Source organism: Pseudooceanicola profundus (assembly GCF_054919315.1).
On record NZ_CM142898.1, the window covers coordinates 113,101 to 1,017,655 of the forward strand.

General features: G+C 67.5%; 825 protein-coding genes, 8 tRNA genes, 2 other RNA genes, 2 pseudogenes and 1 riboswitch (2 of these 838 running past the window's edge). Of the genes and pseudogenes, 390 read left to right on the top strand and 447 right to left on the bottom strand.

Annotated features, from left to right (window positions below; genetic code table 11):
• The 3 genes from glmS to ACX9MO_RS00550 all read left to right on the top strand — a co-directional run.
• Window positions 1-371, top strand: partial view of a glutamine--fructose-6-phosphate transaminase (isomerizing) gene (gene glmS / locus ACX9MO_RS00540; RefSeq protein ID WP_462213167.1) — the final stretch only. Its footprint begins 1,453 nt before the window's first position; only the last 371 of its 1,824 coding nucleotides appear in the window; the start codon falls outside the window, past its left edge; its stop codon occupies window positions 369-371.
• Between the two features lie 79 nt (window positions 372-450).
• A complete protein-coding gene (locus ACX9MO_RS00545; RefSeq protein WP_462213168.1) occupies window positions 451-1,008 on the top strand; it encodes a pyridoxamine 5'-phosphate oxidase family protein in 558 nt (185 codons plus the stop codon).
• A complete protein-coding gene (locus ACX9MO_RS00550; protein WP_462213169.1) occupies window positions 1,005-1,694 on the top strand; it encodes a DNA alkylation repair protein in 690 nt (229 codons plus the stop codon). The genes ACX9MO_RS00545 and ACX9MO_RS00550 overlap by 4 nt, the downstream gene beginning before the upstream one ends.
• A 166-nt stretch (window positions 1,695-1,860) precedes the next feature.
• Here ACX9MO_RS00550 and ACX9MO_RS00555 read toward each other — a convergent pair whose 3' ends face one another.
• Window positions 1,861-2,304, bottom strand: a complete 444-nt coding sequence (locus ACX9MO_RS00555; RefSeq protein ID WP_462213170.1) for a hypothetical protein — start codon at window positions 2,302-2,304, stop codon at window positions 1,861-1,863.
• An 83-nt stretch (window positions 2,305-2,387) separates the two neighbouring features.
• Here ACX9MO_RS00555 and moaA point away from each other — a divergent pair, with 83 nt between their 5' ends.
• The 3 genes from moaA to ACX9MO_RS00570 are packed head-to-tail and all read left to right on the top strand — an operon-like array spanning window position 2,388 to window position 5,784.
• On the top strand, window positions 2,388-3,395 hold the full coding sequence (moaA, locus tag ACX9MO_RS00560) for a GTP 3',8-cyclase MoaA (RefSeq protein ID WP_462213171.1): 1,008 nt from the start codon (window positions 2,388-2,390) through the stop codon (window positions 3,393-3,395).
• Between the two features lie 8 nt (window positions 3,396-3,403).
• Window positions 3,404-4,708 (top strand): 3-deoxy-D-manno-octulosonic acid transferase, encoded by a 1,305-nt coding sequence (locus tag ACX9MO_RS00565; protein ID WP_462213172.1) that lies wholly within the window; start codon window positions 3,404-3,406, stop codon window positions 4,706-4,708.
• Window positions 4,705-5,784: a glycosyltransferase family 4 protein gene (locus ACX9MO_RS00570; protein WP_462213173.1), complete on the top strand. Its 1,080-nt coding sequence runs from the start codon at window positions 4,705-4,707 to the stop codon at window positions 5,782-5,784. The genes ACX9MO_RS00565 and ACX9MO_RS00570 overlap by 4 nt, the downstream gene beginning before the upstream one ends.
• 260 nt (window positions 5,785-6,044) lie before the next feature.
• On the opposite strand, the gene ACX9MO_RS00575 is transcribed toward ACX9MO_RS00570, so the two are convergent.
• From ACX9MO_RS00575 to ACX9MO_RS00585, 3 genes are all read right to left on the bottom strand, one after another.
• A complete protein-coding gene (locus tag ACX9MO_RS00575) occupies window positions 6,045-7,211 on the bottom strand; it encodes a M20 aminoacylase family protein (RefSeq protein WP_462213174.1) in 1,167 nt (388 codons plus the stop codon).
• Between the two features lie 4 nt (window positions 7,212-7,215).
• On the bottom strand, window positions 7,216-8,430 hold the full coding sequence (gene argE, locus ACX9MO_RS00580) for an acetylornithine deacetylase (RefSeq protein WP_462213175.1): 1,215 nt from the start codon (window positions 8,428-8,430) through the stop codon (window positions 7,216-7,218).
• A 445-nt stretch (window positions 8,431-8,875) separates the two neighbouring features.
• A complete protein-coding gene (locus ACX9MO_RS00585; RefSeq protein ID WP_462213176.1) occupies window positions 8,876-10,690 on the bottom strand; it encodes an ABC transporter ATP-binding protein in 1,815 nt (604 codons plus the stop codon).
• A gap of 269 nt (window positions 10,691-10,959) precedes the next feature.
• Here ACX9MO_RS00585 and ACX9MO_RS00590 point away from each other — a divergent pair, with 269 nt between their 5' ends.
• From ACX9MO_RS00590 to ACX9MO_RS00630, 9 genes are all read left to right on the top strand, one after another.
• Window positions 10,960-12,663: a peptide ABC transporter substrate-binding protein gene (locus ACX9MO_RS00590; protein ID WP_462213177.1), complete on the top strand. Its 1,704-nt coding sequence runs from the start codon at window positions 10,960-10,962 to the stop codon at window positions 12,661-12,663.
• Between the two features lie 104 nt (window positions 12,664-12,767).
• Window positions 12,768-13,775 carry an ABC transporter permease gene (locus tag ACX9MO_RS00595; RefSeq protein WP_222490376.1) on the top strand — a complete coding sequence of 336 codons (1,008 nt, stop codon included), beginning with the start codon at window positions 12,768-12,770 and terminating at the stop codon, window positions 13,773-13,775.
• The gene (locus tag ACX9MO_RS00600) at window positions 13,768-14,841 is read left to right on the top strand and encodes an ABC transporter permease (protein ID WP_462213178.1); all 1,074 of its coding nucleotides are present in this window, start codon (window positions 13,768-13,770) and stop codon (window positions 14,839-14,841) included. The genes ACX9MO_RS00595 and ACX9MO_RS00600 overlap by 8 nt, the downstream gene beginning before the upstream one ends.
• 204 nt (window positions 14,842-15,045) lie before the next feature.
• A complete protein-coding gene (locus tag ACX9MO_RS00605; RefSeq protein WP_462213179.1) occupies window positions 15,046-16,098 on the top strand; it encodes a YeeE/YedE thiosulfate transporter family protein in 1,053 nt (350 codons plus the stop codon).
• 180 nt (window positions 16,099-16,278) lie between these two features.
• On the top strand, window positions 16,279-16,704 hold the full coding sequence (locus tag ACX9MO_RS00610) for an EF-hand domain-containing protein (protein WP_462213180.1): 426 nt from the start codon (window positions 16,279-16,281) through the stop codon (window positions 16,702-16,704).
• A 90-nt stretch (window positions 16,705-16,794) separates the two neighbouring features.
• A complete protein-coding gene (locus tag ACX9MO_RS00615) occupies window positions 16,795-17,094 on the top strand; it encodes a hypothetical protein (RefSeq protein ID WP_462213181.1) in 300 nt (99 codons plus the stop codon).
• Between the two features lie 132 nt (window positions 17,095-17,226).
• Window positions 17,227-17,814: an RNA polymerase sigma factor gene (locus ACX9MO_RS00620; protein ID WP_462213182.1), complete on the top strand. Its 588-nt coding sequence runs from the start codon at window positions 17,227-17,229 to the stop codon at window positions 17,812-17,814.
• 293 nt (window positions 17,815-18,107) lie between these two features.
• Entirely contained in the window at window positions 18,108-18,347 is a 240-nt protein-coding gene (locus ACX9MO_RS00625) for a hypothetical protein (RefSeq protein ID WP_462213183.1), read from the top strand.
• A complete protein-coding gene (locus ACX9MO_RS00630) occupies window positions 18,344-18,808 on the top strand; it encodes a hypothetical protein (RefSeq protein WP_462213184.1) in 465 nt (154 codons plus the stop codon). The genes ACX9MO_RS00625 and ACX9MO_RS00630 overlap by 4 nt, the downstream gene beginning before the upstream one ends.
• Window positions 18,809-19,101: 293 nt before the next feature.
• On the opposite strand, the gene ACX9MO_RS00635 is transcribed toward ACX9MO_RS00630, so the two are convergent.
• From ACX9MO_RS00635 to ACX9MO_RS00665, 7 genes are all read right to left on the bottom strand, one after another.
• Window positions 19,102-20,391: a DUF3422 family protein gene (locus ACX9MO_RS00635; protein WP_462213185.1), complete on the bottom strand. Its 1,290-nt coding sequence runs from the start codon at window positions 20,389-20,391 to the stop codon at window positions 19,102-19,104.
• Window positions 20,392-20,812: 421 nt separating this feature from the next.
• A complete protein-coding gene (locus ACX9MO_RS00640) occupies window positions 20,813-22,234 on the bottom strand; it encodes an NAD(P)(+) transhydrogenase (Re/Si-specific) subunit beta (RefSeq protein WP_222490385.1) in 1,422 nt (473 codons plus the stop codon).
• Between the two features lie 13 nt (window positions 22,235-22,247).
• Window positions 22,248-23,822, bottom strand: coding sequence for a Re/Si-specific NAD(P)(+) transhydrogenase subunit alpha (locus tag ACX9MO_RS00645; RefSeq protein ID WP_462213186.1), 1,575 nt, complete (start codon window positions 23,820-23,822; stop codon window positions 22,248-22,250).
• A gap of 125 nt (window positions 23,823-23,947) precedes the next feature.
• The gene (locus ACX9MO_RS00650) at window positions 23,948-24,400 is read right to left on the bottom strand and encodes a methyltransferase family protein (protein ID WP_462213187.1); all 453 of its coding nucleotides are present in this window, start codon (window positions 24,398-24,400) and stop codon (window positions 23,948-23,950) included.
• Window positions 24,401-24,639: 239 nt separating this feature from the next.
• On the bottom strand, window positions 24,640-25,884 hold the full coding sequence (locus tag ACX9MO_RS00655; protein ID WP_462213188.1) for an aminotransferase-like domain-containing protein: 1,245 nt from the start codon (window positions 25,882-25,884) through the stop codon (window positions 24,640-24,642).
• Window positions 25,885-26,109: 225 nt separating this feature from the next.
• Entirely contained in the window at window positions 26,110-26,889 is a 780-nt protein-coding gene (locus ACX9MO_RS00660) for a gamma-glutamyl-gamma-aminobutyrate hydrolase family protein (protein WP_222490389.1), read from the bottom strand.
• Window positions 26,890-27,353: 464 nt separating this feature from the next.
• A complete protein-coding gene (locus ACX9MO_RS00665; RefSeq protein WP_462213189.1) occupies window positions 27,354-29,507 on the bottom strand; it encodes a malate synthase G in 2,154 nt (717 codons plus the stop codon).
• A gap of 340 nt (window positions 29,508-29,847) precedes the next feature.
• Between ACX9MO_RS00665 and pepN the strand changes: the two genes are divergently transcribed.
• The 4 genes from pepN (at window position 29,848) to ACX9MO_RS00685 (ending at window position 36,631) form a co-directional block, all read left to right on the top strand.
• Window positions 29,848-32,400 carry an aminopeptidase N gene (gene pepN / locus ACX9MO_RS00670; RefSeq protein ID WP_462213190.1) on the top strand — a complete coding sequence of 851 codons (2,553 nt, stop codon included), beginning with the start codon at window positions 29,848-29,850 and terminating at the stop codon, window positions 32,398-32,400.
• Between the two features lie 251 nt (window positions 32,401-32,651).
• On the top strand, window positions 32,652-33,959 hold the full coding sequence (locus tag ACX9MO_RS00675; RefSeq protein WP_222490392.1) for a hypothetical protein: 1,308 nt from the start codon (window positions 32,652-32,654) through the stop codon (window positions 33,957-33,959).
• A gap of 402 nt (window positions 33,960-34,361) precedes the next feature.
• On the top strand, window positions 34,362-35,873 hold the full coding sequence (gene gatB, locus ACX9MO_RS00680; protein WP_222490393.1) for an Asp-tRNA(Asn)/Glu-tRNA(Gln) amidotransferase subunit GatB: 1,512 nt from the start codon (window positions 34,362-34,364) through the stop codon (window positions 35,871-35,873).
• 287 nt (window positions 35,874-36,160) lie between these two features.
• Entirely contained in the window at window positions 36,161-36,631 is a 471-nt protein-coding gene (locus ACX9MO_RS00685; protein WP_462213191.1) for a thioesterase family protein, read from the top strand.
• Between the two features lie 253 nt (window positions 36,632-36,884).
• On the opposite strand, the gene ACX9MO_RS00690 is transcribed toward ACX9MO_RS00685, so the two are convergent.
• Entirely contained in the window at window positions 36,885-37,517 is a 633-nt protein-coding gene (locus ACX9MO_RS00690) for a J domain-containing protein (protein WP_222490395.1), read from the bottom strand.
• Between the two features lie 73 nt (window positions 37,518-37,590).
• Here ACX9MO_RS00690 and ACX9MO_RS00695 point away from each other — a divergent pair, with 73 nt between their 5' ends.
• Window positions 37,591-37,848, top strand: coding sequence for a BolA family protein (locus tag ACX9MO_RS00695; RefSeq protein WP_222490396.1), 258 nt, complete (start codon window positions 37,591-37,593; stop codon window positions 37,846-37,848).
• 63 nt (window positions 37,849-37,911) lie between these two features.
• Here ACX9MO_RS00695 and ACX9MO_RS00700 read toward each other — a convergent pair whose 3' ends face one another.
• From ACX9MO_RS00700 to ACX9MO_RS00715, 4 genes are all read right to left on the bottom strand, one after another.
• A complete protein-coding gene (locus ACX9MO_RS00700) occupies window positions 37,912-38,634 on the bottom strand; it encodes a DUF4177 domain-containing protein (RefSeq protein ID WP_462213192.1) in 723 nt (240 codons plus the stop codon).
• Window positions 38,635-38,730: 96 nt separating this feature from the next.
• Complete coding sequence (locus ACX9MO_RS00705; protein ID WP_222490398.1) at window positions 38,731-38,976, bottom strand: hypothetical protein; 246 nt, start codon at window positions 38,974-38,976, stop codon at window positions 38,731-38,733.
• A gap of 114 nt (window positions 38,977-39,090) precedes the next feature.
• On the bottom strand, window positions 39,091-39,813 hold the full coding sequence (locus ACX9MO_RS00710; protein ID WP_462213193.1) for an anti-sigma factor: 723 nt from the start codon (window positions 39,811-39,813) through the stop codon (window positions 39,091-39,093).
• Window positions 39,798-40,355 (bottom strand): sigma-70 family RNA polymerase sigma factor, encoded by a 558-nt coding sequence (locus tag ACX9MO_RS00715; RefSeq protein ID WP_261397953.1) that lies wholly within the window; start codon window positions 40,353-40,355, stop codon window positions 39,798-39,800. Before ACX9MO_RS00715 ends, ACX9MO_RS00710 begins: the two co-directional genes overlap by 16 nt.
• 180 nt (window positions 40,356-40,535) lie before the next feature.
• On the opposite strand from ACX9MO_RS00715, the gene cobS (ACX9MO_RS00720) reads away from it, so the two are divergent.
• The 6 genes from cobS (ACX9MO_RS00720) to ACX9MO_RS00745 all read left to right on the top strand — a co-directional run bounded on the left by cobS (ACX9MO_RS00720) (window position 40,536) and on the right by ACX9MO_RS00745 (window position 47,045).
• Window positions 40,536-41,519: a cobaltochelatase subunit CobS gene (gene cobS, locus ACX9MO_RS00720; RefSeq protein ID WP_222490400.1), complete on the top strand. Its 984-nt coding sequence runs from the start codon at window positions 40,536-40,538 to the stop codon at window positions 41,517-41,519.
• A gap of 22 nt (window positions 41,520-41,541) precedes the next feature.
• Complete coding sequence (locus tag ACX9MO_RS00725; RefSeq protein ID WP_222490401.1) at window positions 41,542-42,222, top strand: aspartate/glutamate racemase family protein; 681 nt, start codon at window positions 41,542-41,544, stop codon at window positions 42,220-42,222.
• A complete protein-coding gene (locus tag ACX9MO_RS00730) occupies window positions 42,222-42,629 on the top strand; it encodes a hypothetical protein (RefSeq protein ID WP_462213194.1) in 408 nt (135 codons plus the stop codon). The genes ACX9MO_RS00725 and ACX9MO_RS00730 overlap by 1 nt, the downstream gene beginning before the upstream one ends.
• A gap of 88 nt (window positions 42,630-42,717) precedes the next feature.
• Window positions 42,718-44,598: a cobaltochelatase subunit CobT gene (gene cobT / locus ACX9MO_RS00735; RefSeq protein ID WP_222490403.1), complete on the top strand. Its 1,881-nt coding sequence runs from the start codon at window positions 42,718-42,720 to the stop codon at window positions 44,596-44,598.
• A gap of 193 nt (window positions 44,599-44,791) precedes the next feature.
• The gene (locus tag ACX9MO_RS00740; protein ID WP_462214488.1) at window positions 44,792-46,597 is read left to right on the top strand and encodes an aminopeptidase P family protein; all 1,806 of its coding nucleotides are present in this window, start codon (window positions 44,792-44,794) and stop codon (window positions 46,595-46,597) included.
• Between the two features lie 106 nt (window positions 46,598-46,703).
• Window positions 46,704-47,045, top strand: a complete 342-nt coding sequence (locus ACX9MO_RS00745; RefSeq protein ID WP_462213195.1) for a DUF427 domain-containing protein — start codon at window positions 46,704-46,706, stop codon at window positions 47,043-47,045.
• Window positions 47,046-47,436: 391 nt separating this feature from the next.
• Here ACX9MO_RS00745 and ACX9MO_RS00750 read toward each other — a convergent pair whose 3' ends face one another.
• The gene (locus ACX9MO_RS00750) at window positions 47,437-49,113 is read right to left on the bottom strand and encodes a chloride channel protein (RefSeq protein WP_462213196.1); all 1,677 of its coding nucleotides are present in this window, start codon (window positions 49,111-49,113) and stop codon (window positions 47,437-47,439) included.
• A gap of 106 nt (window positions 49,114-49,219) precedes the next feature.
• On the opposite strand from ACX9MO_RS00750, the gene ACX9MO_RS00755 reads away from it, so the two are divergent.
• Both ACX9MO_RS00755 and ACX9MO_RS00760 read left to right on the top strand, forming a co-directional pair.
• Window positions 49,220-50,599: an FAD-binding oxidoreductase gene (locus tag ACX9MO_RS00755; protein ID WP_222490406.1), complete on the top strand. Its 1,380-nt coding sequence runs from the start codon at window positions 49,220-49,222 to the stop codon at window positions 50,597-50,599.
• 511 nt (window positions 50,600-51,110) lie between these two features.
• A complete protein-coding gene (locus ACX9MO_RS00760) occupies window positions 51,111-52,847 on the top strand; it encodes a bifunctional helix-turn-helix transcriptional regulator/alpha/beta hydrolase (protein ID WP_462213197.1) in 1,737 nt (578 codons plus the stop codon).
• 214 nt (window positions 52,848-53,061) lie between these two features.
• Here ACX9MO_RS00760 and recN read toward each other — a convergent pair whose 3' ends face one another.
• From recN to ACX9MO_RS00805, 9 genes are all read right to left on the bottom strand, one after another.
• Entirely contained in the window at window positions 53,062-54,708 is a 1,647-nt protein-coding gene (gene recN / locus ACX9MO_RS00765) for a DNA repair protein RecN (RefSeq protein ID WP_222490408.1), read from the bottom strand.
• Window positions 54,709-54,766: 58 nt separating this feature from the next.
• Window positions 54,767-55,624 (bottom strand): outer membrane protein assembly factor BamD, encoded by an 858-nt coding sequence (locus ACX9MO_RS00770; protein ID WP_222490409.1) that lies wholly within the window; start codon window positions 55,622-55,624, stop codon window positions 54,767-54,769.
• A gap of 272 nt (window positions 55,625-55,896) precedes the next feature.
• Entirely contained in the window at window positions 55,897-56,817 is a 921-nt protein-coding gene (gene lpxC, locus ACX9MO_RS00775) for a UDP-3-O-acyl-N-acetylglucosamine deacetylase (RefSeq protein ID WP_462213198.1), read from the bottom strand.
• 334 nt (window positions 56,818-57,151) lie between these two features.
• Window positions 57,152-58,816, bottom strand: coding sequence for a cell division protein FtsZ (gene ftsZ / locus ACX9MO_RS00780; protein WP_462213199.1), 1,665 nt, complete (start codon window positions 58,814-58,816; stop codon window positions 57,152-57,154).
• A 174-nt stretch (window positions 58,817-58,990) separates the two neighbouring features.
• Window positions 58,991-60,325: a cell division protein FtsA gene (ftsA, locus tag ACX9MO_RS00785; protein WP_222490412.1), complete on the bottom strand. Its 1,335-nt coding sequence runs from the start codon at window positions 60,323-60,325 to the stop codon at window positions 58,991-58,993.
• Entirely contained in the window at window positions 60,325-61,203 is an 879-nt protein-coding gene (locus tag ACX9MO_RS00790; RefSeq protein ID WP_462213200.1) for a cell division protein FtsQ/DivIB, read from the bottom strand. Before ACX9MO_RS00790 ends, ftsA begins: the two co-directional genes overlap by 1 nt.
• Window positions 61,204-61,451: 248 nt before the next feature.
• Window positions 61,452-62,396, bottom strand: coding sequence for a UDP-N-acetylmuramate dehydrogenase (murB, locus tag ACX9MO_RS00795; protein WP_222490414.1), 945 nt, complete (start codon window positions 62,394-62,396; stop codon window positions 61,452-61,454).
• Between the two features lie 67 nt (window positions 62,397-62,463).
• Window positions 62,464-62,703, bottom strand: a complete 240-nt coding sequence (locus ACX9MO_RS00800; RefSeq protein WP_462213201.1) for a DUF2484 family protein — start codon at window positions 62,701-62,703, stop codon at window positions 62,464-62,466.
• Window positions 62,700-62,939: a DUF2484 family protein gene (locus ACX9MO_RS00805; protein WP_462213202.1), complete on the bottom strand. Its 240-nt coding sequence runs from the start codon at window positions 62,937-62,939 to the stop codon at window positions 62,700-62,702. The genes ACX9MO_RS00800 and ACX9MO_RS00805 overlap by 4 nt, the downstream gene beginning before the upstream one ends.
• Window positions 62,940-63,140: 201 nt before the next feature.
• Here ACX9MO_RS00805 and ACX9MO_RS00810 point away from each other — a divergent pair, with 201 nt between their 5' ends.
• The gene (locus tag ACX9MO_RS00810) at window positions 63,141-63,428 is read left to right on the top strand and encodes an SH3 domain-containing protein (protein WP_462213203.1); all 288 of its coding nucleotides are present in this window, start codon (window positions 63,141-63,143) and stop codon (window positions 63,426-63,428) included.
• Between the two features lie 51 nt (window positions 63,429-63,479).
• On the opposite strand, the gene murC is transcribed toward ACX9MO_RS00810, so the two are convergent.
• From murC to ftsW, 3 genes are read right to left on the bottom strand one after another with little or no spacing between them, the layout of a single operon-like run.
• Complete coding sequence (gene murC / locus ACX9MO_RS00815; RefSeq protein WP_222490418.1) at window positions 63,480-64,889, bottom strand: UDP-N-acetylmuramate--L-alanine ligase; 1,410 nt, start codon at window positions 64,887-64,889, stop codon at window positions 63,480-63,482.
• Complete coding sequence (locus tag ACX9MO_RS00820) at window positions 64,886-66,004, bottom strand: UDP-N-acetylglucosamine--N-acetylmuramyl-(pentapeptide) pyrophosphoryl-undecaprenol N-acetylglucosamine transferase (RefSeq protein WP_222490419.1); 1,119 nt, start codon at window positions 66,002-66,004, stop codon at window positions 64,886-64,888. The genes murC and ACX9MO_RS00820 overlap by 4 nt, the downstream gene beginning before the upstream one ends.
• A complete protein-coding gene (ftsW, locus tag ACX9MO_RS00825; protein ID WP_222490420.1) occupies window positions 66,001-67,167 on the bottom strand; it encodes a putative lipid II flippase FtsW in 1,167 nt (388 codons plus the stop codon). The genes ACX9MO_RS00820 and ftsW overlap by 4 nt, the downstream gene beginning before the upstream one ends.
• A 525-nt stretch (window positions 67,168-67,692) precedes the next feature.
• On the opposite strand from ftsW, the gene ACX9MO_RS00830 reads away from it, so the two are divergent.
• On the top strand, window positions 67,693-68,904 hold the full coding sequence (locus ACX9MO_RS00830) for a BaiN/RdsA family NAD(P)/FAD-dependent oxidoreductase (RefSeq protein WP_462213204.1): 1,212 nt from the start codon (window positions 67,693-67,695) through the stop codon (window positions 68,902-68,904).
• A gap of 35 nt (window positions 68,905-68,939) precedes the next feature.
• On the opposite strand, the gene ACX9MO_RS00835 is transcribed toward ACX9MO_RS00830, so the two are convergent.
• The 5 genes from ACX9MO_RS00835 to ACX9MO_RS00855 all read right to left on the bottom strand — a co-directional run bounded on the left by ACX9MO_RS00835 (window position 68,940) and on the right by ACX9MO_RS00855 (window position 73,596).
• Window positions 68,940-69,722: a hypothetical protein gene (locus tag ACX9MO_RS00835; protein WP_462213205.1), complete on the bottom strand. Its 783-nt coding sequence runs from the start codon at window positions 69,720-69,722 to the stop codon at window positions 68,940-68,942.
• Window positions 69,723-69,942: 220 nt separating this feature from the next.
• Window positions 69,943-71,313, bottom strand: coding sequence for a glutamate--cysteine ligase (locus ACX9MO_RS00840; RefSeq protein ID WP_462213206.1), 1,371 nt, complete (start codon window positions 71,311-71,313; stop codon window positions 69,943-69,945).
• A 59-nt stretch (window positions 71,314-71,372) separates the two neighbouring features.
• Window positions 71,373-71,993: a hypothetical protein gene (locus ACX9MO_RS00845; RefSeq protein ID WP_462213207.1), complete on the bottom strand. Its 621-nt coding sequence runs from the start codon at window positions 71,991-71,993 to the stop codon at window positions 71,373-71,375.
• Window positions 71,990-72,844 (bottom strand): GNAT family N-acetyltransferase, encoded by an 855-nt coding sequence (locus ACX9MO_RS00850; RefSeq protein WP_462213208.1) that lies wholly within the window; start codon window positions 72,842-72,844, stop codon window positions 71,990-71,992. Before ACX9MO_RS00850 ends, ACX9MO_RS00845 begins: the two co-directional genes overlap by 4 nt.
• Window positions 72,841-73,596, bottom strand: coding sequence for a 16S rRNA (uracil(1498)-N(3))-methyltransferase (locus ACX9MO_RS00855; RefSeq protein ID WP_462213209.1), 756 nt, complete (start codon window positions 73,594-73,596; stop codon window positions 72,841-72,843). Before ACX9MO_RS00855 ends, ACX9MO_RS00850 begins: the two co-directional genes overlap by 4 nt.
• Window positions 73,597-73,607: 11 nt before the next feature.
• On the opposite strand from ACX9MO_RS00855, the gene ubiA reads away from it, so the two are divergent.
• The 3 genes from ubiA (at window position 73,608) to ACX9MO_RS00870 (ending at window position 77,137) form a co-directional block, all read left to right on the top strand.
• A complete protein-coding gene (ubiA, locus tag ACX9MO_RS00860; RefSeq protein WP_462213210.1) occupies window positions 73,608-74,585 on the top strand; it encodes a 4-hydroxybenzoate octaprenyltransferase in 978 nt (325 codons plus the stop codon).
• 63 nt (window positions 74,586-74,648) lie between these two features.
• The gene (locus ACX9MO_RS00865) at window positions 74,649-76,811 is read left to right on the top strand and encodes an OmpA family protein (protein WP_462213211.1); all 2,163 of its coding nucleotides are present in this window, start codon (window positions 74,649-74,651) and stop codon (window positions 76,809-76,811) included.
• Window positions 76,808-77,137 carry a hypothetical protein gene (locus ACX9MO_RS00870; RefSeq protein ID WP_222490429.1) on the top strand — a complete coding sequence of 110 codons (330 nt, stop codon included), beginning with the start codon at window positions 76,808-76,810 and terminating at the stop codon, window positions 77,135-77,137. Before ACX9MO_RS00865 ends, ACX9MO_RS00870 begins: the two co-directional genes overlap by 4 nt.
• 354 nt (window positions 77,138-77,491) lie before the next feature.
• Here the strand turns inward: ACX9MO_RS00870 and ACX9MO_RS00875 are convergent, their stop codons facing one another.
• The 11 genes from ACX9MO_RS00875 to ACX9MO_RS00925 all read right to left on the bottom strand — a co-directional run bounded on the left by ACX9MO_RS00875 (window position 77,492) and on the right by ACX9MO_RS00925 (window position 86,526).
• Window positions 77,492-77,935, bottom strand: a complete 444-nt coding sequence (locus tag ACX9MO_RS00875) for a molybdenum cofactor biosynthesis protein MoaE (RefSeq protein ID WP_462213212.1) — start codon at window positions 77,933-77,935, stop codon at window positions 77,492-77,494.
• Window positions 77,936-77,939: 4 nt separating this feature from the next.
• Complete coding sequence (gene moaD, locus ACX9MO_RS00880) at window positions 77,940-78,185, bottom strand: molybdopterin converting factor subunit 1 (protein WP_462213213.1); 246 nt, start codon at window positions 78,183-78,185, stop codon at window positions 77,940-77,942.
• Between the two features lie 2 nt (window positions 78,186-78,187).
• On the bottom strand, window positions 78,188-78,784 hold the full coding sequence (gene pgsA, locus ACX9MO_RS00885; protein WP_222490432.1) for a CDP-diacylglycerol--glycerol-3-phosphate 3-phosphatidyltransferase: 597 nt from the start codon (window positions 78,782-78,784) through the stop codon (window positions 78,188-78,190).
• Between the two features lie 178 nt (window positions 78,785-78,962).
• Window positions 78,963-80,864: an excinuclease ABC subunit UvrC gene (gene uvrC / locus ACX9MO_RS00890; RefSeq protein WP_462213214.1), complete on the bottom strand. Its 1,902-nt coding sequence runs from the start codon at window positions 80,862-80,864 to the stop codon at window positions 78,963-78,965.
• Window positions 80,865-81,174: 310 nt separating this feature from the next.
• Window positions 81,175-81,954, bottom strand: coding sequence for an SDR family oxidoreductase (locus ACX9MO_RS00895; RefSeq protein ID WP_462213215.1), 780 nt, complete (start codon window positions 81,952-81,954; stop codon window positions 81,175-81,177).
• 20 nt (window positions 81,955-81,974) lie between these two features.
• On the bottom strand, window positions 81,975-82,922 hold the full coding sequence (locus ACX9MO_RS00900; RefSeq protein ID WP_222490435.1) for a calcium/sodium antiporter: 948 nt from the start codon (window positions 82,920-82,922) through the stop codon (window positions 81,975-81,977).
• 8 nt (window positions 82,923-82,930) lie between these two features.
• Window positions 82,931-83,113 carry a hypothetical protein gene (locus tag ACX9MO_RS00905; RefSeq protein ID WP_222490436.1) on the bottom strand — a complete coding sequence of 61 codons (183 nt, stop codon included), beginning with the start codon at window positions 83,111-83,113 and terminating at the stop codon, window positions 82,931-82,933.
• A gap of 3 nt (window positions 83,114-83,116) precedes the next feature.
• On the bottom strand, window positions 83,117-83,914 hold the full coding sequence (locus tag ACX9MO_RS00910; RefSeq protein WP_462213216.1) for a S49 family peptidase: 798 nt from the start codon (window positions 83,912-83,914) through the stop codon (window positions 83,117-83,119).
• A gap of 165 nt (window positions 83,915-84,079) precedes the next feature.
• Window positions 84,080-84,841 (bottom strand): ABC transporter permease, encoded by a 762-nt coding sequence (locus tag ACX9MO_RS00915; RefSeq protein WP_462213217.1) that lies wholly within the window; start codon window positions 84,839-84,841, stop codon window positions 84,080-84,082.
• Complete coding sequence (locus ACX9MO_RS00920) at window positions 84,838-85,767, bottom strand: ABC transporter ATP-binding protein (protein WP_462213218.1); 930 nt, start codon at window positions 85,765-85,767, stop codon at window positions 84,838-84,840. The genes ACX9MO_RS00915 and ACX9MO_RS00920 overlap by 4 nt, the downstream gene beginning before the upstream one ends.
• Window positions 85,768-86,022: 255 nt before the next feature.
• A complete protein-coding gene (locus tag ACX9MO_RS00925) occupies window positions 86,023-86,526 on the bottom strand; it encodes a CoxG family protein (protein WP_222490440.1) in 504 nt (167 codons plus the stop codon).
• Window positions 86,527-86,862: 336 nt separating this feature from the next.
• Between ACX9MO_RS00925 and ACX9MO_RS00930 the strand changes: the two genes are divergently transcribed.
• Entirely contained in the window at window positions 86,863-87,300 is a 438-nt protein-coding gene (locus tag ACX9MO_RS00930; RefSeq protein WP_462213219.1) for a hypothetical protein, read from the top strand.
• Window positions 87,301-87,309: 9 nt separating this feature from the next.
• Here the strand turns inward: ACX9MO_RS00930 and ACX9MO_RS00935 are convergent, their stop codons facing one another.
• Entirely contained in the window at window positions 87,310-88,149 is an 840-nt protein-coding gene (locus ACX9MO_RS00935; RefSeq protein ID WP_462213220.1) for a metallophosphoesterase family protein, read from the bottom strand.
• Entirely contained in the window at window positions 88,146-89,162 is a 1,017-nt protein-coding gene (locus tag ACX9MO_RS00940) for a diacylglycerol/lipid kinase family protein (protein ID WP_462213221.1), read from the bottom strand. The genes ACX9MO_RS00935 and ACX9MO_RS00940 overlap by 4 nt, the downstream gene beginning before the upstream one ends.
• 459 nt (window positions 89,163-89,621) lie before the next feature.
• Between ACX9MO_RS00940 and ACX9MO_RS00945 the strand changes: the two genes are divergently transcribed.
• Window positions 89,622-90,683 (top strand): DUF475 domain-containing protein, encoded by a 1,062-nt coding sequence (locus tag ACX9MO_RS00945; protein ID WP_462213222.1) that lies wholly within the window; start codon window positions 89,622-89,624, stop codon window positions 90,681-90,683.
• Window positions 90,684-90,841: 158 nt separating this feature from the next.
• On the opposite strand, the gene ACX9MO_RS00950 is transcribed toward ACX9MO_RS00945, so the two are convergent.
• Complete coding sequence (locus ACX9MO_RS00950; protein WP_222490445.1) at window positions 90,842-92,377, bottom strand: acetolactate synthase large subunit; 1,536 nt, start codon at window positions 92,375-92,377, stop codon at window positions 90,842-90,844.
• 415 nt (window positions 92,378-92,792) lie between these two features.
• Between ACX9MO_RS00950 and ACX9MO_RS00955 the strand changes: the two genes are divergently transcribed.
• From ACX9MO_RS00955 to ACX9MO_RS00980, 6 genes are all read left to right on the top strand, one after another.
• The gene (locus ACX9MO_RS00955; protein ID WP_462213223.1) at window positions 92,793-93,230 is read left to right on the top strand and encodes an NUDIX hydrolase; all 438 of its coding nucleotides are present in this window, start codon (window positions 92,793-92,795) and stop codon (window positions 93,228-93,230) included.
• Between the two features lie 173 nt (window positions 93,231-93,403).
• Entirely contained in the window at window positions 93,404-93,835 is a 432-nt protein-coding gene (locus tag ACX9MO_RS00960) for a DUF1178 family protein (RefSeq protein ID WP_462213224.1), read from the top strand.
• 25 nt (window positions 93,836-93,860) lie between these two features.
• Window positions 93,861-94,505, top strand: a complete 645-nt coding sequence (locus ACX9MO_RS00965) for an SDR family NAD(P)-dependent oxidoreductase (protein WP_462213225.1) — start codon at window positions 93,861-93,863, stop codon at window positions 94,503-94,505.
• An 84-nt stretch (window positions 94,506-94,589) separates the two neighbouring features.
• Window positions 94,590-95,825: an aspartate kinase gene (locus tag ACX9MO_RS00970; protein WP_462213226.1), complete on the top strand. Its 1,236-nt coding sequence runs from the start codon at window positions 94,590-94,592 to the stop codon at window positions 95,823-95,825.
• Between the two features lie 179 nt (window positions 95,826-96,004).
• Complete coding sequence (ptsP, locus tag ACX9MO_RS00975) at window positions 96,005-98,251, top strand: phosphoenolpyruvate--protein phosphotransferase (protein ID WP_222490450.1); 2,247 nt, start codon at window positions 96,005-96,007, stop codon at window positions 98,249-98,251.
• A 217-nt stretch (window positions 98,252-98,468) separates the two neighbouring features.
• Window positions 98,469-99,278, top strand: a complete 810-nt coding sequence (locus tag ACX9MO_RS00980) for an isocitrate lyase/PEP mutase family protein (protein WP_222490451.1) — start codon at window positions 98,469-98,471, stop codon at window positions 99,276-99,278.
• Between the two features lie 128 nt (window positions 99,279-99,406).
• Here the strand turns inward: ACX9MO_RS00980 and ACX9MO_RS00985 are convergent, their stop codons facing one another.
• Both ACX9MO_RS00985 and ACX9MO_RS00990 read right to left on the bottom strand, forming a co-directional pair.
• Entirely contained in the window at window positions 99,407-100,243 is an 837-nt protein-coding gene (locus ACX9MO_RS00985; protein WP_462213227.1) for a GNAT family N-acetyltransferase, read from the bottom strand.
• Window positions 100,240-100,926: a GntR family transcriptional regulator gene (locus ACX9MO_RS00990; RefSeq protein ID WP_222490453.1), complete on the bottom strand. Its 687-nt coding sequence runs from the start codon at window positions 100,924-100,926 to the stop codon at window positions 100,240-100,242. Before ACX9MO_RS00990 ends, ACX9MO_RS00985 begins: the two co-directional genes overlap by 4 nt.
• Before the next feature lie 262 nt (window positions 100,927-101,188).
• Here ACX9MO_RS00990 and ACX9MO_RS00995 point away from each other — a divergent pair, with 262 nt between their 5' ends.
• From ACX9MO_RS00995 to ACX9MO_RS01015, 5 genes are all read left to right on the top strand, one after another.
• A complete protein-coding gene (locus tag ACX9MO_RS00995) occupies window positions 101,189-102,175 on the top strand; it encodes an ABC transporter ATP-binding protein (RefSeq protein ID WP_222490454.1) in 987 nt (328 codons plus the stop codon).
• 32 nt (window positions 102,176-102,207) lie between these two features.
• Entirely contained in the window at window positions 102,208-103,473 is a 1,266-nt protein-coding gene (locus ACX9MO_RS01000) for an ABC transporter substrate-binding protein (protein ID WP_222490455.1), read from the top strand.
• Between the two features lie 234 nt (window positions 103,474-103,707).
• Window positions 103,708-104,622, top strand: coding sequence for an ABC transporter permease (locus ACX9MO_RS01005; protein WP_462213228.1), 915 nt, complete (start codon window positions 103,708-103,710; stop codon window positions 104,620-104,622).
• Window position 104,623: 1 nt separating this feature from the next.
• Entirely contained in the window at window positions 104,624-105,460 is an 837-nt protein-coding gene (locus ACX9MO_RS01010) for an ABC transporter permease (protein WP_222490457.1), read from the top strand.
• The gene (locus ACX9MO_RS01015) at window positions 105,460-106,107 is read left to right on the top strand and encodes an aspartate/glutamate racemase family protein (RefSeq protein WP_462213229.1); all 648 of its coding nucleotides are present in this window, start codon (window positions 105,460-105,462) and stop codon (window positions 106,105-106,107) included. Before ACX9MO_RS01010 ends, ACX9MO_RS01015 begins: the two co-directional genes overlap by 1 nt.
• Before the next feature lie 378 nt (window positions 106,108-106,485).
• Here the strand turns inward: ACX9MO_RS01015 and ACX9MO_RS01020 are convergent, their stop codons facing one another.
• Window positions 106,486-107,040, bottom strand: a complete 555-nt coding sequence (locus ACX9MO_RS01020; protein ID WP_222490459.1) for a peptidylprolyl isomerase — start codon at window positions 107,038-107,040, stop codon at window positions 106,486-106,488.
• Window positions 107,033-107,539 carry a peptidylprolyl isomerase gene (locus tag ACX9MO_RS01025; protein ID WP_222490460.1) on the bottom strand — a complete coding sequence of 169 codons (507 nt, stop codon included), beginning with the start codon at window positions 107,537-107,539 and terminating at the stop codon, window positions 107,033-107,035. The genes ACX9MO_RS01020 and ACX9MO_RS01025 overlap by 8 nt, the downstream gene beginning before the upstream one ends.
• A 132-nt stretch (window positions 107,540-107,671) precedes the next feature.
• Here ACX9MO_RS01025 and ACX9MO_RS01030 point away from each other — a divergent pair, with 132 nt between their 5' ends.
• The 6 genes from ACX9MO_RS01030 (at window position 107,672) to ACX9MO_RS01055 (ending at window position 114,732) form a co-directional block, all read left to right on the top strand.
• The gene (locus ACX9MO_RS01030; RefSeq protein ID WP_462213230.1) at window positions 107,672-108,856 is read left to right on the top strand and encodes a phosphoglycerate kinase; all 1,185 of its coding nucleotides are present in this window, start codon (window positions 107,672-107,674) and stop codon (window positions 108,854-108,856) included.
• 142 nt (window positions 108,857-108,998) lie between these two features.
• Window positions 108,999-109,892: a fructose bisphosphate aldolase gene (locus tag ACX9MO_RS01035; RefSeq protein WP_462213231.1), complete on the top strand. Its 894-nt coding sequence runs from the start codon at window positions 108,999-109,001 to the stop codon at window positions 109,890-109,892.
• A gap of 296 nt (window positions 109,893-110,188) precedes the next feature.
• Window positions 110,189-110,488, top strand: coding sequence for an FtsB family cell division protein (locus ACX9MO_RS01040; RefSeq protein WP_222490463.1), 300 nt, complete (start codon window positions 110,189-110,191; stop codon window positions 110,486-110,488).
• A 515-nt stretch (window positions 110,489-111,003) separates the two neighbouring features.
• The gene (gene pdhA / locus ACX9MO_RS01045) at window positions 111,004-112,017 is read left to right on the top strand and encodes a pyruvate dehydrogenase (acetyl-transferring) E1 component subunit alpha (protein ID WP_222490464.1); all 1,014 of its coding nucleotides are present in this window, start codon (window positions 111,004-111,006) and stop codon (window positions 112,015-112,017) included.
• A 16-nt stretch (window positions 112,018-112,033) separates the two neighbouring features.
• The gene (locus tag ACX9MO_RS01050; protein ID WP_462213232.1) at window positions 112,034-113,410 is read left to right on the top strand and encodes a pyruvate dehydrogenase complex E1 component subunit beta; all 1,377 of its coding nucleotides are present in this window, start codon (window positions 112,034-112,036) and stop codon (window positions 113,408-113,410) included.
• A gap of 11 nt (window positions 113,411-113,421) precedes the next feature.
• On the top strand, window positions 113,422-114,732 hold the full coding sequence (locus ACX9MO_RS01055; RefSeq protein WP_462213233.1) for a pyruvate dehydrogenase complex dihydrolipoamide acetyltransferase: 1,311 nt from the start codon (window positions 113,422-113,424) through the stop codon (window positions 114,730-114,732).
• Window positions 114,733-115,076: 344 nt separating this feature from the next.
• Here the strand turns inward: ACX9MO_RS01055 and cysE are convergent, their stop codons facing one another.
• The 8 genes from cysE to fabD form a co-directional block, all read right to left on the bottom strand.
• On the bottom strand, window positions 115,077-115,880 hold the full coding sequence (gene cysE / locus ACX9MO_RS01060) for a serine O-acetyltransferase (RefSeq protein ID WP_222490467.1): 804 nt from the start codon (window positions 115,878-115,880) through the stop codon (window positions 115,077-115,079).
• 148 nt (window positions 115,881-116,028) lie between these two features.
• The gene (locus ACX9MO_RS01065) at window positions 116,029-117,567 is read right to left on the bottom strand and encodes a phage tail protein (RefSeq protein ID WP_462213234.1); all 1,539 of its coding nucleotides are present in this window, start codon (window positions 117,565-117,567) and stop codon (window positions 116,029-116,031) included.
• Window positions 117,552-118,190, bottom strand: coding sequence for a baseplate megatron protein TIM-barrel domain-containing protein (locus ACX9MO_RS01070; protein ID WP_462213235.1), 639 nt, complete (start codon window positions 118,188-118,190; stop codon window positions 117,552-117,554). The genes ACX9MO_RS01065 and ACX9MO_RS01070 overlap by 16 nt, the downstream gene beginning before the upstream one ends.
• A 269-nt stretch (window positions 118,191-118,459) precedes the next feature.
• Window positions 118,460-119,626, bottom strand: coding sequence for an endolytic transglycosylase MltG (gene mltG / locus ACX9MO_RS01075; protein WP_222490484.1), 1,167 nt, complete (start codon window positions 119,624-119,626; stop codon window positions 118,460-118,462).
• On the bottom strand, window positions 119,626-120,885 hold the full coding sequence (fabF, locus tag ACX9MO_RS01080) for a beta-ketoacyl-ACP synthase II (protein ID WP_222490485.1): 1,260 nt from the start codon (window positions 120,883-120,885) through the stop codon (window positions 119,626-119,628). Before fabF ends, mltG begins: the two co-directional genes overlap by 1 nt.
• Before the next feature lie 280 nt (window positions 120,886-121,165).
• The gene (locus ACX9MO_RS01085) at window positions 121,166-121,399 is read right to left on the bottom strand and encodes an acyl carrier protein (protein ID WP_222490486.1); all 234 of its coding nucleotides are present in this window, start codon (window positions 121,397-121,399) and stop codon (window positions 121,166-121,168) included.
• A 414-nt stretch (window positions 121,400-121,813) separates the two neighbouring features.
• Window positions 121,814-122,551, bottom strand: coding sequence for a 3-oxoacyl-[acyl-carrier-protein] reductase (fabG, locus tag ACX9MO_RS01090; protein WP_462213236.1), 738 nt, complete (start codon window positions 122,549-122,551; stop codon window positions 121,814-121,816).
• A 191-nt stretch (window positions 122,552-122,742) separates the two neighbouring features.
• Window positions 122,743-123,684 (bottom strand): ACP S-malonyltransferase, encoded by a 942-nt coding sequence (gene fabD, locus ACX9MO_RS01095; protein WP_462213237.1) that lies wholly within the window; start codon window positions 123,682-123,684, stop codon window positions 122,743-122,745.
• A gap of 161 nt (window positions 123,685-123,845) precedes the next feature.
• Here fabD and ACX9MO_RS01100 point away from each other — a divergent pair, with 161 nt between their 5' ends.
• Window positions 123,846-125,072 carry a cytochrome b/b6 domain-containing protein gene (locus tag ACX9MO_RS01100; RefSeq protein WP_462213238.1) on the top strand — a complete coding sequence of 409 codons (1,227 nt, stop codon included), beginning with the start codon at window positions 123,846-123,848 and terminating at the stop codon, window positions 125,070-125,072.
• A 547-nt stretch (window positions 125,073-125,619) separates the two neighbouring features.
• Here the strand turns inward: ACX9MO_RS01100 and ACX9MO_RS01105 are convergent.
• The gene (locus ACX9MO_RS01105; RefSeq protein ID WP_462213239.1) at window positions 125,620-126,219 is read right to left on the bottom strand and encodes a YceI family protein; all 600 of its coding nucleotides are present in this window, start codon (window positions 126,217-126,219) and stop codon (window positions 125,620-125,622) included.
• A gap of 141 nt (window positions 126,220-126,360) precedes the next feature.
• Window positions 126,361-126,591, bottom strand: coding sequence for a hypothetical protein (locus ACX9MO_RS01110; RefSeq protein ID WP_222490491.1), 231 nt, complete (start codon window positions 126,589-126,591; stop codon window positions 126,361-126,363).
• A gap of 297 nt (window positions 126,592-126,888) precedes the next feature.
• Here ACX9MO_RS01110 and rpsF point away from each other — a divergent pair, with 297 nt between their 5' ends.
• From rpsF to rplI, 3 genes are read left to right on the top strand one after another with little or no spacing between them, the layout of a single operon-like run.
• Window positions 126,889-127,245 carry a 30S ribosomal protein S6 gene (gene rpsF, locus ACX9MO_RS01115; protein ID WP_222490600.1) on the top strand — a complete coding sequence of 119 codons (357 nt, stop codon included), beginning with the start codon at window positions 126,889-126,891 and terminating at the stop codon, window positions 127,243-127,245.
• 28 nt (window positions 127,246-127,273) lie between these two features.
• Window positions 127,274-127,501, top strand: a complete 228-nt coding sequence (gene rpsR, locus ACX9MO_RS01120) for a 30S ribosomal protein S18 (RefSeq protein WP_058310770.1) — start codon at window positions 127,274-127,276, stop codon at window positions 127,499-127,501.
• Between the two features lie 12 nt (window positions 127,502-127,513).
• Window positions 127,514-128,113, top strand: coding sequence for a 50S ribosomal protein L9 (rplI, locus tag ACX9MO_RS01125; protein ID WP_462213240.1), 600 nt, complete (start codon window positions 127,514-127,516; stop codon window positions 128,111-128,113).
• A 583-nt stretch (window positions 128,114-128,696) separates the two neighbouring features.
• On the opposite strand, the gene tig is transcribed toward rplI, so the two are convergent.
• Both tig and ACX9MO_RS01135 read right to left on the bottom strand, forming a co-directional pair.
• Window positions 128,697-130,025, bottom strand: a complete 1,329-nt coding sequence (tig, locus tag ACX9MO_RS01130; protein WP_462213241.1) for a trigger factor — start codon at window positions 130,023-130,025, stop codon at window positions 128,697-128,699.
• 367 nt (window positions 130,026-130,392) lie between these two features.
• A complete protein-coding gene (locus ACX9MO_RS01135) occupies window positions 130,393-131,259 on the bottom strand; it encodes a type IV pili methyl-accepting chemotaxis transducer N-terminal domain-containing protein (protein ID WP_462213242.1) in 867 nt (288 codons plus the stop codon).
• A 333-nt stretch (window positions 131,260-131,592) separates the two neighbouring features.
• On the opposite strand from ACX9MO_RS01135, the gene ACX9MO_RS01140 reads away from it, so the two are divergent.
• On the top strand, window positions 131,593-133,008 hold the full coding sequence (locus ACX9MO_RS01140; protein ID WP_222494750.1) for a M20 family metallopeptidase: 1,416 nt from the start codon (window positions 131,593-131,595) through the stop codon (window positions 133,006-133,008).
• Window positions 133,009-133,478: 470 nt separating this feature from the next.
• Here the strand turns inward: ACX9MO_RS01140 and ACX9MO_RS01145 are convergent, their stop codons facing one another.
• The 8 genes from ACX9MO_RS01145 to ACX9MO_RS01180 form a co-directional block, all read right to left on the bottom strand.
• Window positions 133,479-134,393 carry a LysR family transcriptional regulator gene (locus ACX9MO_RS01145; protein WP_462213243.1) on the bottom strand — a complete coding sequence of 305 codons (915 nt, stop codon included), beginning with the start codon at window positions 134,391-134,393 and terminating at the stop codon, window positions 133,479-133,481.
• The gene (locus tag ACX9MO_RS01150) at window positions 134,390-135,022 is read right to left on the bottom strand and encodes an aspartate/glutamate racemase family protein (protein WP_462213244.1); all 633 of its coding nucleotides are present in this window, start codon (window positions 135,020-135,022) and stop codon (window positions 134,390-134,392) included. The genes ACX9MO_RS01145 and ACX9MO_RS01150 overlap by 4 nt, the downstream gene beginning before the upstream one ends.
• Window positions 135,019-136,473, bottom strand: a complete 1,455-nt coding sequence (gene hydA, locus ACX9MO_RS01155) for a dihydropyrimidinase (RefSeq protein WP_222494754.1) — start codon at window positions 136,471-136,473, stop codon at window positions 135,019-135,021. The genes ACX9MO_RS01150 and hydA overlap by 4 nt, the downstream gene beginning before the upstream one ends.
• Window positions 136,470-137,399, bottom strand: coding sequence for an N-carbamoyl-D-amino-acid hydrolase (locus ACX9MO_RS01160; protein ID WP_222494755.1), 930 nt, complete (start codon window positions 137,397-137,399; stop codon window positions 136,470-136,472). The genes hydA and ACX9MO_RS01160 overlap by 4 nt, the downstream gene beginning before the upstream one ends.
• Window positions 137,400-137,420: 21 nt before the next feature.
• On the bottom strand, window positions 137,421-138,089 hold the full coding sequence (locus ACX9MO_RS01165; RefSeq protein WP_462213245.1) for an amino acid ABC transporter permease: 669 nt from the start codon (window positions 138,087-138,089) through the stop codon (window positions 137,421-137,423).
• Between the two features lie 10 nt (window positions 138,090-138,099).
• Window positions 138,100-138,768, bottom strand: coding sequence for an amino acid ABC transporter permease (locus ACX9MO_RS01170; protein ID WP_222494757.1), 669 nt, complete (start codon window positions 138,766-138,768; stop codon window positions 138,100-138,102).
• Window positions 138,768-139,520 (bottom strand): amino acid ABC transporter ATP-binding protein, encoded by a 753-nt coding sequence (locus ACX9MO_RS01175; protein ID WP_462214489.1) that lies wholly within the window; start codon window positions 139,518-139,520, stop codon window positions 138,768-138,770. The genes ACX9MO_RS01170 and ACX9MO_RS01175 overlap by 1 nt, the downstream gene beginning before the upstream one ends.
• Before the next feature lie 134 nt (window positions 139,521-139,654).
• Complete coding sequence (locus ACX9MO_RS01180; protein ID WP_462213246.1) at window positions 139,655-140,515, bottom strand: transporter substrate-binding domain-containing protein; 861 nt, start codon at window positions 140,513-140,515, stop codon at window positions 139,655-139,657.
• A 363-nt stretch (window positions 140,516-140,878) separates the two neighbouring features.
• Here ACX9MO_RS01180 and ACX9MO_RS01185 point away from each other — a divergent pair, with 363 nt between their 5' ends.
• Together ACX9MO_RS01185 and ACX9MO_RS01190 are read left to right on the top strand one after the other, a co-directional pair.
• On the top strand, window positions 140,879-141,292 hold the full coding sequence (locus ACX9MO_RS01185) for a VOC family protein (protein WP_222494759.1): 414 nt from the start codon (window positions 140,879-140,881) through the stop codon (window positions 141,290-141,292).
• A 331-nt stretch (window positions 141,293-141,623) separates the two neighbouring features.
• Window positions 141,624-142,373 (top strand): SDR family oxidoreductase, encoded by a 750-nt coding sequence (locus ACX9MO_RS01190; protein WP_222494761.1) that lies wholly within the window; start codon window positions 141,624-141,626, stop codon window positions 142,371-142,373.
• A 208-nt stretch (window positions 142,374-142,581) separates the two neighbouring features.
• On the opposite strand, the gene ACX9MO_RS01195 is transcribed toward ACX9MO_RS01190, so the two are convergent.
• Window positions 142,582-142,665 (bottom strand) — tRNA-Leu (locus tag ACX9MO_RS01195).
• Between the two features lie 301 nt (window positions 142,666-142,966).
• Here ACX9MO_RS01195 and ACX9MO_RS01200 point away from each other — a divergent pair.
• Window positions 142,967-143,479: a Hint domain-containing protein gene (locus ACX9MO_RS01200; RefSeq protein WP_462213247.1), complete on the top strand. Its 513-nt coding sequence runs from the start codon at window positions 142,967-142,969 to the stop codon at window positions 143,477-143,479.
• 350 nt (window positions 143,480-143,829) lie between these two features.
• On the opposite strand, the gene ACX9MO_RS01205 is transcribed toward ACX9MO_RS01200, so the two are convergent.
• Window positions 143,830-145,359, bottom strand: a complete 1,530-nt coding sequence (locus tag ACX9MO_RS01205) for an NAD(P)H-hydrate dehydratase (protein ID WP_462213248.1) — start codon at window positions 145,357-145,359, stop codon at window positions 143,830-143,832.
• A gap of 151 nt (window positions 145,360-145,510) precedes the next feature.
• On the opposite strand from ACX9MO_RS01205, the gene ACX9MO_RS01210 reads away from it, so the two are divergent.
• From ACX9MO_RS01210 to ACX9MO_RS01220, 3 genes are all read left to right on the top strand, one after another.
• On the top strand, window positions 145,511-145,849 hold the full coding sequence (locus ACX9MO_RS01210; protein WP_222494766.1) for a P-II family nitrogen regulator: 339 nt from the start codon (window positions 145,511-145,513) through the stop codon (window positions 145,847-145,849).
• A 33-nt stretch (window positions 145,850-145,882) separates the two neighbouring features.
• Window positions 145,883-147,289, top strand: a complete 1,407-nt coding sequence (gene glnA, locus ACX9MO_RS01215) for a type I glutamate--ammonia ligase (protein WP_222494768.1) — start codon at window positions 145,883-145,885, stop codon at window positions 147,287-147,289.
• 619 nt (window positions 147,290-147,908) lie between these two features.
• Window positions 147,909-148,967 (top strand): hypothetical protein, encoded by a 1,059-nt coding sequence (locus ACX9MO_RS01220; RefSeq protein WP_462213249.1) that lies wholly within the window; start codon window positions 147,909-147,911, stop codon window positions 148,965-148,967.
• 241 nt (window positions 148,968-149,208) lie between these two features.
• On the opposite strand, the gene ACX9MO_RS01225 is transcribed toward ACX9MO_RS01220, so the two are convergent.
• Both ACX9MO_RS01225 and ACX9MO_RS01230 read right to left on the bottom strand, forming a co-directional pair.
• Window positions 149,209-149,961 (bottom strand): heme-dependent oxidative N-demethylase family protein, encoded by a 753-nt coding sequence (locus ACX9MO_RS01225; RefSeq protein ID WP_462213250.1) that lies wholly within the window; start codon window positions 149,959-149,961, stop codon window positions 149,209-149,211.
• Between the two features lie 381 nt (window positions 149,962-150,342).
• Window positions 150,343-150,753 (bottom strand): DUF6314 family protein, encoded by a 411-nt coding sequence (locus tag ACX9MO_RS01230; RefSeq protein ID WP_462213251.1) that lies wholly within the window; start codon window positions 150,751-150,753, stop codon window positions 150,343-150,345.
• A 73-nt stretch (window positions 150,754-150,826) separates the two neighbouring features.
• Here ACX9MO_RS01230 and purB point away from each other — a divergent pair, with 73 nt between their 5' ends.
• From purB to ACX9MO_RS01250, 4 genes are all read left to right on the top strand, one after another.
• A complete protein-coding gene (purB, locus tag ACX9MO_RS01235) occupies window positions 150,827-152,134 on the top strand; it encodes an adenylosuccinate lyase (protein ID WP_462213252.1) in 1,308 nt (435 codons plus the stop codon).
• A 266-nt stretch (window positions 152,135-152,400) separates the two neighbouring features.
• A complete protein-coding gene (locus ACX9MO_RS01240) occupies window positions 152,401-152,562 on the top strand; it encodes a hypothetical protein (protein WP_222494779.1) in 162 nt (53 codons plus the stop codon).
• Between the two features lie 68 nt (window positions 152,563-152,630).
• A complete protein-coding gene (locus ACX9MO_RS01245; protein WP_462213253.1) occupies window positions 152,631-153,686 on the top strand; it encodes a flagellar motor switch protein FliG in 1,056 nt (351 codons plus the stop codon).
• Window positions 153,687-154,331: 645 nt separating this feature from the next.
• Window positions 154,332-155,258: a lysophospholipid acyltransferase family protein gene (locus tag ACX9MO_RS01250; RefSeq protein ID WP_462213254.1), complete on the top strand. Its 927-nt coding sequence runs from the start codon at window positions 154,332-154,334 to the stop codon at window positions 155,256-155,258.
• A gap of 125 nt (window positions 155,259-155,383) precedes the next feature.
• On the opposite strand, the gene ACX9MO_RS01255 is transcribed toward ACX9MO_RS01250, so the two are convergent.
• Entirely contained in the window at window positions 155,384-156,277 is an 894-nt protein-coding gene (locus ACX9MO_RS01255; protein WP_462213255.1) for a DUF1223 domain-containing protein, read from the bottom strand.
• Between the two features lie 440 nt (window positions 156,278-156,717).
• Here ACX9MO_RS01255 and acnA point away from each other — a divergent pair, with 440 nt between their 5' ends.
• Together acnA and ACX9MO_RS01265 are read left to right on the top strand one after the other, a co-directional pair.
• The gene (gene acnA / locus ACX9MO_RS01260; protein WP_462213256.1) at window positions 156,718-159,462 is read left to right on the top strand and encodes an aconitate hydratase AcnA; all 2,745 of its coding nucleotides are present in this window, start codon (window positions 156,718-156,720) and stop codon (window positions 159,460-159,462) included.
• Window positions 159,463-159,941: 479 nt separating this feature from the next.
• The gene (locus tag ACX9MO_RS01265; RefSeq protein WP_462213257.1) at window positions 159,942-160,682 is read left to right on the top strand and encodes a DUF4396 domain-containing protein; all 741 of its coding nucleotides are present in this window, start codon (window positions 159,942-159,944) and stop codon (window positions 160,680-160,682) included.
• A 103-nt stretch (window positions 160,683-160,785) separates the two neighbouring features.
• Here ACX9MO_RS01265 and ACX9MO_RS01270 read toward each other — a convergent pair whose 3' ends face one another.
• From ACX9MO_RS01270 to yajC, 10 genes are read right to left on the bottom strand one after another with little or no spacing between them, the layout of a single operon-like run.
• Window positions 160,786-161,322 (bottom strand): DsbE family thiol:disulfide interchange protein, encoded by a 537-nt coding sequence (locus ACX9MO_RS01270; RefSeq protein ID WP_462213258.1) that lies wholly within the window; start codon window positions 161,320-161,322, stop codon window positions 160,786-160,788.
• Window positions 161,319-161,483 (bottom strand): heme exporter protein CcmD, encoded by a 165-nt coding sequence (gene ccmD, locus ACX9MO_RS01275; RefSeq protein ID WP_222494787.1) that lies wholly within the window; start codon window positions 161,481-161,483, stop codon window positions 161,319-161,321. Before ccmD ends, ACX9MO_RS01270 begins: the two co-directional genes overlap by 4 nt.
• Window positions 161,480-162,211, bottom strand: a complete 732-nt coding sequence (locus ACX9MO_RS01280) for a heme ABC transporter permease (RefSeq protein WP_222494789.1) — start codon at window positions 162,209-162,211, stop codon at window positions 161,480-161,482. Before ACX9MO_RS01280 ends, ccmD begins: the two co-directional genes overlap by 4 nt.
• Before the next feature lie 41 nt (window positions 162,212-162,252).
• Window positions 162,253-162,909 carry a heme exporter protein CcmB gene (gene ccmB / locus ACX9MO_RS01285; protein WP_222494791.1) on the bottom strand — a complete coding sequence of 219 codons (657 nt, stop codon included), beginning with the start codon at window positions 162,907-162,909 and terminating at the stop codon, window positions 162,253-162,255.
• Entirely contained in the window at window positions 162,906-163,526 is a 621-nt protein-coding gene (ccmA, locus tag ACX9MO_RS01290) for a heme ABC exporter ATP-binding protein CcmA (RefSeq protein ID WP_462213259.1), read from the bottom strand. The genes ccmB and ccmA overlap by 4 nt, the downstream gene beginning before the upstream one ends.
• 50 nt (window positions 163,527-163,576) lie before the next feature.
• Complete coding sequence (locus ACX9MO_RS01295) at window positions 163,577-163,930, bottom strand: Mth938-like domain-containing protein (protein WP_462213260.1); 354 nt, start codon at window positions 163,928-163,930, stop codon at window positions 163,577-163,579.
• Window positions 163,931-163,940: 10 nt separating this feature from the next.
• Window positions 163,941-164,705, bottom strand: coding sequence for a TSUP family transporter (locus ACX9MO_RS01300; RefSeq protein WP_462213261.1), 765 nt, complete (start codon window positions 164,703-164,705; stop codon window positions 163,941-163,943).
• Entirely contained in the window at window positions 164,698-165,669 is a 972-nt protein-coding gene (gene secF / locus ACX9MO_RS01305; RefSeq protein WP_222494799.1) for a protein translocase subunit SecF, read from the bottom strand. Before secF ends, ACX9MO_RS01300 begins: the two co-directional genes overlap by 8 nt.
• A 1-nt stretch (window position 165,670) precedes the next feature.
• Window positions 165,671-167,305: a protein translocase subunit SecD gene (gene secD, locus ACX9MO_RS01310; RefSeq protein WP_462213262.1), complete on the bottom strand. Its 1,635-nt coding sequence runs from the start codon at window positions 167,303-167,305 to the stop codon at window positions 165,671-165,673.
• A gap of 27 nt (window positions 167,306-167,332) precedes the next feature.
• Complete coding sequence (yajC, locus tag ACX9MO_RS01315; protein WP_222494801.1) at window positions 167,333-167,620, bottom strand: preprotein translocase subunit YajC; 288 nt, start codon at window positions 167,618-167,620, stop codon at window positions 167,333-167,335.
• 343 nt (window positions 167,621-167,963) lie between these two features.
• Here yajC and serS point away from each other — a divergent pair, with 343 nt between their 5' ends.
• Both serS and ACX9MO_RS01325 read left to right on the top strand, forming a co-directional pair.
• Window positions 167,964-169,256 carry a serine--tRNA ligase gene (serS, locus tag ACX9MO_RS01320; protein ID WP_462213263.1) on the top strand — a complete coding sequence of 431 codons (1,293 nt, stop codon included), beginning with the start codon at window positions 167,964-167,966 and terminating at the stop codon, window positions 169,254-169,256.
• A 292-nt stretch (window positions 169,257-169,548) separates the two neighbouring features.
• Window positions 169,549-170,256, top strand: coding sequence for a TspO/MBR family protein (locus tag ACX9MO_RS01325; protein ID WP_462213264.1), 708 nt, complete (start codon window positions 169,549-169,551; stop codon window positions 170,254-170,256).
• 3 nt (window positions 170,257-170,259) lie between these two features.
• Here ACX9MO_RS01325 and der read toward each other — a convergent pair whose 3' ends face one another.
• The 3 genes from der to ACX9MO_RS01340 form a co-directional block, all read right to left on the bottom strand.
• A complete protein-coding gene (der, locus tag ACX9MO_RS01330; protein ID WP_222494804.1) occupies window positions 170,260-171,744 on the bottom strand; it encodes a ribosome biogenesis GTPase Der in 1,485 nt (494 codons plus the stop codon).
• Between the two features lie 67 nt (window positions 171,745-171,811).
• On the bottom strand, window positions 171,812-173,194 hold the full coding sequence (locus tag ACX9MO_RS01335) for an outer membrane protein assembly factor BamB family protein (RefSeq protein ID WP_462213265.1): 1,383 nt from the start codon (window positions 173,192-173,194) through the stop codon (window positions 171,812-171,814).
• Between the two features lie 20 nt (window positions 173,195-173,214).
• Window positions 173,215-173,886, bottom strand: coding sequence for a tetratricopeptide repeat protein (locus ACX9MO_RS01340; RefSeq protein WP_222494805.1), 672 nt, complete (start codon window positions 173,884-173,886; stop codon window positions 173,215-173,217).
• Between the two features lie 353 nt (window positions 173,887-174,239).
• Here ACX9MO_RS01340 and ACX9MO_RS01345 point away from each other — a divergent pair, with 353 nt between their 5' ends.
• Entirely contained in the window at window positions 174,240-175,523 is a 1,284-nt protein-coding gene (locus tag ACX9MO_RS01345) for an efflux RND transporter periplasmic adaptor subunit (protein WP_462213266.1), read from the top strand.
• Window positions 175,520-179,092: an efflux RND transporter permease subunit gene (locus ACX9MO_RS01350; RefSeq protein WP_462213267.1), complete on the top strand. Its 3,573-nt coding sequence runs from the start codon at window positions 175,520-175,522 to the stop codon at window positions 179,090-179,092. The genes ACX9MO_RS01345 and ACX9MO_RS01350 overlap by 4 nt, the downstream gene beginning before the upstream one ends.
• A gap of 298 nt (window positions 179,093-179,390) precedes the next feature.
• On the opposite strand, the gene phnE (ACX9MO_RS01355) is transcribed toward ACX9MO_RS01350, so the two are convergent.
• From phnE (ACX9MO_RS01355) to ectA, 8 genes are all read right to left on the bottom strand, one after another.
• Window positions 179,391-180,704 (bottom strand): phosphonate ABC transporter, permease protein PhnE, encoded by a 1,314-nt coding sequence (gene phnE / locus ACX9MO_RS01355; protein WP_462213268.1) that lies wholly within the window; start codon window positions 180,702-180,704, stop codon window positions 179,391-179,393.
• Window positions 180,701-181,591 carry a phosphonate ABC transporter, permease protein PhnE gene (gene phnE / locus ACX9MO_RS01360; protein WP_222494820.1) on the bottom strand — a complete coding sequence of 297 codons (891 nt, stop codon included), beginning with the start codon at window positions 181,589-181,591 and terminating at the stop codon, window positions 180,701-180,703. Before phnE (ACX9MO_RS01360) ends, phnE (ACX9MO_RS01355) begins: the two co-directional genes overlap by 4 nt.
• 59 nt (window positions 181,592-181,650) lie before the next feature.
• The gene (gene phnD / locus ACX9MO_RS01365) at window positions 181,651-182,550 is read right to left on the bottom strand and encodes a phosphonate ABC transporter substrate-binding protein (RefSeq protein ID WP_462213269.1); all 900 of its coding nucleotides are present in this window, start codon (window positions 182,548-182,550) and stop codon (window positions 181,651-181,653) included.
• Between the two features lie 58 nt (window positions 182,551-182,608).
• The gene (gene phnC, locus ACX9MO_RS01370; protein ID WP_222494932.1) at window positions 182,609-183,427 is read right to left on the bottom strand and encodes a phosphonate ABC transporter ATP-binding protein; all 819 of its coding nucleotides are present in this window, start codon (window positions 183,425-183,427) and stop codon (window positions 182,609-182,611) included.
• Window positions 183,428-183,728: 301 nt separating this feature from the next.
• Complete coding sequence (locus tag ACX9MO_RS01375) at window positions 183,729-185,123, bottom strand: aspartate kinase (protein WP_462213270.1); 1,395 nt, start codon at window positions 185,121-185,123, stop codon at window positions 183,729-183,731.
• A 118-nt stretch (window positions 185,124-185,241) separates the two neighbouring features.
• Window positions 185,242-185,643, bottom strand: a complete 402-nt coding sequence (locus ACX9MO_RS01380) for an ectoine synthase (protein ID WP_222494826.1) — start codon at window positions 185,641-185,643, stop codon at window positions 185,242-185,244.
• Between the two features lie 6 nt (window positions 185,644-185,649).
• Window positions 185,650-186,936, bottom strand: a complete 1,287-nt coding sequence (gene ectB, locus ACX9MO_RS01385; protein WP_462213271.1) for a diaminobutyrate--2-oxoglutarate transaminase — start codon at window positions 186,934-186,936, stop codon at window positions 185,650-185,652.
• A 104-nt stretch (window positions 186,937-187,040) separates the two neighbouring features.
• On the bottom strand, window positions 187,041-187,571 hold the full coding sequence (ectA, locus tag ACX9MO_RS01390) for a diaminobutyrate acetyltransferase (RefSeq protein ID WP_462213272.1): 531 nt from the start codon (window positions 187,569-187,571) through the stop codon (window positions 187,041-187,043).
• Between the two features lie 248 nt (window positions 187,572-187,819).
• On the opposite strand from ectA, the gene ACX9MO_RS01395 reads away from it, so the two are divergent.
• From ACX9MO_RS01395 to ACX9MO_RS01405, 3 genes are all read left to right on the top strand, one after another.
• Window positions 187,820-188,296 (top strand): MarR family winged helix-turn-helix transcriptional regulator, encoded by a 477-nt coding sequence (locus ACX9MO_RS01395; RefSeq protein ID WP_222494836.1) that lies wholly within the window; start codon window positions 187,820-187,822, stop codon window positions 188,294-188,296.
• A 451-nt stretch (window positions 188,297-188,747) separates the two neighbouring features.
• Complete coding sequence (locus tag ACX9MO_RS01400; RefSeq protein ID WP_462213273.1) at window positions 188,748-190,298, top strand: PAS domain S-box protein; 1,551 nt, start codon at window positions 188,748-188,750, stop codon at window positions 190,296-190,298.
• Window positions 190,295-190,726 (top strand): response regulator, encoded by a 432-nt coding sequence (locus ACX9MO_RS01405; RefSeq protein ID WP_462213274.1) that lies wholly within the window; start codon window positions 190,295-190,297, stop codon window positions 190,724-190,726. Before ACX9MO_RS01400 ends, ACX9MO_RS01405 begins: the two co-directional genes overlap by 4 nt.
• 292 nt (window positions 190,727-191,018) lie before the next feature.
• On the opposite strand, the gene ACX9MO_RS01410 is transcribed toward ACX9MO_RS01405, so the two are convergent.
• Together ACX9MO_RS01410 and ACX9MO_RS01415 are read right to left on the bottom strand one after the other, a co-directional pair.
• The gene (locus ACX9MO_RS01410; RefSeq protein ID WP_462213275.1) at window positions 191,019-191,663 is read right to left on the bottom strand and encodes a response regulator; all 645 of its coding nucleotides are present in this window, start codon (window positions 191,661-191,663) and stop codon (window positions 191,019-191,021) included.
• Window positions 191,660-192,343, bottom strand: a complete 684-nt coding sequence (locus tag ACX9MO_RS01415) for a response regulator (protein WP_462213276.1) — start codon at window positions 192,341-192,343, stop codon at window positions 191,660-191,662. The genes ACX9MO_RS01410 and ACX9MO_RS01415 overlap by 4 nt, the downstream gene beginning before the upstream one ends.
• Before the next feature lie 360 nt (window positions 192,344-192,703).
• On the opposite strand from ACX9MO_RS01415, the gene ACX9MO_RS01420 reads away from it, so the two are divergent.
• The 3 genes from ACX9MO_RS01420 (at window position 192,704) to hisH (ending at window position 195,100) form a co-directional block, all read left to right on the top strand.
• Complete coding sequence (locus tag ACX9MO_RS01420) at window positions 192,704-193,600, top strand: sensor histidine kinase (protein WP_462213277.1); 897 nt, start codon at window positions 192,704-192,706, stop codon at window positions 193,598-193,600.
• Between the two features lie 270 nt (window positions 193,601-193,870).
• On the top strand, window positions 193,871-194,458 hold the full coding sequence (gene hisB / locus ACX9MO_RS01425) for an imidazoleglycerol-phosphate dehydratase HisB (protein ID WP_222494843.1): 588 nt from the start codon (window positions 193,871-193,873) through the stop codon (window positions 194,456-194,458).
• A 3-nt stretch (window positions 194,459-194,461) separates the two neighbouring features.
• Entirely contained in the window at window positions 194,462-195,100 is a 639-nt protein-coding gene (gene hisH / locus ACX9MO_RS01430; protein WP_462213278.1) for an imidazole glycerol phosphate synthase subunit HisH, read from the top strand.
• Between the two features lie 242 nt (window positions 195,101-195,342).
• Here hisH and ACX9MO_RS01435 read toward each other — a convergent pair whose 3' ends face one another.
• Window positions 195,343-195,726, bottom strand: a complete 384-nt coding sequence (locus ACX9MO_RS01435; protein ID WP_222494845.1) for a DUF2147 domain-containing protein — start codon at window positions 195,724-195,726, stop codon at window positions 195,343-195,345.
• Window positions 195,727-195,873: 147 nt separating this feature from the next.
• On the opposite strand from ACX9MO_RS01435, the gene hisA reads away from it, so the two are divergent.
• Window positions 195,874-196,596, top strand: coding sequence for a 1-(5-phosphoribosyl)-5-[(5-phosphoribosylamino)methylideneamino]imidazole-4-carboxamide isomerase (hisA, locus tag ACX9MO_RS01440; protein WP_462214490.1), 723 nt, complete (start codon window positions 195,874-195,876; stop codon window positions 196,594-196,596).
• A 341-nt stretch (window positions 196,597-196,937) separates the two neighbouring features.
• On the opposite strand, the gene ACX9MO_RS01445 is transcribed toward hisA, so the two are convergent.
• Window positions 196,938-197,333 (bottom strand): hypothetical protein, encoded by a 396-nt coding sequence (locus tag ACX9MO_RS01445; protein WP_462213279.1) that lies wholly within the window; start codon window positions 197,331-197,333, stop codon window positions 196,938-196,940.
• A gap of 266 nt (window positions 197,334-197,599) precedes the next feature.
• Here ACX9MO_RS01445 and ACX9MO_RS01450 point away from each other — a divergent pair, with 266 nt between their 5' ends.
• The 3 genes from ACX9MO_RS01450 to ACX9MO_RS01460 are packed head-to-tail and all read left to right on the top strand — an operon-like array spanning window position 197,600 to window position 199,231.
• Window positions 197,600-198,097, top strand: a complete 498-nt coding sequence (locus tag ACX9MO_RS01450) for a DUF2867 domain-containing protein (protein ID WP_462213280.1) — start codon at window positions 197,600-197,602, stop codon at window positions 198,095-198,097.
• A 58-nt stretch (window positions 198,098-198,155) separates the two neighbouring features.
• On the top strand, window positions 198,156-198,917 hold the full coding sequence (hisF, locus tag ACX9MO_RS01455) for an imidazole glycerol phosphate synthase subunit HisF (protein WP_222494864.1): 762 nt from the start codon (window positions 198,156-198,158) through the stop codon (window positions 198,915-198,917).
• Entirely contained in the window at window positions 198,914-199,231 is a 318-nt protein-coding gene (locus ACX9MO_RS01460) for a phosphoribosyl-ATP diphosphatase (RefSeq protein WP_462213281.1), read from the top strand. Before hisF ends, ACX9MO_RS01460 begins: the two co-directional genes overlap by 4 nt.
• Before the next feature lie 68 nt (window positions 199,232-199,299).
• Here ACX9MO_RS01460 and ACX9MO_RS01465 read toward each other — a convergent pair whose 3' ends face one another.
• Both ACX9MO_RS01465 and rlmB read right to left on the bottom strand, forming a co-directional pair.
• Complete coding sequence (locus tag ACX9MO_RS01465) at window positions 199,300-199,773, bottom strand: CoA-binding protein (protein ID WP_222494868.1); 474 nt, start codon at window positions 199,771-199,773, stop codon at window positions 199,300-199,302.
• Window positions 199,774-200,359: 586 nt separating this feature from the next.
• Window positions 200,360-201,136: a 23S rRNA (guanosine(2251)-2'-O)-methyltransferase RlmB gene (gene rlmB / locus ACX9MO_RS01470; RefSeq protein WP_462213282.1), complete on the bottom strand. Its 777-nt coding sequence runs from the start codon at window positions 201,134-201,136 to the stop codon at window positions 200,360-200,362.
• 199 nt (window positions 201,137-201,335) lie between these two features.
• Here rlmB and ACX9MO_RS01475 point away from each other — a divergent pair.
• The 5 genes from ACX9MO_RS01475 to ACX9MO_RS01495 all read left to right on the top strand — a co-directional run bounded on the left by ACX9MO_RS01475 (window position 201,336) and on the right by ACX9MO_RS01495 (window position 212,468).
• Window positions 201,336-201,419 (top strand) — tRNA-Tyr (locus ACX9MO_RS01475).
• 744 nt (window positions 201,420-202,163) lie between these two features.
• A complete protein-coding gene (locus ACX9MO_RS01480) occupies window positions 202,164-203,639 on the top strand; it encodes a hypothetical protein (protein WP_462213283.1) in 1,476 nt (491 codons plus the stop codon).
• 691 nt (window positions 203,640-204,330) lie between these two features.
• Entirely contained in the window at window positions 204,331-206,391 is a 2,061-nt protein-coding gene (locus tag ACX9MO_RS01485) for a calcium-binding protein (protein ID WP_462213284.1), read from the top strand.
• 578 nt (window positions 206,392-206,969) lie between these two features.
• Window positions 206,970-208,814: a calcium-binding protein gene (locus tag ACX9MO_RS01490; RefSeq protein ID WP_462213285.1), complete on the top strand. Its 1,845-nt coding sequence runs from the start codon at window positions 206,970-206,972 to the stop codon at window positions 208,812-208,814.
• Window positions 208,815-209,108: 294 nt separating this feature from the next.
• The gene (locus ACX9MO_RS01495; RefSeq protein WP_462213286.1) at window positions 209,109-212,468 is read left to right on the top strand and encodes a hypothetical protein; all 3,360 of its coding nucleotides are present in this window, start codon (window positions 209,109-209,111) and stop codon (window positions 212,466-212,468) included.
• Window positions 212,469-212,681: 213 nt separating this feature from the next.
• Here the strand turns inward: ACX9MO_RS01495 and ACX9MO_RS01500 are convergent, their stop codons facing one another.
• Complete coding sequence (locus tag ACX9MO_RS01500) at window positions 212,682-213,161, bottom strand: hypothetical protein (protein ID WP_462213287.1); 480 nt, start codon at window positions 213,159-213,161, stop codon at window positions 212,682-212,684.
• A 148-nt stretch (window positions 213,162-213,309) separates the two neighbouring features.
• Between ACX9MO_RS01500 and ACX9MO_RS01505 the strand changes: the two genes are divergently transcribed.
• The 4 genes from ACX9MO_RS01505 (at window position 213,310) to ACX9MO_RS01520 (ending at window position 221,688) form a co-directional block, all read left to right on the top strand.
• Window positions 213,310-214,329, top strand: a complete 1,020-nt coding sequence (locus tag ACX9MO_RS01505) for a glycosyltransferase family A protein (RefSeq protein WP_462213288.1) — start codon at window positions 213,310-213,312, stop codon at window positions 214,327-214,329.
• Between the two features lie 476 nt (window positions 214,330-214,805).
• Window positions 214,806-216,086 (top strand): O-acetylhomoserine aminocarboxypropyltransferase/cysteine synthase family protein, encoded by a 1,281-nt coding sequence (locus tag ACX9MO_RS01510; protein ID WP_462213289.1) that lies wholly within the window; start codon window positions 214,806-214,808, stop codon window positions 216,084-216,086.
• A 242-nt stretch (window positions 216,087-216,328) separates the two neighbouring features.
• The gene (locus tag ACX9MO_RS01515; RefSeq protein WP_462213290.1) at window positions 216,329-219,217 is read left to right on the top strand and encodes a hypothetical protein; all 2,889 of its coding nucleotides are present in this window, start codon (window positions 216,329-216,331) and stop codon (window positions 219,215-219,217) included.
• A 590-nt stretch (window positions 219,218-219,807) separates the two neighbouring features.
• Window positions 219,808-221,688 (top strand): monovalent cation:proton antiporter-2 (CPA2) family protein, encoded by a 1,881-nt coding sequence (locus ACX9MO_RS01520; RefSeq protein WP_462213291.1) that lies wholly within the window; start codon window positions 219,808-219,810, stop codon window positions 221,686-221,688.
• A gap of 159 nt (window positions 221,689-221,847) precedes the next feature.
• Here ACX9MO_RS01520 and cobT (ACX9MO_RS01525) read toward each other — a convergent pair whose 3' ends face one another.
• Window positions 221,848-222,858 (bottom strand): nicotinate-nucleotide--dimethylbenzimidazole phosphoribosyltransferase, encoded by a 1,011-nt coding sequence (gene cobT / locus ACX9MO_RS01525; protein WP_462213292.1) that lies wholly within the window; start codon window positions 222,856-222,858, stop codon window positions 221,848-221,850.
• A gap of 66 nt (window positions 222,859-222,924) precedes the next feature.
• Between cobT (ACX9MO_RS01525) and cobS (ACX9MO_RS01530) the strand changes: the two genes are divergently transcribed.
• A complete protein-coding gene (cobS, locus tag ACX9MO_RS01530) occupies window positions 222,925-223,692 on the top strand; it encodes an adenosylcobinamide-GDP ribazoletransferase (RefSeq protein WP_462213293.1) in 768 nt (255 codons plus the stop codon).
• A 65-nt stretch (window positions 223,693-223,757) separates the two neighbouring features.
• Here cobS (ACX9MO_RS01530) and ACX9MO_RS01535 read toward each other — a convergent pair whose 3' ends face one another.
• The 5 genes from ACX9MO_RS01535 to ACX9MO_RS01555 form a co-directional block, all read right to left on the bottom strand.
• Window positions 223,758-224,267 (bottom strand): CarD family transcriptional regulator, encoded by a 510-nt coding sequence (locus ACX9MO_RS01535; RefSeq protein ID WP_222494911.1) that lies wholly within the window; start codon window positions 224,265-224,267, stop codon window positions 223,758-223,760.
• 354 nt (window positions 224,268-224,621) lie between these two features.
• Window positions 224,622-224,960 (bottom strand): ferredoxin FdxA, encoded by a 339-nt coding sequence (fdxA, locus tag ACX9MO_RS01540; protein WP_222494913.1) that lies wholly within the window; start codon window positions 224,958-224,960, stop codon window positions 224,622-224,624.
• 51 nt (window positions 224,961-225,011) lie between these two features.
• The gene (locus tag ACX9MO_RS01545; protein WP_462213294.1) at window positions 225,012-225,371 is read right to left on the bottom strand and encodes an RNA-binding S4 domain-containing protein; all 360 of its coding nucleotides are present in this window, start codon (window positions 225,369-225,371) and stop codon (window positions 225,012-225,014) included.
• A gap of 41 nt (window positions 225,372-225,412) precedes the next feature.
• Window positions 225,413-228,361, bottom strand: a complete 2,949-nt coding sequence (locus ACX9MO_RS01550) for a helicase-related protein (protein WP_462213295.1) — start codon at window positions 228,359-228,361, stop codon at window positions 225,413-225,415.
• Window positions 228,362-228,391: 30 nt separating this feature from the next.
• On the bottom strand, window positions 228,392-228,940 hold the full coding sequence (locus ACX9MO_RS01555) for a tetratricopeptide repeat protein (RefSeq protein WP_315900545.1): 549 nt from the start codon (window positions 228,938-228,940) through the stop codon (window positions 228,392-228,394).
• 107 nt (window positions 228,941-229,047) lie between these two features.
• Between ACX9MO_RS01555 and ACX9MO_RS01560 the strand changes: the two genes are divergently transcribed.
• From ACX9MO_RS01560 to ACX9MO_RS01570, 3 genes are all read left to right on the top strand, one after another.
• The gene (locus ACX9MO_RS01560) at window positions 229,048-229,338 is read left to right on the top strand and encodes an SCP2 sterol-binding domain-containing protein (protein ID WP_222494922.1); all 291 of its coding nucleotides are present in this window, start codon (window positions 229,048-229,050) and stop codon (window positions 229,336-229,338) included.
• 18 nt (window positions 229,339-229,356) lie between these two features.
• A complete protein-coding gene (locus tag ACX9MO_RS01565; RefSeq protein ID WP_462213296.1) occupies window positions 229,357-230,316 on the top strand; it encodes an alpha/beta hydrolase in 960 nt (319 codons plus the stop codon).
• Between the two features lie 736 nt (window positions 230,317-231,052).
• Complete coding sequence (locus ACX9MO_RS01570) at window positions 231,053-232,873, top strand: M3 family oligoendopeptidase (RefSeq protein ID WP_462213297.1); 1,821 nt, start codon at window positions 231,053-231,055, stop codon at window positions 232,871-232,873.
• Between the two features lie 328 nt (window positions 232,874-233,201).
• Here ACX9MO_RS01570 and rpoH read toward each other — a convergent pair whose 3' ends face one another.
• Together rpoH and ACX9MO_RS01580 are read right to left on the bottom strand one after the other, a co-directional pair.
• On the bottom strand, window positions 233,202-234,098 hold the full coding sequence (gene rpoH, locus ACX9MO_RS01575; protein WP_462213298.1) for an RNA polymerase sigma factor RpoH: 897 nt from the start codon (window positions 234,096-234,098) through the stop codon (window positions 233,202-233,204).
• Window positions 234,099-234,262: 164 nt separating this feature from the next.
• Window positions 234,263-235,297, bottom strand: a complete 1,035-nt coding sequence (locus ACX9MO_RS01580) for an RluA family pseudouridine synthase (protein ID WP_462213299.1) — start codon at window positions 235,295-235,297, stop codon at window positions 234,263-234,265.
• On the opposite strand from ACX9MO_RS01580, the gene ACX9MO_RS01585 reads away from it, so the two are divergent.
• From ACX9MO_RS01585 to ACX9MO_RS01600, 4 genes are all read left to right on the top strand, one after another.
• Window positions 235,296-235,619 (top strand): DUF6476 family protein, encoded by a 324-nt coding sequence (locus ACX9MO_RS01585; protein ID WP_462213300.1) that lies wholly within the window; start codon window positions 235,296-235,298, stop codon window positions 235,617-235,619. The genes ACX9MO_RS01580 and ACX9MO_RS01585 overlap by 2 nt on opposite strands.
• Window positions 235,620-235,981: 362 nt before the next feature.
• On the top strand, window positions 235,982-236,971 hold the full coding sequence (locus tag ACX9MO_RS01590) for an ABC transporter substrate-binding protein (protein ID WP_462213301.1): 990 nt from the start codon (window positions 235,982-235,984) through the stop codon (window positions 236,969-236,971).
• Window positions 236,972-237,077: 106 nt separating this feature from the next.
• On the top strand, window positions 237,078-238,124 hold the full coding sequence (locus tag ACX9MO_RS01595) for an ABC transporter permease (RefSeq protein ID WP_222492844.1): 1,047 nt from the start codon (window positions 237,078-237,080) through the stop codon (window positions 238,122-238,124).
• A gap of 10 nt (window positions 238,125-238,134) precedes the next feature.
• The gene (locus tag ACX9MO_RS01600; protein WP_462213302.1) at window positions 238,135-239,190 is read left to right on the top strand and encodes a quaternary amine ABC transporter ATP-binding protein; all 1,056 of its coding nucleotides are present in this window, start codon (window positions 238,135-238,137) and stop codon (window positions 239,188-239,190) included.
• 245 nt (window positions 239,191-239,435) lie between these two features.
• Here the strand turns inward: ACX9MO_RS01600 and ACX9MO_RS01605 are convergent, their stop codons facing one another.
• The 6 genes from ACX9MO_RS01605 to ACX9MO_RS01630 all read right to left on the bottom strand — a co-directional run bounded on the left by ACX9MO_RS01605 (window position 239,436) and on the right by ACX9MO_RS01630 (window position 246,196).
• Window positions 239,436-240,611 carry an iron-containing alcohol dehydrogenase gene (locus ACX9MO_RS01605; RefSeq protein WP_462213303.1) on the bottom strand — a complete coding sequence of 392 codons (1,176 nt, stop codon included), beginning with the start codon at window positions 240,609-240,611 and terminating at the stop codon, window positions 239,436-239,438.
• A 172-nt stretch (window positions 240,612-240,783) separates the two neighbouring features.
• A complete protein-coding gene (locus ACX9MO_RS01610; RefSeq protein ID WP_462213304.1) occupies window positions 240,784-241,626 on the bottom strand; it encodes an ABC transporter permease in 843 nt (280 codons plus the stop codon).
• On the bottom strand, window positions 241,623-242,486 hold the full coding sequence (locus ACX9MO_RS01615) for an ABC transporter permease (protein WP_222492836.1): 864 nt from the start codon (window positions 242,484-242,486) through the stop codon (window positions 241,623-241,625). The genes ACX9MO_RS01610 and ACX9MO_RS01615 overlap by 4 nt, the downstream gene beginning before the upstream one ends.
• Before the next feature lie 9 nt (window positions 242,487-242,495).
• Entirely contained in the window at window positions 242,496-243,590 is a 1,095-nt protein-coding gene (locus tag ACX9MO_RS01620) for an ABC transporter ATP-binding protein (protein ID WP_462213305.1), read from the bottom strand.
• Between the two features lie 73 nt (window positions 243,591-243,663).
• Window positions 243,664-244,773, bottom strand: coding sequence for an ABC transporter substrate-binding protein (locus ACX9MO_RS01625; RefSeq protein ID WP_462213306.1), 1,110 nt, complete (start codon window positions 244,771-244,773; stop codon window positions 243,664-243,666).
• 79 nt (window positions 244,774-244,852) lie between these two features.
• Window positions 244,853-246,196: a glutamine synthetase family protein gene (locus tag ACX9MO_RS01630; protein WP_462213307.1), complete on the bottom strand. Its 1,344-nt coding sequence runs from the start codon at window positions 246,194-246,196 to the stop codon at window positions 244,853-244,855.
• A 106-nt stretch (window positions 246,197-246,302) separates the two neighbouring features.
• Between ACX9MO_RS01630 and ACX9MO_RS01635 the strand changes: the two genes are divergently transcribed.
• Window positions 246,303-247,085, top strand: coding sequence for a helix-turn-helix transcriptional regulator (locus ACX9MO_RS01635; RefSeq protein WP_462213308.1), 783 nt, complete (start codon window positions 246,303-246,305; stop codon window positions 247,083-247,085).
• Between the two features lie 108 nt (window positions 247,086-247,193).
• On the opposite strand, the gene katG is transcribed toward ACX9MO_RS01635, so the two are convergent.
• Both katG and ACX9MO_RS01645 read right to left on the bottom strand, forming a co-directional pair.
• Window positions 247,194-249,368: a catalase/peroxidase HPI gene (gene katG / locus ACX9MO_RS01640; RefSeq protein ID WP_462213309.1), complete on the bottom strand. Its 2,175-nt coding sequence runs from the start codon at window positions 249,366-249,368 to the stop codon at window positions 247,194-247,196.
• A gap of 404 nt (window positions 249,369-249,772) precedes the next feature.
• Window positions 249,773-249,849, bottom strand: a tRNA-His gene (locus tag ACX9MO_RS01645).
• Between the two features lie 686 nt (window positions 249,850-250,535).
• Between ACX9MO_RS01645 and ACX9MO_RS01650 the strand changes: the two genes are divergently transcribed.
• Window positions 250,536-250,742, top strand: coding sequence for a DUF6324 family protein (locus ACX9MO_RS01650; RefSeq protein ID WP_462213310.1), 207 nt, complete (start codon window positions 250,536-250,538; stop codon window positions 250,740-250,742).
• 1 nt (window position 250,743) lies between these two features.
• Here ACX9MO_RS01650 and ACX9MO_RS01655 read toward each other — a convergent pair whose 3' ends face one another.
• Window positions 250,744-251,208: an MmcB family DNA repair protein gene (locus ACX9MO_RS01655; protein ID WP_462213311.1), complete on the bottom strand. Its 465-nt coding sequence runs from the start codon at window positions 251,206-251,208 to the stop codon at window positions 250,744-250,746.
• 364 nt (window positions 251,209-251,572) lie between these two features.
• Here ACX9MO_RS01655 and ACX9MO_RS01660 point away from each other — a divergent pair, with 364 nt between their 5' ends.
• Window positions 251,573-252,397 carry a delta-class carbonic anhydrase gene (locus ACX9MO_RS01660; RefSeq protein ID WP_462213312.1) on the top strand — a complete coding sequence of 275 codons (825 nt, stop codon included), beginning with the start codon at window positions 251,573-251,575 and terminating at the stop codon, window positions 252,395-252,397.
• 24 nt (window positions 252,398-252,421) lie between these two features.
• On the opposite strand, the gene ACX9MO_RS01665 is transcribed toward ACX9MO_RS01660, so the two are convergent.
• The 7 genes from ACX9MO_RS01665 to ACX9MO_RS01695 form a co-directional block, all read right to left on the bottom strand.
• Window positions 252,422-252,727, bottom strand: a complete 306-nt coding sequence (locus ACX9MO_RS01665; protein WP_462213313.1) for a hypothetical protein — start codon at window positions 252,725-252,727, stop codon at window positions 252,422-252,424.
• Window positions 252,728-252,835: 108 nt separating this feature from the next.
• Window positions 252,836-253,315: a transcription antitermination factor NusB gene (gene nusB, locus ACX9MO_RS01670; protein WP_462213314.1), complete on the bottom strand. Its 480-nt coding sequence runs from the start codon at window positions 253,313-253,315 to the stop codon at window positions 252,836-252,838.
• Window positions 253,316-253,327: 12 nt separating this feature from the next.
• Window positions 253,328-253,867, bottom strand: coding sequence for a 6,7-dimethyl-8-ribityllumazine synthase (locus ACX9MO_RS01675; protein WP_222492816.1), 540 nt, complete (start codon window positions 253,865-253,867; stop codon window positions 253,328-253,330).
• Between the two features lies 1 nt (window position 253,868).
• Window positions 253,869-255,005: a 3,4-dihydroxy-2-butanone-4-phosphate synthase gene (gene ribB / locus ACX9MO_RS01680; protein WP_222492814.1), complete on the bottom strand. Its 1,137-nt coding sequence runs from the start codon at window positions 255,003-255,005 to the stop codon at window positions 253,869-253,871.
• 174 nt (window positions 255,006-255,179) lie between these two features.
• Window positions 255,180-256,148: an MBL fold metallo-hydrolase gene (locus ACX9MO_RS01685; protein WP_462213315.1), complete on the bottom strand. Its 969-nt coding sequence runs from the start codon at window positions 256,146-256,148 to the stop codon at window positions 255,180-255,182.
• 68 nt (window positions 256,149-256,216) lie between these two features.
• Window positions 256,217-256,798: a hypothetical protein gene (locus tag ACX9MO_RS01690; RefSeq protein WP_462213316.1), complete on the bottom strand. Its 582-nt coding sequence runs from the start codon at window positions 256,796-256,798 to the stop codon at window positions 256,217-256,219.
• Entirely contained in the window at window positions 256,786-257,376 is a 591-nt protein-coding gene (locus ACX9MO_RS01695) for a riboflavin synthase (protein WP_462213317.1), read from the bottom strand. The genes ACX9MO_RS01690 and ACX9MO_RS01695 overlap by 13 nt, the downstream gene beginning before the upstream one ends.
• Before the next feature lie 211 nt (window positions 257,377-257,587).
• Between ACX9MO_RS01695 and ACX9MO_RS01700 the strand changes: the two genes are divergently transcribed.
• The 3 genes from ACX9MO_RS01700 to ACX9MO_RS01710 all read left to right on the top strand — a co-directional run bounded on the left by ACX9MO_RS01700 (window position 257,588) and on the right by ACX9MO_RS01710 (window position 262,163).
• On the top strand, window positions 257,588-258,892 hold the full coding sequence (locus tag ACX9MO_RS01700; RefSeq protein WP_462213318.1) for a capsule biosynthesis protein: 1,305 nt from the start codon (window positions 257,588-257,590) through the stop codon (window positions 258,890-258,892).
• A gap of 95 nt (window positions 258,893-258,987) precedes the next feature.
• Window positions 258,988-260,118, top strand: a complete 1,131-nt coding sequence (locus tag ACX9MO_RS01705) for a polysaccharide biosynthesis/export family protein (RefSeq protein WP_462213319.1) — start codon at window positions 258,988-258,990, stop codon at window positions 260,116-260,118.
• Between the two features lie 8 nt (window positions 260,119-260,126).
• Window positions 260,127-262,163, top strand: a complete 2,037-nt coding sequence (locus ACX9MO_RS01710; RefSeq protein WP_462213320.1) for a capsular polysaccharide biosynthesis protein — start codon at window positions 260,127-260,129, stop codon at window positions 262,161-262,163.
• A gap of 201 nt (window positions 262,164-262,364) precedes the next feature.
• Here the strand turns inward: ACX9MO_RS01710 and ribD are convergent, their stop codons facing one another.
• The 7 genes from ribD to ACX9MO_RS01745 all read right to left on the bottom strand — a co-directional run bounded on the left by ribD (window position 262,365) and on the right by ACX9MO_RS01745 (window position 270,222).
• Window positions 262,365-263,435, bottom strand: coding sequence for a bifunctional diaminohydroxyphosphoribosylaminopyrimidine deaminase/5-amino-6-(5-phosphoribosylamino)uracil reductase RibD (gene ribD / locus ACX9MO_RS01715; RefSeq protein WP_462214491.1), 1,071 nt, complete (start codon window positions 263,433-263,435; stop codon window positions 262,365-262,367).
• Window positions 263,436-263,475: 40 nt separating this feature from the next.
• Complete coding sequence (nrdR, locus tag ACX9MO_RS01720) at window positions 263,476-263,961, bottom strand: transcriptional regulator NrdR (RefSeq protein WP_222492798.1); 486 nt, start codon at window positions 263,959-263,961, stop codon at window positions 263,476-263,478.
• 104 nt (window positions 263,962-264,065) lie between these two features.
• The gene (locus ACX9MO_RS01725) at window positions 264,066-264,488 is read right to left on the bottom strand and encodes a secondary thiamine-phosphate synthase enzyme YjbQ (RefSeq protein ID WP_462213321.1); all 423 of its coding nucleotides are present in this window, start codon (window positions 264,486-264,488) and stop codon (window positions 264,066-264,068) included.
• 269 nt (window positions 264,489-264,757) lie between these two features.
• Entirely contained in the window at window positions 264,758-265,042 is a 285-nt protein-coding gene (locus ACX9MO_RS01730) for a hypothetical protein (RefSeq protein WP_462213322.1), read from the bottom strand.
• A gap of 374 nt (window positions 265,043-265,416) precedes the next feature.
• Window positions 265,417-267,396, bottom strand: coding sequence for an RNA polymerase sigma factor RpoD (gene rpoD / locus ACX9MO_RS01735; RefSeq protein WP_222492792.1), 1,980 nt, complete (start codon window positions 267,394-267,396; stop codon window positions 265,417-265,419).
• Between the two features lie 113 nt (window positions 267,397-267,509).
• Window positions 267,510-269,564, bottom strand: a complete 2,055-nt coding sequence (gene dnaG, locus ACX9MO_RS01740) for a DNA primase (RefSeq protein WP_462213323.1) — start codon at window positions 269,562-269,564, stop codon at window positions 267,510-267,512.
• Between the two features lie 64 nt (window positions 269,565-269,628).
• On the bottom strand, window positions 269,629-270,222 hold the full coding sequence (locus ACX9MO_RS01745) for a TetR/AcrR family transcriptional regulator (RefSeq protein ID WP_222492788.1): 594 nt from the start codon (window positions 270,220-270,222) through the stop codon (window positions 269,629-269,631).
• 110 nt (window positions 270,223-270,332) lie between these two features.
• Here ACX9MO_RS01745 and ACX9MO_RS01750 point away from each other — a divergent pair, with 110 nt between their 5' ends.
• The 8 genes from ACX9MO_RS01750 to minE all read left to right on the top strand — a co-directional run bounded on the left by ACX9MO_RS01750 (window position 270,333) and on the right by minE (window position 276,791).
• A complete protein-coding gene (locus tag ACX9MO_RS01750; RefSeq protein ID WP_462213324.1) occupies window positions 270,333-270,611 on the top strand; it encodes a hypothetical protein in 279 nt (92 codons plus the stop codon).
• A gap of 177 nt (window positions 270,612-270,788) precedes the next feature.
• A complete protein-coding gene (locus ACX9MO_RS01755; protein ID WP_462213325.1) occupies window positions 270,789-272,084 on the top strand; it encodes a homoserine dehydrogenase in 1,296 nt (431 codons plus the stop codon).
• A gap of 8 nt (window positions 272,085-272,092) precedes the next feature.
• Window positions 272,093-273,841 (top strand): single-stranded-DNA-specific exonuclease RecJ, encoded by a 1,749-nt coding sequence (recJ, locus tag ACX9MO_RS01760; protein WP_462213326.1) that lies wholly within the window; start codon window positions 272,093-272,095, stop codon window positions 273,839-273,841.
• A gap of 144 nt (window positions 273,842-273,985) precedes the next feature.
• Window positions 273,986-274,060 (top strand) — tRNA-Glu (locus ACX9MO_RS01765).
• Window positions 274,061-274,517: 457 nt separating this feature from the next.
• Window positions 274,518-274,592 (top strand) — tRNA-Glu (locus ACX9MO_RS01770).
• Window positions 274,593-274,906: 314 nt separating this feature from the next.
• The gene (minC, locus tag ACX9MO_RS01775; protein WP_462213327.1) at window positions 274,907-275,686 is read left to right on the top strand and encodes a septum site-determining protein MinC; all 780 of its coding nucleotides are present in this window, start codon (window positions 274,907-274,909) and stop codon (window positions 275,684-275,686) included.
• Complete coding sequence (gene minD, locus ACX9MO_RS01780; protein ID WP_222492780.1) at window positions 275,683-276,513, top strand: septum site-determining protein MinD; 831 nt, start codon at window positions 275,683-275,685, stop codon at window positions 276,511-276,513. The genes minC and minD overlap by 4 nt, the downstream gene beginning before the upstream one ends.
• A complete protein-coding gene (minE, locus tag ACX9MO_RS01785) occupies window positions 276,510-276,791 on the top strand; it encodes a cell division topological specificity factor MinE (RefSeq protein WP_462213328.1) in 282 nt (93 codons plus the stop codon). Before minD ends, minE begins: the two co-directional genes overlap by 4 nt.
• A gap of 643 nt (window positions 276,792-277,434) precedes the next feature.
• On the opposite strand, the gene ACX9MO_RS01790 is transcribed toward minE, so the two are convergent.
• A complete protein-coding gene (locus tag ACX9MO_RS01790; RefSeq protein ID WP_222492776.1) occupies window positions 277,435-277,677 on the bottom strand; it encodes an accessory factor UbiK family protein in 243 nt (80 codons plus the stop codon).
• A 107-nt stretch (window positions 277,678-277,784) separates the two neighbouring features.
• Between ACX9MO_RS01790 and lgt the strand changes: the two genes are divergently transcribed.
• The 5 genes from lgt (at window position 277,785) to ACX9MO_RS01815 (ending at window position 282,010) form a co-directional block, all read left to right on the top strand.
• Window positions 277,785-278,708, top strand: coding sequence for a prolipoprotein diacylglyceryl transferase (gene lgt, locus ACX9MO_RS01795; protein ID WP_462213329.1), 924 nt, complete (start codon window positions 277,785-277,787; stop codon window positions 278,706-278,708).
• Window positions 278,705-279,778: a class I SAM-dependent methyltransferase gene (locus ACX9MO_RS01800; RefSeq protein WP_462213330.1), complete on the top strand. Its 1,074-nt coding sequence runs from the start codon at window positions 278,705-278,707 to the stop codon at window positions 279,776-279,778. The genes lgt and ACX9MO_RS01800 overlap by 4 nt, the downstream gene beginning before the upstream one ends.
• Window positions 279,775-280,530 carry a peptidoglycan editing factor PgeF gene (gene pgeF, locus ACX9MO_RS01805; RefSeq protein ID WP_462213331.1) on the top strand — a complete coding sequence of 252 codons (756 nt, stop codon included), beginning with the start codon at window positions 279,775-279,777 and terminating at the stop codon, window positions 280,528-280,530. The genes ACX9MO_RS01800 and pgeF overlap by 4 nt, the downstream gene beginning before the upstream one ends.
• A 229-nt stretch (window positions 280,531-280,759) precedes the next feature.
• Window positions 280,760-280,897: a hypothetical protein gene (locus ACX9MO_RS01810; protein ID WP_222492770.1), complete on the top strand. Its 138-nt coding sequence runs from the start codon at window positions 280,760-280,762 to the stop codon at window positions 280,895-280,897.
• Between the two features lie 351 nt (window positions 280,898-281,248).
• A complete protein-coding gene (locus tag ACX9MO_RS01815; protein WP_222492768.1) occupies window positions 281,249-282,010 on the top strand; it encodes a Hint domain-containing protein in 762 nt (253 codons plus the stop codon).
• A gap of 24 nt (window positions 282,011-282,034) precedes the next feature.
• Here ACX9MO_RS01815 and ACX9MO_RS01820 read toward each other — a convergent pair whose 3' ends face one another.
• Window positions 282,035-282,535: an Lrp/AsnC family transcriptional regulator gene (locus ACX9MO_RS01820; protein ID WP_222492766.1), complete on the bottom strand. Its 501-nt coding sequence runs from the start codon at window positions 282,533-282,535 to the stop codon at window positions 282,035-282,037.
• Between the two features lie 298 nt (window positions 282,536-282,833).
• On the opposite strand from ACX9MO_RS01820, the gene trxB reads away from it, so the two are divergent.
• Window positions 282,834-283,835, top strand: coding sequence for a thioredoxin-disulfide reductase (gene trxB / locus ACX9MO_RS01825; RefSeq protein ID WP_222492764.1), 1,002 nt, complete (start codon window positions 282,834-282,836; stop codon window positions 283,833-283,835).
• Between the two features lie 263 nt (window positions 283,836-284,098).
• On the opposite strand, the gene ACX9MO_RS01830 is transcribed toward trxB, so the two are convergent.
• On the bottom strand, window positions 284,099-284,323 hold the full coding sequence (locus tag ACX9MO_RS01830; RefSeq protein WP_222492762.1) for a DUF1150 family protein: 225 nt from the start codon (window positions 284,321-284,323) through the stop codon (window positions 284,099-284,101).
• A 3-nt stretch (window positions 284,324-284,326) separates the two neighbouring features.
• On the bottom strand, window positions 284,327-284,740 hold the full coding sequence (locus ACX9MO_RS01835; RefSeq protein WP_222492760.1) for an Hsp20 family protein: 414 nt from the start codon (window positions 284,738-284,740) through the stop codon (window positions 284,327-284,329).
• Window positions 284,741-284,907: 167 nt separating this feature from the next.
• Between ACX9MO_RS01835 and ACX9MO_RS01840 the strand changes: the two genes are divergently transcribed.
• Window positions 284,908-285,132 (top strand): YdcH family protein, encoded by a 225-nt coding sequence (locus tag ACX9MO_RS01840; protein WP_222492758.1) that lies wholly within the window; start codon window positions 284,908-284,910, stop codon window positions 285,130-285,132.
• Between the two features lie 235 nt (window positions 285,133-285,367).
• A complete protein-coding gene (locus tag ACX9MO_RS01845; RefSeq protein WP_409996981.1) occupies window positions 285,368-286,342 on the top strand; it encodes an NAD(P)H-dependent flavin oxidoreductase in 975 nt (324 codons plus the stop codon).
• 4 nt (window positions 286,343-286,346) lie between these two features.
• On the opposite strand, the gene ACX9MO_RS01850 is transcribed toward ACX9MO_RS01845, so the two are convergent.
• On the bottom strand, window positions 286,347-288,023 hold the full coding sequence (locus ACX9MO_RS01850; RefSeq protein WP_462213332.1) for an AMP-binding protein: 1,677 nt from the start codon (window positions 288,021-288,023) through the stop codon (window positions 286,347-286,349).
• A gap of 690 nt (window positions 288,024-288,713) precedes the next feature.
• Here ACX9MO_RS01850 and purE point away from each other — a divergent pair.
• From purE to ACX9MO_RS01875, 5 genes are all read left to right on the top strand, one after another.
• Window positions 288,714-289,202 (top strand): 5-(carboxyamino)imidazole ribonucleotide mutase, encoded by a 489-nt coding sequence (gene purE / locus ACX9MO_RS01855; protein WP_462213333.1) that lies wholly within the window; start codon window positions 288,714-288,716, stop codon window positions 289,200-289,202.
• The gene (locus tag ACX9MO_RS01860) at window positions 289,195-290,271 is read left to right on the top strand and encodes a 5-(carboxyamino)imidazole ribonucleotide synthase (protein ID WP_462213334.1); all 1,077 of its coding nucleotides are present in this window, start codon (window positions 289,195-289,197) and stop codon (window positions 290,269-290,271) included. The genes purE and ACX9MO_RS01860 overlap by 8 nt, the downstream gene beginning before the upstream one ends.
• Before the next feature lie 441 nt (window positions 290,272-290,712).
• A complete protein-coding gene (locus ACX9MO_RS01865) occupies window positions 290,713-291,900 on the top strand; it encodes an acetylornithine transaminase (protein WP_462213335.1) in 1,188 nt (395 codons plus the stop codon).
• Between the two features lie 62 nt (window positions 291,901-291,962).
• Window positions 291,963-292,889 (top strand): ornithine carbamoyltransferase, encoded by a 927-nt coding sequence (gene argF, locus ACX9MO_RS01870; protein ID WP_222492722.1) that lies wholly within the window; start codon window positions 291,963-291,965, stop codon window positions 292,887-292,889.
• 218 nt (window positions 292,890-293,107) lie between these two features.
• Complete coding sequence (locus tag ACX9MO_RS01875; protein ID WP_462213336.1) at window positions 293,108-293,767, top strand: DUF2161 domain-containing phosphodiesterase; 660 nt, start codon at window positions 293,108-293,110, stop codon at window positions 293,765-293,767.
• Between the two features lie 65 nt (window positions 293,768-293,832).
• Here the strand turns inward: ACX9MO_RS01875 and ACX9MO_RS01880 are convergent, their stop codons facing one another.
• A complete protein-coding gene (locus ACX9MO_RS01880; protein ID WP_462213337.1) occupies window positions 293,833-294,744 on the bottom strand; it encodes a LysR family transcriptional regulator in 912 nt (303 codons plus the stop codon).
• 108 nt (window positions 294,745-294,852) lie between these two features.
• Between ACX9MO_RS01880 and ilvD the strand changes: the two genes are divergently transcribed.
• Window positions 294,853-296,715, top strand: a complete 1,863-nt coding sequence (ilvD, locus tag ACX9MO_RS01885) for a dihydroxy-acid dehydratase (RefSeq protein WP_462213338.1) — start codon at window positions 294,853-294,855, stop codon at window positions 296,713-296,715.
• A gap of 94 nt (window positions 296,716-296,809) precedes the next feature.
• Here ilvD and ACX9MO_RS01890 read toward each other — a convergent pair whose 3' ends face one another.
• On the bottom strand, window positions 296,810-297,595 hold the full coding sequence (locus ACX9MO_RS01890) for an EcsC family protein (RefSeq protein WP_222493057.1): 786 nt from the start codon (window positions 297,593-297,595) through the stop codon (window positions 296,810-296,812).
• A 128-nt stretch (window positions 297,596-297,723) separates the two neighbouring features.
• On the bottom strand, window positions 297,724-298,209 hold the full coding sequence (locus ACX9MO_RS01895) for a GNAT family N-acetyltransferase (protein WP_462213339.1): 486 nt from the start codon (window positions 298,207-298,209) through the stop codon (window positions 297,724-297,726).
• 82 nt (window positions 298,210-298,291) lie between these two features.
• Here ACX9MO_RS01895 and ACX9MO_RS01900 point away from each other — a divergent pair, with 82 nt between their 5' ends.
• From ACX9MO_RS01900 to ACX9MO_RS01910, 3 genes are all read left to right on the top strand, one after another.
• A complete protein-coding gene (locus ACX9MO_RS01900; RefSeq protein WP_462213340.1) occupies window positions 298,292-298,876 on the top strand; it encodes a flavin reductase family protein in 585 nt (194 codons plus the stop codon).
• 110 nt (window positions 298,877-298,986) lie between these two features.
• Window positions 298,987-299,856, top strand: coding sequence for an S-methyl-5'-thioadenosine phosphorylase (locus ACX9MO_RS01905; protein ID WP_462213341.1), 870 nt, complete (start codon window positions 298,987-298,989; stop codon window positions 299,854-299,856).
• Complete coding sequence (locus ACX9MO_RS01910; protein WP_462213342.1) at window positions 299,856-300,386, top strand: adenine phosphoribosyltransferase; 531 nt, start codon at window positions 299,856-299,858, stop codon at window positions 300,384-300,386. The genes ACX9MO_RS01905 and ACX9MO_RS01910 overlap by 1 nt, the downstream gene beginning before the upstream one ends.
• Window positions 300,387-300,401: 15 nt before the next feature.
• Here the strand turns inward: ACX9MO_RS01910 and ACX9MO_RS01915 are convergent, their stop codons facing one another.
• A complete protein-coding gene (locus ACX9MO_RS01915) occupies window positions 300,402-301,319 on the bottom strand; it encodes a LysR family transcriptional regulator (RefSeq protein ID WP_462213343.1) in 918 nt (305 codons plus the stop codon).
• A gap of 153 nt (window positions 301,320-301,472) precedes the next feature.
• Between ACX9MO_RS01915 and chvE the strand changes: the two genes are divergently transcribed.
• The 10 genes from chvE (at window position 301,473) to ACX9MO_RS01965 (ending at window position 312,613) form a co-directional block, all read left to right on the top strand.
• On the top strand, window positions 301,473-302,528 hold the full coding sequence (gene chvE / locus ACX9MO_RS01920; RefSeq protein ID WP_462213344.1) for a multiple monosaccharide ABC transporter substrate-binding protein: 1,056 nt from the start codon (window positions 301,473-301,475) through the stop codon (window positions 302,526-302,528).
• Between the two features lie 107 nt (window positions 302,529-302,635).
• Entirely contained in the window at window positions 302,636-304,156 is a 1,521-nt protein-coding gene (gene mmsA / locus ACX9MO_RS01925) for a multiple monosaccharide ABC transporter ATP-binding protein (RefSeq protein WP_222492703.1), read from the top strand.
• Between the two features lie 12 nt (window positions 304,157-304,168).
• Window positions 304,169-305,398 carry a multiple monosaccharide ABC transporter permease gene (gene mmsB, locus ACX9MO_RS01930; RefSeq protein WP_462213345.1) on the top strand — a complete coding sequence of 410 codons (1,230 nt, stop codon included), beginning with the start codon at window positions 304,169-304,171 and terminating at the stop codon, window positions 305,396-305,398.
• 3 nt (window positions 305,399-305,401) lie between these two features.
• Entirely contained in the window at window positions 305,402-307,144 is a 1,743-nt protein-coding gene (araD, locus tag ACX9MO_RS01935; protein ID WP_222492699.1) for an L-arabinonate dehydratase, read from the top strand.
• A complete protein-coding gene (locus ACX9MO_RS01940) occupies window positions 307,144-308,067 on the top strand; it encodes a Gfo/Idh/MocA family protein (RefSeq protein WP_462213346.1) in 924 nt (307 codons plus the stop codon). The genes araD and ACX9MO_RS01940 overlap by 1 nt, the downstream gene beginning before the upstream one ends.
• The gene (locus ACX9MO_RS01945; RefSeq protein ID WP_462213347.1) at window positions 308,061-309,014 is read left to right on the top strand and encodes an aldose epimerase family protein; all 954 of its coding nucleotides are present in this window, start codon (window positions 308,061-308,063) and stop codon (window positions 309,012-309,014) included. Before ACX9MO_RS01940 ends, ACX9MO_RS01945 begins: the two co-directional genes overlap by 7 nt.
• A 10-nt stretch (window positions 309,015-309,024) precedes the next feature.
• Window positions 309,025-309,942 (top strand): dihydrodipicolinate synthase family protein, encoded by a 918-nt coding sequence (locus ACX9MO_RS01950; RefSeq protein ID WP_462213348.1) that lies wholly within the window; start codon window positions 309,025-309,027, stop codon window positions 309,940-309,942.
• Window positions 309,943-309,973: 31 nt separating this feature from the next.
• Window positions 309,974-310,888, top strand: a complete 915-nt coding sequence (locus ACX9MO_RS01955) for a 2-dehydro-3-deoxygalactonokinase (RefSeq protein ID WP_462213349.1) — start codon at window positions 309,974-309,976, stop codon at window positions 310,886-310,888.
• Window positions 310,885-311,490 (top strand): 2-dehydro-3-deoxy-6-phosphogalactonate aldolase, encoded by a 606-nt coding sequence (locus ACX9MO_RS01960; RefSeq protein ID WP_462213350.1) that lies wholly within the window; start codon window positions 310,885-310,887, stop codon window positions 311,488-311,490. Before ACX9MO_RS01955 ends, ACX9MO_RS01960 begins: the two co-directional genes overlap by 4 nt.
• 238 nt (window positions 311,491-311,728) lie before the next feature.
• The gene (locus ACX9MO_RS01965) at window positions 311,729-312,613 is read left to right on the top strand and encodes an SMP-30/gluconolactonase/LRE family protein (protein WP_462213351.1); all 885 of its coding nucleotides are present in this window, start codon (window positions 311,729-311,731) and stop codon (window positions 312,611-312,613) included.
• A 157-nt stretch (window positions 312,614-312,770) separates the two neighbouring features.
• On the opposite strand, the gene preA is transcribed toward ACX9MO_RS01965, so the two are convergent.
• Window positions 312,771-314,075, bottom strand: a complete 1,305-nt coding sequence (gene preA / locus ACX9MO_RS01970) for an NAD-dependent dihydropyrimidine dehydrogenase subunit PreA (protein WP_222492687.1) — start codon at window positions 314,073-314,075, stop codon at window positions 312,771-312,773.
• 70 nt (window positions 314,076-314,145) lie between these two features.
• Window positions 314,146-315,480, bottom strand: coding sequence for an NAD(P)-dependent oxidoreductase (locus ACX9MO_RS01975; protein ID WP_462213352.1), 1,335 nt, complete (start codon window positions 315,478-315,480; stop codon window positions 314,146-314,148).
• 220 nt (window positions 315,481-315,700) lie between these two features.
• On the opposite strand from ACX9MO_RS01975, the gene ACX9MO_RS01980 reads away from it, so the two are divergent.
• Entirely contained in the window at window positions 315,701-316,924 is a 1,224-nt protein-coding gene (locus ACX9MO_RS01980) for an alpha-D-ribose 1-methylphosphonate 5-triphosphate diphosphatase (RefSeq protein WP_462213353.1), read from the top strand.
• 127 nt (window positions 316,925-317,051) lie between these two features.
• Here ACX9MO_RS01980 and ACX9MO_RS01985 read toward each other — a convergent pair whose 3' ends face one another.
• Both ACX9MO_RS01985 and ACX9MO_RS01990 read right to left on the bottom strand, forming a co-directional pair.
• On the bottom strand, window positions 317,052-317,369 hold the full coding sequence (locus ACX9MO_RS01985; RefSeq protein ID WP_222492683.1) for an H-NS histone family protein: 318 nt from the start codon (window positions 317,367-317,369) through the stop codon (window positions 317,052-317,054).
• A 425-nt stretch (window positions 317,370-317,794) separates the two neighbouring features.
• A complete protein-coding gene (locus tag ACX9MO_RS01990) occupies window positions 317,795-319,969 on the bottom strand; it encodes an anthranilate synthase component I (protein WP_222492682.1) in 2,175 nt (724 codons plus the stop codon).
• A 373-nt stretch (window positions 319,970-320,342) separates the two neighbouring features.
• Here ACX9MO_RS01990 and ACX9MO_RS01995 point away from each other — a divergent pair, with 373 nt between their 5' ends.
• Window positions 320,343-321,386 (top strand): ketopantoate reductase family protein, encoded by a 1,044-nt coding sequence (locus ACX9MO_RS01995; RefSeq protein WP_462213354.1) that lies wholly within the window; start codon window positions 320,343-320,345, stop codon window positions 321,384-321,386.
• Window positions 321,387-321,636: 250 nt separating this feature from the next.
• On the opposite strand, the gene ACX9MO_RS02000 is transcribed toward ACX9MO_RS01995, so the two are convergent.
• Genes ACX9MO_RS02000 through ACX9MO_RS02020 form a run of 5 tightly spaced genes read right to left on the bottom strand, consistent with a single transcriptional unit; the run spans window position 321,637 to window position 328,126 of the window.
• On the bottom strand, window positions 321,637-322,218 hold the full coding sequence (locus ACX9MO_RS02000) for an amino acid synthesis family protein (protein ID WP_222492680.1): 582 nt from the start codon (window positions 322,216-322,218) through the stop codon (window positions 321,637-321,639).
• Window positions 322,211-323,044, bottom strand: coding sequence for a UPF0280 family protein (locus tag ACX9MO_RS02005; RefSeq protein WP_462213355.1), 834 nt, complete (start codon window positions 323,042-323,044; stop codon window positions 322,211-322,213). Before ACX9MO_RS02005 ends, ACX9MO_RS02000 begins: the two co-directional genes overlap by 8 nt.
• Window positions 323,041-324,555, bottom strand: coding sequence for a 6-hydroxynicotinate reductase (locus tag ACX9MO_RS02010; RefSeq protein ID WP_462213356.1), 1,515 nt, complete (start codon window positions 324,553-324,555; stop codon window positions 323,041-323,043). Before ACX9MO_RS02010 ends, ACX9MO_RS02005 begins: the two co-directional genes overlap by 4 nt.
• A complete protein-coding gene (locus tag ACX9MO_RS02015; RefSeq protein WP_462213357.1) occupies window positions 324,552-327,305 on the bottom strand; it encodes a molybdopterin-dependent oxidoreductase in 2,754 nt (917 codons plus the stop codon). Before ACX9MO_RS02015 ends, ACX9MO_RS02010 begins: the two co-directional genes overlap by 4 nt.
• Window positions 327,302-328,126, bottom strand: coding sequence for an FAD binding domain-containing protein (locus ACX9MO_RS02020; RefSeq protein ID WP_462213358.1), 825 nt, complete (start codon window positions 328,124-328,126; stop codon window positions 327,302-327,304). Before ACX9MO_RS02020 ends, ACX9MO_RS02015 begins: the two co-directional genes overlap by 4 nt.
• Window positions 328,127-328,241: 115 nt before the next feature.
• Between ACX9MO_RS02020 and ACX9MO_RS02025 the strand changes: the two genes are divergently transcribed.
• Window positions 328,242-328,670 carry a MarR family winged helix-turn-helix transcriptional regulator gene (locus ACX9MO_RS02025; protein WP_462213359.1) on the top strand — a complete coding sequence of 143 codons (429 nt, stop codon included), beginning with the start codon at window positions 328,242-328,244 and terminating at the stop codon, window positions 328,668-328,670.
• Between the two features lie 318 nt (window positions 328,671-328,988).
• On the opposite strand, the gene ACX9MO_RS02030 is transcribed toward ACX9MO_RS02025, so the two are convergent.
• The 6 genes from ACX9MO_RS02030 to ACX9MO_RS02055 all read right to left on the bottom strand — a co-directional run bounded on the left by ACX9MO_RS02030 (window position 328,989) and on the right by ACX9MO_RS02055 (window position 335,381).
• Window positions 328,989-329,684, bottom strand: a complete 696-nt coding sequence (locus ACX9MO_RS02030) for an ABC transporter ATP-binding protein (protein ID WP_462213360.1) — start codon at window positions 329,682-329,684, stop codon at window positions 328,989-328,991.
• On the bottom strand, window positions 329,684-330,412 hold the full coding sequence (locus ACX9MO_RS02035; protein ID WP_462213361.1) for an ABC transporter ATP-binding protein: 729 nt from the start codon (window positions 330,410-330,412) through the stop codon (window positions 329,684-329,686). The genes ACX9MO_RS02030 and ACX9MO_RS02035 overlap by 1 nt, the downstream gene beginning before the upstream one ends.
• Window positions 330,409-331,350: a branched-chain amino acid ABC transporter permease gene (locus ACX9MO_RS02040; protein ID WP_462213362.1), complete on the bottom strand. Its 942-nt coding sequence runs from the start codon at window positions 331,348-331,350 to the stop codon at window positions 330,409-330,411. Before ACX9MO_RS02040 ends, ACX9MO_RS02035 begins: the two co-directional genes overlap by 4 nt.
• Window positions 331,347-332,273 carry a branched-chain amino acid ABC transporter permease gene (locus ACX9MO_RS02045; RefSeq protein ID WP_462213363.1) on the bottom strand — a complete coding sequence of 309 codons (927 nt, stop codon included), beginning with the start codon at window positions 332,271-332,273 and terminating at the stop codon, window positions 331,347-331,349. Before ACX9MO_RS02045 ends, ACX9MO_RS02040 begins: the two co-directional genes overlap by 4 nt.
• Window positions 332,274-332,523: 250 nt before the next feature.
• Entirely contained in the window at window positions 332,524-333,837 is a 1,314-nt protein-coding gene (locus ACX9MO_RS02050; protein WP_462213364.1) for an ABC transporter substrate-binding protein, read from the bottom strand.
• A 185-nt stretch (window positions 333,838-334,022) separates the two neighbouring features.
• A complete protein-coding gene (locus tag ACX9MO_RS02055; protein ID WP_462213365.1) occupies window positions 334,023-335,381 on the bottom strand; it encodes a hypothetical protein in 1,359 nt (452 codons plus the stop codon).
• Window positions 335,382-335,504: 123 nt separating this feature from the next.
• On the opposite strand from ACX9MO_RS02055, the gene ACX9MO_RS02060 reads away from it, so the two are divergent.
• The gene (locus ACX9MO_RS02060) at window positions 335,505-337,577 is read left to right on the top strand and encodes a hydantoinase/oxoprolinase family protein (protein ID WP_462213366.1); all 2,073 of its coding nucleotides are present in this window, start codon (window positions 335,505-335,507) and stop codon (window positions 337,575-337,577) included.
• Window positions 337,574-339,310, top strand: coding sequence for a hydantoinase B/oxoprolinase family protein (locus ACX9MO_RS02065; protein WP_462213367.1), 1,737 nt, complete (start codon window positions 337,574-337,576; stop codon window positions 339,308-339,310). The genes ACX9MO_RS02060 and ACX9MO_RS02065 overlap by 4 nt, the downstream gene beginning before the upstream one ends.
• A 277-nt stretch (window positions 339,311-339,587) precedes the next feature.
• On the opposite strand, the gene ACX9MO_RS02070 is transcribed toward ACX9MO_RS02065, so the two are convergent.
• Both ACX9MO_RS02070 and ACX9MO_RS02075 read right to left on the bottom strand, forming a co-directional pair.
• Window positions 339,588-341,888: a xanthine dehydrogenase family protein molybdopterin-binding subunit gene (locus ACX9MO_RS02070; RefSeq protein ID WP_462213368.1), complete on the bottom strand. Its 2,301-nt coding sequence runs from the start codon at window positions 341,886-341,888 to the stop codon at window positions 339,588-339,590.
• Between the two features lie 271 nt (window positions 341,889-342,159).
• Window positions 342,160-342,465 carry a phasin family protein gene (locus ACX9MO_RS02075; protein WP_222492652.1) on the bottom strand — a complete coding sequence of 102 codons (306 nt, stop codon included), beginning with the start codon at window positions 342,463-342,465 and terminating at the stop codon, window positions 342,160-342,162.
• Window positions 342,466-342,876: 411 nt separating this feature from the next.
• Between ACX9MO_RS02075 and ACX9MO_RS02080 the strand changes: the two genes are divergently transcribed.
• Genes ACX9MO_RS02080 through ACX9MO_RS02090 form a run of 3 tightly spaced genes read left to right on the top strand, consistent with a single transcriptional unit; the run spans window position 342,877 to window position 346,115 of the window.
• Window positions 342,877-344,268 (top strand): bifunctional enoyl-CoA hydratase/phosphate acetyltransferase, encoded by a 1,392-nt coding sequence (locus tag ACX9MO_RS02080; protein WP_462213369.1) that lies wholly within the window; start codon window positions 342,877-342,879, stop codon window positions 344,266-344,268.
• Entirely contained in the window at window positions 344,265-345,428 is a 1,164-nt protein-coding gene (locus ACX9MO_RS02085; RefSeq protein WP_222492649.1) for an acetate/propionate family kinase, read from the top strand. The genes ACX9MO_RS02080 and ACX9MO_RS02085 overlap by 4 nt, the downstream gene beginning before the upstream one ends.
• Before the next feature lie 57 nt (window positions 345,429-345,485).
• Entirely contained in the window at window positions 345,486-346,115 is a 630-nt protein-coding gene (locus ACX9MO_RS02090; RefSeq protein WP_222492647.1) for a TetR/AcrR family transcriptional regulator, read from the top strand.
• A gap of 42 nt (window positions 346,116-346,157) precedes the next feature.
• Here the strand turns inward: ACX9MO_RS02090 and ACX9MO_RS02095 are convergent, their stop codons facing one another.
• The 7 genes from ACX9MO_RS02095 to ACX9MO_RS02125 form a co-directional block, all read right to left on the bottom strand.
• Window positions 346,158-347,303, bottom strand: a complete 1,146-nt coding sequence (locus ACX9MO_RS02095; protein ID WP_462213370.1) for an iron-containing alcohol dehydrogenase — start codon at window positions 347,301-347,303, stop codon at window positions 346,158-346,160.
• Window positions 347,300-348,688, bottom strand: coding sequence for an aldehyde dehydrogenase family protein (locus ACX9MO_RS02100; RefSeq protein ID WP_222492643.1), 1,389 nt, complete (start codon window positions 348,686-348,688; stop codon window positions 347,300-347,302). The genes ACX9MO_RS02095 and ACX9MO_RS02100 overlap by 4 nt, the downstream gene beginning before the upstream one ends.
• 21 nt (window positions 348,689-348,709) lie before the next feature.
• Entirely contained in the window at window positions 348,710-350,074 is a 1,365-nt protein-coding gene (locus ACX9MO_RS02105) for a glutamine synthetase family protein (RefSeq protein ID WP_462213371.1), read from the bottom strand.
• An 87-nt stretch (window positions 350,075-350,161) separates the two neighbouring features.
• The gene (locus tag ACX9MO_RS02110) at window positions 350,162-351,196 is read right to left on the bottom strand and encodes a TRAP transporter substrate-binding protein (protein ID WP_222493053.1); all 1,035 of its coding nucleotides are present in this window, start codon (window positions 351,194-351,196) and stop codon (window positions 350,162-350,164) included.
• 97 nt (window positions 351,197-351,293) lie between these two features.
• Window positions 351,294-352,628, bottom strand: a complete 1,335-nt coding sequence (locus tag ACX9MO_RS02115) for a TRAP transporter large permease (RefSeq protein ID WP_222492639.1) — start codon at window positions 352,626-352,628, stop codon at window positions 351,294-351,296.
• Complete coding sequence (locus ACX9MO_RS02120; protein WP_222492637.1) at window positions 352,625-353,179, bottom strand: TRAP transporter small permease subunit; 555 nt, start codon at window positions 353,177-353,179, stop codon at window positions 352,625-352,627. Before ACX9MO_RS02120 ends, ACX9MO_RS02115 begins: the two co-directional genes overlap by 4 nt.
• A gap of 45 nt (window positions 353,180-353,224) precedes the next feature.
• Entirely contained in the window at window positions 353,225-353,980 is a 756-nt protein-coding gene (locus tag ACX9MO_RS02125) for a DeoR/GlpR family DNA-binding transcription regulator (protein WP_462213372.1), read from the bottom strand.
• Between the two features lie 197 nt (window positions 353,981-354,177).
• Here ACX9MO_RS02125 and ACX9MO_RS02130 point away from each other — a divergent pair, with 197 nt between their 5' ends.
• The 3 genes from ACX9MO_RS02130 to ACX9MO_RS02140 all read left to right on the top strand — a co-directional run bounded on the left by ACX9MO_RS02130 (window position 354,178) and on the right by ACX9MO_RS02140 (window position 358,384).
• Window positions 354,178-355,572 (top strand): FAD-dependent oxidoreductase, encoded by a 1,395-nt coding sequence (locus ACX9MO_RS02130; protein WP_462213373.1) that lies wholly within the window; start codon window positions 354,178-354,180, stop codon window positions 355,570-355,572.
• 179 nt (window positions 355,573-355,751) lie between these two features.
• On the top strand, window positions 355,752-356,954 hold the full coding sequence (locus ACX9MO_RS02135) for an FAD-dependent oxidoreductase (protein ID WP_462213374.1): 1,203 nt from the start codon (window positions 355,752-355,754) through the stop codon (window positions 356,952-356,954).
• Window positions 356,951-358,384 (top strand): FGGY family carbohydrate kinase, encoded by a 1,434-nt coding sequence (locus ACX9MO_RS02140; protein WP_462213375.1) that lies wholly within the window; start codon window positions 356,951-356,953, stop codon window positions 358,382-358,384. The genes ACX9MO_RS02135 and ACX9MO_RS02140 overlap by 4 nt, the downstream gene beginning before the upstream one ends.
• A 79-nt stretch (window positions 358,385-358,463) precedes the next feature.
• On the opposite strand, the gene ACX9MO_RS02145 is transcribed toward ACX9MO_RS02140, so the two are convergent.
• Window positions 358,464-359,303 (bottom strand): fumarylacetoacetate hydrolase family protein, encoded by an 840-nt coding sequence (locus tag ACX9MO_RS02145; protein ID WP_462213376.1) that lies wholly within the window; start codon window positions 359,301-359,303, stop codon window positions 358,464-358,466.
• 342 nt (window positions 359,304-359,645) lie between these two features.
• Window positions 359,646-363,083 carry a bifunctional proline dehydrogenase/L-glutamate gamma-semialdehyde dehydrogenase PutA gene (gene putA / locus ACX9MO_RS02150; protein WP_462213377.1) on the bottom strand — a complete coding sequence of 1,146 codons (3,438 nt, stop codon included), beginning with the start codon at window positions 363,081-363,083 and terminating at the stop codon, window positions 359,646-359,648.
• A 110-nt stretch (window positions 363,084-363,193) separates the two neighbouring features.
• On the opposite strand from putA, the gene ACX9MO_RS02155 reads away from it, so the two are divergent.
• Complete coding sequence (locus tag ACX9MO_RS02155) at window positions 363,194-363,685, top strand: Lrp/AsnC family transcriptional regulator (RefSeq protein ID WP_462213378.1); 492 nt, start codon at window positions 363,194-363,196, stop codon at window positions 363,683-363,685.
• A gap of 310 nt (window positions 363,686-363,995) precedes the next feature.
• The gene (locus tag ACX9MO_RS02160; RefSeq protein ID WP_462213379.1) at window positions 363,996-365,861 is read left to right on the top strand and encodes an ABC transporter ATP-binding protein; all 1,866 of its coding nucleotides are present in this window, start codon (window positions 363,996-363,998) and stop codon (window positions 365,859-365,861) included.
• A 129-nt stretch (window positions 365,862-365,990) separates the two neighbouring features.
• On the opposite strand, the gene ACX9MO_RS02165 is transcribed toward ACX9MO_RS02160, so the two are convergent.
• Both ACX9MO_RS02165 and ACX9MO_RS02170 read right to left on the bottom strand, forming a co-directional pair.
• On the bottom strand, window positions 365,991-366,725 hold the full coding sequence (locus ACX9MO_RS02165; RefSeq protein ID WP_462213380.1) for a COG3904 family protein: 735 nt from the start codon (window positions 366,723-366,725) through the stop codon (window positions 365,991-365,993).
• Complete coding sequence (locus ACX9MO_RS02170; protein ID WP_462213381.1) at window positions 366,722-368,101, bottom strand: hypothetical protein; 1,380 nt, start codon at window positions 368,099-368,101, stop codon at window positions 366,722-366,724. Before ACX9MO_RS02170 ends, ACX9MO_RS02165 begins: the two co-directional genes overlap by 4 nt.
• Window positions 368,102-368,486: 385 nt before the next feature.
• Here ACX9MO_RS02170 and ACX9MO_RS02175 point away from each other — a divergent pair, with 385 nt between their 5' ends.
• The 4 genes from ACX9MO_RS02175 to ACX9MO_RS02190 all read left to right on the top strand — a co-directional run bounded on the left by ACX9MO_RS02175 (window position 368,487) and on the right by ACX9MO_RS02190 (window position 373,112).
• Window positions 368,487-369,479 (top strand): GAF domain-containing protein, encoded by a 993-nt coding sequence (locus ACX9MO_RS02175; protein ID WP_315900501.1) that lies wholly within the window; start codon window positions 368,487-368,489, stop codon window positions 369,477-369,479.
• Between the two features lie 181 nt (window positions 369,480-369,660).
• Complete coding sequence (gene adh, locus ACX9MO_RS02180) at window positions 369,661-371,184, top strand: aldehyde dehydrogenase (protein WP_462213382.1); 1,524 nt, start codon at window positions 369,661-369,663, stop codon at window positions 371,182-371,184.
• A gap of 283 nt (window positions 371,185-371,467) precedes the next feature.
• Window positions 371,468-371,833, top strand: coding sequence for a DUF779 domain-containing protein (locus tag ACX9MO_RS02185; RefSeq protein ID WP_222492622.1), 366 nt, complete (start codon window positions 371,468-371,470; stop codon window positions 371,831-371,833).
• Window positions 371,834-372,086: 253 nt separating this feature from the next.
• Window positions 372,087-373,112: a hypothetical protein gene (locus tag ACX9MO_RS02190; protein ID WP_222492620.1), complete on the top strand. Its 1,026-nt coding sequence runs from the start codon at window positions 372,087-372,089 to the stop codon at window positions 373,110-373,112.
• A 106-nt stretch (window positions 373,113-373,218) separates the two neighbouring features.
• On the opposite strand, the gene ACX9MO_RS02195 is transcribed toward ACX9MO_RS02190, so the two are convergent.
• From ACX9MO_RS02195 to ACX9MO_RS02220, 6 genes are all read right to left on the bottom strand, one after another.
• Entirely contained in the window at window positions 373,219-374,859 is a 1,641-nt protein-coding gene (locus ACX9MO_RS02195) for an SPOR domain-containing protein (protein WP_462213383.1), read from the bottom strand.
• 78 nt (window positions 374,860-374,937) lie between these two features.
• Entirely contained in the window at window positions 374,938-375,570 is a 633-nt protein-coding gene (gene upp, locus ACX9MO_RS02200) for a uracil phosphoribosyltransferase (RefSeq protein WP_222492616.1), read from the bottom strand.
• Window positions 375,567-376,547, bottom strand: a complete 981-nt coding sequence (locus ACX9MO_RS02205) for an adenosine deaminase (protein ID WP_462213384.1) — start codon at window positions 376,545-376,547, stop codon at window positions 375,567-375,569. The genes upp and ACX9MO_RS02205 overlap by 4 nt, the downstream gene beginning before the upstream one ends.
• A 56-nt stretch (window positions 376,548-376,603) precedes the next feature.
• Entirely contained in the window at window positions 376,604-377,815 is a 1,212-nt protein-coding gene (locus ACX9MO_RS02210; protein ID WP_462213385.1) for a phosphopentomutase, read from the bottom strand.
• Complete coding sequence (locus ACX9MO_RS02215) at window positions 377,815-379,119, bottom strand: thymidine phosphorylase (RefSeq protein ID WP_462213386.1); 1,305 nt, start codon at window positions 379,117-379,119, stop codon at window positions 377,815-377,817. The genes ACX9MO_RS02210 and ACX9MO_RS02215 overlap by 1 nt, the downstream gene beginning before the upstream one ends.
• Before the next feature lie 4 nt (window positions 379,120-379,123).
• Window positions 379,124-379,516, bottom strand: coding sequence for a cytidine deaminase (locus ACX9MO_RS02220; RefSeq protein WP_462213387.1), 393 nt, complete (start codon window positions 379,514-379,516; stop codon window positions 379,124-379,126).
• 286 nt (window positions 379,517-379,802) lie between these two features.
• Here ACX9MO_RS02220 and ACX9MO_RS02225 point away from each other — a divergent pair, with 286 nt between their 5' ends.
• The 4 genes from ACX9MO_RS02225 (at window position 379,803) to prpE (ending at window position 387,187) form a co-directional block, all read left to right on the top strand.
• On the top strand, window positions 379,803-382,094 hold the full coding sequence (locus ACX9MO_RS02225; protein ID WP_222492606.1) for an NADP-dependent malic enzyme: 2,292 nt from the start codon (window positions 379,803-379,805) through the stop codon (window positions 382,092-382,094).
• Window positions 382,095-382,673: 579 nt separating this feature from the next.
• Window positions 382,674-384,068, top strand: a complete 1,395-nt coding sequence (gene rimK / locus ACX9MO_RS02230; protein WP_462213388.1) for a 30S ribosomal protein S6--L-glutamate ligase — start codon at window positions 382,674-382,676, stop codon at window positions 384,066-384,068.
• A gap of 237 nt (window positions 384,069-384,305) precedes the next feature.
• Window positions 384,306-385,076 carry a bestrophin-like domain gene (locus ACX9MO_RS02235; RefSeq protein WP_462213389.1) on the top strand — a complete coding sequence of 257 codons (771 nt, stop codon included), beginning with the start codon at window positions 384,306-384,308 and terminating at the stop codon, window positions 385,074-385,076.
• 200 nt (window positions 385,077-385,276) lie between these two features.
• Window positions 385,277-387,187 carry a propionate-CoA ligase PrpE gene (gene prpE, locus ACX9MO_RS02240; RefSeq protein ID WP_462213390.1) on the top strand — a complete coding sequence of 637 codons (1,911 nt, stop codon included), beginning with the start codon at window positions 385,277-385,279 and terminating at the stop codon, window positions 387,185-387,187.
• 551 nt (window positions 387,188-387,738) lie between these two features.
• Here prpE and ACX9MO_RS02245 read toward each other — a convergent pair.
• The 3 genes from ACX9MO_RS02245 to ACX9MO_RS02255 form a co-directional block, all read right to left on the bottom strand.
• The gene (locus ACX9MO_RS02245; protein WP_222492598.1) at window positions 387,739-387,936 is read right to left on the bottom strand and encodes a CsbD family protein; all 198 of its coding nucleotides are present in this window, start codon (window positions 387,934-387,936) and stop codon (window positions 387,739-387,741) included.
• A gap of 95 nt (window positions 387,937-388,031) precedes the next feature.
• A complete protein-coding gene (locus ACX9MO_RS02250; RefSeq protein ID WP_462213391.1) occupies window positions 388,032-388,511 on the bottom strand; it encodes a GNAT family N-acetyltransferase in 480 nt (159 codons plus the stop codon).
• Window positions 388,508-389,269, bottom strand: coding sequence for an NAD kinase (locus ACX9MO_RS02255; RefSeq protein WP_222492594.1), 762 nt, complete (start codon window positions 389,267-389,269; stop codon window positions 388,508-388,510). Before ACX9MO_RS02255 ends, ACX9MO_RS02250 begins: the two co-directional genes overlap by 4 nt.
• 174 nt (window positions 389,270-389,443) lie before the next feature.
• On the opposite strand from ACX9MO_RS02255, the gene glyA reads away from it, so the two are divergent.
• Window positions 389,444-390,727 (top strand): serine hydroxymethyltransferase, encoded by a 1,284-nt coding sequence (gene glyA, locus ACX9MO_RS02260; protein ID WP_222492592.1) that lies wholly within the window; start codon window positions 389,444-389,446, stop codon window positions 390,725-390,727.
• A gap of 37 nt (window positions 390,728-390,764) precedes the next feature.
• On the top strand, window positions 390,765-391,658 hold the full coding sequence (locus ACX9MO_RS02265; protein WP_462213392.1) for a DUF817 domain-containing protein: 894 nt from the start codon (window positions 390,765-390,767) through the stop codon (window positions 391,656-391,658).
• Here ACX9MO_RS02265 and ACX9MO_RS02270 read toward each other — a convergent pair.
• Window positions 391,597-391,971 (bottom strand): hypothetical protein, encoded by a 375-nt coding sequence (locus ACX9MO_RS02270; RefSeq protein WP_462213393.1) that lies wholly within the window; start codon window positions 391,969-391,971, stop codon window positions 391,597-391,599. The genes ACX9MO_RS02265 and ACX9MO_RS02270 overlap by 62 nt on opposite strands.
• A 162-nt stretch (window positions 391,972-392,133) precedes the next feature.
• On the opposite strand from ACX9MO_RS02270, the gene ACX9MO_RS02275 reads away from it, so the two are divergent.
• The gene (locus tag ACX9MO_RS02275; protein ID WP_462213394.1) at window positions 392,134-392,892 is read left to right on the top strand and encodes an alpha/beta fold hydrolase; all 759 of its coding nucleotides are present in this window, start codon (window positions 392,134-392,136) and stop codon (window positions 392,890-392,892) included.
• 4 nt (window positions 392,893-392,896) lie between these two features.
• On the opposite strand, the gene ACX9MO_RS02280 is transcribed toward ACX9MO_RS02275, so the two are convergent.
• Window positions 392,897-393,076, bottom strand: a complete 180-nt coding sequence (locus ACX9MO_RS02280; RefSeq protein WP_462213395.1) for a CTP synthetase — start codon at window positions 393,074-393,076, stop codon at window positions 392,897-392,899.
• Between the two features lie 105 nt (window positions 393,077-393,181).
• Entirely contained in the window at window positions 393,182-394,657 is a 1,476-nt protein-coding gene (locus ACX9MO_RS02285) for an amidase (RefSeq protein ID WP_462213396.1), read from the bottom strand.
• Window positions 394,658-395,027: 370 nt separating this feature from the next.
• Here ACX9MO_RS02285 and ACX9MO_RS02290 point away from each other — a divergent pair, with 370 nt between their 5' ends.
• The 13 genes from ACX9MO_RS02290 (at window position 395,028) to ACX9MO_RS02350 (ending at window position 411,541) form a co-directional block, all read left to right on the top strand.
• Window positions 395,028-396,164: a M20/M25/M40 family metallo-hydrolase gene (locus ACX9MO_RS02290; protein WP_462213397.1), complete on the top strand. Its 1,137-nt coding sequence runs from the start codon at window positions 395,028-395,030 to the stop codon at window positions 396,162-396,164.
• Window positions 396,165-396,223: 59 nt separating this feature from the next.
• Window positions 396,224-397,285: a phosphotransferase gene (locus ACX9MO_RS02295; RefSeq protein ID WP_462213398.1), complete on the top strand. Its 1,062-nt coding sequence runs from the start codon at window positions 396,224-396,226 to the stop codon at window positions 397,283-397,285.
• Between the two features lie 24 nt (window positions 397,286-397,309).
• Complete coding sequence (locus ACX9MO_RS02300) at window positions 397,310-398,662, top strand: aspartate aminotransferase family protein (protein ID WP_462213399.1); 1,353 nt, start codon at window positions 397,310-397,312, stop codon at window positions 398,660-398,662.
• Between the two features lie 248 nt (window positions 398,663-398,910).
• Window positions 398,911-400,194, top strand: coding sequence for an ArgE/DapE family deacylase (locus ACX9MO_RS02305; protein WP_222492577.1), 1,284 nt, complete (start codon window positions 398,911-398,913; stop codon window positions 400,192-400,194).
• Between the two features lie 318 nt (window positions 400,195-400,512).
• Window positions 400,513-402,102, top strand: coding sequence for an ABC transporter substrate-binding protein (locus ACX9MO_RS02310; protein ID WP_462213400.1), 1,590 nt, complete (start codon window positions 400,513-400,515; stop codon window positions 402,100-402,102).
• Window positions 402,103-402,108: 6 nt separating this feature from the next.
• Window positions 402,109-403,050 carry an ABC transporter permease gene (locus tag ACX9MO_RS02315; RefSeq protein WP_462213401.1) on the top strand — a complete coding sequence of 314 codons (942 nt, stop codon included), beginning with the start codon at window positions 402,109-402,111 and terminating at the stop codon, window positions 403,048-403,050.
• A 93-nt stretch (window positions 403,051-403,143) separates the two neighbouring features.
• Window positions 403,144-404,061, top strand: a complete 918-nt coding sequence (locus ACX9MO_RS02320; RefSeq protein WP_462213402.1) for an ABC transporter permease — start codon at window positions 403,144-403,146, stop codon at window positions 404,059-404,061.
• A gap of 20 nt (window positions 404,062-404,081) precedes the next feature.
• Complete coding sequence (locus ACX9MO_RS02325) at window positions 404,082-405,725, top strand: ABC transporter ATP-binding protein (protein ID WP_222492573.1); 1,644 nt, start codon at window positions 404,082-404,084, stop codon at window positions 405,723-405,725.
• Window positions 405,726-405,762: 37 nt separating this feature from the next.
• A complete protein-coding gene (locus ACX9MO_RS02330; protein WP_462213403.1) occupies window positions 405,763-407,286 on the top strand; it encodes a M81 family metallopeptidase in 1,524 nt (507 codons plus the stop codon).
• A gap of 11 nt (window positions 407,287-407,297) precedes the next feature.
• Complete coding sequence (locus ACX9MO_RS02335; protein WP_462213404.1) at window positions 407,298-408,692, top strand: amidase family protein; 1,395 nt, start codon at window positions 407,298-407,300, stop codon at window positions 408,690-408,692.
• 27 nt (window positions 408,693-408,719) lie between these two features.
• On the top strand, window positions 408,720-410,138 hold the full coding sequence (locus ACX9MO_RS02340; RefSeq protein WP_462213405.1) for an amidase family protein: 1,419 nt from the start codon (window positions 408,720-408,722) through the stop codon (window positions 410,136-410,138).
• A 121-nt stretch (window positions 410,139-410,259) separates the two neighbouring features.
• Window positions 410,260-410,946 (top strand): GntR family transcriptional regulator, encoded by a 687-nt coding sequence (locus ACX9MO_RS02345; protein ID WP_222492565.1) that lies wholly within the window; start codon window positions 410,260-410,262, stop codon window positions 410,944-410,946.
• Between the two features lie 244 nt (window positions 410,947-411,190).
• Window positions 411,191-411,541: a hypothetical protein gene (locus tag ACX9MO_RS02350; RefSeq protein ID WP_462213406.1), complete on the top strand. Its 351-nt coding sequence runs from the start codon at window positions 411,191-411,193 to the stop codon at window positions 411,539-411,541.
• A 6-nt stretch (window positions 411,542-411,547) separates the two neighbouring features.
• Here ACX9MO_RS02350 and ACX9MO_RS02355 read toward each other — a convergent pair whose 3' ends face one another.
• The 3 genes from ACX9MO_RS02355 to ACX9MO_RS02365 form a co-directional block, all read right to left on the bottom strand.
• Complete coding sequence (locus tag ACX9MO_RS02355) at window positions 411,548-412,294, bottom strand: DUF1353 domain-containing protein (protein ID WP_462213407.1); 747 nt, start codon at window positions 412,292-412,294, stop codon at window positions 411,548-411,550.
• A gap of 298 nt (window positions 412,295-412,592) precedes the next feature.
• Window positions 412,593-414,392, bottom strand: a complete 1,800-nt coding sequence (lepA, locus tag ACX9MO_RS02360; protein WP_222492559.1) for a translation elongation factor 4 — start codon at window positions 414,390-414,392, stop codon at window positions 412,593-412,595.
• A 558-nt stretch (window positions 414,393-414,950) separates the two neighbouring features.
• Window positions 414,951-416,237, bottom strand: coding sequence for an NAD(P)/FAD-dependent oxidoreductase (locus ACX9MO_RS02365; RefSeq protein ID WP_462213408.1), 1,287 nt, complete (start codon window positions 416,235-416,237; stop codon window positions 414,951-414,953).
• A gap of 376 nt (window positions 416,238-416,613) precedes the next feature.
• Between ACX9MO_RS02365 and ACX9MO_RS02370 the strand changes: the two genes are divergently transcribed.
• From ACX9MO_RS02370 to ACX9MO_RS02385, 4 genes are all read left to right on the top strand, one after another.
• Window positions 416,614-417,378, top strand: coding sequence for an MBL fold metallo-hydrolase (locus tag ACX9MO_RS02370; protein WP_222492555.1), 765 nt, complete (start codon window positions 416,614-416,616; stop codon window positions 417,376-417,378).
• Window positions 417,379-417,589: 211 nt separating this feature from the next.
• Complete coding sequence (gene rpmB, locus ACX9MO_RS02375; RefSeq protein ID WP_222492553.1) at window positions 417,590-417,877, top strand: 50S ribosomal protein L28; 288 nt, start codon at window positions 417,590-417,592, stop codon at window positions 417,875-417,877.
• 154 nt (window positions 417,878-418,031) lie between these two features.
• On the top strand, window positions 418,032-418,373 hold the full coding sequence (locus ACX9MO_RS02380) for a hypothetical protein (RefSeq protein ID WP_462213409.1): 342 nt from the start codon (window positions 418,032-418,034) through the stop codon (window positions 418,371-418,373).
• 53 nt (window positions 418,374-418,426) lie between these two features.
• Window positions 418,427-418,897, top strand: a complete 471-nt coding sequence (locus ACX9MO_RS02385) for a copper chaperone PCu(A)C (protein WP_462213410.1) — start codon at window positions 418,427-418,429, stop codon at window positions 418,895-418,897.
• 45 nt (window positions 418,898-418,942) lie between these two features.
• Here ACX9MO_RS02385 and ACX9MO_RS02390 read toward each other — a convergent pair whose 3' ends face one another.
• On the bottom strand, window positions 418,943-419,629 hold the full coding sequence (locus tag ACX9MO_RS02390; RefSeq protein ID WP_462213411.1) for an NAD-dependent deacylase: 687 nt from the start codon (window positions 419,627-419,629) through the stop codon (window positions 418,943-418,945).
• Window positions 419,630-419,670: 41 nt separating this feature from the next.
• Here ACX9MO_RS02390 and ACX9MO_RS02395 point away from each other — a divergent pair, with 41 nt between their 5' ends.
• Complete coding sequence (locus ACX9MO_RS02395; RefSeq protein ID WP_462213412.1) at window positions 419,671-420,126, top strand: low molecular weight protein-tyrosine-phosphatase; 456 nt, start codon at window positions 419,671-419,673, stop codon at window positions 420,124-420,126.
• 148 nt (window positions 420,127-420,274) lie between these two features.
• Here the strand turns inward: ACX9MO_RS02395 and ACX9MO_RS02400 are convergent, their stop codons facing one another.
• The 3 genes from ACX9MO_RS02400 to ACX9MO_RS02410 form a co-directional block, all read right to left on the bottom strand.
• A complete protein-coding gene (locus ACX9MO_RS02400) occupies window positions 420,275-420,586 on the bottom strand; it encodes a hypothetical protein (protein ID WP_222492544.1) in 312 nt (103 codons plus the stop codon).
• 185 nt (window positions 420,587-420,771) lie between these two features.
• A complete protein-coding gene (locus ACX9MO_RS02405; protein WP_222492542.1) occupies window positions 420,772-421,587 on the bottom strand; it encodes an SseB family protein in 816 nt (271 codons plus the stop codon).
• On the bottom strand, window positions 421,584-422,192 hold the full coding sequence (locus ACX9MO_RS02410; RefSeq protein WP_462213413.1) for a uracil-DNA glycosylase family protein: 609 nt from the start codon (window positions 422,190-422,192) through the stop codon (window positions 421,584-421,586). The genes ACX9MO_RS02405 and ACX9MO_RS02410 overlap by 4 nt, the downstream gene beginning before the upstream one ends.
• A gap of 261 nt (window positions 422,193-422,453) precedes the next feature.
• On the opposite strand from ACX9MO_RS02410, the gene ACX9MO_RS02415 reads away from it, so the two are divergent.
• The 4 genes from ACX9MO_RS02415 (at window position 422,454) to ACX9MO_RS02430 (ending at window position 427,597) form a co-directional block, all read left to right on the top strand.
• Complete coding sequence (locus ACX9MO_RS02415) at window positions 422,454-423,113, top strand: ABC transporter ATP-binding protein (protein WP_222492537.1); 660 nt, start codon at window positions 422,454-422,456, stop codon at window positions 423,111-423,113.
• A gap of 679 nt (window positions 423,114-423,792) precedes the next feature.
• Window positions 423,793-425,241: a capsule biosynthesis protein gene (locus ACX9MO_RS02420; RefSeq protein WP_462214492.1), complete on the top strand. Its 1,449-nt coding sequence runs from the start codon at window positions 423,793-423,795 to the stop codon at window positions 425,239-425,241.
• A gap of 1 nt (window position 425,242) precedes the next feature.
• Entirely contained in the window at window positions 425,243-426,076 is an 834-nt protein-coding gene (kdsA, locus tag ACX9MO_RS02425; protein ID WP_462213414.1) for a 3-deoxy-8-phosphooctulonate synthase, read from the top strand.
• Window positions 426,077-426,100: 24 nt separating this feature from the next.
• The gene (locus tag ACX9MO_RS02430; RefSeq protein WP_462213415.1) at window positions 426,101-427,597 is read left to right on the top strand and encodes a phosphomannomutase/phosphoglucomutase; all 1,497 of its coding nucleotides are present in this window, start codon (window positions 426,101-426,103) and stop codon (window positions 427,595-427,597) included.
• Window positions 427,598-428,102: 505 nt separating this feature from the next.
• Here the strand turns inward: ACX9MO_RS02430 and ACX9MO_RS02435 are convergent.
• The 6 genes from ACX9MO_RS02435 to ACX9MO_RS02460 form a co-directional block, all read right to left on the bottom strand.
• Window positions 428,103-429,410, bottom strand: coding sequence for a short-chain fatty acid transporter (locus ACX9MO_RS02435; RefSeq protein ID WP_462213416.1), 1,308 nt, complete (start codon window positions 429,408-429,410; stop codon window positions 428,103-428,105).
• 194 nt (window positions 429,411-429,604) lie between these two features.
• Complete coding sequence (locus ACX9MO_RS02440) at window positions 429,605-431,629, bottom strand: M3 family metallopeptidase (RefSeq protein WP_462213417.1); 2,025 nt, start codon at window positions 431,627-431,629, stop codon at window positions 429,605-429,607.
• Window positions 431,630-431,651: 22 nt separating this feature from the next.
• Window positions 431,652-432,728 carry a HesA/MoeB/ThiF family protein gene (locus ACX9MO_RS02445; protein ID WP_462213418.1) on the bottom strand — a complete coding sequence of 359 codons (1,077 nt, stop codon included), beginning with the start codon at window positions 432,726-432,728 and terminating at the stop codon, window positions 431,652-431,654.
• 10 nt (window positions 432,729-432,738) lie between these two features.
• Window positions 432,739-433,215, bottom strand: a complete 477-nt coding sequence (gene dut, locus ACX9MO_RS02450; RefSeq protein ID WP_462213419.1) for a dUTP diphosphatase — start codon at window positions 433,213-433,215, stop codon at window positions 432,739-432,741.
• On the bottom strand, window positions 433,212-434,414 hold the full coding sequence (coaBC, locus tag ACX9MO_RS02455) for a bifunctional phosphopantothenoylcysteine decarboxylase/phosphopantothenate--cysteine ligase CoaBC (RefSeq protein ID WP_462213420.1): 1,203 nt from the start codon (window positions 434,412-434,414) through the stop codon (window positions 433,212-433,214). Before coaBC ends, dut begins: the two co-directional genes overlap by 4 nt.
• 196 nt (window positions 434,415-434,610) lie before the next feature.
• The gene (locus ACX9MO_RS02460; protein WP_222492521.1) at window positions 434,611-435,489 is read right to left on the bottom strand and encodes an RNA polymerase factor sigma-32; all 879 of its coding nucleotides are present in this window, start codon (window positions 435,487-435,489) and stop codon (window positions 434,611-434,613) included.
• A gap of 100 nt (window positions 435,490-435,589) precedes the next feature.
• Between ACX9MO_RS02460 and cobU the strand changes: the two genes are divergently transcribed.
• The 4 genes from cobU (at window position 435,590) to ACX9MO_RS02480 (ending at window position 439,426) form a co-directional block, all read left to right on the top strand.
• On the top strand, window positions 435,590-436,117 hold the full coding sequence (gene cobU, locus ACX9MO_RS02465; protein ID WP_462213421.1) for a bifunctional adenosylcobinamide kinase/adenosylcobinamide-phosphate guanylyltransferase: 528 nt from the start codon (window positions 435,590-435,592) through the stop codon (window positions 436,115-436,117).
• Entirely contained in the window at window positions 436,105-436,677 is a 573-nt protein-coding gene (locus tag ACX9MO_RS02470) for a histidine phosphatase family protein (RefSeq protein ID WP_462213422.1), read from the top strand. Before cobU ends, ACX9MO_RS02470 begins: the two co-directional genes overlap by 13 nt.
• A 240-nt stretch (window positions 436,678-436,917) precedes the next feature.
• Entirely contained in the window at window positions 436,918-437,793 is an 876-nt protein-coding gene (locus ACX9MO_RS02475; protein ID WP_462213423.1) for a glutathione S-transferase, read from the top strand.
• Between the two features lie 118 nt (window positions 437,794-437,911).
• On the top strand, window positions 437,912-439,426 hold the full coding sequence (locus ACX9MO_RS02480; RefSeq protein ID WP_222492513.1) for a YifB family Mg chelatase-like AAA ATPase: 1,515 nt from the start codon (window positions 437,912-437,914) through the stop codon (window positions 439,424-439,426).
• A gap of 206 nt (window positions 439,427-439,632) precedes the next feature.
• Here ACX9MO_RS02480 and gshB read toward each other — a convergent pair whose 3' ends face one another.
• From gshB to rsmI, 3 genes are all read right to left on the bottom strand, one after another.
• Window positions 439,633-440,568: a glutathione synthase gene (gshB, locus tag ACX9MO_RS02485; RefSeq protein WP_462213424.1), complete on the bottom strand. Its 936-nt coding sequence runs from the start codon at window positions 440,566-440,568 to the stop codon at window positions 439,633-439,635.
• Window positions 440,569-440,805: 237 nt separating this feature from the next.
• Window positions 440,806-441,222 (bottom strand): YraN family protein, encoded by a 417-nt coding sequence (locus ACX9MO_RS02490; RefSeq protein WP_462213425.1) that lies wholly within the window; start codon window positions 441,220-441,222, stop codon window positions 440,806-440,808.
• A 33-nt stretch (window positions 441,223-441,255) separates the two neighbouring features.
• Window positions 441,256-442,143, bottom strand: coding sequence for a 16S rRNA (cytidine(1402)-2'-O)-methyltransferase (gene rsmI / locus ACX9MO_RS02495; RefSeq protein WP_462213426.1), 888 nt, complete (start codon window positions 442,141-442,143; stop codon window positions 441,256-441,258).
• Between the two features lie 88 nt (window positions 442,144-442,231).
• Between rsmI and ACX9MO_RS02500 the strand changes: the two genes are divergently transcribed.
• From ACX9MO_RS02500 to ACX9MO_RS02515, 4 genes are all read left to right on the top strand, one after another.
• A complete protein-coding gene (locus ACX9MO_RS02500; RefSeq protein WP_462213427.1) occupies window positions 442,232-443,410 on the top strand; it encodes a penicillin-binding protein activator in 1,179 nt (392 codons plus the stop codon).
• Between the two features lie 23 nt (window positions 443,411-443,433).
• On the top strand, window positions 443,434-446,196 hold the full coding sequence (locus ACX9MO_RS02505; RefSeq protein ID WP_462213428.1) for a [protein-PII] uridylyltransferase: 2,763 nt from the start codon (window positions 443,434-443,436) through the stop codon (window positions 446,194-446,196).
• A complete protein-coding gene (gene murJ, locus ACX9MO_RS02510) occupies window positions 446,193-447,731 on the top strand; it encodes a murein biosynthesis integral membrane protein MurJ (protein WP_462213429.1) in 1,539 nt (512 codons plus the stop codon). The genes ACX9MO_RS02505 and murJ overlap by 4 nt, the downstream gene beginning before the upstream one ends.
• Window positions 447,732-447,805: 74 nt before the next feature.
• Window positions 447,806-449,452, top strand: coding sequence for a phospholipase D family protein (locus ACX9MO_RS02515; protein WP_462213430.1), 1,647 nt, complete (start codon window positions 447,806-447,808; stop codon window positions 449,450-449,452).
• A gap of 27 nt (window positions 449,453-449,479) precedes the next feature.
• On the opposite strand, the gene ACX9MO_RS02520 is transcribed toward ACX9MO_RS02515, so the two are convergent.
• Window positions 449,480-450,217 (bottom strand): rhomboid family intramembrane serine protease, encoded by a 738-nt coding sequence (locus ACX9MO_RS02520; RefSeq protein ID WP_462213431.1) that lies wholly within the window; start codon window positions 450,215-450,217, stop codon window positions 449,480-449,482.
• A 59-nt stretch (window positions 450,218-450,276) separates the two neighbouring features.
• Here ACX9MO_RS02520 and trpS point away from each other — a divergent pair, with 59 nt between their 5' ends.
• The 3 genes from trpS to ACX9MO_RS02535 all read left to right on the top strand — a co-directional run bounded on the left by trpS (window position 450,277) and on the right by ACX9MO_RS02535 (window position 455,578).
• A complete protein-coding gene (trpS, locus tag ACX9MO_RS02525) occupies window positions 450,277-451,302 on the top strand; it encodes a tryptophan--tRNA ligase (protein ID WP_462213432.1) in 1,026 nt (341 codons plus the stop codon).
• A 132-nt stretch (window positions 451,303-451,434) separates the two neighbouring features.
• The gene (gene carB, locus ACX9MO_RS02530) at window positions 451,435-454,704 is read left to right on the top strand and encodes a carbamoyl-phosphate synthase large subunit (protein WP_462213433.1); all 3,270 of its coding nucleotides are present in this window, start codon (window positions 451,435-451,437) and stop codon (window positions 454,702-454,704) included.
• Between the two features lie 283 nt (window positions 454,705-454,987).
• On the top strand, window positions 454,988-455,578 hold the full coding sequence (locus tag ACX9MO_RS02535) for a thymidine kinase (RefSeq protein WP_462213434.1): 591 nt from the start codon (window positions 454,988-454,990) through the stop codon (window positions 455,576-455,578).
• Window positions 455,579-455,780: 202 nt separating this feature from the next.
• On the opposite strand, the gene ACX9MO_RS02540 is transcribed toward ACX9MO_RS02535, so the two are convergent.
• The 5 genes from ACX9MO_RS02540 to cysG form a co-directional block, all read right to left on the bottom strand.
• The gene (locus ACX9MO_RS02540; protein WP_462213435.1) at window positions 455,781-456,737 is read right to left on the bottom strand and encodes a 2-hydroxyacid dehydrogenase; all 957 of its coding nucleotides are present in this window, start codon (window positions 456,735-456,737) and stop codon (window positions 455,781-455,783) included.
• Window positions 456,734-457,072 (bottom strand): tRNA-binding protein, encoded by a 339-nt coding sequence (locus ACX9MO_RS02545; RefSeq protein WP_222492489.1) that lies wholly within the window; start codon window positions 457,070-457,072, stop codon window positions 456,734-456,736. The genes ACX9MO_RS02540 and ACX9MO_RS02545 overlap by 4 nt, the downstream gene beginning before the upstream one ends.
• Window positions 457,065-457,880 carry a pyrroline-5-carboxylate reductase gene (gene proC, locus ACX9MO_RS02550; RefSeq protein WP_462213436.1) on the bottom strand — a complete coding sequence of 272 codons (816 nt, stop codon included), beginning with the start codon at window positions 457,878-457,880 and terminating at the stop codon, window positions 457,065-457,067. The genes ACX9MO_RS02545 and proC overlap by 8 nt, the downstream gene beginning before the upstream one ends.
• A gap of 87 nt (window positions 457,881-457,967) precedes the next feature.
• Complete coding sequence (locus ACX9MO_RS02555) at window positions 457,968-458,468, bottom strand: type III secretion system chaperone family protein (protein ID WP_462213437.1); 501 nt, start codon at window positions 458,466-458,468, stop codon at window positions 457,968-457,970.
• Between the two features lie 366 nt (window positions 458,469-458,834).
• On the bottom strand, window positions 458,835-460,220 hold the full coding sequence (cysG, locus tag ACX9MO_RS02560; RefSeq protein ID WP_462213438.1) for a siroheme synthase CysG: 1,386 nt from the start codon (window positions 460,218-460,220) through the stop codon (window positions 458,835-458,837).
• Between the two features lie 416 nt (window positions 460,221-460,636).
• On the opposite strand from cysG, the gene ACX9MO_RS02565 reads away from it, so the two are divergent.
• The 14 genes from ACX9MO_RS02565 (at window position 460,637) to ACX9MO_RS02630 (ending at window position 479,019) form a co-directional block, all read left to right on the top strand.
• Window positions 460,637-461,719, top strand: a complete 1,083-nt coding sequence (locus ACX9MO_RS02565; RefSeq protein ID WP_462213439.1) for a siderophore-interacting protein — start codon at window positions 460,637-460,639, stop codon at window positions 461,717-461,719.
• A gap of 80 nt (window positions 461,720-461,799) precedes the next feature.
• Window positions 461,800-463,887 carry a TonB-dependent siderophore receptor gene (locus ACX9MO_RS02570; RefSeq protein ID WP_462213440.1) on the top strand — a complete coding sequence of 696 codons (2,088 nt, stop codon included), beginning with the start codon at window positions 461,800-461,802 and terminating at the stop codon, window positions 463,885-463,887.
• 62 nt (window positions 463,888-463,949) lie between these two features.
• Entirely contained in the window at window positions 463,950-464,930 is a 981-nt protein-coding gene (locus ACX9MO_RS02575) for an ABC transporter substrate-binding protein (RefSeq protein WP_462213441.1), read from the top strand.
• Window positions 464,927-465,988 carry a FecCD family ABC transporter permease gene (locus ACX9MO_RS02580; protein ID WP_462213442.1) on the top strand — a complete coding sequence of 354 codons (1,062 nt, stop codon included), beginning with the start codon at window positions 464,927-464,929 and terminating at the stop codon, window positions 465,986-465,988. Before ACX9MO_RS02575 ends, ACX9MO_RS02580 begins: the two co-directional genes overlap by 4 nt.
• Window positions 465,985-467,028, top strand: a complete 1,044-nt coding sequence (locus tag ACX9MO_RS02585; protein WP_462213443.1) for a FecCD family ABC transporter permease — start codon at window positions 465,985-465,987, stop codon at window positions 467,026-467,028. The genes ACX9MO_RS02580 and ACX9MO_RS02585 overlap by 4 nt, the downstream gene beginning before the upstream one ends.
• 5 nt (window positions 467,029-467,033) lie before the next feature.
• Window positions 467,034-467,816 (top strand): ABC transporter ATP-binding protein, encoded by a 783-nt coding sequence (locus tag ACX9MO_RS02590; protein ID WP_462214493.1) that lies wholly within the window; start codon window positions 467,034-467,036, stop codon window positions 467,814-467,816.
• A 104-nt stretch (window positions 467,817-467,920) separates the two neighbouring features.
• Entirely contained in the window at window positions 467,921-470,125 is a 2,205-nt protein-coding gene (locus tag ACX9MO_RS02595; protein ID WP_462213444.1) for an NADP-dependent isocitrate dehydrogenase, read from the top strand.
• Between the two features lie 779 nt (window positions 470,126-470,904).
• Window positions 470,905-471,999, top strand: a complete 1,095-nt coding sequence (gene cyoA / locus ACX9MO_RS02600; RefSeq protein WP_462213445.1) for a ubiquinol oxidase subunit II — start codon at window positions 470,905-470,907, stop codon at window positions 471,997-471,999.
• On the top strand, window positions 471,989-473,983 hold the full coding sequence (cyoB, locus tag ACX9MO_RS02605; protein WP_462213446.1) for a cytochrome o ubiquinol oxidase subunit I: 1,995 nt from the start codon (window positions 471,989-471,991) through the stop codon (window positions 473,981-473,983). Before cyoA ends, cyoB begins: the two co-directional genes overlap by 11 nt.
• The gene (gene cyoC, locus ACX9MO_RS02610) at window positions 473,980-474,609 is read left to right on the top strand and encodes a cytochrome o ubiquinol oxidase subunit III (protein WP_222492469.1); all 630 of its coding nucleotides are present in this window, start codon (window positions 473,980-473,982) and stop codon (window positions 474,607-474,609) included. The genes cyoB and cyoC overlap by 4 nt, the downstream gene beginning before the upstream one ends.
• On the top strand, window positions 474,609-475,037 hold the full coding sequence (gene cyoD / locus ACX9MO_RS02615) for a cytochrome o ubiquinol oxidase subunit IV (protein WP_222492467.1): 429 nt from the start codon (window positions 474,609-474,611) through the stop codon (window positions 475,035-475,037). The genes cyoC and cyoD overlap by 1 nt, the downstream gene beginning before the upstream one ends.
• 5 nt (window positions 475,038-475,042) lie before the next feature.
• Complete coding sequence (locus ACX9MO_RS02620) at window positions 475,043-475,792, top strand: SURF1 family protein (RefSeq protein ID WP_462213447.1); 750 nt, start codon at window positions 475,043-475,045, stop codon at window positions 475,790-475,792.
• A gap of 89 nt (window positions 475,793-475,881) precedes the next feature.
• Window positions 475,882-477,036: a sigma-54-dependent transcriptional regulator gene (locus tag ACX9MO_RS02625; protein ID WP_462213448.1), complete on the top strand. Its 1,155-nt coding sequence runs from the start codon at window positions 475,882-475,884 to the stop codon at window positions 477,034-477,036.
• A gap of 60 nt (window positions 477,037-477,096) precedes the next feature.
• A complete protein-coding gene (locus tag ACX9MO_RS02630) occupies window positions 477,097-479,019 on the top strand; it encodes a cache domain-containing protein (protein ID WP_462214494.1) in 1,923 nt (640 codons plus the stop codon).
• 81 nt (window positions 479,020-479,100) lie between these two features.
• On the opposite strand, the gene cynS is transcribed toward ACX9MO_RS02630, so the two are convergent.
• The 13 genes from cynS to ACX9MO_RS02695 form a co-directional block, all read right to left on the bottom strand.
• Entirely contained in the window at window positions 479,101-479,568 is a 468-nt protein-coding gene (gene cynS / locus ACX9MO_RS02635; protein WP_462213449.1) for a cyanase, read from the bottom strand.
• A 30-nt stretch (window positions 479,569-479,598) separates the two neighbouring features.
• A complete protein-coding gene (locus ACX9MO_RS02640) occupies window positions 479,599-481,323 on the bottom strand; it encodes a protein kinase domain-containing protein (RefSeq protein WP_462213450.1) in 1,725 nt (574 codons plus the stop codon).
• Between the two features lie 57 nt (window positions 481,324-481,380).
• A complete protein-coding gene (locus ACX9MO_RS02645; RefSeq protein WP_222492459.1) occupies window positions 481,381-482,220 on the bottom strand; it encodes a formate/nitrite transporter family protein in 840 nt (279 codons plus the stop codon).
• A gap of 36 nt (window positions 482,221-482,256) precedes the next feature.
• On the bottom strand, window positions 482,257-482,634 hold the full coding sequence (gene nirD / locus ACX9MO_RS02650; RefSeq protein WP_462213451.1) for a nitrite reductase small subunit NirD: 378 nt from the start codon (window positions 482,632-482,634) through the stop codon (window positions 482,257-482,259).
• A complete protein-coding gene (gene nirB, locus ACX9MO_RS02655) occupies window positions 482,631-485,099 on the bottom strand; it encodes a nitrite reductase large subunit NirB (protein ID WP_462213452.1) in 2,469 nt (822 codons plus the stop codon). The genes nirD and nirB overlap by 4 nt, the downstream gene beginning before the upstream one ends.
• 522 nt (window positions 485,100-485,621) lie before the next feature.
• The gene (locus tag ACX9MO_RS02660; RefSeq protein ID WP_462213453.1) at window positions 485,622-486,107 is read right to left on the bottom strand and encodes an RrF2 family transcriptional regulator; all 486 of its coding nucleotides are present in this window, start codon (window positions 486,105-486,107) and stop codon (window positions 485,622-485,624) included.
• A gap of 138 nt (window positions 486,108-486,245) precedes the next feature.
• Window positions 486,246-488,093 (bottom strand): adenine deaminase, encoded by a 1,848-nt coding sequence (locus ACX9MO_RS02665; protein ID WP_462213454.1) that lies wholly within the window; start codon window positions 488,091-488,093, stop codon window positions 486,246-486,248.
• On the bottom strand, window positions 488,087-488,986 hold the full coding sequence (locus ACX9MO_RS02670; RefSeq protein WP_462213455.1) for a nucleoside hydrolase: 900 nt from the start codon (window positions 488,984-488,986) through the stop codon (window positions 488,087-488,089). The genes ACX9MO_RS02665 and ACX9MO_RS02670 overlap by 7 nt, the downstream gene beginning before the upstream one ends.
• Before the next feature lie 9 nt (window positions 488,987-488,995).
• Complete coding sequence (locus tag ACX9MO_RS02675; RefSeq protein WP_462213456.1) at window positions 488,996-490,315, bottom strand: amidohydrolase family protein; 1,320 nt, start codon at window positions 490,313-490,315, stop codon at window positions 488,996-488,998.
• Window positions 490,312-491,373, bottom strand: coding sequence for an ABC transporter ATP-binding protein (locus ACX9MO_RS02680; protein ID WP_462213457.1), 1,062 nt, complete (start codon window positions 491,371-491,373; stop codon window positions 490,312-490,314). The genes ACX9MO_RS02675 and ACX9MO_RS02680 overlap by 4 nt, the downstream gene beginning before the upstream one ends.
• 13 nt (window positions 491,374-491,386) lie before the next feature.
• Window positions 491,387-492,175, bottom strand: a complete 789-nt coding sequence (locus ACX9MO_RS02685; protein ID WP_462213458.1) for an ABC transporter permease — start codon at window positions 492,173-492,175, stop codon at window positions 491,387-491,389.
• 4 nt (window positions 492,176-492,179) lie between these two features.
• On the bottom strand, window positions 492,180-493,007 hold the full coding sequence (locus ACX9MO_RS02690; RefSeq protein WP_462213459.1) for an ABC transporter permease: 828 nt from the start codon (window positions 493,005-493,007) through the stop codon (window positions 492,180-492,182).
• Window positions 493,008-493,098: 91 nt separating this feature from the next.
• Window positions 493,099-494,115: an ABC transporter substrate-binding protein gene (locus ACX9MO_RS02695; RefSeq protein WP_462213460.1), complete on the bottom strand. Its 1,017-nt coding sequence runs from the start codon at window positions 494,113-494,115 to the stop codon at window positions 493,099-493,101.
• 397 nt (window positions 494,116-494,512) lie between these two features.
• Between ACX9MO_RS02695 and ACX9MO_RS02700 the strand changes: the two genes are divergently transcribed.
• From ACX9MO_RS02700 to hypE, 20 genes are all read left to right on the top strand, one after another.
• Window positions 494,513-495,934, top strand: coding sequence for a sensor histidine kinase (locus tag ACX9MO_RS02700; RefSeq protein ID WP_462213461.1), 1,422 nt, complete (start codon window positions 494,513-494,515; stop codon window positions 495,932-495,934).
• The gene (locus ACX9MO_RS02705; protein ID WP_462213462.1) at window positions 495,931-496,923 is read left to right on the top strand and encodes an NADH-quinone oxidoreductase subunit B family protein; all 993 of its coding nucleotides are present in this window, start codon (window positions 495,931-495,933) and stop codon (window positions 496,921-496,923) included. The genes ACX9MO_RS02700 and ACX9MO_RS02705 overlap by 4 nt, the downstream gene beginning before the upstream one ends.
• Window positions 496,920-498,350, top strand: a complete 1,431-nt coding sequence (locus ACX9MO_RS02710) for a nickel-dependent hydrogenase large subunit (protein ID WP_462213463.1) — start codon at window positions 496,920-496,922, stop codon at window positions 498,348-498,350. Before ACX9MO_RS02705 ends, ACX9MO_RS02710 begins: the two co-directional genes overlap by 4 nt.
• A gap of 11 nt (window positions 498,351-498,361) precedes the next feature.
• The gene (gene hypF / locus ACX9MO_RS02715; RefSeq protein ID WP_462213464.1) at window positions 498,362-501,004 is read left to right on the top strand and encodes a carbamoyltransferase HypF; all 2,643 of its coding nucleotides are present in this window, start codon (window positions 498,362-498,364) and stop codon (window positions 501,002-501,004) included.
• A gap of 201 nt (window positions 501,005-501,205) precedes the next feature.
• The gene (locus ACX9MO_RS02720) at window positions 501,206-502,303 is read left to right on the top strand and encodes a hydrogenase small subunit (RefSeq protein ID WP_462213465.1); all 1,098 of its coding nucleotides are present in this window, start codon (window positions 501,206-501,208) and stop codon (window positions 502,301-502,303) included.
• 3 nt (window positions 502,304-502,306) lie between these two features.
• Window positions 502,307-504,100, top strand: a complete 1,794-nt coding sequence (locus ACX9MO_RS02725) for a nickel-dependent hydrogenase large subunit (RefSeq protein WP_462213466.1) — start codon at window positions 502,307-502,309, stop codon at window positions 504,098-504,100.
• Window positions 504,101-504,114: 14 nt separating this feature from the next.
• Complete coding sequence (locus ACX9MO_RS02730) at window positions 504,115-504,312, top strand: hypothetical protein (RefSeq protein WP_462213467.1); 198 nt, start codon at window positions 504,115-504,117, stop codon at window positions 504,310-504,312.
• Complete coding sequence (gene cybH / locus ACX9MO_RS02735; protein ID WP_462213468.1) at window positions 504,309-505,052, top strand: Ni/Fe-hydrogenase, b-type cytochrome subunit; 744 nt, start codon at window positions 504,309-504,311, stop codon at window positions 505,050-505,052. Before ACX9MO_RS02730 ends, cybH begins: the two co-directional genes overlap by 4 nt.
• 626 nt (window positions 505,053-505,678) lie before the next feature.
• A complete protein-coding gene (locus ACX9MO_RS02740; RefSeq protein ID WP_462213469.1) occupies window positions 505,679-506,287 on the top strand; it encodes a HyaD/HybD family hydrogenase maturation endopeptidase in 609 nt (202 codons plus the stop codon).
• Window positions 506,288-506,291: 4 nt separating this feature from the next.
• Complete coding sequence (locus ACX9MO_RS02745; protein ID WP_462213470.1) at window positions 506,292-506,612, top strand: HypC/HybG/HupF family hydrogenase formation chaperone; 321 nt, start codon at window positions 506,292-506,294, stop codon at window positions 506,610-506,612.
• 10 nt (window positions 506,613-506,622) lie between these two features.
• Window positions 506,623-507,027: a thioredoxin domain-containing protein gene (locus ACX9MO_RS02750; RefSeq protein ID WP_462213471.1), complete on the top strand. Its 405-nt coding sequence runs from the start codon at window positions 506,623-506,625 to the stop codon at window positions 507,025-507,027.
• A 1-nt stretch (window position 507,028) separates the two neighbouring features.
• A complete protein-coding gene (locus ACX9MO_RS02755; protein WP_462213472.1) occupies window positions 507,029-507,847 on the top strand; it encodes a hydrogenase expression/formation protein in 819 nt (272 codons plus the stop codon).
• A 32-nt stretch (window positions 507,848-507,879) separates the two neighbouring features.
• The gene (hybE, locus tag ACX9MO_RS02760; protein WP_462214495.1) at window positions 507,880-508,725 is read left to right on the top strand and encodes a [NiFe]-hydrogenase assembly chaperone HybE; all 846 of its coding nucleotides are present in this window, start codon (window positions 507,880-507,882) and stop codon (window positions 508,723-508,725) included.
• Between the two features lie 110 nt (window positions 508,726-508,835).
• Complete coding sequence (locus ACX9MO_RS02765; protein ID WP_462213473.1) at window positions 508,836-509,627, top strand: hydrogenase expression/formation protein HupK; 792 nt, start codon at window positions 508,836-508,838, stop codon at window positions 509,625-509,627.
• Window positions 509,620-509,961, top strand: a complete 342-nt coding sequence (gene hypA / locus ACX9MO_RS02770; RefSeq protein WP_462213474.1) for a hydrogenase maturation nickel metallochaperone HypA — start codon at window positions 509,620-509,622, stop codon at window positions 509,959-509,961. Before ACX9MO_RS02765 ends, hypA begins: the two co-directional genes overlap by 8 nt.
• Window positions 509,961-510,881 (top strand): hydrogenase nickel incorporation protein HypB, encoded by a 921-nt coding sequence (hypB, locus tag ACX9MO_RS02775; RefSeq protein ID WP_462213475.1) that lies wholly within the window; start codon window positions 509,961-509,963, stop codon window positions 510,879-510,881. The genes hypA and hypB overlap by 1 nt, the downstream gene beginning before the upstream one ends.
• Window positions 510,881-512,353, top strand: a complete 1,473-nt coding sequence (locus ACX9MO_RS02780) for a sigma-54-dependent transcriptional regulator (protein WP_222492420.1) — start codon at window positions 510,881-510,883, stop codon at window positions 512,351-512,353. Before hypB ends, ACX9MO_RS02780 begins: the two co-directional genes overlap by 1 nt.
• 2 nt (window positions 512,354-512,355) lie before the next feature.
• On the top strand, window positions 512,356-512,646 hold the full coding sequence (gene hypC / locus ACX9MO_RS02785; RefSeq protein ID WP_462213476.1) for a HypC/HybG/HupF family hydrogenase formation chaperone: 291 nt from the start codon (window positions 512,356-512,358) through the stop codon (window positions 512,644-512,646).
• Window positions 512,647-512,648: 2 nt separating this feature from the next.
• Complete coding sequence (gene hypD, locus ACX9MO_RS02790; RefSeq protein ID WP_462213477.1) at window positions 512,649-513,800, top strand: hydrogenase formation protein HypD; 1,152 nt, start codon at window positions 512,649-512,651, stop codon at window positions 513,798-513,800.
• Window positions 513,797-514,840: a hydrogenase expression/formation protein HypE gene (hypE, locus tag ACX9MO_RS02795; protein ID WP_462213478.1), complete on the top strand. Its 1,044-nt coding sequence runs from the start codon at window positions 513,797-513,799 to the stop codon at window positions 514,838-514,840. Before hypD ends, hypE begins: the two co-directional genes overlap by 4 nt.
• Window positions 514,841-514,952: 112 nt before the next feature.
• Here the strand turns inward: hypE and ACX9MO_RS02800 are convergent, their stop codons facing one another.
• Complete coding sequence (locus ACX9MO_RS02800; protein WP_462213479.1) at window positions 514,953-516,668, bottom strand: ABC transporter permease; 1,716 nt, start codon at window positions 516,666-516,668, stop codon at window positions 514,953-514,955.
• A gap of 84 nt (window positions 516,669-516,752) precedes the next feature.
• Between ACX9MO_RS02800 and ACX9MO_RS02805 the strand changes: the two genes are divergently transcribed.
• Window positions 516,753-517,628 (top strand): hypothetical protein, encoded by an 876-nt coding sequence (locus ACX9MO_RS02805; protein ID WP_462213480.1) that lies wholly within the window; start codon window positions 516,753-516,755, stop codon window positions 517,626-517,628.
• Window positions 517,629-517,971: 343 nt separating this feature from the next.
• On the opposite strand, the gene ACX9MO_RS02810 is transcribed toward ACX9MO_RS02805, so the two are convergent.
• Complete coding sequence (locus ACX9MO_RS02810; protein WP_222492409.1) at window positions 517,972-518,232, bottom strand: DUF2312 domain-containing protein; 261 nt, start codon at window positions 518,230-518,232, stop codon at window positions 517,972-517,974.
• A gap of 157 nt (window positions 518,233-518,389) precedes the next feature.
• Here ACX9MO_RS02810 and ACX9MO_RS02815 point away from each other — a divergent pair, with 157 nt between their 5' ends.
• Complete coding sequence (locus tag ACX9MO_RS02815) at window positions 518,390-518,605, top strand: hypothetical protein (RefSeq protein ID WP_222492407.1); 216 nt, start codon at window positions 518,390-518,392, stop codon at window positions 518,603-518,605.
• 97 nt (window positions 518,606-518,702) lie between these two features.
• Here ACX9MO_RS02815 and ACX9MO_RS02820 read toward each other — a convergent pair whose 3' ends face one another.
• Both ACX9MO_RS02820 and ACX9MO_RS02825 read right to left on the bottom strand, forming a co-directional pair.
• A complete protein-coding gene (locus tag ACX9MO_RS02820) occupies window positions 518,703-520,733 on the bottom strand; it encodes an enoyl-CoA hydratase-related protein (RefSeq protein ID WP_462213481.1) in 2,031 nt (676 codons plus the stop codon).
• Between the two features lie 213 nt (window positions 520,734-520,946).
• A complete protein-coding gene (locus tag ACX9MO_RS02825) occupies window positions 520,947-521,162 on the bottom strand; it encodes a hypothetical protein (RefSeq protein ID WP_222492403.1) in 216 nt (71 codons plus the stop codon).
• A 334-nt stretch (window positions 521,163-521,496) separates the two neighbouring features.
• Here ACX9MO_RS02825 and ACX9MO_RS02830 point away from each other — a divergent pair, with 334 nt between their 5' ends.
• From ACX9MO_RS02830 to ACX9MO_RS02845, 4 genes are all read left to right on the top strand, one after another.
• Complete coding sequence (locus ACX9MO_RS02830) at window positions 521,497-522,360, top strand: MBL fold metallo-hydrolase (protein WP_222492401.1); 864 nt, start codon at window positions 521,497-521,499, stop codon at window positions 522,358-522,360.
• Between the two features lie 78 nt (window positions 522,361-522,438).
• A complete protein-coding gene (locus ACX9MO_RS02835) occupies window positions 522,439-522,864 on the top strand; it encodes a YeeE/YedE family protein (protein ID WP_462213482.1) in 426 nt (141 codons plus the stop codon).
• Entirely contained in the window at window positions 522,864-523,298 is a 435-nt protein-coding gene (locus tag ACX9MO_RS02840) for a DUF6691 family protein (RefSeq protein WP_222492397.1), read from the top strand. The genes ACX9MO_RS02835 and ACX9MO_RS02840 overlap by 1 nt, the downstream gene beginning before the upstream one ends.
• A gap of 10 nt (window positions 523,299-523,308) precedes the next feature.
• The gene (locus ACX9MO_RS02845; RefSeq protein WP_222492395.1) at window positions 523,309-523,728 is read left to right on the top strand and encodes a protein tyrosine phosphatase family protein; all 420 of its coding nucleotides are present in this window, start codon (window positions 523,309-523,311) and stop codon (window positions 523,726-523,728) included.
• Between the two features lie 247 nt (window positions 523,729-523,975).
• Here ACX9MO_RS02845 and ACX9MO_RS02850 read toward each other — a convergent pair whose 3' ends face one another.
• The 4 genes from ACX9MO_RS02850 to ACX9MO_RS02865 all read right to left on the bottom strand — a co-directional run bounded on the left by ACX9MO_RS02850 (window position 523,976) and on the right by ACX9MO_RS02865 (window position 528,815).
• Window positions 523,976-525,112 carry a FliM/FliN family flagellar motor switch protein gene (locus ACX9MO_RS02850; RefSeq protein ID WP_462213483.1) on the bottom strand — a complete coding sequence of 379 codons (1,137 nt, stop codon included), beginning with the start codon at window positions 525,110-525,112 and terminating at the stop codon, window positions 523,976-523,978.
• A gap of 72 nt (window positions 525,113-525,184) precedes the next feature.
• Window positions 525,185-527,866 (bottom strand): ATP-binding protein, encoded by a 2,682-nt coding sequence (locus tag ACX9MO_RS02855; RefSeq protein ID WP_462213484.1) that lies wholly within the window; start codon window positions 527,864-527,866, stop codon window positions 525,185-525,187.
• A complete protein-coding gene (locus ACX9MO_RS02860; protein WP_462213485.1) occupies window positions 527,867-528,394 on the bottom strand; it encodes a hypothetical protein in 528 nt (175 codons plus the stop codon).
• Between the two features lie 52 nt (window positions 528,395-528,446).
• Window positions 528,447-528,815 carry a response regulator transcription factor gene (locus ACX9MO_RS02865; RefSeq protein ID WP_222492390.1) on the bottom strand — a complete coding sequence of 123 codons (369 nt, stop codon included), beginning with the start codon at window positions 528,813-528,815 and terminating at the stop codon, window positions 528,447-528,449.
• Window positions 528,816-529,210: 395 nt separating this feature from the next.
• Here ACX9MO_RS02865 and ACX9MO_RS02870 point away from each other — a divergent pair, with 395 nt between their 5' ends.
• On the top strand, window positions 529,211-530,125 hold the full coding sequence (locus ACX9MO_RS02870) for a hypothetical protein (protein WP_222492389.1): 915 nt from the start codon (window positions 529,211-529,213) through the stop codon (window positions 530,123-530,125).
• 46 nt (window positions 530,126-530,171) lie between these two features.
• Here ACX9MO_RS02870 and ACX9MO_RS02875 read toward each other — a convergent pair whose 3' ends face one another.
• Complete coding sequence (locus ACX9MO_RS02875; protein ID WP_222492388.1) at window positions 530,172-531,491, bottom strand: helix-turn-helix transcriptional regulator; 1,320 nt, start codon at window positions 531,489-531,491, stop codon at window positions 530,172-530,174.
• Window positions 531,492-531,702: 211 nt separating this feature from the next.
• Here ACX9MO_RS02875 and ACX9MO_RS02880 point away from each other — a divergent pair, with 211 nt between their 5' ends.
• From ACX9MO_RS02880 to aat, 10 genes are all read left to right on the top strand, one after another.
• Entirely contained in the window at window positions 531,703-533,049 is a 1,347-nt protein-coding gene (locus ACX9MO_RS02880; RefSeq protein ID WP_462213486.1) for a substrate-binding protein, read from the top strand.
• Between the two features lie 137 nt (window positions 533,050-533,186).
• Window positions 533,187-534,218, top strand: coding sequence for a branched-chain amino acid ABC transporter permease (locus tag ACX9MO_RS02885; protein ID WP_222492386.1), 1,032 nt, complete (start codon window positions 533,187-533,189; stop codon window positions 534,216-534,218).
• 3 nt (window positions 534,219-534,221) lie between these two features.
• The gene (locus ACX9MO_RS02890; RefSeq protein ID WP_222492385.1) at window positions 534,222-535,424 is read left to right on the top strand and encodes a branched-chain amino acid ABC transporter permease; all 1,203 of its coding nucleotides are present in this window, start codon (window positions 534,222-534,224) and stop codon (window positions 535,422-535,424) included.
• A gap of 12 nt (window positions 535,425-535,436) precedes the next feature.
• Window positions 535,437-536,201 (top strand): ABC transporter ATP-binding protein, encoded by a 765-nt coding sequence (locus ACX9MO_RS02895; RefSeq protein ID WP_222492383.1) that lies wholly within the window; start codon window positions 535,437-535,439, stop codon window positions 536,199-536,201.
• Window positions 536,202-536,260: 59 nt separating this feature from the next.
• Window positions 536,261-537,016: an ABC transporter ATP-binding protein gene (locus ACX9MO_RS02900; RefSeq protein WP_222492381.1), complete on the top strand. Its 756-nt coding sequence runs from the start codon at window positions 536,261-536,263 to the stop codon at window positions 537,014-537,016.
• An 87-nt stretch (window positions 537,017-537,103) separates the two neighbouring features.
• A complete protein-coding gene (gene acs, locus ACX9MO_RS02905; RefSeq protein ID WP_222492379.1) occupies window positions 537,104-539,050 on the top strand; it encodes an acetate--CoA ligase in 1,947 nt (648 codons plus the stop codon).
• Window positions 539,051-539,405: 355 nt separating this feature from the next.
• Window positions 539,406-540,206: a PRC-barrel domain-containing protein gene (locus tag ACX9MO_RS02910; RefSeq protein WP_462213487.1), complete on the top strand. Its 801-nt coding sequence runs from the start codon at window positions 539,406-539,408 to the stop codon at window positions 540,204-540,206.
• A gap of 223 nt (window positions 540,207-540,429) precedes the next feature.
• Window positions 540,430-540,924: an acetyl-CoA carboxylase biotin carboxyl carrier protein gene (gene accB, locus ACX9MO_RS02915; protein WP_222492374.1), complete on the top strand. Its 495-nt coding sequence runs from the start codon at window positions 540,430-540,432 to the stop codon at window positions 540,922-540,924.
• Between the two features lie 11 nt (window positions 540,925-540,935).
• The gene (gene accC, locus ACX9MO_RS02920) at window positions 540,936-542,288 is read left to right on the top strand and encodes an acetyl-CoA carboxylase biotin carboxylase subunit (protein ID WP_462213488.1); all 1,353 of its coding nucleotides are present in this window, start codon (window positions 540,936-540,938) and stop codon (window positions 542,286-542,288) included.
• A 135-nt stretch (window positions 542,289-542,423) separates the two neighbouring features.
• A complete protein-coding gene (gene aat / locus ACX9MO_RS02925; RefSeq protein WP_462213489.1) occupies window positions 542,424-543,068 on the top strand; it encodes a leucyl/phenylalanyl-tRNA--protein transferase in 645 nt (214 codons plus the stop codon).
• Here the strand turns inward: aat and ACX9MO_RS02930 are convergent.
• From ACX9MO_RS02930 to ACX9MO_RS02995, 14 genes are all read right to left on the bottom strand, one after another.
• Entirely contained in the window at window positions 543,032-543,406 is a 375-nt protein-coding gene (locus tag ACX9MO_RS02930) for a DUF2155 domain-containing protein (RefSeq protein ID WP_462213490.1), read from the bottom strand. The genes aat and ACX9MO_RS02930 overlap by 37 nt on opposite strands.
• Complete coding sequence (gene mlaD, locus ACX9MO_RS02935) at window positions 543,403-543,858, bottom strand: outer membrane lipid asymmetry maintenance protein MlaD (protein WP_462213491.1); 456 nt, start codon at window positions 543,856-543,858, stop codon at window positions 543,403-543,405. The genes ACX9MO_RS02930 and mlaD overlap by 4 nt, the downstream gene beginning before the upstream one ends.
• Before the next feature lie 10 nt (window positions 543,859-543,868).
• Window positions 543,869-544,252: an NADH:ubiquinone oxidoreductase subunit NDUFA12 gene (locus tag ACX9MO_RS02940; RefSeq protein ID WP_222492365.1), complete on the bottom strand. Its 384-nt coding sequence runs from the start codon at window positions 544,250-544,252 to the stop codon at window positions 543,869-543,871.
• Window positions 544,253-544,516: 264 nt separating this feature from the next.
• Window positions 544,517-545,779, bottom strand: coding sequence for an ATP-dependent Clp protease ATP-binding subunit ClpX (clpX, locus tag ACX9MO_RS02945; RefSeq protein WP_222492363.1), 1,263 nt, complete (start codon window positions 545,777-545,779; stop codon window positions 544,517-544,519).
• A 143-nt stretch (window positions 545,780-545,922) separates the two neighbouring features.
• Window positions 545,923-546,558, bottom strand: a complete 636-nt coding sequence (locus tag ACX9MO_RS02950; RefSeq protein WP_222492361.1) for an ATP-dependent Clp protease proteolytic subunit — start codon at window positions 546,556-546,558, stop codon at window positions 545,923-545,925.
• A gap of 319 nt (window positions 546,559-546,877) precedes the next feature.
• Window positions 546,878-547,948 carry a c-type cytochrome gene (locus tag ACX9MO_RS02955; protein WP_462213492.1) on the bottom strand — a complete coding sequence of 357 codons (1,071 nt, stop codon included), beginning with the start codon at window positions 547,946-547,948 and terminating at the stop codon, window positions 546,878-546,880.
• Window positions 547,932-549,206 carry a sulfite dehydrogenase gene (soxC, locus tag ACX9MO_RS02960; RefSeq protein WP_222492357.1) on the bottom strand — a complete coding sequence of 425 codons (1,275 nt, stop codon included), beginning with the start codon at window positions 549,204-549,206 and terminating at the stop codon, window positions 547,932-547,934. The genes ACX9MO_RS02955 and soxC overlap by 17 nt, the downstream gene beginning before the upstream one ends.
• A gap of 119 nt (window positions 549,207-549,325) precedes the next feature.
• The gene (gene soxB, locus ACX9MO_RS02965) at window positions 549,326-551,023 is read right to left on the bottom strand and encodes a thiosulfohydrolase SoxB (RefSeq protein ID WP_462213493.1); all 1,698 of its coding nucleotides are present in this window, start codon (window positions 551,021-551,023) and stop codon (window positions 549,326-549,328) included.
• Between the two features lie 119 nt (window positions 551,024-551,142).
• Window positions 551,143-552,015: a sulfur oxidation c-type cytochrome SoxA gene (gene soxA, locus ACX9MO_RS02970; protein ID WP_462213494.1), complete on the bottom strand. Its 873-nt coding sequence runs from the start codon at window positions 552,013-552,015 to the stop codon at window positions 551,143-551,145.
• Between the two features lie 31 nt (window positions 552,016-552,046).
• A complete protein-coding gene (soxZ, locus tag ACX9MO_RS02975) occupies window positions 552,047-552,376 on the bottom strand; it encodes a thiosulfate oxidation carrier complex protein SoxZ (RefSeq protein WP_222492351.1) in 330 nt (109 codons plus the stop codon).
• Between the two features lie 23 nt (window positions 552,377-552,399).
• Window positions 552,400-552,816 (bottom strand): thiosulfate oxidation carrier protein SoxY, encoded by a 417-nt coding sequence (gene soxY, locus ACX9MO_RS02980; protein WP_462213495.1) that lies wholly within the window; start codon window positions 552,814-552,816, stop codon window positions 552,400-552,402.
• A gap of 31 nt (window positions 552,817-552,847) precedes the next feature.
• Complete coding sequence (gene soxX, locus ACX9MO_RS02985; RefSeq protein ID WP_222492347.1) at window positions 552,848-553,330, bottom strand: sulfur oxidation c-type cytochrome SoxX; 483 nt, start codon at window positions 553,328-553,330, stop codon at window positions 552,848-552,850.
• Window positions 553,331-553,453: 123 nt separating this feature from the next.
• Window positions 553,454-554,023, bottom strand: coding sequence for a SoxW family protein (locus ACX9MO_RS02990; protein ID WP_462213496.1), 570 nt, complete (start codon window positions 554,021-554,023; stop codon window positions 553,454-553,456).
• A gap of 46 nt (window positions 554,024-554,069) precedes the next feature.
• Window positions 554,070-554,807 carry a cytochrome c biogenesis CcdA family protein gene (locus ACX9MO_RS02995; RefSeq protein ID WP_222492345.1) on the bottom strand — a complete coding sequence of 246 codons (738 nt, stop codon included), beginning with the start codon at window positions 554,805-554,807 and terminating at the stop codon, window positions 554,070-554,072.
• Window positions 554,808-555,004: 197 nt separating this feature from the next.
• Here ACX9MO_RS02995 and ACX9MO_RS03000 point away from each other — a divergent pair, with 197 nt between their 5' ends.
• From ACX9MO_RS03000 to ACX9MO_RS03015, 4 genes are all read left to right on the top strand, one after another.
• Entirely contained in the window at window positions 555,005-555,391 is a 387-nt protein-coding gene (locus tag ACX9MO_RS03000; protein ID WP_462213497.1) for a thioredoxin family protein, read from the top strand.
• 145 nt (window positions 555,392-555,536) lie between these two features.
• Window positions 555,537-555,824: an ArsR/SmtB family transcription factor gene (locus tag ACX9MO_RS03005; protein WP_224819885.1), complete on the top strand. Its 288-nt coding sequence runs from the start codon at window positions 555,537-555,539 to the stop codon at window positions 555,822-555,824.
• Window positions 555,825-555,922: 98 nt separating this feature from the next.
• Window positions 555,923-556,987 (top strand): YeeE/YedE family protein, encoded by a 1,065-nt coding sequence (locus ACX9MO_RS03010; RefSeq protein ID WP_222492343.1) that lies wholly within the window; start codon window positions 555,923-555,925, stop codon window positions 556,985-556,987.
• A 131-nt stretch (window positions 556,988-557,118) separates the two neighbouring features.
• Complete coding sequence (locus ACX9MO_RS03015) at window positions 557,119-557,811, top strand: DUF1045 domain-containing protein (protein WP_462213498.1); 693 nt, start codon at window positions 557,119-557,121, stop codon at window positions 557,809-557,811.
• 25 nt (window positions 557,812-557,836) lie between these two features.
• On the opposite strand, the gene ACX9MO_RS03020 is transcribed toward ACX9MO_RS03015, so the two are convergent.
• Complete coding sequence (locus ACX9MO_RS03020; protein ID WP_222492341.1) at window positions 557,837-558,727, bottom strand: acyl-CoA thioesterase; 891 nt, start codon at window positions 558,725-558,727, stop codon at window positions 557,837-557,839.
• A gap of 159 nt (window positions 558,728-558,886) precedes the next feature.
• Between ACX9MO_RS03020 and ACX9MO_RS03025 the strand changes: the two genes are divergently transcribed.
• Window positions 558,887-559,069: a DUF3008 family protein gene (locus ACX9MO_RS03025; protein ID WP_462213499.1), complete on the top strand. Its 183-nt coding sequence runs from the start codon at window positions 558,887-558,889 to the stop codon at window positions 559,067-559,069.
• A gap of 9 nt (window positions 559,070-559,078) precedes the next feature.
• Here the strand turns inward: ACX9MO_RS03025 and ACX9MO_RS03030 are convergent, their stop codons facing one another.
• The 4 genes from ACX9MO_RS03030 to lipB all read right to left on the bottom strand — a co-directional run bounded on the left by ACX9MO_RS03030 (window position 559,079) and on the right by lipB (window position 562,878).
• The gene (locus ACX9MO_RS03030) at window positions 559,079-559,573 is read right to left on the bottom strand and encodes a DUF2244 domain-containing protein (protein ID WP_462213500.1); all 495 of its coding nucleotides are present in this window, start codon (window positions 559,571-559,573) and stop codon (window positions 559,079-559,081) included.
• A 94-nt stretch (window positions 559,574-559,667) separates the two neighbouring features.
• Window positions 559,668-561,341, bottom strand: coding sequence for a cytochrome c oxidase subunit I (ctaD, locus tag ACX9MO_RS03035; protein WP_462213501.1), 1,674 nt, complete (start codon window positions 561,339-561,341; stop codon window positions 559,668-559,670).
• A 290-nt stretch (window positions 561,342-561,631) separates the two neighbouring features.
• Complete coding sequence (locus ACX9MO_RS03040) at window positions 561,632-562,033, bottom strand: c-type cytochrome (protein WP_462213502.1); 402 nt, start codon at window positions 562,031-562,033, stop codon at window positions 561,632-561,634.
• A gap of 170 nt (window positions 562,034-562,203) precedes the next feature.
• Window positions 562,204-562,878: a lipoyl(octanoyl) transferase LipB gene (gene lipB / locus ACX9MO_RS03045; protein ID WP_462213503.1), complete on the bottom strand. Its 675-nt coding sequence runs from the start codon at window positions 562,876-562,878 to the stop codon at window positions 562,204-562,206.
• A gap of 114 nt (window positions 562,879-562,992) precedes the next feature.
• Between lipB and ACX9MO_RS03050 the strand changes: the two genes are divergently transcribed.
• The 8 genes from ACX9MO_RS03050 (at window position 562,993) to ACX9MO_RS03085 (ending at window position 571,177) form a co-directional block, all read left to right on the top strand.
• Window positions 562,993-564,693 (top strand): peptidoglycan-binding domain-containing protein, encoded by a 1,701-nt coding sequence (locus ACX9MO_RS03050; RefSeq protein WP_462213504.1) that lies wholly within the window; start codon window positions 562,993-562,995, stop codon window positions 564,691-564,693.
• Window positions 564,694-564,886: 193 nt separating this feature from the next.
• Window positions 564,887-564,973, top strand: a tRNA-Leu gene (locus ACX9MO_RS03055).
• 421 nt (window positions 564,974-565,394) lie between these two features.
• Entirely contained in the window at window positions 565,395-566,882 is a 1,488-nt protein-coding gene (locus ACX9MO_RS03060) for an alkaline phosphatase (protein ID WP_462213505.1), read from the top strand.
• Window positions 566,883-566,984: 102 nt separating this feature from the next.
• Complete coding sequence (locus ACX9MO_RS03065; RefSeq protein WP_462213506.1) at window positions 566,985-567,404, top strand: hypothetical protein; 420 nt, start codon at window positions 566,985-566,987, stop codon at window positions 567,402-567,404.
• A 2-nt stretch (window positions 567,405-567,406) separates the two neighbouring features.
• Window positions 567,407-568,123 carry an ABC transporter ATP-binding protein gene (locus ACX9MO_RS03070; RefSeq protein WP_462213507.1) on the top strand — a complete coding sequence of 239 codons (717 nt, stop codon included), beginning with the start codon at window positions 567,407-567,409 and terminating at the stop codon, window positions 568,121-568,123.
• A complete protein-coding gene (locus ACX9MO_RS03075) occupies window positions 568,120-569,433 on the top strand; it encodes an ABC transporter permease (RefSeq protein WP_462213508.1) in 1,314 nt (437 codons plus the stop codon). The genes ACX9MO_RS03070 and ACX9MO_RS03075 overlap by 4 nt, the downstream gene beginning before the upstream one ends.
• A gap of 138 nt (window positions 569,434-569,571) precedes the next feature.
• Window positions 569,572-570,399: a formate/nitrite transporter family protein gene (locus tag ACX9MO_RS03080; protein ID WP_462213509.1), complete on the top strand. Its 828-nt coding sequence runs from the start codon at window positions 569,572-569,574 to the stop codon at window positions 570,397-570,399.
• Between the two features lie 139 nt (window positions 570,400-570,538).
• On the top strand, window positions 570,539-571,177 hold the full coding sequence (locus tag ACX9MO_RS03085) for a glutathione S-transferase family protein (protein ID WP_462213510.1): 639 nt from the start codon (window positions 570,539-570,541) through the stop codon (window positions 571,175-571,177).
• 66 nt (window positions 571,178-571,243) lie between these two features.
• Here ACX9MO_RS03085 and ACX9MO_RS03090 read toward each other — a convergent pair whose 3' ends face one another.
• Both ACX9MO_RS03090 and ACX9MO_RS03095 read right to left on the bottom strand, forming a co-directional pair.
• On the bottom strand, window positions 571,244-574,129 hold the full coding sequence (locus tag ACX9MO_RS03090) for an FAD-binding and (Fe-S)-binding domain-containing protein (RefSeq protein WP_462213511.1): 2,886 nt from the start codon (window positions 574,127-574,129) through the stop codon (window positions 571,244-571,246).
• 327 nt (window positions 574,130-574,456) lie between these two features.
• Window positions 574,457-575,356 carry a LysR family transcriptional regulator gene (locus ACX9MO_RS03095; protein WP_462213512.1) on the bottom strand — a complete coding sequence of 300 codons (900 nt, stop codon included), beginning with the start codon at window positions 575,354-575,356 and terminating at the stop codon, window positions 574,457-574,459.
• A 116-nt stretch (window positions 575,357-575,472) separates the two neighbouring features.
• Between ACX9MO_RS03095 and ACX9MO_RS03100 the strand changes: the two genes are divergently transcribed.
• Both ACX9MO_RS03100 and ACX9MO_RS03105 read left to right on the top strand, forming a co-directional pair.
• On the top strand, window positions 575,473-576,612 hold the full coding sequence (locus tag ACX9MO_RS03100; RefSeq protein ID WP_462213513.1) for an alanine racemase: 1,140 nt from the start codon (window positions 575,473-575,475) through the stop codon (window positions 576,610-576,612).
• A gap of 10 nt (window positions 576,613-576,622) precedes the next feature.
• On the top strand, window positions 576,623-577,540 hold the full coding sequence (locus tag ACX9MO_RS03105; protein ID WP_462213514.1) for an ornithine cyclodeaminase family protein: 918 nt from the start codon (window positions 576,623-576,625) through the stop codon (window positions 577,538-577,540).
• A 153-nt stretch (window positions 577,541-577,693) separates the two neighbouring features.
• On the opposite strand, the gene ACX9MO_RS03110 is transcribed toward ACX9MO_RS03105, so the two are convergent.
• Window positions 577,694-578,527 carry an alpha/beta hydrolase gene (locus tag ACX9MO_RS03110; RefSeq protein WP_462213515.1) on the bottom strand — a complete coding sequence of 278 codons (834 nt, stop codon included), beginning with the start codon at window positions 578,525-578,527 and terminating at the stop codon, window positions 577,694-577,696.
• A gap of 20 nt (window positions 578,528-578,547) precedes the next feature.
• Window positions 578,548-580,650 (bottom strand): TonB-dependent siderophore receptor, encoded by a 2,103-nt coding sequence (locus ACX9MO_RS03115; RefSeq protein ID WP_462213516.1) that lies wholly within the window; start codon window positions 580,648-580,650, stop codon window positions 578,548-578,550.
• A gap of 128 nt (window positions 580,651-580,778) precedes the next feature.
• On the opposite strand from ACX9MO_RS03115, the gene ACX9MO_RS03120 reads away from it, so the two are divergent.
• Window positions 580,779-581,732, top strand: a complete 954-nt coding sequence (locus tag ACX9MO_RS03120) for a helix-turn-helix transcriptional regulator (protein ID WP_462213517.1) — start codon at window positions 580,779-580,781, stop codon at window positions 581,730-581,732.
• A 16-nt stretch (window positions 581,733-581,748) separates the two neighbouring features.
• Here ACX9MO_RS03120 and ACX9MO_RS03125 read toward each other — a convergent pair whose 3' ends face one another.
• The gene (locus ACX9MO_RS03125; protein WP_222492303.1) at window positions 581,749-582,513 is read right to left on the bottom strand and encodes a DeoR/GlpR family DNA-binding transcription regulator; all 765 of its coding nucleotides are present in this window, start codon (window positions 582,511-582,513) and stop codon (window positions 581,749-581,751) included.
• 235 nt (window positions 582,514-582,748) lie between these two features.
• On the opposite strand from ACX9MO_RS03125, the gene glpD reads away from it, so the two are divergent.
• The 17 genes from glpD to ACX9MO_RS03210 all read left to right on the top strand — a co-directional run bounded on the left by glpD (window position 582,749) and on the right by ACX9MO_RS03210 (window position 602,045).
• Window positions 582,749-584,368, top strand: coding sequence for a glycerol-3-phosphate dehydrogenase (gene glpD / locus ACX9MO_RS03130; RefSeq protein WP_462213518.1), 1,620 nt, complete (start codon window positions 582,749-582,751; stop codon window positions 584,366-584,368).
• Between the two features lie 35 nt (window positions 584,369-584,403).
• Window positions 584,404-585,492 carry an ABC transporter ATP-binding protein gene (locus ACX9MO_RS03135; protein WP_462213519.1) on the top strand — a complete coding sequence of 363 codons (1,089 nt, stop codon included), beginning with the start codon at window positions 584,404-584,406 and terminating at the stop codon, window positions 585,490-585,492.
• Window positions 585,493-585,504: 12 nt separating this feature from the next.
• Window positions 585,505-586,584, top strand: a complete 1,080-nt coding sequence (locus tag ACX9MO_RS03140; RefSeq protein WP_462213520.1) for an ABC transporter ATP-binding protein — start codon at window positions 585,505-585,507, stop codon at window positions 586,582-586,584.
• Window positions 586,581-587,450, top strand: a complete 870-nt coding sequence (locus ACX9MO_RS03145) for a carbohydrate ABC transporter permease (RefSeq protein ID WP_462213521.1) — start codon at window positions 586,581-586,583, stop codon at window positions 587,448-587,450. The genes ACX9MO_RS03140 and ACX9MO_RS03145 overlap by 4 nt, the downstream gene beginning before the upstream one ends.
• A gap of 1 nt (window position 587,451) precedes the next feature.
• On the top strand, window positions 587,452-588,303 hold the full coding sequence (locus ACX9MO_RS03150; RefSeq protein ID WP_462213522.1) for a carbohydrate ABC transporter permease: 852 nt from the start codon (window positions 587,452-587,454) through the stop codon (window positions 588,301-588,303).
• Window positions 588,304-588,372: 69 nt separating this feature from the next.
• Window positions 588,373-588,669 carry a GIY-YIG nuclease family protein gene (locus tag ACX9MO_RS03155; protein ID WP_462213523.1) on the top strand — a complete coding sequence of 99 codons (297 nt, stop codon included), beginning with the start codon at window positions 588,373-588,375 and terminating at the stop codon, window positions 588,667-588,669.
• A gap of 88 nt (window positions 588,670-588,757) precedes the next feature.
• On the top strand, window positions 588,758-589,030 hold the full coding sequence (locus tag ACX9MO_RS03160; protein ID WP_222492289.1) for a DUF2160 domain-containing protein: 273 nt from the start codon (window positions 588,758-588,760) through the stop codon (window positions 589,028-589,030).
• A 98-nt stretch (window positions 589,031-589,128) separates the two neighbouring features.
• Window positions 589,129-590,829 carry an ABC transporter substrate-binding protein gene (locus ACX9MO_RS03165; RefSeq protein WP_222492287.1) on the top strand — a complete coding sequence of 567 codons (1,701 nt, stop codon included), beginning with the start codon at window positions 589,129-589,131 and terminating at the stop codon, window positions 590,827-590,829.
• Window positions 590,830-590,964: 135 nt separating this feature from the next.
• The gene (glpK, locus tag ACX9MO_RS03170; RefSeq protein WP_222492285.1) at window positions 590,965-592,467 is read left to right on the top strand and encodes a glycerol kinase GlpK; all 1,503 of its coding nucleotides are present in this window, start codon (window positions 590,965-590,967) and stop codon (window positions 592,465-592,467) included.
• A complete protein-coding gene (locus ACX9MO_RS03175) occupies window positions 592,464-593,591 on the top strand; it encodes an iron-containing alcohol dehydrogenase (protein WP_462213524.1) in 1,128 nt (375 codons plus the stop codon). The genes glpK and ACX9MO_RS03175 overlap by 4 nt, the downstream gene beginning before the upstream one ends.
• Before the next feature lie 138 nt (window positions 593,592-593,729).
• The gene (locus ACX9MO_RS03180) at window positions 593,730-594,758 is read left to right on the top strand and encodes a sodium:calcium antiporter (RefSeq protein WP_462213525.1); all 1,029 of its coding nucleotides are present in this window, start codon (window positions 593,730-593,732) and stop codon (window positions 594,756-594,758) included.
• A gap of 214 nt (window positions 594,759-594,972) precedes the next feature.
• Window positions 594,973-596,493 carry a M81 family metallopeptidase gene (locus ACX9MO_RS03185; protein ID WP_462213526.1) on the top strand — a complete coding sequence of 507 codons (1,521 nt, stop codon included), beginning with the start codon at window positions 594,973-594,975 and terminating at the stop codon, window positions 596,491-596,493.
• Window positions 596,493-597,461 carry a D-2-hydroxyacid dehydrogenase gene (locus tag ACX9MO_RS03190; RefSeq protein WP_222492278.1) on the top strand — a complete coding sequence of 323 codons (969 nt, stop codon included), beginning with the start codon at window positions 596,493-596,495 and terminating at the stop codon, window positions 597,459-597,461. The genes ACX9MO_RS03185 and ACX9MO_RS03190 overlap by 1 nt, the downstream gene beginning before the upstream one ends.
• Entirely contained in the window at window positions 597,451-598,869 is a 1,419-nt protein-coding gene (locus ACX9MO_RS03195; protein ID WP_462213527.1) for a hypothetical protein, read from the top strand. Before ACX9MO_RS03190 ends, ACX9MO_RS03195 begins: the two co-directional genes overlap by 11 nt.
• A 77-nt stretch (window positions 598,870-598,946) precedes the next feature.
• The gene (gene mnmH / locus ACX9MO_RS03200; protein WP_462214496.1) at window positions 598,947-600,014 is read left to right on the top strand and encodes a tRNA 2-selenouridine(34) synthase MnmH; all 1,068 of its coding nucleotides are present in this window, start codon (window positions 598,947-598,949) and stop codon (window positions 600,012-600,014) included.
• On the top strand, window positions 600,011-601,066 hold the full coding sequence (selD, locus tag ACX9MO_RS03205) for a selenide, water dikinase SelD (protein ID WP_462213528.1): 1,056 nt from the start codon (window positions 600,011-600,013) through the stop codon (window positions 601,064-601,066). Before mnmH ends, selD begins: the two co-directional genes overlap by 4 nt.
• 130 nt (window positions 601,067-601,196) lie before the next feature.
• On the top strand, window positions 601,197-602,045 hold the full coding sequence (locus ACX9MO_RS03210; RefSeq protein WP_462213529.1) for a glycosyltransferase family 8 protein: 849 nt from the start codon (window positions 601,197-601,199) through the stop codon (window positions 602,043-602,045).
• Window positions 602,046-602,131: 86 nt separating this feature from the next.
• Here the strand turns inward: ACX9MO_RS03210 and ACX9MO_RS03215 are convergent, their stop codons facing one another.
• The 3 genes from ACX9MO_RS03215 to ACX9MO_RS03225 form a co-directional block, all read right to left on the bottom strand.
• Window positions 602,132-603,670 carry a tripartite tricarboxylate transporter permease gene (locus tag ACX9MO_RS03215; RefSeq protein WP_462213530.1) on the bottom strand — a complete coding sequence of 513 codons (1,539 nt, stop codon included), beginning with the start codon at window positions 603,668-603,670 and terminating at the stop codon, window positions 602,132-602,134.
• 10 nt (window positions 603,671-603,680) lie between these two features.
• Window positions 603,681-604,112: a tripartite tricarboxylate transporter TctB family protein gene (locus tag ACX9MO_RS03220; RefSeq protein ID WP_462213531.1), complete on the bottom strand. Its 432-nt coding sequence runs from the start codon at window positions 604,110-604,112 to the stop codon at window positions 603,681-603,683.
• Between the two features lie 93 nt (window positions 604,113-604,205).
• A complete protein-coding gene (locus ACX9MO_RS03225; protein WP_222492266.1) occupies window positions 604,206-605,195 on the bottom strand; it encodes a Bug family tripartite tricarboxylate transporter substrate binding protein in 990 nt (329 codons plus the stop codon).
• A 388-nt stretch (window positions 605,196-605,583) separates the two neighbouring features.
• Here ACX9MO_RS03225 and ACX9MO_RS03230 point away from each other — a divergent pair, with 388 nt between their 5' ends.
• From ACX9MO_RS03230 to ACX9MO_RS03245, 4 genes are all read left to right on the top strand, one after another.
• Window positions 605,584-606,255: a response regulator transcription factor gene (locus ACX9MO_RS03230; RefSeq protein ID WP_462213532.1), complete on the top strand. Its 672-nt coding sequence runs from the start codon at window positions 605,584-605,586 to the stop codon at window positions 606,253-606,255.
• Complete coding sequence (locus ACX9MO_RS03235; RefSeq protein ID WP_462213533.1) at window positions 606,248-607,753, top strand: sensor histidine kinase; 1,506 nt, start codon at window positions 606,248-606,250, stop codon at window positions 607,751-607,753. The genes ACX9MO_RS03230 and ACX9MO_RS03235 overlap by 8 nt, the downstream gene beginning before the upstream one ends.
• Entirely contained in the window at window positions 607,750-608,913 is a 1,164-nt protein-coding gene (locus ACX9MO_RS03240; RefSeq protein ID WP_462213534.1) for an ABC transporter substrate-binding protein, read from the top strand. Before ACX9MO_RS03235 ends, ACX9MO_RS03240 begins: the two co-directional genes overlap by 4 nt.
• A 207-nt stretch (window positions 608,914-609,120) precedes the next feature.
• On the top strand, window positions 609,121-609,549 hold the full coding sequence (locus tag ACX9MO_RS03245) for an FKBP-type peptidyl-prolyl cis-trans isomerase (RefSeq protein WP_222492258.1): 429 nt from the start codon (window positions 609,121-609,123) through the stop codon (window positions 609,547-609,549).
• 309 nt (window positions 609,550-609,858) lie between these two features.
• Here the strand turns inward: ACX9MO_RS03245 and ACX9MO_RS03250 are convergent, their stop codons facing one another.
• Window positions 609,859-611,148, bottom strand: a complete 1,290-nt coding sequence (locus ACX9MO_RS03250; RefSeq protein ID WP_462213535.1) for an aspartate aminotransferase family protein — start codon at window positions 611,146-611,148, stop codon at window positions 609,859-609,861.
• A 155-nt stretch (window positions 611,149-611,303) separates the two neighbouring features.
• On the opposite strand from ACX9MO_RS03250, the gene ACX9MO_RS03255 reads away from it, so the two are divergent.
• The gene (locus ACX9MO_RS03255; RefSeq protein ID WP_462213536.1) at window positions 611,304-611,780 is read left to right on the top strand and encodes an Lrp/AsnC family transcriptional regulator; all 477 of its coding nucleotides are present in this window, start codon (window positions 611,304-611,306) and stop codon (window positions 611,778-611,780) included.
• Between the two features lie 218 nt (window positions 611,781-611,998).
• On the opposite strand, the gene ACX9MO_RS03260 is transcribed toward ACX9MO_RS03255, so the two are convergent.
• Together ACX9MO_RS03260 and ACX9MO_RS03265 are read right to left on the bottom strand one after the other, a co-directional pair.
• Window positions 611,999-612,075 (bottom strand) — tRNA-Arg (locus ACX9MO_RS03260).
• A gap of 323 nt (window positions 612,076-612,398) precedes the next feature.
• Window positions 612,399-613,804, bottom strand: a pseudogene (locus ACX9MO_RS03265) (sensor histidine kinase).
• Window positions 613,805-614,070: 266 nt separating this feature from the next.
• Between ACX9MO_RS03265 and rpmH the strand changes: the two are divergent.
• The 8 genes from rpmH to yihA all read left to right on the top strand — a co-directional run bounded on the left by rpmH (window position 614,071) and on the right by yihA (window position 621,688).
• Window positions 614,071-614,205 carry a 50S ribosomal protein L34 gene (rpmH, locus tag ACX9MO_RS03270; protein WP_005980833.1) on the top strand — a complete coding sequence of 45 codons (135 nt, stop codon included), beginning with the start codon at window positions 614,071-614,073 and terminating at the stop codon, window positions 614,203-614,205.
• 20 nt (window positions 614,206-614,225) lie between these two features.
• Window positions 614,226-614,786: a ribonuclease P protein component gene (rnpA, locus tag ACX9MO_RS03275; RefSeq protein ID WP_462213537.1), complete on the top strand. Its 561-nt coding sequence runs from the start codon at window positions 614,226-614,228 to the stop codon at window positions 614,784-614,786.
• Window positions 614,787-614,857: 71 nt separating this feature from the next.
• Entirely contained in the window at window positions 614,858-615,079 is a 222-nt protein-coding gene (gene yidD / locus ACX9MO_RS03280; protein ID WP_222493020.1) for a membrane protein insertion efficiency factor YidD, read from the top strand.
• Between the two features lie 165 nt (window positions 615,080-615,244).
• Window positions 615,245-616,111 carry a tRNA 2-thiocytidine(32) synthetase TtcA gene (gene ttcA, locus ACX9MO_RS03285; protein ID WP_462213538.1) on the top strand — a complete coding sequence of 289 codons (867 nt, stop codon included), beginning with the start codon at window positions 615,245-615,247 and terminating at the stop codon, window positions 616,109-616,111.
• Window positions 616,112-616,177: 66 nt separating this feature from the next.
• The gene (locus ACX9MO_RS03290) at window positions 616,178-617,716 is read left to right on the top strand and encodes a putative bifunctional diguanylate cyclase/phosphodiesterase (protein ID WP_462213539.1); all 1,539 of its coding nucleotides are present in this window, start codon (window positions 616,178-616,180) and stop codon (window positions 617,714-617,716) included.
• A gap of 701 nt (window positions 617,717-618,417) precedes the next feature.
• Window positions 618,418-620,298: a membrane protein insertase YidC gene (gene yidC, locus ACX9MO_RS03295; protein ID WP_462213540.1), complete on the top strand. Its 1,881-nt coding sequence runs from the start codon at window positions 618,418-618,420 to the stop codon at window positions 620,296-620,298.
• Window positions 620,298-621,035, top strand: coding sequence for an MOSC domain-containing protein (locus ACX9MO_RS03300; protein WP_462213541.1), 738 nt, complete (start codon window positions 620,298-620,300; stop codon window positions 621,033-621,035). The genes yidC and ACX9MO_RS03300 overlap by 1 nt, the downstream gene beginning before the upstream one ends.
• Complete coding sequence (gene yihA, locus ACX9MO_RS03305) at window positions 621,032-621,688, top strand: ribosome biogenesis GTP-binding protein YihA/YsxC (protein ID WP_222492242.1); 657 nt, start codon at window positions 621,032-621,034, stop codon at window positions 621,686-621,688. The genes ACX9MO_RS03300 and yihA overlap by 4 nt, the downstream gene beginning before the upstream one ends.
• A gap of 69 nt (window positions 621,689-621,757) precedes the next feature.
• Here the strand turns inward: yihA and ACX9MO_RS03310 are convergent, their stop codons facing one another.
• Together ACX9MO_RS03310 and ACX9MO_RS03315 are read right to left on the bottom strand one after the other, a co-directional pair.
• Entirely contained in the window at window positions 621,758-622,279 is a 522-nt protein-coding gene (locus ACX9MO_RS03310; RefSeq protein ID WP_462213542.1) for an outer membrane protein, read from the bottom strand.
• A gap of 259 nt (window positions 622,280-622,538) precedes the next feature.
• A complete protein-coding gene (locus ACX9MO_RS03315) occupies window positions 622,539-623,117 on the bottom strand; it encodes an outer membrane protein (protein WP_462213543.1) in 579 nt (192 codons plus the stop codon).
• A gap of 523 nt (window positions 623,118-623,640) precedes the next feature.
• Here ACX9MO_RS03315 and argB point away from each other — a divergent pair.
• The 3 genes from argB to ACX9MO_RS03330 are packed head-to-tail and all read left to right on the top strand — an operon-like array spanning window position 623,641 to window position 625,685.
• Window positions 623,641-624,504, top strand: coding sequence for an acetylglutamate kinase (argB, locus tag ACX9MO_RS03320; protein ID WP_222492236.1), 864 nt, complete (start codon window positions 623,641-623,643; stop codon window positions 624,502-624,504).
• A 4-nt stretch (window positions 624,505-624,508) separates the two neighbouring features.
• Window positions 624,509-625,162: a ferredoxin gene (locus ACX9MO_RS03325; RefSeq protein ID WP_462213544.1), complete on the top strand. Its 654-nt coding sequence runs from the start codon at window positions 624,509-624,511 to the stop codon at window positions 625,160-625,162.
• A gap of 10 nt (window positions 625,163-625,172) precedes the next feature.
• Window positions 625,173-625,685, top strand: coding sequence for a SixA phosphatase family protein (locus tag ACX9MO_RS03330; RefSeq protein WP_222492232.1), 513 nt, complete (start codon window positions 625,173-625,175; stop codon window positions 625,683-625,685).
• A gap of 322 nt (window positions 625,686-626,007) precedes the next feature.
• Here ACX9MO_RS03330 and ACX9MO_RS03335 read toward each other — a convergent pair whose 3' ends face one another.
• The 52 genes from ACX9MO_RS03335 to rplJ all read right to left on the bottom strand — a co-directional run bounded on the left by ACX9MO_RS03335 (window position 626,008) and on the right by rplJ (window position 673,356).
• Window positions 626,008-626,799, bottom strand: a complete 792-nt coding sequence (locus ACX9MO_RS03335) for an amino acid ABC transporter ATP-binding protein (RefSeq protein ID WP_462213545.1) — start codon at window positions 626,797-626,799, stop codon at window positions 626,008-626,010.
• 12 nt (window positions 626,800-626,811) lie between these two features.
• Window positions 626,812-628,128, bottom strand: coding sequence for an amino acid ABC transporter permease (locus ACX9MO_RS03340; protein WP_462213546.1), 1,317 nt, complete (start codon window positions 628,126-628,128; stop codon window positions 626,812-626,814).
• A 1-nt stretch (window position 628,129) separates the two neighbouring features.
• Complete coding sequence (locus ACX9MO_RS03345) at window positions 628,130-629,386, bottom strand: amino acid ABC transporter permease (protein ID WP_462213547.1); 1,257 nt, start codon at window positions 629,384-629,386, stop codon at window positions 628,130-628,132.
• 143 nt (window positions 629,387-629,529) lie between these two features.
• The gene (locus ACX9MO_RS03350) at window positions 629,530-630,549 is read right to left on the bottom strand and encodes an amino acid ABC transporter substrate-binding protein (RefSeq protein ID WP_222492226.1); all 1,020 of its coding nucleotides are present in this window, start codon (window positions 630,547-630,549) and stop codon (window positions 629,530-629,532) included.
• A 225-nt stretch (window positions 630,550-630,774) separates the two neighbouring features.
• Window positions 630,775-631,488 carry an ATP12 family chaperone protein gene (locus ACX9MO_RS03355; RefSeq protein ID WP_462213548.1) on the bottom strand — a complete coding sequence of 238 codons (714 nt, stop codon included), beginning with the start codon at window positions 631,486-631,488 and terminating at the stop codon, window positions 630,775-630,777.
• A complete protein-coding gene (locus ACX9MO_RS03360; RefSeq protein WP_222492222.1) occupies window positions 631,485-632,168 on the bottom strand; it encodes an HAD family hydrolase in 684 nt (227 codons plus the stop codon). Before ACX9MO_RS03360 ends, ACX9MO_RS03355 begins: the two co-directional genes overlap by 4 nt.
• Window positions 632,168-633,223: an RluA family pseudouridine synthase gene (locus ACX9MO_RS03365; protein ID WP_462213549.1), complete on the bottom strand. Its 1,056-nt coding sequence runs from the start codon at window positions 633,221-633,223 to the stop codon at window positions 632,168-632,170. The genes ACX9MO_RS03360 and ACX9MO_RS03365 overlap by 1 nt, the downstream gene beginning before the upstream one ends.
• The gene (crcB, locus tag ACX9MO_RS03370) at window positions 633,220-633,597 is read right to left on the bottom strand and encodes a fluoride efflux transporter CrcB (protein WP_462213550.1); all 378 of its coding nucleotides are present in this window, start codon (window positions 633,595-633,597) and stop codon (window positions 633,220-633,222) included. The genes ACX9MO_RS03365 and crcB overlap by 4 nt, the downstream gene beginning before the upstream one ends.
• Window positions 633,598-633,708: 111 nt before the next feature.
• Window positions 633,709-635,052: a replication-associated recombination protein A gene (locus ACX9MO_RS03375; protein WP_462213551.1), complete on the bottom strand. Its 1,344-nt coding sequence runs from the start codon at window positions 635,050-635,052 to the stop codon at window positions 633,709-633,711.
• 17 nt (window positions 635,053-635,069) lie between these two features.
• Window positions 635,070-636,464 (bottom strand): trypsin-like peptidase domain-containing protein, encoded by a 1,395-nt coding sequence (locus ACX9MO_RS03380; RefSeq protein ID WP_462213552.1) that lies wholly within the window; start codon window positions 636,462-636,464, stop codon window positions 635,070-635,072.
• Between the two features lie 327 nt (window positions 636,465-636,791).
• Window positions 636,792-637,211 carry a 50S ribosomal protein L17 gene (gene rplQ / locus ACX9MO_RS03385; protein WP_222492211.1) on the bottom strand — a complete coding sequence of 140 codons (420 nt, stop codon included), beginning with the start codon at window positions 637,209-637,211 and terminating at the stop codon, window positions 636,792-636,794.
• A gap of 120 nt (window positions 637,212-637,331) precedes the next feature.
• Window positions 637,332-638,348 (bottom strand): DNA-directed RNA polymerase subunit alpha, encoded by a 1,017-nt coding sequence (locus ACX9MO_RS03390; protein ID WP_222492210.1) that lies wholly within the window; start codon window positions 638,346-638,348, stop codon window positions 637,332-637,334.
• Between the two features lie 112 nt (window positions 638,349-638,460).
• The gene (rpsK, locus tag ACX9MO_RS03395; protein WP_136636924.1) at window positions 638,461-638,853 is read right to left on the bottom strand and encodes a 30S ribosomal protein S11; all 393 of its coding nucleotides are present in this window, start codon (window positions 638,851-638,853) and stop codon (window positions 638,461-638,463) included.
• 15 nt (window positions 638,854-638,868) lie between these two features.
• Window positions 638,869-639,237, bottom strand: coding sequence for a 30S ribosomal protein S13 (gene rpsM / locus ACX9MO_RS03400; protein WP_222492209.1), 369 nt, complete (start codon window positions 639,235-639,237; stop codon window positions 638,869-638,871).
• Between the two features lie 243 nt (window positions 639,238-639,480).
• Window positions 639,481-640,056, bottom strand: a complete 576-nt coding sequence (locus ACX9MO_RS03405) for an adenylate kinase (RefSeq protein WP_462213553.1) — start codon at window positions 640,054-640,056, stop codon at window positions 639,481-639,483.
• On the bottom strand, window positions 640,053-641,429 hold the full coding sequence (secY, locus tag ACX9MO_RS03410) for a preprotein translocase subunit SecY (protein ID WP_462213554.1): 1,377 nt from the start codon (window positions 641,427-641,429) through the stop codon (window positions 640,053-640,055). The genes ACX9MO_RS03405 and secY overlap by 4 nt, the downstream gene beginning before the upstream one ends.
• 110 nt (window positions 641,430-641,539) lie before the next feature.
• On the bottom strand, window positions 641,540-642,013 hold the full coding sequence (rplO, locus tag ACX9MO_RS03415) for a 50S ribosomal protein L15 (protein ID WP_222492206.1): 474 nt from the start codon (window positions 642,011-642,013) through the stop codon (window positions 641,540-641,542).
• A 247-nt stretch (window positions 642,014-642,260) separates the two neighbouring features.
• The gene (locus ACX9MO_RS03420; RefSeq protein WP_462213555.1) at window positions 642,261-643,019 is read right to left on the bottom strand and encodes a gamma-glutamylcyclotransferase; all 759 of its coding nucleotides are present in this window, start codon (window positions 643,017-643,019) and stop codon (window positions 642,261-642,263) included.
• Between the two features lie 21 nt (window positions 643,020-643,040).
• A complete protein-coding gene (locus tag ACX9MO_RS03425; protein WP_462213556.1) occupies window positions 643,041-644,069 on the bottom strand; it encodes an Atu2307/SP_0267 family LLM class monooxygenase in 1,029 nt (342 codons plus the stop codon).
• Between the two features lie 159 nt (window positions 644,070-644,228).
• Complete coding sequence (rpmD, locus tag ACX9MO_RS03430; protein WP_222492200.1) at window positions 644,229-644,417, bottom strand: 50S ribosomal protein L30; 189 nt, start codon at window positions 644,415-644,417, stop codon at window positions 644,229-644,231.
• 12 nt (window positions 644,418-644,429) lie between these two features.
• Window positions 644,430-645,005: a 30S ribosomal protein S5 gene (gene rpsE, locus ACX9MO_RS03435; protein ID WP_222492198.1), complete on the bottom strand. Its 576-nt coding sequence runs from the start codon at window positions 645,003-645,005 to the stop codon at window positions 644,430-644,432.
• 173 nt (window positions 645,006-645,178) lie between these two features.
• On the bottom strand, window positions 645,179-645,538 hold the full coding sequence (gene rplR, locus ACX9MO_RS03440; RefSeq protein ID WP_222492196.1) for a 50S ribosomal protein L18: 360 nt from the start codon (window positions 645,536-645,538) through the stop codon (window positions 645,179-645,181).
• Between the two features lie 11 nt (window positions 645,539-645,549).
• Window positions 645,550-646,083, bottom strand: coding sequence for a 50S ribosomal protein L6 (rplF, locus tag ACX9MO_RS03445; protein WP_222492194.1), 534 nt, complete (start codon window positions 646,081-646,083; stop codon window positions 645,550-645,552).
• 10 nt (window positions 646,084-646,093) lie between these two features.
• On the bottom strand, window positions 646,094-646,486 hold the full coding sequence (gene rpsH / locus ACX9MO_RS03450; protein WP_222492192.1) for a 30S ribosomal protein S8: 393 nt from the start codon (window positions 646,484-646,486) through the stop codon (window positions 646,094-646,096).
• Between the two features lie 12 nt (window positions 646,487-646,498).
• The gene (gene rpsN, locus ACX9MO_RS03455; RefSeq protein ID WP_222492190.1) at window positions 646,499-646,804 is read right to left on the bottom strand and encodes a 30S ribosomal protein S14; all 306 of its coding nucleotides are present in this window, start codon (window positions 646,802-646,804) and stop codon (window positions 646,499-646,501) included.
• 17 nt (window positions 646,805-646,821) lie between these two features.
• Complete coding sequence (gene rplE / locus ACX9MO_RS03460; protein WP_222492188.1) at window positions 646,822-647,385, bottom strand: 50S ribosomal protein L5; 564 nt, start codon at window positions 647,383-647,385, stop codon at window positions 646,822-646,824.
• Window positions 647,378-647,689, bottom strand: coding sequence for a 50S ribosomal protein L24 (rplX, locus tag ACX9MO_RS03465; RefSeq protein WP_222492186.1), 312 nt, complete (start codon window positions 647,687-647,689; stop codon window positions 647,378-647,380). The genes rplE and rplX overlap by 8 nt, the downstream gene beginning before the upstream one ends.
• Window positions 647,689-648,057, bottom strand: a complete 369-nt coding sequence (gene rplN, locus ACX9MO_RS03470) for a 50S ribosomal protein L14 (protein WP_005621870.1) — start codon at window positions 648,055-648,057, stop codon at window positions 647,689-647,691. The genes rplX and rplN overlap by 1 nt, the downstream gene beginning before the upstream one ends.
• 82 nt (window positions 648,058-648,139) lie before the next feature.
• Complete coding sequence (gene rpsQ / locus ACX9MO_RS03475; protein ID WP_222492184.1) at window positions 648,140-648,370, bottom strand: 30S ribosomal protein S17; 231 nt, start codon at window positions 648,368-648,370, stop codon at window positions 648,140-648,142.
• An 11-nt stretch (window positions 648,371-648,381) separates the two neighbouring features.
• Window positions 648,382-648,582 (bottom strand): 50S ribosomal protein L29, encoded by a 201-nt coding sequence (gene rpmC, locus ACX9MO_RS03480; protein ID WP_222492182.1) that lies wholly within the window; start codon window positions 648,580-648,582, stop codon window positions 648,382-648,384.
• 127 nt (window positions 648,583-648,709) lie between these two features.
• Complete coding sequence (locus tag ACX9MO_RS03485) at window positions 648,710-649,453, bottom strand: prephenate dehydrogenase/arogenate dehydrogenase family protein (RefSeq protein WP_462213557.1); 744 nt, start codon at window positions 649,451-649,453, stop codon at window positions 648,710-648,712.
• A gap of 620 nt (window positions 649,454-650,073) precedes the next feature.
• Window positions 650,074-650,547 carry an acyl-CoA thioesterase gene (locus ACX9MO_RS03490; protein WP_222492178.1) on the bottom strand — a complete coding sequence of 158 codons (474 nt, stop codon included), beginning with the start codon at window positions 650,545-650,547 and terminating at the stop codon, window positions 650,074-650,076.
• A 39-nt stretch (window positions 650,548-650,586) separates the two neighbouring features.
• Window positions 650,587-651,207, bottom strand: coding sequence for a 2OG-Fe(II) oxygenase family protein (locus tag ACX9MO_RS03495; RefSeq protein WP_462213558.1), 621 nt, complete (start codon window positions 651,205-651,207; stop codon window positions 650,587-650,589).
• A gap of 163 nt (window positions 651,208-651,370) precedes the next feature.
• A complete protein-coding gene (gene rplP / locus ACX9MO_RS03500; protein ID WP_222492174.1) occupies window positions 651,371-651,784 on the bottom strand; it encodes a 50S ribosomal protein L16 in 414 nt (137 codons plus the stop codon).
• 12 nt (window positions 651,785-651,796) lie between these two features.
• Complete coding sequence (rpsC, locus tag ACX9MO_RS03505) at window positions 651,797-652,504, bottom strand: 30S ribosomal protein S3 (protein WP_222492172.1); 708 nt, start codon at window positions 652,502-652,504, stop codon at window positions 651,797-651,799.
• A complete protein-coding gene (rplV, locus tag ACX9MO_RS03510) occupies window positions 652,504-652,884 on the bottom strand; it encodes a 50S ribosomal protein L22 (protein WP_222492170.1) in 381 nt (126 codons plus the stop codon). Before rplV ends, rpsC begins: the two co-directional genes overlap by 1 nt.
• A 3-nt stretch (window positions 652,885-652,887) precedes the next feature.
• Complete coding sequence (gene rpsS, locus ACX9MO_RS03515; RefSeq protein ID WP_222492168.1) at window positions 652,888-653,166, bottom strand: 30S ribosomal protein S19; 279 nt, start codon at window positions 653,164-653,166, stop codon at window positions 652,888-652,890.
• A 3-nt stretch (window positions 653,167-653,169) separates the two neighbouring features.
• The gene (gene rplB, locus ACX9MO_RS03520) at window positions 653,170-654,009 is read right to left on the bottom strand and encodes a 50S ribosomal protein L2 (protein ID WP_222492166.1); all 840 of its coding nucleotides are present in this window, start codon (window positions 654,007-654,009) and stop codon (window positions 653,170-653,172) included.
• A 434-nt stretch (window positions 654,010-654,443) separates the two neighbouring features.
• Window positions 654,444-654,740, bottom strand: a complete 297-nt coding sequence (locus tag ACX9MO_RS03525) for a 50S ribosomal protein L23 (RefSeq protein ID WP_222492164.1) — start codon at window positions 654,738-654,740, stop codon at window positions 654,444-654,446.
• Window positions 654,737-655,354 (bottom strand): 50S ribosomal protein L4, encoded by a 618-nt coding sequence (rplD, locus tag ACX9MO_RS03530; RefSeq protein ID WP_222492162.1) that lies wholly within the window; start codon window positions 655,352-655,354, stop codon window positions 654,737-654,739. Before rplD ends, ACX9MO_RS03525 begins: the two co-directional genes overlap by 4 nt.
• Entirely contained in the window at window positions 655,351-656,193 is an 843-nt protein-coding gene (gene rplC / locus ACX9MO_RS03535; protein WP_222492160.1) for a 50S ribosomal protein L3, read from the bottom strand. Before rplC ends, rplD begins: the two co-directional genes overlap by 4 nt.
• Before the next feature lie 14 nt (window positions 656,194-656,207).
• The gene (gene rpsJ / locus ACX9MO_RS03540; RefSeq protein WP_222492158.1) at window positions 656,208-656,516 is read right to left on the bottom strand and encodes a 30S ribosomal protein S10; all 309 of its coding nucleotides are present in this window, start codon (window positions 656,514-656,516) and stop codon (window positions 656,208-656,210) included.
• 166 nt (window positions 656,517-656,682) lie between these two features.
• Window positions 656,683-657,858: an elongation factor Tu gene (gene tuf / locus ACX9MO_RS03545; RefSeq protein ID WP_222492156.1), complete on the bottom strand. Its 1,176-nt coding sequence runs from the start codon at window positions 657,856-657,858 to the stop codon at window positions 656,683-656,685.
• Window positions 657,859-657,941: 83 nt separating this feature from the next.
• Window positions 657,942-660,065: an elongation factor G gene (fusA, locus tag ACX9MO_RS03550; protein ID WP_222492154.1), complete on the bottom strand. Its 2,124-nt coding sequence runs from the start codon at window positions 660,063-660,065 to the stop codon at window positions 657,942-657,944.
• A gap of 21 nt (window positions 660,066-660,086) precedes the next feature.
• Window positions 660,087-660,557, bottom strand: a complete 471-nt coding sequence (rpsG, locus tag ACX9MO_RS03555) for a 30S ribosomal protein S7 (protein WP_222492152.1) — start codon at window positions 660,555-660,557, stop codon at window positions 660,087-660,089.
• A gap of 12 nt (window positions 660,558-660,569) precedes the next feature.
• The gene (gene rpsL / locus ACX9MO_RS03560) at window positions 660,570-660,941 is read right to left on the bottom strand and encodes a 30S ribosomal protein S12 (RefSeq protein WP_222492150.1); all 372 of its coding nucleotides are present in this window, start codon (window positions 660,939-660,941) and stop codon (window positions 660,570-660,572) included.
• A gap of 354 nt (window positions 660,942-661,295) precedes the next feature.
• Window positions 661,296-662,126, bottom strand: a complete 831-nt coding sequence (locus ACX9MO_RS03565) for a glycosyltransferase (RefSeq protein WP_462213559.1) — start codon at window positions 662,124-662,126, stop codon at window positions 661,296-661,298.
• Entirely contained in the window at window positions 662,123-663,046 is a 924-nt protein-coding gene (locus tag ACX9MO_RS03570) for a DMT family transporter (protein ID WP_462213560.1), read from the bottom strand. Before ACX9MO_RS03570 ends, ACX9MO_RS03565 begins: the two co-directional genes overlap by 4 nt.
• A 601-nt stretch (window positions 663,047-663,647) precedes the next feature.
• Complete coding sequence (rpoC, locus tag ACX9MO_RS03575; protein WP_222492145.1) at window positions 663,648-667,874, bottom strand: DNA-directed RNA polymerase subunit beta'; 4,227 nt, start codon at window positions 667,872-667,874, stop codon at window positions 663,648-663,650.
• Window positions 667,875-667,948: 74 nt separating this feature from the next.
• On the bottom strand, window positions 667,949-672,085 hold the full coding sequence (rpoB, locus tag ACX9MO_RS03580) for a DNA-directed RNA polymerase subunit beta (RefSeq protein WP_222492143.1): 4,137 nt from the start codon (window positions 672,083-672,085) through the stop codon (window positions 667,949-667,951).
• A 306-nt stretch (window positions 672,086-672,391) separates the two neighbouring features.
• Window positions 672,392-672,772, bottom strand: a complete 381-nt coding sequence (gene rplL, locus ACX9MO_RS03585; protein ID WP_222492141.1) for a 50S ribosomal protein L7/L12 — start codon at window positions 672,770-672,772, stop codon at window positions 672,392-672,394.
• Window positions 672,773-672,843: 71 nt separating this feature from the next.
• Complete coding sequence (gene rplJ, locus ACX9MO_RS03590; protein ID WP_222492139.1) at window positions 672,844-673,356, bottom strand: 50S ribosomal protein L10; 513 nt, start codon at window positions 673,354-673,356, stop codon at window positions 672,844-672,846.
• Window positions 673,357-673,795: 439 nt separating this feature from the next.
• Here rplJ and ACX9MO_RS03595 point away from each other — a divergent pair, with 439 nt between their 5' ends.
• Window positions 673,796-674,560, top strand: coding sequence for a YkgJ family cysteine cluster protein (locus ACX9MO_RS03595; RefSeq protein WP_462213561.1), 765 nt, complete (start codon window positions 673,796-673,798; stop codon window positions 674,558-674,560).
• A gap of 156 nt (window positions 674,561-674,716) precedes the next feature.
• Here ACX9MO_RS03595 and rplA read toward each other — a convergent pair whose 3' ends face one another.
• The 8 genes from rplA to ACX9MO_RS03635 form a co-directional block, all read right to left on the bottom strand.
• The gene (rplA, locus tag ACX9MO_RS03600; RefSeq protein WP_222492135.1) at window positions 674,717-675,415 is read right to left on the bottom strand and encodes a 50S ribosomal protein L1; all 699 of its coding nucleotides are present in this window, start codon (window positions 675,413-675,415) and stop codon (window positions 674,717-674,719) included.
• The gene (gene rplK / locus ACX9MO_RS03605) at window positions 675,415-675,840 is read right to left on the bottom strand and encodes a 50S ribosomal protein L11 (protein ID WP_222492133.1); all 426 of its coding nucleotides are present in this window, start codon (window positions 675,838-675,840) and stop codon (window positions 675,415-675,417) included. Before rplK ends, rplA begins: the two co-directional genes overlap by 1 nt.
• A 150-nt stretch (window positions 675,841-675,990) precedes the next feature.
• Window positions 675,991-676,524, bottom strand: a complete 534-nt coding sequence (nusG, locus tag ACX9MO_RS03610; protein WP_222492131.1) for a transcription termination/antitermination protein NusG — start codon at window positions 676,522-676,524, stop codon at window positions 675,991-675,993.
• A gap of 247 nt (window positions 676,525-676,771) precedes the next feature.
• Complete coding sequence (gene secE / locus ACX9MO_RS03615; protein WP_222492129.1) at window positions 676,772-676,963, bottom strand: preprotein translocase subunit SecE; 192 nt, start codon at window positions 676,961-676,963, stop codon at window positions 676,772-676,774.
• A 168-nt stretch (window positions 676,964-677,131) separates the two neighbouring features.
• Window positions 677,132-677,207 (bottom strand) — tRNA-Trp (locus tag ACX9MO_RS03620).
• A 99-nt stretch (window positions 677,208-677,306) separates the two neighbouring features.
• Window positions 677,307-678,278, bottom strand: a complete 972-nt coding sequence (locus tag ACX9MO_RS03625) for a zinc transporter ZntB (protein ID WP_462213562.1) — start codon at window positions 678,276-678,278, stop codon at window positions 677,307-677,309.
• A 197-nt stretch (window positions 678,279-678,475) separates the two neighbouring features.
• On the bottom strand, window positions 678,476-679,651 hold the full coding sequence (tuf, locus tag ACX9MO_RS03630; RefSeq protein ID WP_222492125.1) for an elongation factor Tu: 1,176 nt from the start codon (window positions 679,649-679,651) through the stop codon (window positions 678,476-678,478).
• Between the two features lie 163 nt (window positions 679,652-679,814).
• A complete protein-coding gene (locus ACX9MO_RS03635) occupies window positions 679,815-680,567 on the bottom strand; it encodes a hypothetical protein (protein ID WP_462213563.1) in 753 nt (250 codons plus the stop codon).
• Window positions 680,568-680,792: 225 nt separating this feature from the next.
• Between ACX9MO_RS03635 and ACX9MO_RS03640 the strand changes: the two genes are divergently transcribed.
• On the top strand, window positions 680,793-682,124 hold the full coding sequence (locus tag ACX9MO_RS03640) for a cytochrome P450 (protein ID WP_462213564.1): 1,332 nt from the start codon (window positions 680,793-680,795) through the stop codon (window positions 682,122-682,124).
• 172 nt (window positions 682,125-682,296) lie between these two features.
• On the opposite strand, the gene trmB is transcribed toward ACX9MO_RS03640, so the two are convergent.
• The 10 genes from trmB to miaB all read right to left on the bottom strand — a co-directional run bounded on the left by trmB (window position 682,297) and on the right by miaB (window position 692,229).
• Window positions 682,297-683,016, bottom strand: a complete 720-nt coding sequence (gene trmB / locus ACX9MO_RS03645; protein ID WP_462213565.1) for a tRNA (guanine(46)-N(7))-methyltransferase TrmB — start codon at window positions 683,014-683,016, stop codon at window positions 682,297-682,299.
• A 360-nt stretch (window positions 683,017-683,376) separates the two neighbouring features.
• On the bottom strand, window positions 683,377-684,558 hold the full coding sequence (metK, locus tag ACX9MO_RS03650) for a methionine adenosyltransferase (protein WP_462213566.1): 1,182 nt from the start codon (window positions 684,556-684,558) through the stop codon (window positions 683,377-683,379).
• Between the two features lie 8 nt (window positions 684,559-684,566).
• Window positions 684,567-684,615, bottom strand: a riboswitch (SAM-SAH riboswitch).
• 10 nt (window positions 684,616-684,625) lie between these two features.
• Window positions 684,626-686,260 (bottom strand): apolipoprotein N-acyltransferase, encoded by a 1,635-nt coding sequence (lnt, locus tag ACX9MO_RS03655; RefSeq protein ID WP_462213567.1) that lies wholly within the window; start codon window positions 686,258-686,260, stop codon window positions 684,626-684,628.
• A gap of 201 nt (window positions 686,261-686,461) precedes the next feature.
• Window positions 686,462-687,382 (bottom strand): hemolysin family protein, encoded by a 921-nt coding sequence (locus ACX9MO_RS03660; RefSeq protein ID WP_222492114.1) that lies wholly within the window; start codon window positions 687,380-687,382, stop codon window positions 686,462-686,464.
• 26 nt (window positions 687,383-687,408) lie between these two features.
• Window positions 687,409-687,924, bottom strand: a complete 516-nt coding sequence (ybeY, locus tag ACX9MO_RS03665) for an rRNA maturation RNase YbeY (RefSeq protein ID WP_462213568.1) — start codon at window positions 687,922-687,924, stop codon at window positions 687,409-687,411.
• Window positions 687,925-687,997: 73 nt separating this feature from the next.
• Window positions 687,998-689,002 carry a PhoH family protein gene (locus ACX9MO_RS03670; RefSeq protein WP_222492110.1) on the bottom strand — a complete coding sequence of 335 codons (1,005 nt, stop codon included), beginning with the start codon at window positions 689,000-689,002 and terminating at the stop codon, window positions 687,998-688,000.
• Between the two features lie 161 nt (window positions 689,003-689,163).
• Window positions 689,164-689,469, bottom strand: coding sequence for a hypothetical protein (locus tag ACX9MO_RS03675; RefSeq protein ID WP_222492108.1), 306 nt, complete (start codon window positions 689,467-689,469; stop codon window positions 689,164-689,166).
• A gap of 12 nt (window positions 689,470-689,481) precedes the next feature.
• Window positions 689,482-690,042, bottom strand: coding sequence for an OmpA family protein (locus tag ACX9MO_RS03680; RefSeq protein WP_222492106.1), 561 nt, complete (start codon window positions 690,040-690,042; stop codon window positions 689,482-689,484).
• A 255-nt stretch (window positions 690,043-690,297) separates the two neighbouring features.
• Entirely contained in the window at window positions 690,298-690,645 is a 348-nt protein-coding gene (locus ACX9MO_RS03685) for a hypothetical protein (RefSeq protein ID WP_462213569.1), read from the bottom strand.
• A 258-nt stretch (window positions 690,646-690,903) separates the two neighbouring features.
• The gene (gene miaB / locus ACX9MO_RS03690; protein WP_462213570.1) at window positions 690,904-692,229 is read right to left on the bottom strand and encodes a tRNA (N6-isopentenyl adenosine(37)-C2)-methylthiotransferase MiaB; all 1,326 of its coding nucleotides are present in this window, start codon (window positions 692,227-692,229) and stop codon (window positions 690,904-690,906) included.
• 125 nt (window positions 692,230-692,354) lie between these two features.
• On the opposite strand from miaB, the gene ACX9MO_RS03695 reads away from it, so the two are divergent.
• Window positions 692,355-693,239 carry a hypothetical protein gene (locus ACX9MO_RS03695; RefSeq protein ID WP_462213571.1) on the top strand — a complete coding sequence of 295 codons (885 nt, stop codon included), beginning with the start codon at window positions 692,355-692,357 and terminating at the stop codon, window positions 693,237-693,239.
• Between the two features lie 92 nt (window positions 693,240-693,331).
• On the opposite strand, the gene ACX9MO_RS03700 is transcribed toward ACX9MO_RS03695, so the two are convergent.
• The 4 genes from ACX9MO_RS03700 to fabA all read right to left on the bottom strand — a co-directional run bounded on the left by ACX9MO_RS03700 (window position 693,332) and on the right by fabA (window position 696,945).
• On the bottom strand, window positions 693,332-694,012 hold the full coding sequence (locus tag ACX9MO_RS03700; protein ID WP_462213572.1) for an FAD-binding oxidoreductase: 681 nt from the start codon (window positions 694,010-694,012) through the stop codon (window positions 693,332-693,334).
• 340 nt (window positions 694,013-694,352) lie between these two features.
• Window positions 694,353-695,141 carry an enoyl-ACP reductase FabI gene (locus tag ACX9MO_RS03705; RefSeq protein WP_462213573.1) on the bottom strand — a complete coding sequence of 263 codons (789 nt, stop codon included), beginning with the start codon at window positions 695,139-695,141 and terminating at the stop codon, window positions 694,353-694,355.
• Between the two features lie 6 nt (window positions 695,142-695,147).
• A complete protein-coding gene (fabB, locus tag ACX9MO_RS03710) occupies window positions 695,148-696,377 on the bottom strand; it encodes a beta-ketoacyl-ACP synthase I (RefSeq protein ID WP_462213574.1) in 1,230 nt (409 codons plus the stop codon).
• A 55-nt stretch (window positions 696,378-696,432) separates the two neighbouring features.
• Entirely contained in the window at window positions 696,433-696,945 is a 513-nt protein-coding gene (fabA, locus tag ACX9MO_RS03715; RefSeq protein WP_462213575.1) for a bifunctional 3-hydroxydecanoyl-ACP dehydratase/trans-2-decenoyl-ACP isomerase, read from the bottom strand.
• 176 nt (window positions 696,946-697,121) lie between these two features.
• On the opposite strand from fabA, the gene irr reads away from it, so the two are divergent.
• On the top strand, window positions 697,122-697,538 hold the full coding sequence (gene irr / locus ACX9MO_RS03720; protein ID WP_222492092.1) for a Fur family transcriptional regulator Irr: 417 nt from the start codon (window positions 697,122-697,124) through the stop codon (window positions 697,536-697,538).
• Window positions 697,539-697,646: 108 nt separating this feature from the next.
• Here the strand turns inward: irr and ACX9MO_RS03725 are convergent, their stop codons facing one another.
• Window positions 697,647-698,252 carry a hypothetical protein gene (locus tag ACX9MO_RS03725; RefSeq protein ID WP_222492090.1) on the bottom strand — a complete coding sequence of 202 codons (606 nt, stop codon included), beginning with the start codon at window positions 698,250-698,252 and terminating at the stop codon, window positions 697,647-697,649.
• 229 nt (window positions 698,253-698,481) lie between these two features.
• Here ACX9MO_RS03725 and ACX9MO_RS03730 point away from each other — a divergent pair, with 229 nt between their 5' ends.
• The 5 genes from ACX9MO_RS03730 to ACX9MO_RS03750 all read left to right on the top strand — a co-directional run bounded on the left by ACX9MO_RS03730 (window position 698,482) and on the right by ACX9MO_RS03750 (window position 701,771).
• Entirely contained in the window at window positions 698,482-699,168 is a 687-nt protein-coding gene (locus ACX9MO_RS03730; RefSeq protein WP_462213576.1) for a haloacid dehalogenase type II, read from the top strand.
• Complete coding sequence (locus ACX9MO_RS03735) at window positions 699,168-699,989, top strand: alpha/beta fold hydrolase (protein ID WP_462213577.1); 822 nt, start codon at window positions 699,168-699,170, stop codon at window positions 699,987-699,989. The genes ACX9MO_RS03730 and ACX9MO_RS03735 overlap by 1 nt, the downstream gene beginning before the upstream one ends.
• Complete coding sequence (locus tag ACX9MO_RS03740; RefSeq protein ID WP_462213578.1) at window positions 699,986-700,951, top strand: threonine ammonia-lyase; 966 nt, start codon at window positions 699,986-699,988, stop codon at window positions 700,949-700,951. The genes ACX9MO_RS03735 and ACX9MO_RS03740 overlap by 4 nt, the downstream gene beginning before the upstream one ends.
• Before the next feature lie 270 nt (window positions 700,952-701,221).
• The gene (locus ACX9MO_RS03745) at window positions 701,222-701,383 is read left to right on the top strand and encodes a hypothetical protein (protein ID WP_222492082.1); all 162 of its coding nucleotides are present in this window, start codon (window positions 701,222-701,224) and stop codon (window positions 701,381-701,383) included.
• Between the two features lie 181 nt (window positions 701,384-701,564).
• Complete coding sequence (locus ACX9MO_RS03750) at window positions 701,565-701,771, top strand: cold-shock protein (protein WP_222492080.1); 207 nt, start codon at window positions 701,565-701,567, stop codon at window positions 701,769-701,771.
• Between the two features lie 177 nt (window positions 701,772-701,948).
• On the opposite strand, the gene ACX9MO_RS03755 is transcribed toward ACX9MO_RS03750, so the two are convergent.
• Window positions 701,949-702,749 (bottom strand): arylesterase, encoded by an 801-nt coding sequence (locus tag ACX9MO_RS03755; protein WP_462213579.1) that lies wholly within the window; start codon window positions 702,747-702,749, stop codon window positions 701,949-701,951.
• On the opposite strand from ACX9MO_RS03755, the gene ACX9MO_RS03760 reads away from it, so the two are divergent.
• Both ACX9MO_RS03760 and ACX9MO_RS03765 read left to right on the top strand, forming a co-directional pair.
• Window positions 702,667-703,356 carry an ABC transporter ATP-binding protein gene (locus ACX9MO_RS03760; protein ID WP_222492076.1) on the top strand — a complete coding sequence of 230 codons (690 nt, stop codon included), beginning with the start codon at window positions 702,667-702,669 and terminating at the stop codon, window positions 703,354-703,356. The two genes, ACX9MO_RS03755 and ACX9MO_RS03760, sit on opposite strands and share 83 nt — an antisense overlap.
• Window positions 703,353-705,926, top strand: a complete 2,574-nt coding sequence (locus tag ACX9MO_RS03765) for an ABC transporter permease (RefSeq protein WP_462213580.1) — start codon at window positions 703,353-703,355, stop codon at window positions 705,924-705,926. Before ACX9MO_RS03760 ends, ACX9MO_RS03765 begins: the two co-directional genes overlap by 4 nt.
• Before the next feature lie 67 nt (window positions 705,927-705,993).
• Here ACX9MO_RS03765 and ACX9MO_RS03770 read toward each other — a convergent pair whose 3' ends face one another.
• From ACX9MO_RS03770 to ACX9MO_RS03780, 3 genes are all read right to left on the bottom strand, one after another.
• Window positions 705,994-706,752, bottom strand: a complete 759-nt coding sequence (locus tag ACX9MO_RS03770) for an alpha/beta fold hydrolase (protein WP_462213581.1) — start codon at window positions 706,750-706,752, stop codon at window positions 705,994-705,996.
• 72 nt (window positions 706,753-706,824) lie between these two features.
• Window positions 706,825-707,580, bottom strand: coding sequence for an alpha/beta fold hydrolase (locus ACX9MO_RS03775; RefSeq protein ID WP_462213582.1), 756 nt, complete (start codon window positions 707,578-707,580; stop codon window positions 706,825-706,827).
• 65 nt (window positions 707,581-707,645) lie between these two features.
• On the bottom strand, window positions 707,646-708,926 hold the full coding sequence (locus tag ACX9MO_RS03780; protein WP_462213583.1) for an MFS transporter: 1,281 nt from the start codon (window positions 708,924-708,926) through the stop codon (window positions 707,646-707,648).
• Between the two features lie 151 nt (window positions 708,927-709,077).
• On the opposite strand from ACX9MO_RS03780, the gene thrS reads away from it, so the two are divergent.
• On the top strand, window positions 709,078-711,024 hold the full coding sequence (thrS, locus tag ACX9MO_RS03785) for a threonine--tRNA ligase (protein WP_462213584.1): 1,947 nt from the start codon (window positions 709,078-709,080) through the stop codon (window positions 711,022-711,024).
• An 85-nt stretch (window positions 711,025-711,109) separates the two neighbouring features.
• On the opposite strand, the gene ACX9MO_RS03790 is transcribed toward thrS, so the two are convergent.
• Together ACX9MO_RS03790 and ACX9MO_RS03795 are read right to left on the bottom strand one after the other, a co-directional pair.
• Window positions 711,110-711,763 (bottom strand): NrsF family protein, encoded by a 654-nt coding sequence (locus ACX9MO_RS03790; RefSeq protein ID WP_462213585.1) that lies wholly within the window; start codon window positions 711,761-711,763, stop codon window positions 711,110-711,112.
• Window positions 711,756-712,289 (bottom strand): sigma-70 family RNA polymerase sigma factor, encoded by a 534-nt coding sequence (locus tag ACX9MO_RS03795; protein WP_222492064.1) that lies wholly within the window; start codon window positions 712,287-712,289, stop codon window positions 711,756-711,758. Before ACX9MO_RS03795 ends, ACX9MO_RS03790 begins: the two co-directional genes overlap by 8 nt.
• Window positions 712,290-712,461: 172 nt before the next feature.
• On the opposite strand from ACX9MO_RS03795, the gene ACX9MO_RS03800 reads away from it, so the two are divergent.
• From ACX9MO_RS03800 to ACX9MO_RS03815, 4 genes are all read left to right on the top strand, one after another.
• Window positions 712,462-712,770, top strand: a complete 309-nt coding sequence (locus tag ACX9MO_RS03800) for a BufA1 family periplasmic bufferin-type metallophore (protein ID WP_222492062.1) — start codon at window positions 712,462-712,464, stop codon at window positions 712,768-712,770.
• Between the two features lie 107 nt (window positions 712,771-712,877).
• Window positions 712,878-713,780 (top strand): MNIO family bufferin maturase, encoded by a 903-nt coding sequence (gene bufB / locus ACX9MO_RS03805; protein WP_462213586.1) that lies wholly within the window; start codon window positions 712,878-712,880, stop codon window positions 713,778-713,780.
• Window positions 713,777-714,544 carry an HvfC/BufC family peptide modification chaperone gene (locus tag ACX9MO_RS03810; RefSeq protein ID WP_462213587.1) on the top strand — a complete coding sequence of 256 codons (768 nt, stop codon included), beginning with the start codon at window positions 713,777-713,779 and terminating at the stop codon, window positions 714,542-714,544. Before bufB ends, ACX9MO_RS03810 begins: the two co-directional genes overlap by 4 nt.
• A complete protein-coding gene (locus ACX9MO_RS03815) occupies window positions 714,541-715,113 on the top strand; it encodes a DoxX family protein (RefSeq protein WP_462213588.1) in 573 nt (190 codons plus the stop codon). The genes ACX9MO_RS03810 and ACX9MO_RS03815 overlap by 4 nt, the downstream gene beginning before the upstream one ends.
• Here ACX9MO_RS03815 and ACX9MO_RS03820 read toward each other — a convergent pair.
• Window positions 715,064-715,432 (bottom strand): hypothetical protein, encoded by a 369-nt coding sequence (locus ACX9MO_RS03820; RefSeq protein WP_222492054.1) that lies wholly within the window; start codon window positions 715,430-715,432, stop codon window positions 715,064-715,066. The two genes, ACX9MO_RS03815 and ACX9MO_RS03820, sit on opposite strands and share 50 nt — an antisense overlap.
• A gap of 34 nt (window positions 715,433-715,466) precedes the next feature.
• Complete coding sequence (locus ACX9MO_RS03825; RefSeq protein WP_222492052.1) at window positions 715,467-715,784, bottom strand: arsenate reductase family protein; 318 nt, start codon at window positions 715,782-715,784, stop codon at window positions 715,467-715,469.
• A gap of 211 nt (window positions 715,785-715,995) precedes the next feature.
• Here ACX9MO_RS03825 and ACX9MO_RS03830 point away from each other — a divergent pair, with 211 nt between their 5' ends.
• A complete protein-coding gene (locus ACX9MO_RS03830) occupies window positions 715,996-716,202 on the top strand; it encodes a cold-shock protein (RefSeq protein WP_222492050.1) in 207 nt (68 codons plus the stop codon).
• A 72-nt stretch (window positions 716,203-716,274) separates the two neighbouring features.
• On the opposite strand, the gene ACX9MO_RS03835 is transcribed toward ACX9MO_RS03830, so the two are convergent.
• The 4 genes from ACX9MO_RS03835 to thyX form a co-directional block, all read right to left on the bottom strand.
• On the bottom strand, window positions 716,275-716,613 hold the full coding sequence (locus tag ACX9MO_RS03835; RefSeq protein WP_462213589.1) for a hypothetical protein: 339 nt from the start codon (window positions 716,611-716,613) through the stop codon (window positions 716,275-716,277).
• A gap of 143 nt (window positions 716,614-716,756) precedes the next feature.
• Complete coding sequence (locus ACX9MO_RS03840; RefSeq protein ID WP_462213590.1) at window positions 716,757-717,041, bottom strand: hypothetical protein; 285 nt, start codon at window positions 717,039-717,041, stop codon at window positions 716,757-716,759.
• Between the two features lie 84 nt (window positions 717,042-717,125).
• Complete coding sequence (locus ACX9MO_RS03845; protein ID WP_222493008.1) at window positions 717,126-717,524, bottom strand: DUF2177 family protein; 399 nt, start codon at window positions 717,522-717,524, stop codon at window positions 717,126-717,128.
• Between the two features lie 181 nt (window positions 717,525-717,705).
• Entirely contained in the window at window positions 717,706-718,611 is a 906-nt protein-coding gene (gene thyX, locus ACX9MO_RS03850) for an FAD-dependent thymidylate synthase (RefSeq protein ID WP_462213591.1), read from the bottom strand.
• A gap of 212 nt (window positions 718,612-718,823) precedes the next feature.
• Here thyX and ACX9MO_RS03855 point away from each other — a divergent pair, with 212 nt between their 5' ends.
• The 5 genes from ACX9MO_RS03855 (at window position 718,824) to ACX9MO_RS03875 (ending at window position 723,445) form a co-directional block, all read left to right on the top strand.
• Entirely contained in the window at window positions 718,824-719,915 is a 1,092-nt protein-coding gene (locus tag ACX9MO_RS03855; RefSeq protein ID WP_462213592.1) for a hypothetical protein, read from the top strand.
• Entirely contained in the window at window positions 719,912-721,375 is a 1,464-nt protein-coding gene (locus tag ACX9MO_RS03860; protein WP_462213593.1) for a hypothetical protein, read from the top strand. Before ACX9MO_RS03855 ends, ACX9MO_RS03860 begins: the two co-directional genes overlap by 4 nt.
• 143 nt (window positions 721,376-721,518) lie before the next feature.
• A complete protein-coding gene (locus ACX9MO_RS03865) occupies window positions 721,519-721,947 on the top strand; it encodes a VOC family protein (protein ID WP_222492041.1) in 429 nt (142 codons plus the stop codon).
• Window positions 721,948-722,012: 65 nt separating this feature from the next.
• Entirely contained in the window at window positions 722,013-722,690 is a 678-nt protein-coding gene (locus ACX9MO_RS03870) for a DUF1194 domain-containing protein (protein ID WP_462214497.1), read from the top strand.
• A 35-nt stretch (window positions 722,691-722,725) separates the two neighbouring features.
• On the top strand, window positions 722,726-723,445 hold the full coding sequence (locus ACX9MO_RS03875) for a DUF1194 domain-containing protein (RefSeq protein ID WP_462213594.1): 720 nt from the start codon (window positions 722,726-722,728) through the stop codon (window positions 723,443-723,445).
• 72 nt (window positions 723,446-723,517) lie between these two features.
• Here the strand turns inward: ACX9MO_RS03875 and ACX9MO_RS03880 are convergent, their stop codons facing one another.
• The 3 genes from ACX9MO_RS03880 to ACX9MO_RS03890 form a co-directional block, all read right to left on the bottom strand.
• The gene (locus ACX9MO_RS03880) at window positions 723,518-724,012 is read right to left on the bottom strand and encodes a MarR family winged helix-turn-helix transcriptional regulator (protein WP_409996984.1); all 495 of its coding nucleotides are present in this window, start codon (window positions 724,010-724,012) and stop codon (window positions 723,518-723,520) included.
• Between the two features lie 104 nt (window positions 724,013-724,116).
• Window positions 724,117-724,401 carry an FAD assembly factor SdhE gene (locus ACX9MO_RS03885; protein WP_462213595.1) on the bottom strand — a complete coding sequence of 95 codons (285 nt, stop codon included), beginning with the start codon at window positions 724,399-724,401 and terminating at the stop codon, window positions 724,117-724,119.
• Window positions 724,398-724,796: a helix-turn-helix domain-containing protein gene (locus ACX9MO_RS03890; RefSeq protein ID WP_462214498.1), complete on the bottom strand. Its 399-nt coding sequence runs from the start codon at window positions 724,794-724,796 to the stop codon at window positions 724,398-724,400. Before ACX9MO_RS03890 ends, ACX9MO_RS03885 begins: the two co-directional genes overlap by 4 nt.
• A gap of 87 nt (window positions 724,797-724,883) precedes the next feature.
• Here ACX9MO_RS03890 and ACX9MO_RS03895 point away from each other — a divergent pair, with 87 nt between their 5' ends.
• From ACX9MO_RS03895 to parE, 6 genes are all read left to right on the top strand, one after another.
• Complete coding sequence (locus ACX9MO_RS03895) at window positions 724,884-726,086, top strand: pyridoxal phosphate-dependent aminotransferase (protein ID WP_462213596.1); 1,203 nt, start codon at window positions 724,884-724,886, stop codon at window positions 726,084-726,086.
• Between the two features lies 1 nt (window position 726,087).
• The gene (locus tag ACX9MO_RS03900; RefSeq protein WP_222492030.1) at window positions 726,088-726,501 is read left to right on the top strand and encodes a hypothetical protein; all 414 of its coding nucleotides are present in this window, start codon (window positions 726,088-726,090) and stop codon (window positions 726,499-726,501) included.
• A 407-nt stretch (window positions 726,502-726,908) separates the two neighbouring features.
• Window positions 726,909-727,559 (top strand): DUF1007 family protein, encoded by a 651-nt coding sequence (locus ACX9MO_RS03905; protein ID WP_222492028.1) that lies wholly within the window; start codon window positions 726,909-726,911, stop codon window positions 727,557-727,559.
• Window positions 727,556-728,680: a nickel/cobalt transporter gene (locus tag ACX9MO_RS03910; RefSeq protein ID WP_462213597.1), complete on the top strand. Its 1,125-nt coding sequence runs from the start codon at window positions 727,556-727,558 to the stop codon at window positions 728,678-728,680. Before ACX9MO_RS03905 ends, ACX9MO_RS03910 begins: the two co-directional genes overlap by 4 nt.
• A 300-nt stretch (window positions 728,681-728,980) precedes the next feature.
• The gene (locus tag ACX9MO_RS03915; protein ID WP_462213598.1) at window positions 728,981-730,348 is read left to right on the top strand and encodes an MATE family efflux transporter; all 1,368 of its coding nucleotides are present in this window, start codon (window positions 728,981-728,983) and stop codon (window positions 730,346-730,348) included.
• Between the two features lie 150 nt (window positions 730,349-730,498).
• Window positions 730,499-732,457 (top strand): DNA topoisomerase IV subunit B, encoded by a 1,959-nt coding sequence (parE, locus tag ACX9MO_RS03920; protein WP_222492023.1) that lies wholly within the window; start codon window positions 730,499-730,501, stop codon window positions 732,455-732,457.
• A gap of 129 nt (window positions 732,458-732,586) precedes the next feature.
• Here the strand turns inward: parE and ACX9MO_RS03925 are convergent, their stop codons facing one another.
• Together ACX9MO_RS03925 and ACX9MO_RS03930 are read right to left on the bottom strand one after the other, a co-directional pair.
• The gene (locus ACX9MO_RS03925) at window positions 732,587-733,768 is read right to left on the bottom strand and encodes a pyridoxal phosphate-dependent aminotransferase (RefSeq protein ID WP_462213599.1); all 1,182 of its coding nucleotides are present in this window, start codon (window positions 733,766-733,768) and stop codon (window positions 732,587-732,589) included.
• 178 nt (window positions 733,769-733,946) lie between these two features.
• Window positions 733,947-734,258, bottom strand: coding sequence for an ETC complex I subunit (locus ACX9MO_RS03930; protein WP_462213600.1), 312 nt, complete (start codon window positions 734,256-734,258; stop codon window positions 733,947-733,949).
• 354 nt (window positions 734,259-734,612) lie between these two features.
• On the opposite strand from ACX9MO_RS03930, the gene uvrB reads away from it, so the two are divergent.
• The 4 genes from uvrB to ACX9MO_RS03950 all read left to right on the top strand — a co-directional run bounded on the left by uvrB (window position 734,613) and on the right by ACX9MO_RS03950 (window position 739,092).
• A complete protein-coding gene (uvrB, locus tag ACX9MO_RS03935; RefSeq protein ID WP_462213601.1) occupies window positions 734,613-736,790 on the top strand; it encodes an excinuclease ABC subunit UvrB in 2,178 nt (725 codons plus the stop codon).
• 267 nt (window positions 736,791-737,057) lie between these two features.
• Window positions 737,058-737,759, top strand: a complete 702-nt coding sequence (locus ACX9MO_RS03940) for a response regulator transcription factor (protein ID WP_462213602.1) — start codon at window positions 737,058-737,060, stop codon at window positions 737,757-737,759.
• 121 nt (window positions 737,760-737,880) lie between these two features.
• On the top strand, window positions 737,881-738,540 hold the full coding sequence (locus tag ACX9MO_RS03945) for a hypothetical protein (RefSeq protein WP_462213603.1): 660 nt from the start codon (window positions 737,881-737,883) through the stop codon (window positions 738,538-738,540).
• Between the two features lie 72 nt (window positions 738,541-738,612).
• Window positions 738,613-739,092, top strand: coding sequence for a HugZ family pyridoxamine 5'-phosphate oxidase (locus ACX9MO_RS03950; RefSeq protein WP_462213604.1), 480 nt, complete (start codon window positions 738,613-738,615; stop codon window positions 739,090-739,092).
• A gap of 1 nt (window position 739,093) precedes the next feature.
• Here ACX9MO_RS03950 and ACX9MO_RS03955 read toward each other — a convergent pair whose 3' ends face one another.
• The 4 genes from ACX9MO_RS03955 to ACX9MO_RS03970 all read right to left on the bottom strand — a co-directional run bounded on the left by ACX9MO_RS03955 (window position 739,094) and on the right by ACX9MO_RS03970 (window position 744,474).
• Entirely contained in the window at window positions 739,094-741,385 is a 2,292-nt protein-coding gene (locus tag ACX9MO_RS03955; protein WP_462213605.1) for a glycosyl hydrolase family 28-related protein, read from the bottom strand.
• 150 nt (window positions 741,386-741,535) lie between these two features.
• The gene (locus ACX9MO_RS03960; RefSeq protein ID WP_462213606.1) at window positions 741,536-741,943 is read right to left on the bottom strand and encodes a DUF4864 domain-containing protein; all 408 of its coding nucleotides are present in this window, start codon (window positions 741,941-741,943) and stop codon (window positions 741,536-741,538) included.
• 125 nt (window positions 741,944-742,068) lie between these two features.
• Window positions 742,069-742,482 carry a DUF7282 domain-containing protein gene (locus ACX9MO_RS03965; RefSeq protein WP_222492005.1) on the bottom strand — a complete coding sequence of 138 codons (414 nt, stop codon included), beginning with the start codon at window positions 742,480-742,482 and terminating at the stop codon, window positions 742,069-742,071.
• A 405-nt stretch (window positions 742,483-742,887) separates the two neighbouring features.
• The gene (locus ACX9MO_RS03970) at window positions 742,888-744,474 is read right to left on the bottom strand and encodes a lysine--tRNA ligase (RefSeq protein ID WP_462213607.1); all 1,587 of its coding nucleotides are present in this window, start codon (window positions 744,472-744,474) and stop codon (window positions 742,888-742,890) included.
• 113 nt (window positions 744,475-744,587) lie between these two features.
• Here ACX9MO_RS03970 and ACX9MO_RS03975 point away from each other — a divergent pair, with 113 nt between their 5' ends.
• Both ACX9MO_RS03975 and ACX9MO_RS03980 read left to right on the top strand, forming a co-directional pair.
• Window positions 744,588-745,013 (top strand): tellurite resistance TerB family protein, encoded by a 426-nt coding sequence (locus ACX9MO_RS03975; protein ID WP_222492001.1) that lies wholly within the window; start codon window positions 744,588-744,590, stop codon window positions 745,011-745,013.
• A gap of 125 nt (window positions 745,014-745,138) precedes the next feature.
• Window positions 745,139-745,309, top strand: coding sequence for a hypothetical protein (locus ACX9MO_RS03980; protein WP_222491999.1), 171 nt, complete (start codon window positions 745,139-745,141; stop codon window positions 745,307-745,309).
• A gap of 6 nt (window positions 745,310-745,315) precedes the next feature.
• Here the strand turns inward: ACX9MO_RS03980 and dacB are convergent, their stop codons facing one another.
• The 7 genes from dacB to leuC all read right to left on the bottom strand — a co-directional run bounded on the left by dacB (window position 745,316) and on the right by leuC (window position 752,568).
• Window positions 745,316-746,815, bottom strand: coding sequence for a D-alanyl-D-alanine carboxypeptidase/D-alanyl-D-alanine endopeptidase (gene dacB / locus ACX9MO_RS03985; RefSeq protein ID WP_222491997.1), 1,500 nt, complete (start codon window positions 746,813-746,815; stop codon window positions 745,316-745,318).
• A 58-nt stretch (window positions 746,816-746,873) separates the two neighbouring features.
• Complete coding sequence (locus ACX9MO_RS03990; protein WP_222491995.1) at window positions 746,874-747,488, bottom strand: nicotinate-nucleotide adenylyltransferase; 615 nt, start codon at window positions 747,486-747,488, stop codon at window positions 746,874-746,876.
• A gap of 67 nt (window positions 747,489-747,555) precedes the next feature.
• On the bottom strand, window positions 747,556-748,569 hold the full coding sequence (locus ACX9MO_RS03995; protein ID WP_462213608.1) for an endonuclease/exonuclease/phosphatase family protein: 1,014 nt from the start codon (window positions 748,567-748,569) through the stop codon (window positions 747,556-747,558).
• Between the two features lie 152 nt (window positions 748,570-748,721).
• Complete coding sequence (locus ACX9MO_RS04000) at window positions 748,722-749,561, bottom strand: hypothetical protein (protein ID WP_462213609.1); 840 nt, start codon at window positions 749,559-749,561, stop codon at window positions 748,722-748,724.
• Window positions 749,562-749,906: 345 nt separating this feature from the next.
• Complete coding sequence (leuD, locus tag ACX9MO_RS04005) at window positions 749,907-750,512, bottom strand: 3-isopropylmalate dehydratase small subunit (protein ID WP_222491991.1); 606 nt, start codon at window positions 750,510-750,512, stop codon at window positions 749,907-749,909.
• Window positions 750,513-750,607: 95 nt separating this feature from the next.
• Window positions 750,608-751,120, bottom strand: coding sequence for an HdeD family acid-resistance protein (locus ACX9MO_RS04010; RefSeq protein WP_222491989.1), 513 nt, complete (start codon window positions 751,118-751,120; stop codon window positions 750,608-750,610).
• Window positions 751,121-751,161: 41 nt separating this feature from the next.
• Entirely contained in the window at window positions 751,162-752,568 is a 1,407-nt protein-coding gene (gene leuC, locus ACX9MO_RS04015; RefSeq protein ID WP_462213610.1) for a 3-isopropylmalate dehydratase large subunit, read from the bottom strand.
• Between the two features lie 293 nt (window positions 752,569-752,861).
• On the opposite strand from leuC, the gene ACX9MO_RS04020 reads away from it, so the two are divergent.
• The 6 genes from ACX9MO_RS04020 (at window position 752,862) to ACX9MO_RS04045 (ending at window position 759,486) form a co-directional block, all read left to right on the top strand.
• Window positions 752,862-754,202, top strand: coding sequence for a mechanosensitive ion channel family protein (locus ACX9MO_RS04020; protein WP_462213611.1), 1,341 nt, complete (start codon window positions 752,862-752,864; stop codon window positions 754,200-754,202).
• A gap of 217 nt (window positions 754,203-754,419) precedes the next feature.
• Entirely contained in the window at window positions 754,420-754,809 is a 390-nt protein-coding gene (gene rsfS / locus ACX9MO_RS04025; RefSeq protein ID WP_318246174.1) for a ribosome silencing factor, read from the top strand.
• Window positions 754,810-754,815: 6 nt separating this feature from the next.
• A complete protein-coding gene (gene rlmH / locus ACX9MO_RS04030; RefSeq protein WP_462213612.1) occupies window positions 754,816-755,286 on the top strand; it encodes a 23S rRNA (pseudouridine(1915)-N(3))-methyltransferase RlmH in 471 nt (156 codons plus the stop codon).
• A gap of 173 nt (window positions 755,287-755,459) precedes the next feature.
• Window positions 755,460-756,977, top strand: a complete 1,518-nt coding sequence (gene gpmI / locus ACX9MO_RS04035; protein ID WP_462213613.1) for a 2,3-bisphosphoglycerate-independent phosphoglycerate mutase — start codon at window positions 755,460-755,462, stop codon at window positions 756,975-756,977.
• Entirely contained in the window at window positions 756,974-758,143 is a 1,170-nt protein-coding gene (locus ACX9MO_RS04040; RefSeq protein WP_462213614.1) for a murein hydrolase activator EnvC family protein, read from the top strand. The genes gpmI and ACX9MO_RS04040 overlap by 4 nt, the downstream gene beginning before the upstream one ends.
• Complete coding sequence (locus ACX9MO_RS04045; protein WP_222491975.1) at window positions 758,140-759,486, top strand: S41 family peptidase; 1,347 nt, start codon at window positions 758,140-758,142, stop codon at window positions 759,484-759,486. Before ACX9MO_RS04040 ends, ACX9MO_RS04045 begins: the two co-directional genes overlap by 4 nt.
• A gap of 167 nt (window positions 759,487-759,653) precedes the next feature.
• Here ACX9MO_RS04045 and ACX9MO_RS04050 read toward each other — a convergent pair whose 3' ends face one another.
• On the bottom strand, window positions 759,654-760,877 hold the full coding sequence (locus ACX9MO_RS04050) for an acyl-CoA dehydrogenase (RefSeq protein WP_222491973.1): 1,224 nt from the start codon (window positions 760,875-760,877) through the stop codon (window positions 759,654-759,656).
• 108 nt (window positions 760,878-760,985) lie between these two features.
• Between ACX9MO_RS04050 and ACX9MO_RS04055 the strand changes: the two genes are divergently transcribed.
• The 5 genes from ACX9MO_RS04055 to ACX9MO_RS04075 all read left to right on the top strand — a co-directional run bounded on the left by ACX9MO_RS04055 (window position 760,986) and on the right by ACX9MO_RS04075 (window position 770,741).
• Window positions 760,986-761,885: a LysR substrate-binding domain-containing protein gene (locus ACX9MO_RS04055; protein ID WP_462213615.1), complete on the top strand. Its 900-nt coding sequence runs from the start codon at window positions 760,986-760,988 to the stop codon at window positions 761,883-761,885.
• A 139-nt stretch (window positions 761,886-762,024) separates the two neighbouring features.
• A complete protein-coding gene (locus tag ACX9MO_RS04060) occupies window positions 762,025-763,656 on the top strand; it encodes a S8 family peptidase (protein ID WP_462213616.1) in 1,632 nt (543 codons plus the stop codon).
• 3 nt (window positions 763,657-763,659) lie between these two features.
• Window positions 763,660-765,438, top strand: coding sequence for a S1 family peptidase (locus ACX9MO_RS04065; protein WP_462213617.1), 1,779 nt, complete (start codon window positions 763,660-763,662; stop codon window positions 765,436-765,438).
• The gene (locus ACX9MO_RS04070) at window positions 765,435-768,695 is read left to right on the top strand and encodes an AAA family ATPase (protein WP_462213618.1); all 3,261 of its coding nucleotides are present in this window, start codon (window positions 765,435-765,437) and stop codon (window positions 768,693-768,695) included. The genes ACX9MO_RS04065 and ACX9MO_RS04070 overlap by 4 nt, the downstream gene beginning before the upstream one ends.
• Window positions 768,696-768,746: 51 nt before the next feature.
• Window positions 768,747-770,741: a DNA/RNA non-specific endonuclease gene (locus ACX9MO_RS04075; RefSeq protein WP_462213619.1), complete on the top strand. Its 1,995-nt coding sequence runs from the start codon at window positions 768,747-768,749 to the stop codon at window positions 770,739-770,741.
• Window positions 770,742-770,893: 152 nt separating this feature from the next.
• Here ACX9MO_RS04075 and ACX9MO_RS04080 read toward each other — a convergent pair whose 3' ends face one another.
• From ACX9MO_RS04080 to ACX9MO_RS04115, 8 genes and pseudogenes are all read right to left on the bottom strand, one after another.
• Complete coding sequence (locus tag ACX9MO_RS04080) at window positions 770,894-771,880, bottom strand: glycosyl transferase family protein (RefSeq protein ID WP_462213620.1); 987 nt, start codon at window positions 771,878-771,880, stop codon at window positions 770,894-770,896.
• Entirely contained in the window at window positions 771,877-774,522 is a 2,646-nt protein-coding gene (locus tag ACX9MO_RS04085; RefSeq protein WP_462213621.1) for a nitrate reductase, read from the bottom strand. Before ACX9MO_RS04085 ends, ACX9MO_RS04080 begins: the two co-directional genes overlap by 4 nt.
• Before the next feature lie 70 nt (window positions 774,523-774,592).
• Window positions 774,593-775,885, bottom strand: a pseudogene (locus tag ACX9MO_RS04090) (NAD(P)/FAD-dependent oxidoreductase); the annotation flags it as partial.
• Window positions 775,886-776,132: 247 nt separating this feature from the next.
• Complete coding sequence (locus ACX9MO_RS04095) at window positions 776,133-777,833, bottom strand: ABC transporter ATP-binding protein (RefSeq protein WP_462213622.1); 1,701 nt, start codon at window positions 777,831-777,833, stop codon at window positions 776,133-776,135.
• 5 nt (window positions 777,834-777,838) lie between these two features.
• Window positions 777,839-778,930: an ABC transporter permease gene (locus tag ACX9MO_RS04100; RefSeq protein WP_462213623.1), complete on the bottom strand. Its 1,092-nt coding sequence runs from the start codon at window positions 778,928-778,930 to the stop codon at window positions 777,839-777,841.
• A 107-nt stretch (window positions 778,931-779,037) separates the two neighbouring features.
• On the bottom strand, window positions 779,038-780,402 hold the full coding sequence (locus tag ACX9MO_RS04105) for a CmpA/NrtA family ABC transporter substrate-binding protein (RefSeq protein ID WP_462213624.1): 1,365 nt from the start codon (window positions 780,400-780,402) through the stop codon (window positions 779,038-779,040).
• Window positions 780,403-780,706: 304 nt separating this feature from the next.
• On the bottom strand, window positions 780,707-781,882 hold the full coding sequence (locus tag ACX9MO_RS04110; protein WP_222491949.1) for a CmpA/NrtA family ABC transporter substrate-binding protein: 1,176 nt from the start codon (window positions 781,880-781,882) through the stop codon (window positions 780,707-780,709).
• Window positions 781,879-782,463, bottom strand: a complete 585-nt coding sequence (locus tag ACX9MO_RS04115) for an ANTAR domain-containing response regulator (protein ID WP_222491947.1) — start codon at window positions 782,461-782,463, stop codon at window positions 781,879-781,881. Before ACX9MO_RS04115 ends, ACX9MO_RS04110 begins: the two co-directional genes overlap by 4 nt.
• Before the next feature lie 168 nt (window positions 782,464-782,631).
• Between ACX9MO_RS04115 and ACX9MO_RS04120 the strand changes: the two genes are divergently transcribed.
• Window positions 782,632-783,132 (top strand): RNA pyrophosphohydrolase, encoded by a 501-nt coding sequence (locus tag ACX9MO_RS04120; RefSeq protein WP_222491945.1) that lies wholly within the window; start codon window positions 782,632-782,634, stop codon window positions 783,130-783,132.
• Window positions 783,132-783,623, top strand: a complete 492-nt coding sequence (locus tag ACX9MO_RS04125) for a hypothetical protein (RefSeq protein WP_462213625.1) — start codon at window positions 783,132-783,134, stop codon at window positions 783,621-783,623. The genes ACX9MO_RS04120 and ACX9MO_RS04125 overlap by 1 nt, the downstream gene beginning before the upstream one ends.
• 73 nt (window positions 783,624-783,696) lie before the next feature.
• Here ACX9MO_RS04125 and hemC read toward each other — a convergent pair whose 3' ends face one another.
• Window positions 783,697-784,644, bottom strand: coding sequence for a hydroxymethylbilane synthase (hemC, locus tag ACX9MO_RS04130; RefSeq protein WP_462213626.1), 948 nt, complete (start codon window positions 784,642-784,644; stop codon window positions 783,697-783,699).
• A 366-nt stretch (window positions 784,645-785,010) separates the two neighbouring features.
• On the opposite strand from hemC, the gene hemE reads away from it, so the two are divergent.
• The gene (hemE, locus tag ACX9MO_RS04135; RefSeq protein ID WP_462213627.1) at window positions 785,011-786,045 is read left to right on the top strand and encodes a uroporphyrinogen decarboxylase; all 1,035 of its coding nucleotides are present in this window, start codon (window positions 785,011-785,013) and stop codon (window positions 786,043-786,045) included.
• A 6-nt stretch (window positions 786,046-786,051) separates the two neighbouring features.
• Here hemE and ACX9MO_RS04140 read toward each other — a convergent pair whose 3' ends face one another.
• Window positions 786,052-786,879: a YihY/virulence factor BrkB family protein gene (locus tag ACX9MO_RS04140; protein WP_462213628.1), complete on the bottom strand. Its 828-nt coding sequence runs from the start codon at window positions 786,877-786,879 to the stop codon at window positions 786,052-786,054.
• A 128-nt stretch (window positions 786,880-787,007) separates the two neighbouring features.
• A complete protein-coding gene (locus ACX9MO_RS04145; protein WP_222491935.1) occupies window positions 787,008-787,199 on the bottom strand; it encodes a PLDc N-terminal domain-containing protein in 192 nt (63 codons plus the stop codon).
• Between the two features lie 829 nt (window positions 787,200-788,028).
• Between ACX9MO_RS04145 and ACX9MO_RS04150 the strand changes: the two genes are divergently transcribed.
• A complete protein-coding gene (locus ACX9MO_RS04150) occupies window positions 788,029-788,199 on the top strand; it encodes a DUF1328 domain-containing protein (RefSeq protein ID WP_222491933.1) in 171 nt (56 codons plus the stop codon).
• Window positions 788,200-788,453: 254 nt separating this feature from the next.
• Here ACX9MO_RS04150 and ACX9MO_RS04155 read toward each other — a convergent pair whose 3' ends face one another.
• A complete protein-coding gene (locus tag ACX9MO_RS04155; protein WP_222491931.1) occupies window positions 788,454-789,266 on the bottom strand; it encodes a response regulator in 813 nt (270 codons plus the stop codon).
• A gap of 100 nt (window positions 789,267-789,366) precedes the next feature.
• Between ACX9MO_RS04155 and ACX9MO_RS04160 the strand changes: the two genes are divergently transcribed.
• Genes ACX9MO_RS04160 through ACX9MO_RS04170 form a run of 3 tightly spaced genes read left to right on the top strand, consistent with a single transcriptional unit; the run spans window position 789,367 to window position 791,853 of the window.
• Complete coding sequence (locus ACX9MO_RS04160) at window positions 789,367-789,525, top strand: NepR family anti-sigma factor (protein WP_222491929.1); 159 nt, start codon at window positions 789,367-789,369, stop codon at window positions 789,523-789,525.
• Entirely contained in the window at window positions 789,522-790,079 is a 558-nt protein-coding gene (locus ACX9MO_RS04165) for an RNA polymerase sigma factor (protein WP_222491927.1), read from the top strand. The genes ACX9MO_RS04160 and ACX9MO_RS04165 overlap by 4 nt, the downstream gene beginning before the upstream one ends.
• Window positions 790,080-790,089: 10 nt before the next feature.
• A complete protein-coding gene (locus ACX9MO_RS04170; protein ID WP_462213629.1) occupies window positions 790,090-791,853 on the top strand; it encodes a sensor histidine kinase in 1,764 nt (587 codons plus the stop codon).
• Between the two features lie 123 nt (window positions 791,854-791,976).
• Here ACX9MO_RS04170 and hemF read toward each other — a convergent pair whose 3' ends face one another.
• From hemF to clpS, 4 genes are all read right to left on the bottom strand, one after another.
• Window positions 791,977-792,867 carry an oxygen-dependent coproporphyrinogen oxidase gene (gene hemF / locus ACX9MO_RS04175; protein WP_222491923.1) on the bottom strand — a complete coding sequence of 297 codons (891 nt, stop codon included), beginning with the start codon at window positions 792,865-792,867 and terminating at the stop codon, window positions 791,977-791,979.
• A gap of 339 nt (window positions 792,868-793,206) precedes the next feature.
• Window positions 793,207-794,007 (bottom strand): SDR family NAD(P)-dependent oxidoreductase, encoded by an 801-nt coding sequence (locus tag ACX9MO_RS04180; protein ID WP_222491921.1) that lies wholly within the window; start codon window positions 794,005-794,007, stop codon window positions 793,207-793,209.
• 26 nt (window positions 794,008-794,033) lie between these two features.
• Window positions 794,034-795,035, bottom strand: a complete 1,002-nt coding sequence (locus ACX9MO_RS04185) for a class I SAM-dependent methyltransferase (protein ID WP_462213630.1) — start codon at window positions 795,033-795,035, stop codon at window positions 794,034-794,036.
• Window positions 795,036-795,045: 10 nt separating this feature from the next.
• The gene (gene clpS / locus ACX9MO_RS04190; protein ID WP_222491917.1) at window positions 795,046-795,366 is read right to left on the bottom strand and encodes an ATP-dependent Clp protease adapter ClpS; all 321 of its coding nucleotides are present in this window, start codon (window positions 795,364-795,366) and stop codon (window positions 795,046-795,048) included.
• A gap of 119 nt (window positions 795,367-795,485) precedes the next feature.
• Here clpS and ACX9MO_RS04195 point away from each other — a divergent pair, with 119 nt between their 5' ends.
• The 4 genes from ACX9MO_RS04195 (at window position 795,486) to ACX9MO_RS04210 (ending at window position 800,401) form a co-directional block, all read left to right on the top strand.
• Window positions 795,486-796,187, top strand: a complete 702-nt coding sequence (locus tag ACX9MO_RS04195) for an HAD family hydrolase (RefSeq protein ID WP_462213631.1) — start codon at window positions 795,486-795,488, stop codon at window positions 796,185-796,187.
• A gap of 437 nt (window positions 796,188-796,624) precedes the next feature.
• A complete protein-coding gene (locus ACX9MO_RS04200) occupies window positions 796,625-797,941 on the top strand; it encodes a D-alanyl-D-alanine carboxypeptidase family protein (protein WP_462213632.1) in 1,317 nt (438 codons plus the stop codon).
• Window positions 797,942-798,197: 256 nt separating this feature from the next.
• The gene (locus tag ACX9MO_RS04205; RefSeq protein WP_462213633.1) at window positions 798,198-798,872 is read left to right on the top strand and encodes an SDR family NAD(P)-dependent oxidoreductase; all 675 of its coding nucleotides are present in this window, start codon (window positions 798,198-798,200) and stop codon (window positions 798,870-798,872) included.
• Complete coding sequence (locus ACX9MO_RS04210) at window positions 798,866-800,401, top strand: cryptochrome/photolyase family protein (protein ID WP_462213634.1); 1,536 nt, start codon at window positions 798,866-798,868, stop codon at window positions 800,399-800,401. The genes ACX9MO_RS04205 and ACX9MO_RS04210 overlap by 7 nt, the downstream gene beginning before the upstream one ends.
• A gap of 91 nt (window positions 800,402-800,492) precedes the next feature.
• On the opposite strand, the gene ACX9MO_RS04215 is transcribed toward ACX9MO_RS04210, so the two are convergent.
• From ACX9MO_RS04215 to ccoN, 10 genes are all read right to left on the bottom strand, one after another.
• Window positions 800,493-802,784 (bottom strand): arginine/lysine/ornithine decarboxylase, encoded by a 2,292-nt coding sequence (locus ACX9MO_RS04215; protein WP_222491907.1) that lies wholly within the window; start codon window positions 802,782-802,784, stop codon window positions 800,493-800,495.
• 126 nt (window positions 802,785-802,910) lie between these two features.
• Window positions 802,911-803,069, bottom strand: coding sequence for a cbb3-type cytochrome oxidase assembly protein CcoS (gene ccoS / locus ACX9MO_RS04220; protein ID WP_222491905.1), 159 nt, complete (start codon window positions 803,067-803,069; stop codon window positions 802,911-802,913).
• Window positions 803,070-803,073: 4 nt separating this feature from the next.
• Window positions 803,074-805,263 carry a heavy metal translocating P-type ATPase gene (locus ACX9MO_RS04225; RefSeq protein ID WP_462213635.1) on the bottom strand — a complete coding sequence of 730 codons (2,190 nt, stop codon included), beginning with the start codon at window positions 805,261-805,263 and terminating at the stop codon, window positions 803,074-803,076.
• Between the two features lie 4 nt (window positions 805,264-805,267).
• Window positions 805,268-805,747, bottom strand: coding sequence for a FixH family protein (locus ACX9MO_RS04230; RefSeq protein ID WP_222491901.1), 480 nt, complete (start codon window positions 805,745-805,747; stop codon window positions 805,268-805,270).
• A 1-nt stretch (window position 805,748) separates the two neighbouring features.
• On the bottom strand, window positions 805,749-807,185 hold the full coding sequence (gene ccoG / locus ACX9MO_RS04235) for a cytochrome c oxidase accessory protein CcoG (protein ID WP_462213636.1): 1,437 nt from the start codon (window positions 807,183-807,185) through the stop codon (window positions 805,749-805,751).
• 114 nt (window positions 807,186-807,299) lie between these two features.
• Complete coding sequence (locus tag ACX9MO_RS04240; RefSeq protein WP_462213637.1) at window positions 807,300-808,223, bottom strand: LysR family transcriptional regulator; 924 nt, start codon at window positions 808,221-808,223, stop codon at window positions 807,300-807,302.
• Between the two features lie 511 nt (window positions 808,224-808,734).
• A complete protein-coding gene (gene ccoP / locus ACX9MO_RS04245) occupies window positions 808,735-809,595 on the bottom strand; it encodes a cytochrome-c oxidase, cbb3-type subunit III (protein WP_462213638.1) in 861 nt (286 codons plus the stop codon).
• A 1-nt stretch (window position 809,596) separates the two neighbouring features.
• Window positions 809,597-809,791 (bottom strand): cbb3-type cytochrome c oxidase subunit 3, encoded by a 195-nt coding sequence (locus tag ACX9MO_RS04250; RefSeq protein ID WP_462213639.1) that lies wholly within the window; start codon window positions 809,789-809,791, stop codon window positions 809,597-809,599.
• Window positions 809,792-809,803: 12 nt separating this feature from the next.
• On the bottom strand, window positions 809,804-810,529 hold the full coding sequence (gene ccoO / locus ACX9MO_RS04255) for a cytochrome-c oxidase, cbb3-type subunit II (RefSeq protein WP_222491890.1): 726 nt from the start codon (window positions 810,527-810,529) through the stop codon (window positions 809,804-809,806).
• Between the two features lie 12 nt (window positions 810,530-810,541).
• Entirely contained in the window at window positions 810,542-812,146 is a 1,605-nt protein-coding gene (gene ccoN / locus ACX9MO_RS04260; protein ID WP_222491888.1) for a cytochrome-c oxidase, cbb3-type subunit I, read from the bottom strand.
• 214 nt (window positions 812,147-812,360) lie between these two features.
• Here ccoN and ACX9MO_RS04265 point away from each other — a divergent pair, with 214 nt between their 5' ends.
• A complete protein-coding gene (locus ACX9MO_RS04265) occupies window positions 812,361-813,200 on the top strand; it encodes a universal stress protein (protein ID WP_222491886.1) in 840 nt (279 codons plus the stop codon).
• 160 nt (window positions 813,201-813,360) lie between these two features.
• Window positions 813,361-813,837, top strand: a complete 477-nt coding sequence (locus ACX9MO_RS04270; RefSeq protein WP_462213640.1) for a GNAT family N-acetyltransferase — start codon at window positions 813,361-813,363, stop codon at window positions 813,835-813,837.
• 75 nt (window positions 813,838-813,912) lie between these two features.
• Here the strand turns inward: ACX9MO_RS04270 and fnrL are convergent, their stop codons facing one another.
• A complete protein-coding gene (fnrL, locus tag ACX9MO_RS04275; protein ID WP_222491882.1) occupies window positions 813,913-814,659 on the bottom strand; it encodes a transcriptional regulator FnrL in 747 nt (248 codons plus the stop codon).
• Window positions 814,660-814,725: 66 nt separating this feature from the next.
• Here fnrL and hemN point away from each other — a divergent pair, with 66 nt between their 5' ends.
• Entirely contained in the window at window positions 814,726-816,081 is a 1,356-nt protein-coding gene (gene hemN, locus ACX9MO_RS04280) for an oxygen-independent coproporphyrinogen III oxidase (protein WP_462213641.1), read from the top strand.
• Window positions 816,082-816,179: 98 nt separating this feature from the next.
• On the opposite strand, the gene ACX9MO_RS04285 is transcribed toward hemN, so the two are convergent.
• From ACX9MO_RS04285 to ACX9MO_RS04305, 5 genes are all read right to left on the bottom strand, one after another.
• Entirely contained in the window at window positions 816,180-817,763 is a 1,584-nt protein-coding gene (locus ACX9MO_RS04285) for an ABC transporter ATP-binding protein (RefSeq protein ID WP_222491878.1), read from the bottom strand.
• Window positions 817,760-818,866, bottom strand: a complete 1,107-nt coding sequence (locus ACX9MO_RS04290) for an ABC transporter permease (RefSeq protein WP_222491876.1) — start codon at window positions 818,864-818,866, stop codon at window positions 817,760-817,762. Before ACX9MO_RS04290 ends, ACX9MO_RS04285 begins: the two co-directional genes overlap by 4 nt.
• A gap of 3 nt (window positions 818,867-818,869) precedes the next feature.
• The gene (locus ACX9MO_RS04295; protein ID WP_222491874.1) at window positions 818,870-819,958 is read right to left on the bottom strand and encodes a microcin C ABC transporter permease YejB; all 1,089 of its coding nucleotides are present in this window, start codon (window positions 819,956-819,958) and stop codon (window positions 818,870-818,872) included.
• A 9-nt stretch (window positions 819,959-819,967) separates the two neighbouring features.
• On the bottom strand, window positions 819,968-821,932 hold the full coding sequence (locus ACX9MO_RS04300) for an extracellular solute-binding protein (RefSeq protein WP_462213642.1): 1,965 nt from the start codon (window positions 821,930-821,932) through the stop codon (window positions 819,968-819,970).
• A 262-nt stretch (window positions 821,933-822,194) separates the two neighbouring features.
• The gene (locus ACX9MO_RS04305; RefSeq protein ID WP_222491870.1) at window positions 822,195-822,704 is read right to left on the bottom strand and encodes a c-type cytochrome; all 510 of its coding nucleotides are present in this window, start codon (window positions 822,702-822,704) and stop codon (window positions 822,195-822,197) included.
• A 142-nt stretch (window positions 822,705-822,846) separates the two neighbouring features.
• On the opposite strand from ACX9MO_RS04305, the gene ACX9MO_RS04310 reads away from it, so the two are divergent.
• Window positions 822,847-823,680 carry a prephenate dehydratase gene (locus ACX9MO_RS04310; RefSeq protein WP_222491868.1) on the top strand — a complete coding sequence of 278 codons (834 nt, stop codon included), beginning with the start codon at window positions 822,847-822,849 and terminating at the stop codon, window positions 823,678-823,680.
• A 109-nt stretch (window positions 823,681-823,789) separates the two neighbouring features.
• Here the strand turns inward: ACX9MO_RS04310 and ACX9MO_RS04315 are convergent, their stop codons facing one another.
• Complete coding sequence (locus ACX9MO_RS04315; RefSeq protein WP_222491866.1) at window positions 823,790-824,266, bottom strand: SRPBCC family protein; 477 nt, start codon at window positions 824,264-824,266, stop codon at window positions 823,790-823,792.
• A gap of 42 nt (window positions 824,267-824,308) precedes the next feature.
• Window positions 824,309-825,253 carry an NAD(+) diphosphatase gene (gene nudC, locus ACX9MO_RS04320; RefSeq protein WP_462213643.1) on the bottom strand — a complete coding sequence of 315 codons (945 nt, stop codon included), beginning with the start codon at window positions 825,251-825,253 and terminating at the stop codon, window positions 824,309-824,311.
• Window positions 825,254-825,490: 237 nt separating this feature from the next.
• Between nudC and ACX9MO_RS04325 the strand changes: the two genes are divergently transcribed.
• A complete protein-coding gene (locus ACX9MO_RS04325) occupies window positions 825,491-827,416 on the top strand; it encodes a bifunctional 2',3'-cyclic-nucleotide 2'-phosphodiesterase/3'-nucleotidase (RefSeq protein WP_462213644.1) in 1,926 nt (641 codons plus the stop codon).
• Window positions 827,417-827,533: 117 nt separating this feature from the next.
• Window positions 827,534-827,630: signal recognition particle sRNA small type (ffs, locus tag ACX9MO_RS04330), an RNA gene on the top strand.
• 541 nt (window positions 827,631-828,171) lie between these two features.
• Here the strand turns inward: ffs and ACX9MO_RS04335 are convergent.
• Together ACX9MO_RS04335 and rocF are read right to left on the bottom strand one after the other, a co-directional pair.
• Entirely contained in the window at window positions 828,172-829,221 is a 1,050-nt protein-coding gene (locus tag ACX9MO_RS04335) for an ornithine cyclodeaminase (protein WP_462213645.1), read from the bottom strand.
• Window positions 829,221-830,150: an arginase gene (gene rocF / locus ACX9MO_RS04340; RefSeq protein ID WP_462214420.1), complete on the bottom strand. Its 930-nt coding sequence runs from the start codon at window positions 830,148-830,150 to the stop codon at window positions 829,221-829,223. Before rocF ends, ACX9MO_RS04335 begins: the two co-directional genes overlap by 1 nt.
• A 43-nt stretch (window positions 830,151-830,193) precedes the next feature.
• Between rocF and ACX9MO_RS04345 the strand changes: the two genes are divergently transcribed.
• The 5 genes from ACX9MO_RS04345 (at window position 830,194) to ACX9MO_RS04365 (ending at window position 832,515) form a co-directional block, all read left to right on the top strand.
• Window positions 830,194-830,733, top strand: a complete 540-nt coding sequence (locus ACX9MO_RS04345) for an Lrp/AsnC family transcriptional regulator (protein ID WP_462213646.1) — start codon at window positions 830,194-830,196, stop codon at window positions 830,731-830,733.
• Between the two features lie 571 nt (window positions 830,734-831,304).
• Entirely contained in the window at window positions 831,305-831,511 is a 207-nt protein-coding gene (locus ACX9MO_RS04350) for a cold-shock protein (RefSeq protein WP_462214421.1), read from the top strand.
• 8 nt (window positions 831,512-831,519) lie between these two features.
• Complete coding sequence (locus ACX9MO_RS04355; protein WP_462213647.1) at window positions 831,520-831,747, top strand: hypothetical protein; 228 nt, start codon at window positions 831,520-831,522, stop codon at window positions 831,745-831,747.
• Window positions 831,748-831,881: 134 nt separating this feature from the next.
• On the top strand, window positions 831,882-832,052 hold the full coding sequence (locus ACX9MO_RS04360; protein ID WP_462213648.1) for a hypothetical protein: 171 nt from the start codon (window positions 831,882-831,884) through the stop codon (window positions 832,050-832,052).
• A gap of 220 nt (window positions 832,053-832,272) precedes the next feature.
• Entirely contained in the window at window positions 832,273-832,515 is a 243-nt protein-coding gene (locus ACX9MO_RS04365) for a DUF982 domain-containing protein (protein ID WP_462213649.1), read from the top strand.
• 83 nt (window positions 832,516-832,598) lie between these two features.
• On the opposite strand, the gene ACX9MO_RS04370 is transcribed toward ACX9MO_RS04365, so the two are convergent.
• The 5 genes from ACX9MO_RS04370 to ACX9MO_RS04390 are packed head-to-tail and all read right to left on the bottom strand — an operon-like array spanning window position 832,599 to window position 839,422.
• Window positions 832,599-834,260 carry a hydantoinase B/oxoprolinase family protein gene (locus ACX9MO_RS04370; protein WP_462213650.1) on the bottom strand — a complete coding sequence of 554 codons (1,662 nt, stop codon included), beginning with the start codon at window positions 834,258-834,260 and terminating at the stop codon, window positions 832,599-832,601.
• Window positions 834,257-836,320 carry a hydantoinase/oxoprolinase family protein gene (locus tag ACX9MO_RS04375; protein WP_462213651.1) on the bottom strand — a complete coding sequence of 688 codons (2,064 nt, stop codon included), beginning with the start codon at window positions 836,318-836,320 and terminating at the stop codon, window positions 834,257-834,259. The genes ACX9MO_RS04370 and ACX9MO_RS04375 overlap by 4 nt, the downstream gene beginning before the upstream one ends.
• Before the next feature lie 47 nt (window positions 836,321-836,367).
• Complete coding sequence (locus tag ACX9MO_RS04380; protein WP_462213652.1) at window positions 836,368-837,732, bottom strand: TRAP transporter large permease; 1,365 nt, start codon at window positions 837,730-837,732, stop codon at window positions 836,368-836,370.
• Window positions 837,729-838,370 (bottom strand): TRAP transporter small permease subunit, encoded by a 642-nt coding sequence (locus tag ACX9MO_RS04385; RefSeq protein WP_462213653.1) that lies wholly within the window; start codon window positions 838,368-838,370, stop codon window positions 837,729-837,731. The genes ACX9MO_RS04380 and ACX9MO_RS04385 overlap by 4 nt, the downstream gene beginning before the upstream one ends.
• Entirely contained in the window at window positions 838,367-839,422 is a 1,056-nt protein-coding gene (locus ACX9MO_RS04390) for a TRAP transporter substrate-binding protein (protein ID WP_462213654.1), read from the bottom strand. Before ACX9MO_RS04390 ends, ACX9MO_RS04385 begins: the two co-directional genes overlap by 4 nt.
• Before the next feature lie 541 nt (window positions 839,423-839,963).
• Between ACX9MO_RS04390 and ACX9MO_RS04395 the strand changes: the two genes are divergently transcribed.
• Window positions 839,964-841,244, top strand: coding sequence for an amidase (locus ACX9MO_RS04395; RefSeq protein WP_462213655.1), 1,281 nt, complete (start codon window positions 839,964-839,966; stop codon window positions 841,242-841,244).
• A gap of 314 nt (window positions 841,245-841,558) precedes the next feature.
• Here the strand turns inward: ACX9MO_RS04395 and ACX9MO_RS04400 are convergent, their stop codons facing one another.
• The 9 genes from ACX9MO_RS04400 to ACX9MO_RS04440 form a co-directional block, all read right to left on the bottom strand.
• Entirely contained in the window at window positions 841,559-841,687 is a 129-nt protein-coding gene (locus ACX9MO_RS04400; protein WP_462213656.1) for an ATP-binding protein, read from the bottom strand.
• 184 nt (window positions 841,688-841,871) lie between these two features.
• Window positions 841,872-843,263: a multicopper oxidase family protein gene (locus ACX9MO_RS04405; protein ID WP_462213657.1), complete on the bottom strand. Its 1,392-nt coding sequence runs from the start codon at window positions 843,261-843,263 to the stop codon at window positions 841,872-841,874.
• A gap of 1 nt (window position 843,264) precedes the next feature.
• Window positions 843,265-843,714 (bottom strand): c-type cytochrome, encoded by a 450-nt coding sequence (locus tag ACX9MO_RS04410; protein WP_462213658.1) that lies wholly within the window; start codon window positions 843,712-843,714, stop codon window positions 843,265-843,267.
• Window positions 843,715-843,795: 81 nt separating this feature from the next.
• The gene (locus ACX9MO_RS04415) at window positions 843,796-844,113 is read right to left on the bottom strand and encodes a hypothetical protein (protein WP_462213659.1); all 318 of its coding nucleotides are present in this window, start codon (window positions 844,111-844,113) and stop codon (window positions 843,796-843,798) included.
• 215 nt (window positions 844,114-844,328) lie between these two features.
• Window positions 844,329-846,782 (bottom strand): heavy metal translocating P-type ATPase, encoded by a 2,454-nt coding sequence (locus ACX9MO_RS04420; RefSeq protein WP_462213660.1) that lies wholly within the window; start codon window positions 846,780-846,782, stop codon window positions 844,329-844,331.
• A 676-nt stretch (window positions 846,783-847,458) separates the two neighbouring features.
• Window positions 847,459-848,088: a DUF3299 domain-containing protein gene (locus ACX9MO_RS04425; RefSeq protein ID WP_462213661.1), complete on the bottom strand. Its 630-nt coding sequence runs from the start codon at window positions 848,086-848,088 to the stop codon at window positions 847,459-847,461.
• A 52-nt stretch (window positions 848,089-848,140) separates the two neighbouring features.
• Window positions 848,141-849,772, bottom strand: coding sequence for an ABC transporter permease (locus tag ACX9MO_RS04430; protein ID WP_462213662.1), 1,632 nt, complete (start codon window positions 849,770-849,772; stop codon window positions 848,141-848,143).
• Window positions 849,769-850,458, bottom strand: coding sequence for an ATP-binding cassette domain-containing protein (locus ACX9MO_RS04435; RefSeq protein WP_462213663.1), 690 nt, complete (start codon window positions 850,456-850,458; stop codon window positions 849,769-849,771). The genes ACX9MO_RS04430 and ACX9MO_RS04435 overlap by 4 nt, the downstream gene beginning before the upstream one ends.
• A gap of 188 nt (window positions 850,459-850,646) precedes the next feature.
• Window positions 850,647-850,991: a hypothetical protein gene (locus ACX9MO_RS04440; RefSeq protein WP_462213664.1), complete on the bottom strand. Its 345-nt coding sequence runs from the start codon at window positions 850,989-850,991 to the stop codon at window positions 850,647-850,649.
• Window positions 850,992-851,095: 104 nt separating this feature from the next.
• Between ACX9MO_RS04440 and ACX9MO_RS04445 the strand changes: the two genes are divergently transcribed.
• Window positions 851,096-852,910, top strand: a complete 1,815-nt coding sequence (locus ACX9MO_RS04445; RefSeq protein WP_462213665.1) for a DNA polymerase III subunit gamma/tau — start codon at window positions 851,096-851,098, stop codon at window positions 852,908-852,910.
• Window positions 852,911-853,189: 279 nt separating this feature from the next.
• Here the strand turns inward: ACX9MO_RS04445 and ACX9MO_RS04450 are convergent, their stop codons facing one another.
• The 4 genes from ACX9MO_RS04450 to ACX9MO_RS04465 form a co-directional block, all read right to left on the bottom strand.
• Window positions 853,190-853,687, bottom strand: a complete 498-nt coding sequence (locus ACX9MO_RS04450; RefSeq protein WP_222491850.1) for a CAP domain-containing protein — start codon at window positions 853,685-853,687, stop codon at window positions 853,190-853,192.
• 164 nt (window positions 853,688-853,851) lie between these two features.
• Window positions 853,852-855,186: an 8-oxoguanine deaminase gene (locus tag ACX9MO_RS04455; protein WP_222491848.1), complete on the bottom strand. Its 1,335-nt coding sequence runs from the start codon at window positions 855,184-855,186 to the stop codon at window positions 853,852-853,854.
• Between the two features lie 246 nt (window positions 855,187-855,432).
• On the bottom strand, window positions 855,433-856,236 hold the full coding sequence (gene hisN / locus ACX9MO_RS04460; RefSeq protein WP_462213666.1) for a histidinol-phosphatase: 804 nt from the start codon (window positions 856,234-856,236) through the stop codon (window positions 855,433-855,435).
• Window positions 856,237-856,291: 55 nt separating this feature from the next.
• Window positions 856,292-856,660 (bottom strand): helix-turn-helix domain-containing protein, encoded by a 369-nt coding sequence (locus tag ACX9MO_RS04465; protein WP_222491844.1) that lies wholly within the window; start codon window positions 856,658-856,660, stop codon window positions 856,292-856,294.
• 328 nt (window positions 856,661-856,988) lie between these two features.
• On the opposite strand from ACX9MO_RS04465, the gene ACX9MO_RS04470 reads away from it, so the two are divergent.
• Entirely contained in the window at window positions 856,989-857,948 is a 960-nt protein-coding gene (locus tag ACX9MO_RS04470) for an NADPH:quinone oxidoreductase family protein (protein ID WP_462213667.1), read from the top strand.
• Window position 857,949: 1 nt separating this feature from the next.
• Here ACX9MO_RS04470 and ACX9MO_RS04475 read toward each other — a convergent pair whose 3' ends face one another.
• On the bottom strand, window positions 857,950-858,801 hold the full coding sequence (locus tag ACX9MO_RS04475; RefSeq protein WP_462213668.1) for a LysR family transcriptional regulator: 852 nt from the start codon (window positions 858,799-858,801) through the stop codon (window positions 857,950-857,952).
• 127 nt (window positions 858,802-858,928) lie between these two features.
• Here ACX9MO_RS04475 and ACX9MO_RS04480 point away from each other — a divergent pair, with 127 nt between their 5' ends.
• On the top strand, window positions 858,929-859,147 hold the full coding sequence (locus ACX9MO_RS04480; RefSeq protein WP_222491839.1) for a DUF1127 domain-containing protein: 219 nt from the start codon (window positions 858,929-858,931) through the stop codon (window positions 859,145-859,147).
• A 277-nt stretch (window positions 859,148-859,424) separates the two neighbouring features.
• Window positions 859,425-860,162, top strand: a complete 738-nt coding sequence (locus ACX9MO_RS04485) for a Bax inhibitor-1/YccA family protein (RefSeq protein ID WP_222491837.1) — start codon at window positions 859,425-859,427, stop codon at window positions 860,160-860,162.
• A gap of 118 nt (window positions 860,163-860,280) precedes the next feature.
• Here the strand turns inward: ACX9MO_RS04485 and ACX9MO_RS04490 are convergent, their stop codons facing one another.
• The 5 genes from ACX9MO_RS04490 to rnpB form a co-directional block, all read right to left on the bottom strand.
• Window positions 860,281-860,511 (bottom strand): DUF2798 domain-containing protein, encoded by a 231-nt coding sequence (locus ACX9MO_RS04490; protein ID WP_222491835.1) that lies wholly within the window; start codon window positions 860,509-860,511, stop codon window positions 860,281-860,283.
• 305 nt (window positions 860,512-860,816) lie between these two features.
• Entirely contained in the window at window positions 860,817-861,326 is a 510-nt protein-coding gene (locus ACX9MO_RS04495) for a GNAT family N-acetyltransferase (protein WP_222491833.1), read from the bottom strand.
• A gap of 104 nt (window positions 861,327-861,430) precedes the next feature.
• Window positions 861,431-861,598, bottom strand: a complete 168-nt coding sequence (rpmG, locus tag ACX9MO_RS04500; protein ID WP_008885060.1) for a 50S ribosomal protein L33 — start codon at window positions 861,596-861,598, stop codon at window positions 861,431-861,433.
• Between the two features lie 235 nt (window positions 861,599-861,833).
• On the bottom strand, window positions 861,834-862,625 hold the full coding sequence (locus ACX9MO_RS04505; protein ID WP_462213669.1) for a PRC-barrel domain-containing protein: 792 nt from the start codon (window positions 862,623-862,625) through the stop codon (window positions 861,834-861,836).
• 239 nt (window positions 862,626-862,864) lie between these two features.
• An RNA gene (rnpB, locus tag ACX9MO_RS04510) (RNase P RNA component class A) lies at window positions 862,865-863,283 on the bottom strand.
• A 196-nt stretch (window positions 863,284-863,479) separates the two neighbouring features.
• Between rnpB and ACX9MO_RS04515 the strand changes: the two genes are divergently transcribed.
• The 10 genes from ACX9MO_RS04515 (at window position 863,480) to ACX9MO_RS04560 (ending at window position 872,358) form a co-directional block, all read left to right on the top strand.
• The gene (locus tag ACX9MO_RS04515) at window positions 863,480-863,935 is read left to right on the top strand and encodes a universal stress protein (protein WP_222491829.1); all 456 of its coding nucleotides are present in this window, start codon (window positions 863,480-863,482) and stop codon (window positions 863,933-863,935) included.
• Window positions 863,936-864,036: 101 nt separating this feature from the next.
• Window positions 864,037-864,600, top strand: coding sequence for a NifU family protein (locus ACX9MO_RS04520; protein ID WP_222491827.1), 564 nt, complete (start codon window positions 864,037-864,039; stop codon window positions 864,598-864,600).
• Between the two features lie 9 nt (window positions 864,601-864,609).
• Window positions 864,610-865,188: a tRNA (adenosine(37)-N6)-threonylcarbamoyltransferase complex dimerization subunit type 1 TsaB gene (gene tsaB / locus ACX9MO_RS04525; RefSeq protein ID WP_462213670.1), complete on the top strand. Its 579-nt coding sequence runs from the start codon at window positions 864,610-864,612 to the stop codon at window positions 865,186-865,188.
• Window positions 865,189-865,213: 25 nt separating this feature from the next.
• Entirely contained in the window at window positions 865,214-865,630 is a 417-nt protein-coding gene (locus ACX9MO_RS04530; protein WP_462213671.1) for a GNAT family N-acetyltransferase, read from the top strand.
• Window positions 865,631-865,789: 159 nt separating this feature from the next.
• Window positions 865,790-866,779, top strand: a complete 990-nt coding sequence (locus ACX9MO_RS04535) for a BMP family lipoprotein (protein WP_222491821.1) — start codon at window positions 865,790-865,792, stop codon at window positions 866,777-866,779.
• Window positions 866,780-866,783: 4 nt separating this feature from the next.
• Window positions 866,784-868,421: an ABC transporter ATP-binding protein gene (locus ACX9MO_RS04540; protein WP_462213672.1), complete on the top strand. Its 1,638-nt coding sequence runs from the start codon at window positions 866,784-866,786 to the stop codon at window positions 868,419-868,421.
• A gap of 106 nt (window positions 868,422-868,527) precedes the next feature.
• Window positions 868,528-869,625 carry an ABC transporter permease gene (locus ACX9MO_RS04545; RefSeq protein WP_462213673.1) on the top strand — a complete coding sequence of 366 codons (1,098 nt, stop codon included), beginning with the start codon at window positions 868,528-868,530 and terminating at the stop codon, window positions 869,623-869,625.
• A 3-nt stretch (window positions 869,626-869,628) separates the two neighbouring features.
• Window positions 869,629-870,594 carry an ABC transporter permease gene (locus ACX9MO_RS04550; RefSeq protein WP_462213674.1) on the top strand — a complete coding sequence of 322 codons (966 nt, stop codon included), beginning with the start codon at window positions 869,629-869,631 and terminating at the stop codon, window positions 870,592-870,594.
• An 89-nt stretch (window positions 870,595-870,683) separates the two neighbouring features.
• Window positions 870,684-871,592, top strand: coding sequence for a sulfite exporter TauE/SafE family protein (locus ACX9MO_RS04555; RefSeq protein WP_222491813.1), 909 nt, complete (start codon window positions 870,684-870,686; stop codon window positions 871,590-871,592).
• A 1-nt stretch (window position 871,593) separates the two neighbouring features.
• Window positions 871,594-872,358, top strand: coding sequence for a TIGR02186 family protein (locus tag ACX9MO_RS04560; RefSeq protein WP_462213675.1), 765 nt, complete (start codon window positions 871,594-871,596; stop codon window positions 872,356-872,358).
• A gap of 55 nt (window positions 872,359-872,413) precedes the next feature.
• Here ACX9MO_RS04560 and ACX9MO_RS04565 read toward each other — a convergent pair whose 3' ends face one another.
• The 7 genes from ACX9MO_RS04565 to ACX9MO_RS04595 form a co-directional block, all read right to left on the bottom strand.
• Window positions 872,414-873,283, bottom strand: a complete 870-nt coding sequence (locus ACX9MO_RS04565; RefSeq protein WP_315900480.1) for a lysophospholipid acyltransferase family protein — start codon at window positions 873,281-873,283, stop codon at window positions 872,414-872,416.
• Between the two features lie 87 nt (window positions 873,284-873,370).
• Window positions 873,371-873,649, bottom strand: a complete 279-nt coding sequence (locus ACX9MO_RS04570) for an HPr family phosphocarrier protein (RefSeq protein ID WP_222491808.1) — start codon at window positions 873,647-873,649, stop codon at window positions 873,371-873,373.
• A gap of 5 nt (window positions 873,650-873,654) precedes the next feature.
• Window positions 873,655-874,047 carry a PTS sugar transporter subunit IIA gene (locus ACX9MO_RS04575; protein WP_462213676.1) on the bottom strand — a complete coding sequence of 131 codons (393 nt, stop codon included), beginning with the start codon at window positions 874,045-874,047 and terminating at the stop codon, window positions 873,655-873,657.
• A gap of 31 nt (window positions 874,048-874,078) precedes the next feature.
• Entirely contained in the window at window positions 874,079-875,011 is a 933-nt protein-coding gene (rapZ, locus tag ACX9MO_RS04580) for an RNase adapter RapZ (protein ID WP_462213677.1), read from the bottom strand.
• A gap of 31 nt (window positions 875,012-875,042) precedes the next feature.
• The gene (locus tag ACX9MO_RS04585) at window positions 875,043-875,489 is read right to left on the bottom strand and encodes an HPr kinase/phosphorylase (RefSeq protein WP_462213678.1); all 447 of its coding nucleotides are present in this window, start codon (window positions 875,487-875,489) and stop codon (window positions 875,043-875,045) included.
• Between the two features lie 3 nt (window positions 875,490-875,492).
• Complete coding sequence (locus tag ACX9MO_RS04590) at window positions 875,493-877,205, bottom strand: sensor N-terminal transmembrane domain-containing protein (protein WP_462213679.1); 1,713 nt, start codon at window positions 877,203-877,205, stop codon at window positions 875,493-875,495.
• On the bottom strand, window positions 877,205-877,906 hold the full coding sequence (locus ACX9MO_RS04595) for a response regulator transcription factor (protein WP_222491800.1): 702 nt from the start codon (window positions 877,904-877,906) through the stop codon (window positions 877,205-877,207). Before ACX9MO_RS04595 ends, ACX9MO_RS04590 begins: the two co-directional genes overlap by 1 nt.
• 363 nt (window positions 877,907-878,269) lie before the next feature.
• Between ACX9MO_RS04595 and ACX9MO_RS04600 the strand changes: the two genes are divergently transcribed.
• On the top strand, window positions 878,270-879,868 hold the full coding sequence (locus ACX9MO_RS04600) for a phosphoenolpyruvate carboxykinase (protein WP_222491798.1): 1,599 nt from the start codon (window positions 878,270-878,272) through the stop codon (window positions 879,866-879,868).
• Window positions 879,868-880,422 (top strand): DUF3859 domain-containing protein, encoded by a 555-nt coding sequence (locus ACX9MO_RS04605; RefSeq protein WP_462213680.1) that lies wholly within the window; start codon window positions 879,868-879,870, stop codon window positions 880,420-880,422. The genes ACX9MO_RS04600 and ACX9MO_RS04605 overlap by 1 nt, the downstream gene beginning before the upstream one ends.
• A 22-nt stretch (window positions 880,423-880,444) precedes the next feature.
• Here ACX9MO_RS04605 and ACX9MO_RS04610 read toward each other — a convergent pair whose 3' ends face one another.
• Window positions 880,445-881,215, bottom strand: coding sequence for a sulfite exporter TauE/SafE family protein (locus tag ACX9MO_RS04610; protein ID WP_462213681.1), 771 nt, complete (start codon window positions 881,213-881,215; stop codon window positions 880,445-880,447).
• 146 nt (window positions 881,216-881,361) lie between these two features.
• On the opposite strand from ACX9MO_RS04610, the gene ACX9MO_RS04615 reads away from it, so the two are divergent.
• The 3 genes from ACX9MO_RS04615 (at window position 881,362) to rimO (ending at window position 885,585) form a co-directional block, all read left to right on the top strand.
• A complete protein-coding gene (locus ACX9MO_RS04615; RefSeq protein ID WP_462213682.1) occupies window positions 881,362-883,050 on the top strand; it encodes an acyl-CoA dehydrogenase family protein in 1,689 nt (562 codons plus the stop codon).
• A 192-nt stretch (window positions 883,051-883,242) separates the two neighbouring features.
• Window positions 883,243-883,851: a GcrA family cell cycle regulator gene (locus tag ACX9MO_RS04620; RefSeq protein ID WP_222491790.1), complete on the top strand. Its 609-nt coding sequence runs from the start codon at window positions 883,243-883,245 to the stop codon at window positions 883,849-883,851.
• 348 nt (window positions 883,852-884,199) lie between these two features.
• Window positions 884,200-885,585 (top strand): 30S ribosomal protein S12 methylthiotransferase RimO, encoded by a 1,386-nt coding sequence (rimO, locus tag ACX9MO_RS04625; protein ID WP_462213683.1) that lies wholly within the window; start codon window positions 884,200-884,202, stop codon window positions 885,583-885,585.
• Window positions 885,586-885,990: 405 nt separating this feature from the next.
• On the opposite strand, the gene ACX9MO_RS04630 is transcribed toward rimO, so the two are convergent.
• From ACX9MO_RS04630 to ACX9MO_RS04640, 3 genes are all read right to left on the bottom strand, one after another.
• Window positions 885,991-886,242, bottom strand: a complete 252-nt coding sequence (locus ACX9MO_RS04630) for a DUF6455 family protein (protein ID WP_222491786.1) — start codon at window positions 886,240-886,242, stop codon at window positions 885,991-885,993.
• The gene (locus ACX9MO_RS04635) at window positions 886,236-886,529 is read right to left on the bottom strand and encodes a DUF6455 family protein (protein WP_462213684.1); all 294 of its coding nucleotides are present in this window, start codon (window positions 886,527-886,529) and stop codon (window positions 886,236-886,238) included. The genes ACX9MO_RS04630 and ACX9MO_RS04635 overlap by 7 nt, the downstream gene beginning before the upstream one ends.
• Before the next feature lie 99 nt (window positions 886,530-886,628).
• Window positions 886,629-887,369: a M48 family metalloprotease gene (locus tag ACX9MO_RS04640; RefSeq protein ID WP_462213685.1), complete on the bottom strand. Its 741-nt coding sequence runs from the start codon at window positions 887,367-887,369 to the stop codon at window positions 886,629-886,631.
• Window positions 887,370-887,864: 495 nt separating this feature from the next.
• Here ACX9MO_RS04640 and ACX9MO_RS04645 point away from each other — a divergent pair, with 495 nt between their 5' ends.
• Window positions 887,865-888,986 carry a 5-methyltetrahydropteroyltriglutamate--homocysteine S-methyltransferase gene (locus tag ACX9MO_RS04645; protein ID WP_315900479.1) on the top strand — a complete coding sequence of 374 codons (1,122 nt, stop codon included), beginning with the start codon at window positions 887,865-887,867 and terminating at the stop codon, window positions 888,984-888,986.
• A gap of 61 nt (window positions 888,987-889,047) precedes the next feature.
• On the opposite strand, the gene ACX9MO_RS04650 is transcribed toward ACX9MO_RS04645, so the two are convergent.
• Complete coding sequence (locus ACX9MO_RS04650; protein ID WP_462213686.1) at window positions 889,048-889,365, bottom strand: DMT family transporter; 318 nt, start codon at window positions 889,363-889,365, stop codon at window positions 889,048-889,050.
• Window positions 889,366-889,484: 119 nt separating this feature from the next.
• Window positions 889,485-889,979, bottom strand: a complete 495-nt coding sequence (locus tag ACX9MO_RS04655) for an Lrp/AsnC family transcriptional regulator (RefSeq protein WP_462213687.1) — start codon at window positions 889,977-889,979, stop codon at window positions 889,485-889,487.
• 125 nt (window positions 889,980-890,104) lie between these two features.
• Between ACX9MO_RS04655 and ACX9MO_RS04660 the strand changes: the two genes are divergently transcribed.
• Window positions 890,105-891,037, top strand: a complete 933-nt coding sequence (locus ACX9MO_RS04660) for a DMT family transporter (RefSeq protein WP_462213688.1) — start codon at window positions 890,105-890,107, stop codon at window positions 891,035-891,037.
• Between the two features lie 56 nt (window positions 891,038-891,093).
• Here the strand turns inward: ACX9MO_RS04660 and ACX9MO_RS04665 are convergent, their stop codons facing one another.
• The 8 genes from ACX9MO_RS04665 to ACX9MO_RS04700 all read right to left on the bottom strand — a co-directional run bounded on the left by ACX9MO_RS04665 (window position 891,094) and on the right by ACX9MO_RS04700 (window position 898,682).
• Entirely contained in the window at window positions 891,094-892,599 is a 1,506-nt protein-coding gene (locus ACX9MO_RS04665; RefSeq protein ID WP_462213689.1) for an aldehyde dehydrogenase family protein, read from the bottom strand.
• Window positions 892,600-892,709: 110 nt separating this feature from the next.
• Complete coding sequence (locus ACX9MO_RS04670) at window positions 892,710-893,054, bottom strand: cupin domain-containing protein (protein ID WP_222491770.1); 345 nt, start codon at window positions 893,052-893,054, stop codon at window positions 892,710-892,712.
• A 4-nt stretch (window positions 893,055-893,058) separates the two neighbouring features.
• Window positions 893,059-893,418, bottom strand: a complete 360-nt coding sequence (locus ACX9MO_RS04675) for a cupin domain-containing protein (protein WP_462213690.1) — start codon at window positions 893,416-893,418, stop codon at window positions 893,059-893,061.
• Complete coding sequence (locus ACX9MO_RS04680) at window positions 893,415-894,701, bottom strand: nucleotide disphospho-sugar-binding domain-containing protein (protein WP_462213691.1); 1,287 nt, start codon at window positions 894,699-894,701, stop codon at window positions 893,415-893,417. Before ACX9MO_RS04680 ends, ACX9MO_RS04675 begins: the two co-directional genes overlap by 4 nt.
• A gap of 102 nt (window positions 894,702-894,803) precedes the next feature.
• On the bottom strand, window positions 894,804-895,859 hold the full coding sequence (locus ACX9MO_RS04685; protein WP_462213692.1) for an ABC transporter ATP-binding protein: 1,056 nt from the start codon (window positions 895,857-895,859) through the stop codon (window positions 894,804-894,806).
• Complete coding sequence (locus tag ACX9MO_RS04690) at window positions 895,856-896,647, bottom strand: ABC transporter permease (protein ID WP_222491762.1); 792 nt, start codon at window positions 896,645-896,647, stop codon at window positions 895,856-895,858. Before ACX9MO_RS04690 ends, ACX9MO_RS04685 begins: the two co-directional genes overlap by 4 nt.
• Window positions 896,640-897,494, bottom strand: coding sequence for an ABC transporter permease (locus ACX9MO_RS04695; protein WP_462213693.1), 855 nt, complete (start codon window positions 897,492-897,494; stop codon window positions 896,640-896,642). The genes ACX9MO_RS04690 and ACX9MO_RS04695 overlap by 8 nt, the downstream gene beginning before the upstream one ends.
• A 132-nt stretch (window positions 897,495-897,626) precedes the next feature.
• Window positions 897,627-898,682: a polyamine ABC transporter substrate-binding protein gene (locus ACX9MO_RS04700; protein ID WP_462213694.1), complete on the bottom strand. Its 1,056-nt coding sequence runs from the start codon at window positions 898,680-898,682 to the stop codon at window positions 897,627-897,629.
• 189 nt (window positions 898,683-898,871) lie between these two features.
• Between ACX9MO_RS04700 and ACX9MO_RS04705 the strand changes: the two genes are divergently transcribed.
• Both ACX9MO_RS04705 and ACX9MO_RS04710 read left to right on the top strand, forming a co-directional pair.
• Window positions 898,872-899,801 carry a GntR family transcriptional regulator gene (locus ACX9MO_RS04705; protein ID WP_462213695.1) on the top strand — a complete coding sequence of 310 codons (930 nt, stop codon included), beginning with the start codon at window positions 898,872-898,874 and terminating at the stop codon, window positions 899,799-899,801.
• Window positions 899,798-901,102 (top strand): nucleotide disphospho-sugar-binding domain-containing protein, encoded by a 1,305-nt coding sequence (locus ACX9MO_RS04710; protein WP_462213696.1) that lies wholly within the window; start codon window positions 899,798-899,800, stop codon window positions 901,100-901,102. Before ACX9MO_RS04705 ends, ACX9MO_RS04710 begins: the two co-directional genes overlap by 4 nt.
• A gap of 57 nt (window positions 901,103-901,159) precedes the next feature.
• On the opposite strand, the gene ACX9MO_RS04715 is transcribed toward ACX9MO_RS04710, so the two are convergent.
• Window positions 901,160-903,505, bottom strand: coding sequence for a Tex family protein (locus ACX9MO_RS04715; RefSeq protein ID WP_462213697.1), 2,346 nt, complete (start codon window positions 903,503-903,505; stop codon window positions 901,160-901,162).
• Between the two features lie 272 nt (window positions 903,506-903,777).
• Between ACX9MO_RS04715 and ACX9MO_RS04720 the strand changes: the two genes are divergently transcribed.
• Window positions 903,778-904,555 carry the 5' portion of an acetyl-CoA hydrolase/transferase family protein gene (locus ACX9MO_RS04720; protein WP_462213698.1) on the top strand. Its footprint extends 740 nt past the window's final position, so the window shows 778 of its 1,518 coding nt (coding positions 1-778); it begins with the start codon at window positions 903,778-903,780; the stop codon falls past the right edge of the window.

Consider the following 904,555-nt stretch of genomic DNA (forward strand, 5'->3'; position numbering starts at 1 on the left):
AGGAGCTCAGCTACATCCACGCCGAGGCCTATGCCAGCGGCGAGCTCAAGCATGGGCCCATTGCGCTGATCGACAGCCACCTGCCGGTGGTCGTCATGGCGCCGCGCGACGCGCTCTTCGACAAGACGATCTCGAACATGCAGGAGGTCATGGCGCGGGCCGGCAAGGTGCTGCTGATCTCCGATGCCGCCGGCATCGCCGAGGCCGGGGATGGCGTCTGGCAAAGCGTCGAGATGCCCACCGTCGCGCCGGAACTGGCCCCGATCCTCTATGCCCTGCCCGCGCAGCTGCTGGCCTATCACACCGCCGTTGCCAAGGGCACGGATGTTGACCAGCCGCGCAATCTGGCGAAATCTGTCACGGTCGAATAATCGGGCGAACAACCGGGCGCGCAGCGGGGCGCCCGGCGGCCCGCGCCCCTGCTCCCACGGACCCTGACCGGAGGCTTCCATGGCCAAACAGTTCACAGAGATCGAGGACGCCCACCGCGCCTTCATCGAGGATCAGCATATCTTCTTCACCGGCACCGCCGGGGCGGAGGGCTATGTCAATGTCTCGCCCAAGGGCATGGACAGCCTGCGCGTGCTGGGGCCGAACCGCATCCTGTGGCGCAACCTCACCGGCTCGGGCAACGAGACGGCGGGCCATCTGGCGCAGGTGAACCGCATCACGCTGATGTGGTGCTCCTTCACCAAGCGCCCGCTGATCCTGCGCTGCTACGGCACCGCGCGGGTGATCCACCGCAACGATCCCGACTGGGCGGCGCTGAACGCGAACTTCCCCGAGGAACGCGGTGCGCGGCAGATCTATGACGTGGCGGTCGAGATGGTGCAGACCTCCTGCGGTTATTCGATCCCCTTCTTCGACTATGTCGAGGAGCGCGACACGCTGCACAAATGGGCCGAGACCAAGGGCGATGACGGCCTGCGGGACTATTGGCTCGAGAAGAACACCCGCACCCTGAACGGCGCGGAGACCGGTATCGCGGAAGGCAATATCCCCACATGACCCTGCCCGGAACGGCTGAAGAGGCCCTGGCCCTGCTCGAACCCCACGCGGAACCGGGCAAGGCCGAGGAGATGCTGGCCTATCATAAGGTGCCGCGCCGCTATCTGGGCGTCGCGAACCCGGTGATCAACGACATGACGACCGAGTGGCGCCGCGCCCTGACGCTGGAGCAGCGGCTTTCGCTGGCCGAGGCGCTCTGGGACACGGATGTGCACGAGGGGCGGCTGGCCGCGGCCAAGCTGCTGACCCAGGCCCGGATCCGCCCCGACGCGGCCGTCTGGGCGCTGATCTGCCGCTGGGTGCCGGATGTCGACGGCTGGGCCGTGGCCGATCACGCCTGCATCGCCGGGCAGAAGCGCATCATGGCCGATCTCACGCGCCTCGACGAGGTCGAGGGCTGGACGGTCTCGGACCACATGTGGAGCCGCCGTGCCGCCCTCGTCATCACCCTGCCGCTGGCCAAGCTGAACCACCCAGATGCGGCGCAGGCCGCAGCCCGTGAACGGGCGCTCGGCTGGGCGGCAGGCTACGTGGCGGACCGGGAGTGGTTCATCCAGAAGGCCGTGGGCTGGTGGCTGCGTGATCTCTCCAAGCACGACGCAGACCGCGTCCGCGCCTTCCTCGCAGAACACGGCGCCCAGATGAAGGGGTTCGCCCGCAAGGAGGCCTCGAAATACCTCGCCTGATCAGGGGGCTGCACCGCGAAGCTCACGTGCACCGCCCGACCGGACGAAAGACCTCTCCGCCCGCGAGGAAGAGTTTTCGAAAACTCTTCCCAAAAATCTTCGAAGATTTTTGGTGCCCGGCCGCGTCGCCGGTCATCCTCTCGGCCGCAGCGACAGGTGAGAGCGCCTAGCGCGTCGCGACCTCAAGCGTCGGCAGCCCCGTCAGCGGCGCCCCGATCGCCTGCATGGCAGACAGCGAGATCCGCGAGCCCGCGCCCGGCTCCCCCGCAATCGGGATCAGCGTCACATCGGCGGTCTTGCCCTCGTAGGTGATCCGTCCCGGCGTCTCGGCCTTCACCAGCGGCGTCTTCAGCCACATCCCCGCCTCGCCCGGCGCGCCTAGAGAGGCCACGGTGCGGCCCAGCGATCCGGCCGCGGGCGCAATGGCCTCGGCCCCGGGGAGATCGGCGTCAGCCTCCTCCTCGACCGTGGGTTCGGCGCCCTCCTCCACGGGCATCTGCCCCTCCGCCATCTCGGCGGGGGCCGTGCCCGAAGACGGGCCGGTTTGCTCCGGCATCGCCGCGCAGGCGGCCAGAAGAAGCGGGCTCAGGATCAGCAGACGTGTCATCATGGCGCAAAGTTAGCACGCCCGGCACCCGCGGCAATGCGGAAACAGCCCTTGCCCCGGCCCGTCGGCGGACTTACCTTCCGCCCATGAACACGCCCCTCATCGATCCCTTCCAGCGCGCGATCACCTACCTGCGCGTCTCGGTCACCGACCGCTGCGATTTCCGCTGCGTCTACTGCATGTCCGAGAACATGACCTTCCTGCCCAAGAAGGAGCTCCTCACGCTGGAGGAGCTGGACCGCATGTGTTCCACCTTCATCCGCATGGGCGTGAAGAAGCTGCGGATCACCGGGGGCGAGCCGCTGGTGCGCCGCGATATCATGACCTTCTTCAACGGCATGTCGCGGCACCTCGAGGCGGGCGATCTCGAAGAATTGACCCTGACGACCAATGGCTCGCAGCTGGCCCGCTTCGCCAAGGAGCTCTACGCCGCGGGCGTGCGCCGGGTGAATGTCTCGCTCGACACGCTGGACGAGGAGAAGTTCGCCAAGGTGACCCGCTGGGGCCGCCTGCCGCAGGTGATGCGCGGGCTCGACGCCGCGCAGGAGGCGGGCCTCAAGGTCAAGCTGAACGCCGTGGCGCTCAAGGGCTTCAACGAGGATGAGCTCTTCACCCTGACCGAGTTCTGCCGCGACCGTGGCATGGACCTGACCTGGATCGAGGTCATGCCCATGGGGGACCTCGGCAACGAGGACCGGCTGGACCAGTACTGGCCCCTCACCGACCTGCGCCGCCAGCTGGCCGAGCGGTACACGCTGACCGAACTGACCGAGCGCACCGGCGGCCCCGCCCGCTACGTGCGCCTCGAGGAGACCGGCCAGAAGATCGGCTTCATCACCCCGCTGACGCATAATTTCTGCGAAAGCTGCAACCGCGTGCGGATGACCTGCACGGGCGAGCTTTTCATGTGTCTCGGGCAGGAAGACATGGCCGACCTGCGCCCGGCGCTTCGCAACCATCCCGGCGATGACGCGCCGCTGGAGGCCGCGATCCACCGCGCCATCGGGCTGAAGCCCAAGGGCCACGATTTCGACTATTCGCGCCAGCGGCCCGACGGCCAGATGTCGCGGCACATGAGCCACACAGGGGGCTGACGACGCCCATGCGCCCCGCCGCGCTGCCGCCGCTCTACCATCTCTATTCCACCGCCGCCCGCCTCCTCGCCCCCGTGCTCCGCCGTCGCCTGACGGAGAAGCACCTGCGCGAGGGTGGCGATCCCGCACGCGTCGGCGAACGCTTCGGCCGCGCCACCCTGCCCCGGCCCGAGGGCCCGCTGCTCTGGGTCCACGCCGTCTCGGTCGGCGAAACGGTTTCGGCCCTGCCCCTGATCGAGGCGGCGCTGGCCGAAGACCCGACGCTCCATGCCCTGCTGACCACCACCACGATCACCTCGGCCCAGATCGCCGCCGACCGCCTGCCCACCCGCGCGCAGCACCAGTTTGCGCCCATCGACGTGCCACAGGTCTTTGCCCGCTTTCTCGCCCACTGGCGCCCCGACATCGCCGTGCTGACCGAGAGCGAGATCTGGCCCGGCCAGATCGCCACCCTGCGCCGCCGCGGCATCCCGCTGGCGATGGTGAACGCGCGGCTCTCGGCCTCCAGCGCGCGCGGCTGGCAACGGTTCGCGCCCCGCCTTGCCCGGGCGCTCTTCTCCCGCGTGGCGCTGATCCTCGCGCAGGACGCGGGCACCAAGACCCGGATGGAGGCCCTCGGCGCCGATCCCGCCCGGATCGAGGTCACCGGCTCGCTCAAGACGGCCGCCGCCCCGCTCAAGGTCGACCCCGCGGCGCTCACCGCGCTCACCACGGCCATCGGCCCGCGCCCGCTCTGGGTCGCGGCCTCGACCCATCCGGGCGAGGAGGAGATCCTCCTCGACACCCACAAGACCCTGCTGGCCGATCACCCGCAGGCGCTGCTCCTCCTCGCCCCGCGCCATCCCGACCGGGCGCAGGAGGTGGCCGCGCTGATCAGCGCCCATGGCCTCAGCTATTCCACCCGGTCCGCAGACGGGCTGCCCGGCCCGCGCGATCAGGTCTTCCTCGCCGACACGCTTGGCGAGATGGGCCTGTGGTTCTCTGCGGCACCGGTGGCCTTCATGGGCGGCTCGCTCCTCGACAACATCGGCGGCCACAACCCGGTGGAGCCGGCGCAGGCGGGCTGCGCCATCCTCTCCGGCCCCCATGTTGCCAATGCCGAGGAGCTTTACGCCGCGCTGACCGCGGCCGGCGGTGCGCAGCTTGTCGCGCCAGAGCCCCCCGCGCTTGCCGCCGCCCTCGCCCCCCTGCTAGACGGAACCACGGAGATGGGCGCCCGGGCCCGCGACTGGGTCCGCACCGCCGCGGCCCGTCCGCAGGAAATCGCCCGCCGCATCCGCGCCCTCGCGCCGCAGAAGGACCCGCAGCCATGACCGAGACGCCCGAAGTTTTCGTCACCAACTACAACACGCGGTTCACCGGCGTCTCTTCCACCGCCGCGCGCATGGCGCTGACCCACCTGAAGCGCTACCGCCTCGCCCTCGTGGGCCACCCGCTGCCGCTCAAGGGCCTGCCCGCGCCGATCACCCCGGCCGAGGCGCGCCGCCTCAGCAAGACGCCCCCCGCAGGCCGCCCCTTCGCCATCTGGCACGTGCGCCGCGACCCCGAGATGATCTCGGCCCTCTGGGCCCGCGACGTGCTGCGCCTGCCGATCAAGACGGTCTTCACCTCCGCCGCGCGGCACCGGCACTCCGCCTTCCCCCGCTGGCTGATCTCGCGCATGGACGCCGTTGTCGCCACCTCGGAGGAAGCCGCCAGCTTCTTCCCCGCCGTGGCCGCCACCCTGTCCCACGGCGTCGATCTTGAGCAGTTCAAGCCGGTCCCGGACCGCGCCGCCGCCTGGGCCGCGCTGCCCTATGGCGGCAAGAAGGGCGTCGCCATCATCGGCCGCGTCCGCCCCGAGAAGGGCACCGACATCTTCGTCGATGCCATGATCAAGGTCTGCCAGCAGGACCCCGACGTCACCGCCCTCGTCATGGGCATGGCCAAACCCTCGGAAGAGGCCTTCCTCAAGGACCTCAAGGACCGTGTCGCCAAGGCAGGCCTCACCGAGCGCATCCTCTTCCCCGGCTTCGTCAGCCACGAGGACCAGCTCGCCCTGATGCCAGCCCTCTCCCTCGTGGTGAACGTGGCGCGCTACGAACCCTTCGGCGTCGTGCCGGTCGAGGGCATGGCGGCGGGCACCCCCTTCGTCTGCTCCGACACCGGCTACTACCGCCAGTTCTCCGCCGGAGAGACCACGGGCCGCATCGTGCCCCCCGGCGACGTCGAGGCGGCAGCCGAGGCCGTGGCCAGCCTCCTCGCCGATCCCGCGAAGATCGAGGAGATGGGCGCCAGGGGCCGCGCCCTGGCCGCAGCCGAACATTCGATCCAGCGCGAAGCCGACGGCGTGGCCGAGATCTACGAACGCCTCTGGGCCGGAGAGAACCTGGCCGTCCACCGCGGCTGACCAGCCCGGCCCAATCCCCCTTCCAAGACCCCGGTCCCCCGGCCCCCCTTCATCTTTCCCCAAGTACTCCGGGGGAATTGGCCGCAGGCCAATGGGGGCAGCGCCCCCTGACCGCAAAAGAAAAGCGCGCCACGGTCCCCGCAGCGCGCCCAAAATTCTTCGAAGAATTTTGCCAAGAATTTTCGAAAATGACCTTCGAAAAGACTAGGACGCGGCACCGGCAGGTCCCGCGCCCTTTCAGTATTTGAGCCGGGCCCCGATCAGGCCGCCGGCATCCGCTCCTCGATGATGCCCGCCCACCAGGAACAGCCTGCCGGGATCGCTTCATCGTTGAAGTTGTAGTTCGGGTTGTGCACGTCCGCGCTGTCCCCATTGCCCACGAGGATATAGGCCCCGGGGCGCTCCTCCAGCATGTAGGCGAAGTCCTCGCCGCCCATGGTGATCGGCGCATTGGCCTCGCAGCTGCCCGCGACCTTCTCGGCCACAGAGGCGGCGAAGGCGGTCTGCTCCTCGCTGTTCACCATCGCCGGATAGCCCGGCAGCCACTTGATCTGCGCCTCGGCGTCGAAGGTGGCGGCGGCGCCGTTGGCGATCGCCTTCAGCCGGGTCTCGGCCAGGGCGCGCGCGGCCTTGGTCATGGTGCGGATCGTGCCGCGCAGGGTCACGGCGGCCGGGATCACGTTGAACGCCTTCGACGAGCTCTCGATCGAGGTGACGGAGACCACGATCTCGTCCACCGGGTCCGCGTTGCGGCTGGCGATGCTCTGCAGCGCGCTCACCATGTGGGCGGAGGCGACGACGGGATCGACGGTCTGGTGCGGCTTGGCTCCGTGGCCGCCGCGCCCGACGACCTTGATCTCGAACTGGTCGGTGGCTGCGAAGAAGGCACCGGGACGGATCGCGAACTGGCCCAGGGGCACGCCCGGCCAGTTGTGCATGCCATAGACTTCCTGGATGCCGAATGTCTCCATCATCCCGTCTTCGCACATCTCGCGGCCACCGCCGCCGCCTTCCTCTGCGGGCTGGAAGATCACGATGGCGGTGCCGTCGAAGTTGCGGGTCTCGGCCAGGTACTTGGCCGCGCCGAGCAGCATGGCGGTGTGGCCGTCATGGCCGCAGGCATGCATCGCCCCCGGCGTCTTGGAGGCATAGTCGAGCCCGGTCTCCTCGTGGATCGGCAGCGCGTCCATGTCGGCGCGCAGGCCGATGACCTTGCCGGAGGTGTTGGTCTTGCCGCGGATCACGCCCACGACGCCGGTGCGCCCGATGCCGGTGACGACCTCGTCGCAGCCGAAGGCCTTCAGCTTCTCCTCCACCAGCGCCGAGGTGCGGTGGGTTTCGAAGAGGATCTCGGGGTTCTCGTGCAGGTCACGGCGCCATTCGGTGATCTCGGGCAGAAGCTCGGCAAAACGGTTCTTCACTGGCATGGTCTTATCCTTCCGAAAGGCTGTCCAGCAGGCGCTCCATGAAGGCATGGCCCGCGTTGAACTGGTCGATGGTGATGAATTCGTCGGGCTGGTGGGCCTGCGCGATATCGCCCGGCCCGCAGACCACGGCCGAGAAGCCGTGGCGCTGGAAGTAGCCCGCCTCGGTGCCGTAGCTGACCACGTGGGTGCCGTTGTCGCCGGTGATCCGGCGCACGAAGGCCTCTGCCTCGCCCGCGTCCTCGGGCACGAGGCCGGGGCCGCCGAACTTCTTGGTCAGGGTGATGCCCGCGTCCGGGTGGATCGCCTTCATGCCGGCCTCGACCTCGGCCACCTTGGCGCGGAAGGCGGTCTCCCACTGCTCGTGGGTGTCGCCGGGCACGATCCGGAATGAGAGCACGAAGTGGCAGTCCTTGGCGGTGATGTTATGCGCCGTGCCGCCCTCGATTGTGCCGACATGGACGTTGGTCCAGGCGGGATCGAAGGGGGCCGCCTTGGGCCCCGGGGTGGCGGCCGCCGAGGCCGCGTTCATCTCGTTGGCCCATTCGATGATCTTGGCCGCTTCCATGATCGCGCTGACGCCCTTGTGGGACATGGAGGAATGCACCTCGTAGCCGCGCATGTGGACGTCGAAGGCCAGCCCGCCCTTGTGGCCGGTGACGGCCTGCATCATCGTCGGTTCGCCGATGATCGCGGCGGAGGCCTTGGGGAACTTGCCCGCGGCATCCTTGATCAGCGGATCGGCCCCCAGCAGGCCCACTTCCTCGTCATAGGTCAGGGCCACCTGCAGCGGGCGCGCGATCCCGCGGTGCTGCGCCTCGACCACCGCCCAGATGGCAAGCGCGTCGAAGCTCTTCATGTCGGCGCAGCCGCGGCCGTAGTACTTGCCGTCCCGGGTCTCGACCGTGAAGGGGTCTGACGACCAGTCCTGTCCGTCCACCGGCACCACGTCGGTATGGCCTGAAAGCACGAGGCCGCCCTCTTCCATCGGTCCCGCATGGGCCCAGAGCCCGGCCTTGGGCTGATCGGGATGCAGGTGCCGGTACGTGGGGACACCGTTTTGCTTGAGGTAGTCCTCGACCCAGTCGATCAGCGGCAGGTTGCTGTCCCGGCTGACGGTGGGAAAAGACACGAGCTTTTCCATGATCTCGTAGGGGGTGAGCCTGTCACCGGAGGCGGCGGTCATCGGGGCATCGGGGTTGGCTGTGGATTGGGCACTCATGGGGCCTTGGGCTTTCTTTCTGTCGGCGCGCCGGGGCGCGCAGCCACCGCGATTCCCGCAGGCGGCGTGATCCGGGGATCGTCTCACCTTTTGCGCGAGGTTCAAGAGCGGGCGGAGAAAAGGCCGCGGTTCTTGGCACGGGGCTGCGGGATGCCGTGGGGGAATGAGGCAATGGCGCGATGTTGATGCCTCCCCCACAAGGTCACCGCACAGGGCGGCGCTGACCCGCGGGGTGGCGCATAAGCGCCGGTTGCCATTGGTGCGCCATTGGTCCGAGCACCAATGGCGACGGGGGGCGGGTCGGCGCTGCCCGGCCTTTCGGCCGGGCGGGTGGGAGATGGAAATTGCAGCGCGGATTCGATCTCTCGACCCGAGCGCGCCATCCGGACCGTACACGGCAGGACCACACCACCGAACGCCAAAAAAACAGGCGCCCTGCTCGGCCTCAATACCCGCTGTCGGTCGTCAGGATGAAGTGATCCTCGCCCACCTGCTCGTAGGCCGAGGGCTGCGCGACATAGTCCATGTCGTGGATCGGCGAGGGGATCGGCTTGAACTTCAGCTCGCTGTCGGCCTTGCGGTTGTGCGGGTCGGCCACCGGAACCGCCTGCATCAGCGCCTTGGTATAGGGGTGCCGCGGGTCCTCGAAGACCGCCTGCCGCGAGCCGATCTCGACGATGCGGCCAAGGTACATGACCCCCACCCGGTGCGAGACCCGTTCGACCACCGCCATGTCGTGGCTGATGAAAAGGAACGAGAGCCCCAGTTCGGCCTGCAGCTCCATCATCAGGTTCAGCACCTGCGCCTGCACCGACACGTCGAGCGCCGAGACCGCCTCGTCCGCGACGATCAGCTTGGGGTTCAGGGCGCGGGCAATCGCGACCCGCTGCCGCTGACCGCCGGACAGTTCATGGGGATACCGCCGCAGGAAGCTCTTCGGCAGTTCCACCCGCTCGAAGAGCATCTCCACCCGCTCGCGCAGCTTGGCGCCCGAGGCGGTGCCGTAGTTCCGCATCGGCTCGGCCACCTGATCCATCAGCGTCATCTGGGGATTGAGCGAGGCGAACGGGTCCTGGAACACCATCTGCATGTCGAGCCGCGCCTTGCGCAGCGCGCCCTGATCCAGCGCCATGATGTCGGTGCCGTCGAGGTTGATCTGCCCGGAGTCCGGCTCCACCAGCCGCAGGATCGAGCGCCCGCAGGTGGATTTCCCGCAGCCGGATTCGCCCACGAGGCTCAGCGTCTGGCCCCGCATCAGGTCGAAGGACACGTCCTCGACCGCGTGGACCTGCGCCACGGTGCGGCGGAAGAAGCCACCCTTCACCGGAAACCGCGTGGTCAGGTTCTTGACCGAGAGCAGCACCTCGTCGGTGCCGGGGATCGGCTTGATCTCACCCTGGTCGCGGCCCAGCAGGCGCATCGGCTCGGGCGCGGCCTTGCCGGTCATCTCGCCCAGCTTGGGCACGGCCGCCAGCAGGGCCTTGGTATAGGGGTGCTGCGGGTTTTCGAAGATCTGGGCGACGGGCCCCTCTTCGACCTTGTTGCCGCGGAACATGACCACCACGCGGTCGGCCATCTGGGCGACCACGGCCATGTCATGGGTGATGAACATCACCGCGGTGCCGGTCTCGCGCTTCAGGCGGTTCATCAGGGCGAGGATCTCGGCCTGGATCGTCACGTCGAGCGCGGTTGTCGGCTCGTCCGCGATCAGCAGGCGCGGCTCGCAGGCAAGCGCCATGGCGATCACCACCCGCTGACGCATCCCGCCGGACAGCTCATGCGGATACTGCTTCAGGCGGCGCTCCGGCTCGGGGATGCGGACCTGCTTGAGAAGCTCCAGCGCGCGGGCCGTGGCGGCCTCCTTGCTCAGCCCCTTGTGCAGGCGCAGGCCCTCGGTCAGCTGCCGGCCCACGGTGAACACCGGGTTCAGCGCGGTCATCGGCTCCTGGAAGATCATCCCGATCTCGTTGCCGCGGATCGTGCGCATCAGCGACTGGTCCGCCTTGGCGAGGTCCAGCTCCTTGCCGTCCTTGCGGTCGAAGATCAGCCGCCCGCCGGCGATCTCGCCGCCGCCGAACTCCACCAGCCGCATCAGCGACAGCGACGACACCGACTTGCCGGAGCCGGATTCGCCCACGATGCAGACGGTTTCGCCGGGATTGACGGAGAAGGATACGTCCTCGACGCCCGCGACGGGGCCGTCCTTGGTCTGAAACTCCACGCGGAGGTTCTCGATCCGGGCGATCGGCTGGTCGAGCATCTGGGGCACCCTTTCTGGTGAGAGATTGTGCAGAGGCTACAGACAGGCAAACGCTCCTGTCAAACCTGTGTGACCGCTCCCTCTGCGTCAGCTTTCAGCGAGGCTTGCAATTTGAGCGTATCCAGTTTTGCATGATCGCAACCGTGGGGCGGATCCAAGGGGATTTGCGGGAAACTATCAGATGGGGGGCGCCGTCCACGGACCAACGCCCCCTGTTGTACTTGGTGCCGGACCAGAAAGAGCCCGGACCATCCAACTAGGAGAGAGAGATGCGTACGAAATCCCTATTGCTGGGCGCAGCTGCAGCCTTCGCGATGGCCCCGGCGGCCATGGCGGAGCGTGGCGCGGACGGCCATGTCAACGTGATCTACTGGCAGGCGCCGTCGATCCTGAACCCCTACCTCTCGGGGGGCACCAAGGACATCGAATCGTCCTCCGTCGTGATCGAGCCCCTGGGCCGCTACGACCAGGACGGCAACCTCGTCCCCTACCTCGCCACCGAGATCCCGACGCTGGAAAACGGCGGCGTCTCCGAGGACCTGACCTCGATCACCTGGAAGCTGAAGGAGGGCCTGCTCTGGTCCGACGGCACCCCGGTGACCTCGAAGGACGTGGTCTTCACCGCTGAATACTGCATGCATCCCGATGGGGGCTGTGCCCAGCTGGCCAAGTTCAACAACGTGGCCAGCGTCGAGGCGATCGACGACCTGACCGTGAAGGTCACCTTCGAGAACGCCCAGCCGAACCCCTATGGCCCCTTTATGGGCGGCCAGTCGCCGATCCTCCAGGCCGCGCAGTTCGCCGACTGCCTCGGCGCCGCGGCGCCCCAGTGCACCGAGGCCAACTTCGGCCCGATCGGCACCGGCCCCTTCAAGGTCGATGAATTCCGTCCCAACGACGTGATCTCGCTCTCGGCCAACCCGAACTACCGCGATCCGGCGAAACCCGCCTTCGCCACCATGACCTTCAAGGGCGGCGGCGACGCGGCAGCGGCCGGTCGTGCGGTTCTGGAAACCGGCGAATTCGACTACGCCTGGAACCTCCAGCTGGCCCCCGAGGTCATCGCCGAGATGGAATCCGCCGGCAAGGGCAAGACCGTGGTCGGTTTCGGCACGCTGGTCGAACGGATCGAGATGAACCTGACGAACCCCTCGTCGGACCTCCCGCCCGAGACCCGCGCCACCGTGGCTGAACCGCACCCGATCCTGACGGACTTCAAGGTCCGCAAGGCGCTCTCCATGGCGATCGACCGCGAGTTGCTGACCGAGCTCGGCTACGGCCAGGCCGGCCGCGCGACCTGCAACCTCGTGCCCTCGCCCGAGATGTACGCCTCGGAAACCAACACCGAGTGCCTGACCCAGGACATCGAAGGCGCCAAGGCGCTGCTCGACGAGGCCGGCTGGACCGTGGGCTCCGGCGGCATCCGCGAGAAGGATGGCATGAAGCTGAGCCTGCTGTTCCAGACCTCGACCAACGCCGTGCGTCAGGACTTCCAGGCCCTGATCAAGCAGTGGTGGGGCGAGATCGGCGTCGAGACCGAGCTGCGCAACGTCTCCGGTTCGGTCTTCTTCGGTGGTGACCCGGGTTCGCCCGACACCTTCCAGAAGTTCTATGCCGACGTGGAAATGTACGCGAACAACTTCGACGGCACCGACCCGCAGTCCTATCTGTCGATGTATGAATGCGGCAACGAGCCCAAGCCCTCGAGCCAGTGGCAGGGTGAGAACATCAACCGCTTCTGCAACGAAGAGTATGATGCCCTGCTCAAGGAACTCGCCCAGACCGGCGAACTCGAGAAGCGCGGCGAACTTGCCAAGAAGCTGAACGACATCATCACCAAGGAAACCATGACCATCGTTCCGCTGGTGGACCGTGGCCGTGTCTCCGCCCATTCCAACACCCTGGGCGGCGTGGTGCTGAACACCTGGGACAGCGAACTGTGGAACGTCGCTGACTGGTACCGGATCAAGTAATCCACTGATCCCCGGGGGCGCGTTCGCCGCGCCCCCTTTCCGCCGCCGCGGGCCTCTTCCGTGCCCCCGCAGCGACCTTTCCTCAGGATCACGGACCCGCCCAGATGCTGACCTATACGATCCGCCGGCTTGTGCTGGCCGTTCCCACCCTCCTCTTCATTTCCGTCGTGATCTTCCTGCTGCTGCAGCTCGCGCCGGGCGATCCCATGGCACAGGTGCCGCTGACCGTCCCGCCCGAGGTGAAGCAGAAGATGCGCGAGGCCCTCGGCCTCGGCGACTCCATCTACGTCCAGTTCTGGAAGTGGCTGGTCCAGTTCTTCTGGGTCGAACCGCAGGTGCTGATCGACAACATCTTCGGCACCCACTTCGCCGACGGCAAGCTGCGGGTGCTCTCGTGGCAGACCCGCTCGCCCGTGATGGACATCGTGGTGCAGCGCCTGCCCCAGACGCTCTGGGTCGTGGGCATGTCCTACGTCGTGGGCGTGCTGATCGCCCTGCCCATCGGGATCTACTCGGCCTACCGGCAGTACTCGGTCTTCGACCAGCTGGGGACCTTCATCTCGATGGTGGGCTTCTCGGTGCCGACCTTCTTCACCGGCGTGCTGCTGATCGTGGTCTTCTCGGTCGGGCTCGGCTGGTTCCCCTCGATCTACGACACCACGCTTCAGGTGAACGACTGGGCCAGCTTCAAGCTCCAGATCCGCCAGATGGTGCTGCCGGTCTTCGTGCTGGCGCTCTACAACGCCGCCCAGATCAGCCGCTTCATGCGCGCCTCGATGCTGGACAACCTGAACCAGGACTACGTCCGCACCGCCCGCGCCAAGGGCCTGGGCGAGCGTGTCGTGGTCCTCGTGCACGTGCTGCGCAACTCGCTGATCCCCGTGGTCACCGTGATCGCGCTCGGCGTGCCGCAGGTCTTCGGCGGGGCCATCATCACCGAGCAGGTCTTCAAGGTGAACGGCCTCGGCCAGCTTCTGATCACCGCGATCGAAGCCAACGACCTGCCCATGGTGCAGACGCTCACCTTCATCTTTGCCGTGCTGATCGTGCTCTTCAACCTTGTCGCGGATGTGCTCTATGGCATCCTCGACCCGAGGATCCGCTATGACTGACGACACCCGGAAACAGGCTTCCGAGACGCCCCCCGGCCCCGACGCAACGCCCGAGGCGACCCCCGCCCCCTACGCGGCCTCCCTCGCCGCCGCAGGCCCGATGCCCTCGGCCCCGCCGCGCAGCCAGTGGTTCGACGTCTGGCGGCAGTTCACCCACCACAAGGGCGCGATGCTGGGCGGTATCGTGTTCATCCTGATGGTGCTGACGGTCTTCGTCGGCCCGCTCTTCTGGACCGTGGACCCGACCTTCATCGACATCCGGGCCCGGAACTCGCAGGCCATCACCTCCTGCATCCTGACCTTCGGCCAGATGTTCTCCTGCTTCGCCGATCCGTCGAGCGTGGGGATCAAGGCCAGCTGGGCGCATCCGCTGGGCGCGGACCAGCTGGGCCGGGACACGCTGGCGCGGATGATGGCGGGCGGGCAGACCTCGCTCTCGGTCGGCATCGCGGCCATGGTGCTGTCGCTGATCCTCGGCTCGCTCTTCGGCGTGCTGGCAGGCTACTTCCGCAAGCTGGACGGCCCGCTGATGCGGATGACCGACCTCTTCCTCGCCCTACCCCTGCTGCCGCTGCTCCTCGTGATGGTGCTGCTCTTCCGCGAACCGCTCTCGGCCGCCTTCGGCCCCGAGACGGGCATCTTCATCCTGATCGTGGTCGCCATCGGCATCACCTCGTGGATGCCCGCGGCGCGGATCGTGCGCGGCGACGTGCTGGCCCTGAAAGAGCGCGAGTTCGTCCTCGCGGCCCGCTCCATCGGGACCACGAACACCAAGATGATCAGCCGGCACATCCTGCCCAACGTCATCTCGCCGATCATGGTCTCGGCCACGCTGGGGATCGCCAATGCGATCATCACCGAAAGCGCGCTCTCCTTCCTCGGGCTCGGCTTCCCGCCGGACTTCCCGACTTGGGGCCGGCTGCTCTTCGACAGCATCGACTACATGCAGCAGAACCCCGAGCGGGTGATTCTGCCCGGCGTCGCCATTTCGCTGACGGTCCTGTCGGTGAACTACCTCGGCGACGGGCTGCGTGACGCGCTCGACCCGCGCCTGCGCGGACGCTGAAGAAAAGACCCTTCGTCCGGGCCCGCCGCCGTGGGCCCGGACATCCGTTCCGCCGGATGCGCGGAATTTGAACACCCTCCCCCCTCCAGCAGCGCAATCGGAACAGAGGTCTACCCCTGAGCCGGATTCACGCATTCACATAGCTTGATCTGAGCGTTTCTTCCCCGCTATCTGGAACAAATTCCCTACCCTCGGGAGAGTCCCATGTTTGAATCCCTCGGTTTCGAGACCCTGACCCCGCAGCAGGCCGCCGTCTGGTTCGGCCTCGGCCTCGGCCTGCTCTTCGGCGTGCTGGCCCAGTTGTCCGCCTTCTGCTTCCGCCGCGCCCTCGTGGGCGAGGATCGCCGTCAGGCCGCAGGCGTCTGGTTCGCGGCCCTCGCCGTGGCCGTCGCGGGCACGCAGGCTGCACAGGCGGCGGGCTGGATCAGCTTCGCCGATCACCGCTACCTCGCGGGGGACCTGCCCGTGGCCGCCGTCCTGCTGGGCGGGCTGATGTTCGGCGCAGGCATGGTGCTGACCCGGGGCTGCGTGTCCCGTCTGATGGTGCTCACCGGCTCCGGCAACCTGCGCGCGCTGCTCGTCCTCGCCGTCTTCGCCGTGGTGGCCCATGCCGCGCTCAAGGGCGTTCTCGCCCCGCTGCGGGTGGCCATCGGCGGCCTCACGGTCTCCCTCGGCGAGGCGGCGGCGCTGTCGAACTGGGTCGGCGGCCCGTGGATCTGGACCGCCGTCATCGTGGCCTCTGCCGCGCTGATCGTCGCCCGCTCGGGCGCCCGGCCCGGTACCATCGCGCTTGGCGCGTTGATCGGCCTGCTGGTCCCGCTCGGCTGGGTCGGCACCGGCTTCGTGCTTTTCGACGAGTTCGACCCGATCGTCATGGAAAGCCTCTCCTTCATCTCGCCCTCCTCCGAGGCGCTCTTCTGGACCATCGCATCCAGCGCGGTGCCCGCGGGCTTCGGTGTCGGGCTGATCGGCGGGGTGCTCTCGGGTGCGCTGATCGCCGCCCTCGTCTCGGGCCGGTTCCAGTGGCAGAGCTTCGAGAGCCCGCGCCAGACCGGCCGCTACCTCGCCGGTGCCGCGCTGATGGGCGCAGGCGGCGTGCTGGCGGGCGGCTGCACCATCGGGGCGGGCCTCTCGGGCGTGCCGACGCTGGGCCTCTCGGCGATCCTCGCCCTCGGTGCCATCGCCGCGGGCGGGCTGACCATGAACACGCTCCTGTCGCGCAGCCCGTCCGGCGCCCGGCTGGCGCCCGCGGAATAACCACCACTCAAGACGAACCACTCACGACGCACGACGCACGGCGCCCCTCCGGGGGCGCCGTTTTCTTTTGCTGCCGTCTCAACGCCTTGAGCCGCCCCGCGCAAGAAAGGGCAGACCCCGCGTAGGACAAGCCGCCCGGCTTCGTATGCCCTTGTGAAAACGGCAACGACGGAGCAACAGATGACACACTCCCTCCTCCTCACCGGGCCCCTGCTGGTCCTTCTGGCGGCTCCCGCGCTCGCCCAATCTGGCGCCCGGCAGGCCGCGGCCTTCGGCAAGGCCGATGCCAATGGCGACGGGGTGATCTCGCGCGCCGAGCTGATGGCCCGAAAGGGCGCCATGTTCGACCGCGCCGACCGCAACGGCGACGGGCTGATCGATCAGGCCGAGGCCAACCGCCTGCGCCAGATGGCAAAGCGGGCCGCCGTGGCCGCCGAGGCGAACGCCGGGCTCTCCATCGCCGCCATGGACGTGAACGGCGACGGGCTCCTCAGCCGCAGCGAGTTCACCTCCTACCTGCCGATGTTCGACGTGGCCGACGCCAATGGCGACAGCGTCCTCGACCAGGGCGAAATGACCCGCATGCGCAGCGCGATCCAGAACTGATCGCTCCGCAGACCCCGGCGGCCCCGCAACGCTGCCGTCCGTCCCTACCAAAAGCCCCCCCCCACCCCAGTCCCCAGAAGGAGACCGACCATGACCCGCAACTTTGCCCCCGCCCTGCTGACCGCCCTGACCCTGACCGCCCTCGCGGCGCCCGCGCAGGCCCAGAGCTTCAGCCTGCAGACCGGCCGCGGCACCACCGTGGACAGCACCCGCGACTGCATCCGCGGCTCGGGCAGCGCGACCTGCCAGAAGGACACCACTGTGACCTCGCCCGACGGCACGTCGCGCACCGCCTCGCGCAACCGCGTGACCACCGAGGACGGCACCACGACCACGCGCAACGGCTTTGCCGGGCAGACCGTCAACAAGACCCGCAACGTGACCCGCTGAGGCTGCGTGGCGAAGAGGCACCCGGTGCGGGCGATGGGGCGCGCACCGGTGGCCGGGGCCGCGTCCGCGGGACAGACAACCTGCGGGCGCGGTACCCTCGAACGGGACGGCGGAACAAGGAAAGAGGCCAAGGTGGATCAACCCCTGCGCGCGACGGACGAGGCCGGGCTGCTTGCCCGGGTCGCGGACGGGGATGAAGCGGCGCTCAACGCCCTCATCCTGCGGCACGGCCGGGGCATCCGGCTGCTGGCCGCGCGCTACCTCGACGACATGCAGCTGGCGGAGGACATCGCGCAGGAGACTTTCCTGCGGGTCTGGCGCCATGCCGGTCGCTACGATCCGAACCGGGGCGCTGTCAGCACCTGGATCTACCGGATCGCGACCAACCTGTGCACCGACCGGCACCGCCGGCGGCGCTTTGCCCGGGCCCTCGGCCTGGAACCGGGTCCGGAGGAGAGCCCGGACGACCTGACCGCGGGGCCCTGGGCCGATGCGGAGCAAACCCTCGCGGGGCGGCAGCAACTGGCCCGCGTGCGGGAGGCCATGACCGACCTGCCCGAGAGACAGCGCATGGCGCTGCTGCTCTCGGCGGTGGCGGGCATGGACAACCCGGCAATCGCCGCCGCGATGGGGACCAGTCGCGGCTCGGTGGAACAACTGCTCGTCCGGGCGCGCAGAACCCTGCGGGACCGGACCCACTCGGGGGAGATACGAGAATGACTGACACCACTCACGACCCGATCACACACCTCTCGCCCGGGGACCGCGCGCGCCTTGCCGCGGCATTCGGGCCCGATCCCGCCCTCTGGCCCGCCCCCTGGGCGCAGCTTGCGGCGGGAACCGATGACCCGGTGCTCCTGGCGGCAATTTCAGCCGACCTGCCCCTTCCCCCACTCACGGAAGAGCACCGGCTGGCGCAGGCGACCCTCGCCCGCGTCCGGCAGGACCGTCGCCGCCATGGTGCGCTTGGGGCTCCGCTTCGGGACCTCCGCCTCCCCGACTGGAGGCTCCCGGTGCCCACACCCGCCATGGCGGGGACGGTCCTTGCCCTCGCCCTCGTGGCGACGCCGATGCTGATCGCCAAGTATCCCAGCCCGGCGCGGGGCCGCGACATGGCGATGGCGGGCCTCGCCCTCGGCGACCCCCTGGGCTTCGATCCGGTGCTCAGCTTCGTGCTGCGCCTCGGTGCCCCCCCACCGGCGGCCAAACTGCCGCCCAAACTCCCTGCCCCCGCCCGGAGGGCCCTGCCATGACCCCACCACCGACCACGCGCCCCACAAAACGGCATAGCGGCTGGCGCCTGACCTTCTGGGCCGTGCTGGTGCTCTCGCTCTTCCTCAACGCGATCACCCTTGGCGTGCTCTGGCGGTTCAACACGATCCGCACCACGCTCAACGGCGACAGCGGGGGGCTCTCGATGATGTCTCAGGACCTGCGCAGCGGCGTCATCTTCGCCATGCGCGCCCGGCGCGGCGACTTCACCGCGGGGTTCGAACGCATCGGTTCGGCCCGGCGCGCCATGTTCGAGGCCGCCAGCGCCCGCCCTTACAACCGGGAGGCCGTCATTGCCGCCATGGAGGAGGTCCGGCAGGCCACCACGCAGATGCAGGAGATGGGGCAGCACCTGCTGCTCGAGACCTTCGACGCCGCCGCCGGCGCCACACCGACCCCTGCGACCCCTGAGGCCCCCACGGCCCCCGCCAGCGGCAACTGACGCCTGCCTTCCCGGGACCCGGGACGCGACACCCCGAAGGGGCGCCACAGGTTCCGGCGTCCCGGCCACAGGCCCGGGGATCGACCTTCCCCCGATCCCCGGCCACGGATCACGGGCCGATGGATCACGGGCCAACAGATCTCGGGCCACCAGATCACGGGTCGCAGGATCAAAGGCCGCAAGATCATTGGCCACGGCACGATCGCCCGTCGTTCCACGGGCCACCAGATCACCGGGGCCATGTCCCACCCGCCCCGGTGTGCCCTCAGGCCGTCTCCCCGCGGCCCGGGCAGTCAGCCGCCATGCGCATCACCCCCGCCATGGCGGCTGCGAATCCCCCGCACCACCATCCAGACCGCCAGCACCACCGGCGGCACGGCCAGCGCCGTCAGCATCCCCTTGGAGAGGCCGATGACCTCGGCCAGCGGATAGGCGAGATAGCCCACCAGCGACACCGCGTAGTAGCTGATCGCCACGACCGAGAGCCCCTCGACCGTGCGCTGCAACTGCAGCTGCAGGTCCGCACGCCGGTCCATCGAGGCAAGCAGCGCCTGGTTCTGGCCCTGCCGCTCCACGTCGACCCGGGTGCGCAGCAACTCGCCCGCCCGCATCGCCCGGTCCGCCATCCCCGCCAGCCGACGCTCCGAGGCGGCGACCGTGCGCATCGCCGGATCGAACCTGCGGCGCATGAACTCGCCCAGCATCTGCCGGCCCTCGTAGCGCTCCTCGCGCAGCATGGCGATCCGCTCGGTCACGATGGCCTCGTAGGCCCGGGTCGCGGCAAAGCGGAAGGCGGCACGGGCGGCCATGTCCTCGAGCTCGGCCGAGATCTCCAGCAGCCCCCCCAGCGTGGCCTCGGCGCTCCGCTCGGTGCTGCGCATGTCGGCCATCAGCTCGGTCAGCTTGCGGTCCAGCTCGTCCAGCCGCGGGCCCATCTCGCGGGCGCAGGCCAGACCCAGCATCGACATGCTCTTGTAGGTCTCAAGCTCGCAGAGCCGCTGCAGGATGCGCCCCACGCGCTGCGGCCCGGTCTCCGGCGCCACCTGGATCAGGAACCGCATGTGCCCGGCCGGGTCGATGCGGAAATCGCCCGCCACCACGGCGGCGCCCTCCATGACCCGGGCCGAGGCTAGGCTCTCGGGCACGAAATGCGCCGCCAGCGCCGCGCCCAGAACGGCATCCTCCGCCAGCGGCTCGATCCGGATCACGGCCGAGGTCGCCCGCACCCCCGGTGCCGCCTCCAGCCAGTCCGCCGGGAAGACCTCGAACTCCGCCGGATCGAAGGCCCGCGCGGTCAGGCCCGGGGCGAAGGCGGTGAAGGTGACGAACTCGGTATGGCTCTCCCACTTGAGCACATGGCGACCCACCTGCCCCGACCAATGGGTCGCGTCGGGTGCGGGATGATCCGCGCCATGACGGTCCAGCAGCGCCAGCAGATGGGCACGCTCCGCCGCGCGGTCGCGGGGCTGGCCCGGATGCGGCGCGATGGCCAGGTAGACGGCCGAGGACGGCACGTCGAGGGCCGGAAACGGCCGGGCGTGCAATTCGTTGGCCAGCGGATAGCGCAGCGGGTGATCCTGCATCGGGAACTCCTCTTTAAGGTCAGGCCAGCTAGCCCGGGGACACCCTAGCACAGAAGGCGGTGAAATGTCGAAATTTCAAACCCTTAATGGAATACCATCGCATACGGGGCTTCATCTTTCCCGAAATACCTCCGGGGGGCGCGCGCGCCGCGCGCGGGGGGCAGCGCCCCCCGGCCCCGCTCTCTTCCTCGCACCGCCCGGCCAGGCGACCGAACCGTGCCTCCCTGCCCGGATTTTTCCAAAAAATCCGGACCGGAAAATGCGCATTTTCCGGACACCGCCCGAGAGGTCCCGGGACCTCTCCCCGCCCGCCGATAATTCTTCGAAGAATTTTCGAGAATTCTTGGACCCACCCGCCGCGCGCGAAACGCAAAGGGCCCCGCCGTCGCCGGCGGGGCCCCTCGATGCCGTCTCGTTCGGATCAGCTGATCTTGTTCAGCAGATCGCCCACGGACTGTTTCGCGTCACCGTAGTACATCCGCGTGTTGTCCTTGTAGAACAGCGGGTTCTCGATGCCGGAGTAGCCCGTGCCCTGGCCCCGCTTGGAGACGAAGACCTGCTTCGCCTTCCAGACCTCCAGCACCGGCATGCCGGCGATGGGGGAGTTCGGGTCGTCCTGCGCGGCCGGGTTCACGATGTCGTTCGAGCCGATGACGATGACGACGTCCGTGTCCGGGAAGTCCTCGTTGATCTCGTCCATCTCCAGCACGATGTCGTAAGGCACCTTGGCCTCGGCCAGCAGCACGTTCATGTGCCCCGGCAGACGGCCGGCAACGGGGTGGATCGCGAAACGCACCTCCTTGCCCTTGGCCCGCAGACGGCGGGTCAGCTCGGCCACGTTCTGCTGGGCCTGTGCCACCGCCATGCCGTAACCCGGAACGATGATCACGCTGTCGGCCTCTTCGAGCGCCGAGGCCACGCCGTCGACGTCGATGGAGACCTGTTCGCCTTCCACTTCCATCGCCGGGCCCGCCGTGCCGCCGAAGCCGCCGAGGATCACCGAGATGAAGGACCGGTTCATCGCCTTGCACATGATGTACGACAGGATGGCACCGGAGGAGCCCACCAGCGCACCCACCACGATCAGCAGGTCATTGGAGAGCGAGAAGCCGATCGCCGCCGCCGCCCAGCCGGAGTAGCTGTTCAGCATCGAGACCACCACCGGCATGTCCGCACCGCCGATGCCCATGATCAGGTGGTACCCGATGAAGAGCGCGCAGAGCGTCATGATGATGAGCGGGAAGAACCCGCCGGTCGTGCAGTACCAGAACAGGCAGATCACCGAGAGACCCGCCGCGCTTGCGTTCAGCAGGTGCCCGCCGGGCAGTTTCTGGGCCTTGGAGGTCACCTTGCCGGCCAGCTTGCCATAGGCGATCACCGAGCCGGTGAAGGTCACCGCGCCGATGAAGATGCCGAGGAACAGCTCGACCTGCAGGATGCCCAGTTCGACCGGGCTCTTGTGGGCCACCAGCTCCGCGAAGGTGCCGACCGCCTCCTTGCCGTTGGCGATCGCGCGCATGGTGAAATGCGCGTTGAAGCCCACGAAGACCGCGGCGAGACCGACCAGCGAGTGCATGGCGGCGACCAGCTGCGGCATCTCGGTCATCTCGACCTTCTTGGCCACATACCAGCCGATGATCCCGCCACCCGCGATCAGGATGACCGAGAGAAGCCACAGGCCCGAACCGGGCCCGATGAGCGTGGCGAAGACCGCCAGTGCCATGCCGGCGATGCCGTACCAGACGGCCCGCTTGGCGCTTTCCTGACCCGACAGACCGCCGAGCGAAAGGATGAAGAGAACAGCCGCGACCACATAGGCCGCCGTCGTGAATCCGAAATCCATGATCCCCTACCCCTTACGATTTCTGGAACATGGCGAGCATGCGCCGGGTGACGAGGAAACCGCCGAAGATGTTGATCCCGGCCATGAAGACCGAGAGCGCCGCCAGCAGGATCACGATGAACGACCCCGAGCCGATCTGCATCAGCGCGCCGAGGATGATGATCGAGGAGATCGCGTTGGTGACGGCCATCAGCGGCGTGTGCAGCGAGTGCGAGACGTTCCAGATCACCTGGAAGCCCACGAAGACCGACAGCACGAAGACGATGAAGTGCTGCATGAAGCTGGCAGGCGCAATCAGGCCCACCCCCAGCAGGAGCACGGCACCGACCGCCAGCAGGGTCACCTGCTGCTTGGTCTGCGCCTTGAAGGCAGCCACTTCCGCGGCGCGCTTCTCTTCCGGCGTCGGTTCCTTGACCTTTTCCTTCGGCTTCTGCGCCGCGATCGCCTTCACCTTGGGCGGCGGCGGCGGGAAGGTCACCGCGCCCTCGTGGGTCACGGTGGCACCGCGGATCACGTCATCGTCCATGTTGTGGTTGACCACACCGTCCTTCTCGGGCGTGAGGTCGGTCATCATGTGACGGATGTTGGTGGCGTAAAGCGTCGAGGACTGGGTCGCCATCCGGCTGGGGAAGTCCGTGTAACCGACGATGGTCACACCGTTTTCCGTGATCAGCTTCTCGTCGGGCTGGGTCAGCTCGCAGTTGCCGCCACGCTCGGCCGCAAGGTCGACGATGACCGAGCCGGGCTTCATCAGCTCGACCATGTCCTTCGTCCAGAGCACCGGCGCGGCCCGGTTCGGGATCAGCGCGGTGGTGATGACGATGTCGACGTCGGGGGCCAGTTCGCGGAACTTCTTCAGCTGCGCTTCGCGGAACTCAGGGCTCGACGGGGCGGCATAGCCGCCGGTGGCCGCGCCATCGGTCTGCGCTTCCTCGAAGTCGAGGTAGACGAATTCCGCGCCCATGGATTCGATCTGTTCGGCCACTTCGGGCCGCACGTCGAAGGCCAGCGTGATCGCGCCGAGCGAGGTCGAGGTGCCGATGGCGGCAAGACCCGCCACACCGGCGCCGACGACCAGCACCTTCGCCGGGGGCACCTTGCCCGCCGCCGTCACCTGACCGGTGAAGAAGCGGCCGAAGTTGTTGCCCGCCTCGATGACAGCGCGGTAGCCCGCGATGTTCGCCATGGAGGAGAGGGCATCCATTTTCTGGGCGCGCGAAATCCGCGGCACCATGTCCATGGCAATGACCGTGGCCCCGGTCTCCTTGCAGCTTTCCAGCAGCGCCTCGTTGCTCCCCGGATAGAAGAAGCTGATCAGCGTCTTCTCGGGGGTCAGCAGGGCGACCTCCTCGTCACTGGGCGGACGCACCTTGGCGATCACGTCCGCTGCCGCGTACAGCGCCTGCGCGTCGGGCACGAGGGTCACCCCGGCCGCTTCATAGGCGGAGTCTAGGAAGCCGGCTTTCTCGCCAGCCCCACTCTCAAGGAGGCATTCGTGGCCCAGCTTCTGAAGCTGGAGGGCGGAGTCCGGGGTCATGGCGACCCGGTTCTCACCCGCGAACACTTCCTTTGGCGTTCCGATTTTCACGGCAGAAATCTCCCTTCTGAACACCTTCTGTCGTCGTCCGGACGTTTTCCGGACGCTCATTTGAACGAGTGCGCAATAAAATTGCGCGCATCAGGAAACGGGGATGCCTGTTCTCATCCCCGCTGTCAAACCCAACGACGAGTCTTTTGACAGTAGCGTGCATAATCAACACGGAATTGCCTGCGGAGGCGATTTTCTTCGGCGATGATATAGCGACGCTCCAATATCCACATCAGCAGCGGGATAAGGGGCAGTGACAGCACCGCATCCCACCTGAGGAGCAGACCGGTCAGAATCATGACATCGCCGAGGTAGATGGGATTGCGGGTGCGGGAGAAGATCCCGCTGGTGACCAGCTGGCTGGCCGTGGCGTGCGGCATGGGCGTTGTCCGCTGGCGCCGCATCTCGTAGAGCGCGAGCACCATCAGCAGCACGCCGCCGCCCACCAGCAACCCGCCGAGGAAATCCGCGAAGACCCCGCCGAGGTGCAGCCCGGCCGAGAAATGACGCGCCTGAAGCCAGCCGATCACCGCGAAGGCCAGCAGCCAGAGTTGGGGCAGATCGAACGTCTTGCGCATGGCAGCCTCCCGTGTGGTCCCACAAGAGCTACCGCATCGGCGCCCACCCCCGCCAGAGGGCAGCGCACCGCCGCGTCAATCCGCCATGCGCGTGCGGGCATCAGACACGGGACGTGAGGCCCGTGGCGTAAGACCGGCCCCGCACCCTGAGCTGCAACCGCGCCCGCTGGCTCGCGCCCCCGGGACAGCCATCGGGCAGCCGTGCCGTCAGGCCGGGCACCGGGCCCAGCCCGAGGGTCTCACTCCGCGAGCGCTGCCGCCGGGGCCCGCGTCTCCATCGCCTGCCGGATCAGGCGGCCGAGGCGCGCGATGCCCGCGTCCATCTTCTCCTTCTCATGCAGCGTGAAGCACAGACGCAGGGTGTTTGCATGGCCCCCGTCGGCGTAGAAGGCGCTGCCCGGCACGAAGGCCACGCGTTCGCTCTCCAGCGAGGTCGCCAGAAGGGCGGCGGCGTCCAGCCCCTTCGGCAGTTCCATCCAGACGAACATGCCGCCCTCGGGCCGGGTATAGGTCACGCCCTCGGGCATCTCGCGGTCCAGCGCCTCCAGCATCAGGCGGCGCCGGCGGCCATAGACCTCGCGCAGACCGGCCACGTGGGCGTCGAAATCCTGCTCCGCAACCCGCAGCGTCGCGATCTGGTTCAGCGTGGCGCTGTGCAGGTCGGCGGCCTGCTTCAGCAGCACCATCCGGTCGATCACGTCGCGCGCGGCCACCACCCAGGCCACCCGCAGCCCCGGCGCCAGCACCTTGGAGAAGGAGCCGGAATAGATCGTGCGGCAGGCATTCACGTCGCCTTTCTGCGCGATCTCCATGGCCATCAGCGTCGGGATCACCTCGCCCTCGTAGCGCAGCGCCTGATAGGCACCGTCCTCGATGATCGCGCAGTCCAGGTCCTCGGCCAGGGCCAGCAGCCGTTCGCGCCCCGTCAGGTCCAGCGTCTCGCCGGTGGGGTTGGCGAAGTCAGGCGAGAGATAGGCGAATTTCACCTTGCCGCCCGCCGCCTCTGCCGCCGCGCGGTAGTCCTCCGCCCCGCGGTTGCCGTTCAGCGACAGCTGGTCATAGGTCGGCTCGTAGGCGTTGAACGCCCCGAGCGCGCCGAGGTAGGTGGGCCAGGTCACCAGCGCCGTATCGCCCGGGTTGATCAGCAGCTTGCCGAGGTAGTCGAGCGCCTGCTGCGACCCCGAGGTGATCATCACGTTCTCCTCGGTGCAGGCGATGCCGATCCGGCCCATCTCCTTGGCGATCCAGCGCCGCAGCGGGCGGAAACCTTCGGAGACCGAGTATTGCAGCGCGACCGAGGCCTCGGACCCGCCGAGGATATCCGACATCGCCTTGCCGAACTTCTCCGCCGGGAAGAGTGCCGGGTCGGGGATGCCGCCGGCAAAGGAAATGATGTCGGGCTGGTCCAGCAGCTTCAGCAGTTCCCGGATCTCGGAAGCCTTCATGCGGCCCGTGCGGCCGGCCAGAACGTGGGTCCAGTCCATCCTCTATTCCTTCTCGTGCAGCGATGTCCTTGCGGTGCGGCGCGCCCTGTTGCGCGGAGCCCCCGGCTTGATTTCCAAATATTACCGGAAGAAGCCGCTCCCCGCACATAAATGTCGCCCGAAGAAAGGTCAAGAGAGCAGACCTTTCTCGAATCTGCATGGCCGCAATGCGACAGGCGCCCACCGGGGTGGACGCCTGCTGGAAACCGGTGACGCTGGGGCGGATCAGGCGGAGCGGAGCACGCCCCGGCCGGATTTCTGCGCCGACCATTCGGTGGCCGCGCGGCCGAAGGCCTCGAAGAGCGGGCGCGACACGGGATCGTTGGCCGCGTCGTATTCCGGGTGCCACTGCACCGCGAGGGTGAAGCCGGTGGCGCCGTCCACGTATGCGGCCTCGGGCGTGCCGTCGGGCGCCGTGCCCTCGACCTTGAAGCGGCGGCCGGGCTGGGTGACGCCCTGCCCGTGCAGCGTGTTGGTCATCACCTCCGGCGCGCCCATCAGGCGGTGGAAGACGCCGCCTTCCTTGAAGGTCACCTTGTGGCGCAGGGCGAATTTCTCCTCGATGGTGCCATCCGGGGGCATCCGGTGGTTCAGCCGCCCGGGCAGGTCGCGGATCTCGGGATGCAGGGTCGAGCCCATGGCCACCGCCACCTCCTGGAAGCCGCGGCAAATGCCGAGGAAGGGCTGGCCGCGTTCCACGCAGGCCCGTACCAGCGGCAGGGTGATCGCATCGCGCGCCCGGTCGAAGGTGCCATGGGCCTCGGTCTCGTCCTCGCCGTATTCCGAGGGGTGGACGTTGGGCCGCCCGCCGGTGAGGACGAAGCCGTCGAAGGTGTTGAGCAACTCCTCGACCGATACGTACCGCGGATCGGCGGGGATCAGCAGCGGCATGCAGCGCGAGACGTTGGCGACCGCCTCGGTGTTCATGATGCCGCCGGAATGGGTCCGGTAGGAATTGTCGATGACATTCTTGTTGGTGATGATGCCGACGATGGGTCGCGTCATGAGGGTCTCCGCATTCTGCGGGCCAGACTACGCCCGCCGCGCTGCGGAATAAACCGCCCAGCCTGTGCAATGATGCAGGATCGGACATGTTGCCCGCGCATTGGGCACTCCCGCAAAGCCGCAGGCCCCGCCCAATCCTTGGGCAGCCCCTGGACGGCCAAGTCTCCCCCGCTTCATCTTTCCAAAAATACTCACTGCCCCGCTCTCACCCCGCGCACCGCCCGCCCCTGCCCACACCGGCCCACAATGGCCCACACTGGCCTCACCGAGCGCCCGAGCCCCCCTTTCATCTTTCCGCAAATACTCACTGCTCGACGCCCAACCCGCGCGCCGCCCGACCCGACACGCCCCGGCATCAGCCATCGCCCATGGGCCCGACGTCCTCCGCACCTGCAATGGAAAGGCGGCCCCCAACGGAAAAGGGCGGACCTGCCGGCCCGCCCCTCCCTGTCTCTCCCGGCGCCTCAGCCCTTGCGCTGCAGCCGCCGCCGGTGCAGCACCGGCTCGGTATAGCCCGAAGGCTGGATGCGGCCGCGGAACACCAGGTCGCAGGCCGCCTGGAAGGCGACGCCGTCATAGTCCGGCGCCATGGGGGCATAGGGCGGATCGCCCGCGTTCTGCCGGTCCACCACCGCGGCCATCTTGCGCATCGCGGCCATCACCTGCCCTTCGCTGACGACCTCGTGGTGCAGCCAGTTGGCCAGCGCCTGAGACGAGATCCGGCAGGTCGCCCGGTCCTCCATCAGGCCCACGTCATGGATGTCGGGCACCTTGGAACACCCCACACCCTGGTCGATCCAGCGCACCACGTAGCCGAGGATGCCCTGCGCGTTGTTCTCGATCTCGCGGGTCAGTTCCTCTTCGCTGAGGTTGCGGCCGCGCATGACGGGCACGGTCAGCAGCGCCTCCAGCGTGCCGCGCGGGCCACCACGGGCGATCTCCTCCTGCCGGGCCAGCACGTCGATGACGTGGTAGTGGGTCGCGTGCAGCGTGGCGGCGGTGGGCGACGGCACCCAGGCGCAGTTCGCGCCCGCCTGCGGATGGCCCACCTTGGCCGAGAGCATCTCTTCCATCAGGTCGGGCATGGCCCACATGCCCTTGCCGATCTGGGCCCGCCCCCGCAGTCCGCAGGCGAGGCCGATGTCGACGTTCCGATCCTCGTAGGAGGCGATCCACGCGGTGGACTTCATCTCGCCCTTGGGCAGGAAGGGGCCGGCCTCCATCCCGGTGTGGATCTCGTCCCCCGTCCGGTCGAGGAAGCCGGTGTTGATGAAGGCGACCCGGTCCTTGGCGGCGCGGATGCATTCCTTGAGGTTGACCGAGGTGCGGCGTTCCTCGTCCATGATGCCCAGCTTGACGGTGTTCGCGGGCAGGCCCAACAGGGCCTCGACCTTGGTAAAGACCGCATCGGCAAAGGCCACTTCCTCGGGCCCGTGCATCTTGGGCTTCACCACGTAGACCGAGCCCTCGACCGAGTTCCGCGCCCCGCCCGACTTGGCAAGGTCGTGGATCGCGATCACGGTGGTGACCATGGCATCCATCAGCCCCTCGAAGACCTCCTTGCCCTCGGCGTCCAGCACCGCGGGGTTGGTCATCAGGTGGCCGACATTGCGCACCAGCATGAGGGCGCGGCCCTTGACGCGCAGTTCCTCCCCGTCGGGCCGGGTGAAGAGCATGTCGGGCGCCAGCTTGCGGGTAAAGGTGCTGCCCGCCTTCTCCACGCTCTCGGTCAGGTCGCCGCGCATCAGGCCCAGCCAGTTGCCATAGGCCTGCACCTTGTCGGCCGCATCGACGCAGGCGACGCTGTCCTCGCAGTCCATGATGGCCGAGACGGCGCTTTCCAGCCGCACGTCCGAGATGCCGGCCGGGTCCTGACGGCCCACGTCGGTGGAACTGTCGACCCGAACCTCGATCAGCAGGCCATTGGCCCGCAGCAACACCTGCAGCGGCACCCGCCCGCCTTCCAGATAGCCGACAAAGGCCGCCGGATCGGCCAGCCCGGTCTCGTCGCCATTGCGCACCAGCACCAGCTGCCCGTCGCGCACCGCCAGCCCCGTCACATCGGCCCAGCTGCCCTGTGCCAGCGGCACGGCGCGGTCCAGATGCGCCTTGGCCCATGCGATGACACGCGCCCCCCGCGCGGGGTCATAGCCCCCGCCATGGGGCAGATCGCCAAGCGCATCGGTGCCGTAGAGCGCATCATAGAGAGAGCCCCACCGCGCGTTGGCCGCGTTCAGGGCGTAGCGCGCATTCGTGATCGGCACCACCAGCTGCGGCCCGGGAATATGCGCGATCTCGGGATCGGTGTTCTGGGTTCCGATGGTGAAATCCGGCCCCTCCTCCACGAGGTACCCGATCTCGCGCAGGAAGGCCTCGTCCGCCGCCGGGTCCATGGGCTGGCCGGCGCGGGAGATATAGTAGGCGTCGATCTTCTGCTGCAGCACATCGCGCTTTTGCAGCAGCGCCCGGTTCTGGCCGGTGAACTCCCCCAGCAGGGCCGCGAAGCCATCCCAGAAGGCCGTGGCCTCCACCCCCGTTCCGGGCAGCGCCCGCTCTCCGATAAAGTCGTAAAGCTCGCGCGCGACCTGAAGGCCTGCCACCGACACCCGTTCCGCCATGATCCCTCCTCACAGGTCAAATCCCGCGCATGGTAGACCGCCGCGCCGCTGCGCCGCAATTGCCGATCCGCATGGCCTTGGGGCAGCCGGGGCCGCCCTACCCGGAATTTTCGAAAATTCCGCTCCGTTTTCTGCGAAGAAAACGGAAAGCGCCGCCCGCGCCCCGTTAGAACCACTCTCTCAGGGCGGGACGCCAACACCCCACGGATCAGGGTCTTCAGGGAAAATTTCCTAATACACCCGTGCAAGGCGGTTGCCCTCCCGGCGTCCGGCCTTGCAATTCCCGGTCCCGTGCCACAGCTATTTGGCAAAGACGCATTCCCCGAGACGGAGCAGACAGATGAAAGACATGGCAGGCCCCACGATCTACCTCTCGGAGTACGCCCCGCCCGCCTACCTCGTGGATGAGGTCCACCTGACCTTCCGCCTTGACCCGAACGCCACCCGCGTCCTCTCCCGCATCCGCTTCCGCCGGAACCCCGAGGCGACGGACACGACCTTCTTCCTGCACGGCGAACAGCTGACCCTGCTCTCGGCGGCCATCGACGGCCAGCCGGTCAGCCCGGAGCTCAGCGACGAGGGCCTCACCTGCGCGGTGCCCGACGCCCCCTTCACATGGGAGGCCGAGGTCGAGATCGCGCCCGCACGGAACTTCGCCCTCGAAGGGCTCTACATGTCGAACGGCATGTACTGCACCCAATGCGAGGCCGAGGGCTTCCGCAAGATCACCTATTACCCGGACCGTCCCGATGTGATGGCCACCTTCACCGTGCGGATCGAGGGCGATGAGCCGGTGAAACTCTCCAACGGCAACCCCGGCGCCTCCGGCGAGGGCTTTGCCGAATGGCACGACCCCTGGCCCAAGCCCGCCTATCTCTTCGCCCTCGTGGCCGGGGACCTCGTGAACCATCCCGACCAGTTCACCACCAAATCCGGCAAGGATGTGGAGCTGAACATCTGGGTCCGCCCCGGGGACGAGGGCAAATGCGCCTTCGGCATGGAGGCACTGAAGAAGTCCATGACATGGGACGAAGAGGTCTATGGCCGGGAATACGACCTCGACATCTTCAACATCGTCGCGGTGGATGACTTCAACATGGGCGCGATGGAGAACAAGGGGCTGAACATCTTCAACTCCTCCTGCGTCCTCGCCTCGCCCGAGACCTCGACCGATGGCAACTTCGAACGGATCGAGGCGATCATCGCGCATGAGTATTTCCACAACTGGACCGGCAACCGGATCACCTGCCGCGACTGGTTCCAGCTGTGCCTCAAGGAAGGGCTGACCGTCTACCGCGACAGCCAGTTCACCGCCGACATGCGCTCCGAGCCGGTCAAACGCATCTCCGACGTGATCACCCTGCGCGCGCGCCAGTTCCGCGAGGACAACGGCCCGCTGGCCCATAACGTGCGCCCCGAGAGCTTCCAGGAGATCAACAACTTCTACACCGCCACGGTCTACGAAAAGGGCGCCGAGGTCATCGGCATGCTCAAGGAGCTTGTGGGGGACGAGGCCTATGACAAGGCGCTCGACCTCTACTTTACCCGGCACGACGGGCAGGCCTGCACCATCGAGGACTGGCTGACGGTCTTTGAGGAGACCACGGGCCGGGACCTGAGCCAGTTCAAACGCTGGTATTCGCAGGCTGGCACCCCGCGCCTGAAGGTGCGCGAGGTGTGGGAGGACGGCACCTACACGCTCCACTTCAGCCAGATGACCCCGCCGACGCCCGGCCAGCCCGACAAGCTGCCGCAGGTGCTGCCGATCGCCGTGGGCCTGCTGGGCCCGAACGGGGACGAGGTGCAGGAAACGACGCTGCTGGAGATGACCGAGGCCGAGCAGAGTTTTGCCTTCCCCGGCCTTGCGGCGAAACCCGTGCCCTCGATCCTGCGCGGCTTCTCCGCCCCCGTGATCCTCGAGCGCGAGACCACGAACGCCGAACGCGCCTTCCTGCTGGCCCATGACACCGATCCCTTTAACAAGTGGGAAGCTGGGCGGATGCTGGCCAAGGACGGGCTGCTGCGCATGATCACCGATGGCGCGGCGCCCGATGCCGCCTACCTCGGCGCGCTGCAGGCAACGCTGTCGGACGACAGCCTCGATCCCGCCTTCCGCGCCCTCGTGCTGGCCCTGCCCTCGGAAGAGGACCTCGCCCAGACCCTCTTCGATGCGGGCGTGACCCCGGACCCGGACGCGATCCACGCCGCGCGCGAACGGCTGCTCGAGGCCATGGCGGAAGAGCTGGAGCCGCTGCTGACCCGGCTCTACCACGACCACCAAGTGCCCGGCGCCTATTCCCCCGACGCCGGCCCCTCCGCCGCCCGCGCGCTCGCCAACGGGGCGCTCGCCCTGCTGTCGCGCCGCGACGGGGGCGCGCTTGCCGCGCAGCAATACGCCGGGGCCGACAACATGACCCAGCAGCTGGCCGCGCTGACCTGCCTGCTGATCGCGGGCAAGGGGGCGGCGGAGGTGCAGGCCTTCTATGACCAATGGCAAGCCGACCGGCTGGTGATCGACAAGTGGTTCGCGCTCCAGATCGCCTATGCCGCGCCGGGCGAGGCCGCCAAGGTGACGGGTATGCTGACCCAGCACCCCGACTTCACCATGAAGAACCCCAACCGCTTCCGCGCCACGCTCGGGGCGCTCGCGGGCAATCCGGCGGGCTTCCATGCGAAGGACGGGGCCGGCTACCGGCTGCTGGCGGACTGGCTGCTCCAGCTCGACCCGCTGAACCCGCAGACCACGGCGCGGATGTGTTCCGCCTTCGAGACATGGAAGCGCTACGACGCCGATCGGCAGGACCTGATCCGCGCCGAGCTTGAGCGGATTGCCGCCAAACCCGGGCTTTCCCGTGACACATCGGAGATGGTTGGCCGCATTCTTGCCGCTTGACCGTAAAGCGCGCGTTAACCCGCACAGCCTACTCCCCCGCACGGAGCAGATCCGCGCGGGGGCGTTTTCGTTTCATGACAGCGCCTTACGTGGACGCCCGTCAACAAATCAGTCAGTCAACCCCGGGCTGTTTCCGCCCCGGAAACCGGCCTCTCGGCCCCGGTAAATCCCCTCAATCGGCCACAAGTCGTCACGTTTCGGCCCGAAACCGGCATCACAGATATGGCACCTAACAGCCGGAGCCCCACAAGATGCACAAGTTCACGCGCCTGAGCACCTTCCTGTCCTCGGCCTTCCGTCGCGACGCCGTCGCGCCCGAGGCCTTCGCGGATATCGCTCTGCCGCCGCTGGCACGTGTTGCGGGCGAAACGCTCACCGGCGACACCTGCGAACAGCTCGAGCTTCCCAGCTGCGACGAGACCGAGGAAGAGCGCCTGCGCGCGGAATACACCGCCCGTGGCCAGTTCCTCGCCCGTCAGGACTGCTGGGCCGACCTCGACGTGCAGATCCGCAATGCCGACGCCTCGCGCCGGGCCACGCCGGGGGGCACCAGCCTCGCCGGGCTGCTGGCCCGCGGCGCACGCAAGGACGCGGTGCAATCGGCGCTCACGGATATCGCCAACGGCCAGCCCCTGCGCCGCGGCGGGATCGACGCGCTGGAGGACCTCGTGGAGGACCATCCGGGCTGCTGGGGCGTGGCCCTCGTGGTGGCCCGCGCCCATATGGACATCGGCTGGGGCTACCTCGGACGCCCGATGGGCGGCCGCCCGCAGGATGGCCGGCAGGCCGACAGCGCCCAGTTCGACCACCACGTGGCCCGCGCCGCCGCGCTGCTGGAACCCTATTGCGCGCTTGAACTCGACAGCCCCGAGCTGGCCGCCGCCGCCTGCGACCTCGCCCTGGCCGAGGCCGCGCCGGGCGCGCAGAGCGCCGACATGCTGATGGATGCCTACGAGGACGTCATCGACCTCGACCCGCACAACCCGGCACATCCCCGCGCCATGGGTCCGCTGCTGCTGCCGCGCTGGTTCGGCAGCTACGAACGCCTCGACCAGCAGGCCCGCGACACCGCCAAGCGCACCGCAGACATCTGGGAGGACGGCGGCTATGCCGCGGTCTGGACCGAGGCGCTTGCCACCGACCCGGAGGCCGCCGCCCACGTCGACGTGGCGCTCTTCATCGAGGGGCTGCACGACATCCTGGACCAGCGCCCGGACCAGCACACCGCCAACCGCTTCGCCGCCTTCGCGGCCCTGACCATGGCGCCCGGTGCCGCCCCCGGCGACATCTCCCGCGCGGCCCGCGACAACCGCGCCACGATCCACGCCGCCGCGGGCTGGATCCTGCGCCACCACCTGCGCGAGTTGCACCCGATCGTCTGGGCGGATGCCGCCCTGCCGCTGAGCGACACACGGCCCACGCCCTCGCGCTCGGCCCGGATCACCCAGGGCACCCTGCTCGCCCGCCGCGCCATCTCGGCCCAGTTCGCGCGCGAGATCGCCGCCGGCCAGCGGATCACCTTCTCGCCCCTCGGGTTGAACCTGCAGCCGATGGCCTGACCCCGCTTCATCTTTGCCCCAATACTCCGGGGGAATTGGCCCCCCGGGGGCCAAGGGGGCAGAGCCCCCCGGAATTTTCGAAAATTCCGGTCCGGAAAATGTGCATTTTCCGGTCAGCGCCCGGTTTGACCGAAGCGCGGCCCTCCCGGCTGGGCCGGGAAAATTCTTCGAAGAATTTCCCCAAGAATTTTCGAAAATTCTTGGGCACGGGAGGACGACGCGCGCCCCTTCGCCGCCTGTCCGGACCGCAAGCCCAGAGGGGGCCGTCTGCCCCCCGGGCGCGCTGCGCCCGTCCCCCGAGGATACTTGCGAACAGTGGATGAGTGGGGCCGGAGCCCTTGCCCCGGGGCGGGGAGCGGCGTAGAACCCGAGCCGACGAATTTTCAGCCCGAGAGGACGCCCATGCTGGATCTGACCTACGAGACCCCCAAGCCCAAGGTGATCGCCGGGGCCAAGGATGACTGGGAACTGGTCATCGGCATGGAGGTCCATGCGCAGGTCGCCTCCAACGCCAAGCTCTTCTCCGGCGCCTCGACCAGGTTCGGCGCCGAGCCCAATTCCAACGTGGCCTTCGTGGACGCGGCCATGCCCGGCATGCTGCCGGTGATCAACGAGTTCTGCGTGGCGCAGGCGGTGCGCACCGGGCTGGGCCTCAAGGCGGAGATCAACCTGCGCTCGGCCTTCGACCGCAAGAACTACTTCTACCCGGACCTGCCGCAGGGCTACCAGATTTCGCAGCTCTACCACCCGATCGTGGGCGAGGGCGAGATCCTCGTGGACATGGGCCCGGGCGTGGCGCGGCTCGTGCGGATCGAGCGGATCCACCTCGAGCAGGACGCGGGCAAGTCGATCCATGACATGGATCCCAACATGTCCTTCGTGGACCTGAACCGCACCGGCGTGGCGCTGATGGAGATCGTCAGCCGCCCCGACATCCGCGGCCCCGAGGAGGCGGCCGCCTATATCGCGAAGCTGCGCCAGATCCTGCGCTACCTCGGCACCTGCGACGGCAACATGCAGAACGGCAACCTGCGGGCGGACGTCAACGTCTCGGTCTGCCGTCCCGGCCAGTACGAGAAGTACCAGGCGACGCAGGACTTCTCGCACCTCGGCACCCGCTGCGAGATCAAGAACATGAACTCCATGCGCTTCATCCAGCAGGCGATCGACTACGAGGCGCGGCGCCAGATCCAGATCCTCGAATCCGGGGGCGAGATCGTGCAGGAGACCCGGCTCTACGATCCGGACAAGGGCGAGACGCGCTCCATGCGCTCGAAGGAAGAGGCGCATGACTACCGCTACTTCCCCGATCCCGACCTGCTGCCGCTGGAAATCGAACAGGGCTGGGTGGACGATATCGCCGCCTCCCTGCCCGAGCTGCCCGACGAGAAGAAGGCCCGTTTCGTCAAGGACTTCGGCCTGAGCGAATACGATGCCTCCGTGCTGACCGCCGAGGCCGAGAACGCCGCCTTCTTCGAGAAGGTCGCCGAGGGCCGTGACGGCAAGCTGGCGGCCAACTGGGTGATCAACGAGCTCTTCGGCCGCCTGAAGAAGGACGACAAGGACATCGGCGACAGCCCGATCGGCCCCGAGCGCCTCGGCCAGATCGTCGGCCTGATCACCAAGGGCGACATCTCGGGCAAGATCGCCAAGGATGTCTTCGAGATCGCCTATACCTCGGACCGCGACCCGGAAGAGATCGTCGAGACCGAAGGGATGAAACAGGTCACTGACACCGGCGCCATCGAGGCCGCCGTGGACGAGGTGATCGCCGCCAACCCGGCGCAGGTCGAGAAGGCCAAGGCCAACCCGAAACTGGCGGGCTGGTTCGTGGGGCAGGTCATGAAGGCCACCGGCGGCAAGGCCAATCCCAAGGCGGTGAACGACCTCGTGGCGGCCAAGCTGGGGCTCTGAGCCCGGCACGGATGAGACAGGCAGAGGGCGGGGATATCCCCGCCCTTTTGCGTTTCAAGGGCGCGGTTCCCCATGAGGGGCGACGCCCGCCGCGCGCGATCAGTGCCTGAGCCTGAGCCTGAGCCTGAGCCTGAGCCTGAGCCTGAGAACAGGGCACCGACCAGACAGGCCCCTACAACGGTCCTGCCTCACGAATTGCTTGCTCGGAGGCTCCGGCAAAGTCCAGCCTCGCCCTCCCCTTGCCCTGACCGCCCCCTCTGCTAGGCTCCGGCCCGAAAGGAGACCTCATGGCGCATAGCTTCACCTCTCAGCCGATGACCCTCAAACCCGAGTGGATCGACTACAACGGCCACCTCAACATGGCCTACTACGGTCGGCTCTTCGATGACGGCGTGGAGGAATACTTCACAAAGGTGGGCATCGGCGAGGACTACGCCCGCAGCAGCGGGCACACCACCTATTCCGCCGAGTTCCGCATCCGCTACCTGCGTGAGCTGCCGCCGGACGCGGTGGTGCGCGTGACCTTCCGCATTCTCGACCTCGGCCCCAAGAGCCTGCATTACGCACAGGAGATCCTCCACGAGGACGGCTGGGTCAGCGCCACGGGCGAGGGCATCAGCCTGCATATCGACCAGTCCGGCCCCCGCGTCGCCGCCTACCCCGAGGAGGTCGCCGCGCGGCTTGCTGCCGAAGCCGAGACCCATGCGGCGGAGCCCGTGCCCGAGTGGGTCGGCGCGCCGATGAAAATCCGCAAGTGAGCCGAAGGGGTCCGGAAGACCGGACCCCGCTTCAGGCCGTACCCGCGGCCGCCGGAGCCTTCCGGCCTGATCCGCAGCCCCCGCCGCGGGACCCACACGAAGAAGGGCAGAGGATCGCTCCCCTGCCCTTCATCTTTCCCCAAATACTCACCTCCCGACCGTCAGGCCGGGCGCCCGGTCCCTTGAAGGCCCGTCGATTGAAGGCCCGTCGCTTGAAGCACCGTCCCCTGAAGTCTGGTCCCCATAAGCCCCGTCACTTGAAGTTCCGGCTGTCCTTGATCTGGTCCCAGGCCCACATGACTTCCTGCAACTGCTCCTCTTGAGAGCGGTCGCCGCCGTTCATGTCGGGGTGCAGCACCTTGATCAGCGACTTGTAGGCCTTGCGGACCTCGGCCTTGGTCCAGTGGTCCTTGCCTTCGAGGATCTCCAGCGCGCGCCGTTCGGTCGGCGGCAGCCGGCGACCGGCGGTCGCGCCGCCGTTGCGGCCCGGGTTGCGGGTCGCGTTGTCCCCCAGCACCTGGTGCGGGTCCTCGATCCCCAGCCGGGCCCAGGCCCGCGCCTCGGGGTCGCCGAGCGGCTTGGTGGTGCGTTCCCAGACCTTGTCCTTGGACATCTGGGCGTTCATCTCCGCTTCGGTCGTGCCGTCGAAGAAGTTCCACTTGAGGTTGTACTCGCGGATGTGCTCCTTGCAGAACCAGTAGTATTCATCCAGCACGTCGGGCGCCTTTGGCGCGCGGTAGACGCCCGGTTCCTCACAGCCCTCATGTTCGCAGACGCGCGTCGAGGTCTCCGAGGCACCGGACATTCCGCGCCGACCGCGCGTGTTCTTTTTCTTCTTTGCCGACGAGACGGACATGTCGAACCCAAAGGGGTCATTCTTGGCCATGCGATCACCTTTCCGAGTCAGGCGATGCAGTTTAGACTGATCACCACGAGATTGAAGAGGCTGGAGAGAAAAATTGAGCGTGACGGCAGAGATCCGCGAAAAACTTGAACAGGCCTTCGGGCCGGAACTGCTGGAGGTCGTGGACGACAGCGAACGCCACCGCGGGCACGCCGGGTATCAGGAGGGCGGCGAGAGCCATTTCATCGTGACGATGCGTGCGCCGGCCTTCGCGGGCCAGTCCCGCATTGCCCGCCACCGCGCCGTGCATGGCGCGCTCGGCCCGGATCTTCTGGGCCGCATCCACGCGCTGAACCTGCATCTGGACGCCTGAGGACACCTGAACGGCGCCCGGCCCTCTTGCAGGCGCCGGGCGTCGTCCCGGCAACCGGAGCGATCACTCCTTGGAACTGTCCGGTGTTTCGCTCCGGCCCATGACCTGCGCCGCACGGCGGCGCAGCATGTCCGAGAAGCCCGCATCGAGCGTATCCGTGTCCTCGACCCCATTGTCGCGGTCCAGGGCTGCCGGTGCGCTGCGCGAGGCTCCGCCGAGGGCGGGCGACGGGCCGCCGGGCCCACCTGCGGGCCCCAGCTTGCCGGAGGCGGCAGCGCGATCCCCGCTCGGCGCGGGATTCGTGATCCCTTTCGCCGTGTCGGGCAACTCGGGGCGCGTCTCAGTCTCGGTCGGCTCGTCTGCACCGGTCTGTGGCGCAACGCTCTCCGATTCCGCGGTCGCGGGCACATCGGAGGCGGGCGGCGTGTCCGACTGCTCCTGTGCGACCTCGGGCCGTGCGGCAGGAGTTTCGGACGGTGTCGTGGGGGCCACGAGGATCGGCTTCGGCGCGCCGGTCTCCAGCAGCTCGGGCTGGAAGGGCGCCGCATCCGCAGGGCGCGGGCGCCGGAAGACGAGGACATTGCGGTAGGTCGTGGTGGTCGAGGTGAAGCCGGAGCGCTCCTCGCTCGGCAGCGTCTCGGCCCGGAGGTATTCCCAGCCCTCCGCTGCCATGTCGTTCATCACCTGCTCGAGGGCATGGGCGAAGCGGCTCTCGGGGGTCTTGACCCCCTTCGCCTTCTGGCCGCGGACGGGCGCGGGCACCACCTTGTATTCGAAACGCGTCATGGGACTCCTATGCGCCGGATGGACCCATGGCGCAAGGGGCGTCCGGGCCTGCGCAACGTGCCGGGGCTGATCCCTGCCGACGCGTCGCCGAAACGCTCACTTGGGGGCGGTACTCTGCATGGCAGCCAGCGGCGACGGAAGAAGCCGGTTCCCCCCGGCCTGTGCCTGTCCGTCCTGAAGCCAGCTTCCGACGATCGCGACAGCGGTCATCGTGATGACAAGACCGGCCGTCAGATAGCGTCTGTTCGAATTGGTGAACATGAACATAGTGAGTTGGTCTTTATTCTTGTTGCCCGAGCACACCGCAAAATGCGGCACTGCAGCATAATCTAGATCGGTCATAGCCGCGTGGCCAGCGTCAGACAAGACAAAATGCAGCACTGGCGGAAAGTTGCTGGGGTTTCTTCGCGGGATCCATACGCGACCGGACGACAGCCACAGGGGGTCAGAGCGGGATCAGAGCCGCTCTGCCACCCCGGTTGCCAGCACGTCGCCGGTGGGCGCCCCGGTGGGCGAGCCGCCCGCGGGTTCATCCGACACGGCCAGAACGGCGCCCGGCAGCGCCTCGGCCAGGTCCGACGGAAGCGTCAGGTCGAGGCGATCCGCCCCGTCCGGCCAGACGACGACGGACACCGGCGCAGCGGAGCCGGCGATCAGCCAGACCTCGAGCGAGCGCCCGGCCGCGGCGGACCCGTTGAGCCGCTCCAGTTGCAGCACACCTGCGCCCTGGTCGAAGCCCGCGCGGAAATGCACCGGCGTGTCGATGCGACCGATCTCGGCCATGATCTCCACACCCGCGGGCGTCTGTACGCCGCGCTGCGGGCCCAGCAGGTCGAAGCTCACCGCGACCCAGAGCACCGTGGCCGCAACGGCTGCGCCCCCCATCATCTGCGGCAGTCCCAGGCGACGCCAGAAGGGCCGCGTGTCATCGGGGAAGATCCGGTCCGAGATCGCGTGCCAGACCCGGGCGGGCGGCGTCACCTCGGGCATGTCCCGGGTCAGGCCGCTGAGTTGCTCGGACCAGTCGGCCACCTCGGCACGCAGGACGGCATCGGTGCGCAGGCTGCGCTCCACCGCGGTGACCTGCGCAGGCGCCAGCAGCCCCAGCACGTATTCCGCCGCCAGCATGTGGTCTTCCTCGCCGTTTTCGTCCCGCTCGCCGCTCATCGCGTCAGGCACTCCCGCAATTTCATCAGGCTGCGCCGCAGCCAGGTCCGCATCGTGTTCACCGGCACGCTGTAACGTGCAGCCAGCTCGGCATAGGTTTCGCCCAGAAGATAGGCACGCTGCACCGCCTCGGCGCGCTGCCGCTCAAGTTCACCCAGACAGCGCATCAGCGCCGCCCGCTCCGAGGAGGCCAGCACCGCGGCCTCGGGCCCCGGGGCGCCATCCGGCACCGTATCCGCATCCTCGAGAGGCGCGCTGCCGGAGCGGCGCTTGCGCAGGCGGTCGATGGCGTGGTTGCGCGCGATGGTGATCAGCCAGGTCATGGGGCTGTAGCCGACCACGCGGTAGCGGTCCGCGTTGCACCAGATCTTGACGTAAATCTCCTGCAAGGCGTCCTCGGCTTCCTGCTCTTTCGACAAGACACGCAAGCAGATGCCAAAAAGTTTCGCGGAGGTGAGCTGATAAAGTCGTCCGAAGGCCGCGCGGTCCCCCATTGCGGTCCGCGCGAGGAGCTCTTCGAGTTCCTCCAGCGCCGCGGCCCCTGCCCGTTCCATCGTTGCCATGTAGCCCCCCGACTGCCCCACCTGCCCGCCGTTTCGGCGGCGCCCTTCCCGCGCCTGGGATCGGGCATGTCCTTTTTGCCCTTTCCCTTGTCTGGCGCTTCGATATGTTGCAAGGCGGACGGGCCCAGCGGGCCCCTCGCCCCCATATTTCGACAGAAGGACAGGCACACCATGGCCGACGGAACCATCGATATCAATGCAAAGCCGACCGAAGAAATCTCGGTCCGCGAAGTTTTCGGCATCGATACGGACATGGTCGTGAAAGGCTTCGAAGAACGCACCGACCGCGTTCCCGAAATCGACCCGACCTACAAGTTCGACCCCGATACCACCCTCGCCATCCTCGCCGGTTTCTCGCACAACCGCCGCGTCATGGTGCAGGGCTACCACGGTACGGGCAAATCGACCCACATCGAACAGGTCGCGGCCCGGCTGAACTGGCCCTGCGTCCGCGTCAACCTCGACAGCCACATCTCCCGGATCGACCTGATCGGCAAGGATGCGATCAAGCTGAAGGACGGCGTGCAGGTCACCGAGTTCCACGAGGGCATCCTGCCCTGGGCCCTGCGCAACCCCACCGCCATCGTCTTCGACGAATACGATGCGGGCCGCGCCGACGTGATGTTCGTGATCCAGCGGGTTCTGGAAACCGACGGCAAGCTGACCCTTCTGGACCAGAACGAGGTCATCACGCCGAACAAGTACTTCCGCCTGTTCGCCACCTCGAACACCGTGGGCCTCGGTGATACCACCGGCCTCTACCACGGCACCCAGCAGATCAACCAGGCCCAGATGGACCGCTGGTCACTCGTCGCCACGCTGAACTACCTCAGCCATGACGCCGAGGCCGCGATCGTCCTGTCGAAGGCGCCGCATTACAACAACGAGAAGGGCCGCAAGACCGTCGCGCAGATGGTGACGCTGGCCGGCCTGACCCGGACCGCCTTCATGAACGGCGATCTCTCGACCGTGATGTCGCCCCGGACCGTGATCACCTGGGCCCAGAACGCCGAGATCTTCCGCAACGTGGGCTATGCCTTCCGCCTGACCTTCCTCAACAAGTGCGACGAGCTCGAACGCCAGACCGTGGCCGAGTTCTTCCAGCGCTGCTTCGACGAGGAACTGCCGGAAAGCGCCGCCTCGATCGCAAGCTGATCCCGAGGGGGAGGACCGCGCCATGCATATCGGCCTGATCGGCGGTATCGGTGTCGCGGCCTCCCTCGTCTACTACGACAAGCTCGCGCGGCGCGTGGCCGAAACCGGCCAGCCGCTCGAGATGACCCTCGTTCACGGCGACATCCGCCAGCTGATCGAGAACAACCTCGCGTGGCGCCCCGACGCGCAGGCCGAGGCCTTCCGCATCCTCATCGACCGTCTTCAGGCCGCGGGCGCCGACTGCGCCACGCTGACCTCGCTCGGCGCGCATTTCTGCTACCCCGAGACCGCGGCCCTGTCCTCCCTGCCCCTCGTCAGCGCCATCGCGCCGCTGGACGATCACTTCGCCGGGCTGGGGCTGAAGAAGGTGGGGCTGCTCGGCACGGCCAATACCATGCGCACCCGTCTCTTCGGCCAGATGACACGGGTTCAGCCGCTCGCGCCCGCCGGGGACCTGGACGCGCTCGGCATGCTCTACCAGTCGGTCGCCGTGGCCGGGACCTGCACCGGGACGCAACGGCAGGCCTTCTTCGACGCAGGCCGCGAGATGGTCGAGGAGCAGGGCGCCGAGGCGGTGATCCTCGCGGGTACCGACCTGAACCTCGCCTTCGACGGGCGCGACCCCGGCTACCCGGTCTACGATGCGCTCGACGTCCACGTGGCGCTGCTGGCCGATCTGGCGACGGGCCGCGCCAGCCTGTGATGCGCCAACCTGTCGTGCGCCGGCCTGTCGTGAACCGGGCGGCCATCGCGCCGCCCCTCGTGAAAGCCCTGCCGACATCCGCCCTGCTCGCCCTCCTGCTCGCCCAGCCGATCAGCGTGCAGGCCCAGCCGATCCCCGCGGACCCGAACGCCAGGTGTGCCGCCTTCTACCGGGCCCTGACCCGCTTCGACGGCGCCACGCCTGCCTTTTCCCTGCCCCGGGAGGAGGCCCAGCGACTCGCGCGCCTCTTTGCCACCCGCACGCAGGCCCCGGACCGCAGCCTCACGCAGCGCCAGCTGGCGATCGAGCGTGACCTGCGCCGGCTCTCCGGCGCGACCGAGGGCCCCGTCTTCGAACGCCTCGACCGCATCGCGGGTGACTGCGCCGCGCGGCTGACGCGGGAGTGAGCGCCCCGCCCCGGGGACGCCCGCGAAAATTCCGCCCACTGCGCGCATCCTCTTGCCGCCGCCCCGGCGGAGTGCTTTACCTCTCCCCATGAGCAAGCCCACCGACAACCCCGCAGATCCGTTCAAGAAGGCGCTCGCCGAGGCCACCAAGGTCATGGCTGATGATCCGGAGCTGACGGTGAACTATTCGGTCGACCCCTCGGGGAAGACCACCGACACGATCCGCCTGCCCCAGGTCAGCCGCCGCATGACCAAGGACGAGGTCCTGCAGGCCCGCGGCGCGGCCGATGCACTCGCGCTGCACCACCGGTACCATGATGCGGCGACCCATACGAAATACGCCCCCCCGGGCCAGATGGCGCGTGACCTCTACGAGTCGATGGAAACCGCCCGCTGCGAGGCCATGGGCGCCCGCGACATGCCCGGCACCGCCAAGAACATCGACGCCAAGATCGGCGCCGAGGCGCGGCGCATGGGCTACGACCAGATCAAGCAGGCCGCCGACGCGCCCCTGCCCGTGGCCGCGGGCTACCTGATCCGCCACCTCGCCACCGGGCGCGAGATGCCCGAAGGCGCGCAGAACGTCATGGAACTGTGGCGCCCCTTCATCGAGGAACAGGCCGGCGCGACGCTCGAAGACCTGCAGCAGATGCTCTCGGACCAGCAGGCCTTCGCCCGCTTCGCCCGCCGCATCATCGAGGACCTCGGCTATGGCGACCAGCTGGGCGAGGACCCGGACGGCACCGATGACGAGGCCGCGGACGAGGCCGAGGACCAGGGCGGCAACGACGACGAGGAACCGGATAGCACCGGCCAGGACGAGGACCAGGATCCCGAGAGCGAGGCCGCCCCGGAGCAGAGCCAGGAGGAGCAGCAGGACAGCTCCGAGGCGCAGGTCTCCATGGACGACATGGCCGACGAGGAGATGTCCGAAGAGGCAGAGATGCCCGAGGGCGAGGCCCCGCTGGAGCCCCCCGCGCCGCAGCCGGTCTCGGATGCCGATCCGAACTACACCGTGTATGACAACAGCTTCGACGAGGAAGTCCTCGCCGAGGAACTGGCCGATCCGGAAGAGCTGGAGCGCCTGCGCGCCTACCTCGACCAGCAGCTCGACCCGCTGAAGGGCGCCGTGTCACGCCTCGCCAACAAGCTGCAACGCCGGCTTCAGGCGCAGCAGAACCGCTCGTGGGAATTCGACCGCGAGGAAGGCATCCTCGACGCCGGTCGCCTGGCGCGCGTTGTGGCGAACCCGACCACGCCGCTCTCCTTCAAGATCGAGAAGGACACCGAGTTCCGCGATACCGTGGTGACGCTGCTGCTCGACAACTCCGGCTCGATGCGCGGCCGCCCGATCTCGATCGCCGCGATCTGTGCCGACGTGCTGGCCCGGACGCTGGAACGCTGCAACGTGAAGGTCGAGATCCTCGGCTTCACCACGCGCGCGTGGAAAGGCGGGCAGAGCCGCGAGAAATGGCTTCAGGACGGCCGTCCGCAACAGCCCGGCCGCCTGAACGACCTGCGCCACATCGTCTACAAGAGCGCGGATTCGCCCTGGCGCCGCGCCCGTCCGAACCTCGGGCTGATGATGAAGGAAGGCCTCCTGAAGGAGAACATCGACGGCGAGGCCCTCGAATGGGCGCACCGCCGGATGGTGGGCCGCCGCGAAGTGCGCAAGATCCTCATGGTGATCTCCGACGGGGCGCCGGTGGACGATTCGACCCTGTCGGTGAACCCGGCCAACTTCCTCGAGAAGCACCTGCGCGACGTGATCGCCATGATCGAGAAGCGCAAGGCCGTGGAACTGCTGGCCATCGGCATCGGCCACGACGTGACCCGCTACTACGACCGCGCGGTGACCATCACCGACGTGGACCAGCTGGCCGGCGCGATGACCGAACAGCTCGCAGGGCTCTTCGACAGCGATCCCCGTGCCCGGGCCCGGGTCATGGGCATGCGCAAGGTCAGCTGACCGCCCGCCCGGCCGAGGCCCCGGGGCGCTGCCCCGGACCCCGGGATATGTCCGGCAAGAGAATGACGGCACCCTGCAGTCTCTTGCTCCCAAGTATCCCCGTCGGAGGCCCGTCCCCGTGCCCTGCACGGGGACCAACAAGGACGTGCGCCGCAGGCGCGCAATTCGGAAAGGCACCGCCATGGCCCGCGACATGTTCCAGAGCTTCGACAGCCCCTCCTCGCCCGAACAGGGACCGCCCCGGCTGGCGGCGCTGCGGGCAGAACTGGCGCGGCAGGGGCTGACCGGCTTCATCGTGCCGCGCGCCGATGCCCACCAGGGCGAATACGTGGCGCCACATGACGAGCGGCTGGCCTGGCTGACGGGCTTCACCGGCTCGGCCGGGTTCTGCATCGTGCTGCCCGAGGCGGCGGGCGTCTTCATCGACGGGCGCTACCGGGTGCAGGTGAAGGAGCAGGTGGCGGCGGGCGTCTTCACCCCCGTGCACTGGCCCGAGACCCGCCCCGCCGACTGGCTGTGCGAGACCGCGACTGGCGAGGCCGTGATCGGCTTCGACCCCTGGCTCCATGCCGTGGACGAGATCGCCCGGCTGGAGGCCGGCCTTGCGGGCAGCGGCATCACCTTGAGGCCCGTGGCGAACCCGGTGGATGCGATCTGGGACGACCAGCCCGCCCCGCCGATGGCGCCGATCACTCCCTACCCGCTGGAGTTCGCGGGCGAGCCCGCTGCCGACAAGGCCGTGCGCCTTGGCCACTCGATTGCCGCGCAGGGAGCCAGGGCCGCCGTGCTGACCCTGCCCGACTCGATCGCCTGGCTGCTCAACATCCGGGGCACCGACATCGCCCGCAACCCGGTGCCGCATTGCTTTGCCGTGCTCCATGCAGAGGGCCAGGTGGACCTGATCACCGCGCCCGGGAAATGCGACGCGGCGCTGCGGGAGCATCTGGGCGCAACGGTGACGCTTCTCGACACAGCCGACTTCGGGACGCGGCTCGACAGCCTCGACGGCCCCGTGCTCCTCGACCGGGGCAGCGCGCCGGTCTGGGTGCGCGACCGGTTGCAGGCGGCGGGCGCGTCGGTGATCCTCGGCGAAGATCCCTGCAAGCTGCCCAAGGCCTGCAAGAACGCGACCGAGATCGCGGGCACCCGCGAGGCCCATCTGCGCGATGCCGCCGCCATGTGCCGCTTCCTCGCGTGGTTCGAAGCCGCCGAGCAACCCGCCCTCAGCGAGATCGACCTCGTCACCGCGCTGGAAGGGTTCCGGCGCGACACCAACATGCTGCTCGAGATCTCCTTCGACACGATCGCCGGCGCCGGGCCCCATGGCGCCCTGCCCCACTACCGGGTCAGCGAGGAAAGCAACCGCCAGCTGGCCGAGGGCGACCTGATCGTCGTGGACAGCGGCGGCCAGTACCTCGACGGCACCACGGACATCACCCGGACCCTCGTGGTGGGCGCGGCAGGCGCCGAAGAGAAGGCCTGTTTCACCCGCGTCCTCAAGGGCATGATCGCCATGAGCCGGGCGCGCTTCCCGCGCGGCATCGCGGGCCAGCATCTCGATGCGCTCGCCCGCTACCCGCTCTGGCTGGCCGGGCTGGATTACGACCACGGCACCGGCCATGGCGTCGGCACCTACCTTTGCGTGCATGAGGGACCGCAGCGGCTCTCGCGGGTCAGCGACGTGGCCCTGCGGGAGGGGATGATCCTCTCCAACGAACCGGGCTACTACCGCGAGGGTGCCTTCGGCATCCGGATCGAGAACCTTCTGGTGGTGCGCAAGGGCGCAGATCTGGCCGGGGCGGACGATCGCGACATGCTCGATTTCGAGACCATCACCTGGGTGCCCATCGAGCGGCGGCTGATCGACCTTGCGCTGCTCGACGCGGAGGAGCGGGCCTGGGTCGATGGCTACCACCGGCTCTGCCGCGACAAACTGGCTCCCCGGGTGGACGCGGAGACCGCTTTGTGGTTGTCTGCCGCCACGGCCCCGCTCGGGTGATCCGGGCGCGCCGTCAGGCCGCCTGACCGCATCCGCGCCGTGCCACTGTCAAGACACTGTTACGTTGAGGGGTCACCACGGGACCGGCCGCGGAGGATTTATGGACATGAGCGATATCACCATCATCAAGGCGGACGGCATCTGGTCCGTGCGCGCGGGCGGCGCCGTCCTGGCGGAAAGCCGCGAGGCCCTGGCGCTTTACGAAGGCGAGCTGCCCATGGTCGTCTATTTCCCGCGGGAGGATATTGCCATGGCCTTCCTCGAGGCGACGGATCACGTCACCACCTGCCCCAAGAAGGGCGCGGCGGTGCATTACACGATCCACACCAAGAGCGGCGAGATCGAGAATGCGGCCTGGTCCTACGAGGCGCCCGAGGAGGGTGTGGCGCGGATCGCGGGCCACGTGGCCTTCTACGGGTCGGAATTCGTGACCGTCGAGCAGATCTGATCCGGTCTGACAGGCGCGCCTTCGGGCGGTGGAGGGGCCTTGCGGGGCCCCTTTTGTTTTGGTTGGGGCGCTTTGGGAGGGCGCGAGCTGCGGGCGGTTCTCTTCCACCATTGATGTGATCACGAAGGGCAGCGCCGTCCCGCGGGGTGGCGCAATAGCGCCGGTTGCCATTGGTGCGCCATCGGTCCGAGCACCAATGGCGACGGGGGCGGGACGGCGCTGCCCGGCCCGAGGCCGGGCGGGGCATCCCTTGGAGGTTGCGTCCAAGGCCTTGGGCCGATCGTGCATCAAGGACCAGGCCCGTTTCGCCAAGCGGCAAGGTCGTAGGGGGCTGTCTGCCCCCCGGCCCTGCGGGCCGTCCCACGAGGATATTTCGGAACAGTGGATGGGATCAGCTGTGCTCTTCCGCCGCCGTGGCGGCGAGGGCGCGGTTGTAGGCCTTGAGCGCATCGACGTGGAACAGCGCCCCGATCAGTTCGGGCGGCTGGTCCGCCCCGCGCAGCTGCACCACCGGCAGGAAGGCAGCACCAGTGCGGTCGAAGACCGGCAGGGCGGTCTCCAGCGTGGCGGCGGCGTCGAGGTAGGTACCGGCCTCGATCATCTTCCAGCAGGGCTCGGCCGGGGCGGCGCCGGGTGTGCCGTCCGGGCGCATCACGCCCTGCGCGCGGAACATGGCGAGGAGATAGGCCTGCGGGCCGGCGGCGAGGTGGATGTTGCGCCGTTCCAGCTGGGTAAGGAAGAAGGAGCGGTCCACCATCCGCGTGCCGAGCGCGGTGGAGATCGAGACCGTGACCATCACGGCGAGACCGGTGGCCCAGTCCCCCGTCAGCTCGAAGATGATCAGCGTGGTGGAGATCGGCGCCCCCAGAACCGCCGCGGCGACGCCGCCCATGCCCGCGAGGGCATAGAGCGTGGCGGAGCCGGAGTTCTCGGGGAAGATGCCGGTGGCGATGATGCCGAAGGCCAGCCCCGTGAGCCCGCCCACCATGAGCGAGGGCGAGAAGACCCCGCCGCCCATGCGCCCCCCCAGCGTGATTGCCACGGCGACCACCTTGAGCACGGCAAACAGCATCGCCTCCGACAGCAGCAGCTTGCCGGTGATCGCCGCCGCCGTGGTGCCATAGCCCACGCCGATGATATGCGGAAAGAAGATCGCCAGCGCCCCCAGCAGCAACCCGGCACAGGCCGGGCGCAGCCAGCGGGGCATCCGGGTGGCGCGCTGCACGAAGTTGGCGAAATCCTCGGCCCAGAAGACCGAGAGCATCAGCACCCCCGCCACCACGCCGCAGACCGCGCCGAGCAGCAGGAAGGCGGGCAGTTCTTCGTAGAATTGCAGGATCGATTCCGGCGGCAGCGAGAATTCCGCCACGCCGCCGTATTCCAGCCGGTTGATCACCGTGCCCGCGACCGAGGCGATGACGATGGGCGCGAAGGCATGGATGGCGAAGTGGCGCAGCACCACCTCCAGCGCGAAGAGCGCCCCCGCGATCGGCGCGTTGAACGAGGCCGAGACCGCCGCCGCCACGGCGCAGCCCAGCATGTCGCGCGCGGTGATGCCCGAGAAATGCATCCGGTCGTTGACCCATGTGGCCATGGTCGCGGCAAGGTGCACCACCGGCCCCTCGCGTCCGGAGGACCCCCCGGTGCCCAACGTCAGCAGCGAGGCCACGGCGGAGGCAAGGCCCGCCTTCACCTCGACCCGGCCGTCGTTCATGGCAGTGCCCTGGATCACGTCGGCGACCGAACGGGCGCGCCCGTCAGGCGTGAACCGGTCGAGGATCAGCCCCACCACCAGACCGCCCACCACCGGCAGGAGCAGCACCCAGTACCACGGCAGCTGCGAGGCCGCGCGGTAGATCATCTCGTGCTCCTGCGCGTGGTAGAGCCAGTGCTGAAGCTCCTCGATCCCCTTGCGGAAGCCGAGCGCCGCGAGGCCCGAGGCAATCCCGATGCAGAGCGCGATCAGCCAGAACAGGAACTGCCCAGGGCCCCGCATCCGCACCACGGTCCAGCCGCTGCGACAGGTCGCATAGGCCTGATCCATCACCCGCGTGAGAGGCTCGCGCATTCTCGTCCCGTATCTCTTCCGTTTCCGTCACATCCGCGGGCTGCCGGCCTTCCGGTTTCCCGCGCCATGGAATAGGGTCCGCACGCTGACCGATCAGGGGACCCCGATGGCAATTGAAGATGCATTGACCGAACTCTCTGGCTTTCTAGGCCAAGCCCTCAGCCGCTCCAAGTCCGATCTGGACAATCACGGGCGGTCCGAGAGCCATTTCCCGGAAACGCCTCCAGATGCGGTGGCCTATCCCGAGACGGTCGAGCAGGTGCAGGAGATCATGCGGATCTGCTCGCGCCACCGCTGCCCGGTGGTGGGCTACGGTGCGGGCACCTCGCTGGAGGCGCAGGCGCAGGCGACGCAGGGCGGCCTCGTGGTGGATTTCAGCCGGATGAACCGCATCCTCGAGGTCAACGATGCCGACATGGACGTGCGCGTGCAGCCCGGCGTGACCCGCGAGGCGCTGAACGAGGACCTGCGGGCCACCGGGCTCTTCTTCCCGATCGACCCGGGCGCCAATGCCTCTCTGGGCGGCATGGCCGCGACGCGGGCCAGCGGCACCACCGCCGTGCGCTATGGCACGATGCGCAACAACGTGCTCGGGATGCAGGTCGTGCTTGCCGATGGCCGGGTCATCCGCACCGGCAGCCGGGCGCGGAAATCCTCTGCCGGCTATGACATGACCGGGCTCTTCGTGGGCTCCGAGGGCACGCTGGGGCTGATCACCGAGCTGACGCTGCGGCTCTATGGCCAGCCCGAGGCCACCGCCGCCGCGGTCTGCGCCTTCCCGCGGATCGAGGACGCGGTGGAGACGGTGATCGACACCATCCAGCTGGGCATTCCCATGGCGCGGATCGAGTTCATCGACACCGAGACCGTGCAGGCCGTGAACGCCTACTCCGGCACCACCCTGCCCCCGATGCCGCACCTGATGGTGGAATTCCACGGCTCCGACGCGGGCGCCAAGGAGCAGGCCGAGACCTTCGGCGAGATCGTCGCGGACCATGGCGGCACAGGCTTCGAATGGGCCACCCGCCCCGAGGATCGCAAGGCGCTCTGGCACATGCGGCACACCGCCTACTGGGCGATCCTCGCGGCGCGGCCCGGCGCGCGGGCCATCGTGACCGACATCTGCGTGCCGATCTCGCGCCTCGCGGAGGCGGTGAACGCCACCCGCAGCGATCTGGAGGCCGCGGGCGTCGACGGACCGATCCTCGGCCACGTGGGCGACGGCAACTTCCACGCCATCCTGCTGCACGATCCCGCGGACGCCGAGGAGACCGCCAAGGTCAAGGCCGCCTCGGAGCGGCTGGTGGAGCTGGCGCTGAGCTTCGGCGGCACGATCTCGGGCGAACATGGCGTGGGCGTGGGCAAGCTGGGCTACATGGACCGCGAGCACGGCGAGACATGGGCCGCCATGGGGGCGGTCAAGACCGCGCTCGATCCGCTCAACATCCTGAACCCCGGCAAGCTGGTGCCCCAGCCCGCCGAGTGACCGATCACGCCCGGGCGCAGAGGACGCGCCGGGCGACGGCATGCCAATGGGGCGGCCCTGCGACGGCATGGGCCGCCCCATTTTTCGGGCCCGGGCCGCACGGGACGCGAAAAGCATCGCGGCCTGTCGCCTTCTGGTCTATGCTACCCGCGGAGAGAGGAGAGGCGCAGCTGCCCCCACCCCGGCAGATGTGCCCGGGATGGGTACCACGCGGCAGCGCCGAGAGGACGCCCACCCCATGCCGCAGATCGCGACACCGACACGGACGACCGACACAGATCCGGAAACAGAGGCCGAGAGACGGCCTGACGGTCGCCCCGAGAGACGCCTCGAGACGGGCGCCGAGCCAGGCACCGATACAGGCACCGATACAGGCACGTCACCGCTCGGTGACGGGGGATGCCTCTCGGGCTGCGAAACGCCCTCCCATTCAGGCCCGGAGCATGGACCGGACGCGACAGCACGCAGCGGCTCCGACAGTGCGGCGGACGGCCACAGGCTGCAGGACGAGGTGCTGGACCGGCTCTATGCGGTGGCCGAGGACCCGGCGCTCTACGACAGGGTGCTGGAACCCTGGCACCAGCTCGTGGCGCCGCTGCAGGCACAGGCGCCGGACTGGACCTGTATCACCGTCCCCGGCCCCGACTTCGCGGCACATTTCGCCCGGCTGACCCGCCTGCTTGGCAGTGACAGGGTGCAGCGTCGCCCGCGCGAGGACCAGCAGGCGCTGTCGCGGATCACCATCTCCATCGCCTTCACGCTGGATGCGGCGCTGCGGGTGACCGCCGTCAACGCCGCGGCTGCGGCGGCAACCCCGGTCACCGTGGGCAGTGCCCTGCGCGATCTGCCGATCCTGCCCGAGGACCGCCGCGCCCTCGCGACGCTGATCCGTGGGCTCTTCACCGATCCCGACCCGGGCGCCGCGACCCTGCGCATCCGGCATCCGCGCAGCTTCACGCCCATCCTGCTGAACCTCCGTCCCGTCTTCCCCGATCCCGAGCGACTGCCCACCGGCGCGCCGCTGCGGCCGGACTACGTGCTGGTGGTCTCCTCGCTGCTCCGCTGGCCGGACAGCCATGCCGAGATGCTGCAGAATGCCTTTGGCATGACGCCCGCCGAATACGCGGTGATGCGGGCCCTCGCCGCCGGGCATTCCGTGAACGAGATCGCCGAGATGCGCGGCCGCTCGGTCCAGACCGTCCGGGCGCAGGTCAAGGCGCTGCTCCAGAAGACCGAGACCCGCAGCCAGCCGGAACTGGTGCGCCTGATGCTCTCGACGGTCGAAACCGCGCCGCCGCAGGACGCGTCCCAGCCTGCCCCGCGGATCAGCCGCGGCATCCACCAGTTGGAGGACCGCCCCTTCCGGACCCTGCCGCTGCCCGGCGGGCGGCAGATCGAATACCTCGAGTTCGGCGATCCCGCCGGCCGGCCCGTGCTCTACAGTCCCGGGCTGGTGACACTCTGCCGCTGGCCCGCGCGCGCCGAACGGGCCGCCGCCGAGCGGGGCCTGCGGGTGATCGTTCCGCTGCGGCCCCGGATCGGCGGCAGCAGCCCCCTGCCCCCCGGGACACCGCGCGGCCCGGGCGTGGCCCATGACCTGCTTGCGCTGCTCGACCGGCTGGACCTGCCGCAGGTCACGCTCATGGCACAGAACCATGACCTCTTCTTTGCCTGCATGCTGCAGGACGCCGCGCCGCGCCGGCTGGAGCAGGTCATCGGCCTCGGCTCCGTCATGCCGCTGTGCTGTGCCATCCAGTACGCCCGCATGTCCCGCTGGCCCCGCTTCATGCAGAGCGGTGCGCGCTATACGCCGGACCTGTTGCGCGACATGGCCCGGGGCACCTTTGCCATGTCGCATTGCATCGGCAAGCTGCAGGCCCTGCGCCTGATCTACGCCAGTTCGCCCGACGACCTGCGCGTGCTGCGTGAGCCCGAGACGCAGGAGGCCGTCCTCGTGGGCACCGAGGCCACGCTCTCCCACGAGAGCGCCGCGACCGAGGCCTATATCGACGATCTGACCACCATCCATCGCACCGACTGGGGCCCCTCGCTGCGCCGCCTGATCGCAGCGGTGCCGGTGACCTTCGTGCATGGGGATCACGATCCCTCCATGCACCCCGACACGGTTCGCGACCGGGCCGCCGCCTTCCCCGGGGCCACTTACCTGCAGCTGCGCGACGCGGGTCAGATGCTGTTCTTCACCCGCTGGCGTGAAATCCTGCCACTGCTGGACAAGAAACGCGCCTGACGTGACGCGATTTCGCGTCGTATACCCCGATTGGGGTATGCTTCAGACCGCCGGAATGTTTATTATCATATTGGTAACGAGTTGTTCTGGTGTGTCGGTCTGGGCAGAGACCGCCCCCCCGGGCGTCTTTCTGCCCGGGCCACTTCAGACCGGACGACAGCTGATTGACCGCACCCGGAAGACGCAGCGAATTCCCTGAAAACCCGTAAACAGATCAGGCCAGCAGGCTCTGCGCGGCGGCCCGCGCCTCTGCGGTGATCCGGTCGCCGGAAATCATGCGCGCGATCTCGTCCACCCGCGCCTCCGAATCGAGCGGCACGACGGAGGAGAGCGTCTGCCCCTCGCTGACCTTCTTCTCGACCCGCCAGTGGTGCGCGCCCAAGGCCGCCACCTGCGGCGAATGGGTCACCACCAGCACCTGCCCGCTGGCAGAGAGCGCCGCGAGCCTGCGGCCCACCGCATCCGCCGTGGCGCCACCCACCCCACGGTCGATCTCGTCGAAGATCATCGTGGCAGAGCGATCGGGCGCGGCCAGACAGACCTTCAGCGCCAGCAGGAAGCGCGACAGCTCCCCGCCGGAGGCGATCTTGGCAATCGGACCGGCGGGTGCGCCGGGGTTGGTGGCCACCATGAAGGCAGCCTCGTCGCGCCCCTCGGGCCCGGCCGGCCCTTCGGTCAGCTCGGTTACGAAGCGGGCACGCTCCATCTTCAGCGGCGCCAGTTCGGCCTCGACGGCGGCGTCCAGCTTGCCCGCGGCCTCGGCCCGGGCCTTCGAAAGCGCAGCCGCCGCCGTGTCGTAAACCGCCTCTGCCTCGGCCAGATCCCGGCGCAGCCCCTCGATGTCATCAGCGCCGCGATCCAGTGCCGAGAGCTTGCCGCGCAGGTCCTCGGCGAAGGCGGCCAGATCATCGGGCGCCACCCCATGCTTGCGCGCCAGCCCACGGATCTCGAAGAGCCGCTCCTCGGTGCGCTCGAGGTCGATGGGATCGAAATCCAGCGCCTCGAGGCAACGCTCCACCCCGTCGGCGGCATCGGCCAGTTCGGCCATCGCCCGGCCAAGGGCGGCCAGCGGTTCGTCGAGGCGGCCCTCGACCCGGTCGGAAGCCCCTTCCAGCCAGCGGAGCGCATCGCCCATGGCGCCTTCGGCCCCGTCGTTGCTGAGCGCCTGATGCGCCCGCGACACGTCCTCGCGGACCCGTTCCGCGCCCTGCATGGTGCGGCGGCGGGCGTCGAGCTCCGCCTCCTCGCCGGGCTGCGGGTCGAGCTTGTCGAGCTCGCCGACGGCATGGCGCAGGAAGTCTTCCTCGGCCTTCACCTCGTCCAGCGCCCGCTGCGCCGTCTCCAGTGCCCGGCGCGCCTGCGACAGCCCGCGCCACGCAGCCCGCACGTCCGAGCGCAGCACGCCGGTGGCGGCGAATTCGTCGAGCAGGGCAAGGTGGCCGCGCGGGTTCAGAAGCCCACGGTCGTCGTGCTGGCCATGCAGTTCCACAAGCGTCTCGGAGAGGGCGCGCAGCACCTCGCCACTGGCGCGGCGGTCGTTGATCCACGCGGTCTTGCGCCCGTCGGACCGGTTCACCCGGCGCAGGATCAGCTCCTCCCCCGCGGGCAGCCCGGCCTCTTCCAGCACGGCGCGGCCCGGATGGTCGGCAGGCAGGTCGAAAACGGCGGTCACCTCGCCCTGTTCGGCGCCCTGCCGCACGAGGTCCGCGCGGCCGCGCCAGCCGAGGACGAACCCGAGACTGTCGAGAAGGATGGACTTGCCGGCCCCGGTCTCGCCGGTGAGCACGTTCAGACCGGGCTGGAAGTCGAGTTCCAGCCGGTCGATGATCAGCATGTCACGGATCTCAAGACCGCGCAGCATCCGTGGTCTTACTCCTCAAAGGCCAGCGGCAGCGCCCGGGGGCGCCGCGCCCCGTTGGTTACAGCCATTCGCCACGCAGCATCTGGCGATAGACCTGCGCCAGCCAGCTGTCGCCAATGACCTCGGGCTTCAGGCCCTTGCCGGTCAGCAGGTTGTAGCTGTCCTGATACCAGGTCGTGGACTGGAAGTTGTAGCCAAGGATCGCCCCCGCGGTCTGCGCCTCGTTGACGAGACCGAGCGAAAGATAGGCTTCCACCAGCCGGTGCAGCGCCTCTGCGGTGTGGGTGGTGGTCTGGAAGTCCTCCACCACCACGCGGAAGCGGTTCACCGCCGCGGCGTAATGCTGCTTCTTCAGGTAATAGCGCCCGATCTCCATTTCCTTCGCCGCGAGGTGGTCGAAGGCGAGGTCGAACTTCAGGATCGAGGAGCGGGCATAATCGCTGTCGGGATACTTCTCGATCACCGCGCGCAGCGCCTGGAGCGCCTGGAACGTCAGGCCCTGGTCGCGGCCGACGTCGTCGATCTGGTCATAATAGGACAGCGCCAGCAGGTACTGGGCATAGGGCGCGTCTTCTTCGGTCGGGTAGAAATCGAGGTAGCGCTGCGCAGCGGAGCGGCTTTCCTCGTAGTTCTTGCCCTGATGCTGGGCGAAGGCCTGCATGATCAGCGCGCGCTTGGCCCATTCCGAGTAGGGATAGAGCCGCTCGACCTCGCCGAAGAAGGCGGCCGCGTCGCCGTAGCGGTTGCGGTCCATCTCGAACTCGCCACGCTCGTAGATCTGTTCGGCGGTGTAGGTCTCCAGCGGCAGCGAGTCCACGGTGCCGCCGCCATTGCCGCAGCCCGCCAGGACTGCCGCAAGGAGGAGCGGCCCTGCCAGCTTCATCACGCCGCGGCCTTTGGAACCGACGCCTGTCATGCTTGCTCTCACCCTCTTGCCGTCCTTGTCATCGAGCCGGGCCGTGGCATGGCCCCGCCTTTCATTCGGGTCTAGCACAGAAAAATTCCGGTGCAAAACGCCTATGGAGTATCCTGCACCGGCGGTCTCGGCAAGGCGGAAAGGGCCTTGGGAGGTGCTGGCGCCATGATCGGCGGAATCCCTGCATCTGCCCGCGCTGAATGCAGAAAACCGGCCCACAAAGGCCGGTTTTGCCGATTTCCCTGTCGCCCCGGGGCGCTGTCACGAATGCGTCAGGCGACGGCGGGGATTTCGTCCATGTGCACGCCCGCACCGGGCAGCTGCGCCATCTGGTCAGCGGTGCAGGTCACCATCCGCAGCGCGCCCGGCTCAGCGAAGGCGGCGCGCAGCAGGGTGTTGGTCAGGCTGTGGCCCGCGCGGTAGCCGGTGTAGCGGCCCAGCAGGGGGGCGCCTGCCATGAAGAGATCGCCAAGCGCGTCGAGCATCTTGTGACGCACGGCCTCGTCCGCGTGGCGCAGGCCGCCGGGGCTGAGGATACGGTCGCCATCCACCACCACGGCGTTGTCCAGTGTCCCACCGAGGGCGAGGCCCTGTGCGCGCATCGCGTCCACGTCCGACTGGCGGCAGAAGGTGCGGGCATCGCAGAGTTCGCGCACGAAGGTGCCGTTCGACATGGTCAGAAGCTTGTCCTGCACGCCGATCGCCGCGTCGGGGAAGTCGATGTGGAAGGAAATCTCCAGCGCCTTGCCCGGCTCGAGGCGGGCCCAGGCTTCACCGTTGCGGACCTCGACTGTCTTGAGAACCTCGTAGGCGCGCACCGGAGCTGCCTGACGTTGCAGGCCACGGGCGAGGATGCCGCGCACGAAGGGCGCGGAGGAGCCGTCGAGGATCGGAACCTCGGGGCCGTCGACCTCCACGAGGGCGTTGGTCACGCCGCAGCCGGCAAGGGCCGCCATCACGTGTTCCACGGTCGAGAGAGAGGCCCCTGCCCCGTTCACGATCTTGGTGCACAGCGGGGTCCGCTCCACCACGTCCCAACGGGCGGGGATCAGCGCGTCGCCCACGGCAATATCCGTCCGGCGGAACCAGATGCCATGATGGGCCGCCGCGGGGCGGATGGTCAGACGGACGGGAGCGCCGGAATGCAGACCGACACCCGTGAAGCGGACCGGAGCTTTGATCGTCGTTTGCAAGGGTCTACCCTTTCGGTTCGGGACCGGCGGACATCCTGCCCTGCCGGGGCCGCAAACCTGTCGCTTTCTCACGTTCTGGACGGATAAAGCGCGCTGAAGGTAACGGCCTGTTCATATTCGCTGTTCACTAGGTAAGGCGCGAGGGGCGGACCCTCAACTCACTCTTTGCAACGGTTTGCAACATAGCGGCCGGGGCATGGCGGAACCCTGCGCATCCGTCTGGGCACCCCAGGCAACCCGTTGATACCAAAAGAAAAGGCCGCCCCACGGGGGCGGCCTCTCGATCTCTTCTGACGTAACGTCCGGGGCGTTTTGTGACCCCGGTTTGTCACATTCAGTTCGCCTGGCGACGCAGGAACGCGGGGATCTCGATGCGCTCCTGATCGGGGTCGTGACGCTCTTCCGGCTCGGCTTCGTGGGCGCGCAGGCTGGGCTGTGCGCGGGTCTGAGCCTGCGGCTTGGGCGCCGGCTGGCGGGCCGGAGCAGCGGGCTGCTCGTTGTGGCCGGTCATCCGGTTGATCAGGTTGTTGAGGCCGAACCCGCTGCGGCGTTCACCCTGCGGTGCGGCCGGAGCGGCGGCGCGGGGCTGGGGTGCCGGGGCCTGCGCGGGACGCGCGGGGGCCTTGGAGACCGCGTGGTGCAGGCGGGCGAGCGCCTCGGGAGAGGGCTGGCCCGCGGGACGCGGACGGGGCGCGACGAAGTTTTCCGCCTCGGGCTCTTCGTAGTGGACCGGCGCCTGCTGCACGGGCTGCGGGCGGTAGGCCGGCTCGGGCAGGTGATCCTGTGCGGCCGCGCGGGGCGCCGGACGGGGCTCTTCCGCCTGACGCTCGAAGCTGTCGAAGAACGAGGGCTCTTCATCCGCTTCGGGCTCGTATTCCTCTTCGACGCGGGCCACCGGGGCGGCTACCTGTGCGACGGGCTGCGGTGCGGGGGCCGGAGCGGCGTCCTGCACGACCTCGGCCTCGATGGCCTCGGGCTGGCGCAGCGGCTCTGCCAGCTTGCGGCGCGGGACGGGGATGTCCTGCACGTTCTCGGAGGCGTCGATGCCGGTGGCCACGACCGAAACGCGCATCCGCCCGTCCATGGTGGTGTCCAGCGTCGAGCCGACGATGATGTTCGCGTCCGGGTCCACTTCCTCGCGGATGCGGTTCGCGGCTTCGTCCAGTTCGAACAGCGTCAGGTCGTTGCCGCCCGTGATGTTGATGAGAACGCCCTTCGCGCCGCGCAGGCTGATCTCGTCCAGCAGCGGGTTCGCTATGGCTTGCTCGGCCGCCTTGGTGGCGCGTTCGTCGCCCTCGCCCTCGCCGGTGCCCATCATCGCCTTGCCCATCTCGTCCATGACCGACCGGACGTCGGCAAAGTCGAGGTTGATCAGGCCGGGGCGCACCATGAGGTCCGAGATGCCCTTGACGCCCTGGTAGAGGACGTTGTCCGCCATCGAGAAGGCCTCGGTGAAGGTCGTCTTCTCGTTCGCGAGGCGGAACAGGTTCTGGTTCGGAATGATGATCAGCGTGTCGACGACCTTCTGCAGGACCTCGACGCCCTCTTCCGCCTGGCGCATCCGCTTGGCGCCTTCGAACTGGAAGGGCTTGGTCACGACGCCGACGGTCAGGACACCCAGTTCACGGGCGGCCTGCGCGATGATCGGGGCTGCGCCGGTGCCGGTGCCACCGCCCATGCCGGCGGTGATGAAGCACATGTGCGCGCCGGCGAGATGATCGACGATCTGTTCGATGCTCTCTTCGGCAGCGGCTGCGCCGACGGTCGCGCGGGCGCCTGCCCCCAGACCTTCGGTGATCTTCACGCCCAGCTGAACGCGGGCTTCGGCGCGGCTCTGTTGCAGGGCCTGCGCGTCCGTGTTGGCCACCACGAAGTCCACACCGTCGAGCGCCTTCTCGATCATGTTGTTGACCGCGTTGCCGCCCGCGCCACCGACACCGAAAACGGTAATCCGGGGCTTCAGCTCTTCGTGACCGGGCATCGTAAGGTTGAGTGTCATCGCTCTGTCCGCCTGATGTTGCCCCCAGATTCCCGGGGATTGTTCTGCCTAATCAGGAATAATCCTAACAACCTGTTGCAGTGACGTCACGCGAAAAAACAAAATCCCCCACAAAATATGGCCGCGAGTCCGTGCAGACTCGCGGGATTTTGCCGATTATTCCAGATATGGGGTTTACCAGTTCTCTTTGAACCAGCGGACGGCCCGTTTCAGCGACCGCGCGGGGTAGCGATCGTGGGGCAAATCGAAGTCCCACCACTCGTCCTGCGGGTGCGCCGCAAAGAGGCACATCCCTACGGCAGAGGCGAATCCCGGTCCCGTGGCGGCCTGCGGCAGGCCGTGGACGCGCAGCGGACGGCCCAGGCGGACCTGCTGACCGAGGATTCGGCTGGCCAGCCCGTCGAGGCCGGGGATCTGGCTGGCGCCACCGGTCAGCACGATCTGCTGGCTCGGCAGGTGGTCGAAGCCCGCGGCGTCAAGGCGGTAGCGCACCTCTTCGAGGATCTCCTCGACGCGGGGGCGCATGATGCCGATCAGCTCGGCCCGGGTGACGGTGCGGCGGTCATGTTCCCAGTCGCCGGTCTCGCCGCCGATCTCGATCTGCTCGCGGTCGTCCATGCCGGTGGCGATGACGCCGCCGTAGAAGGTTTTCAGCCGTTCGGCATTGGCCTGCGGGATTTGCAGCGCCATCGAGATGTCGCCGGTCACGTGATCGCCGCCCATGCGCACCGCGTCGGCATAGATCATGTGTTTCTTCATGAAGATCGAGATGCCGGTGGCCCCGCCCCCCATGTCGATGCAGGCCGCACCCAGTTCCTGTTCGTCCTCCACCAGCGAGGCGATGCCGGTGACATAGGCCGAGGAAGCGATGCCCGCGAGTTCGAGGTCGCAGCGGTGGATGCAATGCACGAGGTTCTGCACCGCCGCCGCATCCACGGTCAGCATGTGCATGTCGGTCGCCAGACGGTTGCCGATCTGGCCGCGCGGGTCGGAGAGGCCCGAGCGGTGGTCGAGGGCGAAGTTCACCGGCTGCGCGTGGATCACCTCGCGCCCGCCGCCGAAGTCCGGCACCTCGCAGGCGGCCAGCACGCGGCTGACGTCCTGCTCGCTCACCATCTGCCCGGCCAGCTCAACTTCCCCGGCGAGGCCATAGCTGCGCGGGCCTGCGCCCGAAAAACAGGCAATCACGTGGTCGACGCGGACCTTGGCCATCTTCTGGGCGGCCTGGATCGCTGTGCGGATCGCCTTTTCGGCCTCCTGCATCGCCTCCACCTCGCCGAAGCGCACCCCGCGCGAACGGGTCGTGGCGGCACCGATCACCCGGAAACCCGCCTGCCCGGCCAGCGAGCCGACGCCATCCCCGGTGGTCACCCGCTCTGCATTGTCGAAGCGCAGCACCAGACAGGCGATCTTGGAGCTGCCCACGTCGAGGATCGCAACCACCCCGCGCTGCATCGCAGCGCGCCGCATGTTGCGCATCGCGCGCTGGCTCTCATAAAGATCCATCATCACTGTCCGGCCTCCACCAACATGTCCTTGCTCAGCCACCAATGGGCAACGGCGTCCTGGTTCATTCGGATCGTCGGGCGGGCGGCAAGCCGCATGTCCACCGACGACATATCCCGTGCGAAAAGCTGCTGCGCCTCGTCGAGCGCGATCACCCGCTCCAGCGCCTGCACCGGCTTGGTGACCGGCAGCAGCACCCGCTGTCCGCGGTCGAGGACCAAGTCCCAGCGGCGCTCGCCGATCCGCACCAGACCGCGCAGGCGATCCTTCAGCGGGGCGGCGGCAGAAAGGATGCGCAGGGCTTCGGGCACCGCGTCACGGGCGCCCTCCCCCGCGATCAGCGGCAGGTCCTCGCGGGTGGCGCGGGTCGAGACCCCGCCCACCACCACGCCTTCGCGGTCCACCAGGTCCAGCCCGTCGCGAGAGCGCCACAGCACGACAGGCTGGCGCTCGATCACGTTGATCTGGAGGATGTTGCCCGCGCGGATGAAGAGGCTCACGTCCTTCACCGCCGGAAGTTCGAGGATCGTCCGCTGGAGCGTATCGAGGTCGATGTCGAAGGAGGTCATCGGGAAGTCGAGCTGCGCGACCTCGCGGATGTCGGCTTCCACGTTGGCCGAGGCGCCTTCGACGGCCATCAGCTTGACCATGAACTCGGGGCGCATCTCGAACTTATTGCGCAGCTCATGCACCGCCAGCAGCACCTGGTCGCGGCGATCCTGATCGCCGAGATAGGCCGAGGTCGCGCCGAGCGTGACGAGGAAAGGAACGCCCGCGCGCAGGAAGAGGCGCACCGCCGGCGTCAGCATCAGCCGTTCGAGGCGGTAGGCCCAAAGGGAGGGTGCGGGATCGTGACGGGTGGACCGGGTCAGCGGTGCCATGCGGCCCTCCGCGCATCAGGGGCAGACCCTTGGGCGCGGACGGACAGGATGCAGGCCGCTGCGCGGTGCATCCCCTTATCCCGATTGGCGTCGATCGCGCGAGTTGCAGCGCGCCACGCAATGCGTGCGCCTGACTCGTTCACTGCCGCCACGTCGGGGTTTGTCCTGCTCGACGAACCCAAATCCGTGCCTCAAGTCCTCGGGCCATTTTCGGCCCTTGTTGATTTTTCTTATCGTACTGCCTGCGGTCAGTCGCCGGGTCTGTCGCCCTTGGCTTCACCTATCCGCATGATTTCCCACTCTAGCTGCAAACCGCTGGTTTGGAAAACCCTTTTTCGCACTTCCTCCCCCAGCTCTTCCAGATCCGAGGCGGTCGCTGCCCCCGTATTGATCAGGAAGTTGGAGTGTTTCTCGCTCATCTGCGCGCCGCCGATCATGGCCCCGCGCATGCCGGCGTCGTCGATCAGTTTCCACGCCTTGAGGTCATGCACATCGTCCGCCCGCCCGGTCGAGGAAAAGCCCGCCGGGTTGCGGAAGGTGGAGCCCGCAGTGCGGTCCTTGGTGGGCTGGGTCGCGTCGCGCTTGGCCAGCTGCTCGTCCATCCGCGCGGCCAGTTCCGCCGGGTCGCCCGCAGGCCCTTCCAGCAGAACCTCGGTCAGCACCCAGCCCTCGGGCAGCGCGCTCTGACGGTACTGGAAGGCAAGGTCTTCGCCGCTCAGCGTCACGACCTCGCCCGCCCGCGTCACGGCGCGGGCCGAGACGAAGGCGTCCTTCGTATAGGTGCCGTAGCAGCCCGCGTTCATCCGGACCGCGCCGCCGATGGCGCCGGGGATGGTGCGCAGGAAGGTCAGGTCCACGCCCGCCTCCGCCGCGCGCCGGGCCACGTGGGCATCCAGTGCGGCCGCCCCGGCCGTCACCCGGGTGCCGTCAGCCACGATACCGTTGAACCCGCGGCCCAGCCGGATCACCACGCCACGCAGTCCGCCGTCGCGCACGATCAGGTTGCTGCCCACCCCCATGGGAAAGACGGGCACCTCGGGGTCGAGCTGGCGCAGGAAATCGGCAAGGTCGTCCTCGTCCGCAGGCTGGAACAGCCAGTCCGCCGGGCCGCCCACCCGCAGCCACGTCAGGTCCGCCATGGCACGGTCGGCACTCAGCCGGCCTCGGGTCTCGATCTGGTCTGGACGGGCCATGGTCTCTCCTGCGGCTTGGGGATCGCAGGGCTAGGTAGCGCCCTGCCCCCGCCATGGCAAGCCGAGCCTAGAGTGCCGTCAGCCAGCGGAAGAGATGGATCACCGGCCAGCGGAAGACCGAGAGCCCGCAGACAAGGACCACCAGCCCCCAGACCCAGCCGTCGCGCAGCAGCACCCAGAGCAGCAGCGGCACGCAGACCGCCATCAGCGCATAGGCCCGGGTCCAGTGATTGTCGCGCGAGGGGATCATCCCCGCCACCGCCGCCGCCAGCACCCAGAGGCAGGCCGCCACCATCGCCGGGCTCATTCCACCGATCCCCTGCGGCTCATCAGGTAGAAGAGCGGCCGCCGAAAGACCGAGAGCACGGCGATCAGTGCCACCAGCGCCATGCCCACCCCATGAGCCCGCCCGATCAGGACTAGGATCGCGAGGGCGCCAAGGATCAGCCCCAGCCCCGGCCAGCGTTGCAGCCGCATCGGCAGCAGCGCCACGAGCGCGGCGGCCAGCACCCAGAAACAGGCCAGTATCCAAGGAAGGCTCATGCGGGACCTCATGCTCGTTCGGCAAACTCTCCGCCTGCCGGGCCTGTCTGGCAAGCGCCCGATCCCGCTGCGCATGACTTTTCAGCAGGCAGGGACGCAAAAGCACCAGACCGCCCGCGCCGCCCCTCGGTCCGGCAGGCGCCTCATGCTAGGCTCCCCCCATTGCCGACCCGATCCGATTTCACACAGAGAGGTTTCCCGATGCGCGTCATTCAGACCCTTGCCGCCGCCCTGTTTCTTGCCGCGCCGGCGCAGGCCTATGCCCCCGATGTCTTTGCCGTCTGCCACCTCGATCCGAACGGCGACAACTTCCTTGCCCTGCGCAGCGGTCCGGGATCGAGCCACCCGATGCAGGCCAAGCTGGGCCCCGGCACCAAGGTCTGGGACTGGGAGCGGCGCGGCAAGTGGTACAAGGTGTCGGTCGGCGGAGTGAACGGACCCGAGGGCTGGGTCTACGCCGACTATCTCTGCCTGATCGAGGACCATTGAAAAAGGGGCCCCGCGGGCCCCTCCTCCTTTGCCGGACGACGCCCTGATGCGTTACTCCACCGGTTCCTCGGCCAGCCGTTTCGGCAGGTTGTTGGCCCAGGTCGAAATCGTGCCGGCGCCGAGGCAGACCACCATGTCGCCGGGCCGGGCCTGTTCGCGCACGAGCCGCACGAGGTCATCCTCGCCGGTCACCGCGCGGGCATGGCGATGGCCATGGGCGATCAGCCCGTGCACGAGGTCCTCGCGGGTCGCGCCGGGGATCGGGTCCTCGCCCGCGGCATAGACCTCGCCGATGGCGACCACGTCGGCCTCGTTGAAACAGGCGCAGAAGTCATCGAAGAGCGAATGCAGCCGGGAGTAGCGGTGCGGTTGGTGGACCGCGATGACACGCCCCTCGGTCGCCTGGCGGGCGGCCTTCAGCACCGCGGCGATCTCCACCGGGTGGTGGCCGTAGTCGTCGATCACCGTGACGCCGTTCACCTCGCCCACCTTGGTGAAGCGCCGGTTCACACCGCCGAAGGCCGCAAGGGCCGCGCGGATCTCCTCGCCCTTCATGCCGAGGTGCCGGGCCACGGCCACGGCCGAGAGCGCGTTCGAGACGTTGTGATCGCCGGGCATCGGCAGGGTGCAGCCCTCGATCTTCATGTCCTCGGCCTGCAGCAGGATGTCGAAATGGGCGATGCCCTTCTCGTAGTGCAGGTTGGTCGCGCGGACATCGGCCTGCGCGTTGAAACCATAGGTGGTCACGCGGCGGTCGGTGATCTTGCCCACCAGCGCCTGCACCTCCGGATGATCGGTGCAGCAGACGGCAAGCCCGTAGAAGGGAATGTTCGATACGAAGTCGAGGAAGCCCTTGCGCAGCCCCTCGATGGTGCCCCAGTGCTCCATATGCTCGGGGTCGATGTTCGTCACGATGGCGATCGTGGCCGGCAGGCGGTTGAAGGTGCCGTCGCTCTCGTCGGCCTCCACCACCATCCATTCGCCCAGACCCACCCGCGCGTTGGAGCCATAGGCGTGGATGATCCCGCCGTTCACCACCGTGGGGTCGAATTTGCCCGCGTCCAGCAGCGTCGCCACCATGGTGGTGGTCGTCGTCTTGCCGTGGGTGCCCGCGACGGCGATGTTGGATTTCAGGCGCATCAGCTCGGCCAGCATCTCGGCCCGGCGCACAACGGGCAGCCCGCGGCGGCGTGCCTCGTCCAGCTCGGGGTTGCCCGGCTTGATGGCGGAGGAAATCACGACGACCTGCGCCTCCTCGAGGTTCTCGGCCCGTTGGCCCTCGAAGACATGGGCGCCGAGGTCCTTCAGCCGGTCGGTGATCTTGGAGGCCTTCAGATCGCTGCCCTGCACCACGTAGCCGTGGTTCAGCAGGACCTCCGCGATGCCGGACATGCCGATGCCGCCGATGCCCACGAAATGGATGGGGCCCACGTCTCCGGGAAGTTTCGTCGCTGCGTTCACGTCGTCTCCTTTTCCGTCAGTTCGCCCGCCGCCAGCGCTGCAACCATGTCGGCCAGCGTCTCCGCCGCCTCGGGCTTGCCGAGGGAGAGCGCGGCCCGCGCCATCTGCAGTGCGCCCTCGGGGCTGTCCAGTACCAGTGCGATCTGGTCCGCAAGGGTGCCCGCGTCAAGTTTGCTCTCGGGCAGGAGGATCGCCGCGCCGGCCTCGACCATGCCCTTGGCATTGGCGGTCTGCTCGTCCCGGATCGCCGCGGCCAGCGGCACGAGGATCGCCGGGCGGCCGATCACGGTCAGGTCCGCCACGGTCGAGGCCCCCGCGCGGGTGACCACCAGCTGGGCCTCGCTCATGCGGCGCGGCACATCGTCGAAGAAGGGTTTCACCTCGGCGCTGATGCCGGCCTCGGTGTAGAACTCGGCCACGCGGGCCATGTCCTCGGGGCGGGCCTGATGGGCCACGCGCACGTGCTGGCGCAGGTGGTCGGGCAGCAGCGAGATCGCCTCCGGCACCCGGTCGGAGAGGATGCGCGCGCCCTGCGAGCCGCCCATGACGAGCAGCGAGAGCGGGTAGTCCCCGGGCGGAATGTATCCGGCACCGGCCCGTTCACGGATCGCCGCGCGCACCGGGTTGCCGACGTGGTAGCCCTGCACGCCCTCGGGCAGTTCGGTCGGCCAGGTGCCGCAGGCCACCGCCGCGACGCGCTTGGCAAAGAGCTGGTTCACGCGCCCCAGCACGCCGTTCTGTTCATGGATCATCCGCGGCAGGCCGAGGATCGTGGCCGCCGCCACCGCCGGGATCGCCGGGTAGCCGCCGAAGCCCACCACCGCGGCCGGCTTCTCCCGCTGCATGCGCAGCACGGCCGAGGAGATGCCCCCCGCGATCCGGAAGGGCACCAGTGCCTTGGCCGCCACCCCGCCGCGCGCGAAGGTGGCCGAGGCCACCTCCTCCACCGCGACCGCCTCGGGGAAGCCGCCGGTGTAGCGCGCGCCGCGTGCGTCGGTCGAGAGCCGCACCCGCCAGCCGCGGGCCAGCATTTCCTCCGCGAGGGCCTGCGCCGGGAACATGTGCCCGCCGGTGCCCCCCGCCGCGATGATCAGCAGCGGTGCCGTCTCACTCATCGCGTGCGCCCCGCGAGGATATCGCCGATCTCGCCCTGGGGCCGCGACCGGGTGAAGGCCAGCAGCATGCCGACCGCGACACCGCTCGCGATGACGGAAGAGCCGCCGTAGCTGACGAAGGGCAGCGTCATGCCCTTGGCGGGCAGCAGCCGCACGGCCACGCCCATGTTGATCATCGCCTGCACGGCGAACATGGCGGCAAGACCGGTGCCGGCCAGCCGGATGAAGGGATCGCGTTCGCGCATCAGCCGCAACAGCGACCGCACCACGACCGAGGTGTAGAGCGCGATGATCACCAGCACGAGGATCAGCCCGTATTCCTCTGCCGCCACCGCGATGATGAAGTCGGTATGGGCATCGGGCAGCGACCACTTGACCGAGCCCTCGCCGACGCCGACGCCGAAGAAACCGCCCTCGCGGATCGCGTCGGTGGCATAGCCCAGCTGGGTGCGCGGATCGACATCGGGGCTCAGGAAGCCGTCAATCCGGCGCGCGAAGTGTTCCGAGTTGTGGTAGGCGAAAGTGCCCGCGGCGACCACGGCGCCCGCCATGCCCACCAGCAGGGTCAGCGGCGCACCGGCCACGAAATACATGACGCCCCAGCCGAAGAGGATCAGCGCCGACTGGCCGAAGTCCGGCTGCATCGCCAGCATGAAGACGATGACCACGGTCAGCCCGAAGGACCAGAGCCGCCCCGGCGGGCCGTTGATCTCCTGGGCCGCGGCCATCATCCAGGCGCAGGTCACCACGAAGACGGGTTTCAGGAATTCCGAGGGCTGCACCGAGGCGAAGCCCAGCGAGTACCACCGCACCGCGCCCTTGCCGAAGTCGGTCCCGAAGACCGGCAGGAAGAGCAGCGCGAGGAAACAACCCGCAAAGCCCAGCACCGCGAGGCGGCGCACCAGCTGCGGCGGCATCATCGAGGTGACCATCATCGCCACCATCGCCATCGCCCCGAAGAGCGCCTGCCGCTGCACGTAGTGGAACGGCTGGAAGCCGTTCTTCTCCGCCAGCGGGGGCGAGGCGGCGAAGCCCAGCAAGAGCCCCACGCCAAAGAGCATGAGGATGCAGGACATGGTCCACTTGTCGACCGTCCGCCACCATTTAGGGAGTATCGGTTCGCCTTCCCGCACGGGGAGCGCACCATAGACCATTTCCGTCATGGGTAAATCTGCCGCTTCTGCCTCTGATCCGCCCCTTTTCGGGGTCTGATAGGCAAGTCTAGCCTTTTTCCCCCTCTCGCGCCAGACAGAATGCCACGCCCCGGCGCCCCTCCGCCCGGCCCCGCCCCGCTCCGCCGCCCGCCTCTCATCCCGCTCCTGCGCCCGCCCCCTCGCGCGCGCGCCGCCCCGCCTTTCATCTTTCCCCAAATACCTCCGGGGGAGTCCGTGCACTGCACGGACGGGGGCAGCGCCCCCTTGCCTCCCTCTCCTGCCCACAGGCCATACCGCAGCGCCGGCGCCCCCTCCCCGCTGCCCGGAATTTTCAAAAATTCCGGACCGGAAAATTCGAATTTTCCGGCTGCCGCGCACCCTCCTCCGCACTGCGCAGGGCAGACAAACTCCCCCGCCCCCCCGCGCATCAAAAATTCTTCGAAGAATTTCGCCAAGAATTTTCGAAAATTCTTGGGTGTCCCCCGCCCCCGTCCCCCCTTGCCAAACCCGGGCCAAGGCGGCATCCCCGCGGCCATGGATTATGACGTGATCATCCTTGGCGCCGGGGCGGCCGGCCTGATGTGCGCGGCCCACTGCGGGGGCCGGGTGCTGGTGGTGGACCATGCCCGAAAGGCGGGCGAGAAGATCCGCATCTCCGGCGGCGGGCGCTGCAACTTCACCAACACCGGCACGGAGCCTGCCAACTTCCTCTCCGCCAATCCGCATTTCGCCAAATCCGCGCTGAAGCGCTACACGCCGTGGGATTTCGTCTCCCTCGTCTCGGAGCATGGCATCGACTGGCACGAGAAGACCCTCGGCCAGCTCTTCTGCGACGACAGCGCGCGCCAGATCGTCTCGCTGCTGACCGGCATGGTCGAGGAGGCGGGCGGCACGCTGACGCTCGACACGCGGATCGAGGGTGTCACCGCGCAGGACGGAGACGGGGACGGGGCCTTCGCCGTCACGCTCAATCGCGACACGCGGCCCTGGACGGTGCGGGCGCCGCGGCTCGTGGTCGCCACCGGCGGCAAGTCGATCCCCAAGATGGGCGCCACCGGCCTCGCCTATGACATCGCGCGCCAGTTCGGCCACGCCATCGTCGAGACCCATCCTGGACTCGTGCCCTTCACCTTCCCGCCCGAAACCTTCAGCGCCCTCGCCGGCCTCTCCCTGCCGGTGCGCGCCACCGCCGGGGGCACCAGCTTCGAGGAAGCGCTGCTCTTCACCCACCGCGGCCTCTCGGGCCCCGCGATCCTTCAGGTCTCCTCCTACTGGACGCCCGGCGCAGAGATCGAGATCGACCTCCTGCCCGGCCTCGACCCGCTGGAGCGGCTGCGCGCTGCACGCCAGCAGGCCGGGCGCCGCGCCATCACCACCGTGCTGGCCGAGATGATGCCCGCCCGCCTTGCGCAGGCGGTGCCGAGCCTGATCGCGCCGGACCTCGACCTGGACGGCAACCTCGCCGATCACAATGACGCCAGCCTCGGTGCACTCTGTGACCGGCTGACCCGCTGGCGGGTGAAGCCCACGGGGACCGAGGGCTATCGCACCGCAGAGGTCACCCTGGGCGGCGTGGACACCGCAGGCCTCTCCTCCAAGACGATGGAATCCACCCTGCACCCGGGGCTGCATTTCATCGGCGAATGCGTGGATGTGACCGGCTGGCTGGGGGGCTACAACTTCCAGTGGGCCTGGGCCTCGGCCATGGCCTGCGCCACGGCGATCCGGGCCGCGCAACAGGCCTAAGCGGCAGGCCTAAGCGACAGCCCTAGGAGACAGGCCTAGGGTGCCTTCGGCATGCCGCCATCGTTGCCCACGCCGCCAGTCCCGACACCGCGGCCCTCGGCCAGCAGGGCGTCATACCAGCTGCGGTCGGTCTCGTATCCCAGCCCGATGAGCACATCGTGCAGGACGGGAAACCTGGTGAACTGGTCGATGATCCGGGCCCGATGCTCGGGCTGCGCCCATTTCCGGGCGGGCCCTGCCTCCAGCGCGCGTACGCCGTTCAGCGGGCCCTGCAGGTGGGCCGGTATCTCGGCCGTGTGGAAATCGGCGAAGCTGCCCTCGAAGCGCAGCCCCAGCTGCGCGGCCAAGGCCTGCTGCACGCTGTCGGGATCGGCCACGAGGTCCTCGTACTTCAGGTAGAAGATGCCGCGCGGAAAAGCGCCCGACCGCGCCACCTGCATGATCGCGCGCTGGATCTGCAACAGCCCCGGCGCGGTGAAGGTCGGCACCTTGCCCGGCTGGATGAAATAGCACAGGTCGGCGGCCATGAAGTAATCATCCGGCACGGCCCGGTGGCGGCTGATCAGGATATCGCGCGGATCGCGCAGCATGACGATCAGATCCAGCTGCTTCCCCCGCCTGTTGGCCTGCAGGATCCTGGCCGTGTCGAAGATGTCGTAGGGTCGCTTGCTGCACTGGTTGCCCGGCAGGTGCAGCAGATGCGCCGTGGGCATCTCGGCCTCGAAGAGACCGAAGTCCCTCAGGCAATGGCGCATCATGGTGTAGAACAGCGTGCTGCCTGCCCGGCCATGGCCGGAAATGATCAGATGACGTTCCACGCGCGACCCGAGGCCCCCTATTTCGGGGGAGTGTCCCGCGTTCACGCTTCGCGGTCAAGGGGCACCTCCCGGCACAACCTCCGGGAGATGCCTTCACGTGGTGAGGCACGTGCTCGCGCATCGGATCAGGCACGTGGTCAGGCAGCGGGTCGGCCCCCTTCAACGGCCGAGGTCTCAGCCGGCCAATCGCCGGCCGGACACCCGCCTGCCAACCCGTCGCTCAGTAGGAATACTCGGCGTAGATCCGGTCCAGATCGCCGTTCCACTCGCCCTTGTACTTGGCCAGCAGTTCGTCCGCAGGGGTCTGGCCCGAAGCGATGCTTTCCTTCAGCGCGTTGAGGAAATGGGTCTCGTCGGGGATCAGCCCGCCCGCGCCCTCTGCCGCGCGCGCCTTCAGGCCCGCCTCTGCGATGTCCAGCACCTCGCGGGCGAGGTCATGCATCTTGATGCCGTTGACCGTGCCGCCGAGGGCCTGATCGCCGGCCGCCACGCGCATCGCCTCGCGGGTCGGGGCGTCCCAGCCCTTCACGAGGTCCCACGCCGCATCCAGCGCGCCCTGATCGTACATCAGCCCGACCCAGAAGGCCGGCAGCGCGCAAAGACGCCGCCACGGGCCGCCATCGGCGCCGCGCATCTCGATGAACTTCTTTACCCGCGCCTCGGGGAAGAGCGTGGTCAGGTGGTCGGCCCAGTCCGACAGCGTCGGCTTCTCGCCCGGCAGCGCGGGCAGTTCGCCCTTGAGGAAGTCGCGGAACGACTGGCCGAGCGCGTCGATGTACTTGCCGTCGCGGTAGACGAAGTACATCGGCACATCGAGGGCATATTGCACGTAGGACTCGAAGCCGAAGCCCTCGTCGAAGACGAAGGGCAGCATCCCCGTCCGGGCGGCATCCATGTGACGCCAGACCCACGACCGGTAGGAACGCATGCCGTTGGGCTTGCCCTCGAAGAAGGGCGAATTGGCAAAGAGCGCGGTGGCGACCGGCTGCAGCGCAAGGGCCACGCGCATCTTCTGCACCATGTCCGCCTCGGTCGAGAAGTCGAGGTTCACCTGCACGGTGCAGGTGCGGCGCATCATCGTGGTGCCGGTGGTGCCGACGCGGCTCTGGTAGGCATCCATGAGCTTGTAGCGGCCCTTGGGCATCAGGGGCATCTCGTCATGGGTCCACTGGGGCGCGGCGCCCAGACCGATGAAGCCCACGCCGATCTCGTCCGAGATGCTCTTCACCTCGCGCAGGTGCTGGTTCACCTCGTCACAGGTCTGGTGAATGTTGCACAGCGGTGCGCCCGACAGTTCCAGCGCCCCGCCGGGCTCGAGGCTGACGTTGGCGCCGTCCTTGGTCAGGCCGATCAGATAACCGCTTTCGCGGACCTCGTTCCAGCCATAGCGGTCGCGCAGGCCTTCCAGCACGGCCTTGATGGAGCGTTCGCCATCATAGGGAATGGGTTTCAGGCTGTCCTTGCAGTAGCCGAACTTCTCGTGCTCGGTGCCGATCCGCCAGTCTTCCTTGGGCTTGCAGCCCTCGGCCATGTAGTCTGCCAGCTGTTCATGACGCTCGATCGGGCCGCCGCCGGATTGGGGGATGGACATGGAGTACTCCGGTCTGTCGCTTTCTTGGAGGTCAGGAGTGAGCGCAAACGCGGGCGGTGTCAATGCAACCGGCGGAGCGGTTTCTCCCAGATCACGTCACCCTTTGCCGGGCCGCCCGATGCCGCGCCACCCTGCACAAGGGTCAGGCCCGCGCGGGACGATCCGGAGGAAGCGCCCTGCGACGAGCCCTGCCCCGGCGTGGTGCCCGCTGTCGCATCATGCGCCCGCATCTTCGCCAGCAACTCGCGCGTGGGCAGGCCGGGCAGCGCCGCGAAGACATCGAAGAGCGCCTCGGCCCCTTCCGCCCCCAGCGGGATATGCAGGTCCTCCGCGCCGGGCTGGCTGAGCACCCAGTGGGCCGAGGGCCCCTGCCCGGTCAGCGCCAGCCGGTCGAGTTCCGACAGGGCCACGATGCCGCCGGTGAGCGGGCCGAAATAGGCAATCTGCCCCTCGTCGACCTGCACCACGCCGGGCCCCTGCCGGGCAGAGCGGAACCGCGCCCGCTGCACGCCCGCCGCCGCAAAGCCAAGTCCCGCCAGCACCAGCACGACGCCCACCCATTTCAGCACGCCGAAGGTGGTCAGCGCCCACCACAGGCCGAGCGCCGCCACCGCCAGCCCGATGGCCACTTCGCGCCAGCGGTTCAGGGCCGCGCGCGCCTCGGGTCGGATGAAACTCACGTGGGCCTCGCCAGACGACACATCGTATAGGTGCCGATCCGGCTGAAGCCGATGGCGCGATAGGCGGCGGTCGCGGTGTCACTGGCCGCGAAGAGCACCGCTTCCTCGGCACCGGTCTCGTCGCGCAGGGCGGCGAGGTGCAGCGCCACCGCCGCCCGGGCAAGGCCCTCGCCGCGCCGCGCGGGCGGGGTGAAGACCCCGCCGACCTGCACCGTGTTCCCGGCCCGTGCGTTGATGCCCGTCATCGCCAGCGGCGTATCGCCCTGCATCAGCAGCACGTGGCTGCCGGTCTCCAGCATGGCGTCCACGTCCACCACGGCGCGTTCTGCGGCGACCGACGGCGAGGTGCCGTGCACATAGGCGTTGTACTGGCTGCGCCAGTCGATCAGCAGGTCGCGGCGGCTGGCATCGGCGGGCACGAGGAGCAGGCCCGCGACCTCGGGCATGACCAGATCGCTCAGCGGCAGGAGGAAATGCGGCTCGTCGCGCAGCAGGCCCATGGGATGGTGCCGCAGGTCGAGCGTGTCGAGCACGGAATGCACCGCCCCGGCCTCGCCCAGAATCCATTCGTAGGACCGCATGGAGAGCGGCGCAGTCACGGCGTCGAGCAGCGGATCGCCCGCCGCCAGCACCGGCAGCATCCAGCCATCGCGCGTCATCCCGAGGAAGGCCACGACCTCGCCGTCCTCGTAGCGGACCCAGGCCGACATGGCGCGGCTGTGGCCCGACTGGGTGGCCAGCCCGTGGGTTTCGAGGTTCGCCAGCGGGAACATGGCGCAGGCCGTCTGGCCGCGCAGGTAGTCGAGGACCGCGGGCAGATCGTCGGCGCGGACCGGGGTCATGTCACTCATGCGCACTCCCCGCTCCGCTCTCCGCCCCAATCGCCAAGCGCCTGCTGCCAGAGCGTCAGCGCGGCCACCGCCGCGGTATCCGCCCGCAGTATGCGCGGGCCGAGCGCGACACGATGCGCGAAGGGCAGACCGCGCAGCCGGCTGCGTTCCGCCTCGGAGAAGCCACCCTCCGGCCCGATCAGGATCGCCCACGGGCCCGGCGTGAGGGTCGAGAGCGGCGCGCCGCCCGGTTCCTCGGCCAGGGCCTCGTCGCAGAACATCAGCTGCCGGCCCTCGGGCCAGTCCGCCAGCAGCCGGTCGAGCTTGTGCAGGTCCGCGACCTCGGGGACGTAGGTGCCGCCGCATTGCTCCGCCGCCTCGACCGCATGGGCCTGCAACCGGTCCTGCCGGATACGCTCGGAATTGGTGAAATCGGTCTGCACCGGCACGATCCGCGCCGCCCCCATCTCCGCCGCCTTCTCGACGATGAAGTCGGTGCGCGCCTTCTTGATCGGCGCGAAGAGCAGCCAGAGGTCGGGCGGCATCTGCAACGGTTTCGACCGGGACCGGCAGGTCAGCTCTCCGCCGCGCTTGCCGGCCTGCGTCACCTGCGCCTGCCATTCGCCGTCGCGCCCGTTGAAGAGCGCGACCGCATCGCCATCGCCGAGGCGCATGACCCCGAAGAGGTAATGCGCCTGGTCCCGCTCCAAAGGAACGGTTTGCCCCGCCCCCAGCGGGTGATCTACATAGAGCCTGATTTTCGCCGTATCCATGGACCCTTCTTATGACCCGAAATGCCCAAGCGCCAGAGCAACACGCCCCCGACGGACAGGTGGCCGACGCGGTCAAGGGCAACTGGGTCGACCGGCTCGCACCGGCGGCCACGCGGCCCTACCTGCGGCTGTCGCGCGCCGACCGGCCGGTGGGCACATGGCTGCTGCTGATCCCCTGCTGGTGGGGCCTGGGCCTTGCCATGCTGGCGAACGGCCAAGCGGGCTGGCACGACCTGTGGATCTTCATCGGCTGCGCCATCGGCGCCTTCCTGATGCGAGGCGCGGGCTGCACCTGGAACGACATCACCGACCGCAAGTTCGATGCCGCCGTGGCGCGGACGAAATCCCGGCCGATCCCCTCGGGGCAGGTCACCGTCAAGGGCGCGGCGCTCTGGATGGTGGCGCAGGCGCTGATCGCCTTCTGCATCCTGCTGACCTTCGGCCCACTGGCCATCGTGCTGGGGATCATCTCGCTGGGGCCGGTCTGCATCTACCCCTTCGCCAAGCGCTTCACCTGGTGGCCGCAGGTCTTCCTCGGCCTCGCCTTCAACTGGGGCGCCATCCTCGCCTGGGCCGCGCACAGCAACACGCTCTCATGGCCGCCCTTCGCACTCTATCTCTGCGGCATCGCCTGGACGATCTTCTACGACACGATCTATGCCCACCAGGACAAGGAAGACGACGCGCTGATCGGGGTGAAGTCCACCGCGCGGCTCTTCGCGGGCAACACGGCCCGCGTCCTGCGTCAATTCCTTGTGATTTCGGTCTCGCTGATGGCATTGGCCGTGATCGGGGCGATGATCGACCGGGCCAATCCGCTGGCCCTGTTCGTCGCGCTTGCCGGTCCCTGGGCCCTTGGCTGGCATATGGTTTGGCAGCTTCGTCAACTGGATATCGACGACGGCGACAAGTGCCTCGCGCTCTTCCGGTCGAACCGGAACGCGGGCCTTCTGGTCCTGCCGTTTTTCGCCGTCGCCTTCCTGCTCTGATTTACAGGCCCGCCCCCGCGTCTTAAAACGCGCGCACTGCAATTATCGGGATACCCGCCAGACATGCGCCTGTCCTCGCTCGCGATCGTCAGCTCGGCCTTCACCTCGGCCGCCGTCCTCAGCCTCGTCGCCGCCGCCTTCTCGGCCGGCGCAGTGGAGGACCGCACCGAGATCGACGTCCGCCACACGCTCGACACGCACCAGATGGACTGGGCCGAGGTGCAGGCCGACGGGCTGCGGGTGAACCTCTCGGGCCTCGCCCCCAGCGAGGCGGCGCGCTTCAACGCGATCACCGTCACCGGGCAGGTGGTAGACGCGGCCCGGGTCATCGACCTGATGCAGGTGCAGGCCGCCGAGGCGATCCAGCCCCCCGACTTCTCGGTCGAGATCCTGCGCAACGAGGACACGCTCTCGCTGATCGGGCTGATCCCCGCCGCCACCAACCGCGACCGCCTGACCGAGACGCTCGGCGATATCGACGGCATCGGCAGTATCACCGACCTGCTGGAAACCGCGCGCTACCCCGTCCCCGGCGGCTGGATCGAGGCGGTGACCTTCGCCATCGAGGCGCTGAACGAACTGCCGCGCTCCAAGATCTCCGTGGCGCCGAACCACGTCCGCATCGACGCGGCCGTCGAAAGCACCGCAGCCAAGAACGACCTGCAGCGCCGGCTGGAACGCGCCCTGCCCGACGGGGTCGACCTGTCGCTGACGCTGACCGCGCCGCGCCCCGTCATCGCACCCTTCACCGTGCGCTTCCTCGTGGACGACAGCGGCGCCCGGTTCGACGCCTGCTCCGCCGACAACGCCGAGGATATCGCCATGATCGAGGAGGCCGCCCGCGCCGCCGGCCTCGAAGGGGCCATGCGCTGCCGGATCGGCCTCGGCATGCCCTCCCCCGACTGGGCGCAGGCGGTCTCCACCGGGATCGCCGGGCTGACGGAACTGGGCGGCGGGGCGATCACCTTCACCGATGCCGATATCTCCCTCGTGGCAGCCGAAGGCACGGCGCAGGGGCTCTTCGACCGGGTCGTGGGTGAGCTGGAGAACGACCTGCCGGACCTCTACGCGCTGCATGCCACCCTGCCCGTCGCGCCAAGCGAGGACGAAGAGGAAGGCCCGCCCGAATTCACCGCCACGCTGAGCCCCGAGGGCATGGTGCAGCTGCGCGGCCGCATTTCCGACGAACTGTCGCGCAACGCGACCCAGAGCTACGCCCAGTCCCGATTCGGGGCGAGCGCGGTCTACACCGCCGCACGTCTCGACGAGGACCTGCCCGACGGTTGGACGATCCGCGTGCTGGCCGCGCTGGAGGCGCTCTCCAAGCTCTCCAACGGCGTCGTCACCGTGACCCCCGATGACCTCGTCATCGCGGGCGACACCGGCAACGAGAACGCCCAGGCCGAGATCGCGCAGCTGCTGGCCACCCAGCTGGGCGATGGCGCCAGCTACGACATCTCCGTCGTCTACCAGGAGGAGCTGGACCCGATCGCCTCCCTGCCCACGCCCGAGGAATGCCTGCGGGAACTGCGTGGCATCCAGGAGGTCGCCAAGATCAACTTCGAGCCCGGCTCGGCCACGATCTCAGCCGACTCCATGGGCGCCATGGACGACATCGCCGAGGTGCTGAAGGCCTGCGGGGACATCCCGCTGGAGATCAGCGGCCACACCGACAGCCAGGGCCGCGAGGAAATGAACCAGGCCCTGAGCCAGGAACGCGCCACCGCCGTGCTGAACGAGCTGCGGATGCGCCGGGTGCTGACCTCGGGCTACACCGCCGTGGGCTATGGCGAGAGCCAGCCCATCGCCGACAACGGCACCGAGGAAGGCCGCGAGGTGAACCGCCGGATCGAGTTCCGCCTGCTCGCCCCGGAAGTGCCCGAGGAAATCACCGATGCCGCCCTGGAGACCACCGGTGAAGTGGCCGAGAGCGCAGCGGAAGCGCTCGCCACGGACGACGAGGGCAGCGGCGACGCGGACTTCGACACCACCGAGGGCGCGCCGATGCACGACCTGACAGAGGCCGTCGAGGTCGAGGGGTCGGGCGACGAGAGCGGGGACGCGATCAGTGACGAGGCCCTCGACACCACCGGCGAGGTGGCCTCCGAAAGCGGCGATGACGCGGAGGTGAACGGCGCTGACGCGGATTCCGGCCTTGATCCCGAGGGGGAAACGGGCGCAGAAGAGGCCACGGAAGAACAGACCGAGGCCGGCGCCACCCAATGAACAAGACCGAATTCGTCATTGCCCTAGCGATCATCCTCTTCGTGGCCTTCTGCTTCGGGTGGTTCGCCTATTGGCTGATCCACCGCTTCACCCGGGTGTCCAAGTCGGACATGGGGGAGCTGGAGAAGATGGCGCAGGAGCTGCACGAGGCGGAAGAGACCCGCGATCAGGCGATCACCTACCTGCAGCAGCGCGAGGCCGAGCTGACCAACCAGCTGAGCCAGACCGAGGCCGAACTTGCCGCCGCCATGGACGGCCTGCGCGAGGCCCGGCACGAGGCCGAGGAACTGCGCAGCTACATCGACAAGCACCACGCCGCCCAGTGAGCTGGCCAGTGATCTGGTAGGCGATTGATCCGGTCGAAGCCCGATCGGGCGCCGTTGATCCGGAGCATTGGCTTGGCTCCCAAAGGCGGCCCGGTCATCTGGCGCCGCCCTGATCCACAGAGAGACCAAGACGAGAGCGGCCCCGCGGGGCCGTTTTTTTTTTCGCGTGCGGGCCACGTCTGAAACGCGCCGCGGCCTGCGGGTTTGACCTGCGCGGGAGGCACTTGGAGTTCAGCTGGGCGCCAAGGGACACGACTGCACGTGGAAGGAGCGCCCCTCGCCCCCGGCGCTGCCCGGAATTTTCAAAAATTCCGGACCGTTTTCTTCGAAGAAAACGGGCAGAACGTCACCCGCTCACCAGCGGTCGAGGTCAGCCTCGTCCTGCGCCTTGGCGGCGACCCAATCCGCGCCCTCGGTCGTGATTTCCTTCTTCCAGAAGGGCGCACGGGATTTCAGGTAGTCCATCAGGTAATCCGCCGCCTCGAAGGCCGCACGGCGGTGCGGGGCGGCGGTGGCCACCATCATGATCTGCGCCCCCGGCGCGAGCGCCCCGTAGCGGTGGATCACCAGCACGTCCGACAACGCCCACCGGTCCATCGCCTGCGCGGCGAAATCGGTCAGCGCCTTCTCGGTCATGCCGGGGTAGTGCTCGATCTCCATGGCGGTCAGACCGCCGCCCGGCAGGTCGCGCACCACGCCGGTGAAGCTGACCACGCCGCCCGCCCCCTCGGCGCCCGCCGAGAAACGATTCAGTTCGGCACCGGCATCGAAGGCCTCGGCCTGCACGCGGATCTCCATGGGCTCAGCCCCCGGTCATCGGCGGGAAGAAGGCCACCTCGCGCACACCGGAGAGCGGCGCATCAAACTCGGAGAGTTCCTGGTCGAGGGCCACCCGCAGGGCCGACAGATCGGCGAAGGCCGCCGCATAGCCCGCATCCCGGGCGCTGAGTTCGGCCACGAGATCGCGCACCGTCTCGGCCCCGGTCTCGACCCGCTCGCGAGGGACGCCGATCCGCTCGCGCAGCCAGGCGAAGTAGAGGATGTCCATGCTCAGCCCTCCAGGTAGGGTTTGGCCTTGGCGAAGTAATCCCAGCCGGTGATCGCGGTCAGTGCCGCCGCGACCCAGATCAGGATGCCGCCGCCCACCGCCGTCAACTCGTTCGGCGCATCGGCCCAGATCGAGCCGGTCCGCTCGGTCAGCGCCCAGAAGGCCCCGTTGGCCAGCAGCAGCGCGATGGCGACCATCTGGCTCGCCGTCTTCCACTTCGCCAGCGGCGTGACCTTCAGCACGCCCGCCACGTCGCCGAGGTATTCCCGCAGCCCCGAGACGAAGACCTCGCGGAAGAGGATCACCGCCGCGGGCAGGATGATCCAGGGCGCGATCGGCGAATAGCGCGCCAACACCATCAGCGCGACCACGACCATCGCCTTGTCGGCGATCGGGTCCAGCATGGTGCCGAGCTTGCTGACCTGCTTCCACTTGCGCGCGAGATGCCCGTCGAACCAGTCCGTGGCCGAGGCGGCCCCGAAGACCACCAGGGCGATGATATCCGCAGCCGGGCGGGGCACCGCCAGGTAGATGATGGCGATGGCCGGCGCCGCGATCAGGCGCAGGATGGTGAGGATATTGGGAACGGTCAGGGTCATGAGGACTATCTAGGGCTTTCGGGGCGGGTTGGAAAGCGGGGTTGATGCGGGAGCATCGCGGAGCGGGGCGGGCCTGCTGTGAAGATGGCACCGGGGGCCAGCCCCCGGACCCCCGGGATACTTGGGAACAGTGGATGACAGGGCGCGCGGAGAGACAGAAATGGGGTCTGGGCGGGGGTCAGCCGGTGCCGTGGAAGTGATCGTAGATGGTTTCCGCCAGCGTGTCCGAGATGCCGTCCACGGCCTTGAGATCGGCGAGGTTGGCGCGGGTGACCGCCTTGGCGGAGCCGAAATGCGCCAGCAGGGCGCGCTTGCGGGTGGCGCCGACGCCGGGGACCTCGTCCAACGGATTGGCGAGTTGCGACTTGGCGCGCTTGGCCCGGTGGGTGCCGATGGCGAAACGGTGCGCCTCGTCCCGCAGGCGCTGGATGAAGTAGAGGACCGGATCGTTCATCTGCAGCGCGAAGGGGCGCGTGCCGGGGCGGTGGAATTCCTCCTTGCCGTGGTCCCGGTCGACGCCCTTGGCCACGCCGACCATGGGGATGTCAGGCAGGCCCAGCTGGTCGAGGATTTCCTGCACCGCTGAGACCTGCCCTGCCCCGCCGTCGATCAGCAGCAGGTCGGGCCATGTGCCCTTGCTGCGGTCGGGATCATCCTTCAGCAGGCGCGAGAGGCGGCGCGTCAGCACCTCCTTCATCATGCCGAAGTCATCGCCGGGCGTCAGGTCGTCGCCCCGGATGTTGAACTTGCGGTACTGGTTCTTCATCAGCCCCTCGGGGCCGGCCACGATCATCGCCCCCACGGCATTGGTGCCCTGGATGTGGGAGTTGTCGTAGACCTCGATCCGCTCCGGCGGGGCGTCGAGGGAGAAGGCCTCGGCCACGCCGCGCAGGAGTTTCGCCTGCGTCGCGCTTTCGGCCATCCGGCGGGCGAGGCTTTCGCGGGCGTTGCGGGCGGCGCTTTCAACCAGTTCCGCCTTCTCGCCCCGTTGCGGCACCGAAAGCTCGACCTTGCGGCCCGCCTTTTCCGAGAGCGCCTCGGCCAGCAGATCGCTGTCCTCCACCGGGTGGGACAGCAGGATCAGTCGCGGCGGCTCCTTGCCGTCGTAGAACTGGCCGAGGAAGGCCTGCAGCACCTCCGCCGCCTCGATGTCGGGGCCGACGCGGGGGTAGAAATCGCGGTTGCCCCAGTTCTGGTTCGCCCGGATGAAGAAGACCTGCACGCAGGCCTGCCCGCCCTCCATGTGGAGCGCCACCACGTCGGCCTCGGTCGTGGCACGCGGGTTGATGCCCTGCGCCGACTGGACCTGCGTCAGCGCGCGGATACGGTCGCGCAGCGCGGCGGCGCGTTCGAACTCCATCGCCTCGGAGGCCTCGGCCATCTGGCTGGCCAGTTCCTCCTGCACCTTGGTCGAGCGGCCCGAGAGGAAGCGTTCCGCGTCGCGCACCGTGGCGGCATATTCCTCCTGCGAGATCAGCCCGACGCAGGGGCCGGAACAGCGCTTGATCTGGTAGAGCAGGCAGGGCCGCGTCCGCGAGGAGAACATGCTGTCGGAGCAATTCCGCAGCAGGAAGACCTTCTGCAGCTGGTTCAGCGTCCGGTTCACCGCATCGGCCGAGGCGAAGGGCCCGTAATAGGCCCCCTTCTCCTTCTTCGCGCCGCGGTGCTTGCGGATCTGGGGGAAGTCCGTCTCCTTCGAGACGAGGATATTGGGGAAGGTTTTGTCGTCGCGCAGCAGCACGTTGTAATGCGGCTTGAGCTGCTTGATGAGGTTCTGCTCCAGCAGCAGGGCCTCGGTCTCGGTCCGCGTCGTGAGAAACATCATCGAGGCGGTCTGGCGGATCATCCGGGCGATCCGGCCGGAGTGCCCCGAGGGCCGCGCATAGTTCGAGACCCGCGCCTTCAGGTTGCGCGCCTTGCCGACGTAGAGCACGCGGCTCTCCGCATCCAGCATCCGGTAGACCCCGGGCGAGCTGTCGAGCGTCCGGAGGTAGGACTGGATCAGCGCGTGGCCGGTGAGTCGCGCCTCGGGCGCCTCATCGGTCCGGTCCGCGGGGATATCGGAGTTACCTTGGGTCATGACTCAGCTGGCTGTGATTCCCGCCCGTGTCTGCAAATTCGGCGCGTCCAAGGCAAGGCAGAACAAATCCACGGATCTTGTGGATAAGTCTGAAGACAACTTTCTTGGACGTGCGAAATTCCCTTGAAACATTGGCGGTTCCTTATTTTGCGATCTTTTTAGGCAACTTTATAACCATCTGATTTCAATGGAAACTTTTTTGGCCACTCGGCAAGGGACTGAATTTATTGAAGTTTTAGTGACACCTTGGTAACGGCCCCGTGACCGGTGTACAACTTCCGCAGCGTCGCCTGAAAAGGCCTGCTTGATCTCAGTCGAAACCGGTGATGTCGGGCGTCTTCCAGGCGAGGTGCTGGCCGCCGTCGGTGCACAGCAATTGCCCCGTAACGCCCGGTGCGTCGAGGAAATATCCGAGCGCCCCGGTGATGTCGGAGGGATTCGATCCGCGGGTGAGAATCGTGTTCGCCCTCTGCTGGGCATAGCTCTCGTCGCTCTGGCCGGCGGCTTGCAACGTCGGGCCCGGGCCGATGGCATTCACCCTTATGCGGGGCGCCAGCCCCATGGCGGCGGTCTGGGTGAAGGCCCAGAGCCCCATCTTGGCGATCGTGTAGCTGGTGAACTCGGGCGTCAGCTTGCGCACCCGCTGGTCCAGCATGTTCACCACGAGGCCCCGGGCGACCGGCTCGCCGCGTTCGTCGCTGACGGGATCGGGACATTGCGCGGCAAAGGCCTGCGTCAGCAGCACCGGCGCGCGCAGGTTGCTGTCGATGTTGCGGGCCCAGCCCTGCCCCGTCACCTTGCCGATGCGGTCGTATTCGAAGAGCGAGGCGTTGTTCACCAGCACCGTCAGTGGGCCGTCCAGCCCCTCGACGGCACGCGGCACCAGCGCCTCGACCGCCTCCAGCTCCAGCAGGTCGGCCTGCAGGGGGACGGCCTTGCGGCCCATGGCGCGGATCTCGGCGGCCAGCTCTTCGGCGGCCTCCTGCGACCCGGCATAGTGGATCGCCACGTCGAACCCGCGCCCCGCCAGGTGCAGGGCCATCGCCCGCCCGAGCCGTTTGGCCCCTCCGGTCACCAGAGCCTTCGTCATTCGGTCTTCCCTCGCCTCGTTCAGAACAGGATGAGGCTAACGTAGACCAGATAGAGCGCGGTCAACACCACACCCCACAACCGGGTGATATCGACCTTCATCAGCGCGAAGGGCACCAGCAGCAGCGAGGCCCCCAGCATGACCCAGAGGTCGAAGCTGCGCATGCTGTCTTCCACGGGGATGTTGCCCACCATGGCACCGATGCCCATGATCCCCAGCAGGTTGAACATGTTCGAGCCGATGACGTTGCCCATGGCCACGTCGGCCTGCCTGCGCAGCGCGGCCATGACGGTGGTCGCCAGTTCCGGCAGCGAGGTGCCCACGGCCACCAGCGTCAGGCCGATCACCGTCTCGCTGATGCCGAAGCTGCGCGCGATGATCGAGGCATTGTCCACCAGAAGGTTCGCCCCCAGCGGCAGCCCGATCAGCCCCGCCACGAGGAAAACGGCGATCTTCCAGCCCTTCATGCCCGGGTCGGCCCCTTCGAGGTCCTCTTCGTCGACCGCCGCTTCGGAGGCGGCGCGCGCCTTGCGGCCGGCGATATACTGGTCGACCAGCGTGGCGATCAGCGCCAGCAGCATCACCAGCCCGTGCCAGAAGACCAGCTCCCCGGTCAGGCAGAAGCCGATGAAGACCACTGTCGCGGCCAGCATCATGTAATAGCTGCGCCGGGTGTCGAAATGGCTGCTGTGCATCGTGGCCAGCATCGCGGGCACCCCCAGCACCAGCAGGATATTCGCCGTGTTGGAGCCCACGACGTTGCCGAGCGCGAGGCCCGGCTTGCCATGGATGACGGCGTCGATCACCACCAGAAGCTCGGGCGCGGAGGTGCCGAAGGCAACGACGGTCAGCGAGACGATCAGCGCGGGTATCCCCAGCCGCAGCGCGAGGTTCACCGCCCCCTTGACCAGGGCGTCACCGGCAAACACCAGCAGGGCCAGTCCGACCCCACAGAGAATCCAAGGCATGTCAGCCCCTATTTCTGGCCGCAGTTGCAGGGGCCCTTACCGATCCGGTAGGCCCCGCAGCGCGGACATTTCTTCGTGGAAAGCCTCGCCTGCCGCCCCTTGCCCGGGCCGATCCCGGGAAAGCGCAGCTTGCCGAACATGGCCATGACACCCATGGCGACGAGAAAGAGGACAACAACCTTGAGGATCATGACTCAGAGACCGAAGCGCGCGTAGGCCGCGCGTTCCTCGATGCCCATGATCGCGTCCCCCAGCACCGAGGCGCCGATGCGCCGCAGCCAGGATTTCTTCACCCCGTAGCTGCGGAAGCGGACCTTGTCGCCGAACCGCTCCTTCAGCACCGGCACCATGTGCCCGATGCCGTCGATCAGCCCCAGTTCCCGCGCGCGGGACCCCAGCCAGACCTCGCCGGTGAAGAGGTCCTTGTCCTGCTTCAGCTTGGGCCCGCGCCGTTCGGTCACCTGCGCGATGAAATTGCCGTGTATCTGCTCCAGCAGGCGCTGCAGCTTCTCGACATCCTCGGGGTTCTCGGGGCGGAACGGGTCCAGCATGGATTTCGACTGGCCGGCGGTATAGACGCGCCGCTCCACGCCCTGACGGGCCAGCAGCACATGGGCGCCGAAGCCCGCGGAAATCACCCCGATGGAGCCCACGATGGAGGAGCTGTCGGCATAGATCTCATCGGCGGCAGTGGCGAGCCAGTAGCCGCCCGAGGCGGCGACGTCCTCGACGAAGGCGATGACGGGCACCTCCTTCTCCTGCGCGAGGCGCCGGATGCGGGCCGCGATCAGGGCGCTTTGCACCGGCGAACCGCCGGGCGAGGAGATGGCCAGCGCCACGGCTTTCGGCTTGCCGCGCCGGAAGGCCTTTTCGATGACGGGCGCGAGGCCCGCGTCGTTCAGTCCGCCCCGCGGCCCGTCGGCAATGAGGCCCGACAGGCGCACCACGGCGACCGTGGGACGATCCTTGAGAAAGGGAATCCAGCTTTTCATGCCTCTCGAAATAGAGAGCGCACCCGGAGCAAACAAGGGGACGGCAGAGACGGGGCGGCGAAAAACGCAAACCTGTCCCCGCCCGGCCATTTTCCCGCGGCCAATGCCTGTCCGGGGGGCAGCGGGGCCGACGTTCGGCCCCGCCCCTTTTTCAGCGACCCGGCGTCACGAGCGCAGCCGCCAGCCGGTGCGGAAGATCCAGCCGATCACGCCCAGTGCCAGCGCCGTAAAGCCGCAGATCGCCAGCAGCGACAGCCCCACCGGCACGTCCGCCGTGCCGAAGAAGGACCAGCGGAAGCCCGAGATCAGGTAGACCACCGGGTTGAACAGGGTGATCTTCTGCCAGATCTCCGGCAGCATCGAGAGCGAGTAGAACGAGCCCCCGAGGAAGATCAGCGGCATGACGATCAGCATCGGGATCAGCTGCAACTGCTCGAAGGACTTCGCCCAGATGCCGATGATGAACCCGAAGAGAGAGAAGCTGATCCCCGTCAGCAGCAGGAAGGCCACCATCGCCAGCGGATGCGCGATCGAAATGTCGACGAAGAGCGTCGAGGTCCCGAGGATCACCACCCCGATGAAGAGCGCCTTGGTCGCCGCCGCGCCCACGTAGCCCGCCACCACTTCGAGGAAGTTCACCGGCGCGGTCAGCACCTCGTAGAACGTCCCCGTGAAGCGCGGGAAGTAGATCGCGAAGGCCGCATTGTTCAGCGCCTGCTGGATCACCGCCAGCATGATCAGGCCCGGCACGATGAAGGCGCCGTAGCTGACGCCTTCCACGCTTTCGATCCGGCTGCCGATGGCCGTGCCGAATACCACGAAGTAGAGCGAGGTGGAGATCACCGGCGAGAGGAAGCTCTGCAGGATGGTGCGGAAGAAACGCGCCATCTCGTAACGGTAGATGGCACCGATTGCATAGAGGTTCATGCCGCGTCCTCCCCGACCAGATCGACAAAGATCTCCTCGAGCGAGGACTGGTGGGTCGAAAGATCGGCCAGCCCCACGCCCGCGTCCGCCAGGGCCGCCAGCAGCCGGGTGATCCCCGTCCGCTCGGCCTGGCTGTCGTAGGTGTAGACCAGCGCGTGGCCGTCCTCGGCCAGCTCCAGATCGAAGCCGGAGAGCGCGGCGGGCACCTCGCTCAGCGGGCTCCGCAGCTGCACGGTCAGCTTCTTGCGGCCCAGCCGTTTCATCAGCGCGGCCTTTTCCTCGACCAGCAGAAGCTCGCCCCTCTGGATCACGCCGATCCGGTCGGCCATGGCCTCCGCCTCTTCGAGGTAGTGGGTGGTCAGGATGATGGTCACGCCGCTGGCCTTGAGCTCTTCGACCGTGTCCCACATCCCCTTGCGCAGCGCCACGTCCACACCCGCCGTCGGCTCGTCGAGGAAGAGCACCCGGGGTTCGTGGACCAGTGCCTTGGCGATCAGGACCCGGCGCTTCATGCCGCCTGACAGCGCCTTGGTCGGCGTGTCGCGCTTGTCCCAGAGCGAGAGCTGACGCAGGATCTTCTCGACGAGGGCATCATCACGCCGCTTGCCGAAAAGACCGCGCGTCAGCCGCACGGTGTTGATGACCTTCTCGAAGGGCTCCAGCGCGATTTCCTGCGGCACGAGGCCGATCATCTCGCGCGCGGCGCGGTAGTCCTTCAGGATGTCGTGCCCGCCCACGGAGGCAGAGCCGCCGGTGGGCAGGGTGATGCCGCAGAGGGTGGAGATCAGCGTGGTCTTGCCCGCGCCATTGGGGCCGAGGAGCGCCAGGATCTCGCCCTCCTTGATGTCGAGCGTGACGCCCTTGAGCGCCTCGAACCCGCCGTCATATGTCTTGCGCAGATCCTTGATCTGCAGGATCGGAGCCATGTCCCGTCCCCTTCTTGTCGTGCGTGAGGGTAGGCAGGGCATGTAATATCCAAAAGGCCGCACGCCATGGGTGCGGCCCCTTCAAAATTGCACAGAACCGTGGCGGCTCCCTGCGCTCATGTGCGCAAGATCGGAGGCGCAAACGCGCGGTCCCGGTTCACGCCGGGCCACGACACCCACCATGTCGCGGGCCGTTCGGGCGGCGAGAGGCAAAGCTCCCCGCTCAGCCCCTGCCGGGCCTTCGCCCAGCGCGGTTCAGCCGCGCAGGCGCTTGAGCCAGCCCTTCTTCTCCGCCTCGGGCGGCTCGTCACCTTCGGCCGGGCCCTCCAACACTTCCTGGAAGCGGGTGAAGAACTGGTCCGCCATCTTGCGGGCAAAGCCGTCGATGATCCGGCTGCCCAGCTGGGCCAGCTTGCCGCCCACCTTGGCGTCCACGTCGTAGGTCAGCAGCGTGCCCTCTTCGTGGTCCGCCAGCGTCACCTTGGCGCCGCCCTTGGCAAAGCCCGCGGCCCCGCCCTTGCCCTCGCCGGACATGGTCAGGCTCTCGCCCTCGACCATGTCGGACAGGACCACGGTGCCCTTGAAGTTGGCCTTCACCGGGCCGACCTTCTGGGTCACCGCCGCCTCGAACCCCTCTTCGGGGGAGCCGGAGACCTCGGTCGCGCCGGGCACGCATTCCTTGAGCACCTCGGGGCTGAGCAGCGCGGCCCAGACCGTCATCCGGTCGGCCTTGATCACCTTCTGGTCGTTCATTTCCATGGGCGTCGTCCTTTCGCGTTTGGCCCGGAAGGTAGCCGAGCCGCCCGCCAAGGGGAAGAGAGCCGCGGCTCTGGCCCATGCGGGAGCCGGCGGCTGGCCCTGTCCGCGCCCCTCCGCGCCCGTCCGACGGGCAGCCCGGAGGGCACTTGGCACGGCCCCCGACGGGCCTGTCCACGGCCCCACGCTTGACAGGCTGACGCGTCTGGGGCCCAATCTCCCTGTTTCCAAAGACCTGTTTTCCGGGCCCGGCCTGCGCCGGTGCCGCACCGGGCCGCCCCATGAGGCCGCCCCTATTTCACCGAACCCTCTCCGGGTTCGTCTTTTGAGGAGGAAACCATGCGATCCCATTGCCCCTGCCCCGGCCTCGGCGTCCTTGCCGTGCTGGCCCTGCCCCTTGCCGCGTCCCTCGCGCCGCCCGCCAACGCCCAGATGACCGCAGAGGTGCAGTTCGCCCCCGGCAACTACGGCACGATGCTGGAAGGCACGATCACCGGCCACGCCTACATGGATTACCATCTCGGCGCGAAGGCCGGTCAGACCCTCTTTGTCGAGCTTGATGCCGCGGAGACCAATGGCCATGGCAGTGTCTATTTCAACATCCTGCCGCCCGGCAGCGAGGGCTACGCGATCTTCAACAGTTCCATGAGCGCCGACAACACAGGGTCGGTGGAGTTGCCGGAAACGGGGACCTATACGATCCGCGTCTACCTCATGGGCAACGACCGGGACGCGGACAAGACCGTCAGTTTCCGCGCGGATGTCTCGATACAATAGAGATCAGCCTCATTCCGCTGCGGCCTGCGCAGGAGGCGCCCCGGCACCTGCCGGGTCCAGCCGCTCCCAGCCCTCCGCGCCGCGCTGCCACGCCTGCGGCGGCGCGGGAAAGAACCCGGGCGCTTCTCCGCGCTCGGCATCCCATTGGGTGATGCGCAGCACCTCGCCGTCGCAGTCGATCTGGTTGAAGGTATTGCCCTGTCCGTCCCGCAGCCGGGTGGAGAGCCCCGTTCCCGCCTGCACGAAGAGCAGCCCCGGCACGGTGCGGAACGGCTCTGCCCCCGCCCGGTGCAGGTGCCCCGAGAGGACGAGATCGGCCCCGGCCTCGGACAGGGCCTCCAGCGCGGCGGAGGCGCCGCGCATCAGACGCTTGTCCACGCCGGGGGCATGTTCCAGCGGGTGGTGCAGCACGGCGACGCGCAGCCTGTCGCCCGCGCCCTCCATCCGGGTGGCCAGACGGCGCAACCGCCCGGTGCCCACCTTGCCGGACTGCCATGCAAAACGGTTCACCGTGTTCACCCCGGCCACCAGCATCTCCGTGTCCTCGAAGACAGGTTCCAGATCGCGGTTGATGAAATGCTTGTACCGGTAGAACGGCCGCAGGAACCGCAGGAAAAGATTGTCGAGCGGCGTGTCGTGGTTGCCCGGCACGCAGAGCACGGGCCCCGGCACCCGGTCGAGGAAGGCACGGGCCTGCGCGAACTGACGCCGCCGCGCCCGCTGGGTGAAATCGCCCGAGATCACCGTCAGGTCCGGCTTCAGCCGCGTGACCGCCTCGATCAGGGGCGTCTCAAGCGCCGCGTCCACGCGGCCATAGTGCAGGTCGGAAAGGTGGATGATACGCCTCATGTGTCCCCTTCGGCGGTTTCGGGAAGCAGGATCGTCAGCGGTGCGTCGCACATGCAGAAATCGAAGGGGCTGGGGTCGCGGGACTTCTCCCCGTCGAAGGCCACCAGCGTGCGGTCCCTCTTGGTATGCACCAGCAGTTTCCCGGCCGCGAGGAAATCGTAATCCCGCCCGCGCTGCGCGGTACGCGTCACCAGCCGGAAGGCGATGCGGAAGAGATCGGCCCGGCTTTCGCCCCGGCCGATCAGCACCGCGAACTTGTCGTCGCTGATCGCGCTGTCCCCCTCCAGACCGAAGCGCTCCAGCTGATAGGCCGAACGCGAGACGAAGAGCAGCGGCGTGCGGCGGGTGAAGGTCTCGCCATCCGCCTCGATGGTCAGGTGCATCGGGTGCTGGAACTGCCAGAAGGTCCGTGCCACGGACCAATGCGCCATGATCCGGCGACGGCCCCAGCGCTTGTAGACCGTTTCGCGCTCCTTCAGCACGGCCGGGTAAATCCCGAGGCTGGCGTTGTTCAGGAAGACACGCCCGTTCACCTGCCCCACGCGGATCGCATGGGGGCGCGCGTCGAGCAGCACGCGGGCGGCCTCGTCAGGTTCCTCCGGCAGGCCGAGACCCCGGGTGAAGTAGTTGAACGTCCCCAGCGGCAGCACGGCGAAGGCCGCCTCGCGTCCCACCATCTGGCCGGCCACGGCCATGGCGGTGCCGTCTCCTCCCGCGGCGATGACCGTACGGGCGCCATCCGCGATCACGCTGTCGACCAGCGCGCCCATGTCCTGATCCGGCGACCAGCGGTAGAGCCGGGCCTCGCCTGTGCCGGCGGCGTCCTCCAGCACGGCCATGACGCGGTCGATGGCCTGCTGATCACGGGCATTGGTGCCGGACTTGGCATTGGCGATCACGGCAAAGGGCCCCTCGGCACGGGAAGCGGGGGCGGGATCGGTGACGGATTCCGGGACGGGCTGGCTGGACGGCTGGCTGTCGTGGGAGGTGTCGAGCGATTGGTCGAGCGACATGGAGACAGGACCTCTGCGGTTGCGGTTCCCTTCCCAACGCGCGATTGCCGCGAAAGGTTGCGCGCCCCGTTGCGATTGCAGTGGTGCCCCGTGTTGCGGCCCTTGTCCTGCTCCGCGTAGCGGCCCTCGCCATGCTGCCTGTCATATGGCCTTCCACTGGTAGCAAGAGCCCCGCGCCGCAGTCGCGGGGTTGCGCACCACACAGGCCCATCATGCCCCGGCGGGCCCCTGCCCCACCTCGACTTCCGGCCCGCGCTGCGATATCCAGAGCGCGATCCCCACGGGCCCCAAGCGCCCGCCCGGATCGGGTGACCGGGCCCCTCTGGCAAGCGTCTGCGGCACGCTTGTGATGTCGGCACTCCCCGTTTGTCAGCCGCAGAGACAGGCGACCCATGCTCCTGAACACCACGGACATGTCCCCGCGCGCGCGCGGTCCCCTCGCCCCATCGGAGAGGTAACATGCCCCCATCCACACACCAGAAATCCGCCCTGATGCAGTACTTCTTCTGGGCCATCGTCGTGACCATCGCGGGCCTTGCGCTTGGCGCGGGCCTCGGCTGGATCTACACCGAGAGCGTCGCCGGGATGCTCTCCTTCCTCTTCATCGTCGCCGTTCTGGCGGTGCTGGAGATCTCGCTCTCCTTCGACAATGCCATCGTGAATGCCAACAAGCTCAAGGACATGCGCCCCGAGTGGCAGCATCGCTTCCTGACCTGGGGCATCCTGATCGCGGTCTTCGGGATGCGCATCGTCTTCCCGCTGCTGATCGTCGTCATCGCGGCCAAGATCGGCCCGATCGAGGCGATCCGCCTTGCGGCCACGGAACCGGCCGAGTACAGCCGCATCATGCAGGAGGCGCATCTGCCGATCGCCGCCTTCGGGGGCACCTTCCTGATGATGGTGGCCCTCAACTACTTCTTCGATCAGGACAAGGACATCCACTGGCTCGGCTGGATCGAGACACGGATGGCGCGCTCCGCCGCCGTGAAGGGCATCGAGGTGGGCATCGTCCTGCTGCTGGCGCTGATCTTCTCGCACCTGCAGGCGGGCAACGACGGGCGCGTCTTCATCGAGGCGGCGATTCTCGGCCTCGTGACCTTCCTCGCGGTGGAGGTTCTGGGCGGGCTCATCGACAGCCGCCAGGCCGCCACCTCGGCCGCCGCGCGTGGTGGTCTCGGGGCCTTCCTCTACCTCGAGGTGCTGGATGCCTCCTTCAGCTTCGACGGGGTGATCGGGGCCTTCGCGCTCAGCCAGAACATGTTCGTCATCGCGATCGGCCTCGGCATCGGGGCGATGTACGTGCGCTCCATGACGATCATGCTGGTGGAAAAGGGCACGCTGGCGGAATACCGGTTCCTCGAACACGGCGCCTTCTACGCGATCCTGATCCTCTCGGTGATCATGTACCTGCAATCGCTGATCCATATCCCCGAGGTAATCACCGGCCTTGGCGGCGCGGCCCTGATCGGCGTCTCGCTCTGGTCCTCGATCCGCTGGAACCGGCGCGAGGCGATGGCCTGACAGAGGCTAAAGACGGGCGGCCGCGCTGAACGCGGACGAGATAGGCGGCCCCGACGGGCCGCCCCGGACAAACGGAAACAGGCGGCCCCCAAAAGGTCGCCTGTCTGCATTTCGGTCCCTGGCGACCGGGCGCCGAGGCCCGGACGTCGCGCCCCGGATCAGATCATCACTTCGATGACGTGGGGCCCGTCCTCGGCGTTCACCGCCTCGAAAACCTTGGCAAAGCTCTCCATGTCCTCGACCCGGGTCGCCGGCACGCCGAAGCCCTTGGCGATCGACGGCCAGTCGATCGAGGGCCGGTCCAGCGTCAGCATGTCGGTGGCGGTCTTGCCCTGGGTCGCGCCCACGGCCTTCAGCTCCCCCTCGAGGATCGCGTAGCGCTGGTTCGACAGCACCACGGTGGTGACATTCAACGCCTCGCGCGCCTGGGTCCAGAGCCCCTGCACCGTGTAGAGCCCCGAGCCATCCGCCTGGATGTCCACCACCCGGCGATCCGGGCAGGCCACGGCGGCGCCGGTGGCCATGGGGATGCCGTCGCCGATCGCGCCGCCGGTCAGTTGCAGGTAGTCATGGGGCTTGGCATGGGCCAGCGCCGGATAGACGGCGCGGCCGAAGCTGACACCCTCGTCCACGAGGATCGCGTTCTCCGGCAGAAGCTGCGCCACGCCGGCGGCGAAGGCCTCGGCGGTGATCGCCCCCGAGATCGGGCCATAGTCCGGCGCGGCGGGCAGCGGCAGCGCAGCCCCGACGCCCAGGGCCTCGGCCAGCACGTCAAGCGCATGGAGGTCGTCCATGCCGGGACGGGTGACCGTGTGGATCACCGTGTCCGCGCGGTAGGGCACGCCGGGCTTGCCGGGATAGGCGAAGAACTGCACCGGGGCCTTGGCGCCGATCAGGATGATCTGGTCGAACTGGGCCATCATCTCCAGCGCGGGATCGATGGCATAGGGCACCTTGGCCGGCATCAGCCGTCCCTGCCCCAGTTGCACCCGCTTGACCTGCGTCGGCGCCATCACCACCGCCCCGGTGGCCTGTGCGATACGGCTGGCAAGCTCCAGCGGCGCCTCGCGCAGGGCGGCCCCCGCCAGCATCAGCGCGGTGCGCCGCCCGTTGCGCAGCATACGCTCGGCCACCTCCAGCGCCTTGGCATCGGCCTGCGGACGGGGCCCGCGCGGCAGCGCCGGGGCGACCACGCCGCCCTCGTCCCAGCAGGTGTCAGAGGGCAGGATCAGGCTGGCCACGCCCGGCCCCTCGATGGCGGCACGCAGGCCCTCCATCGCGTCGGCCGCCACGCGGTCGGCGCTGGTGGCCCGGCGCGTCCAGACCGACACGCCCTGCGCAAAGGCCATCGTGTCGGCGGTCAGCGGCGGATCGAGCGGCGCCTGATGGGTGGCCTGATCGCCGATCAGGTTCAGCACCGGGGCATGGGCGCGGCGCGCGTTGTGCAGGTTCGCCAGCCCGTTGGCGAGGCCCGGGCCGCAGTGCAGCAGCGTCGCCGCGGGTTTGTCGGTCATCCGGGCATAGCCGTCGGCGGCCCCGGTCACGACCCCTTCGAACAGGCCCAGCACACAGCGCATCCCCGGCACGTGGTCGAGGGCGGCCACGAAGTGCATCTCGCTGGTTCCGGGGTTGGCAAAACAGGTATCCACACCAGCATCGAGCAGGCTGCGGACAAGGCTTTCGGCACCGTTCATCGTCGCGTCCATTTGTCGGGCGGAGGCGCTGCGGCCCCATGCCGACGCGCCCCGCGATGGCGCAAGAGTGCAGGCCGCGCGCGGATTGTCCAGTCCATTTCGGAGGTGGAAATACAATCCGCAGATTTACCTATCTCCCTGATCCCGAACCGATCCCTGCGCCGCAGCCTCAAGCAGCGCCACGCGCCCCCCCCCACCCCGGTCCCCACCGCGAGCCGCGCCCGATAAAGCGGCACAGCCCCGCCCCGCGCCCCGCCTCGAAGCGCGACGTCATGCGGTTGTCATTGACCCACGCCACCCTCGGGCGAATAACGAACCGGCAGAGCAGCGACGGGAGGACCCCGGCAGGGCAAGTTTTGCAGGCCGGGGGAGGGTTTTGGTGAGTTTTCAGGGCAAGAGATCCACGCATGCGGCCATGACTGCGGCCGACAGGCCGGATTCGCGCACGCAATATGCCGCGCTCTGCTACCGCACCCACAAGTCGACGCCCGAGATCCTGCTGATCACCAGCCGCACAACGCGGCGCTGGATCGTCCCCAAGGGCTGGCCGATGCCGGACCGCACCCCGGCCGAGGCCGCCCTGCGGGAGGCCTACGAGGAAGCCGGCGTGCGCGGGACCGTCTCCAACCGCTGCGTTGGTGTCTTTTCATACATGAAAAACATCAGTGAAGGGATCGATATTCCCTGTGTCGCGATGGTCTTTCCGGTGCAGGTCAAGACGCTCACCGCGCGTTTCCCCGAACGCAAGCAGCGCCGGCGCGAATGGTTCAGCCGCAAGAAGGCCGCCGCCCTCGTGCAGGAGCCGGAACTGGCCGACCTGCTGCGCAACTTCGACCCGCGCAAGCTGCGCTGACCCACCGGCGGACCTTCAGGCAAACTGTCAGGCAGACTGTCAGGCAGACCGGCAGCCAGACCGGCGGGCAAAGGCCCCGCGCAGGCGCCTGAGCCCGCTCCCCTCCGCTTGAATTCTCCCGCGCCGCCGCTATTTACTGTCATGGAAGTGTCATCCCCTCACATGGCCCGCAGATGATCCAGTTCGCATTGAAATGTGACAACGACCACCGCTTCGACAGCTGGTTCCAGTCTGCCGACGCCTTCGACAAGCTGCGCGCCTCCGGCATGCTCACCTGCGAGATCTGCGGCTCCGCCCACGTGGAGAAGGCCATGATGGCCCCGCGCCTCGGCGCGACCCACGACACGGAGACCGCGAAGGCCCGCCCCCTCTCCTTCCCCGCCAGCGAGGCCGAAACCGCCCTCGCCGAACTGCGCCGCAAGGTCGAGGAAAACTCCGACTACGTGGGCCGCGATTTCGCCCGCGAGGCGTGGCGGATGCATGCGGGCGACGCGCCCGAACGTGCGATCCACGGCGAGGCCAAGCCGGAAGAGGCCCGCAAGCTGCTGGAAGAAGGGGTGCCGATCGCGCCCCTGCCCTTCCTGCCGGGTCGCAAGACCAACTGACACCCCCACACCAGAGGAAGACAGCATGCAGATTGTCCTGACCGGCGCGAGCCGCGGCATCGGTGCCGCCCTGCGCGAGATCTACGAGGCGCGTGGCGACAGCGTGACGGGCACGTCGCGCGCGGGCGGTGACGGGCTGATGGCGCTCGATGCGACCGACCCGACCCAGATCAAGGCCATGGCCGATGCGCTTCAGGGCAAGCCCATCGACCTGCTGATCTGCAACGCGGGTGTCTACCTCGACAAGGGCCAGCCGCTGGACACGGGCTTCCCGGCGGACATGTGGGCGCAGGAATTCGCCACCAATGTCACCGGCCCGTTCCAGTGCATCCAGGCCCTGCTGCCCAACCTGCGCGCCGCGGGCGGCAAGGTCGCGGTGATCTCCTCCGCCATGGGCTCTCAGGAGCGCGCGCCGGGCGGCTCCTACATCTACCGCGCCTCCAAGGCCGCCGTTTTGAACGTGGTGCGCAACCTCGCCGCCGACCTGGCCCCGGAGGGAATCGCCCTTGGCGCCTACCACCCAGGCTGGGTGCGCACCGACATGGGCGGCAGCGGGGCCGATATCGACGTCGCGACCTCCGCCAAGGGGCTGGTTCAGCGCTTCGATGCGCTCTCACCCGCGACCTCGGGCTGCTTCGAGACCTACGAGGGTACGAAAATCCCCTTCTGAGGGGGTTTCACGCAACATTCGCCATCTTGCCCTTGACGCGCGGGGCGCGTAAACCGCGCCCCAAACAAAGGTCAGGGACAGATCATGCCCACGCTCGTGATGAAATTCGGCGGCACCTCCGTCGCCACGCTGGACCGTATCCGCCGCGCTGCAAAACGCGTGGGCGTCGAAGTTGCCAAGGGCTATGACGTCATCGTCATCGTCTCGGCCATGGCCGGCAAGACAAACGAGCTTGTGGGCTGGGTCGGCGAAACCTCGCCCTTCTACGACGCGCGCGAATACGATGCCGTCGTCTCCTCCGGCGAGAACGTGACCGCCGGCCTGATGGCGCTGATCCTTCAGGAAATGGATGTGCCCGCCCGCAGCTGGCAGGGCTGGCAGGTGCCGCTGAAGACGAACAGCGCCCATTCCCAGGCCCGGATCGAAGAGATCCCGACCGAGAACATCAACGCCAAGTTTGCCGAAGGCATGAAGGTGGCCGTGGTCGCGGGCTTCCAGGGGATTTCCCCCGAGGGCCGGATCACCACGCTGGGCCGGGGCGGCTCGGACACCACGGCCGTGGCCTTCGCCGCCGCCTTCGACGCCGAGCGCTGCGACATCTATACGGACGTGGACGGGGTCTATACCACCGACCCCCGCGTCAGCCCCAAGGCGCGCAAACTGGAAAAGATCGCCTTCGAGGAGATGCTGGAACTGGCATCGCTCGGGGCCAAGGTTCTGCAGACCCGCTCGGTCGAGCTGGCGATGCGGTATGGTGTGAAGCTGCGGGTTCTCTCCAGCTTCGAAGAAAATGACGAAACTGCGGGCACGCTGGTCTGTGCCGAGGAGGATATCATGGAATCCAATGTCGTCTCCGGCATCGCCTTCTCGCGCGATGAGAGCAAGATGACCCTGATCTCGGTGAAGGACAAACCGGGCATCGCCGCCGCGATCTTCGGCCCCCTCTCCGACGCCGGCGTGAACGTCGACATGATCATCCAGAACATCGCCGAGGAAGGCCTGACCGACATGACCTTCTCCTGCCCCACCGATCAGGTGAAACGGGCCGAGAAGGCGCTGAACGGCGCCAAGGAAGCCGGCGTTCTGGAGTTCGAGGAACTGGTTGCCGATACCGAGGTCGCCAAGGTCTCGGCCGTGGGCATCGGCATGCGCTCGCAGTCGGGCGTGGCCGCCAAGATGTTCAAGACGCTCTCGGACGAAGGCATCAACATCAAGGTCATCGCCACCTCCGAGATCAAGATCTCGGTGCTGATCGACCGCAAGTACATGGAGCTCGCCGTTCAGGCGCTCCACGACGCCTTCGAGCTGGAAAAGGCCTGATTTCAGGCCCCTGAACGCCAGTCTTCATGCAGCGGCGCGGACGGGAAACCGTCCGCCTGCCCCCACGTCGTGACAGTCCGACGTGTCTTTTCACATGTTTCCGACATGTTATTCATTTCTATCAGCCACCGGTTGTGTTTTAGTCTGCGGTGGCAACGAGGGTTAAGGAAGCTCAGACAATGAGCGAGAATTTCCAGACCGACAGCCGGCGTATGCTTGGCCGTCTGCGCGAGGTCATGGCCGAGGACGCCCATGGTCAGGCCCGGCTGGATCGCATTACACGGCTGATCGCTTCGGAAATGCAGACCCAGGTCTGCTCCGTCTACCTGTTCCGCGACGCCGAAACCCTCGAACTCTGCGCCACCGAGGGCCTCAAGGCCGAGGCCGTGCACCAGACAAGGATGCGCCTTGGCGAGGGTCTCGTTGGCCGTGTTGCCCGTGCCGGCCACGTGGTGAACACCGCCGATGCCCCGACCGAGGCGGGTTTCCGCTACATGCCCGAAACCGGGGAGGAGATTTACTCCTCCTTCGCCGGTGTGCCGATCCAGCGGCTGGGGGAAAAGCTGGGCGTGCTGGTGGTGCAGTCCAAGACCGCGCGCAAGTTCTCCGACGACGAGATCTATGCCCTCGAAGTGGTGGCCATGGTTCTGGCCGAAATGGCCGAACTGGGGGCCTTCGTCGGCGAAGGCGCCGCCCTCTCCGCCCGGCACACCAAGCACGTGGTCTTCCGCGGCGCCACCGGTCAGGAAGGCACCGCCGAGGGTCATGTCTGGCTGCATGAACCCCGCGTGGTGATCACCAACCCGATCGCCGATGACCCCGTCCGCGAGAACGAGAAGCTGCGCACCGCGGTGGAACAGCTCCGCGTCGGCGTGGATGCGATGCTGGCCGATGCCGCCGATGGCGACGGCGAACAGCTGGAGGTGCTCGAAGCCTACCGGATGTTCGCCAACTCCAAGGGCTGGATGCGCCGGATGGAGGAAGACATCGGACGGGGCCTCTCGGCCGAGGCCGCCGTGGAAAAGGAGCAATCCGCCGCCCGCGCCCGCATGTCCACCGTGACCGACCAGTACCTGCGCGACCGGCTGCACGATCTCGACGACCTGTCGAACCGGCTGCTGCGCATCCTGACGGGTCAGGGCCGGGAAACCGGGGCCGAGATGCCCGCGGACCCGATCCTCGTGGCGCGCAACATCGGCCCGGCGGAACTGCTGGACTACGGCCGCTCCCTGCGCGGCGTGGTGCTGGAGGAAGGCTCCGTCGGCTCGCACGCGGCCATCGTGGCCCGGGCGCTTGCCATTCCCCTGATCATCCACGCCGAGCGGATCACGACCGAGGCGCTCAACGGCGATCACATGCTGCTGGACGGGGATAACGGCGTGGCCCACCTGCGCCCCGAGGAAACCGTCGTCACCGCCTTCCGCGACAAGATCGCGATGCAGGCGCAGGCGCAGGAACGCTATGCCTCGATCCGCGACACGCCTGCCGTCACGCTCTGCGGCGAACGGATCACCCTGACGATGAACGCGGGCCTCATGGCCGACCTGCCCTCGCTCGAGGGCTCCGGCGCCGAGGGCGTGGGCCTCTTCCGGACCGAGTTGCAGTTCCTGATCCGCAACCAGATGCCGCGCCGGTCCGAGCTCTCCGCGCTCTATGCCCGGGTCTTGGACGCCGCCGAAGGCAAGCGCGTCGTCTTCCGCACGCTCGACATCGGGTCGGACAAGGTGCTGTCCTACATGAAGCCCAATGACGAGCCGAACCCCGCGCTCGGCTGGCGGGCGATCCGCGTGGGCCTCGACAAGCCGGGCGTCATGCGGATGCAGTTGCAGGCGCTGATCCGCGCGGCCCATGGCCGCCCGCTGACGGTGATGTTCCCCTTCGTCGCCCAGTACGAGGAATACAAGGCCGCCCGGGCCGAAATGGACAAGGCGCTGGAGCGCGAGCGCATCCTCGGCCATCCCCTGCCCGAGACGCTGGAAGTGGGCGCCATGCTGGAGACGCCCTCCCTCGCCTTCGCGCCGCAGAAGTTCTTCCAGGAGGTCGGCTTCCTCTCCATCGGGGGCAACGACCTCAAGCAGTTCTTCTTTGCCGCCGACCGCGAGAACGAGCGCGTGCGCCGACGCTATGACACGCTCAACGTCTCCTTCCTGACCTTCCTCGAAGGCATCGTCGCCCGCTGCGAGGAGACCGGCACGCCGCTCAGCTTCTGCGGCGAGGATGCGGGCCGGCCGATCGAGGCGCTCTGCCTCGTGGCCATGGGCCTGCGGGCGCTCTCCATGCGCCCGGCCTCCATCGGGCCGGTGAAGCACCTGCTGCTGCGCACCGACATCAAGGCCCTGCGCAAGGTCATCGACGAGGCTCGCGTGAGCGGCGCGCAATCGGTGCGCCCGGCGGTGATGGACTTCCTGCGCGGCGGCGGGAACTGAGGCCCGGCGCGCGCCGCGCGTCCGCCCCGGCGCTTCGGCCTCAAGGCCCGCGCCATCGGCGGGACCCCGCCCCGATCGGGCAGATTTAGGGGCCTCAGATCAGGCACACGCCATTTATGGGGAGGGTCAGCCCCTTGGCCGCGTGTCTTTTTCCTTGCCCCCGGCGGTTCCAGCCGTGATCCTGCGGCCAAGACGCACGACCCGAAAGGATGTCCCCATGCATGATCCCGGCACCGCCTTCCGCGCCCTGCACCAGCCCGGAAGCCCCTTCGTCCTCGCCAATGCCTGGGACGTGGGCAGCGCCAAGGTGCTGGCCGCCCTCGGGGCGCAGGCGCTCGGCACCTCCTCCGCGGGCTATGCCTTCACCCTCGGCAAGCCCGATGGCACCCTGACCCGGGACGAGGCCCTCGCCCACGCGCAATCCATCGTCGAGGCCACCGCGTTGCCAGTCTCCGCCGATCTCGAGAACGGCTATGGCGACGATCCCGAAACCGTGGCCGAGACCGTCCGCATGGCGGGCGAGATCGGGCTCGCCGGTGTCTCGATCGAGGACACTGTCCTGCCCGGCGCCACGGCCTATGACTTCGACCTCGCGGTCGAGCGTATCCGCGCCGCCGTCGCCGCCGCCCGGTCTCTGAAGCGCGATTTCGTTCTGGTGGCGCGCGCCGACGGGATCATGCTGCATGGCTACGACATCGAGGAGGCCCTGCGCCGGCTCAAGGCCTTCGAGGCGGCAGGCGCCGATTGCCTCTATGCCCCCCTGCCCGAGAGCTTCGAGGATCTGGAGCGGATCGTGTCCGAGACGGTCACCCCGGTGAACGCCCTCGCCACCGGCTCCTTCGCCTCCTACACGCAGGAGGATTTCGCCCGGATCGGGGTCGCGCGGATCTCGCTCGGCTCCTCGCTGGCGCGGGTCACGCAGCGTGCACTGATCGACGCGGTGGAGGAGATCTTCGACGATGGCAGCTTCTCGCGGCTGAAGAAATCCGTGCCGGGAGAGCTGATAGACAAGATGCTCGGCGACTGACGCCCGCACGCGGCATGAAAGATAAGGGGCGCCAGTGAGCGCCCCTTGGTCTTTCTCGCCCACCGGCCCGGTTTGGGCCTGCCAAGTTAGGACCTGCCAAGTTTGGACCTGTCCGGGGCGGCAGGGCCCTACCCCAGTTCCATCGTCGTGATCGCCTGAAGCATCGGCCCGGCCTGCGGCGCGGGCCCACGGTACATCCGGGCGGTGGCAAAGGTCGCCTCGAAGCCGAGCGCGATGAGGGCCTCGGCCAGCGGCGCATTCGCCTCCGGCAGGTCGATGACCACAGGCGTCGCGGGATGATCCGCCAGCGCCGCCCGGACCAGCCGCAGCGCGGCCTCTGCATCCGGGGCGATGACGGGACCGATCTTGGCCCCCTGACGGCAGCGGCGCAGGGTGGCGAAACCGGTGATCCGCCCGCGCTCTTCCATGACGTAGCTCTGACGGCTGGCGCTCTTGGCCATCCACGCCAGCAGGAAGGCGGGCCTTGCATAGCCATTGGCGGCGAGGTCCAGCCGTGCCACGGCGGGGGCGTCGGCCACCACAAGCGGGCGCACCTGCGCATCCGCCCGGCCATCCAGCCGCCCCTCGTAGCGGGTGGTGGAGCCTGCGAGGGCAAAGCCCGACTTGGCGTAGTTCTCCTGCTGCGCCGCGACCCCGTCGAGGCCCACGGTGCGCCCGCCCGCGTGTTCCAGCGCATGGGTCCAGAGCGCGTAACCGATGCCCCTGCCCCGATAGTCCGGGTGACAGAGGTAGAGGCCGAGGAAGGCCATCGTCTCGGAATGCACCACCACGGAGATCGCGGCGACGGGGATGCCCCGGATCTCGGCCACGAAGAAGCCCTGCGGATCGGCGGCGTGAAAGGCGGTGGCGTCATCGGCCCCGGGGTTCCAGCCCTCCTCGGCGGCCCAGTCCAGCATCAGGGCGACCTCGGCGGCAGAGGCGGTGCGATAGAGCGGTGTGCTCATTGGCCGAGCGCCTCGCGCAGGGTGCCCGGGAAGGAGGCGCGGTTGCGCAGGTCGAGAGAGGTCACGAGGTCGAGCAGGTGGCTTTTCATCAGGTCTTCCGCCATGTCGGCGTCTCCGGTCTCGAAGGCGCTCATCAGCGCGTGGTGGGCATGGCTCTCGCACAGCGCGGCACGGCGCTGCCAGTAAAGCGCGATGATCAGCGCCGAGCGCGAGACCAGCTCCGAGATGAAGGCCTCGATCGTCGCCTGATCTGCGATCCGGGCGATCTCTACATGGAATTGGCCCGAGAGATAGACCGCGCGGCCACTTTCTCCGGCGTGGACCGCCGCGTGCTCGGCCTCGATATGGGCCCGGAGCAGCGCCAGCCCCTCGGGGGTCATCCGCTCGCAGGCGGAGCGCGCGGTGCGCGGCTCCAGCAGGGCGCGGGCCTCGAAGACCTCGCGCGCCTCGCGCACGGTGGGCTGCGCGACGAAGGCACCGCGGTTGCGCTTCAGCTCGACCAGATGGCGATGCGAAAGGCCCTGCAACGCGGCGCGCACGATGGTCCGGCTGATGCCATAGACCTCGGCCAGCTCGTCCTCGCCCAGCTTGCTGCCCGGCGGCAGCCGGTGCTCGTGGATCGCCCGCTCGATCTCGGCGGCGACATACTCCGCGGTGCCGGGCGTCAACAGCATGTCGTTCATCTCTCTTCTCCGATCCGGGGTGATTCTGCGCCCTGCGACCGGGATGGGCAAGGCGCGGCGCCGTCGCAAGAGGATCCGAAACAGGATTGTATACGAAAATGTGCGAGAAAATGTTCACGAGCGCGCCACGGCCGCTCAAACAAACGGCAGATGAGAAATCTGCCCCCGGGCCACGTCGAATCTTCTGACCTCGCGGCGGATCCCGCGACAAGCTGGATGCAGGCAAACGATGGTCCCCGCTGCGGGGCCGGCAGGAGGGACGATGCGCACGGGATATGATCTGGAACTGGTCCACCTGACGAAACGCTATGGCGACACCATCGCGGTGCGCGACCTGAACCACGTCTTCCACCCGGGCAGCTACGTCTGCCTGCTGGGGCCCTCGGGCTGCGGCAAATCCTCGACCCTGCGGATGATCGCGGGGCATGAGACGGTCAGCGAGGGCTCCATCGTGCTGGACGGGCAGGATGTCTCGACGCTCTCGCCCGCGCAGCGCGGCACGGCGATGATGTTCCAGAACTACGCGCTCTTCCCGCATCTCAACGTGCGCGACAACGTGGCCTTCTCGCTGCGCATGAAGGGCGTGGACAAGGCGACCCGCCACGCCAAGGCGAACGAGCTTCTGGCACTGGTGCAGATGACGGCCTATGCCGACCGGCTGCCGGCGCAGCTCTCGGGCGGGCAACAGCAGCGCGTCGCCCTCGCCCGGGCGCTGATCACCCAGCCCAAGGTCCTGCTGCTGGACGAGCCGCTCTCGGCGCTCGATCCCTTCCTGCGGATCCAGATGCGGGCCGAGCTGAAGCGCATCCAGCGCGAGCTGGGGATCATCTTCATCCACGTCACCCACGGACAGGACGAGGCCCTCGCCCTCGCCGACGAGGTCGTGGTAATGAACAACGCCGTCATCGAACAATCCGGCCCCCCGCGCGAGGTCTGGGGCGCGCCCCGGACCGAGTTCGTGGCCCGCTTCATGGGCGGCCACAACGTCATCACGCTGGAGGGCGGCAAGGTCGCGCTGCGCGCCGATGACGTGAAGCTGGCCGAGGCTGCGGGCACGCCCGGCCTGCCCGCCACCGTCACCTCCGTGGAATACCAGGGCGCGACGGTCGCGCTCTCGGCCCGGACGGCGGCGGGCGAAGAGGTTTTCGCCATCCTCCCCGAGGAGGGCTTCTTCAAGACACCAAAATCCCCCGGCGATGCGGTCACGCTCGCCTGGGACGAGGGGCGGCTGCACCGCCTCCAAGCCTGACCAACACGATCAACCGACACGGGAGACCCAAAATGTCGAAGATGAGATACAGCCGCCGCAGCGTCCTGAAGAGCGGGATCGCCGCCACCGCCGCCTCGGCCCTGCCCGCCCCCATGGTCTGGGCGCAGGAGATCAAGGACATCACCCTGCGCCAGTTCGGCACCGGCGTGTCGAACCTCAACGAGGTCGGCCAGAAGGTGAAGGAAGACCTCGGCTTCACGCTGGAGATGACCGCGCTCGACAGTGACAGCGTGACCCAGCGGGCCGCGACCCAGCCCGACAGCTTCGACATCGCCGATATCGAGTACTGGATCTGCAAGAAGGTCTGGCCGACCGGCAACCTGCAGGCGATGGATACCTCGAAGATCGCGAACTACGACAAGATCGTCGGCATCTTCAAGGATGGCAAGCTGACGCCCGAGTCGGTCATCGCGCAGGGCACCGCGCCCCATACCGTCGGCTTCGTCGAGGGCCCGGACAGCACCACCTTCGCCACTGAGGAAACCCAGTGGATGACCCTGATCCCGACGATCTACAACGCCGATACCCTCGGCATCCGCCCCGACCTGATCAAGCGCCCGATCGACACCTGGGCCGAGCTGCTGAACCCCGAGTTCAAGGGCAAGGCCTCGATCCTCGACATCTCCTCGATCGGGATCATGGACATGGCCATGGTCTGCGAGGCCATGGGCGAGATCGCCTATGGCGACAAGGGCAACATGACCAAGGAAGAGATCGACAAGACCTTCGCGATCTTCACCGAGGCCAAGCGCGCCGGCCAGTTCCGCGCCTTCTGGAAGACCTTCGACGAGAGCGTCAACCTGATGGCCTCGGGCGAGGTGGTGATCCAGTCCATGTGGTCGCCCGCCATCACCGCGGTGAAATCGCGCGGCATCCCCTGCGTCTACCAGCCGCTGAAGGAAGGCTACCGCTCCTGGGGCGGCGGCATCGGCCTGTCGAAGTCGCTCACCGGCATGGAGCTGGACGCGGCCTACGAATACATCAACTGGTACCTCTCGGGCTGGGTCGGCGGCTTCCTGATGCGCCAGGGCTACTACTCGGCCGTGCCGGAGACCTCCAAGGAGTTCATGACGGCCAACGAATGGGGCTACTGGTTCGAGGGCAAGGAAGCGGTCGAGCCGATCTCCAACCCCTTCGGCGATGTCATGGCCCAGGCCGGCGAGACCCGCGACGGCGGCTCCTTCTACGAGCGCATGGGCTCGGTCGCCTGCTGGAACGCCGTCATGGACGAGAACCAGTACATGGTCCGCAAGTGGAACGAGTTCATCGCCTCGTGAGGCGGGGCGCGTCGCCCGTGGTGGCGCGCGAGAGAGGCTTTGCGCCGGGCCTTGCGGCCCGTCGCCCGGCGGGGGGCTCACGCCCCCCGCACCCCCCGTCTGCGGAGGTTCCGAACGCCTGTGCGCCCCTGAGGGTCCGGTGGGCGGCGCGGGCGGGGATGTGAGTATTTTTGGAAAGATGAAAGCCGGTGTCGAGACTTCAGGTCCGTGGTCCGGGAGGCAGGAGAGGCGGGAATGAGCGATCTGGCAGGCGATGTGCAGCCGGTGGAGAAACGGCCCGCGAAACGGGCGGGCCGACGGCTGGGGCCGGATGTACTGGGGTGGCTGCAGGCGGCGCCGCTGACGCTGGTGCTGGTCTGCTTCCTGCTGGCGCCGATCGCGATGATCGTGGCCGTCTCCTTCTGGGGGGCGACGGAATTCTCGATCTACCCGGCGTTCCAGTTCGACAATTATGCCTTCCTCTTCGGCTCAGATGTCACCTACCGGGTGTTCTTCGCCACCTTCAAATACGCGCTGATCACATGGGCCTTCACCCTCGCGATCGGCTTTACCGTGGCCTATTTCCTGGCCTTCCACGTGCGCAGCCAGCCGATCCAGATCGCGCTCTTCCTGCTGTGCACGATCCCGTTCTGGACCTCGAACATCATCCGCATGATCTCGTGGATCCCCTTCCTGGGGCGCAACGGCATCGCCAACTCGGCGCTGATCTCCTGGGGCGTGATCGACGAGCCGCTGGAATGGCTGCTCTATTCCGACTTCTCGGTGATCCTCGCCTTCGTGCATCTCTACACGCTCTTCATGGTGGTCCCGATCTTCAACACGATGATGCGGATCGACAAATCCCTGCTGGAGGCGGCGCGGGACAATGGCGCAAGCGGGTTCCAGACCCTGCTGCATGTGATCCTGCCCCTGACCAAGCCCGGCATCATGATCGGTACGATCTTCGTGATCACGCTGGTGATGGGCGATTTCATCACCGTGCGCTTCATGTCGGGCTCGCAGCGGGCCAACGTGGGGCGGCTGATCTCCAACGACATCTCGCTGCTGCAATACCCTTCAGCCGCCGCCACCGCCGTGGTGCTGCTCTGCACCGTTCTGCTGGTGATCGGCATCCTGCTGCGCTTCGTGAACATCCGGAAGGAGCTCTGAGATGGAAAAGCGTCCCTTGAGTTTCTACGTCCTCGCCGGTTTCTTCGCGCTCTTCGTGCTCTTCCTCTACGGGCCCACGCTGACCATCGGCATCCTCAGCTTCCAGGGCCCGCAGGGCGGGCTGACCTTCCCGATGAACGGCGTCTCGCTGCACTGGTTCCGCGACCTCTTCGAGGAGCAGGCGGTGGGCGACATCTGGGGGGCCTTCCGGCGCTCGCTGGCGCTTGGCCTCATGGTCATGGTCACGACGGTCGTCGTCTCGGTCATGGCGGGGCTGGCGTTCCGCAAGCGGTTCCTCGGCTCGGGGCTGCTGTTCTACATCGCGATCACCTCGCTGGTGATCCCCTCGATCCTGATCTCGCTCGGCGTCGGGCTGATCTTCAACCAGCTGGGGCTGAAGGTGCATTGGGCGACCTCGGGCTTCGGTTCGCAGCTGACGTGGACCCTGCCCTTCGGCCTGCTGATCATGTTCGCGGTCTTCAACCGGTTCGACAAATCCTACGAGGAAGCCGCCCGCGACCAGGGCGCGACCGCCTGGCAGACCATCTACCACGTGGTGCTGCCGATCATCGCGCCCTCGCTGATCGGGGTGGCGCTCTTCGGCTTCACGCTCAGCTATGACGAATTCGCCCGCACCCTGCTGACGGCGGGCAGCTACAACACGCTGCCGCTGGAGGTCTTCGGGATGACCACCAACGTGACCTCGCCGGTGATCTATGCGCTCGGCACGCTGACGACGCTGTTCTCGCTGATGATCATCGCGGTCTTCCTCTTCACGGTCTGGGTGATGGGCAAGCGGCGCGCGCGCGCAGGTTCGGACGCGGGCAAGGGCGTGTGATGCGGCTGCTCTACATTAATCCGAACGCCACCGCCTCGATGACCGACGGCATCGTGGCGGCGGCCCGCGCCGCCCTGCCCGGGGTCGAGATCACGGGCGAGACCAACACCGACGGGCCGCCCGCCATCGAGGGCCCCGAGGACGGCGACCGCGCGGTGCCCGGCGTCCTCGCCCGGGTGGCCGCGGCCGAGGCCGACGCGGTGGTGATCGCCTGTTTCGACGACACCGGGCTGGCCGAGGCGCAGGCCCTCGCCGCCGTGCCGGTGCTGGGGATCGGACAGGCGAGCTACCTCATGGCGACGCTCTTGGGGCAGCGGTTCTCGGTCGTGACCTCGCTGGCGGTATCGCTGCCGGTGATCCGGGAGAATATCGAGACGCTGGGCTTTGCGGGCAACTGCGCCTCGGTGCGCGCGAGCGGCCTGCCGGTGCTGGTGATCGACGAGGGATCGGAGGAGACCCGCGCGCGGCTGGCGGAAGAGATCACGCGGGCGCGGGACGAGGACGGCGCGGGTGTCGTCGTGCTGGGCTGTGCGGGGATGGCGCCGTTGCGGGCGGACCTGGAGGCACGCAGCGGCGTGACGCTGATCGACGGCGTGGCGGCCTCGGCCCATCTGGCGGTGGCGGCGGCGGGGTTTCGGGCGGGGTGACAGGCGCTTGGGTCTTGCACCTGCGGACTTAGTGAGTGAACGCGACCGCCAAACACCTATCCAGGTAGAGACAAGGGCAGCGCCGTCCCGCGGGGTGGCGCATAAGCGCCGGTCGCCATTGGAGCGCCATTGGTCCGAGCGCCAATGGCAACGGGGGGCGGGTCGGCGCTGCCCGGCCTCTCGGCCGGGCGGGTGGTTGATGGACGAGCCAGCGAGACGGGGCGCTGCGGCAGGTTCGGGCGCATCAGAGCATCAGAGCATCAGAGCATCAGAGCATCAGGCTTCACCGTCAAAAGCACTACCGCCCCAAGCCGCTCCCCCAACGAAAACGCGCCGCCCCTTTCGGAGCGGCGCGTGTCCTGTCCAACCGGCAACGGATCACTCCGTCACGGTGACTTTCACCATCCGGTCCGGCGCGCCGATCACGGCACCGTTGCGGCCTTCGCCGCGCTTGATCGCGTCGACCACGTCCATGCCCGAGGTCACCTTGCCCACCACCGTGTAGCCGCCGTTGAGATGCGGCGCGGGGGCGAACATGATGAAGAACTGCGAGTTCGCGCTGTCCGGGTCCTGCGAGCGGGCCATGCCCACCACACCACGGTCGAAGTTCTCGTCCGAGAATTCGGCCTTCAGGTCGGGCAGGTCGGAGCCGCCCATGCCGGCGCGGCGCATGTCGCCGCCCTCGTGGGCGAATTCCACGTCACCGGTCTGAGCCATGAAGCCCTCGATCACGCGGTGGAAGTAGACGCCGTCGTACTTGCCCTCTTCCGCCAGCGTGGTGATCCGCTTCACGTGCTCGGGTGCGACGTCCTCGAAGAGGTCCACATGCACCGTGCCGTTGGCCTCGCCGCCGATCTCGATGTCGAGACCGGTGGCCAGGGCCGGACCGGCAGCCAGCAGCGCGGCAAGCGTTGCGGCGGCCAGCTTACGCATCTGCCGCGACCTTGACGCTGATCATGCGGTCGGGGCTCGCGGGCGGCTCGCCACGGGTGATCGCATCCACGTGCTCCATGCCCGAGACGACGCGGCCATAGACCGTGTACTGCCCGTTCAGGAAGTGGTTGTCCTTGAAGTTGATGAAGAACTGCGAGTTGGCCGAGTTCGGGTTCGCCGAACGGGCCGCGCCGAGGGTGCCGCGGTCGTGGGGCAGCTTGGAGAATTCTGCCGGCAGGTCGGGCAGCTCGGAGCCGCCGGTGCCTGCCATGCGCAGGTTGAAATCGTTTTCCATGTTGCCGTTGGCCACGTCGCCGGTCTGGGCCATGAAGCCGTCGATCACGCGGTGGAAGGCCACGTTGTCATAGGCACCGGAGCGCGCCAGTTCCTTCATGCGCTCGGCGTGTTTCGGCGCCACGTCGGGCAGCAGTTCGATGGTGACGGTACCGCCCTTGAGTTCCATCAGGATGGTGTTTTCGGGATCCTTGATCTCGGCCATGGCAGAGCCTCCTTTTCTGGCTTTGTCGTGATGCATAAGGCGCATGAGGCCAATTGCCAAGCGGCGCCCTGTTGACGATGGCGGGAGGAGCGGCGATGTATCGCCCGACCGACATCAGGAGGACGGAAACCGATGGGTTGGAAAACGCTGGATGACATGGATCTTGCCGGCAAGCGCGTACTGGTACGGGTGGACATCAACGTCCCCGTCGAGAACGGCAAGGTAACGGACACCACGCGGATCGACCGCATCGCTCCCACCGTGAAGGATATCCTCGAGAAGGGCGGCAAGCCGATCCTTCTGGCGCACTTCGGGCGCCCCAAGGGCAAGGTCGTGCTCGACATGTCGCTGCGGGTCACCCTGCCCGCGCTGGAGGCCGCCCTCGGCACCAAGGTCGCCTTCGACGAGACGCTGGACGCCGCCGAGGCCCAGACCGACGAACAGCGCGAGGCCAAGGTCATCCTGCTGGAGAACATCCGCTTCCACCCGGGCGAGGAGAAGAACGACCCCGCCTTCGCCAAACGCCTCGCCGGTCTCGGCGACGTCTACGTGAACGACGCCTTCTCGGCCGCGCACCGCGCCCATGCCTCGACCGAGGCGCTCGCCAAGCTGCTGCCCTGCTGTGCCGGTCGCCTGATGCAGGCCGAACTCGAAGCGCTGCAAGCCGCGCTCGGCAAGCCCGAGCGCCCCGTGGTCGCCGTCGTGGGCGGGGCCAAGGTCTCCACCAAGCTGGAACTGTTGGGCAACCTCGTCGAGAAGGTGGACTACCTGATCATTGGCGGCGGCATGGCGAACACCTTCCTCGCCGCCGAGGGCATCGACGTCGGCAAATCGCTGGCCGAGCTCGAGATGACCGAGACCGCCAAGCAGATCCGCCTCAAGGCGCAGGATCTCGGCTGCCGCCTCGTGCTGCCCGCCGACGTGGTCGTGGCGCGTGAATTCAAGGCCAATGCCGAGAACGAGACCGTGCCCGCGACCCAGTGCCCCTCCGATGCGATGATCCTCGACGCGGGCCCCGACGCGGTGACCCGTATCAAGGGCATCTTCGAGGAGGCCAGGACGCTGATCTGGAACGGCCCGCTCGGCGCCTTCGAGATCGCGCCCTTCGACACCGCGACCAACGCCGCCGCCACGGCAGCCGCCGCGCTGACCCGCGCGGGCAAGCTGATCTCGGTTGCCGGCGGGGGCGACACCGTCGCCGCGCTCAACACCTCCGGGGCGGCAGGCGATTTCACCTATATCTCGACCGCGGGCGGCGCCTTCCTGGAATGGATGGAAGGCAAGACCCTGCCCGGCGTTGCGGCGCTGGAAGGCTGACGAGCAGGCGAACGGGCGCGGTTTCGCGCGGCCCCCGCAAGGCGTTAGCGCCACCAGAATTGCAAGCACGCCCCCGCTTCCTTAGAAGCGGGGGCGAGGCCCCGAAGGGGGGCATTTATCCATAAATCAGGGCGATCATTCCATGACGACAGACAAGCAGGCCGAGCTGATCGGCAAGGGCCAGGGATTTATCGCGGCGCTTGACCAGAGCGGCGGTTCGACCCCCAAGGCGCTGAAACTCTACGGGATCGAGGAAGACGCCTATTCCTCCGAGGACGAGATGTTCGGCCTGATCCACGACATGCGCGCGCGGATCATCAAGTCGCCCGCCTTCACCGGCGACAAGGTCGTGGGCGCGATCCTCTTCGAGCGCACCATGGACGGCGAGATCGACGGCATCCCCACCGCCCAGTACCTGTGGGAAAAGCGCGGCGTGGTGCCCTTCCTGAAGGTCGACAAGGGTCTGGCCGACAGCGAGAACGGCGTGAAGGTCATGAAGCCCATGCCCGAGCTGGACGCCCTGCTCGACAAGGCCGTGTCCAAGGGCATCTTCGGCACCAAGATGCGCTCGGTCATCGACGCCGCCTCGCCCGAGGGCGTGAAGGCCGTCGTGGCGCAGCAGTTCGAGGTCGGCAAGCAGATCCTCGCCAAGGGCCTCTGCCCGATCATCGAGCCCGAGGTGACCATCTCCATCGCCGACAAGGCCGCCGCCGAGGACCTGCTGCTGGCCGAGATCACCGCCCAGCTGGACGCCCTGCCCGAGGGCACCAAGGTCATGCTCAAGCTGACGCTGCCCGAGACCGCGAACCACTACAAGTCGCTGGTGGATCACCCCGCCGTGCTGACCGTCGTGGCCCTGTCGGGCGGCTATTCCCGCGAGGAAGCCAACACCCGCCTGTCGCAGAACACCGGCATGATCGCCTCCTTCTCGCGCGCGCTGACCGAAGGCCTCTCGGCCCAGCAGTCCGACGCCGCGTTCGACGCGACCCTCGCCGAGACGATCGACAGCATCTACAAGGCCTCGATCGCCGGCTGATCCGGCCCGGCACAGACTGCGAGAGGGGCGGTCCTGCGGGGCCGCCCTTTTCCGTTGCCGGGGCCTGTGCCGGCACGGTCCCCCGCGTTCGGCCTCTTCGCCCCCCTCTTGTCCGGTGCCACTCCGGTAACGGGCGTCAGGGGATGCCTGCCACCGGTCGCGGGCCCGGCGGGTCCTCCCCGCCACAGCGCCCGCGGGATCGTGACATCACGATGAACACGGGGGATTCCCATTTCGAATCACTTGCGCTATTCTCTGCTCTGACCGCCCGTCAGAGGCGGAGATGAGGCAGACCGATGACCACCCGCAAACGCCCCGCCTTTGGCGGTCTGATCTACGTATCGATCGCGCTGAGCCTCGGGCTCTACTTCACCTTTGCCGCCGTGCAGGGGGACTACGGGCTGCTGCGCCGCGCCGAGGTGCAGGCCCAGAAGGATGCGCTGACCGCCCGCCTGGACGAGCTGAACGTCGAAGTGGCGCGGATGGAGAACCTGACCCATCGCCTGTCGGACGATTACCTCGACCTCGACCTGCTCGACGAACAGGCCCGCGACGTGCTCGGCATGCTGCGCAGCGACGAGATCGTGATCCGCTGAGGCGGCGCCTTTTCGGCCCCCCTCCACGTCCCCAACGCAGACAGACCTGACCGGCCCGCGCCTGCAGGCGTCCGGCCCTGAAGCCGTGCGTCAGCGCCCCCCCTGCACGCTCTCCATCTCCCACGCAGGGCAGCGCCGTCCCGCGGGGTGGCGCATAAGCGCCGCCCCATGGGGGCGGGACGGCGCTGCCCGGCCTCTCGGCCGGGCGGGTGCTCGATGGAGACCGCCACGCTACGTCCCTTCCTCGCGGTCTGGTGCGCGGCGACGCGACTCCCACTCCCCGGCCCCCGACACCTCTCCCCGAACACACCCCCCGCGATCACACCCGGAATTTTCAAAAATTCCGGTCCGGAAAATTCGAATTTTCCGGTAAGCTCCGCGATGCTGCGCACAATTCCCGACCGCTTTTCCGCCGGCAGCCGCCCCGCGTCAATTTCGCTCTCGCAAGCCGCGCCCGAATGCTGTAGTAGATAGTTTAACGCTAAACTATCCACTTCGGGAGGGGTTGTACGGCCATGGCGGCACGCAGGACCACCAAGAAGCCGAACGTATCGGCGGATGAACTCAAGCAATATTACCGCGACATGCTGCTGATCCGGCGCTTCGAAGAGAAGGCCGGGCAGCTTTACGGCATGGGCCTGATCGGTGGCTTCTGCCACCTCTACATCGGGCAGGAAGCGGTCGTCGTCGGGCTGGAAGCCGCGACGAAAGAGGGTGACAAACGGATCACCTCCTACCGCGACCACGGCCACATGCTGGCCTGCGGGATGGACCCCAACGGCGTCATGGCCGAGCTCACGGGCCGCGAAGGCGGATACTCGAAGGGCAAGGGCGGCTCGATGCACATGTTCTCGAAAGAGAAGCATTTCTACGGCGGCCACGGCATCGTGGGCGCGCAGGTGCCGCTCGGCGCCGGCCTCGCCTTCGCCGACAAGTACCTCGGCAACGACAACGTCACCTTCACCTACTTCGGTGACGGCGCGGCGAACCAGGGCCAGGTCTACGAGACCTTCAACATGGCCTCCCTCTGGAAGCTCCCGGTCATCTTCGTGATCGAGAACAACCAGTACGCCATGGGCACCTCGCAGAAGCGCTCGACCTCCACGGACGAGATCTTCACCCGCGGCGCGCCCTTCGGCATCCCCGGCGAACTGGTCGACGGCATGGACGTGCTGGCGGTCAAGGAAGCCAGCGAGAAGGCCCTCGCCCACTGCCGTGCCGGCAACGGTCCCTACATCCTCGAGGTGAAGACCTACCGCTACCGCGGCCACTCCATGTCGGACCCGGCGAAATACCGGACCCGCGAGGAAGTGCAGAAGATGCGCGAAGAGAAGGATCCGATCGAGCATGTCCGCGACCTGCTGATCTCGGGCGGCCATGCGAGCGAGGACGACCTCAAGTCCATCGACAAGGAAATCAAGGACATCGTGAACGCGTCCGCCGATTTCGCCAAGGAAAGCCCCGAGCCGTCGCTCGACGAACTCTGGACCGACATCTACGCCGATGTTGCGCCGCAGGACGAAGCCTGAGGGGGAGAGAGACAAGATGCCTACCGAAATTCTGATGCCCGCCCTCTCTCCGACCATGGAGGAAGGCACGCTCGCGAAATGGCTGGTCAAGGAGGGCGACACCGTCTCCTCCGGTGACATCCTCGCCGAGATCGAGACCGACAAGGCGACGATGGAATTCGAAGCCGTGGACGAAGGCGTGATCGGCAAGATCATCGTGGCCGAAGGCACCGAGGGCGTGAAGGTGAACGCCCCCATCGCCGTGCTGCTGGAAGAGGGCGAAAGCGCCGATGACATCGGTGATGTCTCAGCCGCCCCCGCCGCCAGCGCCGCGGCCCCCGCCGAGGAGGCGAAAGCCCCCGCCAAGGCGGCCGAGCCCGCCCCGGACGCGCCCAAGTCCAACGCCTCGCCCGACTGGCCGGCGGATGCGCCGATGAAGACCCAGACGGTCCGCGAAGCGCTGCGCGACGCCATGGCCGAAGAGATGCGCCGCGACGAGAACGTCTATCTCATGGGCGAGGAAGTCGCCGAGTACCAGGGCGCCTACAAGGTGTCCCAGGGCCTGCTCGACGAATTCGGCGCCAAGCGGATCATCGACACGCCGATCACCGAACACGGCTTTGCCGGGATCGCGGTCGGCGCGGCCTTCGGCGGGCTCAAGCCCATCGTCGAGTTCATGACCTTCAACTTCGCCATGCAGGCGATTGACCAGATCATCAACTCCGCCGCCAAGACGCTCTACATGTCCGGTGGCCAGATGGGCGCGCCCATGGTCTTCCGCGGTCCGAACGGTGCCGCCGCCCGCGTGGGCGCGCAGCACAGCCAGGACTACGCGGCATGGTACGCGATGATCCCCGGCCTCAAGGTCGTGATGCCCTACTCGGCAGCCGACTACAAAGGCCTGATGAAGACCGCCATCCGCGATCCCAACCCGGTGATCTTCCTGGAGAACGAGATCCTCTACGGCCGCTCCTTCGAGGTGCCGGACATCGAGGATCTGGCGATCCCCTTCGGCAAGGCCCGCGTCTGGCGCGAAGGCACCGACGTGACCATCGTCTCCTTCGGCATCGGCATGCAATACGCGCTCGAAGCCGCGGACAAGCTGGCGGAAGAGGACATCTCGGCGGAAGTGATCGACCTGCGCACCCTGCGCCCGATCGACTACGACACCGTGCTGGCCTCGGTCATGAAGACCAACCGCTGCGTCACGGTCGAAGAAGGCTTCCCCGTCGGCTCGATCGGCAACCACCTGTCCGCAACGATCATGGAACGCGCCTTCGACTACCTCGATGCGCCGGTGATCAACTGCACGGGCAAGGACGTGCCGATGCCCTACGCGGCCAACCTCGAAAAGCTGGCGCTGGTGACCACAGATGAGGTCATCGCGGCGGTGAAAAAAGTCACCTATCGGTAAGGAGCGGAGCGATGCCCACAGAAATCCTGATGCCCGCCCTCTCCCCCACGATGGAGGGAGGCACGCTGGCGAAATGGCTGGTCAAGGAGGGCGACACCGTCTCCTCCGGTGACCTGCTGGCCGAGATCGAGACCGACAAGGCGACGATGGAATTCGAAGCCGTGGACGAAGGCGTGATCGGCAAGATCCTGATCGCCGAGGGCACCGAGGGCGTGAAGGTGAACACGCCCATCGCCGTGCTGCTGGAAGAGGGCGAGAGCGCCGATGACATCGGCGATGTCTCGGCCCCTGCCCCGGCCGCAGCCCCGGCAGCAGCCCAGTCGGACGAGGCCCCCAAGGCCGAAGCCGCCGCGTCTGCCGCCCCCGCGCCGGCCGCGCCGCAAACCACCGACGGCACGCGTATCTTCGCCTCGCCGCTGGCCCGTCGCATCGCAGCGGACAAGGGTCTGGACCTGACCCAGATCAGTGGCACCGGCCCCCATGGCCGGATCGTGAAGGCCGACGTGGAGAAAGCCACCGCCGCGCCCAAGGCCGCCGAGGCCCCGAAAGCCGCGGCTGCGGCGCCTGCCGCTGCGGCTGCCGCCCCGGCCGGCCCCTCGACCGATGCCGTGCTCAAGATGTACGAGGGTCGCACCTTCACCGAGGTCAAGCTGGACGGGATGCGCAAGACCATCGCCGGCCGCCTGACCGAGGCCAAGCAGACGATCCCGCACTTCTACCTGCGCCGCGACATCAAGCTCGACGCGCTGATGAAGTTCCGGGCCCAGCTGAACAAGCAGCTGGAAGGCCGCGGTGTGAAGCTGTCGGTCAACGACTTCATCATCAAGGCCTGCGCCCTTGCGCTGCAATCGGTGCCGAAGGCGAATGCCGTCTGGGCCGGCGACCGCGTGCTGGAGCTGAAACCCTCCGACGTGGCCGTGGCCGTGGCGATCGAAGGCGGGCTCTTCACGCCGGTGTTGAAGGACGCGGACATGAAGTCGCTCTCGGCGCTTTCGGCCGAGATGAAGGACCTCGCCACCCGGGCCCGCGACCGCAAGCTGGCGCCGCATGAGTACCAGGGCGGTTCCTTCGCGATCTCCAACCTCGGCATGTTCGGCATCGACAACTTCGACGCCGTGATCAACCCGCCCCATGGCGCGATCCTCGCGGTCGGCTCGGGCGTGAAGAAGCCGGTGGTGAACGACGCAGGCGAGATCGACGTGGCCACCGTCATGTCGGTGACGCTCTCGGTCGATCACCGGGTGATCGACGGCGCGCTTGGCGCGGAGCTGCTGAAGGCCATCGTCGAGAACCTCGAGAACCCGATGGTGATGCTGGCCTGAGGCCCGCTCGCCCGGTGCGCCAACCCGATTGGCGGGCCGGGTCTGACCTGCCGGGTCTGACCTGAATGACGCGCCCCCTGACGGGGGCGCGATTTCTTTGTGCGGCACCGCGACCTGCGGTCCCGGCGCACGGTCAGACAGCGCGTGGGTGAGGATGGGACGGGAAAGTGGGGGCGCTGCCCCCTTGGCCTGCGGCCAATTCCCCCGGAGTATTTCTCGAAAGATGAAGTGGAGCGGCGCAATATGCAGGTCCGGTCCGACATCCCTGTTGGCGGCACCCGCAGTGCCGCCTGACTCGGGGTGTCGTGGAGCGGCGGGGTGACCCGACCGTCTTGCCCCGACGGTCAGCCGCGCAGGATCTGATCCATGCTCATGGACGGCTGGGCGCAGCCCGCCTCGCCCACGATCTTGGCCGGAACGCCGGCCACGGTCGTGCAGGGCGGGACCTCGTGCAGCACGACGGAGCCCGCCGCGATGCGCGAGCAATGGCCCACCTTGATATTGCCGAGCACCTTGGCGCCTGCGCCGATGAGGACGCCATCGCCGATCTTGGGGTGACGGTCTTCCTCTTCCTTGCCGGTCCCGCCGAGGGTCACCGAATGCAGCATTGAGACATTGTCGCCCACCACCGCCGTCTCGCCCACCACGATGGCATGGGCGTGGTCCATCATGATCCCCTTGCCGATCCGGGCGTTGGGGTGAATGTCGATGGCGAAGAGCTCGGACAGGCGCATCTGGAAGAAATAGGCCAGATCGCGGCGGCCCTGCTGCCAGAGCCAGTGCGACACCCGGTGCGCCTGAAGCGCGAAGAAGCCCTTGAAGTAGAGCACCGGCTGCAGGAACCGGTGGCAGGCCGCGTCGCGGTCATAGACCGCCGCGATGTCGGCCCGGGCGGCATTGGCGAGTTCGGGCTCTGAGGCATAGGCTTCGTCGCAGATCTCGCGCAGGATCTGCTCCGACATCTCGTGCGAGGCCAGCTTGGCCGAGATGCGATAGGCCAGGGCCCGTTCCAGCGAGGGATGGTGCAGCACGGAGGAATGGATCAGCCCACCCAGCAGGGGTTCGTCCCGGATCGCCTCTTCGGCCTCGCGGGTGATACGGGCCCAGACCGGGTCCAGCTCTGCCAGTTTGGCGCGTGTTTCAGGCATCGGGACCTCTCCTTTGCGTCTGAGTGTAGCAGATAAGCCCGGGAGGCGAAAACGCAATGGGGTGATCGGGGGGATCACGCGGGGTGATCGCCCCGGCACGCGACAGGGAGAGGCTCCGAGTGGCGCCCGGGCGCGGGAGAGGCACGCATCAGGCCGCAAAGACCAGCCGCGCCACCGCCCCCGCGCCGAAACGGGCCGAGACCTGGGCCACCTCAAGCGCCGCCAGCCCGGTCAGGCCGTCGGCGGCACGGTCCGCGGCGCCGTAGGTCCAACCGGGCGCGGTGGTGATCACCTCGCGCCGGATCGCGCCGCCCTGCACCACGCGGACAAGATAGCTCTCGCTCTCCTCCCCCAGCGGCACCTCGATCCCGTCCCAGCTGTCGCCGTCGATCCGCGTGCGCCGCACCCAGTGGAAGCCGAGGTCGCCGCCGCTCTCGTCCACGGCCAGGTGACAGGGCGCATAGGGCCGCAGGCCGATCCCGTCGAAGGCCCATGTCTCGTGCCGGTAGGACGGGTCCGACACCGCCCGCTGCGCCGGCCCGATGCGGTAGTGCCGCGCCATCCGCCGCTGCGCCAGCGCCAGATCGATCTGCTGGGCCGCGCCGTTCATCAGCACCACGTAGGAGCCTTCGGGCCAGGCCTCCGGCATCGCCACATCCGTGCCGAACTGCCCGCGCAGCCGGTGCGAGAGGAGATAGGTGTTCTCGCCCGTCAACACGGCATCGCGGAACTGGAACAGCTCCCATCCGCCCGGGGTGCCGTCCCCGATCGCCATGAGGTTGCCGCCCGACAGGAGCGCCGCGTCACTGATCGAGGAAAGCCCGCCGGAGGTGAGCCGGACCGAGAGCCCCGCGCCCCGGTCGATCCGCCCCACCGGCCCGGCCTCAAGCGCCGTCTGCGTCACCCCGACCGTCGCCCGCAACGCGAGCGTCCGGTTCAGCGTATAGTCGCTGTCCTGATCCGAAGCATGGAGCGCCACCGACCCGGGCCAGGGCACCGAGGTCACCGCCAGATGCGGCGCATGGGGCACCTCCTCGCCGCGCATCAGCGGCAGGTCGAGGAAGAGCGGGAAGACCGGCACCGGCGGCACGAACTGCGACAGCGCCACGCTGTCCTCGTCCATGTCGACTGGGCGATAGGTCTCGGGCTCGATCCGCACCGCCTCCGCCAGCAGCGCACCCGCCCGCTCCACCCGGTCGAGCCGGAAGAGCCCCCGCTCCCCCACCCGCAGCACGTCGCCCGGGCCGAGGTCGCCCCGCGAGGGCGGCAGGGCCAGCCGCAGGCTGTCGCGCGCCAGCCGCGCCTCGCTCAGCCAGCGCTCCGCCACCTGCCGGCCAAGGCCGCGGCTCAGCACCATCGGAAGCTCCGAGGCGGAGACCGCGCCGGTGTCCTCGCCCGGCAACACCGCCTCCTCGGCGATCACGGCGTAGTCGGCCTCGCCCTGCAGGAAACGCACCCGCACCCGGCCGGTCAGTTCCGCCTCCGGCGCGCGGGTCTCCTCCAGCGTGCCCTCGATCTCGGGGTGCAGGGCTAGGGCCTCTTCTGTCACCTCGCCGTCCACGCGGCCATCGCGCATCCGGAAGACCAGCCGCCCGTCACGCTCCACCGCGTCGAAGCCGAAGCGCAGCATCAGCGGTTGCAGCGCCGCCCGCCCCGGCATCACCCGGTCCTCTAAATAGCCCGCCACGTAGCCATGCAGCCATGCAGCCCACTGACATCATAGTCCGCCACCCCCGCGCCCTCGCAGATCTCGGCCACGACCGAGGCCAGGTCGCGCCCGGCGGCGCGGCCCGTGATCCAATGCCCGCGCGCGTAGTTCTCGCCATCCGCCCAGGTGTCGAGCGCGGCGGGAAAAAACGGAAACGGCCGCGCGTCCCAAGCCCAGACATAGGCGTGGTCCAGGTCCAGCATCGGACCGCCATAGACCTCGGAGTGCGGGTTGTTCGCGCCCCAGTGCGACAGCACCGCCGTCAGGTACTGCAACTGGATCAGGTCATCGCGCCGCCCGGTCGAATGGCGCGGCAACGCGCTTTCTGACGACTTCGGGTCGAGGAACTTGTTCGGCTCGTTGGTCCCCTTGTCCACGGCGGCACAGCCCAGCTCGGTGAAGCGCACCGGCTTCATGCCCGGCTGCCAGCCCGTGGGCACCGCCTGCCGTTCCCCGCCGATCCGCTCGTAATGCAGATGGTCCCACCAGCCCCGGATATCCTTGGTGCGATAGACCCAATGCTCGCCATATGCGCCGTCCTCGATCGGGGTCCCGCACGCTTCCGACGTCGCCTGTACGCACCCGGTCCCCGAGTACCTCAAGATCCGCCTTCATTGCGAGAAGCTGCGCTTCGATCGAGGCCATCACCTCGTCGAGCCGCAGCCCCTCCTCTTCGGAAGGTCTGTTCGACATCTGCTCATGCCTTTCTTTTGTGGGACCTCCGCAGAGAGCATGAAAAAACGGCCCACAGGGTCGCCCCCGGGCCGTTTCACATCATGTCCAGCATGGCACAACCTATAGGAGAGACCGTGCGCTGTGTCAAGAAATCAAGTCTTGCCAGAGGGTTAACGCACCCTCCGGCAAGACCTTGTTAGTTTCCGCTCGGCTGCGTCGCGCGGTCTGCCTCGATCTGCCGCCACTTGGCGACATTGGCGTTATGCTCTTCCAGCGTCCGCGAGAAGGCATGGCCACCTGACCCATCCGCCACGAAGAAGCGGAAGTCGGTCTCGGGCGGGTTCACCGCCGCCTCGATGCTGGCGGCACCGGGGTTGGCGATGGGCGTCGGCGGCAGGCCAGTGATCACGTAGGTGTTGTAGGGCGTCTCCGCACGCAGTTCGCTCTGCCGGATGCCCCGGCCCAGAACACCCTCGCCCATGGTGATGCCATAGATCACGGTCGGGTCCGTCTGCAGGCGCATGCCCTCGCGCAGGCGGTTGACGAAGACGCTGGCCACTGTGCCGCGCTCGTCCGGAACGCCGGTTTCCTTCTCGATGATCGACGCCAGCACCAGCGCCTCTTCAGGCGTGTCGAAGGGCAGATCGTCGGCGCGGCTCTCCCATGCGGCGGCAAGGATCGTCTGCTGACGCTCCTGCATCCGGACCAGCAGGTCGAACCGGTCGTCGCCCTTGCGGATCTCGTAGCTGAAGGGCGCAAGCGTCCCTTCCGCAGGCACCGCCGACACCTCGCCCGTCATCGGCGAGAAGCGTTTCAGTGACTCCACCACCTGCCACGACGTCACGCCCTCGGCCACAAGAACGCGGTAGCGCATGCCGGTGTCCTGCATGGCGGTCGCGATCTCGGCGGGTTGCTCATCCGTGCCGGGCACGAACTCGGCGCGTTCGACATAGGTCGCCGTCGCCGGGTCCAGCTCGCGCAGTTCCACGGTCGAACGGGTCACACCGATCCGATAGACGATCTCGCTGCCGCAGGTGTTGGCCCCGCCCCGGGTCACGATGTCGACGATGGACTCCATCGACGCCGCGGCCGGCACGAGGAAGCTCCCGGCCTTCAACTCGTCCGTCTTGTCGGAGTAATCCGCCCCGATCCGGAAGATGGCGCCGCTCGACACGGCGCCGCGCTCTTCCAGGTCACGGGACAGCGTGGACATGTTGCCGCCCGAGGGCACCCGGACGCAGATTGCCTCCGCCAGCGGACCGGCGTCAGAATATTGCGATTTGCCCCACAGGACGATGCCCCCCAGAAGGAAGCTCGCCACGATCAGCAGGGTCAGGGCATTGGAGGCGACAGCCTTCCACATCAGCGGACTTTCCCGAACACGAGGCTCGCGTTGGTCCCGCCAAAGCCGAAGCTGTTGGACAGGACGATGTTGATTTCCCGCTCGCGCTTGACGTTCGGCGCGAGGTCCAGCGGCGTTTCCACGGCCGGGTTGTCGAGGTTGATCGTCGGCGGCGCGACCTGATCCCGCATCGCGAGGATCGAGAAGATCGCCTCGATCGCGCCCGCCGCGCCCAGCAGGTGGCCGGTGGCGGACTTGGTCGAGGACATGGTCGCGGTCTTGGCGGCCTCGCCCAGCAGACGCTCCACCGCGGCCAGTTCGATCACGTCCGCCATGGTCGAGGTGCCATGGGCGTTGATGTAATCCACCTGGTCCGGGGTGATGCCCGCGCGTTTCAGCGCAGCGGTCATCGAGCGGAAGGCCCCGTCGCCATCCTCGGCGGGCGCGGTGATGTGATAGGCATCGCCCGACATCCCGTAGCCAAGGTATTCGCCGTAGATCTTGGCGCCCCGTGCCACCGCGTGCTCGTATTCCTCCAGCACCACGATGCCCGCGCCCTCGCCCATGACGAAACCATCGCGGTCCGCGTCATAGGGCCGGCTGGCCGCCTTGGGATCATCCTTGCGCTTGGTGGAGAGCGCCTTGCAGGCATTGAAGCCCGCGATCCCGATCTCGCTGATCGAGGCCTCGGCCCCGCCCGCGATCATCACGTCGGCATCGCCCCACTGGATCAGACGGGCCGCGTCGCCGATGGCATGCGCGCCGGTCGAACAGGCGGTCACGACAGAGTGGTTCGGGCCCTTGAAGCCGTAGCGGATCGAGACCTGCCCGGAGGTCAGGTTGATCAGCGCGCCGGGGATGAAGAAGGGCGACACCCGCCGGGGGCCGCGTTCCTTGATCAGGACGGCGGTCTCGGCGATGGAGTTCAGGCCGCCGATGCCGGAGCCGATCAGAACGCCGGTGCGGCAGCGCGCCTCCTCGTCCTCGGGCATCCAGCCGCTGTCCTTGACCGCCTGGTCGGCGGCCGCCATGCCGTACAGGATGAAGTCGTCGACCTTGCGGCGCTCCTTCGGCTCCATCCAGTCATCGGCATTGAACGTGCCATCGGTGCCGTCACCATGCGGCACTTCGCAGGCATAGTCCGTCGCCAGATGGCTGGCATCGAAACGGGTGATGGTTCCCGCCCCCGATTGACCGGCCAGCAGGCGTGCCCAGCTTTCCTCGACCCCGCAGGCCAGCGGCGTCACCAGCCCCAGACCCGTTACAACCACACGACGCATGTGTTTGCCCCTTCGCTTCTTGTCGCGACGCTCTTACCCCGCCTGCCCCCATAGGGGCAAGAGCGGCCGCCGCCCGTCCAGATCACGCGGAGGTCAGAAGGCGGTCCTCCGCCCGTCTCCGCAGCTCAGTCTTGCCGGTTCAGCGCCCGACCCGGCCGTGTCACCACGGCCCCGTCGCCGCGCCGGTCCCGCTTGGAAACCGCCCCTCCCAATAGCAAACGGCCCTCGCCCGGGTGGGGCAAGGGCCGCTCGGCACCGGAAGGTGCGCGAAATCTCTCGATCAGACAGCTTCGCTGATGAATTTCACGGCGTCGCCGAAGGTCTGGATCGTCTCGGCAGCATCGTCGGGGATCTCGATCCCGAACTCTTCTTCGAAGGCCATGACCAGCTCGACGGTGTCGAGGCTGTCTGCGCCGAGGTCGTCGATGAACGAAGCGTTCTCGGTCACCTTGTCCTCTTCAACGCCCAGATGCTCGACGACGATCTTCTTCACGCGGTCTGCGACATCGCTCATTTTCATTTCCTCACGTGTGTTGAGCCCGGAGGCCCGTTTCTTGCCCTCGCCCCCTGGGGGGCCGCGATTTTCTGCCCTTGCGGGCGATTCCGACCCTGCAGGATGCAGGACACCGGCCGGCGCAACAGGTCGCCCCCGGCAAAATCTGCGCCGCCTATAGCACATGCGTGAAGAGAGGCAAACGCTTTCGAAACATGGGGGCCACCGCCCCGGCGGCAAGCCTGCCCCCCTTTGAGCATGGGCGCAAGCGGCTGAAAAGCGGCGGAAAAGAAAACCTGCGCCAAATCCGCTTTCACCCCGCCCAAAAAGCCGGGGGCGCCCCCTGGAACGCCCCCGGCGCATCCGTCCGGATGCCTGCTGTCCCGGTCGCCCGGCGGCCTGCGGCGGGGCGATTCCCGCCCCGCCGACACGGGATCAGAGCATCGCCATGCCGCCGTTCACGTGCAGCGTCGTGCCCGTGACATAGCCCGCCTCGGGGCTGGCAAGATACAGCACCGCCGCGGCGATCTCCTCGGGCTGGCCCATGCGGCCCGCGGGGATCTGGCCGTCGATCTTGGCCTTCTGCTCGTCGTTCAGCTTGTCGGTCATCGCGGTGGCGATGAAGCCCGGCGCCACGGCGTTGGCCGTGATCCCGCGCGACGCGACCTCGTAGGCGATCGACTTGGTCATGCCCACCATGCCCGCCTTGGCGGCGGCATAGTTCACCTGCCCGGGGTTGCCGGTGGCCCCCACGATGGAGGAGATGTTGATGATCCGGCCCCAGCGGGACTTCATCATCGGGCGCATCACGCCCCGGCACAGCCGCATGGCCGAGGTCAGGTTCACATCCAGCACGCTCTGCCAGTCCTCGTCGCTCATGCGCATGAAGATCTGGTCGCGCGTGATGCCCGCGTTGTTCACGAGGATATCGAGCGAGCCCATGGCCGCGATGGCGGCATTCGGCAGCGCCTCCACCGCCTCCACGTCACCAAGGTTGCAGGGCAGCACATGGGCGCGCTCACCCAGTTCCGCCGCCAACTCCTGCAGCGGCGCCTCGCGGGTGCCGGACAGGCCCACCGTGGCCCCCGCCCCGTGCAGCGCCTTGGCAATCGCCCCGCCGATCCCGCCCGAAGCGCCCGTGATCAGCGCCGCCTTACCCGTCAGATCAAACATCTCATGTCTCCCGGTCGAAGGGCCCGCGGCCCCTCTGCTCGTTCCAGGGGGCACGCCCCCCGATCTCAAAACCGAAGCACGCTCCGGCCCATTTCCCGACCGGTCTCCCGATCATCCACTGTTCTCAAATATCCTGCGGGGGTCCGGGGGCGCAAAGCCCCCGGCGCTCCCACGCGGACCAAAGGCCGCGGTCAGCCCCTCAGCGCCTCGACGGCCTTGGCCACGTCTTCGGGCGTGCCGACGGCGGTGCAGGAGATCTCCTTGGCGATCCGCCGCACCATGCCCGACAGCGCCTTGCCCGCGCCGATTTCCCAGATCTCGCTCACGCCTTCGCCGGCCATGTAGGCCACGCTCTCGCGCCAGCGGACCGAGCCGGTCACCTGCTCCACCAGCAGCGCGCGGATCTCGGCCGGATCGGTCTCGGCAGCGGCGCGCACGTTGGCCACCACCGGCACGGCCGGCGCGTTCAGCGTGACACCGGCGAGGGCCTCGGCCATCACCTCGGCGGCAGGCGCCATCAGCGCGCAGTGGAAGGGCGCGGAGACCGGCAGCATCACGGCGCGTTTCGCGCCCTTGCCCTTGGCGATCTCCACCGCGCGCTCCACGGCCGCCTTGTGGCCCGAAACCACGACCTGCCCCGGATCATTGTCGTTCGCCGCCTGGCAGACCTCGCCCTGTGCGGCCTCCTCGGCCACCGCCTGCGCGGTGGCGAAGTCGAGCCCCAGCAGCGCCGCCATGGCGCCCACGCCCACCGGCACGGCCTCCTGCATGGCGCGGCCGCGGGTGCGCAGCAGGCGCGCGGCATCGGCGATCGACAGGGCCCCGGCGGCGGCAAGCGCGGAGTATTCACCCAGCGAATGGCCCGCGACGAAGGCGGCATCGGTGATCGTCACGCCCTCGGCCTCCAGCGCGCGCATCGCTGCCAGCGAGGTCGCCATCAGCGCGGGCTGCGCGTTCTGGGTCAGGGTCAGGGTCTCGGCCTCGCCCTCCCAGATCAGGGACGACAGGCTCTCGCCGAGCGCCTCGTCCACTTCGTCGAAGACAGCCCTGGCGGCCGGGTAGGCATCGGCAAGCGCCTTGCCCATTCCGATGGTCTGGGCGCCTTGCCCCGGAAACACGAATGCACGGCTCATGAGCCCCTCCATTTCTGGTTTTGCGGGGGCATACCCTGCCCCTCCCCACGTTGCAACTCTTCGCGCATTCCCGCACAGGTACCGTGCGGGTGCAGCGATTTCTCTTTCTGCAGGGCAGCATATCTTGGGGCGGCCTTATCCTTGCCCGGAGCACCCCGACGATGCCCCTCGCCAATACGACCGACCGCTACGGCGGCGTCACCAAGACCTTTCACTGGCTGACCGCCCTGCTGATCCTGAGCGCCTTCCCGCTGGGGTTCCTCGGCGCGAACACCTCGCACCAGATTGCACAGGCCAGCGGTGCCGAACAGGCCGCCCTGCTGGAGCGCGCCGCCACGATCTTCTCGCTGCACAAGACCCTCGGCGTGCTGGCCTTCCTGACCGCCGCGCTGCGGCTCGTCTGGGCCGTGATCCAGCCCCACCCCGGCCTGCTGCACGGCGACCGCAAGGCCGAGGCCCTCGCCGCGTCCACCGCCCACTGGCTGCTCTATGCCACGATGCTGCTGACCCCTCTGGCGGGCTGGCTGCACCATTCGGCCACCTCGGGCTTCGCGCCGATCCTCTGGCCCTTCGGTCAGGCGCTGCCCTTCGTGCCGCAGAGCGAGAGCCTCGCCCATCTCTTCGGCGCGGCGCATGAACTTCTGCAATGGGTCCTTCTGGGCACCATCGCGGCCCATGTCGCCGGTGCGCTGAAGCACCACATCATCGACCGCGACGACACCCTGCGCCGGATGCTGCCGCGCCGCCGCGTGGCCGCCCAGGCCTCGGCCCGCCAGCCGGGCCATGCAGCGCCCGCGCTTGCCGCCCTCGCGATCCTCGTCGTGGCCTTCGGCATCGGTGCAGCCAATGGCAGCTTCGCCGCCCGTGGCGTGCCCGAGGGCGCGGAGACAGCCTCTGCCCCGCAGGCAGGTGCAGGCAACTGGCAGGTGCAGGAGGGCTCCATCGGCCTGACCGTCGTGCAGTTCGGCCAGAGCGTCGGCGGCACCTTCGGCAATTTCACCGCCGACATCACCTTCGATGACACGGTGAGCGAGGGCGAAAGCGGCCATGTCCGCGTCGCGATCCCGATCCCCTCGCTGACCCTCGGCTCGGTCACGCCGCAGGCGCTTGCCGCCGATTACTTCGATGCCGAGGCCCATCCTGAAGCGGTCTACGAAGGCACGCTCTTCACCACCGCCGAGGGCCACGAGGCGCGCGGCACCCTGACCCTCAAGGGTATCGAACAGCCGGTCGACTTCCCCTTCGACCTCAGCATCGAGGGCGATCAGGCCACCATGGCCGCCAGCTTCACGCTGCACCGCAAGGACTTCGGCATCGGCGCGGCCGTGCCCGGCTCCACCGTGGCCGAGGATGTGGAGGTATCCCTCGACCTCACTGCCACGCGCTGATCTTCGTTCCGACCTGATGCGAAACGCCCCCGCCCCACCGGCGGGGGCGTTTTCGTCTGCGCCATCCGGTTGACCGCGGCGCGGGCCGCAGCCAGCCTGCCGCCGTGCAGGCGCGCCTCCCCGCAGTTGCCGTGGCAGGCCCTGCGGAGCCGTTAGAGGGTGATGGGCTCATCGGCGGTCACGGCGGGGTCGGCCCGCTGCTCCACTGCGGGCTGCCAGGGATGCGCATCGACCGGCGGTACGATCAGGGACCGGACCGCGGCGGATTGCGGTCCGGCCTGGGGTCCGGCGGCAGGCCCACGGCAGGCCACCGTCAGGCTGGCGGACGATGGACCCCCTGCCTGCGACCTGACCTGACCCGACCGGGCCCGCGCATGTCAGGCCAGAGCCCCCCGCCAAAGCCCCCTTTCAGCCCCCCGCGCATGGCCAGCCCCGGCGAGCCGACCCGGATCGCGGCTCCCTCGTCCGGCGGAGGACGCCCCCCCTGCAAGACACGAAAAAGGCCGCCGGTTGCCCGGCGGCCTTCTCTGTCCCGAGGGAGACAGGATCACTCGGCAGCGGCAGCCGCTTCGAGCGAGATTTCGACCTGCACTTCGTCGCTGACCATCGGCGCGTAGAGGTCGACACCGAAGTCGGACCGCAGCAGCGTGGTGGTGGCGAAGAAGCCGAGCGCGGGCGCGTTGGTCATCGGGTTCGGCTGGTCGTTGGTCAGGGTGGTGTCCAGCACGACCGGCTTGGTGATGCCGTTCAGGGTCAGGTCGCCGGTGATCAGCGCGGTGTTGTCGCCGGTCACTTCGATCGAGGTCGACTTGAAGGTGACGGTCTTGTCCTTGTCTTCGCCGCCGAAGAAATCGGGCGACATGAAGTGGGCCAGACGCTCGTCCCAGCCGGTGATCATGCTGTCGACGGGGAAGGACACTTCCACGGAGGAGTCGGCCGGCGCCTCGGCGTCGTAGACGATGCTGCCGTCGAAGCCCGAGTACATGCCCCAGGTGGTCGAGTAGCCGAAGTGGTTGTAGTGGAAGATCAGCTGGCTGTGGCTTGCGTCGAAGGCGTAGTCGACGGGCTCTGCAACGGCGGGCGCGGCCACGGCAAGGCCGGTGATGAGGCCAAGGGCAAGGCCGGTCTTCTGAAGGATCGTGGTCATGTCTGTCCTCGTATCGGTCATGGCGGCTGCCGGAATGGCAGTGCCTTCGGGACTAGACATCGCCGCAGCGCGGCACGTTCTCAATTCCACAGAAACCCACAGGATCTGTGAACCTGTGAACAGTGGCGCGCGCCCGACCGCTCAGTCGCGCGGCGCGCCCCATTCGATCAGCGTGACCCCGCCCAGCAGAAACAGGCCGATGAGCAGCCCGCCCAGCAGGAGAGAGCCGCCCGGCGCGGCGCCCGCAAGGCAGGCAATGGCAAGGCCGAAGCCCGCCACGATCATCGCGCCGCCGAACAGAAAGCTGATGCAACGGACAAGGAAACCGGGAACCGGCAGGTCCTCGTGGCGGTCACGGGGCATGTAGGCCATGGGGCGAACTCCTGTTATCTCTCGCCCCTCCACCCTCGCGCCGCAAGCCGGCAACAATAGGTTGCGAAATTGGAAACACGCGGGCAGCCTGCCGTATTCCCGCCCCGGTTGTGGCAAGACTGCCCCGGTCCGGCGCCGCCCCAGGGCTTGCGCCGAAAGGGTTGCGCGGGCGGCCATTCCGGCGTAAGGACCGCGGGTCTTCCGCATGTCTAGCTGAACCGCGCGGACTCTCGTGGCAGGGTCGTGGAAGACATCAGACCCGCCTATGAAACGCGCCTTGATAGAAATGGAGTGCACATGCCGCTGTACGAGCATGTATTCATCTCGCGCCAGGATCTTTCCAACGCGCAAGCCGAAGGCCTGATCGAGCACTTTGGCGCCGTCCTGTCCGACAACGGCGGGAAACTCGTGGATCACGAGTACTGGGGCGTCAAGACGATGGCCTACAAGATCAACAAGAACCGCAAGGGCCACTACGCCTTCCTGCGCTCGGACGCCCCCGCGACCGCCGTGCAGGAAATGGAACGCCTGATGCGTCTGCATGACGACGTGATGCGCGTCCTGACCATCAAGGTCGACGAGCACGCAGAGGGCCCCTCGGTCCAGATGCAGAAGCGCGAAGACCGCGACGACCGCCGTCGCGAGCGTCGTTGATCGCAGCTTGAGGAAAGGACACTAAATCATGGCCGCAAAACCGTTTTTCCGCCGCCGCAAGGTCTGCCCCTTCTCGGGCGACAACGCACCCAAGATCGACTACAAGGACACCCGTCTCCTGCAGCGCTACGTTTCCGAGCGCGGCAAGATCGTCCCGTCCCGCATCACCGCCGTTTCGGCGAAGAAGCAGCGTGAACTGGCCCGCGCCATCAAGCGCGCCCGCTTCCTCGCCCTGCTGCCCTACGCCGTGAAGTAAGGAGAACGCACAATGGACGTTATTCTTCTCGAACGCGTGGCCAAGCTCGGCCAGATGGGCGACGTCGTCTCCGTCAAGCCCGGCTACGCCCGCAACTACCTGCTGCTGCAAGGCAAGGCGCTGACCGCCTCGAAAGAGAACATCGCCTCCTTCGAAGCCCAGAAAGCGCAGCTCGAAGCCCGCAACCTGGAAACCAAGAAAGAAGCCGAAGCCCTGGGCGAGAAGCTCGACGGCCAGGTCTTCGTGGTGATTCGCTCCGCATCGGACGGCGGCAACCTCTACGGCTCCGTCACGCCCCGTGACGCGGCCATGGTCGCCACCGAGGCCGGCTTCTCGGTCGACCGCAAGCAGGTCATCATCCCGATGCCGATCAAGGACCTCGGTCTGCACCCGGTCAACGTGACCCTGCACCCCGAAGTCGAAGCGGTCATCACCCTGAACGTCGCACGTTCGCCCGAAGAGGCCGAACTGCAGGCGTCGGGCAAGTCGATCCAGGAACTGGCTGCCGAAGAAGAAGCCGCCGCAGAGTACGAGATCTCGGAACTCTTCGACGACATCGGCTCGGCTGCGTCGGACGACGACGAAGGCTCTGCACGGGAAGACGAAGCGTAAGCTTCCCTCCCCTGTCGCAAGACATAGAACGCCGCGCGATCTTCGCGCGGCGTTTTTCGTTTGTGGGGATGGAGGCGGCCCTGCTGCCTGCTGCCTGCTGCCTGCTGCCTGCTGCCTGCTGCCTGCTGCCTGCTGCCTGCTGCCTGCTGCCTGCTGCCTGCTGCCTGCTGCCTGCTGCCTGCTGCCTGCTGCCTGCTGCCTGCTGCCTGCTGCCTGCTGCCTGCTGCCTGCTGCCTGCTGCCTGCTGAAAAATCTGCGCGATGCCCCGCAGATGTAAAGCCGGTCTTCACGCGCGCGTAGGCTCCCACCAGCCCCTCCGGATTGCGCGCCGGGCAGCGCCGAACCGAGGGGTGGCGCGAGAGTGCCGCCCCGTGGGGGTGGTTCGGCGCTGCCCGGCCTCGCGGCCGGGCGGGACATTTCGGGGGACGAGCGTCACCTTGAGCAGAGCACAAACGGGAGCGATCGCATCTCTTCCGACCACCGCGCAACGTCTCCGCCCCGGCAACAGGCACCGTCCCTGCCCCGACAAACGAAAAAGGGCCGCTCAAAAGAGCGGCCCTTAATCCTGCATCCCGATCCGGGATTATTCTTCGTCGAGCTCTTCGACAGCCTTGGTCAGGTCGTCCTTGCTGACTTCCTTTTCCGAGACTTCGGCCAGCTCGAAGACATAGTCCACGACCTTGTCTTCGAAGATCGGCGCGCGCAGCTGCTGCTGCATCTGTGCGTTCTGCTGGATGAACTCGAAGAACTGACGTTCCTGGCCCGGGTACTGACGCGCCTGGTTCATGATCGCCTGGGTCATCTCGGCGTCGGTCACCTGGACCTCGGCTTTCTGGCCCAGCTCGGCCAGCAGCAGGCCCAGCTTCACGCGGCGCTCGGCGAGCTTGTTGTGCTCGTCGGTCGGCTCGATCTTGTCATGGCTGTGGTCGTGCACGTCGGGGTTTTCCTCGTGCCACAGCTGGTGCGCGATCTGGCCGGCTTCGGCTTCCACCAGGCTCGGCGGCAGCTCGAAGGAGACCTTCTCGTCCAGCGCGTCCAGCAGGCCACGCTTCATGACCGCGCGGGCGGCACCGGCGTATTCGGCTTCCAGACGCTCACGGATCTGGCCTTTCAGCGCGTCGAGGTCCTCGGCGCCGTATTTCTTGGCCAGCTCGTCGTCGATCTCTGCATCCTTGGCCGCTTTCACGTCCTTGATGGTGCATTCGAAGACGGCTTCCTTGCCGGCGAGATGCGCGGCCTGGTATTCCTCGGGGAAGGTCACGGTCACGTCCTTGGACTCGCCCGCCTTCACGCCCACCAGCTGCTCTTCGAAGCCGGGGATGAACTGGCCCGAGCCGAGCACCAGCGGGTAGTCTTCCGCCGCGCCGCCCTCGAAGGCTTCGCCGTCGACCTTGCCCAGGAAGTCGAAGACCACCTGGTCACCGTCTTCCGCCGCGCCGTCCTTGGTCTCGAAGTCCTTCACGTTCTCCGCGAGGTTCTTCAGGGCTTCGTCGACAGCCGCGTCGTCGGCCTTCACGACCATCTTCTCGAGGGTGATCGACTTCAGCTCGACCTCGGGGATCTCGGGGAGCTTCTCGTAGGACATGTCGACGACGACGTCGTTGCCCTCGTTCCAGTTCTCACCGTCCTGCATCTTCACTTCCGGCTGCAGCGCGGGGCGGTCGCCGGAGGTTTCGAAATGCTCGGACATGGCACCGTCGATGACTTCCTGCATCGCTTCGCCGAGGAGGCGCGGGCCGAACTGCTTTTTCAGCAGGGCCAGCGGCACCTTGCCCTTGCGGAAGCCCTTCATCTCGATTTCGGGCTGCGCCTCGGTCAGTTTGTCCTGCACCTTTGCTTCGAGCTCGGCGGCGGTCACGGTGATCTGGTACCCCCGTTTGAGGCCTTCGTTCAGGGTCTCGGTGACCTGCATCGTTGTCGTCCTTCTGTCTCAGGCTATCAAGCAACGCACCGCCCGCGGGCGGTGGTAAAATCAGTCGCTCTTCTATGAGGCGGCCCGCGCTCATGCAAGGTGAAAAGACCTGATTTCACGGGCCGTGGCCCCGGAATGCGCCATTCCCCGCCCCTTCACGGGACGGTGACGCCCCGTGTCTTCCCCACGCCGTCTCTCAGAAGATGGAAAACGCCGCCCCAGGGCCCCGGCGCAGCCTCAGCCCCAAGCGCCGCCCAATCTTTGCGCGGTCACCGCGTGATCCGGTCGGATCGCAGGGTCGTGGCGAGGCGCCAACCGCACAGCGGCACAGCGGCACAGCGGCACAGCGGCACAGACGGGATGCTGCTCAGATCGACTCGTACATCCAGACGGCGCTGTTCATCTCCTTGAGCAGCGCCTCCGTGTCGGAGAGAAATCCGCTCAGCTCCGCCCGTTCGGGCACACCGCCGGCGGCAACGCGATCCAGTTCGGGCTTCACCCGTGCCCAGATCGAACCCACGCCCTCCAGCTGGGCCATCAGCTCCCAGGTGGGCGGCAGCAGGATGTTCTGCGCCGGATCGCCCTGGATCAGCGCCGTCAGGGCCGCGTCGAAACTGGCCACCGTCTGACCAAGGTCACCGCGCGACTCCGGGGCGCCGGGCAGCTCGGTGAAGCAGTACTCCTTCAGCGCCTTCTGGCTCAGCATCCGCTGGCGCCCCGCAACGTTGATCGCATGGGCCAGGTCAGGGTGGATCAGCCCCGCGCCATAGGCCTTGTCCATGAGGCCCACGGCCTTGTTCATCGCCACCAGCACCTCGCCCGCGCCCTGCACGAAGGCGCCCACCTGCCCGGCATCGCCGGCCAGCAGCGCCTCCGCCGCGGCGCGATACGCCAGCCAGAGCGTGCCGACATGGTCTAGCTGCGCGGCGATCTCCGGGTTTACCTCGGCCTCGAGCTTGAGCTCCGCATCGCCGTGGCGCAGACCTGCCAGCACCTTGTCAAACTCGAGGATCGCCGTGCGCGCCTGATGCGCCTGCAGTTCCGCCGAGGCCCCGATGCGGTTCAGGCACACCGACTTGGCGATGCGCTGTGACAGCATCCGCTGCCGCCCGGCGATGTTGATCTTGTACTTGGCAAGCTCCGCCGCGCTGCCCTCCGCCGCCGACAGCGGCGCGGGGACCAAGAGCCAGAGTGCGAGAGCACAGAGCGCGGCGATGACAGGGAATCGGGGCATGGCAGGTTTCCTCAGCTGGACGGCTCCTGCCTAGAGCGAAGGGGTTAAGAACCCCGCAACATGGCCCGGACCGGCCCCGACAGGATCACTCGGACACGCCTGCCTTGCGCATGGCGACGGTCGCACGGCCCCGTTGCCGGCGCGCTTTCCGCGTCCATGGGGCCCGCGGGCCCCGTGCAGCTCGGACCGCTTCGCCAATCTGCCCAGCGGACAGGCGACGCCGCGCCAGTTGCGGCGAATTACGTGCACAAGGCATGGAATTGCCCGGCCCGCTGCGGCAAAGAGGGCGCGGGCCATCAGGCCAGACCATCCAGTGTTCACGGGGACCCGAACATGCAGAATACCGATCCGATCTGGGACATCGTCGACAGCCGCCGCGCCGCCTATACCGGCCTTGCCGACCGCGTCTTCGACATGCCCGAGATCGCCTATGACGAATACCGCTCGGTCGAGGAGCATCGCCGGCAGCTCGAGGCCGAGGGCTTCAAGGTGACGATGGGCGTCGCGGGCATTCCCACCGCCGTGATGGGCGAGGCGGGCGAAAGCGGCCCGGTGATCGCGATCCTCGGCGAATTCGACGCCCTGCCCGGCCTCAGCCAGGAAGCGGGCGCCACCAGCCACACCCCCCTGCCGGGCGACGGCATGGGCCACGGCTGCGGTCACAACCTGCTGGGCTCCGCCGCGCTGATGGCCGCGGCCTCGGTCAAGGAGTGGCTGGAGGCCGAAGGCATCGAGGCGCGGGTGCGCTACTACGGCTGCCCGGCGGAAGAAGGCGGCGCGGCCAAGACCTACATGGTGCGCGCGGGCCTCTTCGACGACGTGGACGCTGCAATCACCTGGCACCCGGCCCCCTTCATCGGCGTGGACCGGCCCACCTCGCTGGCGAACACTCGGATCGACTTCACCTTCACCGGCAAGGCGGCCCATGCGGCGGCCTCGCCGCACCTCGGGCGCTCGGCGCTGGACGCGGTGGAGCTGATGAACGTCGGCATCAACTACATGCGCGAACACATGCCCGACGGCTGCCGCGTGCATTACGCCTACCTCGACGCGGGCGGCATCGCGCCCAACGTGGTGCCCGCCAAGGCGACCGTGCGCCAGCTGGTGCGCGCCCCGCAGCTGCCCGAGATGTTCGACCTGCTCGACCGGGTCCGCAAGATCGCCGACGGCGCGGCGCTGATGACCGGTACCACGGTGGAGGCCAAGGTCTTCTCCGGCGTGTCGAACCTGCTGGGCAACCGCCCGCTGGAGGAGCTGCTGCAAGCCAACCTCGACCGTCTGGGCGCGCCCGATTTCGACGCCGAGGACCGCGCCTTCGCCGAGGAGATCCGCGCGACGCTCTCGGCCGAGGATATCGCCTCGACCCTGAACGGCGTGGGCCTGCCGACCGATCCGGACATGGCACTGTGCGATTTCGTGGTGCCGCTGGACACGCCGTCAGGGCGCGGCGGGGCCGGGTCGACCGACGTGGGCGATGTCAGCTGGGCGGTGCCGACGGCGCAATGCTGGATGGCGACCTGCGCCATGGGCACGGCCTTCCACAGCTGGCAGCTGACGGCGCAGGGCAAGTCGCCGCTGGCGCACAAGGGCATGGTGCAGGCAGCAAAGGCCATGGCCGCCACGGCGCGCGACCTGATCCGCGAGCCGCAGCTGCTGGCGGCCGCAAAGGCGGTGCACGAGCAGAAGCTGGCGCGGACACCCTACCGCTGCCCGCTGCCGGACGACGTGATGCCGCCCGTGAAGGGCTGAGCTGCGCGAGTGGAAACGCCCCGGCTATTGGCCGAGGCGTTTTTCATTCCGAGCCCTATCCCATGGCTGGCGGCTACCCCGTGGCAGCGGGGGCAGTTCAGCGACCCTGCCCCCCTCCGAGACAATGCGGACGAAACGCGAAGGGCAGCGCCGACCCGCGGGGAGGCGCATAAGCGCCGGTTGCCATTGGTGCGCCATTGGTCCGAGCACCGATGGCGACGGGGGGCGGGTCGGCGCTGCCCGGCCTGAGGCCGGGCGGAACACGGTAGAGGGGGCAGCGCGACGGTGTCCGATAGAGGCGACACCTTCACCTTGCCGCGAAGCACTGCTTACTGGAGCCTCAGGAAGATCAGCGAAGGTCAGTTAGTCCTAACGAAATATGTCGTCAGGATAGATGCCCCCCTCGCCGCCGCGGCGGAGTATACGCCTTGCGAAGTAGTGAAAGCACCGCACCAGGACAGCCCGCGCCCTCACCGGCTCCGGTTCAACTGCCGCCGCAACTCTTCCATGAAACTCAGCAGCAGTCCCGAATGCGGCACGCCCTTGCGGGTCAGCATGGAGGCGCTCACCTCCAGCGTCGGCATGAACGGCCGCGACACCAGCCCGCGGTCGAGGTAGGGCTCGGCCGAATAGGGGTCCGTCACTGTCACGCCCATGCCATCCGCCACGAGCGCCGAGGCGGTCTGGCAGTAGCGCACCTCGATCCCCGGGCGATACTGCCCGCCGCCCTGCGCAAAGCCCTTGGCCACCAGCCGCCCCAGCTGCGAGGCCTGGTCGATACCAACGATCTGGCGCCCGGTCAGCGCCTCGGCGGTGACGAAGGCGCCCTCGGCCAGCGGATCGTCTTCCGGCATCAGCACGACCATCTGACTGCGCTGGATGATCTCCGAGTTCACGGTCTCCAGCCGCTCGGCGTTCAGCACGAGGCCGATGTCCGCCTGCCCGGTCTGGATCGCATCCAGCACGTTCTCCAGCCGCCGCACGTCGTAGCTGATCGTGACCTCGGGCCGGGCTACATGGAAGGCCTGCAACGCCCGCGGCCCCAGCGAATAGCCGAGCGGCGGTGTCGCCATGACGCGCAGGCGTCCGACACGGCCTGACCGGATGTCCCGCGCCCGGGTCGAGAAGGAGCGCAGGATGCCGAAGAGCGGGCGGATTTCCTCGAAGAGATCGTTGGCCTCGCCCGTGGGCGTCAGCCTGCGGCCCGTCCGCTCGAAGAGCGAGAAGCCAAGCTGGTTTTCCAGCTGTCGCAGCCCGGCGGAGACCGCGGGCTGCGAGATGCCGAGGAACTCGGCGGTTTCCACCGTGGTGGTGCAGCGCATCATGGCCGCGAAGATCTCCAGCAGCCGCAGGGAGACCTCGGGCAGATCCGCCGCGCGCGTCATCCAAGCACCGCGCCGAGCGCCATGGCGGCCCCCGCCATGACCGGGTCGATGACGGCGACGCCCGTGTCACGCTCAAGGCGCGCCCGGATCGGGGCCATGCCGGCACAGCCCAGTACGATCGCACCCGCCCCCATGTCGCGCAGCCGCGCGGCAGTCTCGCGCACCTCGGCATAGACCATCTCATCCCGACCCGAGGCTTCGGCAGAAACACCGGAGAGCGGCAGTTCACCGGCCAGACGGGATTCGACGCCCATCATGCGGATCTTGCGGCGGTGACGGCCGATGGAATTCGGCCCCAGGGCGATGATCCCGAAGAGATCGGCCCGCGCCATGGCGGTCAGGATGCCCGCCTCCTGGATGCCGATCACGGGCCGGTCCGTCAGCGCACGCGCCATGTCGAGGCCCGGGTCCGAGAAACAGGCCGTGACATAGGCGGCGGCGGGCGTCGTCTTGACCATCTCGGCCAGTCCGACACCGGCGCGCGCCACGTCCTCGTCCGTCGCGATGGTGGCCGGAGAGGTCGGCAGGTCGCAGCAGTCGAAGTGATCCCCCAGCGGCGCGAGCGCCTCGGCGATCCCCCGCGTCACCGCGGAGGAGCTGTTGGGGTTGATGACGAGGATACGGCTCATCGCAGGACCGTGCCGAAATTCTGCGCCGGGTCGAATTCCGGCGCCTGATAGCCCGGCTTGCCGCGCAGATCGACGGGCGCGCGCCCGAAGAACCGGCCCTGCCCTTCCTCGGCCTTCAACTCGCCATGGGCGACGATGGTGCGGCCGCGGTTCATCACGACTTCCGGCACGCCGGTCAGCTCCATCCCCTCGAAGGGGGTGTAGTCCATGTTGTCGTGCTGGTCGGCCTGAACGACGGTGCGCGTCACCTCGGGGTTCCAGATCGCGATGTCGGCATCCATGCCGGGCGCGATGCGGCCCTTGGTGGTGCAGCCGAAGGTCTTGGCCGCGTTGGTCGAGGACAGCGCCACGAACTGCTCGGGCGTGATCCGGCCCTTCACCACCCCTTCGGAGAAGAGGTACGGCAGACGTGCGGCGATCCCCGGCATCCCGTTCGAGATCTTGGGATAGGGCGCGTCGGCACCGTTCAGGAACTTGCCGGTCTCGTCGAAGCGGTAGGGCGCATGGTCGGAGGAGACGCTTTCAAACGTGCCCTGCGCGATGTGGTGCCACAGGATTTCCTGCGTGTCGGCCCCGCGCAGCGGCGGCGAGCAGATGAACTTGGCGCCCTCCATGCCCTCGCGGTCGAGGTCGTCGCGGGTCAGCGCGAGGTACTGCGGGCAGGTCTCTGCAAAGAGCTTGGCACCGTTGAACTTCTCGCGGCGCACGATCTCGGCGCCTGCCTCGGTCGAGACGTGGACGATGAAGAGCGGCGCATCGACCAGCTTGGCCAGCTGGATCGCGCGGTTGATCGCCTCTTCCTCGGCCAGCTGCGGACGGCTGATGGCGTGGTACTTCGGCGCGGTCAGGCCCTTGTCGGCCAGCCGCTTGTTCATCCACTTCACCATGTCGTTGTTTTCGGCATGGACCATGGTGATGGCGCCGTGGTGGCGCGCCACCTCGAGGATGTCGAGCATCCCGCCGTCGCCAAGGTTCATCAGGTCGTAGGTCATGAAGACCTTGAACGAGGTGATGCCACGGGCGAAGGCGCGCGGCAGCTCGTCCGTCAGGACCGCCTCGGTCGGGTCCGAGATGATGAGGTGGTAGGAATAGTCGATCACCGACCGGGCGCCGCGGGCGTCGTAGGTCTTGATCACGTCATCCACCGACTGGCCGCGCTGCTGCGCCGCGAAGGGGATGAAGGAGGAGTTGCCGCCGAAGGCCGCCGAGATGGAGCCGGACAGGTAATCATCGGCGGTCATGACGCCGGAGGAGCTTTCCTGCGCGATATGGGCATGGGCCTCGATCCCGCCGGGCATGACGAGCCGCCCGCCCGCGTCGATCCGCTCATCCCCGCCATCGAGGCTCTCGGCAACGGCCGCGATGCGGCCGTCCTTGATCCCGAGATCCCCCTTGAACTGTCCGTCGGCGGTAACGATCGTCCCGCCGTGGATCACCGTGTCAAAAGTCATTCCGAAGGTTCCTCTACGCCGGTTTGCGAAACGATCCGGCCATAGTGTTCGGTACGGCGGTGCGCGGCGAAGTTGAAGACCGTCGACTTGCCAAAGGCGCATTTGTCGAAATCTGCCTCAGCAACAAGCAGTTCGTCGCCTTCGCCTTCGGCCTTTGCGATCACGAACCCATCGGGGTCGACGATGATCGAGCCGCCGATCATGTGGTTGCCGTCCTCGGTGCCGCATTTGGCGACGGCCATGGCATAGGTCGAGTTCTGGTAGGCGCCGGCGCAGACCGACAGCTCGTGGTGGTAGAGCCGTTTGGCCAGACCTTCATCCGCGGACAGGTTGTTCTGCGAGGGCGTGTTGTAGCCGATCGAGACCAGCTGCACCCCTTGCAGGCCCAGCACGCGCCAGCTTTCGGGCCAGCGACGGTCGTTGCAGATCGCCATGCCCATGATCACGCCCTGGTTGCGCACCACGTTGAAGCCGGTGTCGCCGGGCAGGAAGTAGCGCTTCTCAAGGTGCTGGTGGCTGCGCTCTTCCTCGAACTCGGCGTGGCCCGGCAGGTGCGTCTTGCGGTACTTCAGCACCACTTCGCCCTCGGGAGAGACGATGATCGAGGTGTTGAAGTGCTCGCCTTCCGGCGTCAGCTCGCAGTAGCCGAAGGTGAAGCCCATGCCGTATTCCTTCGCCTTGTCGAAGAGCGGCTGGACGGCGGCGTTGGGCATTTCCTTCTCGAACCAGTGATCGAACTCGGCCCGGTCCTCGACGTAGAAGCGCGGGAAGAAGGTGGTCAGGGTCATTTCCGGGTAGGCCAGGAACTTGACGCCCTTGGCCGCCGCCTCGTCCATCAGCGCGATCATGCGCGCGACGACGTCTTCGCGGGTCTCTGCCTTCTGGATGCCACCGATCTGGGCGGCGCCGATCATCATTTTCGTCATGGAAGGTGTCCTTTCGGGGGATCAGTTCACGGCCAGGCCACGCTGGTAGCGGGCAATCACGCGCACCAGCGGCCAAAGCACGAGGAGATACATGCCGGCTGCGAGAACCAGCGGCGAGGCATTGTAGGTGACGGAGCGTGCCAGGTTGGCGGAGTAGAGCAGCTCCGACAGCGACACGACCGAGGCGAGCGAGGTGAGTTTCACCACCTCGACGGTGTTCGACAGCAGGTCCGGCAGCACGTTGCGCACGGCCTGCGGCAGCACCACGTAGGTCAGGGTCTGCGCCTGCGACAGGCCGGTGGCCCGCGCGGCCTCGGTCTGACCCTTGGGCACCGCGTTGATGCCCGCCCGGAACACCTCGGCGAAGTAGGAGGAGTTGTTCAGGAAGAAGGCGATGACCACCGCCATGAAGGGCGTCAGCCGGACGCCCGCGAAAGGCAGGCCCGAATAGACGAAGACCAGCAGGACCAGCGGCGGCAGCGCGCGGAAGAGGTCGATATAGGCGATCGCGCTCCAGCGCAGCGCCTTGTTGGGCGAGAGCGCCGCGAGCGCCAGCATCAGCCCGCCCACGAGACCGCAGACGATGACCACGGCGCAGAGCTTCAGGGTCATCACCGCGCCCTTGAGCAGCAGCGGGAAGGCCTGCGCCATGATGTCGAAGTTGAAGAAGGTCTGGATGAAGGTGTCCATGATGCCCCCCTCAGGTCGCGAAGTGGTAGCGCCGTTCGATCTTGTGCGATGCGATCACGGCGGGAATGAAGATGATGAGATAGGCGATGGCCGCCATGGTCAGCGGCGTGGCCGAGCCCGAGAAGCTCTGCGCCGAGGAGGAGACCGAAAGGATTTCCTTCACCCCGATGACAGAGCCGAGCGCGGTCAGCTTGGTGGTCGCCAGCACGCGGTTCACCAGCGGCGGGATGCCCCGGCGCGCGGCCTGCGGGAAGGCAATGTAGAAGAGCGTCTGCGCCTTCGAAAGGCCCGTCGCCCGGCCCGCTTCCCACTGGCCCGCGGGAATGGCGGTCAGCCCGCCCCAGAAGATCTCCTCGGAAAACGCGGTCAGCACCAGCGACAGGACGATGTAGACCACCATCCAGCCCGAGATGTTCAGCCCCAGCGAGGGCATCCCGAAGAAGAGGATCAGGATCAGCACCAGCGGCGGCAGGGCGCGCATGATGTCGGCGAAGACGATGATGAAGAAGTTCACCAGTTTCAGCCCGGCCACCCGCAGGCAGGCCAGTGCCGCGCCGCACAGGATGCCGGTGACGATCGTCGCCACCGCAAGGCCCAGCGTCACGCCCATGGCGTGGATCAGGTCCGGCATGTAGTCCGCCATGACCTTGGTGTTGAAGAAGGTCTCGATGAACCGCATCAGACGGCCTCCGCCCCGGCGTCCTCGTGCGAGACGCGGCTGAGGAAGGTTTTCAGGCGGTCGGACTTGGGATTGCCGAAGATCTCCTCCGGGGCCCCCTGCTCCACCACGTAGCCGCCATCCATGAAGATCACGCGGTCGGCGGCTTCGCGGGCGAACTGCATCTCGTGGCTGACGACGAGCATGGTCATGCCCTTGTCGCGCAGGTCCTTCATCACCTTGAGCACCGAGCCGACCAGTTCCGGGTCCAGCGCCGAGGTGGGTTCGTCGAAGAGCATCACGCCAGGGTCGAGCGCGAGCGCGCGGGCAATCGCCACCCGCTGCTGCTGACCGCCCGAAAGCTCGGCGGGCATGGCGTCGGCCTTGTGCTTCAGCCCGACCTGGTCGAGCATTTCCAGCGCGCGGGCCTCGGCCTCGGGCTTGGCGCGTTTCAGCGCCTTGATCTGGGCCAGCATCACGTTCTTCAGCACGGACATGTGCGGATAGAGGTGGAAGCCCTGGAACACCATGCCGACCTTGAGGCGCATGCGGTCGAGGTCACGGCGCGGAATGTCGGTGATCCGCTCGCCCTCGATGAAGATCGCGCCGGAGGTGGGTTCCTCCAGCCGGTTGCAGCAGCGCAGCATCGTGGACTTGCCCGAGCCCGAGGGCCCGATCACGAAGACCAGTTCGCCTTCCTGCACCTTGAGGTCGATGCTTTTCAGCACCTCGACCTCTCCGAAGCTTTTCTCGAGCCCCGTGATTTCGAGCATGGTGCGCGGTTGGGTCATCGCTGTTGCCTTTTCTTGAGGAGGGATATGGGCGGCGGGGGCCCGGAAGAGGGAGAACAGGGGCCCCCGCCTGCTGCGAGAAGAGAGGGGAGATCAGACCTCGCAGCGAAGAGAGATCAGAACTCGCAGGTGATCTCGTGTTCGGTGGCGTCGTAGCCGTCGAAGCCCGGGGTGCCGTAGCCGGCGGTGGGCGTGATGATCGTCGCGCCTTCGGCCGGGGTCACGCCGAACCATTTCTCGGACAGTGCGGTAAGGGTGCCGTCGGTCTTGAGGCATTCCAGCACGCTGTCGACGAGGTCACGGGTGGCGGCGTCATCCTTGCGGAAGGGCAGACCCCAGACGAGGCCCGTGGGGTATTCGAAGGACAGCTCGATCTGCGGGTTCTTCTGGACGGCCCATGCGGAAACGGTGGCGCCGGCCATGTTGGCGTCGGCACGGCCCGAGGTCACGGCCTGGATCGCGTCGGTGTTCGTGCCGAAGGACACGACGGTGAAGCTGAACTCGTCAGCCTTGTCGGTCAGGAAGCGCTCGTAGACCGAGCCCTTGTTCACGGCCAGCGTCTTGCCCTTGAAGTCCTCGAGGGAGGTGAAGCCCGCCGCTTCCGAGCCCTTGGGCACGACGAAGCGGAAGTTGGTGTCCATGAAGCCTTCGGTGAAGAGCAGGTTGGCAGCGCGCTCCTCGGTCACGGTGGTCGGCGCGACGAGGAAGTCGTAGGTGCCAGCCTGCAGAGCGGGGATCAGGCCCGAGAATTGAGCGGCGGTGACATCGACCGGCACGCCCAGCTTTTCGGCGATCGCGGCAGCGAGATCGACGTTGAAGCCTTCGACGCCGCCCGACATGGTCGGCATGGCGTGGGGGGCGAAGGTGCCGTCGAGCGCGACCTTGTAGCCCTCGGGCTTGATTTCGGCCAGCTCGGCGGAGGCGGCCCCGGCAAGCGCCACGGTGGCGGCGGAGGCGAGGAGAAGATGCTTCATCATGGGTCATAATCCTGTTGGTTGCGTCTGACGGCACACCTTCTGGGGCGTGTCCTGCCCCCAGAAGACATCTGAAGCGCCCGTTTTCCAGTATAGATCAGGATTATTATACAACTATCAGTATAACCCCTCATTATATATGATGACAACATGACATCCCGGTCGAACGCGACGGATTTCGCTAGAACCCTGATAACAAAGGTGGAAAACAGAGCCTTGGGAGGTGCTGGAGCCCTGATTCCGGTGCCCTCTCCCACCCCTGCCCGCGACGGCTGCTCTCTTTACCGCTCAGCAACTGTGCGCAAGGAAGAGGCAGACGCCCCGTCAACCCGGGCCCTCCGCGGGGGGCCAACGAAAGGACAGACCATGCAATCGCTCTTCCACCTCGCCATCCATGTGAAAGATCTCGACGAGACTCGCGCCTTCTACGGCGACGTGCTCGGCTGCGAGGAAGGCCGCTCGACCGACACATGGGTCGACTTCGACTTCTTCGGGCACCAGCTCTCCTTCCACCTTGGCGAGCCCTTCCCCACCACCCGCACCGGCAAGGTCGGCGACCACATGGTGATGATGCCCCACATGGGCGCCGTGCTGCGCCTCGATGACTGGCTGGCCCTCGCCGACCGCCTGCAGGAAAAAGGCATCGCCTTCGACATCCCCCCCGTCGTCCGCTTCGAGGGCGAGCCCGGTGAGCAGCGCACGATGTTCTTCTTCGATCCCTCGGGCAACCCGATCGAGATCAAGGGCTTTGCCGACTTCGAAGGCCTCTTCGCCAAGTGAGCGACGGCGGCGCACATGGGGACCCCGGAAGGGTCATGATCGCCGCAAAGACGCCCCACACCAAGGGCCTGCAATGACAGGAGGCCGCCGCTCCCCGGGGACGGCGGCCTTTTCATGCGCCCCGGCGGCTTGCGCCCGGGCCCGACGGCGGGCTTCGGCGTCCCCCTTGGCCGGCCCCCTGCCGTGACGCTTCAGCTTGTCCGCCGGCCCCGCACCGGGCATGACCGTGCGGGGCCGAACCGGCGCGAGACCACGACGACGCACCGCCGCGCCCCCTACGACCGTCCGCCCCCAGAGGGCCGGCACAGCAGTTGATATGAGGAGATCACAGATGGATTACGGACTGACGGGCAAACGCGCCCTCGTGCTCGGGGCCAGCCGCGGCCTTGGCGGCGCCTCGGCGACCATGCTCGCGGCGGAGGGCGCCGAGGTGCTCGCCGCCTCGCGCTCGGGCACCGCGTCGGGCGCGGGCGTCACCGGCGTCGCGCTCGACCTCTCCGACGAGGGGTCGGTGGCCGCGATGGAGGCCCGGCTGGCGGCAGAGCCGGTCGATATCCTCGTGCTGAACTCCGGCGGGCCCAAGGCCGGCCCCGCGCGCGGCCAGTCCGCCGCCGCGTGGCGCGCGGCCTTCGAGCAGATGGCCGTGGCGCTCTTCCGCCTGACCGACGCCGCCCTGCCCGGGATGGAGGCCGCGGGCTGGGGCCGGATCGTCACCATCGGCTCCTCCGGCATGCAGGCGCCGATCCCGGGGCTGGCGCTGTCCAACGGAGTGCGCGGCGCGGTGGCGGGCTGGTCCAAGACGCTGGCCTCTGAGGTCGCGCCGATGGGGATCACCGTGAACCTCGTCCTGCCGGGCCGCATCGCCACCGACCGTGTGGCCGAGCTGGACGGCGTGCGCGCCAAGGCCAGCGGCAAGGACGTCGCCGAAATCCGCGCGGCCTCGCAGGCAACGATTCCCGCCGGGCGCTATGGCACCCCCGAGGAATTCGCCGCCGCGGTGACTTTCCTTTGCTCGGCCCAGGCAGGCTACATCACCGGCACGGCCCTGCGCGTCGATGGGGGCATGCTGCGCAGCCAGTGAGGTCCATGTGGGGTGGGCCGGGGTCTGAACGCCCGGCCTGCCCTGCACGATCAGTCGGGCTTGGGAGACAAGGGACGGTCCATCGCGGCCGCCCTGCCCCACAGGGGCGCCCGCGGCCGTCACGGTGCTTCAAGGCGCGCCCGGACACCCCGGGACCGGGCCACCAACGGCCCTGAACACCTGAAATCAAAGAATTTTCCTGAAAGCTTGGTGCGGGTGAAGGGACTCGAACCCCCACGCCAAAGGCGCCAGAACCTAAATCTGGTGCGTCTACCAATTCCGCCACACCCGCATGCGCCTGCTCCGGCGCTCGCGCTGTCTATCAAAGCGCCACGGCGGAGGCGAGAGGAAATCGCATCGCCCGGCCCGACGCGCGTTTCCGTTCCAGCATCAATCCCTTGTTAACCTGCGCTCTGTATCCCTGAGGCGCAGCCGGATGTGGCGCCCGTGTGGCGCAAAACCGGCGAGAACGCGGGGGACTGGCTGGCCTCCCCACCCGAAAGGGGGCTCTGCCCCCGGAATTTCTGGAATTGCGCCCATTTCTGCCGTATTCTGACGGCAATAATGAGGCAGTGAAAACACGGGAAGAGCGCATGAAACCGAAAACGGTGCAGCGCGCGGATGGCCAGCAGGCCGTCCCTGGCGTCGACGAGTCGCAGGAGGTTGGCGAGCCCGCCGGCCTGATCGCGGGAACCACGGTCCTGACAATGGATGGCGAACTGCCGGTCGAGTTTCTCTCGCCCGGGGATCGGATCATCAGCCGGGACTACGGCATGGCGGTCATCACCTCGATGCGGGTTCGCAAGGTGACGGCCCGTGCGGTAAAGATCACGGCCGGATCGCTGGGCCACACCCGCCCCGAGGAAGACACGCTGATGCCCGCGGGCCAGAAACTGCTGGTGCGCGACTGGCGGGCCGAGACGCTCTATGGCACGCGGCAGGCAGCGATTCCCGCGGCCCGGCTGGTGGACGGACATTATGTCGTGGACGCCGGCGAGACCGAGATGCGCCTCTATGAACTCCGCTTCGAGCGCGAACAGACGATCTATGCTGGCGGCATGGAGATCGTGGCCGTCTCGGAAGCCATGGCAGAGGCCCTTCGCTGATCTGAGCCCGCCCGTGACCTGAAGCGTGGGCCTGCTCGGAGGCACAGGTATGAACGGTGGCGCCTGTCAACTACCGAAGGCGCGCGTCTCGTCTGAGCCCCGCGCCTGATCTGGATAAAACGCCAAACCGACATCCACGTCTGATCGGACCTCCACATCCAATCGGCTGCCGGCCCCGGATCGGAGGAAACCTTTCGGTCCGAAGCTGGCCGGTTCACCTGACACACGGCGCTTCCTGAAACATGGCGCCTGCCGAGGCCCGATAGATGCGCCTCGCACATCTCCGACGCATTCGCGGGTCAACGGTCTGGATGTTTCCAGGCCAGATCGGGGATGAGGCGCAGACCCGATCAGGCCCCCGATGCCAGCCCTTTCAAAACGCCGGGCAGCGCCTCCGGCAGGTCCTCCGCAATCAGCCCCGGGCCAAGCGCGCGGGCGCATTCCACATGGAGCCAGGCGGCGGTGGTCGCAGCGGCCTCCGGCGCGAACCCTCGTGCAAGAAGGCCCAGTGACAGGCCGGCCAGCACGTCACCGGACCCCGCCGTGGCAAGATCGGGGGCGGCCCGGTCGTAGCAGGCATCGCTGACCCAGGCCCCACCCTCCGGCGTTGCGATCACGGTCGCCGCGCCCTTCAGCAGAACGACCGCACCGCACCGCGCCGCCGCCTGCTCCGCCGCGTCCCGGGCAGAGAAGGCGGGCCCCGAGGCCGCGGCCCCGGTCAGCGAACCGGCGAGATCGGGAAACAACCGCCGAAATTCCCCCAGGTGCGGCGTCAGGAGGCAGCCACGGTGCAGCCGCCCCATCAGCGCCGGATCGCCCGCCAGCAAGGTCAGCGCATCGGCGTCCAGCACCAGCGGCCCGCCCCAGTCAAGCGCGGCGGCCAGCAGCCCCGCCTCCCGCGCCCCGAGGCCGAGGCCGGGGCCAAGCCCGAGCGCCGTGATCCGCCGGTCCTCCAGCATCTCGCGCAGCGCCGTGCCATCCTTCAGCGCACGCAGCATCACCGCATCGAGCCGGGCGGCATTCTCGATCAGAGCGGCCGGCGGCGGACAGAGCGTGACCAGCCCGGCCCCCACCCGCAGTGCAGCACGGGCCGCCATCCGGGCCGCGCCGCCGCGCCCGACACCACCGGCGAGCATCAGCGCGTGACCGTGATCGAACTTGGCACCGCTGCGCTTGGGCAGCCGCGCCGCATCCGGCCGCGCGGGGATCAGCGCGCCCGGCACCTCCTGCTCCGGCAGACCGATATCCGCCACCACGAGGGTCCCGCAACAGGCCGGCCCCTCGCCGAGGTAGTGGCCCTGCTTCGCGGCGTGAAAGCTCACCGTCAGATCGGCCCGGACCGCGCGGCCCAGCACGCGCCCACTGTCGGCGCAGAGGCCCGACGGGATATCCACCGCGACCACCCGGGGCGCACCTGCGGGCATAAGCGCCGCCGCTGCACCGTCCACGGGCCGGGTCAGCCCGGTGCCGAAGAGCGCGTCGACCACGAGATCGGGCGGCTCGCCCTGCCCCTCTTCTTCCGCGAGCCGAGTCGCCGCCCGAGTCGCGCCGAGGGGCTGCCAGAGCGCCGCCATCCGCACCGCATCCGATGGCAGCCGGGCCCCGTCGCCCAGCAGGACAAGCTCAACCCGCCAGCCGCGTTCGGCCAGACGTCGGGCGATGACGAAGCCGTCGCCGCCGTTGTTGCCCGGCCCGCAGAGCACCCGCGCAGACCATGCGCCCCGGGCCAATTCCGGCCAGTGGGCCAGCACCGCATCGACCGTCGCACGGCCCGCCCGCTCCATCAGCCGCGCGCCCGTCACCCGCCCGGCATTGATCTCTGCCTGCTCCACCCGGCGCATCTGTTCTGCCGTCAGGAGTCCCCCGGACAAACCGTTCATAACCCGCTCATTTTTTAGACATCGACGCCCATAAATCGGGCTGCAAATTTTCGCGTCACACTCTCTTGTCGCCGCCTCCACATTAGTCAATTGTGACCGTGGGACGAAAGTGGTCTGACGACCTCCGGTGGACATGTGAGGAGCTCCAGCCATGAAAAAGATCGAAGCGATCATCAAGCCGTTCAAGCTGGATGAAGTCAAAGAGGCTCTGCAGGACGTCGGTGTGCAGGGTCTGTCCGTGATCGAGGTCAAGGGCTTTGGCCGCCAGAAGGGGCACACCGAACTCTACCGCGGCGCCGAATATGTCGTGGACTTCCTCCCCAAGGTCAAGATCGAGGTCGTGCTGGACGACGACCAGGTCGATGGCGCCATCGAAGCGATCGTGGATGCCGCCAAGACCGAGAAAATCGGCGATGGCAAAATCTTCGTCAGCACCGTCGAACAGGCCATCCGTATCCGCACCGGTGAATCCGGCTCGGACGCACTGTAAGAAATTCTTCTCTAAAACGAAGGGATCAAGGGAATGAGCAAGGACGCAGTTCTCAAGCTTATCAAGGATGAGGACGTCGAATACGTCGACATCCGCTTTACCGACCCGCGCGGCAAGCTGCAGCACGTGACGGTTGTGGCGGACCTGGTCGACGAGGACTTCCTCGACGAAGGCTTCATGTTCGACGGGTCGTCGATCGCTGGCTGGAAGTCGATCGAAGCTTCCGACATGAAGCTGATGCCCGACACCGAAAGCGTGTACGTGGACCCCTTCTATGCGGAAAAGACCATCTGCATCCATTGCTCGATCGTCGAGCCCGACACCAACGAAGCCTACGAGCGCGACCCGCGGTCGACCGCTCAGAAAGCCGAAGCCTACCTGAAGTCCTCGGGCATCGGTGACGCGGCCTTCATGGGCCCGGAAGCTGAATTCTTCCTCTTCGACAACGTCAAATACGCCGTGTCGATGAACAAGGTCGCCTTCGAAGTCGACGCGCTCGACGCCTCGTGGAACACCGACACCTCCTACGAGATGGGCAACACCGGCCACCGTCCCGGCATCAAGGGCGGCTACTTCCCGGTCAACCCCGTGGACGACGGCCAGGACATCCGTGCCGAAATGCTCTCGACCATGAAGCGCATGGGCATGAAGGTCGACAAGCACCACCACGAAGTGGCGTCCTGCCAGCACGAGCTGGGCCTGATCTTCGACAGCCTGACCAAGCAGGCCGACGAACTTCAGAAGTACAAGTACGTCATCCACAACGTGGCCCAGGCCTACGGCAAGTCGGCAACCTTCATGCCGAAGCCGATCAAGGGCGACAACGGCACCGGCATGCACGTGAACATGTCGATCTGGAAAGACGGCAAGCCGCTCTTCGCAGGTGACAAGTACGCCGACCTCTCGGACGAAGCGCTGTACTACATCGGCGGTATCCTGAAGCACGCGAAAGCGCTGAACGCCTTCACGAACCCCGGCACCAACTCCTACAAGCGCCTGATCCCCGGCTTCGAAGCCCCCGTTCTGCGCGCCTACTCGGCACGCAACCGGTCTGGCTGCGTCCGTATTCCGTGGACCGAGTCGCCCAAGGCGAAACGTGTGGAAGCCCGCTTCCCCGATCCTTCCGCAAACCCCTACCTCTGCTTCGCAGCCCTGCTCATGGCCGGCCTCGACGGGATCAAGAACAAGATCCACCCCGGCGAAGCCATGGACAAGAACCTGTACGACCTGCCGCCCGAAGAGCTGGCCGACATCCCGACCGTCTGCGGCTCGCTGCGTGAGGCACTCGACGAACTGCAGAAGGACATGGACTTCCTGCTGGCCGGCGACGTGTTCACCAAGGACCAGATCGAAGGCTACATCGCCCTCAAGATGGAAGAGCTGGAAATGTACGAGCACACGCCGCACCCCGTGGAATACGCTCTCTACTACTCCTGCTGATCCGCTTCACGGCGATCAACGGATCGGGGCGCCCATCGGGCGCCCCTTTTCGTTTCCGGACGGTGCCACGCGCCTGCCCTGCCCCGTAGCCTCCGTCCCGGCGCATCCAGGACAGGGCCACGCGACTGCAACGGACACAGATTCGCCATGCAGTGGTAAGCCCGTGGCCACCCGAGGCACATTTGCGGATGAAACACTGACACAATGCTGTTTCACCCTGTATTCACCCCCCTTCGAATCGAGAAATATGTTTCCCTGAGGAGGCGTATCTGAAGTCGTGGCGGGCGATTGTTTCCTGACGCCACGTTAATAATGTGGAAAACCGGCGGTGCATGACGCTTAAACGCTGCAAACGGGCCGCCTATTTTGTGGCGACCTGACGCGGTATAGCATCACAACCTCAGGCAAATAAAAGGCAATTAAGGCGGCTCTGCCTTATTTGATCGAAGCGACCCCACGTCAAACCGAAATTATTGGCGGGGAGAGGCGCAAATCTGGCGAAAGGCCTTCCTCTCGCCCCATTTCGGTCAAAATCCCTAAAATTCTGGCCAAAATATTCCGTTTTCTCCCGACAAATATGGGTCATCAAAAATAAAGGTTCGGGAAAATGCCCTACAACATGATCAAGCACCAAGCGGGCCTCATCTTCACCGATGAAACCTCTGTGATGGTCAGTGACCTGGCCGAGCCCGTGCAGACGACATTGGAAGCCTTCGGTCAGGACGCCGTCGCGCCCGTCGAGTTCGACGAGACTGGCCTGCGCCTGCAGGGCCGCAGCCTCAATGTCGAGCTCCGGGTCTACGACGCACCGCAAAACGACGCAGAAGCCCAGAAGCTGATGCCCGCCGCCGAGGTTCGCACCCTCGACAAGGATACCCGCGACGCGGTCGCGCACCCCTCCTGCTGGATCCAGGTGACGATCTCCGCTCATACCTCCGACGACATGATGCACCCCGAGACGCCCAAGGCCGTCCTCGCCGAGGTCCTGCACATGATCGTTGCCGAAACCGGCGCACAATACGTGCAGTGGCTGGACCGCGACGTGGTCCTCAGCGCCAAGCGTTTCCAGTCCGCCTTCACCCCGATCTGCTACCAGCGTCAAGCTGCGTCGCTGCAGGCTGCACAGGCCTCGCTGCACGCCGGCGCTGCGGCGGTGGCACAGGCACCGGCCATGGGGGCCGCCATTGCAATGGATGATGGCCGTGCCGTGCCCCGTCGGGTGCGTCCGACCGCGCACAACCGCGCCCGGGACGTCTTCCCCGCGATCAACTCGACCGAGAAGGCGCTGGACACCCGCCTGTCGGCGATGCGCGAGAAGACCGATCCGGACATGTCGCGCCTGCTGAACACCAGCAACTGGGGCCTGCACCAGCGTCAGCTGGACGCCCAGGACCCGTCGCTGGAAACGCTGGCCGCCGTATTCCGCGAGGACCTGGAGCCCGAGGACGGGATCGAGGCCGCCCGCGGTCCGCTGGATGCACGTCTCGCCGCATGGGCGCTGAACGGCGCCGTGGCGGTCTTCTCGCCGCCGATCGCCGCCGCGCTCTTCACCTACAACATCCTGCGCAAGGAAGACTTCCGCCTGAACGCCCAGGCCCTCGGCCTGACCGGTCTCTTCGCCGGGCTCGGGATGTCCTCCACCGCGGTTGCAGACACGCTCTCGATGCTGCCCTTCTGACCTGAATGTCCCTTCCGGGCCAGAGGCCCGCAGCACCGAAAACCCCGGCCCGTCCCTGACGACGGACCGGGGTTTTGCATTTCAGGGGGCGCTTCAGGATTTCGCGTGTCTGGATTTTGCGTTTCGAGATTTTGCCTTTCGGGGCAAGGCCGTGCGCGCGCAAGCTGACGTGACCGACGCGGGGCCCGTGCCCCGGATCAGCCTGCGTCCGTTCGTGGCCGTGGCCCTGTCAGAGGACCTCTCAGAGGACCTCGGCCTCGCGGCGCAGGATATAGGTGTGGATCCCGAAGACCACGGCCCGGGTTTCCGGCAGGCGACGCATGGTCTGGCGTTCCGACCGGATATAGGTCTGCGGCGCCTTCGAGTAGCTGGCGTAGTCCTTCCGGGTCTCGCTCTGCGGCTGGTAAAGCGCGGGGTTGCCATGATGCAGGTAGTTGTAGCGCCAGAGCGGCCTACCCACCTGCACCCCGTCGAAGAGGCGTTGCACCCGCTTGGCGATATTCTCGTCATAGGCCGCCACGGGACGGTGGATGCGGATCATCGGGTGCAGGAATTTCTCCGCCAGCGTCCAGCTGGCCGGGAAACAGAGCACCGCACCGGTGAGGACATGCTCCTCCTCCCCCGGGGCCTTCTCCAGCAGGCAGAAATCCTCCTGCACCAGACGGCCCAGCGTCCCCATGGGGTCGTCCCGGTCGAGGGCCACCTTCCCCCCGTCGGGGCGGGTGATCACCCCACCCGCGCGGCTGTAACCGGAATCTGTCGCCAGGAATGCCAGCACCGTCTCCAGCAGCTCCGCCGCCGCCGGGCGCGCCCGGTCGGAGAGCCTCACCACGTCCTCGCGCCGGGTGGACAGCAACGCTTCCCGCAGCGCCATCTGCCCGGCGAAGGCCTCGTCCCGCAGCAGCCACTGCGCCTCGTCCAGCGGACGGGTGCCGGGCAGCCGGTGGGCCGGGTCGATCTCGTAGGGAAGTCGGGTCTGGAGAATCTCTTGCATGCCCCTGATTAGGCTGCGCCCGGCCCCGCCGCCTACGGGAAAAACGCCGCATCCCCGCCGCGACGTGGCGGCGCGGAGACCGTGGCGCGGAATTCGGCAGTGCGCGGAGAGGCCGTGGGGGCTCGGCCCGCGACATGCGCCTGGTGCTGGCGGGCCCTGTACCGGCGGTCCCTGTCCTGACGCGCCTGTCCCGTTGAAACTTGTATCGTGGGGCCCTTTGCTGAGGCGCCCTCTTCTGACGGGTCGACGCGCCCTGCGGCAGACGGGACTGACCCGGTGGCCGCGCCGATCCGGCGGCCCGCTCTCAGAACTCTGGCGCTGCGCTCTGCCGTCCCGGCGCATAACGGCGACAGGCCTTACTCCGAAGCCCCGGCCTCCCCCTCACATCGGGCTGTAGAGGCTTTCCATCCAGTAGCCTTTACGGGGGCCGGTCACGCGCCATTCCGCGCGCCAATAGGGCCAGCCGGTGAAATCGTAGACCACTTCGTAGCGGTCGGGATCGCAATAATGCGTGGCCTCGGCCCAGCCTCCGGCCGGGTCGAAGTCATGGAATGCGCGCCCGTCGGCAAAACGCACGGCAATCCCGCGCCCGCCCGTGCCCCAGAGATAGCGCCGCTCGGCCTTCAGGGGGGGCTGCTGCCCCAGCTGCATCGTGCCGCTCTCGTCGACGATCAGCCCGGGGCCCTCCGGGCGGAAGCTCGCCTGCCCCGCGAACCGCCCATCCGGGCCCACCGCGTTCTCGATCCGCCGCTCCAGACGCCAGTGCCCCTCGAAGTCCGCCAGCCCGCGCATTCCTGCCTTCCCTTGCTCAAAACTGCACCCGGCGTTAAAGACCGCGCGAACCCGTGTAAAGGAGCGTCCGCCGATGATCCCCCGCTATTCCCGTCCCGACATGGTCGCCATTTGGGAACCCGCCACCAAGTTCCGCATCTGGTACGAGATCGAGGCCCATGCCTGCGATGCCATGGCCGAGCTGGGAGTGATCCCCAAGGAGAACGCAGACGCCGTCTGGAAGGCCAAGGACGTCGAGTTCGACGTGGCCCGCATCGACGAGATCGAGGCCATCACCAAGCACGACGTCATCGCCTTCCTGACCCACCTGGCCGAGCACGTCGGCTCGGAAGAGGCGCGCTTCGTCCACCAAGGCATGACCTCCTCGGACGTGCTGGACACCTGCCTGAACGTGCAGCTGGTCCGCGCCGCGGACATCCTGCTGGCCGACATGGACAAGGTGCTGGCCGCGCTGAAGACCCGCGCCTTCGAGCACAAGATGACCGTGCGCGTCGGCCGCTCCCACGGCATCCACGCAGAGCCCACCACCATGGGCCTGACCTTTGCCCGCTTCTACGCCGAGATGGACCGCAACAAGGCCCGTCTGCAGGCCGCCCGCGCGGAAATCGCCACCGGCGCGATCTCGGGCGCTGTCGGCACCTTCGCCAACATCGACCCGCGCGTGGAAGAGCATGTCTGCGCCCAGCTGGGCCTCGAGCCCGAGCCGATCAGCACGCAGGTGATCCCCCGCGACCGCCATGCGATGTTCTTTGCCACCCTCGGCGTGATCGCCTCCTCGATCGAGAACGTGGCGATCGAGATCCGCCACATGCAGCGCACCGAGGTTCTGGAAGGTGCCGAGTTCTTCTCGATGGGCCAGAAGGGCTCCTCGGCGATGCCGCACAAGAAGAACCCCGTTCTGACCGAGAACTTGACCGGCCTGGCCCGCCTCGTGCGCATGGCCGTGATCCCGGCGATGGAGAACGTGGCGCTGTGGCATGAGCGCGACATCTCGCACTCCTCCGTCGAGCGCGGCATCGGCCCGGATGCGACGATCACGCTGGACTTCGCCCTGAACCGTCTGGCGGGCGTGGTCGAGAAGATGCTGATCTTCCCCGAGAACATGCTCGACAACATGAACAAGTTCCCCGGCCTCGTGATGTCGCAGCGTGTGCTGCTGGCCCTGACGCAGGCCGGCGTGTCGCGCGAGGACGCCTATTCCATGGTGCAGCGCAACGCCCTGAAAGTCTGGGAAGAGCGCCTCGATTTCCGCGAACTGCTGCTGGCAGACGAGGAGGTCGTGAAGGCGCTCGGCGTCGAGCAGATCAACGAGAAGTTCGACATGGGCTACCATACCAAGCACGTGGACACGATCTTCCAGCGGGTCTTCGGCGAAAGCTGAACCCTCTGATATCTGACGATCGGGGGCGGTTGCGCAGGCAGCCGCCCCTTTTTCATGGGCATCGCCCCCGGCGGCTGCCCGGGACGTTTCGATGGCTGCGGGAGGGGCGCTGCCCCTCTTGTGCGCTGCGCGCACAATTCACCCCGGAGGTATTTCGGGAAAGATGAAGGCGGGGCGCGCGCGGACCGGGGCAGGCAGGACGCGAAGGGGCTGAAATTGACGCTGGGTCATGCTAGGGTTGGAGCATCAACCAGAGGAGATGCGCCATGACGACCCGAGTGATCCTTGCCGCCTTCCTGACACTTGTCAGTGGCGGCGCCGCCTTCGCGACCTGCCCCTACGAACATGAACGCCAGGCGCAGAGCTGCGCCGAGGGCTATGTCTGGGATGGCTCCCAGGGGGCCTGCATCCGGCAGGTGACCGGCTGAATTCAGCTTTTGTTCATGCCCTTTGCCCTATGCTCCCCCGGACGGACGAGAGCGAGTATGAGGCAGGCATGGGCACTCTGGCACCGATGGGCGGTTTCGGCGGGCACTCTACCCCCGCTGGCCTGACACGCCGTCAGAAGGCGGCTGTCATCGTGCGGCTGCTGCTCACCGAAGGGGCGGACCTGCCCCTCACGGACCTGCCGGAGGACATGCAGGCCGACCTGACCCGGCTCATGGGCACCATGCGGCACGTGGACCGCGAGACGCTGACCGGCGTGATCGAGGAATTCGCCGGGGAGTTGGAGGGGCTGGGCCTGACCTTTCCGCGCGGGGTCGCGGATGCGCTGTCGGCCCTCGATGGCCGCATCAGCGCCCATACCGCCGCGCGCCTGCGCAAGGAGGCGGGTGTGCGCCAGACCGGCGATCCCTGGGAGCGGCTGCGCGCGCTGGAGGCCAAGGCCCTGCTCCCGATCCTGCAGGACGAGAGCACCGAGGTGGCGGCGGTCATGCTTTCGAAACTCGACACGTCGAAGGCGGCAGCCCTGCTGGGCATGTTGCCGGGCGCGCGGGCGCGTCGGATCACCTACGCGGTCTCGCAGACCACGGGCATCACGCCCGAGGCCGTCGACCGGATCGGCCTGTCGCTTGCCACGCAGATCGACCAGCAGCCGGGCCGCGTCTTCGAGAAGGGCCCGGTGGAGCGCATCGGGGCCATTCTCAACCAGTCCACGGCGGCCACCCGGGACGAGGTCCTGGGCGGGCTCGAGGAGGAAGACGCCGACTTCGCCGAACAGGTGCGCAAGGCGATCTTCACCTTCCTGAACATCCCCAAGCGGATCGCCGCCCGCGACGTGCCCAAGGTGGTACGCGGTGTCGATCAACTGGCGCTCGTCACCGCTCTGGCCGCGGCGACAGGCAATGCGGAGGCGGAAGCCGCGGCAGAGTTCATCCTCGGCAACATGTCTGCGCGCATGGCCGAACAGCTGCGGGAAGAGGCAAAGGACCTCGGCAAGGTGAAGCCCCGGGATGCGGAAGAGGCCATGAAGGCCGTCGTGGCGGTGATCCGCGAGCTGGAAGCTGCGGGGGAGATCCTGTTGCTGGCCGATGAGGAGGAGGAAGCCTAGGCAACGATATGCGCCGTGAGGGTCGTCCGGAGGCACACCGCGGTGGATCAAGGTACGACGAAGCGGATCGGGCCTCCGTGAACCGGCATCGGCGGGTACGTGAGATGACAGGCAGCGGCCTCCATGCCCCTTTACCGCATGGCCCTCCCGGGGCCCTTTCGCTGCGTGGCCCACGGCGCGGCCAGCCCGCAGCACAGCATGCAGATGCAGATCAGCGGCTCTTCCGAGCGACGCCGCAGGCGCCAGCCGGGCCGAACGACTGCTCAGGTCGGCGGCTGGCTGCGATGTCGCGGCGGCGCAAGTCGGCGGCGGCGTTCGGCATTGCGACCGCGCAAGTCGGCTGCGGCGTTCGATGCCGCCGCCGCGCAGCCTCGCTGCGGGTTACCGCGGCGCAGGTGGGCGGCGGCGTTCTATTTCGCGGCCGTGCAGGCCGGCGGCAGGATGCGGCCGTGCAGGTCGGTGGCGGATTGCGGCCGCGCAGGTGAGCGGCAGCGTTCAATGCCGCGGCCCCGCAGGTCGGCGACAGGGTGCGACGTCGCGGCCGCGATGCTTGTTCTCGCAGGGGTGCAGGTCTATGTCAGGCGCAGCCTGCGCCGGCCCCCCGCCGGCCACAGGCGCCCTGTCGCACGAGAAACGGATCGCACCATGGCTGCCAAACGACTGACACCGCTGCAGAAAGCCGGCCAGTTCATGGTCAACCTTCCGCTCGAGGGGCTGATCGGCCTGACGAAGCTCCTGCCCTACGAGACCCGCGTGCCGCTGGTCGGCTGGTGCGTGAGCCGCATCGTCGCGCCCCTGGCCGGCTACGACCGGCGCATCCGCGAGAACCTTGCCCTCGTCTGGCCTGACCTGCCGGAAGCCGAGATCAAGCGGCTGCAGCGCGAGGTGCCGGACAATGCGGGGCGCACGCTGGCGGAGCTCTATTCGACCGATGAGTTCAAGGCGCGCCTGGCCAAGCTGCCGCTGGAAGGCGACGGCGTGCAGCAGATGCTCGAGGCCCAGAAGGCCGGCCGTCCGATCATCATGGTCGGCGGACATTTCGGCAATTACGACGCCATGCGCGGGCTGCTGATCCAGCGCTACGACAGGGTCGGCGCGCTCTACCGGCCGCAGAACAACATCTACTTCAACCGGCATTACGCCGCGATGATGAACGCCATGGCGCAACCGCTCTTCCCGCGCGGGCGCCGGGGGCTTGCGGAGATGGTGAAGTTCCTGCGTGGCGGGAACATGGTGGGCCTGCTGATCGACCAGTACGTCAGCAACGGCACCGATCTGACCTTCTTCGGCCACAAGGCCCGCACCACCCTGTCGGCGGCGGAGATGGCGCTGAAATACGATGCGCTGATGATCCCCTTCCACGCGGTGCGCCAGCCCGACGGGCTGAGTTTCCAGATGATCGTGGAAACGCCGATCCCCCATTCCGATGCCGTCACCATGAGCCAAGAGTTCAACGACCGGATGGAGGCGATGGTGCGCAAGTATCCCGGGCAGTGGCTCTGGATTCACCGGCGCTGGAAAGTGAAGCCCGAGAAGGGCGCGAAGACCGACAACGCGACCGAAAAGGCCTGAGCAGGAGGCGCGGCGGCCTCGCCTTTCGCCTGACGCGCTGACGGTCCGGGGGCTCTCCGCAGAAGCGCCGCGATCTGCTCAGCCCGCCGTCCGCGCCCGGTCCAAGCGGAGCCGCGCGGCCCGCCTCAGCGCAGCCGCGCGGCGGCGACGATCTGGCCCGGGCCGGCTTTCTGCATCAGCACGACCACGGGCGCTTCGCCTTCCAGCGGCAGGGTCTCGTCCAGCGTCGAGGCGCCGTCCCATTCGCCAACCACCTTCCACTCGGTGACGATGTTGGAATAGGTCAGCGTCTTGCCCGCGTTCTCGCCGCGTTTCACCTTCACCGACTGCTGGGGCACGTAGCGTACCAGCACGACCTCCACGGGGCCGAGCGGCTTGCCGTCCACGGGCCGGGCCTGCAGCCGCAGGGTGGTGCCGTCCTGCCGGGCGATCCGCAGGCTGGCCATGTAGGGCGTATTGCGGTGGGCGCGGATCAGGTCCGCGACATCCATCGGGTGATTGCCCATCACCTCGTCCACACCGCCGATGATCATCTGCGGCGTATAGACCGCGCGGCGCCCGGCCTCGCGGGCGTAGGACTTCTGGCGGCGGGTGAAGGCGTGGCTGCCGAAGGTGTCTTCCCAGCCGATGTAATCCCAGTAGTCCACGTGCAGCGCGAGGGCGATCACGTCATCACGCTCGGACAGCATGGTCAGGAAACTGTCGGCAGGCGGGCAGTAGGAGCAGCCCTGCGAGGTGAAGAGCTCCACCACCACCGGCTTGTCACCGGGCTGGGACAGGCCGGAGCCCGCCCCGTCACCGAGTTGCGACATCGCCCCGTCGGAGCCCGCGGGCGCCCCCTGCTGCGTCCCGGCCGCACTGCGGTCGGACGCCGTGGCCGAAGCGGTGCCGCCCAGCGACTGGCTGCCTGCGCCGCCCTGCCCATCCGGGCCCGATTGCGCATGAGCTGCGCCCGCGGCACAGGCCAGCAGTCCGGACATGATCAGGCCGATCGCGGCCTCACGGCGCCACAGTAGCATGCGACAGGAACTCCCCAGTTCTACCCACCCGTGCATACCTAGAGGCCCTTGGGAGCGCCAATCAAGGTTTCGAGAAGAGCCGGTGACCCTGCTGTGGCCCGCAGGCGCCACTTTCCCGGCACGGTTGCGCGGGGCGCCCCGCGATTCGAGAGGTGCGCCCCCCTCCCCCGGTTTTCTCAAACTGCCCGGGAAACCGGCAGAGCGCCTGTCGGCGCGGGCGTCGTGCGACATCGTCTCCCCTGCCGTGCGCCTCGGCGCCTCCCCGCCGAGGCGCGAAACCCTGTCTGGCCGGGCTCCGCCCCGCAAAGCCCGCCCAAAGCGGCCAGATACTGTGTGCAATGGTATACATTTTTGGCCAAACCCCTTGATCGTACCCCGGTCTTGGGGCAGAAGCAGCCCTAGCAACACCCCTTGTTTCATTCCTGAGAGGGAGGCCATCCATGCCCATCGTCGTCGGAAACGATACCGCCAAGACGCGCAAGACGCTGTCTGTCGGCGGCAAGTCCTTTTCCTATTACTCGATCCCCGCGGCCGAAGCGGCCGGTCTGGGCGAGTTCTCGAAACTTCCCGCGGCCCTCAAGGTAGTGCTGGAAAACATGCTCCGCTTCGAAGACGGCAAGACCGTCTCGGTGGACGACATCAAGGCCTTCTCGGACTGGGGCAAGAACGGCGGTCAGAACCCGCAGGAGATCGCCTACCGTCCCGCCCGCGTGCTGATGCAGGACTTCACCGGCGTGCCCGCCGTGGTCGACCTCGCCGCCATGCGCGACGGCATCCTGGGCCTCGGCGGCGACGCCAAGAAGATCAACCCGCTGGTGCCCGTCGACCTCGTGATCGACCACTCGGTGATGATCGACGAATTCGGCAACCCGCGCGCGTTCCAGATGAACGTCGACCGCGAGTACGAGCGCAACATGGAGCGCTACCAGTTCCTGAAGTGGGGCCAGACCGCCTTCGAGAACTTCCGCGTCGTGCCCCCGGGGACCGGCATCTGCCACCAGGTGAACCTCGAGTACCTCGCCCAGACCGTCTGGACCGACACGGACCAGAACGGTGAGGAAGTCGCCTACCCCGACACCCTCGTCGGCACCGACAGCCACACCACCATGGTGAACGGCGCGGCCGTTCTCGGCTGGGGCGTGGGCGGTATCGAGGCAGAGGCCGCGATGCTGGGTCAGCCGATCTCGATGCTGATCCCCGAAGTCGTCGGCTTCAAGCTGACCGGCGCGATGGTCGAAGGCACCACCGGCACCGACCTCGTGCTGAAGGTTGTGGAAATGCTCCGCAAGCACGGCGTGGTCGGCAAGTTCGTCGAATTCTACGGCGAAGGCCTCGACAACCTGCCGCTGGCACAGCGCGCCACGATCGCCAACATGGCGCCCGAATACGGCGCAACCTGTGGCTTCTTCCCGATCGACGCGGAAACCCTGCGCTACCTCGAGCAGACCGGCCGCGACAAGGACCGGATCGCCCTCGTGGAAGCCTACGCCAAGGAGAACGGCTTCTGGCGTGACGCGGACTACAGCCCGATCTACTCCTCGACCCTGCATCTGGACATGAACACCATCGTGCCCGCGATCTCGGGTCCGAAGCGTCCGCAGGACTACCTTGCCCTCGACACCGCAGCCGGCGCCTTCAAGAAGGTCGTGGCCGAGTTCCGTGGCACCGACGTCTCCGACGAAGCGCAGGAAATGGCAGATGAGGGCCCCGCCCCCACCCTGACCAAGCCGCTGATCAAGTCGGCGCCTGTCGCCGGTGAAGAGTACCAGTTGAACGACGGCTCGGTCGTGATCGCCTCGATCACCTCCTGCACCAACACGTCGAACCCCTACGTGCTGATCGGCGCAGGCCTCGTGGCCCGCAAGGCCCGTGCACTCGGCCTGAACCGCAAGCCCTGGGTGAAAACCTCGCTGGCACCGGGCTCGCAGGTCGTGACCGAGTACCTCGAGGCCGCAGGCCTGCAGGAAGACCTCGACGCCGTGGGCTTCAACCTCGTCGGCTACGGCTGCACCACCTGCATCGGCAACTCCGGTCCGCTGCAGCCCGAGATCTCCAAGGCGATCAACGAGAACGACCTGATCGCGACCTCGGTCCTGTCGGGCAACCGGAACTTCGAAGGCCGTATCAGCCCCGATGTCCGCGCCAACTACCTCGCCTCGCCGCCGCTGGTCGTGGCCTATGCGCTGGCCGGTGACATGAACATCGACATCGCGAACGACCCGATCGCCCAGACGGCGGACGGCAAGGACGTCTTCCTGAAGGACATCTGGCCGACCGACGCCGAGATCGCCGAACTGGTCGAGAAGGTCGTCACCCGCGAGGCCTTCCTGTCCAAGTATGCCGACGTCTTCAAAGGCGACGAGAAGTGGCAGGGCGTGGAAGTCTCGGGTGGTGAAACCTACGACTGGCCGGCCTCCTCGACCTACATCCAGAACCCGCCCTACTTCCAAGGCATGGGCAAGGATGCGGGCACGATCTCGAACATCGAGGGCGCCAAGGTTCTGGCCATCCTCGGCGACATGATCACCACCGACCACATCTCGCCCGCCGGGTCCTTCAAGGACACCACCCCGGCCGGCAAGTACCTGCTGGAGCGCCAAGTTCCGGTGCGCGAGTTCAACTCCTACGGCTCGCGTCGCGGCAACCACGAAGTCATGATGCGCGGCACCTTCGCCAACATCCGCATCAAGAACGAGATGCTGGACGGCGTCGAGGGCGGCTACACGCTGGCCCCGAACGGCGAACAGAGCTCGATCTACGACGCCTCGATGGAATACCAGGAAGCCGGCACCCCGCTGGTGATCTTCGCCGGCGAGCAGTACGGCGCGGGCTCGTCCCGTGACTGGGCCGCGAAGGGCACCGCCCTGCTGGGCGTGAAGGCCGTGATCGCCGAGAGCTTCGAGCGGATCCACCGTTCCAACCTCGTCGGCATGGGCGTCATTCCCTTCGAGTTCACCGGCGGTGACACCCGCAAGTCGCTGGGCCTGAAAGGGGACGAGACCGTCGCCATCGCCGGCCTCGACACGATCAAGCCGCTGCAGGAAGTGCCCTGCACCATCACCATGGGCGACGGCTCGGTGAAGGAGATCACGATCAAGTGCCGGATCGATACGGCGATCGAGATCGAATACATCGAACACGGCGGCGTGCTGCACTACGTGCTGCGCAACCTCGCGGCCTCCTGATCCGTCAGGACCTGTGACAGAGATTGGAAAGGGTCCCTTCGGGGGCCCTTTTCGTTTGTCCGGTTCCCGGGGCCGGGTCCGAGGACCGGGGCGGAGCGTTGCCATGGCGGCGGGCGGGGGACCGAGGCCCGCAGGGGACCGCGGGGGACCGCAGAGGCGCCCTGCGGGCCCCTCGACGGGCGCGCCTGCGGCGGGCGGGGCTGGGGGACGCTGTCCCCCCGGGGCCATGCGGCCCCTCCCCCCTGGAGTATTTTGGGAAAGATGAAGCGGGTGTGGCGGTGGTACGGGGCTTCCGCCGGGGACGGCAGGCGCCGCCGTAGACCCGGGTGGGCCGGGTCCGGGATCGCGGGGCGCGCGCGGGGACTTTATCTGCCTCTCAAACGGGCAAGGCGGCGAGGGAGAAGCCTTCGCCGCCGGTATGCGCATTTGGGCGGGAACCTGCCGGGCGCCCCGCCGTTGGCCCTGCAGGAGGTACAGCCATGAATGAATTTCTCGCCCCGGCTCTCGGCCCTGTCCTGAGCGTCGTCTCCAGCCCCTGGTTTCTGGCCGCCTGGCTGGTGCTGATGCTGCCATCTCTGGTCATCGTGATCCGGGACCTTGCGACGAAGAACGCCCATCTCATGTCCCTGATGAAGGTCGTCTGGGGGCTGACGGTGCTCTACTCCGGGCCGCTCGGCCTGCTGATCTACTGGCGCACGGGGCGCAAGGAGATCCCCGATGACCGGCCGTGGCGCCGGGCCTTCCGGTCCGTGGCGCATTGCTATTCCGGCTGTGGGCTGGGGGAGATCATCGGCGTGCTGATCGCCGTGGGCCTGCTTGCCGCCGGAAACATCGTGACGGCGATCGTGACCTTCGCCCTCGCCTATACCATCGGCTTCGCGCTCAGCTTCGGGCCGCTGCTTCAGGACGGCGTGGCGCCATGGCAGGCGGTGAAGGATACCTTCCGGGCCGAGACGCCCTCGATCCTCGTGATGGAGATCGTCGCGATCTCCGTGGACCTGATGCTGGCGGGCAATGCGGGCATGGGCGAGGTGATCTTCTGGTCCTCGCTGATCGTCTCGCTGACGCTGGGGCTGCTGGCCGCTTACCCGGTGAACCTCGCGCTGATCAAGGCGGGGGTGAAGGAAGGCATGATGGACCCGCGGATGACGGATCATTCCCACCACGCCGAGGCGGAGGCCGATCCGATGCATCCGCGCTATCACCCCGGTCACGCCTGAAGAGGGGCGTGAACTGGTGCCCGATACAGGGTCTGAGACGGGACCTTCAAATGGGGCCTATCGGCGGGATCAGGGATCGGGCCGGCGCGCGGCCCGGTCTGGTTCAGTTGCCGCGGGCCTTCTCGATGGCGGGACGGATCGTGTCCTCGATCACCCGCTGGGTGATCGGCCCCGCGAAACGGGTGACAATGGTGCCCTCGCCGTCGATGACATAGGTCTCGGGCACGCCGTAGAGGCCCCAGTTGATCGCCATGCGGCCCTGCGGGTCGGCCCCGACTGCGGCATAGGGATTGCCGAGGTCCTCGAGGAAGCCGAGCGCCTTGTCGGGCTGGTCCTTGTAGTTCACGCCGAGGATCGTCACCCCCTCCTGCGCGAGCGCGGTGAGGTTGGGGTGTTCCACCCGGCAGGGCGCGCACCAGCTGGCCCAGTAGTTCACCAGCGTCACCTCGCCCGCGCGCAGGTCCTCATCCCCGAAGCCCGGCAGGGCGCCGAGGCTGTCCAGCACCACCGGCGGGGCCGTGCGGCCCGCAAGCGCGGTCGGCAGCTGGTCCGGATCGTCGCGCTGCATCCCGATGTAGAACATGGCGGCCAGCCCGGCAAAGATCACCGGGGGCAGCAGCATCAGCGGTTTGACCTTCATTGCGGGGCCCCTTCGGTGCGGCGGGCTTCGACGGCGGCAAGCTGGGCCTTCACCCGGCGCGCACGCCACAGGGAGGCCGCAACCAGCACCACGATCAGCCCCAGCGACGCGCCATAGGCCGAGAGCACGGCGCCCGCGTATTTTCCAAGTTCAGGCATCATCCCAGACGCTCCCGTGCCAGAAGGGCCCGCATCCGGCGGGCGCGGATCTCGGTCCGGGTCCGCAGCAGGACCAAGGCGAGGAAGAGCAGGATGAACCCCGCCATGCAGACCAGCAGCGGATACCAGAAGATGTCCGCGATGTTCTCCTTCTTGTCCATGGAGAGCGTCGCGCCCTGATGCAGGCCCTGGTTCCAGAAGTTCACCGCGTAGCGCGAGAGCAGCGCAAAGACCGACCCCACGAGACAGAGCACCGAGGTCAGGTCGGCGGCGGTGTCGTCATTCTCGATCGCGGCCCAGAGGGCCATGTAGCCGAGGTAGAACAGGAAAAGGATCAGGAAGGAGGTCAGCCGCGGGTCCCAGGCCCACCAGGTGCCCCACATCGGCTGGCCCCAGATCGCCCCGGTGATCAGCGCGATGACCGTCATCGTGGCCCCCACGGGCGCTGCGGCGCGGGCCGCAAGGGCGCTGACGTGGTGGCGCCGCACGATCCAGATCAGCGAGGCCGCCAGCATCATCAGCCAGCCGTTGATCGCCATCAGCGCCGAGGGCACGTGGAGGTAGATGATCTTGACGGTGGAGCCCTGCCGGTAATCCTCGGGCGTGAAGAAGAAGCCCCAGACCAGCCCGACCACCAGACAGAGCACGGCCGCCGCGGTCACCCACGGCAGCACTACGTCGGTCGTGCGGATGAACTTCCGCGGGTTGGCGTATTCCCAGATCGAGGCCATGGTCTTCCCTTAGCTTTGCCCCCCTCAGGGAGCCAATCACATTAGCGCAGGTTTACCCGCAATACCGCAGCGGAGGCGAAAGGCAACAGGGCGATACTGCCGCAGGTGATCCCCGCGAGCAGCAGCAGCGGTGCCTCGACCGCCAGCCCCTGCGCGCCGCGCCGGGCCACCTCCGCGCCGAAGATCAGCGTCGGCACGTAGAGCGGCAGCACCAGCAGCGACAGCAGAAGCCCGCCGCGTTTCAGCCCCACGGTCAGCGCCGCGCCGAAGGTGCCCAGCACCGACAGCGCGGGCGTGCCGATGGCCAGCGACAGGACCAGCCAGAGGTAGCCCTCCCCCGGCAGCGACATCAGCAGGCCGAAGAGCGGCGCGGCCAGCACCAGCGGCAGGCCGGTGGTCAGCCAGTGGGCGAGCGCCTTGAGCGTGACGATCGCCTCCATCGGCAGCGGCGCGGTCGCCATGAGGTCGAGCGTGCCGTCCTCCCAGTCGAGCGCGAAGATCCGGTCGAGCGAGAGCAGGCAGGCCAGCAGCGCCCCCAGCCACAGGATGCCCGGCGCGATCCGCGCCAGCAGCCCGGTTTCCGGCCCCACGGCGAAGGGCACCAGCACCGTGACGATCAGGAAGAAGGCCAGCCCGAGGCCGAAGCCCCCGCCCGCGCGCAGCGCCAGCTTCAGATCGCGGATCAACAGGGCGATCACAGGAAGGCCTCGTCGAAATCATCCTCGCCGCGCAGGGGGGCGCGGGCCTTGAAGGGGGTCACGTCCAGCACCTGCGCGTCGAGCCCGAGGTCGATATGCGTGGCGATCAACGCCATGCCCCCGCCCGCAAGGTGCCGCTGCACCGCCTGCGCGAAGAGCGCGACCGACGCCACGTCGAGCGAGACGGTCGGTTCGTCCAGCACCCAGATCGACCGCCCCGTCACCATCAGCCGCGCCAGCCCGAGGCGCCGCTTCTGCCCGGCGGAGAGCCCGCCCGCGGGCCGGTCCGTCAGCTTGGTCAGGTCGAAACCTTCCAGCGCCGGAGTGATGTCGCCGGTGCCATAGATCGCGGCCCAGAAGCGGAGGTTCTCCTCGACGCTCAGGGTGGCCTTGATCCCGTCGGCATGGGCGGCATAGGCGATCAGCTCGCGGTCCGCCGAGATCGCGCCCGCCAGCGGCGGTTGCAGCCCCGCGATGGTGCGCAGCAGGGTCGTCTTGCCGATGCCGTTGGGCCCGCGCAGGATCAGCGCCTCCCCCGCCGCGAGGGAGAAGCTCAGCCCCCTCAGAACGGGGATGCCGCCACGGGCGATGGCAAGGTCTTTGATCGTCAGGGACATGCAGGTTGATTAGACGAAAGCGCGCGGTCGCAAAAGCGGTTAAGCGCCGCTCAGACCGGCAGCAATGCCGCAGCCACCCGACGCGCCTCGGAGAGGAGGACGTTGAAGGTGCGGCAGGCGGAGGGGCTGCTCATGGTCTCGACGCCGAGGCCCGCGGCGCGCAGCTCGGTCACGAGGTCGGCGGGCGCATGGGCGATATCCGCCCCCATGCCGAGGAAGATCACGTCCACCTGCCCGGCGAGGTCCAGCAGCGCCTGCCGGTCGTCGAAGCCGGTCCAGGTCTCCACGCTGTCGGCGGTGACGAGGCAGGGGCCGTGGACGACCTCCCCGCCCACGCGGAAGAAACCGGGGCCGTAGCCGTCGATCGGGCGGGCCTTGCCATAGTCGATTTCGTTCAGACGCATCTGGGTCTCCTCATTCGAAGATCGGCAGGCCGACAACGGCGGCGAGCGCGATGGTGGTATAGGCGATCCCCCGGAAGAGCGTCTCCCGCCCGGGACGGAACAGGGCCTGCCCGGCAAGCGAGCCGAGCACGAAGGGCACCGCCAGCACGGCCGAGAGCCAGAGCGCCTGCGCCGTGACCAGATCGTTGATCCAGAGCATCGCGATGATACCCACGTCGATCAGGCCGAGGAAGAGGATCGTGTTGGCCCGCACGGAGGCCGCAGCCGCCGCACCGGCGAGGTAGAACAGGATGACCGGCGGACCGGCCAGCCCGGTGGAACCGCCCAGCAGACCGGCGGCCAGGCCGAGCGCCACCAGAAGGCCCCTGCCCTGCGGCCCGGTGTAACGCCAGCCCGAGATGAGCGCCAGCAGCGTCAGCGCCACGATCCCGCAGACCGCCCACCGCAGCAACGCCTCGTCCACCACGTTCAGCAGCCAGATGCCCGGCGTCATGGCGGCCACGGCGGCCACGCCCATCAGCAGCACGGCGCGCTTGTCCGCGTCGCGCAGGGCGCGCGGCACCAGCGAGGGGACGGTCGTCAGGTCGGTGAAGGACAGCACCACGATGGCCACGGGCAGTGGCAGCAGGTGGGTGGCGATGGGCATGAAGATCAGCGCGGTCCCGAAACCGGCGAAGCCGCGGACAAGGCCCGCGGCTCCCATTGCCAGGATCAGCCAGATGAGGCCCGGGCTGGCCAATGCGTCGGCCAGCCCGGAAGAGATCGTGTCAGGCATCGATGTCGGCGAACTTGTTGCCGGTGTTCTTGGGGCCGGACTTGCTCCAGTCCCGCTTCACGCCGAGGCGCAGCAGCATGGCCGAGGCCACGAAGATCGAGGAATAGGTCCCGACGATCACGCCCCAGGTCATCGCGAAGACGAAGCCCCGGATCACGTCGCCGCCCAGCACCAGCAGGGCGATCAGCGCGATCAGCGTGGTGCCCGAGGTCATCAGGGTCCGGCTCAGCGTCTCGTTGATCGAGAGGTTGAGCACGTCCTTCAGGGGCATCTGCTTGTACTTGCGCAGGTTCTCCCGCACCCGGTCGAAGACGACCACGGTGTCGTTGAGCGAGTAACCCACGATGGTCAGCAGCGCCGCGATGATCGCGAGGTCAAAGCGGATGCCCACCTCCGAGAAGATGCCGATGGTCAGGGCCACGTCGTGCACGAGCGCGATCACCGCACCCACGGCGAACTGCCATTCGAAGCGCAGCCAGATGTAGACCAGCACCGCCGCGATAGCGAGGACCACGGCGATGGCCGCGGTCTTGATCAGCTCGCCCGAGACCTTGGGCCCGACGCTCTCGACCGAGATGAAGCGGATGTCCGGCACGGCGGCGGTCATCGCGGTCTCGACCTCGGTGATCAGCTCCTGCGAGACGGAGGAGGTCTCGTCCTGCGCCTGAATGCGGATCATCGCCACGTTCTGCTCGGGACCGAAGGTCGGGTCGAAGATCTCGGTGATGGTGACATCGCCCAGGTCCAGCGCCGCCACCGCATCGCGGTAGGCCGCGATATCCACCGGCTGGGCGCTTTCGGTCCGGATCGTGGTGCCGCCGCGGAAGTCGATGCCGAAGTTCAGGCCACGGATCGAGACCGACACCAGGGCCAGCACGATCATGACGGCCGAGATACCCAGCCAAAGCTTGGACCGGTTGAAGAAGTCGAACTTCGTATCGTCAGGGATCAGCTTCAGGCGCATCTCACACCTCCAGGGTCTTGGGACGGCGCCGCTGGAACCAGATCACGATCAGCAGGCGGGTCAGGTAAATCGCGGTGAAGACCGAGGTGATGATCCCAAGGCCCAGCGTGATGGCGAAGCCGCGCACGGGGCCAGAGCCCACGGCGTAGAGGATCACGGCGGTGATGAAGGTGGTGATGTTCGCGTCGATGATCGCGGACAGCGCCTTCTGGTAGCCCAGTTCGATGGCACGCGCCGGCCCCTTGGCCGTCTTCAGCTCCTCGCGGATACGTTCGAAGACCAGCACGTTGGCGTCCACCGCCATACCGATCGTCAGCACGATACCGGCGATGCCCGGCAGGGTCAGCGTGGCCCCCAGCAGCGACAGCAGGCCGAAGATCAGAACCACGTTGGCCATCAGCGCCACGTTGGCGAAGATGCCGAAGAGCCCGTAGGAGGCGACCATGAAGGCCAGCACGGCAATGAAGGCGACGGTGGTCGCGATCTTCCCCGCCTCGATGCTGTCGGCGCCCAGTTCCGGGCCGATGGTCCGCTCTTCGAGGAAGTCGAGACCGGCCGGCAGCGCACCTGCGCGCAGCAGCACGGCGAGGTTGGTGCTCTCCTCGACGGAGAAGTTGCCGGTGATGATCCCCGAGCCGCCGGGAATATGCGACTGGATCACCGGGGCGCTGATCACCTCGCCGTCGAGCACGATGGCGAAGGGGTTGCCGATGTTGTTGGCGGTGTAGTCGCCGAACTTGCGCGCACCGGAGGTGTTGAACCGGAAGGAAACCGCGGGCCGCCCGTTCTGGTCGAAGGAGGGCTGTGCGTCCACTAGTTCCTCGCCGGTGACGACGGGGGCGGTTTCCAGCACGTAGTAGACGCCCTCTTCGTCCAGCGAGGGCAGCACTTCGTTGCCCGCACCCGGCGCTGCGTCGGCGCTGGAGGTCCGGCTGATCACCGGCTGGAAGGTCAGCTGGGCGGTGGTGCCGATGATGTCCTTGAGTTCCGCGGCCGAGCCGACGCCCGGCACCTGGATCAGGATGCGGTCGGTGCCCTGACGCTGGATCGTGGGTTCGCGGGTGCCGACCTCGTCGATCCGGCGGCGGATGATCTCGAGCGACTGGCGCACGGTGCGGTCGTCGGTGGCCAGCTTCTCTGCCTCCGAGAGCTGCACGGTGATCACGTCGCCCTGTGCGGAGACCGTGATATCGGTGGCGCCGGCGCCGGTCAGGCTGGTGACCGGGCGGGCCAGCTCCTCGATGAGCTGCACGGCGCGTTGCACGCCGCCCGCCTCACCGATGCGGATCTGCAGGACCGACGGGTCCGAGCTCTCTTGCAGGCGGATGGTGCCGACCTCTGCGCGGGCATCGCGCAGGCGGTCGCGAATCTCGGGCCACATGCTCTGCATGCGGGTGGCATAGACGTCCTGCACGCGGACTTCAGCCAGCAGGTGCGCCCCGCCCCGGAGGTCGAGGCCGAGGTTCACCAGGTTCGAAGGCAGGAAGGAGGGCCAGCCCTCCCCCTCGCCCGTCGCGGCCACGCTGTCGTTGTAAGTTTCAACGCGATTGTAGAAGGCGTTCGGCAGCGCCAGCAGGAGGCCTGCCACGACCACCAGCCAGATGGCCACCTTCTTCCAAAGCTCGATTTGCAGCATCGGCCGCTCCGGGGATTATTTCAGGGATCAGGATTCGGTCGGTTCGGTCTTCGACACGACGGCCGCGAGGGTCGTCTTGACCACGCGGACGTTCACGCCCGGTGCGATCTCGACCTCGATGTCGCCATCGTCACGGACCTTCGAAACCTTGCCCTTGATCCCGCCCTGGGTGACGACCTGATCACCGCGGCGCACGGCGTTGACCATCGCCTGGTGCTCCTTCATCTTCTTCTGCTGCGGGCGGATCAGCAGGAAATACATGATCGCGAAGATCAGAATGAGCGGGAGAAACTGGGCGATTGCGCCACCATCCATGGGAATTGTCCTTGTTCTTTTGAGTATCGTTGAAGGGCAAAGGCCCGGCGTCCAAGTCGCCGGGAACCTATGGGGCAGCCGCGTTATTTGCAAGGCGCGAAACGCCTCCCTGCCCCGGCGCTCCTGCCGCGCCCCATGCACCTTACCGTGAACGCGCTGCGGCCCGCCACTGTCGGTCTGCCCGGGTGCCCGGCCCGTCCGTCTTGCACCGTCCTCTCCCCGGTCGTCCCGCCGGTCCTGTGCCCGCCTGACACCACCCGCCCGGCCGGCCGCCCCCGCCCGGTTCCCCCTCGCGCGAAAATCCCGCATAAGGCGCTCACGAATCTTCATGAGGGAGACGATCATGCACGACATCCGCGCGATCCGCGAAAATCCAACCGCTTTTGATGCCGCCCTGGCCCTGCGGGGCGCCGCGCCTCTGTCGTCGTCGATCCTCTCGCTCGACGATGAGCGCCGGGCCAAGATCCACGCCGCCGAATCCGCGCAGGCCGAGCAGAACAAGGCCTCCAAGGAAGTCGGCGCCGCCAAGGGCCGCGGCGACGAGGCCGAGTTCGAACGCCTGCGCGCCCTCGTGGCCGACAAGAAGGCGGAGGTTGCGGCGATGAATGCCGAGGCCAAGGAGCTCGACGCGAAGCTGACCGACATGCTCATGGGCATCCCGAACGCGCCCTTCGCGGACGTGCCGCAGGGCGCGGACGAGGACGACAACGTCGAGATCCGCCGCTGGGGCACGCCCCGAACCTTCGCCTTCACGCCCAAGGAGCACTACGAGCTGGCCGGCGTGAAACCGGGCATGGACTTCGAGACCGCGGCCAAGCTTTCGGGCGCGCGTTTCGTCGTGCTGAGCGCGGGCGTCGCCCGTATCCACCGGGCGCTTGCGCAGTTCATGATCGACACCCACGTCGAGGACCATGGCCTGAACGAGACCTGGACCCCGGTTCTGGTGCGCGACGAGATGATGCTGGGCACCGGCCAGCTGCCGAAGTTCGGCGAGGACAGCTACCAGACCCGCGAGGGCTGGTGGCTGGTGCCGACGGCAGAGGTCACGCTGACCAACATCGTCCACGGCGAGACGGTCGAGGAAGGCACCCTGCCCCGGCGCTACGTGGCCCACACCCAGTGCTTCCGCTCGGAAGCGGGCAGCGCGGGCCGCGACACCGCGGGCATGCTGCGCCAGCACCAGTTCGAGAAGGTCGAGATGGTCTCGATCACCCATCCGGACACCTCGCTGGACGAGCACGAGCGCATGACCAAATGCGCCGAGGCGATCCTCGAGAAGCTGGAACTGCCCTACCGCACCGTGGTGCTCTGCACCGGCGACATGGGCTTCGGCGCGCGCAAGACCCACGACATCGAGGTCTGGCTGCCCGGTCAGGACACCTACCGCGAGATCTCCTCGGTCTCGGTCTGCGGGGATTTCCAGGCCCGCCGCATGAATGCCCGCTTCAAGCCCGCCGAGGGCGGCAAGCCGGAGTTCGTGCACACGCTGAACGGCTCGGGCCTCGCCGTGGGCCGCGCGCTGATCGCCGTGCTGGAGAACGGCCAGCAGGAGGACGGCTCGGTCGTGCTGCCTGCGGTGCTGCACCCCTACCTGCGCGGCAAGACCACGCTGAGCGCCGAGGGCGTACTGGTCTGATCCGGCACATTGCGGCAGGTTTGCAAGACAAGCGGCGTCCTTCGGGGCGCCGTTTTCCTTTGGGCGCTTCCCACTCGGTCCCAGATCAGACCCAGACGCAGACCCTGGCCCGTGGACCACGCCGACATCGCCCCACGCGACCAGGAATTTTCAAGAATTCTTGGGAAAATTCTTCGAAAAGTTCTCCGGGAAACCGGGACAGCGGTGCGGGGACGGCAAGGCGGGCGCTTTGCTCATGGCCGGTATTCCTTTTGAGAGTGAACCACTTGGCCGTCTGGGACATTTCACGGACATGATGAAGATGAATGCGATTTTCGTGCTCGCCGCGGCCTTGGCCTTTGCTGCCTCGCCGCTTGTCAGTACCGGGTTCAACGGCTTCTCGCCGGACCAGTTTCCCGTGCCCCAAACCGATCCGCCGCTGCAACCGGCGGGCTGGGCCTTCTCGATCTGGGGGGTGATCTATCTCTGGCTCATCGTCTCGGGCGGTTACGGCCTGCTGAAACGCGACACCGATCCCCGATGGAACCGGACCCGCGCGCCGCTCATCGCCAGCCTCGTGGTCGGTGCGGCGTGGATCCCCGTCGCGAACCTCTCGCCGATCTGGGCCACGGTGCTGATCTGGATCATGTGGGGCACCGCCGTGCTGGCCCTGCTGCGTGCCCCCCGGGTCGATCCATGGTGGCTGGAGGTGCCGCTGGGGCTCTACGCCGGCTGGCTCACCGCCGCCTCCTGCGTGGCGACCGCCGTGCTGGCCACGGGCTATGGCGCCGCGCCGGTCACGCCGATCCACGTGGCCTTCCTCTGGCTGGCAATCGTGCTGGGTCTGGCGGTGCTGCGGCTGCGACCGCGCAGCTGGGGCTACGCCGCGGCGCTGGTCTGGGCACTGATCGGGGTGCTGGCCTCGAACATCCAACCGCTGAACACGGTGATGCTGATCGCCACCGGTCTGGCATTGGTGGCCGTGGGCCTCACCGCCGCCCGGCAGGCGACGGCGCGGTAAGCCTCACTTCTTCTTGTCGAGGTGCTTCTTCAGGGCGCCGGCGTTCTTCTCGCGCCGGCCCTTGTAGGGGTTCTTGTTCCCCTGCCCGCGCATGGTCAGCCGGATCGGCGTGCCGGGCATGTCGAAGTCCGCCCGCAGCCCGTTCACGAGGTAACGCGAATAGCTTTCGGGGATCTTGTCGGGATGCGAACACATCACGACGAACCCCGGCGGCCGGGTCTTCGCCTGCGTCATGTAGCGCAGCTTGATGCGGCGGCCCTGCGGTGCGGGCGGCGGGTGCTGCTCCAGCATGCCGATCAGCCAGCGATTAAGCTTCGCGGTGGAGACGCGGCGGTTCCAGGTCTCATGGGCGCGCAGGATCGCATCATGCAGCCGGTCGAGGCCGCGGCCGGTCTTGGCCGAAACGGTGACCAGCGGCGCGCCGCGCAGCTGCGGCAGGAGGCGCTCGAAGCTCTCCTTCAGGTCGCGCAGCTTCTCCTGCTTGTACTCTTCCACGTCCCACTTGTTCACCGCGATGATGACCGCGCGGCCTTCCCGCTCGGCCAGGTCCGCGATGCGCAGGTCCTGCTGTTCGAAGGGAATGGCCGCATCCAGAAGTACCACCACGACCTCGGCGAATTTCACCGCGCGCAGACCGTCCGAGACCGAGAGCTTCTCGACCTTGTCCTGCACCTTGGCCTTCTTGCGCATGCCGGCGGTGTCGAAGATCCGCATCGGCGTGCCATCCCAGTCGATCCGCAGGGAGATGGCATCGCGGGTGATCCCGGCCTCGGGGCCGGTCAGCAGGCGGTCCTCGCCGAGGATGCGGTTGATCAGCGTGGACTTGCCCGCGTTCGGACGGCCCACAACGGCAACCTGCAGCGGACGGAATTCGGACGGACGCCAGCTCTCGTCGTTCTCCAGCTCCTCGCCTTCGGCTTCGGTCAGGTCCTCGGGCAGCGAGACCTCGATCACCGGCGCTTCGGCGGCGGCGGCACTGACCTTCTCGGCGAATTCATCGGCGATCGGCATTAGGGCCGAATAGAGCTCGCTCATGCCCTCGCCGTGTTCGGCGGACAGGCGCAGCGGCTCGCCAAGACCGAGGTTCCAGGCCTCCAGCACGCCGGCGTCGGCGGCAGCCCCCTCGCCCTTGTTCGCGGCGAGGATCACGCGGTCGGCGCGCTTGCGCAGGATCTCGGCAAAGATCTCGTCCGTGGGCGTCACGCCGGTGCGGGCGTCGATCATGAAGAGACAGACATCGGCCATGTCCACGGCGCGTTCGGTCAGGCGCCGCATGCGGCCCTGAAGCGAGTCGTCGGTGGCGTCTTCCAGACCCGCGGTATCGATCACGGTGAAGTGGATATCCCCCAGCTTCGCCTCGCCTTCGCGCAGGTCGCGCGTCACGCCCGGCTGGTCATCGACCAGGGCCAGGCGCTTGCCCACGAGACGGTTGAACAGCGTGGACTTGCCCACGTTGGGCCGGCCCACGATGGCGAGCGAAAAAGACATCTGTCACTCCAAAGACGGATCAAGCCGCCCCGTTACACGATTTGTCCGCGCGGGGAAAGCGTCAAGCTCAGCGATAGGCGTAGAGCGTGCCGTCCGACCCCACGACATAGAGCGTGTTGCCCGCCACCACGGGGGCCGAGGTGGCACCGCCGGGGACCTCGACCTGACCGGTCAGGGTGCCGCTGGCGGGATCGAAGAAGTAGACGTAGCCCTCGTTCGACGACACGACGAGACGCCCGCCGGCGAGGATCGGCCCGTAGTAGGCAAAGACCTCTTTCTGCTTCTTCGGCTTGTCCTTGACGAAGAACCGCAGCGGCTGCGCCCAGATGCGGGAGCCGTCGCTGGCGTCGAGCCGGACCAGTTCGTTCCGGTCGGAGAGCAGGAAGACCGAGCCGCCCGCAACCCAGGCGGGCGAGATCGGGCCTTCCTCGGTGCTCCAGAGCCGGGCGCCGCTGGCGAGGTTCAGGGCGACCATCCGCCCCGAGGAGGAGCCGACGTAGACCGTATCGCCGACGATCACCGGATCGCCGGTGATGTCATCGACGTTGGCGCGGGCATAGCCCTCGCGGCGGCCATTGACGATCGTGTCCCAGACACGCATGCCGCCGCCCTTGTAGGCGCCCTGCACTTCGCCCGAGCCGAAGCCGAAGACGGCATATTGATCGGTCACGGCGGGGGCCGGGCCGCCCACGATGTTGTTGATGTCCGGCGCCGCGGACAGCTGCCAGCGGATGCGGCCCGTGTCGGCCTCCACCGCCCAGGCGAGGTTGTCCCCCGAGGTCACGTAGACGACACCGTCGTGATAGGTCGGCGTGCCCGAGCCGGTGGCGTTCAGCCGCTGGGTCCAGAGCTCGTTGCCGGTGGCCGGATCCAGCGCGGTCAGCATCCCGAAGGCCGAGGAGACGTAGACACGCCCGCCGCCGGTGGCCAGACCGCCGCCCGAGGCATCGCCGTCGCTGTCGCGCGGCGGCACGAGGTCATGGGACCAGAGCACCTGTCCGCCGGTCGAGACGGCGGTCACGGTCGCTACGGCGTCGAGCGTGAAGACGCGGCCATCGGCGACCACGGGATCGGCGGTAATGCGGAACTTGCGGCTGTCGCCCTCGCCGATCGGCGCGCTCCAGGCCAGTTGCGGCGCGGGGCTCAGGGCGGCGTTCGACACGCGGGTCGCGGGCGTCGTGTGGCGCTGCGGCCAGTTGGCGTTGCCCTGCACCGCGGGCAGCGAGATCGGGCGGGATTCGTTCGCCGTCTCGACCGGCAGGTCGCCGGGCGCGGGGTTCTGCAGGACCGAACGCGGGTCTTCCCGCGTGCCGGTCAGGATCACTTCCGGTTCGGAACAGGCGGCGGTGAGGGCCAGCAGGCCGCTGAGCCCCGCGCCCAGCATCAAGCGTCCGCGGAGGCCGCGCGCGCGGCCGGTCTCGGTCCAGGTGTTGGACGTATCCTGCATCATGGCTGCCCGGCCCTCTGTCTTTACCCGTTGTCGGTCTCGGAAGCCGAAGCCGGCTCCCCAAGCGCCACAATCAACTGTGTGACGCGGCGACGCAAGCCTGAGCTTACTTCTGCATCCGATTGAATTGCCCGCAATTCCTCGATCGCGGCGGCGGTGTCGCCCTCCTCGATATAGGTCAGGGCGATCTGCTCCTGAGCCAGCAGGCGGAAGTCCGCGGCCCCGCCCTGCAGCGCCTCGTAACCGGCGCGGCGGTCGGCAGGCGACATCGTGCCGGCCTGCAGGCCGAGCGCCTTGAAGGCGGCCACGCGGCGGTAGACCATCGGCAGGTCCTGCTCGTCCGCGAGGGCTTCGAGGGCATCGGCAGCGGCGGCGGTATCGCCGGCCTCTGCGGCCTCGGAGGCTTTCAGGAAGGCGCGCAGGGCACGGCCGCCGGCGCTGTCCACCACCACGGCGTCAAGCGCGGCCACGCGGGACTCGGGCGTGTCCTGATCCAGCGCCGCCAGCAGCGCCTCGCCAAGATCCTGCGCCTGCCGCGTCTGCGTCGCGCGGCTGTACTCACGCCAGGCGGCACCGCCCACGATGACAAGGACGATCAGGATCGCGATCCAGCCATAGCGCTTGAGCAGCGCAAAAAGGCGGTCACGGCGAACCTCTTCGGTCACCTCGTCGATGAAGCTGTCAGTGTCGCTCACGTCTTCCCCCTGAACCGGATCGACCCCTCTTATCGCGTCACTTGGGGCGTGCCAAGGGGCCGGGTCCGCGCGGGCGGGGATCGGGCGGCGCGCCCTCACAAACGTGAACCGCCAGAAGTGGACAGCATTGACCGCACAGGCCGGTCACGCCTCCTACGCGCAACCGCCGCGACCCATTGGCGCAGCGCGACATTTCGGGCCGATATCCGCCGTCCGCGCACGGTTGCGCCGCGCTGCGGAAGCCCCTATTCTGAACCGGACAGTTCAGAAACTTCCGGGCCCCTCTTGCAATGCGACGGGGCCGTCCCATCTGGGCTGAAACATTACGCGCGCAGCAACAGGGTCATTTCGGTATGCGTTTGTTCCCCCTGCTGACGGCCGTTGCCGTCACGGTCTTTCTCTACCTGCTCGTGATCGAGCGCGACGCCCTGATGGCCTTCGCGCGCGGCGAGGGCCTCGAGGAGGCCGTCGCGGTGGCCCAGGCCGAGGACACCCCGGCCATGAGCCCCGAAAGCCTTGCCGCCTCCGCCGAAAAGACGCAGGAGGCCGCGCCGGTCCGCGTCGTTGCCACCCATTCCACCGCGCGGGAGATCGACAGCGCCGTCATCGTGCGCGGCCAGACCAAGGCCGCCCGCGAGGTCGACCTGATGGCCGAGACCACGGGCCGCGTCATCTCCGAGCCGCTGCGCAAGGGCACCATGGTCGAGGACGGCGCGGCGCTCTGCCAGCTCGACCCCGGCACCCGTCAGGCCACGCTGGCTCAGGCACAGGCCTCCCTGGCCGAGGCCGAGGCCGCCCGCCCCACCGCCACCGCCCGGGTGGCGGAGGCAGAGGCCGCCCTCGACGAGGCCCAGATCACCTTCACGGTCCGGGACCGGCTGAAGGGTGACGGCTTCTCCTCCGACACGCAGCTCGCCTCCGCCCGGGCCGCGGTGCGCGCCGCCGAGGCCTCGGTCGCCTCCGCCAAGTCAGGGCTGACCAGCGCCGATGCCGCCGTCGAGGCTGCGCAGGCCTCCGTCGCCTCGGCGCAGAACGAGATCACCAAGCTGACGATCACCGCGCCCTTCGGCGGCCTGCTGGAAAGCGACACCGCCGAACTGGGCACGCTCCTGCAAAGCGGCAGCCTCTGCGCCACGGTCACGCAGCTCGACCCGGTCAAGCTGGTGGCCTACGTGCCCGAGCTTCAGGTGGACCGCGTCAAGATGGGCGCCATGGCCGCGGGCCGGCTTGCCTCCGGCGGCGCACAGGTGACTGGCCAGGTGACCTATATCGCCCGCTCCGCCGACCCCGAGACCCGCACCTTCCAGGTCGAAGTGACGGTCGCGAACCCCGACCTTGCGATCCGCGACGGTCAGACGGTGGAAATGTCGATCTCCGCCGAAGGCGTTCTGGCGCATCTGCTGCCGCAATCGGTGCTCACCCTGAACGATGACGGCGTCCTCGGCGTGCGCGTGGTGGATGGCGACAGCAAGGCGGCCTTCGTACCCGTCACCCTGATGCGCGACACGGCCACAGGCGTCTGGCTCACCGGCCTGCCGGAGCAGGCGGACGTGATCGTCATCGGGCAGGACTTCGTCATCGCGGGCGTGCCGGTGGCGGCCACCTTCGCGCCGCCCGCAGAGGGAGCAGGCCAGTGAACGGGATCGTCGCGGCGGCGGCCAACCGCGCCCGCATGATCCTCGCCTTCATCGCGCTGTCGCTGATCGCGGGCGGCTTCACCTATGCCAACCTCCCCAAGGAGGGCGAGCCCGATATCGAGATCCCCGCGCTCTACGTCTCGGTCCAGTTCCCCGGCATCTCCGCCGCCGACAGCGAACGGCTGCTGGTCAAGCCCATGGAGACGGAGCTTTCCGATCTCGACGGGCTCGACAAGATGACCGCCACCGCTGCCGAAGGCTATGCCGGGGTCGCGCTGGAATTCGAGTTCGGCTGGGACAAGACCAAGACCATGGCCGACGTGCGCGACGCCATGCAGACGGCGGAAAGCAAGTTTCCCGAAGGCGCCGACAAGTACACGATCAGCGAGATCAACTTCTCCGAGTTCCCGATCCTCATCGTGGACCTGACGGGCGACGTGCCCGAACGCACCATGAACCGCGTGGCGCAGGACCTGCAAGACCGGATCGAGGGGCTTGATTCCGTGCTGGAAGCCGGCATCGCCGGGCAGCGCGACGAGATGGTCGAGGTGGTGATCGACCCGCTGCGGCTGGAATCCTACAACGTCACCGCGGCCGAGCTGATCAACGTGGTGACCAACAACAACCAGCTGATCGCCGCGGGCGAGGTCGACAGCGCGGGCGGCACCTTCGCGGTGAAGATCCCCGGCTCGTTCCAGGAACCGCGCGACATCTATGCCCTGCCGGTCAAGATCAACGGCGACCGCGTCGTGACCCTCGGCGATCTGGCCGAGATCCGCCTCACCTTCGAGGACCGCACCGGCACCGCGCGCTTCAACGGCCAGACCACGGTCGCGCTGCAGGTGGTCAAGCGCAAGGGCTTCAACCTGATCGACACTGTGGCCGCAGTGAAGGAGGTCGTGGCCGAGGCCCGCGCGGACTGGCCCGAGGGGCTGCAATCCGCGATCCACATGGGCACCTCCAACGACCAGAGCCGCGTGGTCGCCTCCATGGTGCAGCAGCTCGAAGGTTCGGTCCTGACCGCCATCGCGCTTGTCATGATCGTCATCCTCGCCGCCCTCGGCCCCCGGCCCGCGCTGCTGGTGGGCTTCGCGATTCCCACCTCCTTCCTGCTCTGCTTCGTTCTGCTGGCCGCCATGGGGATCACGATCTCCAACATCGTCATGTTCGGCCTGATCCTCGCCGTGGGGATGCTGGTCGATGGCGCCATCGTCATCGTCGAATACGCCGACCGGCGGATCAGCGAGGGCACCGGGCCGATGCACGCCTACGTGGAGGCGGCGCAGCGGATGTTCTGGCCGGTGATCTCCTCCACCGCCACGACGCTCTGCGCCTTCCTGCCGATGCTGTTCTGGCCCGGCGTCCCGGGCGAGTTCATGGGCATGCTGCCGGTCACGCTGATCTTCGTGCTCTCCGCCTCGCTGGTGGTGGCGCTGATCTACCTGCCGGTCATGGGCGGCGTCACGGGCCGCATCGCCCGCACCTTCGAGCGCTCGGCCAGGCGGCTGACGGCCGCCCTGCCGTGGTGGGCCCGCGCGGCGCTGGTGCCGGTGGCGATGTACGCGATGTTCGTGGGCGCCATGTGGGCGGTGAACCCCGCCTACCTCACCGGCAGCGCCCTGCTGCCCGGGATGGCGGCCCCCCTGCCCGGCCTGATCCTCTTCTGCCTTGCTGCCGTCGCCGCCTCGATCACCGTGACGGCCGCGAAACTACCCCTGCGCCGGGGCGGCAAGCTCCGCGTCGGCCGCCGCCGCACTGCCTTCGGCTGGGTCATCAAGGCGCTGACCGGCAACCCGGTGATGCCGCTGGTGACCATCGGCACGGTGATCGCCTTCGTCATGGCCACGTTCATCTTCTTCGGCCAGAACAACAAGGGCGTCGAATTCTTCACCGAGAGCGAGCCGGAACAGGCCATCGTCTACGTCCGCGCCCGCGGCAACCTCAGCCTCGACCAGAAGGATGCGCTGATGCACGCGGTGGAGGACATCGTCCTGCAACATCCCGGCGTGCTCAATGCCTTCTCCTTCGCGGGCGACGGCGGGCTCAACACCAACACCGGCGGGGCCGAGGCGCCGCTGGACACCATCGGGCAGATCCAGCTGGAAATCGTCCCCTGGGAAGACCGCAAGGGCCTGCCCGAGCTTGACGGCGACGTGGTCATCGCCGATCTGAACCGCGCCCTCGCCGAGGTGCCGGGGATCCGGGTCGAGATCCTCTCCGCCTCCATGGGCCCGGCCTCCGCCAAGCCGGTCCACCTGCAGATCCGCGGCGACGACTGGGACGCCCTCGTCGCCGCCACCGAGAAGGTGCGCGCGAAGTTCGACGCGACCGAGGGCCTCGACCTTGTAGAGGACAGCCTGCCCCTGCCCGGCATCGACTGGCAGATCGACGTGGACGTGGAGAAGGCCGGCCGCTACGGCGCCGACGTGGCCACCGTCGGCGCCATGGTGCAGCTCGTCACCCGGGGCATCCTGCTCGACACGATGTCGGTCGACAGCTCCGACGAGGAGATCGACATCCGCGTCCGCCTGCCCGCCGAGGACCGCGTGCTCTCGACCCTCGACAATCTCAAGGTCCGCACCTCCGACGGGCTCGTGCCGCTCTCCAACTTCATCACCCGCAAGCCGGTGGAGAAACTGGCCCAGATCAAGCGCGTCGACCAGACCCGCTACTTCGACGTGAAGGCCGCGGTCCTGCCCGGCCTCACCACCGAGGGCCCCGAGGGCAAGCCCCAACCGATCACCGCCACCGAGCGGATCGAGACGCTCCAGCGCTGGCTCGACACCGAGGCCGACCTGCCCCCCGGGATCGAGACGGTCTGGACCGGCGACCAGGAGGACCAGGCGGAAAGCCAGCAGTTCCTCATGTCCGCCTTCTCCGCCGCGCTCGCGCTGATGTTCATCATCCTGCTGGCGCAGTTCAACTCCTTCTACAATTCCGTGCTGGTGCTCCTCGCCGTGGTGCTCTCCACCGCGGGCGTTCTGATCGGCATGCTGGTGATGGATCAGGCCTTCTCGATCATCATGACCGGGACCGGGATCGTGGCCCTGGCGGGCATCGTGGTGAACAACAACATCGTGCTGATCGACACCTACCAGGAATACTCCCAGTACATGCCCCGGATCGAGGCCATCATCCGCACGGCGGAGGACCGCATCCGCCCGGTGCTGCTGACCACGATCACCACCATGGCGGGCCTCGCGCCGATGATGTTCGGCCTCTCGCTCGACTTCTTCGGCGGCGGCTATTCCATCGACAGCCCCACCGCGCTCTGGTGGAAGCAGCTCGCCACGGCGGTGGTCTTCGGTCTCGGCATAGCGACGGTGCTGACCCTCGTCTTCACGCCTGCGATGCTGGCGCTGCGGGTCTGGGCCTCGACCTATGTCAACCTGCTGGCCACCCTCCTCGCGCGGCTCTCCTTCGGCCGCACCAGCCAGGCCGCGCGCGACTGGGCCCTGCGCCGCGCCGCCCGCCGCCTGAAGGCCCCGGAAATCCTCTGGGACGCCGGCCCCGACCACCAGATCGAGGTCCTCCCCTCCAACAAGCCCGGCCTGCGCGCCGCCGAATAACCGCCAATCCCCGCCAATTTCCCCTCGGCGCCACCCTTTCATTTTCGTTTCCCAAATATCCTCGGGGGTGAATTGCAGGCGCAGCCTGCAAGAGGGGGCAGACAGCCCCCTCCAAAATTCCTCCAGGAATTTTGGGAAGAATTTTCAGAATTCTCCCAGCCACCCCGCAGAGACCACGCAACACGACGGGCGCCCAACCTCCCCACCCTGCCCGTTTTCTGCAAAGAAAACGGACCGGAAAATCTCCATTTTCCGGCCCGGTCTCAGGGATCAGCAAAGGGTCAGAGAGATGCTGCGCTCAGCGCTCGCCCCCGATCAGCTTGCGGCGCAGCCAGCCCGAGAACCAGTCCATCGCGAAGACCAGCAGGATCACGAGGATGATGTAATAGGTCACCTCCTCCCAATCCTTCTGGGTGATCATCGCCTGGGTCAGCATCAGGCCGATGCCGCCACCGGTGATCGCGCCGATGATGGTGGCCGACCGGGTATTGCTCTCGAAGAAGTAGAGCACCTGGCTCAGCAGCACCGGCGTCACCTGCGGGATCACCCCGAAGCGGTAGCGCAGCAGCGGCTTGGCCCCGGTCGACTGCACGCCCTCGATCTGCTTGCCGTCCACGTTCTCCAGCGCCTCCGAGAACATCTTGCCGAAGCTGCCGGTGTCGGTCAGCAGGATCGCCAGCGCCCCGGTCATCGGCCCGGGCCCGAAGGCCCGCGACAGCACGATCGTCCAGATCAGCGCATCGGTGCCGCGCAGGAAGTCGAAGATCCGCCGGAAGGTGAAGCGCACCGCCATCAGGGGCGCGAAGTTGCGCGCCGCGAGGAAGGCCAGCGGCAGCGCCACGATGGCCGCCCCGAAGGTGCCCAGGAAGGCCATCAGCACGGTTTCCACCAGCGCCCAGGCCACGTCCCCGTGCCGCCACATGGCGTTGTTCCAGAAATCGTGCCAGATCGCCCCCGCCTCGCCCGAAAGCGCATGGGACAGCAGCTCGCCCGGGCCCATCCCGTGATAGGGGCTGTCGAGGGTGAAGAAGAAGAGCTCCCACCCCAGCGAGTAGCGGAAGACCTCGGTCCGGTTGCGGGTGATCGTCACGCGGCCCGCATCGGTGGTGATCGTCACCCGGTTCTTCGAGGCATTGATCCACTCCGGCAGGTCGCCGTCCGGGAAGGTCGCGTTCACGCCGCCATTGCCGGGCTGCGCGCTCACCGTGCCATAGCCCGGGATCTCGTAGGAAACGCCCTCGGCCGTGTAATGCACAAGGTGCCCGCCGCCGAGGTCGGTGATCGTGTCATCGCCCGCGACCGTCACCCAGTCCGGTTGGGTGCCCGGGGCGTATTCGCCCTTGCGCTCGCCCTCGATGGCAAAGGTCACTTCGCCCGAGCGGTTGTCGCGGGTCACATGGGTCTTGTAGCTGTAGCTGTCGCGGATCAGCGTGGCCCCGTTCTCGAGGCTCGCACCCTGCAGCAGCGCAGGCACGTTGAAGGCGAAAAGCGCGTAGACGAGGTAGGCAAGCAGCACCAGCGGCATCGCGATGGCCACCATGCGCTTGCGGCGGAACAGCGCCTCGGCGCGGGTCTTCAGCCCGTCCATCGGCATATCGGCAGCGAGGGTCATGCCAGCATCTCCTTCTTGCGGCCGTGGGTCAGCAGGTCGCGGGCATAGGACGAGACCTGGTCCACCACGACGATGGTGAGGAACAGCAGCAGGAAGATCGCCGCCGCCTCGTCATAGCGCCCGATGCCCCAGCCGATGGCGTTCTTGAGCTCGTAGCCGATGCCGCCCGCGCCCACGAAGCCGAGGATGGCGGAGGCACGGATGTTGATCTCGAAGCGCAGCAGCGCATAGCTGAGGTAGTTCGGCGCCACCTGCGGCACGACGCCGAGGAACATGCGCTGCGACCAGTTGGCGCCCACGGAGGCGAGCCCCTCGACCGGCTTGAGCGAGGCGTTCTCGTTCACCTCGGAGAAGAGCTTGCCGAGGGCGCCGACCGTGTGGAAGGCAATGGCGATCATCGCGGGCACCGGCCCGCCGCCGAGGACGAAGATCAGCACCAGCGCGATGACGATCTCGGGCACGGCGCGCATCACGTCCATGATCCGGCGGAACACCGGGATCAGGCGCGGCCAGCGGGCCATGCCGCGGGTCGCCAGCATCGACAGGACGATCCCGCCAAGCGCGCCCAGCAGGGTGGCGGCGGCGGCGATGTTGATCGTCTCCATCAGCGCGGGGAAGAATTTCACGAGGTTCGCGGGCATCCGGTCGATCTTCTCGACCGTCTCGGCGATGACGCCGGCGGGGAAGTCGAAGATGCGGTGCAGGCCATCCCAGAAGCCACCGGCATTCCGGCTGTCGGCGGTGATGAAGCCCCCGGCCATGAGCGCCACGAAGACCGCCAGCAGCATCCCGCTGTAGAGGCGTTTGCGACGGGTCTGGGCAAGATAGCGTTCGCGGATCTCCGCGGGGCTTGCGTCTTCGATGGAGGCGGCGGTCTGGTCGGCCATGGGGTATCCCTGAATAAAGAAGGGCCCGCGCGGACGCGGACCCCTCGAAGCGGTCAGGATCAGTTGATCTTCGACTGGCGGGCAGCGACGATCGACTTGTAGGTCTCGTGGGTGACGGGGATGAAGTCCTTCGCGTCGCCTGCGGCCACGCCGTAGGCGCAATCGGCGTCTTCTTCCCAGAGGTTCGCGGTCAGCTCGGTCACGGTGTCCTTGACCGACTGCGGCAGGGCCTTGCGCAGGACGAAAGGACCCTCGGGGATCACGTTCGACTGCCAGATCTGCACCAGGTCGTTCATGTCGACGAGGCCCGCGTCCACGGCCTTGCGCAGCGCGCCGGAGTTGAAGCCGTCTTCCCATTCGCCCTGGCCGTCGGCCCAGGTCACGCCCGCGTCCACGTCACCGTTGTTCACGGCAACGATGGTCTGCTCGTGGCCGCCGGTGAAGACGACGTCGCCGAAGAACTGGCCCGGTTCCATCGGGAAGCCGGCGTCGGCGATCTCGATCGAGGGGATCAGGTAGCCGGAGGTCGAGTTCGGGTCACCGAAGCCGAACTTCTTGCCCTTCAGGTCGTCCAGCGAGGTCACGCCGCTGTCGGCACGGGCGAAGCCGATCGAGTAGTAGCCGATGGAGCCGTCTTCGTTCTGCTTGACCAGCACGGGCTCGACCGCTTCCGGATCGGCAATGTAGGTGCCGGCATAGGAGGAGGCGCCCATCCAGGCCGCGTCGATGGTGCCGCCGAGGAGGCCCTGCATCACGCCGTTGTAGTCGGCGGGGGTGAAGACCTTCACCTCGACGCCGAGCGCATCGGCGATCTTGTCGGCAAAGCACTGGTTCGAGGCCAGGCGGTCCTGGGCGTTCTCGCCGCCGAGGATGCCAAGGCGGAATTCGGTGATGTCCTGTGCGGAAACGGCGCCGGCCAGGGTGGTGCTGGCCAGGGCGGCCGCGATCAGTTTTTTCATCGGTTGGTCTCCCAGATTGAAAAACCCCGCCGCGACAGGCGACGGGGGCAGATGAAACTCAGGCAGGAACGCGCGCGGTGGCCTTGGCGGACGGCCGGTCGAGCGCGCCGATTTCGGTGGAGGTGGCAGCCTCGCTGAACGACGCATCGGCGCCGTAGATGTCGCGGGCCGCGCCGGTGGTCAGCTGTTCGGGCAGGCCGTCGAAGACGATGCGCCCGTCGCGCATGCCGATCACCCGGTCGCAGTAACGGCGCGCGGTGTCGAGCGTGTGCAGGTTCGCGATGACCATGCGGCCGTCTTCCTCGTGGATGCGGCGCAGGGCCTCCATCACCACCTGCGCGTTCATCGGGTCGAGGCTGGCGATGGGTTCATCGGCGAGGATGATCTGCGGGTCCTGCATCAGGGCGCGGGCGATGGCCACGCGCTGCTGCTGGCCGCCCGAGAGTGCCTCGGCCCGCTTGGGCGCATGCTGCGCGATGCCGAGCCGTTCGAGGATGTCGATGGCGCGGTGGATGTCCGAGGCGGGGTAGAGGTTGAAGAGCGCGGCCAGCGTGGAATGACGGTTGAGCGTGCCATGCAGCACGTTCGAGACCACGTCCATCCGGGGCACGAGGTTGAACTGCTGGAAGATCATCGCGCAGTGCGCCTGCCAGCGGCGCATGTCGCCGCCCTTGAGCGCGGTGACGTCGAGGCCGTTGAAGGTGATCGTGCCCGAGGAATGGGGCGTCAGCCGGTTCAGCATCCGCAGCAGGGTCGACTTGCCCGCCCCCGAACGCCCGATGATGCCGATCATCATCGGCCGGTCCACGTGAATGGTGGCCCGGTCCACAGCAGTGTTGGCCCCGAAGGTCTTGGTCAGGTTGTCGATCCGCAGCACGTCTTGTCCCCACATCTTTCACGGGGGGTGCTATTGGCGCCCGGAGTCGGAAATGTATCGGTTTGGCGAAAGTTTTGTAACGCGCCCCGGGACGGGCCGCTTTCCGTTAGGGCAGCCGCCCCGCCCTGCCCCCGGCGCCTTGTTTGATGGCACTTTCGTGACAGAAGCCCGGCGGAAAGCGCGTAGCGTGAAGGGCCCCGTTCCATCGGAACGGGGCCCTTGCTCCCTGAGGACCGCCCTGAGAGAGCCGGACGGCCCGCTCAGGAATATGTGTCTTGCGACAGGGGTCTGGCAGGTCCGCTCAGGCGGCGGCCTTGACCTCTTTTTCGGTCTCTTTCTCCACCGGCACCACCGCGTCATGCAGCGCGCCGACCGTGGCATCCAGCGCATCGCGCGGCACCACGAACTGCACATCGACCGAGCGGGTCGTCTGGTGCACGGCCAGCACCTCGATGCCTGCCGTCTCCAGCGCGTCCAGACCACGGGTCAGGACCTTCAGCCCCCGCAGGTCGCGCCCGATGATCGAGGCGATCGACAGCGACTGCACCGAAAGCTCGGCCGAGGGGTAGATCTCGGCCAGGTCCCGCTCCACCCGGCGCATCGCCTTGAGCGAGGCGTCGACGTAGTGCGTGATCGTGTTGGCGTTCGAGGACTTCGAGACGATCCGCACCTTGTGGCGCTTGAGCACCTCCAACGTGGCCGCGTCGTAGCCTTTCACGCCCACCATGTCCTGCTCGAAGAGTTCGAGCGCATAGACCGGCAGACCGCAGACGATCTCGGCCGCGGGCGTCTCCGCCTTCTGGTCGTCGATCAGAGTGCCCGGGTCCTCCGGCTCGAAGGCGTTGGTCACGCGCAGCGGCACCTCGGCCTGACGCAGGGTCTTGGCCGCCTTGGGGTGGATCGCCTCCATCCCCATGTTCGACAGCTGGTCCGCCACGTCGTAGTTGGTGTGGCCCAGCTTGCGCACATGGCCCCCCACGAGGTTCGGATCCGCCGAAGAAAGGTGGAACTCCTTGTGGATGATCGCCTCGCGCGCCTTGGTCTGCGCGGCGATGCGGCTGAAGGTGACCTCGGAATAGCCGCGGTCGTATTCCTTCATCAGCCCCTCGGTACACTGGGCATAGCCGGTGACGATGGGCATCTCCTTCGAGGTATCCACCCCGTCGAGCGCCGTGGCGATCCGTTCCTCCAGCGTCAGCTCGCGCTCATCGCGCCAGCCGGAGAGGTCCACGAACCGCGCATCGACGTTGTGACGACGCAGCAGCAGCGTGGTGACGAAGGCCGAGTGGCTCTCCCCCAGCCCCGACAGCAGCTCGCGGATCAGGGCCATGTGTTCCGACAGGCGGAAGTGCCCGTAGGAGCAGAGGCGCTGCAGGTCGATGAGGCAGTTGCGCGCCCCTTCGATCCGGTCGCGGACGAAATCATCGGCATCCGACAGGTCGGCGGGATGATTCAGGATCTCGCGGTGCGCGGCGTTCATGGCCTCGGTGACGCGGTTGAGCGCGTCCATCCAGCCATGATCGTTCTCGGCGTTGGAGAACAGCGCATAGACCCCGGGCTCGCCGGTCTTCTTGTGCTCGAGCAGCAGGTTCGTGATGCCTCCGAAGGCAGAGACGACGAAGATGCGCTCGTAAAGGTCGGCCCCCTCCCGGCCCCCGATGAAGAGGCTGTCCACGAGTTCGTTGACCCGGGACATGGAGGTGCCACCGATTTTTTCGACGGTATGCTGTGCGTGTGTCACTGTCGTTCCGCCGGGGCTTTCCCCCGGCGGCCTTCCATTGGTCCGTTTCGTGATGAAGCCGTTCCGGATGGGATCAGGCGACTTCCTCTTCCGCCGGCGCGTAGGAGCCATCGGCCTGATGGACCTCGGTGCCGGTCACGGGCGGGTTGAAGCAGCAGGCCATGACGAGTTCTTCCTCGGCCCGCAGCACGTGCTTGTCGTGCTCGTTCAGGGCGTACATGACGCCGGGCTTGATCTCGTGGGTCTCGCCGGTGGCAAGGTCGGTGATCGAGCCCTTGCCCTGCATGCAGTAGACGCTTTCGAAGTGGTTCTTGTAGTGGAACGTGTGCTCCGAACCGGCCTCGAGGAAGGTGATGTGGAACGAGAAGCCCATGCCGTCGTCGGCCAGCAGCATGCGGACCGATGTCCACTTGGCGTCCGACACGACGCGGTCTTTTTCTTCGGCAGTGATCTTGTTGAAGTCGCGAACGATCATGGTGTGTTACTCCGCAGCAATCTTGTGTTTGGTCTGGGCGGCGGCAGCCTGGAGGAGGATCTTCAGACCCTCCCGGAAGGTTTCCACCGGCGTGGTCAGCGGCGCGAGGACCTTGACGACCTCGTCATGGGCGCCCGAGGTCTCGATGATGAGACCGTTGCGGAACGCCTCGGCGCAGATGTCGCCTGCCAGCTCGCCCGAGCCGACGTCGACACCCATCATCATGCCGCGACCCTTGACCTTGGAGCCGGGGATCTCCTTGGCCAGTTCGTGCATGGCCTCGGACAGGATCGCCGACTTGGTTTGAATCTCCTTCTGGAAGGCGTCGTCCTTCCAGAACTTCTCCAGCGCGACGCGGGCGGTCACGAAGGCATGGGTGTTGCCCCGGAAGGTGCCGTTGTGCTCGGCCGGCTTCCAGATGTCATGCTCCGGCTTCACCAGCAGCGCGGCAAAGGGCAGGCCCATGCCGGACAGCGATTTCGCCATCGGGATCAGGTCCGGCTCTACGTCCATCTCCTCGAAGGAGAAGAAGGTGCCGGTCCGGCCCACGCCGGCCTGGATGTCGTCGAGGATCAGCAGCGCGCCGTGCTTCTTGGCCAGCTTCGCCACGCCCTCGATGAACTCCTTGGAGGCGGCGTTCAGACCGCCCTCGCCCTGCACCGGCTCCATCAGGAAGGCAGCAGGCGCGTCGATGCCGGAGGACGGGTTCTCAAGCATCTGCTCGATGAGCGAGAGCGAGTCCACCTCGTCGCCGAAGGCACCCTCGTAGGGCATCCGGGTCACGCCGGACAGGTCCATGCCTGCGCCACCGCGCTTGCCGGCATTGGCGGTCGCGGCGAGCGCGCCCAGCGTCATGCCGTGGAAGCCGTTGGTGAAGGCGATCACGTTGGTGCGGCCGGTCACCTTGCGGGCAAGCTTCATGGCGGCCTCGACAGCGTTGGTGCCGGTCGGGCCCACCATCATGATCTTGTGGTCCATGCCGCGCGGCTTCAGGATCACGTTCTCGAAGGTTTCGAGGAACGCGGCCTTGGTCTGCGTGTACATGTCCAGGCCATGGGCGATGCCGTCGTTGCTGATGTGTTCGATCAGCGCGGCCTTCATGTCCGGGTCATTATGGCCGTAGTTCAGCGAGGAACAGCCGGCCAGGAAATCGATGTAGGTGTTGCCCGCGGCGTCCTTCATCTCCGAGCCGCTGGCCGAGGTGAAGACGGTGTCGAAGCTGCGGCAGTAGGAGCGCGCCTCAGACTCGCGTCGGGCAAATACTTTCTTCTCAACTGACATGTCAGTTGCCATGGGTTCTCTCCGGTTCTCTCTCAGGGAAGGGGACGACGGTGATGTCGTGGGGCGGCCGGGCCTGCGCCTCTGGCCGCCTCTGGGACCGCAAACGCGGGCAGCGATCAGGCCGCCTGCTGGTCCGCAATGGCCATGTCGATCGTGACCATGTGTTCGGTCGCGTGCTGGCCGTGGAAGTGGTCGTCCCGCGTGAAATGGGGTTCATCGTCAAGCTCCGCGCCGCGCTTCTCGGCGAAACGGCGGAACAGGCCCCAGCTCGCGTTGTTGTCGGCGGTGATCGTTGTCTGCATCTTGGTAACGCCGTCGCAGGCATCCCGTTCCATCAGAGCATTCAACATTCGACCGCCGAGACCGTGGCCACGGGCCTTTTCGGAGACGGCGACCTGCCAGACGAACACAGTGTCCGGTGCATCGGGCTTCACATAGCCCGAGATCCAGCCCACGACGTCGCCGTTCAGTTCGGCAACGACACAGGTGTCGCGGAAGTGGTCCGCCTGGATGAGGTTGCAGTACATCGAGTTCTCATCGAGCGGCTTGCACTCACGCACCAGCTCCCAGATGGCCGCGCCATCGGTTCCTTCAGGTTTACGCAGCACGGGCTTTTCGCCCCCGCGGATGGTCTTCAGTGTCTGCACGGTCCTCATCGCCTCCGTTTTGTTTCGTGTGGCTAAATATATTTCGGCCGAGATTTATTTCAACCCTCTAAGTACTTTTCTTCCAAATGGGCCAATACACCATATTTTTAAGGCAGAAAGCGATGTATCCCGCGGGAAATATCACTTCGCATGGCAAAGTTACTTCAGGGTTCCCCTGCCCCGAAGTGCTTGCAAGAGCGGACCAAGACTGTATCCATGTCAGAACCCTATCCGACAGACCGACACCTATGGACCGCACTGACATCAGCCTGATCGCCCTGCGCCGCATCCTGCGCGCGACCGAGCTTTACGGACGGCAGCTTGCCCGTGACGCCGGCATGACCGCCCCGCAGCTGCGGGTGCTTCAGATCGTGGCCGAGACCGGACAGGCGACGCCCAAGACGCTTTCGACCCGCATGGGGGTGACGCAGGCCACGATGACCGCGCTGATCGACAAGCTGGTGGCCCGGGGCATGGTCGAGCGGCAGCGCTCGCAGACCGACCGCCGGCAAACCAACGTCGTGCTCTCCGAAGCCGGGCGGCAGGCGCTGGAGGCCGCGCCCGATCCGCTGCAGCAGCGCTACGTCAAGCAGTTCGAGGCCCTCGCCGACTGGGAGCAGGCGATGATCGTCGCCACGCTGGAGCGGGTGGCAGGGATGCTCGACGCCGACGGCATCGACGCCGCCCCGGTGCTGGACGTCGGCGAAATCGGCAAGACGATGTAAACTGTCCCGGCGCGGTACGCCTGCCGGATCCCCGCATGGCGGTCCGGGGACAGAAACCGGGCCTGTCGGCCGTCGCGCCCTCGGGCGAGGGCCCGCCCCTCGCGGGCCGAGGCATGTTTACCGCGTTTTAAGCTCCCCGATCCTAGGCTGCGATCAGGAGGGCGCGTCATGGCATGGTCACAGGGTCAACAAGGGGAACGACGGGCGCAGCGGTACAGTCGCCGCCGGGCAAGTGCATGCCCCGACGCCAGACGTCCGGGCCCCGTCCGGCCCGGCCTCCCATGCGGCACCCTCTGCGCGCTGGAAACACCTGGGGACAGCCCATCGCCCGGATCGCCCCGGCCCATCGCGACGGCCCTGACAGGCGTCGTCTGCTCGCCTGACAGCACGCCCTCCTTGCAACCGCTCTCGTCCCTCCCCCGGACACCTGACCCCGCAGAGGCTCCGTATCATGCAGACGCCTGAAATCGGGCCGTCAGCACCAGTCGCAGGCCGCCCCCCGCCGCGTCCCTCCTCCGCTCCGACAGAGGCCGCGCAGGCCCCGACGCTCGCGCAGTACCGTCTCGCATTGGACCTGTCGCCGATACCGTTGCTCCTGTGCCGCCCCGACGGCGAGATTGCCATGGCGAACTCCCATATGACCTCGCTCTTCGGTTACCCCACCCACGGGCTGGACGGGCAGCGCATCGAAATCCTCGTTCCGGATGCCGCGCGCAGCCAGCACCCGCAGCAGCGCGCCGCCTTCCTCTACCGCCCGGCCAAGCGACGCATGGGCGCCGGTCGCGACCTCTTCGCGGTCAAGGCGGACGGCAGCCTCTTCCCGGTCGAGATCGGACTTGAGCCGCTGCGCCTCGAAGGTGAGACCTGGGTCCTGGCGACCGTGCTCGACATATCCGAACGCAAGGCCGGGGAGCGCCGCCTGCGCGACGCGCTCGACAGCTCCGCAAGCGCCATGCTGATGGTCGACGAGACAGGGCGGCTCATTCTGGTGAACCGGGCGGCCTGCACCCTTGCTGGCGCCACCGAAGACGAGATGCTCGGTCGCACGGTGGAGACCTTCCTGCCCCCCGCGCTCCGCAAGGCACACGCGGTGTTCCGGAACTCCTTCGCGGCGGCGGCAGAGGCCCGCACCATGGGCGCCAATCGCGACCTGGTCTTCCTGCGGCCGGACGGGCGCGAGGTCCCCGTCGAAATCGGCCTGACGCCCATTGCCGGCCAGCCCGGCACGCAGGTGATGGCGACGATCGTCGACATCACCGACCGGCTGGCGCACGACGCCGCGATCACCGAACGCAACACCGCCCTGAGCGAGCTGAACGCCGAGCTCGCACAATTCGCCTATTCGGCAAGCCACGACCTAAAGGCTCCGCTTTCAACGATCGCAGGCTTGCTGGAACTCGCTCTCGAAGACCTGTCCGCCGGCGCGGAAGAGGAGTGCCGCCGGGCGATCTCCGAGGCCCTGAAGTCTGCCCGGCGCAATGCCGCGAAGGTTGAGGCCGTGCTCGCCCTCGCCCGGGCAGGCCAGACGGAAGGCGCCCCCGGCGACGTCGAACTCGAACGGGCGGCCCGCGACATCTGGCAGGACCTCACGGCCAGCCAGGCCGAACCGCCTGTGCTCACGATCCAGAGCCTCGGCTCCGAAACCTTTCATACCCATCCGCAGGCCCTGCTCACCATCCTCGAGAACCTGCTGTCCAATGCCTGCCGCTTCCGGGACCCTGCAAAGCCGGATCATTGGGTCAACCTGCGCATCGAGACCTCGGAGGACAGGTTGAACATGATCATTTCGGACAACGGGCCCGGCATCGCGCCCGAGGACCTGCCGCACATATTCTCGATGTTCAAAAGGTTCGCAGCAGATGCGGGCCACGGCCTGGGGCTCGCCATCGTCCACAAGCACCTGCGCCGGCTCGGCGGTCAGATCGACGTGGAAAGCAGCCCCGAAGGCACGGACTTCCACCTCACCATCCCCGCCGCCCCCTCCACCGAGGTCCGGCCGTGATCCCCGCGATCATCGTAGACGATGTTCTTGCGGATCGCTACATCGTGCGCAGGCGGCTGACGAAGAGTGGCCTCTTCTGCCCGGTCGGCGAGGCACAGGACGGCACGACCTTCCTGGACACATACCTGCCCCAGCCCGGCCTTTCGACCTTGCCGGAAGGCGATGCGCCCTGCCTCCTCCTCGTGGATATCAACATGCCAGGCCTCAACGGCTTCGAGATGATCGAGGAGATGGGGCGCAGACTGCGTGAGGTGGCGCACCCTGATCCGCTGGTCGTGATGATGTTCACATCCTCCGACAACCCGTCCGACAAGGCCCGCGCCGCGCAACAACCCCTCATCTGTCGCTACTTCGTAAAACCCATGACCGATGCGGCGGTGACGCAAATCCTGGAAGACTATGCCGCGCGGGGCTATCAACACAGTTGACGCAGCCACGTCCAACGCGCTCTCCGAGGGGCAGCCGCGACGCTCATCACGACAGCAGGTCCTGCCTTCCCGCAGGCGCACAATTGGCCATGGCATGATCTTCAAGCCTGACTGCGCGGACCGGGATGCCTGGAAAGCCGACCGTGGCTGCACGTCTTGGACGCTCCAAGCCACGCCGTCGCCAGCGAGTGCCGCAGCTGCCAACGCCAAGGACTGCCAAAGAGCGACTACCTGAGCGGATGTCGCGCCCCTGCTTAGACCTACTGCATGGGCGTGCAGGTGCCGGCCGTTCTCAGGGGAGGTCCCCCCCGGACAGATGCTCCTCGTCCAGCATGTCCCGCGCCGCCAGCAGCAACCCCTCGATCTGGATCAACCTGTCGCGCCGCTCTTCCTCCGGCACCGCGCTGTCCGTCAGGCGACTCGACCGCATCATGCGGAGAGCGCGCGTCAGGGCCTGCGCAATGTCGCGTCGCACGCGCTCCGGCGGTCCTGCCCTGTCGGGCATGGCAGCCCCCCGGGCCCGAGCGAGGCGCCCCGCCTCTGTCACGCCACGGGCAAGCTCTGCCTCACCGAGCTCATACTTCGCGACGAACCGCATGCCTGCCGGGGCCTGATCGGACACGCCGCTGACCAGCACGCGCACGATCCTGCGGTCGAGGCCGGCGAGGAACTCACTCCCGCGCCCGTCGGGCAGGAGATCATCGCAGATTACCAGGTCGACAGGCCCCTCCGAAAGGCGTCGTGCTGCGCTCTCGAGCGTGTCGCATTCGGTAACAGCCGCGTCGGGGAGCATACGCCGGAGCGCGCGACGCACAACGACGCGGTCCACGCGGCTATCGTCGATCAAGAGCGCGCGCACGCAGGGGCCTGCGGAAAGGCCGTCGGTGCCGGCACTTTCGGCGTCGAGCCCAGAGGGTGCCCAGCCCGACTGCGTCATTGTGGGCGGAAGATGAAGGTCGGGGTCTCTTCGGTCAGCAACTCCTCCCAATGGGCCTCTCCGTTTGCAGCCGGGATGACCCCATGCGCCGCAAGCGTCCGGATCAACAGGCCTTCGTCCTGTCCCTCGCGAGACGCGGCGATTTCCTCGCGCAGCACCTCGCAGATGATCGAGATCATGTTGTCACGCGGCACCGGTGCCGACGGTCTGCCCCCCGGCTCTCTGAGGGCGCGCAGGATGATCTCCTTCACCCCCCCGGGTTCGAGCCCGGATTTCGAGATATAGTCGAGGCACCCATTGCGAATGGCCGCCACGGCTACGTCATAGCGGGCGTCGTTCGTGATCATCACCGCGGGCGTATCGCCATTCAGGCCGCTGGCCCGCAGTATTTCGGTCGCTTCCAGACCGTCTCCCTCGGGCAGAAGATAGTCGATGAAGACCAGATCATAGGTCCGCTCCGCCAGGGCACTGCGAAAGTCCTCCAGCGTTCCGGCGGTGGTGACACGGATCGGCAGGTGCGTCCTGTCGAAGGACCGCTCCAGAGCCAATGCATCGAATTCGGAATCGTCCAGCACGAGGATATCGATCGGCTTCGCAGAGCTGCCAGGCCGATCGAGCCGAGCCGCGATCCCCGGCGGCGCGGGCTCCCCTCCCTGAGACTGCGGCGACTGATGCGACATCCGGGTCCTCCTCTCCTCCTCATCCGACGATGGCAACCTTGCGCCGGAAGGGTGACCGCCAGATTAATGCCGCCCTTTGAGGATCATCGAAGTTTACTCAAGATTTCACGACATCTGCTCCGGCCCCGGCCTTCGTTCGCTCTCCATTAACCTGCAAGGGATAGCTTCCTCATTACGGCCCACCACGATGCCGTCACTCACGAGAGGCGCGCGGTCAAAGATTGGGTGCAGGCCGCGGCAAGAACGCCGTTCAGCAGGCGCACGCGATCCCGACGTGGGAGCATGGCGCCATTCGACGCCAAATCGGCGCATCCCCCGCGCGCGGAGAGGGCAAGTCGGAGACTAGGAGGAGAGTTGAAGATGACACAGGCGCAGACGCAGGAAATCGGCCTCTCTCCTCTCCCCGCGCCGGAGACACAGGGCGCGCCCGACAGGCCCATTGCGGCCCCCACCGCGCCGCCGCGCGAACGACAGGGGGCCGGACCATCCGGGGCATCTGCCAGCGAGGACCCGGCCGAAACATTCATCTATCACGTTACCCATGATCTCCGAGCCTGCTTCCGCGCCATGAAAGTCATCCCGGAGTGGTTCTGCGAGGACCTCGAGAAGTCTGCCCCCGAGGCGTTGACGCTGGTGCGCCCGCATCTCGACATGCTCGCCACGCAGGCGCGCCGCGGCGATACGATCCTTCTGGACCTGAGGGAGTATTCCCGGGTCGGGCGCCTGTCCGATCCTGCGACATCCCTGACCCTCGCGGCCCTGCTTGAGGAGGCGATCACCCTCGCCGAGGTCCCGGCGACCTTCAACGTGGAACCTTGGCTGGAGGCGCCCCGGGTTCATGGACCGCGCAACGACCTGCTGCGCCTGTTCAAGGCATTGCTGGAAAATGCGGTGCGCCATCATGATCGCGACAGTGGACAAATCTGGGTCATCAGCGAGCCGGACGGGGCGAGGGTTTCCCTGCAGGTGATGGACGATGGGCCCGGCATCCCGGAGAGGTTTCACGAAAGAGTCTTTCAGCTGCTGACCACCCTCAAACCCCGTGACACCTGCGAGGGCAGCGGGGTCGGGCTGGCCCTCGCACGCAAGATCGTGGAGCAATCAGGGGGAACGATCAGCCTCGTCGGCACCGGTTCCCGGCGGGGGTGTTGCTTCACCTTCTCGCTTCCCGCAGGAGAGGCCGTCGCGGACACCAGCGAAAATGACAAGGCGTCAGCAACCGAATGGTACGGGGTCCACCCGGGACCGGACTATTGACCCCACGCCGGCCCCCTCCCCCTCGACGTGGCGCGTGGCTTCAGTCCGTGGTCTGGATTGGCGCGTCTACCGAGGGGCTCCTGGCGGGACCTGAAGACCCCATGGCGAGCCAGTCGACGCCCGTCGCCATGCTGCCGCCCGATGCGCGTCGGGGGCAATCCCCCTCGCCCGCCCCAGACACCTTGAGAGCAACGGGGCTCCTCTCCGCTCACCGCTTGGCCTCCGCAGCGGCACCGCCTATAAGGGCGGCGTCACCAGACAGAGGCGAAGATGCGCAGCGCAGAGATTACCCGAGACACCGCAGAGACGAAAATCCGCGTGCGGATCAACCTGGACGGCACGGGGTCCTACGACAACCGTACCGGGATCGGGTTCTTCGACCACATGCTCGACCAACTGGCGCGGCATTCGCTGATCGACATGGAGATCACCTGCGAGGGCGATCTGCACATCGACGATCACCATTCGGTCGAAGACACGGGCATCGCGCTTGGCCAGGCCCTTGCCAAGGCGCTTGGGGACAAGCGCGGGATCAAGCGCTATGGCGCCTGCCTGTTGCCGATGGACGACGCGCTGGTGCGCGCCGCACTCGACCTCTCCGCGCGGCCCTACCTCGTGTGGAACGTCGACCTGCCGACGCCGAAGATCGGCACCTTCGACACCGAACTGGTGCGCGAGTTCTTCCAGGCCTTTTCGACCCATGGCGGGATCACCCTGCACGTGGACCAGCTCCACGGGCTCAACAGCCACCATATCGCCGAGGCCGCCTTCAAGGCCGTGGCCCGCGCCCTGCGCGAGGCAGTGGAGACCGATCCGCGCAAATCCGATGCCGTGCCCTCCACCAAGGGGACGCTCTGACCGATGCTGACTGTCCTGATCGACTACGAGAGCGGCAACCTGCACTCGGCCGAAAAAGCGTTTCAACGCATGGCCGCGGAAACCGGTGGGGGCGAGGTGCTCGTCTCTTCGCGGGCCGAGGACGTGGCCCGGGCGGATCGGCTCGTCCTGCCGGGCGACGGCGCCTTCCCGGCCTGCTGCCAGGCCCTCAAGGGCCGCGAGAACCTGTACGGCGCCCTGCGCGAGGCCGTGGAGCAGAAAGGCCGCCCCTTCCTTGGCATCTGTGTCGGCATGCAGCTGATGGCAGAGCTTGGGCGCGAATATGCGACCACCGCCGGGCTCGGCTGGATCGCGGGCGAGGTGGTGAAAATCACCCCCGCCGACAGCACCCTGAAGGTGCCGCACATGGGCTGGAACGACCTGATCGTGGACCAGGCGCACCCGGTGCTGAACGGGATCGAGACCGGCCAGCACGCCTATTTCGTGCACTCCTACCAGATGCAGGTGCGCCGGGACGAGGAGCTCTTGGCCCACGTGGACTACGGCGGCGACGTCACCGCCATCGTGGCGCGCGACAACATGGTCGGCACCCAGTTCCACCCGGAAAAGAGCCAGGCCACCGGGCTTCGGCTGATTGCCAACTTCCTGAAGTGGAACCCGTGAGCGGCGCTGTTCAGGCGTGAAAATCCGGAAAGGGCGCCACGGAGGCGCCCTTTTTATTGGTGCGAGCCATCGCCCAAGGTCGGCTTACCCCCCATCCAAGACCTGAGACCTGAGACCTGAGACCTGAGACCTGAGACCTGAGACCTGAGACCTGAGACCTGAGACCTGAGACCTGAGACCTGAGACCTGAGACCTGAGACCTTAGGGACCGCGCCTTGGCAGAAAGGCCAAGACCTGAAGACCTATTTCACCCGCGTCCAGGTCTGCTTCTTGCAGATCGGCCCGAAACAGCCCGAGACGGCGAGCGTCTCGCCATTCAGCACCATCTTGGACCGATAGACCTTGTCGGTGGACGGCTGCCAGATCTTGCCGTCGCCGTAGGCCCCGCCCCCCTTCGCGGCCATGTCCCAGACCAGCTGGCGGCCGATATTCTCGCTCTTGTATTCGCCGCCGGACCGGAAGGTCCGGGCGATGGTGCCGCAGATCTGGCCGCCGCAGGGCGCCATCTTCACGATGGCATAGGCCCCGTCATCGACCTGCGTCTGCCACATCCCTTCCACCGGATCGGCCATGGCGGCCCCGGTCGACAGCACAAGCGCCGCCAGGGCGGTTTTCAGGTAAGTCATGCGCTCCTCCCTTGCATGTGCCGCGATCCTTGCGCGGCGCCCAAGCGTCGGGCAAGCCCTGCGTGGGTCGCGTTGCAAATCCCGTCACGTCATGCGAAACCGCGCGCGCGGCCGGATGGGCCCGCTGGCCAGAAGAAAGGGATGCAGATGATCCTCTACCCCGCGATCGACCTGAAGGACGGCAACGCCGTACGGCTCTACAAGGGCGACATGGAGCAGGCGACGGTCTTCAACGACGACCCTGCAGCGCAGGCGCGCGCCTTCGTCGAGGCCGGCTGCGAGTGGCTGCACCTTGTCGATCTGAACGGCGCCTTTGCCGGTGCGCCTGTGAACGCAGCCCCGGTCGAAGCGATCCTGCGCGAGTGCAAGGTGCCCGCACAGCTGGGCGGCGGCATCCGCGACATGAAGACCATCGAGACCTGGCTCGACAAGGGGCTGGCACGGGTCATCCTGGGCACCGTGGCGGTTGAAAATCCCGCGCTCGTGCGCGAGGCGGCAGGCGCCTTCCCCGGCAAGGTGGCCGTGGGGATCGATGCCCGAAACGGCCGCGTGGCGACCCGGGGCTGGGCCGAGGAGACCGATGTCATGGTCACCGACCTGGCCAGAAGCTTCGAGGACGCCGGGGTGGCTGCGATCATCTACACCGATATCAACCGCGACGGCGCGATGCAGGGCCCGAATATCGAGGCGACAGCCGCGCTCGCCGACGCGGTGTCGATCCCGGTGATCGCCTCGGGCGGCGTCTCGTCGATCGCCGACCTGCAGGCGCTGAAGGACTGCGGCGCCGCGCTGAACGGTGCGATTTCGGGCCGCGCGCTTTATGACGGGGCCATCGACCTCGCCGAAGCGCTTGCAGTGCTGAAGGGCTGAGGCCCGCGAACGTGGCGGGCTGACAGGCGACGGCGTGACGCCGCGCCGGTTGCCCCGGACCAGTTGCATGAGACACAAAGAGGCGCCTCATCGGGCGCCTCTTTTGCTTTCGCTTCGCGGACGTGGGGCCGATGCCGAACTTTGCAAACGTCCAGGCAGAGGTTTGCAAAGTCATATCCGGGGCGGGATCGGACCGTGGGCGTCCCAACCCGCGCGGATGATCGACCTGCCCAGTCCAGTTCGCCAGCTGCCCAGTCCACTTCGGCACGCCGCGTCATCCGCCCTTCTGGTAAGAAACGCCGGGCGCTGACCCGTGCGACAATAGCCGCCGGCTCAGTTGGTCAGGCCGCTTCACGTGCGATGGCGACGAGGGCGCTTTCCATCTGTGCGGCGCAGACGTCCGGGTTTGCCCGGTAATTGTCGGCCTCGATCTCGCCGTAGCGCAGCCAGATCTCGCCGCTTTCATCCTCGTAGACCAGCACCCGCAGGGGCACCTTCTCCTCCGCCCCCGGAGGCACGAAGATCAGCAGCTGCGCCCGGGCGAGGGACTGTGCTCCCCAGACGGCGCCCTCTTCATGGTCGACCCGGGCGGAGACCGGAACGCCAATCTCGCGCAGGATATCTTCGAGCAGGTCGGTCGTGGCCGTGACGCTCCGGTCCGACCTCACGCGTTCGAGGGCGGACAGTTCGGGGTTGGCCATGACGGCCAGGAGGGAGCTTGCCAGTATCTGTTTCATGACGTGTCTCCTTTGCGCCTCAACACGTTGAGACGCACGTCGGTTCCCGCGAAGGTCCTGTCTGGCAAGGCTCCGCCGGTCTTGGCCGAGCTGCGCAGGGCCACCTGCGGGCGGCGTGACGCGACGCGGCGGCCCCCGCGATGCCGGGGGTTGGCGGCGGCGACCGGCGGTCCGGCGGGGCGACCGCCCCTGCGGCATCGCAGCCTCTTGTCCCGCGCGGTACCCCCGCTGATCCTCTGCCCGCACACCGCCCGAGGAGCCGCCCCATGACCCTGTCCTGCGCCGCCCTGCGCCACGTCGAAGTGGTCCCCCTGCCCGCCCGCAGCCAGCTCTGGTCCCATGTCCGTCCCGGCGACTTCATCGACGGCTACGCGGTGACCAGCCCCCTGCCCCTGGACCGGGCCCTCGAAACGGCCCTCGCAATGCCCGGCTGGGCGCAGCACCTGCTTGCCCTGCGCAACCTGCTCATGCGTCCCTTCGGCCTGCGCAGCGCCGCGCCGGACGCCGGGGGCAGCCTGCCCTTCCCGATCACCTACCGCGACGCGGGCAAACCCGGCGACGACACCGGGGGCGAGGTCCTGGTGGGCTTCGACGACAGCCACCTCAACTTCCGCATCGCCCTGCTGCGCGAGGGCGACCGGCTCCACATGGCGACATGGGTGCACCGCAACAACCTGCTTGGGCGACTCTATCTTGCGGCGGTGATGCCGTTTCACAGGCTGATCGTCCGCGATGCCCTCGCCCGGGTGGCCGCCACCCGCTGAGGTGATTGCCCTTCCCGCGGCAAGCGCCTAGAGAGAGGCAACGCGACGAAGGACGACCATGCTCAAAACCCGGATCATTCCCTGCCTCGACGTGGCCGATGGCCGCGTGGTGAAAGGCGTGAACTTCGTGGACCTGCGCGATGCGGGCGACCCCGTGGATGCGGCCCGCGCCTATGACGCGGCGGGTGCAGACGAGATCTGCTTCCTCGACATCCACGCCACCCACGAGAACCGCGGCACCATGTTCGACGTGGTCACCCGCACCGCCGAGAGCTGCTATGTGCCGCTCACCGTGGGCGGGGGCGTGCGGACCGTGCAGGACGTGCGCAACCTGCTGCTGGCAGGGGCCGACAAGGTCAGCTTCAACTCCGCCGCCGTGGCGAACCCGAATGTCGTGGCCGAGGCCGCGGATCATTTCGGCGCGCAATGCATCGTCGTGGCCATCGACGCCAAGACCGTGGCGCCGGGCCGGTGGGAGATCTTCACCCACGGCGGCCGCAAGCCCACGGGCATCAACGCCGTCGAGTTTGCCCGCACCGTGGCCGAGAAGGGCGCCGGGGAAATCCTGCTGACCTCGATGGACCGCGACGGCACCCGGGCGGGCTTCAACATCCCGCTGACGCGGGCGATTTCCGATGCGGTCTCGATCCCGGTGATCGCCTCGGGCGGCGTCGGCACCCTGGACCACCTGGTCGAGGGGATCACCGAGGGCCACGCCTCTGCGGTGCTGGCGGCCTCGATCTTCCACTTCGGCGATTACACCATCGCCGAGGCCAAGGCGCACATGGCCGCGGCCGGCATCCCCATGAGGCTGTCATGAGCGTTCTGGACGAATTGTTCGCCACGATCGAAAGCCGCAAGGGCGCGGACCCGGAGAGTTCCTGGACCGCCAAGCTCTTTGCCAAGGGCCCCGAGAAATGCGCCGAGAAGTTCGGCGAGGAGGCCATCGAGGCCATCATCGAGGCCACCAAGGGCGACAAGGCCCGGCTGACCAGCGAGGCGGCGGACGTGCTCTATCACCTGCTGGTGATGCTGGCCGCGCGCGACGTGACGCTGGACGATGTCTATGGCGAACTGGCGCGGCGCGAGGGCACCTCGGGCATCGCGGAGAAGGCAGCGCGCCCGAAGGGCTGAGCCACTGTCCTGCCGGTGGCCCCGGGTCACCGGACGATCGGCGCCCCGGCGCGGTCTCTTGCGGCGCCCTACAGTTTCGAGGAAATCACGCCGGTCGCGAAGCCGCCGAGCCGAAGCTCGCCAAAGAGCCGCTGATACTCGATCTTGGGACAGCGGTTCATGATCACCGTCTTGCCCGCCGCCCGGGCGAGCGCCGCGGCCTCAGTGTTCTCGACCCCGATCTGCATCCAGACGGTCTTGAGGCTTGGCAACAACTCCAGAGCCTCCTCGACGATGGGCAGCACGTGTTCCGACCGGCGAAAGATGTCGAGCATGTCCACCGGCTCGTCGATATCCGCAATCGAGGCGCGGATACGTTCGCCGAAGATCTCTGTCCCCGCATGGCCGGGGTTCACCGGGATCACCTTGAAGCCCTTCAGCTTCAGGTACCGCGCCACGTAGTAGCTGGGCCGCACCGCATTGGTGGAGACGCCCACAACGGCAACGGACTTCGTCGCGGTGAGAATCGCCTTCAGTTCTGCATCGGAATAAATCTCGCTCATGGCGCCACGCTAGCCCCCTGCCCGCCGGCTGGGAAGCGCAAAGCCTGCAGCCCCGCAGCCGACAGCCGCGCAGAGGGGCGTTGCACAGGCGGCAGGCCCGCACTCGGACGCTCGAGGGCCAAGCCGCTGGGATGTGAGGCGTTTCTGCCCGCCCCCGGGGCGCGGACAAAAAAAGGCCCGGGGTCGATACCCCGGGCACAGTCACGGAACGAGGGACAGTGAAAGGAAACGCTGGGGTTCCGCACCAACGTCTCGTGATGTTACATATGGGGCACATGCGCCGATAAAAGGGGCGATCATGGAAACGTGAACAGGATGTAACGGTTGACAGCGTTTTCGGGCGTTTCATCGGCTGAGACGGCGATTTGCCCCTGGACGCCCACGGCCTGCCCTGTCGTCTGGCCTGCCACGCCGACGCACCGGCAGGCACCGCGATGTCTGGTTTGTCTGCCCTGTCAAGGACGGCATATCGCGATGAAATGGGCGCCCGGCCCCGGCCCGTCAACCGGGCCGGTGTCCCTGCCCGATCACGAAGCGGACCTCTACGCCGCCCGACCTGCGGGCGGTCACACGTCCCCTGGCCGCCTCAGCCCTTGGCCGCGTAGAGCGCCACGGCGGCTGCGTTGGACACGTTGAGCGACCCGAAGCTGCCGGCGAATTCGATCTTCACGAGCGCATCGCAGGTCTCGCGGGTCTTTTGGCGCAGGCCCGGCCCTTCGGCCCCCAGCACCAGCGCGACGGGACGGTCGCGATGGCCCTCGACCGCCTGCTCGATGGTCTGGTCCGCCTCGCCGTCCAGACCCAGCAGGAGGTAGCCCATCTTGCGCAGCTCCTCCATCGCGTCGGAGAGGTTCCGCACCCGCAGGTAGGGCTGCCGTTCCAGCGCGCCGCTGGCGGTCTTGGCCAGCGCCCCGGTCTCGGGCGCGGAATGGTGGCGCGGGGCCACCACGGCCACGGCGCCGAAGACCTCGGCCGAGCGCAGGATCGCGCCAACGTTGTGCGGATCGGTCACCCGGTCCAGCATCACCACGCGCGGCGGGCGTTCACCGTCCCCCAGGCAGCGGTCGGTCAGCGTACCCCAGTCGAGCGGCTTGACCTCCAGCGCTGCCCCCTGGTGGACGGACTGCGGATCGATGGGCGCGCTGAACTTGCGCGGATCCACGACCTCGGGCTCGATCCCGGCCTTGGCGATCGCCTCGGCCAGCTTGTCGGCGGCATTCTTGGTGACGATCAGGCGCAGCTTCTCGCGGGCGGGGTTTTCCAGCGCGTCGCGCACCGCATGCAGGCCGAACAGCCAGACAGTCTCTGCCGCGGCGGCCTTGCGGCCCTGCTCCTTTTCGATGACCCACTTGGGCTTTTTCATCGCGCCGATCTTTCCTGTTCCGGGCGGTTTCCGCGCCCTCTGCACTGTCTCATGTCTGTGACATTGCCCGCCCGCAGGCGCAAGTCGCTTGCCGTTGGGACCGGCACCGAAAAAGTCGGGATTTTCCTGTTGACGCCCCCCGAGCGCGCTTGTAATCACCCCCTCACATCAGCGGCGCGCTACGGCGGCTGACGGATGTGGGCGACGAGCTGCAAGGTGCGGCAGCGGACTGTAACTCCGCCGGGGAGACCCATGCCTGGTTCGATTCCAGGGTCGCCCACCACTCTCCCCTTAAAGCTATTGATTTTACTCAGTAATTTTAAGATAAGAGTGGAGTTCCCACATTCGACCCCACATCTCAATAGTGATCAAAAGCGCCTAGAGCGCACACATGTTGACACATCGCGCACCGCTTCTGGCCGAAAACAAGGTGTCCGCTCCGGGCCTTCCACGCCCAGATTTCTTGTCCAGGGCTGTCGCCCTGGACAAGAAATCTGTTCCCTCCAGCACCCTGACAATGCAGTCACCGGCCTGCATTGCCTCCCCTCCTGCATCGGGGCCGGGCTTGTCGGTGCCCGGAACCTTTCCCTTCTCTTGACCCCGTCAATCTCGCTGGCGCTACTCGCGCCAATTCCCCACCCCCTACGTGGCAGGGAACCGGCCCGATCATCTGGCGAGCCTGTCGGCGTCAACACCATCTTTTCCGCCCCCAAAGTCAGCCCCCCGATCAAGGGCTTTGCGAAATCCGCATGCGTGTTGGTCTTGGCAGCACCTTCCAAGAGCCGAACGAACCCTCTGGCAATCTCGGCCCTGAGCCGACATTCGTGCTAGTCGCGGCGAACCACCGTATCAGCGCTCTTCGGCTAATGGCTGCAGAGGGCACTTTTGGCGAATGCGCTGCTTGTTCAGAAAATGCTCGTTTCAGGACGAGAAGCGCTTGGCCAATCTCAATCTTTAGGGTTGTGTTTTGAGTATTCTCGGCTTTCCTTCTCGAATATTGATGCCGCAGTCGATGATTTTTCCGGAGATGGAACATATGATCAGTGTCGCTGAAGGACTGCAAGTTCTTGCTCCCGACGCCCTTCCGATCTTGGCGGAACTTGATTCCCGCGATGCCAGTCTCTGGCTTTTGCCCGCCTTTGCCGAAGCGGCAGGCCCAGAAGCGACCGCTAGGGTGTTGAGCCTGCCCTGGGAATTCGTTCTTAGTGAGACCGCATCGGAGGGCCTGCTCAAGGCTATTGATGCTTTGGACAGTGCGATCGAGACTCCGCTCGTTCGTCGGAGAGGGCTGGTGCATGTCATTGATGTCCCGCCCTCAAGCACCGTGCTGCCGACCCGGAGCCTTCCGATCTTCTTGCTCAACGGTCGCACCGAAGCCGAGAAGACAGGATTTGCCGCTCGGGCGCGCCGGATAGAAATGATCATGGAGTTGCAGCAGCGCGGTGTCCGGAGCCTCGTGGTGCTCGGCGGACCCGATCTGACGCTGCCAGTTGAATTGGGACAACTTTGGCAAGACGGATTCCAGTGCGCCCTGACGATCGTCAGCGATGATCCCAAAGCTCGTCAGAAGATAGTTGAATGGCAGGCAGACGCGGGGGCGCGGCGGGTAACGCTGCTGCCAGCCCCAGCGGCGTTGCTGTCGGAAGCCCTGCATAGACGCTATACGGAGCGCGCCGACGACCGGCTCATCATCCGTATTCGGGATGCCCAAGGGGGCCGACACCGCGTCGACCTGTCGGGACGCGATGACCCCGAGTATCCGATACTGGGCAATTACGAACTGCTCTCCGAGGCTCATCTGGAATACGTGACGCCAGAGGGGCTGACTTCGGAGGAAATCAACGGGTTCTTCCAGGATCCGTCGGCCTCGTGGCGACCCTATGCTGCGCAAATGCCGTGGTCTCGGGACGATGGCGCCAGGAACACCGTAACAAAGGCGCTGCGGCAACTCGACCGTAACGGACCGGAGGCCAGTCGGATGTTCTACATCCGGGCGGAATCCGGAGCAGGGGCGACCACGTTCATCCGTGACCTTGCCTTCGGTGCGGCCATGGACGGTTATCCGACGCTGATAGCTACTCAAGCCCCCTTTGCACCCAGCGGACACGCCGTAGCGAATTTCATCACCTCCTGTTTGAACGGTATCGCTTCGGCTGAAATCGGAAAGGGCCTGCGCCAGTACGAGGCACCTTGGCTGATCGTGTTCGATCGGTCGCAGTGGGCTGAGGCGCAGAACAGCAGTTGCGCAGGATTAGATTGGGAGATCGAGGATTTCTTATCGGAGGACTTGATTCGAGAGTTCTGCAATGCCCATCCAAGGGCTCTCGTCCGAAAACAAGAGATGGCGGGCCGCGTGCATTACGAGTTCTCAAGGGCTGGCAAGGGGCAATTGCAGGGGTATGTCGCAGAGGAGGCACTCGTTGATGACGTGATCGAACTCATACGTTTGATCTGTGCATTACGAGACTATCTGGGCCTGGAGCACGAAAAGATGTGTCCTTAGCCGAGCTCGTCCGTTCCGGAAGCCTGCGCAGCAGACTTCTGGGCACAGTGTAGCAAACGGCCGCTCTCCGCCCTACGCGCCATCGCAGATCGCCATCCTACTCCAGACGTGAGCAGTGTCTATCAGCCATTTGGACCGCCATTCCCTGCCCTTCCGGCTAATCGCGGCCGACCTGCGTGGTCCAGAGGCAGAAGACGTTGATCAACATTCGCTAGCTCAGGCACAATCGGTTACGCCTTCGCCGACCAATCCCCTCCAAAGACGTAAGAACGGCCGGCGCTAAGCCTAAGCTTCGGCTTTCCAGACCGTGGGTCCAGGACAGCCGTGCACCAGTGGTGCAGACACAAGAGCTCTATCCAACATCTCTGGGAACCGACCGGAGCTTCCTCCATGCCCTCCGAACGCAAACCCATTAAGCCAGAGGAAGAACTACCTACGAACGACAAAACTATCGCAAGAAAAAATCAACCTAGCCGCGAAAATCCATCGAAGGGCACACTTAAAAAAATATGAACTGCCCACGCAATGGGCTCACCTCGAAAACATTTCAGACGAAATCCACTTCAACGCCGTTCACGTTGACTAGATGCCAGAATCAGACATATTTTTTTCTCAGAAATATTACGAATATCACATTTCAACCAGCACCCCATGTCATCGACTTCACCAACCTTTCCGAAGGAATAGTGCAATGACTTCAATTACTGGATCACAGTACGATAATTACATTGACGGCACAGAATTCGACGATTCAATTTCAGGCCTCGAGGGAAACGATACCATTAACGGCTTCGGCGGATATGATCTCATCGAAGGTGGCCACGGCGATGACAGCCTTGACGGCGGAGACGGTTCCGACACGATCTATGGAAACGCAGGCTCTGAAAATGGTTGGCTGATCGAAGATGCGCCCGACGGACAAGATCTGATTTACGGTGGGTCCGGCAACGACCTGATCTACGGAAATCAGAACAATGATACGATTTACGGGAACTCAGGGAACGATACGCTCTACGGCGGGCGTCAGAATGATATCATAATAGGCGGAGAAGGCGATGACTTCATGGATGGCGATGAGGAGAATGATCTCTTTATCATAGATGACTACAACCCCGGAAACGATACCATATTCGGCGACTCCGGCGATGACACACTGCGCGTGGTGTCAGGTTCATTCGAAACACTTCTCCTAGGGGCCTCCGCTTCCGTTGAAACATTGGATATGAACGGCGGGGACGTCAATGGAACCGATGCAGCCGATCAATTCGATCTGAGCGGTGTTGAGAGCTATCCAAACGGCAACTCCTTCTACCTTCAGGGCCACAACGACTCTTTTGTCGGGGCGAATGTTGCGGAATACATAGACGCAGGAGACGGTCGGGATACGGTCATTGCGGGTGGCGGCGACGACACGCTTTTGGGCGGAAACGGTGATGACTCGCTCGACGGCGGTGACGGCGATGACCTGTTCATCATCGAGAATTACGAGCCAGGCAACGACACGATAGCCGGGGGTGCGGGGGAAGACACCCTGAGCTTAAGAACTGGAAACCTCGAAGAACTCATACTCGACGAGGCGTCGTCGATCGAAATCGTTGAGATCAGAGGCGACCAAGTATGGGGAACGGATGGCGCCGATCGTTTCGATCTGAGCGGAGTCGTGAGGTACTCCAATGGCAACGCCTTCTCGATGGGCGACAACAACGACTCCTTCTTGGGCTCGAATGTTGCGGAATATGTTGACGCTGGCTCGGGAAACGACACCGTCGTTGCAGGAGCCGGGAATGACACGCTTTTGGGCGGAAACGGTGATGACTCGCTCGACGGCGGTGACGGCGATGACCTGTTCATCATCGACGCTAACGAGCCAGGCAACGATACAATGGCCGGGGGGGCGGGCGAAGACACCGTGAACTACAGACACGGCAACCTCGAAGAACTCATTCTTGACGAAGCGTCATCGATCGAGGTCATCGACATGGGCGGCGGGCAAATCACGGGAACCAGCGCGGCAGACGTCTTCGATGTGAGCGGCGTCACAAGCTATGTGTATGGGAACAGCTTTTCTCTTCAGGAACACCATGACAACTTTACCGGATCGGCCGAGGCCGAGTGGGTCGATGGCGGCAGCGGGAACGATACCCTGAATGGAGGCGACGGCGCCGACACTCTTTCAGGCGGCGAGGGCGACGATGTGATCATCGGTGGAGCCACTGAGGCCGACCTTCGAGACGAGATCTATGGAGGGGAAGGCAACGACAGCATCGATGGTGGGTTTGGCAACGACGAAATCCGCGGAGACCAGGGCGACGATACGATCACGGGTGGAGCCGGTGTCGATACCATCGTCGGCGGGGACGGAGATGACCTTCTGACAGGACAGACATGGTCCGACGTCATTCTTGGAGGGGACGGGGCCGATTTCATAAACGGCGGCTTCGGTCATGACCGATTGAATGGCGGGGGAGGCGCTGACACCTTCTTCCATATCGGTGTCGAAGGGCATGGGTCCGATTGGATCCAGGATTTTTCGGTGGACGAAGGAGATATTCTGCAATTCGGTGGCGCGGCAACTCTCGACGACTTCCAGGTCAACTTCACTGAGACCGCGAATGCAGGAGATGCCGGTGTCGAGGAGGCATTCGTCATCTTCCGGCCAACCGGACAAATCCTCTGGGCCCTTGTTGACGGAGCTGCCGAAGCTGAAATCAACATCATGATCGGTGGCACGATCCAGGATCTTCTTGCGTAGCCGACCAATCTTTTCTCACAGGACCGCTTATGAACATCGGAGCGCTCTGAATTGGCGCATAGGGCGCCCGCTCGGGATAGAGCTGGCGCCCTTTCAGATATCGCACCGCCTTGCATCAGGCCGAGGCACAAAATAGCCGTTCGCGCACAGATCGATGGTTCTGCCAAACCAAGGCTCCAGCCCTTGCCCGTAGCGGCTACCCGGCAAAGGCGACGAACGCGGAAGGAACGTCCGAGCCTCGTCGAGATCATGTCCCACGGACTGCGGGTGGCAGGAGGCCAAAGCTATGGTATCCCCCCAATGTCCTGCCACCCAGTCCTAACCTGCGCCACTGCTGCCATGTTCTGCCTATGTGACGCGAACCTGTCGCGAGGCTAAGAAATCTACTCCACCTCACGGCCAACCGTCTCTTCCCCTCTCGCGCCCCGCCCGAGTTTTGAGAATGCGCCGGCTCGTGGTATCCTCGGGCGCAGGCGGCACCAGATAACCGCAGTTCCCTCTTCGACAGCTACATCGCCGCCGGAAATGACCAGGGGTCTCCCACTGCCGGGTATGTATTGTCATCGAGGAGGCGTGACATGACAGCCTATTCCGCCCCGATCGGTACGCCGATCCTTGTGAACACCCTGACCGCCGCCGACCAGCAGGAACCGCAGGCCGTGGCGCTTGCCGGTGGCGGCTATGCGGTGATGTGGCATTCCGGAGACTCCGGCATCCCGGTCACCCTGCGCGGTGCGATCTTCGACAGCAGCGACCAGATCCAGGGCACCGAGTTCGAGGTCATGGATGATCTGCAATCGGCGCAGACACCCTTCTCCCTGATCGCCACCGGCGGCGGCATGACGGCGGTCGAAGGCGCGCGCAGTTCTTCCCCGTTCAGCCTCTTCATCGAGGCCCAGAGCGTCACCGGCACCGGGGTCCTGTCCGGAGAGGGAGAGATCCTCAGTACCCTGACCAGCGTGCACCGCAATCCCGATGCCGCGGCGCTTGGCGGCGGGGCCATGGTCACGGTCTGGGAAAGCCTCGCCATCGAAGGCACGTTTGCCACGATGGGCATCGCGGGGCGGATCGTCGGCGGCCCCGGTGCCGGTGAGACGGAATTCCTCGTCAACACCACGACGGACGGGGCTCAGGACACGCCGCAGGTCGCGGCGCTGACGGGCGGCGGCTTCGTCGTGGTGTGGAACGGGCCGGCGGGGGTCTACGCCCAGCGCTTCACCGACGGTGGGGCCCCCCTTGGCGGCGAGGTCCGCATCGACACCGCCACGGACCGCACGGCCGCGGGCCAGGTCCAGGTGGCAGGCCTTGCGGGCGGCGGCTTCATGGCGGTCTGGACCCAGGCCGTGGGCGGCGACACCCGGATCTTCGGCCAGGCCTTCGACGCGACCGGTGCCCCGGTCGGCGGCGAGATCGCGGTCAGCACCACCACGGTGCACGAGGCCTCCACGCCGCAGATCACGGCCCTGCAGGACGGCGGGGCGCTGATCGGCTGGTCGTCGCATGGCTTTGTCGGGGGCGTGCACCCACCGGGGTTCTACCTCCAGCGGGTCGCGGCGGACGGCAGCCTGCAGGGCAGCGAGACAGTGCTGTTCGACAGCGGGGGCGTCTCCTCGTCCGACCTGTCGCTGACCACCCTGCCCGGGAACGAGGTGCTTGCGACATGGACCGCGCAGCTCCCCGGCGGCGACGGCCTCGACATCTACGCGCAGCACGTGATCTCGGCGGGCAACATCGTCGGGACAGACCTCGCCGACCTTCTGCTGGGGGCCCACGGTGACGATCTCATCCGCGGCCTCGCGGGGAATGACACGCTGCGAGGCGAGGACGGGTCCGACACGCTGATCGGAGATGCCGGCAACGATGTCCTCATCGGCGGCGCCACCGCCGCAGACCTGCGCGACGTGATCTATGGCGGCGCGGGCCATGACAGCATCGACGGCGGTTACGGCAATGACGAATTGCGCGGCGACGGCGGCAACGACACGATCGTCGGGGGCTACGGCGCCGACACGGTGATCGGCGGGGACGGCGATGACGCCCTGACCGGCCAGACCTGGTCCGATGCGATCTTCGGCGGTGCGGGCAACGACTTCATCAACGGGGGCTTCGGCCATGACCGGGTGAATGGGGGTATCGGGGCGGATCGCTTCTACCACCTCGGCGTCGAAGGGCATGGGTCCGACTGGATCCAGGACTTCTCGAACGCGGAGGGCGACGTGCTGGTCTATGGCGGCGCGGGCGCTTCTGTCGACGACTTCCAGGTGAACTTCACCGAAACGGCGACTGCCGGAGCAGCGGGGACCGCCGAGGCCTTCGTCATATTTCGACCGACCGGACAGATCCTCTGGGCGCTCGTGGACGGCGGGGCGCAGGACGGCCTCATGATCAATATCGCGGGATCGGAGTTCGACCTGCTTGCCTGAGGGCGCCGCCCGGGCCGTGCACCGGGGGCATCCTGACGCGACGGGGCCGCCCTGCCCGACGTCCCCGGCCAACGTCTCCTCGTCGCGGCCCCGGGCTGCGGTGTCCCGCACCGCGTCGGAGCGGGCCCGCGCCGCGCGGCAGGCCCGCAGGCGCCGCAAGCCGGGTTAACAGGACGGCGACCCGCGTGCTACGCTTTGACCACTGAGTCTCCGAGCCGATCTTTTTCCCGGCAACCTGCATTTTTACCCGCCGGTTGGCTCTCATTTTTCTATTTGATTTCAAGAGGTCGTCAGATGGCTGATCCCAGCGAATATACCACCGTATCCGACAATTCCCTCCTGCCCTTCGGTCAGAACCTCATCGCGCAAGGCGATGACAACTCGGTCGAGTTCGATATCAGCGCCGTTTTCGAGACCGGCTTTCTCTTTGGCAACCGCACCTTCGACTCGCTGTTCCTGAGCACGAATGGCGGCGTGAGCTTCGTCAGCCCGACGATCAATTTCGCGGGGGTCTTCGATAACACCGACTTCATCATTGCCCCCTTCTATGATGACCTCGACAACCGGACCCTGCCGCCGGGGGCCGATCCGGGGATCTACTTCGACATCAACACCGACAGGGATTCCATCGTCGCCACGTGGGTTGGAGTCGGCATTTTCTCCAACAACGTGACGGCGCCGAACACCTTCCAGCTCGAAATCGTCGATCTGGGAGATGGCGATGCTGAGGTCATCTACCGCTACAGCGACATGGGCAATTCCCGTTTCAACAGCTTTCAAATGGGCCTCGTCGCGGACGGGGCGCCCCGCATCTTCCTGCGCGGCGGAACCGCCGGCGATGAACTGGGCCTCGCGGCCGACATGGATGAACTGGTCGGCAACACGGGGGTCGAAGGCGTCTGGCAGTTCCGGATCATCGACGGGCAACTGCAGATCGACGACCTGGAAGGGGACGTGCTGAACGGCAACGGAAACCCCAACACGATCATCGGGACGGACCGCAACGACGTCATCTCGGGCGGCGGCGGCAACGATACGATCTTCGGCAGGCTCGGCATCGACCGGCTGAGCGGCGATGACGGGGACGACTCGATCGATGGCGAAGGCGACGACGACATCCTTCACGGCAACCTCGGCAACGACACGCTGCTCGGCTCGTCCGGGAACGACACGCTCTTCGGGGACGAGGGCGATGATAGTCTCGAGGGCGGCACGGGCACCAACGAGCTGGACGGCGGGGCCGGCGCGGACGACCTTGTCGGCACCGGCGGCACCGCCTACGCCGCCTATGGCAGTTCGACCTCGGGGCTGACGATCAGCCTGGGGACCCCCGGATCGAACACCGGCGACGCTGCGGGAGACACCTACACGGATATCATCGGGGTCATCGGGTCCGACTTCGCCGATGACATCGCGGGCGATGCCGGCGACAACATCCTGCGCGGCGCCGGCGGAAACGACGTAATCGAAGGCGGCACCGGCGGGGATCAGCTCTTCGGTGACGACGGGGCGGACACCCTGCTGGGCGGCGACGGCGATGACGTGCTGACCGGCGGCGGCGGCGGCGACGTCATGATCGGCGGCAGTGGCAACGACGTTGCCAGCTACGCCGAAGCGGTCGATGGCCTTACCGCCAGCCTTCAGGACGCGGCCAGCAACACCGGCGAGGCGGCCGGGGACAGCTACACTGGCATTGAGAACCTGACCGGCGGGATCGGCGACGACCTGATCACGGGCTCGGGCGGATTGAACCGCCTGCGGGGCCTCGAAGGCGACGACACGCTGATCGGCCTTGCAGGGGACGACCGGCTCTGGGGCCACCAGGGCGACGACATCCTGAACGGCGGACTGGGGGCTGACTTCCTCAGCGGCGACGCCGGTTTCGACCTGGCAACCTACGCGACGGCGACCGAGGGCGTTCTCGCCAGCCTCAGCGCACCGGCGACCAACACCGGGGAAGCGACCGGGGACACCTACAGCAGCATCGAGGGCCTGATCGGCACCGACTTCGACGATACCCTTGCCGGCAACGCGGACGCCAACCTGCTGCGCGGCCTCGGGGGCGACAACTCCCTCATCGGTGCCGACGGGGACGACACGCTGGTCAGCGGTGCCGGAGCGGACACGATGATCGGTGGCAACGGCAGCGATACTGCGGATTACAGCACCAGCGCCGCGGGCGTAGCCGCGGACCTCGACACGCCAACGTCGAACGCGGGCGAGGCGCGCGGGGACAGCTATTCCTCGATCGAGAACCTGACCGGGTCCGAGGCCGGGGATTCGCTGGCCGGGACCAGCGGGGCCAACGTGCTGCTCGGCCTTGGCGGGAATGACACCATCTTCGCGCGCGGCGGGGCGGACACGATCGACGGAGGCGACGGCACGGACACGGCCTCCTACGAGTCCACCGGCTTCGTCGTGATCGACCTCGAGGACGACAGCCTGAACCGCGGCGCCGCGGACGGGGCGACCTTCACGGGGATCGAGAACCTGATCGGCTCCGAAGCCTCGGACGACCTCTTCGGGGACGACGGGGCCAACGTCCTGTCGGGCCTCGGCAACGTCGACCACATCGAGGGACGCGGCGGCAATGACACGCTGGAAGGCGGGGCCGGCAACGACCTGCTCGATGGCGGCGACGGGGATGACCTGATGTCCGGCGACGACGGCGACGATACCCTGCTCGGCGGCCTCGGCTCGGACGATCTCGGCGGCGGCCTCGGCAGCGACAGCCTCGTCGGCGGCGCGGGGGATGACTCCCTCGGCGGGGACGAGGGCAACGACTTCCTCGACGGCGGCGACGGGGACGACAACCTCGCCGGGGGCGATGGCGATGATCTCATCCTGCTCGGGCTCGGGGACGACCAGGCCGGCGGCGGCAACGGCAACGACACCATCGAAGTGGACGCGGCCGATGCCACGGACATCAACCGCGTGTGGGCCGGCGCCGGGAACGACAGCGTCACCGGCAACATCTCGGCCGATGCCCTGTCCGGCCTCGACGGGAACGACACGCTCATCGGCGCTGCGGGGAATGACACCCTCAACGGCGGCGATGGCTCCGACATCCTGAACGGCGGCGACGGGGACGATTCCATCATCGGCGGGGACACGGCGGCTGACCTTCGTGACAACGTCTTCGGTGGCGCGGGCAACGACTTCATCGACGGCGGGGCGGGCAACGACGATCTGCGCGGCGATGCCGGCAATGACGAGATCATCGGCGGCGCAGGTGTCGACACGGTCATCGGCGGCACCGGGAACGATACGCTCACCGGGCAGACCTTCTCGGACGTGATCCTCGGCGGGGACGGCGACGACTTCATCAACGGGGGCTTCGGCCATGACCGGGTGAACGGCGGGACCGGCGCGGACCGGTTCTTCCACGTCGGTGTCGAAGGGCACGGATCGGACTGGATCCAGGACTTCGACACGGCCGAGGGCGATGTGCTCGTCTATGGCGGTGCCGGGGCCACGCTCGACGATTTCCAGGTGAACTTCACCGAAACGGCGAGCGCAGGGGTGGCCGGCGTCGAAGAGGCCTTCGTGATCTTCCGGCCCACGGGCCAGATCCTCTGGGCCCTCGTCGACGGGGCGGCCCAGACCGACCTCACGATCCAGATCAACGGGACCGAGTTCTCGCTCCTCGGCTGATCCCATAGGGCCAGAACGGGAAAACGGCGGCAGCGCAAAGCTGCCGCCGTTTTCATCTGCCCTGCCCGAAGGCGGAAACACGGAGAGGGACGGCCGGCTGTCCCTGAGAGAGGGCGACGCCACCGACTCCACCTTCTCCCGATGCGACCGCCCCTTCCGATGACGTCAGGCCGCCAGGCGCCGGGGCCGACCGTCTGGCCCTGCCCCGGCCCCTCATGGCATCAGGATGTCCTGACGCTGAAAGCTGGTCACGATCCGGCTGAGATCGTCGAGCACCAGTTCCACCGTCGCCGTCTGGACCGATCCCAGCGGGAAGGCGATCAGCGGCAGGCCGCCGGTTTCGGTGAAGGCATTGGGCGAGGCCGTGCCCTCGTGGCAGGGCGGCATCTCCCAGCGGGACATGGGACCGCCGTTGATCGAGATGTGGAAGCCCGCCAGCCCGCAGCGCCAACTGAGCACCTGCGTGCCATAGAGGTAGTCCTGCCCGTTCACCTCGTTCAGCGCCAGCCATGACCTGCGGGTCACGAGAAGCAGCTGCTTGATTTCGCCCGCGGTCGTGAATTTGCCCGTGGGCACCTGCGGTTCCGCCCCGTAGCCATAGGCCGCGGCCTGCTCCGGGGTGAGGTAGACATCGCCGTCCTGCGCAACGGCAGGCAGCGGGAAAAGGAAAGCGGCGGCAAGGAGATGTCGCATGAAAGGCACCTTTTGAAATCGGGGGCGCCCCGTGGCGCCGGAAAGATATTTCGTTCAATCAATGGCCTCCTTATACTCGGATGCACCCCGGCCAATCCAGCGTTTCGATCCGACGCATCCCGGCCATGGCGCAAGACCGGAGGCCCGATTGCCCAGCCCTGACCGCCCTGCCCCGCACGCCGCCGGGGGTGACTTCACGCTCTTCTGCATCGGACAGGCCGGGCGGCTGCAATACGAGGCGCTGCTCCTCGTGGCCTCTCTGCGGGCCCATGCGCCCGGGTTCACCGGCCGCGTGGTGGTGGCCGAGCCGCAGCCCGGCCCGCTCTGGGAGGCGGACCCGCGCATGGATGACCGTGGCGTCCGGGAGGCGCTGGAGGAGATGGGCGCCGAGATCCTCCCCTTCGAGAGCCGCCACTTCGGCGCGACCTATCCGAACGGCAACAAGATCGAGGCGCTGCTGGCCCTGCCGGAGGGGGAGCCCTTCCTCTTTCTCGACAGTGACACGCTGGTGCTGGACGAGCTTGCGCAGGTGCCCTTCGATTTCGACCGTCCAAGCGCCTCGCTGAAGCGCGAGGGCACATGGCCCGAGATCGAGCTCTACGGCCCCGGCTACTCCGCGATCTGGAAATCGCTCTACGACCGGTTCGGGCTGGACTTCGAGAGCTCCCTCGACCTGGGCCAGCCGGACGAGTTCTGGCGGCGCTACCTCTATTTCAACGCGGGCTATTTCTTCTATCGCTGTCCCCGGGTCTTCGGTCAGCGGTTCCTCGACATGGCGCTCACGATCCGCGATGACCCGCCGGAGCAATTGCTGGGCCAGGCGCTCTATCCCTGGCTTGACCAGATCGCCCTGCCGCTGGTGATCCACGCGCTCGGCGGCGGGCGCGATGTGCTGCCCGAGGGGCTGATGGACGGGCGCGTGACCTGCCACTACCGGCTGCTGCCGCTGCTCTACGCGCTGGAGAGCGCCGGGACGGTGGCGAAGCTGGAGCATCTGGCGCAGGACAACCAACTGAAGAAGCTTCTGAAAAACCACGAGGCGTTCAAGAGGGTGATCTACCAGGGCAAGGGAGAGAAGGCCCGGCGGCTGTTTGACCGGGACGAAGGGCCACTGCGAAGCGTGCAGATCCGGAAGCGGCTGAAGCGGCACAACCTCTGGCTGCGGTGAGCGGCGTGCTGCGCGAAGTCTGAGTGCGGCTTGCTCTTCGGTTGGAGTGCGGAAGGCCCGCGCATCCTTCCGTTGGAAATCGAAGTCCCTCGGTTTCAGACGCTGCCCCTTTGCCACGCCTTCCGGCCCGTCGGGAGGGCAGCGCCGTCCCGCGGGGGGCGCAATAGCGCCGCCCCATTGGGGGTGGGTCGGCGTTGCCCGGCCTCACGGCCGAGTGGGACATTCAAAGGGACACGGCTCCAATGGACAGCCTCGCTGTTTCTGTCCAGCCATGCCGCGGCGGACCTCAGCGCCCAGCGTCATCCGGCCAGACGAAGCACTCCGCCGGGTCTGCTCCCTGGCACGTCTTGCCCCCCCCGTCCCGACAGCGCGCCTCAACCAGCCCATCTCCCCTCGCCCCAACCCCACCGTTGTGACGCGTTCCCCGATGTCCTATCCCTAAGACGCGCATGCGCATATTTTGAGGGAGGTTCTTCATGTCTTACGGTTTCGACACCTTGCAGATCCACGCTGGCGCCCGGCCCGATCCGGCGACCGGCGCGCGGCAGACGCCGATCTACCAGACCACGGCCTATGTCTTCCGCGACGCGGATCACGCGGCGGCGCTGTTCAATCTTCAGGAAGTGGGCAACATCTACTCCCGCCTCACCAACCCCACCGTCAGCGTGCTGGCCGAGAGGGTCGCCACGCTGGAGGGCGGCGTCGGCGCGGTCTGCTGTTCCTCGGGCCATGCGGCGCAGATCCTCGCGCTCTTCCCGCTCATGGGGCCGGGACGCAATGTCGTGGCCTCGACCCGGCTCTACGGTGGCACGGTCACCCAGTTCAGCCAGACCATCAAGCGCTTCGGCTGGTCCGCCAAGTTCGTGGATTTCGACGATCTGGACGCGGTAAAGGCCGCGATCGACGATGACACCCGCGCGGTGTTCTGCGAATCCGTCGCCAACCCGGGCGGCTACATCACCGATCTGGACGCCGTCGCCGAAGTGGCGGACGAGGCCGGCCTGCCGATGATCGTCGACAACACCTCGGCCACGCCCTACCTCTGCCGCCCGATCGATCACGGCGCGACGCTGGTGGTGCATTCGGCCACCAAGTACCTGACCGGCAACGGCACGGTGACCGGCGGTGTCGTGGTGGATTCGGGTCGTTTCGACTGGTCCGCCTCGGACAAGTTCCCCTCGCTCTCGGCTCCGGAACCCGCCTACCACGGCCTGAAGTTCCACGAGACCTTCGGCCCGCTGGCCTATACCTTCCACGGCATCGCCATCGGCCTGCGCGACCTCGGCATGACGATGAACCCGCAGGGCGCGCATTACACGCTCATGGGGATCGAGACGCTCTCGCTGCGCATGGCGCGCCACGTGGAGAACGCCGTAAAGGTCGCCACGTGGCTGGAGACCGATCCCCGCGTCACCACAGTGACCTATGCCGGGCTGCCCTCCTCGCCCTACCACGACCGGGTGGCGCGGATCTGTCCCAAGGGCGCGGGCGGGCTTTTCACCTTCGGCGTGAAGGGCGGCTACGACGCCTGCGTCAAGCTGGTGGACAACCTCGAGATCTTCTCTCATGTGGCCAACCTCGGCGATACCCGGTCGCTGATCATCCATCCCGCCTCCACCACGCACCGGCAGTTGACTGCAGAGCAGCAGAAGGCGGCTTCGGCCGGACCGGAAGTGGTGCGCGTCTCCATCGGGATCGAGGATGCGGACGACCTGATCGCCGATCTCGACCAGGCGCTCGCCAAGGCCACCGCCTGACGCGATACGGGGCGCCTGCCCCCGCGGGGATGCTGCGACGCGGCATCTTCCGCCGGGGGCAAGCGCTTCTCCTGACGGGAAAACCTCGGATCAGAAATGCGGCAGCGCGGGTGGCGGCTGTTCGCCCTCGCCCCCTTGCTGGCGGGTGTTTTACTTTTCCTTGAACCTCCCGTGTATTAAGCTTTCGCACGATGGCGGCCCCCTGCGGGGCCGTATGTGGTAACTGGTTCGGGACCCCCTGCATGAAACCGAATTTCGCGCTGTCCCTCTCTGCCGATGGCATCCGCCTGATGCAGCGGTCCTCGCCCGGATGGCTGCTGGTCGGCGACGTGTCGCTGGACGAGGCGGACCTTGACGCGGCCTTCGGACAGCTGCGCCGCGATGCCGCCCTGCTAGAACCCGATCAGCAGGTCTGCAAGCTGCTGCTGCCCAATGACCAGATCCGCTACCTCACGATCCAGACCGCCCCGGCCTCCGAAAGCGCGCGGCGCGAGGCGGTGGAAGCCGCGCTCGACGGGGCGACGCCTTACGACCTGCACGAGTTGGTCTATGACTACGTGATTGCCGGCGGCGAGACCCATATCGCCGCCGTCGCCCGCGACACGCTGGACGAAGCCGAGGATTTCGCGCAGCAATACGGCTTCGACGCGCTGCGCTTCACGGCCATCCCGCCCGAGGGCGCCTACCGCGGGGAGCCCGACTTCGGCCTGACCCGCACCGCACCGCGGCTTCTCCCCGCCGGAGAGACCGCCGAGGTCGACGCGCTGCCGGTCCGCGTGCTGGGACAGGCACGCCTTGAGGCGGAAGCCACGGCGCAAGGGGCCTCCGTATCGGAGGCGGCCAGTGTCGCGACGCCTGCCACGACGCCGGACGCCGCTGCGCAGGATGACACGTCGCATGACGACGCATCGAACGCGCCGTCCGCCCCCGCTGCGGCGGTCGCCACGCCCCTGCCCGAGACGACGGGTGCCGAGTCCGCCGAGGTCGAGGCCCCCGCCTTCACCTCGCGCCGCACCGCACCGGCAGAGGCTCAGCCCGCGGCCGAGACAGGCAAGGCCGAGGGCACCAAGGACCTCTTCGACACCCTCGATGCCGAGGACAGCATAGCGCCCAAGCTCGACCTTGCCGCCGCGCACCGCGAGGCCGGGGCGAGCGAAGCGCCGCTTGCCGCACCCGACACCGCTGCCGAGGCGGGTCTCCCCGTGCCGGAGCACAGCCCGGCCCCCGACGCCCGCGCCGTGAAGGCCGCCGTCAAGGCGCCGAGCGCCGATGAGAGCCGCGCCGCCTCGATCGCCTCTCTGCGGCCCGAGAAGGCCGCCGAGCCCAGCGATACGCCACGCGATGACGACGCGCCGGAGCGCCCGCGCGGCCTCCTTGCCCGGCTCGGCCTCGGCCGCGCCCAGCGTGCCGAGAGCGCGCCTGCGGAGACGCCAATGGTCCCGGAGGCCCCCCCGGAAGCACCGGCGCGGACGCCCAATCCGGCGCTCGAGGCCCTCGCGGCCTCCCAGCGCGACCGCCACGGCGACAATCCGGGCCGCGCGCCCTCCGGCGAGGACCGGCAGACCTCCGTCGCGCCGCCGGTCTCTGCACCGCGCCCCGGCGCCGCCTCCGGCGCACCTACCGTCTCGCCCTCCGCCCCGATCACCGCGCCGGCTGCTGCGGCCTCGGCCAGCCTGGGCTCTGCCACGCGCCAGTCGCCCCGCGACGAGGCCGACCGGATGACCGTCTTCGGCGCCCGCGCCGGCGGCACCGCGGCCCACCGCCCACGCTACATGGGTCTGTTCCTGACCGTTGTCCTCCTGCTGCTGATGGCCGGTGTCGCGGCCTGGGCCGGCATCTTCTCGGACAGCGCCCTCTCGGCCCTCTTCCGCCGCAACGAGGCACCGGCCGCCGTCGCCGCCACGGAGGCCCCCGCGCAGACCGCAGCCCTTGCCCCCACGGCGCCCCCCTCCGCGGACCTCTCCGCCCCGGCAGAGGACGAGACGGAGGCGCCCCGCGCCCGCGAACTCGCCGCCCTGCCGACCCCGGAAGAACAGGCCGAATCCGAGGAGCCCGTCGCCACCGCCCCCGACCTCGCCGCCCTGACCGGCGCCCTGCGGGAGCAACCGCCGACGATCCGTGCCGTGCCGCGCGATCCGGCCCCGCAGGCGCAGTTGCAGGCCCAGGACAGCGCCGCGGCCACCGCGACCTATGCCGCAACCGGCATCTGGCCGCAGGCCCCCGACAAGGCGACGCCGCCCCCGGCGCCGACGCTCTCGGACCTTTACGTCGCCTCGATCGACGCGGGCGTGCCCAACCTCGACGCGATCGCGCTGCCCCTGCCCGAAGGGATCGACGCGGACCAGCGCCCGGCCACGCCCCTGAACCCGCCCCCCGCCGGCACGCAGTTCGTGCTCGACGACCGCGGGCTCGTGGTGGCCACCCCGGACGGGGCGCTGACCCCGGCAGGCGGGCGCGTCTATGCCGGCGCCCCGTCACTGCTGCCGCCCGCGCGTCCGGCAGAGACCCAGATTGCCGCCCTCGTGCCCGGCGTCCCGCGCACCATCGGCGGCGTCAACCTTGACGCCTTCCGCCCCCGCGTCCGGCCCGACGGCCTGCAGGAGCGGAACGAGCGCAGCGAGTTGGGCGGCTTCACCCGCAACGAACTGGCCGGCTTCCGGCCCCGGGTCCGCCCCGCCCTGCCCGAGCCGCGGCAGGAGACCGAGGAGAACGCGCCGGGCACCGAGTTCGCCGTCGGCGCCTCGCTCTTCCCGCGCGCCCGCCCGCAGGACTTCTCCACGCGCGTGGCGGCGGCCCAGCAGGCCCCGGCCACGCCGCAGGTCAGCGCCGCGGCTGCAGCCGCCACCGCCGCTCCGGTGCGCACCGCCGCCCCCTCGATCCCGTCGAGCGCCTCCGTCACCCGGCAGGCAACGCTGAAGAACGTGATGCGGCTGAACCAGATCAACCTGATCGGCGTCTACGGCCAGCCCTCGGACCGCCGGGCGCTGATCCGGCTGTCGAACGGGCGCTACCGCAAGGTGCAGGTCGGCGATTCCATCGACGGCGGCCGGGTCGCCGCCATCGGCGACAGCGAGTTGCGCTACGTGAAGCGCGGCCGAGACGTGATCCTGCGGATGCCCACCGAGGGGTGATCTGCGCCGTCATTGCCGGGACAGAGACCCTCGGAGGCCCATGGAGGCCTGCCCGGCAAGCCTGACCGGACCTAAGCCTGATCCGAACGCATGGCCCGAGGCGGACAGGACGCAGGCAAGCGGGCCCTCCGGTGCCCGCGTTTGTGGCTCCGCGGCTCACAGCGAGACCGGACCGGCCAGCGTATCGAACGGATCGCGCGGATCGCGGACCAAGCCGCCGGGACGGGGATCGGTCCGCTGCGGCGCAGGGGGATCACCCGGCCTTCCGAAGGACCTGCGGTTCGCCACGCCATCAAACCCCTTCGGTCCCGCGCCCCGCGCAGCGTCTGTGCGCCGCATGCGGCGACCGGCCCGCGATTAGCACTGGAATTCCGCCCGCCCCTGCGAAACACTCGGTAGGCGGAATTTTCACGCCGAACGCACGATGTTTTTCATGTCCCGTACTCGCAGGCGCGACGGAGCCGATTATATGACGATCCCGACACATAGACGATAGCGGCGCCCTACCGCCCCCATGGCGGGCGGCTCCTGCCCGTTCCCTCCCCTGCAATCCCCACGCACCTCCGGCGCTCGACCCTCAAGGACCCCCGATGGAAGGCTTTCTCTACCAGGCATCAATCTACCTGCTGGCCACGGTGATCGCCGTGCCGATCGCCGCGCGCATGGGGCTCGGCTCGGTGCTGGGCTACCTTGCGGCGGGCATCGTCATCGGCCCCGTGCTGGGCCTCGTGGCGACGGATTCCGAGGGGCTCCAGCATTTCGCCGAATTCGGCGTGGTGATGATGCTCTTCCTGATCGGGCTGGAGCTGGAACCCCGGGCGCTCTGGGACATGCGGCACCGGCTCATCGGCCTTGGAGGGCTGCAGGTGGTGGTGACCACGCTGGCGGTGACCGGGACGCTGCTGGCGCTGAACTATTCCCTCAATCACGCCCTCGCGATCGGGCTGATCGTGGCGCTCTCCTCCACGGCCATCGTGCTGCAGACCCTGTCCGAGAAGGGGCTTATGCAGACCGGGGGCGGGCGATCCGCCTTCTCGGTGCTGCTGACGCAGGATATCGCGGTGATCCCGATGCTGGCCTTGATGCCCCTGCTGGCCATGGGCGCCCCCTCGACGGTTGCCCAACCGGACGGTTCGCTCGAGGCGCTGTCCCACGCGGAGGGCGTCCCGCACGAAGCCATGTCGCTGGTGGCCGGCCTGCCCGGCTGGGGCGTGACGCTGGTGACGCTGGCCGCCGTCGCGGCGGTGATCCTCGCAGGCGTCTACCTGACGCGGCCGCTCTTCCGCTTCATCCACCTCGCGCGGCTGCGCGAGATGTACACCGCCTTCTCCTTGCTCATCGTGATCGGCATCGCCTTCGTGATGAACCTCGTCGGCCTGTCGCCCGCGCTTGGCACCTTCCTCGCCGGCGTGGTGCTGGCCAACAGCGAATTCCGGCACGAGCTGGAAAGCGATATCGAGCCCTTCAAGGGGCTGTTGCTCGGGCTGTTCTTCATCACCGTCGGCTCCGGCATCAACTTCTCGGTGCTCTTCGGGGATCCGCTGGTCATCGTGGGCTTCGCCCTGGGGCTGATGGCGCTGAAGGGGGTGATCCTCTATGCCCTCGGCCGCATCTTCCGGATGCGCGGCCGCGACCTGTGGCTCTTCACGCTGTCGCTGGCACAGGCGGGGGAATTCGGCTTCGTGCTCGTCTCCTTCTCGCGCCAGCAATCGGTGCTGCCCGATGCCATCGCGGAAAGGGTCCTCCTTGTGATCGCCCTGACCATGCTGCTTACGCCGCTCTTCTTCATCCTCTACGAGAAGATCTCGACCCGCCTGAACGACGGGCGCGAGCCGCTGGAGGCCGATAAGATCGACGACGAGGGGCCGGTGATCATCGCGGGCATCGGGCGTTTCGGACAGATCGTGAACCGGCTGGTCGAAAGCTCGGGCTTCAAGACCGTGGTGCTGGATCACGACATGGAGACGATCGAGGTCATGCGCCGCTTCGGCTTCAAGGGCTACTTCGGCGATCCGACCCGCCCCGACCTGCTGCACGCCGCGGGGCTCGACAAAGCCCGGGTGCTGGTGGCCGCAATGGACAGCCCCGAGGCGACCACGCGGCTTGTCACGTACGCCCGCAAGGCGCGGCCCGATCTGCACATCATCGCCCGCGCCTATGACCGGACCCACACCTATCAGCTCTACCGTGCAGGCGCCGACGACATCGTGCGCGAACTCTTCGACAGCTCCCTGCGGGCCGGACGCTACGTGCTGGAGCAGATCGGCCTGAGCGAATACGAGGCGGCGGAAGCCGAGGCGACCTTCTACCACCACGACCGGAAGGCAATCCGGGAGCTGGCGGAGCTCTGGGATCCGAACGTGCCGACGACCAAGAACAACGAGTATATCGACCGCTCGCGCGAGCTGGACAAGGACCTCGAGTCCGCGCTTCTGGCCCAGCTTGCGGCCCGGGATCGGGACGTGGCCTGAGAGCGGCACAAGCAAGTTCTGAGGAACAAGCGAGCGGCGCGAGGCCGACTGGCAGAGATCGGCCTCAGGGCGCGGCGCGACGACAGGCAGCCCAAGGCCGTGCGGCCCGGGTCGGCGGCGTGGCTCGCCGCTGCCGCGCCGGGCGTGTCGTGACGCCGGTCAGCCCGCGCTCACCCCCGCCTCGCCGAAGGTCGCCATGCCCGACAGGCAGGCCACCGCCCCGCGCAGGATGTTCGCCGCCAGTGCCGCGCCGGTGCCCTCCCCCAGACGCATCTGCATCGAGAGCAGCGGTGTCTTGCCAAGCTGCGCCAGAAGCGCGCCATGCCCGGCCTCCGCGCTCACATGTCCTGCGACCGCGTGGTCGAGCGCCGTGGGGGACACCGCCCGCAGGCAGGCCGCTGCCGCACAGCAGATGAACCCGTCGAGGATCACCGGGATGCCTTCGACCCGCGCCCGCGCCATGGCGCCCGCCATGGCCGCGATCTCGCGCCCGCCGAGGCAACGCAGCACCTCCAGCCCGTCGCGGTCGCCGTGCAGGGCCACGCCGCGGGCCACCACGTCGGCCTTGATCGCGAGCCCGGCATCATCGACGCCGGTCCCGCGGCCGACCCACTCCTCGGCCGCGCCGCCGAAGAGCGCGCAGGCGATGGCCGCCGCCGGGGTCGTGTTGCCGATGCCCATCTCGCCGGTGATCAGCAGGTCGGCCGTCGCATCCACCGCCTCCCAGCCGATCCGCAGAACCTCCAGCACCTCGGCCTCGGACATGGCGGGGGCCGCGGTGAAATCCTGCGTCGGATGGTCGAGCTCGATGGCATGCACCGACATCCGCGCCCCGGCCACGCCGGCCAACTGGTTGATCGCGGCGCCGCCGGCCTCGAAATTGGCGACCATCTGCACCGTCACCTCTGCCGGGAAGGCCGAGACGCCCTGCGCCACGACGCCGTGATTCCCGGCAAAGACCAGCACCTGCGGCGCCTCCAGCACGGGCCGCGCCCGGCCCTGCCAGCCCGCGTACCAGATTGCGAGGTCTTCGAGACGGCCAAGCGCGCCGGGCGGTTTCGTCAACTGGCCATTGCGGGCGGCGGCCCCGGTCAGCGCGTCCTCGTCCGGACCGGGCGCGGCGCGCAGCGCCTCGCGAAGCGATTGAAGATCCCCCGGAAACTGCGTCATCACTTGCCTCCCGCACGTAAACACTCCAGCGTGTCTAGCGGACAGCGGCGGAGGAGCAACCGGGAAGTGAAGAATACCGTATCGCCCGACTGGCGCGACATTCCGGCGGCGCTGGCGCTGCTGACCCGCCTGCCCCTGCCCGCCTCCCTTGCCCGACACTTCGACCGGGGTGCGCAGGCGGCATGGGCCTACCCGCTGGCCGGTGTCGCGGTCGCGCTCGTCGGCACGCTCGCGGCAGTGCCGCTCCTCGCCTTCGGCCTGCCGGCCGGGGCCGCAGCCCTCACCTCTCTGGCGGCCATGGTCCTCGTCACCGGGGCGCTGCACGAGGATGGGCTGGCCGATGCCGTCGACGGCTTCTGGGGCGGCTGGACCCGCGAGCGACGGCTGGAGATCATGCGCGACAGCCGGATCGGCAGCTACGGGGTGATCGCGCTGGTGCTGTCGCTGCTGGCGCGGTGGTTCGCGCTGACCTCGATCTGGGCCCTGCCCGGGCTGCTGCAGGCGATCGGGGCGCTGATCACCGCGGCCGCGCTCAGCCGGGCGGTGATGCCGGTGCTCATGGCCACCCTGCCCCATGCCCGCAGCGACGGCCTGTCGCGGCAGGTGGGCCGCGCGCCCTCCCACGCGGCCTGGCTCGCCGTGCTGCTGGCGCTGGTGATCGCGGTGATCTGCTCCGGCGCGGAGGCGCTTGGCGCCGTCATCGTCGCGCTGCTGGCCGGGGTTGCCGTCAGGTGGCTGGCCCGCAGCAAGATCGGCGGCCAGACCGGCGACATCCTCGGCGCCGGGCAGCAACTGGCCGAGGTGGCCGTGCTCTTCGCGCTGATCCCGACCTGAGGACAGCCCATGAAAAAACCGCGCTCCGAAGAGCGCGGTTTTCGCAAATCTCGTAACGGGCCGGATCAGGCCGCGCGCGACACCAGCACGTCGTCCACCTTCTTGGCGGCGGCCACTTCGTCGCCACCGGTCACGGCGGCCACTTCGCGGGTCAGGCGCTCGAGCGCGGCTTCATAGAGCTGACGCTCGGAGTAGGACTGCTCGCGCTGATCGTCGTTGCGGTGCAGGTCGCGCACCACTTCGGCGATGGCGATCAGGTCACCGGAGTTGATCTTCTGTTCGTACTCCTGGGCACGACGCGACCACATGGCGCGCTTCACCTTGGCCTTGCCCTTCAGGGTCGTCATGGCCTTGGACACCACATCGGGGCTCGAGAGCGAGCGCATGCCGATTTCGGTGGCCTTGTTGGTGGGGACCCGCAGGGTCATCTTGTCCTTTTCGAAGGAGATGACGAACATCTCCAAGGGGATCCCGGCGATTTCCTGGCTTTCGATCGAGATGATCTGACCGACGCCATGGGCCGGATACACAACATAGTCGTTCGGGCGGAATTCGGATTTTTTCATTTTGCTCATGCAATCCTTCCTCATGAAACATGCCCGTCTCCGCGGCCCCCAACCCGATGGGGTACCACGGCCTTTCAAGACAACAGGTCAGCCGACGCCACGGCTGTGGCCTCGTCTCACCGATATGATCTGTCAGGTTTATAACCCGCGACGGCAGCTGACGCGGGGTGATCTACAGGCAGGCTTCCTCATTTGCGAAGACTACCCTACCACAAAAAACGCCGTCTCGGAAGAGGATCGGCGCTGCGGTGCAGGAGAGACCGGGCGGAACATGGCCCAATCCCCTGTCATTTCGAAGAAAATCCTGGTTGTTTGCGCGCTAACGGATCGTGCCGCATCTGCGCGATACGGCTGATTCGAGGTTCAGCCGCCCTCGCCCGGGGTCTCGGAGAAGTATTTCTCCAGTTTGCCCGACTCACCGTCACGCTCTTCGTAGCCCGGCAGCGGGTCCTTCTTGGTCACGAGGACCGGCCAGAGCTCGGCGTACTTGCGGTTGAACTCGACCCATTTCTCCATGTCCGGCTCGGTGTCCGGGCGGATCGCGTCAGCCGGGCACTCGGGCTCGCAGACGCCGCAGTCGATGCATTCGTCCGGGTGGATGACCAGCATGTTCTCGCCTTCGTAGAAGCAGTCCACGGGACAGACTTCCACGCAATCGGTGTATTTGCAGGCGATGCAGTTGTCGTTGACGATATAGGTCATTTCAGTCCTCGGACGTCGTTCTCAGAGGGGGGAGTACCGCGCGTGCCGGGATCATTCAAGCGTCCGGAGGCGATCAAGATCGAGTTTCCTGCGCTCGCGCTTGGTGGGGCGAGAATTGCCCTCGATTCGGGCTATGGGCGGAACCTCCTCCTTCGGCTGGGGCGGTTCCAGATCGGTGTAGAGCGCCTGCGCCTCGCTGGCCGGACCGCGCCGGGTGCCGAGCGCCTCGATCCGGATGACCCGGACCTGCCCGCCATAGGCGAAGGTCAGAACGTCCCCCGGCCCCACCGCATGGGCGGATTTCGAGACCTTCTGGGAATTCACGCGGACATGACCGCCGCCGACAAGCTCGGCAGAAATCGAGCGGCTCTTCACGAAACGCGCCTGCCAGAGCCATTTGTCGAGGCGCATCCGGGGCCGTGCGGCCCCGGACGAGGATGTGTCGGACCCGCTCAGTTCTTGTCCTTCAGCCCCATGAGGGCTGCGGCGAAGGGGTTGTCCGGATCGATCGGCTTTTCCTTGCGGGGCGGACGGGCCTCGTAGGTCTTGGGACCCGCGTCGCGCGGCTTGCCCTTGCCCTTGGCGCCGCGGGGCCCCTTGTCGCCACGGGGGCCACGATCACCACGACCTTCGCCACGGTTTTCGCCGCGGGGCTTGCCACGGTTGCCGCCGTCACGGCCCTCGCGGGCGCCCTGCCCCTGCTGGCCGCCACGGCGCGGGCCGCGGTTGGCCTGCCGGTTGCGGCCCCAGGTGAAGGTGTAGAACACCTCGATCTCGGGCGTGGCATCGGCCTCGGCGGCATCGCCTTCAGCTGCGGCGGGCGCCTCGGCCGTTTCGGCCGGTGTCTCCTCCGCCACGGGCTCTGCCGGGGTCTCGGCGAATTCAGCCGGAGCCTCGGTCGTCTCGACGGGCGCCTCGGAAGCCTCTGCCGCTGCCCCCTCTGCGGGGGCCTCGGTGGTTTCAGCCGCTGCCGGGGTCTCGGCCGTCTCGGCGGCGGCCTCTGCGGGCGTCTCCGGGGCGGGCTTCTGCTTCTCGCGCTCGCCCTTCTCGGCCTTGTAGCCCAGACCCTGCATCAGGTCGGCGAACTGCTCCAGCGTCATGCCGGTGATCGAGAGCATGTCGGCGGTGGCCTCGAAGCCCCCGCGGCTGTCCTGACCGCGCAGCAGGTCGGCGAGACGTTCCAGCATGTCGATGCGGATCGCGCGCTCCCCGGCGGCACGGTAGCCGGCCATGGTGTAGTAGCCCTCGGGCGCGTCGGCGGCGGCGGGAATGGTCACCAGACCCGGCGGCGGCGCTTCAGGAAACTCCTGCAAGCCCTTGGAAAGAGACCACAGAACCAGCCGCAGCCGGGTCGGCTTGGGCTTCAGGATCAGCGGCATGAAGACGGTGAACTGGCCAAAGCGCAGCCCGTGCTTGCGCAGCGCGCCCCGGGCATTCTGGTCCAGCGACTTGACCTCGTCGGCCACCTCGCCGCGCGGCAGGACGCCGAGGCCCTCGACCATGCGGAAGGCAAAGCCACGCGCCAGACCGGTCAGGGTCTCGTCCCGCTGCAGGTTCAGCAGCGGCTCGAAGAGCGCGGCCACCTGGCGGTCGATGAAGTGCTGCAGACGGCGTTCCACCTTCTGCGCCACGTCCGGGCCCGCTTCGTCGTCGACGAAGACCTGAACGGTGGGCTTCATCGGTTCGGACCCGGCCACCAGCTTGCCGACGGCCTGGTCGCCCCACATGAGGCCACCCTGTTCGGTGAAGTCGATCTCGGTATCGGGCGCGTTGTAGAACCGGTCTGCGCGCAGGTGGAAGTGCGGCACGAGCGCCTGCACCGAGGCCTGACGCAGCGTCTTGGCCTCCTGACCTGTCGCATCCTTGTCCTGCCGGAACCGGAAACCTTCGAGACGGCCGACGAATTCGCCCTCTACCGTCACTTCACCCTTGTCATTCACTTCGGCCAAGAGGGCCTCCTTCTGCTTGAGCCGCCGGAGCAGGACTGACGTCCGGCGGTCCACAAATCTCTGCGTCAGGCGCGCGTGCAGCGCGTCCGACAGGCGGTCTTCTACAGCGCGCGTTTCCTCGCGCCAATGACTTTCGTCCGAAACCCACCCGCTACGCTGCGCGACATAGGTCCATGTGCGAATATAAGCCAGCCGTTTCGACAATGCATCAATATCGCCGTCAATACGGTCAATTCGGCGGATCTGCCGCGCCATCCAGTCATCGGGGATGCGCCCGCTTTCATGGAGGAATTCATAGATCCGCCCCAGAAGGCTTGCGTGCTCGGCATGGCTGATACCGCGGAAATCGGGGATCCGGCACACATCCCAGAGCAATTTCAAGGCATTGGGAGAGGACGCGCGGGCCATGACCTCGGCTTCGCGGGACAGATTCTTGAGCACGGCGAGGTCATCTGCCTCGCGCGCCTTCATCAGCAACTCGTGCTTCGGGCCTTCCTCCAGCGAGGCGATCAGCCGGTCCAGCGATCCGAAGTTGAGGCTCGGGTTCCGCCACAGGAGTTTGCGCACCGGCGCGAAGCGATGCTCCATGATCGCCTCGGCCACCTCCTCATCGAGGGGCGGCGCCTCGCCGGTGACCCCGAAGGAGCCATCCTGCATCCCCCGCCCGGCCCGGCCGGCGATCTGTGCCAGCTCGTGCGGGAAGAGATGCCGCATCCGGCGGCCGTCGAACTTCGACACCGAGGAGAAGGCGACGTGGTTGATATCGAGGTTGAGCCCCATGCCGATGGCATCCGTGGCCACGAGGTAATCCACGTCGCCGTTCTGGTAGAGCTCCACCTGCGCATTGCGCGTCCGGGGGCTGAGCGCGCCCATGACGACCGCCGCGCCGCCTTTCTGGCGCCGGAGCAGCTCCGCGATGGCATAGACATTCTCGACCGAAAACCCGACGATCGCGCTGCGTGCAGGCATCCGGCTTATCTTTTTCGAACCTGCGTAGCTCAGATGGCTCATCCGCTCGCGGCGCAGGAATTGCGCCTGCGGGACCAGCTGCGCGATGGTCGGGCGCATGGTGTCGGAGCCGAGGAAGAGCGTCTCATGGGTGCCGCGCGCCCTCAGCAGACGGTCGGTGAAGACATGCCCGCGCTCCGGATCGGCGCAGAGCTGGATCTCGTCGATGGCGAGAAAGTCGGGCCCCATGCCCTCGGGCATCGCCTCCACCGTACAGACCCAGTACTGGGTCCGAGGCGGCACGATCCGCTCCTCGCCCGTCACCAGCGCCACGACCGAGGGGCCGCGCGCCTTCACGATCCGGTCATAGACCTCGCGGGCGAGCAGCCGCAGGGGCAGCCCGATGACGCCGGTGCGATAGCCCAGCATCCTCTCGATTGCGTAGTGAGTCTTGCCCGTGTTGGTCGGGCCAAGGACCGCGGTGATCCGCCCTTGTTCGGCCATCGCTGAATGCGTCCGTTCGTTTCGCCTGGATCAGATCTCGGTGCCGTTGACCGGAATGTCCAGACGCTGGATGCCTTCTTCGGCAGGTTCATGTGTCGGATACAGTTCCAGCACGCGCTCGTAGAGGCCATAAGCCTCCTCGACCGCGCCGGTCTGCTCGGCGATCACGGCCAGTCCGAAGATCGCTTCGAAGTGATCCGGGTTCAGGGCCAGCGTATGCTCCAGCGAGTCGACCGCAAGGCCCAGTTCGCCCTCGGCATAATAGGCCTGCGCGCGGCCGTGCCAGCCTTCGGCGAACTCCGGTGCATGGTCGGTCAGGGCCGAGAAATGCCCGATCGCCTCGTCGAGGTCCTGCGTCTCCAGCGCGTCGCGGCCACGTTGCAGCAACAGGTCCATGGAGGGCGAGCCGGTGCGGCTCCACTCCAGTCCCAGCTCGCGGGCGATCCGCTTGGCATCGGTCGGGTCGGCGTCGTGCAAGTCCTGAAGGAGCTGCTCGGACGATTCGGCCCCGGCGGTCTGGGCGACTGCCGCACCGGAAAGACCCGGCGTAACAGCCCCCGCGGCCAGAAATGCCGCCACGATATAATTGAGATGTGATGTTGACGCGCTCATAACAGGTCTAAATGTAGCGTGCTCTGAGCCGATTGGGACCCCCCTTTCAGAGCAAATTTTAAGGAGGAAACAGGATGAGCGATGTGATCACCGCGGCCGTGGCGGCCCTGAACGAGCGGCTCGACGGCAGTGGCATCGACGGGATCGCGAAGTTCGTGATCGAGGACGAAGGCGCGATCATCGTCGATGGCGACGGCGCCCGCGCCGGGGATGACGAGGCCGACGTGACACTCACCGCCACCCGCGAGACCTTCGAGGCGATCATCGGCGGCGAGATGAACCCGACCACGGCCTTCATGACCGGCAAGCTCTCGGTCGACGGTGACATGGGCAAGGCCATGGCGCTCGGCTCGGCCCTCGCCTGAGGATAAAGGCCTGAAGACATGGAAAAAGCCCCCTTCTACGACGAGATAGCAGAAGGCCCCGCCAGCGGGCGGGCCTACTGGGTCAAGGCGTCCGACGGGGTGCGCATCCGGGTCGGCCTCTGGTCGCCGGAGGGGGCGCGGGGCACTGTCCTGCTCTTCCCCGGCCGCACCGAGTACATCGAGAAATACGGCCGCGCCGCCGTCGATCTGGCCGCGCGCGGCTATGCGACGCTGACAATCGACTGGCGCGGTCAGGGCCTCGCGGACCGGCTCTCGGGCGACCGGAGCCTCGGCCACATCGGCCATTTCACGGATTATCAGAAAGACGTGGCCGCTGCGCTGGATGTCGCCGAGGCCGAAGGGCTGCCGAAGCCCTACTACCTGATTGCCCATTCCATGGGCGGTGCCATCGGGCTGCGCGCCCTGATGGAGGGGGCCCCGGTCGAGGCCGCCATGTTCACCGCGCCCATGTGGGGCATCCGGCTGGCAGCCGCCACCCGCCCCGCCGCCTGGGCGGTGGCCTGGGGCAGCGTGCGGCTGGGGTTGGGGCATGTCTTCGCGCCGGGCACCACGGGCGCGACTTACGTTCTGACCTGCCCCTTCGAGGAGAACAAGCTCACCACCGACCGGGAGATGTGGGACTACATGTTCCACCAGGCCCGGCTCCATCCGGAGATGTCGCTGGGCGGGCCCAGCCTGCACTGGCTGCACGAATCCCTGCGCGAGATGCAGGTCCTCGGCCGCCGGGCCGCGCCGGATGTGCCCTGCGTGACCTTCCTCGGCACCGACGAGGAGATCGTCGATCCCGCGCGGATCGTCAGCCGCATGGGACAATGGCCCGGCGGACGGCTGGAGATGGTCGAGAGCGGCCGCCACGAGGTGATGATGGAAACGCCCGAGGTCCGCGCCCGGGTCTTCGACACCGCGGCGGAGCTTTTCGTGCCCCGCGCCCGCAGCCAGCCCGCCGACAGCGCCTGAGAGCCTGAAAGTCTGAAAGTCTGAAAAACTGCGGCCTCGCAGGCGTCGCGCGACCTGTGCCGGGCTGGCTGGGTCTTGAGCGCCCCCACCGCCCCACTTGCCCTGTCTTGCTGCTTCCTGCTGCCTGCTGCCTGCTGCCTGCTGCCTGCTGCCTGCTGCCTGCTGCCTGCTGCCTGCTGCCTGCTGCCTGCTGCCTGCTGCCTGCTGCCTGCTGCCTGCTGCCTGCTGCCTGCTGCCTGCTGCCTGCTGCCTGCTGCCTGCTGCCTGCTGCCTGCTGAAAAATCTGCGCGATGCCCCGCAGATGTAAAGCCGGTCTTCGCGCGCGCGGTCTTCACGCGCGCGTCGGCTCCCACCTGCTCCTCCGGAGCGCGCGCCGGGCAGCGCCGAACCGAGGGGTGGCGCGAGAGCGCCGCCCCGTGGGGGCGGTTCGGCGCTGCCCGGCCGCGCGGCCGGGCGGGACATTTCGGGGGAATAGAGCAAGGGAAACGAGGGCTGCGCGCGGCGCGCGTCAGGGGCGACCTGGATAAAGGACCAGGAAGGTGTTCCTCCATCAGCGCAGCCCCCTGCCCGCATCCGGTTCACTCCCTCCCCCCTGCCGGGACACCGCGCCGGAGCGCGCCGTCCTGCCCCGCTCGGGCGGGAGAGCGCCGCCTGCCTGTGCGGCAGGCAGCCGAGAGGACTTGAGACCCCCTGCCCCGGGGCCTATGTCTTGAGCAGCACAAGTACAGGAGACGTCATGATCCCGCTGCCTTTCCCCGTGTCCGATGCCAATGCCAGCCAGGGCGGCAAGGGTCTTGGCGACCTGCCCGAATGGGACCTGACCGATCTCTACGCCGCGCCCGATGCGCCGGAGCTCAAGCGCGACCTCGACTGGTTGGAGCAGGCCTGCCTCTCCTTCGCCGAGGACTACGAGGGCAAGCTGGGCGAACTCGACGCCGAGGGCTTCCTGAACTGCGTGAAGCGCAACGAGCGCATCCAGTCCGTCTCGGGCCGGATCATGTCCTATGCCGGGCTGCGCTACTACCAGCTGACGACCGATGGCCAGCGGGCCAAGTTCATGTCCGACATGCAGGACCGGCTGACCAACTTCACCACCCCGCTGGTCTTCTTCACGCTGGAGCTGAACCGGCTGCCGGATGATTTCCTCGACGGGCTCTTTGCCGCGAATGCCGATCTCGCGCGCTACAAGCCGGTGTTCGACCGGATCCGCTCCATGAAGCCCTATCAGCTCTCCGACGAGCTGGAGAAGTTCCTCCATGACCTCGGCGTCGTGGGCGACGCCTGGGAGAAGCTCTTTGACGAGACCATCGCCGGGCTGACCTTCATGGTGGACGGCGAGGAGCTGAACATCGAGGGCACGCTGAACCTGCTGACCGAGCAGGACCGCAGCCAGCGCGAGGCCGCGGCCCGCGAGCTGGCCGCCGTCTTCTCCGAGAACATCCGCACCTTCGCCCGCGTGCACAACACGCAGGCCAAGGAGAAGGAGGTCATCGACCGCTGGCGCGGCATGCCCACGGCCCAGACCGGGCGGCACCTGTCGAACCATGTCGAGCCGGAAGTGGTCGAGGCGCTGCGCAACGCGGTGGTCGCGGCCTATCCGAAGCTGTCGCACCGCTACTACGAGCTGAAGCGCAAGTGGCTGGGCCTCGACCGGATGCAGGTCTGGGACCGCAACGCCCCGCTGCCCTCGGAAGAGACCCGCACCATCGACTGGGCGCAGGCCCGCGAGACGGTGATGAATGCCTATGACGCTTTCGATCCGCGCATGGCCGAGATCGCCAAGCCGTTCTTCGACAAGGGCTGGATCGACGCGGCCGTGAAACCCGGCAAGGCGCCGGGCGCCTTCGCCCACCCCACCGTGACCGACGTGCACCCCTACGTGATGCTGAACTACCTCGGCAAGCCGCGGGACGTGATGACACTGGCGCACGAGCTGGGCCACGGGGTGCACCAGGTGCTGGCCGCGGGCCAAGGCGAGATGCTCTCCTCCACGCCGCTGACGCTGGCCGAGACGGCTTCGGTCTTCGGCGAGATGCTGACCTTCCGCCGGCTGCTCGACAATGCCGTCGATGACAAGGAGCGCAAGACGCTGCTGGCCGGCAAGGTGGAGGACATGATCAACACGGTCGTGCGCCAGATCGCCTTCTACGACTTCGAGTGCAAGCTGCACGAGGCGCGCCGCGGCGGGGAGCTGACCCCCGACGACATCAACGCGCTGTGGATGTCCGTGCAGGCCGAGAGCCTCGGGCCGGCCTTCGACTTCATGGAGGGCTACGAGACCTTCTGGGCCTATATCCCGCACTTCATCCATTCGCCTTTCTACGTCTATGCCTATGCCTTCGGCGACGGGCTGGTGAATGCGCTCTACGCGGTCTACCGGGACCAGCCCGAGGGCTTCCAGGAGAAGTACTTCGACATGCTGAAAGCCGGCGGGTCGAAGCACCACAAGGAGCTGCTGGCGCCCTTCGGTCTGGATGCCACGGACCCGGCCTTCTGGGACAAGGGCCTGTCGATGATCTCGGGCATGATCGACGAGCTCGAGGCGATGGAAGACTGAGGCCCCCCTGCCGAGACATGAGGAAGGCCCGGTCGCGCTGCGGCCGGGCCTTTTTGCTGCGCCACGTCTGGCAACGCGGTGTCTTGATGCGCGGTGATGGGGCGGGGTTCCGTTCGACCGGCGCGATACGTCTGCGGGTGGGCGCGTAAGAATTTTAAGGAAAATTCTTCTCAAAATTCTTGCTTCAGGAATTTTGGTGGCGACGCCTCGGCGGTGGCGCCTGTGACGGGGTCATGAAAAAGGGGGGCTGTCTGCCCCCCCTTGGCCCCGTTGGGGCCAAGCCCCCCCGAGGATATTTCCGAACAGTGGATGGGGGCCACCCCGCGCTTTACACGGCGGGGAGCATGCCCTTGTCGGAGGCCAGTTCGCGCATACGCTTTTGCAGCTTCTCGAAGGCGCGGACCTCGATCTGGCGGATGCGCTCGCGGCTGACGTCGTATTGCGAGGAGAGGTCCTCCAGCGTGACCGTCTCGTCCGAGAGGCGCCGCTGGGTAAGGATGTCCTTCTCGCGGTCGTTGAGCACCGACATGGCCTCCACCAGAAGCTCGCGGCGGGCGGTCATCTCGTCGCGTTCCTCGTAGTCGGTGGCCTGGTCGGCATCCTCGTCCTCGAGCCAGTCCTGCCATTGCATCGTGCTGTCGGCGTCGGAGCCGACGGTGGCGTTCAGCGAGGCATCGCCGCCGGACATACGGCGGTTCATCGAGGTGACTTCATCCTCGGTCACGCCAAGGTCGTTGGCGATCTGCTTGACGTGTTCCGGGCGCAGGTCGCCCTCCTCCAGCGCGCCGATGCGGGCCTTCGCCTTGCGCAGGTTGAAGAAGAGCTTCTTCTGCGCCGAGGTCGTGCCCAGTTTCACGAGGCTCCAGGAGCGCAGGATGTATTCCTGGATCGAGGCGCGGATCCACCACATCGCGTAGGTCGCGAGGCGGAAGCCCTTCTCGGGGTCGAAGCGTTTCACCGCCTGCATCAGGCCGACGTTGGCCTCGGAGATCACCTCGGCCTGGGGCAGGCCATAGCCGCGGTAGCCCATGGCGATCTTGGCCGCGAGACGCAGGTGGGAGGTCACCAGGCGGTGCGCCGCCTGCGTGTCCTGATCTTCGACCCAGCGTTTCGCCAGCATGTATTCTTCTTCGGGCTCCAGGAGGGGAAACTTGCGGATCTCCTGAAGGTAGCGGTTCATCCCGCCTTCCGGCGTCGGGGCCGGCAGATTGGCGTAGTTGCTCATGTCCCGTTCTCTCTCGTCTCTGCGCCCCATGTAAGAGGCTTTAACATCCAGATAGGGTGCCTGTGACGCCGGTTCAAGCGCCGTGGGTTACCTATGCTTAACGCACGAGATACCGGGATCTGACGCAAAAAAGCGCGATGTTACCGCTGACTCACGTCGATGTGTCAGGCCGGTGAACTGCGCAACGCCTCCAGTAGGCGGGACATGTCGGCAGGCAGAGGGGCGCTGAAGCGGAGCATTTCCCCGGTAACGGGGTGTTCGAAGCCCAGCACGGCCGCGTGCAGGGCCTGACGCGGGAAAGCGTTCACCGCGGCAATCGCGGGCTCGCTCACGGCGCGGGGCGAGAGTTTGCGGCTGCCGCCGTAGACCGGATCGCCCACGAGGGCGTGGCCGACATGGGCCATGTGGACGCGAATCTGGTGCGTGCGGCCGGTTTCCAGCCGGCATTCCAGCAGCGCGAGCGCAGGCGGTGTGCCGAAGGTCTCCTCGACCCGGGCGCGGGTGACGGCGTGGCGGCCGGTGTTGAAGAAGACCGCCTGTTTCTGCCGGTCGTGCCGGTGGCGGGCAAGCTGGGTGGTGATCTTGAGCACCCCGCCCTGCTCGAAGGAGGTACCGCGAATTCCGCGCAGCCGGGGATCGGCCGCGTCGGGCGCCCCGTAGCAGATCGCCTGGTAGGCGCGTTCGGCGCTGTGGGCCTCGAACTGGGCGGCAAGCCCGTGGTGGGCGCGGTCGCTCTTGGCCACCACCAGCAGGCCGGAGGTGTCCTTGTCGATCCGGTGCACGATGCCGGGCCGCTTCTCGCCGCCGATGCCGGAGAGCGTGTCGCCGCAATGGGCGAGGAGCGCGTTCACCAGCGTGCCGTTGGGCGAGCCGGGCGCGGGATGGACGACCATGCCCGCGGGCTTGTTGACCACGATGACGTCTTCGTCCTCGTAGGTGATGTCGAGCGGGATCGCCTCCGGGGCGACCAGCGTGTCGTGGAGTACGGGTATCGTGATCTCGATGACCTCCCCTTCGGCGACTTTCGTTTTCGGATCGCTGAGGACCTCGTCCCCGCGGCTCACGGCGCCTTCCGCGATCAGCTTTGCCAGCCGGGTCCGGGAGAGCGAGGCGCTCTCTGGCACATCCCGCGAAAGCGCCTTATCAAGACGGGGCGGCGGGTCCGCGGCAATGGTGATGACAAGGCGGTCAAGGTCCATGGAGGACAATCCTCAGCAGCAAGAGATGAACGAACCCGCGAACCTTCGGTTCCTGCGGCGCCTCGTGACGGCGCTCACCGGGACTATGATCGTGGGCCTCATAATCCTCATTGCGCTGATTGTCATCCGTTTCTGGTCCACCCCGCCCGCCGGCCCCGCCCTGCCGGTGCTGCCGGAAGCGATTTCCCTGCCCGAGGGCGCGACGGCGCAGGCGGTCACCTTTGGCGCGGGTTGGGTTGCCGTGGTGACGGACGACCAGCAGATCCTCGTCTACGACGCGACAAGCGGAGCCCTGCGCGGCAGCCTCGACCTGACCGACTGAACCGGGGACCGGGCCCACGGATCAGGCCCACGGATCGGGCCCAGCCCGGTCGGTCTCCCGCGTTTCGCCCGATCCCGCTTACATCGTGATCCGCACCTAGCGTGACACCCCGCGCCGACAAGGCAGCGCCCTGTGCGGCCCTGCGGGAGACCCGCGCGACTCTGTGCACTGACGCATCACCTTGTTACCAAAATGTCACGTGATCCGGTTGCATCCACCCGGCGCGACTGTTAGCAACTGCTTCGATGATGAAAGCAAAGCCCCCGACGTCGCGCGCCGAAAGCGCTTGAATTGACTGAGACGCCCGTGTCTCCCCCCTTTGCCATCCAGATGAATACTTTCCCATATCGAAGGAGTTTCCCATGCGTAAGACGACGCTTGTCACATCGGCTGTTGCCGCGACCCTGATGATGCCGCTGGCCGCCCAGGCACAGGATGGCGACACCGGCACCTGCGGCGAGGTCTCGATCGCGCAGATGGGCTGGGCCGCTGCCGAAGTGACCACCAACATCGCCAAGTTCCTGCTGGAACAGGGCTATGGCTGCGACGTGTCGCTGGTGCAGTCCGACACGGTGCCCGCGATCACCTCGGTCGCCGAGAACGGTGAGCCCGACGTGGTGACGAACCTCTGGCTGAACTCCGCCGGCGACGCCTACAACCGCCTCGAAGAAGGCGGCACCATCAAGCGCCTCACCTCCGTGCTGGAGCCCGGCGGCGTCGAAGGCTGGTGGATCCCCACCGCGCTGGCCGAGGAACACCCCGAGCTGACCACCATCGAGGGCATCATGGCGAACCCCGAACTGGTCGGGAACCGCTTCAACAACTGCCCCGACGGCTGGGGCTGCCGCGTGGTGTCCGACAACCTCGTGCGCGCACTCGACCTCGAAGACAGCGGCATCGAGGTCTTCAACCACGGTTCGGGCGAGACGCTGGCAACCTCCATGGGCGCCGCCGTCACCGATGGCGAACCCTGGTTCGGTTACTACTGGGGCCCGACCGTGCCGATGGGCAAATACGACATGACCCGCGTCGACCTCGGCGGCTACGACGAGGCGGCCTTCGCGCCGCTGCAGAACGCCGACACCCCGGACCCGCAGGTCTCGGACTTCCCGGCCGCGCCGATCCTGACCTCGGTCACCACCGCCTTCGCGGAGGAGAACCCGGCCGTGACCGAGTTCTTCACCAACATGACCTTCGAGACATCGATGATGTCGGGCCTGCTGGCGTGGCAGGACGAGAACAACGCCTCGGCCGAGGAAGTGGCCGTGCACTTCATCAGCGAGAACCCGGGCATCTGGTCCGATTGGATCAACGACGCCGCGCGGGAAAACCTCGCGCAGCTGATCCAGTAACAGCACCTTTCCGAGGCGCCCTGCGCCCTTCCGGACGGGGCCGGTCGACCGGCCCCGTTCTTTTCGTTTCACAACAAGGGCGGGCCCATCGGGGTCCGACAACTTCATGGCAACCTATGACGGCCTCTTCGACACGCTGGGCCTGAGGGAGTGGTGCGACGGCGGCGCCAGCGACGGCCCGATGTCCATGGCCGACCTGCTGGCCAAGACCAAGGGCGGCGATGCTGCCGCGTCCTCCTCCACCCCGCTCCGCGACCTCCCCTTCCCCTCCCTCGACGCGCTGCACGACGCCTGCGGCGCGATCCCCCAGACCCGCGACCTGACGCAGGGGCTGGAGGCGGGCTTCCTCGCGATCCGCGATGCGCTGCGCATCGTCGTGGACCCGCTGACCCAGCCGCTCAGCTGGATGCTGCGCGAAATGCTCTGGGTCATGACCGCGACACCCTGGTGGATCATGGTGCCGATCCTGCTGCTGATCACATGGGCCGTGGCCCGGTCGTGGAAGATCGTGGGCTTCGTCGCCCTCGTCATCGGGCTGCTGGCCTTCGTCGATCACTACGACGTGGCGATGCAGACCCTCGCGATCATCTTCGTCTGCGCCTTCATCTGCGTCCTCTTCGGGGTGCCCATCGGGATTGCCATGTCGCGCAGCGACCGGATGCAGAACATCGTGACGCCGATCCTCGACATGCTGCAGACGCTGCCCCCCTTCGTCTACCTAATCCCGCTGATCTTCCTCTTCTCGGTGACCGAGCCCAAGCTCTACGGCATCGCGGTGATCCTCTATGCCATTGTGCCCGTGGTGCGGCTGACCAACCTCGGCATCCGGCTGGTGGACAAGGACGTGATCGAGGCGGCGGACGCCTTCGGCATGACCAACCGGCAGAAGCTCTTCGGAGTGCAGATCCCGCTGGCGCTGCCCAACATCATGGCCGGCGTGAACCAGACGATCATGATGAGCCTCGCCATGGTGGTGATCGCCTCGATGGTCTCGGCCCCCGGGCTCGGCATCCTCGTGCTGCGCGGCATCCGCAACCTCGAACTGGGCGTGGGCCTCGTCGCGGGCTTCGGCATCGTGGTGCTGGCGATCGCGCTCGACCGCGTGACCAAGGCATCGCTGGCCCGGATCGACGCCAGCCAGGCCAACCGCTGAGGAGACAGACATGAGCGATACCATCAAGGTCTCCATCCGCAACCTCTACAAGATCTTCGGCGACGACCCGCAGGGGGCGCTCGCCAAGGTCCGCGAGGGGATGACCAAGGCCGACCTGCTGGAGCAGGAGAACCACGTCCTCGGGCTGAACGACATCAACGTCGACATGAAGGAGGGCCAGATCACCGTGATCATGGGCCTCTCCGGCTCGGGCAAATCCACGCTGATCCGGCACCTGAACCGGCTGATCGAGCCCACGGCGGGCGAGGTCCTCGTGAACGGCGAGGACATCCTCGCCTACAGCGAGGCACAGTTGCGCCAGCTGCGCCGGGTGAACATGTCGATGGTGTTCCAGAAGTTCGCCCTCCTGCCCCACCGCACGGTGCTGGAGAACGCGGGCATGGCGCTCGCGACGCAGGGCATCTCGCGCGAGGACTACGAGAGCGAGGCGCGCAAGTGGCTCGACCGGGTCGGGCTGGCCGGTCAGGACGACCAGTATCCGCACCAGTTGTCGGGCGGGATGCAGCAGCGCGTGGGCATTGCCCGGGCGCTCGCCTCGAACTCCGACATCATGCTGATGGACGAGGCCTTCTCGGCGCTCGATCCGCTGATCCGCACCGACATGCAGGACCTGCTGCTGGAGTTGCAGGCCGAGCTGCACAAGACCATCGTCTTCATCACCCACGACCTCGACGAGGCGCTGAAGCTGGCGGATCACCTCGTGATCCTGAAGGACGGCGCCGTCGTGCAGCAGGGCGAACCGCAGAAGATCCTGCTGGCCCCGGCCGATCCCTACATCGAGGACTTCGTGGCCGACATCAACCGCGCCCGCGTACTGCGTGTCCGCTCGGTCATGGAACCCGGTGAGGGCGGGCCCTCTGCGGGCGACGTGGCGCCCAACGACAACCTCGAAAGCCTCATCGCCCGGTCGGAAGGCGCGGTGGATCGCAGCTTCCGCGTGGTGAAGGACGGGGCAGTGATCGGCCATATCACCATGGCCGACGTGATGCGCGCCCTCGTGCCGCGCCGCTCCAGCGACGAGAGTGCGCAGAACAAGGCTGCCTGAGCCCTGCACCTGACCCGAACCGAAGGACGCCGGACCCTGCGGGGCCCGGCGTTTTCATGTCCGGTGGCGACCGATGCTGGTCCGCGCAGGCAACGCCGCACGGTGGCGGGCAGATGACAGAGGCAGCCGGGCCCCGTCACGCCCCGTCACGCCTTGGCGCAGCTGGCCCCCTTCCTCGGTGACGCCGGGCGACTGGGGCCTGCGCCATCAGAGTGACGCCCTGCCCCGTTGACCCACCGGCGCCCTTACCGGGCCGCGGCGAGGATCTCGCGCAGGCCCGCCTCCGTCAGCGTCACCGGGTTGCCGCCCGCACAGGGGTCGCGCAGGGCGTCGCGGATCAGCGCGGGTTCGTCCTCCGCCGCGATCTCCAGCCCCATGCCGCCAAGCGTCGCGGGCATGCCGATGCCCTGCGAGAGCCCTTCCAGCCATGCCAGAACCGCCGCACCGGGCTCTGCGCCCTCCAGCTCCAGCCAATGGGCCAGCGTCCGCATCTGCGGCGCCACGGCGGGCAGGTTGAAGCGCAGCACATGGGGCATCAGCACGGCGTTCAGCATCCCGTGATGCGCATCGTAGCGCGCCCCCAGCGGGTGGGCGAGCGCATGAACCGCCCCCAGCCCCTTCTGCAGCGCGGTGCAGGCCATGGCGGAGGCCACCAGCATGTTGGCGCGCGCCTCCATGTTCGCGGGCTCTGCCACCGCCGCGGGCAGCGCGTCGCGGATCATCTTCAGCGCGGTCAGCGCCAGCCCATCGGCCATCGGGTGCCAGCCCGGCGCACAGAGCGCTTCCATCGCGTGGGAGAGCGCATCCATCCCCGTGGCCGCCGTCAGCCCGGCCGGCAGGCCCACCGTCACCTCGGGGTCGAGGATCACGAGGCCGGGCAGCATCGCGGGATGGAAGATGATCGCCTTGCGGTGTTCCACCGGGTCGGTGATCACCGAGGAGCGCCCGAATTCCGAGCCGGTCCCGGCGGTCGTGGGCACGGCCACCACGGGCAGCATTCCGCCCGTGTCGACGCGGCGCCAGTTGTCGCCGATATCCTCGAAGTCCATGATCGGGCGGTCCTGCCCCACCATCATCGCCACCGCCTTGGCCGCATCCATGGCCGAGCCGCCGCCCATGGCGATGACCCCGTCATACCCCCCCGCCGTCAGCGCCGCGACGCCCGCCGCCACGTTGTCGCTGGTGGGGTTGGGCTGCACGTCGCTGAAGAGCCCGTGGGGCAGCCCGGCCGCCTCCAGCGCGGCCTGCGCATGGGCAATGATCCCCGCGCCGGCAAGGCCGCGGTCGGTGATCAGCAGCGGCTTGGTCACGCCCAGTTCGGCAAGCGCCGCGGGCAGTTCGGCAAGCCGTCCGGCACCGAACCAGACGAGGGTCGGGAAGCTCCAGCGGCTCTGGAGCGTGGTCCAGTCGAGATCGCTCATGGGATGTCTCCGTTGATAGGGCACGCCGGCGCGGCCCGGGATCGGGGAAGGCCCGCAGGGGCCGGTATCAGGGGAAGGCCAGCCCCGCCGGGGCTGGCGGTCGCCTCAGCCGCCCTTCAGGGGGCTGAGGGTCAGGCTTTGCCAGCCCCGCCGGGGCTGGTTGGCAGTGGGCTCAGCCCGCCTCGGCCGCCGCGCGGGCCAGCGCCCGCTTGCGGTCGGCGCGGCGGCGCAGCCGGTCCACGGCGAAGATCAGCACCAGCGCCGGGACGAAGGTCAGCGTGGCCAGTGCCGGGTAGATTGGCGAGGAGCCGACGGCGATCCCGCTGAAGACAAAGGTCGGCAGGGTCCGGGCCGAGCCCGAGAGGCTGTAGGTGATGTAGAAATTGCCCCAGGACAGCAGGAAGGCGAAGGTCGCCGCCGAGAAGATGCCGGGCCAGAGCAGCGGCAGCGTGACCTCGCGCAGGATCTGCCAGCGGGTCGCGCCCGCGTCCTCGGCGGCATAATCGAGCGTGTCGTCGTAGCCCTGCATCTGGACCGAGATGATCACGATGCAGAAGGGCACGATATAGACCACGTGGCCGATCACCGCCGACCAGAGGCCGGGCGACATGTTCAGCCAGCCCGCCAGCACCGAGAACCACAGCAGCATGACCACCCCCAGCAACAGCTGCGGGAAGAGCAGCGGCGCGAAGGTCAGCACCCGGAAGCCCCACTGGAAGCGGAAGCGGTAGCGGCTCCAGGCGAAGGCCCCGGCGAGGCCCAGAACCGTGGCAAAGAGCGTCGCGAGCACGGCCAGGACCGCCGAGTTGCCAAGCGCCGACCAGAAGCTGCGATCCGCCAGAAGCTCGCCATACCAGCGCAGGCTGAAGCCCGGGATCGGCCACGACAGGAACCGGCTTTCGGTGAAGGAGAACAGGATCAGCGTGGCGATGGGGATGTAGAAGAACACCAGCACCGCCGCGACCGAACCGTAGAGCACGATATCCGCGAGGCGTTTTTCGAGACGGTCATTCATGCCTTGGACCTCCGCATCCGGATCGCGGCGAGGCCACCCGCCGCCGCCAGCACCAGCGCGCCGATCACGATCAGCACGATGGTCAGCGCCGCCCCGAGGGGCCAGTTCACGCGGGTCTCGAAGCTCTGCCGGATCAGCTCCGCCGCCATGGGAGAGGTCCCGCCGCCCATCACCTTGGGCTCGAGGAAGACCCCGAGCGCGAGCACGAAGACCAGCACCGCGCCCGCGAGGATGCCGGGCCTTGCCAGCGGCAGCGTCACCTCGAAGAACGTGCGCAGGCGCGTCGCCCCGGCATCGTAGGAGGCCAGCACGAGGTCCCGGTCGATCCGCGCCATGGACAGCGCCGTGGTGAAGATCGTGTAGGGCAGCAGGTTGTAAACCATGCCGATCATCGTCGCCGTAGGTGAAAACAGCACATCCACCGCACCGGGACCGAAGCCCAGGCCCGCCAGCATTCCGTTCAGCACGCCCGAGCGGTCAAGGAACAGCACCCAGCCGAAGGTCTTCAGCACCGCATCCGTGAGGAAGGCAAAGACCATGAGCAGCGTGATATGGTGCGACCACTTGCTGAGCCGGTTGATCATCGCATAGGCGATCGGCACCGCCAGCACCGTGGTCAGCGCGGTGCAGACCAGCGCCATGACCAGCGTCCGCCACATGATCCGCCAGTAATGCCATTGGCCGAAGACGTCGCGCCAGATGTCGAGGTCCCATGTCCAGACCAGCCGGTAATACTGCGTCCCCTGGAAGGACAGCAGCGCGGTCATCCCCAGCGGGATCACGAAGAAGGCCGCGAAGATCACCAGCAGCGGCAGGGTCGAGAGTTGCAGCGCGCCATCGCGCCAGGACTTGTCCTGCATCGCCATGGCTCAGGGCCTCACCGCGAAGATGTCCGAAAGCGTCAGGCCGAGGCGCACCGCATCGCCGGCCTGCGCGGGCAGGACGGAGGTGCCCGGCAGGTCCATGACGATCTCGGCGCCGCCGCCGTTGGGGGCCACGCGATACTGGATCGAGGCCCCGCGGATGAAGAACTCCGCCACCTCGCCCTCGATCGTGGCCTCGGCGGTTTCACCGGGCGCCAGCAGGCGGAGCATCTCGGGGCGGATCATGAGAAGCGCCTCGCCCCCCTGCTCCAGCCCCGGCGCCAGCTGGCCGGGCGCCAGCATCGGTGCGGCGCAGTCGAGGGCATCGCAGTCGAACCGCAGCCCCGCGCCCTCGGGCGTCAGCCGGGCGGGCAGCAGGTTGGTGTCCCCGATGAAACCGGCGACAAAGGCATCGGCGGGGCGATAGTAGATCTCGGCCGGCGCCCCCAGCTGGACGATCTGGCCCGCGCGCATCACGCAGATCCGGTCGGCCAGCATCATCGCCTCCTCGAGGTCGTGGGTGACGTGGACGAAGCTGGTGCCCACGTGGCGGTGCAGGTGCTTCAGCTCCGCCTGAAGGGATTTCTTGAGCTTCGCGTCGAGCGCCGACATCGGCTCGTCCAGCAGCAGGACCGGCGGCTGCGACACCATCGACCGGGCCAGCGCCACGCGCTGCTGCTCACCGCCCGACAACTCGTGCGGGAAGCGCGTGAGATAGCTTTCCTTCAGCCGCATCAGCTCGATCATGCGGCGCACGGCGGCGTCGATCTCGGCTGCCGGGCGCTTGGCCAGCTTGAGCGGGAAGCCGATGTTCTCGGCCACGGTCTTGTGCGGGAAGAGCGCGAGTTTCTGGAACACCATCCGCGTCGGCCGGGCCGAGGCCGGCACGCCCGCCATGTCGCGCCCGTCGATCGTCAGGCTCCCGCCCGAGAGGTCCTCGAAGCCTGCGAGGATCTTGAGCAGCGAGGTCTTGCCGCAGCCCGAAGGCCCCACGAGGGCGAGGAATTCGCCATTGGCGACGCTCAGCGAGATGTCGGTCAGCGCGCGGTAGTCGCCGTAGTATTTCTGGATTCCGGTCGCTTCGATGATCGGGGATGGCACGTGCGGTCGTCCTGTCAGAAGGGGGTGGAAGGGGCCCGGTCGGGCCCCTTCTCCGTGAGGGGTAAAGAGGGGCTCAGCGGGCGGCGGCCAGCTCCTGCTGCCAGATTTCCAGCATGTCGTCGATGTTGGGCGCCACGTCGTGGAACATCGACTTGTCCCAGGCCTCCCACATGTAATCCATCTGGAGCACGTCCTTCTGCTCGTCCGAGAAGAGCTCTTCCGTCGCCTGCGAGGGCACGAGGTTGCAGGTCGCCTCGGTCCAGGCCAGTTCCACGGCCACCTCCGGCGAGGTCATGTGCTTGAGCAGCGCCTTGGCCTTCTCGGCGTCGGCCGGATCCTTCACGATGCCGCTGGCCTCCATCCAGATGATGCCCTGGTTCAGGCCGTCCTTCGGTTCGGGCACGATGGACTGGATGTGCTTCTGTCCGTCCTTGCGCAGCGCCGAGGTGCAGTAGGTGCCACCGCCGATCAGGGTGCGGAAGGAGCCGTCCATGAGGCCCTTCTGCGCGACCGACAGGTCGGCCACCACGGCGCGGGTGTTCTTGAACAGCGCCCGCAGCACCAGCCGGATCTCGTTCAGCTCGGCCTGGTCGAGTTCCTTGTAGGGGTTGATCCCCGCGTGCAGCGCCATCGGCATGATCGGCCAGTCGCCCCAGTCGAGGACACAGATCTTGTCCTTGTAGGCCGGGTCGAAGCAGGGATCGTAGCTGCGCCAGGTGTCGAGGTCGTCGTACTGGGTGTTCACCGTCGGGCCGACCCAGCCCCAGCGGGTCGGCAGGCCCGTGGTCTGGCCGTCGAACTGCAGCGGGCCAAAGGGCGCGCGGAACTGCTCGTAGAAGCTGTCATAGACATCCGCGAACTCGGCATCGTCGATGAACTCGGCGATCCCGGCCGGCCCCATGCGCTGCACCCAGGGGCTGTCGGTCGAGACGACGTCGAAATCACGCCACGCGCCGGCGGCCAGCTTGGCGAACCCGCCCGGGCTGTCGGTGATCAGGTCGATGGAGAGGTTGACGTCCTGCGCGGCCTCGAAGGGCTCGATGATCGAGGGTTTGTCGTAGCCTTCCCAGCACATGTATTGCATCGAGGTGGCGGCCCGGGCCCGGCGCGGCATCATCCCCGCAGCGGCCATGCCGGTGGCGCCCATGCCCTGCAGGAAGGCCCGGCGGTTGGGTGAGAACATGCTCAGTCCATTGGTCTTTTTCATGATTTACTCCCAGTTGGTTGTTGCCGCCCCCGGTTGCGCGGGGGCGATTGTTCACTCACACCACTTCGAGGTACCGCTCGCGCTCCCATGCGGAGACATGGCGCAGGTAGGTCTCGTATTCGTGCCTCCGTGCGTCGGCGAAGCCCTCGACGAAGACATCGCCGAAGATCGCCCGCGCCCGGTCACTGGCGCGCAGACGGCGGGCCGCCTCGCCAAGGTCCATCGGCAGTGCAGCGCCTTCCGCCGCCCCCTCCGCATGGAGATCGCCCTCGGAGGGCGCGCCCGGCTCGATCCGGTTCTCGATCCCCCAGAGCCCGGCCCCGAGGCACATGGCCAGTGCCGCGTGGGGGTTCGTATCGGCCGAGGGAACGCGGAATTCGACCCGCGTGGCCGAGGGGCTGTCGTTCATCACCCGCGCCGCCACGGTGCGGTTCTGGATGCCCCAGCTGGCATGGGTCGGCGCCCACATGCCGGGCACCATGCGGCGATAGGCGTTCACCGTCTGCGCGCAGAGCGCCAGCAACTCGGGCATCAGGGTGACGAGGCCCCCGATGAAATGCCGCGCGGTGTCCGAGAGCCGGTCCGGGTCATTCAGGTCCGAGAAGACGGGCCGGCCCTCCGCGTCGCGCAGCGAGACATGCAGATGCCCCGACTGGCCCGAGAGCGTCTCCTTCAGCTTGGACATGAAGCAGGCGGTCAGCCCGTTGCGGCGGAAATAGCTCTTGGCGAAGTTCTTGAAGAGCGCCGCGTCATCGGCGGCCTTCACGCCCTCCGCATGGGTCAGCGGCACCTCGAGGCAACCCGGCCCCAGTTCGGTATGAAGCGCGTCCATCCCGATGCCGAGCGCGCGGGTCATCTCCTCCAGCCCGCTCAGCAGCGGCTGCTCGGTGGCCAGCGTTTCCAGCGAATAGGTCCGGTTCGCGAGGGCGTAGTGCTTGGGATCGGCAAAGCCCCCGGCGCGGAGCGTGGCGGCATCCTCGTCCAGCAGGAAAAACTCGAACTCGAAGGCGGAATGAACCGAGAAGCCCATCGCCTGCGCCTTCTCCAGCTGCCGCAGCAACTGGTTCCGGGCCGAGCGTTCGCCGAAGGCGGCGCTGTAATCCGCGATGCACACCGCCTCCTGCCCCTCGAAGGGCCAGGCCCGGACGGTCTCGGGGAAGAGACACCCCTCCACATCGCGGTAGGCCCCGCCGCCGAAGGTCTCCTCGGCGATATCCCAGTTGTAGAGCACGTCGCAGAAGGGATAGCCGCCCGCCAGCAGCTTCTCGGCCTTGGCGCGCTCCACGCGTTTCACGCGCAGTTGGCCGTCCGGGTCGAAGATCCCGATGTGCACATGGGTCGCGCCGATCCGGTCGAGCGTTTCCTTGAAGGCGTCCAGCCCTGCGGCATCCGATTGCATCTTGTCGTCGTTCCGTATTTTCTGGGTCGGCCACAGCTTAGGCAATCGCCGCCTGACAAAAATAACCCCAGAGGGGTATGGCTGCGGCACGGGTGGGACGGACGACATGAGTGACTGGAACAGATATCTGGCAGAGGCCATCTCGCAGGTCGGGGCCGAGGGGTTCGCCCCGGCGCTGGACCGTGCCTGCGAGACACTCTTTCCCTATGAAATCTCCATGTGTTTCGCCTACGAGGGGGCGCGTACGCCGGTGCCCCTGTGGCACAACATGGCCGCGCAGACGGCGCAGGTGGTGGTGACGGATTACTGCGTCGGCCCCTACCTGCTGGACCCGATCTATGCCGAGATCGAGGCCGGGCGCCGCAGCGGCACCGTGGCCCTGCGCCAACTGGCCCCGGACATGTTCTTCCAGTCGGAATACTATTCGACGCATTACAATCGGACCGGCATCCGGGACGAGATCGGTGTCTTCGCCGCCATCGGGCCGGGGCGCGTGGCCGTGCTCAGCTTCACCCGTCAGCGCGGTGCGCCGCTCTTCTCGGCCCGGGCCAAGACCCGCCTGGCCGAGGTCGCCCCGGTGATCGAGGCGCTGATGATCGCCCATTGGGGCACCGACCAGCGCGGCGCCGCGCCCGAGCCCCCTGCCCCCAGCACCACGCCGCCGCTGCAGGTCCTGCTCGACCGGCTGGCGCAGGGGGTGCTGACCGCACGCGAGACCGAGGTGATCGCCATGGTGCTGCGGGGCTATTCCTCCGCCGCCATCGCCGCCACGCTCGACATCAGCGACGAGACGGTGAAGGTCCACCGCAAGAACGCCTATCGCAAGCTCGGCATCTCGTCGCAGGCACAGCTCTTCTCGCTCTTCGTGGCGGCATTGGAGCCCGCCTGATCACCGCCCGGACCGCGGCTCTGCCCTGCTGCCTGACCCACCCGCCGGACACGAAAAACCCCGCGCAACCAAAGGGCTGCGCGGGGCGAAATCTCAGGGACGGATCGCTCAGGCGATGTCGAAGCGGTCCGCGTTCATCACCTTGGTCCAGGCCGCCACGAAGGCCTTGAGGAAGGCGGGCATGCCGTCATCCTGCGCATAGACTTCCGCGTAGGCCCGCAGGATCGAGTTCGAGCCGAACACGAGGTCCGCACGGGTGGCGGTGTAGGCCACGGCACCCGACTTGCGGTCGCGGATGTCGTAGACGCCGTTGCCCTTCGGCTCCCAAGCATAGACCATGTCCGTCAGGGTGACGAAGAAGTCATTGGTCAGCGCGCCTTCGGTCTGGGTGAAGACGCCATGCTTGGTCCCGCCGTGGTTGGTGCCCATGACACGCATCCCGCCGACCAGCACGGTCATCTCGTTCGCGGTCAGGCCCAGCAGCTGCGCCCGGTCGAGGAGCATTTCCTCGGCGGAGACGACGTAGTCCTGCTTCTGCCAGTTGCGGAAGCCATCGGCCACCGGCTCCAGCGCGTCGAAGCTGTCGGCATCGGTCATCTCTTCGGTCGCGTCACCGCGGCCCGGGGCGAAGGGCACCGTGATATCGTGACCGGCTGCCTTGGCCGCCATCTCGACACCGACGTTGCCCGCCAGCACGATGGTATCGGCGAGCGAGGCGCCTGCCGCAGAGGCCAGCGGCTCCAGCACGTTCAGCACGCGGGCCAGACGCTCGGGCTCGTTGCCGGCCCAGTCCTTCTGGGGCGCCAGACGGATGCGGGCACCATTGGCCCCGCCGCGCATGTCCGAGCCACGGAAGGTCCGCGCGCTGTCCCATGCGGTCGAGACGAGGTCAGCGACGCCGAGGCCCGAGGCCGCGATCTGCGACTTGAGCCCGCCGATGTCGTAGTTCACCGGGCCGGCGGGGATCGGATCCTGCCAGATCAGGTCTTCCTGCGGCACGTCGGGGCCGACGTAACGCGCTTTCGGGCCCATGTCGCGGTGGGTCAGCTTGAACCAGGCGCGGGCGAAGGTCTCGTTGAAATACGCCGGATCGGCCATGAACTTCTGGCAGATCGCGTTGTAGATCGGGTCCACCTTCATGGCCATGTCGGCGTCGGTCATGATCGGCATCTTCTTGATCGAGGGGTCCTCGACGTCGACCGGCATGTCCTCGCCCTTGATGTCCACCGGCTCCCACTGCCAGGCACCCGCGGGGGATTTCTTCAGCTCCCACTCGTGGCCGAAGAGCATCTCGAACCAGCCCATGTCCCACTGGGTGGGGTTCTTGGTCCAGGCGCCTTCGATGCCGGACACCACCGTGTCGCGGCCGATGCCGCGGCCCTTGGTGTTCATCCAGCCGATGCCCTGGTACTCTACGTCCGCCGCTTCCGGATCGGCCGAGAGGTCGGCCGCATCGCCGTTGCCGTGGCATTTGCCGATGGTGTGGCCCCCGGCGGTCAGCGCCGCGGTTTCCTCGTCGTCCATCGCCATCCGGGCAAAGGTCTCGCGGACCTGCGCCGCGGTCTTCATCGGATCGGGCTGGCCGTTCACCCCTTCCGGGTTCACGTAGATCAGGCCCATCTGGACGGCGGCCAGCGGGTTCTCCATGGTCTCGGGCTTGGAGACATCGCCATAGCGGCTGTCGGACGGCGCGAGCCATTCCTTTTCAGCGCCCCAGTAGACGTCCTTCTCGGGGTGCCAGATGTCCTCGCGGCCGAAGGCGAAGCCGAAGGTCTTCAGGCCCGCGACCTCGTAGGCGATCGTGCCCGAGAGGATCATCAGGTCAGCCCAGGAGACGGCATTGCCGTATTTCTTCTTGATCGGCCAGAGCAGACGGCGGCCCTTGTCGGTGTTCACGTTGTCGGGCCAGGAGTTCAGCGGCGCGAAGCGCTGGTTGCCGGTGCCGCCGCCACCGCGGCCATCGGCCAGACGGTAGGAGCCGGCGGCGTGCCATGCGACACGCGCGAACATGCCCACGTAGGAGCCCCAGTCCGCGGGCCACCACTCCTGGCTTTCCTTCATGAGCTGGCGCAGATCGTCCTTCAGCGCCTCGACGTCGAGCGTCTTCAGCGCGTCACGATAGTTGAAGTCCGCGCCGAGCGGCTTCGTCTTCGTGTCATGCTGGTGCAGGATGTCGAGGTTCAGTGCATTGGGCCACCAGCTGGTGACCGAGGTCTTGGTCGAGGTCTGACCGCCGTGCATGACGGGGCATTTGCCGCCTGCGGGAATATCGTTGCCGTCCATGGTTTCCTCCGGAATTGCTACCTGTGCTCCGGACGGGTCACTGGCCCGCCGGATATCCCATCGCCCTCATCCCGTGCGCAGGAGATCACGCTCGCCGGGGCTTGGGCCCTCTCTACCCGGGGGCGACGATAAACCAAAATCGCATTTTATTCACGTATCAATAAGATGAAACTATCACTCGAGCCCACGCCAAGTCCCCGCAGGCGAAACCGCAAAAAAGCCCTGCACAGGCAGGGCTTACGGGGCGGGGTGACAGGTGGCGCGCGCAGACACCGACAGGGGGTTCACCCTGGATACGCCGAGACGGTTCGGCGCAGGCAGTCCGGCGCACGATCAAGCGCCGCAAACGGACAGTCCGACGAGAATCGGTGCATCCGGAACGCGCGTTTTTGAGAAGGGGGAAATGGTACCGCCTTCCCGGTTTGAACGGGAGACCTCTGGATCCACAATCCAGCGCTCTAACCAACTGAGCTAAGGCGGCACTGCGGGGCGAGATACAGCCCTCTCGCCTCGATTGCAAGAGCGTGTGTCGGAAAAATCTCGGCTTCCCCGACGGACACTTCGAGCGCCAGCCGCCGGCTTCCCATCCTGCCGCCGTCCCGTCCGGGCCGGCAAAAGAAAACCCGCGCAATCCGACAAGGAAAGCGCGGGCCCGTTTGGCTTTGAACCTTGCGTCGGCCGAGAGAGGCGACGCGATCATAGACCGTGCCCCCTCCCCGGCTTTCGTACCACCGTCCCGCCGCTGACGCGGGAGGGTGAGGCCTCTGCCTGCCTCCTCAAAACACAAATGGAGGCGAACTTGTTAACCATCTCAGGATGTTTCCGAAATGCGGCAAAATTATGTCAACAGGTCTGGAACCATCCTCAGGTTTTGATTTTAAGAAGTATTACGTCAAGAGTCACGCAAGATTATATGTGTTCAAAGTCAACTACTTACGCACCCCCCTTTTTCGGAGGGGCGGGCCCTGCGTTTGCTTGTATACACATGACCACCCGTCGCGACGCTTCCAGTAACGCCGCGGGGCGGCAGTCTTTTTTCCACTTCCGGTGCAGCGCGACGCGCCGGGGAAACCGCAGCGCACCAGCAGCCCGCGGACCCCGAAACTGCCGGATCTTGCAACTTTTCGCTGTCCGCGATAGCCAGTCGCATTCAGTCAGGAGAGCGTCATGGGCATCGACACAGAACGCGACATCGAAGCGAATCTTCAGATCGGTCCGACCGACCAGGGCATGGTCCGCATCTTTATCGAAGCGGGTGGCACCGAGATCCCGATGGATTTCGATCCCGACGAGGCGCTGGAGATCGCTGAAGAGATCCGCGCTGCCGCCGCAGCCGCCGAGAAGCTTGCCAGCAAGGGCAAGAAGAAGCGCTGAGCTAGCGCGACACGCCGCCCTGCGGATCCCGCAGGGACTGCAGGCGGCGCGCCGTGTCGCGGGCGAACTTCAGCGTCAGCGCCTTGCGGCGCGCGCCGGCCAGCTTGTCCTCCAGCGCCATGCGGACAACCTCCCCGCCATAGGCATCCGCGATGATCAGCCCGGTTTCCTCCGGCAGGATCTCGACCGGGAACTCTCCGTCCACTGCCCAGAAGAAACGGTCGCACCATTGCAGGTAGCCCTGCCACTTCGCGTCCGACATGTAGTCGGCGCGGGAGGACTTGCATTCCACCACCCAGATCTCGCCCTTCGGACCCACGGCCATGACGTCGACACGACGGCCCCGCTCGGGCACGAATTCCTCGAGACAGGCAAAGTCATAGCCAGCCAGAAGGCGGCAGACGCCCCGCGCGATCAGCTGGCCGGGCTGCGGCGGTACGGAGGGAAGCAATGCGTCAGTACTCATCCGCCCATCATATGAACATAAGGTGAACAGAGGCAAGAGCGCAGCAGACACCTCTGCGCGAGCGACATGTGCACGACGGATTGCACCTCCCCCCTTGTCGCCCCCCTGTCAGAGGCCTATGTGGGGTCTTGGCGGGTGCTGCCCTTCTCGTGAACGGTTACATTCCGGTGGCCTTAAGCAAATCCGAGGGAGCTGGCTCTGTCCGAGCCCTGGTTCGGTTACCTGGCGCCCACCTGTATGAACAGGTCCTCGGGAATGCGTCAACCAAACGGTCGCGTGCGGGCCCGCCACTTTTCCATCCGCGTTCACGGTTCCGAAAGGACCGCTGCGGCATCCTCTCATGGATGCATGACAGGAGCGCAGGATGCCCTTTTCTCAGGCCCCATATTCCCCGCGCGCTTTGGTTCTGCGGGCCATCGCAAGTCTTGCGATGGCCTGCGGCCTCGCGCTGCCCATGCAGGCCGCCGATCTCTGCACCGGTTATGGCCCGCAGGCCCCGCGCGACATCGCCCTGCGCGCCGGGATCAACGCGCGGCACTTTTCCATGGCGCCCCCCGCCACGGATATGAACCTGTGCAATATCCACCTGCATGTGCAGGCGGAGCATTCCGGGCCGGGCTTCTCCCTCCCGGCTGGTGACGGCCCCCATGGCGGGTTTCGCTGCAACGACAGCGCCTACATGACTGCGGCGGAACAGGCGGACCCCACCGGCGGCGAGGGCCCCCTTCATGGCGTCGTGCCCGGGGACACGATCGAGGTGCACTGGGTCCACACGAGTTGCGATGTCCGCCCCGGCGAGGGCCTGGGCGCCTGTTCGAGTGACAGCTGCGCCAACCCCGAGTTGCGCGTGGAATCGCAGGTGTTCCTCGTGGTGAACAATGCCGACGCGCTGCAGATGTCGGATTTCGACTACCCCGGCGAGGCCGACGACCGTGGCCTGCACCAGCCCCGCGCGCTGCCCGAAGGCACCGGGGCACCTGTCGTGTTCCTCGGCTCAACCACCGGCCCCAAGTATTCGGAGGCCGCCTGCTCCCCCCTCCAGGTCACCTGGAGTGTCCGGCCGCAATGCGCCCGGATCGACATCACGTCCCTGCACGACTGGGCGGAGAGCAACGTCTTCAAGGAGGATCACGCTCATGGCGTGCGGGGCCTTGTTCGCGCGCCAGCGCTGTTATCCGCAATAGAGTGACCGGCCATAGGCGGCCGCCTCGCCTCAGCGGCGGGCCTTGGCCTCGGCGCGCACAGCTGCAGGTGTGTGGAACGTCACCGGCGCCCGGCTGCCGCCGCGCGGGGCGTCATCTTCGCGCAGGCGCATCACGGCGATGGCGAACTGGACCCCGGCAAAGACGATCCCGTTGGAAAACCACAGCAGGAATACCGCGAGCAGGCCGGAGGAACTGTTGCGGACAAGGTGACCCAGGTTGGCCACGTTGAAACCGATCAGCGCCGCCACGAAAAGCGCGGCAACGGCGAAGCCGATGAGGACATGGGTGATGTACAGACGGATGAGCTTGGGCATGACACGACTCCTGTCTCTGGAGACAAGAATACATTCAAGTGCCGATATATCAAGCCGCAGCCCTCCCCCGCGACCAAATGCGCAGGCGGAGGGCGATGCGCGAGGCGGTCAGAACGCCTCGGGCTTGGCCTCGCGGGCCATGTGATCCAGCACGGCGTTGACGAACTTCGGCTCCTTGCCTTCCGGGTAGAAGGCGCGGGCCACGTCGACGAACTCCACGATCACGACGCGCGGCGGGGCTTCGCCCTCGACGAACTCGGCCCCCGCGGCACGGAAAAGCGCGCGCAGGGTCGGGTCGATACGGGCGATCGGCCATTTGGCCACCAGTGCACGGTCGGTCATCTGGTCAATCTTTGCCTGATGGTTCACCGCGTCGCGCACCAGCTTGCGGAACAGCGACAGGTCGCCCTCCGCCATCTCGTCGCCATCGTAGACGGCGCCGAACCGGAAGTCCTCGAACTCCCGGCAGACCGCTTCGATCGTCTGGCCGGAGCGTTCCATCTGGAACAGGGCCTGCACGGCATAAAGCCGCGAGGCGCTGCGCATCTTGCGCTTCTGGTTGCCGGAGAGGGCGGGTCCTTCGGTCATGGTGTTCGCTTTTCAGGCCGTGGTGATGCCGCTGGCGATCTGGACCTCGTCCGAGGGACGAAATCCGACGCCTTCGCGCGGAGCGCCCCATTTGCGCGAAAGCGCCAGCAAATGCAAGGCCGCAGCGGCCGCACCGCCACCTTTATTCTGATCGGCCACGCGCGCGCGGACAAGCGCCTGCTCGCGGGTCTCGACCGTGAGGATGCCGTTGCCGATGCAGAGCCCCTGCAGACCCAGCAGCGTCAGACCGCGGGAACTGTCGTTGCAGACCGTTTCGTAGTGGGTCGTCTCGCCCCGGATGACACAGCCGAGCGCCACGAAGGCATCGTAGTTCGACATCCGCGCGGCCATGGCGATGGCAGTCGGGATCTCCAGCGCGCCGGGCACCTCGATCAGGTCGTGGGTCGCGCCCCAGCCCTCGATCTCGGCGCGGGCGCCGGCGATCAGTTCGTCCGCGATGTCCTTGTAATAGGGCGAGACGACAATCAGCGCCTTGGCAGGCTTGTCGAAGCTGCCGCGCGGCAGGATGTAATGCTGTTCGGCTGCGGCCATGTCACTTGTCTCCACTGATCCGGCGGGTGCCGGCGATATCGAGCCCGTAGGCATCCAGCCCCACGACCGAGGGCGTGCCGTGGTTGGTCAGCAGGGTCATGGCGCTGATCCCGAGCGAGGTGAGGATCTGCGCCCCCAGCCCGTATTGCCGCAGCACCTGCGGCGACACCCCGGCGTCGGCGTTCAGCTTCATATGGGTGTCGCGAAGCAGCACGAGAACCCCCCGGCCCTCCTCGGCGATGATCTTCATCGCGTCGCGGAATTCATCCGCGCGCCCCGACGGGCCGAGGCCCGCGACATCCTTGAGCGGGTCGAGCGCATGCATGCGCACCAGCACCGGCTCGGGCCCCGAGACATCGCCCTTGATCAGCACGATGTGTTCGGCGCCCTCGATGGCATCGGTGTAAACGCGCAGGGTCCATGTGCCGCCGAACTCGGCCTCGATCTCCTCCTCGCGGGTGACCTGCACGAGGTTGTCGTGACGGCGGCGGTATTTGATCAGGTCCGAAATCGTGCCGATCTTGAGGTTGTGACGCTGCGCGAAGGCCACCAGTTCCGGCAGGCGGGACATGGTGCCGTCCTCGTTCATGATCTCGCAGATCACGCCCGAGGGGTTGAGCCCGGCCAGGCGGCTGACGTCCACTGCGGCCTCGGTATGGCCAGCGCGGACCAGCACGCCGCCCTCGCGGGCGCGCAGGGGGAAGACATGGCCCGGCGTCGCGATGTCCGAGGCGGTCTTGCCCGCGTCGATGGCCACGGCGACGGTGCGCGCGCGGTCATGGGCCGAGATCCCGGTGGAGACGCCCTCGCGCGCCTCGATGGAGACGGTGAAGTTCGTCTCGTGGCGCGAGGAATTGTGCGAAGCCATCAGAGGCAGGTTCAGCTCGTCCACCCGCTTGCCAGTGAGCGAGAGGCAGATCAGCCCGCGCCCGTGGGTCGCCATGAAGTTGATCGCCTCGGGCGTCGCCATCTGCGCGGGAATGACGAGGTCGCCCTCGTTCTCGCGGTCCTCGTGGTCGACGAGGATGAACATCCGGCCATTGCGGGCGTCCTCGAGGATCTCCTCGATCGAGGAGATGGCGTCACGCCAGTCCCGTTCGACAGGGCCGGCGTCTTCGTAGGGTTGGGTGCTGGACATGGGTCACCTCGGCAAAACTTTCGGTGGCCTTACCGCAGACCGGCAGCGAAGGCTAGGCCGGCGGTCGGGCCGGGACGCACAGGTCCTGCGCAGCCCTGGCCCTTTCCCTAGCCCTGCCGCGGCAGCGGGGCCAGCCGTCCCGCGACCCTTGGCAGGCGCGAAACGGCGCCCCGGTCAGTCGAACTGCCAGAGCGCGGGGACGAAACGGTAGGCCGCGCCCTCCTCGACCACATGGCCCACCCCCGGGAAGGGGAAGTGATAGCCCAGGACCGTGCTGCGCTCTGCCGACACCTTGGCCAGCAGGCGCTGCCGGGTCTCCACCGCCAGCGGCCCGTCGGTGTCGGTGGTGTTGAACCACTCCGGCCGGGCGAAGTTCAGCCAGGCATGGGTCATGGCGTCCCCAAGGGCATAGAGCACGTCATCGCCGCTCTGCACCCGGACCGACATGTGCCCGGGCGTGTGCCCCGGCGTGGCGATCATCGTGACGCCGGGTACGACCTCGTGCCCCGCCTCCGCCAGCGTCCAGTCCACCCCCTCGGTCTGGAGCGAGTTGATCGCGCCGACGACGAACTGCTGTTCCTGCGGCTCCACCCGGTCCACGAGGCCGTCGTCGAGCCAGTAGGCATGTTCCGCCGCGCCGATGGTATAGGCCGCCCCGGGGAAGAGCGCCTCGTCGAATTCGTCGCGCAGGCCCCAGATGTGATCCGGATGGGCATGGGTGATGATCACATGGGTGATATCCTCCAGCCCCAGCCCGAGGGCATCGAGGTTCGCCACCAGCCGCCCGGCTGTGTCGAAGAATCGGTGGCCCGAGCCGACATCCACCAGCACCCGGGCGTCGCCGGTTTCGATCAGCAGGTGGTTGGTGTGGGAATAGCTCTGCTCCGGCGACAGGAAGTAGCGCGCCAGGAAGGCCTGTACCTCTGTCGGGTCGGCATTCACCCCCAGCGTGGAGGCCGGGATCCGGAAATAGCCGTCCGAGACGACGGTGAGCCGCATCTCTCCGAGGGTGAAGCGGAAATGCGCGGGGTTCTCGCCCGCGGGCGGTCCGAGCTCGGCCCGCAGGGGGCGGGACAGCCCGAGGGCGGGGGCGGCAGCGGCCAGCTTGAGCAGGTCGCGGCGGGTGGGGCGCAGCAGCGGCATGGGGATCTCCTCTCTCCTGCCGCGCAGCTTAGGGCGCGCCGCGCATCCCGTAAACAGATGCGAATATGTCAGCGCGTTTCCGGACCGAAATATCCCGCGCCCTCGAGATAGCCCGCCAGCCGCCCGGCCGAGGCCCAGGTCTCCTCCAGCGCGGTCTCCCCGATCAGCAGCACGGCGGGCCCCGGCAGGCGCGGATGGGCGGCGGCGATCATGTCGCGGGTCTCGGTCCAGCCGTGGAAGAGCCCCGGCGCGCGGGCGGCCTGCGCCAGCGGTTCGGGCGCGGTCACGGCAAGCGGCGGATGGATCAGCCCGCTGAGCAGGCAGTGCCGCACCGCCTCCAGCGCCGCGCGCCGGTCCTCGGGCAGCGCGCCCTCGCGGAAGAGCCGCAGCGCGTTGGAGGTGAAGAGCAGCGCCGCCACGTCGCGCCCGGAGACCGCGCGGACCGAAGCATAGGTCTTGTAGGGCAGCCCCAGCTCCTGCGCCCGGGCGATCCGCATCCGGACGATCGGCAGCGGCAGCTTGGCCTCGGGCCGCGAGGCACGGGCCCTGGTCCAGCAATGGACACGCCACGCCCGCCCGGCCTCCATGCTGGGGCCGTTGTTGTGCCCGGCCCCCGGCGGCGGAGGCGGCGTCTCTCTCAGTCCTGCCATTCCTGAAGCCGGGCCACGTAGCGGGCCATGGTGTCGATCTCGATATTGACCGCGTCGCCAACCTGCACGTCGTCCCAGTTGGTGACCGAGCGGGTGTGCGGGATCATGGTGATGGCGAAGCGGCGGCCCGACACCTCGTTCACCGTGAGCGAGACCCCGTTGAGCGCGACGGAGCCCTTGGCGGCAATGAACCGCGCCAGTTCCTCCGGTGCCTCGAAGAGCATCCGGATGGAGCCCCCCACCGGCGTCATCTCCACCACCCGCGCCGTGCCGTCCACGTGCCCGGCGACGATATGGCCGCCCAGTTCGTCCCCCACCCGCAGGGGGCGTTCGAGGTTGATCCGCCGGCCCGTTTGCCAGCCGCCGACGGTGGTGCGCGCCTGCGTCTCCTCCGAGGCCTCGACCGCGAACCAGTCGGGGCCGGTCTCCACCACGATCAGCCAGACCCCGTCGCAGGCCAGAGAGGCCCCGGGCGGCAGGGTGGCCGTGTCATAGGCCGTGCGGATCTTCAGCCGCAGCCCCGGGGCATCGCTGCGCTCCACGAGGGTGCCGATATCGGTGACGAGGCCGGTGAACATGGGCTTTCTCCTTCGTTTTCCTGCCTAGCCAAGGACTTGCTCCGCCACAAGGCCCCCGTCGATCCGCCGGTCGGGTCCGGCGCGCGGTGCGGCAACGGGCGGCCGCCCTGTCCCGCGCCGGGACGCGGCAACAATACGCCCCGGATCGCCTTATTTTTGCCGAAGAAGAAAGCTAGTGACAGGCTGAGACAACAAGTGATTTCCTGTATCCATGCCCCAGCAATCCCCCCCTGTCCCGGCGTCGAACCGGGTCTTCCTCTTCCTGCAGGGGCCGCACGGGCCCTTCTTCAACCGGCTGGCCCGCATGCTGCGACGCGCCGGGACGCAGGTCTGGCGGGTGGGGTTCAACGCGGGCGATCAGGCCTTCTGGCGCGACCGGGCCAGCTACATTCCCTACCAGGGCAGCGCCGAGGACTGGCCCGATACCTTCGCAAAGCTGGCACAGCAGAAGCAGGTCACCGACATCGTGCTTTACGGTGACACGCGGTCGATCCACGCCGAGGCGGTGAAACGCGCGCGCGCCATGGGCCTTCAGGTCCATGTCTTCGAGGAAGGCTACATGCGACCCTACTGGGTCACCTATGAGCGCGGCGGCTCCAACGGGCACTCGCGGCTGATGCGCATGAGCGTCGAGGAGATGCGCCGCGATCTGGAGATGTCCGACATGGACACGCCCCTGCCGCCCGCGAAATGGGGCGACATGCGGCATCACATCTTCTACGGCGCGCTCTACCACTGGTTCGTGATGTTCCGGAACGGGCGCTATGCCAGCTTCCGTCCCCACCGGGCCCTGACGGTGACGCAGGAGTTCCGGCTCTACATCCGACGCCTGCTGACCCTGCCGTTCACGGCGCTGGAACGCTGGATCGCCACGTGGCGCATCCGCACCGGCGGCTTCCCCTATCACCTCGCCCTGCTGCAACTGGAACACGACAGCTCGTTCCAGATGCATTCGCCCTTCTCCACCATGACCGAGTTCCTCGAGGTGGTGATCAAGGGCTTTGCCGAGGGCGCACCGCTGCATCATCACCTCGTCTTCAAGGCGCATCCGCTGGAGGACGGTCGGGTGAACCTGCGCGCCGATGTCCGGCGGCTGACCGCGCAATACGGCCTCAAGGGCCGTGTCCACTACGTGCGCGGCGGCAAGCTGGCGCAGCTGCTGGCGGATGCGCGCACCGCGGTCACCGTGAACTCCACTGCGGCGCAGCAGGTCCTGTTCAGGGGCATTCCGATCAAGGTCTTCGGCGATGCGGTCTATGCCAAGCCGGAGTTCGTCTCGACCCAGCCGCTGCCCGAATTCTTTGCCCAGCCGGGCCGCCCGGACCGCAAGGCCTATCAGGATTATCGGCGCTATCTGCTTGAAACCAGCCAGATTCCCGGCGGCTTCTACTCGGCCCGCGCGCGCCGGCAACTGCTGCGCCTCGTGGTGGACATGATGCTGGCCCCCGAAGACCCCTATGATGCCCTGAAGTCGGGCACCGCGGCACCTCGGCAACAATTGCGGCTCGTGAACTGATCCCCACAAAAGACGGGACTGGTTTTTAAGACTGGATTCCGCTAGTTTACGAGCAAAACTTGAGGCAAATAATAATAGGTCGAGGAGACCGAGCAGTGAAACCCCTTGCAAACCGCTGGGCGAGATCCGTCGCCCTTTTGGCCATTGTGGGCCTCGTCGCCGCTTGTGGCCTGCCCCGCACCGGTCCGACAAAGAAGCAACTTTTCTCCGGGTCCGTCCAGCGTGAGGGCGATGCCTTCGTCGTCTCCGTGAACGATCGCGTGACCCGTGCCACCGCCGTCGTGCCCGCGCTCGGCTTCTCGGACAGCTTCGTGAACGCCGGTCAGGTCGGCTCCGACACGATCCAGCCCGGCGATACGCTGGGCCTGACGATCTGGGAAAACGTCGATGACGGCCTGCTGGCCGACGAGGGCCTGAACTCCACCGCGCTCGAAGAGGTGCAGGTCGACGGTCAGGGCTTCATCTTCGTGCCCTATGCCGGGCGCGTCAAAGCCTCGGGCAACACGCCCGAAGCGGTCCGCCGGCTGATCACCACCAAGCTCGAAGAGCAGACCCCGGACCCGCAGGTGCAGGTGCGCCGGCTCGCAGGCGACGGCTCCACCGTCAGCCTCGTCGGCTCCATCGGCGCGCAGGGTGTCTACCCGATCGAGCGCCCCACCCGCACGCTCTCCTCGATGATTGCCCGCGCCGGCGGCATCACCATCGAGCCCGAGATCGCCCAGATCAGCGTGATGCGCGGCGGCCAGAAATCCACCGTCTGGTTCCAGGACCTCTACAAGAGCCCCCGCTTCGACATCGCCCTGCGCGGCGGTGACCGGATCCTGATCGAGGAAGACACCCGCTCCTTCACCGCGCTTGGCGCCACCGGCCAGCAGGCCCGCGTGCCCTTCGAGAGCCAGAACCTCTCGGGCCTCGAGGCGATCGCGCAGGTCGGCGGGCTGATGGCAGCCTGGGCCGATCCCACCGGCGTCTTCGTGCTGCGCAACGAACCGGCCGAGATCGCGAACCAGGTGCTGGGCCGCAACGACCTCGTGGGGGAACAGCGCATGGTCTACGTCCTCGACCTGACGCGCCCCAACGGGATGTTCATGGCCCGCGACTTCGTGATCCGCGACGGCGATACGCTCTATGTGACCGAGGCACCCTTCGCCCAGTGGAACAAGACGATCTCGATGCTGACCGGGTCGCTGACCACCATCAACACGATCGACTCCATCGCCAACTAAGGCGCGGAATGATCGAGCATATCCATGATGATGCCGCCGGCGGGTCCTCCCGCCGGCGGCTGCATTTCTATACCGCCGGTTTCCTGCGCCAGCGGCGCCTGCGGCGCATCCTGACACTGGCAGGCTATGACCTGACGCTGGGCCGCCCCGCCCGCCGGATGGGGCCGGACGACCTGATCGCGGTCTGGGGCCGGGCCGCCTATGCCCACCGGGGAGAAGCCGTGGCCGAGGCAAGCGGCGCATCGCTTCTCAGGATCGAGGATGCCTTCCTGCGCTCGCTCCAGCCCGGGCGCGCCGGGGAACCACCGCTTGGCCTGCTGATCGACCGGCGGGGCGCCTATTTCGATGCGGCACAGCCTTCGGACCTCGAGGTGCTGCTGGCGAGCCATCCGCTGGATGACACCGCGCTCCTGAACCGCGCCCGTGGCGGCATCGCCCGGCTGCGCGAGGCCCATCTGACCAAGTATTCCGCCGTCGATCCCGAGGCGCCCCTGCCCGCGCCGGGCTATGTCCTCGTCATCGACCAGACCCGCGGCGATGCCTCCGTCACCCATGGCGGGGCGGATGCGAACACCTTCCGCGAGATGCTGTATTACGCGCAGGAGGAAAACCCCGGCGCGCCGGTGCTGATCAAGACCCACCCGGAGACCGCGCAGGACCACCGGCCCGGCTATTTCACCGATCAGGATGCCAGCGAGCGCGTCACGCTCTTCTCCGATCCGGTCAGCCCCTGGGCGCTACTGGAGGGGGCCGTGGCAGTCTATGTCGTGACCTCGCAGCTTGGCTTCGAGGCGATCCTCGCGGGCCACCGCCCGCGCGTCTACGGCCAGCCCTTCTACGCCGGTTGGGGCCTGACCGAGGACCGCCACCCCCTGCCCCTGCGCGCGCCGCGCCGGGGCCGCAGCCTGACCGCGGCACAGCTCTTTGCCGGGGCGATGATCCTCTACCCCACGTGGTACGATCCCGCCCGCGACCGGCTGGCCACGTTCGAAGAGGCGCTCGGACAGTTCGAGGCGCAGGTCCGGGCCTGGCGGGAGGACCGCCACGGCTGGGTCGCCCGGGGGATGCGGCTCTGGAAGCGGCCGTTCCTGCAGGACTTCTTCGGGGGGCAGCGCCGGGTGCGCTTCTCCGAACGGGACGCCGCGCCGCCCGCCCGCACCATGGTCTGGGCCGGCAAGGCCACCGAGGGCAGCGACGCCTGGCGGCTGGAGGATGGCTTCCTGCGCTCGCGCGGGCTGGGGGCGGAACTGGTGCCGCCGCTGTCGCTCGCGCTCGACGACCTCGGGATCTACTACGATCCGACGCGCGAGAGCCGCCTCGAACGGATGATCGCCGCCCGCGCCCGCCTGCGCCCCGATCAGCAGCTGCGGGCCGAGGCCCTGACCCGTGCCCTCGTGGCGCGCGGGCTGACCAAGTACAACCTGCCCGGCGACGATGCCGCGCTGCCCGAGGGGTACCGCATCCTCGTGCCCGGACAGGTGGAGGACGATGCCTCGATCCGCCTCGGCGCGGGCGAGGTCCGCACGAACCTTGCGCTCCTGCAGGCCGCGCGCGCGGCCAACCCGGAGGCGGTGATCCTCTACCGCCCGCATCCGGACGTCACCGCCGGGCTGCGGCCCGGCGCGGTGCCGCCCGAGGATGTCATGGCGCTGGCCGACGCCGAGGTCGCGCAGCACGACATGGCGCAGTTGCTGGAGGCAGTGGACGAGGTCTGGACCATCACCTCCCTCACCGGCTTCGAGGCGCTGCTGCGCGGGCGGAGGGTGACCGTGCTCGGCGCGCCCTTCTATGCCGGATGGGGCCTGACCCGCGACCTCGGGCCGCTACCGGAACGGCGGCAGGCCCATGTGACACTCGCAGGCCTCGTCCACGCGGCGCTGATCGACTACCCGCGCTACCGTGATCCGGTCAGCGGGCTGCCCTGCGCGGTGGAACTGGCGCTGGAGCGGCTGGCGGAGGGCGCGATCGGGCGACGCGGGCCGGGGCTGCGGCTGCTGGCGAAGGCGCAGGGGCTGCTGGCGAGCCGGGCGTCGCTCTGGCGGTGAGGGAAGAGGGGGCTGTCTGCCCCCCGGCCCTGCGGGCCGTCCCCCGAGGATATTTGGGAACAGTGGATGAGGGGGCTGCGGTTCGGTGACGGACCTTCGGCGCGGGAGCGCCGAGGGAGCGCGGGGGCTGGCGAAGCCTCCAGAGGCTGCCCGTGGCGGTGATCCGGGGCCTTGAACCGGCAATATCTCGTCAGGTGGTCCCTAACAGGTGGCGCGGTGCCAGCGGTGCATCACGTCACCGCCAAGGGGGCGGGTTTCGCGCAGGGTGAAGCGCGGGGCCTCGGCGAGGCGGTCGATGCCGAGCGCACCGAGACCGGGGCGGCCTTCGGCGCCAAGCGCTACGCCGGCGGAGAAGACGATGAGTTCATCGACCAGATCCGCCTGCAACAGCGAGGCGGCGAGCGCCCCGCCACCTTCGCAGAAGACCCGCGTGAGGCCGGCGCCGCCGAGCGCCTGCAGCACCGCGGCGGGATCGAGCTGACGGTCGCGCAAAGCGCAGGAAAAGAGCCGGGCCCCCAGCCCCTGCCATGTCCGCACCAGCGTCGCATCGGCATCGGCGCCGTGGCAGAGCCAGACCGGCACTTCGGTTGCGGTGCGTGCCAGTTGTCCCAGCAGCGGCAGGTCGAGACGGCGCGAGACCACGACGCGGACCGGCTGGCGGGTCACCCCCATGCCCCGCACGGTGAGCGCGGGATCGTCTGCGCGCGCCGTGCCGGCCCCCACCATGACCGCGTCGTGGCGATGGCGCAGCAGGTGGACGTGGCGGCGGGCCTCGGGCCCCGTGATCCACCGGCTTTCACCGCTGGCCGTGGCAATCCGCCCGTCGAGGGAGAGCGCCAGTTTCAGCGTGACGAGGGGGCGGCCCTGTTCGGTGCGCAGGAAGAAGCCCGCGTGATCATGCAGCGCCTCCTGCGCGAGCAGCCCGGTTGAGACCTCGATCCCGGCCTTGCGCAACAGGGCAAAGCCCTGACCGGAGACGCGGGCATCGCTGTCCTCCAGCGGGGCCACGACACGGGCCACGCCCGCCGCGATCAGCGCCTCGGCGCAGGGCGGCGTCTTGCCATGATGGGCACAGGGTTCGAGGGAAACATAGGCCGTGGCGCCGCGCGCAGCGTTGCCCGCCTGTGCGAGCGCCATGGGTTCCGCATGGGGGCGCCCGCCCGGTTGCGTCCAGCCGCGCCCCACGACGCGGCCGTCCTTGACCAGCACGCAGCCGACCGCCGGGTTCGGCCAGGTCTGCCCGCGTCCGCGACGGCCCAGCGAGAGGGCCATCGCGAGGAAGCGGCGGTCGTCAGTCTCGCTCACGCCCGGCTCACGTCTCGTCGCCGGGTTTGTCTTCGGGCAGGACTGGGGGACGCAGTTCGCTCACGAAGCGATCGAAGTCGTCGGCAGCCTGGAAGTTCTTGTAAACACTCGCGAAGCGCACGTAGGCCACGGTGTCGATCCGGGCCAGGGCCTCCATCACGATCTCGCCGATCACCTTGGAGGGGATATCCGTCTCGCCCATGCTTTCCAGACGGCGCACGATGCCGCTGATCATTTGGTCGATCCGCTCCGGCTCCACCGGGCGTTTCTGCATCGAGATCCGGATCGAACGCTCCAGCTTGTCGCGGTCGAAATCCTCGCGCCGTCCATTGGACTTGATCACGACGAGATCGCGCAGTTGCACGCGTTCATAAGTGGTGAACCGCCCGCCGCAGGCCGGGCAGAACCGCCGGCGCCGGATGGCCGCGTGATCTTCCGCCGGGCGGGAATCCTTCACCTGGGTATCAATATTGCCGCAAAACGGACAGCGCATCAGCCGGTCCCCTTTTCACTTCCGCCTCGTCACGTTGTGGGGTTATGCCCCAACTTATCCACAGCGACTATAGGACAGCCACGAAGCCTTGGGTAGTGCCGAATTCAGTGGCCTAGATGTGCTGCGACCTGACGGGCATGGGGCGCACGCCGATGCTCGAAGAGATAGAGGCCCTGCCATGTGCCGAGGCTCAGCCGCCCGGCGCGGACCGGGATCGAGAGGCTGACCGGCAGGAGCGCCGCCTTGATATGGGCGGGCATGTCGTCCGGCCCCTCGTAGGTGTGGGTCAGATAGGACATCGCGGGATGATCGGAGGGCGGCACGAGGCGGTGGAAGAACTCGGTCAGATCGGTGCGCACTTCCGGGTCGGCGTTCTCCTGGATCAGGAGCGAGGCGGAGGTATGGCGGACGAAGAGCGTCAGCAGCCCTTCGTCCGGATCGATCCCGCCGACCCAGTCGGCGACCTGTCGGGTGAACTCGTAAAGGCCGGGGCCGCGGGTCGGGATCGTGAAGGTGGTGTGGGGCATGCTGCCTGCCTTGGGAACTCGGCTTTGGAACTCAGGGGGACTGTCGGGGCCCGGAACGGGGCGACGATCAACAGAAGCCTAGCCCGGCCCCTCCCCCGCGGGCAAGCAGCCGACCCGGGCCACTCATCCGGTCGCCGGGGCGAAGTCACCCGGGCCAACACAGGCGCAGCCATTCATGTGGCTGCGTCAGCTCTCGGATAACGATGGCATGGTAAGCTCGGCTCAAAGAACCCGGCGCGGAGAACTCGGCGCCGAGACGTTGGCGAAGATCACTTCGCCACGCAGCGCACGGGCGGCGCGGGCGGCATGTCCGAGGACATCTGCAGGGCGGCGCTGCCGTCAACCGGCGGCTGGAAGACATTCGCGATCGTAAGCACGCAGCGCCCGAGGTCCTCGGGGGCGACCTCGATCAGCACCGGTTCGGAGGGATCATAGTATTCCGACGGCGAGACGAGATCATTGTGAGACCCGTCAATTACGGAATAGGCCGCATAGGCGGCGGAAGCAGTCGCCGCGACGGCGACGAATGTGAGAGAAATGATGGCCTTGCGCATAATCGCACCCTTCGTTCTTCGATAAAATAACGTCCCGATGGCGAAAACGTTCCAAGGCCATGAGACGAGAAAAGGGATAACAAGGTCTTTCGCCCGGACGCCAGTCAGGGATTCCGGACCCTGACGTCGCGATGCGGTGCAAGATCAGCGCAGGACGCCGGCCCAAAGGCACGCAGTGTCGCGGCCGACCCGCGCCAAACGGCACCCCAGCGCGCCGCGCCCTGCTATGCGGAGCGCTCGTGGGCGTTGCCCGCTTCGGGCGGGCGACGCGGCGGTGGGCACAGGCAATGCGACACGGGCAAAGCACCCCCGGCAAAGCAAAAGGCGCGCGGGGGGCCGCGCGCCTTTCAAATCTCTGCCGTTGACCGGCGGGTTTACTGGTCGAGGAACGACCGCAGCTTGCGCGAGCGGCTCGGGTGCTTGAGCTTGCGCAGCGCCTTGGCCTCGATCTGACGGATACGTTCGCGGGTGACCGAGAACTGCTGGCCGACTTCCTCGAGCGTATGGTCGGTGTTCATGCCGATGCCGAAACGCATCCGCAGAACCCGTTCCTCGCGCGGCGTAAGCGAGGCCAGAACGCGCGTCGTGGTCTCCTTCAGGTTTTCCTGAATGGCGCTGTCCAGCGGCAGGATCGCGTTCTTGTCCTCGATGAAATCGCCCAGTTGGCTGTCTTCCTCGTCGCCGATGGGCGTTTCGAGGGAGATCGGCTCCTTGGCGATCTTCATCACCTTGCGGACCTTCTCGAGCGGCATCTGCAGCTTCTCGGCCAGTTCCTCCGGGGTCGGCTCGCGGCCAATCTCGTGCAGCATCTGGCGGCCCGTACGGACCAGCTTGTTGATCGTCTCGATCATGTGGACCGGGATGCGGATCGTGCGCGCCTGGTCCGCGATGGACCGGGTGATCGCCTGACGGATCCACCAGGTCGCGTAGGTCGAGAACTTGTAGCCGCGGCGATACTCGAACTTGTCCACGGCCTTCATCAGGCCGATGTTGCCTTCCTGAATGAGATCAAGGAATTGCAGGCCGCGGTTCGTGTACTTCTTGGCGATGGAGATCACGAGACGCAGGTTCGCCTCGACCATTTCCTTCTTGGCCTGACGGGCCTCCTTCTCGCCCTTCTGCACCTGCTGGACGATGCGGCGGAATTCCGAGATGTCGAGACCGACGTAGGTGCCGACCTGCGCCATGTCGTTGCGCAGTTCCTCGACCTTGTCGGCGGAGCGTTCGAAGAACATCTGCCAGCCGCGACCGGCCTTCTCCGACATGCGGTCCATCCAGTTCGGGTCCAGCTCGTGACCGCGATACTCGTCGATGAACTCGCGCCGGTTGATGCGGGCCTGGTCGGCCAGCTTCACCATGGCGCTATCGATCTGCATGATCCGGCGGTTGATGCCATAGAGCTGGTCGATCAGTGCCTCGATCCGGTTGTTGTGCAGGTGAAGCTCGTTCACCAGCTTCACGATCTCGGAGCGCAGCGTCTGGTACTCGGCCTCTTCCTCGGCGGAGAAGGAGCCGTCCTCGTTCAGCGTGGCGCTGATCCGGCTGTCCTGGATCTCCGACAGGGTGGCGTAATCGGAGGCGATGCGGTCCAGCGTTTCGAGCACGCGCGGCTTCAGCGCGGCCTCCATCGCGGCCAGCGACATGTTCGCCTGATCGTCCTCGTCATCCTCGTCGTCGGAGGAAATCGGGTTGCCGTCCGCGTCGAGCTCCTGCCCCTTGGTGCGCTCGGAGTTGGGCGCGGTGGAGACGTTGGCCGCGTCCACGACCGGCTCCTCTTCGTCGCCCAGCTGATCGCCGAAGGTGGTTTCGAGGTCGATCACGTCGCGCAGCAGAATGTCTTCGGAGAGAAGTTCGTCGCGCCAGATGGTGATCGCCTGGAAGGTCAGCGGGCTTTCGCAGAGCCCCGCGATCATCGTGTTGCGACCGGCCTCGATCCGCTTGGCGATGGCGATCTCGCCCTCGCGCGACAGCAGTTCGACGGAGCCCATCTCGCGCAGGTACATTCGCACCGGGTCATCGGTCCGGTCGAGCTTCTCCTGCGTGCCAGAGGACAGCGCCACATCGCGGTTCGAGTTGGTCTCGACCACGGCGGTGGACTTCTGTTCCTCTTCCTCGACCTCGTCGTCCTCGATGATGTTGATGCCCATTTCGGAGAGCATCGACATCACGTCCTCGATCTGTTCCGAGGAGACCTGATCGGGCGGGAGAACCTGGTTCAGCTGGTCATAGGTGATGAAGCCACGCTCGCGCGCTTCCGCAATCATCTTCTTGACCTGTGCCTGGCTCATATCGAGCGAGACTTCCTGCTCCTGGTCTTCCTGCTGGGTCTCTTCGGTATTGTCCTTGGCGGCCATGCGGTGCTCCTAAAAGCGGGCTCGGGATGATTCGATGATCCGAATCAATAACGCGAATCCGCGATTCGCACACCCGTTTACCCCGTTTTCTTTATATTTGCGTCACCAAGTCATCACTTGCGCGTCTTGGTGAAGCGAATCGTTTCCATCAGCGCATCCAGCGCACTGCGTTCTTCCCGGTTGATTCGGGCGCCATTCGCACCCAGGTCGTACTCGGCCTTGTCCTCCTGCATGGAGCGAGCCGCACGATTTTGCGCCTGTGCAGCCTCGCCCAGACGATAGGTCAGGGTCTCGTCCGCAGGGCCGTCGAATTCTTCCAGCGCCTCTTCTATTTCGCCACGCAGCCCATGCTGGGCGGACAGCTTGGCCAGTTCCTCGGCCACCGTCATGCGGGCGATCTCCACATCCCCGCGGCGGCGCACCGGGGGCGTAAGCGCCACATGGGGATTGGACAAGAAGGAATCAACCGCGTGGGCGCCCATTTCATAGGCGATCGCCTCCTGCAGGGCCTCCGATCCGTTGCCCGCATGGGTCAGGATCAGGCGGCGCAGGGCGGCGTGATGGGGGTCTGAACAGCTCATCCGCTCGACCTGCATGTCGAACTCCAGCACCAGCTCCGGCGTCAGGATCAGCGCGGCGAGGATCACCGCCTCGCGCAGGCGCTCCTGCACGCTGTCGTCGTCCATTGCCAGCGGCGAGGCCTTGGTCGAGGCGGTGGGCGGCAGCGCCACGTTGCGCCCGCCCGGCGACCACGGCTTGCGCGACCCGCGTTTGCCGGAGAAGCCACCGCCTCCGTTGAAGCCACCGCCGTTGAACCCGCCCCCGTTGAACCCACCGCCAAAGCCCCCCTCCCCGCGGCCGTGGCCGTCGCGGCGGCGCTTGAAGAGATCCTGGCGCAGGTCGAAGATCGCATCCCCGTAATGGCGGCGCAGCGAGGTGTCCTTGATCTGCTGCAGCTTCAGCCGCAGCGTCTTGTCGAGCGCGGCACGCCGTTCCGGGCTGTCGAAGGTCTTGCCCTCGACTTCGCGCTGCCAGAGCAGGTTGACCATCGGCAGGGCGCCTTCCAGCACCTTCTGCATGGCCTCGGCGCCCTCGGCCTTGATCAGGTCGTCGGGGTCCTTGCCTTCGGGCATCAGGGCAAAGCGCAGGGCACGGCCCGCCTCCAGCAGCGGCAGGGCAAGGTCGATCACCCTGAACGCGGCACGGAAGCCCGCGGCGTCGCCGTCCAGAGCGACGACCGGCTCCGACGACATCTGCCAGAGCATCTGGAGCTGGTGTTCCGTCACCGCCGTCCCCAGCGGCGCCACGGCCCCGCCGAAGCCCGCCTCCACCAGCGCGATCACGTCCATGTAGCCTTCGGCCACGATGACCGGCTGGCCCTTGCCCGCAGCGGCCCGTGCGGGCCCGTGGTTGTACAGCGAGCGGCTCTTGTCGAAGAGCGGCGTTTCCGGCGAATTCAGGTACTTGGCGCGGGCATTCGGGTCCATCGCGCGACCACCGAAGGCGATGCAGCGGCCCCGGGCATCGCGGATCGGGAACATGATCCGGTCGCGGAACCGGTCATAGGGCGCGGCATTGCGGCCCGGCTCGTCCGGCTTGGCGCAGATGCCGGCCTCGACGATCAGATCGGGGGAAATCCCCTTGGCGGTGAGATGCTGGAAGGCGCCTTGCCGGGCATTGGGCGCAAAGCCGATCTCGTGCCGTTGCAGCGCCTCGCCGCGCAGCCCGCGGCGTTCGAGGTAGGCGCGCGCCTCGGTGGCGGCCCCGGTGGAGAGCTGCATCCGGTAATATTGGACCGCGGCTTCCATGACCTCGACCAGCTGGCTGCGCTTGTCAGCCTTCTTCTGCGCCTGGGGATCCCGTTCGGGCATCTGGAGACCGGCCTCGCGGGCGAGGATCTCCACCGCCTCCATGAAGCCGGTATTCTCGGTCTCGCGCACGAAGGAGATCGCGTCGCCCTTGGCGTGGCAGCCGAAGCAGTAGTAGAAGCCCTTCTGGTCATCCACATGGAAAGACGCGGATTTTTCATGGTGGAAGGGGCACGGCGCCCACCAGTCGCCCTTGGCCTGGTTAGATTTCCGTTGATCCCACATGACCTTGCGGCCCACGACCTGGCTCAGGCTCAGGCGGGTGCGCAGTTCATCAAGGAATCCGGGTGGCAGGCTCATACAGGGAATATCGGTCCGGGGGCGGGGTCTGTCCAGAGCCGCGCGAGATCTCGCTTGGGTCCGGTCAGGGCCGCCCGCCTACAGCGCCGAGCACGAGGGCGCAATAGATCTCTTCCAGTTCGGCCAGCGTCAGCTTGCCGCCGGGCCGATACCAGGTGGTGACACCGGTCAGCATGGCGATCAGCGCCCGGGTGCTGACCCGCGCATCGGTGATCTGGAAGGCCTCTGCCGCCTGCCCCGCACACAGGATCGCCTCCAGATGCGCCTCGTAGCGGGCCCGCATCGCCTCCAGCGTGGCGAAGTTCTCCTCGGTCAGGTTGCGCAACTCCATGTAGGAGATGAAGACCTCGTCGGGCCGGGCGGAGTGGAAGCGCAGGTGGAACCGGGTGAAGCCCTCCAGCGCCGCCACCGGATCGGCGGGGCGCGGCTCGGCCTCCAGCGCGGCCAGCAGCTCCTCCATGTGGACCGTCAGCAGGTCCATCAGCAGGGACTGCTTGTCGCTGACGTAATTGTAGAGCCCGCCGACCTGCATCCCCACTTCCGCCGCGATCTGGCGCATGGAAACGGCAGCATAGCCCTGACGGGCAAAGAGCGTCAGGGCCGCGGCGCGGACGCGCGGGCCGGTCTGGGCGGCGAAGGAACCTTGGGTGCGGGCCATGCCGCCCTTTCTACCTGCCCCCCCGGCGCGTTCAAGCGGGTATCCGGCGCGCGGCCGCCCGGCGCCTCTGCGCGCTTGCAAGCGGACGGGGCTTGGGGCAATGAACAGACATGCGCCGCGCTGACCGCCCCTCCCCCCGTCTCCTGCCTGCCCTCGTGGCGGGCTGCCTGCTGACGGCGGGCTGTGCCGAGATCCCCGCGCTGGAGGGCACGATCAGCCCCGAGGCCGCCGCCGCCCCCTACCCGAAGGTGCTGCCGGTCGAGCGTATCCTCGACGGCGCCGCCGCCGCGCAGACCGCAACGCCCGAGACACAGGCCCAGCTGGAGGCCCGCGCCGCCGGACTGCGCGCCCGGGCGGACCGCCTGCGCAACCGGACCATGGCCGAATAAACATCCGATCGGCGTTCCAGATCCGGCCTCCGCTCTGTCGCCGATCCGGCCCTGATCCAGTCCTGATCCCGCGCTTTGAGGGCAACGCCCCCTGCGCCGTCCTCAAAGCCGCGTTGCACGCCGCCCCCGAACCGATTATCCCCGGCGAAACCGCACTCTGAACATCGGGAGAACAGCATGAGCCAGACCGCCGCACCGCTCCGCCTCGGGATCGCCGGCCTCGGCACCGTGGGCGTTGGCGTCGTCCGCATTATCCGCCGGCAGGCCGCCATGCTGACCGCCCGCACGGGCCGCGAGATCGTCATCACCGCCGTCTCCGCCCGCACCCGCGACAAGGACCGTGGCGTCTCCCTCGCGGGTTACGCCTGGGAAGACGATCCCGTGAAGCTCGCCACGCGCGACGACGTCGACATTTTCGTCGAGCTCATGGGCGGCGCCGACGGCCCCGCCAAGGCCGCGACCGAGGCCGCCCTGAAGGCCGGCAAGGACGTGGTCACCGCGAACAAGGCGATGCTGGCCGTGAACGGTCAGGCCCTGGCCGAGCTGGCCGAGGCCGAAGGCCGCGTGATCCGCTACGAGGCCGCCGTCGCCGGTGGTATCCCCGTCGTGAAATCGCTGCTCGAAGGGCTGGCCGGGAACGAGATCACCCGCGTCATGGGCGTCATGAACGGCACCTGCAACTACATCCTGACCCGGATGGAAAGCGCGGGCCTGCCCTACGAGGACGTCTTCGAGGAGGCCCGCCAGCTGGGCTACCTGGAGGCCGATCCCGAGCTTGACGTGGGCGGCATCGACGCGGGCCACAAGCTGGCGATCCTCGCCTCGGTCGCCTATGGCACGCAGGTTGCCTTTGACGACATGGAGTTGGAAGGCATCGGCGAGATCACCATCGACGACATCCGTCAGGCCGCCGACATGGGCTATCGCATCAAGCTGCTGGGGGTGAGCCGCAAGACCGGCCGCGGGCTGGAACAGCGCATGGCGCCCTGCCTCGTGCCCGCCTCCTCGCCGCTGGGGCAGCTGGAAGGCGGCACCAACATGGTGGTGCTGGAAGGCGACGCCGTGGGCCAGATCGTCCTGCGCGGCGCCGGCGCCGGCGAGGGGCCGACCGCCTCGGCCGTGCTGTCCGACATCTGCGACATCGCGCGCGGCTTCCGCCTGCCGGTCTTCGGCCAGCCCGCGACCTCGCTGGAGGCCGCCACGCCCGCACGCTCGGTTTCGGCCGCGCCCTACTACCTGCGCATGATGCTGCAGGACAAACCCGGCGCGCTCGCCAAGGTGGCCACCGCGCTTGGCAGCGAGGGCATCTCGATCCACCGGCTGCGCCAGTACGATCATGACAACGCCTGCGCCCCGGTGCTGATCGTGACCCACAAGTGCCTGCGCAACGATCTCGACCGCGCGATCGAGGCGATGCAGGCCACCGGCGTGGTGGTCTCGGGCCCGGTCACCCTGCGGATCGAACAGGTCTGAGGCCCGGTTTGTCGGATTTCCTCGGCATCTCCGCCTCGCTCACGGGCCGCCGCTGGGTCGGCCCGGGGGCCGAGGTGGACCGCATGGCCGAGGCGATGGAGCAGGTCACCGCCCTGCCCCGCCCGCTGTGCCAGGTGCTGGCGCGGCGCGGCGTGCCGCCCGAGGAGGCCGCAGCCTTCCTCGAGCCCAGGCTGGGCACCCTGCTGCCCGATCCCCGGTCGCTGCGCGACATGGAAAAGGCCGCCGCGCGCTTCCTCGCTGCCGTGAAGAAGCGCCAGCGGATCGCGGTCTTTGCCGATTACGACGTGGACGGCGGCACCTCGGCCGCGCTGCTGATCGACTGGCTGCGCCAGATGGGCCGCGAGGCCACGCTCTATATCCCCGACCGGATCGACGAGGGCTATGGCCCCAACGTGCCCGCCATGCAGGAGCTTGGCCGCCGCCATGACCTGATCGTCTGCGTCGACTGTGGCACGCTATCCCACGAGCCGGTGGCGGCGGCGGGCTGTGACGTGGTCATCCTCGACCACCACCTCGGCGGCGAGACCCTGCCCGACTGCGTGGCCTGCGTGAACCCGAACCGGCAGGACGAGGACGGGGCGCTCGCGCATCTCTGCGCCGCCGCCGTGGTCTTCCTCATGCTGGTGGAGGCCAACCGCCAGATGCGCGACGAGGGCGCAAAGGGCCCCGACCTGATGGCGATGCTCGACCTCGTGGCGCTTGGCACCGTGGCCGACGTGGCGCCGCTGATCGGCGTGAACCGGGCGCTGGTGCGGCAGGGCCTGAAGGTCATGGCGCGGCGCGACCGCGTGGGGCTGGCGGCGCTGGCCGACGTGGCCAAGATGAACGCCATGCCCAATTCCTATCACCTTGGCTTCCTGCTGGGGCCGCGGGTCAACGCGGGCGGGCGGATCGGCAAGGCCGACATCGGCGCACGGCTGCTGGCCACCACCGACCCGCACGAGGCCGCGGCCCTGGCCGAACGGCTGGACCAGCTCAACCGCGAGCGGCGCGAGATCGAGAACCGCGTCCGCGACGTGGCCATGGAACAGGCCGAGGAACGCGGCCTCGACGCGCCGCTGGTCTGGGCGGCGGGCGAAGGCTGGCACCCCGGCGTCGTCGGCATCGTCGCCTCGCGGCTCAAGGAGGCCACCAACCGCCCCGCCGTGGTGATCGGCCTCGACGGGGACGAGGGCAAGGGCTCGGGCCGTTCCATCGCCGGTGTGGACCTTGGCGCCTCGATCCAGAAGCTGGCCGCCGAGGGGCTGCTGATCAAGGGCGGCGGGCACAAGATGGCCGCGGGCCTGACCGTGGCCCGTGACCAGCTGGAGCCCGCCATGGCGCGCTTGGCCGAGCTTCTGGCGAAACAGGGCGCAGGCGAGGCAGGCCCGGCCGACCTGCGCGTCGACGCCCTGCTGATGCCCGGCGCCGCCACCGTGGAACTGGTGCAGCAGCTGGAACAGGCGGGCCCCTATGGACAGGGTGCCCCGGCGCCGCGCTTTGCCTTCCCGGACGTGAAGATCAGCTTTGCCAAGCGGGTGGGCGAGAGCCACCTGAAGATCGGATTCGGCGACGGCATGGGCGCGCGGCTCGACGCGATCTGCTTCGGCGCCTTCGATGGACCGCTGGGGCCGGCACTGGAAGGGCACAACGGGCGGCGATTCCACCTCGCCGGGAAGATCGAGATCAACGATTGGGGCGGGCGGCAGTCGGTTCAGATGCGCCTCGACGATGCAGCCCCGGCCTCCGAGGGCTGACAGCCTTCGTAAACAACTGGATTTCCTTGGATTTTCGGCGCCGCTCGCGTTGCCGCTAGGTCGTGGGGAATTTTCTGCGAAAACCGCATTCTCCCCCTTGCGCCGGATCGCGGCTTTGCCTAAACACCGCCCCACACCAAGAGTGGCCCGTTCGTCTATCGGTTAGGACGCCAGGTTTTCAACCTGGAAAGAGGGGTTCGATTCCCCTACGGGCTGCCACTTTTCCCCGACATGATCTGAATTTGCGCACCGGCGGCGAGCCTTCGTTCTGCCCTCTGATCCGCTCTTACCCGCAGGGTCACGGGGACGTCCCCGCTCGGTCTGCCCCCGGCCCCGCCTTTCATCCGATCCTCCTGCAACCCTGCGCACCCGCGTGCGGGCCATGGGTCACCTTGAGCGAGACACCGGATCACGCGGCACATCGTTCGGGCCTGCGCCCCACCACCTGAAGCGCCTGACTCGCGGCTCCTCCAAGGCGGGCGGATCGGCCCTGACCGCAATGGTCCCCGTCTATGCGTCCGGGGGCGAGACCCCGACGTCACGCACCGCCAGACGACCCCGTCCGAGCGCGTCCGCCATGTCCTTGCGTCACCGGGATGCGAAATTTCAATCCCGCCGCATCTTCCCTCTTGCGCATGTCTGCCGGCTCTCATAGAAGACCGCTCACGCCAAGAGCGGCCCGTTCGTCTATCGGTTAGGACGCCAGGTTTTCAACCTGGAAAGAGGGGTTCGATTCCCCTACGGGCTGCCATTGGTGTTCCCCAGACATTGCCAGATGCCCGCGGTTCAGCCGTCTCCGCCGCCCGTCGCGTCGTCCCGAAACGCAGGCAGTCCGCGCCGTTACGCGCGGCGTTCCGGCGGCGCCCCGCGCATGACCACGCGTGAAGAAGCGCCTTTCTGCCGAGCCGATGGCTTGACGATCACATCTGTTGGACGGAGACCCGCGCGGGCGCGTAATGGCGCACGACCGGGGGATGCGACTCCCCCGCGCAAGGGCCAAGAGGCCGATACCAACGGGCGGAGCCAATCCGCCGGAGACGACCGAGCAGGAGCAACAGTGAACAGGTGTTTCAGACCGACGCCCGTCAGGGCGGCGCCGTGACCGACGTCAGACCCTTCCAGATCCGGGGGCGGTTCCTGACCGCCGTCTCGCTACAGCCCGCCGGCGGGCTGCCCGACGCGGCCTTCTGGGACGCGCTCGACGAGAAGCTGCGCCAGACCCCCCATTTCTTCGAAAACGCCCCGCTGGTGCTCGACATGGGCAAGGCGCCCGAGATCGCCAGCAACGCCGATTTCCGTGCCATCCTGCGTGAATTGCGACAGCGCCGCCTGTCGGCCTTCGGGGTGTTCAACGCCACCGACGAACAGGTCGCGGCCGCCGAGGCGGCGGGGCTCATCCGCATCTCGCTGGGGCGCGACGCCCCCCTGCCCTCGCGCGACCGGCGCAGCCCGGCAGGGCGCGATCCCAAGCGGCTTCTGCCGCCCGACAACCTCGTGATCGAACGCCCGGTGCGCTCGGGGCAGACGGTGATGGCGGATCGCGGCGACCTGATCGTGATCGGGCCGGTCAGCTCGGGTGCCGAGTTGATCGCGGCGGGCAACATCCATGTCTATGGCCGCCTGCGCGGGCGCGCCATGGCCGGGGTCCACGGGGACCAGAACGCGCGAATCTTCTGCCACGACCTCGATGCGGAACTGCTGGCGATCGCCGGTCTCTACCGCACCAGCGACAACATTGGGGATGCGCTGCGCCATTGCAGCGTGATGGTCCGGCTGGAGGGCGAAAGCCTCCACGTCGAGCCGGTGGGCGGAACGGACACGGATACAGCTAGGAGCAAACGGTGAAAGAGGAACGCGGAAACAGCAAGGTGATCGTGATCACCTCGGGCAAGGGCGGGGTCGGCAAGACCACCTCGGCCGGGGCGATCAGTGCAGCGCTCGCGAAACGGGGCCACAAGACCGTGGTCATCGACTTCGACGTCGGCCTGCGGAACCTCGACATGATCATGGGCTGCGAGCGCCGGGTGGTCTTCGACTTCATCAACGTGATCCAGGGCGACGCCAAGCTGAAGCAGGCGCTGATCCGGGACAAGCGGCTCGACAACCTGTCGATCCTGCCCACGTCGCAGACCCGCGACAAGGACGCGCTGACGCAGGAAGGCGTGAAGAAGGTGCTCGACGAGCTGCGCGAGGACTTCGACTACATCATCTGCGACAGCCCGGCAGGCATCGAGCGCGGCGCGCATCTGGCGATGTATTACGCCGACGAGGCCGTGATCGTGACCAACCCCGAGGTCTCCTCCGTGCGTGACAGCGACCGGGTGCTGGGGCTGCTCAACAGCAAGACCGCCAAGGCCGAGAACGGCGAAGGCATCAAGGCGCAGGTCCTGCTGACCCGCTACGACGCCACCCGGGTCGAGAACGGCGAGATGATGACCGTGGAGGACGTGCTCGACATTCTCGCGGTGCCGCTTCTCGGCATCGTGCCGGAGAGCCAGGCCGTCCTGCGGGCGTCGAACCTCGGCGTGCCCGTCGTGCTGGACGAGCCCTCCGCCGCCAGCCGCGCCTACGAGAGCGCGGTGGCCCGTCTCGATGGCGAGGAACTCGAGATCAAGATCGAGAGCGAGCGCAAGCCGGGCTTCATCGGGCGGCTGTTCGGGCGGGCGACATGAAGACGTTCGGCCTGATCCCCTGGCCGCGCAAGGCCAACTCCGCCCGCGCCGCGAAGGAACGGCTGCAAATCCTTCTGGCCCATGAACGTTCGGGCGGCAGTTCGCCCGACTACCTGCCGGCGTTGCAGCGCGACATCCTCGAGGTGATCCGCCGCCACATGGAGATCGACAGCGACGCGGTCGAGATCCGGATGGAGAAAGGCGAGGACGTGTCGAGCCTCGAAATAAATATAGAGGTGCCCGCGAAACCGGCGCCGAAGAAGGCCGCGAAGTCGTAAGACCGCGGTCGTCTCGAGATAAGGAAGAGGCCCCTGACGGGGCCTTTTTCATGGGCCTCGCTTGCGGGCGTTGCTCATGGGCGCGGGGCGCAGAAGATCATGGAGGCGCCTCCGCCAGCCGACAGGGCGCCGCTGGCCCGGGGGCGCTGGTCCCGATCCCGTTTCTGGCACCGTTGGGCCCTTCGGCACGAGCGACGTCGCCCCCCCCCAAGCCCCGCCAACTCCCGCCGCTTCGCCCTCACCGCCTGCCACGAAGCCGCGCATCGCCGGCGCGCGCGGAGGCGATCCGGAGCTTTCTGGCGAGCACTTTATGTCAGCTAAGCTCGTCCCTCCCTCACAAGGTACCGCCAAGCCTCACCAGATCGCCGCCGCGAGGGGGCGCGCCGGCGATGCGCGGCGGCCTGCGGCCTTGTCCCGCGCGGGTGGTGGTCGTCGGCCCTGTGGAGGGCCTGCGAACACCGGCGGCATCCGTCGCCTTAGCAGCAGATCAAGCAGGCGGCTGACGGGCGCGGGAGTGGAAGTGCGTATGGTCAAAGCCCAAAGCCCAAGCACAACAGACGGGCCGCAACCGGCAACCGCCCCCAGAAAAGCAAAAAGGCCCCCAACCGGGGGCCTTCGTCACGCATAGCGAAAAGCCGATCGCTCAGCCCTTCGTCTCCAGCGCGTCGAGCCGGGCCTTGAGCGCGGCGTTCTCCTCGCGGGCCTTCAGCGCCATGGCCTTCACGGCGTCGAATTCCTCGCGCGTCACCAGATCGCGATCCGCCAGCCAGCGGTCGATCATCGAGTTGAACGCGGTCTCGGCCTCGTCCTTGGCCCCCTGAGCCACGCCCATGGCGTTGGTCATCAGTTGCGACATGTCGTCAAAGAATTTCGAGCGGGTCTGCATGGGTCTCTCCGGCGTTACCTTTGCCCCCTATATGGGCCGGGCGTGCCGCGCTCACAAGGATGAAAGCCCCCGTTGACTTCACGCGGGGCCGAGTGAAAGAAGACCGCATGATGCTGCCCTCTCTTCAGGCGTTCGCCCTGCCCTTCCCCGACATCTCGCCCGAGATCTTCTCGATCTCCCTCGGTGGGTTCGAGTTCGCCCTCAGGTGGTACGCCATGGCCTACCTCGTGGGCATCCTGCTGGGCTGGGCCCTGCTGCGCGATGCCATCGCCCGCGCGAGGCTCTGGCCCGCGGAGACGGCGCCCCTGACCCGCGCTCAGCTGGAGGAACTGCTGACCTGGCTGATCCTCGGCATCGTGGTGGGCGGGCGGCTCGGCTTCGTGCTCTTCTATCAGCCGGCCTATTACCTGACCCACCCGCTGGAAATCCTGCGCATCTGGCAGGGCGGCATGGCGTTCCACGGCGGGTTCCTCGGCGTGGTGATCGCCACGGCGATCTTCTGCCGCCGCCATAGGATCCCGATGCTCTCCATGGCGGACGGTCTGGCACTCGCCGCACCGCTGGGTCTGATGCTGGGCCGGATCGCGAATTTCATCAACGGCGAGCTCTGGGGCCGCCCGACCGATGCGCCCTGGGGCGTGATCTTCCCCGGCGCGGCCGCGCAGGACTGCGCAGGCCCCGTGGGGATCGTGGACGGGCTCTGCGCCCGCCACCCCTCGCAACTCTACGAGGCCGCGCTCGAAGGGCTGGTGCTGGCGCTGATCCTGATCCTCGCGGCCTACCGCATGCGCGCCCTGAAACGGCCCGGGCTGACCCTCGGCCTCTTTGTCGGCGGCTATGGCGTGGCGCGCTTCATCGTCGAGTTCTTCCGCCTCGCCGACCAGCAGTTCATCACCGCCGACAACCCCTATGGCCACGTGCTGCGGATCACCGAGACGATCGGGCTGACCATGGGCCAACTGCTCTCGCTGCCGATGGTGCTGATCGGGGCGGGGTTCGTGCTCTATGCCCTGACGCGGCCCGCGAAATGACGGCGCTGAAGGACCATATCCTCGCCCGGATCGCGGCGGAGGGGCCGATGCGGCTCTCCGATTACATGGCCGAATGCCTGCTCCACCCGCAGCATGGCTACTACACCACCCGCGACCCTCTGGGCACGGCGGGGGATTTCACCACCGCCCCCGAGATCAGCCAGATGTTCGGCGAGCTGCTGGGGCTGGCGCTGGCGCAATGCTGGGTCGATCAGGGGATGCCCGCGCCCTTTTGCCTTGCCGAACTGGGCCCGGGACGCGGCACGCTGATGGCAGACCTGCTGCGCGCGACCCGCGCCGTCCCGGGCTTCCACGAGGCGCTGCGCCTCCATCTCGTCGAGGCCTCCCCCGCCCTGCGCGACCAGCAGGCCAGCCGCCTGAAAGGCGCGCAGGCGACCTGGGTCGAGCGGGTCGAGGACCTGCCCGACCTGCCGCTCTTCCTGATCGCGAACGAGTTCTTCGACGCGCTGCCGATCCGCCAGTACCGCCGCGCGGGCGATGGCTGGCGCGAGGTCCATGTCGGCGCCGAGGGCGACCGGCTGGTGCCGGGCCTCGCCCCCGCGGGCCCCGGCCCCGAGGGCCGCGACGAAGACACAAGGGATGGCGATCTGGTCGAGACCTGCCCCGCCGGTGCCCTCATCGCGGGCCAGATCGGCGCGCGGATCGCGGCCCGTGGCGGCGCGGCACTGATCGTGGATTACGGCGATTGGCGCTCCCTCGGCGATACGCTTCAGGCCCTGCGCCAGCACGAGAGCACCGATCCCTTCGCGGCCCCCGGCAACGCCGACCTGACGGCCCATGTCGACTTCGAGCCGCTGGCCCGCGCCGCCGCCCCTGCCGCCCATACGCTGTTGACCACGCAGGGCGTCTTCCTCGAACGTCTGGGGATCACCGCCCGCGCGCAGGCACTTGCCGAGCGGTTGAGCGGAGTTCAACGCGTCAGCCATATTGCCGCACATCGCCGCTTGACCCACCCGGATGAAATGGGAACGTTGTTCAAAGTGATGGCTCTCTTCCCGAAAGGGGCACAACCGCCCCCGGGGCTGGAGCCAGCAGGAGCACAGGCATGACCCTCGAAATCCTGACCTCCCCGATTCTGCAGCCGGTGCAGCATGGGTTCTTCACCCGCAAGGGCGGGGCCTCCTCCGGCATCTTCGCGGGGCTGAACTGCGGCACCGGCTCCTCCGACCAGTCGGAGATCGTCTGCATCAACCGCGCCCGGGTGGCCGCCGCCATGGATGCCCCGATCGAAGCCCTCGCGGGCGTGCATCAGATCCATTCCGCCGAAACCGTCATCATCGAGGCCCCCTCGGCGGAGAAGCCCAGAGCCGATGCCCTTGTCACCGCCACCCCCGGCGTGGTGCTGACGATCCTGACCGCGGACTGCCAGCCCGTGCTGTTGGCCGATGCAGAGGCCGGCGTGATCGGCGCGGCCCATGCGGGCTGGCGCGGGGCGCTCGGCGGGGTGCTGACCTCGGTCGTCGATGCCATGGTCGCCCTCGGCGCCGAGCGCGGACGGATCAGGGCCGCCATCGGCCCCACCATCAGCCAGAAGGCCTATGAGGTCGGGCCGGAATTCCTCGAGGATTTCATGGCCGAAGACCCAGAGTACATGCGCTTCTTCATCAACGGCGAGGGCGACCGCTACCTCTTCGACCTGCCCGCCTTCGGCCTGCACTGCCTGCGCACTGCGGGGGTGGGCGAGGCGGAGTGGATTCGCCACTGCACCTATTCCGACCCGGATCGCTTCTTCTCCTACCGGCGCACGACGCACCGGAAGGAGGCCGATTATGGCCGCCTGATCTCCACGATCCGGCTCTGATCCCCCGCAGCCCCCCGGCAGGGGCCTGCAACGGGCCGTCTCCTGCCCCAAGACAGCTGCCCCATTCGGCCCCATTCCGGCCCCCCTGCCCCATTCCCGCCGCCAGCGGGTCGAATTAAATCCCCGGTAATCCTCCTTTTCGGCCCCAAGGGCGCCTCCTTTGGCCGTCATTCCTGTTCCACCGGCGCCGACAGACGCGCCGTAGGGTAGACATTTTGGAGGCTGGATCATGAAGAGCCAGAAGCGTTGGATGAAATCGGTGATCGCTGAAGCGAAGAAGGACGCGCCCGCGCTGCCCTTCAGCCGCGAGAACCGCAAGACCGTGGCCCTGCGCCGCAAGACCACGCTGAAGAAGGCCGCCGCCTGACAGCTGACCAGCGGCGCGCGGCCAGATTGCGACGCAATTGTGGCCGCGCCCGAGCCGCCCGTCCGGCCAACCGGATCGCAGCCCCGCGCAGACGGTTGTCTGTGACGGGGCCATGACAGGGAGGCGGCATTGATTCGGCCCAATAGTGGCCGAATTGTGGCGCATTGCAGTAGAACCCCGGAACAATCCCCGGTTGCGCCGCATGGGAATTTCCCCAACCTGCACAATTGCCACGACTTTTTGACAACGTGTCGAAATTGCGGCTATTTCTCGACGAAAGCGAAACAGATGTCCGTCTGTTGCTGCTGGTGGGGGCCAGCGCATTCGTGACTGCCGAGAAATGGTTCTGTCATGTCGATTCCTTTTGCCGCGCCCTTTGGCGCGACCGCCCCTGTGCTGCCCATGCCCAGCCGTCCCCGGCTGATCACCCGCCGCTACGAGATCGAAAGTCTCGACCGCGAGGGCAACACCGTCTTCAAGGACCTCATCGCCCCGGCGAATGCGCGGTTTGAATCCGCCTTCAACGGCTTTGCCCGCGGCACGCTGATCGCCACGCCCACCGGGCGCCGCGCGATCGAGGACCTGCGCCCCGGCGATCTGGTGGAGACCGAGGAATTCGGCCCGCAGCCCGTGCAGTGGATCGGCCACATGACGCTGGAGCCGGGCATGCCCCTGCCCGACCCGGCGCAGGCCCGCCTGTCCCGCCTGCCGCTCGACAGCCACGGCGTCGGCCGCCCCTCGGTCGACCTGCTGGTGGGCCCCGGTGCGCGGATGCTGCATCGTCCCTCCGTCCTCAACGGCGATGGCGGGGCCGCGCAGGTCTATACGCCCGTGTCGCAGATGACCGATGGCGAAACCGTGGTGGAGATCGCGCCGCTGCATCCGGTGGACATGTACCACCTCTGCCTGCCGAAACACGCGACGATCCGCGCCGGCGGCCTGCGCTTCGAAAGCTTCCACCCCGGCTACGGGATCGAAAGCACCATGGGGCCCAACGCGCTTGCGCTGTTCCTTGCCCTCTTCCCGCATATCAGCGATCCGTCGGAATTCGGCCTGCTGGCCCATCCCCGGATGAGCCGCGCCCAGCTTGAGGCGCTGGAGGACGCGGCCTGACGTCCTCCGGTCGCGGCGGCGCCGTCAGGCGCTGCGGCTGAGGCGCTCCTCGAGCACGTCGAAAGGAACGCCGGGTTCGTCCTTGGCGCAGCGGATCACCAGCGAGGTCTTCACGCTGGCCACGTTCGGCGCAGAGGTCAGCTGTTCGGTCAGGAAGCTCTGGAAGGTGCTCAGGTCGGGAGCGACGCACTTCAGGATGAAATCCACCTCGCCGTTGAGCATGTGGCACTCGCGGACCAGCGACCAGCCGCGGCAGCGCTCCTCGAAGGCGTTCAGGTCGGCCTCGGCCTGGCTCTGCAGCCCGACGCTGGCGAAGACCTGCACCTCGAAGCCCAGTTCACGGGCGTCGACATTGGCGTGGTAGCCCTTGATGAACCCGGCCTCTTCCAGCGTGCGGACACGCCGCAGGCAGGGCGGCGCGGAAATGCCCACCCGTTTCGCCAGTTCGACGTTGGTCATGCGCCCGTCGGCCTGCAGTTCATCAAGGATCTTGCGGTCGATCGGGTCTAGGCGTGCGCCTGCCATCAGTCACTCTCCAGTTTGCGGTTCTTTTATCATTCCGCCGTGCGGACGCAATATTATTTCAAGGCTCGGCAATTTCAAGACAGGCTGACTGCCGTTTTGCGAAGTTTCGGTTACATGTGATGCAAATTTCAGCGTTCACACCCGGCGCCAGCCCTGCCCGACGCCGCCCTCCCGGGCCCCTTGGACGGGGGCGGAGGCAAAACGCGCACGGAACGGGGGCAGCGCTCGGCGGGTTGCACCGTCCAGACGCGGCGCCTAGATAGAAAGCCGCTGCAGCAACCGCAACAGAGGAATTTCCATGGCCGGCCAGAAACACACCCGCGTCCTCATCATCGGCTCCGGCCCCGCCGGCTACACCGCCGGCGTCTATGCCAGCCGCGCGATGCTGAACCCCGTCCTCGTGCAGGGCATCGAGCCCGGCGGCCAGCTGACCACCACCACCGAGGTGGAAAACTGGCCCGGCGACACCGAGGTGCAGGGCCCCGACCTGATGGTCCGCATGGAGAGCCACGCCCGCGAGATGGGCTGCGAGATCATCGGCGACATCATCAACGACCTCGACCTGTCGAAACGTCCCTTCACCGCCACCGCCGACAGCGGCACGGTCTTCACCGCCGATGCGGTGATCCTCGCCACCGGCGCGCGCGCCAAGTGGCTGGGGCTCGACTCCGAGGAGGCCTACAAGGGCTTCGGCGTCTCCGCCTGCGCCACCTGTGACGGCTTCTTCTACCGCGGTCAGGAGATCGTGGTCATCGGCGGCGGCAACACCGCCGTGGAAGAGGCACTGTTCCTGACCAACTTCGCCTCCAAGGTCACGCTGATCCACCGCCGCGACGAACTGCGCGCCGAGCGGATCCTGATCGATCGCCTGATGAAGAACCCCAAGATCGAGCCGCTCTGGCATCACGTGCTGGAAGAGGTCGTGGGCGAGAACGACCCTAAGGGCGTCACCGCCGTGAAGGTCAAGCACGTCGACACCGGCGAGATCAGCGAGATCCCCTGCAAGGGCGTCTTCGTCGCCATCGGCCACGCGCCGGCCTCGGAACTGGTGAAGGACCAGCTGGAGCTGCACCACGGCGGCTACGTCAAGGTGAAGCCCGGCTCAACCGAGACCTCGGTGCCCGGCGTCTTCGCCGCGGGCGACCTGACCGACCACAAGTACCGCCAGGCCGTGACCTCCGCCGGAATGGGCTGCATGGCCGCGCTGGACGCAGAACGCTTCCTCGCGGAGGCGGGCCTCGCAGAGGGCGACACCACGCTGCCCCTCGGCCACGGCGCCCCGGAGAACGAGGGCGTCTGAGCCCCTCCCCCCGCTGAAAACGAAAAGATCGCGCCAGGGGCCTGGCGCGATCTTTTTCATTTGTGGGCATGAACGGTCCGGTTCCACGGGTCCGGACGCAGGTCACGGGCGGCATGTCGCGCCGCTCGGCACGACGCCCCCGGTCTCACCGGGACACCCAAGATTTTTCGAAGAATCCTGCCAAAAATCTTCGAAGATTTTTGTCTCGCAGCTGTCGCGGCGCGCCGGCGGAGAGGGTCCGGCGGCGCGCTCACAAGGCGTGTTCAGTGAACCGTCACCGGCTCCAGGTCATTCTGCCGGGCGAGGATAAAGGCCAGTTCGCGGTCCTTCACCAGCGCCAGCCGCTCGCCGTCCTCGGAGTGCACGGCATAGAGCCGGTCCAGACCCACGGCCTGCTCCCGCACTTCCTTGGGCAGGTCCGACACCTCGACCGAACGGATGTAGACGATCCGCTCGCCCTCGTTTTCCAGCGTCACTTGATCATTCATGGCTTACCCCTTTCTGATCCCGATCCGTTGCACCACTTTCTCCGGTTCCATCCGGCTCAGGTCGATGTGCAGCAGGCCGTTTTCCATCACGGCCTCCCCCACCTCGACCCCTTCGGCCAGGACGAAGGAGCGTTGGAACTGTCGCGCCGCGATCCCGCGATGCAGGTAGATACGGCCGTCCGTTTCGTCCGACTGACGCCCGCGGATGACCAGTTGCCGGTCTTCCAGCGTGATCGCCAGATCGTCTTCGGAAAAGCCGGCGACGGCCAGCGTGATCCGGTAGGAGGTTTCCGAGGTCTGCTCGATATTGAAGGGCGGATAGCCCTCGTTGCCGGATTTCGCGTTGCGTTCCAGCAGGCGTTCAAGCTGTTCGAACCCCAGAAGATAGGGATGGGATCCCAAGGTCATCTTCGACATCGACACGTCCTTGCCTGATAAGCGACAGTCAGTTGCGGGCCCCGTTGCGGCGACCCGTTAAGGAAAATATGGGGCGATGTGTGCGGTCGTGCAAGTCCCTGTCAGGTTTGCCTGCGTCGGGGAAACCGCTATCGTGACCTCTCACGGGGCCGGACGGGAATCACCGCATGAACGCGCAGAACGACATTTCCATGAAGACCGACGATGTCCTGCGCGTCGAACTGGAGGTGTTCCGCCAGCGTCACAGGGACCTCGACGATGCCATTGCCGCGCTTCAGCAACGGCCCACGGCGGATCAGCTGACCTTGCAGCGGCTCAAGAAGCAGAAGCTTCAGCTCAAGGACATGATCGCCCTGATCGAAGACCGCCTGACCCCCGACATCATCGCCTGATCCCGCCCGCGCGTCATCAATCGTGTTTGACGGCCCCCGTTCCGGGATCGTGACCCTCTTTTCATGGCCCCGTTTCAACGCCCCCTTCCACCGATTGAAACGCTGCGGCCTTGCGCCCCCTCCCGGCCTGCGAAAAGCTGTGCCCGCCCGCGCTGTGACGCAGCGGCGGACATGACAGATCCGCGCCCATTTGGCAGGAACATGTCAGACCGATAAGGAGGATATCGTCTTGTCCATGCCGGAGATTTTCCGACACCTGCGCCTGCCGCTGATCGGCAGCCCGCTGTTCATCATCTCGAACCCCGATCTCGTCATCGCCCAGTGCAAGGCCGGCATCGTCGGGGCCTTCCCGGCGCTGAACGCGCGCGAGGCGGCGGGCGAGCCGATCCAGCTGGAACTCTGGCTGCAACGCATCACCGAGGAGCTGGACCGCCACAACCAGGCGAACCCGGACAGCCCCGCTGCGCCCTACGCCGTGAACCAGATCGTCCACCGCTCCAACGCGAGGCTGGAGCGGGATGTTGAGATCTGCGCGAAATACAAGGTGCCGGTCTGGATCACCTCACTGGGCGCGCGCGAGGAAGTGAACGCGGCGGCCCATTCCTGCGGCGGTCTGGTGCTCCATGACGTGATCAACAACCGCTTCGCGAAGAAGGCGATCGAGAAGGGCGCCGACGGGCTGATCGCCGTGGCCGCGGGCGCAGGTGGCCATGCCGGGGCGCTCTCTCCCTTCGCCCTCGTGCAGGAGATCCGCGACTGGTTCGAGGGGCCCGTCTTCCTCTCCGGTGCCGTGGCACGCGGCGACGCGATCCTCGCGGCGCAGGCCATGGGGGCCGATGGCGCCTATGCGGGCTCGGCCTTCATCGCCACCGAGGAGGCCAATGCCGAGGCCGCCTACAAGCAGATGATCGTGGACTGCGGCGCGGACGACATCGTCTATTCAGACCTCTTCACCGGGGTGCTGGGGAACTACCTCGCGCCCTCCATCGCCAAGGCGGGCCTCGACCCGGCGGCGCTGGAACGCTCCGATCCCTCGGCCATGAACTTCGGTTCCGGCTCGTCCAAGCCGAAGAGCTGGAAGGAAATCTGGGGCTCGGGACAGGGCATCGGCGCGATCCACGACGTGGTGCCCGCGGCAGACCGTGTCGCCCAGTTCGCCCGCGAATACGAGGCCGCCAAGGCGCGCCTCAAGGCGCTCCCCGGCTGGTGAGCCCTCAGGAGGCGGCCCGCGCCGCCTCCTCTTCCGCCCGCAGCGCGCGGCGATCCCCCTTGCCCACCTTGGTGCGCGGCAGATCGCTGCGGAAGGCGAGCGCGCGCGGGATCTCGTGCCGTCCCAGCCGCGCGGCGAGGAAGGCCTGCAAATCCTCCAGCGTGAAAGGCTCCGCCCCCGGACGCAGCACCACGAAGGCCTTGGCGCTTTCGCCCCGGTAGGCATCGGGAATGCCGATCACCATGGCCTCGGCCACGTCGGGGTGCTCGTGGATCGCCTTCTCGATCATCAGCGGATAGACGTTGAAGCCGCCCGACAGGATCAGGTCCTTCTTGCGGTCCACGAGGAAGACGAGGCCCTCCTCGTCGATGTAGCCGATGTCCCCGGTCAGGAACCACTCGCCCACATGGGTCGTGCCCGCCAGATCGGCGCGGTTCCAGTAGCCGGCGGTGACATTGGGCCCGCGCACCGCGATCTCCCCGGTTTCGCCCTGCGGCAGTTCCCGCCCCGGCTGGTCGGGATCGAAGATGCAGAGGTCCAGCCCCGGCACCGGGATCCCGATGGAGGCGCATTTCTCTCCCGGCTGCGAGGCCGGCACCTGGGTTCCCGCCGCGCAGGTCTCGGTCATGCCCCAGCCGCCGCGCAGCCGCAGGCCGGTCGCCTGCCGCACCCGTTCATAGACCTCCGGCGCCAGCGGGGCCCCGCCCGAGGCCGCGTATTCCAGCGAGCTGAGATCCCGGCTGCCGAGGTCCGGCTGGCGCAGCAGCGCGATCCAGGCGGTCGGCACACCGCTCATGACGTTGATCCGGTTGCGCTCGATCTCCTCCAGGCAGGCCGCCGGATCGAAGCGCTGCCGCAGGTAGAGCGTGCCGCCTTCCAGCGTGCGTTTCATCATCGAGGACACGAGGCCCATGATGTGGAAGAGCGGCGCATAGATCAGCGCGGCCGACCCCGGTCGCGAGGAGGGCTCCGCCTGCGATCCGTGGCAATACATCTGCGCCGCGGCCCCGATGTTGCCATGGGTCAGCACCGCCGCCTTGGGCACGCCCGTCGTACCGCCGGTGTATTGCAGCAGCGCAATGTCGGAGGGCGCCATCGGACGCGGGGCGCGGGGTTCGGTCTCTGCCTCCAGCCGCGCGGCGAGGTCCAGCGCGCCCTCCGGCCACGGGCAGTCGCGCCCGGCGGCAGAGACTGCATCGGGCAACAGCGCCACCTGCACGCCGTCTGGCACCGCGCCCGCGAGAGCGCCCGTGAACTCCGGCGTCGTCAGCGAGATCACCAGCCGCGCGCCGCTGTCCTCCAGTTTCTTAGCAATCTCGGCGGGGGCGTCCAACGGCGACAGATGCACCACCACGGCCCCCAGCGAGAGCGTTCCGAAGAAGAAGATCGGGTGCCAGAGGCAGTTCGGCAGGTGCAGCGCCACGCGGTCCCCCGCCCCGATGCCCAGCCCGGCCAGCACCGCCGCCGCGCGGCCGACCGCCTCGCGGGTCTCGCCATAGGTCATCCGGTCGCCGTGGTAGTCGAGGAAGAGCGCGCCCGCATGGGCCTCGAAGGCCTCGGCCACCAGCCGGTTGATGCAGACGGCCCGCGGGCGATAGAGCGGGTCCACCCCCTCCGGGTAATGCCGCCACCATGGGCGCGGCGTGGCCTCCGGTGCGATCCGCTCTGCGCTCCCGCTCACAGTACCATCTCGGGAACCATCATGCGCGGCGCGGGCAGCCATGGCTGCCGCACCCCCGTCAGGGCTCTTCATCGTGCTCTCCTCCCTTGCGAAATCCCGACATGCGGAACTTATTTTCGCACACTCGCCGCCAAGCTAGGCCCGCCGTCCCCGCCCGTCAATCCCGCCCCTTAACTGCGCTCCGTGCCCCGCGACGCTCCGCCTCTTCATCTTTCCGCAAATACTCCGGGGGAGTCGCAAGGCGACGGGGGCAGCGCCCCCTTCCACCGCCGAAATTTGCACTTTCCTAGGTGACTGGAGGCAAGGACTCACCAGGCCGCCCCGCAGCGCCAAGGGGGGCACTGCAAACAACGGTTAGACTGGGCCCCCTTGCACCGCCGCTATTTGAACTGAAGCGGGAGGCTCAACTCTGGTGGCGTCCCAAGCCCCGACGTCGCGCAGGCGGGGGCACTGCAATTGGCAGTGGGTCTGGGCCCCCTTCCGCCCTCGCCACGCGCCCCAGGCTCAGACCTCCTGCGCTGACATCCCCCACGCTATCGGCAGCCAAGACCTCTCCCAAATCCCGGCCCTTGCAGCCCGACACGCCGTGGCAGCGCCGCCCCGGGGCAAGCCCCATCCGCCCCTTCCCAATTGCATGCGCCGCCCCATTGACTATAAGGCCGAAATCGGCAGGACCGGCGGGAGACAGCTATGACCGACATCAAGGTAGGCATCATCATGGGCAGCCAGTCCGACTGGCCCACGATGAAGGAAGCCGCAACCATTCTCGACGAGCTCGGGATCGCCTACGAGGCCAGGATCGTCTCGGCGCATCGGACGCCGGACCGGCTCTGGACCTACGGCAAGGAAGCGGCGGGCCGTGGCCTGCACGTGATCATCGCGGGCGCCGGTGGTGCGGCGCATCTGCCGGGCATGATGGCCTCCAAGACCCGCGTGCCGGTGATCGGCGTGCCGGTGCAGACCCGGGCGCTCTCGGGCGTCGACAGCCTCTATTCCATCGTCCAGATGCCCAAGGGCTTCCCCGTCGCCACCATGGCGATCGGCGCGGCGGGCGCGGCCAACGCGGGCCTCATGGCAGCGGGCATCCTCGCCATCAGCGATCCCGCCCTGGCCGAACGTCTCGACGCCTGGCGCGAGGCGCTCTCCGCCTCGATCCCCGAGGAGCCCGCAGATGACTGATTTCCCGCTCACCGCAGGGGCCACCATCGGCATTCTCGGCGGCGGCCAGCTGGGCCGGATGCTCTCGGTCGCGGCCAGCCGCCTGGGTCTCAGGACCCATATCTACGAGCCCGGCGCCAACCCGCCCGCAGCCGACGTGGCCCATGCGGTGACCCGCGCGGCCTACGAGGACATCAACGCGCTGACCGCCTTTGCGGAGTCGGTCGACGTGGTGACCTACGAGTTCGAGAACATCCCCACCTCCGCCCTCGACCTGCTGGAGGCGCTGGTGCCGATCCGTCCGGGCCGCGAGGCGCTGCGCGTCAGCCAGGACCGGATGACGGAGAAGGATTTCCTCACCTCGCTCGGCCTGCAAACCGCGCCCTATGCCGCCGTCGACGATGCCGAGAGCCTCGCCACCGCGCTGGAGCAGATCGGCGCGCCTGCGATCCTCAAGACCCGGCGCTTCGGCTATGACGGCAAGGGCCAGGCCCGGCTGCAGGTAACCGAGGACGGCGCGGCCGCGCTGGACGAGATGAACGGCGCCCCCGCGGTGCTGGAAGGCTTCGTCACCTTCAGCCGCGAGGTCTCGGTCATCGGGGCGCGCAGCGCCGACGGGTCAGTCGCCTGTTTCGATCCCGGTGAGAACGTGCACCGCGAGGGCATCCTGCGCACCACCAACGTGCCAGCCATGCTCTCGGCCGCGCAGCGCACCGATGCGGTGCTGATGGCGGGCAAGATCCTGAACGCGCTCGACTACGTCGGCGTCATGGGGGTCGAGCTCTTCGTCACGCCCGAGGGGCTGGTGGTGAACGAGATCGCCCCGCGCGTCCACAACTCCGGCCACTGGACCCAGAACGGCTGTGCCGTGGACCAGTTCGAGCAGCACATCCGCGCCGTCGCGGGCTGGCCGCTCGGCGACGGGACGCGCCATGCGGATGTCGAGATGGAGAACCTGATCGGCGACGACATGGACCGCGTGCCCGACCTGCTGCGCGAAACCAACACCGCGCTGCATCTCTACGGCAAGGCCGAGACCCGCGCGGGCCGCAAGATGGGCCATGTGAACCACATCCGCCCGAAAAGCTGACCTTCCGCCGCATCGCGCGCCCCGCGCGGTGCGGCCCCCCTCCCGGCCGGGCACAGCGCCCGCCGCGAGGCCCGGAAAATTCTTCGGAGAATTTTCCCAAGAATTCTCGAAAATTCTTGGCCGCCCCTGCCCCGTCAGCCTCCGCCTGATGGTTGACGCCTGTGGCCGCGATGCCATGACCCGGCGCACGATCGGACCATGGCGCGATCCCTCTTCCCCGGCGTCGCGTTTCGGTCTATACGCGCCCCATGATCGCACTGGCACGCCATATCTCCCGACGCCGACGCCGCTGAATTTCAGCGGTGCGTCGCTGCGTGCCCGCCCGATCCCTGCGCCGCTTTCGGCGCGCCTGCATCAAAGCTCCCCCGATAACATTGACTTGCCCCGAAGGCTCATGCTCTCAAGGCGCATGAATTCCGGGCCCCCTACGAGGATAGTGACATGATCCCCTCCGTTCTGCCGACCTATATCCGCGCGCCGCTTCACTTCGTGAAGGGCGAAGGCGCATGGCTGATCGAGGAGGACGGCCGCCGTTTCCTCGACCTCGGCTCCGGCATCGCCGTGAACGCGCTCGGCCATGCCCACCCGGCCCTTGTCACCGCGCTGACCGAGCAGGCCCAGAAGGTCTGGCACCTCTCGAACCTCTACGAGATCCCCCAGCAGGAGGCGCTCGCCGCAGCCCTCGTGGATGCGACCTTCGCCGATACCGTCTTCTTCACCAACTCGGGCACCGAGGCGGCGGAACTGGCGGTGAAGATGGCGCGGAAATACTGGTACGAGAAGGGCCAGCCCCAGAAGACCACGATCCTGACCTTCACCGGTGCCTTCCACGGCCGCTCCTCCGCCGCGATCGCCGCGGTGGGGACCGAGAAGATGGTCAAGGGCTTCGGCCCGCTCCTGCCCGGGTTCAAGCAGATCCCCTGGGGCGACTGGGACGCGCTCGACGCGGCCATCGACGAGACCACCGGCGCGATCATGATCGAACCGATCCAGGGCGAGGGCGGCATCCGTCCCCTGCCCGACGCGGACCTCAAGATGCTGCGGAAGCTCTGCGACGACAAGGAGCTGCTGCTGGTGCTGGACGAGGTGCAATGCGGCATGGGCCGGACCGGCAAGCTCTTCGCCCATGAATGGGCGGGCGTGACCCCCGACATCATGATGGTCGCCAAGGGCATCGGCGGCGGCTTCCCCCTCGGCGCCGTGCTGGCCACCGAAGAGGCCGCGCAGGGCATGGTCGCGGGCACCCATGGCTCGACCTATGGCGGCAACCCGCTGGGCTGCGCCGTGGGCCTCGAGGTGATGAAGCATGTCTCGGACGAGGCCTTCCTCGCCAATGTGAACCGCATCGGCGGCCAGCTGCGGCAGGGTCTCGAAGGGCTGATCGCCGCCCATCCCGACGTCTTCGAGGAGGTCCGCGGCAGCGGCCTCATGCTCGGCCTCAAGTGCAAGCCCGCCGTGGGCGAAGTGGTGAAGGCCGGCTACGACAACCTCGTGATCACCGTGCCCGCGGGCGACAACGTGCTGCGCCTGCTGCCGCCGCTCAACCTGAGCGAGGAGGAGGCCGCCGAGGCGATCAAGCGTCTCGACGCCGCCGCCACCGAGATCGCAAGCCAGATCACGGCCGGGTAACCCCGGCCCCCGGGCAGGCGGCCGGCACGCGACCGGCCCCGCCCCACCAAAAGGACAGAAAAATGAACCATTTCCTCGACATCCACACCACCACTGCCGAAGACCTGCGGACCATGATCGACCAGGGCCGCGCCATGAAGGACGCCCGTCAGGGCCGCCCGCGCGGCGCCCCCGATGACGAGCAGCCGCTCGCGGGCCACATGGTCGCACTGATCTTCGAGAAGCCCTCGACCCGGACCCGCGTCTCCTTCGACGTGGGCACGCGCCAGATGGGCGGGCAGACCATGGTGCTGTCGGGGCAGGACATGCAGCTGGGCCATGGCGAAACCATCGCCGACACCGCCCGGGTGCTGTCGCGCTACGTCGACCTGATCATGATCCGGACCTTCGACGAAAGCGTCGTGCAGGAGATGGCGGAATATGCCTCCGTCCCCGTGATCAACGGCCTGACCGACCGGTCGCACCCCTGCCAGATCATGGCCGACGTCATGACCTACGAGGAGCACCGCGGCCCGATCAAGGGCAAGAAGGTGGTCTGGACCGGCGATGGCAACAACGTCTTCACCTCCTTCCTCCACGCGGCGCAGCAGTTCGAATTCGAGCTGGTCTTCTCCGGCCCGCAGCAGCTGGACCCGGACCGCGAATATGTCTCCATGGCCCGCGAGGCCGGCGTGGACTTCACCATCCAGCGCGACCCCTGGAAGGCCGTGGACGGCGCCGACCTGATCGTGGCCGACACCTGGGTCTCGATGCATGACGCCCAGTCGACCCGCGAGCGGCGCCACAACCTGCTGCGCGCCTATCAGGTGAACGACGCGCTGATGCAGGCGGCCAAACCCGATGCGCTCTTCATGCACTGCCTGCCCGCGCACCGGAACGAGGAGGTCACCTCCTCTGTCATGGACGGCCCTCAGTCGGTGATCTTCGACGAGGCCGAGAACCGGCTTCACGCCCAGAAGGCCGTGATGCGCTGGTGCCTCGGGGTGTAAACGCCAAGACGCGGGCCGCGACCTGCCCGCCCTGAAGACGCGCCCCCGCAAGCGATTGCGGGGGCCTTTGCGTTGCTGCGCCCGCCCCGTCATGCCGACGGCCGCATCGACAGCACGCGCCGCGGCACAGCGGCACGCTACGCCCAATCCCGCGGCCTGCGCCCGGCCCCGTCCCAAACCCTCTTCTCGCCCCCGTCCCGCTCCGCTACACCGGTGCCATGAGCGCCTCCCGTCCCCGCGAAACCGATCTCTACGCCCCCGTGAAGGCCTTCCTCGAAGGTCAGGGCTACGAGGTGAAGGCCGAGGTCGAGGGCGTCGACATCATGGCCCTGCGCGATGGCGATCCCGATCCGGTCATCGTCGAGCTGAAGACCGGCTTCACCCTCGCGCTGCTGCATCAGGGCATTGACCGCCAGCGGCTCAGCGACTGGGTCTATCTCGCCGTCCCCGGCACCACCGGGCGCAAGGCGCTCGCCCGACAGGTCGGCCTCTGCCGCCGCCTCGGCCTCGGGCTGCTGACGGTGCGTCTGAAGGATGGCCACGTGACGCCGCAATGCGATCCCGGCCCGTTCACGCCGCGCAAGGTGAAACCGCGCCAGACCCGCCTGCTGCGGGAATTCGCCCGGCGCGAGGGCGATCCCAACACCGGCGGCTCTACCCGCACCCGGCTCGTCACCGCCTACCGGCAGGATGCGATCCGCGTGGCCGCGCATCTGGCCAAACACGGGCCCTCGCGCGGGGCCGAGATCGCGAAGGCCACCGGCGTCACCAAGGCCACCACCATGCTGCGCGACGACCACTACGGCTGGTTCGAACGGGTCGCGCGCGGCGTCTATGCCCTCACCCCGCGCGGCGCCGCCGAGCACACCACGGCCTGACCTCCGCGACAACGGCTTCATCTTTCCAGAAATACTCAATACCCCCGCGCCGCACAGCGCGGCGGTCAGACGGCAGCCCCACCCTCCGCCACGAGCGCGAGGAAGTTCCGCAACGTGGGCGCCGCGTCCTCCCGCCGCCAGGCGATAGCGGTTTCCAGAAACGGCGCCTCCCCTGCCAGATCGCGGTAGGCGACCCCGGCGCGGGCCAGGTTGCGCAGCGACTGGGGCACCAGCGCGATGCCCATCCCGGCAGAGACGAGGCTGATGATCGTCTGCATCTGGATCGCGTGCTGCGCCACCTGCGGGCGTACGCCCTGCGCGGTGTAGAAGCCCGTCACGAGGTCATGGAAGAGCGGCGCGGCCCGGCGCGGGAAGACGATCAGCGGCTTGTCCACCACGGCCTCCGGCGGCAGCGGGCCCCTGCCCGGCGGCAGCCGGCCAGAGGCGCACCAGCTTTCCGGCACGGCGGCCACCAGCGGCTCCACCAGCAGGCGGCGATAGGCCAGCACCTCGGGCAACGGATCGTCGCCATGGGGGATCAGGATCCCGGCCTGCCCCCGCCCCTGCGCCAGTGCCGCGATCTGCATGTCGCTGGTCATCTCGGTCAGCGACAGCTCCACCCCCGGAAACCGCGCCCGGAACCCCTGCACCAACGCCGGCAGGACGGAATAATCGGCGGTCGAGACGAAGGAGAGCTCCAACCGCCCCGCCGCGCCCCCGCGCAGCTGCTCCGCCGTCTCGGAGAGCGCATCGACCCCACCAACCGCCCGGCGCACATGGGGCAGGAAATCCGCACCGAAGGGCGTCAGCGCCACCGAGCGCCGGGTGCGAGCAAAGAGCGGCGCGCCCAGATCGGCCTCCAGCGCGCGGATCGACTGGGAGAGCGGCGGCTGGGTCATGCCCAGTTTCTCGGCGGCACGGCCGAAGTGGAGCTCCTCCGCAACGGCGAGGAAATGGCGCAGCTGGCGCAGGTCCATGATCCGCCTTTCATATCCACAGCGACCCAATCAGAGCAGAATAATATATTTCACTCTCGCTTTCGAGGGCTGTAGGGTCCGCGCGACCAGTTTTAGAGGGAGGGTTCGATGCCCCGCTATCGTTCGAGAACCAGTACCCATGGCCGCAACATGGCCGGTGCCCGTGGCCTGTGGCGTGCCACCGGCATGAAGGACGGCGACTTCGGCAAGCCGATCATCGCCATCGTGAACTCCTTCACCCAGTTCGTGCCGGGCCACGTCCACCTCAAGGACCTCGGCCAGCTGGTCGCGGCCGAGGTCGAGAAGGCCGGCGGCGTCGCCAAGGAATTCAACACCATCGCCGTGGATGACGGCATCGCCATGGGCCACGACGGGATGCTCTACTCCCTGCCCTCGCGCGAGGTCATCGCCGACAGCGTGGAATACATGGTCAACGCCCACTGCGCCGACGCCATGGTCTGCATCTCCAACTGCGACAAGATCACCCCCGGCATGCTGATGGCCGCCATGCGCCTGAACATCCCCGCGATCTTCGTCTCGGGCGGGCCGATGGAAGCGGGCAAGATCGACCTCGAGTCGCTGGACGTGAAGAAGATCGACCTTGTCGACGCGATGGTCGCCGCCGCCTCGGACGCCTACACGGACGAGCAGCTGCAGCACATCGAGGAAAACGCCTGCCCGACCTGTGGCTCCTGCTCGGGCATGTTCACCGCGAACTCGATGAACTGCCTCGCCGAGGCGCTCGGCCTTGCCCTGCCCGGCAACGGCTCGACGCTGGCGACCCACGCCGACCGCAAGCACCTGTTCCTCGAGGCAGGCCGCAAGATCGTCGAGATCACGCGCCGCCACTACGAACTGGAAGAACACGGGCTTCTGCCGCGCGAGATCGCAACCTTCGAGGCGTTCCAGAACGCCATGTCGCTCGACATCGCCATGGGCGGCTCGACCAATACCGTGCTGCACCTGCTGGCGATCGCCAACGAGGGCGGCGTGGACTTCACCATGGACGACATCGACAAGCTGTCGCGCAAGGTGCCCTGCCTGTGCAAGGTCGCGCCCAACATCGAGAACGTCCACATGGAGGACGTCCACCGCGCCGGTGGCATCTTCTCGATCCTCGGCGAACTGTCCCGCGCGGGGCTGCTGCACAACGACTGCGCCACGGTCCATTCGACCACCATGGGCGAGGCAATTGCCCATTGGGACATCAAGGTCGCCAACAACCCCGAGGCAGAGCAGCTGTTCAAGGCCGCGCCCGGCGGCGTGCGCACCACGCAGGCCTTCTCGACCGAGAACCGGTTCAAGGAGCTCGACACCGACCGTGAGAAGGGCGTGATCCGCGCCAAGGAACACGCCTTCAGCCAGGACGGCGGCCTTGCGGTGCTCTTCGGCAACATCGCCGAGGACGGCTGCATCGTGAAGACCGCGGGCGTGGATGCCTCGATCCTGAAGTTCACCGGCACGGCCCATGTCTGCGAAAGCCAGGACACCGCCGTGAACGACATCCTCACCGGCAAGGTGAAGGAAGGCGACGTGGTGGTGATCCGCTACGAGGGCCCGCGCGGCGGTCCGGGGATGCAGGAGATGCTCTACCCGACCAGCTACCTGAAGTCGAAGGGCCTCGGCAAAGCCTGCGCCCTGCTGACCGACGGGCGGTTCTCGGGCGGGACCTCGGGCCTCTCCATAGGGCACGTCTCGCCGGAAGCGGCCGAGGGCGGCACCATCGGCCTCGTCGAGAAGGGTGACAAGATCGAGATCGACATCCCCAACCGCACGATCCACCTCGCCGTGGACGACGCCACGCTGGCCGCACGTCGTGCCGCGCAGGAGGCCGCGGGCTGGAAACCGGTCGAGAAACGGACGCGCAAGGTCTCTTCGGCGCTGCAGGCCTATGCGGCGCTGACCACCTCCGCCGCCAAGGGTGCGGTGCGCGACGTGACCCAGCTGACCGGCGCCAAGCCGCGCGGCTGACCGGTCCTCGGACCCCCGCCCCACGGGGTGACACACTGCAGAACGCCCGCCCCGGACCCGGGGCGGGCGTTTCGCATATCCGGCGCGGTTCGGCTCAGCTCTGGCGCGGCAGGGGCTTGCGGGTGACGCGGGCGCGCAGCTCCTCCACGAGGATCGGATAGGGCACGTCGGCCTCTATCGCCAGCCGGCGCAGGCCGAAGCTGACATGGGCCACCTCCTGGTAATAGCTGGTGTAGGCGTAGTTCGTCGCCGCCCCCGCCACGGCGCCCAGCACCGGCACGGTCTGGGCCGCCAGCTTCTGCCCCATGGCCACCGCCAGCTTGGGCGCGACCCGCGCAATGACGCCCTGCACCGTCTTTCCGGTCAGCGCGAAGCGGGCGGTCAGGAAGCTGAAGTCCGCGGCCTCGTTCACCCCCAGCGGGCCCGAGGCGGCAAAGACCTCGATACAGTCGAACTGCACGTTCTCCTCGGAGGGGTCGAAGCCATGCTCCGCCGCCACGCCGAGGATCGCGCGCATCAGGACCGTGGTGGTCACCGGCAGCTCCGCCAGCGAGGCCGAGACCCCGCCAAAGCCGCCCGCTGCCCCCATGGCCGTCGTTGTCACGGTGTTGAGCCAGCCGGGCTGGTCCCCCACCATCCCGCGGGATCCATGCGCCGCCTTCACCGCGACGTTGAGCGCCATGCCAGTGGCCTTGTCGAGCCGGCCGCGCACATCGCCCGGCAGCCGGTCCAGCAGGCCTTCGGCCTTGCCGCCGATCAGCGACAGGACCTGCATCCCCATGCCGCCCGCGTTGCGATAGCGCTTGGCCAGCGCCTCCAGCGCCTCCGAGGTCTCGTCGGTGATCAGGGCGCGGCTCTGATCCGCGCCGGGGCGTTCCATCTGCTGCATCTCACACTCCCGCTGCATGGGAGATAGATTGGGCCGACGGGCGCCGCTTTCAATGTTTATCGGATTCACAAACGCAGATCGGCGGCTCCTGCCCACCGGGCGCGCCCGGCGCGGCGCGCTCAATAGGCGCGCACGACCTCGCCCTTGATGCCGTCCCAGCTGCCCGGGATCAGCGCGCGGCCCAGCACCCGGTCGGGGTTGGTCGGCGGCGGCATCACCACGTCGTCCAGCTTGGTAAAGCCGAAACGGCTGTAATAGGGCGCATCGCCCACCAGCATCACCCGTTCCCAGCCCCGCGCCTCGGCCAGGGCAAGGCTGTCCTGGATCAGCAGCGCCCCCAGCCCTTCGCCCTGGTGCGTCGGGTGCACGGCCACCGGCCCCAGCAGAAGTGATATCACCCCGCCCACGCGGATCGGCCAGTAGCGGATCGCCCCGCCAAGGATGCCATCGGCATCGCGGGCGATCCGGCTCAGCTCCGCCACCTGCGGCACGCCATCGCGCAACCGGTAGGACGACAGCGCGGTCCGACCCGGGGCGAAGCAGAGGTCATAGAGCGCCTCGACCTCCCACCAGTCCTCGGAATGTTCCTGTGTAACGGTGAACATGCGTCCTGCGGCCCCGTTGGCTGAAGTCAGTGGCACGGCAGTTAGCATGGCGCTACACCGGGGGCAAACCATCGGAGGTCACATGTTCTACGAACCGAAGGACGGCCACGGGCTGCCCCATAACCCGTTCAACGCCATCGTCTCTCCCCGCCCGATCGGCTGGATCTCGACCCGCGGCAAGGACGGGTCCGAAAACCTCGCGCCCTATTCCTTCTTCAACGCGGTTGCCTATGTGCCGCCGCAGGTGATGTTCGCCTCCACCTCCTCCAAGGACAGCCTGCGCAACATCCGCGAGACCGGCGTCTTCTGCGCCAACGTGGTGGAGACCGCCGCCCGCGACGTGATGAACGCCACCTCCGCCGCGCTGACGCCCGAGACCGACGAGTTCACCCACGCCGGGATCGACCGCGCCGAGTGCGAGACGATCCCCTGCTCGCGCGTGGCCAATGCGCCCGCCTCGCTGGAATGCCGCGTGACCCAGATCGTGCAGCTGGAGGGCGCGGACAACTGGCTGATCCTCGGCGAGGTCACCGGCGTGCACATCCGCGAGGATTGCCTCGTGGACGGGCGCTTCGACGTCACCACCTTCCAGGCGCTCTCGCGGCTTGGCTACCGTGACTACGCAAGCGTCACCGACGTGTTCGAACTGACACGCCCCGACGACTGATCGCAGCGCGCCGTTGCACCCTGCCCGCCGCTGCGTAAGCTGCGGGCAAAGCCACAAGCACAAGCACTGGCACAAGCACTGGCACTGGCACAGGCATAGGGGAGCGGCGCATGGAACGTGTACTTGGGATCATCGGCGGCTCGGGCCTCTACCAGATCGAGGGGCTCGAAGAGGCGACGTGGCAGGAGGTCGAGACGCCCTGGGGCGCGCCCTCCGACGCGATCCTGACGGGGCGGCTGGCGGGCACCCGGCTGGCCTTCCTGCCCCGCCACGGGCGCGGCCATGTCCATTCGCCGACCGAGGTGCCCTACCGCGCCAATATCGACGCGATGAAACGGCTGGGCGTGACCGATATCGTCGCCCTCTCCGCCTGCGGCTCGTTCCGCGAGGAGCTGGCGCCGGGCGATTTCGTCCTCGTCGACCAGTTCATCGACCGCACCTTCGCGCGCGAGAAGAGCTTCTTCGGCACCGGCTGCGTGGCCCATGTCTCGCTTGGCCATCCCACCTGCCTGCGGCTCTCCGACCTCGTGGCGGAAGCCGCGCGGGCGGCCGACATCACCCTGCACCGCGGCGGCACCTATCTCGCCATGGAAGGCCCGCAGTTCTCGACCCTGGCCGAGAGCCTGATGTACCGCAACGTCTGGAATTGCGACGTCATCGGCATGACCAACATGCCCGAGGCCAAGCTCGCCCGCGAAGCCGAGATCTGCTACGCCCCCATCGCCATGGTCACCGACTACGACAGCTGGCACGAAGACCACGGCGCGGTGGACGTCACCAAGATCCGAGACACGCTGCTCGGCAACGCCGACAAGGGCCGTGCCCTCGTGCGGGAGTTGCCGCGGCTGCTGACAGGCTCGCCCGCGCCCTGCTCGGAAGGCTGCGACCGGTCGCTGGAGCATGCCCTGCTCACCGCCCCCGAGAAACGCGATCCCACGCTACTGGCAAAGCTCGGCGCCGTGGCCGGGCGGGTGCTGTGATGGACGACATCCGCAATTACATCCGCACGATCCCCGACTTCCCGCACGAGGGCATCCTCTTTCGCGATGTGACCACTCTCTTTGGCAACGCCCGCGGCTTCCGGCTGGCGGTGGACCAGCTGGTGCAGCCCTTCGCGGGCACGCGCATCGACAAGGTCGTGGGGCTGGAGGCGCGCGGTTTCATCCTCGGCGGCGCGGTGGCGCATCAGCTGTCCTGCGGCTTCGTGCCGGTGCGCAAGGCGGGCAAGCTGCCGGCCGCCACGATCGCGCAGAGCTACACGCTGGAATACGGCGAGGCAGTGGTCGAAATCCACGACGATGCCATCACGGCGGGCGAACGGGTGCTGATCGTCGATGACCTGCTCGCCACCGGCGGCACGGCCGAGGCCGGCATCACGCTGGTGGAGAAACTGGGCGGCGTGATCACCGGCTGCGCCTTCGTGGTGGACCTGCCCGACCTCGGCGGACGCGCCCGGCTGGAGAAGCTGGGTTATGCGGTGACGGCGCTCTGCGCCTACGAGGGGCTCTGATCCGTCAGCGGGCCCTCAAAGGTGGGCAAAGACCCGGTCCAGAACGTGCCGGGCGGCGGGCGGGATCTGCCGGAAGCGGTTCTGGATGATGAAGCAGGGCGACACGAGGATCGGCTCGGCCAGCCGCAGCGCCGCCAGCCGCCCGCCAAGCGGCCCCTCCGCCAGCATCTGCGCCACCTCCTCGGTCTGGGGCGCGATGGCGTCGCTCTCGGCCAGCATCGCCAGCACCACGAGGAAGGAGGAGGAGTTCGTCACCCGCGCAGGCGTGCGCAACTCGCGTTCCAGGAACGCCGCCTCCACCGCCTGCCGGATCGGCGAGCCGACCTCCTGGATCACCCACTCGAAGCCCTGCAACTGCTCCAGCGCCACCTCGCCCTGCCCCGCCAGCGGATGGTCGGGACGCACCAGCAGTGAGACCACCTCGCTCCGCGCCGGGTAGAGCCGGAAATCGCGGCTGTCGTGTTCCGGCGGCAGGCGCGCAATGACGAAGTCGAAATTGCCATCCACCAGCCCGCGCACGAGCGTCGTGGAGGGCGCAACCTCGATCGTCATCTCGATATCCGGGGTGGCTGCCTTGACGTCACGCACGGCGGGCATCAGCAACCCAACCGCCGGGCCCGTCACCGCACCGACGCGCACGCGCCCCACCTCGCCTGCGGAAATCCGGCGGCTCTCGGCCTCAAGCGCTGCGAACTGATCGAGGATGATCGTCGCGTGGCGCACGCAGATCTCGCCCAGGGCCGTTGGCCGCATCCCCTTGGGATGTCTCTCGAAAAGCGGCCCGCCCGCGCGTTCCTCCACCTCCGCGAGGATGCGGGACGCGGCAGGCTGGGACATGGCGCAGAGCTGGGCCGCGCGCTGCAACTGCCCCGTCTCCGCGATGCGGAGCAGCAACGACAGGTGGGACGGGCGCAGGCGTTGGGCGAATTCCATACCGGCATAAATAACACTTTCGATATGCAGATGGCGAAAAAACTGAATTGAGGGATATGCGAACCCCCTGTTACCCCTGAGACGGGTTCGGGAGGACCCGACAGGGAGACCCGGCGCCGGTGGAGGACCCCGGCGCACTTGAGGAGGAACATCATGACACTTTCGAAAGTCCTGGCCTCGGCCAGTGCTCTGGCCATGCTTGCCACCGCGGCCCTTGCAGACGGGACCGTGGGCATTGCCATGCCGACCAAATCGTCGGCCCGCTGGATCTCGGACGGCAACTCGATGGTCGAGCAGTTCGAGGCCGCCGGCTACGACACCGACCTGCAATATGCCGAGGATGACATTCCCAACCAGCTGGCCCAGATCGAGAACATGATCACCAAGGGCGTGGACGTGCTGGTGATCGCGGCCATCGACGGCACCACGCTGTCGAACGCGCTGGAGAACGCCGCCGCCTCGGGCATCAAGGTCATCGCCTATGACCGCCTGATCCGCGACAGCGGCAACGTCGACTATTACGCCACCTTCGACAACTTCAAGGTCGGCGTGCAGCAGGCCTCGACGCTGGTGGACGGGCTGAAGGAGCGTTTCCCGGACCAGAAGCCCTGGAACGTGGAGCTTTTCGGCGGCTCGCCGGACGACAACAACGCCTACTTCTTCTACGACGGCGCCATGTCCGTGCTGCAACCGATGATCGACGCGGGCGACATCGAGGTGGTCTCGGGCCAGATGGGCATGGACACCGTCGGCACCCTGCGGTGGGACGGCGCCGTGGCGCAGTCGCGGATGGATAACCTGCTTTCCGCCAATTACACCGACAAGGACGTGCACGGGGTGCTCTCGCCCTACGACGGGCTCTCCATCGGCATCCTGTCCTCGCTCAAGGGCGTGGGCTACGGCTCCGGCGACATGAAGATGCCGATCGTCACCGGGCAGGACGCCGAGGTGCCCTCGGTCAAGTCGATCCTCGCGGACGAGCAGTATTCGACGATCTTCAAGGACACCCGCTCGCTGGCGGGCGTCACCGTCAAGATGGTGGATGCCCTGCTCGACGGCGGCGAGCCCGAGATCAACGACACCTCGACCTACGACAACGGCGTGAAGGTCGTGCCCTCCTACCTGCTGGAGCCGCTGCCGGTCACCAAGGCGAACTGGGAAGAGCGCCTGATCGAGACCGGCTACTACACGATGGATCAGGTCAAGTAACCGACGAGGTCCTCCCGGTCTGTCCGGGCAGCGGCTTCGGCCCTGCCCGGGCAGGTCCGGACGAGCACATCAGGCAGAACAGGCCCACCCAAGGCGGAGGCTGTGTCATGACGGCACTTCTTGAGATGCGCGCGATCACCAAGACCTTTCCGGGGGTCAAGGCGCTGGACGGGGTCAACCTGACCGTCCGCAAGGGTGAAATCCACGCATTGGTCGGCGAGAATGGCGCCGGCAAATCCACTCTGATGAAGGTGCTCTCCGGGGTCTACCCGGCTGGCAGCTACGACGGGGAAATCCACTACGACGGCGCGCTCGCCGAATTCCGCGACATCGCGGACAGCGAGAAGCGCGGCATCATCATCATCCATCAGGAGCTGGCCCTCGTACCGCTGCTCTCGATCGCGGAGAACCTGTTTCTGGGCAACGAATGCGCGCAGAACGGCGTGATCCACTGGCCCGAGACCTTCCGCAAGACAGAGAGCCTGCTGCGCAAGGTCGGCCTGCGCGAGGCCCCCACCACGCTGGTGGACAAGCTGGGCGTCGGCAAGCAGCAGCTGGTCGAGATCGCCAAGGCGCTCTCCAAGGAGGTGCGGCTGCTGATCCTCGACGAGCCGACCGCCGCCCTGTCGGAGAGCGACAGCCAGGCCCTGCTGGACCTGCTGCTGGAACTGAAGGACCAGGGCGTCACCAGCATCATCATAAGCCACAAGCTGAACGAGGTCCGCCGCGTCGCCGACACGGTCACAGTGATCCGCGACGGCACGGCCGTCTCCACGATGGATGCCCGCAGCCAGCCAATCACCGAGGATGCCATCGTGCGCGACATGGTGGGCCGGGACATGGCGCATCGCTACCCCGAGCGGACCCGCCGCGCGGGCGAGATGCTGCTGGAGGTCGAGGACTGGAACGTCTGGCACCCGGAGCACGTGGACCGGCAGGTCATCCGCTCGGCACGGTTCAACGTCCGCGCAGGCGAGGTTGTCGGCATCGCGGGGCTCATGGGCTCTGGCCGGACGGAGCTGGCGATGAGCCTTTTCGGCCAGTCCTACGGCAAGAACATCTCGGGCCGGGTGCGGATCAACGGCAAGGAAGCGGACGTGAGCCGCGTGGACCGCGCCATCGACGCAGGCCTCGCCTATGTCACCGAGGACCGCAAGAGCCTCGGCCTGATCCTCGAGGAGCCGATCCGGCGCAACATCACGCTGGCCAACCTCGAAGGCGTCTCCGCTGGCGGCGTGCTGAACGAGAACGAGGAGACCGAGGTCTCGGAACGCTACCGGCGCGCGATGAACATCCGCACCCCCAGCGTCTTCCAGAAGGTGATGAACCTCTCGGGCGGGAACCAGCAGAAGGTCGTCCTGTCCAAGTGGCTCTTTGCCGAACCCGACATCCTGATCCTCGACGAACCGACCCGCGGGATCGACGTCGGCGCGAAATTCGAGATTTACGGGATCATCAACGACCTCTCCGCTCAGGGGAAAGGCGTGCTGATGATCTCCTCCGAGATGCCCGAACTCCTGGGCATGTGTGACCGCATCTACGTGATGAACGAAGGCGCCCTCGTCGGGGAACTGACGGCCGAGGACGCCAGCCAGGAGCGCATCATGTCGCTCATCGTGACGGAATAAGGGAAAGAGGGCATGGCAATCGCGGAACCCACAGGCACCGAGACCAAGGGCGTCGGAGAATACCTCCTTGCCCACATGCGCGAATACGGGCTGCTCTTTGCCCTGATCGCGATCATGGTGTTCTTCCAGATCGTGACCGGCGGCACGCTGCTGCGTCCGGTGAACATCACCAACCTGCTGCTGCAGAACAGCTATATCATCATCATGGCGCTCGGGATGCTGATCGTCATCGTCTCGGGCAATATCGACCTGAGCGTCGGCTCCGTCATGGGGTTCGTCGGGGCGCTTGCCGCCGTGATGATCGTCGAGATGGACGTGCCCTACCTGATCGCCATCGTCATCTGCCTCGTCATGGGCGGGGTGATCGGGGCCGCGCAGGGCTACTGGGTGGCCTACTGGAAGATCCCCTCCTTCATCGTGACACTGGCGGGGATGCTGGTGTTCCGCGGGCTGTCGCTCTGGCTGCTCGAAGGGCAGTCGGTGGGCCCCTTCCCGCGGGAATTCCAGACCATCGCCAACGGCTTCGTGCCCGATATCTTCCCGGCCTCCATCGGCCAGGCGCTCGCCCCCGTCTTCGATGCGCGGCAGGTGAACGTGCTGGCGCTCGGCACCGGGATCGTGGCCGCCGCGGCGGTGATCTGGTCCGGGATGCGCAAACGCGCCCGCAACCGTGCCTACGGGATCGTGGACGAGCCGCGGGGCTTCTTCATCGCCCGCAACGCCATCATCGGCGCGGCGCTGATCTTCATCATGTTCAAGCTCTCCACCTTCCGGGGGATGCCGAACGTGCTGATCACCATGGGCGTGCTGACGATCATCTATGCCTTCCTCACCGAACGCACGGTGCTGGGGCGGCGGATCTATGCGCTCGGCGGGAACCAGAAGGCGGCCAAGCTCTCGGGGATCAAGACCCAGCGGCTGACCTTCCTCGCCTTCGTCAACATGGGCATCCTCGCCGCCGCTGCGGGCCTCGTCTTCGCCGCCCGCCTGAACACCGCCACCCCCAAGGCCGGCTTTGCGCTGGAACTGGACGTGATCGCCGCCGTCTTCATCGGCGGGGCCTCGATGTCGGGCGGCGTGGGCAAGATCGTGGGGGCCGTCGTGGGCGCCTTCCTGATGGGGCTGCTGAACAACGGCATGTCCATCATGGGGATCGGCATCGACTACCAGCAGATGATCAAGGGTCTCGTGCTGCTCGCCGCCGTGATCTTCGATGTCTACAACAAGAGCAAGCAGGGCTGAGCCATGACATTCACTCCCGCCCCCTGGCCGCGCCGCCTGCGGTCGCAGGAATGGTACGCCGGCACCGGCCGCGACACGATCTATCACCGCGGCTGGATGAAGAACCAGGGCTACCCGCATGACCTCTTCGACGGACGCCCGATCATCGGTATCCTGAACACATGGTCCGACCTGACGCCCTGCAACGGGCACCTGCGCGAACTGGCCGAGAAGGTGAAGGCCGGCATCTGGGAGGCTGGGGGCTTCCCGGTCGAGGTGCCGGTCTTCTCCGCCTCCGAGAACACCTTCCGCCCCACGGCGATGATGTTCCGCAACCTCGCGGCCCTCTCCATCGAGGAACAGATGCGCGGCCAGCCGATCGACGGCGCGGTGCTGCTGGTGGGCTGCGACAAGACCACGCCCTCGCTGCTGATGGCGGCGGCCTCGACCGACCTGCCCTCCATCGTCGTCACCGGCGGGCCGATGCTGAACGGCTACTTCCGGGGCGAGCGTGTCGGCTCCGGTACCCACCTGTGGAAGTTCTCGGAGGCCGTGAAGGCGGGCGAGATGACGCAGGAGGAATTTCTCGAGGCCGAGGAAAGCATGAGCCGCTCGTCCGGCACCTGCAACACGATGGGCACCGCCAGCACCATGGCCTCCATGGCCGAGGCGCTCGGCATGGCGCTGTCGGGCAATGCCGCGATCCCGGCGGTGGACAGCCGCCGCCGCGTCATGGCGCAGCTTTCGGGCCGGCGCATCGTGCAGATGGTCAAGGACGACCTGAAGCCCTCGGACATCCTGACCAAGCAGGCCTTCGAGAACGCGATCCGCTGCAACGGGGCCATCGGCGGCTCCACCAACGCGGTGATCCACATGCTGGCCATCGCGGGGCGCGTCGGCGTCGACCTGACGCTGGATGACTGGGACCGCTGCGGCCGCGACGTGGCCACGATCGTGAACCTGATGCCCTCGGGCAAGTACCTGATGGAAGAGTTCTTCTATGCCGGGGGCCTGCCGGTCGTGCTGCAACGCCTTGGCGAAGGCGGACAACTGCACCGCGACGCGCTGACCGTCTCGGGGGCGACGATCTGGGACGAGGTGAAGGACGTCCGCAACTGGAACGAGGATGTCATCCTGCCGCTGGAGAAGGCGTTGACCCGACAGGGCGGCATCGCCGTGCTGCGCGGCAACCTCGCGCCCGACGGGGCCGTGCTGAAACCCTCCGCCGCCTCCCCCCACCTGCTGCAGCACCGGGGCCGCGCCGTCGTCTTCGAGGACATCGACGACTACAAGGCGCAGATCAACGACGAGGCGCTGGAGATCGACGAGACCTGCATCATGGTGCTCAAGAACTGCGGACCCAAGGGCTATCCCGGCATGGCCGAGGTGGGCAACATGGGGCTGCCGCCCAAGGTGCTGCGCAAGGGGATCACCGACATGGTGCGGATCTCGGACGCGCGGATGTCCGGCACCGCCTATGGCACCGTCGTCCTGCACACCGCCCCCGAGGCGGCCGCCGGCGGCCCGCTGGCGGTGGTGCGCACCGGCGACATGATCGAGATCGACGTGACCGCCCGGCGGCTGCACCTCGACATCCCCGACGCGGAACTGGCCGCGCGGCTGGCCGCCTGGCAGCCCTCCCACGAGCAGCCCGAAAGCGGCTACGCCTGGCTCCACCAGGCCCATGTGCAGGGCGCGGACACCGGCGCGGATCTGGACTTCCTCAAGGGCTGCCGCGGCGCGCCCGTCGGAAAGGACAGCCATTGATGGAGATCGCACTCGTCGGCATCGGAAAGATCGCGGTGGACCAGCACGTCCCCGCCATCGCCGCCAGCCCCGACTGGGAGCTGACCGCCACCGTCTCGCGCCACGGCACTGTGCCCGGCGTCATGGCCTATGACGACTTCGACCAGATGCTGGCGGAGCGTTCGGAGGTGCGCGTCGTCTCGCTCTGCCTGCCGCCGGTGCCGCGCTTCGACTATGCCCGCCGGGCCATCGCTGCGGGCCGCCACGTGATGCTGGAAAAACCGCCCGGCGCCACGCTCTCGGAATGTCATGCGCTGGAGGCGCTTGCGCGCAGGCACCGGGTCTCGATCTATGCCACATGGCACTCGCGGCAGGCCGACAAGGTGCCCGCCGCCAAGGCCTGGCTGAAGGACAAGCGGCTGGAGCGGCTGACGATCACATGGCGCGAGGACGTGCGCCAGTGGCACCCCGGGCAGGACTGGGTCTTCGAGGCCGGGGGCCTCGGCGTCTTCGATCCGGGCATCAACGCGCTCTCCATCCTGACCGAGATCCTGCCCGATCCGGTGCACCTCACCGGGGCCGAGCTGCACTTCCCCGAGAACCGCGAGACGCCCATCGCCGCCAGCTGTCGCTTCCACCACCCGCAGGGGGCGGAGGTGACGATGGACCTCGACTGGCTGGAGCCCGGCGCGCCGACATGGAGCATCGAGGCGGTGACCGACGCGGGTGTCCTGCTGCTGGAACAGGGTGGCGGCGCGCTCTCCATCGACGGGGTCGCGCAGGAGGCCCTGCCCGGGCTCAGCGGCGAATACCCCCGCCTCTACGACCAGATGGCAAAGCTGGTGAAGACCGGCGGCAGCGAGATGGACCTCGCCCCCCTGCGCCACGTGGCCGATGCCTTCCTGCTGGGCCGCCGGGTGACGGCCCCCGCCTTCGCATGGTGATCACCCGGCCCCATATCGCGCCCTTCGGCACCGCGCCCGACGGCACGGCGGTGGAGGTGGTCACCCTCGCCCGTGCCGGGACCACCGTTCAGGTGATGACATGGGGTGCGACCCTGCTCGACTACCGGATCGAGGGCGTGGATTTCTCGCTGATCCTCGGCAGCGCGCGGTTCGAGGATTACCTCGGCCCGCTGTGCCACTACGGCGCCATCGTCGGGCCGGTGGCAAACCGCATTGCCGGCGGGCAGATGCCCGTCGCGGGCCGCCTGCTCACGCTGGACCGCAACGAGGCCGGGCGCACGACGCTGCACGGCGGGTCTGCCGCCCTCGACGCCCGCAACTGGCGGATCAGCGCAGTTGAGGAAGACAGCGTCACCCTCGTCCTCACCCATCCCGACGGATGTGGCGGCTTCCCCGGTCCGGTGGAGATTACCGCCCGATATGGCCTCGACGCCACGGGCGCCCTGATCCTCGACATCACGGCCGAGACCGCGCGGGAGACCTGCTTTGCCCCCGCCTTCCACGGCTACTGGACGCTCGACGGCCGTGCCGACCTCTCGGGGCACCGGCTGACCGTCGCGGCAGAGAGCTACCTGCCCGTCGATGCAGACAAGATCCCGGCAGGTGGCCCAGCCCCCGTCGCGGGCACCGTCTTCGATCACCGGCAGCCACGCCCGCCCGCCGCAACGCTCGACCATAATTTCTGCCTGCGTCCCGCGCGTGGCCCCCTCGCGCCGGCCTGCCTGTTTGAGACCGACCGGCTGCGCCTCGCGGTCGAGACCACCGAACCGGGGCTACAGGTCTACACCGGCCAGCAGCGCGGCATCGCGCTGGAGCCGCAGGTCTGGCCCGACAGCCCGAACCGCCCCGATTTCCCCTGCGCCGGGCTGCGCCCCGGCGAGACCTATCGCCAGACGTCGCGCTTTGCCGTGACGCACAAGACCTGAAGAGGCCAAGATGACCCAACCGCTCACCGGAATCCTGCCCGTCGCCCCCACGCCCTTCCACGCCGATGGCAGCCTCGACCCCGAGGGGATGCGCCGCGTCCTCGACTGCATGATCGATCAGGGCGTCGACGCGATCTGCATCCTCGCCAACTACTCCGAGCAGTTCCTGCTGTCGGACGAGGAACGCGCCCTGCTGACCCGGGTCTGCCTTGAGCATGTCGCGGGCCGGGTGCCGGTGATCGTCACGATCAGCCATTTCTCGACGCAGATCGTCGTGGCCCGTGCCAAGGAGGCACAGGCCCTCGGCGCCTCGATGCTGATGATGATGCCGCCCTATCACGGCGTCGGCCTCGTCCCCGCCGAGGCGGGCATCTTCGAGCATTTCACCGCCGTGTCCGAGGCAATCGACATCCCGATCATGGTGCAGGATGCGCCGCTCTCCGGGGTCTCCCTGCCGGTGCCGCTGCTGGTGCGCATGGCGCGCGAGATCGAACATGTCTCCTACTTCAAGATGGAAACCCCCTTCGCCGCCGACAAGCTGGCCGCGCTGATCGAGGCAGGCGGCCCCGACATCGTCGGCCCCTTCGACGGCGAGGAGGCGGTGACGCTGCTGGCGGACCTCGATGCAGGCTGCACCGGCACGATGACCTCGGCGCTGCAACCCGAGAAGATCCGCCCCATCGTGACCGAATACCGCGCGGGCAACACCGCCGCCGCGCTGGAGCAGTGGAAACTCTGCCTGCCGCTGATCAACCACGAGAACCGCCAGTGCGGCCTGCGCGCCGCCAAGACGGTGATGATGGCGGGCGGCGTGATCGGCTCGGACCATGTGCGCCACCCGCTCAAGCCGATGTCGGAGCGGACCAGGGCCCGCCTGCTTTCGCTGAGCGAAGAACTGGACCTGATCGCGCTCCGCTGGGGCAAGTGAGGGGCGCATGACCGTCGCGGAGAGGCAAGGTTTGGAAAAACAGGCCATCGACTGGATCGCCGCCGACTGGGGCACCACCAACCTGCGGGTCTGGGCCATCGCGCCCGACGGCGCGGTGTTGGAGGCGCGCCGCTCCGACCGGGGCATGGGCGGGCTGGCGCCGGAGGACTTCGAAGGTGCCTTCCTCGCCCTTGCGGGTGACTGGATCGGCCCCGAGGGCGCCGAGGTGCTGATCTGCGGCATGGCCGGTGCCCGCGGGGGCTGGGCCGAGGCAGGCTATGCCGCCGTGCCCTGCGCGCCCGCCCCGGCCGAGGCAACGCCCGCCCCCACCCACGACGCACGGCTGCGGGTCCGCATCCTGCCCGGCCTCTCGCAATCCGCGCCCGCCGACGTCATGCGCGGCGAGGAGACGCAGATCGCGGGGCTCTTGGCCGCAGAGCCCGATTTCGACGGCGCGCTCTGCCTGCCCGGCACCCATACCAAGTGGGTCCGCCTCTCGCGCGGGCAGGTCACCGGATTTCGCACCTTCCTGACGGGCGAGCTTTTCGCCCTGCTCTCATCCCAGTCGATCCTGCGCCTCAGCCTCGATGACCAGTGGAACGCCCCCGCCTTCGACGCCGCCGTGGCGGAGGCGCTTGCCGCCCCCGAGAGCGTCAGCGCCACGCTCTTCGCGATCCGGGCCGAGGCGCTGCTGGCCACGCCCGGCCCGAGCGCCGCGCGGGCCCGACTCTCGGGGCTGCTCACCGGCCTCGAACTGGCGGGCGCGCGCCCCTTCTGGGAGGCGGGCCGCGTCGCCCTCGTCGGCAGTGCCGCGCAGCAGGCGCAATATGCGCCGCTCACCGCGCAGGGCGTCACCCTCACCCGGCACGATGCCGAGACCCTCACACTGGCCGGGCTGCGCCTTGCACGCGCGGGCCTGCCCCCGATTGGCGGAGCACGCCCATGACCCGACCCATCATCGCCATCCTGCGCGGCCTCACGCCCGAGGCGGCGGTTCCCGTGGCCGAGGCGTTGATCGAGGCGGGCGTGACCCTGATCGAGGTGCCGCTGAATTCGCCCGATCCGCTGACCTCCATCGCCCGCATGGCCGGGGCCTGTGGCGAGCGCGCGCAGATCGGCGCGGGCACGGTGCTGACGCCCGCGCAGGTGGCCCAGGTGGCGCAGGCTGGCGGGCGGCTCATCGTCTCGCCCAACATGGACCCGGCGGTGATCGGCGAGACGAAGCGCCTCGGCCTCGCCTCCTATCCCGGCGTCCTGACCCCGACGGAAGGCTTCGCCGCCCTCGCCGCCGGGGCCGATGCGCTGAAGCTCTTCCCCGGCGAGATCGCGGGTCCCGCCGGGCTGAAGGCCATGCGTGCCGTGCTCCCGCGCGAGGCCGGGGTCTGGGCGGTGGGCGGTGTGTCCGAGGCCAACCTGCCCGAGTGGTTCGCCGCAGGCGCCGCCGGCGTCGGCATCGGCTCCGCGCTCTTCGCCCCCGGCGACAGCGCCGCGACCGTCGCCGCCAAGGCCGCGCGGCTGGTGGCCCGCTACGACGGAATGAGCGCCTGATGCGCGGTGCGGTGCCAAGCCCTGCCGCAGTCACCCGGGACACTCCGATGACGCCTGCCTCGCGCCCCCGGTGTTGGTCCCAGTCCCGGCCCCGGTCCCGTGGGACCGCCGCGTCACGGCCCCTTGTCCTCCTCCCCGCGCCGGGCACAGTGTTTCAGGGGCCGCTCCACGGGGACGGCTCCGCCCGCCGTCCCGAAAGGAAAAGCCCCGCGCCACGCGCACAGACATGAGCAGGTAGATGACCCCGGAACCGAGCCCCACGCAGATGGCGCCCCTGACCGCCACGCTTCACGACGCCCGCCCCTGCCACCTCGGCGAGGGGGCCTTCTGGCATCCCGAGCGGGAGCAGCTCTTCTGGTTCGACATCCTCGGCCACCGGCTGCTCTCTCGCGCGGGGGACACCCCCTTGGCGTGGGACATGGGCGAATGCGCCTCCGCCGCCGGCTGGATCGACCGCGACACGCTGCTGATCGCCACCGAAACCGGGCTCTGGCGCTTCGACATCGCGAGCGGCGCGCGCCGGCTGATCTGCGCGCTGGAGGCAGAGGACCCCGCGACCCGCTCCAACGATGGCCGGGCCGATCCGCAGGGCGGTTTCTGGATCGGGACCATGGGCAAGGCGGCCGAGGACGGGCGCGGGGCGATCTATCGCTACCACATGGGGGAAGTGCGCCGGCTCTACGGCGCGCTCTCGATCCCGAACTCGATCTGCTTCGCCCCCGGCGGGGAGGCCGCCTATTTCACCGACACGAAGGTTGGACAGATCTTCCGCGTCCCCCTCGACCCCGAGGGCTGGCCCGCAGGCGATCCGGTGCCCTTTGTCGATGTTGCCGCGCAGGGTGCCAGCCCAGACGGGTCGGTCACCGATGCGGAAGGCGGGCTCTGGAACGCCCAATGGGGCAGCGCGCGGGTGGTGCGCTATGCCCCCGATGGCCGGACCGACCGTATCGTGACACTGGACGGCCGCCATGCCTCCTGCCCGGCCTTCGGCGGGCCCGGGCTGAAGACGCTCTTCGTCACCTCCGCGCGCGAGGGGATCGCCGCCCCCGACGCGGCGCAGGGCTGTACCTACGCGCTGGTGCAGGACATTGCCGGCCGCCCGGAACCGCGCGTCCGCCCCTGACCGTCACGGGACACGGAAAAGGGCCCCCGCGGGGGCCCGTCGCGGCCCGGACACCGGGCCGCCAGGGATCGTGTGGCGCGTCAGCGCCGCCGGTGGGTCAGGCCCCCCGATCAGGCGCCTCGATAAGGCGCCCGGTCAGGCCCTCAGGTCGGCCCGCTCACTCTGCCGCGACGTTGGCCGAGGGGTTGTTCGGGTGGGTCGTCCAGTTGGCGTAATCCCCCACCTCGCGGCCCGTGCGCGGATCGACCGCGCCCTGTGCCATCTCCACCATGGTGATACAGTTCTCCACCGGGCAGACGTTGACGCAGAGGTTGCAGGCCACGCATTCCTCGTCCTTCACGGTAAAGGTCCGGTCCGCCGACATGGCGATCGCCTGGTGCGAGGTATCCTCGCAGGCGGCATAGCAGCGGCCACACTTGATGCAATCGTCCTGGCTGATCTGCGCCTTGGTGACGTAGTTCAGGTTCAGGTACTGCCAGTCGGTCACATTGGGCACCGCCTTGCCGATGAAGTCGGACGTCGCGGTATAGCCCTTCTCGTCCATCCACTGGCTCAGGCCCGAGATCATCTCCTGCACCACCTTGAAGCCATAGGTCATGGCCGCGGTGCAGACCTGCACGTTGCCCGCCCCCAGCACCATGAACTCCGCCGCGTCGCGCCATGTGGTGATGCCGCCAATGCCCGAGATCGGCAGGCCGTGGGTTTCCGGGTCGCGCGCGATCTCAGCCACCATGTTCATGGCGATGGGTTTCACCGCCGGGCCGCAATAGCCGCCGTGGGTGCCCTTGCCGTCGATCATCGGCTCCGGCGCCATGGCGTCGAGGTTCACCGAGGTGATCGAGTTGATCGTGTTGATCAGCGAGACCGCATCGGCCCCGCCCGCCTTGGCCGCCTGCGCGGGCTTGCGGATGTCGGTGATGTTCGGCGTCAGCTTCACGATCACCGGCTTGGAGTAGTACTTCTTGCACCACTCGGTCACCATCTGGATGTACTCCGGCACCTGCCCCACGGCCGAGCCCATGCCGCGCTCCGCCATGCCGTGAGGACAGCCGAAGTTCAGCTCGATCCCGTCGGCGCCGGTCTCTTCCACCAACGGCAGGATCGCCTTCCAGCTCTCCTCATCGCAGGGCACCATGATCGAGACGATCAGCGCCCGGTCGGGGTAATCCTTCTTGACCCGGGTGATCTCCTCCAGGTTCGTGTAGAGATCGCGGTCGGTGATCAGCTCGATGTTGTTGAGCCCCAGCAGGCGCCGGTCAGCCCCCCAGATCGCGCCATAGCGCGGCCCGTTGACGTTCACCACCGGCGGCCCTTCCGAGCCCAGTGTCTTCCACACGACACCGCCCCAGCCGGCCTCGAAGGCGCGGCGGACGTTGTATTCCTTGTCGGTCGGCGGCGCCGAGGCCAGCCAGAAGGGGTTGGGGCTCTTGATGCCCAGAAAGTCGGTCGTCAGATCGGCCATGTCAGCCTCCCGTTGGTTTGCTTGGCGGGGGCGCGTCTTGCGGCGCCCCTCTACTGGCTTTGGCGTCAGGTCAGCCCATCAGCGTGGCATGGATGTCCTCGGCGGCGTCGCGGCCCTCGGCCACGGCGGTCACGGTCAGGTCCTCGCCGCCAAGCGCACAGTCGCCGCCGGCCCAGACCCCGGGCAGCGTGGTGCGCCCCGGCCCGCTGACGGTGATCTTGCCGCGGGTGATCTCCAGCCCCTCGGGCGCACCCTCCAGCGTCTGGCCGATGGCCTTGAAGACCTGATCGGCCTTCAGGCGGAAGGTCTCGCCGGTGCCGACGAGGGCGCCATCCTCGGTCTTGGTGTACTCCAGTTCGATCTCGACGGCCTTGCCGTTGCCATGCACCGCCACCGGGCGCACGTCGGTCAGCAGGCGCACGCCCTTGGAGGCCGCGAGGTCCTTCTCGAAGTCGGAGGCGCCCATGGCCGCGCGATCGCGGCGATAGGCGATGGTGACGTTCTCCGCCCCCAGCAGCTTGGACTGTACGGCGGCATCCACGGCGGTCATCCCGCCGCCGATCACCACCACGTCGCGTCCCACGGGCAGGGTCGAGAGGTCATCGGACTGGCGCAGGGTGGCGATGAAGTCCACCGCGTCCTCGACGCCCTCGCGGTCCTCACCCTCGCAGCGCAGGGCGTTCACACCGGCGAGGCCAATGCCGAGGAAGACCGCGTCATACTCTGCCGTCAGCCCCTCCAGCGTCAGGCCCGCGCCCAGCTTCTGGCCGGTCTCGACCGTGATGCCCCCGATCTGCAGCAGCCAGTCGACCTCCGCCTGCGCGAAGTTGTCCGGTGCCTTGTAGGAGGCGATGCCGAATTCGTTCAGCCCCCCCGGCTTGGGCCGCGCGTCGTAAAGCACCACGTCATGCCCCTTCATCGCAAGCCGGTGCGCGGCGGAAAGGCCCGCAGGCCCCGCCCCCACCACCGCCACGCGCTTGCCCGTGGGCGCCGCGCGGGTGAAGGGATGGTCGTTCTTCGCCATCAGCGTATCGGTGGCATAGCGTTGCAGCCGCCCGATCTCGACCGGCTTGCCCTCCGCCGTCTCGCGCACGCAGACCTCTTCGCAGAGCGTCTCGGTCGGGCAGACGCGGGCGCACATGCCGCCGAGGATGTTCTGTTGCAGAATCGTGCGCGCCGCCGCCTCGGGCGTGTCGGTCGCGATCTGGCGGATGAAGAGCGGAATGTCGATCGAGGTCGGACAGGCCGTCATGCAGGGCGCATCGTGGCAGAAGTAGCAGCGATCCGCGGCGACATGGGCCTCGTGGCGTTCCAGCGGCGGATGCAGGTCGCCGAAATTCTCGGCCAGCACCTCGGCTCCGAGGCGGCCGGCAGCGATTCCGGGCGTCTTGGGGGACAGGGTCATGGTTGGCTCCCGTTGGTGGCTTTTCTTGGTTTTCGTTGCAATCAGCCTGCCACAGGTCGAAATTTTATCAAATGGTAAATTTTTGAAACCGGGGTCGCGCCCCGCTTCCGCGCCGATCTGCTGAAAAACCGTGCACAGGCCCGGCACCGGCCCGCCCCCGATTGACACTGGCAGGTCCCGGCCCTTCCCTGCGCCCAGAACAGCCGGGCAGGAGACGGGCATGAGCATGCGGATCACGGGCGCACGGGTGGTGCTGCCGGAGGGGATCGAGGAGACGAGCGTCACCCTCGCCGAGGGCCGGATCGCCGCCATCGGCAGCGACGCCCGCGTCGAGACAGAGCTGGACGCCACGGGCCTCCTGCTGGCGCCCGCGATGATCGATGTCCACGGTGATGCCTTCGAGCGGCAATTGATGCCGCGCCCGAATGTCTTTTTCCCGGTCGATGCGGCCATTCTGGATACCGACCGGCAATTGGCGGGCAATGGCATTGCCACGGCCTATCACGCGCTGACGCTGAGCTGGGAACCGGGCCTGCGCGCCGTCTCCGCCGGGCGCGCCTTTCTCGAGGCGCTCGCGCGGCTGACGCCCCGGCTGATCGCGGAAAACCGCGTGCAATTGCGGTGGGAGACCTTTGCCGCAGAGGCCCTGCCCCTGATCGAGGAGATGCTGGCCGGGCCCCTGACCCCGTCCCTGGCGTTCAATGACCATCTCTCGATGACGATGCGCGACTACGACATTCCGATCCAGGACCGTGCCTTCGAATTCAGCCCGGCCTTTGCCGTGGCCGATCCGGACGATCCCCGGATGCAGGGCCGGATCGGGGCAAAGGCGAAACGCTCCGGCCTTGGGGAGGGGGAATTCCTCGACCTGATGAAGACGACATGGGCAACGCGATCGGAGGTCCCTGCCCGCCTCGCGGCCATTGCCGAAAAGGCCCGCGCCGTTGGCGCCCCGATGTTGAGCCACGATGACACGCAATTGGAGACCCGGGATTACTTCCGCGGCCTCGGGGCGCGGATTTCCGAATTCCCGATGCAAATGGATGTGGCGAAAGCCGCCCGGGACGCTGGCGACCGGATCATTTTCGGAGCGCCCAATGTCATGCGCGGCGGCAGCCACATCGGCTCGCCCGGCGCGGCGGACATGGTGGAGGCGGGGCTCTGCGATATCCTCGCCTCGGATTACTTCTATCCCGCGATGCTGGCCGCCGTGGCGCGGCTGCATCACGAACGGCGCGCGCCCCTGCACCGGCTGTGGTCGCTGGTGACGGCAGGGCCGGCGGCGGCCATGGGTCTGACGGACAGGGGAAAGATCGCCGAAGGGCTGCGCGCGGACCTGATCCTCGTGGACTGGCCGGAGCGCTCTGCGGGAGAGGTGGTGCCGCCTGCGGTCACGCGAATGCTGCGCGGCGGGCGGACGGTCTACCTCGGCCTCGGGGGCTGAGGGCGCGCGCGTCGGGGCGGCAGACGGCCGGGCGCAGCGTGAGGTCGTGGCCCGTCGCCCTGCGGCGCGGGCGGACTGACGCGGGCCACGGGCCTGCGCCCCGCGTCAGTTGGCAGTCAGACACGCCTCAACCGATCAGGCAGCCTTCGAGGTTACCCTCGGCGGCAATCACGTCCTTGACCCAGCCGGGCTGACGGCCACGGCCGCTCCAGGTCTGGGTCGGGTCGGCGGGATTGCGGTATTTCGGCGGATTGACCTTACGGCTCTTGACCGCGCCACCGGTCAATTCGGAGAGGCTGAAACCCATTTCCTGGGCCTTGGCCTCGATTGCCGCGATGGCCTTTTTACGCTCCCGCTCCTGGTAGGATTTGATGGCGAGATCGGTGTCCTTCTGGAGCTTCTTCAGTTGATCCAGAGTCATTTCGTCGAGTGCAAAGTCAGACATCTTTATTCTTGTCCTTTCCTGTGACGCCCGCTTAATCGGCAGCTTTCCTGCCTTGGGGGATTGCAAGGGGGTATCCCGAATATTGAGAGATCAGATTGAAAGTCAATAAACACACTTGTGACAGCAGGCGAATTAACGCTGAATCTTCACATCTTTCCGGAAGGTAATGACCGGCCCCAAGCCCCGGGATTGAAACCGCCATTCAAAGCGGCAGTGTATTTTTAGAAAACGTTAGGGTTCACAAAATTGAACCTATACGAATGAGACAAGTCCGACGCCAAGGCGCATCACACCTTGTCAAAATGATATAGACCAATTACGCACCGCTCATCGCGAGATCCCAAATATGCGCAATTGAGGCAGAAATGCGTCGGGCGCGGATTGTTTCCAATCCGCGCCCGAGTCAGTCTATCGCCGAAGCGTGTTTACTCCGCGGCATTTCTCCGCGCGCCGTCGCGTCCGAGGCGCGACACGACGTTCTCGATCAGCTTGATGCCTGCGTCCTGCCCCATCGACATGATCGATTCCGGGTGGAACTGTACCGCTGCCACCGGCAGGGACTGGTGCTCGATCCCCATGACGATCCCGTCCTCGGTCGAGGCCGTCACGGTCACGTCGTTGGGCAGGCTCTCGCGGCGGATATGCAGCGAGTGGTAGCGGCCCACGGTCACCTGTTCCGGCAGGTCCGCAAAGACACAGCCCGGCTCATGCACCGTAATCCGCGAGGGTTTGCCGTGCACTGGCTCGCCCAGTTGATCCAGTGTGCCGCCGAAGTATTCCCCGATGGCCTGCAGCCCGAGGCAGACGCCGAAGACCGGCAGGTCGCGCGACAGTGCCGTGTCGATGGTCGCCCGGCAGTCGAAGTCCGACGGGTTGCCCGGACCGGGCGAGAGCACGACGAGATCGGGGGCGAAGTCATCCACCAGTTCCGGTGCCACAGGCGAGCGGGTGGTCAGCACCTCGGCCCCGGTCTGGCGGAAGTAGTTCGCCAGCGTGTGCACGAAGCTGTCCTCGTGATCGACCAGCAGGATCCGACGCCCCTGCCCGACCTGAAGGCGGGTCCCGTCGCCGCCGCCTTCGTTGGTCCGCACATCGCCGCGCACGGCGGCCCGCATGGCGCTTGCCTTCAATTCGGTCTCCGCCTCTTCATCCTCGGGGTCGCTGTCGTTCAGCAGGGTCGCCCCGGCGCGCACCTCGGCGATGCCGTCCTTGATGCGGATCGTCCGCAGGGTCAGGCCGGTGTTCATGTCGCCGTTGAACTGCATCGCGCCCACGGCGCCACCATACCATTTCCGGGTCGATTTCTCGTGCTTCTCGATGAAGCGCATGGCCCAGAGTTTCGGCGCGCCGGTCACGGTCACGGCCCAGGCGTGGGACAGGAAGGCATCGAAGGCATCCATGCCCGCGCGCAGCCGCCCCTCGATATGGTCGACCGTGTGGATCAGGCGGGAATACATCTCGATCTGCCGCCGCCCGATGACCCGGACCGACCCCGGCTCGCAGACGCGCGACTTGTCGTTGCGGTCCACGTCGGAACACATGGTCAGCTCGCTCTCGTCCTTCTTGGACTGAAGCAGCTTGAGGATCTGTTCGCTGTCCTCGATCGCATCGGCGCCGCGCTTGATCGTGCCCGAGATCGGGCAGGTCTCGACCCGGCGGCCGGTGACGCGCACGAACATCTCGGGGCTGGCACCGACGAGGTATTCCTGCTCACCGAGGTTCATGAGGAAGCCGAAGGGCGCGGGGTTGATCTTCTGCAACCGGCGGAAGATCGCGGCGGGGCTGTCCTTGCAGGGTTCGTAGAAGACCTGACCGGGCACCACCTCGAAAAGGTCACCGCGGCGGAAGCTGGCCTTGGCGGCGCGCACCAGTTCGGCATATTCGCCGGGCACGTGGTCGCCGCGCGGCACCTCCTGCGGGCCGGGGGTGAAGGGCTCGGCCGGGGTCGCGCCGGAAAGACCCTCGGTGGTCAGCGCCCCCTGCGCGAAGTCGTAGGTATAGCGATGCGCCCGGGCCGAGTAGTGATCCGAGACGAGGATGTCATCGGCCAGGAAGAGCACGAGGTCGCGCTGATCCTCGGGGCGATCGAGGTGGTATTCGATCGGCTCGAACTGGAAGGCGAGGTCATAGCCGAAGGCGCCGTAAAGCCCGAGGTGGCCGTCCTCTTCCGTGGCGAAAAGCGCCACGATCTCCCGCAGGACCGAGAAGACGGAAGGCGCCCGCGAGCGCTCTTCCTCGTTGTAGAGCCGTTCAGGCGTGCGGATCTGCAGGTCCAGCACCTTGGCGTCGCCTCTCATGCTCTCCACCGCGGCGAGGTCTTCCAGCGCCGGGCGGATGATCTGCATCAGCACTTCACCGCGGGCGTTCAGCGCTTTCAGGCGCAGGGCGCGGCCGCGGCTTTCCACCATCAGCGGCGGCTCGGCAAAGCCGAACTCCCACCGGGTGTAGCGGCCGGGATATTCGTAGTTGGAGCTGAAGAGCGCGCCCCGTTGACCATCGAGCCGGTCGATCAGCGTCTCGCTGTCGGCCATGTAGGTCGCGGGGAATTCGCGGCGCGTCACGCGCACGCGGCCTTTGGTTTCAAAGGTCAGATCGGTCATGGTGTAAGTCTCGTCTCACGGGTGGCGCCTGCGAGATCTGCACAGGAAAATTCCTCGGGGCGCCTGTCATCGGTGGGTCCCTCGCGGGGACGGCATGTCAGTTGGACGAGGGGCTACGCCATCGTCCGGTGCTCCACCGGCACCGCCATCGCTGTCCAAGGGGGGCCGCGTGCATGGCCAAGACCTTCCTGCGTTCAGACAGGCGAAGGCATTAGCAAGCAGCGCCCATTTTGTAAACCTCCCCTGACGCCCGGGACGGATTTGCCGCGCGCCACCGATCCGGGGGCCTTCTCTCCCGCGTCCCTGCCGCCTAGTCTGCGCGCAAATCGCCCCGGCCTCTCCGGCTGGGCACCTTCCAAGCAAAGGCCCTCTCATGACCGATCTGCCCCCCCTTCCCGACCGCCCGCTCAATGTCTGCATCGTGGGCGTCGGCGCCATCGGCGGGGCCATTGCCGCGCCGCTGGCGCAGGCCGCCGCGGCCGGAACCCTGCCCGAACTGGGCCAGCTGACCCTCGTCGCCCGCGGCGCGCACCTCGACGCCATGCAAGGTCAGGGCCTGCGGCTGAAATCGCCCGAGATCGACCCGCCCGTGGCGATCCCGGTGACCGCGGTCGAGGACCTTGCCGGCCTGCCGCCGCAGGACGTGGTGATCACGGCGCTGAAGGGCCACCAGGTGCCCGCCATGGCCGAGGCCCTCGCGGCCCTGCTGGCCCCCCATGGCCGCATCGTGCCGATCGTGAACGGCGTGCCGTGGTGGTATCCCCTGCCCGACGCCTCCGCCCCCGGCGGCTATCGCGGCGCGGCCGAGGTCGACCCGGACGGCAAGCTCTGGTCGCTGATCGGGCCGGAGCGCGCCATCGGGGCGGTGGCCTTCATGGGCGCCTCGGTACCCGAACCCGGTCTGATCCACGTCGAACTGCCGGGCTTCCTCGAACTCGGGCGCCTCTCGGGCCAGGACCGCACCGACGTGGCCCGGATCGCCGATCTGCTGCGCAAGGGCGGCGTCACCGTCAAGGAAACCGAACCCTTCGAGGAGGTGATCTGGACCAAGCTGCTGGCCAACTGCTCGATGAACTCGACTACCGCGATCTGTCGCGCCTCGATGTCCTCCATCGTGCAGGACCCGGTGCTGGCGCAGTTCGTCGAAGGGATCATGAACGAGATCATCGCCATTGCCGGCGCGCAGGGCGTGACCATCGACCCGGCCCTGCCGCGTCAGCGTCTGGAGAAGGCCAAGGGCAACCGCGGCTTCAAGACCTCGACCCTGCAGGACCTCGAAAAGGGCCGCCCGATGGAGATCGAACCGATCTTCGCAGCCACCTGCTCGGTCGCAGCCGCGCTCGGAATCCCGACACCGACGCTCTCGCTCGCCACGGCGATCCTGCGCTCGGTGGAACGCGATCGCTTCCCGGCCTGACCCCATATCCCCCGGAGGCTTTCATCTTTCCTGAAATACTCCGGGGGAATTGCCCCGCCCCGCGGGGCAAGGGGGCAGAGCCCCCCCCCGGACTTTTCGAAAAGTCCGGTCCGGAAAATTCGAATTTTCCGGCGACCGCCGCAGCCGGGCATAGCCCTTGCAGCGGCACACCTACCTCACCGGGCGCGCTGAAAAGTCTTGAAACAAGACTTTTCCCAAGAATTTTCCTTGAAATTCTTGGCCGCCCGCCTCAGCGCAGCCCGTCCATCTTGGCGATCTGCGAAACTTCCAGCCCGCCCATCCGCGCATGGACCCGCCCGCCGCGCGACATGGCGAGGGCAAACATCAGCTCATCCGCCCGGGGCCCGTCCGGCAGCCCCACCTCCATGGCGTCGAAATGGCTGCGCACATAAGCCGCGTTGATATGCCCCAGCGGCACGTCGATCCGCGTGCCCGGCCCGCCCTGCTTCATGGCGGAGGGCACGATGGCCAGCGCCTCGCCCAGCCTCTCGCGCATGGAATAGCCGCCTGGCACATGCCACAGCGCGGTATGCTCCAGCTCGCCCGCCTCGCCGCACATGGCGGCCTTGCCGTAGCCGTCGATGCCCTCGATCCCGCCCATGGCCGCGATCAGCCGGTCGGTCATCATCAGGCCCAGCGGTTTCAGCGCGTCCATGTGGCTGCTCAGGTCCTCGACATACTGCCCGGCGAAGGGGTTCTTCACGAGCGCCACGATGGCACCGCGCTGGCGCGGCACCTCCGGTGCAGGGCCGCCGTCATGGGCGATGTCTTCCAGAAAGATCATCGTCTTGCGCAGGGTGAATTCAGGCATCTTCCGTCTCCTCCAGTGCCAATGCGCCGCCCGGGGCCATCGCGCCCACGGCGGTGCTCTGCCCGCGAAGGGCCAGGTGCGCGCCGCCGATCAGGCCGCGTGCAAGATATCTCTGCGCCCGTGCCCGCCCCGCCGCAAGGGCGCGGTCGATCTCGTCGCGCGCCAGCGGGCCGAGGCCGGTGACCACAAGCCGCGCGCCGAGGTCACTGTCGGGGGAAAGATCACAGGCCGGGGCGCGGCTGACCGACGGATGGCCGGGCAGGTTCACCGCGTTGGCGATCATCGTGGCCGCCGCATCGGCCTCCGCCGCCGTGCGCGCCACCACGGTCACCGCATCGGCAATGCCCAGCGAATGGGAGCGCCCGCCCCGTCCCGAGGTGGCAATCCCGCGCCAGGGCGCTGCCCCCTGCAAGGTCACCTGCCCGCCCGGCATGGCGGCCGAGAAGTCCTGCCCCGGGCCGAGCACCAGCGCGATGTCCCCGCCATTGTTGACCCAGGCCTTGCGCGCGCCCGTGCGCGCCATGGCACCGGCCACATGGTCGGCCACCGCGCCCGCCACCGCCGCCATGGGCGTGACGAAAGCGGGCCGGAAGGGCGCCACTGCGCCCTCCATCGCCTGCGCGACCGGGTGGTGCAACAGGCCGGGGGTCTCGCTCCGCAAGGCGGGCAGCTCTGCCACGAGGTCTTCCAGCAGCCCGTCGAAGGCCATGGCGGCGGCCGCATAGGCCGCCCCGCGCACCGCCTCGTCGGCCCAGAGGATCAGGTCGATCGGCCCGTGGTGCATGTGCAGCCGCACCCCGTCGGGCAGGAGGCGGGACTGGATCATGGCCTGCGCTTCGGATCGGGCGCGGCGTCGGCCCCGCGCGCAGGCTGCGCCCGCCGCCCGGCCTCCCGTGGCAGGGCACGCCACTCGGCACCGTATTCGCCACCGTTCTCCAGCACGTCCGACAGCGCCCGGATCGCGCCCTCGTGGCCGCCAAGCGCCACGTAATCGGCGCGCGGCATGGTGAACTCCAGCGGGGCCACCAGCGCGGGCGTGGGCACGTAGCCAAAGCTCTGCGCGGGCATCTGGGTCACATCCGCCATCAGGGTGATCCCGCCGCCGGGCCAGACGAAACACTCGGCCCCGCCCACCGTCACCGTGGCGCGCCTCCCCTGCACGGCGCGGGTCAGCCGCACCGGGTTGCGGGTCACGCCTGACCGCAACGATCCCCCCGCGCCGCCGGTGAACATCACCGTACAGAGCGCCGGTTCGCAGTTCTCGGCGATCAGGTCCACTGTCTCCTGCAGGTCCGGCGACAGCGGCATCGGCTGCGGGCGCAGCTCCGCGTCCAGCCGGTAGGCTGCCGCATGTTCGCCGGTGGTCGAGACCATGAGCAACGTCATGCCCTCGGTCGCGCCCTTGGCCGCACGCCATTCGCCGAGGATCGAGAGCGGATCCTCGATATCGGTCCCGCCCCAGCCAAGGCCCGGTTCGGCCACCTGGAAATACCGTCCGGGCGTCGAGCGCCGCCCGTTGATGCGGATGCCGGTGTCGGGCCAGCCGATCACCTTGCCCGCCTGATGTTCGCTGACGACACCGGTGATGTGGTCATCGACCACCACCACCTCGTCCACCAGCCCCTGCCAGTGGCCCGCGAACATCCCGATGGTGGCCGAGCCGCAGCCGACCCGCATCCGTTCCTCGCGCTTGCCATCGACGATGGGCGGCTGCCCGGCCTGCACGACGACCGTGGCACCGTCTTCGATCTCCAGCTCCACCGCCTCGCGGTTGCACAGCGCCATGAGCGTGTCACAGGTCACCCGGCCCTCGGACTTGGAGCCGCCGGTCAGGTGATCCACGCCGCCCAGCGACAGCATCTGCGAGCCGTATTCGGAGGTGATGACCAGACCCACGACCTCGCCCTTGGCGCGCACCTTCGCGCCCTCGTGGCCAAGGTGCCGGTCGGTGTCGATCTTCACCTTCACGCCGCAGTAGGAATAGATCGCCTCGGTCACCACGGTGACTGTGTCCACGCCCTCGACCTCGCGCGAGACGATGAAGGGCGCGGGCTTGAAGTCGGGATAGGTCGTGCCCGCCCCCACGGCCGAGACGAAGAGGTCGTCGCCCGCCAGAACGCTGCCGTCCCAGTCGTCCTTCTGGAAGGGCCGGATCTCGCCGCCCGCCTCCAGCCGCCGGTCGAGCACGGTGATCGGATCGCAGCGCACGATCTTGCCGCCCTCGTTGGCATAGCGGTCGCAGGCCCCGGTGCGGCCTTCGGCCACGAAACACATGACCGGGCAGGCATCGCAGCGGATTTTCTCAGGCTTGGCGGCAGGTTGCGCGGGGGAGTTCATAGGCCGGCCTCTCTGAGAGCCGCGCGCAGGCGGTGCGGCAGGACGGGGGTGCGGGTGACCCGCACGCCGGTGGCATGGGCGATGGCATTGAGGATCGCGGGCGCGGTGGGGATCAGCACGTGTTCCCCCAGCCCCTTGGCACCCATCGGGCCCTCCGGGTCCGGCACCTCGATCAGGATCGGGTCGATCCGTGGCATGTCGCCGGTGGTGGGGATCAGGTAATCGTGCAGGTTCTCGGTCCGGCCCGGCAGGTATTCCTCCATCAGCGCCATGCCGAGACCCTGCGCGATCCCGCCCTCGATCTGGCCTTCCGCCAGCAGCGGGTTCACCACGCGGCCAAGGTCATGGGCGGCGGTGATCCGGGTGACCTTGGTGGTGCCAAGCTCGACATCCACGGTCACCTCCGCCACCTGCGCGCCGTAGCCGTAGACCGCATAGGGCACGCCCTGCCCGTTCTCGTCCAGCGGCGCGGTCGGCGGGTCATAGCTCTCCTCCGCCACCAGGACGTAGTCGCCCTCCACCGGTAGCGCGGCAAGGTCGATGACACTCTCGCCCGCGGCATCGCGCACCGTCAGGCGCGCACCCTCCAGCGTCAGCACGGCTTCCTCGGCCCGGTTCGCCCGCATGAGGATCTGCGCCCTCAGCGCCTGCCCCGCCAGCAGCGCCGCCTTGCCCGAAACATAGGTCTGCCGCGAGGCGGAGGTCTTGCCGCCGTCCGGCGTCAGCGCGGTATCGGCACCGATGGTCTCCATCTGCGCGATCGGCAGGCCGAGCGCATCGGCACAGATCTGCGGGATCACGGTGTTTGAGCCCTGCCCGATGTCCGTCGCCCCCTGATGCAGCACCAGCCGCCCCTGCGCCGTCAGCCCCAGCCGCATGGTCGAGGGGTTGGGCAGCGCGGTATTCCCGCAGCCGTACCAGCAGGAGGCCACGCCGACGCCATGACGCAGGCGCCCGCCCTCGGTGTCCTTGGCCGCCGCTCGGTCGAGCGCGGCCTGCCACGGCGCCTCGAGCGCCTCAAGGCAAGCGCCGATACCCACACCGCCCAGCTTTTGCCCGCAGACCGTCGGCTCGCCATCCTTCAGCGCGTTGATCCGCCGGAAGGCCAGCCGGTCGATCCCGGCGGTTTCGGCCAGCATGTCATAGAGCGTTTCCTGCACCAGCGCCGCCTGCGGCACCCCGAAGCCCCGGAAGGCCCCGGACACCGGCCCGTTGGTGTGCACGGCCACCGTCTCGGCCCGGTAGTTCGGCGTCCGGTAGGGCCCCGAGGCATGGACCGGCACCCGGTTCGCCACCGTCGGCCCCCAAGAGGCATAGGCCCCGGTGTTGAAAATCCCGTCGAAGGCCATCCCCGTCAGGCGGCCCTCCCCGTCGCAGCCGATCCGCGCCCGCATGGTCGCCGGATGCCGCTTGGTGGAGGAGGTCAGCGAGTCCGCCCGGGTCAGCACCATCCGCGCGGGCCGTCCGGTCTTGAGCGCCACCAGACCGATCAGCGGCTGGATGTTCACGTCCAGCTTGGAGCCGAAGCCTCCGCCCACGCCGGAGGGGCGGATGCGCACCTTCTCCGGCGGCAGGTCCAGCAGCTTGGCCACGTCCTCCTGATCCATCACCGGCGCCTGGGTCGAGGCGCGGATGTTCAGCACGTCGCCCTCCATCCAGGCGATCCCGGCCTCGGGCTCGATATAGGCGTGTTCCACATAGGCGGTGGTGATTTCCACCTCGGCGACGTGCTCGGCCTGCGCCAGCCCCTCCTCGGCATCGCCCTGCGCCACGCGGCCCCGGGTCAGCACGTTGTCGGGGCGCTGGTCCTGCACGGGGCGCGCGCCAATGGCCTGCGCCGGATCGAGGACGGCCTCAAGCTCGGTCCAGGCCACGGGCGCCCTGCGCAGGTCCAGCGGTTCCAGCACGTCGCGTGGGCCCGCCAGCAGCGCCACCGCCTCGCCCCGGAACCGCGCCTCGCGCTCGGCCAGGGCAGGCTGGTCCGCGAAGGGCGGGATCACCCCGTGGGCGTTGATCCCCGGCAGGTCGGCGGCGGTGAAGGCCATGAGGCCCCGCGCCTTGGCCCATCCGGTCAGCGCAGTAAGGTCGAAGGCCGCAGCAGCATGGGGCGAGCGGATCGCCCGGACCCAGAGCTCGCCCTCCATCCGGTGGTCGGCGCCGAAGACCTCGGTGCCCGCCACCTTGGGCGCCCCGTCGCGACGCGGCATCCGCGCACCGACGGCCCGGCCCTGCGCGGGGGCCTGCACAAGCGTGCGCGCCGGGCTCTCGTCAGCCATCCCGGCCACCGCCCCCGGACGCGCGTCACAGACGGCATCGATGATCTTCGCATAGCCCGTGCAGCGGCAGAGCACGCCGCCAAGCGCCGCCTCGGCCTGTGCCCGGCTCGGCCGGGGCACCTCGCGCAGCAAGGCCGTCGCCGCCACCAGCATCCCCGGCGTGCAGATCCCGCATTGCGCGGCCCCATGGCGCAGGAAACTCTCCTGCAATGCCCGGCCCGCGTCGGCCACGGACAGGCCCTCGACCGTGGTGATCTCGCGCCCGGCCACCTGCCCCAGCGGGGTCAGGCAGGCACAGACCGGCGCGCCGTCCAGCAGGACGGTGCAGGCGCCGCAGTCGCCCGCGTCGCAGCCCACCTTGGTGCCGGTCAGCCCGATATCCTCGCGCAGCACGTCCGACAGCCGCGTCAGTGGCGCTGCTTCGACGTCGCGGGCGGTGCCGTTCACGTGCAGGCTCATCCGTGGCAAGGTCATCGGCCCGCCTCCCCGATCAGGCGGCGCATCAGCGTCACCGCCGCCTCGTTGCGATAGGTCTCATCCGCGCGCGGATCGCTCAGCGGCGACAGCGCCCCGGTCACCAGCACCGGGTCGAAGCCCGCCGCCTCTGCGGGGCGCACGCCCGTCACCGCCGCCTCCAGCGCGGTCAGCCGCCGCGCCACCGGCGACGCCGCGCCCATGGCCAGCGCTGCCTGCGCGATGCGCCCGTCGTCCAGCACGATCCGCGACGCGCCCATGACGATCGAGATCACAAGATAGGCCCGCGCCCCGAGTTTCAGGAAGCCCCCCTGCCCCGACACCTCCGGGATCAGAACCGCCGTCAGGATCTCCCCCGGCACCAGCGCCACCCGGCGCGGCCCCAGCATGAACGCCTCCAGCGCCAGCACCCGCAGCCCCGCGGGGCCCGCCAGTTCCACCGAGGCGCCCAAGGTCAGCAGCGGCGGCACGCCGTCCGCCGCCGGAGAGGCATTGCAGAGGTTCCCGCCGATGGTGCCGGAGGTCTGGATCTGTACCGATCCCACCTCCCGCGCTGCCGTCTGCAGGCCCGCGAAGGCCTCGGGCAGGTCGGCCCGCGCGATCTCGGCCCAGGAGGTGCCCGCCCCGATGCGCCAGCCCGCCGCGCTGCGGGTGATCCCCTTCAGCGCCGCGATGCCGGTCAGGTCCAGCACCGGCCCCGTCAGCGCCTGCGCGGAGGTGGCCGGGAACAGGTCGGTACAGCCCGCTGCCAGAATGCAGGCGACATCGGCCGCGATCCGCAGCGCCTCGTCCAGCGTGTCGGGCCTGTGGTAGGCAGTCACGGCAGGGCTCCGTTATTGTTGGTGTACAAACAGAAGCGTGCCGCTCCCGCCCCAGTCCTGTCAATCATGCATTTCTGCCCTTGCCAGCGGAACGGGGGACTCCCACAAAGAAGCGATGAAAAATGAGCAAGAGACCGGCGACTACCGCCTCGACCTTCAGGTGGGCTACCTGCTGCGCCGCGCGACGCAGCGGCACCTCTCGATCTTCTCGCAGCATATCCCGCAGCTGACCTCGACCCAATTCGCGGCGCTGGCCAAGCTCTGCGAACTCGGCCCCACGTCGCAGAACGCGCTCGGACGGGCGACCTCGATGGATGCCGCGACGATCAAGGGCGTCGCGGACCGGCTGCGCGCCAAGGGCCTTCTCGTCTCGACCCCCGATCCCGACGATCGCCGCCGCATCCACCTGACCCCCACCGATCAGGGCCGCGCGCTTTACGAGGCCACCTTCCCAAAGGCGCACCGCGTCACGCTCGACACGCTCGAGCCCCTGACCCCGGAAGAACGCACCCAGTTGCTCGACCTCCTGCTCAAGCTCACCTGACCTCATCCACTGTTCCCAAATGTCCCGGGGGAATTGGCCGCAGGCCAAGGGGGCAGCGCCCCTTCCGCCCCCGCCATCTGCACCCGGGCTGCCCGGTCGCTTCCCGCCCTCACGGCACGGGGGCACATCGCTGGCCCGGCAAAGGCGTTGAACCACTCCCCGTTTTCTTCGAAGAAAACGCACCGGAATTTTCCAGAAGTTCCGAGAACCGCCGCCGACAGTCCCCACGCTGATCCGGTTGCACCCAAGAATTTTCGAAAATTCTTTGGAAAATTCTTCGAAGAATTTTCCGGGCTCCTCGCGCGGGCCTTGCCAGCATCACACCCCCAGGTGCGCCCGCAGCCGCGCCGGATCCGCCCTCAGCGTGGCGCGGTCCATCTCGTCCCGGTTCGCGCCCATCTCGATGACGAAGACCCGGTCCGCCATGTCGAGGACCGCCTCCACCCGCTGCTCCACCAGCACCACCGCCACGCCCCGGTCGCGCATGGTCAGCACCACCTGCCGGATCGCCTCGATCATCGAGGGCTGCAATCCCTCCGTCGGCTCATCCAGCAGCAGGAGTTTCGGCCGCAGCGCCAGCGCCCGGGCCGTGGCCAGCATCTGCTGCTCCCCGCCCGAAAGCGTATCCGCCCGCTGTCCCAGCCGCTCCCGCAGGCGCGGGAAAATCTCCAGCAATTCCTCGCGCAGCGCGGCATCCCCGCCCCGCGCCATCAGGCCGATCTCGATGTTCTGCGCCACGGTCAGCTCGCCAAAGAGCCGCCTGCCCTGCGGGATATAGCCCACGCCCTGTTTGGGCACCTCATGCGGCGGCAGGTCGGACAGCACCGTACCTTCCAGCGCGATCTGCCCCGCCCCTAGCGGCAGGAGCCCCATGATCGCCTTCATCAGCGTCGTCTTGCCCGCCCCGTTGCGGCCCATCAGGCAGGTGATCTGCCCGGCCTCCGCCGTCAGCGAGACCCCGCGCAGCACCTGTGCCGCGCCATAGGAGACGTCCACGCCCTCGATCTTCAGCATCACGCCTCCTCCGTCCCGGTGCCGAGATAGGCCGCCTGCACCGCACGGCTGGCGTGGATCTCCTCCGGCGTGCCCTCTGCCAGCACCTCGCCGAAGTTCAGCACCGTCACCCGGTCGGCGAGTTCCATCACCACGGACATGTTGTGTTCGATCAGCAGGATCGTCGTCTCGGCCTTCAGCGCCCGGATCAGTGCCTTGAAATCGGCGATCTCGCTCTCGGCCAGCCCCTGCGTCGGCTCGTCGAGGATCAGGAGACGCGGGCGCTGTGCCAGCCCCATGGCGATCTCCAGCAGACGCTGGTGGCCGTAGGAGAGGTCTCCCGCAACGTCCGCGGCCCGGTCGGCCAGACCCACGCGGGTCAGCGCCTCGCGCACCTCGGCGTCGACCGCCGCGGCGTCCCCGCCAAGGCGGCGCATGGCGGCCAGCGCCACGTTCTCATGGCAGGTCAGCTTGCCGAAGACCGAGGTGATCTGGAACGTGTAGGCCATCCCCAGCCCGACCCGCTTGGGCGCGGGCAGCGCGGTCACGTCGCGCCCCTCGAAGGTGATGGACCCCGAGGACGGCGGCAGCCGCCCGATCAGCATCGAGACGAAGGTGGTCTTGCCCGCCCCGTTGGGCCCGATGAGCGCCCGGATCTCGTGCTGCGGCAGGTCGAAATCCACCTCGTGCACCGCGCGCAGGCCCGAGAAGCTGCGCGAGAGGCCGCGGGTCTGGAGGATCACGCTCATGGCAGGTCCCTCCAGAGGCGGCGTTTCACCTCGCCCACCAGCCCCTGCGGCAGGAAGAGCGTCAGCAGGACCAGCGCCACGCCCGCGATCAGCATGTAGGCATCGGTCACGCCCGAGGAGAGGTCGATCAGGTAGAACATGAAGAGCGCCCCCACGAAGGGCCCCAGCACCGTGCCCGCCCCGCCAAGGAGGACCCAGAGCAGCGGGAAGATGGAATATTGCACGCCCGCAAACGTCGCCCCCGCATAGCCGAAGAGCAGCGCATAGGCGGCCCCGGACAGGGCCGAGATCGTGCCCGAGATCACCAGCGCCCCCAGCTTGGTGCGGAAGGCATCATAGCCCAGCAGGCTGGCGCGTTCCTCGTTCTCGCGCAGGGCCACGAAGACGCGGCCCCAGCGGTGGCGCACCAGCCACAGGGTCAGGATCAGCACGAGCGAGAACAGCCCCCAGGCGATCAGGTAGCGATGCGCCTCGTCCGAGAGGTCCATGCCCCAGAGCCGCCGGGTGGCGGAAGGGATGACGAAGCCCTCGTCGCCCCGCGTGATGTCGCGGAAGTAGACCAGCGTCATGGCCAGCGCCTGAGAGAACATCAGCGTCACGATCATGAAGCTGACGCCCGCCGTGCGCAGCGCCAGCAGGCCCACGACCAGCGACAGCATCGCCCCCGCCACGATGCCCGCAGCCATCGACGGCAGCGCGCCCGCATCGAAGTGGTAGGAGAGCAGCCCCATCCCGTACATGCCCGCGCCAAAGAACATGGCATGGCCGAGGCTCAGCAGGCCGGTGTAGCCAAAGGCGATGTTGTAGCCCATGGCGTAGACCGCCAGCACCATGATGCGGGCGACATTGCCGTGCTGGTAGGCGGGCAGGACGAAATGGCCTGCGAACAGCAGTGCGATCAGGCCCAGATGCAGGCCCCAGTAATACCGTGCGCTCATCGGCCCTTGCCCCCGAAGAGGCCCTGCGGCCTGAACACCAGCACCAGCGCCACGGCCAGCGTGGCGAGGATCTTGGCCAGCGTGGGCGAGAAGAAGACCGAGATGATGCCATCGGACATGCCGATCAGCACGGCGGCCACGATGGTGCCCGCCAGCGACCCCAGCCCGCCGATGATCACGACGATGAAGGACAGCAGCAGCGCATCGCCCCCCATCAGGTAATGCGCCTGCTGGATCGGCACGATCAGCACGCCCGCAAGTGCGGCGAGCCCTGCCCCCACGCCGAAGACGGCGGCATAGACGCGCTCGACCGGGATGCCGAAGGCGGTGGCCATGTCCCCGTCCAGCTGGGTGGCGCGCATGATCAGCCCGGCCCTGGAGCGCGTCATGAAGAGCCGCAGCGCGGCGATCAGCACCACGGCGGCCCCGATGACGAAGAGCTTGTAGGACGTGGTGGACAGCCCCCAGGGGAAGTAGAACGCCAGACCGCCCTCGCCCCATTCGATCCAGGGCAGCGCAATGCGGTGATTGAAGGGCGGCACCACGGGGCGCGCATCTGCGCCATAGGTCATCAGCGTGGCCTGCTGCAGAATGTAGAGCAGCCCGATGGTGGCGACGATCGTCCGCTCGGGGTCGTAGTTCAGCCGCTTGAGGATCACCATGTCGGCCACGGCGGCCAGCCCGCCCACCAGCAGCGGCGCGAGGATCGCGGCGGCGATGAAGGCCAGGGCCGGGCCGCCGCCGATGAAGGAGGTCACCGCCCAGGCCATGACCGCGCCCAGCATGTAGAATTCGCCATGCGCCACGTTGACCACGCGCATCACGCCGAAGACGAGGCTGAGCCCCGAGGCCATCAGCGCCAGCACCGAGGCCAGCACCGCGCCCTCCAGCATGGCGAGCATCAGGTAAGGTCCGAAATCCATGAAGTCCGTCGCGTCTTGAGCTCTCGCGCCGCCCGGGAGCGGGCAGACGCAGGGGGCAGCCCCCGGCATGTCCATGCCGGGGCAACCGCCGGTTGGGGCCACGCCCCTGAAAATCTGCCGGGTCGGAGGGATGCCCCCGCACCGGCCCCGCACCGGCCCCGCCCGTCACGTGTTCTGCCGGCCCGGTCCCCCGGCCCGGCAGGGCCCTCCGTCACGAAAAACCGTCACGAACAGCCGCCAAGAGCAGCCGTCAGAACGACATGCTCGTGTAGTCGACCTCGTCCGGGTAGATCGTGTCGTCGATCGCGGCGGTGTGGACCTTGACCAGCTTGCCGCCCTCGACCTTCGAGATGTACTGCTGCCCGAAGGTCTGGTGGGTCTTGCCGTTGAAGCGTTTCGGCCCCTGCGGATGGTCGAAGCCCTCGGGCATGTCGGACATCGCCTCGACGGCCTCGATCAGCGCCTGACGGTCCTCGATGCCCTTGTAATCGCAGGCTTCCATCCCGGCCTTGATGATGTGCAGCGTTTCCCAGCAGCCGTACATGTGGGCATAGGTCGCCACGTCCTTGGGATCGGCGAGGCTGGCACCGTTGTCGTCACAGCCAACGGCGGCGCGGTAGGCAGTGGAGAACTCGGTATCGTCCTCCTGCGCGTAGCGCGGCATGCCTTCCCAGAAGTAGGTGCCATCGAGGAACTCGAGGCCCGGCGAGGTCAGGTCGGTCGCCTCGATCGAGTCGACGAAGCCGAAGATCTCGGGCCGCGAGGGGCCGAAGAACTCGCCCAGTTCCTTGACGAAGGTCAGGACGCCGGGGCCGATCATGACGTGATAGATCACCTCGGTCTCGCGCGGGATGCGCGGGAAGTACTTGGTGTAGGAGGTCTCGCTCGGCGGGATGGCGATCTGCTCGATCACCTCGCCGCCCGCCGCCGCGATTGCCGCAGGCAGGTTGTCGCGGTGGTCATAGCCGAAGGCGTAGTCCGGGAAGATCATCGTGACCTTCTTGCCCAGCACGTCGCCGATGAAGGGGGCCATGGCCTGAACCTGGCTCTTCACGTCGGTGATGCCCGGTTGCAGTGTCCAGCGGTTCAGCGCGCCCGAGGCGACGTGATGCCCTTCGGAGACAACGAAATAGGGCAGCTTCAGCTCGCCCGCGCGGGGGGCGGAGCCCATGACCACGTGGCTGAAGAGCGTGCCGTAGGCTATGTCACAGTTCGACTGGTTGGCGAATTTCTCCAGCACCTCTGCGCCGCGCTTGGGATCGGTGCCGTCATCCTCGGTCACGATCTCCACCGGGCGGCCGTTGATGCCGCCTTCGCCGTTGATCTTCTCCACCGCGGCCAGCGTGGCGCGTTCGTACCAGCGGCCGTAGGCGGCGCCGATGCCGGTGGCATGCTTCTGGAAGCCGATGCGGATGGGCGCCGCGCTCTGCGCCGAGGCATAGCGCCCCAGCAGCGGCATCGTGGCCGCGGCGCCGACGCCGGCCGCGAGTGTTTTCAGTGCCTTACGACGACCGGGGGAGTGCAGCTTGGCGCCCTCTCCCGCGGGCAGGATCAGCTTGGTCATCTCGGTATCCCTGTTGGTTGGATGTGTCGCGGGCCTTATAGGGTGACCCTTGGAATCAAGTCTTTAGGCACGCAAACGACTTGTCCAGTTTTTCCGCACCTCGGCGCCGGATCACTCGTAGGTACACAAACAAACTGCTCAGAGCTTCGGCGCAGCTGCCCCTGCGGCAGCCCCTGCCTGCGGGATCAGATGCCGCGCGGAGAGGCCAGCAACCACAGGCCGAAGAGCGTGTAGAGCACCATGAACACCGCCAGTGGCAGTTGCGAAACGGCGGCGCGGGCGTGGTTGCCCGTCAGCCGCAGCGCGATCAGGTGCGACATCAGGATGGCGATGACATGACCCAGCACCACGGCGCCCGCCTGCGTCAGCCAGATCACCTGCACCGTGGCCCGCGTGTTGAAAAAGCCGGTGGTCACATGCCAGTGCCAGAGCCCCGTCAGATGGCCGAGCGCCTCCCAGACATTCTGCGCCTCCACCAGCGACGAGGGGAGGTAGTGGGCGATGTGATAGGCCAGTGCGATCGGCAGGATCGCGGGCGCCAGCAGGCAATAGCCCGCGCGCAGGTCCAGCGGCATCCGCACCAGCCGCAGCCCCAGCCAGATACAGAGCGTATAGGCCCCGATCAGCAAGGCCACCGCCACGACCATGCCCGCGAAACTCTGCCAGACCACGGCGGAGCGCCCGGGGAATTCCAGCGGGTTGATCCCGATGCGGCCGAACCACCAGAAGGTCTCGTTCAGCCCGTCGAAGGAGCCGACGCCGAGCGCCGTCAGCATGAAGGTCGCCTGCGCCAGCGCGGGCCGGGGCATCTGCAACGCCTGCCAGCCCGGCAGGCCAAGGCGCAGCGCCCTGCCCCGCCGTGCCAGCAGGGCGATCTGGCCATAGAGCCGCAGCAGCGTGCCCAGCCCCTCCGCCCGGCGCAGCCACGTGGGGCCGAAGACCAGCGTGCCCGCCATGTGCAGGCCCCAGTAACTCAGCACCATCAGCGCCAGCCGGTCCGGATCGGCGGGGGCGGGATGGGCCAGCAGCACCGCGGCAAAGGCGAGGAAGCTGGCCAGAGCCAACCAGCTGCCCAGCGCCCGCGGCAGGCGCGCCAGCCGCCGCCAGCCCAGCCCATGGGCCAGCGCCCAGACCCCGCGCCACGGGTCCGCCACACGCCAGAGCCCGCCCGCGATCAGGGTCAGCGAAACGAGGAAAATCCAGAACAGGCTCCATATCCCCAGCGGCAGCAGGTTCTCCGTCGGGTCATGGGGCCCCGTCAGGCCCAGCGCCACCAGCCCCATCAGCGCGGCCGTCACCGCAAGGCCGATCCGCGCCCGCCCCGGCAGGGGCCGCACCCGCGCCAGCCCGACAGGCCGGAACAGCGCCGCCGCCCAGGCAGGCGGCACCAGCGCGATCAGCAGCACCGTCAGCGCCACGCTGGCCGCCCCCCCCGCGACATAGAGATCCGTGGGCAGCAGCAGGACGAACCCCTGCTCGGAGGCATGGGCCAGCGCCATCGAGGGCAGCAACAGGAGGACCGGGAGGAGCAGGAGAAATCTCATGCCGCCAAACTGCCCCTTTCCTGACCGCGGGCACAGGGAAAATTCGCCGCAGGTCGCAGCGCCGTTGACTTTTGGTCAGCCCATGGAAATCATTTGTGCACGAATGGTTTTCAGGAGGCTGTCATGGCGGGCACCAGCAGGGCCGAGGCGACGGGGCGCGTGATCGGCGTCGATGTGGGCGGAACCTTCACCGATCTGGTGCTGACCGATCCGGCGACGGGCCACGTGCGGCTGGCCAAGGTGCCCTCGACCCTCGACAATCAGGCGCGCGGCGTGATGAACGCGGTGACCGTGGCCGAGGCCGACCTGACGACGGTGGACCTCATCGTCCATGGCACGACCACCACCACCAACGCCGTGCTTGAGCGCAAGCTGGCCCGAACCGGTCTGATCACCACTGCCGGTTTCCGCGACGTGCTGGAACTGGGCCGCCGCACCCGCCCGCAGGCCTATGGCATGAAGGGCAGTTTCACGCCGCTGATCCCCCGCGATCTGCGCCTTGAGGTGCCCGAGCGGATGGATGCACAGGGCCGCGTCGTCACTGCGCTGGACGAGGACGCCCTGCGCGCCGCCGCGGCGCAGCTGCTGGAGGCCGGCTGTGTCTCGGTCGTGGTGCATTTCCTTCATGCTTACGCCAACAACGCCCATGAACTGCGCGCGGGCGACATCCTCGCCGAGGTCTGGCCCAATGATCACATCACCCTCGGCCATGCGCTGCTCTCGGAAAGTCGCGAGTTCGAACGCGGGGTGACGGCGGCGGTGAATGCCTCGGTCCAGCCGCTGCTAGAACGCTATGTTTCGCGCCTGACCGGCGAGCTGGAGGCGGGCGGCTATGGCGGCGACCTTCTGGTGATGAACGGCAACGGCGGCATGGTCTCGGCCCGCACGGTGTCGCGCGAGGCGGCCAAGACGGTGATGTCGGGCCCCGCCTCCGGCGTCATGGCCGCGGCCTTCACGGGCCGGGCGGCGGGTCTGGAGAACCTGCTGACCTACGACATGGGCGGCACCTCCACCGATGTGGCCCTGATCCGCGATGCGCAGCCCGCCGTCAGCAACGAGATCGAGGTGGAATACGCCATGCCGATCCACGTCCCCATGGTGGACGTGCGCACCGTGGGCGCGGGGGGCGGCTCCATCGCCAAGGTGAACGCCGCCGGCCTGCTGGAGGTCGGCCCCGAAAGCGCGGGCGCGACGCCGGGCCCGATCTGTTATGGCCGGGGCGGTACCCGGCCCACGATTTCAGACGCGAACCTGCTGCTCGGGCGGCTCGATCCGGGCAAGCTCGCCTCGGTTGAGGGCGGCGTGATGCTGGAGGACGTGCGAAGGGTCTTCGCCGCAGAGCTCGGCGACCCGCTGGGGCTGACGCCGGAAGAGGCCGCCGAGGCGGTGATCCGCTTGGCCAACGTCAAGATGTCGGGCGCGATCCGCATGGTCTCGCTCTCGCTCGGCGCCGATCCGCGGGACTTCGCGCTCTTCGCCTTCGGCGGGGCCGGGCCGCTTCATGCCTGCGCGCTCGCGCGGGAGTTGGGGGTGCCCAAGGTCCTCGTCCCTGCCCGCCCCGGCATCACCAACGCGCTTGGCTGTGTCGTGGCCGATCTGCGCCATGACTTCGTCACCACGCTGAATCGCCCGCTGGACGCCCTGCCGATGGACGAGTTGGCCGCGGTGCTGCGCGCGCAGGAGGCCGAGGGCCGCGCCCTCATCGAACGCGAGACGGTGCCGCTCAGCGAGGTGCGCGCGGTCTTCTCTCTCGACATGCAGTTCATGGGCCAGACCCACCTGCTGCGCGTGCCGCTCGATGGGGCCGAAATTACCGCAGAGGCGCTGCTGGCACGGTTCGAGGAGGTCTATTTCAACCGCTTCCGCGTCCGGCTGGAAACGATCCGCGCCGCGGTGGTCAACGCCAACTGCTCGGTCATCGGGACGCGGCAGCCGCTCGACCTGACGATCCTGCTGGACCCGGCGGAGCGCCGCGCCACACTGGCAGAGGCACAGCGCGGCACCCGTTCGGTCTGTTTCGACGGTGCGAGGCACGACACGCCGCTCTACTGGCGCGACCACCTGCCCACGGGCGCGGTGATCCCCGGGCCCGCCATCGTCGAGCAGATGGACACCACCCTGCTGATCCTGCCCGGCGACCGGGCCGAGGCGGATGCCATGGGCAACCTGATCGTTCACATCGGAGGTGCGGCATGATCGACCCGATCACCCTCAGCGTCATTCAGGCCGGTCTGCAACAGGTCTGCGACGAGATGGACCTCAGCTTCTCCCGCGCGGCCTTCTCGCCCGTGATCGCCGAGGCCAACGACCGCTCCGACGGGATCTATGCCGCCGAGGATGGCGCGCTGATCGCGCAGGGCGCGGGCGGCCTGCCGGTCTTCGTGGGGACGATGCAATATTCCACCCGCGTGCTGGTGGAGCGTATCCGCGACGGGCTGACCCCGGCGCCGGTCGAGGGCGACATCTACATCGTCAACGATCCCTACCTCGGCGGGACGCACCTGATGGACGTGCGCTTTGCCATGCCCTTCTACCGGGATGGCGAGATCTTCTGCTGGCTGTCCAACACCGGGCATTGGCCCGATACCGGCGGCGCGGTGCCCGGCGGCTTCTCTGCCTCCGCCACCTCGGTGGAACAGGAGGGCCTGCGGCTGCCGCCGGTGCGGCTCTTCAAACGGGGCGTGCTGGACCCGGAGATCTACGCGATCATCTGCTCCAACATCCGCGTGGCGGATCAGCGGATCGGGGATGTGCAGGCGCAGGCGGCGGCCCTGAAGGTCGGGGCGGAACGGCTTTCGGCCTTGCTCGACCGTTACGGCGACGAGGTGGTGGCCGGGGCGATTGCCGAGTTGCGCGCGCGCGCCGCCCAGCAGATGCGCGCCTGCGTCGCCCTGATCCCCGAAGGATCACACGAGGCCGTGGCCTGGATCGACAGCGATGGCGTGGTGAACGAGCCGCTGGCGATCCGGCTGGCGGTGACCCGACAGGACGACGGGCTCCGCTTCGACTTCACCGGCTCCTCCGCGCCCTGCGCCGGGCCGATGAACTCGGTGCTGGCGACGACGCTCTCCTCGGTCTACCTCGCCATGCGGCATCTCTTCCCGGAGGTGCCGATCTCCGCCGGTGCCTTCGAGCCGCTGGAGGTGACGGGCGTCGCGGGGACCTTCCTCGATGCGCAATATCCCCGCCCCGTGTCGGGCTGCGCGGCCGAAGTCAGCCAGCGGATCGCCGAGGCGGTCTTTGCCGCCCTCGCCCCCGCCCTGCCCGACCGCGCCACGGCGGCCCCTGCGGGCACCTCCGGAAACTTCGCCCTTGGCGGGCACGACCCCGAGAAGGGGCGCGATTTCGTCATGTACCAGCTCTCGGGCGGCGGCTACGGCGGCAGCGCGGGCGAGGACGGGCTGGCCAATGGCTGTTCCACCATCGGCATTTCCAAGGCACCGCCGGTGGAGATCATGGAGCAGCAGTTCCCGGTGCTCTACCACCACTACGCGCTCCACGAGGGCTCCGGCGGCGCGGGCGCACATCGCGGCGGCTTCGGGCTGGACTACAAGCTGGAGCTGCGGCGCGGATCGGCGCGGGCGAGCTTCGTCATGGACCACGGCCGCTTCGGGCCGCAGGGTGCCATGGGCGGTGCGGACGGCGCGATGAACCGGGTCGAGGTGATCCGGAACGGCGCGGTCCATGTGCCGGAGCATCTGTCGAAGGAGCAGGACATTCCGCTGGCCCCTGGCGACGTGGTCCACGTCCGCACGCCCGGCGGCGGCGGCTGGGGCGACCCGATGCGGCGCGACCCGGCGCTGGTGGCGCAGGACGTGCGGCTGGGGCGCTACACGGCGGCCCAGGCAGAGGCGCTCTTCGGCGTGGTGTTGGCGGGGGCCGAGGTGGACGCCGAGGCCACGGCGGCGCGACGCGGGACCGGCGTCTAGGCGCGCCGGTCGAGAGGGGATCGCGCGGGGGCGGTGAGGCCCGTTTTCTTCGAAGAAAACGGACCGGAATTTTCGAAAATTCCGGGTGGGGTCGAGAGGTTTGCCCCGGGAGAAAAGGGACCGGGAGCCGGCATGTCCCCAGAGCGCGCCGTCTCGATCGCCGGATAGGGAACACGAAGGGCAGCGCCGCCCCGCGGGTTGGCGCTATAGCGCCGCCCCATGGGGGCGGGACAGATCGAGAGGTCAGCAGGGTACCGTCAGACGCCCCGGCCCCACGTCAGCCCTTCGCGGCGTCCAGCGCGGCCCAGACCCGTCCCGGGCTCGCGGGCATCGCGAAATCCTCGACCCCGCGCTGCGCGAGCGCATCGCAGACCGCCGACATGCCGGCTGCCATGCCCCCGACGGAGCCGGCCTCGCCCACGCCCTTCACCTTCAGCGGGTTCAGCGCGGTCGGCACCTCGTGGAAACCGCAGTTGAAGAGCGGCATGTCTTCGGCGCGCGGCATGGCGTAATCCATGAAGGTCCCGGTCAGCAGTTGCCCGTCGCCCTCGCCATAGCGCATCTCTTCCAGGAACACCTGCCCCAGCGCCTGCACCGCGCCGCCGTGGATCTGGCCCTCGGCCAGCTGCGGGTTCAGCACCACGCCGATGTCCTCGATGGCGGAATAGCGGTCGAGCCGGGCGCGCCCGGTCTCGGGGTCGATCTCCACCTCGGCCACGTGGCAGCCGTTCGGGAAGGTCGGCCCGTCGGTCTCGAAGATACCGCGCCCGATCAGCTGCACGCCGCTTTCGGCCGCCAGCTTCGCGACCTCGGTCATCTCAATCTCGCGGTCGGTGCCGGCGATGCGGAAGGTGCCCGCGTCATACTCGATGTCGGCGGCATCCGCCTCCAGCGCGTCGCCCGCGATCTTCTTGGCCTGCGCGATCACCCGCGACACGCCGTCCTGCAAGGCGGAGCCGCCCAGGATCATGGCCGAGGACCCGCCCATGCCCTTGCCCTTCTTCACCGTCTCGGTGTCGCCCTGCACGTAGCGGATGCGGTCCGGGCTCAGGCCCAGCTCGGCGGCGGCGAGGTCGACCATCGCCGTCTCCAGCCCCTGACCCGCCGAGAAGGCACCCACGGCCACGGTCACCGTGCCGTCGGCATTGAAGGAGATGTCGGTGGCGTCATCGGACTTGCGCCCGTAGGGCCCGCCCGAGGTCTCGACGCAGAGCGCGAGGCCGAAGCCGCGCAGCAGGCCCTTGGCCTCGCTCTCGGCCTTGCGGGCGGCAAAGCCCTCCGCATCGGCCTTCTTCAACCCGGCGTCGAGGATCGCGGGGAAATCGCCGCTGTCGTAGTCGAAGATGAAGGGCGAGGTCCAGGGCATCTGGTCGGGCTGGATCAGGTTCCGGCGCCGCAGTTCGATCGGGTCGAGACCCAGCTGCCGCGCGGCCTTGTCCACCAGCTGTTCGATGATGAAGGTCGCCTCGGGGCGGCCCGCGCCACGGTAGGCGGTCACAGGCACGGTGTTGGTCAGCACCAGCTCGATCCGGGCGGCCACGGCGGGGGTGCGATAGACCCCGGCGATGCCGCCGATGTTCAGGATCGCGGGCATCGAGCGGCCCGTGGCATAGGCGCCGATGTTCTGGAGCACCTCGACCGAGAGCGCGGTGAAATGGCCCTCGGCGTCCAGCCCGAGGCTGGCATCGAAGACCATGTCGCGGCCGCCCTCGTCAGAGAGGAAATCCTCCGACCGGTCGGCGCGCCAGCGCACAGGCTGTCCCAGCATCTTGGCGGCCCAGAAGACCAGCATCTCCTCGCGGAGCGGGCCGCTCTTCATGCCGAAGGCACCGCCCACGTCCCGGGACACGACGCGGATGCTCTCCGCCTCCATGCCGAAGCAGGACGCCAGATCGGCCCGCAGCGCCACCGGGTGCTGGTAGGAGGCATAGAGCGCCAGCCGCCCGCCCTCTTCCATGTGGGCGAAGGCGTTGCGCGGCTCCATCGCAACGGCGGTCACGCGGCTGATCGGCAGGCGCAGATGCACCACCTTGTCGGAGGCCTCCAGCGCGGCGCGGGTCCCGTCCCAGTCGCCCCGGCCCCAGATCGCGCCGATGTTGCCAGCACGGTCATCATGGACCAGCGGCGCGCCCTCGGCGCGGGCGTCGGTCACATGCACCACCGCGTCCAGATCGTCGAAATCGACCTCGATCGCCTCGGCGGCATCCATGGCCTCGGCCAGGCTCTCGGCCAGGATCATCGCCAGCGGCTCGCCGAGGTAGCGGATACGATCCGAGACCAGCAACGGACGCTCGGTGGCGGTGTACTTTGTGCCGTCCGGCCCCTCGACGTTCAGCGGCGCCTGATAGGCCGCGACGCCATCGGCCTCGAGGTCCGCAGCGGTGAAGATCGCCACGACGCCGGGCATCTCGCGGGCGTCCTCGACGTTCAGGGTGGTGACGGTGCCATTGGCGATGCTGGCGCGCAGGAAATAGGCCTTGAGCGCACCGGGCTGCGCAAGGTCATCGGTGTAGCGACCCTGACCCGTGATCAGCCTGTCATCCTCGATCCGTCCGAGGCGGGGGGGCATTGCGGTCATGGGGCGTCTCCTGTCCTTGCGTCATCGGGCGGGGCCCGGCGCGGCGAGGGAACAGGGGATCGGCGCGGGTTGCAAGAGGCGATCCTGCAAACCGGCCATTCATTCGCGCGCGCCTGCGCGGCCCGCCCGTCCGGCGGGCAGCACGACAAGGGCCCAGCCCCGGCGTCGCACGCGAACCGGCCCCCGGACAGGACGAAAGACGGTCCCTTGGACAGGTCTCAAACGGATCTCAACCGGGCCCCGTTCAGGCCGCGGTCGGGCCCGCGCAGGATCAGATGACCTCTTCGAAGCCGATCTTGCGGCCGATCTCGACCAGCTTGCCCGCTTCGTCGTGGTAGTCGTTCACGGCCTTCTTGTAGAACTCGAGCTGCGCCTGGTAGAGCTCCGCCGGCGTGCGGCAGTGCAGCATCGTGTGGGTGAAATCCACGTCTTCCTTCATCCGCGCCGCGGTGAAGGTGGACAACTCCGACCCGAATTCCATCCAGGTTTCAAAGAACTGCGCCGCGGGCCAGACCGGCATGTCCTTGCTGTCCAAGAAGCCTGCGGCCTTCGGAGCGGTGGTTTTGGTGGCACACATGGCACGTCCTTTCAAACTGACTTTCAAACTGGTTACCCCAAGGGGAATCATAGCAGAGCCGTGAAACATGGATTTGACGCGGATCAATCCGGCGGGGTTTCCGCGACAGATTCTGCCCGATCTGTCCGCTTGAGCGCAATTTATCGGCGGATCGACGCCGGCGCGGTGCAAATTTCATCTGCGCCGATATGGCCCCCGCGCGGCGGATCGCGCTCGCATGGCCCTGTCGCGACCAACTCACCCCCCCTCCCTGCCGCAGATCGCGGCACCGCAGCATGATCCAGCGCAAATCCGCCCGGAACATGGACGGTTATGCTGTCACCGCAACGTCACGTGCCGGTTGCAGCTTGTCCCGCGAGGCAGGCGGAGGCTAGGCAGGTACCGTCGCGTAAAGGTCAGGAGTGTTGCACCATGATGATCGAGAACCGGACGTTCGATGAGCTCTCCCCGGGGGATACCTCCCAGATCCGTCGGCTCTGCACGCAGGATGACCTGATCGCCTTCGCGAATGTCTCGGGCAATCACAACCCGCTGCACCTGCATGACTACGACGGCGATGGCGACGGCCTGCACGAGGCGGTGGCCCCGGGCATGTTCCTGGGCTCGCTGATCTCCGCGGTGCTCGGCAACGTGCTGCCCGGCGCGGGCACGCGCTACCGGTCGCAGCAGTTCACCTTCCACGAACGCGCCCATGCCGGGGAAGAGCTGATCTCGACCGTCACGGTGACGGCGAAGGACGCGGCCACCGGCACAGTGACGCTGGACACCACGATCCGCCGGGTCTCGGACGATGCGCTGATCCTCAGCGGCGAGGCCCTCGTGGAGGCGCCAAGGCACAAGCTGCATTACTCCACCATCGACCTGCCGGGCCTCATCGTCCAGCGCCACCGCCACTTCGAGGCGCTGCTGGCCAAGGCCGAGCCCCTGCCCGCGCTCAAGACCGCCGTGGTCTGCCCGGAGGAGCCGAACTCGCTCGGCGGCGCGCTGCTGGGCCGCGATCACACGCTGATCGAGCCGATCCTCGTGGGCTGCGCCCGCAAGATCGCAGCCTGCGCCGAGGAGATCGACCGCCCCCTCGACGGGATCGAGGTGATCGACCTGCCCGACCACAACGCCGCCGCCGAGAAGGGCGTGGCACTGGTGCACGAGGGCCGGGCCCACGCGGTGATGAAGGGGCACCTGCACACCGACGTCCTGCTGCGCGCGGCCCTCGACAAGGCCAAGGGGCTGCGCACCGGGCGCCGCTTCACCCATGTCTTCGTGATGGATGTGCCGGGGCTCAACCACCCGCTGCTGGTCACCGATGCGGCGATCAACATCCAGCCCGACCTCAAGACCAAGGTCGACATCGTGCAGAACGCCATCGACCTCGCGCTGTCGCTGGGGATCGAACAGCCCAAGGTCGGCGTGCTCTCGGCGGTGGAGACTGTGAACCCCGACCTGCCCTCCTCCATCGACGCGGCGTTGCTGAGCAAGATGGCGGACCGGGGGCAGATCACCGGCGGGCTGGTGGACGGGCCGCTGGCGATGGACAATGCCGTGGACCTTGCCGCCGCGCGGACCAAGGGGATCACCTCACCCGTGGCAGGCCGGGCCGAGGTGCTGGTGGTGCCCAACCTCGACGCAGGCAACATGCTGGCAAAACAGCTCACCTACATCTCCCACGCCGAAGGCGCCGGGCTGGTGCTGGGGGCCAAGGTGCCCTTCATCCTGAACTCCCGCGCCGACGACGACATGGCGCGCCTCGCCTCCTGCGCGGTGGCGGCGCTGCACCATGCCCGCATCTCCGGGGGCGCGGCATGAGCCACCTGCTGACGCTGAACGCGGGCTCCTCCTCGCTGAAGTTCGCGCTCTATGCCACGGCGGAGGGCGATCCCGTCCCCCGCGCCGTAGGCAAGGTGGAGCGGATCGGCTCCGCCCCCGTCCTGTCCCTGACGGACAGCGCCAGCGGGCGCAGCATCGCGAAGGAGGAGCGCATCGCCGCCACCAGCCATTCGGGCGCGCTGCAGGCCGCGCTTGCCGCGCTGGAGGGCGCCTACCCCAGCGCCCGGGTCCGCGCCGTGGGCCATCGTGTCGTCCATGGCGGGCGCAAGCATTCCGCCCCGGCCCGGCTGACGCAGGAAGTCATCGCCGATCTCGACCAACTCTCGCCCTTCGCGCCGCTGCACCAGCCGCACAACCTCGCCGGTGTCCGTGCCGCGGTGGAGGCCTTCCCGGAGGCGCTGCAGGTGGCCTGTTTCGACACCGCCTTCCACCGCTCGCATCCCTTCGTGAACGACACCTTCGCCCTGCCGAAAGAGTATTACGAAAAGGGCGTGCGGCGCTACGGCTTCCACGGGCTGAGCTACGACTACATCACCGGCGTGCTGGAGGCAGAGTATCCCGACCTTCACGAAGGCCGCGTCGCCGTCGCCCACCTCGGCAACGGGGCCTCGCTCTGCGCGATCCGGGCCGGGCGGTCGCTGGCCTCGACCATGGGGTTCTCGGCGCTGGACGGGCTGCCGATGGGCACGCGCTCGGGCCAGCTCGACCCGGGCGTGGTGCTCTACATGCTCCAGCAGGAGAAACTCTCGCCGGAGAGGATCGCCGAAATCCTCTATACGAAATCGGGTCTTGCCGGAATTTCAGGCATCAGCCACGACATGCGCGACCTGCTCGGCTCAGACAGCGCGGACGCGAAGAACGCGGTGGATTACTTCACCTTCCGCATTAGGCGCGAACTGGGGGCCATGGCCGCCGCACTGGAGGGGCTGGACGGCATCGTCTTCTGCGGCGGCATCGGCGAGAACGCGGCCCCCGTGCGGCAGAGGATCTGCGATCCGATGGGCTGGCTGGGGGTCTCGGTCGACCCGCAGGCCAATGCCGCGAACGCGCGGGAGATCGGAACCGGCAAGATCCGCGTGCTCGTCATCCCCACGGATGAGGAGATCGTGATCGCACGCGCGGCAGCTGCACTTCTGTAGGCCCGATACGGCCCGCCCTGCGTTGACCCTGCCGAGGCCACCCATATACTCCGCCGCATGACACGCCGCGCCGATGCCGTTCGAAACCGCGCCCGCCTGCTGCAGGCCGCGCATGAGGTCTTCCTGAATGAGGGGATCACCGCACCGCTGGATCACATCCGGCAGGTGGCCGGTGTCGGTCGGGCCACGCTCTACCGCAACTTCCCTGACCGGGGCGCGCTGGTGGAGGCGCTGCTGGAACGTTCCTTCGAGCGGATCGAGACGCTGGTGGCGGGCCGGCAGGACCCCCATGCCTTCTTCGACCTCCTTACCGCCACGGTCAGCGAAATCTCCGACAACTGCACGCTCTACGATTTCTGGCGCTCCCAGACCGCCGAGCCGCAGGCGGTGGAACGCCTGCAGGACCGCCTGATCCGCTGTTTCGAGGCCCCGATCGACGCCGCCAAGTCCGAGGGCCTGCTGCGCGCGGAGATGACCGCGGAGGACATGGCGCTTGGCCTGCGGATGATCGGCGCGATGCTCAGCGGGCACCCGCCGGCAGAGCGTCCGACGCTGGCGTGGAAGGCCGTGCACCTGATCGTCCATGGCATGATCACGCCCGAGGGCGCGCAGGAGATCGGCCCCTGCCCCCAGCCAGCACCCGCGACGCAGACCGGGGACGCCCCGGCGGACGCCCCCGTCTCCTGATCCCGACCTCTTCCCGGGGGATGTCTCCCCGGGTGCCTGCGGTCAGATGACCGCTTCGAAGAGCGCCTTGGTGTTCTCGACCGTCATCGCGACCGGGTTGCCCCCCACCGAGGGGTCGGTCAGCGCCATTTCGGTCAGCAGGTCGATCTTGTCGGTCCCCACGCCAAGCGCCGAGAGCTTGGCCGGGATGCCCAGCATCTCGTTCAGCTCCACCACGCGGGCGCAGAAGCCCTCGTAGCCGCCCGCGATGCCCATGTAGGCCGCGGCGCGGTCCAGCCGCGCCTCGATCTTTGGCCTATTGAAGGCGAGGCAGGCGGGCATGACGACGGCATTCGTCGTGCCGTGGTGCGTGTTGTAGAGCGCGCCGACCGGATGGCTCAGCGCATGGATCACGCCGAGGCCCTTCTGGAAGGCCACCGCCCCCATCATCGCTGCGGACATCATCTGCGCCCGCGCCTCGAGGTCCGTGCCATCGGCATAGGCGCGCGGCAGGTAGTCGTTCACCAGCCGCAGCCCTTCCAGCGCGACGCCCTGGCTCATCGGATGGTAGAAGGGCGAGGAATAGGCCTCGAGGCAATGGGCGAAGGCATCCATGCCGGTGCCCGCGGTGATCATCCTGGGCATGCCCACCGTCAGCTCAGGGTCGCAGATCACGACCGCGGGCAGCATCTTGGGGTGGAAGATGATCTTCTTGTAATGGGTCTCGGAATTGGTGAGCACCGTGGCGCGCCCCACTTCCGACCCGGTGCCCGCGGTGGTGGGCACGGCGACGATGGGCGCGATCTTCGCGGCGTCCGCGCGGGTCCACCAATCGCCGATGTCCTCGAAATCCCAGACCGGGCGGGTCTGGCCCGCCATGAAGGCAATCGTCTTGCCCAGGTCGAGGCCCGATCCGCCGCCGAAGGCGATCACGCCATCATGGCCGCCGGCCTTGTAGGCCTCGATCCCGGCGGCGAGGTTGATCTCGGTCGGGTTCGGATCGACCTCGGCAAAGAGCGCAGCCCCGAGGCCCGCAGCCTCCATGATCGCCAGCGTGTCCTGCGTGATCGGCAGCGCGGCAAGGCCCTTGTCCGTCACCAGAAGCGGCTTGGAGATGCCCGCCTGCTTGCAGGCCTCGGGCAGCTCCTTGATCCGGCCTGCGCCGAACTTGATCGCCGTGGGATAGGACCAGTTTCCAACGAGGGTCATGCTTTCACCTTTCTGAAATGGTAGGACCGCGGCCGGGTCAGGGCGTGGAAGCCCAGAACCGAGAGCGAGGCGCCCCGCCCGGTGTCCTTGCAGCCGGTCCAGCACATGGCCGGATCGAGGTAATCGGCGCGGTTCAGGAAGACGGTTCCCGTCTCGATCTGCCGCCCCAGCGCCATGGCCCGGTCCACGTCCTGCGTCCAGAGCGAGGCCGTCAGCCCGTAGTCGCAATCGTTCATCAGGGCGAGCGCCTCTGCATCGTCCTTCACCGGCATGATGCCCACGACGGGGCCGAAGCTCTCTTCCTTCATCACACGCATGTCGTGGGTCACGTCGACGAGGATCTGCGGCATCAGGTAGGCGCCGCCGTCATCGGCCGGGAAATCGGCCGGGTCGATCAGGGGCTTGGCGCCCTGCGCCACCGCCTCGGCCACCTGTTCGCGCACCACTTTGGCAAAGCGCGCATGGGCCATCGGCCCCAGCGTGGTGGCCTCCTCCAGCGGGTTGCCCAGTGTCAGGCCATTCACGAAGGCCACGGCCTTTTCGACGAAGGCATCGTAGAGGCTTTCGTGGACATAGATCCGCTCGATCCCGCAGCAGCACTGGCCCGCGTTGAACATCGCCCCGTCCAGCAGCGTGTCCACCGCCCAGTCGAGGTCCGCGTCCTCCATGACATAGCCCGGATCCTTGCCCCCCAGTTCGAGCCCGACGCCTGTGAAGGTGCCCGCCGCCGCTTTCTCGATCGCCGTGCCGCCGCCGACCGAACCGGTGAAGTTGATGAAGCCGAAGGCGCGTTCGCCGATCAGTGCCTCGGTCACGTCATGGGTGAGGAAGAGGTTCTGGAAAAGCTCCGCCGGGACACCGCCGCGCGCAAAGGCCTTGGCCATCCGCTCGCCCACCAGCAGGGTCTGGGAGGCGTGTTTCAGGATCACCGCATTGCCCGCGATCAGCGCGGGCGCGACGGCGTTGATCGCCGTCATGTAGGGGTAGTTCCACGGCGCAATGACCAACACCACCCCATGGGGCGCGCGTTCGATGCGCCGCTCGAAGGCGTCCGAGCTTTCCACCACGATGGGGGCCAGCGCCTCCTCGGCAACCGAGGCCATGTAGCCCGCCCGCTCGTTCATGCCGCCGAACTCGCCGCCGTAGCGCACCGGGCGGCCCATCTGCCAGGCCAGTTCCTCGACGGCCTCGGCGCTCTCCTCGTTCAGCGCGGCAAGGCCCGCCTCCACGATGGCAATCCGCTCTGCCAGCGGTTTCTCGGCCCACTCGGCCTGTGCGGCGGCGGCGCGGGCCACGGCGGCGCGTGCCTCGTCCAGCGGCATCGCGGGGCGCTCCGCATAGACCCGCCCGTCCACGGGCGAGATACATTGGATCATGTCAGTCATGTCTTACGCTCCGGTAAAGGCTTACGCCTGTTCGAAACCGTGCCGGACTTCCCAGTCGGTCACGATACGGTCCCGCTCTTCGATCTCCCACAGGGCCGCGCGGTGGTAGTGTTCCACCACATCGTCGCCGAAGGCGTCGCGCAGCATCCTGGAATTCCACAGCAGCTCCGCCGCCTCGTCCAGCGAGCGCGGCACCTCGCGCACCTTGTCGGCCTGGTAGACGTCACCATGGGTGGCGGGTTCCAGGTCCAGCCCGCGCTCCAGCCCGTCGAGGCCCGCGGCAATCTGTGCCGCCAGCGCCAGGTAGGGGTTCAGGTCCGCGCCGCCGATGCGGCATTCCACCCGCACGCCCTTGGTCCGCTCGCCGCAGACGCGGAAGCCCGCGGTGCGGTTGTCGGTGGACCAGACCGCCTTGGTCGGCGCGAAGAGCCCGACGCAGAAGCGCTTGTAGCTGTTGGGATAGGGCGCGAGGAAATAGGTCATGTCGCGGGCATGTTCCAGCAGGCCGGCCATGTAGCTCTTCATGGTCGCGGACATGCCATAGGTGTCCTCCATGTCGAGGAAGGCGGGCTGGCCGTCCTTCCAGAGCGACTGGTGCACATGGGAGGAATTGCCCGCCCGGTCGGTGTGATACTTCGCCATGAAGGTGACGGACCGCCCGTGCTTGTGGGCGATCTCCTTGGTGGCGTTCTTGGTGATCGTGTGCATGTCGGCGGTGTCGAGCGCGTCGGAATACCTGACGTTGATCTCCTCCTGCCCGACCTCGGCCTCGCCCTTGGTGTTCTCCACCAGGATGCCGGCACCGTAGAGCCCGTTGCGGATGTCGCGCATCACGCTCTCTTCCTTCGTGGTGCCGAAGATCGAGTAGTCGATGTTGTACCGCCCGAAGGTCTGCATGTTCTGGTAGTTGCCGTCGCGCATCGCGTCGAAGCTCTGCTCGAAGAGGAAGAACTCCAACTCGGTGGCCATCATGACGTCAAAGCCTATGGCCTTGGCGCGGGCCACCTGCTTCTTGAGGATCGCGCGCGGCGAGAAGGGCACGGGTTCATGGGTGTGGTGGTCCAGCAGGTCGCACATCACCATCGCGGTGCCGGGCAGCCAGGGCACGAGGCGCAGCGTGTCGAGATCGGGCTTGTGCACGTAATCGCCATAGCCCGCCTCCCAGTTGGTGGACTTGAAGCCCTGCACCGTGGTCATTTCGAGGTCGGTGGCCAGCAGGTAGTTGCAGCCGTGGGTTTCCTCGTAGCCGCTGTTCACGAAATGCACCGCGTGGAAGCGTTTGCCCATCAGACGCCCCTGCATGTCCACGATGCAGGTCAGCACCGTGTCGATCTCGCCCGCGGCGACCATTTCCTTGAGCTTGTCGAACGTCAGATTGGCAGGCATGTCCGTCTCTTCTTTCGGAAAATCAGCGCCCTGTGGCGCGAAGTTGCGGTTGGGCCGGGCGACGCGATGCGCCCGGCCCGGATGGCGTCAGCGGTAGGGATAGCCCGCTTTTTCCATGGTTGCAGCGTATTTCTTGAAGGCCTCGACGACCTTCGCGGGGCGCTCGCCCTGGGCCGCGATCTCGTCCCAGAAGGTTTCGGCGTCCTTGACCACGGTGGCCCATTCCTCGGGCGGGATCGAGGTCAGTTCCATCTTCTCGCCCTCGACGCGCAGCTTGGCCTCGCCGCCCCAGTACCAAACGGCACGGTAGTAATGCGACTGGTCGATGGTGATCTTGAAGAGCTCCTGCAGGTGCGGCGGCACCTTGTTCCAGCTTTCGGTGTTTGCGAAATACGAACCGAACCACGCGCCGGTGACGCTGTTGGTGAGGGCATAATTGCACAAATCAGCCCAACCGACCTCGTAGGCCTCGGTGAAGCCGCACCAGGCGACGCCGTCCAGCTCGCCTGTCTGAAGCGCCACTTCGACGTCATCCCACGGCACGGTCACGGGGATCAGCCCGTATTGCGACAGGAAGCGCCCGGCGGTGGGCACGCCGAAGACGCGCTTGCCGCGCATGTCCTCGAGCGAGCGGATCGGCTCCTTGGTGAAGATGTGCAGCGGATCCCATGCCCCGGCGGAGAGCCAGGTCACGTTGTCGACCTCGGAATAGGCGTCTTCCCAGATTTCCTTCAGCCCGTAGTAGTTGAAGAGCGCCGGCACATCGAGCGAGTAGCGCGTGGCGAAGGGGAAGTAGCCGCCGAAGACCGAGATATCGACCGGCGAGGCCATGGTGGCCTCGTCCGACTGCACGGCGTCGATGGTGCCGTTCTGCATGGCGCGGAACAGCTCGCCCGTCGGCACCAGCTGGTCGGCGTAGTAGAGCTCGATCTCCATCTCGCCGTTCGCCGCCTCGTTGAAGGCGTCGATCTGCGGCTTGATGACGTGGGCCCCGAGGGGCGCGCCGGAGTAGGTCTGCAGGCGCCACTTGATCGCGCCGGTCTGGGCGATCACGGCCGGGGCGGCCAGCGTGGCCGCGGCACCGACGCCCGCGCCCTTCAGGAAGCGGCGGCGGGACGACAGGATCTTCTCGGACGGTGTGGGTTTGATCAAATCACTCATATCTCTCTCCTGGGGTTAAAGGGTGGCCTCTTGTCGGGCCTTTGGTGGAACGGGGGCCTCAGCGCCCCCGCACGTATTCCGGCAGCCACAGTGCGATCTGCGGGAAAATCATGACCAGTGCGATGGTCAGCGCCATCATCGCCACGAAGGGCCAGATGGAGCGGTAGATATCGGGTAGCGTGATCTCTTTCGGTGCCATCGCCCGCATCAGGAACAGGTTATAGCCGAAGGGCGGCGTGATGTAGGCGATCTGGCAGGTCATCGTGTAGAGCACGCCGAACCAGATCAGCTGGTTGCCGAAGCCGAGGTCCAGCAGTTTCACGAGCGGCACGTAGAGCGGCGCCACGATCACCAGCATCGCCGTGTCATCGAGGAACATGCCCATCACGATGAAGCTGAGCTGCATCATGATGATCACCTGCCAGGGCGTCAGTTCCCACCGGGTGATGAAGAGGTTCTCGATCGCGCGCACCGCCCCGATGCCGTCGAAGACCGCGCCAAAGGCCAGCGCCGCAAGGATCAGCCACAGGAACATGCAGGAGATCGCCAGCGTCTTGCGCGCCGTCTCGTGCATCATGCGGAAGGTCAGCCGCCCCTTCACCGCCGCCGCCAGCGTGGCCGCCGTGGCCCCCACGGCAGAGCTTTCCACCAGCGAGGTGATCCCCATGACGAAGAGCCCGGTCATGGCGAAGAAGATTAGGAAGGGAATGATGCCCGCGCGCAGCAGCTTGAGCTTCTCGCTCAGCGGCATGGTCATCTCCTCGTCCGAGACGGTCGGCGCGAGGGCGGGGTTCAGCTTGCAGCGCACCACCACGTAGACGACGAACATCCCCGCCATGATCAGCCCCGGCAGCACGCCCGCCAGCCACAGCTGGCTCACCGGTTGCCGCGCGATCATGCCATACAGCACCATGACCACCGAGGGCGGCACGAGGATGCCCAGCGAGGATCCCCCCTGCACCACTCCGGTGATCAGCACCTTGTCGTAGCCCCGGCGCAGCATCTCGGGCAGCGCGATCGTGGCCCCGATGGCCATGCCCGCAACAGACAGCCCGTTCATGGCCGAGATGATGACCATCAGGAAGATCGTCCCGATCGCCAGCCCGCCCCGGACCTTGCCGAACCAGACATGGAGCATCCGGTAGAGGTCTTCGGCGATGCCCGCCTCGCTCAGCACGTAGCCCATGTAGATGAAGAGCGGCAGCGTCAGCATCGGGAACCAGTTGAAAAGCTTGAACGCCGCCGAGAAGGGGATCTCGATCCCGCCCGTGCCATAGAGCAGCAACACCGCCCCCGAGGCGACGAAGCCGATGGCCGCAAAGACCCGCTGCCCGGTCAGCAGCAGCACCATCATCGAGGCGAACATCAAGAGCGCGATGAGTTCATAGCTCATGCCACGTCCTCCTCGCCCATCTCGTTCGGGTCATGCTCGTCCGTCAGCGGCGCACCGCGCAGGATCGCCCAGTACTTGAAGCAGAGCGAGACGGTCTGGAGGATCATCAGGATGATGCAGCCCACCATCAGCGACTTGATCGGGATCATCGAGGGGTTCCACATGGAGAACCGGCGCTCGTTGGTCTGGATCGCGTATTCCAGCGAGGAGATCGCGCCGGTCAGCAGCACGCCGAGGTAGAACAGCAGGCAGATCATCGTGATCAGGTCGAGCCGCGCCTTCCCCGTCACCGAGAGCCGGTCATAGAGCAGGTCCATCCGGACATGGTCATTGTCCTTCAGCGTCATCGCCCCGCCGAGGAAGTAGTAGCTTGCCAGCGTGAACTGCGCCGCCTCGATGCACCAGTGCAGCGGGATGTCGATGACATTGCGCGTCACCGCGTCCAGCAGCAGGATCCCCACCATGAGAAAGATGAGGTACATGGCCACGTAGCCCACGTATTGCGATAGGGTGTCCACCACCCGGACATAGGTCCTGATTGCCTTGGGCATCTGCCCGTACTCCCTGTTCTTTTCCCCGCCCCCGTTGATCGGAGGTCAGAGCAGCTCCACCTTCGCCCGCGCCAGAGCGGCCGTGAAAGCCTCATCCGGTGTGACGTTGGTGATCAGCGTGTCGATTGCATCCAGTCTGCACAGCCGGAAGGCGGCGCGGCGGCCGATCTTGGCCCCGTTGGCCAGCACTACCACCCGTTCCGAACGCGCCATCATCGCGCGGGCCACATGGGCCTCCTGCGCATCCGAATCCATGGCGCCAGTTTCCGCGTCCACCGCGGCCACCGTGATCACCGCCTGATCCGCCTGGAAGCGGTCGATCTGGTCGATGACCATGGGTCCCACGGTCTGGGCATTGCCCGCGCCATAGGCCCCGCCCAGCAGGAAGACCTTCACGGTGCCCCCCGCCTGCCCCAGCACCTGCGCGACGCCCAGCGAATTGGTGATCACCGTCAGCCCCGGCACCTCGGCCAGCGCCCGCGCGCCAATGACGGTGGTCGATCCGGTGTCGACAAAGATCGTCTCGCCGGGCCGCACGTGGGCCGCCAGCTTGCGGCCGATCTCTTCCTTGCCGGCGGTGTCTTCCTCCATCCGCTCGGGCAGCGGCCCCTCGATATGGAGCCGCGGGCGCCGCGCGCCGCCGTGCATCTTCTGAAGCCGCCCGGCCTCGTCCAGCTGCGCGAGGTCGCGCCGGATCGTCTCGGCCGAGACCTCGAAGAGATCCGCGAGCGCCTCGACGGACATCTGCCCGGCCGCTGCGACGGCCTCGGCGATCCGCGAACGGCGCTCTGCTGGTTTCATCGGGGGGACCTCGGCAGGATCATGTGTGTGAAAACAATGGCCAGAGGAAATCCGAGGCCCCGCGCCCGTGTCAACATTTTTTCCGATCAATCGGTCAAAACCGCTGCGTCGTGCCGGGGAGAATTGACCGAACGGGCAAATCGTGCCACAAAATCCACGACTTTACCTACGACCTATCCATCACTCTCTGGGGCAGCATGGCAGCGGAACGCTACGATATCGCGGTAATCGGGGCCGGGGTGATCGGCTGTGCCATCGCCCGGGCCTTCACGCTGGACGGGGCAAACGTCGTGGTGCTCGAAAAGGCAGCGGATGTGCTCGACGGCGCCTCCAAGGGCAATTCCGCCATCCTCCACACCGGGTTCGATGCGCCCGAGGGCTCTCTGGAACAGCGCTGCGTGGCCGCGGGCCATGCCGAATACCTCTCGATCCGCGCGGGGCTCGGCCTGCCGCTCGATCCCTGCGGCGCCCTCGTGCTGGCCTGGAGCGAGGAGGAAGAGGCCCGCCTGCCCGCCCTGCTCGCCCAGGCCCACGCCAATGGCGTCACCGATGCCGCCCCCCTCACCGCCGCCGAGATCCGCCGGGAAGAGCCCCATCTCTCCCCCCGCCTGCGCGCCGGCTTCCGCGTCCCGGGCGAATCCCTGATCGACCCCTGGTCCGCGCCCCATGCCTACCTGCTGCAGGCGCTGCTCAACGGCGCCACCCTGCTGCGCAACGCCGAGGTGACGGGCGGCCAGCACGACGGCACCGACTGGCACCTCGACACCGCCGCAGACCCGCTGCGCGCCGGCCTCGTGATCAATGCCGCCGGCCTCTGGGGCGATCTGCTCGACGAGCGTCTTCTCGGCCAGCGCGATTTCACCATCCGCCCCCGCAAGGGCCAGTTCGTGGTCTACGACAAATCCGCCGCCTCCCTGGCCCACCACATTCTACTGCCGGTGCCCACGGAGAAGACCAAGGGCATCGTCCTTTGCCGCACCGCCTTCGGCAATCTCCTCGTCGGCCCCACCGCCGAGGATCAGGACGACCGCGTCACCGCCGCCCTCGTGCCCGAGGCCCTCGCCGCCCTCAAGGCCCGGGGCGAGGAGATCCTGCCCGCGCTGCGCGACCACGAGGTCACCACGCTCTACGCCGGGCTGCGCCCCGCGACGCAATATAAGGAATACCGCATCAAGGCGCACCCCGACCGCGCCATGATCACCGTGGGCGGCATCCGCTCCACCGGCCTCTCCTCCGCGCTCGGCACCGCGCAGCACGTCCGTGCCCTCGCGGAAACCCTCGGCCACCGCCCCGCCCCCCTCGCCGATCCGGTCACGCCGCGCCTCCCCAACATCTCCACCACCGCCCCGCGCGACTGCCACGCCCCCGGCCACGACGGCCTGATCTGCCCCTGCGAGGAGGTCACGCGCCGCGAGGTCGAGGCCGCCCTTAGCGGCCCCCTCGCCCCGAACACGCTCGCCGGCCTCAAGCGCCGGACCCGCGTCACCATGGGCCGCTGTCAGGGCTTCTACTGCTCCGCCGCGCTTGCCACGCTCACCCAAGGCCGCCTCGCCCAGCCCATGACCGGCCCCGCCGACCGGATGGAGGACTGAATGCCCCACGCACTCCCTCTCACCCATGCCACCCAGCCCCATCTTTCGCTCGAAAACATCCTCGGGGGGAGTCGCGCCCTGCGCGACGGGGGGCAGACAGCCCCCCTCCCCCGCCCGCCGCAGGCGCAGACCCTTCCCGCACAGCCCCCTCACACGCAACCCGCCCCACGGCTCGCCCCATGACCCGGATCGCCATCATCGGCGCCGGCCCCGCCGGCCTCTCCGCCGCCGCCGCCCTCGCCGCGGCCGGCCATTCCGTCACGGTGATCGAGCGCGAACCCGAGCCGGGCGGCATTCCCCGCCACTGCGGACACTCGCCCTATGGACTGCGCGAATACCGCCGCCTGCTCTCGGGCCGCGCCTATGCCCGCCGCCTCGCCGCGACCGCCCGTGCGGCGGGCGCGCAGATCCGCCTCTCGACCCATGTCACCGCGCTCCATCCCGGCGGCCGGATCGACCTGCTCGCCCCCGAGGGCCCCGAGACGTTGACCCCCGACCGGGTGCTGCTTGCCATGGGCTGCCGGGAAAGCTCCCGCGCGGCGCGGATGATCGGCGGAACCAAGCCCGGCGGCGTGCTCAACACCGGCGCCCTGCAGGGCCTCGTCTACCTCGACCACCTCACGCCCTTTCGCCGCCCGGTGATCCTCGGGACCGAGATGGTCGCCTTCTCCGCCCTGCTCACCTGCCGCCACGCGGGCATCCGCCCGGTGGCCATGGTCGAGCCCGGGCCGCGCCCCACCGCCCGCTTCCCCGCCGCCCTGCTGCCGAAGGCCCTCGGCGTGCCGCTCCTCACCCGGACGCAGGTCACCGCCATCGAGGGCGAGGAGCGCGTTCGCGCGATCCACCTCGCCACGCCCCAGGGCGCGCTGCGGATCGAGGCTGACGGGCTCATCCTCACCGGGCTCTTCCGGCCCGAGACGCAGCTGCTCCGCCCCGGTCCCGTCCAGATCGACCCCGGCACCGGCGGGCCGCAGATCGACCAATACGGGCGCTGCTCCGATCCGGCCTATTTCGCGGCGGGCAACCTGCTGCGCGGGGTCGAGACGGCGGGCCACTGCTGGGCCGAGGGCCGCGCCGTGGCCCAGGCGATCCTGGCCGATCTCGACGGCCGCCTGCCCGCGCCCGAAACCGGCTGCACCCTCACGCCCACCGCGCCCCTGCGCTACGTCCTGCCGCAACGCGTGGTCACGGGCGACCTGTCGCCCGCCTTCCCGCGCCTGCACCTGCGTCTTGCCGAGCCCGCCCGCGGCACCGCCCTTCTCACCGCGCCGGAGGCCGAGACCGCCCTCGGCCAGATCGACAGCCGCCCCGAACGGCGCCTCTCCCTGCCGCTGCCCACGCCCCGGGGGCCGTCCGCAGAAATCACCCTGAGGCAGCCATGACCCTGCTGGCCATCGACCAGGGCACCACCTCGACCCGCGCGCTACTGGCACAGCCGGACGGCCGCCTGCGCCTGCTCGCCAGCCACGGGCACCGTCAGATCTACCCCGCTCCGGGCCACGTCGAAAACGACTCCGAGGAGCTGATCGCCAATCTCGCCGCCTGCCTCGCCGCCGCTCCGGAGGATGTCACCGCGGTGGGCCTCGCCAACCAGGGTGAAAGCTGCCTCGCTTGGGACGCCGAGACCGGGCGCGCCGTCAGCCCGGTCATCGTCTGGCAGGACAGCCGTACCGCGCCCGAGACGGAGCGCCTGAAGGCCGGGAGCGCCGAGGCCCTGACGCAGGCCCGCGCGGGCCTGCCGCTCGACCCCTATTTCTCCGCCTCCAAGCTGGGCTGGATCCTGCGCCACATCCCCGAGGCGCAGGCCCTCGCCGCCCGGGGCCGCCTGCGCCTCGGCACCACCGATGCCTTCTTCCGCGACCGGCTGACCGGGCGCTACGAGACCGACATCACCACCGCCTCCCGGACCTCCCTGATGGACCTCGACACCGGCCAGTGGGACGCGGAGCTCTGCGCGCTCTTCGGCGTGCCGATGGACCTGCTGCCGCCGATCACGCCCTGCGCGGGGAACCTCGGCACCGTGCAGACCGGCGCAGGCCCGCGGCCACTGACCGCCAGCCTCGTGGACCAGCAGGCGGCGCTCTACGGCCATGGCTGCCGCGCGGCGGGGGATGCCAAGATCACCTTCGGCACCGGGGCCTTCGCCCTTGCGGTCACCGGAGAGACGCTCTGCCGCCCCGCCTCCGGTCCGGTCCCCACGATCGCCTGGCAGATCGCCGGCGACCGTGCGACCTATGCGCTCGACGGCGGGGTCTACGCCGCCTCCTCGGCGGTGAACTGGGCGCGGGAAACCGGGCTCTTCCAGACCTTCGACGAGATCGCCCGCTTCGACGCGCCGCCCGCCATCGCCCGGGGCCTCGCCTTCGTGCCCGCGCTCGCGGGCCTCGCCTGCCCCCATTGGGACCGCTCGGCGCGTGGCGCATGGATGGGGCTCTCGCTCGACACCTCGCCCGCCGACATGATGCAGGCGCTGCTGGAGGGCGTGGCCTTCCGCGCAGCCGAGGTGCTGGAGAGCATGGGCGATGCGGTGCCGCTCGCGGCCCCCGTCTCCATCGACGGCGGGATGAGCGCGAACCCCTATATCTGCCAGTTTCTCTGCGATGCGCTCGGCCGCGACATCCGCATCTCGGACGAGGCGGAGCTGACCGCGCTCGGCACGGCGGCGATGGCGGCGGCGGGGGCGGGAACGGTGCTGGAGGCCGCACCGAAGGGCCGCCTGCTGCACCCGCGCGCCCTGCCAGACGGCGCCACGGCCCGGTTCCGGGCCGCGCGGGAGGCCGTGCAGTCCTATGGGCGCGCCGTGACGGGCTGAGGGGCAGCCCCTGCTACGGCTCAGACCTCCGCCCCGGCGGTAGGATAGCGCGGGCCGATATCCAGCCCGCGCCCGCGCCTCAGTCGGCGATGATCTCCTGCCGCTGCTGGCCGAGGCCCTCGATCCCCAGCTCCACCACGTCGCCCACCTTCAGGTAGCGCGGCGGCTTCATCCCCATGCCCACGCCCGGGGGCGTCCCGGTCGAGATCACGTCGCCCGGCATCAGGGTCATGAACTGGCTCAGGTAGCTGACCACATGGGCCACGGCGTAGACCATTGTCGTGGTGGCGCCGTCCTGCATCGTCTCGCCGTTCACGGTCAGCCACATCTTGAGGGCCTGCGGATCGGCGACCTCGTCCCTGGTCACCAGCCATGGCCCCAGCGGGGCAAAGTTGTCGCAGCTCTTGCCCTTGGTCCATTGGCCCGCGCGCTCGGTCTGGTAGGCGCGTTCGCTGACGTCGTTCGACACCGCGTAGCCCGCGACGTAGTCGAGCGCCTCGGCCTCCGAGACGTATTTCGCGGGCTTGCCGATGATCACCGCCAGCTCGACCTCCCAGTCCAGCTTTTCGGACCCGCGCGGCAGCGGCGTGGCGTCGTTGGGTCCGCAGATCGCGGTCAGGCCCTTGAGGAAGAGCACCGGCTCTGGCGGGACCTGCATGCCCGCTTCCTCGGCATGGTCGGCATAGTTGAGGCCGATGCAGAGGAACTTGGTGGTGCCCGCGACGCAAGGCCCGATGCGGTCTGCCGCCAGTTCCGGCAGGCTCATCGGGTCGAGCGCGGCAATCTTGGCCAGCCCCTCAGGCGAGAGCACGTCACCCTTGATGTCCTCCACCACGCCGCTGAGATCGCGGATCGAACCGTCATCTGCGAGAATGGCCGGTTTTTCAGCCCCTTGCGGGCCGACACGCATCAATTTCATGGAAACCTCCCTGTTGGTCTTGCCCCTTTCCTAGCGGAAGCGCTGGGGAATGACAGCCCTTCATGGCGGTGCCAGCGGGCCGTCAGGGGGGCGTCAGGGAGAACCACCCCTGATCCCTTGCCCTTACGGGAGGGTCGCGCCCGTCCCGGGGCCGGAGGGCGTCTTGCAAAGGCTCCGGGGGAGCCTTTGAGCCCGCAGGGGGCGATAGCCCCGGAAGCGCGCAGCGCGCCCGCCCAGGGGGCGGGACGGGCGCGGCCCGGGCGCGGGGCGCCCGGGCGGTGATCATGGAAAGCTGTCGCCCGCCGCGCGCGAGCGGCAGGCCCCCAGCCGACGGAGCGCGACTCAGCCCGCCAGCAGCTCGGCGTTGCCGCCGGCGGCGGCGGTGTTGATGCAGCAATGCCGCTCCAGCACAAGCCAGCGGGTGAAGTCCTGATCCGCCAGCAGCGGCACCAGCGCGCCCTCGCGGCCCGCGAGGGCGCGGCGGATGTCACCGGCCTCCGCCTGCCACGAGACGACCGCGGCCAGATCGGGCAGCGCGGCCAGCACCTGCGCCGTCACCACGCCGTCGAGACCCAGGCCATAGCCCGGCGCCACGCCCACCGCCCGGCAGCCCAGACGACGCGCCTGAGCGACCTGCTTGGCCACCGCCTCGGCCGTCGGCCCGAGGCAGAGCACGCGGTCGCGGGCGAAGGTCCGCAGCGTGTTCTTCTCGCCCGTGGGCCCGGGCAGTTCGACCTCTTCGAGGCAGGCCGTCGGCACCGGCAGCGCGGCGAAGGCGGCCTCGATCTCCTCGGCAGAGACCGCACGCCCCTCGGGTGCGGGCAGCGCCGGGGCCTCGACGGCGCGGAAGCGGGTCAGGTAACGCGGACCGCCCGCCTTGGGACCGGTGCCCGAGAGCCCCTCGCCGCCGAAGGGCTGCGAGCCGACGATGGCGCCGATCTGGTTGCGGTTCACATAGGCGTTGCCGACACAGATGCGCGACGTGATGTCCGCGACGCGGCTGCCGATCCGGCTGTGCAGCCCGAAGGTCAGGCCATAGCCGCAGCCGTTCACCGCCTCGACCACGCGGTCGAGGTCCCGCGCCCGGTAGGTCGCCACATGCAGGACCGGGCCGAAGATCTCCTCGGCGAGGTCCTCGATGCCGCCCACCTTGATCACGGCGGGGCCGACGAAGGTCCCCTGCCCCGGCGCCGCGATCTGGCGCAGCAGGCGGCCTTCCTTGCGGGCGGCCTCCACATGGGCGTCGATCTTGGCCTTGGCGGCGGCGTCGATCACCGGGCCCACGTCGGTGGTGATCTGCGCCGGATCGCCGAGGCGCAGCTCGTCCATCGCGCCGTAGAGCATTTCGAGGAAGCCCTCGGCGATGTCCTCCTGCAGGTAGAGCACCCGCAGCGCCGAGCAACGTTGACCGGCGGACTGGAAAGAGGAAGCGATGATATCGGTGATCGCCTGTTCCGGCAGGGCCGTGGCATCGACGATCATCGCGTTGAGGCCGCCCGTCTCCGCGATCAGCGGCGCCCCTGCGGGCAGGCTGTCGGCCATGGTGCGGTGGATGCGCTGTGCCGTGGCGGTCGAGCCGGTGAAGCAGACGCCCGCGATGCGCGGATGCGCGGTGATCGCGCCGCCCACCTCGGCCCCGGTGCCGGGCAGCAGTTGCAGCACGTCGCCGGGCACGCCCGCCTCGTGCAGCAGCGCCACGGCGAGATCAGCGGTGAGGCAGGTGGCCTCTGCCGGTTTCGCCACGACACCGTTGCCGGTGGCAAGGGCGGCCGAGATCTGGCCGGTGAAGATCGCCAGCGGGAAGTTCCACGGCGAGATACAGGCGAAGATGCCCGCAGGCGCTGCCTCCGAGGCCGTGGCCTGCGCCGCGTAGTAGCGCAGGAAGTCCACCGCCTCCCGCAGTTCCGCCACGCCATCGGCCAGCACCTTGCCCGCCTCACGGGACAGCAGGGCGAAGATCTCGCCCGCGTGGGCCTCGTAGAGGTCGGCGGCGCGGTTCAGGATCGCCGCGCGCTCGGCCACGGGCGTGTCGGACCAGTCGCGCGCCCGGTCACAGGCCGCCACGGCGCCCTCGGCGGACACGCGGCGGACGCGGCCCACTTCGGCCCCGGTGGCGGGATTGATCACGGGATGCTCCTCGCCGCCCTCGGGCCCTGCGAGGTACTGCTTGGTGGCGAAGGGCTCCATCGCCACGGCGAGGCCCGCCAGCTCTGCCGGATCGTCGAGGTCGAAACCCTTGGAGTTCGGACGCTCGGGCGCGAACAGCCCCTCCGGCAGGTCGATCGCCGGGTTGTGCGGGGCGGCAAGCCAGCCTTCGACGGCAAGGAAGGGATCGGCGGCAATCTCTTCCGGCGCGACGTTTTCATCGGCGATCTGGTGCACGAAGGAGGAGTTCGCCCCGTTTTCCAGCAAGCGCCGCACGAGGTAGGCCAGCAGGTCGCGGTAGGACCCGACGGGCGCGTAGATCCGGCAGCGCGTGCCTTCGGCCTTGCGCACCAGCGCGTGCAGTTCTTCGCCCATGCCATGCAGGCGCTGGAATTCGAACACGTCCTTGGAGGGCGCCATTTCGAGGATCGCGGCCATGGTATGCGCGTTGTGGGTGGCGAACTGCGGATAGATCCGGTCCGTCATCTCCAGCAGCTTGGCCGCGTTGCAGATGTAGCTGACATCGGTCGAGGCCTTCTGGGTGTAAACCGGGAAGCCCTCCAGCCCCTCGACCTGCGCGCGCTTGATCTCGGCGTCCCAGTAGGCGCCCTTCACCAGACGGACCATGATCTTGCGGTCCAGACGCCCGGCCAGCCCGTAGAGCCAATCGATCACCTCGCCGGCGCGCAGCCCATAGGCCTGCACCACCACGCCGAAGCCGTCCCAGCCCGCCAGTTCGGGATCGGCCATGACGGCGGCGATCACGTCCAGCGACAGCTCCAGCCGTGCGGCCTCCTCCGCGTCGATGTTGAGCCCGATGCCCGCGGCCTTCGCCTGACGGGCGAGGTCCCGGGTGCGCGCCACGAGGTCGACCATCACGCGGTCGGCCTGCGCGGTCTCGTAGCGCGGGAAGAGCGCCGAGAGCTTGATCGAGATGCCCGGGTTGGCGCGGATGTCATCGCCCTTCACCCGGCTCGCCAGATGGGCGATGGCCTTGGCATAGGCGGCGATGTAGCGCTGCGCGTCGGCCTCGGTCAGGGCCGCCTCGCCCAGCATGTCATAGGAATGGGTCACGCCCTTGGCCTCCAGCGTGGCGGCCCGCTTGGTGGCGCCCTCGATGGTCTCGCCCAGAACGAACTGGCGGCCCGCCGCCTCCATCACCTGCCCCACGGCCTTGCGGATCGCAGGCTCGCCCACGCGCTTGACCGCGCGGTGCAGTGCGCCCGAGAGCGGCCCGGTGGAACCTTCGCCCAGAACCTTGCCCGCCGTGGTCAGCGCCAGCGTCGAGGCGTTCACCATCCAGCTGCCCGAATGGCCGAGGTGCCCGGCCCAGTCGTGGCGGGCGATCTTGTCCTGGATCAGCGCGTCGCGGGTGTGGCTGTCGGGCACGCGCAGCAGCGCCTCGGCCAGCGACATCAGCGCCACGCCCTCCTCGGTCGAAAGGCCGTATTCGGCAAGGAAGAGCTCCATCATGCCCGGCCCGCCGGAGCCGCGCAGGTCGCGCACCATATGGGTGGCGCGGGTCGAGATGCGCCCACGCAGGGCGGCATCGACCGAGGTCTCCTGCAGCAGCGCCGCAAGGGCGGCGGCTTCATCGGGCAGAGGGGCGAGCGGGGCTTGGAAAGGCGCGGTCATGGAGGGCTCCATCGGTGAGAGGGGCATTTGTCTCTAGTATCGCAGATTGAAGACTTCCATTTTCTCCGAAAATCGTCAAATCATAGGCGAAATGACCCTTGTGAGGCCACATGGCAGAGAAAATGACAGACCCGTGGGTCGCTCGCAGTGATCTTGACGCGCTGGACCGCCGGATTCTCGACACGCTGAGTCACAATGCGCGGATCACCGTGACCGATCTGGCGGCCGAGGTGGGCCTCTCCAAGACGCCCTGCGCCGCGCGCATCCGGCGGCTGGAAGCGGAGGGCTACATCCTCGGCTACCGGGCCCAGCTCGACCCGGTGATGCTGGGGCTGGAGAACGTGGCCTTCGTCGAGGTGAAGCTGCGCGACACCACGGAACGGGCGCTGAAGGAGTTCAACACCGCGATCGCGCGCCTGCCGGAGGTGGAGCAGTGCCACATGATCGCCGGCGGCTTCGACTATATCGTGAAGATCCGCACGCGGGACATCACCGCCTACCGGCGCTTCCTCGGCGAGCAATTGTCGGCCCTGCCGCATGTGGCGCATACCTCGACCTACATGGCGATGGAGAGCGTCAAGGACGCGGCCATGACGGCCTGAGACGGTTTGCTTTCACGCGAATGTGACGGTCACGGCCCGCATGTCGCGGCGCGCGGCATGGACAGGGCGCCGCGCAGGCCCCAAGTAGGCGGACGCTTTCGAGGGTGTCCGCAGCGTCGGACAACCTGATGTTGTGCGTATCAGGATCGGCCTGCTATCGTCTCTCCAGAGATAGACGGCCTCCGCCTTGCCGGCCAGCGCCCCTGCGCCGGCCAGCAAGACGGTACCGACAACCGCCCCGAGGCCCCCGGGCCAAAGCGCACGCCCCATCCCCAGCCCCGCCTCCCCGGGGCAATGAGACGACCTAGACATGCCAGAAACCCCCGACAGGGCCGCATCCGGCAGCCCCGCCCCCGAACCCGTTCTTGTTCCCGCGTCGGACGCCCCGAACGCCAAGCCCGCCCGTGCGAGCCTGAAGGAGGAGACGAACAAGAACTTCGTCCGGCGGCTGGTGATGACCGGCCTGACGACGCAGGCCGGCACCTATGCCATCGCCATCATCGCCATGATCGTGGCCGCCGCGGGCTCTGCCCTGACGGCCTGGGTGATGGAAGGCATCGTCGATGCCATGAGCGACACCGAGAACCGGCAGCGTGTCTTGTACGTCGCCATCGCCGTGGCCGCGATCTTCACCGTCAAGGGCATCGCCACCTACGTGCAGACGGTCTTCATGACCCGCGCGGGCAACCGGCTGGTGGCGATGCTGCAGATGAAGTTCTACGACCGCCTGCTGGCGCAGAGCGTGAGCTTCTTCAACGTCAACGAATCCTCCAACCTGCTGCTGCACACGACCCGCAGCGCGCAGAACGCGCGGCAGATGATCGACCTCGTCGTCACCTCCTTCGTGCGCGACCTGCTGACGCTGATCGGTCTGATCTTCGTCATGTTCTGGCAGCAGCCGCTGCTGACCCTCGTCTCGTTGGTGGGCGGGCCCATCGTGCTGCTGGGTGTGCGGACGATCCTTAAGAAGGTGCGCACCATCGTCGAGAAGGAGACCGCCTCGCTGACCGAGATCGTGAAGGTCACGCAGGAGACGGCGAAAGGGTTCCAGATCATCAAGCTCTTCGGGCTGGAGCCGCAGATGTCGCGCCACATGGACGGCGCCGTGCGGCAGGTGGAGAAGCGCTCCAACGCCGTGGCGCGGCTGAACGCCATCACCTCGCCCCTGATCGAGACGCTTTCGGGCCTCGTGATCGCGGCCGTGGTGCTGATCAGCGCGATCGACTTCGTCGACGGCCAGCCGACCACGCCGGGGCAGCTGATGTCCTTCATCACCGCGCTGCTGATGGCCTATGAGCCGGCCAAGCGGCTGACCCGGATGCGGGTGCGGATCGAGGGCCTGATCGTGCCGCTGCGGATGATGTTCGACCTGATCGACCAGCCCCTCACCGTCGAGGATCCGTCAGACGCCCGCGCCCTGCCCGCCGGCCCCGGCGCGGTCGAGATGAAGGACGTCCGCTTCGGCTACCGCGACAAGACGCCGGTGCTGGACGGCATCGACCTGACCTTCCCCGCCGGCCAGACCACGGCGCTCGTCGGCGCGTCGGGCAGCGGCAAGTCGACGATCCTCAACCTGCTGATGCGGCTCTACGACCCCACCGGCGGCGTGGTCAGCGTTGACGGCGTGGACCTGCGCGACGTGACCGCCAAGTCGCTGCACCAGCGGCTGTCCTACGTCGGGCAGGATACCTTCCTCTTCTCCACCACGGTGATGAACAACCTCCGCCTCGCGCGCCCCGACGCCAGCGAGGAGGACGTCATCGCCGCCGCGAAGGAGGCCAATGCGCATGACTTCATCACCGCGCTGCCGCAGGGCTACTACACCGAGGTCGGCGAGAACGGCGCCTTCCTCTCCGGCGGGCAGCGTCAGCGGCTGGCGATTGCGCGCGCCTTCCTGCGCGGCGGCAGCATCCTGCTGCTGGACGAGGCCACCAGCGCCCTCGACGCCACGTCGGAACGGCTGATCAAGGAGGCCCTCGCCCGGATCAGCCAGAACACGACGACCATCGTGATCGCGCACCGGCTCTCGACCGTGATGGAGGCGGACCAGATCCACGTCATCGACGCGGGCCGCGTGGTGCAGTCGGGCAGCCCGCAGAACCTGCTGCTGCGCCCCGGTCCGTTCCGGGCGCTCTATGACCAGCAGTTCGGCGGCATCGCCCAGGGGCAGGGCTGACCGGCGGCCGTCCCGGGCGCGGCTCTCGCCGCCTGCCCCAGCCCCCCACCGTCTCCGAAGGCCCGCCCCCTGTGCGGGCCTTCTTTCGTTCGTGCCGTCCTGCCTCCCCCGCAGCCCGCGGGCCTGCGCTCAGGAGGTCACGAGATCATACCGCTCCATCTCCTCGCGGCTCAGGAGGTAGATCGACTGCGGCGGCGTGGCGAGGCCCGGGGCCATGAGCATCGGGTCCACGCCCATCTCCTCGAGGTATTCCATCACCTCGCCCTGCCCGCGCTGGATATCCTGCACCGCGAGGAAGGCGGGCAGCAGCGTGTTCTCGCCGTAGTAATGCTGGTGCAGCCCGATGCGGGCGCCCTCCTCCGCCTGCCGCTCGGTCCCGGCGGCAAAGATGTAGGGACAGGCCGAGAGGCAGACATCGCCCTCGCGCATCGCGGTGGCCTTGCCCGCCTGCCGCAGGGCGCGGCCCAGTTCCATCGCATCGCGGACCGAGCCGCCGGGCGAATGCAGCAGGATCGTCCCCGCCTCTGAGGCCGCGATCTGCTTGGCAATCCGCGCCCCGTCGCCCGGTTCGATCTTGCCGGTCAGCAGCGCGGTGTCGTCATCCACCCGTTCGAGGATCAACCGCTCCGGCATCGGGCCGGTCTCGACCCCCGGGCCTGCGGGCAGGGTCGGGTCATACCGCCGGGTCTGGTCGCCGGGCCGCGTGGGCCGGTCGAATTCCGGCGCGGCGGGCCCGCGCGAGGGCAGGACGAAATCGCGCCCCACGTCACCGAGGAAGAGAAAGGCCGCGATCACCAGCTGCACCGCCAGCACACCGGTCAGCATCCGCCGGATCGGGCGCAGCTTTTCCTGATCGCTGATCATGCCGTGCCCCCGGCCGAGGGATCGCGCGGCGGGGTCGTCCGCTCGCTGGAGGCCTCCGCATCGGAACCAGCCTGAGTCGAGACCTCCTCTGCCGTCTGGTCTGACCGATACCCGGATGAGGCAGGCCCCACCGGCTCCACGCCCCTGTCTAGGCTGGCCGTCTCCGTCGCCAGGAACGCCCGGTCCACGTCCCGCGCCGCATGGAGCGCCGCGCGCAGTTCCGCGATCGTCATCGTATCCTCGATCGGCGCGCCCTCGCGGCCATGGCGGATGGCGCCCTGCGTGATCGCCACGATCAGCACCAGCACCGCGGGCAGCAGGTCGATGGCGATGGCCCCGGCCCAGCTGGGAATGAAGTTGCCCGCATAGAGGATCACCGCATCGGCGGCAGAGACCGGGGTATAGGTCGTCTCGGCGGGCGGCGGCATGGCAAGCACCTCTGCCGCGGCGCTGCGCAGGGTCTCGGCCCGCTGCGCCAGCACCTCAAGCACCGAGGAGATCGTGGCTGACTGGTCGGTGCGGTTCGCCTCGGTCCTGCCATCCAGTTCCGGCAGCACCACCGAGGCCGAGAGGTCCTGGGCTGCGCGCTCCACCAGCTGCGCCACGGAAAGCTGCCGTAGCCGCGTGATGAGCCCCGCCAGTTGCACCGCCTGTTCCGAGAATTCGACCGACCGCGCCTCGACCGGGCCCGGCTCCACCGTCAGCGCGCGCATCCGCGACAGCAACGCGTTGCCCTCGACGAAGGCGCTGCTGATGGCCGGCTCCTGCGCGGCGATCTGGCTTTCCAGCGCCGTCAGCTCCGCCGATTTCTGCCGCAGCACCCGGAAGACCGCGCCCCGCCCGGCAAGACCCGAGAGCGTGCCCGCCGCCTCCTGCTCCGAGAGGTCCTCGAAGCTCTGGCGCACCCGGGCCACGTCGCGCTCCAGCCCCTGCGCCGAGATCGCGATCTCGTGGGCGCGCTCCAGCGAGGCCTGGTAGTCCTGCACCGTCTCCGCCAGGTGCTGCTCCACCGCGGCCGCGCCCGCCAATGCCGCCGCGTTCAGCCAGGACGACATGGCGACGATGGCGAGACTGCCCAGCCCCATGGCGCCCAAGAGCCCCATGCGCGAACGCGCGGTGCGCATCGCCGGGAAGAGCCGCATCATGTAGGACCAGAAGACGAAGATGCCCGTGGAGACCGCGATCGAATAGGCGATCGCCGCGAAGGCCGTCATGGCCCCGTCGCCGTCCAGCAGCGAGGAGACACCGAGGTAGGTGTAGATGCCCGACGCCACCGACAGCACGCCCAGCGCAGCCCCGGTGAAACTGTCGAGCCAGCCGAGGTGGCCCTCCAGTTCGCGCGCCATGCGGGCGCCGCGGTCGCTCGTATTGGTCATACGTCCCCCGGAAATGGCTTCAAAGCTTGGAAAATAAGAGGTCACGGCCTGTGTACCAGTGTCACAGGACATATTCACGGTATGTTCATGCCTGCGTGACAGCCTTCCGCCTGCCGCAGGGGCATGCCGCGGCGGTAGCAAGAGAAACGCCGCACGAGATATACGACATATTTTCAATACCTTGCGCCGCATCGCGGCCATTGAGTGCCGTCGCGCCGCAGTGCAGGAGCGCCCGCTTGCCAGACTGCGGCGCGGGGACTAGCATCCTTGGGTACCCCTGCTGGAGGAGCGGGGGCACGCTTCGCACAGGTCTTTCGCCCCGGCGGCTGCCGATGAGGGCCTGCGCGGCGACAGGACGCAGACCAGACGGGGGAGGAGTACGCCCGTGCATCATGGTGCCCAGAGTGGAGCCCGGAAGGGCGCCGGGACCGGTCGGCATATCGACCGGGTCTATGAAACCGCGCAGTCGAACTCCGCGGCGGCCCGCTCGCGGCTGGCGGCCTCCTGGCGGCGCTCGCTGGAGAAGCACGGGCTCGATCCCGGGGAACGCCGTGCCCCCGGCCGGGTGGAGGCAACCTCGCTTGGCGACCGTCGCGCGGCGCTTGATGATTTCCTGCAACTGGCCACCCCGCGCCTCGACCAGTTGTTCCAGCTTGTCGGCGGGTCCGGCTGTGGCGTGCTGCTCACCGATGCGCAGGGTGTCGTGCTGGAAACGCGCTGCCGCGAGGCCGATGCCCCGGTGTTCCGGGAATGGGGGCTCTGGGAGGGCGCCGACTGGAGCGAGGCCGCCGAGGGCACCAACGGGATCGGCACCTGCCTTGCCGAACGGCGGCAGGTGATCATCCATCGCGAAGACCACTTCTATGCCCGCAACACCGCGATGTCCTGCCTCGACGCGCCGATCCACGGGCCCGACGGGCGGCTGCTGGCCGCGCTCGATGTCTCCTCCGCCCGGGCCGACCAGACGGAAGGGTTCAACCGGCTGATCGCGGCCACCGTCGCCCAGACCGCCCGCCAGATCGAGGGCGATTTCTTCCGCGCCGCCTTCCCGCGCGCCCGGATCGTCGCCGCCGAGGGCGAGAGCGCCGAGGGCGCCGCGCTTCTGGCGGTGGACAAGGACGACCTCGTCATCGGGGCCACGCGCGAAGCCCGCCGCACCTTCGGGCTGGATGCGGAGGGCGGCATCAAGCCCCGCCCCGCCTCCGACCTGCTGGGCCGCGACGGGGCGGAGACCGGCCTCGACCGGGCCGAACGTGCCGCGATCGTGCGGGCCCTGGCCCGGGCCGATGGCAATGTCTCTGCCGCGGCACGCGCGCTCGGCATGGGCCGCGCCACGCTCTATCGCCGGATGAACCGCCTCGGCATCGGCGAGGGCTGAGCGGCCCGAACCGCCACCCGCCCCGTCTGATCCGCGTCGAAGCGCCCCAAAAGTGTCTCACCGCTGAGACAGGGGGCCGGATACTCCCGTTTCGGGTGTAGTGATCTCTCGGCCCCTCCACGTCATCCTCTCCCTGTGTTCCGGACACCGCGTCCGGACCTCGTCATTTGGGAGGAAGACCATGAACGAGATGACGCAGACCGCAGGCACGCAGTTCGCCTCGCCCTTCAAGCAGCGCTATGACAACTTCATCGGCGGCACGTTCGTTGCCCCGAAAGCCGGGCGCTACTTCGACAACACCACGCCGATCACCGGCGCCAAGATTTGCGAGATCGCCCGCTCCGACGCGGATGACATCAACCTCGCCCTCGACGCGGCCCATGCCGCCAAGGACGCCTGGGGCGCCACCGCCCCCGCCGCCCGCGCCGCCGTCCTGCTGCAGATCGCGGACCGGCTGGAGGCCAACCTCGAGCTGCTCGCCACCTGCGAGACCTGGGACAACGGCAAGGCGATCCGCGAGACGATGGCCGCCGACCTGCCGCTGGCCGTCGATCACTTCCGCTACTTCGCCGGCGTCCTGCGCGGACAGGAAGGCACCATGTCGGAGATCGACGCCGATACCGTGGCCTACCACTACCATGAGCCGCTCGGCGTGGTCGGCCAGATCATCCCGTGGAACTTCCCGCTGCTGATGGCCGCATGGAAGATGGCCCCTGCCCTTGCCGCGGGCAACTGCATCGTGCTGAAACCGGCCGAGCAGACCCCGGCGACGATCATGGTCTTTGCCGAACTGATCGCCGACATCCTGCCCGCAGGCGTGCTGAACATCGTGAACGGCTTCGGGCTGGAGGCAGGCAAGCCGCTGGCGCAAAGCCCCCGCATCGCCAAGATCGCCTTCACCGGCGAGACCTCGACCGGCCGCCTGATCATGCAATACGCGACCGAGAACCTGATCCCGGTGACGCTGGAACTGGGGGGCAAGTCGCCCAACATCTTCCACAAGGATGTGGCCAACGAGGATGACGCCTTCTTCGACAAGGCGATCGAGGGCTTCGTGCTCTTCGCGCTGAACCAGGGCGAGGTCTGCACCTGCCCGTCCCGCGCGCTGATCCACGAGTCGATCTACGACCGCTTCATGGAGCGGGCAATTGCACGGACCAATGCCATCAAGATGGGCGACCCGCGGGTGGCCGAGACGATGATGGGCGCGCAGGCCTCGGAAGAGCAGCAGCAGAAGATCCTCTCCTACCTCGACATCGGACGCCAGGAAGGTGCGGAGGTGCTGACCGGCGGCGCGGCGGCGGACCTCGGCGGCGACCTTGCGGGCGGCTACTACGTGCAGCCGACGATCCTGCGCGGCCACAACAAGATGCGCGTCTTCCAGGAGGAAATCTTCGGCCCCGTCGTCTCGGTCACGACCTTCAAGGACGAGGACGAGGCGCTCGCCATCGCCAATGACACGCTCTACGGCCTCGGCGCCGGTGTCTGGTCGCGCGACATGAACACCTGCTACCGCTTCGGCCGCTCGATCCAGGCCGGGCGTGTCTGGGTGAACAACTACCACGCCTACCCGGCCCACGCGGCCTTCGGCGGGTACAAGCAATCCGGGATCGGGCGGGAGACCCACAAGATGATGCTGGATCACTACCAGCAGACCAAGAACATGCTGGTCTCCTACAACCCGAACAAGCTGGGCTTCTTCTGAGCCCGGCCGCCTGATGGCGGGGCCGCCCCCGGCCCCGTCCCTTTCCACACCGGTTCCGTGCCGCCGGCCCCATGCGTCCCTCCCGGCGCAGGGGGCAGCCCCCGCCTGCCGGTCCTGTCCTCCTCCCGGGTGCTGACCCCGGGACATGGCAGGCGGGGCGGCACGGACCTGCGCCGCCCCGCGCGGCCCTGCCCTTCCGGTGCGCCGGGCGGGCGTCATTTCCCGAAACGCGACAGAAACCTTCATCATCGACACCACTCACGTCACCCAGCCGGAGGCCCCTATGTCAGAGCCAGAGCGCGTCACCGCCACCGAGGCGGCCCTGCGTCTCATCGAGGAGATCCGGGCCGAGCATGGCGAGATCCTGTTTCACCAGTCGGGCGGCTGCTGTGACGGATCGGCGCCGATGTGCTTTCCGGCCGGCGAATTCCGGCCCGGCGCCAGCGATGTGCTGCTGGGCCGGATCGCCGATGTACCGGTCTATATCTCCGGGCCTCAGTTCGAGGTCTGGAAACACACCCAGCTGATCCTCGACGCGGCCCCCGGGCGCGGCGGGGTCTTCAGCCTCGACAACAACCGCGGTCAGAGGTTCCTGACCCGGTCCCGCGTGTTCGGTCCGGATGAGCTGCGAGCGTTGACCAAGGCGTAACCAGCTCACATCTCCCTCCTCCGGGCCGGCGACGGGCGCGGCGTCTTTCCCCCATGTCCTCCTGACAGGAAAGGCGCCGCGCTCTCCCTTTTCCGACTGCATTTTCTCACCGTCCAGGCCTCCGGCCATCACCTGTCCGTCAGTCCCGCTTCCCTGATTGTACGCCCCGCGCGGACCGTGTTACTGTCCTGCAAAACACCAAAGAGCAGGCCACAGCTGACGGCCGCAGAGCCAGGCGGATACGGGCCCACCGATGACGGCGCTTAACCAATACCAGCGGCTGGAAGCCTCCGGCCTGTGGCGCGACGGCCCCGACGCGCAGCGCCGGGACGTGATCGTGTCCATCGGCGATGCGACGCTGGTGATCACCGACATGCGCGATCAGGCGCTGACCCATTGGTCCCTGCCCGCCGTGGTGCGGGCCAACCCCGGCAAGCTGCCCGCGCTCTATCACCCCGATGGCGACCCGGACGAGACCCTCGAACTGGCCGAGAGCGAGGCCGAGATGATCGGCGCGATCGAGACCGTCCGGCAGGCGATCGAGCGGCGGCGGCCCAAGCCCGGGCGGCTGCGCACGGTGATCGCCGGGGCCACGGCGGTGGCGATCGTCTCTCTCGGGATCTTCTGGCTGCCCGGCGCGGTGAAGGAACATGCGCTGTCGGTCGTGCCGCAGGTCAAGCGGGACTCGGTCGGGCGCAACCTGCTTGCGGCGATCCAGCGCGTGTCCGGCCCGCCCTGCGGCGAGGGTCAGGGCCCGCAGGCCCTGGCCAGGATGGCGGCCCGCCTGCCCGGCCGCGACGGCGCCCCGCAGCTTGCGGTGCTGCGGCAGGGCATCCCCGATGCCACACACCTGCCGGGCAACATCATCCTGCTGAACCGCTCGGTCATCGAGGATTACGAAGAGCCGGACGTGGCCGCGGGCTATGTCATCGCCGAGCATCTGCGCGCCCGGTCCGCCGATCCGCTGCGCGACCTGCTCGACTATGCCGGGCCGCTGGCCTCCTTCAACCTGCTGCTGCGCGGCAAGGTGGGCGAGGCGCGGCTCGAGAAATATGCCGAGCACCTGCTGACCACCCCGCCCCGTCCGCTGAGCGACGAGGTGCTGCTGGCGGGCTTCACCGCCTGGGGCGTGGCGGCCACGCCCTATGCCCATGCCCTCGACGTCACGGGCGAGAAGACGCTGCACCTGATCGAGGCCGATCCATTCCCCGCCGGCGCCCCCGATCCGGTGCTGCCCGATGCGGACTGGCTGCGGCTGCAGGCGATCTGCGGCGCCTGACGCGCCATCCCCCTCCCTACACGAGAAAACGCCGCCCCGAAGGGCGGCGTCACTATGATGTCCGGGTGGATGTCCGACCGCCCCTTCGGGCGGCCGCCTGCCGGTCTCAGCGCCGGGTGAAGGCGTCCGAGAAACCCGCACGGCGCGCGCTCTGAAGCGCGGAGCTGAGCTGCCCCTGCGAGGCGAAGGGCCCGGCGAGGACGATCTGGTAGCTCTTGCCGCCCTTGGTATAGCCGGCGGTGCGCACCGGCAGGCCGAGCGACTGCAACCGCGCGGCGGTGCGGCTGGCGTTGGCGGGCTGGCCGAAGGTGCCGACCTGCACATAGCGATGCGCCGCCGGTGCCACGGCCACCGCCGCAGGCTGGGCCTGCACGGCGCGGCGCACGGGCTTGGCGGTCACGGGCTGGGCGGTCACGGGCGCCGTCTTCACCGCGGAGCCGGAGGTGGAGAGATAGGCCGCGCGGGTCTGCTGCTCCATGCTCGTGTAGGGATAGCTGAGCCCGGGATAGCGCGCCGTCACGTCCTGCCCGGTGGGGCGGTGGATCAGGCGGCGCGGCAGGTCGCGGGTCCAGATCAGATCGGTCTGGGCGATGCCGTTGAAGGTCATCTCGGCCCGGCGCGTGTTCAGCCGGTCGTCATCCCATGCGGCGCGGTAGCCCTTGGGCGTCGTCATACCCTGCACGGCGTTCCCGCGCTCCTCGTAGACATGGCGCGGCACGACGCGGACGGTCGGCGCCACCTCGCCCCGCGTGACGACGCGGCCCGGGGTCGCGCCATAGGTCGTCGCGCCGGGACGGCTGTAGAGCACGGTGCCCTGCGTGTTGGCCGAGGTGATCACGTGGCGCGGCGCGGCTGTCGGGGTGGGCACGCGCCCGGTGTAGGTGACCTGCGGCGCCTTCGGGGCCACGCCACGGCTGGGATAGCTCGGCGCGGGAACGGTGGCGGAGGGGACTGCGCCGGTCGGACCCGTGGCCGTCGCCCCGCGCACCACGTAGCGGCTCGGCGGGTTCGGCGCGGGGCCGGTGTATTGCACCTGCGGGGCCTTCGGGGCCACGCCGCGGGCGGGCGCGGCCTGCACCGGAACCCGCGCCACGGACCCCTGCGCCGGAACCGGCACCGCCAGAGAGGTGGTGCGCATCGGCGCGGCCAGCGGTGCAGGCGTGTCGTTGGGACCGGGGAAGACCGTCGGGGCCGGCGCGGGCGACGGACCCCGGCGCTGGACCGTGGTCGCTGGCGCGGCAGAGGTCACGCGGACCGGGGCGGCAGGCTGCGCGCTGACCACGGGTGCGGCGAGCGGTGCGGTGGTCCGCAGCGGCGACGGGGCCCGGGCGGGTGCCGGTGCCGCGACACGCGGTGCCGGTGCAGAGTTCAGTGCAGAGTTCGGTGCAGCCTGCGGTGCGGGTGCGGCCGCCGGGGCGGTGTTCTCCGGCGCGGCGGCCTCGATGGTCACGGCCCGGTCCGAGGACATGGCAGGCGCCATGGCGGTCTCCGTGCTCGCCGCCCCCAGCGAGGGCTGGAAGCCGCAGACCTGCTGGCGGCTGCGCGCCATGCGCGGCACCCAGGTCACCGCACCGTCCACGCCGGCACGGATGAAGACGCAGCCTTCGCTGTCGACGTACTGGTTGCCGCTGAAGCTGGACGGCGGATATTCCGCCGGGGCGATATTCGTCGTGATGGACTGGGCGCGGGCCGCCGCAGTTCCGAGAATGGCCGCCAGAATGGCGGAGGTAATGACTTTGTTCAGCATTTCTAACCCCCCACAGGTTAAGCCGAACTCTGCCCGAGTTGCGGCCGCGAGTAAAGCGGCCGCACAGGGATCAGCCCCTTATTTTGTGCCGAACATGCGATCGCCCGCATCCCCTAGCCCCGGAACGATGTAGCCGTGTTCGTTCAGCTTTTCGTCCAGTGCCGCCGTGACGATCGGCACATCCGGGTGGGCTTCCTTCATGCGGGCCACGCCCTCGGGGGCGGCCAGCAGGCAGAGGAAGCGGATGTTGGTGGCGCCGGCTTCCTTCAGCAGATCGATGGCCGCGACCGAGGAATTGCCCGTGGCCAGCATCGGATCGACCGCGATCACGAGACGGTTGTCGAGCGATTCCGGCACCTTGAAATAGTACTGGATCGGCTGAAGCGTCTTCTCGTCCCGGTAGAGCCCGACAAAGCCGACCCGCGCGGCCGGGATCAGCTCCAGCACGCCGTCCATCAGGCCGTTGCCTGCCCGCAGGATCGAGATCAGCGCCAGTTTCTTGCCGTCCAGCGTGGGGGCCTCCATCTCGCACATGGGCGTCTCGATGGTCTTGGTGGTCATCGGCAGTTCGCTGGTGACTTCATAGGCAAGCAACTGGCTGATCTCGCGCAGCAGGCGGCGGAAGGAGGCGGTAGAGGTCTCCTTCTGGCGCATGATCGTCAGCTTGTGCTGCACGAGGGGGTGTTTCACGATGGTCAGATGCTCGGTCATGATGTCTCCAGTCGCTTGGCGATACGTGTCTTGGTGGCCTCGTCACAGAAGGCCGCGTCGAGGGCGGTGCGGGCGATCTGGTCAAAGATCTCCTCGTCCCAGCCGAAGGTGCGGTTGAGCGCCTCGTACTCGCGGCTCATCGTGGTGTGGAAGAAGGGCGGGTCATCGGTGGACACGGTGACTTTCACGCCGCGTTCGCGCAAGCGTTCGATGGGATGGGCGGACCATTTCGGATAGACCCCCAGCGTGACGTTGGAGCCCGGGCAGACCTCAAGCACCACGCCGTTCTCTGCCAGCTCATCCACCAGCGCGAGGTCCTCGATGGCCCGCACGCCGTGGCCGATGCGTTCGACCTTCAGGTCGCGCAGGGCCTCGCGCACCGATTGCGGGCCACCCCATTCGCCGGCGTGGGCGGTCAGCCGCAACCCGGCCTCGCGCGCCATGTCGAAGCTGTAGGCGAAGTCGCCCGGCCGGCCCTTGTTCTCGTCCCCCGCGATGCCGAAGCCCACGAGCCAGTCGCCCGCCGTCTCGGCCGCGCAGAGCGCCGAGGCCCTGGCCTTCTCGGGGCCGAAGTGGCGGATGCAGGTGACGATCCCGCGCAGGGTGATGCCGAGGTCCCGCTCGGCCCGGTCGGCGGCCTCCTGCATCGCGTGCAGGTATTCGCGCCACGCGCCCACGTCGCTGCCACCGCAGAAATCGGGTGACAGGAAGGTCTCGCAGTAGACGACGCCCTGTTCGGCGCTCTCCTCCAGCACGGCACGGGTCAGGCGGGCGTAGTCCTCGGGCGTCTTGAGGACCTGCGTCGCGGCCTCGTAGACCTCGAGGAAATGCACGAAGTCGGTGTACTTGTAGGTGCCATCCTCGGCGAAGACGCCGGTGAGGTTGATGGATTTCTCCTGCCCCATGCGGCGGATCAACTCCGGCGGAGCGGCGCCTTCGAGGTGCAGGTGCAGTTCGACCTTGGGCAGTTCTTTCATCGCTGGGCCTTCTTCCTCCCGCTCCCGTTCCGCACGGCTCATACCCCGACGCGCGCTCACAGGAAACGCCTCCCCGGTCCCTGTGCCGCGACGCCAAGATGCGCCGCGATGCTGGCCGCCACGTCGGCGAAGGCCACGATGCCGGGGCTGCCCGGCGCGGCCCCCGCCACCAGCACCGGCACCCGCTCGCGGGTGTGGTCGGTACCGGGCCAGGTGGGATCGTTGCCATGGTCGGCGGTGATCACCAGCAGGTCGCCCGGGCGCAGCCTGTCCAGCATCCGGCCCACGCCTGCGTCGAACCATTCCAGCGCGCGGGCATAGCCCGAGACGTCGCGCCGGTGGCCATAGAGGCTGTCAAACTCGACGAAATTGGCAAAGGTCAGGCTCCCCTCCTCCGCGGTGTCGATCAGCGCCTCCAGCGCGGTCATCAGCTGGGCATCCGTGCCCTTCGCCACGTCATCGATGCCCTGCATCGAGAAGATGTCGCCGATCTTGCCCACCGCGTGCACCTTGCCGCCCGTCCCCTGCACCCAGTCGCAGAGCGTGGGCGCGGGCGGGGCGACGGCGTAGTCATGCCGGTTGCCGGTCCGGGTGAAGCCCGCCTCGACGCTGCCCACGAACGGGCGCGCGATGACCCGGCCGATCTTCATCCTGTGCAAAGTGGGGGCCACGGCTTTGCAAAGATCCAGCAAAGCCGCGAGGCCGAAGCTCTCCTCATGCGCCGCGATCTGGAACACGCTGTCGGCGGAGGTGTAACAGATCGGCCAGCCGCTCTGCATGTGCTCCGCCCCCAGCCGGTTGATGATCTCGGTCCCCGAGGCGTGGCAATTGCCGAGGATGCCCTGGGTCCCCGCCGCGCGGCAGACCTCCGCGATCAACTCGGGCGGGAAGGAGTTTTCCTTGTCGGTGAAATAGCCCCAGTCCCACGGCACCGGCACGCCCGCCAGCTCCCAGTGGCCCGAGGGCGTGTCCTTGCCGCGGCTTTCCTCCTGCGCGACGGCCCAGAGGCCCGCAGGCTCCGCCGCCAGCCCGGGCGTCAGCGCGCCCGAGGCCAGGCGGATCGCGGCGCCGAGGCCCATGGCATCCATGTACGGCACCTGCAGCGGCCCGCTGCGCCCGTCCTCGGCCCGGCCCGCGGCGCAGGCCTGCGCGATATGGGCCAGCGTGTTGGCGCCAGTGTCCGGCAGGGCGTCGTTGAAGAAGCGGTCGGCATCGGGGGCACCGCCACAGCCGACGCTGTCGATCACGGCAAGAAAGGCACGCGGCATCAGCCGATCCTCCCAAGGACAAGCGGCGGCGGGGTCACGGGCCCGGGGCCGAGGGTGACGGCGGCCTGCACGGCGCGCACGGCGACATCGGCGGCGTCCGTGCGGCTGGCGTGGATGCGGGCGATGGCCTCGCCCTTCGCGACCCGCGTTCCAAGCGGCAGGATATCGGCGATGCCGACGGCCGGATCGATCCGGTCGCTTTCCACCTGACGCCCGCCACCAAGCGCCACGACCGCCAGCCCCAGTGCCTCGCCATCCATGGCGCTCACGGTGCCGGACGCCGGCGCGGGCACCTCGCGGATCACGTTCGCCTCGGGCAGGAAGCGGTCATATTGCTCGATGAACTGCACCGGCCCGCCCATGGCGGCGACCATGCGGCCGAAGTGATCGGCGGCGGCCCCGCTTTCCAGCGCCTCGCGCAGCCGTGCCTCGCCAGCTGCCGTATCCGTGGCCAGCCCGCCCTGCGCCAGCAGCGCCCCGCCGAGGGTCACGGTCAACTCGGCCAGCGGGCCGCCCACCTGCCGGGTCAGCACGCGCAGCGCCTCGCGGACCTCCAGCGCATTGCCGAGCGCGGGCGCCAGAGGCTGGTTCATGTCGGAGAGCACGGCGCAGGTCGGGCACCCGGCGGCATTGGCGGTGGAGACCAGCGCCTCCGCCAGTGCCCGCGCCTCCGCTTCGGTCTTCATGAAGGCGCCGGAGCCGAGCTTCACGTCCAGCACCAGCCCCTCCAGCCCGGCGGCGAGCTTCTTCGACAAGATCGAGGCGGTGATCAGGTCGAGGCTCTCGACCGTGCCGGTCACGTCGCGGATCGCGTAGAGCCGCTTGTCCGCCGGGGCCACGTCGGCGGAGGCCGAGACAATGGCGCAGCCGGCGCGGGCGACCACGTCGCGGAACCGCGTCTCGGAGAGCGCGGTCTCGACGCCGGGGATCGCCTCCATCTTGTCGAGCGTGCCGCCGGTATGGCCCAGCCCCCGGCCCGAGATCATCGGCACATAGGCCCCGCAGGCCGCCAGCGCCGGGGCCAGCACGAGGCTGACGCAATCCCCCACCCCGCCGGTGGAATGCTTGTCGAGCACCGGCCCCGGCAGGTCCCAGTCGAGCCGCCGTCCGCTGTCGCGCATCGCCAGCGTCAGGGCCACGCGGCTCTCCTCCCCCAGCCCCGTCAACAGCACCGCCATGGCAAAGGCCCCGGCCTGCGCATCGCTGACCGCCCCGTCGGCAAGGCCACGGGCAAACCATGCGAGGGCCTCTGGCCCCGGCGCGCGGCCATCACGGACGGCGGAGATCAGGCTGCGGGCGTCCATGGCGTCAGGTCCGCTCCATGTGCGAGGCGTCGAAGCGGCCGGGCAGCACCTCGGCCAGTGTCATGACCGTCTCGGCGCCGTCGGTGGTGCACATGGTCAGCTTGACCTCGGCCTTGCCGAATTCCACCAGCTTCTGGCGGCAGCCGCCGCAGGGCGGCACCGGCGTGGGGCTGTCGGCGATGACCAGCGCCTCGGTGAACTCGGTCTCGCCGGCGGCGACCATGGCGGCGATGGCACCCGCCTCGGCGCAGGTGCCCTCCGGGTAGGCCACGTTCTCGACGTTGCAGCCGACATAGATCGTACCCGAGGCCCCGCGCAGCGCCGCGCCGACCTTGAACTTGGAATAGGGAACATAGGCGTTTTCACGCACCTTGGCGGCGGCCTCTTTCAGGTCCATCGGACTGCTCCGTCAGGGAATGGGAGTCCATCCTTCCGCCGGTGCCGCGCCAATGCAAGCGTGAAACCCCGGCACGGGCGGACCCGCGCCCTGTCACCGAACGTAAACACGGGCTGGATATGGCGGAGAAACCGGCAGCCCTGCCCCGATACGTCCCGACACGTCCCGTCCCGGGCGGCGGAAACCGGCACCCGGCGGCGGATGCTGCCCTGCAGCGCGCAGGGCATCTTTCACCCGCCGGAGAAAAGGTTTAATGCTAAACCATTCCGATCGAGGGGAGAGCACCATGTCCACCGGCCCGAACGACACCCTGCGCCAGGCGGCCCTGAATTACCACGAGTTTCCCAAGCCCGGGAAGCTGGAGGTACGCGCGACCAAGCCGCTGGCCAACGGCCGCGACCTGTCGCTGGCCTATTCGCCGGGGGTGGCCGAGGCCTGCCTTGAAATCAAGGAGGATGCGGTCAATGCCTCGCGCTACACCGCGCGCGGCAACCTCGTCGCCGTGATCTCGAACGGGACGGCCGTTCTGGGGCTTGGCAACATCGGCGCGCTGGCCTCCAAGCCGGTGATGGAGGGCAAGGCGGTCCTCTTCAAGAAGTTCGCCAACATCGACTGTTTCGATATCGAGGTGGACGAGACCGACCCCGAGAAACTGGCCGACATCGTCTGCGCCCTCGCCCCCACTTTCGGGGCGGTGAACCTCGAGGACATCAAGGCCCCCGATTGCTTCATCGTCGAGAAGCTGTGCCGCGAGCGGATGAACATCCCCGTCTTCCATGACGACCAGCACGGCACCGCGATCGTCGTGGGTGCCGCGGCGACCAACGCGCTGCGGGTGGCGGGCAAGAATTTCGAGGACGTGAAGATCGTCTCGACCGGCGGCGGGGCGGCGGGCATCGCCTGCCTGAACATGCTGCTCAAGCTGGGCGTGAAACGCGAGAATGTCTGGCTCTGCGACATTCACGGCCTCGTCTACGAGGGCCGCGAAGAGGACATGAACCCGCAGAAGGCCTTCTATGCCCAGGCCTCCGACAAGCGCACGCTGGACGAGGTGATCGACGGCGCGGACCTGTTTCTCGGCCTCTCCGGCCCCAATGTGCTGAAGCCCGAGATGGTGGCGAAGATGGCCAAGCGGCCGATCATCTTCGCGCTCGCCAACCCCACGCCCGAGATCATGCCCGACATGGCCCGCGAAGTGGCCCCCGATGCGATCATCGCCACCGGGCGGTCGGACTTCCCGAACCAGGTGAACAACGTCCTCTGCTTCCCCTTCATCTTCCGGGGCGCGCTGGACGTGGGCGCGACCGAGATCAACGACGCCATGCAGATCGCCTGCATCGAGGGCATCGCCCAGCTGGCCCGCGAGACCACCTCGGCCGAGGCGGCGGCGGCCTACCAGGGCGAACAGCTGACCTTCGGCGCGGATTATCTGATCCCCAAGCCCTTCGACCCGCGGCTGTCGGGCATCGTCTCGGTCGCCGTGGCCAAGGCGGCGATGGAAAGCGGCGTGGCCACGCGCCCGCTGGAAGACATCGCGGCCTACAAGGCCAAGCTGAACTCCTCGGTCTTCAAGTCGGCGCTGCTGATGCGCCCGGTCTTCGAGGCCGCCTCCTCCACCTCGCGGCGGATCGTCTTTGCCGAGGGCGAGGACGAACGCGTGCTGCGCGCCGCGCAGGCGATGCTGGAGGAAACCACCGAGCAGCCGATCCTCATCGGCCGTCCCGAGGTGCTGGAGGCCCGCTGTGAGCGCGCCGGCCTCAAGATCCGCCCCGGCCGCGACTTCCACGTGGTGAACCCCGAGAACGACCCGCGCTACCGCGACTACTGGGGCACCTACCACGAGATCATGGCGCGGCGCGGCGTGACGCCGGACCTCGCCAAGGCGATCATGCGCACCAACACCACCGCCATCGGCGCGGTCATGGTGCACCGTGAGGAAGCCGACAGCCTGATCTGCGGCACCTTCGGCGAGTATCGCTGGCACCTGAAATACGTGAACGAGATCCTCGGCACCCAGAAAGCGGGCGGCGACCTGCACCCGGTGGGCGCCCTCTCGCTGATGATTCTCGAGGACGGGCCGCTCTTCCTCGCTGACACCCATGTCCATGCCGTGCCCAGTTCCGCCGAGCTGGCCGAGGTGGTGATCGGGGCCGCGCGGCACGTGAAGCGCTTCGGGATCACGCCGAACATCGCGCTCTGCGGCCGGTCGCAGTTCGGCAACCAGGACACCGACACCGCCCGCCGCCTGCGCGGCGCGATCGAGATCCTCGACGCCGAGGCCCGGGACTTCTGCTACGAGGGCGAGATGAACGTGGACACGGCGCTGGACGCCGCCCTGCGCGAGACCGTCCTGCCCGGCAACCGGATGAAGGGCGCGGCCAACGTGCTGGTCTTTGCCCAGGCCGATGCCGCCTCGGGCGTGCGCAACATCCTGAAGATGAAGGGCGGCGGCCTCGAAGTCGGCCCGATCCTCATGGGCATGGGCAACCGCGCCCATATCGTGACCAACGCCATCACCTCGCGCGGGCTGCTCAACGTGTCGGCCATCGCCGGCACGCCGGTGGCGCATTACGGCTGAGGCCCTCGCCGTTTTCTGCGCAGAAAACGCTCCGGAATTTTTTTGAAAATTCCGGGCAGTGTGGCGGCGGGAGGCGATCCCGTCAGAGATCACCGTTCCCTTGCCGGGGGGCGGTGAAAAGTCTTGAACAAGACTTTTCGCAAGAATTTTCCTTAAAATTCTTGGGCGCGCCGGGATAGGACACGTATCCGCCTGTCGCACCGCCAAGGAGGCCGGGGCTGCCCCCGTCTTCACAAAAGATCAGCCCGCACCCTTTCCAGGCGTCCTTGCGTGTGGTGTCCTGCGCTGGCCTGCGTGGCGGCAAAAGCCGCCTCGACCGGCGCGCACCGGGGCATCGCGGCCCAGGGCCCGGCGGTCTTGCCGGCGTCTGTCGTGCGGCCGCCCCCTGTTGCCCCTCCCGGTGCCGGTGGCCCCTCAGAGCCATTTGGCCCCTGCGTGCTCGCCGCCTGAGCAAGGGGCGGCCGGGCCGGAAAATCCCCGATTGCACAGGGGGACGCGCCCCCCTATGTGCACCTGTCACACTGCCCGGATAGAGCCGTGCAGAAGAGCGCCCGCGAGAGAGGCGCGAAAGGAAATGACATGTCGCAATTCACGCTCGGATGGGAAGAATGGCTGGCCCTGCCCGGCCTCGGCCTGCCGGCGATCCATGCCAAGGTGGACACCGGCGCCCGCACCTCGGCTCTGCATGCCTTTGCCATCGAGCCCTTCGGCCCGGCGGAGAAGCCCATGGTGCGGTTCGCCATCCACCCCGATCCCCATGATCCGGCGCTGGAAATCATCTGTTCCGCGCCCCTGAAGGACCGGCGCGAGGTGACCTCCTCCAACGGCGAGACCGAGCTGCGCTTCGTGATCGAGACCGAGGTCGCCATGGGCGGACGCAGCTGGCCCATCGAGGTGACCCTGACGGACCGGGGCTCGATGGCCTACCGGATGCTGCTGGGGCGCTCGGCCCTGGCCGAGGACATGGTGGTGACCCCGACCCAGAGCTTCTGCCAGCCGGAGCTCTCCTTCGGCGAGTACCGTGACATGCCGCGCCACCGGCAGCACCGCCGGGCGCTGCGCATGGCGGTGCTGACCCGGGAGCCGCGCAACTACTCCACCCGCCGCCTGATCGAGGCGGCAGAGGCGCGCGGTCACACGATGGAGGTGATCGACACCACACGGTGCTACATGAACATCCGCGCCGTGGGCGGCGAGGTGCATTACGACGGGCGCCGCCTGCCCCACTACGACGCGGTGATCCCGCGCATCGGGGCCTCGATCACCAATTACGGCACCGCGGTGGTGCGGCAGTTCGAATCGATGGGCACCTACTGCCTCGCGGGCTCCGAGGGGATCACTGTCTCGCGTGACAAGCTCCACGCCCACCAGGTGCTGGCGCGGCACAGGATCGGCACGCCGACCACCGCCTTCGCCCGCAGCCCGAAGGATTCGGGCAACGTAATCTCCCTCGTCGGGGGCGCGCCGCTGGTGCTGAAGCTGCTGGAGAGCACCCAGGGCAAGGGCGTCGTGCTGGCCGAGACCCGGAAGGCGGCGGAGAGCGTGATCTCGGCCTTCCAGGGGCTGAAGGCGGATTTCCTCGTGCAGAACTTCGTGAAGGAAGCCGCGGGCGAGGACATCCGCTGCCTCGTGGTGGGCGGCAAGGTCGTGGCCGCCATGCGCCGCCGGGGCCAGCCGGACGAGTTCCGGTCGAACCTGCATCAGGGCGGCACGGCGGAATACGTGCGCATCAGCAAGGAAGAGCGCGACACCGCGCAGCGTGCGGCGCGCGCGATGAAGCTGGACGCGGCGGGCGTGGACCTGCTGCGCGGCGAGGATGGGCCGAAGGTGCTGGAGGTGAACTCCTCCCCCGGGCTGGAGGGGATCGAGGGCGTGTCGAAGAAGGACATCGCCGGGCTGATCATCCAGCATATCGAGGGCAAGGTGGCGCCCAAGGCCCCGCGCCGCGGCCGGGCGGCGCCGCGCAGGGGCTGAGCCCAGACATCGGACAGGACACCCGCCGCGCGCCGGCGGGTGTTTTGTTTTGTGCCCGCGCCTGCCCGGACCGGACCGGACGCCCGCCCAGGCCGGAACACATTACACAAGATAGATATTTACAGCGCGGCCAGAGCCAGCCCATCATCACCCCGGCCCGATTTCATGGCCGGGGGCCCTGCCCCCTATTTGCAAGACAAGGGGCGCGTGACGCCCCGCATTTCGAAAAGGTGACAGATGGCGGCAACCGGCATTGCCCTGCTTTTCGTGGCGGGCACCATCCTCATCGCCTGGAGCGTCTATTTCGCGACGCGGGCGCTGGTGGGCAAGACCTTCGGCAGCGACACGGAGGCCTTGGCCTCCTCGGTGATCTTCCGGGTCTCGGCCCTGCACGGGCTGATCCTCGCCCTCGTCTTCGCGCAGGAGCTTCTGGACTACAACGAGTTGCAGCGCGTCGTCCTGCAGGAGGCGACCGCCGTGGCCGACATCTACAATGAAATGCGCCGCTACGGCGGGGAGGACGTGGCGCCGGTGCAGGCGGCGCTGTCGGACTACCTGCAGGTGGTGAGCGGGCCCGAGTGGGCCGCCCTCGGCGAGACGCAGCGCCTCACCGGCGAGGGCTGGCGGATCTGGGACGACATCTATGGCCGCCTGCTGGACCTGCCGCCCGACACGCCGCGCGAGAGCGCCCTGCGTGATCACATGCTGAGCAAGGCCCAGACCATGGCCGCCCTGCGACAGGAACGCGAGGCCACGGCGCTGCACGGGATCAGCCCGCTCTTCTGGTTCGCGGCGCTTGCGGGCGTGGTGCTGGTGACGATCCCCTACTTCATCTTCGCCCCCACCCGGCTGCACCTCGTGCTGCTGAGCATCTATGGCGGCTTCACCGGGCTGGTGATGTACGTGATCTTTGCCTTCTCCGATCCCTTCGGCGGTCCCGGGGCGATGGATCCCGCGCCCTTCACCCGGCTTCTGGAGACCGAGATCGGCCACCATGGCACCCGCTGAGCAGCGGCACCGTGACGCAGGGAAGCCGTAAATTTATTAACCGTGCCTTTTCAGACCTGTAAACACCCTGCACAAATCTCGATGTTAGCGCCGAAGGGCGGCAGAAGGGCGCAGTCTGGCCACTTGCGCGGTGCGAAACCCCGCGCCTAACAAGGTGTGATAGAGTGTTTCGTGTTCACGTGGGATGGAGGAGGACCGCGATGACGACCTACGCTGACGTCTATGACAGCTGGAAGGCCGACCCGGAGAAATTCTGGATGGAGGCCGCCGAGGGGATCAGCTGGTACCAGAAGCCGACCAAGGCGCTGTTCGACGAGGCCGCGCCGCTTTACGAATGGTTCTCGGACGGGATGGTGAATGCCTGCTACAACGCCGTGGACCGCCACGTCGAGGCCGGCCGCGGCCCGCAGGTGGCCATCATCCACGACAGCCCCGTGACCGGCGTCACCCAGAAAATCACCTATTCCGCCCTGCGCAACCGCGTTGCCACGCTGGCCGGTGCGCTGCGCGCCAAGGGCATCGGCAAGGGCGACCGCGTCATCATCTACATGCCCATGGTGCCCGAGGCGCTGGAGGCGATGCTGGCCTGCGCCCGACTTGGGGCCGTGCATTCTGTCGTCTTTGGGGGCTTTGCCGCCCATGAGCTGGCGGTGCGCATCGACGATGCCAAGCCCAAGTGCATCATCGCCGCCTCCTGCGGGATCGAGCCGGGCCGCGTGGTGCACTACAAGCCCCTGCTGGACGGCGCGCTGGAGCAATCCACCCACCAGCCCGACTTCTGCGTGATCTTCCAGCGCGAGCAGGAAGTAGCCGAGATCGTGGAGGGCCGCGACTACGGCTGGCACTCCTTCCAGTACGGGGTTGAACCCGCAGACTGCGTGCCCGTCGAGGGCAACCACCCGGCCTATATCCTCTATACCTCCGGCACGACCGGCCAGCCCAAGGGCGTGGTGCGCCACACGGCGGGCCATATCGTGGCGCTGAACTGGACGATGAAGAACATCTACAACGTGGGCCAGGGCGACAGCTTCTGGGCCGCCTCGGACGTGGGCTGGGTCGTGGGCCACAGCTACATCTGCTACGGGCCGCTGCTGGCGGGCTGTTCCACCATCGTCTTCGAGGGCAAGCCCGTCGGCACTCCGGATGCGGGCACCTTCTGGCGCGTGATCTCGGACTACAAGGTGAAGAGCTTCTTCACCGCCCCCACCGCCTTCCGCGCGGTGAAGCGCGAGGACCCCAAGGGCGAGTTCGTCAGGAAATACGACCTCTCCTGCCTCGAACAGGTCTACCTCGCGGGCGAACGCGCCGATCCGGACACGATCCTCTGGGCGCAGGACCAGCTGGGCGTGCCGGTGATCGACCACTGGTGGCAGACCGAGACCGGCTGGGCCATCGCGGCCAACCCCATGGGGATCGAGCCGTTGCCGGTGAAGGTGGGCTCTCCTTCCGTGCCGATGCCGGGCTACGACGTGCAGGTTCTGGACGAGGCCGGCCACCCGGTCGCCCCCGGCCAGCTGGGCGCCATCGCCATCAAGCTGCCGCTGCCGCCGGGCACGCTGCCGACGCTCTGGAACGCCGAGGCGCGGTTCAAGAAAAGCTACCTCGAGCATTTCCCGGGCTACTACGAGACCGGGGATGCCGGGATGATCGACGAGGACGGCTACCTCTACATCATGGCGCGCACCGATGACGTGATCAACGTGGCGGGCCACCGGCTGTCCACCGGCGCGATGGAGGAGGTTCTGGCCTCCCATCCGGATGTGGCGGAATGCGCGGTGATCGGCGTGGCGGATACGCTGAAGGGGCAGATGCCGCTCGGCTTCCTGTGTCTGAACGCGGGCTGCAACAAGCCCCATGGCGACGTGGTGAAGGAAGTGGTCAAGCTGGTACGTGACCAGATCGGCCCGGTGGCGGCCTTCAAGCTGGCCGTCGTGGTGGACCGCCTGCCCAAGACACGGTCGGGCAAGATCCTGCGGGCCACCATGGTCAAGATCGCGGATGGCGAAGACTTCAAGCTGCCCGCGACGATCGACGATCCGGCGATCCTCGATGAAATCCGCGAGGCGCTGCGGACGCTCGGCTATGCCGGGGGTGAACCGGCACACGCCTGACGGGTGGCGTGACCGATACGCGGCACGCACCTGACGGGTCGCGTTAGGAGAATGCGGGGCGCCCGGCTGGATCGGGCGCCCTGTTTCGTTTTCGGGGGAGTAAGGCTGTTTTGGCGGGGGCAATACCTTCTTTTGGTCGTAGCAAGCCCGCGAGGCACGGGCTACTCGCTCGAATTGGTCTTAACGAGATTCAGCGCTCCCGCTGATAGTTCCCCTATCCGGCCTTCGATTAGGGCAGCGCCGTCCCGCGGGGTGGCGCAATAGCGCCGGTCGCCATTGGTGCGCCATTGGTTCGAGCGCCAATGGCGACGGGAGGCGGGTCCGCGCTGCCCAGCCTCACGGCCGGGTGGGACATGTCGAGGGCACGGCGTGTCAGGAGGACTTCCCCTTGATGGACCAGCTGTCATTCACCGCAGTTTGAGGCCCACCCGGCATTCCTCAGAGCCTTGCAAGATCACGACACAAAGCCCCGCCCCTCTCCCAACAGACCCTTCCCCCCAAAAGAAAAGGGCGGCCTGCTGGCCGCCCCGTTCCGATCCTGTCACCGTCGCTCAGTAGCGGCCGGCGAAATCGTCCACCTGGCGTTCCGCCTCGTCCTTGGCGATGCCATAGCGTTCCTGCAGCTTGCCGACGAGCTGATCGCGCTTGCCGTCCACCACGTCCATGTCGTCGTTCGTCAGCTTGCCCCAGTTCTCCAGAGCGTTGCCTTTGAGCTGCTTCCAGTTGCCTTCGATACGGTCCCAATTCATCACAGGGTCTCCTTTGTCGATTGCTCTGCCAGCGTCCTTGCCGGCTCGGGTGAACAACGGCGCAGCCCCGGCCCCGGTTCCCGTAAAAGTGGCGTTCAGAGCGGGCGGCGCCACATCTCGCCGACGAGGTCCACGCCGAAGGAATGATGCGGCGAGACCTCCTGAAGCACGAACCCGCGGGCGCCGTAGATGCGCCGCGCGCCGGTCAGGCAGTCCTGCGTCCAGAGTTCCATCTCGCGGTAGCCCGCATCCTTCGCGAAGGCGATGCAGGCGTCCACGAGCGCACCGCCCACCCCCTTGCCGCGGGCAAAGCTCTCGACATGCAGCAGGCGCAGTTTGGCCACGCCCTCGGCCCCGGCCATGCAGAAAACCGCGCCCGCGCGCTGCCCCTCGACCTCGGCGATCCAGCCGCGCTCGCGCGCAGGCTCCAGCGTTTCCGCGAAATCCGCCAGAATGCGCAGGACCAGCGCCTCGTACTCGCCGTTCCAGCCGTAGTCTGCGGCATAGATCGCGGACTGGCGGTCGATGACCCAGCCCATGTCGCCGGGGGCCAGACCCCTCAGGATGACGCTCACAGGAACTGCTCGCTGATCAGGCGCTCCTCCAGCCCGTGGCCGGGATCGAAGAGGATGCGGTGGGTGACCGTGGGGTCGGAATGGATCTCGACCCGCACCACGTTGCGGACCGAGCGGCTGTCGGCATCGGCCATGACCGGGCGCTTCTCGTGCTCCAGCACCTCGAAGGTGACATGGGCCCGCTTGGGCAGCAGCGCCCCGCGCCAGCGGCGGGGCCGGAACGGTGCGATCGCCGTCAGGGCCAGCACGTCCGAGCCGATCGGCAGGATCGGCCCGTGGGCGGAGTAGTTGTACGCCGTGGAGCCCGCGGGGGTGGAAAGCAGCGCCCCGTCGCAGACCAGCTCTTCCATCCGCATCTTGCCGTCCACATGGATGCGCAGCTTTGCCGCCTGCGGCCCCTGCCGCAGCAGCGAGACCTCGTTGATCGCCAGCGCCCGGTGCTCCTTGCCGTCGGCCCGCGTCGCGGTCATGGCCAGCGGGTTCACCAGCGCCTCCTCGGCGCGGCCCAGCCGGTCGATCAGCGCGTCCTCGTGATAGGCGTTCATCAGGAAGCCGACGGTGCCCCGGTTCATGCCATAGACCGGCGCCCCCAGAGACTGGGTGCGGTGCAGCGTGGCCAGCATGAAGCCATCGCCGCCAAGGGCCACGATCACGTCGGCCTCGGATTCGGGCACATCTCCGTAGCGCGCCACGAGCGCGGCACGCGCCGAGCGCGCAAGCGGCCCGCGGCTGGCGGCGAAGGCGATCTTCAGGCTCATCCCGTCCCACTCTTCTTCAGGTCTTTCCGTCATTTAGAAGCACAGGACGCCGCGAATGACCAGTCATGGCCGCTTTGCGGGCGCGCTGTGCCGTTTTCGCCCCTTTCCGTTGCGACCGCTTTTCGGTAAACCGCGCCCATCCTTACGCCCCGACTGCCATTCGGAGATGCAGACATGAAAGACGCAGGCTTCTTCACCACCCCGCTGGAAGAGCGTGATCCCGAGATCTTCGGCGCCATCCGCAAAGAGCTGGGTCGCCAGCGGGACGAGATCGAACTGATCGCCTCGGAAAACATCGTTTCCGCCGCGGTTCTGGAAGCGCAGGGCTCGGTCCTGACCAACAAGTACGCCGAAGGCTACCCGGGCAAGCGCTACTACGGTGGCTGCCAGTACGTGGACGTGGCCGAGACGCTGGCCATCGAGCGCGCGAAAGAGCTGTTCAACTGCAAGTTCGCCAACGTGCAGCCGAACTCCGGCAGCCAGATGAACCAGGCCGTCTTCCTCGCGCTGCTCCAGCCGGGCGACACCTTCATGGGCCTCGACCTGAACTCGGGCGGTCACCTGACCCACGGGTCGCCGGTCAACATGTCTGGCAAGTGGTTCAACGTCGTCTCCTACGGCGTGCGCCAGCAGGACGAGATGCTCGACATGGATGCGATCCGCGAGAGCGCGCGCGAGCACAAGCCCAAGCTGATCGTCGCCGGCGGCACCGCCTACTCCCGCGTCTGGGACTGGGCCGAGTTCCGCGCCATCGCCGATGAAGTGGGCGCGTACCTGATGGTCGACATGGCCCACATCGCGGGCCTCGTGGCCGGTGGCGTGCACCCCTCGCCGATCCCCCACGCCCATGTCGTGACCACCACCACCCACAAGTCGCTGCGCGGCCCCCGTGGCGGCATGATCCTGTGCAACGACCCGGACATCGCCAAGAAGATCAACTCGGCCGTGTTCCCCGGCCTGCAGGGCGGCCCGCTGATGCATGTCATCGCCGCCAAGGCCGTGGCCTTCGGTGAGGCGCTCAAGCCCGAGTTCCAGGACTACGCGGTTCAGGTCGTCGCCAACGCGAAAGCCATGGCAGACCAGCTGATGAAGGGCGGGATCAACGTCGTCTCCGGCGGCACCGACAACCACCTCTGCCTCGCCGACCTGCGTCCCAAGGGCGTGACCGGCAAGGCGGCGGAGGCCGCCCTGGGCCGTGCGCACATCACCTGCAACAAGAACGGTGTGCCCTTCGACCCAGAGAAGCCCTTCGTGACCTCCGGCATCCGTCTGGGTGCCCCGGCCGGCACCACCCGCGGCTTCGGCGAGGCCGAGTTCCGCCAGATCGCGGACTGGATCGTCGAAGTGGTCGACGGGCTGGCCGCCAACGGTGAAGAGGGCAACGACGAGGTCGAGGCCAAAGTCCGTGGCGAAGTCGCAGCCCTCTGCGCCCGCTTCCCGCTCTACCCCGACATGTAAGGTGCAGGCGGGGGCCACCGGCCCCCGCCCCCTTGATATGACACGGGATCTTCCCATCGAAGCCCGGGCCGAAGCATGGCTTTCGGCCCGCCTGCCCGGATCCCTCGGGGTCTGGGTTCTTTTCGTCGTGAAGCAGCTCTGGGCCTGTCTCTTCGGCCTGTCGATCCTCGCGGCGATCATCCTCTCCAAGGCGATCTGGCAGGCCGACTGGCCGATCTGGCGCTATGACGCGCTGGTGGTCTTCGCGGTGGCCATGCAGGGGCTGATGCTGGCGCTCAAGCTCGAGTCCAAGCACGAGGCGCTGGTCATCCTGATCTTCCACATCACCGGCACGGTGATGGAGCTTTTCAAGACAAGCGCGGGCTCATGGGCCTACCCCGAGGCGGGCTATCTCAAGATAGGGATGGTGCCGCTCTTCACCGGGTTCATGTATGCCTCTGTCGGCAGCTACATGGCGCGGGCGATCCGGCTCTTCGACATCCGCTTTGCCCCCTACCCGCCGTTCTGGACCACGGTCCTGCTGGCCACGGCGATCTACGTGAACTTCTACAGCCACCACTTCCTGCCGGACGCACGGGTCGTGCTCTTCGCGGGCACCGTGCTGCTGTTCTGGCGGACGCGGGTGCACATGCGGCTGGGGGGCTCGGGCGAGGTGACGATCCGCCTACCGCTGGCGGCGCTGGCCACCGCCTTCGGCCTCTGGATCGCCGAGAACATCGGCACCTTCACCGGCACGTGGCTCTACCACGGCCAGAGCCCGTGGGACCGGGTCCGGCTGGGCACGATGGGGTCGTGGTACCTGCTGATCTACGTCGCCTTCGTGACGGTGACGCTGGTCTACCGCGACATGCTGCTGCGCGATCCGCTGGTCAGAGCCAGCCGCGCCAGCGGGCCACGACAAGACAGATCGCCAGAAACAGCAGCAGATTGAACGCGACGGAGCCGAGCACCTCGAGGATCATGCCGATGCGGCGGTCCTTGGGGTCGATCGCCTCCAGTGCGCGGGTGAGCCGGCCAAAGGCCTTGTCGACGCCCGCCGGGTCGATCTGCACCGCAAGCTTGGGATTGCCCATCAGACCCTCCGCCGCGACAAGTTCCGCCCCCGCCTTGCGGGCATAGCGCGGCAGGCGGCGCCCCGCCTTGTGCAGCGCGGGGGCCAGATCCTCGGCCTGCACCGACAACTGCGTGTGGAACAGCTTCAGCACACGCGCCTTGCGGGTGTGAAACGCATTGGTGTCAATCACTTGTCGCTCCTTCTGCCCGGCCAGGTTAGACCCGCGACGCCCCCGCTACAAGGCCTCCCACCAGGCCGCCGTCAAGGCCCACACCCCACGGCCCCAGCCCCCCCCTTCCAGCCATGCACGGGCCCTCTGGCGGTGCGTCGGCCGCTGCGCTATGCAAGAGCCATGCTGAACACGATCCTCCACGGTGAGCCCACCGAGAACCCCACCCTCGTCATCGTCCACGGCCTCTTCGGCTCTGGCCGGAACTGGGGCGTGATTGCCAAGCGCCTGTCGGAGGACCGGCAGGTGATCGCGGTGGATCAGCGCAACCACGGGTCTTCGCCGTGGTTCGACGAACATGACTACGAAAGCATGGCTGCCGACATCGCCGAGGTGATCGAACAGGGCCCGGGCCGCGCCGATGTGCTGGGCCATTCCATGGGCGGCAAGGCCGCCATGGTGCTGGCCCTGACCCGGCCCGAACTGGTGAACCGGCTGGTGATCGCGGATGTGGCGCCCGTGGCCTACAGCCATGACCAGAACCAGAACATCGAGGCCATGCGCGCGGTCGACCTGTCGAAGGTCGAGCGGCGCTCGGACGCGATGGCGCAACTGGCCGAGGTGCTGGACGACGCCACCCTGCCCGCCTTCTTCACGCAGTCGCTCGACGTGCCGGAGAAACGCTGGCGGCTGAACCTCGATGTGCTGGAGCGCGAGATGCCCAGGATCATCGGCTTCCCCGAGGTGGGCAGCCCCTTCGGCGGGCCGACGCTCTTCCTGTCGGGGGCGGAAAGCTCCTACGTGAAGCCCGAGTACCGGGACCGGATCAAGGCGCTCTTCCCCAAGGCGCGCTTCGCCAAGATCCCCGGTGCGGGCCACTGGCTCCACGCCGAGAAGCCGCGCGAGTTCGAGCAGACCGTGGGCGCCTTCCTGCGGGCCTGAGCCCCTACTCCACCATCTTCTTCGCCACGACCCACGTCACCGGCAGGGCCAGCACGGCGCCTGTCGCGGCGGCGGCGAGGATCGGCACCAGCGTGTCATATCCCGCCACGAGGACGACAATCACCGCCGTCCCGGCCAGTGTGGTCGAGATGAGAGAGAAGAGGATCGGGGCAAGGCGCATCATCGTCGGGTCTCCGGTCACGGGGTCCCCGAACACATAACGTTTCCGGAATGCGACTTCCTTGATCTGTGTCAGCCCGGCGCCTCTGGGGACGCCGGGCTGCACGGCTCACAGGTTGGTCACATGGACCGCGGGCCGGTCGCCCATGCACCACTTGCCCTCGATCGCGCGTTCGACCTGTGCCGCCAGTTGCAGCAGCAGCCCGTCATTGCCCTGTGCCGCCTGCGCCTGAATGCCGAGCGGCAGGCCATTGGCGTGTTTCGCCAACGGCATTGACAGGCCGGGCGTGCCGCAGAGGTTGTTCAGCGGCGTATAGGCGAAGAAGCCCCAGAGGTTGCCGAACCAGTCCAGCGCCGAGGGGTTCTCGGTGATGGTCAGGTATTCGGTGGTGCCGATGGGGGGCGTCTCGCGGGCGGTGGTGGGCGTCAGGATGATGTCCCAGTCCTCGTAGAAGGCCCCGAAGGCGCGCGAGGTCTCGTTGAAGGCCAGCTCCATGTCGGCGCGTTCGGTGTAGCCCGCGTTGATGCCCTGCTCCCAGATGCGGATGTTCATCGGCTCGATCAGGTCGGCGGGCGGCGTGTCGAGGCCGCGGGCGCGCAGCATCCGGTTCACCGTCTGGGCGAAGTTCGTGATGTAGCAGGTGGTCTGCGCGGCATAGGCCTTTTCGAAGTCGACCTTGGGCGTGACCCACTCCACGTGGTGCCCCAGCGTGGCGAGGAAGGCCGCGACGCGCTCCAGCTCCGCCGCGATATGGGGCGTGGCGCTGTAGGGCCCCCATTCGTGCGAAACGGCGATACGCAGCGGCTTCGGGTCCTGTTCGACCTGCTTCAGGAAGGGCGTGTCGGGGTGCCAGTAGGGCATGAACTCGCCCGGCGCGCCGCCCCGGCAGGCATCGACGAAGGCCGCCGTATCGCGGACCGAGCGGCTGATGCAGCCCTGGGTCGAGACGACGGAGGCGAAGTCCGAGGAATAGGGCGAGATCGAGAAGGTCCCGCGCGAGGATTTCAGCCCGATCGCGCCGCAGGTGCCCGCCGGAATGCGGATAGAGCCGCCCCCGTCCGTGCCATGCGCAATCGGCAGCACGCCCGCGCCCACCATGACGGCAGAGCCCGCGGAGGAGCCGCAGCTGGTGTAACCGGTGTCCCACGGGTTGCGGGTGACATACATCGCCGGGTTCTCGGCCGAGGAGCAGCAGCCGAACTCGGGCGTGGTGGTGCGTCCGACGATGTTGAGGCCCGCGGCCTTCATCTTGGTGACGAGGAAGCTGTCGCTGGCCGGCCGGTTGCCCTGCATGAAGAAGGAGCCCTGCTCCTGCAGGCGCCCGCCCAGCGTGGGGCCGAGATCCTTGAGCAGGAAGGGCAGCCCGGCAAAGACGCCCTCCGGGTCCGCGCCGTTGACCGAGGCATCGGCCACCGCGTCGTCGAAGACCTCGACCACGCCGCAGATCTCCTCGTTGACGCCGCTGATTCCCGCCGCGACCTGCGCCGCCAGTTCCTCCGCCGAGACCTCGCCGGCCTTCACCTTCTGGGCCAGACCAATGCCATCGTGACTGAACCACTCTTCCCAGCTCATCGTCAGCGTCATGAATTATCCCTTATGATACAGCACGTTACCGCCTGAAATCAGCCACGGACAGCGGCCAGAAAGAGCGGTTTCCCCCGAACGCTAGGCCGATTGTCGACAATGGTCAATTCGCTCCTCACCGCGATTTTCGCAGCCCCGCAGGCTCTGCCTAATCGCAGGGCAATCGCTTCGCCAGCACGGAATCGGCGCGAAAGACCGGGGGCGAAGTGAAGATTGAGGATTGACGACAATCGTCAAACTGCCGTCTCTTCGAGGCTGACGCGGGGAGTTCCCGCCCCCTTCCGGGGGCCGCCCGCGCCGCCCGGGCGCGCGCATGCTGGTTCTGCGCCCGCCCCTGTCCGTCCACCACGTCCGCACACGGAGACGCCCGATGACCCTTCCCGATCTTCCCTTCGATGCGCAGCAGATCGTCGCCGGGCTGAAGCCCTGGATCGAATGCGAGAGCCCCACCTACGATCCCGCGGCGCTCGCCCGGATGATGGACCTCGTGGCCTTCGAATGCGCCGCCATCGGCGCCTCGGTCGAGATCATCCCCGGTCGCATGGGCTGCGGCCCCTCGGTGCGCGCCAAGATGCCCCACAAGGATCAGGGCAAGCCCGGCATCCTCGTCTCCGGCCACATGGATACGGTGCACCCCGTCGGCACGTTGGCCAAGAACCCGTTCCGCGTGGAGGGCGACAAGGCCTATGGCCCCGGCATCCAGGACATGAAATCCGGCAATTACATCGCGCTGGAGGCCATGCGCCAGATCGCCCGCGCCGGGCTGGAAACGCCCCTGCCCGTCACCTTCCTCTTCACGCCCGACGAAGAGATCGGCTCGCCCGCCACGCGGGAGCTGATCGAGGGCGAGGCGCTCAAGAACAAGTATTTCCTCTGCCCCGAGCCCGCGCATCTGAACAATGCCGTCACCACCGGCCGCTATGCCATCGCCCGGTTCGAGATCACCTGCTCGGGCAAGCCCAGCCATGCGGGCGCCAACGTGAAGGGCGGCATCTCGGCGGTGCGCGAACTGGCGCACCGGATCATCGAGATCGAGGCCATGACCACCGAGGATTGCACCTTCTCCTGCAATGACGTCACTTCGGGCCAATGGGTGAACTGCGTGCCCAGCTTTGCCCGGGCGCAGGTGCTGTCCATGGCGAAGAAACAGGAAGACCTCGACGCGGGCGAGGCCGCGATGCTGGCGCTTGCGGGCACCCGCAACGGGGTGGAGTTCACCGTGAAGACCACCGTCGTGCGCCCCGTGTGGGAGAACGAGCAGCCCGAGACCATGGCGCTCTACGAGATCGCCAAGGGGCTGGCCGCCGAGATCGGGATGGAGCTGCCCTATGTCTCCTCCGGCGGCGGGTCGGATGCGAACTTCTCGGGTGCGATGCGCATTCCCTCGCTCTGCTCCCTCGGCGTCTCCGGGGCGGGCCTGCACACGCTGGAAGAGCATATCGAAATCTCCAGCATCGTGCCCCGCACCCGCCTTCTGGCCGGGCTCTTCATGACGCTCGAAGCCTGAGACTACGTACAGACCGGCGGCCCGCACCGGGCCGCCCGACAAGACCTCCCGGAGGCCGAATGACACCGACCCAGATGCAGGGTGCCGAGATCGACATTGGCGCACTGTCCACCCCCTTCACGCCGATGACCGCCGAGGAGGCCGCCGAGGTCGCCCGCGACCTCTACGGGCTGGAGGGCGAGCTGAAACGCTTTGCCACCGAGAAGGACGACACCTTCCGGCTGCGCACGCCCACGGGCGCCTATGTCCTGAAGATCGCCAACCCGGGCGAGAGCGCCGAGGAGCTGGACCTTCAGATCAAGGTGCTGCGCCATATCGAGCGGACGGACCCCGGCCTGCCGGTGCCGCGCATCTTCGCGGACCGCGCCGGGAACGACCAGCCGGTGATCCTCGACCGGACGGGGGCGGTGCGGCGGGTGCGGCTGATGAGCTTCCTCGAAGGCACGCTCCTCGACACGATCGCGCCGCTGGAGGAGGAACTGCCGGTGATCGGGCGGATGTGCGCACGGCTGCGGCTGGCGATGGCGGGGTTCGCGCATCCCGGCGCGCAACGGGTCGTGGCCTGGGACGTGCGACAGCTGCCCGGCCTCGGCACCCTGCTGGCGGATGTGAAGGACCCGGGCCAGAAGGCCATGCTGGAGGCCGGATACGCCCGCTACATGGACCTCTTCCCGCGGATCGACGCCCTGCCCCGGCAAGTGGTGCACAACGATTTCAGCCGCTCCAACCTTCTGGTGGACCGCTCAGGCCCCGCGAACCTCGTGGGGATCATCGACTTTGGCGACACGGTGGAGACGGCGATTGCCATCGACCTTTCCACCGCGCTTCTGAACCAGCTGCCCCGTGACGCCGCCGAGAACCCGGTGGAGGACCTGCTGGCCGCGCCCAGGGCGGTGCTCCACGGCTATCTGGAGGTCGCCCCGCTGACCGATGAGGAACGCGCCCTGCTGCCGCACCTCGTCATGGGCCGGGTCATTGCCCGCGCACTGATCACCCTGTGGCGCGCCCGCGAATTCCCCGACAACGAGACCTACATCCTGCGCAACACGGAACAGGGCTGGGCCCAGCTCGACTGGTTCCTCGCCCGCGATCCCGACGACATCTCTGCGCTGCTGGCCTGAGCAGCCCTTCCGAAAGGCCCCCAGATGACCTCTTCGATCTCCACCCGCGGCAAGATGGTGAACGCCTTCGACCCGAACAGCCTCGACCATCTCGACCCGCTGCGCCGGGCCGCCGTCGAGCGGCGCACCCGCCTGCTGGGCCCCGCCTACCGCCTGTTCTACCAGGACCCGGTGGAGGTGCGCGAAGGCCGTGGCACCCGGCTCTTCGACAGCGAGGGGCGCGAATACCTCGACGCCTACAACAACGTGGTTTCCGTCGGGCATTGCCACCCCAAGGTGGTGGAGGCCGTGCACAGGCAGATGTCCACGCTCTGCACCCACACGCGCTATATCCAGGAAGGCATCCTCGACTACGCCGAGGCGATGCTGCCGACCTTCGGCGGGCGGATCGCGGCGGGCGGGCACATGATGTTCACCTGCACCGGCTCCGAGGCCAACGACCTCGCCATGCGGATCGCCAAGCACTACACCGGCCACCAGGGGATCATCATCACCCGCGAGGCCTACCACGGGAACTCCGACCTGACGGCGGGCTTCTCTGCCTCGCTCGGCACCTCCTCGCCGCTGGGGACATGGGTGCGCACCGTCTCCGCGCCCGACAGCTACCGCGAGGACCCGGCGACGCTGGGCCAGCGGATGGCCGAAGAGGTCGCGGAACAGGCATGGCACCTCAAGCGCAACGGCAACGGTCTGGCCGCCTTCATCGCCGACAGCCTGTTCTCCTCCGACGGGATCTACGCCACGCCCGAGGTGCTCAAGCCGGTGGCCGAGGCGGTCCATGCCGCAGGCGGGCTCTTCGTGGCGGACGAGGTGCAGTCGGGCTTTGGTCGGTCGGGCGATGCCATGTGGGGTTTCCAGCGCCACGGGATCGACCCGGACATCGTCTCGATGGGCAAGCCCATGGGCAACGGCTACCCGGTGGCGGGCATCGCGCTGGTGCCCGAGATCGTCGAGAAGTTCGGCAAGGACACGCGCTATTTCAACACCTTCGGCGGCAACGGCGTGGCCATGGCGGCGGCACAGGCAGTGTTTGACGTGATCCGAGAGGAGAACCTTCAGGACAACGCCCGCCTGCGCGGGCAGGAAATCCAGGACGGCTTCAACCGGCTGGCCGAACGCTTCGAGGGTATCGGCGACGTGCGCGGCGCGGGGCTCTACATCGGGGTCGAGCTGGTCACGGACCGGGACAACAAGATCCCCGATGCCGACGCCGCCACGCGGATCGTGAACGGCCTGCGCGAGAAGCGCGTACTGATCTCGGCCACCGGGCCCGATGCCAACGTGCTGAAGATCCGCCCGCCCGTGGTCTTCACCGAGGAGGATGTCGCATGGCTGCTCTCCGCCTCGGAGGAGGTGCTGTCCCACGTCTACGGCTGAGCCCGGTCGCACGACAGCCCGCCGATGCCTGCCAGTGCCCGCCAGTGCCCGCCAAAGTGGCGCAGCCCGACGGGTGATCGCGTAAAACGTGCGCAGGCCAACGTGGCCCATTGACGCCGCGGCAGACCCGGCTTGGATTGACGACAATCATCACAGCGCCGCCAACAGCGGGCCGGCGCCCCGCCACGACCCGTTCCATGACCCCGTTTCACGACCTGTACCGACACCATCAGACTGGAAGAACCGCGATGCCCCTCAGCGCAGACCTCAAAGAGAAAATCCTGAAATCCGTGGACGATGGCTTCGAGGAGCAGACCGCCTACCTCAAGACGCTGGTCTCCTTCGCCTCGCAGCGTGGCGAGGAAGTGCCCCTGCAGGAGTTCATCTACAAGGACTTCGCCGCGCGCGGCATGACGATGGACCGCTTCGCCATGGACGAGGCCGCGCTGACCGCCCACGAGGGCGGCGCGCCCTTCTCCGCCACCCACTCGCGGGCGCCGATCGTGGTGGGCACCCATCACCCGAAGCAGGCCACAGGCCATTCGCTAATCCTTCAGCATCACCTCGACGTGGTGCCGGTGGGCCCGCGCGAGATGTGGGAACATGACCCCTACGCGGCCGAGATCGTCGACGGCTGGATGTACGGCCGCGGTGCAGGCGACATGAAGGCCGGCGCTTCGGCCAACGTCTATGCGCTGGAGGCGCTGAAGCGGATCGGCCTGCAACCGGCGGCTACCGTCCACCTGCAATCGGTGGTCGAGGAGGAATCGACCGGCAACGGCGCGCTGCAATGCTTCCTGCGCGGCTATACCGCCGACGCGGCCATGATCCCCGAGCCCTCGGGCATGCAACTGGCGCGCTGCGCCGTCGGCGTGCTCTGGTTCGAGGTGCTGGTGCGCGGCTTCCCGACCCATGTCAGCGTCATGGGCACCGGCAACAACGCCATCGACAGCGCCTACCGCCTGATGGGCGCCCTGCGCGAGGTCGAGGAGAAGTGGAACGCCGAGAAGGACCAGCACCCGGAGTTCGCCGATCTGGACCACCCGATCAACCTCAACATCGGCAAGATCGAGGGCGGCGACTGGGGCTCCTCCGTGCCGGCGTGGTGCAAGTTCCAGGTGCGGGTGTCCATCTACCCGGGCCAGAAGGCGCAGGACAAGCTGAAGGAGATCACGGACCACGCCCTCGCCTTCGCCAAGCAGGACCCGTTCCTCGCCCAGAACCTGCCGACCTTCACCCAAAACGGCTTCAACTCCGAAGGCTTCGTCCTTGCCCCCGGCTCCGAGGCCGAGGAAACGCTGGGCCGCGCCCACGAGGCGACCTTCGGCACCAAGCTCGAAAGCTTCACAACCCCCGCCTACATCGATGCGCGGGTCTATGCGCTCTACAACAAGATCCCGGTGCTGAACTACGGGCCCGAGGGCAAGCTCTCCCATGGGTTCGATGAATGCGTGAACCTCGAATCCCTGCGCCAGACGACCCAGTCCATGGCGCTCTTCATTGCCGAGTGGTGCGGCACCGAAGACATCTGACCTGCACTCAGGTCAAGGCGCTGCGCCCCCGGCCACCCCGTGTGGCCGGGCCTTTGCGTTTGGGCCCGCGGCAAGGCGGCCGCACATTACGCCGCAGCGCAGAATGCACAGAAAATCGGCAAATTCGCAACATGCCACGCATATGATTTTAATGGATTAATTACTTTTCTGCATTTGCACGACAGTCTTATGACAGGAATCTCGGACCGACCTCGGGTTCATCGTTGCCTCGCAAAAAACTTCGGTCCTATCCTCGGGAATGATGATTGACGACAATCGTCGAATAATAATCCCCATAAGTCTGTCAGGGAGACTGAAATGCTCACCAAAAGTTTCTGCAGCAACCTGCTGAAGCCGACGATGCTGGCGCTCGCGCTTGGCACCGTGTCCGGCGCCGCCGTTCAGGCGCAGACCATCACCGCCGTGATGCACGCACCGCTGCGCGCCGTGGACCCGGTCATCAGCACCGCCTACATCCTGCGTAACTTCGGTTACATGATCTACGACACGCCGCTGGCGCTCGACAGCGCAGGCACCCCGCAGCCCCAGATGGCCAGCTGGGAAGTCTCCGAGGACGGCAAGACCTACACCTTCACCCTGCGCGACGGCCTGACCTTCCACGATGGCGCGCCCGTCACCGCGGAAGACGTCGTCGCCTCGGTCACCCGCTGGAGCAAGGTCGACAAGACCGGCCAGGTGATGGCCTCGCTGATGACCGAAATGGTCGCCGTCGACGACAAGACCTGGACCATGACCTTCGGCGAGCCCACCGGCATCGCGCTGATCGCCCTGTCCAAACCTTCGGGCCTCGCCCCCTTCATCATGCCCGCCTCGGTCGCGGCCACCCCCGTGAGCGAGCCGATCACCTCGACCATCGGGTCCGGCCCCTTCAAGTTCGTCGAGGAAGACTATCGTCCCGGCGTCTCGGCCACCTTCGCCAAGTTCGAGGAATACGTGCCCCGTGACGAGCCCTCCGACGGCATGGCCGGCGCCAAGGTCGTGAAGGTCGACGAAGTGGTCTGGACCACGATGCCCGACCCGATGACCTCGCTCAACGCGCTGATGTCCGGCGAGATCGACTTCCTCGAGCAGACCCCGCATGACCTGCTGCCGGTGATCGAGGGCAACCCCGACATCAGCACCCGTCAGGTGAAGAAGCAGGGTTCGCAGAACCTCGTGCGGATGAACCACACCCTGCCGCCCTTCGACAATCCGAAGTACCGCGAAGCCGTGCTGCTCGCGCTTGGCCAGCAGCCCATGCTGGACGCGCAGGTCGGGGCCGGGTCGGACTACTCGCAGGCCTGTGCAGCGGTCTTCGGCTGCGGCTCGATCTACAACTACGACTACCGCGCCGATGACATCATGAATGCGCACCCCGAAGAGGCCAAGGCGATCCTCGACGAAGTGGGCTATGACGGCACCCCGATCCTGCTGATGCACGCCACCGACCTCGCCACGCTGAACCCGCAGGGCCCGGTCATCGCGGCACAGCTGCGCGACGCAGGCTTCACCGTCGACATGGTCTCGATGGACTGGGCCTCGGTCGTTGCCCGCCGCGCCTCCAAGGCGACGCTGGCCGACGGCGGCTGGAACATGTTCTCCACCACCAACGTGCTGCCCGACGTGGCCAACCCGATCGGCTTCATCGGCGTCGCGGCCGGCGGCGATTCGGCCTGGTTCGGCTGGCCCGACGTGCCCGAGATCGAGGAGCTCCGCATGGCGATCGCACAGACCGCCGACGTGGATCAGCAGATCGAATACGCCAAGAAGATCGACGAACTGGTCATCGACAACGGCGTCATGGTCCCGATGGGCGAACTCTTCAACGTGAACGCCTATTCGTCCAAGCTGACCGGTCTCGTGGAATCCGAGGCGCCGGTGTTCTGGAACGTCGAAAAGGCCGAGTGATCAAGTATGCTGAGCTTCGTTGTCAAACGGGTCCTCTCGGCGGTGCCGGTGCTGTTCATGGTGGCGGTCATCGTCTTCATGGTCCTGCGCCTCTCGCCCGGTGACCCGGCGGTCATGATCGCCGGCCCCAACGCAACCTCCGAACAGCTTGCCGATCTGCGCGAGAGCATGGGGCTGAACCGCCCCCTGCTCGAACAGCTGGTGATCTGGCTGGGCGACATCGGCCGGGGTGACTTCGGCACCTCGCTGGTGTCCGGCAAGCCGGTGACCGAGCTTGTCATGGACCGGCTGTGGCCGACTCTGGCGCTCAGCACCACCACGATCATCCTGGCGGTGGCCGTCGCGCTGCCGCTGGGGGTCATCGCGGCCTGGCAGCAGGGCAAGTGGCTGGACCGGCTGGTCATGGCCGGGTCGGTTGTCGGCTTCTCGGTGCCGGTGTTCATCATCGGCTACGTCATGATCCTAATCTTCGCGCGCAAGCTGGGATGGTTCCCCGTGCAGGGCTACAAGCCCTTGGCGGACGGGTTCGGAGAATTCGCCTCGCGGCTGGTTCTCCCCTCCATCGCGCTGAGCTTCCCCTATATCGCCCTGATCGCCCGCATCGTGCGGACCAACGTGATCGAGGTGATGGGCGAGGATTACATCCGCACCGCTCGGGCCAAGGGCCAGACGGAACGCGGGGTGATGACCGAACACGCGCTGCGCAATGCCGCCGTGCCGATCGTCACGATCATCGGTGTTTCCATCGCCATGCTGATCTCCGGCGTGGTGGTGACCGAGTCGGTGTTCAACATCCCCGGCCTCGGCCGTCTCGTGCTCGAGGCGGTGCTGGCCCGGGATTACACCGTCATCCAGGCCGTGATCCTGCTCTTCTCGACGATCTACGTCTTCATCAACCTGTCGGTCGACCTGCTCTACGGGCTCTTCGATCCGCGGATCCGCTACTGACCTGGCGGCTTGCCGGCCCCCTGCCCCGGGGGCCGGTCCAACGGGGACAAGAACACGCGGCCCACCAAGAGCCGCAAGCAACGGACGTACACCATGACCACTGACAGCGGAAACACGATGAAAGCCGAGGAGGCGCTCGATCTTCCCGACATGGAAGAGGCGCAGAATGCCTCCGGCTTCGGACAGCTGATCCGCGGCATCCTCTCGACCTGGCCGGCCCGCATCTCGGCCGTGGTCCTGCTGCTGATCATCCTCATGGCGATCTTCGCGCCCTACCTCGGCACCGTTGACCCGGTGCGGCTGGACCCGTCGCAGCGTCTGCAGGGCTCCACCGCCGCCCATTGGCTGGGCACCGACAGCTTCGGCCGCGATCTCTATTCCCGCGTCGTCTACGGCGCGCGCATCTCCCTCGCCGTGGGGGCCGGCACCGTCGTCGTCGCCCTGCTGGCGGGCGTCTTCTTCGGCGTGCTGACGGGCTACTTCCGCTGGGCCGACATCGTCATCATGCGCTTCATGGACGGCCTCATGGCGATCCCCGGCATCCTGCTGGCCATCGCCCTCGTCGCCATTTCCGGCGCCACGCTGACCACCGTGCTGATCGCCATCTCGATCCCCGAGGTGCCCCGCGTCGCGCGCATGGTCCGCTCGGTCATCATGGGGGTGCGCAACGAACCCTACGTCGAGGCGGCCTCGGTCCTCGGCACCTCCACGATCAAGATGATCACCCGCCACATGCTGCCCAACACGATCGCGCCGCTGATCGTGCAGGGCACCTATATCTTCGCCTCGGCGATCATGACGGAATCGATCCTGTCCTTCCTCGGCGCCGGCGTGCCGCCCGAGACGCCGAGCTGGGGCAACATGATGGCCGATGGCCGTCTCTACTTCCTCGTGAAGCCCGAACTCATCCTCTACCCCGGCGTCATGGTCTCGCTCACCGTGCTGAGCGTGAACATGCTGGGCGATGTTCTGCGCGACCGTCTCGACCCGCGCATGGCCAAACGTATCTGACCGAGACGAGGAACATCATCATGACGACCACCCCAGACAGCCAAGTCGTCCTCTCGGTCGAGGACGTGACGGTAGACACCCGCCCCAAGGGCCAGAAACCCATCGTGCGCAACATCTCCTTCGACGTGAAGGAAGGCGAAACGGTCTGCATCGTGGGCGAATCCGGCTCCGGCAAATCGGTGACCTCGATGGCCGTGATGGGCCTGCTGCCCAAGGACGCGCTGCAGGTCACCGGCGGCCGGATCATGCTGGATGGCGAAGACATCCTGAAGGTCACCCCCGCCCGGATGCGCGAGCTGCGCGCGGCCTCCGTCGCCATGGTCTTCCAGGAGCCGATGACGGCCCTGAACCCGGTGAAGACCGTGGGCGACCAGATCGACGAGGTGCTGCGCCTGCACACCAAGGACAGCCCGGCCGAGCGTCGCAAGAAGGTCCTGTCCATGCTCGATCGGGTGCACCTGCCCGACATCGAGCGGGTCTACAAATCCTACCCGCATGAGCTCTCCGGCGGGCAACGGCAGCGGATCGTGATCGCCATGGCGCTGATCCTGCGCCCGCGCCTGCTGCTGGCCGACGAGCCGACCACCGCGCTCGACGTGACGACGCAGAAGCAGATCCTCTACCTCATCAAGGAATTGCAGGAGCAGGAGAAGACCGCCGTTGTCTTCGTGACCCACGACTTCGGCGTGGTCTCCGAGATCGCGGACCGCATCGTGGTGATGAACCGCGGCGACCTGGTGGAAACCGGCACGCGGGACGAGATCCTGACCGCGCCCAAGAAGGACTACACCCGGATGCTGGTCTCCTCGGTGCCCAGCCTGATCCCGCGCCGCGAGCCGATCGCGGCCCAGCCCAAGGTGCTGGACGTGATCTCGCTGCAAAAGCGGTACGGCAAGAAGGGCCTGCTCTCCGACAACACCGTGCTGGCGGCGCAGGACATCAACTTCACCGTCCACAAGGGCGAGATCACCGGCATCATCGGCGAAAGCGGCTCGGGCAAGTCGACCGTGGCGCGCTGCGTCATGCGGCTGACCGACCCGACCGAGGGCTCGGTCGTCGTCAACGGGCGGGACATCGTGCCGATGAACAACCTGCGCGACGTGCGCAAGCAGGTGCAGTACATCTTCCAGGACCCCTACCGTTCGCTCAATCCGCGCCGCACCATCGGCCAGTCCCTGATGGAGGGGCTGATCAACTACGGCATGGACGAGGCCGAGGCGAAGAAGCGCGTCGGCGAGACGCTGGAGCTGGTGAACATGCCCGCCTCGGTCATGAACCGCTATCCGCACCAGTTCTCGGGCGGGCAGCGCCAGCGGGTCGCCATCGCGCGCGCGGTGGTGATGAAGCCCGACCTTCTGATCGCGGACGAGGCCGTCTCGGCACTGGACGTGACGGTGCAGGCGCAGGTGCTGAAGCTGTTGGAGGACATCCGGGACAACACCGGCGTGTCGATCCTCTTCATCACCCACGACCTGCGCGTCGCCGCCCAGATCTGCAATACGGTGGTCGTGATGCAGAAGGGCAAGATCGTGGAGCACGGCGCGGCGCGCGACATCCTCGCCAACCCGCAGCACGCCTATACCCGGGCCCTGATCGACGCGGCCCCGGCCCCGGACTGGGATTTCCAGAACTTCCGGCCCGCCACCGCCGCCGTCGCGGTCTGATCCCGGAACGAAGACGAGAACCAAGAAAGGACAGGCAATGCGCATCCTGCTTGCCGGTTTCAACCACGAGACCAACACCTTTGCCGACAGCCGCGCCGATGATGCGGCCTTTGCCCACGGCGGCGGCTTCCCGGGCTTCTGCACCGGCGCGGATGTCCGTACCGCCCTGAACCCCGAGGTGAACCTCGCCGGCGCGGGCTTCCTGCTGGCCGCGCAGGCCGCGGGCGACGAGGTGGAGACCCTGCTCTGGACCGCCGCGGTGCCCTCGGGCTACGTGGTGAAGGAGACCTATGACAGGATCGCGGGCGAGATCGTAGACCGGATCGAGGCCGCCCTGCCCGCAGATGCGGTCTACCTCGACCTGCATGGTGCCATGGTCGCGGAACATGCCAAGGACGGCGAGGGCGAACTGCTGGAGCGCATCCGCGCCGTCACCGGGCCCGACATGCCGATCATCGTCAGCCTCGACCTGCACGCCAATGTCTCGCAGCGGATGATGGACCTGTCGGACGCGATGGTGGCCTTCCGCACCTACCCGCACGTGGACATGGCCGAAACCGGCCGCAAGGCCCATGCGCTGCTGGCCCGCCGCATGGCCCATGGCAAGCCCTTCGCCAAGGCCATGGCGCGGATCCCCTACATGAAGCCGATCTGCTGGCAATCGACCGAAGACGCGCCCGCCCGCGACCTCTACGCCCTCGTCGGCACGCTGGAGGCCGAGACCGGCGCGCCCTCCGTCTCCTACTGCATGGGCTTCCCGGCGGCGGACATCCCCATGTGCGGCCCGGTGGTCTGGGCCTATGGCGACACGCCCGAGCAGGCCGCTGCCGCCTGCGATCCGCTGAACGCCGCTGTCGTTGCCGCCGAGATGGACTTCGAAGGGCCGCTCTACACGCCCGACACGGCGGTGGAAAAGGCGCTGGAGCTGAATGCCGCGGGCGTGACACCGGTGGTCATCGCCGATGCGCAGGACAACCCCGGTGCGGGCGGTTCCTCCGACACGATGGGGCTGATCAAGGCGCTGGTGGCCCATGACGTGCAGGGCGCAAGCGCGGGCCTCGTCTACGACCCCGAGGCCGCCAAGGCCGCCCACGCGGCCGGCGTCGGCGGGCAGATCACGGTGGCGCTCGGCGGGCGCTCGCCTGCCAAGGGCGACAGCCCCTTCGAGGCGACCTTTTCGGTCGAGGCCCTTTCCGACGGCGTGTTCCAGACCAAGGGCCCGTTCTACGGCGGGCGGACCATGCGGCTCGGCCCCTCCGCCTGCCTGCGCATCGGCGGGGTGCGCATCGCCGTCGCCTCGGCCAAGGCACAGCTCGCCGATCAGGAGATGCTGCGCTACCTCGGGATCGAGCCCACGACGGAAAACATCATCGTCGCCAAGAGCGCGATCCACTTCCGCGCCGATTTCCGCCCGATCGCCGGTGAGATCATCACCGCCGTCGCCCCGGGCGAGATGATGATGCGCTCGACCGACTGGACCTGGCACAATCTGCCTGAAGACCTGCGCATGATGCCCGGCGGACCCACCTTCGCCGAAACCAAGACGACTGCCGACGCCTGAAAGGACCCGCCATGACAGACCTCTGGACGCTCTCCGCCAGCCAGACCGCGAATATGATCCGGTTGAAGCAAGCGTCCGCCACGGAGGTCGCACAGGCGGCCCTTGCCCGTCTCGACGCGGTGAACCCGGCGCTGAACGCCGTCGTGGATCACCGCCCCGAAGAGGTGCTGGCCGAGGCGGCGGCGGTGGATGCCCGCCTCGCCGCAGGCCATGCCCCCCGGCTGCTGGAGGGCGTGCCGGTCACCATCAAGGTCAACGTGGATCAGGCGGGCTTTGCCACCACCAACGGGCTGCGCCGCAACCGCGACCTGATCGCGACCGAGGACAACCCCGTCGTGGAGAAGCTGCGCGCGGCGGGGGCCGTGATCCTCGGGCGGACCAATACGCCCGCCTTCAGCGCCGGGCTCTTCACCGACAATGGGCTTTACGGCCCCACGATCAACCCGCGCGATCCCGGTCTCACGCCCGGGGGCTCCTCCGGCGGGGCGGCGGCGGCCACGGCGGCGGGGATCGGCTGCATTGCCCACGGCAACGACATCGGCGGCTCGATCCGCTACCCGGCCTATGCCTGCGGCATCCACGGGCTGCGGCCCGGCCTTGGCCGCGTGGCGACCTACAACGACAGCGGCCCCGACCGCGCCATCGGGGCACAGATCATGTCGGTGCAGGGCCCGCTGGCCCGGCGCGTCCATGACCTGCGCCTTGCCCTGCAGGTGATGGAGGGCGCGGACCCGCGCGATCCCTGGGCCTTTGCCCCCCCGCCCCCGGGACCGAACCCGCGCCTTGCGGCCTTCTGCGTCTCGCCCGACGGGATCGAGGTTGCGCCCGAGGTCGAGGCCGCCCTGCGCGATGCCGCCGAACGGCTGCGCGATGCCGGCTGGACCGTGGTGGAGCTGGACAGCCTGCCGCCCCTGCGCGAGGCCAGCCAGCTGATGTTCCGCTTCCGGGTGGCGGATGCCCCCGACCGGCTGATCGCCGCGGCAGAGGCCGAGGGCTTCGACCGGATCACCAACTGGCTCAAGGGGCTGCGCCGCTGGTCCGGCGAGCTGACGCTGGAGGAATTCGGCGACACGCTGACCCGGCGGGCCAATATCGTCCGCGACTGGCTGCGGTTCCTGCAGAGCTACCCGGTGCTGCTGATCCCCACCTCCTCGCAGCTGCCGATGCCGGCGGATGCAGATACGTCGCGGGGCCTCGACTGGGTGATCAGCAACAACTTCTTCCAGTCCGCCCTGCCCGTCCTTGGACTGCCGACGCTGGCCGTGGCCACCGGCCTGTCGGGCCGCGCCCCCACCGGCATCCAGATCGTCGCGGGCCGGATGCGCGAGGACCTCTGTCTCGACGCCGGCGAGGCGATCGAGGCCCGCGGCACCCCGCCCATGCCCATCGACCCCATCACCCCCTGATCCCGAAAACACCGGAAAGACACCGCCATGGCAGATATCGCAGACCAGCCGCTCTGGAGCCTCCCCGCAACCCGTATCGCGGCGCTGGTCCGCGCGGGTGAACTCAGCGCCGTCGAGGTGGCGAAATCCGCCCTCGCGCGGATCGAGGCCGTGAACCCCGCCATCAACGCCGTGGTCGAGAGCCGCCCCGAGGAGGTGCTGGCCGCCGCCGCCGCCGTGGACGCTGTGGTGGCCGGGGGCGGCGATCCGGGTCCGCTGGCCGGTGTGCCCGTGACCATCAAGGTCAACGTCGACCAGAAGGGCTATGCCACCACCAACGGGCTGAAGGCGCAGAAGGACCTGATCGCCAAGTGCCACAACCCCGTGGTCGCGAACCTGCTGGGCGCAGGCGCCGTGGCCGTGGGCCGCACGAACACCCCGGCCTTCAGCTACCGCTGGTTCACCAACAACCTCCTCCATGGCCACACCTACAACCCCCGCAACAAGGCGCTGACGCCCGGCGGCTCCTCCGGCGGGGCGGGCTCGGCCACCGCGGCGGGCATCGGCGCGATCGGCCACGGCACGGACATCGCCGGCTCGGTCCGCTACCCGGCCTATGCCTGCGGCATCCACGGCCTGCGCCCGACCATCGGGCGGCTCGCGGCCTACAACGCCTCCGGTCCTGACCGGGGGGTGGGGCCGCAGATCATGGCCGTCTCGGGCCCGCTTGCGCGCAGCATCGCGGACCTGCGCCTCGGCTTCGAGGCGATGGCCAAGGCCGATCCGCGCGACCCGTGGTCAGTGCCCGCTCCGCTGGTGGGCCCCTCGGTGCCCAAGCGCGCCGCGCTCTGCCTCTGCCCCGACGGGATGGAGACGGCGCCGGAGCTGCAGAAGGAACTGCTGGCGGCCGCCGACAAGCTGCGCGACGCGGGCTGGCAGGTGGACGAGCTGGAGGAGCTGCCCCCGATCGACGAGGCGGTGGCGATCCAGCTGACCCTCTGGATGGGCGACAACTACGCCGGTCAGGTCGCCGCGGCGCAGGCCGAGGGTGATCCCGGTGCCATCGCCGCCCTTGCCGGGCAGAAGGACTTCGCCGCCACCATCGGGGCCGCCGAGTTCTCGCAGGCGCTGGTCAACCGCATGGGCATCGCGCGGAAATGGGCGCTCTTCCTCGAAGACTACCCCGTCGTCCTGCTGCCACCCTCCGCAGAGCTGCCCTTTGCCGACAATCTTGACCTCAAAAGCCCCGAGGACTATCAGCGCGTCTGGAAATCGCAGATGTCCATGGTGGGCCTGCCCGTCGCCGGGATGCCTGCCCTGACGCTCTGCACCGGGCTCATGGCGGACAACACGCCGCTCGGCATCCAGATCGTCTCCGGGCGGTTCCGGGAGGACGTGGCCCTCGACGCCGCCGAGGCGATCGAGGCACGCGGAACGCCCGTCACAATCGCGGAGCCCGTCATCTGAGCGGGCCGAGCCAATAAAGCCAGCCGCGCCCCATGGCCCGGACAAACGCCAGCCGGGCCCTGCGGCCCGAGCAAACGCCAGCCGGGCCCAACGGCCCGGCCAGCAGAAAGAGGGGGGAGAGATGACCATCAGCAAGCTGCGCCCGGTGACGCGCCAGTCGACCGAGGCCATCGTGACGGAAAACCTGCGCGACTATATCCTGTCGGGCGAAGTGGAGCCCGGCGGTCGCCTGACCGAGATCGCCCTGGCCGAACAACTGGGGGTCGCCCGCTCGACCCTGCGGATGGGGCTGCAACGGCTCGCGGTGGAGGGTATCGTCGTTCAGATCCCCTATACCGGCTGGCAGGTCGCCTCGCTCTCGCCGCAGGACGTCTGGGAGATCTGGACCCTGCGCGGCAGCCTCGAAAGCCTCGCCTCGCGGCTCGCCGCCGCGCGTACCGAACCGGAGGTCCGTGATCGTCTGGATGGCGCCATCGAGGATCTGCTGGCCGCCTGCCAGAGCGGCGACCTGCGCGCCATGACGGATGCCGACTTTGCCCTGCACCGCGCCATCGTGGAAAGCAGCGGCCACCAGCGTCTCGCCTCGCAGTACCGTGTCGTGGAACAGCAGGTGCGGCTCTTCATCGCCACGTCGAACAAGCATGTCGCCGCCGGGCCCGAGGACATCATCGCCCAGCACGAGCCGCTGATCGCCGCCCTGCGCGCACAGGATCCCGAGGCCGCCGCCCGCGCCGCATGGGAACACGACGAGACCGAGGGCGCGCGCCTGACCCGCTGGCTGGAGCAGCAGACCGAAGCGGTGGAGTGACCGGAACCGGCGGGCGCGCGGCCGGAGGCTGCGCCCCTGCCTTTGCCTGCCCCCGTTCTGGCCCCGTCCTACCCGGTCCTGCTTTCCGCTGCGCGCCGGAGCACCCGCATCCGGCAGCCCTGCCCGCCGTTTCGGCGCGAGACAGCACGCCCGGCAACGGCTGAGCCTCCCCACCCGTCGCGAAAATTGACAGCCTCCCGCGCCCTGCGCAGGCTTGACGGGTGTTTCAGCAGGAGTGTTGTGTATGACCCCTTTCGACATCTGGGCGCCGGTGCTGCGCGCCCCCTTCTCCGGTGACGTGACGCAGGCGATCTCGCCCCGGTTCCTGTCCGACGACATCGCCGGCGTGCCCGAGATCGAGGAGAAGATCGTGACCGAGGTCGCCAGCTACGGCACGCAGCTCGGCAAGATCCTCGAAGCGTTGCAGACCCTGTCGCGCGCCACCGGCACCCCCCTGCCCGAGATCGACACGCTGCAGCAGAAGGTCACCGCCGCCAAGGCCGACAGCCGCGAGGCGATCCGCGCCGAGGCCGAACGGGCCATGGCGCGTCTGCGCGCGGTGGATACGGAGGCCTGGCAGCGGCTCAGGGAGTGATCCGGCTCAATCGGCGATGTAGACCGGGCCGCCGCGATCCATGTCATCGCGCCCGCCGTCGAGCCGGCCGAACATGATGTCGAGCTTGCGGTCGAGATAGCGTTCGATCCGCGGGATCGAGGGGTTGTCGCTCTCGATGTAGTGCTTGGCCTGACGCATCGCGGTCTCCATCTCGAGGTCCGGCACATTGGCGATCCGGGGGTCGCTCCGGTAGCCGTTCACACCCCAGCGGGGTCCGCCGAGGTAGACCGCGGCGAACATCACCTTGGCGGTAATCTCGTCGGTGCCGCCCACGCGCAGCGCATCGTAGAACATCCGGTGCGTGCTCTGCCACGTGCGGGTGTGGTAGACCTGCCCCTGTTCGTTGCCGATACCGCAGATCGCGTCGTGGATCGCGGCGGCATTGGCAAAGCTGGGCGAGGTCGGGTTGCCGACGATCCCGTGGAAGACCTTGGGGATCGACGCACCGTCGGTCAGCGTGCCCGCGGGGGCGACCCAGGTCTCGTTCAACCCGTCGACGAAAGTGAGCTTCCGCGAGGTCGCGTAGAAGGTCTGCCCCCGCCCATCCACGCGCGTGGGGGTGCTGCCCAGCTGAACCGGCGCATCGACGAACCGGCATTCGGGGCTGGCCGATCCGGCGCAGAAGCTGCGCGCGGTGGCGACATTGGCCCCGGCGAGGTCAGCGCGGGAGCCGGGCATGGCGCAGCCGGAGAGAGCGGTTGCACAGAGAAGCGGGACGAGGAGGTGTCGCATGGGGGCTGCCTTTGGAACGGGTGTCGTGATGAAAATACGCCATCGTGATCCCGTATCCCACCCCTACAATCAAGGGGCGTGTCGCCGCAGCTGACCTCGGCAGGATCCGGCGCGGGCCGATCTCCCCTGCGCGGGCCCGCGCGCTCTCCCCCGGAAACCCTGCCCCGGTGCCCCTCCGCCGGACGTTCCTCAGCCCCCGCCGCGCGCGCCAGAACGCAAGACGCACAACGCGAAAGGCCGGAGCATTCCGCCCCGGCCCTGCAGTGTCTGATCAGATGTCGCCGGCCCGCAAGCCCGGTCAGTTGTCCATCTTGAGCGCGGAGATGAAGGCCTCCTGCGGGATTTCGACCTTGCCGAACTGCCGCATCTTCTTCTTGCCGGCCTTCTGCTTCTCCAGCAGCTTCTTCTTCCGCGTGGCGTCGCCGCCGTAGCACTTGGCGGTCACGTCCTTGCGCAGGGCCGCCAGCGTCTCACGCGCGATCACCTTGCCGCCGATGGCGGCCTGGATCGGGATCTTGAACATGTGGCGCGGGATCAGGTCCTTGAGCTTCTCGCACATGGCCCGGCCGCGCATCTCGGCCCGGTCGCGGTGCACCATCATCGAGAGCGCATCGACCGGCTCGTCGTTGACGAGGATCTGCATCTTCACGAGGTTGTCCTGCCGATAACCCGTCAGGTGGTAGTCAAAGGAGGCATAGCCCTTCGTCACCGATTTCAGCCGGTCGTAGAAGTCGAAGACGACCTCGTTCAGCGGCAGGTCGTAGACCGCCATGGCACGCCCGCCGACATAGGTCAGGTCTTCCTGGATGCCGCGGCGATCCTGGCAGAGCTTCAGCACGTCGCCGAGGTATTCGTCGGGCACCATGATGGTGGCCTTGATCCGGGGCTCCTCGACGTGATCCACATGGGTCAGGTCGGGCATGTCCGCCGGGTTGTGCAGGTCGACCTTGGTGCCGTCCTTCATGAAGACATGGTAGATCACCGAGGGCGCCGTGGTGATCAGGTCGATGTCATACTCGCGTTCGATCCGGTCCCGGATCACCTCGAGGTGCAGCAGCCCGAGGAAGCCGCACCGGAAGCCGAAGCCGAGCGCGGCCGAGGTCTCCATCTCGAAGGAGAAGGAGGCGTCGTTCAGCGCCAGCTTCTCGATCGCGTCGCGGAGGTCCTCGAACTCGGCGCTGTCCACCGGGAAGAGACCGCAGAACACCACCGGAACCGAGGGTTTGAAGCCCGGCAGCGGCTTGTCCGCGCCCTTCTTCTCGTGGGTGATCGTGTCGCCGACCTTGGTGTCGCGCACCTGCTTGATCGAGGCGGTGATGAAGCCGATCTCGCCCGGGCCCAGTTCATCGACGTTCTGCATCGCCGGGCGGAAGACGCCGATCCGGTCGACCTGGTGGATCGTCCCGTTCTGCATGAATTTCACGCGGTCGTTCTTGCGCAGGAACCCGTCCATGACCCGCACCAGGACCACGACCCCGAGGTAGGGGTCGTACCAGCTGTCCACCAGCATCGCCTTCAGCGGCGCGTCCCGGTCCCCGGTGGGCGCAGGCAGCTTGGCGATGATCGCCTCCAGCGTCTCGTGGATGCCGATGCCCGACTTGGCCGAGACCATCAGCGCCTCGGAGGCGTCGATGCCGATCACGTCCTCGATCTGCTCCTTCACGCGCTCGGGCTCGGTCGCGGGCAGGTCGATCTTGTTCAGGACCGGGATGATCTCGTGATCCGCCTCGATCGCCTGGTAGACGTTTGCCAGGGTCTGCGCCTCGACGCCCTGGGTCGAATCGACCACCAGCAGCGAGCCTTCGACGGCACGCATGGACCGCGAGACCTCGTAGGCGAAGTCGACGTGGCCGGGGGTGTCGATCAGGTTGAGGATGTAAAGTTCGCCATTGTCGGCGATATACTCGATCCGGACGGTGTTCGCCTTGATCGTGATGCCCCGCTCGCGCTCGATATCCATCGCGTCGAGCAGCTGCTCTTTCATCTCCCGTTCGGAAACGGTGTTCGTGGACTGGATCAGCCGGTCGGCCAGGGTGGATTTCCCGTGGTCGATGTGGGCTACGATGGAGAAGTTACGGATATGCGCGAGATCGGTCATGATGGGCAGCATATGCGGGGGAAAAGGCCGTTTGGCAAGGGTCTGTCGCAGGGACGCGCGGCATGTGGCGGCACGTCGCGCCCGCCGCGGATCGCCGCTTCATCTTTCTCCAAATACCTCCGGGGGGAATTGCGCGCATCGCGCGCAAGGGGGGCAGCGCCCCCGACCGGATTTTTCGAAGAACCCGGACCGGAACATGCGAAACGTCCGGGCCTCCCCGCGGCAGCCCCCTGCCCCGACCGAAGCCCTCCGTCCCCATGCCGGGCGCCCAAAATTCTTCGAAGAATTTTGCCAAGAATTTTCGAAAATTCTTGGGTGCGAGACGGAGAGCGGCGCGCCATGTCCCGGCCCGACTGCCCGATGCCGCCGAGCGGCGGTTCCCGTAAAGGCTGCGCCGCCCGAACCGGACAGGGCTCCGCCCGTTCGATCCTCATACGATCCCCCGGATCGTTTGTCGGGCAGCTGCGCCGCCCGAACCGGATGGGCTCCGCCCGTTCGATCCTCAAACGATCCCCCGGATCGTTTGTCGGGCAGCTGCGCCGCCCGAACCGGATCTCACTAATCCAAGCTCGGGGCGCGGGGGACGGCGATGCCCTGCTTGCCCTGCGTGATCAGCCGGGCCGAGTTGTTGCCCGTGGTGTGGGACCAGAACCAGCTCCAGACCACCGCCACGCGGTTGCGGGTGCCGATCAGGAAATAGATGTGCGCGATGCCCCAGACCCACCAGGCGAGCGCCCCGCGCAACTTGATCCGGCCGAAGTCCGCCACGGCGGCCCGGCGCCCGATGGTGGCCAGGCTGCCCTGGTGGCGATACCGGAAGGGCCCCGGCAGTGCCCGACCGGCCACCCGCGCCGCGATCACGCCGGCCACGTATTCGCCCTGTTGCTTGGCCGCAGGTGCCACGCCGGGCACCGGCGTGCCGTCCACGTTGGTCACCGCCGCCGTGTCCCCGATGACGAAGACCTCCGCCCGGCCCGGCAGGGCGAGGTCCGCCCCCACAGGCACGCGCCCCGCCCGGTCGCCCGCGACACCCAGCCATTCGGCCGCGTGGCTGGCCTTCACGCCGGCGGCCCAGATCGCCGTCCGCGCCGGGATACGCTCCGCGCCGATGGTGATCCCGTCGCCGTCGCATTCCGTCACAGGGGTGCCGGTGCGCACCTCGACCCCCAGCTCGGCCAGGGCCTGCGTGGCATAGTCGGAAAGCCCGTCCGGGAAGGCCGGCAACACCCGCGGCCCCGCCTCCACCAGCAGCACCCGCGCCTCGCGGGTGTCGATGGTGCGGAACTCGGAGGGCAGCACCCGCTGCGCCAGCTCGGCGATGATCCCCACCAGCTCGACCCCGGTCGGGCCCGCGCCCACGACCGCGAAGGTCAGCAGCGCGCGGCGTTCCTCGGGATCGGACGACCGTTCCGCCGCCTCGAAGGCCGAGAGCATCCGGCGCCGGATCGCCGTGGCATCCTCCAGTGTCTTGAGCCCCGGGGCGGAACTCTCCCAGCTGTCGTTGCCGAAATAGGAATGCCGCGCCCCGGTCGCGAGGACCAGCGTGTCATAGTGCAGCCGCCCGCCGTCGGTGAAACGCAGCTCCCGGGCCTCCGGGTCCACGCCCTCGACCTCGGCCAGCAGCGTGCGCACCTCGGGCCGGTCCTTCAGCAGGTGCCGGATCGGCCAGGCGATCTCGGAGGTGGGAAGGATCGAGGTCGCGACCTGATAGAGCAGAGGCTGGAAGAGGTGGTGGTTGCGCTGGTCCACGAGGGTGATCTCCACCCCCTCCTGCTTCAGCGCACGGACACAGGCGAGACCGCCGAATCCCCCGCCCACGACAACCACGTGATGCTTCTTCTCCATGACGATACCTTCACATCCGATAGATCTTTGTCCTCCCGGGGTGTGACCTAGGTCCGCGACCGGGAATTGGGAAGGGATTTCGCTGCACCGCGGCATAAATCGGGAGGATTTCCGCCCTTGCCCCCGGCCCCGCCCGCCAGTTTCCGCCGTGCCAGGCGGAAATCGCATAAAAATCAAACATCTGGATACAGTGGTACACCGACTCACCGCGCCAGCGAGCCCCCGTCCCCCGCCCTGCCCGCCGCTCGCGGTGTCCCGCGCACTCCGCGGCCGGCGGGCATGCGCCGCCCGCGGCGCTGCCCCCACGGAAACGTGAGGTGCCGGATCGTGCCGGCGGCCTACCCTCTCTGGCAAATCAAACCGGGAGAGAGTGACCATGCTGCCCAGACGAACCTTCCTCGCCGTGGCTGCCGCAGGTGCGGCGACCACCGTGATCCGCCCGACCGCGCTGATGGCGCAGGCCGGGGCTTCCGACAGCTACGCCACCGATGGCGGCGAAGTCGTGGTGCGCCCCGTCTCGCACGCCTCCTTCGTGATGGAGACGCCCTCGGGGGTGATCTACTGCGATCCCGTGGGCGAGGCCGCACAATACGAGGACATGCCCGCGCCGGACCTGATCCTCATCACCCATGAGCACGGCGACCACTACAATGCCGAGACGCTGGCGGCCCTTGTCGGCTCCTCGACCCAGCTGGTGACCAACCCGGCGGTCTTCGACAAGCTGCCCGATGGGCTCAAGGCCCGCGCCACCGCGCTCGCCAACGGCGAGAAGGCCATGGTGATCGGCGTCGATATCGACGCGGTGCCCGCCTACAACACCACCGAGGAGCGCAAGCAGTACCACCCCGAGGGGCGCGACAACGGTTACGTGCTGCACATCGACGGCCTCACCCTCTACGTGGCGGGCGATACCGAGGACACCCGCGAGATGCGGGCCCTGACCGACATCGACGTGGCCTTCGTCCCGATGAACCTGCCCTACACGATGACCGAGGAGCAGGCCGCGGACGGCGTCGCCGCCTTCGCCCCCAAGGTGGTCTATCCCTACCACTACCGCGACAGCGATCCCGAGAAGTTTGCACAGCTGCTTTCGGACAAGGGCGCCGAAACGGAGGTTGTCATGGGCCCGTGGTACGGCTAAGCCGCAGGTGACGCAGCGTCGGCACTGCCGGCACTCAGACGCGCTGTCATGGCCCTGCCACAGGGTGCCCCACAGGGCTTGACGCCACCGGCGTTTGGACATATGCAGCGCGGACGAATTCCGGGGCGCCGCCGCTGGCGGTGCCCCATCGCATTGAAGAGGGCGGCTGCCGCCCTGATGATCCAGAGCTGCACCAGACGAGGACGAAATCATGTCGCGCCGCTGCGAACTGACCGGAAAAGGCCCCATGACTGGCAACAACGTCAGCCATGCTAACAACAAGACCCGTCGCCGGTTCCTGCCGAACCTGAACGACGTGACCCTGCAATCCGAGACCCTGAACCGTGGCATCAAGCTGCGGATCACGGCCTCCGCCCTGCGCTCGGTGGATCACCGCGGCGGGCTGGACAAGTTCCTGATGAAGGCCAAGGACGCAGAGCTGTCCGACTCGGCCCTCAAGGTCAAGAAAGAGATCATCAAGGCCCAGGCAACCGCCTGAACCCTTTGATCTTTTGACGGTTTTACACCCTCGCCCCCGGGCGGGGGTGTTTCCGTTTCGGGCCCCCGCATGTGTCGCCCGGTGACTGTCGCCCCGTATTTGTCGCCCGTATTTGTCGCATTGTCCGCTTTCGCGGAGCGGATATAACGGGGGCATGTTGCGCCGCATCGCCGCCATCGGGCTTGCCCTTCTGCTGCTGGTGACCGCCCAGGCCATGGCCGAGGCGCGCACCCGGCCCCTGCCCGCGGGCATGGCGACGCTCTGCACCGGGACCGGCCCGGTCATGGTCCACGTGGACAAGGACGGCCAGCCCGTCGGTCCGCCGGTGCTCTGCCCCGATTTCGCGCTCTCGCTGCTGCAAGCCGTGGCGCTTCAGCCGGTGCTGCCAGCCCCACCCGGGCTCTGGCATCGCTGGCGGCCCGAGGCTGCCCCCGCCCGCAGCGCCCCCTCCGAAGTGATTCTCTCCAGCGTCCGGGATCCGCCCCGCGCGGCCTGATCCCAGACCTGTTGCCAGACGAATCGACCGAAATTTTCCGGAGGAGAGACGAGATGTCCCCTAATTTCCTGCGCGTGGCCGTGACCGCGCTGACCCTTGCCGCCCCCCTGCCCGCGCTCGCGGAGGGGATCGAGGTGCATGACGCCTATGCCCGCGCCGCCTCGCCGATCGCCAAGTCCGGCGCGGCCTTCATGGTGATCCACAACCATGGCTCGACCGAGGACGACCGTCTGATCGGCGTCGCCTCCGACATCGCCCAGAAGGTCGAGCTGCACACCCATCAGGACATGGGCGGCGGCGTGATGAAAATGCTCCATGTCGAGGAAGGCTTCGAGATGCCCGCCGATGGCGAGCTGCGCCTCGAACGGGGTGGCAAGCACGTGATGTTCATGGGGCTGACCCGGCCGATGACCCAGGGCGAGAGCTTCGACCTGACCCTGACCTTCGAGAAGGCGGGCGACGTGACGATCACCGTGCCCGTCGACCTGGAGCGCAAGCCCGACCACGGCAAGACGGGCAACTGACACCGGTGCGCGCCCCGCAGGATGGGGCGCCTCTGCCTGCCGGGCTCAGCCCAGCAGGCCCCTCACCCAGTCCGGCACGGTCTGCGTCGCCGGGCCGAAGCGGGTCTCGGCGAATTGCGACACGACCGAGGACGGGTCGAGGTTCAGCTCGATGGTATGGGCACCCGCGGCATCCGCCTCGCGCACGAAGCCCGCGGCAGGATAGACCTGCCCCGAGGTGCCGATCGCCGCGAAGAGGCCGCAGGTCACCAGATGCTCGAAGATCTCGTCCATGTGATAGGGCATTTCGCCGAACCAGACGATGTCGGGCCGCCCGAAGCCCCCGCCGCAGGACGGGCAGACCTCCCCCACCTGCATCTCCATCGGCGCGGGCCATTGGTGCCCGCAGGCCGCGCAGAGCGCCTGGTCCAACTGCCCGTGCATGTGCAACACCTCGGCCCCCGCCGCCTCGTGCAGGCCGTCGACATTCTGGGTCACGATGATGACCTCGCCGTCGTAGTCCCTCTGCAAGGTGGCGAGCGCCGCGTGGGCAGCGTTGGGCCTGGCGGTGGCGGCCCCGGCGCGGCGCTGGTTGTAGAAGGTCGTCACCAGCTTCGGATCGCGCGCGAAGGCCTCGGGCGTGGCGACGTCCTCGACGCGGTGGTTCTCCCACAGGCCGCCCGCGCCCCGAAAGGTGCCGAGCCCGCTTTCCGCCGAGATGCCCGCCCCGGTCAGGATGACGATCTTCTCCATCAGGTCTTTCCCCCGCGCTGGTGCTGTCCTATCACCTCACCATGTCCGATCCTGCAACGCCACCCCGCATCCTGTTCGTCTGCCTCGGAAACATCTGCCGGTCGCCGGCGGCGGAGGGCGTCGTGCGCCGCCTCGCCGAGGGCCGTCCGCTGGTTCTCGACAGCGCGGGCACCGGCAACTGGCACGTGGGGGAGCCGCCCTACGGCCATATGCAGCGGGCGGCGAAACGGCGCGGCTACGACCTGTCGTCGCTGCGCGCCCGTCAGGTGAAGGTGCAGGATTTCAAGGACTTCGACCTGATCCTCGCGATGGACGCGCAGAACCTCGTAGACCTGAAGGCGATGGACCTGGGCACCGGGGCCACGCTGAAGCTCTTCATGGACTACGCGCCCCAGACCGGCGTCACCGCGGTGCCCGATCCCTATTACACGCGCGATTTCGATGGCGCGCTGGAGCTGATCGAGGCCGCCGCACAGGGGCTCCTGACCTCGCTCTGAAGCCGGGCGCTCTGAAGCCGGGCGTGCCAAGGTTGCACACCCGTCGGCACGTGCCACGACAGATCAGCCCGGTCCGGCGCAGTTGCGCCTCCCGCCCCGTCGCGATCGCATCCGGACACGAAAACGCCCCCGGGCGGGGGCGTCTCGATCAGCTGCAGCTGCGCTCGGCCTCGGCGCCGAAAGTCTTGTAGCGCGCCCAGAAATCGTTGTCGTTCTGGGTGGTCGACATGCGCACATCCTGCGCGCGCTGCGGCTCGCGGAAGAACTTGGCGGCCTGACGCTGATCGGTCCAGTTCAGGGTCTGGTTCGCAACCTTCTGGATGCAGCTGCACAGACCCGAGGAGCGCGCGCCCCGGTCCGAGCTCATGCAGGCGCGGCTGATGGGGCCGGCATTTGCGGAAGTTGCGACGTTGGCAAGGGTCAACGCCAGAACGGCGGCCCCGAGAATGGTCTTGTTCATGTTTCTGCCTCTGCTCGATCGCGGTCCGGATGTTTTCCCCGGTCCCGCAGCACTTTAGGAACTGGTCGTGTCTTACCAGAATTCCAGCATTTTTTCAATCTGGGGCGATGAAATCTGACAAGATTGTCAACCGCGGGGTCCGCACCACCATGCATTGTGGCGCGTCCCCGCGCAAAACCCAGCCCCTAGCGCAGAATCGGCGGCTTGTCGGGGTCCGATCCGGGGGCCACACGCTCGACCCGGGCCGGTTTCTGGACCTCAGGTTCGGGCAGGTCGACCTTCAGACCGCGCCGCAGCAGGGCCGCGCCCACGGCAGATTCGGCCGCAAAGAAGCCCACGTCCATCCAGCCCGCGTCGATCCCGGAGAAGGCGAGCGCCTCGCCCGCGGCCTTGGCCAGAGGGGCCTCGGCCCCGTCCTTCACGTCGATGAAGCCCAGCATGTGGCCGCGCGCGCCGCTGTCATAGACGACCTCGGCCAGCACCGCGGACACCGCGAGGCCACCCGCCATCGCCAGCTTCACGTCGAGCCCCTGCAGCAGCACCTCGGGCAGCTTGCCCGGCGCGTGGACCTCGGCAATCCGGGCCTCCATCTCGTCGGGCGCATGGCCCAGCGTCTCGGCCAGCCAGCCGAGCGCCTCGGGCGGCAGCAGGATCGAGGAGGGCGCCACGCCGAGGTTCACCCCCAGCCCGATCCCCTGCCCCGCGAGCGCCGCGGCGATCACCCGGCCCGACAGCGCCACGTAGGGTACCGGCAGCGGGCTGAAGGCGGAGAGCCGTTCCTCGCGGTCGAAGACCAGCGCCACCTGTTCGCCCTCGCCGAGGTCGAAGATATGCGGGCTGACGGTCTCGGGCTTGGCCTCCTCGGTCAGCATCAGGAAGAGTTCGTTGTCGGCCAGCCGTTCGTAGAAGCGCAGCCGTGCGGCGTCGTCCTCGGGGGCGGCCTCCATCGCGGCGTGGGCCTGATCCAGCGGGGTCAGCTCTGCCTCGGGTGTGTCTGTCATTGCAGCGCCTCCTGCACTTTCAGCCGCAGGACGGGCAGCAGCGCGTCCTCGAACCATGGGTTTCTGCGAAGCCAAGCCGTATTGCGCCACGACGGATGAGGCAAGGGCAGGACGTCCGGAAGATGGTCGCGCCAGCCCATGACACGCTCCGTCACGCCCATCCGCCCGCCGAGGTGCCAGCGATGCGCATGGGCCCCGATCAGGAGCTTCAGCCGGATGCCCGGCAGTGCGGCCATGACCCGCTCGTGCCAGAGCTCGGCACAGATCGGCGGCGGCGCCAGGTCCGATCCCTTCGCGTCATAGCCCGGGAAGCAGAAGGCCATCGGCACCACTGCCACCCGGGTCAGGTCGTAGAAGGTCTCGCGGTCGATCCCCATCCAGTCGCGCAGCCGGTCACCGGATCGGTCGTCGAAGGGCCTGCCGCTTTCATGCACCCGCATCCCCGGCGCCTGCCCTGCCACCAGCAGCCGCGCCCCGGGCCGGAACCAGGCCACCGGACGCGGCCTGTGGGCAGTGCGCGTGGCGGCAAAGCGCGCGGCGCAGACGCGGCAGGCGCGGATCTCCTCCACCAGCGGGGGCACGAGGGCGGGGCTGTCATCTGGCATGGGCTCAGGTTGCACCGGCACGGCAGGAGGTCAACCCATGCCGCCCGCGCCCCCACGGGCGCCCCGCAACCTCCGCTAGAACCGAAAGATGGCGAAACAATCCCGCCCGTGTCACCGGATTGCTGCGGTGTTTGGTTAACCAAGCCACAATTTCGCCGCGATAACTTGGCATACGGCACACTCCTGCCGCATACTATACGCCATGGGGCAGCCACAGCAGATCCTCGCCAAAGGGGACGCAGGGTAGAGCCGGAGCGTCGAATGCTCGAATTCGAGAACGTCAGCAAGTCCTTCTGGACAGGCAAACAGCGCAAGGTGATCCTCGACCAGGTTTCGTTCCGGGTCGAGCTTGGCCGCTCGCTCGGCATCCTCGCTCCCAATGGCACCGGCAAGACCACCCTGATCAACATGATGGCCGGGCTGGAGAAACCCGACGAGGGGCATATCCACCGGATGTGCAAGATCTCCTTCCCCCTCGGCTTCATGGGCGGCGTCATCTCGCGCCACTCCGCCTTCGAGAACGCCCGCTACATCGCGCGGCTCTACGGGCTGGATCCGGATTACGTCGAGGCCTTCTGCCGCTGGATGTGCAACCTCGGCGATTACTTCGAGCAGCCGATCGGAACCTATTCGCAGGGCATGCGGGCGCGGTTCAGCTTTGCCCTGATGCTGGCGCTCGACTTCGACATGTACCTGATCGACGAGGGCATGCCCTCCTCCACCGACGTGGAATTCAACCGCAAGGCCGGGGAAATCCTGCGCGAGCGGCTGGCGACGACCACCGTGGTCATCGTCTCGCACCAGCCGCAGGTCCTGCAGAAATTCGCCAGCGAGGCCGCCGTCCTGATGAACGGCCAATTGCATATGTTCGACACCTTGGAAGAAGCGAAGCACCTCTATGACTACGAAACCCAAGGCTAAGAAATTCCGTCTCCGTCGCGGCGAGGGCACCGAAGGCGGCGCAGTCCCCCGTGGTGAGGCCCGCATCGAGACAGGCGCTGAACGGGGCGCTGAACGAGGCCTTGAACAGGGCGCCAATGCGGGCGTCGCGCCCAAGGTCGACCCCGGTGCGGCCACGCCGCAAGCCACGCCCGACAGCACGCCTGACGCCCCTCAGGCGCAGAAACCCACCTCCCCGGTCGAACTGCGCGCGGCACTTCTGAAACGGGCCGAGACCGCACAGGCCGCCCGCGCAACGCCGGCGCAGCCCTCCGCGCGCCCCGCCGCCCCGAAGGCCGAAGCCCCCGAGCCCCCGAAGGCGGAGGCCACGGCCCCCCGCCCCCGTCCCACGCCGGCGCAGCCCACGGCGACCGCCCGTCCCGCGCCCGAACAGCCGTCCCGCCCCGCCAGCGTGCAGGTGCGCCGCGTCAGCGCCCCGCAGGGGGCCGCGGCAGGCCAACCCCAGGGCCAGCCCCAAAACCAACCTCAGGGCCAACCTCAGAACCAATCGCAGGGTCAGCCCCCCCGCCCGGTCCCACCGCAGGCACAGCCCGGCAGCGCCCCGGCCAGCGGCCCGCAGGCCGCCGCGCCCCAACGCCCTGCCACAGCGCCCCGCCCCCTGTCGCCGTCCCGCGATGGCGAGGTGACCTCGGCCCATGGCATGAAGGTCGAGCAGGACATCGACACGATCCGCAAGGAAGGCCTCACCGGGCGCCAGCTGCGCATGGCACGGCGCGTGGCCCAGAAGCACGGCCTCGCCGTCACCTCCGATTTCGACGCGGTGCGTCAGCTGCGCGCCCGCGGGATCGACCCGTTCTCGCGGACCAATACGCTCGACCTCGTGGTCAACAACAACCAGAAGGAGCCGTCCGAGGAGGCCCGGGTCCAGCTGCCCCAGACCGTCGAGGCCGGCAAGCAGGACGCGCAGTTCCTCCCCTCGACCGAGCTCGCCTCGCCGATGCAGCGCCGGATGCGCGAGATCGGCGAAATCCAGAAGGACATCGCCAAGCGCCGCCGCCGCCGTACCGCGCTGCTCTTCACCCGGCTGGCCTTCTTCGTCTTCGCCCCCACGGTGCTCGCAGGCTGGTACTTCTACGGCGTCGCCACGCCGATGTATGCCGCCAAGTCCGAGTTCCTGATCCTTCAGGCCGACAACCAGGGCGGCGGGGGCCTGGGCGGGCTGCTTTCGGGCACCCAGTTCGCCACGAACCAGGACAGCATCGCGGTGCAATCCTACCTGCAGTCCAAGGACGCCATGGTCCGGCTGGACCGGGATGTCGGCTTCAAGAGCCACTTCAGCCAGCCCTGGATCGACCCGATCCAGCGCCTGAGCCCCGATCCCTCGAACGAGGAGGCCTACAAGGTCTACAAGAAGGACGTGAAGATCGGCTACGACCCGACCGAGGGCGTGATCCGCATGGAGGTGATCGCCGCCGATCCCAACGTGGCCTCGCAGTTCTCCGAGGCGCTGATCTCCTATGCCGAGGACCGCGTCGACGAACTCAGCCGCCGCAAGCGCGAGGACGGCATGGCCACCGCGCGCGAAAGCCTCGAACGGGCCAAGGCCGAACGCCGTGAGGCGCAGGAAGCGCTGGTCCAGCTGCAGGAAGGCTCCGTCGTGGACCCGGAGGGGATCATCGCGGGGCTCCGGGCGCAGATCAACAATATCGAGGTCCAGCTTCAGGAGAAGCAACTGCAACTGCAGGCCCTGCTCGACAACGCGCGGCCGAACTCGGCCCGGGTCGAGGGCGCGCGCGGCGACGTGGACCGGCTCCAGAGCATGCTCGACGACCTCAACGGCAAGATGACCGACGCCACCACCGGCGACTCTTCGCTTGCCGAGAAAGCGGCGCGGATCCAGATGGCACAGGCGGATCTGGCCACCGCGGACCTGTTCCTGCAGTCCGCGCTCCAGAACGAGAAGCAGACGGAACTGGAAGCCAACCGGCAGGTGCGCTACCTGACCACCAGCGTGCGTCCGGTCCCCCCGGAAGATCCCTCCTATCCGAGGGCGTTCGAAAACACCGTTCTGGCGTTTTTGATCTTTTCCGGGATTTACCTGATGATCTCGCTGACGGCATCGATTCTGAGGGAACAGGTATCCTCCTGATATGAAAACAGTAGAGATTGGCGCACTCTCGGTGGGCAACGACGCCCCGCTGACAGTGATCGCGGGCCCCTGCCAGCTGGAAAGCGCAGACCACGCCCACATGATCGCAGGCACCATGAAGGAGATCTGCGCGGCCCACGGCGCGCAGTTCATCTTCAAGGGCTCCTATGACAAGGCCAACCGCACCTCGCTTTCGGGCAAGCGCGGGCTCGGCATGGACAAGGGCCTCGAGGTCCTCGCGGGCGTGAAGGAAAAGTTCGGCGTTCCGGTCCTGACCGACATCCACAGCGAGGCGCAATGCGTCCCCGTGGCCGAGGTCGTGGACGTGATGCAGATCCCCGCCTTCCTCTGCCGCCAGACCGACCTCCTGCTCGCCGCCGGCGAAACCGGGGCCGCGATCAACGTGAAGAAGGGCCAGTTCCTCGCGCCGTGGGACATGCCCAACGTGGCGGCCAAGATCGCCTCCACCGGCAACGAGCGCATCCTGCTGACCGAGCGCGGCACCTCCTTCGGCTACAACACCCTCGTCGCCGACATGCGCGGCCTGCCCCAGATGGCCCAGACCGGCTACCCCGTGGTCATGGACGCGACCCATTCCGTGCAGCAGCCCGGCGGCAAGGGCGGCTCCTCCGGCGGACAGCGCGAATTCGCGCCAGTCATGGCGCGGGCTGCCGTTTCTCTGGGCATCGCGGCCGTTTTCATCGAGACCCACGAGGATCCCGATAACGCGCCGAGCGACGGGCCGAACATGATCCCGTTACATGAGATGGACAAACTCATTGCCAGCCTGATGGCCTTCGACCGTCTGGCCAAGGCCGACCCGATCCGTTTGTAAAAAGAACATTAGAGCGAGACCAACGTGACCAAACCCATTGCCGACGTGAAGCCGAACACCTGGGAATTCCTGCGCGATCCGATGATCAAGCCGACGGGTTTCCGCGAGTATGACGCCCGCTGGAAATACCCCGAAGAGATCAACCTGCCCGGCATGACGGCCCTCGGCCTCGGCCTCGGCACCCAGATGATCAAGCGCGGCATCGAGCCGGTCATCGCGGTCGGCAACGACTACCGCGACTACTCGCTCGCCATCAAGAACGCCCTGATCCTCGGCCTCATGCAGGCCGGCATCAAGGTGAAGGACATCGGCCCCTGCATCACGCCGATGGCCTATTTCTCCTCCTTCCACCTCGGGGGCTGCGCCGTGGCCATGGTCACCGCCTCGCACAACCCGAACGGCTGGACCGGCGTGAAGATGGGCTTCGACATGCCCCTGACCCACGGCCCTGACGAGATGGGCGAGCTGAAGGAGATCGTGCTGGAAGGCAAGGGCGAGGCCCGCGCCGGCGGCTCCTACGAGTTCGTCGAAGGCGTCTGGGATGCCTACATGGACGACCTCGTCGGTGACTTCAAAATGACCCGCAAGCTGAAGGTCGTCTGCGCCACCGGCAACGGCACCGCCGCGGCCTACGCCCCGGCCCTCTTCGAGCGTCTCGGTGTCGAGGTTGTCGAGAGCCACAACACGCTCGACTACACCTTCCCGAACTACAACCCGAACCCCGAGGCCATGGAGATGCTCCATGACATGGCCGACAGCGTGAAGGCCTCCGGCGCGGACTTCGCGCTCGGCTTCGACGGGGACGGCGACCGCTGCGGCGTGGTGGACGACGAGGGCGAGGAAATCTTCGCCGACAAGGTCGGTGTCATCATGGCCCGCGACCTCTCCAAGCTCTACCCCGGCTCGACCTTCGTGGCGGATGTGAAATCCACCGGCCTCTTCGCCTCCGACCCCGAGCTCAAGGCAAACGGCGTCAAGGCGGATTACTGGAAGACCGGCCACTCCCACATGAAGCGCCGCGTGCACGAGTTGGGTGCGCTCGCCGGCTTCGAGAAATCCGGCCACTACTTCATGGCCGAGCCCGTGGGCCGCGGCTACGATGACGGCATGCGCGTCGCGGTCGAGATCTGCAAGCTGATAGACCGCAACCCCGACATGCAGATGTCGGACCTACGCAAGGCCCTGCCCAAGACCTGGTCGACGCCCACCATGTCGCCCTACGCCGCGGATACCGAGAAATACGACATCCTCGAGCGCCTGGTGCAGAAGCTGGTCGCCAAGGCCGAGGCCGGCGACACCTTTGCCGGCAAGCCCATCAAGGAAGTCGTCACCGTGAACGGCGCCCGCGTCATCCTCGAGAACGGCTCCTGGGGCCTTGTCCGCGCCTCGTCCAACACGCCGAACCTCGTCGTGGTCTGCGAAAGCTCGGAAAGCGAAGAGGAACTGCGCGCGATCTTCAAGGAGATCGACGACGTGATCCGCACCGAACCCGGCGTCGGCGACTACGATCAGACCTTCTGATCCCACCTCGCCCGAACAGACAAAGGCCGCCCCCAGGGGCGGCCTTTCGCGTTCCAGGCCCGACATCCCACCACGGGTGCCCGGCCCTCATCTTTCCCGAAATACTCCGGGGGTGAATTGGCCGCAGGCCAAGAGGGGGCAGCGCCCCCTCCCACCGCCGAAATTTGCACTTTGCTAGGTGACTGGAGGCAAGGGCTCACCAGGCCGCCCCGCAGCGCCAAGGGGGGCACTGCAAACAACGGTTAGACTGGGCCCCCTTCTCCCGCCGGAATTTGCACTCTTCTCCGGGAACGGAACCAAGGTCTCGACAGGCCGCACCGTCTCGCGAAGGGGGCACTGCAAATATCGGTTGAACGGGGCCCCCTCCCACCTCCATCGTTTACAGCTACCGCGTTCAAACGGGGGGCGATGTCTCACCTGGCCGCCGCCCCCCGCGAGAGGGGGCGCTGCAGATATCGGTCGGACTGGGTCCCGTCTCAGACCGAGCCCCGCCCCACCCGCAGGGTCACAGGACCGTCAGCCCCAGGGCGATGATCGCGCCGGACAGGATCAGGTGCAGCGTGCAGAAGCCCATGATGTCCTTGGCCTTCAGCCCCGCGATGCCCAGGATCGGCAGCGCCCAGAAGGGTTGCACCATGTTGGTCCAGGCATCGCCCCAGGCCACCGCCATGGCCGCACGCGCCGCATCGACACCAAGCGCCTCGGCCGCGGGCAGGATCACCGGGGCCTGCACCGCCCATTGCCCGCCGCCCGAGGGCACGAAGAAGTTCACGATCCCCGCGCTGATGAAGGCGAAGAAGGGGAAGCTGCCCGGCGTGGCCAGCGAGACCAGCCATTCCGAGACCGAGGCCGCGAGGCCCGATTGCACCATGATCGCCATGATGCCCGCGTAGAACGGGAACTGGATCACGATGCCCGAGGCGCCCTTCACCCCCTCTTCCAGCGCGGCCAGCAGGTTGCGCGGGGTGCCGTGGAGGATGATCGCCACGATCAGGAAGAGGAAGTTCACGATGTTCAGCGTCAGGGTGCCGCCGCCGAGGAAGTACTGGATCAGGTAGGCCACGCCCGCGAGGCCGATCAGCCCGGTCAGGATCACCGAGTTCTGCAGCCGCTCGGCGGGGGTCATCACCTCGGGCTGTTTCACCTCCTTCTCCTCCAGCAGGGCCGGATCGACAAAGACGCTGTCCGCCTCGGAGGGCAGCATCATCCGGTTCACCAGCGGCACCACGATGAAAAGCGCCACCACGATGGCGAGGTTGAAGAAGGAGAAGATCGTCTGCGAGGTGCCGATCACGCCGATCTGCACCTCGAAAGGATGGCCCGCCGTGGCGATCGCCAGCGGGACCGACCCCGCAAGGCCACCGTGCCAGACGATGAAACCGGAATAGGCCGAGGCGATCAGCAGCCGGTAGTCGACCCGCACCTGCTTGGCGATCTCCTTGGCAAAGAGCGCACCGACCACGAGGCCGAAGCCCCAGTTGATCCAGCTTGCCGCCAGGGAGACGACGCTCACCAGCAGGATCGCGCCCCCGGCGCTGCTGGCCAGTCCGGCCAGCTTGGCCAGCCCCTTCCGCACCAGCGGGGTGGAGGCCATCATGTAGCCGGTGACCAGCACCAGCACCATCTGCATGGCGAATTGCAGCAGCGCCCAGAAGCCATCGCCCCACATCGCTGCAACGGCCATCGGCGACTGGCCCTCGAAGAGCATGGCCGCGGCCATGACCACGACGGTCAGGATGATGACGAAAATATAGGGATCCGGCAGGTAACGGTCGACGACCCGGACCATCGGCCGGGCGATGAAATTCAACATGGGAAGCTCCTCTCGCGGACGAGGTCTCCTGCCCCGTCCAGAGCCACCCTGACGCATGACTGTGCCGTGTAAAGTGCAACCTCGTCAATGCAGGTATGCAATGGTGCACAAGGCCGGACGCTAGCGCCCGGCCTTGTGAATTCAAGAGCTTACCCCCCGGAAATCGGGCGGCAGACAGGCTATCAGCTGCGCCGTCAGACCGGCAGCAGCCCGCGCCCCTTCAACAGCGCATCAACCCCCGGCAAGCGGCCGCGGAAGGCGATGTAGAGCTTGTCCGCCTCCACCGATCCGCCTTTGGAGAGGATGTTCTCCTGCAGCGATTGGGCGGTGGTCGCGTCGAAGGCATCGCCTGCCTCCTCGAAGGCCTCGAAGGCGTCGGCATCCATCACCTCGGACCACATGTAGCTGTAGTAACCCGAGGAGTAGCCGTCGCCCGAGAAGACATGGGCGAAATGCGGCGTCGCGTGGCGCATGACCACCGCGTGCGGCATGCCGATTCCGGCGAGGACCTCGGCCTGTTTCGCCATCGGATCGGCGGGCGGCGGGCCGTCGTGGAATTCCAGGTCCACCAGCGCCGAGGCGACGTATTCCACGGTCTGGAAGCCCTGGTCGTAGGTCGCGGCCTTCAGCACCTTCTCCAGCATGTCCTGCGGCATCGCCTCGCCGGTCTCGGCGTGGGTGGCGAAGCGTTGCAGCACCTCGGGCACCTCCAGCCAGTGCTCGTAGAGCTGGCTCGGCAGTTCGACGAAGTCCCGGGCGACCGAGGTGCCCGAGTAGCGTTCCCAGCTCACGTCCGAGAGCAGCTGGTGCAGCGCATGGCCGAACTCGTGGAAGAGCGTGCGCGCATCGTCGTAGGAGAGCAGCGCAGGCTCCCCTTCCGGCGGCGCGGCGAAGTTGCAGACGTTGATCACGATCGGCGTCTGGACGCGCGGTTTCTTGGCCTGGCTACGCATCGCCGAACACCACGCGCCCGAGCGTTTCGAGCCGCGGGCGAAGTAATCCCCGATGAAGACGCCCACGTGGTCGCCGCCGCGGGTCACTTCCCAGGCCCGGCAATCGGGGTGGTAGAGCGGCACGTCGAGCGGCTGGAAGTTCAGTTCGAAGAGCCGGTGCGCGGTGTCGAAAACCGCCTCGATCATCCGGTCGAGCTGCAGGTAGGGCTTGAGCGCGGTCTCGTCGAGGTCATGCTCCTGCTTGCGCCGCTTCTCGGAGTAGAAGCGCCAGTCCCAGGGCTCCAGCGCGCCGTTCACGCCGTCGTTCTTCATCATCTGGCCGAGGATCCACTCGTCGGCCTCGGCCTGCGACTTGGCGGGCTTCCAGACCTGCATCAGCAGGTCGCGCACGTTCTGCGCCGTGCCGGCCATCTCGGTTTCCAGCTTGTAGGCGGCGAAGGTCTCGTAGCCCAGAAGCTTCGCCCGTTCGTCGCGCAGCGCGAGGATCTCGGCCGCGATGGCACGGTTGTCGGTTGCCTCGGCCATCTCCCCGCGGGACGTCCAGGCGCGCCATGCCTTCTCGCGCAGATCGCGGCGGGTGGAATACTGCAGGAAGGGCACGATCAGCGAGCGCGAAAGCGTGATCGCGGGGCCCGCGACGCCCTTCTCCTTGCCTGCCGCCCGGGCGGAGGAAACCACGAAGTCCGGCAGGCCCGAGAGGTCGGTCTCGGCCAGTTCCATGAACCAGCCCCGTTCGTCCGCCAGCAGGTTCTGGGTGAACTGCGTGCCCAGCACGGCGAGGCGGGATTTCACCTCCTTCAGCCGTTCGGCCTCTGCGCCCTCCAGCGCGGCACCGGCACGCACGAAATCGCGGTGGGTCAGCTCCAGCAGGCGGGCGTCGTCGGCCTCCAGCCCAAGGCTCTCGCGGCTGTCCCACAGCGTCTGGATACGCTGGAACAACGCCTTGTTGGCATAGAATTCCGAGGAATGCGCCGCCAGCTTGGGGGAGAAGTCACGTTGCAGGGCCTCGCGGGTCTCGTTGCTGTCGGCCCCCGCCACGGTGAAGAAGACGGAGAGCACCTTGTCCAGCGACTCGCCCGAGGCGGCGATGGCGGCCAGCGTGTTCTCGAAGGTCGGGGCCTCGTCAGACGCGGCGATGGCGTCGATCTCGGCCTTGTGCGCAGCCAGGGCCTCGTCGAGGGCGGGTGCGAAATCCTCATCGCTGATCCGGTCGAAGGGCGCGATGTCGAAAGGGGTGTCCCAAGTCGTGAGCAGTGGATTTGTCATGTTATGCTCCTTTGCTCAAAAGTTAGTGTGATGTCGTGTGCTTCGCCAGTCCCCCGGTTCCGCAAACCGGGCAATGCGGGCGTGGCTTGAGGGTGATCTGGCGGGTCTCGTTCCAGAGTGCGTCATAGATCATCATCCGGCCGCGCAGGTCCTGCCCGGCCCGGGTGATCAGCTTGACCGTCTCCACCGCCATCATCGAGCCGACAACGCCGGGCAGCGGCCCCAGCACGCCCGCGATGGCACAGGCGGGGGCCAGTTCGGCGGGGGGTTCCTGCGGGACGATGCACTGGTAGCAGGGTGCGCCCCTGGCGGGGTCATAGGTGCTGACCTGCCCCTCCCATTGCGACAGCGCGCCCGAGACGAGCGGCGTGCCCTGCGCCACCGCCACGCGGTTGGCGAGGTAGCGGGTGGCGAAATTGTCGGTCCCGTCGAGGATCAGGTCATAGTCGGCAAAGAGATCGGCGGCGATCTCGTCGGTCAGGGCCCGGTTGTAGGGGCGCACCTCGATGAAAGGGTTCAGCGCCTCCATGGCCCGCGCGGCGGAAAGCGCCTTGGGCGTGCCGATGTCCGCATCGCGATGGATCACCTGCCGTTGCAGGTTGGTGCCCTCCACCACGTCGTTGTCGATCACCCCGATGCGGCCCACGCCCGCCGCGGCGAGGTAGAGCAGCGCAGGCGCCCCCAGTCCCCCGGCCCCGATCACCAGCACCCGGGCGTCCTTCAGGCGGCGCTGCCCGGTGCCGCCGATGTCACGCAGGATGATGTGGCGGGAATAGCGGTCCAACTCGCTGGCGCTAAACGGGCCCTGTGCGGGGGCCTCGGCGGCGGTCGCGGCATCCTTCGCGGCGACCTTGGCGCGCAGGCGGCGCAGGCCCTCGCGGTAGATCAGCACCACGGCAGCCGTGGCACCGAGGAAGAGCCACGGCACCGCGCTGCCGCCGGTGGCAGCCCGCAGCGCATGGCCTTCGGGCAGGGTCACGTGGATGAGCAGCGTCACGGCATAGAGCCCCAGCGGCAGTGCCCACCGCAGCGCAGGCGGCAGGCGCAGCAGCGCCGCCAGTGCGTAGAGCAGGACGCAGAGGCCGAGGATCAGCGCCATCCGCCCCGCCTCAGCCCCGCCCGGTGGAGCCGAAGCCGCCCTCGCCCCGCGCGGTCTCGCTCAGGGCCTCATCGACCAGCGCGAAGGCCGCCTGCACCACGGGGGCCAGCACGGCCTGCGCGATCCGGTCGCCATGGGCGACGGTGAAGGGCTCCTGCCCCGCGTTCATCAGGATCACGCCAAGGGGACCGCGATAGTCGCTGTCGATCGTGCCCGGCGTGTTCGGCAGGGTGATCCCGTGCTTCAGCGCAAGACCCGAGCGCGGGCGGATCTGGATCTCGTAGCCCTCGGGGATCTCCATCCGCAGGCCGGTGGGGATCAGGGCGCGGCCCCCCGGGGCCAGCGTGATGCCCGCGGCGCGGTCGGCCTCGGGCAGGTTGGCGCGCAGGTCTGCGCCCGCGGCGCCGGTCGTCTCGTAGGCGGGCAGCGGGATCGTGGCGTCGGCCTCGGGCAGCCGTTGCAGCTTCACGGGGATGGGGGCGGTCATTCGGTCTCCAGCGTCTCGGCGATACGGGCGGCAAGGCGCGTGGCCACCGCCTCCTTGGTCATGCGGGGCCAGTCCTCGGACCCGGTGTCGGTGATGAGGACCACGGCGTTCTCTGAGCCGCCCATGATCCCGGTCTCGGGGCGCACGTCATTGGCGACGATCCAGTCGCAGCCCTTGCGCGCGCGCTTGGCGGTGGCATTGGCCACCACGTCGTCGGTCTCGGCGGCAAAGCCCACCACCAGCGGCGGACGGCCCTGCCCCATCTGGCTGACGGTGGCGAGGATGTCGGGGTTCTCGGCGAACTCCAGCACCGGCAACGCGCCGCCCGGCTGTTTCTTGATCTTGGACCCGCTGGCAGAGGCGACCCGCCAGTCCGCCACCGCGGCGGCAAAGACGGCCGCCTCCACGGGCAGCGCGGCCTGCACCGCCTCCAGCATCTCGCGGGCGCTTTGCACCTTCACCACCTGCACACCCGAAGGCGGGGGCACGTCGGCGGGGCCGGTGACGAAGACCACCTCGGCGCCCAGCGCGGCCAGCGCCGCGGCAATCGCCGTGCCCTGCGCCCCGGAGGAGCGGTTGGCGATGTAGCGCACCGGGTCGATCGGCTCATGCGTGGGCCCGGAGGTGACGAGGATGCGGCGGCCCTTCAGCGGCCCCTCGGCAAAGAAATCCTCAACGGCGGCAAGGATCTCGGGCACCTCGCTCATCCGGCCGGGGCCGAATTCGCCGCAGGCCATGGAGCCCTCGACCGGCCCGACAATGTCGATGCCGTCGCCCTTCAGCGTGGCAAGGTTGCGCTGCGTGGCCGGGTGGGTCCACATCCGCACGTTCATGGCGGGCACCACCATGACGGGCGTGTCGGTCGCCAGCAGCAGCGTCGAGGCAAGGTCATCCGCCCGCCCCGTCGCCATCCGGGCCATCAGGTCCGCGGTGGCGGGTACCACGAGGATCAGGTCGGCAGAGCGGGAGAGCTCGATATGGCCCATCTCCGCCTCGTCGGTCAGGTCGAAGAGATCGCGATAGACCTTGGCCCCGGCCAGCGCCGAGACCGAGAGCGGCGTGACGAATTCCTCTGCCGCCCTGGTCAGCACCGGCGTGACGCTGGCCCCGCGTTCGCGCAGGCGGCGGATCAGGTCTAGCGACTTGTAGGCGGCGATACCGCCCGCGATGACCAGCAGGATGCGCTTGGATGTCAGCAAGGCTCGCCCCCTCTTTCGACGGCCCTCCAACGGGCCGGATGCGGGCGGACGATAGGGGCAAGCCCCGGGAGAGACAAGCGACAAGCCGGCCGGGGGCCCGGGCGTCGCGGGGTCAGCAGGCGCAGACCTAATCATGACCCCGGACATGACAAAGGCCCCCGCGGGGGCCCTCGCTCAAGGTCAAGTCAGGCACGGATCAGTGCAGCAGGTCGTGCGCCACGGTGCCGTTCTGCTCCAGCATGCGGCGCATCTTCTTGAAGGCACCGGCCTCCAACTGCCGCACTCGCTCCTTGCTCAGCCCCAGTTCGGTCCCGAGGCTTTCCAGCGTGCGGGGATCGTCGCGCAGCTTGCGCTCGCGCACGATCAGCTGCTCGCGCGGGTTCAGGTCCGACATGGCCTGCGCCAGCCAGCCGCGCAGCAGGCCACGGTCGTGATCCTCGGCCACGCTGTCGGCGGCCTGCACACTGTCGTCTTCCAGCGTCTCGATCCACTCGCGACCCTCGTCATCGGCGGACTGCGTGGCATTCAGCGAGAAGTCGGAGCCCGACAGGCGGCCTTCCATCATCTCCACGTCGCGGAGCGGCACACCCACTTCGGTCGCGATCATGTGGCGCATCTGGTGGCCGTCGAGGTTCTCGCCCCGTGACAGCGCCTCGCGCTCCAGACGGGCCTGCACCCGGCGCATGTTGAAGAAGAGCGACTTCTGCGACGAGGTCGAGCCGGTCCGCACCATGGACCAGTTCCGCATCACGAAGTCCTGGATCGAGGCCTTGATCCACCAGACGGCATAGGTCGAGAAGCGCACACCGCGATCGGGGTCGAACTTGTCTGCCGCCTTCATCAGGCCCAGCCCCGCTTCCTGGATCAGGTCGTTCATCGAGGCGCCGTAACGGCGGTATTTCGAGGCCATCGAAATCGCGAGACGCATGTAGGCCGTGACGAGGCGATGCAGTGCCGCTTCATCCCGCCGGTCCCTCCAGGCGCGGGCCAAGTCCAGCTCGGTCTCGGCGTCGAGAAGCTCGGCCTTCATGGCACGGCGTGACAGGGACAGGTCGTTCGGATTGTCCAGCGGCATGGCACCCCCCGGTGTCTTGGACGCATGGAGCGTCCTTTGTTTTGTGCTACACCTGCGAAACGCACGAAGAGGCGGTTTGGTTCACCAAAGAATGGCGAATATGGGCAATTTTTTTCTGCTGGTGGTCGGAGGCGCAGCGTCGGGCAAGTCCGCCTACGCCGAAAACGCCATGAAAAACACGGGCAAACCGCTGACCTACATCGCCACCGCGCAGGTCTGGGACGACGAGATGCGCGCGAAGATTTCCGCCCATGCCGCCCGCCGGGGGGCCGACTGGACGATGATCGAGGCGCCCTTCGACCTCGCCGCAACGCTGCGCGCCCTGCCCGGGGACAGCGCGGTGCTGGTGGATTGCGCGACGCTCTGGCTGACCAATCACATGCTCGCCGATCATGATCTCGCCGCCGCCGAAGACGCGCTGATCGCGGCCCTTGCCGACTGCTCGGCGCAGGTCTGCGTCGTCACCAACGAGGTGGGTCAGGGCATTGTTCCGGAAAATGCCCTCGCCCGCCGCTTCCGCGAGGCACAGGGGCGGCTCAACATCCGGCTGGCACAGGCGGCGGAGACGGTGGTGCAGGTCACCGTGGGCCTGCCGCGCGTGCTGAAGGGGGCGTCATGCGACGGTTGATCTGGGTCCGCCACGGGCCCACCCACGCCCGCGGCATGGTCGGCTGGACCGACCTGCCCGCCGATCTGTCGGATACCGCGCGGATCACGCGGCTCTCCGACTGGCTGCCCGACGCGGCCCGCATCGTCTCCTCCGACCTGACCCGCGCCGTCACCACCGCCGACGTCCTTCAAGGGGATCGCGCCCGCCTGCCCCATGACCCCGCCTTGCGGGAAATGCACTTCGGCGACTGGGAGATGCGGCGCGCGGGCGAGGTGATGGAAAGCCACCCCCACCTCTCCCGCGCCTTCTGGACCGATCCCGGCAGCGCCTGCCCGCCCGGCGGCGAAAGCTGGCAGGACCTGACCGCCCGCGTCGCCCGCGCTGTCGACGCGCTGCTGGAGACCCCCGGCGACCTCGTCATCGTCGCCCACATGGGCGCCATCCTCTGCCACGTCGCCCATGCCACCGGCCTGCCCGCGCGCGAGGCCATCGGCCACAAGGTTGATCCGCTCTCCGCGACCGAATTGCGCCTGACCGGCAACGGGTGGGAACTGGTCCGGATCAACCACGCGCCCTGAGGGAACGCGCCGTCGGCCCTGCGGGCCCCGCGCGTCCTGCGGTGACGGCGGCCAAGGCCCTCCACACCGGAGGATGCGCCCCCACCTGCCACGGCGTCCGCAAAGACCTCAGGCGTTCATGACGAAGGCCACCTTCATCACCCCCCGTGATGGCCCTCCCCACGAAACACCGCTTTTGCGGCACTGCAGCACGGGCTAGCCTTCCGGGCAGTCCACAGCAGAGTTTCAGCGGAGTTTCCGATGACCTACGAGCTTTTCATCGCCGATCGCGCCTTCTCCAGCTGGTCCCTGCGGGGCTGGTTGATGTTCGTGAAATTCGGCCTGCCGGTCACCTCGCGGATGATCGGCCTCTACTCCGGCACCATGGCGCAGGACCTCGCCGAGGCCGGGCTCGCCCCCGCCCGCCTCGTGCCCGTCATGCGCAGCCCCGAGGGCACCGTGCTGGGCGAAACCCTCGCCATGGCCGAGATGCTGGCCGAACGCCACCCCGAGGCCGGTCTCTGGCCCGAAGACCCCGCCGCCCGGGCCCTCGCCCGCTGGCTGGTGGCGGAAATGCACGCCGGGTTCAACGCCCTGCGTGACGAATGCCCCTGCCAGTTGCTACATCAATACAAGGGCTTCGAGGTCTCGGCTGCCGTGCAGAAGGACCTCGACCGCCTTCAGGAGCTCTGGTCGCTGGCGCGCCGCCAATTTGGCGCCGAGGGCCCGTGGCTCTTCGGCCACTACTCTCTGGCCGATGTCTTCTATGCCCCTGTCGCGGCGCGGATCGCGGGCTACGCCCTGCCCGTCGGCGAGGAGGCCGCCGCCTATGTCCGCCTCACGCTGGAGGAGGAGAAGTTCCGCCAGTGGCGCGCCCTCGGCCTCACCGTCACCTACGACCCCGTGCCCTACGCCAAGCCGCTGCCCACCGGGCCATGGCCCGGCCCCGCGCCGATCCCCGCCTGTGCCGTCGCCAGCGGCCCCTCGATCAACGAGACCTGCCCCTATTCGGGGGATCCGGTCACCGATTTCGCCGAGATCGACGGCAAGGTGATCGGCTTCTGCAACCCCACCTGCCGCGACAAGACGGTAAACGACCCCGCCGCATGGCCCGCCACCATGGCCTTGCTCCGGTGACGCGTTAACCATTAACCAACCTTTCCGGCCCTACCCTGCCCGACATGCAAGGCCCCTCACGCGAGGGCCGGAGCGCGGGCGCCGAAAGCAGCGCCCAAAGTGCAGGGGAGGCGCCGGAATGGCGGTGACGGCCTACAGCGTGGCCTTCGACGGGATCGAGGCCCGGCTGGTCGAGGTGCAATGCGCCCTGACGCCGGGGTTGCCGGGCTTTGCCCTCGTGGGACTGCCGGACAAGGCCGTCTCCGAAGCCCGCGACCGGGTGCGCACCGCGCTGCAGGCGATGCGGATTGCCCTGCCCACCAAGCGCATCACCGTGAACCTCTCGCCCGCCTCGCTGCCCAAGGAGGGCAGCCATTTCGACCTGCCCATCGCGCTCGCCCTGCTGGCCGCGATCGGCATCCTGCCGCCGGACATGCTGGAAACCCACGTGGCGCTTGGTGAACTCACCCTCGACGGCGCCCTCGTCGCGGTGCCCGGCGCCCTGCCCGCGGCCCTCGCCGCGGCCGAGGAGGAGCGCGCCCTGCTCTGCCCCGCCGCATGCGGGGCCGAGGCCGCATGGAGCGCGGGCACGCGGGTCATTGCCGCGCCCGACCTGCCCGCCCTCGTGCGGCATCTCACCGGACAGCAGGAACTGCCCGCCGCCCGCCCGGGCGAAGTGACCGCCCCCGCCGCCTTCCGCGACCTGCGCGACGTGAAAGGGCAGGAACGGGCCAAGCGCGCGCTGGAGATCACCGCCGCCGGGCGTCACCACCTCTTCCTCTCCGGCCCTCCCGGGGCTGGAAAATCCATGCTCGCCGCCCGGCTGCCCGGCCTCCTGCCGGATCTCTCACCGCAGGAGGCGCTGGAAACCTCGATGATCCAGTCCATCGCCGGCGCCCTGCCCGAAGGCGGGCTCTCACGTCAGCGTCCCTTCCGCAGCCCGCACCACACGGCCAGCATGGCCGCGGTGATCGGCGGCGGGCGCGGCGCGAAACCGGGCGAGGTCTCGCTCGCGCACAACGGGGTGCTCTTCCTCGACGAACTGCCCGAGTTCGGGCGCGCCGTGCTCGACACCCTGCGCCAGCCGGTCGAAACCGGCGAGGTCATGGTCAGCCGCGCCGCCGCCCACGTGCGCTACCCCTGCCGCTTCCTGCTGGTGGCTGCGGCCAATCCCTGCCGCTGCGGCTACATGGCCGACCCCGAGCGTGCCTGCGCCCGTGTCCCCGACTGCGGGCGCGATTACCTCGGCAAGGTTTCAGGCCCGCTGATGGACCGGTTCGACCTGCGGGTCGAAGTGCCCCCGGTCGCCGTCCACGACCTCGACCTGCCCGCCGCAGGCGAAGGCTCCGCCGAGGTCGCCGCCCGCGTCGCCGCCGCCCGCAGCCTGCAGGCACAGCGGTTCGCCGCGCACCCGGAGCTGCGCCAGAATTCCGACGCCGAGGGGCGGGTGCTCGAGGAGATCGCCACGCCCGATCCCGAAGGCAAGGCCCTGCTCCTGCGCGCCTCGGAGCGGTTTCGCCTCACGGCGCGGGGCTATCACCGCGTCCTGCGCGTGGCGCGCACCATCGCCGACCTCGCGGCGGAGACCGACATCCGCGCCCCCCATGTCGCCGAAGCGCTCAGCTTCCGGCTGGCGACGGAAGCCCCGGAGTAACTGCGCAATCTGGCCGGGGTGCCGGGGTGCCGGGGTGCCGGGGTGCCGGGGTGCCGGGGTGCCGGGGTGCCGGGGTGCCGGGGTGCCGGGAAACGGCTGGCGTGGCACGCCTGAACCGACAAGAAAAAAGGCCACCCAAGGGCGGCCTTTTCAAAAATCTGTCAGCGCCTTGCCAACACGGGCCAGCGACGGCCACGAGGAAAAGATCAGGCCCGCTTGGCCTCGATCGCCTCCCAGACCAGCGCCGCGACATTGGTGCCGTCAAAGCGCTCCAGTTCCTGTATACCCGTGGGCGAGGTCACGTTGATTTCCGTCAGCCAGTCGCCGATCACGTCGATCCCGACGAGGACCTGGCCTTTTTCCTTCAGCCGCGGCCCGATGGTGCGGCAAATCTCGAGATCGCGCTCGGTCAGGGCCACCTTCTCGGGACGCCCGCCCACATGCATGTTCGAGCGGGTCTCGCCCTCGGCCGGGACGCGGTTGATCGCACCGACGGGCTCGCCGTCCACGAGGATCACCCGCTTGTCGCCCTTGGACACCGCCGGCAGATACTTCTGCACGATCAGCGGCTCACGCGAGAAGCCGGTGAACAGCTCGTGCAGCGAGGAGAGGTTGCGGTCGGACTCGGTGAGCCGGAAGACCCCCGCGCCGCCGTTGCCGTAAAGCGGCTTCAGGATGATGTCGCCGTGCTTTTCCTTGAAGGCACGGATCGTGCCGATGTCCCGGGCGATGGTCGTCGGCGGGGTCAGCTGCGGGAAGTCGAGGACCAGCAGCTTCTCGGGGTAGTTCCGGACCCAGAAGGGATCGTTCACCACCAGCGTCTTTGGGTGGATGCGATCCAGCAGGTGGGTGGTAGTGATGTAGAACATGTCGAACGGCGGGTCCTGCCGCAGCCAGACCACGTCGAAGGTGGACAGGTCCACAACCTGTTCCTCGCCCAGGCGGAAGTGATCGCCCTGCACCCGCTGCACCGTCAGCGGCCAGCCGCGCGCGGTGATCCTACCCTCTTCATAGGCCAGCTTGTCCGGGGTGTAGTAGAAGAGTTCGTGCCCGCGGGCCTGCGCCTCCTCCGCGAGCCGGAAGGTGGTGTCGGCGTCGATGTTGATGGGCCCGATCGGGTCCATCTGGATGGCGACTTTCATGCGCACTCTCCTCGTCAGGATGGTTCGGAGAGACTATTGGCCGAAGTCACCGGGGGGTGCAATGGGCCCGGAGAAGATGGACGGCCAAGCAGGAAGTCAGCGCGGCGCAACGCGGCCGGCCTGACCGAAAGGGGCGCAGACCAGCCCGTCCGCAAGTTCCCGCAGCCGCCGCCAGCGCCTCTTCCGCGACGGACCTGAAAGTCGCAGCCCACGCACGGAGGCAGTCAACTCACCGGATCAGCAGTAGGCGAAAGCGTTCTCCAGCACCTGTACCGCGCCCTGCCCGTTCACGAGCGCAACATCGATGCGCATGTCGATGAAGTCCGCGTTCCGGAACCGTCCGCGGTATTCCAGCGCCGCCGCCGCGATGCGACGCATCTGCGCCGGGCGCAGGCGGCTTGCGGCACGGTCGAAATCCGGACCCTGTTTCACCTCGACGAAGATCAGCCCCGTAGCGTCGCGCAAGACGAGATCGATCTCGCCGCGCTTGCCGCGGAACCGCTGCGCCATCAGCCGGGCCCCGCCACGCAGGTAGTAGCGCAGGACGCTCTCCTCCGCCGCCGCCCCGTTCTGATAGGCCGCGCGACCACGGGCGCGCCGCGCAGGAGAGACCGGCCGGGCCTTTGACACATCCCAAGGGGCTTCATAGCTCATGATCCGGCCTTTCCCTGCGCTTCCCGGCGTGGTCTACTTCGCCTTCTCGAGGGCGAGCGCCCTCTGGTACACCTTGCGACGCGGCAGTCCGGTATCCGAGGCCACCATATCCGCCGCATCCCGGACGCTCATATCCTCCAGCGCCTCGGTCAGGATCTGGTCTAAGTCAGATTCGCTAATATTTGCCTTCTTCCCGCGATCCACCAGCACCACGATCTCGCCCTTCAGGCTGCGCTCGGCACAGGTGGCGGCCAATTCATCGAGCGTGCCAGTCAGCACTTCCTCGAATTTCTTGGTCAACTCGCGGCAGACGGCGGCCTGCCGGTCGCCGCCCAGCACCTCGGCCGCGTCGCGCAGCATGGCGGCGATCCGCTTCGGCGATTCGTAGAAGGCCAGCGTTGCGGGCACACCGGCCAGGTCCGTCATCGCCGATTTCCGCTGTCCGCTGGCATTGGGCAGGAAGCCGGCAAAGAGAAACCGGTCCGTCGGCAGGCCGGCCAGCGTCAGGGCCGTGATCACAGCGGAGGCGCCGGGCGCCGAGGTCACCGCCCATCCCTCCGCCCGCGCCGCCCGGGCAAGGTCGAAGCCGGGGTCGGCCACCATGGGCGTGCCCGCCTCGGAGGCATAGGCCACGGATTTGCCCTCGGCCAGCGCCTGCAGCAGCCTCGGGCGCACCTGCGCGCCGTTGTGGTCATGGTAGGCCAGCAGCGGCCGGTCGCCGAGGGGCACACCGTGGATTTCCAGCAGGTGCCGCATGGAACGGGTGTCTTCGGCCGCGATCACGTCTGCGCTGGCGAGGATGTCGAGGGCCCGCAGGGTGATGTCCCGTGCCGTCCCGATGGGCACCGCCACGAGGTAGAGCCCGGGCGCGAGGGATTGCGGCAGGTATGCACCCGCCGGTTTGGAAACTGTGCCATTCATCGCTGGACCCCGTTTACGATGCGTCTATTATCCTCTGGAGATATGCCCCCAAGGGGCCGACCCGAGCCACGGATCCGAGGAGTCTCCCATGTTCGCCCTTCCGCGCGCCGCCCGCAAGGCGTTTGCCAGCATCACCGCGGGTGTCGCCGCCCTGACGCTCGCCGCCTGTGAGCCGGTTTCCATGAGCGGGGGGTCCACGGGCCCGTCGATCAACACCTCCGCCCCCGTCCCCGTCGCCCTTCTCGTCCCTCGCGGGTCTGGCAGTTCGGGTGATGACGTTCTGGCGCAAAGCCTTGAAAACGCGGCCCGCCTCGCGGCGAACGACCTGGACGGCGTGCAGATCGACCTGCGGGTCTACAACACCGCCGGCAATGCGGCCACGGCGCAGAGCGTCGCCTCCAAGGCGATCGACGACGGTGCCAAGATCATCCTCGGCCCGGTCTACGGCGAGAGCGCGAATGCCGTGGGCATCGTCGCCGCGCAACGTGGCGTCAACGTGCTGGCCTTCTCGAACAACCCCACCGTGGCGGGCGGCAACGTCTTCATCCTCGGCCCGACGTTCCAGAACACGGCCAACCGGCTGGCGCGCTATGCCAAGGACCAGGGCAAGCAGAACATCGTCGTGGTCGCCTCGACCAACCTGGCCGGCCAGCTGGGCCAGCAGGCGATCCAGTCGGCTGCCCAGACCGCCGGCGTCAACGTCGCCAGCAGCGTCACCTACGAATTCTCGCAGCAGGGCGTGATGAGTGCCGTGCCGCGGGTGAAATCCGCCGTGGACCAGGGCGCCGACGCGATCTTCCTGACCGCCGACACCTCGGGCGCGCTGCCGCTCTTCAGCCAGCTGCTGCCGGAACAGGGCGTCTCGCCCGCCGCGACGCAGTTCATCGGCCTGACCCGCTGGGACATCCCGCCCCAGACGCTGGAACTGCCCGGCGTACAGGGCGGCTGGTTCGCCATGCCCGACCCCAACCTGTCGCAGCAGTTCTCGTCGCGCTATGCGGCGGCCTACGGCGGCCAGCCGCACCCGATCGGCTCGCTCGCCTATGACGGTATCGCGGCCATCGGCGCGCTCGTGAAGCAGGGCCGCGGCGACGCGCTGACCGGCCAGGCGCTGACCCAATCCGCCGGGTTCCAGGGCGTGGGCGGCGTGTTCCGCCTGCTGGGCAACGGCACCAACGAACGCGGCCTCGCCGTGGCGACAGTCCGGGACGGCCAGGTCGTGGTGATCGACGCCGCCCCGCGCGCCTTCGGCGGGTTCGGCTTCTGATCCTTTCGGAGACGATCCACTAGATGACACTTACGATGGAACGGCCGGACGATCTGATTTGTCCGGCCGAGACGATTTTCGACCAGGGCGCCATGGATGCCCGTATCGCGAAGGCCCTCGAGGAGACCGGCGGCGGCAAGCCGTTCCGCGACGTCCTCGTGCCCCTGTTGCAGGAGGCCCTGACCGAGGGCCGCACCACCATTGCCGCCGCCTTCGCCGCCCATCCCTTCGACAGCCGCGCCACCACGGCCGCCTACTCCTGGCTGATGGACTGCGTGATCCGCACCGCGTTGAGCGCCACCGTCCACCACATCACGCCGCAGGAAAAGGGCAAGCCCACTGTCTTCGCGGTCTGCGCCGTGGGCGGCTATGGCCGTGGCGAGATGGCACCGCAGTCCGACGTGGACCTGCTGTTCCTCGCCCATCACAAGATCACCCCCTGGCTCGAGAGCCTGATCGAGACGCTGCTCTACATCTTCTGGGACCTGCACCTGAAGGTCGGGCACTCCTCGCGCACCATCAAGGATTGCCTGAAGATGGGCGCGGAGGACTACACGATCCGCACCGCGCTGATGGAATCCCGCCTGCTGGCCGGCGACGGCAAGCTGGGGCTGGAGCTGGAAAGCCGGCTCTGGACCGAGCTCTTCAGCGGCACCGAAAGCGATTTCATCGAGGCCAAGCTGGAGGAACGCGCCGCACGCCACCGCAAGCAGGGTGGACAGCGCTACGTGGTGGAGCCCAACGTGAAGGAGGGCAAGGGCGGCCTGCGCGACCTGCAGTCGCTCTACTGGATCGCGAAGTATGTCCACGGCGTGCAGTCAGTGCAGGATCTCGTGCGCCTCGGGGTCTTCACCGACGAGGAATACCGCACCTTCCGCGCCGCCGAGGATTTCCTCTGGGCGGTGCGTTGTCACCTGCACCTGATCGCCGAACGGCCCATGGACCAGCTCACCTTCGACATGCAGGTGCAGGTGGCCGAACGTATGGGCTATGTCGACAAGGGCGGGCGTCGCGCGGTCGAGCATTTCATGCAGGCCTATTTCCGCCATGCCACGCAGGTGGGCGACCTGACCCGCATCTTCCTGACCAAGCTGGAAGCGACCCACGTCAAGACCGAGCCCCTGCTGCAGCGGCTCTTCCGGCGCGCGCCCAAGGTCAAGCCGCCCTATGCCACGGTCCACAACCGGCTGGCGATCGGGGACGAGGAGGCCTTCCTCGCGGACAAGCTGAACCTGCTGCGGCTCTTCGACGAGGGGCTGCGCACCGGGCTGCTGATCCATCCGGATGCCATGCGCCTTGTCTCGGCGAACCTGAAACTGATCGACGAGGACATGCGCAACACGCCCGAAGCGCAGGAGATCTTCCTCAACCTGCTGCTCAAGCACGGGAACCCGGAACGCTCGCTGCGGCGGATGAACGAGCTTGGCGTGCTGGCCGCCTTCATCCCCGAGTTCGAGCCCATCGTGGCGATGATGCAGTTCAACATGTATCACGCCTACACGGTGGACGAGCACACCATCCAGTGCATCCGCACGCTGGCCCAGATCGAACACGGCGAACTGCGCGAGGAACTGCCCGTCGCCTCGACGATCCTCGCGGACGGGGTCAACCGCAAGGTGCTCTACGTCGCGCTGATGCTGCATGACATCGGCAAGGGCCGGGACGAGGATCACGCCGTCCTTGGCGCCAAGATCGCCCGCAAGGTGGCCCCGCGGCTCGGCCTCACGCCCGAGGAATCCGCCACAGTGGAATGGCTGGTGCGCTATCACCTGCTGATGTCCGACATGGCGCAGAAACGCGACATCGCGGACCCCCGCACCGTGCGCGATTTCGCCAAGGCGGTACAGACGGTCAAGCGGCTGGACCTGCTGACGGTTCTGACGGTCTGCGACATCCGCGGCGTCAGCCCGACGACGTGGAACAACTGGAAGGCGGCGCTGCTGCGCTCGCTCTACCGCCAGACCAAGCGGGCCATGGAAACCGGGCTGGAAGAGCTCAACCGCACCCGGCGCGGCGAAGAGGCCGAGGCCTCGCTGCGCGATGCGCTGAAGGACTGGCCCCGGGAGGACCTCGCCGTCGAGGTCAAGCGGCACTACCCGCCCTACTGGCAGGGCCTGCACGTGACCGCGCATGCGGAGTTCGCCCGCATGCTGCGCACGCTGGGACCGGACGAGATCGCCATCGACCTGCACCCGGACGAAGACCGCGACGCGACACGCGCGCTCTTTGCCATGGCCGATCACCCCGGCATCTTCGCCCGCCTGTCCGGGGCGCTGGCCCTCGTGGGGGCCAACGTGGTGGATGCGCGGTCCTATACCTCCAAGGACGGCTATGCCACGGCGGCCTTCTGGATACAGGATCAGGACGGCCATCCCTACGAGGCCAGCCGCCTGAAACGCCTGACCCAGATGATCCACAAGACCCTCAAGGGCGAAGTGGTGGCGCGCGATGCGATCAAGGACCGCGACAAGATCAAGAAGCGCGAACGCGCCTTCCGGGTGAACACCTCCATCGCCTTCGACAACGAGGGCTCCGAGATCTACACGATCATCGAGGTGGACACCCGCGACCGGCCGGGCCTGCTCTACGATCTGGCGCGGACGCTGGCCGCCTCGCATATCCAGATCTTCCAGACCGTCTGCGCCACCTTCGGCGAACAGGTGGTCGATACCTTCTACGTCAAGGATGTCTTCGGATTGAAACTCCACTCCGAGAGCAAGCGCCGCGCGCTTGAGAAAGCCCTGCAACAGGCCATCCGGGATGGCCAGGAAAGGGCCCGGTCTTGAAGCCGATCCGGCTGGCCTCGGGCCTCTTCACCGTCGGGATATGGACCATGCTCAGCCGGGTGCTGGGCTTTGTCCGTGATGCGATGATCCTCGCATGGCTGGGCACGGGCCCGGCCTACGAGGCCTACGTGGTGGCCTTCCGGTTGCCCAACATGTTCCGCCGCTTCTTCGCCGAGGGCGCCTTCAACATGGCCTTCGTGCCGATGTTCTCGAAGAAGCTGGAAGGCGGCGAGGACGCCGAGGGCTTTGCCTCGCAGGCGATGTCGGGGCTGGCCATGGTGCTGATCCTGCTGACGTTGGTGGCGCAGCTCTTCATGCCGTGGCTGATCCTTGCCCTTGCCTCCGGCTTTGCCGGTCAGGCGCAATTCCCGCTGGCGGTGGACTTCGGGCGCATCGCCTTCCCCTACATCCTCTTCATCTCCCTCGCGGCGCTGCTCTCGGGCGTGCTGAATGCCTCGGGCCGGTTTGCCGCTGCGGCGGCCGCGCCGGTGCTGCTGAACGTGCTGCTGGTCGCCTCCATGGGCATCGGCATCCTCGTGGGCGGGGACGTGGCGCAATGGCTGATCTGGGCGATCCCGGTGGCCGGCGTCGCGCAGATGGTGCTGGTCTGGACCGCCGTGGGCCGTGCGGGCCTGCGCATCCGGCCCCGGCGCCCGCGCCTGACACCCGAGATGAAGCGCCTCGTGCGGATCGCCATTCCCGCCTGCCTCGCCGGGGGCGTGGTGCAGATCAACCTGCTGGTGGGCCAGCAGGTCGCCTCCTACTTCGACCGCGCGGTGGGCTGGCTCTACGCCGCCGACCGGCTCTACCAGCTGCCGCTCGGCGTGGTGGGGATCGCCGTGGGTGTCGTGCTGCTGCCCGACCTGTCGCGCCGCCTAAAGGCCCGGGACGACAGCGGCGCGCGCCATGCGCTGTCGCGGGCCGGCGAGATCAGCCTCGCCCTCACCATCCCCTGCGCCGTGGCGCTGGTGGTGATCCCCCTGCCCCTCGTCGCCGTCCTCTTCGAGCGCGGCGCAACCACGCGCACCGACAGCGAGGCGATCGCCATGGCCGTGGCGATCTATGGCCTCGGCCTGCCGGCCTTCGTGCTGCAGAAGATCCTGCAACCGCTCTTCTTCGCCCGCGAAGACACGCGGCGGCCGTTCTACTATGCCCTCGTGGCCATGGGCGTGAACGCGGTCATCGCCGTGGGTCTGGCGCCGATGATGGGCTGGCTGGCCACCGCGCTTGCCACCACGGCGGCAGGCTGGGCCATGGTCGGCCTGCTGGTGCGCGGCAGCCGCGGCATGGGCGAGGTCGCCCGCTTCGACGCGCAGTTCCGGCGCCGGATCTGGCGGATCACCGCCGCGGCGCTGATCATGGGTGCCGCGCTCTGGCCCGGCTACATGGTGCTGCACGGCTGGCTGAACACCGCCGGGCTGCGCTACCTCGCCGTTCTGCTGCTGATCCTCTGGGGTTCGGCGGTTTATTTCGGCGCGGGCCAGCTGATAGGCGCCTTCCGTCTCAAGGACTTCCGTGCCGCCGTGCGGCGCTGAGCCAAGTCGCGGGAAACAATTGCGGGGCTGAGGCGTTGTCTGGACGACCCAGACAGCAGAGGCCACAGCCCCGCATGACCCGCAGACAACTGCCCCTCCCCTCCTCCCTTGCCCACCGGCTTGCCCGCGTGTTCCGGCAGGAAACGGAAAGCGCCACGGCCACGGCCGTGACCGCGCCCGAGGCGCCGTTGCTCGCGCCTCTCATCACTGCCTCCGAGATGTTCCCGGAACTGGAGCGCCTCGCCCTCTCGGCGGAGCGTGAACTGCTGATGTCGTTCCGCATCTTCGATGCCCGCACCGCCCTGCGCAGCGAGGACGCGCTTGCGCTCGACCTCGTCACATGGGCCGACCTGCTGGACCACGTGGCCCGCAAGGGCGTGAAGGTCCGGCTGCTGCTGGCGGATTTCGACCCGGTCTTCACCGCCGACCTGCACCGCGGCACATGGGCCAGCGCCCGGATCTTCGCCGCGCGGCTGCCCCCGGAGGCAGAGATCATCACCGCGATCCACGAATGCCGCCCCGCGCCACTCTATGAATGGATCTTCCTGCCCAAGGTGAAATCCAAGCTGCGCAGCCTGAAACGCGCACCCGGCCATGCCCTGACGCCGATGCAGCACCGCGCCCTTGGCGGTGACTGGTTCATCGCGCCCGTGACGCTGCACCAGAAGTTTGCCGTGGCCGACAATGCCCGCGCGATCATTGGCGGCATCGACGTGGACGAGCGCCGCTGGGACGGGCCCGACCACAACCAGCGCCCGCGCGACACCTGGCACGACGTCTCGATGCAGGTGACGGGCGAGATCGTGCCGCAGATCCGCAGCCACTTCGCAACCTGCTGGGAACGCGCGCGCCACAACGGCGGCACCATCTTCTCGCCCGATGCCGGGTCGATGGAGGAGGATGCGCTCGACACGATCCCCGATCCCTGGATCGAGCGCCGCATCGACGAGGCCGCGGCAGGCAAGGAGCAGGCCCCCAGCCTGCTGCGCACCCTTTCGGTCGGCTGCCCCGGTCCGTTCCGCTTCTCGCCCGAGACAGCGGTTTCGGAACATGTGAGCGCGCATCTGGCCGCCTTCGAGCGGGCCGAGCGCTATGTCTACCTCGAGACCCAGTTCTTCCGCCACGAGCCGCTGGCCCGCGCCCTTGCCGGGGCCGCCGCCCGGTCACCGGAGCTGGAGCTGGTCCTCGTCCTGCCGACGGAGCCGGAGCGGGTGATCTTCGAGGGGCACTACAGCGTCGACGCCCGCCACGGGCAGGCGCTGCAGCTGCGCTGCCTGCGCATCCTGCGCAAGGCCTTCGGGCGTCGCATGACGGTGGTCTCGCCGGTGCAGCCGCGCAGGGCGCCGGAGGGCGAACACCTGCCGGTGGAGGGCGCGGGCATCGTCTACGTCCACTCCAAGGTGACCTTGGTGGACGACCACACCGGGATCGTGGGCTCCGCCAACCTGAACGGGCGGTCGATGCTCTGGGACAGCGAGGCCTCGGTCATGTTCCACGATGCAGAGGCGATCCGCACCCTGCGCGAGCGGCTGGCGCGCAACTGGCTGGGCGCCCACGGCGAGGGCAAGCCGGTGGACCGGGTCACCACATGGCGCGAGGCGGCGCTGGCCAATGCGGCGCGGCAGCCCGACGATCGCGACGGGTTCGCCATGCCCTTCCCGGAAAAGCGCAACCGCCATTTCGCCCGCTACGTGCCGATCGTGCCGGCGGCGATGTTCTGAAGGCGCCGCGGGACGGTGCGGCGCGGATCACTCGCGCCGCAGGCGGGCCAGCAGCGCGGCAAGGCCACCGGGCACCAGCAGCGGCGTCAGCACGAAGCCGGTGACGAAACCCGCGAGGTCCGCGACCCAGTCGGAATGCGCGCCGAACAGCAGGCCGAAGAGCAGTTGCAGCGCCATCAGCATGCCGATCAGCGTGAAAGCGCGGGCCTGCTTCTGGCCGATCTGGCCCAGCCGGATCCACATCAGGTGGGTGAAGACCCCGATCAGCCCGTAGACCGGCGGGAAGGCCCCCATCAGCGGCATCGGGTCCTCGGTGAAGGCGCCGTAGGCCAGCGCCCCCACGATGGCCGAGGCGAAGAAGACCACCAGCATCGCCAGCCCGTGGATCACCTCACCCACCCATTTTCCAAGCGCCAGCAGCATCACGCCCGAGAAGAGCGCCGAGGTGAACGCGGGATGGACGAAGGGATAGGTCACGAAGCGCAGCATGTGCTCGGGCGGGAAGCGGCGGTTCTCCACCATCCAGTCGAAGATCTCGCCCGAGAAGGAGAACCGCTGGATCGCCGTCAGGCGCCAGCCGATGGCCTGCGGCCCCCCCACCACGCCCCAGCTGCCGAGGCTGAGCACGACTTCCATCGCCATGATGCCCGCGAAGAGCAGCAGCACGACCGTCGGAAGGGGATTGATCGGGCTCTCTTGGCCGGGCTGATACATGGGCTCTTCCTCTGCAAGGGCGCTCAGCGCCTTGACGATAATTGGGGGCATGGGTAAGCGAGGTGCGGCAGAAAATCCAGACCAGCAAGCGAACCAGACAGGACCAGAGCATGACCGAGGCCGCCCCCCAGTTCACCCCGCGCGTCTTTTCGGGCATTCAGCCCTCCGGCGGCCTGACCCTGGGCAACTACCTCGGGGCGCTGAAACGCTTTGCCGATGCGCAGGATCAGGGGGTCGAGACGATCTACTGCATGGTCGACATGCACGCGATCACCGTCTGGCAGGACCCCGACGCCCTGCGCCGCCAGACCCGCGAACTGGCCGCCGGATTCATCGCCTCGGGCGTCGATCCGGAAAAGTCGATCCTCTACAACCAGAGCCAGGTCGGCGAACACGCCCAGCTGGGGTGGATTTTCAACTGCGTCGCCCGCATGGGCTGGATGCAGCGCATGACCCAGTGGAAGGACAAGGCGGGCAAGAACAGCCAGAACGCCTCGCTCGGCCTCTTTGCCTATCCGGCGCTGATGGCGGCGGACATCCTGCTCTACCATGCCACCCACGTCCCCGTGGGCGAGGACCAGAAACAGCACGTGGAGCTGACCCGCGACATCGCGATCAAGTTCAACCACGACTACGGGACCGAGTTCTTCCCCCTGCCCGAGCCGGTGATCGAGGGCGCGGCCACCCGCGTCATGTCGCTGCGCGACGGCACCAAGAAGATGTCGAAGTCCGATCCCTCCGACATGAGCCGGATCAACCTGACCGATGACGCCGATGCCATCGCCAACAAGATCCGCAAGGCCCGCACCGACCCGGAGGCCCTGCCCTCCGAGACCGAGGGCCTGAAGGAGCGTGCCGAGGCCCGCAACCTCGTCAACATCTATGCCGCGCTGAACGACCAGACGGTCGAACAGGTGCTGGCGGACGTGGGCGGCAAGCAGTTCTCGGAGTTCAAGCCGATGCTCGCCGACCTGGCCGTGGCCAAGCTCTCGCCGATCTCGACCGAGATGGCCCGGCTGATGGAAGCGCCCGAGGAAATCGACATGATTCTGACCCGTGGCGCCGATCGCGCCCGCGAAATCGCCCAGCCCGTGCTCAAGCGCACGCTGGAGATCGTGGGCATGGTCCACGGCTAAGGCCTGCATCCCCCTCGGGGGACAGAATAAATCACAGGGGGCACAACGAGGCCCCCGACCCTGCCCGCGGCCCCTTGCGCCCGGGGGGGCTTTGACTATAACCCGCATCAATTTGCCGCCGGGGTACAGGACATGCCGAAGAGAACAGACATCAAATCGATCATGATCATCGGCGCAGGTCCCATCATCATCGGACAGGCCTGCGAATTCGACTACTCGGGGGCACAGGCCTGCAAGGCCCTGCGCGAAGAAGGCTATCGCGTCATCCTCGTGAACTCGAACCCGGCCACGATCATGACCGATCCGGGCCTCGCAGACGCGACCTACATCGAACCGATTACCCCCGAGGTGGTCGCCAAGATCATCGAGAAGGAGCGCCCCGACGCGCTGCTGCCCACCATGGGTGGCCAGACGGGCCTCAACACCTCGCTGGCGCTCGCCGACATGGGCGTGCTGGACAAGTTCAACGTCGAGCTGATCGGCGCGAACCGCGATGCCATCGAGATGGCCGAGGACCGCAAGCTCTTCCGCGAGGCCATGGACCGCATCGGGCTGGAAAACCCCAAGGCGACCATCGTCACCGCGCCCAAGATGGCCAACGGCAAGCATGACATCGCCTCGGGCCTGAAGGACGCCATCGACGCGCTGGAGCACATCGGCCTGCCCGCGATCATCCGCCCCGCCTTCACCCTTGGCGGGACCGGCGGTGGCGTGGCCTACAACCGCGACGACTACGAACATTACTGCCGCTCGGGCATGGAAGCCTCGCCCGTGGGCCAGATCCTCGTCGACGAATCCCTCCTCGGCTGGAAGGAATTCGAGATGGAGGTCGTCCGCGACAAGGCGGACAACGCGATCATCGTCTGCTCGATCGAGAACGTGGACCCGATGGGCGTGCACACCGGTGACTCGATCACCGTGGCCCCCGCGCTGACGCTGACCGACAAGGAATACCAGGCCATGCGCAACGGCTCGATCGCCGTGCTGCGCGAAATCGGCGTGGAGACCGGCGGCTCGAACGTGCAATGGGCGATCAACCCCGAAGACGGCCGCATGGTCGTGATCGAGATGAACCCCCGCGTGTCGCGCTCCTCGGCGCTGGCCTCCAAGGCCACCGGCTTCCCGATCGCCAAGATCGCGGCCAAGCTGGCCGTGGGCTACACGCTGGACGAGCTGGACAACGACATCACCAAGGTCACGCCCGCCTCCTTCGAGCCGACCATCGACTATGTCGTCACCAAGATCCCGCGCTTCGCCTTCGAGAAGTTCCCCGGCTCCAAGCCGCACCTGACCACCGCCATGAAGTCGGTGGGTGAGGCCATGGCCATCGGCCGGACCTTCCACGAATCGATGCAGAAGGCGCTTGCCTCGATGGAGACCGGCCTGACCGGCTTCGACGAAATCGAGATCGAGGGCGCCCCTGACAAGGCCGCCGTGGTCAAGGCGCTCTCCGAGCAGACGCCCGACCGTATCCGCGTCATCGCGCAGGCGATGCGTCATGGCCTGACCAACGACGAGATCGCCGCCGCCACCGCCTTCGACCCGTGGTTCCTCGACCGCATCCGCGAGATCATGCGCGCCGAGGCCGAAGTGGCCGTCAACGGCCTGCCGGTGACCGAAGAGGGCCTGCGCAAACTCAAGATGCTCGGCTTCTCCGACGCCCGCCTCGCCAAGCTGGCCGGTCGGGACGAGGACAACGTGCGCCGCGCGCGTCACAACCTCGGCGTCACCGCCGTCTTCAAGCGCATCGACACCTGCGCGGCCGAGTTCGAGGCCCAGACGCCCTACATGTACTCCACCTACGAAGAGCCCGTCATGGGCGAGGTGGAATGCGAGGCGCGTCCCTCCGAGCGCAAGAAGGTCGTCATCCTCGGCGGCGGTCCGAACCGGATCGGCCAGGGGATCGAGTTCGACTACTGCTGCTGCCACGCCTGTTTCGCGCTGACGGACGCCGGGTACGAGACCATCATGGTCAACTGCAACCCCGAGACCGTCTCGACCGACTACGACACCTCGGACCGGCTCTACTTCGAGCCGCTGACCTTCGAGCACGTGATGGAAATCCTCCGTGTCGAACAGTCCAAGGGCAACCTGCACGGTGTCATCGTCCAGTTCGGCGGCCAGACGCCCCTGAAGCTGGCCAATGCGCTGGAAGAGGCCGGCATCCCGATCCTTGGCACCACGCCCGACGCCATCGACCTGGCCGAGGACCGCGAGCGGTTCCAGGACCTGGTGAACCGTCTGGGCCTGAAGCAGCCCAAGAACGGCATCGCCTCGACCGATGAACAGGCGCTGAAGATCGCCGAGGAGATCGGCTTCCCGCTGGTGATCCGCCCCTCCTACGTCCTCGGTGGCCGCGCGATGGAGATCGTCCGCGACATGGACGGCCTCAAGCGCTACATCCGCGACGCCGTGGTCGTCTCGGGCGACAGCCCCGTGCTGCTCGACAGCTACCTCGCCAATGCGACGGAGCTGGACGTGGACGCGCTCTGCGACGGCGAGACGGTGCATGTGGCGGGCCTGATGCAGCACATCGAGGAGGCCGGCGTGCACTCGGGCGACAGCGCCTGCTCGCTGCCCCCCTACTCGCTCGACCCCGAGATCATCGCCGAGCTGAAGCGCCAGTCCACTGCCCTTGCGCTGGAACTGGGCGTCGTCGGCCTGATGAACGTGCAGTTCGCGGTGAAGGACGGCGAGATCTACCTGATCGAGGTCAACCCGCGCGCCTCGCGGACCGTGCCCTTCGTCGCCAAGGCCGTGAATTCGCCCATCGCCTCCATCGCCTCGCGCGTCATGGCCGGCGAGAAGCTGGGCAACTTCGACCTCGTCGATCCCCAGATCGACGGCTTCGCGGTGAAAGAGGCCGTGCTGCCCTTCGCCCGCTTCCCGGGCGTCGACACGATCCTCGGGCCGGAAATGCGCTCCACCGGCGAGGTCATGGGCTATGACCGCACCTTCGCCCGCGCCTTCCTGAAGGCCCAGCTGGGCGCCGGCACCGACCTGCCGACCGAAGGCCGCGTCTTCCTGTCGATCCGGGACGAGGACAAGACGCCCTCGATGCTGGAAGCAGCACAGGGCCTCGCGGCCATGGGCTTCACCATCGTGGCCACCCGCGGCACCGCCGCCTGGCTCGCCGGGGCCTCGGTGGCCTGCGAGACGGTGAACAAGGTCTACGAAGGCCGCCCGAACATCGTGGACCAGCTGAAGGACGGCCAGATCGCCCTCGTGCTGAACACGACGGAAGGCGCGCAGTCGGTCTCCGACAGCCGCGAAATCCGCTCGGTCGCGCTCTATGACAAGATCCCCTACTTCACCACCGCCGCCGGCGCGAAAGCCGCCGTTCAGGCGATGCAGTCGCGGATCGAGGGCGAGATCGAAGTGGCAAGCCTCCAGTCGATCTGAACCCGGCCTATCCGAGCCCACTCTGTTTGACCCGGGCCGGATAATCGCACAGACTTCAGGGGCGTCCTTCGGGGCGCCCCTTCTGCTTTCGGAGTTCTCCCATGACCCTTCTCACGCGCCTTGGCCTGATCCTCGGACTGATGGCCCTGGCGGGCTGCGACGTGCCGCTGGTTCCGCTGATCTGACGCCGTCAGCCTTGCGGCCCGGGCCCTGATCGCCCGCCGCGGATCGGAGCGCGCAAGCGATCTGGACAGCCCCGCGGCTCTGCGGCTATGCCCTGCCCATGGCCAAGCTCTACTTCCACTACTCCACCATGAACGCGGGCAAATCGACGATCCTGCTGCAGGCGTCGCACAACTACCGCGAGCGGGGGATGCAGACCTTCCTGCTGACCGCGCGGCTCGACAATCGCGCGGGCGCAGGCCGGATCGGGTCGCGCATCGGCATCGGCGCCGAGGCCGAGACCTTCGGCCCCGGCGAGGACCTCTTTGCCCGCATCCGCGACCGGCTGGCCGAAGGCCCCTGCGCCTGCGTCTTCGTGGACGAGGCACAGTTCCTCGAACGCGATCAGGTCTGGCAGCTGGCCCGCGCCGTGGACGACCTGCGCGTGCCGGTGATGTGCTACGGCCTGCGGGTGGATTTCCTGGGTGAACTCTTCGAGGGCTCCGCGGCCCTGCTGGCACTGGCCGACGAGATGCGCGAGGTGCGCACGATCTGCCACTGCGGGCGCAAGGCAACGATGGTCGTGCGCCGGGACGGCAGCGGCAAGGCCCTGCGGGAAGGCGCGCAGGTGCAGATCGGCGGGAACGAGACCTATGTCTCCCTCTGCCGCCGTCACTGGCGCGAGGAGATGGGCGACACCGCCGAGGCGTAGGCGCCAAAATTCTTCGAAGAATTTTGGGAAGATTTTTCGATAGATCTTCCCGCCCGGCGTCGGCGGCAGTGCCCGCTCACGAACGGGTCCGCCCGGCCTCACCGGCAGGCAAGGCGCCTGTCACAGGCGCCCCGCCCTCAATCCGAACCGTTTTCTTCGAAGAAAACGGCCCGGAAAATGTGCATTTTCCGGTGACCCGCGCTCAGGTCACCGCATTGGGAGGCGTCTCGCCGGCAAAGAAGGCGTCGAGGTTGTCGAGCGCCATCATCCCCATGTCGGTGCGGACCTCTTCGCTGGCAGTGCCCAGATGGGGCAGCAGCGTGACGTTCTCGCGGCTCCGCAGCGCCTCGGGCACCTCGGGCTCGAACTCGTAGACGTCGAGCCCGGCGCCGGCGATCTGCCCGGCCTCCAGCGCCGCGATCAGCGCGGCCTCCTCGACGATCTCACCCCGGGCGATATTCACCAGATGCGCATGGGGCTGCATCGCGGCCAGCACCTGTGCGTCGATCAGGTGGCGCGTGTCCGCCCCGCCCGGCACGGCAACGACGAGGATATCGACCGACGCCGCCAGCTCTGCCAGGCTCTCGATCTTTTCGGCAGGGAAACCAACGTCTTTCGGGGAGCGGTTGAAGTACTTCACGGTCATGCCGAAGCCGTGGTGGCAGCGCCGCGCGATGGCCTGCCCGATGTTGCCCATCCCCACGATCCCGACGGTGCGGCCGGTAACGTGGAGCCCCAGCAGTTCGGTCGGGTACCAGCCCTGCCAATGCCCGGCACGCACCCGGCGCTCACCCTCGCCCGCGCGGCGGCAGGACATGAGGATCAGCGTCATCGCGATATCGGCGGTGGCATCGGTCACCGCACCGGGCGTGTTGGTCACGGTGATACCAGAGGCGGCGGCGGCCGAAATGTCGATATGGTTAAAGCCCACGCCGAAATTCGCGAGGATCTTGCACCGGTGATGTTCGGAATCTGCAACGACCTCGGTGCCGTAATTGTCGCCCAGCGTCATCAGCACACCGTCGTAGAGCGCCAGCGAGGCCCGCATCTCGGCCCGTTTCATGGGCTCGTTCTTCTCGCGCAGTTCCACGTTGTAGGTGGCCTCGGCACGGGCGAGGACGGCGGCCGGCAGGGGCCGCGTGATCAGGATCCGTTTCAATGCATCCGCTCCCCGGGCGCCACCTCCTGGTCGGGGGCCAGCAGGACGATGCCCCCCTCGGCGTCGGAGACGCCCAGTACCAGCACCTCGGACATGAAAGGCCCGATCTGGCGCGGCGGGAAGTTCACCACGCCCATGACCATGCGGCCGGTCAGGCTTTCGGGGGTGTAGTGTTTCGTCACCTGCGCCGAGGTCTTGCGCTCGCCGATCTCGGGGCCGAAGTCGATCCACATCTTGATGGCCGGCTTGCGCGCCTCGGGGAAGGGCTCTGCGCGCAGCACGCGGCCCGCGCGGATGTCGACCTTGAGGAAGTCGTCGAAGGAGATATCAGCCATTCGCCAGTTCCCGCGATCGCTCCGTCGCGGCCTTCACCGCACGCTTCAGCAGCGCGGGGAAGCCATCGGCCTCGTCCATCAGCACCTCCAGCGCGGCCTGCGTGGTGCCGTTCGGGCTGGTGACGTTGATGCGGAGCTGCGCGGGCGTCTCGTCCACGCCCTCGGCCAGCGCCCCTGCCCCGGCCACGGTCGCGCGGGCCAGTTGCAGCGCTAGCTCGGGCGAGAGCCCCTGTGCCTCGCCCGCGGCGGCGAGCGTCTCGATCAGGTGGAAGACATAGGCCGGACCGGAGCCGGAGACACCGGTGACCGCATCCATCTGGCTTTCATCCTCGAGCCGCACCACCTGCCCAACGGCAGAGAGCAGCGCCTCGGTCAGGGCGAGGCCCGCCTCGCCGACGTTGGCGTTGCCGATGATGGCGGTGATGCCCCGGCCCACGGCGGCGGGCGTGTTCGGCATGGCGCGGACGATCGGCGTCTGCGCGCCGAAGACCTCGGCGAACTTGGAAATCGGGGTCCCGGCGGCGACGGAGATCACGAGAGTGTCGCCGTTGCCCATGGCCGCCAGCGTCGGCAGGGCATCGCCCATCATCTGCGGCTTCACCGCCACGAGCGCCACGGCCGGCGCGGCGGGCACCTCGGTGTTGATGTGGACGCCTGTGGATTTCAGCCAGTCGGACGGGTTCGGGTCGATCACCCAGACAGAGGTGGCAGGCAGCCCACCTTCGAGCCATCCGGCCAGCATTGCGCTGCCCATCTTGCCGCAGCCCAGAAGCACAAGGCCGCGTTCCGCAACGATTTCTAGTGTCATATCTCCCCCGGTCGCTCGCCGTTTCAGGTCGCGCCCCCCCGGCGGACGCAAGGGTGCGCGCCGGGGCGACGGGTACGGGGAAAATGTTTACGCGTGGCCGTAGGCCTCTGCAATGGCGACCTGCAGCGCTTCCTCGGCGGTGCGGTTGCCCCAGACCTGAAGCTGGAACGCGGGGTAGTAACGCTCGGCCGAGCCGACGGAGGCGCGGATCAGCATGTCGATCTGTTCCGGCGAGGCCATCTGGCCACCGGTCAGCAGCAGGCCGTAGCGGAAGACCATCATCTTCTGCTCGGCCCAGTAGGTGAAGGAGCCGGCCCAGCACTGGTCGTTCACCTTGTTCAGCAGTTCGTAGAGGCCCGCTTCCTTGTCCTCGGGCGGTTCCATCTCGAAGGTGCAGACAAGGCGCAGGGTCTCGTCGTAGGGGGACCAGGCGAGGGTGACGGAATAAGTGCGCCATTGGCCTTCGACCGCCATGGCGATCTGATCGTCTGCGATCCGGTCGAATTCCCATTCGTTGAATTCGGCCAGTGTCTCGACGATGTCGATCGGATGAACTTCTTCCGTCTGGAACGTTTCAGCCATAGCCATGGCGCCACCTCATTTCTGTTGTAGCGCCGGGACGGGTAGCGCCCCAAGCGCTAGGTGCCTGCTCTAGGGGCAGGGCGATTTCCCCGCTCCCTTACCAAATATGGTGGTGCCGATGACAGGACCTGTAAAGCAATTTGTTGGGGACAAACTCAATAAGTTGTGGAAAGATATCTTTGCAGGCACATGAATAGATGCGACTTCGGGCAGCCGTTTGTCGCCGTCAGGCTTGATGCTTTTCCCCGGCAATTCACGGTCAATTCCCCGCATTCCTTGGCAATTCGAATGCAAAAGGGCCGCGCCCTTGCGGTACGCGGCCACTTCGACGTTGTCTACCCGGGCCTCTGCGGGCCCCTGCCTCTCTTTTCCCTACGCGGCGCTGCGCCCGCCCGACTCGATCTGCGCTGCCAGCGACTTGGGATAGCGCACGAAGAGGATCGCCGGGCTTTTCAGCCCCTCGCGCGCGATGCAGGCGGCGAGATCGCCCAGCGTGGTGCTGGCGTGGCGCTCGTTCACCGTGGAGGCGGAGGCGACGATATCCACCGGGCAGGCCGCGGGCGCGCCGCCGGCGAGCAGGTCGCCCTGCACCTGCCCCGCCTTCTCGACCGCCATGTAGAAGGCCATCGAGGTGCCGGGATGGGCGAGGCGTTCGCGGTCCGGGGTCGCATCGCCGGGACGGCAGGTGCCGGTGGTCACGGCGAAGGTATCGGTCTCGCCCCGCTCGGTCAGGGGCCGCAGCAGCGAGGCGGCGGCGGCAGAGGCAGCGGTGATGCCCGGCACGATCTCGATCTCGATCCCTGCGGCGCGGGCGGCCTCGATCTCTTCCGTGGCCCGGCCAAAGATCGAGGGATCGCCGGATTTCAGCCGCACGACGCGGCGGCCCTTGGCGGCCTCGGCCACGATCAGCCGGTCGATCTTGTCCTGCGGCCAGGCGCAGGCGCCCACTTCCTTGCCGACATAGACCCGGTCCGCGTCGCGGCGGGCCAGTTCCAGCACCTCCGGGTCGACGAGGCGGTCGTAGTAGATGACGTCGGCCTGTTGCAGCCGTTCAACCGCGCGCAACGTCAGCAGGTCACGCGCGCCGGGGCCCGCGCCGACGAGGGCGATGTGGGCCGCGGGGGCCGGCGCCTCGCCGGTGGCGATGGCCGTCTTCAGCAGGCGGGCGGCCTCGCGCTCGCGGCCCGCGAGATGGGCGCGGAAGGCGGCGCCGGAAAAGGCCGCTTCCCAGAAGGCACGACGGCGGGATTGCGGGATCGCCTCTGCCACCGCGTCGCGCAGGCGGCCGGCCAGCGCCACGAAACCGCCAAGGCGGGGCGAGAGCATCACCTCCACCTGCGTCTTGATCGACCGGCCCAGCACCGGGGCCGCGCCCTCGGTCCCGATGGCGACGACGACCGGGTCGCGGTCCACGATGGAGGGGGTGAAGGCGTCGCAATACTCGGGGCGGTCCACCACGTTGACCACGGCGCCTGCGGCCCGCGCCATGGCGCGCAGGCGCAGGTCCTCGGCCTCGTCACCAGTGGCGATGAAGACGAGGGCGCAGTTTTCGAAGGTCTCTGGCTTGGCCTCGGCAACGCCACGGGCGCGGCCATTGGCGATCAGCGCGGCCAGTTCCGGCTCGGGCCGCGCGGCCACGATGACCAGTTCGGCCTCGGTCTTGAGCATCAGGCGGGCCTTGCGCGCCGCCTCTTCGGTCCCGCCGCAGATCACCACGCGCCGGCCGTTCATCCGCAGGAACATCGGGAAGTTTTTCATTTCGCACCACCGTTCAAATGCCAAAAAGCCGCCGATCACCGCGAGAAGCGGAGGATCGAGCAGCTTTGCTCATAGGTCCCGTCATGTAGGGAAATCGGCGGCGCCGTTGCCGCTGGGTCCATCTGTGCCGATGAGGGCGAGTCGCGCAAGGAAATTGACGCAACGACAGCGCGGACAACCATACATGCACCCCGGATGCATGGATTTTCAGCAACAGCGCAGGGGCGCGAGGCCAATACGGGCCGGTGCAGAGCGGTGCGGGGGCGTCTGGCGGGGGTCCGCCATTGGCGCAGCGCAATGATTGACCAAATCAGTCGGAAATTGTAGGAGGGCGACAGCCAGCCCGGTCCCGATCAGGCAAGCGTACATGGGGGTGCCGCCCCCGTTTGCTCTTCCCTCTGCGAAAGGACCCGGCCATGAACGCGCAGTCGCCCCAGTCTTCCTTCGATCTCAGCGCCACCTGCCGCACCCCGGACGGCCACGCCCTGCTGGCCGCCCTGCGCCACGCGGGCGAGGAACATGGCCTTCAGATGTCGGGCGATGCACAGGCACTCAGCTGCGATACCGGCTATGGCCGGATGGCGGCGCAGGGGGCAGAGCGCGGGCTGGAGTTGCATCTGAACGCCGCGGACGAGGGCATGTTGCAGGTGATGCGCGACATGGTCCTGCACTTCCTTCAGCACCATGCCGAAGGGCTGACCATCGACGAGCTCAGCTGGTCCGATGACGCGACGCGGGCCGTGGGCGTGCACCCGCGCAACTTCCACCTGCTGGAGGTGGCGGAGGCGCGGCGCCTGTCGCGCGACTACATCCGCATTCGCCTCAAGGGCACCGGGCTGGCGCCGCTGGCGGAGACCGGGCTGCACTTCCGGCTCTGCCTGCCCCGCCCGGGCCGCGTGCCGGTCTGGCCTATCGTGGGCGCCGACGCCCGCACTGTCTGGCCCGAGGGCGCGGACGCGCTGCATACGCCGGCCTACACGATCATCGCGCTCGACATCGAGGCGGGCTGGCTGGAGTTCGACGTCTATACCCACGGCAACGGCCCGACCTGTCACTGGGCCGAGGGGCTGGTGGCGGGCACCGAGGCGCGGCGGACCATCGGCCTGACCGGGCCCGGTGGCGGCTGGCTGGCGCCCACGGCAGACCTGATCATGGCCGGGGACGAAACCGCCCTGCCCGCCATGGTACGCAGCCTCGATGCCGCCGCCTATGGCGACGCGCCCCTGATCCTGCTGGAACTGGCGGACCCCGAGGCGGCGGACTGCCTGCCCGCGCGCCACATCGACCGGTTCACGCTGCTGCTACGCAGCCGGGGCGAAAGCGCCGCCGCCGCGCTGGAGGAGGCCGCCGCAGCACGGAGCCCCGCGACTCACATCTGGTTCGCCGGCGAGACATCGGATGCCCAACGGCTGCGCAAACTGGTGCGGTCGGACTGGGCCGTGCCCCGCGGGCAACATTACGTGGCAGGCTACTGGACCCGCAGCCCCGCCGATACTTGACTATTACAGTCAGCTACTCTACCGCCCCCTGTACCACCCAGCCATCCCGCCAGGTAAGACACTCTCAGGGGAGAAACACAGTGAAGCTGGGACAGGCGACGCTCTTGTCGTTCCTGGTCTCTGCGCAGGCCGTGGCCGCGCAGGAGACCATCAATCTTGAAACCATCACCGTCGAATCGGGGGACACGGCAGGCGAAGGTTTCTTCGGACCCTCCATTCCGCAGGACACCGCCGGGGTGACCAAGACCGGCGAGACGATCATGGCCACGCCGCGGTCGGTCTCGGTGATCACGCAGGAGCAGATCAACGAACGCGGCGCGACCAGCGTCGAACAGGCGCTGCAATATGCGCCGGGCGTGGTGGCGGGCCAGTGGGGCCTCGACAACCGCTCCGACTGGTCGAACATCCGGGGCTTCGCCCCCTCGACCTACCATGACGGGCTGCAATCGCGGTTCGGCTACTACAACGATACGAAGCCCGAGACCTTCCTGCTGGACAGCGTCGCGGCGCTGAAGGGCCCGGCCTCGGCGCTCTATGGCAACGGATCGGTCGGCGGCGTGGTGGACACGACCTCCAAGACCGCAGGTCAGCCGGCCGACAATATCGTCCAGCTCCAGTACGGATCCCATAACCGCAAGCAGATCGGCGTCGACTTCTCCGACACGCTCTCGGACGGGCGTCTGTCCTACCGCATCGTCGGGCTCTGGCGCGACAGCGACACGCAGGTCGATCACACGCAGGACAACAGCCTCGCCTTCGCGCCCTCGATCGCGTGGCGCGCGACGGACCGGACCACGGTCAAGCTGCTGTTCAACTACCAGAAGACCGAAACCCAGCCGCTGATCCAGTTCGCCTCGGCCTGGGGCACGCTCTACGACTCGCCCTACGGCGGGCGCCTGCCCGACAGCCTCTTCGTGGGCGAACCGGGCTTCGACAAGCTGAACACCGAGCAGACCTCGGTCACCGCGATGGTCGAACATGATTTCGAGAACGGCTGGACGCTGGACGCGCGCCTGCGCCACCACGAGTCGGAGTCGGACTACAACCACGCCTGGTGGGCCTACGACAACTACGACAACTACCGCTACAACGCGGACGGCACGATCAACCGCACCTTCTATTCCGCGCACAACACGCTGGAAGACACGGTCGCGGACGTGAACCTGAAGGGCCAATGGGCGCTGAACGGCGTGCGGATGAAGACCCTGCTGGGGGCCTCCTACTCCCGCGCGCTCTATGACAGCGACTATGGCTACGGCGAACAGATCGCTCCGATCGACCCGTACAACCCCGTCTACGCGGGCTATCCCGACATCGACCAGACGGATTACCCCGCCTCCACGGTCGAGGAATACGGCGTCTATGCCACCAACCGCGCCACCTTCGGCGAGCGGCTGCACGTGGACCTCGGCCTGCGGTGGGCCCATATCGAAACCGGCGAGACCTCGGGCACCTTCACCGACAACACGGTGAGCGCGAAGGACGACGCATGGTCCAAGAGCTTTGCCATCCTCTACGAAGCGCCGAACGGGATGAGCCCCTACCTCTCCTACGCCGAGAGCTTCACCCAGGAAGTGGCCGGGACCGATGCCGAGGGCAACCAGTTCGAGCCGACCGAGGGCAAGCAGTGGGAACTGGGCCTGAAGTACCAGATGCCCGGCACCCGCTCGATCCTGACCGTCGCGGCCTTCGACCTGACCAAGTCGAACCTCGCCATCACCGATCCGACCAACCCGGGCTTCCAGATCCAGACCGGCGAGGCGAACGTGAAGGGGCTCGAACTGGGCGCCAAGCATGACTTCGGCGAGGTCTCGGTCGATTTCGGCTTCTCCTGGCTCGATACCGAGAATTCGGACGGCTACCGCATCGCCACCGTGCCCGAGAACTTCGGCTCGCTCTGGGTGAACTACACCCCCGACGCCCTGCCCGGCTGGCGCTTCGGCGCGGGCGTGCGCTACGTCGGCGCGGCCTGGGATGGGTCGGACGCCCAGAAGACCCCGTCCTACACGCTCTACGATGCCATGGTCGGCTACCAGACGGAGCGGTTCGACGCGGCCTTCACCGTGCGCAACCTGACCGATGAGTACTACGTCAACTCCTGCGGCTCGGGCGCCTGCTACATCGGCGAAGGCCGGACCGCGGCACTGACCCTGACAACGAAGTTCTGACGCTCCGGGCGTCCGCCCCTGCCGGCGGGCGCCCTCTCCTTCCGCTCACCCCGGAGACCCAGATGCCCCGCATTCTTGCCCTTCTCGCCCTGCTGCTGGCCCCCCTTGCCGCGGCCGCGCAGGACTTCCCCCTCACCGTCACCCACAAGTACGGCACCACCGAGATCCCGGCGCAGCCGCAGCGCGTGGTCACGCTGTCCTTTCTGAACCACGACAACCTGCTGGCCATCGGCGTGACGCCGGTGGGCCTGCGCGACTGGTTCGGCAACCAGCCGAGCGGCGTCTGGCCCTGGGCACAGGACGCGCTTGGCGAGGCGCGGCCCACGCTGCTGAAAGGCGACATCAACTTCGAGCAGATCGCCGCGCTCAAGCCCGACCTGATCGAGGCGATGTGGTCCGGCATCTCGCGGCAGCAATACGAGATGCTCAGCCGCATCGCCCCCGTCGTGCCCCCGCTGGAGGGTTACGAGGACTACGGCATGCCTTGGCAGTTGCTGGCCCGGACCACCGGCCTCATCACCGGCCACGCCGCCGAAGCCGAGGCGCAGGTCAAGGCCATCGAGGACCGCGCCGCCACGCTGCGCGCCAGCCATCCCGACTGGCAGGGCGCCACGGCCACGGTCGCCTACCTCTACCATGACGCCCCCGGCGCCTATACCTCCAAGGACATCCGTTCGATGTTCCTCGAAAGCCTCGGCTTCCGCACGCCGCAGGCGGTGGATGACGTCTCGGGCGCGGAGGCCTTTGCCATGACGCTCTCGAACGAGGACCTCACGCCGCTGGATGCGGACCTGCTGCTCTGGTTCGTGAGCCCCGCGAACGTCGCGGCGATCCGTGACCTCGCCCTGCGGCCCGAATTGCGCGCCCACACCGAGGGCCGCGAGGTGGCCGTCGATGCGCTGCTCGCCTCGGCCTTCTCACACGCCAGCCTGCTGAGCCTTCCTTACGTGCTGGACCGGATGGTCCCGATGATCGAGGCCGCGATGGACGGCGACCCTGCCACGCCGGTGCCCTCCAGCGTCGAGGCCGGCCTCGCGCCATGACGACCGGCGGGCTCAGCGCCGGGGCGCTTCCCGCGCCCCACGACCTGCGCCGCGTCGCGCGCCAGCGCCGCCTCGCCCGGCTGGCGCTGGCCTGCGCGCTCCTCCTGCTGGCCTGCCTCGCCGCGCTGATGATCGGCGCCCGGGCGATCACGCCGGCGCAGGTCTGGGCAGCGCTGACCGATCCCACCGTCCTCTCGCCCGAGGCCACTGTGATCCGCGAGCTGCGCCTGCCGCGCCTCGTGACCGGATTGGCGGTGGGGGCGGCGCTCTCGATCGCCGGGCTGATGATGCAATCCGTCACCCGCAACCCGCTGGCCGATCCCGGCATCCTCGGCATGGCCAGCGGCGCCGGGCTGGCCGTGGTGATCGCGGTCTGGGCCTTCGGGCTCGGCGGCACCGTGGCGCTTGGCTGGGCCTCGCTGGCGGGCGCGGCTGCCGTCACGGCCGTGGTCGTCCCGCTGGGGCTCAGCGGCCCGCTCCACTCCGGGCCCGCGCGGCTGGTGCTGGCCGGGGTCGCCGTCGCGGCGCTCGCCGGGGCAGGCACCACGGCGATCCTGCTGTCCTCGCAGGAAACGCTGGAGGTCTACCGCTTCTGGATGGTCGGCTCGCTGGCCAGCGGCGGCGCCACCCGCGCCGCGCAACTGGCGGAGCTTGCGCCCTTCTTCCTCGCAGGCCTGCTGCTGGCGCTCCTCTCCCTGCGCGGCCTCGACAGCCTCGCCCTTGGCGAGGAGACGGCCGGTGCGCTTGGCGCCCATCCCGCCCGGACCCGGCTGCTGGCCCTCGCCGCCGCCGTGGTGCTGGCGGGCGCGGCCACGGCGCTCGCAGGCCCCATCGGGTTCCTCGGCCTCGTCACGCCGCATCTCGCCCGGGCCCTCGTGGGGCCGCGCCTCGTCTGGGCGCTGCCCGCAACCCTGTTGATCGGCCCCGCCGTCCTGCTGCTGGCAGATACGGCGGGCCGGGTGATCCTGCCCCCGGGCGAGGTGCAGGCAGGCATCATGATGGCCCTGCTCGGCGGGCCGGTCTTCGTCGCCGTCGCCCGGCGGAGGCCCCGCGGATGAGCCGCAGCCTCACCCTCCGGACCCCCGTGCTCTCGCTCCGCCTGCGGGTGGCCGCGCTGCGGACGGCGGCGCTGCTGCTGGCGCTGCTGGCGGGCCTCGCGCTCTGGGGGATGATGCATGGCGACTATCCCCTGACGCTGGCGCAGATCGCGGGTGTCTTCGGGGCGGACCCCGACCCGATGGCGGACTTCGTCGTCACCGGCCTGCGCCTGCCCCGGATCGCCGGGGCGCTGATCGCCGGGGCGGGCTTTGGCCTTGCGGGCGCGCTCTTCCAGACGCTGAGCCGCAATGACCTCGCCTCGCCCGACCTGATCGGCTTCAGCGCGGGCGCCGCCCTCGGCGCGGTGGCCAGCGTCGTCCTGATGGGCGCCACCGGCCTTGCCGTCGCGGGTGGCGCAGTGGCGGGCGTGGCGCTGACGGCGCTTGTGATCACAGCCCTTGCATGGCGCGACGGATTGCAGCCCATGCGCTTCGTCCTCGTGGGCGTGGGCATCGGCCTGATGCTCTATGCCGCCGTGGATTATCTGCTGACCCGTGCCACCGGGATGGAGGCCGAGGCCGCCTACCGCTGGCTTGCGGGCTCGCTCAACGCCGTGGGGCCCACCGAACTCACCCTCGGCCTGCCCGTGATCACGGCCCTCCTCGCCGCCGCCGCCCTGCTGGAGCGCGGCATGGCGCGGCTGGCGCTCGGGGCCGAGGTGGCGGCCTCTCTTGGCCTGCCGCTGACCGCCCTGCGGGTCGCCGCCGCGCTGACGGGCGTGCTGGCCACCGCGCTTGCGGTCTACGTCGCGGGGCCGGTTGCCTTCGTGGCCTTCGTCTCGGGCCCGGTGGCGCGGCGGCTGGCGGGCGGCGGCCCTGCCCTGCTGCTGAGCGCCCTGCTCGGCGCCACCTTCCTCACCGCCGCCGATCTGGCCGCGCGCCTCGCCTTCGCGCCGACACAGCTGCCGGTGGGCATCTTCACCGCGCTTTGCGGCGCGCCGGTGCTGATCTGGCAAATCCGCCGTCAGGGCCGCGGACCCGCCCGAAAGGACGCCTCATGAAGGACATGACCCGGACCGCCCAGTTAGAGACCGAGGCGCTCAGCGTCACGCTGGACCGGCACAGGGTGCTCGACGGGCTCTCTCTCACCCTGCCGCAGGGCAAGGTGACGATGATCCTCGGGCCCAACGGCTGCGGGAAATCCACGCTGCTGCGCGCACTCGCCCGGATCGTCACGCCCACTGCGGGCCGGGTCCTGCTGGAGGGCACGGATATCGCCACGCTGGCGTCCAAGGCCCGGGCCAAACGCATCGGCCTGCTGCCCCAGCACCCGATCGCGCCCGAGGGGCTGACGGTACAGGACCTCGTGGCGCAGGGGCGCACACCGCATCAGGGGCTCTTCCGCCAGTGGGAGCCGCAGGACGAGGCCGCCACCTTGGCCGCGCTGGAGGAAACCGGGTTGAGCGACCTCGCCCACCGGCCGGTGACGGCGCTGTCGGGCGGGCAGCGGCAGCGGGCGTGGATTGCCATGCTGCTGGCACAGGACAGCGAAACGCTCCTGCTGGACGAACCCACCAGCGCGCTGGACCCGCGCCACCAGATCGACATCTTCCGCCTGCTGCGCCACCAGTCGGAGGTGCGCGGCAAGACGGTGATCGTGGTGGTCCATGACCTCAACATGGCCGCCCGTTTTGCCGATCACATCCTCGCCCTGCGCGCGGGAGAGATCGTCGCACAGGGCGCGCCGCAGGATGTGATCACAAATCGCACGGTGGAGGCGGTTTTCGACCTTCCCTGCCGCATCCTGACCGATCCGGAGAGCGGATCCCCGGTCGTCATGCCCCTCTGATCGGCCATTTTACGTGGGAATTGTCGCATCCCCTCCCCCAGACAGTAGACCTGAGCGACAGGGTCGGATAGAGCCGTTGCAGGCTCAAGAAAGGCTTGGAGAACATGGCTGAACCGAACACCCCCGATATCGTGTATACCAAGGTGGACGAAGCGCCGGAGCTGGCCTCCGCCTCGCTCCTGCCCATTATCCGGACCTTCGCCGCTGCGGCAGGCGTCTCGGTGGGCACCAAGGATATCTCGCTGGCCGGGCGCATCATCGCGACCTTCCCGGACTACCTGACGGAAGAGCAGCGCCAGCCCGATGACCTTGCGATCCTCGGCGAACTGGTGAAGACCCCCGAGGCGAACGTGATCAAGCTGCCGAACATCTCGGCCTCGGTCCCGCAACTCGTCGCCGCGGTCAAGGAACTGCAGGCGCAGGGCTACGCCCTCCCCGACTACCCGGAAGAGCCTTCGACCGACGAGGAGAAGGCCGTCCGCGCGAAATACGACACCATCAAGGGCTCTGCCGTGAACCCGGTGCTGCGCGAAGGCAACTCGGACCGCCGCGCCGCCGTGGCCGTCAAGAACTACGCCAAGGCGAACCCGCACCGCATGGGCGACTGGTCTGCCGACAGCAAGACCCGCGTCGCCTCCATGTCGGGCGGTGACTTCTGCTCGAACGAAGTCTCCGCCACGCTCGACGGCGCCGCGACCGCCAAGATCGTGCTGGAAACGGCCGCCGGCGAGACCGTCCTGAAGGATGGCGTCTCCTACCCCGCGGGCACCGTCGTCGACGCGACCTTCATGTCGGCCAAGGCCCTCGATGCCTTCCTCGCCGAGGAAATCGCCAAGACCAAGGACGAAGGCGTCCTCTTCTCGCTGCACCTGAAGGCGACGATGATGAAGGTCTCGGACCCGATCATCTTCGGCCACGCGGTCAAGGAATGGCTCAAGCCCGTCTTCGAGAAGTACGGCGACGAGATGAAAGCCCTCGGCGTGAACCCGAACTCCGGCCTCGGCGACCTGCTGGCCCGCGTGAAGGACAACGCCGAGATCATGGCGGCCATCGACGAGTGCACCGCTGCCCGTCCGCCGATGTACATGGTGAACTCCGACAAGGGCATCACCAACCTGCACGTCCCCTCCGACGTCATCATCGACGCCTCGATGCCCGCGCTGATCCGCGCCGGCGGCAAGGGCTGGGGCCCGGACAACAAGGAGCATGACTGCGTCTGCGTCATCCCCGACAACTCCTATGCGCCGGTCTACGACGAGACGATCAAGTTCTTCAAAGCCAACGGCAAGCTGAACCCGGCCACCGCCGGCACCGTTCAGAACATTGGCCTGATGGCGCAGAAGGCGGAAGAATACGGCTCGCACCCGACGACCTTCGAGATCCCGGAAGACGGCACCGTGAAGATGGTGCTGGAAGACGGCACCGTGCTGCACAGCCACGCCGTCGAAGCGGGCGACATCTGGCGCTCCGCCTCGGCGCGCAAGGCACCGATCGAGGACTGGGTGAACCTGGCCATCGAACGTCAGAAGGCAGAGGGCTGCGAGGCCATCTTCTGGCTGGACGAGGACCGCGCCCACGACGCGGAGCTGATCAAGTACGTGAAGCCGATCCTCGAGGCCAAGGGCGTCGCGGACAAGTTCCTGATCATGTCCCCCGCCAAGGCGACCACCAAGACCTTCGAGACCATCACCAAGGGTGAGAACTCGATCGCCATCACCGGCAACGTGCTGCGCGACTACCTGACCGACCTGTTCCCGATCCTCGAACTGGCCACCTCGGCCAAGATGCTCTCGATCGTGAAGCTGATGCAGGGCGGCGGTCTCTTCGAGACCGGTGCAGGCGGCTCGGCTCCGAAGCACGTCCAGCAGCTGCAGGAAGAGAACCACCTGCGGTGGGACAGCCTCGGCGAGTTCTGTGCACTGGGGGAAAGCCTCAAGTTCCTGGCCGACGCCAAGGGCAACGAGAAGGCGCGCGTGCTTGGCAAGGCCGTGGACGTGGCAACGCAGGGCATCCTCGACAACAATAAGTCGCCCTCGCGCAAGGTGGGTGAGCCCGACAACCGCGACAGCCACTTCTTCTTCGCCATGTACTGGGCACAGGCTCTGGCCACCCAGACCGAAGATACCGAGCTGGCCGCCCACTTCGCCCCGATCGCCAAGGCGCTGACCGAAGGCGAAGCCACCATCGCCGGCGAGATCGCCTCGGTGCAGGGCGCCCCGGCCGACCTCGGGGGTTACTACCACACCGACGCGGAGAAGACCGCCGCGGTGATGCGTCCCTCGGCCACGCTGAACGGCATCATCGGCTGACTTGGCCGACTGACGGGGCGGGCCCATCGCTTGCCCCATCGCTTGAAGATCATGCCCCCGCCGGTCCTGCCGGCGGGGGTTTTTCATGGCCCGGAGCAGCACCGGAACGACGTCCGCCCCCCCGGAGGCGCCCGGTTCCGGCCCCCGACCCGCTCTCAGATCGGCCCGGACAGCCGCCCGACACGCGGTGCCCGGCCGTGAGCAGATCGCCCTGCCCGCCCCTGATCAGGCACCATTTCCCGGCCCAGACACTGCCCTGACTCGGGCCGCCACAGCGCTCAGCGCACGACTCACCCGGCGCCGAGGCGGGGCGTTTCCACCCAGGGTTGAATAATCGCCCAGATGCGGGGCAGATCTCCCATGCGGCTGCGGAAGTCTCGGTATGACAAATTCGGGAGGCTCCTCACGGGCTTCGTGAACGAAATGCGAGTCTGTTTCGGTGCCCCCGGTCGCGCCCCCTGAATGAGTGGGACGGCGAGATGGTTGTTTGCGTCAATAAAACAAGAGTTTCAGACACGCCTTCTCGAAACCATCCAAAGATATGGGGGCGAGTTGCTGCAGTCGCGAAGTCCTCACGCCGCCGTGACGAAAATTCAAAAGCATGGGAGCGCAGGGCCTTACGGCGCGGTTGCGGCCGATTGACGCCTTCGGTTTCTGCGCCGCGGCGCTTATTCCACGCCCATTCCGCGGACGCGCCCCTCCCCTTGCGACGCGCCCTGAACCCTCCATTCCGGGCAGACGGACCTGCTCCGCCGTGGCCGGACAAAAAGAGACAGACATTGCTGAGACGACTGAAACTCCCGCCTTTGCTGCTGGCTGTGCTGGCGCTTTCGGGATGCCAGTATGACGTGCTGAACCCGTCGGGCTGGGTGGCCCTCGAGCAGCGCAATCTACTGATCATCTCGACCCTCCTGATGCTGATCGTGATCATCCCCGTGCTGATCATGTCGGTCTACTTCCCGTGGAAGTACCGCGCCCGTCGCGAAGACCAGAGCGACTATGATCCCGAGTTCGAGCACTCCACCTCGCTGGAAGTGGTCATCTGGGGCGTTCCGATCCTGATCGTGGCGGCCCTCGGCATTTACACCTACATCTACACGCACCGCCTCGACCCCTACAAACCGATCGAACACCTCGCCGCAGAAGATGCGATCGAGGTTCAGGCCGTGTCGCTCGACTGGAAATGGCTCTTCATCTACCCGCAGTTCGGCGTGGCCTCGGTGAACGAGCTGGCGATCCCAGCGGGCCGTCAGGTCGAGTTCAAACTGTCCTCCTCCACCGTGATGAACACGCTGTCGATCCCCGCGCTCGGCGGCATGGTCTATTCCATGGCCGGGATGCAGACCAAGCTGCACCTCGTCGCGGATCACGAAGGCGTCTACCAGGGCCGTTCGGCACACTACTCGGGCCCCGGCTTCTCCCAGATGACCTTCGAAACCCAAGCGATGAGCGATCAGGACTTCGCGGCATGGGTGTCCAACGCCAAGGGCGTCGAGACCCCGCTGACCCGCGCCAGCTACCTTGAACTGGAAGCGCCCACCATCGACGCGCCCGTGTCCTACTACTCGGACGTCGAGGACGGCCTGTTCCAGCGGATCGTCGGCCTGTGCGTGCAGGACGGCAAGGTCTGCATGGGCGACATGATGATGCAGGACATGCAGGGCGGCGGCGGCCTCGAAGGCCTCGGCAACGGTGCGGCCTACGAATACGACCGCTATCGCCGCATTGACGGCTTCGGCAACCCGATCCCCTTCGACCCTGCGTCGGAAGGCGAGAGCCACGGTCACGGCCACGACGACATGTCGATGAACGAAGACAACAAGACGGCGCACCCCTCTGACGCCGCCAAGGAGTATGCCCAAAATGGCTACTGAGCACGTACAACCGGCCGAGGTCTGGACGCCGATCTTCGGCCGCCTGACCCTCGACTGGATCCCCTACCACGAGCCGATCCTCGTCGGCACCTTCGGCGCCATCGTCCTCGGCGGTCTCATCCTGCTGGCGATCCTGACGAAGTATCGCCTCTGGGTGCCGCTGTGGAAGGACTGGATCACCACGATCGACCACAAGAAGATCGGGATCATGTACATGATCCTGGGCTTCATCATGTTCATCCGCGGCTTTGCCGACGCGCTGATGATGCGCGCCCAGCAGGCCATGGCCGCCGGCGGCGCCGAGGGCTACCTGCCCCCGCACCACTTCGACCAGGTCTTCACCGCCCACGGCGTGATCATGATCTTCTTCGTGGCGATGGCCTTCGTCACCGGCATCATGAACTACGTCATGCCTGCCCAGATCGGCGCGCGCGACGTGGCCTTCCCCTTCCTGAACAACTTCTCGTTCTGGATGACGGTGGCCGGTGCCCTGCTGGTGAACATCTCGCTCTTCGTCGGTGAATTCGCCCGTGTCGGCTGGCTGGCCTTCCCGCCGCTGTCCGGGTCCGACTTCTCGACCGGGCCGGGTGTGGACTACTACCTGTGGTCGCTGCAGATCGCCGGTGTGGGGACGACCTTGTCGGGCATCAACCTCGTCGCGACCATCTTCAAGATGCGCGCGCCGGGCATGAAGCTCTTCGACATGCCGGTCTTCACCTGGACCACGCTGTGCACCAACGTCCTGATCGTCGCCGCCTTCCCGGTGCTGACCGCGACGCTGGCGCTGCTGACCCTCGACCGCTACCTCGGCACCCACTTCTTCACCAACGACATGGGCGGGAACGCCATGATGTACGTGAACCTGATCTGGATCTGGGGCCACCCCGAGGTCTACATCCTGATCATCCCGATCTTCGGCGTGTTCTCGGAAATCGTTTCGACCTTCTCGGGCAAGCCGCTCTTCGGCTACAAGACGATGGTCTGGGCAACCGCCTGCATCATGGTCCTGTCCTTCGTCGTGTGGCTGCACCACTTCTTCACGATGGGCTCGGGCGCGAACGTGAACACCTTCTTCGGGATCACGACGATGATCATCGCCGTGCCGACGGGTGTGAAGATCTTCAACTGGCTGTTCACCATGTACAAGGGCCGCGTGCGGTTCGAAGTACCCATGCTCTGGACCGTCGGCTTCCTGGTGACCTTCACCATCGGTGGCATGACCGGCGTCCTGCTGGCCGTTCCCCCGGTCGACTTCCAGCTGCACAACACCCTGTTCCTCGTTGCGCACTTCCATAACGTGATCATCGGCGGCGTCGTCTTCGGCGTGATGGCGGCGGTCACCTTCTGGTGGCCCAAGGCCTTCGGCTTCAAGCTCGATGACCGCTGGGGCAAGCGCAGCTTCTGGTTCTGGTGCATCGGCTTCTACTTCGCCTTCATGCCGCTCTACGCGCTCGGCCTGATGGGCGTGACCCGCCGCATGAACGCCTACATGGACAGCGCCTGGCAGATCTACTTCATCGTCGCCGCCTTCGGTGCCGGTCTGATCGCGCTCGGCATTGCCTCGACCTTCATCGGCTTCTTCGTCTCGATCAAGAACCGCAAGGCGCTCGCCTGTGGTCCCGATCCGTGGAACGGCCGGACGCTGGAATGGGCCATGCAAAGCCCGCCCGCGCCCTACAACTTCCCGCAGGAAGTGCATGTCCGCGGTCGTGACGAATGGTGGCGCATGAAGCAGGAAGGCTTCCAGTGGTCGGAAATCTACGAACCGATCCACATGCCCAAGAACACCGCAACCGGCGTTCTGATCGCGGCCTTCGCGCTCGTGCTCGGCTTCGCGATGGTCTGGTACATCTGGTGGCTTGCCATCGCGTCCTTCCTCGCCTGCCTCGCGATCGGGATCGCCCACACGTTCAACTATAACCGCGACTACTGGATCCCTGAGTCCGATGTCGCCAAGCACGAACAGAAGGGAGCCCTGGCATGACCATGCTGGATACCCCGCTCACCGGCCGGATCGAGGGTCCGGCCGGCCCCGCCCACTCGGCGGACCATGCCCACGCCAGCCCGACCCCCATCGGGTTCTGGATCTACCTGATGAGCGACTGCATCATCTTCGGGTGCCTCTTCGCCACCTATGCCGTACTCGGCTATGGCTATGCCGGGGGCCCTGCCCCGCATGACCTGTTCGAGCCCGGCTTCGTGGCCTGGGAAACCGCGCTGCTGCTGTTCTCCTCGATCACCTTCGGCATCGCCATGCTGCGCGCCGAAGCCCACGACCTGAAGGGCACCACCCTCTGGCTCATCGTGACCGGCCTCCTGGGTCTCGGCTTCATCGCCATGGAGATCTACGAGTTCAATCACCTGATCCACATCGGTGCGGGCCCTGACCGGTCGGCCTTCCTGTCGTCCTTCTTCGTGCTCGTGGGGACCCACGGCCTGCACGTGACGGGCGGTCTGATCTGGCTGGTCACGCTGACCATCCAGCTGAACTGGAAGGGTCTGACCTCGGCGAACATGCAGCGCCTCTCGACGCTGTCGATGTTCTGGCACTTCCTCGACCTGGTCTGGATCGGGGTCTTCTCCTTCGTCTATCTGGTGAGGCTTGTCTGATGAGTGATCACGCACATTCCCACGGCACCATGGGCCGGCTGATGGTCGGTTTCGGCCTTGCCGCCTTCCTGACGATCATCCCCTTCGCCCTCGTCATGATGGAAGTCGACCTGCCGCGTAACTGGCTGGTAGGCATCATCATGGGTCTCGGCGCGGTCCAGATCATCGTGCACCTGGTCTACTTCCTCCACATCAACTCCTCGGTGGAAGAGGGCTGGACCATGGCCGCGACGGTCTTCTCGGTCGTCATCCTCGGCATCGTGCTGGCAGGCTCGCTCTGGGTCATGCACAACATGAACGAGAACATGATGCCCATGCACGAGATGTCTCCGACCATGGAGATGCCGGGCAGCAGCCACGGTCACGAGGGGCACACCCCCGTCGACGACCCGGCCGCAACGCCGGCCGAGCCGGGCACCCAGGGGTGACCCCAGTGGCAGAGCCGCATCACACCAACGCCGCAGCCCCCAAACGGGGGCTGCGCTTCGTTTTGACCCTGCTCGTCTCGCTGGTCGCTGCGGCAGGGCTCGCCGGTTTCGTCAGCCTCGGCGTCTGGCAGGTGCACCGGCTGGGCTGGAAAGAGGACCTGATCCAGCGCGTGGACGCCCGTGTGCATGCCGATCCGATCCCCGCTCCCGGCCCCGCCGACTGGCCTTCGATCAGCGCAGAGGCCAGCGAGTACACCCGCGTCGAACTGACCGGGACCTTCCTCAACGACGAGGAGGTGCAGATCTACGTGCCCTCCGACCTCGGCCCCTCCTACTGGGTGATGACCCCGCTGGCGCGCGACGATGGCACCATCGTCATGGTCAACCGCGGCATGGTCCCCGAGCGTCTCAAGGCCCCCGCCACCCGGCAGGCGCCCGAGGGCGAGGTGACCGTGACCGGCCTGCTGCGGATGCCCGAGGACAAGGGCTGGCTCTTCTCCCGGGCGAACGACCCGGAAAACCAGCTCTGGTATCGCCGCGACATCGCCTCGATCACCGCCACCAAGGGCTTCGACAAAGCCGCGCCCTACTTCGTCGACGAAGAGCGCGGCGCGCCCGAGGCATGGCCCCGTGGCGGCCAGACGGTGATCCAGTTCCGCAACGCGCACCTGCAATACGCGCTGACGTGGTTCGCCCTCGCGGCCCTCGTGCTTTTCGCATGGGGCATGTTCATCCGCAGCGAAGTCCGTCGCTGAGAACGCGCACACCCGGACGAACGCAAAAGGGGGCTGTAAGGCCCCCTTTTTCTTTGCCAGTATGCGGATCGGGAAGATGGAGGAGCATCGTGCCAGACGGAACGCGCGAGACGCAGGCTTTCGATCCACTGCACGAGGCGCGCATCCTGATCGTCGAGGACGAACCGGGCATGCGCAATTTCCTCGTGAAGGCGCTGACCCCCTACTGCCAAGCCGTGGCCCATGCCGCCGAAACCGCCGAGGCCGCCCCCCTGCTGGGGCGGGAGCGCTATGACATCGTGCTGCTGGCAAACCTGTCGCCCAGCCGTCGGGTGCAGGCCTGGATGGCGGAGCAGCAGGCCAGCGCCGATGCCCCCGAGACGATCCTGATCACCGCCTATGCCGACCTCGACCGCGCGGAGGAGGCGCTGCGCCATGGCGCGGCCGATTTCGTCCTGAAGCCCTTCCGCACCAGCCAGCTGCTCCATGTGGTGCGGCGCTGCCTGCGCGACGCACGGCGCAGGCGCGAGGTGGTGTTGCTGCGGCATGAACAGGCCATGGGCACCGCCCCCTGCGACCATGACCTCTGCGGCACCTCCCCCGCCATCACGGCACTGCACGACCGGCTGCAGGCGCTCGCTCGTCATGACGGGCCCGTCCTGTTGAGCGGCGCCCCCGGCACGGGACAGGAGGCCGCCGCCCGCGTGCTGCACGCCGCCTCGGCCCGCGCAGCCAGACCCTTCCTGCATCTCGCCGGCCTGCCGGGCGAGGCGCTTCTGGCCGCGGCCCATGGCGGCAGCGTGCTGGTGGAGCAGCCCACCCCCGCCCTGCTGGCGAAACTGGAGGCGCGGGGCCTGCGCCCGATCCTCAGCCCGCGCGATCCGGCGACCCTGCCCCCGGGGCTGGTGGTCGAGGAGGTCGCCCTGCCCCCGCTTGCCGCGCGTGGCCGCGACGTGATCGTTCTGGCAGACCTGCTGATGGCGGATCTCGCCCATCACCACCGCCGCCCGGCCCTGCCCCTCAACGGACCCGCGCGGGATGCGCTGCTGGCCCATGACTGGCCCGGCAACATCCCGGAGCTGCGCAATTTCCTCGATCGGGCGCTGATCCTCGGCCAGCTGCCGCTGGAGATGCTCACCTTGCCCGGGGCCGCGCGCCTGCGCCGCGTGCTGGAGGAAACCTCGGGCGACAGGGACGCGGCCGCGCGCCGCCTCGGCCTGTCGCGGGCCGGCCTCGACCAGAGGTGCGCCGACCTCGGCGTCTGACAGGTGGACCGTCTCTTCCGCTCCCTGCGCGTCCGGCTTCTGGTCATTGCGCTGCTGCCGATGCTGGTGCTGCTGCCCATGATGCTGGGCAGTGCCATGATCCGCTGGTCCGGCCGCATCGACGATATCCTGATCACCAAGGTGAACGGCGACCTGACCATTGCCGAACAGTACCTCGGGCGGCTGGTGGACGTCTCGGGCGAACGGCTCGATGCGATCGCCCACTCCGTCGCCCTGCACGACGCCCTCGACGATCCGGAGGCCTTCACCGCCCTGCTGGAGGCCGAGAAGCGGCGTCTCTCGCTCGATTTCCTCTATGTCACCGACGGCAGCCGCACCGCCCGCGGCTTCGCCCCCCGCGACTGGCCGGTGATCCGCGCCGCCCTCGACGGCGACGCCCGCAGCGCGGTGGACGTACTGCCCGCGCCCTCGCTCGAGGCGCTCGCCCCCGGCCTTGCCCGGCGCGCGGCGATCGCCATGGTGCCCACCCGCAATGCCGTACCCACGGACCGCCCCGTCGAGGACCGCGGCATGATCGTCCACTCCGCCGCCCCGGTGCGGATGCCTGGCGGCCGCATGGGCGCGTTGGTGGGCGGGCGACTGCTGAACCGGAACCTCGATTTCATCGACACGATCAATGGCCTCGTCTACCGCGACCGCAGCCTGCCCGAAGGCTCGCAGGGCACCGCGACGCTCTTCCTCGACGATGTGCGCGTGTCGACCAACGTGCGTCTCTTCGAGAATGTCCGCGCCCTCGGCACCCGGGTCTCCGCCGAGGTGCGTGAGCGGGTGCTGGGCGAGGGTCAGGTCTGGCGCGACCGGGCCTTCGTGGTGAACGACTGGTACATCTCGGCCTACCAGCCGATCACCGACAGCTTCGGCGAACGCGTCGGCATGCTCTACGTCGGGTTTCTCGAGGCGCCGTTCCTGCAGGCCAAGGCGAACTCCGTCCTGACGGTCACCGTGCTCTTCCTGCTGATCGCCGCGCTTTCGGTGCCGATCTTCCTGCAATGGGCGGGGCGCATCTTCCGTCCGCTGGAACGGATGACCCAGACCATGGCCCGGGTCGAGGCCGGCGAGATGGAGGCCCGCAATGGCCCGCAGGACGACAGCGGCGAGATCGCGCAGGTGGCGGGCCACCTCGACGACCTGCTGGATCAGGTGCAGGAGCGCGACCGCCAGCTCAGGGATTGGGCCGAGAGCCTTGAACAGAAGGTGGAGGAGCGCACCCGCGACCTGCGCGCCGCCAACGAGAAGCTGGAACAGACGACCGAGCGGCTGATCCTGTCCGAGAAGCTGGCCGCCGTGGGCGAGATCACCGCCTCGGTCGCCCATGAGATCAACAACCCGATCGCCGTGATCCAGGGCAACCTGGACGTGGCCCGCGCCCTGCTGGACGACCACGCCGAGGCGGTGAAGACCGAGTTCGACCTGATCGACGACCAGGTCTATCGCATCGGGGCCATCGTCTCGAAGCTGCTGCAATTCGCCAAGCCCGAGGAGTATTCCGGCGCGGCCAACGCGATCCGCCCCGACGAGGTGGTGCGCGACTGCCTCGTGCTGACGCGGCACCAGACGGAAAGCGCGGGCGTGGAGCTGCGCACCGCGCTGGAAAGCACCCGCCGCGTGCTGATCGCCCGGACGGAGTTGCAGCAAATCATGGTGAACCTGATCCTCAACGCCGTGCACGCCATGCCCGAGGGCGGCGTGCTGACACTGGGCGTGACCGAGGTCCCGGGCGGGGTGGAGATCACGGTGGAGGACACCGGCACCGGGATGGAAGCGGAGACGATGCAGCGCATCTTCCACCCGTTCTTCACCACCAAGCAGGCGCAGGGCACGGGGCTTGGCCTCTCCATCAGCCAGACGCTGGTGAGCCGTGCGGGCGGGCGGATCGAGGTGGACAGCACGCCCGGCGCGGGCAGCCGTTTCACCATCTTCCTGCCCGAGGCCGATCTGGCGCTGGAAGACGACGCCTATTGACCCACCCGCGCGCGGCGGCAGGTCGCGGAAAACAAATGGACCGCCGGCGGGCCCCATCCGCCGGCGGTCGCGTCGGGGCTTTTACCAGGCGTTGTAGCTCAGGTATTTGCCCGACATCTCGATCTTCACCCGGTCGCCCTTCTCGTGCGGCACGCGGGTGACCTGCATGTCGAAGTCGATGGCCGACATGATCCCGTCGCCGAAGCCCTCGTGGATCAGCGCCTTGATCGTGGGGCCGTAGACGCCGACGATCTCGTAGAGGCGATAGATGCAGGGATCGGTCGGGACGGTCTGCTCCCAGATCTTGGTGGGGCTTTCGACCAGCAGGTCGGCCGCCGCCTCTGGCAGGTCCAGCAGCGCGACGAGGGCATCGGCCTTGTCGCGCGGGAAGGCGTTCATCCCCATGCAGGCCGAGTGGGTCCAGACCGGGGACATGCCGATGGCCTCGGCGATGCCTTCCCAGGTCTGCAGTGCCGCCTTCTTGGAGGCGAGGATCAGCGCGGTGACGTCCTCTCGGGTCAGGGTTTCGGCCTGTGTCAGGTCTTTCATCTCTTGTCCTCCTGCGATGTTGGTGGCGGATCAGCCCGCCAGTTGGGTCATGAGCACGACGCAGAGCAGCGCCAGCCCGGCCGAGACCGCCTGCCAGAAGCGGACCGGGTTGCGTTCCGCCAGCGGCACATGCCGCCCCGCCCGGTAGCTGGCGCCGGGGCGGCGCAGGTCCGCGACGAATTCGGAAAGCGCCTCGTAGCGGCGGGCCGGATCGGGATGCACCGCGCGTTTCAGCGCGGCATCCATCCAGTCGGGCAGCCCGTTTTCGGCGTCCCGCGCGGGCACGTAGCTGAGGCGGGCCTGATCGCGCGCATTGCGCACGCGGGCCACCTGCGCCCCGTAGGGCAGCCGCCCGGTCAGCATCTCGTAGGCGATGACACCGAGGGCGTATTGATCCGCCCGCCACGTCGCCCCCTGCCCCGAGAGGTATTCCGGCGCGGTGTACTGATAGGTGCCGGGCATGTCCCCCAACAGGCCCGGCGCGGCTTCCTCCACCCCCGCAACAGAGGCAGAGCCGAGGTCGATGATCTTCACCGTTCCCTCCCGGTCGATCATCACGTTCTCGGGCCGCAAATCCTGATGCCGCATCTCGCGGCGGTGAAACGCCCGCAGGCCGGTGGCGATCTGGGTGACGATGTCGCGCACCTGCGCCAGATCGGGCTGCGGGTGGTCGGCCATCCAGTCGCGCAGGGTCTGGCCCTCCACGTACTCGGTGACCACGTAGAGCGCGCTGCGGTTTGCCGGCGCCTCTGCCGCGCGCAGCACATGGGCCGAGGCGAGACGGCGGGCGATCCATTCCTCCAGCACGAAGCGGCGCAGGTAATCGGTGTCCAGCGCCATCTCGCTGGCGGGGATCTTCAGCGCCACGCGCTGTCCTTGCCCGTCCTCGGCAAGGTAGACGTGGCTGCGGGCGGTCTGGTGCAGCGGGCGCAGGATGCGGAAGCCGTCGATCACCTCCCCCGCCTTCGGCAGCGGCGGCACCGGCAGGCGGGCGGCGTCCAGCGACAGCTCGGCCCCGGCCTCGGGCAGGCTTTCGACCCGCAGCAGCTGCACCGTCAGGTTGTCGTCGCTGCCCCGCTCCAGCGCCACATCGGCCAGCTGCCGGGCGGCGGTGTCGAGGTTCGGCGCGGCAAGGGCCGCGGTCACGTCACGGGCGGTGATGAACTCATGCACGCCGTCGGTCGTCAGCACGAAGACATCGCCCTCGCTCAGGCTCACGCGGCGATAGTCCACCTCGACCTCGCGGGCGGCGCCCATGGCGCGGGCCAGGTAGTTCTCGGCCTGGGAGAGGACCAGCCGGTGATCCTCGGTCAGCGCCTCGAGGCTGGCGCCCGAGAGCCGCGCCACGCGGCTGTCGCCCACGTGCAGTACATGGCCCTCGCGCCCCTTCAGGATCAGCGCCGACAGGGTGCAGACATGGCCCGCGTTCACATCGGCGACGGAGGTGTTCTGCCCATGCAGCCAGGCGTTGGTGGCGGCGATGACGCGGGTCGCGGCGGTGCGCGTCGTCCAGGCGTCGGGGGTGGCGTAGTAATCGTCCAGCAGGGCCTTCACGGCGGTCTCTGCCGCCTGCCCGCTGACCGCGCTGGAAGAGATCCCGTCGGCCACGGCCAGGGTGATCCCCTTCAACGCCAGCGGGCTGCCCGAGGGGATCAGCGCGCCGTGGAAATCCTGGTTCTCCGGCTTGCGCCCCGCGCCGGAATATTGGCCGAGCGTCACCGTGAGGCACGGGCGGGCAACGGTATCCTTTGGCATGGGATCGGCTCCGGTGAAGAAAAGAGGCCCCGCCGAAGCGGGGCCAAGGAGGGGAGATTACTCTGCCGGCAGGCCGGACACGTCCTTGCCTGCGTTGCGCTTCGGCGATTCCCGGAAGTGCGTGGCGTAGATCATGCCGCCCACGAAGGTCAGGCCGCCGACGAGGTTGCCAAGGACAACGGGGATCTCGTTGTAGGCGAAGTAGTCGAACCAGGTGAACTGACCGCCCAGCATGATGCCCGAGGGGAACAGGAACATGTTCACGATCGAGTGCTCGAAGCCGAGGTAGAAGAAGACGAGGATCGGCATCCACATGGCCATGATCTTGCCGCCGGTGGAGGAGGACATCATCGCGGCGACCACACCGGTGGAGACCATCCAGTTGCACAGCACGGCGCGGACGAAGACCGTCAGCAGGCCGGCCCCACCCGCTGCGGCGTAGCCGAGCGTCCGGGCTTCACCGATGCTGCCAATCTTCTGGCCAACCGCGTTCGGTTCCGTCGAGAAGCCGGTGGTGAAGACGACGGCCATCAGGATGGCGGTGGTCATGGCGCCTGCGAAGTTGCCGCAGAACACGAGGCCCCAGTTCCGGAGGACGCCTTTCCAGGTGCAGCCCGGACGCTTGGCGATGACGGCCAGCGGGGCCAGCGTGAAGACGCCGGTCAGCAGGTCGAAGCCCATCAGGTACAGCATGCAGAAGCCGACCGGGAAGAGCAGAGAGGCGACGAGGAAGTTGCCGGTGTTGACCGCGATGGTCACGGCGAAGGCCGCGGCAAGCGCCAGGATGGCACCCGCCATGTATGCGCGGATCAGGGTGTCCTTGGTGGACATGAAAATCTTGGATTCGCCGGCGTCGACCATCTTGGCCGCGAATTCCTTCGGAGCGATATACGACATGTTCGTAGTCCTTTTCGAGAGAGTGCGGGCCCGAGATCAGGCGCCAGGTTTCAGATTGAGGTAGATGTCCCGACCGCTGAGGCGGACGGGGAAGGAGGCAGTCCGGCCCTCGTCGGCACCCTGCGCGGTGCCGGTTTCGAGCGAGATGACCCAGTTGTGCAGGGGGCAGGTGACGCAACCGTCATGCACGATCCCCTGGCTGAGCGGCCCGTTCCGATGCGGGCATTTGTCTTCAAGTGCGAAGATACGGTCGTCCGCGGTCCGGAAGACGGCGATGGTGGTCTCGCCGTTCTTCACGCAGCGCGCCCCCTGGGCGGGGATGTCGTCGATGGTGCCGATCAGGCGCCAGTCGAGATCGGTGTGCTGGCCGCCCTCAAGAAGCGAAGCGTTGGGGCTGGTGAATCTGGCGTTCATTCTGCGGGCTCCTGGACGGTGGTGTCGTTGGGCAGGCCGAAGACGGCCATCGGGTTGAACTCGTGCTTGTCGACGCCCGAGACGCGCTCGGACCAGGGGTCGACCTGTGCGAATTGCTGCGAGTAGACGAAGCGCTCGTAGTAGGCGCGGCGGCTCTCCAGATCGTCGAAGATCACAGATTTGACGGTGTCGTAGCCGACCCGGTCGGCCCACTTGTAAATCCGCTCGAGGTAGAAGCCCTGCTCGCGGTACATCTGGGTCATGGCGCCGGCGATCTCGATCACCTCGTCCTCGGTCTTCACGGTGCCCAGTTCGGTCGTGCCCTGGATGTGCAGGCCGGCGGCACCGCCGTAGACGATCTGGTAACCGCTATCGACGCAGATCACGCCGATGTCCTTGCAGGTCGCCTCGGCGCAGTTGCGCGGGCAGCCGGTGACCGCCAGCTTCACCTTGGCGGGCGTCCACGAACCCCACATGAACTTCTCGAGCTTGATGCCGAGGCCGGTGCTGTCCTGCGTGCCGAACCGGCACCAGGTGGAGCCGACGCAGGTCTTCACCGTGCGCAGCCCCTTGGAGTAGGCGTGGCCCGAGATCATGCCGGCGGCGTTCAGATCGGCCCAGACGGCGGGCAGGTCCTCTTTCTTGACGCCCAGCAGGTCAATCCGCTGGCCGCCCGTGACCTTCACGTCGGGGATGTTGAACTTGTCCACCACGTTGGCGATGGCGCGCAGCTCACCCGCAGTGGTCATGCCGCCCCACATCCGGGGAACGACGGAATAGGTGCCGTCCTTCTGGATGTTCGCGTGCACGCGCTCGTTGATGAAGCGCGACTGCTGGTCGTCGACGTATTCGCCCGGCCAGTCGGACAGGAGGTAGTAGTTCAGCGCCGGACGGCACTTGGCGCAGCCGCCCGAGGATTTCCACTCCAGTTCCTGCATCACGGCGGGGATGGATTTCAGTTCCTTGGCCACGATCAGGCGGCGCACGTCGCCGTGGCCCAGATCGGTGCAGCCGCACATGCCCTCGGCCTTCTTGGCAAAGGTATCGCCCAGGGTCAGGGCCATGACGCCCTCGACCAGCCCGGTGCAGGTCCCGCAGGAGGCGGAGGCCTTGGTGTGGGCGCGGACTTCGGCCAGCGAGGTCAGGCCCTTGTCCTTGATCGCATTGACGATCTGGCCCTTGCAGATGCCGTTGCAGCCGCAGATCTCCGCGTCGTCCGACAAGTTGGAGATCGCCGCCAGCGGGTCCGCGGCCGCGCCGCCACCCTGGTGCGCCTGACCGAAGATCAGCGTCTCGCGCATGGCCTCGACACAGTCGGCGGACTTCAGCAGTTCGTTGTACCACATGCCATCGGCCACATCGCCGTAGAGCACGGCACCGACGACCTTGTTGTCCTTCAGGATCACGCGCTTGTAGGTGCCCCGCTTGGCATCGCGCAGGACCACGTCCTCCAGCTCCGGCCCGTCGCCAAATTCGCCGACCGAGTAGAGGTTCACGCCGGTGACCTTCAGCTTGGTGGGCGTTTCCGTATGGGCGAAGGCAGCGTCCGAGGCGCCGGCCAGATGCGCGGCGGCCACCTTGGCCATGGTGTAGAGCGGCGCGACGAGGCCATAGACCCGGCCCTCCACCTCGGCGCATTCCCCGACGGAGTAGATGTTGGCGTCCGAGGTCTTCATGTCGGCGCCGGTGACGATGCCACGGCCGACCTCGAGACCGGCCTCCTGCGCCAGCTGCACGTTCGGGCGGATGCCGACTGCCATGACCACCAGGGAGGCGTCGATCACGGTGCCGTCTTCCAGCTCGACGCCTTCAACCTGCGCCTCGCCGAGGATCTGCTTGGTGTTGGCGCCGCAGCGCACTTCGATCCCGCGGCCTTCCAGTTCCTTCTGCAGCAGGTAGCCTGCCGCCGGGTCCAGCTGACGCTCCATCAGGGTGGGCATCAGGTGCAGCACGGTCACGTCCATGCCCTGCGCCTTCAGGCCCGCCGCCGCTTCGAGGCCCAGCAGGCCGCCGCCGATGACCACCGCGCGGCCGCCGAGCGCCGCGGCGCGTTTCATCGCCTGCACGTCGTCGAGGTCACGGTAGGCCACCACGCCGGGCAGCTTGTGGCCGGGCACGGGGATGATGAAGGGGTTCGAGCCGGTGGCGATGACCAGCTTGTCATAACCGGCGGTGATGCCGCCTTCGCTGGTGACGGTCTGCGCGTCGCGGTCGATCGAGACGACCTTCTGACCCCGGTGCAGGGTGATGCCATGCGAGGCATACCAGGCGTCGTCGTGGATCACGATGTCGTCGAAGCTCTTCTCTCCCGACAGCACGGGGGAGAGCATGATGCGGTCGTAGTTCACGCGGGATTCCGCGTTGAAGATCGTGACGTCGTAAGCGTCGCTGGCCTCGAAGAGGTGTTCCAGCATCCGGCCAGGGGCCATGCCGTTGCCGATGATGACGAGTCGCTGCCTGGACATGTGAGGTCTCCGGTCTGCTTGGGCTGAGCGAACCGGATGTCCGGGCCGCGGCGATTTCTGTCAGGAAAAGCAGAAGCTTGGATGCACAGCTTTCCCACGAACCGAGTCTGTCGGTACGAAGCTGCAGCATCGTTGCTGCCTGCCCGGTACGGGCGTTTTGACGGAAATGGCCGCGCCATTGCGGCTGGTGGGTGGAAGCGTTTCCACCTTGATTGATACATGCAATGACACAGCATGTATTTTCGCACAAGCATCATGTGCGGGTGCAGCGTGAATTTCCCCTTCCGCAGGGGAAATCGTCCGATTTGAGGTCAAATTTTGGTCAATGGCTCGAAAAACCCGCCCGCTTGCCCGGCAGAGACGGAATGACACCGCGGCGGCAGAGGCCCCTCCCCCGACCTCTCGGCGCTGCTCCGACGTCAGGGAGAGGCCGACTCGGCCCGGCGATGTGCCGGTTCCGGGGCCCTTGGGGCCCGGCTCACGGGAGGGGGCCTTGCCGGGCTGCAGCGCCCGGTGCGGGGCTCATTTGACCGGGGTGGGCTCCGACAGCTTGCGGCTGCGCGCCGGGGGCGAATTGGCGTCGCGCGCGCCGGCCGCCTGAAGGATCGGCAACATACGGGGGTGCGATTTCACCGCCCGGTCCAGCGTCTGGCTGTCGAGCACCGCGTAGAAGGCCATCCGCGCCTCGTGCAGCGCAGGCACCAGCCCGCAGGAGCCGCGCAGGATGCAGGAGGAACAATCGACCATGCCACCGTCGCCCTCCATGAATCGCGTCACGGCGCCGAGACGGATCTCCGCGGGCGGCCGCGCAAGGCGGATGCCGCCCGACCGGCCCCGGGTGCTGGTCAGGAAACCGCCCTCGACCAGCTGATGAACGACTTTCATCAGGTTCGACTGGGACAGGTCATGGGCGCGCGCCATCTCGGAGATCGGGACCAGCCGCTCGGGATGGGCGCCGAGGTAGAGGCAGACGCGCAGGGCGTAATCGGTAAACTTCGAAAGATGCATGATGATGACAACTGCGTGCAAATAATTCCCATTTTGGGAATTATTAACCCATGCGTCAATCAACCAATCGGATAGCCCGCCCCGCCCCCGGGCAAGGGGCGGAATTTATTCAGCAATTTTGCGCCCTGACGGGTGGCGTTACCAGACGACGGGGTGGGTTTCCCCGGTCTGGACCTGCACGAGGCCCTGCGGCGCATGGGCGGAGGGGGCCACGAGGTTCCAGCGCCACGGCGAACAGGTTAGCGTGGCAAAGGCCAGCCGTTCGGGGAAGCCTTCAGCCCAGCGGGGGTGGAAGGAGGGTTCGAACATCCACTCCACCTGCGCCCCCGCGTCGTAGAGCGCCGCCATGTCGGCGGCGAGCGCCTGCGCGGGCCGCGCGGTCATCAGGCCGGCCACCTCGTAGCGCACGGTGGCCACCACCGCGCCGCGATGCACCAGCACCCAGCCGCCGCCCATTTCGGCACAGGCATTCACGGCCTGCGCCATGGCGGCGTCGGAGGAGCCGACGCACCAGATGTTATGCTTGTCATGGGCCATGGAGCAGCAGAGCGCCGTGTCCGCGTCCCGCGGGCCGCAGCCCAGCCAGAACATCTTGGACACCGCCCCCTGCCCCGAGTAGCGATCCACGATGGCGAACTTGGTCAGGTTGCGATCCGCATCGCGCTGCACCGCGCCGTCGGCCACGGGCATTTCGAAGGTGAGGAAATCGTCGGTCCAGTGGAACGGGCGCAGCACGGCGGCCTGCATGGTCTCGCGGCCCGGCTCTGCGGGGATCACGAAATCCTCGGCCGTCAGGGGGCGGCCGATGTTCACGCTCTGCGTCGCCCAGGCGGGCCAGTCGATCTGCGGCACCCGCAGCAGGTAGTCGTCCCCCTTGGAAGCGCGGCGCCCCTCGGCCCAGACTTCCTCGATCACGAATTTTTCCGGATCGGAGAGCAGCACGATATCGGCAAACCGCCCCGGTGCCAGCGATCCGACCCAGGGCGTCAGGCGCATGTGGCGGGCGGGGTTGATCGTTACCAGCTGGATCGCCTGTTCCGGCGAAAGCCCGGCCTCGATCGCCATGCGCACGTTGCGGTCGGTCGCGCCGGTGGCCAGCACCTCCTGCGCGGGGCGGTCGTCGGTGGCGAGCGCCACCTGGCTCCAGTCCGTCAGGCCCATCTCCAGCAGGCCCTTGATGATCTCGGGCCCGGTGTGGATGCGGATCTCGACGAAGAGCCCGGCCTGCAACTTGTCAAAGGCCTCCTCGGGCGTCCATGCCTCGTGGTCCGAGGCGATGCCGGAGGCGGCGAAGGCGTTGATGTTTGGCAGGTCACGGATACCGGCGGCATGGCCCTCGACCACGGCGCGAGCCTCCCACGTGGCCTGCATCATCGACCACAGCCGGTCATGGGCCGGGTTGTCGCGGTCGCGCACGGCGGGCCAGTCCATCACCTCGTCGAGGCCCGGACAGGCGAGGCTCTCGCTCAGGAAACGGGTCTGGTCCACGCCGTCCAGATGCGCGCCATGTTCCCACGCGGTCGGCGGCACGGCAGAGCCGGGCAGCGGGAAGATCTTCAGCGGCGATCCGGCCCGGCGCGGTGCCAGCCAGAAATCCAGCGTCCGATCCGGCACCACGTTGGAGAACTCGTGGCTGGCCTCGCAGGTCCATGTATTGCCACGCGGGATCACCAGCGCCGCCTCGTATTCCGGCGTGACGTGGGAGCTTTCGATGTGCTTGTGCACCTCGCCCAGACCGGGCACCGCCAGCAGCGCGGATTTGTCCACCGTCCCCGCCGCATCGCCCCGGTAGGAGCCGCGCGGGCCGACATAGGCGATGCGCCCGCCGTAGAGCGCCAGTTCCATGTCCTCGCGCCAGAGGCCGGTGTTGGTGTCCAGAAGCGCCCCCACCCGCATCAGCGTATCCGCCGGACGGCGCAGCAGGGCGACCTCGATCAGCTCGCGGCGCAGGTCGGCCTCGTTTGCCGCCGTGATGTCCTTCAGCATGCCAGCCCCTCCGCCAGTGCGTCGCGCAGTGCGTCGGCATCGACGCCCATGGCCACCTGCATCTGGTAGGGGCCGGGCACGAGGGCGCCGCTTTCCGGCTCCACCTGCAAGGACCGCGTCTCAAGCCGGAAGAGATCGGGCCGCAGCGCGTAGAGCGGCACGCAGGGATCGTGCAGCGGGCGGCTTTCGCGGATCTGCGTCTGCCCCTCGGTCTGGGCGAAATAGGCCTCGATCAGATCGGCGCAGGCCACGGAGGGGGCGGTGCCCACGGTGCGCAGGCGGGCGATGAAATCGGCGTTCGCGCGGAACTGGCGGGTGGCATCCAGCGGGATCAGCACGAGGTCGAGCCCCGCGTGCAGCACCTCTGCCGCCGCCTCGGGATCATGGGCGAGGTTGAACTCGGCCCGCTTGTCGGCGCCCATGTTGCCCGGCTCGTCCACCGCGCCGCCCATGGCGATGATGCGGCGGATGCGGGCCGCGGCCTCGGGATGGTGACGCAGCAGCAGCGCCACATTGGTCAGCGGCGCGAGGCAGAGGAGGTCGATGGTCTTCGGCTCCGCCGCCATCAGCGCCTCGGTTATGTAGGCCACGGCATCGCGGCTTGCAGGCTCTGCCAGAGGCGCGGGGAAGGTCACGCCGCCCAGACCGTCCGTGCCGTGCACCCCGGTCTCGGGCCGGGGCTCCCGCCCCAGCGGTGCGGCAGCGCCCGCGTGCACCGGCGTGGGCACCCCGGCGCAGGCGACGATACGGCCCGCGTTGCCGGTGGTGACCGAGAGGCCGATATTGCCCGCCACGGTGGTCAGCGCGAGGATGTCCAGATCGGGCACCCGCAGGGCGTGGAGGATGGCAATCGCGTCGTCGATGCCGGGGTCCGTGTCGATGATGGCGGGCATGGTCTTCCCTCAGGTGGTCTTGTCGATTTCCACGATCCGCGCCTTGAAGCGGCGCGCGACCAGCAATGCGTCGGCGAGGGCCTTGGGCCCCTCCACCGTCGTCACCGCGCGGTCCTGCATCAGCCAGCGGCCCGCGACCATGGTCGCGCGCACGTCCGACGGCATCGTGGCATAGGTGAGCATGGAATAGATGTCGTAGATCGGATGCAGGCGCAGATCGTCCAGCGAGATGCGGATCAGGTCGGCCTGCTTGCCCGGTTCGAGAGAGCCGATGCTCTCGGCCATCCCCAGCGTCGCCGCGCCCTCGATCGTGGCCATGCGGATCACGTCGACGCAAGGGAGCGCGCCCCGGGTGCCGGCTGCGATCTTCTGGAACATTGTGGCCGGGCCGAACTGGCTGAAGAGGTCGAGCGTATTGCCCGACATCGGCCCGTCGGTGGCGATGCCCACCTTGATGCCCCGCGCGCGCAGGGCGGTGATCGGGGCCACGCCGCGCCCGGCCTTGCCGTTGGAGCGCGCGTTGTAGGCCACGCTGACACCGCGTTCGGCCATGAGGTCCATGTCGGCCTCACTCGGGTACATGCAATGCGCCGCGACCAGATGCGGCGTCAGCAGGCCCGCACGATCCGCGACCTCGACCGTGGTGCAGCCATGGGTCTTTTGCGCCCACTCAAGCTCGGGCTTGGTCTCGGCCAGATGCATCTGCACCGGCAGGCCCTTGTCCGCGTTCCATGCGGCCACGCGGGTCATCGTCTCGAGCCCCGTGGAGTAAGGCGCATGGGGCGCGGCGGAGGCGGTGATCAGCGGGTGATCGGCATAGAGATCGGCAAGCGCATCGAGCCGGGCAAAGCCCTCGTCCATCGAGCCGTGATCGGGGGCGGCGAAATCCGCCAGCGTCTGGCCCACGACGCCACGCATCCCCGCCTCGTTCAGCACCGCGCCGATGCGGTCCTCGAAATAGTACATGTCGGCCACGGTGGTCACGCCACCGCGGATCATCTCCAGCGCCGCAAGACGCGATCCGATCTCGACCACCTCGGCATCCACGAGGGCGCGTTCCAGCGGCAGGATGTAGCGGAAAAGCCGGTCGTCCACGTCCTCGCCCAGCCCCCTGAACAGCGTCATGGGCATGTGGCAGTGCGGGTTGACCATGCCGGGCAGGATCAGGTCGCCGCCCATGTCCTGCTGATCACCTGCGGGCACATCGGCAGGCGGGGTGCCGGAGCCGAGGGCGACGATCCGGTCGCCCTCGATCCGAAGCCAGCCGGCCTCGTGCTCCGTCAGGCCCGCATCCATGGTCAGGATGCGGGCATTGGTCAGAAGGGTCACGCGGCCTCCTTGGGCAGCAGGCAGCATTGCTCGGGCTGGGGAACCAGCACGGCACTGCTGCCGCTTTCGAAGGGCTGGGACAGCGGGCCATTGGCCTTGATCTCGCCTGCGGGCGTGTCGCACTGGTACTGGTAGGCGCGGCCAAGGTAGGTGCGCAGGCCCAGCTTGGTCGGCACGCCCTGCCCCTCTGCCGCCACCAGCAGCCCCTCGGGCCGGGTCGCGAGGATGAAGTCCTGCGCGGGCACGGTGAACTTGTCCTTGGGCAGGTTGATCGTCGCGCCGCCCGCCATTTCGGCCCGAACGCTGTCGCCCGCCTCGGAAATGGCGCGCATGGGGATCATGTTCTCGAACCCGACAAAGTCCGCCACGAAGGCATTGGCGGGCCGCGAGTAGAGCACCTCGGGGGTGTCCAGCTGCATGATCTTGCCCGCGTTCATGATCGCCACGCGGTCGGAGATGCTGAAGGCTTCTTCCTGATCGTGGGTGACGTAGAGCGCGGTGGTGCCATTGGCCTGTTGCAGGCGACGGATCTCGACCCGCATGTCGACCCGCAGCTTGGCATCGAGGTTCGAAAGCGGCTCGTCGAACATCAGCAGCGGCGGCTCGATCACGAGGGCCCGGGCAAGGGCCACCCGCTGACGCTGACCGCCCGAGAGGTTGGCCGGGTGCCGGTCCGCAAGATGGCCAAGGCCCACGCGGTCGATCATGTCGTCGGCGCGTTTCTTGCGCTCGGAGCCGCCCACGCCGCGCTGTTTCAGGCCAAAGGCCACGTTGTCGCGCACGGTCAGGTGCGGGAAGAGCGCATAGGTCTGGAACACCAGCCCGATGTTGCGGGCGTGCGCCGGCAGACGGGTCAGGTCACGCTCGCCCAGCTTGATGCTGCCCGAGGTCGGTTCGAGGAAGCCCGCCACCAGCCGCAGCGTGGTGGTCTTGCCGCAGCCCGAAGACCCCAGAAGCGAGACCAGCTCGCCCTCGCCCACGTGGAGCGAGAGGTCTTCCAGCACCTTGGTGCTGCCGTAATGGGCGGTGACGTTGTCGAGAGAGAGGGAGACGGTCATGTGGTAACGCCCATCACTTTGTCAGGAAAGTCAGGCCGAGCGTGCGCTCGACAATGGCCATGACGGCCACGGTCACACCCATCAGCAGCACCGAGACCGACGCGATCGTCGGGTCGAAGAACTGCTCCATATGGGCCAGAAGCTGGATCGGCAGGGTGGAGACGCCGGGGCCGGTCAGGAAGATCGAGACCGAGACGTCATTGAGGGAGGTGATGAAGGCGAGGATAAACCCCGCGATGATGCCCGCGCGGACGTTGGGCAGCACCACGGTGAAGAAGGCCTTCCACCGGGGGCAGCCGAGCGAGACGGCCGCCTCCTCGATCGAGAAGTCGAAGGAGTTCAGCGAGGCGCCCACGACCCGCACGCAGTAGGGCAGCACGATCAGCGCGTGCCCCAGCAGCAGGGCCAGCATGATCGGGACATCGGCCCCGATGGCCACGGTCTTCATCAGCGAGAAGCCCAGAACGATCTCGGGGATCAGGATCGGCAGCACGTAGATGTTGCCGAGGAAGGCCGGCAGCTGGAACCGGAACCGCGCCAGCGCATAGGCCGCCGGGATGCCGATCGCCATGGAGAGCGCCGTGCCCCCCACCGCCAGCAGGAAGCTGGTCTTCATGGTGCGCACGAAGGCCGAGATCTCGAAGATGTTGGTGAACCAGCGCAGGGTCAGCCCCTGCGGCGGGAAGGTCAGGTAGCTGGTGTCCGACACGGCAGAGCCGAGGATGATCACCAGCGGCCCCAGCAGGAAGAAGAAGACCAGCACCGCGAAGGCGACAAGGAGGGGATGGATACGTTGTTTCATGCTCTCACCCCGCCATCGGGTTCACGCGGCGCGCGATCTTGGACATGATCAGCACGGTGGTCAGGGTCACCACCACCATGACGGCGGCGATGGTCGAGGCGCCGACCCAGTCGAAGGTGACCATGGCCCGCTGGTAGAGGAAGGTGCCCATCATCATCTGCCCCTCGCCCCCCAGCAGCTGCGGCGTCGCGTAGGAGGTGAAGGAGCCGGTAAAGACAAGGACCGAGCCCACGATCAGGCCGGGCACCGCCAGCGGCAGCACCACCTGCCGGAAGGCCGCGCCGGGTTTCGCCCCGAGGCTGGCGGCCGCATCGGTCAGGTCCTGCGGGATGCCTTCCAGCACGCCGACAAGCGTCAGGATCATCAGCGGCACGAAGAGGTAGATCATCGCCACGATGACCGAGCCCTTGGTGTAGAGCATGGTCAGCGGCTCGCTGATCACGCCGATCCAGAGCAGGAAATCATTGAGGATGCCGTTCTTGCCGAGGATCACCAACCAGGCAAAGCTGCGCACGACCACGCCGGTCAGCAGCGGGAAGACGGCGGCGATGATCAGCAGGCTCTTCATCCGGGCGGGGGCCTGTGCCACCACCCAAGCGGTGATGAAGCCCACCACGACCGAAACGGCGGTGGTGATCAGCGCGACCTCCATCGTGCGCCAGAGCACGGTCATCCGGAAGCGCGAGTTGAAGAAGGTGGCATATTGCGCCAGCGGCCCCTTGGGGTCGCCGAAGGTGGTGGCCAGTGTCGAGAGCACCGGCAGGCCGAGGAACAGCAGCACCAGCAGGAGCGCCGGAGCGGACAGGAGCCATGGCCGCAGCTTGCGAGGCATTGGGGGTGCCTTTCTTGGTCTTCGTATCAAGAGCGAAGGGCACGGCGTGGAAAACGCCGTGCCCGGTTAGTCTAGGCGAAATGTGCCCGGATTACATGCCGAAGATTTCGTTCCAGCGGTCAATCCACTCGGTCTTGGCCGCGTTCATCTTGGCGTAGTCCATCTTGTTCAGGCTGTTGATCGCCTCTTCGCCGTAGGTCCACATGGCGGCCTGTTCCGGTGCCAGTTCCACGGTGCTGTTGATCGGCGCATCAACACCGGCCGCGGCCAGTGCCTGCTGCACGTCATGGGACAGCAGGAAGTCGACGAACTTGTAGGCCAGTTCGGGGTTCTCGGCGCCGGTGGGGATGTTCACGGTGTTCAGCACCGCGATGTCGCCATCGTCCAGCGTGGCCCAGGTCATGCCCGGCACGGCCTCTTTCAGCGAGCGCAGGGTGAAGTCCTGCGTCATGGTCACCGCGATCTCGCCGGTGGAGGCGAGGTTCACCATCTCGGAGCCGGTGTTGTAGTTCTTCACCACGTTCGGCTTCAGCTCTTCGATCTTGGCGAAGGCCGGGTCCGCGTCCTCGTAGGCGTCGGTGCCTGCAAGGTCACCGGCCCGCACCACGACCATCGGGCCCGCGGTGGTGGTGATGTTCGGCAGCGACAGCTTGCCGGCCAGGTCATCGCGCCACAGATCGTTCCACGAGGTGATCGGCTCGACGCTGTCGGCGTCGTAGACGATGCCGATGCGGCCCACGGTGTAGGCCGGGCCATAGCCGCCCTGCGGGTCGCGGGCCACTTCGTAAAGCTCGTCGAGGTTGGTCAGCTTGGAGCGGTCGAACTCCTGAAAGACGCCGTTCTCGATCCCGACCTGGCTGTAGCTGTCGGTCAGGTAGATCAGGTCGACGCCCTTGCCGCCGCGCGCGGTCAGCTTGCCGAGGCGGTCGGCGTTGTTGCCGGTCTCGAAGACCACGTCGCAGCCGCATTCGGCCTTGAAGGGTTCGATCAGCAGTTCGTTGAGCTTGTCGCCGTTGTAGCCCCACCACGAGATGGTGAGCGTTTCCGCCTGCGCGGCAGCTGCCGAGGCGGTCAGGGCAAGGAGGGAGACCGTGAGAAGGTTTTTCATGGCGCGAACCTGTCCAGTAAGCGTGAGTGAAACCGGGGCGGCGTCGCCCCGGCGTTTCGGGATGCCTTCAGTAGAGCCGTTTGCGCCACTATCAAGTCAAGCCGCGCCTCGTGTCAGAAGGATTCTTTTTCGTTGGCGCACAAATGGTCAAATATCGTTCACTGCGCCAGCCTGCCGCTACGGCAGCTTTCCACCCGGCAGGGCTGCGTCTCCCCGCGCACCTTGCGCGCGCGCCCCTCGCAACCCCCTGCAGGGCCCCGAGTCGCGCCCCCTGCCCTGCGGGACGGCCAGCCAAGCGGCGCACCCGTAGATTTCCCGCGCGCGAGGGGCTACATCTTGAAGACCGCGACGGCGCCCGCCGTTGAAATGGGGCGGGGAGCTGGGGGAAAGGGCAACGATGGGTCCCGGGACCGACACATCCACGGAAGCGACCGATTTCAGCGACGAGGCCTGGGTCAACGTGCTGGCCGCGGTGGACCGCACCTATGCCGATCTGGTCGCCCATCAGGAGCAGCTGGAACGGCAGGGCGAGGAGCTGCACGAGCTGCGCCGCTTCATCGCCTCGGTCCTCGACAGCGTCAGCGAGATCATGGCCGTGGTCGGCCGCGACGGCACCATCGAGGAGGTCAGCGCCTCGCTCTGCACCGTCACCGGGCGCGCGGCCTCCGACCTCGTGGGGCGTCCCGTGGCCGAGATCTTCCGCACCGAACGGGGCGAGGCCATCGCGAAAGCCCTGACCGACCTGCGCCTGACCCTCTCGAACACGCGGTTCGAGGCCAACGTGATCTCCACCGAGGGGCCCTCCCCCTTCGAGTTCACCCTCTCCGCCCGGATCAACGACCGGCACCGGCTGATCGGCGCCGTCCTCGTGGGCCGCCCGCTGGGAGAGCTGCGCCGCGCCTATTCCGAGCTGGAGGAAAGCCACCGCGCCCTGCAACAGGCGCAGATGCAGCTGGTGCGCAACGAGAAACTCGCCTCTCTGGGCCGCCTGCTGGCGGGCGTGGCCCATGAGCTGAACAACCCGATTTCCTTCGTCTATGCCAATGCCCATGCGCTTGAGCGTTACGTGGGCCGGTTCGAGACCTATTTCGACCGCGTCCAGTCCGGGGCCTCACGGGAGGAACTCGTCTCGCTGCGCGAGGAGCTGAAGCTCGACCGGGCCCTGCGCAACCTGCGGCAGGCCATCGACGGCGCCCGCGACGGGGCCGAACGGGTGCGCGACATCGTGGCCGACCTGCGGCGCCTCTCGGCGGAGGGCTCCGGCAATGTTTCGGCCTTCGATCTGGTGGAGCTGGCCCGCGTGGCTGCCCATTGGGTCGAGCGCGGGTCGAAGAGCGGCCTCACCACCAGTTTCACCGGCATGACCTCGTTGAAGGTGCAGGGCACGCCGGGGCATATCCAGCAGATCGTCATGAACCTGATCCAGAACGCCATGGATGCGGTGCAGGGCCACGACGATGCCGCCGTCAGCGTCGAGATCGGGGTCGAGAACGGCCGCGCCGTCGTTGCCGTGCGCGACACCGGCCCCGGCGTGGCGGAGGAAAACCGCGCGGCGATCTTCGACCCCTTCTTCACCACCAAGCCCGTGGGACAGGGCACCGGCCTCGGCCTCTCCATCAGCGCGAAGATCGCCGAGGAACACGGCGGCGCGCTGACGCTGGGCCCCGGGCCGGGGGGCGACTTCCGCCTCGCCCTGCCGCTTGGCACCGGGGCTGAGAGCGGGCCAGACAGCAAGACAGACGGCGGGCCCGAAACCGGAGATGATCCCGCCCGCACGGGCGACACGACAGGCACTCCTGACCGACCGGAGGACACGTGAACCTTCTGTGGCTTCAATCCGCAGGCTGCGGCGGCTGCACCATGTCGCTGCTCTGCGCCGAGGACCCGAATGTCTTCGACCTGCTGACCGACGCGGGTATCGACCTGCTCTGGCATCCCTCGATCTCGGTCGAGACCGGGGCCGAGGTGCGCCGCCTGCTGGCGCGGATCGAGGCAGGCGAAGAGACGCTCGACGTGCTCTGCGTCGAGGGCTCCATCGTGACCGGCCCCAAGGGCACCGGGCGCTATCACATGCTGGCGGGCACCGGGCGGCCCATGCTCGACTGGGTGCGCAGCCTCGCGCCGCTGGCCCGTGACGTGGTGGCCGTGGGCACCTGCGCGGCCTATGGCGGCGTGACCTCGGCGGGCGGCAACCCCGCCGGCGCCGTGGGGCTGGCCTATGACGGCAAGCTGAAAGGCGGCGCCCTGCCCGGCGATTTCCGCGCCCGGTCGGGGCGTCCGGTGATCAACGTTGCAGGCTGTCCGACCCACCCTGACTGGGTGACCGAAACGCTGCTGCTCTTGGCCGAGGACTGCCTCGCGGCAGAAGACCTCGACCCGCTGGGGCGGCCCCGTTTCTACGCCGACAACCTCGTGCACCACGCCTGCACCAAGAACGAGTTCTACGAATACAAGGCCTCGGCCCGCGAGCTGTCCGAGATGGGCTGCATGATGGAACACCTCGGCTGCGTCGGCACGCAGGCCCATGCCGATTGCAACATCCGGCCGTGGAACGGCTCCGGCTCCTGCACGCGGGGGAACTACCCCTGCATCAACTGCACCGCGCCCGAGTTCGAGGAACCCCGCCACCCCTTCACCGAGACGCCGACCCTCGCGGGCATTCCCATCGGGCTGCCCTCGGACATGCCCAAGGCGTGGTTCATGGCGCTGGCCTCGTTGTCCAAGGCCGCCACGCCGAAACGGATCGACGTGAACGCCCATTCCGACCGGCTGAAGATCCCCCCCGGCGCAGAGAAGAGCGGCAAATGAGCGAACGGCAACTTCTGGTCGGGCCCTTCAACCGGGTCGAGGGCGACCTCGAAATCAAGCTCGATATCCGCGACGGTCAGGTGGCCGCGGCCTATGCGAACTCGCCCCTCTTCCGCGGGTTCGAGATGATGCTGCCCGGCAAGGACCCGCGCGATGCGCTGACCCTGACGCCCCGGATCTGCGGCATCTGTTCGGTCAGCCAGTCGGCGGCGGCGGCCTTTGCCCTGGCCGAGGCCTCGGGCGCCCGGATGCCCGCACAAGGCGCGCTTGCAGCGGCAATCCTGCACGGGGTCGAGAACATGGCCGACCATGTGACCCATTTCCACCTCTTCTTCATGCCCGACTTCGCCCGCCCCGCCTATGCGGGCCGCGCCTGGCACGACCGCGCCGTGCAGCGCTTCACCGCGCTTCAGGGCAGCGCCGCCCGCGCCACCGCCGAGGCGCGCGCGCGGCTTTTCCACATCGCGGGCACGCTGGGGGGCAAATGGCCCCATACGCTGGCAATCCAGCCCGGCGGCGTCACCCGTGCGCCCGCCGCACAGGACCGGGTGCGGATGCTGGCCACGCTGCGCAGCTTCCGCCGTTACCTCGAAGACGGGCTCTTCGGTGCCCCGGTCGAAGCATTTGCCGACTTCTCCACCATCGCGGAGCTTGAGGCATGGGAGACGGGGGATGCCGGGCTCTTCATGGCGATCTCCGCCGATCTGGGGCTGCACCTCAGCGGCTTTGGCCCGCGGCGCTACCTCTCCTTCGGGGCCTATCCGCTGGAGGGCGGTCGCGCCATGGCCTCGGGCCTGTGGGACGACGGCACTGTCACCCCCTACGACGCCACCCAGATCACCGAGGACCTCAGCCACGCCTGGATGCTGGGGGACACCGCGCATCCGACCCAAGGCCAGACCCTGCCCGACGAGGACATGCGCGAGAGCGCCTACAGCTGGTGCAAGGCCCCACGCCTTGGCGGTCGCGTGACCGAGGTCGGGGCGCTCGCCCGGCAGGCCATCGACGGGCATCCGCTGGCGCAGGTGCTTGCCGCCGAAGGCTCCACCCGCGCCCGGATCGCGGGCCGCCTGCTGGAAATCGCCCGGTTGCAGCTGTTGCTGGAGGACTGGGCCCGTGCGCTCGACCCGGACGCGCGGTTCATGGGCGACCAGCCCACGGTCAAGGCCGGCACCGGTGCGGGGCTGGTCGAGGCCGCGCGCGGCTCGCTGGGCCACTGGCTGAAGATCGAGGGCGGGCGGATCGCCTCCTACCAGATCGTCGCGCCGACGACGTGGAACTTCTCGCCCCGCGACGCCACGGGCACGCCAGGCCCGGTGGAGATGGCGCTTGTGGGGGCCGAGGTGGCCGAGGGCGAGGAGACGCCGCTGTCGGTTCAGCATATCGTGCGCAGTTTCGACCCCTGCATGGTCTGCACGGTGCACTGAGGCCGCCCGCAATGACGCGCCCGCCCAAGACATCCGGCGAAACGCTGGCACCCGGCACCCCAAGAGACACGCTGGACGGCAGCGGCCCCGGTGGGACCGGCACCGGGACCGGCGCGCCGCAGGCCCGCCGCGCCGCTGCGCCGGACCGGATCGGCCCGCCTGACGCGGATCAGAGTTTACCCCCCTCGCACGACGCCGCCACAGCGCCCGAGACAGCGTTGCAGACCGCGCACCGCACCGGTGCGCGCGACAAAAGCGGCCTGCCACTGCCGCATGGGACCGCGCCCTCTGTGCCGGATACACCGCAGGCCCGCCGCATCCGGGTGCGTGGGCAGGTGCAGGGCGTGGGCTTTCGCCCCTTCGTCTGGCAGCTGGCGCGGCGCATGGGGCTGGCGGGCGAGGTGCTGAACGATGCCGAGGGCGTGCTGATCCATGTGAGCGGCCCGAACCTCGATGCCTTCGAGGCGGCGCTGCGTGCCGAGGCCCCGCCGCTGGCGCGCATCGACGCGGTGGAAAGCGCGGCGGCGGAAATGCCCGATTGCGAGGGGTTCATCATCGCCGCATCAGGCGCGGCAGGGGCCGAGACGCGGGTGACGCCCGACGCCGCCACCTGCCCCGCCTGCCTCGCCGAGGTCCGGACAGAGGGCCGCCGCGGAGGCTACGCCTTCACCAACTGCACCCTTTGCGGGCCGCGTTTCACCATCGTGACCGGCCTGCCCTACGACCGGGCGCAGACGACGATGGCGGCCTTCCCGCTCTGCCCCGCCTGCCGGGCGGAATACAACGATCCCGCCGACCGTCGCTTCCATGCACAGCCGGTGGCCTGCCCCGACTGCGGGCCAAAGGTCTGGCTGGAGGAGGCAGCCGCGCCGCAAGCCTCAGGCCCCGGCGCGCCCTCGGACGCCGGGGGCGCAGCCCATCGCACCGGACTGGAGCGCGCGCCTGCCTCCCGACCAGATGAGCGCCCCGCGCCCGCAGGGAGCCGTGAAGAGGCGCAGCACCCCGATCCCATCGCGCGGGCCGCGGCGCTGCTGACGTCGGGCCATATCCTCGCGATCAAGGGCCTCAGCGGGGTCCACCTCGCCTGCGACGCAACCAATGCCGAGGCCATCGCCCGGCTCCGCGCCCGCAAGCACCGCCCGTCCAAGCCCTTCGCCCTCATGGCCCCGCGCGACCTCATCCGCCGCCACGCCGCGCCGAGCGCCGAGGAAGAGGCCCGCCTTGCCGATCCCGCCGCGCCGATCCTGCTGCTGGAGAAGGCGGGCCAGCCCCTGCCCGAGACCCTCGCCCCCGGCCAATCCACGCTGGGCTGGATGCTGCCCGCCACGCCGCTGCACTGGCTGCTGGCCGATGCCGTGGGCCGGCCCATGGTGATGACATCCGGCAACCTTTCGGGCGCGCCCATGGCGATCCACAACGACGAGGCGCGCGAGATGCTGGCGCCCTTTGCCGATGCCTTCGTACTGCACGACCGGGACATCGCCCGCAGGCTGGACGACAGCGTCGAGCGCATCACCCCGCAGGGCCCGATGATCCTGCGCCGCGCCCGCGGTCGCGTGCCCGGCACCCTGCCGCTGCCCGAGGGCCTGCCCCATGCGCAGGTGCTGGCCGTGGGCGGGCAGATGAAGGCCGCGCTCTGCCTGACCAAAAATGGGCAGGCCCTGCTGGGCCACCACCTCGGCGACCTCGACGAGGCCCTGACGTGGCAGGCCTTCCTTCAGGCCGAGCGGGACTATACCCAGCTTTTCAATCACCGCCCGCAGGCCATGGCCTGTGACCTGCACCCCGGCTACCGCGCCACGCAGCACGCCCATGCCAGCTCCCTGCCGGTGATCGAGGTGGCGCATCACCACGCGCATCTCGCCGCCTGTCTGGCCGAAAACCTCTGGCCGCGCGACGGCGGGCCGGTGGCGGGGATCGTGCTGGATGGCACCGGGCTGGGGCCGGATGGCACGCTCTGGGGCGGGGAGCTGCTGCTGGGAGATTACGAGGGCTGCACCCGCGCCGCCCACCTGACGCCCGTCCCCCTGATCGGGGGCGACCGCGCCGCACAAGAGCCGTGGCGCAATGCGCTCGCCCGGCTGGATCAGGCAGGGATCGCGGCCGAGGCGCATCTGGCGGGGCATCCGTTGGCGCTCGCCCGGCAGGCGGCCCGGATGAACGCGCCGCTGTCGTCCTCGGCCGGACGGCTCTTCGACGCGGTGGCAGCCCTCCTCGGGCTCTGCCCCGCGCGGCAAAGTTTCGAGGGCGAGGCGGCCATGCGGCTTGAGGCCTTGGCCTGCCAGCCGGAGGGCCGCGCAGCGCTACAGGCTGGCGATCCGGGCTATGACTTCGGCAGCGGCCCGGGGATCGACCCTGCGCCGATGCTGCACGCCCTGCTCACCGACAAGAGCACCGATCCGATCCGCGCCGCGCGCTTCCATGCCGGTCTGGCGCGCGCCTTTGCCAGTCGAGCCCGGGCGCTCGTGGAGCGCGGTGAGGCGCGGGCCGTGGCACTTTCCGGCGGGTGCTACCAGAATGCGCTGCTGCTCGACCTCACGGCCCGGGCGCTCGCGGATTTGCCGCTCCTGCTTCATCGCGAAACGCCCGCGAACGACGGTGGGCTGGCGCTTGGACAGGCGGTGATCGCCCTGACGCGGCTGGAAAGCGCCTGACCACTGCCCCGGAGGCCACGGCTGCCGCCTGACCATACTGCGGACGCAGAAAGGCGGGCAATTTCAGCGCAAGCCCATGATCCAAAAGACATAAATCCACCTCAAGCCTGGCCGTGCTTTTCCCTCCGCACACCAAGGTATGCCGCTGCATGATGCCCGAACCAGCGCAGGGCCCCCGCCCGAATTCGGAGGAGACGCAGCTTGAGCCAGATCGAAACCTTCTACGACGTGATGCGCCGGCAGGGGATCACCCGCCGCAGCTTCATGAAATATTGTTCCCTGACCGCCGCCGCCCTCGGCCTCGGTCCCGCCTTCGTGCCCAAGATCGCCCACGCGATGGAAACGAAGCCCCGCACGCCCGTCATCTGGGTGCACGGCCTCGAATGCACCTGCTGCTCCGAGAGCTTCATCCGCTCGGCCCACCCGCTGGCCAAGGACGTCGTGCTGTCGATGATCAGCCTCGACTACGACGACACGCTGATGGCCGCCGCCGGACATCAGGCCGAAGCGGCGCTGGAAGAGACCATCGAGAAGTACAAGGGCAACTACATCCTCGCGGTCGAGGGCAACCCGCCCCTGAACGAGGACGGCATGTTCTGCATCGTCGGCGGCAAGCCCTTCGTCGAGCAGCTGCGCCACGCGGCCAAGGACGCCAAGGCGATCATCAGCTGGGGGGCCTGTGCCTCCTACGGTTGTGTTCAGGCGGCCAAGCCGAACCCGACCCGCGCCGTGCCGGTGCACAAGGTCATCACCGACAAGCCGATCATCAAGGTGCCCGGTTGCCCGCCGATCGCCGAGGTCATGACCGGCGTGATCACCTACATGCTGACCTTCGACCGCCTGCCCGAGCTTGACCGTCAGGGCCGCCCGGCGATGTTCTACGGCCAGCGGATCCACGACAAATGCTACCGCCGTCCGCATTTCGACGCCGGCCAGTTCGTCGAGGAATGGGACGACGAGAACGCGCGCAAGGGCTATTGCCTCTACAAGATGGGCTGCAAGGGCCCGACCACCTACAACGCCTGTTCCACCGTGCGCTGGAACGAGGGCGTCAGCTTCCCCATCCAGTCCGGCCACGGCTGCATCGGCTGTTCCGAGGACGGCTTCTGGGATCAGGGCAGCTTCTACAACCGTGTCACCGACCTGACCCAGTTCGGGGTCGAGAAGAACGCAGACCAGATCGGCCTTGCCGCCGCGGGCGTGGTGGGCGGCGGCATCGCGCTGCACGCCGCTGTCTCGGCGCTGAAATCCGCACAGAAGAAAACGCAGGACCGCATGTCCGCGCAGGAGGAGGTGTAAGCCATGGTCATCCAGACCCCCAATGGCTTCGAGCTGGACAATTCCGGCCGTCGCATCGTCGTCGATCCCGTCACCCGGATCGAAGGGCACATGCGCTGTGAGGTTAACGTCGACGATCAGGGCGTGATCCGCAACGCCGTCTCGACCGGGACCATGTGGCGCGGGCTTGAGGTCATCCTCAAGGGCCGCGATCCGCGCGACGCATGGGCCTTCACCGAACGCATCTGCGGCGTCTGCACCGGGACGCACGCGCTGACCTCGGTCCGCTCGGTCGAGGATGCGCTTGGCATCCAGATCCCCGACAACGCGAACTCGATCCGCAACCTGATGCAGCTGGCGCTGCAAATCCACGACCACGTGGTGCACTTCTACCACCTGCATGCGCTCGACTGGGTGAACCCGATCAATGCGCTGAAGGCCGACCCCAAGGCCACCAGCGAATTGCAGCAGATGGTCGGGCCAAACCACCCGCTGTCCTCGCCCGGGTACTTCCGGGACGTGCAGAACCGGCTGAAGAAATTCGTGGAAAGCGGCCAGCTGGGCCTGTTCAAGAACGGCTACTGGGACAACCCGGCCTATCGCCTGCCCCCCGAGGCGGACCTGATGGCCACGACCCACTACCTCGAGGCGCTCGACCTGCAAAAGGAGATCGTGAAGGTCCATACGATCTTTGGCGGCAAGAACCCCCATCCCAACTGGCTGGTGGGCGGCGTGCCCTGTCCGATCAATGTCCATTCCGCGGGCGCGGTCGGCGCGATCAACATGGAGCGGCTGAACATGGTTCAGTCGATCATCCAGCAATCGCTCGACTTCAACCGCAACGTCTATATCCCGGACGTGATCGCCATCGGCGGGTTCTACAAGAACTGGCTCTACGGCGGCGGGCTCTCCTCGCAGGCCTGCCTCGCCTATGGCGATATCCCCGAGCATCCCAACGATTTCAGCCCCGAGCAGCTGCACCTGCCGCGCGGCGCGATCATCAACGGCGACCTCTCGGTCGTGCATGACGTCGATCCGCGCGATCCGGAGCAGATCCAGGAGTTCGTGGACCATTCGTGGTACACCTATGGTGAGCCGGGCAAGGGTCTGCACCCCTGGGATGGCGTGACCGAGGCACAGTACGAACTGGGCCCCAACGCCAAGGGCACCAAGACCAACATTCAGGAGCTCGACGAGGCCGCGAAATATTCGTGGATCAAGGCGCCGCGCTGGAAGGGTCACGCGATGGAGGTGGGTCCGCTGGCCCGCTACATCATCGGCTATGCCAAGGGGCACGAGGACATCAAGGATCAGGTCGACGGGCTGCTGCGCGCGATGGACCTGCCCTTCGATGCGATCTTCTCGACGCTGGGGCGCACCGCCGCCCGCGCGCTGGAATCGGAATACTGCTCGCGCCTGCAGCAGCATTTCTTCGACAAGCTGATCACCAACATCAAGAACGGCGACGAGAGCACGGCCAACATCGAGAAGTGGGATCCCTCCACATGGCCCAAGGAAGCCATGGGCGTGGGCATGACCGAGGCGCCGCGCGGCGCGCTCGGCCACTGGATCAAGATCAAGGACGGGCGGATCGAGAACTACCAATGCGTCGTGCCGACCACATGGAACGGCAGCCCGCGCGACACCTCCGGCAACATCGGGTCCTTCGAGGCCAGCCTGATGAACACGCCGATGGAGCGCCCGGAGGAGCCGGTCGAGATCCTGCGCACCCTGCACAGCTTCGACCCCTGCCTTGCCTGCTCGACCCACGTGATGTCGCCGGACGGCGAGGAACTGACCACCGTCAAGGTGCGCTGAGGGAGGAGACCATGATGACCCATCTGAGCAAAGGCGCGGCGATCACCGCCGCACTCGCCACGCTGCCGCTGGCGGCACGGGCCCACGGGCTGCATGAGGCGACCCACGACGAGGCGAGCCACCTCGCGGCCCACCTCGGGCCGCTGGCCCTGCTGGCGGCCGTGGGCGTCGCCGCCTATCTGCTGATCCGCCGCCGGGAGGGGGGCAAATGACCAGCCCCTCCCCCAAGGCCGCGCGGCTCACCGGGGATGCGACCGAGGCCGATCACGCGACGATCCGGCGCGACACCAGCGTCTACGTCTACGAGGCCCCGGTCCGGCTGTGGCACTGGATCAACGCCGCCGCGATCCTGGTCCTGATCGTGACCGGCTGGTTCATCGGGTCGCCGCCGCCCTCGATGCAGATCGCCGAGGCGACGCACCAGTTCGTCTTCGGCTATATCCGCTTTGCCCATTTCGCCGCCGGCATGATCATGACCGTGGGCTTCTTCGGGCGCATCTACTGGGCCTTCGTGGGCAACCACCACGCCAAGCAGATGTTCATCCTGCCGCTGCACCGGAAGGCGTGGTGGGCCGAGGTCTGGCACGAGATGAAGTGGTATGCCTTCCTCGAGAAGACACCCAAGAAATACGTGGGCCACAACCCGCTGGCACAGATCGCCATGTTCTTCTTCATGACCGTGGGGCTCAGCTTCATGATCGTGACCGGCATGGCGCTCTATGCCGAGGGCGCGCAGCAGGGCAGCATCTTCGACCTCGTGTTCGGCCCGCTGCGGGACTGGATCGGCAATTCGATGGTGCTGCACCAGCTGCATCACCTCGGGATGTACGCGATCCTGATCTTCATGATGATCCACATCTACGCCGCGATCCGCGAGGACATCATGTCCCGGCAGTCGATGGTTTCGACCATGATCTCGGGCACGCGGACCTTCAAGGACGACGAGGACTGAGACCCACTTTTAAGGTGTGAGACAGGGCGGGCTTCGGCCCGCCCTTTTGCTTTGCTGCCGGCGCACGAGCAGCCTTCCGTCACCCGGCAACATCGTCACCGACCACCACCCGCGCGGGACAAGGCCGCAGGCCGCCGCGCATCGCCGGCGCGCCCCCACGCGGCGGCGATTTGGTGAGGCTAGGTGGTCCCTTGAGAAGGAGCGGCGAGCTTGGCTGCCATTAAGTGGCGGCCAGAGAGGTCTGGATCGCCTCCGCGCGCGCCGGCAATGCGCGCCTCCCCTCCCGGTTCAGGGCGCGCAGGAAAGGCGAAAAATCGTGCCTCCGTGGCAAGTTAGTGATCAGAACGGCAGGCCATAGCGGCGCCAGAATGGCGACGCCAAACCGCATCATGGAAATTAAATATCCGCACAACCGATCACATTGGATACAATACTTCCACAACGCCACTTGCCGCGACGCAGCAAAATCCACATAAACGATTTAAACTCAAATGCTTGCATAAAATACACCGCAAACTCAGGAATCGCTGCGGAGGCCCGCCGCCAAGCCTATGTTCGGTTTCAGCAGAGACCGGAAAGCAGGCTGCCAAGGCTCGCACCGGTCACGCCACGAAGGGAGGGACATCATGGCGCACAAGGCGCTTATCCTGGGCATCGGTAACGTGCTTTGGGCAGACGAAGGCTTCGGCGTGCGATGCGTCGAACATGTCGCCCGCACGCTGGCCTACGGGCCGGAGGTCGCCATTCTCGACGGCGGAACGCAGGGGCTCTACCTGCTGCCCTTCCTCGAGGAGGTCGACATCATGGTGGTCTTCGACGCGGTGGATTACGGCCTGCCCCCCGGCACGATGAAGGTGGTCGAGGGTGACGAGGTTCCCGCGTTCATGGGCGCCAAGAAGATGTCCCTGCACCAGACCGGGTTTCAGGACGTGATCGCCACGGCCCAGCTGATGGGCTACTGCCCGGACCAGATCGTGCTGATCGGCTGCCAGCCAGTGGAGCTGGAGGATTTCGGCGGGGGCCTGCGCCCGCAGACCGCCGCCCGCATCCCCGAGGCCGTGGCCATCGCCCGCGACTGGTTGGCCGCGCGCGGCATCACTGCCACCGAGGGCCAGACCGCAACCAACGACCTGGCCGATCCGGCGCTGCACCGCGACGTCTACGAAGGCGGTCGCCCGTCGGAGGAGGTGGCCTGCCGGATCGGGGATGCGCGCTTCTTCCCGGCGGCGGAATAGGCCCATGTGTCTTGGCATCCCGATGAAGATCCTCTCGGTCGACGGTATCGCGGCCACGGCCCTCGACGGGGACCGCGAGGAGTTGATCGACCTGTCGCTCACCGGCCCGCTGGCCCCCGGCACATGGGTGCTGACCTTCCTCGGCACCGCCCGCGAGGTCATCACATGGGACGAGGCGCGGCTGATCCGCGACGCGCTCGGCGGGCTGCGCAGCCTGATGGAGGGCGGCGATCTTGGCGATGCCTTTGCCGATCTCGACGCCCGCAGCCCCAGCCTGCCCCCCCACCTCGCCGCGGCCGCCGCCGCGGGCAAGACGACCGCCTGAGGAGACCCCGATGTCCGCACCGCAACACCCGCTCGTCACGCGCCTGACGGCCGAGATGGGCTATCCCGTCCTCACCGACTGGGCCGCGCTCGAAAGCTTCGCCGAGGCGCCCGGCGCCCATGTCGTCTTTGTGCCCGGCGAGGCGGCCCGCAATCTTGAGACGCCCGACGTGGCGATCATCCTGCCCGAGCTGCACATCGCCTTCCAGCGCGCCTTCGACTGCGCCGTGGCGGGCGACGAGATCGAGACCCGCCTGCGCGAGGAGACCCGCGTGCTCAAGACGCCCTCGCTGATCTTCTTCCGTGACGGGGTCTGTGTCGGCGGCATCGCCCGCGTGCGCGACTGGGACGATTACATCGCGCGGATCCCGCGCATCCTCGCGGCACAGCCCACAGCCCACGAAGAGGAGGCCTGAGATGCAGAACTTCCACCTGCCCCCGACCGGCTACGGCCCCGGCTCCCAACCCGAGGCCGAGGACGGCAAGGAACTGGAATACATGCAGCTGCCGCAGGACATGCGCACCTACACCGCGCATCTGCCCGAGGTGGAGCATGCGCCCAAGGGCGCGCTCGACCTGCTGGCGCAGCTGGCCGATGCGGCGGATCGCGTGGCCGAAGGCGGCGCGGCGGAACGCTTCGACCTTTCGACGCTGGATGCCGCCAGCCGCCGCGTGCTGGCCGAGACGCTGGGCGAAGGCGAAGTGGCCGTGAAGGTGCGCGGCATCCCCGCCCTGCGCGTTCAGGAAAGCGTCTTTGCCGGCGTCTGGGTCCTCTCCGCCGTTGGCGTCGATGCGGTCGAGGTGGCGCAAGTGCCCACCGATGCGCTGACGCGCGCCCATGAGCCTGTCCGCCCCGGCACGGGTGACAAACCAGGCGCGGGTGTGGTGAACGCGCCCTCGCTGCTGGCGGAGCTGACGGAGCAGTCCGCCAATCCGCAGGCGCCGCTGCATGTGATCAACCTGTCGCTACTGCCGCATACGGAAGAGGATCTTGCGTGGCTGGAAGCGCGCCTCGGGGAGGGCTCCGTCGACATCCTCTCGCGCGGCTATGGCAACTGCCGCATCCGTGCGACCGCCCTGCCCCGGACGTGGCACGTGCAGTTCTACAACTCGACCGATCAGCTGATCCTCGACACCTACGAGATCACGCCCATGCCCGAGGTGGTGCTGGCCGCCCGCGAGGACCTGTCCGACAGCGCGGAACGTATCCGCGAAGTGGCGGAGGCGATCCGGTGAAGACGACCTTCGAAGGCTCCTTCCTTGGCGCGATGGACAAGATCAGCCCGCAGGCCGTGATGGAATGCAAGGTCTGCTGGACGCCCTACGACCCAGCAGAGGGCGACGACAGCCGCCAGATCGACGCGGGCACGCCCTTCACGGCGCTGCCCGGGGACTGGTCCTGCCCGACCTGCTCGGCCCCCAAGGAACAGTTCATGGTGCTGGAAGACCCCGGCGCCGATGCCCTGCGCGAGGCCACGCGGATCAACGCCGCCACCGCCCGGCTGGTCGATGACTTCACCGAGGTCTGGCATTCCAAGATGCGCGACGTGCCGCTGGTGAACAAGGCGCTGCACGTGGAGGCCGTGGGCTTCCGCCTCTGGGAAGGGCAATTCCTCGGCGTGCTGATCTCGCCCTGGTTCATGAACCTCGTGCTGATGCCCGATGGCGACAGCTGGGATCACCTGACCGCCGGCGCGAAGGAGGTGATCGCCTTCCCCTCGGGCGATTACGAGTTCATCCACAACAGCCGCCCCGCCACCGGGGGCTACAAGGCCTGTTCGCTCTTCTCTCCGATGGGGGATTTCCAGCGCCACAAGGATGCCACCGACGTGGCCCGCGCCGTGATGGCCGCGCTCTTCGACCCCGGGAACCGGGCCGAGACCGACCGCAGCACCGACATCCGGGCCGCGCGGGAAGAGGAGATCGCCACCATCGCCGCCGCCGAGGCCGCAGAGGCCGAAGCGGAGGCCCCCTCCGCCATGGGCCATGCGCCCACGCGCCGCGCCGTGCTGACCGCCGGGCTCGCCTCCGATCCCGACACGACCGACACCCCCGAGACCTCTTCCGAGACGTCTTCCAAGATAGGCGCGCGCGCAGGAGCGCCCGCCGAATGAGCAAGGCCGCCGCCTCCCTCCGTCCTCCTCTCCCGCTGCGTGTCGACAGCGGGCCGCGCCTCCCCGTGGCTCGCATGGTCATTGGCCGCTCCGTGGGGGAGGCGGCGGCTTTGCTTCCGCGTCTCTTTGCGCTCTGCCGCGCCGCGCAGGGGGCCGCCGTTGCCGCGGCCCTCGGGCAGCCCGCCGATGCCGATGGCATCCGGCAGGAGGTGATCCGCGATCACCTGATGAAATTCCACCTCGGCCTGCCGCGGCTGATGCAGATGCCCGCCGTACGCCTGCCCGATGACTGGCAGACCGACCGCGCCGCCGTGGCGCAGGCCGTCTTCGGCCCCGCGGGCCGGGCACCGGACAGTGCCGGGGCGCTGGCGGCCTTCCTCGTCTCGGGCCACGGCGTGGCCCCGGTTCTGGCGCGGCTCGCCAGCCTGTTTTCCCCCGGCGAGGCCGTGGCCGAGGGCCTGCCCGCCGTCAGTGCCCGCACCATCTGGGGCAAAGCCCCGGTCGAGAATTCCGTGGCCGCCCGCCATGTCGCGCATCCGGCGCTGACCGGTCTGGCACAGCGCCACGGGCGCGGGCCGCTCTGGCGCGCCGCGGCCCGGCTTTACGACATCGAGGCCGCGCTGACGGGCAGCCTGCCGCCCGCACAGGCGCCTGTTCCGGGTGAGGGTCTGGTGCCTGCCGCGCGCGGCGCCTATGCCATGCGGATCGGCACAAGCGATGGCGTGGTCACGCATTTCGCCCGCGTCACCCCCACGGACAGCCTGCTGGCCGAGGGCGGTGTACTGGAACGCAGCCTTGCCACGCTGCCCGCCGATCGTGCCCTTCTGGGCGGCCTGCTGCTGGAGGTCCTCGACCCCTGCAGCCCCGTGAAACTGGTTCAGCCGGAGGCGGCCAATGCATGAGATGTCGCTGTGCGAGGGCATACGACGGGTGGTGGACAGCGCCGCCGCCGCGCCCGACATTTCCCGCGTCACCCGCGTGCGCCTGACCGTCGGCCGCTTTGCCGGGGTCGAGAAGCCCGCGCTGCAGTTCGCATGGGACGTGGTGATGCGCGGCTCCAAGGCCGAAGGCGCGACACTCGAGATCATAGACCTGCCGGGCCGCGCGCTCTGCTATGACTGCATGACGGAGGTGGGGATCGACAACCGGCTCGATCCCTGCCCCGACTGCGGCGGCGGGAAACTTCTGCCCCAGGGGGGCGACGAATTGCAGATCAAGGATATGGAGGTCATCTGATGTGCACGGTTTGCGGATGCAGCGGATCCACCGTCGAAGGGCATGAGCATGGCCACAGCCACGGGCATTCCGATGGGCACTCCCACGGTCATGATCACGGGCACGGTCACGCTCATGACCATGGGCATCATCACCACCAGTCCCACGGTCACGGCCATTCCCACCACCAGTCCCACGGCGACATCCACTTCGGTCAGGGCATCGCCGGCACCGAGGTGCCGGGCATGTCGCAGGAACGGCTGATCGAGATCGAGACCGGCATCCTGTCGCAAAACGACCGCTACGCCGCGGACAACCGCGCACGCCTTGCGGCGCAGGGGGTCTATGCCGTCAACCTCGTCTCCTCGCCCGGGTCGGGCAAGACGACGCTGCTCTGCGCCACGATCCGCGCGATGGCGGGGGCGCAAATGGGCGACGTGGCCGTCATCGAGGGCGACCAGCAGACCACCAATGACGCCGACCGCATCCGCGAGACCGGCGCGCCCGCCGTGCAGGTCAACACCGGCAAGGGCTGTCACCTCGACGGGCACATGGTGGGCCACGCGATGGAGCACCTGCACCTGCACGACGCCTCCACCCTCTTCATCGAGAATGTCGGCAACCTCGTCTGCCCCGCGGCCTTCGATCTGGGCGAAGATGCCAAGGTCGCCATCCTCTCGGTCACCGAGGGCGAGGACAAGCCGCTGAAATACCCCGATATGTTCACGGCCGCACGGCTTGCGCTGCTCAACAAGGTCGACCTTGCGCCCCATTGCGATGTGGACCTCGACCTCTACGAGGCGAACCTCAAGCGGGTGAACCCGCTGATCGAGGTGATCCGCGTCTCGGCCCGCACCGGCGAGGGTCTGCCCGAGTGGCTGGACTGGCTGGCGCGCAACGCCGCCGCCAAACGCGGCACGACGGAGAAGGCAGCGGAATAATGGCCGAGACCCTGCCCACCATCCTCGTCATCGACGACGAGCCCCATTCCGTCGCCGCCATGCGGATGGCGCTGGAGGACGATTTCACCGTCCTCGAAGCCTATGACGCCGATGCGGCCTGGCGCCTGATGGAAGAGCATTGGGTTCAGGTCGTGATCTCGGACCAGCGGATGCCGGGCAAGACCGGGATCGAACTGCTGACCGAGGTGCGCGACCGCTGGCCCGAAACCGTGCGCATCATCGTCACCGGCTACACCGAGACCGGCGACATGATCCAGGCGATCAACGACGCAGGGATCTACCAGTTCATCACCAAGCCGTGGCACCCCGACCAGTTGCTGATGGCGGTCAAGAACGCGGCCTCGCTCTTTGAACTGGCCCGCGATCACGAACGCATGACGCTGGAAATGCGCTATCTCGGCACCGCCGCCAATGCGCGCACGCAGGAACGGCGCGAGTTGCTGCAAGCCGGGCTTGGCTTTGACAAGGTGCTGCGTGGGCCGAACTCGTCGCTGAACGGCACCATTGCACTCGCCCGGCATTTCGCCAGCTTCGACGTGCCCGTGTTGATCACCGGCGAGCCGGGCACCGGCAAGACCGACCTTGCCCGCGCGATCCACTACGGCTCACTGCGGGCGGACCGCCCCTTCCACGAGATCAACTGCGCGGGCCTCGACGATACGGCCCTTGCGGCGGAGCTCTTTGGCGCGCGGCGCGGGGCCCTGCCCGGCCAGACGCAGGCCCGCGCGGGCCTGCTGCAAAAGGCCGACCGGGGCACGATCTTCCTCAACGGGGTCGACACGCTGTCGCGCGACATGCAGATGGCCCTGCTGCGGGTGGCCACCTCGGGCGCGTTCCAGCCCATCGGCAGCCATGAACAGCTGACGACCTCCGCGCGGATCATCACCGGCAGCCATGTGGACCTGCGCGGCGCGGTGGCCGAGGGCGCGTTCCGCAACGACCTCTACTATGCGCTTGCCGTGACAGAGCTGACGATCCCGCCGCTGCGGGCGCGCGCCGACGACATCCCGCTGCTGGCGGAACGCTTCGTGCAGGAGGCGGCAAGCGAACACGGCAAGCCGGTGCGCGGCCTGTCCAGCGAGGCGCTGCTCTTCCTCGAAGCCTACGACTGGCCCGGCAACCTGCCCGAACTGCGCAACGAGGTGACGCGGATGCTGATCCTCGCGCAGGAGGTCACGCTGGGGGCCGAGCTGATCTCGCGCCACATCCTGCAATCGCGCGATCCGCGCGCGGGCGAGCGCCAGCCGCTGCCCGATTTCAGCCAGATGGACGGCACGCTCAAGGACCGCGTCGAGATGATCGAGATGCGCATCCTTGGCGAGACGCTGACCCGGATGAAGTGGAACAAGTCCCGCGCCGCGGCCGAACTGGGCCTGTCCCGGGTCGGCCTGCGCGCCAAGCTCGACCGTTACGGGATCGAGCCTCACGCCACGGTTTCAGAGGAGGAGTAGCCATGTGTCTGGGAATTCCCGGCCAGATCACAGCGATCACCGACGCCGCCCGCCAGATGGGCATGGCCGAGGTCTCGGGCGTGCGCCGCGAGGTGAGCCTCGCCCCGGTGGTCACCGGCCCGCTTGAGGACCTCGTGGGGGAATGGGTGCTGATCCACGTGGGCTTTGCCATGGCCGTCATCGACGAACACGAGGCCGCCGAGACGCTGGAGGCGCTGCGCGCGCTTGGCGAGGCGCAGGAGGCGCTGGAGCAGATGGCCGAGGGCGACCGCGCCCTCGCAGGGAGGGGCTGACCATGCGCTATGTCGAGGAATTCCGCGACCCCAAGGCCGCGAAGGCCCTGATCGCCGCCATCGGCGCCATGGCCGACCGTCTGGGCGCCACCAAGACAGAGCCGGTGCGCATCATGGAGATCTGCGGCGGGCACACCCACGCGATCTTCCGCTACGGGCTCGACAAGCTGGTGCACGAGGGGATCGAGTTCATCCACGGCCCCGGCTGCCCGGTCTGCGTCCTGCCCATGGCGCGCGTCGACGAATGCGTCGAGATCGCCGAGAAGCCGGAAGTGATCTTCACCACATTCGGCGATGCCATGCGCGTGCCCGGCACCAGGAAATCGCTCTTGCAGGCCAAGGCCGATGGCGCGGATGTGCGCACCGTCTATTCTCCGCTCGACGCGCTGGAGCTGGCGCGGCGCAATCCGGACCGGGAGGTGGTCTTCTTCGGCCTCGGCTTCGAGACGACGACGCCCTCGACCGCGCTCTCGATCCAGCAGGCCGCGCGCGAGGGGCTGACCAACTTCTCGGTCTTCTGCAACCACATCACCGTGCCGCCGCCGATCAAGGCGCTGCTGGACGACCCGCATATGGTGCTCGACGGGTTCGTCGGGCCGGGGCATGTCTCGATGGTGATCGGCATCCACCCGCTGGATTTCGTGGCCGACGACTATGGCAAGCCGCTGGTCGTGGCCGGGTTCGAACCGCTGGACCTGCTGCAATCGGTGCTCATGGTGCTGACGCAACTGGCCGAGGGCCGCGCCGAGATCGAAAACCAATATGCCCGCGTGGTGCCCGAGCACGGAAATGCCGTCAGCCTTGCCGCGATCGAGGACGTCTACGAGAAGCGCCCCAGCTTCGAATGGCGCGGGCTGGGAGAGATCGACGCCAGCGGGCTGCGCATCCGTGCCGCCTACCGCCCGTGGGACGCCGAGGAGAAGTTCGGCATCGGCTATGCCAAGGCGGGCGGCCGCGCCCCCACACCGGAGCCCGAGGGCTGTGCCTGCGGGTCCGTCATGACGGGCCGGATGAAGCCGACGCACTGCCCGCAGTTTGGCCGGGGCTGCACCCCTGACACGCCGCTCGGCGCGCTGATGGTCAGCTCCGAAGGGGCCTGCGCGGCCTATTGGACCTATGGCGGGGCCCGTCTGTCGGTGGAGGCTGCGGAATGAACATGTCTGCCAAACCCTCCCGCCTGCGCGATGCGCGGGTGACGCTGGCCCATGGCGGCGGCGGGCGTGCCATGCGCGACCTGATCGAAGAGGTCTTCACGGACGTCTTCCAGCCGCCCGGCTCGGAAGATCAGGCGCGGCTGATGGATGCCGCCCTGCAGGCCCCCGGCGCACGGCTCGCCTTCACCACCGACAGTTTCGTGGTCACCCCGGTGGAATTTCCCGGCGGCGACATCGGCAAGCTGGCGGTCTGCGGCACGGTCAATGACCTCGCCGTGGGGGGGGCCAGGCCGCTGTGGCTGTCGGCGGCCTTCATCATCGAGGAAGGCACCGAGATCGCGCTGCTGCGCCGGATCGTCGCCTCCATGGCGCGCGAGGCGGCGGCGGCGGGCGTGCGCATCGTCACCGGAGACACCAAGGTTGTGGGCCGGGGGGCCTGTGACACGGTCTTCGTCACAACCTCGGGCGTGGGCGTCATCCCGGCGGGCCGCGACATGGCCGCGGAGGACATCCGCGAGGGCGACGTGGTGATCGTGAACGGGGTGCTGGGCGATCACGGGGCAACGATCCTTGCCGCGCGCGGCGATCTGGCGCTCTCCACCCCGCTGGAAAGCGACTGCCAGAGCCTCAACCACCTGATCGAGGCGGTTCTGGCCGCCGCGCCGGGCACGCGCGCGGCACGTGACGCGACCCGTGGCGGGCTGGCCTCGACCCTGAACGAGATGGCCGAGGCGGCGGGCGTGACCGTGACGCTGGAGGAAGAGGCCCTGCCGCTGCGCGCGGAGGTGAAGGGCATGTGCGAGATCCTCGGGCTGGACCCGCTCTATCTCGCGAACGAGGGAACGCTGGCGCTCTTCGTGCCGGCGGATCAGGCGCAGGCGGCGCTGGAGGCGATGCAGGCCATGGACGCAGGCCGGACAGCCGCAATCGTGGGCCGGGCGGGCCCGCGCGGCCCGGTCCCCGTGGTGCTGAGGACGGCCTTCGGCGGGCAGCGGATCGTGGACATGCTCGTCGGTGAGCAGCTGCCACGGATCTGCTGAGGCGGGTCCTTCGGGACAGGCCTGCGCAGGACGGAGCCGCCCGGCGCATCCACCGGGCGGCTCCTGACGTTCTCACTTGCGGTATCCGCGCCATGCCCGGCCGGTGCAGGCGTCAGTCCCGGCCCCAGTTTTCACGGCTGGAGCGCGCCAGCAGGCCCACGGCCACCAGCCCCACGAGGATCACGAGGATGGCCGCCGGGGCCGCCTGCCCCAGCCGTTCGAGGCTGGCCTGCTCATGCACCCGGGTCGCCAGCGTGTCGTAGTTGAAGGGCCGCAGCAGCAGCGTGGCGGGCAGTTCCTTCACGCAATCCACGAAGACCAGCAGCAGCGCCGAGGCCAGGGTGCCCCGGATCAGCGGGAAGTAGACCGCCCCCAGCACGTTGCGGTGGCTGCGCCCGAGCGAGCGCGCGGCCATGGGCAGCGAGGGCGACACCCGCCCCATGGCGGCGTCCGAGGCCCCCTGCGCGATGGCGAAGAAGCGCACGCAATAGGCCAGCACCAGAGCGAAGGCCGAGCCGGTGAGGATCAGGCCGATGTCCACGCCCAACGTGCCCTCGACGAAATCCGCCAGCCCGTGATCCAGCTGCGCCAGCGGGATCAGGATGCCCACCCCCAGCACCGCGCCGGGCGCGGCATAGCCGATCGTCGTCACCGGCATCAGCAGGCGCGGCAGGCGGCGCCCCGACAGGCGCACGCCGTAGACGAGGAAGACCGCCGCCAGCACCGTCAGCACCGCCGCGATGCCGCCCACCGTCAGGGTGTTGAGAAGCGCGCTCAGCAGCGCCGGGTCGGTCCAGGCGCCCGCATGGTCCACCGCGTGGCTGAGGATCACGCCCGCCGGCAGCACGAAGCCCGCGAGGACCGGCAGCGCGCAGAGCGCTGTCGCGGCCCATGCCGTCGGGCCGGTCAGGGCCACGCGGGTCACGGGCCGGTGGCGGCTGCCGAGGTTGTAGAACTTGCTGCGCCGGCGCGAGCCCTTCTCGAGCAGCACCAGCAGGATCACCATGGCAAGGATCACGCAGGCGATCTGCGCCGCGCCGCTGGCATTGTTCCCGTCGAGCCACGTGGAGAAGATGCCGGTGGTCAGCGTCTGGACCGCGAAGTAATCCACCGTGCCGAAATCGTTGATCGTCTCCATCATCACCACGGCGACACCGGCGGCGATGGCGGGACGGGCCAGCGGCAGGCCGATCCGGCGGAACCGGGCGAAGGGCCCCGCGCCGAGCGAGCGGGCCACTTCCTCGCCGCCGCCCGACTGCTCGCGGAAGGCCGCGCGGGTCAGCAGGTAGACGTAAGGGTAGAGCGCTGCGGAGAGCACGAGGATCGCGGCGCCCAGCGAGCGGATCTCGGGGAACCAGTAGTCCCGCGCCGTCTTCCAGCCCATCAGCCCGCGCAGCCACGTCTGCACCGGGCCCGCGTATTCCAGCAGGTCCACCAGCGCATAGGCCCCGACATAGGCCGGGATTGCCAGCGGCAGCAGCAGCAGCCACTCCAGCCAGCGATCGGCCGGGAAGCGGTAGCGCGTGACGATCCATGCCGCCCCGCTGCCCACCATGGCGGTCAGCAGACCGACCGATCCCATAAGGATCAGCGTGTTCCTGAGATAGCGCGGCAGCGTCGTCTGGATCAGGTGCGGCCAGATATTGGCCGAGGTCGGTGTCAGGGCAATCCAGAGCACCGAAAGGATCGGCAGGATCACGATCACCGCGATGAGCACCGCCCCCGCCGACCATGGCGAAGGCCAGCCGCGCAGGCGGCGGCCCGGCGCGTCGGGGCGGGGCCCGTGAGAGCTTGGATCGTGGGGTTGCGGCGACACGTTCGAGACCATGCATCCGTCTAGCCGCAATCCGCTTTCCCTGTCCAGCGCAGGGCTCTATCCTGCGCCGAGGTACGTGTAGGTTCAGGACGACAGATGCAGATCATTCTTCACGCAGGCGCCCATGCAACGGACGAGGACCGGCTGATGAAGACCCTGCTGCGCAACAAGCAGGATTTCCTGCAGCGCGGTGTCCTGATCCCCGGCCCCTCCAAGTACCGCCGCCTGCTGCGCGATGCGCTGCACGGTCTGGCCTATGCGCCGCCCACGCTGGGGGCGCGCGGCATCCTTCTGGACGCGATCCTCGAGGAGGAGGAAGGCAGCCGCATGGTGCTGTCGAACGACAACTTCTTCTGCGTGCCCAAGCTGGCGGTGGGGCCCGGCGGGCTCTACCCGATGGCGGAAGAGAAGCTGCGCCAGTTCTGCGCGCTCTTCCCCGAGGACGAGATCCATCTCTTCCTCGCGCTGCGCAACCCCGCCACCTTCCTGCCCGCGCTCTTCAACCTCGCGCCCGATGACGACCTCGCGGCCTTCCTGTCGGGCTATGACCCGATGCAGCTGCGCTGGTCCGACCTGATCGAGCGCATCCAGGGCTACGTGCCGCGGCTGAAGCTGACGGTCTGGAGCAACGAGGACACGCCCTTCCTCTGGGCCCAGATCATCCGCGCCATGGCCGACCTGCCGACCGGGCAGAAGATCACCGGCGGCTTCGACCTGCTGACCGAGATCATGAGCCGCGAGGGGATGCAGCGGTTCCGTGCCTACCTGAAGGCGCATCCCAACCTGAACGATCCCCAGAAGCACCGGGTCATGGCGGCCTTCCTCGACAAATACGCGCTGGAGGGCGCGCTGGAGGAGGAACTGGACCTGCCCGGCTGGGACGAGCAACTGATCGAGGACCTGACCGAGGAATACGACGCCGACTGTGCCCGCATCGCGGCGATGGAAGGCGTGCGGTTCCTGTCGACCTGAGAGCCCCGGCGCGGCCGGGGGCCAGACAGGCAGAGCCCGGCAAGGGGGGCCAGACGGGAGGGCCCAGACAGGAGAGGCCGTGCGGGGCGGCACCGTTGCAAGGGGGGCTGTCTGCCCCCCGGGGCTGCGCCCCTCCCCCCGAGGATATTTGCGAAACGGAAAGGGAGGTGGAGCCGGGGGCCGACGACGCGGCGGTGGGCGCGGCCCGGGGCCTTGAACGCGGGGGGGTCAGGCGGGCCGCCTTGGGGCACGCCCGTGCCTCGGTCCCGCGGGAAGACGCCAAGCAAAAAGGCGCGTCTCCGGGGGGAGATCGCGCCTCTGCGCTTCACCGCGGGGCGGGGGCTCAGCTCATGCCGAGCGCTTCCTTGTACATCTCGAGGATCGCTTCTTCCTCGGCGATGTCGTCCTTGTCGCGCTTGCGCAGCGAGATCACCTTGCGCATGACCTTGGTGTCGTAGCCGCGGCCCTTGGCCTCTGCCATGACTTCCTTCTGCTGCTCGGCGATGTCCTTCTTCTCGGTCTCCAGCCGTTCGTACCGTTCGATGAACTGGCGCAGCTCACCCGCGGTCACGCGGTAGTTGGCCTCCATTGCGTCGTCTTCCATCGCACACCTCTGTCTTGCCTGAGTGCCCCTAGCTAGCCGCCCGCGCGGGCCACGGCAAGTCCCGGCAGCCTGTCCCGGCAGGCTTGCGCGGAGCGGGCCAATCCTTTAGGCGCGGGGAACGCCACGCGACGGCTCTGCAAGAGGGAACGAGACCGCCATGCAAACGCTTATCTGGGGCGGCGCCGCCCTGTCCCTGGTCGGCCTCGTCGGCCTCGTCTGGGCCATCGTGCAGGTCAGCCGCGCCCGCCGTGCCGGTCTCGACGACGAGGCCCTGCGCGAGGTGATCCGCAAGGTCATCCCCCTCAACCTCGGGTCGCTGCTGCTGTCCGTGCTCGGGCTGGCCGTGGTGATCGCGGGGATCCTGCTGGGCTGAGCCCGCCCCCGCCACCGACGACGACGCCCATGGGCGGCCCGGTGGCGGCCCCGTGGCGACCCATTGACCGTGAGCCCGCAGTACGCCGGGTGCGGCGTCAGCCGTTCATCCGGTCGAAGACCACGCCCTCGCGCTGGAGCTTCACCAGCAGCGGATGGGGCGTCCAGAGCGCGGGGTTCAGCGGGGCCAGCGTGCGGCACCGCTTGACGTATTCGAAGAGACCGCGCAGATCGGCGGCCTTCATCGGCCCGCCCGTGGCCGGCGCATAACCGAGCCCCATCAGCGCCACCGCGTCCAGCACCAGCGGACGGGCCACGAGGCCCCGGTCCAGCAGGCAGGTGCCGGTGTTCACCACCGCAGCGAGGCAGGCGCGCCGCACGTCCACAGGGGTCCAGGCACCATCCTCCCCCGAGCCCGGCCCCAGCCCGACAGGCGCATCCGGCTCCTCCGCCGGGAGCTCCGGCTCCGGCGCGCCACGCTCGGCCAGCCGGCGCAGCGACATCCCCCCGGGATCGCCGAACCGCAGCCGGGCCCGGGACAGGGTCTCGGCCGGATATTCCGTGATCATCTGGTAGGGCCCCCGCCGCATGCCCCAGTTGCGCATCGCCGCATCGACCTGCGCCGGTTCGATCCCCCGCGCGGTCAGCGCATCCGCCGCCGCCAGCAGGGCCGCCGTCAGCTCGATGCCCGTGAAGGCCGCGGAGCCGGAGGGATAGACCCGCACCACCCGACGGCCGAGCGCCGTGGCCAGGCGCACGGCCCCGGCCACCAGCGCCGCGTCCTCGCCCTCCGGGGCCGAGAGCTCTGCCAAGGGCGCCGGGAAGGAGCGGTGCGCGAGCGCGAGCCCCCCGACCCTGTCCTTGAGCGCGGCCGGCGCAAGGGCCGCGACATTCAGATGGTGGGTCAGCGACAGGATCGGGGGTGGCCCGCCAAGGACCCGCCCCAGCATGGACAGGGCGGAGAGCGCCGCACGCTTGGCCTTCTCGGTATCCGGGGCACCTTCGACCAGCACGCTCTGACCGGCGAGCGAGGACATGTCCGGGGACAGCTCCAGCAGGCGCAGCACCTCCGCCGGTTCCAGCCCGGCGCCGAGGCTGCGCGCCTCGCCCATGGTTTCAAGGGCGCGGGTCACGTCGCGCACCAGCCGCTCGCGCGCCGAGGCGTCGGGATCGGCCAGCCGGACAGACAGCCCGGCGACCAGCATCTCGGCCACCGCATGGGCCGCCAGCGGCCCGGCATAGGCCACCCCCACGGTGGTCAGCGGATGGGCGCGCTCCTTGAGCGCCATGGAGGCGGCCCGGCGTTCGGCCTTGCGGGCATGGCGCAGGGCGGCGGAATGGTTGCTGTCGACCAATTCTTCGTAGACCGTCGCCTCGAGCTCCAGCCCGGCCTCGAACGGCATGAGCTGGACGGCCTCGACGCAGTTCACCACCTCGAGCTCGGCCCGGCGGTGCGCGGCGAGATAGGCCGCGCGACGCTTCTCGATCGCCTGAAGAAAGGCCTCGCTTTCCTCCAGCCCGCCGGTGCGGGCCCCGCTGCGCGGCCAGTCGCCCCGCTCGGCCAGACGCAGGGCCGCATCCAGCGCGGCCCGGGGCGTGGTGGCGGGCTGGCGGACCTCGTCCACGATCAGCCGGAAGGCAGGCCAGCTGGGCCCCGCCGCCTGCCGCGACAGGATCAGGTTCAGCGCCGCCTCGCCCCCGACGAGACGCGGCAGCCGCTGGGTGCCCCCGGCCCCGGGGATCAGGCCGATGCCGAGGTCGGGCAGCGCCAGACGCACCCGGTCGGTACCCACGCGCCAATGGGCGGCAAGCGCCAGCTCCAGCCCGCCGCCGCTGACCAGACCCGCCAGCCGCACCACGACCGGCTTGGGAAAATCCTCGATCCGGCGGTTCAGGTCGCCAAGCGTGATATCCTGCAAGCCGTCATCGTATTCATTGAGCGTGAGACCCGAGGCAAAGACCTCGTCCGTGCCCTCGATCACGACGGCGCGGACCTCCTCCGCCTCGGCCCGGTCCAGCGCGGCGGCCAGACCATTGCGCATCCGGGGCGTCAGCGCGTTGATGGGCGGGTTCGCGAGCGTGATGATCGCGACGCGCTCCTCTGTCCGGTAGTTCACGCTGGCTGCCAAGATTGCCTCTTTCCGTCTTCGCCCCTCTGTGGCCGGGAGACTGGCCGGGCGCTTCACTGCGGTCGCGCAAGAATTCAGCATACAACCATGAATGGCAAGAGCCCTGCGCGGCGCCGTCCCCAGTTTCATTGCCCGAACAAATGAAAACCGCCCGTTCGCGGAACGGGCGGCTGCTCTTCGAGGGGCCCGGTGTCAGCCACCGGGCAAGTGGCGTCACACCGGCAGGTTGTCGAAGCGCGCCTCGATGGCCTCGTTCGTCAGTTCGTCCTGGAGACGCCGCAGATGCGACGGCACCTCGGTGCCATGATGCGAAAAGTCGGTGACCAGACGGTTCAATCCATCGAGATGCACGTGCCGCGTCCCCGGTGCGGCATTGGCGATCTGCGACTTCAGCTCGGACAGCCTGGTTTCGAGTTCTGCATGAGTCATCAAAGTTCCTCCCTTGACCAAGTGGCCCCCGGGCGTCGTCACGGCCGGGGATCCTCCATGCCCGCGTGGTGGCGGTGGCGGCGTCCCCTCCTCGAACGCACAGCCTGCATGGCCACGTTAGACTAGGGACGCCCGGCGCCTCTGCCAACCGCCCAAATTGGCGCAGGGCCTCAAAAGGAGCCCACGGGCGCATAGACTTGCCAAGCCGCGGCGCGGCATTGCCGCTGCGTCGCAATCGCCGTGTACTCACGAAACCGCCCGCGGGGCCTTGCACCGGCCCTTGCATCATATGCAAAGTTTGTTATATGTTATCGCAAAGCAGAGGAACACCGTCATGAAACCCATTGTTCACGCCTTCTTCGACGAAGCCACGAACACGATTTCCTACGTCGTCCGCGAGCCCGAGGGCCGCGCCGCCGCAGTGATCGATTCGGTTCTGGACTTCGACTATGCCTCCGGCCGCACGGACACCCGTTCGGCAGATGCGATCATCGCCTTCGTCAAGGAAAACAACCTTGACGTTCAATGGCTTCTGGAAAGCCACGTCCATGCGGACCACCTCTCGGCCGCGCCCTATATCCAGCGCGAGGTGGGCGGCAAGATCGGCATCGGCAACAACATCCGCATCGTGCAGGACACCTTCGGCAAGGTCTTCAACGAAGGCACCGAGTTCCAGCGCGACGGCTCGCAGTTCGACGCGCTCTTCGCCGAGGGCGACAGCTTCCACATCGGGCAGCTGCGCGGCGACGTTCTGCATACACCGGGCCATACGCCAGCGTGTCTGACCTACGTGATCGGAGACGCCGCTTTCGTGGGCGATACGCTCTTCATGCCCGATTTCGGCACCGCCCGGTGCGATTTCCCCGGCGGATCGTCGGCCACGCTCTTCGAATCAATCCAGAAAATCCTGTCTCTTCCAGACGAAACGCGGATCTTCGTGGGCCACGACTACAAGGCGCCGGGCCGCGATGACTACGCCTGGGAAACCACCGTGGGCGAGCAGAAGGCGCTCAACATCCACGTGGGCCAGGGCAAGTCGGCCGAGGATTTCGTTGCCATGCGCGACGCCCGCGACGCGACGCTGGCCATGCCCAAGCTGATCATCCCCTCGCTGCAGGTGAACATGCGCGCAGGCCAGATGCCGCCCGCGGACGAGAAGGGCGATGTCTTCCTCAAGGTGCCGGTCAACAAGCTCTGATCCCGGCCCGCTCCATACGGTCTGGGCGGGGGCCGCACGGCCCCTGCCCGCTCCTCCTCCAACAAACGGAATACCCTCATGCCAATGGACTGGATTCTCGGTCTCGCCGGCGGTCTGCTGATCGGAACGGGCGGCGCGGTCTACCTTCTCTTCAACGGACGGATCATGGGTGCCTCGGGCATCATCGGCGGTCTCGTGGACGGCTCGGGCCGGGACACGGCGGCGGAGCGGATCAGCTTCCTCGCCGCGGTCTTCCTGCTGCCGCTGCTGCTGACGCCGGTCTTCGGGCGGGTCGACACCCACCTGACGTCGAACGTCCTCGTCATCGCCATCGCGGGCCTGCTGGTCGGCGTGGGCACGCGGTTTGCCAATGGCTGCACCTCCGGTCACGGGGTCTGCGGCATCTCGCGGCTGTCGCTGCGCGGCATCGTGGCCACGGTCTTCTACATCCTCGCCGGCGGCCTCACCGTGGCGATCTTCCGTGAAATCCTGGGGGTGATCTGATGCGCAATCTCTATGCCTTCCTCGCCGGCGGCCTGTTCGGCACCGGCCTCTATGTCTCGGGCATGACCGACACCGCCAAGGTGCAGGGCTGGCTCGACGTCTTCGGCGCCTGGGATCCCACGCTGGCCTTCGTCATGGGCGGCGCGATGATCCCCATGGCGATCGCCTGGCTGATCGCGGAGCGCGCCAAGGCCCCGGTGGCCGGCGGCAGCTTCCCGGCGAAGCCCGCCCCCAAGCTGGGCCGCAACCTGATCCTCGGCTCAACGCTCTTCGGCATGGGCTGGGGCCTTGTCGGGCTCTGCCCGGGGCCGGCCATCGCCTCGCTGTCCTACAACGGGCTCGGCGGCGTGATCTTCGTCATCGCCATGGGCGCAGGCATGCTCGCCACGCCCGCCTTGCGGAGCCGTCTGGACAGGGCGGTGCCTGCTGAATAAGGCTTTGCACATGGAACCTCGTCACATCACCCCCCGCTATTCCGTGAGCCCGCAGATCCTCCCCGAGGACCTGCCGGCGATCAAGGCCGCAGGCTTCACCCGCGTGATCTGCAACCGTCCCGACGCCGAGAACCCGCCCGAGCTGCAGGCCGCCGCCATGGCCGAGGCCGCGCAGGCGGCGGGTCTCGACTTCGTCGTTCTGCCGCTGACGCACCAGACCATGACGCCCGAGAACATCGCCAAGCAGGAGGCGCTGGTGGCCGAGGCCGAGGGCCCCGTGCTGGCATATTGCGCCTCCGGCACGCGCTGCTCGGTGATCTGGTCGCTGGGTCAGGCCGCGCAGGGCGTCCCCGCGGACGAAATCCTCACCGCGACGGCCAAGGCCGGCTACGACCTGTCGCAGCTGCGTCCGCGTCTCGAACAAGGCTGAGACCCGGAGCGAGCCCCGGACTGCGCGGCGGCCTGAGCCTCGGCCCAGGCGTCGCACGGCGTTCAGGTCAGCGCGCGGATCACAATCGGATCGCGTCCCGGCCCGGCGCCACCTGCCCGACCGCGTGAACCGGTCCCGGCGAGCGCCCCCTCGCCTCGCGCGAACCACCCTTCCGGCGCCGGCCCTTGCCGTCGCGCTTAAGATCACACCGGCGTCCGGCCCCTGACAGGGCCGGGCGCCTATTTCGTCACTCGAAGTCCGACAGGTCCGCCATTGGGAAGCCGGACATCGGCAAAGGTTCGAGGTCCTCCTCCTGCGGCCCGAGGCCCGGGAGGTCCGAGAGGTCCGGCAGGTCCTCGAGCGCCTCGACCCGTGGCGACGGGTCCGGAACATCTGGCGGGGGCTCCGCCACCTCGGGCTCGGGCGCAGGTGGGGACGTGGAGGCCGCCGCCATCGCCGGGGCTTCCGCCCGTGGCTCTGCCGCCTCCCCCGCCTCGGAGAGCCTGCGCGCGGTACGCGCCCCCTCTTCGGCGGAGAGGCGGACCGCCCGGGCCCCGTTCATCTGCCCCAGCCGCACCTTCAGCACCCGCTGCCGGCCCGGACCCAGCAGCATCGTGCTGCCAAGCGCCGCGCGCGGGATCGGCAGCACGTCGCCCGGCTTCAGCTTCAGGAGCGCCTCCCACGGCAGCGACAGCCGGTGCAGTTCCGCCGTCAGCTCCGCCCGTGCCTGCCCCACGACCCGCGCCATCGGCGGGCCGTCTCCGGCCTCCTCCGGCAGGGGCGCGGCGCGGGGCTTTTCCCTCTCCGGCAGGAGGATTTGCAGCCCGCCCTCACGCTGCCCGGCGAGGTCCAGCTCCAGCCTGAGCCGGTGATAACCGCCCGCGTCCAGCGCCAGCCCCAGCATCCGCGGCCCCTCCATCATCGCACCGAAGCGGTAGCCGGTGAGCCAATAGCCCTCCTCGGAGGCCTCCAGCAGCCCCTCCAGCGCGGTGAAGGCCGCGTCGATCAGCGGTGCGGTCAGCGCGGCATCGGTGCGGGTCGGGCGGCGCGGGTCGGGCGGGGAGCGCAGCAGGCGGCCCATGGTCTGCATTTCCACCAGCGAGGACATCAGCGCGAAGTCGAGGCTCATGGCGCCCGACAGACCCTCCGGCCCCTCCAGCAGGAGGGTCAGCGCCGCCTCCGGCAGCTCGGCCACGGCATCCTCCAGCGGCAGCTCGTCCACCTCCAGCCGGCGCACCGCGAGGGCGAGGTCCAGCGCCTCGTCCGCGGCACGGGCGAGGGCAAGGCGCAGCGCCTTGTCAGGCGACAGGACGCGCGCCTGATAACCCTCGCGCGCAGCAAGGGTCTTGCGGCGCAGCACGGCGTTGGATGACGTTTTTCCCATTCTCTCCGCCAGATGTGACGCGGGCATTCGCGCCAACCTAGGACGAGGATGGTTACGATAGGCTTTACCCGGCTATTGTGCAGCCATGGCCCGGGCGAGCGGCATCGTCACCCGGAAGGCCGCCCCGCCCTGCCCCGGCAGGTAGCCGATGGTGCCCCCCAGCCGCTGCATGATCTCGCGGCAGATGGCGAGGCCAAGGCCCGCACCGCCTGCCTTCTGCTCGCCCACGCGGGCGAATTTCTCGAAGATCACCGTCTGCTGGTCAGTCTCGATCCCGGTGCCGTTGTCGATGAAATCCACGATCAGCGTGCCGCCGCGCTGCCGCACGTGGATCGAGAGTTCGGGCCGCTCCGCATCGCAGTATTTCGCGGCATTGGCGATCAGGTTGATGAAGACCTGCCCCAGCCGGTCGAGGTCCGTGGTGAGCAGCAGTGTCTCGGCCACGCGGTTGCGGCGGATGCGCAGCCGGTCCGCCGCCCCGCCGGTCGCGGAAATCGCATGGTCGATCAGCGCCGAAAGCCGCCCCTCCTGCAGGTTCAGGCTGATCTGGCCGTTTTCCAGCACCGAAAGGTCCAGCAGGTCATCGAGCAACCGCGTCAGCCGCACCGCCTCGTCGTGGATGATCGAGGCATACTTCAGCCGCTGCTCGGTCCCCAGCCCGTCGGTGTCGCGCAGGATCTCGGAAAACGCGCGGATCGAGGTCATGGGCGTACGCAGTTCGTGGCTGATCTGGCTGAGGAAGGCGTCCTTCTGCAGCGACAGCTGGGTCAGCTTGTCGTTCGCGGCGCGCAGTTGGCGCGCGGTGCGGGTCAGCTCCTGCGACTTGGCTTCGAGCTGGCTGGAATATTCCATGATCTGCGCGGTCTCATCCGCCACGGCCATCAGGTCCTCGACCGAGACGACGGCCCCGCCGGTCAGCTGGCCGACCATCGCATGGGCCGTCGCGGCCCCGACCGAGCCTGCCAACTCGCGCTCCAGCGCCTGAAGGAAGCCCGGCGTCGGGTCCGGGAGGTAGCTGGCAAGGCCCTGCGCCCGCGCCTCCCGCAGGAAGAGCGCCTGCGCCTGTGCCGGGCCGAGGATGCGCTGCGACATCATCAGCAGGTCCTCGGTCTGGACCGGGCCCGCGGCACCGCGGCCCGGGCTCTCGGAATACTGGTAGACGTTGACGAACTGCGCGCCCTGCAACCGCTCCACCGGTGTCGGGAAGCCCATGAGAGAGACGATGACGAAGGACAGCGTGTTGAAGAACAGCGACCAGAGCGCGCCATGCACCAGCGGGTCGATCCCCTCGATCCCGAAGAGCGCCTCGGGCCGCAGCCAGCCCAGACCGAAGGGCCCGGCCTCGAGCACATGGACCGGGATCACCACGCCATCCCCGAAGCCCGGCAGGAACAGGCACCACGTCCAGATCGCCGATCCGACGATGAGGCCCGTCATCGCGCCATTGCGCGTGGCCCCGCGCCAGAAGATGCCGCCCACGAGCGCCGGCAGGAACTGCGCCACCCCCGAGAAGGAGATCAGGCCGATGGCGGCCAGTGCCTCGCCCCCGCCCGAGACGCGGTAGTAGATGTAGCCCAGCAGGACCACGCCCACGATCGAGACCCGGCGCGCCAGCATGACCACGTGGCGCACATCGCCCGAGACCACGGCGCCGCCGCCAGTGACGCGCAGCCAGATCGGCATGACGATATGGTTCGACACCATGGTCGAGAGCGCGATCGAGGCCACGATCACCATCGAGGTCGCCGAGGAAAAGCCGCCGATGAAGGAAAGCATGGCCAGCCCCGTGCGCCCGTCGTGCAGCGGCAGGGTCAGCACGAAGAGGTCGGGGTTTGATCCCTCCGGCAGCAGGTCGAGGCCCATGACGGCAATCGGCACCACGAAGAGACTCATCACCATCAGGTAGGCCGGGAAGGCCCATGTGGCGGTCTGCAGGTGGCGCTCGTCCTCGTTCTCGACCACCAGCACCTGGAACATGCGCGGCAGGCAGAGGAAGGCGGCGGCGGAGAGGAAGATGAGACCGGCCCAGCGACCGTTGACCATCTCCCACCGGCCGATGGGCGAGGCGTCGATCCGGGCCAGCGTTTCGGACAGCCCGCCGCCAAGCCCCCAGATGACGAAGACCCCCACGGCGACAAGGGCGCAGAGCTTCACCACCGCCTCGACCGCGATGGCCATGACGACGCCGTGGTGACGTTCGTTCGCATCGAGGTTGCGGGTGCCGAAGAGCACCGTGAAGAAGGCCAGCCCCGCGGCCACCCAGAGCGCCGTGCTGCTGCCGCCGGGCAGCGTGGTAGCCGGGTCCATCGCGGCAAAGGCGGCAAAGGACAACGTGACCGACTGCAATTGCAGCGCGATATAGGGCGTGGTGCCCACCACGGCCATGATGGTGACAAAGACCGCGAGCCGCGTGGACTTGCCATAGCGGGACGAGATCAGGTCCGCGACCGAGGTGATCTTCTGGCTGCGCCCGATGCGCACCATCTTCCGCACGGCCCAGAGCCAGCCGATCATCGCCAGCGAGGGCCCGAGGTAGATCGTCAGGTACTCCAGCCCCGAGCGCGCGGCGTAGCCGACCGCGCCGTAGAAGGTCCAGGCGGTGCAGTAGATCGAGAGAGACAGCGTGTAGACCAGCGGCGAGCGCAGCCAGCCCACGCGCCCGCGCAGCGCCGCCCGCTCCGCCGCAAAGGCCACGAGGAAGAGCAGCGCGACATAGGCGAGCGAGACCGAGAGAAGGAGATTGAGCGAGGCCATCTAGCGCCCGTCCTCCTCCGGTCCGGACGAGGCCGGCCTGCCCTTGGTCGATGCGTCCCCGGCAGAGATGTCCAGTCCGGAGGCCTCCAATCCGGAGCCGCCCTGTCCGGAGCCGCCTCCCCCGGCCGGGGACATGCCTTCCCGCAGGCCGTAGGCCTCTGCCGGAGTGGTGTCCGCATCCATGGGCACGATGCTGCTCGGGACGAAGGGCCCCGCCAGATCGTCCTCCATGACCCAGGCCTGCCGGCTGCCCGGCAGGGTTTCCAAAACGCCATCCGCAGGCAATGCCGCGCTGCGGGCGCCGGCCTGTCCGCGGGACAACAGCCCTGCGGTGACGGCCAGCCCGGCCCAGACCCCGAAGATGTAGAACATCGCCCGGCTGACCGGCAGGCCCTCGGGCCCCTCGGTCCAGAGCAGAGGCAGCAGCATCAGGATGATCCCCAGCACCGGCAGGAAACGCATCGCGTCCCCGCGCCGGCGCAGCCGGTAGCTCTGACGTTCGAGAAAGACGGTCTGGCGGCTTTTCATGGCGTCGTCATCGCGTGCTGTCCCGCCCCTCCTCTGCGCCCGCGGACCGGGCTCAGGCCCCGATCAGCTGGTTCACGGCGGCCAGCACCTCGGAATTGGAGAACGGCTTGGTCATGAAGCGGCTGGCGCCTGCGGCCTCGGCCATCTCGCGGTCGCGGTTCTGGCCGCGCGCGGTCAGCATCAGCACCGGCATCCCCGCCGTCGCCTCGGCCCCGCGCAGGTCACGCAGGATGTCATAGCCGGAGCGCCCCGGCAGCATCACGTCAAGAATCACGAGATCCGGCATCCGGCTGCGCACCGCCTCCACGGCGTCCTCCCCGTTCGAATGCGTCGCCACCCGCCAGCCATCGCGCGACAGGATGAACCCGATCGCCTCGATGATATTGGGCTCATCCTCGATCACGAGAACATTCTTGCTCATCCGGCCCTCCCCCTAATGAGCGTGTCATATCTTGTTCTTATTATCCGAGCGACTATCGCCTGTCGCGCCCGGAGTGTCAAAGATTGCGCCGCGCAGGGCATTTTCTTTACCAATCTTTACCGCGCGTCGTTGCCGCGCACGCCCCCCACGAGGGGCCCGTCGTTGCGCCCCTTGGGGAAAGCAGGACTGGCCGCCCGGCATGTCGGCCCTCGAACAGCTGACCTGGCGTCTGCCCCACGAAGCGCCCAAGTGCCGTCCCACGATGCGAAACATGCCCCAAAAGTGCCTGATTGCAGCCCTTCTCTTCACTCAATCGTAAATAGAATGTTTCCCATAGAGCACTCCCCAAATCCGAGCACTCCCCCGGGATAGAATAAGAAGAGAGACCTGAGAAAATGCTGTCGAACAAAGAGTTCCTTGCTCAGTTTGATAAGCAGGCCAAGGCGGCGCAGGAAAGCGCGCCCCGTGCCAGCAAACTGTCGCTGCGTATTGTCCTGCTCGCCGGACTTGCCCTGGGCATTGCCGCCCACTGGGCGTTCAGCACCATGCAACATGTCCGCCAGGTGGCCCTGATCGACGGGACCATCGTGCCGCTGGACTCCAGTTCCCTCGCTTCGATCCAGCCCTATATCCGGCCCAAGAAGCCGACCGATACCTGCGATCCGATGAACACCATCGACGGCACCGCCGTCGGCAGCTGCGCCATGCTCTGGCCGCTGGACCGGAGCCGCCTCTGGCAGGCCCGCGCCTCTTCCGAGGAATGCGCACTGGTGCGTCAGGACCGCCCGTTCCGCATGGCGATCTCCGAGACCAACGGCACCAAGCTCGATACCTTCGCGACCGAGTTCAGCTGCCCGCTGGTTCCGCTTGCCATGGTGCCGGAGTACACGCCGCACGCCTTCCACCATCAGGCCAACATCCTCGAGACGCAGGCCGGCGTGGATTACCGCAAGACCGGCGCCTACATGCTCTATATGCTGCCGAGCCGCGACAGCGACGGCACGGACCGCAGCCGCTACCTGATCTTCCACACCGGCGGCCAGAGCGGCACCCGCCTGATCTGGGCCTCCGACAGCTCGGAAATCGGCTGGGGCTCGCAGGCCTACAGCATCTACCAGAACGGCCAGTTACAGCCCCTCTCCTCGGGCGACCCCCGCTGGGACGTGGCGGTCAAGGCCCTGACCGACGCCAATGCCGAGGGCTGCGAGAGCTTCATGCTCAGCAGCGGCGGCGGGGCGCATTGCTTCGACAGCCGCAGCACCTGGCGGATAGACTTCGACAAAGGCACCGCCCAGCCGACGTCCTTCTGACCCGACCTGCTCTTCTCCCGGACATCAAGACACCGCCTGACCCCCGTCAGGCGGCGTCTCCCATGAGGGAGGGCTCCCGTCGGCCCGGGCAATCGCTGCGCGGACAGATCCGGCACGTGACGCCCACGCGCGGCGCCTCCTCCGCCTCGTTCGGGCCGGGGACCCGGGGCAGGATCAGCATATGCGCCTCGAAGAGCGGTTCGCGGTTCAGACGCGGCGCGCCCTTGGGCTGCGCCACCGCATAGGTCAGGAAGGCCCCTTCGCTGCGCCCGGCCAGACGGACGGGGCGGCGCATGGGCATCATCGGGCGGCTGAGGCTCTGGAACAGCGGCCAGAGCGGACAGGCGGTGCCGAAACGCGGCAGCGGGAAGCCCTCCAGCGGGCGGCGGAAGGTCAGCGTGCCGGAGCCGTCGCAGATCACCAGCCCCACCTTGTCCAGCGTCCCCTCCCCCGGCGGCAGGCTCGCCAGCCGTCGCAGCACGCGGGCGGTATCCGTCCCGAAGGCGTCGGCAAGCGCGGCGGGGTTCAGCGTCTCGGGGGTCTTCGGCAGTTCCGGCAGCAGGCGCGTGGCGGGCAGATGGCGGGCATCCTCGGCGTAGCGTTCCAACAGCGCCTGCGCCATGGCGCGGGCCGTGCTGCTGGTCAGCTCCTCGGCCTCCGCCACCAGCCGCGCGGGATCACCGCCGCCGCCCGGCTCCAGCGCCGGGAAATGGAAACTCTGCGCCGTGAAGAAGGCCTCGACCTCCTCCTGCGGAACGCTCTGCGCGGTCTCCCGGGTCTCGCCCGCGTCCAGTTCCGCCACCAGCCGCTGCGCCCCCTCGGCCAGACGGCGGCTGTCCTCGGAGATGTTGCGGTGAAACCGGTCCTGCCAGTCGGGCTCCAGCTCGGGCGTGTCCACGAGGATCGAGGCGGTGGAGCGGATCGCCGTGACGGTCGAGAGCACCTCGTGCAGCGAGGCGGCCAGATGCGGGTCGTGCGACAGCCGGTCGGTCAGCGCCTCGACCTCCTGCTCCATCGCCGCCAGCCTCCGGTAGCCCCCGGCAATCAGCTGCGCCCAGCCGGGGAAACGACCTGCGAACTCCTCGATCCGATCCAGTTCGGCGCCCGCCGCGGGACGTTCGGCGGCCGCCTCCCGCAGGGTCGCGATCAGCGCGGCCTCGGCCCCTTCGCTCAGGTGCGAGGGCTCCACCTCCAGCGCGGCGGCGATGTCGAGCAGCAGTTTCCCGCCGATTCTGCGCCGGTTGTGCTCGATCAGGTTGAGGTAGCTGGCCGAAATCCCGGCCTGCCGCGCCAGTTCGGCCTGCCGCATGCCCCGCATGATCCGGCGTTCCCGGATGCGGCTGCCTGTGAGCGTCGTTCTCGCCATGGATGATTTCCCTGCCCTTTCAACGCGTTTCTGCGCTGCCGAATAAGAACCTTTACGGAATTCTACAGCATACTGTTCATTTGTTTACAAAAAAATCGAACCAAACAAAGCAGTTGTTGCGATATTTTCTTACGCCTTGCCATAATCATTTTGCACGAGAGTGCACGGGCGCGCGGAGGAGGCGCACCCAAAACCTTTAGGGAGGAAATCAATGACGAAGAACATCCTGACTCGCCGTGGCGTGCTCAAGACGGGGGCCGGTGTCGGCGCCACGCTCGCCGTCCCGACGCTGTTCACCGGGGCGGCCTGGGCCAGCTACATGAACGAGCCGACGGGATCATCCGTGACGCTGGGCTTCAACGTGCCCCAGACCGGCCCCTACGCGGATGAAGGCGCGGACGAGCTGCGCGCCTACCAGCTGGCGGTCGAGCACCTGAACGGCGAAGGCGACGGCGGCATGCTCCAGACCTTCAGCTCCAAGGTGCTGGAAGGCAACGGCATCCTTGGCAAGAAGGTGGAATACGTCACCGGCGATACGCAGACCAAGTCCGACGCCGCACGTGCCTCGGCCAAGTCGATGATCGAGAAGGACGGCGCCATCATGATCACCGGCGGCTCGTCCTCGGGCGTGGCCGTCGCGGTGCAGGGCCTGTGCCAGGAGGCCGGCGTGATCTTCATGGCCGGGCTGACCCACTCCAACGACACCACCGGCAAGGACAAGAAGGCCAACGGCTTCCGCCACTTCTTCAACGCCTACATGTCGGGCGCGGCGCTGGCGCCGGTGCTGGCGGCGCAATACGGCACCGACCGCAAGGCCTATCACCTGACCGCCGACTACACCTGGGGCTGGACGCAGGAGGAATCCATCGTCGCGGCGACCGAGGCGCTTGGCTGGGAAACGGTGAACACCGTCAAGACCCCGCTGGCCCAGACGGACTTCTCGTCCTACATCGCGCCGGTCCTGAACTCGGGCGCCGACGTTCTGGTGCTGAACCACTACGGCGGCAACATGGTCAACTCGCTGACCAACGCCGTGCAGTTCGGCCTGCGTGAAAAGATGGCCAACGGCAAGCAGTTCGAGATCGTGGTTCCGCTCTTCTCGCGCCTGATGGCACGCGGTGCGGGCGAGAACATCAAGGGCATCCTCGGCTCCACCAACTGGCACTGGTCGCTGACCGATGAGGGCACCAAGGCCTTCGTGAAGTCCTTCGGCACCAAGTACGGCTTCCCGCCGAGCCAGGCCGCGCACACCTGCTACGTGCAGACGCTGCTCTATGCCGATGCCGCCCAGCGCGCAGGCAGCTTCAACCCCTGCGCCATCGCAGAGGCGCTGGAAGGCTACGAGTTCGACGGCCTCGGCAACGGCCCGACGCTCTACCGTGCCGAAGACCACCAGTGCTTCAAGGACGTCCTCGTGGTGCGCGGGAAAGAGAACCCGACCTCGGAATTCGACCTTCTGGAAGTGGTCGAGGTCACCCCGCGTGCGCAGGTGGAATACGCCCCGGATCACCCGATGTTCGCGGGTGGTGCGCTCGGGTCGTGCAACCCCGGCGCCTGATCGCCACCGCCTCAAGGGGGCGCGCCAGCATCCCGGCGCGCCCCTCCTCTCCGGTCCTGCCCCAGGGCTCTGGCCGGGACTGACATCGCGGTAGGGTGCGTCACGGCGCACCCCCGTCTTTCCCCGAGAGAGAGACAATGGACGCCATCATCCTTCAAATCCTGAACGGCCTCGACAAGGGCTCGGCCTATGCGCTGATCGCCCTTGGCCTGACGCTGATCTTCGGCACGCTGGGTGTCGTGAACTTTGCCCACGGGGCGTTGTTCATGATCGGCGCCTTCTGTGCCGTTACCCTCAACAAGCTGTTTTCGCTGAGTTTCGAGACAGTCGATCCGACCCGGACCGACTTCCTCGGCAACCCGCTGAAGGTGAAGACGCCCTACCTCGTCGACTGGTTCGGCCCGGAGGTGGGCGCCTCGCTGATCGACTGGGCGGTGCCACTGTCGATCCTGTTCTCGATCCCGATCATGATCGGCATCGGCTTCGCCATGGAGCGCGGGCTGATCAAGCATTTCTACAAGCGCCCCCATGCGGACCAGATCCTCGTGACCTTCGGCCTCGCCATCGTGATGCAGGAGCTGATCAAGCACTACTACGGCGCGAACCCGATCCAGACGCCCGCGCCTGACGCCTTCCGCGGCTCGCTCGACTTCGGCGTCCTGCTGGGCTTCGATCCGAACGTGATCATCTACCCCTACTGGCGCCTCGTCTACTTCGCCTTCGCGGCGGTGATCATCGGCGGTGTCTTTGCCTTCCTGCAGTTCACCACCTTCGGCATGGTCGTCCGCGCCGGCATGGCGGACCGCGAGACGGTGGGCCTGCTGGGGATCAACATCGACAAGCGCTTCACCATCATGTTCGGGCTGGCCGCCGCCGTGGCCGGGCTTGCGGGGGTGATGTACGCGCCGATCAACTCGCCGAACTACCACATGGGCATGGACTTCCTCGTGCTCAGCTTCGTCGTGGTCGTTGTGGGCGGCATGGGCTCGCTTCCGGGCGCCGTCGCGGCAGGCTTCCTGCTGGGCGTGCTCGAGAGCTTCGCCTCGATGAACCAGATCAAGTCGCTGCTGCCCGGCATCGACCAGATCATCATCTACGTCGTCGCCATCGTCATTCTGCTGACCCGTCCCCGTGGCCTGATGGGCCGCAAGGGCGTGATGGAGGACTAAGCCATGCTCGGTCTCAACAAGAAAGACAGCACCCTGCTGCTGATCGTGGCGGCCATGGTTCTCCTGGCGCCGTTCATCCTCAACCCCTTCCCCGCCGACAGCGCCATGGCGCAGTTCAACGCGGGCTACCCTGACCTGATGCAGCGCTTCGTGATCTTCGGGATCTTCGCCATCGGCTTCAACATCCTCTTCGGCCTGACCGGATACCTGTCGTTCGGCCATGCGGCCTTCCTCGGCGTGGGCTCCTACTCGGCCGTGTGGATGTTCAAGCTGCTCAGCATGAACGTGATCCCGGCGATCCTTCTCGCGGTTCTCGTCTCGGGTGTCTTCGCGCTGGTGATCGGCTTCGTCTCGCTGCGGCGTACGGGGATCTACTTCTCGATCCTGACGCTGGCCTTTGCGCAGATGTCCTTCAACCTCGCCTACTCGGTGCTCACCCCGATCACCAACGGCGAGACTGGCCTGCAACTGACGCTGGACGATCCGCGCATCCTCGGCGTCTCGGCCACGGCGGATGGCGGTATCCCCGTCACTTCGCTCTTCGGGATGGAGATGCGCTCGACCTTCACGCTCGACGCAGGCGCATGGCTGTTCCAGTTCAACACCGGCTACTACTTCTGCGGCGCGGTGCTGCTGCTGGCCTTCTACCTCGCGATCCGCATCTTCCGCTCGCCCTTCGGGCTGATGCTGCGGGCGATCAAGTCGAACCGCACCCGGATGAACTACACCGGCCTGAACACCAAGCCCTACGCGCTTGCGGCCTTCGTGATCTCGGGCATGTATGCCGGTCTGGCCGGGGGCCTGATGGCCTCGATGGACCCGCTGGCAGGCGCCGAGCGGATGCAGTGGACGGCCTCGGGCGAGGTGGTGCTGATGACGATCCTCGGCGGTGCGGGTACGCTGATCGGCCCGGTCCTGGGCGCGGGCTTCATCAAGTACTTCGAGAACATCTTCTCGAAGATCAACGAAGGCGTCCTGCACCAGTGGTTCGCGTTCCTGCCCGACGGGATGGAGAACGGCGTGGTCTGGGTGGTCGAGCATTTCGTCGGCCCCGGCTGGCACCTGACGCTGGGCCTGCTCTTCATGCTGGTGGTGACCTTCCTGCCCGGTGGCCTTGTCGAAGGGGGGCAACGCATCGCGCGCCTCTTCCGCCGCAAGTCCACGGAGCCGCAGGACGGCGCCACCCAATCCCACCCTGCCGAATAAGGAGAGACGCTCATGGGCATCCTTGAAGTCAAGAACGTCAACAAGCGCTTCGGCGGGCTGAAGGCCCTCTCCGAGGTCAACCTCAGCGTGGCCGAGAACACGGTCCACGCGATCATCGGGCCCAACGGGGCCGGCAAGTCGACGCTGCTCAACTGCCTCGTCGGCAAGCTGATCCCGGACACCGGCTCGGTCATGTTCGACGGCCAGTCGGTTCTGGGGCGCACGCCCTACGAGATCAACCAGATGGGCATCTCCCGCGTGTTCCAGACGCCCGAGATCTTCGGCGATCTGACGGTGATGGAGAACATGATGATCCCCTGCTTCGCCAAGCGCGACGGGGCCTTCGAGATGAACGCGCTTGCCGGGGTGGCCCGGCAGCGTGACATCCTCGAACGGGCCGAGCAGATGCTGGTGGACATGCGGATGGCCGACAAACGCAACATGCATGCCGCCTCGATGTCCCGCGGGGACAAGCGGCGTCTCGAAATCGGCATGTGCCTTGCCCAGGAGCCGCGTCTGCTGCTGCTGGACGAGCCGACCGCGGGCATGGCACGTGCCGATACCAACAACACCATCGACCTGCTGAAGCAGATCAAGGAAGAGCGGGATATCACTATCGCAATTATTGAACATGACATGCATGTTGTGTTTTCCCTCGCGGAGAGGATTACTGTCCTCGCGCAGGGCACGCCGCTGGTGGAGGACATCCCTGCCAACATCAAGGGGCACCCCAAGGTCCGCGAAGCGTACCTGGGCGAAACGGCCGCCGCGGCCTGAGGAGGAGGACGCGGCCAGGTGGGACAGACCCGCCTGCCGCCGTCCGAGGAGGAGAGAACATGAACGTCAAACCGGACTTCTCGAAGGGCATCAATCACGCGATGACCGCGCCCGCGTTCCTGTCGGTCTGGAACGTCGAGGCCTATTACGGCGAGAGCTACATCGTCCAGAACGTCAGCTTCAACGTGCACGAGGGCGAGATCCTCGCGCTGCTGGGGCGCAACGGGGCGGGCAAGACCTCGACCCTGCGGGCCATCGCGCGGATGGACAGCCCCGCCGTCACCCGCGGCGAGATCTGGCTGGATCACGCGCCGCTGCACACCATGTCCAGCTGGCAGGCCGCGCAATCCGGCATCGGGCTGGTGCCCGAGGATCGCAGCATCATTCCCGGCCTGACGGTGGAGGAAAACCTGCAACTCGCCCAGATCGCCCCGCCCATCGGCTGGTCCATCGACCGGCTCTATGACCTCTTCCCGCGCCTCGGCGAGCGCCGCAAGCAGGAGGGCGTGACGCTCTCCGGCGGGGAGCAGCAGATGCTGGCGATTGCCCGCGCCCTGGCGCGGGACATCAAGGTACTGCTGCTGGATGAACCCTACGAGGGCCTCGCCCCCGTCATCGTCGACGAGATCGAACGCACCCTGCGGATCATCAAGGAGCAGGGCATCACCACGATCCTCGTCGAACAGAACGCCGTACGCGCGCTGGAACTGGCCGACCGCGCGGTGATCCTCGACACCGGCTCCATCGTCTTCGACGGCACCGCCGCCGAGGTGCTGGGCAACGAGGAACTGCGGGCCGAGTACCTCGCCATCTGACACCCCGCGCGGCCTCCCCCCGGGGGCCGCGTCTCTCCCATCGTTCCAAACCCCAATGCTCGAAACCCAAGTGAAGGCAAAGTCAACATGACGGACCAGACCTATCCTCCCAGTGCGGAATTTGCGGCGAACGCCCACATCGATGCGGCGAAATACGCCGAGATGTACAAGGCCTCGATCGCGGACCCCGAGGGCTTCTGGGCTGAACAGGCGCAGCGTATCGACTGGATGAAGCCCTTTACCAAGGTGAAGGACACGAACTTCACCCTCGGCGAAGTCTCGATCAAGTGGTTCGAGGACGGCACCCTGAACGTGGCCGCGAACTGCATCGACCGGCACCTCGCCAAGCGCGGCAACCAGGCCGCGATCATCTTCGAGCCCGACAACCCGGGCGAACAGGCCCAGTCGATCACCTACCGCGACCTGCACCGCCGCGTCTGCCGGATGGCCAACATCCTCAGCGACATGGGCGTGCGCAAGGGCGACCGCGTGGTGATCTACCTGCCGATGATCCCCGAGGCCGCCTATGCCATGCTGGCCTGTGCCCGGATCGGCGCCATCCATTCCATCGTCTTTGCCGGCTTCTCGCCCGATGCGCTCGGCGCGCGGATCAACGGCTGTGACGCCAAGGTGGTCATCACCTCCGACTATGCCCCGCGCGGCGGCCGCCAGACCCCGCTCAAATCCAACACCGACGCCGCCCTGCTGCACTGCAAGGACACGGTGAAGGTGCTGATGGTGCGCCGCACCGGCGGCCAGACCACCTGGGTCGAGGACCGCGACCACGATTACAACGAACTGGCACTGGAGGCGGACGACTATTGCGCGCCCGTGGAAATGGATGCGGAAGACCCGCTCTTCATCCTCTACACCTCCGGCTCCACCGGGCAGCCCAAGGGCGTCGTGCACACCACGGGCGGCTACCTCGTCTACGCCGCGATGACCCATGAACTGGTCTTCGACTACCACGACGGCGACGTCTACTGGTGTACGGCGGACGTGGGCTGGGTCACCGGGCACAGCTACATCGTCTATGGCCCGCTGGCCAATGGCGCCACCACGCTGATGTTCGAGGGCGTGCCCACCTACCCCGATGCGGGCCGGTTCTGGGCCGTCTGCGAGAAGCATTCGGTGAACCAGTTCTACACCGCCCCCACCGCGATCCGCGCGCTGATGGGCCAAGGGACCGAATGGGTCGAGAAATACGACCTCAGCAGCCTCAAGGTGCTGGGCACCGTGGGCGAGCCGATCAACCCGGAAGCCTGGAACTGGTACAATGACGTGGTCGGCAAGGGCAACTGCCCCATCGTCGACACCTGGTGGCAGACCGAGACGGGCGGCCACCTTCTGACCCCCCTGCCCGGCGCGACCCCGGCCAAGCCCGGCTCGGCCACCACGCCCTTCTTCGGGGTGCAGCCGGTGGTGCTGGACGCCCATTCCGGCACCGAGATCGACGAGACCGAGTGCGAAGGCGTGCTGTGCATCAAGGACAGCTGGCCCGCGCAGATGCGCACCGTCTGGGGCGATCACGAGCGGTTCGAGAAGACCTATTTCTCGGACTACAAGGGCTACTACTTCTCCGGTGACGGCTGCCGCCGCGATGCGGATGGCTACTACTGGATCACCGGGCGCGTGGATGACGTGATCAACGTCTCGGGCCACCGGATGGGCACCGCCGAGGTCGAATCCGCCCTCGTCGCGCATTCCAAGGTCGCCGAGAGCGCCGTTGTCGGCTACCCCCACGCCATCAAGGGTCAGGGCATCTATGCCTATGTCACCCTGATGAACGGGGTCGAACCCTCCGACGAGCTTCGCAAGGAGCTGGAAACCTGGGTCCGGACCGAGATCGGCCCGATTGCCAAGCCCGACCTGATCCAATGGGCCCCCGGCCTGCCCAAGACGCGGTCGGGCAAGATCATGCGCCGTATCCTGCGCAAGATTGCCGAGAATGACTACGGCGCCCTTGGCGACACCTCCACGCTGGCGGACCCGGCGGTGGTGGACGACCTGATCGACAACCGGATGAACCGCTAAGCCAGTTCGCCCGCTCGCTTCAGTTCCCCGCACCATGCCTGCCGAGAGGGGAGGCAGGCGTGGTGCGGGCAAGCAAGCCAGCCAGACGTTCAGGCAACTGGACGTTCAGCCAGCCACACGGCTTGGATCCTTTGGAGCTTGAGATCCTTTCAAGCCTGGGTCCTTTGGAACGGGGTCGGTCACCATGCCGGCCCCGTCCTGCTTTTCTACGCCTGATTCCTAAACGCATCGTTGCGCCGTGCCGGCAGGCGAGGCGCCGCCGGTTCCCTTCGGGGCCCGAAATAATTGCCGGAACCGGACAGAGGGGCGCGTGTTGTCTGCCCAGATGGACATGACAACCTTGAGGAGTACGACCATGACCAATGTGAAAGCTATCCTGCTCTCCGGTGCGGCCGCCCTTGCACTTGTTTCGGGCCCGGTTGCCGCCCAGACCGCCGACGTGACCACGGACACCGAGATGTCCACCGACAGCGCCGACACCAGCGTCACGCTGCAGAACCAGACCGCCGCCGAGGCCGACGACGAAAGCCTTATGGATCAGGCCGCCGACGCCACCGGTGACGCGATCGACGCCACGGGCGAGGCCCTCGAGGACGGTGCCGATGCCGCCACCGACATGGCTGAAAGCGCGGGCGAAAGCATCGAAGACGGTGCCGAAGCCACCGCGGATGCCGCCGACAACGCGGGTGACGAGATCTCGGAAGAGGCCTCGGAGCTGCAGCAGAGCGCCGAGAACTCGATGGAGAGCGACACCACCGTCGAAGCGGACAGCTCCACGGATCTGGCCGTGACCGAGGACGACACGGAGATGACCCCGGGCGACGATGTGGCCGGTGAAGAAATGGCCAATGCCGTCGAAGTGGAAGCCGGTTCCATGGTCGGCACGCAGGTGATGAGCTCGGCCGGCGAAGAGATCGGCGAGATCGACCAGTTCGTCCGCGTCGACAATGACGTGATGGCCGTGATCGGCGTCGGCGGCTTCCTCGGCCTCGGCGAGCACGAAGTGGCCCTTCCGCTGAGCGACCTCGACGTGGAAGGCGAGAACGTCACCGCCTTCGGCTACACCGAGGAGCAGCTGAAGAGCATGGCCGAATACGACAAGGAGACCGCGCAGGCTGTCGAAGACAGCGAAATCGTCTCCTTCGGCCGCTCGTAAGCGACGCGCCTGACCCTGCCCTTCGGGGCAGCTGAGAGAGAGAAATGGCCGCTCCGGGACACCGGGGCGGCCGTTTCGCATCCCTGCCCCTGCGAGATGGTGCTCACGATTGCGTTTCCGCCTTCTTTTCACTGCGGATCGCTTCGCCTATAAGCGCACGTGAACAAGGGCCACCTGCAAGAGCCAAACTGCACTGGCCGCCGATGTAGCGATCGAGGAACCCATGACCAATAACACGCATGACGCGGATGTGGCCTTCATCAAGGCGCTGGCCGAACTGCTGCGCGACAACGACCTGACCGAACTGCAGGTCAAGCGCGACTACGGCGAGGACGACAGCCTGAACGTGCGCGTGAGCCGCAAGATGGAAGCCGCCCCGGTGACCTATGCCGCGCCCGTCGCGGCCCCGGCCCCTGCCGCAGCGCCCGCCGCTGCCGCCGCCCCGGCTGCTGCCGCCGGCGAAGCAGAGGACCCCGCCAGCCACCCCGGCGCGGTGACCTCGCCCATGGTGGGCACCGTCTACCTGCAGCCCGAACCCGGCGCACCCGCCTTTGCCAAGGTCGGCGCCACGGTGGATGAAGGTGACACCCTGCTGATCGTCGAAGCCATGAAGACCATGAACCACATCCCTGCCCCGCGCAGCGGCGTGGTGAAACGCATCCTCGTCGAAGACGGCGGCGCGGTAGAGTTCGGCACCCCCCTGATGATCATCGAATAAGGCCCGTGCCCATGTTCGATAAAATCCTCATTGCCAACCGGGGCGAGATCGCCCTCCGCGTCATCCGTGCCGCGCGCGAGATGGGCATCCAGACCGTCGCCGTGCATTCCACCGCGGATGCGGATGCGATGCACGTGCGGATGGCGGACGAAAGCGTCTGCATCGGCCCGCCCTCCTCGACCGACAGCTACCTGCGCATCCCCTCGATCATCGCGGCCTGCGAAGTGACCGGTGCGCAGGCGATCCACCCGGGCTACGGCTTCCTGTCCGAGAACGCGGCCTTCGTGCAGATCCTCGAAGACCACGGCATCACCTTCATCGGCCCCACCGCGGAACACATCCGCATCATGGGCGACAAGATCACCGCCAAGGACACGATGAAGGCGCTCGGCGTGCCCTGCGTGCCCGGCTCGGACGGGGGCGTGCCCGACGTCGCCACCGCCAAGCAGATCGGCGCCGAGATCGGCTACCCGGTGATCATCAAGGCCACCGCCGGTGGCGGCGGTCGCGGCATGAAGGTGGCGCAGAGCGAGAAGGACATCGAACGCGCCTTCTCCACCGCGCGTTCGGAGGCCAAGGCCGCCTTCGGCAACGACGAAGTCTATATCGAGAAGTACCTCACCACCCCGCGCCACATCGAGATCCAGGTCTTCGGTGACGGCAAGGGCAAGGCGGTGCACCTGGGCGAGCGGGACTGTTCGCTCCAGCGGCGCCACCAGAAGGTCTTCGAGGAGGCCCCCGGCCCGATCATCACCCCCGAAGAGCGCGCCGCCATCGGCAAGGTCTGCGCGGACGCGGTGTCCAAGATCAACTACGCCGGTGCCGGCACGATCGAGTTCCTCTACGAGAAGGGCGAGTTCTACTTCATCGAGATGAACACCCGTCTGCAGGTGGAACACCCGGTGACCGAGGCGATCTTCGGCGTGGACCTCGTGCGCGAACAGATCCGCGTCGCCGAGGGCTATCCGCTGTCCTTCGGTCAGGACGACCTGACGATCAACGGCCACGCCATCGAGGTGCGGATCAACGCCGAACGCCTGCCCGATTTCGCGCCCCGCCCGGGCCGGATCTCGCATTACCATGCGCCCGGCGGCCTTGGGGTTCGGATGGACAGCGCGCTCTACGACGGCTACTCGATCCCGCCCTACTACGACAGCCTGATCGGCAAGCTGATCGTGCACGGCCGCGACCGGCCCGAGGCGCTCGCCCGCCTGCACCGCGCGCTCGGCGAGCTGATCGTGGACGGCGTGGAGAACACCGTGCCGCTCTTCGACGCGCTGCTGCGCGAGCCGGACATCCAGTCGGGCAACTACAACATCCACTGGCTGGAAAAGTGGCTCGAAACCGCCTTCAAGGCAGACTGAGCCCGCTCCGCCACCGGCGGGGGCGCCACGGCGCCCCCTGCCCCGCTTCCTCTTCCTCCACGCTCGTATCAGGCGCCTCGCCGTGTCAGGCCGGGCCGTGGCAGGCTGGGCCGGACAAGAGCAGGTGACACTCCCATGGACCCCGACGCGCTGACACCGGAGCTTCTGCTCTACGGATACCAGTCCGGCGTCTTTCCCATGGCCGAAGGTCGCGACGATCCCGAAATCTTCTGGGTCGATCCCAAGCGGCGCGGCGTCTTTCCCCTCGACAGGTTCCACATCTCCCGCTCCCTCTCGCGGACGCTGCGACGCGATGACTACCGGGTGCGGATCGACACGGATTTCGCCGGCGTGATCGAGGCCTGCGCCGACCGGCCCGAGACTTGGATCAACGCCGAGATCGCGGAGCTCTACCAGAAACTGCACGAGATGGGTCATGCCCATTCACTGGAGGTCTATGACCTGGAGGACCGGCTCATCGGCGGGGTCTATGGCGTTGTGCTGGGGGCGGCCTACTTCGGAGAGAGCATGTTCTCCCGCCGCCGGGATGCCTCGAAGATCGCACTTGCGTGGCTTGTGGACCGGCTGCGCGCAGGGGGCTTCACGCTCTTCGACACGCAGTTCCTGACCAGTCATCTCGCCTCTCTCGGCGCGGTGGAGATCAGCCGCGCCGCCTACCGGCGGCAGCTGGCAGAGGCGCTGTCATACGAGGCAGAGTTCACGGGGCCGGGCCCCGCAAACGGTCAGGAGCTCTTGCAGCGCAGGACCCAAATGTCGTAGCGCGCGTGGTCCATGGCGTTGAGCGCCGGGGCCGAGGCCATCATCCAGCCCTCGAAAACCGTGTCGTCGGTCTTCTCCGGCTCGGTCACCGTGAGGAAGGCGAAGGCGTCACCCGCCTGGTTGCCTTCGGGGTAGCGGCATTCGCGCATCCGGATCACGAGGCCGCCCATGCGGGCCACGCCGCCGTTCTGGATGTCGATGTCGACCACGTTGCCGTTGATCTTGTCGAGGCCGCGCAGGATGGCGCCGGTGCCGGTGGTGGTGGCTTCCTGCACCTGCTGGGCCTGAAGCGGCAGCGCCGCCAGGCTGAAGGCTGCCACGAGGAGGGCGCGGATCATTCGCCGCCGCTCCCGCCGCCGGCCACGAATTTCATCAGCAGCGAGATCAGGCTGACGGAGCCCTGGGTGTCCACGATCTCGTCGCCCGCGGCGTAGTTGAAGGCCGAGGCGCCGGGCAGGATCTCGACGAAGTTGCCGCCGAGCAGCCCCTCGGAGGAGACCACGACCGAACTGTCGTCGGGCACTTCGATGCCGGTCGACATGGAGAAGGTGGTGACGGCGCGGAAGGTCTGCGGATCGAGGTCGATGCCGGTCACGGTGCCGACCTTGACGCCGGCAAGGCGCACATCGGTGCCGGTGCTGATCCCTTCCGCCGAGCGGAAGGAGGCGGTCAGCGGGTAGCTGCCCGAGGGCGCGGCAAGGCCGACGATCTGACCTGCGTAGAACAGGAAGCCCGCGGCGACCGCCACGACCAGACCGCCGACGACGATTTCTGTGGTGTTCTCGGACATGAGGCTCGCCTTATTCCGGCTGCCACGCCTCGTAATCGGCGCGCGGCGCGGGCTCCTTGCGGCGCAGCGACCCGGCGGGGGCGTAGGCCAGCGTGGTGCCGGTGAGGTTCTCGAGGTGGGGCTTTTCCCAGGACTTGTGCGCCAACGGCTTTTCGGTGGGCACCTCGTCGTAGGTGTGGTGCAGCCAGCCATGCCAGTCGGGGCTCACGCGGCTGGCCTCGGCCTCGCCGTTGTAGATGACCCAGCGGCGTTTGCCGTCGGACGTCTGGTAGAAGACATTGCCCTGATCGTCCTCGCCCACTTTCTGGCCGTGACGACGGGTGTAGAGCAGCGTGTTCAGCGTGGCGCCGTTCCACCAGGTAACGCCGCGCAGCAGGCCGTTGAGAATGCCCATGGAATGCCTCCTTCGATCTCCCTCCCGATATGGCGCAATCGGGGGCAAAGGTCCAGTCCCCGGGGACGTGGGAATCGTGCCCTCGCGCGGTTGTGCCGTGCCGTGGGCAGAGGATGAGTATTTGTAGAAAGATGAAGCCGGATGCCCCTGCCCTGCCGGTGTGTTCGGGAGCCCATCCGGTGGTCCGCGTGGGCGGAGGGGGCCTTCAGGAACGCGAAAGGCCGGGCACGGGGCCCGGCCTTGCTGTCTGTTGCGATCCGGAGATCAGGCGCTGGCGCCTTCCTTCTTGGCGTCGGCGTAGATCATCAGCGGCGCCGCGTCGGAGTTCACGGCCTCTTCGTTCACCACGACCTCTTCGACGCCTTCCATGCCGGGCAGGTCGAACATCGTGTCGAGGAGGATGTCCTCGAGAATCGACCGCAGGCCCCGGGCGCCGGTCTTGCGGGCGATGGCGCGTTTCGCGATCGCCAGCAGGGCGTCCTCGGTGAAGGTGAGCTGGGTATCCTCCAGTTCGAAGAGACGCTGGTACTGCTTGACCAGCGCGTTCTTCGGCTGGGTCAGGATGGTGACCAGCGCGTCCTCGTCGAGGTCTTCCAGAGTGGCGAGCACGGGCAGACGACCGACGAATTCCGGGATCAGGCCGAACTTCAGCAGGTCCTCGGGTTCGAGTTCCTTGAAGAGTTCGCCCACGCCGCGGTCGTCGTTGTCACGGACATCGGCGCCGAAGCCCATGGCCGAACCCTTGCCGCGCTGCGCGATGATCCGGTCGAGACCGGCAAAGGCGCCGCCGCAGATGAAGAGGATGTTGGTCGTGTCCACCTGCAGGAATTCCTGCTGCGGATGCTTCCGGCCGCCCTGCGGCGGGACGGAGGCCACGGTGCCTTCCATCAGCTTCAGCAGCGCCTGCTGCACGCCCTCGCCCGAAACGTCGCGGGTGATCGAGGGGTTTTCCGACTTGCGGGTGATCTTGTCGACCTCGTCGATGTAGACGATGCCGCGCTGCGCGCGTTCGACGTTGTACTCGCTCGCCTGAAGCAGCTTCAGGATGATGTTCTCCACGTCCTCGCCCACGTAACCGGCTTCGGTCAGCGTGGTGGCGTCGGCCATGGTGAAGGGCACGTCGAGAATGCGGGCCAGCGTCTGCGCCAGAAGGGTCTTGCCGCAGCCGGTCGGGCCGATCAGCAGTATGTTCGACTTCGACAGTTCGATGTCGCCGGACTTGGACGAATGGTTCAGACGCTTGTAGTGGTTGTGCACGGCAACGGAGAGAACACGCTTGGCGATCTTCTGGCCGATGACGTAATCATCCAGCACGCCGCAGATTTCCTGCGGGGTCGGCACGCCGTCAGAGCTCTTCAGGCCGGTGGCCTTGGTCTCTTCGCGGATGATGTCCATGCAGAGTTCGACACATTCGTCGCAAATGAACACGGTCGGCCCTGCAATCAGCTTGCGAACCTCGTGCTGGCTCTTCCCGCAGAAGCTGCAGTAGAGCGTGTTCTTGCTGTCGCCACCCGAATTGTTCGCCATTTTGCGCACCTTTCCCCCGGTTCCGGGGCCTTTGAGGGGCCGGCGTACCGCCCCTTCCGCCTGTTAAAGGACAGATTAGGACAGCACTACCGGCACCACAACGTCAAAAATGCGTCACAAACCCCTTCGTGACGCCGGGGCCGTCACTTGCCGTCGGTGTCCGGGCCCTTGTCCCGGCTCTCGACGATCTCGTCGATCAGGCCCCAATCCTTGGCCTCTTCGGCCGACATGAAGCGGTCCCGCTCCAGCGCATCGACCACGTCTTCGTAGGTCTGGCCGGTGTGCTTGACATAGATACGGTTGAGCCGCTCTTTCAGTTTCTTCGTGTGCTCGGCGTGGATCAGGATGTCCGTCGCCTGGCCCTGGTACCCGCCGGAGGGCTGGTGAACCATGATCTCGGAGTTGGGCAGCGAGAAGCGCATGCCCTCGGCCCCGCCGGCCAGCAGCAGCGAGCCCATGGACATGGCCTGACCGACCACGAGGGTCGAGACCTTGGGCTTGATGTACTGCATCGTGTCGTAGATCGACAGGCCCGCGGTCACGACACCGCCCGGGCTGTTGATGTACATGGAAATCTCTTTCGAGGGGTTCTCGGCTTCGAGGTGCAGCAGCTGCGCCACGATCAGCGAGGACATCCCGTCGTGCACCGGCCCGGAGAGGAAGATGATCCGCTCCTTCAGCAGGCGCGAGAAAATGTCGTAGGCCCGTTCGCCACGGCTGGTCTGCTCCACCACCATCGGCACGAGGTTGTTCATATAATGGTCAATAGGATCGCGCATTCTGGCCCCGCCTCATCTGGTTGCCTGACCCCTAGTGATCAGGTCCTGATAGAGTCTTAGTCACGCACCTGACCGGCTGCAAGGCCGGGCGGCGAAATCATGTGTCCATGGTGAACGCCGGGACAGGGGGAAGGCCGCGTCGCTATCCGCCGCTGCGCCAACGGAAAAGGGCGGCGCCGTCTGGGCGCCGCCCTTTCGTGCGGACGGGGGTGAAGGGGCAAAAGCCCCCCGCCGCGACACCGCCCGGCCCATGGGCCGGAGAAGGGCCGTAGAGGGGTCCGGCCCGCCACGGGGCGGACCGGGGCGCACCCCGCGTGGTTCAGCCGCCGTTGGCCTGCAGGTAGGCGATGACGGCGTCGATATCCGCGTCCTTCTTCAGGCCCGGGAAGGACATCTTGGTGCCCTTGAGGTGCTTTTTCGGGTTGGCGAGGAAGGCGTGCAGCTCGTCCATCGACCAGATCGTGCCCGAAGCGCCCATCTCGTCCATCGGCTTGGAGTAGCGGAAGCCATCCACCGCGGCGACGGTGCGCCCGACGATGCCGTTGAGCTCGGGCCCGGTGCGGTTCTTGGCCCCTGCGCCGACCTCGTGGCAGGCCTTGCACTTGCGGAACACCTTCTCGCCGTCCGCGACGAGGGCCGGGTCCGGCATGGACGCGGCGGCGGGTTCCGGCGTGGCCGGGGCTTCTGCGGCAGGCGCTTCGGCGGGCGTTTCGGCAGGCGCTTCGGCTGCGGCTTCGACCACCGGCTCGCTGCTGGCCTCCTCCGTGTCGGGCGTCACGTCCAGCACGGCGGCGCGCATGGTGATCTCGACCGTGTCCTTGCAGTCGGTCATGCAGGGCTCGCCCGAGAAGGCCGTGTATTCCGTCTCGGCCCGGTTATCGACGATGAACCCGTCGGTGTTGGGCAGGACGACGTCCGAGAAGGTCTCCTTCGACAGGGTGAAATCATCGCCCACGATGTCGTTGGAGTAGAGGATGTAGGCCGTGATGGCATAGACCTCGTCCGCGGTCAGGCTCTGCGCGTCGCCGAAGGGCATCGAGCGGTGCACGTAGTCCCAGACGGTTGAGAGATAGGGCCAGTAGCTGCCCACGGTCTTGAGCGGGTCCTTGTGATCGAGGGTGCCTTGACCGCCCGCCAGCTTTGGCCAGTTGCCCCGTCCCTCGGCGAAGTCACCGTGGCAGGAGGCGCAGCGTTCGGAGAAGACCTCGTCCCCGGTCCAGACATCGCCGGAGCCTTCCGGCAGGCCCAGACCGTCGGGGCGCACGTCGAGGTCCCAGGCCGCGATCTCTTCCGGCAGGGCGGGACGGCCCAGCCCCAGCGTCTCGGCCTGCACGGGCAGCGCAAGGCCACTGATCAGCAGCGCGGCAGCAAGCTTAGGAAACTTCGACATTTTCGGCCTCCCCGGTCGGTTTCACCCACCACGTCTGGATGCAATTGTTGTGATAGACCGAGTTCTCGCCACGCACCTCGCGCAGCTGGGTCTTTGTCGGCTGGACATAGCCGGTGTCGTCCATGGCGCGGGATTGCAGCAGCATCTCCTCGCCGTCCCAGGTGGTGTCGAGGTAGAAGCGGGTCAGCGCCATCTTCTCGCCGGGCTTGGCCAGACGGGCGGTTTCCCAGGTCTTGCCACCGTCCTTGGAGACATCGACCCGGGTGATCGCACCGCGACCCGACCACGCGAGGCCGGTGATCACCAGCGGCCCCTTGCCGTGGGTGATCGGCGATTGCGGACTGGGGGAGGTCACGACAGATTTCGCATCCATCACCCAGGTGAACTTGCGGCTGGTGCCGTCGGCCAGCGTGTCGGTGTACTTGGAGGTTTCCTCGCGGCTCTCCCAGGGCTGGTCGCCCACCTCGATCCGGCGGAGCCATTTGACCCACATGTTGCCTTCCCAGCCCGGCACCACGAGGCGCACGGGATAGCCGTGTTCCTTGCGCAGCGCCTCGCCGTTGGCCTTGAACGCCACCAGCACGTCGTCCAGCGCCTTTTCCATCGGGATCGAGCGGCCGTTGGAAGAGGCATCCGCGCCCTCGACATAGACCCACTTGCCCTCCGGCTGCACGCCCGCCTCTTCCAGCAGGGCGCGCAGGGGAACACCGGTATATTCCATGTTGTGGATCATGCCGTGGGTGAACTGGGCCCCGTTCAGCTGTGCGCCTGCCCACTCCATGCCGGTGTTGGCCGCGCATTCGCAGAAGTAGACGTGGTTTTCCCGGGGGAAGCGTTCGAGATCGGCATAGGTGAAGACCAGCGGCTGATCCACGAGGCCGTTGATCATCAGGCGGTAGTCTTCCTTGCGCAGCTCGATGGCGCCGGAATGGTGCCGCTCGAAGGCGCAGCCCTGCGGGGTGATCGTGCCGTCCAGCGCATGGATCGGGGTGAAGTTGATCGAGCTGATCGGGTCCGCCGTGAGCCATGGCACGTTGCGCCGGATCACGTCCGCCTCGTATTCGATCGGCAGCCCGTAGGGCGTGGCATCCACCCCGTCGCCCAGGCCCTGCGCCCAGGGTTGCACTTCCGTGATAAGCGGATCGGGTCCGGCGGCCCGTGCGGCCCCCGCGCCCAGAACCGCCGCCCCTGCCCCGCCAGCGGCGCCCTTCAGGAACGCCCGGCGGGAGGGACGCTTGCCCTTGGATGTCTCACTCATCTGGCTGACCTCCTCACTCTTTTACAAATCATCTCATTCATCATTGTGCATGTATAGGGCAAAAATTTTTGACAAACTCATGCCCGTGGGACCGCCCCGGCGGGCCGGGGCGGCCGGGATCAGGTACCCGTCACCGTGACGCTGTCACGGTCGATGGGTGGGACGGTGCCCAGCTTGGAGATGTGGCTTTCCACCACGTCCCAGATCTGCGGCCCCTCGGTGCCCTCGTTCACGCTGGCCCAGCCGGCAACGACGTAGGATTTGGCCGGGTCGATCGGCTCGCCGGTGGCCAGCAGGGTCATCTCGCTGATGCGTTCGCCCTGCGGTTTCGACACGTCGATCCGGTAGCCCATGCCCCCGATGCGCACCATGTCGCCGCCCTGCTGGTAGTAGGGATCGGGGTTGAAGATGTTGTCCGCCACGTCCTCGAGGATCACCTTGATGAACTCGCCCGTCATCTCGGAGCGGTAGGCCTTGCCGTAGCTCATGGAGGTGACATTGAAGATATCCTCGCGGATGATGTCCTGCCCCGGCACCAGCGAGGGGCCCCAGCGGACACCGGGCGACATGGCGATCTGCGCGTCCCGCTCGGAAAGCAGCGCATCGCAGATCAGGTCGTCCCATGTGCCGTTGAAGTTGCCCCGGCGATAGAGCAGCCCCTCGGTCTGGCCGATGACCTCGCTCATCTCGGCCTCGTAGGGCGCGCGCTGTTCGTCGATCAGCGCGGCGACCTCCGCGTCCGGGGTGATCACGTCCGAGAAGATCGGAATCAGCTTGTGGCGGAAGCCCATCATCCGGCCGTCGCGCACATCCAGATCGACGCGGGAGACGAACTTGCCGTTGGAGCCGGAGGCGATCAGGATCGTCTCGCCCACCAGCACCGGCTCGGGCAGCGCGTCATGGGTGTGGCCGGTGAGGATCACGTCGATCCCCTTCACCACGCCCGCCATCTTCTTGTCCACGTCGAAACCGTTGTGGCTGAGGCAGACAACCAGCTCGGCGCCCTGCGCGCGGACCTCGTCGACCATCTGCTGCATGTGCTCGTCCCGGATACCGAAGGAGTATTCCGGGAACATCCAGCCGGGGTTGGCGATCGGCATGTAGGGGAAGGCCTGCCCGATCACGGCAACCTTCACACCGCCGGTCTCGTAGAACTCGTAGGGCTTGAAGAGCTCGGCCGGCTCGTCCCATTCCGCGTCAAAGATGTTCTGGCCGAGGGCGGCTAAGGGCAGCCCCTCCACCAGCTCCTGCACCCGGGCCGAGCCGAGGGTGAATTCCCAGTGGAAGGTCATCGCGTCGGGCTTGAGCGCGTTCATCACGTTGACCATGTCCTGCCCCTCGGTCTTGAGGCAGGTGTAGGAGCCGTGCCAGGTATCGCCGCCGTCGAGGAGCAGAGCATCGGGCCGGTCGGCGCGGATGGCGTTGATCACGGTGGCCACGCGGTCCATGCCGCCGACCTTGCCGTACATCCCCGCCAGCGCCGCGAAATCCCCCGAGGAGAGCGCGTAATGCGAGGGCGAGCCGTCGTCGATGCCATAGAGCCTGCGGAAGTCGGCGCCGGTGACATGAGGCACCGCGCCCTTGTTGCCCCCCACCCCGAGGTTCACGGAGGGCTCGCGGAAATAGAGCGGCTTCAGCTGTGCGTGGATGTCGGTGACATGGATCAGCGAGACATTCCCGAAGGTGTCGAACTGCAGCAGCTGGTCCTGCGTCAGCGCCTGCTGCGCGGCCAGCCGGGACCAGCTGCCAAAGCCGGAGGCGCCCAGCAGGGCCGAGGCGGCCATGGAGACCTGAAGGAAATCGCGGCGGGAGATCATGGGAGGGGCTCCGTCGTAGGGCGTCTGGAAACAGGCGTCAGGATGCAGGGAACAGGTCCCCTCCCGCCGGGGCGGAAGGGGGTACTCGTTTCAGGCCGTACTCTGGCCAAGGACAGGTGTCAGTTGCGGACCGAGGGCCCCTCGACCGAGAGGCCGTTGCCACGGCTGGCGACGTAGAGTTCCAGCGCGTTGAACTCGGGGCTGCCGGGCTTGAAGGTCTCGGCGCGGGTGTCGCGCACGCAGCCCTTGAAGCGATCCTGCACCGCGTTCAGCTTGGCGTTCTTGAGGCGGTAGGCCGGGAAGCCGTTGATCTGGCCCTGGGACAGGTGGTCGGCGCGGATGTAGTTGCCGTAGTTGTCCTCGTGGCAATTCGCGCAGGCCAGTTCGAGCTGGCCGAAGCGGGTGTAGTAGATCTCCTTGCCCTTCTCCCAGGTTTCCTGGGCCGGGCCGTCGATCGCCACGTTCACGGGCATGCCGCGCGACTGGACCGAGATCAGCGCCTCCATGTTCACCATGTCGGACTTCACGATATCCCACGGCTCGGCGCCCATGCGGCTTTCACGGCAGGCGTTGATCTGCATGGCGAGGGTCCGGACCTCGCCGGCCTCCTCGTTCCACTTGGGATAGACCGCGCGGACCCCCTTCATGCTGACGGCGGGATCGTCGTGGCAGGAGGCACAGCTCTTGCCCTCGGTGCCATCGGGCGTGCCCCAGACATCCATGGCCTGATCGACGAAGATCATGCCCGGGTTGTCGAAGTCGTCCATCTGCAGTTGCTGCGTCTCGTCCGAGCGGTAGACCCAGCCGGAGGTGATCTCCGACAGGGCGCCGTCCAGATGCGCGGGCGCCTCGGTGCGCACGGTGATGTTGAGATCGCCGTTGATCACGAGGTCGGCGTTTTCGTCCGCGGCGAGGGGCGCGGCGAGCGCGAGGCCGCCGAGCAGCCCCAGCGTCGTGCCCCACGTCGCGCGGGTCAGCTTCGTTCTTGTCATGCGTTGCTCCTCCCTGAAAGTGCGGTGTCCCTCAGGACACCGTCACCGCGCTCGTATCCTCGTAGACAGACCCGTCGTCGTCGTACCAGGTGAACTTGAACTCGCCGCTCTCGGGAACCTTGGCTTCGAATTCGAAGTAGGGGTTCGTCGAGATCGCCGGCTCCATCGCGATGTCCACGACGCTCTCGCCGTTGAACTCGCAGGTGAAGCGATTGATGATGGACCGGGGGATCGGATTGCCGTTCCCGTCCTTGCGCTGACCGCTTTCCATCGGGTGGCTGATCAGGGTCTTGATCGTGACCACTTCGCCAGCGGATGCGGTTTTCGGGGCTTTCACCCGGGGTTTCACACCAGATGCCATTGTCTTGATCCTCTTTCCTGAGCTCAGCCGCCGCAGCCGCCGATGGTCACCTTGACGGTGCTGGAAGCCTTGGCAAAGCTGCCGTCGGCCATCTTGGCGATCGCCACCACGTCCTGCGTTCCTGCAAGACGGATGCGGGTCGAGGCATCCTGCGAGCCGGCGAGCGGGCCGAAGGTGAAGGTCGCCACACCCGGGGTCGGGTTGCCGGTGGCCAGCACCATGATCGCCGTCGCGCCGGGGGCCGAGACGCTGATCGGCACGGTGTTGCCGTTTTCCGCGATCTCGGGGGCGGTCAGGGTCAGGCCGGTGCCGGAGGTCTCCGCACCGCCGGTGAATTCGGCGATCTTGTCTTCCGCCGCCGCGTTCACACGGAAGGGAAGGATCGTCAGCGCGGCGGCGCCAAGGCCAAGGGCCAGCGTGTCGCGTCGGGTCATCTGCATAGTCATCTCCTCGTCGATCAGGCCGTCCGGATCACTCTTTGAGAGTGGTCAGGAAGGCGACAACATCCTCGATCTGCTGGGCGGTCAGCAGGGGCGGCAGCGGTTCGGTCCCGGCCTTGCCGGTGAAGGCATCCCCGGGGCGGATGTAGCCGCTGGTCTTGTAGAACGCCGGCATGATGGTGCCGTCGTAGGTTTTCTTGGCGTTCGCGACGATCCCGCGCAGTTCGGCCACGGACCAGCGGTCCGCCACACCGTCGAGCGGCGGGCCCACCTCGCCATGGAACGGGGCGCTTTCCAGTGCCGTCACCGCGTGGCAGGCCACGCAGTTGCCCAGGCCCCGGTTCGTCATGACCTTGGCGCCCTCTTCCGCGCTGCCCGCAGTCTCGGTCAGCGGCGCCTCGATCGCGCCGTAATCGTCGTAGACCACGTCGCTCGGGGCTACCTCCGCTGCCGCCAGGGACGTGGCCGCCCCCGCCGCCAGCACGAAGGCCATCGGCATCAACTTGCGTGTCATTTTTCCTCCCTCAGCTACCTTTTCGGTCGCGTCCTCGTGATCACCATATGCGGTGCGACAAACCCGCGCAACATCAAATTCAATAAGTCGAATTTACTTATGATTGCTGCGCCTGCGAAGGATTCACTTGGAAGATTGCCGTGCCTCGATCATCCGCGCGTGGTACTTCTGGAACGGCTCTTCGCCGGTATATCCTTCGTCCAGAACCCATGTGAGCAGGTCGAAGGTCGTGCCCTTCCCGAAGGCGCCGGGCATGGTGACGGCCGCGGCCCGCGCGGCAGACAGGCCCTCGGGCACCTCCTTGGGGAACATCATCATCGTCGGCGTGAACATCAGGCCCCACTTCCGGACCATCTCCTTCTCGGGCAGCGATTCCCCGTCGAAGTCCGTCACCTCCACGTCGCCGAACATGTTGATCTGGACGACGAAGTACTTGTCCATCAGCAGGCTCTCGATCTCGGGCTGGGGAAAGACCTCGTTGTGCATCTTGGTGCAGTAGATGCAGCCACGCTGCTCGACGATGACCATCAGGCGGCGGCCCTCGGCCTGGGCCTCGGCCTGGTCCTCGCGCAGGTCCTTGAAGGTGTCGCGCATCCAGGGTGCCTTGTGCAGCCCGTCGTCGCCCAGGGTGGCGGCGGCGGCACCGGTGGCCAGGGCCAGCACGGTGCCCATGGCGATCAGAACGTGTTTCATGGTCTCTCCTCCTCAGGGCCGCCCGCTTGCGGGGCGCAAGCAGGCCTCACCCGACGTTCAGGAAGCCGGGGAAGGTGCGGATCAGCCAGTCCGCGATCAGGTTGACGGTATTGGTGGCAATCAGCAGGGCGAAGAGGATCAGCATCACCCCCATCGCCTTCTCGACGTATCCCATGTAGCGGCGGTTGCGGCCGACCCAGGCCAGGAAGGGCCGCGCGAAGAGCGCCGCGATGACGAAGGGCGCGGTCATTCCCAGCCCGTAGACCAGCAGCAGCAGCGCCCCGCGCCACAGATCCCCCATGCCCGAGGCGATCATCAGGATCGAGGCCAGCGCCGGGCCGACGCAGGGCGTCCAGCCAAAGCCGAAGGCCAGCCCCATGACATAGGCGCCCAGCAGGCTCGTTGGCTCGGCCTTCGATTCGAGGCGGGCTTCGCGGTAGAGCAGCGGGATGCGCAGCACGCCGAGGAAATGCAGCCCGAAGAGGAGCAGGATCGCGGCCGCGACATAGGACAGCGGCTGCTTCCACTGGGCAAAGGCCTGCCCCAGCGCCGTCGCTCCCATCCCCAGCAGCACGAAGATCGAGGTCACGCCGAGGGCGAAGGCCACCGCCGACAGCACCAACCGCTTGCGCGCGCCGGGCGCGATATCCCCGTCGCCCTGCAACTCGGACATGGAGAGCCCGGCCATGTAGCACAGGTAGAAAGGCACCATCGGCAGAATGCAGGGGGTGAAGAAGGACAAAAGCCCGGCAAGCGCCGCGCCGACGTAAGAGATTTCCAGCACCAGGGCCTCCCTACCCTTGAGCCATAAACATATTCACATTAGATAGAACGTCAGCGGCTCGTCAATCCGCCGTGATGCGACGATGGCTGCGTTTGACGCCCACCCCGCCCGATGCCATGTCTGGCCCGACATCTTATGCCATGTCTCCGGCATGCCCCAGCCCCCGGGGCCAGCCCCGTTTCACAGGACACCGGCCCATGCGCCTTCTGCCCGCTTTCGCCCCTGCTCTGGTCCCCGCCTTCATCCTTGCCGCCAGCCTCCTGCCCGGGGCCGCTGCGGCGCTGGAGCTGATCATGGTCGAACGCCCCGGCTGCGCCTATTGCGCCGCATGGGACCGCACCATCGCGCCGATCTACCCCAAGACCGCCGCCGGAGAGAGCGCGCCGCTGGTGCGCATGGATATCTCTGAGCAACCGCCCGAAGGCGTCACCTTCACCCGGCCCGTGGTCTTCACCCCGACCTTCGTCCTCGTGGACGAGGGCGCCGAACTGGGCCGGATCGAGGGCTACCCGGGCGAGGACTTTTTCTGGGGCCTGCTCGAAAAGATGCTTTCCGAGCAGGTCGATACCGATAAAGCCGGCTAGCCGCTGGCCTCCCGCAGATTTTAGTATACTCTGTTTCGAAAGGGAAATTCTGGAAGTGACCCTCGCAATGCAGACCGGCGCCGCCCCGAAATCCGTCGAAGAGACGACCCTGCCCGCCTTCGACGAGAACCTCTCGGAGGCCGAAATGGACCGGATGGTGGACAACGCCACCCGGGCCTCGAACTTTCTGAAGGCGGTGAGCCACGAAGGCCGCCTGATGATCCTGTGCCACCTCGTCACCGGCGAGAAATCCGTGACCGAGCTGGAGAACCTGCTCTCGGCCCGGCAGGCCGCCGTATCGCAGCAGCTGTCGCGGCTGCGGCTGGAGGGCCTCGTGGTGCCCCGGCGCGAGGGCAAGGCCATCTATTACAGCCTCGCGGATGACAAGCCGAAGCGGGTTCTCGAACTCGTCTACGAGCTTTTCTGCGACTGAGAGACACCGGTCCCGCGCCGCCCGGGAGGGGGCGGCACCGGACCGGTGACTGACCGCGACCGCGTCGCGGACCACATGTCGGATGGGGAGGATCGGGCATGGACTTTCTGGCACTCGGAGAACCGGCGCTTGCCGCGCTGATCGGCCTTGCGGGCGGCGTGATGCTGGGCCTTGCCGCCCGGATGGGACGGTTCTGCACCCTCGGCGCGATCGAGGACCTGCTCTACGGCGGCTCCTCGAAACGGATGCGCATGTGGGGGCTGGCCATCGGCCTCTCCGTCGTGGGGGCCTTCGGCCTCATGGGCGCGGGCCTGTTCGTGCCCACGGAAACCTTCTACCTCTCGATCCGCTGGATGCCGGTGGCCGCAATCCTCGGCGGGCTGACCTTCGGCTATGGCATGGCGCTCGCGGGCAACTGCGGCTTCGGGGCGATCGCCCGGCTGGGCGGCGGCGACCTGCGCGCCTTCGTCATCGTGCTGGTCATGGGGCTGACCTCCTACCTCGTACTGCGCGGGCCGCTGGCCGGACTGCGCGACAGCCTCTTCCACCAGCTGCCCGTCACCCCCGGGGACCCGGTGCCAGGCATCGCCCACATGATCGCGGCCCGGACGGGGGCGCCGGTCTGGGCCACGGGCCTCGCCCTGGGCCTCGCGATCTGCGCGGGCGTGCTGGCCTCGCGCGACTTCCTGCGCGATGGCCGGGCGCTCTTCTGGTCGGCGGTGGTGGCGGCGGCGATCCTCACCGGCTGGGCCGGCACCAGCTGGATCGCGCACCACGGCTTTGCCGCCCTGCCCGTCGTCTCGCATTCCTTCTCGGCCCCGCTGGGGGAGACGCTGCTCTTTGCCATGACGGGCGCTGCAGCGGATCTCTCCTTCTCCGTGGGCTCCGTGGTGGGCGTGGCGCTCGGGGCCTTCGCGGGCTCGTTCAGCCAGGGCCGGTTCCGCTGGGAGGCCTGCGAGGATCCGCGCGAACTGCGCCGCCAGATCACCGGCGCGGCGCTCATGGGTGCAGGGGCCGTTGTTGCCATGGGGTGCACAATCGGCCAGGGCGTGTCCGCGTTTTCGGTGCTGGCCTGGTCCGCGCCGCTGACCTTCGCGGCGATCTTTGCCGGCGCGGCCCTCGGGCTGCGGCAGCTGATCACCGGTTTTCAGCCTGCGGAATAGGCAAACGCCCACTCCAGACGCCCGGAATATCGCCACCGCCGGTCACCTGACGTAAGCAGTCGCTTTTGACATGGTCCTGTCACCGCCCACCGGATAGCGAGGACAGACCACGAGCGGACCCTATTGTTATGATGTCAGAATTCAACCGTTACGCGATTTACTACGCTCCAGAACCGGGCCCGTTGGCCGAGTTCGGCGCTGCATGGCTGGGCTGGGACCTTCAGGAAGGCTGCGGCGTGACCCACCCCGAGATCGAAGACCTGCCGCGTGCCATCTCCGACCTGACGGCGACGCCGCGCAAGTACGGGCTGCATGGCACCATCAAGGCCCCGATCCGCCTGGCCGAGGGCCGCTCGCCCGAGCAGCTGGCCGACAGCGCCCGCAGGCTCTGCGCCGGTCTGGCCCCGGTCACCACCGGACCGCTGACGCTGCAGTGCATGAAGGGCTTCCTCGCCCTCGTGCCCACCGGTGACCTCGGACCGCTGTCCGCCCTTGCCGGCGCCTGCGTGGCCGGGCTCGACGCCTTTCGCGCCGCGCCCACCGAGGACGAGTTGGAGAAGCGCCGCAAGGCGCCCCTGACCCCTGCGCAGGAAGACAATCTGGCCCGCTGGGGCTACCCTTACGTGATGGATGACTTCACCTTCCATATCACCCTGACCGGCCGCCTGACCACGGGTGAGGCGGAGCGGACCAAGGAGGCGCTGGAAGACCATGTCGCCCCCTTCACCCGCCAGCCGTTCCGTATCTCATCGCTGGTCCTCGCGGGGGAGAACCCCTGGGGCCGGTTCCAGGCCATCGAGCGCTTCCCCCTCGGCCGCGGCTGAGAGGGACGCCAGCGCCAGGCGGGCCTCAGCCCGCCGGTGTCTCGCGCATCGGGCGGATCAGCCCCTCCTGCGCCACGTCGGCGATCAGCCGGCCGTCCTGCGTGAACACTCGTCCGCGCGAAAATCCACGCGCACCGCGCGCCCATGTGCTGTCGGTAGAGTAGAGAAGCCACTCATCCATGCGGAAAGGGCCATGCAACCATAGCGCGTGGTCAAGGCTGGCCATCTGGACGTCGCCCGCCGCGAAGGAGGCCCCGTGCGGGCGCACCGAGGCGCCGAGCAGCCCGAGGTCCGAGGTATAGGCGAGCGCAGCGCGGTGCAGGCCGGGATTGTCCGGCAGCCGATGCCGCGCGCGGACCCAGAAGTCCTGCCCTGCCCGGCCCGGCTCGGCGTTGAAGGCCAGCACGCCTTCGACCGGGCGCACCTCCAGCGGATGGTTTCTGGATAGGAAACGACTCACCCGCTCCGGAAGCTGATCGCCCAGCTCTTCCCCCAGTTCGACCTGGTTCTTCAGGGTCTCCGGCCCGGGCACGTCGGGCATTTCGTCCTGGTGGGTCCAGCCCTCTTCCTCGACGTGGAAGGAGGCGGCCATGTTCAGGATCGGCTTGCCGTTCTGGATCGCCACCACCCGCCGGGTCGAGAAGGAGCCGCCATCACGGTCCCGGTCCACCCGGTAGAGCACCGGCTGCGCCGCGTTGCCGGGACGCATGAAATAGGCGTGGAGCGAGTGGTTCGGGCGGCCGGGGTCGACCGTGTGGGTGGCGGACATCAGCGCCTGCGCGATCACCTGCCCGCCGAAGCTGCGGCCCTTGCCGCGCGGGGTGGCGATGCCGCGGTAGAAGTCCTCTTCCAGCCGCTCCACGTCGAGCACCGGAACCAGAAGGTCCTCTGCTGCCTCGTCCTGCTCTCCGGTCATCCGCGCCTCCGTCTCGTCTTCATGTTGGGTCCTGACTGATTGAGCGCCCGCGCCCGGCTTTGCAAGCCCCCACGACCCGCCACGCCCTCCCATGGCCCCATCGCCCGCGGAACGCGATGCCGCGGGTCTGCGTTGAAGAGGCAGCAAGGGAGAGCTGACATGAAGGCACAATCCAAGGCACAGCAACGCGCCGCCGGCGCCGCCCTCTCGGCCAAGCGGGGCGAGAGCAAGGTGAAGGACCTGCAGGGCGCCTCGAAGGACATGTACGAGACGATGACCGAGGCGGAGCTGGAGGAGATGGCCGGCACCGATCACGACGACCTGCCGCAGCGCACGGGCTAGGCGCCGGCCTCAGCCCTCCGGCTGGCGCTGCTCTGCGAAAGCGGAGGCCAGTTCACCATAGAGCGCCCGGCGCTCGTCCTCGCTGAGGAAGGCGCCGATCTCGACCGTGCGCCCATTGCCGGAAAGGGTGACATACCACGGTACCGGCCCGCCCTGCCGGTGCATCTCGGCCCGGGCCCAGTAGCTTTGTGCATCCCAATCCTGCTGCGATCCGTCGGGGTTCTCGCGGTGCAGCGTGATCCGCTCGGGCGTGATCTCCAGCAGCTCCTCGATCTCGGCCGAGCGGTAGGAGCGCCGCAGCCCGAACCAGAGGGCCCAGAGCGCCCCCAGCCCGAAGGGCAGCAGCCCCCAGAGGACAAGCGACCCCAGCACCCCGAAGAGCGGGATCAGCAGCAGCAGGAAGAAAAGCCCGATCACGAAGGCGAAGCCCCGCGGCGGCAGCGAGCGATAGGGCCAGAGCCGCAGACGGCGGCCCTCGGGCGTCTCGCTCCATTCATAGGGCATCGGCCCCTCCCCCGGTCAGTCGTGATCTGTCCTGAAATGCAAAGGCCCCGGCATCTCTGCCGGGGCCTCGCGTCGGTCTCGGATCAGGCCCGGCTCAATGCGCGTGGCCCTTGTCCCAGTCCTCCTGCTTGGGGAGGATTTCGAAGGTATGCTCCGGCGGCGGAGAGGGCAGAGTCCACTCCAGCGTATCGGCATATTCGTTCCAGTAGTTGTTCTCGGTCACCTTGGCGCCGCGGAACAGCGACCAGATGATCACCCCGAAGAAGAACACGAAGGACGCGAAGGACAGGAAGGCGCCCATCGAGGACCAGAAGTTCCAGGTGGCGAAAGCCTCCGGGTAGTCGATGTAACGGCGCGGCATGCCCTGACGGCCCAGGAAGTGCTGCGGGAAGAAGGTCAGGTTCGCGCCGATGAACATCGCCCAGAAGTGCAGCTTGCCTGCCCATTCCGGATATTGGCGGCCGGTCATCTTGCCGAAGTAGAAGTAGACGCCCGCGAAGATCGCGAAGACCGCGCCCAGCGACATCACGTAGTGGAAGTGCGCCACCACGTAGTAGGTGTCGTGGTAGGCCCGGTCGATGCCCGCCTGGCTCAGCACCACGCCGGTCACGCCGCCCACGGTAAAGAGGAACAGGAAGCCGAAGGCCCACAGCATCGGGGTCTTGAACTCCACCGAGCCGCCCCACATCGTGGCGATCCAGCTGAAGACCTTCACCCCTGTCGGCACCGCGATGACCATCGTTGCCAGCATGAAGTAGCTCTGCTGCGTCAGCGACATGCCCACCGTGTACATGTGGTGCGCCCAGACGACGAAGCCCAGGACACCGATCGCGATGATCGCCAGAACCATCGGCAGGTAGCCGAAGATCGGCTTGCGCGAGAAGGTGGCGATGACGTGGCTGATGATGCCGAAGCCGGGCAGGATGATGATGTACACTTCCGGGTGGCCGAAGAACCACAGGATATGCTGGTACAGGATCGGATCGCCGCCGCCCGAGGGCTGGAAGAACGTCGTGCCAAAGTTCCGGTCGGTCAGCAGCATGGTGATCGCGCCGGCCAGGACGGGCAGCGACAGAAGGATCAGCCACGCGGTGACGAAGACGGACCAGGCAAACAGCGGCACCTTGAACAGGGTCATGCCCGGGGCACGCATGTTCAGGAAGGTGGTGATGATGTTGATCGCACCCAGGATCGACGAGGCGCCCGAGACGTGCACCGCGAAGATCGCGAGGTCGGTCGAATAGCCTGCCTCGTTGGTCGAGAGCGGCGGGTAGAGCACCCAGCCGATGCCGGAGCCGAGCTGGTCATTGCCGCCGGGCGCGAAGAGCGAGGCGACGCCGAGGCCGACGCCCGCGACATACATCCAGTAGGACATGTTGTTCAGGCGCGGGAACGCCATGTCCGGCGCACCGATCTGCAGCGGCATGAAGTAGTTGCCGAAGCCCCCGAAGAGCGCCGGAATCACCACGAAGAACATCATCAGCACGCCGTGGTAGGTGATCATCACGTTCCACAGGTGACCGTTCGGCGTACACTCCCCTTCCGCCGCGGGCCACAGACGTGCGCCTTCGAGGCACATGAACTGCACGCCCGGATGCATAAGCTCCATCCGCATGTAAACGGTGAACAGCACCGAGATCAGACCGACGACAGCCGCCGTGATCAAGTACAGGATGCCGATGTCTTTGTGGTTCGTCGACATGAACCAGCGGGTGAAGAACCCCCGCGCGTCATGATGTTCGTGGCCATGAATGGCTGCGTCCGCCATGCCCTTGCCTCCTCTGGTGTGACTGGACGTACCGCGGGAGTCTCCCCGGAAAGCCCGCGCAATTATGCCGTTTTTAGAATGACTCCGGTTTCACAAGCAATGGGCCGGTTTGATCGAGATCAAATTATTTTGTCGCACCCCCCCTTGCAGTCGGCACCGCAGCGCCGCGCGTCCGGCCTGAAACGCGCAGGAGCCGCCCGGCATCCGCCGGACGGCCCCCGTCTCGTCCCGGTTGCAGCGGACAGGCCCCTTGCAGGCCTCGCCGCGCGGTGACGATCATCTGGTGCGGATCACTCTGTGAAGGTCGCGAGGTAAGCCGCGATGTCCTCGCCGCCCTTGGGCAGCTTGAAGGTCATCTTGGACTTGGCGCCGCTGTCGCCGAGATACTCCTGCAGGAAGCCGCGCGGGTCTGCCACGTAGGCCACGATGGTCTCCTCGTCCCAGACCAGGCCCTTCTCGCCCGCCGCGACCAGATCGGGCCCGTACTTGAACCCGTCGTGGGTGCCGGCGGTGCGGCCGATCACACCGTGCAGGTCCGGGCCGGTGCGGCCGCCCTTCACGGCGCCCTCGATCGAGTGGCAGGCCTTGCACTTGCGGAAGTCCTTCTCGCCCGCCCCCGCATCGCCGGCAAGGGCCGGGGCGGTCATCAGGGCAAGGGCGGCAAGAACCGAAAGGGGCTTGGTGGCGGTCATGGCTGTTCTCCAGAGTCTTTGCGCGCGTTTGCACCGGCATACCGCAGGAGCGGGATCGGCCATAGGATTTTATCCCTGCGGCAGCGCTGAAGAATTGTCGCAGGCCCCGCGATCCGCCGACTGGGCCGTCCCTTTGCGGGTACCACGGGTCCCCACAGGGCCGCACCGGATCAGCCGGCGCAGACCGGCCCGTCCGCCGCCTCGTCGAAGACCGCATCGAAGCTCTTGCGCAGCGCCACGTCGAGGTCGTCCATCGTCACCGGCAGGCCGAGGTCCACGAGGCTGGTCACCCCGTGGCCGGAGATGCCGCAGGGCACGATGCCGCCGAAATGCTCCAGCTCCGGCTCCACGTTGATCGAGATGCCATGGAAGCTGACCCACCTGCGCAGCCGGATGCCGATGGCGGCGATCTTGTCCTCGCGCATCGTGCCGTCGGGCAGCGCGGGCTTGTCGGGCCGGGCAATCCAGACGCCGACCCTGCCCTGCCGGATCTCGCCACGCAGGTTGAACTGGTCCAGCGTCTCGATCACCCAGCGTTCCAGTTGCCGCACGAAGCAGCGCACGTCGCGCCCGCGCCGGTTCAGGTCCAGCATGACATAGACCACCCGCTGCCCCGGCCCGTGGTAGGTGTACTGGCCGCCGCGCTTCGTCTCGTAGACCGGGAAGCGATCGGCGGCGAGCAGGTCCTTGCTGTCTGCCGAGGTGCCCGCGGTGTAGAGCGGCGGGTGCTCCACCAGCCAGACCAGTTCCTCGGCCTCGCCCCGGGCGATGGCCTCGGCCCGCGCTTCCATGGTGGAAACGGCTGTTTCGTAGTCGGTCAGCCCGGGTGAGATGAGCCATTCCATTTTTATGGGATTTCCTACCTGTGCCGGGCCAGAAATGCATGACGCAACGGAAACGCCACGCTACACTGCCCGCATCGAATTTCAGTTCAGTATTACATATAGGAGAAGTTTGAGATGATCTCCAAGTCCCTGAAGGTGGCCCTTGCCGCCGGGATGGTCACCGCGGCCCCGATCCAGTCCGCCGCAAGTGACCTTGGCGCGGCGCTTGTGGGTGGCATTATCGGCGGCGCCATCATGAGCGGCGCAGCCCAGAACAAGCAGAAACAGCGGACCTATTCCAAGCCGCGCACGTCGACTGCGAACACCGCAGCCCGGCAGGCCAACCGCGAGACCCAGACCTCGCTCAACTACTTCGGTTTCAATGCCGGCACGCCCGATGGCGTGATGGGCTCGCGCTCGCGCTCGGCGATCTCGCAGTATCAGGCCTACATGTCCTTCCCGGTGACCGGCCAGCTGACGCCCTTCGAGCGCGATCACCTCGTCACCTCCTACAACCGCGCCCAGATCGGCGGCCCCGAGGTGATGACCGCGACGCAACGCCACCCCGACGGTGCGCGCAGCCTGCTGGTGGCCTGGCGCGACCAGAAGTTCGGCACGCCCGGCCGCTCGACCGGGGTCGGCTATGCCGGTCTGCCGATCGAGGTCTCCGAGGCCATCGACGAGATCGCCGACAGCACCGAACCTTCCGCGGAACAGCTGCTGCAGCGCACCGGCTTCATCCAGATGGCCGACCTGAACGGCGACGGGCGCAACGATTACGTCATCGATACCGCCGTGACCGGCTCGAACTACTGGTGCGGCCAGTCGCAGTGCTCGACGCTGGTCTTCACCTCCAAGCACGACGGCTACCAGCGGCACGATTTCCAGTATCGCCGCAATGGCACGCTCACCAACACCGTCAGCACGGCAATGTTCGCCTGTGACCGCATGGGCTGCGAGATCAACGATCCGCTGAACGGGGGCACCACCATGGCCGCCGCGCCAGCCGCACCGATGCCGCAGGCGCAACCCTCGGCCCCGTCGTCGGGCACCGTGATGGCCAGCCAGCCCGCGCCCGCCGCCCCTGCCCCGCAGCCGCTTCCGGTGGCCGGCGGTGGCGCCCTGGCCCCGCTGCCCTTCGCCGCGCCGGCCGCGGCCGCGCAGCCCTCGCTGGCCTCCTACTGCTCCAAGGTCAGCCTGCTGACCAACTCCAACGGCGGCTACACCACGCTGGCCACCATGGCCGACCCCGAGCTTGCCCTGTCCGAGCAGTTCTGTCTGTCGCGCACCTATTCCATCGCCAAGGGCGAAGAGATGGTCAGCCAGGTGCAGGGCCTGACCACCGACCAGATCGACGCACAATGTGATGCCTTCGGCGCCGGTCTTGCCAGCTACGTCTCGATGCTGGACGGCACCGATGCCGGCCAGGTCACGGCGCAGGTGCAGAAATTCGTCCTCGACAGCAACATGACGCTGGAACAGGCCCGCCAGACCGGCGCGATCTGCCTCTACACCGGCTATCGCCGCGACAAGATGGACGTGGCGCTCGGCTCTGCCCTGCTGCTGGTCGGCGCAGGATCGACGCCCTACGCCGAGCTCATCGGCCACCACCTGAGCCAGGGCTTTGGCACCGGCGAATCCCCCGCGCTCGCGCAGGGCTGGTACAAGGCCGCCGTCACCGCGCTGAACAACGGTGCCGAGGCGGTCTTTGCCCCCGGCCAGACCGACCGCGCCCAGCTGATCGACGCCGCTGCCACCGGGCTCACCGCGCCCATGGCCGCACCCGAGGCAGCAACGCCGCAGGCCACTGCCCTGCCGACGTTCACGCTGAAATAAGGGCATCACGCGGTGCATCTCCGGGCCCCGCCCCGGCCCGCCACAGCCCCCACGGCCGCCCCCTTCGGGCGGCCGTTTCAGTTGACGTAAGGGACTTGGCCCCTCGACGAAAAAAGTGGACCGAGGGATGCGATTTGGCTCTTGAGGTGGGCTGAGACACTCGTTATACGGCCCCTCACCTACCTGATCACGTGCGGTCGTGGCGGAATTGGTAGACGCGCAGCGTTGAGGTCGCTGTGGGGTAACTCCCGTGGAAGTTCGAGTCTTCTCGACCGCACCAGATCATCCAGACGAGATGACGTCTGAGATGGTTTGATCCGACAGGTCACACTGTGGCCCGCCCCCCATACCGACAGAACAATCGTCCTGGACGTCCTGCAACGACGCTCGCCCTTGCGCGCGCTCGACTGAGCCGTCGCGAGATCGGCCGGAGCGCCCCGTCCCGAGCCTCACGCGGCTACACCGCCCGGCATTCGCCTGCACGCAGGTCTCTGCCAACGCAAGAACGGCGGCGGTTCGGCATATCCGACACGGCCTCTGCACGGCCTGCAGTGCCCCCGCGCCAAAGCGCAGATCGCCCTCCCCCCATAACATTCGCGTTACAATGGATCGCTACATCCCTCTTGTGCTGCCGCCTGCAGCCTCGGCGCGCGCTGCCGACTCGTCCAGCGGCCCCCGAAACAGCAAAGAGGATACCTCCCGTGAAACGCATCCTGATCTCCGCTTTGGCCCTGACGGCGGCCACGGCCGCATCCGCCCAAGAGATTCCCGAACTCCAGTCGAACAGCGACTGGTTCAAGGCCGGCGAAACCACCATCCAGGAGCTGATCGCCCGCGAACAGAACACCGGCCGGGCCAAGAACGTGATCCTGATGATCGCGGACGGCAACGGTGTGGGCACCAACTACGCGACCCGGCTCTACGTCGGTCAGCAGATGGGCAAGCTGGGCGAGGAACATGTCCTGCCCTACGAGACCAGCGAGTTTCACTCGGCACTGGTGAAGACCTACAACATCAACGCCCAGACCCCGGATTCGGCCCCGACCGCCGGTGCGATGAACACCGGGGTCAAGCAGCGCTTCAACCTGATCAACCTCGGCGGCGACGCGATCCATGACGATTGCTCGACCGTGTCCGGCAACGAGCTGACCACCTTCGCCGAACTGGTCGCCGCCGAGGGCAAGTCCGTCGGCATCGTGTCCTCGGCCCGGCTGACCCATGCGACCCCGGCCGCCGTCTACTCCAAGACCGCGAACCGCAACTGGGAAGACGCCCTGCCCGAGGGCTGCACCGCCCAGAAGGACATCGCCGCGCAGATGATCGACGCGATGACCTCCGGCATGCTCGACATCGCCCTCGGCGGCGGCGCGCGCTACTTCGTGCCCAAGGGCACGGCCACCCCGAACGGCGGCACCGGCCACCGCGCCGATGGCGCCGACCTGCTGGCCGTGGCGGCGGAGGCCGGCATCCAGTATGCCTCGAACAAGGAGGAGTTCGACGCGCTGGAGATGTCCGCGCCGATCCTCGGCCTCTGGACCGACAGCCACACTTCCTACGAGGCGGACCGCCCGGAGAGCGAGCCCTCGCTGACCGACATGACCCGCACCGCGATCGAGTTCCTGAGCCAGAACGAAGATGGCTTCTACCTCGAGATCGAGGCCGGTCGCGTGGACCACGCCAACCACGCCGGCAACTTTGCCCGGACCGCCGCCGACGGCATGATCTGGGCCGAGGCCGTCGCCCTGGCCGATGAGATGACGAATGACGAGGACACCCTCATCGTCGTCACCGCCGACCACGAGCACGCCATTGCCTTCAACGGCTACTGTGGCCGCGGCACCCCGATCCAGGGCCTCTGCTACGGCATCGCCAAGACCGGCGAGCTCCACAGCGACGAGCTCAATCTCGCCGACGATGGCCAGCCCTATTCGGTCATCTCCTACGCCAACGGCTCGGGCTCGATCCTGCGCGAGGACATGAACTACGCGGGCGTCCGCCCGGCAGTCACGCAGGAAGAGGCGATGGACCTCGACTACCTCCAGCAGGCGCTGGTGCCGATGTCCTCGGAAACCCACTCGGGTGAGGACGTGGCCGTCTACGCGAAGGGCCCCTGGGCGCATCTCTTCGATGGCACCATCGAACAGAACGTCATCTTCCACGTGATGAACCACGCCGTGAACGCCGAGTAACCCACCGGCTGCGACACTGACGCAGGGGGCCCGCCGCCGGGCCCCCTGTCCCGTTCCGGGGCGCCTGACCTTCCCCGGCGCGGCCCCCCAAGGAGATCTCCCATGTTCACCCGCCGCACCTTTCTGAGCGCCGCACTTTCCGCCCACCTGATCGCCCGCCCGGCCCTTGCCGCGCAGGAGGTGATCAAGCTGCGCCACCTCTACGACCGGAAGGCCCTGTCCGATCTGGCCAGGGCCAGCGAGGGCAAGCGTATCGCGGTGGACGGCTACATGGCCCCGCCCCTGAAGGCGGAGAGCAATTTTTTCGTGCTGACCCGGCGGCCGATGTCGGTCTGCCCCTTCTGCGAGACCGAGGCCGACTGGCCGAACGACATCCTCGCCGTCTACACCAAGCGGACCGTCGACGTGGTCCCCTACAACGTCAAGATCGTGACCTCCGGCGTGCTGGAGCTGGGCGCCTACCGCGATCCGGAAACCGGCTTCCTCAGCATGGTGCGGCTGGTCGACGCGAGCTACGACTGACCATGGGACGGCTGACCAAGGGACTATTGACCAAGGGACTGGCGCTCTCGATTTCCGATCTCCGTGTCTCCGCCCCCCGGGGGCGCGTCCTGCTCTCCATCCCCGCGCTGGAGGTTCCTGCCGGGGCGCTCGTGGGCATCGCAGGGCCCTCTGGCGCGGGCAAGTCCACCCTGCTCTACGCCCTCGCCGGCCTGCTGGAGGCGGAGGGCCATATCCGCTGGGGTGCGGAGGACCTCCTGTCACTCGGCGCCGAGAAGCGGGCCCGGTTCCGCGCCCGGAGCATCGGCATGATCTTTCAGGACTTCCTGCTGTTCGAGGAGCTGAACGCGGGCGACAACGCCGCCCTCTCCGCGCTTTTCCGTCCGCGCTGCGACCGGGCCGCCCTGCGCGCACAGGCCGCCGAGCGGCTGGCATTTCTCGGGCTCGGCGGGGATATCTCGAACCGGCCCGTCAGCAGTTTCTCGGGCGGTGAGCGTCAGCGCGTGGCCATCGCCCGCGCCATGGCCTCCGAGGCCCCCGTTCTGCTGGCTGACGAACCGACGGCCAGCCTCGACCGGGCGGCGGCGGACCGGCTGATCGACGATCTGGTCACCCTCGCCCGCGCCAGCGGCACCACGCTGATCGTCGTCAGCCACGACACCGCCCTCATCTCGCGCATGGACCGCGTGCTGACGATCCGCGACGGCGGCCTCGCCGGTGACAGAAAGGCCGCGGCATGAGTGCGCTCTGGAATGGCCTTTCGGCCCTGACGCAGGACATCGTGATGACGCTCCTGCTGCTGCTGCCCGCGCTGATCGTGGGCGGGATCGTGCTGCGGGGCTTCGCGCCCTGGCCGCTGGTCCGGGCGATCCTCTGGCGGTTCCGGGTCGCCTCCGCGCTCTTCGTGCTGCTGATCGCGATCTCGGTCGGCATGGGGATCGGGCTTCTGGCGCAGGAGCGCGGTCTGCGGCATGGCACGGCGCAGGCCGCCGACAAGTTCGACCTCATCGTCTCCGCCCCCGGCAGCGAGATCAGCGTGATGATGGCGGCCGTCTTCCTGCAACCCACTGACATGCCCCTGCTGGATGGAGAGACCTACGCCGAGGTCGCGGGCCACGAAAGCGTCTCGATCGCCGCGCCGTTGGCCTTCGGCGACAGCTACGGCACAGCCCCGGTGATCGGCACCACGGCGGCCTTCGCGCGCCACCTCGCGGAGGACCGGATCGAGGGGCGGATGTGGGAAACCCCGCACGAGGCATTGGTGGGCGCGCTCGTGCCGCTGGCCATTGGCGACGAATTCACCCCGGCGCACGGCCACGGCGATGCCGCCGAAGAGCACGCCCACGACGAGGCGCATCTCGAGGTCGTGGGCAGGCTGGCCGCCAGTGGAACGCCCTGGGACCGCGCCATCCTCCTGCCGGTCGAGGCGATCTGGGAGGTCCACGGCCTGGGCAACGGGCACGCGCCGGAACGGGCGGACCAACTCGGCCCGCCCTTCGATGCGGCCTATTTCCCCGGCACCCCCGCCATCGTCGTGCGCTCCGAGGCGCTGTGGGCGAACTACGCCCTCCGGTCCGCGTTCACGCGGGACCGCGAGACAATGGCCTTCTTCCCGGGGACCGTCCTCGCACAGCTTTATCGCGTGCTCGGCGATATCCGTCAGATCATGTCGCTGATGGCGCTCGTCACGCAGATGCTGGTCGCCTCGGCGGTGCTGCTGGGGCTCTTCATCCTGTCGCGGCTCTTCCACCGCCAGATCGCCCTGCTGCGCGCCCTCGGGGCGCCCGCGCGCTTCGTCTTCGCGGTGGTCTGGTCCTTCGGTGCGGCCCTGCTGCTGACAGGGTCGGCGCTTGGCCTGCTGACCGGCTTCGGCGCGGCCTCCCTGCTGTCGAAGGTCGTGACGGCGCGCACCGATGTCCTCGTGACGGCCCCGCTGGGGTGGAGCGAGCTTCATGTCCTCGCGGGCTTCGTCTCTGCGACGCTGCTCCTGTCGCTGGTGCCGGCCGCCTTCATCCTGCGCCAGCCCGTCGTGCCCAGCTTGCGGGCCTGACAGGCGGCGGGCGGGGCGATGGCCTGCGCCCGCCTGCCGTACCCCCGCCGCCACTGCATGGCCGCCAGTCGGCCATTGCCCGCGCGGCCTGTCGCCTTATCTCCTCCTCTCTTGACGAAAACGAGGACAGCGACCGCCATGGCAGCCACCGACGATCACACGCCCCACCTCTCCCGGCAGGAACGCGACGACATTGCCGAGAACCAGGGCCTCAGCGCGATCTCGGTCTATGGCGTCGTCCACCAGGAGGGAATCGACGAACTGGCCCGCCCCGGCACCTCGCTGTGGTGGTCCGGCGTCGCGGCCGGGCTGGGGATCACCGCCTCGGTCATGGCCGAGGGCATCCTGCACGGGATCTTCGCCGATCACCCCTACCGCCCCGCGATCGAGAACCTCGGCTATGCGCTGGGCTTCGTGCTCGTCATCCTCGGGCGGCTGCAACTCTTCACCGAGAGCACCCTGACCGCGATCCTGCCGCTGCTGACCCGGCGCACGCCCGGGATGCTGCTGGCCACCGCGCGGCTCTGGGGCATCATCCTAGCCGCGAACTTCACCGGCACCTTCGCCGCGGTGGCCCTCGCCGTCTGGGCGCATTCTATCCCTGCGGAGCATGTCGAGGGAATGCTGGCGATCTCGCGCCACTATGGCGAACTGACCCCGCTGGAGGGGCTGACCTACGGCATCCCGGCGGGCTTCTACGTGGCAGCCATCGTCTGGATGCTGCCCTCGTCCCGGGCGGGGGCGCCCTTTGTCATCATGCTCTTCACCTACCTGATCGCCATGGGGGATTTCACCCACGTCATCGCGGGCTCGGCAGAGCTCTTCCTGCTGCTGGTCTCGGGCGAGACGGGCCTCGGCCATGCGGCGGCGCTGCTCTTCTGCACGCTGATCGGCAATATCCTCGGCGGCACCGGGCTGTTTGCACTGCTGGCCTACGGGCAGGTCGCGGACGAGATGCGGCGCTGAGGGCCTGAGCATCACCCCGCGCCCACGGCGGCGCGGGGGCCCGGCACCGCAGCGCACTGGTATTCTAGTATCTCGCCAGACTACGATCCGCCCGACGACCGGCGATTCCCCTTGCGCCGGGACCGCTTAGGAGGAGCGCATGATCGATTTCTACTCTTGGACCACGCCGAACGGGCGCAAGGTGTCCATCCTGCTGGAGGAACTGGGCATTCCCTACGCCGCCCATGCCGTGAACATCGGCAAGGACGAACAGTTCGCCCCCGAGTTCCTCGCCATCTCGCCCAACAACAAGATCCCCGCGATCCATGACAGCGAGACCGGCCAGAGCCTGATGGAATCCGGGGCGATCATGCTCTACCTCGCGCGCAAGCATGGCCGCTTCCTCGAAGAGGGCGGCGAGGAATGGCGGGTGGTGGAATGGCTCATGTGGCAGATGGGCGGCTTCGGCCCGATGCTGGGGCAGACGCACCATTTCCACCACTTCAACCCCGGCAAGGCGGACTACGCCGAGGAGCGCTTCCTGAAGGAGACCGCGCGGCTCTACCGCGTGCTGAACGACCGGCTGGAGGGGCGGGAGTATCTCGCGGGCACCGGCGCGGGCAGCTATTCCATCGCGGACATGGCGATCTGGCCCTGGGCCTCGCGCTTCGAATGGCAGAGCATCAACCTCGACGAGTATCCCAACGTGAAGGCGTGGTACCTGCGCATCGCCGAGCGTCCGGCCGTGCAGCGCGGCTATGCCGTACCCAAGGACGTGGGCGCGATCCCGATGCCCTGAGCCTCTGACCGGAAACGCAGAAGGCCGCCCCCCGGGGCGGCCTTTGTCGTTGTCGGCGCACCGGGGTCAGCCCGCGGCGAAGGCCTCTTCAAGCGCCTGCACCGGGTGGCGCAGTTCGACGCTGGCGAACCGCTCCGCCTGCGACCGACAGGAGAAGCCGGTGGCCAGCAGGCGACCCTGCCCCTCGGCCACCTTCGAGGCCCAGCTGAGTTCGAAGATCTGCTTGGACAGCGCCCGGTGCTCGGCCTCGTGTCCGAACATGCCTGCCATGCCGCAGCAGCCCGCGCGTTCGGTCTGCAACGCCATGCCCGCGCCCTCGAAAACCGTCTTCCACCGGGTCAGGTTGCCCGGATCGGCGGAGGTTTCGGTGCAATGGCCGATCATGCGGAAGTCACCGCCCGCGACCTTGGGCAGTTCCGCCGCATGGGCGGCAAGGAACCGGTCGAGCGACAGCGGCATCAACCCCTCGGGCATGTCCTTGAAATCCTGCCGGTAGAGCATGGTCGCCGCGGGCTCCACGCTGATCAGCGGCAGGCCGGTGGCCGAAAGCTTCTGCAAGTCAGAGACGGCGCGCGCCTTGGCACGCCCGAAGGCGTCGAGGAAGCCGCGCACCTGCAACGCCTTGCCGTTGCGCAGCACCGGCGTGTGGAAGACGGTATAGCCCATGCGGATCATCACCCGGGCCGCGGCCTCCAGCACCTGCGGCTCGAACGGGCCGAGGAAGCTGTCGCAGAGCAGGATCACCGAATGCTCCGGCGTCACGCCCGCGGGCAGCGCCTGACCGGGGGCGAGGCGCCGCGCCCCGGCCGCCTGCATCCGCCGCGCCAGCCCGGCGCGGTCGAAGGCGGGCAGGTCGACCAGCCCCATCACCCGCTCCATCACACCCCGTCCGAGCGCGAGCGAGGCATTGGCAATCGCGGGCATCCGGGTGGAGAGCAGCGTCAGGGTTTCCATGCGCCGGATCAGCCTGTCGCGCGGGCCGCGCTTGGCCTCCTCCGTCTCGGCGAGGAACTGGGCCTTGAGGGTGGGGATATCCACCTGCACCGGGCATTGCGAGGTGCAGGCCTTGCACGACAGGCAGGTCGCCAGCGAGACATGCAGTGCATCCGCCGCCTCCTGCACGTCGCCCCCCGTCTCCCGCGCATGAAGCCAGTCGCGGAAGAGCGCGGCGCGGCCCTTGGGCGATTGCACACGGTCCCGAGTCGCCTTGTAGGACGGGCACATCTCGTTCGCCGCATCCCAGTGGAAACAGGCGCCGTTGCCGTTGCACTCCGTCGCCTTGCCATAGGCACCGTGGCCCGCGATCAGCTGGTCGCGCGCGCCCCGGAAGGGGATCGCGTCGATCCGGTCCACGGGCAGGTCTGTGCCCTCGGCCGTCACCAGCTTGCCGGGGTTCAGCAGGTTGGCGGGGTCGAAGGCCCCCTTGATCCGGCGCAGGAAGGCAAAGAGCTGCGGCCCGAAGTAATATTCGACGTATTCGCCACGCACGCCCTTGCCGTGTTCGCCCCAGATCAGCCCGCCCTGCGCGTGGGCCAGTTCCGCCACCGCGTCCGAGATCGGGCGGATCTTGTCGCGGTGATCGGGCAGGCGCATGTCCATCAGCGGGCGCACGTGGACACAGCCCACATCCGCGTGGCCATACATGCCGTAGTCGAGGCCATGGCTGTCGAGCACGTCGCGGAACCCCGCCACGAAGGCCACGAGGTTCTCGGGCGGGACAGCGGCATCCTCGACGAAGGCCATGCCCTTGAAGGGGCCGTTGCCCTTGCCCATCAGCCCCACGGCGTCCTTGCGCAGCCCGTTGAGCGCGCCCATGACCTCGCGGTCGCGGGTCGCCACGATGCCCACGGCCGGCGTCTGGCCCGCGGCCACGGCGGCCTCCAGCGCGGCAAGCTGGCGGTCGATCTCTTCCGGCGTCTCGGCGGAGACCTCGGCGAAGAGATAGCCGCCGCAGCGCGACAGCTCCGCCCCCAGCACCGGCTCCAGCAGCGGCCAGGAGGGCGTGGTCTTGCCCAGTCCCACGGTCACGTCGTCAAGAAATTCGATCGCCTCGGGATCGGCGGGCAGCAGGTCCGAGACCGCGCCAAGCGCCACGAGGCTGTCGGCATAGCCGATGATCGCCATGCCGGTGCATTTCGGCAGCGGGACGACGCGCAGTTCAAGCTCTGCCGTGACGGCCAGCGTCCCCTCGGACCCCGCCAGCAGCTTGGTCAGCCGCAGCATGCCATCGGGCCCGCGCAATTCGTCGAGGTTGTAGCCGGTCAGCCCGCGGTTCATCACCGGGAAGACGCGGGCGATCTCGTCCGCCTGTCCGGCCAGTTCCGCGCGCAGCAGCCCCGCCACGGTGCCAAGCGGCCCCTCGGGCAGCGGTGCCTCGGCGGGCAGGTCGCCCACATGGGCGGTGGAGCCGTCCGCGAGGACGACCTCGGCCGAGAGCAGGTAGTCCGACGTCCGGCCATAGCGGCGCGAGCCCTTGCCCGAGGCATCGGTGGCGACCATGCCCCCCAGCGTCGCCCGCGACCCGGTCGAGACGGCGGGCGGGAAGAAGAAGCCGCGCGCCTTGAGGTAGGCATTGAGCTGGTCCAGCACCACGCCCGGCTCCACCCGCACGGTGGCGGTCTCCGCGTCGAAGGAGAGGATGCGATTGAGGAAGCGCGAGGTGTCCAGCACCACGCCGCTGGTCAGCGACTGGCCATTGGTGCCCGTCCCCCCGCCCCGCGGCGTGATCGGCAGACCGGCGGCGGCGGCGGCGGCAACGGCGATGCGGATATCCGCGGTGCTCTTCGGCTCCACCACGCAGGCGGGTTCACGGTAGTAGATGGAGTTGTCCGTCGCCATCACGACCCGGGCAGCACGCGACGTCCGCGCCTGTCCCTTGAAGCCACGGTGCCCAAGCTCTTGCAGGAACTGCGTGACAGGGGCCGTTTCGGGGTCTTCGACGTGGTCTTTCATCTCTCGCTCTTTCTTGCGCCTCCTGCTGGAAGGCCGTCTGCTGCGCCGGTGGCAGGACGCGGCCGCAGCGACCGGCGTCTGCCGCGCCTTGCGCATCCGGGGCCGAATCTGGGCGGGTCCGGGCGGCTCCGCCCGCATTGGCCAGCCACCTGACGGCAGTCCGGGCTCTTCCTGCGCGGGCCAGCCGGGACCGGGGCCTGTTCTTCGGCCCGTCCCTCATCGGACAGGCGGGCGGACTTGTCCACCGCCTCAGCCCTGCCTGTGCCCAATTGCCCCCCGATCGTCACGACCGGGACCCACAAAACAGACAGCAATCGGGCCGCTGGGTCAGGCCGCGACCCGCGACAGGCGCGTCACGAGGTGCGTCAGGAAGGATTCGACCCGCACGGCCCGCCCGCTGCGGGGGTTCAGCAGCGCCACGATATCCGCGTTCGGCAGCTGCCAGCCGGGCAGCACCTGCTCCAGCCGCCCCGTGGCGATGTCCTGTGCCACGCTCCATTCCGACCGCTCCACGATGCCGAGGCCCCGCAGCGCCCAGTCCCGCACCACCTCGCCGTCGTTGCAGGCAAAGGCGGGGGTGATCCGCACCCCCTGCCGCGCCTCGGTACTGCTCAACTGCCAGAGCGTCACGTCCGCCTGATCCTCGCGCACCACGCCGCAGCGGTGCCGCGCAAGATCGGCGGGCCGCCGGGGCCGCCCTGCCGCTTCCAGATACAAGGGCGCAGCGCAGAGCAGCCGCCGGTTCGGGGCGAGGAAGCGCTGCGTCATGTCGAGGTCCGGCAGGCGGCCCACGTGGATCAGCACGTCCCAGCTGCTGCCCCGGATCGCGCCCCGCGGGTCCTCGGCCAGTGTCAGCTCCGGCGCCACGTCGGGATGGGCCTCCATGAAATCCGCCAGCAGCGGCGCGATATGGATGCGGCCGTAGCCGAAGGGCGCGATCACCCGCAGCGGGCCGGTCAGTGCCCCGCGCCGCAGCGCCAGATCCTCGCTCAGCGCCCCCGCCGCGTCGAGCAGCGCCGCACCTCGCCGCGCCAGCAACTCGCCCTCCGCGGTCAGCGACAGCCGCCCGCCGCCCCGGTCCACCAGCCTCAGCCCCAGCCGCGCCTCGATCTGCGCGAGGCGCTGCGACACGGCGGGCGGCGTGATGCCAAGCGCGCGCGCCGCGGCAGCCAGCGAAGGGGCATCGGCGATGGCCCCGAAGAAGCGGAGGTCGGACAGGTCGATCATTAAGCCTGAGCTTAACCCCAACTTCAGCAGACAGAAATACCCGGCTTATGGCGTGGTGGCTATGCTGGCCTCAGCACATCAGACCACCAGAAGACCCACCAGACCGAGAGCCCGCCATGCCCCACCCCGGCCTTGCCGCCCTGCCCACGCCCTGCCTACTGCTGGACGAGGCGAAGATGACCCGCAACATCACCCGCCTCGCGCAGCACGCAGCCGACCTCGGCGTTGCCCTGCGCCCGCACCTCAAGACCGCGAAATCAACCGAGGTCGCCCGCCGCCTGCTCACCGGAGGCACCGGCCCGGCGACGGTCTCCACCCTGAAGGAGGCGGAGGTCTTCTTCGAGGCCGGCATCCGCGACATCACCTATGCCGTGGGCATCTCACCCGCCAAGCTGCCCCGCGTTCTGGCCCTGCGCGAGAAGGGCTGCGACCTGACGGTGCTGCTCGACAGCCTGCCGCAGGCCGAGGCGGTCGTCGCGGCCTCCCGCGCGGCGGGCGCCGCGATCCCCGCGCTGATCGAGATCGACAGCGACGGCCACCGGGGCGGGCTTCAGGCCGATGATCCCGCGCTGGTGGAGATCGGCGCCTGCCTCGCGCAGGGGGCCGAGCTGCGCGGCGTGCTGACCCATGCAGGCGAAAGCTATGGCGTGAGCGGCCATGTGGCCCATGCCGCCTTTGCCGAACAGGAACGCGCCGCCGCCGTGGCCGCCGCCGAAAGCCTGCGCGCGGCAGGCCTGCCCTGCCCGGTGGTCAGCATCGGTTCGACCCCCACGGCGCATTCCGCCCGCGACCTGACCGGCGTGACCGAGCTGCGCGCCGGGGTCTATGTCTTCTTCGACCTCTTCATGGCCGGGATCGCCGTCTGCGAGGTGGAGGATATCGCCCTCAGCGTGCTGACCACCGTGATCGGGCACCAGCCCGCGCAGGGCCGCATCCTCGTTGATGCGGGGTGGATGGCCATGTCGCGCGACCGCGGCACCGCCGCCCAGGCCGTCGATCAGGGCTATGGCCTCGTCTGCGATGCGGCGGGCCGCGTGATCCCCGACCTGATCCTGTCAGCCGCCAATCAGGAGCACGGGATCATCACCAGGCGCCCCGGCACCGAGGGCGCCCTGCCCGATCTTCCCCTCGGCACGCAGCTGCGTATCCTGCCGAACCATGCCTGCGCCACCGGCGCCCAGCACGAAGCCTATCACGTCATTCCCGCCGACCTCGGGGCGCCGCTTGCGCTCTGGTCCCGGTTCGGCGGCTGGTAAGGAGAGAGACATGATCCACATCACCGAGGAGCAATCCGCCGCGGCGATCACCCACGAACTGGCCTACGACGCGGTGAAACGCGCCCTCGTGGCGGCCGCGGGCGAAGAGGCGCGGCTCTACCCCGTCGTCATCGGCTATGCCAGCCGCCCCGATTGCCGCTTCACCCTGAAGTCCGGCGCGGATGCGACGCTGGCCGGGGTCAAGATCGGCTCCTACTTCCCGACCAACGATGCCATCGGGATGCCGCGGCACAATTCCTGCACCCTGCTCTTCGATCAGGAGAAGGGGCGCATCGGGGCGATCGTCGAGGGCGGCAAGGTGAACGCCTACCGCACCGCCGCCGCCGATGCAGTGGCGGTGGATGCCCTCGCCCGGGCGGATGCGAAAGTGCTGGCGCTCTTCGGCACCGGGCATCAGGCCGCCTACGAGGTGCGCGCCGTGGCCCGGGTGCGGGCGCTGGAGACGATCCTCGTGGTGGGCCGCAACGCCGAGAAGACCGCGGGTTTCGTGGCGGACCTCGTGGCCGACGGCCTGCCCGCCCGCGCCTGCGGGGCGGAAGAGGCGGTGCGCGCCGCCGATATCGTGGTGACCGCCACCAATGCCATGGCCCCGCTTTTCGAGACCGAGTGGGTGAAACCGGGCACCCATGTCTCCTCAATGGGCTCGGACGGGGGCGGCAAGCAGGAACTGCCGCCCGCCCTGCTGGCCCGCGCCCGGCTGACCTGCGACCTGCCCTCGCAATCCACCAGCATCGGCGAGATGCAATACGCGCCCGAGGGTGCCGAGGTGGTGGCCGTGGGCGCCGTGGTCGCGGGCACGGTGCCGGGGCGGGTGTCGGAGGAGGAGATCACCATCTTCGACAGCTCGGGCATCTCGCTGCAGGACCTCTACATGGCCGAGGCGCTGATCGCGCTGCTGGCGGCGTGAGCTGCGGCCCGGCGGATGCGCCGGGCTGATCGGGGATCGAGGGGCGCTGCCCCTCTTGCGCGGCCCGGGGGCCGCGCAATTCACCCCGGGATATTTTCGAGCGAAAGATGGAAGAGCTGCGCCCCGTCGAGAGGTCGAGGGGGCGTTTGTCCGTCAGGGGCGGGTCCAGAGGAACTGGACCGCGCGGGCGAGGAAGGGCGTGACCGAAGCGCCGTGGCTGGCGTCGGGGAAGACCTCGAAGGCACCGGGGAGCGCCTTGGCCATCCGGGCGGCGCGGCCGGTCATGTCGCGCTCGCGCAGGCGGGCGACGCGGTCGGCGGGCGTGCCCGCGGCTTCGGCGGCCTCGGGCGCCTCGAGGCCGCCCACGGTGATCAGGACCGGGGGGCCGTTGGGCGAGGCGCCCGCGAAGAAGCCCTCCGGATCGGTCCAGATCGAGGGGCTGCCCGCCGCGATATGGGAGAAGAGCCCGGGCCGGTCGATCCGGGCCTGAAGCGCGAAGGCCCCGCCGAAGCTGTGCCCCGCCAGCATCCGGTGCGCCGGGTCGATGGAGAGGCGGCCTTCGACGCGGGGGATGAGCTCTTCGGCAATGAAGGTGAGCATGGCCGCGCGGCGGTCCCCCACGAGGTCGGGACCGCGGCGGTCGAAATCGGCAAGGGTCTCGGTGGGCCAGCCGATGCCGACGACCACGGTGGGGGCAGAGCCGTTCCCGGCGTAAGGGCCGGTCTGCATCAACACGCTGTCGCGCAGGGTGCCGAAGGTCCAGCCCGCGTCGAGGGCATAGATCACGCCGTAGCCTTCCGGCGGCGGCGGGGCCTCCGGCAGGGAGACGAGGATGCGGAAGGGCGCGGCCGCGGGGCCGAGGTCGAACTGCGCGGTGCGGGCCGGGGTCCAGGGGCCGTCGAAGAGATCGGCGGCGGGGACGGGAGCGGGAGGGGTCTGGGCTGTCATGGGCGTGGCGGAGGTGGCCAGCAGGACGCTGGCCACCATGGCTACGATGCGCGGCGGCATCAGAAGGATTTCTTGAGCGACACGTTGAAGGTGCGCGGCGCGCCGCGGAAGTTGAACACCGTCGTGGAGCCGACGCGGGTGTAATAGTCCTCGTCGAAGAGGTTATCCACGCCGAGCCGCAGGGTGAAATCGTTGGCGAAGATCTTGGACGCCATCACGTCCACCACGCCGTAGCCCGGCGCCTCGATCCCGCGGGAGGAGAAGGAGGACATCAGCGTCAGCCGCCCGCCGAAGCTCCAGCCCTGCAGCGCGCCCTGGGTCACGTCGTAGGAGGCCATCAGCTTGAACATGTGCTCGGGCGTGTAGGTCGAGAAATCCTCCCCTTCGCTGTCGCCGTTCAGGTACTCCGTATCAGTGTAGGTATAGCCCCCGCCGAGATGCCAGTTCCCAAGCTCGCCGCCCGCTTCCAGCTCGATCCCGCGCGAGCGGACCTCTTCCTCGGCGATGTAGTAGCTCTCGCCCGGCACGGCGACGGGGCGGTTCACTTCCTTCAGGTTGAAGATCGCCGCCGAAACGTTCAGCCCGTAACCCAGCGTGGCCTTGATGCCCGCCTCCATCTGCTGGCCCTCGACCGGGTCGAGCAGGGTGCCGCTGCTGTCCACATCGGTCTGGGGGATAAAGATCTCGGAGTAGGAGGCGTAAAGCGTGCTGCGCGGGGTCAGGTCGTAGGTCAGGCCGGCGAAGGGCGTCAGATGCGCATCGACATTGCTCTTCGAGGTCGTGGTCGCGCCGGAGGAGATCGTCGTCGCCTCGGTCGTGGCATCATACCAGCTGAGCCGGGCGCCGCCGATCAGGGTCAGACGCTCCACCGGGGAGAGGCGCAGCTGCGAGTAGAGGCCGGTCGAGGTGGATTCGGTCTCGGTCCGGGTGGTGTAGGTGACATCGGGGGCCGCCACCGAGGAGCCCACGAAATCATCGAGGTTCCAGCTGCCCGAGATCGCGCCGCGCGCGTCGTAGAGCGTGCTGTCGACCTTCTGCCAGTCGGCGCCCACGATGGCGGTGCCGACCCAGCTGCCCAGCATGAAGGGCATCTCGGCGTGCAGGTCGAGGGCGAGGCTGTCCTGCTCGAAGTCCCGCGCCAGCCAGGACAGCCGCGACACGTTGTTGTCGGCGTCGGCGGTGGAGCCGGAATAGCCGTAGAGGAAATTCGCCTGCTGGTTCGACTGCCGCAGCGAGAATTTCACCCGGCTGCCGTTGTCGAAGAAGTGCTGTGCCGAGACGACGGCGTCGGTGGTCTCGTTGTCGAAGCTGTTCCAGTCGGGCACGATGCCGGAGGAGACATCGGTCCAGATCAGCGAGCCGTCGTCATAGGTCGGCAAGCCGTTGAAGGGCGTGATGTCACGCTCCATGTGGCTGAGCGAGAAGGTCAGCTGGGTGTCCGGCGTCACGTCCCAGGCCAGCGTGCCGTAGAGCGAGGTCACCCCGTTCTCGACGCCGTCGACGAAATCGTCGCCGTCCCCCCAGGCCGCCACGAGGCGCCCGCGCAGGGTGCCGTCCGCGTTCAGCTTGTTGGCCACGTCGACCTCGGCCCGCTTCTGGCCGTTGCTGTCGATCGAGGTCAGGGCATAGCCCTTCAGCTCGGTCGCGGTGGCCTGCTTGAGGCGCATGTTGATCGAGCCCGCGGGCTCGCCGGTGCCGATGAAGAGACCAGCCGGCCCCTTCAGGACCTCGACGTGATCCACGATGGAGAGGTCGGGCTGGGTGCCGTAGATCGAGGAGACCGGCGCGGGCAGGCCGTCGAAGTAGAGGTAATCGAACTCGTACCCGCGCGAGTAGATCGAGGAGCGCCCGGTGTCGTTGTTCAGGATCATGATGCCCGGCACGTCGGCGAGCGCCTCTTCCAGCGCGGTATAGCCGCCGTCCTCGATCTGCTTGCTGGTCACCACCGAGGTCGACTGCGGCACCTGCCGGGGGCTGAGCGTCATCTTCTCGCCGACCGAGATCAGGTCGGTGGTGTAGCTGTCGCTGCCCTCGGTCTCGTAGCTTGCGCCGTCGACCTGGATCTCGTCCAGGACGATGGCATCGTCCTGCGCAAAGGCAGGGGCCGAAAGGGCAGTGCTGGCCAGCAGCGCAAGGCGCAGGGCGCGGGTGGTGGTGTTCATCTGAATATCCCCGAAATTCCGACTGTTTCAATCAGGCTTTAAGCATTAAGATGCCCGCGAACCAGCCAGAGACCTTCGCGCCACGTTCAGAAAGCTTTGCAGGACGGTCAATTTCGCGGGGGAACGCCATGGCTGACATACGACTCGAGGATATCGCGCGCAGCCTGCCGCAGGGGCCGGAGGGCGCGCTGCGCGACTTCGGCGCGACGCTGCCCCGCGACCGCGTGGTACTGACGGGCGGACGCGAGGGGCTGGCCACGCCCTCGGGCCCGCGGGTGAACCTGCAGGACACAGAGGTGGCCGAGACCTTCGAGACCCGCGTGACCCGGCCCGCGAACCTCGTGCTGCACATGGTTCTGGAGGGCGCGGTGGAGACCCGGCTGGACGGCGCGGCTCTGCGGCTGGACCGTGCGCCCGGCGATCCGGTGCGCGTGGTGCTGAGCGCGACCGACCGTCCGCTGCCGTTCCGGCGCCGCATCCTGCGGGGGCAACGCCTGCGCAAGGTGACCGTGGTGCTGTCCTGGGACTGGCTCGCGGCGCGCGGGTTGGACCAGGCGACGCTCATGGCCGGCCGGACCCATCGCTGCGACAGCTGGATCGCCGCCCCGGCAGAGGTGGCACAGGCCGAGGCGCTGCTGCGCGGCACCGGCCCCGCGGCGCTGCGCCTGCTGGAGAAGGAGGCCCTCGCCCTCGCCCTCCTCCGTCACGCGATGGAGGACCTTCTGGCCGCCCCGGACGGGCTGCGCCCGCAGGAGCGGGACCGGCTGCACCGTATGGAGAGCCTCGCCCTGCGGCCCGGCCCCCTGCCCCCTCTGACGGAGATCGCGGAGGCGGCGGGGATGAGCGTCTCCTCGATGCGGCGACTGTTCCAGCGGGCCTACGACCGGCCCGTGCTGGCGCATCTGCGCGCCCTCAGGATCGACCGCGCGGCAGAGGCGTTGCGCGCCGGGATCAGCGTGGCCGAAGCGGCAAGGATCGCGGGCTACGAGAGCGCGACCGCCTTTGCCACCGCCTTCCGGCATCAGCGCGGCGAGAGCCCGTCACAGCTGCGGTCCCGCACGGACGAGGCCCGCACGACGTAGCCCCCAACGGCGGCCGTCAGGGCCCGGCGACCACCACTTCCGTCGCCCAGCCCTTGCAGGCGGCGGCGAGCGGATCGCTGAGCGGCGCATCGGTGACGAAGACATCCACCTCGGAGAGCGAGCCGATCCGTGCGGGCGCGGAGCGCTTGAATTTCGAATGGTCCGAGACCAGCAGGACCTTGCGCGACTGGCGCAGGATGGCGCGGCTCACCCCCACCTCCTGGATGTCGAAGTCGAGCATGTCGCCATCCGCGTCCAGCGCGGAGCAGCCGATCACGGCGAGGTCGAACTTGAACTGGCGGATGCTTTCGGTCGCCAGCGTGCCGATCAGCCCGCCGTCGGCACGGCGCAGGCTGCCGCCGGTGACGAGGATCTCGCAGTCCGGGTTCGCGACAAGGATATTGGCCACGTTCATGTTGTTCGTCACCACCATCAGATCCTTGTGGTGCAGCAGTTCCTGCGCCACCGCCTCGGTGCTGGTGCCGATGTTGAGGAAAAGCGAGATGCCGTTCGGAATCCGCGCCGCACAGGCCCGCGCGATGGCGGTCTTGGCCCCGCTGTTCAGGTGGCGGCGTTCCTCGTAGCCGATGTTGCTGGTGCCCGAGGGCAGCACTGCGCCGCCGTGGACCCGCTCCAGCCGCCCGGATTCCGCCAGATCGGAGAGGTCGCGGCGGATGGTCTGGAGCGTCACGCCGAAGTGCTGCGCCAGCCCCTCGACGGTCACCTTGCCGTCGCGCCGCGCGATCTCGAGGATTTCGGGATGACGGAAGGACTGGGACATCGCTTTCGGTTTCTTTCGCTTGGCTCGACGCTGCCCCTAGGAAACCGCGATCCGCCCGGTTTCACCAGCGGTTTCTCCGCCGCAAACGCGAAGATTCGGAGAATTTTTCTTTGCAGGTGCAGAATTTGGCTGGTTAACCCCTTGGAAACACACAAACGAAAAGAAACGAAAATAATTCACTTGCGCGATTGCGTGGGGCCCGGCTAGCTTCCGGTCAAGTTTTCAGGAGTGAACCGTGACCCAGGGCACGCAGACACAGCCGGTGGATCTCTTCGTCATCGGCGGCGGCATCAATGGCTGCGGGATCGCGCGCGATGCGGCGGGGCGCGGTCTCTCGGTCACGCTGGCCGAAATGGATGACCTTGCCTCGGCCACCTCCTCCGCCTCGACCAAGCTGTTCCATGGCGGGCTGCGCTACCTCGAATATTTCGAGGTGCGGCTGGTTCAGGAGGCGCTGGAAGAGCGCGAAGTGCTGCTGAAGGCGATGCCCCACATCAGCTGGCCGATGCGGTTTGTCCTGCCGTATCATAAGGATATGCGGTTCGAATCCGAAACGCCCACCTCCCGGCTGCTGTCGCGGGTGATGCCGTGGATGAAGGGCCGCCGTCCCGCGTGGCTGATCCGCACCGGGCTGTTCCTCTACGACACGCTCGGCGGGCGCAAGATCCTGCCCGCGACGCGCACGCTCTCCCTCAAGGGCACGCCCGAGGGCGCACCGCTGCAGGACAGGTTCGAGAAGGCCTTCGAATATTCCGACTGCTGGATCGAGGACAGCCGCCTTGTCGCGCTGAACGCCCGCGACGCCGAGGCCCGTGGCGCGACGATCCTGACCCGCATGCAGGTGACCCATGCCACCCGCGAGGGCGATCTCTGGCGCGTCGAAACGAAAGACATGGAAAGCGGGGCCGAAGCCACCCACTACGCCCGGATGCTGGTGAATGCCGGCGGGCCCTGGGTCGGACGGATCATCCACGACACGATCGACCTGCCCTCGACCGAGGGCGTGCGCCTTGTCCGTGGCAGCCACATCGTGACGCGCAAGCTCTACGACCACGACAAGTGCTACTTCTTCCAGGGCGAGGACGGGCGGATCATCTTCGCCATCCCCTACGAGCGCGATTTCACCCTGATCGGCACCACCGACGCGGACCACGACGACCCGTCGCAGAAACCCGTCTGCACCGAGGCGGAACGCGATTACCTGATCGCCTTTGCCAACCGCTACTTCGCCAAGGCGATCAGCGCCGAGGACGTGGTCTGGAGCTATTCCGGCGTGCGGCCGCTCTACGATGACGGCGCCTCCAGCGCGACGGCGGCAACGCGCGATTACACGCTGAAGGTCAACGCCACGGGCGGCGCGCCGGTGCTGAACGTCTTCGGCGGCAAGATCACCACCTACCGGCGGCTGGCGGAAAGCGCGCTGGAAAAGATCGGCGAGCACCTGTCGCTGGACAAGGGTCCGTGGACGGCAGGCGTACCGCTGGCGGGCGGCGACTTCCCGGTCGCGGGCTTCGATGCCCTCGTACGCGAGACGCAGGCCGCCTACCCGTTCCTCGACGCCACCTGGGCGCGCCGCCTCGTGCGGACCTATGGTACCGAGGCGCAGGACATCCTTGGCCCGGCCACGCAGGCCGGGGACCTTGGCCGCGCCTTTGGCGCCACGCTGACCGAGGCCGAGGTGAAATGGTTGATGGACCGCGAATACGCCCGCCGGGCGGAGGACGTAGTCTGGAGAAGAAGCAAGCTCGGGCTGCGCCTGAGCGCGGAGGAGATCGCGGCCCTGGACGCCTGGATGACAGGCCGAAACGACCGGACCAATGACCGGACGGACAGCAGGGCCGACGCGGCGGAATAACCGCGGAAGACAGAACGGCGCGGGGAGGAGACCTTATGTCGCTGGAATTGAAGGGCGTATCCAAGATCGTCGAGGGGCAGATGCATATCGCCCCCACCGACCTGACGCTCGAAAACGGCACGATGAACGTGCTGCTTGGGCCGACCCTGTCGGGCAAGACCTCGCTGATGCGGCTGATGGCCGGCCTCGACGTGCCCAGCGAGGGGCGCATCCTTTGGAACGGCAAGGATGTCACCGGCATGCGGGTGCAGGACCGGGGCGTCGCCATGGTCTACCAGCAGTTCATCAACTACCCGTCGATGACCGTCTACGACAACATCGCCTCGCCCCTGAAACTGCTGAAGGTGGAACGCTCGGAGATCGACCGCCGCGTGCGCGAGGCCGCCGAGATGATGAAGCTGACGCCGATGCTCAAGCGCAAGCCGCTGGAGCTGTCGGGCGGGCAGCAGCAGCGCTGTGCCCTCGCCCGGGCGCTGGTGAAGGACGCGGGCCTCGTCCTGCTGGACGAGCCGCTGGCCAACCTCGACTACAAGCTGCGCGAGGAACTGCGCGTCGAGATCCCCAAGATCTTCGAGGCCTCCGGCGCGATCTTCGTCTATGCCACGACAGAACCGGAAGAGGCGCTGCTGCTCGGCGGCAATACCGCGACGCTCTGGGAAGGGCGCGTGACACAGTTCGGCCCCACCCCGCAGGTCTATCGCCAGCCGGTGGATGCCACCACGGCGCGGGTCTTCTCCGATCCGCCGATGAACTTCCTGCAGATCTCCAAGACCGGCGACCGGCTGATGTTCGGCACCGGGCAGAGCGCGCCGGCCACCGGCCGCCTCGCCGACCTGCCTGACGGGCGCTACACCGCCGGCTTCCGGCCCAACCACCTCGAGATCCTGCAACACGCGCCCGACGCGCTGCGCTTCACCGCCACGCTGACGGTGACCGAGCTGACGGGGTCGGAGACCTTCGTGCACCTCGACCATCATGGCGCCCGCTGGGTCGGCCTCGTCCACGGGGTGCATGACCTCGCCATCGGCGAGGCGCTCGATGTCTGGCTCGACCCGCGCCACGTCTACATCTTCGGCGAAGGGGGCGAGCTGATCGCGCCCGCCGCCTACGCTCTGGCCGCCTGAGGAGGAGGAGACATGGCAAAGATCACGCTCGACAACCTCGCGCATTCCTATTCCCCGAACCCGGCGTCGGAGGATGATTTCGCGCTGAAGGAGCTGAACCACGTCTGGGAGGACGGCGCGGCCTATGCCCTGCTCGGCGCCTCGGGCTGTGGCAAGTCCACGCTGCTGAACATCATCTCGGGGCTGCTGCAGCCGTCGCAGGGGCGCATCCTCTTCGACGACACGGACGTGACCCACGCGCCCACCGCCGCGCGCAATATTGCGCAGGTGTTCCAGTTCCCGGTCGTCTACGACACGATGACGGTGCACGACAACCTCGCCTTCCCGCTGCGCAACCGGGGCCGGGACGAGAGCTATGTCGCCCAGCGCGTGCAGGAAATCGCCCGCATGATCGGGATGGAGGAGATGCTCCACCGCAAGGCGCGCGGGCTGACGGCGGATGCCAAGCAGAAGATCAGCCTTGGCCGGGGCATGGTGCGCAAGGACGTGAACGCCCTGCTCTTCGACGAGCCGCTGACGGTGATCGACCCGCACATGAAGTGGGAGCTGCGGACCCAGCTGAAGAAGTTGCACCACGACTTCGGCCACACGATGATCTACGTCACCCATGACCAGACCGAGGCGCTGACCTTCGCCGACAAGGTGGTGGTCATGTATGACGGCCGCGTCGTCCAGATCGGCACGCCGGAGGAGCTTTTCGAGCGGCCCGAGCATACCTTCGTGGGCTATTTCATCGGCTCGCCCGGCATGAACGTGATCCCGGCGCGGGTCGACGGCGCGCGGGCCTATATCAACGGCTCCCACGTGGAGCTGGGACAGGGCTACGGCGCGCTCGACGGAAAGGTCGAGATTGGCGTGCGGCCCGAGTTCGCCCGCCTGAGCCAGAGCGAGGGCCTGCCAGTCAAGGTGCGCCGGGTCGAGGACGCGGGCCGCCACAAGATCATCCGGGCCGAGTTCTTCGGCCATGACATCAACATCATCGCCGGCGAGGACGACCGCGTCAGCGCCGACATGAACCGCGTCGTCTTCGATCCGGCGCGGGTGAACGTCTATGCCAACGACTGGCGCGTGACCGGGGAGGCTGCGGCATGAACAAGACCGTCAACAACAAGGCGTGGTTCCTCGTCCTGCCGGTGCTGATCCTCGTGGCCTTTTCCGCCGTGATCCCGCTGATGACGGTCGTCAACTACTCAGTGCAGGACACCTTCGGGAACAACCAGTTCTTCTGGGCCGGCCTCGAATGGTTCGAAGAGATGCTGCACGACGACCGGATGTGGAATGCCCTCAAGCGGCAGCTGCTCTTCTCGGGCATCATTCTGGCCATCGAGGTTCCGCTTGGTATCTTCGTCGCTCTGAACATGCCCAAGGGCGGGTTCTGGTCGTCCTTCTGCCTCGTGCTGATGTCCCTGCCCCTGCTGATCCCGTGGAACGTGGTCGGCACCATCTGGCAGGTCTTTGGCCGCGTCGATATCGGCCTGCTGGGCCATACGCTTGCCGCGCTCGGGATCGACTACAACTACACGCAGGACAGCGTCTCGGCATGGATCACCATCGTGGTGATGGATGTCTGGCACTGGACCTCGCTGGTGGCGCTGCTGGCCTTTGCCGGGCTCAAGTCGATCCCCGACGCCTACTACCAGGCCGCCAAGATCGATCAGGCCAGCCGCTGGAAGGTCTTCCGCTACATCGAGTTGCCCAAGATGGCGGGCGTGCTGATGATCGCGATCCTTCTGCGCTTCATGGACAGCTTCATGATCTACACCGAGCCCTTCGTGGTCACCGGGGGCGGCCCCGGCAACGCGACCACGCTGCTCTCGATCGACCTCGTGAAGATGGCCCTCGGGCAGTTCGACCTCGGCCCCGCCGCCGCCTTCTCGATCATGTATTTCCTCGTGATCCTGCTGATTTCGTGGGTGTTCTACACCGTGATGACCAACCTCGACAAAAAGGGGATGTGAGATGACCGACGCAACCGTTTCCAATGCCCCCGCCCGCGCGCGCAGCCTGCCCAAGGTGAACAGCCGCGCGGTGGTCATGACGCTCTACCTGCTGTTCCTGCTCCTGCCGATCTACTGGCTGCTGAACATGAGCCTGAAGACCAACGCCGAGATCCTCGGCAGCTTTTCGCTGTGGCCGCAGGATCTGACTTTTGCCAACTACGTCACGATCCTGACCGATCCGGCGTGGTACATGGGCTACGTCAATTCGCTGATCTACGTGGTGCTGAACACGGTGATCTCGCTCACCGTGGCGCTGCCGGCGGCCTATGCCTTCTCGCGCTATCACTTCCTCGGCGACAAGCATCTGTTCTTCTGGCTGCTGACCAACCGCATGGCGCCGCCCGCGGTCTTCGCCCTGCCCTTCTTCCAGCTCTATTCCAGCGTCGGGCTCTTCGACACGCATATCGCCGTGGCGCTCGCGCATTGCCTCTTCAACGTGCCGCTGGCGGTCTGGATCCTCGAAGGCTTCATGCGCGGCGTGCCCAAGGAGATCGACGAGACCGCCTATATCGACGGCTACAGCTTCGGCGGCTTCTTCGTGAAGATCTTCATGCCGCTGATCGCCTCGGGCGTCGGGGTCGCGGCCTTCTTCTGCTTCATGTTCTCCTGGGTCGAGCTGCTGCTCTCGCGCACCCTGACCACGGTGAACGCCAAGCCGATCGCCGCCACCATGACCCGCACGGTGGGCGCCGCGGGTGTCGACTGGGGCGTGCTGGCCGCCGCCGGGGTACTGACCATCGTGCCCGGTGCGCTCGTGATCTGGTTCGTCCGCAACTACATCGCCAAGGGCTTTGCCCTGGGGAGGGTGTGATGCAACGCACTGTTAACCACCGTCCCGTCATCCTCGGGCTTGACCCGAGGACCTCAGGACACCCTCACAATGCCCCGACGGCTGCATGTCTACATGATGACGAACCGGCCCCGGGGCACGCTCTACATCGGGGTCACGGGCGACCTGCAGCGCAGGGTCAGGGAACACCGCACCCACGCGCATCGCGGCTTCACCGATCGCTACAACCTGGAACAGCTCGTGTGGTTCGAACATCACGAGAGCCCCACGCAGGCAATCCAGCGGGAGAAATCCCTCAAACGCTGGCGACGGCAGTGGAAGCTGGAGCTTGTGGAGAGCGTGAACCCCGACTGGCGGGACCTCTGGGAGGAGGTCTGCCTGACCTGATTGGCGCGCGGGACTTGGGAGGTCCTCGGGTCAGGCCCGAGGATGACCGCCCTGTGGATGACCGGGCTGTGCAGGAGGAGAGCGCGTAATGGACTGGATGGCATGGACATGGCCCACGGCGGCCTTCTTCGGCACCATCGCGACGCTGCTGGTGATCTTCACCGTGCTGGCGATCAGGTTCCCCGAGACGCCCCGCATGGGCGTACTGCGGATCGAGACGACACGGGGCGACCGGCTCTTCATCACCCTTCTGGGCTCTGCCTTCATCAACCTCGCATGGCTGGGGCTGGTGGGCACGGCACAGCCCTGGGCGATGGCGGTCTGCCTCGTTTACGCCGCGGCGGTCTTCCGCTGGGTGTGAGGCGCTCCGGCGGGAGGTCGGGGCGTGGGATTGCACGGGATGCGGCCACCGGCCGGCCCCGTGACGACAGGAACGACGGTTCAAACAGGGAGGAAACCATGAACCTGAAGACAACGACATCCATGGCGCTTGCGCTCGGGCTGCTCTGCGGCCCCGCATGGGCGGACATGGACGCGGCGAAAGCCTTCCTCGACGCCGAGATCGGCGATCAGTCCAGCCTCTCGCGCGCCGATCAGGAAGCCGAGATGCAGTGGTTCATCGATGCGGCCGAGCCCTTCAAGGGCATGGACATCAAGGTGGTCTCCGAGACGATCACCACGCATGAGTACGAAAGCCAGGTTCTCGCCAAGGCCTTCAGCGAGATCACCGGCATCAACGTCACCCATGACCTCATCGGCGAAGGCGACGTGGTCGAAAAGCTGCAAACGCAGATGCAGTCGGGCGAGAACATCTATGACGCCTATGTCAACGACAGCGACCTGATCGGCACCCACTGGCGCTACCAGCAGGTGCGCAACCTGACCGACTGGATGGCCAACGAAGGCGCGGATGTCACCAGCCCGACGCTGGACCTCGACGATTACATCGGCACCCAGTTCACCACCGCGCCCGACGGCAAGCTCTACCAGCTGCCCGACCAGCAGTTCGCGAACCTCTACTGGTTCCGCTACGACTGGTTCACCGATCCCGCGATCATGGCCGAGTTCAAGGAGAAGTACGGCTATGACCTCGGCGTGCCGGTCAACTGGTCGGCCTACGAGGACATCGCCGAATTCTTCACCGGCCGGAACATCGACGGCGTCGATGTCTACGGCTCGATGGACTACGGCAAGAAGGACCCCTCGCTCGGCTGGCGTTACACCGATGCGTGGATGTCCATGGCCGGCATGGGCGACAAGGGCGAGCCGAACGGCCTGCCGGTGGACGAATGGGGCATCCGGGTGAACGAGCAATCGCAGCCCGTGGGCGCCTGCATGTCCCGCGGCGGCGCGGCCAACAGCCCCGCGGCGGTCTATGCCGTCGAGAAGGCCATCGACTGGCTGAACAAGTACTCGCCCCCCTCCGCCATGGGCATGACCTTCTCCGAGGCGGGCCCGGTGCCGGGCCAGGGCAACATCGCGCAGCAGATGTTCATGTACACGACCTTCGTGGCCCCCCTCGTGGACAGCGACGCCGTGATGAACGAGGACGGCACGCCCAAGTGGCGCCTCGCCCCCTCGCCCCATGGCGTCTACTGGGAAGAGGGCATGAAGGTCGGCTACCAGGACGTGGGCTCCTGGACGCTGATGAAGTCCACCCCCGATGACCGCGCCAAGGCGGCCTGGCTCTATGCCCAGTTCGTCGGCTCCAAGACCGTGGACGTGAAGAAGAGCCACGTCGGCTTGACCTTCACCCGCGAAAGCACCATCCAGCACGAGAGCTTCACCGACCGCGCGCCGAAACTCGGCGGGCTGGTGGAATTCTACCGCTCGCCGGACCGCGTGCGCTGGTCGCCCACGGGCACCAACGTGCCGGACTACCCCAAGCTGGCGCAGCTGTGGTGGCAGAACATCGGCGACGCCATGTCGGGCGCCAAGTCCGCGCAGGACGCCCTCGACAGCCTCTGCTCCGATATGGAACGCGTGATGGAGCGCCTCGAACGGGCCGGCATCCAGGGTGACCTGGGCCCGGTCATGAACGAGGAGAAGGACGCCTCCGAGTGGATGGCCATGGAGGGCGCGCCCAAGCCCAAGATCGAGAACGAGCGTGAGGAGCCCAAGACCGTCTCCTACGACGAACTCGTCGCCTCCTGGAACTGACCGCCAGACCACCGGGGTGGACCTTGACGGGTCCACCCCTTTCCTCTTCTTCGCCGTGGGGCCATCCTCCCCATCGCCAAGCAGAGCCCCGCCCCTGCCATCAAGACCACTGCCCCAGAGAGGCCGCCGCATCCCATGACCCATATCCTCGCCATCGATCAGGGCACCACCTCGACCCGCGCGATCCTCTTCGACCAGACGCTGAACATCACCGCCTCCGCGCAGGAGGAATTCCCGCAGCATTTCCCGCAGAGCGGCTGGGTCGAACATGATCCTACCGACCTCTGGGCCACCACCGCCGCCACCTGCCGCGCCGCGGTGGAAAAGGCCGGCGTCCGGGCCGAGGGGATCGCCGCCATCGGCATCACCAACCAGCGCGAAACAACGCTGGTCTGGGACCGCCGCACCGGCCAGCCGGTCTACAATGCCATCGTCTGGCAGGACCGCCGCACCGCCGAGATGTGCCGCGCGCTTCACGCCGACGGCTTCGAGGCCGTGATCACCGAGAAGACCGGCCTGCTGCTCGATCCCTATTTCTCGGGCACCAAGCTGGCGTGGATCCTCGACAACGTCGAGGGCGCGCGGGCTGAGGCCGAGGCCGGGCACCTCCTCTTCGGCACCGTGGACAGCTGGCTGGTCTGGAAGCTCACCGGCGGGCAGGTCCATGCGACGGATGCCACCAATGCCGCGCGGACCATGCTCTACGACATCCGCAAGGGTGGCTGGTCCTCGACCATCTGCACGGCGCTGAACATTCCCATGTCGATGCTGCCCGAGGTGCGTGACTGCGATGCCTTCTATGGCGAGTGCCGCGCCGATCTCTTCGGGCGGCCGATCCCGATCCTCGGCATCGCGGGCGACCAGCAGGCCGCCACCATCGGGCAGGCCTGTTTCAAGCCCGGCATGGTGAAATCGACCTATGGCACGGGCTGCTTTGCCCTGCTCAACACCGGGGCCGAGCCGGTGATCTCCAAGCACCGCCTGCTGACCACCATCGCCTACCGGATCGGCGGCCAGACGACCTATGCGCTGGAGGGCTCGATCTTCATCGCGGGGGCCGTGGTGCAGTGGCTGCGCGACGGGCTCAAGGTCATCCGCCACGCCGCCGAGACCCACCCGCTGGCCGCGCGCGCCGACGAAACACAGCAATTGATCATGGTGCCCGCCTTCACCGGCCTCGGGGCGCCCTACTGGAACGCCGACTGCCGTGGCGCGATCTTCGGCCTGACGCGCAACTCCGGCCCCGAGGAATTCGCCCGCGCCGCGCTGGAAAGCGTGGGCTACCAGACCCGTGACCTGATCGAGGCGATGCGCGCCGACTGGGCCGCTGACCACGGCGATGCCACCATGTCCACCCTGCGGGTGGATGGCGGGATGAGCGCCTCGGACTGGGCGATGCAATTCCTCTCCGACATCCTCGACGCGCCGGTCGAACGCCCCCGCGTGCTGGAGACCACCGCCATGGGCGCGGCCTGGCTGGCGGGCCAGAAGGCCGAGGTGCTGCCGGGGATGGAGGACTTCGCCGCAAGCTGGGCCAAGGGGGCCGAGTTCACGCCGAAGATGGAGGCCGCCGACCGCGACGCCCGCTATGGCGCGTGGAAACGCGCGGTCGAGGCCACCATCGGCTTTGCCGGATGAGCCTGCTGACGCCCGCCCGCACCCTAGCGGCGCCGGGCTGCCGGGCGCTGCTGCCCGGTCTCATGAAGGATCACCGCCGGATCGTGCTGGTGCGCGGCGGCTCGGCCCATTGGGCGGAGGACCTGGCCCGCGCGCTCAGTGCCTTTGCCGCGGTCGAGACAATCCTGCACCACGGTGAGCCCAAGGACAGCGACGTGACAGGGGCCCTCGCCCGGCTGCGGCCCTTCGGGGCCGAGGCCGTGGTGGCCGTGGGTGGCGGCTCTGTCCTCGATCTGGGCAAGGCGCTCGCCGCACTGCTGCCGGGCGATGGCGCGCTGATGGATCACCTCGAGGTCGTCGGCCGGGGCCTGCCGCTGTCGCAGGATCCCCTGCCGCTCTACGCCCTGCCCACCACCGCGGGCACCGGGGCCGAGGCCACCAAGAACGCCGTTATCGACGTGACGGCGCATCGCCGCAAGGTCAGCCTGCGCGATCCCCGGCTGCTGCCCCGCGTGGCGCTGCTGGATGCGGCGCTGACCATCGGCACGCCCTGGCCCGTGACGCTGGCCGCCGGGATGGACGCGGTGACCCAGCTTGTCGAACCCGCCCTCTCGCGCAATGCCACGCCCGCGACGGACGCGCTCTGCCTGCCCGCGATCCGGCCCGCCATGGCCGCGCTGCTGCGGCTGGAGCAGGGCGAGGACCCCGCCGCCCGGGACACGCTGCTGCGCGCGGCACATCTCAGCGGCATCGCGCTTGCCAATGCGGGGCTTGGCGCGGTGCATGGCTTTGCCGGTGTCCTCGGCGGGCTGACCGGCGCGCCCCACGGGGCGATCTGCGCCCGCCTCCTGCCGCCCGTGCTGGAGGCCAACCGCGCTGCCATGGCCGAGGCCGGGCTAAGCCTCGCCCGCTTCGACGCGGTGGAGCGCGAAATCTGCGCGGCCTTCGACAGTCCGGGCCGTGCCCCCGCCCTGCTGCGCGGCTTCATCGATCGTAACGCCCTGCCTCGCCTCGGCGCGATGGGACTGGCCGAGGCGCAGCTGGACGAGGTCGTCGAACAGGCGCAGGCCGCCTCCTCCATGAAGCCGAACCCGGTCACGCTCAGCCCGGCCCAACTCCGCGCGGTCCTCGCCGAGGCGCTCTGACCCGCGTGCCTCCTGCGGCCCCGCTCTACGGTTCATCTGCCCGTCCCCGTGCGCGCGTCTCAGTCCCCTGACACTGAAAAGATCGGAACCCCCGCGCCGTCCCACCGTTGTGAAGGGACCTTTCCCAACGGCCGGACCATGTTCTCTGATCTCTCCAATCCCCTGCTTTTCGCCGCCTTCCTTCTTGCGGGCGCCATCGTCCTCTTCGTCTCGATCCGCGCCACCCACCTTGCCGACGTGATCGCCGACCGCACGCGGATGGGCGAGGCGCTGGCCGGCGGCATCGTCCTCGGCGGTGCGACCTCTCTCTCGGGGATCGTCGTCTCGGTCACCGTCGCAGCCCAGGGCGAGGCGAGCTTTGCCTTCTCCAACGCCGTGGGCGGGATCGCCGCGCAGACGCTGTTCCTTGCCCTCGCGGACACGCTGCACAAACGCGCCAACCTCGAACATGCGGCGGCGGAGCCCGCGAACCTCTTTCAGGCGGTCATGCTGATCATCCTGCTGTCGCTGCCCATCGCCGCCATGGCCGGGCCGGAGATCGCCTATTTCGGCGTGCACCCCGTCTCGATCGTGCTGTTCCTCGTCTACCTCGCCGGCACCCGGCTGTCGGCCGAGGTCTCGGCCGAGCCGATGTGGGAACCCGTAAACACCAGCGAGACCCGCCACGACGCCCCGGAGGACGCCGCGGAGGCGGGCAAGTCCGCGCGCGGTCCGATCCTGCGCTTTGCCGGGCTCGTCGCCGTGATGGGGGCCTGTGGCTGGGTGATCTCGCAGACCGGGCAGGAGTTCGTCGGGCGGTTCGGGCTCAATGCCTCGCTGGTGGGCTCCCTGCTGACGGCGGTGGTGACCTCGTTGCCCGAACTGGTGACAACGCTCACCGCGGTGCGCCGCGGGGCGTTGCAACTGGCCGTGGGCGGGATCATCGGCGGCAACACCTTCGACACGCTGTTCCTCGTCCTCTCGGACGTGGCCTATCGCGACGGGTCGCTCTACCACGCCGTCGGCATGACGGACCTTTACTGGCTGGCGACGGGGATGCTGATGACCGCGATCCTGCTGGGCGGGCTGATCCTGCGCCAGAGGAAGGGCCCGGGCGGGATCGGAATCGAGAGTGTGCTGCTGATCCTCGTCTACTCCGGCGCGGTGGCCGTCGAACTGTTGGCCTGAGGCCGGCGCCCCGTCCCGCACCGCCCCGCAACGCCGCTTTTCTGGGCAGCGATTTCGAGAGCTCCCGCGCACCCCCTGTCTTTTCAGGGCATAACTTACATGCATACTGCATATATCTGCGCATCACATTGACACCCGCAGCGCCCCTCGTCACGAGAAGGCAACGGACATGCGCAGGGAGGGCGCCACCGGGCAGACGAAGGAACATACCGCCATGGCGACAGCCGCCCCCATCGCGATCATGGGCTTCCAGCTTGAAAGCAACTCGCATTCGCCGGAATGCCAGCCTTCCGAATTCTTCCAGCTCTCGGGCGATGACCTCCTCGCCGACATCGCCTCGCAAGCGCCGCGCGCGCCCCGCGAACTCACCGCCTTCATGGCCGAGGCCAAGACCCTCGGCCTGACGCCTGCGCCGCTGGCCAGTGCCACGGCGGGTGCCTCGGGGCGGATCGGGCAGGACTTCATAGACGGCTGGATGGCCGCCGCCGTGGCACGGCTTCGCGACCTCGGCCCCGTGGCGGGCGTCTACCTCTGCCAGCACGGCGCGGCAATCTCGACCGGGTCCGAGGATCCGGACGGCGACTTCTATGCCCTCGTCCGCGCGGTGGTCGGACCCGAGGTGCCGATCGTCGTCACCCTCGACCCCCATGCCAATGTCAGCGCCAAGATGCTGTCCAACATCGACGCGATCATTGCCTATCACACCAACCCCCACGTCGATCAGCAGGAGCGCGGCCGCGAGGCGGCGCACCTGATGGCGCGGCTGGTGGCGGGCCAGAAGACCGAGATCAAGCTGGCCAAGCTGCCGATGATCCCGCCCTCGATCTCGCAGGTCACCACGGGCGGCCCGCTGGGGGAGCACATCGCCTATGGGCAGAGCTTCCTTGACGACGACGAGGTGATGGCGGTCTGCACCTGTTCCGGCTTCTCGCTGGGGGACAATACCAAGGCGGGGATGAGCGTCGCGGTCACCGTGGTGGAGGGCGCGGGCGCCAAGGCCCAGACCATCGCCGACACCGTCGCGCAGCGCATCTGGGACGAGCGCAACCGCTACGACATCACCATGACTTCGCTGGAGGACGCCGTGGCCATGGCCAAGGCGCTGGACGATCCCGCGCAGCCGCCGCTCTGCTTTGCGGATGTGGCGGACAATCCCGGCTCCGGCGGGCGCGGCAACACGACCTATATCCTCAAGGCTTTCCTCGACGCGGGCGTCAGCGACGCCATTCTGGCGCCCTTCTTCGACGCGCCGCTGGCGCTTCAGGCCGCCTCCCTCGGCGTCGGCGCGCGGTTCACCGCGACCTTCAACAGCGCCGAGACGCAGGAATTCTCGCAGCCGCTGACCGCGGAGGTCGAAGTTCTGGCCGTCGGCGGCGGGGTCCAGACCGGGCGGCGCGGCATGTATGCCGGGCGCAGTTTCGACCTCGGCACCGCCGCGGTGCTGCGCTGCGAAGGCATCCGCATCGTGGTGACCGAGAAGCGCATCCAGTTCCTCGACCCGTTGATGCTGGAATGCCTCGGGATGCGGATGCAGGACACCCGCGCCCTGATCGTGAAATCCCGCGGCCATTTCCGCGCCGCCGTGGACGAGGCCTTTGCCGACGACCAGATCATCGAGGTGGATGTGCCCGGCCTTGCGACGCCGATGCTGCACCGGATCACCTTCACCCAGACCCCCAGACCCATCTACCCGCTCGACCGTGACATGACGTGGTCGGCGACCGAGGCCCATTGATGACCCAGACGACCCGCACCATCGCCTTCGTCCATGCCCTGCGCGACTTCGAACCCGAGGCCCGCAGGCAGCTGGAGGGGCACAACCTGCTGTTCCTCAAATCGCGCGAGGCCATGGCCGAGCGGATCGCGGAGCTGGACGTCGTCGTCACAGGCTACATGTGGGACAACGGGCTGATCCCGCAGGCGGACCGTCTGGCCTACCTCCAGACCGTCTCCTCGGGGACCGAGGCCTTCGACCTGCCCGCGCTGAAGGACAAGGGCATCGCCGTCTGCAATGCACGCGGCGTGAACGCCACCACCACGGCCGAACACGGCATCGGCCTGATGATGGCCATGTCGCGCCAGCTGCACCGGGCGCGCGACAACCAGCACGCCAAGCGGTGGCAGATGAACCGGCTCGACCCCGCGCAGTCCGAGGCCCGCACCATGATGGAGCTGCACGGCAAGCGCCTGCTTCAGGTCGGCTTCGGCGAGATCGGCCAGCGTGTCCATGCCATCGCCTCGGCCTTCGGGATGGATGTGACCGTGCTGAGCCGTACGGCCCGCCCCGGGGCCACCCCCGCCATCAAGCCCTACAGCGCCTTTACCGAGGAAGTGGCCGAGGCCGACGTGATCCTCTTCTGCTGCCCGCTGAGCGACGAGACCCGCCACCTGCTGGATGCCGCCGCGCTGGAGAAGGTGAAGCCTTCCGCCTTCGTGGTGAACATCGCCCGGGGTGGCGTGATCGATCAGGACGCGCTGATCGCGGCGCTTCAGGACGGCCGCCTGCGCGGCGCGGGGCTGGACGTGACCACGCCCGAGCCCCTGCCCGAGGACAGCCCCCTGTGGGATATGTCGCAGGTGCTGATCACGCCCCACAACGCGGGCGATACCCCGGCCTACGAAGAGCGCATCTGCCGCCTCGTGAAAGACAACCTCGCCCGGCTCGACCGGGGCGAGACGGAGCTGATCAACAGTGTCGCGTGAACCCGTCACCCCCGGCCGCACCGCGCGGCTGCTCTACCGGATCGAACCGGCGGCCCCGGTCTTCCTGCTGCTGAACGTCCTCTTCATCCTTGCCTATGCCCTTGGCGCGACCGAGACATGGCCGCCGCTGGCAAGCCTGCCCGCGACCATCGCGGTGCTGCTGCTCTGGGGCCGGCTCAGCGCCACGGCGCACCGGGTCGTGCTGCTGTCGCTGCTGGCGGTGGCGCTCGGCACCGCCTTCCTCGCCCCCCACCCCGAGGCGCAGGCCCGTGCCCTGCATCAGGCCTGTTCCTTCGTGGCCCTGATGACCGTGCTGGGGACCTTCAAGCGCGTGCTGACGCCACTCGACAAGGTGAGCGAGGCCTTCGGCTTCGTCATGTCCCAACCGCCACGCCTGCGCTTCGGCCTCGTGCAGTACATGGGCCATTTCTTCGCGCTGCTGATCAACCTCTCGGTCATTCCGCTCTTCGGCGCGCTCTCGGGGCGCAAGGGAGAGGCGGACCAGCCTGCGAACCACGATGCGGTGGTGCTGGGGGCGATGCGCGGGGCCACGATGGTCGCGCTCTGGTCACCCTTCTCGATCGGCTTTGCCGTGGTCAGCCAGAGCATCCCCACGCTTGATCCCGTGCGCTTCATGCTGGAGGCCGGGCTTTTCGCCTCCGCCGTGCTCTGGGTTTCGGCGCGGTTCCACCTGCTGCCCGCGCCGCTGGCCACCCCGCGCCCGCCGGAGCGCAGCCATTTCCACCGCCCCACCGGACGCGAACGCACCGCGGTGTTGCAACTGGGCGGGCTGGCCGCGGCCATGCTGTGCCTGCTGGTCACGATGCACGAGTTCACCGGCGTGGCCTTCGGCGCCCTGTCGATCCTGACGATCTGCACCGCCATCGCGGCCGTGCTGCTGACCGCCGGCCGGGCGGCACTGGCCGGGGACCGCCCGGTGGAGGTGATCCGTTCGGGCACCACCGAGATGATCAACGAAGCCACCGTCGTCTCCGCCGCCGCGGTGATCGGGGCCGAGCTGTCCGTTCTGCTGAACCAGAGCGGCCTGCTGGATACGATGCTGGGACAGGACCTTCCGGTGACGCTCTCCCTCGTGGGGATGGTGATGCTGGCCGGGCTGATCGCGCTGGCGTGGATCCCGACCTCGGTCGTCGTGGTCACGCTGGCGCAGATGGTGGGCAACACGCCGCTGGGACAGGACAACCCGCAGGCCTTCGCGCTGACGCTGGGCATGTGCTGGATCGTCTCGGTGCTGCTATCGCCGGTCAGCGGCATGTCCATCGTCACGGCCCGGGTCTGCGGCGTGAGCACCTCGGACATCATCTTCCGCTGGAACCGCGGCTTCACGACCCTCGTGGTGCTCACCGGCTGCGCCTTCATCTGGCTGATCGCCACGATGACGCCCTGAGCCAGAGGTGAGCCGGGCCTGAACCTGACGCGCCGCCGTGGCTTCCCGGCGGCGTGGCTTCGCGCTATGTCTCTGCCATGGCCGTGACCCTGACCTCGCTCACCGATCTTGCCGCCCTCGGCTTCGATGACATCATCGATGTCCGCGCCCCGTCGGAATTTGCCGAGGACCACCTGCCGGGCGCGCTCTCGCTGCCCGTCCTGAACGACGCGGAGCGCGCCCGCGTCGGCACCATCTACAAGCAGGTCTCGCCCTTCTCGGCCCGCAAGATCGGCGGCGCCCTCGTGGCGCGCAACGCCGCCCGCCATATCGAGGAGGTCCTGCAGGATCGCGACGGCGGCTGGCGGCCCCTCGTCTACTGCTGGCGCGGCGGGCAGAGGTCGGGCTCCTTCGCCACGATTCTCGGCCAGATCGGCTGGCGGGTGGAGACGCTGGCCGGCGGCTACAAGGCCTGGCGCAAGCTGATCGTCACCGCGCTCTACGAGACCCCCGTGGCGCCGCCCGTGGTGGTGCTGGACGGCAATACCGGCTCTGCCAAGACCGACCTGCTGAAGAGGCTGCCGCACCACGGCGTGCAGGTGCTGGACCTCGAAGGGCTGGCGCATCACCGCGGCTCGATCTTCGGCCACATGGGCCCGCAGCCGCAGCAGCGCGGCTTCGAGACCCGGCTGGCCATGGCGCTTGCCGCCCTCGACCCGACCCGCCCGGTGGTGGTGGAGGCCGAAAGCGCCGCGGTCGGGAAATGCCGCCTGCCGCCGATGCTGTGGAAAGCCATGTGCGCCGCGCCCCGGATCCGCGTCGAGGCCCCGCTGGCGGCGCGCGCCGCCTATCTGACCCGCGCCTATGCCGACCTGACCACCGATCCCGCCATGCTGGTCGCAACCATCGACCGGCTGCGCCCGTTCCACGCCGCCGAGATCATCGAGAGCTGGCAGGCGATGGCCGCGGCGGGCGATTTCACCCCGCTGGCCGAAGGGCTAATGCGGGCCCATTACGACCCGCGCTATGCCAAGCACCGCGCCCGGATGGCGGCCCCGCGCCACGTCCTGCCTGCCCCCGATCTCTCGCCCGCCGCCCTGTCCGCCCTCGCGGCCGAGCTGGCCCGGGCGGTCCCTGCCGTCGCTTCGGAGGACCCACGTCCATGACCCTGCTCAGCCCCTCGACCGAACCGCGCCTGACCTCGCTTGCCCATGGCGGCGGCTGCGGCTGCAAGATCGCCCCCGGCGTCCTGTCGGACCTGCTGCGCGGGACCAAGGCCCTGCCGGTGCCGGAGGAGCTGCTGGTGGGCATCGGCACCTCGGACGACGCGGCGGTCTACAAGCTGAACGACCGGCAGGCCATCGTCGCCACCACGGACTTCTTCATGCCGATCGTGGACGACCCCTTCGACTTCGGCCGGATCGCCGCGACCAATGCGATCAGCGACGTCTATGCCATGGGGGCCGCGCCGCTCTTCACGCTGGCGGTGGTGGGGATGCCGATCAACACGCTCTCGACCCAGACCATCGGGCGCATCCTCGAAGGCGGGGCCGCCGCCTGCCGCGACGCCGGCATCCCCATCGCGGGCGGTCATACGATCGACTCGGTCGAGCCGATCTACGGCATGGTGGCCATCGGCCTCGTGGACCCGGCGCTGCTGAAGACCAATGCCACCGCCCGCCCCGGCGACAGGCTGATCCTCGGCAAGCCGCTTGGCGTCGGCATCTTCTCTGCCGCGCTGAAGAAGGAGGCCCTGCCGCGCGGGGCCTATGACGCCATGCTCGCCTCCATGACCCGGCTCAACACGCCGGGCCCGGACCTTGCGGCGCTGGAGGGCGTCCATGCCCTCACCGATGTGACCGGCTTCGGCCTCGGCGGCCATGCGCTGGAGATGGTCGCGGGCTCCGGCTGCGGGGCGCGGATCGACTGGGCCCGGGTGCCGCTGCTGGACGGCACGCGCGAGCTGGCGCAGGAGGGTTACATCACCGGCGCCTCGGGACGGAACTGGGACAGCTACGGCGCGCGGATCACCCTGCCCGTGGGCTTCGATCCCGTGGAACAGGCGCTGCTGAGCGATCCACAGACCAGCGGCGGGCTTCTGGTCGCCTGCACGCCGGAGGCCGAGGCGGAGGTGCTGGCCACCTTCGCCCGCCACGGCTTTGACCGGGCCCGTGTCGTGGGCGAGGTGATCGAGGGAGAGGGGCTGACGGTCGCCTGACCCCGGCATCCCGCCCCCACATCATGTCCGCGACGCCCGGCGCCCACGTGATGCCCGCCCAAGATAACGCGCCCGCAACAGACTGCCCCCCGCCCTGCCTCACCTCTCTCCTCTCGCGCAAAGACATCCCATGATCCCCGATACCCTGCAGGTGGCCCTGATCACGGACAGCGGCCTCTTCCGTCCGACGCTCTTCACCATGTGGAGCCTGCTGCGGCACAGCTCCGAACCGCTGAAGCTCCACTTCTGGGGGGATGCGCTGAGCCGCGAGGAATGGCAGGCCGTGGAGACCGTGGCCCGGGACGCCCCCGGCTGCGCCCTTCACCCGCGCGAGATCACCGCGGAGGAGCTTGCGGGCGCGCAATCGCAGGCGGCCCATATCTCTGCCGCGACCATGGGGCGCCTCTTCCTGCCGCGCCACCTCTCGGGGCGGGTGCTCTACCTCGACGGCGACGTGGGCGTGACCGGCGACGTGGCCCCCCTGCGCCGGGCCGACCTTGGCGGCAGTCCCCTTGGCGCGGTGCGCGACTTCATGACCGCCAAGCGCGCCAGCCGGGAGGAGCCGGGCGCCCCGCCCGCCACCTATTTCAACGCGGGCGTCCTGCTGATGGATTGCGATGCCCTGCGCCGCCGCCCCGAGGGGCTGGACCGGCTGGAGGACGTGGCCCATGCCTCGAGCCTGCGGATGGGCGATCAGGATCACCTGAACCAGCTCTACCCCGGCGAGGCACACCTGCTGAACCCGGCCTACAATTCATCCTGGGGCCGCACGGCAGCGCAGCGGGGCTTTGCCCGCAAGCTTGGCGGGGAGGCCTCCGAGATCGCCGAGCTGGCCGATGTGATGGTACACTTCCACGGCCCAAAGAAGCCCTGGAAACGGGCGCGCTACGACCTCTGGTCGCAGCGGGCGCGGGCCGTGCAGGCCTACCGCAAGCAGATGCGCGCCTATGCAAACGCCTACCCTGACCTGCGCTTCTGACCATAAAAAAAGGGCCGCCCCAAGAGGCGGCCGTTTCAGTCTCCGGCCCGGGTGCAAGCATCCCCCGGGCCGGTCAGCGGATGCGCTTAGTCGGACAGCGCACCTTCTTCATCCTTGCGGGCATGCATCCTCGATTTCACCCGCGCGCCGATGATGAGCGGCAGCACGAAACCGATGATGGCGATGGCCCAGAGAGCGATGGACAGCGGGCTGTCGATCAGGGTGAACCAGTTGCCGTTGTCGATGGTCACGGCGCGGCGCAGGTTGTTCTCCATCGCGTTCCCCAGCAGCGTGCCGAGGATGATCGGGACCAGCGGCACGTCCAGTTTCCGCAGACCCCAGCCCATGACGCCGAAGCCGATCATGACCAGCAGGTCGAAGCTGGAGCCCGAGATGCCGTAGATGCCGACGAAGGACACCATGGCCACCAGCGGCATCAGGACCTTCGGCGGGATCATCAGCACGCGGGTGAAGATGCCCACCATCGGGATGTTCATGGCCAGCAGCATGAAGTTGGCGATGAACAGCGCGGCGATCAGGCCCCAGACCACGTCGGGGTTCTGGGTGAAGAGCAGCGGGCCGGGGGTGATGTTCAGCGACAGCAGCACAGCCAGCAGCACGGCCGTCGTGCCCGAACCCGGCACACCCAGCGCCAGCATCGGCACCAGGGCACCACCGGCGGCGGCGTTGTTGCCGGCCTCGGGGGCGGCCACGCCGCGGGGATCGCCGGTGCCGAAGGTGTTCTCCTTGTCCACCAGCCGCTTCTCCATCGAGTAGGAGATGAAGGAGCCCAGCGAAGCGCCCGCGCCCGGCAGCACGCCGGCGATGAAGCCGAGGAGCGAGGTGCGCAGCATGGTCGGCGTGCAGGATTTCAGCATCGACCACGAGGGCGTCAGGCGGCCGACGACGATCTTCTTGCCGTCTGCATCGGCGTTGCCGTGGCGTTCCTCGAGGAAGATCAGCACTTCGGACAGGGCGAAGAGGCCGACGATGGCGACGAGGAAGTCGAGACCGTCATAGAGGTGCACTTCGCCGAAGGTGAAGCGCGGCACGCCGGTCTGGGTGTCGACACCGATCATGGCAAGGCCGAGGCCCAGCGCGGCGGCAAAGGCCGATTTCGCCTGGTTGGTCGAGGAGACGCCGCCGAGGGTCATGAAGGCCAGTGCGAAGAGCGCGAAGTATTCCGCCGGGCCGAAGAGCAGCGCGATCTTGACGAGCTGCGGCGCCAGAAGGATCAGGCCCCAGGTGGCGAAGAAGGCCCCGACGAAGGAGGCGATACCGGAGAGCGAGAGCGCCTCGCCGGCCCGGCCCTTCTTGGCCATCGGATAGCCGTCGAGCACGGTCATCATCGCGGGTTCGTCCCCCGGGATGCCCAGCAGGATCGACGAGATCCGCCCGCCGTACATGGCCCCGTAGTAGACCGAGGTCAGCAGGATCAGCGAGGGCGTCGCGCCGAGGCCGAGGGTGAAGGCAAGCGGGATCAGGATGGCGACGCCGTTCGACGGGCCAAGGCCCGGAAGCGCGCCCATCACGGTGCCGAGGAAGCAGCCCAGCAGCGCAAGGCCGATGTTCTGCCAGGTCAGGGCGATGGCAAAGCCGTCGCCGAGGGATGCAAGCATGTCCATGGGTGCCTCCTCAGAACCCGAACGGGCCACGGGCCAGCGAAAGCCCGAGCACGAGATGGAAGATGACGTAGATGCCGACCGAGATGCCGACGCCGGTCAGGACCGAGGCGATCGGCCCGTTGCCGAGGCGCCACGACAGGTAGGCGGCGGCAATGGCGGTGGCGAAGACGAAGCCTGCGATCGGCAGGAATTCGGCGTAAAGGACCATCACGACGACGGCGGCCAGCAGTTCGACCAGACGACCGAGGCTTGGCCAGACGGGCTCAGGATCGGGGCGGAAGGCGATGATGGCCGAGCTGACGCCGAGAATTGTGGCGATGATCAGGGGGAAGGCCTTGGGTCCCACGGCGTCGGACAGGAAGCTTTCCTCGATCTGGGTCGCGGCGATGGCGAACCCGATGGCAAGGAGAAGCCCCAGGACACCGAAAATACGATCACTCATCGGGATCTCCTCATTCGGCGGGTGTTGGGAAGAAAAGAGGGGGCGCCGGAGTGGTGAACGGCGCCCCCTGAGGCAAGGGGGAGGGACCCTGCCTTACTTGATGATGCCGATTTCCTGCGAAATCGAGCGGATCTCTGCCACGCTGTCTTTCACGAAGGACTGGAACGCATCACCTTGCAGGTCGAGCGGTGCGAGGCCGTTGGCGGCCATGGTCTCTTTCCACGCGTCGGAGGCGTAGAGATCGCCGATCCGCGACACCCAGGCGTCATAGGCCGCGTCCGACATGTTGCCGGGGGCGTAGAAACCGCGCCAGTTGGCGCCGATCGCGTCCACACCCTGCTCACGCGCGGTGGGGAAGCTTTCGAATTCGCCGTCGAGACGCTCGGGCGAGAGGACGGCGAGGACCTTGATGTCACCGCTGTCCACGAAGCCCTTGGCTTCCGAGATGTCGCCGGTGAAGGCCTGCACCGAGCCGGCAAGCAGCTGGGTCACGGCTTCGCCGCCGCCATCGAAGGCGATGTACTTCACCCGGCGCACGTCTTCGACGCCGGCGGCCTTGGCGGCGATCAGGACCTTGAGGTGGTCCCAGCCACCCACGGCCGAACCGCCCGCGACGGAGACCGAGGTCGGGTCCGCCTTGATCATGTCCAGCAGCTCGGGCAGCGTCTGGATCGGGCTGTCGGCCGCGACGGCGATCACGCCGTAGTCAGCGCCGATGGAGGCGAGCCAGCGGACCTGCTCCATCGTGTTGCCCGGGTAGGCACCCTGTGCCAGCCGGGTGGCCGTGGCCGAGGAGGCCGCAACGACGAGGTCGTTGTCATCGGCGCGCTTGTTGACGACTTCCGCGAAGGCCACGCCACCGCCGCCACCGGCGAGGTTGACGACCTGCATGGTCTTGCCGATCAGGCCTTCGTCCTGAAGCAGCTTGCCCACCTGACGGCAGGTGAAGTCCCAACCACCGCCCGGGTTTGCGGGGGCGATGCACTCGGGGTTTTCGGGAGTGTAGCCCTGAGCGGCCACGGTCAGCGCACTGGCGCTCAGCAGCGCAGCGGCAAGGGTCAGGCGGGATGCCTTGAAGATCATGTTGGTGCTCCTCCAAATTCGGGGCCCGCGGCGCCTCCTGCGCCTCGGGACGAACCGCCCGGCGGGCCGGGGCATTGCGCTCCGCCCCCGTCGGGCTAGAAAGAGGGGATAACGGGCAAAGCTGTCACGAACCTGTCACCGCCCATTCGGCGGGCACAAAAAGAACGGCGGATTTGATTAAACAGGGCCGGACGGGATGGGTGGACCGGGATTGGTTTGCCGAAACGGCTGTGCCAGAACCGGCCCGATGGACGGGGGCCTTGGTGTTCGCCCTGAGATATGGGCCTGATGGCATGGACCTGATGACATTGATCTGCCCGGGCAATCCGCCGGAGGGCAGCTCCGGGCGAGGTCTGCGGGAGACGCCGCAGGAAGGAAGGGCTCAGACATGCGCATCCTGTACGTCGAGGACGCCGTCGACATGGCCGAGGCCGTCGCGATCCGCCTGTCACGGGCGGGCATGGCCTGCGATCACGCCGACAGTGTCGAGACCGCCGAGGATTTCCTCGCGGTGCAGAGCTATGACGCGCTGATCCTCGACATCAACCTGCCCGGCCGGTCCGGCACCGAACTGCTGCAAAACCTGCGGGCACGCGGCGACCGGACCCCGGTGCTGATGCTGACCGCGCTGTTCTCGGTCGACGACCGGGTGACGGCACTGGACCTCGGGGCCGATGACTACCTCGTCAAACCCTTCGACCAGCGCGAACTGGAGGCCCGGCTGCGTGCGCTGCTGCGCCGCGAGGCGGAGCAGAAGAGCGAGGACCTCGTGCTCGGGTCGCTCAGCTTCGCGCCCGCCTCGATGACCGCGCGCATCGGCAGCGACCCCGTCGACCTCACCCGGCGCGAGGCCGCCCTGCTGTCGCTGCTGCTGCGCCATCGCGGACAGGTGCAGAGCAAGGAACGGCTCTACAACGGTCTCTTCGCCTTCAACGATGCGGATGTGGGGCTGAACGCGATCGAGCTCTACATCGCCCGCCTGCGCAAGAAACTCGCAGGCGCGGGCGTCACGATCAGCACCCAGCGGGGTCTGGGTTACCGGATCGACGCCGATGGCTGAGCCGCGTTCGGATCGGGGCCGGGATCGGTACACGGACCTGACCCCGGGTGGCCGCCCCAGCGGCCGCCACGACGGCAGCCCGCCATTCCGGCGTCGGGCGCGGTCTCCGGCCTCGATCCAGCTCCGGGTCACGGCCAGCGTGCTGGCGCTGCTGCTCGTCGGCGGCGTGGGCGTCGCCATCGCCAGTCTCGCCTACGGCCAGCAGGCCGCGCGGCAGAGCTATGACCGGCTGCTCCTCGGCGCGGCGCAGGATATCGCGGAATCGGTCACCATCATTAACGGCGGCCCGGTGACCGCCCTGCCCCTCTCGGCCTTCGAACTGCTCGCACAGGCCCCGGATGACCGCATTTTCTACGCCGTGCGCAACGCGGGCGGAGCCCTGCTGACCGGTCAGGAGGACGTGGCTCCGCCCGCCGCCTTCCGCGAGGCGCGCGAGGCCCGGGCACGCGACCGCTCCGGCGCGGTCTTCTACGACGCGCGGATGCAGGACGAGAAGGCGCGGTTCGTCAGCGTGCCGCGTCGCTTCGCGGAACGGGACTACTCCGGCGTCGTCACCGTGACCGTGGGCCAGACCATGCTGGCCCGCAACGACATGGCCTATATGCTGACCCGGGACGCGCTGATTGCGGCAGGCGTTCTGGGGCTGATGCTGATGGGGCTCTCGGTCCTGGTGATCCGCTCCGCCCTGCGTCCGATGGAACGCATCGCCGAGGAGATGCTGGCGCGCGATCCCTATGACCTGACCCCGATCATCACGCCGCTGCCCGCCGAACTCTCGGTGCTGACCGAGGCCATGAACCGCTTCATGGGACGGCTCGACCGGCAGGTGGGCGCCATGCGCAACCTGATCTCGGACACCGCGCACCAGCTGCGCACCCCCGTCGCCGCCCTGCGGGTGCAGGCCGAGCTGGCGCTGGAGGAGGAGGACGCGGCCAAGCGGCAGCAGATGGTCGCCCGACTGGCCGGGCGCACCCGGTCGCTGGGCGAGTTGCTGGACCAGATGCTGTCGCGCGCGCTGGTGATCCACCGCACCGACAGTGCCCCGCGCCTTGCCGTCGACCTGCGCGACGTGGCGCTGGAGGCGGTGGAGAGCGGCGATCACCAGCTGCTCTCCCCCGGGGCCGAGCTGGAACTGGTCATCGGGGAGGCGCCAGTCTGCGTGCTGGCCGACGAGATGTCGCTGCAGGAAGCCGCCAAGAACATGCTGTCCAACGCGCTGCGCCACGGGGTCGCCCCGGTGCGGATCGGGGTCAGCACCGAACGGGGCAATGCCGTGCTCTGGGTCGAGGACAGCGGGCCCGGCCCCGCCGACGACCTGCTGGCGCGGATCGGCAACCGCTTCGAACGCTCCGCCGCCGCGCGCGGGCAGAGCGCGGGCCTCGGCCTGTCGATCGTGCAGTCGGTGGCCTCTGCCTTCGGCGGTGACCTCACCTTCGCCGTGACCCCGGGCGGCTTCCGCGTCGCCCTGCGCCTGCCCCTGCCGGAGGAAACGGCATGATCCCCCGCTTCGCCCTGCTCCGCCGCCTGTGCCGCCCCTCCCCGACCGGAACAGGCCCTGCCGCGCCGCACGTGGGCGCCCCTGCCCTCGGTCCCCTGGCGCGGGCCCTCACCACAGCCCTCGCCACGGCCCTCACCTTCCTCTCCGCCCAGCCCCTCGCCGCGCAGGAGGCGACCGCCCGCTTCGGCACGGCACAGGGGACACCCTTCGCGGTCTATTCCACCACCGACATCGCGATCCTCCGCCCGGCGCTCGAGGCCTTTACCGCCGCCAATCCCGATCTCTCGATCCGCTACGAGCAATGGGGCTCCAACGCGCTCTATGCCGAGGCGCGCCAGCAATGCCGCACCGGGGCCGGCCCGGCGGATGTGATCTTCTCCTCCGCCGTGCACCAGATGGTGGAACTTGTGAACAGCGCCTGCGCCCGGCCCTACAGCTCTCCCCGCACGCAGGCCCTGCCCGAGACCCGCCGCTGGCGCGACGAACTCTGGGGCGTGACCCACGAACCGGTGGTGACGATCTACAACCGCCGCCTGATGCCCCCGGGCGAGGCCCCGCGCACCCGGTTCGAACTGCTCGACCTGATGCGCCGCGCCGATCCGCGCTATTTCGGCCGGGTGGCGACCTACGACATCGAGGCCTCGGGGCTGGGTTACCTGCTGGCCTTTGCCGACAGCCTGGAGGCCACCACTTTCGGCGCGCTGCTGGAAGGCTTTGCCCGCATCGACGCCATCGCCACCTGCTGCTCCGCCGAGATCATCGAGGGCGTGTCCGAGGGGCGCTACCTGATCGCCTACAACGTTCTGGGCTCCTACCTGCAGCTGCAATCCGCGCCGGGGCTGAACGCGAACGTCGGGGTGATCCTGCCCGAGGACTACACGCTCTTCCTGTCGCGCGCCTACATGATCCCGCGCAGCGCCGGGAAGCCCGAGGCGGCGCATCGCCTGCTCGACTTCCTCCTCGGCCCCGAGGGGCGCGAGATCCTGCGCCGCAGCGGCCTCGTCTTCGAACGCGATCCCGATGTGCAGGGCCTGCCGGAAAGCTCCGAACGCGCTGTGGAGATCGACCCGACCCTGCTGATCGCCCGCGACCGGCAGCGCCGCGCCAGCTTCATCGCGCAGTGGCGGTCGGTCTTCGGGGACGCGGAACCGGCCCCCTGACACGGCCCCCTGACACGGCCCCCGGCCCCGCGCGCGCTCCTCTTCCGCCGCAGCTTACGCCCCGTGAGCCCGGCATCAGGCACCGATTTTCTGAGGAAACCTTTACATCCGGGCCCGGAGTTGCCAGTTTCGAGGAGAACGCGCGAGCCACCCGCCCCGAAAGCGGCCTCGCCAAAGTCACGCACTCCCCCCGAAAGGATATCCGACATGACCCAGGCAAAGCCGGGCGACACCCTGAATCTCCACTACAAGGGCACCCTTGACGACGGCTCCGTCTTCGACAGCTCCGAGGGCCGCGATCCGCTGACCTTCGAACTGGGCGCGGGCCAGATCATTCCCGGCCTCGAGGCCGGCCTCATGGGCATGGAAGTGGGCGAGACCCGCAAGGTCCGTGTCGAGGCGGCGGATGCCTACGGCGAGCACATGCCCGAGCGGATGCAGGCCGTGGACCGCGCCAATGTCCCCGACCACATCCCCACCGAGCCCGGCACCCAGCTGCAGGTTCAGACCCAGGACGGCCAGGCGATGAACGTGGTGATCGCCGAGGTGACCGACACGCAACTCGTGCTCGACGCCAACCACCCGCTCGCCGGCAAGGCCCTGACCTTCGACGTGGAGCTGGTCAGCATCGCCTGATCCCGCCCCAGCCGCACGGCAAACGCCCGCCGGTTCCCCCGGCGGGCGTTCTCGTATCCGGAAGCGGCAACGCCCGACGCGCCCCTCCAGGGGCAACGCCCGACGCGCCCCTCCAGAGGCGACGCTCGATACGCCCCTCCAGGGGCGATGCCCGACGCCCCCTCACCTTCATCTTTCCCGAAGTACTCCGGGGGAGTCGCGGCACGCGACGGGGGCAGCGCCCCCTGCCCGGTCCCGAGGGCACGCCCCCCCGTGCAGGGTATGCCCCGCCCCGAACCTCCCCCCGCACCGCTTCCCTGACCGCCTGCCTCAGACCGCTTCGGCAAGCGCGAGGTCGAAGATCTCCAGCGCCGTGTCGATCTCCTCTTCCGAGACCGTCAGCGGCGGCGCGATGCGGAAGACCGAGGCAAGCCCCTTCAGCCCGGCGATGTTCATGTTCAGCCCCTCGCGGGCGCAGATGTCCATGACCCGCACGCCATAGGCTTCGTCCGCCTGCTTGGTCGCCCGGTCCGAGACGACCTCGACCCCCAGAAGCAGGCCCCGGCCGCGCACGTCGCCGATCTTCTCGTGCTTTTCCGCCAGCCGGTTCAGCCCGGCGGTCATCCGCGCGCCCATGGCGGCGGCGCGGCCCGGCAGGTCATCCCGCTGCATGATCTCGATCACCTTCACGCCCACGGCGGCGGGCAGCGGATCGCAGACATGGGTGGTGTAGAAGAGGAAGCCGCGCTCGGCCGCCCTGGCCTCGATCTCGGCGCTGGTCATGATCGCCGCCAGCGGCAGCCCCGCCCCCAGCGTCTTGGAGAGCGAGAGGATATCCGGCACCACGCCGTCGCGCTCGAAGGCGAAGGCCATGCCGGTGCGGCCCATGCCGGTCTGCGCCTCGTCGAGGATCAGCAGCATGCCGCGCTCCTCGCATTTCGTCTTCAGCGCCGCGATGTAGCCCTTGGGCAGTTCGATGATCCCGCCCGACGACAGGATCGGCTCCGCGATGAAGGCGGCGAGGTTGCCCGTGGACTGGGCGTCGATCAGGGCGAAGGCATCGTCGAGATCCGCCTGCCAGCTGATCTCGCAGCCGGCGAAGCGGGGGCGGTAGGCATTGGGCACGGGAATCGAGAAGTTGCCCGCCGAGACCGGGCCATAGCCCTTGCGCCCCGCTGCATAGGTGGCCGCGGCCGCGCCGCCGGTCATCCCGTGCCAGCTGGAGGCGAAGCTGACGATCTCGAAGCCGCCGGTCACCAGCCGCGCAAGGCGCAGGGCGGCGTCGTTCGCCTCGCCCCCGGTGGTCAGCGGCAGCACGCGGTCCAGCCCCTCGGGGGTGATCGCGGTCAGCCCCTCGGCCAGTTCCAGCACCGGCGCGGAGAGCATGCCCGAATGCAGGTGCACCACCTTGTCGATCCACTCGTGCATCACCTGCGTCAGCTCCGGGTGCCGGTGGCCCAGGATGCCCGACATCTGCCCGGAGGTGAAATCCAGCACCCGCTGGCCATCGGCGGCAATGACATAGCTGCCTTCGGAGCCGACGATTTCACGGTCGAAGAAATGCGCGCCGTAGCGGATCAGGCTGGCATCGGCGCGGGCAAGGAAATTGGAGGAAGACATGGGAGCCTCGTGTCTGGGAGGGAGAGTTGCTGGCGGCGATGCTAGCGGCTCTCCCGGCGCGAAGTTCCGCGATTTGCGGTGTTTGCGAGATTAATTCTTCAAAGAGGAGGGCTTGAGGAGGATACTGCGCAGGATTCGCGACTCTGGAGGCATAGATGCTCGACCCGCTGGACCGGAAACTGCTGATGGCGCTGCAACATGATGCGCGCCGCACCAATGCCGATCTCGCCGAGGAGGTCGGCCTCTCGGTCTCGGCCTGTGCCAAGCGCGTGGCGCGATTCTGGTCCGACGGGCTGATCGCCCGCTCCGTCGCCCGTCTCGACCGGCGCAAGTTCAAGCGCCCGGTGACCGCGACGGTCATGGTCTCCCTCACCGCGCCCAAGGCCAATGTCTCGCAGGAGTTCGCCCGCCGAATCTGCGCCTATGACGCCGTGCAGCAATGCCACGTGGTGACCGGGGACTTCGACTTTCTGCTGATCGTTCAGGAGCGCTCGATCGAGGCCTACCACGACTTCGCACAGGAGGTGTTCGGGGAATGGGCCTCTGTGGCGGACTACAAGACCGTGTTCTTGCTGCGAAGCTACAAGAACGAGAACACGCTGCCGGAGTTTTGCCTGACAGCCGCCGAGTGATCCGGGCTGCGGGGGCCAGCGATGGGCCAATGGACCGGCATCGTGACCGGTTGGCCCCTGCCCGATACGTCCTTACGAGGCGTGAAACGCGCGGACACGCAGGAAGCGGTCTCTCCGTCCGTGGTCAGGCGTGGAAACGGCAAGAAAAGGAAGGACTGAACGTCTCGACCGGTCGCTTGGCGACCGTCGTATTCACTCAGTTGGAATTTGAAGGGAAGTGGCGCGCTGGGGAGGATTCGAACCCCCGACCCCTTGATTCGTAGTCAAGTACTCTATCCAACTGAGCTACCAGCGCGTCGTGGAGGAGCATCTACGGTATCCCGTGGGGGGGCGCAAGGGCGAATTCCGGATTTTTCGAAGCTGCCCCGACGACAACCATGTGACAGTGCCATGACAGGGGGCCGACGCCGGACATCACGGGGCGCGGAGGCCCGGACGACACCCCGAAAACGGGTGAAAAGGCCCGGGCGCGGACCCGGTGGGCTCTCTGGGACCACATGCGCGAGGGGGATCGGGCCAGCGGGAATCGGGCTGGCATGAAGCAGGGGAGCACAAATCGCGCCGACACACCCCGGCCCTGCTCGACCGGCCGCGCCGCTCCTACGGGCCCTGCTGCGCTCAGGCGCGGCGGTCGGACAGGTCGACACCGCCCTTGGGCAGGAGAATCGTGAACTCCGTCCCCTCGGGCCCGGTGCGGTCCAGCTTCAGCGTGCCGCCGTGGCCGCGGATCAGCTCTGCCGAGATCACGAGGCCAAGGCCCGAGCCCCCCTTGCGTGCCCCGCCCTGGAAGGCGGTGAAGAGGAACTCCTGCGCCTTCGGCGGCAGGCCGGGGCCGGTGTCGGTGACATGGATGATCCAGGCCTCGTCGTCCTCGCTGGCGGCCACGGCGATCTCGCCCGGCTTGCCGCTGGTCACGATGGCCTGCCGCGCGTTGCGCACGAGGTTGGAGATCACCCGGTAGAGCTGCTCCTGATCCGCCCGCAGCATCAGTGTCGCGGGAATGTCCTCGGCAAAGGAGATGTCGGACTCGCCCACCGCCAGCCGCTCGCTGTCGATCACGTCCCCCACCACGTCCGCGAGGCGGATGTGGGAGAGCTGCGGCGCGGGCTCCTCGGCCTTGCCGAAGGCGAGCGTCGATTCGCACAGGTGCACCGCGCGGGTGATCGAGTTCACCAGCTTCGGCGCGAGGCGCTGCACGGCCGGGTCCTCGGAGGCCTCCAGCCGGTCGGTGAAGAGCTGCGCCGATGTGAGGATGTTGCGCAGGTCGTGGCTGATCTTGGCCACCGCCCCGCCCAGCTGGGCCAGCCGCTCCTTCTGGCGCAGCGCGGCGGTGAGCTGCGTCTGCAGGGTATGGAGCGCCTCCTCCACGTCGCGCAGCTCGCGGATGCCGGCCTGCGGCTCGATCACGCGGCGGCTGTCCTCGGGCGATTCGGCATAGGAGAGCACATGCCCCACCACCCTCTTGATGGGCCGCATCAGGAAGACCCGCACCGAGAGGAAGAGCAGCAGCGCGGTCAGGAGCGAGATCGTGGCCGAGAGGACGAGCACGCCAAGCGCGTAATCCAGCATCGCCGTGCGCAGCGGCTGGGTCGGCATGGTGATCTCGATCAGCTGGCCCGCATCGCGCACCGGGCTGCCGATCACTCGGATCACCCGATTCTCTCCATCCATCAGCAGGCGCAGCGCATCGTGGATCAGGACGGGCGCCGTCGCCTCGCGCAGGTCATATCATAGGTCTGGTAGATCGGCTGCGGCACGGGGGAGGAAAGCACCAGCTGCCGGGCCTCGTCACGGCGCAGCACCACGTTGTAGACCTCCGCATTCCGCAGCAGTTCCTCCTCGATGTCGGGGCTGATCATGTCGTCGGCCAGCAGTGCCAGCGAGGCGATCTGCGACCGTTCCAGCCGGTCGAACAGGTAATCCTCGCGGAATCGCGCCACGGAGGGCACCAGCACCAGAATTTCGGCCAGCACGACGAAGACGCACGTCAGAAGCAGGAAGCGGCCGGAAAGGGAGGTGATCATCATATGTCCGTGTCATGGGCGCGAGGGGCATGGCCCCCTTGATCCCTAGACCTATGTCGCGCGGGGCGTTGCGGCAAGTCGCACGCGAATCGAAGGGCTTGTGAAAAACATCGCCTCCGGCCCCGATGCGGGTTTGACAGTGCCCGGATGCATCCCTATAGAGCGGGCTTCAATGAACACGCGTGGGCCCGCTGCGATTCTCGCAACGCTGACGCCTGCCAGATCAACAGCCTGCCCGCCGCAGGTGACATGACGGAGACGGAGCGATGAAACGCACCTACCAACCCTCGAACCTCGTCCGCAAGCGGCGTCACGGGTTCCGTGCGCGCATGGCCACCAAGGCCGGCCGCAAGATCCTGAACGCCCGCCGCGCACGTGGCCGGAAATCGCTGAGCGCGTAAGTCGCGCCAGCTGAAGACCGATGACACCGCCGGAGACCGACGCCAAGGGGACCTGTTCCCCGCAGGCCGAAGTGTCTCCGGCGGTTTCCGATTGTCCGGAGCCTGCCGGGGAGACCACGGGACCGGCGGCTGACGCGGGGCCCGAGAAGGGTCCAGACACCGCCACTGGCACGCAAGCTGACACGGCCCGCGTCAAACCGCGCCCGGAGCCCAAGCCGCTCATCGCCAGTGCCCCTGCCCTGACCGTCATGCGGACCCGCGCCGAGTTTCTCGCCGCCGCCCGTGCCCGGCGTCAGGGGACCGGCTCGATGATGGTGCAGGCCCGCAAGCGTCGCGACGACGACCCCGTCGAGGGCATCCGCGTCGGCTTCACCTGTTCCAAGAAGGTCGGCAACGCCGTCGCCCGCAACCGCGCCAAGCGCCGGCTGCGCGAGGCCGCCCGCGCGGTTCTGCCACATACCGGACAGCCCGGCTGGGATTATGTCCTGATCGGGCGCGCCGGGACCACTGCGGGGCGTCCGTTCGACAAGATGTGTGACGACCTGCGCTATGCCCTTCGGAAACTCCACGAGAAACCCTGATGTGCGGCCCTGACGCCCCTCCCCACGGCGAGGACCGCGCCCCCGTCGCGGCGCCCGAGGCGCCTGCGCGCATGACGCCGCTCGCCTACGTGCTCTCGCTGCCGATCCGGGCCTACCGGCTGACCTTCTCGTCCTACGTGGGCTTCAATTGCCGGTACGACCCCACCTGCTCCGCCTATGCGATGGAGGCCCTGCGCCGCCACGGCGGAATCAAGGGCGGCTGGCTGACCTTCCGCCGCGTGCTGCGCTGCCACCCCTGGGGCGGTTTCGGCGTCGACGACGTGCCGAAGTGACCGGCTGACCGGCGCCGCTCGCGACCCCCTGCGAGGCGTCTGCCGCCCCGCACCGACGATCCTTCGCACGGCGGACGCCCGCGCCCTCCCCGCCTCTCCGGCGCGCCCTGCCACCCGCGCCGATTTGACTTCCCTTGCGCCCCCGGTTCTGGCATCACCCCGCCCATGCTCGACGACGCTGACGATATCCACGCGCTCTTCCACGGCGCGCCCAAGACGACGGAGTTCAAGAAACTCCGCAAACGCATCGTGCAACAGACGCGCGAGGCGGTGGATCAGTACGGCATGATCGAGCGCGGCGCCAAGTGGCTGGTCTGCCTCTCCGGGGGCAAGGACAGCTATACCCTGCTTGCGGTCCTGCATGAGTTGCAGTGGCGCGGCCTGCTGCCGGTCGAGCTGCTGGCCTGCAATCTCGATCAGGGTCAGCCCGGCTTCCCGGCCACCGTCCTGCCCGAGTTCCTCGAGAAGATGGGCGTGCCGCACCGGATCGAGTATCAGGACACCTATTCCATCGTCATGGACAAGGTGCCCGCGGGCCGGACCTATTGTGCGCTCTGCTCCCGGCTGCGCCGGGGCAACCTCTACCGCATCGCGCGCGAGGAAGGTTGTTCCGCCGTGGTCCTCGGCCATCACCGGGACGACATCCTCGAGACCTTCTTCATGAACCTCTTCCACGGCTCACGGCTGGCCACCATGCCGCCGAAGCTGGTGAACGAGGAAGGCGACCTCTTCGTCTACCGCCCCCTCGCCCATGTGGCCGAGGCGGATTGCGAGAAATTCGCCCGCGCGATGAACTACCCAATCATCCCCTGCGACCTCTGCGGCTCGCAGGACGGGCTCCAGCGCCAGCAGGTGAAGGCGATCCTCGACGGCTGGGAAAAGAACGCCCCGGGCCGCCGGCAGAAGATGTTCCGCGCCCTGACGAACACGCGCCCCTCGCATCTCCTCGACCCGAAACTCTTTGATTTCGCTGGACTTACCCGCGGCACCGGTGCGCCGGCGAGCCCTGACGACGGTGTCCCCGACCTTTGATCCTGCGGGATTAAGCCTCTGTTCAGACCGTGCGCGTAGCCTTTCCGTGACGTGAAAGGACAAGCGATGCCCGGCCCACATCTTCCTGCGATTCTGGCCCGCACCCGCTCCGCCATGACGGGGCCGCATATGCTGGCCTTCCTGCCTGCCGCGACCCTCGGGGCCTTCTGGCTCGGGGGGGAGGTGCTGCTGTTCATCGTCTCGCTGGCGATTCCCGCGCTGTTCGGCCTGCTCATCGGCTTCGGCCCGCCCCCGCCGCTCAAGCACCGGGCCAGCGATTCCGTCACGGGCCTGCCCGCCCCCGACACGTTGGAGCGGATGTTGAACCGGGTCCTCAGCGACACGCCCGGCGCGCGCGCCGGCACCGCCTGTTTCCAGGTCCGGATCGACGATTTCGACGTGGTGCTGAACCGATACGGTCAGGCGGCGGGGGAAACGCTGCTGCATCGCACCGCGGACCGCCTCCGCGGCGCCCTGCGGGAGGCGGACGCGATCGTGCGCATGGGCGACGCGCAGTTCGGCATCGGCATCGCCCCTGTGACCCACCTCGACCTCGAAGTGGCGATCCAGATGGCCGCCCGGCTCCAGTCCGCGGTGGAAGAGCCGATCTCGCTCGATTCGACGGTGATCTACATCTCCTGCTCCGTGGGCTTCTGCCTCGGCTCCCGTGCGCCCCGCCGCACGGCCGCGACGCTGATCGACGCCGCCAGCGAGGCCCTGCGCGAGGCGGCCAATACCGCGCCCTCCTCGATCCGCGCCTGGTCCGAGGAGATGCGCCAGACCCGGCGCAGCACTTCCCTCGACAGTGACGAGGCCGCGGCGGCGCTGGAGAACGGGCAGATCGTGGCCTTCTTCCAGCCGCAGGTCTCCACCGACACCGGTCAGGTCAGCGGGCTGGAGAGCCTCGCCCGCTGGCAGCATCCGCAGCGCGGCCTCGTCGGCCCGTCCGAATTCCTGCCCCTGCTCGAAGAGGCCGGGCTGCTGGAGCGTCTTGGCGAAGTGATGCTGCACAGCGCCCTCAGAAGCCTGCAGGGCTGGGATCGCGCGGGGCTGAAGATCCCCATGGTCGGGGTGAACTTCACCGGGCAGGAACTGCTCAATCCCCGCCTGATCGAAAAGATCCGCTGGGAACTTGACCGCTTCGACATCGCGGCGGAGCGGCTCTGCGTCGAGGTTCTCGAAACCGTGGTCGCCGCCTCGCCGGATGATATCGTGGCCCGCAATATCAATGGGCTGGCCAAGCTCGGATGCCGGATCGACCTGGATGATTTCGGGACCGGCCACGCCTCCATCTCCTCGATCCGGCGCTTTGCGGTGGAGCGGATCAAGATCGACCGCAGCTTCGTGCTCAAGGTCGACCGGGACGCGGAGCAGCAACGCATGGTGGCCGCAATCCTGACCATGGCGGAGCGTCTCGGCCTCGATACCCTCGCGGAAGGGGTGGAGACCGCGGGTGAACATGCAATGCTGGCCCAATTGGGCTGCGGCCACGTGCAGGGCTATGGCATCGCCCGCCCGATGCCGGGCGAGCAGGTGGGCGACTGGCTCATGGCCTATACGGCCGGGCTGGGGGCCCCACCGGCGATCGGGCATCGCACCGGATAGGGCCGTGCGCATGCCTGCCTCTGCGCGGCGCGCCAACCGTCCCCTCCGATCGCACCACCGACGCCCCCACATCTCTTGCCGGCCCCGCCTCTCTCAAAGTCCCCGTCGTCCAGGCCCCCTTCATCTGCCGCGCTGTCCCAACCTCTGTCACCCCCGGCCCTCTCTTACTGCGACAAGTCCCAGTTCCCTGACTGGCCAAGCCTCCGTGACAGGCCCCGCGTCCCCGTCAGGCCCAGCCTCCCCTTCAGGCCCAGTGTCCCCGGCAGGCCCAGCCTCCCTGACAGGCCCGGTCTCCCCGACAAGCGTCCCCGACAGGTCTAGCGTCCCTCAAGGGGCCCAGCCTCCTCAAAGGGACAGCCGCCCTGACAGGTCCGGTGTCCCTCTCCCGACGTGTCGCTGAAACAGGTCTCCGCTCCCTCACAAACCTCACCGCCCCGTCTCTCCCGCTCCGGCCGCGACGCGGAAACGCCAGCAGGCGGCCCCGACGGCGCGCCAATCGGCGGTGCTGCACAGGGGCGCGAGGCGCACCCGTGCCACGGGCCCTCCGCCCCTGCCTCCCACCGGGACAGCCTGACATCGGCGTGAGAACCCGCGTGGAATCGGCGCGGAACGCTTGGTTTCCCTAGAATGAGCTTGACCTTTCGTGCCGCGAAATGTTGAACCGCCCCTGACTTCTTCCAAGGTAAGGGCGGCTTTCTCTGATGGACAATCAGAACAAGAACCTACTTCTCGCGACCGTGCTCAGCGGGCTTGTCATCGTCGGCTGGACGGTGCTCTTCCCGCCGAGCCCCGCCGTGGACCCCAACGCCCCGGCCGAGACAAGCACCTCGGCGACGGATCAGGCCTCGGGTGACACCGCACTGACCCCGGGTGCCGATGCGCCAGCGGGACAGAGCGCAGGGGCCACCGCCCCGGGCGAGATGGGCGCCACCCAGACCGCCGAGTCCGAGGCCGCGCGCGTCACCATCGACACGCCCCGTATCTCCGGCTCGATCTCGATGCTGGGCGGCCGGCTCGATGACGTCGAGCTGAAGGACTACCACGTCGAACTCAGCGACGCCTCGCCCCTCGTCACGCTGATGAGCCCGGTCGGCTCGCAGGATCCCTACTACGCGCTCTTCGGCTGGGCTGCGGGCGCCGGCGTCGATGCCTCCGCCGTGCCCGGGCCCGACACGCTGTGGCAGGCCGAGGACGGCGCCACCCTGACCCCGGACACCCCCGTCACCCTGACCTGGGACAACGGCGCGGGCCTCGTCTTCCGCCGCGAATACGCGGTCGACCCCGACTACATGTTCACTGTGACCCAGTCGGTGGAGAACACCACCGGCGCCGCCGTCAGCCTGCGCCCCTACGGCCTGCTGCGCCGCCACGGCGAACCCTCGACCCTGCAGAACTTCTTCGTGCTGCACGAAGGCCTCGTCCGGATGTCGGACGGCACGCTGCAGGAAGAGAAATACAAGAAGATGACCGAGTTCGACACCGACACGCGCGAAGGCGCGCCAGCGGATCGTGTCGAGGTCACCGAGAACGGCTGGATCGGCTTCACCGATCACTACTGGATGTCGACGCTGATCCCGCAGCAGGGCCAGCCCTTCCGCTCGGTCGCCAAGTACTACCCGAACGCGGACATCTACCAGACCGAGGCGGTCATGCCGCTGCAGGAGATCGCCTCTGGCGCGACCGGCACCTCCGAGACCCGGCTCTTTGCCGGTGCCAAGGAAACCGACACCATCCGCCACTACCAGGACGACGAGGGCGTCGACCGCTTCATCGACTCGATCGACTGGGGCTGGTTCTTCTTCCTGACCAAGCCGATCTTCGCCGTGCTGCACTGGCTGTCGGTCTTCTTCGAGGGCCTGGGCCTCAAGGGCCACATGGGCTGGGCGATCATCGCACTGACCATCCTGCTCAAGGCGCTGCTCTTCCCGCTGGCCTACAAGTCCTACGCCTCGATGGCGAAGATGAAGGAACTGCAGCCGCAGATGGAGAAGCTGAAGGAGCGCGCAGGCGACGACCGCCAGAAGCTCCAGAAGGAGATGATGGAACTCTACAAGAAGGAGAAGGTGAACCCCGCCGCGGGCTGTCTGCCGATCCTGCTGCAGATCCCGATCTTCTTCTCGCTCTACAAGGTGATCTTCGTCACCATCGAACTGCGGCACGCCGCATGGGTCGGCTGGATCCGCGACCTTTCGGCGCCCGATCCCTCGTCGATCCTGAACCTCTTCGGCCTGCTGCCCTTCGCGCCGCCGAGCCCGGAGAGCTTCATCGCCATCCTCAGCCTGGGCGTTCTTCCGATCCTGCTGGGTATCTCGATGTGGCTGCAGCAGAAGCTGAACCCGGCACCCGCCGACAAGTCGCAGGCGATGATCTTTGCCTGGATGCCCTGGGTCTTCATGTTCATGCTGGGCAACTTTGCCTCTGGCCTGGTGCTCTACTGGATCACCAACAACACGATCACCTTCATCCAGCAGTACACGATCATGCGGAGCCACGGGTTCAAGCCCGACGTCTTCGGCAACATCCGGAACTCGGTGAAGTTCGGCAAGAAGGACGCCGCCAAGAAGGCCGGGGACAAGAAGTAATGGCCCGCCTCGCCGCCATCTGGCGCCATCCGGTCAAGGGAGTGGGGGCCGAGCCCCTCACCCGCACCGGGCTGGAGGCGGCGCGGCCCCTGCCCGGTGACCGGGCCTGGGCCATCCTCACGGGCGAAGCGCAGGCCACGGGCGACTGGATGCCCTGCCGCAACTTCTCCCGCGGCTGTTATGCCCCGCGGCTCATGGCGGTGACGGCGGACAGCCACGACGACGGGCGGATCACCTTCCGCCATCCCGATCAGGCGCCGATCACCCTCGACCCTGCCCGCGACGGCGGGCTGCTGGTCGAGTGGATCGCGCCGCTTTATTCCGACGACCGCCCCGCCCCGCGGGAACTGGTCGCAGCGCCCGCGCAGGGCATGACCGATGCGGATTTCCCCTCGGTCGCGCTGCTGGGGCGCGCCTCGCTGGAGGCGCTTTCTGCCGCCTGTGGCACGGCACTGGACGAACGCCGCTTTCGCGGCAATCTTTGGATCGAGGGGCTGGAGCCCTTCGCGGAATTCGACTGGGTCGGCCGGCGGCTGACCCTCGGCGGGGCCGAGCTTGAAGTGGTGGAACGGATCGGGCGCTGTCGCGCCACCGAGGCCAACCCCGAGACCGGCACCCGCGACGTGAACACGCTGAAAGCCCTGCGGGAGCATTTCGGCCATACTGATTTCGGCGTCTACGCCCGCGTGATCCGCGGGGGCGAGATTGCCCTTGGTGACGAAGTGGTCCTGCAATGAGCGCCCCCCTGCCCTTCCCCCTGGCCGAAGAGCCCGACGACACCACCCGCGAAGCGGGCCGGATGCTGTTCGCCACCGGGGCCGAGTTCCTGAAGGGCGTCGTGGCCATGAACGGCCTGCCCCCCGCCGACCGGATGGAGGTCTGCTTTGCCGGGCGCTCCAACGTGGGCAAGTCGACGCTGATCAACGCGCTGACCGGGCGCAAGGCGCTGGCCCGCGCCTCGAACACGCCGGGCCGCACGCAGGAGATCAACTTCTTCACGCTGGCCGACAGCCACTACCTCGTCGACCTTCCGGGCTATGGCTATGCCAATGCGCCGCTGGCCGTGGTGGAGAAGTGGCAGCGCCTGCTGAAGCAATACCTCTCGGGCCGTCAGACCCTGCGCCGCGCCTTCGTGCTGATCGACACGCGCCACGGGGTGAAACCGGTGGACGAAGAGATCATGGCGCTGCTCGACAGCTCTGCCGTGACCTTCCAGGTGGTGATGACCAAGGCCGACAAGGTGAAGGTCGCGGAACGCGACAAGATCCTGTCGCAGGTGCGTGGGGCGCTGTCCAAGCACCCCGCCGCCTACCCCGAGATCGTGCTGACCTCTTCCGAGAAGGGGGAAGGCGTCGAAACCCTGCGCGCGATCATCGCCAGTCTGGAATAAGACGTCTGGCGTACCGCGTCGGGAATGACACCTCTGGCAGAGCGCCGACCTGTCGCGCGCTTGCGGGCGTCAGAAGTGGTAGCTGATCCGGGCCGTGATCGTATTCAGCCCCAGTGAGCCGCCACCGCCTTCGAAGTCGTTGAACGCGTGGTGGGTCAGTTCGCCGCCCACGGTGAAGGGCCCATAGACCTTCACGTCGACGCCCACGCCCACCATCCAGCCGAGATCGTCACCGAAGGAGCCGGAGGCGTAAGAGATCCCCGCGATCCCGTACCAGAGCACGTCACCGGTGCTCTGACCGAACCGCAGCTTGAGGCTGACAAGATCGCCGAGATCCCCGCCGGGCACCTCGATCCCGGTATCGGTCCACTGCAGCTCCGTCCCCCAGACCATTTGGCCGTTGGACCAGTCACGGCCCACGTGGAGCGAGCGCATCCCCTCGTCGCGGGTCTCCCCGAAGGCGAGGCCGAGATTGCCGCCTGCATAGAGGCCATCCCATTCGTGCCGGGACTGGGCGGAGGCCGCGCTGGCGGCAAGACAGGCTGCGGTTGTGGCGGCAGCCGTGGCGATGGCGAGAGATGTGCGGCGCATGACTTGGTTCCCCGATCTCAACTTCTCGTGTGGGGACAACGCCGAATGCGGCCGATTTGTTTCCTGTCGACGCGCAGGTTCCCGCTGAGACGCGTTTTCGCCGCCCTGCCCGACGCGGTCCTCAGGGGCCGGATCAGGCATCGAGGGCGCTGTTTTCCAGGTAAAAGGACGCGCGGGCGTCAGGGATCAGGCACGAAAAAGCCCGGTCCGCCGGGGGAGGCGGGCCGGGCCGTTGGCTTCCGGTCTCGGGGCGCGAGGATCAGAAGCGGTAGTTCACGCGGGCTGCGAGAGTGTTGCCGCTGGCGTCCACACCCGAGCCGTCGAAGTCATCGAAGCTGTGGTACAGGTATTCGCCACCGACCGAGATGGTGTCGGTCAGCATGTGCTCGACGCCTGCACCAACAACGTAGCCGGTGTCGTCAGCGCCATCGACCCACGCTTGCTCGGCACCGCCGGTTGCGTAGATCATCGTGCGGCCAAGGTCGTAGCCAACGCGGGCTTTCGCGGCCAGCAGGCTGTCGACGTCGACGCCGCCGATGCTCAGGTTGGTGCCCGAGTACGCCAGTTCGCCACCGAGGATCCAGTTGCCGAAGTCGTAATCGTAACCGCCTTGGATGCCATAGGCCACGCCATCGTCATCGAAGCTGCCGGCTTCGCCGTTGGCCCAGCCGAGGCTCAGACCGGTGTAGCCGCCGGTCCAGTCGTTGCCGTAGGTCACGGGCGCGGCTTGCACGGGGGTGATCGCGGGTTCCATGGGCGCCGGCTCGAGGCTGCCTGCGAGAGCGGGCGAAGCGAGGGCGGTGGCGGCAGCAAGGGAAATTGCGGTGATACGGATCATGTCTTTACTCTCCATCGTTCGGGCCTTTGGCCCATTCGTGCCCGACATCCGGCCGGGTTCGGTTGCTCGATCGTTTCAGTGGCAACGAGGATGAGCATGACTCGCTCGCTGCACTGATTGGACAACGCTGAGATAGCAGTTGGGTTTCTTTTCGGTAGAGGGCGGCAGGGTCATAGGCTTGAAGTGGCCTATCGCGCAGCGCGCCGTGAAATCGGCGCGTGTGAAGGATTTCCAACCGTCGCGAAATCACGCCAAACTATTGTTTTTAATACATTTAATTTTCAAGTACACGACTTCGTGTCGGCCAAGTATGGCTGATCCCCCGTGGTCCTCCCGCCCGCCATTTCCGGAGGTGAGACACCGGCCCCATCCGCCTCTCACATGACCCGGCGGAAGCCTCGAAAAACCCGGGAACCGGAGCGCCGGAAGCGGTTCGGCCGGGCGCAAGACCGGTCCTGACGCGCTGACGCTTGGCACCCACCGCGCGAGCGACTATCAACGGACGAACCTTGGGGAAATCCGGATGAGAAAACAGACCATGAATCGCGACTGGATCGCCACCGCCCGCACCCTCTCCGAAGCACTGCCCTACCTGCAGCGCTATGACGAAGCGATCGTCGTCGTGAAATTCGGCGGCCACGCCATGGGTGACGACGAGGCAATGGAAACCTTTGCCCGCGACATCGTCCTGATGCGTCAGGTCGGCGTGAACCCGGTGATCGTCCACGGCGGCGGCCCCATGATCAACGAGATGCTCGAAAAGCTCGAAGTGAAATCCGAGTTCGTGAAGGGCAAGCGCGTCACCGACGAGAAGACCATGGAAGTGGTCGAGATGGTTCTCTCCGGGCAGGTGAACAAGCGCATCGTGCAGGCGATCGGCGAACAGGGCGGCAAGGGCGTGGGCCTCAGCGGCAAGGACGCCAACCTGATCATCTGTGAACAGGACAACCCCGACCTCGGCTTCGTGGGCCGTCCGGTGCAGATGGACACCACCATCCTGCACGCGATGTTCAAGCAGGAGATCATCCCCGTGATCGCGCCCATCGGCATGGGCCGTGACGGCGAGACCTTCAACATCAACGGCGACACCGCCGCCGGTGCCATCGCCGGCGCGCTGAAGGCCGACCGGCTGCTGCTGCTGACCGACGTTGCGGGCGTGAAGAACGCGCAGGGCGAGGTCATGACCGACCTGACCGCCGCGCAGATCCGCGAGATGACGGACGACGGCACCATCGCCGGCGGCATGATCCCCAAGACCACCACCGCGCTCGACGCGATCGCCAGCGGCGTGCGCGCCGTGGTGATCCTCGACGGCCGCGCGCCGAACTCGGTCCTGCTGGAGCTCTTCACCGAACACGGTGCCGGGTCGATCATCCGGGCCCGCTGAGCTTATGGGACCGGGCTGGGAGGCGCTCGCCGACGCCGCGCGCCTCCGCCACCTGCGCCTGCTGGGCGGGTTCCGCCCCGGCCCGCAGGACGACGCCCCCGAGGGCTGCGTCACGCTCCTGCTGCTGGGGCCGGACGAGCCGGGCGGCTTCTGGGAACACTTCACCGACCAACCCGAGTATCGCGACGGGCTGCCCGATCCGATGGACCGCTGGTCGGCCCGGGTGATCGGCGCATGGGCCGACGATCTGGGCGCACGCGCGCTCTATCCCTTCGGCGGCGCGCCCTACCATCCGTTCTATCGCTGGGCCGTCGCGGCCGGCGTGGCCGCCCCCTCCCCCGTGCGGTTGCTCTGCGGCCCCGAGAGCGGGCTGTTCATCTCCTTCAGGGGGGCACTCGCCCTCAACTGGCCCCTGGCCCTGCCCGCGCCCTCCGACGCGCCCTGCGAGGCCTGTGCGGCGCCCTGCGCCACCGCCTGCCCCGTGGGCGCCCTGACACGGGATGGCTACGACGTGCCGCGCTGCAAGGCCTACCTGGAGACACCGGAGGGCGCGGACTGCCTGCACCGGGGGTGCGCGGTCAGGCGGTCTTGCCCCCCCGGCGCCGCCTATGGCAGGGTCGAGGGGCAATCCGCTTTTCACATGCGCCATTTCCTTTGACGAGTTCCCGATGCCCCGACGCCTGATCCTGATGCGCCATGCCAAGTCCAGCTGGAAGCATCCCGGGCTCTTCGACCATGCCCGTCCGCTGAACGGCCGCGGCCGTGCCTCGGCCCAGGCCCTTGGCCACTGGCTGCGGGACCGGGGGTATCTTCCGGACGAGGCCCTCGTCTCCGACGCGGTGCGCACGCAGGAGACCTGGGAGCGGCTCGGGCTCGACGCCCCGGCGGACCTGCGCGAAGACCTCTACCACGCCGATCCCGCCACCCTGATGGCCGCGCTGCGCGAGGCGACGGGCGACTGCGTGCTGATGCTGGGCCACAACCCGGGCCTCGGGGATTTCGCGCTCAGCCTGACGGACCATGCCCCCGCCCATCCCCGGTTCGAGGATTTTCCGACCGGCGCGACCCTCGTGGCCGACTTCGATATCGACGACTGGCGCAAACTGGCGCCCGGAAGCGGCACGGCACTGGATTTCGTCATTCCCCGCGAGTTGCTCGAAGAGGGCGAAGCGCAGGCCTGAGCGCCTGCCCTGCCCCATACGCCTCTGACTTCACCAGACGGGACCGTCGGGAGTGCCCTGCCCGCTGCAGACCGGCCACGGGTCCGGGCCAACAGGCCTGAACGACCAAGGGGGCGTAGACCAAGGGACGAAGAGGCAGAAGGCAGACATGACAAAGGGGCCCATGGGCCCCTTTTCGTATGCGCGGTGCTGGCGTTCCAACCTCTTGAGGAAGCTGCGGAAGCGCGCCGGGGTCCTCCCTCCCGACGCGCTTCCGCCCCTCGCTGAAAGGTCAGCCTCTCCCTGACTGACCTCCCCACAAAGGCGGCTGCGCGGATCCGGCTCAGTGGCCGAGGATCTGCGACAGGAACAGCTTGGTGCGTTCGGACCGGGGATTGTTGAAGAACTCTTCGGGCTCGTTCTGTTCAACGATCTGCCCTTGGTCCATGAAGATCACCCGGTTCGCAACCTGCCGTGCAAAACCCATCTCGTGAGTCACACATAGCATGGTCATCCCCTCCTGCGCCAGTTCGATCATCGTATCGAGGACCTCTTTGATCATCTCCGGATCGAGCGCCGAGGTGGGTTCGTCGAAGAGCATGATCCGGGGCTTCATGCAGAGCGAGCGCGCGATGGCGACACGCTGCTGCTGACCGCCCGAGAGCTGGCCCGGATACTTCAGCGCCTGGTCCGGAATCTTCACTTTCTCCAGGAAATGCATCGCCGTTTCCTCGGCCTCCTTCCTGGGAACCTTGCGGACCCAGATCGGAGCGAGCGTGCAGTTTTCCAGGATCGTGAGATGCGGGAAGAGGTTGAAGTGCTGGAAGCACATGCCGACCTCGGAGCGGATCTTGTCGATGTTCTTGAGGTCCGAGGTCAGTTCGGTCCCGTCGACGATGATCTGCCCGGCCTGGTGTTCCTCCAGGCGGTTGATGCAGCGAATCAGCGTCGACTTGCCCGAGCCCGAAGGCCCGGCGATGACGATTCGCTCGCCCCGGTTCACGGTCAGGTTGATGTCCCGCAGAACGTGGAACTGGCCGTACCACTTGTTCATGTTGCGGATTTCGATGGCGACCTCGTCCGAGACCTTCATCGCCGAGCGGTCGATTTGGGTATCCATAGCAAGTTCAGACATGGAAGTTTCCTCTTAGCGGTGCCCGGTCTGGAGACGGCGCTCCAGATACATCGAGTAGCGGGACATGGAGAAACAGAAGATGAAGAAGACCAGGCCGATGAAGATGAACAGCTCCCAGTAGACGCCGTTCCAGGCCGTGTCGGCGCGGATCGCGTTGGAGAGGCCGATCGGGTCGAACATCGAGATGATCGAGACCAGCGTGGTATCCTTGAAGACGCCGATGAAGGTCGAGACGATCCCGGGGATCGAGATCTTCAGCGCCTGCGGCATGATGATCAGCCGCTGCGACTGCCAGTAGTCGAGGCCGAGGCTGTCGGCGCCCTCGTACTGGCCCTTCGGCAGGGCCGCGAGGCCCCCACGCACCACCTCTGCCATGTAGGCCGAGGCGAAGAGCGTCACCATGATGATGACCCGCAGGATGATGTCGAAGTTGGTGCCCGGCGGCAGGAAGATGTTCAGCAGCACCGAAGCCACGAAGAGCAGCGTGATCAGCGGCACGCCGCGGATGAACTCGATGAAGCCGACGCACATCGCCTTGACCAGCAGCAGGTCCGACTGACGGCCAAGCGCCAGCAGGATGCCGATGGGCAGCGAGCACAGGATCGCCGTGACGCCGATGGTGATCGAGAGCATGAAGCCCCCGAACTGGCGAGAGGCGATGGCCTCGATCCCGATGGGCAGGACCGCCGACAGGCCACCGGCCACGGTAGCGGCAAGGGCCCCCCACCAGATCACGGCCAGCACGACGCCGATGATCAGCGCCAGCGCCGGGTTCAGCACCGAGGTGAGGAACTTCAGCGACAGGCCGATGATGACGAAGCCGAGGATCGCGACGATCGGGTTCCAGATCGTCCCACCCCAGAGCAGCCAGGCCGCGATGAAGGGGTAGAGCATCGAGAAGTAGATCACCTTGGCCGGGACGAAGTGCCGGAACAGCAGCGGGCCGAGGGCGACCAGCAGCAGGATCAGCGACAGCACCGGACGCCAGTAATGCTCGGGCGGGTAGAAGCCGAACATCAGCTGTTTCCAGCGTTCGCTGATCACGCCCCAGCAGGCCCCGCCATGGGGCTTGTTGAGGGCGCCGATGATCTCGCGGCACTCGTTCAGGCTGGTGGCCTGCCAGGTGGGAGAGATGATCCAGGGGAGCAGCCGGTAGGCCAGCCACAGGATGAAAAGGCCCGACAGGACGGACAGGACCGTGTTGAACCAGCCCGAGAACAGGTTGGTCTTGGCCCAGCCCAGGGGGCCGACGGTCGAGGCCGGCGGCTCCTGCTGGGGCAGCATGGTCTCGCGAACGTAGGAGACGGTTTCTGCGTGCGTATCGCTCATATCACCGCTCCACCAGTTTAACGCGGGAGTTGTAGAAGTTCATCACGGCCGAGATCGCCAGCGAGATCGCCAGGTAGATCAGCATGCCCAGCAGAACGGTCTCGAGCTCGCGCCCGGTCTGGTTCAGCGTGATGCCCATCAGCGTGCCGGTGATGTCCATGTATCCGACCGCGATCGCCAGCGAGGAGTTCTTGGTCAGGTTCAGGTACTGCGAGATCAGCGGCGGGATGATGACCCGCAGCGCCTGCGGCAGGATGACGAGCCGCATGGTGATGCTGGGCCGCAGGCCAAGGGCGGAGGCCGCCTCGGTCTGCCCTTTCGAGATCGCGAGGATACCGGCGCGGACGTTCTCGGCGATGAAGGCCGCCGTGTAGAGCGACAGGGCCAGCCAGAGCGCGATCAGCGAGTTCCGCAGGTGCGTCCCGCCCGAGAAGTTGAAGCCCGACAGCTCCGGATAGCCGAGGTGGAAGCCGAGGATCACCAGCAGGGCCGCGAGCGGCACGAGGATGACGCCGAGGCGCATGTACCACGTCCTGGGCCGCACGCCGGTGGCTTCCTGCGTGGCATCGGCCTTCAGCTTGATCCGGTGCGAGACGTAGAAGCCGATCGCCAGGACGATCAGGATCGCGATCAGGTCGATGCTGATGTTGAACAGGTTGCCGACCGGGATGTCGCCGAGACTGCGCGAGAACAGCGGCTCGGGGATATAGACGCCCCGGTTCGTGATCGCGACAGTGTCGAAGAGCTTCATGCTCGCCTCGGCATCGTCGCCCCGGAAGGCGCGTGGGGCCGGCAGGCTCTCGATCAGGATCGCCATGCAGAGCACGATCCACATCAGGACCGGCACGTTGCGGAACATCTCGACGTAGACCGCCATCAGGCGCGAGATCAGCCAGTTGTTCGACAGGCGCAGCACGCCGACGATCACGCCGACCACCGTTGCGGTGACGCAGCCGAGGAAGGCCACCAGAAGCGTGTTCAGCAGGCCGACGAAGGCGGCGCGCAGGTGGCTATCCTGGTTGTTATAGTCGATCAGTCGCTGGTTGATGTCATAGCCCGCAGGCTCCATCAGGAAGCCGAAGCTGGGCTCCTTCCCGAGGTCTGCCAGGTTCTGGGCCGTGTTCGAAATCAGCCAGCCGAAGAAAAGAAGGAAGCAGATCAACGCAATGATCTGGAAGGTGATCGCCCGATACCGCGTATCGTAGATCAACATGGATAGGCGAAAGGACTCCGACGGAGGATCGGTCAAAGTGGTCATCGCTGAATGTTCCCCGTATCCGGCCTTGTTTTAGTCGGGCGTCTTTGCGCCTTCGGCCGGTCTCTTGTTTGTCACGCATCCGTCGTTGCGGCTGCGCAGGAAACACGAAGGGCGCGGTTTGACCGCGCCCTTCGCCGTAGGTCTTACCGGAACGGCGGGGCGTACATCAGGCCGCCTTCGGTCCACTGCGCGTTCAGGCCGCGCGACAGGCCGATCGGGGTTTCTTCACCGATGTTCGTGGCGAAGATCTCGCCGTAGTTGCCGCCCGCGGAGATCGCGTTCACGGCCCAGTTGGCTTCGAGGCCGAGCATCTCGCCCAGGTTGCCTTCGGTGCCGAGCATGCGGTTCATCTCGGGATTGTCGCCGGCTGCGGCGGACAGGTCACCCACGTTGGTCGAGGTGATGCCCATTTCCTCTGCCGCGACCAGCGCGTAGAGGGTCCAGCGCACGATGTCGCCCCATTCGTCGTCGCCGTGGCGAACGAGCGGGCCGAGCGGCTCTTTCGAGATGATCTCGGGCAGGATCACGTGATCCGCGGGGGTTTCAAAGGTGGCGCGGGTTGCGGCCAGGCCCGAAGCGTCGGTGGTGTACACGTCACAGGCACCGGCGAGGTACTGCTGCTGCGCTTCGGCGTTGGTTTCGATCGGCACCGGCTCGTAGTTCATGCCGTTCTTGCGGAAGTAGTCCGCCAGGTTGAGCTCGGTGGTGGTGCCGGTCTGGATGCAGACGGTCGCGCCGTCCAGTTCCTTGGCCGAGGACACACCCAGTTCCTTGGGAACCATGAAGCCCTGACCGTCGTAGTAGTTCACACCGGTGAAGGTGAACTTCAGGTCGACGTCACGGGACAGGGTCCAGGTGGTGTTCCGGGCCAGCATGTCGATCTCGCCGGAGGACAGCGCGGTGAAGCGGGTCTTGCCGGTGGTCGAGACGAATTCGACGGCGGACGGATCGCCGAGCACTGCGGCGGCGACGGCACGGCAGACGGCAACGTCGAAGCCGCCCCACTCGCCGTTCGCGTCGGGTGCCGAGAAGCCGGCCAGGCCGGTCGACACGCCGCAGTTCAGCTTGCCGCGTGCCTTGACGTCATCCAGGGTCGCAGCCGCGGAGGCGCCCGCGGCCAGACCGGCGACCGTCAGCGCGCCAAGAAATACGGATTTTTTCATATTTACCTCTTCCTGATTGTCCGCCCGTTCACTGTGGCGGTTTCTACCGGCCCCCTTCGGACCGGTGGGCGATACGATATACTGATCGGGTTCTCCCCCCGTCAGTGCTCGAAGTGTGGGCGGATTCATCACAATTGGTCAAGTGCACCATCAAGAAAAAGCAACGCCTTACGGCCCTGCTTACTCTCGGTCAGCAGGGCAGTGCTTGCGGATCGGGCGGTCTCGCTACCGGCCGGTGACCATTTGGTAAAATTTATGGGCGTGGAGGAAGGCATCACGCTTGATTTCAGCCACTTCCGTGGCCTCCTCGTCCGCGCCCCACTGCTCTTCCTGCCAGGCGTCATCGAGGCGCGCGGCCTCCCAGAGCGTCTCTGCCGGGGCCACGCCCTCGATCGTGGCGAGCGCCAGAATCAGGGATCCCGGCAGCGCCACGAGGTCATGGAAGGCGGCCAGCTGGAACGGCTCCATATCGTCGAGCGTGGCGGCAAGCGCCTTCAGCGCGGCGGGATCCTGCGCGCGTGGCATGATCCCTTCCTGCACCACGAGACGCGCGCCATATGTCTCCGCCGCCCAGTCGAGCAGCGGGTCCCATGCGGCGGCCTGACGGGCGGCGAGTTCCTCGGGCCCCTCGGCGCGGTAGCACAGCAGGTCTGTCTCGGCATAGGCGGCCAGCATGGCGGCCACCTCGTCGCGCTGCGGGCGCACCTTGTCCACCGCGCTGTTGGCGGTGCGGGTGAAGGGCATCTGCTGCGGCTTCACTTCGTCCTGCTGGGCCTCCCATTCCTGCGCCATGGCCTCGGCCAGGGCGCGGGAGGGCAGCGGCAGGCGGCTCTTCAGGGGCGTGCGCAGCTCGCGTCCATCGAGATGGACCAGGTGCCCGTCCTCGGCCTCGGCGACCGAGACCTCCTTCCAGAAGCGTTTCGCCTTCCAGCCGCTCATGCGACCTCCTCGCGCCAGAGCGCATCAATCGTGTCGGGCAGGTCGCGCGGATCATCCACGACCACGTTGGCCTGCGCCAGTTCGCGGCGCGGGTGGAAGCCCCAGCTGACCCCGATGGTGCGCATGCCGGCGGCACGGCCCATGTCCATGTCGAAGCTGGTGTCGCCGATCATCACGGCATCCTCCGGCCCCACCCCGCAATCGGACATGGCCGCCAACAGCATCGAGGGATGCGGCTTGGACGGGTGGTCATCCGCCGTCTGGAGCGAGAGGAAATGCTTTGACAGCCCGGTCACCTCCAGCAGCGACACGAGGCCGCCGCGGGATTTGCCCGTGGCCACCGCCATCAGGATGTCGGGCCGAGCGTTGAGCTGTTCCAGCACCGCCGGGATGTGATCGTAAAGCTTGATGAAGCCGCGTCCGCCCGCATCGCGCAGGCCGCGATGGTGCGCCCGGTAAGTCGCGGCCATCCGCGTGACCCGCTCGGCATCGTTGCCCGGTGCGATCTGCGCGATGCCGATCTCCAGCGTCAGCCCGACGATCGAGAGCATCACATCGCGCGGCGGCGGGGCAAGGCCCTCGGCCTCGAAGGCGGCGGCCATGGAGGCCGTGATGCTGCCCTGACTGTCCGACAGCGTGCCGTCCACGTCCCAGATGATCAGCTTCGGCGTCGTCGTCATCAGCGCAGCTCCTCGAAGGGGTCGTCGGCGGCGAGGTCCTCGGTCCAGCCGAAGGTCTCCCAGCTGTGGGCCATGTGCTCGGGCAGCGGGGCGGTGACGGTGATCATCTTGTGGGTCACAGGATGCTCGAAGGTCATCGAGCGCGCGTGCAGGTGCAGCTTCTTCGAGATGATCCCGCCCAGCTGTGCCCCCCAGCCATCGCCGAGGTTTTCCTGACCCGAGCCACCATACTTGCCGTCCCCGATGATCGGATGCCCGATCTCGGCCATGTGGGCGCGCAGCTGGTGGGTCCGGCCGGTCAGCGGCTCCATCGCGACCCATGCGGCGCGGCTCGCCACGCGGTAGAGCGTGGCATAGAGCGTATGGGCGCGCTTGGCGTCCGGGGTCTTGTCGATGTCGCGCGGATGCACGGCGATCATCTTCTCGCCCTCGCCACCCTTGCCGTGGCCCGGGGCCTTCATCAGGCCATAGCGGATTTCCCCGAGGTAGGGCGTGGGCACACCGGCGACGAGCGCCCAGTAGATCTTGCGCGTCTGCTTGTGGCGCAGCGCGGCGGTCAGCGCCTGCGCGGTCGCCCGGTCACGGGCCAGCAGCAGCACGCCCGAGGTATCCTTGTCGAGCCGGTGCACGAGACGGGGCTTTTCTTCGAACCCGAACTTCAGCGCCTCGGCCAGCCCATCCACGTGACGGGTCTGCTTGCTGCCGCCCTGTGTCGGCAGGCCCGCGGGCTTGTTGATCGCGATGACCTGATCATCGCGGTAGATCACGCAGGACTGGATCAGTTTGGCATCCGCGTCCGAGACCTTGGGCTCGCGCGGCTTGGGCGCCTTGCCCTCGGGCTCCGGCTCGGGCAGCGGCGGGATACGCACGTCCTGCCCGGCTTCCAGCCGGGTGTTGGCCTTCACCCGGCCGCCGTCCACCCGCAGCTCGCCCTTGCGGCACATCTTCTCGATGCGGCCCTGCGGAACATGGGGGAAAAGACGCCGCAGCCAGCGGTCCAGCCGCTGCCCGCCGTCGCCGGGGCCCACGGTGATCGTCTGCACCTTGCTGGTCATGCCAGTACACTCCGCATCAGGGCGGCGCCGCCGATCAGCGCCGCGAAGGAGAACAGGAGGGAGAGCCCCACATAGAGCACCGCGTTGCCGCCCTGCCCCCGTTCAATCATGGTCCAGGCCTCCAGCGAGAAGGACGAGAACGTCGTGAAGCCGCCGAGGATCCCGGTCGCGAGGAAGGGGTTCCAGTGGGACAGCCCCTTGCTTCCGAGGAAGACCACCAGCATTCCCATCAGCCCACAGCCGATGATGTTCGCGCTCAGCACGCCGAGCGGAAAGCCCGGCCCCACGAGGCGGAACACCCCGACCCCCAAAAGGTAGCGGCAGGAGGCGCCGATGGCGCCACCGAGGGCAACTTGTAGAACGGTCAGTATCATCGCGGTTCCATCGCGCCGGAGCGGCGGGTTGTCAAGAAATCCGCCCCCGGGGGGCGCGATCCCCTTCCCTATAGGAATGCCGGGCGAGTTGGAAGCACCATGACGCGGCGCTCAGCCGCCGGTCTGCCGCTTCGCCCGCAGGCGCGCGAAGTATTCGGCCCGCTTCTTCAGCTCGCGCTCGAAGCCGCGCTCGACCGGCTGGTAAAGTGTGGGCCGCTCGACCCCTTCGGGGAAGTAGTTCTGCCCCGAGAAGCCGTCCTCGGCATCGTGGTCGTACTGGTAGTCGCGCCCGAACCCCTGATCCTTCATCATCCGCGTGGGCGCATTGATGATATGCTTGGGCGGCATCGCCGACCCGGTCTGCCGTGCCAGCGCCTTGGCCGCCGAAAGCGCCTTGTAGGAGGAGTTCGTCTTTGGCGCGAGGGCGAGGTAGATCACCACCTGCGCCAGCGCCAGTTCGCCCTCCGGCTGGCCGATCCGCTCGTAAAGCTGCCATGCGTCAAGGCAGACCGACTGCGCCTGCGGATCGGCAAGGCTGATGTCCTCCACCGCCATGATCGAGAGCCGGCGGAAGAGGTAGCGCGGGTCCTCGCCGCCCTCCAGCATGCGCGCCAGCCAGTAGATCGCCGCGTCCGGGTCCGACCCCCGGATGGATTTGTGCAGCGCCGAGATCAGGTTGTAATGCTCGTCACCGGACTTGTCGTATTTCGCCGCCCGGCGCATCAGCCGCTTCGACAGCCCCTCGGTGTCGAGCTTGCCCTCGACCTTCCACGAGGCGGCCTGTTCCACGAGGTTCAACAGCGCGCGCCCGTCGCCGTCGGCCATCTCCTGCATCGCCTCGCGGGCGGGGCCGTCCAGCGGCAGGGTGCGGCCCAGCTCCTGCTCGGCCCGCTGGGTCAGCCGCTCCATCTCGGCCAGCGTGAGGCGTTCGAGGGTCAGCACCTGCGAGCGCGACAGAAGGGCCGCATTCAGTTCGAAGGAGGGGTTCTCGGTCGTCGCCCCGACCAGCAGGATCGTCCCGTCTTCCATGTGCGGCAGGAACCCGTCCTGCTGCGCCTTGTTGAACCGGTGGATCTCGTCGACGAAGAGCAGTGTCCCCTGCCCGGCCCGGCGGCGCTGCTTGGCCGCTTCGAAGACCTTCTTGAGGTCTGCGACGCCGGTGAAGATCGCGCTGACCTGCTCGAAATGCAGGTCGGTCTCATGGGCCAGCAGGCGGGCGATGGTGGTCTTGCCCACACCCGGCGGCCCCCAGAGGATCAGCGAGGAGAGCGAGCCCGAGGCCAGCATCACGCCAAGCGGCCCGTCCGGGCCCAGCACCTGTTCCTGCCCGATGACCTCGGCCAGCGAGGCCGGGCGCAGCCGGTCTGCCAGCGGGCGGGGGGCCTGACGGCCGCCGCCCGCAGCCTGAGTGTCGCCAGGATCAGTGCCGGGACCAGTGTCGAAAAGATCGCTCATGCCCCGGATCTGACCTGTCAGAGACGGAAACGCAACTGCATCCGTTGTCCGCCGCGCAGCAGCACCAGCTCCAGCCAGCGGCCCGGGTCGGAGAGCGCGCGCTGCGCCTCCTTCGTGGTCGTGATGCTGGTGCCGTTCACCGACTGCAGCACGTCACCGGCCCGCAGCCCCGCGCGCGGCCCCATCGGACCGGGATCGGCCACCACAACGCCCGAGGCTGAAAGCGGCAGGCCCAGTTCCGCCATGACGGCGGGGTTGATCCGCTCCAGCACGAGGCCGGGGATGACCGAGCGCTCAGGCAGGGTCACCCGGTTGCGGGCGGGTTCCTCCGGGGCGTCGATCAGGTCGACGGTCACGTTCTGCGGTTTGCCATCGCGGAAGCGGGTGACCTCCGTCGTGTGGCCAAGACCGGCGATCGTCATGCGGAACAGCATCTCGGCGGGGGTGTTCACCGGCTCGCCGTCCACGTCCATCACCACGTCGCCTACCTGGAAGCCCGCGGCGAGGAAGGGGCTGGCGTCATGGAGTTCCGAGATCAGCACCCCGCCCGGCAGGTCGAGGCCCAGGGCCTGCGCCATCTGCGCATCCACCGGCTGTCCGGTCATCCCGGCCCATGGGCGTTCGAAATCCGTCTTGCCGTCGCGGGCCTGATCCACGAACTGCGCCACCAGCGCGGCGGGAATGGCAAAACCGATGCCGTTCGACCCGCCCGAACGGCTGAGAATCGAGGTATTGACCCCGATCAGGTCGCCGTTGATGTCGATCAGCGCCCCGCCGGAGTTGCCCGGGTTGATCGGCGCATCGGTCTGGATGAAGTAGCCCCGCGCGTTCCCCGTGGCCGTGCCCGACCGCGCAAGCCCCGAGACAATGCCCGAGCTGACGGTCTGCCCGACGCCGAAGGGGTTGCCGACCGCCAGCACCAGCTCCCCCACCTCGACATCGTCGCTGTCGCGCAGGGTCAGGTGCGGCATGTCCTGCGCCCCCTTCAGCTTGAGAATGGCAAGGTCCGCCTCCTCGTCCGCCAGCAGCACGTCGGCGTCGTATTCGGCGCGGTTGTTCAGCACGATGCGGATCTCATCCGCACGGCCCACCACGTGGAAGTTCGTCACCACGATGCCGTCATCCGAGAGCAGCACGCCGGAGCCCAGCGAGTTCTGCACCTGCGGTCGGCCCTGGCCGAAGTTCCGGAAGAACTCCGAGAAGAACGGATCGTCCGCGAAGGGCGATCGGCTCTGGATGATGCGCTTGGCATAGATGTTGACGACGGCCGGGGTCGCCTTCTTCACCACGGGCGCGAAGCCCATCGAGATCTCGGCCTGGCTCATGGGAACGCGGGTTTCCGCGCTCACCGGCAGCGCGGAAAGCGCCGCGGGCAGGCTGAGGGTGAGAAGGACAAGGGCGGTTCGGACCATGGGCATTTCCCTCTTCTTGCGTGCTGGCAGCTATCCGCAGCACGCCGGGGATTGCAACAACGCCACCTCCATCTTCCCGGCCTTGTGAAACCGCGCGATGGCGGAGCTGCGCGGATGAAACATCCCGACGCGTGGCCTGTCCGGGGCGACCACGTCCCGTCGACCGGCACGCCACCCGTGCCCCGACGCCCCTGCCCCGCCCGGCCAACACGGATCACAAGGCCCCTGCCCTGCACCCGGCATCACGCAAAAGAAAACCCCCGCCCTCTGGGGGGCGGGGGTTCACTGTCCCTCGGATCAGCGGGTCTTTTGACCCATTGACCGATCTCAGTCTTCTGCGGCTTCTTCCGCTTCCAGGCGGGCCTTGTCGGCTGCGCCCTTGGCGTCGACGTCGCGGTCGACGAATTCGATGATCGCCATCGGCGCCATGTCACCGTAGCGGAAGCCGGCTTTCATGATGCGGATGTAGCCACCCTGACGTTCTTTGTAGCGCGGGCCCAGAACCTCGAACAGTTTCTCGACCAGGGCGTCCTGCTTGAGCTGCGATGCGGCCTGACGACGGGCGTGCAGGTCACCGCGCTTGCCGAGCGTGATCAGCTTCTCGACGATCGGGCGCAGTTCTTTCGCCTTGGGCAGGGTGGTCTTGATCTGTTCGTGTTCGATGAGCGAGCCGGCCATGTTTGCCCAGAGTGCCTTGCGGTGCTCGTGGGTGCGGTTCAGGCGGCGGTAGCCTCGTGCGTGACGCATGATAGTCTCCTAACGTGTTTTGCTTTGTCTGGCCGGCGATGCGTGTCACCGGCTCTCCTTGGGGCGGGATTGCCCGGGTCGTGCCGGAGGGGGCGTAGCAGCCCCCTCGCGGAATGTCGATCAGAACTGGTCTTCGAACTTCTTGGCCAGGTCTTCGATGTTGTCCGGCGGCCAGTCCTCGACGTCCATGCCGAGGTGCAGGCCCATCCCCGAAAGCACTTCCTTGATCTCGTTCAGGGACTTCCGGCCGAAGTTCGGGGTGCGGAGCATCTCGGCTTCGGTCTTCTGGATCAGGTCGCCGATGTAGACGATGTTGTCGTTCTTCAGGCAGTTCGCCGAGCGCACGGAGAGTTCGAGCTCGTCCACCTTCTTGAGGAGGAGCGGGTTGAACTCGAGACCGTCGTCGTCGTCCTGACGGGTGGCCGATTCCGGCTCGTCGAAGTTGACGAAGATCGACAGCTGGTCCTGCAGGATGCGCGCGGCATAGGCCACGGCGTCGTCCGGCGTCAGCGAGCCATCGGTTTCGATCTTCATGGTCAGCTTGTCGTAGTCGAGAACCTGACCTTCACGGGTCGGGGTCACTTCGTAGGACACGCGCTTGATCGGCGAGTAGATCGCGTCGATCGGAATCAGGCCGATCGGTGCGTCTTCCGGCTTGTTCTTGTCGGCAGCGACATAGCCCTTGCCGGTGTCGACGGTCAGTTCCACGAAGAAATCCGCGCCCTCGTCGAGGTGGCAGATCACGTGCTCGCGGTTCAGGACCTCGATGCCGGCGGTCTCGGCGATGTCACCTGCAGTGACGATGCCCGGACCCTTGGCGTTGATCGACACGCGCTTCGGCCCCTCGACCTCCATCTTCAGGCTGACGCCCTTGAGGTTGAGGATGATGTCGGTCACGTCTTCGCGGACACCCGCGACGGACGAGAATTCGTGCAGAACGTTGTCGATCTGAACGGAGGTGATGGCGGCGCCCTGAAGCGACGACATCAGCACGCGGCGCAGCGCGTTGCCCAGCGTCAGCCCGAAGCCGCGTTCCAGCGGTTCAGCCACGACGGTGGCCTGACGCGACGGGTCTACACCCGGTTTCACGTCGAGCTGCGTCGGCTTGATGAGTTCTGCCCAGTTCTTGTGGATCATGCGTCCCTCCATTCCCGTTCCGTCCCCATGTCCAAAGGTCGAAACTCCCGAGGTTGAAATGACGTAAAGGAGGCCGCGCCTTGGCGCAGCCTCCTGTAAATCTGCAGGGCGGTCAGACCCGGCGGCGCTTCGGCGGGCGGCAGCCGTTGTGGGCGATCGGGGTCACATCACGGATCGAGGTGATGTTGAAACCGACAGCAGCCAGGGCGCGGAGAGCCGATTCACGGCCCGAGCCGGGGCCCTGAACTTCGACTTCCAGCGTTTTCACGCCGTGTTCCTGAGCTTTCTTGCCTGCGTCTTCGGCAGCCATCTGAGCGGCGTAGGGGGTCGACTTGCGCGAGCCCTTGAAGCCCATGGTCCCTGCGGAGGACCAGGAGATGGCGTTGCCCTGAACGTCAGAGATCAGGATCTTGGTGTTGTTGAACGACGAGTTCACATGCGCCACGCCAGCGGCGATGTTCTTGGAGACCTTTTTCTTGCCCCCACGGCGGGTATCACGTGCCATTGGTCAGAGCCCCCCTTATTTCTTCTTGCCGGCGATGGGTTTCGCGGGGCCCTTGCGGGTACGCGCGTTGGTGTGGGTCCGCTGACCACGCACCGGCAGGTTGCGGCGGTGGCGCAGGCCACGGTAGCAGCCCAGGTCCATCAGGCGTTTGATGTTCATCTGCGTCTCACGACGCAGGTCGCCTTCTACGGTGTAGTTGGCGTCGATGTGTTCACGGATGGCGAGAACTTCGGCATCCGAGAGCTCGTTCACACGACGGGTCGCGTCGATGTTCACAGCGTCGCAGATGGCTTTGGCCGAAGTATGGCCGATACCGGTGATGTAGGTGAGGGCGATCGGTACCCGTTTTGCAGTCGGGATGTTAACGCCGGCGATACGTGCCACGTGTCACTTTCCTTATAGTTGCGGTTCCGTAGCTCCAGAACCTTTTTTCACAACATATGGCCCGTGGCGGAACACCGCGGGCCGCAGCTGAATTCGGCGGGGTCTCGGCAGCTTAACAGAGAGTGACGGAATCACCATCTGGCCGAGATAGGGCGTGGTATGGGGTTTTCGAGGGATCGTCAACCCGTCAAGTCACAATCTCGGTCAGGGGCGGTGATCTGCCCGCCCCTGCCGGTCGTGATCTCAGCCGAGGATCTCGGCGATCGACGCTTTCACGGTGCCGATCTCTGCCAGGCCGTCGACGCCGCGCAGGGTGCCCTTGGCGTGGTAGTAGCCGAGCAGCGGCGACGTCTTCTTGTAGTATTCCATCAGGCGCTTCTTGAGGCTTTCCTCGTTGTCGTCCGCCCGCGCCGTGCCACCGGCCGCAACGGCCTCCTTGGCGCGGTTCACGATACGGCCGACGAGGACCTCGTCGTTCACCTGCAGTTCGATGGCGTGGTCGAGCTTCTGGCCCATCTCGGCGAGCAGCTTCTCCAGCGCGTCGGCCTGGGCCAGCGTGCGGGGGAACCCGTCGAAGATGAACCCTCCCTTGGCCTCGCCTTCCAGCTTCTCGCGGATCAGGCCGATGACGATCTCGTCGGTGACGAGCTCACCGCGGTCCATCACGTCGGCCACGATCTTGCCCATCTCCGTCCCGGAGGTGCGGGCCTCACGCAGCATGTCCCCGGTGGAGAGCTGGATCATGTCCCGCTCCTCGACCAGAAAACCTGCCTGGGTGCCTTTGCCTGCGCCGGGCGGTCCGAGAAGGATAATATTCATCGACGTCCGCTTCCTTTTTTGTTGCGCCGCTTGCCTTTGCCGCGGAGCTGGGACTTTTCAATCAGCCCTTCGTACTGGTGCGCCAGAAGATGGCTCTGCACCTGCTGGATGGTGTCCATGGTCACGGAGACCACGATCAGGACCGAGGTGCCGCCAAAATAGAAGGGAATCGTGAATTGGCTACGGAGGATCTCCGGAAGGAGACAAACTGCCGCAAGGTAGGCCGAGCCGAGGATCAGGATGCGGTTCACCACGTACTCGAGGTATTCCGCCGTCCGCTTGCCGGGCCGGATGCCGGGAACGAAGCCGTTCTGGTTCTTCAGGTTGTCCGCCACGTCATCGGGCTTGAAGGCCACGTTGTGCGTGTAGAAGTAGGCGAAGAAGACGATCATCGCGACGAAGAACAGCAGGTAGAGCGGCTGGCCCGGGCCGAAGTAGGCCAGGATCGTCGACATGATCGGGCCGGTCTGGCTGCCCGAGAAGGCCGAGATCGTCACCGGCAGCAGCAGCAGCGAGGAGGCGAAGATCGCCGGGATCACGCCCGCCGGGTTCACCTTGATCGGCAGGTGCGAGGAGCCACCGTCATAGACCTTCATGCCGACCTGGCGACGCGGGTACTGGATGTGGATCTTGCGCAGCGCGCGTTCCATGAACACCACGAAGGCGATCGTCGCGATGACCATGACGATCACGCCGATGATCACGCCGGGGCTGATGGCGCCCGAACGGCCCGAGACGAAGAACTGTGCCAGTGCGCCGGGCACTTCGGCGATGATGCCCACGAAGATGATCAGCGAGATGCCGTTGCCGATGCCGCGGTTGGTGATCTGCTCACCCAGCCACATCAGGAACATGGTGCCGCCGACGAGGGTGATCATCGTGGTCGAGAGGAAGAACCAGCCCGGATCGAGCGCAAGGGTCGAGCCATCGGCTGCCGGGGTCTGCAGGCCCATGGCGATGCCGTAGGACTGGACCGTCGCCAGCAGCACGGTGCCGTAGCGGGTGTACTGGTTGATCTTCTTGCGGCCCTGTTCGCCCTCTTTCTTGAGTTGCTCAAGCGAGGGGATCATCGAGGTCAGCAGCTGGACGATGATCGAGGCCGAAATGTAGGGCATGATGCCAAGGGCGAAGATGCCCATGCGGCCAAGCGCACCACCGGTGAACATCGACAGGATGCCGCCGATCCCCTGTGCCGCGCCCTGCATGAACTCTTCCAGGGCGGCGCCGTCGATGCCCGGAACGGGAATCCACGTGCCCAGCCGGTAGACGATCAGGAGGCCAAGCGTGAAGAGGATGCGGTTGCGAAGATCGGTGGCCTTGCTCAGGGCAGCCCAGCTCGTATTCGCCGCCATCTGTTCTGCTGCAGATACCATGCGCGGGTCTCTTTCATGTGACAACGCCGCCAAGGGCCGTTCCCCGGCTCTGGCGGCGTTTCAGGAAAACTCAAAGGTATGTAAGCGGCTCATTCACCGCTCACAACCTCTTATTCCGCGGCTTCGGCCGCAGTGACCTTGAGCGAGCCGCCAGCCTTCTCAACTGCCTCGATGGCAGCCTTGGAGGCACCGGTCACTTCCAGGTTCAGCGCGGTTGCGATCTCGCCCTTGGCGAGGACGCGGACACCGTCCAGCTTGCGGCGGATGGCACCCGAGGCAACCAGCACGTCTTCGGTGACGGGCGCGGAGGCGTCGATCTTGCCGGCTTCAACGAACTTGGCGATGATGCCGAGGTTGATGACGGCGAATTTCAGGCGGTTCGGCTTGTTGAAGCCACGCTTGGGCAGACGTTGGTAGAGGGGCATCTGGCCGCCTTCGTAGCCCTTGATGGCCACGCCCGAACGGGATTTCTGACCCTTGATACCGCGGCCTGCGGTCTTGCCCTTGCCCGAACCCGGGCCGCGTGCAACGCGTTTGGCCTTCTGTGCGGCGCCCGCGTTGTCGCGGAGTTCATTCAGTTTCATGTCGCTTCTCCTTGCCGGATGCGGCCCCCAGCGACGGGAGCGGCCGAACACGGCGTGTTGATATGATACGAGTCGCAGCCCCATCAGGGGCTACCGGGCGCGTATAGCGAAGAGGCCTGCGCCTTTCAAGGGCTGTGCATGGGGACGAAACGGCGTTTTCCGGGGCTGTGTTTCCCGGGGCGGCGTTCCCGGGCCCGAGCCTCCTCCCCTGCCCTTGGCCGTTCGGCCATGTCTGCGGGGGCTCGGCTCAGGCCGGCACCTCGGAAGGGTGCTCGGCCCTGTAGCGGCGCGCATCGGCGGCCAGCCGGGCGAGCGGCGCATCCTCGATCCCCAGCGTCTCGAAATGCCCCAGCAGGTTGTCAACGTATTCCATCGAGGTGCCCAGCATCCCCTGCCCCGTGGCGAGATAGCGCACCTGCAGGTCGTAGCAGAGGTCGGTCTCGATCATGTCGGTGCTGTTGTCGGCCTCGAAGGCCAGCGCCTCGACCACGCCCTGCGCGGTATGCACCGGGATGAAGACCGCCCGGTAGCAGGGCGCGATCATCTCGCGGCGCCAGACCACTTCGCTCTCCACCTCGACCTTCTCGGCGGCGATCCGGAAGACGAGGCCATGACAGCTGCCGCCCCGGTCCAGCCCGGCCATCAGGCCCGGCCGGGCCTCGGACCCGCGCGCGCCGGAGCGGTCGACGAGACACATCTTGCGGCAATGCCCGGCCACGTGGGCCTGCCGCACCTCCGCGAACTCGATGCCCGGGTCCCACATGAGCGATCCATAGGCAAACACCCAGAGGTCTCGGCCCCGGTGCCCGGCGAGCGCCGCGTGCCGCATCTCCTCGCGGACCGCATCGGTATAGCGCCACTCCGGCCCCTGCCCCTGCTCCGCCATGGTGGCGTCCAGATCGGCGGGCTCCATGGTCCGGAAGAAGCTCTCAGAGGCGGGCCGGATCAGGGCCGACAGCTCGGGATGGTGGCAGAAGGGGTCGCCGCTCGGGGAAAGGTCGGACATGGGTCTCTCGTCTCCGGCGGGTCAGCCCGCCTTGCGCAATTCGGGGGCGACCTTGGTGCCCAGCACCTCGATCGCCTTCAGCATCTCGGCGTGGTCGATGATCCCGATCGCCATCTGGATCGTCACCCGGTCGAAGCCCAGATCATCCTTCAGGCCGAGGATCTTGTCCACCAGCTGCGCCGGGCTGCCGACGAACATCGCGCCCTCCGGCCCGGTGCCGGCGTCGAACTGGGCACGGGTCTGCGGCGGCCAGCCGCGCTCGCGTCCCAGCTGGTCCATCACCGCCTTCTGCGCCGGGTAGAAGACATCCGCCGCGCGTTTGCCGTCCTCGCCGACGAAGCCGTGGACGTTGAGCGAAACACGCGCCTTGTCGGCATTGCCCGCCTGTTCCGCCGCCCGGCGGTAGAGATCGGCCAGCGGCGCAAAGCGGCGCGGCGCGCCTCCGATGATCGCCAGTGCCAGCGGCGTGCCGAGGACACCGGCGCGGATCATCGAATCGGGCGTACCACCCGCGGCGATCCAGATCGGCAACTTGCCGTTCACCGGACGGGGATAGACGCCGAGACCCTCGACCCGCTGGGTGTGGTCCGAGCCGGACCAGCGCAGCTTCTCCTCCTCGTTGATCGCGAGCAGCATCTGCAGCTTCTCTTCGAAGAGCGCATCGTAGTCGTTCAGGTCGTAGCCGAAGAGCGGAAAGCTCTCGATGAAACTGCCCCGCCCCACCATCAGCTCGGCCCGGCCGTCGCTGAGATTGTCGAGCGTGGAATACTGCTGGAAGACGCGCACCGGGTCATCGGAGGAGAGCACCGAGACGGCAGAGGACAGGCGAATGTGCTTTGTCGTGCGCGCGGCCCCTGCCAGCACCACGGGCGGCGTCGTGATGGCGTAATTCGGGCGGTGATGTTCCCCCAGCCCGAAGACGTCGAGCCCGACCTGATCGGCCAGTTCGATCTCTTCCATGAGGTTCTTCAGCCGCTGATGCGCATTCACGGTCTTGCCCGTCGCCGGGTCCTTGCCGATGTCGCCGAAGGTGTACAGGCCCACTTCCATGATCGTCTCCCAGATATCCTTGGCCCCAACCTAGAGCGCGCGGGCCCCGCCGCACAGGGGACAGGACGCACAGGACTTCCGCGGCTTGCGCACATCTCCCGAAACGCAAAACGGCGCCCCGAGGGGCGCCGTTCGCTGATCTCATGATCGGAAGACCGCTCAGTCGCGCTCTTCGATGATCTCGACCATGTGCGAGACCTTGTTGATCATGCCGCGCACGGAAGGGGTGTCTTCCAGTTCACGGGTCTTGTGCATCTTGTTCAGGCCCAGGCCGATCAGCGTCTGACGCTGGATGGCGGGGCGGCGGATCGGCGAGCCGACCTGCTTCACAACGATGGTTTTTGCCATTGGTCGCTCTCCTTACGCCTCTTCGGCCACTTGCGTGGACTCGGACGGAGCCTCGTCACGCTTGGGCAGAATGTCGGCCACTTTCTTGCCACGACGCTGCGCGACCATACGGGGGCTCGACTCTTTGGTCAGGCCGTCCAGGGTGGCGCGGATCATGTTGTAGGGGTTCTGCGAACCGATCGACTTGGCGACCACGTCCTGAACGCCCAGCATCTCGAAGACGGCACGCATCGGGCCACCTGCGATGATCCCGGTACCTTGCGGTGCGGTCCGCATGACGACCTTGCCGGCACCGTGACGACCTTCGATGTCGTGGTGCAGGGTACGGCCTTCGCGCAGCGGAACGCGGATCATCTGACGCTTGGCTTGCTCGGTCGCCTTGCGGATCGCCTCGGGGACCTCTTTGGCCTTGCCCTTGCCGAAGCCAACGCGGCCCTTCTGGTCGCCGACAACCACGAGTGCGGCGAAGCCAAAGCGCTTACCACCTTTCACGGTTTTCGACACACGGTTGATCGCAACAAGGCGATCTGCGAATTCCGGGGCTTCCTCGCGGTCGCGGCGGTCCCGGCGGTTATCGTCTCTGGCCATTCGGCACTCCATAATTCTGGGGCTTTCGCCCTTGCTGTCCAATCCAGGTGAAGCACCACGAGGGCGGTCTTCCCGGATCATCGAGGCGGGGGGACCCGCCTGCCCTGCCGCCCCGAGGGGCGAAAGAGAAAGGTGCGCGCGCCCTCAGGGACGCGCACACCCGTGTTCTGAAATCAGAGCTTCAGACCTGCTTCACGCGCGGCGTCGGCCAGAGCCTTCACCTTGCCGTGGAACAGGAAGCCGCCACGATCGAAGTATGCTTCCTCGATACCGGCTTTCTTGGCGCGTTCGGCAATCGCGGCGCCCACTTTCTGGGCCGCCTCGATGTTGTTCTTGCCGACGCAGCCGAGATCCTTCTCGAGGGTCGAAGCTGCTGCGAGGGTCACGCCCTGCACATCGTCGATCAGCTGAACGCTGATGTTCTTGTTCGACCGGTGAACCGACAGCCGCACGCGACCGGCGTTCACCTTGCGAAGCTTGTTCCGGACGCGCAGGCGGCGCTTCTGGAACAGTTCCCGTTTGCTCAGTGCCATCTGTTACGTCCTTACTTCTTCTTGCCTTCCTTGCGGAAGATGTACTCGCCTTTGTACTTGATCCCCTTGCCTTTGTAGGGCTCGGGAGCACGCCATTCGCGGATGTTAGCCGCGACCTGGCCGACGAGCTGCGGGTCGGTGCCTTCGATGATGACTTCGGTCGGCTTCGGGGTCGTGACAGTCACGCCCGCCGGCACGGCGAAGTCCACATCGTGCGAGTAGCCGAGGTTCAGCTTCAGGGTGTTGCCCTGAGCTGCAGCACGGTAACCCACACCGGTGATCTCAAGCTCTTTCTTGAAGCCGGAGGTCACGCCAGTCACCAGGTTCGCGACCATGGTGCGGCTCATGCCCCACTGCTGGCGCGCACGCTTCGAGGTGCCACGGGGTTTCACGGAAACCACGTTGTCCTCGATGGTGATGCTGACGTCGTCGGTCGCGGTGAAGCTGTGGGTCCCTTTCGGGCCCTTCACTTCGACGGTCTGGCCGGACACGGATGCGGTGACACCCGAGGGCAGCTCGACCGGTTTTTTCCCAATACGAGACATATCCTGCTCCTTAGAAGACCGTGCAGAGGACCTCACCGCCAACATTGGCGGCGCGGGCTGCGGCGTCCGACATCACGCCCTTGGGCGTGCTGACAATCGACACACCCAGGCCCTGACGGACCGACGGGATGTCCTTGACGCCCATGTAAACGCGACGGCCGGGGGTCGAAACCCGCTTGACCTCACGGATGACGGGGGCGCCGTCGAAGTACTTCAGGCTGATTTCCAGGGTCGGGTGACCGTTGGAATCGGTGCCTTTCTCATAGCCACGGATGTAGCCTTCGTCCGCCAGCACATCCAGAACCCAGGCGCGCAGCTTGGAGCCGGGCGTCAGGACGGTGGACTTGCCGCGCAGCTGCGCGTTGCGGATACGGGTGAGCATATCGCCGATAGGATCGTTCATACCATGCCCTCCTTACCAGCTCGACTTAACCAGACCGGGGATCTGGCCGTTGGAGCCCAGTTCCCGCAGCATGATCCGGGAGACCTTCAGCTTACGGTAGTAAGCGTGGGGACGGCCGGTCAGCTGGCAACGGTTGTGAAGACGGGTCGCGGACGAGTTGCGGGGCAGCTCGGCCAGCTTCAGGGTGGCGCGGAAACGCTCTTCCATCGGCTTCGACTCGTCGGCGATGACTTCCTTAAGCGCGGCGCGCTTGGCGGCGTACTTCTTGACCAGCCGCTCGCGCTTCTTCTCGCGCTCGATCATAGATTTTTTAGCCATGTCTCTCTCTCCCGCGATCAGCTGTTGAAAGGCATGTTGAAAGCTTTCAACAGCGCCTTAGCTTCCGCGTCGGTCTTGGCGGTGGTGGCGATCACGATGTCCATGCCCCAGTTCTCATCGACTTTGTCGAAGTTGATCTCGGGGAAGACGATGTGCTCCTTGATGCCCATGGCGTAGTTGCCACGGCCGTCGAAGCTCTTGCCCGACACGCCGCGGAAGTCGCGGATACGGGGCATCGCAACGGTGATCAGACGGTCGAGGAATTCGTACATCCGCTCGCCGCGCAGGGTCACTTTCGCACCCAGCGGCATTTCTTCACGGACGCGGAAGCCTGCGATCGACTTTTTCGCCTTGGTGACGACAGCTTTCTGGCCGGCGATCGCGCTCAGGTCTTCCTGGGCCGACTTGGCTTTCTTGCTGTCCTTTACCGCCTCGGCACCGCAGCCGATGTTCAGGACAATCTTGTCCAGGCGGGGGATCATCATGTCGTTCGAATAGCCGAACTCTTCTTTCAGAGCGGCACGGATCGTCTCGACATACTGCGTCTTAAGACGCGGGGTATAGGTCGCGGTATCAAGCATCGATCGCATCCCCGGTGGTCTTGGCGAAACGCACCTTCTTGTCGCCTTCCATGCGGAAGCCGACGCGGGTGGCTTTGCCGTTTGCATCGAGCAGGGCCAGGTTGCTCAGGTCGATCGGCAGGGCCTTGGGCAGGCGGCCACCTTGCGAGGTCTGGCTCTGACGGGTGTGACGGATGGCCATGTTGACGCCTTCCACCACGGCTTTGCCGGCTTTCGGGTCGAGGGAGACGATCTCGCCTTCCTTGCCCTTGTCCTTGCCGGCCAGCACGACGACCTTGTCGCCCTTGCGGAGTTTAGCAGCCATTACAGCACCTCCGGAGCAAGCGAGATGATCTTCATGAAGTTCTTGGCGCGCAGCTCACGAACAACCGGGCCGAAGATACGCGTACCGACGGGCTCGTTGTTGTTGTTCAGGATGACGGCTGCGTTGCGATCGAAGCGGATCGCGGTGCCATCTTCACGGCGAACTTCTTTGGCGGTGCGCACGACGACGGCTTTACGCACGTCGCCTTTTTTGACGCGGCCGCGCGGGATGGCTTCCTTCACGGAGACGACGATGATGTCGCCAACCGAAGCGTATTTACGCTTGGAACCACCCAGGACCTTGATGCACTGAACTCGGCGTGCGCCGGAGTTGTCAGCTACATCCAGATTGGTCTGCATCTGGATCATTTGGTTTCTCCCGACCTTTGGGGCAGCCTCAGACTGGCCTTATCCCCCAGGGTTTCGCTCATGCTGGGAGAGGCGAGGAAGCTTACGCTTCCAGCACCTCCCAACGCTTCGTCTTCGACTTCGGTGCGCATTCTTGGATGCGGACCGCGTCGCCCACCTTGAAGGTGTTGTTCTCGTCGTGAGCCCGGTACTTCTTGGACTTACGAATGGTCTTTTTCAGAACCGGGTGCGTGAAGCGGCGTTCCACCGACACGGTGACGGTCTGTGCGTTTGCGTCGGAAGTGACGACGCCTTGCAGGATACGTTTGGGCATCTGTCTTCCCCTTATTCAGCAGCCGAAGCGGCTTTTTCGTTCAGAATGGTCAGCACACGGGCCGCCTGACGGCGGGCCTGACGCATACGAGCGGGGTTTTCCAGTTGGCCGGTAGCCTGCTGAAAGCGCAGGTTGAACTGCTCTTTCTTGAGATTGGCCAGCTCTTCACGGAGCTGGTCAGGGGTCTTGTCACGGAGCTCTTGAGCGCTCATGACTCTTCCTTTCCTTCCTGGCACCGGCGGGCCCGCAAGCGGTAACCCCGAATCCGGTGGGTTATGTCAGAACAATGAGCGCTGCCTATACGCGGCACTGCCCTTCGGGTCAACAGGCAAAGGGCGATTAACGTCCGCCCTCCCCCGCCCTGCCCTCGGCGGCCAGCGCGGCCACCAGCCTGGCGCGCAGCGGCGCCACGTGGCGGTTGGCGCGGGTGACGGCCTCGTAGACCTCGGGCGCGTCCCCCGCAACCATCTCGAGCGCCTCCATCATCATCTCGAAACTCCGGGTCCGGATGCGGGGCGCGGGCCCCATGTCCGCCAGCACATGCCCCAGCAGATGCGTCAGCCCCTGGCTGAGCGCCGCCTGGGTGTCATGCTCCTCTGCCGAGGCCCGCAGGACCTTGAGCCCGTGACGCGCCCTCAGGTAGGCCCCCAGCCGCCGCCAGCCCCTGCCCCGTACCGGACAGAGCACCAACTGCGCGCCGTGCAGGCCGCCAGCCGCGCTCGCCGGGCCGAACATCGGGTGGGTGCCGAGGATCTCGACCCCCTCGGGCAACAGCGACTGCATCACGCGGACCGGCTCCTCCTTCACCGAGCAGACGTCGAGCACCATCTGGCCGGGGCGGAGGTCCGGGGCGATCTCGCTCAGCAGCGGCGCGATCCGGGTGAGCGGCAGGGCGAGGATCAGGATATCCGCGCAGGCGGCCTCCTGCGGGGGCACGCAGTGTAGGCCGAGAGCGCGCGCCTGCTGCTGCGCCGTGGGACAAGGGTCACAGATCGTCAGCGGGAAGTCGGGCGCGAGGTGCCGGGCCAGAAGCTGACCGAAGGCGCCGAAGCCGAAGAGCGAGAGGGAGGGTGTGGCGGGCATGGTCTGGTCCTTGGGAGAGAGGCCAGGGTCCGCGTGGTAAGCTTGGGGGCTGTGTTCGACCGCTGGCAGGGGCAGCGGAGAACATGACGAGGCATCCGCTGATCAGTTCAGCGGGTAATAGACCGTTGCGAATTGAAGGGTCGGATGCGTCATGCGGGTGGTGTAGGCCCGTCGGCGCGGGCGGTCAAGCGGGGTGTGGGCCTAAGAGGGCGGACGTAGGTGTTTGCCCCACCATGCCTCTGGCTGTAACGCGAGGCCCGCCTCGCCACCTTGCCACCTTGCCACGAAGGGCAGCGCCAACCCGCGGGGTGGCGCGATAGCGCCGGTCGCCATTGGTGCGCCATTGGTCCGAGCACCAATGGCGACGGGGGGCGGGTCGGCGCTGCCCGGCCCTAGGCCGGGCGGCACATTCCGTGAGGCTGGGCGATCTGGCGCGAGCAAAGGGACCTACGCGCGTTCGTCAGAGCAGTTGAGAGCCGGTTGGGGCGGCGGGCAATCCGGAGGGGAAGCGCGCAACCGGGGACTGCTCCCGCGCAGCGCACTCGCGAGCCATCGAGCAGGAAAACCGACCGAACCTGCCCCCTCAAACAAAAACGGGCGGCCTTGGCCGCCCGTCTCTCTTATCCCTTCGTCGCCTTGTGCATCTCGGCGGCGAATTCCTTGCGCAACCGCTTGCGGATCTCCGCGGCGTTCAGGCGCTTGCTCTCTTCCTCGGTCAACACCTGCAACTCGGGCACTTCCACCGGCTTGCCCTGCGCGTCCACCGCGACCATCGTGAAGTAGCAGGAGTTCGTGTGCCGGCTCTTGCCGGACCGGATCTCCTGCGCCTCGACGCGGATCCCGATCTCCATCGAGGTCCGCCCGGCGTGGTTCACGCTGGCCCGGAAGGTCACCAGCTCGCCCACGTTGATCGGCTCCTTGAACATCACCTGATCCACCGAGAGCGTCACGGCATATTGCTTGGAGTAGCGCGAGGCACAGGAGAAGGCCACGCGGTCCAGCAGGTTCAACAGCGCACCGCCGTGCACCTTGCCGCTGAAATTCGCCATGTCCGGCGTCATCAGCACGGTCATTTCCAGTTTGCGCGGGTCCATCTGGGGGTCTCCTTGATGGTCGTTCGTCATGTCCGGGCCTCAGCCCCAGGAGTAGTTGAAGCTGACCGAGATCCGGTCATCTTCGGTCATGTTCATGGGCACCTCGTGGCGCAGCCAGCTCTCCCAAAGCAGCACGTCGCCTACGGCGGGCTTCACGTAGATGAAGGGCTTGAGCTCTTCCGGCGCGGTCTTCTTGCGGGTCGGCGCGGCCATCATCATCGGCAGGCGCGGGTCTTCCAGCTTCAGCGCCGAGGTGCCCTCGGGCATGGCGACATAGGTGGTCCCCGAGATCACCGAATGCGGGTGGATGTGGCTGGCGTGGGTGCCGCCTTCGGGCAGGATGTTGATCCAGAGGTCTTCCAGCTTCAGCGGCTTGTCGTCCAGATCGAAGCCCAGTTCCTCCGCAAAAGCCGCGACATGGGCGTCCAGCGATTTCACCAGGTCGCCGAAGATCGGGAAACGCCACGGCAGATCGGTCAGCGAGGCATAGGAGGTGTAGCCCGGATAATCGTGCGCCTCGCACCAGTCCTGCCCGGCCTCGTCATCCTCGGCGATGGAATAGCAGGAGGCTTCGAGTTCATCGGTATCGATCACCGGCCCGTGCTCGCGCAGCGCGGCCCGGTAGAGACGGGTGACAAAGAGGGAACGGATGCTGGACATGATGGCCTCCTGTGGCGTCGATCTGCCGGCCCCCCATACGGTCTTTTGCCGCGCCGGGATAGCCGCGGGGGCGCATTTCCCCCCTGCCCTTACAGAAAACCCCCGCCGGTGACGGCGGGGGCTCTCGATCTTGTTCATCGCTGCGGCCGGGGCCGCGGGGCGATTACCAGTCTTCGCGGACCACGATGCGGGTCTTGATCGGCAGCTTCATGGCTGCGAGGCGCAGCGCTTCACGTGCGATCTCTTCGGACACGCCGTCGATCTCGAACATGACGCGGCCCGGCTTGACCTTGGCTGCCCAGTAGTCGACCGAACCCTTACCTTTACCCATCCGGACTTCGGTGGGTTTGGAGGAGACGGCAACGTCCGGGAAGATCCGGATCCAGACACGGCCCTGACGCTTCATGTGGCGGGTCAGGGCGCGGCGTGCTGCCTCGATCTGACGCGCGGTGATGCGCTCGGGTTGGGTCGCCTTCAGGCCGAAGTGGCCGAAGTTGAGGTCGGAACCGCCTTTGGCCAGACCGTGGATACGGCCCTTATGCTGCTTGCGGAATTTTGTACGCTTGGGTTGAAGCATCTCTTATCCTCCTCAGCGACGGCCGCCAGCACCGCGGGGCGCCGGACCATCCTGAAGTTCCTGAGCCTTGCGATCCCGCGCCTGCGGATCATGTTCCATGATCTCGCCTTTGAAGATCCAGACCTTGATCCCGATGATGCCATAGGGGGTCGTGGCTTCAGAGTGCGCGTAGTCGATGTCCGCGCGCAGGGTGTGCAGGGGCACACGGCCTTCGCGGTACCATTCGGTGCGGGCGATCTCTGCGCCGCCGAGACGGCCGGCAACGTTCACGCGGATGCCGAGGGCACCCATACGCATGGCGTTCTGCACGGCGCGCTTCATGGCGCGGCGGAAGGAGACACGGCGCTCCAGCTGCTGAGCGATGGACTCGCCGACCAGCTGCGCGTCGAGCTCGGGCTTGCGGACTTCAACGATGTTGAGGTGCAGTTCCGAGTCCGTCATCTTGGCGAGCTTCTTGCGAAGCACCTCGATGTCGGCGCCTTTCTTACCGATGATCACGCCGGGACGTGCGGTGTGGATCGTGACGCGGCACTTCTTGTGCGGACGCTCGATGATCACACGGGCCACGCCGGCCTGCTTGCACTCGGTCTTGATGAACTCGCGGATTTTCACGTCTTCGAGCAGCATGTCGCCGAAGTCTTTGGTGTCCGCGTACCAGCGGCTGTCCCAGGTCCGGTTGACCTGAAGGCGCATGCCGATCGGATTGACTTTCTGACCCATTAGGCTTGCTCCTCGACCTGACGCACCAGGATGGTGATTTCCGAGAACGGCTTCATGATCTTGCCGTACCGGCCACGTGCGCGGGGACGCCCGCGTTTCATCACGAGGTTCTTGCCCACGAAGGCCTCGGCGACGATCAGTTCATCGACGTCGAGGTTGTGGTTGTTCTCGGCGTTCGCGATAGCGGACTGAAGGCATTTCTTCACGTCTTCCGCGATCCGCTTCTTGGAGAAGGTCAGGTCCGAAAGGGCCTTGTCGACCTTCTTGCCGCGGATCATCGCTGCAACGAGGTTCAGTTTCTGCGGGCTGGTGCGAAGCATGCGGGTTTTGGCCATCGCTTCGTTGTCTGCCACGCGGCGGGGGTTCTTTTCCTTGCCCATGACTTACTTCCGCTTCGCTTTTTTGTCAGCGGCGTGACCATAATAGGTCCGGCTCGGCGAGTACTCACCGAACTTCTGACCGATCATGTCTTCCGTGACGTTGACGGGAACATGTTTCTGACCGTTGTAGACGCCAAACGTCAGGCCCACGAACTGGGGCAGGATCGTCGAGCGGCGCGACCAGATCTTGATGACTTCGTTACGGCCGGATTCGCGTGCCGCTTCCGCCTTTTTCAGGACGTAAGCGTCAACGAAGGGGCCCTTCCAAACAGAACGTGCCATAGATTAGCGGCCCTTCTTGCGAGCGTGACGCGAGCGGACGATGTACTTGTCCGTCGCCTTGTTCTTACGGGTCCGTGCACCCTTGGTCGGTTTACCCCAGGGGGTAACCGGGTGACGACCACCGGAGGTCCGGCCTTCACCACCACCGTGGGGGTGGTCGATCGGGTTCATGACCACGCCGCGGACGCTCGGGCGGATGCCCTTGTGACGCATGCGGCCGGCTTTACCGTAGTTCTGGTTCGAGTTGTCCGGGTTCGACACGGCACCGACGGTGGCCATGCATTCCTGACGGACCATGCGCAGTTCGCCCGACGAGAGGCGGATCTGAGCGTAGCCACCGTCACGGCCGACGAACTGGGCATAGGTGCCCGCGGCGCGTGCGATCTGGCCGCCCTTGCCGGGCTTCAGCTCGATGTTGTGCACGATGGTACCGATCGGCATGCCCGAGAAGGGCATCGCGTTACCGGGCTTGATGTCGACCTTGGAGCCGGAGACGACCTTGTCGCCCACACCCAGACGCTGGGGGGCGAGAATGTACGCTTTTTCGCCGTCATCGTACTGCACGAGCGCGATGAATGCGGTCCGGTTGGGGTCGTATTCGATACGGACAACGATGCCGTTCACATCGAACTTGTTCCGTTTGAAATCGACGATCCGATAGAGGCGCTTTGCCCCGCCGCCCTTGCGGCGCATCGTGATCCGTCCGGTGTTGTTCCGGCCGCCATTCTTCGTCAGACCCTCGGTGAGGGCCTTGACGGGGCGTCCTTTCCACAGCTCCGAACGGTCGATCAGCACCAGCCCGCGCTGGCCCGGCGTCGTCGGCTTATACGACTTGAGTGCCATGCTTTCTGTCTTCCGTTTGCTACGCGGCAGGGTCGAGCCCCGCCTATGGTTCAGCCCCCCGAAGGTGGCCAGTAGAGGGCCCCGAAGGTCCCCAGTTCAAATATCCAGAGGCCCCGGAACGAATCCGGGGCCTCGTGGATTGGGCGCGTTTAGCAGTCTTGCCCGACCATGTCTATAGCGCGGGGCGATTCAGGTGACGAAGGGGAAAAGCCCTTGCGTCCTTGACCCGGGAGAGGCAGCTCGGCCGCCCTCCCCTGCCACCTGAGAGCCGCCCAGGACGGCCCGACGAAGACGTCGTAGGCGGAAGGACCCAGCGGGCACTTGGCCACCCCAGGCCCCTCCTGCAGCCCCCACGGCGGCCCGCAGACCGGCCCCCAAAGCGAAAGGCCCCCCGCTTGCACGGAGGGCCTTCCAAAGTCGTCAGACCGTATCGATCAGAGCCCGGTGGACACGTCGATCGTGTTGCCCTCTTCGAGCGTCACGTAGGCCTTCTTCACGTCTTTCCGCTTGCCCAGCATGCCGCGGAAGCGCTTGACCTTGCCCTTGGTGATGGTCGTGTTGACGGCCTTCACCTTGACATTGAACAGCGCCTCGACCGCTTCCTTGATCTGCGGCTTGTTGGCGTCGATCGACACTTCGAAGACGACGGCGTTGGCTTCGGAAGCCATGGTCGCTTTCTCGGTGATGATCGGCTTGCGGATCACGTCGTAATGTTCTGCTTTCGCGCTCATTTCAGACGAGCCTCCAGTGCTTCGACAGCCGACTTCGTGAGCACGAGGGTGTCACGCTTGAGGATGTCATAGACGTTGGCGCCCATCGACGGCAGGATGTCCAGACCATCGATGTTTGCTGCGGCCTTGGCGAAGCCTTCGTTGACGGCGGCGCCGTCAATGATCAGCGTACGCTTCCAGCCCAGGTTCTTGACCTGCTTGGCCAGTGCGGCGGTCTTGCCCTCGGCCTCGGCCGACGCCAGGATCACCAGCGAGCCTTCTTTGGCCTTGGCCGACAGCGCGTGCTTCAGACCCAGCTTGCGGAATTTCTTCGGCAGGTCGTGGGCGTGGCTGCGCGGGGTCGGGCCCTTGTAGATACCACCGTGACGGAAGATCGGTGCCTTGCGGGAGCCGTGGCGTGCGCCGCCGGTGCCCTTCTGGCGATAGATCTTCTTGGTCGAGTAGCTCACCTCGGACTTGGTCAGGACCTTGTGGGTACCGGCCTGCGCGCGGGCGCGCTGCCAGCGGACCACGCGGTGCAGGATGTCCGCACGGGGCTCCAGGCCGAAGATCTCGTCGCCGAGATCGACGGAACCGGCCGACGAGCCGTCCAGATTGATCACGTCGAGTTTCATTCTTCGCCTTCCTTCTTCTCGGCCTCGATCGAAGCTTCAGCTTCTTTCAGGGCGGCCTCTTCAGCGGCGGCTTGCTCGGCTGCTGCTGCTTCTGCTGCTGCGGCTTCCTCGGCTGCGGCCTGTGCGGCGGCTTCCTCGGCGAGACGCTTGGCTTCGTCAGCGGCGGACTTCAGAGCGGCGGGCAGGATCGCGTTCTCGGGGAAAGGTTTCTTGACGGCGTCCTTGACGGTCACCCAGCCACCCTTGGAGCCGGGAACGGCACCCTTGATGAAGACCAGGCCACGCTCGCTGTCGGTCTTGACGACCTGCAGGTTCTGCGTGGTGACACGGACGGCACCCATGTGGCCGGCCATCTTCTTGCCTTTGAACACCTTGCCCGGGTCCTGACACTGACCCGTCGAACCGTGCGAACGGTGCGAGATCGAGACACCGTGCGAGGCACGCAGACCACCGAAGTTGTGCCGCTTCATGGCACCGGCGAAGCCCTTACCGATCGACGTGCCGGACACGTCGACGAACTGGCCTTCGAAGTAGTGGTCAGCGGTGATTTCCTCACCGATGTTGATCAGGTTCTCTGCGTCAACGCGGAACTCGGCGACCTTGCGCTTGGGTTCGACGTTGGCGGCGGAGAAGTGACCGCGCATGGCTTTGGAAGTGCGCTTGGCTTTCGCCGAGCCGGCGCCGAGCTGAACAGCCGAGTAGCCGTCCTTGTCGGAGGTCCGCTGTGCCACGACCTGCAGCTTGTCCAGCTGCAGCACGGTCACGGGGATCTGCTTGCCGTCTTCCATGAACAGGCGGGTCATGCCCACCTTCTTAGCGATGATACCGGAACGGAGCATCAGTTGGACCCTCCTTAAACCTTGATCTCGACGTCGACGCCAGCAGCGAGGTCGAGCTTCATCAGCGCGTCCACGGTCTGCGGGGTCGGGTCCACGATGTCCAGAAGCCGCTTGTGGGTGCGGATCTCGAACTGGTCACGGGACTTCTTGTCGATGTGAGGGCCACGGAGAACCGTGAACTTCTCGATCTTGTTCGGCAGCGGGATCGGGCCACGAACCTGAGCGCCGGTGCGCTTGGCCGTGTTCACGATTTCCGCGGTGCTGGCGTCCAGCACGCGGTAATCGAATGCCTTCAGCCGGATGCGAATGGTTTGACCTTGCATGTCATTCAGCCTTCTTCGGCGTTGGAGTTGAGAGGAGGAGCCGGGTTCATTCCCCGCCCCTCTTCGAACCCGAGCGGCGGGCCGGAGCCCGCCGTTTTGGTAAGTCGGCTGGGCTTTAAGGCCCAGCCGCCGATGTGTCAATCGGAACGGTTGCCCGTTCGTCAGATCACTTGATGATTTTCGAGACGACGCCCGAGCCGACGGTGCGGCCGCCTTCACGGATGGCGAAGCGGAGCTTCTCTTCCATCGCGATCGGGGCGATCAGTTCGACTTCGAACTTCAGGTTGTCGCCGGGCATGACCATCTCGGTGCCTTCGGGCAGCTTGACGGTGCCGGTGACGTCCGTGGTGCGGAAGTAGAACTGCGGACGGTAGTTCGCGAAGAACGGAGTGTGACGGCCGCCTTCTTCCTTGGTCAGGATGTAGGCTTCCGCTTCGAACTCGGTGTGGGGCTTCACGGAGCCGGGCTTGCAGAGCACCTGGCCACGTTCCACGCCTTCACGGTCGATGCCGCGCAGCAGGGCGCCGATGTTGTCGCCGGCTTCACCGCGGTCGAGCAGCTTGCGGAACATTTCCACACCGGTGCAGGTGGTTTTCTTGGTGTCCTTGATGCCGACGATTTCGAGTTCGTCGCCAACGTTCACCACGCCACGCTCCACACGGCCGGTCACAACGGTACCACGGCCCGAGATCGAGAACACGTCTTCGATCGGCATCAGGAACGGCTGGTCCACAGCACGTGCCGGCTGCGGGATGTACTCGTCCACGGCAGCCATCAGTTCGCGGATCTTGGTCTCGCCGATCGCGTCGTCACGACCTTCGAGGGCGGCCAGGGCCGACCCTGCGATGATCGGGATATCGTCGCCGGGGAAGTCGTAGGCGGACAGCAGTTCGCGCACTTCCATCTCGACCAGCTCGAGCAGTTCCTCGTCGTCCACCTGGTCGACCTTGTTCAGGAACACGACCATCGCGGGGATACCCACCTGGCGGCCCAGCAGGATGTGCTCGCGGGTCTGGGGCATCGGGCCGTCAGCCGCGTTCACCACCAGGATCGCGCCGTCCATCTGGGCAGCACCGGTGATCATGTTCTTCACGTAGTCGGCGTGGCCGGGGCAGTCGACGTGCGCGTAGTGACGGTTCTCGGTCTCGTATTCCACGTGCGCGGTCGAGATCGTGATGCCGCGGGCTTTTTCTTCCGGCGCGCCGTCGATCTGGTCGTAGGCCTTGAATTCGCCGAAGTACTTGGTGATCGCAGCGGTCAGCGTGGTCTTGCCGTGGTCGACGTGACCAATGGTGCCGATGTTGCAGTGCGGCTTGCCGCGTTCAAACTTTGCCTTGCCCATTGGGGCCTCCTATCTGTCTGGCGGTGCGTCCGTTGACGCACCCTACGGGGTAGTAGGGTGCGGGGCTGTCCCCGCACCGCTGCTTATGCGTACTTCGACTGGATCTCTTCCGAGATGTTCTGCGGAACCGGGTCGTAGTGGTCGAACTGCATCGTGAACTGCGCGCGGCCCGAGGACATGGAGCGCAGGTTGTTGATGTAGCCGAACATGTTGGCCAGCGGCACGAAGGCGTTGACCGCCACGGCGTTGCCGCGGTTCTCCTGGCCCGAGACCTGGCCACGACGGGAGGTCAGGTCGCCGATGATCGAACCGGTGTATTCTTCCGGGGTGATCACTTCGACCTTCATCATCGGCTCGAGCAGTTTCGCGCCAGCTTTTCGCATGCCTTCACGCATGCACATACGGGCTGCGATCTCGAACGCGAGGACCGACGAGTCGACGTCGTGGAACTTACCGTCCAGCAGCGCGACCTTGAAGTCGATGACCGGGAAGCCTGCCAGCGGACCGGAGTCCATGACCGACTTGATCCCTTTTTCGACGCCGGGGATGTATTCCTTCGGAACCGCACCACCAACGATCTTCGACTCGAACGAGTAGCCTTCGCCGGGCTCGGTCGGAGTGATGACCAGCTTGACCTCGCCGAACTGACCCGAACCACCCGACTGTTTCTTGTGGGTGTAGGTGTGCTCGACCTCTTTCGAGATGGTCTCGCGGTAGGCCACCTGCGGCGCACCGATGTTCGCCTCGACCTTGAACTCGCGCTTCAGACGGTCGACGAGAATGTCGAGGTGAAGTTCGCCCATGCCCTTCATGATGGTCTGACCGGACTCGAGGTCGGTCTCCACGCGGAAGGAGGGGTCTTCGGCCGCCAGACGCTGCAGACCCTGAGACATCTTCTCCTGGTCGTTCTTGGTCTTCGGTTCGATGGCGATCTCGATCACGGGATCGGGGAAGGTCATCGTTTCGAGCACGACAGGAGCGCTCTGAGCGCAGAGCGTGTCACCGGTGGTGGTCTCTTTCAGACCGGCCAGCGCGATAATGTCGCCTGCGAATGCCTCTTCGATCTCCTCGCGGTTGATCGCGTGCATCATCATCATACGACCGATGCGCTCTTTCTTGCCCTTGGTCGAGTTCAGGATCGAGTCACCCTTCTTCATCACACCGGAGTAGATGCGGGTGAAGGTGAGCGAGCCCACGAAGGGGTCGTTCATGATCTTGAACGCGAGGCCCGAGAGAGGCTCTTCGTCGTTGGCGTGACGGGCGATGTTACGCTCTTCCGTCTCGTCGTCCGGGCTGAAGCCCATGTACGGCGGAACGTCGAGCGGACCCGGCAGGAAGTCGATGACGGCGTTCAGCAGCGGCTGGACACCTTTGTTCTTGAACGCGGAACCGCCCAGAACCGGAACGAAGGAGAGCGACAGGGTGCCCTTGCGGATCAGTTTCCGCAGGGTGGCCACGTCGGGCTCTTCGCCTTCCAGGTAGGCTTCCATGGCGTCGTCGTCCATCTCGACGGCTGCTTCGATCATGTGGGCGCGCCATTCGTCGGCCAGATCTTTCAGCTCGTCGCGGATCGGTTGACGGACCCAGCCTGCGCCGAGGTCGTCACCCTTCCAGACCCACTCTTCCATGGTGATCAGGTCGATGGTGCCTTCCAGCTGGTCCTCTGCACCGATCGGCATGCCGACGGGAACGGGGGTCGCACCGGTACGGTCCTTGATCATCTTCACGCAGTTGAAGAAGTCAGCACCGATCTTGTCCATCTTGTTGACGAAGACGATACGCGGAACCTTGTAGCGGTCAGCCTGACGCCACACGGTTTCGGTCTGGGGTTCAACACCGGCGTTACCGTCAAGAAGGCAGACCGCACCGTCGAGAACCGCGAGCGAACGTTCGACTTCGATGGTGAAGTCGACGTGGCCGGGGGTGTCGATGATGTTGAAGCGGAACTTCGTGTCCGACGTGCCTTCGGCGGTCGGATCTTCCTGCCACTGCCAGAAGGTCGTGGTCGCAGCGGAAGTGATCGTGATCCCCCGCTCCTGCTCCTGCTCCATCCAGTCCATGGTCGCGGCGCCGTCGTGGACTTCGCCGATCTTGTGGGACTTGCCGGTGTAGTAGAGGATACGCTCGGTCGTCGTGGTCTTGCCGGCATCGATGTGGGCCATGATGCCGAAGTTACGATACCGGGTCAGCGGATATTCGCGTGCCATGGGGCCTGCCTTCCTGAGAGATTACCAGCGGTAATGGCTGAACGCTTTGTTCGCGTCGGCCATCTTGTGGGTGTCTTCGCGCTTCTTCACGGCGGAACCGCGCGAGTTCACGGCATCCAGCAGTTCACCTGCCAGGCGCTCTTCCATCGTGTTCTCGTTGCGCGAACGCGAGGCAGTGATCAGCCAGCGAATCGCCAGCGCTTCACGGCGCTCGGGGCGCACTTCGACGGGCACCTGGTAGGTGGCACCACCCACACGGCGCGAGCGAACCTCGACCGAGGGTTTGATGTTGTCGAGCGCTTCGTGGAAGATTTCCACGGGCGCACGCTTCACCTTGTCTTCCACCCGGTCGAGTGCCGAGTAGACGATTTTCTCGGCGGCCGATTTCTTGCCGTCGATCATCAGGTTGTTCATGAATTTGGTCAGAACCCGGTCACCATACTTGGCGTCGGGCAGGACTTCGCGCTTCTCTGCGGCGTGACGACGAGACATCGGCTGTACCTCTTATTTCGGACGCTTCGCGCCGTATTTCGAGCGGCGCTGCTTACGGTCTTTGACGCCCTGGGTATCCAGAACACCACGAAGGATGTGGTAACGGACACCCGGAAGGTCTTTCACACGGCCGCCACGGATCAGGACAACGGAGTGCTCCTGAAGGTTGTGGCTTTCACCGGGGATGTAGGAAATGACTTCGTAGCCGTTGGTCAGGCGGACCTTGGCAACTTTCCGCATTGCCGAGTTCGGCTTCTTCGGAGTCGTGGTGTAAACGCGGGTGCAAACGCCGCGCTTTTGCGGGCAGTTTTCCAGGTGCTGCGACTTGGAGCGTTTCACTTTCGGCTGCCGCGGCTTGCGGATCAGCTGCTGGATCGTGGGCATTGGGTTTCTTTCCCCGTCTCTAACACATGTGTTGCACGGTGGTGCGGCCCGTGCGGGTTCCTAAAATGGCCTGGTGCGCGTCCGCGCCTGACCGTGACTCGCGCACAAGCGCAACGAAAAAACCGCACTCGCCCCCCGTAGTTAAGGGGTACGACGCGGTGGGTTTTCCAGAGGATCGGGGCACCAGCCCGGATCTTGACCACTTCGATTCTGAAAGGCGGATGGACTACCCCCCACCTGATTGCCGCGCGTATAGGGGGAGTCGGAGACCTTGTCAACATATGCAGGGGCAAACGCCCCCTGATGACAGATCTGCCGCCGCGTCGCGGGACCTGCGTCCGGCCCCGGCGCGCCTCATCCCGCGCGGAGGCCCTCCCATGCCGCAGAAAGCGCCCCCGCGTCAATGGCAAAGCGGGTCTGCAGCAGGCCCGCGATCTGCGGATCGGTGACCGGCAGCCCGCCCTCCCCCGGGCGCGCGACGGAGCTGTCGTTGCCGCCATGTGCCCCGCGGAGGAACATCACCGGACCGGGCAGGGTCAGCGTGGGAATCCGCGACCAGACCCGGCGGTGGTTGAAGTCCTGCAGGCTGCGGGTGCTGGAGGGGCGGGAGAAGATCGCCAGCGCCGGGGCCCATTGCTGGCGGTTCACCGACTCCGCCTCCAGCCCCCCTGCCCCCGCCCGCAGCACGAGGCCCGCGTTGTAGTCGAGCGCGGCGCGGTTCTCCTCGCGCCAGATGTCCTTCATCGCGGCGAAGTGGCGCTTGGCGGAGGCCACGAAATCCACCGCGACGGCGTCGTCGTCATCCAGCGTGAACTCCCCCACCGCCCGGGCCTCCGGGTCGCGCAGGGCCTTCAGCACCGCCTTGCAGACGGCACGGTGCTTCTGCCCCTCGGGCAGGAACTGCACCTTCACCTGCGGGATGTCGGCCACCAGCGCCTCCAGCCGGCCCCGGTAGGGCTGCGGCAGGCCCTCCCCCGCCAGCAGGGCGATGGTGAAGTCGGGATCGCTCTGGGCCCGGATCGCCGGCAGGGTGACATGCTCGAAGAACCACAGCCGCAGGTCCAGCCTCTCGGGGACATAGAGCCGCGCGGCATTGGTGGCCGCGTCCCCCTCCGTCCGCTCGAACCCGTCGAGCGCGGTGGGATAGGAGAAGCGGCAAAGCCCCAGCATCTGCACCTGTTTCATTTCAGCCCCCGGCCCGATCCTGCTGTCTCCGCCGCCGCCTCGGTCGCCACGGACCGGCGCGCGATGCGCTGCTCCCGCCATATCATGAAGAGCCCCGATCCGATAACGATCGCGCCGCCCAGCAGGGTGACGGGCCCCGGCCAGTCGCCGAAGACCAGCCATCCCAACAGCAGCGCCCAGAGGAGCGAGACATAGCGGAAGGGCGACACGAAGGAGACCTCGCCCACCCGCATCGCCACGACCGAGGCGAGATAGGCCACGAGGATGATCGCCGCCGCCGCGCCCACCGTGGCCCACTGGCCCGCCGTGGGAACGACCCAGCCGCCCACCGCGCCTCCGTAAAGCAGCGCCGAGAGGAAGACGGTGGCCGAGGTGACCGTCGTGATCAGCATCGAGGGCACATCCGCCGCGACCTGCCGGGTGAAGAGCTCGCGCAGGGTGACCACCAGCACCGCCATGAGGCTGTAGAACGAGTAGAGCGAGAACCCCTCCGGCCCCGGGCGCAGGATCAGCAGCACGCCCACGAAGCCCACGGCAATGGCCGAGGCCCGGCGCCAGCCCACCGGCTCCTTCAGGAAGACCGCGGCGGCGAGGGTGACCGCCAGCGGCAGCGACTGCACCACGGCGGTGACATTGGCCAGCGGCAGGTGGAAGAGCGCGTTGAGGAAGAAGTAGGCCGAGGCTGCCTCGGCCAGCCCCCGGGCGAGGATCAGGCCCCGGTCCCGGCGCGGCAGCTTCAGGCGGAAATGCCCGAGGTGGAGCGAGACCGCCAGCAGGACCAGCGTGGTCAACCCGTTGCGCATCACCAGCACCTGGTGCGGCGGCAGCGCCCCGGCCAGCGTCTTGGTCAGCGTGTCGTTGAGGGTGAAACACATCATGGCCGCCATCATGATCAGCGCGCCGCGGATATTGTCGGACATGAACCGCCTCCTCTGCCGGGCTGCAATGCCATGGCAGCGGGCAGGACGGAAGGGGCCAAATCGGAGGGGGTCTGCGAGACCGTCCCACAGGCCCCCCCGTCGCCCCCTGCCCCGCAGTCCAAGCCGCCGAAAGTCAGCGCGCACATGCGGTGCGGGGCGCCCGGGAGCGCGAAGACGAGATCGAAGCGCCACGCGCGCTACGAAGGGCACTCCGACGCCCCCGGCTTCGTCGGGAGGCCACTGCCGGCTTGCCCCCGCGCGCCGAGGTGACGTGAGAGCAACGCCGCCCGGCAAATGGCCTTCATACAGATGCGTGGCGGCCTGCCGCCCTGCTCCGCGCTGGGATTGTCATCGGAGGCGGTAAGCCGACCTACCGGCGGCTTGGGCTTGGGCTTGGGCTTGGGCTTGGGCTTGGGCTTGGGCTTGGGCTTGGGCTTGGGCTTGGGCTTGGGCTTGGGCTTGGGCTTGGGCTTGGGCTTGGGCTTGGGCTTGGGCTTGGGAAGCCATCGCCTCGCGCCCTCCTCTGCTCAAGCCTGATCCCAAAAGAAAAGGGGCAGGAAAACCTGCCCCTTCTCGTCATTCATGTCTCACCGTCAGGCGATCAATCGCGGCTTTCCGGCACGTCGACCATGTTGCTGTCGGCCTCGTCCATCACCGGAGCGGCGAGGGCCGCAGCGGCCTCCGCCTCTTCGCGGCGGGCGTCCAGCACCACGTTGTCGCGGTCGGAGGCGATACGGCGCACGCGCTGCGTGGCCCCACCGGTCCCGGCCGGGATCAGACGACCCACGATCACGTTCTCCTTCAGGCCGACGAGCTTGTCGCGCTTGCCCTGAACCGAGGCTTCGGTCAGCACGCGGGTCGTCTCCTGGAAGGAGGCCGCCGAGATGAAGGACCGGGTCTGCAGCGAGGCCTTGGTGATCCCGAGCAGGATCGGCTCGCCCGTTGCCGGACGACGGCCCTCGCGCTCGGCCTTGGCATTCGCCTGGTCGAACTCGATCTTGTCGACGTGTTCGCCCTTCAGCAGCGTGGTCTGGCCGCTGTCGGAGATCTCCCACTTCTGCAGCATCTGGCGAACGATCACCTCGATGTGCTTGTCGTTGATCTTCACGCCCTGCAGTCGATAGACGTCCTGCACCTCGTTGATCATGTAGTCCGCCAGAGCCTCGACACCCATGATGGAGAGGATGTCGTGCGGCGCCGGGTTGCCGTCCATGATGTAGTCACCCTTCTGGACGAAGTCGCCTTCGACCACCGGGATGTGCTTGCCCTTGGGCACCATGTACTCGACGGGTTCCATCGACTCGTCCGCGGGCTCGATCGTGATGCGACGCTTGTTCTTGTAGTCGCGACCGAAGCGCACGTAGCCGTCGATCTCGGCGATGATGGCGTGGTCCTTGGGACGACGGGCTTCGAAGAGTTCGGCCACACGCGGCAGACCACCGGTAATGTCCTTCGTCTTCGCACCCTCGCGCGGGATACGCGCGACAACGTCACCGGCCTTGATCGTGGCCCCCTCTTCGACCGAGAGAATGGCATCGACCGACATCGGGTAGGACACCGGGTTCCCGGCATCGTTCCGCAGCGGCTCGCCTTCCTCGTCGACGATGAGGATTTCCGGCTTCAGCTCGTTGCCCTTCGGCGCAGCACGCCAGTCGGACACGATCTTCTGGGTCATGCCGGTGGCATCGTCGGTCTCGTCCCGCACGGAGATACCCGTGATGAGGTCGACGAACTTCGCCTGACCGGCCTTCTCCGCGATGATCGGCAGGGTGTAGGGGTCCCACTCGAACAGCTTGGTGCCGCGGGTGACGGTATCGCCATCCTTGACGAAGAGCTTGGTGCCGTAGCCCAGCTTGTGGCTGGCGCGTTCGTCCCCGTCCTCGCCCATGATCCGGAGCTTCATGTTCCGGCCCATGATGAGCATCTCGCCGTTGGCGTTCTCCAGCAACTGCGCGTTCTCGAAGACGACCGTACCTTCCTGGCTGGCCTCGAGGAACGACTGCTGACCACCCTGGGCAACGCCGCCGATGTGGAAGGTCCGCATCGTCAGCTGGGTGCCGGGTTCACCGATCGACTGTGCCGCGATGATGCCCACGGCTTCGCCTTGGTTCACCATTGTACCGCGGGCAAGGTCGCGGCCGTAGCACATGGCGCAGACGCCGTCGTCGGCTTCACAGGTCAGCGGCGACCGCACGCGGCACGACTGGACGTTGGCGTCCTGAACGAGATCCGCCATGCGTTCGTCGATCAGCTGGCCGGTGGCCACGAGGACCTCGTCGGTGCCGGGGCGCAGGATGTCCTCCGCCGCGACACGACCCAGCAGACGCTCGCCGATGGGTGCCACGACTTCGCCGTCGTTGACAGCCGCTTCGACCGTCACCGCGCGGTCGGTGCCGCAGTCCTTCTCGCGCACGATGCAGTCCTGCGCCACGTCCACCAGACGACGGGTCAGGTAACCCGAGTTCGCCGTCTTCAGTGCCGTGTCCGACAGACCCTTACGGGCGCCGTGGGTCGAGTTGAAGTACTCGAGAACCGTCAGGCCTTCCTTGAAGTTCGAGATGATCGGGGTCTCGATGATGTCGCCGTTCGGCTTCGCCATCAGGCCGCGCATCCCGCCCAGCTGTTTCATCTGCGTGACCGAGCCCCGTGCACCGGAGTGGGCCATCATGAAGACCGAGTTGGTTTCGCCTTCGGCCCCGTTCTCGTCGCGCGGAACGGCCGAGATGGTGCCCATCATGGCTTCGGTGACCTTGTCGTTGCACTTCGACCAGGCATCGACAACCTTGTTGTACTTTTCGCCCTGGGTGATCAGGCCGTCCATGTACTGTTGCTCGAAGTCCTTCACCAGCTCGCGGGTCTCTTCCACGATCTCCCACTTGTTGTCGGGGATGACCATGTCGTCCTTGCCGAACGAGATGCCAGCCTTGAACGCTTCGCGGAAGCCCATGCGCATGATCTGGTCACAGAAGATGACCGACTCCTTCTGACCGCAGTAGCGGTAGACGGTGTCGATGACCCGCTGCACGTCTTTCTTGCGCAGCAGGGTGTTGACCAGTTCGAAGGGCGCCTTGGCGTTCATCGGCAGCAGGGCGCCGAGACGGACGCGACCGGGGGTGGTCTCGTACCGCTTGGTGACCTCGTTGCCTTCCTCGTCGATCTGCAGGATGCGCGCGGTGATCTTGGCGTGCAGGTGCACGGCGCCGGTGTCGAGGGCATACTGCACCTCGTCGATGGAGCCGAAGGCCATGCCTTCGCCCTTCATGCCTTCGCGCATGATGGTCGTGTAGTAGAGGCCAAGGATCATGTCCTGCGAAGGAACGATGATCGGCGCGCCGTTTGCGGGCGACAGAACGTTGTTCGTCGACATCATCAGGACACGGGCTTCGAGCTGCGCTTCGAGCGACAGCGGAACGTGCACGGCCATCTGGTCACCGTCGAAGTCGGCGTTGAACGCCGAGCAGACGAGCGGGTGCAGCTGGATGGCCTTGCCTTCGATCAGCTGGGGTTCGAAGGCCTGGATACCCAGACGGTGCAGCGTGGGCGCACGGTTCAGCAGAACCGGGTGCTCGCGGATGACCTCGTCAAGGATGTCCCAGACCTCGGGACGCTCTTTTTCCACCAGCTTCTTCGCCTGCTTCACGGTGCTGGACAGGCCCTTGGCCTCCAGGCGCGAGTAGATGAAGGGCTTGAAGAGTTCGAGCGCCATCTTCTTGGGCAGGCCGCACTGGTGCAGCTTGAGCTCCGGACCGGTCACGATCACGGAACGGCCCGAGAAGTCGACCCGCTTACCCAGAAGGTTCTGACGGAAGCGACCGTGCTTACCCTTCAGCATGTCGGACAGCGACTTCAGCGGACGCTTGTTGGCGCCGGTGATGACGCGGCCGCGACGGCCGTTGTCGAAGAGCGCGTCGACCGATTCCTGCAGCATCCGCTTTTCGTTGCGGACGATGATGTCGGGCGCACGCAGTTCGATCAGCCGCTTCAGACGGTTGTTCCGGTTGATCACGCGGCGGTAGAGGTCGTTCAGGTCGGAGGTCGCGAAGCGGCCGCCATCCAGCGGAACCAGCGGACGCAGTTCCGGCGGGATCACGGGGATCACGGTCATGACCATCCACTCGGGGCGGTTGCCCGACTCGAGGAAGGATTCAACGACTTTCAGACGTTTGATGATCTTCTTGGGCTTCAGTTCGCCGGTGGCTTCGGCGAGGTCCGCACGCAGCTGTTCGGCCTCGGCTTCGAGGTCGATGGCCGCCAGCATCTCACGGATGGCCTCGGCGCCGATGTTCGCCGTGAAGGCGTCCATGCCGAAGGCGTCCTGCGCGTCCATGTACTCTTCTTCGGTCATCATCTGGCCGTAGGTCAGGTCCGTCAGACCGGGCTCGATGACAACGTAGTTTTCGAAGTACAGCACGCGTTCCAGATCGCGCAGCGTCATGTCCAGCATCAGGCCGATGCGGGACGGCAGCGATTTCAGGAACCAGATGTGGGCGACGGGCGCGGCCAGCTCGATGTGGCCCATACGCTCGCGGCGCACCTTCTGGAGCGTCACTTCGACACCGCATTTCTCGCAGACGACGCCGCGATACTTCATGCGCTTGTATTTGCCGCAGAGGCACTCGTAGTCCTTGATCGGCCCGAAGATACGGGCGCAGAACAGGCCGTCGCGCTCGGGCTTGTAGGTCCGGTAGTTGATGGTTTCCGGCTTCTTGATCTCGCCGTAGGACCACGAGAGAATCCGCTCCGGCGACGCCAGCGAGACCTTGATCTCGTCAAACACCTTCGGCGGGGTCAGCGGGTTGAACGGGTTGTTCGTCAGTTCCTGGTTCATGTCGTCTTCCTAAATGACTTGGCTTGGAGCGAGGGCGGGGCGGCGGAGGGCCGCCCCCGAGGGGGCTGACGCCCTTACTCGTCCTCGTCCGCGTCCAGGAGTTCCATGTTCAGGCCGAGGCCGCGGACTTCCTTCACGAGCACGTTGAAGGATTCGGGCACGCCGGCCTCGAAGTTGTCCTCGCCCTTGACGATGCTTTCGTAGACCTTGGTCCGGCCGGCCACGTCGTCCGACTTCACGGTCAGCATCTCCTGCAGGGTATAGGCGGCACCGTAGGCTTCCAGGGCCCAGACCTCCATTTCCCCGAAACGCTGGCCACCGAACTGCGCCTTACCACCCAGCGGCTGCTGCGTGACGAGGGAGTACGGGCCGGTCGAACGTGCGTGGATCTTGTCGTCCACGAGGTGGTGCAGCTTGAGCATGTACTTCACGCCCACCGTCACCTTGCGGCTGAACTGTTCACCGGTGCGGCCGTCGAACAGCACGGACTGGCCGGACTCGTCGAAGCCCGCGTTGCGCAGACGTTCGTTGATGTCGGGCTCTTTCGCGCCGTCGAAGACCGGGGTGGCGATCGGCACGCCGCGGGTCACGTTGCTGGCCGCCTCGATGAGGTGGCTCTCGTCCATGCCTTCGATGCCTTCTTCGTAGACATCGTCGCCATAGGCGATCCGCATCGCTTCCTTGACCGGGGTCAGGTCGCCGGTGCGGCGGTATTCACCCAGAGCATCGTCCACCTTGATGCCGAGGCCACGGCAGGCCCAGCCGGTGTGCGTCTCGAGGATCTGACCGACGTTCATGCGCGACGGCACACCCAGCGGGTTGAGGCAGAAGTCGACCGGGGTCCCATCCGCGAGGAACGGCATGTCCTCCATCGGCACCACGCGCGACACAACACCCTTGTTCCCGTGACGGCCGGCCATCTTGTCGCCCGGCTGAAGCTTGCGCTTCACGGCCACGAAGACCTTGACCATCTTCATCACGCCCGGCGGCAGGTCGTCGCCACGGCGGACCTTCTCGACCTTGTCCTCGAAGCGGGCATCGAGAGCGCGTTTCTGCACTTCGTACTGCTCGTTCAGGGCCTCGATGATCTGCGCTTCCTGGTCTTCGCCCAGGGCCAGCTGCCACCACTGACCGCGGGTCAGAGTGCCCAGCAGCTCCTCGGTGATCTCGGAGTTCGGCTTGACACCTTTCGGGCCCTTCACCGCCACCTTGCCCAGAAGCATCGACTTCAGACGCGCATAGATGTTGCGGTCGAGGATCGCCAGTTCGTCGTCCCGGTCACGGGCCAGACGTTCGACTTCCTCGCGCTCGATCTGCAGCGCACGCTCGTCTTTCTCCACACCGTGACGGTTGAAGACGCGCACTTCCACAACGGTCCCGTAGTCGCCCGGCTTAACCCGCAGCGAGGTGTCGCGCACGTCCGAGGCCTTCTCGCCGAAGATGGCGCGGAGGAGTTTCTCTTCCGGCGTCATCGGGCTTTCGCCCTTCGGCGTGATCTTACCGACGAGAATGTCGCCCGGCTCCACGTCCGCACCGATGTAGACGATACCGGCTTCGTCGAGGTTGCGCAGGGCTTCCTCGCCGACGTTGGGAATGTCCCGGGTGATCTCTTCCGGCCCGAGCTTGGTGTCACGGGCGGCGACTTCGAATTCCTCGATGTGGATCGAGGTATAGACGTCATCCCGCGCGATCCGCTCGGAGATCAGGATCGAGTCCTCGTAGTTGTAGCCGTTCCAGGGCATGAACGCGACGATGATGTTCTTGCCGAGAGCCAGTTCGCCCATATCCGTGGACGGACCGTCAGCAATCACTTCGCCCTTCTCGACCGTGTCACCCACCTTCACCAGCGGACGCTGGTTGATGCAGGTGTTCTGGTTCGAGCGCTGGAACTTGCGCATCCGGTAGATGTCCACGCCGGCATCGCCGATCTCGACGTCCTTGGTGGCCCGGATCACGATCCGCTGCGCATCGACCTGGTCGATGATGCCTGCCCGCTTGGCCATGATGGCCGCGCCGGAGTCACGTGCGACGACTTCCTCGATCCCGGTGCCGACCAGCGGCGCCTCGGCCCGCAGCAGCGGAACCGCCTGACGTTGCATGTTCGAGCCCATGAGAGCGCGGTTCGCGTCGTCGTTTTCGAGGTACGGAATGAGCGAGGCCGCAACCGACACCAACTGCTTCGGCGACACGTCGATCAGGTCGACGCTTTCGCGCGGCGCCAGCGTGTATTCGCCCGACTGGCGGGTGTTCACGAGGTCGTTCACGAAGTCGCCGTTCTCGTCGAGGTTGGCGTTCGCCTGTGCCACGGTGTGGCGCATTTCCTCGGTCGCGGACATGTACTTCACTTCGTCCGTCACATGGCCGTTCTCGACCGTGCGGTAGGGCGTTTCGATGAAGCCGTACTTGTTCACGCGGGCGAAGGTCGCCAGCGAGTTGATCAGACCGATGTTCGGACCTTCCGGCGTCTCAATCGGGCACATCCGGCCGTAGTGGGTCGGGTGAACGTCGCGCACTTCGAAGCCGGCACGCTCACGGGTCAGACCGCCCGGGCCAAGCGCCGAGAGACGACGCTTGTGCGTCACTTCGGACAGCGGGTTGGTCTGGTCCATGAACTGCGACAGCTGCGAGGAGCCGAAGAATTCACGCACGGCAGCCGCGGCGGGCTTCGCGTTGATCAGGTCCTGCGGCATGACGGTGTCGATCTCGACCGACGACATGCGTTCCTTGATCGCGCGCTCCATGCGGAGCAGGCCGACGCGGTACTGGTTTTCCATCAGTTCGCCGACGGAGCGGACACGACGGTTGCCGAGGTGGTCGATGTCGTCGATCTCGCCGCGGCCGTCACGCAGGTCCACCAGGGCCTTGATGCAGGACACGATGTCCTCGCGGCGCAGGGTGCGCATGGTGTCGGGCGCGTCGAGTGCGAGGCGCATGTTCATCTTCACGCGGCCCACGGCCGAGAGGTCGTAACGCTCGCTGTCGAAGAACAGGGTGTCGAACAGGGACGAGGCGGCCTCGACGGTCGGCGGCTCACCCGGACGCATGACGCGATAGATGTCCATGAGCGCGCTGTCGCGGTTCATGTTCTTGTCCATCGCCATGGTGTTGCGGATGTAGGCACCGACGTTGATGTTGTCGATGTCCAGCACGGGGATCTCGGTGATGCCTGCGTCCAGCAGCTCTTGCAGCGAGCCACCGGTCACGTCGCCGTCCTTGTCGTACTCGAGGGTCAGCTCATCGCCGGCCTCGACGTAGATGGCACCGGTTTCCTCGTTGATGATGTCCTTGGCGACGAACTTGCCGACGATGTGCTCGAAGGGCACCAGCAGGTTCTTGACGTTGCCTTCGTCGATCAGCTTCTTCACCGCGCGCGGCGTGACCTTCTTGGTGGCCTCGGCGATGATCTCGCCCGAGTCCGCGTCCACGAGGTCATAGGTCGGGCGCGTGCCGCGCACCCGCTCGGGGAAGAACTTCGTCACCCAGCCCTGGCCCCGGCGCAGGTTGAAGGTCACGGTGTTGTAGTAGGCGTCCATGATCGACTCCTGGTCCAGCCCGAGGGCATAGAGCAGGGTCGTCACCGGCAGCTTCCGGCGACGGTCGATACGGGCGAACACGATGTCCTTGGCGTCGAATTCGAAGTCGAGCCACGAGCCGCGGTAGGGAATGATGCGGCAGGCGAAGAGCAGCTTGCCCGAGGAGTGGGTCTTGCCCTTGTCGTGGTCGAAGAACACGCCCGGCGAACGGTGCATCTGGGACACGATGACCCGTTCGGTGCCGTTGACGATGAAGGTCCCGTTGGGCGTCATCAGGGGCATGTCGCCCATGAACACGTCCTGTTCCTTCACGCCCTTGACCGACTTGGCGCCGGTGTCTTCGTCGATATCAAACACGATGAGCCGCAGGGTGACCTTCAGCGGGGCGCTGTAGGTCATGTCGCGCTGCATGCACTCTTCGACGTCGTATTTCGGCTTTTCCAGCTCGTACTTGACGAATTCGAGAACGGCGGTTTCGTTGAAATCCTTGATCGGGAAGACCGACTGGAAAACGCCCTTGATACCTTCGCCGTCTGCGGGGTCGGGCTGGTCGCCGGATTTCAGGAAGAGTTCGTAGGAGCTTTTCTGAACCTCGATGAGGTTCGGCATTTCGAGAACTTCGCGGATCTTGCCGTAGTATTTGCGAAGACGTTTCTGACCGAGGTAGGTCTGAGCCATGACAGATGTCACCTTTCGTTTCTCAACGAGGGTGATGCCGTCGGGCCCCGGCATCGCCCCCTTTCGAGACAGGCATTGGGGTTCTGGGTCAATTCCTGGCCGCCGTCCCAAAGGCAGCCTCCCGACCCGTTGAACCTCGCCTTAGAAAAGCCCCGCCGCGCAGGGCCTCTCTGAGACAGGTTCGGCTGGACACGGGACGAACCCGTATCCAGCCTGAAAAGTCCAGTCGCCACAGCGGGAAACAGAGCCCCTCGGCAGCGCCGGGCTTGGCGGTCAGGCACAGGGCCTGTCCGCCGAAGCGCCGGATTACTTGACTTCGATCTCGGCGCCAGCTGCTTCCAGCTTCGCTTTGATTTCTTCTGCTTCGTCTTTCGACACGCCTTCTTTGACAGCCTTGCCGCCGGCTTCCACCAGCTCTTTGGCTTCTTTGAGGCCCAGGCCGGTGATGCCGCGGACTTCTTTGATGACGTTGATTTTCGAAGCGCCGGCCGACTTCAGGATGACGTCGAACTCGGTTTTTTCTTCTTCAGCTGCGCCGCCGGCATCGCCTGCGGGACCAGCCATCATGACGGCGCCACCGGCTGCGGGCTCGATGCCGTACTCGTCTTTCAGGATGGTTTTCAGTTCTTGGGCTTCGAGCAGGGTCAGGTTGACGATTTGCTCAGCAAGGGCTTTAAGATCGGCCATTTGTCAGGTTCCGTTTCTCTAGATGTGTTCCAACGTGTGGGTTTGCAACCCACGACGGTCTCGAAGGGTGCTTACGCCGCCTTGTCCTCGATGGTGGACAGGATGGAGGCGATATTCGAAGCAGGTGCGCCAATCGCGCCGGCGATGTTCGAAGCGGGTGCGCCGATGCAGCCGACGATGGAAGCGATGAGCTCCTCGCGCGACGGCATTTTCGACACGGCTTCAACACCGGCCCGGTCAAGAGCGTTCTCGCCCATTGCACCGCCAAGGATCTCAAACTTCTTGTTTTCCTTGGCGAAGTCCTCGGCCACCTTGGCTGCTGCCACGGGGTCCTCGGAATAGGTCAGAACGGTCATGCCCGTCAGGAGCGGGGCCATGCTTGCGCAGGGCTTTCCTTCCAGGGCGATCTTGGCGAGCCTGTTCTTGGCGACGCGCACTGCACCACCGGCCTCATTGGCCTTGGCACGCAGCGACTGCATCTCAGCAACCGTGAGGCCGGTGTAGTGGGCAACCACCACAACGCCAGAGCTTTCGAAGATTTGGCCGAGTTCCTCGACCACTTTCTCTTTCTGGGCTCTATCCACAGTTTCACTCCAGTTTGGGAGGGTCAGACCCTCCGGCTCAATTCAGCCGGGATGCAAGATCCCGGCCATGCGGGTCCTTGTTACGGGTCCGTCCAATCTCGCCCCGGGTGCCGGTGGAGGCATCCGAAGAAATCGGTTCTTTCCCGTCTCAGGCAGGATTTATGGATTGCTCCACCCGCCGTCTCGGACGAAACGCAAAGAGCGCACGACGAATCGCGCGCTGAGTGCGTAGTTCCGTTTAGAAGCTGTAACCGGTGGGTGCAAGTCCAAAGACCACGCAACACCCCACACAGGCCATCGCCTGCCGGGAACCGGTCCGGGAGAGCATGGCACGTTTCGCCCATTCAGGCAATGAATTCGCATTATTGCGGGCCGCTGGACGCCGCCGCGCCCTGCTCTATGCTGCCGTCATAGCCCCGCCCAGCCAAAGAGGGACCCCATGAGCAGCAAGACGAGCAGAAGGCCCGGCCCCGCCACGCGCCCCTCCGACCTCAAGCCACGCCTCGCCAAGGCCCGTGCCCGCGGCATGTCGCGGCCGTTGGAGGAGCGAGCCCGGCGCGTGCTGGCGGCCTACCTCGACATGGCGGAGCAACACGGGCTGTCCCTGCGAGACACGGTGACCGAAATGGCCGACGGCCAGGCCGCCTGGCGCCTCGGCAGCGCCACCCGCGACGCGATGCTGGCGACCCCGCCCGAGGCCGTACGCAACGCCGCCTGCACCGCGGGCTGCGCCTTTTGCTGCATCCTGACCGAAGGCGACGGCGGGTTGATCACCGAGAGCGAGGCCACCCGCCTGCACGAAGCCCTGACGCCTCTGGCGGGGCAACCAGACGGGCGCGCGTGGCACAAGGCCGCCTGCCCCGCCCTCGACCCCGAGACACGCACCTGCCGGGCCTACGAGGCACGACCGATGATCTGCCGGTCCTTCCTCTCCACCGATGCCGAGGCCTGCCGGGTGAACGCCGAGGGCGGGACAGCCGAGGGGGCCGGCCTGCTGGGCAGCCACCTCGACTACCTTGCTACCCATGCCGTCGTCCGGGAGGCGCTGAAGGGCATCACCCGGGTGCCGAGCTACGCCATGGCAAGGATCGCCGCCGGCGCGGTGGAAGGCGAGACGCTGGACGAGAGCCTGAAAGCCGCCCGCCACGCGCCGAAGGTGCTGGAAGAGACTTGCCGCGACGCGGCCCGCGCCGCCGGGGCCTGAGGGCCCGAAGTTCCCTCCCCCGCCGGCATTGTCATCGGAAGGAGAAGGCGAGGCCCCCTACCCCCACGAGGCAACGAAACTTTGCCCGCCTCGCGCGGCAACGAAAAAGGGCGGCCCCGAAGGACCGCCCTTTCTAACTTTACCCGTGAAGCGGGATCAGTTGCCGGTTGCGCTTTCGACGCTGACCGACACGCCCGGGCCCATCGAGGAGCTGAGCGCGATCTTCTTCATGTAGGTGCCCTTGGCGCCTGCCGGTTTGGCTTTCGAGACGGCGTCCACGAAGGCGCGGATGTTCTCGATCAGCTTGGCTTCGTCGAAGGAGGCCTTGCCGACACCTGCGTGCACGACGCCTGCCTTCTCGGCCTTGAACTGAACCTGACCGCCCTTGGCGTCGGTCACGGCCTGAGCGACGTCCATGGTCACGGTGCCGACCTTGGGGTTCGGCATCAGGTTGCGCGGGCCGAGGATTTTGCCGAGACGACCGACGACGGGCATCATGTCCGGGGTGGCGATGCAGCGATCGAAGTCGATCTTGCCGCCCTGGATGGCTTCCATCAGGTCTTCTGCGCCGACGATGTCCGCGCCGGCAGCCTGGGCTTCATCAGCCTTGGCGCCACGGGCGAACACAGCCACGCGCACGGTCTTGCCGGTGCCGTTCGGCAGGCCGACGACGCCGCGGACCATCTGGTCTGCGTGACGGGGATCGACGCCGAGGTTCATCGCGATCTCGACGGTTTCGTCGAATTTCGCGTTGGCGTTCGCCTTGATCAGCGAAACCGCTTCCTCGATGGTGATGTCTTCCTTGCCGGCGAAGGCTTCGCGAGCGGCGCGGGTACGTTTACCGAGCTTTGCCATTACTTCACCTCGATGCCCATGGAGCGGGCGGAGCCCAGGATGATCTGCATCGCCGCTTCAACGGAGTTGGCGTTCAGATCCTTCATCTTGGCTTCCGCGATCTCTTTCACCTGTGCAACGGTGACCGAGCCTGCGGTTTCACGGCCGGGCTTGTTGGCGCCGGACTTCAGCTTGGCAGCCTTCTTCAGGTAATAAGACGCGGGGGGCGTCTTGATTTCCATGGTGAAGGACTTGTCCTGGTAGTAGGAAATCACGGTCGGGCACGGCGCGCCGGGCTCCATGTCCTGCGTCTTGGCGTTGAACGCCTTGCAGAATTCCATGATGTTGATGCCGCGCTGACCCAGTGCGGGGCCGACGGGCGGGCTGGGGTTGGCTTGACCAGCCTTAACTTGCAGCTTCAGGCTGCCGATCAGTTTCTTGGCCATGTGGCCTCTCCTTTTTCATCGCTCAGACAGGATGCCCTGTCCTTGCCGGCCTTGGGAAACGCGTCTCCCCGGGCCTTACCGCGTGGTCGGGTCTGGCAACCGCGGTTGCCGCGCCTCCCACGAATGAACGGGCCCGGAGGCCCGCAGCGATCAGGCCTGCTTGGAGACCTGACCGAATTCCAGTTCGACCGGGGTTTCCCGGCCAAAGATCGAGACGGTGACCTTGAGGCGCTGGTTGTCCTCGTCGACCTCCTCGACCATGCCGTCGAAGTCCTCGAACGGCCCGTCGTTGACCTTCACCTTCTCGCCCACCTCGAAGTGGATGAGGGTGCGCGGCGCTTCTTCGCCTTCCTGCACCCGGTTCAGGATCGCGTTCACCTCGGCGTCGCGCATCGGCATCGGGCGGCCCTGCGGACCCAGGAAGCCGGTGACGCGGTTGATGGAGCTGATCAGGTGATAGCCCCGATCCGACATTTCCATCCGCACCAGCACGTAGCCCGGCATGAAGCGGCGTTCGGTGTTCACCTTCTTGCCGCGCCGGATCTCGATCACTTCCTCGGTCGGGACCAGGACTTCTTCGATTTCGTCCTCGAGACCGTTCTCAACGACCGCAGTCCTGATCTGCTCGGCGATCTTCTTCTCGAAGTTCGAGAGAACGCTAACCGAGTACCACCGTTTTGCCATGTCGCCTTCGTTCCCCGTCCCATCCGGCCACAGCCGGACATTCAAAACCTTTCAGGCAGTTACCTGCCGCTTCTCGCAATAAAAATCGGCGCGCAACTCGAATCGCCGCACGCCACCTCGCGAGAGTAGGAGGTCCCTACCGCCCTGCGCCGGATATTTCAAGGGCACATGCCCGGAAGACCGGGAGACCCTTTGCGGCGCGTCGCGGCCCCGCGCCGCCCGCGGGCAGCGCCGGACCGAAGCCGGATCAGCTGAAGAGGCTCAGCAGCCCGGTCAGACCCATGCGGATCAGGAAGTCGACCAGCCAGAAGAAGACGGCGGCCACGAAGGCCATCACGAAGACCATCACCGTGGTCAGCAGCACCTCACGGCGCGTCGGCCAGGTGACCTTCGCGATCTCGCCACGGGTTTGCTGGATGAACTGGATCGGGTTGGCCATGCGCGTTGCGTCCGTTCTGCTGTTGTCTGCCTGCCGCGGCCCCTGCCGCGGATCGCCGTCACATACGCCGCGCGGCGCATGTTTTCAAGTCATCCCTGAAGCCGTCCCCCTCGGACAAACGATCGCAGCCCGCCGAAGCGGTGCCGAAGATCGAATTGTCCGGAGGACTGGCAGGGGCAGCAGGACTCGAACCCGCGACCCTCGGTTTTGGAGACCGATGCTCTACCAACTGAGCTATACCCCTAGGCCGTGCCGTGGGATAGGGCACTGGGAAAGCAAGATCAAGAGCGGATCTGCACGCTGTCGGAGAATTCCCGCGCCGCCCGCAGGTTGCCGTCGCGTCCTAGAGCCAGCGGACCCGCCGGAGCACCGCAAGTTGCGCCAGAACCACCGCCGAAAGCCCGCCACAGACGAGCCAGAAGGCGATCGGGCTGGAGGCCCCGGGCATGCCCCCGACGTTGATCCCCAGCAGCCCCGTGAGGAACCCCAGCGGCAGGAAGATCGCGGAAATGATCGAGAGGAAATACATGTGCCGGTTCAGCCGGTCGGAAATCTGACCCGACAGTTCCTCGCGCAGGACGGCGAGGGAATCACGCATCTCGGCGAGGTTCTCCACCTGGCGGGTCAGGCTCTGCCGGGTCTCTGCCAGGCCCAACCGGTCGGTCTCGGCAAGAAAGGGGGGCGACGCCTCCTCGACCGCGCGAAGGGCCTGCACCTGGGGCGCGCAATGGCGATAGAACTCGATCACCTGCAGGCGCATCGCCACGATCCGCTTGCGCAGCGACTGGTCGGGGTCGCCGATCACCTGCGTCTCCAGCCCGTCGGTCTCGACGTCCAGCTCCATCACCAGCGGCTCCAGCCGGGCGTTCAGGCGGTCCGCCAGCGTGTCGAGGAAGCCGCCCGCCGTGTCGGGCCCCTGCCCCGCCTCCAGCGCCTTGCAGATGTCCTCCAGCGCGCGTACCCGCTGGCGCGAGAGCGTGACGATCCGGTTGGCGTCGATCCACATGCGCACGGCGACCATGTCCTCGGGATCGCGGCCCTCGTTCATGTTCACCCCGCGCAGGACCACCAGCATCCCGTCGCCGATCCGCGTCGCCCGCGAGCGGGTGGCGGTCACGGTGAGCGACTCATGCACCGCCGGATCGAGGTAGGGGAGGTTCCGGGCGATCCAGTCGGGCGCCTGCGGGTCCGTGGCATCGAGGTGAACCCAGCCCAGCTGATCGGCGCGCAGCACCTCCACGAGATGCCCATGCTCCAGCCGTTGCCCGGCCTCCGGTCCGTTGAGGGCGTAGGCGTATTCGATGCAGGCGGTCATGGGGGTCTCCTTCGTCGGGGCCGAGAGGGCGCGATGTCACCGGTCCTTCAGCGGATACGCGACACCGGGCCCGCAGTTCAACTGCCGGGCGCAGCCGCGGTTCCGCACCCCCCTGCCCGCGCAGCCCGGGGCTGAAAACGCAAAAGGGCCGCCCCGAAGGACGGCCCTTTCCGGTCCGGCGCGAAACGCCGATCCGCTTACTTGATGATTTTCGAGACGACGCCCGAGCCGACGGTGCGGCCGCCTTCACGGATGGCGAAGCGGAGCTTCTCTTCCATCGCGATCGGGGCGATCAGTTCGACTTCGAACTTCAGGTTGTCGCCGGGCATGACCATCTCGGTGCCTTCGGGCAGCTTGACGGTGCCGGTGACGTCCGTGGTGCGGAAGTAGAACTGCGGACGGTAGTTCGCGAAGAACGGAGTGTGACGGCCGCCTTCTTCCTTGGTCAGGATGTAGGCTTCCGCTTCGAACTCGGTGTGGGGCTTCACGGAGCCGGGCTTGCAGAGCACCTGGCCACGTTCCACGCCTTCACGGTCGATGCCGCGCAGCAGGGCGCCGATGTTGTCGCCGGCTTCACCGCGGTCGAGCAGCTTGCGGAACATTTCCACACCGGTGCAGGTGGTTTTCTTGGTGTCCTTGATGCCGACGATTTCGAGTTCGTCGCCAACGTTCACAACACCACGCTCCACACGGCCGGTCACAACGGTACCACGGCCCGAGATCGAGAACACGTCTTCGATCGGCATCAGGAACGGCTGGTCCACAGCACGTGCCGGCTGCGGGATGTACTCGTCAACGGCAGCCATCAGTTCGCGGATCTTGGTCTCGCCGATCGCGTCGTCACGACCTTCGAGGGCGGCCAGGGCCGACCCTGCGATGATCGGGATATCGTCGCCGGGGAAGTCGTAGGCGGACAGCAGTTCGCGCACTTCCATCTCGACCAGCTCGAGCAGTTCCTCGTCGTCCACCTGGTCGACCTTGTTCAGGAACACGACCATCGCGGGGATACCCACCTGGCGGCCCAGCAGGATGTGCTCGCGGGTCTGGGGCATCGGGCCGTCAGCCGCGTTCACCACCAGGATCGCGCCGTCCATCTGGGCAGCACCGGTGATCATGTTCTTCACGTAGTCGGCGTGGCCGGGGCAGTCGACGTGCGCGTAGTGACGGTTCTCGGTCTCGTATTCCACGTGCGCGGTCGAGATCGTGATGCCGCGGGCTTTTTCTTCCGGCGCGCCGTCGATCTGGTCGTAGGCCTTGAATTCGCCGAAGTACTTGGTGATCGCAGCGGTCAGCGTGGTCTTGCCGTGGTCGACGTGACCAATGGTGCCGATGTTGCAGTGCGGCTTGCCGCGTTCAAACTTTGCCTTTGCCATGATGCAAGGAGCCTCTGGTTTGTGGGGCCAGCCCGGCCCGTTTCGTCTCCGGGCGGCATTTATTGCCTCCGAAGGGGAAAATCAAGCGCTCGCATCGGATCGCGCCTGCGATTCCCGGGGTGTGACGCCCGGACCCCGGACGCCGATGAACTCTAAAGAGGGGTCAGGGAAGGTTCGGCCCCAGGACCTCGGGTTCGATCGCCGGGGCGAAGACCGCCTGCGCACCCGGGGTGGGTGTGGTGGCCGCCGGAACCGCCGTCGTGGCGGTGCTCGCGGCGGGGGTCGGCGTGGCGGCGGGGGCCGCGGGGCTGGCGGTCGTCGCAGCCGTCGTGCCTGCCGTCATGCTGGCGGCGGGGGCCGGTGCCTTCAGCGAGGTCGGCGCCACGCTCTTGCCGAACCACTCGCGGTTTTCCAGCATCCAGCGCTCGATCTCCTTGGCGGCGTTGCGCGCCAGTCCGCGCATCTGCTCTTCCGGCTCCATCGTGTAGCCCGAGCCCATGATCGAATGGCCGCCGAAGGTCTCGATCACCGAGATGGTGTGCGGCTTCTCGTTCAGCTTCTTGCCCAGTTCGTCATCCCAGACGGTGACATTCACCAGCAGGATCGACTTGGGCGAGAGCACCAGCGGAATGCCCGGCTGGGCGAGGACGTAGCCCTCGATGCTGGTGCCGATGTGGTAGTAATGATCGCCATCGTAGCGGCCGAAGCGCTCCTGCATGGCGTCGGTCATCGCGGTCTTCCACTCCGCCTCGGAGGCGGTGCGGGACATCGGGCCTTCCTGCGCCTTGGAGGCGACCACGATATTGTGTCCCAGAAGGAAATCGCCAAGGTCCGGCGTGGTCCCGTCCATATCATTTGGGTTCGTACAGGCAGCAGCGGCCATGCACAGGGCCAGCGGGATCAGTTTGCGAAACATCCGGGTCCTCCTTGGGGGCATGATCCGGATAGCCCAGCCATGCGTCTCATGCAATCTCCCGCCCGACCTAGGCTTTTTGAACGGCGGTGCAAGACACCGGCTGCACGGGGACATTGGCCTGTTGCACGCAGGCCCTATATTCCGGTCATGAGCGATACAGCCCTCCCGCCCCGAGGCGGCCCTGCCGCCCGCACGCCGGCCCCCGACCAGCCCGGCCCCCTGCCCGTGCGCGCACCCCTTGTGACGCAGCCGCTGGGCCTGTTCGGCTCGCTCGCCGCGGCCCGGCGCAACGTTCTGACCATCCTGCCCGAGATCGCCACGCGCCAGCCCATCGTCTCGGGCAAGATGGGGGTCCGCTGGCACATGCTGATGGATCCGGACGCGATCCGCCGCGTGCTGCTGGAAAAGGTCGAGAGCTATCCCAAGTCCGACGTGACCAAGACCCTGCTGCGCCCCGCGATCGGCGAGAGCCTCTTCATCGCCGAGGGCGCGCACTGGCGCTGGCAGCGCCGCGCCGCCGCGCCGGTCTTCTCGCACCGCAACGTGGCCGCCCTCGCCCCCGTCATGTCCGCCGCCGCCGAGGCCGCCAGCCGCCGGATCGCCGCCGCCCACGGCAAGCCGCTGGACCTCTACGACCAGATGGTGCGCGCCACCTTCGAGGTGATCTCGGATGTGACCTTCTCGGGCGGCGAGGGCTTCGACCGGGGCGGCGTGCACCGCGCCATCGACGCATATATCGCTGCCGCCGGGCGCGTCTCGCTGCCCGATCTGCTGGGGATGCCCGAGTGGGTGCCACGCCCCGGACGGCTGAAAAGCGGGCCCGCCCTGCGCAAGATGAAGAGCGTGGCCGACGAGGCCATCGCGCGCCGCAAGCGGCAGGGCGCCTCGGAGGTGCCCGACCTGCTGGACCTGCTGATGCAGGCCGAGGACGGCGAGACCGGGCGCCAGATGAACCGGGACGAGTTGCGCGACAACCTGCTGACCTTCATCGTCGCGGGCCACGAAACCACGGCGCTGACGCTGGGCTGGGGGCTCTACCTCTGCGCCTTCGACGAGGATGCGCAGGAGGCCGCCCGCGCAGAGGCGCGCGCCGTGCTCGGCGAGCGGGCGGCCACAGCGGAGGACGTGGCACGGCTGCCCTTCACCCGGCAGATCGTGGAGGAGACGCTGCGGCTTTACCCCGCCGCCGGGATCATCTCGCGCACGGCGCAGGAGGATGACACGCTCTGCGGGCGCGAGGTGCGGCGCGGCGACACGGTGATGGTGCCGATCTACGCGCTGCACCGGAACCACCTGCTCTGGGAGGCGCCCGACAGCTTCCGGCCCGGGCGGTTCGCGGACCGCAAGGCGATCCCGCGCTACGCCTACCTGCCCTTCGGCGACGGGCCCCGGATCTGCATCGGGGCCTCCTTCGCGATGCAGGAGGCGGTGATCATCCTGGCCACGCTGCTGGCGCGCTACCGCTTCCGGGCCGTGCCGGGACGGGAGCCGGAGCCGGTGATGATCATCACCCTGCGGCCCGAGGGTGGGGTCTGGCTGACGGCAGAGCCGGTCTGAGGGCCGGAAGCGCGGCGGGCCCCGACAGAGCCCTGCGACGGACGCCCGGCGGGGGGAGACCCGTCAGCGCCCCCCGCGCGGGGGAATGGGCAATCATGCCTTGGCGATGTCCAGGCACGCCCGGGGCCAACCCACCGCGGAATGCAAGGCGGCCGGACCGGAGGGTCTGGCCTCAGCTCTCGCGGCGGCGGAAGGTCAGGTAATGGGGGGTGCGATCCTCGCGCAGGGCCTTCTGCTCGTAGCGGGTCGAGATCCAATCCGCCCAGGGCTCACGCCAGTCGGTGGGCCCTTCGGCGAGCCAGTCGAAGCCCGCCTTCGGCACTTCCTGCAACGTCTGGCGCACGTAGTCGGGGATATCCGTGGCGACCCGTAAGATCGCGCCCGGCTTCAGCACCCGGGCCAGCGGTTCGAGGTGCTCGGGCGTGACGAAGCGACGCCGGTGGTGGCGTTTCTTGGGCCAGGGATCGGGGTAGAGCAGGAAGGCACGGGAGACCGAGGCCTCGGGCAGCACGTCGAAGAGATCGCGCGCATCGCCGGGATGGACGGCAAGATTGCTCACGCCCGCCTCGCGGATCTTCCCCAGCAGCATGGCGACGCCGTTGATGTAGGGCTCGGCCCCGATGATGCCGACATCCGGGTTGCTGCTGGCCTGGTGGACGAGGTGCTCGCCGCCGCCGAAGCCGACCTCGAGCCAGACCTCCCGTCCGCCGAAGAGCGCCTCCAGATCGAGCGGCAGCCGGTCGGGGTTCTCCTCCCAGCCGACCTTGCCGGGGGAGAGCTCTGCGAGGTCCTCGTCAAGATAGGCCTCCTGCGACTTGCGCAGGCCCTTGCCCTTGAAGCGGCCATAGAAGTTGCGCCAGGGGGCGCCGGTGGGGTGTCTGTCTTCGCTCATGGGCCGCCCGATAGCCTTGTGAGACGCGGTTTTCAATGGTGAAGCACCGGCGGAGGGCCGGGGCGGAAAATTCTTCGAAGAATTTCCCCAAGAATTCTCGAAAATTCTTGGGCGCGCGTGGGGAACGGAGTGGCGGGCATGAGGGTCTGCAACCGGAGAATTCGAATTTTCCGAACCGAACGTTGCGGGAAGGCTGAAGGGCGCTGTCCACGACAGCATGGGGCTCTGCCCCCTTGCCCCGCAGAGCGGGGCAATTCCCCCGGAGTATTTCAGGGAAAGATGAAGGGAGGGCCCACTGGGCGGGGGATGCGAAAAGGCCCCGCCGGGGCGGGGCCTTTGGATGTGTCGGGGCCCTGCGGCTCAGATCGCTTTCTTCAGCGCCTCGACGAGATCGGTCTTCTCCCAGGAGAAGCCGCCGTCCTCGTCCGGCAGACGGCCGAAGTGGCCGTAGGCCGCGGTCCGCTGGTAGATCGGCTTGTTGAGGGCCAGGTGCTCGCGGATGCCGCGCGGGGTCAGGTCCATGCACCGGGCCACGGCCTTCTCGATCTCGGCCTCGTCCACGTTGCCGGTGCCATAGGTGTCGGCGTAGATCGAGAGCGGCTTCGAGATGCCGATCGCGTAGGAGAGCTGGATCGTGCACTTGTCGGCCATGCCGGCGGCGACCACGTTCTTGGCGAGGTAGCGTGCAGCATAGGCGGCAGAGCGGTCGACCTTGGTCGGATCCTTGCCCGAGAAGGCACCGCCGCCGTGGGGCGCGGCCCCGCCGTAGGTGTCCACGATGATCTTGCGACCCGTCAGGCCCGCGTCCCCGTCAGGGCCGCCGATGACGAACTTGCCGGTCGGGTTGATCCACCACTCGGTGTTCTTGGTCAGCCATTCCTCGGGCACGACCTCGCGGATGTAAGGCTCCACGATGGCGCGGATGTCGGCGCTGGTCTGCGCCTCGTCCGCATGCTGCGTCGAGAGCACCAGCTGGGTGATCTCCACCGGCACGCCGTTCTCGTAGCGCAGCGAGACCTGGCTCTTGGCGTCGGGGCGCAGTGTCGGCTCGGTGCCGTTCTTGCGGACCTCGGCCAGGCGGCGCAGGATCTTGTGGGCGTACTGGATCGGGGCGGGCATCAGCGCCTCGGTCTCGTTCGTGGCGAAGCCGAACATGATGCCCTGGTCGCCGGCACCCTCGTCCTTCTCGTTCGAGGCATTCACACCCTGCGCGATATGCGCGGACTGCTCGTGCAGCAGGTTTGTGATTTCCACCGTCTCATGGTGGAACTTGTCCTGCTCGTAGCCGATGTCCTTGATGCAGTCGCGCGCGATGCCGTCCACTGCCTCCATGTACTGGTGCAGCTTGTCCTGATCGCTGAGGCCGATTTCACCGCCGATCACGACCCGGTCGGTCGTGGCGAAGGTTTCACAGGCCACCCGGGCTTCCGGCTCTTCGGCCAGAAGCGCGTCCAGGACAGCATCGGAGATCCGGTCACAGACCTTATCCGGGTGGCCCTCTGAAACGGATTCAGAGGTGAAGATGTAGTTCCGACGTGTCATGATTATGGTGCTCCATTAGTGTTGACCCACCCCGTCAGGAAGCCGTTGGGGCGGCAATTCCTCTTGCCTATGCCCCCTTTTCCGGGGCGTCAACGTCCTTCTCCGACGAATGCAGCACTCTGCGGCGCCCCTGAAGGGCCGGAGCGATCAAAAGACAGAGCAGGAAAAGCACCGCGATCGGCCCGTCCCCGGTGCGGCTGTAGAGCGTGGGCGCACCGGCCGGCGGCAGCGGCAGGTCGCGCCAGCCGGCGGCGTTCAGCGGCAGCGATCCGGTGACCGCTCCGCTGGCGTCGATCATCGCCGAAACCCCGGTGTTGGCGACCCGCGCCAGCGGCAGCGCCTGTTCCGCGGCCCGCAGGCGGGCCTGGGCAAGATGCTGATAAGGCCCGGAAATATTGCCAAACCAGGCGTCATTCGTGATCTGGAGCAGCATCCGGGGCCGCGCCGGCGCATCGAGGATGTCCTGCGGGAAGACCGCCTCGTAGCAGATCAGCGGCAGCGCGGCACCGACGCCGGGCAGCTCCACCAGCGACGGCCCGGGGCCGGAGGAGAAACCGTATCCATCCCGAGTCGCCATGCCCTCGATGCCGAGCGCGCCCAGCAGATCGCCGAAGGGCACGTATTCCCCGAACGGGACCAGATGCGATTTATCGTAGACCGCCGCCGGGGTTCCGTCGGGTCCGAGCAGGGCCAAGGCATTGTACCACCGCCCATTTTCGCGCCGGTTCGCGCCCACGACGACGGCAGAGCCGCCCGCGTTGCGCATGATCGTGGTTGTCAGCACCTCCGCCACCTCCAGCGGCCAGGCCAGTGCCGTCTCGGGCCAGACCACCACATCGGGACGGTGCGTCGCGGGCGGGCGCGGCGGGGCGGCGGTGAAATCCACCATCCGGTCGAAGAAGACGGGCATCATCTCGTCACGCCACTTGTCGCGCTGCGAGGCGTTGGGCTGCACGAGGCGGATGATCGGGGCGTCCTCGGGGATCGGCAGTTGCGGGCGGATCGCGGCGGCAAGGCCGAAGAGCATGGCGACGCCTGCGCCCCAGAGCGCGAGCCGCGGCCAGGGGCGGCAGAGCGCGAGCGTCAGCCCCGCCCCCACCGCCAGCAGCACGAAGGTCAGGCCCCCTGCCCCGGCGATCCGTGACAGCGGCAACAGCGGGCTGTCGATCAGCCCGTGCCCGATCGTGGCCCAGGGGAAGCCGGTGAAGACATAGGCCCGCAGCAGCTCCGCCCCGCCGAGTGCCCCGGTGACGGCCAGGACCGACAGCAGATCGACGCCCGCATAGGGGCGCCCATCCTCGGTCACGGCTTCGCTTCGGGACGCCGCCGGGCGACGCCACAGCACCGCCTCGCGCGCCAGCAGGGCGGCGGCGCCCCAGAAGAGCGCCAGCCCGAAGGCCATGAAGACGAGGGCAAAGGGGGCCATCCAGCCGTGCCGGGCCACGTCGACCATGAAGGGCTCGATGATCCAGCTGAGCGCAAGGGCGAAATAGGCCCCGCCCCCGGCCCATCCGGCGAAGAAGGCGCCGCGGCGGCTGGGGGCGGCTGCGATCAGCAGGAAGAGCCCCGCCGCCCCGAGAGGCGCCACGGGCCAGAGGTTGACTGGCGCCTGCCCGAGCGCCAGAAGTAACCCTGCCCCGGCGGCCTGAGCGGTGCGTGCGCGGCGGCTGCAGCCGGCGATCCAGTGAACGAGTGTCTGCATGATCCCCCGACCCGTGCCTCTTTGCGCCCGTGTCGAGGGCGCCTTGCCCGAGCTTTAGCAGGCCCAGAAACGGAATGCGCCCCCGGCCATGCGGGGGCGCAGTCGATTTGGGTTAACCTGTGCGTGATCGGACGCTGTGAAGGTCAGGCCGGACCAAGGTGATCCGGCCAACCCGATCCCGGCGCCCGATCCCGGCGTCCGTCAGGCGGCCTCGGTTTCGGGCGCCTTCAGCCGGACGCGCAGCCGCTTGATGCGGCGCGGATCGGCATCGACCACCTCGAACTCGTGGCCCGCCGGATGGGGGACGACCTCACCGCGGGCGGGAACCCGGCCCGAGAGCATGAAGACCAGACCGCCAAGCGTGTCGATCTCCTCCTCGTCGATGCCGTCGTCCTCGGTCAGGGAGACCCCCGTGGCGCCCTCGAAATCCTCGAGCGGCGTCTTGGCGAGCGCGAGGTAGGAGCCCGAGGCTTCCTTCTGGAACGGCGCGACCTCGTCCACGTCGTGCTCGTCCTCGATCTCGCCGATGACCTGTTCGATCAGGTCCTCGATGGTAACGAGCCCGTCGACCCCGCCGTATTCGTCGATCACCAGCGCCATGTGCCGGCGCTCGGTCTGCATCTTCTGCAGCAGCACGCCGATCGGCATGGAGGGCGGCACGAAGAGCAGCGGGCGCAGCATCCGCTTCACGGAGAACCGCGAAGCCTTGCCGTTGAACCCGTGTTCAAGCGCGAAGTCCTTGAGGTGGATCAGCCCGATGGGCGTGTCCAGCGTTCCCTGGTAGACCGGCAGGCGCGTCATGCCGCTTTCGCGGAACACATGCACCAGTTCGTCCCGCGTGATGGTCACGGGGACGGCCACGATCTCGGCCTTGGGAATTGCGACATCCTCGACCCGCATACGACGCAGGTTGATCATCCCGTGGGCAGGACGAGGCGAGGTGACTGGACCCGGCTGCGTCAAGCTGCGCGGATCGATCTGGGACCGCTGGCCCCCGAAAAGCCGGCCAAGCCAGCCCTGTTGCGGTGCCGTGGCAGGCCTTGCGCCCGCGTCGGTCTCTTTCTGGCTCTGAGGCAGCGCGCTTTGCGCTGCGCTAGAAGACCCGTCGGTGGTCTCGCCCATCTTACCTTTCCATGCTGGCCGGGGAACTACCCGGCGTCTCTCGAATATGGGTCAGGGATACCCATCTTGCCAAGTATCCCGGTCTCAATAGTTTCCATCAAAGTGGCATCTTCGTCACGAATGTGATCGTAGCCCAAAAGATGGAGCGTTGCGTGAAGGATCAAATGCGTCAGATGGTCCGTCAGCGGAATGCCGCCCGCCTCTGCTTCGCGCAGGCAGGTTTCCCAGGCGATGGCGATATCTCCCAGTGGCGTGGCACCGGGCTCCATCGGATCGGGCGTGGGGGCATGGGGCGCCTCGCCCGCCTCGTCCGGGGCCAGATCCTCGGCCGGCCAGGACAGCACGTTTGTGGGCGCGGGCTTCTCGCGGAACTCGGCGTTCAGCTCGGCGATGCGGGCATCGTTGCAGGCCAGCACCGCAATTTCCCACTCCGCCGGGGCGAGGTCGTGATGCGCGAGCGCGGCCAGGGCGGCGCGCTCGGCGATCTCCTCAAGGTCGACGGCCTCCCAGGCCGCCTCTTCGATCATCAGGTCCGTCAGCATCTATCCGGGTCCGGTGGGGGCTGCCGCCCCCACACCCCCGCGAGTATTTGCGGAAAGATGAAGGGGCGGACGCTCAGGCTTCGTCGGCCTCGTAAGCCTCGATGATCGCCGCCACAAGGGGGTGACGCACCACATCCTTCGAGGTGAAGTAGTTGAAGCTGATCTTGGGGATCGCCTTCAGCAGGCGCTCCGCGTCATGCAGGCCCGAGCTGACGCCCCGCGGCAGGTCGATCTGGCTGCGGTCGCCGGTGATCACCATGCGGGAGCCCTCGCCCAGACGGGTCAGGAACATCTTCATCTGCATCGAGGTGGCGTTCTGCGCCTCGTCCAGCACCACGAAGGCGTTCGACAGGGTCCGCCCGCGCATGAAGGCCAGCGGCGCGATCTCGATCGTCTTCTCCTCCATCATCTTCTGGAGCTGCTTGCCGGGCAGGAAGTCGTTCAGCGCGTCATAGAGCGGCTGCATGTAGGGATCGACCTTGTCCTTCATGTCGCCGGGCAGATAGCCCAGCTTCTCGCCGGCCTCGACCGCCGGACGGGACAGGATGATCTTGTCCACCGCGCCCTCGATGAACATCGAGACCCCCACCGCCACGGCGAGGTAGGTCTTGCCGGTGCCCGCCGGGCCGATGCCGAAGGCGAGCTCGTTCTGGAAGAGGTTCTGGACATAGGCCTTCTGGGCCTCGGTCCGGGGTTCGACCATCTTCTTGCGCGTCTTGATCTCCACGGTGTCGCCGCGGAACATCTCGAACTGGTTGCCGTCCCGGGTGGGCGCTTCGGGCTTGTTCATGCGCAGTTGGCGGTCGATGTCGCCGGGGCCCACTTCGCGGCCCGCCTCGAGACGGGCATAGAGCGCCTGCAGCGCCTCTGCCGCCTCCTTCGCCGCAAGGCCTTCGCCGATGACGGCAAGCTGGTTGCCTCGTCGGAGAATTTGCACCGTGAGCTTCTGCTCGATCTCGGTCAGGTTGCGGTCATATTCACCGCAGAGCTCGATCAGAAGGAAGTTGTCCGGAAACTCGACAAGTATCTCGGTGAGCGTGTCGAGGTTTGCAGGCGGGGTCAGCACAGTTGCGGTCAATCAGGACTCCTCGCTGTATAGGTCCTCAGGGTGCCAAGCACCGCGCGTCATGGCAAGCGCGGATACCAGACAGGATGTAGTTAGGCGGACTTCGGAATGCAAAATGCCGCAAGCAGAGGCTTGCGGCATTCGGGTCGTATTATGTGCGTGGCGCAGCATCGTCAGCTGTTCGACGGGTCCCAGATGCCCCGCTTGAAATCGCCGTTCGCGGTGTTCGGCTCGTAGGCGCCGGAGCAGACCGGCTTGCCGTAGGGATCGAGCCGCTGCGACAGGTAACCTTCGAGGCCATCGTCGATGATCCAGTGGTCACAGCCGTTGGGATCGACCCAGATGCCGGCCTTCAGGTTGGAGACCGGATGATTGTCGAACCCGCGGTCGCGGCTCTTGTCACCGGGGACGGGAATCGGGTGGCAGGCGGTGACCCCGATCAGGAGGGCGGCGCCGGCGAGGATTTTCACGCTGTTCATCTCTCCCCTCCCTTACTGGATGCAGATGATTTCGACGCGGCGGTTCTGGGCCATCCCCGCGGCGGTGTTGTTGGTGGCGCGCGGCATCCGCTCACCGTAGCCGCGGACATCTGCGATGCGTGCCCCGGTGGTGGCGGCGACCTGTGCCACCGCGTTGGCCCGGTTGTAGCTCAGGCGCATGTTGTATTCGTCCGAGGCGCGGCTGTCGGTGTGGCCCGCGATGATGAAGGCCGTCGCCGTGGACTGCTGGAAGAACTGCGCCAGCCGCTGCCGGTTGGCCGGGCTGATGTAGTACTTGTCGGTGGCAAAGAACTGGTCCGAGTTCATCACGCCGCAGACGTTGCCACGGCGGCAGACCGGGATGCCCTGACGGTTCACGTGGGGCGTCATGTAGCCCTCGGCGCCGTCGTCCATGACCCAGTGTTCGCAGCCATCGGGATCGACCCAGATGCCGGGAATGTATTTTTCGGACCGGGCCTGCGCGGGCGTGGCGGACAGGGCCGACAGCACCAGCGCCGCGGCGGCCAAGCCGCCCGACAGACCACGGAGCGCATATGAAATGACTTTTGCCACCACTGACGTTCCTTTGTTACCCCCACCGGTCCGACGTTACGTCACCCGGAGCCTCCGCTACACAGGACCAGCATGTTTTATTGAAGTTCAGTTTACCGAATTGTGTCTCGTTGTGAAGAATTTTCCACCAGATATTGTACCAACTTATCCATCAATCCGGACTTGTTGATAAAAATACTTCGACCCCGCGCTGCGGGGTCGAGCAGGACACCTGTAGAGGAGAGCGTCTTCCCCCCGGAAAAGGGGAGCACGCGATCAGCGCAGGATGTAGTTCGGCGCACCCTTCTCGCGGTAGGCCTTCGACTCGTAGTAGATCCGGATCATTTCCTGCTTCAGGCCTTCCTTGTTGAAGACCAGCGCATCATCGCGGCAGACCCGCTCGGCGATGGCGTGGGCATTCGGATAGTCGTAGCCGAGGTCCCGCAGGCTATCCACGAACTTGGCGTTCGGACGATCCCAGATCACTTCTTTCCACGGACCGCGGAAGCAGCTCACGTAGACGACGTGACCGGTCTGCGGGAAGGTGTAGGCATAGTTGGACTGGGCAACAGCGGGCGTGGCGAGCCCGAGCGCAACGGCGGCACCGGCGAGAAGTTTCTTCATGTCGTGACCTATCTGATCGTGCTGGGGACGGGCCGCCGCCGGCACAGCCTGTCAGGCTGCGGCCCGGATGACCGCCCGTCGAAACGGGGTGTTATCAGAAGTTAACACGATCTCAATCACAGCCATAACACTGCCGTGCGAAAAGCGCCTACTGTCCAGAGCGCGAGAACAATCGCAAACGCTCGTCAGATTAAGGCCCCAATTGAGCCACAATTCAGCGCCCCGCCCCGCCCGGATTCCGGGCAAAGCCCCGCCAGATCAGACCAGTACGCCCGCCAGGGAGTTCGCCCCGGCGTCGATGATTCTCACCCGCGCGAGCGTGCCGGGGGCCAGCCCCTCGGCGGTCACATGGACCGCGTGCAGGTAGTCGGACTTGCCCACCATCTGTCCCGGGTGCCGCCCGGGCTTCTCGAAGAGCACGCCGACCTCGCGGCCCACCATCGCCTTCATGAACGCAAGCTGCTGCGCGTTGAGCAGCGTCTGAAGCTCGATCAGCCGGGCCGAGGCGACCTCGGGGTCGACCTGCCCGCCCCGCTCTGCCGCGGGCGTACCCGGGCGCGAGGAATACTTGAACGAGAAGCAGGCCGCGTAGTTCACCCGCCGCACGAGGTCCATCGTCTCGGCGAAATCCGCGTCGGTCTCCTCCGGGAAGCCGACGATGAAATCGCCCGACAGCGCAATATCCGGCCGCGCCTCGCGAATCCGCTCGACCACGCGGAAGTAGCTGTCGCGGGTGTGGCTGCGGTTCATCCGCTTCAGGATACGGTCGCTGCCGGCCTGGACCGGCAGGTGCAGGTAGGGCATCAGCTTGTCGCAGTCCCCCAGTGCCGCGATCAGCGCATCGTCCATGTCGTTGGGATGCGAGGTGGTGAAGCGGATGCGGGCCAGCCCGTCGATCTCCGCCAGCGCATAGACCAGCCGCGCCAGCCCCCAGTCGCGCCCGTCCGGGCCTTCGCCGTGGTAGGCATTCACGTTCTGGCCCAGCAGGGTGATCTCCCGCACCCCGCGCGAGACGAGGTCACGCGCCTCGGTCAGCACACGGTCCACCGGTCGGCTTACCTCCGCGCCCCGGGTATAGGGCACGACGCAGAAGGCGCAGAACTTGTCGCAGCCCTCCTGCACGGTGAGGAAGGCGGTCGGGCCGCGCTTGGCCTTGGGGCGCGCCGCCAGTTCCGCGAACTTGTCCTCTTCCGGGAAATCGGTGTCGAGCGCCTTCTGCCCGCCCCCGGCCTTCGCCTCCAGCTCCGGCAGGCGGTGATAGCTCTGCGGCCCCACCACCAGGTCGACCATCGGCTGGCGCAGCATGATCTCCGCGCCCTCGGCCTGCGCGACGCAGCCCGCCACGCCGATCTTCAGGTCCGGCCGCCGGGTCTTGAGCCCCCGCAGGCGCCCCAGCTCGGAATAGACCTTCTCGGCCGCCTTCTCGCGGATGTGGCAGGTGTTCAGCAGGATCATGTCCGCCTCGTCGGGCGAGTCCACGGTCACGTAGCCGTTGGGTCCGAGAGCCTCCGCCATCCGCTCGCTGTCGTAGACGTTCATCTGACAGCCGTAGGTCTTGATATAGAGTTTCTTGGCCTCGGACATCGGGGGCCTCCGCGCGGATACTGGACAGACAGGGAATTTCGCGCGGGGATACACCGATCGACGGGTCACTTGCAATGTGCGACGAAACCACGGACCTTGGCGGCGAAGACAGAAGGAACGGCACAGTGGCGGATATCGAGAGGCGGTTCAGCTCGATCGGGGATTTCCTGGCGCGGGGCCGCGCGGCGCTCGCCAAGGGGCCGGTGGCGATGATCTTCGTCGAGGACGAGGTCGAGATCGACACCACGATCCGCCACCATCAGGTCGCCGGGTTCGCGCAGGTTCTGGTCTTCATGCCCGACGCCTTCGACCTGGCCGAGGACCTGCGCGCCACCACCTGCCGGATCAGCTGCGACGTCTCCCGCCCCGGCGCGCTGGAGCACCACGTGAACGCGGTGATCGACGCCGCCCCGGGGCTCTGGCTCTACTATTGCTTCAATGCCGAGTATCTCTTCCACCCGTTCTGCGAGACCCGGACCGTGGGCGAGATGCTGAGCTTCCACGCCGAGGAACGGCGCGATGCCATGCTTACCTACGTGGTGGACCTCTATGCCGGGGACTTGGCTATGCACCCAGATGCGGTCTCGCTCGACAGCGCCCATCTCGACCGCTCCGGCTACTACGCTCAGGCGCGCCGCGATGAAGCCGCGCAGGGCCACCCGAAGGAGCGCCAGCTCGACTTCTACGGCGGGCTGCGGTGGCGGTTCGAGGAACATATCCCCGCGCGCAGCCGGCGCATCGACCGGATCGCGCTCTTCCGCGCCAAACCCGGGCTGAAACTGCTGCCCGGCCACGTCTTCGACGACGAGGAGTACAACACCTATTCCTGCCCGTGGCACCACAACCTGACCGCCGCGATCTGCTCCTTCCGGACCGCCAAGGCACTGAAGCGCAACCCGGGGTCGACCTTCGACATCTCGAGCTTCCGCTGGCACAATTCCGCACCCTTCGAATGGCACTCGCGACAATTGCTCGATCTCGGACTCATGGAGCCGGGCCAGTGGTTCTGACCCGGCTCTCCTGATCTTGCCTCGCGCACGGCTCGGGCTCCCGGGCGCGCAGTGACGCAGCGCCCTTAGGCCCGAACACCTGTACGGCGATGTCAGTCGAGGTCCTCGACCACGATCCGATCCTCCGCAACGCCGAGGCCTTTCAGCGCCTCGGTGACATCCTCGATCATCGGCTCAGGCCCGCAGACGTAGTAGTGACCGATGTCCGGGCTGATCCTCGTACCGAGGAAGTCGCGGTCGATCTTCTCGGTCAGGACGCCCTCGCTCGGGTTTGCCTCGTCCGTGACGGTGAAGATCGTCTCCAGCCCCTCCATCGCCTCCAACTCGCGGCGCAGGATGATGTCGGCCTCGGTGCTGTTGGAGAAGATCAGCGTGCAGCCCGCCAGAGTGCCATGGATCTCCAGCCGCCGCCGCAGCACGGCGAGGAAGGGCGTGATGCCCGCGCCGCCCGCGATGAACCAGCCCGGGCCCTCGTCATGGATGGCGCCCCAGGGCGCGGAGATGATCACCTTGTCACCGGGTTCCATCTTGCCGATCTGCTCGGTGACGCCATCATGCTCCGGGTAGGACTTGATCACGAAATCGAGGCAGGTCTCATCCGGCAGGCTGACGAAGGTGAAGGGCCTCTTCTCCTCGCGCCAGCCATCCTTGTCGAGCGCCATGTCGACGGCCTGACCGGGGGTGAAGTCGAAACCATCCGGCCGGCGGAACCGCAGGCGGTGGGTGTCGGGGGTGACGGGTTCGATGTGTTGCAGCGTGAGCGTATGGGTCATGCAATACCTCCTTTGCGGGAAGAACCCACGACGGAGCACCATGGTTCCCGGCAAGACCGGAGCACGGCCCGCCCGCGCCGTCACAGTGTGGAGAGCGCGCCCGGGGCGCTGCCCCGGACCCCGGGATATTTCTTCAGAAACGAAAATGGAAACTCCCCCGCCCTTTCGGACGGGGGAGCATTTCCGTTTACGGTCATCGGCGTCCCCGCCTGTACCGCTCGTCCTGTCTAGAGCGATGGGGTTAAGAAAGGCTTTCGATTTCCGTTTCTCAAGTATCCCCGCCGGAGGCCTCGATCCGCCACGCCGCAGGCGTGGCGCAACGGTCAGCCCGAACGATGGCTCAGAGGTTTTCCGGCTGCGGCATGCCGAGCACATGGTAGCCGCCGTCGACGCGGATCGTCTCGCCTGTGGTGCAGGCACCGGCATCGGAAGCCAGGTAGACGGCGGTGCCGCCCACGGCCTCCAGCGTGGCATTGGCACGCAGCGGCGCGTTCGCCTCGGTCTGGCGGAAGGTCTTGCGTGCGCCCGAGATGGCCGCACCTGCCAGCGTCTTCATCGGGCCGGGGGAGATCGCGTTCACGCGGATGCCGTCCGGGCCGAGGTCGTTGGCGAGGTAGAGCACCGCGCTTTCCAGCGCCGCCTTGGCCACGCCCATGACGTTGTAGTAGGGGGTCACGCGGGTCGAGCCCTGGTAGGTCAGGGTCAGGATCGTGCCGCCCTCGGTCATCAGGGGGGCAGCCCGTCGGGCGACCTCGATCAGCGAATAGCAGGAGATCTCGAGCGAGTGCTTGAAGTTCTCCCGCGAGGTGTTCACGAACCGGCCCGCCAGCTCGTCCTTGTTGGAATAGGCGATGGCGTGGACGAGGAAGTCCAGCTGGCCCCACTCCGCCTTCAGCGTGTCGAAGGCCGCGTCGAGCGAGGCGTCATCGGTCACGTCCGCATCCACCAGAAGCGAGGCGCCGAGGCTTTCGGCCAGCGGCTTGACGCGGCGGCCGAAGTTCTCGCCCTGGTAGGTGAAGGCCAGCTCTGCACCGGCTTCGGCCATGGCCTTGGCAATGCCCCACGCGATGGAGCGGTCATTCGCCACGCCCATGATCAGGCCGCGTTTGCCGGTGAGAGGTCCGGTCATGTCAGGTCACCCGTGATATTTGGACAGCAGCATCGAACCGTTCGTGCCGCCGAAACCGAAGGAGTTGGTCATCACCGTTTCGAGGCCCGCGTTCTCCTTGAGCGCGGTGGCGATTTCCTCGGGCTTGAGCGCAGGATCGAGGGTGGCCACGTTGATCGAGGGGGCGATGAAGTCGTTTTCCAGCATCAGCAGGCAGAAGATCGCCTCCAGCGCGCCGGCGGCGCCCTGCGCGTGGCCGGTCATCGACTTGGTCGAGGAGATCACCGGGGTCTGGCCCTCGCCGAAGACGCGGCGCACGGCCTCGACCTCGCCCACGTCGCCGACCGGGGTCGAGGTGCCGTGGGCGTTGATGTAGCCGACCTTGCGGCCTTCCGGCAGGGTCGAAAGCGCAAGCCGCATGGCCCGCTCGCCGCCCTCGCCCGAGGGCGCGACCATGTCGTGCCCGTCCGAGGTGGCGGCATAGCCGGTGACTTCGGCGTAGATCTTCGCGCCGCGCGCCAGCGCATGCTCCAGGTCTTCCAGCACGACGATGCCGCCGCCGCCGGAGATGACGAAGCCGTCACGGTCCGCGTCGAAGGCGCGCGAGGCGCTCTCGGGGGCGTCGTTGTACTTGGAGGACATGGCGCCCATGGCATCGAAGAGGCAGCTGAGCGTCCAGTCCAGCTCCTCGCCGCCGCCGGCGAACATCACGTCCTGCTTGCCCAGCATGATCTGTTCCGCCGCGTTGCCGATGCAATGCAGCGAGGTCGAGCAGGCCGAGGTGATCGAGTAGTTGATGCCCTTGATCTTGAAGGCCGTCGCGAGGTTGGCCGAGATCGTGGAGGACATGCACTTGGGCACCGCGAAGGGCCCGATCCGCTTCGGCGAGCCCTTTTCAAGCACGGTCTGGTGCGCGGCGAACATCGAGGAGGTCGAGGGCCCGCCGGACCCGGCCACGAGACCGGTGCGCGGATTGACGACCTGATCCTCGCCGAGGCCAGCATCGGCGATGGCCTGGCTCATGGCGATATGGGCGTAGGCGGCGCCGGGGCCCATGAAGCGCAGGGCGCGCTTGTCGACGTGCTCTGCGGGGTCGATCTTGAGCGTGCCGGCGATCTGGCTGCGGAACCCGCGCTCTGCCATCTCGGGCGAGGCCTCGATCCCGGATTTGCCAGCCTTGAGGGAGGCGAGAACCTCCTCGGCGTTATTGCCGATCGAGGAGACGATCCCCAGACCGGTGACGACGACGCGACGCATATGCTTACTCCCTCTCCCGCCGGGCGCACCCGGGACAGGCGTCTTCAGTACCGGTTCAGCTGGCGGCGGCCGCGAGGCCGACCTTCATGTTCTGAACGGCATAGATTTCCTCGCCATCGGCGAAGACGCGGCCGTTTGCAACGCCCATCTTCAGCTTGCGGTCGATGACGCGGGTAAAGTCCACGTGGTAGGTCAGCATCTTGCGGGCCGGGGTCACCATGCCCTGCAGCTTCACCTCGCCCACGCCGAGCGCGAAGCCCTGCCCCTGCATGCCGCGCCAGCCGAGGTTGAACCCGGTCAGCTGCCACAGGCCGTCGAGGCCGAGGCAGCCCGGCATCACGGGATTGCCGGGGAAGTGGCACTTGAAGAACCACAGGTCCGGGTGGATGTCGAACTCGGCCACGATATGGCCCTTGCCGTGCTCACCGCCGTCGGCGCTGACCTCGGTGATCCGGTCCATCATCAGCATCGGAGGTTCCGGCAACTGCGCGTTGCCCGGACCGAAGAGTTCGCCCCGTGCGCATTTCAGCAGGTCGTCCTTGTCGAAGCTGGTCGGATAATCGGCCATTAAGGCGCGCCCCCTCGTCTGTGTCCCAAAATTCATGCCCCCTCTATCACCGGCAAAACCAGCCTTGCAAGGGCGCAAAAATGCCGCGGCGTCAGGGCCGCGTCCGGGAATTGAATTGAAATTCCTCTGCTTCCGGCCCTATATATTGTCCTGCAATGGATGGGAAACAAGACAGCATGGCGCCGGAAGCCTCTCTTCGCGGTACGGAATGGCTCAACGGTGCGGGACTGCGTCCGACGCGGCAACGCGTGGCGTTGGCGGCACTTCTGGTGGGCGACGGCCGCAACCGGCACGTGACGGCGGAGAGCCTCTATGCCTCCGCCATGAACCACGGCCAGTCGGTGTCGCTTGCCACCGTCTATAACACGCTGCGGGCCTTCTGCGACGCGGGCCTGATGCGCGAGATCACCGTGGACGGGTCGAAGAGCTACTTCGACACCAACATGCACGATCACCCGCATTTCTTCTGGGAAGACGACGGGGCGCTGACCGATGCGCCCTCCGACGAACTCGTCATCTCGCGGCTGCCGGAGGCGCCCGAGGGCGCCGAGGTGGCCAAGGTCGACGTGGTCATAAGGCTGCGGCGGCGCTGAGGGGGCTGCCTGCCCCCCGCCGCTGACGCGGCGCCCCCCGGGGATATTTTCGAACAGTGGATGAGGGGCCGGACGGCCCTTTTTTTTCGGGACCGCCCTCTCCTCTGGTCAGACCTTGCGGATGCGGTCGCGCTGCGCCTGCACCCCGTCTTCGAAGCCCTCCGCATCGCCGTAGTCGAGGAAGCCGTCGTAATGGCGATGGCGGGCGCGGACCCGGGCGGCATGTTTGATCGGGCACCAGAAGGCCTCGGTCCGGCCCGCGATTTCCGTCACATAGGCCAGCAACCCGTTGCAATAGCCACAGTAGATGCAGTTCAGCTTCTGCAGGCCGTTCAGGTAGGCGAGGTGGTGGCGGTCAATGCGGATATAGTCGCCGCGCGTGACCTTCGGGATGCCGTAGGCCGGGAAGCAGATCGCCTGGTAGAGCGTCACGAAGAGGTCCAGCAGGGCGAAGGGAAGGATCAGGGAATAGATCACCGGCGCGGTGATCACGTAGCGCAGCCGCGTGCGCGCGAGGAAGGTGGAGAGCCGGACCCGCAGTGCCCGGTGGCGGCGGCGCACGTCCGCTTCCCAGACGACGCGGCCGTTCTCGATCCGGTAGCGCAATTCGTCGCGGCGGCGGGCCACCGTCTCCTCGATCTGGTCGTGAAGCTCTGCGATCTGCTGCTGGACCTCGGCGATCTGGGCGCGGAGGCGCTCGGCGGGACGGGACATGGGGGCACTCGTGCGACAATTGGGACTGGAAAGAGCGTAGCCGCTCGGGGGCGCCCGTGACGAGGGCAATCGCGGGCGCAGTCAGTCAGGCAATCGCACCCACGCCTGCGGGGCTCGGGCGGTGGCACGCAGCGCCGCCTCCGGGCCTTCCCCCCCCTGCCAGACCCGTGGCAGGGTGCCCGCGAGACGGGTGCCATGGCGCCCGGGGAGAGAGCCGAGGGAGGGCCCCATGCCGATCACATGCTGTATCTTCGACGCCTATGGCACGCTTTTCGACGTGGCTGCCGCCGCGCGGGACCTGTCGGCCACGGGGCGGTTTCCCGCCCTCGCCGAGAGCTGGCCCGCGTTGGCAGAGCACTGGCGCATCAAGCAGCTGTCCTATTCCTGGCTCCGCGCCGTCTCCGGCGATCACGCCGATTTCTGGCAGGTCACCGGCGAGGCGCTCGACTGGTCGCTGGAGGCCACCGGGCTGGACGGCGACGCCGAGATGCGCGCCGCACTGATGGCGCTCTACCACGAGCTGGCCAGTTTCCCGGAGGTGCCGGAGATGCTGGCGACCCTGAAGGGGCGCGGCCAGCGGCTCGGCATCCTGTCGAACGGCAGCCCGGCGATGCTGGAGGGAGCCGTGGGCTCCGCCGGGATCGGCGACCTGCTGGAAGCGGTGCTCTCGGTCGAGAGCGTCGGCGTCTTCAAGCCCGCCCGCGCAGTCTATGACCTCGTGGGGCAGGCCTATGGCGTGCCGAAGCAGGAGGTGCTCTTCGTCTCCTCGAACGGCTGGGACGCCGCCGCAGGCGCCGCCTACGGCTTCACCACCGCCTGGGTGAATCGCAAGGGCGAGCCGCTCGACCGGCTGCCCGGCCGCCCGCACCATATCCTGAGCGATCTTGCCACCCTGCCCGACCTGGAGGTTTTCTGATGCCCCGTTTCACCGCCCCCGACGGCCTGTCCCTGCACTACGAGGACGAAGGCACCGGCCTGCCGCTGCTCTGCCTCTCCGGCCTGACGCGCAACGCCCGCGACTTCGACTTCGTCGCGCCGCATCTGGAGGGCGTGCGGATGATCCGCCTCGACTACCGGGGCCGGGGCCAGTCCGACTGGGGCGATTACAAGACCTACACCGTACCGGTCGAGGCCAAGGACGCGCTTGCCCTGCTCGACCACCTCGGGCTGGAGAAGGTGGCGGTCCTCGGCACCTCGCGCGGGGGGATCATCGCCATGCTGCTGGGGCTGCTGGCAAAGGACCGCCTCTTGGGCGTGGCCCTGAACGACATCGGGCCCGAACTGAACCCCGCCGGGCTGGAGGCGATCATGGGCTATCTCGGGAAGAACCCGCCCTTCAAGACCTACGAGGAGGCCGCGCGCTTCCGCTCCACCCACATGCCCGCCTTCCCGAACGTGCCGATGGAACGGTGGCGCAAGGAGGTCACCCATACCAATGTCGAGACCCCCGAGGGGTTGCAGATCAACTACGATCCCGGCCTGCGCGACGCGGTGATCGAGGCCGGCGCCGAGCCCAAGGCCGACATGTGGCCGCTCTTCGACAGCCTGACCGACCTGCCGCTGGCGGTGATCCACGGCGCGAATTCGGACTTGCTGACCCACGACGCCGTGGAGAAGATGCAGGCACGCGACCCCGACCTGATCGTGGCCCATGTGCCCGACCGGGGCCACATCCCCTACCTCGACGAGGCCGAAGCCCTCGCCGCCCTCTCCCTCTGGCTGGAAAGACTGAAATGAACTTCGACATGATCACCGCCGCCGCCGGGCGGCTGGCGGGCCACGTGCGGCGCACGCCGCTGCTCCACTCCGCGCTGCTCGACGATTTCGCCGGGCGCCCGGTCTACGTGAAGGCGGAATGCCTCCAGCAGACCGGCAGCTTCAAGGCGCGCGGCGCGTGGTCGGCGATCTCGGCGCTGGAGCCGGAGGTCCGGGCCCGCGGCGTGATCGCCTTCTCCTCGGGCAACCACGCGCAGGGCGTGGCCTGGTCCGCGAAGATGCACGGCGTGCCGGCGGTGATCGTGATGCCGTCGGACGCGCCCGCGCTGAAGCTGGCCAACACCCGCGCCTACGGGGCCGAGGTGGTGACCTATGACCGCGAGAGCGAGGACCGGGACGAGATCGGCGCCCGGCTGGCGGCAGAGCGTGGCCTGACGCTGGTGAAACCCTTTGACGAGCCGCTGGTGATCGCCGGCCAGGGCACCTGCGGGCTGGAGATCGCCGAACAGGCCGCGGAGTTGGGGATCGAGGAGGCCCCCGTGCTGGTGCCCTGCGGCGGCGGCGGCCTGACCTCCGGTGTGGCCCTGGCGCTGGAGGCGACGGCCCCGGGCCTGACCGTGCACCCGGTGGAGCCCGAGGGCTTCGACGACGTGGTCCGCTCGCAGGCCGCCGGCGCGATCCAGCGCAACGCCCGGCTCTCCGGCTCGATCTGCGATGCGATCATCACGCCCCAGCCCGGTGACCTGACCTGGCCGAACATCCAGCGGCTTTGCGGCCTGGGCCTCGTGGTGAGCGAGGACGAGGCGCTGATGGCCATGGCGCAGGCCTTCCTGCGGCTCAAGATCGTGGGCGAGCCGGGCGGCTCCGTGGCGCTTGCCGCCGCGCTGACCAGGGCCCCGGGCAGCGGCCCGGTGATCGCCATCCTGTCCGGCGGCAACGTCGACCCGGCGATGTTCTCCCGCGCGCTCTCCATGCTGGACTGATCCGCCGCGAGGTGATTCGCCCCTGTCGCCGCACTGCGGCAGGGGCGCCCCCCGAAACCCGCGTTCCGCGGGGCAACACGATGCGAAATCCTGCCGATCCCGCGCATCGATCGGCAAAGCGACGCTCTTTCGCGCCAGAATTACGGTCATAGTCTTGTAATCCGGAACGATCCCGTCATTTTGAGGGGTGTTCCCGTTATTTTGGTCGAGCCGACGTGCCAGACCCACGCCTGTTATCGAGGTCGAAAACCCGCTGTGCCTGCTGTTGTGATGCTTCTATTTGCCCCGATCGCCCTGGTCCTGCTCTACGCAGAGGCCCAGCTGCTCGGGTTGAGCTGGACACTGATCGGCGTCCTCTTCGCGGTGAAGTCCCTGTTCCTGCCCCTGGCGCTCTTCTCGCTGCTTTTCGCCCGGAATTTCCGGGAAGAATGAGAAAAACGCCCCGTCGCAGGGGTCTTACAACTCTTGCGCGACGCTGGAACGGCCTGTATTCTATAGACCGCGACGTCGCCTTTATCGACCACCTGCTCCGACCCGGCTCAGTCACTCGATTTTGTTAAGACTTAGCCGACCTGCCGCAATCCCGCGGGCAGTTATTTTGAGGAGCACGACGATGGCCACTGGCACCGTCAAATGGTTCAACACCACCAAAGGGTACGGCTTCATCGCCCCCGAAGGTGGCAGCAAGGACGTTTTCGTCCACATCTCGGCTGTCGAGCGTTCGGGGCTGACCGGCCTTGCCGACAACCAAAAAGTCTCGTTCGACATCCAGCCCGGCCGTGACGGCCGCGAGTCGGCTGTGAACCTGGCACTGCTCTGATCCGGCATCTGCCGTCAGAGAAGGTGATTGCGGGCCCCTCGGGGCCCGTTTTCTTTTGGGGGATGGCTTCGATCCGTGGACCGCGACACACGCGCCTGTCATGCAAGCAACCCGGTCCGAGGCCAGCAGTGCGGCACGCCGGCCTCGGACCTCGGGGCCGCCGCTGACAGCCCCGCCCTACTCCACCCGGTCGATTAGCGCCTGCACCTGCGGTCCGATCCGGTCCACGATCCGCGCCACGCCCTCACCCGTCGGGTGGATGCCATCGGCCTGCATGTAGGGCGCATAGGCCGAGGGATCGGCCTCCTCCGAGAGACCGGCAAAGAAGCTGGGGATCAGGATCGCGCCATAGGCCTCGGCCAGTTCAGGATAGAGCGCATCGAAATCGCGCTTGTAGCCATCGCCGTAATTCCGCGCCGCCTGGAAGCCCACCAGCATCATCGGCAGATCGCGCCCCTGCCCGACCTTCAGGATGCCCTCGATATTGGCCCGCGTGACCGCAGGGTCGATCCCGCGCAGCAGGTCGTTGCCGCCAAGTTCCACGATCATCGCGTCCACCTCCGGCGTCAGGGACCATTCCACGCGCGAGAGCCCGCCCGCCGTGGTGTCGCCCGACACGCCGCCGTTGATCACCGTCACCTCTGCGCCCTGATCGCGCAGCCAGGCCTGCAACTGTGGCACGAAACCCTCCTCCGGCGGCAGGCCGTAGCCCTGGGTCAGACTGTCGCCCAATGCCAGTATCGTGACCTCTGCCTGCGCTTCATGGGCGGACAAGGGGCTGAGGATTAGGCACAATCCGAGGGAAATCGCCCCAGCCGCGGCCTTGGCCCCGCGGAACCGGCCCCCATATGACAGGCAGCCCCCGAGGGAGGCGCCAACCGCTGAAAGGACCCCGATGAACGATCCGATCCTGACCCTCGAAGGGGCTGCCCTGTCACTGGACGGCAACGCCGGGCGCGTCGATATCCTGCAGGACATCTCGCTCACCGTCCGACGGGGGGAAACGCTGGGGCTGGTGGGGCCTTCGGGCTCTGGCAAAAGCTCTCTCCTGATGCTGATGGGCGGGCTGGAACGCGCCACCGGGGGCCGGATCGCGGCGCTGGGGCAGGACCTGACGGCGATGACCGAGGACCAGCTTGCCCGCTTCCGCCGGGAACATATGGGGGTGGTCTTTCAATCCTTCCACCTCATCCCGACGATGACCGCACTGGAAAATGTCGCCACGCCGCTGGAACTGGCAGGCGTTGCGGATGCCTTCGACCGGGCCGAGGCCGAGCTGGAGGCCGTGGGCCTCGGCCATCGCGGCGGGCATTACCCCAGCCAGATGTCGGGCGGCGAACAGCAGCGCGTGGCCCTTGCCCGCGCCATTGCCCCCCGGCCCGAGATCCTGCTGGCCGATGAACCCACCGGCAACCTCGACGAGAGCACCGGCAAGCAGATCGTCGACCTGCTCTTCGGTCTGCGCGACCGGCACGGGGCGACGCTGGTCATGGTGACCCATTCGAACGAGCTGGCCGCCCGCTGCGACCGCGTGATCCGCCTGCGCGACGGTCATGTCAGCCCGCTGGCGGAGGCGGCGGAGTGAGCGCCGCTCCCCAGCCCGCCACCGCAGCGCCCGGGGTCCTCGCCGCCCTCACCCTCGCCGCGCGCTTCGCACGGCGCGAGTTGCGCGGCGGCCTGCGCGGTTTCCGCATCCTGCTGGGGTGCCTCGCGCTCGGCGTCGCGGCCATCGCGGGCGTCGGCATGGTCCGCGCCTCGATCGAGGCCGGCCTCGCCCGCGAGGGCGCGGCCCTGCTGGGCGGCGACGCCGAGATGTCCTTCACCTACCGCTTTGCCTCCGACGAGGAGCGCGCGTGGATGGAGACCCACGCCGCCGCCGTCTCCGAGATCGCCGATTTCCGCTCCATGGCCGTGGTCGACGGGCCGGAGGGGCCCGAGCGCGGGCTGACGCAGGTCAAGGCGGTGGACACCGCCTATCCGCTGGTGGGGGCGGTGACGCTCTCGCCCGATATCCCGCTGGCCGAGGCCTTCGCCGATCAGGACGGCACGCCGGGCGCGATCATGGCGCCGCTGCTGGCCGACCGGTTGCAGATCGCGCCGGGCGACAGCTTCCGGCTGGGCGAGACGACCTTCCGGCTGAGCGCCCTGCTGGAGAGCGAGCCCGACAGCGGCGCCGACGGTTTCGGCCTCGGCCCGCGCACGCTGGTGCTGCGGCAGGCGCTGGAGGGCTCGGGCCTGCTGGCGCCGGGCACGCTCTTCGACAGCCGCTACCGGCTGACCCTGCCCGAGGGCACCGACGTGGCGCCGCTGGCCGACCAGGCGCGGGAAAATTTCCGCGACAGCGGGATGCGATGGCGCGACAGCCGCAACGGCGCGCCGGGCATTGCCACCTTCGTGGACCGGCTGGGCGGCTTCCTGATCCTCGTGGGCCTCTCGGGGTTGGCGGTGGGCGGTGTCGGTGTGTCCTCCGCCGTGCGCGCCTACCTCTCGGGCAAGACCGCCACCATCGCCAACCTGCGCACGCTGGGGGCCGAGCGGCGGGTGCTGTTCCTGACCTACTTCCTGCAGATCGGCGCCCTTGCCGTGCTCGGCATCGCGATCGGGCTGGTGCTGGGGACAATCATCCCGATCGCCCTCGCCCCGCTGATCTCGGCACAACTGCCGATCCCGGCAGAGTTCGGCCTCTACCCGCGCCCGCTGATCGAGGCGGCGCTCTATGGCCTGCTCACGGCGCTGATCTTCACCCTCTGGCCGCTGGCCCGGACCGAGGACATCCGCGCCGCCGCCCTGTTCCGCGATGCGCTCGGCGGCGGGCGGGCGCTGCCGCCGCTGCGCTACCTCGTCACCATCGCGGCGCTCTTCGCGCTGCTGCTGGGGGCCGCGGGGGCGTTTTCCGGCAACTGGCGGCTCACCCTCTGGACCGCGGGCGGCATCCTCGGCGCGCTTGTCCTGCTCACGCTGGCGGGCCTCGGCATCCGCCGCCTTGCCGGCGCGCTGCGCCCTGTCGCGCGGGGCCGCCCGCCGCTTCGCTGGGCGCTGGCCGCCGTGGCGGGACCGGGGAACGAGGCACTGCCCGTGGTGCTGTCGCTGGGCCTCGGCCTCTCCGTTCTGGCCGCCGTGGGGCAGATCGACGGCAACCTGCGCGCCGCCATCACCCGCGACCTGCCCGACCGCGCGCCGAGCTATTTCTTCGTCGACATCCAGCCCGACCAGATGGCGGGCTTCCGCACCCGCGTCGACGCCGACCCCGCCGTGAGCCGGGTGGAGGCCGCGCCGATGCTGCGCGGCATCATCACCCAGATCAACGGCCGCCCCGCCCGCGAGGTCGCGGGCGATCACTGGGTGCTGCGCGGCGACCGGGGCGTGACCTATTCCGCCGCCCGCCCCCAGGGCACCAAGATCACCGAGGGCGCATGGTGGCCCGAGGAGTATTCCGGCCCGCCGCAGATGTCCTTCGCCGCCGAGGAAGCCGCCGAGATGGGGCTGAAGCTGGGCGACGAGATCACGATCAACATCCTTGGCCGCGACATCACCGCGACGCTGACCTCCTTCCGCGAGGTGGATTTCTCCACCGCGGGCATGGGGTTCATCACCGCCATGAACCCCTCGGCCCTCGCAGGCGCACCGCACAGCTGGATCGCCACCGTCTATGCCGAACCGCAGGCCGAGGCGGCGATCCTGCGCGACCTCTCCAACAGCTATCCCAACATCACCGCGATCCGCGTCCGCGACGCCATCGACCGGGTGTCGGAGCTTCTGGGCGGCATCGCCACGGCCACCTCCTATGGGGCGGGGGCGACGCTGCTGACGGGCTTCCTCGTGCTGATCGGGGCTGCGCTTTCGGGTGAGCGGGCGCGGGTCTACGAGGCGGCGGTGCTGAAGACGCTGGGGGCAACGCGGGCCCGGGTGCTGGCCAGCCTCGCGTGGCGGTCAGGCATCATGGGGGCTGCGGCGGGGCTGGTGGCGCTGGCCGCCGGGATCACCGGGGGCTGGGCCGTCTGCCACTACGTGATGGAGACCGACTATGCGGTAATCTGGCCCTCGGCGCTGGCCATCGTGGCAGGCGGGCTGATCGCGAACCTCGTCGCGGGCATGGTCTTTGCCTGGCGGCCGCTGGCCGCGCGTCCCGCGCGGGTGCTGCGGTCGCGGGACTGAGGGGCCGGTTTCTTGAGTATTTTCGGAAAGATGAAGGAGGGGGCTGCGGTCCCCTCCCTCGTGTTTGTCAGGCGGTGACGGGCTGTTTCATCCAGTCTTCCAGCACCTCGATCAGCGCCTCGGGGCTTTCCCAGCTAGGCAGGTGCCCGGCGTCGGGCAGGATCGAGAGGCGGGCGGTCGGGATCAGCTCGGCCATGAACTCGTGCCGTTTCACCGAGGTCAGCGTATCGTATTCGCCGCAGATGACGCGGGTGGGGACCTTGCACTTGCGCAGCGTCGCCTGCTGGTCGCGGCGGCGTTGCAGGGCACGGTTCTGCTTCTCGAAGGCCTGAGGCCCGCCATCGCGGGCCATCCGCTGCCAGGCGGCGATGTAATCGGCGCGGCGCGGGCCCGGGGCGAGGGTGGCGGCGGGCAGCGCCTCCTTCAGCGCATCATCGAGCCGCCCGGCGCGGGATTTCACGATCCAGGGCTCGCGGGCGGCGGCCTCCTGCGGGGTGTCGGCCAGCGGGGTGCAGGCGATCAGCGCGAGGCGCAGCACGCGGTCGGGGGCGCGGCGCAGGATCTCCATCGCCACCGCTCCGCCGAAGCCGTAGCCGCAGAGGGCAAACCGCGCAGGCAGCTGGCTGAGCAGCTCGGAGGCGATCTCCTCCATCCGCTCGCCCTGCCCCACGGGGGCCACGCTGACCATGCGCCGGCGTCCCATCACCGTGGCCTGCTGGGCAAAGAGCCTCAGGTCGCAGCCGAGGCCCGGCACGAATACCAGAGGGTCTGCCACGTCTTCCATCCCGTCCTGCGCCGCATGGCGGCGATCCGGGCCACAGGACATGGCGGCGCAAGCAAGGTCAATGGCTTGCGCGGCGTCGCGCGCCTGCGCCAGCGGCGCATCGCCGAAACGTGATCAGCCCTCGGCGCGGACCAGCACATCCGTGATCGCGGCGGTGATATGGGCGAGGTCATCGGGCGAGGAGAAGCGGTGATCCGCCCCCTTCACCAGCGTCAGGCGCATGTCCGGCCCCTCGGCCCGCTCCAACAGGCGCAGCGCCACCGACATGTCCACGTCCGCATCCGCCGTGCCCTGCAGGAAGCGCACCGGGAAGGGCAGCGGCAGGGCGCCGCGCAGGACAAGGTGCTTGCGGCCGTCCTCGATCAGGCGCTTCGTGATCACGTAAGGTTCGCCGTACTCGGAGGGCAGCGCGACCTGCTGCACCATTTCGAGGGCGGCGCGCTGCGCCTCGTCGAAGCCGGCCCACATGCTGTCCTCGGTGAAGTCGGGGGCCGCGGCGATGGTGACGAGGCCCGCGATCCGTTCCGGGATGCGCTTGGTCATCAGCAGGGAAATCCAGCCGCCCATGGAGGAGCCGACGAGCACCTGCGGCCCCTCGGTCAGCATCTCGATGGCGACCTCGGCATCCTCGGCCCAGTCCCCGATGGCCCCGTCAAGGAACGCCTCCGAGCTCTGGCCATGGCCGGAATAGTCGAACCGCAGGAAGGCGCGGCCCTCGGCCTCGGCCCAGTCCTGCAGGTGCTGCGCCTTGGTCCCGGTCATGTCGGACTTGAACCCGCCAAGGAAGACCACGCCGGGGCCCTTGCCCGCGGTACGGTGGTAGGCCAGCTTGCGGCCCTGCGGCGTTTCCAGATAGCTCGGCTCGGACATGGGATACCCCCCTCTTTGGGGACTGTCTGGCACGATGCGCCCGGTGGCGCAATCGGCCAGCGGCGTCACATCCGCTCGACCTCGCGCAGGGTCATGGCCAGCGCCCCGCCCGCAAGCGCCATGACGGCATATCCGGCAAGTGCCGCCTCGGGCCCCACGATGGAGAGGGCACCTCCGAGGCCCCCCGCCAGCAGCAGCAACACGCCGATGACGGTGTTGGCTGCGGCGGCATAGGCGGTGCGGCTGTCCTCCGGCGACATGTCCACGAGGTAGGTGGACCGCGCCTGTCGCACGCCGTGATAGGCGATCATCAGCCCGAAGAGCACGGCCGGTCCGGCCCAGACCGCCCCGATCATCCCCGCCCAGTCGAGCGCCAGCCCGACGGCCAGTGCCACGGCGGCTGCGGCCCCGGAGAGCGCCAGCGTCAACCGCGACGAATAATCCGAGAGGCGGCCCCAGACATAGGAGCTGAGGAAGGAAGCGGCGGCAGAGGCCAGCAGCATCGCCCCCAGCTGGCCAAGCACCGCGCCCTCCTGATCCTGCCCCGACTGCATCACGATCCATGGCGGCGCCAGCGAGGTGGAGACCAGCAGCCCGCGCACGAGGATGAAGCGGCGCAGGTCGGCGTCATCGCGCAGCGCGGCCCAGAGGGCGAGGCCCTTCCTGTCGCCCCGCTTGGCCTCCGGTTCGTCGAGCCCCGCGAAGACGAGGGCCGCGCCGAGCCAGAAGACCCCGGCGAGGGCGATGGCGATCAGGACCGGCCCGCGCGCCTGCAACAGGCCCGAGATCAGCAGCAGCGCGAAGATCACGACGCCGGCGGAGGCGGCGGAGCCCGCCAGCCCCGTGACCGCGCCGCGCCGGGTCTTGGCCACCGTGCGGCCCTGCACGTCCTTGTAGGAGACGGAACAGGCCGCCCGCGCACAGGCCAGAACGCCGAGCGCAAGACAGATGGCGAGGCCGGCCACCGCGCCCTCCAGCAGCCAGCCCGCCGCCGCGATGGCCAGCGCCGCAAGGCCCTGCACCGCCGAGCCCGCGGCCCAGACCCACTTGCGGTGGCGCAACCGCTCGATCCCGTCCGCCAGCAGCACCTGCGGCAGCAGGGCGCCTGCCTCGCGGATCGGCACGAGCGCCCCGGCATAGGCCCCCGGCGCGCCAAGCGCGGTCAGCAGCCACGAGAGCACCAGCTTGGGGTCGATCAGCCCGTCCGCGATCTTGGAGAGCGACAGCGCCGCGATGTGCCGCAGCCCGTTGCGGCCCTCGGTCGCATCGATCTTGTCCGCCTCCACGCCGGCGATCCGTGCAAAAGCTGCGGAGGCCGGGCTGTGCTGGATGTCCGTGGTCGTCATCGACGGTCCTTTCTGGCTTGCCCGTTTCAGGAACGGCTGGCGGCGCCGGCGGGTTCCCGCTTGACTCCCCTCCGGCGAAGATTCAAGTAGGGCGCACACCATAACCCGCAACCGGGCGTTCCGTGGGCGCCAAACTGACGAGGAGGCCGATATGGCACAGATCTCCCTCACATTTCCCGACGGCAATTCGCGCGAGTATCCCGCAGGGATCACCGCTGGCGAGGTTGCTGCGGACATCTCCAAATCGCTGGCCAAGAAGGCCATCTCCGCGACGGTGAACGGCGCGCATTTCGACCTTCAGTGGCCGATCACCGGCGACAGTGCGATCGCCATCCACACGCTTCAGGACGAGGTGCAGGCCAATGAGCTGGTGCGCCATGACCTTGCGCATATCATGGCCCGCGCCGTGCAGGAGCTCTGGCCCGACGTGAAGGTCACCATCGGCCCGGTCATCAAGGACGGCTGGTACTACGACTTCGACCGTCAGGACCCGTTCACGCCCGAGGACCTCGGCGCGATCGAGAAGAAGATGAAAGAGATCATCAACCTGCGCGATCCGGTGAAGACCGAGGTCTGGGATCGCGACGTGGCGGTGAAATACTACGAAGAGCGCGGCGAGCCCTACAAGGTCGAGCTGATCGACTCGATCCCCGGGGACGAGCCCCTGCGCATGTACTGGCACGGCGACTGGCAGGACCTCTGCCGCGGCCCGCACCTGCAGCACACCGGGCAGGTTCCGGCGGATGCCTTCAAGCTGATGAACGTGGCCGGGGCCTACTGGCGCGGCGACAGCTCGCGCCCGATGCTGCAACGGATCTACGGCACGGCCTTCACCTCGAAGGAGAAGCTGAAGGCCCACCTGACCATGCTGGAAGAGGCCGCCAAGCGCGACCACCGCAAGCTGGGCCGCGAGATGAACCTGTTCCACATGCAGGAAGAGGCCCCCGGGCAGGTGTTCTGGCACCCGAACGGCTGGACCATCTACACCGAGCTGCAGGACTACATGCGCCGCAAGCAGCGTCGCGGCGGCTATGTGGAGGTGAACACCCCGCAGGTGGTGAACCGCAAGCTGTGGGAGGCCTCGGGCCACTGGGGCAACTACCAGGAGAACATGTTCATCGTCGAAGTGGACGAGGATCATGCCCGCGAGAAGACGATCAACGCCCTGAAGCCGATGAACTGCCCCTGCCACGTGCAGGTGTTCAACCAGGGCCTGAAGTCCTACCGCGACCTGCCGCTGCGCATGGCCGAGTTCGGCTCCTGCAACCGGTACGAGCCCTCGGGCGCGCTGCACGGGATCATGCGGGTGCGCGGCTTCACGCAGGATGACGCGCACATCTTCTGCACCGAGGACCAGATCGAGGCCGAGACGAAGATCTTCATCGACTTCCTCGCCGACATTTACGCCGACCTTGGCTTCACCGGCTGGACGATCAAGCTCTCCACCCGGCCCGAGAAGCGCATCGGCTCGGAAGAGAGCTGGGACCGCGTCGAGGCGGCGCTTGGCAACGCCTGCAAGGCTGCCGGTTACGACTACGAGATCCAGGAAGGTGAAGGCGCCTTCTACGGTCCCAAGCTGGAGTTCACCCTGACCGATGCCATCGGCCGGGAATGGCAGTGCGGCACCCTTCAGGTGGACCCGAACCTGCCCGAGCGTCTGGACGCGAACTACATCGGCCAGGACGGCGAGAAGCACCGCCCGATCATGCTGCACCGTGCCGTTCTCGGCTCCTTCGAGCGGTTCATCGGCATCCTGATCGAGAACTCGGAAGGCAAGCTGCCGCTCTGGCTGGCGCCCCGTCAGGTGGTCGTGGCCTCGATCGTCTCGGACGCCGACGCCTACTGCCTCGAGGTGGTCGCGGCGCTGAAGGCCAAGGGCATCCGCGCCGAGGCCGACCTGCGCAACGAGAAGATCAACTACAAGGTCCGCGAGCATTCCGTCGGCAAGGTGCCCTACATCCTCGCCTGCGGCATGAAGGAAGTGGAAGAGCGCACCGTCTCGACCCGCCGCCTCGGCGAGAAGCAGACCAAGACGCAGACCATGGACGAGATCGTGGCCGAACTGGCCTCGGTCACGACCCCGCCGGACAAGCGGTGAGCCGCACAGGCGTCAGCATCGCCTCCGACAGATCAAAGGGCAGCCCTCGGGCTGCCCTTTTGCATTTGAAGAAGCGGGCCCCGGCTCACCAAGTCAGCCAGCGGCGTCCGGCCCAGGCCCCGACACCTGCCGCAAGGGCGATGCCGAGGCTGTACCAGACCGAATAGAAGAGCGGCGAATCCTCGGTGCAGAAGGTCGAATAGACCGTGGTGGCGAGGCCCCCCGCCACCAGCCCCGCAAAGGCCCCGCAGGCCATCGGGTTCAGCGGCGCACCCCGGCGCAGGACCGAGATCAGCGCCGCCGTCACCGGCAGCGACAGGGTCACGATGGCGGGCATGCAGACCGGGATCGAATGGCCGACGAAGAGCCGCAGCCGGTCGGCGGGCGCATGGGTGGCATAGGCCAGCATGAAGAGCGAGAGCGCCGCCATCGGCAGGACCCAGATCGCCTGTGCCGGCCAGCCGCGCGGGGCGGCGGGCCGGGCCGCGTTCAACGCCAGCGGCAACGCCAGCAGCGCCAGCACGAAGGGCAGCACCGTCTTGGCCAGCACCACCGGGTCCGCCAGCGCCGGCAGCACGTCGGGCCGGGGGCCAAGCAGCGCGAAGAACAGCACCAGCGTGCCCGCGACGCCAAGCGCCAGCCGGCGCAGCAGCAGCGCCTCGGGCGCGGCCTTCGGTGCAGGGGAGGCATCGCCCGCGAGCGTGGCAATCAGGTCATCGGTCGTGGTCTTCTCAGTCATCTTCCGCCTCCGCCATCTGGCGCAGTTTCGTCATTGCACGATGGTAGGCGACACGCACCGCCCCCTCGCTCATTCCCAGGCGCGCGCCGACCTCTCCGGCGCTCTCGCCCTCGACACCCACGGCGCGCACGATGCCCGCGGCCCGCGGGTCGATCCCCTCCAGCAGGCGGGCAAGGTCGCGCGCGGCGGTCACGTCGCCCGTGGCCTCGTCCTCCAGCGTCTCGACCACGTCCTCGATCGGGACGGCCACCCGCCTCCGGCGCGCGGCATCCGCGGCCTTGTAGCGGGCGATGGCATAGAGCCAGGGTGAGACGGGCAGATCGCTGCGCCATGTGTGCCGCTTGGCATGCACCGCCAGCAGGACCTCCTGCACGATGTCCTCCACCTCGGCCTCCACCGTGCAGCGGGCCCGTACGATCTTGCGGATCACTGGCGTCGCCTCGTGCAGGAAGCGCGCGTAGCAGGGACCGTCGCCCCCGAGGGCGCGGCGCAGGAGGTCTGACCAGAGATCGTCGCGCGTCGTCATCTGGGGGTCCATTCGCGAGGCTCTGCAGAAACGTTACAACCTTTTCGCGAAAATCCGAAATCCGATCACCGATGCGTGATAGTCTGAAATGCCCCGTAACGGTCCGGGAGAGGCCGGCGAAGGGGATAGCATGGACGCCACAACGGCGCTCCCAGACATCGGAGGACCGAAGATGACCACCAAGACCACCGCAGTGACCCTTGCCGGCGCCTTTGCCGCAGCCCTCTCCGCCCAGGCCACCACGGCGGGCGCCGCGACGATGGAGAAGTGCTTCGGCGTTGCCATGGCCGGCGAGAACGACTGCGCCGCGGGCCCCGGCACCACCTGCGCCGGCACCTCGAAAGTCGACTACCAGGGCAACTCCTGGAAGCTGGTCGAGGAAGGCACCTGCATGACCATCGCCCTGCCCGCCGACGACAAGGGCATGGCACGCATGGGTTCTCTCGAACCGCTGGACCGTGACCACCCGATGGGCGGCTGACCCGTCCCGGAGCGGGCGCGTCCCCCTCGGGCGCGCCCATCCCCACTGACACGCAGACCACTGACAGACCGACCGCAGACCGCAGACCGCAGACGGAGGAGACCGACATGCTGGACCGGACCAAGAGCCAAGCCCTGCCCGCCGCCCCCGGCGTCGGCTACAAGGCACAGCATTACACCGCGCTCACCACGGACCCGGGCTGCGTCGGCTGGCTGGAAATCCACGCCGAGAACTACATGGGACAGGGCGGCCGCCCGCTGGCGCAACTGCGCGCCCTGCGCGAGCGCTTCCCGGTCTCCGTCCACGGCGTCGGCCTGTCCATCGGCGGACCGGACCCGCTCGACGCGGACCACCTCGCGCGGCTGCGCGATCTCTGCCACTGGCTCGACCCGCACAGTTTTTCCGAACACCTCGCCTGGTCCACCCATGACGGGGCCTACCTGAACGACCTGCTGCCCCTGCCCTATACCGATGCCACCCTTGCCCGGGTCTGCGACCACGTGGACGAGGTTCAGGAGGTGCTGGGCCGGCAGATGCTGCTGGAAAACCCCTCCTCCTACCTCGCCTTCGACGAGAGCACCTGGGACGAGGTCGGCTTCCTCGCCGAGATCAGCCGCCGCACCGGCTGCGGCCTGCTGCTCGACGTGAACAATGTCTTTGTCAGCGCGGTGAACCTGCGCCTCGATCCCCGCGCCTATATCGAGGCCTTCCCGCTGGAGGCCGTGGGTGAAATCCACCTCGGCGGCCATGACGAGGACGCGGACGACCACGGAGCGCCGCTGCTGATCGACAGCCATGGCCGCGCGGTCGCCGATCCGGTCTGGGCCCTGCTGGACCTGACGCTGGCGCGGGGCGGGCCGAAGCCGGTACTCATCGAATGGGACACCGACGTGCCCGACTGGCCGGTGCTGGAGGCCGAGGCCGCCCGCGCGGCCCGGGCCCTCGACAGGATGACCACCGGGATCGCAGCCGCACCCACAACCGGGATCAAAACCGGGGTGCGCACATGAATGCCCCGCCGCTGTTCCTGCCCGCCGCCTCGGAGGTGGAGGAGGCCTTTCGCACCGCTCTCCTCGACGGCGAGGTGCCGGTGCCTGCGGGTCTCAGCGATGGCGCGGGCCAGCCCGCCGGACGGCGCTACGCGGTCTACCGCAACAACGTGGCCGTGGCCCTTGGCGAGGCGCTGGAAAGCGGTTTTCCCGCCGTGGCCGGGCTGCTGGGGCCGCAGAACTTCCGTATGGTGGCGGGCATCTACCTGCGCCGCCATCCACCGACATCGCCGGTGATGCCGCTCTATGGTGCGGGGTTCGCCGCCTTCCTCGAGGCCGCGGAGGCGCTGGCCCGCTGGCCCTACCTCGGAGACGTGGCGCGGCTGGACTACGCCCTGCGGCAGGCCTACCACGCCGCGGATGCAGAGCCGCTCTCCCCCGAGGCGCTGACCACGCTGGCCGCCGAGGCATTGCCCCAGACCCGCTTGCGCCTTCCGCCGGCACTTCAGCTGCTGCGCTCACCCTACCCGGTGATCGACATCCGCAACCGCGCCCTCGGGCTGGCGGACAGCATCGGCAGCCATGGCCAATGTGCCCTCGTCACGCGGCCCGAATATGACCCCGTGACCGATCCCCTGCCGCAGGCCGATGCCGCCCTGCTGGAGCGGCTTATGGCGGGCGCCACCCTCGGCGCGGCGCTGGAGGAGACGGGCACGGACCCGACGGCACTGCTCTCCCTCCTGATCGCGCGCCGGGCGCTGACCGGACTGGAGACGACCGAATGACCGATACGACCACACCCACCCCGCTCTTCGCCCGCACCATCGCGGCTGCCCTGCCCCTGCTGGCACGGCTGACCTTTGCCGCGGTGCTTCTGCGCTGTTACTGGGGCTCTGCGCTGACCAAGGTGGGCGAGGGCCCGCTGGGGCTCTTCCGGCCCTCCGCCGGGGCCTATGCGCAGATCTTCCCCAACGGTTTCGCGGCGGCGGGCTATGACCCCAGCCAGCTGACCGTGTTCCACTGGGCGGTGGCCGTGGGGGGCATGTGGGCGGAGTTCCTGCTGCCGCTGGCGATCGTGCTGGGGCTCTACACGAGGCTGGCCGCCTTCGGCATGATCGGCTTCGTGGCGATCCAGACCTTCACCGATCTCTTCGGCCACGGCATCCTCGCCCATGCGCCGACGCTGGGGGCATGGTTCGACCGCGCCCCGGATGGCGCGATCCTCGATCAGCGGATGTTGTGGATCGTTCTGCTGCTGACGCTGGTGGACCGCGGCGGCGGGCCGCTGTCGCTCGATGCGCTGCTCAGAAGTGCGCCCGCTCTTCGTCCGGCTTCCCGGCAGCCAGCGCCATGAGCCCGGCCACGCCGCAGAAGAACAGCGGGAAGATGGTGAAGAACCCCATGCCGAAGGCCCAGTACATGCCCCCCGCCGAGAGCAGGAGCAGCACCCCTGACCAGAGCGCGCGGGCGCGTGCCATCCCCGCCCCGGCGATCGCCAGCATGGGCGAGAGCACGGACATGGTGCGGATCAGCTCCACGTCGTTGACCTGGTAGAACAGCCCGTCGACCTCTCCGAAGACGTCGATGAAGGCGGTGTAGCCGTAGCTGGCCAGCCCGACCACCAGTCCCATGAGGCCCCCGATCAACCCGAGGATCAATGCCGCGTTGCGCATCCGCGCCCTCCTGCGTTACCCGTCGGGCCCCGGATCAGGCAGCGCCGAGCGCCGCCCGCACCTCGGGCCCCCACCCGAGATAGAGACGATCCCCGTCGATTATAAGGGGGCGCTTCATCAGCGTGGGATGGTCGGCCAGCAGCTCCAGCGGGGGGCGGGCGCGCTCGTCATCGGCAAGACCCCGCCACGTCGTCGACCGCGTATTGAGCAGGGATGCGCCGAACTCCGCGTGGGCCTTTTGCAGGATCTCCACCGGGACGCCCTCGGCGCGGACATCCACGAACGTGGCCCCCTCCAAGGATTTCAGCGCCTTACGGCAGGTGTCGCAGGTCTTCAGACCGAAAAGCTTCATCGCGCGCCTCCTGTTTTGGCCCAAGATTAAATATCGTGCAGGGCCCGGCTGGATTAACCAGTTTAGCTTGATTTTTACAATGCCCCATAAAATGCTGGTCGTACGACATGGTGCATGTCGGGCTGCCTGTACGCTGGAACTGCAGGGGGGCCGAAGCCATGGCGCATGATCCCCGCATTTTCGGGGAACGTACGGCAAAAGGAGAGACGGAATGCCGATCGGCACCGTAAAATGGTTCAATACGACGAAGGGCTACGGTTTCATCGAGCCCGAAGAAGGCGGCAAAGACGTTTTCGTGCATATTTCCGCGGTCGAACGCTCGGGGCTGACTGGCCTCGCCGACAATCAGAAGGTCGGTTACGAGCTTCTGGAAGGACGCGACGGTCGCAAGATGGCCGGCGACCTCAAGCTGCTCTGAACATCGGCTGCGGATCGGCTTTTGCCGGTCCGCACCCCTCCGGGAGGAGAGCGCCCGCGTGCGAACCGGACGTCAGGCAGGATCCTTCTGGTAGGACTGCCAGTCTTCGCCCATGGCCACGATACAGGATCGCCCCTCGGCGTAGGTGATGACCATGGTCCAGTCACCGCGGGCATCCGTCCAGAGCTCCACCAGCTCATCCGGCCCCCGCAGCCCCGCGGCCTGCGGGCTGGCACCGATGCGCCGCTCCAACCGTTCCCGCATCCTGTCCGGACTGTCGCAGATCACCTCCGCGATCGGGGATTGCGCCCGTACGGCCCCCGCCTGACCGAGGGGGGACAGCACGGCCACGAATGCGGCGATGGGCGCGAGGACGCGCGCCGCGGCATGTCTGATCCGGTCCTGTTGCATGGGTTTGCCTGTTCACTGCTTGCGCCCAGTGTAACAGATTGATGACGTGCGGACGACGTTTATGTAACGAAAAGGGCGCCACGCGGGCGCCCTCTCGGAACTGTCAGCTGTGTCGCACAGCCCGGTACGGGCCCAGGCTCCGCTCAGTACCCGCCCGGCGACTTCGAGCCGTAGAGCTCCGGATCAATCCTGCGATAGGTCGGGCGGTAGCTGCGACGCTGCACCGGGTGGCGCTTCATCTGGTCGTAGGTCTGCGCCTGATCCGGCACCCCGCAGGAGATGTCTCCGCCGACGGCGACGGGCTGCAGACCATGCGGACAGTAGTTCGCCGCGGCCGGATAGGGATAGGTATTGACGGATTGCGCCGCAGCCGGTGCGGCAAGCGCCAGCAGACCGAAACCTGCAGCAGTCAGAATGCGGAACATCATTGGCCCCCAATGCAATGAAAACAATGTCGATAAGGGGAGTGTAGCAGGCTCCGGCTTTCTGACAATCTTTCTGCGGCCCCGCCGTTACTGGAAAGCGCGCAGGATCAACACGCCCAGCGCCGCCGAGGCCCCGGTCAGGACCGTGCCCCAGCTCACGTCCAGCGCGACCATGCGCAGGTCCCAGGCCTTGAGCGTGGCGTAATTGGTGAACTCGTAGGTGCCATAGGCCAGCGCCCCGAGGATCGCCCCGTTCAGCAGCGCCTGCAGCGGCGCGCCCTCGCGCAGCGCGGGCAGCGAGACGAACCAGACCACCCCCGCCACATAGAAGAGGTAGAAGACCGCCGCCGGACCGATACGCAGGTCTTCAAGGAGCTGATCCTGAAGCCGCGCCTCGAAGACCGGACGGATGACGTTCTTGAGCATGACCGCATCCAGCCCGAGGAAGAGCACGGCGGTGACAAGATAGAGCGAGAGGGTCTGCATGAGGGCACATCCGAGCATTGTTTGATCAGGATACGGGCCGCTGGGCAGATTGGATCAGCGCGCCACCGTCCAGAGGCAGAAAAGATGCAGAAAAAGCGCCTCGGAGGCCTGACAGGCCGGAAATGCCCATTGCGGGAAACGGGACTGCCCCATTCCCCGCGCGGGTCTCCGGCGATGCCTGTCAGTCGAGCGTCGCGCGGAATTCACGCCATTCGCGCTTGCTCATCCCGCAATTCTCTTCCGTGACCTCTTCGCCGGCCAGCATCCGCTTCATGCAGTCCACCATCTGCGACGAGAAGGTGACGGCCCCGAGGCGATAGTCCTCGAAGGCGCGGTAGGCGAAGGGTACCCAGTCTGCCACCACGTTGCAGATCGCATCGGCATAGACGCGGATCTCGTATTGCGCATGGGCATCGGCGCGCAGGCGCAGGAAGTGCAGCAGGTTGTGCAGATCCACCTTCCAGTACCACTGGGTGTAGATGTTGGCGGGCAGGTTCATCCGCGCCAACTCCCGCGCAAGGCCCTGCTGGTCGTCGGTGGAGATCATCTCTTCGTAGTGATCGTAGGCCAGGTTGCTGTCGCGCTTGAGCATCTCAAGCACGCGCGCGGCCTCCTCGCCTTCCAACACGTCGCCGCGGCCCTGGTTGTTCACCACGGACTGTGCGGCCAGATGCTCGGGCGCGGGGATGTAGAACTCCCGGTCGAGAATCGAGTAGCGGGCCGAGTATTCGTTCACGTTCGCGGTGCGGTGGCGGATCCACTGGCGGGCCACGAAGACCGGCAGCTTCACGTGCAGCTTCACTTCGCACATCTCGAAGGGGGTCGAGTGCCAGTGCCGCATCAGGTAGCGGATCAGGCCCTCGTCGTTCTGCACCGACTTCGTGCCCTTGCCGTAGGAAACCCGGGCCGCCTGGCAGATGGCCGCATCGTCGCCCATGTAGTCCACGACGCGGACGAACCCGTGATCCAGCACCGGGATCGCCTTGTAGAGATGCGCCTCCATCCCCTCCGACACCGCGCGCAGGGTCTGGCGGGGCGTTTCACGCAGGGCGTCGATCTCTGCCTGCTGCTCGGGGGTCACGGCCATGGGGCGAATCCTTCTACCAGATGAATCGACCGTCACCTTATCTGGGGTCGCGCACCGATGGAACGACAAGATCGTGTAGAGGCATTTCCGCCGCACTTGCCCATCGCCGGGACGTCGATCACGCGCGATCATTGACTTTTGATCCCGGCACACGAAAACTTGCGCAAAACCGGCAGGATAGCCGGACGACACCAGAGGCACGAGGCAGACAGATGATCCATCGCGTGGTCTATCCGCTGGCGATTGCGCTTGCCGTTTCGGCATGCAGCGGCGACGGCACGAACCCTTTCGACGACACCGAAACCGAGGACGGCTCGGGCACCGATGACGGCACCACGATCGATGATCGCGGCCTGCCGCCCGGCACCGCCAGCCCGACCCCGAACCGGTCGATCACCCGCTCCGAGGCGGAGACCGAAACCGGGGGCGGCACCGCGCTGAACTACGAGTATCGTAACGACTCCGGGCAGGACGAATTCTACGTCGACAACCTGCCCTTCGATGCGGACAACACCTACAGCCGCGGCACCGCCGTCTCCTCGTTGGGTACGGCCGGCTCCTACGCGGTCTACGAGAGCTCGCCCACGGCGGTCGACCCGGACACCGGCAACACCGTCTCGGCGATGACCTACCGTGCGCTCTACGGCAAGAGCGTCAGCGGTCAGACCCAGTTCGCCATCGTCCGTTCGGCCAGCTATACCGACTACGGCTTCGGCGGCTTCATCTACCGGCGCAACCAGACCGACAACAATGGCGATCAGGTCAGCCTCGTGGTGCCGACCTGCTCGGGCGACTGCACCGCGCAGTACACCGGCGACTACGCGGGCCTCCGCGTCTTCAGCGGCTCCGGCGGGCTCGAGTACACTCAGGGCGACGCCGAGATGTACGTCGACTTCGAGGACTTCAACGACGGCCAGAGCGGCGTTGCCCTCTACGTCTACAACCGTCGCATCTACGACATCAACGGCAACGACGTGACCGGGAACTACATGACCGCGCTCGAGGCGGTGGATGACAGCACCACGATCACCAACACCGGTGGCGGGGCCTACATGCCGGCGCTGCGCTCGGTGATCTCGCCCGACAATGCCGATGCCAACGGCGAAATCGTCGGCACGATCCTGTCGGACGTGCAGAACTCCGACGGCACTGTAACCGAGCTGGAGAGCGGCAACTACTACGCCATCCTCTCGGGCCAGAGCGCCGAGGAAGTCGTGGGCGTGCTCGTCGTGGAAAGCGACGATCCCCGCGTCGACGGCGTCAGCGCACAGGAAACCGGCGGTTTCATTCTCTACCGGCAATGACCCATCGACCCGCCCTGCCCCGTCCCGCCCCCCGGCTGGCCGGTCGGGGCGGGCTGCTGCGCCGTGGCGCGACGGCGCTCTGCCTCCTGCTTGCGGGGACGCTCGGCGCAGGGCTCTCCACCGGCATGGCCCCAGACGCCGCATGGGCCGAGGGCCGGGTGCTGACCCCGGACGAGATGCGCGCCACCGCGGGCCAGATGCTGGCCATCGGACAGGATCAGGTCGCCTATGACATGGCGAGTGCCCTGCTGAAGCGCGATCCCGACGATGTGCAGGCCCTGCTGCTGCACTCCCGCGCGGCCCGCAACCTCGGACAGACCCGCGAGGCCAAGGCCGACGCCCGCAGGGTCCTCAAGCTCGCCTCGCAGGACCCCGCACAGGAAGCCGCCCTGCGCCACGCCGCCTCGATGGCCATGGCACAGGCGCTCAGCACCGAGGGCCGCCGCACATGGGGCCAGCTCTGGCTGCGCCGCGCCGCGCAGGAGGCACCTGACGCGGATGCCCGCGCCCTCGCCGTGCGCGACTTCCAGTACCTGCGCAGCCGCAACCGCTGGTCCACCAGCCTGCGGTTCTCCCTTGCGCCCCATTCGAACATCAACAACGGCTCGGTCAACAACGCGGTCGAGCTCTATGGCCTGCCGTTCGAGGTTGCCCTGCCCGGCGCCGCGCAGGCCCTCTCTGGGGTCGAGCTCTCGCTCGGCATCACCACGCGCTATCGGGTCAGCGAAAGCCGCCGGCATGCCACGGACCTCTACCTGCAGGCCGACACGCACCAGTACGAGTTGAGCGCCGAAGCCAAGGACCTCGCCCCGGACGCCAAGGGCAGCGACTACGCGACCAATGTCCTCTTCATCGGTGCGCTGCACCGGATGATGCCCGGTACCGGGCGGGTGGAGTACCGGCTGGGCGGTGCCGTCGGGGCCAGCACCTATGGCGGCGATCACTATGCCAATTTCCTGCGCGGCAACCTCGGCGCCAAGATCGCCCTGACCCGCGGCACCGCGCTGACCGTCGGCGTGCAGGCCGACCGCACCACCGGCCCCCGTGCGCCCCATGCCACCGCATGGCGGCTGAACGGCGGGCTCAGCCACCGCCTGTCCGGCGGCTCCGTCATCGGCGCCACGGTGAACCTGACCGAAAGCAGCAGCACCATCGACGTTGCCAACTATTCCGAGGTCCGCGTCGGTATCAGCTTTGCCCCCGACGGGCTCTGGTTCGGGGCCGAGCCGCAGCTGGGGCTCGACTGGCGCTGGCGCGACTACGACGTCTCGGCCTATGCGCCGGGCGAAGGCCGGCAGGACGAGGCCTATGACCTCTACGCCGACTTCACCTTCCGCAAGATCGACTATTTCGGCTTCAATCCCAGCGTCACCTTCCGCTCCGCCCAGCAATGGTCGAGCGTCGATCTCTTCGACATCGACAGGATGGGTGTGCAGATCGGCATTCGTACCGCATACTGACCGCAAACGCGGCACCCTGCGCTGATCCCGTCTGCGGATCACGGCGCGCCCTGCGGGCACGATCGGGCGTGACCCGAGAGGCCCCTCGACAGCGGCGGGGCGACGGCTATCTTGCCGGGGGAAGCGAACGGAAAGGATGCACGATGCGCGTCAAGTATCTCCACACCATGGTCCGGGTTCTCGACCTCGAGAAGACGATGGCCTTCTTCAGCCTGTTGGGCCTGAAGGAAACCCGCCGGATCGACAACGAGAAGGGCCGGTTCTCGCTGGTCTTCATGGCCGCCGAGGGCAACGAGGACTGCCCGGTCGAGCTGACCTACAACTGGGACGGCGACGAGGGCCTGCCCTCCGACAGCCGCCACTTCGGCCACCTCGCCTACCGGGTCGAGAACATCTACGAGATGTGCCAGCACCTGATGGACAACGGCGTGACCATCAACCGTCCGCCGCGCGACGGTCACATGGCCTTCGTGCGCTCGCCCGACAACATCTCCATCGAACTGCTTCAGGAAGGCGACGCACTTGCCCCCGCCGAGCCCTGGGCCAGCATGGAAAACACGGGCCATTGGTAAGGGCCCGCCAGCGCCGCCGCCCCCGCGTGGGCAAGGCGCTGGCCCCCGCGCTCGCCCTCGGGCTGATGCTTTCGGGCGGCGCGGCTCAGGCGTATTGCCGCCTCGCGCTGGTGCTGGCCGTGGATGTCTCCACCTCCGTCAACAGTGCGGAATACAGGCTTCAGCGCGATGGGCTCGCCGCCGCGCTGGATGCCCCCGAGGTCCGGCAGGCGATCCTCGCCGGGCTGCCCGACACCGGCGAGGTGATGCTGGCGGTCTACGAATGGTCGGGCCGCTACCAGCAGCAGGTCGTGCTCGACTGGCGCGTGCTGGACAGTTCCGCCGCCATCGACGCCGCCGTGGCGCGGCTGGCCGGAACGCAACGCTCCCACAACCGGTTTCCCACCGCCATGGGCTATGGCCTCGGCTATGGCGCCGGCCTCCTGCGGCGCGCGCCTGCCTGTGACCGCCGGGTGATCGACCTCTCCGGGGACGGGATCAACAACGACGGCTTCGGGCCGGACCGGGCCTATGCGAACTTCCCCTTCGACGGTGTGGTGGTGAACGGGCTTGTGATCCTCGGTCAGGACAGCAACGTGGAGGCCTACTACCGCCGCGAAGTGCTGCGCGGGCCCGGCGCCTTCCTCGAGGTGGCGCAGGGCTTTGGCGATTTCCGCGAGGCGATGACCCGCAAGCTCTACCGGGAGATCAACCTGCTGCAGATGGGGGCGGAGCACGGCGATCCCCCGGAGGCGCCCGGATGACAGGCCCGAGGCCGGCGCCCGTCCGCCCCCCGCTCTTGCGTAAAGGCCGCAGGTGGCTCCCAGCCCTCGCCCTGTCGCTGTTCGCGGGCAGCGCCCATGCGGCACAGGACTCGGCACAGGACTGCCGGCTGGCGCTTGCCCTTGCGCTGGATGTCTCCGGCTCGGTCGATCCGCGCGAGTACCGGTTGCAGCTCGACGGGGTGGCCACGGCGTTGCAGCATCCGCAGGTGCGTGGCGCCTTTGCCGCGATCCCCGAGGCGCCGGTCGCCCTTGCGATCTACGAATGGAGCGGGCCGGCCTTCCAGCGCCTGCTGGTGGACTGGCGCCTGATCACCGGGCCCGAGGCCGTGGACGCGGTGGCGGCGCAGTTGCGTGCCACCGGGCGGCAGGGTGGCGATCCCTCGACGGCAATCGGGGCGGCGCTGCTGGCGGGACAGGCGCTGATGCAGCGTGCCCCGAGCTGCTGGCGGGAGGTGATAGACGTCTCGGGCGACGGCAAGTCCAACACAGGCCCCGATCCGCGGCGGATCGGGCCCTCGCTCGACCGGGCGGGGATCACGGTCAATGGCCTCGTCATCGGGGACGCGTCGGACCGGCCGGACGGGCTGCAGGCCTATTTCCGCGCCTATGTGCTGCAGGGGCCCGGCGCCTTCGTCGAAAGCGCCATCGGCTTCGAGAGTTTCGAGGCCGCCATGGTCCGCAAGCTGCTGCGCGAGATGGAGCTACTGGCGGTCTCGGAGGCCGGAACGCCCTGAGAGCCCGGCAGTGTTGCAGCCTGCGTCCGGGCCTAGATGCGACCGAGCATGGGGCCAGCGCCGGGCGCGCCGTCAGTAGATGTATCGTATCTGCTCGGTCCAGTATCGCTCCACCCGTTTCAGCGCATGGGTGATCTCCTCGATCCCGTCGGGGCCGAGAACGCCCTTGGCCTCCAGCCCGACCGCATGCCGGGCGAAGAGGTCACGCACCACGTCGCGGATCTCGCGCCCCTGCTGGGTCAGGCGGACCCGGACCGACCGGCGGTCGATCTCGCAGCGCTGATGGTGCATGTAGCCCATCTCTACCAGCTTCTTCAGGTTGTAGCTGACGTTGGAGCCCTGGTAGTAGCCGCGGCTCTTCAATTCGCCCGCGGTCACCTCGTGGTCGCCGATATTGAAGAGCAGCAGCGCCTGTACCGCGTTGATCTCCAGCACGCCGACGCGCTCGAACTCGTCCTTGATGACATCCAGCAGGAGCCTGTGCAGGCGTTCGACGAGGGAGAGCGCCTCCAGATAGCTCGTCATGAACCCCTGCTGCCCGTATCCGGGGGCTACCGGATTGTGCATGCTCATTCTTGTCTCCGTCCGATCTGCTCGGACGGGACATTCGCCGAGAAAGGCGAAGAAAGCGTTAACCGGCCCTTACCGAACCGTGCGCGGGACTGGGCGCCTTAGGCCTTGCCCATCACCGCGACCATCCGGTCGATCATCAGGGTATAGGGCGCGGGCGCGGGCTCCTTGCCGGTGACCCAGAGCAGCAGGTCCTGATCGTTCTCCCCCAGCAGCTGATCGTAGAGCGCGAGGTCGGCCTCGGACATGGTCTGCAGCTCCGCATCGGCGAAGCGGGTGCAGACGATGTCCATCTCCTTGATGCCCCGCCGGATCGACCGCATGTAGAGCCGCTTGAGGCGGTGTTCGCGGGTCTCGTCGGCGGGGGGCTGGGGAACGGGGATCATGCTTCTTCCTTCAGGGCGGTGCGCAGCCGCTTTTCCAGCAGACCGAGGCGGGAGGTCAAGCGGTTCATCTGTCCGCGCACGTCCCGGATCTCCGACAGGATGTCATTCACCCCCGGAGAGATCTCTCCTGCCTCCTCGGGCGCGGCCACGCCGTCGCCCTCGCCGTTGAGCAGCCAGGTGAGCGAGACGTTCAGCAGCCCCGCCAGCATCTGCAGCTTGTTGGCGCGCGGTTCGGCCACGTCGTCCTCCCAGCCGCGCAGGGTCGAGAGCTTCACGCCGAGCCGGCGCGCCAGTTCGGGCTGGGTCATCCCCGCCGCCTCGCGGGCGCCTGCCACGCGGTCCCCGAAGGTGGCATTCTCGGGGCTGTACCAATCGCGGTCGCAGTCACTCGTCATCATGGTCCTTTCCGCCGCTCACGGGCTTGAACGGCCTTTGTCTTGAGCCTAAGACATGGGCGCCCCTAATACAAACGGACGCCTCCGATGCCCTTCCTCTCCACCACCCTCGACCGTGTCAAACCTTCGCCCACCGTGGCCGTCACCGCCCTCGCGGAGGAGCTCAAGCGCGGCGGCAAGGACGTCATCAGTCTGGGTGCCGGCGAACCCGATTTTCCCACGCCTTCGAACATCTCCGAAGCGGCAATTGCGGCAATTCATGCCGGGAAAACGAAATACACCGCCCCCGATGGCATCGCAGAGCTGAAGGAAGCGATCTGCGCCAAGTTCGCCCGCGACAACGGCCTGACCTACACGCCCGACCAGGTCTCGGTCTCCGGCGGCGGCAAGCAGGTGCTCTACAACGCCCTGATGGCCACGCTGAACCCCGGTGACGAGGTGATCATCCCCGCGCCCTACTGGGTCAGCTACCCGGACATGGTCCTGCTGGCCGGCGGCACGCCGATCATCATCGAGGGCAAGCTGGAAGACGGCTTCAAGATCACCCCCGAGGCCCTGAAGGCCGCGATCACCCCCAAGACCAAGTGGATCATCTTCAACTCGCCGTCGAACCCGACCGGCGCGGTCTACACCCCGGAAGAGATCAAGGGCCTGACCGATGTGCTCAAGCGCGAGAAGCACGTCTGGGTCATGTCCGACGACATGTACGAGCACCTGCTCTACGAGGACTTCGATTTCGCCACCATGGCGCAGGTCGAGCCCGAGCTCTATGACCGCACCCTCACGGTGAACGGCGTCTCCAAGGCCTATGCCATGACCGGCTGGCGCATCGGCTATGCCGCCGGCCCGGTCGCGCTGATCAAGGCCATGCGCAAGATCCAGTCGCAGTCGACCTCGAATCCCTGCACCATCTCGCAGTGGGCCGCCGTCGAGGCGCTGAACGGCACGCAGGACTTCATTCCCTCCAACAACGTGATCTTCAAGCGGCGCCGCGACTTGATCGTGAAGATCCTGAACGACATCGAGGGCATCGAATGCCCGATGCCGGCCGGGGCCTTCTACGTCTACCCCTCGATCAAGGGGCTGATCGGCAAGACCACCAAGTCCGGCGTGAAGATCACCGATGACGAGACCTTCGTGAAATGCCTTCTGGAAGACACCGGCGTGGCCGTGGTCTTCGGGGCGGCCTTCGGCCTCGCGCCCGCGTTCCGCATCTCCTACGCCTGCTCGGACGAGACGCTGGTCGAAGCGGGCCGCCGGATCGCCGGCTTCTGCGAAGGCCTGAGCTGACATGGCCGGCGATCTGCCCGAATACTACTTCCGCGTCCGGGACAACGGGGCCTTCGTCTTCCGGATCGACCCGGATGACCGGCAACGCCGGATCGAGATGGAGCAGATCGCCATCGCCAACCTGCGCAACGGCGAGATCCGTCCCCACGGGGATCGCAAGCTGACCGAGGCCGACGAGGAGGCCATCCGCGACTGGATGACCGACCGCGCCGAGCTGCTGGCCGCGCGGGAGCTGGACGACATCCTGCGCACCGTGGATCACCTGAACCTGACCGCGCAATGGGCGCAGTCCAAGGCCGGCGACCTGCAGCTGGAAGCGGTCACCGACCAGCTGCTCATGGCCATGCACGACCTGCGCTCGGTGCTCGTGCGCCGCAAGGCCGAGCGGCTGATGAAAGACCGCCGGGACGAGTGATCCGGCGGCGGGCCTGCCCCCTGCCTCATTCGAACCTCCGCCACAGGGTTCACGTCGCGCCGACGATCAAACACCGGCGCGGCCGCGCCCGCTGTCTCCCCCATTCGCAAAGCGCAAGACGCTTGGGCGTCAGCCGCCCGACGCCCCGCCCGGGTCTCAGCGCGCGCAACGGCGTGGCACGGCACCGGCGCCCGTCGGTCCGGATCGCTCCGCCACGCTCCCCCGTCCTGTCGCCACGCCGCCCTCCGCAAGCGGCGGCTCTCAGCGGCCGACGGCCTCATCCCCGGCGTCTCCTGTGCTGCTGCCCCTGCCGGGTGCCCTTCCCCGATGCGCGGCTTGGCGCCATCGTGATCGGCCCGTGCCACGCGGGGCTTTCTCGGCGCGGGCGGGCGGGCTAGACATCTGCCATGCCTCTCCGCCTGCGCCCTCTCCTGCTTGCCTCCCTTTCCCTCTGGCCTGCCATGGCCGGGGCGCATCCGCATATCTTCGTCGACACCGGCCTGACCTTCGTCACCGATGACGCCGGGCGTCTGACCGGGGTCGAGGTGCTCTGGTCCTATGACGAGCTCTATTCCCTGCTGATCCTCGAGGACATGTCGCTGGACCCTGACTACGACGGCGTCCTGACCGAGGCGGAACTGGCGCAGCTGCAAGGCTTCGACATGCAGTGGATGGAGGGCTACGCGGGCGACCTCTACCTCACCGTCGCGGGCCAGCCGGTGCCCCTCGGCCCGCCCGAGCCGCGCGAGACCCGGATGGACGGCACCAGCATCCAGACCCGGCACTTCCGCCCCCTTGCCGACGGCCCGCTTGCCGTGCCCGCGGGCGGGCTGACCGCCAAGGCCTATGATCCCACCTTCTACACCGCCTACGACCTGACCCGCCCGCTGAGCGCGGGCACCGGCTGTACCGTGGCGGTGAGCAAGGTGGACCTCGACGCGGCCACGGCCGAGATGAACGCCGCCCTCGACGGGCGCTCCGCCGACACGGACGACTTCCCGGAGGTGGGCGAGGCCTTCGCCGACACCATCCGCCTGACCTGCGCGGAGGCCTCATGAGCCTGCACGACACGCTCCGCGCGCCCGCCGCGCGGCCCCGGATGCGGTGGATGCGGTGGCTCTGGCTGCTGGTGCCGCTGGCCTGCGCCGGTGTCGCGCTCTGGCTCTGGGGCTTTGGCGGGGCGGATCGGATTTCCCGTTGGGCGGCGGCCAATCAGCGCGACGTCCAGAACGCCATGGCCGGCACGATCCGGCGGCTGAAGGGCGGCGATCCGGCAGCGATGACCGGGCTGATGACGCTCTGCTTCGCCTATGGGTTCTTCCACGCCGCCGGGCCGGGGCATGGCAAGCTGCTGCTGGGGGGCTATGGTCTCGGCCGGCCCGTGGCCGCACTGCGGCTGTCGCTGCTGGCCCTGCTGTCGAGCCTTGGACAGGCCGCCATGGCGGTGATCGTCGTCTATGGCGCGCTGACCCTGCTGGGCTGGGGCCGCGAGGAGACCGTCGGGCTGGCCGAGGACTGGCTGGCGCCGGCCTCCTACGCGGCGGTGGGGATGATCGGCCTCTGGCTGGCGCTGCGCGGCCTGCGGCACCTGTGGCGGAGCCTGCGGAGCGGGCGCGGCGGCGAGGAGACGCAGGACACCCACGCCCACGCCCACGCCCACGCCCACGCCCACGCCCACGCCCACGCCCACGCCCACGACGCGGACCCCATTGAGGGTGCGGAGGCAACGCCCGAGGCCTCCCCGCATCACCACGCCCACGCCCACGTCCATGCGCATGTCCACGATCATGCTCATGGCGCGACCTGCTCCTGCGGGCATGTCCACGGCCCCTCCCCCGAGGACGCCGAGAAGGTCCACGGGCTGCGCGACGCGCTGCTGCTGATCGGGGCCATCGCGATCCGGCCCTGCACGGGGGCGCTCTTCCTGCTGATCCTGACATGGCGCATGGGGCTGACCGGGGCGGGCATTGCGGGGGCCTTCGTCATGGGGCTCGGCACCGCCAGCCTGACGGTGGCGGTCGCGCTGATCTCGGTCGCGCTGCGCGACAGCACCCGCGCGCGACTGGCCGAGGCCCTGCCCGAGGCCCGCCACGGTGCCCGCGCATTGGCCGCGCTGGAACTGGGGGCCGGTGTGCTGATCGCACTGCTGGCAATGCAGATGCTGCTGCCCGCCCTGTAGACGCCACCGCGGGCACAGCCGCCCCCCCCGGACCTCCAGCCCGACCGCGCGACGGGCTGCCCCAGTCACGGCAACGCATCCTGAGGCCATCCGACCCGGCACCCGGCACCCGACCGCGCCAGCGCCGCCTCTCCCACGCACCGGCCCCCACCCTGCCTCGCCCGCAGCGCGCCCCGGCACGTGAACGCACCCTGCCCCGCCCGATCCGTGCGATAGCGCTCAGAGACGTGGCGGCATGGTGCGCCGCGCCGCGTCCGGCGCCCTTGCCCGGATCGGGGCCGGGCTCTATGGCCATTTCCCATGGGAAGAGACCTCACATATGCCCAGCACGCCCGCGCGGTGCTGGTTCTCGGCCTGCCGCTGGTCGGCAGCCAGGTGGCGCAGATGCTCATCGGGATCACCGATGCGGCGATGCTCGGCTGGTACGACGTGGCGGCGCTGGCGGCCGAGGTGCTGGCCAACTCCATGTTCATCGTGCTGCTGCTCTTCGGCTCGGGCTTTGCCTTCGCGCTCTCGCCGCTGGTGGCCGAGGCCGAAGCCGAGGGCGACCTCACCCGCGCGCGCCGGCTGACGCGGATGGCCTTCTGGCTCTCGGCCCTCTACGGCGTGGCGGTGATGCCGCTGCTGCTGAAGGCGGACAGCGTGCTGACGGCGCTCGGCCAGACGCCGGAGGTGGCGCAGGGCGCGGGAGACTACCTGCGGATCGCCGGATGGGCGATCTTCCCGGCCCTCGGGGTCACCGTGCTGCGCAACTACCTCGCCGCGCTGGAGCGCACGCGGGTGGTGTTCTGGGTCACGCTGGCCGCCGTCGCCGTGAACGCCTTCGGCAACTGGCTGCTGATCTTCGGCAACTGGGGCTTCCCGGAACTGGGCCTGCGCGGGGCGGCGATTTCCTCGGTCGCGGTGCACGCCTTCAGCTTCCTCGGCCTCATCGTCTACGTGCAGGTCGTCATGCCCGAGGCAGAGCTCTTCCGCCGCATCTGGCGCCCCGATGTCGAAGCCCTGGCCGCGGTCTTCAAGCTGGGCTGGCCGATCGGCATCACCGTCGTCTCCGAGGTCGGGCTCTTCGCGGCCTCCGCGGTGATGATGGGCTGGCTGGGAGCGGTGCCGCTGGCCGCCCACGGGATCGCGATGCAGGTGACCTCGATCACCTTCATGGTGCACCTCGGCCTCTCCAACGCCGCCACGATCCGCGCCGGACGGGCACAGGGCGCGCGCGACTGGCTGGGGGTGAAACGCGGGGCCGAGGTGGCGCTTGCGCTCTCGGCGGGTTTCGTGGTGCTGACCATCGCGCTCTACCTGCTGCTGCCCGAAACGCTGGTCAGCCTGTTCCTGTCGCCCGACGATCCGCAGCGCGCCACGGTGATCGCCATGGGCAAGGTGCTGCTGGCGGCGGCGGCCTTCTTCCAGCTGATGGACGCGGGCCAGGTCATGGCGCTCGGCCTGCTGCGCGGGGTGCAGGACACGCGGCGCCCGATGCTCTATGCCGCACTCTCCTACTGGGGGATCGGCGCGCCGATGGCCTACCTGCTGGGCTTCGTGCTGGAGATGGGCGGCGTGGGCGTCTGGCTGGGCCTCGCCTCGGGCCTCGCCTCGGCGGCGGCGCTGATGATGAGCCGATTCTGGCGCACCGTCCTGCCCGCCCGGCAGGCCGGTCTGGCGGCCTGACGGGCCGCCCGAAGGGGCTGATTTCGGGGCTGCCGCCACGACGGATACCACCAGCAGTGGACGATTGCTGTGGATAACCGGGCAGCCCCCTTTCCTCCGGGGCGTGAGCCTGCCATAGTGTCCGGCAATCAAGAGAGACCAGAGCAGCCCATGGCCGACGACCTTCTGGCCGCCACAGCGGCCGATACCTACGACGCATCCTCGATCGAAGTGCTGGAAGGGCTGGAGCCCGTCCGCAAACGCCCCGGCATGTACATCGGCGGCACCGACGAGCGCGCCCTGCACCACATGGTGGCAGAAATCCTCGACAACTCGATGGACGAGGCCGTCGCCGGTCACGCCAACCGCATCGAGGTCGAGCTTCACGACGATTACTCGATAAGCGTGCGCGACAACGGGCGCGGCATGCCGTTCGACCCGCACCCCAAGTTCCCCGGCAAGTCGGCACTTGAGGTGATCCTGTGCACCTTGCACGCGGGCGGCAAGTTCGGCGGCAAGGCCTACGAGACCTCGGGCGGCCTGCACGGCGTGGGCGCCTCGGTGGTGAACGCGCTGTCGGATTCGATGGTCGTGCAGGTGGCCCGCGATCGCAAGCTGGTGGAACAGCGCTTCTCGCGCGGCATCCCGCTGGGTCCGGTGCAGGAAATCGGCGCGGCCCCCAACCGGCGCGGCACCACGACAACGTTCCACGCCGACCCCGAGATCTTCGGCTCGCACCGGTTCAAGCCGGCGCGGCTCTTCGCCTCGATCCGGTCCAAGGCCTATCTCTTCTCCGGCGTGGAAATCCGCTGGAAGACCGCCATCGACGACGGCCAGACCCCGACCGAGGCGACCTTCCACTTCCCCGGCGGCCTGTCGGACTACCTGAACGAGACGCTGAACGGCGCCTCCACCTATGCCGACGCGCCCTTTGGCGGGCGGGTCGAGTTCCAGGAACGCTTCGGCGTGCCGGGCCGGGTGGAATGGGCGATCAACTGGACGCCCTCGCGCGACGGGTTCATCCAGTCCTACTGTAACACCGTGCCCACGCCCGAGGGCGGCACCCACGTGGCGGGCTTCTGGTCCGCGATCCTGAAGGGGATCAAGGCCTACGGCGAGCTGGTGAACAACAAGAAGGCCCAGCAGATCACGCGGGATGACCTTCTGACCGGGGGCTGTGCCCTCGTCTCCTGCTTCATCCGCGAGCCCGAGTTCGTGGGCCAGACCAAGGACCGTCTGGCCACCACCGAGGCGCAGAAGCTGGTGGAAGGCGCGGTGCGCGACCACTTCGACAACTGGCTGGCCTCCGACACCAAGTCGGCAGGCGCGATCCTCGACTTCCTCGTGCTGCGCGCCGAGGAACGGATGCGCCGCCGTCAGGAAAAGGAAACCCAGCGGAAGTCGGCGACGAAGAAGCTGCGCCTGCCCGGCAAGCTGACCGACTGCTCCACCAACACCCGCGACGGGACCGAGCTGTTCCTCGTCGAGGGTGACTCGGCCGGTGGCTCCGCCAAGATGGGGCGGGACCGCAAGACGCAGGCGCTGCTGCCGCTGCGCGGCAAGATCCTCAACGTGCTTGGCGCCGCCTCGAACAAGATCGGCTCCAACCAGGAGATCAACGACCTGTGCCAGGCCATGGGCGTGGGACTGGGGACCAAGTTCAACATCGACGACCTGCGGTATGACAAGATCATCATCATGACCGACGCAGACGTCGACGGCGCGCATATCGCCGCGCTCTTGATGACCTTCTTCTTCACCCAGATGCGGCCGCTGATCGACCACGGGCACCTCTACCTCGCCTGCCCGCCGCTCTACCGGCTGACGCAGGGCGACAAGCGCATCTACGTGGCGGACGACGCCGAGAAGGAGCGCATGATGGAGATCGGTCTTGGCGGCAAGGGCAAGATCGACGTCCAGCGCTTCAAGGGTCTGGGCGAGATGGACGCGAAGGACCTGAAGGAAACCACGATGGACCCCGGCTCGCGCACGCTGATCCGGGTGACCATCGACGAGGACGAACCGGGCGAGACCGGCGACCTGGTGGAGCGGCTGATGGGCAAGAAGCCCGAGCTGCGGTTCCAGTACATCCAGGAAAACGCACGCTTCGTGGAAGACCTCGACCTCTGAGCCCCCTAAGGTGTGGCCCCCGGGTGAGCTTCCCCGTGCGGCCCGCCGGAGCGGAAACAAGAAAGCGGCGCGTCCCACCGGGCGCGCCGCTTGTTCATTCTCTCGGGCGGAGCCGCGCAGGGCGGCCGGTCAGACGCCCGGCAGCGCCTCGGCAAAGGCCACGATCCGGCGCAGCGCCTCCTTCAGGTCCTCGTCCGGCAGGGTCAGCGCCACGCGCAGGTGACCTGCGGCGGCAGCGCCGAAGCTCTCGCCGGGCATGACCGCGATGCGCTCTTCCTCGATCAGGCGGCGGGCAAAGGTCTCGCCCGAGAGCCCGGTGGCGCGGATGTCCAGCATCACGTACATGGCCCCGGCCGCCGGCGCGGTGGTGACCCGCGGGCTGTCGGCCACGGCGGCCTGCACGATGGCGCGCCGCCGCCGGAAGGGCGCGGCGATCTCGTCCTCGAACTCGGCTCCGAGCTCCAGCGCGGCCAGCGCCCCCTTCTGGATGTAGGGCACCACGCCGTAGGTCGTGTTGGTGGCCAGCACCGTGGCGGCCTGCACGACCTCCTCCGGCGCGATCAGCCAGCCGAGGCGCGAGCCGGTCATGGCGTGGCTCTTGGACATGGAGCCGATGATGATCGTCCGCTCGACCATGCCCGGCAGGGCGCGGGGCGTGTGGTGCGTGCCCTCCCAGATCTGGGTGTCATAGACCTCGTCCGAGATCAGCCAGAGGTCCGCCTCGCGGCAGGCCCCGGCGATCTGCGCCACGGTGTCGGCGGTATAGACGACGCCGGTGGGATTGTTCGGAGTGTTGATCAGCAGGCTGCGCGCCCCAGTGCGCGCCTGAGCGTCGAGGAGGGCGGAGGCGCGGGGCTGGAACCCGTCCTCGGCACTGGCCGCCACCGGGGCCGCGTCGGCCCCCGTCGCGAGGATCGTTGTCGGATAGGTCGGGTAATGCGGCGTCACGTAGAGCCCGGTATCCCCCGGCGAGAGCAGCACCATATGCGCGGCAAAGAGCGCCGCCTGCCCGCCCGGCGTGACGATGACGTTCTCGGGCCGGGTCTCGACCCCGGTGCGGCGGGTGACACGCTCGGCGATGGCGCGGCGCAGGTCCGGGAGGCCGGGCCCGAAGGTGTAGCCGGTGAGGCCGGCCATGGCCGCCTCGTGCATCGCGGTCAGGACGCGCGGGTCCGTGGTGCGGTCCGGCTCGCCGATGGTGAGGTTCAGTACCGCTTCGCCCGCGGCCACGAGGGCCCGGGCCCGATAGACGATTTCCCAGCCGTCGCTGCCGGCCGCCCGGATGCGGGGGATGCGTTCACCGATCTGCATGAAGGTCTCCGTAACAGGGCGACAGGACCATCGCCTGCCGCCATCAAGACGAAAGGCGCCCCGCGGGCGCCCTTTGAATGGTCCGGCCAGAGGCGGAGGCCGCCAGCCGGGGAGAGGTCAGAGGCCGGCTCTCACCGCGGCCACGACGGGGCCGCGATCGAACCGCCCCAGCCGGACCTCAGTGGGTCCAGACCTGACGGCGGTTGGTGGCGAAGTTGTCACCGTAGCCGTTGGGGCGCACGTTCACGGCGCGGCTCTTCGGCTCGACCACCACGGCGTCGATGCCATGGGCCTGCGCATAGGCCAGCGCGGCTTCCTTGCTTTCGAAGCGCAGCTTCACCTGCGCCTGCGTGTCGGAGGAGGAGGTCCAGCCCATCAGCGGATCCACTTCGCGGGCGGAACCTGCGGTGTGCTCCAGCACCCATTGCCGCGTCCGGGCGGTCCCGGATTGCATGGCAGTCTTGGCGGGTTTGTAGATTCTGGCGGGCATCAGGCTACTCCTCTTGACGTGTTTTATATCGTCAAAAATCAGCGCTGGAGCAAGGGGGAAAGGCAGGTGCAAGCCTTGGCTGTCTCCGGCCCTGCTGGGAGCGAGGGGTGGGTGTCGCAGCACCAAAGACAGCCAAGTCTGCTGCTTGCCTGTAAAACGTAACGTCAGCAGATGCTGCGCTGCAACAACTATTATTTTTCTACCAGAGCGATTTTTGGACAATTCAATCTCGCCAGATGGTTAACCCCTTAAAGGTGCAGAGAGGCTGCACATTAAAGCTTGCCATGATCGGGAAAGTCGGGGGTTGAAGTAGAACAAAAACAGATCAGATTCGGGTTTCGAGAGGAATCACCCATGCCCGACAGCAATCTCCTAGGTCCTGAAGTCGACGTCCGCGCCCGTCCCAAGCTGGAGGGCGGACGGCAGCTGGTCATGAACACCAGCTTCGCCCCGGCCGGCGACCAGCCCACCGCGATCAAGGAGCTCACGTCAGGGGTCCTGAGCGGCGAACGCGAGCAGGTGCTGCTGGGGGCCACAGGCACCGGCAAGACCTTCACCATGGCCAAGGTGATCGAGGAAACCCAGCGCCCCGCCATCATCCTCGCGCCCAACAAGACGCTGGCGGCGCAGCTTTATGGCGAGTTCAAGGGGTTCTTCCCGGACAACGCGGTCGAGTACTTCGTGTCCTACTACGACTACTACCAGCCCGAGGCCTATGTGCCGCGCTCGGACACCTATATCGAGAAGGAATCCCAGATCAACGAGCAGATCGACCGGATGCGCCACTCGGCCACCCGGGCGCTGCTGGAACGGGACGACGTGATCATCGTGGCCTCGGTCTCCTGCATCTACGGTATCGGTTCGGTCGAGACCTACGGGGCGATGACGCAGGACCTGAAGGTCGGCTCCGTCTATGACCAGCGGCAGGTGATCGCCGACCTCGTGGCGCAGCAGTACAAGCGCAACGATCACGCCTTCCAGCGCGGTTCGTTCCGGGTGCGCGGCGACAGCCTCGAGATCTTCCCGGCGCACTTGGAGGACCGGGCGTGGCGGCTGTCCTTCTTCGGCGAGGATCTGGAAAGCATCACGGAGTTCGACCCGCTGACCGGCGAGAAGACCGATACCTTCGACCAGATCCGCGTCTATGCAAACAGCCACTACGTGACGCCCAAGCCCACGATGAATCAGGCGGTGATCAACATCAAGAAGGAGCTGCGCCAGCGGCTTGACCAGCTGGTGGGCGAAGGCAAGCTGCTGGAGGCGCAGCGGCTGGAGCAGCGCACCAATTTCGACATCGAGATGCTGGAAGCCACCGGCGTCTGCAACGGGATCGAGAACTACTCGCGCTACCTGACGGGCCGCGCCCCCGGTGAGCCGCCCCCCACCCTCTTCGAGTTCATCCCCGACAACGCCATCGTCTTCGCGGACGAAAGCCACGTCACCGTACCGCAAATCGGCGGCATGTACCGGGGGGACTACCGGCGCAAGTTCACGCTGGCAGAGCATGGCTTCCGCCTGCCCTCCTGCATGGACAACCGCCCCCTCAAGTTCGAGGAATGGGACGCCATGCGCCCGCAGTCGGTCTTCGTCTCCGCGACCCCCGGCAACTGGGAGATGGAGCAGACCGGCGGTGTCTTCACCGAACAGGTCATCCGCCCCACCGGCCTGCTCGACCCGATGGTGGAGATCCGCCCCGTCAACACGCAGGTGGACGACCTGCTGGACGAGGTCCGCAAGGTCACCGCCGCAGGCTATCGCACGCTCTGCACCACGCTGACCAAGCGCATGGCCGAAGACCTGACCGAGTACATGCACGAGCAGGGCATCAAGGTCCGCTACATGCATTCCGACATCGACACGCTGGAGCGGATCGAGATCCTGCGCGACCTGCGGCTCGGGGCCTTCGACGTGCTGATCGGGATCAACCTGCTGCGCGAGGGGCTCGACATTCCCGAATGCGGGCTGGTGGCCATTCTGGACGCCGACAAGGAGGGCTTCCTGCGCTCCGAGACCTCGCTGGTACAGACCATCGGCCGCGCGGCCCGGAACGCCGATGGCCGGGTCATCATGTACGCCGACCGGATTACCGGCTCCATGGAACGCGCCATGGCCGAGACGGACCGCCGGCGCGAGAAGCAGATCGCCTACAACGAGGAACACGGGATTACGCCCGCCACGGTGAAGAAGAACGTCGAGGACATCCTCGCCGGGCTCTACCAGGGCGACGTGGACATGAACCGCGTGACGGCCAAGGTCGACAAGCCGCTGGCGGGCGCGAACCTTCAGGCCCATCTCGACGGGCTGCGCGACCAGATGCGCAAGGCGGCCGAGAACCTCGAGTTCGAGGAGGCCGCGCGGCTGCGGGACGAGGTCAAGCGGCTGGAGGCCGTGGACCTCGCGGTGTCGGACGATCCCATGGCGCGGCAATCCGCGATCGAGGCCGCCGTCGAAGCCGAGACCGGCAAGCGCGGCCGCTCGACCGCCGGGCGTCCGGGCCAGCGGGGTGGGAACGTGAAGCGCAAGAAGCGTTAGGGGCCGGGGAATTGGGGGCCGGGAAATGGGGGCTGGGAAATGGGGGCTGGGGGTGTCGGCAGCCAGCCACGCCCCAAGCGCCACCCGTTAACCAACCCACCAGAAAGACGGCATTTTATCCTTTCGGATAGGGGACGGCCGCACCCGGTTTCGGTTATCCATTCCTTGCGCCCGCCAGACCCGGGCGCGGACAATTCAACACGGTGTGGGCCGCTGACCGGCCCCCATCGCCGCGCAGCGCCTGCCCTTCAGCGAAAGGACCGGACGATGCGCCTTCTGATGTCTGAAACCAACTGGAACATGGCAATCCTCGCCAAGACGATGCGCGACGCCGGCTTCTTCGTGACCGGCGCGCGGGATGCGGCGGAGGTGCTGGAATATGCCCGCAGCGGCCAGCAGAACGCGATCCTGCTGGACACCGACCTGCCCGACATGACCATCAGCGAGGCGGTCATCGCCCTGCGCCACAGCCAGCCCAAGCTGCCGATCTGCGTCTTCTCCCGCCGGGTCGATCCGGAACAGCGCGCCCGACTGATGCGGCTGGGGGCGGACGACGTGGCCGATTGGCCCGATGTCCCGCGCGAAACCGTGGCGCAACTGCGGGCCTATATCCGCCGCGCCCACGGCCTGCCCAATCCGCTGGTCGAACGGGAGGGCGTGCGCGTGAACCTCAGTTGGCAGAATGTCGACGTGGGCGGGGACCGGCTGCATCTGACCCGGCTGGAATACGAGTTGATCGAGATGCTGGCCCTGCGCGGCGGCACGCTGGTGACGCGCGAACAGATCATGTCGCAGCTCTACGCCTGGGAGGATGAGCCCGATCCCAAGATCATCGACGTCTACATCTGCCGCATCCGCGCCAAGCTGGAGACAATGGGGGCGCCGGACGACCTGATCCAGACCAGCTTCGGACAGGGCTACCGGCTGGGCCTGCCCGCCACCGCAGACGCCCGCACCGTCGCCGCCTGAGGACCACGGCCTCCAAAAGGTGGGCGCCCCTTCCGAACCGCCTCGCGCCCCCCTTCCTTCGCCGCCGTTAGCGCCTTGTTAACCAATTCCCGCGAGGCTGCGGGGAACGCGGAGGGCCAGGATGCGGCGCAAGGGTCTGACGGCACTTCTGCCTGCCCTGCTGCTGCTGGCCGGGCCGGCACTGGCGGGGGCGTGGCCCCGGGGCGAGGGGCGGCAGTTCATTGCCGGCTCCTACCGGCTGCACGTGACGCCGGACGACCGCCTGCGCAGCATGGCCTACTATCACGAGTTGGGCGTGTCCGCGTCCGGGACGCTGGTGCTCGACATCGGCCAGTCGGTCAGCGGTGAGGCCAAGGCCGTGGCCTCCCTGCGCTACGTGCTGGTGCCGGAGAAGAACGACCGCCACCTCGCCTGGGACATGGGCCTCGGCTGGATCGGCAGCGCCGCCACGCTCCGTCTCGGCGCGGCCTACGGCAAGGGCTTCGCCTGGGCTCTCGGGCGGGGCTGGTTCAATGTGGACGTTGCCGGGTTCTCGACCCCGGATTTCACGGGCGCTCATCTACAGATGGATGTGACCTTTGGGCTCTCCTTCGGGGAGGGTCCCAAGGTCTACGCCCAGCTTCTCTCGGGCAAGCCTTGGGAGGCCCCGGGATTTGCCTGGCTCGGCGCCTCTGCCGCGATCGGGCTGCGGCCCGGTCTGCGCCTCGACATCGGGGCCTTTCACGAGTTGGTCAGCGGCGATGAATACCGGTTTAAGCTCGGCTTCTGGCACGAGTTCTGACCCGCACCCGATCTTGCGCCCGGTTTAGCCCCCGGCCTTGCGCCCACCCCCGCCGCTGCTACTCTCCGCCCGATGAAGGACCCGATCCGCCCCACCGATGACGAGGCCCGTGCCCTCGCCCGCAGCCTGATCGCCGAGGCCAGCTTCGGCGCGCTTGGCGTGCTCCTCGACGGGCACCCGATGGTGACCCGCATCGCCCTTGCCACCGCGCCGGATGGCCAGCCGCTCACGCTGATCTCGACCCTGTCGCAGCACAGCCAGGCACTGTCAGCCGATCCGCGCTGTTCCCTCCTGCTGGGGGAGCCGGGCGACAAGGGCGATCCGCTCACCCACCCGCGGCTGACGATCCAGGCGCGGGCGGACTTCTTGCGGCAGGGAGACGACGCCTACCCGGCACTGGCCGAACACTACCTTGCCCAACGCCCGAAATCGAAGCTCTACATCGGGTTTGCCGATTTCTTCTTCTGCCGCTTCGCGGTGGAGGCGGCCTTCCTCAACGGCGGCTTCGGCAAGGCCTACAGGCTGACGCCTGCGGACCTCGCCGCCGCCTAGCTCAGAGCGGATCGTCAATCCGCACCAGCACCGTCACGTCGCCCGAGACGTCCCTTTCCCAGGTCAGGGACACCTTGTCCTTGTTCGCGCCTTCCTTGGTCTTCACGTAGGGCATCCCGAAATGCGCCACGTTGGACACCGTCGCGATCTTGCCGTTCGCCACGAGTGATTCCACCGTCTGCGCCCAGCCTCCGAACGGCAGGTAGGGCGCGCAGTCCAGCGTCCAGACCGCCGCCGGCGTGGGCTGGGTGTGCTTCAGGGTCAGCGGGTTCGAGACCGTGGTGGTCACTGCGTTGAACATGTTGTCCGAGAAGGTGACGTTCTTCACCTTGTCCCAGTCCAGGTCGGCAAAGGTCGTATCCACAGATTCCACCCGGTCGATATTGCCGTGGATGTTGCGGAAGATGTTCCCCGTCACGGCCATGCCGTTCAGGTAGTGACCCGTGCCGTGTGGCTTCACCACGATGAAGGTGAACCACGGCGCCACGTCCGACGACAGGAAGATGTTGTCCGTGATGCTCAGCCCGCTGAACGAGAACTCGGAGGAGAACTCCGGCGCCTCGTCATGTTCGTTCGCCCATTCGATGAAGTTGTTGTCGATGTAGTTGCCGTTGATCGTCGCGCGGGCATTGGTCCGGGTCAGGACGATGCCCCCGGTGCGCACGCCCTCGCTGGCGCTGTCGCCCTGGAACCAGTGGTTTCCGGTGATGATCGACCCGGTGCCCCCGAGGACGGCGAAATGCCGGAAATGCACGACCCGGTTGTCGCGCAGCTTCACGTCGTTGGCGTTGGTGTTGAGCCCGATCGCGACGCGGTTCTGGCTCAGGCTCGAGCTTTCGTCCGAGAGGAACTGGCAGCGGTCGATCAGCATCCCCTGACAGCCTTTGCCATGGCTGGTGATGCCCCGATCCTTGGGCCGGGTGATGAAGCAATCCCGCAGGTGGAAGATCAGCCCCGAGGGCGGCAGCAGGACGGCCGAACAGGTGCCGTTGCACTGGAACTCGATGTCCGACATCGAGAACTTGTCGAGATGCTCGAAGTTGCTGAAATCCAGCAGGTACTTGAACCGCTTGAAGGTGAAGGTCTGGGTGCCCGCCGCATCGTAGAGCGGCATCGACAGGGTCACGGTCTGGGCGCCGACGTTCTTCGCGGTGACATAGACCTCGCGGCCCACGCCGCTGCCGATCACCAGGGCGCCCACGGGGATATTCGCCACGTTGGTCACCCCGGTCAGGGTATTGGCGTTGGACGGCGTATAGGTCCCCTGCGAGGTTACCGTCACCGTATCCCAGGCCGCACCGTCCTGACTGTCGAACTGGCCGTTGCGGATGTGGCGCCGGGTGGCATAGCTCGTCCTGTTGTTGACCGCCGCCTGCATGTCGATCGGTGCCGTCACCGCGATCCGTCGCCCGCAGAGGTCGAGGCTCTCGTGGCCGGAGTTGTTCAGCAGCGACTGGAAGGCCTTCTTGAAGGCCAGTTCCTCGTCCCCGAAGGCGTCGATATAGGCCGGGAGGTGGAAGTCCTTCTGGAGCGACAGCACGGCCGCGGCCGGCATCGTCACCGTGCCCTCGAAGCGCACGCGGCTTTCGAAGGTCATGCTGTCGGCCAGGTGATAGGTCCCCTCCGAGACCATCACCATGCGCCCGTTGGCCGCCGCATCCGCCGCCTCGAAGGCGGCAAGATCATCGGTCACCCCGTCGCCGATGGCCCCGTAATCGCGCACGTCGACCCAGGCCAGCATGTCGCGCAGGAAGACGCTGGTAATGTCCTCGATGACGATGTCGTCGATCCGCACCACGCCCCCGTTCGCGCCGGTCAGGTCGAGGCCGAAGTAGCCGAACCCCGGCTCGGTCCCCCAGACCATGTCGACCCCGGGGCGGTTGCCGCTGCCCACGATGGCCGTGACCTCGACCACCTCGCCGTAGGCCGTCAGCGTGGTGGAGGGTCCGACCTCGGTCACGCCGCTGACGTGGACATTGCTGCCCTTGCCGGCCCAGCCCGCGATCCGCACCGCGGGCAGGTTGCCACTGACCGCCTTCACCCGCGCGGTGACCCGCAGGTAGCAGCCCGGCGACATCGGGGTCTGCCCCATGTAGCGCAGCTTCTGCGTCGAGGCGCCCTTGAGCAGTTCGAGGCAGCCGCCGAAATCCGCGTCCGCCGGGACGAAGGCGGCACTGGCGCTGCCCTCGTAGGTATCCGACCCGGGCGTGCCGTCGCCGCTGGACCAGACGTCGAGCCCTTCCTCGAAGGTGCTCGGCATGAAAACGATACCCTCGGTGATCGCCTTGTTCATTCGCATCCCTTTCCGCATCTCCCCGCTGCGGGCGATGCTGACCAATTCCCCGGACCCCGCGCCGGGCGGCGCGGGCGGAAACGGGCTAGCAGGGATGTCTGAAGGGGCTCTGGCCCCGCCGTGACGGTAGGCGTTGCCTGACGGCGAACGTCAGACCGCCGGATCGGGTGCGGGCGCGAAGGTCACGCCGTTGATCTTCCAGCCATTCTGGGTGCGGATCATGTCGTAATCGAGGGCGAACTCCGCGCCCCTGCCATCGCGCACGATGACCCGTTGCTTGAGCCGCCCGCCCTCTTCCCGCAGGTCGAGGAAGTCATGGCGTTTGGGCGCCCAGACCATGGGATAGCCCTCGCGCACCATGCGGGCGAAATTCTCGGGCGAGCCGAAGAGGCTCTGGATCATCGGGCTGGCGTGGGTCCAGGCGCGGGGCACATCCCCCGCGACAAAGGCGCCGAGCTGGTCGGAAATGACGCCCTCGATCTCTGCCTGGTCCTGCGCGGCGACGGCAGCGGGCAGGCAGATCATCAGGGCTGCGGCATAGGGACTGAAGCGGGCCATGGTCTCTCCTCCTAGGGAAACGGTAGGCCGAATTTCCCCTGCGTAAAGAGAGAGCCTGCCCGCGCACAGGAAAGGCCCCCTGCCAAGGCAGGGGGCCGATGCGCTCCGTCCGGAGGCGTCCGATCTTACATCGGGGTCTTGAAGGCCTGAACGATGGGCTCACCGCTTGCGGCCATCGCCGGACCATCTTCCAGCGTCTCGCCACCTTTGAAGTCATAGGTGGTGTTGCCGTTGGTCTCGTAGTGCAGCATCGCCACGTAGTCGGCGCCCTTCTTCACGCCACCTTCGATCGGCACGGTCACGTCGTCGGTCGTGCCTTCCTCGATCAGCATATGGCCCACGGACTCGGGCACGACGGGCTTGCCGTCCACGACTTCGTGGACCACGAGGTAGCCGGGCTGGTCGATGGTCACTTCCGGGAACGTGATCTCACCCGGGGTGAAGGTCGCGCCGGTGACGTCGATGTTCGCGTTTTCGGCGGCCGAAGCGGCGCCTGCAACGGCGGTGGTCAGGGCGGCGGCAAGTGCGAGGGTTTTCATGATATCCTCCAAGTATTCAGTGCATTTAGCCATGTCGCTGGCGTTGTGCCCTGACAACGGGGGGAAAGCCGGATCGGTTTCATGGCCGGTCGCCCGAATGGTCCGGAACCCGGCCTCCCAGCAAGGCTCCAGCGGGTTCCATCACGATTGCCCACAGCCTCCGGCTCAACGCACGCGGGCCGAATGGCGCCTGCCCTCAAGCGGATCGCCCCCTGCTTCAACTCGATGTGAAGCCGAAGAAAATTGCACCCCTCGGGGCACATCACGCCCAACGGCGCCCTCGACGTGGCCCCTGCCGCGGGCCGAAACCGGGACAGGCCGCCGCCTCCCACAGCAGTTGCCGCACGCAAAAAGGGCGGCGCGTCGCCACGCACCGCCCCTTTGCACATCAGCCGGCCCTCTGGATCAGGCGGCGTCGCTCAGCAGCTCGCCGGCGAGGCCCTTGTCGATCAGCGCAACGGTTTCCTCGATCCCGTAAAGGGCCATGAAACCACCGAAACGCGGGCCTTGGCTTGCGCCGAGCAGCACCTCGTAGAGCGCCTTGAACCAGTCGCGCAGCGGATCGAACCGCTCGCGGCCCGCGGCATAGACCGCCGATTGCAGCGCCTCGTCGTCCACCGGGCCGTCCCAGGCCTTCAGCGCATCGCGCAGTTCGATCAGCGCCTCGCGCTCCAGCTCGGTGGGCGCGCGGAAGACCTTCTCGGGCTTCACGAAGTCGTTGTAGTAGCGCACCGCGTAGCCCGCGGCCTGATCCATCTGCGGGTTCGCCTCGGGGCTGGCCTCGGGCGCATAGCGGCGGATGAAGCCCCAGAGCGCCTCCTTGTCCTCCGCCCCGGAGACCGAGGCGAGGTTCAGCAGCATCGAGAAGGGCACCACCATGTCCGAGGCCGGCACATCGCCGTTGTGGATGTGGAACACCGGGTTCGCCACCTGCTGCTCGATCGTCTGATCGGGGAAGGCGCGCAGCTGCTGGTGGTATTCATCCATCGCCCGCGGGATCACGTCGAAGTAAAGCCGCTTGGCGGTCTTCGGCTTCTGGAACATGAAGTAGGACAGGCTCTCGGTCGAGGCATAGCTCAGCCACTCGTCGATCGAGATGCCGTTGCCGCTCGACTTCGAGATCTTCTGGCCCTTGTCGTCGAGGAATAGCTCGTAGGTGAAGTGCTCGGGCTTCTTGCCGCCGAGGATCTCGCAGATCCGGTCATAAATCGGCGTGTTCGTCGAGTGGTCCTTGCCGTACATCTCGAAATCGACGGCGAGGGCGGCCCAGCGGGCGCCGAAGTCGGGCTTCCACTGCAGCTTCACGTTGCCGCCGGTCACCGGCAGGGTCCATTCCTTGCCGTCCTCGTCGTCGAAGGTGATCGTGTAGTCGTCCTTGTTCACCGACTTCATCGGGACATAGAGGACACGGCCGGTCTCCGGGTGGATCGGCAGGAAGATCGAATAGGTCGCGGCCCGCTCGTCGCGCAGCGACTTCAGCATGACCTTCATGACATCATCGTATTTCTCGACCGCGCGTTTCAGCACCTCGTCGAACTGGCCCGACTTGTAGAACTCGGTGGCCGAGTAGAACTCGTACTCGAACCCGAAGGTATCGAGGAAGCGGCGCAGCATGGCGTTGTTGTGGTGGCCGAAGCTCTCGAATTCCTCGAAGGGATCGTAGACCGAGGTCAGCGGCTTCTGGATGTCTTCCTTCAGCCGGTCCTGGTTCGGCACGTTGCCGGGGATCTTGCGCATCCCGTCCATGTCGTCCGAGAAGCAGATCAGCCGCGTCGGGATGTCCGAGATCGCCTCGAAGGCGCGGCGGATCATCGTGGTGCGCAGCACTTCGCCGAAGGTCCCGATATGGGGCAGGCCGGAGGGGCCATAGCCCGTCTCGAACAGCACGTATCCCTTCTCGGGCGGCGTCTTCTCGTACCGTTTGAGCAGCCGGCGTGCCTCTTCGAAAGGCCACGCTTTCGAGGTCATTGCAGCTTCTCTCAGGTCCGACATGTCATAACTCCATTGTTCCGCGCCCGGACGCCGGGCGAGGCTGGCCGCTTCCTATTGCCCGGGACGGTCCGCGTCAATATTCTGCGCCGTAACGACACTGCCGAGGACCTCCCATGGCCGCTTCCGAAGACCATATTCTCACCCTTCAGGACTGCCTCGTGGCGCTGATGATCGCCGTCTCCGCCTCCGACAGCAACCTGCGCACCTCCGAACTGGTGAAGATCGAGACCACGGTGAACAACCTGCCGATCTTCGGCACCTATGACCTCGACCGCATGCGCGAGACCGCGCAGATGATCTTCGACCTCTTCGAGGAGGAGGACGGGCTCGACGCGCTCTTCGGCCTGATCCGCGGCAACCTGCCCGAGAAGTTCTACGAGACCGCCTATGCGCTCGCCTGTGACGTGGCCGTGGCCGACGGCACCCTGCGCGAGACCGAACTGCGCCTGCTCGAAGAGATCCGCTACGAGCTCAACATCGACCGGCTGCATGCGGCTGCCATCGAAAGAGGCGCCCGGGCCCGTCACATGACGGAATGATGCCGATGCGGGGGCCGCCACGGGCGGTTCCCCGCGCGTCGGGCCGGGGTCGGGAAAACCTGCGTTGACCGGAATCACCGCGGATGGAAGCCTGATTGCAGACCTCCATCCCCGGACCCGCCGCAATGACACCCGCCACCAAACGCACGATTTTCCTGATTTTGTCCCTGCTGATGCTCTGCACCCTGCCGGTGATCGGTGCCTTCACCAGTCCCGGCCCCGCCGAGACGGTCGAGATCGCCCGCACGCAGACCACGCCGGACCTGCCGGCGTCGCAACGCGTCTACTATCGCTGAGGCAGATCAGCCCTGACCGCTGTAGGTCCGGCCCCAGAACTGCAGCAGGTCCTGCTGCAACTGCCGGGCCCGCGCCAGCCACGCCCGCCCCCCGGCGGGGCGTTCGCGTTCCGCCATGGTCAGCCGGTCACGGTGCGCAATGTCCGCGCAGAAGATCGCAAAGGCCAGCAGACGCCCCTCCACCTCGGCAAAGCCGGAGAGCCCGCTGACGAAGTTCAACGTGCCGGTCTTGGCCACGACGGTCATGGCCGCCTTGGGGTCGGGCCGCCCGCGGCCATCCTTTACCGGGATATGCTTCAGCAGCGGCCGCAGCGCATCCTGCTGGCGGGCCTGCACCATCACCAGCACCATGTCCGCCGCCGTCACCCGGGAATCATCGCCGAGGCCGGAATGATCCTCCATCGCCACGTGGCGCAGCCCCAGCGTCTGCTTGGCCCAGTCCGACATCTTCTCGGCCGAATCCCGCATCGAGGCGACCTCGCCGTAGCGCGCCTTGGAGGCGGCCAGCCCGATCATCTCGGCGGTGAGGTTGGTGGAATACTTCAGCATGTCCAAGATGATCTCGCGCAGCGGGCCGCTCTGCTTCTGGGCAAAGACCGTCCCCTGCGGCAGGCTCTGGGTCACCGTGGGCGCCTTGGCCACGATGCCATGCGCCCGCAGCAGCACCTGCATCACCTCGCCGGCATAGGCCTCGGGCTTGCGCACCGGCAGCCAGCGGGCCCCACCCGTCCCGAGCGCCCCCTTGGCAACGCTCCAGCGGTCGACACCATCGACGTCGTCATAGGTGTAGACCGGCAGCGACCGGTCCTCGACCCGCATGGTCGCCATGGTCACATCGGGCCGGTAGCGGCCGCTGCGGGCGTCCATCGTGATCGTGTAATCGCCACTCTCGCGGCGCCATTCGAAATGCACCCGGTTGAAGTTCAGCGCGATGCCGGACACCGCGGGGTTGTAGCCCACGTGCGGCGGCTGCTCGGGGTCGATCTGCACCGCGCTCGGCAGGGCACCACCGTAGACGAGGAACCGCCCCGTCACCTCGACCAGCCCGGTCTCCTTCGCCGCGGCGGCCAGGTCGGCCAGGCCATCAGTGTCGAGCGTCGGATCGCCGCCGCCCACCAGCACGAGATCGCCCTCCAGCCGGCCATTGCGGATCGGCCCGGTGGCCAGAAGCTGCGTGGTGAACCGGTGGTCCGCGCCAAGCGAGCGCAGCGCATAGAGCGCCGTCAGCGTCTTGCCGACAGAGGCCGGCGGCACCGCCTCGGCGGCATCGAGGCTGTCCAGCAGTTCGCCGGTCATGGCATCGGCAACCACGAAGGCGACATGGCCCTCGATCCCTGCGCGTTTCACCAGGTCGGCGCCTTTCGGCGGCTCCAGCAGGTCCGCGGGCCGGGACTTCGGCCGAATGGATTCGAGTGGCGCAGTCGCCCAGGCAGGCGCGGCCGTCAGCCCCGCGCCACCGGCGGCGAGGCGGCTCAGGAAATGTCGTCGTGTGAACCCCATGCTCATGCGCGCAGGCTATAGCTGCGTCCTACGCGAACGCAAGCACCCTGCGTGGCGGTACGGATCACGTTTGCGTCCAGTCTCCCTGCCGGCGAAGCATTGTGGACGAGAGGTCAACCATCGGCACGTTGACGAAGCACCAGGCCGGCGGATCGCTGCGTCCGAGGCACTGACTGGCACCGGCCGGAAGCCGTTGCGCACGGTAGAGTCGCGCCGCCTTCGACATCCGCGCCGAGATCCGCTCGCCGGGGCGCGCCAGCACGCCCACACTCACGTTGTCCATGATCCAGCGCCATTCCTGCCACTGGTCGATCTGCGCGAGGTTGTCGGCCCCCATCAGCCAGACGAAGCGCACGCCGGGATAACGCCGCTTGAGCTGGCGCAGCGTCCGCGCGGTGTAGCGGGTGCCGAGCAGCGCCTCGATCCCGGTCACCTCGACCCGCGGATGCTGCATCACCTGCCGGGCGACCTCGAGGCGCTTCTCCAGCGGGGCTGGCCCACGGGCCTTGAGCGGATTGCCGGGGCTCACCAGCCACCAGACACGATCCAGCCCGAAGCGGCGCAGCGCCTCGCGGGTGATATGCGCATGCCCGGCGTGCGGCGGATCGAAGGATCCCCCCAGCAGACCGATCACCTCGCCCGGCCGGGCAAGCGGTAGATGATGACGTGCAACGACCATGCGGCCTCCCCTAACGCAGGTGTGACGGAAAGGGGAGAGAATTCAAGCGGTCATCCCGCGCGCCAGGCTAATCGCGCGCCTCGGGCGGCCAGCGAACCTCGGCCCAGACCAGCCGGTGCCGGCTGGCACGCTGTACCGTCTCGGCCAGCGGCGCCCCGGCCTTCGGCCAAGCAACGCCTGCCGCGACCACCTGAAGCCCCCGATCCGGCAGGACGTAGCTGACCCGCAGGGGCCCCGGCCCGGGCACGGGCCAATCGACCGTCGGCGCCGGGCCGCCCTGCCCCGGCGCACATGCGGCCACCCCACGGCCCGGGGCCGGATCCTGCAACGCCGGATGGGCAAGCAGCGCCCGCAGCGCCTCCCCCCGGCCCTCCCTGTCGTGCGGATCGAGGTTCGCATCCCCCAGCAGCACGAGCGGGCCGGACGGGACAGGCCCCAGCCGCCCCGCAAGCAGGTGCAACCAAAGCGCGGTCTCATCGTGGTTGCGGCGCCCGTTGCGGTCCTCGGGCCCATCGAAGACAGGCGGCGTGGCATGGAAGATCAGGAGCGAGAGCGGCGGCTCCGTCGCCACTTCGACGACCCAATGCGCCGAGGAGGAAAGGCGCTGAACCGAGGCACCGTGCGCGCCCTCCCCGCCCCGCCCTGCGTGATCGACGAAAAGGGTGTCCGGCAGATCGCGCCAGAGCAGCGAGGAGAGATCACGGCTCAGGCTCAGCTTCCAGCGCGCCAGCACGGCCAGCCCCCCCTGCCCCGCGAAGCGGCCGTAGCCCTGCGCATCCCGCGCCTCGCCGCGCCGGCCATTGCCGTCAAGATCGAGGCCCGTCGGCCTTCCCGCATTCGGCACCGTCGCGAAGAGATACGGATACCCGGCGCCCTGCGCCTCCAGCAGGGCGTTCAGCGCCGCAAGCGCCTCAAGGTCTGCGTCATAGTCGATCCCGGAGAGCACCAACACGTCGGGCGCACAGGCGGCGATGACAGCGGCCACCGCCTCTGCCTGAGGATCGCCCCGGCGCAGGTCACGCAGCAGCAGCCCCGGCCCGTCGCGGGCCAGGTCGGTATGGTAGAAGGCAAGGCGAAGCACCTGCGCGGTCGGCCTTTCCTGCGCCCCGGCAGCGGAGCCGCCGGACAGGCCAACGAGCAGGATCAGGAGGCACCGGCAACCGCCAACCGCGCGCGCGCCCCGGATCACGCCGGGGATCAGGCCCCGGAACGCACCCCGGATCAGATCACGGCTCAGGCGGTGTGATGCAGCCCGGGCTCTTCCTCGGCATAGGTGCGGCGACGTTTCTCGCCGATGAGATCGGCGATCCGGCTGAGCGCGATGCCGCGCATGATCAGGTTCGCCGGGATGAAGGCCCATGCCGTCATGATCCAGATCAGCGATTGCGGATGAGCCAGCGACAAGGGCACCAGCGCCGCGGTCAGAAGCTTGAACAGCGGCGGGGTCAAGAATGGCAGCAGGAAGCCTAACAGAACGTTAATACCTGCATCCCGTTTCAGCCGGTGCAGCACGTCGCCACCGCCGGTGGGCTCGAACATCGGCAGGTTGATCCAGACGTTGAAGGCGCCGCTGCGGGTGGGCCAGCGATGCAGCCGGATGAAGAGCGCCAGCATCACGACACCGATCATCCCGCCGATATAGGCGATGCCGGCGGCGTCGCGCACCGCGTTGACCAGTTCCACTGGCGCCCCGGCCGGCAGGGTCAGCGTGGCAAGGCGCACCGGCGAATAGGGGAAATCGATCGCGGTGGAGAGGATGCGGCCGATCGAATTGAAGAGATCGGCGATCGGCGTATCCAGCGCGGGACCAGCCTGCGCCGTCGTCAGCAGCAGCACGATCCCGAAGAGCGTGTAGAACCGCAGCCGGTTGTAGGGCGGCGCATAGCGGAACTCGAGCAGAACGGGGATCCGGCTGTTGTACTCGGTGAAGACGAAGGCCCCGGCGATCAGCGCAAGCAGGACCACGATCTGAGTCGTGTCGGAAGAGACCGCCGGCAGCAGAAGGGATGGCGTGACCACCATCAATGCGACAAGAAGGGCGCGCAACAGCGCACCGGTGATTCTGACAATCACAGCTCGTTATCCTTCAACTTGGCCCGACCCGGTACTTTGCCGCGTCTGTGTCCCAACTTGATTCCGTCGTCAGACGGGTGCCTCAATCTTGCCTTAATGTTGCCCCGTTTGACGCCCGGCCTCAAGCCGCGCGCTAAGAAGACAACGATTCTGAGGCAAAAAAACGGTAGAACTGGTGCGTTCTTGCATCAATTTCGTATCGCAACCGCGGCAAAAGCCAGCGTTTTTCGCGAAATCAATTCAGTATTTTAGCTGAATTTCCGCAGTTCCGGGGCATTTCCGGTGCGGTATGGCGGCCCGCGCGGGGCCGCCACAATTCATGCGAGGCCTGGCCTCAGACCCGCCTCAGACCCAGGGGCGCGACTGCGCGGCCTGCGTCTCGAAGCTCTGGATCGCGGGCGCCTTCTCCAGCGTCAGGCCGATATCGTCGAGCCCTTCCAGCAGGCAGCGCTTGCGGAACGGGTCGATGTCGAACTTGATCACCTCGCCGTCGGAGGTGGTGATCTCCTGCTTCTCGAGGTCCACGTCCATCCGCGCGTTGGAGCCCTTCTCGGCATCCTTCATCAGCAGGTCCACCTGCTCCTGCGGGAGCACGATCGGCAGCATGCCGTTCTTGAAGCAGTTGTTGAAGAAGATGTCCGCGAAGGAGGTCGAGACGATGACCTTCACGCCGAAGTCGGCCAGCGCCCAGGGCGCGTGCTCACGCGAGGAGCCGCAGCCGAAGTTGTCACCGGCAACGATGATCTGCGCCTCGCGGTAGGCGGGCTTGTTCAGGACGAAATCGGGGTTTTCCGACCCGTCGTCCTTGTAGCGCATCTCGTCGAAGGCATGCACGCCGAGGCCGGTGCGCTTGATGGTCTTCAGGAATTGCTTGGGGATGATCATGTCGGTGTCGATGTTCACCAGCGGCATCGGTGCCGCGATCCCCGAAAGTTTTTCGAACTTTTCCATGGGCTGTCTCCTGGCGGGATGCGGGGCATCCCGAAACTTGGGTTCAAGCAGCGCCCCCCGCCCATCGGGGGGTCGCCCTGTTGCGTCGGGCGCGCTCAGCGGGAGCGCATGAAGAGCCCGATGGCGATCAGGCCAACGCCGTCAGCGATCAACTCTACCGCGAGCAGGATGCCCAGCAGGGAGAAGGCCGCCATCTGGAGGTTGGAGAACACCATGATGCCGATGAGGATGGAGGCCGCCCCGGAGAGCAGCAGGATCCAGAAGAAAGGTGTGGAGCGCATCCCCCAGGCCGCAGCCAGGCGGAAGCCCCCGATGAAGAGGAACAGCACGCCGACGATCAACGTCAGCGACACCGTCCCGGCCAGCGGGTTGGCAAGGAGCCAGACACCGGCAAGGATGCTCAGCAATGCGCTGATCCCGTGCCAGACGCGGCCATGCGCCTCGCTGTCCCGAAAGACCGAATAGGCCTGCAAGATCCCCGTCGCGAGGAAGACCACGCCGACGATCGTCGTGACCGCCAGCGTCGCGGCGAAGGGGTTGGCAAGGGCAAAGATACCGCCGATCAGCAGCACGATCCCCATTCCGAGCATTACAAGCCAGGTCTTCATGTCATCACCTTTCGAAACCGGTTAACTCCTGGTCCCCAGCGTTACATCAGTTCCCTGACATCCGTAAGACGACCGGTTACCGCAGCGGCAGCCGCCATGGCGGGCGACATCAGGTGCGTGCGGCCGCCCTTGCCCTGCCGGCCCTCGAAGTTGCGGTTCGAGGTCGCGGCACAGCGTTCGCCGGGCTGCAGCTGGTCGGGGTTCATGGCGAGGCACATGGAGCAGCCCGCAAGGCGCCATTCGAAACCGGCCTCCTTGAAGATCTCCGCGAGGCCCTCCTCCTCGGCCTGGGCGCGCACGAGGCCCGAACCGGGCACGACCATTGCGCGCATCCCGTCCTTGATCTTCTTGCCCTTCAGGATCGCGGCTGCGGCGCGCAGGTCCTCGATCCGGCCGTTGGTGCAGGAGCCGATGAAGACGGTGTCGATCTCGATGTCCGAGAGCTTCTGACCGGGGGTCAGGCCCATGTACTCGAGCGAGCGCTTGGCCGCCTCGACCTTGCCGCCGGCAAAGCTGGCGGGATCGGGCACTTCCGCGGTGATCGGCAGCACGTCCTCGGGCGAGGTGCCCCAGGTGACGACCGGCGCGATGTCTTCGCCCTTGATGGTCACGACCTTGTCCCAATGAGCGTCATCATCGGAGAAGAGCGTCTTCCACCAGGTCAGCGCGGCTTCCCACTGGGCGCCCTTCGGCGCATGGGGGCGACCCTGGACGTAGGCGAAGGTGGTCTCGTCCGGCGCGATCAGGCCGGCACGGGCGCCGCCCTCGATGGCCATGTTGCAGACCGTCATCCGGCCTTCCATCGAGAGCGAGCGGATCGCTTCACCGCAATACTCGATGACATAGCCGGTGCCGCCGGCGGTGCCGGTCTTGCCGATGACGGCAAGGGTGATGTCCTTGGCCGTCACGCCGGGCTGAAGCTGGCCGGTGATCTCGACCTTCATGTTCTTCGACTTCGACTGGATCAGCGTCTGGGTGGCAAGCACATGCTCCACCTCCGAGGTGCCGATGCCGTGGGCGAGCGCGCCGAAGGCGCCGTGGGTCGCGGTGTGGCTGTCGCCGCAGACCACGGTCATGCCCGGCAGGGTCCAGCCCTGTTCCGGGCCCACGATGTGCACGATGCCCTGGCGGATGTCGCTGACGGGATAGTAGTGCACGCCGAAGTCACGGGCGTTCTTGTCGAGCGCCGCCACCTGGATCGCGGAATCCTCGGTCATGTTCGCCGGGTCTTCGCGGCCGGGGGTGGTGGGCACGTTGTGGTCCGGAACGGCGATGGTCTTGTCCGGGGCATGGACCTTGCGGCCGGCCATGCGCAGACCTTCGAAGGCCTGCGGGCTGGTCACCTCGTGGACGAGGTGGCGGTCGATGTAGAGCAGGCTGGTGCCATCCGGGGTGGTATCCACGAGGTGGGCATCCCAGATCTTGTCATAGAGCGTCTTGGGGGACATGGGTCCTCTCCGATTTCAATTGGCTGAATTTTGGCTGTACGAATGGGTCGCGCGCCTCATAGGCGGGCGAGGACCGTCAGCGACGCGCCGAAGAAGCGCCAAGGCAGGCGCGCGCGATCATCCATGTCGAAAACACGTTTCATGGCCTGCGGGATATACCGCCTTCCCGAGTCTCGCAAGCGTTCCGGGGCCCCTCGCGTGCAGTTCACGCATGCGGCACCGCAGCATTCCCGCGTCTGGACAGGAGCTTGGCCGCCGTGCCACGCTGTCCCGAGGCCGCGCAGGGGAGGCGAATGGAGCCAGCAAGCGACCCCATCGACGCCGTCATCCAGATCGCGCTCGGCGCCTGGGTGCGGGTAGAGAACTTCCTTCACGGGCTGGTGCGCCCCTGGAATGCCTATCAGGTGCTCATTGCGCTTGGCCTGTTCCTTGTTGCCTGGGGGCTGGCCCGCTGGTTCGCGCCCCGGATGCACGACTGGCTTCGCGCGCAGGAGGGCTGGCCGAAATGGCGCATCCGCCTGCTGCTGATCCTGCACCGCCGCCTGCGCCACATCTTCTTCGTCGCGCTGATCTGGCCCACGATCTGGATCATGCGGGCCGCCACGTGGCCCAGCCGGTCCTACCTGCTGACGATCCTCGGCAGCCTTGCACTCGCCTGGCTGGTGATCGCGCTGCTGACGCGCGCCATCGGCAACCCGCTGCTGCGCACGCTGGTGCGCTACGGCGGCTGGGTCTGGGCCACGCTGATCATCGTCGGCCTTCAGGACGAAACCCAGGGCCTGCTCGACAGCATGGCGCTGACCCTCGGCTCCATGCGGCTGTCGCTGTGGATGATCATTCAGGGGTTCGTGCTGCTGGCGGCGCTGATCACGCTGGCGCGGTTCCTCTCCCACGCGGGGGCCGCCAACATCCGGCGGGTCGAGGACATCTCGCCCTCGATGCAGGAACTGGTGATCAAGGGGCTGCAGGTCGCGCTCTACGGGGCGGCCTTCTTCATCGCGCTGCGCGCCGTCGGCGTGGACCTGACCGGGCTGGCGGTCCTTTCGGGGGCCATCGGCGTGGGCCTCGGCTTCGGGCTGCAAAAGGTCGTCTCGAACCTCGTGTCGGGGATCATCATCCTGATGGACAAGTCGGTGAAGCCCGGCGACGTGATCAGCCTTGGCGAGACCTTCGGCTGGATCAACGCGCTCGGCGCGCGCTACGTCTCGGTCGTGACGCGGGATGGCAGGGAATACCTGATCCCGAACGAGGACCTGATCACCGGACAGGTGGTGAACTGGTCGCACTCGAACGATTTCGTCCGGCTCGACATCTATTTCGGCACGTCCTACGGCGACGACCCCCACGCGGTACGCAAGATCGCCATCGAGACCGCGCAATCCGTCAGCCGGGTGCTGACCTTCAAGCCGCCGGTCTGTCACATCGTGGGCTTCGGCGATTCCTCGGTGGATTACATCCTCCGATTCTGGATCACGGACCCGACCGGCGGGCTCACCAATATCCGCGGAAACGTCTATCTGGCGCTCTGGGATGCGTTCAAGGAACATGGAATCTCCATCCCCTTCCCGCAGCGCGAGGTGCGGGTGCTGAACGAGGCCCCCGCACCGGACTCCCCGTCAAAAGCACTGGATTGACGCAGATTTTCCCCGTTCTGCCGCCACGTCGCGCCGCGGACGCTTGCAAGCCACACGGACCTCGCGTAAGGGCGGCGCCTTGCCGGGGAAACCGGGCCGGGTCGAAATCGTTGAAAATTCGACCCCCGGTTGTTACCTTTAATCATGACCCAGTGCCGGGGCTCTGTCGGCACGCCACTAGGAGGACAATGTCCTGTCACTCGACGTTGACGCGGCCATTACCGCCAATACGGGGGCGCCTATGACGGCCGCAACCGCACAGCCGACAAGCGAAGAGCTGCTGGCTTTCATTCTGAAATCGCTGGACGACGACAAGGCGGAGGAGATCGTGCAGATCGACCTGCGCGGCAAGTCGGCCATGGGCGACTACATGCTGATCTGCTCGGGCCGGTCGTCCCGCCAGGTCTCGGCCATCGCCGAGAAGCTGGTTGACCGTCTCAAGCAGGAGTACGGCCGCCTGAGCAAGATCGAGGGCAAGGAAACCGGCGACTGGGTGCTGATCGACACGGGCGATGTGATCATCCATGTCTTCCGCCCCGAAGTGCGCGAGTTCTACCAGCTCGAAAAGATGTGGGGCCCCTCGCCCGCCGCGGCAACGCGCGTCTGAGCTCTCATGCGGCTGCACATCTGCGCCGTGGGCCGCCTGCGGGCGGGCCCCGAGCGCGAGCTGATCGACGACTACCTGACCCGCTTCGACAGAACCGGTCGGGCCCTTGGGCTCGGGCCGGCCAATGTCGTCGAGGTCGAGGACAAGAAGGGTGGCGGCATGGAGGCCGAGGCCGCCCTGCTGGAGCGCGCCCTGCCCAAGGGTGCCGTCATCGTCGCCCTCGACGAGCGTGGCCGGGTCATGACCTCACCCGATTTCGCCGACCGTCTGGCCCTGCACCGCGATCAGGGTGCACAGGACGTGGCCTTCCTGATCGGCGGCGCCGACGGCATCGCGCCCGGGTTGCGCAACCGGGCCGACTGGGCGCTGAGCTTCGGCAAGATGGTCTGGCCGCACATGCTGGCCCGCACCATGCTGACGGAACAGCTCTACCGCGCCGCGACGATTCTCGCGGGCTCGCCCTATCACCGGGTCTGAGGCCCGCCGCCCGGGCCGCGGCGCGCCGGGGATTTCAGCCCCGCGGTGCAGCGTGACGCGCTGATTGCGCAACCATCTGTCGCATCTTGGACAATCCCCCCGCCCTCTCTTCCCCCGGCGGACGTCACCAGCTAGAAACCGGCCCTGAAGCAGGCAGACAGGAGCCATGGCCGATGACCACCCCGAAACCGGTAGTTCTGTGCATTCTCGACGGCTGGGGCCTCAGCGAGACCACCGAGGCCAATGCCCCCGCACTGGCCGAGACACCGACCTACGACCGGATCATGGCCACCTGCCCCCATGCCACGCTGATCACCCACGGCCCCGATGTGGGCCTGCCTTCGGGCCAGATGGGCAACTCCGAGGTCGGCCACACCAATATCGGCGCGGGCCGCGTTGTGGCCATGGACCTCGGCCAGATCGACCTCGCGATCGAGGATGGCTCCTTCGCCAAGAACGGCCCGCTGAACGATTTCATCGCCACGCTGAAGAAAACCGGCGGCACGGCGCACCTGATGGGCCTCGTCTCCGACGGCGGTGTCCACGGCCACCTGACGCATATCCTCGCCGCGATCACCACCATCGCCGCCGCCGGCGTGCCGGTGGTGCTGCACGCGATCACCGATGGCCGCGACGTGGCGCCCAAGTCCGCCTATGGCTACTTCAACGACCTGACCGACGGGCTGCCCGAAGGCGCCACCGTGGGCACCGTGATCGGGCGCTACTACGCCATGGACCGCGACAACCGCTGGGAACGCGTGGGCGAGGCCTATGCCGCCATGATCAAGGGCGAGGGCGTGAAATCCGCCACGCCCCATGCCGCCGTGACCCGCGCCTACGAAAACGGCGAGACGGACGAGTTCATCTCGCCCACGGTCATCGCGGGCTATGACGGCGTGAAGGACGGCGACGGGCTCTTCTGCCTCAACTTCCGCGCCGACCGCGCGCGCGAAATCCTCGCCGCCATCGGCCAACCCGGTTTCGACGGCTTCGACACCGGCCCCCGGCCCGACCTCGCCGCGCTGCTGGGGATGGTGGAATATTCCGAAAGCCACAACGCCTACATGACCACCTGCTACCCCAAGCAGGAGATCGTGAACACGCTCGGCGAATGGGTCGCGAAACAGGGCAAGACCCAGTTCCGCCTCGCCGAGACCGAGAAATACCCCCATGTGACCTTCTTCCTCGACGGCGGCGTCGAAAAGGAGAAGACCGGCGAAGACCGGTTCATGCCGAAATCGCCCAAGGTCGCCACCTATGACCTCCAGCCCGAGATGTCCTCGGAGGAGGTCACCGACAAGTTCGTCGAGGCGATCGAACACGGCTATGACCTGATCGTCACCAACTACGCCAATCCCGACATGGTCGGCCACACCGGCGACCTGAAGGCCGCCATGGCCGCCTGCTCTGCCGTGGACCGGGGCCTCGCCCGGGTCGTGGCCGCGCTGGAAAAGGCGGGCGGGGCAATGATCCTGACCGCGGATCACGGCAACTGCGAGATGATGGTGGACCCGGAAACCGGTGGGCCGCACACCGCGCATACCACCAACCTCGTGCCCGTGGCGCTGATCGGCGGCCCCGAAGGCACCCATCTGCGCGCCGGGCGGCTGGCCGATCTGGCCCCCACCCTGCTGGCGCTGATGGACCTGCCCAAGCCCGACGAGATGACGGGGGAAAGCCTGCTCGCATGATCTCGCTGCGCGCTCTCCTCGCAGGTCTGGCGCTGTCCCTTGCCAGCGGCGCGGTGCAGGCGCAGACCGCCGCGCCCACGCCCGCCGAGGCCGCGCGCGCCGCCGCCGACCAGCTGGAGGCCGCCGCCCGCACGCTGGATGGCGCAGAGGAGGCCCGCGACCGGGTCCGCGCCCTGACCGAAACCCTGCGCGCCTACGAGGCGGGGCTTTCGGCCATGCGCGACGGGCTGCGCCGCGCCTCGATGCGGGAACGCGAGATCCGGCGTGAGCTGGAGGCCAGCGATGCGGAGACCGCCCAGCTTCTGGGTGTTCTGCTGACCGTCGCCACCTCGCCGCCGCCCGCGCAGATGGTACACCCGGACGGGCCGCTCGGCACCGCGCGCTCGGGCATGATCCTTGCCGACGTGGCGCCCGCGCTGAACAAGAAGGCACAGGCCCTGCGCGCCAAGCTGCAGGAGGCCAGCGACCTGCGCGCCCTGCAGCAGAGCGCCGCCGACCAGCTCGCCCGGGGCATGGACGGCGTCCAGCAGGCCCGCGCGGAGCTCAGCAAGGCCATCGCCGACCGGACCGCCCTCCCGAAACGCTTCACCGAGGACCCGATCAAGACGGCGCTGCTCATCGCCTCGACCGAGACGCTCAGCGCCTTCGCCTCGGGCCTCAGCGACATCGCCGAGAACGAGGCGCCCGGCTCGCTCCCGGACGTGATCCACCGCAAGGGGCGCATTCCGCTGCCCGTGCAGGGCGCACTGCTGCGCCGCGCGGGCGAGGCGGACGCCGCGGGCATCACCCGCCCGGGCATCGTGCTGGCAACGCGCCCCGGCGCCATCGTCACCTCCCCCACCGCGGCGACGATCCGCTATCGCGGCCCCCTGTTGGATTACGGCAACGTGATGCTCCTTGAGCCGCAGGCGGGCGTATTGTTCGTTTTGGCCGGACTGGATGTCGTCTATGGTTCCGCAGGCGAGGTGCTTCAGGCAGGCGCACCCGTCGGGCTGATGGGCGGACAGGATCCGGACATCGGCGCAATCCTGACCCAGAGTGCCGGTGGTACCGGATCGGACCGAACGGAAACGCTGTACCTGGAAGTGAGGCAGGGCAACACGCCCGAGGACCCCGCAGAATGGTTCGCCGGCCTCGACGCCGGAAAAGAGGATGGAGAGCAATGAGAAAGACCCTACTGGCCGCCGCGGGCGGCATCGCGACCGGCCTGCTGGTCACGACGCAGATCGCAGCGCCCCTCCTGGCCCAGGAAGCGGACAGCAAGGCCTCCGTCTACGAGCAGCTTGATCTCTTCGGGGACATCTTCGAACGCATCCGCGCGCAATACGTCGAGGAAGTGGAACCCGGCGAGCTGATCGAAGCCGCCATCAACGGCATGCTCACCTCGCTCGACCCGCATTCCAGCTACCTCTCGCCCGATGATGCCGCCGCGATGCGCGTGCAGACCCGCGGCGAGTTCGGCGGCCTCGGCATCGAGGTGACGCAGGAGGACGGCTTCGTGAAAGTGGTCTCGCCCATGGATGGCACCCCCGCCGCCGTGGCCGGCATCGAGGCCGGGGATTTCATCACCCACGTCGATGGCGAGAGCCTGCTGGGCCTGACGCTGGACGACGCGGTCGAGATGATGCGCGGGCCGGTCGGCTCCGAGATCGTCGTGACCGTGGTCCGCGAAGGCGAGGCCGAGCCCTTCGACGTCTCGATCATCCGCGACACCATCAAGCTGACCGCCGTGCGCGCCCGCACCGAGGGTGACACCGTCGTGCTGCGGATCACAACCTTCAACGACCAGACCTACCCGAACCTCGAGGCCGGGCTGAAGGAGCAGATCGAGGCCCATGGCGGGCTCGACACGATCAACGGCGTGGTCATCGACCTGCGCAACAACCCGGGCGGCCTGCTGACCCAGGCGATCCGCGTCTCCGACGGCTTCCTCGACAAGGGCGAGATCGTCTCGACCCGTGGCCGGAACCCGGAAGACGGCGAGCGCTACAACGCCACCGAGGGCGACCTGATCGACGGCAAGCCGATCGTGGTGCTGATCAACGGCGGCTCCGCCTCCGCTTCCGAGATCGTCTCGGGTGCGCTGCAGGACCACCGCCGCGCCATCGTCGTGGGCACCAAGTCCTTCGGCAAGGGCTCGGTCCAGACGGTCATGCCGCTGCGGGGCGACGGCGCGATGCGCCTGACCACCGCGCGCTACTACACGCCGTCGGGCCGGTCGATCCAGAACCTCGGCATCTCGCCCGACATCGTGGTGAACCAGCCCCCGCGCCGCCCCGAGGCCGAGGAGGAGGAACCCGCCTCCGCCGTGAACCGCACCCGGTCGGAAGCCGACCTGCGCGGCGCGCTGAACAACGACTCGCTCACCGAGGACGAGATCAAGCAGATCGAGGCCGACCGCGACAAGGCGGAAGCCGCGGCCAAGCTGCGCGACGAGGACTACCAGCTCGCCTATGCGATCGACATCCTCAAGGGTCTCTCGGCCCTCGGGCCGAAGGACGCCCAGTAAGGTGGCAGGGGGGCTGTCTGCCCCCCGCCGCTGACGCGGCTCCCCCCGAGGATACTTGGGAAACGAAAATGAAGAAGGGCGGCCCGGAGATCGGAGCCGCCCTTTTCATGTTCCTGGCCTGGGTGTCCCCGCCGGAGGCATCCGACGGGGAGGCAGGCGATGTGGCCTCAGAAGAAGGCCTGCAGCCCGGTCTGGGCGCGGCCCAGGATCAGCGCGTGCACGTCGTGGGTGCCCTCGTAGGTGTTCACCGTCTCGAGGTTCTGGGCGTGGCGCATGACCTTGTACTCGATCTGGATGCCGTTGCCGCCGTGCATGTCACGGGCCATCCGCGCGATGTCGAGCGCCTTGCCGCAGTTGTTGCGCTTGATCAGCGAGACCATCTCGGGGGCGGCGCGGGCTTCGTCGAAGAGACGGCCGACCCGCAGGGCGGCCTGAAGGCCCAGGGTGATCTCGGTCTGCATGTCCGCCAGTTTCTTCTGGTAGAGCTGCATGCCGGCGAGCGGCTTGCCGAACTGGGTCCGGTCGAGGCCGTACTGACGGCCCTGCAGCCAGCAGTCCTCGGCGGCGCCCATGACGCCCCAGGCGATGCCGTAGCGGGCGCGGTTCAGACAGCCGAAGGGACCTTTCAGGCCCGAGACATGGGGCAGCAGCGCATCTTCGCCCACTTCCACGTTGTCCATCACGATCTCGCCGGTGATCGAGGCGCGCAGGGACAGCTTGCCGCCGATCTTGGGCGCGGTCAGGCCCTTCATGCCCTTCTCGAGGACGAAGCCGCGGATCGCGCCGTCATGGGCTTCGGACTTGGCCCAGACCACGAAGACATCCGCGATCGGCGCGTTCGAGATCCACATCTTGGAGCCCACGAGGCGGTAGCCGCCCTCGGTCTTGTAGGCGCGGGTCTTCATGCCCGCCGGGTCGGAGCCCGCGTCCGGTTCGGTCAGGCCGAAGCAGCCGATGAACTCACCCGAAGCGAGTTTCGGCAGGTATTTCATGCGCTGCTCTTCAGTGCCGTAGGCGTAGATCGGGTACATCACCAGCGAGGATTGCACCGAGGCCATCGAGCGGAAGCCCGAGTCGACACGCTCGATCTCGCGGGCGACGAGGCCGTAGGCCACGTAGCCGGCGCCGAGCCCGCCGTATTGTTCCGGCACGGTCACGCCGAGCAGGCCCGCCTCACCCATCGCCTGGAAGATGGAGGGATCGACGCCTTCGTCCTCGTACATCTTCTCGACCTTGGGGGCGAGTTCGGCCTGCGCGAAGGCGTGGGCGCTGTCTGCGATCATGCGCTCTTCTTCTTCCAGCTGATCGCGCAGCAGGAAGGGGTCCTCCCACGAGAAGGAGCTCATGTTGGGGCGGTCCTTGTCCTTCAGGACGGGTTTCTGGACGTTCATCGTGCATCTCCACTTGCAGGAATTGCCCGGACCCTAGCCAAAACGCCGCAGTTTGGCTAACGAGATATTCGTGATGGATCATGAGTTTTTCGCATAAGGCCCTCTGACATGCGCAAGTCCTACATCCCCTCCGTCTCCGAGCTTGAGGCGTTTTGTTCATGCGCCCGCATCGGCACCACCACCGGGGCGGCCCGGGATCTGGGCCTGACGCAGAGCGCGGTGAGCCGCTCCATCGGTACGCTGGAGGACCGTCTGGGCGTGGCGCTCTTCCACCGGGTGCGGCAGCGGCTGGCCCTGTCCGACGCCGGGCGGGCCTTCCAGAGGGACGCGGAAAACCTGCTGGCGCGGCTCAACGAGGCGGCGGTGAGCGTGATGGCGTTCGGCGGACAAAGCGCGGTCCTGCGCATTGCAGTGTTGCCCACCTTCGGGCGCAGTTGGCTGATCCCGCGGATGAGCGCCTTCCAGTCCACCCTGCCCGGCGCGACCTTCGACATGGCCGCCCGGCTGGGGCGCGTGGACTTCGAGGCGGAGCCCTTCGACCTCGCCATCCAGCGCTCCACCCACCGGGCGCGGGGGGCGCATCACCTGCACCTGCTGGACGAAACCCTGATCGTCGTGGCCGCGCCCACGCTGATCGGCCCCCGGCAACGGCTGAGCGACGATGACCTTCTCTCATTGCCCCTGCTCCAGCAGTCCACCCGGCCCACGCTCTGGCCCGACTGGTTCCGCCATGCGCGGCTCGATCCGCGCCGCACCTTGCGGGGCGCCCGCTTCGATCACTTCGACATGGTGCTGGATGCCGCCATCGCCGGTCTGGGCGTGGCGCTGGTGCCCGAGATCCTTGCCCGCGCGCCGCTGCGCAGCGGCCGCCTGCGCCGCGCCTCGGACCGGGAGATGGAGAGCGGCGAGGCCTATACGCTGATCTACCCGGAGCGCAGCCTCGCCCTGCCCGCCTTCGCCCGGTTCCGGGACTGGCTGAGCGCCGAGATCGCCGAAATCTGGGCCTGATCCCGCCGCCCTCCGGGCGCCGGACCACGGCGGGGTGGGGAATTCCGGACTGACACGCAACCCAGAATTGTGCTCTGATGCGACTCATATTGCATGAAGTCGTTTTCACAGTCGTTTCCCGGTTCCGGAGGAGAGTCCGATGCCAACCGAAGCCTTTTCCACGCTCCAGCGCCTGCCCGACCTCGCGGCAGACGAGAGCCTGATCGTCGAGCTTGTCTTCGACGCCCCCCGCCCCCCGCAGGACCTCGCCGCCGCGCTGACGGCGCTGCTGCCCGAGGCCGCGCCTCTTGTCACACCCGCCTTCGAGGCCGAGGCCGACCGGTTCTTCTTCGTCACCTTCCCCGGCATTCCCGCCGAAGGACAGGAGCCCCGGGTCTTTGCCTTTGCCCGCGCCCTGAAGGAGGCGCTCGGGGCCAGCGACGCCAACCCGGTGCTGCGGGATTCGCTCTACGGTGCAGCCGCCGTTGGGGATGGCACCGCCGAGAGCCTCTCGCTCTGCGAGACGAAGCGCACGGACATCCGGCCCTTCGGCTGGGTCCATCCGGTGATCCGCACGCCGCAGGCCTGGACGCTGAGCCGGGGACAGGGAGCGACCGTGGCCGTGATCGACACCGGCCATTCCACCCATCAGGAGCTCTGGGACGTGATCCGCAATGCGGGTCAGAAGAACTATGTCGAGGGCGGCACCGATGCCTCGGACCGCTTCGTGACCGGGTTCATGAAGCATCCCGGCCATGGCACCCTCGTCTGTTCCGTGATTGCCAGCCGGGGCACCGCCGACGCCAGCGGCGAGACCGGCGGCCATGGCGCCATCACCGGGGCCGCGCCGGAGGCCAAGGTCCTGCCGATCCGGGCGATCAAGTCGGTGGTGAACTTCAACCAGACGACGATCGGCCCCGCCATCGCCCATGCGGTGGCCCAGGGGGCCGATGTCATCGCCATGGCGCTTGGCGGGCCGACCCGGGTGGCCGCGACGGAGAAGGCCCTGCGGGACGCGGTGGCGGCGGGCGTGGTGATCTGCTGCGCCGCGGGCAACTGCTGGCCCTGGGTGGTCTTCCCGGCCGCCTATGCGCCGCAGGGCATCTGCACCGCCGTGGCCGCGCTGACCCAGTCGCTCACGCCCTGGGGCAAGACCGGCAGCGGGCCTGCCGTCACCCTCTCCGCCCCCGGGGAAAACGTCTGGGGCGCGGCCAAGAACGCGGTCTCCGACCCGGACAACGGCATCCGCGCGGCACAGGGCACGACGCTGGCCACCTCGCTGACGGCGGGCTGTGCGGCGCTCTGGGTGGCACGGCACGGCGGACGGGCGGCGCTGAAGGCCAAGGCCGATGCGGCGGGCACCACGGTGCAGGCGATGTTCGTGCACTGCGCCACCCATGGCATGGTGAAGCCCCCGGTCTGGAACGGCAGCGGCGCGCTTGGCGCGGGCGTGCTGGATGCGGAGCGGCTGCTGAACGCCGCCCTGCCCACCGCCGCCACCGGGCACGAGGCGGTCACGCCGCCCGTGGCAGCGGGCGTCCAGAGCACCGACATGGTGCTGCAGGAACACCTGGCCGCCAACGCGCCACAGGCCCTCGACGACTACGGCCCCGACCTGGCCGACTATGCGCCCGAGATGCTGTGGCTCTCCTACCGCCATGGCGCCCGGGCCCGCGCGGCCGAGGCCGGCGCCACCACCGAGGCGATCTTGAAACCCGACCCTGCCAGCCCCGGGCTGAGCGCCCGGCTGGCGGCGCGGCCCGCGCTCTCCGGTCATCTCGGCGTCTTCTGAGCCATGACCTCGGGGCTGACACAGGCGGCGCTGCAGCCGGTGATCGACACCCGCCCCGAGCTGGTGGAACAGGCGCTGCGCGTCACCTACGACGATCCGCAGGTGATCCAGGACCTCGCCACCCTGCGCGCCACGGCCGAGATCTTCGGCACCCCGCTGGCCGAGCTGCTGATCCGCTACCTCGAGAGGGACGCGCTGACCCACAAGTTCGCCGCCGTGCTCCTGCGCGACGGGATCGACCTGCCCGACGGTGCCCTGCCGCCACAGCCCGACTGGGCGCAGGCCATGGGGGCCTTCGGCGCCGTCACAGGGCCCGGCTTCGACGAAGAGGCGCTCGCCGTCTTTGCCCGGCGCAGCCGCGCCTTTCGCTGCCGGATCAGCGTGGACGGCACGGTCACCGGCAGCGGGGTGCTGATCTCGCCCCGGCTGGTGCTGACCGCGGCCCATGTGCTGACCGGGGCCGAGGGCCAGCCGATCCGCGTCCATGCCGCCGACGGCCAGAGCTACCCGGCCCGGCGGCGGTTCTGCCTGCCGCCGCACCCGGACGAGGAACGCGGCCTGCTGCCCCCCGAGGGCGCCGCATTGACCCATCCGGATGTCGCGCTCCTGCGGCTCGACCGGCCGCTGGGGCATCTCTTCGGGCGGGTCGACCTCGGCCGGCTGGCAGAGGTCGCACCGGGCACCCACCGCTTCGTCCTCGTGCATTTTCCCGCCGGGGCCGAGGCCGGGATCGAATTCGGCCGCATGGTGCGGACCAGTCCGCAGGACCTCCGCCTCAAGCATGACGCGCCCTCGGCCAAGGGCTCCTCGGGCGGGGCGGGCTTTGACCGGGCCTTCCGCTTCGTGGGGCTGCATCAGGGCAAGTGGGACAACAACCGCCGTCTCGTGCCGCACGAGCAATTCGTCTCCAACGCCGAGTTCGCCAGCCAGCTGCAGCACGACAGCCAGCCGCGCTACCCGTGGTCGCACGACGGCTCGCTCGACGGTCATATCCTGATCGGGCGGTCGGATTTCTTCGACGGGATCGCGGCGCTCGTCACCGGCGAGGCCGAGATGCTGCGCGGCCTGTGGATCCGCAGGCTCGACGCCGGGCAGTCTGCGGGCATCAGCTTCTCCTACCCGGTGCTGCAATTCTACCTGCGCCAGATGGCGGCCCCGGACGAAACCCATCGCATCGCCCCCGAGGACGGCGGCGACGACCTGCTGGGCCTCGTCTCGGACACCGTGCTTGGGGCTGCGGCCCGGCCCGCCGCGCAGCCGGGGGTCGCGCCCGGGCAGACCACCGACATCGCCGTGCTGCAGGATCAGGCCCGTCAGCTCGCCGCCGCGCTGCAGGACCGGGCGGAGACCACGGGCCGCCCGGTCTGGCTCTTCATCGAGACCTCCGACAGCGACCCGCCCCGGGCGCTGCAAATGCACCTCGAACACCTGATCGCCGCCTGCGCCCCGCAGGGCCTGATCCGCATCGTTCTGGCGGGCTTCGAGGGCGTCGCGCTGACCTCGAACCTCGTGGCCTCCCTCGGCGAGGCCCGCAGCGCCCGCCGCCCCTGCCTGATGCGCGAGATCCTGGGTCCGTTCACCCGGGCCGAGGTGGTCTTCACCCTGACCGAGATGGCCCGCGACCTCGCCCTCGGCTGGGACCGCACCACGATCGAGGACCACGCGAGCGCGGTTCTCGCAGGCCTCGCGGCGCCCGCCGGGCGCTACGACGGCAGCCAGATCGGCGAAGTGGCACGACGCCTGCGCAAGCGGGTGCGCGAAGCGCGGGGGGACTGGACATGAAATCACCCGACCCCGAGACGCTCGACGATGCCACGCCGCTGCTCGACTGGGCGGCGCTGCAGGGCGAGTTCAGCCCGCGCGAGGCGCTCACCGCCACCGGCACCGCGCTGATCGACCCCTTCAAGGTGGCCGGTCTCCTCTCTGTCCTGCGGGCCGCCTGCACGCTGCGCATCGAGGCGGGCCACGAACTCTGGCTGATGCGGGCCCGTCCCCGCCGCGCCCAGCTGGCCGGGATGGACCGGGCGCGGCTGACCGGCGCCACCCCGATCGAGGAGGCCCTGCTGGGCCGCGGCGCCTTCGCCCCGGAGAGCGTGGCGCGCGAGATGGCCGAGGGCACCGATCCCGCGGCGCTGGACGCGCTTGTCGTGCCGCTTGCGCGGGCCGGGGTTCTGGCGCCCGCCGCCGCCCTGCTGCCGGGCCTGCGCGCGCGGCTCAATGCCCTGCAAGGCGTCGCGCGCAACGATGCGCAGCTGGCCTCCGGCTTCTACGGGCGCGAGGCGGAGCTGCGGCGCATGGCCGACTGGATCAAGGCCCCGCTCGAAAAGCCCCCGGCGCGGGCGCTCCATGTCTCGGGCCTGCCCGGCATCGGCAAGAGCTTCCTGCTGGAGAAGGTCATCCAGACCGCGCGACTGGAGCTCTCCCCGCTCCTTCTGCGGCTCGACTTCGACCGGGGCGGGCTCGACATCCTCGACCAGCACGCCTTCTTCGAGGAGATCTCGCGCCAGCTGGCCGATGCCCTGCCGGACCGCGCCGCCACATTGCAGGACCTGCGCCGCCAGAGCGCCGAAGAGGCCGCCGCCACCCGGGGCCGGGGTGCCACGCGGTCGCGCCCCGAGGCGCTGCTGCGCGGGATGGGCGCGGCGGTGGGCGACAGTGGCCGCCTCCTGCTGGTGGTGATCGACACGCTGGAGGTGCTGCGTTCACGCGGGGAAACCCATGTGCTCACGCTCTTCGATCACCTCGACCTCATGCTGCGCCACGGGATGCAGCCGATGGCGGTGATCTCGGCCGGTCGGGGCGATGCCCTCGACCCTGCGCCGGATCGGCGCGCGCACCATCTCGCGCTGCGCGGGCTGGAGGAAGGCGCCGCCCGCGCCCTGTTGCGCCGCACCGATCTCTCCCCGGAGGCCACCGAGCGGGTGCTTGCCCTCGCCGGGGGCAATCCGCTGCTGCTGCGACTGGCCGCGACGGCGCTGGAGCGCGACAGCTCCCTCTCCCTCGTCCCCACGCCGCCGGGCATTGCACCGGGCGATGACATCGCCGTTGCGGGTTACCTCTACCGCGCGATCCTCTCGCGGGTGCCCGACACCCTGCGGCAGGTCGCGAACGAGGGGCTGATCCTGCGGCGCATCAATGCCGAAACCCTGCAGGAGATCGTGGCCCCCGCCCTTGGCCTCGACCTGAGCCGCGAGGGGCCCGAGGCCCTGTTGCAGGAGCTGGCCGCGCATCACTGGCTGGTGGACGAGGCCGGCGGCTGGCTGCAGCACCGCGCCGATGTGCGCCGCGCCTTCCTGCCGCTGATCTATGCCGAGCGCGACCGCGCCACCGCCGCCATCAACGCCGCCGCTGCCGCATGGTTCGCCGGGCACGACCCGGCGGAGGCACTCTATCACCGGCTGCAGATGACCCGCGACGGCGCGCCCCTGCCCGACCTGCCGGCAGAGGTCGTGCAGGGCTTCACCGAAGACATCCTCGAAGAACTGCCGCCCGCGACCCGCGATGCAGTGCGACAGGCGATGGGGCTGCGCTCCGACTTCGGGCGCGCCAGTGCGCCGCCGGACCTGCCCGCCGACAGCTTTCTGGACGCGGCCCCGCCCCCCGAACCGCCCCCCGAACGCCCCGACAGCGCGACGCCTGCACCCCCCGTTGCACCACCGCCCCCACCGCAGACCTGCCGCGAGACCCGCTTCTACCGCGATCCCCGCAGCGGGCGTATCCGCGCCGCCGCCCCGGGCACGCCGCTGCCCCCCGGCGCCCCGGACGAGCGCGCCGTGCGCGACCTCGCCATGATGCTGATGGACGGCGCGCAGAGGGAGGCGGGATATATCCTCGAGAAGGGGTTCGAGGGCAGCTTCGCCGCCGACTCCCCCGCCGGCCTGACGGCGCTGACCTACCTCTGGCTCTCGGGCCAGTGGGGCGCCGCCCGCCGCCTGCTCGCCGCCCTGCCGGAGACCGGGATCGACCGCCTGCTGCCCCCCAAGGACCCCGAGCACCTGCTGACCGGGCGCGTCCTGCTGGAGATGCTGGCCGAGTTCCGCCCCGCGGCGTTGCAGGCCCGGCTGGCCGCACCCGACCGGCTGTTCCCGCTGCTCGACCTCTATGTCGAGACCCAGCGGCAGGGGCTGGCGGGCGGGGCGCTCGACCTGCTGCTGCTGACCGCCCTGCCCCCCGACATCACCCCGCCCTCCGAGCTGATGCGCAGCGCGGGGCTGATCAGTGATCACCTTGCGGAGTTGCCCTTCGGCATCGACCGGGACGAGGCCCGCGCCATGGTCGAAAGCGAGGCGCGGGCCCGCGTGTCCGGGCTGGCGATGGATCGCGGCCTGCCGGACGATCCGGCCGCGCGCGCGGGCCTGCTGATGCCGCTGACCCCCTACCGGGCCGCCCTGACGGAGCTTGCGATCACGGTCGAGAGCCCGACGCTCGCAGACTGGCTGGGCCAGATCGGCGCGGTCGCGGGCGAGATCGCGGACCGACTCCGGTCGCCCTACGCCCCCGATCCCTCGGCCTTCGGGTCGGTCGGGGGCACGTCCCCGGGCGAGATGGTGGGACGGCTCAATGCCCTCGGCCTCGACGCGGAGTGGTCGACCGGCTTCGCGCTCTACCATGCCCTGCCCGACCTGCCGGTGGTGGCCGGGGCGGCGGAACGCTGGCGGCGCAGCGTGGCCGGGCTCTGGTCCCATGGCGCGGCACCCGCCGCGTGGCACGGGCCCGCGGCCGATCACGTCAGCGCCGCCCGTCTCGCCCGGCACCTTGCCGCCCCCCGGCCCGAGGAGAGCGCCCGCGCCGCGCTCCTCCTCTGGGACGCGCCTGCGGCCCCGCCATTGCATCCTTCGCCCGAACTGCTGCGCCGCCATGCCCGCCGGTCGCGGCGGGCGCTGCACCGCCGGGCCCCGGAGGCCACGCCGGAGGCCGCGGGCCTCGCCGCCCTCGCCGCCTTCCTCAAGGCGGGCGTGCCCGGCGATCAGGCCGCCGCCCTTGCCGCGCTGACGGCCAGCGGCACCGAACTTTCGAGGATTTTCCCCACCATACCTTAGACCAGTGCCTTTTATACCCGGGCCCCGCCCGGACCCTTCGGAGGACCCCAGATGCCAGACCCAGCCTTTCAGGAAAGCATTTCCCGCCTCGCCCGCCTCTCTGCCAAGGGGGCCTTCGATCAGGCCGCGGCCGCGCTCGACCGCGACCTGCCGTTGCTGAAGGAACTGAACCTCGATCCCGACCGCATCCGCAGCGCGCTCGACACGGCCCCGGATCAGCTGGAAAGCGCGGGGCTGATGCCCCCCACAGCGCTGGAAGCGATCGTGAAGATCACCGGACGCCCGCCGCTGATGGTGCAGAACGGCACCGTCGTGGGCGCCACCACGCTGGCCGGGCCCGGCAGCGACTTTCCCGCCGATATCGACCTGAGGATCGCGGCGGTGGAGCCGCGCATCGCCGCCGTCGGGCGGATCGAGTTTGCCAACCACGATCAGAGCTGGGGCGGCACCGGCTGGGTGATCGGCACCGACGGGCCGGACGCCCTGCTGATCGTGACCAACCGCCACGTGGCCAAGCTGGTCGCCCGGCGCAGCTGGACCGGGGCGGGCGTGTTTCTCTACAACCCCTTCAGCCACGCGCGCTACGGCGCCTTCATCGACTTCGGCGAGGAGGAGGGCGTGACGGCGAACCCCGCACTGCTGTGCCCCGTCGAGCGGTTCACCTACATCGCCGAGGACATGGCCGCCGACGTGGCCCTAGCCCGCATCGCGCTGCCCGCAGGCGACGGTGCAGCACCGCCGGAGCCGATCCCGCTGGCTGCCACGCCGGGCGCGGCGGAGGAATGGGTTGCCACCGTGGGTTACCCGGCGGCCGATCCCTACCGCAACAACGTCACCTACATGGAGCGATACTTCCAGGGGCTCTACGACGTGAAGCGCTTCTCGCCCGGCAAGCTGATGGTCGCGCCGGGGCTCTCCGTGCTCAGCCATGATTGCACCACGCTGGGGGGCAACTCCGGCTCGCCGCTGATCTCGCTGGAGCAGAAGGCGGCGGTGGGGCTGCATTTCGCGGGCCGGTACGGCGAGGGCAACAGCGCCGTGCCCGCCGCCACGCTGACCGCCCTGCTGGACGAGATGGCGGGTGGACAGGTTCCCGGCACCGCCCTGCCCGAGGCCCCCCCGGCCGAGGAGGAGGAAGCCGGCCAGCGGCATGACGCCGCCTTCTTTGCCGGGCGCACCGGCTATGACCCGGCGTTCCTCGCCGTGGCGCCGGTGCCGCTCCCGGGCGTGCCGCCCGTGCTGAACCTCGCCCGGCCCGAGGACGCCACCGATGACCGCCCGCATGAGCTGCGCTACCAGCATTTCTCGGTGCTGCACTCACTCACCAGACGGATGCCCGTCCTCGCCGCGCTGAACATCGACGGCGAGAAGACCCGCGCGATCAAGCGGTCGAATTCCTACTGGTGGAAGGATGCCCGCATTCCCTACGGCGTGCAGCTGGGGGCCAGCGACTATGGCGGCAGCGGCTTCGACCGGGGCCACCTGGTGCGCCGCGCCGCGACCAACTGGGGCGCAACGGACGAGGAGGCGATGCGCGCCAACCTCGACAGTTTCCACTACACCAACGCGGCCCCGCAGCTGCCCGGCATGAACCGGGAGCCCGAGATGTGGCTGGGGCTGGAGGATTACATCCTCGAAAGCACCCGCACCTTCGGCTTCCGCGCCTGTGTGCTCTCCGGCCCTGTCCTGTCAGAGGCGGACGCACTGATCCCCGAGCTTGGCGTGCCGCTGCCTCTGGCCTTCTGGAAGGTGGTCGCCATGCTGGCCGAGGACCGCGACGAGGTGATCCGGCTGCATTGCACCGCCTACCTGCTGAGCCAGGAGCAGCTGGTGCGCGACTACCTGCAGGACCGGGGCCGCAGCGAAGCGGTGGAGGGCTTTGCCTTTGCGGGCTACCGGACGTTCCAGCTGCGGCTGCGTGACCTCGCGCAGCTCACCGGGCTCGACTTCGGCCCGCTGGTGGCGGCGGATGCGCTGGATAAAACGGACGAGGCCCCCGACCGGCCGCTGATCCCCCTCGCGGGGCTGGAGGCGATCGTACTCTAGCCGGCGCCCGGGCGACGGCCCAGTTGCCGACTCAGACAACGGCTCAGTGGATGGCTCGGGCGGTCAGCCAGACGGCCGCCCGGACTGGCGCTCGAACCGGGGCTCGCATGATCGTTCAGACGAGCCCTCATATTGGCGGTTAGGGCTGGCGCTCACACCGGTGCCAGCACCTCCCGGTCGGCCCAGAGAACCTCGGCCATGACCTGCGCCTGTTCGAGGCAGGGCGTCTTGCCCGCGGTCAGCAGCGCGAGCGCGGCGGTGCCGGTGATGATGCCGGTGACGAAGGGATCGCTATAGGTCCCGTTCCACGTGGCGATCAGCATCTCCGGGTCCTCGGTCGTCTCGCTCAGTCGACGGGTCTCATCCAGCAGCGCGGGCGCGGTGCCCTCCCAGGGGGTACCGTCGCGCAGCCCGTGCAGCGGCACGGGCTTGGCAGGGTTGCGCTCGAACTCGCCACCGCCCCCCTTGAGGACGGTCTGGTTCGGCTGGCCCAGCAGGTGCGCGGCCTCGGCCTGAAGGGTCAGGAACGGCGGGTGGAAGACCCCCTGCAGCGAGACCGGCGCATTGGCCGGGTTCAGCAGCCGCAGCGCGGTGTTCACCGGCGAGCGCAGGCCCAGCACCTCGCGCAGGCGCAGCAGGTCGAAGCTGCGCGGGGCGGCGGTCTCCGTCGGCAGGTAGGCGATGCCGGAAGTCTCCAGCGCGGCCTTCAGCGCCTCGGGCGTGCCGGCCACGGGAATGTTGAGCGCCGGCAGCGCCTCGCGGACCGAGGCATGGCTGCCCTGGTGCGAGTTCCAGCCGTGCAGCAGCACCGGCCCGGTCGCCTTGGCCACCAGCTTGGCTGCCAGCAGGAACCACGGCAGGCCGCGCGTGCGCCCCGCCGCATAGGACGGCCAGTCCACCGCCACGGGCAGATCGGCATAGGCCCTGCATTCGCGCCGCATGGCCGAGACGAAGCCCGCCAGTTCCTCGGCGTTCTCGCCGCGGTAGCGCATCAGCATCAGCATCGCCCCCACCGCCTCGCGCGAGACATCGCCCTGCAGGATCAGAGTCATCGCGGTTTCCGCCTCGCCCCGGGTCAGGTTGCGCGAGCGGCCGGGGCCGCGGGCCAGGATCCGGACGTAGGGGGCGAGCAGTGTCATTCAGCAGCGACCTTCGAGGTATTGGACATGGCGTCGATCAGGGCCTGTAGCTCAGGCTTGCAGGAGCCGCAATTGGTTCCGGCACAGGTGGCCCGACCCAGCTTCTCGACGGTGTCCGCCCCGCCTGCAACGGCGGCACGCAGGGTGTTCACGCCGACAGTATAGCACGAACAGACCGTCGCGCCCGGATCAGGACGATCCGCGCCCGGACGCCCGGCGAGGGCCTCCACGGCGGCGACCTTGGTGCCGATCATCTCGACCGCGTGGCGGCGGGCGACCTCGACGGGCCGTGTCGCCGCGAAGAAGAGACCCTGCAGCACACCCGCCTCGTCGTGGATCGCCACCCGGACAGTGCCCTTGCGCGGGTCCTCCAGCAGGCTGGCGGTGCCGGTCTCGAGGCCCAGCGTGTAGCGCGCCTCAGCCTCCCAGTCGCGCGGCGCACGCAGCCCCGCCAGTTCCGCCGACCAGCCGGTCGCGGTGCGGGCCACGCTCCAGTACGGCCGGGCCGAGCGGCAGGTCGCCGAGGAGGCCGCGAAGCCGTACCAGGAGGCTGAGAAGAGCGCGACGTCCACGCGGCCCTGTTTCGAGGCAGGCTGCCCCGAGACCGGATCGGTCACCTCCTGCACCAGCGGCCCGACGCGGCCTGCGGCCCCGGTGGCCAGCGTCCAGTGGATCGGCACGAAGACCGATCCGCGCGCCGCGCGATCCGTGATCAGCACCCGCAGGATCGCCTCGCCGGTGTCCGAGGTCAGCCGCGCGAGGTCCGCCGGGCCGAGGCCCTGCGCCTTGGCATCCTCGGGGTGGATTTCCACGAAGGGTTCGCCCAGGTGCTGCGACAGCCGGGCCGAGCGCCCGGTGCGCGTCATCGTGTGCCACTGGTCGCGGATGCGGCCGCTGTTCAGGTGGAAGCCGCGCGGCAGGTCCTGCACCGCGGGGGCCGCCACGGGCAGCATCCGGGCCCGCTTGTCGGCGTGGTAGAACTGCCCGTCCGCGAAGAAGCGCCCGCCCTCGGCGCCGGGCTCCGCCACCGGCCAGCGGATGGGCTGGAAGGCGTCGTAGGCGGCGTCAGTGATGTCCTTCAGCCCCGAGATGTCGAAGTCGCGGTCGAAGCGCTTCCCCAGACCCGAGAGCGCGGCATACTCACGGAAGATATCGGCGGCGCTGCCATAGGCGAAGTGATCGCCCCAACCCATGCGGTCTGCCACCTGCGCGATGATCTGCCAGTCGGCCCGCGCCTGCCCCGGCGCGGGCAGCAGCGCCCGCTGGCGCGAGATCATCCGCTCGGAGTTGGTCACCGTGCCCGATTTCTCGCCCCAGGCGAGCGCAGGCAGCACAAGGTCCGCCAGCCGCGTCGTGTCGGTTTCGGCCAGCACGTCCGAGACGACCACGAAGGGCACGCGTGCGATGGCCTGGCTCACCGCTTCGGCATCGGGCAGCGAAACGGCGGGGTTGGTCCCCATGATCCAGAGCGCCTTGATCCTGCCCTCGCCGCAGGCGCGGAACAGGTCCACCGCCTTGAGGCCTGCGTGATCGCAGATGCGCGGGCTGCCCCAGGCCTCCTGCACCGCATCGCGGTGCGCAGCGTTCTCGATATCAAGGTGACAGGCCAGCATGTTCGCAAGGCCCCCGACCTCGCGGCCTCCCATTGCGTTCGGCTGGCCTGTCACGCTGAACGGGCCCATGCCGGGCCGTCCGATCCGGCCGGTGGCCAGATGACAATTCAGGATGGCATTCACCTTGTCCGCCCCGCAGGAGGACTGGTTCACGCCCTGCGAATACATGGTCACGACCTTCTCGGTCCCGATCCAGAGGTCATAGAACTGGGCAAGATCCTCGGCGCTCAGCCCGCTTTCGGCGGGATCGCCCGCCTGTGCGGTGGCGATGGCCTGCCCTGCCCCGCTGACATGGGCGTCGATCCAGTCGCGATCCTCGGCCCCGCGGTCCACGATCTGCGCCAGAAGCCCGTTGAAGAGCGCCACGTCCCCGTCGGGCCGCACCGAGAGGTGCAGATCCGCGATGTCGGAGGTCGCCGTGCGGCGCGGGTCGATGTTCACGACCTTCAGCGCCGGGTTCATCTTCTTGGCCGACACGAGGCGCTGGTAAAGCACCGGGTGGCACCACGCGAGGTTCGAACCCACCAACACCACGAGGTCGGCCTCTTCGAGGTCCTCGTAGGTGCCGGGCACGGTGTCGGTGCCGAAGGCGCGCTTGTGGCCCGCCACCGACGAGGCCATGCAGAGCCGCGAGTTGGTGTCGATATTGGCCGAGCCGAGGTAGCCCTTCATCAGCTTGTTGGCGACGTAGTAATCCTCGGTCAGGATCTGGCCCGAGACGTAGAAGGCCACGCTGTCGGGCCCGTGTTCATCCACCGCTTCGAGGAACTTCGCCGCCACGAGGTCGAGCGCATCATCCCACTTGATGCGGCTGCCACGGAAGACCGGATCCAGTGCGCGGCCTTCGAGCGAGACGGTCTCCCCCAGGGCCGAGCCCTTGGAGCAGAGCCGCCCGAGGTTCGCCGGATGCGCGGTGTCGCCCTTGACGGACAGCCCGCCGCGCCCGTCCGGCGTGGCAAGGACACCGCAGCCGGTGCCGCAATAGGGACAGGTGGTGCAGATGGTCTTGGCGCCGATTGTCTGAGCCATGTCAGGCCCTCCCTGCGAGCGTGTCAGCCAGCCAGCGGTAGCGGTTGCCGGCCATGTCGATCTTCTGGGTCATGCCGTTGCGGCCCTGCGTCCGGTCCTTAGCCGGAGAGGCTGCAACGGCCCCCATAGGGTCCAGAGGGTGCCCCCCGCAGAAATCGGGCCCGAATATGAGCATGTCGCGCCTGTCGCCTATGGGCTTCTTGTCGCGGATCAGGGCCATGAACCACGTCGCATCCGACGTGTCGCCGTAGAAGACCGCGCCGATGAGCCGGTCGCCCTCCAGCACGAGGCGGCGGTAGATGCCGCGCGCCGGGTCGCGGAAGACGATGTCCTCGCGCCCCTCTCCCGCTGCAAAGTCGCCCGCCGAGAAGAGATCGCAGCCGGTGACCTTCAGCTTGGTCGAAAGCTCCTGCGGCACGAAATGCGCCACCGCACCGGTCAGCGTCGCCGCCACCACCTTGGCCTGGTCATAGAGCGGTGCCACGAGGCCGAAGAGCTGGCCGTCATGCTCCACGCATTCGCCAAGCGCGAGGATGTCCGGGTCCGAGGTCACCATGTGATCATCCACGATGACGGCCCGGTTCACTTCCAGCCCGGCGGCCTTGGCGAGCGCCGCGTTGGGCCGGATGCCCACTGCCATCACCAGCAGGTCGCAGGGCAGGATGCGCCCGTCGTCCAGCCGCAGGCCGGCGACATGGCCATTGTCACCCACGATCTCCTTGGAGTTCGCCCCGCAGAGCACGCGGATGCCGCGCTGCTCCAGCGCCGTCTTCAGCAGCGCACCCACAGCTTCGTCCAGCTGACGCTCCATCAGGTGGCCCATGATGTGGACCACGGTCACGTCGATGCCGCGCGCCGCCATACCGGCGGCGGCCTCCAGCCCCAGGAGGCCACCGCCGATGACGACCGCCCTCGGCGTACGCTCGGGCCCCACCCCGGCGCCAAGGTCGATCATTCTGTGGGTGTCTTCGAGATCGCGGTAAGCGATCACGCCCTTCAGGTCATGCCCCGGCAGGGGGATGATGAAGGGGGTCGATCCGGTGGCGATCAGCAGCCGGTCATAGGCCAGCGCCTCACCGGTTTCCGAGATCACCACCTTGGCGGCGCGGTCGATCCGGGCGACCTTCTCGCCGAAGCGGCAGGTCACGCCGTGGCGTTCGTACCAGGCCGCGTCATGGGTCACGATCTCTTCGTAGGTCGTCTCGCCCGCCAGCACGGGGGAGAGCATCAGCCGGTTGTAGGTGCCGCGCGGCTCCGCGTTGAAGAGCGTCACCTCGTAGGCGCCCGGCGCCGTTTCGAACAGGTGCTCCAGCGCCCGTCCAGAGGCCATGCCGGCCCCGATCACGATCAATTTCTCTGCCATGGGTTCACTCCGCGTGCGGATCACGAGGCGCTCTGGCCGCGTGCCGCCTGGCAAGAAAGCCTCTGGACTGCCTCCCCTTCGTCGGGGTCCCGTCCGCGGGCCATGAGTGTGTAGAGCAGCGCTGCCCCCACGGGGTTACCTTGTCGCGCGACCGAAGCGCCCCGGTCGCGCGGGGCGGGGGAGGACCGACCGGGTGTCAGCGACCCGTGGGTTCCGTCCAGCCCCCTGCCCTTCTCTCGCCTTTTCCTCAGGCGGCGCGCGCCGATTTCGCGGCGGCGGCCTTCTCGGCCTCCTTGCGCGGATCGCGCCCGTGCTCGTACTCCTCGAGGAAGGTCAGGACCTCCTCGCGGTAGTGGTAGTAGTCGGGGTGCGACAGCAGGGCCGAGCGGGTGCGCGGACGCGGCAGGTTCACGTCCACGATCTTGCCGATCGTGGCGCGCGGACCGTTGGTCATCATCACCACGCGGTCGGCCAGCAGGATCGCCTCGTCCACGTCATGGGTGACGCAGACGGCGGTGACCTTGGTCCGGCTCCAGACCTCCATCAGCACCTCCTGCAGTTCCCACCGGGTGAGGCTGTCGAGCATGCCGAAGGGTTCGTCCAGAAGCAGAAGCTTGGGGCTGAGGGCGAAGGCCCGGGCAATGCCCACGCGCTGCTTCATTCCGTTCGAGAGTTCGGAGGCCTGCTTGTCCATAGAATCAGCGAGGCCGACCCGTTCAAGATAATACTCAACGACATCCTGACGTTCCGCCTGAGAGGCTTTCGGATAGACTCGATCGACCCCGACACTGACGTTCTCCTTTGCGGTGAGCCACGGAAACAGGCTGGGCGACTGGAAAACAACGGCGCGTTCAGGATCGGCGCCTTTCACTTCGTACCCGTCGAGCTTGATCACCCCTTTCGAGATGTCGTTCAGCCCGGCGGTCATGGTCAGGACGGTCGACTTGCCACAGCCGGAATGGCCGATCAGCGAGACGAATTCGCCCTTGTTGAGCTTGAGGTTGAAGTCCTCGACCACGGTCAGCGGACCCTTGGGCGTGGGATAGATCTTGTGGAGCTGCGAGAACTCCAGGTACTTCTCCTCAAGCCCGCCCTTGGTGGCCTCGGCCACTGCGGCCGGCACCGTGCTGGCGTGGATCGGCGTCACGTTCGGCAGCACGCGGCTGCCGTCCACGCGGGCCGCGATGCCCACGTCCATCAGGTACTGCGTGACGGCGCCGCGCAGCGTCTTGAAGCCGTCGTGATGGTTCATCTCGGCCCGGTCACGGGGGCGCGGGATGTCCACGACAAAGGGCTCACCCAGGGTGCCGTCCGGGTTCAGCGGAATGATCCGGTCGGCCAGCTGGATGGCTTCGTCGACGTCGTTGGTGATCAGCACAACGGTCTTCTTGTCGGCGTCCCAGATCGCTTCGATCTCGTCCGCGAGGTTGGCGCGCGTCAGAGCGTCGAGCGCGGAGAGCGGCTCGTCCATCAGCAGCACCTCGGGGTTGAGCGCGAGCGCCCGTGCCACGGCAACCCGCTGGCGCATGCCCCCCGACAGTTCCGCCGGGCGCCGGTCGATGGCATGGGACAGGCCCACCATCTTGACGTAATGCGCGACCTTCTCGGCCTTCTCCTTCTTCGAGATCTTCGGGTAGACGGCGTCGATGGCAAGGCCCACGTTGCCGCCCACCGTCAGCCAAGGCATCAGCGAGTAGGACTGGAACACCAACCCCCGCTCAGGCCCCGGGCCGTCGATCTCGGCGCCCTTGAAGGTCACCTGCCCGCGGCAGGGCTTCACCAGCCCCGCCATGAGGTTCATCAGGGTCGACTTGCCCGTGCCGGAGAAGCCGAGGATGGCGAGGAACTCGCCCTCCTTCACGTCGAGCGTGATGTTGTGCAGCACCTCGGTGCGCTCGGTCCCTTCGCCGAAGCCGACGGAGACGTTCTGGAAATTCAGAATACCCATGGCGCTCACCGGTTGTTCGAGAAGGTGAAGAGGGATTGCAGGGTGAACATCACGCGGTCCAGCAGGAAGCCGATGATGCCGATGGTGAAGACGGCGACCATGATCTTGGCCAGCGACTGGGAGGAGCCGTTCTGGAATTCATCCCAGACGAACTTGCCCAGACCGGGGTTCTGCGCCAGCATCTCGGCCGCGATCAGCACCATCCAGCCCACACCCAGCGACAGACGCAGACCGGTGAAGATCAGCGGCAGGGCGGAGGGCAGGACCAGCTTGGTGATCTTGGTCCAGGTGTTCATCTTGAGCACCTTCGACACGTTCACGAGGTCCTTGTCGATCGAGGCCACGCCCAGCGCGGTGTTGATCAGCGTCGGCCAGAGCGAACACAGCGTCACGGTGATGGCCGAGATCAGGAAGGACTTGGAGAACAGGCCGTCGTTGTTGGCGACGGTGGCAGAGACGATCATTGTCACGATCGGCAGCCAGGCCAGCGGCGAGACCGGTTTGAAGATCTGGATGATCGGGTTCAGCGCCGCGTTCGCGGTGTTCGACAGGCCGGCAGCGATGCCCATGGGCACGGCCACCACGGTCGCCAGCAGGAAGCCGAAGAACACGGTTTTGATCGAGGTGAAGATCTGGCTGTAGTAGGTCGGCGAGCCGGTGTAGGCGCGTTCCTTCACCTTGTCTTCCTTGCCGGCGGCGATGAGCTTGGCGTTGCGGGCATCCTGGCGCTCGTAGAACTCCGCTTCCTTGGCCTTGTCGCGCAGGTAGTCGGCGTGCAGGTTCTCGACCTGCTCCCACACCTGTGCCGGGCCGGGAATGGCGCCGAGCGAGGTCTGAACCTTGGGGGCAAGCGCGCCCCAGAGGATCAGGAAGGCCGCGATGGCGGCCAGAGGCACGCCCAGCAGTTGCCAGATTTCCTTGACCTGGGCACGGGGATTGTCCCCGGCGGCGGCCTTCAGGATCGGCGTCATCCAGGCGAGGCCAAGGACCTTGAACCAGGCGTCGGCCTTGTTGATGCGGGTGAACAGGCGGGCGCGGCGAGCTTCCTTGGCCTCGTCGGCGCCGGCGTTGAAGCTTTCGGGGTCGATGGCGGTCATTGGAACAATCCTCTGGGGCTGATGCCGGGCGTCCGGCAAAAGGATCCGTCAGGCAGCGAGTGAACGGAAGAGGCGCTGCCTGACGGGGAGGAGCTTTGCCTTGCGGCTCAGCCCTTGACCTCGTTGCCGACGACGGTCTGGTCGCCTTTCAGACCGATCGGCAGGCTTTCCAGGTAGGCGTTCGGTTGACGCCCATCGTAGGGAATGCCGTCGATCACGTCAGCAGCGGGGGTCGGTTCCTTGTAGCCATCGCTGTCCCAGGGGAAGTCGGCCTCGTTCGCCAGACCTTCGTCAACGAGGTGACGGGCGGCTTCGAGGTAGATTTCCGGCTTGTAGACGGACTTGGCGATCTCGTCGTACCAGCTGTCCGGCTTGGCTTCGGCGATCTGGCCCCAACGGCGCATCTGGGTCAGGTACCAGACGGCGTCGGAGTAGAAGGGATAGGTCGCGTTGTAGCGGAAGAACACGTTGAAGTCGGGGACCTCGCGCTTGTCGCCCTTCTCGTACTCGAAGGTGCCGGTCATGGAGTTGGCGATCACTTCCGAGTCTGCACCCACGTATTCCGGGCGCGACAGCAGCTCGACCGCTTCCATGCGGTTGGCGTTGTCGTTCTCGTCCAGCCAGATGGCGGCACGGATCAGCGCCTTGGTCACGGCGATGGCGGTGTTCGGGTTCTCTTCCACGAAGGAAGCCGACATGCCGAAGACCTTCTCGGGGTTGTTCTTCCACAGTTCGTAGTCGGTGATCACCGGAACGCCGATGCCCTTGAACACGGCCTGCTGGTTCCAAGGCTCACCCACGCAGTAGCCGTAAATGGTGCCGGCCTCCATGGTGGCGGGCATCTGCGGCGGCGGGGTGACGGAGAGCAGCACGTCGGCGCCGATCTGGCCGGTCACGTCCTGCGGGCTGTAGAAGCCCGGCTGCAGGCCACCGGCGGCCAGCCAGTAGCGCAGTTCGTAGTTGTGGGTCGAGACCGGGAAGACCATGCCCATGTTGAAGGGCTTGCCTTCGTTCTGGTACTTCTTCACGACCGGCGCGAGCGCCTCGGCCGAGATCGGGTGCACGGGCTTGCCGTTCTCTTCCGGCACGTATTCCTTCATCTGCCCCCAGATCTCGTTCGACACGGTGATGCCGTTGCCGTTCAGGTCCATGGAGAAGGGGGTGACGATGTGGGCCTCGGTGCCGTAGCCGATGGTGGCCGCGAGGGGCTGACCGGCCAGCATATGCGCGCCGTCGAGTTGGCCGCCGATGACGCCGTCGAGCAGGACTTTCCAGTTCGCCTGCGCCTCCAGCGTGACGAAGAGACCTTCGTCCTCGAAGTAGCCGTTTTCATAGGCGACGGCCAGCGGCGCCATGTCGGTCAGCTTGATGAAGCCGAACTTCAACTCGTCCTTTTCCACATCCAGCATTTCGGCGAAGGCGCCGGTGGAGAGGGCAGTGGTGCTCAGTGCCAGAAGAAGTGCCTTACGCATGGTAGGTATTCCCTTAAGCAAATGCCCCGGCAGCGTTCTATCTGATCTCGGGCTCGGGGCGTGACGTTCTGTTGTCGCTCGGACGTGTTCCGCATCCTGCGGAAACGGCAATGAGCGACAATGCTCATCTACCCTCGGCTTTGGGGGTGGACAGCGTGGCCGGCACCGTTGCCTGACCGCTGTTGATCCCTGAATGCCTGACGCCGCCCCCTGACGCGAGACATTTTTCGCAAAAATGGCGAATTCCGGTCCGCCAGAGGGCGATACATGCATTCACGACGAAGGATTGGTCAGAATTTGGGCATTACCCGGCGGAAGGGTCAAAAACCTTGCCGTCATAGAACTGGTCCGGGCCCAGAATCATCTCGCCCCGCTGCGAGGCGACGGCGGTGGGCGCGCTCAGCGCCCCCTCCAGCTTCTCCGAGGCGCCGGGCAGGTCGATGCCGGTGCCGGCCATCGCCATGCGGTAGAGATCGGTGCGGAAGCAGCCATGGGCGACGGCCTCAGCCTCGGCCAGGGCCACGCCGGAGCGGGCCGCGATCCGCCGTGCGATCCATTTCGCCTGACTGCGCCACGGGAAGGTGGCCGCGCCGTCGAAGAACCGCATAAAGCCCGCGATCTCGGCCTCCTCGCCACTGCCGTCACAGACCAGACGCCCGGTCAGGGCGCGGTCCAGAAGACGCACGGGAAGGTTCAGGTAATCTGCCCGGTTCAGCAGCTCTGCCGCGATCATCCGGTTTCCGGGCTGGTCCAGCCAGCGCCCCGCACGTGCCACGGCGCGCATCAGGGCCGCGGCCCGCGCCGGGTCTTCCTCGGCCCAGTCGTGGCGCGCGGCCAGCACCTTTTCCGGTGCCATGCGCCAGATCGCGGTGCCGGTCAGGATGATCTCGCCCACGCCCGCATCCACGGCCTGGCTGCCCCAGGGTTCGCCCACGCAGAAGGCGTCGATCCGCTTGGCCGCCAGCGCCGCACCCATCTGGGACGGCGGAACGGAGCGGATCTCGTAGTCCCGCCCCTCGGTCGCGCCCTCGGCCTCCATCCAGTAGTGCAGCAGTTCCGCGTGCATGGAGAAGGGGAAGGGCACGCCGATCACCAGCCGCCCGTCCCGCGCCGCGCGCAGGGCCGCGGCCACGTCGGCGGGCGAGGCACAGCCGCCGGTCCAGCCCTCGGCCCGCATCTTGTCGGCCAGATCGCCAGAGACGCCGATGACATTGCCGTTCATCGACAGCACCTGCAGCGCGTCGATCCGCTCGGGCAGAGCGCCGAGGCCCAGCGACATGGCGATCGGCATCGGCGCCAGCAGATGCGCCGCGTCCAGATGGCCGAAGGCCAGCATGTCCCGGATCGACGACCACGAGGGGAAGGCCTGCAAGGTCAGGTCGATGTTCTCTTCCGCCGCGAACCCCATTTCCTTCGCCACCACCAGCGGGGCGGCGTCGGTCAGCGGCACGAAACCGCAGGTGACGGCATAGCGGCTCATTTCAGCAGGTTCGCCGCGGTGACGATGGCCTCGGCCACGGCGGCGAGCCGCTTGCCCTGATCCATCGCGGCCTTGCGCAGCAGCGCATAGGCCTCGTCCTCTGAAATGCCCTTGGCCTTCATCAGCAGGCCCTTGGCACGGTCCACCATCTTGCGTTCGGACAGCGCGGTCTTGGCCGCTTCCAGCTCGCTCCGGATCTGGCTGAACATGTGGAACCGTGCAATCGCCGCATCCACGATGGGACGCACGCGCTTGGCCTCCAGCCCGCCCACCACGTAGGCAGACAGGCCCGCCTCGATGGCGGCCTTGGTGGTGGCGGGATCGGTGCGGTCCACGAAGACGGCCACCGGGCGCTCGTTCGCGCCGGAGACCATGCAGAGCTGCTCCAGCGTGTCGCGGCCCGGGTCGGCGAGGTTCACCAGCACCACGTCGGGGTTCAGCTTGTCCATCTGGCGGGCGAGCATCCGCGCGTCCCCCAGCACCGTCACATCGCCCCAGCCGTCATCCGCCAGCCCCTCGATCAGGGTCCGTGCGCGGTCGGCGTCTTCTTCGACCAGAACGATCTTCAATCCGTCTTGCATGAGGTGGAGATGACGCAGTTTGCGCGCTGCGGCAATCTCGGCGCGTCGGAGGCTGTCGCATTCCTGCGTAACCTCCCCCGAATTGGCGCGAAAATGATCACCGCGCGGGCGCTTGCTGGACACTGCCCGCCGGGGGCGTAGGATCGCCGCGCAATCCGGAGGTTCGCCATGTCGTCCAAACACGTCCCCACCGCGGAAGAGATCGCCGCCCTGCCCTATCGCCCCAACGTGGGCGTCATGCTGATGAACGCCGAGGGGCAGGTCTGGGTCGGTCAGCGCAAGGACAGCGAGGTGCCCGCGTGGCAGATGCCGCAGGGCGGGGTCGACAAGGGCGAATCCCCCCGCGAGGCCGCGCTGCGCGAACTGGAGGAGGAAATCGGCGTGCCGCCCTCGATGGTCGAAGTGGCCGCCGAGACCGCCGACTGGCTGACCTATGACCTGCCGGTCGAGATCGCGGGCCGGATCTGGGGCGGCAAGTACAAGGGCCAGAAGCAGAAGTGGTTCCTCCTGCGGTTCCTCGGGACGGATGCGGATGTGAACATCGAGACGGCCCATCCGGAGTTCAGCGAATGGTGCTGGCTGGCGCCCGACGCGGTGGTGGACAACATCGTCCCCTTCAAGCGCGAGGTCTATGCCGCCGTGCTCGCCGAATTCGCGGAGCACCTGTGATGCGTGGCACGTCCCTGCTCACGTCCCTGCTCGCCGCGCCGGCCCTGCTGGCCACCCTTGCCGGGCCCGCGTCGGCGCTCAGCTGTATGGCGCCCGATCCGGCCACCAGCTACACCCGCGCGGCCGAGGCGGCGGAGCGCTATGTCGTGATCGAGGGCAGGCTCAGCTACGATCCCGCCAGCATGCCGCCGGTTACCAGCCCGAGCGAGGCACCGCTGGAGCGGCACACGTCGGGCCGTATCGAGGGAAAGGCCCTGTCGAGTGGCGGCTTCGACATCCCCTTCGCCACGGAGGTGGAGATGGATTTCACCTGTCACGGCCCATGGTGCACCGGCAACGTCCCGCAGGGCGACGCGGTGATGTTCCTCGAACAGACCGAGGCAGGCTACCGGCTGGAGCTGACGCCCTGTGGCGGCTGGCATTTCGCCGAACCGACCTCGGCGCAGCTGAGCACGCTGCGCCGCTGCCATCGCGGTCAGAGTTGCGGCTGACCCAAGGCGCGGCCCCGGCCTGACCGTCAATGGTCTTCCGGGACTCTATCAGAGGTTTTCGGGCGCGGCTCTCTCAGCCGCGCCAGTCGAAGAAGTTCGCACCGGCGCGGGCCAGCAGCCCCTGCGCCATCTCCGTGCCCAGCTTCGCCCCATCCTCGATCGGCGCGCGGGCGGCATCGGACAGCGCCTCGGAGCCATCGGGGCGCAGGATCTCGCCCCGCAGCCAGAGGTCGCCGCCTTCCAGCAGCGCAAGGCCCGCAATCGGCGTCTCGCAGGAGCCGTCGAGCGCGGCAAGGAAGGCCCGTTCCGCCGCCAGTCGCTGGCCGGTCTCTCCGTGGTGGATCGCCTCCAGCATCGCGGCCACGCGGCTGTCGTCCATCCGGCGTTCGATCCCGATGGCGCCCTGCGCCACGGCGGGCAGCATCTCTTCGGGCTCCAGCGCGGATTGCGCGATCTCGGGCTGGTTCAGGCGGTTGAGCCCGGCCATGGCGAGGAAAGTCGCCTCGGCCACGCTTTCATCCAGCTTGCGCAGGCGGGTCTGCACGTTGCCGCGGAACTCCACCACCTCGAGGTCGGGCCGTTTCACCAGCAGCTGCGCCCGGCGCCGCAGCGAGGAGGTGCCCATCCGGGCCCCTTCCGGCACGTCGGCAAGGCGCGCGTACTTGCGCGAAACGAAGGCATCGCGCGGGTCCTCGCGCGGCAGGTAACAGTCGAGCACCAGCCCATCGGGCTGGAGCACGGGCATGTCCTTCATTGAATGCACCGCGATGTCGATGCCACCGGTGAGCAACGCATCCTCGATCTCGCGGGTGAAGAGCCCCTTGCCGCCGATCTCGCGCAGGGCACGGTTCTGGACCCGGTCGCCGGTGGTCTGGATCACCACGACCTCGAAGGCCTCGGCCGACAGGTCGAAGGCGGTTGCGAGGCGGTCACGGGTTTCATGGGCCTGCGCCAGCGCCAGCGGGGACCCACGGGTGCCGATGCGCAGCGGTTGAGCGGGACTGGGAAGATCGCGTGTCATGGGGCGAGGGATAGAGCCGCAGCTGCGCCGTGGCAAGCGGGGCCGCACGCGGCGCCCCGTCGCGGTGGTCTCACGCTGGATTGGGGCCTGGAGTGGGGGAACCGGAGTGGGGGCTGCGAAGTGCGGGACAGCCGTCCGGTCGAGGCGGGGCCGGGACTGGGTGACGCGGGCCAGAGGGGACCATGCGCCAGTCCTGCCGGTCAGTCCTGCGCTCCGGTCTGCGGTCCGGTCCGGGGGGCGCTGCCCCCCGCTTGGCCTGCGGCCAATTCACCCCCCGGAGGTAATTGGGGAAAGATGAAGGGGGCGGTCCTTGACATCAAGGCGGGGGGCAGCGAGGTGTCTGGGACTTTGCTGAAGGGGGCTGACATGAGCGAGAAGCTGATCCTGCGGGCGCTGAAGGGCGAAACCCTCCCGGTGCCGCCGATCTGGATGATGCGGCAGGCCGGGCGCTACCTGCCCGAATACCGCGCCACCCGGGCGCAGGCGGGGGATTTCCTGTCGCTGTGCTACAACCCCGAACTCGCCGCCGAGGTGACGCTGCAACCGATCCGGCGCTACGGCTTCGACGCGGCGATCCTCTTTGCCGACATCCTGCTGTTGCCCCAGGCGCTCGGCGCGGACCTGTGGTTCGTCACCGGCGAGGGGCCACGGCTCTCGACCATCACGACGCAGGCCGAGTTCGACGCGCTGAAGCCCGTCGAGGCGGTGCATGACACCCTGTCGCCGGTCTATGAAACCATCCGCATCCTGAAGCGCGACCTGCCCACTGACACCACGCTGATCGGCTTTGCCGGCGCGCCCTGGACGGTGGCGACCTACATGGTCGCGGGTCGCGGCACCAAGGATCAGGGCCCGGCGCACGCGCTGAAGGCCGAGAACCGCCCCGTCTTCGAGGCGATCATCGACCGGCTCACCGAGGGCACGATCGAATACCTCTCGGCGCAGGTCGAGGCCGGGGCCGAGGTGGTCAAGCTCTTCGACAGCTGGGCCGGCTCCCTCAAGGGGCAGGACTTCGACGACTTCTGCCTCGCGCCCGCCAAGCGGATCATCGCGGAGCTCAAGGCGCGCCATCCCGGCCTGCCGATCATCGCCTTCCCGCGCGAGGCCGGGGATCGCTACATCGGCTTTGCCAAGGCGACGGGGGCCGATTGCGTGGCGCTCGACAATTCGGTCAGCGCGCAATGGGCGGCGGCGAACGTGCAGGTCGACGGCTGCGTGCAGGGCAACCTCGCCTCCAGCCACATGGTCACGGGCGGCGAGGCGCTGGTGCGCGAGACGCGGGAGATCGTCGAGGCCTTCTCGAAGGGCCCGCATATCTTCAACCTCGGCCACGGGATCACGCCGGATGCGGACCCCGAGAACGTCGCCCTGATGATCGAAACGGTGCGCGCCGCGCGCTGAGTGGCGTCAGGCGGCGGTCTCCGCCGCCTCCGCTTCTGCCTCTGCCGCCTTGGCGTCTGCCTCTGCCGCCTGCTCGGCCCGGCGGACCGCCTCGGTGGTCTGCACCGACTTCAGGTGCACGTTCAGCGAGGCCCCGAGCAGCACGAGGAAGGTGCTGAGGTAGAGCCACATCAGCAGCGCCACGACGGCCCCGATGGAGCCGTAGACCTCGTTGTAATTGCCGAAGTTCTGCAGGTACTTGCTGAACCCCCAGGACACCAGCGCCCAGAGCAGCACCGCCAGCACGCCGCCCGGCGTGGCCCAGTGCATGCGGTTCGCGCGGGTGTTCGGCCCGTAGCGATAGAGCAGCGCCAGCCCCACCAGCAGCACGCCGATGGCGGCCATCCAGCGGACCGCGTCCACCAACAGGCTGACGATGGGGCCGATATAGAGGAACTGCAGCAACAGGGGCGCGATCACCACGAGAAGCATCGCGCTCATCGAGACGCCCATCAGGGCGACGGTCAGCATCAGCGCGGTGAAATAATGGCGCAGCGAACCCCGGTTCGGACTGCCGTGGATCGCGTTCAGCCCCCGCATCATGGCCGCGACGCCTGCGCGCGCGGACCAGATCGCCAGCGCCGTGGAGACCGCACCCGTCCAGCCCAGCGTATCGCCGCTGGTGGTGATCAGGGTTTCGACCTGTTTCGCGATGAGGTTGTAGACGTCCGGCGGGACGATGTCCTGCAGCAGGGCCATCTGTTCCAGCAGGACATGGGGATCGGAGATCAACCCGTAGAGCGCGATCAGCGCCGCAAGGCCCGGAAAGATCGCCAGCATCGAAAAAAAGGCCACGCCAGCAGCGACGAGGCCCATGTTCGCAGAATCCAGTTGCTTGAAGACACCGCGCAGCGCGGTGAAGATCAGCCGCGGATCGCGCGGGAAACGCGCAGCCGCGCTGCGCGTTTCCCGGCTGCGGGCTGTCAGATCCGGCTTGCGCGCGACCGCGGACCGGCCAGAAGCCAGATCAGGAAGCCGAGGATCGGCAGGATCAGAACCAGGAGTACCCAAAGGACCTTCTTCCCTGTCGAGGTGTTCGACCCGATGATCGAGACGATGGCCCAGATATCGAGGGCCAGGATGATGAGGCCACCAAGGCCGGAAATCTCTAGCATGACACGTCTTCCTCTCATGGCGCGCGCTGCGCGCGGGTAAAGGTGAAGCCGGGTCCGTCCCTCCAACCTGCCCGGGGGGGCGGTGAATGACAAGCGGACCGGCCATTTCGCGGCGGCAGTGATGCAGGGCTGCGACGCCCGCGATCCTCGCTGCCGCATTGGGAGGTAAACGCCCCGTGAACGCGGAAGGTTCCCGTTTCTGTCGGAAGGTCTGCCGGAAGGCTCCGCCACGCTGGTTGATGCCGGGGCGCAGGCACTCCGCTGTGGAGAGGCCATCCTGAACCTTCAATCGTCCAATCGTCTGCGTGGGCGGTGGGCGGCGCGGGCAGTGCCAATCCCCTCAGAGAACACGTCGCGGCGCAGACTCGAGCCATACCAAGCGCCACCCCCTGCCGGAGCGCCCTGCCCCGGCAGGGCGCAGTGCGTATCGCGCAACACCGGGACATGCGCTGCGCATCTCTTCAGAACCGGTCCGGAGCCGCGAGACTGACAAGTGACGCAGGACGTGACCGTACACGGTCTGGGCCGGCCCGCGGCGCTTTAGACCAGCGAGGTCTGCGGCCTTCCATGTCGGGGGGTGCGAGCGTGAGGGAGATCAGGTCAGGAAGAGAAAAGATTGGCGGGGCGCCGAGGGTAAGTCAGTAAGCGCGCCCCGCCAATACTAGGGGGGACAGGTCTTCTCTTCGCAGTGACCTTGCTTCCTAACGCGCCCGGAGCAGGCTGGTTCCCGCCAGTGACGAAAAAAATTTCGGGAACTTCCGGGGCGTCAACGCGGTTCTTTCCACAGTCGATGCGGAGCGCGCATCAAGTTGTAACGAAAGGAAAGACCATGCTGTATTGGGCACTCACCTTCCTTGTCGTGGCGATCATCGCAGCCGTCTTTGGCTTTGGTGGCATCGCCTCGGCATCCGCCGGGATCGCGCAAATTCTCTTCGTGATCTTCCTCGTCCTCTTCGTCGTGGCGATGATCGCCCGGGCCGTGCGGGGCCGCACGCCCTAAGCAATGACGGGACGATATGACAAGCGAAAGGGCGGCTTGAGGAGGCCGCCCTTTCTACGTCCCGACGCCCTTCTCGTTCCCTCTACTGTTGGTTCCCTGTGACCGTACCGGTGATGGCTCCGATGATGCCCCATGAGACACCAGGAGCAGAGCACCGCGGCAAAGCGGCCCGCAGCGGGACGCTCCACATGGAAACGCCGCGCAATCCCGGGATCGCGCGGCGCAGCACGTCAGAACAGAAGCTCCGCGGGCGTTCAGCCCTGCAGGGTCTCGGTCGAGGAGAAGAACATCGCCTGGCTCGCGGCCAGACGCACCTGCTCCTCGGTGTAGGGCTTGGTGATCAGGAACGCCGGCTCCGGCTTCTCGCCGGTCAGCAGCCGCTCGGGGAAGGCGGTGATGAAGATCACCGGGATATCGCCCATCTCGCGCAGCAGGTCGTTCACCGCATCGATGCCCGAGGAATTGTCGGCCAGCTGGATGTCGGCGAAGATCAGGTCCGGACGCTCGGCCTTGCCCAGCTTCACGGCCTCGTCGCGGGTGCGGGCGACGCCGGTGACGCCATGGCCCATCTCGGCGACGATCGACTGAAGGTCCATGGCGATGATCGCCTCGTCCTCGATGATCATGACCTTGCCGGTGATCGTGCCGGCAAGCTCGGTCTGGGCGATGCGCACCAGTTCCTGCGCCTCGGATTCCGAGACCTTCATGATCTCGCCGATCTGCGCAAAGCTGAATTCCTCGATCGTGCGCAGCAGCAGGGCCTCGCGCGTGTTGTGGGTCAGCTTGGCGAGGTGCTTCTGCGCCCGCGCCGCGATACCGACCTCGCCCTCGGCGACCGGTGCGCCGGAGGAGGTCCAGATCGCGTGGAAGGCGCCAAACAGCGCCACCTTCGTTGCCTTGCTGCGATCCACCAGGTCGGGATCCTCAAGCATGGCTTCGAGCGTGGCGGCGGCATAGTTGTCGCCCGAGGTCTGACTCCCCGTCAGGGCCCGCGCATACCGGCGCAGGAAGGGCAGCTCCTGAGCGACGTTCATCACGAAGTCTTCGGAGGCTATCGGGTGGTTCATTGGCCAGGTCACCTTTTTTCGAACTTTCTGGGAACCCAACACGGGTCTGGGCGTTTTGTTCCCAAATATTTCGGGCAAACGGTCAAGTCAGTGGAATACTATGGCGCACGACAATGAATACGATAACGTCCAGAGGCAAATCGACGAGAACCTGAAGCGTGTCTATCAGGCCAAGGTCGAAGAAGAGCTTCCGGATCGTTTCAAGCTTCTCCTCGCTCAGCTGAAACAGCAGAACGCGGACGGAGATACCAGCAAATGAGCGCTATGGATCCGCGCGACGAGATCGTGGAGCATCTGCCTGCCCTCAGGGCCTTCGCCATGTCGCTGTGTCGCAACAGCGCCGAGGCGGATGACCTCGTGCAGGATACCATCGTCAAGGCATGGTCCAAGTTCGACAAGTTCGAACAGGGCACCAACCTGCGCGCGTGGCTCTTCACCATTCTCCGGAACACCTTCTACTCCAGCCGCCGCAAGACGAGCCGCGAAGTCGCGGACGTCGACGGGACCTTCTCTGCCAACCTCGCCTCCAAGCCCGACCACGACGGCCGGCTGGCGATGAAGGACTTCGAGGTCGCCTTCGCCAAACTGCCGCCCGAGCAGCGCGAAGCCCTGATCCTCGTGGGGGCCTCGGGCTTCTCCTACGAAGAGGCGGCGGAGATGTGCAAATGCGCCATCGGCACGATCAAGAGCCGGGCCAATCGCGGGCGTGCCCGTCTCGCAGAGCTGATGCATCTCGAGGATCACGAAAGCCTCGACCTGACAGACCAGTCCACGATGGCGGTGATCGCCGCGAACTCGCAAAACGCAGGGTGAACCACATCCTATGAAATTTCGCCTCACTGAGCGGCTGGGGGTTCGCGTCGTCGCGATGCTCTCGGTCGCGCTGCTCCCCCTTGGGCTCATCGCGCTCTACCAGACGCGGAACGTGGTGTCCCAGGCGGACGAGCTTGCGCGCTCAGCCCTTCTGGGCGCCACGCTCGCCGCCGTCGAAGGCCAGAGCGACGTGATCTACGAAGGCTTCGCCGCCGCCCGGGTTCTGGGCGGCGCCGTCGTTCCGCAGAGGGACGACGGGGCGGCCTGCAGTGACCTGATGCAGGGCTTCACCCGGGCCCACCCCTTCTATTCCTATGCCGCCTTCATCCCTGTCGAAGGCATCTCGACGTGCAATTCGCGCAACCAGCCCGCCGATTTCCGCACCTCCGAGACGGCGCTGACGATGGCGGACTCGCCCCGCCCCCGGATCGAGGCCCTGCAGCGCGGGCGCGTCACCGGGGACGCGGTGCTGATCATCGCCCAGCCGGTCTACGAGGGGAACACCTACATCGGCTTCGTCTCGCTCTCGATGCTGCATGAGAACCTGCGGCTCGATGCGAACTTCGAGGGCGTTCAGCACCCGATCGACGTGATCACCCTGAACCAGGAAGGTCAGGTCGTGCTCTCCTCCCTGCCCGAGGCCGAGGCCGCCAAGCTGCTGCCCACACAGCGCGATCCGTCGTCCTTCCTCTACCGTCGCGCCACCGCCTTCACCGCACAGGACGGCGATGATCAGCGGCGTTCCTACTCGCTGATGCCCATCGTGCCGGGCGTCGTCGTCGTGATCGCCGTCTGGGATCCCGTGCGGAGCGAGAACAGCTGGGCCTTCGCAAGCCGCGCCACCCTCGCCTTCCCGGTACTGATGTGGCTGGTCAGCCTCGTGGTGGCCTATGTCGCCGTGCACCGGCTGGTGATCCGCCACATTCGCAAGCTGCGCTCCAAGATGCGCCGCTTCGGCAACGGCGAGCCCGGGTCCGCCGTGTTCGAGGAGGTGGAAAGCATTCGCGCGCCCGCCGAACTGCGCCAGATGGAAGAGACCTTCGACCGGATGGCCGAGCGGATCACCCGGGATACGGCAGAGCTGGAAAACGGCCTGCACGAGAAGAACGTGCTGCTGAAGGAGGTGCACCACAGGGTGAAGAACAACCTCCAGCTCATCGCCTCGATCATGAACATGGAGATCCGCAAGGCCCGCTCCCCCGAGACGCGGCGCACCCTGCGCCGGGTGCAGGACCGGGTTCTGGGCCTCGCGACCGTGCATTCGAACCTTTACCACACCTCGCGGCTGGCCAGCCTGCGGGCCGACAGCCTGCTGGACGACGTGCTGAAGCAGACCCTGCGCAGCGCCCTGCCCAACAGCGAGCCGATCGACGTGAAGCTCGATTTCGAGCCGATGATCCTCTACCCCGACCAGGCCGTGCCGCTGTCGCTGCTGGCGACCGAGGCCGCGACCAACGCGGTGAAGTACCTTGGCCGGCCTTTGGACGGGTCGAAGCCCTGGATCTGGGTCTCGCTCAAGGAGGTCTCGGACGGGCTCTTCCTCTTCGAGATCGAGAACTCGCGCGGCGAACGTCTCGACCCGGAGGACGAGGTGACCGACAGCACCGGCCTCGGCAACCAGCTGATCCAGGCCTTTTCGATGCAGCTCGGCTCGCGCCCCGAAACCGAGGCGACGGACACCTCCTACCGGCTCTCGCTGGAGATCGCCCTGCGTGGCTTCACCGAGACCGAGGAGGAGGCCCCGCCCCCGGAGCCCGAGGACGACGATATCTGAAACGCGAACGGGCCCCTGCGGGGGCCCGTTTTCGTCTGCGCATCCGGCGGGTCGTCAAGGCCGCCTGTCAGGCCCTGCGTGTCGGGCCCTGCGTGTCGGACCCTGAGTGTCGGGCCCTGCGTGTCAGATCCACTTGGCCAGTGGCGGCAGCGACATCAGCACCGCATTGGCGTCGTGCCCGGTCTCCAGCCCGAACTTGGTGCCCCGGTCATAGACGAGGTTGTACTCGGCATAGAGACCGCGATGCACCAGCTGCGCCTCCTTGTCGGCCTCCGTCCAGGGCAGGGTCCGGTTGCGCTCGGTCAGGGGGACGAAGGCGGGCAGGAAGGCCCGGCCCACGTCCTGGATGAAGCTGAAGTCCGCCTCCCAGTCGCCGGTGCAGTAATCATCGAGGAAGATGCCCCCGACCCCGCGCGCCCGGTGCCGGTGCGGGATGTAGAAGTACTCGTCCGCCCAGTCCTTGAACCGCGGGTAGAGATCGGCGCCATGGGGATCGCAATGGGCCTTCTGCACGGCATGGAAATGCGCGGTGTCCTCGGCCTTTTCGAGGCAGGGGTTCAGGTCCGATCCGCCGCCGAACCACCAGCCGTGGGGGGTCCAGAACATGCGGGTGTTCATGTGGACCGCCGGGCAATGCGGGTTCTGCATATGGGCGACGAGGCTGATGCCCGAGGCCCAGAACCGCGGATCCTCGGTCATGCCGGGCAGGCCCTTGCGCGCGGCCATGGCCGCCTGCGCCCGGTCGCCCAAGGTGCCGTAGACGGTGGAAACGTTGACGCCGACCTTCTCGAAGACACGGCCGCCGCGCATGACGCTCATCAGCCCGCCGCCCGCATCACTGCCGTCGGCGGCCGCGCGTTTCGTCGGCGTCACCTCGAAACGGCCCGCCGGTTGGTCGCGGAACGGGCCTTCGGTCTGGCTGTCCTCCAGCGCCTCGAAGGTGGCGACGATCTCGTCGCGCAGGGCGCGGAACCACTGGCTGGCGCGGGTCTTCTGGTCTTGCATCTCGGTCATCTGGGCCTCCGGTTGGCACGGGAGGTATCAGGTGGCGGAAGGTCAGGCCAGATGCGAAACGCCGCGGGGGGACGGGCCCGCTGCGCGTGGGAGGGGCCTGATGCAAACGCCGGCGATCCACCACGTAGGGCAGCGCCGTCCCGCGGGGTGGCGCGATAGCGCCGGTCGTCATTGGCGCGCCATTGGTCCGAGCACCAATGGCGACGGGGGGCGGGTCGACGCTGCCCGGCCTATCGGCCGGGCGGGTGGTCAGTGGATAAGACGGCGCAGTCAGAAGACATGGACGGGGTGCGCAGACATCACGTCCGCTCTGTTCACCCTGCCCCTGCCCGCCCCGGCTCAGTGCGCGGGCACGTCCACCGGGTCGAGCAGCGTGCGGCCGCCATCGACCGTCATGATCTGCCCGGTCATGAAGCCGGAGGCATCGGAGGCGAGGTACTGCACCGCTTCGGCCAGTTCCCCCGGCGAGGCGATCCGCGACAGCGGCGTGGCGTCCTCGATGGTCTCGCGATACTCGCTGTTGTCCTTCAGCGTCGTCTTCAGGCTGGCCGACATGACCGAGCCGAAGGCCACCGCGTTCACGCGGATGCGGTGCGGCGCCAGCGCCACGGCCATCGACCGGGTCATCTGGTCCAGTGCCGCGGTCGAGACCGAATAGGCCATCAGGTCCGGATGGGTCCGCCGCGCGGCGATGGAGGAGATGTTCACGATCGCCCCCGCGCTGCCCTCGTCCTCGCCCTCGGACTGCTTGATCATCCGCTTGGCGATCAACTGCGTCAGGCGCAGCGAGGTGATCAGGTTCTGCTGCAGCAGGGTCTGCACCGCGTCGTCATCCGGGTTTAGGGGATCGGCGGGCAGGCACTGGCGCGACCCGTTCACGAGGATGTCCACCTTCTCGAAGGCGTCGATCGTGGCCGACAGCAGGTTGGCGATGGTCAGCTTCTCGCGCAGATCCCCGGCGAAGTAGCGCACATTCTCGATGCTGCCATTCTCCCCCAGTTCCTCGCGCAGGCGATCCTCGTCCACGTCCGCGAAGACGACATTCGCGCCCCGGTCGGCGAAGTGCTTGCCGATGGCGAAGCCGATGCCGTTGGCGGCCCCGGTCACGATGGCGGTCTTGCCGGCAATCGAAAATGACATGCGTTTTCCTTTCGCAGCGCGTCCCGTCAGGCTAGGCGATCAACGCGCCACTGGCGAGATGGGTTCGACGCCAGCAGTATCTTGAAGCGCGAATTGCCTGCGACCTCGGTCGATTCGCCGAAATGCGCAGAGAGGGTCGCCTCATAGGGCAGATGGCGGTTTGCCACCAGCCAGAGCCGCCCGCGCGGCGCCAGCAGCCGCGCCGCGGACTGGATGAAACGGCGCCCCAGTTCGGGATCGGCGGCGCGCGAGGTGTGGAACGGCGGGTTCATCACCACCGCGTCCAGCTTGGCCGGCGCCTGCCACGCGGTCGCATCGGCCCAGTGGAAGTGCGCCCGCGGGTCGTCGATATTGCGCCGCGCGCAATCCAGCGCAGCATGGTCCGCCTCGACCAGGTGCAGCGCGCGGACGCCTTTCAGCTGAAGGATACGCGCCGAGAGATAGCCCCAGCCCGCGCCGAGATCCGCGACCTGCGCCCCGATCTCTGCCGGCAGGCTGTCCGCCAGAAGCTGCGAGGCCGGATCGATCCCGTCGGCCGAGAAGACCCCTGCCGTGGTGACGAAGCCCTCCTCCAGCGCGGTCTCGCCGGTGCCGGTCCAGTCGGCGAAATCGCCGCCCGTGAACCAGAAGAGCTTGCCGTGGGCCTTGTTCACCGGGCCATAGACATCGGCCCGCTTGCGGCAGGCCTTGAGCAGGCTGTCCACGCCATCGGACTTCAGCCCGTCGACGATCACGGGCCCGTCGGTCAGGCTGGCGGCCTGCGCGATCAGGCCCTGCGCCAGTGCCTTGGCCCGCGGCAGGCAGACCAGAGCGGCGGCATAGGGCCCCTCGGGAGCGGCCGCGCAGTCATAGCCCTGCCCGCGCAGGGCGGCATGGTCGGGGTACATCCCGGTGATCAGATGAAGGCGCGCCTTGGGCAGCGCCGAGAGGTCGTGATCCGCGCGCGGCGCGAACACGGCGATACGCCCGACGTCCGGCAGGACAAGCCCACCCTCGTCGAGCGCGAGAGACAAACGCAGCCCCGTCATGGCCGGTGGCCTATTCCTTTTCCATGGTACATTGCAGCGGATGCTGATGACGGCGCGCGAAGTCCATCACCTGCGCCACCTTGGTCTCGGCGATCTCGTGGCTGAACACGCCAACCACGGCCACGCCCTTCTTGTGCACGGTCAGCATGACCTCGAAGGCCTGCGCGTGGGTCATGCCGAAGAAGCGCTCCAGCACGGCCACGACGAATTCCATCGGCGTGTAGTCGTCGTTCAGAAGAAGCACCTTGTAGAGCGGCGGCCGCTTGGTCTTCGGCCGCGTCTCGACCACGACCGAGGTGCCGTCGTCATCCTGGTCCTTGTCCGTCGACATGCTGAAGAGCCGTCCCGTCGCCATTGCGTTCGATGCTGTGAAAGAGGTATCCGCCATGACGAGTGTATATAACCTTGCCGCCCTGCGAGAAAAGAGGGCCGCAGCGGGAGCCGGGGACAATGTCGCAGAAATTGACCACGATCGCCTTCGATGCGGATGACACGCTCTGGCACAACGAGCGGTTCTTCCAGCTCACGCAGGAGCGATTCGCGGATCTGCTGGCCGACTATGCCGAGCGCGACCACCTCGCCGACCGGCTGCTGGCGGCGGAACGGCGCAACCTCGGGCACTACGGATTCGGCATCAAGGGCTTCGTCCTCTCGATGATCGAGACCGCCATCGAGGTGACCGACCAGAAGGTGCCCGCCTCCGTCATCTCGCAGCTCATCGCCGCCGGGCAGGAGATGCTGCAACACCCCATCGAACTGCTGCCCCATGCGCAGGACGCGGTGGAGGCGCTGGCCGACGACTACACCATCCTGCTGATCACCAAGGGTGACCTGCTGGATCAGGAGCGCAAGCTGGCGCAGTCCGGCCTCGGCGACCTCTTCGACGGTGTCGAGATCGTCTCGGACAAGACCGAGCCGGTCTACCGCGAGATCTTCCAACGCCACGGCGTCGCGCCCGACCGCGCCATGATGGTCGGCAACTCGCTGAAATCCGACGTGGTCCCCGTGCTCGATGCCGGTGGCTGGGGCACCTATGTCCCGCACGGCGTCACCTGGGCGCTGGAACACGCGGAGGAGCCGGTGGGCCGGGCGCGCTATGGCCGGCTCGAAGACCTCGGCGGCCTGCCCGATCTCCTCGCCGGGCTGCGCTGAGGCCACCCTGCCACGGCGGGACCGGGCAAGCCCCTGCGGTTTGCACAAGATGCACGCACAGATCGAGCTGTATACAGTTGATTCTCGGGTGCAGACGCGGGATTGCACCTCTGCAAGGCGACACATTCCCGCCACAATTGCCCATGTAGTGGGCGGTTTTTTCTTAACCTACAACATCTCGGCGATTGTCATACAAACGTGAAGTCGCCGACATGAAATCACTGCTTTGTGCATGTCAGGCGCATGTGTTACGCTGAAGTTAATAAAATGACCGTGCAGAACGCATGGCATCGAGAGGCAGCAAAACAAAGGCAAGAACCGTGACGGCACGGCCATATAGCGCAGTCCGCCTGGGACTGCTCCTTCCGCTCCTGTTCCTCGCGCTGACCGCGCTGTCGCCCCGGCAAGCTGCCGCGGCGCCCTACGCAGATCTGGTCATGGATGCCAGAACAGGCGAAATCCTCCATTCAACAAACGCAGATGCGCGGCTGCACCCGGCCTCGCTCACCAAGATGATGACGCTCTACATCGCCTTCCAGGCGGTGGAGCATGGCGAGATCTCGATGGACACCGTGGTGCGCATCTCGCGCAACGCCGCCGCCGAGCCGCCCTCCAAGCTGGGCCTTGTCGAAGGCCAGCGGATCAAGCTGCGCTACCTCGTGCGCGCCGCGGCGGTGAAATCGGCCAACGACGCCGCCACCGCCATCGGCGAGGCGATCGAGGGCTCCGAGGCGGCCTTTGCCCGGCGGATGAACCGCACGGCACAGGCGCTCGGCATGACGCGGACGACGTTCAAGAACGCCAACGGCCTGACCGAGGCCGGGCACCTCTCGACCGCGCGCGACATGACCACGCTGGGGCGCCACCTGCTGTTCGACTTCCCCGACTACTACAACCTCTTCAGCCGCAAGACGGCCGATGCCGGGGTCAAGCATGTCAACAACACCAACACCCGGCTGCTGAACGCCTATCGCGGCGCCGACGGGATCAAGACCGGCTACACCCGCGCGGCAGGCTTCAACCTCGTGGCCTCCGCCGAACGCGGCAACGAGCGGATCATCGCCACCGTTTTCGGCGGCCGCTCCACCGCCTCGCGCAACGCCAAGGTGGCGGAACTGCTGGATCTCGGCTTCCGCCGGGCGCCCTCCAACGCGCCGACCAAGAAGCCGAGCACCCCGAACTACGCCTCCGTTTCGGCCGGCGACATGGCCGGCAAGACGCTGCGCGTCAGCGGCGTCGTACGCACCTCGCTGCGCCCGCAGGCCCGCCCGGTCACCGCGACCGCGCCGGTCATGGTCGCCATGAAGGACGTGATCGACGAGGCCGTGGCACAGGTCACCCAGAAGGCCGTGCTGGAAGAGGCCCCCGCCCCCGACGCGGCGAGCCCGGCCCCGGTCGAGACCGCGGCCCGTTCCGCCGTGGTCGCCTCGCTGGTGCCCGAGATGCGCCCCGAGGACCTGATCGAGGACGATGGCCTGGCGGACCAGGAAGTGGTGACGCGGATCTCCACCTCCAGCGGCCGTCACTGGGGCATCAACATCGGCCGCTACGCCAGCGAAAGCCGGGCCGAGCGTGTGCTGCTTCAGACCGCGATCTCGGAAATGTCGACGCTGGAAGGCTCGCTCCGCACGGTGGTGCGCAAGCCCACGGGCTTCGACGCCAACTTCATGGGCCTCTCGCGCGAGGCCGCCGACCTGGCCTGCCGCCGCCTTCAGGCGCGCAACCAGAGCTGCTTCATGATCGGGCCGACCTGAGGCCCGAACCTTCGGAACAGGACATCTCGCCCGGCCACTGGCCGGGCTTTTTCTTTGTCCGCCCCCTGCCCTACGCAGCCACCCGCAGACCTCGCCTTCATCCACATCCCGATACGCCCTCTCCCCCCTACCCCGCCTCCTCCCGCTCCCGTGGCAACCCCCCGCAGCGCCCGCTTCATCTTTCTACAAATACTCAGTCCCCCCTCCCCCCGCGCGCCCGAGTGAACCTCATCGCGCCCCCATGCGTAGTCTCTCCATGGACAGCACACTTCCCGCCCTCATCCTCGGCGCCAGCGGCGGCTTCGGCCAGGCACTTGCCGAGACGCTCGCCGCCCGCGGCCTCCCCGTCACCCGCCTGTCGCGCAGCGCGGATGGCTTCGACATCACCGATCCTGCCAGCGTGGATCATCACCTCGACGCGCTCGACGGCCCCTTCGGCCTGATCCTCTGCGCCACCGGGGCCCTTGCCGCGCCCGGTGACCGGCCCGAGAAATCCCTGCGAGATCTCGAGGCCACGGCCATGGCGCAGCAGTTCGCCGTCAACGCCATCGGCCCGGCCCTCGTGCTGAAACACGCCCCGCGCCTCCTGCCCCGCGACCAGCGGGCGGTCTTTGCCGCGCTGTCCGCGCGGGTCGGCTCCATCGGGGACAATGGGCTGGGGGGCTGGTATTCCTACCGCGCGTCCAAGGCCGCGCTGAACCAGCTGATCCACACCGGCGCCATCGAACTGGCCCGCAGCCATCGCCATGCGCTCTGCCTTGCACTGCACCCCGGCACGGTGGCCACGCGCTTCACGCGCGATTACCGCGGCCGCCACCCGGCCGTCCCGCCGGAGGAGGCCGCCGCCAACCTGCTGGGCGTGATCGAGAGCCTAGGCCCCGAGGCCACTGGCGGCTTCTACGACTGGCGCGGCGAGGCGGTGCCATGGTGAGCGATCCGCGCCTCGTGCTGGTGTTGGGCGACCAGCTGAGCCCGGAGGTCGCAGCCCTGCGGCAGGCCGACAAGTCCCGCGACGTGGTGGTCATGGCCGAGGTCGCCTCGGAAACCGGCTATGTCCCGCACCACCCCAAGAAGATCGCCCTGATCTTCGCCGCCATGCGCCACTTCGCACAGGAGCTGGAGGCCGAGGGCTGGACTGTCCGCTACAGCCGCCTCGACGATCCCGACACCGCAGGCTCGATCCCCGGCGAGCTCCTGCGCCGGGCGGATGAGACGGGCGCCGGAAAGGTGCTGGCCACCGAACCCGGCGAATGGCGGCTGATCGAGGCGCTGCGCGACTGCCCGCTGGAGGTCTCGCTGATCGAGGATGATCGTTTCTTCGCTCCCCATGCCGCGTTCGAAGACTGGGCCCAGGGCCGCAAGGAGCTGCGGATGGAATATTTCTACCGCCAGATGCGGCGCAAGACCGGCTACCTGATGACGGGCGACAAGCCCGCGGGCGGCAAGTGGAACTACGACCAGCAGAACCGCAAGCGGGCGGAGCCGGACCTCTTCCGCTCCGCCCCCATGCAGTTCACCCCGGACGAGACCACGCAGGAGGTGCTGGACCTCGTGGGCGACCGCTTCGGCAAGAACTTCGGTGATCTCGACGGCTTCCGCTTTGCCGTCACCCGGGGTCAGGCGCGCCGGGCGCTTGCGCATTTCGTGACCCACCAGCTGGCGGGCTTCGGCGACATCCAGGACGCGATGCTGCGGGGCGATCCCTACCTGAACCACTCCCTGCTCTCCGCCTATATGAACATCGGCCTGCTCTCGCCGCGCGAGGTCTGCGATGCAGTGCAGGCGGCGTGGGAGGCGGGCGATGTGCCGCTGAACTCGGCCGAGGGGTATATCCGCCAGATCCTCGGCTGGCGGGAGTACGTGCGCGGCATCTACTTCCTCGAAGGGCCGGACTATCCGCGCCGCAATGCACTGAACCACCAGCGCGCCCTGCCCCCGGTCTACTGGGGCGCCGAGACGAAGATGACCTGCATGGCCGAGGCCGTGGGCCAGACCAAGTCCGAGGCCTATGCCCATCACATCCAGCGCCTGATGGTGACCGGCAACTTTGCCCTGCTGGCAGGGATCGACCCGGCGGAGGTGCATGAGTGGTATCTCAGCGTCTACATCGATGCCTTCGAATGGGTCGAGGCGCCCAACACCGTGGGGATGAGCCAGTTTGCCGACGGCGGGGTGATCGCCTCGAAGCCCTATGTCTCCTCGGGCAACTACATCTCGAAGATGTCGGATTACTGCGACGGCTGCGCCTATGACGTGAAGACCAAGCAGGGCGACGGCGCCTGCCCCTTCAACCTGCTCTACTGGGCCTTCCTCGACCGGCACCGCGACCGGTTCGGCGAAAACCACCGCATGGGCACGATCTATGCCACATGGGACCGGATGGAGGAGGAGAAGCGCGAGACGATCCTGTCGGAGGCGGCGGCCTTCCTCGACAGGATGAGCGCAGGCGAAACGATCTGAGCCCCCTGCCCTGCCGGAACGGGTGACCCGCTGGCCCTGCCCGCCAATGAAAAAGGCCCCCGTCACCGGGGGCCTTGATCATGTCAGCGGCTCACTCCGCCACGCAGTCGGCGAAGTAGACCGGACGGCCGTCCGCGTCCTCCTCCACCACGAGGCCGTGGATGTCGGTCTCGAAGCCCGGGCACTTCAGCGCGAACTCGCGGTTGAAGCGCAGGTAGTCCACGATCTGCGCGTTGAAGACCTCGCCCGGGATCAGCAGGGGAATGCCCGGCGGATAGGGGGTGACGAGGCTGGTGGTGATCCGGCCTTCCAGCTCGTCCACCGGCACCCGTTCGGTCTTGCGCCGGGCAATGCAGGCGAAGGCATCCGAAGGCGTCATCGCCGGGTGGTGTTCGCTCAGGTAGATCTCGGTCGAGAGCCGCGCCACGTCGTATTGCGCGTAGAGCGTGTGGACGTGCTGGCACAGGTCCTGAAGCCCCATCTTCTCGTAGCGCGGCTGCTTGGCGCAGAACTCCGGCATCACCCGCCACAGCGGCTGGTTCTTGTCGTAGTCGTCCTTGAACTGCTGCAACGCCGCCAGCAGCGTGTTCCAGCGGCCCTTGGTGATGCCGATGGTGAACATGATGAAGAAGGAGTAGAGCCCCGTCTTCTCGACCACCACGCCGTGTTCGGTCAGGTACTTCGACACGATCGAGGCGGGGATGCCGTTCTCCTCGAAGCGGCCGTCGATGTTCAGGCCGGGGGTGATGATCGTGGCCTTGATCGGGTCCAGCATGTTGAAGCCGCGGGCCATGTCGCCGAAGCCGTGCCACGCGTCCTCGCCCGAGCTTTCGACGCCCTCGCTGTCGGTCTTCTTCAGTTCCCAGTCGCGGGTGCGGCCCATGCCGTCCTGATTGTGGTCGAAGTCCTCGGGCCCCCAGACCTTGAACCACCAGTCGTTGCCGTATTCCTCGTCGACCTTGCGCATGGCGCGGCGGAAGTCGAGCGCCTCGACGATGCTTTCCTCGACCAGCGCGGTGCCGCCCGGGGGCTCCATCATCGCCGCCGCCACGTCGCAGGAGGCGATGATCGAATACTGCGGGCTGGTGGAGGTGTGCATCAGGTAGCTCTCGTTGAAGAGCGCCCGGTCGAGCTTGGTCTCCTCCGCGTCCTGCACCAGCACGTGGCTCGCCTGCGAAATGCCCGCCAGCAGCTTGTGCACCGACTGGGTCGCATAGGTCACCGACTTGCGTGTGCGCCCACGCTTCAGCCCCATGGCGTGATAGGTGCCGTAGAACGGGTGGAAGGCCGCGTGCGGCAGCCAGGCCTCGTCGAAATGCAGGTTCTCGACCCAGCCGTCGAGCATGTTCTTGATCTCTTCGGTGTTGTAGAGAACGCCGTCGTAGGTCGACTGGGTCAGGGTCATGATGCGGGGCTGCACCGTATCGGCGTCATAGCCCTCCAGCAGGGGGTTCTCGCGGATCTTGGCCTTGATCGCCTCGGGCTCGAACTCGGACCGCGGGATCGGCCCGATGATGCCCCAGTGGTTCCGCGTCGGCCGCAGGAAGACGGGGATCGCACCGGTCATGATGATCGAGTGCAGGATCGACTTGTGACAGTTGCGGTCCACCACCACCACGTCGCCCGGCGCCACGGTATGATGCCAGACCATCTTGTTCGAGGTCGAGGTGCCGTTGGTCACGAAGAAACAGTGATCGGCGTTGAAGATCCGCGCGGCATTGCGCTCGGACGCCCCGATGGCACCGTTGTGGTCCAGAAGCTGGCCCAGTTCCTCGACCGCGTTGCAGACGTCGGCGCGCAGCATGTTCTCACCGTAGAACTGGTGGTACATCTGGCCGATCGGCGATTTCAGGAAGGCCACGCCGCCCGAATGCCCCGGGCAGTGCCACGAGTAGGAGCCGTCCTCGGCGTAGTCCAGCAGCGCCTTGAAGAACGGCGGCTGGATACCTTCGAGGTAGCTCTTGGCCTCGCGGATGATGTGCTTGGCGACGAATTCCGGCGTATCCTCGAACATGTGGATGAAGCCGTGCAGCTCGCGCAGGATGTCGTTGGGCAGGTGCCGCGAGGTCTTGGTCTCACCATAGACGTAGATCGGCACGTCGGCGTTCTTCCAGCGCACTTCCTCGATGAACTGGCGCAGCGAGAGCACCGCCGGATCGAGGTCGGGGCCGGGGCTGAATTCCTCGTCGTCGATGGAGAGAACGAAGGCGCTCGCCCGGCTTTGCTGCTGTGCGAACTGGCTGAGATCACTGTAACCCGTAACGCCGAGCACCTCGAAGCCTTCTTTCTCTATGGCTTCGGCAAGCGCGCGGATACCAAGGCCCGAGGTATTCTCGGACCGGAAATCCTCGTCGATGATAACGATGGGAAAACGGAACTTCATGAGCCTCTCCTCTTGGTCGGCATGGGAAGCCCTATCGTTGTTTCGTCCCCCGCGGTCAACGTCAAGTGCCGCACCCCGGGGGCTGCGGGTCTCTCGCGCAACATCGCCCGTGACAGGCCGGGGCGATCACGGTTTCGGGTGGTCGTCCCACTCGTCCGAGAGGATGCGCCGGGCGTCGCCCTCGGGGTCCTCGTACTGGTTCGAACGCAGCGTGTAGAGGAAGCCGAGCAGGCCCACGCCGCCCAGAAGCAGGGAGATCGGGATCAGCCAGACAAGGATGTTCATGGGGCTACCTCAGCCGCAGGGCGTTCAGGGACACGGTGATCGAGGAGGTCGACATGGCGATGGCCGCCACCAGCGGCGTGGCCAGCCCGACGACCGCCAGCGGCACGGCGATGACGTTGTAAAGCGTGGCGATGCGGAAGTTCTCGCGGATGCGGGCCGTGGCCTTCTGCGCGGTCACCAGCGCCTCAGGAATGGGCGAGAGATCGCCGCCCAGCAGGACGATGTCGGAGGCGACGCGCGCCGCGTCCAGCGCCGAGGCGGGCGAGATCGAGACATGGGCCGTCGTCAGCGCCGCCGTGTCGTTCAGCCCGTCGCCCACCATCAGCACATGGGCGCCCTTCTCTTGCAAAGCACTCACGCGGGCGGCCTTGTCGCCGGGCAGCGCGCCCGCCATCCACTTGCCGATGCCCAGCCGGGTGGCCAGCGCCTCGACCGCCGCCGTGCTGTCGCCCGAGATCAGGATGACCTCCTTGCCCGCCGCCTGCAGCGCCGCCACCGCCTCCGCCGCGCCGGGGCGCAGGGCATCGGTGAAGCGGAAGGCCACCGGGGCCCCCTGCCCCGCGTCGAGGTAGGTCGCGGTCGTGTCGCTTTCGGCGGCGCCAAGCCAGCTGGCACGGCCAAGCCGCACGATACGGTCGCCCATGCGGGCCTCGGTGCCGTAGCCCGGACGCTCGGTCAGATCGGTGATCCGAGCAGGCGCCAGCCCCATGGCGCGGATCGCCTTGGACAGCGCCAGCGACAGCGGATGCGAGGAGCCTTCCGCCAGCGCCAGCACCAGCTCCAGCGTGGGCCGGTCGTAGCGGTCGAGGTCGAGCGGCGCAGGCGTGCCTGCCGTCAGCGTGCCGGTCTTGTCGAAGACCACGGTATCGACCTCGGCCAGACGCTCCAGCGCGGTTTCGTGCTTGATCAGCATCCCCCGCTTGAAGAGCCGCCCGCTGGCCGCCGTGGTGACGGCAGGCACCGCAAGGCCGAGCGCACAGGGGCAGGTGATGATCAGCACGGCGGCCGCGATGTTGAGCGCGGTGCGCAGGTCGCCGGAGTAGAGCCACCAGCCCACGAAGGCGAGGGCCGAGAGGATGTGCACGCCGGGCGCATAGAGCTTGGCCGCGCGGTCCGCCAGAGAGGTGTAGCGCGAGCGGCCGGATTCGGCGATGGCCACCAGTTCGGCCATGCGGTGCAGCGAGGTATCGCGGCCCACGGCGGTGGCCCGTACGGTCAGCGGCCCGGTGAGGTTCACCTCACCCGCGCTGACGCCCTGCCCCGGGGCCGCGAAGACCGGCACCGTCTCGCCGGTCAGCAGCGAGCGGTCCAGCTCCGAGCGGCCCTCGGTGATCTCGCCGTCCACGGGCATCCGTCCGCCGGGCCGCACGAGGATCAGGTCACCGGGGCGCAGGGCCGCGACCTCGACCGTCTCGCTGGTGCCGTCGGCCTGCACGCGCTGTGCGCGTGGCACCTCCAGCGCGGCCAGTTCCTCGGCCGCGGAGCGCGCCACGGCGCGGGTGCGGTGGTCGAGGTAGCGCCCCGCCAGCAGGAAGAAGGTCAGCGTCAGCGCCGCGTCGAAATAGGCGTGTTCCCCCGACAGCATCGTCTCCCACAGCGATGTCACGAGGGCGAGCGCGATGGCCAGCGAGATCGGCACATCCATGTTCAGCCGCCCGGCCTTCAGGGCGGACCACGCATTGCGGAAGAAGGGCTGGCCCGAGAAGGCGATGGTCGGCAGGGTGATCGCCGCGCTGATCCAGTGGAACATGTCGCGGGTCGCATCCTCTGCCCCGGACCAGACCGAGACGGAGAGCAGCATCACGTTCATCGAGGCGAAGCCCGCCACCGCCAGCCGCATCAGCAGGTCGCGCCCCGCCCTGTCGGTCTGGGTCGCGGCCAGCGTGCCGGCGTCCAGTTCATGGGCCTCAAAGCCCGCCCGCGCCAGCACCTGCACGAGGTCCTCGGCGCTGACCGCGCCGTCGGTCTCCACGCTGGCCCGCTTGAGCGTCAGGTTGACCCGCGCCGCCGCAACGCCCGGCGCCGCGGCAAGCGCATGTTCCACCGTCGTGATGCAGGCCGCGCAATGCACCGCGGGCACGGAGAGCGTGATATGCGTCTCCCTCAGCGCGCGGGCCTGCCCCTTGGCAAGCGCATCCGCCGCGGGCGCGGCAGAGCAGGCAGGACAGGCAGAGAAGGCGGCGGCCTCGGTCATGGTCTCAGCGTTTCACGTGCAGGATGACCCGCTGTTCGAAGAGCGTCCCGTCCTCGGCCAGTGCAGTCATGCGGATGTTCCAGTTGCCCGCGGCCAGATCCAGCGGGGCCTCGTAGGTCTTGCCGTTGAAGGCAAAGACCGGTTCCACGTCGTCCTTCACGTGGGTGGCGCGACCGACCACGGCGTGCAGGTCCTTCACCCGCACCGGCTGACCGGCGGCATCGGTGATCGACAGGTGCACCATGCCATCCTCCCAGTCGCCGTAGATCTCCCAGCCGAGCGCCTCCTGCGCCGCGCGCCGGTCATCGAACTGCTGGCTCGCCACGTAGGAGTTCTTCACCTCCAGCCCCGGGAAGGTCCGGATCGCCTGGGTCGCCATCACCACGTTCACGGTGATGATGATCCCGAAGGCCCCGACAAAGCCCGCCAGCACGTGCCAGCCCTTGAGGCGGAAACCGCTGTCGATCTGGTTCGCGTCGCTCATCTCAGTTCGTCCTTCCGTTGAACACGGTGTCCTTCTCGGCATGTTCGCCGCTCGAGACGTCCTCCACAAGGATCGTCACATCGGTCCGCTCGGCCCCGGCGGCGGCGCTGTCGGGCGCGGCCATGATATAGACCCGCTGCAGGCGGATGCTGTCGGCAGGCACGGTAACCACCTCGTCCTCGGCCCCTTCCAGCGTCAGGGTCATGCCCGGCGCGCCCTCCAGCGACACAAGGAAGGGCCGGTCCTCGCCATGCTTGTTGCGCAGGCGCACGTCGTAGGTGTTGCGGATCGTGCCATCGGAGAGGGTCACGAAGGTCGGGTTGCGGATCGGGGCCACGGTCATGTCGATATCCGAGCGCAGGAAGAGCGCCACCACCAGCGCCACGCCGATGGCCGCCCACAGCACGGTATAGAGGATCGTGCGCGGACGCAGGATGTGCTTGATGATCGGGCGCGGCTCGGCGCCCTGACGCTCGGCCTGTTCGTCGGTCAGGGCCATGTAGTCGATCAGCCCGCGCGGCTTGCCGACCTTCTCCATCACGTCGTCGCAGGCGTCGATGCACAGCGCACAGGTGATGCAGGCCAGCTGCTGCCCGTCGCGGATGTCGATCCCCATGGGGCAGACGTTCACGCAGGCGTTGCAGTCGATGCAATCGCCCAGCAGTTCGGCCCCTTCGGCCTTGCGGTGCTTGCCGCGCGGCTCGCCGCGCCATTCGCGGTAGGCCACGGTGATCGTGTCCTCGTCCATCATGGCGGCCTGAATCCGCGGCCACGGGCAGGCATAGATGCAGATCTGCTCGCGCATGAAGCCGCCGAAGATGAACGTTGTCGCGGTCAGCACGAGGATGGTGGTGTAGGCCACCGGATGCGCGTTGAAGGTGACAAGATCCACCAGAAGCGCGGGCGCATCGGTGAAGTAGAACACCCAGGCCCCGCCCGTCGCCATGGCGATCAGAAACCACGTCACCCATTTCGTCACCCGCAGCCGCAGCTTGCGCGCGTCCCATTTCTTCTGCCGGTGCAGGCGCAGGCGGGCGTTGCGGTCGCCCTCGATCCAGCGCTCCACGAGGATGAAGAGATCGGTCCAGACGGTCTGCGGGCAGGTATAGCCGCACCAGACCCGGCCAAGCGCCGAGGTGAAAAGAAAGAGCCCCAGCCCCGCCATCACCAGAAGGCCCGCGATGAAGTAGAACTCATGCGGCCAGATCTCGATGAAAAAGAAGAAGAACCGCCGGTTGGCGAGGTCCACCAGCACCGCCTGGTCGGGCAGCTGCGGGCCCCGGTCCCAGCGGATCCACGGCGTGAGGTAGTAGATGCCGAGGGTGATCGCCATGATCACCCACTTCAGGTTCCGGAAGGTGCCCTTCACGCGCCGGGGGAAGATCGGCTCACGGGCGGTATAGAGACTCTCGGGGGCTTGGGGCTCGGTCGAGGACAAGGAAACACACTCCGGCTGCACACTGGCTGATGGTCTTCTGGCCCGGACAGGGGATCACGGCATTGACTTGGGTCAAATGCGACATTTTCCCGGTACCTTAATTTCACCCGTACCTTAGTTCGGCGGGCCGCCACCGTGTCCCGCCGGTTTGTCTGCCCGCCGTGCCTGCGCCCGTGCCTGTGTCTTCAGCCAGCGGGTGAAATCCCGCACCGGGGGGCGGGCGACCCCGGGCCGGGTCACCAGATAATAGCCCTTCTTGCGCCGATCCTCAAAAAGAAGCCGCAAACGCCCGGCCTCGATGTCCGCTTCGACGAAGGCCCGCCCAACCACGGCGATGCCCTGCCCGTTACGGGCGGCCTCGATCATCAGGTTGCCGGGGGCCGAGGTGACGCCCTTGCTGCGATCAAGCGCCGCACCATGCTCCGCCAGGAAATCCGAGGCCTCGCTTGTGCCCAGTTCCTGCAGCCAGTGGAAGGCGGTCAGCTGCGCCGGGGCGTCATAGGCGCCCTCCCCCACCAGCGCCGGCGCGGCGACGATGGCGATAGAGCTCTCCACCAGCAGCTCCGCCTCCAGCCCCGGCCATGTGCCGGACCCGTAGCGCACGCCGAGGTCGATCCCCCCGGGCTCGATCCGCTTCAGTTCCGGCGAGGGGTCGAGCATGAGCGAGACCCCGGGATGCTGCGCCCGGAAGTCCGCAAGCCGCGGCATCAGCCAGCCCGAGGCAAAGGCCGGCGTGGTGGTGATCTGGAGCGGGCGTTCCGCATCCGCCCCGGTCAGCGCAGCCACGGTGCGCTCGATCGTGTCGAACCCCTCCGACAGGGCCAGCGCCAGCGTACTGCCCGCAGGCGTCAGGGCCCCGCGCCCCGCGTCCCGGTCCAGCAGCGGCAGGCCCATGTGCTCCTCCAGCGCGCGGATCTGCTGGCTGATCGCGGCGTGGCTCACGTTCAGCGCCGCCCCCGCGCCGGACATCGTGCCCGCCTCGGCAAAGGCCGCGAAGGCCCGCAGCGCGGTCAGGGGCGGCAGGGAAAGCCAATCCATATCTGTAAGACCACCTTACACAGCAGAACCATTCCTGATTGGCATTGTGACGCGACAGCCGCGATGTTCAAGGCAGGAAACGACAGCTCAGGAGAAAGACCATGCTCGGTATCTACGCGAAATCTTTCATGACGGCCGCCCGGACGGACCGCCCTGCCCCCCGGAAACCGCGCCGGGAGCGGGGCAAGTGAGCCCCGTTCTCTGGCGTCCCCTCGACGTGGTGGCGGAGGAAGCCCGCCGCCGCTCCGGCTGGCAGAAGGACCAGCCCCTCCCGCACGAGGTCCGGCTGCGCAAACGCACATGACCCCACGCGGGGGCCAGTCCTCTCATCCACTGTTCGGAAATATCCCCGCCGGAGGCTTCAAATCTCTTCTGCGCGTCGGGGGATCAATACGCACGCGATTAACAGGCACGCGACTAACAGGCACCGGCCGTTCAGGAAACGCGCGAACAGGACGAACGGGCCGGTGCCGCCCCGCGCGGGATGCCCGCGCGGGGTGTTCTTGTCAGGTCACTCGCCGCCGCCCAGCTGGTGGACGTAGGTTGCCACGGCGCGGATCTGCGCCTCGGTCAGGCGGCTGTTCCAGTTCGGCATGACACCGAAACGGGCCTGCTCGACCGTCTCCTTGAGGGTGGCGTAGTCGCCGCCATAGAGCCAGATCGCGTCGGTCAGGTTCGGCGCGCCCTGCTCGCGGTCGCCGGTGCCGTCTGCCATGTGGCAGGAGGCACAGTTCTCGGCAAAGACCTCGGCCCCTTCGGAGACCAGACCGGCATCCTGCGGCTCACCGCTCAGCGACATGACGTAGTTCACCACGGCGTCGATCTGGGCATCTTCCAGCAGGTCATCGGTGCCGAAGGCGGGCATCTGCGAGTAGCGTGCATCCGGATCGGTGTCGTTGCGGATACCGTGGGTCACCGTCGTGTGGATCGCCTCGATGTCGCCGCCCCAGAGCCAGTCATCGTCCAGCAGGTTGGGATAGCCCACCGCACCGGCCGCGCCCGAGCCGTGGCACTGCGCGCACCAGGTCTTGAAGACCGCGGCACCGGCAGAGACGGCATATTGGTTCAGCTCCGGATCGCCCGCGATCGAGGTCAGCTCGACCGAGGCGAGCTGCTGGTTGATCTGCATGTTGGCCTGTTCGACAGCGGCGATGTCCTCGGCCACCTCGCCCCGGGTCGAAAACCCCAGAACGCCGGGCGTGGCGCCCGTGATCAGGGGCCATGCGGGGAAGGCGATCGTGTAGAGCACCGCCCAGAAGATGCAGGCATAGAAGGTCCAGAGCCACCAGCGCGGCATCGGGGTGTTGAGCTCTTCGATCCCGTCCCAGCTATGGCCTGTCGTACCGTATTTCTCTTTCAGGTCTTTGCTCATCTCACGCCTCCTTGCGGGCGTTGGCCTCTGCCTTGGCAGGGGCGTTCTCGTGACGGAACGGGATGTTTGCCGTGTCGCGATAGGTCTTCGTGCTCCCGGGACGGATGACCCAGAGGATCACGCCCACGAAGAACAGGAAGAGCGCCAGCAGCATCCAGCTGTCCGCGAACTGACGGAGAAGGGAATAGAGGTCCATGACGTCTCCTCCTTACCGGCTCGCGTCGGGCGTGAAGGTCGAGAAATCGACCAGCGTGCCGAGCATTTGCAGGTAGGCGATCAGCGCATCCATTTCCGTGATGCCGGGTTCGCCGTCGAAGTTGCGGACCTGCGCGCCGGGATAGCGTTCCATCAACCCGTCGATGTCGCCCCAGGGATCGATCTGAACCTTGAAGTCCGCCGCAGCGTTCTCGATCATCTCGTCCGTGTAGGGGACACCGACCATGCGGTGGGTGCTCATCAGGTCCGCCACGTACGTGCCTTCGATCAGCGTGTTGCTGAGGAAGCCGTACTTGGGCATCACCGATTCCGGCACCACCGACTGCGGGTCGGTCAGGTGGTCGACGTGCCACTCGTCCGAGTAGCGGCCGCCGACGCGGGCGAGGTCGGGCCCCGTCCGCTTGGAGCCCCACTGGAACGGGTGATCGTACATCGATTCCGCCGCCAGCGAGTAGTGACCGTAACGCTCCACCTCATCCCGCATCGGCCGGATCATCTGGGAGTGGCACACATAGCAGCCCTCCCGGATGTAGATGTCCCGGCCCGTCAGTTCGAGCGGGGAGTAGGGGCGCACGCCCTCCACTTCCTCGATCGTGTTCTCAAGGTAGAACAGCGGGGCGATTTCAACGATGCCGCCGATCGTGACCACCGCGAAGGAACAGGCCAGCAGCAGCGTGGCGTTCTTTTCGAGGATTTTGTGCTTGTCGAGAATTGCCATCTCTCTCGCTCCTTATTCCGCGGGGACAAGCTGGTTGGTGGCCTCGACCGCCGGGGCCTTGCGGACCGTCAGGTAGAGGTTGATGCACATGATGATCGCACCGGAGATGTAGAGCACCCCGCCCAGACCACGGACCACGTACATCGGGAACTTGGCGGCGACGGTGTCGGCGAAGGAGTTCACGAGGAAGCCGTTCGCATCCACTTCACGCCACATCAGGCCTTCCATGATGCCGGTGACCCACATGGCGGCGGCGTAGAGAACGATGCCGATCGTGGCGAGCCAGAAGTGCCAGGAGACCATCGAGAGGCTGTAGAGCCGTTCGCGGTTCCAGAGCTTGGGCACGAGGAAGTAGAGCGCGCCGAAGGTGATCATGCCGTTCCAGCCAAGTGCGCCGGAGTGGACGTGACCGATGGTCCAGTCGGTGTAGTGCGACAGCGAGTTCACCGCGCGGATCGACATCATCGGGCCTTCGAAGGTGGACATGCCGTAGAAGCCCACTGCGATCACCATCATCCGGATGACCGGGTCGGTGCGCAGCTTGTCCCATGCGCCCGAGAGGGTCATCAGGCCGTTGATCATGCCGCCCCAGCTGGGCATCCAGAGCACGACCGAGAACACCATGCCGAGCGTCGAGGCCCAGTCAGGCAGCGCGGTGTAGTGCAGGTGGTGCGGACCGGCCCAGATGTAGATGAAGATCAGCGCCCAGAAGTGGATGATCGACAGCTTGTAGGAATAGACCGGTTTCTCGGCCTGCTTGGGGATGAAGTAATACATCATGCCCAGGAAGCCCGCGGTCAGGAAGAAGCCCACGGCGTTGTGGCCGTACCACCACTGGGTCATGGCGTCCTGCACACCGGCGAAGACCTGCACCGACTTGGAACCGAAGATCGAGACCGGGATCGCGAGGTTGTTGACCACGTGCAGCATGGCGACGGTCACGATGAACGAGAGGTAGAACCAGTTCGCCACGTAGATGTGGGGTTCCTTCCGCTTGATGATCGTGCCGAGGAAGACCGCGAGGTAGCAGACCCAGACGATGGTCAGCCACCAGTCCACGTACCATTCGGGCTCTGCGTATTCCTTGGACTGAGTCGCGCCGAGGATGTAGCCGGTGGCCGCCAGGACGATGAAAAGATTGTAGCCCCAGAACACGAACCACGCGAGGTTGCCGCCCCAGAGCCGCGTCGCCGAAGTCCGCTGCACCACGTAGAACGAGGTGGCGATCAGGGCGTTGCCGCCAAAGGCGAAGATCACCGCAGAGGTGTGCAGAGGCCGCAGACGCGCGAAGTTCATGTACCCCTGCGCCCATTCGAAGTTGAGGGCGGGGAAGGCCAGCTGGAAGGCGATGAAGGTCCCGGCCGCGAAGCCGACCACGCCCCAGAGCGCGGTAGCCACCACGCCGTAGCGCACCACCCCGTCCATGTATTCCCCTGAAAGATCGACCTTTTTGACCGGCTCGCCGGTCTTCCTCACCGTCCACAGGAACAGACCGCCAGCGACCAGCATGATCGTCAGCGCGTTCACCATGTACGCCAGGTCTCGTGCGAAGTTGGCCGCGATCATCGCCAGAAGCGTGATCAGGCCCAGCACGATGAGCTTGAAGTAATTCGTCATAACGCGTCCCTTTGTCCAGCCGCACGCACCCTCCCTCGCGACGAGTCACGAGCACGTGAGGTTCTTTTCAGACTGAGAGCTTAATGCGGGGACTACCGGCGAACCGCCTTGATCTGCATCAACACTCGCAACTCGCATCCTTGACCGGGGTCAATGTCAGGAAGATTAAATGCGCATAGGTTGTCTGAGCAACCTTCGGAAAGGAAGGACTCCAATGGTGTACAAATCTATCTTTACCGCGCTCACCGATAAGGCGCTTGTGAAACCCCTTCTCGAGAAGGCCTCTGCCCTGGCCGCCGACTACGGGGCGCATCTCGATGTGCTCTGCCTTGGCGTCGACCGGACGCAGGTGGGCTACTACTACGCCGGCGCCTCTGCCGCGGTGATCCAGGAAACCATGGAGCGCACCAAGGCCGAGGCCGTCGAGCTAGAAGAGCTGGCCAAGGCCGAGCTGACCAAGCTGGGCGGGCGCTGGTCCACCGATTCCGCCGTGGCCCAGCTGGGCGATCTCGGGCGTCACGTCGCGGCCCGGGCCCGGTTCACCGACATCGCCGTGCTGCCCACGCCCTACGGCGAAGGCCGCGGGATGGAACTGGAGCCGGTGGTCGAGGCTGCCATGTTCGACGGACAGGTGCCGGTGATCGTGGTCCCCGATGCCGCCACGCCCTCTGCCAAGCCGAAGCGAATCGTCGTCGCCTGGAACGAGAGCCGCGAAGCGCTGGATGCGATTCGCGCCGCCCTTCCGATCCTGATCACCGCCGAGAACGTGCACATCACGGTCATCGACCCGCCGGTGCATGGGCCGAACCGCTCCGATCCGGGCGGGATGCTGGCCCAGTACCTCTCCCGGCACGGCATCCACGCCGAGATCGACGTGCTCTCCAAGACGGTGCCGCGCATCTCCGACGTGCTGCGCCGCCACGCCAGCGAGATCGGTGCCGACATGATCGTCATGGGGGCCTACGGCCACTCCCGCTTCCGCGAGGCGATCCTCGGCGGGGCCACGCGCAACATGCTGGAAGAGGCCCACGTGCCGGTCTTCATGTCCCACTGAGCCCGCGGCATCAGGTTTGAACACGCACGGGGCGGGCCATCTGGTCCGCCCCGCTCGCGTCTGGCCGGGGCCCCGTGGCCCCTCCCCTCATTGAGCGCTGGCTCTTTGGGCCGCGCCCCTCCCCCGCTAGGCTTTCAGAAATCCTAGACCGGAGGCCCCAATGCCCCCCCTGCCCGCGTCCCTTCCCGCCGGAGTGTCCCTCGCCCGGCCCGCCGACCTGCCCCGCGTGCAGGAGATCGTCGAGGCGGCCTATGGTCCCTGGACCCCGCTCCTCGGCCAGCGGGCGGGACCGATGGATGACGACTACGCCGCCTTCATCGCCAACGGCCACGCGCTGATCTACCGCCCCGACGGGCAGGAGGTGCTGGGCCTTCTGGTGCTGATCCCGCAGGCGGATGCCCTGATGCTCGACAACGTGGCGCTCGCGGCGGAGGCCAAGGGCAAGGGCCACGGGCGCATCCTTCTCGACGCGGCGGAGCAGATCGCCCGCGCCATGGGGCGGGACCGCATCCGGCTCTACACCCACGAGAAGATGGCCGCGAACATCGCGATCTACGCCGCCCGCGGCTATGTCGAAACCGCGCGGATCACCGAGAAGGGGCGCAACCGGGTCTACATGGAAAAGATGCTCGGTTGAGGTCGTGCACCGCCCGTCCGGACATGCAAAAGCCGCGGTCTCCCGCGGCTTTTCACGTCAGGGATACGACGCAGCTCAGGCCAGCATGCCGCCGTCGCTGTCGTCGCCCGCCTCTTCCAGCAGGCGGCCGAAATCGGGGATCGTCACGTGGCGCTTGCCCTGCAACTCGATCACCCCGTCCCGCTTCAGTGCCGAGACCTGCCGGCTCACCGTCTCCAGCGTCAGGCCGAGGTAATCGGCCATCGCCTCGCGGGTCAGGGGCAGGTCGAAGACCAGCGGCCCGTCGGTGCCGCGCAGGTGCAGCGTCGCATCGCGCCGGGCGATGATCGCCAGCAGCGAGGCGATCTTCTCGCGCGCGGTCTTGCGCCCCAGCACCAGCATCCATTCCCGTGCCGCGTCGAGCTCATCGAGCGTCATCTGGAGCAGGCGCTGCGCAATATGTGGCGTCGTCTCCATCATCTGCTCGAAGGGCTTCTTGCGGAAGCAGCACATGACGAGATCGGTCGTCGCCACCACGTCATAGGCAGAGCCCTGACGCCCGGGGCGACCGACGAAATCGGAGGGCAGCAACAGCCCCACCATCTGGGTGCGGCCGTCTTCCATGGTCTGGGTCAGCGTGGCGATTCCCGACACGACAGAGCCCACGAAATCCATCCTGTCGCCGGACCAGATGACGGTCTGGCCGGCCTCGAAACTGCGGTAGTACTTGATTTCCTCGAGCTGCTCGAGCTCGTCCGCCTCGCAGCGGGCGCAGACGGCGCGGTGGCGGATGGGGCAGTCGCCACAATCATGCGAGCCGATCGAAAAAGCTTCCTGCAACATAATAACACTTCATGAGATTGATCTGGGTCAAGGCTTCTGCCGGCCGCTTTCGTCAAAGGTAAGTGCATGATACCGAAAACGCAACTTGAACGGCTGGGACTGTTTGACGCGAAAGTGCCGCGGTACACCAGCTACCCCACGGCGCCGCATTTTTCCGATGCGGTCGGGCCGGAGAGCTTTGGCAACTGGATCGGGGCCATCCCCGCCGGATCGTCGATCTCTCTCTATGTCCACGTGCCGTTTTGCCGGCGTCTGTGCTGGTTCTGCGCCTGCCGCACGCAGGGCACCCAGAGCGACAGCCCGGTGGCGGCCTACCTGCAAATTCTCAAGGCCGAGCTTCAGTTGCTGAAGGCGCGCCTGCCCGAGGGCGTCACCCTGTCGCGGCTGCACTGGGGCGGCGGCACGCCGACCCTGCTGTCCGCCGGGATGATGTCCGAACTGGCCGGGGCGATCTTCGACACCGTGCCGCTTGGCCCGGAGGCCGAGTTCTCGGTCGAGATCGACCCGAACGAGATCGACGCCGACCGGGTGCAGGCGCTCAAGCTTGCGGGGATGAACCGCGCCTCGATCGGGGTGCAGGACTTCGACCCCGAGATCCAGAATACCATCGGCCGCATCCAGAGCTTCGAGATCACCCGCGACGCGGTGGCGGCCCTGCGCGAGGCAGGCGTCTACAGCCTGAACGCCGACATCCTCTTCGGCCTGCCGCACCAGAGCCGCGCCCGCATCACCGAAAGCGTGCAGAAGCTGCTGGCCCTCGGCCCCGACCGGGTGGCCCTTTATGGCTATGCCCATGTGCCGTGGATGGCGCGGCGGCAGTCGATGATTCCCTCGGACGCGCTGCCGACGCCCACCGAACGGCTCGACTTCTTCGAGACGGCGCGCCAGCTCTTCAAGTGGGACGGCTACGCCGAGATCGGGATCGACCATTTCGCCACGCCGGAGGACGGCCTCGCCGTCGCCCAGCAGGCGGGCAGGCTGCGCCGCAACTTCCAAGGCTACACGGACGATCAGTCCGAGGTGCTGATCGGCATCGGCGCCTCGTCGATCTCCCGCTTCCCGCAGGGCTACGCGCAGAACGCGCCCGCCACTTCGGCCCATAACGCCGCGATCCGCGAGGGCCGCTTCTCGACCGCCAAGGGCCATGCATTCACGCCGGACGACTTGCTGCGCGGCCGGATCATCGAGGCGCTGATGTGCGATTTCTCCGTGTCCACGCAGGACCTGCGCGACCGGTTCGGCATCCCGGTCGAGACCGCGCGCCAGCTCTACGACCACGCCGCGGCGGGCTTCGAGGGGCTGCTGGAGGTCTCGGACGCAGGACTGCTGATCCCCGAGGACGCGCGCCCGCTGACGCGGATCATCGCGCGCAGCTTCGACGCCTATGACATGACGAAGGCGAAACACTCCTCGGCGATCTGAGGTCGGCCATCCGAGGCCCGCCATCTCAGGCTGGGGAGACGCCCCCGCGACATGCACGACCGGCCCACGGGCCGGTCGTTGCCGTTCCGGTCGCCGGTTCAGTTCATCGTCGCCGCGGCCAGCAGGGCGCGGGTATAGGGGTCCTGCGGGGTCTCGAAGATCTGCGCCGCGGTCCCCTCCTCGATCACGTCGCCCTGCTTCATCACCAGCACCCGGTGCGACATGGCGCGCACCACGTTCAGGTCGTGGCTGATGAAGAGATAGGTCAGCCCGTGCTTCTCCTGCAGCCGGCGCAGCAGGTCGACGATCTGCACCTGCACCGTCATGTCGAGGGCCGAGGTCGGCTCGTCCAGCACCACTAGTTTCGGTTGCAGGATCATCGCGCGGGCGATGGCGATCCGCTGCCGCTGCCCGCCGGAGAATTCGTGCGGGTAGCGTGTCATCGCCTCCGGGTCGAGGCCGACCTCGGTCATCACTTCGGCCACCAGCTCCCGCTTGGAGCGGCCCGCGCCGACCTTGTGAACGCCCAGCCCCTCCGCGATGATCTGCTCGCAGGTCATCCGGGGCGAGAGCGAGCCGAAGGGGTCCTGGAACACGATCTGCATGTCCTTGCGCAGGCCGCGCAGCGCCCGGGTCGAGACGTTGCGGATGTCGCGACCCTCGAAGGTGATGCCGCCCTCGGAGGCGATGAGCCGCATGATCGCCAGCGCCAGCGTCGTCTTGCCGGAGCCCGACTCGCCCACGATGCCCAGCGTCTCGCCCTTGTGGACGCGGATCGAGGTGTCGTTGACCGCCTTCACGTGGCCCACCGTCCGCTTGAGGAAGCCGCGCTGGATCGGGAACCAGATTTTCAGGTGCTCGGTCTCCACCACCACGGGGGCGGTTTCGGCCGCAGGCAGGGGCGCGCCGGTGGCATGGGCCGCCAGCAGCATCTGGGTATAGGGGTGCTGCGGATTGTCGAAGATCTCGGCCGTGGGACCGGTCTCGACGATATGGCCGTCCTTCATGACGCAGACCCGGTCGGCGATGCGGCGCACGATGTTCAGGTCATGGGTGATGAAGAGCATCCCCATGCCGGTCTCGTCCTTCAGCTTGGCCAGCAGGTCGAGGATCTGCGCCTGGATCGTCACGTCGAGCGCGGTGGTCGGTTCGTCCGCCACCAGCATCTTGGGATCGTTGGCCAGCGCCATGGCGATCATGACCCGCTGCCGCTGCCCGCCGGACAGCTGGTGAGGATAGGCGCCCAGCCTCTCCTCCGGGTCGCGGATGCCGACCTGGTGCAACAGTTCGATGATGCGCGCGCGGGCCTTGTCACCCACGACCCCCTGGTGCTGTGCCAGCGTCTCGCCCAGCTGTTTCTCCAGCGTGTGGAGCGGGTTGAGCGAGGTCATCGGCTCCTGGAAGATGAAGCTGATCTCGTTGCCCCGGACCGACCGCAGGGTCTGCATGTCCGCGCCGACCATCTCGGTGCCACCGAAGGTGACGGAACCGCTGACCTCGGCGCTGTCGCCCAGAAGCTGCACGGTGGAGAGCGCCGAGACAGACTTGCCCGAGCCGCTTTCGCCCACCAGAGCCACCGTCTCGCCCCGGTCAACGGCAAAGGAGACGCCGTGCACCGCCTCGATCCGCTTGCCGTCCTGCCGGAAGGCGACGGTCAGGTTGTTCACCTCGAGCAGGCTCATTGGAAGGTCTTTCTCGGGTCAAAGGCATCGCGCACGCCTTCGAAGATGAAGACGAGGAGCGAGAGCATCGCGGCGAACACGAAGAAGGCCGTGAAGGCCAGCCAGGGCGCCTGAAGGTTCTGTTTCGCCTGCAGCGTCAGCTCCCCCAGCGAGGGCGCCGAGGACGGCAGGCCGTAGCCGAGGAAGTCGAGCGAGGCCAGCGCCCCGATCGTCCCGGTCACGATGAAGGGCAGCATGGTCAGCGTGGCCACCATGGCGTTGGGCAGCATGTGGCGGAACATGATCACCGCGTTCGACACGCCCAGCGCCCGCGCGGCGCGGACGTATTCGAGGTTGCGGGCCCGCAGGAATTCCGCCCGTACCACCCCCACGAGAGAGGTCCAGCCGAAGAGCACCATGAGGAACACCAGCAGCCAGAAACTGCGTCCGAGGATCGCGAAGAGGATGATGATGATGTAGAGCTGCGGCACGCCCGACCAGATCTCGATGAAGCGCTGGAAGAAGAGGTCCAGCCGCCCGCCGAAGAAGCCCTGCAACGCTCCCGCCGTCACCCCGATGATCGAGGACAGCGTGGTGACGATCAGCGTGAAGAGGATCGACAGCCGGAAGCCGTAGATCACCCGGGCCAGCACGTCGCGCTTGGTGTCGTCGGTGCCCAGCCAGTTCTGGCTGTTGGGCGGCAGCGGGGCCGCGCCGGGACGGTCCACGGGGCGCGAGTAGGAATAGGGGATCGGCGGCCAGATCATCCAGCCCTTCTCGATCGCCTCGCCGTTGACCATGCCGGTCCGCGCCTCTTCCATGATCCCTTCGGGGTCATCGAAACAGGCATCCAGCCCGCCCGACACGATGAGGCATTTCACCTCCGGGTCGGAATAGACCGCCTCGGTCTGGAAATCGCCACCGAAGGCCGTCTCGGGGTAGAAGTTGAAGATCGGCGCCATCAACTCGCCGCGGTAGCGGACCACGATGGGTTTGTCGTTGGCAATGAACTCGGCAAATAGCGAGAGCACGAAGAGCACGGTGAAGATCACCAGCGACCAATAGGCCCGCTTGTTGCGGCGGAAGTTGCGCCAGCGGCGCTGGTTCAGGGGCGAAAGCGCCATCCGTCAGCCCTCCCGCTTCTCGAAGTCGATCCGCGGATCGACGACGACATACATGAGGTCAGAGATGATGCCCACCACGAGGCCGATGAGGCCGAAGACGAAGAGCGTGCCGAAGATCACCGGGTAATCCCGCGCCACCGCCGCCTCGAAGCCCAGCCGGCCGAGGCCGTCGAGCGAGAACAGCGTCTCAATGATCACCGAGCCGCCGAAGAAGACGCCGATGAAGAGCGAGGGGAAGCCCGCGATCACGATCAGCATCGCGTTGCGGAAGACGTGGCCATAGAGCACGCGGCGTTCGCTCAGGCCCTTGGCCCTTGCGGTCATGACGTAGTGCTTCTTGATCTCGTCGAGGAAGGAGTTCTTGGTCAGCAGCGTCAGCGTGGCAAAGGCCGAGATGGTCGAGGCGATCACCGGCAGGGTTATGTGCCAGAGGTAGTCGAGGATCTTGCCGATCAGCGAGAGGTCCGCGAAATTGTCCGAGGTCAGGCCGCGCAGCGGGAAGATGCGCCAGTAGGAGCCCCCGGCGAAGAGCACCAGCAGCAGGATGCCGAAGAGGAAGCCCGGGATCGCATAGGCCACGATCACGGCGGCCGAGGTCCATGTGTCGAACTTCGAGCCGTCCTGCACCGCCTTGCGGATCCCTAACGGGATCGAGATCAGGTAGGCGATCAGCGTGGACCAGAGCCCCAGCGTGATCGACACGGGCATCTTCTCCAGCACGAGGTCCACGACCGAGATCGAGCGGAAGTAACTCTCGCCGAAGTCGAGCCGCATGTAGCCCCACATCATGGTGAGGAAGCGTTCCAGCGGCGGCTTGTCGAAGCCGAATTCCTTCTCCAGCTTCTCGATGAACTCGGGCGGCAGGCCCCGCGCCCCGGCGTAGGTCTCGCTCCCCGCGGCGGCGGCGGAGTTCATCCCGTCCTGCCCGGCCCCGGAGAAGCCCGAGAACACATCCCCCTGCCCTTCCTGCTGGGCGATGATCTGTTCGATCGGCCCGCCGGGCACGAATTGCGTCAGGGCAAAGTTGATCACCATGATCCCCAGCAGCGTGGGGATCACCAGCAGCAGGCGGCGAAGAATGTAGGCTCCCATAGGGTCGGCTTACCTCAGCGCGCCGGCGGACTTCAGCGCCGCTTCCTTGTCGGGATTCACCCACCAGAAGTCCATGTAGCCCAGATCGTAGGGCGGCAGCTCCTCGGGGTATTCGTACATGTCGTAGTAGGCCACCCAGTAGCTGGGGTTGTACCACGTCGGCACCATGATGAACTCGTAGCGCAGCGCGCGGTCCAGCGCCCGGAGAGAGACGTCCTGCGCCTCGAGGCTTTCTGTGCGCAGCGATTTCTCGATGATCTCGTCCACCAGCGGGCTGGCCAGCCCGGCCGGGTTGAAGACCGAGAAAGCCGCCTCCGCCGAGCCGTACATCTGCATCAGCCCGGTGCCGGTGCCGAGGAAGGACCGGTAGGCGGCATAGATCATGTCGTAGTCCCGCTCGCGGCGGCGCAGGGTGAACTGCGAGGGGTCGACCTTCTGCACCTGCAGGTCCACGCCGATCTGGGCGAGGTTCTGGGCGTAGGTCTCCACCACGGAGTTCAGTGTGGCCGAACCGGAGGAGTTGATCGGGAACTGGATGCGGAGCGGCTTACCGTCCTTCTGGCGGATGTTGTCCGGGCCCATGGTCCAGCCGGCCTCTTCCAGCAGGCCCGCAGCCCGGCGCAGGTTGCGCCGATCGTTCAGCCGCGCGGGATCGGAGGTATGGGCCGTCACCGGCTCCTCCGTCAGCATCTCGGCCGGGACGAGGTCGCCCAGCTCTTCGAGGAAGGTCTTCTCCTCGCCTTCCGGCACGCCTTCGGCCATCAGCGGCGTGTCCTGCGTGTAGGAGGACCGCTGGCTGAAGAGACCGTATTGCAGGCTCTCGTTCGACCATTCGAAGTTGTAGGCCAGCGCCACCGCTTCGCGCACGCGCTTGTCGGCAAAGATGTCGCGGCCAAGGTTGAAGACGAAGCCGGAGTTGTCCGGCGGGGTGCCGTCGGGCAGGTCCTCGGTCTTGACCCAGCCCTTCTGGACGGCGGGGAAGTCGTAACCCGTCGCCCACTGGCGCGAGTTGCCCTCGGTCCGGAAGCTGTATTCCCCGGCCTTGAAGGCCTCGAACTCCGCCGCCTCGTCCGCGAAATACTCGACCCGGATGGTGTCGAAGTTGTGCCGCCCGATGTTCACCGGCAGGTCCGCGCCCCAATAGTCAGGGTTGCGCTTGTAGACGATGCGGCGGTTCACGTCGTAGCTGTCCAGCATGTAAGGGCCGGAGCCGGGCGAGGTTTCCATGCGCGGCTCGTCCAGCCGGGCGCCGGTTTCCTCGAACCACGCCTTGGAGAAGACCGGCGTCGAGCCGACCTGATCGATCAGCGACCGGCGCGAGATGTCGGGGGCGAAGGTGAACTTCACCGTGTGGTCGTCCAGCGCCTCGGCGGTCAGCACGCGTTTCTTCACCGCGGCGGCATAGGAGGGCAGGCCCTGTTCGAGGAAGAGGTTGTGCGAGAAGACCACGTCATCGGCGGTCACCGGCGTGCCGTCCGAGAAGGTTGCCTCGGGGCGCAGGTGGAAGATGACCCATGTCTTGTCCGCGTCGTATTCGAGGCTCTCGGCCAGCAGCCCGTATTGCGCACCGTATTCATCGGCGGGCGCCGTACCGTCGAGCAGGCTCTCGTACATCATCGAGGAGAGCGCGCCGGCCCGGCCGCGCACCGAATAGGGGTTGAGGCTGTCGAAGGTGCCCGCCGCCGAGATCGCCAGCTCGCCGCCCTTGGGCGCCTCCGGGTTCACGTAGTCGAAATGGGCATAGTCGGCCGGGTATTTCAGCTCGCCGAAGTAGGAATAGCCGTGGCTCTTGATGACCGGGTCATCGCCTGCGTCCTGCGCGCGGGCGGCATTGGCCAGCGCCAGCCCCGTGACGAGGGCGCCGAGGGTCAGGAGCCCTGCGACCTGACGCCGCAGGCGGCCCTCCCTCGCGTCCAGCGCTCTCGCGGCCGTCGCAGCAGCCGGACGGGTCCGGGTAAGGGGCAAAGTCCGCATCAAGATCCTCCGGTGAGACGACAGAAACATCTGGGGTCACAAGCTAAAGGAGCCCCGCAGGACTTCAAGGCGAGAATGCGTGACACTCACGTGAACGGGACACCACCGCCCGCCTGCAGGCCCCAACCCTGCCGCCCTGCCCGTTTTCTTCGAAGAAAACGGACCGGAAAATGCGCATTTTCCGGACAGCGCGGCGGCGGAATCGCAAAGGCCGCCCCCGGGTGGGAGCGGCCCTGAAATCCGTGCCCTCAGGCTGCAGCGATCAGAGACCCTGCAGGTAGGCGATCAGGTTCGCGCGGTCCTCGACCTTGCCCAGACCGGCGAAGGACATCTTGGTGCCGGGCGCCGCTGCCTTGGGGTTTTCGAGGAAATGGCTCAGGTTTTCAGGAGTCCAGGTCTCGCCGACCTGCTCCAGCGCGCCGGAGTAGCCGAAGCCGTCCACGCTATCGATCGCGCGGCCCACGACACCGTCGAGGTGCGGACCGGTGGCATTGGTGCCGTCGATCTTGTGGCAAGCCTTGCACTTGTTGAAGACGCGCGCGCCGGCGCCTGCATCTGCGGAGGCGAAGACCTCCTCGAAGCTCGGCCCTTCTTCGGCGGCAGCCCCGCCCTCGTCGGCGCCGGTGTCGATCACATAGGCCTGGGCGTGTTCAGCGCCATGGCCGCCGCTGATGGTATACATTTCCTCCGCGGCCCATTTGCCCAGCAGGAACACGAGAAGCGCCCCGCAGAATCCCCCCAGTACCTTGGTCATCGTCATCGTGTCGAACATGCGCGCCCTAGCCTTCTCAATGAATGTCGGTAGCCCTCCAGCGCGTATCTACCCGCTTCCCCTCGCGTCTGGCAAGGTGTACGAACCGCGACCAAACGCCCGGGCCTCCTCCCGGGAAAAGGTTTAACCGAAAGACAGTTCCATGACCAGACGCATCGCATTCCAGGGGGAACCCGGCGCTTACTCTCATCAGGCCTGCCGACAGGCGCGGCCCGACTTTGAAGCAATGCCCTGCCGGACCTTCGAGGACGCGATCGAGGCCGTCCGCAAGGGCGAGGCCGATCTGGCCATGCTGCCGGTCGAGAACTCCACCTACGGCCGCGTCGCGGACATCCACACGCTGCTGCCGAAATCCGGCCTCCACATCATCGAGGAGGCCTTCGTGCGGGTGCATATCAACCTGCTGGGGATGCCGGGCACCAAGGTGTCGGACATCCGCACCGCGATGAGCCACACGGTGCTGCTGGGCCAGTGCCAGGACTTCCTGCGCGAACACAAGATCCACCGCGAAACCGGTGCCGATACCGCGGGCTCGGCCCGTCACGTGGCAGAGGTGGGCGACCCCTCCCTCGGGGCGCTGGCCTCCGAGCTGGCGGGCGAGATCTACGGCCTCGACGTGCTGGCCCGGCACATCGAGGATTTCCAGAACAACACCACCCGCTTCCTCGTCATGTCGCCCGAGATGGACACCACCCGGCGCGGCGAGCACGGCATGGTCACCACCTTCGTGTTCCAGGTCCGCAACATCCCGGCCGCGCTCTACAAGGCGCTTGGCGGCTTCGCGACCAACGGGATCAACATGACCAAGCTGGAAAGCTACATGAAGGGCGGCTCCTTCACGGCGACGCAGTTCTACGCCGACATCGAGGGCCACCCCGAGGATCCGCCCGTCCAGCGCGCGCTGGAGGAGCTGAGCTTCTTCACCAAGGAGATGGAGATCCTCGGCGTCTACCCGGCGGACGCCCGCCGGGCCTGACCGCTCGCGCGGTGCCCGCGCTCGTGACATGGGCCCATGAAAATGCAAAAGCCGCGCAGGACCCTGCGCGGCTTTGTCATGTTCCGATCCGGGAACGGCCCCGGGGGCCTCAGGCGGAGGGCGTGGTGGCCCGGTAGCTGGCCGCGATCTCCTCGCCGAAGTCCGCCAGCCGCAGCGACAGCCGCTTGGTCAGGTTGGACTTGGCCATCTTCACCGATTGCACCATCAGCCGCGCCGACAGCGTCTTGGGCTTGACCTCGAAGCTGCAGGAAATCCGCGTCCGCCCGGGGGCGAGGGCCACGAACTCCAGCACCGTCTCGGCCCCGAAGCTGTCCGATTCCGCGAGGAATTCCAGACGGTTCGGCCGGTCATATTCCTTGAGGGTCACGTCGAAGTTGCGCGTCCGGCCCCGGAACTCCGCCGAGACGGCCCAGGTCAGGCCGGGCGCGATCTCGGTCGCGCCGCCCTTGCGTTCGATCTTGGCACCCCGGCGCAGCACGCCCCGTTCGAAGGTCTCGAAATCGGCGCAGCGGTCGAAGACATACTCGATCGGCGCCTCGATATCTTCCTTCACCGTCAGTTTCATGGCGGTCCTGTTCCTTAGCTCTGCCCCGGGGGCAATCTGGCGTCAATCCAGCCGGTCCGCAAGCCAGTTGCGCAGGATGAACTCGGCAATGGCGCCCCTGCGCGGGCGGCGCACACTGGGGTGCAGGCCCGAGAAGATCTCGGCCACTTCGTCGCGGTGGAACCAGCGCGCATCCTCCAGTTCGGCCGGGTCCAGCGTGACCTCCTCCGAGAGCGCCTCGCCGGTACATCCGAACATCAGCGAGTTCGGGAAGGCCCAGGGCTGGCAGAGCTGGTAGCGCACCGCGCCCACCTCGATACTGGCCTCTTCCCGGACCTCGCGGCGCACGGCCGCCTCGATCGTCTCGCCTGGCTCCACGAAGCCCGCCAGCAGGGAATACATCCCCTCGGCCCAGCCCGGAGACCGTCCAAGAAGCACCGAATTTCCCCGCGTGATCAGCATGATGACCACCGGGTCCGTGCGCGGGAAATGCTGCCCGCCGCAGGCCGGGCAGGACCGCTGCCATCCCGACTGGATCACGACAGACGGCTGGCCACACTGCGAGCAGAAACGATGGGTGGAATGCCACGAGAAGAGCGCCCGCGCCGTGGCCGCCAGTTCCGCCTCGCGCGGGGTGAGATCGGCCATGACGGCGCGCAGGTCACCAAAGGCAGACCCCGGTTCGATCTCGGGGTGCGGCGGCGGGGGCATCCCCGGGTGCCAGTCCGGCGGCAGGTCCGGTGCCCATTCCGAGATATCGAGGGCGAAGGTCAGCGCCCCCTCCTCGCGGCCCAGAAGGGTGGGCCGGGTCTCGCGGTCCTGCAGCACCGGGTGGTCCAGCGGCAGCCGCGCCACGCGCGGACCCGCCATGAGCACCATGCCGCGCCAGAACAGCAGGCAGGCACCCCCTGCCCCGGCCAGCGCCGCCAGATCATCGCGCCCGCGCAGCTCCGCCGCCCGGTCCAGCCCCGACCCGCCGAAGGTCACCTCGTCCTGAAGTCCGCCCATCTTGTCCTTTCCGACCGCGTGGCCCCGCAAACAGGCGGTCCGCCCTTGGCCCGCGTCCCCCGGGCCGCGGCCAGAGGGACTGTCGTCACGTCGCCTTGATCCCAACGTTGTTTTTTGACCTGTCCGTCAAACCTGCGTCATGCTGGTGTCTAGTATTCCAGCAGAGGAATCAAGGAGCAGGCGATGACCACGTTTAGAAGCAAAGTCCTTTCGCGCCGGAGTTTTCTGGCACAGACCATGGCGGGCGCATCCTTGCTCAGCCTGCACCCCTTCTCGGCCCGGGCGGCCGTGAACCAGGCCCATCTCCGCATCATGGAGACGACGGACCTGCACGTGCATGTCTTCCCGTACAATTATTACGCTGACCGGCCCGACGATACCGTGGGCCTGGCGCGCACCGCGGCCCATGTGGCTGACATCCGCGCCGAGGCGACCAACTCCATGCTGCTGGACAACGGCGACTTCCTGCAGGGCAACCCGCTGGGGGACTACATCGCCTATGAGCGCGGGATGAAGGAGGGCGACCTCCACCCGGTGATCGCCGCCATGAACACCCTCGGCTTCGATGCCTCGACGCTGGGCAACCACGAGTTCAACTACGGGCTCGACTTCCTGATGAAGTCGGTCGCGGGCGCCAACTTCCCCGTCATCTCGGCCAACGTGGTCAAGGAGATGGCCGCCAACCCGACCGGCGACAAACCCCTGATGAAGCCCTACGTGATCCTCGACCGGATGGTCACCGACGGCTCGGGCGTGGAGCATCCGATCCGCGTCGGCCTGATCGGCTTCGTGCCACCGCAGATCATGAACTGGGACCGCAAGCACCTCGAAGGCAACGTGAAGACCCGCGATATCGTCGAGACCGCCCGCGCCTACGTGCCCCAGATGAAAGAGGAAGGCGCCGACATCATCATCGCGCTCAGCCACTCCGGCATCGGGTCAGCCGATCACACCGAGGGGATGGAGAACGCCTCCGTCCCGCTGGCGGAGGTCGAGGGAATCGACGCGCTGCTCACCGGCCACTCGCACCTCGTCTTCCCGTCGCCCACCTATGATGGCTTTGCCGCCGTGGACGCCACCAAAGGCGAGATCCACGGCAAGCCCGCCACCATGGGCGGCTTCTGGGGCTCGCACCTCGGCGTGATCGACCTGATGCTGGAACGCGACGGCGGCGGCTGGCGCGTGCTGATGCACGAGGTCGCCACCCGGCCGATCTACAAGCGCAACGAGGACCGCTCGATCACCCCGCTGGTGGAAAGCGTTGACACGGTCGAAAGCTCCGTCCGGCAGCAGCACGAGGAAACCCTGGCCTATGTGCGCCGCGCCGTGGGCAAGACCTCGGCCCCGCTCTACTCCTACTTCGCCCTCGTAGCCGACGATCCCTCGGTGCAGATCGTCTCGATCGCGCAGACCTGGTACATCAAGCAGATGCTGGCCGGCACGAAATACGCCGACCTGCCCCTGCTCTCGGCTGCGGCGCCCTTCAAGGCCGGTGGCCGCGGCGGCCCGGACTATTACACCGACGTTCCAGTAGGCGACGTGGCGATCAAGAACGTGTCCGATCTCTACCTCTATCCCAACACGATCCGCGCGGTGAAGATCACCGGCGCGCAGCTCAAGGGCTGGCTGGAGCGGTCCGCCGGGATGTTCAACCAGATCACCCCCGGAGAGGCGGACCAACTGCTGCTGAACACCGCGTTCCCGAGCTACAACTTCGACGTGATGGACGGGGTCAGCTACCAGATCGACCTGAGCCAGCCCTCGCGCTTCACCGCCAAGGGCGAGCTGGCCGATGCGGAGGCCACGCGGATCGTGAACCTGACCTACGAGGGCCAGCCGGTGACCGACGACATGGAATTCGTCGTGGCCACCAACAATTACCGCGCCTCCGGCGGCGGCAGCTTCCCCGGCGCCATGGGCGACACGATCATCTTCGAGGGCCCGGACACCAACCGCGACGTGATCGTGCGCTACATCGTGGAACAGGGCACCATCGAGCCCTCCGCCGATGCCAACTGGACCTTCGCGCCGATGGCCGGCACGACCGTTCTCTTCGACACCGGCCCCAAGGCGACGCAATATGCCGCCGACGTGAAGGGCGTGCAGATCGAACCGGCGGGCGAGGGCCCCGACGGTTTCGCGCGGTTCCGCATCACGCTCTGAGCCCTGCGCTCCGGATCGAGGGCGGGGGCTGTCTGCCCCCCGCACCCCCCGAGGATATTTTCGAACAGTGGATGGGACGGGTTGCATTGCGCGCCCGTCTTTCCTATATGGCCGCTTGAGAGGTTGGCGCGGGCAGGCACCTCGCCAACCCGGTCAGGTCCGGAAGGAAGCAGCCGTAACGAGCCCCGCTTGGGTCGTTGTCCAGCCTCTCACCCCACCCTCCTACAGCCCTTTGAAAACGCAAAACCGGCGTGGTTGTCAGGGGCCTGTGCTGCAAGGTCTGGTACAAATCGGGACTACGAGGCAGGAACGAAATGCCTTCCGTATATCCGCAAGCAATAGAGCGTTCGGATTAAAGTTCCTGACGAACCGGTCCCGATCATAGGCAAGACAGAGCTGTTCGAAAGCCATCTGCCTTCGAACAAATTGCACGAGAGTGGACCGCTCTCGGCGTCATCAACCGCTTTCTCCTGAGACCGACGAAACTCCCGAGCACTTGGTGGCGCAAAGAGGCGCGCCGGAGCTGGCACACTCGGTCGCGGCCACGGCACATTGTTCAAACGCTCTTGCCGCCGATGACCGGATACGCGCTGACCTGACACGAGACGGCAGGGTTCTTCTGGGGAGGCGCGGACGCAAGCCCGGACCAGTCATGATGGTGGGAGACGGCGTCAAAGACGCGCCGGCGCTCGCCGGCGCCGATGTCGGTGTCGATGTCGGTGTCGGTGTCGCCATGGGCGCGAGAGGCTGCTGCCTCATTGCGCGGACCGGACAAGCATTCCGAACAAATCGCGTGGATCGTCCGGATCGGCCAGCATGTCCAACTCGACAGCAAACTCCGTGCCCTTGATCTTCTCGCGGACGTAACGCAACGCCGAAAAATCCTCGGTCGCGAAACCGACACTGTCAAAGAGCGTCAACTGTTTGTCATCGCGACGCCCATCCACCTCACCGCGCATGACCTGCCACAGTTCCGTCACCGGATGATCAGCATCCAGCGACTGGATCTCGCCCTCGATCCGGGTCTGTTCGGGGTATTCAACGAAAATGTCGGACCGGAGCAGGATATCGCGGTGCAGTTCCGTCTTGCCGGGACAGTCGCCACCGATGGCGTTGATATGCTGCCCGCTGCCAACCATGTTGTCGGTCAGGATCGTCGCATATTGCTTGTCGGCGGTGCAGGTTGTGATGATCTGCGCACCGGTCACGGCCTCTTCGCCACTCTTGCACGAAACCACCTCGAAGCCCTGTGCCGTCAAGTTGCGCGCGGCCTTTTCGGTGGCCTTCGCGTCAATATCGTAAAGCCGCAGGCTGTTGATGCCACAGATCGCGCGGAAAGCCATGGCCTGAAACTCGCACTGCGCGCCGTTGCCGATCATGGCCATTACCTGCGCCCCCTTCGGCGCGAGATAGCGCCCGACCAGCGCCGAAGTCGCCGCCGTGCGCAGCGCGGTCAGAACCGTCATCTCGGTCAACAAGACGGGATAGCCGTTGTCGACGTCGGCGAGGACGCCAAAGGCCGTCACGGTCTGGTGACCGGTTCTGGTATTCTTGGGGTGCCCGTTGACGTACTTGAACCCGTAGAGTGCATTGTCCGCTGTCGGCATCAGCTCGATCACGCCATCTGGGACATGCGCCGCCACGCGCGGCGTCTTGTCGAATTCCGGCCAGCGTTTGAAATCATCCTCGATGTAGCCGGCAAGCTCGGTCAGGAAGGTTTCGATGCCGACGTGATGCACAAGCCGCATCATGTTTTCGACGGAGACGAACGGCACATAGGCCAGTTGCGAAGGGGCGGTCGACATTATCCAAAGCTCCTTGTTTGACGATCCAGGACGCGGCGGCCGAAGAGGCTTGCGGTAAGGTCGCACAGCAAATTCGCAGTGCGCCCGCGCTCATCAAGGAACGGGTTGAGCTCGACCAGATCGAGCGAGGTCACGAGGCCGCTGTCGCAGAGCGTTTCCATGATGAGATGCGCTTCGCGGAAGGTCGCTCCGCCGGGCACGGTCGTGCCGACTGCCGGCGCAATGGCCGGATCGAGGAAGTCCACATCGAACGAGACATGCAGCATGCCACCAGCTTCGGCGACACGCGTCAGAAACGCGCGGAGCGGCGCAAGCACGCCTGTCTCGTCGATGGCCCGCATGTCGTGCACTTCGATGTCCAACCGGGAGATGACCTCCTGTTCGGGGCCGTCGACTGAGCGGATACCCATCATGCAGACATTCGACGCCGACAGCGGGTGTGCGCAGGCCGGATAGGCGTCACAGCCGGGCATACCCAGGGCATAGGCCATGGGGGTGCCATGCAGGTTGCCGCTGGTTGTTGTCTGCAGCGTGTGCAGATCGGGATGCGCGTCCAGCCAGAGCACGAAGAGCGGGCGATCCGCCTCCGCAGCCCGCTGCGCCATCGCCGGAAGTGTCGCGGCCGCCATGGAATGGTCACCGCCGAGGAACACCGGCACATCCGCTTGCTTTCCAGCCTGCAGCGCCGCGTCGGTCAGCGCAGAGATCCATGCACGGGTTTCCGCCAGATGACGCAGAGCCGGGTTCGCGTGGTCCAGCGGAGCCTGTGCTGGAACGGACACATCGCCAAGATCCGAGACCTGCCATCCGAGGCTTGCGATCTGTTCACCAAGGCCTGCTGTCCGCAGGCTGTCTGGCCCCATGATGCCACCACGCTGCGAGGCACCCGTTTCGATCGGGGCACCAAGAAGGGTACAGCTTTTCGTCATCGGATCATCCTTGTCTTCCACTATGCCTGCCAGAAGATGACGAATGGAGATGGCTTATTTGACTGTTAATATGATAACTTTGGTACTACTTCTGATCAGTATGAACATCAAGGTGAGCAATATGGCCACATCAGCATCTTCAGACCACCCCGGCGACGACAGATTGTTGCCGAGTGACGGCGCGTTGCTCGCAGCACTCAAGGACGATGCCAGGCTGACGGTGACAGAGCTGGCAAAAGTCACCGGCCTCTCACGGACAACCGTCAAGACCCGGCTCGACGCCCTGCGTCGGTCTGGACGCATTCGGCGCTTTACGATCGAGACCGACGTTGATGTCGAAGGCGAAATTCGTGCAATCACGATGGTTGAACTGCAGGGCCGCATGTCGAGGCAGGTCATCCGTGCACTATCGAAGATACCGGGCGTCACGACGGTCTGGTCCACCAACGGTGCCTGGGACCTTGTCGTTGACATTCGAACGGATAGCCTCGTGCGCTTCGACCGTATCTTGCGTGAAGTTCGAGAGGTTCCCGGTGTGGTAAATTCGGAAACCAGCCTGCTTCTGGCCCATGCGGCAGGATAGCCCTGAAAGAGCGTCCAGTGATCTGCGCAAAACGCTTGATCAGATGGACATGAAGGGCTGAAGACATGGGCGCTGCCTGAGGGGCCCGCAACCAGGCCAACTATGTGGAGCCGCAGGTCTCGGTCGCGGCCCCGGTCCCTGCCCCGGTGCTCGGGGGGCGGAGGATGAGCGGCGTGATCACAGGCATGCGCGGGTCGAGGCCCGCAGGGGAAACCCTGCGCAGACCGCTCTAATGCCCGGCTACCGGCGATTTCTGTATTGCGATCCCATGGCAGATCGCAGTCTTTGGCTCGCCTTGGCGCTGGCCCCCGTATGGCGTCAAAAAACGACAGAACGTGCGAACAGCCCCACTCCGCCGTCCGACTTGTCAGCGCCGGATCGACGTGACACCGACCCGGGGGATATGAATTGGTTCTTGCAAAAGAACTCGCTGACCCCCATCTGTGTCGAGCTTACGTTTCTTCTCTTCGTTATTCCGCCGCCAGTGGTCTGGTTTCGGTTGATCGGCTTGGATCGACTTTGCCGGGCTGCCGCAATCCTGCGGGCAGCGTTTATCAAGGAGACCACGGACATGGCCAATGGCACCGTGAAATGGTTCAACGCAACCAAAGGCTACGGCTTCATCCAGCCTGAAAGCGGCAGCAAGGACATCTTCCTGCACATCTCTGCCGTCGAACGCGCCGGGATCAGCCGCATCGAAGATGGTCAGGCTGTCACCTTCGACAGCGAAACCAGTCGGGACGGTCGCGAATCCGCGACCAACCTGGCACTCGCTTGACGGAGAAGTTGGAAGACCTGCTTAAAGGTATTCCAGCCCAAGAGGGAAACGGTGGGCGACTCCTGTCCCCCACTGCTTCCACTCCGGCGGAAAAATCTGCTCAGCCGATGACTGCGCTCGACAAGACGACGGCAAGCGCCAAGCGCTTGCTGGACGACGAGGCTCTGGCCCGGTCTGAAAAGACGGCACGCCTGAGAGCCGCCCGCGAGCAACGCGACAAGGGCGACGACGACTGATCGTCGCCCCCACATCGCCGCCTCCCGCGTGCCCGCCGGCACGCCCTTCTTCGACCACCCCCCTCTTCGACCGCCCGCTCGTCGACCGAACGTCGTGCGGCCCATCGTATCCTTGACCCCACAAGGAGACGGCGATGGGTTATTCCCCGCAGAAGAAGCAGCTCGATCTCACGGAATTCCTGAGCACGCCTGCGAAGAAACGTCCCTACAAAAGCAAGTTTGGCATGATGAGGAAGCAAACGGAAACGGCCGCGCCGACCGCGACGCCGACCGCCAAGCTCAAACCGGACGAGACGGCAAGCTGAGCGTTTTGACTTTTCTGCCTCCGGCGTCCGGAGCAGCGGGTCAAGGTCGGTCCCGGATATGCGGAGCCGACAGCGTCCCCGAAGCGGGACAAGGCGCGACCATCGTCGCGCCGAACAAGCGAGCTCCTCCTTCTTCGATGAGCGCTGCGGGCTGCCATACCGGGCAGGCTGCACCGATATCGCGTGACCTGCACAAGGACAAATGAATGGTAGAAATACAATGCCCCCCATCACCCTCTCCCCTGCGCATGATGGCGTCGCCGAACACTTCAGCACGATCGAAAAGGCGCGTCACTGGCTGCGCCGCAAATGGCCCGTCTTGGACGATGCGCGCCAGGCCGCTTTGGAGAAGGTCGAATCCGCAATGGACTGCACGAGCCCGGTGAAAGAGGCACGCAGCGCCTTCGTGGCCGCGACCGACACCAGCGTGACGCGCCGCGACCGGAGCGGGCCACACTCATGAGATTGTTCTGGAGGGCAAGGTTGGAAACCTCGACACGACCGAGTGTGACCCGGTCGTGTCGCGCATGTTTGAACTGAAAGCCGTCAGGCGTAGTGGCAGAGGCGATCCAATTCGAGGTCCGCTTCCGTCCGCTCGGCAGGTGCGCCGTAACCGCCCCCGCCCGAGGTTTCCAGCCGGATCTCGTCACCGCGCTTCAGGGGCAGGTTGTTCACCTTGGACCCCAGCGCCGTCGTTTCACCGTTGCGGATCAGGTAGAGCCGCCCGGCGCGGCCCGGCTCGCCACCTTCCAGGCCATAGGGCTGGTACTTGAACCGCTCCAGGTTGGCGGTGAACACGGCCTCGGCGCTGTCGATCCGCCACTGGCGGAACAGCCCCAGGCCACCGCGATGCTTGCCCGCGCCGCCCGAGCCATCGACCAGGCCATAGCCGGTGATGGTCAGCGGCACGTCGGCCTCGATCATCTCGATCGGGATCGAGGCGTTGTTGTGCATCCCGAAGGCCCAGGCGGACAGGCCGTCCTGATCCTCGTAGGCACCGGTGCCGCCGACTTCGATCTCCACCAGCACGCCGCGCTCGCCCTCGTCCCCGATGGTCTGGAACGAACAGACGTAGGACACGCCGTAGTAGGCCGCCGGCGCCCGACCCGGCACCGCCTGGTGCAGCGCCGCGAAAACGTTGGTGGCCAGCCGGTGCCCCACGGCGACGCGGTTCGCGACCGGGGCCGGGTGGCGCGGGTTCACGATCAGGCCCTCGGGCACGATCACCTTGATCGGGCGGTAGCAGCCGGCATTGGCCGCAAAGGGTTTGTCGGAAATCGCCATGACCGCGTAGTAGACGGCCGAGACCGAGGAGGCAGGCGTGGCGTTGACCGGCCCCTGGGCCTGCTTGCCGCAGCCCGACAGGTCGACGATCATCTCGTCGCCCTTGACCTCGATGGCAGTGTGGATGCGGATCGGATCGGGCAGGATGCCGTCATCGTCCAGGAAATCCTCGAAGCTGTAGTGCCCGTCGGGAATCCGGCCGATCATGGCGCGCATCGCCTTTTCCGAGCCGTCCAGCAGCTGCTGACTGGCCACCACGATGGTATCGGCGCCAAAGCGCTTCACGAGGCCCTGCATGCCCACTTCCCCGACGTGGAGCGAAGCAAGCTGTGCCTGCAGATCGCCCATCAGCATGTCGGGACGGCGGACGTTCTGCTTCATCATCGCCAGGACATCTTCGTTCATCTGCCCCTTGCGCAGCAGCTTGAGAGGCGGAATGCGCAGCCCCTCCTGGAAGACCTCGGTCGCGGTGGCGGCGTAGCTGCCCGCGGCCATGCCGCCCATGTCCAGGTGGTGGCACAGGGTGCCGACAATCGCGACCCGCTTGCCGTCGACCACGACGGGGCGGAAGGCGATGATGTCGGGGATGTGCTGGCCGCCGCAGTAGGGATCGTTGGTGATCACCACGTCGCCGTCATCCCAGTCGTCGATATCCATGAACTCGCCGACCACGACCCGCAGGGCCGCGCTCATGGAGTTCAGGTGCCCGGGGATCCGGGCCGACTGGGCGATGTTGTAGCCGTTCAGGTCGAAGACGGCGGTGGAATAGTCCAGCATCTCGCGCACGATGGTCGAGCGGCTGGTGCGCCAGATCGTGACGTCCATTTCGGCCGCGACCGAGGTGAAGGCGTTCAGCAGAACCTCGAGCGTGACGGGACCGACCTCGGGGGCGGTTGCGGGATCAAAGGGATAGGCTGGGGTCATGCGACGGCTCCTTCGCTGCGCGTGGCAATGAGCGCGCCAGAGGCATGGGCCTCGCACGTCCAGCCCCCTCTCAGCAGGATGGTGGTGTATTCTTCCTCGACCAGCGCGGGGCCGGTGATGGCGCCGGAGATGGCAGGGCGGCGGTGCACGGCGGTGTCATGCCACGCGCCGTCGATCAGCATCGGGCGGGTTTCGGACAGGCTGTCGCCGGCCTCGGCCGCAGGGCGGGTGATGTCCAGCTCGTCCGACAGCGCACCGACGGCGGCAAGACGCAGCGCCACCAGTTCGACGGCCGCTTTGGGATCACTGTAGGAGAACCGCTCGCGGTGATCGGCGTGGAACCGGGCCATGACCTGCTCCAGCGCCTCGGGCGTGGCCGCGGCCTCGTCCCAGGGCACGACCAGTTCCGAGGCCTGCCCGCGATACCGCAGGTCGAGCGACCACTGGAACCGGCGCCGGTCCTCGGGCACGCCGTCCTCGTCCAGCAGGGCGGCCCCCTGGGCGGTCAGGTCTTCCAGCATCTCGGCCAGCACCGGCAGGACGTCGGGGCCGCAGATCATCATGCGGCTGCGGGCCAGGTTGTGCACGAGGTCCGAATGCAGGATGCCATAGGCCGAGAAGGTCGAGGCATCGGGCGGAAAGATCACCTCGTCCACGCCCAGTTCCTCCGCCACCTCGATGGCGTGCAGGCCGCCGGCCCCGCCGAACGAGATGACGGTGAAATCGCGCGGGTCCAGCCCCTTTTCGAACAGGCTGAGCCGCGCGGCAGTGGCCAGAGAGGTGTTGGTCACCTTCATCATCCCCTCGGCCACCTCTTCGAGGCTGAGGTTCAGCGGCGCGCCCAGCCGGTCCGCGATGGCCGCGCGGCACCCGTCAAGGTCCAGCGCCATCTTGCCGCCCAGGAAATAGCGCGGATCGAGCCGCCCCATGGCAAGGTTGGCGTCCGTCACGGTGGGTTCCGTGCCGCCACGGCCATAGCAGACGGGGCCGGGGGTCGATCCGGCACTGTGGGGGCCGACCCGCAGACGCCCGGCATCGTCGACAGCGGCGATGGAGCCGCCGCCCGAGCCGATGGTGCGGATCTCGATCATCGGCATCCGCACCGGCAGGCCGTCGATCGTGCTTTGGGTCACAGCGGTGACATCCCCGTCCTTGACCACGCAGACGTCGAAGCTCGTGCCGCCCATGTCCACGCCGATCAGGTTGGGACGTTCCAGCGCACCGGCCATCTGCCGCGTCGCCAGCGCCCCGCCCGAGGGACCGGACAGCAGCAGGCGGGCGGGCTGGTTCTTGGCCATCTGGGCGCTGCAGACGCCGCCGTTGGATTGCACCAGCAGCAGGCGGGCACCGACGCCCTCGGCCTTGAGCCGCGCACCAAGACCGTCGAGGTAGGCGCCCACGACCGGCATCAGCAACGCGTTCAGCGCGGTGGTCGAGGTCCGCTCGAATTCACGGATTTCGGGGCTGACGTCGCAGGACAGCGACACCGGCATGCCGGGGAAGCGCGCTTCCAGCATCGCGCCCAGTTCACGTTCATGCGCGGGGTTGATGTAGGAGTTCAGCAGGCTGATCGCGATCGCCTGCGCGCCGGAGGCCTCGATCTGCTGTGCCACGGCCTCGACATCGGCCGCGTCCAGCGGGCGTTCGACGCTGCCGTCGGCGCGCATCCGTTCGCTGACGCCGAACCGGCGATCGCGGCGGATCAGCGTGTCTGGCTTGATCTGGCGGGCGCTGAAGATGTCGGGCCGGGTGTGGCGGCCGATCTCCAGCACGTCCTCGAAGCCGGCGGTCGTCACCAGCACGCCAAGTGCCATCTTGCGCTCCAGCACGGCGTTGGTGGCGATGGTGGTACCATGCAGCAGCAGGCGGATGTCCGACAGTTCAAAGCCATAGCGCTCGGCCGCGATGCGCAGTCCGTTGATCAGCCCGACAGAGGGATCTTCCGGGGTGGTCGGGGTCTTGGCGCTGAACACCTGGCCCGTCGTTTCGTCCAGAAACTGCAGGTCGGTGAACGTGCCTCCGATGTCGATGCCGACCCGGATATGGGGATTCTTGGTCACGATAGCTCCAATGGGTAGTCAATTTTCATGAGGGAGGATGGCAGCCGTCATTGCATCATCGACGGCAGCCAAAGCGTGATTTCCGGAAAGACCATCAGGACGCCGACAGCCACCAGGTAGACCAGGACGAAGGGCACGACGCCCTTGAAGATGTCCGTGATCGGACCCGGCTTCGGGCGCATGCCCTGCAGGACGTACATGACCGTCCCGTCGGGCGGCGAGATCATGGCGATTTCCACCAGCATGGTGACCATGACGCCGAACCAGATCGGGTCGTAGCCCAGGCCCACGACGACCGGAAAGATCACCGGCACCGTGGTGATGACCATCGAGAAGCCTTCCATGAACGTCCCCAGCGCCAGGTACATTCCGATGATCGCCAGCATGATGCCCCAGTCGGGGATCGGCAGGTCCGAGATCAGCCCGGCCACGGCCTGCGGCACGTTGATCAGCGTCAGGATGTAGTTCAGCAGGTAGGCGCCCAGGATGATCAGCCCCAGCAGCGCGGTGTTGCGCGCGGTGGCCTTGGCCGCCTCGTGCACCATGCGCAGCGACAGGCGCCGGTCAAAGGCGGCAAAGAGTGCCGCACCGGCGACGCCAAGCGCCGCGGCCTCGGTCGGGGTGGCGAACCCGCCATAGATCGAGCCCAGCACCAGCAGGATCAGCAGCACGGTCGGGACCAGGTCCAGCGACATGCGAAGCTTCTGCTTCAGCGGGATACGCTCGGGCATCGTCACGGGATGGCGCTTGCCGTGAATGTAGATCACGAGTGCAAACAGCGCGATCACCACGGCGGCAGGGATCAGCGCGGCGGCATAGAGCTTGCCGACCGAGGTTTCGGTGATCATCCCGTAGACGATGAAGGTGATGCCCGGCGGGATCAGCATCCCGATGGCCCCACCGCCCGCGAGCGAGCCCAGCACCATCTTCTGGTCGTACTCGGACTTCTCGAAATAGGGCAGCGCGACCGACCCGATGGTGGCCGCCGTCGCGATGGAAGAGCCCGAGATTGCCGAGAACAGGCCCGAGGCCGCGATGTTGGTGTGCAGCAAGCCGCCCGGCAGGCGGTTCAGCCAGGCATTCAGCGCCCGGTACAGGCGTTCCGACAAGCCCGCGCGCAACAGGATTTCGCCCATCAGCAGGAACAGTGGCACGGCCACCAGCACGAAGTTCGTCGAAGGCGACCAGAAGGTCTGGCCGGCGAACAGCCAGAAGGCGCGGTCGGAAAACGCCAGGCCCGAAATCAGGGCGACCCCACCAAGGATCGTCGCGATGTGGACGCCCGCACCGAAGAAGACGATGAACAGCGCGACCAGGCCGCCGATTTCCCAGATCGGCAGGTCGACGCCGGTGCCCTGGGCAAAAACCATCAGCAGGATCAGCAGCGCCACGAGGAAGATGATGGCGATCATGATGCGTCCTTTCCGGAGGTAGAGGAGGAAGAGACGGCCTCGAGCGCTTCCTGCGCCTCGTCGTCGATCGTGCGGTTGTGCAGCAGGTCGACCACGTCGATCAGGCGCCCGGCCAACAGCAGCAGCAGGGCTTCGATCAGCAGCGCGGCGCACATGACTGTAAGACCACCGAGCCCGATGACCCAGATCGTCTGCGGAATCGCCAGGGGGGTATAGAGCGCCGAGGTGTCATGGGCCTGGAACAGCAGCGACTCAGCGACCAGAGAATAGCCCGCCCAGGTCATGAAGGAGGAAAACGCCAGCAACAGAGCGATTGCAAAGACATGCAGGTAGGCCTGCAGCGGGATGGGCGCGTTGTTGACCAGCACGTCGACACGCACGTGGGCGCGTTCGCTCAGCGTATGGGCCAGCGCCCAGGAGATGCCGCAGGCCAGCATGTAGCCGCTCAGCTCGACCGTGGCGGCGGAGGAGACATTGAAGGCCGAGCGGGCCAGCACGTCGAGACAGATGAAGGCGGCGCAGGCCACGAAGATCCAGCCTGCGACGATGTTCATGAAGGCGGCGATCTTGTCGACGATGCGCCTCAGGCCGGTCGCCGCCCGCAAAGCGGGCGACGGTGCCAGGTTGGTCCCGGTCATTTAGCGAGCTCGACACCGGAAATCGGGGCGATCACTTCGGAGTAGATCTCACCGCACTCGGGGCCGCAACGCTCGACGAAATTCGGCAGGACCGACTCTTCCATGACCTTGGAGACAAGGGCACGGTCGGCGTCAGTGGCCTTGACCTCGGTCATCGGGGAGTCGGTCAGCTTGTTGATCTTGCAGGCGTCCGCGTTGCCGATGTTGCAGTCGATCCCGTCCTGCGTGGCCGCCAGGCCCAGGTCCCACAGGGTGTCGTTCATCTCGTCGAACACTTCCTGGAAGACAGCCTGTTCATCCGCCGACAGGCCGTTCCACCAGTCGAGGTTGACCATGTAGCCGGCCACGGCCCAGCTGAGCGGCAGGTTCGAGATGTAGGAGGACACCTCGGGCCAGTTCGCGGCCGCGCCGGAGCCGGTGCCGGTCACGGCGCAGTCCACGACGCCCAGTTCAAGCGAACTGTAGACCTCGGGGAAGCCGATCGAGACCGGCTGTGCGCCGATGCCCGACATCAGGTCGACCAGCGAGTTGCCGAAGGTGCGGACCTTGCGGCCCTTCAGGTCTTCGAGCGTCTTGAACTCGTCCCGGCAGAACAGCACCTGCGCGGGGAACGGGTACATGACCACCAACTTGGTGCCGAAGCGTTCCAGTTTCTCGTTGGCGATCGGCATCATCTTGTCGGCGATCTCATGCGCCTTGTCGATGTCGGGGTTCATGCCGCTGAGGTCGACACCGTCGAGGATCGGCACGTCGCCGGACAGGGTCGACAGCGTGCCCGCGCCGATTTCCACCTGCCCCGAGCGCACTAGGCGGACGATCTCGGCACCACCGAGGTTGCGCTCGGCGTGGCTGGACAGCTGGAGGGTGATCTTGCCGCCCGACAGTTCGGACAGCTTGTCCTTGAGGATGGGCACATCGACGTCGAGATACTGCGGGTTGGTCGGAACCGGCTGGGTCACCGCGGCGACGGTCATCTCCGAGATGTCGGCGGCGGTTGCGGACAGGCTGCCGGCGAGCGTCAGCCCCAGCACGAGGGGTGTGATCTTGATCATGTGGGAGGTCCATTTCTTGAGGATACGCGCGGTATACCGAATGCGCACCCACACACCGTTTCAATGCCTTCGGCATACTTTTGGTGTCATTCGACTGACGTAACGTCGCCAGCGACGCAAGAATAATCAATTGAGCACTGAACAATCACCTTGAAGTATAGGGTGGAGACCTTTCTGCCCCCTGCCCCGGCGTTTGCGGCGCTGGACGGCAATGTACCGTTTCAGCGACGCGTCTCCCATCGCGGCGCACGGCCCATGCATGACGCCGAACGGAACAGCACGGGGCTGTTCAGTGGGGTCGGCCGCCAAGGGTACGCTCCCGGCCATCTGCCAGCCTGCGCGACGGGACCAGCGTGCAGGCAAAAGAGGCGAGTCTGATTCTCCCATGTAGAACTGCGGGTTACCGGTTCGAAAAGCGTTGTCACATAGAGAAATCTGCGGTCTGTTCACCCCGACCCACCGCAGAGCAGGCAAGTGCTCGCAAACGCCCCGCAAGGACCATTCCATGACCAGCACCGCCCAAGCAGACGCACAAGACCCCGTGCACATCGGAGTTGCTGAGGCGGCCCGTGCGATTGCCGACGGAACTCTCAGCGCCGTGCAACTGGTCGAAAGCTGCCTCGCGCGGATCACCGCACGGGAACCGGAGGTCGCGGCATGGGAGTATGTAGATGCCGAGGGTGCGCTGGCCCGCGCCGCCGAACTGGATGCCCTGCCCGCCTCTCTCGGCCCGCTGCACGGCGTGCCCTTCGGGGTAAAGGACATCATTGACTGCGCAGGGATGCCGACCGGTTTCGGTACACCGCTTTACGGCCCGGTCACCGCCTTTCGCGATGCCGGCTGTGTCGCCCTGCTGAAGGAAGCCGGCGCCATCTGCCTTGGCAAGACCGTCACGACCGAGCTGGGTCACGTCTCCCCCGGCAAGACCCGCAATCCCTTCAATCCAGACCGCACGCCCGGCGGGTCTTCCTCGGGCAGTGCAGCCGCCGTTGGGGACGGCATGGTGCCCTTTGCCCTTGGGACCCAGACCACCGGGTCCACCCTGCGGCCGGCGTCCTATTGCGGGGTCTACGGGTACAAACCGACGCGCGGTGACGTCTCCAACTCTGGCGTTCTGCCCAATGCGCCCAGCTTCGACACGGTCGGAGTCATGGCCCATGCGCTGCCCGATCTGCCCCTGCTCCGCGCCGCACTGTGCCGGGATAGCCTGCGCCCGTTGCGCACCGTAGCCGCCACGGGCCTGAGGGTCGCTCTCTTCAAGGGCCCGGCCCCGGAAGAGCCCGAGCCTTGCATGATCGCGTTGCTGCAGCAGGCCGGCGCGCGCTACTCCGCCTCCGGCGCCACGGTGACAACGCTGGACCTGCCGCGCAGCTTCGACGCGGCAGCGGACCTGCACGCCACGGTCTCCGGCTATGAGTTCGCGCGCGGCCTCAGCTGGGAGCGGCTGACCCACAACGATGCGCTCAGCACTGCCCTACGCCTGGGGCGGATGCAGACAGGCCTGAACGTGAGTGCCCAAGCGTATCAGGACGCCCTGGCCCAGGTGCAGATGCTGCGCGCCGAGTTCGATGCGCTGGCCGGCGATTACGACGTCATCCTCACCCCCTCTGCCCATGGCGAGGCCCCGCTGGGCTTGGCCAGCACGGGCAGCAGCGCACTCAACACGCTCTACTCCCTCCTCGGGGTCCCCGTGCTGAGCATGCCCTTGGGGCTAGGGCCGAACCACTGCCCGATCGGGCTCCAACTGGTAGGACGGACCGGCCGGGATGGGGACCTCTTCGACATCGCCACCTCGCTGCGCGATCTGTTCGCCATCCGCTAGGAGAGCGACCCTCGACCAGAGCGACGAGGTGTTTGCGCACGCTGAACCTCTGAGGGTCCCACACCGTGCCGGCATCGTTTCAGCAAGCCGCTTCCTGCCTACAGCGCCCTTCGGTCGTGTGGCAAAGAACACTGCGTGATAGCTTATTTTTGAGCGCGGGGCTGCGATCACCGACAGAGGGCCGTGATTTCGGCTTCTCTTGCACCCACTCACGGTGATCGAACGCAAAGGCGGTCGCCCCGAGCTCACCTATCCTGCAGCTGATACGACACAACATCGCTTGGCCAGCCGCGCTGTCACTCGGCAGCCAATCCTTACCCCAAATCGGCATCCCCAAAGCCCCCCTCTAAGCGCCAACTCTCGTTGCCGATTTCTACGATGTCGCAGTGATGGGTCAGGCGGTCGGGCACTGCAGGTGTCATCTGCTTATCGCCGAAGGCCATTCCCCGAAGTCGAGAGGGGTCGTCACGAGGATCGAGGCCCCTTATCGGTCCCCGCGAACAGCATCCGGTTGTGACAGAGGCGGACGTTGGCGACCTGAAAGCGCAGCCGTGCCGGCCAGGATCATGGCCATGACGCAAGGGGTCTTCATTGTTGGTCTCCTTCCTGTTGAAACGATCTGGCGGGTCATGAGACCTCGATCCAGGTGGTCATGCCCGCAGCGGCATGGGCCAGCATGTGGCAGTGGAACAACCATTTGCCGGGATTGTCCGCGACGAAGGCGATCTCCAGCGGCACATCGGGCAGGCTTAGGATCGTGTCCCGCAGCGGGCCAAGGCTTCCGTCCTGCCGCACCTCGCGAAAATGCATCCCGTGCAGGTGCATCGCATGGGGAAAGACCGTGGCATTGGTCAGCGTCAGGCGCACCGTCTCGCCAAGGCCGAGGCGGGCGAAGGGCGTGTCACTCCGTCCGACCTGCCCTGACAGGGCCCAGAATTGCCCCCGCTCCATCAGCGAACGGAAGTCCATCTCCTGCCCCTCGAACCGGCCCGAGGCCATGCCTGCCATCGCGCCGCCCTCCATGGTCATCTCCAGCCGCGTCGCGGTGTCGAGCCCCGGCACCTCCATGCGGGGATTGGGCGGCAGCGCGGCGGGGACCCCGCGCGCCGTGGCGGCGGCAGAGCCCTCCACCGGCATCCGCACGAAAACCTGCCAGCTGTCGTCATCGCCAAGGTGGAGAAGGCCCGCCTCCTCCCCTGCCCCGGCCGTGACATCCACGATCAGGTCGATGCGCTGCGCCGGGGCGAGGATCAGTTCACCCTCGACCGCCTCGGGCTGCGCCAGCGGCATCCCGTCGAGCGCCACGGTCCAACCGGTCAGCCCATGCAGGCGCAGCACGAAGATCCGTGCGTTGGCGCCGTTGATCAGCCGCAGGCGCAGCCGCTCATTCCGGCGGGTGCCGATCACCGGGTCATAGGTCCCGTTCGCGCCCAGCAGGTTGCCGGTCCGGCCTGCGTGGCTCAGGCTCATGGGGTGGGCGAAGGGCTCGATGAACTGCGCGTCCTCGGGGTTGAGCAGCCAGTCATCGAGGAAGATCACCTCGTCCCGGTCGACCTCGGGCGGCGTGGCCTCCTCGACGATCAACGCGCCCGCCAGCCCGCGCGCCACCTGCTCCATCGAGTTGGTGTGGGCGTGATACCAGTAGGTCCCGGCATCCGGCACCGTGAACTCGTAGTCGAAGCTCTCGCCCGGTGGGACCGGGTCCTGCGTCAGCCCGGCGACACCGTCCATGGCGTTGTCGATACGGATGCCATGCCAGTGGATCGAGGTCAGCACCGGCAGCGCGTTGACCAGCCGCCGGGTTAGCCGCCCGCCCTGCGGCACGCGCAGGACGGGCCCGGGCAGCAGGCCGTCATAGCCCCAGACCTCGGTCGGGGCATAGCCGGCGGGGGCGATCTGCACCGTGGCCACGCGGGCGGTCAGCGCCGAAGGCACCTGTGCGCGCAGCGGCACGGCGGCCAGCCCGGCGAGGCCGGCGGTTCCGGCGCAGAAGGCGCGGCGTGTCAGTGTCCTGCCCATCTCACTCGATCCCGTTGGCGCGTTGCAGGCTGCGGACATAGGCCACTACGTTGGAAACATCCGCCGGGGTCAGCCCCTGTTGCGGCGGCATGTCCCCGAACCGCCAGTGATGCGCCCGCACCCCGTTCTGTACCGCCATCTGGAAGGCAATGTCCGCGTGGTGCGAGGGTTCGTAGATCTTGTGGACCAGCGGCGGGCCAAAGCCCATCTTGCCGGTCGCGTTCTCGCCGTGGCAGGCCGCGCAGGTCGCCTCGAAGGCGCGCTGTCCAAGGGCCGCCTCGGCGCTGAGGCTTTCGGGCAGGGCGATGGAGACGAGCGGATCGCCCTGCCCGGGCGAGGCGGTTTCGACGGGCCCGACCGGGGTCTCGGGGGCTTCGGGCGGGCGGGTCATGTAGACGGCGCCTATGGCAACGGCGGCGGCTGCAAGGGCAGCCGGGATCAACTTGTTCATGGGTCTTGTCCTGATGCACGACGTCGCTGTCGTGCTCTGTGTCATCGTCGCGGCAGCGCCGCGGGCTGGTCCGGGATGACGTCAGGCACGCGGAGGCGGCACGTCCAGCCTGACGGCCACCGACGACAGGGCAAGCGGCGTCCGCGGACGGGCCATCCGGACGGCAAGGCGGGACGCCGAGACAGACATCTCCTGCGGGATCAGCACGTAGCCAAGGCAGCCCGCCCCATGGAGGCAGTCCTTCGCGTGGTCGCCCTGCGTGGTCCCCGCCATGTCGGCGCAATCGTCGCAGGCCATGGCATGGGCCATCTCCGGCGCGGCCTCATGGGCCTGCGCCGCGCCGGGCACCAGGACCCAGGTGGAGAGGATCAGCAAGAGGATGGCAAGGATGCGCGACAAGGGACCTCCGGTTCTGGCGGAAACTATGCCGTGGCGGAGGGGGCCGGGTCAATCGGGCGATCGCGCCGCGCTGAGAGAGAGCGGCGGCGGCCTGTGGCTGGTGCCTGTGGCTGGGACCTGTGGCAGGGGCCTGTGACAGGCCTCGCCCCAAGCCGCCCGCCACCCGCCGCGGGTGACGCCGCCTGCATTCGGCTCCGTCCGCCCGCGACCGCAGCTCAGAGCCGCTTGGCCCGCAGGCGCAGAGCGTTGCCGATGACCGAGACCGACGACAGGCTCATGGCCGCAGCCGCGACGACGGGGGACAGCAAGACGCCAAGGAAAGGATAGAGGATCCCCGCCGCGAGCGGCACGCCGGCGGTGTTGTAGACGAAGGCGAAGAAGAGGTTCTGGCGGATGTTGCGCATCGTCGCCTCTGCCAGCCGACGTGCCCGGACGATGCCGCCGAGGTCGCCCTTCACCAGCGTGATGCCTGCGCTCTCCACCGCCACGTCCGCCCCGGTGCCCATGGCGATGCCCACATCGGCCTCGGCCAGGGCCGGGGCATCGTTCACGCCGTCCCCGGCCATTGCGACTGACAGCCCCTCGTCCTTGAGCCTGCGGACCAGGGCGTTCTTGTCCTCGGGACTGACCTCTGCATGCACCTCGTCGATGCCCAGTTCGCCCGCCACGGCCTGCGCGGTCGCCCTGGCGTCGCCGGTGGCCATGATGATGCGCAGGCCAAGGCCGTGAAGGGCGCGGATCGCCTCCGGCGTCGTCTCCTTGATCCGGTCGGCCACGGCCACCAGCCCGGCGGCAGCCCCCTCCACCACCACGAACATCGCGGTCTTGCCCTCGGCCTGCAGCGCCTCGGCGCGCTCCGCGAGTGCGCCGGGATCGACCGCAAGGTCCGCCATCAGCGCGGCATTGCCAAGCGCGACGCGGCGCCCGTCGACCCTGCCGGTCACGCCCTTGCCGGTCACCGCCTCGAAATCACGGCTCTCCACCTGCCGTGCCCCGCGCGCCTCGGCCCCGGCAACCAGAGCTTCGGCCAGCGGATGCTCCGACCCGCGCTCCAGCGCGGCGACCAGCGACAGGACCTCGGACTCGTCCATCTCGCCCGTTTCGACATCCGTCAGCGTCGGCTTGCCTTCGGTCAGCGTGCCGGTCTTGTCCACGAGCAGCACATCGACCTTGGCGAAACGTTCCAGCGCCTCGGCGTCGCGGATCAGCACCCCGGCACGGGCCCCGCGCCCCGAGGCCACCATGATCGACATCGGCGTGGCGAGGCCGAGTGCACAGGGGCAGGCGATGATCAGCACCGAAACCGCCGCGACGAAGGCATAGCTGAGGGCCGGCGACGGCCCGAAGACCCACCACGCCACGAAGGCCAGCAGGGCCGCCGCCACCACGGCCGGTACGAAGTAGCTGGCCACCCGGTCGGCCACGGCCTGGATCGGGGCGCGCGACCGCTGCGCCGAGGCAACCATCTGCACGATGCGGTTGAGCGTTGTCTCCTCGCCCACGCTGCGTGCCTCCATCAGGAAACTGCCGGACTTGTTGAGCGTGCCGCCCGTCACCGCCTCGCCCTCGGTCTTCTCGACCGGGACCGGCTCGCCGGTGATCATGCTTTCATCGACGGAGGAGCGCCCCTCGGTCACCACCCCGTCGACCGGAATGCTCTCGCCCGGACGGACGCGGAGGATGTCCCCGGCGGCGAGCACCGCGAGTTCCACGTCCTCCTCCTTGCCGTCCCGCACCCGGCGCGCCGTCTTGGGCGCAAGGTCGATCAGGGCCCGTATGGCGTCCCCGGTACGTTCCCGCGCCGCCAGCTCCATCACCTGCCCGATCAGGACAAGCACGAGGATCACCGCCGTCGCCTCGAAGTAGACCGGCGTCATCCCCATGCCGTCGGCCATCTGCGCGGGCAGCAATCCCGGCGCGACGAGCGAAACGATGGAGAAGGCATAGGCTGCCCCGGTGCCGAGAGCGATCAGGGTCCACATGTTCGGCGAGCGGTTCACGATCGAGGCCCACCCGCGCTTGAAGAAGGTGCGGCACAGCCAGACCACCGGCGTGGCCAACGCGAACTGGAGCCAGCCGAAGACCCTGTGGCCGATCCATTCCGCGAAGGGGATGCCGATGTGGCTGCCCATCTCCAGAACGAAGACGGCCAGGGCCAGCGGGCCGGCCATCCAGAGCCGGCGCTTGAAATCCACGTACTCCGGGTTCGGTCCCGTCTCGGCCGAGGGCGTCATCGGCTCCAGTGCCATGCCGCACTTCGGACACTCCCCCGGCTGGTCGCGAATGATCTCCGGGTGCATCGGGCAGGTGTATTGCGTGCCCTCCGGCATCTGCTCTGCGGCCCGCCGGTCGCCAAGGTAGTCTTCCGGGGCGGCCTCGAACGTCGACTGGCACTTGGCGGAGCAGAAGTAGACCTGCGCCCCCTCGTGCTTGATCATGTGCTCGGCGCTGGCGCGGTCCACCTCCATGCCACAGACAGGGTCCTCCGCCGTAAGATAGGCCTCCGGATCGTCGAGGAACCTCGATCGGCACCGATCAGAGCAGAAATGATAGCTGTGCCCCGCGTGTTCGGCCGAGGGCTTTCCCGCGTCGGGGTCCACGACCATGCCGCAGACCGGATCGCGGAGGAGGCCCTGGCTGGCAGTGTCATGGGAATGATCGTGGTCCATCGCCTGTCCTTTCCGTCACTGAGGAGGATGGACCGATGATGTGGCGTTTCCAGTGGCGTTGGCGATGTGACCGCCCCCGACGGCATCGATGTGCCAAGTTGGGGCTGCGAAGAGCCACGAAGGAGGACGGTCAGATCTTCACCGCTGATGAGACGGCTCCTTTCGTGTCGTTGAACCATGACGCAACGGTCGTAGCGGTCCTCGATCGTTTCATGCCCAGATGCCGGAAAGTTCGTTCTGATCTGAATGCACGCGCCTTGCCCGCGTCTGAAACCGAATGCTCATCTGGTCCGCCGTTGGCTCGCGGCGGGCCTGTTTTCAGCGCGCAGCCAAGCGCTTGCCGTTCCACCGCGGCTACAAGGAACGACACGTGCAGAGCGACAAACGCTACAAATTGGCATCTAAGCATGCGGGTTCAAACAGCACTGGCGAGAGGCGGAGATATCCGGCCTCTCACCCTATCTCCCCTTTCGTCGGCGAGATAGGCCGCCATGTCGTGGGGCCCTCCGCGTCTTGCCGGGGCGTGTCGCTGATGCGGGCTCAGACGGCCCGGGCGAAACTGCCGGGCTTGCCGTCCTGCGGCAGCAGCGCCGTGGAGCCGCACCCGACGCGGTGTCGTCGGGTGTGACATGCAGAGCTGTCCGTCCCGCGGCGACGGCGCTCCGGAGGCGCGCTGTCAGTAGAGCGTCACGGCGTCCGGCTGCATCATGTAGCTTACCGCCACGTTGGACTGGCCGTCCGAATAGCGCACCGTCTGGACCGAGGTCTCCATCGCCAGCGTGCCCTCGATCCAGACTGCGGTATAGAGCCCGGCGACCTCGATACCTTCCGGATAGCGCACGTGGATCATCTGGTTGGCGGGCGGCGGCGGGGTGTGGATGCAGGCGCCCACCGTGGGAACAAGCAGGAACTCCACCGCCTTGCCATCGCGAAACTCCAGCGGCAGCAAATAGCCCGGCATCCGCACGTCCTCGCCCAGCAGGTCGGTGCTGACCGCCGAAGCCGCACGGCTGCGGTTCTCGATGATCGCCGTGCGCGCCGTGAAGAGGGCATCCACGTCGAGCCCCTGCGTGGCCATCTCCGCCCGCAGGGCCTGCGCCTTCTCCATGTCACCGCCGCCACTCTCGATCCGCACGATGGCGCGCAGGGTGTCGAGCTGGTCGGGCGTCAGGTTCTCGAAGGGATTTTCCAGCGCCGTGCTCGGCGGGGAGAGATCCGCCCAGGAAAGCTCGCGCGGTGTGGCCCAGAGGGCCGAGGCGCCGGCCGCGAGGAGGAAGGCGGAAAGCAGCAGAGGTCGCGTCGTCATCGGTAGGGTCCCTTCATCTCCGCCGGAAGCCCGGCCCTGGTCCCGTTCAGTGTTACATGCGCGGGCTCAACCCGTCGGCGAGTGTCATCCGGTAGACCCGCAGCGCGGGCAGCAGCGCGGCGGCGAGTCCCGCCAGCAGGATCGCCCCCATCATGGCAAGCTCTCCCCGCCCCGCCAAGCCCGCACCGATGCGCATCCCGAAGCGGGCCGAGAGGATCGGATCGGCCAGCAGGGTCGCCAGGGTCAGCAGAAGGGAGCCGAGCGCCAGCCCGCCCAGCGTCAGAACCGCCGCCTCGATCAGGATCAGCGCGAAGACCCGCGCGGGCGTCGCCCCCACCGACCGCAGGATCGCGAACTCGCGCCGTCGGGCCTCCAGCGTCGCACTCAGCATGACCACCATGCCGGTGATCCCCGCCAACGCCACGGCCCAGGCCATCAGTTGCAGCGCCGTCTCCGCCGTGCCGGTGATCGACCAGAGTTCCAGCAGGGCGACATTGGGCAGCACGGCCGAAATCGCCTCACCCCGGTACTCCGAGAAGGCGCGTTGGAGGCCGAGGACCGCCCCGCGATCCGCCAGCCCGACGTAGACCGCATTCAGCAGGTCGGGTGTGTGTTCGTGACCGGCGTGCGCATCGGGGACATCCTCCGCCCCGTGCCCGTGGTCGTCGTGGTCGTGGCCGTCGTGGTCGTCATGCTCGGGGTCGTCGTGATCGTGATCACCGTGATCCGCCTGCCCCTCTGCCCCCCCGGCAGCTGGGTCGACATCATGGGCGTGGTCCGTCGCCATATCGTGGTCGGGGTCATGCTCGTGATCTTCGGCTGCGGAGTGGTCGGCCTCATGCGCGTGATCAACGTCATGGGCATGATCGGCGTCCTGCGCCGCCTCGGCCTCCGGGTCATGGTCCACCGGATGCCCCCCGTGCCCTTCCGGCGCTGCATCATCTTCCACGGCGAGCGCCTCCGGTATGGCGGGCTCACCGGCGCCCGGCGCGGCGAGACCACTTCCGGCCAGCGGATCGTCGAAGGGATCCGCCGCCACCGGCCCGCGCGCCGCGTGCAGCGCATCGAACCCGGCCAGCGACACCAGCACGATCCGGTCCACGGCGGTGCCGGTCCGCTCCAGCACCCCGGTGATGGTGAAGGGCGCGTCCTCATGCACATCGAAGGCGACGGCCCCGGCGCCATGGGCATTCACGATGACTGTCCCGGGCGCATAGCCGAACCGCGCGGCCACCTCGGCCCCCACCACGGCGCCAGCCGCATCCCCTTCCTCGAAGGGGACACCCTGCGCGAAGACAAGCGGCTGGCCGCCACTGTGGCGCAGGCGGGTGAAATAGGCATCGGTCGTTCCGATCACCGGGAAACCGCGATGGTTGTCGCCCATCTGCATCGGCACTGCCCAGGCGACCTCAGGCCGGGCGGCGACCATCTCGTAGGTGTCGCGGCTGATCCCGGGCCCGGCAGAGCCCACGCCGAAGACCGTCGCCATCAGGATCTGCACCGGGTTGCCCCGCGCCGCGACGATCAGGTCGATGCCCGAGGCGGAATTGGCGAAACTGTCGCGCGCCTCGGTGCGCAGCCGCTCCACCCCGAGGATCAGGGCCACGCTGAGGGCGATCGACGCCATGGTCAGCGCCGCCACGAACCGCCGGTTCCACAGGCTGCCGAGCGCGACACCGATCATGGCGCGATCCCCCGGTTCAGGTCGCGGAAGTCGAGCGCCCGGTCGAAGCGTCCCTCCAGCCCCCGGTCATGGCTGACGAAGAGCAGCGCCGCCCCCGCCGCCGCGCATTCGGCGGCCAGCAGGTCGGCGAAGGCCGCCTTGGCGTCCTCGTCCAGTGCCGAGGTCGGCTCGTCCGCGAGGATCAGCTCCGGCGCGCCGATCAGCGCCCGGGCCGCGGCGACGCGCTGCTGCTGGCCGATGCTGAGGGTGCGGGCCGGGGCCCGGTGCGCCGCCTCCGGCAGGTGCAGCGCGCTGAGCAGGCGATGCGCCTCCGCCCCGGGATCGCCGCCCGCGCGGGCCCGCCGTGCGGCGGAGAAGCGGCAGGGCAGTTGCACGTTGTCGAGCGCGCTCATCCACGGCACGAGGTTGAAGACTTGGAAGATCATCCCGATGTGTTCGACCCGGAACCGGTCCCGTGCGCCGCCTTTCAGCGTGCCGACATCGATACCTGCGACGCGGATCTGCCCGGGGCCCACGTTGACCATACCCGCGATCGCCGACAGCAGCGTGGACTTGCCGCACCCGCTGGGACCGCGCAGGAACAGGTTCTCCCCCGCCGCCAGAGAGAGGCTGCGGATGTCGAGCACGCCCCTGGGCGCTCCGGGCCATCCGAAGGAGAGGTTATCCAGCACCAGAACCGGAGACATCACACGCGCACACCATTGAACCTATGGGCCTTTTGCGAACCGCGGCGGAGTGCCCGCCGGCCCGCGGGCTCACGATGCATGGCCCCCTGCCCGGTGGCAAGGCGCACCGGCCCTCTCCGGGCCCGGCTGCGACAAGGTGCCCGCGATGGCCGCATCCCGCGCATTCCGCGCAGCCCGCCGGACCATCCCTAGGCGCCTGTCACCGTCATCAGCAGCATCGCGCAGACCACCAGCAGCGCCAGCCCGGCCGGCCCCCAGGCCACCCGGCGCGGCAGGCTGCCCGGTGCGAAATCGCGGGCGCGCACGAGAATCACAAGCGCCAGCAGAGAGGCGAGGCACTGCAGCCCGGCCAGCCAGAAGGCCCGCCCAATCCCGGAGACGAGCATCCCGGGCCCCGCGGGGATCAGGTGCGGCACGAGGAACGAGCCGACGAAGGCCAGCCCCCAAATGGCGAAAAGCGTCCAGTAAAGGGACGCGGAGGGCGCACGCGAATCGCGCGATGTCGAAGCGGTTTCCGGGGTCTCGGCCTGCATGGGCGGAGCCTATCACAGGTGCCGCGCGGGGGAAGCCGCTATCGGGTGGATCTTGCCGCGCCCTCCCCTTACCTTGGCGCGGTGAAGCAGGGCCCGGAACGAACATGAGCGACGCCACAGACAGCAAACCCGCCTACCAGGTACTCGCGCGGAAATACCGCCCCGAGACCTTTGCCGACCTCGTCGGCCAGGAGGCGATGGTCCGCACGCTCAAGAACGCCTTTGCCGCCGACCGGATCGCGCAGGCCTTCATCATGACCGGCATCCGCGGGACGGGGAAGACGACGACGGCCCGGATCATCGCCAAGGGCATGAACTGCATCGGCCCCGACGGCGAGGGCGGCCCCACCACCGAGCCCTGCGGCCAGTGCGAACACTGCCGCGCGATCATGGAAGGCCGCCATGTCGACGTGATGGAGATGGACGGCGCCTCGCACACCGGCGTCAATGACATCCGCGAGATCATCGACAGCGTGAACTACCGGGCGGCCTCGGCGCGCTACAAGATCTACATTATCGATGAGGTGCACATGCTCTCGACCAGCGCGTTCAACGCGCTGCTCAAGACGCTGGAAGAGCCGCCGGCCCATGTGAAGTTCATCTTTGCCACCACCGAGATCCGCAAGGTGCCGGTCACGATCCTGTCGCGCTGCCAGCGCTTCGACCTGCGCCGGATCGAGCCCGAGGTGATGATTGCGCTCCTGCGCAAGATCGCAACGTCGGAAAGCGCCCAGATCACCGATGACGCCCTGTCGCTGATCACGCGGGCCGCCGAAGGCTCGGCCCGGGACGCCACCTCGCTGCTGGACCAGGCGATCAGCCATGGCGCGGGCGAGACCACGGCGGAACAGGTGCGCGCGATGCTGGGCCTCGCCGACCGGGGCCGCGTGCTGGACCTCTACGAGGCGATCATGCGCGGCGACACCGCCGCGGCGCTGGCCGAGCTCTCCGCGCAATATGCCGACGGCGCCGACCCGAGGGCGGTGCTGCGCGACCTGGCCGAGATCACGCACTGGATCTCGGTGGTGAAGATCACCCCCGATGCCGCCGAGGACCCGACCGTCAGCCCCGACGAGCGCGAGCGCGGGCTGGCCATGGCGGAGCAGCTGCCGATGCGGGCCATGACCCGGATGTGGCAGATGCTGCTGAAGGCGCTGGAGGAGGTCTCGGTCGCGCCGAACGCGATGATGGCCGCCGAGATGGCCGTGATCCGCCTGACCCACGTGGCCGAACTGCCCTCGCCCGAGGACCTGATCCGGCGGCTGCAGGACAGCCCGCCGCCGCCGATGCCCTCCGGGCCCGCGGGCGGACCGGGGGCCGGGTCCAATGGGGGCCCGAGCGGTGGTCCCGGGCGCGGGCCCGACGGGGGCGGCGGAATGCCCGCCGGTGCCACGGGCGGGACCATGGCCTACGGCCGTCCCGCGGGCGGCGGCGGGGGCGGCGGCCCGGTTGCCCTGCGCGCGCAGGAGGCCGAGGCGGCGCTCGCCCGCTATCCGACCTACGACCATGTCATCGAACTGATCCGCGCCCATCGCGACGCCAAGCTGCAATGGGAGGCGGAAACCTTTGTCCGGCTGGTCAGCTATCGCCCCGGCCGGATCGAGTTCCGCCCCACCGACGATGCCCCCAAGGACATCGCCCAGAAGCTGGGCAGCGCCCTGCAGCGCTGGACCGGCAACCGCTGGGCCGTGATCGTCAGCAACGAACCGGGCGAGGAGACCATCGCCCAGAAGCGCGATGCGCAGCGGCTGGCGATCGAGGCCGAGGCCTCGTCCCATCCGCTGGTGCAGGCGCTCTTCTCGGCCTTCCCGAAAGCCAAGATCGTCGAGGTGCGCACCGCCGAGGCGCTCGCCGCGGAGGCGGAGGCGCAGGCCCTGCCCGAGGTCGAGGACGAGTGGGATCCCTTCGAGGAAGACTGACGCGCGCGCCTCACCGCGGCGCCCCCGCCCATGCGTGACCCGGGATGACCGGGCCACGGCTGGGCACTACGTGCAAGACGGAAATGTGGGCGAGGGTCCCGTTTCGAAGGCGGCGCTTGCCTTGGGCGATCTATGCACGCCCTCGGGCGGCGTGCGGTCCGCAGCGGTGGAAGGGGGCTGTCTGCCCCCCGTCGCTGGCGCGACTCCCCCCGAGGATATTTTGGAACAGTGGATGAAGGGCCCCTGCCCCCGTCGGCAGACGCGGTCGGCACTGGCCGGTCAGCAGAGACGCGCGAACACGGCGACCCAGTAGGCCCGGCCCTGCGCGACCGCGCGGGCGGTGCCGATATGGTCGACCCGCGTGTCGAGCATCGCCGTGCGGTGGCCGGGGCTGCGCATCCACTCGATCGCGGTCTGTCGCGGCGTGTCCTGACCGAAGGCGATGGTCTCGGAGGTGCGGCAGGCGGAGAGGCCTGACTCGCGCACGCGCTTGACCACCGTCTCGCCGCGGCCATCGTAGTGACTGAAGTAGCCGTTGCGCGCCATGTCCGCGGCGCGGGCTGCGGCGATCCGGTCCAGCTCTGAGAGGCTGCGCAACAGCGGCAGCCCCTGCTGGCGGCGCATCTCGTTCACCTCCCCGGCGAGAGAGGCGCTCGACTGGCCCTGTGCGGCCGGATCGACGGTGAAGCGCAGGCCCGTCGGCACCGAGGAAGCGGCGACCGGAAGCGCAGCCAAGAGGAGCAGGAGCAGCGCGCCAAGCAGCAGAAGGCCCGACACGGGATCACGCGCAGGATCGCGCGCCGTCTGGACGTCGCCCTGCCGAGGGGGCCTTTGCGCGCGGGTCCGGTTCTGTCTCATGTGTCTTCCGATCAGCAGCCGCCGCGCGGCAGGGATACCGGCCGTCAGCGCCAGCTGGATGTGTTCGCGATGTCAGGCCCCGCTCAGCCCATCAGGGCCCGGGCGAGGGCAGTCTGCCGGGCGAGGGTTGAGGAAAGGTCAATCGTCGCCATGTGATGATCCCGGACCACCGCGCGCCCGTCAACGAAGAGGTCGCGCACCCGGGTCGGACCGGCGAGGAGCAGCGCAGCCGGGTCCCAGCTGCCCGCGCTCTCCACCCCCGAGACATCCCAGACGGCGATATCGGCGCGCTTGCCCGGGGCGAGGCGGCCGCAGTCGGGCCGCCCCAGCACATCCGCGCCGCCGCGGGTGGCGATCTCCAGCGCCTCGCGCGCGGACATGGCATCGGCCCCGCGGGCGACGCGTTGCAGCAGCATCGCCTGGCGCGCCTCCAGCACGAGGTTGCCCGCATCGTTCGAGGCCGAGCCGTCGACGCCGAGCCCCACCGGCACGCCCGCGTCGCGCATGGCGCGCAGCGGCGCGATGCCCGAGCCGAGGCGGCAGTTGGAACAGGGGCAATGGGCGACGCCGGTCCGGCTGCGGGCGAAGAGGTCGATCTCCTGCCCATCGAGTTTCACGCAATGGGCGTGCCAGACGTCGGGGCCGGTCCAGCCGAGGTCTTCGGCGTATTGTCCGGGGCGGCAGCCGAAGGTCGCCAGCGAATAGGCCACGTCCTCGTCGTTCTCGGCCAGGTGGGTGTGCAGCATCACCCCCTTGTCGCGGGCCAGCAGCGCGGCGTCACGCATCAGCTCGCGGCTCACCGAGAAGGGCGAACAGGGCGCGAGGCCGACGCGGACCATGGCGCCCTCGGAGGGATCATGGAACGCATCGACCACGCGGATCATGTCCTCGAGGATGGCGGCTTCCCGCTCCACGAGGCTGTCCGGCGGCAGGCCGCCCGCACTTTCGCCGATGCTCATGGCGCCGCGGGTGGGATGGAATCGCAGGCCGATCTCGCGCGCGGCGGCGATCGTGTCTTCGAGCCGCGCGCCGTTGGGATAGAGGTAGAGATGGTCCGAGGTCATCGTGCAGCCGGAGAGCGCGAGCTCGGCCAGCCCGGTGAGGGCGGAGACATGCATCTCCTCGGGGCCGAAGCGTTCCCAGATCGGGTAGAGCGTGCGCAGCCAGCCGAAGAGCAGCGCGTCCTGACCGCCGGGCACCGCGCGGGTGAGGCTCTGGTAGAGGTGATGATGCGTGTTCACGAGGCCGGGCGTGATGACGCAGCCGCTGGCCGGGATGACCTCGCCCGTCGTTTCCAGCCCCTGCCCGATGGCGGCAACCTTGCCGTCGCGGATCAGGATATCCGCGCCCGACAGCTCGCTGCGGTCGTCGTCCATTGTGAGGATGCGGTCTGCACCGCGGATCAAGGTCTCGGGCATGGGGCGCTCCTCCGGTGGCGGGATCGGGATAAGTTACGCAGAAGAGCCCGCCCGACGCCAGTGTGACCGGGCGGCGGAGCGGGACCGCAGGGGACAACGCGGATGGCGAGGCCTCGGGTAGGCACGTCCATGTGCACGGGTCAGAGGCAGCGGATCGCCGTTTGGACACGGTCGGTGGCGGCCAGCGACGGTCTGTCGAGGCCGGCCATCTGAGGCAGGGCAGTTGAAGAACGCCGCCCGCGCCGATCAGTCGAGACCGGCGTCGGACAGGATCGCCAGCGCCGCCGCGTGGACCTCGGCATTGGCCGCCGCCAGCACCCGGCCGCCGCCATGGGCCTTGCCGCCCGCCCAGTTGGTGACGATGCCGCCCGCCGCCTCGATCACGGCAATCGGCCCACCGACATCGTAGGGATGCAGCCCGGCCTCGATCACGAGGTCGATCTGCCCCGCCGCGAGCAGCGCATAGGCGTAGCAATCGGTGCCGTAGCGGACGAGGCGCACTTCGCCGGCCACCGCGCGGAAGGCCGCGCCCTCGGCGGGGGTGCCGACCTCGGGGAAGGTGGAGAAGAGCGTCGCCTCGGCAAGCGGCCGCGCAGGCCGGACGCCGAGGGCGACCTTGCCCAGCGGGCCGGTCATCTCGGAGACGCCAAGGCCGCCGACGAAACGTTCGCCGGTATAGGGCTGGTCGATGATGCCGAAGATCGGGCCGCTGTCGTCGGACAGCGCGATCAGGACGCCCCAGGTGGGCGTGCCGCTGATGAAACTGCGGGTGCCGTCGATCGGGTCCAGCACCCATGTCAGGCCGCTGGTGCCCTCGAAATTGCCCATCTCCTCTCCGAGGATGCCATCCTCGGGACGGCGGGCGGCGAGGATCTCGCGCATGGCGGCCTCGGCGGCGCGGTCGGCCACCGTGACCGGATCGAAGGCCGCGGCATCCTTGTTGTCCGCGGTCAGATCGGTGCGCCGGAAATGGGGCAACACGGCCCGGCGTGCGGCATCTGCCAACGCATGGGCCGTGTCGATGATGTCTGCGATCTGCTCAGGTGTCATGTCCGCCCCGCCTCTGTGGTACAAGGGGCAGGGCTACCGCAGCAGAGCGTTTCGCTCAAGCCACGTCGGACAGGACGCGGGCAAGCTCGAACAGGCGACGACGCTGATTCTCCGGGATGGAATAGTAGGACCGGATCAGGTCCAGGGCTTCCTTGTCGCCCATCAGGTCGGCGGGCACATTGCCCTGTTCACGTTCGGTCTGACCGTCTTCCAGCCCTTCGAAGAAGAAACTGACCTGCACGTCCAGCGCATCGGCGATGTCCCAGAGGCGGGATGCGCTGACACGGTTGGCACCGGTCTCGTACTTCTGGATCTGCTGAAACTTGATCCCGACACGCTCTGCCAATTGTTGCTGGGTCATTCCGACAAGCCAGCGACGATGACGGATGCGTTTACCAACATGAACATCTACAGGGTGAGTCATATGGCGGCTCCTTCAACTACCTTACTAGTGCGGGCATAAGAAGAGGAGCGCCTGAACGCCGCCCCAACCCAGTCCCTAGTTAAATTACGCCGTGCATCCCTTCAGCGTGGCGTTGATCGTAACAGCTTTGACCTTCAAATCAAGAAAGATACACACGACACGCGAGTAACTCCGCGCAGCGGCGACAATTCTAGCGGGAACCCTGCATAGCTGTCTCCAGATGCGACAATAGACGGCCAAACCCCTTGTTTTCAGCCCTTCCGGAGGAGCGTTGCGCCGCGGGCGCCTCCGCCGCTAGGCTGCACCGGCTCCACAGGATGAGGTTCTGATGAAATCCCTGCAAATCAAAAAATTCGGCGCGGCGCCGGTCTGGACCGAAACCGGGACACCGATTCCCGCGTCCGGGGAAATCCTCGTGAGGATAAAGGCTTGCGGCCTGAATTTCGCCGACACGCTGATGATCGAGGGCAAGTATCAGGACATGCCACCGCTGCCGATCACCATGGGGATGGAGGTCGCCGGGATCGTGGAGGCCCTTGGCCCCGACACCACCGGACCGGCGCCCGGCACACGAGTCGCGATCTACGGTGGGTCGGGCGGGCTCGCCGAATACGGGTGCTTCCCCGTCGAACGGGTTGTTGCGATACCGGAAACGATGAGTTTCGAAGACGCCGCCGCCCTGCAGATCGCCTATGGCACCAGCCACGTTGCTTTGCAGCACAAAGCACGGCTGGCGCCCGGTGAAACCCTTCTGGTGCTGGGGGCGGCGGGGGGCGTGGGCCTGACCGCGGTGGAGATCGGCAAGCTGATGGGCGCCCGGGTGATCGCCTGCGCCCGCGGCGCCGAGAAGCTGGAGATTGCACGTCATGCGGGTGCCGATCACGTGATCGACAGCGGCTCCGACGACCTCCGCGAAGTGGTGAAATCGCTTGGCGGGGCCGACGTGGTCTATGACCCGGTGGGTGGCGATCTCTTCACCGCGGCCTTCCGGGCCTGCAAGCCCGAGGCGCGAATCCTGCTGATCGGATTCGCCAGCGGCAAACTGCCCGAGGTGAAGCCGAACCACATGCTGGTGAAGAACATCGACCTGATGGGCTTCTACTGGGGCGGCTACCTCAAGTTCCGCCCCGAGGTGATCACCGAGAGCCTCGCCCAGCTGGTCGCCTGGCACGGCGAGGGCAGGATCAAGCCTCACATCAGTCACCTGCTGCCGCTGGCGCGCGCTGAGGAGGGGCTGGACCTGCTCCGCACCCGCCGCTCCACCGGCAAGGTGGTGATCACGATCTGACCTATTTGCAGCGGAAGTGGGCGCGCAGCATGTCTCCCATCCGCTCCGTCACCTCGCCGGCGGTGCGGGGCTGAAGGTACATGTTGATGTTCTGCGCGGGCAGTTGAGGCAGGTCGCCGCCGTGATCGATGGTCGAGAGGTAGGAGGCCTCCGTGCCCTCGATCATCGCCCCCACCGCGAGGTCGGCCGAGATCGTCGCCTCGACGGTGCGGTCGCTGTCGGTCTCGACCGCGTTTTCCCAGTCGATGCCCCCCTCCTCCAGCGCGCGAATCGCGCGGGGCCGGAACAGGCAGTTCCGACCGGAGGCAAACCGCAGCGGCCGCTGCCGCCAGGCCGAGCCCTCGGGCGCGCCGATCCAGACCAGCGGGCGCTGGTCCAGCGTCTCGCCCCCCTCGCCCACCGAGACCTCGGTGGTCAGGATGATGTCGAGCTCGCCCCGCGCGAAATCTTCCTTGAGCGCGGTCGTGTAGGCCGAGACGAGATGCACCTTCATGCGCGGAAACTCGGCGTTGAAACGCTGCAGCACCTTCGGCAGCACCGGGTAGACGATGTCATGAGGCACGCCGAGGCGAATCTCGCCCTCGAAAACCTTGCTGGTCAGGCGCGACATGGCCTCGTCGTTCATCTCCACCATGCGGCGGGCATAGCCCAGCAGCTGCTCGCCCTCTGCGGTCAGGGCCACCCGGCGGTTGGCCCGGTCCAGCAGCGCAAGACCCAGCAGATCCTCCAGCCTTTTCAGCTGCATGGAGACGGCGGACTGGGTGAAGTTCAGCACCCCCGCCGCCCGGGTGACGCCGCCATGGTCGGCCACCGCCACGAAGCTGCGCAGGGCGGTCATGTCGAGGTTTCTCATATCATCACCAATATTGATGCCAGACCGAAAGAACATTCATTTTCAATATTGATCATACTGCGCCATATCCATCAACAGAAATAATTCAATACGCCGGACTTATCAGCAAACGGAAAGGATGGAAGAGATGGCGACCTTCACGCAACTTAACACCCGCACCGTGACGACCCCCCGGCCGCAATTTGCGATTCTGGGTTGGTTGTTCACCCTCATGGCCGTGTCCCGCAGCCGCACCAAGCTGGCCGAACTGGACGACGCCCTGCTCAACGACATCGGGGTGACCCGTGCCGAGGCGCTCAAGGAAGCGCAGCGCCCGATCTGGGATCTCGGCGGCCTGCGCGGCTGACCCCGCCCCTTGCGGACCGGACCGCCCGCGGACAGCGCCCCCTCGCTGCGTCCCGCGGGCATCCACGCCAGATCGACTGGCCCGGTTCGTCGGCCCGCTGCGCGGGCCGCACGCCCGCCGGAGCGGCCCATTTGGCCGGACCGGCGGGCGCTGACGTAATTGTCAGACAGATGACACCATTTCGAGAACACAAGTTCTTGAAATGTGCCCCTTCCTTCCCGATATTTCGAAGCGAACGGTCCCGCATGGGACATTGACCTGTTTTCGGGAGGCTTGAATGGCTGAATTCAACACGATGCGCACCGCTGCCGGCACGCGCAGCGCCGCGATTGACGAGGGCCTTCGCGCCCACATGAACAAGGTCTACGGCACGATGTCCGTGGGCATGTTCCTGACCTTCCTCGTGGCATGGGCCGTGGGCTCCAGCCCCGAGCTTCTGAGCGTCTTCCGCGATCCGATGACCCTCAAGCCGAACATCCTCGGCTGGATCATCATGTTCGCCCCGCTGGGCATGATCTTCGCCTTCGGTGCAGCCATCAACCGGCTGTCCGCCGCTGGCGCGCAGCTCTTCTTCTATGCCTTCGCAGCCGTCATGGGCCTGTCGCTGAGCTGGATCTTCGTGGCCTTCACCGGCATGTCGATCGCCCAGGTGTTCCTCGTGACCTCGATCTCCTTCGCGGGCCTGTCGCTCTGGGGCTACACCACCAAGAAGGACATCTCCGGCTGGGGCTCCTTCCTGATCATGGGTGTGATCGGCCTGATCGTCGCCTCGATCCTGAACATCTTCATCGGCTCGGGCGCACTGGCCTTCGGCATCACGATCCTCGGCCTGCTGATCTTTGCCGGCCTGACCGCCTATGACACCCAGAACATCAAGGTGACCTACCTGCAGCACGCCCACACCGGCGACAGCGAATGGCTGGGCAAGGCCGCGATCATGGGCGCGCTGAACCTCTACATGGACTTCATCAACATGTTCATGTTCCTGCTTCAGCTGATGGGCAACCGCGAGTAAGCCCTTCCAGCCTGACGCCTTTCGAGGGCCGGTCCTGCGGGACCGGCCCTTTTCATTTGCGGCGCTGTCTGGTTGGGACTGCGCCTTTTGCCTCCGCATCTGCATGCGACCGCACCCGTCAGGTGCGGCAGCGATGCACGAGGACGGCCAGGCGGAAGGCCAATGGTCCTACGGCCAGCGACAGGACGAAAGCGATCGGCCAGGCGCGGAGGAAGCTCCAGCCCCAGTGCGCCAGCCAGTCGGGCTGCGGCCCGGCCTGAACGTAGCCCATGATCAGTGTCATGGCGGCGGCCATCATCAGGGAGATGAAGACCTGGGCGGTGAGAACGAGGGATTTCGTGTGCTGCATTCTGTGCTCCTTGAGGGGAGATGCAGCGGGCCCGGCAGGTCACGACGAAGCATCCCCCGGTGTCGGGTGGATGCCGCGGGATCCTCGGGCGAGGTGCGTGCCTGCCGCGCGGGGCAACAGGGGACCGGGTTAACCAACCGGCCCACCACTTTTCGGCCCCTGCCTCTTAGGGGAAGGCCGCGCCTCGGGCAAGGCATCCGTGGCGAGGACGCGCCTGCGCGGGCCTCGGGCGCGGGAGGGGGCTGTCTGCCCCCCGGGGCCGGCGGCCCCTCCCCCGAGGATACTTGGAAACAGTGGATGGGGCGTCAGGCGAGGCTGCGCTGCATCTGGACCACCGGGAAGTAGAGGCCGGGCACGAGGCGGGTCTCGACCTTCGCCAGCGTCTCGAAGCCCTGCGCGCGGTAGAAGCCTGCGGCCGTGAGCGTCGAGAGGCAATGCACACGTGTGACACCGGCGTGGCGGGCATGGGCAAGGATATGGCCCAGAAGCCGCTGGCCGTGGCCCTGCCGGACGGCGTCGGGGTCGACGGCCACGTGGCGGATATGAGCCTCGCCGGTGCGGGCGGCGCGCCCGTGGGGCGAGGTGTCCGTCCAGCCACCGGCGGCGAGCAGGCGGCCATCGCTGTCCTGGGTGAGGAAATAGGTGCCGCAGCCCAAGAGCGCGGGCCGGGCCTGCCCGATGTAGGGCAGCGCCTCGGTCAGGAGCGCGGGGGCATAGTCGGCGGCAAGGAGCGCGCGGTAGGACCGGCTGAGCAACCGACTGAGGGCGTCGGCGTCCGAGGGCGCGGCGGGGCGGATCGTGAGCGTGTCACACATGGGATCATGTCCTGTCGGAAGAGGGAGACAGGGCGCGACCCGGAAAGAGAAAAGCCGCGCTCTGGAAGGGCGCGGCTTTGCATCTTGTCAGTCCGTCGGAGGGCTTACTTGATCTTGCCTTCCTTGTACTCGACGTGCTTCCGCGCGACCGGGTCGTACTTGCGTACGGTCATCTTCTCGGTCATCGTGCGAGCGTTCTTCTTGGTCACGTAAAAGTGGCCCGTGCCCGCGGACGAGTTCAGGCGGATCTTAATGGTGGTCGGCTTCGCCATTTGTCTTCTCCTGCGCGGGGTGCGGCACCCTGAAGGGTGCACGTCGCCCGTGAAATCTCATGAAGCCCGCCTTTTACCGATGCCCGACGATGAGTCAACCACCATCGGCGAGGTTTTTGGCGGAATAGGCAGAAAAACGGCCCCTCCCGGCGGGAGCAGGCCGGAACGAAACAGGGGGCGGCCGAAGCCACCCCCTGCGCGGGACCGCCAGTGCGGCCCCAAGTGTCGGGCCGGATTATTCCACCGGGGCCGTGGTGCCAGCCGAACCGGAGTTCATCATGGCATCGTTGTCGGCCTCTGCAGCCTGTTCGTCGGCGGTGACGAACTCGGGCGCCGCTTCGAGGTCGGCCTGGGTGGCCGAGGTCACGAGGCGCGGGTTGCCGGCATCGTCGGCGACCACGTCCAGAGCGGCCATCTCGATGGCAACGGATTTCTCACCGAGGCCGAGGAAACCACCCACGCCGATCACGACGCCTTCGACGTTGCCGTCCATGGAGATGATGAAGTCGGAGATGTCACCGACGTTCTCGTCCATGTCGTTGTAGACGGTGGCGCCCAGCAGATCCTGTGCGAGGATCGTGTCGCCGTCCTGCATGGTAATCTGACCGTCCACCGGCTTGGCGGGCTCTTCGGCCGCGGCCATGTCCGTGTCGGCGGCGGTATCGGTGCCCATGCCGGTGGCGCTGTCTGCCGGCATCGTGCCGTCGGCCGCCATGTCGGTGGAACCGTCAGCAGGGGTCATCTCGTCGGCGGCCATGTCGGTCGACTCGTCCGAGGGCATCGCCTCGTCCGAGGCCATGTCAGTCGACTCCTCGGTCGGCATGGTCTCTTCGGCAGCCATCTCGTCGGTGGCACCGGCCTCAGGCGCCGTTGCCTCGGCGGAGGCGGCGGCATCGGCTTCGGGCATGACCTGTGCGTCAGCGGGGGCTTCTTCGGTCGCCGACTGTGCGTAGGCGGCGGAAATCGGGGCTGCGGCCATCAGGGCAATCAGGGCGGCGCGGCTGGTGGTCTGGAACATCGTTTTCATAACTTGGTCCTCCTCAGGAAGGCCCGCCGTTCGAGGGATGAGGCAGGCCGCGTTGTCATCGGCAGCACAACCCGCCTCCCCTCTTGCGGTTCCCCGAAAAAATCATTGGACGCAGGCACGTTAGCGCCTGTCAGCCGCGAAATCATCGGCGGAAAATGGATCACGCGCCCCTCCCGGGGCCGCACGGCGGCGTGATTTTCCGGAACGCCTGCAACGGGTTCCCTGAGGCTTGGAATTTTTTGCGCGGAGGGCCTGTAAGCCGGATTCTGTCCGGGGAAAAAATCCCCTGGATGACCATTCATCTGGACGCGGGATTGCCCCCGCGCCTGTAGCTGCCAACCCGGACCCTCGAACCAAGGCGATCCTGCGGCGGTATCGCTTGCGCGACCGGCCCGCGACGGGGTCCCTATTTGGCATTGCTCCCGGTGGGGCTTGCCGTGCCGGTCCGGTTGCCCGTCCCGCGGTGGGCTCTTACCCCACCGTTTCACCCTTACCCTGCCCCTTCTTGCGAAGACGGACCCGATGGTCCGGCCAGGGCGGTCTGTTTTCTGTGGCGCTTTCCCTGGGGTTGCCCCCGCCGGGCGTTACCCGGCACCGTTGCCTTGTGGAGTCCGGACTTTCCTCGACAGCAGGCTGCCGCGGCCATCCGGCCCTCCGCGCGAGGGCGGGGTATAGCGCAAGGAGGGTTTCGCGCAAGCCCTGTTGGCCCCATTCGCCCCTGCCGGTCTCCGCGGGTGCGGCATCAACAAGGGGCGGCCCTGCCGGACGCGCCTTGCAATTCGCGCATGGCGCTAGCCCATTGCCTGCCCCTCGCCCGGCTGTCATGATCCGCGCCGAAGAGGGGTCATATCACCATGCGCAAGTTTCTCGTCGTCCTCGATGACAGCCGTGAATGTCTGAACGCCATGCGCTTTGCCGCCATGCGCGCTGCCAACACCGGCGGCGGGGTGGCGATTCTCTCGGTCATCGCGCCGGAGGAGTTCAACCACTGGCTCGGCGTGGGCGACATCATGCGCGAAGAGGCCCGCGAGCGCATCGTGGCGCATTTCGAGGTCTTCGCGAAATGGATGCGGGACCGGCAGGGCGTCGACCCGGAGCTGGTGATCCGCGAAGGCGAGGCGGTGCCCGAGATCCTCGCGCAGATCAAGGAAGACCCCGAGATCGGTGTCCTCGTCCTCGGGGCGGGCACCGAGAAGGCGGGCCCCGGCCCGCTCGTCACCCAGATGTCGCGCAATTCCGGCAGCCTGCCGGTGCCCGTCACCATCGTTCCCGGCGACATGTCCAAGGAACGGCTGGAAGCCATCACCTGACGGGCCCTCGAGAGATGGCCGCCAATTTAGAATGATTCCAAACCTTGACCCGGAGCGGGACGAGGCGCATATAGGTTGCCACAGCAAAACAGGGGCCACAGATGTTCATTCAGACCGAATCCACCCCGAATCCCGCCACGCTGAAGTTCCTGCCGGGTCAGACCGTGCTGGACACCGGCACAGCCGATTTCCCCACCGCCGAGGGCGCCTCCGCGTCGCCGCTCGCGACCCGCATCTTCTCCGTGCCCGGCGTTGCCGGTGTCTTCTTCGGCAATGACTTCGTCACCGTGACGAAGACCGAAGCAACGGAATGGGACCATATCAAGCCGGCGATCCTCGGCGCGATCATGGAGCACTACCAGTCCGGCCAGCCCGTGATGGCGGGCGAGGGCGTCGCACCGGCAGGCCATGCCGAGCATGACGGCCCCGACGGCGAAGTGGTGGGCCAGATCAAGGAACTGCTCGACACCCGCGTCCGGCCCGCCGTGGCGCAGGACGGTGGCGACATCACCTTCCACGGTTTCGACCGCGGCGTCGTCTACCTGCACATGCAAGGCGCCTGCGCAGGCTGCCCCTCCTCCACGCTGACGCTGAAGATGGGGATCGAGAACCTGCTGCGGCACTACATCCCGGAAGTGACCGAAGTCCGCCCCGTGGCGGTCTGACCCGGTCTCATGTCCGATCTTCTGACCCTCGGGTTCGACACATCGGCCGCGCATTGCGCGGCCGCTTTGCTGCGGGGTGACACCCTGCTGGTGGCCCGCGCCGAGGAGATGACCCGCGGCCAGGCCGAACGGCTCTTCCCCCTGCTGGAGGAGGTGCTGGCCGAGGGCGGCGTCACCTGGGCCGAGCTTGACCGCATCGGCGTGGGCGTCGGCCCGGGGAATTTCACCGGCATCCGCATCTCCGTCTCCGCCGCGCGCGGGCTGGCGCTCTCGCTCGACATTCCCGCGGTCGGGGTCAGCACCTTCGAGGCCATCGCGCTACTGGCCCCCGGGCGCACCGCCGCCGTATCGGCCCCGCGCGATCACCTCTATGTCCTCGCCCCCGGCGGCACGCCCGAACTCCTGCCCGCGGCAGAGGCCGGCGATCCCGCCCTGCCCCCAGCGGGCCCCACGCTGGCCGAGGCCATCGCCCGTGTCGCCGCGCAGGCCGGGACCGAGGGGCTCACCGCCCCCGCGCCCCTTTACCTCAAGCCCGCCGATGCCGCCCCGCCGCGCGACCCGGCGCCGCGTATTCTCGATGATGCCTGAAATGGCGCCCGGGATGACGCCCGATATGACACCCGACGACCTCGCCCGCATCCACGGGGCGAGCTTCGTCATGCCCGCGCCCTGGCCCGCCCGGGATTTCGCGGATTTCCTCGCCTCGCCGCTCTGCTTTGTCGAGACGGACGGCGCGTCGGGGTTCATCCTTGGCCGCGTCATCGCGGATGAGGCCGAACTGCTGACCATCGCCGTCGAACCCACCGCCCGTCGCCGGGGCAGCGGCGCCCGCCTGCTGGCGGCGTTCGAGGCGACGGCACGGGCACGGGGGGCGACGACCGCCTTCCTCGAGGTGGCGGTGACGAACGATGCGGCGCGCCAGCTCTATACCGGTGCGGGCTGGCAACTCACGGGACGGCGCCGGGGCTATTACCACCCGCCGCAAGGCGATGCCGTGGATGCTGAAATCATGAGCAAGCAATTGACGTAACCCCCGGTTCCGTTAGGCAATCCGACGCCGGGGCGGGTGAGTTTGCTATTGACCCCCAAAGGGGGCTCAGTCCTAAATCGTGTCTGATCAACCAAGATCCGCAGGCGCGACCGGGCCGGACAAGTGCACCGGGCGCCTGACACCAACCGGGAGACGACAATGACCCTGATGACGAAATTCCTCGGCGCGGCCGCAGGCCTCGCCCTGACCGCCGGTGCCGTCGCCGCCGAGCCTGCGCTGATCTACGATCTTGGCGGCAAGTTCGACAAGAGCTTCAACGAAGCCGCCTTCAACGGCGCGACCCGCTGGGCCGACGAGACCGGCGAGAGCTTCCGCGAGATCGAGATGACCTCGGAAGCGATGCGCGAGCAGGCCCTGCGCCGCTTCGCCGAATCGGGCGCCAACCCGATCATCATGACCGGCTTCGCCTTCGGCGACGTGCTGGGTGAAGTCGCCCCCGACTACCCCGACACCAAGTTCGCCATCGTCGACATGGTCGTCGATCAGCCCAACGTCCGCTCGGTCGTCTTCAACGAGCACGAAGGCTCCTACCTCGTCGGCATGCTGGCCGCGATGGCCTCCAAGTCGGGCACCGTGGGCTTCGTCGGCGGCATGGACATCCCGCTGATCCGCAAGTTCGCCTGCGGCTATGCGCAGGGCGTCAAGGCGGCCAACCCCGATGCAACCGTGATCCAGAACATGATCGGCACCACCCCCGCCGCATGGGGCGACCCGGTGAAGGGCTCGGAACTGACCAAGGCGCAGATCAGCCAAGGCGCGGACGTGGTCTATGCCGCGGCCGGCGGTTCGGGCGTGGGCGTGCTGCAGACAGCCGCGGACGAAGGCATCTACTCCATCGGCGTGGACAGCAACCAGAACTACATGCACCCCGGTTCGGTCCTGACCTCGATGATGAAGCGCGTCGACAACGCGGTGTATGACGCCATGAAGGCGGGCACCGACCTCGAGGTCGGCATCAACGTCATGGGCCTCGGCAACGGCGGCGTGGGCTATGCCCTCGACGAGTTCAACGCCGAGCTGATCACCGACGAGATGAAAGCCGCCGTGGACGATGCCGCCACCAAGATCGCCTCGGGCGAGATCGAGGTGCACGACTACATGGCCGACAGCACCTGCCCGGTCCAGTAATCCCGTGACCGGCGCAACGCAGACAGAGGAGCGGCAGGCAACTGCCGCTCCAGCCATTGAACTGAGAGGGATCTCCAAGGCCTTCGGACCCGTCCAGGCCAACAAGGACATCTCGATCTCGGTCAAGAAGGGCACGATCCACGGGATCATCGGCGAAAACGGCGCCGGTAAATCCACGCTCATGTCGATCCTCTACGGGTTCTACAAGGCCGACCGCGGCGAGATCCTGATCGACGGCAAACCCACCTCCATCCCCGACAGCCAGGCCGCCATCGCGGCGGGCATCGGCATGGTGTTCCAGCACTTCAAGCTGGTCGAGAATTTCACCGTCCTCGAGAATGTCATCCTCGGCGCCGAGGACGGGCCCCTGCTGCGCCCCTCGCTGGCCAAGGCGCGGCGCTCGCTGACGGACCTGTCGCGCGAATACGAGCTGAACGTCGATCCCGACGCGGTGATCGAACAACTCTCCGTCGGGCACCAGCAGCGTGTCGAGATCCTCAAGGCGCTCTACCGGCAGGCCGAGATCCTGATCCTGGACGAGCCCACCGGCGTGCTGACGCCGGCCGAGGCCGACCACCTATTCCGCATCCTCGACAACCTCCGCAAGGAGGGCAAGACGGTCATCCTGATCACCCACAAGCTGCGCGAGATCATGGAGATCACCGACACGGTGAGCGTGATGCGCCGCGGCGAGATGACGGCGACCGTGAAGACCGCCGAGACCAGCCCCGAGGAGCTGGCCGAGCTGATGGTGGGCCGCAAGGTGCTGCTGCGCGTGGACAAGACACCCGCGACGCCGGGCGAAACGGTGCTGTCGGTCAAGAACCTGCAAGTCACCGATGGCCAGGGCGTGGAACGGCTGCGCGGCATCTCCCTCGACATCCGCGCGGGCGAAATCCTCGGCATCGCGGGGGTGGCGGGCAACGGCCAGTCCGAGCTGATGCAGGTTCTGGGCGGCCAGATCCTGAACGCCAAGGGCGAAATCACCCTGAACGGTCAGCCGCTGGCCCTGTCGGGCCACAGTGCCGACGGCATGGCGCGGCGTGCCGCGGGTATCGCCCATGTGCCCGAAGACCGGCAGCGCGAGGGCCTGATCATGGACTTCGCCGCGTGGGAGAACGTGGCCTTCGGCTATCACCGCGATCCGGCCTACCAGAAGGGCCTGTTGATGGACAACGCGGGGCTCCTGCGCGAGACCGAAGGCAAGATGGAGCGTTTCGACGTGCGTCCGCCGAACCCGCGCCTCGCGGCCAAGAACTTCTCGGGCGGGAACCAGCAGAAGATCGTCGTCGCCCGCGAGATCGAGCGCAATCCGGACCTGCTGCTGGTGGGCCAGCCCACGCGCGGCGTGGACATCGGCGCGATCGAGTTCATCCACCAGGAAATCGTGCGCCTGCGCGATCAGGGCAAGGCGATCCTGCTGGTCTCGGTCGAACTGGACGAGATCATGTCGCTCTCCGACCGGGTGGCGGTCATGTTCGATGGCCGCATCATGGGCTTCCGCGATCCCGCCACGGCGGACGAACGCGAACTGGGCCTCTTGATGGCCGGGATCGAGGGCGAACCCGACCAGCCCGAGTGGAAGGCAATCGAAGAAAACATGAAGGCCGTGGAAGACGGGGGCACGCCGCCCAATGGCTGATCCCCGCACCGCCCCTTCCGCCGCCCGTCGCGGCCCGGTGCGTCCGACCGCCCCGGCCCGTCGTCACACCGCCCCCGCCCCCCTTCCCGCAACGGAGACCTGATCCATGGACAAGATGCCGGCATGGGCGGATATCGTCCTGATCCCGCTCATCTCGCTGCTGCTGGCGGCGCTGATCTCGGCGCTGGTGATCCTCGCCATCGGCGAAGACCCTTGGGCGGCGGTCAAGCTGATGGTCGACGGGGCGCTCGGCTCCACCTACGGCTGGGGCTACACGCTCTACTACGCGACCAACTTCATCTTCACCGGGCTGGCCGTCTCGGTCGCCTACCATGCGCAGCTGTTCAACATCGGCGGTGAAGGTCAGGCGACGCTGGGGGGCCTTGGCGTGGCGCTGATGTGCCTCTTCATTCCGTGGCCGCACTGGACGCTGGCGGTGCTCGGCGCGGGCCTTGCAGCGGCTGCCTTCGGCGCGCTTTGGGCCGCGATCCCGGCCTACCTTCAGGCCAAGCGCGGCAGCCATATCGTGATCACCACGATCATGTTCAACTTCATCGCGGGCGCGCTGCTGAACTACCTGCTGGTCAATGTGCTCAAGCCCATGGGCTCGATGGACCCGGCCACCGCGCGCTTCCCCGAGGCGACCAACCTGCCGACGCTGCACGAAATCCTAGCGCCCATCGGCATCAACTTCTCCAAGGCGGCCCCGGCCAACGTGGCCTTCCTGATCGGCCTCCTAGCCTGCGTCGCGGTCTGGCTGCTGATCTGGCGCACCAAGCTGGGCTACGAGATCCGCGCCTATGGCAAGAGCGAGAGCGCGGCGGTCTATGCCGGGATCTCGCCGGTGAAGATCATCATGATCGCGATGCTGATCTCGGGCGCGCTGGCGGGCATGATGGCCGTCAACAACGTCATGGGCGAGGCAGAGCGCCTCGTGCTGAACTCGACCGAAGGCGCGGGCTTCATCGGCATCGCCGTGGCGCTGATGGGGCGCAACCACCCCTTCGGCGTGCTGCTGGCCGCGATCCTCTTCGGCTTCCTCTACCAGGGCGGGGCCGAGCTGGCGCTCTGGACCCAGATCCCGCGCGAGCTGATCGTGGTGATCCAGGCGCTGGTGATCCTCTTCACCGGAGCGCTCGACAACATGGTGCGCCTGCCGCTGGAACGGCTGTTCCTCGCTCTGCGCCGCCGGCAGGAGGGCTGAGCCATGGATTACATGACGCTGCTCCAGGTCCTCGACTCGACCGTCCGCCTTGCGACGCCGCTGCTGCTGGCCTGCCTTGCCGGGCTCTACTCGGAACGGGCGGGGATCGTGGACATCGGGCTCGAGGGCAAGATGCTGATCGCCGCGCTTTTCTCCGGAGCCATCGCCTATGTCACCGGATCGGTCTGGCTGGGCGTGCTGGCCGCGGTCGTCTCCTCGACCATGCTGTCGCTGGTGCACGGTCTGGCCTCGATCACCTTCCGCGGCAACCAGCTGATCTCGGGCGTGGCGATCACCATGTTCGCGCAGGGCATCACCGTGCTGATCGCGCAGCACTGGTTCAGCCAGGGCGGGCGCACGCCTTCGCTCTTCGGCGGCGCCCGCTTCGAGCCGCTGACCCTGCCCTTCGCCGAGAGCCTCCAGCCCGTGCCCGTCCTCGGCCCGCTCTACTACGAGCTCATCTCGGGCCATTCCATGCTGGTCTACGTGGCCTTCCTCTGCGTGCCCCTGACGTGGTGGGTGCTGTTCCGCACCCGCTTCGGCCTGCGTCTGCGCGCCGTGGGGGAGAACCCCGCCGCCGTGGACACCGCCGGTGTCTCGGTCGTGCGGCTGCGCTACGCGGCGATCGTGATCTGCGGCGTGCTCTGCGGGCTGGCGGGGGCCTACCTCGCGACCGGGCTGCAGGCGGGCTTCACCAAGGACATGACGGCAGGGCGGGGCTACATCGCCCTCGCCGCGCTGATCTTCGCCAAGTGGCGGCCGTGGTACGCGCTCTATGCGACGCTGCTCTTCGGGCTGCTGCAGGCGGTGGCACTGCGCTACCAGAACATCAACCTCGGCGGGATCGTCATCCCGGTGCAGGTGATGGATGCCCTGCCCTACATCCTGACGGTGGTGATCCTCGCCGGCTTCGTGGGCAAGGCCACGCCACCCCGGGCTGCCAGCCAGCCCTACATCAAGGAACGCTGACGGAACGCGCCCCAAGGGGCGCGTTTTTCTATGGCGGCCATAGATCATCCCCCGTTGCGGCAACGCGGCATTTGGGGCTAGGAGAGGCCATGACGATCTACCTGCCCATTGCTGAGGTTTCAGTGAACGCCTTTCTCCTGCTGGGGATCGGCGGGTTGGTGGGGATTCTCTCGGGCATGTTCGGCGTCGGCGGGGGCTTCCTGATCACGCCGCTGCTGTTCTTCGTCGGCATCCCGCCCGCGGTCGCCGTGGCCACCTCGGCCAACCAGATCGTCGCCTCCTCGGTCTCGGCGCTCTTCGCCCATGTCAGACGCAAGGCGGTCGATTTCCAGATGGGCTTCGTCCTGCTGATAGGGGGCCTCGCGGGCTCAGGCATCGGCGTCTACATCTTCAACCTGCTCAAGTCGATCGGCCAGGTCGATCTGCTGGTGCAGCTCTGCTACGTGATCTTCCTCGGCATCATCGGCGCGCTGATGTTCGTCGAAAGCCTGAACGCCATCCGCCGCGCCAAGCGCGCGGGCCCCGCGACGCCGCACAAGCGGCACCGCAACTGGGCCCACAAGATGCCGTTCAAGATGCGCTTCCGGGTCTCGGGCCTCTATATCTCGGTCATTCCGCCCTTCCTCGTGGGGGCGGCCGTGGGGATGCTGGGCGCCATCATGGGCGTCGGCGGCGGCTTCATCATGGTCCCGGCGATGATCTACCTGCTCCACATGCCGACCAAGGTCGTGGTGGGCACCTCGCTGTTCCAGATCATCTTCGTCGCGGCCTTCACGACGATGCTGCACGCGATCACCAACCAGACGGTGGACATGGCGCTGGCGGTGCTGCTGCTGCTTGGCGGGGTCATCGGCGCACAGGCGGGCACGTGGATCGGCGCGCGGATGAAGGCCGAGCAGCTCCGCATCCTGCTGGCGGGCCTCGTGCTGATGGTCTGCGGCAAGATCGCCCTCGACCTGCTGCTCACCCCCTCCGAACTCTACACGATCGGGGATTGAGATGCGGTTCGCGGCCAGCCTCCTCCTGCTCCTGATCTCGGCCCTGCCGCTGCGCGCGCAGGACGAGGAAGTCGTCCTCGGCCTGTCCCAGAACCGGGTGGCAATCACCGCCAGCTTCGACGGTTCGGAAATCCTCGTCTTCGGCGCGGTGAAACGGCAGGCGCCGATTCCCGAACAGCCGATGGAGGTGATCATCACCGTCGCCGGCCCCGATGGCCCCGTGACCCTGCACCGCAAGGCCCGCAAGGCCGGCATCTGGGTCAACGCCGACACGGTGCGGATCGACCGCGCGCCCAGCTTCTACGCCGTGGCCACCACCGGCCCGCTGGACAAGATCCTGTCCCAGACCGAGGACCTGCGCCACGAGGTCTCGATCCCGCGCGCCGTGCGCTCCGTCGGGGTCAGCGAAGTGGTGGCCGATCCGGGCAATTTCACCGATGCGCTGATCCGCATCCGCGAGACTGAGGGCGTCTACCAGCAGCTCGACGGAGAGGTGACCTTCGACCAGCAGACGCTGTTCCGGACCAAGATCACCCTGCCCTCGAACCTGACCGAAGGCTCCTATCCCACGCGGATCTTCCTGACACGCGGCGGTGCCGTGGTGGCGGATTTCGAGACGGTGATCGACGTGCGCAAGGTCGGCCTCGAACGCTGGCTCTTCGTGCTGTCGAGGAACCAGCCCGTCGTTTACGGCGTGCTGTCGCTGGTGATCGCGGTCGTGGCAGGCTGGCTGGCCTCTGCCGTCTTCCGCTGGTTCCGCCGCTGACCCCGGGGGCCGTGGCGCAGCCATGTTGCAGGCCCGACAGGCGTTGAGAGACCAGTTACTGTCCGAGGTCGAGCGTGTGCTGCCGCAGCCAGGCCATGAAGCCGCGCGGATCGCTCTGCAGCCGCTCCATCTGTGCATCGGTCAGCGGCTTGCCCACCACCGGTGCCTGCGGCTTGTTCAGCGCGTGGACGATCTCGTGCAGCAGGAGGCCCTGCCGCAGGATCGGCGACAGCCGATTGGCGATCTGGTACCAGCGCGAGTTCGAACCGGGGAAGAAGACCGGCACCACCCGCGCACCCGAGCGACGGATCATCTGCGCGGTGAAGACGTTCCACTCTGCCTCGATGGCCGGGCCGAACATGGTTTCGGACGAGGCCACGACGCCCGAGGGGAAGAGGCTGATCAGCCCGCCCTCCTTCAGGTGGGCCATGGCGTTGGCGCGCATCTCGACCGACTTGCGCTGCACGTCCACGTCATGCGGGAAGGGCACCGGGATCATGTAGGAGGAGGCCACCTCGTCGATGCCGGTCAGCACGGAGCGGGTGAGGATCTTGTAATCCAGCCGGCGCCGGCCCACGAGATCGGCAAGGATCATCCCGTCGACCATGCCGTGCGGATGGTTCGCCACCAGCACCACGGGGCCGGTTTCGGGGATCAGGTCGATCTGCGCCTGCGGGGTGGTCAGCGGGATGCCCATGACATCCAGACAGGCGCGCCAGAAGGCCTGCCCCTGCGGGGCGCCCTGCTTCTCGAACTTGCGGATCAGCCGCAGGATCGTCAGCTTGCCGGTCATCCACTCCATCGCGCGGATCAGGTTGCGCGGCAGCGGGTCTTCGAAGGTGTTGGAATAGGTCAGGCTGCGGCGGTCGTACTTCGTCTGACCGCCCGACTGGACGCCCGTCTGGGCCCCGCTATCAGGCCTCACGATGTTGCCCGCATTCCGCCGGTTGCCATGATACGAGTCTACCACTTGGCCGCCACCTGTTCTTCCCGTTGGCCCCTCGGGGCGCCGTCACATCTCCTCGCCGAACCGGTCGGCCACCAGCGCCTCGAGCGCATCGGCGAGGGCCTCGGCATCGGGTCCGGAGGTTTCGACTTCAATAGTGGTTCCCTTCGAGGCTGCCAACATCAAAAGGCCCATGATGCTGTCGCCGGAGGCGGACATGCCGTCACGGGCGATTTCCGCGCGCGCGTCGAAGCCTTCCGCCACTTCCACCAGTTTCGCCGAGGCGCGGGCGTGCAGCCCCTTCTCGTTGATGATCTTGAGTTTGCGGGTGATGGTCGTGCTCATAAGCCTCAGGTTCCGCTGACATTCTGACTGTCGATATATTTCCTGCCCGCCTCCGTGGCAGCCCGAACCGCGTCGGGCAAGGCCAGATGGCGGGATTTCGCCAGCTTGATCAGCATCGGCAGGTTGGCCCCGTAGAGAATTCGGCGGTTTTCCGGCTGGCAGGCCCGCAGCGAGAGGTTCGAGGGCGAGCCGCCGAACATGTCGGTCACCATGACAACGCCGTCGCCGTGGTCGACCTCGTCCGCCGCCGCACAGATCTCGGCCTGCTTGCTGCCCCGGTCATGGTTAGGTTCGATGGCGATGGCGCGGATACCCGGCTGATGCCCGACCACATGTTCCATGGCGGCCAGGTACTCCGTGGCCAGCCCTCCATGTGCGACGATGACGATTCCGATCAAAGCCGGGTTTCCTTCCGCGCGCCTTGGCATCTCACTTCGTGGCGGCGGTCTGACGCCGTTCCAGTTCTCGGTGTCTAATTGACACCTGCCAGCCCTTTTCCGCAAGGGTCTTCGCCAGCGTTTCCGCCAAGGTAACCGAGCGGTGTTGCCCGCCGGTACACCCGAATCCGATCGTGAAGTAGCTCTTGCCTTCCGCCACGTAGGCCGGCAGCAGCATCTCGGTCAGATCGAGGAGCTTGTCGAAGAAAGGTGCGAACCGGGGGTCCGCCTTCACGTAGTCCTGAACCGCCGGGTCCCGCCCGTCGAGCGGTCGCAGCGCCCGGTCCCAGTGCGGATTGCGCAGGAAGCGGGTGTCGAGCAGCATGTCCCCGCCCCGCGGCAGGCCGCGCTTGTAGCTGAAGCTCTCGACCGAGATCGCCAGCGTCTGCTCCGCATCGGTGGCAAACCAGCGGCCGATCTCGTCGCGCAGGTCGTGCACCGTCATCTCGGAGGTGTCGATCAGCACGTCAGCGCGGGCCCGGATGCGGCCCAGCAGGTCCAGCTCCATCGCGATGGCCGCCTCGGCGGTCTCCTCGGAGGACAGCGGGTGGCGACGCCGGGTTTCCGAATAGCGGCGCTGGAGGATGTCGGCGCGGGCGTCGAGGTAGAGCACCTCCAGCGGCACCACCGTATCACGGCCCAGCTCGTCGATGATCTCGACCATCTTCTGCGGCGAGAAATCCCGGTTCCGCACGTCGATGCCAAGGACCAGCGAGCGTGGCAGCGGCCCGGTCAGCAGGCGCGGCAGCAGCGACAGCGGCAGGTTGTCGATGGTCTCGTAGTCGAGATCCTCCAGCGCCCTGAGCGCGGTGGAGCGCCCCGCCCCGGAGGGCCCCGTGACGAGGACGAGGCGTGGCCCCGTGGCCTGCTCGCGCGGGTGATCCGGGCCGGGGGCGGCGCTGTCGGTGGGGGGCTGGTCGGTCATCTGGTCGTTCCGGCGTTGCGCCAGCCTCGCCTCAGGCGTGGCGGCCGGCCTTGAGATATTGCAGAATCGCGGCCGGGAAGTGCCGCATGGGACTATTGTGAAGCAAAGGGTAGTCCGACCCCAGCACTTTTATTCTGCGCTGCGGCGGAAGCCGTTCGCCCTCGGGCCGATCCAGATCGACCACCAGCGCCAGCGCCGCGGGTCCGCAGGGCGTGGCATTCAGGATGCCCACCTGCCGGGCCTCGATCCGGCCGCGGATCGCCTCGGGCGCGTCGAGCCAGACCCGACCCTCCCGCGCAGCCACGCAGGTCCGGTCATCGGCGACCAGTCCCGCACCCATGGCCATCAACTCCAGCGCCAGCGCCGACTTGCCGCGCCCGGCGGCCCCCAGAACGAGAACAGCGCGGCCCGCGAGGGCCACGCTGCTTGCGTGCAGGATCAGCGGCGCATCGCCCGCCTGCGCGATCTCGCGCATCATGGATCAGACCGGCAGGCCGACGACGAACCGTGCGCCAAGCGGCTCCGAGGTGATGTCGGCATCGGTCGGGCGGATGTTCTCGGCCCAGATCACGCCGCCATGGGCTTCGACGATCTGCTTGGAGATCGCGAGGCCGAGGCCGGAGTTGTTGCCGAAGTCATTCTCGGGCCTGTGCGAGTAGAAGCGCTTGAAGATCTTCGTCAGCGACTGGTCCGGGATGCCCGGGCCGGTATCCTCGACCACCACCAGCACCCGGTTCTCGCGGCGCCGGGCCCAGACCCGGATCGCGTCGCCCTCTTCGCAGAAGGAGGTGGCATTGGTGATCAGGTTGACGAAGACCTGCGCCAGACGGGCCTCGAGACCGTTGATCACGATCTTGTCGTCCGGCAGGTCCGAGATGAAGTCGATCCCCTTCTCCGCCGCCTGATCGCCGAGGTACTGGTTCAGGTTGCCCAGCATCTTGAGCAGGTCGAAGGGCTCCTCGTCCTCCTTCACCAGCTCGCTGTCGAGGCGGGAGGCATTGGAGATGTCGCTGACCAGACGGTCGAGACGGCGCACGTCGTGGTCGATCACGTCGAGCAGCTTCTCGCGGTGCTCTTCCTTCTTCACGAAGCGGAGCGAGCCCACGGCAGAGCGCAGCGAGGCGAGCGGGTTCTTGATCTCGTGGGCCACGTCGGCGGCAAACTGTTCGTTCGCGTCGATCCGGTCATAGAGCGCCGAGACCATGCCACGCAGCGCACCCGAAAGGCGCCCGATCTCGTCCGGGCGGGCCGTGAGGTCGGGGATGCGCACGCGGCTCGGCGCCTTCTTGCGGGTGTCGCGGTCACGCCCCACTTCCGCCGCGGCGGCAAGGTCCGAGAGCGGGTTGGCGATGGTCGAGGCCAGCACGATGGAGAGCCCGATGGAGACCAGCGTCGCGATCACGAACATCTGCAGCACGCGTTCGCGTTCGGAGCGCACAAGCGCGTCGATCTCACCGCCGGTGGAAGCCAGCGCGACCGAGCCCACGGACTGCCCGTCCTGCCGGATCGGCGAGGCGGCGGCAAAAAGCGTGGTGGAGCCGTCCCCGGTGCGCGCCTCGCGTTCCACCACCGTGCCCTGCGTCAGGGCCGCATTGGAAAGTGCGCGCAGCTGGTCGGTCAGCGCCGGCGGCGCGATCTCGCGACGGCCGGAGGAGAAGACCGAGGTCATGCCGTCCCAGAGGAAGGTCAGGAAATCGGTGATCACCGTGCGGCCCTGGGTGGCAGTCGCGGGCAGGATGGTGCCGGCGGTCTTGCCGATCAGCGCCCCCTCGGCGTCGAAGACGTAAAGTTCCAGCCCCGGACGCAGGTCGAGCCCGGCCAGGGTGCGGGTGATGTCGGCCCCGTCGCTGAGTTGCGGTGCACCGGCGGAGACCGGCAACTGCGCCTCGAAGATGTTCGACAGCAGTTCGGATTCGCTCACGAGCGAGGACACGCGCTGCTGCACGAGGGAATCGCGCGAGGCGTTGAGATAGAGGATACCCGCAACCAGAACGTTGAGCGCGATCAGGTTGAAGATGATGATCTTCCGCGTGAGCGGGGACGCCCGCAACGAAAAGACACTGCGCCGCTCGCGACGGCTGCGCAGGGACTCTTCGGCGGATGCGTTGGGGGCAACATAATCGTCGCCCAGCACGACATCTCCGCTGCGTTCGGACGCAACATCGCGCAAGCTGAACCTCTCGACGAGTGCCATTACTCTTCGTTGTATCTGTATCCGATGCCGTAGAGCGTCTCAATCGCCGAGAAATCGGGATCGGCCGTCCGCATCTTCTTCCGCAGGCGCTTGATGTGGCTGTCGATCGTGCGGTCATCCACGTAGACCTGATCGTCATAGGCCACGTCCATCAGCTGATCGCGGCTCTTCACGAAGCCGGGACGCTGGGCCAGGGCCTGCAGCAGCAGGAATTCGGTCACCGTCAGCGACACGTCCTTGCCCTTCCAGGCGACGGAGTGGCGCAGCGGGTCCATCCGCAGCTCACCGCGGACCATGACCTTGGTGTCCTCGGTCTCGGCCACGACCTCGCCCGCCTGCACGTCCTGCCGACGCAGCAGCGCGCGGATGCGCTCGACCAGCAGACGCTGGGAGAAGGGCTTCTTGACGTAGTCGTCCGCGCCCATGCGCAGGCCGAGCACCTCGTCGATCTCATCATCCTTGGAGGTCAGGAAGATGACGGGCATGGTCGTCTTCTGCCGCAGGCGCTGCAGCAGGTCCATGCCATCCATTCTGGGCATCTTGATGTCCAGAACGGCCATGTCCGGGAGTTTCTTGTTAAACGCGTCCAGGGCGGCCTGGCCATCGTTGTACGTCTCTACCTCGAACCCTTCCGCCTCAAGGGTCATGGCAACGGATGTCAGGATGTTCCTGTCATCGTCGACCAGAGCGATCTTCGACATGAAAGATTTCCTCGTGCTGCTCTAATTGCCTGATTTTTTCTTTCAATATGCGCCCTTTCGCGACGTTCGATCAATCCCAAAACACGAATCGGCCATGCGAGCGTGGCGAAAATGTGGCAAAAAGGTCTTACACAAGACTGAAGAGCCCCCGCTTCGCCTGCCGCTGCGGCAGGGTGTAGCAGGGCGTCGGCGGGTGATTGCGCTAAACCGGACTTGGTTGCGCTAACTGCGCAAAACCGTCCTGTTCCTTTTTATAAACGACATGTTATGAGGCCCCTCATCGGCGCCGTCGACGCTGATCGGCGGGCGCGCTCCGCCGGAACGGACACTGCCGCCCGCGCTGCGGCTACAGGAGCATTGATAATGGCATTTGGACGGGTAAACCCGGCATTCCGGCTTGAAGATCAGGGGATCAACGGCCTGGGCGATGTCTATTACAACCTGGTCGAGCCCGCGCTGATCGAGGCCGCCATCAAGAACGGCGAAGGGGCGCTCGGCAACGGCGGGACCTTCCTCGTCACCACCGGCAAGTACACCGGCCGGTCCCCCAAGGACAAACACGTGGTCAAGACCGACTCGGTCAAGGACACGATCTGGTGGGACAACAACGCCGAGATGTCGCCCGAGGGCTTCGATGCGCTCTACGCCGACATGATCGACCACATGAAGGGCAAGGACTACTACGTGCAGGACCTCGTCGGCGGTGCCGACCCGGCCTATGCGATCAACGTCCGCGTCGTGTCGGAACTGGCCTGGCACAACCTCTTCATCCGGCACCTGCTGCGCCGCCCCGCGCGCGATGAGCTGGACGCCTACATCGCCGACTTCACCATCATCAACTGCCCCAGCTTCAAGGCCACCCCCGAGAAGCACGGCTGCCGCTCGGACACCGTGATCGCGCTCAACTTCGACAAGAAGCTGATCCTGATCGGCGGCACCGAATACGCCGGCGAGAACAAGAAGTCGGTCTTCACCCTGCTGAACTACCTGCTGCCCGAGAAGGGCGTGATGCCGATGCACTGCTCGGCCAACCATGCCGTCGGCAACCCGGTCGACACCGCGATCTTCTTCGGCCTGTCGGGCACCGGCAAGACGACCCTCTCGGCCGATCCCTCGCGCACGCTGATCGGCGACGACGAGCACGGCTGGTCGGACCGCGGCACCTTCAACTTCGAAGGCGGCTGCTATGCCAAGACCATCAACCTGAGCGCCGAGGCCGAGCCCGAGATCTACGCGACGACCTCGAAGTTCGGCACCGTGATCGAGAACATGGTCTACGATCCCGAGACCTTCGAACTCGACTTCGAGGACAGCTCGCTGACCGAGAACATGCGCTGCGCCTACCCGCTCGACTACATTTCGAACGCGTCGGACACCGCGCTTGGCGGCCACCCGAAGAACATCATCCTGCTGACCTGTGACGCTTATGGTGTCCTGCCGCCGATCTCGCGGCTGACCCCGGCGCAGGCGATGTACCACTTCCTGTCGGGCTTCACCTCCAAGACCCCGGGCACCGAGCGCGGCGTCGTGGAGCCGATCCCGACCTTCTCGACCTGCTTCGGCGCGCCCTTCATGCCCCGTCGCCCGGAAGCCTACGGCAACCTGCTGCGCGAGAAGATCGCCAAGCATGGCGCAACCTGCTGGCTGGTGAACACCGGCTGGACCGGCGGCGGCTTCGGCACCGGCTCGCGGATGCCGATCAAGGCCACCCGCGCCCTGCTGACCGCGGCGCTTGACGGCTCGCTGAACGATGCGGAATTCCGCAAGGATGCGAACTTCGGCTTCGACGTTCCCGTGGCCGTGACCGGCGTGAAGACCCAGCTGCTGGACCCGCGCCAGACCTGGGCGGACCCGGAAGCCTACGACGCACAGGCCGCGAAGCTGGTGAAGATGTTCGCCGACAACTTCGAGCAGTACGTGCCCTACATCGACGAAGACGTGAAAGCGGCAGCCATCGGCTGATGCTGCCCCGGATCGCCCCTTCGGCACTGATCCTGCCAGCCCTTCTGGGCTGGCTCGCCGGCCCCGCGCAGAGCGAGGCCGGCGATTTCGTATCTGCCCCTCTCGACCTGATCGAATCGGGCCTCTTCTGCCCCCATGACAGCCAGGGACGGGCCGAGGCACCGGATACGGAACTGGGCTACATCCACCTCGTGCCCGCGGGCACGCGGGTCGATTTCGCCACGCACGTGGCCCCGGCCGAGCTTGGCATGGGGTTCGGCATCCGCTTCAAGCTGGCCGAGGGCGCGGCCCCGCGGCAGGCCCGCATCGTGATCACCCATCCCCCCATCGGCCCCGCGCAGGTCACCCGCGAAAGCTGGGTCGTCACGCTGGACGAGACCCCTTCCCTCTCGCAGTTCGTCTTCTCCGAGGACTACGAGATCCAGACCGGCCTCTGGGTAATGGAAATCGTCACCGAGGAGGAAACCCTGCTGCGACAGAGCTTCACGGTCGTCCCGCCGGGGGACACGCTGATCTCGGTCAAGATGTGTGAAGGGCCGTCGCTGCTGTCCTGAGCGGCCCGGCCCCGCGCGGGCCTCAGCCCATCAGCGCGCGGCGCACGAGGTTCGCACCCGCCACCAGCAGCACCACCAGCGTCGCCTTGCGGAAGGCCACCGCGTCGATCCGGTCCTGCACCTGGAAGCCCATCCACATGCCCACCAGCGCCAGCGGCAACAGCGCGACCGAGAAGGGCAGCGTCTTGAGGCTCAGCACGCCCGAACCGACGTGGGACACCGCCAGAAGCAGCGCCCCCAGCCCGTAGATCACGCCCTGGATGCGAATCTGGTCCTTCTTGGGGGTGTCCATCGCGGTCAGGTAGGCCACCGTCGGCGGCCCCCAGACGCCGGACATGCCACCGATGAAGCCCGCAAGCCCGCCCACCGTCGCCTCGACCCGGTGCGAGGGATAGCCCGACAGCCGCAGCGCCTTGCCCATCAGCTGGGTGATCGCGAAGACCACGATCGGCGCGCCGATGATCAGCAGCAGCACGTTCGCCGGGATCAGCCGCACCAGCTGGGCCGAGACGATCAGCGCACAGCCGCCCACAAACAGGAAGAGGCGGAACCGCTTGACCGATTCCCAGGCCGCCTCGGGCCCCTGCCGCAGCGCCTGCCAGCCGTTGGTGACCAGCGTCGGCAGGATCAGCCCTGCGAGGGCCAGTTCCGGCCCCACGACCGACGACAGCCCCGAGATCATGATCATCGGCATGGCAAAGCCCACCATGCCCTTGATCACCCCCGCAAGCAGCGCAATGGCGAGACACAGGGCCAGCGCCCCCGGCGACATCAGATCGGTCAGCATATCCATGCTCGCCTCATATCATTGCCCGATGCAGGAAACAGCGCAAATCGCGCACGAAAGAAAGCGACCAATTGTTGCGCGCATCGGAAATTATATTGCGCTGCGACTGCGAAATGATCTATGTGCAGATCGACCAAGGAAAGGTATGATTCATGGCACATGATGGACAGGAGGTCCCGATGGCTGGACCGGTACTTCTTCCCGATCTTCTTTCGCTCACCGCGGCCTCCGTGGCCCCGGCAGAAGCGCTTCTGGACGCCGCCCGCGCCCGCCTCTCGGCGGAGCTGAGCGTGGATGGCCGGATTTCCTCGCGCGCCGTGGAGGCCGCGCAGGGCGCGACCCACGGGCTGGCGTGGCTGGCCACCTATGTCGAGGCACTGCGCCAGATGCAGGCCTGGGCGCTGCGCCTTCAGGAAGCCGGCAAGCTGGGCGAGATCGAGCAGCTGATCCTCCAGATCGCCTTTGGCGAGTACCTGAACCAGCTCGCCGGCGGCATCCCCATGAGCCAGGGCGAGATCATGCGCCTGCCCGACCTCGGCCTGAGCGGCGAGGAGATCGCCGGTCTCTTTACGCCCGAGACGCGGATGCTGATGCACGCGGCCAACACGCAGCCCGCGCGCCTGCGCCTCGTCGAGTTGATGATCGAGCAGTCCGCCAATATCACCGTCGGCGCCTCCGGCCTCGAAGAGGAACTGGAGATGATCCGCGAACAGTTCCGTCGCTATGCCCTCGACCGGGTGGAGCCCAATGCCCACGAGTGGCACCTGAAGGACGAGTTGATCCCGATGGAGATCATCGAGGAACTGGCCGAGATGGGCGTCTTCGGTCTGACCATCCCCGAGGAGCACGGCGGGCTCGGCCTGTCCAAGGCCTCCATGGTCGTCGTCTCCGAGGAACTCTCGCGCGGCTATATCGGTGTCGGCTCCCTCGGCACCCGGTCCGAAATCGCGGCGGAACTGATCCTCGCCGGCGGCACCGAGGACCAGAAGGCCAGCTGGCTGCCCCGGATCGCCAGCGGTGAGATCCTGCCCACCGCCGTCTTCACCGAGCCCAACACCGGCTCGGACCTCGGCTCGCTGCGCACCCGCGCCGTGAAGGGCGAGGACGGCGATTACACGGTGACCGGCAACAAGACCTGGATCACCCACGCGGCACGCACCCACGTGATGACCCTTCTGGCCCGCACCGATCCCGAGACCTCGGACTACAAGGGCCTGTCGATGTTCCTCGCCGAGAAGACACCCGGCACAGACGACGATCCCTTCCCCACCCCCGGCATGACCGGCGGCGAGATCGAGGTGCTGGGCTACCGCGGCATGAAGGAATACGAACTCGGCTTCGACGGCTTCAAGGTGAAGGGCGAGAACCTGCTGGGCGGCGAAGAGGGCAAGGGCTTCAAGCAGCTCATGCAGACCTTCGAGAGCGCCCGCATCCAGACCGCCGCCCGCGCCATCGGCGTGGCGCAGGCGGCGCTGGACACCGGGTTGCAATATGCCCAGGACCGCAAGCAGTTCGGCGCGTCGCTGGTGAGCTTCCCGCGCGTGGCCTCCAAGCTCGCCATGATGGCGGTCGAGATCATGGTCGCGCGTCAGCTCACGTATTTCTCCGCCTGGGAGAAGGACCATGACCGCCGCTGCGATCTCGAGGCCGGGATGGCCAAGCTGCTTGGCGCGCGCGTGGCCTGGGCGGCGGCAGACAACGCGCTGCAGATCCACGGCGGCAATGGCTTCGCGCTGGAGTACAAGATCAGCCGCATCCTCTGCGACGCGCGGATCCTGAACATCTTCGAAGGCGCCGCTGAAATCCAGGCGCAGGTCATCGCCCGCCGCCTGCTGGCCTGACATCGCTGCGCAGGGCCGGCCCCCGGCCCTGCCCCGCCCCGGCGTCAAGCGGCGCCGCCGCGCCCTGTCTCCGCCGCAGATGCGATAGAATCGCCCACCACCTTGCGACCCCCGTGCAGCACAGCTAATATGGCCCCCTGATCGGAACCGGGCGGGCCTGCGGGCGCCGCCCTTTCACGCTGGGGAAAACACATGTCCTGGACGGATGAACGCGTCGAACTTCTCAAGAAGATGTGGAGCGAGGGACAATCCGCCAGCCAGATCGCGAAGGAACTGGGTGGCGTCACGCGGAACGCGGTGATCGGCAAGGTCCATCGGCTGGGCCTGTCCAACCGTGCCGGAGGCGCAGCCCCCGCGGCCGCCGCCGCGGCCCCTGCCGCCGCCGCACCCAAGCCCGAGGCCAAGCCCAAGCCCGCCGCCGCGCCCAAGCGCGAGCCGCGCCCCGCCGCTGCGGCCCCCGCGCCGAAGCAGGAAGAGCCTGAAGAGGCCAAGGCCGAGGAACCCGCCGCCGTGCCCGCGCGCAAGCAGATCATTCCCGCAGGCCAGCCCCTGCCGCCGCAGCCCTCCGCCAACGAGATCAGCCCCGAGGCCCTCGCCAAGGTGAGCGAAGTGGAGAAGAAGGCCCGGAAGCTGAACCTCATGGACCTGACCGAGCGGACCTGCAAATGGCCCGTGGGCGACCCGGCGACGCCGAACTTCTGGTTCTGCGGCCTGCCCGTGCAGCCCGGCAAACCCTATTGCGAGGCCCACGTGGGCGTGGCCTTCCAGCCCATGTCCTCGCGCCGCGACCGGAAACGGTAAGCCCCCCCCCCGGCAAGCCTCCCGGCGCGGCCCGCGTCCAAGAATTTTCCGCGGCAGTGGAGACCGGGTGCCCCGGTCGAGAGACCATCCCGGGGGCCGCGCGCCTCGTCTCGCGCGAGATTTGCTGGAGTGGTCTGGACTCTGCTGGAAACGCCGTCCGGAAAATGCGCATTTTCCGGTTCGGAATCTTCGAAGAATCCGGGAGGGGCGCTGCCCCTCTTGCGCCGCAGGGCGGCGCAATTCACCCCGGAGGTATATGGGGAAAGATGAAAGGCGGGCGTCCAACCCGCCGCCTGGCCCCGTTCCGAAACAATTCCCAAGTGCCCCGTTTAGCGCTATAGGCCGCCCATGTCCCAGAATCCGCCCAACCTCCGCCCCGACCTTGCCCCCGCCGCCCGCCTGGGCGACGCGCCCGCCCGCCCCGGCCAACCCGCGCTTGGGATGGTCAGCCTCGGCTGCCCCAAGGCGCTGGTGGACAGCGAGCGTATCCTGACCCGACTGCGGGCCGAGGGCTATGCCATCAGCCCGGATTACACCGGCGCCGACGCGGTGATCGTGAACACCTGCGGGTTCCTCGACAGCGCCAAGGCCGAGAGCCTGGAGGCCATCGGCGAGGCGCTGAAGGAGAACGGCCGGGTGATCGTCACCGGCTGTCTTGGCGCGGAGCCCGAGTACATCACCGGTGTGCATCCCAAGGTGCTGGCCGTGACCGGGCCGCATCAGTACGAGCAGGTGCTGGACGCGGTCCATGCCGCCGTGCCGCCCTCACCCGATCCCTACGTCGACCTGCTGCCGGCGAGCGGCGTGTCGCTGACGCCGCGCCACTACAGCTACCTGAAGATTTCGGAGGGCTGCAACCACAAGTGCAAGTTCTGCATCATCCCCGACATGCGCGGGCGCCTGGTGTCACGCCCGGCCCATGCCGTGCTGCGCGAGGCCGAGAAGCTGGTCGAGGCCGGCGTGAAGGAACTGCTGGTGATCAGCCAGGACACCTCGGCCTACGGGGTGGACCGCAAGCATGACCTGCACCCGTGGAAGGATGGCGAGGTGCGCAGCCATATCACCGATCTGGCCCGCGAGATGGGCAAGCTCGGCGCCTGGGTGCGGCTCCACTACGTCTACCCCTACCCCCACGTGCGCCAGCTGATCCCGCTGATGGCCGAGGGACTGGTGCTGCCCTACCTCGACATTCCCTTCCAGCATGCCCATCCGGATGTGCTCAAGCGCATGGCGCGGCCTGCGGCTGCCGCCAAGACTCTGGACGAGATCGCCGCCTGGCGCCGCGACTGCCCCGAGATCACCCTGCGCTCCACCTTCATCGTCGGCTACCCCGGCGAGACCGAGGCGGAATTCCAGACGCTGCTCGACTGGATGGACGAGGCGAAGCTCGACCGGGTCGGCTGCTTCCAGTACGAGAACGTGGACGGGGCACGCTCCAACACGCTGCCCGATCACGTGCCGGACGAGGTGAAGCAGGACCGCTGGAACCGCTTCATGGCGAAGGCGCAGGCGATTTCCGAGGCCAAGCTGGCCGCCAAGGTCGGCCAGCGGATCGAGGTCATCGTGGACGAGGTCGACGACGAGGCCGCCACCTGCCGGACCATGGCCGATGCCCCGGAGATCGACGGCAACCTCTTCATCGACGAGGGCTTCGAAGCACTGAAACCCGGTGAAATCGTCACGGTCGAGGTGGACGAGGCGGGCGAATATGACCTCTGGGGTCGGCTGGCCTGATCCTGTTAGCGGAGCGTTTCGGACGAGAGGCTGCCGGCCGAGGCTGGCGGCGGGATCTGAGTATTTCCGGAAAGATGAAGCCGGGGCCGTCTGAGCCCGGCAGGCGGCCGGGTTGATCGATCCGGCGTCCCGCGGTCGCGCGAAGGCCTGACGTCCGGGAGCGTGGCCGCGCGGTGTGAGCAGATGGCGGGAGCGCGTCAGACGGCAGAGGCCGATGGTACCGCGGTCGGCCGCCATGACTCCTGCGCCATAAAAAAATGCGCCGACGTGGCCCTCATCCACGTCGGCGCGCTTGCTCGGATCAATGCAGACGCGGTCCCTCTCGACCGGCGGCGCTCCCCAGCGTCCGATCTACCGCACATCGATCTTGGCAATCCGTCCCGCTCTTCCGGGCGGTATCTCTCCTCAGGCCACCGCCAGCCGGTCCAGCAGGCGCTTGTTGCGGCAGTAGCCGGGGACCTCGTGCACGCTGGCGTCGATGCTGGCGCAGCGGTCGGCCTCGGTGCAGCCGGTGCAGCGCATCACGGCGGCGCGGTAATCGCCCACCACCTCCGGTGAGCGATTGATGTTCTCGGCGAAATCCACGCCAACCCGGTCGGCCATCTGCGAGACCAGCGCGGCCCGCGCATCGAGGCGCTCGAAGAACTTCGTCAGCATGTCACGGTCTCCTTCCGGTCCTGCGCCGTGCCCAGCCGGGCAAAGACGGCGCGGTTCATGCAGATACCCGGTGCGGGCTGGGGATCGGCCTCGGCGCGCTCGGCCCGGTCGAGCCAGTCACGGCAGCCCTCCGGCCCGGTGCATCCGCGGCAGCGGGTAACCATGGCGGACCAGTCCTCGACCGTCAGCGCACCGCAGTCCTGTGCAGCGTCCAGATCGGTGCCCGTGGCCCGGGCCATCCGCTGGACGAGCCAGAAATGCTCTTTCACATCTCCAAGAGGCTTCATCGGCGTTTCCCTCGTTTCGTTGAAAGAGGGTTTACGCCGGGGGCGACTCGGGCACCTTGATCCTGATCAATATCGCGACAGAGGCCAGGCGGCGGCCTCTCACACGCCGTTGGCGAGCGCGTAACGCACCGTCTCGAGCCGCCGCGCGTTCGGCGGGTGGGTGCCGAGGAAGCTGTTCCCGGGATCGGGGATGCGGTTGAAGTACTCCGCCCCGTGCAGCGCGTCGAAGCCTGCCGCCCGCGCGATGATCGCGCCGAGCGCATCCGCCTGAAGCTCGTAGTCCTGCGAGTAGCGCCGCGCGCCGAGCGCCGCGCCCAGTTGCTGCGCCATCTCGAGCCCGGAGCCGCTGGCCCCGCCCGCGGCCGCCAACCCGCCCAGCACCTGCGCCCCGGCCATGGCATTGGCCTGCTGCTGGCCGAGGTGGTCCGAGATATGGTGCGCCGCCTCGTGGCTCATGACGAAGGCCATCTCGTCCGCGTTCTCGACCGAGGCGATCAGCGCGATGTTCACCGCGAGGATCGGGTGGCCGGTGTCATCGAGTGTCTGGAAGGCGTTGGGCGGATCGGTCAGCGAGCGGTCCACGACGATCTGGAAGTTGCAGTTCAGCTCCGGCGCACGCCGACGGCATTCCCGCTCCATCACCGGTTCCAGCCGGTCGGCCACCATGACGAACTGGTTCACCGCCTGCCGGGCCTGCGCCTGCAACGCAGCCTGATCGCGCGGCTGGCTCCGGGGGGCAGAGGCCCCCGGCGTCACGGTCACGGGACCTGTGGTGGTGACGTCGCAGGCTGCCAGAAGCGGCACGAACAGGGCGACGAGGAGGAGGCGCAGGGCGGTCATGGGCAAAGGTCCGATACCGGAAAGGTCTGGAGACAGGACCAATCTAGACCGAAGTCCCCGGGTGCTGCAGCCGCAAAACCCGCCGCGTGCGATATTCCTCCGATGCAATGCTTCCCATGCAACAAGCCCGCGGCTGGACCGTGACAGGACCGCGGCGCGACCGGACGTGGCCCCCGCAGGCGCGCGCCCCGGGGCTTGCCTTGACACCGCCGCGTATACAGGGAACAGATATGACACTCCGGTGCGCGGGGCCCGTGACGGCCACTGCACGCCCCTCGGGGGCCGCCCTCGCGGGTTGTGCCGGAGCCGCGCCGGGCCCGTCCCCGGCGGCAGGAGGAGGAGGAGCACGCACCCGTTTCAACCGGCCCCACCGGCCGGCATCTTCCTGTCCCAAGACCTATCAGCGCCGGCCCGTGCCGCCCCACTGCGGCCGCCGGCAAGACCGGGCGCCCGCCCTTCAACCGACCGGCCCCGAGCCGGGGAAAGGACCCAGCCGTGAAAGACCTTCCCAGCGATGCAACGCTGAAACCGCCGTTCCGCGCCGACCATGTCGGATCGCTTCTGCGCCCAACGTCCATTGCCGATGCGCGCAAGACAGGCGTCACCGGCGCCGAGCTGAAAGCCATCGAGGACGCCGCGATCCCGGCGCTGATCAAGATGCAGGAAGAGGTCGGCCTGAAGGTCGTCACCGACGGCGAGGCGCGCCGCGCCTACTGGCATTATGACTTCATGGGGATGCTCAACGGCTTCGACCTCGAAACGCAGGACGGCGCCGGTCTGGGCTTCCAGGGCGTGACCAACCCCGAGGTCTACCCGGTGATCAACGGGCCGCTCAGCTTCCCCGCCGATCACCCGATGCTGGACCACTTCAAGTTCGTGGCCGAGCATACCTCCGTCTGCCCGAAAATCTCGATCCCCGGGCCGTCATGTGTACATTTCCGGGTCACGCCGGAGAACAACCGCCACAAGCCCTACCAGGATGCGGATGTCTTCTTTGGCGAGATCGCGGCCACCTACAAGGACGCGGTGCAGGCCTTCTACGACGCAGGCTGCCGCTACCTGCAGCTGGATGACATCTTCTTCGCCTACCTCTGCGACGAGAAACAGCGCGAGATGCGCAAGTCGATGGGTCAGGACCCCGACTGGCTGATCGACCGCTACGCGTGGATGCTGAACGAATGCATCAAGGACCGCCCCGAGGACATGATCATCGGGATGCACATGTGCCGCGGCAACTTCAAGTCGACCCATGTCGCCGAAGGCGGCTACGACATGGCGGCCGATGCGATCTTCAACAAGACCGACGTGGACGTCTACTTCATGGAGTATGACACCGACCGCGCCGGGGGTCTGGAGCCGCTGAAGCTGCTGCCCAAGGGCTCCAAGCGCGTCATGGCCGGGTTCATCACCACCAAGACGCCCGAGCTGGAGCCGATGGACTGGCTGAAGGGCAAGTTCGAGGAGGCCTCGAAGTTCGTGGACATCGATCAGCTGGGCATCGCGCCGCAGTGCGGCTTCTCCTCCACCGAACACGGCAACAAGGTCACCGTCGAGGATCAGCGCAAGAAGCTGGAGCTGGTGGTGAACCTCGCCAAGGAGATCTGGGGCGAGGCGTAAGCCCGTCTCCCCGCAAGATCGAACGGGCCGGTGCATCGCACCGGCCCTTTTTCGTATCCCCTCAGCCCTCGGCCAGCTTCATCAGCAGGAGGCCCGCGGCAATCAGCCCTGCCGCCACCAGGCGCATCGGGCCGACCGCCTCGCCGAGGAAGGCGATGCCGACCGCGAAGGCGCCGATGGCCCCGATCCCGGTCCAGACCATGTAGGCCGTGCCGAGGGGCAGCTGCTTCATGGCGGAGGCGAGCAGCAGGAAGCTGGCCGCCATGGCGACCAGCGTCACGACGGAGGGCACCAGCAGGGTGAAGCCTTCGGATTTCTTCATGAAGGTGGCCCAGACCACTTCCAGCAGTCCGGCGATAAAGAGAGAGGCCCAAGCCATGGGGAGACCTTTCCTGAGCGCCGGGTCGTCCCGGCCATTCACCATTGCGGAGAGGTCGTCCTCTGCGCCGCAATCTGGCACCGGGGGCCCTGCGGATCAAGGCCCGGCCCCTGCCCCGCTCACCGTCCGCCGGAAAGGTGGCCCGTGGGCAACGCCGTGGTGTATTTCACCTGGTCGAGGGCAAAGCTTGAGCGGATGTTGGAGACGCCGGGGATCTGCGTCAGACAGTCGAGCACGAGCTCCTGGTATTGCAGCAGGTCCTCCACCACGACGCGCAGCATGTAATCCGCCTCGCCGGTCATGAGGTAGCACTCCATGATCTCGGGCCTGCCCTCGATCGCATCGGTGAAGACCTTGAGCGAGGCCTTGTCCTGACGGCTGAGCGTGACATGGACGAAGACGTTCACCAGCAGCCCCAGTTGCACCGGATCGACCAGCGCGACCGAGCCGCGGATCACGCCCTTGTCGCGCATCTCGGCCACGCGGCGCCAGCAGGGCGAGGCGGATAGGTTCACCGTCTCGGCCAGCTCGGCGTTGCTGATCTCGGCGTTTTTCTGCAGCACGTCGAGGATGCGGAGACTGGCATCATCCAGATGAACGGCATTTCTCGGCATGTCTTTCCTCCTTGGCGCAATATGACGGTAAAATTCTCCTATATTTCTCGCAGGCGCAGAAAGGAAGACAGGATTTTCCACCGTATAGGAGGCAGTCTGTTAACGACAGCGAGACAGGACAGACCATGGCCAGCATTCAGGGCGCCCTCCGGGGCCGCATCTCCACCGGCGCGCAGGATGACGCGAACACCACGCGGCTGTGGCTCATGGCGATGGTGCTGCTCTGGGGGCTCAGCTGGCCCGCGACGCAGATCGCACTGGTCTCGGTCCCGCCGCTCTGGCTCGCGGCCTTCCGCTTCGGCTCGGCCGCGCTCTGCCTCTTTGCCTTCGTGGCGGTCCGGGGTGAGCTGCGCCTGCCCAGGAAGGCGGACATGCCCATCGTGCTCAGCATCGGGCTCTTGCAAATGATGACCTTCACGGGCCTCGGCATGATCGCCATGACCAAGACCGACACCAGCCATTCGGTGCTGCTGGCCTATACCACGCCGCTGTGGTCGGTGCTGCTGGCCTGGGCGCTCTTCCGGACCCGTCCCAGCCGCGCGCAGCTGGCCGCCGTTGCCGTGGGCATCGCAGGCGTCGCGCTGATCGTCTCGCCGCTGGAGACCGACTGGACCCAGCCCGGCGCCTTCATGGGCGCGGGCTTCCTCCTGATCGGCGCGATCGCCTGGTCGCTGGTCATCCTGCACGTCAAGCGGCACAAGTGGGTGTCCTCGCCGCTGTCGCTGGCGCCGTGGCAGATGCTTCTGGCCACCGTGCCGCTGGCGATTGCCGCCGTTGTCGTCCACGGCGCGCCGCACCAGATCGCATGGAGCGGGCACCTCGTGCAGCTGTTGATCTACATCGGCCCGATCGCCACCTCGGCCTGTTTCGTGATCTCCTCCGAATACGGCCGCCGGATCAGCACCTTTGCCATGTCGAACTTCACCCTCGGCGTGCCGCTGACCGGGGTCGCCGCCTCGGTCCTGCTGCTCGACAACCAGCTGTCGCCCGTCTTCCTGATCGGCCTGACGCTGGTGATGGGCGGGATGATCCTTGCCGCCGCGGCCAGCCGCCGCTGACCAACAGCCATCGCGCAAAGAAACGCCCCGGCCCGCTCAGGCCGGGGCGTTTTGCGTCAGACGTGCTTGCGCCCACCCGCGTCGAGGAACCACTCGTCCGGATAGGGATACCACCAGTCCTGCCGCACGGGCCGGTGATCCATGATCACCATCTTGGTGCGGCGGAAGGCATCCAGCCCCTGCCGCCCCAGCTCCCGCCCCATGCCCGACGCCTTCCAGCCGCCGAAGGGCAGCGCGTCGTTGTCGATCATCGGGTTGTTGACCCAGACCATGCCCGACTGCAGCCGCTCCGCCGCCTCCTGCGCCTCTTCCAGCGAGGTGGTGAAGATCGAGGCGCCGAGGCCGAAGGGGCTGTCGTTCGCTGCCGCGATGGCCGCGTCGAAGTCCTTCACCTTGGCAATCGCCGCGACGGGGCCGAAAATCTCCTCGTGCATGATCTCCATCTCGGGGGTGCAGCCGGTGAGGATCGTGGGGGCATAGAACCAGCCGGTGTTCTGGCCCGCAGGCGCGCCGCCGCCGATCTCGACCTTGGCGCCCTTGGCAATCGCATCGGCCACCAGCCGTTCGACCTTGTCCCGCGCGGCCTTGCTGACCAGCGGGCCGATCTCGGATTTGTCCAATCCGTTGCCGATGCGCAGGGCCGCCGTCTCCTCGACGAAGGCCGCGACGAAGGCGTCGTGGATGCCTTCCGTGACGAAGAGCCGCTCGGTCGAGGTGCAGACCTGCCCGGAGAGGTGGAAGGCCCCGGTCACGGCCCCCGCCGCCGCCACCGCAAGGGGCGCGTGATCGGTGATGATCATCGGGTCGGACCCGCCCGCCTCGATGATCGCCGGCTTCATCAGACCACCTGCCGCGGCCCCCACGGCACGCCCCCCGGCGACGGAGCCGGTGAAGGCCACGGCGTGGGTCAGGTCGGAGGCCACAAGCGCCTTCCCCACCTCTATGTCGCCCGGCAGGCAGGCGATGAGCCCCGCGGGCATCTCGTCAAAGACCTTCATGAATTCGAGCGTAGACAGCGTCGTCGCCTCCGCCGGTTTCACGACGCAGCCGTTGCCCGCCGCCAGCGAGGCCGCGACCGTCCAGCACATCAGCAGCACGGGGAAGTTGAACGGCATGATATGAGCCGAGACGCCGAGCGGCTCGTAGCGCGCATATTGGAACGAGCCCGCCTGTGTGGAGCCCGCGATCTTGCCCGCCTCGTCGCGCGCCATTTCGGCGTAGTAGCGGAAGATCGAGGCGCAGTTCGCCACTTCGCCGATGGCCTCGGGATAGGGTTTGCCCATCTCGCGGCTCATCAGGATGGCACAGCGGGTCATGTCCGTGGCCTCGATCCGGTTCGCCAGCCGGTGCAGGTGCCCGGCCCGCGTCTTGGCGTCCAGTGCGGCCCATCCCGCCTGCGCGGCGTTGACCTGCGCCAGCACCTCGGCCAGTTCGCCCTCGCCCACCACGGCGCGGGTGCCGACGCGCTCCAACGTGGCGGGGTCGATGACGTCGACGCTGCGCCCCGCGCTCTCGCGCAGGCCGGGCGTCAGGTAATAGCGGGGCGTGTCGATATCGGACATCTGTTCTCTCCCGATCCGGCGCGCGGATCCTTCGGTATCTCGCCTGCCCTGCGGCGCGGCGGCGCCCGGCCCGCCGTCACGAAGGGCCGGACAGGGTTAACCCGATCCGCTCAGCGGATCATGTAGACCTTCTTGATCGTCTCGTGGACGGTGCAGACGCCCTTCCAGTCCTGCGGGAAGAAGGCGGCGGTGTCAGGGGTGATCTCGATCACCTCGCCGCTTTCGTGGACGTAGGTGCAGCGCCCCTCGAGGAAGTGGCAGAACTCGTCCCGGGTCACGTGGCATTCCCACTTGCCGGGCGTACAGATCCACAGGCCGCATTCGTTCTCGCCGTTCGGCCCCTTGTGGAGCAGCTTGCCCGAGGTGCGGCTTTCGCCCTCGATCATGGTCGGGATCACGCCCCAGTCCACCGTGTCGGTGATTTCGAGCGGCTTGGTCATAACGGGTGTCGTCATTGGGTCAACTCAGCATGTAGATGTTGCGGATGGTCTCGTGGACCGTGCAGGTGCCGGTCCAGCCGGCCGGGAACAGGACGCAGGTGGCGGGGGTGACCTCGATCACCTCGCCGCTATCGCGGACATAGCTCGCGCGCCCCGAGACGAAGTGACAGAACTCGTCCCGCGGGACGGAGAGCCGCCAGCGGCCCGGGGTGCAATCCCAGATGCCGGTCTCGGGGATATTGCCCGGCCCCTTGTGCAGCAGCCGTCCGGTGGAATGCGAGGCGCCGTCCAGCGCGTCGGGCTGTGCGCCCCAGTCCACGAGGTCATCAAAGTCGCACGCCCCGTGGATATGGGGCGCGGAGGAGGCGAGGTTCGTCATGCTTGCGACTCCAGAAGACCAACGAGGATTTTCGCGGCCTTTTCCTGCCCGTTCTGGCCCTGCATATGGGCCGAGGTCGCAGCCAGTTTCGCGGCCATGTCGGCGTCCGTCAGGCAGGCCTCGATCTTGGCGATCAGTTCCTCATCGGTCCAGTCGTAGCGTTCGGAGCGGAAGCCGTGGCCGGTTTCCTGCACCCGCATGGCGTTGTCGTGGCCGTCCCAGACATAGGACATGATGATCGCGGGCTTGCCGAAGTAGAGGCATTCCGTGAAGGAGTTGTTGCCGCCGTGGTGGATGACCGCATCCACCTGCGGGATGACCGAGGGCTGCGGGAACCAGCTGTCGATGACCACGTTCGGCGGGATGTCGTCATATTCGCCGATGTAGTCGCCCACGTTCACCAGCGCACGATAGCGGGTCTTGCCGATCAGCGTGATCAGCCGCTTCAGCAGGTCGGTATCCCCCGCCCCCAGCGACCCGAAGGAGATGTAGAGCAGCGGGCCGTCGTTGTTCGCCGCGAAGGTCGGCACGGCATAGGGCTTGTCCTGCCGCACGCAGCCTTCGAGGTACTGGAACTGCGCCGGGTCCAGCGGCTCGGAGCGGTGGTACTTCACCTGCTCGGGGTAGAGCAGGAGGTTCATGTAGGGCGAGGCCTCGAAGAACTGGCCCAGCGGATAGGGGTCTTCGCCGGTGGTGGCGAGGAAGGCGTTGTAATCGTCGTGGATCGGCTTGATCACCTCGTTGAACTTCGCCCGGAAGGCGGCGTGGCCCTCGGTATCCGTCTCGGACATGCCCGAGAGGTGCGGCGGGATCGCGTCATCCTCGATCTCGTTTTCCGAGCAGGAGATGATCCGCACCCACGGCACGCCGTATTGCTTGATCGCCGGGAAGAGGATCACGTTGTCCACGCTGATCACGTCCGGCTTGATCCTCGCCAGCACGGCGGGCAGGTCCTTCTCGGCCCACTTGGCGCTGTCCACGATCGCCTCCCAGCATTCCTTGACGTAGTTGTCGATCTGGTCGATCGGCGCCTTGCGGAAGTTGGGGATGTGGCCGTTGATGAAATCCTCCCAGAACTTCGCCATCTGCTCGGCCGGCATCGGCTCGGAGAGGTTCACGGGATGCGCCTCGAAGCCGTAGCCCTTGTAGACATCGACAAAGCCGGGGTCGGAGAGGAAGACGGCCTTGTGACCCATCCGCTCCACCGCCTGCGCAATGCCGACGGAGTTGAGCGCGGGGCCGAAGGCCGCTTCGGGGAAGAAGGCGAAGGTTTTCTGGGTCATCTGGGTCTCCTCTGGTGGGGCGGCCTCTGGCGGGCCTTTGAGTTCGGGCCTTTGAGTTCGGGCCTTTGAGTTTCGGGGCCTTGGATTGGCGGGCCCCGGATGTCAGGCGGGGAAGACGCGGGTGTCGCGGGCGGACCAGCCTAGCGTCACCTGCGCGCCTTCGGTGATATCGCGCCCCTCGGCCGCGTCCGCCGTCAGCCGCACCATCAGTGGCTGGTCGCAGAGCGGCGTGTCGAGGTGCAGGTGCAGGTCGAGCCCGAGGTAGGCAATGGAGCGCACGGTGCCCGTCACCACGTTCTCGGCCTCGGCATCGAGGTAGAGCCGTTCGGGCCGGACCGCCGCCACGAGGCTCTCTGGCGCCTCCGCCGGGATCATGCCGCCGATGCGCGCGCCATTGCGGGCAAAGAGCAGGCCGCCCGACCGGGTCACGGGGATGAAGTTCATCTGGCCGATGAAGTCGGCGGCATAGCGGGTTTCGGGGTATTCGTAGATCTCACGCGGGGTGCCTGCCTGAAGCAGGCGACCATCCTTCAGGATCGCGATCCGGTCGGCCATGACGAGGGCCTCCTCCTGATCGTGGGTCACGACGATGAAGGTGATGCCGAACTCCGCCTGAATGCGCTTCAGTTCCAGCTGCATCTCGCCGCGCAGCTTCTTGTCGAGCGCGCCAAGCGGTTCGTCCAGCAGCAGAAGGCGCGGGCGCTTCACCAGCGCGCGGGCCAGGGCCACCCGCTGCCGCTGCCCGCCCGACAATTGGTCGGGCTTGCGATTGGCGAGCGGGGCCAGCTGGATCACCTCCAGTATCTCGCCCACCCGCGCGGTGATCTCGCGCCGGGGCAGACCCTCCATCTCCAGCCCGTAGGCGATGTTCTTTGCCACCGACATGTGGGGGAAGAGCGCGTAGCTCTGGAACATCAGGTTCACCGGACGGCGGTTCGGCGGCACCTGCGAGACGTCCTTGCCATCCAGCACGATCTGCCCTCCGGTGGGCAATTCGAACCCCGCCAGCATCCGCAGCAGCGTCGTCTTGCCCGAGCCGGAGGCGCCCAGCAGGGCAAAGAACTCGTTCTCGACGATGTCGAGCGACACGCCATCCACGGCCTTCACCCGGCCAAAATGCTTTTCCACGTCGGAAAGGGAGAGCAGCACTTGCGTCATTGTCCGGGCAGACCCCCGCGGTTCAGTCTCTGGGAAAGCGCAAGGGCGATCACGCTGAACAGCATGACCAGCGTCGCAAGCGCGTTGATCTCGGGCGTCACGCCAAAGCGGATCATGGCGAAGATCTGCATCGGCAGGGTGATCGACGACCGCCCTGCACCGGCGGTGAAGAAGGCGATGATGAACTCGTCCACCGACAGCGTGAAGGCCAGCAGCGCCCCCGCGATCACCGCGGGCATCAGCACCGGCAGCACCACCCGGCGCAGCGTCGTGGCGGTCGAGGCCCCCAGGTCGGCCGAGGCCTCGACGATCGACCAGTCGAAGGTCTTGAGCCGCGCCCGCACGACCGAGCAGACGAAGGCCAAGTTGAAGACCACGTGGCTGACGATGATCGTGTGCAGGCCCATCTTCACGTTCAGCATCGAGAAGAAGCTGAGCAGCGCGATGGCCAGCACGATGTCGGGGATGATCATCGGGGCGAAGATGATGGTTTCGAGGAAGCGGCCCTTGCGGCGGCGGATTTCCACGCCCACGGCCAGCAGCGTGCCCAGGATCGTCGCCAGCAGGGTCGAGACCACGGCCACGATCAGCGTGTTCAGCGCCGCGTGCATGATGTCGCGATTGGCGAAAAGCGCGCCGTACCACTTCACCGAAAACCCGGTCCAGGCGGTCGGCAACCCGCCCGCGTTGAAGCTGAGCGCGATCAGCACCGAGATCGGCACGTAGAGAAACGCGAAGACCCCCGCGAGGATCGCCAGCATCAGGCGGGTCTTGCCACGCTCAGGCATCGCGTCCCCCCTGCCCCGAGGCACGTTCGCTGGCAAAGGTCTGCGCAGTCAGCAGCACCATCATCACCGCGATCAGCGCCATGGAGAGCGCGGCCCCGAAGGGCCAGTCGTTCGCCGTCAGGAACTGCGCGTAGACGAGGTTGCCAATCATCTGGAACTGCCCGCCGCCCAGCAGGGCCGGCGTGACGAAGTTGCCGATGGAGAGGACGAAGACAAAGACGAAACCCGCCGCGATCCCCGGCACGGTCATCGGCAGGGTGATCCGCCGGAAGGTCGTCCACTGCGAGGCACCGAGGTCATGGCTGGCCTCCGCCACCTCGGGGTTCAGACGTGAGAGCGGCGCGTAGCAGGCGAGGATCACGAAGGGCAGGTAGTTGTAGACCAGCCCGATCACCACCGCCGTCTCGGTATAGAGCATCTGGGGCAATTCGCCCTCGTATCCGAACCAGCGGAAGAGGTGCACGATCAGCCCCTCGCGGTTCAGCAGCACGATCCAGGCGTAGGTGCGGATCAGGTAGTTCGACCAGAAGGGCAGCACCGCGAAGAAGAGCAGCGCAGGCTGGCGGTGGCGCGGCATGGCGGCGATGGCATAGGCGGCGGCATAGCCCACCACCACGGCGATCCCGGCGGCCAGCCCCGCGATCCCCGCCGATTTCAGGAAGATCCGCGCATAGAGCGGGTCCACCACCATGGCGAGGTTTTCCAGCGTGAAGACATACTCGACGCCGCCGTAGATCCCGCGCCGGAAGAAGGCCAGCGCAAGGATCAGCAGGCAGGGCACCACCATGAAGGCAGTGAGCCACGCCAGAGCCGGCGTCATCAGGTAAAGCGGTTTGCGGTCTTTCACGGGGGACATTTCCGATGGGGTCGCGGCCCGATACACCCGACCCACCCCAGGCAGGGGCATCGGGCCGCGCCCCGGGCCCGGCGCAGCGCAAGCAGCTGCATCACCGGACCCGATGGCTGGATATCAGGCGGATCAGTTCGCCGCCTTGATCTCGCTTACGGTCTTGGCATAGGCGCGTTGCGCCTCGCCCACGTCCATCAGCAACTCGTAGCCAAGAAGGTCCTCGGCGCTCATGCCCATGTTCGGGTATTGCTCGATCAGCGCGGGGTCGAGACCCTCCATCGCGGCCTCGTTCGGCACCTTGTAGAGGATGTTCTCGGCCGCCCAGCGGTGGTTGCCGGCATCCAGCATCCAGTTGACGAAGGCATAGGCCGCCTCCTTGTGCTCGGAGGCCTTGAGGATCACCATCTCATCCACCCAGAGGTCCGAGCCCTCTTTCGGCACGACGTACTTGATGTCCGCATTCTCGGCGATGCCGTAGTTGCACCAGCCGTCCCAGGCCTGCACCAGCTCTGCCTCGCCGGATACAAGCTTGGCGTAGAAGGTGGTGTCGTCATAGGCCAGCAGGGTCTTCTTGGCGGCGATCAGGTCCTCCTTGACCTTGGCCAGCTCGGCCTCGTCCGTGGTGTTGACCGAATAGCCCTCGGCCAGCTGGGCCGCGGCCAGCAGCCAGCGGTCGGTGGCCAGCATCGTGGTCTTGCCCGCGACCGCCTCGGAGGGTGTCAGCAGGTCCCACCAGCTGTCGGGCGCCTCGGCCAGCAGGTCCGAGCGGTAGCACAGCCCCGTGGTGCCCCAGGCATAGGGGACCGAGAAGGTGTTGCCCGGGTCATGCGGCAGCTGGGTCGCGGCCTCGTAGAGGTTGGCGATATTGGGCAGCTTGGCATGGTCCAGCTCCTCCGCCAGCCCCATCTTGTGCAGGATTTCCGCGAAGGGCGAGGAGACGAAGACCACGTCATAGCCCGCGCCCTTGGAGGCGATCAGCTTGCCCATGATCTCTTCGTTGGTGCCGTGCAGGACCAGCTCGGCGCTGTTGCCGGTGGCGCTGTTGAAGCTGTCGACGGCATCGGGCGCCATGTAGCCGTCCCAGTTCGAGATCACGAGGTCCTCGGCCGCGGCAGCGCCGGCAAGACCAAGCGTCGCGCAGAGCGCGGCGAGGGACGGGATCAGGGTCGACGGATCAGATTTCATATCTTCCTCCGGTATGGACTGTTGGACCCCCGCCCTCCGGTCTGCGGCGCGGGGCATATCTGGTGCGGTTCTTGCTGACCGCTGATAATCACAGTATTGTTGAGATCAAAAATACGTCAAACTGTATTCGCTGTTCTTTTACGTGCCGCCGGATCACGGCAAGCACGGATGCGCCCCACAGGAGGGATGATGCCAGAGTCCCGACGCAATGCCCGACAGAACCACCTGAGCCTCGCGATGCGCATCCTTGCCATCGTGCGGGAGCGGAACATGGCCCCCGGCGATCACCTGCCGGAGCAGAGTTTCTCCGAAGCCTGCGGCGTGTCGAGAACCCCCATTCGCTCTGCCTTCAAGCTTCTGGAAGAGAAAGGAATTCTAAGCTGGCGCGAGGAGGAGGGCTTCTTCCTCGAACTGGGGCGCGATGACGGGCTGGACGAGGCCGCGCAGGAACTGGAGTCGCTGGAGGACAGCCTGGCCCACCGCATCCTGACCGATCGGGCCGCCCGGCGGATCGACGACCTGCAATCGGTCAGCGCGCTTGCCCGAAGATACAGCACATCGCGCACGTCAGTACTAAATGCGCTAAAAATACTTTCACGCGACGGGATCGTGACCCAGATGCCCGGGCGATCCTGGGCCTTTCAGCCGATCCTCGACACGCCGAACGCGACGGATGAGAGCCTGCACTTCCGCCTGCAACTGGAGCCGCAGGCGATCCTTGCCCCGGGGTTTCGCCTCGATGCCCAGAAAGCGGGCCTTCTGCGCGGCCAGATGCAGGAGGCGCTACAAAGTGCGGCTGGCGGGATCGGCAACGCGGGCTTCCTGCGGCTCGACGTGGAGTTCCACATGCTGGTCGCCGAAGGCTCGGGCAACCGCTTCGTGCGTGGTGCGCTGATGGCCCATCAGCGGCTCCGCAAGGCGACGCAGAAGGATTTCTCGATCCCCGACTTCCGCCTGCGCCAGTCGCTGGAGGAACATCTGGACATCCTCGACGCGCTGGAGCAGATGCAGTTCGACGTGGCCGCCGACCTGATGACGCTGCACCTGCGGCGCTCGCGCCGCCGCCGCCCCGAGGCCGCCAACCGCGGTATCCCGCCGCTGACGAGAGGCCCGCGATGACATCCCGCCCCGCCCCCGTGATCGCCTTCTTTCCCGAGGCGAGCTTCGGCGCCGCGCTCAATTGCGTCGGCATCGCGCAGGAGGTGCGCCGCATGGGCGGCACGCCAGTCTTCCTCTGCCATCCCGGGTTCAACGGGGTCTTTGCCAACTACGGCTTCCGCGAATACCACCTGCCCGAGCCGCCGCGCTCCAGTGCCGACAAGACGCAGGACTACTGGCAGGAGTTCATCAACACCCACCTGCCGCACTTCGACCTAGACCCGGCGGCGCAGCTGCCGACCTATGTGGCCCCCACGTGGGAGGCGATCGTCGACACCGCGATGGATGCGGAGGCCGGCCTCTGCGCCCTGCTCGACCAGATCCGCCCCGATGCGGTGGTGCTCGACAACGTGATCCAGTTCCCCGCCATCGTGCGGGCGGGGGTGCCGTGGATCCGCGTCGTCTCCTGTGCCGAGACGGAGCTGCCCGACACCAACGTACCGCCCTACCTCTCGGGCCTTGCCCCCGACGCCGCGACGCGGGCCGGCTTCGAGGCCGCCTACCTCGCCGCAACGGCCCCGGCGCACCAGCGCTACAACGCCTTCCGCAAGGCGCGCGGCCTTGCACCGCTGGCCGAGGGGCTGTTCCTCGAGCCCTCTCCCCACATGAACCTGCTGCTGTCGCCCGCCGCCGTGCGCTATGACCGCGCCCAGCCCCTGCCGCCCGACAGGTTCCGATATCTCGAAGGCTGCGTGCGCGAGGAGACCCAGTTCGACATGCCGGAGCTGCCGGGCGCGGGCGGGCCGCTGGTCTACCTCTCCTTCGGCAGCCTCGGCGCGATCGACACCGCGCTGATCCGCCGGATGATTGCCGCCTTCGACGGGCTGCCGGCGCAGTTCCTCGTGAACGTGGGCGGCTTCCTCGAAGGCTATGACCGGGTGCCGGACAATGTCTACCTCGCCAGCTGGTTCCCGCAGCCCTCGGTGGTGGCGCAATCGGCGCTCTTCATCCACCACGGCGGCAACAACTCCTTCTGCGAGGCGCTCTACCACGGGGTGCCCTCGCTGGTGATGCCCTACTGCTGGGACGGCCACGACAATGCGCAGCGGGCCGAGGCCACGGGCACGGGACGCTGGATGCACCGCTCCGACTGGACGGCGGAGGCGCTGCGCGACACGGTGATGGGCCTGCTGGACGACACGGCGATGGCCGGGCGGCTCGCCGGGATCTCCGCCGACATGAAGGCGCAGCCCGGCACGCGCGCGGCGGCAGAGGCGATCCTCGCGCAGGTCGCCGAGGTCACCCCCGTCACGCCCCGCTAGAGACCACGAAAAAGCCCGGCCAGAGCGACCGGGCTTGTCCGTTCTTCCAAGTCCGGATCAGGACTTCTTCATCGCGTCCAGCAGGGCGGCCCCCAGACCGCCGACACTGTCCTGCTTCTTCGGCCCCGAGGACATGGGACCGCGCGGGCCGGGCTTGCCACCCTTGCCACGGGGGCCACCGGGGCCGCCCTTGCCGCGGTTGTCCTTCTGGCCACGTTCCGCGGGCTGCGCGCCGCCGTCCTTGCGCATGGTCAGGCCAATCCGCTTGCGCGGCACATCCACCTCGACCACGCGAACCTTCACCACGTCGCCGGCCTTCACCACCTCATGCGGGTCCTTCACGAAGCGATCCGCCAGCTGGCTGACATGGACCAGCCCGTCCTGATGCACGCCGATATCGACGAAGGCCCCGAAGGCCGCCACGTTGGTCACCGTCCCTTCCAGCGACATGCCGGGGCGCAGGTCGGTAATCTCGTTCACGCCCTCGGCAAAGGTCGCGGTCTTGAACTCGGGGCGCGGGTCGCGGCCGGGCTTCTCCAGCTCGGCAAGGATATCGCGCACCGTGGGCAGGCCGACGCCGTCAGCCACGAAATCCTCGGCCGAGAGGCGCTTGAGCGGCGCGGGATCGGCCATCAGCGCGCGCAGGTCACGCCCGCAGGCGGCGACGATCCGGCGGGCCACCTCGTAGCTTTCCGGGTGCACGGCCGAGGCATCCAGCGGCTCCTCGCCATCGGTGATCCGCAGGAAGCCCGCGCATTGCTCGAAGGCCCGCGGGCCGAGGCCCGAAACCTTCAGCAGGTCCTTCCGCTTGCCGAAGGCGCCGTGGATGTCGCGGTAGGTCACGATCCCCTCGGCCAGCGAGGGGCCGATGCCTGCCACCCGCGCCAGCAGCGGCGCGGACGCGGTGTTGAGGTCCACGCCCACCGCGTTCACCGCATCCTCGACCACTGCATCCAGCGACCGGCCGAGGCGGTACTGGTCCACGTCGTGCTGGTACTGGCCGACACCGATGCTCTTGGGCTCGATCTTCACCAGCTCCGCCAGCGGATCCTGCAACCGCCGCGCGATGGAGACCGCGCCACGCAGGGAGACATCGAGGCCCGGGAACTCCTGCGCCGCGAGGGCCGAGGCTGAGTAGACCGAAGCGCCCGCCTCGCTCACCACCACCTTGGTCGGCTTCTCGCCCGGCGCGTGGGACAGCAGGTCCGTGACCAGCTTTTCCGTCTCGCGGCTGGCCGTGCCGTTGCCGATGGCGATCAGCTTGACCCCGTGGGTGCCGATCAGCTTGGCCAGCGTGGTCATCGACCCGCGGGTGTCATTCTTGGGCTGGAAGGGATAGATCGTCGCCGTTTCCAGCAGCTTGCCGGTGTGATCGACCACGGCGCATTTCACGCCCGTCCGGATGCCGGGATCGAGGCCCAGCGTCGCCTTCGCGCCCGCCGGCGCGGCCAGCAGCAGGTCCTTGAGGTTGCGGGCAAAGACGTCGATCGCATCCGCCTCGGCGCGGCTGCGCAGCTCGCCCAGCAGGTCGAGCGTGAGCGAGAGCCGCAGCTTCACCCGCCAGCCCCAGCCTGCGGTCTTGCGCAGCCAGAGGTCGCCCGGCTGATCCCCCTTGGCCTCCAGCGCGGCGGCGCATATCGCCTCGGCCTGCACGCCGTCATCCTCGGGGCCGCAGTCCAGATCGACGGTCAGGATCCCCTCGTTCCGGCCCCGGAAGATCGCCAGCGCTCGGTGGCTGGGCATGTCCTGCCAGCCCTCGGCATGGTCGAAGTAGTCGGAGAACTTGGCGCCCTCCTGCTCTTTCCCCTCGACCACCTTGGCGGTGATCCGGCCATTGCGGCGCAGGTGATCGCGCAGGCGGCCCAGCAGGTCGGCGTTTTCCGACAGTTCCTCGGCGAGGATATCACGCGCCCCGTCGAGGGCGGCCTTGGTGTCGGCCACGGCCTCGGTGATATAGCCCTCGGCCAGTTTCACCGGATCGGCGCGGCGATCCTCCTGAATGGCGCGGGCCAGCGGCTCCAGCCCGTTTTCGCGGGCGATCATCGCCTTGGTGCGGCGCTTCTTCTTGTAGGGCAGGTAGATGTCTTCCAGCGTCGCCTTGGTCTCGGCGCCGAGGATGTCGGCCTTGAGGTCGTCGGTCAGCTTGCCCTGCTCGTCCACGCTCTTCAGCACGGCGGCGCGGCGGTCTTCGAGTTCGCGCAGGTAGGTCAGCCGCTCTTCCAGCGTCCGCAGCTGGGTGTCGTCCAGACCGCCGGTCACCTCTTTCCGGTAGCGCGCGATGAAGGGCACCGTGGCGCCCCCGTCGAGCAGCGTCACCGCCGAGCGGACCTGATCCGGCGTGGCCTGGATGTCGCGGGCGATGAGGGCGGGAATACGGGCGACGGGATCGGAGGGAATCGGCATGTCTCTCTCTGCTCAGGCACGTTGGGGCCACCGGGATAGCCTGCCCCGGCCCCTGCGCCAAGCGGTCTTCTGACCCCGCGCGGGCCCTTGCCGGTGCCCGGCGGCAAGAATTCGGCATGCAATTGCATGCCAAGCCATGCACCTCAGTCATGGCAAATCTGCAAAACCCTATTTCTGGACGCATAGCTCTCGACAGCCTCGCGGCGGCGCGCGACAGATATCGCATTAGCGAAAGGCGATACGTCGCCTCGCCACGACCGGAGGAGACCGCCATGCTGGCCGACCAACGCATCAAGAACGAGACCCTGCGCGCCAAACTGATGAGCGCCGAGGACGCCGCCGCCCTGATCGCCAATGGCGACACCATCGGGATGAGCGGCTTCACCGGGTCGGGCTACCCCAAGGCCGTGCCGCAGGCCCTCGCCGCGCGGATCGAGGGCGAACACGCCAAGGGCAATCCCTTCAAGGTCCGCATCTGGACCGGCGCCTCGACAGGTCCCGAACTGGACGGCGCACTGGCCAAGGCCGACGGGATCGAGTTCCGCCTGCCCTACAACTCGGACCCGATCGCCCGCGAGAAGATCAACAACGGCGAGATGAACTATTTCGACATGCACCTGAGCCAGGTCGCGCCGATGGCATGGCAGGGGTTCCTCGGGCCGCTCGACGTGGCCGTGGTCGAGATCTCGGGCATCACTGCCGGGGGTGACCTGATCCCCTCCTCCTCCATCGGCAACAACAAGACCTGGCTCGACACCGCGGACAAGATCATCCTCGAGGTGAACGAGTGGCAATCCGAGATGCTGGACGGGATGCATGACATCTACTACGGCACCGCCCTGCCCCCGCACCGCAAGCCGATCCCGCTGGTCAAGCCCGACGACCGCATCGGCCAGCAGCATTTCCGCGTCGATCCCTCCAAGGTGGTGGCCGTGGTTCAGACCTCGACGCCGGACCGCAACCTGCCCTTCGCCAAGCCCGACGCCGTGGCCAATGCCATCGCGGGCCACCTGCTCGACTTCTTCGCGCATGAGGTCGCCCGTGGGCGGC

Bases quoted from the DNA above. Each gene is read 5' to 3' on its own strand.
- ACX9MO_RS00545 (WP_462213168.1), top strand. From the start codon at position 451: ATGGCCAAACAGTTCACAGAGATCGAGGACGCCCACCGCGCCTTCATC.
- ACX9MO_RS00550 (WP_462213169.1), top strand. From the start codon at position 1,005: ATGACCCTGCCCGGAACGGCTGAAGAGGCCCTGGCCCTGCTCGAACCC.
- ACX9MO_RS00555 (WP_462213170.1), bottom strand. From the start codon at position 2,304: ATGATGACACGTCTGCTGATCCTGAGCCCGCTTCTTCTGGCCGCCTGC.
- moaA (WP_462213171.1), top strand. From the start codon at position 2,388: ATGAACACGCCCCTCATCGATCCCTTCCAGCGCGCGATCACCTACCTG.
- ACX9MO_RS00565 (WP_462213172.1), top strand. From the start codon at position 3,404: ATGCGCCCCGCCGCGCTGCCGCCGCTCTACCATCTCTATTCCACCGCC.
- ACX9MO_RS00570 (WP_462213173.1), top strand. From the start codon at position 4,705: ATGACCGAGACGCCCGAAGTTTTCGTCACCAACTACAACACGCGGTTC.
- ACX9MO_RS00575 (WP_462213174.1), bottom strand. From the start codon at position 7,211: ATGCCAGTGAAGAACCGTTTTGCCGAGCTTCTGCCCGAGATCACCGAA.
- argE (WP_462213175.1), bottom strand. From the start codon at position 8,430: ATGAGTGCCCAATCCACAGCCAACCCCGATGCCCCGATGACCGCCGCC.
- ACX9MO_RS00585 (WP_462213176.1), bottom strand. From the start codon at position 10,690: ATGCTCGACCAGCCGATCGCCCGGATCGAGAACCTCCGCGTGGAGTTT.
- ACX9MO_RS00590 (WP_462213177.1), top strand. From the start codon at position 10,960: ATGCGTACGAAATCCCTATTGCTGGGCGCAGCTGCAGCCTTCGCGATG.
- ACX9MO_RS00595 (WP_222490376.1), top strand. From the start codon at position 12,768: ATGCTGACCTATACGATCCGCCGGCTTGTGCTGGCCGTTCCCACCCTC.
- ACX9MO_RS00600 (WP_462213178.1), top strand. From the start codon at position 13,768: ATGACTGACGACACCCGGAAACAGGCTTCCGAGACGCCCCCCGGCCCC.
- ACX9MO_RS00605 (WP_462213179.1), top strand. From the start codon at position 15,046: ATGTTTGAATCCCTCGGTTTCGAGACCCTGACCCCGCAGCAGGCCGCC.
- ACX9MO_RS00610 (WP_462213180.1), top strand. From the start codon at position 16,279: ATGACACACTCCCTCCTCCTCACCGGGCCCCTGCTGGTCCTTCTGGCG.
- ACX9MO_RS00615 (WP_462213181.1), top strand. From the start codon at position 16,795: ATGACCCGCAACTTTGCCCCCGCCCTGCTGACCGCCCTGACCCTGACC.
- ACX9MO_RS00630 (WP_462213184.1), top strand. From the start codon at position 18,344: ATGACCCCACCACCGACCACGCGCCCCACAAAACGGCATAGCGGCTGG.
- ACX9MO_RS00635 (WP_462213185.1), bottom strand. From the start codon at position 20,391: ATGCAGGATCACCCGCTGCGCTATCCGCTGGCCAACGAATTGCACGCC.
- ACX9MO_RS00640 (WP_222490385.1), bottom strand. From the start codon at position 22,234: ATGGATTTCGGATTCACGACGGCGGCCTATGTGGTCGCGGCTGTTCTC.
- ACX9MO_RS00650 (WP_462213187.1), bottom strand. From the start codon at position 24,400: ATGCGCAAGACGTTCGATCTGCCCCAACTCTGGCTGCTGGCCTTCGCG.
- ACX9MO_RS00655 (WP_462213188.1), bottom strand. From the start codon at position 25,884: ATGGACTGGACCCACGTTCTGGCCGGCCGCACGGGCCGCATGAAGGCT.
- ACX9MO_RS00660 (WP_222490389.1), bottom strand. From the start codon at position 26,889: ATGACGCGACCCATCGTCGGCATCATCACCAACAAGAATGTCATCGAC.
- ACX9MO_RS00665 (WP_462213189.1), bottom strand. From the start codon at position 29,507: ATGGCGGAACGGGTGTCGGTGGCAGGCCTTCAGGTCGCGCGCGAGCTT.
- pepN (WP_462213190.1), top strand. From the start codon at position 29,848: ATGAAAGACATGGCAGGCCCCACGATCTACCTCTCGGAGTACGCCCCG.
- ACX9MO_RS00675 (WP_222490392.1), top strand. From the start codon at position 32,652: ATGCACAAGTTCACGCGCCTGAGCACCTTCCTGTCCTCGGCCTTCCGT.
- gatB (WP_222490393.1), top strand. From the start codon at position 34,362: ATGCTGGATCTGACCTACGAGACCCCCAAGCCCAAGGTGATCGCCGGG.
- ACX9MO_RS00685 (WP_462213191.1), top strand. From the start codon at position 36,161: ATGGCGCATAGCTTCACCTCTCAGCCGATGACCCTCAAACCCGAGTGG.
- ACX9MO_RS00690 (WP_222490395.1), bottom strand. From the start codon at position 37,517: ATGGCCAAGAATGACCCCTTTGGGTTCGACATGTCCGTCTCGTCGGCA.
- ACX9MO_RS00700 (WP_462213192.1), bottom strand. From the start codon at position 38,634: ATGACGCGTTTCGAATACAAGGTGGTGCCCGCGCCCGTCCGCGGCCAG.
- ACX9MO_RS00705 (WP_222490398.1), bottom strand. From the start codon at position 38,976: ATGACCGATCTAGATTATGCTGCAGTGCCGCATTTTGCGGTGTGCTCG.
- ACX9MO_RS00715 (WP_261397953.1), bottom strand. From the start codon at position 40,355: ATGGAACGGGCAGGGGCCGCGGCGCTGGAGGAACTCGAAGAGCTCCTC.
- cobS (WP_222490400.1), top strand. From the start codon at position 40,536: ATGGCCGACGGAACCATCGATATCAATGCAAAGCCGACCGAAGAAATC.
- ACX9MO_RS00725 (WP_222490401.1), top strand. From the start codon at position 41,542: ATGCATATCGGCCTGATCGGCGGTATCGGTGTCGCGGCCTCCCTCGTC.
- ACX9MO_RS00730 (WP_462213194.1), top strand. From the start codon at position 42,222: ATGCGCCAACCTGTCGTGCGCCGGCCTGTCGTGAACCGGGCGGCCATC.
- cobT (WP_222490403.1), top strand. From the start codon at position 42,718: ATGAGCAAGCCCACCGACAACCCCGCAGATCCGTTCAAGAAGGCGCTC.
- ACX9MO_RS00740 (WP_462214488.1), top strand. From the start codon at position 44,792: ATGTTCCAGAGCTTCGACAGCCCCTCCTCGCCCGAACAGGGACCGCCC.
- ACX9MO_RS00745 (WP_462213195.1), top strand. From the start codon at position 46,704: ATGAGCGATATCACCATCATCAAGGCGGACGGCATCTGGTCCGTGCGC.
- ACX9MO_RS00750 (WP_462213196.1), bottom strand. From the start codon at position 49,113: ATGCGCGAGCCTCTCACGCGGGTGATGGATCAGGCCTATGCGACCTGT.
- ACX9MO_RS00755 (WP_222490406.1), top strand. From the start codon at position 49,220: ATGGCAATTGAAGATGCATTGACCGAACTCTCTGGCTTTCTAGGCCAA.
- recN (WP_222490408.1), bottom strand. From the start codon at position 54,708: ATGCTGCGCGGTCTTGAGATCCGTGACATGCTGATCATCGACCGGCTG.
- ACX9MO_RS00770 (WP_222490409.1), bottom strand. From the start codon at position 55,624: ATGACAGGCGTCGGTTCCAAAGGCCGCGGCGTGATGAAGCTGGCAGGG.
- ftsZ (WP_462213199.1), bottom strand. From the start codon at position 58,816: ATGACACTCAACCTTACGATGCCCGGTCACGAAGAGCTGAAGCCCCGG.
- ftsA (WP_222490412.1), bottom strand. From the start codon at position 60,325: ATGATGGATCTTTATGAGAGCCAGCGCGCGATGCGCAACATGCGGCGC.
- ACX9MO_RS00790 (WP_462213200.1), bottom strand. From the start codon at position 61,203: ATGGCACCGCTGACCCGGTCCACCCGTCACGATCCCGCACCCTCCCTT.
- murB (WP_222490414.1), bottom strand. From the start codon at position 62,396: ATGGCCCGTCCAGACCAGATCGAGACCCGAGGCCGGCTGAGTGCCGAC.
- ACX9MO_RS00800 (WP_462213201.1), bottom strand. From the start codon at position 62,703: ATGAGCCCGGCGATGGTGGCGGCCTGCCTCTGGGTGCTGGCGGCGGCG.
- ACX9MO_RS00805 (WP_462213202.1), bottom strand. From the start codon at position 62,939: ATGAGCCTTCCTTGGATACTGGCCTGTTTCTGGGTGCTGGCCGCCGCG.
- ACX9MO_RS00810 (WP_462213203.1), top strand. From the start codon at position 63,141: ATGCGCGTCATTCAGACCCTTGCCGCCGCCCTGTTTCTTGCCGCGCCG.
- ACX9MO_RS00820 (WP_222490419.1), bottom strand. From the start codon at position 66,004: ATGAGTGAGACGGCACCGCTGCTGATCATCGCGGCGGGGGGCACCGGC.
- ftsW (WP_222490420.1), bottom strand. From the start codon at position 67,167: ATGACGGAAATGGTCTATGGTGCGCTCCCCGTGCGGGAAGGCGAACCG.
- ACX9MO_RS00830 (WP_462213204.1), top strand. From the start codon at position 67,693: ATGGATTATGACGTGATCATCCTTGGCGCCGGGGCGGCCGGCCTGATG.
- ACX9MO_RS00840 (WP_462213206.1), bottom strand. From the start codon at position 71,313: ATGTCCATCCCCCAATCCGGCGGCGGCCCGATCGAGCGTCATGAACAG.
- ACX9MO_RS00850 (WP_462213208.1), bottom strand. From the start codon at position 72,844: ATGAGTGACATGACCCCGGTCCGCGCCGACGATCTGCCCGCGGTCCTC.
- ACX9MO_RS00855 (WP_462213209.1), bottom strand. From the start codon at position 73,596: ATGGATACGGCGAAAATCAGGCTCTATGTAGATCACCCGCTGGGGGCG.
- ubiA (WP_462213210.1), top strand. From the start codon at position 73,608: ATGACCCGAAATGCCCAAGCGCCAGAGCAACACGCCCCCGACGGACAG.
- ACX9MO_RS00865 (WP_462213211.1), top strand. From the start codon at position 74,649: ATGCGCCTGTCCTCGCTCGCGATCGTCAGCTCGGCCTTCACCTCGGCC.
- ACX9MO_RS00870 (WP_222490429.1), top strand. From the start codon at position 76,808: ATGAACAAGACCGAATTCGTCATTGCCCTAGCGATCATCCTCTTCGTG.
- ACX9MO_RS00875 (WP_462213212.1), bottom strand. From the start codon at position 77,935: ATGGAGATCCGCGTGCAGGCCGAGGCCTTCGATGCCGGTGCCGAACTG.
- moaD (WP_462213213.1), bottom strand. From the start codon at position 78,185: ATGGACATCCTCTACTTCGCCTGGCTGCGCGAGCGGATCGGCGTCCCT.
- pgsA (WP_222490432.1), bottom strand. From the start codon at position 78,784: ATGACCCTGACCGTTCCCAATATCCTCACCATCCTGCGCCTGATCGCG.
- uvrC (WP_462213214.1), bottom strand. From the start codon at position 80,864: ATGACCCAAGGTAACTCCGATATCCCCGCGGACCGGACCGATGAGGCG.
- ACX9MO_RS00895 (WP_462213215.1), bottom strand. From the start codon at position 81,954: ATGACGAAGGCTCTGGTGACCGGAGGGGCCAAACGGCTCGGGCGGGCG.
- ACX9MO_RS00900 (WP_222490435.1), bottom strand. From the start codon at position 82,922: ATGCCTTGGATTCTCTGTGGGGTCGGACTGGCCCTGCTGGTGTTTGCC.
- ACX9MO_RS00905 (WP_222490436.1), bottom strand. From the start codon at position 83,113: ATGATCCTCAAGGTTGTTGTCCTCTTTCTCGTCGCCATGGGTGTCATG.
- ACX9MO_RS00910 (WP_462213216.1), bottom strand. From the start codon at position 83,914: ATGAAAAGCTGGATTCCCTTTCTCAAGGATCGTCCCACGGTCGCCGTG.
- ACX9MO_RS00915 (WP_462213217.1), bottom strand. From the start codon at position 84,841: ATGAACCTCTATGCAATCGGTGCCATCTACCGTTACGAGATGGCGCGT.
- ACX9MO_RS00920 (WP_462213218.1), bottom strand. From the start codon at position 85,767: ATGGCTCCGATCCTGCAGATCAAGGATCTGCGCAAGACATATGACGGC.
- ACX9MO_RS00925 (WP_222490440.1), bottom strand. From the start codon at position 86,526: ATGGAAATGAACGACCAGAAGGTGATCAAGGCCGACCGGATGACGGTC.
- ACX9MO_RS00930 (WP_462213219.1), top strand. From the start codon at position 86,863: ATGCGATCCCATTGCCCCTGCCCCGGCCTCGGCGTCCTTGCCGTGCTG.
- ACX9MO_RS00935 (WP_462213220.1), bottom strand. From the start codon at position 88,149: ATGAGGCGTATCATCCACCTTTCCGACCTGCACTATGGCCGCGTGGAC.
- ACX9MO_RS00940 (WP_462213221.1), bottom strand. From the start codon at position 89,162: ATGTCGCTCGACCAATCGCTCGACACCTCCCACGACAGCCAGCCGTCC.
- ACX9MO_RS00945 (WP_462213222.1), top strand. From the start codon at position 89,622: ATGCCCCCATCCACACACCAGAAATCCGCCCTGATGCAGTACTTCTTC.
- ACX9MO_RS00950 (WP_222490445.1), bottom strand. From the start codon at position 92,377: ATGAACGGTGCCGAAAGCCTTGTCCGCAGCCTGCTCGATGCTGGTGTG.
- ACX9MO_RS00955 (WP_462213223.1), top strand. From the start codon at position 92,793: ATGACTGCGGCCGACAGGCCGGATTCGCGCACGCAATATGCCGCGCTC.
- ACX9MO_RS00960 (WP_462213224.1), top strand. From the start codon at position 93,404: ATGATCCAGTTCGCATTGAAATGTGACAACGACCACCGCTTCGACAGC.
- ACX9MO_RS00965 (WP_462213225.1), top strand. From the start codon at position 93,861: ATGCAGATTGTCCTGACCGGCGCGAGCCGCGGCATCGGTGCCGCCCTG.
- ACX9MO_RS00970 (WP_462213226.1), top strand. From the start codon at position 94,590: ATGCCCACGCTCGTGATGAAATTCGGCGGCACCTCCGTCGCCACGCTG.
- ptsP (WP_222490450.1), top strand. From the start codon at position 96,005: ATGAGCGAGAATTTCCAGACCGACAGCCGGCGTATGCTTGGCCGTCTG.
- ACX9MO_RS00980 (WP_222490451.1), top strand. From the start codon at position 98,469: ATGCATGATCCCGGCACCGCCTTCCGCGCCCTGCACCAGCCCGGAAGC.
- ACX9MO_RS00985 (WP_462213227.1), bottom strand. From the start codon at position 100,243: ATGAGCACACCGCTCTATCGCACCGCCTCTGCCGCCGAGGTCGCCCTG.
- ACX9MO_RS00990 (WP_222490453.1), bottom strand. From the start codon at position 100,926: ATGAACGACATGCTGTTGACGCCCGGCACCGCGGAGTATGTCGCCGCC.
- ACX9MO_RS00995 (WP_222490454.1), top strand. From the start codon at position 101,189: ATGCGCACGGGATATGATCTGGAACTGGTCCACCTGACGAAACGCTAT.
- ACX9MO_RS01000 (WP_222490455.1), top strand. From the start codon at position 102,208: ATGTCGAAGATGAGATACAGCCGCCGCAGCGTCCTGAAGAGCGGGATC.
- ACX9MO_RS01005 (WP_462213228.1), top strand. From the start codon at position 103,708: ATGAGCGATCTGGCAGGCGATGTGCAGCCGGTGGAGAAACGGCCCGCG.
- ACX9MO_RS01010 (WP_222490457.1), top strand. From the start codon at position 104,624: ATGGAAAAGCGTCCCTTGAGTTTCTACGTCCTCGCCGGTTTCTTCGCG.
- ACX9MO_RS01015 (WP_462213229.1), top strand. From the start codon at position 105,460: ATGCGGCTGCTCTACATTAATCCGAACGCCACCGCCTCGATGACCGAC.
- ACX9MO_RS01020 (WP_222490459.1), bottom strand. From the start codon at position 107,040: ATGCGTAAGCTGGCCGCCGCAACGCTTGCCGCGCTGCTGGCTGCCGGT.
- ACX9MO_RS01025 (WP_222490460.1), bottom strand. From the start codon at position 107,539: ATGGCCGAGATCAAGGATCCCGAAAACACCATCCTGATGGAACTCAAG.
- ACX9MO_RS01030 (WP_462213230.1), top strand. From the start codon at position 107,672: ATGGGTTGGAAAACGCTGGATGACATGGATCTTGCCGGCAAGCGCGTA.
- ACX9MO_RS01035 (WP_462213231.1), top strand. From the start codon at position 108,999: ATGACGACAGACAAGCAGGCCGAGCTGATCGGCAAGGGCCAGGGATTT.
- ACX9MO_RS01040 (WP_222490463.1), top strand. From the start codon at position 110,189: ATGACCACCCGCAAACGCCCCGCCTTTGGCGGTCTGATCTACGTATCG.
- pdhA (WP_222490464.1), top strand. From the start codon at position 111,004: ATGGCGGCACGCAGGACCACCAAGAAGCCGAACGTATCGGCGGATGAA.
- ACX9MO_RS01050 (WP_462213232.1), top strand. From the start codon at position 112,034: ATGCCTACCGAAATTCTGATGCCCGCCCTCTCTCCGACCATGGAGGAA.
- ACX9MO_RS01055 (WP_462213233.1), top strand. From the start codon at position 113,422: ATGCCCACAGAAATCCTGATGCCCGCCCTCTCCCCCACGATGGAGGGA.
- cysE (WP_222490467.1), bottom strand. From the start codon at position 115,880: ATGCCTGAAACACGCGCCAAACTGGCAGAGCTGGACCCGGTCTGGGCC.
- mltG (WP_222490484.1), bottom strand. From the start codon at position 119,626: ATGTGGAAGGCTGTCGCCTCCAATGCCCTGACCCTGCTGATCGTGGCG.
- fabF (WP_222490485.1), bottom strand. From the start codon at position 120,885: ATGCGTCGTGTGGTTGTAACGGGTCTGGGGCTGGTGACGCCGCTGGCC.
- ACX9MO_RS01085 (WP_222490486.1), bottom strand. From the start codon at position 121,399: ATGAGCGATGTCGCAGACCGCGTGAAGAAGATCGTCGTCGAGCATCTG.
- fabG (WP_462213236.1), bottom strand. From the start codon at position 122,551: ATGTTTGATCTGACGGGTAAGGCGGCGCTGATCACGGGCGCTTCGGGC.
- fabD (WP_462213237.1), bottom strand. From the start codon at position 123,684: ATGAGCCGTGCATTCGTGTTTCCGGGGCAAGGCGCCCAGACCATCGGA.
- ACX9MO_RS01100 (WP_462213238.1), top strand. From the start codon at position 123,846: ATGCCCCTCGCCAATACGACCGACCGCTACGGCGGCGTCACCAAGACC.
- ACX9MO_RS01105 (WP_462213239.1), bottom strand. From the start codon at position 126,219: ATGACCACGATCCTTCAGAAGACCGGCCTTGCCCTTGGCCTCATCACC.
- ACX9MO_RS01110 (WP_222490491.1), bottom strand. From the start codon at position 126,591: ATGGCCTACATGCCCCGTGACCGCCACGAGGACCTGCCGGTTCCCGGT.
- rpsF (WP_222490600.1), top strand. From the start codon at position 126,889: ATGCCGCTGTACGAGCATGTATTCATCTCGCGCCAGGATCTTTCCAAC.
- rpsR (WP_058310770.1), top strand. From the start codon at position 127,274: ATGGCCGCAAAACCGTTTTTCCGCCGCCGCAAGGTCTGCCCCTTCTCG.
- rplI (WP_462213240.1), top strand. From the start codon at position 127,514: ATGGACGTTATTCTTCTCGAACGCGTGGCCAAGCTCGGCCAGATGGGC.
- tig (WP_462213241.1), bottom strand. From the start codon at position 130,025: ATGCAGGTCACCGAGACCCTGAACGAAGGCCTCAAACGGGGGTACCAG.
- ACX9MO_RS01135 (WP_462213242.1), bottom strand. From the start codon at position 131,259: ATGCCCCGATTCCCTGTCATCGCCGCGCTCTGTGCTCTCGCACTCTGG.
- ACX9MO_RS01140 (WP_222494750.1), top strand. From the start codon at position 131,593: ATGCAGAATACCGATCCGATCTGGGACATCGTCGACAGCCGCCGCGCC.
- ACX9MO_RS01145 (WP_462213243.1), bottom strand. From the start codon at position 134,393: ATGACGCGCGCGGCGGATCTGCCCGAGGTCTCCCTGCGGCTGCTGGAG.
- ACX9MO_RS01150 (WP_462213244.1), bottom strand. From the start codon at position 135,022: ATGAGCCGTATCCTCGTCATCAACCCCAACAGCTCCTCCGCGGTGACG.
- hydA (WP_222494754.1), bottom strand. From the start codon at position 136,473: ATGACTTTTGACACGGTGATCCACGGCGGGACGATCGTTACCGCCGAC.
- ACX9MO_RS01160 (WP_222494755.1), bottom strand. From the start codon at position 137,399: ATGACGAAAATGATGATCGGCGCCGCCCAGATCGGTGGCATCCAGAAG.
- ACX9MO_RS01165 (WP_462213245.1), bottom strand. From the start codon at position 138,089: ATGGACACCTTCATCCAGACCTTCTTCAACTTCGACATCATGGCGCAG.
- ACX9MO_RS01170 (WP_222494757.1), bottom strand. From the start codon at position 138,768: ATGCGGTTCATCGAGACCTTCTTCAACACCAAGGTCATGGCGGACTAC.
- ACX9MO_RS01175 (WP_462214489.1), bottom strand. From the start codon at position 139,520: ATGCTCGAAATCACGGGGCTCGAGAAAAGCTTCGGAGAGGTCGAGGTG.
- ACX9MO_RS01180 (WP_462213246.1), bottom strand. From the start codon at position 140,515: ATGATGAAGCATCTTCTCCTCGCCTCCGCCGCCACCGTGGCGCTTGCC.
- ACX9MO_RS01185 (WP_222494759.1), top strand. From the start codon at position 140,879: ATGCAATCGCTCTTCCACCTCGCCATCCATGTGAAAGATCTCGACGAG.
- ACX9MO_RS01190 (WP_222494761.1), top strand. From the start codon at position 141,624: ATGGATTACGGACTGACGGGCAAACGCGCCCTCGTGCTCGGGGCCAGC.
- ACX9MO_RS01200 (WP_462213247.1), top strand. From the start codon at position 142,967: ATGAAACCGAAAACGGTGCAGCGCGCGGATGGCCAGCAGGCCGTCCCT.
- ACX9MO_RS01205 (WP_462213248.1), bottom strand. From the start codon at position 145,359: ATGAACGGTTTGTCCGGGGGACTCCTGACGGCAGAACAGATGCGCCGG.
- ACX9MO_RS01210 (WP_222494766.1), top strand. From the start codon at position 145,511: ATGAAAAAGATCGAAGCGATCATCAAGCCGTTCAAGCTGGATGAAGTC.
- glnA (WP_222494768.1), top strand. From the start codon at position 145,883: ATGAGCAAGGACGCAGTTCTCAAGCTTATCAAGGATGAGGACGTCGAA.
- ACX9MO_RS01220 (WP_462213249.1), top strand. From the start codon at position 147,909: ATGATCAAGCACCAAGCGGGCCTCATCTTCACCGATGAAACCTCTGTG.
- ACX9MO_RS01225 (WP_462213250.1), bottom strand. From the start codon at position 149,961: ATGCAAGAGATTCTCCAGACCCGACTTCCCTACGAGATCGACCCGGCC.
- ACX9MO_RS01230 (WP_462213251.1), bottom strand. From the start codon at position 150,753: ATGCGCGGGCTGGCGGACTTCGAGGGGCACTGGCGTCTGGAGCGGCGG.
- purB (WP_462213252.1), top strand. From the start codon at position 150,827: ATGATCCCCCGCTATTCCCGTCCCGACATGGTCGCCATTTGGGAACCC.
- ACX9MO_RS01240 (WP_222494779.1), top strand. From the start codon at position 152,401: ATGACGACCCGAGTGATCCTTGCCGCCTTCCTGACACTTGTCAGTGGC.
- ACX9MO_RS01245 (WP_462213253.1), top strand. From the start codon at position 152,631: ATGGGCACTCTGGCACCGATGGGCGGTTTCGGCGGGCACTCTACCCCC.
- ACX9MO_RS01250 (WP_462213254.1), top strand. From the start codon at position 154,332: ATGGCTGCCAAACGACTGACACCGCTGCAGAAAGCCGGCCAGTTCATG.
- ACX9MO_RS01255 (WP_462213255.1), bottom strand. From the start codon at position 156,277: ATGCTACTGTGGCGCCGTGAGGCCGCGATCGGCCTGATCATGTCCGGA.
- acnA (WP_462213256.1), top strand. From the start codon at position 156,718: ATGCCCATCGTCGTCGGAAACGATACCGCCAAGACGCGCAAGACGCTG.
- ACX9MO_RS01265 (WP_462213257.1), top strand. From the start codon at position 159,942: ATGAATGAATTTCTCGCCCCGGCTCTCGGCCCTGTCCTGAGCGTCGTC.
- ACX9MO_RS01270 (WP_462213258.1), bottom strand. From the start codon at position 161,322: ATGAAGGTCAAACCGCTGATGCTGCTGCCCCCGGTGATCTTTGCCGGG.
- ccmD (WP_222494787.1), bottom strand. From the start codon at position 161,483: ATGATGCCTGAACTTGGAAAATACGCGGGCGCCGTGCTCTCGGCCTAT.
- ACX9MO_RS01280 (WP_222494789.1), bottom strand. From the start codon at position 162,211: ATGGCCTCGATCTGGGAATACGCCAACCCGCGGAAGTTCATCCGCACG.
- ccmA (WP_462213259.1), bottom strand. From the start codon at position 163,526: ATGTCCCTGACGATCAAAGACCTTGCCATCGCCCGTGGCGGCATCCCC.
- ACX9MO_RS01295 (WP_462213260.1), bottom strand. From the start codon at position 163,930: ATGCGTCTGAACGAAATCGACTATGGCAAGGCCCGCCCGATCGACGGC.
- ACX9MO_RS01300 (WP_462213261.1), bottom strand. From the start codon at position 164,705: ATGCCTGACACGATCTCTTCCGGGCTGGCCGACGCATTGGCCAGCCCG.
- secF (WP_222494799.1), bottom strand. From the start codon at position 165,669: ATGCGCCTGAAGCTGATCCCTGACGATACGAAGTTCGACTTCTTCAAC.
- secD (WP_462213262.1), bottom strand. From the start codon at position 167,305: ATGCTGCAAATCGAGCTTTGGAAGAAGGTGGCCATCTGGCTGGTGGTC.
- yajC (WP_222494801.1), bottom strand. From the start codon at position 167,620: ATGGATGGTGGCGCAATCGCCCAGTTTCTCCCGCTCATTCTGATCTTC.
- serS (WP_462213263.1), top strand. From the start codon at position 167,964: ATGCACGACATCCGCGCGATCCGCGAAAATCCAACCGCTTTTGATGCC.
- ACX9MO_RS01325 (WP_462213264.1), top strand. From the start codon at position 169,549: ATGATGAAGATGAATGCGATTTTCGTGCTCGCCGCGGCCTTGGCCTTT.
- der (WP_222494804.1), bottom strand. From the start codon at position 171,744: ATGTCTTTTTCGCTCGCCATCGTGGGCCGGCCCAACGTGGGCAAGTCC.
- ACX9MO_RS01335 (WP_462213265.1), bottom strand. From the start codon at position 173,194: ATGATGCAGGATACGTCCAACACCTGGACCGAGACCGGCCGCGCGCGC.
- ACX9MO_RS01345 (WP_462213266.1), top strand. From the start codon at position 174,240: ATGCGTTTGTTCCCCCTGCTGACGGCCGTTGCCGTCACGGTCTTTCTC.
- phnE (WP_462213268.1), bottom strand. From the start codon at position 180,704: ATGACCCTCGCTGCCGATATGCCGATGGACGGGCTGAAGACCCGCGCC.
- phnE (WP_222494820.1), bottom strand. From the start codon at position 181,591: ATGGCCGACCAGACCGCCGCCTCCATCGAAGACGCAAGCCCCGCGGAG.
- phnD (WP_462213269.1), bottom strand. From the start codon at position 182,550: ATGAAAAAACTGATCGCGGCCGCCCTGGCCAGCACCACCCTGGCCGGC.
- ACX9MO_RS01375 (WP_462213270.1), bottom strand. From the start codon at position 185,123: ATGTCCCGGGTCAACGAACTCGTGGACAGCCTCTTCATCGGGGGCCGG.
- ACX9MO_RS01380 (WP_222494826.1), bottom strand. From the start codon at position 185,643: ATGATCGTTCGCGACTTCAACAAGATCACTGCCGAAGAAAAAGACCGC.
- ectB (WP_462213271.1), bottom strand. From the start codon at position 186,936: ATGGCAACTGACATGTCAGTTGAGAAGAAAGTATTTGCCCGACGCGAG.
- ACX9MO_RS01395 (WP_222494836.1), top strand. From the start codon at position 187,820: ATGGACCGCACTGACATCAGCCTGATCGCCCTGCGCCGCATCCTGCGC.
- ACX9MO_RS01400 (WP_462213273.1), top strand. From the start codon at position 188,748: ATGCAGACGCCTGAAATCGGGCCGTCAGCACCAGTCGCAGGCCGCCCC.
- ACX9MO_RS01410 (WP_462213275.1), bottom strand. From the start codon at position 191,663: ATGACGCAGTCGGGCTGGGCACCCTCTGGGCTCGACGCCGAAAGTGCC.
- ACX9MO_RS01415 (WP_462213276.1), bottom strand. From the start codon at position 192,343: ATGTCGCATCAGTCGCCGCAGTCTCAGGGAGGGGAGCCCGCGCCGCCG.
- ACX9MO_RS01420 (WP_462213277.1), top strand. From the start codon at position 192,704: ATGACACAGGCGCAGACGCAGGAAATCGGCCTCTCTCCTCTCCCCGCG.
- hisB (WP_222494843.1), top strand. From the start codon at position 193,871: ATGCGCAGCGCAGAGATTACCCGAGACACCGCAGAGACGAAAATCCGC.
- hisH (WP_462213278.1), top strand. From the start codon at position 194,462: ATGCTGACTGTCCTGATCGACTACGAGAGCGGCAACCTGCACTCGGCC.
- ACX9MO_RS01435 (WP_222494845.1), bottom strand. From the start codon at position 195,726: ATGACTTACCTGAAAACCGCCCTGGCGGCGCTTGTGCTGTCGACCGGG.
- hisA (WP_462214490.1), top strand. From the start codon at position 195,874: ATGATCCTCTACCCCGCGATCGACCTGAAGGACGGCAACGCCGTACGG.
- ACX9MO_RS01445 (WP_462213279.1), bottom strand. From the start codon at position 197,333: ATGAAACAGATACTGGCAAGCTCCCTCCTGGCCGTCATGGCCAACCCC.
- ACX9MO_RS01450 (WP_462213280.1), top strand. From the start codon at position 197,600: ATGACCCTGTCCTGCGCCGCCCTGCGCCACGTCGAAGTGGTCCCCCTG.
- hisF (WP_222494864.1), top strand. From the start codon at position 198,156: ATGCTCAAAACCCGGATCATTCCCTGCCTCGACGTGGCCGATGGCCGC.
- ACX9MO_RS01460 (WP_462213281.1), top strand. From the start codon at position 198,914: ATGAGCGTTCTGGACGAATTGTTCGCCACGATCGAAAGCCGCAAGGGC.
- ACX9MO_RS01465 (WP_222494868.1), bottom strand. From the start codon at position 199,773: ATGAGCGAGATTTATTCCGATGCAGAACTGAAGGCGATTCTCACCGCG.
- rlmB (WP_462213282.1), bottom strand. From the start codon at position 201,136: ATGAAAAAGCCCAAGTGGGTCATCGAAAAGGAGCAGGGCCGCAAGGCC.
- ACX9MO_RS01480 (WP_462213283.1), top strand. From the start codon at position 202,164: ATGGAACATATGATCAGTGTCGCTGAAGGACTGCAAGTTCTTGCTCCC.
- ACX9MO_RS01485 (WP_462213284.1), top strand. From the start codon at position 204,331: ATGACTTCAATTACTGGATCACAGTACGATAATTACATTGACGGCACA.
- ACX9MO_RS01490 (WP_462213285.1), top strand. From the start codon at position 206,970: ATGACAGCCTATTCCGCCCCGATCGGTACGCCGATCCTTGTGAACACC.
- ACX9MO_RS01495 (WP_462213286.1), top strand. From the start codon at position 209,109: ATGGCTGATCCCAGCGAATATACCACCGTATCCGACAATTCCCTCCTG.
- ACX9MO_RS01500 (WP_462213287.1), bottom strand. From the start codon at position 213,161: ATGCGACATCTCCTTGCCGCCGCTTTCCTTTTCCCGCTGCCTGCCGTT.
- ACX9MO_RS01510 (WP_462213289.1), top strand. From the start codon at position 214,806: ATGTCTTACGGTTTCGACACCTTGCAGATCCACGCTGGCGCCCGGCCC.
- ACX9MO_RS01515 (WP_462213290.1), top strand. From the start codon at position 216,329: ATGAAACCGAATTTCGCGCTGTCCCTCTCTGCCGATGGCATCCGCCTG.
- ACX9MO_RS01520 (WP_462213291.1), top strand. From the start codon at position 219,808: ATGGAAGGCTTTCTCTACCAGGCATCAATCTACCTGCTGGCCACGGTG.
- cobT (WP_462213292.1), bottom strand. From the start codon at position 222,858: ATGACGCAGTTTCCGGGGGATCTTCAATCGCTTCGCGAGGCGCTGCGC.
- ACX9MO_RS01535 (WP_222494911.1), bottom strand. From the start codon at position 224,267: ATGAGCAAAATGAAAAAATCCGAATTCCGCCCGAACGACTATGTTGTG.
- fdxA (WP_222494913.1), bottom strand. From the start codon at position 224,960: ATGACCTATATCGTCAACGACAACTGCATCGCCTGCAAATACACCGAT.
- ACX9MO_RS01545 (WP_462213294.1), bottom strand. From the start codon at position 225,371: ATGCGCCTCGACAAATGGCTCTGGCAGGCGCGTTTCGTGAAGAGCCGC.
- ACX9MO_RS01550 (WP_462213295.1), bottom strand. From the start codon at position 228,361: ATGGCCGAACAAGGGCGGATCACCGCGGTCCTTGGCCCGACCAACACG.
- ACX9MO_RS01560 (WP_222494922.1), top strand. From the start codon at position 229,048: ATGAGCGATGTGATCACCGCGGCCGTGGCGGCCCTGAACGAGCGGCTC.
- ACX9MO_RS01565 (WP_462213296.1), top strand. From the start codon at position 229,357: ATGGAAAAAGCCCCCTTCTACGACGAGATAGCAGAAGGCCCCGCCAGC.
- ACX9MO_RS01570 (WP_462213297.1), top strand. From the start codon at position 231,053: ATGATCCCGCTGCCTTTCCCCGTGTCCGATGCCAATGCCAGCCAGGGC.
- rpoH (WP_462213298.1), bottom strand. From the start codon at position 234,098: ATGAGCAACTACGCCAATCTGCCGGCCCCGACGCCGGAAGGCGGGATG.
- ACX9MO_RS01585 (WP_462213300.1), top strand. From the start codon at position 235,296: ATGGAGGACAATCCTCAGCAGCAAGAGATGAACGAACCCGCGAACCTT.
- ACX9MO_RS01580 (WP_462213299.1), bottom strand. From the start codon at position 235,297: ATGGACCTTGACCGCCTTGTCATCACCATTGCCGCGGACCCGCCGCCC.
- ACX9MO_RS01590 (WP_462213301.1), top strand. From the start codon at position 235,982: ATGCGTAAGACGACGCTTGTCACATCGGCTGTTGCCGCGACCCTGATG.
- ACX9MO_RS01595 (WP_222492844.1), top strand. From the start codon at position 237,078: ATGGCAACCTATGACGGCCTCTTCGACACGCTGGGCCTGAGGGAGTGG.
- ACX9MO_RS01600 (WP_462213302.1), top strand. From the start codon at position 238,135: ATGAGCGATACCATCAAGGTCTCCATCCGCAACCTCTACAAGATCTTC.
- ACX9MO_RS01605 (WP_462213303.1), bottom strand. From the start codon at position 240,611: ATGAGCGATCTCGACTGGACCACGCTCCAGAGCCGCTGGAGCTTCCCG.
- ACX9MO_RS01610 (WP_462213304.1), bottom strand. From the start codon at position 241,626: ATGAATGACCGTCTCGAAAAACGCCTCGCGGATATCGTGCTCTACGGT.
- ACX9MO_RS01615 (WP_222492836.1), bottom strand. From the start codon at position 242,486: ATGCAGGACAAGTCCTGGCGCGATGGCGCGCTGCAACTCTCGACCCTG.
- ACX9MO_RS01625 (WP_462213306.1), bottom strand. From the start codon at position 244,773: ATGTTCTCACCCAACCGCCGGGCCTTCCTGCAGGGCATGGGCGCCACC.
- ACX9MO_RS01630 (WP_462213307.1), bottom strand. From the start codon at position 246,196: ATGCAATCGGATGCCGCAGGGCTGGACGCCTTCAAGGAAACGCTCGAC.
- ACX9MO_RS01635 (WP_462213308.1), top strand. From the start codon at position 246,303: ATGAGTGACTGGAACAGATATCTGGCAGAGGCCATCTCGCAGGTCGGG.
- katG (WP_462213309.1), bottom strand. From the start codon at position 249,368: ATGGACGGCAACGATATTCCCGCAGGCGGCAAATGCCCCGTCATGCAC.
- ACX9MO_RS01650 (WP_462213310.1), top strand. From the start codon at position 250,536: ATGGGCATCGACACAGAACGCGACATCGAAGCGAATCTTCAGATCGGT.
- ACX9MO_RS01655 (WP_462213311.1), bottom strand. From the start codon at position 251,208: ATGAGTACTGACGCATTGCTTCCCTCCGTACCGCCGCAGCCCGGCCAG.
- ACX9MO_RS01660 (WP_462213312.1), top strand. From the start codon at position 251,573: ATGCCCTTTTCTCAGGCCCCATATTCCCCGCGCGCTTTGGTTCTGCGG.
- ACX9MO_RS01665 (WP_462213313.1), bottom strand. From the start codon at position 252,727: ATGCCCAAGCTCATCCGTCTGTACATCACCCATGTCCTCATCGGCTTC.
- nusB (WP_462213314.1), bottom strand. From the start codon at position 253,315: ATGACCGAAGGACCCGCCCTCTCCGGCAACCAGAAGCGCAAGATGCGC.
- ACX9MO_RS01675 (WP_222492816.1), bottom strand. From the start codon at position 253,867: ATGGCCGCAGCCGAACAGCATTACATCCTGCCGCGCGGCAGCTTCGAC.
- ribB (WP_222492814.1), bottom strand. From the start codon at position 255,005: ATGTCCAGCACCCAACCCTACGAAGACGCCGGCCCTGTCGAACGGGAC.
- ACX9MO_RS01685 (WP_462213315.1), bottom strand. From the start codon at position 256,148: ATGCCGCTGCTGCGCCCCACCCGCCGCGACCTGCTCAAGCTGGCCGCT.
- ACX9MO_RS01690 (WP_462213316.1), bottom strand. From the start codon at position 256,798: ATGGCAGGACTGAGAGAGACGCCGCCTCCGCCGCCGGGGGCCGGGCAC.
- ACX9MO_RS01695 (WP_462213317.1), bottom strand. From the start codon at position 257,376: ATGTTCACCGGCCTCGTCACCGATATCGGCACCCTCGTGGAGCGCAGC.
- ACX9MO_RS01700 (WP_462213318.1), top strand. From the start codon at position 257,588: ATGCCCCAGCAATCCCCCCCTGTCCCGGCGTCGAACCGGGTCTTCCTC.
- ACX9MO_RS01710 (WP_462213320.1), top strand. From the start codon at position 260,127: ATGATCGAGCATATCCATGATGATGCCGCCGGCGGGTCCTCCCGCCGG.
- ribD (WP_462214491.1), bottom strand. From the start codon at position 263,435: ATGGCCCTCTCGCTGGGCCGTCGCGGACGCGGGCAGACCTGGCCGAAC.
- nrdR (WP_222492798.1), bottom strand. From the start codon at position 263,961: ATGCGCTGTCCGTTTTGCGGCAATATTGATACCCAGGTGAAGGATTCC.
- ACX9MO_RS01725 (WP_462213321.1), bottom strand. From the start codon at position 264,488: ATGCCCCACACCACCTTCACGATCCCGACCCGCGGCCCCGGCCTTTAC.
- ACX9MO_RS01730 (WP_462213322.1), bottom strand. From the start codon at position 265,042: ATGCGCAAGGCCATCATTTCTCTCACATTCGTCGCCGTCGCGGCGACT.
- rpoD (WP_222492792.1), bottom strand. From the start codon at position 267,396: ATGGCCGCCAAGGACAATACCGAAGAGACCCAGCAGGAAGACCAGGAG.
- dnaG (WP_462213323.1), bottom strand. From the start codon at position 269,564: ATGAGCCTGCCACCCGGATTCCTTGATGAACTGCGCACCCGCCTGAGC.
- ACX9MO_RS01745 (WP_222492788.1), bottom strand. From the start codon at position 270,222: ATGGCCCGCACCCAAGGTTCCTTCGCCGCCCAGACCGGCCCGCGCGTC.
- ACX9MO_RS01750 (WP_462213324.1), top strand. From the start codon at position 270,333: ATGCGCCGCGCTGACCGCCCCTCCCCCCGTCTCCTGCCTGCCCTCGTG.
- ACX9MO_RS01755 (WP_462213325.1), top strand. From the start codon at position 270,789: ATGAGCCAGACCGCCGCACCGCTCCGCCTCGGGATCGCCGGCCTCGGC.
- minE (WP_462213328.1), top strand. From the start codon at position 276,510: ATGAAGACGTTCGGCCTGATCCCCTGGCCGCGCAAGGCCAACTCCGCC.
- ACX9MO_RS01790 (WP_222492776.1), bottom strand. From the start codon at position 277,677: ATGCAGACCCGCTCGAAATTCTTTGACGACATGTCGCAACTGATGACC.
- lgt (WP_462213329.1), top strand. From the start codon at position 277,785: ATGATGCTGCCCTCTCTTCAGGCGTTCGCCCTGCCCTTCCCCGACATC.
- ACX9MO_RS01800 (WP_462213330.1), top strand. From the start codon at position 278,705: ATGACGGCGCTGAAGGACCATATCCTCGCCCGGATCGCGGCGGAGGGG.
- pgeF (WP_462213331.1), top strand. From the start codon at position 279,775: ATGACCCTCGAAATCCTGACCTCCCCGATTCTGCAGCCGGTGCAGCAT.
- ACX9MO_RS01810 (WP_222492770.1), top strand. From the start codon at position 280,760: ATGAAGAGCCAGAAGCGTTGGATGAAATCGGTGATCGCTGAAGCGAAG.
- ACX9MO_RS01815 (WP_222492768.1), top strand. From the start codon at position 281,249: ATGTCGATTCCTTTTGCCGCGCCCTTTGGCGCGACCGCCCCTGTGCTG.
- ACX9MO_RS01820 (WP_222492766.1), bottom strand. From the start codon at position 282,535: ATGGCAGGCGCACGCCTAGACCCGATCGACCGCAAGATCCTTGATGAA.
- trxB (WP_222492764.1), top strand. From the start codon at position 282,834: ATGGCCGGCCAGAAACACACCCGCGTCCTCATCATCGGCTCCGGCCCC.
- ACX9MO_RS01830 (WP_222492762.1), bottom strand. From the start codon at position 284,323: ATGAATGATCAAGTGACGCTGGAAAACGAGGGCGAGCGGATCGTCTAC.
- ACX9MO_RS01835 (WP_222492760.1), bottom strand. From the start codon at position 284,740: ATGTCGAAGATGACCTTGGGATCCCATCCCTATCTTCTGGGGTTCGAA.
- ACX9MO_RS01840 (WP_222492758.1), top strand. From the start codon at position 284,908: ATGAACGCGCAGAACGACATTTCCATGAAGACCGACGATGTCCTGCGC.
- ACX9MO_RS01845 (WP_409996981.1), top strand. From the start codon at position 285,368: ATGCCGGAGATTTTCCGACACCTGCGCCTGCCGCTGATCGGCAGCCCG.
- purE (WP_462213333.1), top strand. From the start codon at position 288,714: ATGACCGACATCAAGGTAGGCATCATCATGGGCAGCCAGTCCGACTGG.
- ACX9MO_RS01860 (WP_462213334.1), top strand. From the start codon at position 289,195: ATGACTGATTTCCCGCTCACCGCAGGGGCCACCATCGGCATTCTCGGC.
- ACX9MO_RS01865 (WP_462213335.1), top strand. From the start codon at position 290,713: ATGATCCCCTCCGTTCTGCCGACCTATATCCGCGCGCCGCTTCACTTC.
- argF (WP_222492722.1), top strand. From the start codon at position 291,963: ATGAACCATTTCCTCGACATCCACACCACCACTGCCGAAGACCTGCGG.
- ACX9MO_RS01875 (WP_462213336.1), top strand. From the start codon at position 293,108: ATGAGCGCCTCCCGTCCCCGCGAAACCGATCTCTACGCCCCCGTGAAG.
- ACX9MO_RS01880 (WP_462213337.1), bottom strand. From the start codon at position 294,744: ATGGACCTGCGCCAGCTGCGCCATTTCCTCGCCGTTGCGGAGGAGCTC.
- ilvD (WP_462213338.1), top strand. From the start codon at position 294,853: ATGCCCCGCTATCGTTCGAGAACCAGTACCCATGGCCGCAACATGGCC.
- ACX9MO_RS01890 (WP_222493057.1), bottom strand. From the start codon at position 297,595: ATGGAACGCCCCGGCGCGGATCAGAGCCGCGCCCTGATCACCGACGAG.
- ACX9MO_RS01895 (WP_462213339.1), bottom strand. From the start codon at position 298,209: ATGTTCACCGTTACACAGGAACATTCCGAGGACTGGTGGGAGGTCGAG.
- ACX9MO_RS01900 (WP_462213340.1), top strand. From the start codon at position 298,292: ATGTTCTACGAACCGAAGGACGGCCACGGGCTGCCCCATAACCCGTTC.
- ACX9MO_RS01905 (WP_462213341.1), top strand. From the start codon at position 298,987: ATGGAACGTGTACTTGGGATCATCGGCGGCTCGGGCCTCTACCAGATC.
- ACX9MO_RS01910 (WP_462213342.1), top strand. From the start codon at position 299,856: ATGGACGACATCCGCAATTACATCCGCACGATCCCCGACTTCCCGCAC.
- ACX9MO_RS01915 (WP_462213343.1), bottom strand. From the start codon at position 301,319: ATGGAATTCGCCCAACGCCTGCGCCCGTCCCACCTGTCGTTGCTGCTC.
- chvE (WP_462213344.1), top strand. From the start codon at position 301,473: ATGACACTTTCGAAAGTCCTGGCCTCGGCCAGTGCTCTGGCCATGCTT.
- mmsA (WP_222492703.1), top strand. From the start codon at position 302,636: ATGACGGCACTTCTTGAGATGCGCGCGATCACCAAGACCTTTCCGGGG.
- mmsB (WP_462213345.1), top strand. From the start codon at position 304,169: ATGGCAATCGCGGAACCCACAGGCACCGAGACCAAGGGCGTCGGAGAA.
- araD (WP_222492699.1), top strand. From the start codon at position 305,402: ATGACATTCACTCCCGCCCCCTGGCCGCGCCGCCTGCGGTCGCAGGAA.
- ACX9MO_RS01940 (WP_462213346.1), top strand. From the start codon at position 307,144: ATGGAGATCGCACTCGTCGGCATCGGAAAGATCGCGGTGGACCAGCAC.
- ACX9MO_RS01945 (WP_462213347.1), top strand. From the start codon at position 308,061: ATGGTGATCACCCGGCCCCATATCGCGCCCTTCGGCACCGCGCCCGAC.
- ACX9MO_RS01950 (WP_462213348.1), top strand. From the start codon at position 309,025: ATGACCCAACCGCTCACCGGAATCCTGCCCGTCGCCCCCACGCCCTTC.
- ACX9MO_RS01960 (WP_462213350.1), top strand. From the start codon at position 310,885: ATGACCCGACCCATCATCGCCATCCTGCGCGGCCTCACGCCCGAGGCG.
- ACX9MO_RS01965 (WP_462213351.1), top strand. From the start codon at position 311,729: ATGACCCCGGAACCGAGCCCCACGCAGATGGCGCCCCTGACCGCCACG.
- preA (WP_222492687.1), bottom strand. From the start codon at position 314,075: ATGGCCGATCTGACGACCGACTTTCTGGGCATCAAGAGCCCCAACCCC.
- ACX9MO_RS01975 (WP_462213352.1), bottom strand. From the start codon at position 315,480: ATGACCCTGTCCCCCAAGACGCCCGGAATCGCTGCCGGCCGCCTCGGA.
- ACX9MO_RS01980 (WP_462213353.1), top strand. From the start codon at position 315,701: ATGAGCATGCGGATCACGGGCGCACGGGTGGTGCTGCCGGAGGGGATC.
- ACX9MO_RS01985 (WP_222492683.1), bottom strand. From the start codon at position 317,369: ATGTCTGACTTTGCACTCGACGAAATGACTCTGGATCAACTGAAGAAG.
- ACX9MO_RS01990 (WP_222492682.1), bottom strand. From the start codon at position 319,969: ATGACCGATCTGACCTTTGAAACCAAAGGCCGCGTGCGCGTGACGCGC.
- ACX9MO_RS01995 (WP_462213354.1), top strand. From the start codon at position 320,343: ATGACCGATCTGCCCCCCCTTCCCGACCGCCCGCTCAATGTCTGCATC.
- ACX9MO_RS02000 (WP_222492680.1), bottom strand. From the start codon at position 322,218: ATGCCTGAATTCACCCTGCGCAAGACGATGATCTTTCTGGAAGACATC.
- ACX9MO_RS02005 (WP_462213355.1), bottom strand. From the start codon at position 323,044: ATGATCCAGTCCCGCCTCCTGCCCGACGGGGTGCGGCTGCACATGCAC.
- ACX9MO_RS02010 (WP_462213356.1), bottom strand. From the start codon at position 324,555: ATGAACTCCCCCGCGCAACCTGCCGCCAAGCCTGAGAAAATCCGCTGC.
- ACX9MO_RS02015 (WP_462213357.1), bottom strand. From the start codon at position 327,305: ATGACCTTGCCACGGATGAGCCTGCACGTGAACGGCACCGCCCGCGAC.
- ACX9MO_RS02025 (WP_462213359.1), top strand. From the start codon at position 328,242: ATGAAAAATGAGCAAGAGACCGGCGACTACCGCCTCGACCTTCAGGTG.
- ACX9MO_RS02030 (WP_462213360.1), bottom strand. From the start codon at position 329,684: ATGCTGAAGATCGAGGGCGTGGACGTCTCCTATGGCGCGGCACAGGTG.
- ACX9MO_RS02035 (WP_462213361.1), bottom strand. From the start codon at position 330,412: ATGAGCGTGATCCTCCAGACCCGCGGCCTCTCGCGCAGCTTCTCGGGC.
- ACX9MO_RS02040 (WP_462213362.1), bottom strand. From the start codon at position 331,350: ATGAGCGCACGGTATTACTGGGGCCTGCATCTGGGCCTGATCGCACTG.
- ACX9MO_RS02045 (WP_462213363.1), bottom strand. From the start codon at position 332,273: ATGGATTTCGGACCTTACCTGATGCTCGCCATGCTGGAGGGCGCGGTG.
- ACX9MO_RS02050 (WP_462213364.1), bottom strand. From the start codon at position 333,837: ATGACCAAGCTGATCCTGCCCGCGGGAGAGGGCGCCAAGCTGCACTCC.
- ACX9MO_RS02055 (WP_462213365.1), bottom strand. From the start codon at position 335,381: ATGAGATTTCTCCTGCTCCTCCCGGTCCTCCTGTTGCTGCCCTCGATG.
- ACX9MO_RS02060 (WP_462213366.1), top strand. From the start codon at position 335,505: ATGGCGGGCACCAGCAGGGCCGAGGCGACGGGGCGCGTGATCGGCGTC.
- ACX9MO_RS02065 (WP_462213367.1), top strand. From the start codon at position 337,574: ATGATCGACCCGATCACCCTCAGCGTCATTCAGGCCGGTCTGCAACAG.
- ACX9MO_RS02070 (WP_462213368.1), bottom strand. From the start codon at position 341,888: ATGACCGCAATGCCCCCCCGCCTCGGACGGATCGAGGATGACAGGCTG.
- ACX9MO_RS02075 (WP_222492652.1), bottom strand. From the start codon at position 342,465: ATGTGTGCCACCAAAACCACCGCTCCGAAGGCCGCAGGCTTCTTGGAC.
- ACX9MO_RS02080 (WP_462213369.1), top strand. From the start codon at position 342,877: ATGATGATCGAGAACCGGACGTTCGATGAGCTCTCCCCGGGGGATACC.
- ACX9MO_RS02085 (WP_222492649.1), top strand. From the start codon at position 344,265: ATGAGCCACCTGCTGACGCTGAACGCGGGCTCCTCCTCGCTGAAGTTC.
- ACX9MO_RS02090 (WP_222492647.1), top strand. From the start codon at position 345,486: ATGACACGCCGCGCCGATGCCGTTCGAAACCGCGCCCGCCTGCTGCAG.
- ACX9MO_RS02095 (WP_462213370.1), bottom strand. From the start codon at position 347,303: ATGACCCTCGTTGGAAACTGGTCCTATCCCACGGCGATCAAGTTCGGC.
- ACX9MO_RS02100 (WP_222492643.1), bottom strand. From the start codon at position 348,688: ATGACTGACATGATCCAATGTATCTCGCCCGTGGACGGGCGGGTCTAT.
- ACX9MO_RS02105 (WP_462213371.1), bottom strand. From the start codon at position 350,074: ATGCCTGCCAATCTGACGTTCGACAAGCTCAAGGAAATGGTCGCCGCG.
- ACX9MO_RS02115 (WP_222492639.1), bottom strand. From the start codon at position 352,628: ATGAGCTATGAACTCATCGCGCTCTTGATGTTCGCCTCGATGATGGTG.
- ACX9MO_RS02120 (WP_222492637.1), bottom strand. From the start codon at position 353,179: ATGCCCAAGGCAATCAGGACCTATGTCCGGGTGGTGGACACCCTATCG.
- ACX9MO_RS02125 (WP_462213372.1), bottom strand. From the start codon at position 353,980: ATGAAACCAGCAGAGCGCCGTTCGCGGATCGCCGAGGCCGTCGCAGCG.
- ACX9MO_RS02130 (WP_462213373.1), top strand. From the start codon at position 354,178: ATGGCAGCGGAACGCTACGATATCGCGGTAATCGGGGCCGGGGTGATC.
- ACX9MO_RS02135 (WP_462213374.1), top strand. From the start codon at position 355,752: ATGACCCGGATCGCCATCATCGGCGCCGGCCCCGCCGGCCTCTCCGCC.
- ACX9MO_RS02140 (WP_462213375.1), top strand. From the start codon at position 356,951: ATGACCCTGCTGGCCATCGACCAGGGCACCACCTCGACCCGCGCGCTA.
- ACX9MO_RS02145 (WP_462213376.1), bottom strand. From the start codon at position 359,303: ATGAAATTGATGCGTGTCGGCCCGCAAGGGGCTGAAAAACCGGCCATT.
- putA (WP_462213377.1), bottom strand. From the start codon at position 363,083: ATGACCGCGCCTTTCCAAGCCCCGCTCGCCCCTCTGCCCGATGAAGCC.
- ACX9MO_RS02155 (WP_462213378.1), top strand. From the start codon at position 363,194: ATGGCAGAGAAAATGACAGACCCGTGGGTCGCTCGCAGTGATCTTGAC.
- ACX9MO_RS02160 (WP_462213379.1), top strand. From the start codon at position 363,996: ATGCCAGAAACCCCCGACAGGGCCGCATCCGGCAGCCCCGCCCCCGAA.
- ACX9MO_RS02165 (WP_462213380.1), bottom strand. From the start codon at position 366,725: ATGATCAGCGATCAGGAAAAGCTGCGCCCGATCCGGCGGATGCTGACC.
- ACX9MO_RS02170 (WP_462213381.1), bottom strand. From the start codon at position 368,101: ATGACCAATACGAGCGACCGCGGCGCCCGCATGGCGCGCGAACTGGAG.
- adh (WP_462213382.1), top strand. From the start codon at position 369,661: ATGAACGAGATGACGCAGACCGCAGGCACGCAGTTCGCCTCGCCCTTC.
- ACX9MO_RS02185 (WP_222492622.1), top strand. From the start codon at position 371,468: ATGTCAGAGCCAGAGCGCGTCACCGCCACCGAGGCGGCCCTGCGTCTC.
- ACX9MO_RS02190 (WP_222492620.1), top strand. From the start codon at position 372,087: ATGACGGCGCTTAACCAATACCAGCGGCTGGAAGCCTCCGGCCTGTGG.
- ACX9MO_RS02195 (WP_462213383.1), bottom strand. From the start codon at position 374,859: ATGCTGAACAAAGTCATTACCTCCGCCATTCTGGCGGCCATTCTCGGA.
- upp (WP_222492616.1), bottom strand. From the start codon at position 375,570: ATGACCGAGCATCTGACCATCGTGAAACACCCCCTCGTGCAGCACAAG.
- ACX9MO_RS02205 (WP_462213384.1), bottom strand. From the start codon at position 376,547: ATGAAAGAACTGCCCAAGGTCGAACTGCACCTGCACCTCGAAGGCGCC.
- ACX9MO_RS02210 (WP_462213385.1), bottom strand. From the start codon at position 377,815: ATGCCGCGTGCCTTTCTTGCCGTGATCGACAGCGTCGGCTGTGGCGGT.
- ACX9MO_RS02215 (WP_462213386.1), bottom strand. From the start codon at position 379,119: ATGGACGCCCGCAGCCTGATCTCCGCCGTCCGTGATGGCCGCGCGCCG.
- ACX9MO_RS02220 (WP_462213387.1), bottom strand. From the start codon at position 379,516: ATGGACCTGAAAGAGGCCGCCGCCAAGGTGCGTGAAAACGCCTATGTT.
- ACX9MO_RS02225 (WP_222492606.1), top strand. From the start codon at position 379,803: ATGTCCACCGGCCCGAACGACACCCTGCGCCAGGCGGCCCTGAATTAC.
- rimK (WP_462213388.1), top strand. From the start codon at position 382,674: ATGTCGCAATTCACGCTCGGATGGGAAGAATGGCTGGCCCTGCCCGGC.
- ACX9MO_RS02235 (WP_462213389.1), top strand. From the start codon at position 384,306: ATGGCGGCAACCGGCATTGCCCTGCTTTTCGTGGCGGGCACCATCCTC.
- prpE (WP_462213390.1), top strand. From the start codon at position 385,277: ATGACGACCTACGCTGACGTCTATGACAGCTGGAAGGCCGACCCGGAG.
- ACX9MO_RS02245 (WP_222492598.1), bottom strand. From the start codon at position 387,936: ATGAATTGGGACCGTATCGAAGGCAACTGGAAGCAGCTCAAAGGCAAC.
- ACX9MO_RS02255 (WP_222492594.1), bottom strand. From the start codon at position 389,269: ATGAGCCTGAAGATCGCCTTCGCCGCCAGCCGCGGGCCGCTTGCGCGC.
- glyA (WP_222492592.1), top strand. From the start codon at position 389,444: ATGAAAGACGCAGGCTTCTTCACCACCCCGCTGGAAGAGCGTGATCCC.
- ACX9MO_RS02265 (WP_462213392.1), top strand. From the start codon at position 390,765: ATGACACGGGATCTTCCCATCGAAGCCCGGGCCGAAGCATGGCTTTCG.
- ACX9MO_RS02275 (WP_462213394.1), top strand. From the start codon at position 392,134: ATGCTGAACACGATCCTCCACGGTGAGCCCACCGAGAACCCCACCCTC.
- ACX9MO_RS02280 (WP_462213395.1), bottom strand. From the start codon at position 393,076: ATGATGCGCCTTGCCCCGATCCTCTTCTCTCTCATCTCGACCACACTG.
- ACX9MO_RS02285 (WP_462213396.1), bottom strand. From the start codon at position 394,657: ATGACGCTGACGATGAGCTGGGAAGAGTGGTTCAGTCACGATGGCATT.
- ACX9MO_RS02290 (WP_462213397.1), top strand. From the start codon at position 395,028: ATGACCCTTCCCGATCTTCCCTTCGATGCGCAGCAGATCGTCGCCGGG.
- ACX9MO_RS02295 (WP_462213398.1), top strand. From the start codon at position 396,224: ATGACACCGACCCAGATGCAGGGTGCCGAGATCGACATTGGCGCACTG.
- ACX9MO_RS02300 (WP_462213399.1), top strand. From the start codon at position 397,310: ATGACCTCTTCGATCTCCACCCGCGGCAAGATGGTGAACGCCTTCGAC.
- ACX9MO_RS02305 (WP_222492577.1), top strand. From the start codon at position 398,911: ATGCCCCTCAGCGCAGACCTCAAAGAGAAAATCCTGAAATCCGTGGAC.
- ACX9MO_RS02310 (WP_462213400.1), top strand. From the start codon at position 400,513: ATGCTCACCAAAAGTTTCTGCAGCAACCTGCTGAAGCCGACGATGCTG.
- ACX9MO_RS02315 (WP_462213401.1), top strand. From the start codon at position 402,109: ATGCTGAGCTTCGTTGTCAAACGGGTCCTCTCGGCGGTGCCGGTGCTG.
- ACX9MO_RS02320 (WP_462213402.1), top strand. From the start codon at position 403,144: ATGACCACTGACAGCGGAAACACGATGAAAGCCGAGGAGGCGCTCGAT.
- ACX9MO_RS02325 (WP_222492573.1), top strand. From the start codon at position 404,082: ATGACGACCACCCCAGACAGCCAAGTCGTCCTCTCGGTCGAGGACGTG.
- ACX9MO_RS02330 (WP_462213403.1), top strand. From the start codon at position 405,763: ATGCGCATCCTGCTTGCCGGTTTCAACCACGAGACCAACACCTTTGCC.
- ACX9MO_RS02335 (WP_462213404.1), top strand. From the start codon at position 407,298: ATGACAGACCTCTGGACGCTCTCCGCCAGCCAGACCGCGAATATGATC.
- ACX9MO_RS02340 (WP_462213405.1), top strand. From the start codon at position 408,720: ATGGCAGATATCGCAGACCAGCCGCTCTGGAGCCTCCCCGCAACCCGT.
- ACX9MO_RS02345 (WP_222492565.1), top strand. From the start codon at position 410,260: ATGACCATCAGCAAGCTGCGCCCGGTGACGCGCCAGTCGACCGAGGCC.
- ACX9MO_RS02350 (WP_462213406.1), top strand. From the start codon at position 411,191: ATGACCCCTTTCGACATCTGGGCGCCGGTGCTGCGCGCCCCCTTCTCC.
- ACX9MO_RS02355 (WP_462213407.1), bottom strand. From the start codon at position 412,294: ATGCGACACCTCCTCGTCCCGCTTCTCTGTGCAACCGCTCTCTCCGGC.
- lepA (WP_222492559.1), bottom strand. From the start codon at position 414,392: ATGACCGATCTCGCGCATATCCGTAACTTCTCCATCGTAGCCCACATC.
- ACX9MO_RS02365 (WP_462213408.1), bottom strand. From the start codon at position 416,237: ATGGAGAAGAAGCATCACGTGGTTGTCGTGGGCGGGGGATTCGGCGGT.
- ACX9MO_RS02370 (WP_222492555.1), top strand. From the start codon at position 416,614: ATGCTGCCCAGACGAACCTTCCTCGCCGTGGCTGCCGCAGGTGCGGCG.
- rpmB (WP_222492553.1), top strand. From the start codon at position 417,590: ATGTCGCGCCGCTGCGAACTGACCGGAAAAGGCCCCATGACTGGCAAC.
- ACX9MO_RS02380 (WP_462213409.1), top strand. From the start codon at position 418,032: ATGTTGCGCCGCATCGCCGCCATCGGGCTTGCCCTTCTGCTGCTGGTG.
- ACX9MO_RS02385 (WP_462213410.1), top strand. From the start codon at position 418,427: ATGTCCCCTAATTTCCTGCGCGTGGCCGTGACCGCGCTGACCCTTGCC.
- ACX9MO_RS02390 (WP_462213411.1), bottom strand. From the start codon at position 419,629: ATGGAGAAGATCGTCATCCTGACCGGGGCGGGCATCTCGGCGGAAAGC.
- ACX9MO_RS02395 (WP_462213412.1), top strand. From the start codon at position 419,671: ATGTCCGATCCTGCAACGCCACCCCGCATCCTGTTCGTCTGCCTCGGA.
- ACX9MO_RS02400 (WP_222492544.1), bottom strand. From the start codon at position 420,586: ATGAACAAGACCATTCTCGGGGCCGCCGTTCTGGCGTTGACCCTTGCC.
- ACX9MO_RS02405 (WP_222492542.1), bottom strand. From the start codon at position 421,587: ATGACAGACACACCCGAGGCAGAGCTGACCCCGCTGGATCAGGCCCAC.
- ACX9MO_RS02410 (WP_462213413.1), bottom strand. From the start codon at position 422,192: ATGCCAGATGACAGCCCCGCCCTCGTGCCCCCGCTGGTGGAGGAGATC.
- ACX9MO_RS02415 (WP_222492537.1), top strand. From the start codon at position 422,454: ATGCTCGAATTCGAGAACGTCAGCAAGTCCTTCTGGACAGGCAAACAG.
- ACX9MO_RS02420 (WP_462214492.1), top strand. From the start codon at position 423,793: ATGAAGGTCGAGCAGGACATCGACACGATCCGCAAGGAAGGCCTCACC.
- kdsA (WP_462213414.1), top strand. From the start codon at position 425,243: ATGAAAACAGTAGAGATTGGCGCACTCTCGGTGGGCAACGACGCCCCG.
- ACX9MO_RS02435 (WP_462213416.1), bottom strand. From the start codon at position 429,410: ATGTTGAATTTCATCGCCCGGCCGATGGTCCGGGTCGTCGACCGTTAC.
- ACX9MO_RS02440 (WP_462213417.1), bottom strand. From the start codon at position 431,629: ATGACAAATCCACTGCTCACGACTTGGGACACCCCTTTCGACATCGCG.
- ACX9MO_RS02445 (WP_462213418.1), bottom strand. From the start codon at position 432,728: ATGGCGCTGATCCTCGGCCTCTGCGTCCTGCTCTACGCACTGGCGGCG.
- dut (WP_462213419.1), bottom strand. From the start codon at position 433,215: ATGACCGCCCCCATCCCCGTGAAGCTGCAACGGCTGCCCGAGGCCGAC.
- ACX9MO_RS02460 (WP_222492521.1), bottom strand. From the start codon at position 435,489: ATGCCGCTGGACAATCCGAACGACCTGTCCCTGTCACGCCGTGCCATG.
- cobU (WP_462213421.1), top strand. From the start codon at position 435,590: ATGGGCAATTTTTTTCTGCTGGTGGTCGGAGGCGCAGCGTCGGGCAAG.
- ACX9MO_RS02470 (WP_462213422.1), top strand. From the start codon at position 436,105: ATGCGACGGTTGATCTGGGTCCGCCACGGGCCCACCCACGCCCGCGGC.
- ACX9MO_RS02475 (WP_462213423.1), top strand. From the start codon at position 436,918: ATGACCTACGAGCTTTTCATCGCCGATCGCGCCTTCTCCAGCTGGTCC.
- ACX9MO_RS02480 (WP_222492513.1), top strand. From the start codon at position 437,912: ATGGCGGTGACGGCCTACAGCGTGGCCTTCGACGGGATCGAGGCCCGG.
- gshB (WP_462213424.1), bottom strand. From the start codon at position 440,568: ATGAAAGTCGCCATCCAGATGGACCCGATCGGGCCCATCAACATCGAC.
- ACX9MO_RS02490 (WP_462213425.1), bottom strand. From the start codon at position 441,222: ATGAGCTATGAAGCCCCTTGGGATGTGTCAAAGGCCCGGCCGGTCTCT.
- rsmI (WP_462213426.1), bottom strand. From the start codon at position 442,143: ATGAATGGCACAGTTTCCAAACCGGCGGGTGCATACCTGCCGCAATCC.
- ACX9MO_RS02500 (WP_462213427.1), top strand. From the start codon at position 442,232: ATGTTCGCCCTTCCGCGCGCCGCCCGCAAGGCGTTTGCCAGCATCACC.
- ACX9MO_RS02505 (WP_462213428.1), top strand. From the start codon at position 443,434: ATGACACTTACGATGGAACGGCCGGACGATCTGATTTGTCCGGCCGAG.
- ACX9MO_RS02515 (WP_462213430.1), top strand. From the start codon at position 447,806: ATGACCCGCAGACAACTGCCCCTCCCCTCCTCCCTTGCCCACCGGCTT.
- ACX9MO_RS02520 (WP_462213431.1), bottom strand. From the start codon at position 450,217: ATGCCCCCAATTATCGTCAAGGCGCTGAGCGCCCTTGCAGAGGAAGAG.
- trpS (WP_462213432.1), top strand. From the start codon at position 450,277: ATGACCGAGGCCGCCCCCCAGTTCACCCCGCGCGTCTTTTCGGGCATT.
- carB (WP_462213433.1), top strand. From the start codon at position 451,435: ATGCCGAAGAGAACAGACATCAAATCGATCATGATCATCGGCGCAGGT.
- ACX9MO_RS02535 (WP_462213434.1), top strand. From the start codon at position 454,988: ATGGCCAAGCTCTACTTCCACTACTCCACCATGAACGCGGGCAAATCG.
- ACX9MO_RS02545 (WP_222492489.1), bottom strand. From the start codon at position 457,072: ATGGCTGATATCTCCTTCGACGACTTCCTCAAGGTCGACATCCGCGCG.
- proC (WP_462213436.1), bottom strand. From the start codon at position 457,880: ATGACACTAGAAATCGTTGCGGAACGCGGCCTTGTGCTTCTGGGCTGC.
- ACX9MO_RS02555 (WP_462213437.1), bottom strand. From the start codon at position 458,468: ATGGCTATGGCTGAAACGTTCCAGACGGAAGAAGTTCATCCGATCGAC.
- cysG (WP_462213438.1), bottom strand. From the start codon at position 460,220: ATGAAAAACTTCCCGATGTTCCTGCGGATGAACGGCCGGCGCGTGGTG.
- ACX9MO_RS02565 (WP_462213439.1), top strand. From the start codon at position 460,637: ATGAACGCGCAGTCGCCCCAGTCTTCCTTCGATCTCAGCGCCACCTGC.
- ACX9MO_RS02575 (WP_462213441.1), top strand. From the start codon at position 463,950: ATGCCCCGCATTCTTGCCCTTCTCGCCCTGCTGCTGGCCCCCCTTGCC.
- ACX9MO_RS02580 (WP_462213442.1), top strand. From the start codon at position 464,927: ATGACGACCGGCGGGCTCAGCGCCGGGGCGCTTCCCGCGCCCCACGAC.
- ACX9MO_RS02585 (WP_462213443.1), top strand. From the start codon at position 465,985: ATGAGCCGCAGCCTCACCCTCCGGACCCCCGTGCTCTCGCTCCGCCTG.
- ACX9MO_RS02590 (WP_462214493.1), top strand. From the start codon at position 467,034: ATGACCCGGACCGCCCAGTTAGAGACCGAGGCGCTCAGCGTCACGCTG.
- ACX9MO_RS02595 (WP_462213444.1), top strand. From the start codon at position 467,921: ATGGCTGAACCGAACACCCCCGATATCGTGTATACCAAGGTGGACGAA.
- cyoB (WP_462213446.1), top strand. From the start codon at position 471,989: ATGGCTACTGAGCACGTACAACCGGCCGAGGTCTGGACGCCGATCTTC.
- cyoC (WP_222492469.1), top strand. From the start codon at position 473,980: ATGACCATGCTGGATACCCCGCTCACCGGCCGGATCGAGGGTCCGGCC.
- cyoD (WP_222492467.1), top strand. From the start codon at position 474,609: ATGAGTGATCACGCACATTCCCACGGCACCATGGGCCGGCTGATGGTC.
- ACX9MO_RS02630 (WP_462214494.1), top strand. From the start codon at position 477,097: ATGCTGGTGCTGCTGCCCATGATGCTGGGCAGTGCCATGATCCGCTGG.
- cynS (WP_462213449.1), bottom strand. From the start codon at position 479,568: ATGAAAGACCTGACACAGGCCGAAACCCTGACCCGAGAGGACGTCACC.
- ACX9MO_RS02640 (WP_462213450.1), bottom strand. From the start codon at position 481,323: ATGCCAAAGGATACCGTTGCCCGCCCGTGCCTCACGGTGACGCTCGGC.
- ACX9MO_RS02645 (WP_222492459.1), bottom strand. From the start codon at position 482,220: ATGTCGTATATCGCTCCGAAGGAATTCGCGGCCAAGATGGTCGACGCC.
- nirD (WP_462213451.1), bottom strand. From the start codon at position 482,634: ATGAACGCCAGATTCACCAGCCCCAACGCTTCGCTTCTTGAGGGCGGC.
- nirB (WP_462213452.1), bottom strand. From the start codon at position 485,099: ATGTCCAGGCAGCGACTCGTCATCATCGGCAACGGCATGGCCCCTGGC.
- ACX9MO_RS02660 (WP_462213453.1), bottom strand. From the start codon at position 486,107: ATGCATCTTTCGAAGTTTACCGATTACGCCCTGCGCGTCTGCCTCTAC.
- ACX9MO_RS02665 (WP_462213454.1), bottom strand. From the start codon at position 488,093: ATGCTGAAGGACATCACGGCGGCAAACGAGGCCGACCTGCGCCGCGAG.
- ACX9MO_RS02670 (WP_462213455.1), bottom strand. From the start codon at position 488,986: ATGCCCGCCATCATCGACACGGACCCCGGCATCGACGACGCGATTGCC.
- ACX9MO_RS02680 (WP_462213457.1), bottom strand. From the start codon at position 491,373: ATGACCGTCTCCCTCTCTCTCGACAACGTCACCGCCCATTACGGCAGC.
- ACX9MO_RS02685 (WP_462213458.1), bottom strand. From the start codon at position 492,175: ATGAAACAACGTATCCATCCCCTCCTTGTCGCCTTCGCGGTGCTGGTC.
- ACX9MO_RS02690 (WP_462213459.1), bottom strand. From the start codon at position 493,007: ATGCCTCGCAAGCTGCGGCCATGGCTCCTGTCCGCTCCGGCGCTCCTG.
- ACX9MO_RS02695 (WP_462213460.1), bottom strand. From the start codon at position 494,115: ATGAAAAACCTTCTCACGGTCTCCCTCCTTGCCCTGACCGCCTCGGCA.
- ACX9MO_RS02700 (WP_462213461.1), top strand. From the start codon at position 494,513: ATGGGTCCCGGGACCGACACATCCACGGAAGCGACCGATTTCAGCGAC.
- ACX9MO_RS02710 (WP_462213463.1), top strand. From the start codon at position 496,920: ATGAGCGAACGGCAACTTCTGGTCGGGCCCTTCAACCGGGTCGAGGGC.
- hypF (WP_462213464.1), top strand. From the start codon at position 498,362: ATGACGCGCCCGCCCAAGACATCCGGCGAAACGCTGGCACCCGGCACC.
- ACX9MO_RS02725 (WP_462213466.1), top strand. From the start codon at position 502,307: ATGGTCATCCAGACCCCCAATGGCTTCGAGCTGGACAATTCCGGCCGT.
- ACX9MO_RS02730 (WP_462213467.1), top strand. From the start codon at position 504,115: ATGACCCATCTGAGCAAAGGCGCGGCGATCACCGCCGCACTCGCCACG.
- cybH (WP_462213468.1), top strand. From the start codon at position 504,309: ATGACCAGCCCCTCCCCCAAGGCCGCGCGGCTCACCGGGGATGCGACC.
- ACX9MO_RS02740 (WP_462213469.1), top strand. From the start codon at position 505,679: ATGGCGCACAAGGCGCTTATCCTGGGCATCGGTAACGTGCTTTGGGCA.
- ACX9MO_RS02745 (WP_462213470.1), top strand. From the start codon at position 506,292: ATGTGTCTTGGCATCCCGATGAAGATCCTCTCGGTCGACGGTATCGCG.
- ACX9MO_RS02750 (WP_462213471.1), top strand. From the start codon at position 506,623: ATGTCCGCACCGCAACACCCGCTCGTCACGCGCCTGACGGCCGAGATG.
- ACX9MO_RS02755 (WP_462213472.1), top strand. From the start codon at position 507,029: ATGCAGAACTTCCACCTGCCCCCGACCGGCTACGGCCCCGGCTCCCAA.
- hybE (WP_462214495.1), top strand. From the start codon at position 507,880: ATGGACAAGATCAGCCCGCAGGCCGTGATGGAATGCAAGGTCTGCTGG.
- hypA (WP_462213474.1), top strand. From the start codon at position 509,620: ATGCATGAGATGTCGCTGTGCGAGGGCATACGACGGGTGGTGGACAGC.
- hypB (WP_462213475.1), top strand. From the start codon at position 509,961: ATGTGCACGGTTTGCGGATGCAGCGGATCCACCGTCGAAGGGCATGAG.
- ACX9MO_RS02780 (WP_222492420.1), top strand. From the start codon at position 510,881: ATGGCCGAGACCCTGCCCACCATCCTCGTCATCGACGACGAGCCCCAT.
- hypC (WP_462213476.1), top strand. From the start codon at position 512,356: ATGTGTCTGGGAATTCCCGGCCAGATCACAGCGATCACCGACGCCGCC.
- hypD (WP_462213477.1), top strand. From the start codon at position 512,649: ATGCGCTATGTCGAGGAATTCCGCGACCCCAAGGCCGCGAAGGCCCTG.
- hypE (WP_462213478.1), top strand. From the start codon at position 513,797: ATGAACATGTCTGCCAAACCCTCCCGCCTGCGCGATGCGCGGGTGACG.
- ACX9MO_RS02800 (WP_462213479.1), bottom strand. From the start codon at position 516,668: ATGGTCTCGAACGTGTCGCCGCAACCCCACGATCCAAGCTCTCACGGG.
- ACX9MO_RS02805 (WP_462213480.1), top strand. From the start codon at position 516,753: ATGCAGATCATTCTTCACGCAGGCGCCCATGCAACGGACGAGGACCGG.
- ACX9MO_RS02810 (WP_222492409.1), bottom strand. From the start codon at position 518,232: ATGGAAGACGACGCAATGGAGGCCAACTACCGCGTGACCGCGGGTGAG.
- ACX9MO_RS02815 (WP_222492407.1), top strand. From the start codon at position 518,390: ATGCAAACGCTTATCTGGGGCGGCGCCGCCCTGTCCCTGGTCGGCCTC.
- ACX9MO_RS02825 (WP_222492403.1), bottom strand. From the start codon at position 521,162: ATGACTCATGCAGAACTCGAAACCAGGCTGTCCGAGCTGAAGTCGCAG.
- ACX9MO_RS02830 (WP_222492401.1), top strand. From the start codon at position 521,497: ATGAAACCCATTGTTCACGCCTTCTTCGACGAAGCCACGAACACGATT.
- ACX9MO_RS02835 (WP_462213482.1), top strand. From the start codon at position 522,439: ATGCCAATGGACTGGATTCTCGGTCTCGCCGGCGGTCTGCTGATCGGA.
- ACX9MO_RS02840 (WP_222492397.1), top strand. From the start codon at position 522,864: ATGCGCAATCTCTATGCCTTCCTCGCCGGCGGCCTGTTCGGCACCGGC.
- ACX9MO_RS02845 (WP_222492395.1), top strand. From the start codon at position 523,309: ATGGAACCTCGTCACATCACCCCCCGCTATTCCGTGAGCCCGCAGATC.
- ACX9MO_RS02850 (WP_462213483.1), bottom strand. From the start codon at position 525,112: ATGGGAAAAACGTCATCCAACGCCGTGCTGCGCCGCAAGACCCTTGCT.
- ACX9MO_RS02855 (WP_462213484.1), bottom strand. From the start codon at position 527,866: ATGGCCTCGCTCAATCTCCTTCTCTCGGTCTCGCTCGCCTATGTCGCG.
- ACX9MO_RS02860 (WP_462213485.1), bottom strand. From the start codon at position 528,394: ATGAAAAGCCGCCAGACCGTCTTTCTCGAACGTCAGAGCTACCGGCTG.
- ACX9MO_RS02865 (WP_222492390.1), bottom strand. From the start codon at position 528,815: ATGAGCAAGAATGTTCTCGTGATCGAGGATGAGCCCAATATCATCGAG.
- ACX9MO_RS02870 (WP_222492389.1), top strand. From the start codon at position 529,211: ATGCTGTCGAACAAAGAGTTCCTTGCTCAGTTTGATAAGCAGGCCAAG.
- ACX9MO_RS02875 (WP_222492388.1), bottom strand. From the start codon at position 531,491: ATGGCGAGAACGACGCTCACAGGCAGCCGCATCCGGGAACGCCGGATC.
- ACX9MO_RS02880 (WP_462213486.1), top strand. From the start codon at position 531,703: ATGACGAAGAACATCCTGACTCGCCGTGGCGTGCTCAAGACGGGGGCC.
- ACX9MO_RS02885 (WP_222492386.1), top strand. From the start codon at position 533,187: ATGGACGCCATCATCCTTCAAATCCTGAACGGCCTCGACAAGGGCTCG.
- ACX9MO_RS02890 (WP_222492385.1), top strand. From the start codon at position 534,222: ATGCTCGGTCTCAACAAGAAAGACAGCACCCTGCTGCTGATCGTGGCG.
- ACX9MO_RS02895 (WP_222492383.1), top strand. From the start codon at position 535,437: ATGGGCATCCTTGAAGTCAAGAACGTCAACAAGCGCTTCGGCGGGCTG.
- ACX9MO_RS02900 (WP_222492381.1), top strand. From the start codon at position 536,261: ATGAACGTCAAACCGGACTTCTCGAAGGGCATCAATCACGCGATGACC.
- acs (WP_222492379.1), top strand. From the start codon at position 537,104: ATGACGGACCAGACCTATCCTCCCAGTGCGGAATTTGCGGCGAACGCC.
- ACX9MO_RS02910 (WP_462213487.1), top strand. From the start codon at position 539,406: ATGACCAATGTGAAAGCTATCCTGCTCTCCGGTGCGGCCGCCCTTGCA.
- accB (WP_222492374.1), top strand. From the start codon at position 540,430: ATGACCAATAACACGCATGACGCGGATGTGGCCTTCATCAAGGCGCTG.
- accC (WP_462213488.1), top strand. From the start codon at position 540,936: ATGTTCGATAAAATCCTCATTGCCAACCGGGGCGAGATCGCCCTCCGC.
- aat (WP_462213489.1), top strand. From the start codon at position 542,424: ATGGACCCCGACGCGCTGACACCGGAGCTTCTGCTCTACGGATACCAG.
- ACX9MO_RS02930 (WP_462213490.1), bottom strand. From the start codon at position 543,406: ATGATCCGCGCCCTCCTCGTGGCAGCCTTCAGCCTGGCGGCGCTGCCG.
- mlaD (WP_462213491.1), bottom strand. From the start codon at position 543,858: ATGTCCGAGAACACCACAGAAATCGTCGTCGGCGGTCTGGTCGTGGCG.
- ACX9MO_RS02940 (WP_222492365.1), bottom strand. From the start codon at position 544,252: ATGGGCATTCTCAACGGCCTGCTGCGCGGCGTTACCTGGTGGAACGGC.
- clpX (WP_222492363.1), bottom strand. From the start codon at position 545,779: ATGGCGAACAATTCGGGTGGCGACAGCAAGAACACGCTCTACTGCAGC.
- ACX9MO_RS02950 (WP_222492361.1), bottom strand. From the start codon at position 546,558: ATGCGCGATCCTATTGACCATTATATGAACAACCTCGTGCCGATGGTG.
- ACX9MO_RS02955 (WP_462213492.1), bottom strand. From the start codon at position 547,948: ATGTCGAAGTTTCCTAAGCTTGCTGCCGCGCTGCTGATCAGTGGCCTT.
- soxC (WP_222492357.1), bottom strand. From the start codon at position 549,206: ATGAGTGAGACATCCAAGGGCAAGCGTCCCTCCCGCCGGGCGTTCCTG.
- soxB (WP_462213493.1), bottom strand. From the start codon at position 551,023: ATGATCTCCCGCCGCGATTTCCTTCAGGTCTCCATGGCCGCCTCGGCC.
- soxA (WP_462213494.1), bottom strand. From the start codon at position 552,015: ATGACAAGAACGAAGCTGACCCGCGCGACGTGGGGCACGACGCTGGGG.
- soxZ (WP_222492351.1), bottom strand. From the start codon at position 552,376: ATGGCATCTGGTGTGAAACCCCGGGTGAAAGCCCCGAAAACCGCATCC.
- soxY (WP_462213495.1), bottom strand. From the start codon at position 552,816: ATGCAGATGACCCGACGCGACACGCTGGCCCTTGGCCTTGGCGCCGCC.
- soxX (WP_222492347.1), bottom strand. From the start codon at position 553,330: ATGACACGCAAGTTGATGCCGATGGCCTTCGTGCTGGCGGCGGGGGCG.
- ACX9MO_RS02990 (WP_462213496.1), bottom strand. From the start codon at position 554,023: ATGAAACACGTTCTGATCGCCATGGGCACCGTGCTGGCCCTGGCCACC.
- ACX9MO_RS03000 (WP_462213497.1), top strand. From the start codon at position 555,005: ATGCGCCTTCTGCCCGCTTTCGCCCCTGCTCTGGTCCCCGCCTTCATC.
- ACX9MO_RS03005 (WP_224819885.1), top strand. From the start codon at position 555,537: ATGGACCGGATGGTGGACAACGCCACCCGGGCCTCGAACTTTCTGAAG.
- ACX9MO_RS03010 (WP_222492343.1), top strand. From the start codon at position 555,923: ATGGACTTTCTGGCACTCGGAGAACCGGCGCTTGCCGCGCTGATCGGC.
- ACX9MO_RS03015 (WP_462213498.1), top strand. From the start codon at position 557,119: ATGTCAGAATTCAACCGTTACGCGATTTACTACGCTCCAGAACCGGGC.
- ACX9MO_RS03020 (WP_222492341.1), bottom strand. From the start codon at position 558,727: ATGACCGGAGAGCAGGACGAGGCAGCAGAGGACCTTCTGGTTCCGGTG.
- ACX9MO_RS03025 (WP_462213499.1), top strand. From the start codon at position 558,887: ATGAAGGCACAATCCAAGGCACAGCAACGCGCCGCCGGCGCCGCCCTC.
- ACX9MO_RS03030 (WP_462213500.1), bottom strand. From the start codon at position 559,573: ATGCCCTATGAATGGAGCGAGACGCCCGAGGGCCGCCGTCTGCGGCTC.
- ctaD (WP_462213501.1), bottom strand. From the start codon at position 561,341: ATGGCGGACGCAGCCATTCATGGCCACGAACATCATGACGCGCGGGGG.
- ACX9MO_RS03040 (WP_462213502.1), bottom strand. From the start codon at position 562,033: ATGACCGCCACCAAGCCCCTTTCGGTTCTTGCCGCCCTTGCCCTGATG.
- lipB (WP_462213503.1), bottom strand. From the start codon at position 562,878: ATGGAATGGCTCATCTCACCCGGGCTGACCGACTACGAAACAGCCGTT.
- ACX9MO_RS03050 (WP_462213504.1), top strand. From the start codon at position 562,993: ATGATCTCCAAGTCCCTGAAGGTGGCCCTTGCCGCCGGGATGGTCACC.
- ACX9MO_RS03065 (WP_462213506.1), top strand. From the start codon at position 566,985: ATGTTCACCCGCCGCACCTTTCTGAGCGCCGCACTTTCCGCCCACCTG.
- ACX9MO_RS03070 (WP_462213507.1), top strand. From the start codon at position 567,407: ATGGGACGGCTGACCAAGGGACTATTGACCAAGGGACTGGCGCTCTCG.
- ACX9MO_RS03075 (WP_462213508.1), top strand. From the start codon at position 568,120: ATGAGTGCGCTCTGGAATGGCCTTTCGGCCCTGACGCAGGACATCGTG.
- ACX9MO_RS03080 (WP_462213509.1), top strand. From the start codon at position 569,572: ATGGCAGCCACCGACGATCACACGCCCCACCTCTCCCGGCAGGAACGC.
- ACX9MO_RS03085 (WP_462213510.1), top strand. From the start codon at position 570,539: ATGATCGATTTCTACTCTTGGACCACGCCGAACGGGCGCAAGGTGTCC.
- ACX9MO_RS03090 (WP_462213511.1), bottom strand. From the start codon at position 574,129: ATGAAAGACCACGTCGAAGACCCCGAAACGGCCCCTGTCACGCAGTTC.
- ACX9MO_RS03095 (WP_462213512.1), bottom strand. From the start codon at position 575,356: ATGATCGACCTGTCCGACCTCCGCTTCTTCGGGGCCATCGCCGATGCC.
- ACX9MO_RS03100 (WP_462213513.1), top strand. From the start codon at position 575,473: ATGCCCCACCCCGGCCTTGCCGCCCTGCCCACGCCCTGCCTACTGCTG.
- ACX9MO_RS03105 (WP_462213514.1), top strand. From the start codon at position 576,623: ATGATCCACATCACCGAGGAGCAATCCGCCGCGGCGATCACCCACGAA.
- ACX9MO_RS03110 (WP_462213515.1), bottom strand. From the start codon at position 578,527: ATGGTGGCCAGCGTCCTGCTGGCCACCTCCGCCACGCCCATGACAGCC.
- ACX9MO_RS03115 (WP_462213516.1), bottom strand. From the start codon at position 580,650: ATGAACACCACCACCCGCGCCCTGCGCCTTGCGCTGCTGGCCAGCACT.
- ACX9MO_RS03120 (WP_462213517.1), top strand. From the start codon at position 580,779: ATGGCTGACATACGACTCGAGGATATCGCGCGCAGCCTGCCGCAGGGG.
- ACX9MO_RS03125 (WP_222492303.1), bottom strand. From the start codon at position 582,513: ATGTCCCAGTCCTTCCGTCATCCCGAAATCCTCGAGATCGCGCGGCGC.
- ACX9MO_RS03135 (WP_462213519.1), top strand. From the start codon at position 584,404: ATGTCGCTGGAATTGAAGGGCGTATCCAAGATCGTCGAGGGGCAGATG.
- ACX9MO_RS03140 (WP_462213520.1), top strand. From the start codon at position 585,505: ATGGCAAAGATCACGCTCGACAACCTCGCGCATTCCTATTCCCCGAAC.
- ACX9MO_RS03145 (WP_462213521.1), top strand. From the start codon at position 586,581: ATGAACAAGACCGTCAACAACAAGGCGTGGTTCCTCGTCCTGCCGGTG.
- ACX9MO_RS03150 (WP_462213522.1), top strand. From the start codon at position 587,452: ATGACCGACGCAACCGTTTCCAATGCCCCCGCCCGCGCGCGCAGCCTG.
- ACX9MO_RS03155 (WP_462213523.1), top strand. From the start codon at position 588,373: ATGCCCCGACGGCTGCATGTCTACATGATGACGAACCGGCCCCGGGGC.
- ACX9MO_RS03160 (WP_222492289.1), top strand. From the start codon at position 588,758: ATGGACTGGATGGCATGGACATGGCCCACGGCGGCCTTCTTCGGCACC.
- ACX9MO_RS03165 (WP_222492287.1), top strand. From the start codon at position 589,129: ATGAACCTGAAGACAACGACATCCATGGCGCTTGCGCTCGGGCTGCTC.
- glpK (WP_222492285.1), top strand. From the start codon at position 590,965: ATGACCCATATCCTCGCCATCGATCAGGGCACCACCTCGACCCGCGCG.
- ACX9MO_RS03175 (WP_462213524.1), top strand. From the start codon at position 592,464: ATGAGCCTGCTGACGCCCGCCCGCACCCTAGCGGCGCCGGGCTGCCGG.
- ACX9MO_RS03180 (WP_462213525.1), top strand. From the start codon at position 593,730: ATGTTCTCTGATCTCTCCAATCCCCTGCTTTTCGCCGCCTTCCTTCTT.
- ACX9MO_RS03185 (WP_462213526.1), top strand. From the start codon at position 594,973: ATGGCGACAGCCGCCCCCATCGCGATCATGGGCTTCCAGCTTGAAAGC.
- ACX9MO_RS03190 (WP_222492278.1), top strand. From the start codon at position 596,493: ATGACCCAGACGACCCGCACCATCGCCTTCGTCCATGCCCTGCGCGAC.
- mnmH (WP_462214496.1), top strand. From the start codon at position 598,947: ATGGCCGTGACCCTGACCTCGCTCACCGATCTTGCCGCCCTCGGCTTC.
- selD (WP_462213528.1), top strand. From the start codon at position 600,011: ATGACCCTGCTCAGCCCCTCGACCGAACCGCGCCTGACCTCGCTTGCC.
- ACX9MO_RS03210 (WP_462213529.1), top strand. From the start codon at position 601,197: ATGATCCCCGATACCCTGCAGGTGGCCCTGATCACGGACAGCGGCCTC.
- ACX9MO_RS03215 (WP_462213530.1), bottom strand. From the start codon at position 603,670: ATGGACATGCTTGCATCCCTCGGCGACGGCTTTGCCATCGCCCTGACC.
- ACX9MO_RS03220 (WP_462213531.1), bottom strand. From the start codon at position 604,112: ATGAGTGATCGTATTTTCGGTGTCCTGGGGCTTCTCCTTGCCATCGGG.
- ACX9MO_RS03225 (WP_222492266.1), bottom strand. From the start codon at position 605,195: ATGATCTTCAAGGCATCCCGCCTGACCCTTGCCGCTGCGCTGCTGAGC.
- ACX9MO_RS03230 (WP_462213532.1), top strand. From the start codon at position 605,584: ATGCGCATCCTGTACGTCGAGGACGCCGTCGACATGGCCGAGGCCGTC.
- ACX9MO_RS03235 (WP_462213533.1), top strand. From the start codon at position 606,248: ATGGCTGAGCCGCGTTCGGATCGGGGCCGGGATCGGTACACGGACCTG.
- ACX9MO_RS03240 (WP_462213534.1), top strand. From the start codon at position 607,750: ATGATCCCCCGCTTCGCCCTGCTCCGCCGCCTGTGCCGCCCCTCCCCG.
- ACX9MO_RS03245 (WP_222492258.1), top strand. From the start codon at position 609,121: ATGACCCAGGCAAAGCCGGGCGACACCCTGAATCTCCACTACAAGGGC.
- ACX9MO_RS03250 (WP_462213535.1), bottom strand. From the start codon at position 611,148: ATGTCTTCCTCCAATTTCCTTGCCCGCGCCGATGCCAGCCTGATCCGC.
- ACX9MO_RS03255 (WP_462213536.1), top strand. From the start codon at position 611,304: ATGCTCGACCCGCTGGACCGGAAACTGCTGATGGCGCTGCAACATGAT.
- rpmH (WP_005980833.1), top strand. From the start codon at position 614,071: ATGAAACGCACCTACCAACCCTCGAACCTCGTCCGCAAGCGGCGTCAC.
- rnpA (WP_462213537.1), top strand. From the start codon at position 614,226: ATGACACCGCCGGAGACCGACGCCAAGGGGACCTGTTCCCCGCAGGCC.
- yidD (WP_222493020.1), top strand. From the start codon at position 614,858: ATGACGCCGCTCGCCTACGTGCTCTCGCTGCCGATCCGGGCCTACCGG.
- ttcA (WP_462213538.1), top strand. From the start codon at position 615,245: ATGCTCGACGACGCTGACGATATCCACGCGCTCTTCCACGGCGCGCCC.
- ACX9MO_RS03290 (WP_462213539.1), top strand. From the start codon at position 616,178: ATGCCCGGCCCACATCTTCCTGCGATTCTGGCCCGCACCCGCTCCGCC.
- yidC (WP_462213540.1), top strand. From the start codon at position 618,418: ATGGACAATCAGAACAAGAACCTACTTCTCGCGACCGTGCTCAGCGGG.
- ACX9MO_RS03300 (WP_462213541.1), top strand. From the start codon at position 620,298: ATGGCCCGCCTCGCCGCCATCTGGCGCCATCCGGTCAAGGGAGTGGGG.
- yihA (WP_222492242.1), top strand. From the start codon at position 621,032: ATGAGCGCCCCCCTGCCCTTCCCCCTGGCCGAAGAGCCCGACGACACC.
- ACX9MO_RS03310 (WP_462213542.1), bottom strand. From the start codon at position 622,279: ATGCGCCGCACATCTCTCGCCATCGCCACGGCTGCCGCCACAACCGCA.
- ACX9MO_RS03315 (WP_462213543.1), bottom strand. From the start codon at position 623,117: ATGATCCGTATCACCGCAATTTCCCTTGCTGCCGCCACCGCCCTCGCT.
- argB (WP_222492236.1), top strand. From the start codon at position 623,641: ATGAGAAAACAGACCATGAATCGCGACTGGATCGCCACCGCCCGCACC.
- ACX9MO_RS03325 (WP_462213544.1), top strand. From the start codon at position 624,509: ATGGGACCGGGCTGGGAGGCGCTCGCCGACGCCGCGCGCCTCCGCCAC.
- ACX9MO_RS03330 (WP_222492232.1), top strand. From the start codon at position 625,173: ATGCCCCGACGCCTGATCCTGATGCGCCATGCCAAGTCCAGCTGGAAG.
- ACX9MO_RS03335 (WP_462213545.1), bottom strand. From the start codon at position 626,799: ATGTCTGAACTTGCTATGGATACCCAAATCGACCGCTCGGCGATGAAG.
- ACX9MO_RS03340 (WP_462213546.1), bottom strand. From the start codon at position 628,128: ATGAGCGATACGCACGCAGAAACCGTCTCCTACGTTCGCGAGACCATG.
- ACX9MO_RS03345 (WP_462213547.1), bottom strand. From the start codon at position 629,386: ATGACCACTTTGACCGATCCTCCGTCGGAGTCCTTTCGCCTATCCATG.
- ACX9MO_RS03350 (WP_222492226.1), bottom strand. From the start codon at position 630,549: ATGAAAAAATCCGTATTTCTTGGCGCGCTGACGGTCGCCGGTCTGGCC.
- ACX9MO_RS03355 (WP_462213548.1), bottom strand. From the start codon at position 631,488: ATGAGCGGCTGGAAGGCGAAACGCTTCTGGAAGGAGGTCTCGGTCGCC.
- ACX9MO_RS03360 (WP_222492222.1), bottom strand. From the start codon at position 632,168: ATGACGACGACGCCGAAGCTGATCATCTGGGACGTGGACGGCACGCTG.
- ACX9MO_RS03365 (WP_462213549.1), bottom strand. From the start codon at position 633,223: ATGACCAGCAAGGTGCAGACGATCACCGTGGGCCCCGGCGACGGCGGG.
- crcB (WP_462213550.1), bottom strand. From the start codon at position 633,597: ATGATACTGACCGTTCTACAAGTTGCCCTCGGTGGCGCCATCGGCGCC.
- ACX9MO_RS03375 (WP_462213551.1), bottom strand. From the start codon at position 635,052: ATGAGCGATCTTTTCGACACTGGTCCCGGCACTGATCCTGGCGACACT.
- ACX9MO_RS03380 (WP_462213552.1), bottom strand. From the start codon at position 636,464: ATGGTCCGAACCGCCCTTGTCCTTCTCACCCTCAGCCTGCCCGCGGCG.
- rplQ (WP_222492211.1), bottom strand. From the start codon at position 637,211: ATGCGTCACGCACGAGGCTACCGCCGCCTGAACCGCACCCACGAGCAC.
- ACX9MO_RS03390 (WP_222492210.1), bottom strand. From the start codon at position 638,348: ATGATCCACAAGAACTGGGCAGAACTCATCAAGCCGACGCAGCTCGAC.
- rpsK (WP_136636924.1), bottom strand. From the start codon at position 638,853: ATGGCACGTGATACCCGCCGTGGGGGCAAGAAAAAGGTCTCCAAGAAC.
- ACX9MO_RS03405 (WP_462213553.1), bottom strand. From the start codon at position 640,056: ATGAATATTATCCTTCTCGGACCGCCCGGCGCAGGCAAAGGCACCCAG.
- secY (WP_462213554.1), bottom strand. From the start codon at position 641,429: ATGGTATCTGCAGCAGAACAGATGGCGGCGAATACGAGCTGGGCTGCC.
- rplO (WP_222492206.1), bottom strand. From the start codon at position 642,013: ATGAAACTGAATGAACTCCGCGACAACGCGGGCGCCGCACAGAAGGCC.
- ACX9MO_RS03420 (WP_462213555.1), bottom strand. From the start codon at position 643,019: ATGTCCGACCTTTCCCCGAGCGGCGACCCCTTCTGCCACCATCCCGAG.
- ACX9MO_RS03425 (WP_462213556.1), bottom strand. From the start codon at position 644,069: ATGGAAGTGGGCCTGTACACCTTCGGCGACATCGGCAAGGACCCGGCG.
- rpmD (WP_222492200.1), bottom strand. From the start codon at position 644,417: ATGGCAAAAACCATCGTTGTGAAGCAGGTCGGCTCGCCGATCCGCCGC.
- rpsE (WP_222492198.1), bottom strand. From the start codon at position 645,005: ATGGCCAGAGACGATAACCGCCGGGACCGCCGCGACCGCGAGGAAGCC.
- rplR (WP_222492196.1), bottom strand. From the start codon at position 645,538: ATGGCACTGAGCAAACGGGAACTGTTCCAGAAGCGCCGCCTGCGCGTC.
- rplF (WP_222492194.1), bottom strand. From the start codon at position 646,083: ATGTCTCGTATTGGGAAAAAACCGGTCGAGCTGCCCTCGGGTGTCACC.
- rpsH (WP_222492192.1), bottom strand. From the start codon at position 646,486: ATGAACGATCCTATCGGCGATATGCTCACCCGTATCCGCAACGCGCAG.
- rpsN (WP_222492190.1), bottom strand. From the start codon at position 646,804: ATGGCTAAAAAATCTATGATCGAGCGCGAGAAGAAGCGCGAGCGGCTG.
- rplE (WP_222492188.1), bottom strand. From the start codon at position 647,385: ATGCTTGATACCGCGACCTATACCCCGCGTCTTAAGACGCAGTATGTC.
- rplX (WP_222492186.1), bottom strand. From the start codon at position 647,689: ATGGCTGCTAAACTCCGCAAGGGCGACAAGGTCGTCGTGCTGGCCGGC.
- rplN (WP_005621870.1), bottom strand. From the start codon at position 648,057: ATGATCCAGATGCAGACCAATCTGGATGTAGCTGACAACTCCGGCGCA.
- rpsQ (WP_222492184.1), bottom strand. From the start codon at position 648,370: ATGCCCAAACGTATCCTGCAAGGCGTCGTCACTTCCGACGCAAACGCA.
- rpmC (WP_222492182.1), bottom strand. From the start codon at position 648,582: ATGAGCGCTCAAGAGCTCCGTGACAAGACCCCTGACCAGCTCCGTGAA.
- ACX9MO_RS03485 (WP_462213557.1), bottom strand. From the start codon at position 649,453: ATGCCCGCCACACCCTCCCTCTCGCTCTTCGGCTTCGGCGCCTTCGGT.
- ACX9MO_RS03490 (WP_222492178.1), bottom strand. From the start codon at position 650,547: ATGGACCCGCGCAAACTGGAAATGACCGTGCTGATGACGCCGGACATG.
- ACX9MO_RS03495 (WP_462213558.1), bottom strand. From the start codon at position 651,207: ATGTCCAGCATCCGTTCCCTCTTTGTCACCCGTCTCTACCGGGCCGCG.
- rplP (WP_222492174.1), bottom strand. From the start codon at position 651,784: ATGCTTCAACCCAAGCGTACAAAATTCCGCAAGCAGCATAAGGGCCGT.
- rpsC (WP_222492172.1), bottom strand. From the start codon at position 652,504: ATGGGTCAGAAAGTCAATCCGATCGGCATGCGCCTTCAGGTCAACCGG.
- rplV (WP_222492170.1), bottom strand. From the start codon at position 652,884: ATGGGCAAGGAAAAGAACCCCCGCCGCGTGGCAGACAACGAAGCGATG.
- rpsS (WP_222492168.1), bottom strand. From the start codon at position 653,166: ATGGCACGTTCTGTTTGGAAGGGCCCCTTCGTTGACGCTTACGTCCTG.
- rplB (WP_222492166.1), bottom strand. From the start codon at position 654,009: ATGGCACTCAAGTCGTATAAGCCGACGACGCCGGGCCAGCGCGGGCTG.
- ACX9MO_RS03525 (WP_222492164.1), bottom strand. From the start codon at position 654,740: ATGAGCGCGAAAGCAGAACATTACGACGTGATCCGCAAGCCGATCATC.
- rplD (WP_222492162.1), bottom strand. From the start codon at position 655,354: ATGAAACTCGACGTGATCAATCTGGACGGCTCGTCGGCCGGTTCCGTC.
- rplC (WP_222492160.1), bottom strand. From the start codon at position 656,193: ATGCTCCGTTCCGGTATCATCGCTAAGAAGGTGGGCATGACCCGCCTG.
- rpsJ (WP_222492158.1), bottom strand. From the start codon at position 656,516: ATGCAAGGTCAAACCATTCGCATCCGGCTGAAGGCATTCGATTACCGC.
- tuf (WP_222492156.1), bottom strand. From the start codon at position 657,858: ATGGGCAAGGCAAAGTTTGAACGCGGCAAGCCGCACTGCAACATCGGC.
- fusA (WP_222492154.1), bottom strand. From the start codon at position 660,065: ATGGCACGCGAATATCCGCTGACCCGGTATCGTAACTTCGGCATCATG.
- rpsG (WP_222492152.1), bottom strand. From the start codon at position 660,557: ATGTCTCGTCGTCACGCCGCAGAGAAGCGCGAAGTCCTGCCCGACGCC.
- rpsL (WP_222492150.1), bottom strand. From the start codon at position 660,941: ATGCCCACGATCCAGCAGCTGATCCGCAAGCCGCGGCAGCCGAAAGTG.
- ACX9MO_RS03565 (WP_462213559.1), bottom strand. From the start codon at position 662,126: ATGAAACAGGTGCAGATGCTGGGGCTTTGCCGCTTCTCCTATCCCACC.
- ACX9MO_RS03570 (WP_462213560.1), bottom strand. From the start codon at position 663,046: ATGTCCGACAATATCCGCGGCGCGCTGATCATGATGGCGGCCATGATG.
- rpoC (WP_222492145.1), bottom strand. From the start codon at position 667,874: ATGAACCAGGAACTGACGAACAACCCGTTCAACCCGCTGACCCCGCCG.
- rpoB (WP_222492143.1), bottom strand. From the start codon at position 672,085: ATGGCTCAGACCTACCTCGGTCAGAAACGTCTTCGCAAATACTACGGC.
- rplL (WP_222492141.1), bottom strand. From the start codon at position 672,772: ATGGCCGATCTTAAAGCCCTTGCTGAGCAAATCGTCAACCTGACCCTG.
- ACX9MO_RS03595 (WP_462213561.1), top strand. From the start codon at position 673,796: ATGAGCAGCAAGACGAGCAGAAGGCCCGGCCCCGCCACGCGCCCCTCC.
- rplA (WP_222492135.1), bottom strand. From the start codon at position 675,415: ATGGCAAAGCTCGGTAAACGTACCCGCGCCGCTCGCGAAGCCTTCGCC.
- rplK (WP_222492133.1), bottom strand. From the start codon at position 675,840: ATGGCCAAGAAACTGATCGGCAGCCTGAAGCTGCAAGTTAAGGCTGGT.
- nusG (WP_222492131.1), bottom strand. From the start codon at position 676,524: ATGGCAAAACGGTGGTACTCGGTTAGCGTTCTCTCGAACTTCGAGAAG.
- secE (WP_222492129.1), bottom strand. From the start codon at position 676,963: ATGGCCAACCCGATCCAGTTCATCCAGCAAACCCGTGGCGAGATCGCG.
- ACX9MO_RS03625 (WP_462213562.1), bottom strand. From the start codon at position 678,278: ATGACCGCCTGCATCGAATACGCCTACGCCCTCAACGGACCGGAGGCC.
- tuf (WP_222492125.1), bottom strand. From the start codon at position 679,651: ATGGCAAAGGCAAAGTTTGAACGCGGCAAGCCGCACTGCAACATCGGC.
- ACX9MO_RS03635 (WP_462213563.1), bottom strand. From the start codon at position 680,567: ATGTTTCGCAAACTGATCCCGCTGGCCCTGTGCATGGCCGCTGCTGCC.
- trmB (WP_462213565.1), bottom strand. From the start codon at position 683,016: ATGAGCGAAGACAGACACCCCACCGGCGCCCCCTGGCGCAACTTCTAT.
- metK (WP_462213566.1), bottom strand. From the start codon at position 684,558: ATGACACGTCGGAACTACATCTTCACCTCTGAATCCGTTTCAGAGGGC.
- lnt (WP_462213567.1), bottom strand. From the start codon at position 686,260: ATGCAGACACTCGTTCACTGGATCGCCGGCTGCAGCCGCCGCGCACGC.
- ACX9MO_RS03660 (WP_222492114.1), bottom strand. From the start codon at position 687,382: ATGGGCGAGACCACCGACGGGTCTTCTAGCGCAGCGCAAAGCGCGCTG.
- ybeY (WP_462213568.1), bottom strand. From the start codon at position 687,924: ATGCTGACGGACCTGATGATCGAAGAGGCGGCCTGGGAGGCCGTCGAC.
- ACX9MO_RS03675 (WP_222492108.1), bottom strand. From the start codon at position 689,469: ATGAACAGCGTGAAAATCCTCGCCGGCGCCGCCCTCCTGATCGGGGTC.
- ACX9MO_RS03685 (WP_462213569.1), bottom strand. From the start codon at position 690,645: ATGAAGAAACTTCTCGCCGGTGCCGCCGTTGCGCTCGGGCTCGCCACG.
- miaB (WP_462213570.1), bottom strand. From the start codon at position 692,229: ATGTCCGAGGCCAAGAAACTCTATATCAAGACCTACGGCTGTCAGATG.
- ACX9MO_RS03700 (WP_462213572.1), bottom strand. From the start codon at position 694,012: ATGACCCATACGCTCACGCTGCAACACATCGAACCCGTCACCCCCGAC.
- ACX9MO_RS03705 (WP_462213573.1), bottom strand. From the start codon at position 695,141: ATGACCGGACCTCTCACCGGCAAACGCGGCCTGATCATGGGCGTGGCG.
- fabB (WP_462213574.1), bottom strand. From the start codon at position 696,377: ATGCGTCGCGTCGTCGTCACCGGTCTGGGGATCGTCTCCTCGATCGGC.
- fabA (WP_462213575.1), bottom strand. From the start codon at position 696,945: ATGGCCGATTATCCGACCAGCTTCGACAAGGACGACCTGCTGAAATGC.
- irr (WP_222492092.1), top strand. From the start codon at position 697,122: ATGGCGCCGGAAGCCTCTCTTCGCGGTACGGAATGGCTCAACGGTGCG.
- ACX9MO_RS03725 (WP_222492090.1), bottom strand. From the start codon at position 698,252: ATGTCCCGTCCCGCCGAGCGCCTCCGCGCCCAGATCGCCGAGGTCCAG.
- ACX9MO_RS03730 (WP_462213576.1), top strand. From the start codon at position 698,482: ATGCCGATCACATGCTGTATCTTCGACGCCTATGGCACGCTTTTCGAC.
- ACX9MO_RS03735 (WP_462213577.1), top strand. From the start codon at position 699,168: ATGCCCCGTTTCACCGCCCCCGACGGCCTGTCCCTGCACTACGAGGAC.
- ACX9MO_RS03740 (WP_462213578.1), top strand. From the start codon at position 699,986: ATGAACTTCGACATGATCACCGCCGCCGCCGGGCGGCTGGCGGGCCAC.
- ACX9MO_RS03745 (WP_222492082.1), top strand. From the start codon at position 701,222: ATGCTTCTATTTGCCCCGATCGCCCTGGTCCTGCTCTACGCAGAGGCC.
- ACX9MO_RS03750 (WP_222492080.1), top strand. From the start codon at position 701,565: ATGGCCACTGGCACCGTCAAATGGTTCAACACCACCAAAGGGTACGGC.
- ACX9MO_RS03760 (WP_222492076.1), top strand. From the start codon at position 702,667: ATGAACGATCCGATCCTGACCCTCGAAGGGGCTGCCCTGTCACTGGAC.
- ACX9MO_RS03755 (WP_462213579.1), bottom strand. From the start codon at position 702,749: ATGTCCTGCAGGATATCGACGCGCCCGGCGTTGCCGTCCAGTGACAGG.
- ACX9MO_RS03770 (WP_462213581.1), bottom strand. From the start codon at position 706,752: ATGTCCTGTGGCCCGGATCGCCGCCATGCGGCGCAGGACGGGATGGAA.
- ACX9MO_RS03775 (WP_462213582.1), bottom strand. From the start codon at position 707,580: ATGTCCGAGCCGAGCTATCTGGAAACGCCGCAGGGCCGCAAGCTGGCC.
- ACX9MO_RS03780 (WP_462213583.1), bottom strand. From the start codon at position 708,926: ATGACGACCACGGACATCCAGCACAGCCCGGCCTCCGCAGCTTTTGCA.
- thrS (WP_462213584.1), top strand. From the start codon at position 709,078: ATGGCACAGATCTCCCTCACATTTCCCGACGGCAATTCGCGCGAGTAT.
- ACX9MO_RS03790 (WP_462213585.1), bottom strand. From the start codon at position 711,763: ATGACTGAGAAGACCACGACCGATGACCTGATTGCCACGCTCGCGGGC.
- ACX9MO_RS03795 (WP_222492064.1), bottom strand. From the start codon at position 712,289: ATGACGACGCGCGACGATCTCTGGTCAGACCTCCTGCGCCGCGCCCTC.
- ACX9MO_RS03800 (WP_222492062.1), top strand. From the start codon at position 712,462: ATGACCACCAAGACCACCGCAGTGACCCTTGCCGGCGCCTTTGCCGCA.
- bufB (WP_462213586.1), top strand. From the start codon at position 712,878: ATGCTGGACCGGACCAAGAGCCAAGCCCTGCCCGCCGCCCCCGGCGTC.
- ACX9MO_RS03810 (WP_462213587.1), top strand. From the start codon at position 713,777: ATGAATGCCCCGCCGCTGTTCCTGCCCGCCGCCTCGGAGGTGGAGGAG.
- ACX9MO_RS03815 (WP_462213588.1), top strand. From the start codon at position 714,541: ATGACCGATACGACCACACCCACCCCGCTCTTCGCCCGCACCATCGCG.
- ACX9MO_RS03820 (WP_222492054.1), bottom strand. From the start codon at position 715,432: ATGCGCAACGCGGCATTGATCCTCGGGTTGATCGGGGGCCTCATGGGA.
- ACX9MO_RS03825 (WP_222492052.1), bottom strand. From the start codon at position 715,784: ATGAAGCTTTTCGGTCTGAAGACCTGCGACACCTGCCGTAAGGCGCTG.
- ACX9MO_RS03830 (WP_222492050.1), top strand. From the start codon at position 715,996: ATGCCGATCGGCACCGTAAAATGGTTCAATACGACGAAGGGCTACGGT.
- ACX9MO_RS03835 (WP_462213589.1), bottom strand. From the start codon at position 716,613: ATGCAACAGGACCGGATCAGACATGCCGCGGCGCGCGTCCTCGCGCCC.
- ACX9MO_RS03840 (WP_462213590.1), bottom strand. From the start codon at position 717,041: ATGATGTTCCGCATTCTGACTGCTGCAGGTTTCGGTCTGCTGGCGCTT.
- ACX9MO_RS03845 (WP_222493008.1), bottom strand. From the start codon at position 717,524: ATGCAGACCCTCTCGCTCTATCTTGTCACCGCCGTGCTCTTCCTCGGG.
- thyX (WP_462213591.1), bottom strand. From the start codon at position 718,611: ATGGCCGTGACCCCCGAGCAGCAGGCAGAGATCGACGCCCTGCGTGAA.
- ACX9MO_RS03855 (WP_462213592.1), top strand. From the start codon at position 718,824: ATGATCCATCGCGTGGTCTATCCGCTGGCGATTGCGCTTGCCGTTTCG.
- ACX9MO_RS03860 (WP_462213593.1), top strand. From the start codon at position 719,912: ATGACCCATCGACCCGCCCTGCCCCGTCCCGCCCCCCGGCTGGCCGGT.
- ACX9MO_RS03865 (WP_222492041.1), top strand. From the start codon at position 721,519: ATGCGCGTCAAGTATCTCCACACCATGGTCCGGGTTCTCGACCTCGAG.
- ACX9MO_RS03870 (WP_462214497.1), top strand. From the start codon at position 722,013: ATGCTTTCGGGCGGCGCGGCTCAGGCGTATTGCCGCCTCGCGCTGGTG.
- ACX9MO_RS03880 (WP_409996984.1), bottom strand. From the start codon at position 724,012: ATGCACAATCCGGTAGCCCCCGGATACGGGCAGCAGGGGTTCATGACG.
- ACX9MO_RS03885 (WP_462213595.1), bottom strand. From the start codon at position 724,401: ATGATCCCCGTTCCCCAGCCCCCCGCCGACGAGACCCGCGAACACCGC.
- ACX9MO_RS03890 (WP_462214498.1), bottom strand. From the start codon at position 724,796: ATGACGAGTGACTGCGACCGCGATTGGTACAGCCCCGAGAATGCCACC.
- ACX9MO_RS03895 (WP_462213596.1), top strand. From the start codon at position 724,884: ATGCCCTTCCTCTCCACCACCCTCGACCGTGTCAAACCTTCGCCCACC.
- ACX9MO_RS03900 (WP_222492030.1), top strand. From the start codon at position 726,088: ATGGCCGGCGATCTGCCCGAATACTACTTCCGCGTCCGGGACAACGGG.
- ACX9MO_RS03905 (WP_222492028.1), top strand. From the start codon at position 726,909: ATGCCTCTCCGCCTGCGCCCTCTCCTGCTTGCCTCCCTTTCCCTCTGG.
- ACX9MO_RS03910 (WP_462213597.1), top strand. From the start codon at position 727,556: ATGAGCCTGCACGACACGCTCCGCGCGCCCGCCGCGCGGCCCCGGATG.
- ACX9MO_RS03915 (WP_462213598.1), top strand. From the start codon at position 728,981: ATGGGAAGAGACCTCACATATGCCCAGCACGCCCGCGCGGTGCTGGTT.
- parE (WP_222492023.1), top strand. From the start codon at position 730,499: ATGGCCGACGACCTTCTGGCCGCCACAGCGGCCGATACCTACGACGCA.
- ACX9MO_RS03925 (WP_462213599.1), bottom strand. From the start codon at position 733,768: ATGCAGATCGGTGAACGCATCCCCCGCATCCGGGCGGCCGGCAGCGAC.
- ACX9MO_RS03930 (WP_462213600.1), bottom strand. From the start codon at position 734,258: ATGCCCGCCAGAATCTACAAACCCGCCAAGACTGCCATGCAATCCGGG.
- uvrB (WP_462213601.1), top strand. From the start codon at position 734,613: ATGCCCGACAGCAATCTCCTAGGTCCTGAAGTCGACGTCCGCGCCCGT.
- ACX9MO_RS03940 (WP_462213602.1), top strand. From the start codon at position 737,058: ATGCGCCTTCTGATGTCTGAAACCAACTGGAACATGGCAATCCTCGCC.
- ACX9MO_RS03945 (WP_462213603.1), top strand. From the start codon at position 737,881: ATGCGGCGCAAGGGTCTGACGGCACTTCTGCCTGCCCTGCTGCTGCTG.
- ACX9MO_RS03950 (WP_462213604.1), top strand. From the start codon at position 738,613: ATGAAGGACCCGATCCGCCCCACCGATGACGAGGCCCGTGCCCTCGCC.
- ACX9MO_RS03955 (WP_462213605.1), bottom strand. From the start codon at position 741,385: ATGAACAAGGCGATCACCGAGGGTATCGTTTTCATGCCGAGCACCTTC.
- ACX9MO_RS03960 (WP_462213606.1), bottom strand. From the start codon at position 741,943: ATGGCCCGCTTCAGTCCCTATGCCGCAGCCCTGATGATCTGCCTGCCC.
- ACX9MO_RS03965 (WP_222492005.1), bottom strand. From the start codon at position 742,482: ATGAAAACCCTCGCACTTGCCGCCGCCCTGACCACCGCCGTTGCAGGC.
- ACX9MO_RS03970 (WP_462213607.1), bottom strand. From the start codon at position 744,474: ATGTCGGACCTGAGAGAAGCTGCAATGACCTCGAAAGCGTGGCCTTTC.
- ACX9MO_RS03975 (WP_222492001.1), top strand. From the start codon at position 744,588: ATGGCCGCTTCCGAAGACCATATTCTCACCCTTCAGGACTGCCTCGTG.
- ACX9MO_RS03980 (WP_222491999.1), top strand. From the start codon at position 745,139: ATGACACCCGCCACCAAACGCACGATTTTCCTGATTTTGTCCCTGCTG.
- dacB (WP_222491997.1), bottom strand. From the start codon at position 746,815: ATGAGCATGGGGTTCACACGACGACATTTCCTGAGCCGCCTCGCCGCC.
- ACX9MO_RS03990 (WP_222491995.1), bottom strand. From the start codon at position 747,488: ATGGTCGTTGCACGTCATCATCTACCGCTTGCCCGGCCGGGCGAGGTG.
- leuD (WP_222491991.1), bottom strand. From the start codon at position 750,512: ATGGAAAAGTTCGAAAAACTTTCGGGGATCGCGGCACCGATGCCGCTG.
- ACX9MO_RS04010 (WP_222491989.1), bottom strand. From the start codon at position 751,120: ATGAAGACCTGGCTTGTAATGCTCGGAATGGGGATCGTGCTGCTGATC.
- leuC (WP_462213610.1), bottom strand. From the start codon at position 752,568: ATGTCCCCCAAGACGCTCTATGACAAGATCTGGGATGCCCACCTCGTG.
- ACX9MO_RS04020 (WP_462213611.1), top strand. From the start codon at position 752,862: ATGGAGCCAGCAAGCGACCCCATCGACGCCGTCATCCAGATCGCGCTC.
- rlmH (WP_462213612.1), top strand. From the start codon at position 754,816: ATGCGGCTGCACATCTGCGCCGTGGGCCGCCTGCGGGCGGGCCCCGAG.
- gpmI (WP_462213613.1), top strand. From the start codon at position 755,460: ATGACCACCCCGAAACCGGTAGTTCTGTGCATTCTCGACGGCTGGGGC.
- ACX9MO_RS04040 (WP_462213614.1), top strand. From the start codon at position 756,974: ATGATCTCGCTGCGCGCTCTCCTCGCAGGTCTGGCGCTGTCCCTTGCC.
- ACX9MO_RS04045 (WP_222491975.1), top strand. From the start codon at position 758,140: ATGAGAAAGACCCTACTGGCCGCCGCGGGCGGCATCGCGACCGGCCTG.
- ACX9MO_RS04050 (WP_222491973.1), bottom strand. From the start codon at position 760,877: ATGAACGTCCAGAAACCCGTCCTGAAGGACAAGGACCGCCCCAACATG.
- ACX9MO_RS04055 (WP_462213615.1), top strand. From the start codon at position 760,986: ATGCGCAAGTCCTACATCCCCTCCGTCTCCGAGCTTGAGGCGTTTTGT.
- ACX9MO_RS04060 (WP_462213616.1), top strand. From the start codon at position 762,025: ATGCCAACCGAAGCCTTTTCCACGCTCCAGCGCCTGCCCGACCTCGCG.
- ACX9MO_RS04065 (WP_462213617.1), top strand. From the start codon at position 763,660: ATGACCTCGGGGCTGACACAGGCGGCGCTGCAGCCGGTGATCGACACC.
- ACX9MO_RS04070 (WP_462213618.1), top strand. From the start codon at position 765,435: ATGAAATCACCCGACCCCGAGACGCTCGACGATGCCACGCCGCTGCTC.
- ACX9MO_RS04075 (WP_462213619.1), top strand. From the start codon at position 768,747: ATGCCAGACCCAGCCTTTCAGGAAAGCATTTCCCGCCTCGCCCGCCTC.
- ACX9MO_RS04080 (WP_462213620.1), bottom strand. From the start codon at position 771,880: ATGACACTGCTCGCCCCCTACGTCCGGATCCTGGCCCGCGGCCCCGGC.
- ACX9MO_RS04085 (WP_462213621.1), bottom strand. From the start codon at position 774,522: ATGGCTCAGACAATCGGCGCCAAGACCATCTGCACCACCTGTCCCTAT.
- ACX9MO_RS04095 (WP_462213622.1), bottom strand. From the start codon at position 777,833: ATGGGTATTCTGAATTTCCAGAACGTCTCCGTCGGCTTCGGCGAAGGG.
- ACX9MO_RS04100 (WP_462213623.1), bottom strand. From the start codon at position 778,930: ATGACCGCCATCGACCCCGAAAGCTTCAACGCCGGCGCCGACGAGGCC.
- ACX9MO_RS04105 (WP_462213624.1), bottom strand. From the start codon at position 780,402: ATGCGTAAGGCACTTCTTCTGGCACTGAGCACCACTGCCCTCTCCACC.
- ACX9MO_RS04110 (WP_222491949.1), bottom strand. From the start codon at position 781,882: ATGAGCCGCTATGCCGTCACCTGCGGTTTCGTGCCGCTGACCGACGCC.
- ACX9MO_RS04115 (WP_222491947.1), bottom strand. From the start codon at position 782,463: ATGCAAGACGGATTGAAGATCGTTCTGGTCGAAGAAGACGCCGACCGC.
- ACX9MO_RS04120 (WP_222491945.1), top strand. From the start codon at position 782,632: ATGTCGTCCAAACACGTCCCCACCGCGGAAGAGATCGCCGCCCTGCCC.
- ACX9MO_RS04125 (WP_462213625.1), top strand. From the start codon at position 783,132: ATGCGTGGCACGTCCCTGCTCACGTCCCTGCTCGCCGCGCCGGCCCTG.
- hemC (WP_462213626.1), bottom strand. From the start codon at position 784,644: ATGACACGCGATCTTCCCAGTCCCGCTCAACCGCTGCGCATCGGCACC.
- hemE (WP_462213627.1), top strand. From the start codon at position 785,011: ATGAGCGAGAAGCTGATCCTGCGGGCGCTGAAGGGCGAAACCCTCCCG.
- ACX9MO_RS04145 (WP_222491935.1), bottom strand. From the start codon at position 787,199: ATGCTAGAGATTTCCGGCCTTGGTGGCCTCATCATCCTGGCCCTCGAT.
- ACX9MO_RS04150 (WP_222491933.1), top strand. From the start codon at position 788,029: ATGCTGTATTGGGCACTCACCTTCCTTGTCGTGGCGATCATCGCAGCC.
- ACX9MO_RS04155 (WP_222491931.1), bottom strand. From the start codon at position 789,266: ATGAACCACCCGATAGCCTCCGAAGACTTCGTGATGAACGTCGCTCAG.
- ACX9MO_RS04160 (WP_222491929.1), top strand. From the start codon at position 789,367: ATGGCGCACGACAATGAATACGATAACGTCCAGAGGCAAATCGACGAG.
- ACX9MO_RS04165 (WP_222491927.1), top strand. From the start codon at position 789,522: ATGAGCGCTATGGATCCGCGCGACGAGATCGTGGAGCATCTGCCTGCC.
- ACX9MO_RS04170 (WP_462213629.1), top strand. From the start codon at position 790,090: ATGAAATTTCGCCTCACTGAGCGGCTGGGGGTTCGCGTCGTCGCGATG.
- hemF (WP_222491923.1), bottom strand. From the start codon at position 792,867: ATGACCGAGATGCAAGACCAGAAGACCCGCGCCAGCCAGTGGTTCCGC.
- ACX9MO_RS04180 (WP_222491921.1), bottom strand. From the start codon at position 794,007: ATGTCATTTTCGATTGCCGGCAAGACCGCCATCGTGACCGGGGCCGCC.
- ACX9MO_RS04185 (WP_462213630.1), bottom strand. From the start codon at position 795,035: ATGACGGGGCTGCGTTTGTCTCTCGCGCTCGACGAGGGTGGGCTTGTC.
- clpS (WP_222491917.1), bottom strand. From the start codon at position 795,366: ATGTCGACGGACAAGGACCAGGATGACGACGGCACCTCGGTCGTGGTC.
- ACX9MO_RS04195 (WP_462213631.1), top strand. From the start codon at position 795,486: ATGTCGCAGAAATTGACCACGATCGCCTTCGATGCGGATGACACGCTC.
- ACX9MO_RS04200 (WP_462213632.1), top strand. From the start codon at position 796,625: ATGGATGCCAGAACAGGCGAAATCCTCCATTCAACAAACGCAGATGCG.
- ACX9MO_RS04205 (WP_462213633.1), top strand. From the start codon at position 798,198: ATGGACAGCACACTTCCCGCCCTCATCCTCGGCGCCAGCGGCGGCTTC.
- ACX9MO_RS04210 (WP_462213634.1), top strand. From the start codon at position 798,866: ATGGTGAGCGATCCGCGCCTCGTGCTGGTGTTGGGCGACCAGCTGAGC.
- ACX9MO_RS04215 (WP_222491907.1), bottom strand. From the start codon at position 802,784: ATGAAGTTCCGTTTTCCCATCGTTATCATCGACGAGGATTTCCGGTCC.
- ccoS (WP_222491905.1), bottom strand. From the start codon at position 803,069: ATGAACATCCTTGTCTGGCTGATCCCGATCTCCCTGCTTCTGGGCGGC.
- ACX9MO_RS04225 (WP_462213635.1), bottom strand. From the start codon at position 805,263: ATGACCGAGGCCGCCGCCTTCTCTGCCTGTCCTGCCTGCTCTGCCGCG.
- ACX9MO_RS04230 (WP_222491901.1), bottom strand. From the start codon at position 805,747: ATGAGCGACGCGAACCAGATCGACAGCGGTTTCCGCCTCAAGGGCTGG.
- ACX9MO_RS04240 (WP_462213637.1), bottom strand. From the start codon at position 808,223: ATGGATTGGCTTTCCCTGCCGCCCCTGACCGCGCTGCGGGCCTTCGCG.
- ccoP (WP_462213638.1), bottom strand. From the start codon at position 809,595: ATGAGCAAAGACCTGAAAGAGAAATACGGTACGACAGGCCATAGCTGG.
- ACX9MO_RS04250 (WP_462213639.1), bottom strand. From the start codon at position 809,791: ATGGACCTCTATTCCCTTCTCCGTCAGTTCGCGGACAGCTGGATGCTG.
- ccoO (WP_222491890.1), bottom strand. From the start codon at position 810,529: ATGGCAATTCTCGACAAGCACAAAATCCTCGAAAAGAACGCCACGCTG.
- ccoN (WP_222491888.1), bottom strand. From the start codon at position 812,146: ATGACGAATTACTTCAAGCTCATCGTGCTGGGCCTGATCACGCTTCTG.
- ACX9MO_RS04265 (WP_222491886.1), top strand. From the start codon at position 812,361: ATGGTGTACAAATCTATCTTTACCGCGCTCACCGATAAGGCGCTTGTG.
- ACX9MO_RS04270 (WP_462213640.1), top strand. From the start codon at position 813,361: ATGCCCCCCCTGCCCGCGTCCCTTCCCGCCGGAGTGTCCCTCGCCCGG.
- fnrL (WP_222491882.1), bottom strand. From the start codon at position 814,659: ATGTTGCAGGAAGCTTTTTCGATCGGCTCGCATGATTGTGGCGACTGC.
- hemN (WP_462213641.1), top strand. From the start codon at position 814,726: ATGATACCGAAAACGCAACTTGAACGGCTGGGACTGTTTGACGCGAAA.
- ACX9MO_RS04285 (WP_222491878.1), bottom strand. From the start codon at position 817,763: ATGAGCCTGCTCGAGGTGAACAACCTGACCGTCGCCTTCCGGCAGGAC.
- ACX9MO_RS04290 (WP_222491876.1), bottom strand. From the start codon at position 818,866: ATGGCGCTTTCGCCCCTGAACCAGCGCCGCTGGCGCAACTTCCGCCGC.
- ACX9MO_RS04295 (WP_222491874.1), bottom strand. From the start codon at position 819,958: ATGGGAGCCTACATTCTTCGCCGCCTGCTGCTGGTGATCCCCACGCTG.
- ACX9MO_RS04300 (WP_462213642.1), bottom strand. From the start codon at position 821,932: ATGCGGACTTTGCCCCTTACCCGGACCCGTCCGGCTGCTGCGACGGCC.
- ACX9MO_RS04305 (WP_222491870.1), bottom strand. From the start codon at position 822,704: ATGTTCGACACGATGACGATGACCAAGGTACTGGGGGGATTCTGCGGG.
- ACX9MO_RS04310 (WP_222491868.1), top strand. From the start codon at position 822,847: ATGACCAGACGCATCGCATTCCAGGGGGAACCCGGCGCTTACTCTCAT.
- ACX9MO_RS04315 (WP_222491866.1), bottom strand. From the start codon at position 824,266: ATGAAACTGACGGTGAAGGAAGATATCGAGGCGCCGATCGAGTATGTC.
- nudC (WP_462213643.1), bottom strand. From the start codon at position 825,253: ATGGGCGGACTTCAGGACGAGGTGACCTTCGGCGGGTCGGGGCTGGAC.
- ACX9MO_RS04325 (WP_462213644.1), top strand. From the start codon at position 825,491: ATGGCGGGCGCATCCTTGCTCAGCCTGCACCCCTTCTCGGCCCGGGCG.
- ACX9MO_RS04335 (WP_462213645.1), bottom strand. From the start codon at position 829,221: ATGTCGACCGCCCCTTCGCAACTGGCCTATGTGCCGTTCGTCTCCGTC.
- rocF (WP_462214420.1), bottom strand. From the start codon at position 830,150: ATGACGAAAAGCTGTACCCTTCTTGGTGCCCCGATCGAAACGGGTGCC.
- ACX9MO_RS04345 (WP_462213646.1), top strand. From the start codon at position 830,194: ATGGAGATGGCTTATTTGACTGTTAATATGATAACTTTGGTACTACTT.
- ACX9MO_RS04350 (WP_462214421.1), top strand. From the start codon at position 831,305: ATGGCCAATGGCACCGTGAAATGGTTCAACGCAACCAAAGGCTACGGC.
- ACX9MO_RS04360 (WP_462213648.1), top strand. From the start codon at position 831,882: ATGGGTTATTCCCCGCAGAAGAAGCAGCTCGATCTCACGGAATTCCTG.
- ACX9MO_RS04365 (WP_462213649.1), top strand. From the start codon at position 832,273: ATGCCCCCCATCACCCTCTCCCCTGCGCATGATGGCGTCGCCGAACAC.
- ACX9MO_RS04370 (WP_462213650.1), bottom strand. From the start codon at position 834,260: ATGACCCCAGCCTATCCCTTTGATCCCGCAACCGCCCCCGAGGTCGGT.
- ACX9MO_RS04380 (WP_462213652.1), bottom strand. From the start codon at position 837,732: ATGATCGCCATCATCTTCCTCGTGGCGCTGCTGATCCTGCTGATGGTT.
- ACX9MO_RS04385 (WP_462213653.1), bottom strand. From the start codon at position 838,370: ATGACCGGGACCAACCTGGCACCGTCGCCCGCTTTGCGGGCGGCGACC.
- ACX9MO_RS04390 (WP_462213654.1), bottom strand. From the start codon at position 839,422: ATGATCAAGATCACACCCCTCGTGCTGGGGCTGACGCTCGCCGGCAGC.
- ACX9MO_RS04400 (WP_462213656.1), bottom strand. From the start codon at position 841,687: ATGGCCTTCGGCGATAAGCAGATGACACCTGCAGTGCCCGACCGCCTG.
- ACX9MO_RS04405 (WP_462213657.1), bottom strand. From the start codon at position 843,263: ATGGGCAGGACACTGACACGCCGCGCCTTCTGCGCCGGAACCGCCGGC.
- ACX9MO_RS04410 (WP_462213658.1), bottom strand. From the start codon at position 843,714: ATGAACAAGTTGATCCCGGCTGCCCTTGCAGCCGCCGCCGTTGCCATA.
- ACX9MO_RS04420 (WP_462213660.1), bottom strand. From the start codon at position 846,782: ATGGACCACGATCATTCCCATGACACTGCCAGCCAGGGCCTCCTCCGC.
- ACX9MO_RS04425 (WP_462213661.1), bottom strand. From the start codon at position 848,088: ATGACGACGCGACCTCTGCTGCTTTCCGCCTTCCTCCTCGCGGCCGGC.
- ACX9MO_RS04430 (WP_462213662.1), bottom strand. From the start codon at position 849,772: ATGATCGGTGTCGCGCTCGGCAGCCTGTGGAACCGGCGGTTCGTGGCG.
- ACX9MO_RS04435 (WP_462213663.1), bottom strand. From the start codon at position 850,458: ATGTCTCCGGTTCTGGTGCTGGATAACCTCTCCTTCGGATGGCCCGGA.
- ACX9MO_RS04440 (WP_462213664.1), bottom strand. From the start codon at position 850,991: ATGCAGGCCGAGACCCCGGAAACCGCTTCGACATCGCGCGATTCGCGT.
- ACX9MO_RS04445 (WP_462213665.1), top strand. From the start codon at position 851,096: ATGAGCGACGCCACAGACAGCAAACCCGCCTACCAGGTACTCGCGCGG.
- ACX9MO_RS04455 (WP_222491848.1), bottom strand. From the start codon at position 855,186: ATGCCCGAGACCTTGATCCGCGGTGCAGACCGCATCCTCACAATGGAC.
- hisN (WP_462213666.1), bottom strand. From the start codon at position 856,236: ATGACACCTGAGCAGATCGCAGACATCATCGACACGGCCCATGCGTTG.
- ACX9MO_RS04465 (WP_222491844.1), bottom strand. From the start codon at position 856,660: ATGACTCACCCTGTAGATGTTCATGTTGGTAAACGCATCCGTCATCGT.
- ACX9MO_RS04470 (WP_462213667.1), top strand. From the start codon at position 856,989: ATGAAATCCCTGCAAATCAAAAAATTCGGCGCGGCGCCGGTCTGGACC.
- ACX9MO_RS04475 (WP_462213668.1), bottom strand. From the start codon at position 858,801: ATGAGAAACCTCGACATGACCGCCCTGCGCAGCTTCGTGGCGGTGGCC.
- ACX9MO_RS04480 (WP_222491839.1), top strand. From the start codon at position 858,929: ATGGCGACCTTCACGCAACTTAACACCCGCACCGTGACGACCCCCCGG.
- ACX9MO_RS04485 (WP_222491837.1), top strand. From the start codon at position 859,425: ATGGCTGAATTCAACACGATGCGCACCGCTGCCGGCACGCGCAGCGCC.
- ACX9MO_RS04490 (WP_222491835.1), bottom strand. From the start codon at position 860,511: ATGCAGCACACGAAATCCCTCGTTCTCACCGCCCAGGTCTTCATCTCC.
- ACX9MO_RS04495 (WP_222491833.1), bottom strand. From the start codon at position 861,326: ATGTGTGACACGCTCACGATCCGCCCCGCCGCGCCCTCGGACGCCGAC.
- rpmG (WP_008885060.1), bottom strand. From the start codon at position 861,598: ATGGCGAAGCCGACCACCATTAAGATCCGCCTGAACTCGTCCGCGGGC.
- ACX9MO_RS04505 (WP_462213669.1), bottom strand. From the start codon at position 862,625: ATGAAAACGATGTTCCAGACCACCAGCCGCGCCGCCCTGATTGCCCTG.
- ACX9MO_RS04515 (WP_222491829.1), top strand. From the start codon at position 863,480: ATGCGCAAGTTTCTCGTCGTCCTCGATGACAGCCGTGAATGTCTGAAC.
- ACX9MO_RS04520 (WP_222491827.1), top strand. From the start codon at position 864,037: ATGTTCATTCAGACCGAATCCACCCCGAATCCCGCCACGCTGAAGTTC.
- tsaB (WP_462213670.1), top strand. From the start codon at position 864,610: ATGTCCGATCTTCTGACCCTCGGGTTCGACACATCGGCCGCGCATTGC.
- ACX9MO_RS04530 (WP_462213671.1), top strand. From the start codon at position 865,214: ATGACACCCGACGACCTCGCCCGCATCCACGGGGCGAGCTTCGTCATG.
- ACX9MO_RS04535 (WP_222491821.1), top strand. From the start codon at position 865,790: ATGACCCTGATGACGAAATTCCTCGGCGCGGCCGCAGGCCTCGCCCTG.
- ACX9MO_RS04545 (WP_462213673.1), top strand. From the start codon at position 868,528: ATGGACAAGATGCCGGCATGGGCGGATATCGTCCTGATCCCGCTCATC.
- ACX9MO_RS04550 (WP_462213674.1), top strand. From the start codon at position 869,629: ATGGATTACATGACGCTGCTCCAGGTCCTCGACTCGACCGTCCGCCTT.
- ACX9MO_RS04555 (WP_222491813.1), top strand. From the start codon at position 870,684: ATGACGATCTACCTGCCCATTGCTGAGGTTTCAGTGAACGCCTTTCTC.
- ACX9MO_RS04560 (WP_462213675.1), top strand. From the start codon at position 871,594: ATGCGGTTCGCGGCCAGCCTCCTCCTGCTCCTGATCTCGGCCCTGCCG.
- ACX9MO_RS04570 (WP_222491808.1), bottom strand. From the start codon at position 873,649: ATGAGCACGACCATCACCCGCAAACTCAAGATCATCAACGAGAAGGGG.
- rapZ (WP_462213677.1), bottom strand. From the start codon at position 875,011: ATGACCGACCAGCCCCCCACCGACAGCGCCGCCCCCGGCCCGGATCAC.
- ACX9MO_RS04585 (WP_462213678.1), bottom strand. From the start codon at position 875,489: ATGATGCGCGAGATCGCGCAGGCGGGCGATGCGCCGCTGATCCTGCAC.
- ACX9MO_RS04590 (WP_462213679.1), bottom strand. From the start codon at position 877,205: ATGGCACTCGTCGAGAGGTTCAGCTTGCGCGATGTTGCGTCCGAACGC.
- ACX9MO_RS04595 (WP_222491800.1), bottom strand. From the start codon at position 877,906: ATGTCGAAGATCGCTCTGGTCGACGATGACAGGAACATCCTGACATCC.
- ACX9MO_RS04600 (WP_222491798.1), top strand. From the start codon at position 878,270: ATGGCATTTGGACGGGTAAACCCGGCATTCCGGCTTGAAGATCAGGGG.
- ACX9MO_RS04605 (WP_462213680.1), top strand. From the start codon at position 879,868: ATGCTGCCCCGGATCGCCCCTTCGGCACTGATCCTGCCAGCCCTTCTG.
- ACX9MO_RS04610 (WP_462213681.1), bottom strand. From the start codon at position 881,215: ATGGATATGCTGACCGATCTGATGTCGCCGGGGGCGCTGGCCCTGTGT.
- ACX9MO_RS04615 (WP_462213682.1), top strand. From the start codon at position 881,362: ATGGCACATGATGGACAGGAGGTCCCGATGGCTGGACCGGTACTTCTT.
- ACX9MO_RS04620 (WP_222491790.1), top strand. From the start codon at position 883,243: ATGTCCTGGACGGATGAACGCGTCGAACTTCTCAAGAAGATGTGGAGC.
- rimO (WP_462213683.1), top strand. From the start codon at position 884,200: ATGTCCCAGAATCCGCCCAACCTCCGCCCCGACCTTGCCCCCGCCGCC.
- ACX9MO_RS04630 (WP_222491786.1), bottom strand. From the start codon at position 886,242: ATGCTGACGAAGTTCTTCGAGCGCCTCGATGCGCGGGCCGCGCTGGTC.
- ACX9MO_RS04635 (WP_462213684.1), bottom strand. From the start codon at position 886,529: ATGAAGCCTCTTGGAGATGTGAAAGAGCATTTCTGGCTCGTCCAGCGG.
- ACX9MO_RS04640 (WP_462213685.1), bottom strand. From the start codon at position 887,369: ATGACCGCCCTGCGCCTCCTCCTCGTCGCCCTGTTCGTGCCGCTTCTG.
- ACX9MO_RS04650 (WP_462213686.1), bottom strand. From the start codon at position 889,365: ATGGCTTGGGCCTCTCTCTTTATCGCCGGACTGCTGGAAGTGGTCTGG.
- ACX9MO_RS04655 (WP_462213687.1), bottom strand. From the start codon at position 889,979: ATGCCGAGAAATGCCGTTCATCTGGATGATGCCAGTCTCCGCATCCTC.
- ACX9MO_RS04660 (WP_462213688.1), top strand. From the start codon at position 890,105: ATGGCCAGCATTCAGGGCGCCCTCCGGGGCCGCATCTCCACCGGCGCG.
- ACX9MO_RS04665 (WP_462213689.1), bottom strand. From the start codon at position 892,599: ATGTCCGATATCGACACGCCCCGCTATTACCTGACGCCCGGCCTGCGC.
- ACX9MO_RS04670 (WP_222491770.1), bottom strand. From the start codon at position 893,054: ATGACGACACCCGTTATGACCAAGCCGCTCGAAATCACCGACACGGTG.
- ACX9MO_RS04675 (WP_462213690.1), bottom strand. From the start codon at position 893,418: ATGACGAACCTCGCCTCCTCCGCGCCCCATATCCACGGGGCGTGCGAC.
- ACX9MO_RS04680 (WP_462213691.1), bottom strand. From the start codon at position 894,701: ATGACCCAGAAAACCTTCGCCTTCTTCCCCGAAGCGGCCTTCGGCCCC.
- ACX9MO_RS04685 (WP_462213692.1), bottom strand. From the start codon at position 895,859: ATGACGCAAGTGCTGCTCTCCCTTTCCGACGTGGAAAAGCATTTTGGC.
- ACX9MO_RS04690 (WP_222491762.1), bottom strand. From the start codon at position 896,647: ATGCCTGAGCGTGGCAAGACCCGCCTGATGCTGGCGATCCTCGCGGGG.
- ACX9MO_RS04700 (WP_462213694.1), bottom strand. From the start codon at position 898,682: ATGAAATCTGATCCGTCGACCCTGATCCCGTCCCTCGCCGCGCTCTGC.
- ACX9MO_RS04705 (WP_462213695.1), top strand. From the start codon at position 898,872: ATGCCAGAGTCCCGACGCAATGCCCGACAGAACCACCTGAGCCTCGCG.
- ACX9MO_RS04710 (WP_462213696.1), top strand. From the start codon at position 899,798: ATGACATCCCGCCCCGCCCCCGTGATCGCCTTCTTTCCCGAGGCGAGC.
- ACX9MO_RS04715 (WP_462213697.1), bottom strand. From the start codon at position 903,505: ATGCCGATTCCCTCCGATCCCGTCGCCCGTATTCCCGCCCTCATCGCC.